At 66.2% G+C, this 740,934-nt stretch carries 680 protein-coding genes, 5 tRNA genes, 14 pseudogenes and 2 riboswitches (1 of these 701 cut by a window edge); of the genes and pseudogenes, 398 read left to right on the top strand and 301 right to left on the bottom strand.

Annotated features, from left to right (window positions below):
* From ftsY to MNAB215_RS29320, 4 genes are all read left to right on the top strand, one after another.
* The coding region (ftsY, locus tag MNAB215_RS29335) for a signal recognition particle-docking protein FtsY (protein WP_077081880.1) at positions 1-968 on the top strand (968 nt) is incomplete at its 5' end.
* Between the two features lie 158 nt (positions 969-1,126).
* Positions 1,127-2,533, top strand: a complete 1,407-nt coding sequence (locus tag MNAB215_RS29330) for an ammonium transporter (protein ID WP_077081879.1) — start codon at positions 1,127-1,129, stop codon at positions 2,531-2,533.
* A complete protein-coding gene (gene glnB / locus MNAB215_RS29325) occupies positions 2,530-2,868 on the top strand; it encodes a nitrogen regulatory protein P-II (RefSeq protein ID WP_066909426.1) in 339 nt (112 codons plus the stop codon). Before MNAB215_RS29330 ends, glnB begins: the two co-directional genes overlap by 4 nt.
* Positions 2,869-2,913: 45 nt before the next feature.
* Positions 2,914-5,379, top strand: coding sequence for a [protein-PII] uridylyltransferase (locus MNAB215_RS29320; RefSeq protein ID WP_077081878.1), 2,466 nt, complete (start codon positions 2,914-2,916; stop codon positions 5,377-5,379).
* A 7-nt stretch (positions 5,380-5,386) separates the two neighbouring features.
* Here the strand turns inward: MNAB215_RS29320 and MNAB215_RS29315 are convergent, their stop codons facing one another.
* Complete coding sequence (locus tag MNAB215_RS29315) at positions 5,387-7,135, bottom strand: DEAD/DEAH box helicase (RefSeq protein WP_077081877.1); 1,749 nt, start codon at positions 7,133-7,135, stop codon at positions 5,387-5,389.
* Positions 7,136-7,267: 132 nt separating this feature from the next.
* A complete protein-coding gene (locus MNAB215_RS29310; RefSeq protein WP_077081876.1) occupies positions 7,268-8,074 on the bottom strand; it encodes an alpha/beta hydrolase in 807 nt (268 codons plus the stop codon).
* Between the two features lie 209 nt (positions 8,075-8,283).
* On the opposite strand from MNAB215_RS29310, the gene ffh reads away from it, so the two are divergent.
* The 5 genes from ffh to MNAB215_RS29285 all read left to right on the top strand — a co-directional run bounded on the left by ffh (position 8,284) and on the right by MNAB215_RS29285 (position 15,246).
* The gene (gene ffh / locus MNAB215_RS29305) at positions 8,284-9,849 is read left to right on the top strand and encodes a signal recognition particle protein (RefSeq protein ID WP_077081875.1); all 1,566 of its coding nucleotides are present in this window, start codon (positions 8,284-8,286) and stop codon (positions 9,847-9,849) included.
* Positions 9,850-9,856: 7 nt separating this feature from the next.
* Entirely contained in the window at positions 9,857-10,951 is a 1,095-nt protein-coding gene (locus MNAB215_RS29300; RefSeq protein ID WP_077081874.1) for a metal-dependent hydrolase family protein, read from the top strand.
* Positions 10,952-10,988: 37 nt separating this feature from the next.
* Positions 10,989-12,740, top strand: coding sequence for a serine/threonine-protein kinase (locus MNAB215_RS30075; protein ID WP_077081873.1), 1,752 nt, complete (start codon positions 10,989-10,991; stop codon positions 12,738-12,740).
* A gap of 102 nt (positions 12,741-12,842) precedes the next feature.
* Positions 12,843-14,657: an N-acyl-D-amino-acid deacylase family protein gene (locus MNAB215_RS29290; RefSeq protein WP_077081872.1), complete on the top strand. Its 1,815-nt coding sequence runs from the start codon at positions 12,843-12,845 to the stop codon at positions 14,655-14,657.
* A 1-nt stretch (position 14,658) separates the two neighbouring features.
* Positions 14,659-15,246 carry a TetR/AcrR family transcriptional regulator gene (locus MNAB215_RS29285; protein WP_077081871.1) on the top strand — a complete coding sequence of 196 codons (588 nt, stop codon included), beginning with the start codon at positions 14,659-14,661 and terminating at the stop codon, positions 15,244-15,246.
* A 3-nt stretch (positions 15,247-15,249) separates the two neighbouring features.
* Here MNAB215_RS29285 and MNAB215_RS29280 read toward each other — a convergent pair whose 3' ends face one another.
* Positions 15,250-16,122: a D-alanyl-D-alanine carboxypeptidase family protein gene (locus MNAB215_RS29280; protein ID WP_077081870.1), complete on the bottom strand. Its 873-nt coding sequence runs from the start codon at positions 16,120-16,122 to the stop codon at positions 15,250-15,252.
* 36 nt (positions 16,123-16,158) lie between these two features.
* Entirely contained in the window at positions 16,159-16,512 is a 354-nt protein-coding gene (locus MNAB215_RS29275) for a hypothetical protein (RefSeq protein ID WP_131829192.1), read from the bottom strand.
* A 99-nt stretch (positions 16,513-16,611) separates the two neighbouring features.
* Between MNAB215_RS29275 and MNAB215_RS29270 the strand changes: the two genes are divergently transcribed.
* The 5 genes from MNAB215_RS29270 (at position 16,612) to trmD (ending at position 19,222) form a co-directional block, all read left to right on the top strand.
* Complete coding sequence (locus MNAB215_RS29270; protein ID WP_077081868.1) at positions 16,612-17,031, top strand: nuclear transport factor 2 family protein; 420 nt, start codon at positions 16,612-16,614, stop codon at positions 17,029-17,031.
* A gap of 181 nt (positions 17,032-17,212) precedes the next feature.
* On the top strand, positions 17,213-17,731 hold the full coding sequence (rpsP, locus tag MNAB215_RS29265) for a 30S ribosomal protein S16 (protein ID WP_077081867.1): 519 nt from the start codon (positions 17,213-17,215) through the stop codon (positions 17,729-17,731).
* A gap of 8 nt (positions 17,732-17,739) precedes the next feature.
* The gene (locus tag MNAB215_RS29260; RefSeq protein WP_056548932.1) at positions 17,740-17,982 is read left to right on the top strand and encodes an RNA-binding protein; all 243 of its coding nucleotides are present in this window, start codon (positions 17,740-17,742) and stop codon (positions 17,980-17,982) included.
* 13 nt (positions 17,983-17,995) lie between these two features.
* Positions 17,996-18,523, top strand: coding sequence for a ribosome maturation factor RimM (gene rimM / locus MNAB215_RS29255; protein ID WP_077081866.1), 528 nt, complete (start codon positions 17,996-17,998; stop codon positions 18,521-18,523).
* Between the two features lie 12 nt (positions 18,524-18,535).
* Positions 18,536-19,222 (top strand): tRNA (guanosine(37)-N1)-methyltransferase TrmD, encoded by a 687-nt coding sequence (trmD, locus tag MNAB215_RS29250; protein WP_077081865.1) that lies wholly within the window; start codon positions 18,536-18,538, stop codon positions 19,220-19,222.
* A 10-nt stretch (positions 19,223-19,232) separates the two neighbouring features.
* Here the strand turns inward: trmD and MNAB215_RS29245 are convergent, their stop codons facing one another.
* Entirely contained in the window at positions 19,233-20,204 is a 972-nt protein-coding gene (locus MNAB215_RS29245) for a serine hydrolase (protein WP_077081864.1), read from the bottom strand.
* A 350-nt stretch (positions 20,205-20,554) separates the two neighbouring features.
* Here MNAB215_RS29245 and rplS point away from each other — a divergent pair, with 350 nt between their 5' ends.
* The 4 genes and pseudogenes from rplS to MNAB215_RS29225 all read left to right on the top strand — a co-directional run bounded on the left by rplS (position 20,555) and on the right by MNAB215_RS29225 (position 23,016).
* Positions 20,555-20,896 carry a 50S ribosomal protein L19 gene (rplS, locus tag MNAB215_RS29240; RefSeq protein ID WP_077081863.1) on the top strand — a complete coding sequence of 114 codons (342 nt, stop codon included), beginning with the start codon at positions 20,555-20,557 and terminating at the stop codon, positions 20,894-20,896.
* A gap of 78 nt (positions 20,897-20,974) precedes the next feature.
* Positions 20,975-21,847, top strand: coding sequence for a signal peptidase I (lepB, locus tag MNAB215_RS29235; protein WP_077081862.1), 873 nt, complete (start codon positions 20,975-20,977; stop codon positions 21,845-21,847).
* A 13-nt stretch (positions 21,848-21,860) separates the two neighbouring features.
* A pseudogene (locus MNAB215_RS29230) lies at positions 21,861-22,695 on the top strand (ribonuclease HII).
* A gap of 15 nt (positions 22,696-22,710) precedes the next feature.
* Complete coding sequence (locus tag MNAB215_RS29225; RefSeq protein ID WP_007171389.1) at positions 22,711-23,016, top strand: DUF2469 domain-containing protein; 306 nt, start codon at positions 22,711-22,713, stop codon at positions 23,014-23,016.
* A 2-nt stretch (positions 23,017-23,018) separates the two neighbouring features.
* On the opposite strand, the gene MNAB215_RS29220 is transcribed toward MNAB215_RS29225, so the two are convergent.
* Positions 23,019-23,780: a GAF and ANTAR domain-containing protein gene (locus MNAB215_RS29220; protein ID WP_077081860.1), complete on the bottom strand. Its 762-nt coding sequence runs from the start codon at positions 23,778-23,780 to the stop codon at positions 23,019-23,021.
* Positions 23,781-23,954: 174 nt separating this feature from the next.
* On the opposite strand from MNAB215_RS29220, the gene fdhD reads away from it, so the two are divergent.
* The 6 genes and pseudogenes from fdhD (at position 23,955) to MNAB215_RS29190 (ending at position 29,806) form a co-directional block, all read left to right on the top strand.
* On the top strand, positions 23,955-24,776 hold the full coding sequence (fdhD, locus tag MNAB215_RS29215) for a formate dehydrogenase accessory sulfurtransferase FdhD (protein WP_077081859.1): 822 nt from the start codon (positions 23,955-23,957) through the stop codon (positions 24,774-24,776).
* 131 nt (positions 24,777-24,907) lie between these two features.
* A complete protein-coding gene (locus tag MNAB215_RS29210; RefSeq protein ID WP_077081858.1) occupies positions 24,908-25,303 on the top strand; it encodes a YraN family protein in 396 nt (131 codons plus the stop codon).
* Complete coding sequence (locus MNAB215_RS29205) at positions 25,303-26,814, top strand: YifB family Mg chelatase-like AAA ATPase (RefSeq protein WP_077081857.1); 1,512 nt, start codon at positions 25,303-25,305, stop codon at positions 26,812-26,814. The genes MNAB215_RS29210 and MNAB215_RS29205 overlap by 1 nt, the downstream gene beginning before the upstream one ends.
* Positions 26,811-27,230: pseudogene (locus MNAB215_RS29200) on the top strand (DNA-processing protein DprA); the annotation flags it as partial. The gene MNAB215_RS29205 and the pseudogene MNAB215_RS29200, both read left to right, overlap by 4 nt.
* A 26-nt stretch (positions 27,231-27,256) precedes the next feature.
* On the top strand, positions 27,257-28,705 hold the full coding sequence (locus tag MNAB215_RS29195; RefSeq protein ID WP_077081856.1) for a recombinase family protein: 1,449 nt from the start codon (positions 27,257-27,259) through the stop codon (positions 28,703-28,705).
* 153 nt (positions 28,706-28,858) lie between these two features.
* The gene (locus MNAB215_RS29190; RefSeq protein WP_131829191.1) at positions 28,859-29,806 is read left to right on the top strand and encodes a hypothetical protein; all 948 of its coding nucleotides are present in this window, start codon (positions 28,859-28,861) and stop codon (positions 29,804-29,806) included.
* Between the two features lie 107 nt (positions 29,807-29,913).
* On the opposite strand, the gene MNAB215_RS29575 is transcribed toward MNAB215_RS29190, so the two are convergent.
* From MNAB215_RS29575 to MNAB215_RS29910, 5 genes are all read right to left on the bottom strand, one after another.
* A complete protein-coding gene (locus MNAB215_RS29575) occupies positions 29,914-30,105 on the bottom strand; it encodes a hypothetical protein (protein WP_131829190.1) in 192 nt (63 codons plus the stop codon).
* A gap of 159 nt (positions 30,106-30,264) precedes the next feature.
* Positions 30,265-30,597, bottom strand: coding sequence for a hypothetical protein (locus tag MNAB215_RS29185; protein WP_131829189.1), 333 nt, complete (start codon positions 30,595-30,597; stop codon positions 30,265-30,267).
* Positions 30,575-30,697, bottom strand: a complete 123-nt coding sequence (locus MNAB215_RS30635) for a hypothetical protein (RefSeq protein ID WP_281253356.1) — start codon at positions 30,695-30,697, stop codon at positions 30,575-30,577. Before MNAB215_RS30635 ends, MNAB215_RS29185 begins: the two co-directional genes overlap by 23 nt.
* 373 nt (positions 30,698-31,070) lie before the next feature.
* Entirely contained in the window at positions 31,071-31,520 is a 450-nt protein-coding gene (locus MNAB215_RS29180; protein WP_077081853.1) for a DUF2510 domain-containing protein, read from the bottom strand.
* Positions 31,521-31,910: 390 nt separating this feature from the next.
* Positions 31,911-32,054 carry a hypothetical protein gene (locus MNAB215_RS29910; protein WP_165691628.1) on the bottom strand — a complete coding sequence of 48 codons (144 nt, stop codon included), beginning with the start codon at positions 32,052-32,054 and terminating at the stop codon, positions 31,911-31,913.
* A gap of 220 nt (positions 32,055-32,274) precedes the next feature.
* On the opposite strand from MNAB215_RS29910, the gene MNAB215_RS29175 reads away from it, so the two are divergent.
* The 3 genes from MNAB215_RS29175 to MNAB215_RS29160 all read left to right on the top strand — a co-directional run bounded on the left by MNAB215_RS29175 (position 32,275) and on the right by MNAB215_RS29160 (position 35,636).
* Positions 32,275-32,571: a hypothetical protein gene (locus tag MNAB215_RS29175; RefSeq protein WP_077081852.1), complete on the top strand. Its 297-nt coding sequence runs from the start codon at positions 32,275-32,277 to the stop codon at positions 32,569-32,571.
* A 1,221-nt stretch (positions 32,572-33,792) separates the two neighbouring features.
* A complete protein-coding gene (locus MNAB215_RS29165) occupies positions 33,793-33,984 on the top strand; it encodes a hypothetical protein (RefSeq protein WP_077081850.1) in 192 nt (63 codons plus the stop codon).
* Between the two features lie 740 nt (positions 33,985-34,724).
* Positions 34,725-35,636: a restriction endonuclease gene (locus tag MNAB215_RS29160; RefSeq protein WP_077081849.1), complete on the top strand. Its 912-nt coding sequence runs from the start codon at positions 34,725-34,727 to the stop codon at positions 35,634-35,636.
* 174 nt (positions 35,637-35,810) lie between these two features.
* On the opposite strand, the gene MNAB215_RS29155 is transcribed toward MNAB215_RS29160, so the two are convergent.
* Entirely contained in the window at positions 35,811-36,401 is a 591-nt protein-coding gene (locus MNAB215_RS29155) for a hypothetical protein (protein WP_131829188.1), read from the bottom strand.
* A 510-nt stretch (positions 36,402-36,911) separates the two neighbouring features.
* On the opposite strand from MNAB215_RS29155, the gene MNAB215_RS29150 reads away from it, so the two are divergent.
* The 4 genes from MNAB215_RS29150 to MNAB215_RS29130 all read left to right on the top strand — a co-directional run bounded on the left by MNAB215_RS29150 (position 36,912) and on the right by MNAB215_RS29130 (position 40,115).
* The gene (locus tag MNAB215_RS29150) at positions 36,912-37,082 is read left to right on the top strand and encodes an excisionase family DNA-binding protein (protein ID WP_077081847.1); all 171 of its coding nucleotides are present in this window, start codon (positions 36,912-36,914) and stop codon (positions 37,080-37,082) included.
* On the top strand, positions 37,079-37,438 hold the full coding sequence (locus MNAB215_RS30445; RefSeq protein ID WP_077081846.1) for a hypothetical protein: 360 nt from the start codon (positions 37,079-37,081) through the stop codon (positions 37,436-37,438). Before MNAB215_RS29150 ends, MNAB215_RS30445 begins: the two co-directional genes overlap by 4 nt.
* Positions 37,435-38,535, top strand: coding sequence for an AAA family ATPase (locus MNAB215_RS29140; RefSeq protein WP_077081845.1), 1,101 nt, complete (start codon positions 37,435-37,437; stop codon positions 38,533-38,535). The genes MNAB215_RS30445 and MNAB215_RS29140 overlap by 4 nt, the downstream gene beginning before the upstream one ends.
* A gap of 944 nt (positions 38,536-39,479) precedes the next feature.
* On the top strand, positions 39,480-40,115 hold the full coding sequence (locus tag MNAB215_RS29130) for a DUF4760 domain-containing protein (protein WP_131829187.1): 636 nt from the start codon (positions 39,480-39,482) through the stop codon (positions 40,113-40,115).
* Between the two features lie 409 nt (positions 40,116-40,524).
* On the opposite strand, the gene MNAB215_RS29125 is transcribed toward MNAB215_RS29130, so the two are convergent.
* Both MNAB215_RS29125 and MNAB215_RS29905 read right to left on the bottom strand, forming a co-directional pair.
* Positions 40,525-41,388 (bottom strand): hypothetical protein, encoded by an 864-nt coding sequence (locus MNAB215_RS29125; protein ID WP_077081842.1) that lies wholly within the window; start codon positions 41,386-41,388, stop codon positions 40,525-40,527.
* A 234-nt stretch (positions 41,389-41,622) separates the two neighbouring features.
* Positions 41,623-42,156 (bottom strand): helix-turn-helix domain-containing protein, encoded by a 534-nt coding sequence (locus tag MNAB215_RS29905; protein WP_165691627.1) that lies wholly within the window; start codon positions 42,154-42,156, stop codon positions 41,623-41,625.
* A 376-nt stretch (positions 42,157-42,532) separates the two neighbouring features.
* Between MNAB215_RS29905 and MNAB215_RS29115 the strand changes: the two genes are divergently transcribed.
* Complete coding sequence (locus MNAB215_RS29115) at positions 42,533-42,898, top strand: ion transporter (protein WP_077081840.1); 366 nt, start codon at positions 42,533-42,535, stop codon at positions 42,896-42,898.
* Positions 42,899-43,003: 105 nt separating this feature from the next.
* On the opposite strand, the gene MNAB215_RS29110 is transcribed toward MNAB215_RS29115, so the two are convergent.
* A complete protein-coding gene (locus MNAB215_RS29110) occupies positions 43,004-44,173 on the bottom strand; it encodes a hypothetical protein (RefSeq protein ID WP_077081839.1) in 1,170 nt (389 codons plus the stop codon).
* A 45-nt stretch (positions 44,174-44,218) separates the two neighbouring features.
* A complete protein-coding gene (locus MNAB215_RS29105) occupies positions 44,219-44,500 on the bottom strand; it encodes a DUF732 domain-containing protein (protein ID WP_077081838.1) in 282 nt (93 codons plus the stop codon).
* A gap of 711 nt (positions 44,501-45,211) precedes the next feature.
* Between MNAB215_RS29105 and MNAB215_RS30880 the strand changes: the two genes are divergently transcribed.
* The 4 genes and pseudogenes from MNAB215_RS30880 (at position 45,212) to MNAB215_RS29570 (ending at position 47,245) form a co-directional block, all read left to right on the top strand.
* Positions 45,212-45,541, top strand: coding sequence for a DUF732 domain-containing protein (locus MNAB215_RS30880; RefSeq protein ID WP_077081837.1), 330 nt, complete (start codon positions 45,212-45,214; stop codon positions 45,539-45,541).
* Positions 45,542-45,576: 35 nt separating this feature from the next.
* Positions 45,577-45,781: pseudogene (locus tag MNAB215_RS29090) on the top strand (IS256 family transposase); the annotation flags it as partial.
* 119 nt (positions 45,782-45,900) lie between these two features.
* On the top strand, positions 45,901-46,881 hold the full coding sequence (locus MNAB215_RS29085; RefSeq protein ID WP_077081836.1) for a threonine ammonia-lyase: 981 nt from the start codon (positions 45,901-45,903) through the stop codon (positions 46,879-46,881).
* 82 nt (positions 46,882-46,963) lie between these two features.
* Positions 46,964-47,245, top strand: a complete 282-nt coding sequence (locus MNAB215_RS29570) for a hypothetical protein (protein WP_131829186.1) — start codon at positions 46,964-46,966, stop codon at positions 47,243-47,245.
* A gap of 1,527 nt (positions 47,246-48,772) precedes the next feature.
* Here the strand turns inward: MNAB215_RS29570 and MNAB215_RS29075 are convergent.
* The 3 genes and pseudogenes from MNAB215_RS29075 to MNAB215_RS29565 all read right to left on the bottom strand — a co-directional run.
* A pseudogene (locus MNAB215_RS29075) lies at positions 48,773-49,661 on the bottom strand (serine/threonine-protein kinase); the annotation flags it as partial.
* A 180-nt stretch (positions 49,662-49,841) separates the two neighbouring features.
* Positions 49,842-50,411, bottom strand: coding sequence for a hypothetical protein (locus tag MNAB215_RS29070; RefSeq protein WP_077081835.1), 570 nt, complete (start codon positions 50,409-50,411; stop codon positions 49,842-49,844).
* 798 nt (positions 50,412-51,209) lie between these two features.
* A complete protein-coding gene (locus MNAB215_RS29565) occupies positions 51,210-51,692 on the bottom strand; it encodes a DUF732 domain-containing protein (RefSeq protein ID WP_131829185.1) in 483 nt (160 codons plus the stop codon).
* A 403-nt stretch (positions 51,693-52,095) separates the two neighbouring features.
* Here MNAB215_RS29565 and MNAB215_RS29560 point away from each other — a divergent pair, with 403 nt between their 5' ends.
* Positions 52,096-53,058 carry a hypothetical protein gene (locus tag MNAB215_RS29560; protein ID WP_131829184.1) on the top strand — a complete coding sequence of 321 codons (963 nt, stop codon included), beginning with the start codon at positions 52,096-52,098 and terminating at the stop codon, positions 53,056-53,058.
* 106 nt (positions 53,059-53,164) lie between these two features.
* Here MNAB215_RS29560 and MNAB215_RS29060 read toward each other — a convergent pair whose 3' ends face one another.
* Positions 53,165-53,839, bottom strand: coding sequence for a DUF429 domain-containing protein (locus MNAB215_RS29060; RefSeq protein WP_077081833.1), 675 nt, complete (start codon positions 53,837-53,839; stop codon positions 53,165-53,167).
* A 98-nt stretch (positions 53,840-53,937) separates the two neighbouring features.
* On the opposite strand from MNAB215_RS29060, the gene MNAB215_RS29900 reads away from it, so the two are divergent.
* Entirely contained in the window at positions 53,938-54,840 is a 903-nt protein-coding gene (locus MNAB215_RS29900; protein WP_165691626.1) for a hypothetical protein, read from the top strand.
* Positions 54,734-55,141 carry a DUF732 domain-containing protein gene (locus MNAB215_RS29055; protein WP_342743259.1) on the top strand — a complete coding sequence of 136 codons (408 nt, stop codon included), beginning with the start codon at positions 54,734-54,736 and terminating at the stop codon, positions 55,139-55,141. The genes MNAB215_RS29900 and MNAB215_RS29055 overlap by 107 nt, the downstream gene beginning before the upstream one ends.
* Before the next feature lie 10 nt (positions 55,142-55,151).
* Here the strand turns inward: MNAB215_RS29055 and MNAB215_RS29050 are convergent, their stop codons facing one another.
* The 14 genes from MNAB215_RS29050 to MNAB215_RS29005 form a co-directional block, all read right to left on the bottom strand.
* Positions 55,152-55,439 (bottom strand): hypothetical protein, encoded by a 288-nt coding sequence (locus tag MNAB215_RS29050; protein ID WP_077081831.1) that lies wholly within the window; start codon positions 55,437-55,439, stop codon positions 55,152-55,154.
* Positions 55,440-55,538: 99 nt separating this feature from the next.
* Positions 55,539-55,865 (bottom strand): hypothetical protein, encoded by a 327-nt coding sequence (locus tag MNAB215_RS29045; RefSeq protein WP_077081830.1) that lies wholly within the window; start codon positions 55,863-55,865, stop codon positions 55,539-55,541.
* 3 nt (positions 55,866-55,868) lie between these two features.
* Positions 55,869-56,039, bottom strand: coding sequence for a hypothetical protein (locus MNAB215_RS29895; protein WP_165691625.1), 171 nt, complete (start codon positions 56,037-56,039; stop codon positions 55,869-55,871).
* A 12-nt stretch (positions 56,040-56,051) separates the two neighbouring features.
* On the bottom strand, positions 56,052-56,285 hold the full coding sequence (locus tag MNAB215_RS29555; RefSeq protein WP_131829183.1) for a hypothetical protein: 234 nt from the start codon (positions 56,283-56,285) through the stop codon (positions 56,052-56,054).
* A gap of 120 nt (positions 56,286-56,405) precedes the next feature.
* On the bottom strand, positions 56,406-57,059 hold the full coding sequence (locus MNAB215_RS29040; protein ID WP_077081829.1) for an HK97 family phage prohead protease: 654 nt from the start codon (positions 57,057-57,059) through the stop codon (positions 56,406-56,408).
* Positions 57,056-57,358 (bottom strand): hypothetical protein, encoded by a 303-nt coding sequence (locus MNAB215_RS29035; RefSeq protein WP_077081828.1) that lies wholly within the window; start codon positions 57,356-57,358, stop codon positions 57,056-57,058. The genes MNAB215_RS29040 and MNAB215_RS29035 overlap by 4 nt, the downstream gene beginning before the upstream one ends.
* Before the next feature lie 129 nt (positions 57,359-57,487).
* Complete coding sequence (locus MNAB215_RS29030; RefSeq protein ID WP_245830420.1) at positions 57,488-58,111, bottom strand: hypothetical protein; 624 nt, start codon at positions 58,109-58,111, stop codon at positions 57,488-57,490.
* 466 nt (positions 58,112-58,577) lie between these two features.
* Entirely contained in the window at positions 58,578-58,709 is a 132-nt protein-coding gene (locus tag MNAB215_RS30630) for a hypothetical protein (protein WP_281253355.1), read from the bottom strand.
* Positions 58,710-58,778: 69 nt separating this feature from the next.
* A complete protein-coding gene (locus MNAB215_RS29025; RefSeq protein WP_077081827.1) occupies positions 58,779-59,036 on the bottom strand; it encodes a hypothetical protein in 258 nt (85 codons plus the stop codon).
* Positions 59,037-59,285: 249 nt separating this feature from the next.
* The gene (locus MNAB215_RS29550) at positions 59,286-59,513 is read right to left on the bottom strand and encodes a hypothetical protein (protein ID WP_131829182.1); all 228 of its coding nucleotides are present in this window, start codon (positions 59,511-59,513) and stop codon (positions 59,286-59,288) included.
* 45 nt (positions 59,514-59,558) lie between these two features.
* On the bottom strand, positions 59,559-59,948 hold the full coding sequence (locus MNAB215_RS29020; protein WP_077081826.1) for a hypothetical protein: 390 nt from the start codon (positions 59,946-59,948) through the stop codon (positions 59,559-59,561).
* Positions 59,945-60,205 carry a COG3415 family protein gene (locus MNAB215_RS29015; protein WP_077081825.1) on the bottom strand — a complete coding sequence of 87 codons (261 nt, stop codon included), beginning with the start codon at positions 60,203-60,205 and terminating at the stop codon, positions 59,945-59,947. The genes MNAB215_RS29020 and MNAB215_RS29015 overlap by 4 nt, the downstream gene beginning before the upstream one ends.
* A 102-nt stretch (positions 60,206-60,307) precedes the next feature.
* Entirely contained in the window at positions 60,308-61,381 is a 1,074-nt protein-coding gene (locus tag MNAB215_RS29010) for a hypothetical protein (protein WP_077081824.1), read from the bottom strand.
* 193 nt (positions 61,382-61,574) lie between these two features.
* Positions 61,575-61,772 (bottom strand): helix-turn-helix domain-containing protein, encoded by a 198-nt coding sequence (locus MNAB215_RS29005; protein ID WP_077081823.1) that lies wholly within the window; start codon positions 61,770-61,772, stop codon positions 61,575-61,577.
* A 238-nt stretch (positions 61,773-62,010) separates the two neighbouring features.
* Between MNAB215_RS29005 and dprA the strand changes: the two are divergent.
* The 4 genes and pseudogenes from dprA to MNAB215_RS28985 form a co-directional block, all read left to right on the top strand.
* A pseudogene (gene dprA, locus MNAB215_RS29000) lies at positions 62,011-62,775 on the top strand (DNA-processing protein DprA); the annotation flags it as partial.
* 33 nt (positions 62,776-62,808) lie between these two features.
* On the top strand, positions 62,809-63,660 hold the full coding sequence (locus MNAB215_RS28995) for a siderophore-interacting protein (RefSeq protein ID WP_077081822.1): 852 nt from the start codon (positions 62,809-62,811) through the stop codon (positions 63,658-63,660).
* A gap of 41 nt (positions 63,661-63,701) precedes the next feature.
* The gene (locus MNAB215_RS28990) at positions 63,702-64,862 is read left to right on the top strand and encodes an alpha-hydroxy-acid oxidizing protein (protein WP_077081821.1); all 1,161 of its coding nucleotides are present in this window, start codon (positions 63,702-63,704) and stop codon (positions 64,860-64,862) included.
* A 33-nt stretch (positions 64,863-64,895) separates the two neighbouring features.
* Complete coding sequence (locus MNAB215_RS28985) at positions 64,896-65,792, top strand: tyrosine recombinase XerC (RefSeq protein ID WP_077081820.1); 897 nt, start codon at positions 64,896-64,898, stop codon at positions 65,790-65,792.
* A gap of 46 nt (positions 65,793-65,838) precedes the next feature.
* Here the strand turns inward: MNAB215_RS28985 and MNAB215_RS28980 are convergent.
* Positions 65,839-66,288 (bottom strand): annotated as a pseudogene (locus MNAB215_RS28980) (M23 family metallopeptidase); the annotation flags it as partial.
* Positions 66,289-66,653: 365 nt separating this feature from the next.
* Here MNAB215_RS28980 and rpsB point away from each other — a divergent pair.
* The 3 genes from rpsB to MNAB215_RS28965 are packed head-to-tail and all read left to right on the top strand — an operon-like array spanning position 66,654 to position 69,772.
* Positions 66,654-67,514, top strand: coding sequence for a 30S ribosomal protein S2 (rpsB, locus tag MNAB215_RS28975; protein ID WP_077081819.1), 861 nt, complete (start codon positions 66,654-66,656; stop codon positions 67,512-67,514).
* Between the two features lies 1 nt (position 67,515).
* The gene (gene tsf / locus MNAB215_RS28970; RefSeq protein WP_077081818.1) at positions 67,516-68,331 is read left to right on the top strand and encodes a translation elongation factor Ts; all 816 of its coding nucleotides are present in this window, start codon (positions 67,516-67,518) and stop codon (positions 68,329-68,331) included.
* 31 nt (positions 68,332-68,362) lie between these two features.
* Complete coding sequence (locus MNAB215_RS28965) at positions 68,363-69,772, top strand: amidase (RefSeq protein ID WP_077081817.1); 1,410 nt, start codon at positions 68,363-68,365, stop codon at positions 69,770-69,772.
* Positions 69,773-69,778: 6 nt separating this feature from the next.
* On the opposite strand, the gene MNAB215_RS28960 is transcribed toward MNAB215_RS28965, so the two are convergent.
* A complete protein-coding gene (locus MNAB215_RS28960; RefSeq protein WP_077082432.1) occupies positions 69,779-70,228 on the bottom strand; it encodes a MarR family winged helix-turn-helix transcriptional regulator in 450 nt (149 codons plus the stop codon).
* A 354-nt stretch (positions 70,229-70,582) separates the two neighbouring features.
* On the opposite strand from MNAB215_RS28960, the gene MNAB215_RS28955 reads away from it, so the two are divergent.
* Positions 70,583-71,122 (top strand): MPT63 family protein, encoded by a 540-nt coding sequence (locus MNAB215_RS28955; RefSeq protein ID WP_174604682.1) that lies wholly within the window; start codon positions 70,583-70,585, stop codon positions 71,120-71,122.
* A 134-nt stretch (positions 71,123-71,256) separates the two neighbouring features.
* Here the strand turns inward: MNAB215_RS28955 and MNAB215_RS28950 are convergent, their stop codons facing one another.
* Together MNAB215_RS28950 and mbp1 are read right to left on the bottom strand one after the other, a co-directional pair.
* Positions 71,257-71,946, bottom strand: a complete 690-nt coding sequence (locus tag MNAB215_RS28950; protein WP_077081815.1) for a winged helix-turn-helix domain-containing protein — start codon at positions 71,944-71,946, stop codon at positions 71,257-71,259.
* Positions 71,947-72,162: 216 nt separating this feature from the next.
* Positions 72,163-72,399 (bottom strand): microaggregate-binding protein 1, encoded by a 237-nt coding sequence (mbp1, locus tag MNAB215_RS28945; protein ID WP_077081814.1) that lies wholly within the window; start codon positions 72,397-72,399, stop codon positions 72,163-72,165.
* Between the two features lie 361 nt (positions 72,400-72,760).
* Here mbp1 and pyrH point away from each other — a divergent pair, with 361 nt between their 5' ends.
* The 8 genes from pyrH to MNAB215_RS28905 all read left to right on the top strand — a co-directional run bounded on the left by pyrH (position 72,761) and on the right by MNAB215_RS28905 (position 79,099).
* Positions 72,761-73,540, top strand: coding sequence for a UMP kinase (pyrH, locus tag MNAB215_RS28940; RefSeq protein WP_425436560.1), 780 nt, complete (start codon positions 72,761-72,763; stop codon positions 73,538-73,540).
* Between the two features lie 15 nt (positions 73,541-73,555).
* The gene (gene frr, locus MNAB215_RS28935; protein ID WP_077081812.1) at positions 73,556-74,113 is read left to right on the top strand and encodes a ribosome recycling factor; all 558 of its coding nucleotides are present in this window, start codon (positions 73,556-73,558) and stop codon (positions 74,111-74,113) included.
* Positions 74,114-74,135: 22 nt separating this feature from the next.
* Complete coding sequence (locus tag MNAB215_RS28930; protein WP_077081811.1) at positions 74,136-75,083, top strand: phosphatidate cytidylyltransferase; 948 nt, start codon at positions 74,136-74,138, stop codon at positions 75,081-75,083.
* 32 nt (positions 75,084-75,115) lie between these two features.
* Positions 75,116-76,210, top strand: coding sequence for a dual-specificity RNA methyltransferase RlmN (gene rlmN / locus MNAB215_RS28925; RefSeq protein ID WP_077081810.1), 1,095 nt, complete (start codon positions 75,116-75,118; stop codon positions 76,208-76,210).
* Between the two features lie 74 nt (positions 76,211-76,284).
* Positions 76,285-76,794, top strand: a complete 510-nt coding sequence (gene dsbE, locus MNAB215_RS28920; protein WP_077081809.1) for a disulfide bond-forming protein DsbE — start codon at positions 76,285-76,287, stop codon at positions 76,792-76,794.
* A gap of 2 nt (positions 76,795-76,796) precedes the next feature.
* Positions 76,797-77,690, top strand: coding sequence for a cytochrome c biogenesis CcdA family protein (locus MNAB215_RS28915; protein ID WP_077081808.1), 894 nt, complete (start codon positions 76,797-76,799; stop codon positions 77,688-77,690).
* Between the two features lie 58 nt (positions 77,691-77,748).
* The gene (locus MNAB215_RS28910) at positions 77,749-78,258 is read left to right on the top strand and encodes a histidine kinase (RefSeq protein WP_077081807.1); all 510 of its coding nucleotides are present in this window, start codon (positions 77,749-77,751) and stop codon (positions 78,256-78,258) included.
* Positions 78,259-78,286: 28 nt separating this feature from the next.
* A complete protein-coding gene (locus tag MNAB215_RS28905; protein WP_077081806.1) occupies positions 78,287-79,099 on the top strand; it encodes a DUF4097 family beta strand repeat-containing protein in 813 nt (270 codons plus the stop codon).
* Here the strand turns inward: MNAB215_RS28905 and MNAB215_RS28900 are convergent.
* The 4 genes from MNAB215_RS28900 to MNAB215_RS28885 all read right to left on the bottom strand — a co-directional run bounded on the left by MNAB215_RS28900 (position 79,092) and on the right by MNAB215_RS28885 (position 82,712).
* Positions 79,092-79,346, bottom strand: coding sequence for a DUF2631 domain-containing protein (locus MNAB215_RS28900; RefSeq protein WP_077081805.1), 255 nt, complete (start codon positions 79,344-79,346; stop codon positions 79,092-79,094). The genes MNAB215_RS28905 and MNAB215_RS28900 overlap by 8 nt on opposite strands.
* Positions 79,347-79,491: 145 nt before the next feature.
* Positions 79,492-80,073, bottom strand: coding sequence for a fasciclin domain-containing protein (locus MNAB215_RS28895; protein ID WP_077081804.1), 582 nt, complete (start codon positions 80,071-80,073; stop codon positions 79,492-79,494).
* Between the two features lie 104 nt (positions 80,074-80,177).
* The gene (locus MNAB215_RS28890; RefSeq protein WP_077081803.1) at positions 80,178-81,905 is read right to left on the bottom strand and encodes a cytochrome c biogenesis protein CcdA; all 1,728 of its coding nucleotides are present in this window, start codon (positions 81,903-81,905) and stop codon (positions 80,178-80,180) included.
* 132 nt (positions 81,906-82,037) lie between these two features.
* Positions 82,038-82,712: a fasciclin domain-containing protein gene (locus MNAB215_RS28885; RefSeq protein WP_083746286.1), complete on the bottom strand. Its 675-nt coding sequence runs from the start codon at positions 82,710-82,712 to the stop codon at positions 82,038-82,040.
* 172 nt (positions 82,713-82,884) lie between these two features.
* On the opposite strand from MNAB215_RS28885, the gene dxr reads away from it, so the two are divergent.
* From dxr to MNAB215_RS28820, 13 genes are all read left to right on the top strand, one after another.
* Positions 82,885-84,114 (top strand): 1-deoxy-D-xylulose-5-phosphate reductoisomerase, encoded by a 1,230-nt coding sequence (gene dxr / locus MNAB215_RS28880; RefSeq protein ID WP_077082430.1) that lies wholly within the window; start codon positions 82,885-82,887, stop codon positions 84,112-84,114.
* 3 nt (positions 84,115-84,117) lie between these two features.
* Positions 84,118-85,338 carry a M50 family metallopeptidase gene (locus MNAB215_RS28875; protein WP_077081802.1) on the top strand — a complete coding sequence of 407 codons (1,221 nt, stop codon included), beginning with the start codon at positions 84,118-84,120 and terminating at the stop codon, positions 85,336-85,338.
* Entirely contained in the window at positions 85,335-86,507 is a 1,173-nt protein-coding gene (gene ispG / locus MNAB215_RS28870; RefSeq protein WP_077081801.1) for a flavodoxin-dependent (E)-4-hydroxy-3-methylbut-2-enyl-diphosphate synthase, read from the top strand. The genes MNAB215_RS28875 and ispG overlap by 4 nt, the downstream gene beginning before the upstream one ends.
* A 53-nt stretch (positions 86,508-86,560) precedes the next feature.
* Entirely contained in the window at positions 86,561-87,415 is an 855-nt protein-coding gene (locus tag MNAB215_RS28865; protein ID WP_077081800.1) for a GNAT family N-acetyltransferase, read from the top strand.
* A 126-nt stretch (positions 87,416-87,541) separates the two neighbouring features.
* Positions 87,542-89,380, top strand: a complete 1,839-nt coding sequence (locus tag MNAB215_RS28860; protein WP_077081799.1) for a penicillin-binding transpeptidase domain-containing protein — start codon at positions 87,542-87,544, stop codon at positions 89,378-89,380.
* A 41-nt stretch (positions 89,381-89,421) separates the two neighbouring features.
* Complete coding sequence (locus MNAB215_RS28855) at positions 89,422-90,009, top strand: DUF1707 SHOCT-like domain-containing protein (protein ID WP_077081798.1); 588 nt, start codon at positions 89,422-89,424, stop codon at positions 90,007-90,009.
* 250 nt (positions 90,010-90,259) lie between these two features.
* Positions 90,260-91,117 (top strand): type I methionyl aminopeptidase, encoded by an 858-nt coding sequence (gene map / locus MNAB215_RS28850; RefSeq protein WP_077081797.1) that lies wholly within the window; start codon positions 90,260-90,262, stop codon positions 91,115-91,117.
* Positions 91,118-91,148: 31 nt separating this feature from the next.
* Complete coding sequence (locus tag MNAB215_RS28845; RefSeq protein ID WP_077081796.1) at positions 91,149-92,693, top strand: cobyric acid synthase; 1,545 nt, start codon at positions 91,149-91,151, stop codon at positions 92,691-92,693.
* Positions 92,694-92,711: 18 nt separating this feature from the next.
* On the top strand, positions 92,712-93,266 hold the full coding sequence (locus MNAB215_RS28840) for an alpha/beta hydrolase (protein WP_077081795.1): 555 nt from the start codon (positions 92,712-92,714) through the stop codon (positions 93,264-93,266).
* A gap of 22 nt (positions 93,267-93,288) precedes the next feature.
* Positions 93,289-94,686, top strand: a complete 1,398-nt coding sequence (locus tag MNAB215_RS28835; RefSeq protein WP_077081794.1) for a glutamine synthetase family protein — start codon at positions 93,289-93,291, stop codon at positions 94,684-94,686.
* Positions 94,667-95,506 carry a gamma-glutamyl-gamma-aminobutyrate hydrolase family protein gene (locus MNAB215_RS28830; RefSeq protein ID WP_425436533.1) on the top strand — a complete coding sequence of 280 codons (840 nt, stop codon included), beginning with the start codon at positions 94,667-94,669 and terminating at the stop codon, positions 95,504-95,506. The genes MNAB215_RS28835 and MNAB215_RS28830 overlap by 20 nt, the downstream gene beginning before the upstream one ends.
* On the top strand, positions 95,503-96,870 hold the full coding sequence (locus MNAB215_RS28825; protein WP_077081792.1) for an aldehyde dehydrogenase family protein: 1,368 nt from the start codon (positions 95,503-95,505) through the stop codon (positions 96,868-96,870). The genes MNAB215_RS28830 and MNAB215_RS28825 overlap by 4 nt, the downstream gene beginning before the upstream one ends.
* A gap of 8 nt (positions 96,871-96,878) precedes the next feature.
* Positions 96,879-97,652 (top strand): 3-oxoacyl-ACP reductase, encoded by a 774-nt coding sequence (locus MNAB215_RS28820; RefSeq protein ID WP_077082429.1) that lies wholly within the window; start codon positions 96,879-96,881, stop codon positions 97,650-97,652.
* Here MNAB215_RS28820 and MNAB215_RS28815 read toward each other — a convergent pair.
* The 24 genes from MNAB215_RS28815 to MNAB215_RS28705 form a co-directional block, all read right to left on the bottom strand.
* On the bottom strand, positions 97,639-98,550 hold the full coding sequence (locus MNAB215_RS28815) for a PPE family protein (protein ID WP_083746284.1): 912 nt from the start codon (positions 98,548-98,550) through the stop codon (positions 97,639-97,641). The two genes, MNAB215_RS28820 and MNAB215_RS28815, sit on opposite strands and share 14 nt — an antisense overlap.
* A 99-nt stretch (positions 98,551-98,649) precedes the next feature.
* Positions 98,650-99,060, bottom strand: coding sequence for a hypothetical protein (locus MNAB215_RS28810; protein WP_077081791.1), 411 nt, complete (start codon positions 99,058-99,060; stop codon positions 98,650-98,652).
* A gap of 78 nt (positions 99,061-99,138) precedes the next feature.
* On the bottom strand, positions 99,139-100,275 hold the full coding sequence (locus MNAB215_RS28805) for an alkaline phosphatase family protein (RefSeq protein ID WP_077081790.1): 1,137 nt from the start codon (positions 100,273-100,275) through the stop codon (positions 99,139-99,141).
* A gap of 20 nt (positions 100,276-100,295) precedes the next feature.
* A complete protein-coding gene (locus MNAB215_RS28800; RefSeq protein ID WP_077081789.1) occupies positions 100,296-101,045 on the bottom strand; it encodes a DUF6390 family protein in 750 nt (249 codons plus the stop codon).
* A gap of 3 nt (positions 101,046-101,048) precedes the next feature.
* Positions 101,049-102,188 (bottom strand): hydrogenase formation protein HypD, encoded by a 1,140-nt coding sequence (hypD, locus tag MNAB215_RS28795; RefSeq protein ID WP_077081788.1) that lies wholly within the window; start codon positions 102,186-102,188, stop codon positions 101,049-101,051.
* A 15-nt stretch (positions 102,189-102,203) separates the two neighbouring features.
* A complete protein-coding gene (locus MNAB215_RS28790; protein WP_077081787.1) occupies positions 102,204-102,476 on the bottom strand; it encodes a HypC/HybG/HupF family hydrogenase formation chaperone in 273 nt (90 codons plus the stop codon).
* Positions 102,477-102,492: 16 nt separating this feature from the next.
* Positions 102,493-103,605, bottom strand: a complete 1,113-nt coding sequence (hypE, locus tag MNAB215_RS28785; protein ID WP_077081786.1) for a hydrogenase expression/formation protein HypE — start codon at positions 103,603-103,605, stop codon at positions 102,493-102,495.
* Positions 103,602-104,276, bottom strand: coding sequence for a D-sedoheptulose-7-phosphate isomerase (locus MNAB215_RS28780; protein ID WP_077081785.1), 675 nt, complete (start codon positions 104,274-104,276; stop codon positions 103,602-103,604). The genes hypE and MNAB215_RS28780 overlap by 4 nt, the downstream gene beginning before the upstream one ends.
* The gene (locus tag MNAB215_RS28775; RefSeq protein WP_077081784.1) at positions 104,273-105,013 is read right to left on the bottom strand and encodes a hydrogenase assembly protein HupF; all 741 of its coding nucleotides are present in this window, start codon (positions 105,011-105,013) and stop codon (positions 104,273-104,275) included. Before MNAB215_RS28775 ends, MNAB215_RS28780 begins: the two co-directional genes overlap by 4 nt.
* Positions 105,010-107,382 (bottom strand): carbamoyltransferase HypF, encoded by a 2,373-nt coding sequence (gene hypF / locus MNAB215_RS28770; protein WP_077081783.1) that lies wholly within the window; start codon positions 107,380-107,382, stop codon positions 105,010-105,012. The genes MNAB215_RS28775 and hypF overlap by 4 nt, the downstream gene beginning before the upstream one ends.
* 1 nt (position 107,383) lies before the next feature.
* Positions 107,384-107,650 carry a HypC/HybG/HupF family hydrogenase formation chaperone gene (locus MNAB215_RS28765; protein WP_077081782.1) on the bottom strand — a complete coding sequence of 89 codons (267 nt, stop codon included), beginning with the start codon at positions 107,648-107,650 and terminating at the stop codon, positions 107,384-107,386.
* Positions 107,651-107,653: 3 nt separating this feature from the next.
* Positions 107,654-108,163 carry a hydrogenase maturation protease gene (locus MNAB215_RS28760; RefSeq protein WP_077081781.1) on the bottom strand — a complete coding sequence of 170 codons (510 nt, stop codon included), beginning with the start codon at positions 108,161-108,163 and terminating at the stop codon, positions 107,654-107,656.
* Between the two features lie 17 nt (positions 108,164-108,180).
* The gene (locus tag MNAB215_RS30875; protein ID WP_425436531.1) at positions 108,181-108,300 is read right to left on the bottom strand and encodes a DUF6893 family small protein; all 120 of its coding nucleotides are present in this window, start codon (positions 108,298-108,300) and stop codon (positions 108,181-108,183) included.
* A 12-nt stretch (positions 108,301-108,312) separates the two neighbouring features.
* On the bottom strand, positions 108,313-109,653 hold the full coding sequence (locus MNAB215_RS28755) for a hypothetical protein (RefSeq protein WP_077081780.1): 1,341 nt from the start codon (positions 109,651-109,653) through the stop codon (positions 108,313-108,315).
* Positions 109,650-110,297: a DUF6084 family protein gene (locus MNAB215_RS28750; protein ID WP_077081779.1), complete on the bottom strand. Its 648-nt coding sequence runs from the start codon at positions 110,295-110,297 to the stop codon at positions 109,650-109,652. Before MNAB215_RS28750 ends, MNAB215_RS28755 begins: the two co-directional genes overlap by 4 nt.
* Positions 110,294-110,941 carry a DUF5947 family protein gene (locus MNAB215_RS28745; RefSeq protein ID WP_077081778.1) on the bottom strand — a complete coding sequence of 216 codons (648 nt, stop codon included), beginning with the start codon at positions 110,939-110,941 and terminating at the stop codon, positions 110,294-110,296. Before MNAB215_RS28745 ends, MNAB215_RS28750 begins: the two co-directional genes overlap by 4 nt.
* Complete coding sequence (locus MNAB215_RS28740) at positions 110,938-111,828, bottom strand: NifU family protein (RefSeq protein ID WP_077081777.1); 891 nt, start codon at positions 111,826-111,828, stop codon at positions 110,938-110,940. Before MNAB215_RS28740 ends, MNAB215_RS28745 begins: the two co-directional genes overlap by 4 nt.
* Before the next feature lie 3 nt (positions 111,829-111,831).
* Entirely contained in the window at positions 111,832-113,631 is a 1,800-nt protein-coding gene (locus MNAB215_RS28735) for a nickel-dependent hydrogenase large subunit (RefSeq protein ID WP_077081776.1), read from the bottom strand.
* A gap of 75 nt (positions 113,632-113,706) precedes the next feature.
* Positions 113,707-114,762, bottom strand: a complete 1,056-nt coding sequence (locus MNAB215_RS28730; protein WP_077081775.1) for an NADH-quinone oxidoreductase subunit B family protein — start codon at positions 114,760-114,762, stop codon at positions 113,707-113,709.
* A gap of 269 nt (positions 114,763-115,031) precedes the next feature.
* Positions 115,032-115,826 carry a hydrogenase nickel incorporation protein HypB gene (hypB, locus tag MNAB215_RS28725; protein ID WP_077081774.1) on the bottom strand — a complete coding sequence of 265 codons (795 nt, stop codon included), beginning with the start codon at positions 115,824-115,826 and terminating at the stop codon, positions 115,032-115,034.
* Between the two features lie 28 nt (positions 115,827-115,854).
* Positions 115,855-116,190 (bottom strand): hydrogenase maturation nickel metallochaperone HypA, encoded by a 336-nt coding sequence (locus MNAB215_RS28720; RefSeq protein ID WP_077081773.1) that lies wholly within the window; start codon positions 116,188-116,190, stop codon positions 115,855-115,857.
* Between the two features lie 87 nt (positions 116,191-116,277).
* Positions 116,278-117,366 carry a Nickel transporter NicT gene (gene nicT / locus MNAB215_RS28715; protein ID WP_077081772.1) on the bottom strand — a complete coding sequence of 363 codons (1,089 nt, stop codon included), beginning with the start codon at positions 117,364-117,366 and terminating at the stop codon, positions 116,278-116,280.
* Positions 117,367-117,371: 5 nt separating this feature from the next.
* Positions 117,372-118,751: a mycothione reductase gene (gene mtr / locus MNAB215_RS28710; RefSeq protein WP_077081771.1), complete on the bottom strand. Its 1,380-nt coding sequence runs from the start codon at positions 118,749-118,751 to the stop codon at positions 117,372-117,374.
* Between the two features lie 4 nt (positions 118,752-118,755).
* On the bottom strand, positions 118,756-119,775 hold the full coding sequence (locus tag MNAB215_RS28705; RefSeq protein WP_077081770.1) for an alpha/beta hydrolase: 1,020 nt from the start codon (positions 119,773-119,775) through the stop codon (positions 118,756-118,758).
* A gap of 108 nt (positions 119,776-119,883) precedes the next feature.
* Between MNAB215_RS28705 and mqo the strand changes: the two genes are divergently transcribed.
* The 8 genes from mqo to MNAB215_RS28665 are packed head-to-tail and all read left to right on the top strand — an operon-like array spanning position 119,884 to position 130,368.
* On the top strand, positions 119,884-121,368 hold the full coding sequence (gene mqo / locus MNAB215_RS28700; protein ID WP_077081769.1) for a malate dehydrogenase (quinone): 1,485 nt from the start codon (positions 119,884-119,886) through the stop codon (positions 121,366-121,368).
* Entirely contained in the window at positions 121,365-121,835 is a 471-nt protein-coding gene (locus MNAB215_RS28695) for a GNAT family N-acetyltransferase (RefSeq protein WP_077081768.1), read from the top strand. Before mqo ends, MNAB215_RS28695 begins: the two co-directional genes overlap by 4 nt.
* Positions 121,832-123,670, top strand: coding sequence for a magnesium chelatase subunit D family protein (locus MNAB215_RS28690; RefSeq protein ID WP_077081767.1), 1,839 nt, complete (start codon positions 121,832-121,834; stop codon positions 123,668-123,670). Before MNAB215_RS28695 ends, MNAB215_RS28690 begins: the two co-directional genes overlap by 4 nt.
* Before the next feature lie 21 nt (positions 123,671-123,691).
* Complete coding sequence (gene cobO, locus MNAB215_RS28685) at positions 123,692-124,306, top strand: cob(I)yrinic acid a,c-diamide adenosyltransferase (protein WP_077081766.1); 615 nt, start codon at positions 123,692-123,694, stop codon at positions 124,304-124,306.
* Positions 124,303-125,703, top strand: coding sequence for a cobyrinic acid a,c-diamide synthase CobB (locus tag MNAB215_RS28680; RefSeq protein ID WP_077081765.1), 1,401 nt, complete (start codon positions 124,303-124,305; stop codon positions 125,701-125,703). The genes cobO and MNAB215_RS28680 overlap by 4 nt, the downstream gene beginning before the upstream one ends.
* A gap of 10 nt (positions 125,704-125,713) precedes the next feature.
* A complete protein-coding gene (gene cobA, locus MNAB215_RS28675; protein WP_077081764.1) occupies positions 125,714-126,928 on the top strand; it encodes a uroporphyrinogen-III C-methyltransferase in 1,215 nt (404 codons plus the stop codon).
* Between the two features lie 33 nt (positions 126,929-126,961).
* A complete protein-coding gene (locus tag MNAB215_RS28670) occupies positions 126,962-128,566 on the top strand; it encodes an MFS transporter (protein ID WP_077081763.1) in 1,605 nt (534 codons plus the stop codon).
* Between the two features lie 53 nt (positions 128,567-128,619).
* On the top strand, positions 128,620-130,368 hold the full coding sequence (locus MNAB215_RS28665; protein WP_077081762.1) for a proline--tRNA ligase: 1,749 nt from the start codon (positions 128,620-128,622) through the stop codon (positions 130,366-130,368).
* A gap of 12 nt (positions 130,369-130,380) precedes the next feature.
* On the opposite strand, the gene MNAB215_RS28660 is transcribed toward MNAB215_RS28665, so the two are convergent.
* Both MNAB215_RS28660 and MNAB215_RS28655 read right to left on the bottom strand, forming a co-directional pair.
* The gene (locus MNAB215_RS28660) at positions 130,381-130,887 is read right to left on the bottom strand and encodes a ferritin-like domain-containing protein (RefSeq protein ID WP_077081761.1); all 507 of its coding nucleotides are present in this window, start codon (positions 130,885-130,887) and stop codon (positions 130,381-130,383) included.
* Entirely contained in the window at positions 130,884-131,429 is a 546-nt protein-coding gene (locus MNAB215_RS28655; protein ID WP_077081760.1) for a hypothetical protein, read from the bottom strand. Before MNAB215_RS28655 ends, MNAB215_RS28660 begins: the two co-directional genes overlap by 4 nt.
* A 225-nt stretch (positions 131,430-131,654) precedes the next feature.
* Between MNAB215_RS28655 and rimP the strand changes: the two genes are divergently transcribed.
* The 6 genes from rimP (at position 131,655) to MNAB215_RS28625 (ending at position 138,078) form a co-directional block, all read left to right on the top strand.
* Positions 131,655-132,197 carry a ribosome maturation factor RimP gene (rimP, locus tag MNAB215_RS28650; RefSeq protein ID WP_077081759.1) on the top strand — a complete coding sequence of 181 codons (543 nt, stop codon included), beginning with the start codon at positions 131,655-131,657 and terminating at the stop codon, positions 132,195-132,197.
* The gene (gene nusA / locus MNAB215_RS28645) at positions 132,194-133,237 is read left to right on the top strand and encodes a transcription termination factor NusA (RefSeq protein WP_077081758.1); all 1,044 of its coding nucleotides are present in this window, start codon (positions 132,194-132,196) and stop codon (positions 133,235-133,237) included. Before rimP ends, nusA begins: the two co-directional genes overlap by 4 nt.
* A 113-nt stretch (positions 133,238-133,350) precedes the next feature.
* Positions 133,351-133,683, top strand: a complete 333-nt coding sequence (locus tag MNAB215_RS28640) for a YlxR family protein (RefSeq protein ID WP_217348954.1) — start codon at positions 133,351-133,353, stop codon at positions 133,681-133,683.
* 63 nt (positions 133,684-133,746) lie between these two features.
* The gene (gene infB / locus MNAB215_RS28635) at positions 133,747-136,584 is read left to right on the top strand and encodes a translation initiation factor IF-2 (RefSeq protein ID WP_077081757.1); all 2,838 of its coding nucleotides are present in this window, start codon (positions 133,747-133,749) and stop codon (positions 136,582-136,584) included.
* On the top strand, positions 136,584-137,093 hold the full coding sequence (rbfA, locus tag MNAB215_RS28630; protein WP_077081756.1) for a 30S ribosome-binding factor RbfA: 510 nt from the start codon (positions 136,584-136,586) through the stop codon (positions 137,091-137,093). The genes infB and rbfA overlap by 1 nt, the downstream gene beginning before the upstream one ends.
* Positions 137,068-138,078 (top strand): DHH family phosphoesterase, encoded by a 1,011-nt coding sequence (locus MNAB215_RS28625; RefSeq protein WP_077081755.1) that lies wholly within the window; start codon positions 137,068-137,070, stop codon positions 138,076-138,078. Before rbfA ends, MNAB215_RS28625 begins: the two co-directional genes overlap by 26 nt.
* Before the next feature lie 7 nt (positions 138,079-138,085).
* On the opposite strand, the gene MNAB215_RS28620 is transcribed toward MNAB215_RS28625, so the two are convergent.
* Entirely contained in the window at positions 138,086-138,643 is a 558-nt protein-coding gene (locus MNAB215_RS28620) for a hypothetical protein (RefSeq protein WP_245830494.1), read from the bottom strand.
* A 90-nt stretch (positions 138,644-138,733) separates the two neighbouring features.
* The gene (locus MNAB215_RS28615; protein WP_077082427.1) at positions 138,734-139,483 is read right to left on the bottom strand and encodes an enoyl-CoA hydratase; all 750 of its coding nucleotides are present in this window, start codon (positions 139,481-139,483) and stop codon (positions 138,734-138,736) included.
* Positions 139,484-139,704: 221 nt separating this feature from the next.
* Between MNAB215_RS28615 and MNAB215_RS28610 the strand changes: the two genes are divergently transcribed.
* Positions 139,705-139,974, top strand: coding sequence for a DUF2277 domain-containing protein (locus tag MNAB215_RS28610; RefSeq protein ID WP_077081753.1), 270 nt, complete (start codon positions 139,705-139,707; stop codon positions 139,972-139,974).
* Positions 139,971-140,531, top strand: a complete 561-nt coding sequence (locus tag MNAB215_RS28605; RefSeq protein ID WP_077081752.1) for a DUF1802 family protein — start codon at positions 139,971-139,973, stop codon at positions 140,529-140,531. Before MNAB215_RS28610 ends, MNAB215_RS28605 begins: the two co-directional genes overlap by 4 nt.
* Here MNAB215_RS28605 and MNAB215_RS28600 read toward each other — a convergent pair.
* On the bottom strand, positions 140,490-142,199 hold the full coding sequence (locus MNAB215_RS28600) for a CocE/NonD family hydrolase (protein WP_077082426.1): 1,710 nt from the start codon (positions 142,197-142,199) through the stop codon (positions 140,490-140,492). The genes MNAB215_RS28605 and MNAB215_RS28600 overlap by 42 nt on opposite strands.
* A gap of 26 nt (positions 142,200-142,225) precedes the next feature.
* On the bottom strand, positions 142,226-142,801 hold the full coding sequence (locus MNAB215_RS28595; protein WP_077081751.1) for a DUF3558 domain-containing protein: 576 nt from the start codon (positions 142,799-142,801) through the stop codon (positions 142,226-142,228).
* A 149-nt stretch (positions 142,802-142,950) separates the two neighbouring features.
* On the opposite strand from MNAB215_RS28595, the gene MNAB215_RS28590 reads away from it, so the two are divergent.
* From MNAB215_RS28590 to truB, 3 genes are read left to right on the top strand one after another with little or no spacing between them, the layout of a single operon-like run.
* Entirely contained in the window at positions 142,951-143,937 is a 987-nt protein-coding gene (locus MNAB215_RS28590) for a metallophosphoesterase family protein (RefSeq protein ID WP_077081750.1), read from the top strand.
* Positions 143,937-144,623 carry a 4'-phosphopantetheinyl transferase PptT gene (gene pptT / locus MNAB215_RS28585; protein WP_077081749.1) on the top strand — a complete coding sequence of 229 codons (687 nt, stop codon included), beginning with the start codon at positions 143,937-143,939 and terminating at the stop codon, positions 144,621-144,623. The genes MNAB215_RS28590 and pptT overlap by 1 nt, the downstream gene beginning before the upstream one ends.
* The gene (gene truB, locus MNAB215_RS28580) at positions 144,620-145,528 is read left to right on the top strand and encodes a tRNA pseudouridine(55) synthase TruB (protein ID WP_077081748.1); all 909 of its coding nucleotides are present in this window, start codon (positions 144,620-144,622) and stop codon (positions 145,526-145,528) included. Before pptT ends, truB begins: the two co-directional genes overlap by 4 nt.
* 46 nt (positions 145,529-145,574) lie before the next feature.
* Here the strand turns inward: truB and MNAB215_RS28575 are convergent, their stop codons facing one another.
* Positions 145,575-146,438 (bottom strand): SHOCT domain-containing protein, encoded by an 864-nt coding sequence (locus MNAB215_RS28575; RefSeq protein WP_077082425.1) that lies wholly within the window; start codon positions 146,436-146,438, stop codon positions 145,575-145,577.
* Positions 146,439-146,576: 138 nt separating this feature from the next.
* Here MNAB215_RS28575 and MNAB215_RS28570 point away from each other — a divergent pair, with 138 nt between their 5' ends.
* A complete protein-coding gene (locus MNAB215_RS28570; protein ID WP_077081747.1) occupies positions 146,577-147,767 on the top strand; it encodes a lipid-transfer protein in 1,191 nt (396 codons plus the stop codon).
* 7 nt (positions 147,768-147,774) lie between these two features.
* Positions 147,775-149,025, top strand: coding sequence for an acyl-CoA dehydrogenase family protein (locus MNAB215_RS28565; RefSeq protein WP_077081746.1), 1,251 nt, complete (start codon positions 147,775-147,777; stop codon positions 149,023-149,025).
* A gap of 14 nt (positions 149,026-149,039) precedes the next feature.
* Here the strand turns inward: MNAB215_RS28565 and mntR are convergent, their stop codons facing one another.
* Positions 149,040-149,744: a manganese-binding transcriptional regulator MntR gene (gene mntR, locus MNAB215_RS28560; RefSeq protein WP_077081745.1), complete on the bottom strand. Its 705-nt coding sequence runs from the start codon at positions 149,742-149,744 to the stop codon at positions 149,040-149,042.
* 122 nt (positions 149,745-149,866) lie between these two features.
* Between mntR and MNAB215_RS28555 the strand changes: the two genes are divergently transcribed.
* The 5 genes from MNAB215_RS28555 to MNAB215_RS28535 all read left to right on the top strand — a co-directional run bounded on the left by MNAB215_RS28555 (position 149,867) and on the right by MNAB215_RS28535 (position 156,378).
* The gene (locus MNAB215_RS28555; RefSeq protein WP_077081744.1) at positions 149,867-150,841 is read left to right on the top strand and encodes a bifunctional riboflavin kinase/FAD synthetase; all 975 of its coding nucleotides are present in this window, start codon (positions 149,867-149,869) and stop codon (positions 150,839-150,841) included.
* A gap of 302 nt (positions 150,842-151,143) precedes the next feature.
* The gene (gene rpsO, locus MNAB215_RS28550) at positions 151,144-151,413 is read left to right on the top strand and encodes a 30S ribosomal protein S15 (RefSeq protein WP_077081743.1); all 270 of its coding nucleotides are present in this window, start codon (positions 151,144-151,146) and stop codon (positions 151,411-151,413) included.
* 334 nt (positions 151,414-151,747) lie between these two features.
* Positions 151,748-154,012 carry a polyribonucleotide nucleotidyltransferase gene (locus MNAB215_RS28545; RefSeq protein ID WP_165691624.1) on the top strand — a complete coding sequence of 755 codons (2,265 nt, stop codon included), beginning with the start codon at positions 151,748-151,750 and terminating at the stop codon, positions 154,010-154,012.
* Positions 153,990-155,345: a M16 family metallopeptidase gene (locus MNAB215_RS28540; RefSeq protein ID WP_077081741.1), complete on the top strand. Its 1,356-nt coding sequence runs from the start codon at positions 153,990-153,992 to the stop codon at positions 155,343-155,345. Before MNAB215_RS28545 ends, MNAB215_RS28540 begins: the two co-directional genes overlap by 23 nt.
* A 4-nt stretch (positions 155,346-155,349) precedes the next feature.
* Positions 155,350-156,378 (top strand): nitronate monooxygenase, encoded by a 1,029-nt coding sequence (locus MNAB215_RS28535; protein WP_077081740.1) that lies wholly within the window; start codon positions 155,350-155,352, stop codon positions 156,376-156,378.
* A 39-nt stretch (positions 156,379-156,417) separates the two neighbouring features.
* Here MNAB215_RS28535 and ald read toward each other — a convergent pair whose 3' ends face one another.
* Entirely contained in the window at positions 156,418-157,533 is a 1,116-nt protein-coding gene (gene ald, locus MNAB215_RS28530) for an alanine dehydrogenase (RefSeq protein ID WP_077081739.1), read from the bottom strand.
* 68 nt (positions 157,534-157,601) lie between these two features.
* On the opposite strand from ald, the gene aldR reads away from it, so the two are divergent.
* From aldR to MNAB215_RS28510, 4 genes and pseudogenes are all read left to right on the top strand, one after another.
* Positions 157,602-158,117, top strand: coding sequence for an HTH-type transcriptional regulator AldR (gene aldR / locus MNAB215_RS28525; RefSeq protein ID WP_077081738.1), 516 nt, complete (start codon positions 157,602-157,604; stop codon positions 158,115-158,117).
* A 70-nt stretch (positions 158,118-158,187) separates the two neighbouring features.
* Complete coding sequence (locus tag MNAB215_RS28520; protein ID WP_245830493.1) at positions 158,188-159,117, top strand: metal-dependent hydrolase; 930 nt, start codon at positions 158,188-158,190, stop codon at positions 159,115-159,117.
* A 3-nt stretch (positions 159,118-159,120) separates the two neighbouring features.
* A pseudogene (locus tag MNAB215_RS28515) lies at positions 159,121-160,002 on the top strand (alpha/beta fold hydrolase); the annotation flags it as partial.
* Between the two features lie 17 nt (positions 160,003-160,019).
* The gene (locus MNAB215_RS28510; protein WP_077082423.1) at positions 160,020-161,096 is read left to right on the top strand and encodes a PDR/VanB family oxidoreductase; all 1,077 of its coding nucleotides are present in this window, start codon (positions 160,020-160,022) and stop codon (positions 161,094-161,096) included.
* Between the two features lie 12 nt (positions 161,097-161,108).
* Here MNAB215_RS28510 and MNAB215_RS28505 read toward each other — a convergent pair whose 3' ends face one another.
* Positions 161,109-161,630: a GNAT family N-acetyltransferase gene (locus tag MNAB215_RS28505; RefSeq protein ID WP_077081736.1), complete on the bottom strand. Its 522-nt coding sequence runs from the start codon at positions 161,628-161,630 to the stop codon at positions 161,109-161,111.
* Between the two features lie 221 nt (positions 161,631-161,851).
* Between MNAB215_RS28505 and MNAB215_RS28500 the strand changes: the two genes are divergently transcribed.
* The 4 genes from MNAB215_RS28500 to MNAB215_RS28485 are packed head-to-tail and all read left to right on the top strand — an operon-like array spanning position 161,852 to position 163,863.
* Positions 161,852-162,178: a DUF732 domain-containing protein gene (locus tag MNAB215_RS28500; protein ID WP_077081735.1), complete on the top strand. Its 327-nt coding sequence runs from the start codon at positions 161,852-161,854 to the stop codon at positions 162,176-162,178.
* A 34-nt stretch (positions 162,179-162,212) separates the two neighbouring features.
* Entirely contained in the window at positions 162,213-162,950 is a 738-nt protein-coding gene (gene dapB / locus MNAB215_RS28495) for a 4-hydroxy-tetrahydrodipicolinate reductase (protein ID WP_077082421.1), read from the top strand.
* Complete coding sequence (locus MNAB215_RS28490) at positions 162,947-163,411, top strand: hypothetical protein (RefSeq protein ID WP_108637729.1); 465 nt, start codon at positions 162,947-162,949, stop codon at positions 163,409-163,411. The genes dapB and MNAB215_RS28490 overlap by 4 nt, the downstream gene beginning before the upstream one ends.
* A 50-nt stretch (positions 163,412-163,461) precedes the next feature.
* Positions 163,462-163,863, top strand: a complete 402-nt coding sequence (locus MNAB215_RS28485; protein ID WP_165691658.1) for a flavodoxin family protein — start codon at positions 163,462-163,464, stop codon at positions 163,861-163,863.
* 1 nt (position 163,864) lies between these two features.
* Here the strand turns inward: MNAB215_RS28485 and MNAB215_RS28480 are convergent, their stop codons facing one another.
* Positions 163,865-165,427, bottom strand: a complete 1,563-nt coding sequence (locus tag MNAB215_RS28480; RefSeq protein ID WP_077081733.1) for an FAD-dependent monooxygenase — start codon at positions 165,425-165,427, stop codon at positions 163,865-163,867.
* Between the two features lie 72 nt (positions 165,428-165,499).
* Positions 165,500-166,333 (bottom strand): acyl-CoA thioesterase domain-containing protein, encoded by an 834-nt coding sequence (locus MNAB215_RS28475; RefSeq protein ID WP_108637728.1) that lies wholly within the window; start codon positions 166,331-166,333, stop codon positions 165,500-165,502.
* A gap of 86 nt (positions 166,334-166,419) precedes the next feature.
* Between MNAB215_RS28475 and MNAB215_RS28470 the strand changes: the two genes are divergently transcribed.
* From MNAB215_RS28470 to MNAB215_RS28460, 3 genes are read left to right on the top strand one after another with little or no spacing between them, the layout of a single operon-like run.
* On the top strand, positions 166,420-166,821 hold the full coding sequence (locus tag MNAB215_RS28470) for a nitroreductase family deazaflavin-dependent oxidoreductase (protein ID WP_077081732.1): 402 nt from the start codon (positions 166,420-166,422) through the stop codon (positions 166,819-166,821).
* 57 nt (positions 166,822-166,878) lie between these two features.
* Entirely contained in the window at positions 166,879-168,411 is a 1,533-nt protein-coding gene (locus MNAB215_RS28465) for a class I adenylate-forming enzyme family protein (protein ID WP_077081731.1), read from the top strand.
* The gene (locus tag MNAB215_RS28460; protein ID WP_077081730.1) at positions 168,408-171,635 is read left to right on the top strand and encodes an acetyl-CoA carboxylase family protein; all 3,228 of its coding nucleotides are present in this window, start codon (positions 168,408-168,410) and stop codon (positions 171,633-171,635) included. The genes MNAB215_RS28465 and MNAB215_RS28460 overlap by 4 nt, the downstream gene beginning before the upstream one ends.
* 21 nt (positions 171,636-171,656) lie before the next feature.
* On the opposite strand, the gene MNAB215_RS30440 is transcribed toward MNAB215_RS28460, so the two are convergent.
* Positions 171,657-171,983 carry a PE-PGRS family protein gene (locus MNAB215_RS30440; protein ID WP_077081729.1) on the bottom strand — a complete coding sequence of 109 codons (327 nt, stop codon included), beginning with the start codon at positions 171,981-171,983 and terminating at the stop codon, positions 171,657-171,659.
* A 145-nt stretch (positions 171,984-172,128) separates the two neighbouring features.
* On the opposite strand from MNAB215_RS30440, the gene MNAB215_RS28450 reads away from it, so the two are divergent.
* The 4 genes from MNAB215_RS28450 (at position 172,129) to MNAB215_RS28435 (ending at position 176,505) form a co-directional block, all read left to right on the top strand.
* On the top strand, positions 172,129-172,911 hold the full coding sequence (locus tag MNAB215_RS28450; protein ID WP_077081728.1) for an SDR family oxidoreductase: 783 nt from the start codon (positions 172,129-172,131) through the stop codon (positions 172,909-172,911).
* Positions 172,908-174,101: an acyl-CoA dehydrogenase family protein gene (locus MNAB215_RS28445; protein ID WP_077081727.1), complete on the top strand. Its 1,194-nt coding sequence runs from the start codon at positions 172,908-172,910 to the stop codon at positions 174,099-174,101. The genes MNAB215_RS28450 and MNAB215_RS28445 overlap by 4 nt, the downstream gene beginning before the upstream one ends.
* Entirely contained in the window at positions 174,098-175,195 is a 1,098-nt protein-coding gene (locus MNAB215_RS28440) for an acyl-CoA dehydrogenase family protein (protein WP_077081726.1), read from the top strand. The genes MNAB215_RS28445 and MNAB215_RS28440 overlap by 4 nt, the downstream gene beginning before the upstream one ends.
* 68 nt (positions 175,196-175,263) lie before the next feature.
* Positions 175,264-176,505, top strand: coding sequence for a glycosyltransferase (locus MNAB215_RS28435; RefSeq protein WP_077081725.1), 1,242 nt, complete (start codon positions 175,264-175,266; stop codon positions 176,503-176,505).
* A gap of 19 nt (positions 176,506-176,524) precedes the next feature.
* Here the strand turns inward: MNAB215_RS28435 and MNAB215_RS28430 are convergent, their stop codons facing one another.
* A complete protein-coding gene (locus tag MNAB215_RS28430) occupies positions 176,525-177,274 on the bottom strand; it encodes a dienelactone hydrolase family protein (protein WP_077081724.1) in 750 nt (249 codons plus the stop codon).
* Positions 177,275-177,550: 276 nt separating this feature from the next.
* Between MNAB215_RS28430 and MNAB215_RS28425 the strand changes: the two genes are divergently transcribed.
* The 10 genes from MNAB215_RS28425 (at position 177,551) to MNAB215_RS28380 (ending at position 188,871) form a co-directional block, all read left to right on the top strand.
* Complete coding sequence (locus tag MNAB215_RS28425) at positions 177,551-178,351, top strand: thymidylate synthase (protein WP_077081723.1); 801 nt, start codon at positions 177,551-177,553, stop codon at positions 178,349-178,351.
* Positions 178,348-178,845, top strand: a complete 498-nt coding sequence (locus MNAB215_RS28420; RefSeq protein ID WP_077081722.1) for a dihydrofolate reductase — start codon at positions 178,348-178,350, stop codon at positions 178,843-178,845. The genes MNAB215_RS28425 and MNAB215_RS28420 overlap by 4 nt, the downstream gene beginning before the upstream one ends.
* Before the next feature lie 92 nt (positions 178,846-178,937).
* The gene (locus tag MNAB215_RS28415; RefSeq protein ID WP_077081721.1) at positions 178,938-179,639 is read left to right on the top strand and encodes a DivIVA domain-containing protein; all 702 of its coding nucleotides are present in this window, start codon (positions 178,938-178,940) and stop codon (positions 179,637-179,639) included.
* A gap of 49 nt (positions 179,640-179,688) precedes the next feature.
* A complete protein-coding gene (locus MNAB215_RS28410) occupies positions 179,689-180,915 on the top strand; it encodes a winged helix-turn-helix domain-containing protein (RefSeq protein ID WP_077081720.1) in 1,227 nt (408 codons plus the stop codon).
* A gap of 2 nt (positions 180,916-180,917) precedes the next feature.
* Positions 180,918-182,345 carry a class I SAM-dependent DNA methyltransferase gene (locus MNAB215_RS28405; protein ID WP_077081719.1) on the top strand — a complete coding sequence of 476 codons (1,428 nt, stop codon included), beginning with the start codon at positions 180,918-180,920 and terminating at the stop codon, positions 182,343-182,345.
* Positions 182,342-183,412, top strand: a complete 1,071-nt coding sequence (locus tag MNAB215_RS28400) for a restriction endonuclease subunit S (RefSeq protein WP_077081718.1) — start codon at positions 182,342-182,344, stop codon at positions 183,410-183,412. Before MNAB215_RS28405 ends, MNAB215_RS28400 begins: the two co-directional genes overlap by 4 nt.
* A gap of 351 nt (positions 183,413-183,763) precedes the next feature.
* Positions 183,764-185,173 (top strand): MFS transporter, encoded by a 1,410-nt coding sequence (locus MNAB215_RS28395; RefSeq protein ID WP_077081717.1) that lies wholly within the window; start codon positions 183,764-183,766, stop codon positions 185,171-185,173.
* Positions 185,174-185,318: 145 nt separating this feature from the next.
* Entirely contained in the window at positions 185,319-186,071 is a 753-nt protein-coding gene (thyX, locus tag MNAB215_RS28390) for an FAD-dependent thymidylate synthase (protein WP_077082419.1), read from the top strand.
* A 213-nt stretch (positions 186,072-186,284) separates the two neighbouring features.
* On the top strand, positions 186,285-187,187 hold the full coding sequence (gene dapA, locus MNAB215_RS28385; protein WP_077081716.1) for a 4-hydroxy-tetrahydrodipicolinate synthase: 903 nt from the start codon (positions 186,285-186,287) through the stop codon (positions 187,185-187,187).
* A gap of 7 nt (positions 187,188-187,194) precedes the next feature.
* Complete coding sequence (locus tag MNAB215_RS28380) at positions 187,195-188,871, top strand: ribonuclease J (RefSeq protein WP_077081715.1); 1,677 nt, start codon at positions 187,195-187,197, stop codon at positions 188,869-188,871.
* A gap of 69 nt (positions 188,872-188,940) precedes the next feature.
* On the opposite strand, the gene MNAB215_RS28375 is transcribed toward MNAB215_RS28380, so the two are convergent.
* Entirely contained in the window at positions 188,941-189,288 is a 348-nt protein-coding gene (locus tag MNAB215_RS28375) for a YbaB/EbfC family nucleoid-associated protein (protein WP_077081714.1), read from the bottom strand.
* 227 nt (positions 189,289-189,515) lie between these two features.
* Between MNAB215_RS28375 and MNAB215_RS28370 the strand changes: the two genes are divergently transcribed.
* The 3 genes from MNAB215_RS28370 to MNAB215_RS28360 are packed head-to-tail and all read left to right on the top strand — an operon-like array spanning position 189,516 to position 191,873.
* The gene (locus MNAB215_RS28370; RefSeq protein ID WP_077081713.1) at positions 189,516-190,877 is read left to right on the top strand and encodes an EspA/EspE family type VII secretion system effector; all 1,362 of its coding nucleotides are present in this window, start codon (positions 189,516-189,518) and stop codon (positions 190,875-190,877) included.
* Between the two features lie 31 nt (positions 190,878-190,908).
* On the top strand, positions 190,909-191,223 hold the full coding sequence (locus MNAB215_RS28365) for a type VII secretion target (protein WP_077081712.1): 315 nt from the start codon (positions 190,909-190,911) through the stop codon (positions 191,221-191,223).
* A gap of 59 nt (positions 191,224-191,282) precedes the next feature.
* Positions 191,283-191,873: a hypothetical protein gene (locus MNAB215_RS28360; protein ID WP_077081711.1), complete on the top strand. Its 591-nt coding sequence runs from the start codon at positions 191,283-191,285 to the stop codon at positions 191,871-191,873.
* Positions 191,874-191,889: 16 nt separating this feature from the next.
* Here the strand turns inward: MNAB215_RS28360 and MNAB215_RS28355 are convergent, their stop codons facing one another.
* From MNAB215_RS28355 to MNAB215_RS28340, 4 genes are all read right to left on the bottom strand, one after another.
* Positions 191,890-192,762 (bottom strand): SAM-dependent methyltransferase, encoded by an 873-nt coding sequence (locus MNAB215_RS28355; RefSeq protein ID WP_077081710.1) that lies wholly within the window; start codon positions 192,760-192,762, stop codon positions 191,890-191,892.
* A gap of 2 nt (positions 192,763-192,764) precedes the next feature.
* Positions 192,765-193,586, bottom strand: a complete 822-nt coding sequence (locus tag MNAB215_RS28350) for a mycofactocin-coupled SDR family oxidoreductase (protein WP_077081709.1) — start codon at positions 193,584-193,586, stop codon at positions 192,765-192,767.
* Positions 193,583-193,897 carry a putative quinol monooxygenase gene (locus MNAB215_RS28345; protein ID WP_077081708.1) on the bottom strand — a complete coding sequence of 105 codons (315 nt, stop codon included), beginning with the start codon at positions 193,895-193,897 and terminating at the stop codon, positions 193,583-193,585. Before MNAB215_RS28345 ends, MNAB215_RS28350 begins: the two co-directional genes overlap by 4 nt.
* Positions 193,898-193,995: 98 nt before the next feature.
* The gene (locus MNAB215_RS28340) at positions 193,996-194,457 is read right to left on the bottom strand and encodes a DUF2834 domain-containing protein (protein WP_077081707.1); all 462 of its coding nucleotides are present in this window, start codon (positions 194,455-194,457) and stop codon (positions 193,996-193,998) included.
* A gap of 98 nt (positions 194,458-194,555) precedes the next feature.
* On the opposite strand from MNAB215_RS28340, the gene MNAB215_RS28335 reads away from it, so the two are divergent.
* Positions 194,556-197,051, top strand: coding sequence for an FtsK/SpoIIIE family DNA translocase (locus tag MNAB215_RS28335; protein ID WP_083746282.1), 2,496 nt, complete (start codon positions 194,556-194,558; stop codon positions 197,049-197,051).
* Between the two features lie 4 nt (positions 197,052-197,055).
* Here MNAB215_RS28335 and MNAB215_RS28330 read toward each other — a convergent pair whose 3' ends face one another.
* A complete protein-coding gene (locus MNAB215_RS28330) occupies positions 197,056-197,595 on the bottom strand; it encodes an amino-acid N-acetyltransferase (protein ID WP_077081706.1) in 540 nt (179 codons plus the stop codon).
* Between the two features lie 38 nt (positions 197,596-197,633).
* Between MNAB215_RS28330 and pgsA (MNAB215_RS28325) the strand changes: the two genes are divergently transcribed.
* The 4 genes from pgsA (MNAB215_RS28325) (at position 197,634) to pspM (ending at position 200,627) form a co-directional block, all read left to right on the top strand.
* Positions 197,634-198,224: a CDP-diacylglycerol--glycerol-3-phosphate 3-phosphatidyltransferase gene (gene pgsA, locus MNAB215_RS28325; RefSeq protein WP_217348953.1), complete on the top strand. Its 591-nt coding sequence runs from the start codon at positions 197,634-197,636 to the stop codon at positions 198,222-198,224.
* Between the two features lie 101 nt (positions 198,225-198,325).
* Entirely contained in the window at positions 198,326-198,664 is a 339-nt protein-coding gene (clgR, locus tag MNAB215_RS28320) for a transcriptional regulator ClgR (RefSeq protein ID WP_077081705.1), read from the top strand.
* 301 nt (positions 198,665-198,965) lie between these two features.
* Complete coding sequence (gene pspA / locus MNAB215_RS28315; RefSeq protein ID WP_077081704.1) at positions 198,966-199,790, top strand: phage shock protein PspA; 825 nt, start codon at positions 198,966-198,968, stop codon at positions 199,788-199,790.
* A 30-nt stretch (positions 199,791-199,820) separates the two neighbouring features.
* Complete coding sequence (gene pspM / locus MNAB215_RS28310) at positions 199,821-200,627, top strand: phage shock envelope stress response protein PspM (RefSeq protein ID WP_425436528.1); 807 nt, start codon at positions 199,821-199,823, stop codon at positions 200,625-200,627.
* Here pspM and MNAB215_RS28305 read toward each other — a convergent pair.
* On the bottom strand, positions 200,624-201,052 hold the full coding sequence (locus tag MNAB215_RS28305; protein WP_077081702.1) for a DUF5313 domain-containing protein: 429 nt from the start codon (positions 201,050-201,052) through the stop codon (positions 200,624-200,626). The two genes, pspM and MNAB215_RS28305, sit on opposite strands and share 4 nt — an antisense overlap.
* Before the next feature lie 10 nt (positions 201,053-201,062).
* Entirely contained in the window at positions 201,063-201,494 is a 432-nt protein-coding gene (locus tag MNAB215_RS28300) for a limonene-1,2-epoxide hydrolase family protein (RefSeq protein WP_077081701.1), read from the bottom strand.
* Between the two features lie 52 nt (positions 201,495-201,546).
* Between MNAB215_RS28300 and MNAB215_RS28295 the strand changes: the two genes are divergently transcribed.
* Positions 201,547-202,713 (top strand): glycosyltransferase, encoded by a 1,167-nt coding sequence (locus tag MNAB215_RS28295; protein WP_108637819.1) that lies wholly within the window; start codon positions 201,547-201,549, stop codon positions 202,711-202,713.
* 21 nt (positions 202,714-202,734) lie between these two features.
* The gene (locus tag MNAB215_RS28290) at positions 202,735-202,926 is read left to right on the top strand and encodes a DUF3046 domain-containing protein (protein ID WP_425436527.1); all 192 of its coding nucleotides are present in this window, start codon (positions 202,735-202,737) and stop codon (positions 202,924-202,926) included.
* A gap of 219 nt (positions 202,927-203,145) precedes the next feature.
* Here MNAB215_RS28290 and MNAB215_RS28285 read toward each other — a convergent pair whose 3' ends face one another.
* On the bottom strand, positions 203,146-203,820 hold the full coding sequence (locus MNAB215_RS28285) for a (2Fe-2S)-binding protein (RefSeq protein ID WP_077081700.1): 675 nt from the start codon (positions 203,818-203,820) through the stop codon (positions 203,146-203,148).
* 43 nt (positions 203,821-203,863) lie between these two features.
* A riboswitch (cobalamin riboswitch) is annotated at positions 203,864-203,991 on the bottom strand.
* Positions 203,992-204,154: 163 nt separating this feature from the next.
* Between MNAB215_RS28285 and recA the strand changes: the two genes are divergently transcribed.
* Genes recA through MNAB215_RS28260 form a run of 4 tightly spaced genes read left to right on the top strand, consistent with a single transcriptional unit; the run spans position 204,155 to position 207,892 of the window.
* Complete coding sequence (recA, locus tag MNAB215_RS28275) at positions 204,155-205,195, top strand: recombinase RecA (protein WP_077081699.1); 1,041 nt, start codon at positions 204,155-204,157, stop codon at positions 205,193-205,195.
* Positions 205,161-205,682, top strand: coding sequence for a recombination regulator RecX (recX, locus tag MNAB215_RS28270; RefSeq protein ID WP_077081698.1), 522 nt, complete (start codon positions 205,161-205,163; stop codon positions 205,680-205,682). The genes recA and recX overlap by 35 nt, the downstream gene beginning before the upstream one ends.
* A gap of 57 nt (positions 205,683-205,739) precedes the next feature.
* Positions 205,740-207,266: a tRNA (N6-isopentenyl adenosine(37)-C2)-methylthiotransferase MiaB gene (gene miaB / locus MNAB215_RS28265; RefSeq protein ID WP_077081697.1), complete on the top strand. Its 1,527-nt coding sequence runs from the start codon at positions 205,740-205,742 to the stop codon at positions 207,264-207,266.
* Positions 207,263-207,892 carry an Rv2732c family membrane protein gene (locus MNAB215_RS28260; RefSeq protein ID WP_108637726.1) on the top strand — a complete coding sequence of 210 codons (630 nt, stop codon included), beginning with the start codon at positions 207,263-207,265 and terminating at the stop codon, positions 207,890-207,892. Before miaB ends, MNAB215_RS28260 begins: the two co-directional genes overlap by 4 nt.
* Here the strand turns inward: MNAB215_RS28260 and MNAB215_RS28255 are convergent.
* Positions 207,889-209,247 (bottom strand): DUF349 domain-containing protein, encoded by a 1,359-nt coding sequence (locus MNAB215_RS28255; RefSeq protein WP_077081695.1) that lies wholly within the window; start codon positions 209,245-209,247, stop codon positions 207,889-207,891. The two genes, MNAB215_RS28260 and MNAB215_RS28255, sit on opposite strands and share 4 nt — an antisense overlap.
* Before the next feature lie 247 nt (positions 209,248-209,494).
* Between MNAB215_RS28255 and MNAB215_RS28250 the strand changes: the two genes are divergently transcribed.
* The 9 genes from MNAB215_RS28250 to MNAB215_RS28205 all read left to right on the top strand — a co-directional run bounded on the left by MNAB215_RS28250 (position 209,495) and on the right by MNAB215_RS28205 (position 220,558).
* Complete coding sequence (locus MNAB215_RS28250; RefSeq protein ID WP_077081694.1) at positions 209,495-210,400, top strand: DMT family transporter; 906 nt, start codon at positions 209,495-209,497, stop codon at positions 210,398-210,400.
* 157 nt (positions 210,401-210,557) lie between these two features.
* A complete protein-coding gene (locus MNAB215_RS28245; RefSeq protein ID WP_083746377.1) occupies positions 210,558-211,532 on the top strand; it encodes a DMT family transporter in 975 nt (324 codons plus the stop codon).
* Positions 211,533-211,660: 128 nt separating this feature from the next.
* Positions 211,661-212,593 carry a DMT family transporter gene (locus MNAB215_RS28240; protein ID WP_174604645.1) on the top strand — a complete coding sequence of 311 codons (933 nt, stop codon included), beginning with the start codon at positions 211,661-211,663 and terminating at the stop codon, positions 212,591-212,593.
* A gap of 30 nt (positions 212,594-212,623) precedes the next feature.
* Positions 212,624-213,322, top strand: a complete 699-nt coding sequence (locus tag MNAB215_RS28235; protein ID WP_077081693.1) for a class III extradiol ring-cleavage dioxygenase family protein — start codon at positions 212,624-212,626, stop codon at positions 213,320-213,322.
* The gene (gene miaA / locus MNAB215_RS28230) at positions 213,319-214,248 is read left to right on the top strand and encodes a tRNA (adenosine(37)-N6)-dimethylallyltransferase MiaA (protein WP_077081692.1); all 930 of its coding nucleotides are present in this window, start codon (positions 213,319-213,321) and stop codon (positions 214,246-214,248) included. The genes MNAB215_RS28235 and miaA overlap by 4 nt, the downstream gene beginning before the upstream one ends.
* Positions 214,249-214,252: 4 nt before the next feature.
* On the top strand, positions 214,253-215,119 hold the full coding sequence (gene dapF / locus MNAB215_RS28225) for a diaminopimelate epimerase (protein WP_077082415.1): 867 nt from the start codon (positions 214,253-214,255) through the stop codon (positions 215,117-215,119).
* 45 nt (positions 215,120-215,164) lie between these two features.
* Complete coding sequence (hflX, locus tag MNAB215_RS28220) at positions 215,165-216,616, top strand: GTPase HflX (protein WP_077081691.1); 1,452 nt, start codon at positions 215,165-215,167, stop codon at positions 216,614-216,616.
* 97 nt (positions 216,617-216,713) lie between these two features.
* Positions 216,714-217,874 carry an acyl-CoA dehydrogenase family protein gene (locus MNAB215_RS28215; RefSeq protein WP_077081690.1) on the top strand — a complete coding sequence of 387 codons (1,161 nt, stop codon included), beginning with the start codon at positions 216,714-216,716 and terminating at the stop codon, positions 217,872-217,874.
* Positions 217,875-218,311: 437 nt separating this feature from the next.
* Entirely contained in the window at positions 218,312-220,558 is a 2,247-nt protein-coding gene (locus MNAB215_RS28205) for an LGFP repeat-containing protein (RefSeq protein ID WP_425436526.1), read from the top strand.
* Positions 220,559-220,562: 4 nt separating this feature from the next.
* On the opposite strand, the gene lexA is transcribed toward MNAB215_RS28205, so the two are convergent.
* Positions 220,563-221,267 (bottom strand): transcriptional repressor LexA, encoded by a 705-nt coding sequence (lexA, locus tag MNAB215_RS28200; RefSeq protein WP_077081688.1) that lies wholly within the window; start codon positions 221,265-221,267, stop codon positions 220,563-220,565.
* Between the two features lie 293 nt (positions 221,268-221,560).
* Between lexA and MNAB215_RS28195 the strand changes: the two genes are divergently transcribed.
* The 3 genes from MNAB215_RS28195 to MNAB215_RS28185 all read left to right on the top strand — a co-directional run bounded on the left by MNAB215_RS28195 (position 221,561) and on the right by MNAB215_RS28185 (position 223,218).
* Complete coding sequence (locus MNAB215_RS28195) at positions 221,561-222,058, top strand: LysM peptidoglycan-binding domain-containing protein (protein ID WP_077081687.1); 498 nt, start codon at positions 221,561-221,563, stop codon at positions 222,056-222,058.
* A 157-nt stretch (positions 222,059-222,215) separates the two neighbouring features.
* On the top strand, positions 222,216-222,680 hold the full coding sequence (gene nrdR, locus MNAB215_RS28190) for a transcriptional regulator NrdR (RefSeq protein WP_077081686.1): 465 nt from the start codon (positions 222,216-222,218) through the stop codon (positions 222,678-222,680).
* Positions 222,681-222,732: 52 nt separating this feature from the next.
* Positions 222,733-223,218, top strand: coding sequence for a peroxynitrite isomerase (locus MNAB215_RS28185; RefSeq protein WP_077081685.1), 486 nt, complete (start codon positions 222,733-222,735; stop codon positions 223,216-223,218).
* 3 nt (positions 223,219-223,221) lie between these two features.
* Here MNAB215_RS28185 and MNAB215_RS28180 read toward each other — a convergent pair whose 3' ends face one another.
* Genes MNAB215_RS28180 through MNAB215_RS28170 form a run of 3 tightly spaced genes read right to left on the bottom strand, consistent with a single transcriptional unit; the run spans position 223,222 to position 225,983 of the window.
* Entirely contained in the window at positions 223,222-223,908 is a 687-nt protein-coding gene (locus tag MNAB215_RS28180; RefSeq protein WP_077081684.1) for a PhzF family phenazine biosynthesis protein, read from the bottom strand.
* A 33-nt stretch (positions 223,909-223,941) separates the two neighbouring features.
* Positions 223,942-224,973 (bottom strand): alpha/beta fold hydrolase, encoded by a 1,032-nt coding sequence (locus MNAB215_RS28175; protein ID WP_077081683.1) that lies wholly within the window; start codon positions 224,971-224,973, stop codon positions 223,942-223,944.
* Between the two features lie 35 nt (positions 224,974-225,008).
* Positions 225,009-225,983: a proteasome assembly chaperone family protein gene (locus MNAB215_RS28170; protein ID WP_077081682.1), complete on the bottom strand. Its 975-nt coding sequence runs from the start codon at positions 225,981-225,983 to the stop codon at positions 225,009-225,011.
* 220 nt (positions 225,984-226,203) lie between these two features.
* Between MNAB215_RS28170 and MNAB215_RS28165 the strand changes: the two genes are divergently transcribed.
* Entirely contained in the window at positions 226,204-227,013 is an 810-nt protein-coding gene (locus tag MNAB215_RS28165; protein WP_077081681.1) for a trypsin-like serine peptidase, read from the top strand.
* A 16-nt stretch (positions 227,014-227,029) separates the two neighbouring features.
* Here MNAB215_RS28165 and sthA read toward each other — a convergent pair whose 3' ends face one another.
* The gene (sthA, locus tag MNAB215_RS28160; protein ID WP_108637818.1) at positions 227,030-228,436 is read right to left on the bottom strand and encodes a Si-specific NAD(P)(+) transhydrogenase; all 1,407 of its coding nucleotides are present in this window, start codon (positions 228,434-228,436) and stop codon (positions 227,030-227,032) included.
* Between the two features lie 113 nt (positions 228,437-228,549).
* Here sthA and MNAB215_RS28155 point away from each other — a divergent pair, with 113 nt between their 5' ends.
* Positions 228,550-229,608, top strand: a complete 1,059-nt coding sequence (locus MNAB215_RS28155) for a DUF4192 domain-containing protein (RefSeq protein ID WP_077081679.1) — start codon at positions 228,550-228,552, stop codon at positions 229,606-229,608.
* 5 nt (positions 229,609-229,613) lie between these two features.
* Here the strand turns inward: MNAB215_RS28155 and MNAB215_RS28150 are convergent, their stop codons facing one another.
* The 3 genes from MNAB215_RS28150 to MNAB215_RS28140 form a co-directional block, all read right to left on the bottom strand.
* Positions 229,614-230,309, bottom strand: a complete 696-nt coding sequence (locus MNAB215_RS28150; protein ID WP_077081678.1) for an iron-dependent transcriptional repressor DtxR — start codon at positions 230,307-230,309, stop codon at positions 229,614-229,616.
* 146 nt (positions 230,310-230,455) lie between these two features.
* A complete protein-coding gene (gene sigB, locus MNAB215_RS28145; protein WP_077081677.1) occupies positions 230,456-231,415 on the bottom strand; it encodes a sigma-70 family RNA polymerase sigma factor SigB in 960 nt (319 codons plus the stop codon).
* Between the two features lie 150 nt (positions 231,416-231,565).
* Entirely contained in the window at positions 231,566-231,991 is a 426-nt protein-coding gene (locus MNAB215_RS28140; protein ID WP_077081676.1) for a DUF3099 domain-containing protein, read from the bottom strand.
* Between the two features lie 52 nt (positions 231,992-232,043).
* Here MNAB215_RS28140 and MNAB215_RS28135 point away from each other — a divergent pair, with 52 nt between their 5' ends.
* Positions 232,044-232,283: a DUF3039 domain-containing protein gene (locus MNAB215_RS28135; protein WP_077081675.1), complete on the top strand. Its 240-nt coding sequence runs from the start codon at positions 232,044-232,046 to the stop codon at positions 232,281-232,283.
* Here MNAB215_RS28135 and MNAB215_RS28130 read toward each other — a convergent pair whose 3' ends face one another.
* The gene (locus tag MNAB215_RS28130; protein ID WP_077081674.1) at positions 232,284-233,291 is read right to left on the bottom strand and encodes a YihY/virulence factor BrkB family protein; all 1,008 of its coding nucleotides are present in this window, start codon (positions 233,289-233,291) and stop codon (positions 232,284-232,286) included.
* 65 nt (positions 233,292-233,356) lie between these two features.
* Complete coding sequence (locus MNAB215_RS28125; protein WP_077081673.1) at positions 233,357-233,542, bottom strand: DUF7455 domain-containing protein; 186 nt, start codon at positions 233,540-233,542, stop codon at positions 233,357-233,359.
* 186 nt (positions 233,543-233,728) lie between these two features.
* Between MNAB215_RS28125 and MNAB215_RS28120 the strand changes: the two genes are divergently transcribed.
* Entirely contained in the window at positions 233,729-234,073 is a 345-nt protein-coding gene (locus MNAB215_RS28120; RefSeq protein ID WP_083746376.1) for a DUF952 domain-containing protein, read from the top strand.
* Here MNAB215_RS28120 and MNAB215_RS28115 read toward each other — a convergent pair.
* The 4 genes from MNAB215_RS28115 to ppgK form a co-directional block, all read right to left on the bottom strand.
* Positions 234,058-234,435 carry a RidA family protein gene (locus MNAB215_RS28115; RefSeq protein ID WP_077081671.1) on the bottom strand — a complete coding sequence of 126 codons (378 nt, stop codon included), beginning with the start codon at positions 234,433-234,435 and terminating at the stop codon, positions 234,058-234,060. The two genes, MNAB215_RS28120 and MNAB215_RS28115, sit on opposite strands and share 16 nt — an antisense overlap.
* Before the next feature lie 68 nt (positions 234,436-234,503).
* Positions 234,504-235,364 carry a DUF4436 family protein gene (locus MNAB215_RS28110; RefSeq protein WP_077081670.1) on the bottom strand — a complete coding sequence of 287 codons (861 nt, stop codon included), beginning with the start codon at positions 235,362-235,364 and terminating at the stop codon, positions 234,504-234,506.
* A 69-nt stretch (positions 235,365-235,433) separates the two neighbouring features.
* Positions 235,434-236,954: an RNA polymerase sigma factor gene (locus MNAB215_RS28105; protein ID WP_108637725.1), complete on the bottom strand. Its 1,521-nt coding sequence runs from the start codon at positions 236,952-236,954 to the stop codon at positions 235,434-235,436.
* 177 nt (positions 236,955-237,131) lie between these two features.
* Positions 237,132-237,911 carry a polyphosphate--glucose phosphotransferase gene (gene ppgK / locus MNAB215_RS28100; protein WP_077081669.1) on the bottom strand — a complete coding sequence of 260 codons (780 nt, stop codon included), beginning with the start codon at positions 237,909-237,911 and terminating at the stop codon, positions 237,132-237,134.
* 143 nt (positions 237,912-238,054) lie between these two features.
* Here ppgK and MNAB215_RS28095 point away from each other — a divergent pair, with 143 nt between their 5' ends.
* The gene (locus MNAB215_RS28095) at positions 238,055-238,924 is read left to right on the top strand and encodes an inositol monophosphatase family protein (protein WP_077081668.1); all 870 of its coding nucleotides are present in this window, start codon (positions 238,055-238,057) and stop codon (positions 238,922-238,924) included.
* Position 238,925: 1 nt separating this feature from the next.
* On the opposite strand, the gene cei is transcribed toward MNAB215_RS28095, so the two are convergent.
* Entirely contained in the window at positions 238,926-239,576 is a 651-nt protein-coding gene (cei, locus tag MNAB215_RS28090) for an envelope integrity protein Cei (protein WP_077081667.1), read from the bottom strand.
* A gap of 182 nt (positions 239,577-239,758) precedes the next feature.
* Here cei and MNAB215_RS28085 point away from each other — a divergent pair, with 182 nt between their 5' ends.
* Positions 239,759-240,061, top strand: coding sequence for a DUF4193 domain-containing protein (locus MNAB215_RS28085; RefSeq protein WP_067115263.1), 303 nt, complete (start codon positions 239,759-239,761; stop codon positions 240,059-240,061).
* 9 nt (positions 240,062-240,070) lie between these two features.
* Here MNAB215_RS28085 and MNAB215_RS28080 read toward each other — a convergent pair whose 3' ends face one another.
* On the bottom strand, positions 240,071-240,547 hold the full coding sequence (locus MNAB215_RS28080; RefSeq protein ID WP_077081666.1) for a DUF3093 domain-containing protein: 477 nt from the start codon (positions 240,545-240,547) through the stop codon (positions 240,071-240,073).
* Positions 240,548-240,572: 25 nt separating this feature from the next.
* Between MNAB215_RS28080 and dut the strand changes: the two genes are divergently transcribed.
* Both dut and MNAB215_RS28070 read left to right on the top strand, forming a co-directional pair.
* A complete protein-coding gene (dut, locus tag MNAB215_RS28075) occupies positions 240,573-241,037 on the top strand; it encodes a dUTP diphosphatase (protein ID WP_077081665.1) in 465 nt (154 codons plus the stop codon).
* Positions 241,034-241,789: a DUF3710 domain-containing protein gene (locus tag MNAB215_RS28070; RefSeq protein WP_077081664.1), complete on the top strand. Its 756-nt coding sequence runs from the start codon at positions 241,034-241,036 to the stop codon at positions 241,787-241,789. Before dut ends, MNAB215_RS28070 begins: the two co-directional genes overlap by 4 nt.
* Here MNAB215_RS28070 and MNAB215_RS28065 read toward each other — a convergent pair.
* Complete coding sequence (locus tag MNAB215_RS28065) at positions 241,786-242,505, bottom strand: alpha/beta fold hydrolase (RefSeq protein ID WP_245830418.1); 720 nt, start codon at positions 242,503-242,505, stop codon at positions 241,786-241,788. The genes MNAB215_RS28070 and MNAB215_RS28065 overlap by 4 nt on opposite strands.
* A 135-nt stretch (positions 242,506-242,640) precedes the next feature.
* Here MNAB215_RS28065 and MNAB215_RS28060 point away from each other — a divergent pair, with 135 nt between their 5' ends.
* Together MNAB215_RS28060 and MNAB215_RS28055 are read left to right on the top strand one after the other, a co-directional pair.
* Positions 242,641-243,009, top strand: a complete 369-nt coding sequence (locus MNAB215_RS28060) for an OB-fold nucleic acid binding domain-containing protein (RefSeq protein ID WP_077081663.1) — start codon at positions 242,641-242,643, stop codon at positions 243,007-243,009.
* Between the two features lie 2 nt (positions 243,010-243,011).
* On the top strand, positions 243,012-243,698 hold the full coding sequence (locus MNAB215_RS28055; protein WP_077082411.1) for a DUF3159 domain-containing protein: 687 nt from the start codon (positions 243,012-243,014) through the stop codon (positions 243,696-243,698).
* Here the strand turns inward: MNAB215_RS28055 and MNAB215_RS28050 are convergent.
* Together MNAB215_RS28050 and MNAB215_RS28045 are read right to left on the bottom strand one after the other, a co-directional pair.
* Entirely contained in the window at positions 243,695-244,372 is a 678-nt protein-coding gene (locus tag MNAB215_RS28050; protein WP_077081662.1) for a potassium channel family protein, read from the bottom strand. The genes MNAB215_RS28055 and MNAB215_RS28050 overlap by 4 nt on opposite strands.
* A 31-nt stretch (positions 244,373-244,403) precedes the next feature.
* Positions 244,404-245,087 carry a potassium channel family protein gene (locus MNAB215_RS28045; protein ID WP_108637723.1) on the bottom strand — a complete coding sequence of 228 codons (684 nt, stop codon included), beginning with the start codon at positions 245,085-245,087 and terminating at the stop codon, positions 244,404-244,406.
* 130 nt (positions 245,088-245,217) lie between these two features.
* On the opposite strand from MNAB215_RS28045, the gene MNAB215_RS28040 reads away from it, so the two are divergent.
* Both MNAB215_RS28040 and MNAB215_RS28035 read left to right on the top strand, forming a co-directional pair.
* Positions 245,218-247,212, top strand: coding sequence for an APC family permease (locus MNAB215_RS28040; RefSeq protein ID WP_077081661.1), 1,995 nt, complete (start codon positions 245,218-245,220; stop codon positions 247,210-247,212).
* 28 nt (positions 247,213-247,240) lie between these two features.
* On the top strand, positions 247,241-248,449 hold the full coding sequence (locus tag MNAB215_RS28035; protein ID WP_077081660.1) for a class I SAM-dependent RNA methyltransferase: 1,209 nt from the start codon (positions 247,241-247,243) through the stop codon (positions 248,447-248,449).
* Here MNAB215_RS28035 and MNAB215_RS28030 read toward each other — a convergent pair.
* Both MNAB215_RS28030 and MNAB215_RS28025 read right to left on the bottom strand, forming a co-directional pair.
* Positions 248,446-249,735 carry an ArsB/NhaD family transporter gene (locus MNAB215_RS28030; protein WP_077081659.1) on the bottom strand — a complete coding sequence of 430 codons (1,290 nt, stop codon included), beginning with the start codon at positions 249,733-249,735 and terminating at the stop codon, positions 248,446-248,448. The two genes, MNAB215_RS28035 and MNAB215_RS28030, sit on opposite strands and share 4 nt — an antisense overlap.
* Positions 249,736-249,765: 30 nt before the next feature.
* Positions 249,766-250,209 carry a CBS domain-containing protein gene (locus MNAB215_RS28025; protein ID WP_077081658.1) on the bottom strand — a complete coding sequence of 148 codons (444 nt, stop codon included), beginning with the start codon at positions 250,207-250,209 and terminating at the stop codon, positions 249,766-249,768.
* A gap of 125 nt (positions 250,210-250,334) precedes the next feature.
* On the opposite strand from MNAB215_RS28025, the gene dxs reads away from it, so the two are divergent.
* Positions 250,335-252,248 carry a 1-deoxy-D-xylulose-5-phosphate synthase gene (gene dxs / locus MNAB215_RS28020; RefSeq protein WP_077081657.1) on the top strand — a complete coding sequence of 638 codons (1,914 nt, stop codon included), beginning with the start codon at positions 250,335-250,337 and terminating at the stop codon, positions 252,246-252,248.
* Between the two features lie 118 nt (positions 252,249-252,366).
* On the top strand, positions 252,367-252,714 hold the full coding sequence (locus MNAB215_RS28015; protein ID WP_077081656.1) for a YbaB/EbfC family nucleoid-associated protein: 348 nt from the start codon (positions 252,367-252,369) through the stop codon (positions 252,712-252,714).
* Between the two features lie 41 nt (positions 252,715-252,755).
* Here the strand turns inward: MNAB215_RS28015 and MNAB215_RS28010 are convergent, their stop codons facing one another.
* The 6 genes from MNAB215_RS28010 to MNAB215_RS27985 form a co-directional block, all read right to left on the bottom strand.
* Positions 252,756-253,349, bottom strand: a complete 594-nt coding sequence (locus MNAB215_RS28010; protein ID WP_083746279.1) for a hypothetical protein — start codon at positions 253,347-253,349, stop codon at positions 252,756-252,758.
* Positions 253,350-253,367: 18 nt separating this feature from the next.
* The gene (locus MNAB215_RS28005; protein WP_077081655.1) at positions 253,368-253,682 is read right to left on the bottom strand and encodes an ESX-1 secretion-associated protein; all 315 of its coding nucleotides are present in this window, start codon (positions 253,680-253,682) and stop codon (positions 253,368-253,370) included.
* 67 nt (positions 253,683-253,749) lie between these two features.
* The gene (locus MNAB215_RS28000; protein ID WP_131829181.1) at positions 253,750-254,997 is read right to left on the bottom strand and encodes an EspA/EspE family type VII secretion system effector; all 1,248 of its coding nucleotides are present in this window, start codon (positions 254,995-254,997) and stop codon (positions 253,750-253,752) included.
* A 165-nt stretch (positions 254,998-255,162) separates the two neighbouring features.
* Positions 255,163-256,452: an HRDC domain-containing protein gene (locus tag MNAB215_RS27995; RefSeq protein WP_077081653.1), complete on the bottom strand. Its 1,290-nt coding sequence runs from the start codon at positions 256,450-256,452 to the stop codon at positions 255,163-255,165.
* A 1-nt stretch (position 256,453) separates the two neighbouring features.
* The gene (locus MNAB215_RS27990) at positions 256,454-257,056 is read right to left on the bottom strand and encodes a DUF3000 domain-containing protein (protein WP_077082408.1); all 603 of its coding nucleotides are present in this window, start codon (positions 257,054-257,056) and stop codon (positions 256,454-256,456) included.
* A gap of 99 nt (positions 257,057-257,155) precedes the next feature.
* The gene (locus tag MNAB215_RS27985) at positions 257,156-257,962 is read right to left on the bottom strand and encodes an enoyl-CoA hydratase/isomerase family protein (protein WP_108637817.1); all 807 of its coding nucleotides are present in this window, start codon (positions 257,960-257,962) and stop codon (positions 257,156-257,158) included.
* 85 nt (positions 257,963-258,047) lie between these two features.
* Between MNAB215_RS27985 and hemE the strand changes: the two genes are divergently transcribed.
* The 4 genes from hemE to MNAB215_RS27965 are packed head-to-tail and all read left to right on the top strand — an operon-like array spanning position 258,048 to position 262,016.
* Positions 258,048-259,109, top strand: coding sequence for a uroporphyrinogen decarboxylase (gene hemE, locus MNAB215_RS27980; protein ID WP_077081652.1), 1,062 nt, complete (start codon positions 258,048-258,050; stop codon positions 259,107-259,109).
* A 50-nt stretch (positions 259,110-259,159) separates the two neighbouring features.
* Positions 259,160-260,536, top strand: a complete 1,377-nt coding sequence (locus tag MNAB215_RS27975) for a protoporphyrinogen oxidase (protein WP_108637722.1) — start codon at positions 259,160-259,162, stop codon at positions 260,534-260,536.
* A 5-nt stretch (positions 260,537-260,541) separates the two neighbouring features.
* On the top strand, positions 260,542-261,237 hold the full coding sequence (hemQ, locus tag MNAB215_RS27970; protein ID WP_077081650.1) for a hydrogen peroxide-dependent heme synthase: 696 nt from the start codon (positions 260,542-260,544) through the stop codon (positions 261,235-261,237).
* Positions 261,238-261,263: 26 nt separating this feature from the next.
* Positions 261,264-262,016, top strand: a complete 753-nt coding sequence (locus MNAB215_RS27965; RefSeq protein ID WP_077082406.1) for a class I SAM-dependent methyltransferase — start codon at positions 261,264-261,266, stop codon at positions 262,014-262,016.
* A 144-nt stretch (positions 262,017-262,160) separates the two neighbouring features.
* On the opposite strand, the gene MNAB215_RS27960 is transcribed toward MNAB215_RS27965, so the two are convergent.
* From MNAB215_RS27960 to MNAB215_RS27940, 5 genes are all read right to left on the bottom strand, one after another.
* On the bottom strand, positions 262,161-263,444 hold the full coding sequence (locus MNAB215_RS27960) for an amidohydrolase family protein (protein ID WP_077081649.1): 1,284 nt from the start codon (positions 263,442-263,444) through the stop codon (positions 262,161-262,163).
* A gap of 109 nt (positions 263,445-263,553) precedes the next feature.
* Positions 263,554-263,976 (bottom strand): peptide-methionine (R)-S-oxide reductase MsrB, encoded by a 423-nt coding sequence (gene msrB / locus MNAB215_RS27955; protein WP_077081648.1) that lies wholly within the window; start codon positions 263,974-263,976, stop codon positions 263,554-263,556.
* Positions 263,973-265,283, bottom strand: coding sequence for an arabinofuranan 3-O-arabinosyltransferase (gene aftC, locus MNAB215_RS27950; protein WP_077081647.1), 1,311 nt, complete (start codon positions 265,281-265,283; stop codon positions 263,973-263,975). Before aftC ends, msrB begins: the two co-directional genes overlap by 4 nt.
* Positions 265,284-265,302: 19 nt before the next feature.
* Positions 265,303-266,892: an alpha/beta fold hydrolase gene (locus tag MNAB215_RS27945; RefSeq protein ID WP_108637720.1), complete on the bottom strand. Its 1,590-nt coding sequence runs from the start codon at positions 266,890-266,892 to the stop codon at positions 265,303-265,305.
* Between the two features lie 29 nt (positions 266,893-266,921).
* Positions 266,922-267,701 (bottom strand): pyrimidine reductase family protein, encoded by a 780-nt coding sequence (locus MNAB215_RS27940; protein ID WP_077081645.1) that lies wholly within the window; start codon positions 267,699-267,701, stop codon positions 266,922-266,924.
* On the opposite strand from MNAB215_RS27940, the gene zapE reads away from it, so the two are divergent.
* A complete protein-coding gene (gene zapE / locus MNAB215_RS27935) occupies positions 267,700-268,770 on the top strand; it encodes a cell division protein ZapE (protein WP_077081644.1) in 1,071 nt (356 codons plus the stop codon). The two genes, MNAB215_RS27940 and zapE, sit on opposite strands and share 2 nt — an antisense overlap.
* Here zapE and MNAB215_RS27930 read toward each other — a convergent pair.
* Together MNAB215_RS27930 and MNAB215_RS27925 are read right to left on the bottom strand one after the other, a co-directional pair.
* A complete protein-coding gene (locus MNAB215_RS27930) occupies positions 268,767-269,318 on the bottom strand; it encodes a GNAT family N-acetyltransferase (RefSeq protein ID WP_077081643.1) in 552 nt (183 codons plus the stop codon). The genes zapE and MNAB215_RS27930 overlap by 4 nt on opposite strands.
* Positions 269,306-269,830: a hypothetical protein gene (locus MNAB215_RS27925; protein ID WP_077082405.1), complete on the bottom strand. Its 525-nt coding sequence runs from the start codon at positions 269,828-269,830 to the stop codon at positions 269,306-269,308. Before MNAB215_RS27925 ends, MNAB215_RS27930 begins: the two co-directional genes overlap by 13 nt.
* Before the next feature lie 178 nt (positions 269,831-270,008).
* Between MNAB215_RS27925 and MNAB215_RS27920 the strand changes: the two genes are divergently transcribed.
* On the top strand, positions 270,009-270,347 hold the full coding sequence (locus MNAB215_RS27920) for a DUF732 domain-containing protein (protein ID WP_077081642.1): 339 nt from the start codon (positions 270,009-270,011) through the stop codon (positions 270,345-270,347).
* Here the strand turns inward: MNAB215_RS27920 and MNAB215_RS27915 are convergent.
* Entirely contained in the window at positions 270,344-270,958 is a 615-nt protein-coding gene (locus tag MNAB215_RS27915) for a hypothetical protein (protein ID WP_077081641.1), read from the bottom strand. The two genes, MNAB215_RS27920 and MNAB215_RS27915, sit on opposite strands and share 4 nt — an antisense overlap.
* Positions 270,959-271,055: 97 nt before the next feature.
* Here MNAB215_RS27915 and MNAB215_RS27910 point away from each other — a divergent pair, with 97 nt between their 5' ends.
* The 3 genes from MNAB215_RS27910 (at position 271,056) to MNAB215_RS27900 (ending at position 273,091) form a co-directional block, all read left to right on the top strand.
* Positions 271,056-271,409 (top strand): DUF732 domain-containing protein, encoded by a 354-nt coding sequence (locus MNAB215_RS27910; RefSeq protein WP_342743246.1) that lies wholly within the window; start codon positions 271,056-271,058, stop codon positions 271,407-271,409.
* 10 nt (positions 271,410-271,419) lie between these two features.
* Positions 271,420-272,346, top strand: coding sequence for a cytochrome c oxidase assembly protein (locus tag MNAB215_RS27905; protein ID WP_077081639.1), 927 nt, complete (start codon positions 271,420-271,422; stop codon positions 272,344-272,346).
* A gap of 97 nt (positions 272,347-272,443) precedes the next feature.
* Positions 272,444-273,091: a hypothetical protein gene (locus MNAB215_RS27900; protein ID WP_131829180.1), complete on the top strand. Its 648-nt coding sequence runs from the start codon at positions 272,444-272,446 to the stop codon at positions 273,089-273,091.
* 12 nt (positions 273,092-273,103) lie between these two features.
* Here MNAB215_RS27900 and MNAB215_RS27895 read toward each other — a convergent pair whose 3' ends face one another.
* Together MNAB215_RS27895 and pstS are read right to left on the bottom strand one after the other, a co-directional pair.
* Positions 273,104-274,237 carry a glycosyltransferase gene (locus tag MNAB215_RS27895; protein ID WP_077081638.1) on the bottom strand — a complete coding sequence of 378 codons (1,134 nt, stop codon included), beginning with the start codon at positions 274,235-274,237 and terminating at the stop codon, positions 273,104-273,106.
* Positions 274,238-274,247: 10 nt separating this feature from the next.
* The gene (gene pstS, locus MNAB215_RS27890; RefSeq protein ID WP_077081637.1) at positions 274,248-275,318 is read right to left on the bottom strand and encodes a phosphate ABC transporter substrate-binding protein PstS; all 1,071 of its coding nucleotides are present in this window, start codon (positions 275,316-275,318) and stop codon (positions 274,248-274,250) included.
* A 303-nt stretch (positions 275,319-275,621) separates the two neighbouring features.
* Here pstS and MNAB215_RS27885 point away from each other — a divergent pair, with 303 nt between their 5' ends.
* Positions 275,622-275,927, top strand: a complete 306-nt coding sequence (locus MNAB215_RS27885; protein WP_077081636.1) for a DUF732 domain-containing protein — start codon at positions 275,622-275,624, stop codon at positions 275,925-275,927.
* A gap of 130 nt (positions 275,928-276,057) precedes the next feature.
* Here MNAB215_RS27885 and MNAB215_RS27880 read toward each other — a convergent pair whose 3' ends face one another.
* The 3 genes from MNAB215_RS27880 to MNAB215_RS27870 all read right to left on the bottom strand — a co-directional run bounded on the left by MNAB215_RS27880 (position 276,058) and on the right by MNAB215_RS27870 (position 278,209).
* Complete coding sequence (locus MNAB215_RS27880) at positions 276,058-276,396, bottom strand: hemophore-related protein (protein ID WP_077081635.1); 339 nt, start codon at positions 276,394-276,396, stop codon at positions 276,058-276,060.
* A gap of 150 nt (positions 276,397-276,546) precedes the next feature.
* Positions 276,547-277,236, bottom strand: coding sequence for a hypothetical protein (locus tag MNAB215_RS27875; protein ID WP_077081634.1), 690 nt, complete (start codon positions 277,234-277,236; stop codon positions 276,547-276,549).
* A 676-nt stretch (positions 277,237-277,912) separates the two neighbouring features.
* Entirely contained in the window at positions 277,913-278,209 is a 297-nt protein-coding gene (locus MNAB215_RS27870) for a DUF732 domain-containing protein (RefSeq protein ID WP_077081633.1), read from the bottom strand.
* 410 nt (positions 278,210-278,619) lie between these two features.
* Between MNAB215_RS27870 and MNAB215_RS27865 the strand changes: the two genes are divergently transcribed.
* Entirely contained in the window at positions 278,620-278,832 is a 213-nt protein-coding gene (locus tag MNAB215_RS27865) for a hypothetical protein (protein ID WP_077081632.1), read from the top strand.
* Positions 278,833-278,895: 63 nt separating this feature from the next.
* Here the strand turns inward: MNAB215_RS27865 and MNAB215_RS27860 are convergent, their stop codons facing one another.
* A complete protein-coding gene (locus tag MNAB215_RS27860; RefSeq protein WP_131829179.1) occupies positions 278,896-279,285 on the bottom strand; it encodes a hypothetical protein in 390 nt (129 codons plus the stop codon).
* Between the two features lie 265 nt (positions 279,286-279,550).
* Between MNAB215_RS27860 and MNAB215_RS27855 the strand changes: the two genes are divergently transcribed.
* Positions 279,551-281,398 carry a putative alpha/beta hydrolase gene (locus MNAB215_RS27855; RefSeq protein ID WP_077082403.1) on the top strand — a complete coding sequence of 616 codons (1,848 nt, stop codon included), beginning with the start codon at positions 279,551-279,553 and terminating at the stop codon, positions 281,396-281,398.
* Positions 281,395-281,952 carry a hypothetical protein gene (locus MNAB215_RS27850; protein ID WP_131829178.1) on the top strand — a complete coding sequence of 186 codons (558 nt, stop codon included), beginning with the start codon at positions 281,395-281,397 and terminating at the stop codon, positions 281,950-281,952. The genes MNAB215_RS27855 and MNAB215_RS27850 overlap by 4 nt, the downstream gene beginning before the upstream one ends.
* Before the next feature lie 20 nt (positions 281,953-281,972).
* Here MNAB215_RS27850 and MNAB215_RS27845 read toward each other — a convergent pair whose 3' ends face one another.
* A complete protein-coding gene (locus MNAB215_RS27845; protein ID WP_131829177.1) occupies positions 281,973-282,602 on the bottom strand; it encodes a hypothetical protein in 630 nt (209 codons plus the stop codon).
* Positions 282,603-282,843: 241 nt separating this feature from the next.
* On the opposite strand from MNAB215_RS27845, the gene msrA reads away from it, so the two are divergent.
* A complete protein-coding gene (msrA, locus tag MNAB215_RS27840; RefSeq protein ID WP_245830416.1) occupies positions 282,844-283,485 on the top strand; it encodes a peptide-methionine (S)-S-oxide reductase MsrA in 642 nt (213 codons plus the stop codon).
* 362 nt (positions 283,486-283,847) lie between these two features.
* Here msrA and MNAB215_RS27835 read toward each other — a convergent pair whose 3' ends face one another.
* On the bottom strand, positions 283,848-284,102 hold the full coding sequence (locus MNAB215_RS27835; RefSeq protein WP_077081628.1) for a hypothetical protein: 255 nt from the start codon (positions 284,100-284,102) through the stop codon (positions 283,848-283,850).
* Positions 284,103-284,623: 521 nt separating this feature from the next.
* Between MNAB215_RS27835 and MNAB215_RS27830 the strand changes: the two genes are divergently transcribed.
* Positions 284,624-284,968, top strand: a complete 345-nt coding sequence (locus MNAB215_RS27830) for a hypothetical protein (protein WP_131829176.1) — start codon at positions 284,624-284,626, stop codon at positions 284,966-284,968.
* Positions 284,969-285,040: 72 nt separating this feature from the next.
* On the opposite strand, the gene MNAB215_RS27825 is transcribed toward MNAB215_RS27830, so the two are convergent.
* From MNAB215_RS27825 to MNAB215_RS27815, 3 genes are all read right to left on the bottom strand, one after another.
* Positions 285,041-285,115: transfer RNA gene (locus MNAB215_RS27825), tRNA-Val, on the bottom strand.
* A gap of 13 nt (positions 285,116-285,128) precedes the next feature.
* Positions 285,129-285,202 (bottom strand) — tRNA-Cys (locus tag MNAB215_RS27820).
* A gap of 27 nt (positions 285,203-285,229) precedes the next feature.
* A tRNA-Gly gene (locus MNAB215_RS27815) sits at positions 285,230-285,302 on the bottom strand.
* A gap of 178 nt (positions 285,303-285,480) precedes the next feature.
* On the opposite strand from MNAB215_RS27815, the gene MNAB215_RS27810 reads away from it, so the two are divergent.
* The 3 genes from MNAB215_RS27810 to MNAB215_RS29890 all read left to right on the top strand — a co-directional run bounded on the left by MNAB215_RS27810 (position 285,481) and on the right by MNAB215_RS29890 (position 286,682).
* A tRNA-Val gene (locus MNAB215_RS27810) sits at positions 285,481-285,552 on the top strand.
* Between the two features lie 112 nt (positions 285,553-285,664).
* Positions 285,665-286,510, top strand: a complete 846-nt coding sequence (locus MNAB215_RS27805) for a hypothetical protein (RefSeq protein WP_077081626.1) — start codon at positions 285,665-285,667, stop codon at positions 286,508-286,510.
* A 25-nt stretch (positions 286,511-286,535) separates the two neighbouring features.
* The gene (locus MNAB215_RS29890) at positions 286,536-286,682 is read left to right on the top strand and encodes a hypothetical protein (protein ID WP_165691622.1); all 147 of its coding nucleotides are present in this window, start codon (positions 286,536-286,538) and stop codon (positions 286,680-286,682) included.
* 330 nt (positions 286,683-287,012) lie between these two features.
* Here MNAB215_RS29890 and MNAB215_RS27795 read toward each other — a convergent pair whose 3' ends face one another.
* The 14 genes from MNAB215_RS27795 to MNAB215_RS27730 all read right to left on the bottom strand — a co-directional run bounded on the left by MNAB215_RS27795 (position 287,013) and on the right by MNAB215_RS27730 (position 298,600).
* Positions 287,013-287,252: a hypothetical protein gene (locus MNAB215_RS27795; protein WP_077081624.1), complete on the bottom strand. Its 240-nt coding sequence runs from the start codon at positions 287,250-287,252 to the stop codon at positions 287,013-287,015.
* The gene (locus tag MNAB215_RS27790) at positions 287,245-287,631 is read right to left on the bottom strand and encodes a hypothetical protein (RefSeq protein WP_077081623.1); all 387 of its coding nucleotides are present in this window, start codon (positions 287,629-287,631) and stop codon (positions 287,245-287,247) included. The genes MNAB215_RS27795 and MNAB215_RS27790 overlap by 8 nt, the downstream gene beginning before the upstream one ends.
* Entirely contained in the window at positions 287,621-287,962 is a 342-nt protein-coding gene (locus MNAB215_RS27785) for a hypothetical protein (protein WP_083746275.1), read from the bottom strand. The genes MNAB215_RS27790 and MNAB215_RS27785 overlap by 11 nt, the downstream gene beginning before the upstream one ends.
* 564 nt (positions 287,963-288,526) lie before the next feature.
* Positions 288,527-288,721 (bottom strand): hypothetical protein, encoded by a 195-nt coding sequence (locus MNAB215_RS29545; RefSeq protein ID WP_131829175.1) that lies wholly within the window; start codon positions 288,719-288,721, stop codon positions 288,527-288,529.
* A gap of 182 nt (positions 288,722-288,903) precedes the next feature.
* Positions 288,904-289,806 carry a phage major capsid protein gene (locus tag MNAB215_RS27775; protein ID WP_077081622.1) on the bottom strand — a complete coding sequence of 301 codons (903 nt, stop codon included), beginning with the start codon at positions 289,804-289,806 and terminating at the stop codon, positions 288,904-288,906.
* Positions 289,807-290,028: 222 nt separating this feature from the next.
* Positions 290,029-290,541 (bottom strand): hypothetical protein, encoded by a 513-nt coding sequence (locus tag MNAB215_RS27770; protein WP_077081621.1) that lies wholly within the window; start codon positions 290,539-290,541, stop codon positions 290,029-290,031.
* 1 nt (position 290,542) lies between these two features.
* Complete coding sequence (locus MNAB215_RS27765) at positions 290,543-290,815, bottom strand: hypothetical protein (RefSeq protein WP_077081620.1); 273 nt, start codon at positions 290,813-290,815, stop codon at positions 290,543-290,545.
* Positions 290,808-291,086: a hypothetical protein gene (locus tag MNAB215_RS27760; RefSeq protein ID WP_077081619.1), complete on the bottom strand. Its 279-nt coding sequence runs from the start codon at positions 291,084-291,086 to the stop codon at positions 290,808-290,810. The genes MNAB215_RS27765 and MNAB215_RS27760 overlap by 8 nt, the downstream gene beginning before the upstream one ends.
* Before the next feature lie 93 nt (positions 291,087-291,179).
* Positions 291,180-293,255 (bottom strand): DUF3854 domain-containing protein, encoded by a 2,076-nt coding sequence (locus tag MNAB215_RS27755; protein ID WP_077081618.1) that lies wholly within the window; start codon positions 293,253-293,255, stop codon positions 291,180-291,182.
* A gap of 111 nt (positions 293,256-293,366) precedes the next feature.
* Entirely contained in the window at positions 293,367-293,645 is a 279-nt protein-coding gene (locus MNAB215_RS30435; protein ID WP_245830415.1) for an excisionase family DNA-binding protein, read from the bottom strand.
* 130 nt (positions 293,646-293,775) lie between these two features.
* Positions 293,776-294,900, bottom strand: a complete 1,125-nt coding sequence (locus MNAB215_RS27745) for a site-specific integrase (RefSeq protein ID WP_077082399.1) — start codon at positions 294,898-294,900, stop codon at positions 293,776-293,778.
* A 316-nt stretch (positions 294,901-295,216) separates the two neighbouring features.
* Complete coding sequence (locus MNAB215_RS27740) at positions 295,217-296,278, bottom strand: YncE family protein (RefSeq protein ID WP_174604643.1); 1,062 nt, start codon at positions 296,276-296,278, stop codon at positions 295,217-295,219.
* A gap of 78 nt (positions 296,279-296,356) precedes the next feature.
* Positions 296,357-297,766, bottom strand: a complete 1,410-nt coding sequence (gene espB, locus MNAB215_RS27735) for an EspB family ESX-1 secretion system-associated protein (RefSeq protein WP_165691620.1) — start codon at positions 297,764-297,766, stop codon at positions 296,357-296,359.
* 201 nt (positions 297,767-297,967) lie between these two features.
* A complete protein-coding gene (locus tag MNAB215_RS27730; protein WP_077081616.1) occupies positions 297,968-298,600 on the bottom strand; it encodes a TetR/AcrR family transcriptional regulator in 633 nt (210 codons plus the stop codon).
* 132 nt (positions 298,601-298,732) lie between these two features.
* On the opposite strand from MNAB215_RS27730, the gene MNAB215_RS27725 reads away from it, so the two are divergent.
* From MNAB215_RS27725 to MNAB215_RS27715, 3 genes are all read left to right on the top strand, one after another.
* Entirely contained in the window at positions 298,733-299,575 is an 843-nt protein-coding gene (locus tag MNAB215_RS27725) for an MBL fold metallo-hydrolase (protein WP_077082397.1), read from the top strand.
* Positions 299,576-299,628: 53 nt separating this feature from the next.
* Entirely contained in the window at positions 299,629-299,919 is a 291-nt protein-coding gene (locus tag MNAB215_RS27720) for a hypothetical protein (RefSeq protein WP_077081615.1), read from the top strand.
* 75 nt (positions 299,920-299,994) lie between these two features.
* A complete protein-coding gene (locus MNAB215_RS27715) occupies positions 299,995-300,834 on the top strand; it encodes an enoyl-CoA hydratase/isomerase family protein (RefSeq protein WP_077081614.1) in 840 nt (279 codons plus the stop codon).
* A 9-nt stretch (positions 300,835-300,843) separates the two neighbouring features.
* Here the strand turns inward: MNAB215_RS27715 and MNAB215_RS27710 are convergent, their stop codons facing one another.
* From MNAB215_RS27710 to MNAB215_RS27695, 4 genes are all read right to left on the bottom strand, one after another.
* Positions 300,844-301,650 carry an MBL fold metallo-hydrolase gene (locus MNAB215_RS27710; RefSeq protein WP_077081613.1) on the bottom strand — a complete coding sequence of 269 codons (807 nt, stop codon included), beginning with the start codon at positions 301,648-301,650 and terminating at the stop codon, positions 300,844-300,846.
* 51 nt (positions 301,651-301,701) lie between these two features.
* On the bottom strand, positions 301,702-302,103 hold the full coding sequence (locus MNAB215_RS27705; RefSeq protein ID WP_077081612.1) for a RidA family protein: 402 nt from the start codon (positions 302,101-302,103) through the stop codon (positions 301,702-301,704).
* A gap of 40 nt (positions 302,104-302,143) precedes the next feature.
* Positions 302,144-303,712, bottom strand: a complete 1,569-nt coding sequence (locus MNAB215_RS27700) for a long-chain-fatty-acid--CoA ligase (protein ID WP_077082396.1) — start codon at positions 303,710-303,712, stop codon at positions 302,144-302,146.
* An 82-nt stretch (positions 303,713-303,794) separates the two neighbouring features.
* Positions 303,795-304,283, bottom strand: coding sequence for a hypothetical protein (locus MNAB215_RS27695; RefSeq protein ID WP_245830414.1), 489 nt, complete (start codon positions 304,281-304,283; stop codon positions 303,795-303,797).
* Between the two features lie 272 nt (positions 304,284-304,555).
* Here MNAB215_RS27695 and MNAB215_RS27690 point away from each other — a divergent pair, with 272 nt between their 5' ends.
* Both MNAB215_RS27690 and MNAB215_RS27685 read left to right on the top strand, forming a co-directional pair.
* The gene (locus tag MNAB215_RS27690; RefSeq protein ID WP_077081611.1) at positions 304,556-305,344 is read left to right on the top strand and encodes an SDR family NAD(P)-dependent oxidoreductase; all 789 of its coding nucleotides are present in this window, start codon (positions 304,556-304,558) and stop codon (positions 305,342-305,344) included.
* An 80-nt stretch (positions 305,345-305,424) separates the two neighbouring features.
* A complete protein-coding gene (locus MNAB215_RS27685; RefSeq protein ID WP_425436559.1) occupies positions 305,425-306,192 on the top strand; it encodes a sulfite exporter TauE/SafE family protein in 768 nt (255 codons plus the stop codon).
* Positions 306,193-306,216: 24 nt separating this feature from the next.
* On the opposite strand, the gene MNAB215_RS27680 is transcribed toward MNAB215_RS27685, so the two are convergent.
* Complete coding sequence (locus tag MNAB215_RS27680) at positions 306,217-307,311, bottom strand: glutamate--cysteine ligase 2 (RefSeq protein WP_077081610.1); 1,095 nt, start codon at positions 307,309-307,311, stop codon at positions 306,217-306,219.
* A 152-nt stretch (positions 307,312-307,463) separates the two neighbouring features.
* Between MNAB215_RS27680 and MNAB215_RS27675 the strand changes: the two genes are divergently transcribed.
* Complete coding sequence (locus MNAB215_RS27675; RefSeq protein WP_077081609.1) at positions 307,464-308,078, top strand: maleylpyruvate isomerase family mycothiol-dependent enzyme; 615 nt, start codon at positions 307,464-307,466, stop codon at positions 308,076-308,078.
* On the opposite strand, the gene MNAB215_RS27670 is transcribed toward MNAB215_RS27675, so the two are convergent.
* Positions 308,079-308,513: an anti-sigma factor antagonist gene (locus MNAB215_RS27670; RefSeq protein ID WP_077081608.1), complete on the bottom strand. Its 435-nt coding sequence runs from the start codon at positions 308,511-308,513 to the stop codon at positions 308,079-308,081.
* Between the two features lie 153 nt (positions 308,514-308,666).
* On the opposite strand from MNAB215_RS27670, the gene MNAB215_RS27665 reads away from it, so the two are divergent.
* Complete coding sequence (locus MNAB215_RS27665; protein WP_077081607.1) at positions 308,667-309,281, top strand: TetR/AcrR family transcriptional regulator; 615 nt, start codon at positions 308,667-308,669, stop codon at positions 309,279-309,281.
* Here MNAB215_RS27665 and MNAB215_RS27660 read toward each other — a convergent pair whose 3' ends face one another.
* Together MNAB215_RS27660 and MNAB215_RS27655 are read right to left on the bottom strand one after the other, a co-directional pair.
* A complete protein-coding gene (locus tag MNAB215_RS27660; protein WP_077081606.1) occupies positions 309,282-309,947 on the bottom strand; it encodes a DedA family protein in 666 nt (221 codons plus the stop codon).
* Positions 309,948-309,961: 14 nt separating this feature from the next.
* Positions 309,962-310,807, bottom strand: a complete 846-nt coding sequence (locus tag MNAB215_RS27655; protein ID WP_083746274.1) for an SGNH/GDSL hydrolase family protein — start codon at positions 310,805-310,807, stop codon at positions 309,962-309,964.
* A gap of 94 nt (positions 310,808-310,901) precedes the next feature.
* Between MNAB215_RS27655 and MNAB215_RS27650 the strand changes: the two genes are divergently transcribed.
* Positions 310,902-312,542 (top strand): acyl-CoA synthetase, encoded by a 1,641-nt coding sequence (locus tag MNAB215_RS27650; protein WP_077081605.1) that lies wholly within the window; start codon positions 310,902-310,904, stop codon positions 312,540-312,542.
* On the opposite strand, the gene MNAB215_RS27645 is transcribed toward MNAB215_RS27650, so the two are convergent.
* From MNAB215_RS27645 to MNAB215_RS30430, 5 genes and pseudogenes are all read right to left on the bottom strand, one after another.
* A complete protein-coding gene (locus MNAB215_RS27645) occupies positions 312,543-313,361 on the bottom strand; it encodes a polysaccharide deacetylase family protein (protein WP_077082392.1) in 819 nt (272 codons plus the stop codon).
* Positions 313,362-313,594: 233 nt separating this feature from the next.
* Complete coding sequence (hcaB, locus tag MNAB215_RS27640) at positions 313,595-314,419, bottom strand: 3-(cis-5,6-dihydroxycyclohexa-1,3-dien-1-yl)propanoate dehydrogenase (protein ID WP_077082391.1); 825 nt, start codon at positions 314,417-314,419, stop codon at positions 313,595-313,597.
* A gap of 132 nt (positions 314,420-314,551) precedes the next feature.
* The gene (locus MNAB215_RS27635) at positions 314,552-315,229 is read right to left on the bottom strand and encodes a TetR/AcrR family transcriptional regulator (RefSeq protein ID WP_174604681.1); all 678 of its coding nucleotides are present in this window, start codon (positions 315,227-315,229) and stop codon (positions 314,552-314,554) included.
* A gap of 181 nt (positions 315,230-315,410) precedes the next feature.
* Positions 315,411-315,638: a hypothetical protein gene (locus MNAB215_RS27630; protein ID WP_077081604.1), complete on the bottom strand. Its 228-nt coding sequence runs from the start codon at positions 315,636-315,638 to the stop codon at positions 315,411-315,413.
* 117 nt (positions 315,639-315,755) lie between these two features.
* Positions 315,756-315,896 (bottom strand): annotated as a pseudogene (locus MNAB215_RS30430) (SAM-dependent methyltransferase); the annotation flags it as partial.
* A gap of 28 nt (positions 315,897-315,924) precedes the next feature.
* Here MNAB215_RS30430 and MNAB215_RS27620 point away from each other — a divergent pair.
* Together MNAB215_RS27620 and MNAB215_RS27615 are read left to right on the top strand one after the other, a co-directional pair.
* Complete coding sequence (locus MNAB215_RS27620) at positions 315,925-316,350, top strand: hypothetical protein (protein ID WP_077081603.1); 426 nt, start codon at positions 315,925-315,927, stop codon at positions 316,348-316,350.
* A 41-nt stretch (positions 316,351-316,391) separates the two neighbouring features.
* Positions 316,392-316,739 (top strand): cupin domain-containing protein, encoded by a 348-nt coding sequence (locus MNAB215_RS27615; protein ID WP_077081602.1) that lies wholly within the window; start codon positions 316,392-316,394, stop codon positions 316,737-316,739.
* A gap of 17 nt (positions 316,740-316,756) precedes the next feature.
* On the opposite strand, the gene MNAB215_RS27610 is transcribed toward MNAB215_RS27615, so the two are convergent.
* A complete protein-coding gene (locus MNAB215_RS27610) occupies positions 316,757-317,257 on the bottom strand; it encodes a DUF1990 domain-containing protein (protein ID WP_077081601.1) in 501 nt (166 codons plus the stop codon).
* A gap of 57 nt (positions 317,258-317,314) precedes the next feature.
* On the opposite strand from MNAB215_RS27610, the gene MNAB215_RS27605 reads away from it, so the two are divergent.
* The 8 genes from MNAB215_RS27605 (at position 317,315) to MNAB215_RS27570 (ending at position 325,374) form a co-directional block, all read left to right on the top strand.
* On the top strand, positions 317,315-318,181 hold the full coding sequence (locus tag MNAB215_RS27605; protein ID WP_077081600.1) for an aldo/keto reductase: 867 nt from the start codon (positions 317,315-317,317) through the stop codon (positions 318,179-318,181).
* A 24-nt stretch (positions 318,182-318,205) separates the two neighbouring features.
* A complete protein-coding gene (locus MNAB215_RS27600; protein WP_077081599.1) occupies positions 318,206-318,829 on the top strand; it encodes a PaaI family thioesterase in 624 nt (207 codons plus the stop codon).
* Positions 318,830-318,975: 146 nt separating this feature from the next.
* Positions 318,976-321,030 (top strand): threonine--tRNA ligase, encoded by a 2,055-nt coding sequence (thrS, locus tag MNAB215_RS27595; RefSeq protein WP_077081598.1) that lies wholly within the window; start codon positions 318,976-318,978, stop codon positions 321,028-321,030.
* Positions 321,023-321,598, top strand: coding sequence for an ATP adenylyltransferase (locus tag MNAB215_RS27590; protein ID WP_077081597.1), 576 nt, complete (start codon positions 321,023-321,025; stop codon positions 321,596-321,598). The genes thrS and MNAB215_RS27590 overlap by 8 nt, the downstream gene beginning before the upstream one ends.
* A 10-nt stretch (positions 321,599-321,608) precedes the next feature.
* Entirely contained in the window at positions 321,609-322,274 is a 666-nt protein-coding gene (gene pgsA, locus MNAB215_RS27585; RefSeq protein ID WP_077081596.1) for a phosphatidylinositol phosphate synthase, read from the top strand.
* Entirely contained in the window at positions 322,271-323,221 is a 951-nt protein-coding gene (locus MNAB215_RS27580; RefSeq protein ID WP_077081595.1) for a phosphatidylinositol mannoside acyltransferase, read from the top strand. Before pgsA (MNAB215_RS27585) ends, MNAB215_RS27580 begins: the two co-directional genes overlap by 4 nt.
* Positions 323,222-324,346 carry a glycosyltransferase family 4 protein gene (locus MNAB215_RS27575; protein ID WP_077081594.1) on the top strand — a complete coding sequence of 375 codons (1,125 nt, stop codon included), beginning with the start codon at positions 323,222-323,224 and terminating at the stop codon, positions 324,344-324,346.
* Positions 324,346-325,374: an NUDIX hydrolase gene (locus tag MNAB215_RS27570; protein ID WP_077081593.1), complete on the top strand. Its 1,029-nt coding sequence runs from the start codon at positions 324,346-324,348 to the stop codon at positions 325,372-325,374. Before MNAB215_RS27575 ends, MNAB215_RS27570 begins: the two co-directional genes overlap by 1 nt.
* A 6-nt stretch (positions 325,375-325,380) precedes the next feature.
* Here MNAB215_RS27570 and MNAB215_RS29880 read toward each other — a convergent pair whose 3' ends face one another.
* On the bottom strand, positions 325,381-326,598 hold the full coding sequence (locus MNAB215_RS29880; RefSeq protein WP_077081592.1) for a PE-PPE domain-containing protein: 1,218 nt from the start codon (positions 326,596-326,598) through the stop codon (positions 325,381-325,383).
* Between the two features lie 16 nt (positions 326,599-326,614).
* Positions 326,615-327,745, bottom strand: coding sequence for a PPE family protein (locus MNAB215_RS27560; RefSeq protein WP_165691618.1), 1,131 nt, complete (start codon positions 327,743-327,745; stop codon positions 326,615-326,617).
* 146 nt (positions 327,746-327,891) lie between these two features.
* Between MNAB215_RS27560 and pdxS the strand changes: the two genes are divergently transcribed.
* From pdxS to MNAB215_RS27540, 4 genes are all read left to right on the top strand, one after another.
* Entirely contained in the window at positions 327,892-328,803 is a 912-nt protein-coding gene (gene pdxS / locus MNAB215_RS27555) for a pyridoxal 5'-phosphate synthase lyase subunit PdxS (protein WP_077081590.1), read from the top strand.
* Positions 328,804-328,812: 9 nt separating this feature from the next.
* Positions 328,813-329,649: an acyl-CoA thioesterase II gene (tesB, locus tag MNAB215_RS27550; RefSeq protein WP_077081589.1), complete on the top strand. Its 837-nt coding sequence runs from the start codon at positions 328,813-328,815 to the stop codon at positions 329,647-329,649.
* Positions 329,646-330,242 (top strand): pyridoxal 5'-phosphate synthase glutaminase subunit PdxT, encoded by a 597-nt coding sequence (pdxT, locus tag MNAB215_RS27545; RefSeq protein ID WP_077081588.1) that lies wholly within the window; start codon positions 329,646-329,648, stop codon positions 330,240-330,242. Before tesB ends, pdxT begins: the two co-directional genes overlap by 4 nt.
* A gap of 236 nt (positions 330,243-330,478) precedes the next feature.
* Positions 330,479-331,234 carry a YebC/PmpR family DNA-binding transcriptional regulator gene (locus tag MNAB215_RS27540; protein WP_077081587.1) on the top strand — a complete coding sequence of 252 codons (756 nt, stop codon included), beginning with the start codon at positions 330,479-330,481 and terminating at the stop codon, positions 331,232-331,234.
* Here MNAB215_RS27540 and MNAB215_RS27535 read toward each other — a convergent pair whose 3' ends face one another.
* From MNAB215_RS27535 to MNAB215_RS27515, 5 genes are read right to left on the bottom strand one after another with little or no spacing between them, the layout of a single operon-like run.
* Positions 331,235-332,818 (bottom strand): polyamine aminopropyltransferase, encoded by a 1,584-nt coding sequence (locus MNAB215_RS27535; RefSeq protein ID WP_077081586.1) that lies wholly within the window; start codon positions 332,816-332,818, stop codon positions 331,235-331,237.
* On the bottom strand, positions 332,815-333,270 hold the full coding sequence (locus tag MNAB215_RS27530) for a DUF350 domain-containing protein (protein ID WP_077081585.1): 456 nt from the start codon (positions 333,268-333,270) through the stop codon (positions 332,815-332,817). The genes MNAB215_RS27535 and MNAB215_RS27530 overlap by 4 nt, the downstream gene beginning before the upstream one ends.
* Positions 333,271-333,305: 35 nt before the next feature.
* Positions 333,306-333,737, bottom strand: coding sequence for a DUF4247 domain-containing protein (locus MNAB215_RS27525; protein WP_077081584.1), 432 nt, complete (start codon positions 333,735-333,737; stop codon positions 333,306-333,308).
* Positions 333,738-333,763: 26 nt separating this feature from the next.
* Positions 333,764-334,267 carry a DUF2617 family protein gene (locus MNAB215_RS27520; protein WP_077081583.1) on the bottom strand — a complete coding sequence of 168 codons (504 nt, stop codon included), beginning with the start codon at positions 334,265-334,267 and terminating at the stop codon, positions 333,764-333,766.
* Positions 334,268-334,276: 9 nt separating this feature from the next.
* The gene (locus MNAB215_RS27515) at positions 334,277-334,888 is read right to left on the bottom strand and encodes a DUF4178 domain-containing protein (protein WP_077081582.1); all 612 of its coding nucleotides are present in this window, start codon (positions 334,886-334,888) and stop codon (positions 334,277-334,279) included.
* 196 nt (positions 334,889-335,084) lie between these two features.
* Here MNAB215_RS27515 and ruvC point away from each other — a divergent pair, with 196 nt between their 5' ends.
* The 5 genes from ruvC (at position 335,085) to MNAB215_RS27490 (ending at position 338,554) form a co-directional block, all read left to right on the top strand.
* Positions 335,085-335,666: a crossover junction endodeoxyribonuclease RuvC gene (gene ruvC / locus MNAB215_RS27510; protein WP_077081581.1), complete on the top strand. Its 582-nt coding sequence runs from the start codon at positions 335,085-335,087 to the stop codon at positions 335,664-335,666.
* Entirely contained in the window at positions 335,663-336,268 is a 606-nt protein-coding gene (gene ruvA / locus MNAB215_RS27505; protein ID WP_077081580.1) for a Holliday junction branch migration protein RuvA, read from the top strand. The genes ruvC and ruvA overlap by 4 nt, the downstream gene beginning before the upstream one ends.
* On the top strand, positions 336,265-337,335 hold the full coding sequence (gene ruvB, locus MNAB215_RS27500; RefSeq protein WP_077081579.1) for a Holliday junction branch migration DNA helicase RuvB: 1,071 nt from the start codon (positions 336,265-336,267) through the stop codon (positions 337,333-337,335). The genes ruvA and ruvB overlap by 4 nt, the downstream gene beginning before the upstream one ends.
* 10 nt (positions 337,336-337,345) lie before the next feature.
* Positions 337,346-337,732, top strand: a complete 387-nt coding sequence (locus MNAB215_RS27495; protein WP_077081578.1) for a DUF1304 domain-containing protein — start codon at positions 337,346-337,348, stop codon at positions 337,730-337,732.
* Positions 337,733-337,840: 108 nt separating this feature from the next.
* Positions 337,841-338,554, top strand: a complete 714-nt coding sequence (locus MNAB215_RS27490; RefSeq protein ID WP_077081577.1) for a hypothetical protein — start codon at positions 337,841-337,843, stop codon at positions 338,552-338,554.
* A 69-nt stretch (positions 338,555-338,623) separates the two neighbouring features.
* Here the strand turns inward: MNAB215_RS27490 and car are convergent, their stop codons facing one another.
* The gene (car, locus tag MNAB215_RS27485; RefSeq protein ID WP_077081576.1) at positions 338,624-342,139 is read right to left on the bottom strand and encodes a carboxylic acid reductase; all 3,516 of its coding nucleotides are present in this window, start codon (positions 342,137-342,139) and stop codon (positions 338,624-338,626) included.
* Positions 342,140-342,309: 170 nt separating this feature from the next.
* Positions 342,310-343,659 carry a 4-aminobutyrate--2-oxoglutarate transaminase gene (gene gabT / locus MNAB215_RS27480; RefSeq protein WP_077082390.1) on the bottom strand — a complete coding sequence of 450 codons (1,350 nt, stop codon included), beginning with the start codon at positions 343,657-343,659 and terminating at the stop codon, positions 342,310-342,312.
* A 266-nt stretch (positions 343,660-343,925) separates the two neighbouring features.
* Here gabT and yajC point away from each other — a divergent pair, with 266 nt between their 5' ends.
* From yajC to MNAB215_RS27450, 6 genes are all read left to right on the top strand, one after another.
* Positions 343,926-344,288: a preprotein translocase subunit YajC gene (yajC, locus tag MNAB215_RS27475; protein WP_077081575.1), complete on the top strand. Its 363-nt coding sequence runs from the start codon at positions 343,926-343,928 to the stop codon at positions 344,286-344,288.
* A gap of 76 nt (positions 344,289-344,364) precedes the next feature.
* Complete coding sequence (gene secD, locus MNAB215_RS27470) at positions 344,365-346,236, top strand: protein translocase subunit SecD (RefSeq protein WP_077081574.1); 1,872 nt, start codon at positions 344,365-344,367, stop codon at positions 346,234-346,236.
* A gap of 4 nt (positions 346,237-346,240) precedes the next feature.
* Positions 346,241-347,557 carry a protein translocase subunit SecF gene (gene secF / locus MNAB215_RS27465; protein ID WP_077081573.1) on the top strand — a complete coding sequence of 439 codons (1,317 nt, stop codon included), beginning with the start codon at positions 346,241-346,243 and terminating at the stop codon, positions 347,555-347,557.
* A 5-nt stretch (positions 347,558-347,562) separates the two neighbouring features.
* Complete coding sequence (locus MNAB215_RS27460; protein WP_425436521.1) at positions 347,563-349,260, top strand: ABC transporter substrate-binding protein; 1,698 nt, start codon at positions 347,563-347,565, stop codon at positions 349,258-349,260.
* A complete protein-coding gene (locus MNAB215_RS27455; RefSeq protein ID WP_077082388.1) occupies positions 349,242-349,799 on the top strand; it encodes an adenine phosphoribosyltransferase in 558 nt (185 codons plus the stop codon). Before MNAB215_RS27460 ends, MNAB215_RS27455 begins: the two co-directional genes overlap by 19 nt.
* Before the next feature lie 97 nt (positions 349,800-349,896).
* Complete coding sequence (locus MNAB215_RS27450; protein ID WP_077082387.1) at positions 349,897-352,269, top strand: RelA/SpoT family protein; 2,373 nt, start codon at positions 349,897-349,899, stop codon at positions 352,267-352,269.
* 21 nt (positions 352,270-352,290) lie between these two features.
* Here MNAB215_RS27450 and MNAB215_RS27445 read toward each other — a convergent pair whose 3' ends face one another.
* From MNAB215_RS27445 to MNAB215_RS27435, 3 genes are all read right to left on the bottom strand, one after another.
* On the bottom strand, positions 352,291-354,102 hold the full coding sequence (locus tag MNAB215_RS27445; protein ID WP_077081572.1) for a protein kinase domain-containing protein: 1,812 nt from the start codon (positions 354,100-354,102) through the stop codon (positions 352,291-352,293).
* A 58-nt stretch (positions 354,103-354,160) separates the two neighbouring features.
* Positions 354,161-355,867 (bottom strand): protein kinase domain-containing protein, encoded by a 1,707-nt coding sequence (locus MNAB215_RS27440; RefSeq protein ID WP_083746373.1) that lies wholly within the window; start codon positions 355,865-355,867, stop codon positions 354,161-354,163.
* 127 nt (positions 355,868-355,994) lie between these two features.
* Positions 355,995-356,897 carry a peptidylprolyl isomerase gene (locus MNAB215_RS27435; protein WP_077081570.1) on the bottom strand — a complete coding sequence of 301 codons (903 nt, stop codon included), beginning with the start codon at positions 356,895-356,897 and terminating at the stop codon, positions 355,995-355,997.
* A 159-nt stretch (positions 356,898-357,056) separates the two neighbouring features.
* On the opposite strand from MNAB215_RS27435, the gene MNAB215_RS27430 reads away from it, so the two are divergent.
* Complete coding sequence (locus tag MNAB215_RS27430; protein ID WP_077081569.1) at positions 357,057-357,731, top strand: MBL fold metallo-hydrolase; 675 nt, start codon at positions 357,057-357,059, stop codon at positions 357,729-357,731.
* Positions 357,728-359,002, top strand: a complete 1,275-nt coding sequence (gene hisS / locus MNAB215_RS27425) for a histidine--tRNA ligase (protein WP_077081568.1) — start codon at positions 357,728-357,730, stop codon at positions 359,000-359,002. Before MNAB215_RS27430 ends, hisS begins: the two co-directional genes overlap by 4 nt.
* A 19-nt stretch (positions 359,003-359,021) precedes the next feature.
* On the opposite strand, the gene MNAB215_RS27420 is transcribed toward hisS, so the two are convergent.
* Positions 359,022-359,453: a hypothetical protein gene (locus tag MNAB215_RS27420; RefSeq protein ID WP_131829174.1), complete on the bottom strand. Its 432-nt coding sequence runs from the start codon at positions 359,451-359,453 to the stop codon at positions 359,022-359,024.
* 201 nt (positions 359,454-359,654) lie between these two features.
* Complete coding sequence (helR, locus tag MNAB215_RS27415; RefSeq protein ID WP_245830412.1) at positions 359,655-361,832, bottom strand: RNA polymerase recycling motor ATPase HelR; 2,178 nt, start codon at positions 361,830-361,832, stop codon at positions 359,655-359,657.
* A gap of 153 nt (positions 361,833-361,985) precedes the next feature.
* Here helR and MNAB215_RS27410 point away from each other — a divergent pair, with 153 nt between their 5' ends.
* Entirely contained in the window at positions 361,986-363,011 is a 1,026-nt protein-coding gene (locus MNAB215_RS27410; RefSeq protein WP_077081566.1) for an Rv2578c family radical SAM protein, read from the top strand.
* 1 nt (position 363,012) lies between these two features.
* Here MNAB215_RS27410 and MNAB215_RS27405 read toward each other — a convergent pair whose 3' ends face one another.
* On the bottom strand, positions 363,013-364,563 hold the full coding sequence (locus tag MNAB215_RS27405) for a purple acid phosphatase family protein (RefSeq protein WP_077082385.1): 1,551 nt from the start codon (positions 364,561-364,563) through the stop codon (positions 363,013-363,015).
* 118 nt (positions 364,564-364,681) lie between these two features.
* On the opposite strand from MNAB215_RS27405, the gene MNAB215_RS27400 reads away from it, so the two are divergent.
* Positions 364,682-365,134 carry a hypothetical protein gene (locus MNAB215_RS27400; RefSeq protein WP_077081565.1) on the top strand — a complete coding sequence of 151 codons (453 nt, stop codon included), beginning with the start codon at positions 364,682-364,684 and terminating at the stop codon, positions 365,132-365,134.
* Between the two features lie 1,150 nt (positions 365,135-366,284).
* Here the strand turns inward: MNAB215_RS27400 and MNAB215_RS27385 are convergent.
* Together MNAB215_RS27385 and MNAB215_RS27380 are read right to left on the bottom strand one after the other, a co-directional pair.
* Positions 366,285-366,800 (bottom strand): SRPBCC family protein, encoded by a 516-nt coding sequence (locus tag MNAB215_RS27385; RefSeq protein WP_077081564.1) that lies wholly within the window; start codon positions 366,798-366,800, stop codon positions 366,285-366,287.
* 10 nt (positions 366,801-366,810) lie between these two features.
* Entirely contained in the window at positions 366,811-367,698 is an 888-nt protein-coding gene (locus MNAB215_RS27380) for an oxidoreductase (protein WP_217348966.1), read from the bottom strand.
* A 61-nt stretch (positions 367,699-367,759) separates the two neighbouring features.
* Between MNAB215_RS27380 and aspS the strand changes: the two genes are divergently transcribed.
* Genes aspS through MNAB215_RS27365 form a run of 3 tightly spaced genes read left to right on the top strand, consistent with a single transcriptional unit; the run spans position 367,760 to position 371,087 of the window.
* The gene (aspS, locus tag MNAB215_RS27375; RefSeq protein WP_108637717.1) at positions 367,760-369,541 is read left to right on the top strand and encodes an aspartate--tRNA ligase; all 1,782 of its coding nucleotides are present in this window, start codon (positions 367,760-367,762) and stop codon (positions 369,539-369,541) included.
* Positions 369,538-369,972 (top strand): nitroreductase family deazaflavin-dependent oxidoreductase, encoded by a 435-nt coding sequence (locus tag MNAB215_RS27370; protein ID WP_077081562.1) that lies wholly within the window; start codon positions 369,538-369,540, stop codon positions 369,970-369,972. Before aspS ends, MNAB215_RS27370 begins: the two co-directional genes overlap by 4 nt.
* A gap of 47 nt (positions 369,973-370,019) precedes the next feature.
* A complete protein-coding gene (locus tag MNAB215_RS27365) occupies positions 370,020-371,087 on the top strand; it encodes an FUSC family protein (protein ID WP_077081561.1) in 1,068 nt (355 codons plus the stop codon).
* 4 nt (positions 371,088-371,091) lie between these two features.
* Here the strand turns inward: MNAB215_RS27365 and MNAB215_RS27360 are convergent, their stop codons facing one another.
* Positions 371,092-371,481, bottom strand: coding sequence for an MmcQ/YjbR family DNA-binding protein (locus MNAB215_RS27360; RefSeq protein ID WP_077081560.1), 390 nt, complete (start codon positions 371,479-371,481; stop codon positions 371,092-371,094).
* 138 nt (positions 371,482-371,619) lie between these two features.
* Here MNAB215_RS27360 and MNAB215_RS27355 point away from each other — a divergent pair, with 138 nt between their 5' ends.
* Positions 371,620-372,555 carry a transglutaminase family protein gene (locus tag MNAB215_RS27355; protein WP_077081559.1) on the top strand — a complete coding sequence of 312 codons (936 nt, stop codon included), beginning with the start codon at positions 371,620-371,622 and terminating at the stop codon, positions 372,553-372,555.
* Positions 372,548-373,603, top strand: a complete 1,056-nt coding sequence (locus MNAB215_RS27350; RefSeq protein ID WP_077081558.1) for a zinc-binding metallopeptidase family protein — start codon at positions 372,548-372,550, stop codon at positions 373,601-373,603. Before MNAB215_RS27355 ends, MNAB215_RS27350 begins: the two co-directional genes overlap by 8 nt.
* 22 nt (positions 373,604-373,625) lie before the next feature.
* Here MNAB215_RS27350 and MNAB215_RS27345 read toward each other — a convergent pair whose 3' ends face one another.
* From MNAB215_RS27345 to MNAB215_RS30870, 4 genes are all read right to left on the bottom strand, one after another.
* Positions 373,626-376,292 carry a circularly permuted type 2 ATP-grasp protein gene (locus MNAB215_RS27345; protein WP_077081557.1) on the bottom strand — a complete coding sequence of 889 codons (2,667 nt, stop codon included), beginning with the start codon at positions 376,290-376,292 and terminating at the stop codon, positions 373,626-373,628.
* A gap of 22 nt (positions 376,293-376,314) precedes the next feature.
* Complete coding sequence (locus MNAB215_RS27340; RefSeq protein ID WP_077081556.1) at positions 376,315-379,653, bottom strand: transglutaminase family protein; 3,339 nt, start codon at positions 379,651-379,653, stop codon at positions 376,315-376,317.
* Positions 379,654-379,784: 131 nt separating this feature from the next.
* Entirely contained in the window at positions 379,785-380,552 is a 768-nt protein-coding gene (locus tag MNAB215_RS27335) for a hypothetical protein (RefSeq protein ID WP_245830411.1), read from the bottom strand.
* Between the two features lie 83 nt (positions 380,553-380,635).
* Positions 380,636-380,839: a hypothetical protein gene (locus tag MNAB215_RS30870; RefSeq protein ID WP_245830498.1), complete on the bottom strand. Its 204-nt coding sequence runs from the start codon at positions 380,837-380,839 to the stop codon at positions 380,636-380,638.
* Between the two features lie 142 nt (positions 380,840-380,981).
* Here MNAB215_RS30870 and MNAB215_RS27330 point away from each other — a divergent pair, with 142 nt between their 5' ends.
* Both MNAB215_RS27330 and MNAB215_RS27325 read left to right on the top strand, forming a co-directional pair.
* Positions 380,982-382,343 carry a replication-associated recombination protein A gene (locus tag MNAB215_RS27330; RefSeq protein ID WP_077081555.1) on the top strand — a complete coding sequence of 454 codons (1,362 nt, stop codon included), beginning with the start codon at positions 380,982-380,984 and terminating at the stop codon, positions 382,341-382,343.
* Positions 382,340-382,675, top strand: coding sequence for a hypothetical protein (locus MNAB215_RS27325; RefSeq protein ID WP_077081554.1), 336 nt, complete (start codon positions 382,340-382,342; stop codon positions 382,673-382,675). Before MNAB215_RS27330 ends, MNAB215_RS27325 begins: the two co-directional genes overlap by 4 nt.
* 12 nt (positions 382,676-382,687) lie before the next feature.
* Here MNAB215_RS27325 and MNAB215_RS27320 read toward each other — a convergent pair whose 3' ends face one another.
* Positions 382,688-383,311, bottom strand: coding sequence for a hypothetical protein (locus tag MNAB215_RS27320; RefSeq protein ID WP_077081553.1), 624 nt, complete (start codon positions 383,309-383,311; stop codon positions 382,688-382,690).
* 202 nt (positions 383,312-383,513) lie between these two features.
* On the opposite strand from MNAB215_RS27320, the gene MNAB215_RS27315 reads away from it, so the two are divergent.
* From MNAB215_RS27315 to aroQ, 11 genes are all read left to right on the top strand, one after another.
* Positions 383,514-383,915 (top strand): secondary thiamine-phosphate synthase enzyme YjbQ, encoded by a 402-nt coding sequence (locus MNAB215_RS27315; protein ID WP_077081552.1) that lies wholly within the window; start codon positions 383,514-383,516, stop codon positions 383,913-383,915.
* Positions 383,916-384,073: 158 nt separating this feature from the next.
* Positions 384,074-386,779 carry an alanine--tRNA ligase gene (alaS, locus tag MNAB215_RS27310; RefSeq protein ID WP_077081551.1) on the top strand — a complete coding sequence of 902 codons (2,706 nt, stop codon included), beginning with the start codon at positions 384,074-384,076 and terminating at the stop codon, positions 386,777-386,779.
* On the top strand, positions 386,780-387,292 hold the full coding sequence (gene ruvX / locus MNAB215_RS27305; protein WP_077081550.1) for a Holliday junction resolvase RuvX: 513 nt from the start codon (positions 386,780-386,782) through the stop codon (positions 387,290-387,292).
* A complete protein-coding gene (gene mltG, locus MNAB215_RS27300) occupies positions 387,285-388,532 on the top strand; it encodes an endolytic transglycosylase MltG (RefSeq protein ID WP_077081549.1) in 1,248 nt (415 codons plus the stop codon). The genes ruvX and mltG overlap by 8 nt, the downstream gene beginning before the upstream one ends.
* Complete coding sequence (locus tag MNAB215_RS27295; RefSeq protein ID WP_077081548.1) at positions 388,507-389,337, top strand: shikimate dehydrogenase; 831 nt, start codon at positions 388,507-388,509, stop codon at positions 389,335-389,337. Before mltG ends, MNAB215_RS27295 begins: the two co-directional genes overlap by 26 nt.
* A gap of 10 nt (positions 389,338-389,347) precedes the next feature.
* The gene (locus tag MNAB215_RS27290; RefSeq protein WP_077082382.1) at positions 389,348-389,776 is read left to right on the top strand and encodes a prepilin peptidase; all 429 of its coding nucleotides are present in this window, start codon (positions 389,348-389,350) and stop codon (positions 389,774-389,776) included.
* 94 nt (positions 389,777-389,870) lie between these two features.
* The gene (locus tag MNAB215_RS27285) at positions 389,871-391,034 is read left to right on the top strand and encodes an acyl-CoA dehydrogenase family protein (protein WP_077081547.1); all 1,164 of its coding nucleotides are present in this window, start codon (positions 389,871-389,873) and stop codon (positions 391,032-391,034) included.
* Between the two features lie 175 nt (positions 391,035-391,209).
* Entirely contained in the window at positions 391,210-392,424 is a 1,215-nt protein-coding gene (gene aroC, locus MNAB215_RS27280; protein WP_077081546.1) for a chorismate synthase, read from the top strand.
* Positions 392,421-392,987, top strand: coding sequence for a shikimate kinase (locus tag MNAB215_RS27275; protein WP_077081545.1), 567 nt, complete (start codon positions 392,421-392,423; stop codon positions 392,985-392,987). Before aroC ends, MNAB215_RS27275 begins: the two co-directional genes overlap by 4 nt.
* The gene (aroB, locus tag MNAB215_RS27270; protein WP_077081544.1) at positions 392,984-394,081 is read left to right on the top strand and encodes a 3-dehydroquinate synthase; all 1,098 of its coding nucleotides are present in this window, start codon (positions 392,984-392,986) and stop codon (positions 394,079-394,081) included. The genes MNAB215_RS27275 and aroB overlap by 4 nt, the downstream gene beginning before the upstream one ends.
* Positions 394,081-394,521 (top strand): type II 3-dehydroquinate dehydratase, encoded by a 441-nt coding sequence (gene aroQ, locus MNAB215_RS27265; protein ID WP_077081543.1) that lies wholly within the window; start codon positions 394,081-394,083, stop codon positions 394,519-394,521. Before aroB ends, aroQ begins: the two co-directional genes overlap by 1 nt.
* Here the strand turns inward: aroQ and MNAB215_RS27260 are convergent.
* Positions 394,518-395,264, bottom strand: coding sequence for a B-4DMT family transporter (locus MNAB215_RS27260; RefSeq protein ID WP_077081542.1), 747 nt, complete (start codon positions 395,262-395,264; stop codon positions 394,518-394,520). The two genes, aroQ and MNAB215_RS27260, sit on opposite strands and share 4 nt — an antisense overlap.
* 33 nt (positions 395,265-395,297) lie before the next feature.
* Between MNAB215_RS27260 and MNAB215_RS27255 the strand changes: the two genes are divergently transcribed.
* The 6 genes from MNAB215_RS27255 (at position 395,298) to MNAB215_RS27230 (ending at position 401,307) form a co-directional block, all read left to right on the top strand.
* Entirely contained in the window at positions 395,298-396,401 is a 1,104-nt protein-coding gene (locus tag MNAB215_RS27255) for a M24 family metallopeptidase (RefSeq protein WP_077081541.1), read from the top strand.
* A 67-nt stretch (positions 396,402-396,468) separates the two neighbouring features.
* Positions 396,469-396,822, top strand: coding sequence for an Mtp family mycobacterial-type pilin (locus MNAB215_RS27250; RefSeq protein ID WP_077081540.1), 354 nt, complete (start codon positions 396,469-396,471; stop codon positions 396,820-396,822).
* A 93-nt stretch (positions 396,823-396,915) separates the two neighbouring features.
* The gene (gene efp, locus MNAB215_RS27245) at positions 396,916-397,479 is read left to right on the top strand and encodes an elongation factor P (protein ID WP_077082381.1); all 564 of its coding nucleotides are present in this window, start codon (positions 396,916-396,918) and stop codon (positions 397,477-397,479) included.
* The gene (gene nusB / locus MNAB215_RS27240) at positions 397,476-397,994 is read left to right on the top strand and encodes a transcription antitermination factor NusB (RefSeq protein ID WP_077081539.1); all 519 of its coding nucleotides are present in this window, start codon (positions 397,476-397,478) and stop codon (positions 397,992-397,994) included. The genes efp and nusB overlap by 4 nt, the downstream gene beginning before the upstream one ends.
* On the top strand, positions 397,991-398,359 hold the full coding sequence (locus MNAB215_RS27235) for an antitermination protein NusB (RefSeq protein ID WP_077081538.1): 369 nt from the start codon (positions 397,991-397,993) through the stop codon (positions 398,357-398,359). The genes nusB and MNAB215_RS27235 overlap by 4 nt, the downstream gene beginning before the upstream one ends.
* A gap of 98 nt (positions 398,360-398,457) precedes the next feature.
* A complete protein-coding gene (locus MNAB215_RS27230) occupies positions 398,458-401,307 on the top strand; it encodes an aminotransferase class I/II-fold pyridoxal phosphate-dependent enzyme (protein ID WP_077081537.1) in 2,850 nt (949 codons plus the stop codon).
* A 68-nt stretch (positions 401,308-401,375) separates the two neighbouring features.
* Here MNAB215_RS27230 and MNAB215_RS27225 read toward each other — a convergent pair.
* Positions 401,376-401,676 (bottom strand): annotated as a pseudogene (locus MNAB215_RS27225) (hypothetical protein).
* A gap of 460 nt (positions 401,677-402,136) precedes the next feature.
* Between MNAB215_RS27225 and MNAB215_RS27220 the strand changes: the two are divergent.
* The 6 genes from MNAB215_RS27220 to MNAB215_RS27195 are packed head-to-tail and all read left to right on the top strand — an operon-like array spanning position 402,137 to position 408,809.
* Complete coding sequence (locus MNAB215_RS27220) at positions 402,137-402,874, top strand: GntR family transcriptional regulator (RefSeq protein ID WP_077081536.1); 738 nt, start codon at positions 402,137-402,139, stop codon at positions 402,872-402,874.
* Positions 402,871-403,098 (top strand): 4Fe-4S dicluster domain-containing protein, encoded by a 228-nt coding sequence (locus tag MNAB215_RS27215; RefSeq protein WP_066972033.1) that lies wholly within the window; start codon positions 402,871-402,873, stop codon positions 403,096-403,098. Before MNAB215_RS27220 ends, MNAB215_RS27215 begins: the two co-directional genes overlap by 4 nt.
* A 23-nt stretch (positions 403,099-403,121) precedes the next feature.
* On the top strand, positions 403,122-404,510 hold the full coding sequence (locus MNAB215_RS27210; RefSeq protein ID WP_077081535.1) for an ABC transporter substrate-binding protein: 1,389 nt from the start codon (positions 403,122-403,124) through the stop codon (positions 404,508-404,510).
* Entirely contained in the window at positions 404,507-405,385 is an 879-nt protein-coding gene (locus tag MNAB215_RS27205; RefSeq protein ID WP_077081534.1) for an ABC transporter permease, read from the top strand. Before MNAB215_RS27210 ends, MNAB215_RS27205 begins: the two co-directional genes overlap by 4 nt.
* Complete coding sequence (locus MNAB215_RS27200; RefSeq protein ID WP_077081533.1) at positions 405,382-406,122, top strand: ABC transporter ATP-binding protein; 741 nt, start codon at positions 405,382-405,384, stop codon at positions 406,120-406,122. Before MNAB215_RS27205 ends, MNAB215_RS27200 begins: the two co-directional genes overlap by 4 nt.
* On the top strand, positions 406,119-408,809 hold the full coding sequence (locus MNAB215_RS27195) for a fumarate reductase/succinate dehydrogenase flavoprotein subunit (protein ID WP_077081532.1): 2,691 nt from the start codon (positions 406,119-406,121) through the stop codon (positions 408,807-408,809). Before MNAB215_RS27200 ends, MNAB215_RS27195 begins: the two co-directional genes overlap by 4 nt.
* A gap of 193 nt (positions 408,810-409,002) precedes the next feature.
* Here the strand turns inward: MNAB215_RS27195 and MNAB215_RS27190 are convergent, their stop codons facing one another.
* The 6 genes from MNAB215_RS27190 to MNAB215_RS27165 all read right to left on the bottom strand — a co-directional run bounded on the left by MNAB215_RS27190 (position 409,003) and on the right by MNAB215_RS27165 (position 414,798).
* Positions 409,003-409,542, bottom strand: coding sequence for a GNAT family N-acetyltransferase (locus tag MNAB215_RS27190; RefSeq protein WP_077081531.1), 540 nt, complete (start codon positions 409,540-409,542; stop codon positions 409,003-409,005).
* A 4-nt stretch (positions 409,543-409,546) separates the two neighbouring features.
* Entirely contained in the window at positions 409,547-410,752 is a 1,206-nt protein-coding gene (locus MNAB215_RS27185) for a serine hydrolase domain-containing protein (RefSeq protein ID WP_077082380.1), read from the bottom strand.
* Between the two features lie 49 nt (positions 410,753-410,801).
* Positions 410,802-412,040: a thiolase family protein gene (locus tag MNAB215_RS27180; RefSeq protein WP_077081530.1), complete on the bottom strand. Its 1,239-nt coding sequence runs from the start codon at positions 412,038-412,040 to the stop codon at positions 410,802-410,804.
* Positions 412,041-412,091: 51 nt separating this feature from the next.
* Positions 412,092-412,715 carry an alpha-ketoglutarate-dependent dioxygenase AlkB gene (locus MNAB215_RS27175; protein ID WP_077081529.1) on the bottom strand — a complete coding sequence of 208 codons (624 nt, stop codon included), beginning with the start codon at positions 412,713-412,715 and terminating at the stop codon, positions 412,092-412,094.
* 79 nt (positions 412,716-412,794) lie between these two features.
* Positions 412,795-413,505: an SDR family oxidoreductase gene (locus MNAB215_RS27170; RefSeq protein ID WP_077081528.1), complete on the bottom strand. Its 711-nt coding sequence runs from the start codon at positions 413,503-413,505 to the stop codon at positions 412,795-412,797.
* 243 nt (positions 413,506-413,748) lie between these two features.
* A complete protein-coding gene (locus MNAB215_RS27165; protein ID WP_077081527.1) occupies positions 413,749-414,798 on the bottom strand; it encodes an LLM class flavin-dependent oxidoreductase in 1,050 nt (349 codons plus the stop codon).
* A gap of 310 nt (positions 414,799-415,108) precedes the next feature.
* Here MNAB215_RS27165 and MNAB215_RS27160 point away from each other — a divergent pair, with 310 nt between their 5' ends.
* From MNAB215_RS27160 to MNAB215_RS27150, 3 genes are all read left to right on the top strand, one after another.
* Positions 415,109-415,801 carry an isochorismatase family protein gene (locus MNAB215_RS27160; RefSeq protein WP_077081526.1) on the top strand — a complete coding sequence of 231 codons (693 nt, stop codon included), beginning with the start codon at positions 415,109-415,111 and terminating at the stop codon, positions 415,799-415,801.
* A gap of 88 nt (positions 415,802-415,889) precedes the next feature.
* Positions 415,890-416,885, top strand: coding sequence for a quinone oxidoreductase family protein (locus tag MNAB215_RS27155; protein ID WP_077081525.1), 996 nt, complete (start codon positions 415,890-415,892; stop codon positions 416,883-416,885).
* A 329-nt stretch (positions 416,886-417,214) separates the two neighbouring features.
* The gene (locus tag MNAB215_RS27150; protein WP_342743245.1) at positions 417,215-417,457 is read left to right on the top strand and encodes a DUF1272 domain-containing protein; all 243 of its coding nucleotides are present in this window, start codon (positions 417,215-417,217) and stop codon (positions 417,455-417,457) included.
* Here MNAB215_RS27150 and MNAB215_RS27145 read toward each other — a convergent pair.
* Positions 417,454-418,413 carry a GlxA family transcriptional regulator gene (locus tag MNAB215_RS27145; RefSeq protein WP_083746268.1) on the bottom strand — a complete coding sequence of 320 codons (960 nt, stop codon included), beginning with the start codon at positions 418,411-418,413 and terminating at the stop codon, positions 417,454-417,456. The two genes, MNAB215_RS27150 and MNAB215_RS27145, sit on opposite strands and share 4 nt — an antisense overlap.
* A gap of 89 nt (positions 418,414-418,502) precedes the next feature.
* Here MNAB215_RS27145 and MNAB215_RS27140 point away from each other — a divergent pair, with 89 nt between their 5' ends.
* From MNAB215_RS27140 to MNAB215_RS27120, 5 genes are all read left to right on the top strand, one after another.
* Positions 418,503-419,471: a helix-turn-helix transcriptional regulator gene (locus tag MNAB215_RS27140; RefSeq protein WP_083746267.1), complete on the top strand. Its 969-nt coding sequence runs from the start codon at positions 418,503-418,505 to the stop codon at positions 419,469-419,471.
* A 60-nt stretch (positions 419,472-419,531) separates the two neighbouring features.
* Positions 419,532-420,287 carry an isocitrate lyase/PEP mutase family protein gene (locus tag MNAB215_RS27135; RefSeq protein WP_077081522.1) on the top strand — a complete coding sequence of 252 codons (756 nt, stop codon included), beginning with the start codon at positions 419,532-419,534 and terminating at the stop codon, positions 420,285-420,287.
* 29 nt (positions 420,288-420,316) lie between these two features.
* A complete protein-coding gene (locus MNAB215_RS27130; RefSeq protein ID WP_077081521.1) occupies positions 420,317-420,733 on the top strand; it encodes a PaaI family thioesterase in 417 nt (138 codons plus the stop codon).
* Between the two features lie 37 nt (positions 420,734-420,770).
* Positions 420,771-421,589: an NmrA family NAD(P)-binding protein gene (locus MNAB215_RS27125; RefSeq protein WP_217348952.1), complete on the top strand. Its 819-nt coding sequence runs from the start codon at positions 420,771-420,773 to the stop codon at positions 421,587-421,589.
* A 298-nt stretch (positions 421,590-421,887) separates the two neighbouring features.
* A complete protein-coding gene (locus MNAB215_RS27120; RefSeq protein WP_077081520.1) occupies positions 421,888-422,316 on the top strand; it encodes a cellulose-binding domain-containing protein in 429 nt (142 codons plus the stop codon).
* Between the two features lie 25 nt (positions 422,317-422,341).
* Here MNAB215_RS27120 and MNAB215_RS27115 read toward each other — a convergent pair whose 3' ends face one another.
* From MNAB215_RS27115 to MNAB215_RS27105, 3 genes are all read right to left on the bottom strand, one after another.
* Positions 422,342-423,148: a DUF6065 family protein gene (locus MNAB215_RS27115; RefSeq protein WP_077081519.1), complete on the bottom strand. Its 807-nt coding sequence runs from the start codon at positions 423,146-423,148 to the stop codon at positions 422,342-422,344.
* Between the two features lie 99 nt (positions 423,149-423,247).
* Positions 423,248-426,121: an MMPL/RND family transporter gene (locus tag MNAB215_RS27110; protein WP_077081518.1), complete on the bottom strand. Its 2,874-nt coding sequence runs from the start codon at positions 426,119-426,121 to the stop codon at positions 423,248-423,250.
* Positions 426,118-426,546: an MmpS family transport accessory protein gene (locus MNAB215_RS27105; RefSeq protein WP_077081517.1), complete on the bottom strand. Its 429-nt coding sequence runs from the start codon at positions 426,544-426,546 to the stop codon at positions 426,118-426,120. The genes MNAB215_RS27110 and MNAB215_RS27105 overlap by 4 nt, the downstream gene beginning before the upstream one ends.
* Before the next feature lie 660 nt (positions 426,547-427,206).
* Between MNAB215_RS27105 and pyrR the strand changes: the two genes are divergently transcribed.
* From pyrR to metK, 12 genes are all read left to right on the top strand, one after another.
* The gene (gene pyrR / locus MNAB215_RS27095; RefSeq protein ID WP_077082377.1) at positions 427,207-427,782 is read left to right on the top strand and encodes a bifunctional pyr operon transcriptional regulator/uracil phosphoribosyltransferase PyrR; all 576 of its coding nucleotides are present in this window, start codon (positions 427,207-427,209) and stop codon (positions 427,780-427,782) included.
* Complete coding sequence (locus MNAB215_RS27090; protein ID WP_077081516.1) at positions 427,779-428,753, top strand: aspartate carbamoyltransferase catalytic subunit; 975 nt, start codon at positions 427,779-427,781, stop codon at positions 428,751-428,753. Before pyrR ends, MNAB215_RS27090 begins: the two co-directional genes overlap by 4 nt.
* Positions 428,750-430,042 (top strand): dihydroorotase, encoded by a 1,293-nt coding sequence (locus tag MNAB215_RS27085; protein ID WP_077081515.1) that lies wholly within the window; start codon positions 428,750-428,752, stop codon positions 430,040-430,042. Before MNAB215_RS27090 ends, MNAB215_RS27085 begins: the two co-directional genes overlap by 4 nt.
* Complete coding sequence (locus MNAB215_RS27080; protein ID WP_077081514.1) at positions 430,039-430,551, top strand: PH-like domain-containing protein; 513 nt, start codon at positions 430,039-430,041, stop codon at positions 430,549-430,551. Before MNAB215_RS27085 ends, MNAB215_RS27080 begins: the two co-directional genes overlap by 4 nt.
* Before the next feature lie 49 nt (positions 430,552-430,600).
* Positions 430,601-431,722: a glutamine-hydrolyzing carbamoyl-phosphate synthase small subunit gene (gene carA / locus MNAB215_RS27075; RefSeq protein ID WP_077081513.1), complete on the top strand. Its 1,122-nt coding sequence runs from the start codon at positions 430,601-430,603 to the stop codon at positions 431,720-431,722.
* The gene (gene carB / locus MNAB215_RS27070; protein WP_077081512.1) at positions 431,722-435,099 is read left to right on the top strand and encodes a carbamoyl-phosphate synthase large subunit; all 3,378 of its coding nucleotides are present in this window, start codon (positions 431,722-431,724) and stop codon (positions 435,097-435,099) included. Before carA ends, carB begins: the two co-directional genes overlap by 1 nt.
* Positions 435,096-435,923: an orotidine-5'-phosphate decarboxylase gene (pyrF, locus tag MNAB215_RS27065; protein ID WP_077081511.1), complete on the top strand. Its 828-nt coding sequence runs from the start codon at positions 435,096-435,098 to the stop codon at positions 435,921-435,923. Before carB ends, pyrF begins: the two co-directional genes overlap by 4 nt.
* A gap of 422 nt (positions 435,924-436,345) precedes the next feature.
* Positions 436,346-436,663, top strand: a complete 318-nt coding sequence (gene mihF / locus MNAB215_RS27060) for an integration host factor, actinobacterial type (protein ID WP_003407240.1) — start codon at positions 436,346-436,348, stop codon at positions 436,661-436,663.
* Between the two features lie 61 nt (positions 436,664-436,724).
* Positions 436,725-437,351, top strand: a complete 627-nt coding sequence (gmk, locus tag MNAB215_RS27055; RefSeq protein WP_077081510.1) for a guanylate kinase — start codon at positions 436,725-436,727, stop codon at positions 437,349-437,351.
* Positions 437,352-437,427: 76 nt separating this feature from the next.
* Positions 437,428-437,760, top strand: a complete 333-nt coding sequence (rpoZ, locus tag MNAB215_RS27050; RefSeq protein WP_077081509.1) for a DNA-directed RNA polymerase subunit omega — start codon at positions 437,428-437,430, stop codon at positions 437,758-437,760.
* Between the two features lie 72 nt (positions 437,761-437,832).
* Entirely contained in the window at positions 437,833-439,083 is a 1,251-nt protein-coding gene (gene coaBC, locus MNAB215_RS27045; protein WP_077081508.1) for a bifunctional phosphopantothenoylcysteine decarboxylase/phosphopantothenate--cysteine ligase CoaBC, read from the top strand.
* Between the two features lie 128 nt (positions 439,084-439,211).
* The gene (gene metK / locus MNAB215_RS27040; RefSeq protein WP_077081507.1) at positions 439,212-440,423 is read left to right on the top strand and encodes a methionine adenosyltransferase; all 1,212 of its coding nucleotides are present in this window, start codon (positions 439,212-439,214) and stop codon (positions 440,421-440,423) included.
* Here the strand turns inward: metK and MNAB215_RS27035 are convergent.
* Genes MNAB215_RS27035 through MNAB215_RS27025 form a run of 3 tightly spaced genes read right to left on the bottom strand, consistent with a single transcriptional unit; the run spans position 440,420 to position 443,015 of the window.
* A complete protein-coding gene (locus tag MNAB215_RS27035) occupies positions 440,420-441,013 on the bottom strand; it encodes a pyridoxamine 5'-phosphate oxidase family protein (RefSeq protein ID WP_077082376.1) in 594 nt (197 codons plus the stop codon). The genes metK and MNAB215_RS27035 overlap by 4 nt on opposite strands.
* Positions 441,014-441,067: 54 nt before the next feature.
* Entirely contained in the window at positions 441,068-442,033 is a 966-nt protein-coding gene (locus MNAB215_RS27030; protein WP_077081506.1) for an alpha/beta hydrolase, read from the bottom strand.
* A gap of 22 nt (positions 442,034-442,055) precedes the next feature.
* Positions 442,056-443,015: an alpha/beta hydrolase gene (locus tag MNAB215_RS27025; protein ID WP_077081505.1), complete on the bottom strand. Its 960-nt coding sequence runs from the start codon at positions 443,013-443,015 to the stop codon at positions 442,056-442,058.
* Between MNAB215_RS27025 and MNAB215_RS27020 the strand changes: the two genes are divergently transcribed.
* Both MNAB215_RS27020 and MNAB215_RS27015 read left to right on the top strand, forming a co-directional pair.
* Positions 443,014-443,772, top strand: coding sequence for a lysoplasmalogenase (locus MNAB215_RS27020; protein ID WP_077081504.1), 759 nt, complete (start codon positions 443,014-443,016; stop codon positions 443,770-443,772). The genes MNAB215_RS27025 and MNAB215_RS27020 overlap by 2 nt on opposite strands.
* Positions 443,773-443,907: 135 nt before the next feature.
* Positions 443,908-445,854, top strand: coding sequence for a primosomal protein N' (locus MNAB215_RS27015; protein WP_077082375.1), 1,947 nt, complete (start codon positions 443,908-443,910; stop codon positions 445,852-445,854).
* 42 nt (positions 445,855-445,896) lie between these two features.
* Here MNAB215_RS27015 and MNAB215_RS27010 read toward each other — a convergent pair whose 3' ends face one another.
* Positions 445,897-446,148 (bottom strand): hypothetical protein, encoded by a 252-nt coding sequence (locus MNAB215_RS27010; RefSeq protein ID WP_077081503.1) that lies wholly within the window; start codon positions 446,146-446,148, stop codon positions 445,897-445,899.
* A gap of 440 nt (positions 446,149-446,588) precedes the next feature.
* On the opposite strand from MNAB215_RS27010, the gene MNAB215_RS27005 reads away from it, so the two are divergent.
* Complete coding sequence (locus MNAB215_RS27005; RefSeq protein ID WP_108637713.1) at positions 446,589-447,074, top strand: MarR family transcriptional regulator; 486 nt, start codon at positions 446,589-446,591, stop codon at positions 447,072-447,074.
* Between the two features lie 6 nt (positions 447,075-447,080).
* Here the strand turns inward: MNAB215_RS27005 and MNAB215_RS27000 are convergent, their stop codons facing one another.
* Positions 447,081-447,905 (bottom strand): class I SAM-dependent methyltransferase, encoded by an 825-nt coding sequence (locus MNAB215_RS27000; RefSeq protein WP_077081501.1) that lies wholly within the window; start codon positions 447,903-447,905, stop codon positions 447,081-447,083.
* Between the two features lie 160 nt (positions 447,906-448,065).
* Between MNAB215_RS27000 and fmt the strand changes: the two genes are divergently transcribed.
* From fmt to ribD, 4 genes are all read left to right on the top strand, one after another.
* Positions 448,066-448,998 (top strand): methionyl-tRNA formyltransferase, encoded by a 933-nt coding sequence (gene fmt / locus MNAB215_RS26995; protein WP_077081500.1) that lies wholly within the window; start codon positions 448,066-448,068, stop codon positions 448,996-448,998.
* A complete protein-coding gene (locus MNAB215_RS26990; RefSeq protein ID WP_077081499.1) occupies positions 448,995-450,383 on the top strand; it encodes an RsmB/NOP family class I SAM-dependent RNA methyltransferase in 1,389 nt (462 codons plus the stop codon). The genes fmt and MNAB215_RS26990 overlap by 4 nt, the downstream gene beginning before the upstream one ends.
* A gap of 154 nt (positions 450,384-450,537) precedes the next feature.
* A complete protein-coding gene (gene rpe, locus MNAB215_RS26985; RefSeq protein ID WP_108637712.1) occupies positions 450,538-451,236 on the top strand; it encodes a ribulose-phosphate 3-epimerase in 699 nt (232 codons plus the stop codon).
* Positions 451,233-452,255 (top strand): bifunctional diaminohydroxyphosphoribosylaminopyrimidine deaminase/5-amino-6-(5-phosphoribosylamino)uracil reductase RibD, encoded by a 1,023-nt coding sequence (gene ribD, locus MNAB215_RS26980; RefSeq protein WP_077081497.1) that lies wholly within the window; start codon positions 451,233-451,235, stop codon positions 452,253-452,255. Before rpe ends, ribD begins: the two co-directional genes overlap by 4 nt.
* Here ribD and MNAB215_RS26975 read toward each other — a convergent pair.
* Complete coding sequence (locus MNAB215_RS26975) at positions 452,252-453,805, bottom strand: MFS transporter (protein ID WP_077081496.1); 1,554 nt, start codon at positions 453,803-453,805, stop codon at positions 452,252-452,254. The genes ribD and MNAB215_RS26975 overlap by 4 nt on opposite strands.
* Complete coding sequence (locus MNAB215_RS26970; RefSeq protein WP_077081495.1) at positions 453,805-454,509, bottom strand: LppX_LprAFG lipoprotein; 705 nt, start codon at positions 454,507-454,509, stop codon at positions 453,805-453,807. Before MNAB215_RS26970 ends, MNAB215_RS26975 begins: the two co-directional genes overlap by 1 nt.
* A 131-nt stretch (positions 454,510-454,640) precedes the next feature.
* Here MNAB215_RS26970 and MNAB215_RS26965 point away from each other — a divergent pair, with 131 nt between their 5' ends.
* The 3 genes from MNAB215_RS26965 (at position 454,641) to MNAB215_RS26955 (ending at position 457,610) form a co-directional block, all read left to right on the top strand.
* On the top strand, positions 454,641-455,243 hold the full coding sequence (locus MNAB215_RS26965) for a riboflavin synthase (protein WP_077081494.1): 603 nt from the start codon (positions 454,641-454,643) through the stop codon (positions 455,241-455,243).
* A gap of 191 nt (positions 455,244-455,434) precedes the next feature.
* Complete coding sequence (locus MNAB215_RS26960; protein WP_077081493.1) at positions 455,435-455,737, top strand: TM2 domain-containing protein; 303 nt, start codon at positions 455,435-455,437, stop codon at positions 455,735-455,737.
* A 1,231-nt stretch (positions 455,738-456,968) separates the two neighbouring features.
* Positions 456,969-457,610, top strand: a complete 642-nt coding sequence (locus MNAB215_RS26955) for a hypothetical protein (protein WP_077081492.1) — start codon at positions 456,969-456,971, stop codon at positions 457,608-457,610.
* A gap of 86 nt (positions 457,611-457,696) precedes the next feature.
* Here MNAB215_RS26955 and MNAB215_RS26950 read toward each other — a convergent pair whose 3' ends face one another.
* Positions 457,697-458,053, bottom strand: coding sequence for an Mtp family mycobacterial-type pilin (locus MNAB215_RS26950; protein WP_077081491.1), 357 nt, complete (start codon positions 458,051-458,053; stop codon positions 457,697-457,699).
* Positions 458,054-458,322: 269 nt separating this feature from the next.
* Between MNAB215_RS26950 and MNAB215_RS26945 the strand changes: the two genes are divergently transcribed.
* The 11 genes from MNAB215_RS26945 to MNAB215_RS26895 are packed head-to-tail and all read left to right on the top strand — an operon-like array spanning position 458,323 to position 471,036.
* The gene (locus tag MNAB215_RS26945) at positions 458,323-459,600 is read left to right on the top strand and encodes a bifunctional 3,4-dihydroxy-2-butanone-4-phosphate synthase/GTP cyclohydrolase II (protein WP_077081490.1); all 1,278 of its coding nucleotides are present in this window, start codon (positions 458,323-458,325) and stop codon (positions 459,598-459,600) included.
* Positions 459,601-459,652: 52 nt separating this feature from the next.
* Entirely contained in the window at positions 459,653-460,132 is a 480-nt protein-coding gene (gene ribH / locus MNAB215_RS26940) for a 6,7-dimethyl-8-ribityllumazine synthase (RefSeq protein WP_077081489.1), read from the top strand.
* Positions 460,129-460,596: a PH domain-containing protein gene (locus tag MNAB215_RS26935; RefSeq protein ID WP_077081488.1), complete on the top strand. Its 468-nt coding sequence runs from the start codon at positions 460,129-460,131 to the stop codon at positions 460,594-460,596. Before ribH ends, MNAB215_RS26935 begins: the two co-directional genes overlap by 4 nt.
* Before the next feature lie 36 nt (positions 460,597-460,632).
* Positions 460,633-461,316: a hypothetical protein gene (locus MNAB215_RS26930; RefSeq protein ID WP_077081487.1), complete on the top strand. Its 684-nt coding sequence runs from the start codon at positions 460,633-460,635 to the stop codon at positions 461,314-461,316.
* A gap of 54 nt (positions 461,317-461,370) precedes the next feature.
* Positions 461,371-463,038 carry a cyclic nucleotide-binding domain-containing protein gene (locus MNAB215_RS26925; protein WP_077081486.1) on the top strand — a complete coding sequence of 556 codons (1,668 nt, stop codon included), beginning with the start codon at positions 461,371-461,373 and terminating at the stop codon, positions 463,036-463,038.
* A gap of 1 nt (position 463,039) precedes the next feature.
* On the top strand, positions 463,040-464,707 hold the full coding sequence (locus MNAB215_RS26920; protein ID WP_165691617.1) for a cyclic nucleotide-binding domain-containing protein: 1,668 nt from the start codon (positions 463,040-463,042) through the stop codon (positions 464,705-464,707).
* Between the two features lie 9 nt (positions 464,708-464,716).
* Positions 464,717-466,672 (top strand): excinuclease ABC subunit UvrC, encoded by a 1,956-nt coding sequence (gene uvrC, locus MNAB215_RS26915; RefSeq protein ID WP_077081485.1) that lies wholly within the window; start codon positions 464,717-464,719, stop codon positions 466,670-466,672.
* Entirely contained in the window at positions 466,669-467,580 is a 912-nt protein-coding gene (gene rapZ, locus MNAB215_RS26910; RefSeq protein ID WP_077081484.1) for an RNase adapter RapZ, read from the top strand. The genes uvrC and rapZ overlap by 4 nt, the downstream gene beginning before the upstream one ends.
* A complete protein-coding gene (gene yvcK / locus MNAB215_RS26905) occupies positions 467,577-468,653 on the top strand; it encodes a uridine diphosphate-N-acetylglucosamine-binding protein YvcK (protein WP_077081483.1) in 1,077 nt (358 codons plus the stop codon). Before rapZ ends, yvcK begins: the two co-directional genes overlap by 4 nt.
* On the top strand, positions 468,650-469,627 hold the full coding sequence (whiA, locus tag MNAB215_RS26900; protein ID WP_077082373.1) for a DNA-binding protein WhiA: 978 nt from the start codon (positions 468,650-468,652) through the stop codon (positions 469,625-469,627). The genes yvcK and whiA overlap by 4 nt, the downstream gene beginning before the upstream one ends.
* A 20-nt stretch (positions 469,628-469,647) precedes the next feature.
* The gene (locus tag MNAB215_RS26895) at positions 469,648-471,036 is read left to right on the top strand and encodes a WS/DGAT/MGAT family O-acyltransferase (RefSeq protein ID WP_077081482.1); all 1,389 of its coding nucleotides are present in this window, start codon (positions 469,648-469,650) and stop codon (positions 471,034-471,036) included.
* Here the strand turns inward: MNAB215_RS26895 and MNAB215_RS26890 are convergent.
* From MNAB215_RS26890 to MNAB215_RS26880, 3 genes are read right to left on the bottom strand one after another with little or no spacing between them, the layout of a single operon-like run.
* The gene (locus tag MNAB215_RS26890) at positions 471,033-472,304 is read right to left on the bottom strand and encodes an alpha/beta hydrolase (protein ID WP_077081481.1); all 1,272 of its coding nucleotides are present in this window, start codon (positions 472,302-472,304) and stop codon (positions 471,033-471,035) included. The two genes, MNAB215_RS26895 and MNAB215_RS26890, sit on opposite strands and share 4 nt — an antisense overlap.
* Positions 472,304-473,932 carry an acyl-CoA ligase FadD12 gene (gene fadD12, locus MNAB215_RS26885; protein ID WP_077081480.1) on the bottom strand — a complete coding sequence of 543 codons (1,629 nt, stop codon included), beginning with the start codon at positions 473,930-473,932 and terminating at the stop codon, positions 472,304-472,306. The genes MNAB215_RS26890 and fadD12 overlap by 1 nt, the downstream gene beginning before the upstream one ends.
* Before the next feature lie 3 nt (positions 473,933-473,935).
* Positions 473,936-474,676 (bottom strand): 1-acyl-sn-glycerol-3-phosphate acyltransferase, encoded by a 741-nt coding sequence (locus tag MNAB215_RS26880; protein ID WP_245830485.1) that lies wholly within the window; start codon positions 474,674-474,676, stop codon positions 473,936-473,938.
* 246 nt (positions 474,677-474,922) lie between these two features.
* Here MNAB215_RS26880 and MNAB215_RS26875 point away from each other — a divergent pair, with 246 nt between their 5' ends.
* From MNAB215_RS26875 to ppc, 8 genes are all read left to right on the top strand, one after another.
* Positions 474,923-476,176, top strand: coding sequence for an RsbRD N-terminal domain-containing protein (locus MNAB215_RS26875; protein ID WP_077081479.1), 1,254 nt, complete (start codon positions 474,923-474,925; stop codon positions 476,174-476,176).
* 124 nt (positions 476,177-476,300) lie between these two features.
* Entirely contained in the window at positions 476,301-476,807 is a 507-nt protein-coding gene (locus MNAB215_RS26870; RefSeq protein ID WP_077081478.1) for a hypothetical protein, read from the top strand.
* A 110-nt stretch (positions 476,808-476,917) separates the two neighbouring features.
* A complete protein-coding gene (locus MNAB215_RS26865) occupies positions 476,918-478,669 on the top strand; it encodes a DUF3556 domain-containing protein (RefSeq protein ID WP_077081477.1) in 1,752 nt (583 codons plus the stop codon).
* A gap of 193 nt (positions 478,670-478,862) precedes the next feature.
* Positions 478,863-479,882 carry a type I glyceraldehyde-3-phosphate dehydrogenase gene (gene gap, locus MNAB215_RS26860; protein WP_077081476.1) on the top strand — a complete coding sequence of 340 codons (1,020 nt, stop codon included), beginning with the start codon at positions 478,863-478,865 and terminating at the stop codon, positions 479,880-479,882.
* A 2-nt stretch (positions 479,883-479,884) separates the two neighbouring features.
* The gene (locus MNAB215_RS26855) at positions 479,885-481,132 is read left to right on the top strand and encodes a phosphoglycerate kinase (protein ID WP_077081475.1); all 1,248 of its coding nucleotides are present in this window, start codon (positions 479,885-479,887) and stop codon (positions 481,130-481,132) included.
* Positions 481,129-481,914, top strand: coding sequence for a triose-phosphate isomerase (gene tpiA, locus MNAB215_RS26850; RefSeq protein WP_077081474.1), 786 nt, complete (start codon positions 481,129-481,131; stop codon positions 481,912-481,914). The genes MNAB215_RS26855 and tpiA overlap by 4 nt, the downstream gene beginning before the upstream one ends.
* A gap of 145 nt (positions 481,915-482,059) precedes the next feature.
* Positions 482,060-482,293: a preprotein translocase subunit SecG gene (secG, locus tag MNAB215_RS26845; protein WP_077082371.1), complete on the top strand. Its 234-nt coding sequence runs from the start codon at positions 482,060-482,062 to the stop codon at positions 482,291-482,293.
* Positions 482,294-482,346: 53 nt separating this feature from the next.
* Positions 482,347-485,145 (top strand): phosphoenolpyruvate carboxylase, encoded by a 2,799-nt coding sequence (gene ppc, locus MNAB215_RS26840; RefSeq protein WP_077081473.1) that lies wholly within the window; start codon positions 482,347-482,349, stop codon positions 485,143-485,145.
* Here ppc and MNAB215_RS26835 read toward each other — a convergent pair.
* Together MNAB215_RS26835 and MNAB215_RS26830 are read right to left on the bottom strand one after the other, a co-directional pair.
* Positions 485,142-486,437, bottom strand: a complete 1,296-nt coding sequence (locus MNAB215_RS26835) for a cytochrome P450 family protein (RefSeq protein WP_077081472.1) — start codon at positions 486,435-486,437, stop codon at positions 485,142-485,144. The two genes, ppc and MNAB215_RS26835, sit on opposite strands and share 4 nt — an antisense overlap.
* A gap of 3 nt (positions 486,438-486,440) precedes the next feature.
* Positions 486,441-486,839: an ATPase gene (locus MNAB215_RS26830; RefSeq protein WP_077081471.1), complete on the bottom strand. Its 399-nt coding sequence runs from the start codon at positions 486,837-486,839 to the stop codon at positions 486,441-486,443.
* A 682-nt stretch (positions 486,840-487,521) separates the two neighbouring features.
* Between MNAB215_RS26830 and MNAB215_RS30620 the strand changes: the two genes are divergently transcribed.
* Positions 487,522-489,735 (top strand): PPE family protein, encoded by a 2,214-nt coding sequence (locus MNAB215_RS30620; RefSeq protein ID WP_077081469.1) that lies wholly within the window; start codon positions 487,522-487,524, stop codon positions 489,733-489,735.
* A gap of 54 nt (positions 489,736-489,789) precedes the next feature.
* Here MNAB215_RS30620 and pgl read toward each other — a convergent pair whose 3' ends face one another.
* From pgl to tkt, 5 genes are read right to left on the bottom strand one after another with little or no spacing between them, the layout of a single operon-like run.
* Positions 489,790-490,527, bottom strand: coding sequence for a 6-phosphogluconolactonase (gene pgl, locus MNAB215_RS26815; RefSeq protein WP_077081468.1), 738 nt, complete (start codon positions 490,525-490,527; stop codon positions 489,790-489,792).
* A complete protein-coding gene (gene opcA / locus MNAB215_RS26810) occupies positions 490,524-491,435 on the bottom strand; it encodes a glucose-6-phosphate dehydrogenase assembly protein OpcA (protein ID WP_077082370.1) in 912 nt (303 codons plus the stop codon). The genes pgl and opcA overlap by 4 nt, the downstream gene beginning before the upstream one ends.
* Positions 491,432-492,976 carry a glucose-6-phosphate dehydrogenase gene (zwf, locus tag MNAB215_RS26805; protein ID WP_077081467.1) on the bottom strand — a complete coding sequence of 515 codons (1,545 nt, stop codon included), beginning with the start codon at positions 492,974-492,976 and terminating at the stop codon, positions 491,432-491,434. Before zwf ends, opcA begins: the two co-directional genes overlap by 4 nt.
* Entirely contained in the window at positions 492,973-494,091 is a 1,119-nt protein-coding gene (gene tal / locus MNAB215_RS26800) for a transaldolase (protein ID WP_077081466.1), read from the bottom strand. The genes zwf and tal overlap by 4 nt, the downstream gene beginning before the upstream one ends.
* 15 nt (positions 494,092-494,106) lie before the next feature.
* The gene (gene tkt / locus MNAB215_RS26795; RefSeq protein ID WP_077081465.1) at positions 494,107-496,197 is read right to left on the bottom strand and encodes a transketolase; all 2,091 of its coding nucleotides are present in this window, start codon (positions 496,195-496,197) and stop codon (positions 494,107-494,109) included.
* Between the two features lie 258 nt (positions 496,198-496,455).
* On the opposite strand from tkt, the gene MNAB215_RS26790 reads away from it, so the two are divergent.
* Positions 496,456-497,370: a heme o synthase gene (locus MNAB215_RS26790; RefSeq protein ID WP_077081464.1), complete on the top strand. Its 915-nt coding sequence runs from the start codon at positions 496,456-496,458 to the stop codon at positions 497,368-497,370.
* 141 nt (positions 497,371-497,511) lie between these two features.
* Here MNAB215_RS26790 and MNAB215_RS26785 read toward each other — a convergent pair whose 3' ends face one another.
* Complete coding sequence (locus MNAB215_RS26785) at positions 497,512-498,486, bottom strand: quinone oxidoreductase family protein (protein ID WP_077081463.1); 975 nt, start codon at positions 498,484-498,486, stop codon at positions 497,512-497,514.
* Between the two features lie 19 nt (positions 498,487-498,505).
* Here MNAB215_RS26785 and MNAB215_RS26780 point away from each other — a divergent pair, with 19 nt between their 5' ends.
* The gene (locus MNAB215_RS26780) at positions 498,506-499,180 is read left to right on the top strand and encodes a hypothetical protein (protein ID WP_077081462.1); all 675 of its coding nucleotides are present in this window, start codon (positions 498,506-498,508) and stop codon (positions 499,178-499,180) included.
* Here MNAB215_RS26780 and MNAB215_RS26775 read toward each other — a convergent pair.
* From MNAB215_RS26775 to mptB, 4 genes are read right to left on the bottom strand one after another with little or no spacing between them, the layout of a single operon-like run.
* Positions 499,130-500,104, bottom strand: coding sequence for a COX15/CtaA family protein (locus MNAB215_RS26775; RefSeq protein WP_425436512.1), 975 nt, complete (start codon positions 500,102-500,104; stop codon positions 499,130-499,132). The two genes, MNAB215_RS26780 and MNAB215_RS26775, sit on opposite strands and share 51 nt — an antisense overlap.
* A gap of 29 nt (positions 500,105-500,133) precedes the next feature.
* The gene (locus tag MNAB215_RS26770; RefSeq protein ID WP_077081461.1) at positions 500,134-500,913 is read right to left on the bottom strand and encodes an ABC transporter permease; all 780 of its coding nucleotides are present in this window, start codon (positions 500,911-500,913) and stop codon (positions 500,134-500,136) included.
* Positions 500,910-501,860 carry an ABC transporter ATP-binding protein gene (locus MNAB215_RS26765; RefSeq protein ID WP_425436511.1) on the bottom strand — a complete coding sequence of 317 codons (951 nt, stop codon included), beginning with the start codon at positions 501,858-501,860 and terminating at the stop codon, positions 500,910-500,912. Before MNAB215_RS26765 ends, MNAB215_RS26770 begins: the two co-directional genes overlap by 4 nt.
* Positions 501,857-503,569, bottom strand: coding sequence for a polyprenol phosphomannose-dependent alpha 1,6 mannosyltransferase MptB (gene mptB / locus MNAB215_RS26760; protein ID WP_077082367.1), 1,713 nt, complete (start codon positions 503,567-503,569; stop codon positions 501,857-501,859). Before mptB ends, MNAB215_RS26765 begins: the two co-directional genes overlap by 4 nt.
* Before the next feature lie 92 nt (positions 503,570-503,661).
* On the opposite strand from mptB, the gene MNAB215_RS26755 reads away from it, so the two are divergent.
* The 7 genes and pseudogenes from MNAB215_RS26755 (at position 503,662) to MNAB215_RS26725 (ending at position 509,943) form a co-directional block, all read left to right on the top strand.
* Positions 503,662-504,420, top strand: a complete 759-nt coding sequence (locus MNAB215_RS26755; RefSeq protein ID WP_077081460.1) for a helix-turn-helix transcriptional regulator — start codon at positions 503,662-503,664, stop codon at positions 504,418-504,420.
* 58 nt (positions 504,421-504,478) lie between these two features.
* On the top strand, positions 504,479-505,933 hold the full coding sequence (gene sufB / locus MNAB215_RS26750; RefSeq protein ID WP_077081459.1) for a Fe-S cluster assembly protein SufB: 1,455 nt from the start codon (positions 504,479-504,481) through the stop codon (positions 505,931-505,933).
* Entirely contained in the window at positions 505,930-507,111 is a 1,182-nt protein-coding gene (gene sufD / locus MNAB215_RS26745; protein WP_077081458.1) for a Fe-S cluster assembly protein SufD, read from the top strand. Before sufB ends, sufD begins: the two co-directional genes overlap by 4 nt.
* Positions 507,108-507,878: a Fe-S cluster assembly ATPase SufC gene (gene sufC, locus MNAB215_RS26740; protein ID WP_077081457.1), complete on the top strand. Its 771-nt coding sequence runs from the start codon at positions 507,108-507,110 to the stop codon at positions 507,876-507,878. The genes sufD and sufC overlap by 4 nt, the downstream gene beginning before the upstream one ends.
* Positions 507,879-507,880: 2 nt before the next feature.
* Positions 507,881-509,134 (top strand): cysteine desulfurase, encoded by a 1,254-nt coding sequence (locus tag MNAB215_RS26735; protein WP_077081456.1) that lies wholly within the window; start codon positions 507,881-507,883, stop codon positions 509,132-509,134.
* Between the two features lie 3 nt (positions 509,135-509,137).
* A pseudogene (gene sufU, locus MNAB215_RS26730) lies at positions 509,138-509,621 on the top strand (Fe-S cluster assembly sulfur transfer protein SufU).
* Positions 509,596-509,943, top strand: coding sequence for a metal-sulfur cluster assembly factor (locus tag MNAB215_RS26725; RefSeq protein ID WP_077081454.1), 348 nt, complete (start codon positions 509,596-509,598; stop codon positions 509,941-509,943). The pseudogene sufU and the gene MNAB215_RS26725 overlap by 26 nt, the downstream one beginning before the upstream one ends.
* 21 nt (positions 509,944-509,964) lie before the next feature.
* On the opposite strand, the gene MNAB215_RS26720 is transcribed toward MNAB215_RS26725, so the two are convergent.
* The 3 genes from MNAB215_RS26720 to MNAB215_RS26705 form a co-directional block, all read right to left on the bottom strand.
* Positions 509,965-510,441, bottom strand: a complete 477-nt coding sequence (locus MNAB215_RS26720; RefSeq protein ID WP_077081453.1) for a hypothetical protein — start codon at positions 510,439-510,441, stop codon at positions 509,965-509,967.
* A 260-nt stretch (positions 510,442-510,701) separates the two neighbouring features.
* Positions 510,702-511,451, bottom strand: a complete 750-nt coding sequence (locus MNAB215_RS26710; RefSeq protein WP_108637708.1) for a DUF5666 domain-containing protein — start codon at positions 511,449-511,451, stop codon at positions 510,702-510,704.
* A gap of 170 nt (positions 511,452-511,621) precedes the next feature.
* Positions 511,622-513,451 (bottom strand): acyl-CoA dehydrogenase, encoded by a 1,830-nt coding sequence (locus MNAB215_RS26705; protein ID WP_077081450.1) that lies wholly within the window; start codon positions 513,449-513,451, stop codon positions 511,622-511,624.
* Between the two features lie 375 nt (positions 513,452-513,826).
* Between MNAB215_RS26705 and trxA the strand changes: the two genes are divergently transcribed.
* A complete protein-coding gene (gene trxA / locus MNAB215_RS26700; protein WP_077081449.1) occupies positions 513,827-514,177 on the top strand; it encodes a thioredoxin in 351 nt (116 codons plus the stop codon).
* Here trxA and MNAB215_RS26695 read toward each other — a convergent pair whose 3' ends face one another.
* A complete protein-coding gene (locus tag MNAB215_RS26695; protein WP_077081448.1) occupies positions 514,178-515,623 on the bottom strand; it encodes a condensation domain-containing protein in 1,446 nt (481 codons plus the stop codon).
* A gap of 233 nt (positions 515,624-515,856) precedes the next feature.
* Between MNAB215_RS26695 and MNAB215_RS26690 the strand changes: the two genes are divergently transcribed.
* The 4 genes and pseudogenes from MNAB215_RS26690 (at position 515,857) to MNAB215_RS26675 (ending at position 519,374) form a co-directional block, all read left to right on the top strand.
* A complete protein-coding gene (locus MNAB215_RS26690; protein ID WP_077081447.1) occupies positions 515,857-516,576 on the top strand; it encodes a GAP family protein in 720 nt (239 codons plus the stop codon).
* Positions 516,577-516,592: 16 nt separating this feature from the next.
* Positions 516,593-517,414: pseudogene (locus MNAB215_RS26685) on the top strand (enoyl-CoA hydratase); the annotation flags it as partial.
* Positions 517,415-517,455: 41 nt separating this feature from the next.
* Positions 517,456-519,084 (top strand): ABC-F family ATP-binding cassette domain-containing protein, encoded by a 1,629-nt coding sequence (locus MNAB215_RS26680; protein ID WP_077081445.1) that lies wholly within the window; start codon positions 517,456-517,458, stop codon positions 519,082-519,084.
* A 98-nt stretch (positions 519,085-519,182) separates the two neighbouring features.
* Entirely contained in the window at positions 519,183-519,374 is a 192-nt protein-coding gene (locus tag MNAB215_RS26675) for a helix-turn-helix domain-containing protein (protein ID WP_077081444.1), read from the top strand.
* Here MNAB215_RS26675 and MNAB215_RS26670 read toward each other — a convergent pair.
* Both MNAB215_RS26670 and acnA read right to left on the bottom strand, forming a co-directional pair.
* The gene (locus MNAB215_RS26670) at positions 519,371-519,964 is read right to left on the bottom strand and encodes a TetR/AcrR family transcriptional regulator (protein WP_077081443.1); all 594 of its coding nucleotides are present in this window, start codon (positions 519,962-519,964) and stop codon (positions 519,371-519,373) included. The two genes, MNAB215_RS26675 and MNAB215_RS26670, sit on opposite strands and share 4 nt — an antisense overlap.
* 24 nt (positions 519,965-519,988) lie before the next feature.
* Positions 519,989-522,808: an aconitate hydratase AcnA gene (gene acnA, locus MNAB215_RS26665; RefSeq protein ID WP_077081442.1), complete on the bottom strand. Its 2,820-nt coding sequence runs from the start codon at positions 522,806-522,808 to the stop codon at positions 519,989-519,991.
* Between the two features lie 188 nt (positions 522,809-522,996).
* Between acnA and MNAB215_RS26660 the strand changes: the two genes are divergently transcribed.
* From MNAB215_RS26660 to MNAB215_RS26635, 6 genes are all read left to right on the top strand, one after another.
* Complete coding sequence (locus MNAB215_RS26660) at positions 522,997-523,548, top strand: Rv1476 family membrane protein (protein ID WP_077081441.1); 552 nt, start codon at positions 522,997-522,999, stop codon at positions 523,546-523,548.
* A gap of 236 nt (positions 523,549-523,784) precedes the next feature.
* A complete protein-coding gene (ripA, locus tag MNAB215_RS26655) occupies positions 523,785-525,221 on the top strand; it encodes an NlpC/P60 family peptidoglycan endopeptidase RipA (protein ID WP_077081440.1) in 1,437 nt (478 codons plus the stop codon).
* A 9-nt stretch (positions 525,222-525,230) separates the two neighbouring features.
* Positions 525,231-525,965, top strand: coding sequence for an NlpC/P60 family peptidoglycan endopeptidase RipB (ripB, locus tag MNAB215_RS26650; protein ID WP_077081439.1), 735 nt, complete (start codon positions 525,231-525,233; stop codon positions 525,963-525,965).
* 139 nt (positions 525,966-526,104) lie between these two features.
* On the top strand, positions 526,105-527,235 hold the full coding sequence (moxR1, locus tag MNAB215_RS26645; protein WP_077081438.1) for a chaperone MoxR1: 1,131 nt from the start codon (positions 526,105-526,107) through the stop codon (positions 527,233-527,235).
* Positions 527,232-528,185, top strand: a complete 954-nt coding sequence (locus MNAB215_RS26640; RefSeq protein ID WP_077081437.1) for a DUF58 domain-containing protein — start codon at positions 527,232-527,234, stop codon at positions 528,183-528,185. Before moxR1 ends, MNAB215_RS26640 begins: the two co-directional genes overlap by 4 nt.
* Before the next feature lie 34 nt (positions 528,186-528,219).
* Positions 528,220-529,227 carry a VWA domain-containing protein gene (locus tag MNAB215_RS26635; protein ID WP_077081436.1) on the top strand — a complete coding sequence of 336 codons (1,008 nt, stop codon included), beginning with the start codon at positions 528,220-528,222 and terminating at the stop codon, positions 529,225-529,227.
* A gap of 118 nt (positions 529,228-529,345) precedes the next feature.
* Here MNAB215_RS26635 and MNAB215_RS26630 read toward each other — a convergent pair whose 3' ends face one another.
* A complete protein-coding gene (locus MNAB215_RS26630) occupies positions 529,346-530,188 on the bottom strand; it encodes a type IV toxin-antitoxin system AbiEi family antitoxin (RefSeq protein ID WP_077082366.1) in 843 nt (280 codons plus the stop codon).
* 148 nt (positions 530,189-530,336) lie between these two features.
* Here MNAB215_RS26630 and fabG1 point away from each other — a divergent pair, with 148 nt between their 5' ends.
* Genes fabG1 through MNAB215_RS26615 form a run of 3 tightly spaced genes read left to right on the top strand, consistent with a single transcriptional unit; the run spans position 530,337 to position 532,998 of the window.
* Positions 530,337-531,092 carry a 3-oxoacyl-ACP reductase FabG1 gene (gene fabG1, locus MNAB215_RS26625; protein ID WP_077081435.1) on the top strand — a complete coding sequence of 252 codons (756 nt, stop codon included), beginning with the start codon at positions 530,337-530,339 and terminating at the stop codon, positions 531,090-531,092.
* A gap of 49 nt (positions 531,093-531,141) precedes the next feature.
* Entirely contained in the window at positions 531,142-531,951 is an 810-nt protein-coding gene (gene inhA / locus MNAB215_RS26620; RefSeq protein ID WP_077081434.1) for an NADH-dependent enoyl-ACP reductase InhA, read from the top strand.
* A gap of 6 nt (positions 531,952-531,957) precedes the next feature.
* Positions 531,958-532,998 (top strand): ferrochelatase, encoded by a 1,041-nt coding sequence (locus MNAB215_RS26615; protein WP_077081433.1) that lies wholly within the window; start codon positions 531,958-531,960, stop codon positions 532,996-532,998.
* Between the two features lie 10 nt (positions 532,999-533,008).
* On the opposite strand, the gene MNAB215_RS26610 is transcribed toward MNAB215_RS26615, so the two are convergent.
* Positions 533,009-533,947 (bottom strand): hypothetical protein, encoded by a 939-nt coding sequence (locus MNAB215_RS26610; protein WP_077081432.1) that lies wholly within the window; start codon positions 533,945-533,947, stop codon positions 533,009-533,011.
* A 57-nt stretch (positions 533,948-534,004) separates the two neighbouring features.
* Between MNAB215_RS26610 and MNAB215_RS26605 the strand changes: the two genes are divergently transcribed.
* The 3 genes from MNAB215_RS26605 to MNAB215_RS26595 are packed head-to-tail and all read left to right on the top strand — an operon-like array spanning position 534,005 to position 535,996.
* Positions 534,005-534,439 (top strand): NfeD family protein, encoded by a 435-nt coding sequence (locus tag MNAB215_RS26605; protein ID WP_077081431.1) that lies wholly within the window; start codon positions 534,005-534,007, stop codon positions 534,437-534,439.
* Between the two features lie 48 nt (positions 534,440-534,487).
* Positions 534,488-535,630 carry an SPFH domain-containing protein gene (locus MNAB215_RS26600; RefSeq protein ID WP_077081430.1) on the top strand — a complete coding sequence of 381 codons (1,143 nt, stop codon included), beginning with the start codon at positions 534,488-534,490 and terminating at the stop codon, positions 535,628-535,630.
* Positions 535,631-535,639: 9 nt separating this feature from the next.
* A complete protein-coding gene (locus MNAB215_RS26595; protein ID WP_077081429.1) occupies positions 535,640-535,996 on the top strand; it encodes a DoxX family protein in 357 nt (118 codons plus the stop codon).
* A gap of 15 nt (positions 535,997-536,011) precedes the next feature.
* Here the strand turns inward: MNAB215_RS26595 and MNAB215_RS26590 are convergent, their stop codons facing one another.
* The 3 genes from MNAB215_RS26590 to MNAB215_RS26580 form a co-directional block, all read right to left on the bottom strand.
* The gene (locus MNAB215_RS26590; protein ID WP_077081428.1) at positions 536,012-536,290 is read right to left on the bottom strand and encodes a hypothetical protein; all 279 of its coding nucleotides are present in this window, start codon (positions 536,288-536,290) and stop codon (positions 536,012-536,014) included.
* A gap of 69 nt (positions 536,291-536,359) precedes the next feature.
* On the bottom strand, positions 536,360-537,352 hold the full coding sequence (locus tag MNAB215_RS26585) for a S1 family peptidase (RefSeq protein WP_077081427.1): 993 nt from the start codon (positions 537,350-537,352) through the stop codon (positions 536,360-536,362).
* A 47-nt stretch (positions 537,353-537,399) separates the two neighbouring features.
* Positions 537,400-538,161, bottom strand: coding sequence for a TVP38/TMEM64 family protein (locus MNAB215_RS26580; RefSeq protein ID WP_077081426.1), 762 nt, complete (start codon positions 538,159-538,161; stop codon positions 537,400-537,402).
* Between the two features lie 192 nt (positions 538,162-538,353).
* On the opposite strand from MNAB215_RS26580, the gene mutA reads away from it, so the two are divergent.
* From mutA to MNAB215_RS26550, 6 genes are all read left to right on the top strand, one after another.
* Entirely contained in the window at positions 538,354-540,231 is a 1,878-nt protein-coding gene (gene mutA, locus MNAB215_RS26575) for a methylmalonyl-CoA mutase small subunit (protein ID WP_077082365.1), read from the top strand.
* A 4-nt stretch (positions 540,232-540,235) separates the two neighbouring features.
* Entirely contained in the window at positions 540,236-542,488 is a 2,253-nt protein-coding gene (gene scpA / locus MNAB215_RS26570) for a methylmalonyl-CoA mutase (RefSeq protein WP_077081425.1), read from the top strand.
* Positions 542,489-542,661: 173 nt separating this feature from the next.
* Positions 542,662-543,651, top strand: coding sequence for a methylmalonyl Co-A mutase-associated GTPase MeaB (meaB, locus tag MNAB215_RS26565; RefSeq protein ID WP_077082364.1), 990 nt, complete (start codon positions 542,662-542,664; stop codon positions 543,649-543,651).
* Between the two features lie 63 nt (positions 543,652-543,714).
* Positions 543,715-545,001, top strand: a complete 1,287-nt coding sequence (lipL, locus tag MNAB215_RS26560; RefSeq protein ID WP_077081424.1) for an esterase/beta-lactamase LipL — start codon at positions 543,715-543,717, stop codon at positions 544,999-545,001.
* A 297-nt stretch (positions 545,002-545,298) separates the two neighbouring features.
* Positions 545,299-546,576 (top strand): glycosyltransferase, encoded by a 1,278-nt coding sequence (locus tag MNAB215_RS26555; RefSeq protein ID WP_077081423.1) that lies wholly within the window; start codon positions 545,299-545,301, stop codon positions 546,574-546,576.
* A gap of 248 nt (positions 546,577-546,824) precedes the next feature.
* On the top strand, positions 546,825-548,093 hold the full coding sequence (locus MNAB215_RS26550; RefSeq protein ID WP_077081422.1) for a glycosyltransferase: 1,269 nt from the start codon (positions 546,825-546,827) through the stop codon (positions 548,091-548,093).
* On the opposite strand, the gene MNAB215_RS26545 is transcribed toward MNAB215_RS26550, so the two are convergent.
* Entirely contained in the window at positions 548,094-548,828 is a 735-nt protein-coding gene (locus MNAB215_RS26545) for a class I SAM-dependent methyltransferase (RefSeq protein ID WP_077081421.1), read from the bottom strand.
* A gap of 345 nt (positions 548,829-549,173) precedes the next feature.
* On the opposite strand from MNAB215_RS26545, the gene MNAB215_RS26540 reads away from it, so the two are divergent.
* Positions 549,174-550,442, top strand: coding sequence for a glycosyltransferase (locus tag MNAB215_RS26540; RefSeq protein ID WP_077081420.1), 1,269 nt, complete (start codon positions 549,174-549,176; stop codon positions 550,440-550,442).
* A 15-nt stretch (positions 550,443-550,457) separates the two neighbouring features.
* Here the strand turns inward: MNAB215_RS26540 and MNAB215_RS26535 are convergent, their stop codons facing one another.
* From MNAB215_RS26535 to MNAB215_RS26525, 3 genes are all read right to left on the bottom strand, one after another.
* Entirely contained in the window at positions 550,458-551,714 is a 1,257-nt protein-coding gene (locus MNAB215_RS26535; protein ID WP_077081419.1) for a glycosyltransferase, read from the bottom strand.
* Complete coding sequence (locus MNAB215_RS26530) at positions 551,711-552,814, bottom strand: NAD-dependent epimerase/dehydratase family protein (protein WP_077081418.1); 1,104 nt, start codon at positions 552,812-552,814, stop codon at positions 551,711-551,713. The genes MNAB215_RS26535 and MNAB215_RS26530 overlap by 4 nt, the downstream gene beginning before the upstream one ends.
* Positions 552,815-552,999: 185 nt before the next feature.
* Positions 553,000-553,911, bottom strand: a complete 912-nt coding sequence (locus tag MNAB215_RS26525) for a sulfotransferase family protein (RefSeq protein ID WP_083746372.1) — start codon at positions 553,909-553,911, stop codon at positions 553,000-553,002.
* 646 nt (positions 553,912-554,557) lie between these two features.
* Here MNAB215_RS26525 and MNAB215_RS26520 point away from each other — a divergent pair.
* Both MNAB215_RS26520 and MNAB215_RS26515 read left to right on the top strand, forming a co-directional pair.
* Positions 554,558-555,643, top strand: coding sequence for an acyltransferase family protein (locus tag MNAB215_RS26520; protein ID WP_077081416.1), 1,086 nt, complete (start codon positions 554,558-554,560; stop codon positions 555,641-555,643).
* A 163-nt stretch (positions 555,644-555,806) separates the two neighbouring features.
* A complete protein-coding gene (locus MNAB215_RS26515; RefSeq protein ID WP_077081415.1) occupies positions 555,807-556,667 on the top strand; it encodes a TylF/MycF/NovP-related O-methyltransferase in 861 nt (286 codons plus the stop codon).
* A gap of 24 nt (positions 556,668-556,691) precedes the next feature.
* Here the strand turns inward: MNAB215_RS26515 and MNAB215_RS26510 are convergent, their stop codons facing one another.
* On the bottom strand, positions 556,692-557,978 hold the full coding sequence (locus MNAB215_RS26510; RefSeq protein WP_077081414.1) for a glycosyltransferase: 1,287 nt from the start codon (positions 557,976-557,978) through the stop codon (positions 556,692-556,694).
* Positions 557,979-558,311: 333 nt separating this feature from the next.
* Here MNAB215_RS26510 and MNAB215_RS26505 point away from each other — a divergent pair.
* A pseudogene (locus tag MNAB215_RS26505) lies at positions 558,312-559,115 on the top strand (FkbM family methyltransferase); the annotation flags it as partial.
* A 17-nt stretch (positions 559,116-559,132) separates the two neighbouring features.
* Here the strand turns inward: MNAB215_RS26505 and MNAB215_RS26500 are convergent.
* From MNAB215_RS26500 to MNAB215_RS26490, 3 genes are all read right to left on the bottom strand, one after another.
* Complete coding sequence (locus MNAB215_RS26500; protein WP_077081413.1) at positions 559,133-560,410, bottom strand: glycosyltransferase; 1,278 nt, start codon at positions 560,408-560,410, stop codon at positions 559,133-559,135.
* 324 nt (positions 560,411-560,734) lie between these two features.
* Complete coding sequence (locus tag MNAB215_RS26495; protein WP_077081412.1) at positions 560,735-561,829, bottom strand: glycosyltransferase family 4 protein; 1,095 nt, start codon at positions 561,827-561,829, stop codon at positions 560,735-560,737.
* The gene (locus MNAB215_RS26490) at positions 561,826-562,791 is read right to left on the bottom strand and encodes a GDP-mannose 4,6-dehydratase (RefSeq protein WP_165691616.1); all 966 of its coding nucleotides are present in this window, start codon (positions 562,789-562,791) and stop codon (positions 561,826-561,828) included. The genes MNAB215_RS26495 and MNAB215_RS26490 overlap by 4 nt, the downstream gene beginning before the upstream one ends.
* 378 nt (positions 562,792-563,169) lie before the next feature.
* On the opposite strand from MNAB215_RS26490, the gene MNAB215_RS26485 reads away from it, so the two are divergent.
* Together MNAB215_RS26485 and MNAB215_RS26480 are read left to right on the top strand one after the other, a co-directional pair.
* The gene (locus MNAB215_RS26485; RefSeq protein ID WP_245830409.1) at positions 563,170-563,538 is read left to right on the top strand and encodes a hypothetical protein; all 369 of its coding nucleotides are present in this window, start codon (positions 563,170-563,172) and stop codon (positions 563,536-563,538) included.
* Between the two features lie 514 nt (positions 563,539-564,052).
* Positions 564,053-566,257 (top strand): acyltransferase family protein, encoded by a 2,205-nt coding sequence (locus tag MNAB215_RS26480; RefSeq protein WP_083746371.1) that lies wholly within the window; start codon positions 564,053-564,055, stop codon positions 566,255-566,257.
* A gap of 99 nt (positions 566,258-566,356) precedes the next feature.
* Here MNAB215_RS26480 and MNAB215_RS26475 read toward each other — a convergent pair whose 3' ends face one another.
* The 6 genes from MNAB215_RS26475 to rfbF all read right to left on the bottom strand — a co-directional run bounded on the left by MNAB215_RS26475 (position 566,357) and on the right by rfbF (position 571,751).
* Positions 566,357-567,160, bottom strand: a complete 804-nt coding sequence (locus MNAB215_RS26475; protein ID WP_245830408.1) for a cephalosporin hydroxylase family protein — start codon at positions 567,158-567,160, stop codon at positions 566,357-566,359.
* A gap of 33 nt (positions 567,161-567,193) precedes the next feature.
* Positions 567,194-568,030: an NAD-dependent epimerase/dehydratase family protein gene (locus tag MNAB215_RS26470; RefSeq protein WP_077081408.1), complete on the bottom strand. Its 837-nt coding sequence runs from the start codon at positions 568,028-568,030 to the stop codon at positions 567,194-567,196.
* Between the two features lie 103 nt (positions 568,031-568,133).
* Positions 568,134-569,357: a class I SAM-dependent methyltransferase gene (locus tag MNAB215_RS26465; RefSeq protein WP_281253350.1), complete on the bottom strand. Its 1,224-nt coding sequence runs from the start codon at positions 569,355-569,357 to the stop codon at positions 568,134-568,136.
* A complete protein-coding gene (locus MNAB215_RS26460; RefSeq protein WP_077081406.1) occupies positions 569,354-569,905 on the bottom strand; it encodes a dTDP-4-dehydrorhamnose 3,5-epimerase family protein in 552 nt (183 codons plus the stop codon). The genes MNAB215_RS26465 and MNAB215_RS26460 overlap by 4 nt, the downstream gene beginning before the upstream one ends.
* Entirely contained in the window at positions 569,902-570,990 is a 1,089-nt protein-coding gene (gene rfbG / locus MNAB215_RS26455) for a CDP-glucose 4,6-dehydratase (RefSeq protein ID WP_245830484.1), read from the bottom strand. Before rfbG ends, MNAB215_RS26460 begins: the two co-directional genes overlap by 4 nt.
* Complete coding sequence (gene rfbF / locus MNAB215_RS26450) at positions 570,978-571,751, bottom strand: glucose-1-phosphate cytidylyltransferase (protein WP_077082362.1); 774 nt, start codon at positions 571,749-571,751, stop codon at positions 570,978-570,980. Before rfbF ends, rfbG begins: the two co-directional genes overlap by 13 nt.
* 330 nt (positions 571,752-572,081) lie before the next feature.
* Between rfbF and MNAB215_RS26445 the strand changes: the two genes are divergently transcribed.
* Both MNAB215_RS26445 and MNAB215_RS29870 read left to right on the top strand, forming a co-directional pair.
* Complete coding sequence (locus MNAB215_RS26445) at positions 572,082-572,369, top strand: hypothetical protein (protein WP_131829172.1); 288 nt, start codon at positions 572,082-572,084, stop codon at positions 572,367-572,369.
* 197 nt (positions 572,370-572,566) lie between these two features.
* A complete protein-coding gene (locus MNAB215_RS29870; RefSeq protein ID WP_165691615.1) occupies positions 572,567-572,713 on the top strand; it encodes a hypothetical protein in 147 nt (48 codons plus the stop codon).
* A gap of 22 nt (positions 572,714-572,735) precedes the next feature.
* Here the strand turns inward: MNAB215_RS29870 and MNAB215_RS26440 are convergent, their stop codons facing one another.
* From MNAB215_RS26440 to MNAB215_RS29535, 3 genes are all read right to left on the bottom strand, one after another.
* Entirely contained in the window at positions 572,736-573,443 is a 708-nt protein-coding gene (locus tag MNAB215_RS26440) for a class I SAM-dependent methyltransferase (RefSeq protein WP_165691614.1), read from the bottom strand.
* A gap of 338 nt (positions 573,444-573,781) precedes the next feature.
* The gene (locus MNAB215_RS26435; protein WP_425436556.1) at positions 573,782-574,144 is read right to left on the bottom strand and encodes a GDP-mannose 4,6-dehydratase; all 363 of its coding nucleotides are present in this window, start codon (positions 574,142-574,144) and stop codon (positions 573,782-573,784) included.
* 168 nt (positions 574,145-574,312) lie between these two features.
* Positions 574,313-574,984, bottom strand: coding sequence for a hypothetical protein (locus tag MNAB215_RS29535; protein ID WP_131829171.1), 672 nt, complete (start codon positions 574,982-574,984; stop codon positions 574,313-574,315).
* Positions 574,985-575,802: 818 nt separating this feature from the next.
* On the opposite strand from MNAB215_RS29535, the pseudogene MNAB215_RS26430 reads away from it, so the two are divergent.
* The 3 genes and pseudogenes from MNAB215_RS26430 to MNAB215_RS26420 all read left to right on the top strand — a co-directional run.
* Positions 575,803-576,515, top strand: a pseudogene (locus MNAB215_RS26430) (GDP-mannose 4,6-dehydratase); the annotation flags it as partial.
* A 351-nt stretch (positions 576,516-576,866) separates the two neighbouring features.
* Positions 576,867-577,616, top strand: coding sequence for an FkbM family methyltransferase (locus MNAB215_RS26425; RefSeq protein WP_077081401.1), 750 nt, complete (start codon positions 576,867-576,869; stop codon positions 577,614-577,616).
* A gap of 73 nt (positions 577,617-577,689) precedes the next feature.
* Positions 577,690-578,517, top strand: a complete 828-nt coding sequence (locus MNAB215_RS26420) for a glycosyltransferase family 2 protein (protein ID WP_083746370.1) — start codon at positions 577,690-577,692, stop codon at positions 578,515-578,517.
* Positions 578,518-578,829: 312 nt separating this feature from the next.
* On the opposite strand, the gene MNAB215_RS26415 is transcribed toward MNAB215_RS26420, so the two are convergent.
* The 6 genes from MNAB215_RS26415 to MNAB215_RS26390 form a co-directional block, all read right to left on the bottom strand.
* The gene (locus tag MNAB215_RS26415) at positions 578,830-579,639 is read right to left on the bottom strand and encodes an ABC transporter permease (protein ID WP_245830407.1); all 810 of its coding nucleotides are present in this window, start codon (positions 579,637-579,639) and stop codon (positions 578,830-578,832) included.
* Positions 579,639-580,379, bottom strand: coding sequence for an ABC transporter permease (locus tag MNAB215_RS26410; RefSeq protein ID WP_077081400.1), 741 nt, complete (start codon positions 580,377-580,379; stop codon positions 579,639-579,641). The genes MNAB215_RS26415 and MNAB215_RS26410 overlap by 1 nt, the downstream gene beginning before the upstream one ends.
* The gene (locus MNAB215_RS26405; RefSeq protein ID WP_077081399.1) at positions 580,376-581,326 is read right to left on the bottom strand and encodes an ATP-binding cassette domain-containing protein; all 951 of its coding nucleotides are present in this window, start codon (positions 581,324-581,326) and stop codon (positions 580,376-580,378) included. Before MNAB215_RS26405 ends, MNAB215_RS26410 begins: the two co-directional genes overlap by 4 nt.
* Positions 581,327-581,491: 165 nt before the next feature.
* Positions 581,492-584,410, bottom strand: coding sequence for an MMPL/RND family transporter (locus tag MNAB215_RS26400; RefSeq protein WP_077081398.1), 2,919 nt, complete (start codon positions 584,408-584,410; stop codon positions 581,492-581,494).
* A 92-nt stretch (positions 584,411-584,502) separates the two neighbouring features.
* Entirely contained in the window at positions 584,503-587,397 is a 2,895-nt protein-coding gene (locus tag MNAB215_RS26395; RefSeq protein ID WP_077081397.1) for an MMPL/RND family transporter, read from the bottom strand.
* Positions 587,394-587,852: an MmpS family transport accessory protein gene (locus MNAB215_RS26390; protein WP_077081396.1), complete on the bottom strand. Its 459-nt coding sequence runs from the start codon at positions 587,850-587,852 to the stop codon at positions 587,394-587,396. Before MNAB215_RS26390 ends, MNAB215_RS26395 begins: the two co-directional genes overlap by 4 nt.
* 902 nt (positions 587,853-588,754) lie before the next feature.
* Between MNAB215_RS26390 and MNAB215_RS26385 the strand changes: the two genes are divergently transcribed.
* The 5 genes from MNAB215_RS26385 to MNAB215_RS26365 all read left to right on the top strand — a co-directional run bounded on the left by MNAB215_RS26385 (position 588,755) and on the right by MNAB215_RS26365 (position 617,787).
* Positions 588,755-588,985: an MbtH family protein gene (locus MNAB215_RS26385; protein WP_077081395.1), complete on the top strand. Its 231-nt coding sequence runs from the start codon at positions 588,755-588,757 to the stop codon at positions 588,983-588,985.
* Between the two features lie 86 nt (positions 588,986-589,071).
* Positions 589,072-599,316, top strand: coding sequence for a non-ribosomal peptide synthetase (locus MNAB215_RS26380; protein ID WP_077081394.1), 10,245 nt, complete (start codon positions 589,072-589,074; stop codon positions 599,314-599,316).
* Positions 599,313-606,962 carry a non-ribosomal peptide synthetase gene (locus MNAB215_RS26375; RefSeq protein ID WP_077081393.1) on the top strand — a complete coding sequence of 2,550 codons (7,650 nt, stop codon included), beginning with the start codon at positions 599,313-599,315 and terminating at the stop codon, positions 606,960-606,962. The genes MNAB215_RS26380 and MNAB215_RS26375 overlap by 4 nt, the downstream gene beginning before the upstream one ends.
* 278 nt (positions 606,963-607,240) lie before the next feature.
* Positions 607,241-607,471, top strand: coding sequence for an MbtH family protein (locus MNAB215_RS26370; RefSeq protein ID WP_077081392.1), 231 nt, complete (start codon positions 607,241-607,243; stop codon positions 607,469-607,471).
* Positions 607,472-607,515: 44 nt separating this feature from the next.
* A complete protein-coding gene (locus tag MNAB215_RS26365; protein WP_077081391.1) occupies positions 607,516-617,787 on the top strand; it encodes a non-ribosomal peptide synthetase in 10,272 nt (3,423 codons plus the stop codon).
* A gap of 177 nt (positions 617,788-617,964) precedes the next feature.
* Here the strand turns inward: MNAB215_RS26365 and pks2 are convergent, their stop codons facing one another.
* Positions 617,965-624,327, bottom strand: coding sequence for a sulfolipid-1 biosynthesis phthioceranic/hydroxyphthioceranic acid synthase (gene pks2 / locus MNAB215_RS26360; RefSeq protein ID WP_077081390.1), 6,363 nt, complete (start codon positions 624,325-624,327; stop codon positions 617,965-617,967).
* 304 nt (positions 624,328-624,631) lie between these two features.
* On the opposite strand from pks2, the gene MNAB215_RS26355 reads away from it, so the two are divergent.
* The 5 genes from MNAB215_RS26355 (at position 624,632) to ileS (ending at position 632,551) form a co-directional block, all read left to right on the top strand.
* Positions 624,632-626,371 (top strand): AMP-binding protein, encoded by a 1,740-nt coding sequence (locus MNAB215_RS26355; RefSeq protein WP_077081389.1) that lies wholly within the window; start codon positions 624,632-624,634, stop codon positions 626,369-626,371.
* 69 nt (positions 626,372-626,440) lie between these two features.
* On the top strand, positions 626,441-627,007 hold the full coding sequence (locus tag MNAB215_RS26350; RefSeq protein ID WP_077081388.1) for a carboxymuconolactone decarboxylase family protein: 567 nt from the start codon (positions 626,441-626,443) through the stop codon (positions 627,005-627,007).
* A gap of 95 nt (positions 627,008-627,102) precedes the next feature.
* The gene (locus MNAB215_RS26345) at positions 627,103-628,224 is read left to right on the top strand and encodes an NAD(P)H-dependent flavin oxidoreductase (protein WP_077081387.1); all 1,122 of its coding nucleotides are present in this window, start codon (positions 627,103-627,105) and stop codon (positions 628,222-628,224) included.
* A 128-nt stretch (positions 628,225-628,352) separates the two neighbouring features.
* Positions 628,353-628,522, top strand: a riboswitch (M-box (ykoK) riboswitch).
* Positions 628,523-628,808: 286 nt separating this feature from the next.
* Positions 628,809-629,048: an Rv1535 family protein gene (locus MNAB215_RS26335; protein ID WP_077081385.1), complete on the top strand. Its 240-nt coding sequence runs from the start codon at positions 628,809-628,811 to the stop codon at positions 629,046-629,048.
* A gap of 380 nt (positions 629,049-629,428) precedes the next feature.
* A complete protein-coding gene (gene ileS, locus MNAB215_RS26330; protein ID WP_108637813.1) occupies positions 629,429-632,551 on the top strand; it encodes an isoleucine--tRNA ligase in 3,123 nt (1,040 codons plus the stop codon).
* 124 nt (positions 632,552-632,675) lie between these two features.
* Here ileS and MNAB215_RS26325 read toward each other — a convergent pair whose 3' ends face one another.
* The 3 genes from MNAB215_RS26325 to MNAB215_RS26315 are packed head-to-tail and all read right to left on the bottom strand — an operon-like array spanning position 632,676 to position 634,607.
* A complete protein-coding gene (locus MNAB215_RS26325; protein ID WP_077081383.1) occupies positions 632,676-633,491 on the bottom strand; it encodes a class I SAM-dependent methyltransferase in 816 nt (271 codons plus the stop codon).
* Between the two features lie 25 nt (positions 633,492-633,516).
* Positions 633,517-634,038, bottom strand: a complete 522-nt coding sequence (locus MNAB215_RS26320; RefSeq protein ID WP_174604640.1) for a hypothetical protein — start codon at positions 634,036-634,038, stop codon at positions 633,517-633,519.
* Positions 634,038-634,607 (bottom strand): class I SAM-dependent methyltransferase, encoded by a 570-nt coding sequence (locus MNAB215_RS26315; protein ID WP_077081382.1) that lies wholly within the window; start codon positions 634,605-634,607, stop codon positions 634,038-634,040. Before MNAB215_RS26315 ends, MNAB215_RS26320 begins: the two co-directional genes overlap by 1 nt.
* 41 nt (positions 634,608-634,648) lie before the next feature.
* Here MNAB215_RS26315 and MNAB215_RS26310 point away from each other — a divergent pair, with 41 nt between their 5' ends.
* On the top strand, positions 634,649-636,058 hold the full coding sequence (locus tag MNAB215_RS26310) for a DNA polymerase IV (RefSeq protein ID WP_077081381.1): 1,410 nt from the start codon (positions 634,649-634,651) through the stop codon (positions 636,056-636,058).
* On the opposite strand, the gene MNAB215_RS26305 is transcribed toward MNAB215_RS26310, so the two are convergent.
* The gene (locus MNAB215_RS26305; protein ID WP_077082359.1) at positions 636,023-636,949 is read right to left on the bottom strand and encodes an asparaginase; all 927 of its coding nucleotides are present in this window, start codon (positions 636,947-636,949) and stop codon (positions 636,023-636,025) included. The genes MNAB215_RS26310 and MNAB215_RS26305 overlap by 36 nt on opposite strands.
* A 79-nt stretch (positions 636,950-637,028) precedes the next feature.
* On the opposite strand from MNAB215_RS26305, the gene lspA reads away from it, so the two are divergent.
* Positions 637,029-637,616, top strand: a complete 588-nt coding sequence (gene lspA / locus MNAB215_RS26300) for a signal peptidase II (protein WP_108637812.1) — start codon at positions 637,029-637,031, stop codon at positions 637,614-637,616.
* Complete coding sequence (locus MNAB215_RS26295; RefSeq protein ID WP_077081380.1) at positions 637,616-638,542, top strand: RluA family pseudouridine synthase; 927 nt, start codon at positions 637,616-637,618, stop codon at positions 638,540-638,542. The genes lspA and MNAB215_RS26295 overlap by 1 nt, the downstream gene beginning before the upstream one ends.
* A 5-nt stretch (positions 638,543-638,547) precedes the next feature.
* Here the strand turns inward: MNAB215_RS26295 and MNAB215_RS26290 are convergent, their stop codons facing one another.
* The 3 genes from MNAB215_RS26290 to MNAB215_RS26280 form a co-directional block, all read right to left on the bottom strand.
* Positions 638,548-639,306, bottom strand: a complete 759-nt coding sequence (locus tag MNAB215_RS26290) for a methyltransferase domain-containing protein (protein WP_077081379.1) — start codon at positions 639,304-639,306, stop codon at positions 638,548-638,550.
* 20 nt (positions 639,307-639,326) lie between these two features.
* On the bottom strand, positions 639,327-639,959 hold the full coding sequence (locus tag MNAB215_RS26285) for a lysozyme inhibitor LprI family protein (RefSeq protein ID WP_077081378.1): 633 nt from the start codon (positions 639,957-639,959) through the stop codon (positions 639,327-639,329).
* 80 nt (positions 639,960-640,039) lie between these two features.
* Positions 640,040-640,450 (bottom strand): group I truncated hemoglobin, encoded by a 411-nt coding sequence (locus tag MNAB215_RS26280; RefSeq protein WP_077081377.1) that lies wholly within the window; start codon positions 640,448-640,450, stop codon positions 640,040-640,042.
* 299 nt (positions 640,451-640,749) lie between these two features.
* Here MNAB215_RS26280 and dnaE point away from each other — a divergent pair, with 299 nt between their 5' ends.
* Positions 640,750-644,280, top strand: a complete 3,531-nt coding sequence (dnaE, locus tag MNAB215_RS26275; RefSeq protein WP_077081376.1) for a DNA polymerase III subunit alpha — start codon at positions 640,750-640,752, stop codon at positions 644,278-644,280.
* 147 nt (positions 644,281-644,427) lie between these two features.
* Here dnaE and MNAB215_RS26270 read toward each other — a convergent pair whose 3' ends face one another.
* Positions 644,428-645,273, bottom strand: a complete 846-nt coding sequence (locus MNAB215_RS26270) for a class I SAM-dependent methyltransferase (protein WP_077082357.1) — start codon at positions 645,271-645,273, stop codon at positions 644,428-644,430.
* 163 nt (positions 645,274-645,436) lie between these two features.
* Between MNAB215_RS26270 and MNAB215_RS26265 the strand changes: the two genes are divergently transcribed.
* Genes MNAB215_RS26265 through ilvA form a run of 3 tightly spaced genes read left to right on the top strand, consistent with a single transcriptional unit; the run spans position 645,437 to position 649,095 of the window.
* Positions 645,437-647,311, top strand: coding sequence for a lysophospholipid acyltransferase (locus tag MNAB215_RS26265; protein ID WP_425436554.1), 1,875 nt, complete (start codon positions 645,437-645,439; stop codon positions 647,309-647,311).
* 10 nt (positions 647,312-647,321) lie between these two features.
* Positions 647,322-647,759: a nitroreductase family deazaflavin-dependent oxidoreductase gene (locus MNAB215_RS26260; protein ID WP_077082355.1), complete on the top strand. Its 438-nt coding sequence runs from the start codon at positions 647,322-647,324 to the stop codon at positions 647,757-647,759.
* Positions 647,760-647,802: 43 nt separating this feature from the next.
* On the top strand, positions 647,803-649,095 hold the full coding sequence (gene ilvA, locus MNAB215_RS26255; RefSeq protein ID WP_077081375.1) for a threonine ammonia-lyase IlvA: 1,293 nt from the start codon (positions 647,803-647,805) through the stop codon (positions 649,093-649,095).
* A 3-nt stretch (positions 649,096-649,098) separates the two neighbouring features.
* Here the strand turns inward: ilvA and MNAB215_RS26250 are convergent, their stop codons facing one another.
* Positions 649,099-649,761, bottom strand: coding sequence for a pyridoxamine 5'-phosphate oxidase family protein (locus MNAB215_RS26250; RefSeq protein ID WP_077081374.1), 663 nt, complete (start codon positions 649,759-649,761; stop codon positions 649,099-649,101).
* 41 nt (positions 649,762-649,802) lie between these two features.
* Between MNAB215_RS26250 and MNAB215_RS26245 the strand changes: the two genes are divergently transcribed.
* A complete protein-coding gene (locus MNAB215_RS26245; protein ID WP_077081373.1) occupies positions 649,803-651,128 on the top strand; it encodes an aminotransferase class I/II-fold pyridoxal phosphate-dependent enzyme in 1,326 nt (441 codons plus the stop codon).
* Positions 651,129-651,130: 2 nt separating this feature from the next.
* Here the strand turns inward: MNAB215_RS26245 and MNAB215_RS26240 are convergent, their stop codons facing one another.
* The 7 genes from MNAB215_RS26240 to MNAB215_RS26210 form a co-directional block, all read right to left on the bottom strand.
* A complete protein-coding gene (locus MNAB215_RS26240) occupies positions 651,131-652,360 on the bottom strand; it encodes a serine hydrolase domain-containing protein (RefSeq protein WP_077081372.1) in 1,230 nt (409 codons plus the stop codon).
* A gap of 77 nt (positions 652,361-652,437) precedes the next feature.
* Positions 652,438-654,168: a malto-oligosyltrehalose trehalohydrolase gene (treZ, locus tag MNAB215_RS26235; protein WP_077081371.1), complete on the bottom strand. Its 1,731-nt coding sequence runs from the start codon at positions 654,166-654,168 to the stop codon at positions 652,438-652,440.
* Positions 654,161-656,461, bottom strand: a complete 2,301-nt coding sequence (gene treY / locus MNAB215_RS26230; protein ID WP_077081370.1) for a malto-oligosyltrehalose synthase — start codon at positions 656,459-656,461, stop codon at positions 654,161-654,163. The genes treZ and treY overlap by 8 nt, the downstream gene beginning before the upstream one ends.
* Before the next feature lie 3 nt (positions 656,462-656,464).
* Positions 656,465-658,603, bottom strand: coding sequence for a glycogen debranching protein GlgX (gene glgX, locus MNAB215_RS26225; RefSeq protein WP_077082354.1), 2,139 nt, complete (start codon positions 658,601-658,603; stop codon positions 656,465-656,467).
* A 135-nt stretch (positions 658,604-658,738) separates the two neighbouring features.
* Entirely contained in the window at positions 658,739-660,844 is a 2,106-nt protein-coding gene (locus MNAB215_RS26220; RefSeq protein WP_083746261.1) for an acyltransferase family protein, read from the bottom strand.
* Between the two features lie 206 nt (positions 660,845-661,050).
* Complete coding sequence (ripD, locus tag MNAB215_RS26215; RefSeq protein WP_077082353.1) at positions 661,051-661,875, bottom strand: NlpC/P60 family peptidoglycan-binding protein RipD; 825 nt, start codon at positions 661,873-661,875, stop codon at positions 661,051-661,053.
* A 286-nt stretch (positions 661,876-662,161) separates the two neighbouring features.
* On the bottom strand, positions 662,162-662,650 hold the full coding sequence (locus MNAB215_RS26210; protein ID WP_083746260.1) for a hypothetical protein: 489 nt from the start codon (positions 662,648-662,650) through the stop codon (positions 662,162-662,164).
* A gap of 62 nt (positions 662,651-662,712) precedes the next feature.
* Between MNAB215_RS26210 and MNAB215_RS26205 the strand changes: the two genes are divergently transcribed.
* The 7 genes from MNAB215_RS26205 (at position 662,713) to MNAB215_RS26175 (ending at position 668,476) form a co-directional block, all read left to right on the top strand.
* Entirely contained in the window at positions 662,713-664,029 is a 1,317-nt protein-coding gene (locus tag MNAB215_RS26205) for an adenosylmethionine--8-amino-7-oxononanoate transaminase (RefSeq protein ID WP_077081368.1), read from the top strand.
* A gap of 4 nt (positions 664,030-664,033) precedes the next feature.
* On the top strand, positions 664,034-665,179 hold the full coding sequence (locus MNAB215_RS26200; RefSeq protein ID WP_077081367.1) for an 8-amino-7-oxononanoate synthase: 1,146 nt from the start codon (positions 664,034-664,036) through the stop codon (positions 665,177-665,179).
* Positions 665,180-665,188: 9 nt separating this feature from the next.
* Positions 665,189-665,869 (top strand): dethiobiotin synthase, encoded by a 681-nt coding sequence (gene bioD, locus MNAB215_RS26195; protein WP_077081366.1) that lies wholly within the window; start codon positions 665,189-665,191, stop codon positions 665,867-665,869.
* Positions 665,869-666,375: a 2'-5' RNA ligase family protein gene (locus MNAB215_RS26190; protein ID WP_077081365.1), complete on the top strand. Its 507-nt coding sequence runs from the start codon at positions 665,869-665,871 to the stop codon at positions 666,373-666,375. Before bioD ends, MNAB215_RS26190 begins: the two co-directional genes overlap by 1 nt.
* Positions 666,376-666,530: 155 nt before the next feature.
* The gene (bioB, locus tag MNAB215_RS26185; protein WP_077082351.1) at positions 666,531-667,568 is read left to right on the top strand and encodes a biotin synthase BioB; all 1,038 of its coding nucleotides are present in this window, start codon (positions 666,531-666,533) and stop codon (positions 667,566-667,568) included.
* A gap of 27 nt (positions 667,569-667,595) precedes the next feature.
* Positions 667,596-667,823, top strand: coding sequence for a biotin synthase auxiliary protein BsaP (gene bsaP / locus MNAB215_RS26180; protein ID WP_077081364.1), 228 nt, complete (start codon positions 667,596-667,598; stop codon positions 667,821-667,823).
* Positions 667,820-668,476, top strand: a complete 657-nt coding sequence (locus tag MNAB215_RS26175) for a DUF2567 domain-containing protein (RefSeq protein ID WP_425436508.1) — start codon at positions 667,820-667,822, stop codon at positions 668,474-668,476. The genes bsaP and MNAB215_RS26175 overlap by 4 nt, the downstream gene beginning before the upstream one ends.
* Here MNAB215_RS26175 and MNAB215_RS26170 read toward each other — a convergent pair.
* Together MNAB215_RS26170 and MNAB215_RS26165 are read right to left on the bottom strand one after the other, a co-directional pair.
* Positions 668,471-669,811 (bottom strand): lipase family protein, encoded by a 1,341-nt coding sequence (locus MNAB215_RS26170; RefSeq protein ID WP_077081363.1) that lies wholly within the window; start codon positions 669,809-669,811, stop codon positions 668,471-668,473. The genes MNAB215_RS26175 and MNAB215_RS26170 overlap by 6 nt on opposite strands.
* Positions 669,812-670,008: 197 nt before the next feature.
* Complete coding sequence (locus MNAB215_RS26165; RefSeq protein WP_077081362.1) at positions 670,009-670,728, bottom strand: NUDIX hydrolase; 720 nt, start codon at positions 670,726-670,728, stop codon at positions 670,009-670,011.
* Positions 670,729-670,774: 46 nt separating this feature from the next.
* Between MNAB215_RS26165 and nadA the strand changes: the two genes are divergently transcribed.
* Genes nadA through nadC form a run of 3 tightly spaced genes read left to right on the top strand, consistent with a single transcriptional unit; the run spans position 670,775 to position 674,255 of the window.
* Positions 670,775-671,824, top strand: coding sequence for a quinolinate synthase NadA (nadA, locus tag MNAB215_RS26160; RefSeq protein ID WP_077081361.1), 1,050 nt, complete (start codon positions 670,775-670,777; stop codon positions 671,822-671,824).
* Positions 671,821-673,398, top strand: a complete 1,578-nt coding sequence (locus MNAB215_RS26155) for an L-aspartate oxidase (RefSeq protein ID WP_077081360.1) — start codon at positions 671,821-671,823, stop codon at positions 673,396-673,398. Before nadA ends, MNAB215_RS26155 begins: the two co-directional genes overlap by 4 nt.
* On the top strand, positions 673,398-674,255 hold the full coding sequence (gene nadC, locus MNAB215_RS26150) for a carboxylating nicotinate-nucleotide diphosphorylase (protein ID WP_077082349.1): 858 nt from the start codon (positions 673,398-673,400) through the stop codon (positions 674,253-674,255). The genes MNAB215_RS26155 and nadC overlap by 1 nt, the downstream gene beginning before the upstream one ends.
* A 118-nt stretch (positions 674,256-674,373) precedes the next feature.
* On the opposite strand, the gene MNAB215_RS26145 is transcribed toward nadC, so the two are convergent.
* On the bottom strand, positions 674,374-674,940 hold the full coding sequence (locus MNAB215_RS26145; protein ID WP_077081359.1) for a TetR/AcrR family transcriptional regulator: 567 nt from the start codon (positions 674,938-674,940) through the stop codon (positions 674,374-674,376).
* Between the two features lie 39 nt (positions 674,941-674,979).
* Here MNAB215_RS26145 and MNAB215_RS26140 point away from each other — a divergent pair, with 39 nt between their 5' ends.
* On the top strand, positions 674,980-676,008 hold the full coding sequence (locus MNAB215_RS26140) for an alcohol dehydrogenase catalytic domain-containing protein (protein WP_077081358.1): 1,029 nt from the start codon (positions 674,980-674,982) through the stop codon (positions 676,006-676,008).
* Between the two features lie 167 nt (positions 676,009-676,175).
* Here the strand turns inward: MNAB215_RS26140 and MNAB215_RS26135 are convergent, their stop codons facing one another.
* Entirely contained in the window at positions 676,176-676,595 is a 420-nt protein-coding gene (locus MNAB215_RS26135; protein ID WP_077081357.1) for a nitroreductase family deazaflavin-dependent oxidoreductase, read from the bottom strand.
* Between the two features lie 74 nt (positions 676,596-676,669).
* Here MNAB215_RS26135 and hisD point away from each other — a divergent pair, with 74 nt between their 5' ends.
* The 8 genes from hisD to hisI are packed head-to-tail and all read left to right on the top strand — an operon-like array spanning position 676,670 to position 683,039.
* On the top strand, positions 676,670-677,998 hold the full coding sequence (gene hisD, locus MNAB215_RS26130) for a histidinol dehydrogenase (protein ID WP_165691655.1): 1,329 nt from the start codon (positions 676,670-676,672) through the stop codon (positions 677,996-677,998).
* Positions 677,995-679,131, top strand: a complete 1,137-nt coding sequence (locus MNAB215_RS26125) for a histidinol-phosphate transaminase (protein WP_077081355.1) — start codon at positions 677,995-677,997, stop codon at positions 679,129-679,131. The genes hisD and MNAB215_RS26125 overlap by 4 nt, the downstream gene beginning before the upstream one ends.
* Positions 679,128-679,748, top strand: coding sequence for an imidazoleglycerol-phosphate dehydratase HisB (gene hisB, locus MNAB215_RS26120; protein WP_077081354.1), 621 nt, complete (start codon positions 679,128-679,130; stop codon positions 679,746-679,748). The genes MNAB215_RS26125 and hisB overlap by 4 nt, the downstream gene beginning before the upstream one ends.
* Positions 679,745-680,365: an imidazole glycerol phosphate synthase subunit HisH gene (gene hisH / locus MNAB215_RS26115; RefSeq protein ID WP_077081353.1), complete on the top strand. Its 621-nt coding sequence runs from the start codon at positions 679,745-679,747 to the stop codon at positions 680,363-680,365. Before hisB ends, hisH begins: the two co-directional genes overlap by 4 nt.
* The gene (gene priA / locus MNAB215_RS26110) at positions 680,366-681,100 is read left to right on the top strand and encodes a bifunctional 1-(5-phosphoribosyl)-5-((5-phosphoribosylamino)methylideneamino)imidazole-4-carboxamide isomerase/phosphoribosylanthranilate isomerase PriA (protein WP_077081352.1); all 735 of its coding nucleotides are present in this window, start codon (positions 680,366-680,368) and stop codon (positions 681,098-681,100) included.
* Between the two features lie 7 nt (positions 681,101-681,107).
* Complete coding sequence (locus MNAB215_RS26105; RefSeq protein ID WP_077081351.1) at positions 681,108-681,908, top strand: inositol monophosphatase family protein; 801 nt, start codon at positions 681,108-681,110, stop codon at positions 681,906-681,908.
* A 1-nt stretch (position 681,909) separates the two neighbouring features.
* Positions 681,910-682,695: an imidazole glycerol phosphate synthase subunit HisF gene (hisF, locus tag MNAB215_RS26100; protein WP_077081350.1), complete on the top strand. Its 786-nt coding sequence runs from the start codon at positions 681,910-681,912 to the stop codon at positions 682,693-682,695.
* The gene (gene hisI / locus MNAB215_RS26095; protein ID WP_077081349.1) at positions 682,692-683,039 is read left to right on the top strand and encodes a phosphoribosyl-AMP cyclohydrolase; all 348 of its coding nucleotides are present in this window, start codon (positions 682,692-682,694) and stop codon (positions 683,037-683,039) included. Before hisF ends, hisI begins: the two co-directional genes overlap by 4 nt.
* Here hisI and MNAB215_RS26090 read toward each other — a convergent pair.
* Positions 683,036-684,577 carry a serine/threonine-protein kinase gene (locus MNAB215_RS26090; protein WP_077081348.1) on the bottom strand — a complete coding sequence of 514 codons (1,542 nt, stop codon included), beginning with the start codon at positions 684,575-684,577 and terminating at the stop codon, positions 683,036-683,038. The two genes, hisI and MNAB215_RS26090, sit on opposite strands and share 4 nt — an antisense overlap.
* Before the next feature lie 128 nt (positions 684,578-684,705).
* On the opposite strand from MNAB215_RS26090, the gene MNAB215_RS26085 reads away from it, so the two are divergent.
* The gene (locus MNAB215_RS26085; protein ID WP_077081347.1) at positions 684,706-685,800 is read left to right on the top strand and encodes a calcium:cation antiporter; all 1,095 of its coding nucleotides are present in this window, start codon (positions 684,706-684,708) and stop codon (positions 685,798-685,800) included.
* A gap of 19 nt (positions 685,801-685,819) precedes the next feature.
* Here the strand turns inward: MNAB215_RS26085 and MNAB215_RS26080 are convergent, their stop codons facing one another.
* Positions 685,820-686,284, bottom strand: a complete 465-nt coding sequence (locus tag MNAB215_RS26080; RefSeq protein WP_077081346.1) for a peroxiredoxin — start codon at positions 686,282-686,284, stop codon at positions 685,820-685,822.
* Between the two features lie 124 nt (positions 686,285-686,408).
* Between MNAB215_RS26080 and MNAB215_RS26075 the strand changes: the two genes are divergently transcribed.
* From MNAB215_RS26075 to MNAB215_RS26030, 10 genes are all read left to right on the top strand, one after another.
* A complete protein-coding gene (locus MNAB215_RS26075; protein ID WP_077081345.1) occupies positions 686,409-687,947 on the top strand; it encodes an anthranilate synthase component I in 1,539 nt (512 codons plus the stop codon).
* On the top strand, positions 687,940-688,611 hold the full coding sequence (locus MNAB215_RS26070; protein WP_077081344.1) for a TIGR02234 family membrane protein: 672 nt from the start codon (positions 687,940-687,942) through the stop codon (positions 688,609-688,611). Before MNAB215_RS26075 ends, MNAB215_RS26070 begins: the two co-directional genes overlap by 8 nt.
* Before the next feature lie 102 nt (positions 688,612-688,713).
* Positions 688,714-689,532, top strand: coding sequence for an indole-3-glycerol phosphate synthase TrpC (trpC, locus tag MNAB215_RS26065; protein ID WP_077081343.1), 819 nt, complete (start codon positions 688,714-688,716; stop codon positions 689,530-689,532).
* Positions 689,533-689,594: 62 nt separating this feature from the next.
* A complete protein-coding gene (trpB, locus tag MNAB215_RS26060) occupies positions 689,595-690,869 on the top strand; it encodes a tryptophan synthase subunit beta (RefSeq protein WP_077081342.1) in 1,275 nt (424 codons plus the stop codon).
* Complete coding sequence (gene trpA / locus MNAB215_RS26055) at positions 690,866-691,672, top strand: tryptophan synthase subunit alpha (protein WP_077081341.1); 807 nt, start codon at positions 690,866-690,868, stop codon at positions 691,670-691,672. The genes trpB and trpA overlap by 4 nt, the downstream gene beginning before the upstream one ends.
* Positions 691,669-693,318, top strand: coding sequence for a prolipoprotein diacylglyceryl transferase (locus tag MNAB215_RS26050; protein ID WP_077081340.1), 1,650 nt, complete (start codon positions 691,669-691,671; stop codon positions 693,316-693,318). Before trpA ends, MNAB215_RS26050 begins: the two co-directional genes overlap by 4 nt.
* Before the next feature lie 65 nt (positions 693,319-693,383).
* A complete protein-coding gene (locus tag MNAB215_RS26045) occupies positions 693,384-693,788 on the top strand; it encodes a TM2 domain-containing protein (RefSeq protein WP_077081339.1) in 405 nt (134 codons plus the stop codon).
* Entirely contained in the window at positions 693,775-694,197 is a 423-nt protein-coding gene (locus MNAB215_RS26040) for a DUF2752 domain-containing protein (protein ID WP_245830405.1), read from the top strand. The genes MNAB215_RS26045 and MNAB215_RS26040 overlap by 14 nt, the downstream gene beginning before the upstream one ends.
* Positions 694,198-694,308: 111 nt before the next feature.
* The gene (gene pyk / locus MNAB215_RS26035) at positions 694,309-695,727 is read left to right on the top strand and encodes a pyruvate kinase (RefSeq protein ID WP_077081337.1); all 1,419 of its coding nucleotides are present in this window, start codon (positions 694,309-694,311) and stop codon (positions 695,725-695,727) included.
* A 16-nt stretch (positions 695,728-695,743) separates the two neighbouring features.
* Positions 695,744-696,643: an acyl-CoA thioesterase II gene (locus tag MNAB215_RS26030; protein ID WP_077081336.1), complete on the top strand. Its 900-nt coding sequence runs from the start codon at positions 695,744-695,746 to the stop codon at positions 696,641-696,643.
* A 2-nt stretch (positions 696,644-696,645) separates the two neighbouring features.
* On the opposite strand, the gene cydC is transcribed toward MNAB215_RS26030, so the two are convergent.
* The 7 genes from cydC to MNAB215_RS30070 all read right to left on the bottom strand — a co-directional run bounded on the left by cydC (position 696,646) and on the right by MNAB215_RS30070 (position 704,979).
* Positions 696,646-698,280: a thiol reductant ABC exporter subunit CydC gene (gene cydC / locus MNAB215_RS26025; RefSeq protein WP_077081335.1), complete on the bottom strand. Its 1,635-nt coding sequence runs from the start codon at positions 698,278-698,280 to the stop codon at positions 696,646-696,648.
* A complete protein-coding gene (gene cydD, locus MNAB215_RS26020) occupies positions 698,267-699,865 on the bottom strand; it encodes a thiol reductant ABC exporter subunit CydD (RefSeq protein ID WP_245830481.1) in 1,599 nt (532 codons plus the stop codon). Before cydD ends, cydC begins: the two co-directional genes overlap by 14 nt.
* Before the next feature lie 80 nt (positions 699,866-699,945).
* On the bottom strand, positions 699,946-700,986 hold the full coding sequence (gene cydB, locus MNAB215_RS26015) for a cytochrome d ubiquinol oxidase subunit II (protein WP_077081333.1): 1,041 nt from the start codon (positions 700,984-700,986) through the stop codon (positions 699,946-699,948).
* Positions 700,987-701,024: 38 nt separating this feature from the next.
* On the bottom strand, positions 701,025-702,479 hold the full coding sequence (locus MNAB215_RS26010) for a cytochrome ubiquinol oxidase subunit I (protein ID WP_077081332.1): 1,455 nt from the start codon (positions 702,477-702,479) through the stop codon (positions 701,025-701,027).
* A 61-nt stretch (positions 702,480-702,540) separates the two neighbouring features.
* Positions 702,541-703,122 (bottom strand): HdeD family acid-resistance protein, encoded by a 582-nt coding sequence (locus MNAB215_RS26005; RefSeq protein WP_077081331.1) that lies wholly within the window; start codon positions 703,120-703,122, stop codon positions 702,541-702,543.
* Between the two features lie 27 nt (positions 703,123-703,149).
* The gene (locus tag MNAB215_RS26000) at positions 703,150-704,487 is read right to left on the bottom strand and encodes an adenylate/guanylate cyclase domain-containing protein (protein WP_077081330.1); all 1,338 of its coding nucleotides are present in this window, start codon (positions 704,485-704,487) and stop codon (positions 703,150-703,152) included.
* 75 nt (positions 704,488-704,562) lie between these two features.
* Entirely contained in the window at positions 704,563-704,979 is a 417-nt protein-coding gene (locus MNAB215_RS30070; protein ID WP_217348950.1) for a hypothetical protein, read from the bottom strand.
* Positions 704,980-705,161: 182 nt separating this feature from the next.
* On the opposite strand from MNAB215_RS30070, the gene MNAB215_RS25995 reads away from it, so the two are divergent.
* Positions 705,162-705,449 carry a hypothetical protein gene (locus MNAB215_RS25995; RefSeq protein ID WP_077081329.1) on the top strand — a complete coding sequence of 96 codons (288 nt, stop codon included), beginning with the start codon at positions 705,162-705,164 and terminating at the stop codon, positions 705,447-705,449.
* A gap of 214 nt (positions 705,450-705,663) precedes the next feature.
* On the opposite strand, the gene MNAB215_RS25990 is transcribed toward MNAB215_RS25995, so the two are convergent.
* Positions 705,664-705,740: transfer RNA gene (locus MNAB215_RS25990), tRNA-Leu, on the bottom strand.
* A gap of 117 nt (positions 705,741-705,857) precedes the next feature.
* On the opposite strand from MNAB215_RS25990, the gene MNAB215_RS25985 reads away from it, so the two are divergent.
* Positions 705,858-706,481 carry an ANTAR domain-containing response regulator gene (locus tag MNAB215_RS25985; RefSeq protein WP_077082348.1) on the top strand — a complete coding sequence of 208 codons (624 nt, stop codon included), beginning with the start codon at positions 705,858-705,860 and terminating at the stop codon, positions 706,479-706,481.
* A 176-nt stretch (positions 706,482-706,657) separates the two neighbouring features.
* On the opposite strand, the gene MNAB215_RS25980 is transcribed toward MNAB215_RS25985, so the two are convergent.
* Complete coding sequence (locus tag MNAB215_RS25980; protein ID WP_077081328.1) at positions 706,658-707,860, bottom strand: lipid-transfer protein; 1,203 nt, start codon at positions 707,858-707,860, stop codon at positions 706,658-706,660.
* Positions 707,857-708,300, bottom strand: a complete 444-nt coding sequence (locus MNAB215_RS25975; protein WP_077081327.1) for a Zn-ribbon domain-containing OB-fold protein — start codon at positions 708,298-708,300, stop codon at positions 707,857-707,859. The genes MNAB215_RS25980 and MNAB215_RS25975 overlap by 4 nt, the downstream gene beginning before the upstream one ends.
* Before the next feature lie 146 nt (positions 708,301-708,446).
* Here MNAB215_RS25975 and polA point away from each other — a divergent pair, with 146 nt between their 5' ends.
* The 3 genes from polA (at position 708,447) to coaE (ending at position 713,951) form a co-directional block, all read left to right on the top strand.
* The gene (polA, locus tag MNAB215_RS25970; RefSeq protein ID WP_174604679.1) at positions 708,447-711,107 is read left to right on the top strand and encodes a DNA polymerase I; all 2,661 of its coding nucleotides are present in this window, start codon (positions 708,447-708,449) and stop codon (positions 711,105-711,107) included.
* A gap of 160 nt (positions 711,108-711,267) precedes the next feature.
* Positions 711,268-712,713, top strand: a complete 1,446-nt coding sequence (rpsA, locus tag MNAB215_RS25965) for a 30S ribosomal protein S1 (RefSeq protein WP_077081325.1) — start codon at positions 711,268-711,270, stop codon at positions 712,711-712,713.
* Positions 712,714-712,736: 23 nt separating this feature from the next.
* Positions 712,737-713,951 (top strand): dephospho-CoA kinase, encoded by a 1,215-nt coding sequence (coaE, locus tag MNAB215_RS25960; protein WP_077081324.1) that lies wholly within the window; start codon positions 712,737-712,739, stop codon positions 713,949-713,951.
* Between the two features lie 19 nt (positions 713,952-713,970).
* On the opposite strand, the gene MNAB215_RS25955 is transcribed toward coaE, so the two are convergent.
* The 4 genes and pseudogenes from MNAB215_RS25955 to MNAB215_RS25940 all read right to left on the bottom strand — a co-directional run bounded on the left by MNAB215_RS25955 (position 713,971) and on the right by MNAB215_RS25940 (position 718,328).
* Positions 713,971-714,387 (bottom strand): hypothetical protein, encoded by a 417-nt coding sequence (locus MNAB215_RS25955; protein ID WP_077081323.1) that lies wholly within the window; start codon positions 714,385-714,387, stop codon positions 713,971-713,973.
* Positions 714,388-714,467: 80 nt separating this feature from the next.
* A complete protein-coding gene (locus tag MNAB215_RS25950) occupies positions 714,468-715,013 on the bottom strand; it encodes a DNA polymerase ligase N-terminal domain-containing protein (RefSeq protein ID WP_077081322.1) in 546 nt (181 codons plus the stop codon).
* Between the two features lie 48 nt (positions 715,014-715,061).
* On the bottom strand, positions 715,062-715,505 hold the full coding sequence (locus MNAB215_RS25945) for a ribonuclease FAU-1 family protein (protein ID WP_077082347.1): 444 nt from the start codon (positions 715,503-715,505) through the stop codon (positions 715,062-715,064).
* A 77-nt stretch (positions 715,506-715,582) separates the two neighbouring features.
* A pseudogene (locus MNAB215_RS25940) lies at positions 715,583-718,328 on the bottom strand (ATP-binding cassette domain-containing protein).
* A 298-nt stretch (positions 718,329-718,626) separates the two neighbouring features.
* Between MNAB215_RS25940 and MNAB215_RS25925 the strand changes: the two are divergent.
* From MNAB215_RS25925 to MNAB215_RS25905, 5 genes are all read left to right on the top strand, one after another.
* A complete protein-coding gene (locus tag MNAB215_RS25925; RefSeq protein WP_077081320.1) occupies positions 718,627-720,690 on the top strand; it encodes a serine/threonine-protein kinase in 2,064 nt (687 codons plus the stop codon).
* Positions 720,691-721,229: 539 nt separating this feature from the next.
* A complete protein-coding gene (locus tag MNAB215_RS25920) occupies positions 721,230-722,453 on the top strand; it encodes a glycoside hydrolase family 71 protein (protein ID WP_165691613.1) in 1,224 nt (407 codons plus the stop codon).
* 308 nt (positions 722,454-722,761) lie between these two features.
* Complete coding sequence (locus MNAB215_RS25915) at positions 722,762-724,348, top strand: endo-1,3-alpha-glucanase family glycosylhydrolase (protein WP_083746258.1); 1,587 nt, start codon at positions 722,762-722,764, stop codon at positions 724,346-724,348.
* A gap of 34 nt (positions 724,349-724,382) precedes the next feature.
* Positions 724,383-726,542 carry an excinuclease ABC subunit UvrB gene (gene uvrB / locus MNAB215_RS25910; protein ID WP_077081317.1) on the top strand — a complete coding sequence of 720 codons (2,160 nt, stop codon included), beginning with the start codon at positions 724,383-724,385 and terminating at the stop codon, positions 726,540-726,542.
* A 37-nt stretch (positions 726,543-726,579) separates the two neighbouring features.
* A complete protein-coding gene (locus MNAB215_RS25905; RefSeq protein WP_077081316.1) occupies positions 726,580-728,001 on the top strand; it encodes an MFS transporter in 1,422 nt (473 codons plus the stop codon).
* A gap of 82 nt (positions 728,002-728,083) precedes the next feature.
* Here the strand turns inward: MNAB215_RS25905 and MNAB215_RS25900 are convergent, their stop codons facing one another.
* The gene (locus MNAB215_RS25900; protein WP_083746366.1) at positions 728,084-729,661 is read right to left on the bottom strand and encodes a mannosyltransferase; all 1,578 of its coding nucleotides are present in this window, start codon (positions 729,659-729,661) and stop codon (positions 728,084-728,086) included.
* A gap of 318 nt (positions 729,662-729,979) precedes the next feature.
* On the opposite strand from MNAB215_RS25900, the gene MNAB215_RS25895 reads away from it, so the two are divergent.
* Entirely contained in the window at positions 729,980-730,423 is a 444-nt protein-coding gene (locus MNAB215_RS25895) for a universal stress protein (protein WP_077081314.1), read from the top strand.
* 4 nt (positions 730,424-730,427) lie between these two features.
* Here MNAB215_RS25895 and MNAB215_RS30615 read toward each other — a convergent pair whose 3' ends face one another.
* Positions 730,428-731,894 carry a PPE family protein gene (locus MNAB215_RS30615; RefSeq protein WP_077081313.1) on the bottom strand — a complete coding sequence of 489 codons (1,467 nt, stop codon included), beginning with the start codon at positions 731,892-731,894 and terminating at the stop codon, positions 730,428-730,430.
* A 263-nt stretch (positions 731,895-732,157) separates the two neighbouring features.
* On the bottom strand, positions 732,158-732,835 hold the full coding sequence (locus MNAB215_RS25885; RefSeq protein WP_077082345.1) for an MBL fold metallo-hydrolase: 678 nt from the start codon (positions 732,833-732,835) through the stop codon (positions 732,158-732,160).
* A gap of 180 nt (positions 732,836-733,015) precedes the next feature.
* Here MNAB215_RS25885 and uvrA point away from each other — a divergent pair, with 180 nt between their 5' ends.
* Positions 733,016-735,922 (top strand): excinuclease ABC subunit UvrA, encoded by a 2,907-nt coding sequence (uvrA, locus tag MNAB215_RS25880; RefSeq protein WP_077082344.1) that lies wholly within the window; start codon positions 733,016-733,018, stop codon positions 735,920-735,922.
* A 36-nt stretch (positions 735,923-735,958) separates the two neighbouring features.
* Here uvrA and MNAB215_RS25875 read toward each other — a convergent pair whose 3' ends face one another.
* Positions 735,959-737,395 (bottom strand): WS/DGAT/MGAT family O-acyltransferase, encoded by a 1,437-nt coding sequence (locus tag MNAB215_RS25875; protein ID WP_077081312.1) that lies wholly within the window; start codon positions 737,393-737,395, stop codon positions 735,959-735,961.
* Positions 737,396-737,839: 444 nt separating this feature from the next.
* Between MNAB215_RS25875 and MNAB215_RS25870 the strand changes: the two genes are divergently transcribed.
* Positions 737,840-739,051, top strand: coding sequence for a fatty acid desaturase family protein (locus MNAB215_RS25870; protein WP_077081311.1), 1,212 nt, complete (start codon positions 737,840-737,842; stop codon positions 739,049-739,051).
* A 40-nt stretch (positions 739,052-739,091) separates the two neighbouring features.
* On the opposite strand, the gene MNAB215_RS25865 is transcribed toward MNAB215_RS25870, so the two are convergent.
* The 4 genes from MNAB215_RS25865 to MNAB215_RS25850 form a co-directional block, all read right to left on the bottom strand.
* The gene (locus MNAB215_RS25865) at positions 739,092-739,313 is read right to left on the bottom strand and encodes a hypothetical protein (protein ID WP_077081310.1); all 222 of its coding nucleotides are present in this window, start codon (positions 739,311-739,313) and stop codon (positions 739,092-739,094) included.
* 105 nt (positions 739,314-739,418) lie between these two features.
* The gene (locus MNAB215_RS25860) at positions 739,419-740,279 is read right to left on the bottom strand and encodes an NYN domain-containing protein (protein ID WP_077081309.1); all 861 of its coding nucleotides are present in this window, start codon (positions 740,277-740,279) and stop codon (positions 739,419-739,421) included.
* Between the two features lie 224 nt (positions 740,280-740,503).
* Positions 740,504-740,707 carry a cold-shock protein gene (locus MNAB215_RS25855; RefSeq protein ID WP_077081308.1) on the bottom strand — a complete coding sequence of 68 codons (204 nt, stop codon included), beginning with the start codon at positions 740,705-740,707 and terminating at the stop codon, positions 740,504-740,506.
* Between the two features lie 173 nt (positions 740,708-740,880).
* Positions 740,881-740,934 carry the 3' portion of a DEAD/DEAH box helicase gene (locus MNAB215_RS25850; protein ID WP_077081307.1) on the bottom strand. Its footprint extends 1,314 nt past the window's final position, so the window shows 54 of its 1,368 coding nt (coding positions 1,315-1,368); its start codon lies off the right edge, out of view; it ends in the stop codon at positions 740,881-740,883.

Genomic DNA, 740,934 nt, shown 5'->3' with positions numbered 1-740,934 from the left:
CCCCCGAAGCTCCCGCGGCCACAGAGGCGCCCGCCATCGAGGCCATCGAGCCGACCGAAGGCCGACTGGAACGACTGCGCGGACGATTGTCCCGCTCACAGAACGCGCTCGGACGCAGCATGCTGGGCCTGATCGGCGGCGGCGACCTGGACGAAGACTCCTGGCAGGACGTGGAGGACACCCTGCTGATCGCCGACCTGGGCCCGGTCGCCACCGCGTCGGTGGTCGCGCAGCTACGCAGCCGACTGGCCAGCAGCAACGTCCACACCGAGGCCGACGCGCGTGCGGTGTTGCGCGACGTGTTGGTCAAAGAACTGCAACCCGACATGGACCGCGCTATCCACGCCCTGCCGCACGCCGACGCCCCGTCGGTGCTGCTGGTCGTCGGCGTCAACGGCACCGGCAAAACCACCACCGTCGGCAAGCTCGCGCGCGTGCTGGTCGCCGACGGCCGCCGTGTCGTGCTGGGTGCGGCCGACACCTTCCGGGCCGCGGCCGCCGACCAGCTGCAGACCTGGGCGGCCCGCGTCGGCGCGGAAGTGGTGCGCGGCGCCGAGGGCGCAGACCCCGCGTCGGTCGCCTTCGACGCCGTGGACAAGGGCATCGAGACCGGCGCCGATGTCGTGCTGATCGACACCGCCGGGCGACTGCACACCAAGGTCGGGCTGATGGACGAACTGGACAAAGTCAAGCGAGTGATCACCCGGCGCGCGGCCGTCGACGAAGTGTTGCTGGTGCTCGATGCCACGATCGGGCAGAACGGCCTGGCGCAGGCGAAGGTATTCGCCGATGTCGTCGAGATCACCGGCGCGGTGTTGACCAAGCTGGACGGAACGGCCAAGGGCGGCATCGTATTCCGCGTCCAACAAGAACTCGGGGTGCCGGTGAAACTCGTCGGGCTCGGTGAAGGTCCGGACGATTTGGCGCCTTTTGAGCCGGCGGCGTTCGTCGACGCACTGCTCGGCTAAAAGCCCTTACACGGAGAGCGTTTCGTTAATCCTGACGAAACACACTGGCTCCATTGCTGAAACAACCATTGCGCAAGGTTCTGGATCAGGCCATCAGGCATGTGTCTGATGGCGTGTTTACGGCCGACCGGAGGTGATAGCGAGTGAGTTTCCCGCAAATGGGCCAACCTGATACGGGCGATACCGCTTGGATGTTGGCGAGTTCCGCGCTGGTGCTGTTGATGACGCCAGGTCTGGCGTTCTTCTACGGCGGCATGGTCCGCACCAGAAGCGTGCTCAACATGATCATGATGAGCGTCAGCGCCATGGGCGTGGTGACCGTGCTGTGGGTGCTCTACGGCTATTCAATGTCGTTCGGAAACAGCAAAGGCGGCCTGGTCGGTAACCCCGGTGACTACTGGGGCCTGAAGGGCCTCATCGGGGGCAACGCCGTCAAGGCGAGCGGCAGTACTCCCGCCACCGATATTCCGTTGGCGGGCACCATGCCTGCCACCGTCTTTGTGGCCTTCCAGCTGATGTTCGCGATCATCACCGTCGCCCTGATCTCGGGCGCGGTGGCCGACCGGCTGAAGTTCACCGCCTGGCTGGTGTTCTCCGGACTGTGGGCGACGCTCGTCTACTTCCCGGTCGCGCACTGGGTCTTCGCGGCTGACGGGTTCGCCTCCGAGCACGGCGGCTGGATCAACAACAAGCTGCACGCCATCGACTTCGCCGGAGGGACAGCGGTCCATATCAACTCCGGTGTGGCGGGCCTGGCCCTGGCGATCGTGCTGGGCAAACGCAAAGGCTGGCCGCAGACGCTGTTCCGTCCGCACAACCTGCCGTTCGTGATGCTCGGCGCCGGGCTGCTGTGGTTCGGCTGGTTCGGGTTCAACGCCGGATCGGCGACCAGCTCCAACGGCTCGGCCGGTTCGACGTTCATGACCACGACGATTGCCACCGCTACGGCCATGCTGGCGTGGCTACTGGTCGAACGGATCCGTGATGGGCACCCCACCACGCTGGGCGCGGCCTCGGGCATCGTCGCCGGACTGGTGGCTATCACCCCGTCCTGCTCGTCGGTCAACGTGCTCGGCGCCCTGGCGATCGGCTTCGCCGGCGGTGCGATTTGCGCGCTGGCGGTGGGGCTGAAGTACAAGTTCGGCTTCGACGACTCCCTCGACGTGGTCGGTGTGCACATGGTCGGTGGTTTGACGGGCACGCTGCTGGTTGGCCTACTCGCGGCGCCGGAGAGCACGGCCATCAACGGCGTGAACGGGGTGTCCAAGGGCCTCTTCTACGGCGGTGGATGGTCGCAGCTGGAGCGCCAAGCGGTCGGCGCGTTCTCCGTTCTCTTCTACTCCTTCATCGTCACGCTTATCCTGGCGCTTATCCTGAAGTACACCATTGGGCTAAGGCTGAGTGCCGAGGAGGAGGCCGGCGGCATCGACGAGTCGGAGCACGCAGAAACCGCTTACGAATTCGCAGTTGTCGGGGCCTCGTCCATCCCTCACCGCATCAGCAGCGAGGAAAGCGCTAACGGACAGGACGACGCAGCCAAGAAAGTGGAGGCAGAGACTTCATGAAGCTAGTCACCGCGATCGTGAAGCCGTTCACCCTCGACGACGTCAAGACCAGCCTCGAGGAGGCAGGCGTCCTGGGGATGACGGTGAGCGAAATCCAGGGCTACGGGCGGCAGAAGGGTCACACCGAGGTTTACCGAGGTGCTGAATATTCGGTCGATTTCGTGCCAAAGGTTCGGATCGAAGTCGTCGTTGACGATTCCATTGTTGACAAGGTCGTGGACAGCATCGTCCGGGCGGCGCGCACCGGCAAGATCGGTGACGGCAAGGTCTGGGTCAGCCCCGTGGAAACCATCGTGCGAGTGCGCACCGGTGAACGCGGAACCGATGCCCTCTGACCTGAGCCGTACAGTGTTTGACCAGGCCGGACGGGCCGGGAGGGGATGAATAATCACCCACCCGGCCCGTCCGGTTCATCTGGGCAGGGGACGGAAAACGCCGGCGGGGCAAGCGACCTGGCCGTCTCGCGGCGTCAGCTTTTGTCCGACGGCGCGCAGCTGGATGCGGCCGCGCTGCGACAGGCTTGTCTGGATCTGCACGAGTCTTGGCTCGTCGCCAAGTCGACCGAGCTCGGCATCACCGACGAAAGCGGCTTCGCACTGGTCGGAGTCGGCGGTCTAGGCCGTCGCGAGCTGCTGCCGTATTCCGACCTGGACCTGGTGTTGTTGTACGACAACGTTTCTGACGACGTGCTGCAAAGGGTCGCCGATGGGCTGTGGTATCCGCTGTGGGACGCCAACGTGCGGCTCGACCACAGCGTGCGAACCGTCTCGGGGGCTTTGAGCGTCGCAAATGCGGATCTGACTGCGGCCCTTGGCCTTTTGGACGCGCGGCACATCGCCGGTGCCGAGCGGCTGTCGACGGAGCTGATCGCGGGTGTGCGGCGGCAGTGGCGCAGCGGCATTCGTTCGCGAATGGACGAGCTCGTCGAGATGACATACGCGCGCTGGCGGCGTTGTGGCCGCATCTCGCAGCGGGCCGAGCCGGACCTTAAGTCGGGCCGCGGCGGCCTGCGCGACGTCCAATTGCTGGACGCGCTGGGCATCGCCCAGCTCATCGACCGGCGCGGCATGGGTCATCCCGACGCGCCGGGGGGTTCGCTGGACGCCGCGTATCTGACGCTGCTCGATGTGCGCACCGAACTGCACCGGGTGACCGGCCGCGGACGTGACCAGCTGCTGGCGCAATTCGGCGACGAAGTCAGCGCCGCGCTGGGCGTCGGCGACCGATTCGCGTTGGCGCGGATCCTGTCAAATGCCGGACGCACCATCGCCTTTCACTCCGAAACCGGGCTGCGCACGGCGCAGATCGCGCTGCCGCGCCGCGGCATCTCGGCGTTGGTGCGCCGCCCGAAGCGCCGGCCGCTGGACGAGGGTGTGCACGAGTACGACGGCGAAATCGTGCTCGCCCGCGAGGCGCAACCGGATAAAGACCCCGGCCTGGTGCTGCGAATCGCCGCCGCGTCGGCCAGCACCGGCCTGCCCATCGGCGCCGGCACGCTCAAAAGGCTGGCCGACAGCGCCCCCGACCTGCCGGCACCGTGGCCGCGGGAAGCCCTGGACGACCTGCTGGTGGTGCTGCTGGCCGGTCCCACACTGCTGGACACCATCGAAGCGCTTGACCGTACCGGGTTGTGGGGCAGGTTGTTGCCGGAATGGGACGCGGTCCGCGACCTGCCGCCGCGCGACGTCTCGCACAAATGGACCGTCGACCGTCACATCGTCGAGACCGTCGTCAATGCGGCCCCGCTGACCACCCGGGTCGCACGATCGGACTTGCTGGCGATTGGCGCACTGCTGCACGACATCGGCAAGGGCCGGGGCGTGGACCACTGCGTGCTCGGGGCCGACCTGGTGATCCCGATCGGTGAGCGGCTGGGCCTGTCGCCCCAAGATGTCGGCACGCTGTCCGCCATGGTGCGACACCACCTGCTGCTGCCCATCACGGCCAGCCGCGGCGATCTCAACGACCCGAACGTCATCCAGTCCGTGGCCGACGCGCTGGGTGGCGATCCGCAACTGCTCGAACTGCTTGCCGCGCTCGCCGAAGCGGATTCGAAGGCCACCGGGCCGGGTGTGTGGAGCGACTGGAAAGCCTCTCTGATGGCCGATCTGGTACGTCGCTGCCGGCTGGTGATGGCCGGTGAGCCGCTGCCGCAGGCGGAACCAACTACGCCCCACTACCTTTCGTTGGCCGCCGACCATGGGGTGCACGTCGAGATCAAACCGGCCGACGGCGAGCGCAGCCACGTGGTGATGGTCGCGCCCGACGAGCGGGGATTGGTGTCGAAAGCCGCCGCTGTGCTGGCGCTGAACTCACTGCGCATTCACTCGGCAACGGTCAACGTCCACCAAGGTGTCGCGATCGCCGAGTTCGTGGTCTCGCCGCTGTTCGGTTCGCCGCCCGCCGCCGAGCTGCTGCGCCAGCAGTTTGTCGGTGGGCTGCACGGTGACATCGACGTGCTGGGCATGCTGGAAAAGCGGGACATCGACGCCGCCAGCTCGGCCCAGGCGCGGGCCGGCGAGATTCAGGCCGGGGCACCCCTGACGCGTTCGACGGCGCCGCCCCGCATCCTCTGGCTGGATTGCCTTGCACCAGGCCAACTTATCGTCGAAGTTCGGGCGATGGACCGCGTCGGACTGCTCGCCTTGCTGGCGCAGGCACTCGAGCGGGCGGGGGCAGACATCGCGTGGGCGAAGGTCAATACCTTCGGCTCGACGGCCGCCGACGTGTTCTGCATGTCAGTGCCCGCCGAGATCGACAACGCCCAGGACAACGTGGCGAAGCACCTGCTGGCGGTGTTGGGCGCCTCGGCGGACGCCGTCGTCCACGAACTGGTCGGCGATTAGCGCACCGTCAGGAAAGCTCCGAATTCAGTTGGCGCAGAGCAACAATGCGCTCCTGGAGTTGATCGCGGGTCGCCGCGGCGATCGGCGGCCCGCCACAGCGCCGGCGTAGTTCGTTGTGAATCCAGCCGTGTGGTTTGCCGGTGCGGTGATGGGCCACCGACACCAGTGAGTTGAGTTCGCGCCGCAGCTCGCGCAGCTGACCGTGCATGGCCCCGGACGTCGACGTTCCCGACGCCGGAGCCGCCCGACCCGACGCGGCCCTCTTCTGCAGCTGCTCGTCCTGGCGCCGGTGCAGGAGAGCGCGCATCTGGTCGACGTCCAGCAGCCCGGGGATTCCCAGGTAGTCGGCCTCCTCGTCGCTTCCGGCCGGGGCGGCGGTGCCGAACGACGAGCCGTCGAAGATCACCTGGTCCAGCTCGGCGTCGGCGCCCAACGAGGTGAAACCCTTGTCCTCGTCCGTCTTTTCGGTCTGCGTGCGCACCGCGGGATCATCCAGTAGCGGGTCGTCGAGCGACTCGCGATGCGGCGCGCCCAGCACGTGGTTGCGCTGGGCTTCCAGCTCGCTGGCCAGCTGCAGCAGGGTGGGCACCGACGGCACGAAGATGCTCGCGGTCTCGCCGGGCCGGCGCGACCGCACGAATCGTCCGATGGCCTGCGCGAAGAACAGCGGGGTCGACGCGCTGGTGGCGTAGATCCCGACCGAGAGCCGCGGCACGTCGACGCCTTCGGAAACCATCCGCACCGCGACCAGCCACCGGCTGGTGCCCTCGGCGAATTGGCTGATGCGCGTTGAGGATCCGGGATCGTCGGAGAGTACAACCGTGGGGGCTTCGGCGGTCAGCCTCGTCAGCAGGGCGGCATACGCGCGGGCCGCGGTCTGGTCAGAGGCGATGATCATGCCACCGGCGTCGGGAATGTGGGTGCGCAGCTGCCGCAGTCGCTGATCCGCGGCGGCGATCACCGCGGGCATCCATTCGCCGGCGGGATCCAGCGCGGTGCGCCACGCCCGCGCGGTCTGTTCGGCCGACAGCGGCTCGCCGAGCCGTGCCGCGTGCTCTTCGCCCGCGCTGTCGCGCCAGCGTGCCTCGCCCGAATAGGCGAGGAACACCACCGGCCGGACCACGCCGTCGGCCAGGGCTTCCGAGTAGCCGTAGGTGTGGTCCGCTTCCGAACGCTGTATCCCGTCGGCTCCGGACGTGTAGTTGACGAAGGGGATCGGGCTGTCATCGCTGCGAAACGGCGTGCCCGTCAGGGCAAGTCGGCGTGTCGCGTCGCTGAATGCCTCGCGGATCGCGTCGCCCCACGTCTTCGCGTCGCCGCCGTGGTGGATCTCGTCGAAGATCACCAGGGTGTTGCGCTGCTCGGTGCGCACCCGGTGCAGCGTCGGGCGCGACGCGACCTGGGCGTAGGTGACCATCACGCCGTGATACTCCGGCGAGGTCGCCGCGCTGGTGTTGGAGAATCGCGGGTCCAGCGCGAGGCCGTGGCGCGCGGCCGCCTGCGCCCACTGCACCTTGAGATGCTCGGTGGGCACCACGACGGTGATCTGCTCGACGACGCGATGCGCGAGCAGCTCGGCGGCCACCCGCAGCGCGAACGTCGTCTTCCCGGATCCGGGGGTGGCCACGGCGAGGAAATCGCGCGCCTGGCCGGTCAGGTATTTGACCAGTGCCCGGCGTTGCCACCCGCGCAGTGGACGGCTGTCTGCCTCGACGGCGCCGGCTCCCACTTCGACGGTCGCGGTGACCGGCTGCATCGACACCGTCCCCCCGTAGCTGATCGCAGTCTGACAAGTGTTGCGCCCGGCCCGCGATGGTAGCCGCCGCGGCGATGGAGTGTGAAATCTAGCATGGCAACGCTTTTCGGCGCCGTAACGACGTGCCGGGGTTTACCCCGACAGCCGCGCGGAGCCCGCCAGGTCGCGGGCGTCCAGCCAGGAACGGATCCGTTCGGCGACGTCGGCCCAGCCGGGTTCAAGCATCATGTTGTGGCCCATGGGGAAGAACTCCGGCACCGTGTTGTAGGCGCGCGCCGTGGCGCGCACCTCGCCCCTGCTGACGAACCCGTCGTGCTCGGCGCCCAGCACCAGCATCGGGGTCGTCACCCGGCGGGTTCTGACGCGGCGCAGCATCGGATCAGTCATGGCGGCGCGAACGCTCTCGGCTCCGGCCCGTTGCCTGCAGGATTCGACGACGGCCTCGGGTGTGTCGGCGCAGAAGAGATACTCGCGGGCCAGCGCCGCCGTGGCGAGGAATTTGAGCAGCGTGCGGTCGGACCAGGCTTCCATCGTCATCGACGGTCGGCGCCGCCAGACCCGCAGTGCCAGGCTGAGCACGCCCTTGGGTGGCACGGAGCCCACCAACACCGCGGCAGGCGCGCGGTGCTCTTCGAGGTAGCGCTGCACCACGAAGCCGCCCAGGGAATGGCCGATGAGCACGGGAGCGCCGCCCAGGTCGGCGGCGACCGAACGGACATCCTCGAGGTAGTCGGCGATGGACACCTTGTGCAACGGCTTGGGTGTGGGACTGGCGCCGTGGCCGCGCAGGCTCAGCGACACCGCCCGATAGCCCACGTGGGCAAAGTAGTTCAGGAAGTGGTCGTCCCAACACCACGCGGCGTGCCAGCCGCCGTGCACGAAGAGCAGCGGCACCGGGTGCGCGTCGGTGCAGACCCCTTTGTCGATCACCTCGAGCATGAGCTGACCTTTGCTCTAGCCACCCGCGCCGTCAAGGGGGCTGGCCCGGCCGCGCTCTCCGGCTGGCCGCGCTCTCCAGCGGCCCGCGCCGAGAGATAAACCACGACGCCGCTGGGCGGCGTGTCGTGTGCGTGGCTGATGTGTCGCGGGTGCCCCCGGCCGATTCCGGCCGCGGCGAGCGTGACGCTCACGCCCGCTAGGCTGGCAAGGTGTTTGAATCGCTGTCCGACCGGTTGACCGGTGCCCTTGCGGGCCTGCGCGGCAAGGGTCGACTGACCGACGCCGATATCGATGCCACCACCCGCGAGATCCGGCTGGCGCTGCTAGAAGCCGACGTGTCGCTGCCGGTGGTGCGGGCGTTCGTGGCCCGCATCAAGGAGCGCGCCCGGGGCGCGGAAGTGTCCGGTGCCCTCAACCCGGCGCAGCAGGTCGTCAAGATCGTCAACGAAGAACTCGTCGGTATCCTCGGCGGCCAGACCCGCCAGCTGGCTTTCGCCAAGACCCCGCCGACCGTGGTGATGCTGGCCGGCCTGCAGGGTTCGGGTAAGACCACGCTGGCCGGCAAGCTGGCCGCCTGGCTTCGCGGTCAGGGACACACTCCGCTGCTGGTAGCCTGCGACCTGCAGCGTCCCGCCGCGGTCAATCAGCTGCAGGTCACCGGTCAGCGCGCCGGTGTGCCCGTCTTCGCGCCGCATCCCGGCGAGTCTCCCGGGTCCGGCCCCGGTGACCCGGTCGCCGTGGCGGCTGCCGGTATCGCCGAGGCCCGCGCCAAGCACCACGACGTCGTCATCGTCGACACCGCCGGCCGGCTGGGCATCGACGACGAGCTGATGAGCCAGGCCGCCGCCATCCGCGACGCCGTCAACCCCGACGAAGTTTTGTTCGTTCTGGACGCGATGATCGGGCAGGACGCGGTGAACACCGCCGAGGCGTTCCGCGAGGGCGTCGGCTTCACCGGCGTGGTGCTGACCAAGCTCGACGGCGACGCCCGAGGCGGCGCCGCGCTGTCGGTCCGCGAGGTCACCGGCGTGCCAATCCTTTTCGCGTCCACCGGCGAGAAGCTGGAAGATTTCGACGTCTTCCATCCGGACCGTATGTCCAGCCGCATCCTGGGCATGGGCGATGTGCTCAGCCTGATCGAGCAGGCCGAGCAGGTCTTCGACGCCGAGCAGGCCGAGGCCGCCGCGGCCAAGATCGGCACCGGCGAGCTGACGCTGGAGGACTTCCTCGAGCAGATGCTGGCCATCCGCAAGATGGGCCCGATCGGCAACCTGCTGGGCATGCTGCCCGGCGCCGGTCAGATGAAGGACGCGCTGGCCGAGGTCGACGACAGGCAACTCGACCGCCTGCAGGCCATCATCCGGGGCATGACGCCGCAGGAGCGCGCCGACCCGAAGATCATCAACGCGTCGCGGCGGCTGCGCATCGCCAACGGCTCGGGCGTGACCGTGTCCGAGGTCAACCAACTCGTCGACCGCTTCTTCGAGGCGCGCAAGATGATGTCGTCGATGCTGGGCGGCATGGGCATACCCGGCATCGGCCGCAAGTCCGCGACCCGAAAAGCCAAGGGAGCAAAGGGCAAGAAGGGCAAGAAGGGGGCGCGCGGCCCGACCCCGCCGAAGGTCAGGAGCCCGTTCGGCGCGGCGATGCCGGGCGTACCGGGCATGCCGGCGGGTTTCCCCGATCTGTCGCAGATGCCCGAGGGCCTCAACGAGCTGCCACCCGGGCTGGCCGACTTCGACCTGTCCAAACTGAAGTTCCCGGGCAAGAAGTAGCCGCGCAGTGCGCCTGCGCGTGCGAGGTCTGGGGCTGCCCGACGAAGCCGACATCGACCTCTGGATCGTCGACGGTCACATCAGCACCGAGCCGGTCGCCGGCGCCGACACCGCGTTTGGCTCGTCTGGTTTTCAAGGCTGGATCGTGCCCGGACTGGTCGACGCCCACTGCCACGTCGGCCTCGGTGATCACGGCGAAATCCCGCTGGACGAGGCGGTCGCGCAGGCCGAGGCCGAACGCGACGTCGGCGCGCTGCTGTTGCGCGACTGCGGTTCGCCCACCGACACCCGCAGCCTCGATGACCGCGACGATCTGCCCCGCATCATCCGGGCCGGGAAGCATCTTGCCCGGCCCAGGCGCTACTCGCCGGGCTTCGCGCGCGAGCTCGAGGACGAGTCGCAACTGCCGGCCGCGGTGGCCGAGGAGGCCCGTCGCGGTGACGGCTGGATCAAGTTGGTGGGGGACTGGATCGACCGCGAAGTCGGCGACCTCGCGCCGCTGTGGTCCGACGACGTGCTCAAGGCCGCGATCGATGCCGCCCACGCCCACGGCGCCCGCGTCACCGCCCACGTCTTCAGCAACGACGCCATGCCCGGCCTGATCAAGGCCGGAATCGATTGCATCGAGCACGGCACCGGCCTCACCGACGACACCATCGACCTGATGGTCGAGCACGGAACCGTGCTGGTCCCCACCCTGATCAACATTCTCGAAAACTTCCCCGGCATCGCCGAGGCCGCGAAGCGCTACCCGACCTACGCCGCGCACATGCGCGACCTGCATGCGCACGGCCTGTCCCGGATCGGCGCGGCGCGGGAAGCGGGTGTGCCGATCTACGCCGGCAGCGACGCGGGCAGCCTGATCGCGCACGGGCGCATCACCGACGAGGTCGAGGCGCTGAAGGGCGTCGGCATGAGCGCAGGCGAGGCGCTGGGCGCGGCGTGCTGGGATGCCCGCCGCTGGCTGGGCCGGCCCGGCCTGGAACACGGGGCGCCCGCGGATCTGTTGTGCTATTCGCAAGACCCGCGACTGGGTCCCGCCGTACTGAGTCGGCCCGATCTGGTGATCCTGCGGGGCAACGCGTTTCGCCCAAAGTGCTAGTCGCGCGCGGTTTCGCCACGACGGATAGGATCGCTGAATGGCGTTAGCCAGCGGCGCGACCTTCGCCGGGTACATCGTCGCGCGAAGGCTGGGGTCAGGGATGACCGGCGATGTTTACCTGGTCCAGGATCGACAATCGTCGCGCTGGGCTGCGCTGAAGGTGCTCTCGCTGGCCTGGTCCTCCAACCGCGAGTTCCGCGAGCGGTTCCACGCGGAGACTCCGATCGTGGCGACCCTGTATCACCCGCACATCGTCGAGGTGCACGACCGCGGTGAGTTCGACGGCCGGCTGTGGATCGCGATGAACTACGTCGAAGGCGTCACCGCCGCGCAGCTGATGACCGATCGCTTCCCGGCGGTGTCGCCGGCCGGCGAGGTGCTTGCCATCCTGACCGCCGTTGCCTCGGCTCTCGATCACGCGCATCAGCGCGGACTGCTGCACCGCGACGTCAAACCCGCCAACATCCTGTTGACCGGCCGGGGAGAGGGCGAGCAGCGGATCCTGCTGACCGACTTCGGTATCGCGCGCCAACTCGGCGAGTCCGGCGTGCCCGACGTCCCGGTCGGCACGATCGGCTACGCCGCACCCGAACAGCTGCTGGGCGCCGAGGTCGATGGGCGCGCCGACCAGTACTCGCTCGCGGCTACCGCATTCCACCTGCTGACCGGCGCCCCGCCGGCGCAATACACCGACGCGGACGGCACGCCGCCGCGCCTCAGCGACCAGCGCCCCGAGCTGGCGCGCCTCGACGGCGTCTTCCTGCGGGCGCTGGCCGCCCTACCCGCCGACCGATTCCCCAGCTGCCGCGAGTTCGCGGACGCCGCAAGCCAGCAAGGTGGTGTCGCGGCAGGCGACCGCAGCCCCGAAGCCGTGTTCACCGCCGACTATCCCGCCTACACCTGGGCCGGCATCGACGACCTGGAAGACCTGTCGGCGGCCAAATTCCAATCTGCCTGGGCCACCGACGCCCCCGGCGCCGTCAAGCGGTCGGCACCGGGAGCGGTCGCGCGCCGCCTGACCGATCCGTCGGTGACAGCCACCGCGACGCCGACGCAGACGGGGGAGCGACGAGCAGCCGCACACCGCGGCCGAAGGCCGCGCAAGGTCGTGCTGGCCGCCGGTGTCGTGGCGCTCATCGCGGCCCTGTTGGTCGTGGGCTTCGTCCTCGGGCGCCGCAGCGACATCAACGCCAACCGCGACGTCGCCCCGACGACTGCACCGACGCCTGCCGCCGCCCCGAGCACCGGCAGCTCCGGCACCCCGGCCACCCCGCTCGACGGCACCTACCGCCTCGAGGTCAAGCGCACCAAGCAGACGTTCAATTACACGCCCGACCCGCAGCCGCCCGACGTGGTCACCTGGTGGGCGTTCCGCTCGTCGTGCACGCCCAGCGCATGCAGCGCCGCGGGCGTCCTGCTGGACGACAACGACCACGCTCAGGCGAAGGCACCCGGTTCCGAACCGGTCATCCTGGATTTCAGCGACGGGCGCTGGCTGGCCCGGGCGGAGAAGGGCAATTTCGCGTGCGTCGGGCGCAACGGGATGGCCGCGACGCATGGCATCTCGCAGGTCTTGAGCCTGCGGCCGCAGGCGCAGGGGGAGCTGAACGGCGAGATGACCGTCACCGTGCAGACCAACGACTGCGGCCAGCAGGGAGCCGTGGTCCGCTCGCCCGCGGTGGCCACTCGCACCGGCGATGTGTCGTCGGAGGTGATCGTGCCGGATCCGGTGACGATTCCCGACACCTCCACGGCGCCGACGACGTCATCACCCCGTACCCACCGCTGACAACAGCCCCCACGTGAGGTGGTTGCGCAGCGCGCGAAGAAAAGATTGCGAGTGCTTGCTATCTATGTTAACGTTCCGGATATCGACGACCCGGAGGTAACAATGAGCTACGACGTGATCATTCGCGACGGACTGTGGTTCGACGGCATGGGCAGCGCGCCCCAGACCCGGACGCTCGGCATTCGCGACGGCGTGGTGGCCGCGGTGGCCGGGCCGTTCGACGAGCCGGTGGACGAGACTGGTTGCCCCGAGGTGATCGACGCCGCGGGCAAGTGGATCGTGCCCGGCTTCATCGACGTACACACCCACTACGACGCCGAGGTGCTGCTGGACCCCGGGCTGCGGGAGTCGGTGCGCCACGGCGTCACCACGGTGCTGCTGGGCAACTGCTCGCTGTCGACGGTCTACGCCAACTCCGAGGACGCCGCCGACCTGTTCAGCCGGGTCGAGGCGGTGCCGCGCGAATACGTTTACGGCGCACTGGATTCCAGCAAGACATGGTCGACGGCGGCGGAATACGTGCAGGCCATCGACGATCTGCCGCTCGGCCCGAATATCGGTTCGCTGCTTGGTCATTCGGATCTGCGCACCGCGGTGCTGGGCCTTGACCGCGCCACCGATGACACCGTGCGGCCCACCGACGCGGAGCTGGAGAAGATGGCCGCCCTCCTCGACGAGGCACTCGACGCCGGAGTGCTCGGCATGTCGGGGATGGACGCGGCCATCGACAAGCTCGACGGCGAGCGCTACCGCTCGCGGGCGCTGCCGTCGACCTTCGCGACGTGGCGTGAACGGCGCAGGCTGATCAAGGTGTTGCGCAAGCGCGGCCGGATGCTGCAAAGTGCGCCCGACGTCGAAAACCCCATCTCGGCGCTGATGTTCTTCCTGACCAGCAGCCGGATCTTCGGGCGCGGCAAGGGCGTTCGGATGAGCCTGCTGGTGTCCGCCGACGCCAAGTCGATGCCGCTTGCCGTGCACGTGATGGGGCCGGCGACTCGCCTCGCGAACAAGCTGCTGCGTTCCAGCCTCCGGTTCCAGCACCTGCCGGTGCCGTTCGAGCTGTACTCCGACGGAATCGACCTGCCGGTCTTCGAGGAGTTCGGCGCCGGCACGGCGGCCCTGCATCTTCGCGACCAGCTCGAGCGCAACGAGCTACTGGCCGACAAGGAGTACCGTCGCCGGTTCCGGCGCCAGTTCGACAAGCTCAAGCTCGGACCGTCGTTGTGGCACCGCGACTTTCACGACGCGGTCATCGTCGAGTGCCCCGATAAGTCGTTGATCGGCAAGAGCTTTGGCGCGATCGCCGACGAGCGCGGGCTGCATCCGCTCGACGCGTTCCTCGATGTGCTCGTCGAGAACGGTGAGCGCAACGTCCGGTGGACCACCATCGTGGCCAACCACCGGCCCAAGCAACTCAACAAACTCGCCAACGACCCCAGCGTGCACATGGGGTTCTCGGATGCCGGTGCGCACCTGCGCAATATGGCGTTCTACAACTTCGGCCTCAAGCTGCTCAAGCGCACCCGCGACGCCGATCGGGCCGGCACGCCGTTCATGTCTCCCCAACGGGCCGTGCATCGGCTGACCGGCGAGCTGGCGGAGTGGTTCGGCCTCGACGCCGGCACCCTGCGCCAGGGCGACCGCGCCGACTTCGTGGTGATCGACCCGGCCGGCCTCGACGACGCGGTCGACGGCTACTACGAGGAGGCGGTGCCCTTCTACGGCGGCCTGCGGCGCATGGTGAACCGCAACGACGACGCGATCGTCGCGACGGGCGTCAACGGCGTCGTCGTCTTTGGTGGTAGCCATTCCAAAGGCCGATTCCGTGACGGTTACGGCCAGACCGTGAAGTCGGGGCGCTACCTGCGGGCCGGCCAACGGCGCCGGGGTCGCGTCGCACTGGCCGCCGGAGCCTGACATGGCCAGGACGCAGCAACAGCGCCGCGAGGAGACCGTCGGCAGGCTCCTCGAGGCCGCCATCGCCAGCATCGTCGAGGTCGGATACGCGCGGGCATCGGCCGCGGTGATCACCAAGCGCGCCGGGGTGTCCGTGGGCGCGTTGTTCCGTCACTTCGACACCATGGGCGACTTCATGGCGGCGACCGCATCCGAGGTGCTGCGCCGGCAGGTGGAGTCGTTCACCAAGCAGGTCGCCGAAATCCCGGCCGACCGGCCGGCTCTCGAGGCGGCGCTGACGATTCTGCGCGACCTGACCAGCAGCCCCACCAACGCGGTGCTCTACGAGTTGATGGTCGCCGCGCGCACCGACGAGAAGCTCAAAGCGCATCTGCGCGACGTACTCGGCGAATACTCCACCAAGATCCACGACGCCGCGCGGGCCTTGCCGGGCGCCGATGGCTTTCCGGCGCAGACGTTTCCGGCTCTGGTCGCTTTGTTGACCAACGTGTTCGACGGGGCCGCGCTGGTGCGCGGGTTGCTACCCGAGCCCGACATCGAAGAGCAACGAATTGCGTTGCTCACCAACCTGATTACCGCGAGTCTCTAGCCTCTAGAGAGAACCGACGCTGGACTGCGGGTTGAGCGCGAAACCCCAGTCGAACAAGCTGCCCGCCTGATCCCAGTACGTCGGGCCGCCCTGCTTTATCAACCCGTACATCATGGCGACCACCAGCCGGCGGCCACCGCGGGCGGCGGCGCCGACGAAGGTTTTGCGGGCCGCATTGGTGAACCCGGTCTTGCCGCCGATGGCGCCCGGGTAGCGCTCCAGCAGCTCGTCCTGGTTGGTGATCGGGACCTCGCCGTTGTCGCCGGGGAACATCGCCGACGGTTCGGCGGTGATGTGAGCGAACATCGGGTTGGCCATCGCGGCCCGGAAGATGACCGCCAGGTCGTGCGCGGTGGAGGCCCCGGAGCCGCCGGGACCGTCCAGCCCGGACGGGGTGGCCGCGTGGGTGTTGACCGCACCGAGTGAGGCGGCCTTGGCGTTCATCATCGCCACTGTGGCGTCCGGCCCGCCCATCAGATGCGCCAGAGTGTTGGCGGCGTCGTTCCCCGACACCAGCAGCAGCGCGTCGAGCAGCTGGCGTGCGGTGTAGGTGCGGCCGGGCTTGATGCCGACGCAGTTGCACTCGACCTGGGTGTCGGCCACGTCGGCGACGACGGTCGAGTCGAGGCTCACCTGGTCCAGGACCACCAGCGCCAGCAGCACCTTGATGGTGCTCGCCGGCGGGTGGGTCACATTCTGGTCGCGACCGGCCAGCACCTGACCACTGTCGAGATCGGCCAGAATCCACGTCTGGGCTGGGCCGTCGGGAATCGGTACCGAGCCGATCGGCTGCGTACTGTCGGCCGATCCGGTGCCCGCGCCGGCGATCGAACCCACCGCGAGCAGCGCAGCGACCAGGGCAGTGAGCTTGCGCATGGGCGCAAAGTTTAATGGCCGGGCCCGCGGGACGCCTCAGGGGCACCACGGCGGGACGGGGCAAAACGGAAGCGTCGGCAGCGGCAGGTAGGACGTGTGGGTGGGCACCGGGCCGGCCGGGGGCGGCTGCTTGAACGGAAGCGACGACCAGGAGTAGAACGTGCCGGTGCCGATGTCGTGCACGCCGGCCGAATCCCAGTAGAAGTCGTGGCAGACGTTGGCGTCCCAGGGGATGGGCCGGCTCGCCGGGTCGGGATCGCCCGGGCACCATCGCATGCAGGCTTTGCCGGACGCGCAGTCACCGGGAGCGGTCCGGGCGGTCGTCGCGGCCATGACGGAGCCGCCCCACAGCACCAGGGCCGTTGCTAAACCCAGGACTGCCGTTCTCATAGCTGCGATTATTCTCCGCGGCGGCTTTGCGCGGTACCGCGGAATTGCCCCGGTTGCCCTGGCGTCTTGTCCCGCGGGGCCGAGGTGTTCAATCGATGCATGTTGAGCCTGGCCGAGATATCCGACCGCTTAGAGATCCAGCAGCTGCTCGTGGACTATTCCACCGCCATCGACAATCGCCGATTCGACGATCTGGACAAGGTGTTCACGCCGGACGCCTACATCGACTACCGCGAGCTCGGCGGCATCGACGGCCAGTTCCCCGAGGTGAAGAAGTGGCTCTCGGAGGTGCTGCCGACCTTCCCGGTCTATGCGCACATGCTCGGCAACTTCTCGGTCCGCATCGACGGGGACACGGCGTCGTCGCGGGTGATCTGCTTCAACCCGATGGTGCTTCCCGGCGACAAGGACCAGGTGCTGTTCTGCGGGCTGTGGTACGACGACGAGTTCGTCCGCACCCCCGAGGGCTGGCGGATGACACGCCGGGTCGAGACGAAGATCTACCAGAAGGTGCAGTAGGCCGCCACGAAGCCGGATTTCTGCCGCGGGCCGCTGTTCTGGCACAATTGGCGGCTGTCCGCCGAGCGACCCACCCACGGGTGCTCGCACGGCCGGTCAGACACGCGAGGCAAAACCGGGTCCCGGCATCCTGCCAGGATCGCTGAATTGCAGCGTGACACACAGGAGAAGTCGCTCAACCATGGCTGTGAAGATCAAGCTCGCGCGGTTTGGCAAGATCCGCAATCCCCAGTACCGCATCGCCGTCGCCGATGCGCGCAACCGCCGCGACGGCCGTTCCATCGAGGTCATCGGCCGCTATCACCCGAAGGAAGAGCCGAGCCTCATCCAGATCGACTCCGAGCGCGCCCAGTACTGGCTCTCGGTGGGTGCTCAGCCGACTGAGCCCGTCCTCAAGCTGCTGAAAATCACCGGTGACTGGCAGAAGTTCAAGGGCCTGCCGGGTACCGAGGGCACCCTGAAACTCGCTCCGCCCAAGCCCAGCAAGCTGGAGCTGTTCAACGCCGCATTGGCCGAGGCCGACGGCGCGCCGACCACCGAGGCCGCCAAGCCGAAGAAGAAGGCCCCGGCCAAGAAGGCCGCGAAGGCCGAGGAATCCGCTGACGAGCCCGCCGCCGAAGAGGCCGCGCCCGCCGCCACCGCTGCGGTCGAGGCCCCCGCTGAGGCCGCCGAGCCGGCCGAGCCGGCGACCGAAGGCTGACCGGCGCCATGAGCACGGTCGTTGTCGACGCAGTAGAGCATCTCGTGCGGGGGATCGTGGACAACCCGGACGACGTCCGGGTGGACTTGGTGACCAATCGGCGGGGGCGGACTGTCGAAGTTCATGTCCACCCTGACGATCTGGGCAAGGTGATCGGTCGCGGGGGACGTACCGCGACCGCGCTGCGCACCCTGGTCGCCGGCATCGGCGGCCGCGGTATCCGCGTCGACGTGGTGGACACCGACCAGTAGGCCGGGCCCTCCCTTGGAGTTAGTTGTCGGGCGCGTGGTGAAGGCGCACGGCATCGGCGGCGAGTTGGTTGTTGAGATCCGCACCGACGATCCCGCTGAACGGTTCGCGCCGGGCAATGCCTTGCGCGCCAAGAAATCTCGTGGCGGCGGCGCAGAGCGCAGTTACGTCGTCGCTGACGCGCGTGAACACGGCGGGCGGCTGCTGGTGCGATTGGACGGAGTCGACGACCGCAACGCCGCCGATGCGCTGCGGGGCAGTGTGTTCGTGGTGGACTCCGGCGATCTGCCGCCGATCGATGAGGCGGACACCTACTACGACCATCAGCTGGAGGGCCTGCGCGTGCGTACCACGGCCGGACGGGATGTCGGCGTGGTCGCCGAAGTGCTGCACACCGCCGCAGGGGAACTGTTGGCCGTCAAGCGTTCTGGCGACGATGGTGAGGTGTTGGTGCCCTTCGTCAGTGCCATCGTAACGTCGGTGTCACTGCAGGAGGGCATGGTCGAGATCGATCCGCCCGAAGGCCTGCTGGATTTGGCATAGGCGTGCATCGACATGAGGATTGACGTTGTCACGATCTTCCCGGCCTACCTGGATCCGCTGCGACAAGCGTTGCCGGGCAAGGCTATTGAGTCGGGCCTGGTCGACCTGCGGGTGCACGATCTGCGGCGGTGGACCCACGACGTACATCGGACGGTCGACGACGCGCCCTACGGCGGTGGCCCGGGGATGGTGATGAAGGCGCCGGTGTGGGGTGATGCGTTGGACGAAATCTGTTCTGAGGAAACGCTATTGGTGGTGCCGACCCCCGCTGGCGTGTTGTTCGATCAGGCCACCGCCGCACGCTGGAGCGCAGAGGCGCATCTGGTGTTCGCCTGCGGGCGCTACGAGGGCATCGACCAACGCGTCGTCGACGATGCCGCCCGCCGGATGCGGGTCGCCGAGGTCTCGATCGGCGACTACGTGCTGCCCGGCGGTGAATCGGCGGCCCTGGTGATGATCGAGGCCGTACTGCGGCTGCTGGCCGGCGTGCTGGGAAATCCGGCGTCGCATCAAGATGATTCGCATTCGCCGACGCTGGGCGGACTGCTGGAAGGTCCGAGCTACACGCGGCCGCCCAGCTGGCGCGGGCTCGACGTGCCCGACGTGTTGTTATCCGGTGATCACGCGCGCGTCGCCGCCTGGCGACGAGAGGTCTCGCTGCAGCGCACCCGCGAACGTCGCCCCGACCTGCAGGCCTGAGCGCTAGGGATCAGATCCGGCCGTTGGGAAACATCGTCTTGACCGCGCGGGTGATCGTGTCGCGCGCGGCGGCGTCATCGCCGGGCTGCAGCGACTGGACGACCATGATGTAGCGATGGTCGGGGCCGATCACACCGGTGGACAGGTGCATCCAGTCGGCGCCGATGCAGCACATCCAGCCTTGCTTGACCGCCACCGGTTCGGCGAACAGGCCGTCGGGGATGCCGAACCGCTGCGGATAGCCGTCCAGGCCGTTGGGCGTGGACTGGGCCAAATCGTTGACGATGATCTTGGCCCGCTCCGGCGGCAGCCCGCCCGTCCCGTCGAGCAGCATGTCGTAGTAGTGGATCACGTCGCTCAGCGTGCTCATCGTGTTCCACCAGCGACCGTCGCTGGGCGGAGTGGTGGACGCCAGCCCGTACCGGCTGGCTACCTGGCTGATGATGGCGTCGCCGCCGCCCGCAGCCCAGAATTTCTCGGCGGCGCCGTCGTCGGAGGACTGCAACATGACGTCGAGGGCCGCACGGTCGTCCGGGGACAGGGTGGTCTTGCCCTGGGACTCGGCGAGCAGCAGATAGTCGGCGATGAAGAGCTTGGCCACCGAGGCGGTGCCGATGATCTGGCTGTTGCCGTTGGAGACCTGTTCGTGGGTCTTGCGGTCGAGGATGGCCACCGAGAGGGCGGCCCCACTGGCCGCGGCTTCGTCAGTGGCCTGCTGGATGCGGGCCTGCACGCCGCTGAACCCGGCGCTCGGCGGCGCGTCGGTGGCGGCGGCTATCCCGGATGTCGACACGGTGTCCAGCAGCAGCTGAATGAGCTGCGGTTGTGGTCCCAGCGCGTCGCGGCCGGACCCGCCGAACCCCGCCTTGCTGACGGCCACTTTGGCCGGGACTTTGGCCGCTACCAGCGCTTCGTCGCACCCGGCGATCACCAACGTCACCGCGGCGATCGCGGTGAGCACGGTGAGCGGACGGGTGCGCATGCTGTGGTCTCCATTCCTCTGGGTAAACGTGCAGGTGGCGGGCCTGTCCGCCGTCCGCCCCGGGCTGCACGCTGGAGGTTCGGGTTGATGAGCGCGTTCTGACCCCAGTCATATGTACCATTTACCAGCGTGTTCGGCCTCGCGCGAACCGCCTGATTTCATGTGATTTTCACAGCGCGCGGGGTATCTGGCACAATTGACCAGTTGTCTCGAGCGATTGTCGGCGGGCCAGCGCGCCCCCGCTGCCGCGGGATACACCCAGAAAGCCCGAACCATCGGCTCGGTGACTGCCCACGCCTGTGCGTGGGTGGCTGCCGCAAGCCGCGATCCCGAGGAAGTGTCTTCTTAAGATGAACAGGCTGGATTTTGTCGATCAGGCGTCGCTCCGCGACGACATCCCGGCCTTCAGCCCGGGTGACACGATTAACGTGCACGTCAAGGTCATCGAGGGCGCCAAAGAGCGCGTCCAGGTGTTCAAGGGCGTGGTCATCCGCAGGTCCGGCGGCGGCGTCCGTGAGACGTTCACCGTGCGCAAGGAGAGCTACGGCGTCGGCGTGGAACGGACTTTCCCGGTGCACTCGCCGAACATCGACCATATCGAGGTGGTGACCCGTGGCGATGTCCGCCGCGCCAAGCTGTACTACCTGCGCGAACTCCGCGGCAAGAAGGCCAAGATCAAGGAGAAGCGCTGATTTGGTGCGCCCTGGCGACCCCGCCGGGCCGACGCGGCGCGTTACCAGCCGACAAACTTCGCTGGCTACCCTAATCTCGTGACCGACACCACGGACTCATCTGACCCCCAGTCCGAGCCTGGTAAGTCAGAGCCGAAGGTCTCTACTCGCCCCTCTGACGGCCCCGCAGGCGAGTCACCCGAGGGGCCAGGGGAACCCGAAGCCACCGCGGAGCCCAAGAAGAAGTCCGCGCTGCGGGAGATGGCCATCCTGGCCGTCATCGCCGTGGTGCTCTACTACGTCATGTTGACGTTCGTGGCGCGTCCCTACCTGATTCCGTCCGAATCGATGGAGCCCACGCTGCACGGATGCACGGGTTGTGTGGGTGACCGGATCATGGTGGACAAGGTCACCTACCGCTTCGGATCCCCCCAGCCCGGCGATGTGATCGTCTTCAAGGGACCGCCGTCCTGGAACGCCGGATACAAGTCGATCCGCTCGTCCAACACCGCGCTGCGCTGGGTCCAGAACGCGCTGTCCTTCATCGGCTTCGTGCCGCCCGACGAAAACGACCTCGTCAAACGGGTCATCGCGGTCGGGGGACAAACGGTGCAATGCCGGGCCGACACCGGATTGACCGTCAACGGCAAGCCGCTCAAGGAGCCGTTTCTGGATCCCGCCACGATGATGGCCGACCCGGCGGTGTACCCGTGCCTGGGCAGTGAATTCGGACCGGTCAACGTGCCGGCCGGACGGCTGTGGGTGATGGGTGACAACCGGACGCATTCCGCGGACTCGCGCGCCCACTGCACCAGCGTCCCCGCCGACGCGCTCAAAGGCATTCTGTGCACCGGAGATCCCACGTCGGGAACGGTGCCGGTTTCCAATGTCATCGGTAAGGCCAGGTTCATCGTGTGGCCGCCGTCGCGATGGGGTGGTGTGGGTTCGGTGAACCCCCAGCAGGGTCAGTAGCCGTGGCTTGCCCATGAACCGGACGTGGCCGCCGCGCGCGGTGATCCGCAAGTCGTCGGGGTTGCGCACCCTGGAGTCCGCGCTGCACCGCAGCGGTCTGGGGCCGGTGGCCGGCGTGGACGAGGTGGGCCGCGGCGCCTGCGCCGGCCCGCTAGTGGTGGCGGCTTGCGTGCTCACCCCGAACCGCTTGGAAAGCCTTGCAGCCCTGGATGATTCGAAGAAGCTCAACGAGAAGGTGCGGGAGAAGCTGTTCCCGCTGATCTGCCGCTACGCGCTGGCCTACCACGTGGTGTTCATCCCGTCGGTCGAGGTCGACCGACGCGGTGTGCACGTCGCCAACATCGAAGGCATGCGCAGAGCGGTGGCCGGCTTGTCGGTGCGCCCGGGGTATGTGCTCAGCGACGGCTTTCGGGTGCCGGGCCTGCCGATGCCCTCGCTGCCGGTGATCGGGGGAGACGCCGCCGCCGCCTGCATCGCCGCGGCGAGCGTGCTGGCGAAGGTGAGCCGGGACCGACTGATGGTGGCCATGGACGCCGACCATCCCGGCTACGGCTTCGCCGAGCACAAGGGCTACAGCACACCGGCGCACAGCATGGCCCTGACCCGGCTGGGGCCCTGCGCTGAGCATCGCTATTCGTTCATCAACGTGCGGCGGGTGGCCACGCTGTCCGGGGAGGGCGCGACGACGCGGGTGGTGGCCGAGTGCAAACCCGACCCTCCGGGCGAGCGTGGCGAAATCCGGTGAGGAAAGATGGGGCGAGACTTCCCGCCCGGCGGCCATCCCGGCCGCTGGCGGCCCATGGGTCCGAGCGGGAAGACGGACAAATCGGCAGGAAAAGGACGTCTGAGCGGGTGAGTGGCAGATGAGCGCGGAAGATCTCGAAAAGTACGAAACCGAGATGGAGCTCTCGCTGTACCGCGAATACAAGGACATCGTCGGGCAGTTCAGCTACGTCGTGGAGACCGAGAGGCGCTTCTACCTGGCGAACAGCGTAGAAATGGTGCCGCGCAACGCCGACGGCGAGGTGTACTTCGAGCTGCGCCTGTCCGATGCCTGGGTGTGGGACATGTACCGGCCGGCCCGGTTCGTCAAGCAGGTGCGCGTGGTCACCTTTAAGGACGTCAACATCGAGGAAGTGGAGAAGCCGGAGTTGCGGCTCCCGGAATAGCCCTAGTCGGTCAGCGGATCCTCGTCGCTGGTTGGCAGTTGGCCGCGGGTTTCGATGACGGCGCGCGCCACGTCGGCCAGCTTGATGTTCAGGCTCTGCGAGTGGCGCCGTAGCAGGTCGAACCCGTCTTCTTCGGTAATCCCGTGCAGCAACATCAGCATCCCGACCGCCTTGCCGATCTCGCGGTTGCTCAGCAGGCCGCGGCGCAGGCTCGCGGCGTCTTCGCCCTTGGCGACCGCGTTGATGGCCACGCTGGCGAACGCCGCCAGCACCGCCGCTCGCCCGGCGGACTCGTCGTCGAAGACGTTGGCCGTGTCGCTGAACAGGTTGAGCGCGGCGCCCTTGCGTTTGTCGACAAGCAGCCGGAATCCCATGGCCCCGCGCACCGGCGTCTCGGCGACCAGGACCTTGGCCAGCTCGGGCCACAGGGACTGGGTGGTCAGGTCGGTGTCGATCTGGGGGGTTTCTTCCTCGATCGCATCGATGCACGGGCCTTCGCCGGTGCGCCGCTCCAGCTCGTCGATGGACCGCGCGAGGTGATCGCTGGCGCCGACCGTGACGTAACGATCGTTGTCGCGCACCAACAGGCTGGCGTGATCGCAACCCCGGACGACCAGGGTGGCGGCGATGCAGATCGCCGCGTACATCTCGTTGACGTCCGATCCCTGGTAGATGATCTCGGCGAGGGCCGCGAACACCGTGCCCGGGTCGGCCGTTTCGCCGCCGGGCAAGTCCGATGAACCGGCACTCGACGTGTCTGGCATGTTGTGCCTCACTTCTGGCATGTCGGCGGACTGGTCGGAAGGCGCCCGAAGCCCGCAACCCCACTTCTTAGCCTAATTCAAGCGCAGATGCCGAAATGGGTTTCGGGCGGTCAGGGGCGTGCCACTGTAGTTTGGCCTGGTGAGGTTTCAGCGCTTGGCGACGGCGGCGGCGCAGTGGGGAACGTAACCGCGCGGCGGCGGGCGAAGCACCTCACCGCCGATCGGGCGGTCACCCGGCCGGAGACTCTGGCCGTCGAGGAGCCGCTGGAAATTCGCGTCAACGGGACCCCGGTCACCGTGACCATGCGGACGCCCGGCTCCGATGTCGAACTCGCCCAAGGCTTCCTGCTCACCGAGGGTGTCATCACCGATCGTGAGCACATTGTGGCGATCCGCTATTGCGACGGCCAGGACGAGAACGGCGTCAACACCTACAATGTCCTCGACGTGACCCTGGCTGCCGGCGTCAAACCACCGGACCTCGATGTCACCCGGAACTTCTATACGGCCTCGTCGTGTGGGGTGTGCGGGAAGGCGTCCCTGGACGCGGTTCGGGTGATCAGCCATTTCTCGCCGGGCGACGACCCCGCCACGGTTTCGGCGGCTGCGCTCAAGGCGATGCCCGGCCAACTTCGCGGTGCGCAAAAGGTTTTCGAGAGCACGGGTGGGTTGCATGCGGCGGCGCTGTTCGGTGCCGACGGAGCGATGCTGGTGGTGCGCGAGGACATCGGCAGGCACAATGCCGTCGACAAGGTGGTCGGGTGGGCGCTGGAACACGGGCGGATCCCGTTGAGCGGCGCGGTGTTGCTGGTGAGCGGGCGAGCATCGTTCGAGCTGACGCAGAAGGCGGTGGTAGCGGGGATTCCGGTGCTGGCAGCCGTCTCGGCGCCGTCTTCGCTGGCGGTGTCGCTGGCCGAGGAGTCCGGCCTGACGCTGGTGGCGTTTCTGCGGGAGCATTCAATGAACGTATACACCCGCGCCGACAGGGTGATTTGAGAACCGTTGCTGGGTAACGTGATTCGGCGGGGCTGTGGATTGAAGCCCAACTGGGGATAGCCGGGCGTCACACTGGCATTCAGGCGGCCGCCGCGGCCTGACCTGTCAGGGGCGCCGTGCAGGTTGGCCGCATGACGACCGTAAAGGCCTCAGGGGCCGAGAAGACATTGACCCGCATCCAGCTGGGGACGATGGGCGAGGTGCTGGCCGCAGACCATCTGACCAGGATGGGATTGCGGATCCTGCAGCGTAACTGGCGCTGCCGCTATGGCGAGCTCGACGTCATCGCATGCGACGACACCACCCGCACGGTGGTGTTCGTCGAGGTCAAGACGCGGACCGGCGACGGCTTCGGTGGCCTGGCCTATGCGGTCACCGAGCGCAAGGTCCGGCGGCTACGCCGGCTCGCTGGCCTGTGGCTGGCCGCTCAGGACGAGCGCTGGGCCGCGGTGCGCATCGATGTGATCGGGGTGCGCGTCGGGCGATGCCGCACGCCGGAGATCACGCACCTGCAGGGGATCGGCTGATGGCGCTGGGGCGCGCGTTCTCGGTCGCGGTGCGCGGATTGGCCGGCGAGATCGTGGAGATCGAGGCCGACATCACCTCCGGGCTGCCGGGCGTGCACCTGGTGGGTCTGCCCGACGCCGCGTTGCAGGAATCTCGCGACCGCGTGCGGGCGGCCGTGACCAATTGCGGAAACAGCTGGCCGATGGCCCGGCTCACGCTCGCGCTGTCGCCGGCGACGCTGCCGAAAATGGGCTCGGTCTACGACATTGCTTTGGCCGCGGCGGTTTTGTCGGCGCAACGAAAGAGTCCGTGGGAACGCCTGGAAAAGACGGTGCTGCTGGGAGAGTTGTCGCTGGACGGCCGTGTCCGGCCGGTGCGCGGCGTGCTGCCCGCCGTGCTGGCCGCCAAACGCGGCGGCTGGCCGGCCGTTGTGGTCCCGGTGGACAACCTTGCGGAGGCCAGCCTGGTCGACGGCGTCGACGTCTGGGGCGTGCGCACCCTGGGACAATTGCAGGCCTGGCTGTGTGGATCGGCCCGACTAGATCAGCGGACCACCGCGGACGCCCCGGAAGCCGAGTCGGCCGCGGATCTTGCCGACGTGATCGGGCAATCGCAAGCACGGTTCGCGGTCGAAGTGGCGGCCGCCGGGGCGCATCACCTCATGCTGACCGGTCCGCCGGGAGTCGGCAAAACGATGCTGGCCCAACGCCTTCCGGGATTGCTGCCGCGGTTGACCGATGGCGAGGCCCTGGAGGTCACCGCGATCCATTCGGTGGCCGGGCTGCTGTCGACGGACACGCCGTTGATCACCCGGGCGCCGTTCGTGGCGCCGCACCACAGTTCCAGCGTGGCGGCGCTCGTCGGTGGGGGCTCCGGAATGGCCCGCCCCGGCGCCGTGAGCCGGGCGCATCGCGGGGTGCTATTCCTGGACGAGTGCGCCGAGATCAGGGCCTCGGCACTCGAGGCGTTGCGAACACCGTTGGAGGACGGGGAGATTCGCTTGGCCCGCCGCGACGGGGTGGCGTGCTATCCGGCCCGGTTCCAGTTGGTGCTGGCCGCTAACCCGTGCCCGTGCGCGCCGGCCGATCCGCGCGATTGCATTTGTGCGGCGGCAGCGAAACGGCGCTACCTGGGTAAGCTCTCCGGGCCGTTGCTGGATCGGGTCGACCTGAGGGTGCAGATGCATTCGGTGCGGGCAGGGGCGTTTTCGGCGGCCGACGGCGAGTCGACGGCACAGGTTCGCGACCGGGTGGCCCAGGCCCGCGAGACCGCCGCCGCGCGCTGGAGCCCGCACGGATTTCGCACCAACGCCGAAGTGAGCGGATCGTTGCTGCGGCGAAAATTCCGCCCCAGCAACGCCGCGATGACCCCACTGCGCACCGCCCTGGAACGTGGGTTGCTCAGCATTCGCGGGCTCGATCGCACTCTGCGCGTCGCGTGGAGCCTGGCCGATCTGGCCGGCCGGAACTCGCCTGGGCTCGACGAAGTTGCTGCGGCGCTGAGCTTCCGGCAACCGGGGGCGCAGCGATGACCGCCGTCGACGACCCCGCGGCCCTGGCGTGGGCCTACCTGTCGCGCGTGGTCGAGCCGCCCTGCCCGCAACTGGCCGCCCTCGTGCAGTCCGTCGGCCCGGTCGAGGCCGCCGAACGGGTCCGGCGTGGGCTGGTCAACGACGAGCTGGCACGCCAGACCGAAGCCCGGCGCGGAATAGACCGGGCCGCAGAGGATCTCGAGCTACTCACACAGCGTGGCGGCCGGTTGATCACCCCGGACAGCGACGAGTGGCCGCTGCTCGCCTTCGCCGCGTTCACCGGCATTGGGGCCAAGCCTCGCGTCGGGCCTCCGTTGGTCCTGTGGGCGCAGGGTCCGGTGCGTCTCGACGATGCGGCGCAGCGTGCTGCCGCTGTGGTGGGCACCCGGGCGGCCACCGCGTACGGCGAGCATGTATAGGGGACGCCTAATATAATGGAGGGATGACCACACGTAAGCGCGCTGTCATCTACACGCGAATTAGTAAGGACCGCAACGGTGAAAGCCTCGCCGTTGATCGCCAAGAGAAGGCGTGCCGCAAGCTCGCCAAGCTGGCAGAGATGGAGGTCGTAGACATCTTCACCGACAACGACATCTCGGCCTACAACGGCAAGCGCCGGGACGGATTTGAGGACATGCTGGTCGCCATTGAAAGCGGCCGGGCAGACGTGGTCCTCTGCCAACACACCGACCGGCTCTACCGGAGGCTGGCCGATTTAGTGCGGCTGTGTCAGGCCGGCCCCAACCTACTCATCAAGACCATCCAAGGTGGCGATCTCGACCTGTCCACCTCGACGGGCAAGATGCTCGCGCAGATCCTCGGTAGCGTCCAAGAGCAGGAATCGGCGCATCACAGCGAGCGCCGCAAAAGCGCGTACGTTCAGCGGGCGGAACTCGGGGTGTTTCACAACCAGGGGAACCGATCATTCGGCTACACCCGCGACGGTCAGCCAATAGAGCCCGAGGCCACGATGTACCGCGACGCGGTCGCCGATCTCCTAGAGGGCACGAGCCTGAGGGCCATAGCGAGACAGTGGAACGCCAGCGGCGTGACCACCACGGTCGCCGGGGCCACACGGAAACTGAAGGGCAAGGAGTACGTCGTCAAAGGTGTGTGGAGTTCGACGCGGATTCGCAGGCTGTTGCTCAACCCGCGCTACGCCGGCATCAAAACTCACCTCGGCAAGGAAGTCGAAACCCAGGCCAACTGGACACCGCTGATCGATGAGGAAACCTACCGTCGCGTAGTCGCCGAACTCAGCGACCCGACACGGCTCAAGGTCACGTCGTTCGAGAAAAAGCACGTCGGCAGCGGCGTCTACGTTTGTGGTGTCTGCGGCGCACCCATGCAGATCTCGTTCCCCGGTCCCGGCCGCAGCCAAGGCCGCAAATACGTGTGTTCGGCGCATTCCTGCGTCATCCGCGGTGGCGACCCGGTGGACGATTACGTGGAGAACCTCGTCGTGGAACGGCTATCGCGACCTGACGCTGGGCTGCTCATCGCCGAGCGTGGGGTTGACGTAGGCAAGCTTCAAGATCAGCGGGCCGGGTGGGTGACCAAGCTGGACCGGCTGGTGGATCTGCTGGACGACGGCACGCTGGACGGCCCGAAGGCTCGCAGGCGCGCGGCGGAGTACAAAGCTGAGATCAACAAAATCGACAGTCAATTGGCGCAGGCAGCCCGCACCAGCCCGACCGCGGCGCTGCTGGCCGCCGGTAAGGAACTACGGATGCGCTGGCCCAAACTGACCGCTGGTGTCCGTGGCGAAATCATCAGCGAGATCGCCACCGTCACGATCAATCGCTGCGGGAAGGGTAAGCGCTTCGATCCCCACGCCGTGGTTGACGGCAAGGTGGTCTTGGACGTGCAGTGGAAAGTGGACTCTCCGTAACAGCGGTCCGCCCGCCACCGGAGATCGGCGGTGGCGGGCGGCGCTGGAGAGGCCCCAAGATTCGCACCCACGGCTAGGGCGTGCAATTCACCCTGTGGGTAGGCGGCGGACGTGTCGCTAGGCCGGGTAGATGACTTCAGCCACGATGGAACTGTGACGACTCCGCCGCCGCGAAAACGGCGCTCGACGCCGCCTGGGTTCCACACGTTCGCCGATGTCGTGACGCAGTTCGCTGACGCCGCCGACAGCCTCCTCCACGGGGAGTTGTCGCACCCGTTCCTTGTCGGAAGCGAGGCACTGGGCGACCAAGCCGCGCGGTCAGACCACGAGGGCACACAGTCCAAGCAAACCCTGTTGACCCTCGCCACGCAGCAGGTCGCCGCCGGCTTCGAACAGACCGACCTTCTCCTTGGCGTTGCTGCCGTGTTACGCGCCGACACAGTCACGTTGCCGCCGTTCCCGTTGGCGCGCACATCGGCCGTCATCGCCGCGAAGGCGTGGTACGTCCTGACCGCAGACTCTCGGGAGGAGCGGCTGCGGCGCTTTTTGAACGAAGAGCTGGCGGCGCTGTACGACTTACCGCTGCCCTCGGACGAGGAAGAGGCGGTCACCTTCCGCAACGATCGCACCGCGGACTATCTGGCGGTCGGGGCGACGGCAGGACTCAACCCGGTCTACCCCAAGAACCGTCGGCCGTGGGACGCCCCATTCCTCGCCCGCACAGGCCAAAGGAAGTCCGAGGCCCCGCCATCGGAGACCCAGCTAATGAAGGATCTCTACCGGGCGTCGGGGGTGCATGGGGACGATCTGGCGGGGATGCCGTACAAGCTGCTGTCTGCCGCTGCACACGGACGTTTCCGCCAAGCCGGGCTCGTCAGGCACGCGCCGGTTGGACCCTCGGTCGGAGGTGTAGTGACCGCCGCCAAGTACGTCCCGCTAGAGGTCACGGCGCAGGTTACCTTCTATGCGGCGTTAGCGACGGGCACGTATCTCTATGCCCTCGCGCAGTACACGTCCGTGCCCGAATCGGTGGTGCTGGAACGGCTGCAGCAGCCGTTCGCGGACTGGTTCGCAATTGCGCATCCGGCAACGACTGCCTGAGGAGCCAAGGGCCAGTGGGACCGCAGGAGAATATTTGGGCCGCAGAACAGCAGTCAGCCCGCCACTGAGACTGTTGGTGGCGGGCTGACTGGTAGAAGTCGGGCGGACTAACCGAGTAGTAGGCGCGCTACCGCGGCGGTGGCCAACTCCCTGATTACCTCGGCAGTCATATCGTCCTCAGTGAGGCGCTCGGCGACTTTTTCGACAGTGACCGGCTCCGATTGCGAGTCGGCAGCCAAGACGATGTCTCCCATGACAGAGTCCAGTATTACCTCACCGACACAAGTCAGTGTGTGCATTATTTCGTCTCCTATTTTCGGGGACGTCCTTTTGTCGGACGCTTCTTTGCATTGAGAGTTGGCCGATCCGGCCATCGAAAACTCCACACTTCACGGGAGCTAAATGTCGCAGATTTAAGCCTCTGCGCTGGCGTCTACGATCAGCATACGCCGACAGCCTCAATTCGAGGAGATGCTACTTCCCGGCCAAATCTGTTCGTATTCCTCGATGAACGCGATCGTGGGGACGTCATCGTGGAGTTGCCAGAAGATGCGTAGCAGCGGATGCCGGGCTGGGGCGTCAACGATCCACATCGTTGGTTCGTCGGGTACGGATTCGAGCCGGGACTGGCGTGCGGCGGGCGAGGAGGGATCGGTATCGATTAAGTCGAGAGCGTCTTCCAAGGCGTTGTCGAGGATGCTATCTCCCCGATCACGTAGCTCTTCGTATTTGTCGAAGGCCTCATCGTCCCAGTTGAGCACGCTACTTTTAGCGGTTGGAGTTTTCCTCATTGCGTGGACGACGTTCCCGCGGCTTCGCCTCACCACGGCGAATCCGCTCGCGCGCGGCGAGCACCGCAGCAAGCACCGATTCCTTCACGGGAGCAGTCATACAGGCAATGATACCTAAAATCGGCACAAGTAGCGGATAGCAGCCGTCGCTAGTTGACCGGCCGGAGTCGGTTGCGCCTGCGGGTCGATAAGGAGGCCCAAAAATTGGGAATCGGCACAACAGGCTCAGCCGGTTCGGGCTGGGCGGGTTCGGGTTCGGGTTTCGGGGACGGCGTCGTCGTTGCTCAACGTTTTCAGCATGTAGGCGAGGTGGTCGTCGCTCATTTTCCATGTTCGGCCGAGGAGAGTACCGCGGAGTTGGCCGCTGTTGAGTCCAGCGTTCGGGATCCTTGACTGCCGGGGTGTAGCCCATGGCGACGACTTCGGCGAGGGTCCAGAGGCGTGGGGGCGTCGCGTTCATCCGGCGCGTGGCTCTAGTCGTAATTGCGGTGACAGTATTCTTCGATACCACCCCCGAGCGTAGAGTTCACTTGCGAGCTTCCGCCTGCCTGGGCCTTCTGCTCGGCCACGCAACGCTTATATCCTTCGCTCTCCCACGGCTTAGTGCTCATTAGCAGTATCGCGATGACGACGAGCACCGCCAGTATCGCGAAGAGCCAGGGCTTAAGGTTGGTTCCTTGCGCCTGGAATTGCGGCCTCAGAGGCGCGTTCGGGACGGCGTGGTGGGCCGTCCACCGCTGGCCATCCCAGTAATGCAACGAGCCGGGAACTTGACTGTTTGGATACCAGCCCGCTGCCAGTGTGCCTGGGTGCACAGTTTGCTGCTGCGGAGATGGGCGAGTGACCGTCCACCGTGCGCCATCCCAGTAAGACTCGCTGAACTTGTCACCATTGGGATCGGGGTACCAGCCCGGCTTGACCATTCGTCAAGCCTAAAGCGCGAACGATGACAATTTAGCCCGCCCTGTTCAGTACTCGGCAGGTCTGGTCGAGTGGTGGGCCGTAAATCGTGGCGTCGCATTCACGGCAGGCCCAGGTCATGTGCCCGTGCCGGCCGCAGCGGCAAGGCTGGTGACCGACCAGAACACGGTGCGGGCCGAGCTGGTGTCCGTGGGGGCACCGTTCGGGCGGGAGCGCCATCCACTGGTTATCGGTGTTGAGCACCAGGGTGCCGACCGCGGGAGTCACGGAATCCAGTGTGCCGGAGATAGACGTCAGCCCCGCCGCGGAGACCAGTGCGGCGGGGCTGACGATTTTTGGAGAGGAAATCAGGGTGGCACCGTCCGGCGGACGGCGCAATTCACCCTGTGTGGCTACCGGGCGACCCAGTGCCCAAGGTGCCCGTCCGTCACGCAGACGTAGATCTTGACGTTTGCGACCACGGTGCCATTCAGATCCCATTCACGGTGTGTATGGGAATACATCCATTTGCAGTCGGCGGGGTTAAGTGCTGTCACTTTGTTCACCTCCCTTCGGGTACTTGAGGGCGTCGTTGCCCTCACCCGTTAGGCCGACTGGGCGGCGAAAATACAGTACGGAATGCATAAGAGGATGATGAGAATTTTCGACGCTGCCCGCGTGCGTGGTTCATCCGGCGCCGGTGAACGGTCGGCAGGCGCCGTCTAGCGGTGGCGCCGGTGACTACCCGCTGGTGTGAGGTCGTCATAGACTCGATTTATGGGGACGAATCTGAAGGTGCCGTCTGATCAGTTGCAGCAGGCCGCGGTTCAGTGGCAGCGGTTGAGTTCGGGGCTGACGAGCGCGCCGCCGTCGCCGGGGCAGCCGTATCAACCGACGACGGCGGCGATCAGTGCGATTGATGCGGCAGTCGGGGCTGGCGCAGCAGCATGTACGGCGCGTATCCAAGACACGGCGGCCAGCGTTGTGTCGGCTGCGGCTGGCTACGCGAACCAAGACGCCGCCGGGCAAAGCCAACTCGGCGCCGTCGCGCCACCGCCAGTAGTGATGGTGTGACGATGGCACCAACACTGTCGCAACTCGAATCGTGGGACACCGACCATTTGATCAACGCCGCAACCTACTGGACGACGACCGCCAACAAGTGGGAAGACACCTTCGCCCAAGTCCGCATTCAGTCGCAGACGATGGGGTGGGACGGCCAAGGCGGTGACGCGCTACGTGCCCGAACTGGCGCGGACCTGACGAGTGTGACCACCCAAGCCGACCAACTCCGCAACGCTGCGCAGGTCGCGCGCACCGGGGCCAGCAACATCAGCGCCGCGCAGCGACAAGCTTTGTACGCCGTCGAGGATGCCCAAAACGCCGGGTTTCAGGTCGGTGAGGATCTATCGGTCACCGACACCCGCAGCAGCGGGTCAGCGGCGGAGCAAGCGGCGCGGCAAGCCCAAGCCCAAACGTTCGCCGCGAACATCAACCAGCGTGCAGCACAGCTACTCGGCGTCGAAACCGAGACCTCAGGTCAACTCACGACGGCCGCAGGAAGTGTCGGCGCCATGAACTTCGCGGGCGCACCCAAAAGCGGTGCTGCAGCAACCAATCCGGGCGGCGGCGCCGTGAACGGGCCACGATACGAAAACCCGGTTACGACTTCGCCGGCCAACGGCAAGCCCAACATTCGGCTGGTTGACAACCTGACCGGACCGCCTGACCCCGCGAACCCCACCCCCGGCGCCGAACAACCCGGCTCTTATACACATCTCCGAGCCCACGAGACCGTACTAGATCTCGTATGGTCAGTAGTCCGCCGGTCGGATCGGTGGGACGCGGCGCCGAACAACCCCCCGCGCAGATCGGGCCATTCCCGGTGCCCCCGCAAGTTGCTGCGTCGGTGCCACCAGGGCCGCCTCCGGCGCCGCGTCCCACCGATCCGACCGGCGGACTACTGACGCCTCAAAACCTGCCACCGGCTCCGGCGCCACCTAATATTCCTGGCGTGAAGCCGGCGGCGCCACCAACCGCTGTTGCGGCCGGTCCGGGCAGCGCTGGGGGAGCTGTCAAACCCCCGTGCAGCATTTACGACGCGACGAAAGCGCTCCTGGAGCCGGTGGGCGGCACGCTTGCGATCCTGACGGCGGCGCCAGAAGGTGCGACCGGCGTCGGGGTTCCCGCCGCGATCGGTCAAATTGCTCTGGGGACGGCGGCTGTCGCTGACGGCATGGACGCCGCTGAAAAGTGCCTGCCTTAAGAGACCGACAATTGGATGAGGATGCGCCCGTGAAGACCAGCTCCCTGTACGGCCCTGTGTTCTTCACGGTGATGGCCGTGCTGTTCCTGGCACTGTTCGTGCTGAATGCGTGCACCCACGGCACGATGCTGGGCCTGATTAGTACAGGAGGCCTCACCGCACTTATGGGCTACATCGCCTACCGGACCTGGTCCCGCAAGCGCCGCATCAACCGCCACTAGTCGTCTTGGCCGCTCTTGACGCCCACAGCGGGAACCCGTTACTCCACGGGGGCTTCGTTGTCTTCGTTGAGAAGTCTATTGGCGAGGTCGTAGAACCCGCCCCCGGCGTCGTTTTCTTTGAGATAGATGACGATCGCGGAGAGCATCACCCCCTGCTCGGCGAAGTTGTCTCGGGAGATCTCCCCGAGCAGGCCGCCCGTTCGTTGGCCAGGTCCAAGTCAAATTTTCGCAGCCGGGAGCGCCGCTCAGTCGTCTCGTTGACTTCGCTCTAGGAGGTCCGCGACCGAGCCGCGCCTGCTCGGCGACGAACTCTGATGCAAGTTACTGCAATTCCTGCCAGTCTTCCGGTACGGCCAAAAAGTTGTTCACAACGTCAGCTCGCTTCATGGGCTAGGTTGTCGGTTCCGCGACTACGGCGATGCGCTGGTTACGCTCGGTCGCTCGGACCAGCCCGACGACCTCAACGGCCTCCTAGCCGGCCACAGGCTGCGCGCCGGGCGTCTTTTCCTACACACGGGCAATGAAACTCGGCTGAGCGGTTCAGGGGTGGGGTGGCGAACGGCGAAGTCGTTACCGCCTTAAAGGCTCGCGTAGGTTCTCCGTTCAACGTCGTCAGCGGCCCTGCGGCGGAATCCCAGTAACGGCAATCTATTTCGGCAAAGCCTCAGCCTCGCATGAAGTTAGCCAACTATGCTTCATACCCGCCGGGTCATTGCGGAAAGAATGGAGGTTTTCCGGAGATGCCGCAGCGGACCAATGATTTCCAGACGATGGTCACCCTAATCACCACCCTTTTGCGAAAGCATCGGAGCGTGGTCGTGACCCCCTCGGCGATGCTCGCCGACGACATCACCGGCGACCTGCGTGAGGTTGATATCTGCCTTGAGAGCGATGCCACGGGCCAGAAGGTGGTCGTCGGGATTGAGTGCCGCGCGTGGAAGAAGTCGCAATCGGTCGAGTGGGTTGAGGCCATGTACGGCAAACACGGCCACCTTCCAACGGATGCCCTGGTGCTCGTTTCGCAGAGCGGCTTCACAGCGAACGCTCTGAAGGTCGCGGAGTTCTACCACATCAGGGCGATCACACCCGGCCAGGTGACGCCCGAGTTGATTGGCGGTGTAGTTGGCGCCCTCAATCTCGGCTGGCTCAAAGTGACGAACGCGACGCCGCAGGGGATGCGGTTGTGGGTCCAGCGGCCAGACGGCGTAGTCGAGTTTGTCGAAGCCTTTGATGCAACGGGGACTTTGAGCATCTATTCGCCTGACGGATCGATGCTGTTCGATGCGAACGAGCTGATCAAACGGACGATGCCGAACTTCGGCATGAATAATCCTGACTTCCGTAAAGCGATCGGAGATGCCGCGCCGGGAGAAATGTCCTTCGAGTTCGGCTTGGATGTCCCGTTGCATGAGGGTCAGCCAGTGTGCCTGCTGTACGAAGGCACAACAATTGTCCCGGTCGTCAAGATGATCATTACCGGGTCCATGACGCTCGACGTCGCGGAAACTCCACTGACGCACGGCAACTACGACGGCACCAACTACTCATCGGGCAAGGCTGTGTTCAGCGACCGAGTGCTGCATGTTGTACTCGCCGAGAGCGACGAGGGCATAACCCAGATGGTCATGCATAGTGAGACCAGATCTGTCTGACGCTGCGGGAGTCAGCATTTCAAGCTCAACACGTCAGCAGAGTGTGAAAGTGTAAGGGCCGCATTTAATTTCGACGTGGGTAAGACGGGAGTACGCAGCACTCTCGTATGGAAAACGTGGAAGTCGAGTGGGTGGTTGGCAGGCAACGGGATTCGAGCACCCGGCACTCACGGTTTAATCGTCAGGCGGCGGTGCGTAGTCCGGCCTTCGCCAGCAATCTGATTCCCCGACACGGACCAAGACACTGTCGCCGACCTGGATCTCCATTTGCCCCGCCAACAATCTTTCGGCAAGGTCTTCGATCTGGGACCATTCGTCTTCATATTCCTGATGCCACGAGTTCGCCGTTTCGGCGTCTGGCCGAACTTCACCAGGTTCCGGGTCGCGGTCGAATTGGTGTCGCGTGTATGCGTCGAAGGCCACGTCTTCGGTAACATCGGTGCGACCTAATGCCTTCTGCAACATCGGCCAATCAGCCTGGCTGTAGCGCACGAAGGGCATCACGCGGTCGATATCGACGGATTCTTCCGGAGCATGGAGGTAACGCGCTGAAACCCAAGGCCCTGAGTACGCGTGGAAGCCCAAGTGGACATCGTCAATGTCAGCGTGGGTGTTGCCGTCGTAGATTCCGTTCAGGTCGTCGGTGGTGATGTCTATCTGGTGAACAGTCCCGCCGCGCCTCACCGCTGCCCGAGCATGGCCGGCTTCGTGGTACGCCGTGATGCGCCGCGCTTCGGCGGCCTCTTCATCTCGGGTCGGCATCACGCTGTCAATCGTATAGGCGATAAGCGGATTGACCTGAAGGCCGTCTGTGGAGGTTGGGCCAGGCGACCGATAGGCTCGTGACTTTGTCGAATGGGTTGACGCGATTCGAGGGCCGAGGACTGCTCGGGTCACGTGCGCGGGTTGGGGCTTATCAGACCGGTTCGGCCGAGCTTGGCCAAGAAGAAACCGCCCCTAGCCCGAAGTACAGGCGCGTACTTCTTTGTGCCCGTTCGCGTCTCAACTCCGACGCGCCGCAGCAGTTACCCGCATTTACCCCTAGTTGCTTGTAAATTCACCGATAAGCCAAGAGGGTAGACCCGCCATGCTCCACGGCAGGTCTAAAGATCTACCACTACCAACTCAGCGACCACGAAGTCGCGGTCCCGCCCCTCAGCGAAGTACGGTGACAGTGGGCCAGCCGAAAAACTGCTTCGTGGAGGGTTTTTCGTGCCTGTTGACATTATTCCATCGAATCGGTATGCCCGCCGACACCTCGACACGCCGACTCCGGTGGGGCGCCGCTGGGCGTCCACCAACGGCGTGGCCGAGTATCTGGGTGTAGCCGCACGCACCGTCAAAAACATGATTGCGGACGGGAGATTGCCTTCATACCGTCTAGGCCGGCTTGTGCGTATCGATCTCGCTGAGGTTGATGCCGCGTTGGAGGCGTCTCGCAAATGAAATTGCCGCCGCACGGTGGCGACGGCAATTTCGGTGAATTTCCTGGCGAGGATCTCATCACCGATGTTACCGCACCCACCGGTTTCCGAATATCCGCCGAGTATGTGTCACCACGCGATGACCTGCTGGCCCAGTTACGGATGGGTCATCGCGCCGCGGCGAAAGCTGAACGGACACAACGGTGTACCGCGGCGTTGGTTGAGCGGCACCTCAATGCGTGGGTTGCCGCGGCCTTGCATCTTCACGCCGCGGGTGTGGCGCCGCTGGTGCCGCTGGCGGTTTCTAGGGCGTTGTGGCGGCGCGGTGACCGCGCCCTCGCCACGGAGTTGGCCCGGCTACAAGGAGTCGGGACATGAGCGACGACGACGCCGACCGGACCGCGGAGTACCGAGAATGGGTCGCCGAAGACGAGCGCCCCGAGAAGGCACAGCGTAACGGGCAGCATCCTGACAACCCCGGCCTCGTCGAGCCGCCGTACACCGGGGCTGCCTACGACAAAAACCTGCGAGTCACGCCGGTTCTTGCCGACCGCATCCTGACACGATCAGCGCTGCGCAACCTGCCCGATCCAGAACCTCTCATCGACAATGTTCTGGATCAGGGCACCACCGCTTTGTTGTACGGCAGCTGGGGTACCGCAAAGACGTTCATCGCGTTGGACTGGGCGGCGTCGGTAGCCACCGGCCGGCGCTGGCAGAACCGCGACACCGTGCAACGCCGCGTCCTCTATGTGGTGGCCGAGGGAGCGTTCGGCTTCAAGGGGCGCACCGACGCCTGGGAGACCGCCTGGCAGCGGGAGATCAGCGACGAGTGGCTGCATCTGCTGCCCGAACCGATCAACCTCACCAACCGCCACGAGGTCGATCAACTCTGCGCGCTGATCGACTGGGGCGGCTACGACGTCGTCGTCTTGGACACCGTTGCCAGGTGCATGGTGGGCGCGGACGAGAACTCGGCGAAGGACTGCGGTCGGGTCGTGGATGCGATGACGCGGCTGCTGCACATGACACCGGGTCAGCGCGGCGTGGTCCTCGGTGTCCATCACGCCGGCAAAGACGGCAAGACGCTGCGCGGGTCGTCGGCGTTCGAGGCCGCCGCGGACACCGTGTACTTCACATCTCGTGACGGCGGCGTGATCACGCTAGACAGAGAGAAGCGCAAAGACGGACCCGAATTCGACCGCCACAGCCTGAAACTCGACCCGATCACCGGCACCGCTAGCGCTGCTATTTCTGTCCACCGAGACCGCGGACAAACCCCATCGGCGGACAAGCTGTTGTCCGTGTTCCGTTCGCACTTTTCCAAAACCGGAGGAACGAAAGCGCAACTGCGCGCCGTCGCGGACATGGCGCCTGCGACGTTCCACCGCTCGGTAAATGAACTGCTAGAAGCCGGTCTCTTGGTCAACGACAGCACAGAGCAGCGTCCGTTCTACAGATTGGCTGGCGAATAGCGATGTCCGCGTGTCCATATCTGTCCACGACCCTGCGGACATGTCCGTCCACCACACCCCCCTTTAGGGGGTGGACAGACCGGGCAAGACGGACAGACAGAAAGACAGAAAGAGTCCGGCCGAGGCACTCCTGACGCTGTCCGGCGTTCGACCCCACCGCGAAAACGCAGCTATACGAACGTTGCAGATTCGTTTCGCAACTGTATTCATGGTGCCATACTTCACGCTGTACCTGTATGACTGCAGAAGGGCACGTTATGGCGGAGCCAACGCCGACAGACCCGTCAATCGCGCAGAGAATTGCGATGCTAGAGCGTATTCCTGAGTTTGAGCCCAGACGCACATTCGGTATCGAGACTAAACACCGCTTGACCACTGGTGAACAGCTGGAGCGGGCGTTGCTTGCGGCGGCCCAAAGTAAGTACATAGAAACGGGGGACCTGGGGTCCCTACTGGATTTCAGGAAAAGCCTAGCCGCACCTCAACAAGGCACCTCTCAGGCTGGTCCTCCAAAGGATTCACTGGATTGGGTCCGCGTCGTGGCGACCTTGATAATGGTTACCGCACTCTTCGTCATCGTTTACGTGGTCGCGATCAAACCCAACCCAGGCCAATCGACAGGTGCGGCCCAACTCGTTTCGCTGGCGAGCGGATTGGCCGGTATCGGGCTGGGGTGGCTCTTCGGGACCGGAACAGCGCGTGGCAGGAAATAGGTGACGCCCAAGTGCCCGCGGACACCGGCCAAGCTGAACTATCGGTCCTTCGCAGCTTGAATGTTTCTTTGGCAGTTCGGCGCCAGCACTTCCAGACCGCTAGCCGCGCGGCATCATCGGCCAAGGCTTAAGGGATTCTTTTGGCTAAAGCGTACTTTCTCAAAATCGAAAACAGCGGCTGTCTAAGCAGTTCCAGCGACGGGCCGCTACCAAATAAATTACAGTGCTGCTGTGGCTCGTAGTTGGCGGCGAATTTTGTGGCCGATACTGGCGACCCTGGGCTGGGGTCTTGCCGTCACCTTCGGAGTCATTGCCGCAATTCAGCGCGTCGAGCTGCGAGACCACCACCCGCCCGACCCGAACTCGGCTGAGATTGTGACGGCCGCTGCGACAGCCGTTCTCGCTGTGGCGGCGCTCATCGCGCTGGCGCAGGTTTACGCTGCGCTGGCACAGGTGAGGGAAGCGAGGCTGAATAAGAACGAGCAGAAAAGATCGGAATTCTCGGGGAGATGGGACGCCCTTCGACCCGTGCGCAGGAAAGTTCGGATCTGGGTGAAAGCCGGCGGCTCGGAGGAACTCAGGGACAAGGCGCTTGACCTTCGCGGCTCGAATTCGCGCGAGTACGCGGAGCTAATGACTTTGCTGGATTTTTTTGAGGACTTAGCGATATCGGTCGATAACCACGAGATCCCGTTCCGCATCGTGGATGCCTTCTTTGGAGAGGCCGTCACCAAATACTGGCACGATTGGGAGCCGTACGTGGACAAGGTACGTCGGGAGGGATCCCCCAAGGCCAACAGGTTTTTTGAGGGTCTCGCCAAACAGATCAAGAACGACGATGACGGTAACGGCGAGCGCGCGACCTGACTAAGAGCGTCCACGGGATAGCCCGGCGTCTTTGTAGTGTTCTTCGCGTAATCGGCGCCATTACGACAATGGGCCTAGGCGCGGCGACCCGCACCAAGAAGTTCTGCAACAAGAGGTTCTACAACGAGAAGGTCACCAACGAGGAGATCACCGCTGACACTGACCTACCTGCTACTGCGGGTCCGCGCGCTCGTAATCGTCCGCGGCTCGCTTCGCTGTCTCAAGGCGGCGGTAGGTGCTCCAACCGATATACCAGCCCAGGGACGCTGCCTGGTCTCCCGGCCGATCAAAATCCACCACTCGCCTTCCGGGGCGTCAGGATCGAGCGACCTCACCTGTTCCCCTCTGGGATCAAGGAAGATCCGGTCATCCAACAGGAGGCGACCCCACAAAGTTGCTCACCCGGTAGTCAGGGCGCCGCTGACAATCCCACCAGCCTGCCGACGGCCTGCTCGACCACAAGCAGCCCACGAAACGCAGCGTCTAACAACGCGTGCGGGTCGCCCTTCTGGGTGATCTTTTGCATGCCCGTCACCGGATCGATCTCACCTTCAGGGTGCTTACCGGGCAGCGCCGCCCAGGGCCGAGCGCGCGCGTAGCCGCTCATCGTCTGCCATGTGTTGAGCAGTGTCACGCCGGGGTCGAAGCCGCCCGAGCCAAGGGCGGCAGTTTCACTGCCAGCGATCGTCACCATCTTGGTATCCGAGGTGCGTTCGAGGGTCTGGCGCGTGAACGGCGGCTGCGGGTTGAGCAGTGAATTGGCCATTTGCACAAGCAGGTCTTGTCGGGTGTCCAACACCGCGCGTTCTGCGTCGGCTCTTATCTGGTCTGCGGGGGACAGATTTTGCAGCTGGGGCTGCTTTTTCACCGTATCTATCCACGAGGCATTCGACTTGAAGTCCTTCAGATAGAACTCAAGCGCGCGGATTCGCCGCTCATCGGCATTGCTCCCGCTAAGCATCCACAACGCCGTCGATGCAGCGGTGATCGCTGTCCTTATGACCGTGAATTGCGCGTAGGGGAAGGGCTCATTCCGGTTCTGCAGACTCCAAGCCAAGAACCGAAGATGGTCGAGCGCGGTGAGCAGACACTCAATAACGGCCTGCTGGAATGTGCGATAGATCGGGTGCAAGTACTGATTGTCAGCCGCGACCTCAGATGTCTGTGCGACCTCTAACCCGAGCAGTGTCTCGAGCTGAGTGCCGACGCGGGTTTTCAACCGCTCGTAACCCTGCTCCACTGTTGGTTCATCGGCGGCGCCGTTTGCGCTCATGGAGCGCACCCTACTGGGCGGTCACGACCTCCACGGGGACGCTAAGCCGTTCCCACAGTGCGATGACCGTTCGAGCGCAATTGCCCGTCCGCATATCCAGTTCGAATTTGGGAAAGGATGGTCCCTACGAGGTGGTGACACCGACTCGTAGCGCGTCACTGAATCATTCGCCTGTGGCCCGCCTCGGCCTGCCTTCCCGAATGCGTTCAACCGCTAACCGAACCCCGCGCCACCTCAGACTGCGCGAGCGGGGTGGTCGGCAGGCAGATGCGACCACCGGAACTTCTCAAGATCGTCGAGCAGATCGAATTGCGCACGGCTGGTGATGTCCTCGCAACTCAACGACGGGGTGAGCTTCGCGACCAACGCGCCAGCCTCAGCGTCCAGATCCTCGTCGTAATCAGGATCATCCACATCAGGCCGATTGACCGCAGCCTCGTACGTCTTGATTACGCGATGCACCGACATACGCGACGTGGCAGCCGCCGCAGCGATCTCACGGACCGACCCACCCTGCAGATACAAAGCAACGATTTGCTGCTTCTGCTTCACCGCATCATCAGCACTGAGCCACTTACGCGCGGTCGGATCACCTGACACCATCAGCCCAGAGTAAGTCCGACCGGCGACGTGGCTGGACAGCAAAACGCAACTCGGCGTCCCGACCGCCTGGGACACGCACATGGGACAGCAGTTGGGACACTTCCGGCGCTGTCCCACACCCGGTAAAGAATCGCCGAAACACGCGCTGATCAGGCGAAACTCCACCCTTGTCCACGGTAATTTGCTGGAATCACCGCCAGGCTGGGCCGGGAAACACAATCTGTAGCAGAGGGATCGATAACCTGCTTCGCCTCCGCGCCTCCGGAAAGCCATGAACTTTGTTGCTGGGTGGCACCGCCGTGGCGTGGACTGTGGTCCAAAATGTCTGGTGTACTTGGTATTTGGTGCATTTCCCACTCCTTTTTGGGTAGCCATGGCGTTTGCTACGGGGTAAGATTGGGGGTGGGTTGAGCGGGCATAAGGCCTGTTCATGGGCAGATTGGGGATCGGAAATGTTCGTTGTGCTAGCTGTTGCTGTGGTAGGTGTGATGCTGGCTGTGCTCGCGGTGTTGGTGGGTGTGCGTCGGATGGTGGCGGGCCGGTGAGCGCGCGGCCGGCCGTGGTGCTCTTCGAGCATCTTGTGACTGCCGCCATTGTGGCCAACTTTGTGGTCTTGGTCGCCTCGTGTGTCGATAAGCCTCGTGAAGGCCTGTACGAGGTAGCGCACTTGGCGTTGCTGGGGTTCTTTTGCCTGGAGCTAGGCATGCGGCTGCATCGGTTGGGGTGGTCTCTGCGCCGAATCGCGCGGGACCGATGGCTGGTGTTTGATGGCGTGATCGTGGCCGTGGCGCTGTTGCCGCTCACCGGCGATCTGGCATTCATGCGGGCAGCGCGCACCGCTCGGATGTTGCACACGCTGCGGCATGTGGCCGATTTGCGGCTGGTTCCGCTGGCGGTGGCTCGGTAAACCACCACAGCGCGGAGAACGCGGCTCTGACCGTTGCGCGGGTCAGCGCCGCGTTCTGTGCGTGGGACGCTCAGCCCCGGCAGCTGGCCTGGCAGCCCCTTAGCCCTAGGTTCTGCCCACTCGTGGCCAGTCCGCAGCAAGGCCGAAGAGGTCGTTGATACTAAGTGTGCCTTCGGTATTGACAGGTTGACCTGCGTCGGTGGCTGTAGTTGTCGCCAGATCATATGTTTCCTGGACAGGCGTTTGTGACCATGGATTTTTCAGCAGTCGGGGGATGCGTGTGGCCAATCCGTGCGGCGTGATGTTGTGGCCGAGAAGGACTGCGGATACGCGGGTTCCGGCTGGTGGGTCGCGCCGCCAATACCCGTTCTCCTGTCGGAACGGGTGAATCTCGGGTGGCCGCATATCTTGCCAGTAGGCGAATGCGGGGGTTCCGAACAGTGCCTCAAACGGTTCGTCCTCATCGTTGGCAGACGGGACCCAGTACGTGTTGATCGCGATTATCAACGGGTCTAAAAGCGGGTCGTTCAGGCCGGCGTACTTGCGGCCCTTGGCTCTAACGGCCTTACGGATTGGGCCTATGTTGTCGATCCACGCGGCGTCTGGTGTCGGGGGTATTGCCAGCAGACGGCCATGGTTGCCGCGACGCGGCAACTCCACGGGGTAGGCAGTGTAGGTGAGAACCCAATCCTGAACGCGGACCTGGAAATACGGAAGATCCTTACCGGCATCCCGGTCACTGATGACGTCGTCAGCGTTTAACTGCCCGAGGTGCTGCTGCAGTTGCGCTTTGATTTCATTGCAACTCGGTGTCTGCGGTCCCTCCTGATCAATGTCGAGTTCGAGCCAGAAGTCGGGATTCTTGACTTCGTTTGTGCAGTCGAGGATCCCGGCTTCGTTGGCTGACCGGGGCTTCTCCGGGATTGCTTTGCACTCGACGTACGTGCTTTTGCCATTAAGGGTTACTAGAAAATCGGGCTTCTTACCGTTCGGCATCGTCGGGTGCGGGACGACTCCATACCCGAGGCGGGTGTAGAAGGTGTAAACCCACAGCTCCCACCAAGCCGCGAAATGCTGGTCGGGCGCCCGATCACGGAAGCGCTTCCGCAGATCGCCGTCATTGTCGGGGTAGTGGCTGTACCACTTCCCTAGCTCGTCGCGGATGCGCTCCCATTGGGGTCCGTCCGCTCGGCTGTAGAACTCAAAGACGCTTTCGCTGTCGGTTTTGTACCCAGGACCCCCGCGCGGGCGCCCATCAAACAGAGTCCGGGCCATTAGTGGGCGGGCCTCACAATGCAGGCGGCACAAAGGAGCGATGACTCATCTAAGTGTGTCGGGGCACAGTTCATGTTGGGCGGCGTCCACGACGTTGGGGCCTTGGTTCAACGAGAACATCCCGTACAGATCGGACGGCTGCGCCCCGGCGTGGAGTTTATCGCAGACCATGTGCCCGAACCTGACATACGAACCTTCGGTGCTGGGCATGACGAACTGGGTGGCGTGGAGCCGGTCGATGAAGCTTTGGTCGTCGGCGTGGCTGGTGCCCGCGCCGAGGGTCACCGCGGCAGCTACGGCCGCCACGGCGACTATGAGTACCTTCATGACCTTTGTGCAGCCTTTCTCTTATCGGCGCGAAGCGTATGACGCTCGGGACTTGGCACGGGCCGAAATCGCGAAAACCTTCTCACCGTCAGCGGCTGTTGGTGGCATGAAGGCCGCACGTGCGTGGCTATGCTGCGCGCCTGCTCCCCGGTACGCGCAGAGACGTAGGTCTCTTATCTGACCCCGTTCGGTCAATCCAGGGGACCAGGTATCGGGCTCCGGTCGCCCGTCATGGTCGCCTCGGCCTACGCGATAGCCCCTCGAAGCCAAGCGTTTTCGCCATGGGGTCTGCTGCACCGCTCGTTGTGTTGATAACTGTTACACATTCAGCGAGAACCCCGGCGAGGATTACACCTGCCACGGCCACGGCGGTGTCGCACAAGTGGTCTCGCCGTAGATATGGATGACGCTGAGCCGACGAAAGCTGCAGATGTCGCGGATGGCGGGAGCGAGCAAACCGCCGCGATTCCCGACAGTGGCGAACCTGCGCCCGCGGAACACGCGTGGTCCGCTGCTGCCGAAGAGCAAGAAATGCAGATCAGCGAAAAAGCGGGGAGTGCGGTGCCAAGGCTCCCCGTTGGATCATCCCGCAGGTAAAGCATCTCGCCCCACCCGAGGGTACCGGCGGTGCCGATGCGATTGCACAGTTCGCCAGCAATCAGTGACCGCGCTTGCCGGCAGCATTAGCCTAGCGCTGTGGGGAGAGCAAAAATGATGCTTGCCTTGGTCTCGTCGGTTTTTGTTTCCGGCGCGTTGGCTGGGCCAGCGAGCGCGGATCCATTCCTGACCAAGGATGAGTTGAACTTCATTGGGGCGGTGGCGCCAGAGGGATACGGAGGCGATGTATACGCGACCGTACGGGCCGGCCATGAGGTGTGCTCATTACTGGACCAGGGCCTCACACACGTGGCAATTCAGAGATTCGTAGCGGATACCTTCAGCGACCGGCGACAGAATGCGGACTATTACGCGGCGCTGTTCTCTCAATACGCGTCGTATAACCTCTGCCCCAGACACATTGGCGAGTTCGGACAGGTCTGATCTAGCACAAGCTGCGGCAGCGCTCGGTGGTGTTAGAAGCTACCAAAGGACCGGGACCCCGCGCTGCCGGGATTGGCCTACAAGCTCATTGATGCCGCACAGGCCCGCTGGCGCTCGGTCAACGCCTCGCACCTGTTCGCACTGGTCCGCGCGGTGTTCCACAAAGGCAAACTGCTCGAACGCCCCATCGACATCAGACCACCCGAACCGACCGAATCAACCGGAACGGAGGTCGCCTGAAGCACCCCAATCGACAGGTCTCGACAATTCCTCCTGTCGGTGCGACTCACTTCCCAGTACGGCCCGGTCGGCGGGCGTTCACCAGATGGAATAGCCCGGTGGCACTACGCTGCTGTGTCGTGGAGCAGACGCGCCTCGACACTGCTCGGATCCAGGCGGCTCGCCGAGTAATCGACCCGATATTTCTCGATACGCCGCTGTACCTCTGCGAGGCACTGGAGCGCGACCTCGGGTGCACGGTGAGCATCAAGCTCGAAACGGCGAACCCGGTCGGCAGCTTCAAGGCCCGCGGCACTGAGGTCGTCGCAAGTCTGCTCGCCGACAACGGCTCGCGAGCCGTAGTGTGCGCCAGCGCGGGCAACCTTGGACAAGCCCTCGCGTGGTCCGGTCGCAGCCGGGGGCTCGACGTCACCGTGGTGGCATCCCGCTTCGCGCCCGCGGCAAAGCTTGATCGCATCCGCGCACTGGACGCGAGATTGGAGCTGGTGGACGGCGATATCGAGATGGCGCGCGAACGGGCGGCGGCTGTCGCGCGGTACGACGGCATCCGGCTGGTCGAAGACAGCCTGGACATCGAAACCTGCGAGGGCGCGGCGACCATCGGCCTGGAACTGGTAGACACCGTGCCGTCGTTCGACGCGGTCCTTATTGCTCTCGGTGGAGGGGCACTGGCCACCGGTGTCGGTCATGTGGTGAAGGCCTTGGCGCCCGAAGTCGAAGTGATCTGCATCCAGCCACTGGGCGCACCGGCGATGACACTCTCATGGCGCCAACGGCGCGTCGTGACCACCGACACGACCAACACCATCGCTGACAGCGTCGCCGGACGTCATCCCATCCCGGAAGTCCTGGACGACCTCCTCCTGGTCGCTGACGACACTGTTTTGGTCAAGGAGGCATCGATTATCGCCGGTATGCGGATGCTCCTCGACCGCGCCGGCCTCGTCGCTGAACCATCGGCCGCGCTCGGTATCGCGGCGATCCTCGAAGACCTTGACCGCTTCGCCGGCCAGCACGTACTTACCATCGTGTGCGGCAATAATGTCGACGTAGACGCCTATCACCGCTGGGTCGGTACGGCACCCATCCACACGTCTTGACAATTGCTCTCGCCGCCGTTAGCCGTTGGTACTAGCGATAATCGGTGTCGCGGGACAGTTGGAGTCCGTAGGGGGAACGAACATGAGCAAGAAAGTGATGACTGCAGCGGTAGCTGCAGGTTTTGCCATAGGGCTCGCACCGACGGCGCACGCTGATGACATCAATAGGGAAGTCTGCCTGGCCGTGATGGCTATGGGTGTCAATCCCTACAATCCGAACGACCACTACGCCCTCAACATGCTCGAACGGTATCCGAACATGACTTACAACCAAGCCAATGATCTGGTGGTAACGGCATTTCGCTCGGTCCGCTTTCACGAGAACCCCATGTGCAACGGTATTACTATTCCCGAGAACTACTGACAGTCGCGCTCCAGCCACGGCCAGGTCGGAACAGCAACCGCGCCACCCAGGTGGCCTATTTCGAGCGACGGGCGCGCTGGCACCGTTGTCGCACACCACGACATTCAGCACAAACCCTCGGTGCAGTTCGGTTGTTTCTTGTGCGCAGCACCACCACTGAAGGGTGCCTCGCGGCGGTCACCAACTCCGGAAAGGCGTTGGTGCCCATAATAGTTGATACTTTAGCTTTAGAAAACTTCGGTTTTGCCAACCCTGCCACATCGGGCCTGTCGCCGCCCCCGACGGCGACTCAAAACGGCTGCCTGTGTAGCCCTGTCGTCCGGTTATGTCTAGGGAAGAGAAGTAATCTTTAAGCAGCGCAATGCATCGCGCGCGGTCCGCCAACAATCTATCGAGCGGTTGCCAGTCGGGGTCTCTGTCTTTAGCCACAGCGGCGACCGTATCAGCGCCTGGCTCACCGTTGCTGCGGTTTTGGGGTAACTTTGTTCTGTCACTTGAGGTTTCGCAGCGAAGGGAAGCGTAACCGCTAGTATTTCCTGGCGGGGTCCTGTTCGGTCATGGCGGCAGAGGGCATTCAGTCAGTATTTCAGGTTGGGGTTTTTGCGTTGAGGGTTTTTGCCGGGCTGATCATCCGGCGCGTTTGGCAGAGCGGCAGGCGGCGGGGTCGAGCTGGGCGGCCGACTGTTGAGCGCAGTAGTGGCTTGCCGCGTCTGCGAGCGGGGGATACTTCAGTTCCCTGCAAACCAGGCGGTGGTCACGGTGTGCGTCTGGGGTGGTGGGAAGTGGCCTGCCCCGAATGCACCGACTTTGACCGTCCACAGGGGGTGAGCACGGTCGACGGCCGGCACGGTGGTCCCTTCGAGGACAGCGATGTTCTGGCCGGGGCTGCAACCGTAGGCGGGGTACAAGCCGTCATCTCGGCCACCCCAAGCGCCCCCATTGCGTAGGCGGCATTCAGTGCCGTCATCCAGAAGCAACCCAAACGGCAACGGCGTCGCCGGCGGCTGCACAGCCGGCAGCGTATCCGTGTAGGCCACGCGATGAAGCTCCCTGTCCCAGGGATCATCGCCACACAACAGAGTTCCCGCATTGGACGGCCAACACACGCCGGCACCGGCAGCGGAAGGTGCACAACGGTAAATGCCGGAGTCGACCGCCGCTGGCGATGCGTCGCAAGCGAAGACGTCGGTGATGTGGCTCGATGAAGGCACCGACGGCACTTCAAGGTAACCGTTGGCAGGTTGGCCGTTGACAACCGCCACTGCGGTAATGACCTGCGTTGCCGCGGGTGCTGCGCTGGTAGGTGCGGCGACGGGGCCGGAGGTGATTCGACTCGGGTCGAGGGTGGGGTCGTGAGGGGCCGCTGTTGCCACGGTTGCCACACCAGCGCAACGGCTCCAACCAAAAGGAGCGCAACCACCGCGGCAGCCGGGATACCCCATCGCCTTCGAGGACCACCCGGCAGTCGGGGTTCGACGACGCCTTGCTTTGAGCGGGATTGAATGCTGTTCCGAGGAGTTTGCTTGGGGGCCAATCGAGCGGGGGCGGTCGGCGCGGCCCGGGCTCGGCGGGGTATCTCGGCTTGCTCGGCGGAAGCGTGGGCGAAGTCTACGCAGCGCGTAAATCTATCGGCGGGATCCTTGGCCAGGCCCGCCGCGAGCACAGGGTCGAGCCTGCCCAGTTCGGGTCGCGTGTCGGAGAGAGCAGGCACCGGTGCGTTGAGATGGCGGCTGATTACGACCGCCGGATTGGAGTGAGGGTACAGCTGCGATCCCGTCAAAAGGTGGTAAGCGGTAGCGGCCAGCGCGTACTGGTCGGCGCGCCCGTCGATCTGCTCGCCCAGCAGCTGTTCCGGCGCCGTGTACGCCACCGTGCCGACAGTCATGTTGGTCGTGGTCAGTCCACTGATGTCATCGACGCCGCGAGCAATCCCAAAGTCGCTCAGCAGGATTCGTTGCTTACCCTCGTCGTCTCGGTGGGTAAGCATGATGTTAGCCGGCTTGACGTCGCGATGCAGCAGACCCCGCTTATGGGCATAGTCCAACGCGCCGGCAATCGCGGTGATGATCTCGGCAACTTCGTGTTCGGGCATGCCGACTGGGTAGCGAGTCCGCAGCAGCTGCGCGGCATCAGTGCCGTCGATGTAGTCCATCGATATCCACATTTGACCGTCGAATTCTCCGCGGTCATGCACACCGACAATGTGCGGGTGGAAAAGTGTCGAGGCCAGGTCTGCCTCGCGCAGGAACCTCTCCCGGAACTCACCATCCGCCGAGACCTCTGCCGGCAGGATCTTGAGTGCGTCTTGACGAGGCAATCGGGGGTGCTGGGCGAGGTAGACCTCGCCCATTCCCCCAGATCCCAGCAGCCGCAGGATGGTGTACCCAGCAAAGGCTGCGCCACTAGCCACCGGCATGCGCGAATATTACCGGCGTTACGGTGGTGCGGATTGGTTTTCTAACGGAGCCGCATTGATGCCCATGGTTGTTGGTGATAATGGGCAACGCGCTCGGTCTCATCTTGCCCCGAATCATTGCCTTTTTCGGCACTTGCCTTGGTCTCATAGCCAGCCCTAGCTGGTGGCAATGGCGCTACTTCAACGGACCGTGTCCCGTGCCGTGGTCCAATCGGTGGCGATGGCCTCCTGCGCCCCATCGAGCGGCACTCTGCCTTCGCAGACAAGCTCATGCAGCCTGGATTCGACGCCGTCTTTCGGGTTGGGGGATGCACCGGGTTCGATCCACAGATTTCGGGGATCGTTGGGGTCCCCGCCGAGTTCAAGTGGCACGAGGTGGTCGTACTCTGTGTCTTTCAGCGAGCCGGTGTAGTCGTATGCCGGCGCGTTTTCGCGCTTTTCGATCTCGGTAATGGAAGCCGGCGGCCGGATTGACTTGGTGTAGCCGGTTCTGCAGATCGTTGTGGCGAGCGTGTCTTGGGTCACTTTCGGACTGATCGCACTGGGGGTGCAGATCGGGTCGGGCAGGGTCTGCCCGGTAGCGGCCGAGCGGTTATGGCAGGCCCCAGGCGTGGGCTGGGTCTGCACGGTGTAGTAGGTAGGACCTGGCCCGACCGGCACATCAGCAGCCGCAGTGCCGACCGCACCGATGAGCAGAGCCGAGCTGGTCACTGTAAGGGTGGTTGCGATGACGATTGCCGTGCTACTCATTGCCCCGATTGACTGGATGGTCGATGCCGCCGTGGTGAGAACACGCCCCCTGGGAAGTTTTGCTGTCAGAAAAGCAGCCGTCTCTGCACTGATACGTATCCCCCGGTAGTGGGGTCGGAGGGTTGCAGTGTATGTCCGAGGGGACCGCGTAATCTACTGGCAGACAGCTCGTAGTCAGGAACGGCGAGGTGCCAGAGCCAGCGCTATGTGGAATTAAAGCCGCGCCGATGGTTGCGACTGCGATCGCTATCGCGACAAGCAGTCCACGAATCATGCGCCATATCCCGGTGTCGATGCTGACTTTGCTGTGGATGGTGACGCTAATCGCACACAACGCCCCGACCTAGGGGCCAAGGTCCTTGTGCTAGAGGCACGTCGTCGCGCGGATGAGGGATCGGGAAAGCGGGGCATCGCCCGGCTCGCGGCCGGCTGCCTTTGTTGGTTACCGGGTGTGCTCTTGCGGGGGACATATCACGAGGTTCTTGTTCTAAGGACTGGGAAGCAGGTTCTGCGAGTTCTGCATCTCTTCTTGCTGCTGCTTGGCCTGCTTTAGGCTGGTCGCAGTATCCGGCGACATGAATACACGAACTGGTGGAGGACACTGCGGATCGGTGCAAACCCCGCCGCCCTGCCCGATCGGATCGGCGCCGACTGCCGGTGCTCCTACGACGGCGGCTACAACAAAAACGCTGTTAGCAATGAGTTTCTTGATTATCACGCTGGGCTTTATCTCCGTTCTTTTAGATCAGTTATACATTTGTACCGATGGTTAAGGCGACCCGGTGCGCCGCTGGCGATTTAGACACCACTAGCAGGGCCACCGCCCGGCGACCACATAAGTGGCGGATATACAGGAAGTGGATTTACGGGCCGCGATTCCGTACGTTCTTGTGGACCCCCAGGCATATCCGGCCAACTTCCGTGCCAGGGACAGTAAATGACTGTAGCCGCAGAAGAAATGCCGTTAGCATCTTCAAACATATACGGCCCGCCATGTCTGCGATCCAAATGATAGAGTGCCTGCATCGGCGTTTCGCCAAAATCCATTTCCCGGCAATCCTGAATGCCCTGCGACCTAACGAGTGGAAAATCCCAAATCGCCATAGGATTATCCTGATCCGGTTCGGTTAACAGCCAGTAGAACTCTTGATCCTGATGAACACTCGCATGAGAAGTCGGCGCCGACAGCAGAGCATAGCCAACCATGGCAACCATCAGTACTAAAAAGCCTATTGACAGAACTCGAATGGGCGAGCGTGTGGTGGTGGCGGTGCTTGTCATCATCGACGCCCCAACCCGGTAGAAGGCAGCACTGCTTCTACGGCAAGCTAAGACGCGAATGCTGCCGCGCAACTAGTGCCAAAAGTCCTTGAGCAGCAGCCAAATGGCCCCGCCACGTTGGAACAGTTCGGCATCGCACCGCTGACCAGATCGCTTCCGCTCACTTAGCAACGACGGCCGCCGAAGATCACTAGCACCCCACAGCGCAGGAAGACGGCCAAGTCTCGCCTCCGGGAGGCTTGGGGCTGGCCGAGTGGCCGCTCGAGCCCGGTCGGCAGTCCTGGCAGGGGCTGCAAGCCGCCTTAGGCGGACCAAGGGAACGAAAGCGTCACGTAATGGGCTGGCCCAGATTAGCCTCCACGCTGGAAGGTTGAGTCTGCCCTGGGGAAGGATTATGCGGCGCTTGCCCATCACCATCACCTCGGTTTGCACAAGTATTTCGCTGCTGATCGCGGCAACGACGATTGTCGCGGGTTGTGCGTCGCACAGACATGATGGCGCGCCGCCGGGTCACCCTGGCCCGCCCTCTGCTGGGTTTGATCATTCGACGGTGAACGACTGGGCCGCAAGTATCTGTAACAACCCCAGCACACCGGACGGAAAACCTCGCGGCATCTATACGCTGCTTCGCTTACGACCCGTCCAGTTCATGCCACTGCCCGGGGCGTCCGCTGTTAGTTTCTGCTCAATTTATGCCCCCGAAACGCAGGGGGGATGCGACTACGACCTCTCGATCGACATTGGCAACTATTCATCAGCGTCTGCGCGACAGACCGATATCGCTAACTTTGCCAGGTTGAACTTTCCGATGATGGCTTACGCAACCAGGGCAGCAAGTGACACTACGTTGTGGTTAATCGGAGCATCGGCTTGCGTCGAGCACCCGCCCGCACAAGTCGCATCCAACGCGCCGGAACAGCTCGCACCGCTGGAACAATTCGGGTTTAGCATTTCACCTTCACCCGTTCATACCGAAGTTTCTTTTCCCGGCCGTGCATCGACAATGCCGAGCGCCGTACCGCCTCCTGCGCCGAGCACGGCGGCGCTACCACCGGATGCTGACGCCCAAGGTTTCATCGGCTACTCAGGAGCACGTTGCAACTACACCAACCCTGCAATCGTCATCGCTCGCACCGCTGACTCGCTAATTGTCATCTGCCAGACCGGCGTCGGGCGGCTGTACTACAAAGGGTTCGGGTTACAGAACAACCTCTCGGTTGAAGTCGCAGATCCTGCGAGGACAGGTGCAGCATTTATCGCAAGCAACAATGGCGTCCAATATTCAGTGTCACCCCATGAATTGGTCATCACACAAGGACCGACGGTACTCAGCAATGAAGCGATGCTGACGTACTGGTCAAGATAGCGGTTATTTGTGTTGTCTCCGAACGGGTTTGGCGCGAAGACGGCAGATTACCTGCTCTACCGAAGGAGGCCGAGCCTGCCTTCTAGAACTAATTCAGTACAGAAATTCAATACCATATTGCAACCCGCTGTCGGCGCTCGTTGATCTGAGGCGGACTCGGAATGCTTCCGCAACAGCCGGTTGCGATGCGGTCGGCGCTCCAGGCGGCTGCGGCGGCATCGAGGATGTCGTCGGGCGATGCTTCAGCCGCTACGCCTATCTCAGCGGGAATCACGATGCCCTGCGCCCCGAGTCGCGTCATGCGATCACGCTGGCCATGCCAGGTTTTCTTGCTCATCAAAGCTGGGCCGTCACCCATCGCCATGAACGACACTTCGGGATGAATTTCGAAGAGCGGGAGAGTGGCGCCGTCATCGAAGAGCTTGTCTGCCTCTAGCACCTTCTGTCGAAGTGCATAGCTTTGTTTGCTGAGTCCCAGTCCGGTGAGTTCTCGGCTAAGCGCGTTGGCAGAGTCATATGAGTCCTGTTGAAGGATCGATCTTGGCGGGGTTAGAAACACGCTGGACCTTCGCGGCCCGAGTGCGATCTTGCTCTCGATGTCGGCTTTCCGAAAACCGTTGTCAAGCAGGCCGAGGGGAATATCCACCGTGATCGCGTCGTAGTCGTTGGACTCGACCATGGCGACAAGTGTGGGCGCAACGTGGGCAGCGGTGAATCGGCCATCGACAAGTTCGATGCCGACCCATCCTTTTGCCCATCCGTCTACACCTAGGACCCGCACGGCCTGATGCTACGTTGCCGGCGGCTGTTATCGCGTTGACGAGCAGCCGCTGACCCGTTGGAATGGGATTTCCACACTCCACCCTGGCAGGTGATGGCATGACTGACCGCGGCTCTGCCGACTCGGTCCCGACGGACACCACGATCGGGGCGGCGGCAGGCGACGGCACAGGGCTTCTGCCCGACGCTATCCGTGACGTCGCTACGCCCGCGACTATGTCGAAGGTTGATGAGACCGAAGTAGTAGACGATCCGCGAACCGGGGAGCGGGTCGGCGAGCCGGACAGCCTAATGGAGGCTGGCGAGCACCAGCCGGATACCGCTGTGGGTAGCGCAGCCGGTACCGAGATTCTGCCCGACGCAATCCGCCACGTGGAATCACCTTTGGCGTGGGAACAATCCGACGATGACGACGACATCGAGGAGAATCCGCGAACCGGCGAGGAAGCACATGAACCCCTAGCTGACGAGGACGAATTAGGAGACGCAGCGGCCCAATCTTTTTGCTGGACATGGGGTTACGCCGCCATGTTCCTTTCGATCGCACTAGTGGCCGCGGTCGTGGTTGCCGCTGTCGGCTGGGCCGTCACGCGAGGAAGCCACCAAACACCTGCAGCGGCACCGAAGTCGTCGTCCACCATTCCATCGGGCGCGGAATCATCACCATCGACATCATCACTCAGCAGCCGGCCATTACCAACGGTGGCCCAGGCGGCTCCCGCGACAACGACGGTGACGACCCAAGCCCCAACCAGCCAAACGCCGAACCCAGACGCCGCCGATAACACCTATATCTCCATCATCGAAGCGGCGGGCATTCACCTGTACGACAGGGGGAAAGCGATCAGCGCCTGGCCGCACGGACATATGCGGATTCCTGACAACAGGCAAGGATCTGGCTGGACAGTCCGAGCAGGAGATTGCGGACTCCGCCGCCAACGCATGGATCAATGTGCAATCCGATTTCCCGGCGCTGACGGAGGCACAGGCCAAAACAGTTGAGCGCGCTGCCGTAGCCGCCTACTGCCCACAGTTCACCGACCTCATAGCAGTGAACGGGCCTGCGGCAGATAGGCAGTATCTTCAAGAACTGGCGCGCTTTAATATTCCGGTCACCGATCCTGCGCGCGCAATCGCCGCCGCGCATTGGGTTTGCGACCAGCTAACCTCCGGCACCACGCAGGCAGACGTTGTCAGGGAAATGCTGGTACAGGGCTTCATCAGGGATACCGCTACCGGCACCGTGGTTGCAGCGACCGGCAACTACTGCCCGCAATTTCGGGGGCCGCTCCCAACCCGGTAGGGGTAAGTCGCTAATAGCGCAGCGTTACTTGGCAGTCGATGGTTACACCGCTGCGGATTACAGCCTCAACGATGGCGCGTCCATTGATCGCGGCGCAGGTGTTGTAGTCCACGAGGATTGCTGACCTTTCAGGCCACTCGCCGCGCAGCAGCTTGGTGGCGATGCGAGCGGCCTTCTCGGTGTTGATATTCCAGCCGTCGCGGCCGAGGTCCGGCTGGCGATAGGCGGCGGTGGTTGCGTCGCGAATCTCCCTTGCTAACTCTCGGGTCAGCCGTAGATACGCGGTCGAGGTGTCCATCAAGATGTCCAGGTATGTCTGGGTTTTAGGGTGCACGACCCGCGGCGGCGAGAACCATGGACTGGAGAGGAACCGCCGCGGGCCGCGCACGGGGTGGGGCTACGCCCCACGTCTACTCTTGCCCGCTTCCTCAAGCGAACAGCGCACAGCTTCATGCAGCACCTCTAAATCCTGGCCCGGCAGCTTCTCGTACTGGCGGTGCCCGTAAAACTCCGCGCAGGTCTGGGCGGCGAGTTCGTGGGTCGCAGCGCCACCCAATTCCGTTCCGTAACGCGCAACCCCGACCAGCTTCAAAAACTGCATCGCCCGCTCCGCATCAGCGTGACGCGCATACTTTTCGATCAGCCGACCCGTATCGCAGTCCACTAGCCCAATCGTCGCCCACGACGATTGGATAGCCCGCTCAGATAACCGCAGCCGCAACATTTGTCAGACTCCCTTCTGGAAACGACCGCCGGTGACGATGTACTCCGGGACCGCCGCGGTTGAAAGCGGTCCATCGCCAACCTGATACGCGCTGGCGGTAGGGCTCTGGCTGACCAGATCGGCGGGCGGAATGTAGTCGTATTGGGCGCCGAGCCAGTCGTGTGGTGTAGTCATTTAAGTGGTCTCCTAATAGAGGTTGCGGTCGGGGATCATCCTGTCGAGGTGGGCTTGGGCGCTAGGATCAAGGCGCACACCGACTTTGAAGTCGAGGTAAGCATCGTTCACCGACCGGCCGGTAGCTTCTTCTGCGCGGGCGCGCTCCGACTGCCGTTGACGATAAAGTCGCTGGCAGGTGTCGTTGCAGTAAAAGCCGTCGCTGCGGAGTTCGCGATGGCAGTGGCCGCACGTACGGTTAGCCATTTAAATCACCTCGCTCACTAGGTCGCCGTATGTCATGCATCTGTGGCGAACCCACAAGCGACGGTACGACATTCACATATAGAGAGAGCAATTCTTGCGGATCTCTCGCGGTCGGCAGCGTCATCGCATCACCGCCTGTAGGTAGGCGATGGCGGCGCCCACGGTGTGAGCTGTTTCGTAGCGTCGGCGGAAGAGTTCGGGGTTACGTCGGACGGCGGATGCGTTTGCGGCCCGCCTGATTTCAGCTTGCGTGCCGGGATTGGCACCGTAATTGACGACGCTGACATCGCCCTTTTGTAGGGTCAACGCGCGGATGGTGCGATGCGTGTAGTCGGCGTCCCAGTCCTGCTCGGTGACGCGGAAAGCGAAGCTCATCTCGTCAACGTCTCGTCTCCGCATTTTGGGGAGGAGGCGCATGACGTCGGGGTCACTCTTGTCGAGGCGCGCCCAGACCTTAAGGCCGTGGGTATCGCGGGATAGTTTCAGGTTGCCGGATTTAGTGCGGGCGAGTGGCAGGCCTGTGTGATTGATCAGCAACATCACGTCGGGCTGGGTGGCCAACGTGGCGTCGAATGCGCGTTTATCGATCTGTTCGACCCAGCCGCCCGCGTTAGGGCCACCGCCGTAGTCGTACGGGTCGAACGTGGCGGCGTAACCCTCAAGGATGTGATCACCGGTCGCCTTTATTGTGCGGAACGTGAAATCCTCGGCCCAACTGCGGCATTCGCGGACACCAACTAGGTTCTCGCGGTCGGCGCGGTATTCCCTTGTCATGCGGACACCCCCGCGAGCACCTGGGCCTCAATCTCGTCGGCCTCCGCACGGAGGCGGGCTGCCTTGTTAAGCCGGCGGGCGCGTACGCCTCGCTGTTGCGCTGCGGTGACTGCGGTGTCGCGGTCCGCGCGGACGAGGTTGAGTTGATCTGGTGTCAGGTCGTCGAGGGTGATGTGCCCGCCGTAGCGCCGCCGGGCGTGAGTTACTAACGCGAAAATCCCGCGTGCTCGTTGTTCATCCATCGGCATGGCAGCCCCTTTGTAGTCGTTATCGACTAAAGAGTCGCGCAGGTTTTCCATGCAGCGGCGGCAAGGACACGGCATCAAAACCGTGTAACGGCAATGGTATTGGCCATATCACCGGCATATAGAGAGCGCCCCGACCTGAGCCGAGGCGCGTCCTATCCGGCGCAGGTGTCCGCTACCCAGTCACCGAGGCGGCCCCGATGGTGCAGGCGCAGTTATAGCGGATGGCAAAGGCGCAGGTACAGCAGTTACAGAGGGTGGTATCGCAGCTATCGGCGTAACGCCGCGCGGAAGGTTGCTGTACAGAGGGTTGTAAACATCGTCGTCAGCACGCGGGAGGCCGAGGTCCGCTCTCGCAGCACGGCGGAAAGCCAGGTGTGCGATCTGCAGTTTGCCACGAATTATGTTTGCTATCTGCCCACAAAGTTTGGCGAACGCATCAGATTGTGCATCCGAAAGATTCGGGTACTGCGGATTTTCCACTTCAAATGCTCCTAACAAATGCTGGATGTCTCCCACTTGCTCGACAACGTCATTTGCCGCTTTCTGTGTTGCTTCACTTCCGTAGAATGTGACCTTCGATTCGGCGGCTAGGACGTTGTTCAAGCCCGTCCCGATGTTTTCTTTCATGGGAGCGGCTAAGTGAGCAAGGGCCGCACTGGCGGGGGTGGGTTGCCATCGGCGCGCTTCAGCCCAGACATCCGATACAAATTCGTCTATCGCGTTGTAGAACCCGATGTAAGCGTCTCGCTCCTGCTGCTGCTGGAAGGCTCTCTGCGTTGCCTCAGCCGCCGCACGCTGCGTCATCCAATTCCCGACGATAACGCCGCTAAGGGGCAGAAAAGCTACGAGACCAATCCAGAGCCACTTGAGACGTGCAACGCCCCGCTTCAACCGTTCCCAATACGAGGGAGGCGAGGATCTGTCTTTCGCGCGGCTTCCGTGCCAGCGTGCGCCGTCCCAGTAGCTTTCGGCATCGGTGTCTTTTTGGTCTGGGTACCACCCAGGTGTCTTACTCGCCAGGTCAGATCTCTGACTCGTTCTCGCGGGTTCGGCTGTCTCAGTCGCCACGTCGGGTGTTTGACTCGCCTTGGCGGGTTCGGGTGTCTGAGTCGCCATGTCGCACTCCCACCGTTACAAGAGGGCCTGTATAGACGTGGAGCCTAGCCATGAAGGGCTCGGAGGGGTTCCTTTTCCCGTTATCGGATAGCCGCTGTTAGCCGGGCGACGTTTTGACTGTCGGCCGGTAGCGCGATTTCGATCACGACGGAGGTCATTCGTAGTCGATCTCGCCGTCGAGTCTGAATCGTTTCTCACGCGAGATTTCGAATGCCCTGTCGGCTTCGTCCTGCTCGGCGGTGGTGTACTCCCAGTGCTGCGGCAACGGCTCTGGATGCTCACTCATCGACACGCCTCGTCTCGCTCTATGCGCCCGAGTCGATAAAGAAGTGCCGCAGCCCCGGTATCGACTGGTTCACCGAAAAGGCCTGTTCGCGTCCCAGTCGATGTACACACCATCGGTGACCTCTCGAATGTTGTCGAGGTTGGCGATTAGCGCGTGGGCGTACTCCTGATAGGGGACATAGTTGCCGGGCTGCGACAATTTAGCGGTGGCCGCAGCGATGGCTTCCTCTCGCGTCTCAGCGGTCACCACCACCGCACCAAATTCGTTGCCGTACGGCGTGAGTGCGGTGCCGATCCAAAGCTTCGGGCGTTCAGTTGCGTGGGTCATGATTGTCCTCATCTTTCTGGGCATCGCTGAATGTCATAAGCCTGATGTTGGGCGCACGTAGGACACGATTCGGGCAGTGGCGCTTCGTCGCGACCTTCGTCTTGTAGGTGTGCGCATCGCTCAAGGCGGATTGCCAATACCGCTCGGTATCAATGTCATCCGGCCATCTCATGCGGAGTGACGCCCAGTATGACCTGTGCCCATTCGGGTCATCTCTGACGATGACCCACTGCCGGCTTCGCGGTACTCTCATCGTTCTTCCTCGGGTGGGAGTTGGCTCACGAGGTGAAGTGCGGCCCATTCCATCGCGTCGGCGAGGGCGCGAGCCTGTCTGGGTGACACCGGGATCGGCACGTGTTCGTCGGTCGAATGTTCGGCCGCCAGGGCAGCGGCACCACGTAAGGTGTCGATCCCTTCTCGCAGCGCCACAGCTATCGCCGCGGCGTGTGGAGGTTCCAGTAGCGGGGAGTTAGCCATCGGTGTCGTCTCCGTCGTACGCCTCGAACCAAGGCGTTCTGTCCCTCATGCGTCTTCCCGCAGCGTGCCAGCTTCCATGTCACTGGCGACCGCGCGCATCAACGTGACCATGTCCCGCGCCTTCTCGTCCTTGCGTGCGTCGGATAGCTCGTTTGCGTTATGCCGCAGGATCTCTGGGGTCGGGTAAGTGTTGACGAGTACCTCAACCACGTCGGTCAGGTCCCGTTCACTGCGGCGGGTCCGCGCCTCAATCACGCGCAAACCTGACGACGACCTACCAGTGATCTCAGCTAGCTCAGCCTCTAAATCTTCCTCGACCGTTTGACAGCCTGGGCACAAGCAACCGACAGATAGCCCCGCGATCGACACGTCGTTCCACTCACCATGGCCGCGGTAACGCTTGCGGCAGCGGGCACACTTGATCACGTCGCTCATCGTCGCGTCCCTTGCGTGTACAGCGACGCTAACTCGGCCGGCACGCCGTCAAGGTACTGATCCTTGAGTGCCTCCGCTGTCTGCGGGCCAACACCTTTGACGATGTCCGCCACCTCATCGACCGACATGCCCTCGTCCAGCAACTCGTACACCAGCCTTGGGCGCAGTTCTGCTGGCAAGGTGATCCGTCCCGCGCGGCCCAGTTGGAGGAGCAGATCCTCGACCTCAGAATCGGTGAGGTTGGCGGTGTCGGGCATGACTACTTCCCTTTCTCTCGTTGTCGTTCAGCGGCGATCTGTTCAAGCCGCGCAAGCTCTCTGGCGTTGAGACCCAACGCGACCAACTCCTGCCGGATCTCCTCATCCATTGCCAGCCACCGGCACCGACGCTGACTTTGCCGGGACCGCAACATCCAGCGATTCGAGTTTTTCAACCCAACGTGCGATGTCCGCGGCCAAGCGTGCCCGCGTTTTAGCATCACCGTCGGCGCTCCCCGCCGGGTGCGCCTCGTGGGCGGCTACAAGGAGGTCGATAGCCTTGTCCACCCGTCGGGCAGCGACCTGCAGCCTCCACTTCCACGCGGCGGACATCCGCTGATCAGGAACGGGAGTCCGCTCAGGTGGGGGCGCTACGTGACCTCGGTCTTCCCCCACCGCGGTGTCAGCGTCTTCCTCGGCCCGCTCATCGGCCTCGAACGCCTCGTGGTTATCGGTGATCGCTGACGATTCTTCGGGCTGCTCGACTTCTGGTGGCCAGAGATACTCATCCCAGCCCACGGTGGGCAGTTGCACACAGTCACCGAGCTTCACCGGGACAGCGTTGCCCTCCTCGACCGCGCGCTGCCAGATTCGCCAGTATCGGCGCACAGTGGTTTTGGACCGCAGGCCGTGGATGCCGAGCCCCGCATACTGTTTCGGCGTCAAAAGGTCAGGATTGACCTTTTCGGTGGGGCGGCCGGGAGAGTCCGCAACATACACCCGCGCATAGACGAGGGCGGCGCGCTTCCACTCGACCGCCATCGCCAACTGGCCCAGCTCGCCGTTAAGTTGGTCGGCTTCCGCCGCGGTCGCCGGCAGCACGAACCGGCCGTCGCCGTCATCGACGTATTCGCCTTCGACCGACTCATCGGCGGCCAACTCGGTACCCGGTTCACCGGCAGCCGGATCCACAACAGGTTCGATGGGTGCAACCTCGGACGACGTAGGGGCCGAGGAGCGCATCCGCTCAAGGTCTTCCTGCGTCGCCGCTCGTTTTACGCGCTGCTTCAGATGCTCGCTTTGAATCCCGGTGGCATCGGAAAGCTCGTCCCAGAAACCGCGCGGGGCGTTCGCCTTTTGGTTCTTCGTTTTCCATCGTTCAAGCGCATGGTTGATCAGAGCGCCCGCTGCTGTGGGTGTTCGCTTCACCTGCTTAGCGAGTTCAGCGATGTCCATGGTGGGACGCTCGGCGGTCGTTGACTGCTGAGTCACGCGGCACCGTCTTCGGCCGGGGCCGCTGCGTCAGCCTCATTACTGCCGCGGAGCAACAACTCCACGCGGTCTCGCTGCCTTGGACTCAATGCCGGCGCGGCGGCGCACAGTTCACGGATCTTGTCCTGCCAAGCGGCCGGCAGGTCGGCGAGCGACCTCACTCGGCACCACCGGTACCGTCAGCACCCGTCGCGTCTAGGTCGCCGGCCCGGATTGCATCAACAACCTCCGCGCGGATGCGGATGTTGGAGCCGATTTTGTAATGCGGAATTTCGCCGTCGCGGATCCGCTGACGCGTGACACTTTCGGACAGATTAACGAGACGGCAGAACTGCCGGACTGTGTAGTCACCCATGGAGAGCGCCCTTTGGTAGCAGCTAGCCTCGGGCCGCGGGTGCGGTCCGAGGCTTCTCCAATCGGTGACCGGCTCGAAACTGTGGTCACGCCGGCCAAGGTTTTTTAGGCCTGCCGAACTAGTGATGAGTATACACGTCGATTCGATGTGATCTACTTGGATCCGCCGGTTACCGCACGGATACCCGTGTCTCACATCGCTATTCACACGCCACGCAGGCTACCTAGGCGTCACCTGTACATGCTGTGGCGAGCAGGTGGCCGCCGACCTGGCGGACGGGCTGATCGAGCGCGACGTCGCGGTGGTCTCCGGCGCCGCGTACGGTATCGACGGCGCGGCGCATCGCGCCGCGCTGGCCGGCGACGGAATCACCGTGGCCGTATTGGCCGGCGGGATCGATATCCCTTATCCCGCAGGTCATTCCGCGCTGCTGCTTCGCATCGCCCGGCACGGGCTGGTATTCACCGAATACGCGCCGGGGGTCCGCCCGGCGCGTCACCGGTTCCTGACGCGTAACCGCCTGGTGGCCGCCGTCGCGGGCGCGGTGGTGGTGGTGGAAGCCGGCCTGCGCAGCGGCGCGGCAAACACCGCGGCCTGGGCGCGGTCGCTGGGCCGGGTGGTCGCCGCGGTGCCCGGGCCCGTGACATCGTCGGGGTCGGCGGGTTGCCACGTATTGCTGCGCAACGGTGCCGAGCTGGTTACCCGGGCCGACGACATCGTCGAACTCGTCGGCCAGGTAGGCGAACTCGCCATGGAGGAACCCCGGCCGGTGACGGCGCTCGACGGGCTGGGTGAGGCCGCGCGTCAGGTGTATGACGCGCTGCCGAGCCGCGGCGCCGTCACGGTCGACGAAATCTCGGTAGCGTCGGGGCTGGTGCCCGAGCAGGTGCTGGGGCCGCTGGCGATCCTCGAGGTGGCCGGGTTGGCCCAGCGCGACTGCGGACGATGGCGAATTGTCCGCCCCGGTAGCGGCAGAGCTGCGGCGACGGTGCGACTCGTATAGTCGCCTAGGGGTCGGGTCTGGACAGGAGGACAAGTGGCAGGTCGACCCCTTCAACGCTTCGAAGTCGTCGGTACACAACAACTCGCACCGCACATGGTCCGGGTACTGCTGGAAGGCAGTGATTTCGGCACCTTTGTGCCCAGCAGTTTCACCGACTCGTACGTCAAGCTGGTGTTCGTCCCCAGCGACGTCGACGTGGCCGGGTTGCCGCGCCCGCTGACCCTGGACAGCTTCGCCGGGCTGCCCCCGCAGAAAAGGCCGTCGGTGCGGACCATTACCGTGCGCAAGGTCGACGCCGCGGCCCGTCGGATCGCGCTCGACATCGTGGTACACGGGGAGCACGGCGTGGCGGGCGCCTGGGCGGCCACTGCCCAGCCCGGTCAGGTGATCTATCTGATGGGGCCAGGCGGCGCCTACACGCCCGACCCGGCGGCCGATTGGCACCTGCTGGCCGGTGACGAATCCGCGCTGCCGGCCATTGCCACCGCGCTGGAAGCGTTGCCGCCCAACGCGATCGGCAAGGCCTTCATCGAAGTAGCCGGTCCGGAGGACCAAATCCCCTTGACCGCACCCGAATCAGTCCAGGTCAACTGGGTCTACCGCGGTGGCCGGGCCGACATGGTGTCCGACGACCGCGCAGGCGATTTCGCGCCGCTGGTCGAGGCGGTCACCACCACCCTGTGGCTGCCGGGTCAGGTGCACGCCTTCGTCCATGGTGAGGCCCAAGCCGTGATGCACAACCTGCGTCCTTACATCCGCAAAGAGCGTGGCGTGGACAAGAAATGGGCCTCGTCGATCTCGGGGTACTGGCGACGCGGCCGCACCGAGGAGACGTTCCGGCAGTGGAAGAAGGAACTGGCCGAGGCCGAGGCCGGGTCCCGGTAAGGGTTGGTCAGCCCGCCCGCTCGGCTGGCATTCTCTTTTCCATGGCATTCGGCGACTACCAAAACGAGATCTACTTCCAGGGCCTGGCCGGGGTGGTGCCCGCGCTGCCGATGGCGTTCGCCGAGTTGGAGGCCCGGGCCGAGCTGGCCCTGCCACCGTCGGTGTGGTCGTACGTCGCCGGTGGCGCCGGCGACGAACGCACGCAGCGGGCCAACCGCGAGGTATTCGACCACTGGGGTTTGATCCCGCGTATGTTCGCCGCGGCAAAACAACGGGACTTGTCCGTGGATCTGTTCGGCCTGACCCTGCCGTCGCCGCTGTTCATGGTTCCGATCGGGGTCATCGGGCTCTGCGCTCAAGACGGCCACGGCGACTTAGCCACCGCCCGCGCCGCGGCCCGCACCGGCGTGCCGATGGTCGCGTCGACGCTGACCGTCGATCCGATGGAAGATGTCGCCGCCGAATTCGGCGATACGCCGGGCTTTTTCCAGCTCTACACCCCGACCGACCGCGAACTGGCCGCCAGCTTGGTGCAGCGCGCCGAGGCGGCCGGCTTCCAGGGCATCGTCGTCACCCTCGACACCTGGGTCACCGGATGGCGCCCGCGTGACCTGCGCACCTCGAACTTCCCGCAGCTGCGCGGTCACTGCCTGAACAACTACTTCAGCGACCCGGTCTTTCGCGCCGGCCTGCAGCGCCCGCCCGAAGAGGACCCGCAAGGCGCCATCTTGCGCTGGGCGCAGGTCTTCGGGAATCCGCTGACCTGGGACGACCTGCCCTGGCTGCGGTCGCTGACCAAGTTGCCGCTGCTCGTGAAGGGCATCTGCCATCCCGACGACGCCCGGCGCGCGAAGGACGGCGGCGTCGACGGCATCTACTGCTCCACCCACGGGGGTCGCCAGGCGAACGGCGGACTGCCCGCGCTGGACTGCCTGCCCGGCGTCGTCGAGGCGGCCGACGGGCTGCCGGTGCTGTTCGACTCGGGTATCCGCAGCGGGGCCGACGTCATCAAGGCCCTGGCGCTTGGCGCGACGGCGGTGGGGGTCGGACGCCCCTACGCTTACGGCTTGGCGCTCGGCGGTGTCGACGGCATCGTGCACGTGCTGCGCACGCTGCTGGCCGAGGCGGACCTGATCATGGCCGTCGACGGCTATCCGACGCGCAAAGATCTCACCCCGGACACGCTTCGGCGCGTCGGCTAAGGCCGGGCGGCCCGCGCCTGCGACCGTGGGGTAGTGCAGGCGATCCTCGACGAGTTCGACGAGTACCTGGACCTGCAATGCCTCCGCTCGGCGCACACACGCCGCGCGTATCTCGGCGACCTGCGCTCGCTGTTCGCCTACCTCGATGCCCGCGAGCTCGGCCTGGACGGGTTGAGCCTGCCCCTGCTGCGGTCCTGGCTGGCCACGTCGGCCGCCGCCGGCGCCGCCCGGACCACGCTGGCCCGCCGCACCTCGTCGGTCAAGGCGTTCACCGCCTGGGCGGTGCGGCGCGGCCTAATGACCACCGATCCAGCCGCCCGGCTGGCGGTGCCGAAGGCGCACCGCACCCTGCCGTCGGTGCTGCGTCAGGACCAGGCGCTCGATGCCATGGCGGCGGCGAAATCCGGCGCCGAGCAAGGCGATCCGCTGGCCCTGCGGGACCGGCTGATCGTGGAGATGCTGTACGCCACCGGCATCCGGGTCAGCGAGCTCTGCGGCCTGGACATCGACGATGTGGACACCCGATTCCGAACGGTGCGAGTCCTGGGCAAGGGCAACAAGCAGCGCACCGCGCCGTTCGGTGTGCCCGCGGCCGAGGCACTGGACGCCTGGCTGCGCGACGGGCGTCCCGACCTGGTCACCGCGGATTCTGGGCTGGCGCTGTTGTTGGGCGCGCGGGGCCGCCGGCTCGATGTGCGCCAGGCTCGCACCGTCGTGCACCAGACCATTGCCGCGGTGCACGGCGCGCCCGACATGGGCCCGCACGGGCTGCGGCACAGCGCGGCCACGCATCTGCTGGAAGGCGGCGCCGACCTGCGCGTCGTCCAGGAGCTGCTGGGGCATTCCAGCCTGGCGACGACCCAGCTGTACACCCATGTCGCGGTGTCCCGGTTGCGCGCGGTGCACGAGCAGGCCCACCCGCGGGCCTGACGCCGCTGCGGGCCTGCCGACGCGGGCCCGACGCCCGCTAGCCGCCGAGGGGTTTGAGCCGCACCGGGGTGGCCTCCAGCAGGCCCAGCGGATCGACGTAGTCGGCCTGCGACGCCGGACCCCACATCGCGCCCCAGTGCAAACACGCCGCGGCAGGGCAGCCTGGATGCCCGGGCAGCAATTCGCCGAGCATGGTCTGCGCCGTCACCAGTTCACCGACGCGGACGGCGGTCCGGACCGGCTCGTAGCTGGTGCGCAATCCGCCGGGATGGGCCAGCGACACCACCGGCCGTCCCGCCAGCGTCCCGGCGAACACCACCGTGGCGCTGCCTGCGGCGTAGACCGGCTGACCGGCGGCGCCGGCCAGGTCCACCCCACGATGGCCGGGGCGCCAGTTCGGCGCCGGGGCGTCGAATCCCCGGACAACGGCCGGGGACGGTCGCAGCGGCCACTGCAACCGGATGTCCTCGGCGACCGCCGGAGCCCCGCCGCCCAGGACCTGGGCTAGGGCCAGTGCCAGGGCCACGTTCAGGCTCAGGATCAGCGCCGGCCATCGCACTCCATGAGTTCAGCGCGGTGTTGACGCCTAGGCCACCCGCGTTTGCCAAATCTGTGCACGAATGCCTTTGTGTGGATAGCTGTGCATACCGGCTGGAAAAACCGCCAGCTAAGTCGGTGTAAACTTCTCGTCGCAGCTCGTTCGCGGGCTGACTTCGCGCGTCTGCCCCGCGTCTCCCGTTGCACTAGGAGTTCGCACCGCATGCCGGGCGGTCCCGTAACTGGGTCCGGCATCGCAGCAGGCGCCAGGGCCCGGCGTCACCCGACGCCAGGCGACAACCGACAACAAAGGAATGGCCGGTAATGGCTGTCGTAACCATGAAGCAGCTGCTTGACAGCGGCACCCACTTCGGGCATCAGACCCGTCGCTGGAACCCCAAGATGAAGCGGTTCATTTTCACCGACCGCAATGGCATCTACATCATCGACCTGCAGCAGACGCTGACCTTCATCGACCAGGCGTACGAGTTCGTCAAAGAGACCGTCGCCCACGGTGGCAGCGTGCTGTTCGTCGGCACCAAGAAGCAGGCGCAGGAGTCCGTGGCCGCCGAAGCGACCCGCGTCGGCATGCCGTACGTGAACCAGCGCTGGCTGGGCGGCATGCTGACCAACTTCTCGACCGTGCACAAGCGGCTGCAGCGCCTCAAGGAGCTCGAGGCGATGGAGCAGACCGGTGGCTTCGAGGGCCGCACCAAGAAGGAAATCTTGATGCTGACCCGCGAGAAGAACAAGCTGGACCGCAGCCTCGGCGGTATCCGCGACATGGCGAAGGTGCCGTCGGCGATCTGGGTCGTCGACACCAACAAAGAGCACATCGCCGTCGGCGAGGCCCGCAAGCTGGGCATCCCGGTCATCGCGATCCTGGACACCAACTGCGACCCCGACGAGGTCGACTACCCGATCCCGGGCAACGACGACGCCATCCGCTCGGCCGCGCTGCTGACCAAGGTGATCGCTTCCGCGGTCGCCGAGGGCCTGCAGGCCCGGGCCGGCGTGGGCCGCACTGACGGCAAGCCCGAGGCGGCGGCCGCAGAACCGCTCGCCGAATGGGAGCAGGAGCTGCTGGCATCGGCCACGGCCGGGGCACCCGCGACCGCCACGGACGCTGCCACCGCAGACGCTGTCCCCGCAGGTGCACCCGAACCAACCCCCACGGAAGGCTGATATGGCGAACTTCACCGCTGCCGACGTCAAGCGTCTCCGCGAGCTGACCGGTGCCGGCATGCTCGACTGCAAGAACGCACTGGCTGAAAGCGACGGCGACTTCGACAAGGCCGTCGAGGCGCTCCGGATCAAGGGCGCCAAGGACGTCGGCAAGCGTGCCGAGCGGGCGACGGCCGAAGGCTTGGTCGCGGCCAAGGGCGGCGCGCTCATCGAGCTCAACAGCGAGACCGACTTCGTCGCCAAGAACGCCGAATTCCAGAAGGTTGCTGAGGAGATCGTCGCGGCGGCGGCCAAGTCCAAGGCCACCGACGTCGACGCGCTCAAGGCGGCCAAAGTCGGCGACAATACGGTCGAGCAGGCCGTCGCCGACCTCTCCGCCAAGATCGGGGAGAAGCTCGAGCTGCGCCGCGTCGCGTTCTTCGACGGCACCGTCGAGACCTACCTGCACAAGCGGGCCGCAGACCTGCCGCCGGCCGTCGGCGTGCTGGTGGAGTACACCGGCGGCAACGCGGAGGCGGCGCACACCGCCGCGCTGCAGATCGCCGCGCTCAAGGCCCGCTACCTGACCCGGGACGACGTTCCCGAAGATGTCGTGGCCAGTGAGCGGCGCATCGCCGAGGAGACGGCCAAGGCCGAGGGCAAGCCGGAGCAAGCGCTGCCCAAGATCGTCGAGGGCCGGCTGAACGGCTTCTTCAAGGACGCTGTGCTGCTCGAGCAGCCCTCGGTGTCCGACAACAAGAAGACCGTGAAAGCCCTGCTCGACGAGGCGGGCGTGACGGTGACCCGGTTCGTGCGCTTCGAGGTGGGCCAAGCCTAGCCAGCCACCGTGGGCGGCTAGCGTCAGTGCTATGCGACGCGTGCACGCTTTCGGTGACGATGCCCTCGGTGAGTTGGACGCCGTCGGCCTGAGCGAGGCCATCCGGGCGGGTTGGGTCAGCCGGGCCGACGTCGTCGAGGCGGCAATCGCCCGCGCCGAGGCCGTCAACCCGATCCTGAATGCCTTGGCGTACAAGGCCTTTGACCAGGCCCGTAAAATCGCATCGGCAAACCCGTCGACCGGTTTCTTCAGCGGCGTCCCCACGTTCTTCAAGGACAACGTGGACGTCGCCGGGCAACCGACGATGCGCGGCGCCGACGCGTGGACGCCGTTCAACGCCGCGGTCGACGGCGAGTTCACCCGGCTGTATCTGGCCACCGGACTGACACCGCTGGGCAAGACGCAGATGTCGGAGTTCGGCTTCAGCGCCTCGGCCGAGCATCCCCGGCTGGGACCGGTTCGCAACCCATGGGACACCGACTACACCGCCGCTGCGTCGTCGTCGGGCTCGGCGGCGTTCGTCGCCGCCGGCGTGGTGCCGATCGCACACGCCAACGACGGCGGCGGATCGATTCGAATCCCGGCCGCCTGCAACGGGATTGTCGGGCTCAAGCCGTCGCGCGGCAGGTTGCCGCTGGACGCGGAGCTGCGCCGGATGCCGGTGGGCATCGTCGCCAACGGCGTGCTCACCCGCTCGGTGCGTGACACCGCGGCGTTCTATCGGGAGGCCGAACGGATCTGGCGCAACCCAAAGCTGGCGCCGATCGGCGACGTCACCGAGCCGGGCAGGCAGCGATTGAGGATCGCCGTCGCGACTCGTTCGATCCTGCGCGAAAGCAGCCCCGAACTGCGCGAAATGACGCTGAAGACGGCCGGGCTGCTCGAAGAGCTGGGACACCGTGTCGAGCACATCCAACACCAACCGCTGCCGGACTCGTTCGTGGACGATTTCATTCTGTACTGGGGCTTTCTCGCGCTCGCGCAGGTACGTTCCGGGCGCCGCGCGTTCGGCGACTCCTTCGACCGCAACAAGCTGGATGCCCTGACGCTGGGTCTGGTCAGGCACACCAGCCGCAACCTGCACCGGCTTCCGCGGGTGATCTTGCGGCTGCGGGGGATCCGGCGGCGCATGGCGGAGCTTTACCAGACCTACGATGCCTTGCTCACCCCGACGCTCGCCGACCCGACGCCGCCCATCGGTCACCTCGCACCCACTGACTACCAGCAGGTGATAGACCGGTTGACCGATTGGGTCGCCTTCACCCCCGTACAGAACGTCAGCGGAGATCCGGCGATCTCGCTGCCGCTGGCCCAGACCGTCGACGGCATGCCGCTGGGCATGATGCTCGCCGCCGATGTCGGGCAGGAAGCGCTGCTGCTGGAACTGGCTTACGAACTCGAAGACGCGCGGCCCTGGGCTCGGATCAACGCCGCCGTGTGACGGGCGTCAGTCCGACCCGAGCTTGTCCAGCATGCGTTTGAAGTCGCGCTGTTGGGCTGCGGTCAGCTTGGCCAGGATGCGGCCATCGGCGGCACGCACCGCCGCCTCCGCGCGTTTCAGTAGCGTGCGACCCTGACTGGTCAGGGTGGCGGGCAGGGCGCGCCCGGAGGACACCGACGTCGGCCGTGCGACCGCACCGACCTCCTCCAGCCGCCGCAGCACCGTGTTCATGGCCTGGGGTGTGACGTTGGAGTTTCGGGACAACTCGGCGCTGGACATGCCGGGGTTCATGGAAAGCACTCGCAGGCAGACGAATTCGGGCAGCGTCAGGCCAAGTGGGCCCAATACGGCGGAAACCTCGGGTCGCAGCACGGCTCCCACCCGGTAGAGCAGATAGCCAAGCGGAGCATCGTCGGTGGAAACCACGTCCACGATATTGGCATATCTTATCGACATCACGAAGCACAACCGCTGCGTCGCGGCTAAGTGAACGGCGGCGGAAACCATTTTCCTGCAACACCTCCGGCAAGGGCGTGAAATCAAATACCTATAGTGCATTACTGGGGCGGTTGGGGCGGAATTTGACCGTTGAGGTATTTGCGAGCGTTGAGGCGCAACCACATTGATTTCGACGCCCCAATTACTGCGATGCGGCAGCGTTACCGCAGCTAGGCCCGCAGATGTTTGGGGTCGATGGAGACTGGATATGCGAATGGGGGTGCGGTGATAACTCGCGCAAGGGGCAAATCGCCGCTGAATTATTAACGATTCGACTGAGAGGTATCGATCGTGAAATTCACTTCTACTGCTATGAAGTCGGTCCTCGGCGCCGCCGGTATTGCGGCTGTCGGCGTTTTCACTGCGGCGGCCGCATCCGCTGCGCCGCCCAACATTCAGGGATTCGGCACCAGCGAACAACTGATCGATGGACCGATGACCACCAGCTACACGGTGAGCAACCTGCAGCCCAGCAATGTGGCGATCCCCGGGTACACGCCGAAAGGCACGCTCTACCAGGCGGATATCACCGCTCGGTCAGACAGAGGGATGGTCACCCCGATGGTCAACGACTTCATCGCCCGCGGGCCCAACGGTCAGAACTACCGGGTGATCGACAAGGTCCAGGCTCCGGGCAGCCTTAACCCGGCGCCGATTAACCAAGGTAGCGAGTCGACCGGCACGCTGTACTTCGATGTGACCGGCGCGCCGCCGAATGGCGTTGTCTACAACGAGGGAATGCAAGACATCCTGATCTGGACGTCGAACATCTCGAGCAACTCGGCGCCCGGCGCAACCAACCCGACCCCGGCTCCTGGTGCGCTGCCCGGCCCGGCGCCGGCGCACACCTAAGCCGTTGAGCCCGTTCGGGCTTGGTAGCTGAGAACTCCCCGCGTCGCCACCGGTGACGCGGGGAGTGTGCGTATTCGCAATCACCCCAACCGTTGTGGCGAGCGAAGCGCCGAATCAGCTTGCGTAATAAGCGGTTACGAGCTGGTGGTAATCCACTGCGGCTGCGGCGGCGTCACGGCCATATAGCCCACACCGCGAACGGTGTCGATGATCGATTCGTAGTCGGTGCCCAGCTTCGCCCGCAGTCGTCGCACGTGAACGTCGACGGTGCGGACCCGGCCGTTGCAGTCGTATCCCCACACCTCATGCATCAGCCGGGTGCGGCTGAATGCCCGACCGGCGTGTTGGACAAGGAAATTCAACAACTTGAATTCGGTGACCGTGAGGCTCAGCTCGTTGCCGGCCAGCGATCCGGTGAAGCTGCCCGGGTGCAGAAGCAGGTCGCCGAACTTCCACGTGCCGTCCACCGCGCTTCGCCGGCGCTTGATGGCCAGCCGTAACCGTGCCTCTAGTTCGTCGGCGCTGGCGGCGGGCATCATCACATCGTCGAAATGCCAGTCGACGTCAACGGCCATGATGTTGGTCGGTGCGACGACGGCCACCACCGCGACCCCCGGCGCGTTGGCGGTGAGGCGGCGGCAGACGCCGCGTGCTGTCGTCAGGTCGGTGCGTGCATCGATGATCGCGACGTCGGCAGTCTTGTGCTGCCCGTCGGCGTGGTCGTCCAGAGGGGCTCGTCGAATGGTTTGCGTCAACGATTTCAGCGTTGGAAGGGCAGACTCGAAGTCGTCTTCGTCGGTGACGAGTAGAACGTCCAAAGACATCTCCAAATCTAAGAGGGTGTGCCTCGCCCCCGACCCCGTTAGGCACCTCGTAGGGAGATGTCCGCTTAGCGCAGCCAAATACCCCCTCCAGGGCAGAAGTATGCCAATTTTTCGGCTCGCGTTGGGCAAAACGCCCGTTCCAGCCGTTTCGTCGGCGGCGGAGAAAATCGATGGGTCCGGCCCGTTTTCACGGACCGGACCCATCCTGGCAACAAGCTACTGGTTGGCCTTTTGGCGCTCCTCGGCGACCTTTGCCGCGCCGCGCGCAGCCTCGGCCTCGGCTTCTTTCTTGGCCGCGTCGCGCTGGGCCTCCGCCTTGTCCTGCTGGGCCTGACCTTCGCGAGTCAGGTCGTCACGACCGGCGACCGCCCCAGCGGCCTCTTTGACTCGACCCTTGACTTCCTCGACGACGCCTTTGACGGCTTCTGCGGGTCCTGATTTGTTGTCCGCCATGGAATGGTTCCTCCTCAGTGGCGTACTGGTGTGAGCGTCCTACGCTCTTGCCGGTCGACCTCGCGATCACCCGGTCATGCGACGCGGCCCGGCCCTGCTGCTCAAGACCTTTATTTCCCCCGCCGCGTTGGTGCGGGTTCCCGCGCCTGCGAAGGCTCAAACATCTGCTGGCAGATGGAAAGTCGCGATCGCGTTGGCGCTAAGGTGACCTGTGGCGACGGGGCGCAGCGGTGACCCGCGTCGACATCCACGCAGATAATGCACCCCATTGGTGCGAGATTGTGCTGCGATGGGGCAGGATGTGAACCGCCGTTCCGGGTGGGGTCGCCTGGGATGGCACTGTCATGCGAGGAGTCTGATGATGCAGCCCGAGCCGACCATCACCAACGGTGCGCCGACGTCTGCACAGGACGCATCCAGGCAGCCGGAGAGTCGAGCCAAGTATTCGAGAGTGTTGCTCAAGCTTGGCGGCGAAATGTTCGGCGGCGGACAGGTCGGGCTGGATCCCGACGTCGTCGCCCAGGTGGCCCGCCAGATCGCCGAGGTGGTTCGCGACGGTGTGCAGGTCGCCGTGGTAATCGGTGGCGGTAACTTCTTCCGCGGCGCTCAGCTGCAGCAGCGGGGCATGGAGCGCACCCGATCGGACTACATGGGCATGCTCGGCACCGTGATGAACAGCCTGGCTCTGCAGGACTTCCTGCAGAAGGAAGGCATCGACACCCGGGTGCAGACCGCCATCACCATGGGCCAGGTTGCGGAGCCCTACATCCCCTTGCGCGCCGTGCGCCACCTGGAGAAGGGCCGCGTGGTGATCTTCGGCGCCGGCATGGGCCTGCCGTATTTCTCCACCGACACCACCGCGGCGCAGCGGGCATTGGAGATCGGTGCCGAGGTCGTCTTGATGGCCAAGGCCGTCGACGGCGTGTTCACCGAAGACCCCCGGGAGAATCCCGACGCCGAACTGCTCACCGCGATCAGCCACCGTGAGGTCATCGACCGCGGGCTGCGGGTAGCCGATGCCACCGCGTTCAGCCTGTGCATGGACAATGGCATGCCGATCCTGGTGTTCAACCTGCTGACCAACGGCAATATCGCCCGCGCAGTCGCTGGTGAGAAGATCGGAACGCTGGTCACCACCTGAGGGGAAGACGCGCACATGATTGATGAGGCTCTCTTCGACGCCGAAGAGAAGATGGAAAAGGCCGTGTCCGTGGCCCGCGACGACTTGTCCAACATCCGGACCGGCCGCGCCAACCCCGGCATGTTCAACCGGATCGTCATCGACTACTACGGCACCAACACCCCGATCACCCAGCTGGCCAGCATCAATGTCCCCGAGGCGCGGCTGGTGGTCATCAAGCCGTACGAAGCCAACCAGCTGCAGGCCATCGAGAACGCGATCCGCAACTCCGACCTCGGGCTTAACCCCACCAACGACGGCACCCTGATCCGGGTCGCCGTACCGCAGCTCACCGAGGAGCGCCGCCGCGAGCTGGCCAAACAGGCCAAAAGCAAGGGCGAGGACGCCAAGGTCTCGGTGCGCAACATCCGTCGCAAGACGATGGAGGAGCTGCACCGCATCCGCAAGGACGGCGAGGCCGGCGAAGACGAGGTCGGCCGCGCGGAAAAGGACCTGGACAAGACCACTCAGCAGTACGTCACCCAGATCGAAGACCTGGTCAAGCACAAAGAAGGCGAGCTGCTGGAGGTCTAGCGGCCGCTCAGCAACCAAGTCCGTGGCAACCTCCGATGCTGGCGCAGGCAGCCCGTCCGACGCGCGGCGGGCCAACGAAACGGCCAACGAAACGGCAGAGGAAACAGCGCCGCAGCCAGCGCCGAAGACCTCCCGTGCGGGACGCGATCTGCCCGCCGCTATCGCGGTGGGCGCGGCGATCGGCGCCCTGCTCGTTGCCACACTGGTATTCGCCCCGCGCTTCTGGGTGCTCATCGTGGCCATCGCGATTCTCGTTGCCAGCCACGAGGTGGTGCGACGGCTACGCGAAGCCGGCTACGCCATTCCGGTGATCCCGTTGCTGGTCGGTGGCCAGGTCACCGTCTGGCTGACCTGGCCGTTTCATGCTGCCGGCGCGCTGGCAGGCTTCGGCGCCACCGTGGTGGCCTGCAATGTCTGGCGGTTGTTCATGCAGGACAACAGCAAACGGCCCGAACCGTTCGCCGGCTCACCGTCGGCGAATTACCTGCGGGACGCGTCGGCGACCGTCTTCCTGGCCGCGTGGGTCCCGCTATTCGCCTCCTTCGGCGTCCTGCTCGTCTATCCCCACGACGGCGCGGGACGGGTGTTCTGTCTGATGGTCACCGTCGTCGCTTCGGACACCGGTGGGTATGCCGTGGGGGCGCTCTTCGGCAAGCATCCGATGGTCCCGGCGATCAGCCCGAAGAAATCCTGGGAGGGATTCACCGGTTCTCTGGTCTTCGGAATCACCGCGGCGATCCTGACGGCGACGTTGCTGGCGGGTAAACCAGCGTGGATCGGCGCGCTGCTGGGTCTCGTCCTGGTGCTCAGCTGCACGCTGGGTGACCTGGTTGAGTCCCAGGTGAAGCGGGATCTGGGCATCAAGGACATGGGCCGGCTGCTACCGGGCCACGGGGGTCTGATGGACCGGCTCGACGGTGTGCTCCCGTCGGCCGTCGCGGCCTGGATCGTGCTCACCTTGGTTTCCTAGCCGGCCCGTCGCTGACCGATACTGGACAGGTCATGGTCCAACAGTTGATCTTCGAAGAGCCGCGCCGTGCCCGGCCGCCGCGGCACCTGGCCGACCTCGATGAGGCGGGCCGTGCGTCGGCCGTCGCTGAACTCGGCTTGCCGCCGTTTCGGGCCAAGCAGCTCGCGCAGCAGTACTACGGCCGGCTGATCGCCGATCCGCGGCAGATGACCGACCTTCCGGCGGCGGTGCGTGACACGGTCGCCGAGACGATGTTCCCGACGCTGCTCACGACCGCCGCCGAAATCAGTTGCGATGCCGGGCAGACGCGCAAGACGCTGTGGCGGGCAGTCGATGGCACCACGTTCGAGTCGGTGCTCATGCGCTACCCGCAGCGCAATACGGTGTGCATCTCCTCGCAGGCCGGCTGCGGGATGGCGTGCCCGTTCTGCGCCACCGGGCAGGGCGGTCTGACGCGCAACCTGTCGACCGCGGAGATCGTCGAACAGGTGCGCGCCGCCGCGGTGGCACTGCGCGACGATTTCGGCGATCGGCTGTCGAACGTGGTGTTCATGGGCATGGGGGAGCCGCTGGCCAACTACGCGCGGGCGCTGGCTGCGGTGCGGCGCATCACCGAGGCGCCGCCGCATGGGTTCGGGATTTCGGCCCGCTCGGTCACGGTGTCGACGGTCGGCCTGGCCCCGGCGATCCGCAAGCTCGCCGACGAGCGGCTCGGGGTGACGCTAGCCCTGTCACTGCACGCCCCCGACGACGAACTGCGCGACACGCTGGTCCCGGTCAACAACCGCTGGAAGATCAGCGAGGCGCTGGATGCGGCCCGGTACTACGGCGATGTGACCGGGCGGCGGGTCTCCGTCGAATATGCGTTGATCCGCGATGTCAACGACCAACCGTGGCGGGCCGATCTGCTCGGCAAGCGGCTGCATGCCGCGCTGGGGCCGCTGGTGCACGTGAACTTGATTCCGCTCAACCCGACGCCCGGCAGCGACTGGGATGCGAGCCCGAAGTCGGTCGAGCGGGAGTTCGTCCGTCGGGTCCGCGCGAAAGGTGTGTCGTGTACGGTTCGCGATACCCGCGGGCGGGAAATCAGTGCTGCGTGCGGACAGCTGGCCGCCGATTTGGGATAGGCGGCGGGGCGCCGGGATGAACCGGGACGCCGGCTAGCGCGTCGTAACGGATAACACCAGCAAAGGAGCAAGGCATGGTTACCCGCCTGTTGTCCCCCCTCAGGTTGTTCGCCGCAGCCGTCTTTGCGGCCGCCCTGATACTTGGGCTGGCCGCTCCGCCGCAGGCGCAGGCCGGAGACGATCGGCTGCAATTCACCGCGACCACGCTGAGCGGCGCGCCGTTCAGCGGCGCCAGCCTGCAGGGCAAGCCGGCGGTGTTGTGGTTCTGGGCGCCGTTCTGTCCGTTCTGCAACGCCGAAGCACCCGGCGTGAGCCAGGTGGCGGCGGCCAATCCCGGGGTCACCTTCGTCGGCATCGCCGGGCACTCGGACGTCGGTGCCGAACAAAACTTCGTCTCCAAGTACAACTTGAACTTCACCAACCTCAACGACGCCGACGGCTCACTCTGGGCCCGCTACAACGTGCCCTGGCAGCCGGCCTACGTGTTCTACCGCGCCGACGGCAGCTCGACGTTCGTCAACAACCCCACCTCGGCCATGTCGCAGCAGGAGCTGTCCGGCCGGGTGTCAGCGCTGACCCACTAACCGTGGATCAAGGCCTCATCGGTCTGGCCTTCGCCGCCGGATTGGTGGCAGCCGTCAACCCGTGCGGATTCGCCATGCTGCCCGCCTACCTGCTGCTGGTGGTGCGCGGGCAGCCCGCCGGCCCACGATCGGCGTCGCCGAGCACCCTCGCGCCGATCGGGCGTGCTCTGGCGGCGACACTCGGGATGGCGCTGGGCTTTGTGACGGTGTTCGGAGTGTTCGGGGCGCTGACCATCTCGGCAGCCACGACGGTGCAGCGATATCTGCCTTACGCCACCGTCGCAATCGGCATTGTCCTTGTCGGGCTTGGCATTTGGCTGCTGTCGGGCCGTGAGTTGACTGCGCTGACACCCCGGGCGGTTGGCCCTCGATGGGCGCCGGCGGCCCAGCAGCGGTCTCGGCTGCTCAGCATGTACTCCTACGGCGTCAGCTATGCGATCGCCTCGCTGTCGTGCACCATCGCGCCGTTCCTGGCGGTCACCGCGGCGGGCTTTCGCGGCGGATCGATCGGCACCGGCGTGCTGGTCTACCTTGCCTACGTCGTGGGATTGACGTTGGTGGTCGGCGTGCTGGCGATCGCCGCGGCGACGGCGAGTTCGGCACTGACGGACCGGTTGCGGCGAATCCTGCCGTTGGTCAACCGAATTGGGGGAGCCCTGCTGATTGCTGTGGGGCTGTACGTGGGCTACTACGGGCTATTCGAGCTGCGACTGCTGAGCGGCGACGCGGATCCACAGGATGCGGTGATCGCCGCCGCGGGACGCCTGCAGGGCGCCCTGGCCGGCTGGGTGCACCAGCATGGCCTGTGGCCGTGGCTGGTCGCGTTGTGCGTGCTGATGGCCGGCGCGTTCGCCGCTGCCTGGCGTCGGCGGGCGCACCGATCGCCGCGCCCCTGACACCACCGCGCACCACCATGGCCTTGCGGCGGTGTCAAAGTAGTGTCAACATGACACCATGGAATTGCAACCGTATGTCGACGCCGTCCGCCATGAGCTGAAAGTGGCCGCGGAGGCGGGCGGCGCCGAAGCGCAGGCCCTGGCCGAGCGGCTGAGCGCTCCGCTGGAGTCCGCGATACGCCTGGCCATGCTCGAGGCGTTGACGGCGGCCGCCGAAGAGCTCACCAGCGAGCTGGCCCCGCAATCAGTCGAAGTCCGGTTACGCGGCCGCGACCCGGAGTTCATCGTCAGTGCCCCGCTCGACGGGGATGCGCGCGAATACCCGGCCGATGACGGTGACAACGTCTTCGTCGCCCAGTACGACGACGAGGGCGGCACCTGGCGGGTCACCCTGCGGCTTCCGGAAGGGCTACGGGCCGCCGTCGAGACCGCGGCCCGTCGCGAGGGTGCGTCGTTGAATTCCTGGCTGGTTCGTGCGGCCGCCGCGGCCAGTCAAGCGGCCACCACCGCCGAGTTTCCGCCTGCCAGCCGCTCCGCCGGTCACCGCGTGACCGGCTGGGTGCGCTGACCCCATCCCGTTCGAAGGAGAACCCACCATGCCGACGTATGACACCCCTACCCCCATCTCGGTGCGGATTGAAGCCGGTGGCGGTTCGATCCGCCTCACCGCGACCGACCGCGCCGACACGGTTGTCGAGGTACGCCCGCAGGACGAATCGCGCAGCGCCGATGTCTGGGCCGCAGAACACACCCGGGTGGACTTCCACGACGGCAAGCTCGCCGTCCTGGGCGCCAAACGAAACCTTCCACTGCTCGGCGGCGGCGCCATCGACGTCGAGATCGCGCTGCCGTCGCGCTCACGTTTGCACGCTTCGCTGGCGTCGGCCGATCTGCGTGCCAACGGCGACTTCGCCGATGTTCGGATCAGCTCGGCCAGCGGCCATGTCGAACTCGACTCCGTCACCGGAAAGATCAAGGCCACCAACGCATCCGGGACGTTCGTGGTGCGCACCGTTGAGGGTTTCGCCTCGATCGGGACCGCGTCGGGCGACGTGACGATCGGCGATTGCGACGGCGACCTGAAGTTCAAGTCAGCCAGTGGCTCGCTCAGCGTCGCCTGGCTGCGCGGCTACGCCAAGTCGCGCACCGCGTCGGGGTCGGTCAATGTCGCGGCGGCCGTTCGCGGCGGTGTCTCGGCGCATACCAGCAGCGGTGACGTCGCGGTCGGGATTGTCGAGGGCACCGCGGTGCGCATGGACATCAGCACGGGATCCGGCGTCGTGACCAGCAGCCTGCAGCCGTCGGACGGACCCCAGCACGGCGATGAAACCTTCGCCCTACAGGTGCGCAGCGGCTCGGGCGATGTCAGCCTTTACCGTGCGGCGCACGACAGCGCGGCGGCTACTTGAGCCAGCCGCGCCGGCGGCCCCACCAGTCGCGCACCAGGATGGCAAGAGCGAGGACGGCGAACCCGACCAAGTAATTGTCTTCGACGTGGCCGACGTGGTTACCGCGCAGCATCGCCAGCAGGAAAATGATGATGAACACACCGAGCGCGTGCCAGGTGGGGATGTTGATCCTGCTCCAACCCCACGCTGCTGAGGGCACCTCGGCGGGGTCGACGCCCTGATATTGATCCACCTCGGTACTGGCCACGGCGATTCCCTTCGGATCGGATTGGCTTGCTGCTCCGATATTCTGGCATACGCCGTTCTGCGACGCTGTGCAGGCGCGGATTGGCGTCAACCTCGCCCGAAGCACAGCGTCGCAGCGACACCTGGCCCGGTCAACAACCAGCCGGCTACGACGGCGGCATCAGCACCGTATCGATCATGTACACCGTCGCGTTTGCGGTGGGCACCCCGCCACAGACCACGCTTGCATTGTTGACCTTGAGGCCGTTGCCCTGACCGGTGACTGTCGAGCTCGCCCCCTGCAGGGTCGGGTGGGCGCCGACGACCTTGGCGGGGCTCAGTTGGCCCTGGACCACGTGGTAGGTCAGGATGCTCTTCAAGAGAGGCGCGTTCGTCTTGAGCTCACCGATCGTGGACTCGGGTAGTTTGCTGAACGCGGCGTCAGTCGGCGCAAACACCGTGTACTGACCGTTGTTGAGGGTGTCGACCAGATTCACCTGCGGGTTGAGCTGACCGGAAAGCGCCGAGGTCAGTGTGGTGAGCTGCGGATTGTTCGACGCCGCTACCGCAACGGGAACTTGCGACATCCCGTCCACCGAAGCGGGACCGCTGGGATGGGCAGCCGCGTAATCCGCGCATCCTGGACCCACCAAATCGGCTGCCGAGGCAGTCGGCGAGACGACGACTGCGAGGCCGAAGATGCTGGCCGCCGCGAAACTGGTTGCCGCAATTTTGTTAGTTATTTCCATTGCCTTTCACTCCCCTGATAGGCCGGACGTGTCCACCCCGTCTGGTTGACCGCCGGCATCATGGATTCGGAGCAGACCGGCCGTTGGATTGGCTGCATCGCGGATTAGCCGTAGGTGAAGGAAAATAACTGCAATCCCTTGCTCGGGCGCACCTCTATCGTTCCGGGAATTACCTGATCGCCGGCGACGATTTGATGGGAAGTCGGCGGCCCGTTGACCGGCAGCGTCGACGACTTTCCGTCCCGCAGAACGGTGAGCGTTCCGGTTCCGCCCGCAACGATGTAGACGTTCCTGGCGCGGTAATTGAGTTTGACGCCCGCGTCGTCGCCGTCGGCTGTCGCGCCCTGATAGTCCAGCGACCACCGCCCCGTCAGCGCAAAGCTGTTGGCCTGCAACGCCGGTGGATACCCAAACGTCGCGGCCCCTTCGTCATAGGTCCCGCCACCGCCGTAGTTCACCACTTTGCCGACGGCGAAATACGTCTCAGGCGTGAGGCCACGCGGCGGCGTGGTGTCGGCGGCATCGACCGGCGGGGGGAGTGTGATGCCCGGCTTCGCGTCGGCGAGCAACTGCCTGATCAGCCCCTCGGTCACGTCGTAATCGCCTTCGCCGAACTTGATGTGGCGCACGGTGCCGCTGGCGTCGACGAGATATTCGGCAGGCCAGTACCGGTTGCGATAGTTCGTCCAGGTGCTGTACCCGTTGTCCAGCGCGATCGGATACGCGATGCCGAGGTCCGCCGCGCCTTGGGCGACGTTGCCCGGGACCTTTTCGAACGCGTACTCAGGCGTGTGCACGCCGATGACCTCGAAGCCGCTGCCCTGGTAGGCGCGATACCAGCCGACGACATGCGGGATCGCGCGTTGGCAGTTGATGCAGGAATACGCCCAGAAATCGATCAGCACGACCTTGCCGCGCAACGAATCCAAGGCGATCGGCCTGCCCTGGGGCGTGTTCAGCCAAGCGGCGATGCCTTTGAGGTCTGGTGCGGGGCCACAGCTTTCGAGCTTGGTCCCGCCGTTGCTGCAGTTGGACAGCCGCGCATTCTGGTCGTTGACGATGCCGCCGAGGTTCAGTTTCTCCCTGATCTCCTCGGTTCCGCCGACCTTGCGCTGCAGTGTGGCCGTGTAGTCGGGAATGGCCCGCTGCAGCTGCGCCGGCAGATCGAAGACCAGCGCCACCGCGAGCAGGATCGTCACGAGCCCTGCGGCAATTCGAATCTCGCGCTGACGGCGCCGAAAAGCCTTGACGCGCTCCGCCACTCGCTGGCCGGCCAGTGCGAAGAACAGCAGCGGCAGCGCGGCACCGACCGCGAATGCGGCGGTCAGCACGACCAGGCCGGCGCTGATGGTTGCCGTGGCTCCGGCGACGACGATGGCCGCGAGCACGGGCCCCGCGCACGGGACATAGAGCACACCCAGCGCCAGTCCGAGCCCGAAACCGTTGCTGCGGTTGGCGATCCGCTTCTGAGGAATGCGAGAGAACGGCCGCTCCAGCAGCTGCTCGAATCGGGGGAAGATGAGACCGATACCGATCGCCACCAACGCCACCAGCGCGATCCAGCGGATGGCGTCCTGCGGTAGGTGCAGCAACGACAGGAGCGCCGAGCCAAGCAGGGTAACCACGCTGAAGCTGATCACCAGGCCGCCGATCACCCGGTAAGGGCGCAGGGTCTGCGACAGTTGGCGTTTCGGCCGGACCGCCACGGCGCCGTCGGGCTCCGGTGACGTCTGGGTTCCCGAGAAAAATATCACCGGCAGCACGGGCAGGATGCACGGTGATATTCCGGTGATGAGTCCGCCGAGGAGGCCGACCAAAGCGAGGGTGAACATACGTCGTATTCGTGGCCGTCAGGGCTACGGATTGGTAAGGGCACCAAGATGTTTCGCTATGCCGGCAAAGCGCCTACCCAACACGGTAAGGCAGCCCGTGGACCCGGGCTGCCTTACCGTGTGGCCTGAAAGTTACTGCTGACCCGGGGGCATCAGCACCGTGTCGATCATGTACACGGTCGCGTTCGCGGTGTGCACCCCGCCGCACACCAAGCCCGCGTCGTTGACCTTCAGGTTATTTCCTTGGCCGGCCACCGTCACAGTGGCGCCCTGCAAAGTCGCCGGGGTGCCGTCGACCTTGGCCGGACTCAACTGCCCCTGGACCACGTGGTAGGTCAGGATGCTTTTGAGCAGCGGGGCATCCGTCTTGAGCTTGTCGACGGTGGCCGGGGGCAGCTTGCCGAACGCGGCGTCGGTCGGGGCGAACACCGTGTACTGGCCATTGTTGAGCGTGTCGACAAGGTTCACGCCCGGGTTCAGCTTGCCCGACAACGCCGAGGTCAGAGTGGTCAGCAAGGGGTTGTTCGACGCCGCCGTCGCAACGGGGTCCTGCGCCATCCCGGCCACCGAGCCGGGGCCGCTGGGATTCTGCGACGCGTAACCCGAGCACCCGGACCCGATGAGGTCCGCGGCGGGATCCGCCGTCGCGGTCGTGGTGGCCGACATCGCCATGCTGGTCGCCGGTGTGGCGCTGGTGCTGGTGGTGCCCTGGGCCGCGGGCTTGTTGCTCGAGCACCCGGAGAAGCCCACGATCGCGATGGCTGCGAGGCCCGCCGCCGCCAGTGTCCTGGCCTGGTCATTCATCATTGAATTTCGACTCCTTTGCTCAACACGGCCGTATCGCCGTCCTCCCGTTAACACCAGTGATTCGGAGTGATGCCGATCACGGATGGGTGCGAAAGTCGTTTGCATTCCTCGCCGTCCGAAAAGTTGGCAACGCAGCGCCCCGGTGGCCGGGCCGAAACGGCACAATGAGGAGGTGACCCGTCCGACCACCACCGAAGCCCCGGCCGCCGTCGACCGGCTGCGCGTGCTGGTGTTGGGGAGTACCGGCTCCATCGGGACCCAGGCGCTGGAGGTCATCGCCGAAAACCCCGGCCGCTTCGAAGTGGTCGGGCTGGCCGCGGGTGGATCGAACGTGGACACCCTGCGACGGCAGCGCGCCGACACCGGTGTGACCAATATCGCCGTCGCCGACGAGCGCGCCGCCGCGCAGCTCGGTGACGTCCGGTTTCACGGCCCCGACGCGGTCACCCGGCTGGTCGAGGAGACCGAGGCCGACGTGGTGCTCAACGCGCTGGTCGGAGCGCTGGGCCTGCGACCAACCCTGGCCGCCCTGCAGTCAGGCGCCCGGTTGGCCCTGGCCAACAAGGAATCGCTGATCGCCGGCGGTCCGCTGGTCCTGGCGGCCGCCAGGCCCGGCCAGATCGTGCCCGTCGACTCCGAGCACTCCGCGCTGGCCCAGTGCCTGCGCGGTGGGAACCCCGACGAGGTCGCCAAGCTGGTGCTGACCGCGTCGGGTGGGCCGTTTCGCGGCTGGACGGCCGCCGACCTCGAGGCCGTCACCCCGGAACAGGCCGGCGCCCATCCGACCTGGTCCATGGGCCCGATGAACACTTTGAACTCCGCCTCGCTGGTCAACAAGGGGCTGGAGCTCATCGAAACCCACCTGCTGTTCGGCATCGGCTACGACCGCATCGACGTCGTGGTGCACCCCCAGTCGATTGTTCATTCGATGGTTACCTTCGCCGATGGTTCGACGATCGCGCAGGCCAGCCCGCCGGACATGAAGCTGCCCATCTCGCTGGCACTGGGCTGGCCGCGGCGGGTACCCGGCGCCGCGGCGGCCTGCGACTTCAGCACCGCCTCTAGCTGGGAATTCGAACCGCTCGACGCCAACGTCTTCCCCGCTGTGGAGCTGGCCCGCTACGCCGGGGAGACCGGCGGCTGCATGACCGCGATCTACAACGCCGCCAACGAGGAGGCGGCCGCGGCTTTCCTCGAAGGACGGATCGGGTTCCCCGCCATCGTCAGAACTATCGCCGACGTGCTGCACGCCGCCGACCAATGGGCCGTTTTACCCGCTACCGTGGAAGACGTACTGGACGCGCAGCGCTGGGCACGTGATCGAGCACAACGTGCCCTGCGGACTGCGAGCCCCGCGGGAGACGCTCCGACGGACTCCGGAATGATTTTAGAAAGGTCCTAGCGCCTGATGTTCGCTATCGGCATTGCACTATTCGCGCTCGCCATCCTGATCTCGGTGGCGTTGCACGAGTGCGGCCACATGTGGGTCGCCCGCGTGACCGGCATGAAGGTACGCCGCTACTTCGTCGGCTTCGGCCCCACGCTGTGGTCCACCCGGCGCGGCGAAACGGAGTACGGCGTCAAAGCCATCCCGTTGGGCGGGTTCTGCGACATCGCCGGCATGACGCCCGTCGAGGATCTGGCGCCCGACGAATCCGACCGGGCCATGTACAAGCAGGAAACCTGGAAGCGTGTCGCGGTGCTCTTCGCCGGCCCGGGCATGAACTTCATCATCTGTATCGTGCTGATCTACGCCATCGCGCTGATCTGGGGGTTGCCTAACCTGCACCCGCCCAGTCAGGCCGTCGTCGGCGAAACCGCTTGTGTCGCACCGGAAACGACTCCCGGCAAGATCGGGACGTGCACCGGTCCCGGTCCGGCCGCGCTGGCCGGAATCCGCGCCGGCGACGTCGTCGTCAAAGTAGGTGACACCCCGGTGTCCACCTTCGAAGACATGGCCACCGCGGTCCGCAAGTTGCACGGAGTCGTTCCGATCGTCGTCCAGCGCGACGGCACCCCGATCACCGCCTACGTCGACGTCACGCCCACCCAACGCTTCACCACGGGGGCCAACGGATCCAGCGGTCAAGCGCAGCCGTCGACGGTCGGCGCCATCGGAGTGGGCGCCGTCCATCTCACGCCCACCCATTACAACGCGCTTTCCGCCATCCCGGCCGCCTTCGGCTTCACCGGTGACCTGACCGTCGAGGTGGGCAAGGCGCTGGTCACCATCCCGACGAAGGTGGGTGCGCTGGTGCACGCCATCGGCGGTGGGCAGCGCGACCCGCAGACACCGATCAGCGTCGTGGGGGCCAGCATCATCGGCGGCGACACCGTCGACCACGGGCTCTGGGTGGCGTTCTGGTTCTTCCTGGCTCAGCTCAACCTCATCCTGGGCGCGATCAACCTGGTGCCGCTGCTGCCGTTCGACGGCGGCCACATCGCCATCGCGGTGTTCGAAAAGCTCCGCAACGTCATCCGCTCCACGCGGGGCATGGTCGCGGCGGCGCCGGTGAACTACCTCAAGCTCATGCCGGCGACCTACGTGGTGCTGGTGTTCGTGGTCGGGTACATGCTGCTGACGGTGACGGCCGATCTGGTCAACCCGATCAGGCTGTTCCAATGACCAGCATTGGTTTGGGTATGCCGGCGGCTCCGGCGCCCACGCTTGCCCCCCGGCGGACCACGCGTCAGCTCATGGTCCGCGACGTCGGGGTCGGCAGCGATTATCGGATCTCGGTGCAATCGATGTGCACCACCAAGACCCACGACGTCAACTCGACGTTGCAGCAGATCGCCGAGCTGACCGCCGCAGGCTGTGACATTGTCCGGGTCGCCTGCCCGCGCCAGGAGGACGCCGACGCGCTGGGCGAGATCGCCCGGCACAGCCAGATCCCGGTGATCGCCGACATCCACTTCCAGCCGAAGTACATCTTCGCGGCCATCGACGCCGGCTGCGCGGCGGTGCGGGTAAACCCGGGCAACATCAAGGAATTCGACGGCCGGGTCGGCGAGGTCGCCAAGGCCGCGGGCGCCGCCGGCATCCCGATCCGCATCGGTGTCAACGCCGGCTCGCTGGACAAGCGCTTCATGGAGAAGTACGGCAAGGCCACGCCCGAGGCGCTGGTGGAGTCGGCGCTGTGGGAGGCCTCGCTGTTCGAGGAGCACGGTTTCGGCGACATCAAGATCAGCGTCAAGCACAACGACCCCGTGGTGATGGTCGCGGCCTACGAGCAGCTGGCTGCGCAGTGCGATTACCCGCTGCACCTCGGTGTCACCGAGGCGGGCCCGGCCTTCCAGGGCACCATCAAGTCCGCGGTCGCCTTCGGCGCCCTGCTGTCGAAGGGGATCGGTGACACCATCCGGGTGTCGCTGTCGGCGCCGCCGGTCGAGGAAGTCAAGGTCGGCAATCAGATCCTGGAATCCCTGAACTTGCGGCCGCGTGGGCTGGAGATCGTGTCCTGCCCGTCGTGCGGTCGCGCCCAGGTCGATGTCTACACGCTGGCCAACGAAGTCAGCGCCGGTCTGGACGGTCTCGACGTGCCGCTGCGGGTCGCCGTGATGGGCTGTGTGGTCAATGGTCCGGGAGAGGCGCGTGAAGCCGACCTGGGCGTCGCGTCGGGAAATGGCAAGGGCCAGATCTTCGTTCGCGGTGAAGTGATCAAGACGGTGCCCGAATCCCAGATCGTCGAGACCCTGATCGAAGAGGCGATGCGGCTGGCCGCCGAAACCGTGGATTCCGGCGAGGGTCCGGACAAAACAGCGAGCGGTTCGCCGGTTGTCACCGTAAGCTGATAAGCGCCAGTTCGGGTCTTACTGGCCTCGTCGCCCCACAGAGAGTTCGCTCCATGTCGGCTCCGCCGCTTTTTCGCCTGGTCGGCGACCGACGGGTGTCTGTGGTGCGCGACTCCGCCGCGGTGTGGCGAGTGTTCGACGCCGATCCGATCGGGTCGTGCATGGTCGCCTCGCGCGTCTCCGATTACGGCATCGAGCCCAATGCGATCGGCGGGGAGCTGTGGACCCGCCGCGGGGCGGAGGAGTCGCTGTGCTTCGCCGGCGCCAACCTCATCCCGCTGCGTGGTGGACCGGACGACCTGAACGCGTTCGCCGACGAGGCGATGAGCGCGACGCGTCGCTGCTCGTCCCTGGTCGGCCGTGCCGACCTGGTGATGCCGATGTGGGAGCGGCTCGAGCCGGCCTGGGGCCCGGCCCGCGACGTGCGCTCCGACCAGCCGCTGATGGCGCTGGCCACGCATCCGAATTGTGAGCTCGATACCGAAGTGCGCCAGGTTCGGCCCGACGAGCTGGACGCCTACCTGGTGGCCGCGGTCGACATGTTCATCGGCGAGGTCGGCGTCGACCCCCGGCTGGGCGACGGCGGTCGCGGCTATCGCCGGCGGGTGGGCAGCCTGATCGCCGCGGGGCGGGCCTGGGCCCGCTTCGAGCGCGGTCAGGTCGTCTTCAAGGCCGAAGTCGGATCGCAGTCCCCGGGGGTGGGCCAGATTCAGGGGGTCTGGGTGCATCCCGAACGACGCGGCCTGGGCCTGGGCGCTCGCGGTACTGCGATGCTGGCCGCCGTGATCGTCGGCAGCGGCCGCGTGGCCAGCCTGTATGTGAACAACTTCAACACGGTGGCCCGCGCCGCCTACGCCCGCGTGGGCTTCGCCGAAGTCGGGACGTTCGCGACGGTGCTGCTCGACTAGCCCGAGTGTGCGGCTGGCCGCACACTCGGCACAAGGCGGCTCCCGGCTACCAACTGCGTTACATCACGGTTTTGTCTCGGTGTGTCTGCGGCCGTGCAACGTCGACTGTTCTTAACATCAGCACCGATGGTAACAATAACCTCTCGGACCTCACTGGCATCAGCAGTCTCAACGGTCTCCGGTCTGCTGCTGGTCGCGGTCATCGCGCTGTCCGGGTGCACTCCGCGCCCGGACGGTCCGGGTCCGGCAGCCGACAAGTTCTTCCGCGCGCTGGCGATCGGCGACACCGCGACGGCCGCGCAGCTGTGCGACAACGCCAACGAGGCCAGGGAAGCGCTCAACGCGGCGTGGTCCGGGCTGCAGGCGTCCCACCTGGACGCGCAGATCCTGAGCGCGAAGTATGCCGAGGACACCGGCACCATCAGCTACCGCTTCACCTGGCACCTGCCCAAGAACCGGACCTGGAGCTATGACGGCCAGCTGCCGATGGCCCGAGACGAGGGCCACTGGGAGTGCCGGTGGGCGCCCACCGCGCTGCACCCCCGGCTGGGCGAGCATCAGACGTTCGCGTTACGGGCCGACCAGCCGCGGCGTGCCTCGGTCAACGAGCTCGGCGGCAGCGACGTGCTGGCGCCGGGCTACGTGTACCACTACACGCTGGATGGCACCAAGGCCGGACCGTCGGAGTCGCTGAGCTTCACCACCCACACGATCGTCGATGTGCTGCGGCCGTTCAACGACAAGCTGATCGACCCGCAGTTGCTCGCCGAGAAGGCCAGCTCGATGTCCGAACCATTGGACCTTGGCGTCACCCTGCACCCCGACGACAACGACAAGGTCTTCCCCGCGATCGGCAGACTGCCGGGCATCGTGGTCACGCCCCAGCCCGAGATGCTGCCCACCGACCCGCATTTCGCGCCGGCCGTCGTCGGCGCCGTCAAGAAGGCCGTGGCCGACCAGCTCGACGGCCAGGCGGGCTGGCGCGTCGTCAGCGTCAACCAGAACGGCGTCGACGTCGCCGTGCTGCACGAGGTGGAAGGCTCGCCGGCGCCGTCGGTGTCGATCACGTTGGACCGGGTGGTGCAGAACGCCGCCCAGCGGGCGGTGGACAACAAGGGCGGCAAGGCCATGATCGTCGTGATCAAGCCGTCGACCGGGGAGATCCTGGCCATCGCGCAGAACGGCGGGGCCGACGCCGACGGTCTGCCGGCCGCTAACGGCCTCTTCCCGCCCGGGTCGACGTTCAAGATGATCACCGCCGGCGCCGCCGTCGACCGCGATCTGGCGACGCCGAACTCGATGCTCGGCTGCCCGGGCCACATCGACATCGGGCACCGCACCATTCCCAACTACGGCGGCTTCGACCTCGGCGTGGTGTCGATGTCGCGCGCGTTCGCCAGTTCGTGCAACACCACCTTCGCCGAGCTGAGCAGCAAGATGCCGCCCCGCGGCCTGACGCAGACGGCCTCCCAATACGGGATGGGCCTCGACTACACGGTGGATGGCATCACCACGGTGACCGGATCGGTGCCCCCGACCGTGGACCTGACCGAGCGCACCGAAGATGGCTTCGGCCAGGGCAAGGTGCTGGCCAGTCCGTTCGGCATGGCGCTGGTGGCGGCCACCGTCGCGGCGGGCAAAACCCCAGTGCCGCAACTGATCGCCGGACGGCCGACCACCGTCGAGGGCGACAGCACCCCGATCAGCCCCAAGATGATCGACGCGCTGCGGCCGATGATGCGGCTGGTGGTCACCAATGGCACCGCCAAGGAGATCAACGGCTGCGGCGAGATCTACGGAAAGACTGGTGAAGCCGAGTTCCCGGGCGGATCGCACTCCTGGTTCGCCGGCTACCGCGGTGACTTGGCCTTCGCGGCGCTGATCGTCGGGGGCGGTAGCTCGGAGTGGGCGGTCCGGATGACCAAATTCATGTTCGAATCGCTGCCGCCCGGTTACCTCGCCTGAAGCGCCCGGCCGCCCGTGGGGAACAGCGGTAAATTGCGAACATGACGGATACCGGCGGGGAGATGCTGTCGTTGCGCGTTTCCGACGCCGACCGCAACGGCACCATGCGGCGGCTACACAACGCGGTTGCGCTCGGGCTGATCGATATCAACGAGTTCGAGCAGCGATCGTCGCGGGTGTCCTACGCCCGGACCCAGCCCGAGCTGGCCGGCCTGGTCGACGACCTGCCCGGCCCTGGCGCGATCGTGACCTCCGCGGCCGATCGCGTCGAGCTGCGTGGCTGGGCCGGTTCGCTGCAACGGCACGGCGAATGGACGGTGCCCACCCGGCTCGCGCTGGTACGCCGCCTGGGTTCGGTCAAACTCGAGCTGAGCAAGGCCCGCTTCGCGGGGCCCGTGGTGGTGATCGAGCTCGATATGCGGTTCGGCTCGGTGGAGATCCGGCTGCCGGACGGTGCCAGTGCCTCGATCGACGACGTCCAGGTGTACGGGGGCAGCGCCCGCGACCGCCGCAAGGATGCGCCGGGCGAAGGGACGCCGCATGTCGTGCTGACCGGACGGGTGGTCTGCGGCTCGGTGACCATCAAGGGCCCGCGCCGTCGCTCACTGTTGCATCGCCGCACGGGCTGATCGCCCGCGCGCCTGGCGCGTCCGGGGCCGCGCGTGCGTTGACGGCGGCGGGCGTGCGCTGGCGGCGTCGGGCGTGCGTTGACGGCGGGAAATCCGCTGAAGTGGCGCCCTACGAGCACGCCCAACACCGCTGCCGCACAGTCGACGCTCCGGAGCCTCGATGACGCACCGGAGCCTCGACGCCGCCCGACGCCCGTCGTCCCCGGTCCGCGGGCCGTCGCCACGTGGAAAGCGTGATTAAGCTAGCGGTATGCCTGTTCGCACCGCCCTTTCGCCCGGAGTGTTGTCGCCGACTCTGTCGGTGCCCGGCCGCATCGCGCGCCCGGAGTACGTCGGGAAGTCCACCGCCAAGGAGGGCACCGAGCCGTGGGTGCAGACGCCGGAAGTCATCGAGAAGATGCGGGTCGCGGGCCGCATCGCGGCCGGCGCACTCGCGGAGGCCGGCAAGGCCGTCGAGCCGGGTGTGACCACCGACGAGCTGGACCGGGTCGCCCACGAGTACATGATCGACAACGGCGCCTACCCATCGACGCTGGGCTACAAGGGATTCCCCAAGTCGTGCTGCACGTCGCTCAACGAGGTCATCTGCCACGGCATCCCCGACTCGACGGTGATCGCCGACGGTGACATCGTCAACATCGATGTCACCGCCTACATCGACGGGGTGCACGGCGACACCAACGCGACGTTCCTGGCCGGCGACGTCTCGGAGGAGCACCGGCTGCTCGTCGAGCGCACCCACGAGGCCACCATGCGGGCGATCAAGGCCGTCAAACCCGGGCGCGCGCTGTCCGTTGTCGGCCGCGTCATCGAGGCATACGCAAATCGGTTCGGGTACAACGTCGTTCGTGACTTCACCGGCCACGGCATCGGCACCACGTTTCACAACGGGCTGGTCGTGCTGCACTACGACCAGCCGGCCGTCGAGACCATCATCCAGCCCGGAATGACGTTCACCATCGAGCCGATGATCAACCTCGGAGCGCTGGACTACGACATCTGGGACGACGGCTGGACGGTGGTCACCAGGGACCGCAAGTGGACCGCACAGTTCGAACACACCCTGCTGGTCACCGACACCGGCGTCGAGATCCTCACTCTGCCATGAAATTTCCGGCGCGACTGCTCGCCAGAAAAAGGTGAGCGGAGCTCTGCTGGTCGCGGGCACCAGCTCTGACGCCGGGAAATCGATGGTGGTCGCGGGGCTGTGCAGGTTGTTGGCCCGCAACCGAATCCGGGTCGCGCCGTTCAAGGCGCAGAACATGTCCAACAACTCGGTGGTCACCGTCGACGGCGGCGAAATAGGCCGGGCCCAGGCGATCCAGGCCAGGGCGGCGGGGCTGGCGCCCAGGGTGCGGTTCAACCCGATCCTGCTCAAGCCGGGCAGTGATCGGACGTCGCAGCTGGTGATCAAGGGACAGGTCGCCGACTCGGTCACCGCGGCCGACTATGTCAAGCATCGCGACCGGCTCGCGGCGATCGTCAGCGACGAATTATCCTGCCTGCGTAAAGAATTCGATGCGGTGATCTGTGAGGGAGCCGGCTCGCCGGCCGAGATCAACCTGCGGGCAACAGATCTGGCGAACATGGGATTGGCCAGGGCCGCGAATCTGCCGGTGATCCTGGTGGGCGACATCGATCGCGGTGGCCTGCTGGCTCATCTGTTCGGGACGGTCGCGGTGCTCGAACCCGAGGACCAGGCGCTGATCGCGGGCTTCGTCGTCAACAAATTCCGCGGCGACCCCGCGCTGCTGGAACCCGGGCTGCGACAACTGCTCGAGATGACCGGCCGCCCCACCTACGGCGTGCTGCCCTACGCCGACGAGCTGTGGCTGGACGCCGAGGACTCGCTGTCGGTGGTTGCCCACCGCGTCGTCGGCACGCCGGCGCCGCCGTGCGGCGACGAATGGCTCAAGGTGGCTGCCATCCGGCTGCCCCGCATCTCGAACTCCACCGACGTCGAGGCGCTCGCCTGCGAGCCGGGCGTGCTGGTCCGCTGGATCGCCGATCCCGCGGACGCCGCCGACGCCGACCTGATCGTGCTACCCGGCAGCAAGGCCACCGTGGCCGACCTGGCCTGGCTGCACGATCGCGGCCTGGTCGCCGCCATCGTCGGGCACGCCCGGGCCGGCAAGCCGGTGCTGGGCATCTGCGGCGGAATGCAGATGTTGTGCCGGCGCATCACGGACACCGTCGAATCCGGCAGCGGGGAAGTGGCGGGGCTGGGGCTGCTGGACGCCGATATCGTCTTCAGCCGGGTCAAGACGCTGCGCAACTGGCACCGGCCGCTTTCCGGATACGAAATCCACCACGGCCAACTCACCCGGTCGAGCGAGGCGGCCTGGTTCGATGTCGACGCCGAACCACAGGGCGTCAGGTCCGGTGCCGTCTTCGGCACGCACTGGCACGGCCTGCTCGACAACGACGACTTCCGGCGCGCCTGGCTTACCGGTGTCGCCGAGGCGGCCGGCCGCACCGGGTTTACGGTCGCCGACGACACCGACGTCGTCGCGCGGCGCGACGGCCAGCTCGACCGGATCGCCGACCTGCTGGCGGCCCACCTCGACGTCGACGCCGTCCTTGGCCTGCTCGATGGCCCACCGCCCCGACGGCCGCACCTGGTGAGCCGGCTGCGCCCCGCGCAGCGGGCGCAAACCTCGCACTGCCAGGCCGATCCGCTGTAGCGTGCGTTAGTGACTTCGATGATGACCACACTCGAGGGTTTCCCCGTACCGGTGGGTGTCGGCGGCCCGGACAAGGGTGTCGTCGTCGTCATCCTGGCCGACGAGGACCGGCCGCCGGCTGCCTACGACGCCGTGTGTGAGCGCCTGCATACCGCGTCGCTGCGGACCGTCGTGATCGGTCGCGACCCGCGGCTGACCCCCAAGTCGGTGGTCGGCATTCTCGACGCGCTGGGCATCAGCTGGGCGGTGGTCGTCGGCGATCGGGCCGGCGGTGAGCTCGCCTGGGAACTCGCGGCGACCAGGGTGGGCCGCTTCGTCGGCCTGGTGGTCGTCGACCGTGGACATCCGCGGGTGGCCGACCTGCACGGCGTCATTCGCGATGAACACTGCCCGCCGGTCGAGGTCGGCACCACCGTGCTGGTCAGCTCGCCGGCCGCGCGGACCGTGGCCCGCAACAGCCAGCGGTACGTGTACTCCGAATACCGCACGGTTGACCTGCTGGCCCGGCGCAACGCGCAGGAGTCGACCGCGCAGCTGGCCGCCGAGATCGTGTTGCGCACCAGCACCTGGTAAATGCCTGGTTGACTAGCGGGTCATGGGTCACCAGGAAACGGGATCGGGTCCGGCGGGCTTGTCGTTAGCCGCGCTGGAGCAACTGGTTGGGATCGGCGACGTGGACACCGTCATCGTCGCGTTCACCGACATGCAGGGACGGCTCGCCGGCAAGCGGGTGTCGGCCCGGCTCTTCGTGGACGAGGTGGCCGCCCATGGGGCCGAGTGTTGCAGCTACCTGCTGGCGGTCGACGTCGAAATGCACACGGTGCCCGGGTATTCCATGTCGAGCTGGGACACCGGATACGGCGACATGGTCATGACGCCGGACGTGAGCACCTTGCGGCTGCTTCCCTGGCTGCCCGGCACGGCGCTGGTGATCGCCGATCTGGGCTGGGCCGACGGCAGTGCGGTCAGCGTCGCGCCGCGGGCCATCCTGCGCCGCCAGCTCGCCCGGCTGGCCGAGCGGGGCCTGGCCGCCGACGTCGCCACCGAGCTCGAGTTCATCGTGTTCGACGAGCCCTACCGCCAGGCGTGGGCCCAGGGTTACCGCGGCCTGACCCCGGCCAGCGACTACAACATCGACTACGCGATCTTGGCGTCGACGCGCATGGACCCGCTGCTGCGCGATATCCGGCTGGGTATGGAGGGGGCCGGTCTGCGGTTCGAGGCCGTCAAGGGCGAGTGCAACAACGGCCAGCAGGAGATCGGGTTCCGCTACGACGAGGCGCTGATCACCTGCGACAACCACGCCATCTACAAGAACGGCGCCAAGGAAATCGCCGACCAGCACGGCAAAAGCCTGACGTTCATGGCGAAATACGATGAGCGCGAAGGCAACAGCTGCCACATCCACATCTCCTTGCGGGCGAGCGAGGGCTCTGAGAAGAGTGCCGCCGTGTTCGCCGACGACGCCGGACCGCACGGCATGTCGTCGACGTTTCGCGGGTTCGTCGCGGGCCTGCTGGCCACGCTGCGCGAGCTCACCTTGTTCTATGCGCCGAACATCAACTCCTACAAGCGATTTGCCGAAGGCAGCTTCGCGCCGACCGCGCTGTCCTGGGGCCTGGACAACCGCACCTGCGCCCTGCGGGTGGTCGGTCACGGCAGCGGCATGCGCGTCGAATGCCGGGTCGCCGGTGGCGATGTCAACCAGTACCTTGCGGTGTCGGCACTGATCGCGGGCGGGCTGTACGGTATCGAGCAGGGCCTGGAGCTTCCGGAGCCCTACGCGGGCAACGCCTATGAGGCATCCGGTGTCGAACGGCTGCCCACCACCCTGGCTGAGGAGGCGGGGCTGTTCGGGGCGTCGGTGCTGGCGCGAGAAGCATTCGGCGACGACGTGGTCGCGCACTATCTGAACAACGCGCGAGTGGAGGTGACGGCGTTCAACGCGGCGGTCACCGATTGGGAGAGGATGCGTGGGTTTGAACGCCTCTAGGTCGGATGGTGGCGACCCTCCCCCGCAAGCGGGTGGGTTCCCCGCGAAGCTGGGGAGTACCCCCATGCGCCCGGCGACGCCGCGCTTGCGATCGCCACTGAACCGCCCGGTGGTGGGCCTGACCAGTTACCTGGAACAGGTGCGAACCGGGATCTGGGACGTCTCCGCCGGCTACCTGCCCGCGGATTACTTCGCGGGCGTCATCGCCGCCGGGGGCATCGCGGTGTTGTTGCCGCCGCAGCCGGTCGACGACGAGATCGTCAGCGCGGTCCTGGACAGCCTGGACGCGCTGGTGATCACGGGCGGCTATGACCTCGACCCCGCGGCCTACGGCCAGCAGCCCCATCCGACGACCGACGAACCCCGCACCAACCGCGATGCCTGGGAGTTCGCACTGTTGCGCGGTGCCCTGGACCGGCGGCTCCCGGTGCTCGGCATCTGCCGCGGCGCGCAAGTGCTCAACGTCGCATTCGGCGGCACGCTGCACCAGCACCTGCCGGATGTCTTGGGCCACAACGGACATCGGGCCGGCAACGGCGTCTTCGCGCGGCTGCCGGTGCGGACCGTGCCGGGCACCCGGCTGGCCGGCCTGATCGGGGAGTCGGCCGACGCATCCTGCTATCACCATCAGGCCATCGACACCGTCGGCGATGCGCTGACGGTCAGCGCGTGGGACGGCGACGGCGTGGTCGAGGCGCTGGAGCTGCCCGGTGACCATTTCGTCCTTGCGGTGCAATGGCATCCGGAGAAGACCCTGGACGACCTTCGGTTGTTCCACGCGGTGGTGGACGCCGCCCGGTCCTATGCCGGCAGCCGATGAGCGCCGTGCAGCTGGTCAACCCCGCCACCGAGGACGTGCTGCGCTCGGTCGAGCATCTGGATGCCGCGGCGGTCGACGATGCGGTGGCGCGGGCCGCGGCGGCCCAGCGGCGCTGGGCACGGGCGTCGCCGGCGCAGCGGGCGGCCGGGTTGCGGGCGTTCGCCGCCGCCGTCAACGCGCACACCGACGAGCTGGCCGCGCTCGAGGTCGCCAATTCGGGGCACCCCATCGCGTCGGCCGAGTGGGAAGCCGGCCACGTCCGTGACGTGTTGACGTTCTACGCGGGTAGCCCGGAACGCTTGTCCGGCAAGCAGATTCCCGTCGCAGACGGACTCGACGTCACCTTCAACGAGCCGCTGGGAGTGGTGGGCGTGATCACGCCGTGGAACTTCCCGATGCCGATCGCATCCTGGAGCATCGCCCCGGCCCTGGCCGCGGGCAACGCCGTGCTGGTCAAACCCGCCGAGTGGACACCGCTCACCACACTGCGACTCGGTGAGCTCGCGGTCGAAGCCGGACTGGACCCAGACCTGCTGCAGGTGCTGCCGGGAACGGGCCCGGTGGTCGGCGAGCGATTCGTCACCCACCCGGGTGTGCGCAAGGTCGTCTTCACCGGGTCCACGGCGGTCGGCAAAAAAGTGATGGCAGGAGCGGCCGCACAGGTCAAGCGGGTGACCCTGGAACTGGGCGGCAAGAGCGCCAACATCATCTTCGCCGACTGCGACCTGGAGCGCGCCGCGGCGACCGCCCCCAACGGGGTGTTCGACAACGCCGGCCAGGACTGCTGTGCCCGCAGTCGAATCCTGGTGCAGCGCAATGTCTACGAACGGTTCATGGAGTTGCTCGAGCCCGCCGTCAAGGCTGTCGCGGTCGGCGATCCCGCGTCCCGCGACACCGAGATGGGCCCACTGGTGTCGGCCGCGCACCACGATAAGGTGGCCTCCTATGTGCCCGACGACGCCCCGGTCGCGTTCCGCGGCACAGCACCTACCGGGCGTGGCTTCTGGTTTCCGCCCACGGTTCTCACGCCGCAACGCACCGACCGCAGCGTGACCGACGAGATCTTCGGCCCGGTCGTCACCGTGCTGGCATTCGACGACGAACACGACGCCATCACGTTGGCCAACGACACCACGTACGGCCTGTCGGGATCGATCTGGACCGACGATCTGTCCCGCGCGCTGCGGGTGTGCAGGGCCATCGAATCCGGCAATCTGTCCGTGAATTCGCACTCGTCGGTGCGCTTCAACACACCGTTCGGTGGATTCAAGCAGTCCGGCCTGGGCCGCGAGCTCGGCCCGGACGCTCCGTTGCATTTCACCGAAACCAAGAACGTGTTCATCGCGATCCGCGAGGAGGGCTAGTGGCGGCGATCGATCTCACTCGGCGATTGGCCGGCCGGGTGGCAGTCATCACCGGCGGCGGCAGCGGCATCGGTTTGGCCGCCGGGCGACGGATGCACGCCGAAGGCGCGACGATCGTCGTCGGCGACATCGACGGCGACAGCGGAACAGCCGCGGCCGAGGAGCTATCGGGTTTATTTGTGCCGGTGGATGTTTCCGATGAGGACGCGGTCAACGCGCTGTTCGATGCGGCGGCGCACACCTACGGCTCGGTCGACATCGCCTTCAACAACGCCGGCATCTCGCCACCCGACGACGACCTGATCGAAAACACCGGCCTGGACGCGTGGCACCGGGTGCAACACGTCAACCTGACCTCGGTGTACCTGTGCTGCCGGGCGGCGCTGCGGCACATGGTGCCCGCGCAGAAGGGGGCGATCATCAACACCGCGTCGTTCGTCGCGGTGCTGGGATCGGCGACGTCGCAGATCTCCTATACCGCCTCCAAGGGCGGGGTGCTGGCCATGTCGCGGGAGCTGGGCGTGCAATTCGCGCGGCAAGGCATCCGCGTCAACGCGCTGTGCCCCGGACCGGTCAATACCCCGCTGCTGCAGGAACTTTTCGCCAAGGACCCCGAGCGGGCCGCGCGCCGGCTGGTCCATGTGCCGATCGGGCGCTTCGCCGAGCCCGACGAAATCGCCGCGGCCGTAGCGTTTTTGGCCAGTGACGACGCGTCCTTCATCACGGCGTCGACTTTCCTGGTCGACGGAGGGATCAGCTCGGCCTACGTCACCCCGCTCTGACTGCCGCACCCGCGGCCCCGGCGGCCGCACCCGACGACCAGGCCCGCGGCACCGACAACGTCGCGATCGACGTCGCCCGACCGAACCGCGCGGTGACCTCCGGGCCGCGAGCACCACCCTGATCGGGCAAGAGCCATCGCAACGCCGCCGCCTTGTTGAGGTGATTCAGGTAGTCGATCGCGAACCCCGTCGGCGCGCTCAGCGAACTCAGTTTCGACAGGGACGGCGTCACCTTGGACAGACAGGCGTCCAGCGCCGCCCGGGGTGACGAGGAAAACTGTTGCAGCGCATCGGGAATGGCGGTCATCACGGTGTGCCCGGCGCAGACGAGCTCCGGTGCCGATCTGAGCACCCAGGTGCGGGGCGCCGAAGCACCCTCATCCGGGGCGGGCGGCGAGGTGAACGGCGTTATCGTCGAGGCATCGGCGGCGGCGCCGGCGTAGGCGTACATCGCCACGACGTCGCGGACCCACATCCGCTCGTAGCAAGCCTCGATCGCCGCGATCGCCTGGCTGGCCTGGCCCAGACAATTGTTCTTGGCCAACGACTTTCGTCGCCCGCGGTTGTCCGCGATCATCGACGGGGGCACCATCGCCGCCAGCGCCGTGTCGTACGCCGTCGCGGCGGCCCTGGCCTGCGCCGCCGCGTGCTGCGCCAGCGCGGCGGCGCCGTCGAGCCACTCGATGTAGGGGGCCGTGGCCTCGGCCATGGCCGTCAGCTCCGGGCCACCCTGGCGCACCGCCTGCTTCGAGGTCACCCCCCGGTAGTCCGCCGCCGCGGTGCACAGCCGGATGGCCAACTTTTCCCAGGCCGTGACGGCCTCGATCATCGACCCCGAGCCGGGACCGTCAAACATTCGCCCGGAGCTGATCTCCGGCGGTATCGTCGCGAAATTCATTGCTGGCTGCCTCACCCTTCCCTGATGACATAGACGCAGGGGTTACACACCTACGCGGTGACGGTTGCGTGGGCACACTGGTGGCCCGCAGCCGACCGATCAGAGACGGGCGATGCAGAACTGGGTCAACGTATCTCGATTGGCCCGCATGGCCGCGGGCGCAGTCGAGCGTGCGATATCGGGTGGGACACCCGAGGTGGCAAGCGAACCAGGCAGCGGCGACCAGACCGAGACCGGTGACAAGCGCGGCCACGTCGGCGGTCGCTCACGGGTCAGCCACGCCGTCTTGGTGGACTGGTGATCCAGCGGTGAATCGCTGTGAAGATGCTGGCTCGCGACGTCGGCTTGCTCACTGGCGTGGTGGGACCGCGGCGCCGGAAGTGCGACCCCGGCCACGGCCGTCTCCCGTGAGGCCCATCCGACGACGACCGCGGTGAACAGGCCCAGCGCTGCGGCAATCGCGATGGCTGACTGCCATCGCCGAATCCGATCAGCGCCGCGATACCTCACAGTGCGCCCGACTGTATAGCACCTCACTGGGGCGCTGCCTGAAGCGAGCTGTGAATACGGTCAAAGTCCCGTGTGGATTCACGAGGGCGTGAAGGCGATCAACGGGATCGCCATTTCGGCGTCGGTGGCTGCGCCGTGAAAACCGATGAGGCGGGCGGCTTCCGGGGGCTCGTGGGCGGTCGCCAGGACGGCCGAATCGCCGGTGCACACGACGACGACGTCGCCGAGCCGCGCCAGATGGCGCGGGCTGACCGGCCCGAACATCCCGGTGGCGACCGCCTGCTCGCGGCTGTAGACCCGGGCCCGCCCGTCCAGCAAGGCGATCCAGGTGGCCTGCACGTCGGCGGCGGCGCCCGGCTCGGTGTGCAGGTAGCGAACCCGGGGCTCACCGGCGACCACCCGGATTCCGTCGCCCAGCCGCGGGTCGGCGTCGAGGTCGACGCGAGCATCGGCGGGCACGTTGAGTCCGCCGTGGTCGGCGGTCACCAGCAGCGCCGCGTCCGGGGGCAGCGCGTCGAGCAGCCGGGTCAGCAACGTATCGACCCGGACAGCCGCCTCGTGCCAGCGCGGCGTTCCGATACCGAAGAGATGCGCCGCGGTGTCCAGGTCGGCGATGTAGCCGTACACCAGCCCTGGCCCCGCGAGCAGCTCGTCGGCGAGGACGCCGGCGTAGTCGTCGCTCGGCTGCGTCGGGCGAAACGCGGCGCCGCGGTAGGCCGCGTCGGTCAGCCCACTGCCGATGAACGCCGACGGCAGCACCGCCCGGGCACCGAACCCGTGTTGGTTCAGCCGCCCGAACCAGGTTGGCAGCGGCTGCCATTCGGTAGGCGCCGGGTCGTCGCGCCATGCGATATGGGTGAGTACCCGGTCGGTGCCGGGGACGTTGAGGGTGAAGCCCAGCACGCCGTGCTCGCCCGGCTGCGCGCCCGTGCCCAGCGAGACCAGGCTGCTGGGCGTGGTCGACGGGAAGGTGCAGACGAGTTCGCTCAGCCGTCCGGCGCCACCGGCGAGCACCGAGGCCAGCAGCGGCGCGTGGGCGGCCAACTCCGGTAACAGGTGCCAGCCCATTCCGTCGACGAGGATGACCGCGACGCGATCAACCTGCTCCACAAGCGATTCCGTCAACCCCAGTCGGTCGACCGCACCCGGCATCCCGAGCAGTGCGGCCGCGGCGGGCAGCACGTCGCAGATCGAAGCCGGCGCTGAACCAGACATGGGGTCAGTCTGACACGCGTTCAGACGTGCGCCAGCCGTCGGTTGGTCACCCGCAGTTGCCGGTCGGTGCTGTCTGCGAGCGCCCTAACCTGCTCCGCACTCAGCCGGCCACACAGCCGGCCCCAGTGGACTGCGACCTCATCACCGACCGCCACGTCGGGCACCGCGCTATAGCCGTCTCCCCAGACCTCGAGCATGCGCACGGCAGGCTCGGACAACGCGAGCGCCAGGCCGTCCCAAACGAGCCGTCGGCAGATGACCTCAATCTCATCGCCGGCACGGGAAGCAACTGTGCCCCAAGTGATCCGGCAACTGTCCAACACGTTCATCGGATGCTCGTCCATGCCCCGGCCAAGGAAGCGTGTCCACGGGTAGACGCCGAACACGTGAAAGCAGTGGTTAGCCGCCGCCTCGCAGGCCAGATCCGCGGACAAATGCGACCAGTAGCGGCTCGCCTGCGGGCCGATGATGCTCAGCAACGCCTCGACGAAATCGGTCGGGTCGATATGGGTGCCGACACCGCCGCCGAGCCAATACGACTCGACCAGCCGGTAGTCCAGCGGGTCGCCGATACCGGTCAGTGCCGACAGCACACGCAGATAGGGCCAGGCCCCCGTAAATCTGGTTGCGGCACTGCGCACGTCGTCAACCGATCCGTCGCGAAAGGTGGCTCCCAGTGGAGGACCGCAGTAGCCCAACGCGTTGGGCGCGTAGGCGTAGCGGGCGAACATCTCCACGCCCCGGGTGCCTGGCGAATCAGACACCGACATGTGTCACACCCGTCCAGACTGCCCCACCAACTTGGCGGCGTCGCGGTGCAGGCGGCCGAAGTTGTAGTAGGCCGCACAGGCGCCCTCGGGAGACACCATGCACGTCCCGATCGGCGTTTCTGGTGTGCAGGCGGTTCCGAAAACCTTGCATTCCCAAGGCTTTAGCACACCTTTGAGCACCTCACCGCATTGACAGGCCTTCGGGTCCGCGACGCGCACACCGGGCATGGCGAACCGTAGCTCGGCGTCGAACTCGGCGAAGTCGTCGTGCAGTCGCAGCGCGCTTTGTGAGATGAAGCCCAGGCCGCGCCATTCGAAGTGCGGACGTAACGCGAACACCTTGCCCATCAACGCCAGCGCGGCCGGATTGCCGTGCTCGGGCACCACCCGCTTGTATTGGTTTTCCACCTCGCAGCGGCCCTCGCGGATCTGGCGCAGTAGCATCGCGACGGATGCAAGGATGTCGAGTGGCTCGAATCCAGCTACTACCAACGGCTTTCGGTAAACGTCCGGCACGAACCGGTACGGCCGATTGCCCACCACCGTCGATACGTGCCCGGGCCCGATGAAGCCGGACAGCCGCAGATCGGGTGACTCCAGGATGGCCTTGATCGGTGGCACGATCGTGACGTGGTTGCAGAACACACTGAAATTGGGCAGCGCCAGCTCGCGCGCCCGCACCAGCGTGACCGCGGTTGACGGTGCAGTGGTCTCGAAACCGATGGCGAAAAACACCACGCTCTTGTCGGGGTTGTCGATGGCGATCTTCAGCGCATCCAGCGGGGAGTAGACGAATCGCACGTCGGCGCCGCGCGCCTTGGCATCCAATAGGCTGCCGGCTGATCCGGGTACGCGCATCATGTCGCCGAAGCAGGTGAAGATCACGTCGGGTTGGCCGGCCAGCCACATCGCGTCATCGATGCGGCCCATCGGGATCACGCAGACCGGGCAGCCTGGGCCGTGCACCAGCTCGACGTTGTCGGGCAGCAGGTGTTCGATGCCGTGGCGGTAGATGGTGTGGGTGTGACCGCCGCAGACTTCCATGAACTTGAAGTGTTCTGGGCCGGCGGCGGCCAGGTGCTCGATGGCGACCATGAGTTTGCGGGCCGCGGCCGGATCACGGAATTCGTCAACGAACTTCATTGCGTTCCCTCACTGTCAGACGATGGCCGAGGAGTCGAACGCCGCCACTTCGGTGGCGTAGGCATCCCCGAGTTTCTTGATGGCGGCCAGGGTGAGCAACGCCTCGGTTTCGTCGATCTTGGCCATCGCGAACCCCACGTGGACCAGCACCCAGTCGTCCGGTCCTGGCAGCTCGTCTTCCAACAGCCGCACGCTGATCGTGCGCTGCACGCCGCTGACGTCGACCTTCGCCAGATAGTTGGCAGGATCGGTGATCTCAACGATCCGGCCCGGAATCCCAAGGCACATGTCAGTTCATCTCCCTTCAGCAGATTCGGGGCAGCGGGTCGCCGACGAGCATGTCGACGATCCGGGTGCCACCGAAGCCGGTACGCAACACGACAGTTTCCGCCGGTTCGGTGACGATCTCGCCCACTTCGGCTGCGTCGGCGCCCAGTGGATGCGATCGCAACGCGGCGAGGGCGGCTTCGGCCTCCTCCGGTGCGACGACGGCGACGAACTTGCCTTCGTTGGCGACGTAGAGGGGATCGATGCCGAGCAATTCGCAGGCGCCGTTCACCACGGGTCGCACTGGTAGTCGCTGCTCTACGAGCACCACCCCGAGACCGCAGGATTGGGCCAACTCGTTGCACACGGTGCCCACGCCGCCCCGGGTCGCATCGCGCAGCCAGCGGGTGGACGGTGCGGCCGCCATCAGCAGTTCGACCAGCGGGCTCAGGCAGGCGGTGTCGGAGCGAATATCGGCCTCGAGCGCCAAGTCTCCCCGGGCGAGCATCACGGCCATGCCGTGATCGCCCATCGACCCGGACAACAGCACCTTGTCACCAGCGCGCACCGACTGCGCCGACAGCGTGCGTTCCGGGGGAATGACACCTGTTCCAGCGGTGGTGACGAACAGGCCGTCGGCGGCCCCCCTGGGCACCACCTTGGTGTCGCCGGTGACGATCTGGACGCCCGCTTGGGCCGCCGCGGCCGCCATATCGGCGACGATGTCCTTCAATTCGGCGATCGGGAATCCTTCTTCGATCACGAATGCCGCCGAAATCCAGGTGGGCACGGCACCGGCCATGGCGAGGTCGTTGCAGGTGCCGTGGACAGCCAGTTCGCCGATGGAGCCGCCGGGAAAACGCCTGGGCTGCACCACAAATGAATCCGTGGACATCGCCAGGCGTTCGCCGCTGGGCAACGTCAGGACCGCGCCGTCGCCCAGCTGCTCCAGCGCCGGATTGCGGAATGCCTCCATGAATACCGCGTCCACCAACGCCGCCGCGGCCTTCCCGCCGGCGCCGTGGGCCAGCGTCACATGGTCGTCGAGCAACCGGGGACGGCGCCTGCGGAACGACTCGATCCGCTCGATCACCTCACCTTCGGCGAATCGCGGCCCCGACGACAGGTAGTCGCCTGCCGGCGTGCTCATGCGGCCCCCACGGCTTGATCGTGCGAATGGACCGCCAGCCACAGCTGATAGCCCAGCAGGGCCTGCGATTCCTGAATCCTGTGCACACTTTGCGAACGAACCACGAAGCAGGCGTCTACGTTTGGGTTATTCGCGAAGGCGCCACCGTCGTAGCCGGCGAAACCGATGGTGTACAGGCCGCGTTGTCGCGCTTCGGCCAGGGCCGTGAGCAGGTTGGGCGAATTGCCGCTGGTCGACATGGCGACGGCGATGTCGCCGGCCCGCGCCCGGGCGATCAGCTGCCGGGCGAACACCAGCTCGAACCCGACGTCGTTGCCCAGGGCGGTCACGATCGCCGGATCGTCGTTCAGCGACCACGCTGGGAGCGGTGTGTTTAGCGGCGGTCGGGCGAACAGCCGCGCCAACGTGGTGGAATCGGTGCAGCTGCCACCATTTCCGAAGGTGAACAAGCGCCCGCCCGCCTCGAAGCGGCGGGCCATCTCGATGGCGGCCCGGTTCACCAGATCAGCGTTGGCTTCCAGTGTCGAGCGCCGCAACGCCAGGCTTTCGGATGCTTTGGCCTGCGCCGACGCGGCCAAGTCGGCCAGCAGCGATGCGGTTGCGCCGTCCTTCAGGTCTTCCTCGGCGTCGATGAAGGGGTACAGGAAGCCGGTCGGCTCGTCGTGACTCATGCAAGCCCCACTTCTTCGTCGCCGAGGCGGCTGATTGCGGTGCCGGCGTGCACCAGCACCAGCTCACCCGCGCCAACCGGGTCGATCAACGTTGTCACGACGTCCTCGACGCCCCGTGCGGTACGGACCGCGGCTTGACCGCTAATCGATGCCGTCACCACTTCGCCTAGCCGTCCCTCGTCGCTGCAGGTGATGCAAACCGGTTCGGCGCCTTCGGGTTTGAGCAATCCGGAGTGCTCGAAACAGACGTGGGTCAGCTCCCACAACAGGTGATAGAACAACACGAAGCCACCCGTGGCGGGCACTCGGGGGTCCGGATCATCAAGCCATAGCACATGATCGGCCAAACCCATCCGGGGTCGTTCGCCGCTGCCGATCCATATTGTGGTGGCTCCCCATGCCGGGCTGCGGCGCATCACCGACCGAACGTCCGGGTCGTCCGCACCGGAGACTGCGACCACAATGTCGCCGGGCCGCACCGACACTCGCACCAAGTCGACCAGGTCGGGTCCGGTCAGCGCCACCGCGGGCAAGGCTCGCTTACCCATGATCACCGGATGCACGAACTCGACCGCGATATGCAGCGCATGCGGCTCCCACGACGGGGCAATCGACCACATGGTGGCGCCCGCCGCGAATCGCTTGGCCAGCGTGAAGGCTGCGGCGGCCAAGTCAGTGGCCAGATCCGAGGCCAGCTCGGTGCTCAGCCCGCGGTCGATCGCGGTCGTGGCCGTCACGTCTGCGCCTCCCCGAGTGCGATCAGCATCGAGATCGCCGCCTGGCCCAGCGCCAGGCCGCCGTCATTGGGTGGCACCCTACGATGGGTCAAAACTTCGAATCCCTTCATTTGCAGGTTATTACGGCATTCGCGCAACAGCAGCGCATTTTGGAAGACGCCGCCGGTCAGGCCTACCAGCCGCACCGCGCCGGCCACCTGGGAAACCAGCTCGGCGACCGCTGTTGCGACCGCCCGGTGGAATGCGGCGGCCAGCAGCGCCGCAGGCGTGCCCGCATACAACGCCGACACCAGAGTTTGCACCATCGTGGCCGGATCGATGACCCCGTCGGACCGCACCAACAGCGGCAGTGACGGCAGCAGCGTGCGATGAGTGTCTGTGGCCGACTCGGCCAAAGCCTCGAGTTCGATGGCGGCCTGACCCTCGTAATCGATCCGATGCCGTACCCCCAGCAGCGAGGCGACAGCATCGAACAGCCGGCCCATGCTCGAGCACGGCACGCATCCGGTGCCGCTCTCGAATTGCGAACGAATGAGCCGTAATTCGTCTGGTGCCGCCGCCGCGACCGGTGCCAGATCCGGCGTCCAGTCGATGTCTGCCATCCACAACTGGGACAGCGCCATCCGCCAAGGGTTGCGCACGGCAGCGTCCCCGCCCGCCAGCGGCGCGGCCAACAGGTGGCCGGCGCGTACGAAACGGTGGCTATCGGGACCGAGCGTGAGAACCTCACCGCCCCAGACTGTCCCGTCGCAGCCGTAGCCGGTGCCGTCGAAGGCCACCCCGACGATGGGTTCACCGATGCGTCCGTGTTCGGCCAGCAGCGACACCACATGTGCGTGGTGATGTTGAACGAGGTCCAGCGGTCGATCGCCGGTGTGACGTTCCGCCCAGAGTCGAGTGTGATACCCCGGATGCAGATCGGCAGCCAAGCGGGTTGGCCGACAGCGCATTTCGCCGAGTTGGCCGACTGCGCGTTCGAACGCGCCCAACGTCTCCATGGTGGCCATGTCACCGATGTGTCCGGACATGTAGGCGCGCGAGCCGTCGGTGAGGCAGAACGTATTCTTGAGTTCGCCCCCGACCGCTAGCACCGCGGGCGCGCTCAGCCCCCCGGGCCCCATCTCGACCGGCAGCGGCGCATAGCCCCGGGACCGGCGGATCGGCAGTTCCTCGCCGTCGACAACGCGCACCACGGAGTCGTCACAGGGCACGTGGATCGGTCGATCATGGTCGAGCACGGCGTCACAGAGCTCCGGCAGCCGCAGCCGGGCGTCGTCGTCGGTGAAGCAGATCGGTTCGTCAGAGCGGTTGGCGCTGGTCAGCACCAGCGCATCGGGCACCGGCCCGGCCGTGCCGGGCACGGCCGCCAGCAACAGGTGATGAATGGGGGAGTAAGGCAGCATCAGTCCGAGCAGCGGGCTGCCGGGGGCCAGCGCCTCGGCGACCGGAGCGTCCGCGCGGCGGCGCAGCAACACAATGGGGCGGGCAACACCCGACAGCACAGCGGCCTCGGTGTCGTCGATGCCGGCATAGCGGCGGGCGACGGCGAGGTCACGGACCAGGATGGCCAAGGGCTTGGCGCCCCGCATCTTTCGTGCCCGTACCGCACCGACCGCCGTCTCGTCGTCGACGCGGCAGGCCAGGTGGTAGCCGCCGATTCCCTTGATGGCGACCACCGCACCGGCCGCCAGGGCTCGTTGGGTCGCGGCCAGCGCGGCGTCTGCTCCGTCGACCCGGCCCCCGGCCCGCGAGTCGAACCACAGCGACGGCCCGCACTCAGGGCAGGCGATCGGCTGCGCGTGGAACCGGCGGTCGGCGGGATCGTGGTATTCAGCAGCGCACCGCTCACACATGGCGAATGACGACATGGTGGTGGCCGGGCGGTCGTACGGCAATGCCGCGATGATGGTGAACCGCGGTCCACAGTTCGTGCAGGTGATGAACGGATGCCGGTATCGGCGGTTGTACGGGTCGAACAACTCGGCCACACACGCGTCGCAGACGGCGATGTCAGGCGGAATCGGCGTGGCCGCACCGGTGATTTTCTGACTGGCCACGATCCGAAAGTCGGTTCCCCAGCCCTGATCCGGCGCCAAGTCGGTCACGCGCACGGTGCTGATCCGGGCCAGTGGCGGGGCATCGGCACGCAGCCGGCGAGCGAATTCCGCAACCCGTACCGGCTTACCCTGCACTTCGAGAAAGACTGCACCGGAATCGTTTCCGACCAATCCGGCCAGGTCGAGCTCCCTGGCGAGGCGATAGACAAACGGACGAAAGCCAACCCCCTGCACGACACCGGTCACGGTAAAGTGCTGCCGGACAACCGTATCGGCGCGGCCCGACTGCAACATCAGGGAGGCGTCGGTCATCTCAGCCGCCCTCGGGGCTGAACGTCGGATCGGTGGTGCCCCGGCCCATGAGTTGCAGACCGGCCATGGCCTGCTCGGCTCCGGCCTGGTCGGTCTTCTCGACCACAAATCCCATATGGATGATCACCCAGTCACCTTGCACGAATGTCTCTTCCGGCAACATACCGACGTTGACCTTGCGCTGCTGGCCGGCGACGTCGACCAGCGCCAGCTGACCCTCGTAACCGTCCAGCATCCTGATCACTTGACCGGGGATTCCAAGGCACATGACTCAGCACTCCTCGCCCATCGACAATGCGGCCGAGGGCATTTGCAGTGCCGCCACGATCTCCTCGACCGCTCTCGCGGCCCGGGGAACGGCGTTGGCCACCGGTTCGGTGAGCCCCATGCCTTCTTCGACGCTGCCCGCCTCACACCCGACGACCACCGTGTAGGGCGGACTGCCGCCCAGCGCCCGCAGGCTGGCGAACACCGCCGCCGGATCCATGCCGTGCGCATCCAGACCGGCTGCGGCTGAACTTGATTCGTCGGTGTCGTGGTCGGCTTGGAAGATATGCAACGCGCCGGGTGTGCCGCGGCTGGGCACCGCGTCGACGAGCACCAGCGTGTCCCAGTGCTCGAGTAGGTCGTAGGCCAGGTGCATGCCTGCGATGCCGTAATCGATGACCCGGACACTCGGATCGTCGTGTGAGATGTCGGCGTTACGGACGACTTCGGAGCCGAACCCGTCGTCCCCCAGGAATATGTTGCCGATCCCGGCCACCAGGATGCGTGCTGCCATCGGATTGTCCGAGATGGCTACATCCGCCTCAGTCTGAGGTAGCGGCGGGCATCCGGCAGCGATACCAGTCCCAACGCCAGCCCGACCCCGGCCACCAAAGCGATGAGGGCGATGAATATCCAACCCAAGACCTCCATGTCGAACTCCTTTCAGGGATTTGTTGTGGGTTCTGCGACCTGCAGGGGCTCGATCTCGTCGGGGGAGAAGTACAGATAGCGGCCATACCATTCGTGCAGGTCGGCGGCCGGGTCGTCGTCGACGACCACCCCGACGTGCTTGTTGCCCTCGACGTCCTCGTGAACCGACGTGACCCGCGCGGTCTTGCCCGCGACGAAGATGTCTTGGGCGTCGGCGTTGCGCTTGGGCCGCAACCGTACCCGGCTGTCGCGTGCAACTCGGACTCCGTTCACCAGCACCGCGTCGATCTCGGGACGAACAGCGTTGTCGGCCATCGGGTCCCACCAATCGACGCCCTCGGGAATCTCCGGGATCAGCCCCATCGGGGGCCGATGAGGATCCCGAAGCGCCCCGTGCAGGCGCGCCATGGCATCGGGCGACATGGCGTCGCAGTGGTCGATGATCTGCGCGGCCCGCGGGTCGGTGGCCCGCGCCTGGGCCTTCTCCTCGTCCGTCATCGTCATCACACGCAGGGTCAGGATCTCGTCGATCTCCGTGCAGTCGTACAGGGCTGCATTGGTTTGTTCGGCGACCTCGGGGTGGTCGTAGAGAATGATCGGTGAGACGAGCAGCATGTCGTCAGCGCCGGGCGGACCGCCCAGCACGGGGAAGCAGCGGTACTGGTTACACCGCGACGCCGCGTCAACGGCGCCGGGCGGCGGCTCGAGGAGCGAGACAAACCGGCCCCCAACGACTTCGGCGATGACATGGGTTCCGATCATCGAACGGGTGATGGCGTCATCCTTATCGGCGGCGGCAACGCCGATGTTGCCGATGTGGATCGACACCCGGTGCAGCCCGGCGTCGGTCTCGCTGCTGACCGTCAGTTCGCCCCGCACCTCCCGACGTTCGCGGACCAAGCGCCCGCCGTCCACGAACTCGATATCGATGGCACTGTCCGCCACCACCGGAAGTGTGTGCCGCTGCCCGTCGAGTGCGATAGGGCCGAAGGGCCTCTCGCACTCGACGGCTTCGTCCCAGGTCAGCCAGGACCCGGCCGGTGTGGTCAGTTCGGCGACGGGCGCAAAACCGACTTCGGCGAGTTGACATTGCGCCTGGCGGCGCTGCAGCTGCAGGAACCGCACCACCAGCGTGATCGCCTGGGCCCCGTCGACCAGGAATTGCGCCGCCAGGGAGTCGTCTTCGCCCAGGCCTGCGGTCGCCGCGCCCGGTGGCCCCAAAACGCCGAACTGCCAGCGTGATTGGTTCTTACTCGAGGTGGCGCGGTACGGGTACAGCAAGTAGCCTTCGTAGAGCACCGCGTCGGCGACCGCGCGGGTATGGTCCCACCTCGACGCCCTTGAAGAGGTCACCGCGCCGCCTCCCGTTCGGCATCGAGCAGCGCGCTGATGGCATGGTCGAGATCGAGCAGCCCCTGCGCCGACTTATAGCCGGCGAGCGCAGCCATGGTGTCGTGGCTCAGCCGCACCCACCCGGCGTTCGGATAGTGCTGTGCGATCAGGTCGTGCCACACCGCGACGGGCATGTCGTAGCGAGACTCGCAGTCCCAGGGCACCTGCCGAACCGAGAAGCCGCGGTCGGACTTGACGAATATGGTTCCGCTGAAGAGGAATTGAAGTGGCAGTGCACCGTCACCCAGCGCATGCAGATATTTGGCGGCAGCGACCTCAAAGTCGTAGGTGCAGTCCAGCGCAAGCGGAGTGGTGGTGTTCTCGGTGAATCCCGCCACCAGCGCGGTGCAGTGCTGCCAGAGAAAGGTGCGCTGGGTCGACGCCCAGCGTTCGCGGGGCCCGAATAGGTCGGTCAGCCCGGCCGCCTCGTCGTCGGAGTAGGAACGCCGCGACGGTTCGATCCGGACCTGGCACCGCAACGCGATGGCGTGTACCGGTTCGTCGGTGCCGATGGCGATGCGGGCGGTGAGCACCGGGCTGACGCTGTACGGTTCGGGAGCCACGTCGACAACGGTGAAGGTCAGACCCGGCGGTTGCCCGTTCATCGGGCTGTCTCCGCCGCGCGGGCCGCGATCCGGGCGAAGAAGCCGTCGATGAATTCCCGCGCCTGCTGTCCTCCGTCGAAGCCCCGCCACAGCGTGCGCAACCGGCCGACGAACTCGTAGCAGGCATCAATGGGTACCAGATAGCTCTGCGGCTCGGTGACTTGCCCGTCAGCGGAGCCATCGGTCTCGGGAACCCTGACCAGGAGCGCCTCCACATCGGCGAGCGGCAGGCGCGCCCGCGAGTCGGCGGCGCGCAGGGCGTTCCAGGCGTCGAGGTCCAGTTCGGATTCGCATGCCCCGGCAGGGCCGGGGTAGAAGGCCACCGTGCGCCCGAGGTCGGAGTTGGTGAAGAAGAACGCCACGCCCACCGGAATCTGCAGTGCCTCCCACGTGCCGCGGTCCAGTGCGAAATCCGGGAACGCCAGATACCGGTCCGGCACCGCCCGGTAGCGCAATTCGGCGTCGTTGTCGGTGAACAGCAGGTAGCAGCCGCGGCAGACGCACATCAGCTGCCGGCCAGCCACATTCACCACGTGCTGATGCTCTTCGGCGATGAACTCGGAGCACATTTCACACCGCTCGCCAGTCGGCTCGGGAGCACGGCTACTTCGGATGCGGGCCAGGACGTCATACGGAGTCGTCATGTGCTCGCTCCCAGCGGCTCTCGCAGTGCGACCGACGGCACGCCGTCGCGGGGCAGCATGGGCAGAGGCTCGAGGTGCGCGCCATCCGGGCCGGCGCCTGCGCGCACCACGTCGAAGCGGGTGCCGCAGCGCGGGCAGTCCAGGAGTGTCTCATGCAGTTGTGCGCCCGCCAGCGAGTCATCGCACACCGGACAATGGTCGCGGTAGGCCAGCGTCTGGTCGCCGACCCGGCACACCAGCAGCGTGGTGTCCGACACCACGAACCCCGCGACCTCGCCGGGCTCCAGCTGGGTGAGTTCGGGCACCGGGTGCCAGGCCGAGCCTGGCGGATGCATCCGTGCCAGCAGCGATTCGGCAGGAATGAGGCCGCTGGGCGCGGCAGGCTGAGCCGCGACCACCTCGATAGCGGAGATCTCAGGCGCGGCCGCCCGAACCGCGTCCTCGACCGCCAGCTCCAGCGTCACCGCCGACGACGGACAGCTCTTGCAGCTCCCGGTGAAGGCCAATCGCACGGTGTCGTCGGTGACCTCGAGCAGATCCACATCGCCGCCGTGCGAGCCCAGGTAGGGGCGCACCCGGTCCAGCGCATCCGAGACCCGCCGGCGCACGTCGTGCGGATGTAGGCCGTGGACCAGGAGCAGGCTGGCCACCAGGTCGTCGGTGGCCAGCCGCTCGGTCAAACCGGGATCCCCGGCTATCAGCATGATCCGTTCCAGCCCGGCACCGTACAGCCCGACTACCTCCCGGACCAGCTGCTGTGCGCGTTCGTACGCGACCGCCCCTCCCGTCGCGCACGAATCCAGCAGCGTCTGGATTCGATCGCCCGCCGTGCGCCACTGCGCGTCGTTGTCGGGGAGTTCCGCGGGGGTGGTCGGGCGATCCGCCATGTGTCACTCCCCGGCGGGCGACTGGGTCGGAGTGTGCACTCTCTCCAGGGTCTTGCCGTTCCCCAGATACATGTGCACGCCGCACGGCAGACACGGATCGAAGCTGCGCACCGTGCGCATGATGTCGATGCCCTTGAAGTTCTCCCGGTTGTTCTCCTCGAAGATCGGCTGCCCCCGTACCGCGTCCTCGTAGGGGCCCGGGGTGCCAAAGCTGTCGCGCGGGTTGGCATTCCATGGCGTGGGCGGGTACGGGTGGTAGTTGGCGATCTTGCCGTCCCGGATCACCATATGGTGGCTGAGCACTCCGCGGACCGCCTCGGTGAAGCCGCAGCCGATGCCCTCGTCGGGGACATCGAACTTCTCCCAGGTCTTGGTGCGCCCGGCGCGGATCTCCGCCAGCGCCTTCTCGGCGAAATGCAGTGCGCACGCGGCCGCGTAGGCCTGGAAGTAGGTCCGGGCGCGGTCGCGTTCGATGGTGTTGCTGCCGTACTTCGGGATCTTCCACTCGAATTCGACCGGACCCTTGAGGACGGTCTTGGGCAGGTTGATCTTCACGCTGGTGCCGGTCGCCTTGACATAGCCGATGTCGACCAGCCCGGCCAGGGCCGTCGACCATAGCCGGGCCAGCGGTCCCCCGCCGGTGTCCAGCGCCAGGTGATCCTTGCCGTCGAACCAGCGCGGCGACATCACCCAGCTGTACTTGCCGCCGTCCAACTCCCGCTTCTGCGGATGCGGGTTGGTGTGCTGATTCCACGGGTGACGCCGGTCCACCGGGTTGCCCAGTGGATCGGTCTTGACGAACATCTCCTGGTCGGTCCAGTCGTCGTAATACGAACTACCCAAAAGGATCCGGATGCCGAGGTTGATGTCCACCAGCGAATGGGTGACCAGCTTGCCGTCAACCACGACGCCCGGGGTGACGAACATCGCGTTACCCCAGCGCTCCATGTCCTTGTATTCGAAATTGCACACGTCGGGGTCCTGGAAGGAGCCCCAGCAGCCGAGCAAGGTGCGGCGCAATCCGACCTTCTCGTAGCCGGGCAGCGCGTCGTAGAAAAAGTCGAACAGGTCGTCGTGCATGGGCACGACCTTCTTCATGAACTCGACATAGCGCATGAGCCGGGTCATGTAGTCGGTCATCAGCTGAATGGTCGCCACGGTGCCGACGCCGCCGGGGTACAACGTGGACGGGTGCACGTGGCGACCCTCCATGAGGCAGAACATCTCTCGCGTCCAGCGACTGACCACAAGCGCCTCGCGGTAGAACTCGCCGCTGAACGGGTTGAGCGAGCGCATGATGTCGGCGATCGTCTTGTACCCGTGCGCATCGGCGTGTGGCGCCGGAGTTTTCTCGGCCAGTGAGAGCACGCTCGGGTTGGTCTCGGCGACCATCTTCTCGCAGAAGTCCACACCGACCAGGTTCTCCTGGAAGATGTTGTGGTCGAACATGTATTCCGCGGCCTCGCCCAGGTTGACGATCCATTCGCCCAGATGCGGCGGCTTGACGCCGTAGGCCATGTTCTGCGCGTAGCAGGAGCAGGTGGCGTGGTTGTCGCCGCAGATACCGCAGATGCGGCTGGTGATGAAGTGGGCGTCGCGGGGATCCTTGCCCTTCATGAAGATCGAGTAGCCGCGGAAGATCGACGACGTGCTGTGGCACTCGACGACTTCCTTGTTCTCGAAATCGATCTTGGTGTAGATGCCGAGGCTGCCGACGATCCTGGTGATCGGGTCCCACGCCATTTCGACGAGCTGGCCGGGCTCCCGCTTGGATGTTGTCGGCTCGGGAATGATGGTTGTCATCGCAAATACCGCTCTCCGCCCGAGGGCTCTTTGTCAGAAGTGAGAATGGGACGCGCGGCGACCTGGGTAGCTGACCTACCAGGTGCGGCGGGCTCCGGTGGTGAGTTCAGTGCCCGTGTGCCGCCAGCGCGGCTCCTTATCGAGGGTGCGCCCCGTGATTCCCCGCAGGCTGCGGATCACGGTCCCGTACAAGCTCGATGCGGTGCTGGAGAGCTTGCCACCTGGCGGCTCGTCCATGAACGGCATGAACTTGTCCGGGAAACCCGGCATGGTGCATCCGATGCAGATGCCACCAACATTCGGGCAACCGCCGATGCCGTTGATCCATCCGCGCTTGGGCACGTTGCATTTCACAACCGGGCCCCAACAGCCCAGTTTGACAATGCATTTCGGTGACCCGTACTCGGTGGCGAAATCACCTTGCTCGTAGTAACCGGCCCGGTCGCAGCCTTCGTGCACGGTCGCCCCGAACAACCACTTGGGGCGCAGTGCTTCGTCGAGCGGGATCATGGGAGCCTGGCCGGTCGCCATGTAGAGCAGATAGGTCAGCGTCTCCGACAGGTTGTCCGGATGGATCGGGCAGCCGGGAACGCAGACGATCGGGATGCCGGCCTTGCTCTTCCATTCCCAGCCGAGGTAGTCGGGCACGCCCATCGCCCCGGTTGGATTGCCTGCCATGGCATGGATGCCGCCGTAGGTGGCGCAGGTCCCGACTGCGACGACCGCGGTGGCCTTGGGTGTGAGACGGTCGAGCCACTCGCTGGTGGTCATCGGCTGGCCGGTGGCCGGGTCGTTGCCGAACCCGCACCAGTAGCCCTCTGCCTTGATCTTCTCGTTGGGAATGGATCCCTCGACGACGAGCACAAACGGTTCCAGTTCGCCGCGATCGGCTTTGAAGAACCACTCGAGGAAATCGTCCGCTCCTCCGGTGGGTCCGCATTCGAAGTCGATCAAAGGCCAGTGGATGGCGACCTTGGGAAGGCCGGGGAGCGCCCCGAGGGCGATCTCCTCGACGCTGGGCTGGGTGGCGGCAGTCAACGCCACCGAATCACCGTCACAACTGAGACCTGCGTTGATCCACAGCACATGGATCAACGTTTCTTCCGCTTTGACTGCTGCTTCTGTGAGCATTCCGCAGCTTTCCGGGGCCGGGCTGGGGCCCCTACGCTGCCGGAGTCGACCGTCGGCCCACTTGCGCAGCGCTGGTTTTGGGTCTACTCCGGACCCTCGGAGTTGTCAACGGTTCCGACGCTTTTCGACAACTGAACAAATGTCGCATAGCTCTTTCTGTCACGTCTTTTCTCTCTGCACGGCAAGGGATTTCGAAATTCGCAGCCGATCGTGGCGAACCGGTGAGCCAGGCTAATCTCCCCGGGGCGCTCGCGTGGCGTTTGCAGACCTTATTCACCATCCCCGGCGAATCGCCGAAGCCAACCGAACCACGCGGCCATGCCGGCTCCGGTGCGCGCGCTGACCGGCAGGATCGCCGCGGTCGCATTGACCTCCCGGACGTGCGCGATGTATGTGTCCATGTCCGCATCCAGGTAAGGCACCAAGTCAATCTTGTTGAGCAGCACCACATCCACCGATCGAAACATGACCGGGTACTTCAACGGCTTGTCCTCACCTTCGGTGACCGAGTAGACCATGGCTTTGGCGTGCTCGCCGACGTCGAACTCCGCCGGGCAGACCAAATTTCCGACGTTCTCGACGATCACCAGATCCAGGGCGGGCAGGTCAAGGCCCGGCAGGGCACGACTAACCATCGGTGCATCCAGATGGCACTCGCCGCCAAAGCCGTTGCTGGTGTTGAGCAAAGACACTTGAGCACCCCGGCCACTGAGCTTTGCCGCGTCGAGGTCGGTGGCGATGTCGCCCTCCACCACACCGATCGCAAGTTCGCCGGCGAGCTCGTCCAGCGTTGCCTGCAAAACGGTGGTCTTGCCCGAGCCTGGTGAGCTCATCAGGTTGAGTGCGCGGATTCCGTTGCTCTCGAACGCCACGCGATTGGCCTGGGCGAGTGCGTCGTTCTCGGCGAAGATCGCTTCCAACACCTCGATACGCTGCGTGCCCGTCTGGTAGTGACGGTGATCGCCATGGTCGTGATCGTGGTCGCCATCGTCGTGATCGTGGGGAAGGTGATCGTGCTCGTGGCTATGCACGGTTCCGTCGTCGTGCCGATGAAATCTACCCATCGCTAGATCTCTTCACGATGACAACCTTTCACGAGACATCCAGCGACGTCACCAGGAATTCATTGCCGCGGAGTACCTCGACGTCGGAGCTGTCGCACTGGGGGCACCAGATCGACCATGCTGAGGCGATCTCCGACTGCCGCCCGCACGCTCGGCAGTGCACCTCGGCGATGACGCACTCGAGTTCCAGCTCGGCATCCGGCATGTTCTCGGAGTCGCGCACCAACGTCCAGCAGAACGACAACGATTCCGGTACCACCTGGCGAAGTGCGCCGATCCGCACTCGCACCACGTCGACGTGCCGGCCGTCGGCGTGCGTCTTGACCACGCCGGCGATCGCCTCGCACAGCGACAACTCATGCATGGCCGGTCACCGGCCTCGGGCGGGGGCCCATGAAATCGTTTCTACACCCGAACAGCCGCGACGAGTAGCTGGCAGCGTGCGGCGGATTCAGGTCGCGGTTTCGTCGCGGGACCACTTCTCCTCGATCCGACCGTAGCGCCATACCAGCAGCGCGACCGCCCAGGTGACGGCGAACATGCCGACGACGATGAAGCCCAGCGTGTTGAGGTCCAGGCCACTGAGCCAATCCCAGAACGGACCCCGCCAACCCAGTTGGCCGGCAAACAGGCCCAGAAGCTCGATGCTGCCGATCAGCAACGCAACCGCGACCGAAAGGCCGGTGATCATGATGTTGTAGTAGATCTTGCGGACCGGGCTGGAAAAGGCCCAGCCGTAGGCGAAGTTCATGAACGAGCCGTCAATGGTGTCCAGCAGACACATGCCAGCGGTGAACAAGACTGGCAAACACAGGATCGCGTACCACGGCAGCCCGGCCGCGGCCGTGGTGCCGGCCAGGACCAGAAGTGCGATCTCGGTGGCGGTGTCGAAACCCAGGCCGAACAGCACCCCGATCGGGTAGATGTGCCAGGACCGGGTTATCGAGGTGGCGAAGCGGCCCAGGAATCGATTGAGCAGTCCGCGGTTGTCCAACTGCCGTTCCAACTCGGCCTCTTCGTAGTCGCCCCGGCGCAATCGGACGAATACCCGCAGGATTCCCACCAAGACGATGAGGTTGAGAGCGGCGATCACATAGAGGAATACACCCGAGACGCTGGCCCCGATCACGCCGGTGTAGTGGTGCAGCGTCGACGAGTCGTCGGCGACCGGTCCGGCGATCCACTTGACCCCGGTCGCCAGCAACGCCGCCAATGCGAACACCACGGTGGAGTGCCCCAGCGAGAAGAAGAATCCGACGGCCAGCGGGCGTTGTCCATCGCTCATCAGTTTGCGGGTGGTGTTGTCGATCGCGGCGATATGGTCGGCGTCGAAGGCGTGCCGCAGGCCAAGGGTATAGGCCGTCAGCCCGATGCCGATGCCAAAAGCCTTGCCGCCCAGGCTTAATTGGGCAGGATCGACGACGTAGACCAGGATGCCCCACCCGATCAGGTGCAGCGCGACGACGACCGCTGCCATCGCGCCGAGCCGCCGCCATTCCGCCGGGGCCAAGGCGGCGCGCAGCGATGCCAGGGCTGGCATTGACGTCACCGCAGATCCAGCAGCGCGTTCTCGATCACCTCGGGCAGTGCCGGGTGAATCCAGTACTGCCCGCGAGCCATGTCCGGCGCGGTCAGCCCGAAGCTCATCGCCTGAATCAGCGGCTGGATGATCGACGACGCCTGATAACCCATGATGTGCGCGCCGAGCAGGCGACCACTATTGCGCTCCGCGATCAGCTTGACGATGCCGATGGTGTCCTCCATGGCCCAGCCGTAGGCGGTGTCCGTGTAATTCTGGACTGACACCGAAATGTCGAATCCCAATGCAATGGCTTGGTTTTCGGTCAGTCCGACCATTGCCAGCTGAGGATCGGTGAAGACCGCCGACGGGACGTAGCGATGGTCGGTCCTGGCCATCGACTCGGTGTCGTCCCAGTCGTGCAGTAGATTGTGTCGCACCACGCGTGCCTCGTGATTGGCGACGTGCTTGAGCTGATACGGCGACGAGACGTCACCCAACGCGAAAACCCCACGCGCGGAGGTCCGTTGGTACTCGTCGACGACCACCCGGCCGTCTTCGATGTCGATACCGGCCGGCCCGGCGTTGAGCCGGTCGGCGTTCGGCACCCGGCCGGTGGCCACCAGCAGCAGGTCGGTGTTGATCGAGTTACCGTCGTCGAGCTCCAGCCTGACGCCGGAACCGTGCTTGGCGGCGCCCACGATGTTGCGGTGGGTACGCAGCTCCCATTTGGATGCGGCGACGCGGGTGAATCGTTGGCAGATGGTGTCGTCGAAATCTCGCAGCAACGTGCTGCCGCGGATCACCATGGTGATCCGCACCCCGAGAGCGGAGAAGATATGCGCGAATTCGGCTGCCACAAAGCCGCTTCCGACGATCACCAGGTGTTCGGGCAACTCCGATATCCGCATCACGGTGTCGCTGGTGTGATACGGGACGCCGGAGGTGAGGATCGCGGGCGGAATCACCGGGCGCGCGCCCGCGGCGATCACCACCTGATCGGCGGTGAATTGCTCACCACCGTCGGTGCGCAGCAGATAGCGTCCGTCGGCCTGCACCGGCCCGAATCGGGTGTGCCGGCCGTAGACGTCGATGTTGGGTGCCGCGCGCCGGTATTGTTCGCCGGCATGCGCGATCGGGTCGATCCGCCCGAAGATGCGCGAGACGATATCGTCCCAGCGCACCTTCTCGATGTGCCCGTCGACGCCGTAGCGCGCGGAATCCCCGATGGTCTTGGCGACTTCGGCGGTGTAGACGAACATCTTGGTCGGGATGCACCCGACGTTGAGGCAGGTGCCGCCGAAGGTGCTCTGCTCGCAGAGCGCTGCCCGCTTGTTGGCGAAACGATCGTCGAGGATGCTGTTGCCCGAACCCGCTCCGATGATCGCGATGTCATACGCCTCCACGCCCTCACCCCTTTCCCGATGATGCCGACGCGCCGGCGCGACGGGCGCCCAGGTAGCCATCCAGCCACCGGTCCAGTTCGCGATAGGCGGCCTGGCGCGGCTCCGGCAGCGACAGGAACACATCGTGTTTGGCATCGGCCACGGGAACGACGGTGCTGCGGTCCCCGATACAGCCGGCCCACCGGGCGATCTGGGTGACGTCGAGAACCGCGTCGCCGCGCTGCATCTTTGCCGAATCGGCGTTTCGGCCCACGCTGTGATCCGAGCGCAGGATCAGGTTGGGCACACCGACGTCGAGCCCCCGATGCAGCCGGGCCTGGCCGCGGCGCACGGCGTGCAGCCAGCCGAAGGTGATGGGGAAGCCGCCCAACGGTTTCCAGTGCAGGTTGTAGTCGAACTCGCCGTCGAAGTCGCGGTGCAGGGTGTTGCCGTAACCGCCTTTGCTCGGCGGCCGCACCAACACCCCCTTGGAGCGGGCCCGCGACAGCCCGCGGATCATCGCCGAGGTCACCGGCAGGCGAACGATCGCCGGGCCGTGCAGATCCAGGAACGGGCTGTTGAGCACCAGCCCGCCGATGTTCCGGTGGGCGGTGGGGCGCTGACGGCGCAGCCGGTCCAGCCAGAGCGACACGATGAGCCCGCCGGCCGAATGGCCGTACACCAGGATTCGATGGCCGGGACCGGCGCGCTCGCCGATGATCGCCAGTGCGCGTTCCAGCTCGACGTCGTAGTGGGCCAGGTCGGTGATGAAGTGCGGAGTCTGGCCGTCGCGTCGCGAGCGGCCGCATTTCTGCAAGTCCAGCGCATAGAAGTCGAAGCCGCGGCTGGCGAAGTGATCACCCAGCGCGGTGTTGAAGAAGTAGTCGGTGTAACCGTGCACGGTCAGCACCGCGTGGGCGGTACCGGCTTCGCCGTCGCGCCGGATCAGGGTTGCGGCGATGTCGCCCTCGCCGGCGGGATCGAGCCCGAGCGGGATCGTGCACTGCCGGTAGCCAGGCAGGATGTCGGGCTCCCAGCCAGTCACGAGGCCAGCTTATCGGTTTTGCTAGAGGAAACGGCACGGGTCGGTATGGGCAGCTGGCTCGGGATAACCTGAGATCTGCAGGGCGGCCAAGAGAGGACCAACGACCAGTTGTCAGACGGAGGAACCACGCGCGTCGACGTCGTGCTGGTTGGCGCGGGCATCATGAGCGCCACCCTGGGTGCATTGCTGCGTCGGTTGGAGCCGGACTGGTCGATCACGGTGATCGAGCGGCTGGACGCCGCCGCCGCCGAAAGCAGCAGCCCGTGGAACAACGCAGGCACCGGGCACTCCGCGCTGTGCGAGCTGAACTACACCCCGCAGCGGGCCGACGGCTCGATCGACATCACCAAAGCGGTGACCATCAACGAGCAGTTCCAGGTGACGCGGCAATTCTGGGCCTACGCCATCGAGAACGGCATCCTGGCCGATCGCGGCTTTCTCAACCCGGTCCCGCACGTGAGCTTCGTCCGCGGGGCCGACCGTGTTGCGTACTTGCGGCGCCGGCGCGCGGCGCTGGCCGGCAATCCACTGTTCGCCCGCACCGAGTTAATCGACGACCCGGATGAATTCGCCCGCCGGCTCCCGCTCATGGCGGCCAAACGTGATTTCTCCGAGCCGGTTGCGCTCAACTGGGCCGACGACGGCACCGACGTCGACTTCGGTGCGCTGTCCAAACAGCTCCTGGGCTACTGCGTACGCAACGGCGCGACCGCCCTGTTCGGTCACGAGGTCCGCAACCTGACCCGGCGGTCCGACGGCAGCTGGACACTGGCGATCAGCAATCGCCGCACGCGCGAAAAGCGCACGCTGAACGCGAGATTCGTCTTCCTCGGCGCCGGCGGTGACACCCTGCCACTCTTGCAGAAGTCCGGCATCAAAGAAGCGAAGGGTTTCGCCGGCTTCCCGATCGGCGGCCGGTTCCTGCGTTCGGGCAAACCGGAGCTCACCGCCGCGCACCGGGCCAAGGTGTACGGCGTTCCCGCGGCGGGGGCACCGCCTCTGGGTGCGCTGCACCTGGATCTGCGGTACGTGAACGGCAAGTCGTGGCTGGTATTCGGGCCGTATGCCGGCTGGTCGCCTAAGTTCTTGAAGTATGGCCACGCCAGCGATCTGCCCCGATCCATTAAGCCCGACAACGTGCTGTCGATGCTCGGCGTCGGGGTACGAGAGATGACATTGGTGAATTACTTGATCAGCCAGCTGCGGTTGTCCCACCCCGACCGGGTCCGAGTGCTACGCGAATTCGCCCCCGGCGCGCTGGATTCGGATTGGGAGCTGACGGCGGCCGGCCAGCGTGTGCAGGTGATCCGGCGGGACAAGCGAAAGGGCGGCGTGCTCGAATTCGGCACCACCGTGGTGGGTTCCGAAGACGGCAGCATCGCGGGCATGCTCGGCGGCTCCCCGGGGGCCTCGACGGCCGTACCGATCATGCTCGACGTCCTGCGGCGATGTTTTGCCCAGCGATATCAGGCGTGGCAGCCCGTGCTCAAGGAGATGGTTCCCTCATTGGGCGCCCAGCTATCGCAAGAGCCGGCGTTGTTTGACGAGGTGTGGACGAGGGGATCGAAGGTTTTGAAGTTGGGCGTGTCATGACAGAAGCTTTGCGTCGGGTGTGGGCCAAAGACCTTGATGTACCTACTCTTTACGAGTTGCTCAAGCTGCGGGTAGAGGTGTTCGTGGTGGAACAGGCGATCCCGTATCCGGAGCTGGACGGCCGGGACCTGCTCGCCGAGACGAGGCACTTCTGGCTGGAAAGACCTGACGGTGAAGTGATCTGCACGCTGCGGCTGATGGAGGAGCACGCCGGAGGTCAGAAGGCATTCCGGATCGGCCGGCTGTGCACCAAACGCAGCGCCCGAGGCCTTGGCCACACCACCCGGCTGCTGCGCGCGGCACTGGCCGAGGTGGGCGACTACCCATGCCGCATCAACGCGCAGACCTACCTCGCGGAAATGTATGCCCGACACGGGTTCGTCCGCGACGGCGAGGATTTCGTCGACGACGGCGTTCCGCATGTCCCGATGCTGCGTCCCGGCTTCGGGCCGGTGGCAAAGCCGTGAGGCCCTACCCGTTCAGTGCGATCGTCGGCCACGATCAGCTGCGGCTCGCGCTGCTGCTGTGTGCCGTGCGCCCGGAAATCGGCGGCGCGCTCATCCGCGGCGAGAAGGGCACCGCCAAGTCGACCGCGGTGCGCGGCTTGGCCGCCCTGCTGTCCGCGGCGACCGGGGCAGACGGTGGCCGCCTGGTCGAAATGCCGCTTGGCGCAACCGAAGACCGGGTGATCGGCTCGCTGGATCTGCAGCGGGTGCTGCGCGACGGGGAGCACGCGTTCTCGCCCGGCCTGCTGGCCCGTGCGCATGGCGGGGTGCTGTACGTCGACGAGGTCAACCTGCTGCACGATCATCTGGTCGACGTGCTGCTCGATGCCGCGGCGATGGGATGGGTACATGTCGAACGCGACGGCATCTCGCATTCGCACGAGGCCCGTTTCGTGCTGATCGGCACGATGAATCCCGAAGAGGGCGAACTACGTCCGCAACTGTTGGACCGCTTCGGTCTGACCGTCGACGTGCGCGCCTCGCGTGATGTCGACGTGCGGGTGGAGGTCATCCGGCAGCGGATGGCCTACGAGGCCGACCCGGATGCCTTCGCCGAGCGTTACGCTGAGGCCGACGCCCAATTGGCCCGGCGGATTGCTGCCGCGCGTGCGCTCGTCGATGATGTGGTGTTGCCGGACAACGAGTTACGCCGCATCGCGGCACTGTGTGCGGCTTTCGACGTCGACGGCATGCGGGCCGACCTGGTGCTGGCCCGTACCGCCGCCGCGCACGCCGCGTGGCGCGGCGCGAACACCGTCGACGAGCAGGACGTGCGGGCGGCCGCCGAACTGGCATTGCCGCATCGGCGCCGCCGCGACCCGTTCGACGACCCGGGCATCGACCGCGACCAGCTGGATGCCGCGCTCGAGCAGGCAGGCGCAGGCGATCCGCAGCCCGATCCTGATCCACCCGGCGGCGGGCAGTCAGTCGAAATGGAAGGCGAACCGGCACAACGGAATTCGAGTTCATCCCCGCCGCAGGCGCCGCGGCCCAGCGCGCCCCCGTCGAAGACGTTTCGCACCCGAGCACTCACCGTGCCGGGCGTCGGCTACGGCGCACCGGGCCGTCGGTCGCGGGCCCGCAACACCTCCGGCATTGTGATCGCCGCGACCGACGGCGCCGACGCCGGCCCCGGCGCGCACGGGCTGCATGTGTTCGCCACTTTATTGTCGGCCGCCGAGCACGCCGGATCCGGGCCGCTGCGGCCGCGGCCGCACGACGTGCGCCGGGCCATTCGCGAAGGCCGGGAAGGCAATCTGGTGATCTTCGTCGTCGATGCGTCCGGTTCGATGGCCGCCCGCGACCGGATGGCCGCGGTCAGCGGCGCCGCCCTGTCGCTGTTGCGCGACGCCTACCAGCGTCGTGACAAGGTCGCGGTGATCACGTTCCGGCAGGACGAAGCGCGGCTACTGCTGCCGCCGACGTCATCGGCGCACATCGCCGGCCGGCGACTGTCCCGATTCGACACCGGCGGTAGAACTCCACTCGCCGAGGGCCTGCTGGCCGCGCGTCAGCTCATCGTCAGGGAGAAGGCGCGCGCCTGTCCGCGGCGTCCGCTGGTGGTGGTGCTCACCGACGGCCGGGCCACCGCGGGTCCAGACCCGTTGGGCCGCAGCCGAACCGCGGCGGCCCGGCTGGTCGCCGAAGGCGCGGCCGCGGTGGTGGTGGACTGCGAAACATCCTATGTACGACTGGGATTGGCGACCCAGCTGGCCCGTCAGCTCGGCGCGCCCGCGGTCCGGCTCGAACAGTTGCATGCCGACTATCTGACCCGGGCCGTACGCAGCGTGGCTTGACGATCGGAAAGGTAGACGCCGATGCCGCAGGGCACCCCAACGCAGATCCCCGACGACGGCCTGACCACCCGGGCCCGGCGCAACGCGCCCGTGCTGGCCGTGTACACCGGCGACGGCAAAGGGAAGTCGACGGCCGCATTTGGAATGGCGTTGCGCGCCTGGAACATCGGCCTGAACGTCGCGGTGTTCCAGTTCGTCAAAAGCGCCAAGTGGAAGGTCGGCGAAGAGACCGCCCTGCGCGAGCTGGGCCGGCTGCATGACGAGCACGGGACCGGCGGCGCGGTGGAATGGCACAAGATGGGTGCGGGCTGGTCCTGGTCGCGCAAGGCCGGTTGCGAGCCCGACCATGCCGCGGCGGCCGCCGACGGCTGGGCCGAGATTTCGCGCCGGCTGGCCGCGCAGCGCCACGACTTCTATGTGCTCGACGAGTTCACCTATCCGCTGAAGTGGGGCTGGGTCGACGTCGACGAGGTGGTCGATGCGTTGGCGGCCCGGCCCGGTCACCAGCACGTCGTGATCACCGGACGCGATGCCCCGGCGCGGTTGGTCGAGGCGGCCGACCTGGTCACCGAGATGACCAAGGTCAAGCACCCGATGGATGCGGGACGCAAGGGGCAAAAGGGCATCGAGTGGTGAGTGTCCCCGCCGTCGTCGTCGCTGCACCGGCATCGGGCAGCGGAAAAACCACGGTCGCAACGGGTTTGATTGGGGCGCTGCGACAGGCCGGGCATCCGGTCGCGCCGTTCAAGGTGGGACCGGACTTCATCGACCCCGGCTACCACACGCTGGCAGCCGGCCGGCCCGGACGCAACCTCGACCCGGTGCTGGTGGGGGAGCGGCTCGTCGGCCCGTTGTTCCGCCACGGCGCCGGCGGCACGCAGATCGCGGTGATCGAAGGCGTGATGGGGCTTTTCGACGGCCGCATCGGACATGCCGCGACCATGCCGGCGGCCGGATCCACCGCCCACGTCGCGGGCCTGCTGGGCGCCCCGGTGATCCTGGTGGTCGATGCGCGCGGTCAGAGCCAGAGCATCGCCGCACTGCTGCATGGCTTTTCGACGTTCGATTCCGCAACCCGGATCGTCGGTGTGATCCTCAACCGGGTCGGGTCGGACCGCCACGAGCAGGTCCTGCGACAGGCCTGCGAACAGGCCGGCGTTCCCGTGCTGGGCGCGATTCCGCGCGCCGCCGAATTAGAGCTGCCGACAAGGTATTTGGGCCTGGTCACGGCCGTCGAGTACGGACGACAGGCCCGGCTGGCGGTCGACGCGATGACCGCGCTGGTCGCCCGGCACGTCGACCTGGCCGCGGTGGTGGCGGCCGCCGCCACCCGGGTCACCGATCCGCCGTGGGACCCCTCGGTAGCGGTGGGGCCCGCACCCGGCGGGCGCGCTGTCGTTGCCATGGCGGCCGGCAAGGCGTTCACCTTCGCCTACGCCGAACACGCCGAGCTGCTACGGGCCGCCGGCGCCGACGTCGTCGAGTTCGACCCGCTGGTCGAGGGGTTGCCCGGCGGCACGGACGCGGTGGTGTTGCCCGGGGGTTTTCCCGAGCAGTTCACCGCGGAGCTTTCCGCCAACGATGTCGTCCGCGGCGAGATCGCCCAGCTTGCCGCCGCCGGTGCGCCGGTGCACGCCGAGTGCGCCGGGCTGATCTACCTCGCCGCCGAACTGGACGGCCACCCGATGTGCGGGGTGCTGGCCGGATCGGCGCGGTTCACCACGCGGCTGAAGCTGGCCTATCGCGACGCCGTGGCGGTGGCCGATTCGTCGCTGTACACGGCCGGCGAACGCGTGGTCGGGCACGAGTTCCACCGGACGGCGGTCACCTTCGCCGAGAGTTATCAGCCCGCGTGGATATATCGCGGCGACGACGTGTCACACCAGAAAGCGCCGGTGCGCGACGGCGTCGTGCGGGCCGGCGTACACGCCTCCTACCTGCACACCCATCCGGCCGGGGCGCCCGGCGCGGTCTCGCGCTTCGTCGCGCACGCCGCTGCCGGGCGGCTCGGCTCCACACAAAACCGCCACTAGGCTTGCCCGGGTGACCGAGAGCCCCTACCTCGTCGGATTGCGGCTGGGCGGCAAAAAGGTTGTCGTGGTCGGCGGGGGTGCCGTTGCTCAGCGCCGGTTGCCGTTGCTGATCGCCAGCGGCGCCGACGTGCACGTCGTCACGCGCACGGCCACCCCCGCCGTCGAAGCGATGAGCGGAATCACCCTGTCGGTGCGCGAATACCGCGACGGCGACCTCGACGGAGCCTGGTATGCGATCGCGGCCACCGATGATCCGCAGGTGAACGCCGACGTCGTCGCCGAGGCCGATCGTCACCGCATCTTCTGCGTCCGTGCCGATATCGCCCTCGAGGGCACCGCGGTCACCCCCGCGTCGTTCAGTTACGCGGGGCTGTCGGTGGGGGTGCTGGCCGGCGGCGAGCACCGCAGGTCGGCGGCGATCCGGTCGGCCATCCGCGAGGCGCTGCAGACCGGGCTGATCACCCCGGAAAGCCCTGCAGGCTCCGAGAGTCCCGACGTGGTGCGCGGCGGGGTGGCGCTGGTCGGCGGCGGACCCGGCGACCCCGAACTGATCACGGTGCGCGGGCGCCGGCTGCTCGCGCACGCCGACGTCGTGGTCGCCGACCGCCTCGCCCCGCCCGAGCTGCTCGCCGAACTACCGCCCCACGTCGAAGTCATCGACGCGGCCAAGATCCCGTACGGACGGGCGATGGCCCAGGACGCGATCAACAACGTGATGATCGACCGCGCCCGCTCGGGCAGCTTCGTCGTCCGCCTCAAGGGTGGGGATCCGTTCGTTTTCGCGCGCGGTTATGAAGAGGTCCTGGCGTGTGTCGACGCCGGCGTACCGGTGACCGTGGTGCCGGGTGTGACAAGTGCCATAGCTGTGCCCGCGATGGCGGGCGTTCCGGTCACTCATCGGGCGGTAAATCACGAGTTCGTGGTGGTCAGCGGTCACCTGCCACCCGGTCACCCCGAATCGTTAGTGAATTGGAATGCTTTGGCGCAAATGTCCGGCACGATTGTTTTGCTGATGGCCGTCGAACGCATCGAACTTTTCGCCGACGTGCTGTTGAAAGGCGGCCGACCTGCGGATACGCCCGTGCTGGTGGTCCAACATGGCACAACGGCAGCTCAGCACACGTTGCGCGCGACCCTCGCCGACACGCCGCAGAAGATTCGCGCGGAGGGAATCCGACCGCCCGCGATCGTCGTGATCGGGCCCGTCGCGGCGTTCGCCGTCTAAACAATTCTTAAGATTACTGTAAGGTAACCCGTTATGACGGCTCTCAACGACACAGAGCGCGCGGCCCAGAATTGGACTGCTGCACGCCCGGATCGTCCGGCCCCGGCGCGCATGGAGCGCCCGTTCGAGACCTCTTCCAGGACCGCCTCCACCCGCACTAGCAGGTATTACCCCGCGTGGTTGCCCTCTCGGCGCTTCATCGCGGCGGTCACCGCCATCGGCGGTATGCAGCTCTTGGCGACCATGGACAGCACCGTCGCCATCGTCGCGCTTCCTAAGATTCAAAACGAGCTGAGCCTCTCGGATGCCGGCCGTAGCTGGGTGATCATGGCCTACGTGCTCACCTTCGGTGGGCTGATGCTGCTCGGCGGCCGGCTCGGTGACACCATCGGCCGCAAACGCACTTTCATCGTCGGTGTCTCGCTGTTCACCATCTCCTCGGTGCTGTGCGCCGTGGCCTGGGACGACGCGACCATGGTCATCGCCCGGCTCTCGCAGGGCGTCGGGTCGGCCATCGCATCGCCGACGGGTCTGGCGCTGGTCGCGACGACCTTCGCCAAGGGCCCCGCGCGTAACGCCGCGACGGCGGTCTTCGCCGCGATGACCGCGATCGGCTCGGTGATGGGCCTGGTCGTCGGTGGCGCGCTGACCGAGGTGTCCTGGCGCCTGGCTTTCCTGGTGAACGTGCCGATCGGGCTGGTGATGATCTACCTGGCCCGCGTCGCGCTGCGGGAAACCAACCGGGAGCGGATGAAGCTCGACGCCACCGGCGCCATGCTGGCCACCCTGGCGTGCACCGCCGCCGTCTTCGCCTTCTCGGTGGGCCCGGAAAAGGGCTGGATCTCGCTGATCACCATCGGTTCGGGCGTGGTCGCCGTGGGGGCTTTCATCGCGTTCGCCATTGTGGAGCGGACGGCCGAAAACCCTGTCATCCCGTTCGATCTGTTCCGCGACCGCAACCGCCTGGTCACCTTCGTCGCGATCCTGCTCGCCGGCGGCGTGATGTTCAGCCTGACCGTGTGCATCGGTCTGTACGTGCAGGACATTCTGGGTTACAGCGCGCTGCGCGCGGGCGTCGGCTTCATCCCGTTCGTCATCGCGATGGGCATCGGATTGGGCGTCTCGTCACAGCTGGTGTCCCGGTTCTCCCCGCGGGTGTTGACCATCGGCGGTGGCTGGCTGTTGCTCGGTGCCATGCTCTATGGCTCGGCGTTCATGCATCGCGGCGTCCCCTACTTCCCCAACCTGGTGCTGCCCATCGTCGTCGGTGGGATCGGCATCGGAATGGTGGTCGTTCCCCTGACCCTGTCGGCGATCGCCGGCGTCGGCTTCGACCGGATCGGCCCGGTGTCGGCGCTCACCCTGATGTTGCAGAGCCTCGGCGGCCCGCTGGTGCTGGCCGTCGTTCAGGCGGTCATCACCTCGCGCACGCTGTACCTCGGGGGCACCACCGGCCCGGTGAAGAACATGAACGACGCACAGCTGAACGCGCTGGACCACGGGTACACCTACGGGTTGCTGTGGGTGGCCGGGGCGGCCGTCATCGTCGGCGTCGCGGCACTGTTCATCGGCTACACGCCTGAGCAGGTGGCGCACGCCCAAGAGGTCAAGGAAGCCATCGACGCCGGCGAGCTCTAGGCTCCCGGCCCGCATCCTCGTCGAGCGTCCTCTCACCGCTAGGCTGGCCCGCTGTGATCACCCGGATGTCCGAGCTGTTCCTGCGTACTTTGCGTGACGATCCCGCCGACGCCGAACTGGCCAGCCACAAGCTGCTGATTCGTGCGGGTTACGTCCGGCCCATCGCCCCGGGGCTGTACAGCTGGCTGCCGCTCGGGCTGCGAGTGCTGCGCAACATCGAGCGCGTCGTCCGCGAGGAGATGAACGCGATCGGCGGGCAGGAGATCCTGTTTCCGGCCCTGCTGCCGCGCGCGCCGTACGAGACGACGAATCGCTGGACCGAGTACGGCGACGGGGTGTTCCGGGTGCAGGACCGCCGCGGCAACGACTACATGCTCGCTCCGACGCACGAAGAGTTTTTCGCCTTGGCCGTCAAGGCCGAATACAGCTCCTACAAGGACTTCCCGCTGACCCTGTACCAAATTCAGATCAAGTACCGCGACGAGGCGCGGCCGCGGGCCGGCATCATGCGTGGCCGGGAATTCGTCATGAAGGACTCATACTCCTTCGACGTCGACGCAGCCGGCCTCAAGGCCGCCTACCACGCGCACCGCGAGGCTTATCAGCGCATTTTCGACCGGCTGGCGCTGCGCTACGTCATCGTGTCGGCGGTGTCGGGCGCGATGGGGGGCAGCGCCTCCGAGGAGTTTCTCGCCGAGAGCCCGAGCGGGGAGGACACCTTCGTGCGGTGCCTCGAATCCGGCTATGCGGCCAATGTCGAGGCGGTGATCACCGCCCGCCCCGACGCGCTGCCCTTCGACGGGCTGCCCGAGGCGGAGGTGCACGACACCGGCGACGCCCCGACCATCGCCAGCCTGGTGGACTGGGCCAACGAGGCGGGCCTCGGCCGCGCTATCACTGCGGCGGACACCCTGAAAAACGTCCTGGTCAAGGTCCGTCAACCCGGCGGGGAGTGGGAGCTGCTGGCCATCGGGTTGCCCGGCGACCGCGAGGTCGACGACAAGCGGCTGGGCGCGGCACTCGAGCCGGCCGAGTATGCGCTGCTCGGCGACGCCGATTTCGCCAAGTACCCCTTCCTGGTCAAGGGTTACATCGGGCCGAAGGCATTGCGGGACAACGAGGTTCGCTATCTTGTCGATCCCCGCGTGGTCGACGGCACCAGCTGGATCACCGGCGCCGACCAGCAGGGCCGACACGTCGTCGGTTTGGTGGCCGGCCGCGACTTCACCGCCGACGGCACCATCGAAGCCGCCGAGGTGCGCGAGGGCGATCCCTCTCCCGACGGCGCGGGCCCACTGGTCATGGCGCGCGGAATCGAGATCGGGCACATCTTCCAGCTCGGCCGCAAATACACCGACGCTTTCACCGTCGACGTGCTCGGCGAGGACGGCAAGCCCGTGCGCTTGACGATGGGCTCCTACGGGCTCGGGGTATCGCGGCTGGTGGCCGTCGTCGCCGAGCAACAGCACGACGAGCTGGGCCTGCGCTGGCCGACGGCGATCGCGCCCTACGACGTGCATCTCGTGATCGCCAACAAGGACGCGGACGCCCGCGCCGGGGCCGTCGAGCTGGCGACCGACCTGGATCGGCTGGGGCTGCAGGTGCTGCTTGACGACCGCCAGGCCTCGCCCGGCATCAAGTTCAAAGACGCTGAGCTGCTGGGGATGCCGTGGATCGTCGTGGTGGGGCGCGGCTGGGCCAACGGTGTGGTCGAACTGCGTGACCGCTTCAGCGGAGAGGCTCGCGAGCTGACTGCCGGCCCCGCACTGGCCACCGACATCGTGGCGGCCCTGACCGGCTAGCCGGGCGGGCTGCTACTCGTTGCCGCCCGGGAAACTCGTCGTGATGGGCCACGCGCCCAGCACCCGGTTCCACCGTGCGGCCATCACCGCGCTCTGCGTCAGCGCCGTCGACGCGAACGCGCGGTCGCCCGCGGTATCGGCGCGCTCGATGACGGCACGCCACGCTGTCGCCCCGTCGTTCTCCATCCGCACCGCCAGCCGCGCCGCATCGGCCCCGCTGCCCACCAGCATCGGCAACTGATAGCCGGAGGCGGCGACCGGCGGGGTGACTTTGCGGGCGGCCAGCATGGCGATGACATCGTCGCGGCGCTGGCGATGCTGGATGAGCCCGTCGAGCACCAGGTTGTTGACCGCGGGCGGCGACAGCGCGGACACGATGCCGTAGCCGTAAATCGTCGAATGTTCGACGGCCAGCGCATCGCACAACGCCGAGTCGTCGGCGGCTTTGGGAGCCGGGGCGTCCTTGGGGACCGGGGCGCGTTTCGGCGTTGCGCCCGGGGTCGGCTCGGCAGAGGTCACGGCGTCGGCCCCGGCGGCACGAGGGCCACCGTGTAGGAGGCGGTGCAGGACGCCGCGATGGACCCGAGCAGTCCGGCCCGGTAACCGGACGACGTGGCGACCAGACGGCTGGCGTTTTCGGCCGAGGCCTGCAGCGCCTTGACCACGTCGGACAATGGCGGTGGCGGCGGTGGAGGTGCTGGCGGGGGTGCCGGCGTGGCGGCCGCGGTGGGACTGGGGCTCTGGGGTTCGCTCGACGAGGTCCCGAACTTGCCGGCGGCGCGGAAAATCTCGGTGTCCAGGGCGCGGGCGTGTGCTGCCCGCTGGGTTGCGACCACCGTCAGCGCGGCGGCGATCTGCGGCGCGAGGCCGATGGCCGTGGCGGCCGCACCGGCGAGTGCACTGTCCTTCCGGGCCTGATCCAACGGCCCCAGCAGTTCCTCGACGGCGGGCTGCTTGGGCGGGGACTCGCCACAGGCGGCCACCACCACCCCGAGCGCAGCAAGGGCCGCTCCACCGGCGAGCACACCCCGCCTGTTGGTGACGGGGACTGCGCTAGACACTGCTACATCCTGCCATCAGAGGTTTCGGCTACGGCGGTAGGCGCGATGCGCGGACCTTGACCCCGCGATCACGCCGTTATGGGCGTTTCCTGGCGTATCGTGAATAGTCGGTTCTCGCAGGACGGCACGTTGTCCGTTCCGCCGGGACGCCGGAAGTTGCCCAGAAGTTTACCTGGGCGGCGACATTCGCCAGATGACCGGACAACTCAAGATGAGGAGCTCGCCGTGACCACCGGGCTACCTTCCCAGACGCAGGTGATCGAGCTGCTCGGCGGAGAATTCGCGCGCGCGGGCTATGAGATCGAAGACGTGGTCATCGACGCCCGCACCCGCCCGCCGCGGATCACGGTGATCGCCGACGGTGACACCGCGCTCGACCTGGACACCATAGCGACGTTGTCGCGTTCGGCGTCGGCTCTACTGGACGATGTGGATGACATCGACGACCGCTATGTGCTCGAGGTCTCCTCACCCGGCATCGACCGCCCCCTGACCACCGACAAACACTTCCGTCGTGCCCGCGGCCGCAAGGTCGAACTGGCGCTGGGGAATGGTTCGCAGCTGACCGGTCGGGTCGGCGAGACCCGCGACGGCACCATCTCGCTGGTGGTCCGCCACGGCAGGGAGTGGACCCTACGCGAGATCCCCCTTGTTGACATCGCGAGAGCTGTTGTCCAGGTTGAATTTTCGCCGCCAAGCGAAGCCGAGCTGGAACTGGCGACGGGGGTAACCGGGGATCGGGCCGACAGGACGGAGGTCGGGACATGAACATTGACATGGGCGCGCTGCATGCCATCGAGGTGGACCGGGGCATCTCGGTCAACGAGCTCCTCGAGACCATCAAATCCGCGTTGCTGACCGCCTACCGACACACCCAGGGCCACCAGATGGACGCGCGTATCGAGATCGATCGCAAGACCGGTGTCGTTCAGGTGATGGCCCGCGAGGTGGACGACGACGGCAACGTCATCAGCGAATGGGATGACACCCCGGAGGGCTTCGGCCGCATCGCCGCCACGACCGCCCGTCAGGTCATGCTGCAGCGATTTCGCGACGCCGAGAACGAGCGCACCTTCGGCGAGTTCTCCACCCGCGAGGGCGAGATCGTCGCCGGGGTGATTCAGCGCGACAGCCGGGCCAACGCCCGTGGCCTGGTCGTCGTGCGGATGGGCACCGAGACCAAGGCATCGGAGGGCGTCATCCCGGCGGCCGAACAGGTCCCGGGCGAGAGCTACGAGCACGGAAACCGGGTGCGCTGCTACGTGGTCGGGGTGACCCGCGGCTCTCGTGAGCCGGTGATCACGCTGTCACGCACCCACCCCAACCTGGTGCGCAAGCTGTTCTCACTGGAAGTCCCCGAGATCGCGGACGGGTCGGTGGAGATCGTGGCCGTGGCGCGCGAGGCCGGCCATCGGTCCAAGATCGCGGTCGTGTCACGGGTGCCGGGCCTCAACGCCAAGGGCGCGTGCATCGGGCCGATGGGGCAGCGGGTCCGCAACGTGATGAGCGAGCTGTCCGGCGAGAAGATCGACATCATCGACTACGACGAGGATCCGGCGCGCTTCGTCGCCAACGCCTTGTCACCCGCCAAGGTGGTCTCGGTGTCGGTGATCGACCAGACCGCCCGGGCCGCGCGGGTGGTGGTCCCCGACTTCCAGCTGTCACTGGCGATCGGCAAGGAAGGGCAGAACGCCCGGCTGGCCGCACGGCTCACCGGCTGGCGCATCGACATCCGCGGCGACTCACCCGAGCATGCGGAAAACGAGGCTGAACACGGCGCCGGCCGTCCGGTGGCGCACGATCACTAGCCGCCGATTACCGCCTTGTGCGGGCGGTTCGGGCGATGGGTGAAGTGACGCTAGACTAAGCCGTGATCCAGCGCGAACCTTCGGCCCCCGAAGCTAGAAGTGCGCACCGACACATGGGTGGACCCGTGCGGACGTGTGTCGGGTGCCGAAAGCGAGAGTTGGCCGTCAAACTGCTTCGAGTGGTGGCTGTGTCGGCGGGGAACGGCGAATATGCCGTGATCGTTGACCCAGCGAGTAGCCTTCCGGGGCGGGGGGCATGGCTGCATCCCGAACCGCAGTGCACGCAACAAGCGATTCGGCGGCGAGCTTTCACCAAAGCGTTGCGCATCGACCGTCCACCGGACACAACCGCGGTGATCGAGCACTTAGAGTTTCTAAGCGCGCTCGACTCGCCCGGCAACAGAACAGGTAGCGAAGAACATGAGCACACCGTGAAGTCCCGATGACCATGCGTCATAGCTAAACCCGAGGCGCGGCCCACGACTGTCGCCTCTTAGACAGGAGATGTAGTGGCAGGTAAGGCCCGCGTACACGAGTTGGCTAAGGAACTCGGTGTTACCAGCAAGGAAGTGCTCGCCCGACTGAATGAACAGGGCGAATTCGTCAAATCCGCATCGTCGACCGTAGAAGCACCGGTCGCTCGTCGGCTGCGGGAATCGTTCGGCGGCAGCAAGCCGGCCGCAGGCGCCAAGAGCGCCGCGAAGGTCGCCGACAAGTCGCTCGACCGGGCCCTGGACAAGGCGATCCCCAAGGCCGCAGGCAACGGCGAGGCGACGAGTGCGCCCGCTAAGCCCGCTGACCGTGGTGCGCCGACCCCGGCCCCGGTCGCCCAGGCAGCCCCGGCCGAGACGGCCGCGGCCCCGACGCCGACGGCGCCCGCGCCGCGACGACCCGCACCGGCCCCCGGACGCCCCTCGGCGCCGGAACCCGGCCAGCCCACACCACCGGCACCCGGACAGGCGCCCGGCCAGCAGGCACCGCCGCAACCGGGTGCGACCCCCGGCCCGCGCCCCGGCCCGATGCCGAAGCCGGCGGCCCGCACCCCGCGCGTCGGCAACAACCCGTTCTCGTCGGCTCAACCCGTCGACCGGCCCATCCCGCGTCCGCAGGCCCCGCGTCCGGGAGCCGCGCGCCCCGGCGCGCCGCGTCCGGGCGGCGGTGCTTCGCCCGGCAGCATGCCGCCTCGTCCCGGCGGCGCCGCTGGCGGCTTCCAACGATCGGGTGCACGTCCCGGCGGCGGTCCCCGCCCCGGTGGTGGCGGCCGACCGGGTGGTCCCGGTGGCGGCCGCGACGGCGGTGGCGGCGGTAACTACCGCGGCGGCGGTGGCGGCGGCGTAGGTGCCGCGCCCGGCGGTGGCGGCGGTTTCCACGGGCGTCCCGGTGGCGGCGGCCCCGGTGGCGGCGGTGGCCGTCCCGGACAGCGCGGCGGCGCGGCCGGCGCGTTCGGCCGTCCCGGTGGCGCACCGCGGCGCGGTCGCAAGTCCAAGCGGGCGAAACGCGCCGAGTACGAAAACATGCAGGCGCCGGTCGTCGGCGGCGTGCGGTTGCCGCACGGCAATGGCGAGACCATCAGGCTGGCCCGCGGCGCGTCGCTGTCGGACTTCGCCGAGAAGATCGACGCCAACCCGGCTTCGCTGGTCCAGGCCCTGTTCAACCTCGGTGAGATGGTGACCGCCACGCAGTCGGTCGGCGACGAGACGCTCGAACTTCTGGGCAGCGAGATGAACTACGTCGTCCAGGTCGTCAGCCCGGAGGACGAAGACCGCGAGCTGCTGGAGTCGTTCGACCTGACCTACGGCGAGGACGAGGGCGGCGAGGAAGACCTGCAGACCCGGCCGCCGGTGGTGACCGTCATGGGTCACGTCGACCACGGTAAAACCCGACTGCTGGACACCATCCGGAACGCCAGCGTCCGCGAGGGCGAGGCCGGCGGCATCACCCAGCACATCGGTGCCTACCAGGTCGGGGTCGACTTCGAGGGCAACGAGCGACTGATCACCTTCATCGACACCCCGGGTCACGAGGCGTTCACCGCCATGCGTGCCCGCGGCGCCAAGGCCACCGACATCGCGATCCTGGTGGTCGCCGCCGACGACGGCGTGATGCCGCAGACGGTGGAGGCCATCAACCACGCGCAGGCGGCCGATGTGCCAATTGTGGTGGCGGTCAACAAGATCGACAAGGAGGGCGCCGACCCGGCGAAGATTCGCGGCCAGCTCACCGAATACGGTTTGGTGGCAGAGGATTTCGGTGGCGAGACGATGTTCGTCGACATCTCGGCGAAGGTGGGCACCAACATCGAGGCGCTCGAGGAGGCGGTGCTGCTGACCGCCGACGCCGCTTTGGACCTGCGCGCCAACCCCGACATGGAGGCCCAGGGTGTGGCGATCGAGGCGCACCTGGACCGCGGTCGCGGCCCCGTCGCCACCGTGCTGATCCAGCGCGGCACGCTGCGGGTCGGCGACTCGATCGTCGCCGGCGACGCCTACGGGCGCGTCCGTCGGATGGTCGACGAACACGGCGAGGACGTCCACGAGGCCCTGCCGTCGCGGCCCGTCCAGGTCATCGGCTTCACGTCGGTGCCCGGCGCCGGTGACAACCTGCTGGTGGTCGACGAGGACCGCATCGCCCGCCAGATCGCCGATCGCCGCAGTGCCCGCAAACGCAACGCGCTGGCGGCACGGTCGCGCAAGCGGATCAGCCTCGACGATCTGGATGCCGCGTTGAAGCAGACGTCGCAGCTCAACCTGATCCTGAAGGGCGACAACGCCGGTACGGTCGAGGCGCTCGAGGAGGCCCTGCTGGGCATCGAGATCGACGACGAGGTGGAACTGCGCGTCATCGACCGCGGTGTCGGTGGTGTCACCGAGACCAACGTCAACCTGGCGTCGGCCTCGGACGCGATCATCATCGGGTTCAACGTGCGCGCCGAAGGCAAGGCGACCGAGCTCGCCAACCGCGAAGGCGTGGACATCCGGTACTACTCGGTGATCTACCAGGCCATCGATGAGATCCAGAGCGCGCTCAAGGGCATGCTCAAGCCGATCTACGAGGAGAACGAGCTGGGCCGTGCGGAGATTCGCGCGATCTTCCGCTCCTCGAAGGTGGGCATCATCGCCGGCTGCCTCGTCACCTCGGGCGTGGTGCGCCGCAACGCCAAGGCGCGGCTGCTGCGCGACAACGTCGTGGTGGCCGAGAACCTGACGGTGTCCTCGCTGCGACGGGAGAAGGACGACGTGACCGAGGTCCGCGACGGCTTCGAGTGCGGTCTGACGCTCACCTACTCCGACATCAAGGAAGGCGACGTCATCGAGTCCTACGAGCTCGTCGAAAAGGAGCGCACCTGATGGCTGATCCCGCACGGGCGCGCCGGCTGGCCAAGCGGATCAACACCATCGTTGCCTCAGCGATCGAGTTCGAGATCAAGGATCCCGGGCTGGACGGGGTGACCATCGTCGATACCAAGGTCACCGCCGACCTGCACGACGCGACGGTGTTCTACACGGTGATGGGTCCCACGCTGGACGACGAGCCGGATTACGAGGCGGCCGCGGCCGCGCTGGAACGGGCTCGGGGGACGCTGCGCACCAAGGTCGGGGCTGGTACCGGTGTGCGCTTTACGCCCACCTTGGCGTTCACCCGGGACACGACCTCGGACAGCGTGCAGCGGATGGACGAGCTGCTGGCCCAGGCCCGGGCCGCGGACGCCGATGTGGCGCGGGTGCGGGTGGGCGCCAAACCGGCCGGAGAGGCCGATCCATACCGTGACAGCGGCTCGGCAGCGGAGCCGGCGTCGGGGACACCGGGGGGACTCGACGTTGAGGGCACTGGTGACGACAACCGATCCGAAGACTGACCTGAGCGGGGCCTCGCTCACCGGGGCGCGCGTCGACGCCGTCGAGGCCGCCGAATTGCTCTCGGCGGCAACAACAGTCGCTGTGCTCTGCCATGTCCATCCCGACGCCGACACCATCGGGGCCGGGCTTGCGCTGGCCCTCGTGCTGGATCAGTGCGGCAAACAGGTCCAGGTCAGTTTCGCCGCACCCGAGACACTGCCGGAGTCGCTGCGCTCGCTGCCGGGCTGCCGCTTGCTGATCAGCCCCGACGCCATTCGTCGCGACGTCGATTTGCTTGTGACCGTTGATGTTCCGGGCATCAAACGGCTGGGCGCGCTCGCCGGGCTGGCGGGCCCCGGCCAGCAGCTGCTCGTGATCGATCACCACGCCTCCAACCAGATGTTCGGTACCGCCAACTACGTCGATGCCACCGCGGACTCGACGACGTTCCTGGTGGCCGAACTGCTCGACGCGTGGGGCAAGCCGATCGACACCGAGGTCGCCCACTGCCTCTACGCCGGGCTGACGACCGACACCGGCTCATTCCGTTGGGCCAGCGCCGCTGCCTTCCGGCTGGCGGCGCGGCTACTCGACATCGGCGTGGACAACGCCGCCATCAGCCGAACGCTGATGGACACCCATCCGTTCGCCTGGTTGCCGATGCTGTCGCGCGTGCTGGGCTCGGCGCGACTGCTGCCGGACGCGGCCGGTGGGCGCGGACTCGTCTACGTGGTCGTCGACCACCAGGAATGGACCAGTTCTCGCCCGGAGGAAGTTGAGAGCATCGTCGACATCGTGCGCACCACGCAGCAGGCTGAGGTCGCCGCCGTCTTCAAAGAGGTTGACCCGCAACAGTGGTCGGTGTCGATGCGGGCGAAACGCGACATTGATCTGGCGGCGATCGCCTCCGTGTTCGGTGGGGGCGGACACCGCCTGGCGGCCGGGTACTCAACCGCCGGCCCGATCGAGGATGTGGTGGCGTCGCTGCACACCGCGCTTGGTTGAGGCGGGACTAGAACGCCCAGCTGCCCGAGGGCTGCAGGACGAATCCGTGGTCGCCGCTGGTGTTGTCCAGGCAGGCGACGAGGTTGTCAGGGCCCACCGCGCACGTGACGTTCAGGTAGGTAATCTTCTGGCCCGGGGCCAGTGGCTTTCCGCTCGTCGACAGCACGGCGGGGTTGCCGTCGCAGCCGCTGTAGGACATGCGGCTCAGTTCGTATCCGGGTCCTTTGAAACTCACCGAACCCACGACGCAGTCGCCCGGTCTCAGGTGGCCGGCCCCGGGAAATGAGAAGTCGTCCATGCCGGGCATATCGCCGGTGCACTTGATGTCCTGAGACGGTTGCGGCACGGGTGGCGGCCCGCCGTAGAAGTCGCACACCAGGGCGTTCGTGGCCGAGAAGTTGACCCGCGAGGTGCCCCCCGGCCGCGACGTCGTGACGTAGCCGTCGACGGGCACGGCGGTGAAACTGTCGAGGTTTGGGAAACGCGGTGGCGGCAGCGCCGCCGCCTGCTGCGCCGACGCTATCGCCGAAGCCACCGTCAGGCTGAGGACACCCAGCCATCGCATCGCGACGTCGGCGACACCGCACATCGGCTCCTCCTGCGGGTTCGGGTGGCTGTTGGGATCGTATTAGCCGGCGGCCGGCGCCTGCAGCCGCTACCGCACCTGGGCCCGCCCGCGCCGCAGCACGGCCTCCCGATTGGCGGCGATGTCGTCGCCGCTGGTGCGGAATTGCCTCGCCGCCGTCGCCTCGAGCCACAGCCCCTCGCTGGTCTGCGACTCGTCGATCCGGTGGTAGGACGCCAGCAATGCCCGCACCGCGTCCTGGTTGTTGCCGACGATCGACGCCGCCACCTGGCGCGCGGCGGGCAGCAGCTGATCGTGCGGTACCACCTCGGTCGCCAGCCCGGCCCGCAGCGCGTCGGCCGCCGACAGGTAATCCCCGGTCATGCTCATGCGCCGGGCCAGGCCGACCCCCACCTTCTGGGGCAGCCGCACGCTGAGGCCCCAGGTAGGCAACAGGCCGACCCGGGCGTGCGTGTCGGCGAATCGGGCCTGCTCCGACGCGATGACGATGTCGCAGTACAGCACCAATTCGAGTCCGCCGGTGACGGCGGCGCCGTTGATCGCGCCGATCACCGGCTTGGACAGCGCCGGCCAGCGCGGCGAGATATCCGGCAGTGCCGACTGGCCGCCCAGCTCCTTGAGGTCGAGCCCCGCGCAGAAGACGGGGTCGGCGCCGGTGACGATGATGACGTCGACGTCGTCGTCGGTTTCCGCGTCGGTCAGCGCACCGAAAAACTGGTCCCGCAACGCCGAGGACAGCGCATTGCGGGATTGCGGCCGGTTGAGGGTCAGGGTTCGCACCCGCTCGTCGGTGTCGATCAGCAGGATGTTGTCGGTCATCGCATCACCGTAAAGGGTCGCCGAAGCCGTCAGGCAGCGGCTCGTCACAATCGCCACACGACTGCCGGGCCGGAAGGCACACGATGTGCCCACCTCCGAGCGACAATCCTCGATAGCCGGTCGAGTGGCGGCGGGGCGCACTGCGCTTGTCGCTCCGAGGCGGGCAGAACGAACGTCCTTGCCGCGGCACCGGCCAGCGGCCCGCGCCTATCGTGGTAACCATGTGCCGAAACATCACCGAGCTGCGCGGTCTGCAGCCAGCGGCCACCGCCGAGGAGATCGCCGCGGCGGCCCGTCAATATGTGCGCAAGGTCAGCGGCATCACGCACCCGTCGTCGGCTAACGCCGAAGCGTTCGACGCCGCCGTCGCCGAGGTCACCGACACGACGATGCGATTGCTCGGCTCCCTGCCGCCCCGCCGCCAGCCACCGAAGACCGTCCCGCCGCTGCGCCGGCCCGAGGTTGTGGCCCGGCTTGCCGCAGCGAAATGACCCTCACGGCAACGGTTCCCGCGCTCAAGGAGTGGAGCGCCGCGGTGCACGCACTGCTGGACGGTCGCCAGCATGTGCTGCTGCGCAAGGGCGGCATCGGCGAAAAGCGGTTCGAGGTTGCCGCGCAGGAGTTCTTGCTGTTTCCGACGGTGGCGCACAGCCACGCCGAACGGGTCCGCCCCGAACACCGAGACCTGCTGGCCGCCGCCGAGGGCGACAGCACCGGCGACCGGCTGGTGATCCGCGCCGCGGCGAAAGTCGTTGCCGCAGTGTCGGTTAACCGTCCCGACGGGCTCGAGGCGATCCAGGATCTGCATATCTGGACCGCGGAGTCGGTGCGTGCCGACCGGCTCGACTTCCGGCCCAAGCACAAACTGGCCGTGCTGGTGGTGTCGGTGACTCCGCTGCGCGAGCCGGTTCGCATCGCCCGCACCCCCGAGTACGCCGGTTGCACCAGCTGGGTGCAGCTGCCGGTGCGGCCGGAGTTGGAGACGCCGCTGGGCGACGACGCCGCGCTAGCCGAGGTCGCCGCGCGGGTCCGCGGCGCCGTTGGCTGACAGGTCGGCTGCCCCGACCGGAAGCAACACCCGGGAACGTCCGTAGCGCACGGTGTGGGTCGCCGGGGTGAGCTGCCGCCCGGTCAGCAGCGGCTCGCCGGTGCCCAGGTTGCGTGCGTAGCGCGGGAACCAACTGCCCGCGATCAGCACCCTGATGCGTGAGCCCGCCCTGAAGCGATGGGCGATCCCGTCGAGTTCCAGGCTGACCGGCTTGCGGGATTTCTGGGTGGTGTTCAATCGCCGATAGCCGTCAGTGACGTTGCGGGAGCGGCCTTTTGCGTCGACCTCGCTGATCCGGACGAACAGGTCGGCGTGCGGATTGTCCGAACTGTGCGCCAGCTCGACGACCGGGGTCCCGTACACGCAGACGTCATGGGTGAGGGTGGCGCTGGTGAAAGCGAGGACGTCGTCGCGCACCGCGAGCGCGCTGTCGTCGCGGTAACCGCCCTTGCCGGACAGCAGCGGACCGCCGGTGGTGGGCGTCGGGTCGGCGGGGTCGTAGCGGAACGTCGCGGGGGCGACCTTCGTCAGGTCGGCCGGCGGGATGTCGTCCAGGTACCGGCCGGGCCGCAGATAGAGCGCACGTTGGGTGGCGGCAGGCGGCCAATCGGCGACGTTGCGCCAGCCCTGGCCGGTGACGTACACGCGGACCCTGCTCGACCGTTGTGGCTGCGCCCCGCCCAGATGAGTGTTCAGCCAGTCCAGGGTCTCGCGGGCTCCGGTGCCCAGCCCCTTGCCGAGCAACTGGGGATGCGTCCAGGGCCCGACGGTCAGCGCGACGTCCACGCCGCGGCGGCGCAGGTGCGCGTACTGTCGCAGCGTCTGCTGCAGAAAGATGTCCTGCCAGCCGCCGATGAGCAGCACCGGTACCTGCACGCGATCCAGCGCGGCGCCGTAGCGCAGGCGCTCCCAGAACGGATCGTCGGAGTCGAGGTGTTCGACCCAGGACTCGAACCACGGCGCACCGGTGCCCAGCAGGGCGCGCGCCGACTCGCCGAACGGCACCCTGGCGGCCGCCTGCGCGACCTTGGCCGGAGCCTGCAGCTGGCGCAGGCCGGCCCGGATGCGGATCGGGTCTTCCTGGCGGGACACCATGTCGCTCCAGCCGAGGAAGTCGGTGGTGAACGCGCCGGTGCTCCACACCGCGTCGTGGAAATCGTGTGGGCCGACGGTGATCACGGCCGCGGCCAGTTCCGGCGGTGGGTCGTTCAGCAGTGCCCACTGGGTGAATCCCAGGTAGGACAGCCCGACGGTGGCGAATTTACCGGTGAACCAGGGCTGTTCGCGCAGCCACACGACCGTGTCGGCGCCGTCGGCGGCCTCGTTGACCATCGGCTCGAACGCACCGCCGGACCCGAACGTGCCGCGCGTGCTCTGCACCACGACGTGGTAGCCGCGCGCCGCATAGAGCCGGGCGAAGGCCAGCGAGAACGGGAACCCACGCCCGTAGGGCCCGCGGACCAGCACGGTGCCGACCGCGCTCGAGGTGGCCGGCGCGTAGTGATCGGCCCTCAGCAGCACGCCGTCGCGCATCGGGACCTGCACCCGATGGACGGCGTACTCGGTCGTTGTTCGCGGCAAGCGCAGCAGCCGGCCGAGGGCGCCGTCGCCGACTCGGGCGAGGGCACGCGGCGTCGAGGGTGCGGGCGGGGTGGTCGTCGTACTCACGCCCATCAGGTTAGGACCGCCCGGACCTAGAACTTGTAATACGGCATCAAGTCGTTGGCCCGCTGCAGGTTGGTGGACGGGCAGTCGACCTCGGGGTTGGAGTACACCGTCGAGTAGAACAGCGCCTGCTGCAGCACCCCGTAGCTGGTCTTGAACGCGACCATGCAGGAGAAGAACCAGTAGCTGTTGTGGTAGGTCGGCTTGAGCACCCAGTAGGTGGCCGCGCGGTGACCCTGGATCGTGGTCTCGAGGGCGTCAGGGGGCAGCGACTTCTCATAGGTGCGCCAGATGATCGGCTCGACGGCCAGCTGGTAGTTGCCCGCGTCGAATTGGCAGCGCAGCCCGTCCTGGGGTTCGGGGGGCGTGAATGCCAGCCCGAGCCGCTGCAGGGCGTCGAACGGGATGTCCCGGCACGGATCGAACGGGCTCGGGTCGGTGGTGGCCACGATCGGGCTCTTCATCGTGGTCTCCATGGGCGCCGCGGTCGACCGCAGGTCGACGGTGCGGGCACCGGTCGGCGCGGGCGGGGCGCTCTGGACGCCGACGACGATCGCGGTGAGTAGCGCGGCAAACGCACCGATCAGACGCATCCTGGCGAACACGACACCCCCTGACGTCGCGGCGGTCCTTTGCCGGGAGTGTACAAGTCGGGTCAGCGCGGTCACAGTGAAAACCAGAACACGTTCTAATCCCGCAGGCAAGGGCCTGGCCCGGCAAGGGGCGTCGCACCAAGTCGTTAGGCTGGTTACCTATGGCGTGGCAAGAATCGGGGCAGGACTCGACCAATGGGGCGAAGGCGAGCGGCCAACCAACACTGTGGGCGGTCTCCGACCTGCACACCGGCCACCTGGGCAACAAGCCGGTCACCGAGTCGCTGTATCCGACGTCGCCGGATGATTGGCTGATCGTCGCCGGCGATGTCGCCGAGCGCACCGACGAGATCCGCTGGGCACTTGACCTGTTGCGACGACGGTTCGCCAAGGTGATCTGGGTGCCGGGCAACCACGAGCTGTGGACGACCAACCGCGACCCCAACCAGGTCTTCGGCAAGGCCCGCTACGACTACCTGGTCAACATCTGCGACGAGATGGGCGTCGTCACGCCCGAGCATCCGTATCCGGTGTGGACCGAACGCGGCGGTCCGGCGACCATCGTGCCGATGTTCCTGCTCTACGACTACAGCTTCTTGCCGAAGGGGGCGACGACCAAGGCCGAGGGCCTGGCCATCGCGCGGGAGGCCAGCGTGGTGGCCACCGACGAATTCCTGCTCTCGTCGGAGCCGTATCCCACGCGCGACGCCTGGTGCCGCGAGCGACTCGAGGTCACCCGCAAGCGGCTGGAAGAGCTCGACTGGATGACACCGACCGTCCTGGTGAATCACTTTCCGATGGTGCGTGAGCCGTGCGACGCGCTGTACTACCCGGAGTTCTCGCTGTGGTGCGGGACCACCCAGACCGCCGACTGGCACACCCGCTACAACGCGATCTGCTCGGTCTACGGGCACCTGCACATTCCGCGGACCACCTGGTACGACGACGTGCGCTTCGAGGAGGTGTCGGTGGGCTACCCGCGGGAGTGGCGGCGCCGCAAGCCGCCCACCTGGCTGCGCCAGATATTGCCGGACCCCCAGTACCCGCCGGGTTTCCTCAACGAATTCGGCGGCCACTTCGCGATCACTCCGGAGATGCGGGAACAGTCCGCGAAATTCCGGGAACGATTGCGGCAGCGGCAGCCGTGATGGCGGAGCAGCTGCTGGTCTCCTCGGTGCTGCCCGTCACGGCGACAGACGATCTGGCGTATTCGGAGACCTACTCGGATTCGCCCGACCTGGCCCCGCTGCCCGAGGAAGAGCCGCTGATCGCCAAGTCGGTGGCCAAGCGGCGCAACGAGTTCATCACCGTTCGCCATTGTGCCCGGATAGCGCTGGGCCAGCTCGGTCTGCCGCCGGTGCCAATCCTGAAGGGCGACAAGGGAGAACCGTGTTGGCCGGACGGCGTGGTGGGTAGCCTCACCCACTGCACGGGCTACCGCGGCGCCGTGGTGGGACGCAGGGCCGCGGTGCGCTCGGTGGGTATCGACGCCGAACCGCACGACACGTTGCCGCACGGCGTGCTGGACGCGGTCAGCCTCCCGGAGGAGCGCAGCGAAATCCCGCTCGCCATGCCGGCCGGCTTGCATTGGGACCGAATCCTGTTCTGCGCCAAGGAAGCAACCTACAAGGCGTGGTTTCCGCTGACCAAGAGATGGCTGGGTTTCGAGGACGCCCACATCACGTTCACGGCCGACGGCCCCGCGGCGACGGTGGGCGGATTCGTCTCGCGGATCCTGATCGATCCGGAGGCGCTGTCGGGTCCGCCGCTGACTGCGCTGAGCGGCCGCTGGTCGGTTGAGCGCGGACTGGTGTTGACCGCGATCGTCCTATGACCGAAAGTCCTACCGGCCCTGGGATTGTCGTCATCGACAAGCCGGCCGGCATGACCAGTCACGACGTCGTCGGGCGTTGTCGCCGGATCTTTTCCACCCGGCGGGTGGGACACGCCGGGACGCTGGACCCGATGGCCACCGGCGTGCTGGTGATCGGGATCGACCGTGCCACCAAGATCCTCGGCCTGCTCTCGGCGACCTCGAAGTCGTATGCCGCCACCGTCCGCCTGGGTCAGACCACGAGCACCGAGGACGCTGAAGGCGAACTGCTGCATAGTGTTTCGGCCACACATGTCGCCGAGGAGGCGATCGAGTCCGCGGTCGCCGGGCTGCGCGGCGAGATCGAGCAGGTGCCCTCGGCGGTCAGCGCGATCAAGGTCGCTGGGCGTCGTGCTTATCAGTTGGTCCGTGAGGGCCACGCCGTCGAACTCGAGGCCCGCCCTGTGCGCATCGACCGGTTCGAGGTGTCGGCGGTCCGGCGCTTCGACGGCATCGTCGATCTCGACGTCGAGGTCGACTGCTCGTCGGGCACCTACATTCGCGCGCTGGCCCGCGATCTCGGGGACGCGCTCGGGGTCGGTGGGCATCTGACATCGTTGCGGCGCACCCGCGTCGGCCGCTTCGGGCTCGGCGAGGCCCGGGCACTGGACGATCTGGCCGAATCCCCGCGGCTGACCTGGTCCCTGGACGAGGCGTGTCGCCTGATGTTCCCGCTGCGCGACCTGACCGCCGAGGAGGCCGAGGCGGCCGGCAACGGCCGAGCCTTGTCGCCGGCCGGCATCGACGGCGTCTACGCCGCCGGCGCCGCCGACGGCCGGGTGATCGCTCTGCTGCGGGACGAGGGTTCCCGCACCAAGTCGGTGGTGGTGATCCGCCCCGCGACGATGCAGGACGGGACGTCCTGAGGAGAAGTGGGGTAAATCGGCTCGAGCCCAGCGACGCGGTAGCGGATCAGAGTCTGCCGAGCAGTTCGGTCTTCTTGGTCGCGAATTCCTCATCCGAGAGGATGCCGCGCTCATGCAATCCGGCCAGCGATTCGATTGCCGCGATGATGGCCTGGGAATTCCCAGGATCCTCGGAGGCGCCGGAAGCGGGCTTGGCTGCCGGTGCGGCGTGTGGGGCCGGTGCCTCGGGCGGGAAGGCGGCGGCAGGTGGGAGGTGCGCGGCCGGACCGGACTGGTACTGCGACTGATGCCCCGTTGCCGCGGACGGAGGCGGTGCCGCGGCGGGAGTGTGTGCCACCTGGCGGGTGCCGACCTCGTGCAGGCTCGATACGCCGAAGGTGCCGAGCTGGCTGGTGAAGCTCACCGAGCTGTACCCGGTGCCCTGCTGCTGTTGCACACCGCCGATCTGATGATCGCCGGTGTCGAAAACTTTTGTGACACCACCTATTTGGATCGCCAGCCGCCGCGTGCTCGGAAAGAAGGCGTAGCGCACGTCGTTCTGGCCGCCGGCGGAGCTTGGGACCCCGAGGTCACCCGGCCACCAGTTGTTCGAGCCGAACAGGCCTTCCGCCTGCGAGCCCGCGGCCGGTGCCGGAAACACCGCGGTGGTGGCAAGCAGCTGGGTCAGCTCGTTGCACAGCGCGTCGACACGGGCCTTCAGTGCGTTGTCGAACATGTTGCCGACCATCGTCATCCCGCCCCGCATCCACTGCCCGTTTCCGCCGAGCTCGGGGATGTTGAACTGGGCCATGGTGCCGCCGCCCTCGCGCAGGGCAACCAGCATGGCCAGCACCGCGTCCTGGGAGAGCCCGTGGCGCTGCGCGATGTCGGCGATGGCGTGGCCGGCTTCAGGGGTGACCGTTGCCTTGATCATCGTGAATCTTTCGTCGTGGGTCTTCATTCGAGCCTACGCACGTGAGACGCGGGCAGGGTTCCAGCTGACGAGCCGCGCGGTTAAGCTGCGGGCTAGACGGGTGTCAAGAAACCCGATGTCGGAGAAGGGGCAACGATGTCCAACAAGGTTTATGTCATCGGCGTCGGCATGACGAAGTTCGAGAAGCCGGGCCGCCGCGAGGGGTGGGACTACCCGGACATGGCGCGCGAGTCGGGGACCAATGCCCTACAAGACGCGGGCATCGACTACAGCGAGATCGAGCAGGGCTACGTCGGCTACGTCTACGGCGAATCGACCGCGGGGCAGCGGGCGCTGTACGAACTGGGTCTGACCGGCATCCCGATCGTCAACGTCAACAACAACTGTTCGACGGGGTCCACCGCGCTGTTCATGGCGGCGCAGGCGATTCGCGGCGGGCTGGCGGACTGCACGATCGCGCTGGGGTTCGAGAAGATGAAGCCCGGATCGCTGGAGACCACCTACGAAGACCGCACCAACCCGATGGACAAGCACATCAAGGCGATGGCCGAGATCAGCGAGTTCGCCTTCCCGGCGGCACCCTGGATGTTCGGCGCCGCCGGACGCGAGCACATGCTGCAATACGGCTCGACCGCGGAGCACTTCGCCAAGATCGGCTACAAGAACCACAAGCATTCGGTGAACAACCCGTTCGCGCAGTTCCAGGACGAGTACACCCTCGACGACATCCTCAACGCGAAGATGATTTATGACCCGCTCACCAAGCTGCAGTGCTCGCCGACCTCGGACGGCTCGGGCGCGGCGATCCTGGCCTCGGAGGGATTCGTCGACCGCCACGGGGTGGCCGGCCAGGCGGTGGAGATCGTCGGCCAGGCCATGACCACCGACTTCAAGTCCACCTTCGACGGCAGCGCCAAGAACCTCATCGGCTATGACATGAATGTACAAGCGGCACAGAAGGTTTACGACCAATCCGGGCTCGGGCCGGAGGACTTCCAGGTCATCGAGTTGCACGACTGCTTCTCGGCCAACGAACTGTTGCTGTACGAAGCCCTCGGCCTATGCGGCCCGGGCGAGGCGCCGAAGCTGATCGACAACGGCGACACCACCTACGGCGGACGCTGGGTGGTCAACCCGTCCGGCGGCCTGATCTCCAAGGGCCACCCGCTGGGAGCGACCGGCCTCGCGCAGTGCGCCGAACTGAACTGGCAGTTGCGGGGTCAGGCCGACAAGCGTCAGGTCGAGAACGTCACCGCCGCACTGCAACACAACATCGGACTGGGCGGCGCCGCGGTGGTCACCGCGTATCAGCGCGCCGAGCGTTAAGGGCGCCATGTACGAATGGTCCGACACCGACCTGATGATGCGGGATGCCGTGCGTCAGTTCGTGGACAAGGAGATCCGCCCGCATCTGGACGAACTGGAAACCGGGGCCCTGTCGCCCTATCCGATCGCCCGCAAGTTCTTCAGCCAGTTCGGCCTCGACGCGATGGCCGCCGAGTCGGTCAAGAAGATGCTGGACCGCGAGCGGGCCAAGCAGAACGGTGAGCCCAAGGGCGAAAAGTCAGCGGGCGCAGACGATTCGGGCGGCATCGTCCAGGGGTCGATGGTCGCGGTGCTGGTCTCCGAAATCGCCAGGGTCAGTATCGGATTGCTGAGTACCGCCTCGGTCAGCCTCGGCCTGGGCGCGGCGACCATCATGAGCCGCGGCACGCTGGCCCAGAAAGAACGCTGGCTGCCGGAGCTGATGACGCTGGAAAAGATTGCGGCGTGGGCGATTACCGAGCCGGACTCCGGCTCGGACGCGTTCGGCGGTATGAAGACCTACGTCAAGCGCGACGGTGCGGACTACATCCTCAACGGGCAGAAGACGTTCATCACCAACGGGCCGTGCGCCGATGTTCTGGTGGTCTACGCAAAACTCGACGACGGCGACCCGTCCGTGGACAAGCGAAACCGCCAGGTGCTGGTCTTCGTGCTCGATGCGGGGATGGAAGGCCTGACGCAGGGCAAGCCCTTCAAGAAGATGGGCATGATGTCCTCGCCGACCGACGAATTGTTCTTCGACAACGTCCGGCTGGGTCCCGACCGGCTGCTCGGCGAGAGCGAACAGCATGCCAGCGGGGACGGCCGCGACAGCGCCCGCGACAACTTCGCCGCCGAGCGGATCGGGATCGCGATGATGGCGCTGGGCATCATCAACGAATGCCACCGGCTGTGCGTGGATTACGCGAAGAACCGCACGCTGTGGGGCAAGAACATCGGGCAGTTCCAGCTGATCCAGCTCAAGCTGGCGAAGATGGAGATCGCCCGAATGAATGTGCAGAACATGGTTTTTCAGACCATCGAGCGCCAGCAGGCCGGGAAACCGCTGACGTTGGCCGAGGCGTCGGCCATCAAGCTGTACTCCTCGGAGGCGGCGACCGACGTGGCGATGGAGGCCGTGCAGTTGTTCGGCGGCAACGGCTACATGGCCGAGTACCGGGTCGAGCAGCTGGCACGGGACGCCAAGTCACTGATGATCTACGCGGGCAGCAACGAGGTTCAGGTCACCCACATCGCCAAGGGCTTGCTGGCGGACTAGCCGTCGGCGCTGGGCTAGGCGACGACCCAGACCGCGCGCGCGGCCGGACTGCCCAGATCCACTGTGGTCTCGGCACCGTCGGCCGATTCGATCGCGACCGAGATCATGCCGGCGAACTCGCGCCGCGTCAGGACGCGCAGCCGCGAGTCGAGGTTGATCCCGACGCTGGTGAAGTACCGCAGCATCTCGGGATCGGCGTCGGAGATGCGGGCCACCGTCGCGGTCTCGCCGTCGCCGCAGACCCACAGCTGACGGGCCGGCTGCTTGGGAATCTGCCCGTCGGAGGCCGGGATGGGATCGCCGTGCGGATCGCGGCGCGGAAATCCCAGCTTGGCGTCGATTCGGGCCACCAGACGGTCCGATACCGCGTGCTCGAGCACCTCGGCCTCGTCGTGCACCTCGTCCCAGCCGTAGCCGAGTTCGTTGACCAGAAAGGTCTCGAGCAGCCGGTGGCGGCGCACCACTTCCAGGGCGGCACGCCGCCCCGCGTCGGTCAGAGTCACCGCGCCGTATTTCTCGTGGTCGACCAGGCCCTGCTCGGCGAGTTTGCGGATCGACTCCGAGGCGGTGCTGGCGGACACCCCGATGCGGTCGGCCAGCATCTTGGTGCTGACCTTTTGCGGGCCCCCCTCGGGCGACCACTCCTGGGCATTCCAGATGACTTTCAAATAGTCCTGGCCAACCGCGGTGACGCCGCCAGGTTCGTCATCAGCCCTCACAACCGAAAAGTCTAGGCAACCTGGGCCGGATCCCGCGTCCTGACCGGCGGCTCGCCGCCGCCAGTAAGCGAATCCCGATCTTGTGCGCGCGGCGGTCGGCGTCGGGCCGTAGGCTTGCCATCGTGCAGCGGTGGCGCGGCCAAGACGAGATCCCCACGGACTGGGGCAGATGCGTACTCACCATCGGAGTGTTCGACGGGGTACACCGCGGGCACGCCGAATTGATCGCGCACGCCGTCAAAGCCGGCCGGGCCCGCAACGTGCCGAGTGTGTTGATGACGTTCGACCCGCACCCCATGGAAGTGGTCTATCCCGGTAGCCATCCGGCGCAGTTGACCACGCTGACCCGACGCGCCGAGCTCGTCGAAGAACTGGGCGTCGACGTCTTTCTGGTAATGCCGTTCACCACCGATTTCATGAAGCTCACCCCGGAGCGCTACGTCCACGAGCTACTGGTGGAAAACCTGCACGTGGTGGAGGTGGTGGTGGGGGAGAACTTCACCTTCGGCAAGAAGGCTCTCGGAAACGTCGGGACTCTGCGCAAGGCCGGGGAGCGGTTCGGATTCGCGGTGGAGGCGATGTCGCTGCTCTCCGAGCACCTCAGCAACGAGACCGTGACGTTTTCGTCCACCTACATCCGGTCCTGCGTGGACGCCGGCGACATGGTGGCTGCCACCGAGGCGCTGGGCCGCCCACACCGCGTCGAGGGAGTGGTGGTCCGCGGCCACGGTCGAGGCGCCGAGCTGGGCTTTCCCACCGCGAACGTGGCGCCGCCAATGTATTCGGCCATCCCGGCCGACGGCGTATATGCCGCCTGGTTCACCGTGCTCGGGCACGGACCGGTGACCGGGACGGTCGTCCCGGGTGAGCGTTACCAAGCCGCGGTGTCCATCGGCACCAACCCGACGTTCTCCGGGCGCACCCGTACCGTCGAGGCGTTCGTCCTGGATACCACCGCTGACCTGTATGGACAGCATGTGGCGCTGGACTTCGTCGCGCGAATTCGCGGGCAGCACAAGTACGACTCGCTGCAGGAGTTGGTGGACGCCATCGCTGCCGACACCGACCGGACGCGTTCGCTGCTGTCCGCGGGGTAGGTGTCGCCACATCCGTCACTCCAGTCACTGCCTGGCCCGGCCCGCGTTTTGCCCGCCTCCGAGCGACTTCGCCGCCGGCTTCCGCATTGTCGCGGTGAGGCGGGCACGACGACCATCGCTCGGTGCCGAGGCTGGTGGGGCGGATGTGACACCGACCGGCGGACAGCGGCGGGCAGCCTCGGCGTTTATGCCCGCCGGTGAAACCGCTGCTAGACTGCCGGACGACATCGGCGCGTGCTGCGGTTCGCGGTGGCCGCGCCCTGAGACGTAAAGATCGCGGACCTATTGATGGAGACAATTTCGTGGCGCTTACAGCCGAGCAGAAAAAAGAAATTCTTGGCCAATACGGCCTGCGCGACACCGACACCGGATCGCCCGAGGCGCAGATCGCGCTGCTGACCAAGCGGATCGCCGACCTCACCGAGCACCTCAAGCAGCACAAGCACGACCACCACTCGCGGCGGGGTTTGCTGCTGCTGGTGGGTCGCCGGCGCCGGCTGATCAAGTACATCTCGCAGATCGACGTCGAGCGTTACCGCTCGCTCATCGAGCGCCTGGGTCTGCGTCGCTGACCTCCGGCAATGCCCGGACCCTTGGCAGCAAGCCAAGCTCGCCCATGTAGAGTGGGGACGTTCTGGGCCGTTTCGGCCCGAGCGAATGGTGCGGTCCACGCAGATCCGCGTGTTCCGTTCCAGCGTGTCACGCGAGAACAGCCCCGTCTGCATCGGGCGGTCTTCGGTAGTGGCTGCCGGGCTCCCCGGATCTGGGGTAGGTCGGCCGCTTCGATCGATGGCCGTAGCCGTATTCAGACTCTGCTTCTCGGTGCTCCCACGGGAGCACGCCCTCCGGGTTGCGCACTGACGCGCGAAAAAGCTGAATAACTCGAGAGAGGCCGTACGGACACCTATGTCTGTAGCTGAAATTGAAGAAGGCGTGTTCGAAGCGACCGCCGTCATCGACAACGGGAGCTTCGGCACCCGCACCATCCGTTTCGAGACCGGCCGGCTGGCCCTGCAGGCCGCTGGTTCGGTCGTCGCCTACCTGGACGACGAAAACATGCTGCTGTCGGCGACCACCGCCAGCAAGTCACCCAAGGAGCACTTCGACTTCTTCCCGCTGACGATCGATGTCGAGGAGCGGATGTACGCCGCGGGTCGCATCCCCGGGTCGTTCTTCCGTCGTGAGGGCCGTCCGTCCACCGACGCCATCCTGACCTGCCGGCTGATCGACCGCCCGCTGCGCCCGTCGTTCGTCTCCGGGCTGCGCAACGAGATCCAGGTCGTGGTCACGATCCTGAGCCTGGACCCCAACGACCTGTACGACGTGCTGGCGATCAACGCCGCGTCGGCGTCCACCCAGATTTCCGGTCTGCCGTTCTCCGGCCCCGTCGGCGGCGTGCGGGTGGCGCTGATCGACGGCACCTGGGTTGCCTTCCCCACCGTCGAGCAGCTCGAGAACGCTGTGTTCGACATGGTGGTGGCCGGCCGCAAGGTCGACGGTGACGTGGCCATCATGATGGTCGAAGCCGAGGCCACCGAACGGGTCATCGAACTTGTCGAGGGCGGCGCCGCGGCGCCGACGGAAAGCGTTGTGGCAGAAGGCCTGGAGGCCGCCAAGCCGTTCATCGACGCGCTGTGTACCGCGCAGCAGGAGCTGGCCGATGCGGCCGCCAAGCCCACCGCCGAGTACCCGCTGTTCCCCGACTACCAGGAAGACGTGTACTACTCGGTCGCCTCGGTGGCCACCGACGAGCTCGCCAAGGCGCTGACCATCAGTGGCAAGGCCGAGCGCGACGCACGCACCGACGAGCTCAAGGGCGAGGTGGCCCAAAGGCTCGCCGAAACCTACGAGGGCCGCGAAAAGGAGGTCAGCGCCGCGTTCCGCTCGCTGACCAAGAAGCTGGTCCGCCAGCGCATCCTCACCGACCACTTCCGCATCGACGGCCGCGGCATCACCGACATCCGCGCGCTGTCGGCCGAGGTCGCGGTGGTTCCGCGGGCGCACGGCAGTGCGCTGTTCGAGCGCGGCGAAACCCAGATCCTCGGTGTCACCACGCTGGACATGGTCAAGATGGCCCAGCAGATCGACTCGCTGGGGCCGGAGACATCCAAGCGGTACATGCACCACTACAACTTCCCGCCGTTCTCCACCGGCGAGACCGGCCGGGTCGGCTCGCCCAAGCGGCGCGAGATCGGGCACGGGGCGCTGGCCGAGCGGGCGCTGATTCCGGTGCTGCCCAGCGTCGAAGAATTCCCGTACGCCATCCGGCAGGTGTCCGAAGCGCTGAGCTCCAACGGCTCGACCTCGATGGGATCGGTCTGCGCGTCCACGCTGGCGCTGCTCAACGCCGGTGTGCCGCTCAAGGCGCCGGTGGCCGGCATCGCAATGGGCCTGGTCTCCGACGACGTCGAGGTGGACGGCAAGACCGAGCGCCGCTTCGTCACCCTGACCGACATCCTGGGTGCCGAGGACGCGTTCGGCGACATGGACTTCAAATGCGCCGGTACCAAGGACTACGTCACCGCACTGCAGCTGGACACCAAGCTCGCCGGCATTCCGTCGCAGGTGCTCGCGGGTGCGCTGGCCCAGGCCAAGGACGCCCGGCTGACCATCCTCGAGGTGATGGCCGAGGCCATCGACGCACCCGACGAGATGAGCCCGTACGCGCCGGTGGTGACCACCATCAAGGTCCCAGTGGACAAGATCGGTGAGGTCATCGGCCCCAAGGGCAAGATGATCAACTCGATCACCGAGGAGACCGGCGCGCAGATCTCCATCGAGGACGACGGCACCGTGTTCGTCGGTGCCACCAACGGCCCCTCGGCGCAGGCCGCGATCGACAGGATCAACGCTATCGCCAACCCGCAGCTGCCGACGGTCGGCGAGCGGTTCCTCGGAACCGTGGTCAAGACAACCGATTTCGGTGCTTTCGTGTCGCTGCTGCCCGGGCGTGACGGTCTGGTGCACATTTCCAAACTCGGCAGGGGCAAGCGGATCGCGAAGGTCGAGGACGTCGTCAACGTCGGCGACAAGCTGCGCGTCGAGATCGCCGACATCGACAAGCGGGGCAAGATCTCGCTGGTTTTGGTGGCCGAGGACGACAACGGAGCCGCCCCCGCCGCCGACTCCCCGGAGACCGCACCGGCCGATGCCGCGACGGCCAGCAGCTGACCCCGCGCTGCGGCGGGGCAAGCACTCCGCCGCAGCGAAACCTGAACACCACGCGGTGCTGCGTCGCACCACATTGCCCGGCGGCCTGCGGGTCGTCACCGAGTTCTTGCCCGCGGTGCGCTCCGCCTCCGTCGGCGTCTGGGTCGGTGTCGGCTCGCGCGACGAGGGTGCCACCGTGGCCGGGGCGGCGCACTTCCTCGAGCACCTGCTGTTCAAGTCGACCCCGACGCGCACCGCGGTCGAGATCGCACAGGCGATGGACGCCGTTGGCGGAGAGCTGAATGCGTTCACCTCCAAGGAACACACCTGCTACTACGCGCACGTTCTGGACAGCGACCTGGAGCTGGCCGTGGACCTGGTCGCCGACGTGGTGCTCAACGGGCGCTGCGCCGCCGACGACGTGGAGCTGGAGCGCGACGTCGTCCTCGAGGAAATCGCCATGCGTGACGACGATCCCGAGGATGCGCTGGGGGACTTGTTCCTGTCGGCGCTGTTCGGCGACCACCCGGTGGGCCGTCCGGTGATCGGTACCGCGCAGTCGGTGTCGGCGATGACCCGGGCCCAGCTGCACTCGTTCCACGTCCGGCGCTACACGCCGGAGCGGATGATCGTCGCAGTGGCCGGCAACGTCGACCACGACGAGGTGGTCGCCTTGGTGCGCACACATTTCGGCCCGCACCTGGTTCGCGGCCGCCAGCCCGCCGCGCCGCGCAAGACTGCCGGACGGGTCAACGGCGCACCCACCTTGGCGCTGGCCCATCGCGACTCCGAGCAGACCCACGTGACGCTGGGTGTCCGCACTCCGGGGCGCGGCTGGGAACATCGCTGGGCGCTGGCGGTGCTGAACACCGCGCTGGGCGGCGGGCTGAGTTCGCGGCTGTTCCAAGAGGTCCGCGAGTTGCGTGGGCTGGCCTACTCGGTGTTCTCGGCGCTGGACATCTTCGCCGACAGCGGTGCGCTGTCGGTGTATGCCGCATGCCAGCCCGAGCGGTTCGCCGATGTCATGCACGTCATCAGCGAGGTGCTCGGATCGGTGGCGCGCGACGGCATCACCGAGGCGGAATGGCGCATCGCCAAGGGCTCGTTGCGCGGCGGCCTGGTCCTGGGCCTGGAGGATTCCAGCTCGCGGATGAGCCGCATCGGGCGCAGCGAGTTGAACTACGGAAAGCACCGCAGCATCGAGCACACCCTGCAGCAAATCGACGGCGTGGCCCTCGATGAGGTCAACGCGGTCGCCCGCAGGTTGCTGGGCAAGCCGTACGGCGCCGCGGTTGTCGGTCCGTATGCTTCGAAACGGTCGCTGCCACAACAACTTCGGGCGATGGTAAATTAGCCGGATGGTACTGGGCTTCTGGGACATCATGGTGCCCATCGTTGGCGCACCGATGTCCGGCGGACCCGGCAGCCCGGCGTTGGCGGCCGCGGTGTCCAACGCGGGCGGACTCGGATTTGTGGCCGGCGGGCACCTGAGCGCGGACCGGCTCGCCGAGGATGTCGCCGCGGCACGCGCGGCCACCACCGGCCCCCTCGGCGTGAACCTGCTTGTGCCGCAACCCAGTGTGGCCGACTGGGCGCAGCTGAACTTCTACGCCGACGAACTCGAGGGGATCGCCGACCACTACCAAGTGACGGTCGGCACACCCGAATTCGGCCACGACGACGACTGGGAACGCAAGCTCGAGGTGGTCGCAGACCTGCGGCCCGAGTTGGTGTCCTTCACCTTCGGCGTGCCGTCGCCGGACGTGATCGCGCGGCTGGGGGCGCAAGGGCTGCTGGTGATGGTCACCGTGACATCGGCCTACGAGGCCGGGGTGGCGGTCGCCGCCGGTGCCGACAGCCTGGTGGTCCAGGGCCCCGACGCCGGTGGGCACCGGGCCACCTTCGCACCGGACATGGAGCCCGGCACCGAGTCATTGCATCAGCTGATCGATCGGATCCATCGGGCGCACCGCGACGTCCCGATCATCGCGACCGGTGGGCTGGGCACCGCCGAGGACGTCGCCGGCGTGCTGCGCAGGGGAGCGATCGCTGCGCAGGTGGGCACCGCGCTGCTGCTCAGCGACGAAGCCGCCACCTCCACGACGCAGCGCACCGCCATGAAGAACCAGCTCTTCGGCAAGACCATCGTTTCGCGCGCGTTCTCGGGCCGGTATGCGCGCGGCCTGGAGAACGAATTCATTCGTCTTTTCGACAACGTGGCTCCCTTGGGGTATCCCGAGGTGCATCAGATGACGCTGCCGATCCGGGAGGCAGCGGCCGACTGGGAGGATCCCAACGGGATAGACCTCTGGGCGGGAACGTCTTTCGCCAAGGCGCAGACCGGGCCGGCGGCCGATATCGTCGCGAGCCTCGCGGCCGGCGCCTGACGCACCGTGCCGGAACTGTCGCGTCGGCGAATTTGAGCGTCAGGCCAGCGCACTGGCCGGGCTGGTGAACGGCATGCCCAGGTCGGCGGCTACTTGTTCGGACAGCAGCGCGCCGTCGTGCGTCGAAAGCCCTTTGGCCAGAGCGGAATCTGCCTGGCAAGCGTTATGCCAGCCGTGGTCGGCGAGCCTGAGCACATACGGCATGGTCGCGTTGGTCAGCGCGTAGGTCGAGGTCTTCGGGACCGCGCTAGGCATATTGGCCACGCAGTAGAACACCGTGTCGTGCACCGAGAACGTAGGATCGTCGTGGGTGGTGGGTCGCGAGTCTTCGAAGCAGCCACCCTGATCGATGGCAATGTCGACCAAGACAGCACCAGATTTCATTTGCGCGACAAGCGAATTCGATATCAACTTGGGCGCCTTGGCGCCCGGCACCAGTACCGCGCCGATCACCAAGTCGGCACGCTTGACGGCCCCTTCCAGCTCGTATGCCGACGAGTAGCGAGTCTGGATGTGGCCGGTGAACTCCGCGTCGAGCAGCCGAAGCTTGTTGATGTTGACGTCGAAGACCATCACGCTGGCACCCATTCCGCTGGCGACCCGGGCGGCGTTATAACCGGCCGTGCCCGCACCGATCACCACGACGTCGGCCGGTTTGACCCCCGGCACCCCGCCCATCAGCACGCCGCGACCACCCTGCGTGCGCATCAGGTGATAGGCCCCGGCCTGGGCGGAGAGCCGGCCGGCGACTTCGCTCATCGGGGCCAGCAAGGGCAGGACCCCGTCGGGGGTCTGCACGGTTTCGTAGGCGATCGACGTCGTGCCGGAAGCCAGAAGCGCCCCGGTGCACGCGGGCGAAGCGGCCAGGTGCAGATAGGTGAACAGAACCTGCCCACGGCGCAGCAGGCCGTACTCGGCCTCCTGCGGCTCTTTGACTTTGAGCAGCAGATCGGCCTCGGCCCACACTTCGCCCGCGGTGTCGATCACCTGGGCGCCCGCCGCCTTGAACTCGACGTCGGCAATCGCCGACCCCTCGCCGGCACCTGCCTGGACGAGCACCTCTTGGCCGCGATGGGTCAATTCGGCGACGCCCGCCGGGGTGATGGCGACCCTGAATTCGTTGTTTTTGGTCTCGGTAGGTATGCCGACTCGCATGCCTTCAAGTGTGAAGAAACTTCGAGCAATGGGCAAACATGCCGATGTTAATTCTATAGAGTCGGGGGATGACCGAAAGATCGACTGATGCTGGCGGCGGACTGACCGACTCTCCGAAGGATGTTCGGCCGGCGGACCTCGACGCCGTGGACCGGCAGATTCTGAGCGTGCTGCACGCCGACGCGCGCATCCCGAACAACGCCCTCGCCGAGGAAGTGGGGATCGCGCCGTCGACGTGTCACGGCCGGGTTCGTCGCTTGATCGAGCTCGGCGTCATCCGGGGGTTCTACAGCGACATCGACCCGGTCGCGGTGGGATTGCCGCTGCAGGCCATGATCTCGGTCAGCCTGCAGTCCAGCGCGCGCGGCAAGATCCGCAGCTTCATCCACCAGATCCGGAGCAGGCGGCAGGTGCGAGACGTGTATTTCCTTGCCGGCGCAGACGATTTCATCCTGCACGTCGCCGCCCGCGATACCGAAGACCTGCGCGCGTTCGTCGTGGAGAACCTCAATGCCGACGCCGACATCGCCGGCACCCAGACGTCGCTGATCTTTGAGCACCTGCGTGGGGCCGCGCCCATCTAAGGCCGAGAAGAAAGAACCCGATACCGGGGGTATCGCATACATAGCCGCGTCACTATAATTTCAACGCGTGATGTCCAGCGAGGGGGCCGGGATGTACACCGTCGATGACCGGGCGGCGGGGCCGCACGACGCGTCGCTCGACCACGAGCGTCTCGTCCTCGAGGCCCGTGACGTCGAGTTCGACTGGGCGAGGCTGCCGGTGCACTATGTGCCCGACGAGCCGTTCACCACCCACATGCTCAACGTCCTGCACCTGCTGCTGCCCGCCGGCGAAGAGTTTTTCGTCGAGGTGTTCAAGAGGGCGCTGCCGTTCATCAAGGACGACCAGCTGCGGCTGGATGTGCAGGGCTTCATCGGCCAGGAGTCCGTGCATTCGCAGGCACATTCGGGCGTCTGCGAACGCTTCGCCGCTCAGCATCTCCACGTGACGCCGTACACCGACCAGGTCAGGTGGATGTTCGACAAGGTGCTGGGGTCCAAGCCGCACTGGAGCCGGCGGCGACAGGACAGATGGCTGCTCGAGCAGGTGTCGTTCATCTCCGCGATCGAGCACTACACGGCCATCCTGGGTGAGTGGATTCTGAATACCCCGGCCCACGACGCCATCGGCACCGACCCCGTGATGCTGGACATGCTTCGCTGGCACGGCGCCGAGGAGGTCGAGCACAAGGCGGTTGCCTTCGACACCATGAAGCACCTGCGGGCCGGGTATTGGCGTCAGGTGCGCGCGCAGCTGGTTGTTTCGCCCGCGATGCTGTTGCTGTGGATCCGCGGGGTGCGATACCTGTACTCGGTGGACCCGCAGCTGCCGCCGGGCACCAGGCCGCGGTGGCGCGACTACGTCAACGCCGCGCGCCGAGGATTGTTGCCCGGGCCGCTGCGCTTCGTGCGGGGCATCGCCGACTACTACCGGCCGGGCTTCCACCCGTCGCAGCTGGGCGGGCTCGGGCGCGCCGTCGACTATTTGGCCATCTCGCCCGCCGCACGATCGTCGCGCTGATCTATGACCGCCGACTGCACCGTGACCGCGTCCGACGGCGTGGCTTTGGCGGTGCACCGCTACACCGAGATCGACCCGAGTCGTCCGACGATCCTCGCCGTCCACGGCTGGCCCGACAACCATCACGTCTGGGATGCGGTGGCCGAGGAATTCGTGCAGCGCTATCGGGGCCGATACAACGTCGCGGCCTACGACGTGCGCGGAGCCGGCGAATCATCGCGTCCGGCAAAGCGATTCGGATACAGGTTTCCGCAGCTGATCTCCGACGCCGGCGCGGTGATCGACAGCTTGGGCGTCGAACAGGTTCACCTGCTCGGCCACGACTGGGGTTCGATCCAGGCATGGGCGGCGGTCACCGACGATGCGACGATGGGCAAGGTCGCCTCGTTCACCTCGATCTCGGGCCCGCATCTGCACTATGCGGGCGCGTTCCTGCGCTCGGCGCGCAGCGCGCGGTCGCTGGCTCAGGTCGCCGGGCAGCTGGTCGCGTCGTCGTACATCGCCTTCTTCCTCTGCCCGGGTGTGCCGGAGCTGGCGTTTCGGTCCCGGATATTGGTGAAACTCGTTGAGCTCCTAGAACGTATCGGGGCACGTGGGCAGCGCCGCGCGACGCCACGGTCGATCACCGACTATGTCAACGGGCTGAACCTGTACCGGGCCAACATGCCCGCGTCGCTGTTGTCGCGGGGGAGCGAGTTGCCGAAGACCACTGTCGCGGTCCAGGTGCTGGTGCCGCGCTCCGACCTCTTCGTGACCCCGGCCCTGCAGCGGTTCACCGGCGCAATTCCGTCCGGCAGCAGGGTGATTGGAATCGAGGGCGGGCACTGGGTCGTCACCTCCCATCCCGAAGAGATCGCGCGGCTGACCGGTGAGTGGGTCGACCGCAACACCGGGTGTTCGCCGTGACCGAGAGCATCTGGGTCAGCAGGCCCGCGGACCTGTACGGCCGTCGTGACCGCGACCGTCTCGGCACGGTGTTGTGCGGCATCAGGGCGTTGTTCGACGGATTCACCTCGGTCTCGCGGTGGGAGCCGTCGCGGGTGAAACCCGTGCGGCGCATGCAGTCCGCGGTGGTCACCAAGCGAGAATTTGTCGCACCCGACGTGATCGCCTTGACATTGGCCGCTGTGGACGGCGGATTGCTCCCGTCGTGGACGCCCGGCGGCCATATCGATGTGGTGCTGCCCTCGGGCCGGCGACGTCAGTATTCGCTGTGCGGGCCGCCGGGGCGGCGCACCGACTACCGCATCGCCATCCGCCGAATCGCTGACGGCGGTGGCGGTTCGATAGAGATGCATGACGCGTTCGGCGTGGACGACACGCTGACTTTCGAAGGTCCGCGCAACGCCTTTTATCTCGGGACCGCCGAGCGTGACGTGCTGTTCGTGATCGGCGGTATCGGGGTGACACCGATTCTGCCGATGATCGCTGTGGCCCAGCAGCGCGGAACCAATTGGCGCGCAATCTATGCCGGCCGTAGTCGCGAGTACATGCCGCTGCTGGACGAGGTGGTGTCGGTGGCACCGGACCGGGTGAGGGTGTGGGCCGACGACGAACGTGGCGGGGTGGCCACCGCCGGCGATCTGCTGGCCGGGGCTGGGCCGGCGACGGCCGTCTACGTGTGCGGACCGAGTGGCATGCTGGACGCCGTACGCCTGGCGCGTAAAGAACATGCTTCCGCACCAATGCATTACGAGCGGTTCAGCCCACCGCCGGTGGTCAACGGGGTCCCTTTCGAGCTCGAACTTGCCCGGTCGTGCCGAGTGCTCAATGTCCCGGCCGACCGGTCCGCGCTGGCGGTGATGCTCGACCATGATCCGACCACCCCGTACTCCTGCCAGCAGGGCTTCTGTGGGACGTGCAAAGTGAAAGTGCTTGCCGGACAGGCCGATCACCGCGGCCGCGTGGCCGTGGGCGACGACGAGATGCTGGTCTGCGTCTCACGGGCCCAAGCAGGCCGGCTGGTCATCGAGGCCTGAGTGCGGCGGCGCTCACGCTTGCCCGGCCGCTTTATGCCGGTAGCCCACGTGTGGCACGCTGATACCGGGTAGCGGCTTCCAGATGTGGGTGCGGCCATCAAGCTGAAAATCGTGTTTCTCGTAGAATTGGCGCGCCTTCTCGTTCTTTTCCGCGCACCACAAGATCACGTCACTCGACGGATTCGAGCGCACCGCCTTGTTGAGCAAGCGCACGCCGATGCGCAGGCTTTTGGCCTCGTCCGCAGTGTAGAGGGCTTCGAGTCGCGTGGTGTTGGCAGTGCTGAAATCGGGTCCGTAGATGGACATGCCGAGGATCTTGTTGCGGGCCTCGGCAATCCACATACCCCAACCGGGACGGTTCACGGCTTCGGGATACTTCACCTCGGCCCAGAGTTTTGGCGTACCGATCACGTCGAGCAGGTAGTCCTCGATCATGCCGGCCCAGGACCGCCGCCACACCGGATAGTGCATGTCCGCGACCTTCGCGAACTCGGTCGGTCCGGCCCTGCGGATCTTGACGTCGGTCGACTTCACACCGACACCTTAAGGTCATCGGGCCCAGTAACGCTCCAGATAGGCGACCAGCGCAATGGTCAGACCTCGCCGGGCGGTTCAGGAACTAGCGGTCGCCGTTAGGCGCGCTGCTTTTCAAATGGTTGCGTGATGGCCTAAGAGCCGACTATTTTCCTTTTCTTCATATTCGTGCCGCTTTGGGGCCGCACACTATCGGCACCCAACAAAAGGAGACGCGTCAAATGGCTTCACCTCGCTGGCTGGCCAGAGTCACCCTGCCCGTAGTGGTTGGCGCTGTCCTGGTGGCCAACGCTGCGGTTTCTTCTGCCATCACTCTTCACGACCAGGACTTCCTGGCCAAAATGCATGGCCTCGGCTTCGTCTGGCCGCCGCAGGAAGACGCTGACGTCGTCAACATGGGCCATCAAATCTGCATCGACCGCTGGAATGGAATGACGGCCGACGGGCTCGCCCAGGATATTCACAACACCTTGGGCCCGAAAGGCGTTAACTTCGCCGACGCCGCCGCCATGATCAACCTCTCAGAACAGATGTTTTGCCCGTATTAATTGACGCCCGGTCGCCCCGTCTAGGGTGAACAGCATGCGAGTGGGCGTGCTGGGAGCCAAGGGCAAAGTCGGGGCGACGATGGTGGCGGCGGTGCAGGCCGCCGAGGATCTGACCCTGTCCGCGGAGGTGGACGCCGGCGATCCGCTGAGCCTGCTGACCGACTCCGACACCGAGGCCGTCATCGACTTCACCCACCCGGCTGTGGTGATGGGCAACCTCGAGTTCCTGATCAACAACGGAATTCACGCCGTCGTGGGCACGACCGGCTTCACCGCCGATCGGGTCGCCCAAGTGGAATCGTGGCTGGCCGGCAACGCGGGCACGTCGGTGCTGATCGCGCCGAACTTCGCGATCGGGGCGGTGCTGTCAATGCATTTCGCGAAGCAGGCCGCGCCCTTCTTCGACTCGGTCGAGGTGATCGAGCTACACCATCCGCATAAGGCCGACGCCCCGTCGGGCACTGCTGCGCGCACCGCCAAGCTGATCGCCGAAGCGCGAAAAGGCTTGCCGCCCAACCCTGATGCCACCAGCACCGGCCTGCCCGGCGCCCGGGGCGCCGACGTCGACGGCATCCCGGTGCATTCGGTGCGGCTGGCCGGATTGGTTGCCCACCAGGAGATCCTGTTCGGGACGGAGGGCGAGACGCTGACCATCCGGCACGACAGCCTGGACCGTACGTCGTTTGTCCCCGGCGTGCTGTTGGCGATTCGGCACATCCATGAGCGGTCCGGCCTCACGATCGGTATCGAGCCGCTGCTCAACCTGCAATGAGTGATATCGCGCGCACGGTGCGCATCCAATTGCTGATCGCGTTCTTGTGCGTGGCGATGCTGGTGTATTTCGTGCTGCTGGGGCGCGTAGCGGTTGGGATGATCGGCTCGGGCCGGGTCGCCGCCGTCGGGCTCGGGGCGGCCGTCCTGATCATGCCGATCATTGGGTTGTGGGCGATGATCGCCACCCTGCGAGCGGGGTTCGCCCACCAGAAGCTGGCCCGGCTGGCCGCCGAAGACGGCATGGAACTCGATGTCAGCGCGCTCCCGCGCCGGCCCTCCGGCCGCATCGAGCGGGACGCGGCCGACGCCCTGTTCGCCACCGTACGGGCCGAGGTCCAGGCCCAACCGGACGACTGGCGGCGGTGGTACCGGCTGGCCCGGGCCTACGACTACGCGGGGGATCGGCGCCGCGCGCGCGAAGCGATGAAAACCGCAGTCGACCTGCAGGCCGACCAGTGACCAAGACGCTGCTGATCGTGCACCACACGCCGTCGCCGCATTGCCAGGAGATGTTTGAGGCGGTGGTCGCAGGGGCCACTGACCCCGAGATCGAGGGTGTGGAGGTGGTGCGGCGCGCGGCGCTGACCGTTTCGCCGGTCGAGATGCTGGAGGCCGACGGTTATGTCCTCGGCACACCGGCGAACCTCGGCTACATCTCGGGCGCCTTGAAGCACGCGTTCGACCAGTCGTACTACCAGCTGCTCGACAGCACGCGCGGGCGACCGTTCGGGCTATACCTGCACGGCAACGAAGGCACCGAGGGCGCCCAGCGCGGCGTCGACGGGATCACGACGGGACTGGGCTGGGTGAAAGCCGTTGATACCGTGGTGGTTTCGGGTAAACCGACCAAGGCCGACGTCGAGGCATGCTGGAACCTCGGCGCGACGGTGGCCGCCCAGTTGATGGAGTGACCTAAATCCCGAACCATCGCGTGAGCGCGCTGCGTAATTCACGCAATTCGTCCGGCTCGGGTGTGGCCTCCGAAGACGCCCACGCCACATAACCATCGGGACGGACCAGGACGGCCGTCGCGGCGATGTCACCGACCGGTTGTCCGGCCACGACGGTGAGCTGGCCCGCGACATTGGTTACCTCGGCCGCGACCACACCGCCGACGGTGAGATCAACGAGTAATGGACGCCCGTCGCGGGCGAGCTCCGCAATACGCCGTGTTCCGCCGCGATCCGCCAAGGCGAAGTCGGGCACCCAATACCCCGCGAGCGGGTGCATATCGGGGCCCATCGGGTAGCGATTGTCGGCCCCGGAGAGCAGGTCACTGAGCCGGCGGACGACGTGCGGCTCGGTGAGCAGCTCGGAGAAGAGTTCGCGCAGCGCTGTGACTTCGGGACCTGGCCGGAAGAGCGCGAGCTGGGACCTGCTCTGCATGATCAGCCGCTCGGCGGCGGGTCGGCGCTCGGTCTCGTAGGTGTCGAGCAGTTCGGCCTTGACGTGCCCATGCGAAACCGCCGCCAGCTTCCACCCGAGGTTCACCGCGTCCTGCAAACTCAGATTGAGACCCGGTCCACCAATAGGTGCATGCACATGCGCGGCATCGCCGAGAAGTATCACCCTGCCGACCTGATAGCGCGAGGCGATCCTCGAGTTGATGCCGACGAACCGTCGCAAATCCATTGGCGCGTCAGGCGATGTGGGCCGCAGTGGCACATCCTTGCCGAGCACGCGCTTGGCGCTGGCCTCCAACTCGGCCACACTCATCGGTGGCTCGTTGACGGTGTCCTCGCCGCGCCGTTCCTGGGCCGCTACGTCGAGTTCGTACGTCATCACCGCCACGCGGTTGCCCATCGCACCGAACGCGAATACGCCTCGGTCAGTTCGATGAAACCGCTGGGGTGGGAGCTGATCCGACCCGGGTGCGTCGGACGTTCCGCTCGCCGGGGCAAGCCATTCGTCGGGTGGCACCAGATTGAACCCGATCCGGACGACCAGGTCATACGACGACATCCCGGGAAAGTCGATGCCTGCGAGGTGGCGCGTTTTGCTGTGACCGCCATCGGCGCCGACGAAGTACTTGGCCGTCAGGTCGTAAGGCCCATCCGGGCCGGTGACATGCACCGTGATGCCTTCATCGTGCTGATCGAAACCGGTCACGGCGTGACCCCAACGAATATCGGCCTGGTATTCGCCGGCCCGTTCGACCAGCACCTCAACCAGCCCCCGCTGTTGTACGGGGATCGCGAACAATTGAGAGTCCGGTACCTCGGCAAGCTCCAACGGAAACCCGGCGAAAGCCGAGTGCGGAGCGGGTTTTGGTGGTTTCGTCGTCCCGGTGAGCGCGCTGTACAGATCCCGGTGATCCAGGATCCGTGCGGCCTGGCCGACGATGCGGTTGACCCGCGCCGCCGGGTTGGGGCCGGATGCCGGATCCAGGACCACCGGCCGAATCCCGGCCAACCCCAGTTCGCAGGCCAGCATCAACCCATTTGGGCTGGCCCCCGCGATGACGACGTCGACCACGGCGACAGCCTAAGCGCGGTGGATGACGGCGACAACCCCGCGATTGCCAGGCCTGCGCGGTGATCGCGCCGGTTAGACGTAGGTCGGCTTGAACGCGTCGGCCGGCTGGGCCAGCGCCAGCGCCGAGCTGGTGCCGATCGGGCCGTGCCGATCGAACAGGGTCGCGGCTCCGGTGGCCACACCCGCAGTGCCGAAATGGCTCTGGGCGGCCAGGCCGATGAATTCACCGTCGGGCATGCGACTGGCCGTGACGGTGTAGTCGGCATTGATGTAGCGCAATCCGCTTGTGCCCCAGTGAGTTAACGAACTGGTGATATCGCCGGCGAAAGCCAGTCGGGTAAACGGGGTCAGCGGGTGGCCGTGCACCATCGGGCGAAACAGCCGCGCCCAGGCGAACTTCTGTGAGTGCGATTGCTCCCACTCGCCCGCGGCGATGCCGGGACTGCCCTCGAGGGTGGCCCCGTAGCCCCAGATGAGAAACGGCATGTCGGCCGGGAAGCCGTCCGACGATGTGGGAAGCGGCGGCATCCGCGCAGCCGATGACCAGACTTCTCCGTCGGGGTGATCGCCGCGACGCAGGAACAGCGCGCTGGCCCGCGCGACGATCGTGCCCTTCTGCACCAGCGCGCCGTCGACCAGCTTGATGCGGCGGCCTTCGCGCTGCACCGAGGTCTGAATCTGCACCGGCTCCATCAGGGCCGGGCGCAACAGATCGACCGTGAAACGAGCCGGCTGAAAGTCGGGGTCGACGCCGGAGTTCTCTATCCCCCAGCCCAACAGGCCGCCCACGATCTGGCCCCCCATCGCCGCGCCCCACGGGCCCCGCGTCAGCCTGCCGGGAACATAGGAGTCGCCGTCCACGGTGAAGAACGCCTCGGGCATGGTGGCGGAATCCTCGATCGTCACCGCTATCACGATAGGACACCGGATACCAGCGACCGGGGACCAAGGTCCCTGGCCGAACGCGCTGTGGCGGAGCAGGCTCGCTAGACATGCCTACTTACAAAAATCCGCGCGTTCGAGATGTGGTCCGAAGCCTCAACAAGCACGTGACCAACCCGGCCGAGATAGCTTTCGCGGGCCATCGTTTTTGGTATGCGGCGGTAATCGAGCACACCGGCCGCACGTCGGGAAAACGGTACCGGACCCCAGTCGTGGCGCTCAGGGTCGGCGATGGAATCTTGGTTGGACTGCCGTACGGCACCGGCGTCGACTGGTTACGCAATGTCCTCGCCGCCGGATCCGCGACGATCACGGACAAAGGGCGCACTTACAGCGTCGGACAGCCGGAAATTATCGACGCGGCTACCGCCGAACCACAGCTTTCGCCGTGGTGGCGCTGGATCTTGCACGCATCGCACGTGGACAGCTACGTCAAGTTCGCGCTGACCTGACCGGTTGCCCTACGGTTTGTGGGTGCACGCTGATGGGGTGACGGGAAGTAACGGGGCATGACCCTGGTGGCCACGATCCCGCGCGGCCACAACCCGTTTCCGACGACGGGGGTGTCCCGCGATCGCCATGGGATCCCGCGCTATGACCAGGTGCCGGCCACCCTGGTCGACATGCTGGCCGAGCAGGTCGATGCCCGGCCCGACAGTGAGGCCGTGGTCGAAGTCGGTGGCGACCGTCTGACCTACCGCCAGCTATGGGACCGCGCGTCTCGGGTCGCCGGTGGGCTGCGCGCGGCCGGTCTGAGCGTTGGTGACCGCGTCGCGGTGCGCCATCCCGCGGGCATCGACTGGGTGTTGGCCTTCTGGGGCACGGTGATGGCCGGCGGTGTTGCGGTCGCGGTCAACACGCGCTCGACCCAGCCCGAGGTCGACTTCGTGCTGTCCGATGCGGGCGCACGCGTCGATCTGGCCCCCGGCGCAGCACTGCCCGACGGGCAGCCGTACGTGACCGAGCGGCTCGAGCGGACCGACACCGCCGCACTGTTCTACACCTCGGGGACGACCGGCCACCCCAAGGGTGTGCCGACGACCCACGAGGCCTTCGTGACCAACACCGAGAATGGGCTTCGGTGCATGGGGTTGCCCCGGGATGTCGGTGCGGGACTGCGCACGCTGATCTCGGTGCCGCTGTTTCACGTGACCGGCTGCAACTCACAGTTTTTGGCGGCCATCCGGCTCGGTGGGGCATCGGTGATCATGCCGGCACTGAACCTCGATGACCTGATCGCCACGTTGACCGCCGAACGCATTTCGCTGATGGTGACGGTTCCTGCGGTCTACGCGCTATTGCTGCGGCACAAGGACTTTGCGAGCACGGATGCGTCTGGGGTCCGCTGGGTGGGCTATGGCGGCGCGCCCATCGCCCCGACGCTGGTGCGGTCGGTGAAAGAAGCCTTTCCGCAGGCCACGGTGTTCAACGGCTACGGCATGACCGAGTCTGCATCGCTGATGACCGTGCTGCCCGACGCGGACGCCGTCGCACATGCCGACTCGGTGGGCTACGCGGTCCCGTCGGTCGATCTCGGGGTGCTGCCCAGTGGCGACGATCCCGCCATCGGCGAGTTGGTGGTGCGCGGAGCCAATATCACTGTCGGATACTGGAACCGGCCGGAGGCGTCCGAGGCCACCATCGTGGACGGCTGGCTGCATACCGGAGACGTGGTCCGGGTCGACGCCGAGGGCCGAGTGCACATTGTCGACCGGCTCAAGGACATCATCAACCGCGGTGGCGAGAACGTCTCCAGCGTCGAGGTGGAAGCCGCACTGCTGGCGGCGCCCCATGTGGCGGATGCCTGCGTGCTCGCGGTCCCCGACGATGTCATGGGAGAAAAGGTCGGAGCGGTGTTGTTCGGGGGCCAGGAGCAGATCGATGTGGCCGCCGTCCTCGAGCACTGCGGCCGGGCGCTCGCCGACTTCAAAATTCCGCAATACGTCACGGTGGTAGCAGATGCGTTGCCGCGCAACGCCGGTGGAAAGCTGCTCAAGGCCAAGCTCCGCGAACAAGTGCAGTGGGGCGACCCGCTGCGATGAACACGACCGTGCTGATCGCCAACCGCGGAGAGATCGCGCTTCGGATCATCCGCACCGCAACCGAACTGGGCATGACGACCGTCGCGGTCTACGCCGAAGACGACGCCGAGAGCCCGCACGTGCATGCGGCCGACGAAGCGATCGGGCTGCCGGGCAGCGGGCCAGAGGCCTACCTGGATCAGCACGCGATGCTGGCGGCAGCCAAAGACACGGGCGCCCAGATGATTCATCCGGGATACGGCTTCCTTTCCGAGAACGCCGAATTCGCCCGCGCCTGCACCGCGAGCGGGCACGTGTTCGTCGGGCCCGACGCCAGGGTGCTCGAGCTGGTCGGCAACAAGTCGGCGGCCCGCGCCGCGGCGACAGGCGCTGGCGTGCCGGTGCTGCCGGCGACCGAAGGACCGAGCAGCGTTGCCGACATCCACGCGTTCTTCGCCGCGCACGACGGCGCCATCATGATCAAGGCGCTGGCCGGTGGCGGCGGCCGCGGGATGCGAAGGGTCCACAGCGCCGACCAGATCGACAACGCCTATAGCCAGTGCGCCGCCGAGGCCAAACTTGGTTTCGGCGATGCGGCGCTGTTCGCCGAGGCGGTGCTCGACGATGCACGCCACATCGAGGTGCAGATCATCGCCGCGCCGGCCGGCCCCAGTACGCATGCGCTCGCGCTCGGCGACCGTGACTGCAGCGTGCAGCGGCGCCACCAGAAGATCGTCGAAATCGCGCCCGCGCAAGGTCTTTCGGACATGCTGCGCCGCGAGCTGCATCAGGCCGCGGCCCGGCTGTGTGCCAGGGCCGGTCTGCGGGGGTTGGCCACCGTCGAGTTTCTGGTTGCCGGCGAAACCTACGCCTTCCTCGAGGTCAATCCGCGAATCCAAGTCGAACACACCATCACCGAGGAGGTCACCGGTGTCGATCTGGTGGCCGCACAGCTCGCCGTCGCCGGTGGCGCGTCCTACTACCAGCTGGGGCTGCCGGCCGGAATTGCCTCCGACGGCGATGAAGTGATCGGTGAGCCCGCCGCGAGGCGGGGCATCGCGATTCAGGCCCGGGTCAACGCGGAGACTTACACCGCCGACGGATCGGTTGTCCCGACCGCGGGCACCATGACGGTGTTCTCGCCGCCGAGCGGTCCCGGAGTGCGCGTCGACACCTACGGCAGGCCCGGTCTGGTCGTCGGCGCGCGATATGACTCGCTGCTGGCCAAGGTCGTCACCCACGTGCACGGGACGTCGTTTTCGGCGGCGCTACGCAAGAGCCGGACCGCCCTGGCCGAATTCAGTATCGACGGTGTGCGCACCAACATCGCTGTGTTGCGAGAGTTGCTGTCCGACAACGCGTTGCAGTCAGGCTGGGTGACGACGAGTTATCTCGACGAAAAACTTCCCGAGTTCGCCGACGCCGCGCTGTCGCAGCAAACCGACGCGCGAATCGCCCCCGTCGAGCTTTACCCGGGCGAAGAGGTGTTGCGCGCCCAGTTGGCCGGGACCGTGCTCGAGGTGGCTGCCGCCGGAGCCGAATTCAGCTCGGGCAGCCAACTGGTCGTCCTCGAGGCGATGAAGATGGAGCACGTGCTCGTCGCGCCGGACGCACTGCGCACGGTGCGCAGCCTGGTGACGGCCGGCCAGGTCGTCGGCACCGGCGACCCGCTGGTCGTCTTCATCCGCACGGGCGCCGGCTCGGGCGGCGAATCATCCACCGCCGCAGTCGATCTCGATAGCTCACGCCCCGACGTCGACGAAGTCGCCCACCGTCATCTGCTGACCCGCGATGAGGGTCGTACTGCCGTGGTCGCCAAGCGGCACGACCGGGGCCGCCGCACCGCCCGGGAGAACATCGCCGATCTGGTCGACGCCGGCAGCTTCGTCGAATACGGCGCGCTGGCCATTGCGGCGCAACGGAGTCGCCGTTCCGAGGAGGATCTGATCGTCAACACCCCGGCCGACGGCCTGGTCGCCGGCCTGGCAACCATCGGCGCGGACCGATTCGGGCGCGCGGCCGCCGAGGCGGTGGTGGTGTCCTACGACTACACCGTGCTGGCCGGGACGCAGGGCATGCGTAACCATGCCAAGACCGACCGCGTCTTCGAGTTGGCTACCCGGAAACGGCTGCCGGTGGTGTTGTTTGCCGAGGGCGGCGGGGGACGGCCGGGCGACACCGACGTCGGCGGGGCCGCCGGGCTCGACGTGCCGACCTTCCGGGTGCTGGCCGGGTTGAGCGGCCGGGTGCCGCTGGTGTCGATCGTGTCCGGGCGTTGCTTCGCCGGCAACGCCGCGTTGGCCGGGGTGTGCGACGTGATCATCGCGACCCCCGACGCCAACATCGGGATGGGCGGGCCGGCCATGATCGAGGGCGGCGGCCTCGGCGTCTACCCACCGGAAGCGATCGGCCCGATCGACGTGCAGCGGCGCAACGGGGTGGTGAGCCTGGTCGCCCGCGACGAAGCACACGCGGTGGCACTGGCCAAAAAGTATCTGTCGTACTTCCAAGGCGGCAGCGGCGATTGGGTGGCACCGGACCCGCGACTGGCCCGGCATGTGGTGCCGCAGAATCGGTTGCGCGCCTACGATGTGCATCGCGCCATCGAGTCGATCGTCGACGTCGGCTCCGTCCTGGAACTACGGGCCGACTACGGGGTGGGCATCGTCACCGCACTCGTTCGCGTCGAAGGCGTCCCATATGGTTTGTTGGCCAACAGCAGTCACCATCTGGGCGGTGCGATCGATGCCGAAGCGGCCGATAAGGCCGGCGACTTCCTGGCGCTGTGCGAATCGTTCAGGTTGCCGGTGATCTCGCTGTGCGACACCCCCGGGTTCATGGTCGGGCCGGAAACCGAAAAAGAGGCGGCCGTGCGCCGGTTCGGCCGCTTGTTCGTGCTGGGGGCGCGGCTGACGGTGCCGTTGGGAATGATCATCCTGCGCAAGGCCTACGGGCTGGGCGCGATGGCGATGGCCGGAGGTTCTTTCCACGCGCCGCAATTCACCGTCGCGTGGCCGACCGGGGAAATCGGCGGTATGGGCCTGGAAGGCGCTGTGCGACTTGGCTTCAGCAAGGAGCTGGCCGCGGCCGCGGATCCGATAGAGCGCCAAGAGCTATTCGATCGACTGGTGGCGGCGGCCTATCAGCATGGCAAGGCGCTACGCGCCGCAACCACATTCGAGCTCGACGATGTAATCGACCCCCCAGACTCCCGGGCCTGGATTACCAGGTTGCCGGGTGCCTGAGGGGTCGGATCGAAGGGTTTATCAGGCGTGGCCGGAACCGCAGCCGACGCCCGGCAGACAGCCGACGCCGCCCGGAACGCCGCCCGGTCCCGCGTTCTGGCCGCCGGAGCCGCAGCCGACACCGGGGACGCAGCCCTGGCCACCGGGACCGCCGCCCGGACCGCCGAACTGGCCGCCGGAGCCGCAGTTTCCGTTGGCGTCGCAGCCGCCGCCGCCCGGGTCATCCTTGAAGACAACGTGCGTGGCCGGGCCTGTCGACGCTGGTCCGGCGATCGAGATGTCTGCTGCGGCAGCTGGGGCGGCAGCGATCGCAGCGGCAACAGCCCCGGCAACAACTAGTGGTTTCATGAGGGTCAATTTCGCTAACATGCGACTCGCATACCACGCAGACAGATGTACAAAACATCGTGAGCAAAATTGGACGTAACTGTTTACAACAGGCGAAGTCCGGCCTGTAACCTCCACGGCCTCCAACGACAGAAGGCGTAATGAGATGACCACACTGGATCTGACCGGCCGGACCGCGATCGTTACCGGGGCCTCGCGTGGAATCGGATTGGCGATCGCGCAGCAGCTGGCGGCGGCCGGGGCCAATGTGGTGCTCACCGCCCGTAAGCAGGAGGCCGCCGACGAGGCCGCGGCGCAGGTGGATGGGCAGGCGCTCGGCGTGGGTGCGCATGCGGTCGACGAGGAGGCCGCGCGGCGCTGTGTGGACCTGACATTGGAGCGGTTCGGCGGTGTCGACATCCTGGTGAACAACGCGGGTACCAATCCGGCGTACGGCCCGCTCATCGAGCAGGATCACGCCCGGTTCAGCAAGATCTTCGACGTCAACCTGTGGGCGCCGTTGCTGTGGACCTCACTCGTGGTGAAGGCGTGGATGGGCGAGCACGGCGGTTCGATCGTCAACACCGCCTCCATCGGCGGCATGCACCAGTCCGTGGCAATGGGGATGTACAACGCCACCAAGGCCGCGCTGATCCACGTCACCAAGCAATTGGCGCTGGAACTGTCGCCCGGGATCCGGGTCAATGCGATCAGCCCCGGGGTGGTGCGTACCAAGCTGGCCGAGGCGCTGTGGAAGGACCACGAAGACCCACTGGCATCGACGATCGCGCTGGGCCGCATCGGTGAACCCGTCGATGTCGCGCAAGCGGTCGCCTTCTTGGTTTCGGATGCGGCAAGCTGGATCACGGGCGAGACGATGGTGATCGACGGTGGGCTGCTGCTCGGCCCGGCACAGGGCTTTCAATCCCGACCAGGCGGCGCGCAATGAGCGTCGAAGATTTCACCGCGGACCTCAAGGCGCGAATCGAGGCGCTGCTCGACGAGCACGATCCGGCGACCACCGACGCACGGGAATTCCTTGGCGCGCAATACGATGCGGGGCTGGCCTGGGTACACCTGCCGGTGGGATTCGGCGGTCTGGACCTGCCGCGCAGCGCGCAGCGGCTCGTCAACGCCACGCTGGCCGCCGCCGGCGCACCGGTGGGCGGGACCGCCAAGAACTTCATCGGCATGGGCATGGCCGCACCGACGATCGCGGCCGTGGGCACCGATGAGCAGAAGCGAAAGTTCCTGCGCCCCTTGTTCACCGGCGAACAGATCTACTGCCAGTTGTTCAGCGAGCCTGGCGCGGGCTCGGACCTGGCCGGCGCGGCCACCCGCGCCGTCCGCGACGGCGACGACTGGATTGTCAACGGCCAGAAGGTCTGGACGTCGATGGCCCACTACGCGACGATGGCCATCCTCGTCGCCCGAACCGATCCGGCCGTGCCCAAACACGCGGGTTTGAGCTACTTCCTGTGCGACATGACGCAACCGGGTGTCGACGTCCGGCCGCTGCGCCAGATCACCGGCGAAGCGGAGTTCAACGAGGTGTTCCTCACCGACGTCCGGGTCCCCGACGCGAATCGGCTCGGCCCGGAGGGCGGGGGATGGCGGGTGGCGACCACCACGCTCAATAACGAACGCGTCGCGATCGGGTCGATTGTCGACGCGTCACGGGAGGGCGGGATCATCGGAAAGGTCACCCAGGCCTGGCGGGACGAGCCGGGGCTGCGCAATGCCGCGATGCACGACGAGCTGATGCGGCTCTGGGTCGATGCGGAAGTTCTTCGGCTGACCGGTGAACGCGTCCGGCAGCAAGCCAGCGCGGGCCAGCCCGGGCCGGAGGGCGCCGGGTTGAAGGTGGCATTCTCCACGCTGGCGCAGGCGATTTCGGGCTTCGAGCTGGAATTGCACGCCGAGTCGGGGCTGCATTACGACGACTGGACGATGCGCAGGACCGAAGTCGTCGATCTGGTCGGGCGTGGACCGGGATACCGGTATCTGCGGGCGCGCGGCAACTCCATCGAGGGTGGCACCTCGGAGATCCTGCGCAACACCATCTCCGAGCGGATCCTCGGCCTGCCGGGCGAACACCGGGTCGACAAGGACGTTGCGTGGAAGGACCTGGATCGATGAGCGCCGGCGACCTGCTCTACTCCGACACCGAGGACGCGTTGCGGGACAGCGTTCGGCACCTGTTCGCCGATCGCTGCCCGCCGGAGCTGGTGGCTCGGGCCTATGACCCTGCACCACAAGACTTTTCGGCCGTCTGGCGAACGCTTTCCGCCGAACTGGGCGTGGCGGGTCTGCTGGTGCCCGAATCGCTCGGGGGTGCCGGCGCGGGTGCGCGCGAGGCCGCGGTCGTCATGGAGGAAATCGGGCGCGCGGTGGCGCCGGTACCGTTTTTGTCCAGCGCGGTGCTGGCCACGGTCGCGCTCTTGGCGGCGGGCGACACCGACACGGTGTCGGCCCTGGCCCAGGGCGAATCCACCGCGGCGCTGGTGGTGCCCCTGTCGACCGCCCCGAACGACACGATCGCGGGGGTGAATCTCGGCGCCGACGGCCTGACCGGGTCCGTCAGCAGCGTCGCGGGCGCCGGCGAGGCCGAGGTGCTGGTGGTGCCGGTCGCGGGCCCGGAGGGCTTGGAGATCCATACCGTTTCCAGCGCCGGCCCGGGCGTGCAGGTGTCCCCGCTGCTGGCCCTGGATATGACGAGACCCCTTGCGAACGTTCGCTTTTCAGCGGCATCGTCGTCTCGGATCGGGCCGGGCGATGCCGCGGTCGCCGAAGCGCTGCAGGAGGGCGCGGCGCTGCTGGCCTCCGAGCAACTCGGCGTAGCGCAGTGGTGTTTTGAGACCACGCTTGGCTATGCCAAGCAGCGCAAGCAGTTTGGCCGCACGATCGGCTCCTACCAGGCGATCAAGCATCGGTTGGCGGACCTATGGTTCGAGGTCGGTTCGGCGACGGCGGCCGCCCGCTACGCCGCCGACACGTGTGCCCGCCACGACGACGACGCGGCTATCGCCGCGGCCGTCGCGCAGGCCTACTGCAGCGACATTGCCGTGCACGCCGCCGAGGAGTGCGTGCAGCTGCACGGCGGCATCGGGATGACGTGGGAGTATCCGGCACACCTGTACCTCAAGCGGGCCAAGAGCGATCAGTTGGCACTGGGCACCGCCTACCGGCACCGGGCCCGGCTGTCCGAATTGGTGGATCTGCCGATCGACTAGCGGCTCGCGGCTCGCGGCCCGTTGCTGCAGAATCAGGTGCCGGACCACCAGGACATGGGAGTAGCGAAATGCGTGTGTTGTTGTCGACATACGATTCGCGCGGGGGTGTCGAACCACTGCTGGGACTTGCGGTGGCGCTGCAGACGCTCGGCGCGGAGGCGCTGTTGTGTGTGCCGCCGGATGAGGAATTCGCCGAGCGGGCCGCCGATTTCGGTGTGCCACTGGTGTTTTTCGGTGAGTCGGTGCGCGAGATGAATTCCGCGGTGACGACCTGGTCGGAGGAGGACGTGCGTCGTCGCCTCCTTGGGCTGATCGACGCGCAGTTCGACACCATCGCCCCCGCTGCCCAGGACTGTGATGCGCTGCTGTCGGCCGGCCTGGTGTGGACCGGCGCCGGTGCGCGGTCGGTCGCCGACAAACTCGGCATCCCCTACATTTACGCGAGCTACCACCCGAGCCATCTGCCGTCGACGCACCACCAGCCGCCGGAGTACGCGGGCCGGGGGATGCCCTCGACCGAGTTCGACAACCGGGTGATGTGGAACCTCAATGCGCAGAACATCAACTCCGCGTTTGGTCCCACACTCAATCGCAACCGGGCGAAGATCGGCCTGCCGCCGGTGGGACACCTCCGCGAATACGCCTACACCGACCGCCCGTGGCTGGCGTCGGACCCCACCCTGGGCCCGTGGCCCAAACCGGCGGACCTCGACGTCGTCCAGACCGGTGCCTGGCTGCTGCCCGACGAACGCCCACTCCCGGACGACCTGCTGGCATTTCTGGACGCCGGCACCCCGCCGGTGTACGTGGGCTTCGGCAGCATGCCGCTGTTGGGCGCCAACGACATCGGCCGCACGGCCATCGAGGCGGTCCGCGAGCAGGGCCGGCGCACGCTCCTCGCGCGCGGCTGGGCCGGCCTGGACCTGATCGACGACCGGGACGACTGCTTCGTCTGCGGCGAGGTCAATCAGCAGGCGCTGTTTGCTCGGGTGGCCGCCGTGGTGCACCACGGTGGGGCGGGCACCACGACGACGGCCGCCCGGGCCGGCGCGCCGCAGCTGGTCGTCCCGCAGGGCGCCGACCAGGTGTACTGGGCGCGGCGGGTGACCGAACTCGGCATCGGCACCGCGTGCGACGGTCCGGCCCCGCCGTTGCGATCGTTGTCGGTTGCGCTGCAGGCGATCCTGACCCCGGAGACCCGCGCATGGGCGCGCGACGCGGCCCGCGAGATGCGCGCCGACGGGGCGGCGGGTGCGGCGAAGCTGTTGGTGGACGCCGTCAGCCGCGAAAAGCCGCCGGCATCGGTGTGACGGGCGGCTTGAGCGGCGGTCAGCTCGGCAGCGCCGAACCGAAGACCTCGGTCATCGCTTCCCAATGCCGCGCAGCGGCGGCTTCGTCGTACGGCGCGTTGTCCGGGACGGCGAAGCCGTGGGCCGCCTGATACCACTCGATGGTGTGCTGGACACCGGCCTTGGTCAGCGCTTTGTCCAGCTGTTCGGCGTGCTCCTTTGTGAACGACGCGTCGTTTTCGGCGCCGCCGACATACACCGTGCCGCGCATCCGGTCGGCCAGCAGGTGCGGGCTGTCCTCGGTGTCGGTCACCAGGCCGCCGCCGTGGAACGACGCCGCCGCCGCTACCCGCTCCGGGAGGCGGCCGGCCAGTGTCACCGAGATCCGTCCGCCCATGCAGTAGCCGCACACACCGAAGCGTGCGCCGACCACCTCCGGGCGAGCGATCAAGTAGTCGAAGAAAGCGCCTGCGTCGCTGGCGACCTTGTCCTGGGTCAGGCTGCCGATCATGGCGAACAGGCGCTTGCGTTCCTGCTCGTCGCTGAACACGCTGGCCATGTCGAACGGGGCCCAGTCACCATTGCGGTAGTACACGTCGGGCAACAACACGGCGTAGCCGTAGGAGGCCAGCTTGGCGGCCATCTGCTCGAACGTCTTGCGCACCCCACCGGCATCGGGGTACATGATCACGCCGGGCCAGGGCCCTTGGGTTTCCTGGCCGTCGGGGGTGAAGAGATGAATGGTGCAGGCGCCATCGGCAGTGGTGACGGTGTCAACGATGTTCGGCATGGCTTCCGTTGTACTCCTAGCGCCGCTACATAAATTCATCGGAGCCGACCCTTCCCCGCAAGCGGGTGGGGCCCCCGCAAGCGGGTGGGGTCCCCGTGAAGCTGGGGAGTGCCCCCACGCGCGCCGTGCTTCGCCGCGCTCGCGATCGCCGCTGGATATTTTGGCGCCGACCCGCCGCGCCGTGCTTCGCCGCGCTCGCGATCGCCGCTGGATATTTTGGCGTCGACCCGCCGCGCCCGGCTTCGCCGCGCTCGCGATCGCCGCTAAGCTGGCCGCGTGCCGATCGCGACGCCCTACGAGGATCTGCTGCGGCTGGTGCTCGAGACGGGTACCGCCAAATCCGACCGCACCGGCACCGGAACCCGCAGCCTGTTCGGCCGGCAGCTGCGCTATGACCTGTCGGCCGGCTTCCCGTTGCTCACTACCAAAAAGGTCCATCTCAAATCGGTCGTCTACGAATTGCTGTGGTTCCTGCGCGGCGAGTCCAACGTCGGTTGGCTACAGGAACACGGCGTCACGATTTGGGATGAATGGGCAAGTGACACAGGCGATCTCGGGCCCATCTATGGCGTGCAGTGGCGGTCCTGGCCGACCCCCTCGGGTGAGCACATCGACCAGATCAGCGCCGCGCTGGAGCTGCTGCGCAGCGACCCGAACTCCCGGCGCAACATCGTGTCGGCGTGGAACGTCGGCGAGATCCCGCAAATGGCGCTGCCGCCGTGTCACGCGTTCTTCCAGTTCTACGTGGCCGACGGGCGCCTGAGCTGCCAGCTCTACCAGCGCAGCGCAGACCTGTTCCTGGGCGTGCCGTTCAACATCGCCAGCTACGCGCTGCTCACCCACATGATGGCGGCCCAGGCCGGCCTCGGCGTCGGCGAGTTCGTCTGGACCGGCGGCGACTGCCACATCTACGACAACCACGTCGATCAGGTACGCACCCAGCTGAGCCGCGATCCGCGTCCGTACCCGGAACTCTTTCTCGCCCAACGGGATTCGATCTTCGACTACACCTACGACGACGTCGTCGTGAAGAACTACGATCCGCACCCGGCGATCAAAGCGCCCGTCGCTGTATGACGCGCCTTGGCTTGGTGTGGGCTCAGTCCACATCCGGGGTGATCGGCCGTAATGGCGGCATCCCCTGGCAGGTGCCCGAAGACCTGGTCCGCTTCAAGCAAGTGACCACGGGCCACCCCGTGGTGATGGGCCGCCGGACCTGGGACTCGCTGCCTCGCGCGGTGCGGCCGCTGCCGGGCCGGCGCAACGTCGTCATCACCCGTCAGCCCGACTTCGTCGCCGACGGCGCCGAGGTGGTCGATTCGCTCGAGGCGGGCTTGGACTTTTCCGAGACCGAACCCGAGGCGTGGGTGATCGGCGGCGCGCAGATCTATGCGCTCGCGCTGCCGCACGCGAGCCGGTGCGAGGTCACCGAGATCGACATCGACCTGCCGCTGGACGACGAGGATGCGCTGGCGCCGATGCTCGACGAGACATGGCTGGGCGAAACGGGGGACTGGCTGGTCAGCCGCTCGGGCCTGCGCTACCGGTTTCACGCCTATCACCGGACCTGAAACGCCCCGAGCTGCGGCGACGACAGCGCCTGACATACTCGGACGCGGGGGTCGGTCGCACGGATCGAGGTGTTCTAGGAGGGGAATTGGCAGTGATACCCGAGCCCGCGAAGGCTTTTTCTCGCAAGTTCATGGGCTACGAGGCGACCGCGGTCGATGGCTACATCGAGATGTTGACCGCTAAGCAAAAACTGCTGGTCGACGACGTCGAGAACCTACGGGCCCGGCTGCGGAAATCCGGGGACGAAGCGGCGTCGCTGCGCAAGGAGGTCGCCGTCCTCACGGACACTTCGCCGTCACCGCACGCGATGCAGCAGCGCATGGCCAAGATGCTGCGCCGCGCGGTCGACGAGGTTTCCGAGATGCAGGCCGAGGCACGCGCCGAGGCAGAGGAGTTGATCGCGGCGGCCCAGGCCGAGATCGAGGCCGAACAGCGCAAACACAACGAACTGTTGGCGGACCTGGCCGCGCAGCAAAAGGCCATGGAAGCCGAGTACGCGCAGACCAAGGAGAAGCTCGAGGCCGAATTGGCCAGCCTGCGTGCCGATGCTCAGCGGGCGCGTGAGCAGCTGCTCGCCGAGGCGAAGCAGCGCGCCGACCGGGACCGCGAGGAGGCCCGGCAGGCGGTGGACGAGGCGAGTCGGCAGCGCATCAAGATCCTCGAGCAGCTGATGGGCGTGTACCGCGACCTGGAGGCGGTTCCGGCCGCCCTGGACTCTGCATACCAAGAGCGAGACAACCCGGCCGAGTCGAGCGCCGTGGCGGAGCTGGAGGAGGCGGTCGGCGCGCGCTGAGGACGCGTCGTCGCCGCAGGCTGTCGTTGCGGGCCGGTATTCTCGGCGCGTGGCGACCCGCAACAGCAGGCTGACCGTCGCGCAGGCCCGGCGGATAGCCGTTGCGGCCCAAGGCTTTAATGAGCCGCGGCCCGCCGGCCCGATCACCCGCGCGCACTTGCGGCGGTTGATCTCGCGAATCCAAGTGCTGCAACTGGATTCGGTCTCGGTGGCGGTTCGCGCGCATTATGCCCCGGTGTTCAGCAGGCTCGGCCCGTACGACCGCGACGTGCTCGACCGCGCGGCGTGGGGACCGCGTTCGGCGCGGCTGCTCGCCGAGTATTGGGCGCACGAGGCCGCGCTGATGGCCGTCGAGGACTGGCCGCTGCTGCGCTGGCGGATGCGCGAGTATCGGCATGGCCGCTGGGGCAAGCACATCGTCAAGGCCAATCCGCGGCTCGTCGAGGACGTGGTGACCGCCGTCGGTGAACTCGGACCCAGCACCGCCGGACAGATCGAAGCGCATCTGGCGGCCGAACCGCGCCGCAAGAAGGGCACTTGGTGGACCCGTAGCGACACCAAATGGGTCGCCGAGGCGCTGTTCGCGTCCGGGGTGCTGACCACCGCCACCCGGGTGGGCTTTGCCCGCCACTACGACCTGGCGGAGCGGGTGCTGCCGGCGAGCGTGCTGGCCCGCGAGGTCGACGACGACGAGGCGGTGCGTGAGCTGACGCTGCGGGCCGCCACCGCGCTGGGCGTGGGCACCGAGGCCGATCTCCGCGACTACTTCCGGCTGTCGGCTCAGCAGGTCAAGCCCGCCGTCGCCGAACTGGTGGCCGCCGGTGAGATCGAGCCGGTCACCGTCGACGGCTGGTCGGCGCCCGCGTATCTGCGGGCCGGGCGGACCGTGCCGCGCCGCGACGTCGGCACCGCGCTGCTGTGCCCGTTCGACCCATTGATCTTCTTCCGGCCCCGGGTGCAGCGGCTGTTCAATTTCGTTTACCGCATTGAGATTTACACCCCGGCACCCAAACGCCAGTACGGCTATTACGTGTGGCCGCTGCTGATGGACGGCCAGCTGGTCGGACGGGTCGACCTGAAAGCCGATCGCGCCGCAGACACATTGCGTGTGGTCGGCGCGTTCGCCGAACCGGATGCGCCGCGGGCCCGGACCGCTGCAGCCCTGGCCGGTGAACTCGAGTCGATGGCGGCATGGCTTGGGCTGGGCGGCTTTTCGGTGTCACAGGGCGGCGATCTGGCCGCCGATCTGCGCGCAGCCGCCAAGCGGGTGAGCTGAGGATGAACGAGCTCGAGGATACGCTGTGGAAAGCGGCCAACAAGCTGCGCGGTTCGCTGCCGGCCGGCGAGTACAAGGACGTCGTCCTCGGGCTGGTGTTTCTCAAGTTCGTGTGCGACGCCGACGGTGCCGCTTTCGTCGTGCCGCCAGCGGCGCGATGGGACATGTTGGCGGACAACGCTACCGGCGACACAGGTCGGCTCATCGACGACGCGATGGGTGCGCTGATGGACGCCAACCCTGCGCTGGCCGAGACGTTGCCGCGGGCGTATCACCGTGTCGACCGACGCCGCCTGGGCGAATTGATGGCCCTGCTCGACAACGTGCGATTCGGCGGGCAGGCCCCGCATCGGGCCCGGGACCTGATGGGGGAGGTCTACGAGTACTTCCTCGGCAATTTCGCCCGCTCCGAGGGACGGCGCGGCGGCGAATTCTTCACCCCGCCCAGCGTGGTCCGGGTGATCGTCGAGGTCCTCGAGCCGTCGAGCGGGCGGGTGTATGACCCGTGCTGCGGCTCTGGCGGAATGTTCGTGCAGACAGAGGCTTTCATCGCCGAGCACGACGGCAACCCGGCCGCCGTGTCGATCTACGGCCAGGAGAGCGTCGAGCAGACCTGGCGGATGGCGAAGATGAACCTGGCCATCCACGGAATCGACGCCGCGGGCCTGGGCGCGGGCTGCGGCGACACGTTCGTTGACGATCAGCATGCCGGTGTGCAGATGGACTACGTCATGGCCAATCCGCCGTTCAACATCAAGGATTGGGCACGCGACGAGCACGACCCGCGCTGGCGATTCGGCGTTCCGCCCGCGGGCAACGCCAACTACGCCTGGATCCAGCACATCCTGTCCAAGCTGGCGCCCGCCGGCTTGGCCGGCGTGGTGATGGCCAACGGCTCGATGTCGTCGAACACCGGCGGAGAAGGCGAAATTCGCGCACGCATTGTCGACGCGGATCTGGTGTCGTGCATGGTCGCACTGCCCGCACAGCTTTTTCGGAGCACGCCAATCCCGGTGTGTCTCTGGTTTTTCGCCGCGGACAAGCCTCCCGGCCGCGTTGGCCAGGTGCTGTTCATCGACGCCCGCGCGATGGGCCACCTGATCGACCGGGCCGAGCGCGCACTCACCGACGAAGAGATCGGCCGCATCGGCGACACCTATCACGCGTGGACCGGTTCGCCGTTGTCATCCACGAAAGACGTTGACTATCAGGATGTTCCGGGGTTCTGCAGATCGGCGTCCCTGGACGATATCCGGGCGACCGGCTACTTGCTGACCCCGGGACGCTACGTCGGCCCCGCGCACGCCGGGGACGACCGAGAGCCCGCAGGGGAGAAGGTCGCGCGACTGACCAAGGACCTCCTGGCAGCGCTCGACGAATCCGCGCGGTTGGACTCGGTGGTGCGCGAGCAGGTGGAGCGCCTGCGGTGAGGGTCAAACTCGGCGAACACCTTGACTTCAGCAATGGCAGCGCTTCGCCGGCGCGAGTGTCGGATGGCGCCATTCCTGTCTACGGCGCCAACGGACCGATCGGCTTTGCGGCCCGTCCCAATGCCCGCGGCCCCCTGATCGTGGTCGGCCGCGTCGGATCCTACTGCGGCAGCCTGCGTTACTGTGATTCCGACGTCTGGGTCACCGACAACGCCTACGTCTGCCGGGCGAAAAACCCCGCCGAGACCCGCTATTGGTATTACGCGCTACAGACCTGCGGCCTCAACGAACACCGGGCCGGGTCGGGGCAGCCCCTGCTCAACCGGGCGATTCTTCGCGACGTGCCGGTCGTCAGCGTTGCGGCACGCGAACGCCAGGCGATCGCCGGGCTGCTCGGCGCCGTCGACGACAAGATCGCCGCCAACCGACGGGTGGTCGACGCCGCCGAGAAATTGATGGTCGCCACCGTCGAGCCGATCACCGACTACGTGCCGCTGTCCGCGCTGGCGAGCCGCTCGACGGCCGCGCTGGAGCCCGGCGAATTCGCCGCTGTGGTCGCCCATTTCAGCCTTCCGGCCTTCGACGACGATGCGCAACCGCAGGTCGCTGCGGCCGGATCGGTCAAGAGTGCCAAATTCGTACTCTCCGGCCCGTGCGTATTGTTCGCCAAGTTGAATCCGCGTATTCCCCGGATCTGGAATGTCGTGCAGGTTCCCGACGAAATGGCCTTAGCCAGTACCGAGTTCGTGGTGCTACGGCCAGACGGTCTCGATACGTCGGCGCTGTGGTCGGCGGTACGGCAGCGCGACGTCTCGGACACCCTGCGACGGCATGTCGCCGGAACCTCGGGAAGTCACCAGCGAATTCAACCGGGCGACCTGCTCGACGTCCGGGTGCGTGATGCGCGACGCCTGCCGACTGCGGCGGCCGAGATGATCACCAACCTGGGTGAGCTGTGCCTCGCACGTCGCACCGAGTCCGCACGGCTGGCGACGTGGCGTGACGCCATGTTGCCGCTGCTGATATCGGGTGAGCTTGCGGTACGGCCGCCGCACTCGGGCAGGTAATCTCGACGGCGTCACTTCCTAAGCCAATAGGCATTTAATTCACAGGCCGCCGACACTTAGTGCGAAGAAATCGCACATACGCTAGTTGTGTCACTCTGGTCGTCTCACTCAGGTATGACAGGTGACCGCCTGAAAGGAAGGGGCTTATGTTGAATTGTGTTGTGCGCGAATGCGGTGGCGGCCCGGCCGGCGGAAGGCTGTCGGGCGGTGGCGGGGCCGGGGGTAGGCCATAACGAGGGCTGATTGCCCACGCAGCACTTGGTTTGGCTCTTTTCTCGCCAATTACCTACCGCGCCAACTCATCTCGGGGAAAATGCCATCGATCACCGTGCCGGTTGATCGAACGTGACGATGCGTGACATCGCCCCAACGCGCCGAGTCATGGTGGTCGCGATCATGGTGTCGATGGTCGCTTTCCTCGACAGCAACATCGTGAACTTGGGTTTGCCGGCCACAGCACGCGACCTCGGCGGCGGTCTGTCCCTACAGCAGTGGGTTGTCGACGGCTACTTGCTGGCGTTGGCGGTGGCAATTCTGCCTGGCGGTTCCATCTCCGATCTGTTTGGGCGAGTGCCGGTGCTGCGCTTCGGATTAGCGGCCTTTGGTTTGGGTTCGGTGCTGGCGGCCGCCGCCGCCTGTCCGACGATGCTGATCATCGCGCGGCTTGTCCAGGGTCTGGGTGGCGCGTTTCTGGTGCCGGGTTCACTGGCGCTGATCAACTCTGCCTTCGACCGTGCGGATCGTGCGGCGGCCATCGGGTCGTGGACCGCTTGGACCAGCACGGCTTTTGCGCTAGGGCCACTACTCGGCGGACTGGCCGTCGACTTCCTGGGCTGGCGATGGATCTACCTGTTGTTGGCGATCCCCGTAGTTATCGGCTTCGCCCTGACGTTTTGGTTGTGCCCGATACCCGCTCCCGCGCAACGTGTGCCCGTCGACGTGCCGGGTGTCGCGTTGTCGGCGGTGGGGCTCGGCGCCACTGTGTACGCACTGATCGAATCCCATCGGCGCGGATGGACCAGTCCGCTTGTTGCCACCCTGCTGGTCGTGGGCGTCACGGCACTGTTTGCGTTCGTGGTCTGGCAGCGCCGCACGCCGCATCCAATGGTGCCGCCGAAGTTGTTCGCCATACGCAATGTAGCCGGCGCCAATCTGGCGACCGCGTTCGTCTACGGTGGCCTGACGCTGGGCTCGATTGCGATGGCACTGTATTTGCAGGAGGCCGCGGGCTACTCCGCCATCCTCGCGGGGTTGATCACGTTGCCCACTCCGATCGCGTCGTTTCTGTTCGCTCGCCGCGTGGGCAGGGCCGCCACGCGGATGGGCCCGCGCCTCTTTCTCGTGGCGGGCCCGCTGGTCGCCGGCTTGGGGCTGCTGCTCATCTGCCCTACCGCACACGATTTCGGCTTCGCCACCCACCTGCTGCCGGGACGCCTGGTGCTGGCTGCCGGCCTGGTCCTCACCATTACGCCGCTGAGCTCGGTCGTTCTACTCGCCGTCGAGCCCGCCCACAGCGGGGTCGCGGCCGCAATCCAAAACGCGGTGGGCCGCACTTCTGCGCTGGCAGCCGTGGCGTGCGTGGGACTGATCGCCGCGGGCCCGCTGACCGATGGCAGTTTCACCCGGCTGATGCAGGTCGCAGCGGCCCTCTACTTCGTCGGCGCCGCCGTGGCGTGCGTCACGATCACCAACCCGATCGCCGTCGCTGAGCCCGCTGCGGCGAAGTTGCCGCCCGGTGACGAGGGGGCAGGCGGGGTGTAGTGCGGTCTGGTGGGCGGGGGGATGTGTAGGAGAGACAGTCCCGAACCACAGCGGCCGCCCCGGCTACGCGGCATGACGCTGCAACGGCATCTGCGCCACGTGGAGGGATCCGCGTGGTCGCAACGCTCGCGTTAAGGTGAGCGCCGTGGCTGAGACGGCGCCGCTGCGCGTGCAACTGATTGCCAAGACCGAGTTCTTGGCGCCGCCGGATGTGCCGTGGACCACCGACGCGGACGGCGGCGCGGCGCTGGTCGAGTTCGCCGGCCGGGCCTGCTACCAGAGCTGGTCCAAACCGAATCCCCGGACGGCGACCAACGCCGGCTACATCAAGCACATCATCGACGTCGGGCACTTCTCGGTGCTCGAGCACGCGAGTGCGTCGTTCTACATCAGCGGCGTCTCGCGGTCATGCACGCATGAGCTGGTCCGGCATCGGCATTTCTCCTACTCGCAGCTCTCCCAGCGCTACGTGCCGGAGGGCGAATCACGCGTCGTCGTTCCGCCCGGCATGGACGACGACCCCGAACTGCAGCAGATCCTGGCCGCGGCTGCCGACGCCAGCCGAGCCACCTACGCCGATCTGCTGGCCAAACTCGAAGCGAAATTCGCCGACCAGCCCAATGCGGTGCTGCGCCGCAAGCAGGCCCGTCAGGCCGCCCGTGCGGTGCTGCCCAATGCCACCGAAACCCGCATCGTGGTTACCGGCAACTACCGGGCATGGCGGCATTTCATCGCGATGCGGGCCAGCGAGCACGCCGATGTGGAAATTCGGCGGCTGGCCATCGAATGCCTCCGCCAGCTCGCCGGCGTCGCGCCCGCGGTCTTCGCCGACTTCGAGATCGCCACGCTGGCCGACGGCACCGAGGTCGCGACCAGTCCTCTTGCCACCGAAGCCTGACCCCGCCGCCTTACGGCCGTCGCGGGTGCGGTCTCGGCGTCGAGTGTGCGTCTAGGGCGCGGATTTCCCGCAATCTCAACCCTGAGCGCACACGCGAGGCCGTCAACGCACAATCGGGCCGCCGCTGAAGCGCACCCGCGAGGCCCGGCTGCGCGGTCGACGCACGACCAGCGGGTGCTTAAAAGCTTGCTACCGCCAGGTAGCCTGAACACCGTGAGTTCCGTCGTATTCGACGCCCCGGCACGCCTGGGAACCCTGCTGACGGCGATGGTGACGCCATTCGCAGCCGACGGCCCGGTGGACACCGCCACCACGGCGCAATTGGCGACGCACCTCGTCGACGCGGGCTGCGACGGCCTGGTGATCTCCGGAACCACCGGCGAGTCACCGACCACCACCGACGCCGAGAAGCTCGAGACGCTGCGGGTGGTGCTCGAAGCGGTCGGCGACCGGGCCCGCGTCATCGCCGGAGCCGGAAGCTACGACACCGCGCACAGCGTCAAACTGGCCAGGGCCAGCGCGGCCGAGGGCGCGCACGGTCTGCTCGTGGTCACGCCGTACTACTCGAAGCCGCCGCAGAGCGGGCTGATCGCGCACTTCACCGCCGTGGCCGATGCGACCGACCTGCCGGTGCTGCTCTACGACATTCCGCCTCGGTCGGTGATCCCGATCGAGCCCGACACCATCCGCGCGCTCGCGTCGCACCCGAACATCGTCGGGATCAAGGACGCCAAGGCCGATCTGCACAGCGGTGGACAGATCATCGCCGAAACCGGATTGGCCTACTACTCCGGAGACGACGCGTTGAATCTGCCGTGGCTGGCCATGGGCGGGATCGGCTTCATCAGCGTGATCTCCCATGTGGCCGCCGGTCAACTACGAGAGTTGTTGTCCGCCTTCAATTCCGGGGACATCGCCACCGCGCGCAAGATCAACGTCGCGGTTGCGCCGCTGTGCAACGCGATGGGTCGGCTGGGTGGCGTGACACTGTCCAAGGCGGGCCTGCGCCTGCAGGGCATCGACGTCGGCGATCCCCGGCTGCCGCAGATGCCGGCCACCCCGCAGCAGATCGAGGCGTTAGCCGCCGACATGCGGGCCGCTTCGGTGCTCAGGTGACCCAACGGTGAACGAAGACCTCAGCCCACCCGGCCCGCTGGCCGCCGGTGGATTGCGGGTGACCGCATTAGGCGGCATCAGCGAAATCGGCCGCAACATGACCGTTTTCGAGCACCTGGGCCGGTTGCTGATCATCGACTGCGGGGTGATGTTTCCCACCCATGACGAGCCCGGTGTCGACCTGATCCTGCCCGACCTGCGCCACATCGAAGACCGGCTCGACGATATCGAAGCGCTGGTGCTCACGCACGCGCACGAGGACCACATCGGGGCCATTCCGTTCCTGCTCAAGCTGCGGCCCGACATCCCGGTTGTCGGCTCCAAATTCACCCTGGCCATGGTCGCCGCCAAATGCCGCGAGCACCGCATCAAGCCGGCGTTCGTCGAAGTCAAAGAGGGACAGAGCAGTAGGCACGGCGTGTTCGAGTGCGAATACTTCGCCGTCAACCACTCCATCCCCGACGCGTTGGCCATCGCGGTGTACACCGGCGCGGGAACCGTGTTGCACACCGGCGACATCAAACTCGACCAGACCCCGCTCGACGGCCGCCCCACCGACCTGCCCGGCATGTCGCGGCTCGGCGACGCCGGAGTGGACCTGTTTCTGTGCGACTCGACCAACTCCGAGCATCCCGGTGTCGGCCCGTCCGAGAGCGAGGTCGGCCCGACGCTGCACCGGCTGATTCGCGGCGCCGACGGCCGGGTCATTGTGGCCTGCTTTGCCTCCAACGTCGACCGGGTGCAGCAGATCGTCGATGCCGCAGTGGCATTGGGCCGGCGGGTCGCGTTCGTCGGCCGGTCGATGGTCCGCAACATGGGCATCGCACGGGAGCTGGGGTTCCTGAACGTCAATGACCGCGACGTGATCGACATCGCGGCGGCCGAGATGATGGCGCCCGAGCGGGTGGTGCTGGTCACGACCGGCACCCAGGGCGAGCCGATGGCGGCGCTGTCGCGAATGTCGCGCGGCGAGCATCGCAGCATCACGCTGACCGCCGGTGACCTGGTCGTGTTGTCGTCGTCGCTGATCCCCGGCAACGAGGAAGCGGTCTACGGCGTCATCGATGAGCTGTCCAAGATCGGAGCCCGCGTGGTCACCAATGCCCAAGCACGGGTGCATGTTTCGGGTCACGCATATGCGGGCGAGCTGCTCTTCCTGTACAACGGGGTGCGGCCGCGCCACGTCATGCCAGTGCATGGCACCTGGCGGATGCTGCGCGCCAACGCCAAGCTGGCCGAATCCACCGGAGTGGCGCGGGAGTCAATCTTGTTGGCCGAGAACGGTGTCAGCGTCGACCTGGTAGCGGGCAAGGCGTCGATCGCCGGAGCGGTACCGGTCGGCAAGATGTTCGTCGACGGCCTGATCACCGGCGATGTCGGCGACATCACTCTGGGCGAGCGGCTCATCCTGTCTGAGGGTTTCGTCGCGGTGACCGTGGTGGTGACGCGGGGCACCGGGAGGCCGGTGGCCGCGCCGCACCTGTATTCGCGGGGATTCTCCGAAGATCCCAAGGCGCTCGAGCCCGTCGTGCGCAAAGTCGAAGAAGAACTCGAATCGCTGGTCGCGGCCAACGTGACCGACCCGGTCCGGATCGCGCAGGGGGTGCGCCGCACTGTCGGCAAGTGGGTGGGGGAGGTCTATCGGCGCCAGCCGATGATCGTGCCTACCGTCATCGAGGTCTGACTCGGTTTCGCGAAAAGCGAACTGCTGCATTAGTTTCCGGCGTGTTTACGGCGACGCCGACGCAGCCGTTCAGCTCAAGCCAAAGATATTATTCAGCGATCCGGTAATTTCGGCGAGTGATGCGACCAGGCGCTCCTCGTCGGCGTCGCTGGACGCGGCGGCCGCGGCCTTCGCGTTGCGCATCGCGTCGTTGATGCGCTCCTCGACGGCCTCGGCGCCCAACCTAAGCAGGCCCGGTTCGATAACAAGGCCGGCCAACCAACCGTGCCCGTCCAGGGTCACTTCGACGCTCTCGGTTTCGTCGGTGGCCGTGACGGTATCGGTGTCGGCCCGGTGCAAATGGTCGTCGAGGGTCGACTGAAATTGTTGCGCTTGCCGCAGCGCCTCAGCGACCTGCGGGTGAATTTGGGCGGTCATTGGGCGACCTTTCTTTCAGGGGCATCAGTGGTGCGGGCATCAGTCTAGGGCGCCCTTGACCCCTTCAACCGCACGTATTTACCCAGGTCATCTAACAATCGCTGTTGCTGCGCGTGCGAAAAAATTGGTGCGCTGAGGGCATGCGGAGCCGTGTTACGTTACCCATCACCAACTGTTGCTTAGGTTTATTGTTAACCATGGCTAAGTAAGTCTGAAGGGAATCTCCGATGTCTGTATTTGCAGCTGCCGCGAAGTGCATCGCCAGCCTGGCCGCCTTGGGTCAACAAGGCGCGGGCCTGGGCCTCGACCTCGGTGGCTGGAGCGGCTCCGGGGAATCGAGCGCTGAAGGTACCGCGGCGATGGGGACCAATTTCGCGGGCGACATTGGGTCGCTTGCGTCTCCGTTTGCCGGGAAGATGGTCGCTGGGTACATGAAGTCCCTATCTACGGGTGCCCGATTCAACATGATCAACAAGATGGGTGGAGAAGCGGGCGCCAAAGAGTTCGCCAAAGGCATCAGCATCATCTCCTGGACCATCACCACCGTCCAACTTTTGCAGCTGACAACCGGATTCGGGTCACCCTACGAAGGCGATTCTCTGAAGAGTGGTTCGCAGCAATTAACAACACTTGCCGGGCAGCTGACGTCCGCACTTCCCGACACCGGTTGGCAGGGCGACGCGTCGGAAGCCTATGCCGCTCTGGACACGACGCTACGCACTGTGGCGCAGACAATGGCCGACCTGGACAACCAGCTGGCAGCCCTGGTGAAAAACCAGGCCGACTGGGTCACCCACATGCATTTAGCTTTCGGCATACTGAACGATGTCCTGTTGGCGGCTCTTGCCATCGAGTTGGTCATCACGTTCGCGGTGCCGGCGCCGGCCGGCCCGATTGCGGCGAAGGCCTTCGCTATCACGGTTGCGACGCTGGGGATTTCGGCCGCCGTCAGCTTCCTGGGAACATTGCTTGGCTACTCGATCGAAAACGGTAAAAAGGCAGATGCTTTGGCCGCCAACTACTCTGAGCTGGTCGCCGGCATCACTCAACACGGTGCCTTCGCTCAGACGAAAGTGGCCGCCGCGGGCGAGTCCACGGTGTCGAGCTTCGAGGCCATCTCGGCAGGCATGTCCGGAGCATCTGCCATGGCGGATGCGCAGGCAGTCGCGCCGCCGCCCAGCCCGGCGAAGGAACGCGCGACGAAGGACTCTTCGCCGAGCGCCGCTGGTGCTTCGGGTCCCGCCGCGCCCGCGGCACCGCCGGAACCGGATTACGCGTCCTCGTCCACGCCCACCGGCACCATGCCGACGCTGGTTCAGGCGGCTGCGATGTCAGGGCAGGCCGCGAACCTGTCCAGCCGGGTGTCCCAGCCCGAAACCCTGATGAACCAAGCCAGGGCACAGGTGCGGCAGGCGGCCCAAACAGCTTCGGAGGAACGCGACTCCGGGGTGCCCGCCGAGGAGGCCGCCCGTCCGGGCGACGCCGACGGTGCGGGTGCAGCGACACAGGGAACCGAGCGCGCACCCATCGCGGTGGTGCCGGTGGGCGAACAAGACCACCAGCCCATTCCGGTCTCCCGCACAGCGTGATTCAGCAACCAGGAATTAAGGAGAAGTAACCATGGCCGACCTAGTCGTCACACCAACACACCTCGACAAGTTGGCGGCAACGCAAGACCAAGCGGCTGCCCAGGCCACGACCGCGGCATCGGCGGGCTCCAATGTTCAGGTCGCCGCCTGGGTTACCCACGGCGTCATCAGCGGGGTGTCCAACGTCGCCTTCACCGGCGCCGCGGCCGCGCGGCAAAAGACGGCCGAAGCCGTCAGCAAGGCGTCGACCGAGCTCGCCGCCAAGCTGCGCACCGCAAAAGCCGTCTACACAGGCACCGACGACGAGGCGGGCCAGAACATCGACCGGCAGGTCCTTGATCGCTGATCACGTCGAAAAGCGACGCGGATTCCACCACCACAAACCTCACTCCGAAAGGGGGAGCCATGTATCAGCCCGACGACCACGATGAATTGGCCGCCTTGGATTTCATTGCGGACGCGCCCGATTCCGACGAATTCGAGCAACCGGACGCTTTGGATTTCTCGGCCCCCGAAGACGATGGGAGCGAGGAGTCGGTTGACGACGCACTGGCCACGTTCTCGCCGGCCGAACCCGCCGACACCGAAGCCAACCTGGATGCGCTCGATTCGCAAACCGAGGTTTCCGGGGAAGTCCAAGACGACACCGCCGACGGCTGCACGGTGACCAATCCCCCCGAAACCGTCTCGGTGTCAGCACTTCTGGACGGCACCCCGGATCACGTCCGATTGTCGCCCACAGCGACTGGCATGACCGAAGCCGAGCTCGCCGACGAGATACTCGTCATCGCCGACCTGGCGCGGCAAAAGGCGCTCGCCGCCCAGCAGAGCTACTGGCAAGAAGACGGTGCTTTGGCTGAAGCGATGCGTGATTTGGGGTCCGGCGCCGACGTCGTAGGACAGTTCATGAAGAGCGGCATCGGCTTAACGACGCCAGAGCAGGCCGCCGCGGCCCAGGCGGAAGTGTTCGCTACCCGGTACACGGTCAACCAATAGACCTTCGGGCTCGGCGCTAGACCTTCTCGGCGTACGCCGACCACTCCAGCTCGGATGCCCCGAGCTTGCGGCCGGTGGGTTCGACGTAGCGCTGTACGAGTTCGTCGGGCCCGGCCTGCTCCACCAGCCGCCAACCATAGTCGGCGATGAACCCGGCGACCTCGTCGGGCTGTAAACCAAACTGCCACAGCTGGTTTCGCTGGCGGACGTTGCGGTACAGCGTGCGCGTTCCGTAGCGATTCGTCCCGTCGATGAAGTCCCGCTTGACGTAGGTGAACACCAATCGGCTGCCCGGGGCGGCGGCCCGCAGGCCCTCCAGCGTCCGCCGGACACCGGCCTCGCTGAGGTACTGCGTCACGCCTTCGCAGATGAAGAACGCCCGGTAGTCGGTGTGATAACCGTGTTCGGCAAGCGCCGTCAACAGGTCGTCACGCTCGAAGTCCAGCGCCACCAACCGAACTGACAGCGGTGGCTGGCCCATCACCCGCCGGACCGTCTTGGCCTTCCTGGCGATGTTGACTGGCAGGTCCACCTCGAAGACCGGGATGCGCACCTGTCGCGTCAGCAGGTAGCCGCGGGTGTCCAATCCGGCGCCGAGAACGACGACGGCGTTGACGTCGGCCAACGATTCGGTGAGCTTGTCGGCTATAAAACGCTTACGGCAGGCCAGATTTGCCCACAAACCTGGGCCCGTCCACTCCGATGCGCGGACCATCAGGCGCCGCACCGGCGTCAAGCGGGTCGCGGCGACCAGCCACCGCAGCGGTGCCGGCAAGAACAGTTCGGCGAGGTCGTCGTCGACGAGCCGCCGGCCCGCAGGTTCGTTTTGCTCGACGGCGGCCAGCACCATCGGGCCAAAAGCGGTCTGCGCCGCAGGGTTTCGGGCCATGGCTACTTATTCAAAAAGCCGGCGTCCACGGGCAACGTCACTCCGGTGATGTAGCGGGCCTGATCGGACACCAACCATGCCACCGCGTTGGCGATGTCCTCGGGCTGCAGCACCTCGACCGGCATGGCATTGCCCATGGCTCCGGGCGTGTCGGTCGCGGCCGACATCTGGGCCAGCCAGCCGCGGGTGAACTCGTTGTTGATCATCGGGGTTTCGACGCCCGTCGGGTGGATCGAGTTGACCCGAATCATTTGCTGGGCAAGGAGATTCGCGTAGACGCGCATCAGGCCGACCACGCCGTGCTTGGCGGCCGCGTAGCCGACGGAGCCGGCGTCCGGGCTCCCGACCCCGGCCAGGCCCGCGGCTGAACTGATCAGCACGATGGATCCGCCGGTGCCCTGCCTGACCATGGTCGGTATCGCGGACTTGATCGTGTTGTAGACACCGGTCAGGTTGACGTCGATGACGTCGCGCCAGCCGTCATCACCGGATTGCATGGGGGCGATCCCGGCGTTGGCCACCACGATGTCGAGCCGGCCGAGCTCCTCGATGCCCTCCTGCACCGCGGCCGACAACGAGGCGCGGTCGCGGACGTCGGCCTCCCTGGCCACGATGCGCGCCCCGGTGTCCTCGACGAGTTTGACCGTGGCGGCCAGGTCCTCGGCGCTGGCAAGCGCATAGGGCACGCTGGCGATCGGCGCGCAGATATCGATCGCGATCACGTCGGCGCCGTCGGCGGCCAAGCGAACCGCGTGCGCGCGGCCCTGACCGCGTGCCGCGCCGGTGATCAGCGCGACTTTTCCTTCGAGCGGCCGATCACTCACCGGCGGAGCTGACCCTTGTCCGGGTCGCCCGCGGGAACCGGCTGCAGCATCTTGATGTCCGGGGCCCCGGCCAGGTGCTCGCCGGCCGCCGTGAACATCTTGGCCACCGCGGGGGCGGCGCTGTGCGCCTTCAGCGCCTCCTCGTCGGCCCACTGCTCGACGAAGACGAACGTCTCACCCGATTCGTGCACCGAATACAGCTGGCAACCGGGCTCGGTGTGTACCTCTTCGGCCGCGGTCGTGAGGATGTCGCGGACGGTGTCGACCGATTCGGGTTTGACGGTCAAGGTGGCGACGACGACAACGGGCATGCTGGGGCCTCCTGGCAGCTCAAGGGGTAGTTGGCGGGGTGACTTTCATCACCCTTCAAAACACATCAGCCACCCTACTCAGACGCCGCCAGGCCGACTCATCCCGCGTCCACCCAAACCGTGAGGGCCGCGACCACGATGGCGAATACGGCGAGCCCAACGGCGTCGGCGGTGCCCAGTCGCGACGGCGCTGTCTTGGCGATGCGAAGTTCGCGAGCGATCAAAAACAGCGGGAATGCCACGCTGATCGCAATCGACACTCCAGCCACGATGTAGAGCCACACGAACCTGACGCCGTGCTTTCTGGCCTCGATCACCATCAGGACCGCGGCGGAGAGGAAGAACAGCAGGATATCGGCCGTCAGCGACCTCGACGCGGGGGTCACACGGGAGTCGTTGAGGAACGGTACGAGAAAGCTCGCGCCGCGGTCGAAGTAGGCGGCGTTCTGGCTCCAGGTGGCCACTAATGCGGCGATCGCGATGACGGCGTAGACGGCGCAGAGGGCCTTGCTGGCTGTCGGCAAGCCCGCTGCGGGCGGAGGAGCAGTGGTTTCGGCCATTTCGGCATGGTAGAGCCGGCCAATCGCCGAATTGACACACTTTTGTGACCCGTGTGGCAGATGGTGAATGTGGGGCGATTGCGACTACCCTTGCGATCATGCCTAGTAAGACCGCCGCCCGCTCTGCAACCCGAACGAGCAGGTCGAAGGCCCCTTCACGGGCCAGCGGGTCCCGAGGGAGACGACCAGCCCCACCCCGCAAGCGGGCGGGCAGGCCCGCCAAGCGGCGCAATCAGTCGCTGCTGGTGGCTACCGGGGTGACGTGTGGGCGCGCCGCGCGCGCCACCTGGCTGATGGCGGCCCGGGGTACCGGGGGTGCGGCACGGTCGATCGGACGGGCCCGCGATATCGAACCGGGGCATCGCCGGGATGGCATCGCGCTGGTGCTGCTCGGCCTCGCGGTGGTGATCGCCGCCAGTTCGTGGTTCGACGCCGCGCGGCCGGTGGGCGCGTGGGTCGATATGGGTCTGCGGACCTTCATCGGCTCGGCCGTCCTCGCGATGCCGGCCGTCCTGGGCGCCGTCGCTGTCCTGCTGATGCGTACTCAGCCCAACCCCGACGCTCGGCCCCGGCTGATCCTGGGTGCGACCATGATCGGGCTGTCGGTGCTCGGGCTGCGCCACCTGTGGTCGGGCTCGCCGGAGGATCCCGAATTACGCCGTCGGGCAGCGGGATTCATCGGTTTCGCCATCGGCGGCCCGTTGGCCGATGGGCTGACGCCGTGGATCGCCGCGCCGCTGCTGTTCATCGGTTTCATGTTCGGGCTGCTGCTGCTGACCGGTACCACGATCCGCGAGCTGCCGCTGGTGATGCGCGCCATGTTCCACACTCGGTTCGTTGACGAGGTCTACGACGACGACGCCTATGACTACGCCGACGAATTCGACGACGACCCGCCGACCGAAGACTTCTCCGACGGGTCTTACGACGACGGCCCCGTCGAACAGCAGCCCCGGCCGTCGCTGGACGTTGCCCAGGACGACCCGCTGAGCGACGAAACCCCCACCATCCCGGAGCCCACCGCGCGCAGCCGTCGTCGCGCCAAGAAGCAGGACACTGCGGTAACGGACCGGGTCGTCGAGGGCCCCTACCACCTGCCGTCGCTGGACCTGCTGGTCGCCGGTGACCCGCCCAAGAAGCGCAGCGCGGCCAACACCCAGATGGCCGACGCCATCAGCGAGGTGCTCACCCAGTTCAAGGTCGACGCCGCGGTCACCGGCTGCACCCGGGGACCGACCGTCACCCGCTACGAGGTCGAGCTGGGGCCGGGCGTCAAGGTCGAGAAGATCACCGCACTGCAGAAGAACATCGCCTACGCGGTGGCCACCGAGAGTGTGCGCATGCTGGCGCCGATTCCCGGCAAGTCCGCCGTCGGCATCGAGGTGCCCAACACCGACCGCGAGATGGTGCGCCTGGCCGACGTGCTCACCGACCCGTCGACCCGCCGCGACCACCACCCGCTGGTCATCGGGCTGGGCAAGGACATCGAAGGCGACTTCATCTCGGCCAATCTGGCCAAGATGCCGCACCTGCTGGTGGCCGGCTCCACCGGTTCGGGTAAGTCCAGCTTCGTCAACTCGATGCTGATTTCGCTGCTGACCCGGGCCACCCCCGAAGAGGTCAGGATGATCCTGATCGACCCGAAGATGGTGGAACTGACGCCGTACGAAGGCATTCCGCACCTGATTACGCCGATCATCACCCAGCCGAAGAAGGCGGCGGCCGCGCTGGCCTGGCTCGTCGAGGAGATGGAACAGCGTTACCAGGACATGCAGGCCTCCCGGGTGCGTCACATCGACGACTTCAACTCCAAGGTGCGATCGGGTGAGATCACCGCGCCGCTGGGCAGCCAGCGCGTCTACCGGCCCTACCCCTACGTGCTGGCGATCGTCGACGAGCTGGCCGACCTGATGATGACCGCCCCGCGCGACGTCGAGGACGCCATCGTGCGTATCACCCAGAAGGCGCGCGCCGCGGGCATCCACCTGGTGCTGGCCACCCAGCGGCCGTCGGTGGACGTCGTCACGGGGCTGATCAAGACGAACGTGCCGTCGCGGCTGGCGTTCGCGACGTCGTCGCTGATCGACAGCCGGGTGATCCTGGATCAGGCGGGAGCCGAAAAGCTCATCGGTATGGGCGATGGCCTGTTCCTGCCGATGGGCTCGAACAAGCCCATCCGGCTGCAGGGCGCCTACATCACCGACGAGGAGATCCAGGCCGTCGTCACCGCCTGCAAGGAGCAGGCCGAGCCCGAATACACCGACGGCGTCACCACCGCCAAGCCGACCACCGAGCGCACCGACGTCGACCCGGACATCGGCGACGACATGGACGTGTTCCTCCAGGCTGTCGAGCTGGTGGTGTCGAGCCAATTCGGCTCGACCTCGATGCTGCAGCGCAAGCTGCGGGTCGGCTTCGCCAAAGCGGGCCGGCTGATGGACCTGATGGAGACCCGCGGCATCGTCGGGCCCAGCGAGGGTTCCAAGGCGCGCGAGGTGCTGGTCAAGCCCGACGAGCTGGCCGGAACGCTGGCGTTGATCCGGGGCGGCGCCAACGCCGACGGGTCCGACGACGACGCAGGGGCCGACGACTAGGTCCTCAGAGCAGCAGCAGCATCCGGGTGTTGCCGAGAATGTTGGGCTTGACGTAGCTCAGGTCCAGGAATTCGGCCACACCGATGTCATAGGAGCGGCACATCTCCTCGAACACCTCGGCGTTCACCGGCGTGCCCTCGATCTCGGTAAAGCCGTGCTTGCCGAAGAACTCGGTCTCGAAGGTCAGCACGAAGATCCGTTTCAACTGCAGCTCGCGAGCGACCTCGAGCAGCCGCGAGACGATCGCGTGGCCGATGCCGTGGCCGGTGGCCGCCGGGTCGACCGCGACGGTGCGGATCTCGCCGAGATCGGACCAGAACACGTGCAATGCGCCACAACCGACGACTCGGCCCCCGAGCTCGGCCACCCAGAATTCCTGGACGGCCTCATATAGCGTCACCAGGTTCTTTTCCAGCAGGATCTTGCCGGCGTAGGTGTCGACGAGATTCTTCATCGCGGGGACGTCGGAGGTTCGCGCGCGCCGGATCACGACCGCCGGCGGGGCACCCTGTGAACTTTCGGTCACGGTTAACAGTATTGACATCAACCACGGCTGCGCTGGTCAACAGCTATTCTGATGCCGTGTCGGGGCAGCCGCAGACAGGTCCGGTCGCAGGGCGTGCCCGTATCGCCAACCTGGCGAATGTCCTGACGTTGCTGCGGCTGGTGTTGGTCCCTATTTTCCTGCTCGCCATGTTCGGCGGTGGGGGCCACGAAACTCTTTGGCGCATAACGGCTTTCGCGATTTTCGCGGTCGCCTGCATCACCGACCGGCTGGACGGCCTGCTGGCCCGCAACTATGGGATGGCTACCGAATTCGGCGCCTTCGTCGACCCGATCGCGGACAAGATGCTGATCGGATCGGCGCTGGTAGCGCTGTCGATGCTCAGCGACCTGCCCTGGTGGGTCACGGTGGTGATCCTGATCCGCGAGATCGGCGTGACATTGCTCCGGCTGGCGGTGATCCGCCGCGGGGTCATTCCCGCCAGCTGGGGCGGCAAACTCAAGACTTTTGTCCAGGCGGTCGCGATCGGGTTGTTCGTGTTGCCGTTGTCTGGGCCTTTCTTGATCGCTGCGGCGGTGGTGATGGCAGTCGCGATCGTGCTCACGGTGGTCACCGGCCTCGACTACGTGGCGTCCACGATCCGGGAAGTGCGGCGGACACCAAACTGATCGGCCGCGACCGGGAACCAAGAACGCCGCGGCCGGCGTTGACCTATTTGAGTGCGCCGATTCGGTGCTGAAGGGTGTTTGGCTGGACGAAGGAGAGCGGGATGTCGCCACTGGTGCGCGAGGTCATCGGCGAGGTGCTGCGCGGGGCCCGGACGTCACAGGGCCGGACGCTGCGCGAGGTCTCCGATGCAGCCCGGGTCAGCCTCGGCTATCTCTCCGAGGTGGAGCGCGGCCGCAAAGAACCCTCCAGCGAGTTGCTCAACGCCATCTGCGATGCGCTGCAGGTTCCGGTGTCCACGGTGCTCACCGACGCCGGTCAGCGGATGGCCAGCGAGGAAAGCGCAGCCCACGCCGCGCCGCCGATCGCAGCCAGCGCGACCACCATCGATGCGAGCACCAAGGTCGTCATCCCGCCGGTGGCGTCGCTTGCGGTGGCCTGAGTGCCGGCCCGGCGCCGGATGGGCCGATCAGCGCCAAGTGGCCTGGGTGGCGGATGGGCCGGTCAGCGCCAAGTGGCCTGGGTGGCGGATGGGGCGATCGGCGCCAAGTGGCCTGGGTGGCGGATGGGTCGATCAGCGCCAGGGCTGGGGCGATCAGCGCCAAGTGGCTGGGTGGCGGATGGGCCGATCAGCGCCAGGGGTGGGGCGATCGGCGCCGACCCGATAAATTGAGCGACAGAATGTGCGCAGCTAGGGCCTAACCGGACCCTGGGTCGCCTAAAAGCGAAGGTGGAGCTAAGTCATGGCTAATCCGTTCGTCAAAGCGTGGAAGTACTTCATGGCGCTGTTCAACGCGAAAATTGACGAACACGCCGACCCCAAAGTGCAGATTCAGCAGGCCATCGAGGAAGCGCAGCGCACCCATCAGGCGCTGACCCAGCAGGCCGCGCAGGTGATCGGCAACCAGCGCCAGCTGGAGATGCGGCTCAACCGGCAGCTGGCCGATATCGAAAAACTGCAGGTCAACGTGCGTCAGGCCCTGACGCTGGCCGACCAGGCCACCTCGGCCGCGGACTCCGCCAAGGCCCTCGAGTACAACAACGCCGCCGAGGCGTTCGCGGCTCAGCTGGTCACCGCCGAGCAAAGCGTCGAGGACCTCAAAGCCCTGCACGACCAGGCGCTCAACGCGGCCACGCAAGCCAAGAAGGCCGTCGAGCAGAATTCGATGGTGCTGCAGCAGAAGGTCGCGGAGCGCACCAAGCTGCTCAGCCAGCTCGAGCAGGCCAAGATGCAGGAACAGGTCAGCGCGTCGCTGCGGTCGATGAGCGAGATCGCTGCCCCGGGCAACACCCCGAGCCTCGACGAGGTGCGCGACAAGATCGAACGCCGCTACGCCAACGCGATCGGCTCCGCCGAACTGGCCCAGGGCTCGGTGCAGGGCCGCATGCTCGAGGTCGAGCAGGCCAGTGTGCAGATGGCCGGCCACTCCCGGTTGGAGCAGATCAAGGCGTCGATGCGCGGCGAGGCCCTGCCGGCGGGCGGGACGGCCGCGGCCCCCGGAGCCACTCCAGCCGCGCCCGCCGAGCCCGCTGGCGGCCCGGTCGCCGAGAAGCCGCTCGGCCAGTAATTCGGCGGGCGCAGCGAGATGTCGGGGAATGTGAGTCAGCGCGGGCCGTGGCGCGCGCTGCTGCAGCGCGGGTTGGACACCGCCGCCGACGTCTCCGACTTGGTCGCCCGCAAGATCAGCGCCGCCGCCGATCCGCGGGCGCGGCTGCTGCGCCGGCGCCGGCGCGCGCTGCGCTGGGCCTGGATCTTCACGGCCGGCAGCGTGTTCTGGGGTTTGGTCACGGCGGTGCTGGCGGCCTGGGGCTGGTTCGCGTTGTTGCTGCAGATCACTGGCGGCATCGCGGTCGTCGAGGTGATTCCCGCGACGCTGTTGTTCTTCCGCTACCACTGGCTGAAGGCCGAGCCGCTGCCTGCGCAACGGCCTGTCAGCGTCCGCCGGCTGCCGCCGCCCGGCTCGGCAGCGCGCCCGGCGATGTCCGCGCTGGGCGCCTCCGAGCGCGGCTTCTTCTCGTTGTTGGGCGTGATCGAACGCGGGGCGATGCTGCCATCGGCCGAGATCCGCGATCTGACCGCAGCGGCCAATCGGACGTCGTCGGCGATGGCGGCCACCGCGGCCGAGGTTGTGTCGATGGAGCGGGCGGCGCAGCATGCGGAGCCGTCGCGGGCGTATCTGGTGCCCACCATCAACGCGTTCACCGCACAGCTGAGTGCTGGTGTCCGTCAGTACAACGAAATGGTCACTGCCGCAGCACAATTGGTTTCATCGGTGAGCGGCGACGCGGGCGTGGGCCTGGCGGCCGCCCAGCAGCGGTGCCGCGACGAGCTGGTCGAAGCCACCGATCGCCTGATCGGCTGGGCGCAGGCGTTCGACGAACTCGGCGGTCTGCAGCGCCGCTAGCCCTCCGGGGGCTGCGGCGGTCCCGGCCCGGCGTCCGGGCGTGGGCGGTAGCGGTCGAGGTAGGCCTGGTAGATGGGGGCGTCCCGCTTGCGGGCAAGCTCGTCGACCAGCTCCGGGTCGAGGCCGTGCACCTGCAGCATGTGCCGGCGCCATACCTTGTTCAGCGCATGCGAGAAGTACACGAACGGAATGAGGATGGGCAGCGTCATGCTCAGGTGAACTTCGAGCGTGGTCGGGATCAGCCAGAACGGAGTGAGCACCAGCACCGCCGGCGCCGCGACGCGCAGCATCATCCGGCGCGCGGCGCCCTTGCCGGTCAGGTCCTCACGCACCCAGTCCCGCATCGAGTCCGGCAGCCGCCCGCCGTAGCAATACCGGATGTACTGCCACGCGTTCGGCTTGGCGCGGCTCGCGTCCTGGCTCATCCGCGCCGGTCTAGAACGACGGCTTCAACGACGGCAGCACCAGCGCCGCCAGGCCGCGGGCGGTGGCCTTGAGCATGTCGTAGAAGTCAAAGTAGTCCCGCCACAACGTGATTCGCCCGTTGTGCACCTCGAACACGCCGCAGACCCAGAACTGGAGCCGCAGCGGGCCGAAGATCAGCGCATCACTGCGCTCGGTCAGCACCGCGGCGCCGTCGGCGGCGATACGGTGGATCTTCACCTCGAACGAGGCGCGACCTTCCATCTGGCGGAAGAGTTTGATCGCGCGGGCGCGACCGTGAATCGTCGGCAACCCGACGTTCTCGTAGACGAGGTTGTCGTCCAAAGCGGCGTCCGCGGCGTCGTAATCGGCGTCCTGCAAGGCGTTCAGGAAACCCTCGACCGTGCGAGTGTTCGCGACGGTTGTCCCAGTCGGCTCGGTCATGGTTGCCAGCGTAGGCGAGTCCGGCCGGCCGGCGCTGTGGCAGGGTAGGGCGGTGCGCGTCGCGGTGGTCGCCGGGCCGGATCCCGGGCACTCGTTTCCCGCGATCGCGCTGTGTCAGCGCTTTCGGGACGCGGGCGATGTGCCTGCCTTATTCACCGGTGCGGAGTGGATCGAGACGGCCCGGGCCGCCGGTATCGACGCCGCCCCGCTGGACGGGCTGACGGCCGACGACGAGGACCTCGACGCCGGGGCCCGGATCCACCTGCGGGCGGCGCGGATGGCCGAGCTCAACGTGGCCGCGCTGCGCGACCTGGCACCCGACCTGGTGGTGTCCGACGTCATCACCGCGGGCGGCGGCATGGCGGCCGAGCTGCTGAGGATTCCGTGGATAGAGCTCACCCCGCATCCGCTGTACCTGCCGTCCAAGGGGCTGCCGCCGATCGGCAGCGGCCTGGCGCCGGGCACCGGAATCGGCGGCCGGCTGCGTGACGCCACGATGCGGGCGCTGACGGCGCGGTCGGTGCGTGCGGGGCAGCGGCAGCGCGAGTTGGCGCGCGCCGAGATCGGGCTGCCGGCCCGCGATCCTGGACCGCTGCGACGGCTGATCGCCACGCTGCCCGCGCTCGAGGTGCCCCGTCCGGACTGGCCGGCTGAGGCCGTCGTCGTCGGCCCGCTGCACTTCGAGCCGACCGATCAGGTGCTGCAGATCCCCGCCGGCACCGGGCCGGTGGTGGTGATCGCGCCGTCGACCGCGTTGACCGGGACGGTCGGCTTGACCGAACTGGCGCTGGAGTGTCTGAGGCCCGGCGACACCCTGCCGGAGGGGTCGCGCCTGGTGGTCTCCCGGCTGGGCGGTGCGGAGCTGACGGTGCCGCCGTGGGCGGTGGTCGGACTGGGCAGCCAGGCGGAGCTTTTGACGCACGCCGACCTGGTGATCTGCGGCGGGGGCCACGGCATGCTGGCCAAGACGCTGCTGGCCGGGGTGCCGCTGGTGGCGGTGCCCGGCGGCGGGGACCAGTGGGAGTTGGCCAATCGGGTGCAGCGGCAGGGGAGTGGGCGGTTGATTCGTCCGCTGAGCGCCGACGCGCTGGTGGGCGCGGTCAACGAAGTGCTGTCGTCGCCCGGCTACCGCGAGGCCGCGCGGGCGGCCGCCACCGGCGCCACCGACGTCGCCGACCCGGTGCGGGTGTGCCACGAAGCGCTGGCACTTGCCGGCTAGTCGCTCGGTATCTTGGCTGGCGTGCGGCTGACGGAGTTCAACGACCGGGTGGTCTTGCGGTTTGGTGCGGCCTACGGCGCATCGGTGCTGGTCGATCATGTGCTGACCGGCTTCGGCCGAACCGCGGCCCAGGCCATCGAGGAGGGCGTCGATCCCCGCGACGTCTGGCGGGCGCTGTGCGCCGACTTCGATGTGCCGCGCGACCAGTGGTGAGCTAGGGCGCGGTGGCCGCGCCGGGTCTATGTCGGGTTTGCGCCTGCGGGCATCGGCGTCGGGTGTGCGTCGGCGGCCTAGGCGGCGTCGAGTGTGCGCGGGGCGTCGAGTGTGCGCGGGTGGCGTCGAGTGTGGATCGGCGGCGTCGAGTGTGCGCGGGCGGTGCGATTCGGGCGTTTTCGCCGCCCTGGGCACTCACTCAAAGCCCTGGCCGCACACTCATCTCCGCTTGGCCCCCGGCGTCCGGCGAAACACGCAGTCACCGCATACCGATCGCCCGGGGATGCGATAGAAAAGGCAGCAGCTGCCGCGCCGGAAGCCCAGATGTGAACCGGTGAGCACGCCGGAGCCGGATAGCACGCCGGTGTCCAGCAGGGAGTCGGTGATCTCGACGATCGGGCCGCGCAAGTCGGGCCGGGCCGCGAGCAGCGCCCGCGACGCGCCGACCAGCGCGGACGCAATGTTGCCCGCCAGCAGGGTAGGCGCCAACTTGAGCCGCAGACCGGCCGCAAACGGCTGCATGTGCTGTTTCACCACCACGCGGTACAACGCGCCCGCCGAGATCTCGACGGGCGATCCGGTGGGCTCCGGTATGCGCAGCTGCGCCCCGTCGTCGGCGCGTTGCAGGTCTTTGAAGTCGGGAATGACGCCGTGGACCAGTGCGCAGGCCAGAACGGGTGACCACAATCGGGCAGCATGGCCAAGGTGGACCAGTGAGGCGCCGATCCGCGCGTCGGTCGTGCGGTAGCGCTTGACGGTGGTGTCGATCAGTTCGTTGAATCCGTCGGCGTAGTCGTGGCTGACCGGGTGCCATCCAGCCGCGTCTCCGCCCACAGTCAGCGCGAAAAAGCCTTTATAGGTGGATATTTCGGCCAGCTCGGCGGAGATGTCCATGCTTCTACGACCGCCCTCTCCGGGGAGATCCGCCCCAGTGTCGAGTGAGGAAGCGCCGACGGTGAGTATCTGGCTCTCGGGTCACGACGTGCCCGATCACAGTGGCGGGACCGCGCCGGATTCGCACCGGTTTCCTCAGCTGTATGCGGGCCCGTCGGTGCCCTTTCGGTAGCCGATATTGCCACACGGAACTCCCGCGGCGTGTCGAACATTGATCGAACAGGTGTTCGTCTACTGTGGGGATCGTTCGACGATGACTTGTCGGTGGCTCTCTTTAGTGTCACGGCCAACCGACCGATACCGGTCAGAGAACAACGACTACAGGAGAGACACCATGGCGCAAGCCCCCGACCGCGAAAAGGCCCTCGAACTGGCAATGGCCCAGATCGAGAAGAGCTACGGCAAAGGCTCGGTGATGCGTCTCGGCGACGAGACGCGGCAGCCGATCTCGATCATCCCGACCGGATCCATCGCCCTGGACGTGGCTTTGGGCATCGGCGGCCTGCCCCGCGGCCGGGTCGTGGAGATCTACGGCCCGGAGTCCTCGGGTAAGACCACCGTCGCCCTGCACGCGGTGGCCAATGCCCAGGCCGCCGGCGGCGTCGCGGCGTTCATCGACGCCGAGCACGCCCTGGACCCGGACTACGCCAAGAAGCTCGGCGTCGACACCGATTCCCTGCTGGTCAGCCAGCCCGACACCGGTGAGCAGGCCCTGGAGATCGCCGACATGCTGATCCGCTCCGGCGCCCTGGACATTCTGGTCATCGACTCGGTGGCCGCGCTGGTGCCGCGCGCGGAACTCGAAGGCGAGATGGGCGACAGCCATGTCGGCCTGCAGGCCCGGCTGATGAGCCAGGCGCTGCGGAAAATGACTGGCGCGCTGAGCAATTCGGGAACCACCGCGATCTTCATCAACCAGCTCCGCGAGAAGATCGGCGTGATGTTCGGCAGCCCCGAAACCACCACGGGTGGAAAGGCATTGAAGTTCTACGCGTCGGTGCGCATGGACGTGCGCCGGATCGAGACGCTCAAGGACGGCACCGACGCGGTCGGCAACCGCACCCGGGTCAAGGTCGTCAAGAACAAGGTGGCGCCGCCGTTCAAGCAGGCCGAGTTCGACATCCTCTACGGCCGTGGCATCAGCCGGGAAGGCTCGCTGATCGACATGGGCGTGGACCAGGGCTTCATCCGCAAGTCCGGATCCTGGTTCACCTACGAGGGCGAACAACTCGGCCAGGGCAAGGAGAACGTCCGCAACTTCTTGGTGGAGAACGGCGATATCGCCAACGAGATCGAAAAGAAGATCAAGGAAAAGCTCGGCATTGGTGCCGTGGTGACCGATGACGACGTCTTGCCCGCCCCCGTCGATTTCTGAGCCCTCCCGTGAAGAGCAGGCGCGGGCACTGTGCCTGCGCCTGCTCACCGCGAGGTCGCGAACCCGGGCCGAGTTGCTCGCCCAGCTGACCAAACGCGGATACCCCGACACCCTCAGTGCGCAGGTGCTCGATCGGCTGACCGCCGTCGGGCTGGTCGACGACGCCGACTTCGCCCAGCAGTGGGTGCAGTCCCGGCGAGCCAAGGCGGGAAAAAGCAGGCGCGCGTTGGCCGCCGAGCTGCATACCAAGGGTGTCGACAGGGACGTGATCACCGAGGCGCTGGGCGGGATCGATGCGGCTGCCGAACGGATGCGGGCCGAGGAGTTGGTGCGAGCCAAACTGCGGCGGGACACGCTGAGCGGCGACGACGTGCGGATCACTCGCAGGCTGGTGGGCATGCTGGCGCGACGCGGGTACAGCCAGAACCTTGCCTGCGAGGTCGTCCTCGCCGAACTCAGCGCCGAACGGGAGCGCCGGCGGGTCTAGCGACCTGCGGGTTAATCCCAAGAGGCCCGGTCGCCGTACCATGGCCCCGTGACTTCGATGGTGGCGCCAGGCGCCGGGCCTGCGGCGCAGCCGGGCCCGGGACCGATGCGTACCTACCAAGTTCGCACCTACGGCTGCCAGATGAACGTGCATGATTCCGAGCGGCTGGCGGGCCTGCTGGAAGCCGCCGGCTACCGGCGCGCAGCCGACGGCGCCGACGCGGATGTGGTGGTCTTCAACACCTGCGCGGTCCGGGAAAACGCCGACAACAAGCTGTACGGCAACATCAGCCACCTGGCCCCGCGCAAGCGCGATAACCCCGACATGCAGATCGCCGTCGGCGGCTGCCTGGCCCAAAAAGACCGAGAAGCGTTGCTGAGCAAGGCCCCCTGGGTCGACGTCGTGTTCGGTACGCACAACATCGGGTCGCTGCCAACCTTGCTCGACCGGGCCCGGCACAACAAAGTCGCCCAGGTCGAAATCGCCGAAGCGCTGCAGCAGTTTCCGTCGTCACTGCCCAGTGCCCGCGAATCCGCTTACGCCGCATGGGTTTCCATCTCCGTCGGATGCAATAACAGCTGTACCTTCTGCATTGTGCCGTCGCTGCGCGGCAAGGAGGTCGACCGCGCTCCGGCCGACATCCTGAGCGAGGTCCAATCCCTGGTGGACGACGGTGTGCTCGAAGTGACCCTGCTAGGCCAGAACGTCAACGCCTACGGTGTGTCCTTCGCCGACCCGGCGCAGCCCCGCGATCGCGGCGCGTTCGCCAAACTGCTGCGGGCCTGTGGACGCATCGACGGGCTCGAGCGCGTCCGGTTCACGTCGCCGCACCCGGCCGAGTTCACGGACGACGTCATCGAGGCGATGGCGCAGACACCCAATGTCTGCCCTGCGCTGCACATGCCGCTGCAATCCGGCTCCGACCGGGTGCTGCGGGCGATGCGGCGGTCGTACCGCGCGGAGCGCTACCTGGGTATCATCGACCGGGTGCGGGCGGCGATGCCGCACGCGGCGATCACCACCGACCTGATCGTCGGATTTCCGGGCGAGACCGAAGAGGACTTCGCGGCCACCCTCGACGTGGTGCGCCGGGCGCGGTTCGCGGCCGCGTTCACCTTCCAGTACTCCAAGCGCCCCGGCACCCCTGCTGCCGAACTCGACGGGCAATTGCCGAAAGCCGTTGTGCAGGAACGCTATCAACGGCTTATCGAGCTGCAGGAAGAGATCTCGCTGGACGGCAACCGTGCGCTGATCGGGCACACTGTCGAGCTGCTGGTCGCCAGCGGTGAGGGGCGCAAGGACGCGCGTACCGCACGCATGACCGGGCGGGCGCGCGACGGCCGGCTGGTGCACTTCGCCGCCGAGGAGCCGGTGCGACCGGGAGACATCGTCACCACCGTCGTGACCGAAGCCGCACCGCACCACCTCATCGCCGACGCCGGCATCCTGACCCACCGCCGCACCGGTGCCGGTGACGCCCACGCCGCCGGGCAGCGCCCGCGCGGCATCGGCCTGGGCATGCCCGGCATCGGGCAGTCCCAGGCCGGGCAGGCCCCCGTCGAACCCCTGGGATGTGCCCTATGACGAAGGAACACACCGGCATCGACGCGCTGCGCGCCGAGATCGAGGCGGCCGAACGGCGCATTGCACGCGAAATCGACCCCGGTCCAAGGGGATTCGTCGTCGCCATCCTGGTGTTCGTGTTGCTCGGGTCGTTCATCTTGCCGCATACCGGCGATGTCCGCGGCTGGGACGTGCTGTTCGGCAGCCACGGCGCCAACGCGGCCGCGCTGGCCCTGCCGTCGCGGGTGTTCACCTGGCTGGCGCTCGTATTCGGCGTCGGGTTCTCGATGCTCGCGTTGGTGACACGGCGCTGGTCGCTGGCCTGGATCGCGCTGGCCGGTTCGTCGATCGCGAGCGCGACCGGGCTGCTGGCTGTGTGGTCGCGCCAGACCGTGGCCGCCGGCCATGCCGGTCCCGGTGTGGGGCTGATCGTGGCGTGGATTGCCGTGATCCTGTTGACCTTTCACTGGGCCCGCGTGGTCTGGTCGCGCACCGTCGTGCAACTCGCGGCCGAGGAGCAGCGCCGCCGAGTCGTCGCGCAGGAGCAGGCCCGTACCTTGTTGGACACCCTGGACGGCCCGGGCGCCGCGACGGGCCCCGACGCCCCGGATGCCGAACCGCCCGCCGGGCAGCCGGACGGCCGCTAGCGCTTCAGCGCGTCAACGGCGGCCTGCGCCCACTGACGCCATTGCTCGGCGTTGGCTTGCGCCTCTGCGGCTTCCTTGGTCCGGCCGGCCGCGGTCGCCTTGCGGGCCTGCTGCTCGTAATGCTCGGCGCGGGTCGCGAATTGTTCGGCCCGGGCCTGCGCCTCGGGGTCGGTCCAATTCGCCTCGCCGGCGTCGCGCACCTTCTTCTCGACAGCGCGCAGCCGCCGCTCCAGGTCGGCCGACCGCTCCCGGGGCACCTTGCCGATCGCGTCCCATCTGTCGGCGATCGCCCGCAGCGCCGCTTTCGCGGCATCGTGATTGCTGGTGTCGATCTTCTCGGCCTCGACCAGCAGCGCCTCTTTGGCGGTGGCGTTGGCCGCAAACTCCGCATCCTTTTCCGCCGTCACGGCATTGCGGGCGGTGAAGAACGAGTCCTGGGCGGCCTTGAAGCGCCGCCACAGGGCATCGTCGACATCCCGGTTGGTTCGTCCCGCCGCCTTCCATTCAGTCAGCAGCGTGCGGAACTCGGCGCTGGTGGCGGCCCAGTCCGTCGAGTCGGACAACTCCTCGGCCCGTTCGCACAGCCGCTCCTTGGACTGGCGCACAGTGGATCGCTCGCGGTCCAACTCGGCGAAGTGCGATCCCCGTCGCCGGTTGAATGCCTCCCGGGCCGCCGAATAGCGCTTCCACAGCGCGTCGTCGACCTTGCGGTCCAGACCGGAGATCGTCTTCCACTCGTCCAGGATTTCGCGCAGCCGGTCGCCCGCGGTCTTCCACTGTGTGGAGTTGGCGGCCAGCTCCTCGGCCTCGGCGGCCAGCGCCTCCTTGCGGGCGGTCTGCGCGGCCCGATGTTCGTCGCGCCGTGAGCGATCCGCGGCGACCGTGGCGCCGGCCTGGTCGATGAGGCTGGTCAATCGAGCCGCAACGGCGTCGATGTCACCCAGCACCGACGCCGTCGGCAGCGTCTCGATCAGCGCGGACGCATTGGCCTTGATCTTGCGGGCGTCGCCGGTTCCCGACGCCAGCCGCTCTTCCATCAGCGTGACCTCGGTGGACAGGTCATCGAAACGCCTACCGAAGTGGGCAAATGCGGCTTCGGTGTCGCCGGCCTGCCAGGAGCCGACGACGCGTTCGCCGGCCGAGCTGATCAGCCACACGGTGCCGTCGTCGTCGACGCGGCCGAACTGGTGGGGGTTGCTGCGCGGGGCCAGCGGCACGGGGTGAGCGCTGGGCCGCGGCCCCGAGTTCAGCGGCCGGGGGCCGGGTCGTGGTCCCGGCCGTGGCCCCGGACTTGGCGTGCCCGTCGGGGCCGAAACCGGTCCCGAGTCGTTGTTTACGGTCTCGTCAGCCATCATGCGCTCGTCACCAACCTTTGGCCCTTTCGCGCGGTCGATATTCCGCGCACCTGCCGCGCGTAGCGGCACCCACACACCCACTGTTTTTGTCGCAAAATTTCCACCAGTATTCAAGCAGCTTGGCGGCCCGGATGCGGCAACCTTGTTGTTGCCGTCCGCACAGCCGGCCCCAAAAGCACGACTTGAGCATTTTCAAGCCCCACCCCGGGACTCGTCAGCCGCCCTCGACATCGGAGACAAACACCCCATGGAAGCAGTGGATATCGCCGCTTTGCTCGCGTTGGCGTCGGCGCTGTGCGTCGCGATCGGCGACGTGATGCAGCAACGCGCGACCCACGGGATCGTCGACCAGTCGTTGCCGCTGCGGCAGCAGTTCGCCAAGCTGTTGCGCAATCGACGCTGGGTGGTGGGCGTACTGATCCTCGTGGTGAGCATCGCCTTGCAGGCGGCCGCGCTGAACCGGGGTTCGGTGTTGCTGGTGCAGGCGCTGCTAGTGCTTTCGCTGTTGTTCGCAATACCTTTCAGCGCGAAGCTGGAGCAGCGATCGGTCACGAGTCGCGAGTGGATCTGGGCCATTGTGTTGACCGCGGCGGTGACCGTGATCGTCACGGTGGGCAACCCGCAGGCCGGTCGTTCGAATGCGTCGTTCGAGACGTGGGCCGCCGTGGTGGCTGTGCTGGGGCCGCTGCTGGTCGGGTGCCTGGTGGCCGCGCGCATCTGGGGCGGTGCGCTGGCCGCGGTGCTGTTCGCCTTCGTGTCCGGCACGCTGTGGGGAGTCTTCGCGGTGCTCACCAAGGGCGCCGTTCATCGACTGGCCGAAGGCGGTTGGGCGGTGTTCCGCTGCCCCGAGCTGTATGCCTGGATTCTGGTCGCGCTGGGCGGGTTCCTGTGGGAGCAGTCGGCGTTCCGGGCGGGCGCGCTGACCGCGTCGATGCCGACATTGGAGGTGTCGCAGCCGGTCGTGGCGGCCTTGCTGGGTGTGGTCGTCCTCGACGAATCGCTCAACACCGGGCGCGCTGGGGCGGTCGCCCTGATCGTGGCGGCCCTGATGGTGACGATCGCCACCGTCCAGCTCGCGCGCGTCGACGCCGTTGCGACCGGCGAAAGGATTGAAGCGGAGCTGGATAGCGAGGCCGAACAGCCGGCCCGGTAATCGGCCCACAACGACACGCCCCGGACGACACGCCGACCGGCGGATAACGGTTCGATTCCACCGACGCTCGGGCCATAGGGCGACGTCTCGCACCCCGGTACGGTGACGGTGACCAATGTTGTAGCTGTTGCTCGTGGGGCTGAGGGGGCGAATCGTCATCGCGAACGTGGATATCGCGGCGCTGCTCGCGCTGATCGCCGCGCTGATATCGGGCGTCGGAGACGTGGTCCGTCAGCGGTCCGCGCAGGAAATCACCGACGAGGAGGTCGGTCATCTCGAATTGCTGAGGATGTCGCTGCGCGACGCCCGCTGGTGGCTGGGCGGGGGGGCCGCCGTGGCCAGCGCCGCGCTGCAGGCCGTGGCGCTGGGACTGGGTTCGGTGGTGCTGGTGCAGGCGCTTCAGGTGACGGCACTGCTGTTCGCGTTGCCGGTGTACGCGTGGCTGACCAAACACCGGCTGACCCCCCGCCAGTGGGGCTGGGCGGTGCTGCTGGCCATCGCGGTGGCGGTCTTCGTCTCGGTGGGCGAGCCGGCCGCCGGGTATCCGCGGGCGCCGCTGCAGGCCTGGGTCGTGGTAGCCGTCGTGGTCGCCCCGGCCATGGTGTTCTGCGTGCTGGGCGCGCGGCTCTGGTCGGGCCCCATCGCCGCGGTGCTGCTGGCGGTGGCGTCGGCCTCGTCGTGGGCGTTGTTCGCGGTTTTCACCAAGGCCATCGTCGACGTGTGCGGCGGCGGCGTGTGGGCGCTGCTGCGGACGCCGGAGCTCTACGGCTGGGCGCTGGTCGCCGTGCTCGGCACGGTGTTTCAGCAGTCGTCGTTCCGGGCCAGCTCGCTGACCGCGTCGTTGCCGACGATGACGGTCGCCGAGCCGCTGGTGGCGTCGCTGCTGGGCGTCACGGTGCTCGGGGAGACGCTGGACGCTGACGGCTTCGAGCTGTTCGTGTTGATCGCCGCGGTCACGGTCGTGGTGGTCGCGACGACAGCGTTGGCTCGCGGCGAAGCCGCCAACATGGCCGCCAGCGAGGATGCCCGGGCGGAAGCCGCCCTCGCGCTACGAGAGGCGACCGGCCCGCTTCCTGTGACACCATTGGAAGTCGGTTCCACGGTCCTGGCAGGTGTCGTCAGCGCTCCATAGCCGGGTCACAGCCGCAACATAGGTTTGTGGGCTAGGTATGGAGGATGTTTGTGCGCGAGTTGGTTTCGTCGCGCACGCCGGGCCGCGGATGACGGCCCTCGGGCCAGACGTTGGGGGAGGGGGTCGCAGTGGCCAAAGCTGACATCGCAGTTGTTCTCGCGCTCCTCGCCGCGCTCGCGTCCGCCCTCGGCAATGTCGTCCGGCAGCGTTCGGCGCAGGAGATCACCGACAAAGAGGTCGGCCACCTCGAGCTGTTCAAGATGTCGGTGCGCGACGCGAAGTGGTGGCTGGGGGCGCTGGGGGCAATCGCCAACTACGTGCTGCAGGCCGGGGCGCTGGTGCTGGGGTCGGTGGTGCTGGTCACCGCGCTGCAGGTGACGGCGCTGCTGTTCGCGCTGCCAATCTACGCGTACATGACCCGGCGCCGGGTGACCCGCTGGGAATGGACGTGGGCGGTGCTGCTGGCCCTTGCGCTGGCAGTGGTCGTCACGGTTGGGGACCCGGACGCCGGCGCGTCGCGCGGCTCGCTGGGCACCTGGATGGTGGTGGCCGCGGTCATGGGTCCGGCGTTGTTGTTCTGTGTGCTGGGCGCGCGGTTCTGGTCCGGGACCGTGGCCGCGGTGCTGCTCGCCGTGGTCGCCGGTTCGTCGTTGGCGCTGTTCGCGGTGCTGACGAAGGCCGTCGTCGAGTTGGTCCGCGGCGGCGTCGGTGCCCTGCTGACGGCGCCCGAGTTCTACGTCTGGATCGCCGCGGCGCTGGCCGGAATGATCTTCCAGCAGTCGTCGTTTCGGGCGGGCTCGCTGACCGCCTCATTGCCGACGTCGGTGGTGGCCAAGCCGCTGGTCGGTTCGATACTCGGGATCGCGGTGCTGGGCGAGACCCTGAACACCGAAGGGCCGATGAAGTTCGTGCTCATTGCCGGGGTGGTGCTGGTGGTCGTCGCGACTGTGGCGCTGGCCCGGGGTGAGGCCGAAACCATCTCGACCACCAACGATCAGCGGGCCCACCCGTTGGAGCAGCAGCCCGCAGACTGCGTGCAGGCGCGAGGCCAGTCGGCCTAGCGCAGAACACCCGTCGGCTAGTTTGGTGCCGTGCTGAGCACCATCGCGATCGTCCCCTCGGCGCCGCTGCTTGTCCCCGAACTCGCCGGAGCCGCGGCCGCCGAGGTCGCCGACCTCGCCGCCGCCGTGGTGGAAGCCGCCGCGCTGTTGCCCGCACGCTGGGTGGCTGTCGGTATCGGTGTCGCCGACGGCGACCTGGGCCCCGAGAGCACCGGCACTTTTGCGGGCTTCGGGGTCGACGTGCGGGTTGGGCTTTCGTCACACGCCGATACCGGGCGCACCGCCGAGCTGGCCGAGCTGCCGCTGTGCGCGCTGGTGGCCGGCTGGGTGCGCGCTCAGGTGCGGCCAGAGGCCAGCGCGCGGGTCCGTGTCTACGCCGACGACCACGCCGCCGAGGTGGCGCTGGCCCACGGCAGGCAGCTGCGCGCCGAGATCGACCGGCTGCCCGACCCGATCGGGGTGCTGGTCGTCGCCGACGGCGCCAATACCCTCACACCGTCGGCACCGGGCGGCTACGACCCGGGCAATGCCGACGCCCAACTGGCCCTCGACGATGCGCTGGCCAAAGGCGATGCGGCAGCGTTGGCCGGGTTGCCCGAGCCGATCCTGGGGCGGGTCGCCTTCCAGGTGCTGGCCGGCCTGACCGAACCGGGCCCTCGATCGGCCAAGGAGCTGTACCGCGGCGCGCCCTACGGGGTGGGGTACTTCGCCGGCGCCTGGCAGCCATGAGGCCGCTGGCGATCATCGGGCCCACCGGCACCGGCAAGTCGCAGCTGGCGCTCGACGTCGTCGAACGGCTCAGCGGCGAAGGGGTCGGCGCCGAGATCGTCAACGCCGACGCGATGCAGCTGTATCGCGGCATGGACATCGGCACCGCCAAGCTGCCCATCGACGAGCGTCGCGGCATCCCGCATCACCAGCTCGACGTCCTGACCATCACCGAGACCGCGTCCGTCGCCCGCTATCAGCAGGCCGCCGCCGCGGACATCGAGGCGATCGCCGCCCGCGGCGCGGTGCCGGTCGTGGTCGGCGGTTCGATGCTATACGTCCAATCGCTGCTCGACGACTGGTCTTTTCCCGCAACCGATCCCGAGGTTCGCGCGCGCTGGGAGGAGCGGCTCGCCGAGGTCGGGGTGGGCAACCTGCACGCCGAGCTGGCCCGCCGCGACCCGGCCGCGGCGGCGGCGATCCTGCCTACCGACGGACGCCGCACAGTGCGCGCACTCGAGGTAGTCGAGCTCACCGGACAGCCCTTCGCCGCCTCCGCGCCACGCGTCGGCACCCCGCGGTGGGGCACCGCTATCGTCGGATTAGATTGTGACACAACAATTCTCGACGAGAGATTGGCCAAGCGCACGGACGCCATGTTCGACCAGGGCCTGGTCGACGAGGTGCAGGGGCTACTGCGCGAGGGCCTGCGCGACGGGGTCACCGCGTCGCGCGCGCTGGGCTACGCCCAGGTGCTCGCAGCCCTGGACGCCGGCGGGCACGCCGATCGGCTGCGTGAAGCGCGGGAGCTGACGTACATGGGCACCCGGCGTTATGTGCGACGGCAGCGCTCCTGGTTTCGTCGCGACCACCGGGTGCAATGGCTCGGCGTCGGCGATGCCGGCCTGGTCGACGACACCTTGCTGGCGTGGCGGCACGTACTCTGAACTGGTGATCTTCGCCAAGGGCCACGGCACCCAGAACGACTTCGTGCTGCTGCCCGACATCGACGCCGACCTGCGGCTGACCGCCGGCCGGGTGGCCGCGCTGTGCGACCGGCGCCGCGGAGTGGGCGCCGACGGGGTGCTGCGTGTCACCACCGCGGGCGCCGCGAAGACGGCCGGGGTGCTGGACCGCCTGCCCGACGGAGTCAGCGCCGGCGACTGGTACATGGACTACCGCAACGCCGACGGGTCGACCGCGCAGATGTGCGGCAACGGCGTGCGGGTGTTCGCGCACTACCTGCGGGCCAGCGGCATGGAGACCCGCGACGAGTTCGTCGTCGGGTCGCTGGCCGGCCCGCGGCTGGTCGCCCTGCACCACGTCGATGCGACCAACGCGGACGTCACGGTCGACATGGGCAAGGCCAACCGGCTGGGCGCGGGGGAGGCCGTGATCGGTGGACGGCGGTTCACCGGGCTGGCGGTCGACGTGGGCAACCCACACCTGGCGTGCGTTGACGCGCAGCTGAGCGTCGATGAGCTCGCGGCCCTGGACGTCGCGGCGCCGGTGCACTTCGACCGCGCGCAATTCCCGGACGGGGCCAATGTGGAAGTGCTCACCGCGCCGGTCGCCGGGTTGGTCCACATGCGGGTGCACGAGCGTGGAGTCGGCGAAACCCGCTCCTGCGGTACTGGAACCGTCGCGGCCGCGGTGGCGGCGCTGGCCGAAACCGGGGCCGACACCGGAACCCTGATCGTGCGGGTGCCCGGCGGCGACGTCACCGTCACCGTCACCGACGCCACCAGCTACTTGCGGGGGCCGTCGGTGTTGGTGGCCCGCGGTGAGATCGCCGAGGCGTGGTGGAGCGCGCTGTAATTCAGATGCATCGCCGCCCGCGGCATGCCACCATCGAAAGTGGTTATGACTTTTCCTGATTCGCCCGACCCGGGCCCTATCGACCCGACGCCCAGCGTCGGTGAACTCGCTCTCGAAGACCGCGAGGCCCTGCGCCGCGTCGCCGGGCTGTCGACCGAACTCACCGACGTCTCCGAGGTCGAATACCGCCAGCTGCGGCTGGAACGCGTCGTGCTAGTCGGCGTCTGGACCGAGGGCAGCGCAGCCGACAACCAAGCGAGCATGGCCGAGCTGGCCGCGCTGGCCGAGACCGCAGGCTCGGAGGTCCTCGAGGGGCTGATCCAGCGCCGCGACCGGCCCGACCCGTCGACCTATATCGGCTCGGGCAAGGCTGCCGAACTGCGCGACGTGGTCCGGGCGACCGGCGCCGACACCGTGATTTTCGACGGCGAACTGTCGCCCGCCCAGCTGAACGCTTTGGAGAAAGTCGTCAAGGTCAAGGTCATCGACCGCACCGCGCTGATCTTGGACATCTTCGCTCAGCATGCCACCAGCCGGGAAGGCAAGGCGCAGGTGTCGCTGGCGCAGATGGAGTACATGCTGCCGCGGCTGCGCGGCTGGGGTGAGTCGATGTCCCGGCAGGGCGGCGGCGCGGGCGGCAGCGGCGGCGGTGTGGGCACCCGCGGACCCGGTGAGACCAAGATCGAGACCGACCGGCGCCGCATCCGTGAGCGGATGTCCAAGCTGCGCCGCGAGATCAAGGACATGAAGCAGGTCCGCGACACCCAGCGCAGCCGACGGTTGGAAAGCGACCTGCCGTCGATCGCCATCGTCGGCTACACCAACGCCGGCAAGTCCAGCCTGCTCAACGCGCTGACCGGAGCAGGGGTGCTGGTGCAGGACGCGTTGTTCGCCACCCTGGAACCGACTACCCGTCGCGCGGCGTTCGAGGACGGACGCCCGTACGTGCTCACCGATACCGTCGGCTTCGTGCGCCACCTGCCCACCCAGCTCGTCGAGGCATTCCGTTCCACGCTGGAGGAAGTCGTCGATGCGGAGCTGCTGGTGCACGTCGTCGACGGATCCGACGTCAACCCGCTGGCCCAGATCAACGCCGTGCGGCAGGTGGTCTCGGAGGTCTTTGCCGACTACAAGGCCGACCGCGACGCCGAGCCGCCGCCCGAGCTGCTGGTGGTCAACAAGGTTGACGCGGCGGGGGATCTGGCACTGGCCAAGCTGCGTCACGCGCTTCCCGGGGCGGTCTTCGTCTCGGCGCACACCGGCGAAGGCATCGACCGATTGCGCCGCCGCATGGCCGAACTCGCCGTCCCCACCGACACGGCCGTCGACGTGCTGATCCCGTACGACCGCGGCGATCTGGTGGCCCGGGTGCATGCGGACGGGCGCGTCCAGCAGGAGGAGCACAACCCGGAGGGCACCCGGCTGCGGGCGCGGGTCTCGGTGGCGCTGGCTGCCAGCCTGCGGGACTTTTCCACCGCCAACGGGCAGACCACCTAGACGTCGCGACGCGACCCCGGCTGACCCGCCCGGCTGCCGACCAACCGTCTGGTTGGTATATGTTTGGGCGGCAGAATCCATTCGCCGGAGGTCATCCATGAGCAGTGCCGTCAAGTACCAGCGCACCCTGTTTGAGCCTGAGCACGAGTTGTTCCGCGAGTCCTACCGCGCCTTCCTGGAGCGCCACGTCGCGCCCCACCACGACGAATGGGACAAGGCGAAAATCGTCGACCGTGGCGTCTGGCTCGAGGCAGGCAAGCAGGGCTTCCTGGGCATGGCAGTGCCCGAGGAGTACGGCGGCGGCGGCAATCCCGACTTCCGGTACAACACCATCGTCAGCGAGGAAACCGCCGCCGGACGCTACAACGGCATCGGATTCGGCTTGCACAACGACATCGTGGCGCCCTACCTGCTGTCGCTGACGACCGAGGAGCAGAAGCAGCGCTGGCTGCCCAAGTTCTGCACCGGAGAGCTGATCACCGCGATTGCGATGACCGAGCCGGGAACGGGCAGCGATCTGCAGGGCATCAAGACGCGGGCGATCAAGCAGGGTGATCACTACGTGCTGAACGGGGCAAAGACGTTCATCACCAACGGGATCAACTCGGATCTGGTGATCGTGGTCGCCCAGACCGATCCGGACAAAGGCGCTCAAGGGTTTTCGCTGCTCGTCGTCGAACGCGGCATGGCCGGATTCGAGCGCGGACGCCATCTCGACAAGATCGGGCTGGACGCCCAGGACACCGCCGAACTGTCCTTCACTGACGTGCACGTGCCGGCCGAAAACCTGCTCGGCGAGGAGGGGCAGGGGTTCATCTACCTGATGCGGAACCTGCCACAGGAGCGGATCAACATCGCCATCATGGCGGCCGCATCGATGGAGAGCGTGCTGGAGCAGACGCTGCAGTACACCAAGGAGCGCAAGGCCTTTGGCAAGCCGATCGGCAGCTTCCAGAACAGCCGATTCGTCCTGGCCGAGCTGGCCACCGAGGCCACCCTGGTGCGCATCATGGTCGACAACTTCATCGCGCTTCACCTGGAGGGCAAACTCACCGCCGAGCAGGCCGCGATGGCCAAGTGGTACTCCACCGAAAAGCAGGTGCACTTGATCGACCGCTGCCTGCAGTTGCACGGCGGTTACGGCTACATGCGCGAATACCCGGTTGCCCGTGCCTATCTCGATGCGCGGGTGCAGACGATCTACGGCGGCACGACCGAAATCATGAAAGAGATCATCGGTCGCAGCCTTGGGGTCTAGCCAATTTTGCTGTCGCGCAACGACCGAGGGGTCGCTACGCCGCTGACGGCAACGGCGTAGCACCGGCCATCGACACACGGCCTGGTTGCCGCGGTCCGCGGCAAAGTGTCAATCCCCGTGATTGGCTGCTTGTTCGGGTAGATTGCCGATCAAATGATGGCCTCGCGTACCGTCGGCGCATGCGTTTTACGCATGTCGACTGCGCAATCTCAACGTGGTCTTGCATCATTTCGACATCGGACCGGTATCCATTTTCGTAAAATTTTCTGTTCCACTTCGTATTCTTCGTTCGCTGGAGCAAAGTTATGCGAGCCCGCGATAACAACACGGAATCGAGCCAGGTTGGTAACCCAGGGTGGGGGTATCAACTTTTCGCGGGGTCCGCGGGGCATGAATATGGCCACAGATTGGGGCATCTCCGTCGGCTGGGAGGCTGGGTGAACGGGCAGGTAGGTCGACTGCGCACGCTCGTTGGGCGAGCGCTGGTCAGCTTGGCGACCACAGCTGTGGCCGTCGTATTGCTGGCGCCTGTCGCCTCGGCATCCCCGATCGGCGACGCCGAGGCGGCCATGATGGCCGAATGGACCAAAGCCGGTGGTGACACCTCCCCGCTCGGCCCCAGGAAGGGTGACGTCTACCCCGCCGGCGACGGTTTCGAGCTGGATTTCGACGGCGGCAAGATGTTCTTCACTCCGGCTACCGGAGCCAGATTCATTTTCGGGCCGATTCTCGACAAGTACGAGATGCTGGGCGGTCCGGCCGGCAGCGACCTCGGGTTCCCGACCATTAATGAAGTCCCGGGATTGGCGGGGCCCGACAGCCGTGTAGCCACTTTCTCGGCCAGCGATAAACCGGTGATTTTCTGGACGCCCGACCACGGCGCGTACGTGGTGCGTGGCGCGCTGAACGCGGCCTGGGACCGGCTCGGCAGCTCGGGCGGCGTGCTCGGCGCCCCGGTCGGGGATGAGACCTACGACGGCGAGGTGTCCTCGCAGAAGTTCAGCGGCGGCCAGATTTCCTGGAACAGAAAAACCAAAGATTTCACCACCGATCCGCCCGCCTTGGCCGATCAGCTGAAGGGCCTGCAGGTGGCGATCGATCCGGCCGCCGCCATCAACATGGCCTGGCGGGCAGCGGGCGGCGGCAACGGTCCGCTGGGCGCCAAGCAAGGCGGTCAATATCCCATCGGCGGCGACGGGATTGCCCAGAACTTCGCCGGCGGCAAGGTGTTTTTCAGCCCGGCGACCGGCGCGAACGCCATCGAGAACGACATCCTGGCCAAGTACGAGGCCCTCGGCGGGCCGGTAAGCAGCGACTTGGGCTTCCCGACCACCACCGAGTCCGACGGCGGTATCGGCCCGGGCAGCCGGGTGTGCGCGTTCTCCGGGGCCGACAAGCCGGTGATCTTCTGGACTTCTGACCACGGCGCGTTCGTCGTGCGCGGCGCAATGAAGGCCGCGTGGGACAAGCTCCGCGGTGCCAGCGGCAAGCTCGGCGCGCCGGTCAGTGATCAGACGGTCGACGACGACGTGGTCTCGCAGAAGTTCACCGGCGGCAAGATCTCGTGGAACAGGGCGAAGAACACCTTCAGCACCGACCCGGCCAACTTGGCGCCGCTATTGTCCGGCCTGCAGGTCGCGGGCCAGAACCAGCCGAGCGGTTCGGCGATGCCGTCGCACCCCGCGGGCTTCGTTTTCCACTGGTGGTATCTGCTGGCGATCATCCCGCTGCTGATCCTGATCGCCCTGTCGGTGTTCCTGGCGTTGCGGTGGAGCCGGCGCCGTGCGCGCCGGGGCGCCGTCCCCTTCGAGCTCGAGCACGACGTGGACGACGGCGGCTACGACGACGGCGGCGAACCCCGGTGGGGCCCGGACTACACCGAAGCCGCTACCGAGCACTACCGATTTGACTCGTCGGAGCATCCGCCGGAGGATGCGCCGTCCGCGCCGCACATGGGCTGGCCGTCGACACCCGAATCCGCCGACCTTGCCGAAGGTGGTTGGGCCGGAGCCGAATACGGTGGCATCGAGCCCCCCGAGGACGACGATCCCGACGCGGTCGACACCGATTCCTTCCCGGTCGTCACGCCCGAAGCGCTGGCCGAAGCCGGGTATCCCGATGCCGGCCAACAGGACGTCTACCCGGACGACTCCTACCCGGAAGCCGGCTATCCCGAGGATATTTCCGACGCCGGATACCCCGAGGCCGCTTATCCGGGCGCGGAGGCCGCGGGCCCACACGACGATTACGAGGATGTCGAGGCCGCCGATGCCGGCTATCCGGAGTCGGCCTATCCCGACGCCGCCGAGGAGGATGCTGCCTTCCCGGATGTAGCCGTACCGCACACGCCGCCGGACGTCGCGGGTCCGGGTGCCATCGCCGCGGCCGCAGCCAACCCGAGACTCGGGCGCCACGCAGCCCGGCACGCGGCTGCCGATGGCGACGACGATTCCGAAGTCGCCGAGGCGGCACCATTCGGGGCGTTCGCCCCCGCTGGTCGCCCGACAATTCACCTGCCGCTGGACGACCCGTACCAGATGCCCGACGGATATCCCATCAAGGCCAGCCCACGCTTCGGGCTCTACTACACCCCCGACAGCGACCTCTACCACGACACGCTTGCCGAAATCTGGCTGTCCAGCGAGGAAGCCGCGCTGGCAAACGGCTTTGTGAAGGCCGACTAAGCCGTTACACCTTGCGAATCACGGTGACGACCTTGCCGAGCACGGTCGCCTCGTTCCCGGGAATGGGATCGAACGCGGGATTGTGCGGCATCAGCCACACCTGACCACCCGCGCGTTTGAAGGTCTTGACGGTGGCCTCGCCGTCGAGCATGGCCGCGACGATATCGCCGTTGTCGGCGACATTCTGCTGGCGCACCACCACCCAGTCGCCGTCGCAGATCGCGGCTTCGATCATCGACTCGCCGACCACCTTGAGCAGAAACAACTCGCCCTCGCCGACCAATTCGCGCGGCAGCGGGAAGACTTCCTCGACGGCCTCCTCGGCCAGGATCGGTCCACCGGCCGCGATGCGCCCGAGCACCGGGACGAAGGCGGGCTCCGGCAGGGCGTCTGAGCCAGCGACGTCGGTCGCCGGTGCCGCCGGCGCCGCATGGTCGTCGGCCCCGCGGACATCGACGGCGCGGGGGCGGTTCGGGTCGCGGCGCAGATACCCCTTGCGCTCGAGAGTGCGCAGCTGGTGAGCCACCGACGAGGTGGACGTCAGGCCTACGGCGTCGCCGATCTCCCTGATGCTGGGTGGGTAACCACGCGTGGTCACCGACTCACGAATGACGTTGAGGATGGTGCGTTGCCGCTCGGTAAGCGATGAATCCACGGAATGCAGCCGGCTGTGCGCGCCGGCGCCTGAGGTGTCTTTGCTGTCGCTCATGGCACTGAATGTAGCCGCCCCGGACGCGAGAATCAAACATGTGTTCGACTAGCGTGTCGCGAAGTGTGGAATGGGGCCGAAAGACCCTGTAGCAGTTGAATCACACGTGTGTAACTTTTCAGGAGATCGGGTATTCGCGCTGCATGACAGTCCTGGTGACCCATCCAGTTCTGTCGGTGGCATGGCCTACCGTTCGACGTGTGCGACACGCTTCGCTCAAATGTTCGGTATCGAACACACGAGCGATTACTGTCGAACACACGAGCGATTGATAGCCGACCGGAGGAACGCACATGACAATCATTCACACCGTCTCGCGGCGTACCAGCGACGCCCGGCGGCCGATCAGCCCGCTCGCGCCCGAGCCCCGCTACGACCGCGAACGTGTCGTGCGGTCCCGCCGGCCTGGGCCGGCCCGGCCGGCTGACCTGCGGACGCGCTACCGGGGCACCGGCGTCGCGATGTCGTCGGCACCGCATCGCCGGCGCCCCGTCCCGCTGGTGACCACGCTGGGGCTGGCCCTGCTCGCCGGAGTCATCACCCTGTGGCTGGGTCTGGTCGCAAACCTGGGCGAGGTGGCCAACGGCGACTCGGGCAACTCGGCCGCCGCCGCCGTGCCCGACAGGCTCGCCGTCGTGCGCGTCGAACCGGGCGAGTCGCTCCAGGACGTCGCTCACCGGGTCGCGCCCGACGCGCCGACCCGCCAGGTGACCGAGCGCATCCGCGAACTCAACGACCTGAATTCGCCAGCATTGTCGGCGGGCCAGACCCTCATCGCGCCGGTCGGCTGACGGCGGCGCCGAGCACCGCGAAAACCTCTCTACGCCAAGGCTGCTCAGTGCCCGTGACCAGCGGAACACCCATGTTGTGGCCATGTTGGCCCAGCGGGGGAGCGCACAGGTACGCTCGGGGTGTTCTGCGAGATTCCGGCACGGCAAAGGAGCGGTCATGCACTGTCCGTTCTGTCGTCACCCCGATTCCCGGGTAATCGACTCGCGGGAAACCGATGAAGGCCAAGCCATTCGGCGCCGACGCTCATGTCCCGAGTGCGGGCGACGCTTCTCAACGGTGGAAACCGCCGTTCTTGCCGTCGTGAAGCGCAGTGGCGTCACCGAGCCGTTCAGTCGAGAGAAGGTCATCAAGGGCGTCCGCCGCGCCTGTCAGGGCCGCCAAGTCGATGAGGACGCGCTGAATCTGCTGGCCCAGCAGGTGGAAGACACCGTGCGCGCCGCGGGGTCGCCGGAAATCCCCAGCCATGAGGTCGGCCTGGCCATCCTGGGGCCGTTGCGCGATCTCGACGAGGTCGCATACCTGCGATTCGCATCGGTATACCGGTCCTTCTCGTCAGCCGACGATTTCGAACGCGAGATCGAGGCGCTGCGCGAACACCGCAAGGTATCGACCCCGACCTGACGGTCCCGGCGTGCGGCCCGGGCCGAAACGGACTGCGGGCTAGGCTGTTTTCATGCTCCCGGAGTTGCATCCAGATCTCGAGGCACTGGCGCCGTTGCTGGGCACGTGGGCCGGTCGAGGTGCCGGCAAGTACCCGACGATCCAGCCCTTCGAGTATCTCGAGGAAGTCGTATTTTCCCATGTGGGAAAGCCGTTTTTGGCCTACGCGCAAAAGACCAAGTCGGTCGCCGATGGCAGACCCCTGCACGCCGAGACAGGGTATTTCCGCGTGCCCGCGCCGGGCCGGGTCGAGCTGGTGCTCGCTCATCCGAATGGCATCACCGAAATCGAGGTTGGCAGCTACACGGTGACCGGTGACCTCATCGAAATCGATTTGGCCACAACGTCAATCGGCTTGACGCCGACCGCCAAAGAGGTGACGGCGCTCGGCCGAACCTTCCGCATCGATGGCGACCAGCTGTCTTACTCAATGCGCATGGCTGCGGTCGGGCAACCCCTGCAGGACCACCTCGACGCGGCGTTGCACCGCAAGGCCTGAACTTCAATTCAGTTGTCTCACACCGTCGTTCACGACGCGACCGGCTACCTGGACCCAGCCCTGGGCACTCCAGGTGGTCTCGAGCATCGATCCCTTGCCCTGTGTGATGTGCAGGTCGCGGCCCAGATGCTCGGTTATCCGTATCGCCGCGGACCCGGTCGCCTCGTCTTCGGTGACGCCGAGATTCGCGGCGAACATTCGAGACCGCAACGACCCGGCGGACTCATCGATCCACGCCCACAGGTAGTGCGCGGCATCGTCGGGAAATTCGGCGGGGTCGGCCGCGAGAAGGTCACTGACTGAATCAAATTCGCGGTACGCAAGCTCAGGGCCCCACTGCCCGCGTGCGCTGACACCGGTGAGATCGCCTTGGTAACTCACCTCGACGATGCCAGCCGGCACCGCAAGCGTGTGGATCGGGGTTCCCCTCTCGCGCAGCCACCACGACACCCCGACGGTCGGGTGGCCGGCGAAGGGAAGTTCGGTTCGTGGAGTGTAGATGTGGGCGTCCGCAGTCATTGAGCCGGCGTCGGGCAGGGTGACGAATATCGTTTCGCTGTAGCCTAATTCGGTGGCCAGCTGTTGACGTTCAGCCGGATCGACCTGCGAGGCGTCGACCACGCCGAGCGGATTTCCGTAGTTCCCGTCTGGATCGGTGAATACCCGCAGCACCGTGACATCGATACCCATGACCCGACTGTACGACCCGGGTCAACGGAATTATCAGGTAGCGCTGCGCTCGTCGGAACCCATGGCGTTGAGCACCGCGACGCGGGTGTCGGCCGGGCCGGTGACCGTCCGTTCGCCACCGCCGCTGCGTAGCAACGCACGAAGCGCCGTCTGATCGTATTCGGCGGGCGCGGTGGAGTCGATGAAGCGCTGGACCACATCGATGAATCGAGCCGGGTCGTCGTGGAACGGAAAGTGACCTGAGCCCTGGAAGATCTCGAGGCGCGAGCCCGGCATGGCGGCGTGCGCCATCCGGGCGTGCCGGACCGGGACCACGACATCCTTGGTGCCCCAAACGATCTGCACCGGCATGGCTTCGGTCAGGTAGCACCGATCCAGGAAGGTGACGATCTGGCCACGCCAGTCGACCACCGCCCGCAGCGTCCGGCTGAAGGCCGACGAGGCCGTCGGCTCCGGCAGATCGTCCAGGATGCGCAACACGTTCGGCAGGTCACGGCCCAGGCCGGTCGATCCGATCGCCAGGCCCGCGACTCGCCCGGCCATTTGTACCGCAGGCAGCACCAACGGCAGTCGCAGGAGTGCCAGGGCCTCGGTGCCCATCGGCAGCGAGGCCAGCCGGAAGACGACGTTGACGTCCTTGGTGACGCCTCCCGCGGCGACCAGGATCACTCGTTCAACCAGATGCGGGAACTGGTAGGCGAATTGCATAGCCACCCCACCGCCAAGCGAGTGACCAATGATCGTCACTCGCTCGATGTCGAGCACGGAAAGCAAGTCGCGCATTCCGTTGGCGTAGGCAGCGACCGAGTAATCGGCGCGCGGCTTGTCGGACCGCCCATGGCCGAGCAGGTCGGGAGCGATGACCGTATAGCGCTGAGCGAGCTTCGCCTGCACGGTATTCCAGGTGGTGGAGTTGTCACCGATGCCGTGGATGAGCAGGATCGCCGGCCCGGACCCGGCGATGCGGTACGCCCGCTTGTAACCGTGAATGGTGCGGAATTGCAGTGTGGGGGTAGTCACTTCGCGCACCGGGCGAAGATCGGTCTTGCGCTTCCGCTCGGTCATCTCCCCAACCTTGTTGTCGGGCCAGCTCAGAGGGTTTAAGCCAGGTCGTCGTCGTCGCGCTTCTTCTCCGCCTGCTGGGCCAGGAATCGCTCGAATTCTGCGCCGAGTTCGTCACCACTGGGCAAGTCCTCGTCGCGGCTTAGTAACGACCTGTTCTCCTGAGCGTCGATGAAGGCATCGTACTGGCGCTCGAGTGCGGTCACCACTTGAGCGACCTCGGCGCTCGCCTCGACCTGCTCGTCGATCTTGGCCCGGATCTCGGCGGCGGCTTGGGTCAGCGCCGACAGCGGCAGCTCGAGCGACGCGGTCTTGGCGACCTGCTCGAGCAATGCCTGCGCGGCGGCCGGATAGTCGGTCTGCGTCAGGTAATGCGGAACATGCACGGTGAACCCGACGACCTCGTGACCGTGCTGGCCCATCCGGTATTCCAGCAGGTTGGATGCGCTGCCGGGGACCTGGATCTCCGAGATCCAAGGCTGGAAGTCGGCAATCAGGTCCTTGTTGTTGGAGTGCGCGGTCAATGTGATCGGCCGCGTGTGCGGAACTGCCATCGGCACGGTGCCCAGACCGATGGTCTGCCGCACGGCGAGCCGCTCGGCCAGCAGGCGAACCGCGGTGATGAAACGCTCCCACTTCAGGTCCGGTTCCAATCCCGCCAGCAACAGAAACGGGGTGCCGGCGCTGTCACGCAGTGCGTACAGGCTGAGCTCCGGGTCGTCGTATTTGGTGAAGTGATCGGTCTTGAAGGTCATCAGCGGCCGCCGCGAGCGGTAATCCAGCAATTCGTCAATCGCGAAAGATGCGACCAGTTCGGCGTCGAGTACCGCTTTCAGGTGGCTGGCAGCCAGCCGTATGGCGTGACCGGCATCGGAGAAACCCTCCAAAGCGTGGACCAACACCGGGCCGCGGCCATCGGACGTCACCAGATGGGGCGCCGGGAATTCGAGTTCGTACATGCCGGATTGCCCTGGCTGGTAGTACTCGTCGTCAGGGTCCTGGTGGTGGGCCATAGGGGTTTCCTCCTCTCGGGGGTGTCTCCAGAGTGCCCTAGCCAGTGTCCCCCAATTCAACGGGCACCAATAATCGAAACGCAGTGGGGCTCAAATGTAATTCGTCTTTCACAGATTGCCTGTTCCAGGCCTGTTCGAGCGCGTTGGCCAGCAAATCTCGCGGCGCAGCCAACGCGTTGAATTCAGCCGGTGGGGGTGTGGTCGGGCATGATAGGAGCCGATGCGGATCCCAATGCTGTTGCTGTGCGGCCTGCTGACGCTGATGGCGTCGTGCACCCGGCCGCCCGCTCATGCCTCCCCAACCACCGCGCCGCCGGCGCGCTCGGGAGGGTCGGCACAGCACCTCGGTCAATTCGAGCAGGGCGCGGTCGCGGGTCCGGTGGAACCGGACCGCCGGGTGGGCGCGATCTTCCTGGACGGCGGCAGCCAGCACGTGTGCACCGGCTCGGTGCTGCACTCCGCGGGCGGCAACCTGGTGCTGACCGCCGCCCACTGTCTGGCGGGGGCCACCCAGTTCAGCTTTGCGCCCGGCATGGCCGGTGACGGGCCGCCGGCCGACGTCTGGACGGCCGACAACGTCTACTTGGATCCACGTTGGCTGGCCAGCAAGGATCCGCACGCGGATTACGCCATCGCGCGGGTCAGCAGCGACCACGCCGGCTCAGTGGAGTCGCACGCCGGATTGGCGCTGACACTGGGCACCGCACCGCCGCCGGGCAGTCACGTCACCGTGGTGGGTTATCCCACCGGCGTCGGCGGATCGCCGATCGGATGTCAGGGCCGCACCGCGGTCACCGACGGGGGCTTTCCCTCGCTGATCTGCGACGGGCTGGTCAACGGCACCAGCGGCGCGCCGTGGGTCAGCGGGACCACGGTGATCGGGGTGATCGGTGGTTTCGAGCGTGGCGGGTGCGCCGAGAACGTCTCCTACTCAGCGCCGTTCGACCAACACATCTCCCAGCTCCTGGCCCGCGCCGAAGCCGGCGGCCCTGGCGATCCGGTGCCGGTCGATTTAGACGACCCCTGCTAGGGCCGACCGCAGCCGATCACCGGCGGAACTGGTTGAGCGCCCGCACCTTGTTCATCACGTCGAGCGCGGCCACCTTGTAGGCCTCGGAGAACGTCGGGTAGTTGAACACCGCGTCGACCAGGTACTCGACGGTGCCACCACACCCCATCACGGCCTGACCGATGTGCACCATCTCGGTGGCGCTGGTGCCGAAGATGTGGACTCCGAGCAGCTTGAGGTCGTCGGTGGACACCAGCAGTTTGAGCATGCCGTAGGAGTCGCCGGCGATCTGGCCGCGGGCCAGTTCGCGGTACCGGGCCACGCCTACCTCGTAGGGGATCGAGTCCTTGGTCAATTCCACCTCGGTGGCGCCGACGTAGGAGATCTCCGGGATCGAGTAGATGCCGATCGGCTGGAGGTCGGTGATGCCGTCGCACGCCTCGCCGAACGCGTGGTACGCGGCGAGCCGGCCCTGCTCCATCGACGTCGCGGCCAGGGCGGGGAAGCCGATGACGTCGCCGACCGCGTAGATGTGTTCGACCTTGGTCCTGAACTTGTCGTCGACCCAGATCCGCCCGCGGCCCTCGACCTCGAGGCCCGCGTTGTGCAGGTCGAGGTGATCGGTCTGACCCTGGCGTCCCGCCGAATACATCACCGTATCGGCAGGAATCTGCTTTCCGCTGGCCAGCGTGGTGATGGTGCCGGCGGCGCCGACGTCGACGGCGGTCACCTCCTCGCCGAACCGGAAGGTCACCGCCAGGTCGCGCAGGTGGAACTTCAGCGCCTCGACGATCTCCGAGTCGCAGAAGTCCAGGATGTCACTGCGCTTTTCCACGACGGTCACCTTGGTGCCCAACGCGGCGAACATCGAGGCGTACTCGATGCCGATCACACCGGCGCCCACCACGACCATCGAGGCGGGCAGCGTCTTGAGGTCAAGGATCCCGTCGGAGTCGAGCACCCGGTCCTCGTCGAACTCGACTCCGGACGGTCGTGCCGGCCTGGTGCCGGTGGCAACGACGATGTACTTGCCGCTGATGGTCAGCTTTTCGCGGCGGGAGGGGTCTTCGACCTCGACGGTGTGGGGGTCGACGAATCGGGCGTGTCCGATCAGCAGGTCGACGCGGTTGCGCATCAACTGGTTTCGCACCACGTCGACTTCCTTGCCGATCACGTGCTGCGTGCGGGCCAGCAGATCGGCCGGGGTGATCTTTTCCTTCACCCGGTAGCTCGCGCCGTACAATTCGCGCTGACTCATCCCGGTGAGGTAAAGAACCGCCTCGCGCAACGTCTTTGACGGAATGGTGCCCGTCTGGACACACACGCCCCCGAGCATTTGGCCGCGCTCGACGATTGCCACGGACTTGCCCAGCTTCGCCGAGGCGATCGCGGCCTTCTGACCCCCAGGCCCCGAACCGATCACGACGATGTCGTATTCCTGCATCGAACCCATGAGTAGACGATAAGGCCCACAGTCGAGACTTTCTCCACAAGAGGACGCGGGATCGCAGATGCGCGAACGCGGCCTGACGGTGGCGCCCGTCAGCGTGGGGTCTCATGACGACGTATTCGCCTGACTTCGAACTGAATCACCCGGCAGCGCTGATCGCAGCGCTACCGGCTGTTCTCGGCTTCGTTCCGGAAAATTCATTGGTCCTGGTGTCGTTGGGGGACGGTGAATTGGGGGCGGTGATGCGCGTTGACCTCTCTGATGACCTCATCGACCGCGTTGACCACCTCGTTGAGATTGCCGCCGCGGCCGCGCCCGAGGCCATGATTGCCGTGATCGTGGACGCCGATGGTGCGCACTGCCCGCAGTGCAACTCCGAATACCGGCAACTTTGCGCTGTGCTCTCAAAGGCGTTGGCGCAGAATGATATTGAGCTGTGGGCGGCGCACGTGGTCGACCGTGTCGCGGTCGGCGGCCGCTGGCATTGCGTGGACGGCTGCGGGTCGGGCGGCGCGGTCGACGACCCCTCGGCGTCGCCCTTGGCCGCCGCGGCGGTGCTGCAGGGGCGGCGGCTCTACCCACGCCGCGCCGACCTGCAGGCGGTCATCGCGCCCGACGACCTGTCGCGCAGCGCCGCGGTGGTCGCCGCGGCCTCCCAGCATGCGGCCCGGCGTGCGGTCGCGCATCGGGAAGATCCGTTGGCGTGCGGGCGCCGCGACGTGGAAGACGCGATGGCCGCCGCAGCGCGCGTGGCACGCGGCCAATCGGTGTCCGACGCCGAGGTCGCCGCGCTGGGCTGCGCACTGCGCGACGTGCAGGTGCGGGACACGCTCTACGCGCTGGCCGTCAGCGAAAAAGCCGGTGAGGCAGAGACTTTGTGGGCACTGCTGGCGCGCACGCTGCCCGCGCCGTGGCGGGTCGAGGCGCTGGTGCTACTCGCCTTCAGCGCCTACGTGCGTGGCGATGGGCCGCTGGCCGGGGTGTCGCTGGAAGCCGCGCTGCGCTGCGAGCCGGACCATCGGATGGCGGGCATGCTCGACACGGCGTTGCAGTCCGGCCTGCGGCCCGAGCAGATCCGCGAACTCGCCATCACCGGATACCGAATGGCCAAGCGGCTCGGGGTACGGCTACCGCCGCGGCGGGCCTCTGGCCGATGTGCCGGGTAGCGGGGTTAGACCTTCTCGACCTTGACGGCATGCGCCATTTCGTGCGGCAGCGTGACGTTCTCGTGCCCCGGGATCAGGATGGTCACCCCGGCGCCCGCGGGACTGGTTTCGACGATCACGCGCGCGTTGGGGACGACGCCTGCGTCCTTGAGCCGGGTGATCAGGTCGATGTCGCCCTGCACGTGCTCGGTGAGCTGGCGGACGACCACCGCGACCGGTGATCCCGACGGCAATTCGGTCAGGCGGACCAGGTTGGCGTCGTCGGCACCGGAATCCGGGCCCACACCCAGATCCAGCAGACCGGGAATCGGGTTGCCGAATGGAGACGTCGTCGGGTGGTTGAGCACCTTGACCAGCCGCCGCTCGACTTCCTCGCTCATCACGTGTTCCCACCGGCACGCCTCGGCGTGTACTTCCTCCCACGGCACCCCGATGACGTCGACGAGCAGCCGCTCGGCGAGGCGGTGTTTGCGCATCACGGAGACAGCCAGCGCCCGGCCCTTGTCGGTGAGCTCGAGGTGTCGGTCCCCGGCCACATGGAGCAACCCGTCGCGCTCCATCCGGGACACGGTCTGGCTGACGGTCGGCCCACTCTGGTCGAGCCGTTCGGCGATACGAGCCCGAAGCGGCGTCACACCCTCTTCTTCGAGGTCGTAGATGGTCCGCAGGTACATCTCGGTGGTATCAACCAGGTCGTTCATCCAGCACCCTCCATTGACGCTGAGTCTACTTGGCGGTCCGCCGAAATGCGTTTGACGCTCCCTAAGCAAGCAGTATGCCCGCCGCGTCTGCGGCGGGCATACAGCTACCCGATTACCTGGAAGCGCTCATCGGCGCCGCCGGTGTGTCAACTCGCGTACGACCGCAACCGATCGGCCCGCTCGCCGTTGCGCAGCTTGCACATCACGTCGCGCTCGATCTGACGAACCCGCTCGCGGGACAGACCGAACAGCTTGCCGATCTGGTCGAGGGTGCGGGGCTGCCCGTCGTCCAGGCCGAACCGCAGCCGGATCACCTGATGCTCACGCTCGTCGAGAGTGGCCAGCACGCTGCGGATGTCGGTGTGCAACAACTCGGCGATCACCGCGTTCTCGGCGGACATCGCTTCGGCGTCCTCGATGAAATCGCCCAGCGGGGCTTCCTCTTCGGAGCCGACCGGCATGTCCAGGCTCACCGGGTCGCGGCTGTGCTCGAGCAGGTCGTTGATCTTCTCGACCGGAATGCCGGATTCGGCGGCCAGTTCCTCGTCGGTGGCTTCACGCCCCAGGTTCTGGTGCATCTCCCGCTTGATCCGCGCCAGCTTGTTGACCTGCTCGACGAGATGAACCGGAAGCCGGATGGTGCGGCTCTGGTCCGCCATGCCCCGGGTGATGGCCTGGCGGATCCACCAGGTGGCATACGTGGAGAACTTGAATCCCTTTGTGTAGTCGAACTTCTCCATCGCGCGGATCAAGCCGAGGTTGCCCTCTTGGATCAGATCCAGCAACGGCATCCCGCGTCCCGTGTAGCGCTTGGCCAGCGAGACCACTAGGCGCAGGTTGGCTTCCAGCAGATGACGTCGCGCTGCCTCACCGTCGCGTGCCACGGCCGCCAACTCACGTTTGCGGTTCTCGCCGAGGCGCTTACGAGTTGCGAGTAGGTGATCGGCGTAGAGGCCCGCCTCGATGCGCTTGGCAAGTTCAACTTCCCCCGCGGCGTTGAGCAACGCCGTTTTACCGATCCCGTTGAGATATACGCGCACTAGGTCCGCTGCGGGGCTTTGAGCATCTAGATCGCCGTCAAATCTGCTCGTGGTGGCGTTCGCCATAGCGACCTCCCGATTGGCTTGTAGCTGTCATGGTGTTAAACGACAAATCAGCCCAGAGAGTTCCCACCAAGCCGCCATCTCACACGGCTTGACGTGCAGAAATGTGGCGAAGACCTGAGAATGTCCTGAGAAGTGGAGTCGAACGGACGGCTAGTCGGAACCGTCGTCGGTCCCGAAGCCCCGCGCGTCGTGGTGTGGCTCCACATGACGCCGAGCCTCAATCGCGGGCCGCTCGGCCGTCGGGAACAGCGGAGTGCGCCGGCGGTCGTCGTCGAACCGCCGAGGCTCGTCAGAGCGGCGCGGTGGGCGGTCGTTGGCGATCAGCACGGCCATCCACGGCAGGGGCAGCGACACCGCGAGGATCGCCAGCGAAATCAGGCCGTTGTGCCAGAGACCGTAGGCGACGGCGGCCAGGATCAGCGCGGGAATCCGGAACGACATCAGCGTCAGGTACTTACGGACCCGGGCGCGGTGCTGCTCGTCGTAGGACGGTTCGGCAGCCGTGATGAGCACGGGGGTGCCGTTGTCATCGAACCCCAGACCGGAGCCGCGCTTCATCTCTCCACTGTCCCACACGTGATCGATTCCGGCTCAGCCGGTTTTGCGGCGACCATGCACAATATGAGATATGCAGACCCAGACGATCGAGCGCACCGAGACCGACGAACGCGTCGACGACGGGACCGGCAGCGACACCCCTAAGTTTTTCCACTACGTCAAGAAGGACAAGATCGCCGAGAGCGCGGTGATGGGCAGCCATGTTGTGGCGTTGTGCGGCGAGGTCTTTCCCGTCACGCGGGCGGCGAAGCCGGGCTCACCGGTCTGCCCGGACTGCAAGCAGATCTACGAGAATCTCAAGAAGGGCTGATCAGGCCGGCGGCTCTGCGGCCGCGACCTCGCGCTGCTGCGTGACGGGATTGGTCGTCACGGGATTCTGCAGCGACTCCATCGTCTTGCGCAACGCAGGGGAGCGCGACATCAGCCAATTGCGCAGCCGGTGGGCGTGCGTCCTGGGCGCGGGAAATTCTTCCTGAATGGCGGCGTTGAGTTCGGCGCCGATCATGATTGCGAAACCGGCGAAGAAGGCGAACAACAAAAAGGCGATCGGTGTGGACAGCGCGCCGTACGTGTAGCCGGTGCTGGTGATCCACCCCAAGTAGATACGCAGGCCCACCGTCGCGACGACGAAGACGGCGGTAGCCAGGACGGCGCCGTAAATCAGCCGATGCGTCGGCAGGGGCTCGGGCAGCGCGACCCGGTACAAGAGCATGACCCCGACCATCAACGCCAGGATCAGTGCCGGGTAATAGCCGTAGTGCAGCACGTTGGCCAGCGCGTACGGAATGTGCTCGGACACCTTGCGCGGCCCCATCACCACGATCGGCGCGCTCACCACCGCGACGACCAGCATCACGATGTACAGAAACAGAGCGAAGAATCGCTGACGTACCGGGTGGCGCAGCGGCGTCTGGTCGTGCGCCTCGACGACGGAATCGACGAATGCCGAGATTGCTGACGATCCCGCCCACAGCGAGATCAGGAAGCCCAAGGACACCACCTCACCGCGAGCGTGGGCGGTGATGTCGCGGATCGTCGGCTCGATGATTTCGTTCACCACGCTGCGGGAGAACAAACTGTGCGCCGCCGAGATCGCGCTGTGCACGATGTTGGGCAGCGCATCCGGACCGAACAGCGGGGCGACATAAGCCAGCGCGCCGAGCAGCCCCAGCAACAGCGGCGGCGTCGACAGCGCCGACCAAAAACCGGCCTGTGCCGATTCAGCGAAGATCGAGTCGTCCCAGCTTTTTGAAAGAGTCCTTAATGCAATTCGCCGGATGTGGTGACGGGACGGCTTTGCGGCCACCTGATCGCTCATAGGGGACCAGCATTACCGATGACAACTCGCACACCCACATTGTGGACTGCGCGAGTTGGACACACCTAGCTTCCGCTGACCTCCAGCACGGCGGCGAGCTCAGTCAGCTTCGCTTCGTGCTCGTTGGCGTGATGCTGGCAGAAGAGAAGCTCAGCTCCGGAAGGCAGCTTGGCGCGGACGCGAGCTGCAGCACCGCAGCGGTCGCAACGATCAAATCGAGTCAGCTCAGGACTGGTCAAAGTTGCGTTCATTGGCTTCTCCCTCTCGTGCATTCACTCTCTCAGACGTATACGGTTTTCGCGTTGTTCCCCGATCGTTATCGGGTGTGTCGTTTCTCACGAGTTTTTCGCTACCGGCAAACGGCCGGCCTGGGGATCGCCGAACGTCGTTCTGGAAGGCTCTTCCACGTGACCCCCGCTCCTGCCGTTCTGGTGCACATGTGTGCAATTGGTGAATGGTCTAATGCCCAAAATTTGGGTTTCATACACCCAGATACCTCCGCCGATGTCGATTTCGTTCACCTGTCGACGCCCGGGCAGGTGCATCTGCCGGCGAACCGGATCTACCGCGGTCGCCAAGACTTGGTCCTGTTGCACATCGATCCGGCGTTGCTGGACTCGCCGATTCGCTGGGAGCCCGGAGTGCCGACGGATCCCGAGTCGATGGTGTTTCCGCATCTGTACGGGCCGCTGCCGGTGACCGCCGTGACCCGGGTGGATGCCTATCGCCCCGGTCCGGACGGCACCTTCGCGCCACTCGCGGGATCTCAGGACGCTACGTAGGCGTCAGCTTCGATTTCCACCATCAGCTCGGGTGCGATCAGCGCCGCGACTTCCACCATGGTGGCTACCGGGCGGATGTCTCCGAACACTTCGGCATGCACGGCCCCGACTTCGCGCCAGCGAGAAATGTCGGTCACGAAGATCCGGGTACGGATCACGTCGGCCAGGGTTGCGCCAGCCTCGTGCAGCGCAATTTCAATGCGGCGCAACGCATCCCGTGTTTGCGCGGCGATGTCGCCGGTGGGCCCGTTGCCGGTCGTGCCGGCCACCGCCACATGTGCGCCGATACGCACCGCGCGCGAGTAACCGACCGTGGATTCGAAATCGGATCCAGAGGAGACGAGCGTGCGCTTGGCTGTCATGCGGTCACCGTAGCGTTAGCGGGCGGCCGCGATGGCACGATCGCGAAACATGTTGCAAGACAGATCATTCAGGTTCGGCGGATACGGAAGAAGAGCAGGGCGACCAAGGCGAGTCCCAGCATCAATTCACACCAGAAGTAGGACAAGAAGTCGGCGAGCGCGCCAAGGGCCGGGGAGTTGGGCATCGCATTGCGCAGGGCCGTAAAGGAAAACAGCAGAACACCGAACAGTGAGATCAGCGGAACGTCGATCACGGCGTCAGTCAGGATCAACTTCGCCGTGAGCCACAGCGCGAGGATCGTGACCGTCCACATGAGCAGCATGATGAAAACCGCGAACATCCATGTCGTGGGCCCGCGTGACACGTTGATCGTCAAGTCGTTGCCGCCGTTGGGCTCTCGCATGGGTTGGGCAACGTCGACGCTGTAGCCATGCAGCGACCCGCCGATGACCAACGCCGAGGGGATGGGGGCGCCGTCGCCGGTGAGGACGCGAACACCGAGAAGCGCGGTGTAGCGGTCGAACGGGTACTGGCTGATATCGCCGCCCTCGAGCGCGACGGGAAGCGTCCTCGGCGTCATCACTCCGCCGGCGGCGAACGATTCGTCGACGAGGCCGGCGCCGCCGACCGCGACGACCCGAATGCGTTGGGCCAGAAAGATTCCGTCCTGCGCGAAGCGACCTCTCGGCTCGAAGTCGAGCCGAACCACCAGCTGGGGATCGCCGGGATTCATCTTTTCCAGGTTGGCGTGGATCCGGACTCCGTCGGTCAAGCCCGCATCGCCCGAGACGCCCGACGCGTGGCCCTCGTCCTCGAACGAGACCGCGGCGGTAACGACCAGGCCGATGAACACGAGGACGGCCAGCAGCAGGAGGGGACGTCGGGGGCGCGCCGGCGAACTGGGTTTGACACCCACGCCGACGGCCACGCCCAAACCCTAGAGGACTGGACCCGCCCGGGCATGCCCACAGTTGAACGACGGCTGAACAGCTCGGATCTAGTCGAGGTAGTCGCGCAGCACCTGCGAGCGGCTCGGGTGGCGCAGCTTCGACATCGTCTTCGACTCGATCTGGCGGATGCGCTCACGGGTCACGCCGTACACCTGACCGATCTCGTCAAGGGTGCGGGGCTGGCCGTCGGTGAGACCGAAGCGCAGCCGTACTACGCCCGCTTCGCGCTCCGAGAGTGTCTCGAGCACCGACTGCAGCTGGTCCTGCAGCAAGGTGAACGACACCGCGTCAACGGCCACCACCGCTTCGCTGTCTTCGATGAAGTCGCCGAGCTGGCTGTCGCCCTCGTCGCCGATGGTCTGGTCCAGCGAGATGGGTTCACGGGCGTACTGCTGGATTTCCAGCACCTTCTCCGGCGTGATGTCCATTTCCTTGGCCAGCTCCTCAGGCGTGGGCTCGCGGCCCAGATCCTGCAGCAGCTCGCGCTGAATGCGGCCCAGCTTGTTGATCACCTCGACCATGTGCACCGGGATACGGATGGTGCGGGCCTGGTCGGCCATGGCGCGGGTGATGGCCTGGCGGATCCACCACGTCGCGTACGTGGAGAACTTGTAACCCTTGGTGTAGTCGAACTTTTCGACCGCGCGGATCAGACCCAGGTTGCCTTCCTGGATCAGGTCGAGGAACGCCATGCCGCGGCCCGTGTAGCGCTTGGCCAGCGAAACCACCAACCGCAGGTTCGCTTCCAGCAGATGGTTTTTCGCGCGGTCGCCGTCGCGGCAGATCCACATCATGTCGCGGCGCTGGGCGGCGGGCAGTTTGTCGCCGCGCTCCGCGTGCTCGGTCATCAGCTGGGTGGCGTAGAGGCCGGCTTCGATGCGCTTGGCGAGCTCGACCTCTTCCTCCGCGTTGAGCAGCGCCACCTTGCCGATCTGCTTGAGGTAGGCGCGAACCGAGTCCGCGGATGCGGTGAGTTCGGCGTCCTTGCGGGCTTGCCGCAGCGCTTCGGATTCGTCCTCGTCCCACACGAAATCGCCGGAGGCCTTGTCCTTTTCGGAAGGCTCGGGGATGTCTTCTTCCTCGTCCGCGGGTGCCTTGGCGGCGGCCTTGGCGACCGGGGCGACCTCGGCGTCGTCGCCGTCGGCCGGTTCGATCGTCACTTCGGCTTCGACCTCGACGTCCTCGAGGTCATCGAGGCTCAGGTCGGCCTCGATGTCGAGGTCTTCGACGACCACAGCTTCGAGGTCTGGTTCGCCGTCGAGGTCCTCGGCGACGCTGTCGGCGTCAAGGGGCTCGGACTCGGCATCGCCCTTGGCCCCGGCTTTGGCGCCACGGGTCGACGGCGCCTTCGCGTCGGCGCTCTTGGCCGCGGTGCGGCTCTTCTTTGCGGTGCCGCCGTCCTCGATCTCCTCCGGCGCCGACGCGGTCGCGCGGGGCGCCGACTTGGCGGGGCGCTTTGCGGGCGCGGAGCCGTTGGTGACCTTTGCCGCCGGGCGCTTCGCGGGAGACTTGGTGGCGGTGCGCTTCACCGGCTCATCGGTCGCCGGGCTGGTCCTGATCGCTGCCACTTAGACCCCTTCGGTCGGACGCACTCTCGGTGGGTTTGGGCATGGTTAACCGAAAGTGTCTGCTATGTCGAATGTCGGCGTTGAGATCAGCGTGAACCCTCGCACGCTATCAGTCGGGCCGTCGCCGTGACCCATTGTAACGACAGTGGGCGCTGGTACCGCCCTAGCGGCGAAAATTCAGCGCGTTACGTCCCCGATCGAGGCCATCGCCGCGCCGACGATCCCGGCGGTATTCAGCAACGTGGCGGGCACCACCGGGGTGCGGTTTTTGAGCAGCGGCACCCATTTGTCGGACTTTCGGCTGATGCCTCCGCCCGCGATGAACAGGTCGGGCCACAGGGCGTTCTCGATGGCGATCAGCACCCTGGTCACCTGCTTCGTCCACTTCTCGTAGCTCCAGTCCTTCTTTTCCTTGACCGACGATGCCGCCCGCTGCTCGGCTTCTTTGCCGCCCACCTCGAGGTGGCCGAACTCGGTGTTGGGGATCAGCTTGCCGTTGTGAATCAGAGCGGACCCGATCCCGGTTCCGAACGTCAGCAGCACCACCACCCCGGAGTTGTCTTGGCCGGCCCCGAACCGTACTTCGGCGAGCCCGGCCGCGTCGGCGTCGTTGAGCACGGTGACCTGCTGGCCGTCCAGCTCGGCGGCGATGACGTCGCGCGCATTGGTTCCGATCCAGGCCTTGTCCACGTTGGCCGCCGTCTGGACGATGCCGTGGTTGACGACGCCCGGATAGGTCACCCCGAGCGGACCGTCCCAGCCGAATTCGTTGACCACCTTCGCGATGGTCTTGGCCACGGCCGACGGCGTGGCGGGTTTCGGGGTCAGCAGCTTGTACCGGTCGCCGATCAGCGCCCCGGTGTCCAAGTCGACGATTCCGCCCTTGATGCCGCTGCCGCCGACGTCGATGCCGAATCCGCGACGCTGCGGTCCAGAAGCTGAGTCCGTGCTGGTCATGAATCTCCTCGGCGAGATTTTGGCTGACCCTCACCTTAGCGGGCGACTGGGCGGGTGAGCGCTCGTTGGGGCCCCGCGCGTTCGGGGTGGCCGCGTGGCCGGGCCGGCCTCCGAAGCCGCTGCGGCTGTGATGCGATAGAGCGGTGACGCGACCGGACAGAGAGCCCGCGCGGCTGCGCTCAGTAGCCGAAACGCTGGCCGCCGAGGCGGCCGACTTCGTGCGGCGTCGCCGTACCGAGGTGTTCGACGCCGGTGTTGCCGACAGTGGCGCGGTCCGATCGAAGAGCACACCGACCGATCCCGTGACGGTCGTCGACACTGAGACGGAACGGCTGTTGCGCGATCGGTTGGCTGAATTGCGGCCCGGCGACCCGATTCTCGGAGAAGAGGGGGGCGGGCCCGCCGACCCGGCGGCCACCCCCGCCGACGCGGTCACCTGGGTGCTGGACCCCGTCGACGGCACCGTGAATTTCGTCTACGGCATACCGGCCTACGCGGTATCAATCGGCGCGCAGGTGAACGGTGTGTCGGTGGCGGGCGCAGTCGCCGACGTGGTGGCCGGCCGGCTGTATTCGGCCGCGGTCGGGCTGGGAGCCCATGTCACCGACGAGGACGGCCGCAACGCGCTGCACTGCGCTGAGGTCGATCATTTGTCAATGGCGTTGCTGGGCACCGGTTTTGGATACTCGCCCAGCCGTCGTGCCCGCCAAGCGGAGCTGCTGGCGCGGTTGCTACCGGTGGTTCGCGACGTGCGCCGCATCGGTTCTGCGGCGCTGGATCTGTGCATGGTCGCGGAGGGCAGGCTGGACGCCTACTACGAACACGGCCTGCAGGTGTGGGATCGCGCGGCGGGTGCGCTCATCGCGGCCGAGGCCGGCGCCCGGGTGGTGCTGCCGGCGCCGGAAGTGCCGGCGGTCAGTGCCGGGTTGGTCGTCGCCGCCGCACCCGGGATCGCCGACCAATTGCTGGCCGCACTGCGGGAATTCGACGGCCTGGACCCGATCCTGGACTGAATCAGCAGCTGCTGGAGTGAATCTTGGTCAGCAGCGTGGGATCCGACGGCTCGTTGGCGCCGGGGCGCAGAGTGGCCAGCACGGCGTCGATGTCGTCGTTGTGGGCCAGCGCGCTGAATTCGGTGCCCAGGACGAGATCGACGGAATCGTCGGCGCGATTGTCGTTGAACAGTTCGGTGCACGGCGCGACCAGCCACACCGCGGCGGCGGTGGCTTGCCCGGCCGTCCCGAACCGGATCTGCCCTTGGCAGGTCAGCCGCGTGCCCGCGTAGATCGGGTCGTTCGCCGCGGTCGGCTGGGCGAAACCCAGATCCTTCATCGCGCCGGCGACGTCGCCGGCCTGCCCGCCGCGGCCGCTGGCGTTGAGGACGCGGACCTTGGTGTCGGCGAGTTTGGCGGGCGAGACGTCAGACATCGCGGATCGCGACATCTGCTCGCCGAGCTGGGCCGGGGCCGCCCCGGCCTGCTGCGGCGGCGGGTTGCAGGCTTCGGCCTCGCGCACCTTCGCCGGCCGCGTCAACGCGACAACCCACACCACGGCGGTCAGCACCACCAGAAACACCAGCACGAAAATGGCGGGCCGGGGATTGCGTCGCCGGAAAGGCCGACCGTGTTTGTCGAAGGCCGTACCCTCGGTGATTTGCGCGACCACACGTGCACTCTAGACGTCCGTCAAACCCGCTGTTTAGAGCTGTGCGGCGGGTCCAGAGGCGCACTGTGACGTAAATCACAACTCATCCGACGGCGATCCGGGCACGAATCATTTGGTGGATGCGTTCGACGCTGGTACAAAGCGTTGCTTGAGGTAACGCAGGCATGTGAGGGGATAGGACGATGCCTACCGACTATGACGCTCCACGGCGCACCGAGACCGACGACGTCTCGGAAGACTCGCTGGAGGAGCTGAAGGCACGACGGAACGAAGCGGCATCGGCGGTTGTCGACGTCGACGAATCCGAGACCGCCGAGTCTTTCGAGCTGCCTGGTGCTGACTTGTCCGGCGAAGAGCTGTCGGTTCGCGTTATCCCGAAGCAGGCTGACGAGTTCACCTGCTCGAGCTGCTTTCTGGTGCAACACCGCAGCCGTCTCGCCAGCGAGAAGAACGGCGTGATGATCTGTACAGACTGCGCGGCCTGAAAGCTACGCTCAGCTTGTCAGGGCGGACAGCACCCGCTGCGGGTGACGGCAGCTCACCAGCCAGTACGGCGTCGGGTCGTCTGGGTCGTCGAGGACGAGCAGAATCATCGGTCCGACCCAGCCTCGGTGCAGGACGTAGGCCGCCGGGTCGAGCTGGCGGCCCAGTGCCGCTGACTTCGCCGATCGCGCGATTTCGGCGAATCGGGCGATCACGGTGACCGGCAAGTGTGCGTTCCCGGCCCAGAGTTCGACCCCGCCGTCGCTCGCTCTCACCTGGATCTCCACCCGGCCCAACCACAACAGCGCCCCGGCCGCCACCGCGAACAGCACGGCAAACGGCAGCCAGTCGGGAAGGCTCTTGACACCCAGGTTGACTTCGAACGAGATCAGCGCCGCCAGCGCGAACGCCAGCGGCCACCACCACCATGGCACCCAAAGTCGTTCGCGATATCGCACGTGGTGCGGCGCGACGCGCGTATCTGACACGCGGTCAAGGGTAGTCTGTGGCCCCGTGTCGACCAGTCTGGCCATTGTCCGCCTTGACCCCGAACTTCCTCTGCCCAGCCGTGCTCACGACGGCGACGCCGGAGTGGACCTTTACAGCGCCGAAGACGTGAGGCTGGACCCCGGGCAACGGGCTCTGGTGCGAACGGGTGTCGCGGTCGCCATCCCGTTCGGGATGGTCGGATTGGTGCACCCGCGTTCGGGATTGGCTGCGCGCGTAGGGCTTTCGATCGTCAACAGTCCGGGTACCATCGATGCGGGCTACCGCGGCGAGATCAAGGTGTCCCTGATCAATCTCGACCCTGCTGAGCCGATCGTGCTGCATCGCGGCGACCGCATAGCTCAGTTGCTGGTGCAGCGGGTCGAGTTAGTCGAGCTGGTCGAGGCCTCGTCGTTCGACGAGGCGGGGCTGGCCGAAACATCCCGTGGCGACGGTGGTCACGGGTCCTCCGGCGGACATGCGAGTTTGTGATGGCATTTGGTAAACGCTCCGGCAACGACGAAGACAGCCCCGCCGGCGACGACCCGGTCGAGGCGCGGGCTGTGCCCGAGCAAAGCCTCGAGGATTCCGGCGAGCTCGAGGGGCCGTTCGACATCGATGACTTCGACGACCCCGCGGTCGCCGAACTGGCCCGGCTCGACCTGGGCTCCGTCCTCATTCCGATGCCGGAGGCAGGCCAGCTGCAGGTCGAGCTGACCGAGACCGGTGTCCCCAGCGCCGTCTGGGTCGTCACGCCCAACGGCCGTTTCACCATCGCCGCCTACGCGGCCCCCAAGACCGGCGGGCTGTGGCGCGAGGTGGCCAGCGAGCTCGCCGAGTCACTCCGCAAGGACGAGGCCCAGGTCAGCATCAAGGACGGGCCGTGGGGCCGCGAAGTGGTCGGCACCGCCTCCGGCGTGGTGCGTTTCATCGGGGTCGACGGCTACCGCTGGATGATCCGCTGCGTCATCAACGGCCCGCAGGAGACCATGGAGGCGCTCGAACAGGAAGCGCGGGGGGCGTTGACGGACACCGTGGTTCGCCGGGGCGAAACGCCGCTGCCGGTGCGGACGCCGTTACCGGTGCAGCTGCCCGAGCCGATGGCCGAGCAGCTGCGCGACGCTGCGGCGGCCCAGCAGGCCCAGGAGCAAGGCGAGGAGCAACAGCCACCCGCCGAGCCCGCCGCACGCCGCAGCGTGGACGGCTCGGCCATGCAGCAGCTGCGTACCACCACCGGCGGCTAGGCCGGGTTGCGGCTACCTCCGATATCGCCGAGCGCGGCCAGGCACGCCGCGCCCAGCGCCGCGGTGTCGGCTCCGATCTGATCCAGCGTCACCGTGCGCAGGGCCGCGCGCGGGGCGGCGCCGACCCAGTCCACGCCGACCTGCAGTGGGTGAATCGGATCGTCAACAGCGGAGACGACCGCCAGCGGCGCGACCAGCCGGCTCAGCTCCGCGTAGCTCGGCGCGACGTAGGCCGCCGCTTCGTCCATCGCGTCCGGCAAATCCGGCCACTGGGCGCGCCACGACCGGGTCAACTCCTCGGCCAGCCAGGGCGGGCTGGAGGCTCGCATCTGTGCGGTCGTCGCGGCCAAACCGTCGGCGCGTAGCTGGGACGCCGAATAGCGCGCCGCGAGCGCTGCCGGTGCCGATCCGGGCGCTCCGGCCCAGGCGGGCAGCGCGGCCAGCACGGCGACCGCGCGATCGGGATGCGCCAGCGCCCAGGCCGCCGCGACGGCGGCTCCGATCGAGACACCGCCGACGCAGATGGGGCCGTCGCGCGCGGCGTCGTCCAGGGCGGACCGGTAGCCGTCGATCAAGCGGTGCGGGTCGGGCGGGGGAGTGAGCGGCACGGCACCGACGCTTGCGAGCGGGCCGGAAAATGCGCGATCAACGTAGTCGTCGTCGGATCCGGTTCCGGGCAGCAACACCGTTGCGACACCGCGCAGATCGACAATCACTCCCCGATATTGCCCGGCGATTGCCGGACTCCAAAATTTCGTCTGCCTCAATTGGCATCAGGGAACTTTCGGGTTTACCGTGTCCGTTGGCATGGAACAAGCACCGCAGCTTTACCGGCATCGTCAGGAGTCGCCATGGGGGCCCAGAGTTATCTGCGCCGGCTGACCCGCCGGCTGACGGAGGCTCCGGAAGATCTTGACTCCGCAGAGCTGTCCGACGAGGTCGCCAGCACCGGCGCCCAGCGCGCCATCGACTGCGAGCGCGGCCAGGAAGTCACGATGATCGGCACGCTGCGCAGCGTCGAATGCAACGGCAAGGACTGCGCGGGCGGTGTCCGCGCCGAGCTGTTCGACGGTAGCGACACCGTCACGCTGGTCTGGTTGGGCCAGCGCCGCATCCCCGGCATCGACTCGGGCCGCACGCTGCGCGTCCGGGGCCGGATGGGCAAGCTGGACAACGGAACCAAGGCGATTTACAACCCGCACTACGAAATTCAGCGTTGACCCTGCCTCAAAACGGCTCCCGTCGTACTAGCCCGGATCGCCTGCTTGCGCAGCTCGGCGGTGTCAGTGGTCTGATCTACTCGTCACTACCGGTCGTGGTCTTCGTGGCGGTTTCCGGTCTCTTCGGTTTGCTGCCCGCGGTTGCATCGGCGATGGGCGTCGCCGCGCTGGTGCTGGTGTGGCGACTGATCCGGCGGGAATCCACACAGCCGGCGTTCTCCGGGTTCTTCGGGGTGGCCGTGTGCGCGCTGATCGCCTACGTGGTGGGTGCGTCCAAAGGCTACTTCCTGCTGGGCATCTGGACGTCGCTGCTGTGGGCGGTGCTCTTCGCGGTATCGGTCCTGATCCGGCGGCCCGTCGTCGGCTACGCCTGGAGCTGGGCCAGCGGTCGCGACCGCGCGTGGCGGGGCGTGCCCCGGGCCGTCTACGCCTTCGACATTGCCACGGTGTGCTGGACGCTGGTGTTCGCCGCGCGCTTCGTGGTGCAGCGACTCCTCTACGAAGCCGACCAGACGGGGTGGCTGGCCGCGGCGCGGATCGCGATGGGCTGGCCGTTGACCGCGCTGGCGGCGCTGGTGACCTATGCGGCGATCAAGGTCGTGCTGCGCGCCCTGGCCGGCCGTGAGCTACCCGACGGCGACGCCACCGCGGCCACCGAGCTGGACAACGCGGACACCATCCGCGACTAGTCGACGGTCGGCGCGACCGCGGGCAACAGCAGTTTGCGCAGGTCTTCTTCGGCCTCGGTGACCGCGACGAAGAGCAGCTCGTCGCCGCCTTCCAAAGGTTCGTCGGCCTCCGGCACGATGACGCGCGCGCCGCGCAGGATCGTCACCAGCGCGGCATCCCTGGGCAGCTGCAGCCGGCGCACCGGCTTGCCGCCCCACGGTGTGTCGTCGGGCAGGGTGATCTCGACCAGGTTGGCCTGACCCTTGCGGAATTCCATGAGCCGCACCAGATCACCCACGGCGACGGCTTCTTCGATCAGCGACGCCAGCATGCGCGGGGTCGATACGGCCTTGTCGACACCCCAGGCGTCGGTGAACAGCCATTCGTTGCGGGGATCGTTGACGCGGGCCACCACGCTGGGCACCGCGAACTCAGTCTTCGCCAGCAGGGAAAGCACCACGTTGACCTTGTCGTCGCCGGTCGCGGCGACGACAACGTCGAAGTCCTCGAGATGGACCGACTGCAGCAGGCTCAGTTCGCAGGCGTCGCCCAGATGCCAGTGCGCGGCCGGGATGGCGTCGACGTCGATGTGGTCGGGGTTGCGCTCGATCAGGGTGATCTTGTGGCCGTTTTCGATGAGTTCACGAGCGACCGAACGGCCGACGGCACCGGCCCCGGCGACAGCTACCTTCATGTGCGTCGTTCCTTTGTGTCGATTGCCCGGGTCATCGGCTTGCTCCCGAATCGATGTCGTCACCGGGCGGTAGTCCCGCGATGGCGACGGCCTCGGCGGCGCGGCCCGATATCGCGGCGATGTAGACCTGATCGCCGGCCTGGATGACGGTCTTGGGTTCCGGCAAGATGCCCGTTCCGAAGCGGATCAAGAACGCCACCCGGGCGCCGGTGGCCTGTTCCAAATCGGTGGCGCGCCGCCCAACCCAGTCCTCGTGCAGATCCACCTCGGCGACGGCGACGGTTCCGGTGGGATCCCGCCATTTGGCGGTCTCGCTTTCCCGCGTCAACACATTGAGCAGCCGATCGGTGGTCCACGGCACCGTGGCAATCGTTGGGATGCCGAGCCGTTCGTAGACCTCGGCGCGCTTGGCGTCATAGATCCGGGCGACGACGCGGTTAACTCCGAAAGTCTCGCGGGCCAATCGGGCGGAGATGATGTTGGAGTTGTCCCCGGATGACACCGCCGCGAACGCGTCGGCTTCCTCGATACCGGCCCTCAGCAGAACATCTCGGTCGAATCCCTGGCCCAGTACCCGTTCCCCGGCAAACTCCGGGTTCAACCGATTGAATGCGGTGCTGTCGCGGTCGATCACCGCGACGTCGTGCCCGATTCGGGACAGCCCACCGGCCAACGAAGAGCCGACCCGGCCGCAGCCCATCACAACCACCCGCACTGCAGGTCCTCTCGGTCGGTCCTATACGTGTCACTTGCTCGGCAACGCGCGTTGGCCAGCCGATTCGGTCGCTAACATTCTCGTGTACGAACGCTACCGGCAACGCCGCTAGCGCTTACTCTTGGCTCTCGTGTCCAAACTTTCAACCGCAGCACGCCGGTTGCTCATCGGCAGGCCGCAACGCAGCGACCGGCTGAGCCACACCCTGCTGCCCAAGCGCATCGCCCTGCCGGTGTTCGCTTCGGACGCCTTGTCCTCGGTGGCTTATGCGCCGGAGGAAATCTTTCTGATGCTCTCGGTGGCGGGGGCGGCCGCGTATGCACTGACACCGTGGATCGGGCTCGCGGTGGCGGCGGTCATGCTGGTGGTGGTGGCCAGCTACCGCCAGAACGTGCATGCCTACCCGTCCGGCGGCGGTGATTACGAGGTCGTGACGACGAATCTCGGCGAGACTGCCGGCCTCGTTGTGGCGAGCGCCCTGATGGTGGATTACGTTCTGACCGTTGCTGTTTCGACTTCGTCGGCGATGGCGAACATAGGATCGGCGCTCCCGGTCGTGGCCGAGAACAAGGTGTGGTTCTGTGTGGTCGCGATCGTGCTCGTGATGGCGTTAAACCTGCGCGGGATCCGCGAGTCCGGGGCGGCCTTCGCGATCCCGACCTACGCGTTCATCGTCGGCGTCGTCGTGATGATCGGGTGGGGGTTGATCCGGATCTATGTGCTGGGCAATCCGCTGCGGGCCGAATCTGCCGGCTTCCAGATGCACGCCGAGCACGGCCAGATCGTCGGTTTCGCGTTTGTGTTCCTGCTGGCCCGTTCGTTCTCGTCGGGCTGCGCGGCGCTGACCGGTGTCGAGGCGATCAGCAATGGGGTGCCGGCGTTTCAGAAACCCAAGTCGCGCAACGCCGCAACGACTCTGCTGATGCTCGGCACCATCGCGGTCATCTTGCTGATGGGCATTATCGTGCTGGCCCAGCAGATCCACGTGCAGCTGGTCGATGATCCTGCCACGCAGCTGGGTGGCGTCCCGGCCGACTACATGCAGAAGACACTGGTCACGCAGCTGGCGGAGACGGTGTTCGGCAGCTTCCGAATCGGGTTTCTGCTCATCGCCACGGTGACCGCGCTGATCTTGGTGCTGGCGGCCAATACCGCGTTCAACGGATTCCCGGTGCTTGGCTCGGTGCTGGCGCAGCACAGCTATCTGCCGCGCCAGCTGCACACCCGCGGAGACCGCCTGGCGTTCTCCAACGGGATCCTGTTCCTGTCGGCGGCGGCCCTCGCGTTCGTCGTCGCGTTCCGCGGTGAAGTGACCGCGCTGATCCAGCTCTACATCGTCGGCGTGTTCATATCGTTCACGCTGAGCCAAATAGGCATGGTGCGGCACTGGACTCGCCTGTTGCGCAACGAGACCGACCCGAAGGCGCGGAGCAAGATGATGCGCTCGAGAGTGGTCAATACGGTCGGCCTGCTGTCCACCGGTGCGGTGCTGTTGGTGGTGCTGGTCACCAAGTTTCTCGCCGGGGCGTGGATCGCCATCGTCGCGATGGGCGCACTGTTCATCATCATGAAGATGATCCGCAGGCACTACACCACGGTCGGCCGGGAACTGGAGCAGCAAGCCGCTGCCCAACACGACGTGGTGCTGCCGAGCCGCAATCACGCCCTGGTGCTGGTGTCGAAGCTACATCTGCCGACCCTGCGCGCGCTGGCCTACGCGCGCGCTACCCGCCCCGATGCGCTCGAGGCGGTCACGGTCAGTGTGGACGATGTGGAAACCCGTGCGCTGGTGCATGATTGGGAGCACAGCAATGTCAGCGTTCCGCTGAAAGTCATTGCTTCGCCCTATCGCGACATCACGAGCCCGGTACTCGATTACGTCAAGCGGCTCGCCAAAGAGTCGCCGCGGACCGTGGTGACGGTGTTCATCCCGGAGTACGTCGTGGGCCACTGGTGGGAGCAGTTGCTGCACAACCAAAGTGCTCTGCGGCTCAAAGGCCGGTTGTTGTTCATGCCCAATGTGATGGTGACTTCGGTTCCCTGGCAGTTGAATTCCTCGGAGCGACTGAAGACCCTGCAGCCGCACGCGGCGCCCGGCGACGCCCGGCGCGGAATCTTCGACTGAGTCCGCCGATTCGGATGAGGCATCCCCCATGCGACCCGAACTCACAGCGTTACCGGTGAGACCGGAACTGACGCTGGTCACCGGCGCTCCCGCCAACGGCGGCAGCTGCGTGGCCCATCACGAAGGCCGAGTGGTGTTCGTGCGCTACGCGCTGCCCGGCGAACGGGTTCGGGTGCGTGTCACCGCTGACCGTGGATCCTATTGGCACGCCGAGGTTTTGGAGGTACTCGAGCCGTCGGTTGATCGGATTGCGTCGCTGTGCCCGATCGCCGGCGTGGACGGCGCCGGGTGTTGCGATCTGGCATTCGTCGGCCCGGCGGCGGCCCGCGCGCTCAAAGCAGACGTCGTGGCCAATCAGCTGGAACGGCTGGGCGGGCATCGCTGGAACGGTGACGCCGAGCCGCTGTCGGACTCCGGCCCCACCGGATGGCGCACCAGGGTCCGGCTCGACGTGGGCACCGATCATCGCCCCGGGTTTCACCGCTACCACAGCGACGAGCTGGTGACCGATCTGCATTGCGCCCAGCTGCCGGCCGGCATGCTGGACGGACTGGACGCGGTGGACTGGCCGCCGAGCGCGCAGTTGCATGTGGCCATCGACGACGACGGCCAGCGCCATGTGGTGCGCACCCTGCGCCAGGGTGGACGCACCGCAACCAAGGTCGTCGAGGGCAGTTACGAGGTCGTGCAGCGGGTGGGGCAGCGCGCCTGGCAGGTGCCGGTGACGGCCTTCTGGCAGGCCCACCGGGAGGCGGCGCGGGTGTACAGCGATCTGGTTGCCGAATGGGCGCAGCCGCGCGCCGGCACGCGGGTCTGGGATCTCTACGGCGGCGCAGGCGTTTTCGCCGCGGCGCTGGCCGGCGCGGTGGGGGAGTCCGGTCGGGTGCTCAGCGTCGACACCTCGCGCGCGTCGTCGCGGGCGGCCCGTGCCGCGCTGGCCGACCTGCCGCAGGTCGACGTCGTCACCGATTCGGTGCGCCGGGTGCTTCAGGCACAGCGCGCCGGCGCCGACGTGGCGGTGCTGGACCCGCCCCGATCGGGCGCCGGGCGCGAGGTGATCGACCTGCTGGCCGCCGCCGGGGTGTCGCGGGTGGTCCATATCGGTTGTGAAGCAGCGTCTTTCGCGCGCGATATCGGCCTGTACCGCGGGCATGGCTACGCCGTCGCGGAGATCAAGGTCTTCGACGCCTTCCCGCTGACCCACCACATCGAATGCGTTGCTTTGCTGACGCGTTAGGCAAAGACGAAGTAGCGCAACCATAGATAGGCCGCGGACAGCACCGCGGAGACCAGGGTGACGACGATGCCCTTGCGAGTGAATTCCGCGAAGGAGATGGGGCTGTCGGCGCGCTTGGCGATCCCGAGGATGACCACGTTGGCGCTGGCGCCGACGGCGGTCAGGTTGCCACCGAGGTCGGTGCCCAGCACGAGTGCCCACCACAACACCTGCCCGTGCACGTGGCCCTGCATCGAGGGGATTAGCTGCGCCACGATGGGTGCCATCGTCGCGGCATATGGGACGTTGTTGACCACCCCGCTGATCACGAAGGATGCGACCAGGATCGTCATCGTCGTCAGCAACGGCTGCCCGCCGGTCACCTCGACGGCCAACCGGGCCAGCTGGTCGACCACGCCCGTCTTCACCAGCGCCCCGACCATCACGAACAGGCCGGCGAAGAACAGCAGCGTCTCCCACTCGACGCCGGACAGGTAGTCCGCATGCTCCAGCCCGGAAATGACAATGAGGATGCCGGCGCCCAGCATGGCCACCAGCGACGGGGCCGTGTGCAGGGCCGAGTGGGCGACGAACCCGGTCAGCACCGCGAGCAGGACCGCCCCGCATTTGATCAGCAGCCGTGGATCGCGGATCGCCTCGCGCTCTTCGAGGGTCATGACGTCGGCGACCCGCTCGGGGTCGACCTCGAAGGCGCCCGGAAACAGCAACGGCAACATCGCGATGAAGACGGCGAGTATGAGGATCGCGATCGGGGCGACGTGGATCAGAAAGTCGTTGAAACTCAGTCCGCCCCGGCTGGCGATGACGATACTGGGCGGGTCCCCGATCAGCGTCGCGGTGCCGCCGATGTTCGACGCGAACGCCTCGGCCATCAGGAACGGCGCCGGGCCGATGTCCAGCCTGTCGCACACCAGCAGCGTGACCGGGGCGATCAGCAACACCGTCGTCACGTTGTCCAGCAGGGCCGAGCCGAACGCGGTGACCAGCACCAGCAGGATCATGATCCGCAACGGCGAACCGCGGGCGCGCTTGGCGGCCCAGATCGCCGTGTACTCGAACACACCCGTCTGCCGCAGCACACTGACGATGATCATCATCCCCAGCAGCAAAAAGATGACGTCCCAGTCGATTCCGGTTGCGTGCGAGTAGAACACGTCGTCGGAGTCGATCACCGGCAAGGTGATCACGATGGCCGCGCCCGCCAGCGCCACCGCCGTCTTGGGGAGCCGTTCGGTGGCGATCAGCAGGTAGGCGCCGACAAACACGACGACCGCGAAGACGCTCATCGATTCCCCTGTGAGATCACGGCTCGCGTATCAGGTGTTGAGCGCCGCGTCGAGCAGACGCGACGCGGTGATGACACCGACCAACTTGTTGTCCTTGACCACCGCGATGAGCGGGCTGCGCAGCCGAGCCATCACCGCCGCCACCTCGATGATGGTGTCGTCCGCGTGCGCCCACGGCACGTTGGCCAGGTGGTCGGGCAGCACGTCGCGGACCTTTTTGCCGCCCAGCTTGTCGGCGGCGCGATCGGCCATGGACTCGCTGAGCACCCCGGCCAACGACGGATCCTCCTGCACGTACTTCGGCACGATGAAGCGGACCACCTGGGAGGCGGGCAGCACGGCGAACGGTTTGCCGGATTCGTCGGTGACGACGATGCCGGGCAGGCGGTGCTCGGCGAGTAGGCGCGCGGCGGCGAGCGCGTCGGAGTAGGCCGTCACCACCGGGAAGTCCTCGGCGAGTTGCGCGGCACGCATAGTCGAAGACAATACGGCGGATCGCCCGTTGGGTGGGCTGCCGGCCGTCGCGCCCCGATGCGCCCGCTGTGGGACGTGACACATTGACCCGCCCTGATCCAGTCGGTGCTGCGTAGACTTACGGGATGCTGGAACAGATCCGCGGCCCTGCCGATCTGCAGTACCTTTCCCAACAGCAGCTCCGCGATCTGGCCGGGGAGATTCGCGAGTTCCTGATCCACAAGGTTGCTGCCACCGGGGGGCATTTGGGGCCGAACCTCGGTGTCGTCGAGCTGACGCTGGCGCTGCACCGGGTGTTCGATTCGCCGCACGATCCCATCATCTTCGACACCGGCCACCAGGCATACGTCCACAAGATGCTGACGGGCCGCTGCCACGACTTCGAAAACCTGCGCAAAAAGGGCGGGTTGTCCGGGTATCCGTCGCGCGCCGAGAGCGAGCATGACTGGGTCGAATCCAGTCACGCCAGCGCGGCGTTGTCCTATGCCGACGGCCTGGCCAAGGCCTTCGAACTGACCGGGCACCGCAATCGCCACGTCGTCGCGGTGGTCGGCGACGGCGCGCTCACCGGCGGAATGTGCTGGGAGGCGCTGAACAATATCGCCGCCTCCCATCGCCGGGTGATCATCGTGGTCAACGACAACGGCCGCAGCTATGCGCCCACCATCGGCGGTGTCGCCGACCACCTGGCGTCGCTGCGCCTGCAGCCGGCCTACGAGCAGGTGCTGGAAAAGGGCCGCGATGTGGTGCGCTCGATGCCGCTCTTCGGCAAGATCGCCTACCGCTTCATGCACAGCGTCAAGGCGGGCATCAAGGATTCGCTGTCGCCGCAGCTGCTGTTCACCGACCTGGGCCTGAAATACCTGGGTCCGGTCGACGGCCACGACGAACGCGCGGTCGAGGCGGCGCTGCGTCATGCCCGCGGCTTCGGTGGCCCGGTGATCGTGCACGTCGTCACCCGCAAGGGGATGGGCTACGGGCCGGCCGAGGCCGACGAGGCCGAGCAGATGCACTCCACCGGTCCGCTGGACCCGGCGACCGGGCAGGCCACCAAGATCGCGGGCCCGGGCTGGACGGCGACCTTCTCCGACGCGCTGATCGCCTACGCGAAGAAGCGCCGCGACATCGTGGCCATCACGGCGGCGATGCCCGGCCCCACCGGGTTGTCGGCGTTCGGGCAGAAATTCCCCGACCGGCTGTTCGACGTGGGCATCGCCGAGCAGCATGCGATGACGTCGGCGGCCGGGCTCGCGATGGGCGGGATGCACCCGGTGGTGGCCATCTACTCGACGTTCCTCAACCGGGCGTTCGACCAGATCATGATGGATGTCGCGCTGCACAAGCTGCCCGTGACCATGGTGCTCGACCGCGCCGGCATCACCGGTTCCGACGGCCCCAGCCACAACGGCATGTGGGACCTGTCGCTGCTGGGCATCGTGCCCGGCATCCGGGTGGCCGCCCCCCGCGACGCCACCCGGCTGCGGGAAGAGCTCGGCGAGGCGCTGGAGGTGGGCGACGGCCCCACGGCGATACGGTTCCCCAAAGGGGATGTGGGCGAAGATATTCCGGCCATCGGACGGCGGTCCGGTGTCGATGTGCTCGCGGTCCCCGCCGACGGCTTGAATCACGACGTGCTGCTGGTCGGCGTCGGCGCGTTCGCGCGGATGGCGCTGGCGGTGGCCAAGCGGCTGCACAACCAGGGCATCGGCGTGACGGTCGTCGATCCGCGCTGGGTGCTGCCGGTGTCCGACGGCGTCCTGGAGCTGGCGACGCAGCACAAAGTCGTCGTTACGCTGGAGGACAACGGCGTCAACGGCGGGGTGGGATCAGCCGTGTCGGCCGCGCTTCGCAGCGCGGACATCGACATGCCCTGCCGCGACGTCGGGCTGCCCCAGGAGTTTTTCGAGCAGGCCTCGCGCGGCGAGGTGTTGGCCGATCTCGGCCTCACCGACCAGGATGTGGCACGCCGGATCACCGGTTGGGTTGCCGCACTGGGTACTTCGGATGCCGAAGCCGAGATCCGCGAGCGGCTCGACTAGACCAATTGGTGCGACGGATGGCCGACGGAAGCAATACAATGGAAATTGTGGACCGAGGCCATCATCGGTGTTTGCCCACGCAACAGCACGACAAGCCCCCACGTGAAGGACCTCGTCAATGAGCGCAGACCGACACCCGCAAATGGCTGAGGCGCTGGAGTTCGGGCAGCAGTTGCAGTCGGCCCTCGAAGACGAAATGTACCGAACACACACCGAAACCTTCACCGCCACAGACGAAACCAAGACCGTCGAAGTGACGGTGGACGGGCAACGTAACCTGACCGACCTCCGCATCGAAGACGGCCTGCTGCGCCTGGGGGCTGAAACGGTCCAGCAGCGCGTCAACGAGGCCTTGTCCAATGCGGCCGTCGCCGTGAATGCCGCCAATGAAGCTCAGCATCAACGGTTGGTCGAATCCCTGGCCGGCATTGCCGGGTCGATGAAGGAAAAGTTGGGCCTGGCCTAATCGAAATACGCTGAGCGGCAGCGATTTGGCCGTTGCCGCGATCAATCGCTGTGGTATCGGGTGCCGAACACGTGGGCCTGTGTCTCGGCAGCTCGCTCCGGCGAGGCCAATTCCATGCCCTTCTCCAGCATGTCGCGTAGAGCATCGGGATCGTCGGCCCCCAGCTCGCGCATCGTCGTCAACAGGAACTCGTGCTGGGCTGCTTGGCCCTGCTGCGTTGCCAAATGCGCCACAACGAGTATTTCCTCGGCCAGCTGCGCTTCGGTCAGGCGCGTCACCTCTGCTGACAACTCCACCCGATCGATTGCGCCGTCCCCGAGTGCCGACACCGAGACCGTCCCAGGCGGGTTCGTCACGGTGTACAGCGGGGCGACGTCGTTCGTCTCCTCGTCCTCGGGAGCGTGCGTCACTGAATCGATGGCCTCCAGCACCGTCGCGGTGTCCTCGGGCTCGGCAGTCGCGTGTACGGGCGCCAGGTCAATCGCTGACGTTTGGGCCTGTCCGTCGCCGGTGGCCGAGAAGTCAAGGGCAGTCGACGTATCGCGTTTGGCGGCGTCTTCTTGGGCAGCGGAGAAGTCCATCGCAGCGAAGAGATCATCGCGGTCGTCTTCGTTCTCATACGGATACTCGGGCACGGCAACCTACTCTCGAATTCAGGGACGCACCTGTTTGGCAATATCCTCAGCGGCCTTGTGGTCGGTGCCCTCATACAGCTCGGCGGCCTTGTGTAGCTTTTTGTCGAGGTCTTCGGCAACCTTGATCATGAGTGCGAGTGCCTGGGCGCGGCGAGCCTCGACCTCCACCACCGCATCATTGCCGGGTCCGCAGGCCAGGCCATGGTTGACCCACACGCTGACGCCAACTCCGCTGGTCGCTCCCGCCGATTGTTCGAAATTTATGGTGGTTCTCTGGTGCGCTTTCGCCAGCACGTCCACAAGATATTTTGATGTGACGCTCAGATTTGTCATGGTATCTCCTCGATGTTAGCTCGCCGCTAATCGATTGGGCCGCAACGATATTGAATCGCAGCGGGCATTACAAGGTGCGCTGCGGCCGACTCGGCTCTGGTGCCTGCTCGGCTCCGGGTGCCGCCAGCTCGTCGGGTGTGCGCGCGAAGGCCTCGGCGCCTGCTGCAGCACCCGCGACGTCGGCAGCCCCGCTCACGGGGGCATCCGCGGGAGTGGCCCCCGCGGGTGCGGCCTGCTCGGTAGCGGTTGTCGCCGCTTTGCGTTGCCGAGTGGTTGCCCCCGGCTGCGGGTTGACGGGGTTAGTCAGGGCCGACCTTTGCCCTGAGAGCTCGTCGGCCCGGGCGGGTTCCTGAATCAGCTGGTTCACGCTGGGCACGCCGCTCACCGGTTGGGTCGACATGTGGATCAGCTGACTCAGGCTGGGAACGATCGTCGACGTGCTTGGCGTGGAGTCGTCGACTGACGTGGCTGCGTCGGGCATGCCAATCACACCGGACCCGCTGGAGAAGCTGGACACTCTCGACTCTTTCGCCGGCGCTGTGTCAGCGGACAGTGCTAATTGAGAAGCCTCCAGATAAGTCTTCATTTCGGTGATGAGTTTCTCGTATTCCTCGACCACTTTCTTTACCTTCGGCCTGGTCTCGGTGCCCGAATAGAATTCCATGTAGCCGATGGCACTAACCGTCGCGGTGATCGCGGCCAGGGTAACCACTTTCTGAAACACCAATGACGAGGCGTCGCTGCCATACGCTTTGATCAGCAGGGCAATAAAGATGCACCCGGTAAGTCCATCCTTGATTCCCGCAACGGCACGGCGTATTTCGGTAAGCTGAGCGGCTTCGGACGTAAGGGTGTCCATCATTGCTTTATCTTGATCTCGTATCAAGATCACGCGGTTCAATTGGGCTCGGTTCTGTCCGGCATACTCCTGCGATCCGGTACCCTCCCACCTGCTGTCCGGAAAGGCCGACTCCAAGTCGCTCTTCGGCAAATCGAGCTTCGAGCGCGCGTTGTCGAATTCAATTCCCTTGGCATCACCAAGACCGAGGCAGAATTCGAAGACCGTAATGGCGACGATGCCCCATTCGATAATCGGGACCTCTGCCGCCCAGGGATTGGTGCGCTCCTGAAGGCCTCGTTCTATTTCGGCCTTTATTCTTCGCTCGGCGATGCCCTTGACGATAATTTTGGTCGTTTCCATGCCCAATGCGCCTGCGCCTAAACCCGTCGCGATCCAATCTTGAGAGGCGGCATTTTTGCCGATGCCGGCCAGACTTCCGACGAGACCGCCAATTTCTGATGCTGCAACGACCATTTCTCCGACCCTTCTTTGAGTCTGGGCTCGCGTCTTATCGTGAGCTTAACAGCACTTCGACATGGCCCGGTGCGCCAATATTTTCATAGGCAAGAGTTTCTACAGCGTAGATACCGTCGGCGCCTGCTATTGCAGCGCGCGCACGCCACCGCGAGAGATCGGCCCTCAGCTGCCCTCGGCGGCCCGCGCCTGTACGGCTATGGCCAGCACCGGGACGACCAGTTCGCGCTGCCATGCCCGCGCGTGACCGGTGCGCAAGAATTCCTCGACGGTGTCGACGGGGTTCACGGTGTCTTCCCAGTCCCAGCACAGCCGGCGCACCAGGTCGGGGGAGATCAGGTTCTCCGTCGGAACCCCCACTCGCTCAGACACTTTCGACAATCCGGCCCGGGCCGCCTCCAACCGTACGGCGGCCTCCGGCTTGCGCCGGCTCCACCGGGCCGGTGGCGGTGGCCCGTTCGGCGCCTCGGCCTCTTCGGGCTGATTGCTGCTGTCGCGGGCGGTTTGCAGTGCGCCCAGCCACACCGCAGCGCTGCGGCGCTGGTTGCGCCCACCGAACACCGGCAATGCGACCAGCTCCTCGACCGTCTTGGGGTCGGCGGTGGCGGCGTCGATGATGGCCGAATCCGGCAGGATGCGCCGCGGCGCGACGTCGCGGCGCTGGGCGATCCCGTCGCGCGTCGTCCACAGTTCGCGCACCGCGGCCAGGGCGCGCCGGTCGCGCACCCGATGGATTCCCGACGTACGTCGCCAGCGGTCCCGCCGGGCCGCCGGCGTCGCTTCCCGCACCCCCGCGGTGCGCAGGTGGTCGAATTCCTGTGCGGCCCAATCGGTTTTGCCTTGCTCGGCGAGCACTCCCGCAATCGCAGCGCGCAGCTCGATGAGCAGTTCCACGTCGAGGGCCGCGTAGTTGAGCCATTCGCTGGGCAGTGGGCGCTTGGACCAGTCGGCCGCGCCATGGCCCTTGACCAATCCGAACCCCAGCAGCCGCTCGACCATGGTGGCCAGGTTCACCCGGTCGAACCCGGCCAGGCGCCCGGCCAGCTCGGTGTCGTAGAGCGCCGGTGGCCGCATGCCGACCTCGGCCAGGCACGGCAGATCCTGATCGGCCGAGTGCAGGATCCATTCGTCGGCGCTGAGGACCTCGGCGACGGGCCGCAGCGCTGTCAGCGGGTCGGCGCCGTGGCTGACCGGGTCGATGAGTACCGTGCCGGCCTCGGCCCGCCGGATCTGAATCAGGTACGCGCGATTGGAGTAGCGGAACCCGGACGCCCGCTCGGCGTCCACCGCGAACGGTCCACGCCCGGCGCCGAGGAATTCTGCGGCCGCCGCGATCTGACGCACCGACACCGAAAGCTCGGGCATGCCCTCGGCGGGGTGCAGTAGCGGCGTCGGTGCGGGTTCGGTGCCGTCGGCTTCGGTGTCGCCGGACTCGGCGGCCGCCGGTTCTCCCATGTCAGGCGCGTGACCGCGAGCCCAGGTCGGTGACCCCGACAGGCGGCAGGCCCGAGGCGTGCTCGAGCACCTCGCAGAACGCCTCAACGTGGACACCGATCTCGGGGGTCATCGCCGTCCACGAGGCCCTCAGCTCCAGCTGGTGGGCGCGCGGCGGTCCGGAGATGTCGCCGTAGCGCACCGACGTGGTGGCGGTGACGGTGCCGCCCAGGGCGGTGACCTGATCGGTCCGCGATTCCAGCGCATCGACCAACCAGCTCCACGCCACTTCGGGCAGCAGGGGGTCGACGGCCTCGCTGGGGTCCAGGTCGGCCTGAATGTAGGCGACCAGGCGGATCGTGCCGTCCCATGCGTCGGCGCCGTCGGGGTCGTACAGCAGGATCAGCCGGCCGAACGCGTCGCCCTCGGAGCGCTCGGGGACGATTTCGAGGTCGGGGTGCTTGACCTCGGCGCCCAGCGCGTAGCTGAAGGGCGCCAGGCGCTGCGGTGGCCGGATCGGGCCCAGCTCGATCTCCGGCCGCGCGTTGACGGCGTTCATTGCCGCCACGGCCTCGCGGAAGGGGGCCGGTTCAGTCGAGGTCACAGCGTTCGACGCTAGACCCATCGACCGACACGCCGAAACAGGCGCGCCGATTTGCGCACCCGCCGCGACCAAGCCGTTATCAATGCTCAACACGATGGTGTCAACCGCTGTTTACCCTGCTCAGAGGGTATTTCCGCCGGTGAATCGCGCCGGGCGCTTCTCGCGGTGGGCGGCCAGGCCCTCCTGCACGTCGGGGCCGCTGAAACTGAGGAATTCCAGGCCAAGCGACGTTTCGAAGGTCGGCGCGAACATCCGGTACCAGGAATTGAGGCTGTGCTTGGTCCAGCGGATGGCGTTCTGGGCGCCCTGCGCGAGGTCGTCGGCGATTCGGGTCGCGGTGGGCAGCACCTCGTCGTCATCGACGCAGGTCGAGACCAGGCCGATGCGCTCGGCCTCCTCGCCGATCAGCGTCTCGCAGGTGAGCAGGTAGAACTTGGCCTTGGCCATGCCGACCAGCAACGGCCAGCAGATCGCGGCATGGTCTCCCGCGGCTACCCCGAGCTTGGTGTGCCCGTCGATGAGCTTGGCGGTGCGGCCCGCGACCGAGATATCGGCCAGCAGCGCCACCACCAGACCGGCGCCGACGGCCGGGCCCCGGATCGCCGACACCACCGGTTTGTCGAAGTTGATCATGTTGAGCACCAAGTCGCGGGCCTCGCGCATGATGCGGATCCGGCCTTCGTAGTCGTTGATGGTCTCGTCGATCAGGTCAAAGCTGCCACCGGAGGAAAAGGCTTTGCCCTCGCCGCGGACCAGGACGGCCCGCACGGCGGGATCGCGGTCGATCGCCGGCCAGACATCGGCGAGATCGCGGTGCATCTGCGGCCCGACCGAATTCAGCCCGGGGGAGTCGAGGACCAGCGTCAGGACGCCGTTGTCGCCCGGTTCGAAGCGGAGACTGGGGAATTCGTCGTAATTGACGGAGATCGGTGCGAGTGCCACGAGGCCGATGTTACGCAGCGGCATCGGGCACACCGGACGGGCTGCGGCCTGCGTGGCAGCATTGAGGCCAATGAACACGCGTCGCGCACTTCCCGAGTCGCCGTACCTGGCCGCCGTCACCGGACGCAAACCCGGCCGGATCCCGGTGTGGTTCATGCGGCAGGCCGGTCGCTCACTGCCCGAGTACCGGGCGCTGCGCCAACACCACACCATGCTGGCGGCGTGCTTTGAGCCCGAGGTGGTCTGCGAGATCACCCTGCAGCCGATCCGGCGCCACGACGTCGACGCCGCGATCCTGTTCTCCGACATCGTGGTACCGCTGCGCGCCGCGGGCATCGACTTGGACATCGTCGCCGACGTCGGCCCGGTGATCGCGCACCCGGTGCGCACCGATGCCGACATCGATGCGATGAAACCCCTTGAAATACAGGCGATTCAGCCGGTATGCGAGGCGGTGCGGCTGCTGGTCGACGCGCTGGGCCAGGTTCCGCTGATCGGTTTCGCCGGTGCGCCGTTCACGCTGGCGTCCTATCTGGTCGAAGGTGGGCCCAGCCGTAATCACGCCCGCACCAAGGCGATGATGCTGGCCGAACCGGCGAGCTGGCATGCGCTGATGGCGAAGCTGGCCGATCTCACCATCGCGTTCCTGCGCGCTCAAATCGATGCCGGGGTCGACGCCATCCAGGTGTTCGACTCGTGGGCGGGGACGCTGTCGTTGGCCGATTACCGCCAGTACGTATTGCCGCACAGCACAAGGGTATTCGCCAGCCTGGCCGAATACGGCGTACCGATGACGCACTTCGGGGTCGGGACGGCCGAGTTGCTGGGCGCGATGTCGACGGCCCTGAAGCCGGCCACGGCGACGACGGTCGGCGTCGACTGGCGAACCTCGCTCATCGACGCGGCGACCCGGGTCGAACCGGGTACTGCGCTGCAGGGCAATCTCGACCCGGTGGTCTTGCTGGCGGGCTGGCCCGCGGTGGAGAGCGCCGCGCGGTCGGTGGTCGACGACGGGCGCCGTGCCGTCGACGCCGGTGCCGCCGGTCACGTCTTCAACCTCGGCCACGGTGTGCTGCCCGAGACCGACCCCGGCGTGCTGACCGACCTGGTGTCGCTGGTCCACTCGCTATGAGCCCGTCCGGCGACGATGCGCGCCGGGACGGCGGGAGGAGGAGCCGGACAGTGGGCGTCAGATCGTATTGTGTTGTGGGTGGTGGTATTTCGGGATTGACAGCGGCCTATCGGCTGCGTGAGGCCGTCGGCGACGACGCGAGCATCACCCTGTTCGAGCCGGGCGATCGCCTGGGCGGGATCCTGCGGACCGAGTTGGTTGCCGGGCGGCCGATGGACCTGGGTGCCGAGGCCTTCGTGCGGCGCAGGCCGGAAATGCCGGCGCTGTTGGCCGAGCTGGGTTTGTCGGAGCGTCAACTCGCCACCAGCGGCGCGCGGCCACTGATCTACAGCCAGGGGGAGCTGCACGCGCTGCCGTCGGGCACGGTGCTCGGCATCCCGTCGTCGGCGGCGTCGCTGACCGGTTTGGTCGACGACGCCACCCTCGCGCGCATCGAGGCCGAACCCACCCGCCCGCTGGCGTGGCAGCCGGGCAGTGACCCGGCGGTGGCCGAGTTGGTGGGCGACCGGTTCGGGGAGCAGGTGGTCGCGCGGTCGGTGGACCCGCTGCTGAGCGGGGTTTACGCGGGCTCGGCGGCGACGATCGGGCTGCGCGCCGCGGTCCCCAGCGTGGCGGCGGCCCTCGACCGCGGCGCCACCAGCCTGACCGATGCGGTCCGGCAGGGCGTGCCACCGGCCAGCGGAGCGCCGGTGTTCGGCGCGCTGGACGGCGGCTACCAGGTGCTGATCGACGCGCTCGTCGAGCGCGGCCGGTCACGATGGGTGCGGTCGGCCGTCGTACAGCTCGACCGCGCCGAGCGCGGGTGGTCGCTGCGCGACGGCACCGGTGCATCGTGGAACGCCGACGCCGTGGTCCTGGCCATTTCCGCCCCGCGGCTGGCCCCGTTGCTTTCCGCGATCGCCCCGCGCAGCGCAGCCGCCGCACGCCGCATCACTAGCGCGTCGTCGGCGGTAGCGGCGCTCGCCGTGCCGGGTGACACCGCCTTCCCGGATTATTCGGGTGTGCTGATGGCCAGCGGAGAACCCTTGCGGGCCAAGGCAATTACGCTGTCGTCGCGCAAATGGGGCCTGCAGGGCGACGTGCAGTTCCTGCGGCTGTCGTTCGGGCGGTTCGGCGACGACCTGGCCGCCACCGCGTCCGACGCCGAGCTGTTGGCCTGGGCGGCCGAGGATCTGGCCACCGTGTTCGGGTTCCAGGTGCGGCCCGTCGATTCCCGGATACAGCGCTGGATCGACGCGATGCCGCAGTACGGGCCCGGTCACGCGGACGTGGTCGCCGACGTGCGTGCCGGTCTGCCACCGGGGCTCGCGGTGGCCGGCAGCTACCTGGACGGCATCGGCGTACCAGCGTGTGTCGGGGCGGCCGGGCGCGCGGTCGAGAGGGCGCTCGACGGCATCGAGGGCACTCACACCGAAGTGGCACGATAGGGGGCATGGCCAAACTCGACTATGACGCCCTGAACTCGACCATTCGCTACCTGATGTTTTCGGTGTTTTCGGTGGAGCCCGGCGAGCTCGGTCAGCACCGTGATGCCGTCGTCGACGAGGCGACCCGGTTCTTCAAGCAGCAGGAAGAACGCGGCGTGGTGGTGCGTGGCCTCTACGACATCGCGGGCCTGCGGGCCGACGCCGATTTCATGATCTGGACGCACGCCGAGCGGGTTGAGGCATTGCAGGCCACGTATGCGGATTTCCGCCGCACCACCGCGCTGGGCCGGGTCAGCGCACCGGTGTGGAGCAGCGTGGCCTTGCACCGGCCCGCGGAGTTCAATAAGAGCCACATTCCGGCGTTTCTGGCCGGCGAAGAAGCGGGTGCCTACATCTGCGTGTATCCGTTCGTGCGGTCCTACGAGTGGTACTTGCTGCCGGACGAGGAACGTCGGCGCATGCTCGCCGAGCACGGCATGGCCGCGCGCGAGTACAAGGACGTACGCGCGAACACCGTTCCGGCGTTCGCGCTCGGCGACTACGAATGGCTCCTGGCCTTCGAGGCCCCCGAACTACACCGCATCGTCGACCTGATGCGTGAACTCCGGGCCACCGACGCCCGCAGGCACACCCGAGAGGAGACACCGTTCTTCACCGGGCCGCGGGTGGCCGTCGAGCAGCTGGTCAACTCCCTACCTTGATGGGGGCCGCAACCGAAGGGGATGACATGACAACCGATTTCGATCCGACCGATCCGACCCGTTTCGAGCAGATGTACCGCGACGACCGGCTCTCCAACGGCCTGCCCGCCGCCACACCCTGGGACATCGGCGGCCCACAGCCGGTGGTGCAGCAGCTGGTCGCGTTGGGCGCCATCAAGGGTGAGGTGCTCGACCCGGGCACCGGGCCGGGCCACCACGCGATCTACTACGCGGCCAAGGGGTACTCGGCGACCGGTGTCGACGGGTCGGAAGGAGCCTTGGAGCGGGCCCGGAGCAACGCGCAAAAGGCCGGCGTCTCAGTCAATTTCGAGTTGGCCGACGCCACCAAACTGGACGGGCTCGACGGGCGTTTCGACACCGTCGTCGACTGCGCCTTCTACCACACCTTCAGCACCGAGCCCGAGCTGCAGAGGTCCTACGCCCAGGCGCTGCACCGGGCCACCAAGCCGGGCGCGCGGCTCTACATGTTCGAATTCGGCGAGGGCAACGTCAACGGCTTCAAGATGATGCGGTCGTTGTCCGAGAACGACTTTCGCGATGTCTTGCCGGCCGGCGGCTGGGAGATCACCTACCTCGGCACGACGACCTACCAGGTGAACATGAGCGCCGAGACGATCGAGCTGATGGCCGCGCGCAACCCCGATATGGCCGAGCAGTCGAAGTCATTGCTGGAGCGATTCCGGGCGATGGAGCCGTGGCTGGTCGACGGAAGGGTGCACGCCCCGTTTTGGGAAGTGCACGCCACTCGGGTGGACTGAGCTGTCCCGCCCTTGCGTGTGCGGACTGGGCTTCCGCTGTGCGGCCACGGCCCAGATTTCGCGGAATTCTCGCCGTCAGTGCACGCTCGCCGCCCTCACCGCACGCTCGAGCGGTCAGGCGTGGGTAGCTAGCCGAACCCGTCGCTAACCGTTGTTGCCGCGGGTGGCGTCGGCCAGGGCGTTCGCGATCCGGTCGCCCGCCTGGTGATGGCTGAGGGCGCGGATGGACACGTCATGGCCTTTCGACGCTTGGCGTAGCGAGCCCACCGTCGCCTGCTCGCGCGGATGCTGGGTGAACGGGTCGAAGGAGTACCAGCGCATGGCGTTTTCGTGGGTCATCTTGTTGATGTCGGTTTCCGAGACGTTGTGCCCGCCGAGAACATCCCACAGTTGTTCGGGCGCTTCGGGCCACATCGAGTCGCTGTGCGGGTAGTCGGCCTCCCACGCGATGTTGTCGATGCCGATTTGGTGTCGCAGCTGGATTCCGACGTTGTCGCTGATGAAGCACGTCAAGAAGTGCTCGCGAAACACCTCGCTGGGCAGCTTGTTGCCGAAGTCCTGGTGCGTCCACGTCGAGTGCATCTCGTAGGTGCGGTCGGCCCGCTCCAGGAAATACGGGATCCACCCGGTGCCGCCCTCGCTGAGGGCGATCTTGAGATCGGGGTATTTCTTGATCGGCGCCGACCACAGCAGATCCGCGGCGGCCTGGACGATGTTCATCGGCTGCAGCGTGATCATCACGTCCATCGGTGCGTCTGGCGCGGTGATGGCCAGCTTTCCCGAGGATCCGATGTGCACGTTCATCACGGTGTCGGTGTCCACCAAGGCTTCCCAGAGCGGAGTCCAGTAGTCGTCGTGGAAGCTGGGACGACCCATCGCCGCCGGGTTCTCGGTGAACGTCAACGCGTGCACGCCACGATTGGCGTTGCGTCGCACCTCGGCCGCGCATGCTTCGGGGTCCCAGATCACCGGTAGGCACATCGGGATGAACCGTGCCGGATACGCCCCGCACCACTCCTCGACATGCCAGTCGTTGTAGGCCCGCAACAGGGCCAGGCCGAATTCGGGGTCCTCGATGGCGAACAGCCGGCCGGCGAATCCGGGGAACGTCGGAAAGCAGATCGAGGCGAAAATCCCGCCCGCGTTCATGTCCTTGACCCGCTCGTCGACCTGCCAGCACCCCGGCCGGATCTCGTCAAGGCCCTGCGGTTCCAGCCCGTACTCTTCCTTCGGCCGGCCGGCCACCGCATTGAGTGCGACGTTCGGAATCACCACGTCGCGAAATTGCCAGCTATCGCTGCCATCTGGGTTGTGCACCAGTCGTGGCGCCTCGTCGGCGTACTTCTTGGGCAGGTGATTCTTGAACATGTCCGGTGGTTCGACGATGTGGTCATCGACGCTGATCAGAATCATGTCGTCTTTGTTCATACTCGTCTGCTTCCCGAAATCTAGACACCCTTACCGTTGGGGCAACGGTACAGCAGCCGACGCAACGGCGAAAGCGTGCGACAGCTGGCAATTCTGCGCCGCCGACCGCTTAGGCGTCGGGGACCAGGCGCAGCGAGATCGAGTTGATGCAATAGCGCTGATCGGTGGGCGTCGGATAGCCCTCGCCGGCGAACACGTGACCGAGATGGCTGTGGCAGTTCGCGCACAACACCTCGGTGCGTGTCGTCCCCATCGAATGGTCGGGCCGCAGAATCACCGCATCGGAGCTGGACGGGTCGAAGAACGACGGCCAGCCACAGTGCGAGTCGAATTTCTCTGTGCTGCGGAACAATTCGGCCCCGCAGGCCCGGCATTCGTAAATGCCCTGAGTCTTGGTGTCGGTGTATTCACCGGTGAACGGTCGCTCGGTGCCGGCGCGCCGCAGCACCTGAAACTCCTGCGGGTTGAGTTTCTTGCGCCACTCGTCGTCGGACAACTGCACCTTGGCGGGCGACAAGTCAGAGGAAGTCATGCCTCCAAGTTAGCGCGCTCCGGCTTAGCCGGCAGCCAGGCCGGATCGATCCCGCCGTCCAGCCGGTTGTCGGCCTTGGCGTCGGAGTAGCGGAAGTAGAGCACGGTGAACGTCACGATCAACAGCAACGACCAGCCGTAGGTGATCTTCAGGTATTCCAGCGCGCGGCCCCAGCGCATCCAGTTGAACAGCAACCAGCGGTCCAGCGTCATGAAGCCGTAGATCCCCAGCCACGCCGGCCAGTTGCGGATCAGCGAGTTGGGCAGCACGACCGTCATCAGGAACGGGAACAGCATCATCGAGTAGTAGCCCTGAGACAGCGACAGCACCAGCCACGACCACAGCAACAGCACACCGGTCGAGGTGGTGAACCAGAAGCGCGGATCGCGGGTGCGGTAGTAGCGGTAGAGCAGCCACACCGCGCCGATCGCCAGCACCGTGAACAGCAGCCGCAAGAACACGATGAGCCAGGTCGGCAGTCCGAAGTAGACGCCGTTGCCCTCGATCGAGCTGTTGAAGTAGTCGCGGGTGCCCAGGAAGTAGGGCACCGTCTTGGTGACGAAGTCCTTCGAGTGGGGCACCACCGGCCATGCGGCCGCGTTGATGACGGCGGGGACGATGATGGCCGGTACCAGCGCTCGCCATTGGCGGTTCAGCAGGGGCAGCAGCAGCAGCGGCCCCAGCAGCGGTTTGAGTGTGAGCGTCAGCCCGATCACGAGGCCGGCCCACCACTGATGTCGGACTTTGCCGTCCAGCAGCCAGCGCAAGAACAGCATCTCCGCGAGCAGCACGCAGCCGTTGATGTTGGTGAACACCAGCGTGTTGGTCACCGTCTCGGTGCAGAACATGGCCAGCAGCAGGGCAGGGGCGGCCACCGAGGACAGCGTGTAGTCGAACAGCCGCAGCAGTAAATACCAGGCGATCAGGATGGCGATGGTGTTGATCAGGATGAACAGGTACCGCGACGGCGCGAACGGCAGGTAGCCGAACGGCGCCATCAGCAGCGTGCCGCCGGGCGGATACAGGTAGTGCGGGTCGACGTAGTCGAAGTGCTCGTTGTAGATGTCCAGGCCGTGCCGAAAGTTCGACACCGCCCGGTACACGGGCTTGAAGTCGTCGGTGATGTTGCCGTTGGTGGTGATGACGATGCTGCGATGCAGCACCGAGAGAATCGCCGCCGGCCATAGCGCCGACCGCAGGATCGTCGCCGTGCTCGGTGGGCCGGAGAGGGGACGGAACGCGGCCAGCAACCAGTCGCGGAGGCCGGATCGAGTCGAGTCAGCTGCCGTCACCAGCGCACCGTACACCGCAGTCCAGGCTCAAGTGTCAGGCGGGACAGTACGTGTCGGTTCCGGGAAGTTTGCCGCTGTCGAGGTAGCCGAGCAGCGGCGGGACCGCGCACGGCGAATAGACACTGGCGCCGTGGCCGATGCCCTGCCACATCACCCGCTTGCTGGCCGCGTTGGCGTTGATGATGGTGGCCGCGGTCGCGGCGACTCCTTCGGAACCGACGATCGGGTCGTTCTGCACGCCCAGCAACACGACGTCGATCTTGAGATCTTTCGGCGGTGCGGGCGGCGAACTCGTCGGCCAGTGCACGCATTTGACCAAGTTGAGCGCGGCGACCGTGCCGAACTGGGGGTAGAGCTTGCCCCACGCGACGACGAGTTCGCGGACCCGGTCCGGGGTTGGCCGGTTGATCGCGTCGCTGCAGCCGTTGACGAACTGGCCGTCGCTGTCCAGGGCGGCGTCCGCGCGATTGATCAGGTTGGTGAGCTGGCCGGCGTCGCCGGAGCGTGCCGCGGCGAGTGTGCTGGCCAGGCTTGTGGTGGCGCCGACGCGGTCGCCGGAGGGAAAGCCCAGCGCGACCGTGATGGCGTTGGCCACTTCGGCCAGCGATGCGTTGGCGGGAGCCTTGCCTGCGCGGGCGTCGGCGAGCAGCGCGCTCACGGCGCCCTTCGGATCGGGACCCAGCGCACAGTTGACCGCTGTGCACTGCGCGGCGAACGCGTCGAGCGCGGCCTGCTGGCCTTTGACCTTTTGCTCGGCGACGGCTTCGGCGTTGGTGCCCAACGCAACCGGGGAGTCGAGGATCAGCCGGGCGACCTTGCTGGGACGCGAGGAGGCGTAGGCCAGCGCGACCTGGGCGCCATTGCCGATCCCGACCAACGCGACCGCGGGCACATCCCACACGCTGCGCAGCCGCTCGATGTCGGAGGCCGCGTGGGCGTCGTCGTAGGCGTTGTCGCCCGGTGCGATCGCGTCGGTGCAGCTGCTGGTGGCGTTGTTGGAGACGTCGGAAAGGTTGGCGACCGGGTCGTCGCCGGGCTGGAATTGCGCCTGATCCCGCATGACTTGGCGATCCGAGCGGTCCCGGCAGTCGATCGGGTTCGACAAGCCGATGCCGCGGCGGTCGACGGCGACCACCGGGTGCGTCTGCAGCACGTCGGTGCCTGCCCGCGTCAGCCAGACCGGCAGCTGCGTCGAGGACGGCAGGTCGGAGCCGGTGGTGAAGACCAGCGGCCCGGCGTCCTTCGGGGTACGGCTCGACTTGGCGCGGACCACCCCGATGCTGACGGTTCCGGCTCCGCCGTTGACGGGGTCGAGGTCGGCGTCGTAGTTCGCGCAATCCAGCGCGACGTCGGGGGCCGAACGAACCCCGGCGTCGGAGAACATCTTCGACGTGCAGTCGTGCCAGGACAGGTCGTTCTTCGGCGCCGCGATCGGCGGCGGTCCGCTGGGCGGCGGCTTTGACGGGGCCACGCCTTGGGGCCGGGCGCCGGAGTTGGTGGCAAAGCGCGGGTCCGCGGCCAGGCCCGGGACGCAGCCGGCCAGCACGGTGCTCACCGATAAGGCCGCCGCGACCAGGGCCGTGGCGGACATGGCGTGCCGACTCATGCCGACCACAGTAGCCACCGGGCGCGGCTTTGCCCCGTCGTCACGCGCTAGGCCCTGACGTAGCGGGTGTACAGATAGCCGGCGTCGTCGGTCAGCACGTGAGCACAACGCATCCGGGTCAGCAGTTGGCCGGAACCCGTCGCGATGCGCCTCGCCGGGCCGCCGACGACGTAGGGCGCGATGGTCAGACACAGCTCGTCGAGCAGGCCGCGCTGCATGAACGAGCCGAGCAGCGTCGGTCCGCCCTCGGTGAGGACGCGATGCAGTCCCCGTGACCGCAGGATCGCCAGCGCGGCGGCCTCGTCGACATCGCCGGGATCCTTGCCGGAGCAGTCGACGACCTCGGCGAGGTCGGTGAGCTGGCGGCGTGTCTCGTCGGCGGCCGCCGTGCAGGTAAGGATCAGGGGAGGCACCTCGGTCCGGGTGAACACCGGCATATCCCGGTCCAGCCGGCCCGATTTGGTGACGATGGCCAGTTGGGGAACTTCGGTTTGCCCGCAGGCCTGCCGCCGCTGGCGCTGGGCGACGCCGAGCTGCGCCCCCGAATAGCCCTCGATGCGTACCGTGCCCGCGCCGACCACGATGACGTCGGCGAGCCCGCGCAAGAGCTTGAAGATGAGGCGGTCGCCCGACCCGCCCATGGAGCCGGATTTACCGTCGGTGGTGGCCCCGCCGTCGACGCTGCTGATGAAATTCGCCCGCAACCATGTCCCCTCCCGCTCGGGATAGGCGTAGAGCTGGGGGAGTTCGCCGTCGTCGAGTTCGCGTACCGAGCCGAGCAGCGTCAGTGAGGTCTCGACGCCTGCGGCGGCCTCAGAGTCGGGCATGAGGTTGATTGCAGCACGCCGATACAGTGCCTGCATGCACGGGGGCCGCGTAGCGCGTCTGGTGGATCGCCATCCCACGGTGTCGCCGGAACGGCTGATCGCTCAATTGAAGCCGCCGCCAACGTTCGCCGAGGTCAGCTTCGCGACCTATCGCCCCGATCCGGCCGAACCGACCCAGGCCGCCGCGCTCGTCGCATGCCAGGACTTCTGCCAGCAGGCCGTGCAGCGCAGGGCGGGCCGGCGAAAGCTGTTGGGCAAACGTGCCGTATTACCCGGCGTTGGGCTCTACCTGGACGGCGGATTCGGCGTGGGTAAGACGCATCTGCTGGCCTCGGCCTACTACCAAATGCCCGGCGACGGTCCGGATTCCCCAAATCCCAAGGCGTTCGCCACTTTTGGCGAGCTGACTCAGCTGGCCGGGGTATTCGGCTTCGCGGAGTGTATCGACCTGCTGGCCGATTACACGGTGGTGTGCATCGACGAATTCGAACTCGACGACCCGGGCAACACCACGCTGATTTCGCGGATGCTCTCGGCGCTGGTCGACAAGGGAGTGTCGGTGGCCGCCACCTCCAACACGCTGCCCGAGCAGCTCGGCGAGGGCCGCTTCGCCGCCCAGGACTTTCTGCGTGAAATCAACACGCTGGCAAGCATTTTCACCACTGTGCGGATCGACGGACCCGACTATCGGCACCGCGACCTGCCGCCCGCGCCCCAGCCGCTGACCGACGAGCAGGTGCAAGCGCGCGCCGACGGCGTGCCCGGGGCGACGCTGGACGACTTCGATGCGCTGTGTTCGCATCTGGCGACCATGCATCCGTCGCGGTACCTGAGCCTGATCGAGGGTGTGACGACGGTGTTCCTGACCGGCGTGCATGGCATCGATGACCAGAACGTCGCGCTGCGGCTGGTCTCGTTGACCGATCGGCTCTACGACGCAGGCATTCCGGTGGTGGGTTCCGGGGCGAAGCTGGACAGCATCTTCAGCCCCGAGATGCTGGCCGGTGGTTACCGAAAGAAGTACCTGCGGGCTACGTCCCGGCTCCTGGCGCTGACCGCCGGGGGTTAGGGCACCTCGCGAATCATGACGTAGTCGTGTTCGCGCAGGTCGTCACCCACTTGAAACGTCCTGGTGCCGTTGATCCGGAATCCGTGCTTGGTGTAAAAGCGTTGTGCGCGTTGGTTTTCCCGATTGACGCCCAGCCACACGGAGCGCACGCGCCATTGCGCTGCGGTGGCCAGCGCGTGTTCCATCAGTGTCGCGGACCACCCGTCACCGTGGTAATCGGGCAGCATGTACATTTTCGACAGCTCAGCGGCCGGGCGGATGTCGACCGCTCGCGCGACGTCTGGGTCATCGTCGACACCGTCGACGAGCATGGCGTAACCGACAATTCGGCCGTCCTGCTGTGCGGTGAGGATCGCGCGCCGGGGATCGGTCAGATACTCCGTGAAGCGCGTGGCCGTCAGGTTGGTGGCGATGAACGACGCGACGTTCTCCCGCGCGATCGAGGGCGGGCACGCCAACGGAAAGGTGCGCGCGGCGACACCGGCCAGTTCGTGTGGATCGACGGAATCGATCGTGGCGAGATGGACCGTTCGCGTCACATGTTCCATTGAGCGAGGTGCTGGCCCGTCTTGCGGTCCAGCAGAACGACGTTGGAGACGGGGTCGCGATAGGCGTCCCAATACACCCCGCCGCGCACGATCGCTCCGCTGGGCGCGTTGCCCAGCGCGGCGTCCAACGCGTCGGGGGCGTCGGAGGCTCGCGGCTTGTATGCGTCGGCGAAGGGAGTCACGCCGTCGAAGCTGAAGCTGGTGGCCATGATGTAGGGATTGGGCACCCGGATCGCGCGGACCGTCACGTCGGCTCGGTCGGCGGTGCTGCCGGGAAAGCTCTTGATCGGCACGCCCTCGCGGGTGTAGCCGAATCCGGGGGGCGGATCGCACGGTGCGACGCTGCTGACCGTCACGTCCGCGACGTAGGTGCCCGTGTCCACCCGCAGCGTGTCACCGATGTGGCCGATCGGGGCGTCCCCGGCGTGCGCGCGCGGCGCGCTGACGCCGGCAGCGGTGGCACCCGCGGCGGCCACGAGGAAGGTGGACAGGACGATCAGCCAGCGGTGCATCTTCGCCACCTCTTTGCCTCCTAGTCGCCCGTGCAGGGGATCTACGCATAATCGCACACGCGGCGACATGCAGGGGAGGGGTCGATCGACTCAGGCGGCGGGGGCTTTTCGCCGCGATCGTGACGTGGATCATCGAAGAGATGCGCGCCGAGGGCCGCTCTGCGACCATTTGTGGATTATGAAATCGCTCCTCATGCTGTTGAGCCTGGCCGCCGTCATCGGCATGGCCGCGCCGGCGTACGCCGATGCCGCCGACGACCAATTCCTCGCCGCGCTCCAGGCCTCTGGCGTCACGTACAAGGAACCGGGCAAGGTCATCGCTGCGGCCAAGTGGGTCTGCCAGTCAGTCAACGAGGGCACGCAGATGGCCGATGTGGTCAAGACCGTCGAGGCCGAAAACCCGGGACTGGTTCAGGAAAACGCCGCCAAGTTCACTGCGCTGGCGGCCAGCGCGTACTGCCCCAATAAGCTGCCGCCAGCGCCCGCCGCGCCCGCAACGCCCGCCAGCAACGGCTAGCGTTCCTCGCTGGTTTCCGTCACGGCCTCGGCGGCGACCTGCGCTAGCCCCCGACCTGGCGCGCGCCCCAGTTCCAGCGGGCCCATCCCCGGAACGGTGCGTGGGGGTGTCGTCGGGGTCCGGCGCCGGCGCCAGTGACCGGCCGCCGACAGACGCCAATCGGCCGCCCACTTCCATTCATAGGTTTCCAGCGTGTGCAGATTCGCTGCCAGCGCCGCCATCCGCAGGCGAGCGTGGTGCGGGTCGATCCACGAGGCGATCACCCAGACGCCGCCGAGGTCGTTTTCTGCGATCTCCACACTCCATGACACCTCTTCGTCGTCGCAGCCCATCGAGGGACGTGTCGCGGGTTTCGGTGTCGAAGCCTCGAATCGGTTGCCATCGGCTTCCAGGTCGAGTGCTACCTCGTAGCGCACCGCCGGTCCCACCATGCGCAGAGTCACCTCGACGCGAGCAATGCCTTTGCGCCGCGGCGTCAGCCGGTCAATCGTGATGACGACGCCCGTGGCGCCCGGTTTATGCAACTGGGCTCGCAGCTGATTCCACACGATGATCAGCCCGGCCAAAGCGATGATGCCGAGAAAGACGTCGAGAACGATGATGGCGGCCACGTCGATCTAGCCAACACCATCTGTGGCGCCCATCGGCTAGGGGGATGCGTGCCCGGGGTAACTCTGAAAGAATCACGGAGCTATGAGGCGCCTACCGATGCTGCTGAGTGTCGTCGCCGCGGTCGGCCTGGCCGCGCCGGCGTACGCCGACCCCAGCCAAAGCCCCAGCCCCAGCCCCACTTCGGACCCCGCCGTGGACGCCGATTTCCTGGCCCAACTCAAACAAGCCGGGCTGAACTATTCGGACCCGGCCGCCGCGATCTCGGCCGCCAAGACGGTGTGTGAGTTGGTGGACAGCGGCGAGCAGGACACGAATATCGTCAACAACCTGCAGCTACGCAACCCGGGATTCAGCGGGAACGGTGCTGCCAGATTCACGGCGATCGCCGCCAACGCGTACTGCCCCCACTACCTGACCGGCGAGGGTCGGCCTCCCCAGCCGGGCGGCTGATCTCGAATTCATGCCTGTCGATCCGGGGCCGCTGACCGTCGGCGCGCTGGTTCAGACTTGGCAACTGGACCCGAGCTCGGCGCTGGTAATCGTCCTGGTCGCCGGCGCTTACGTGTGGTGCTACCGGCGCGGCCGGGATAGCGTTACTCCGCTGCAGGCCAGCTGCTTTGGCATCGGCCTCGTGCTGTGGGCGGTGGCTACCGTCAGCGCGATCGGCGCCTATGCCTACATCTTGTTCTGGGTGCGGGCCCTGCAGGTCTTGCTGTTGCTGTACCTGGTGCCCTTCTTCCTGGCTCAGGGCAAACCCTTGACCGTGCTGCGCAACGCACTGAGTTCGGACGGCCGCGACCGCTTTGATCGACTGCTGGCGAACCGGGTGGCCCGCGTGTTCGCGCACCCGTTGACGACGTCTCTGGCCATGCTTGCCACCCCTTGGCTGCTCTACCTGACGCCCTGGTACACCGCGGCCCTGGAGAGCGAATGGATCGGTGCATCGACCCGAATCGCGTTGGTGATCATCGGCTTTGGATATTTCTACGCCCGACTGCAAACGGATCCCGTTCCGCGCAAGTACTCTCAGCTCCTTTCGCTGCTGATCAGCGTCGCCGAAACCCTCGGCGACGGGGTCCTGGGATTGGTCATTTGGCAGGGCTCGTTGATCGCAGCGACGTACTACGCTGCGCTGCATCGCGATTGGGGCCCGGATCAGCGGCTGGACCAGACCATCGGCGCGGGCGTGTTATGGATCCTCGGCGACGTGGTCGGGGTGCCGTTCGTGCTGCTGTTGATGCGCGCGCTGTCGCGTGACGAACGCGCGCACGCCGTCGTGGTCGACGCCGAGCTGGACACCGCGGAGCGGGCCGTCGGCGACGAGGCGGCGCCGTCGGGACTGTGGTGGGAGAACGACCCACAGTTGCGCGAGCGATTTAAACGCTGACCACAGCAATGCGCGACTAATCCTCCACGCCATTGCCGAATCCGCTATGTTTCCCGAGACGCAGCAAACGCTAAACGGACTTTTTGAGGAGCCAATGGTGAAGCAGATCTCGGTGCTGGCAGCGGGTTGGGCGGTGACCACCCTGGCGATTGGTGTCGCGGTGACGGGGTGCGGAAGCGACAAGTCGTCCACCCCGTCGTCGTCATCGACGTCGTCCAAGCCGGCTTCGTCGGCCACGTCGTCGGCGGCATCGACGTCCGGTAGCGCCGCCGCCCAGCCGTCGGACTACAGCAAATTGCTGATCAAGGCAACGGATATCGTCGTGCCGGGCGACAGTTTCACCCTGGTGCAAACTGTGCCAATCCCGAGCCCGGCGGGCGTAAGTGGACTGTTCGGCAATCAGGGCGGTGCTCGCACGATCAACGACACCATCAACGTCTATCCCGACGCCGGTGCCGCGACACAGGCGCGCGACCTGAGCGTGTCGACCCTTACCGACCCGGACCTGGGCGTGCGCGGCGGAACGCCGACACCGGTCGACGTCGGCAACGGCGGCACCATGGCCGTGGGGACGACGAACAAGCCCGACGGCCCGAAGGCGAAGGGCAGCATCATGTTCACCGAGGGCAAGACTTTCGTTGACATCGAGTTCGAAAGCCCGGCCGGCGATCCGGTGCCCTCGGACTTCATCCTCGACGTCGCCCGCAAGCAGGACGCGGCGATCAAGGCGGGCCTGCCTTCCTGAGTGCGTCGCCGATCAGCGGCCCGAGCGGACGGCGTCTTCCAGCAGATCGGCGGCACGGGCAACGCTTTCCGCAGGTGTGGTCAGCTTGGTGGCCAACTCACGAGCTTGGGCGGCGCATTCTTCAGTGAGGATGGAGCGCAGGTCCGCGACGAGTAAATCCAATGTGGTGGACCAGAATTCGCGACCCGCGCCCACCCCCAGCCGAGTGACGGCATCCGCCCACATGGGCTGGTCGTCGACCGCGATCCACAGGATCAAAGTGGGGATACCTGCGCGCATGCCTGCGGCTGTGGTGCCGGCGCCCCCATGGTGGACGACCGCGCGGCAGGCCGGGAAAATCGCCGCGTGATTCACCGCGCCGACGACCTTGACGTGGTCTGCCACCGGAATCTGCGACATGTCATGCGATCCAAGGGAAATCAGCGCACGGTCACCGAGTTGCGCGCAGGCCGCCGTGATGACGGCGACGGTCTCGACAGGAGACGGCAGACTCACGCCGCCGCCGAAGCCGAAGTAGATCGGTGACGTTCCCCCCGCGATCCACGCCAACACCTCGGCGTCGGCGTGCGTCGGCAAGTCCAGCGTCAGGCCGCCGACGAAGGGGCGTCGCCGGCCCTGCTCCGCCCATTCGGCGGCCGATCCAGGGAAGCAAAGCTCGTCGTAGGCCTGGATCTCCAGGGTTTGTTCTGCGGGGTCTATCCCGTCCGGCAGGCCCAGCTCGCGACGTTGAGCGTCTTCGGCCTGCTTGGCCAAGCCCCCGATGACGCCCCCCAGCGTCGCGTAGTCACCGGGGTAGAAATGCAGTGTGGCGAGCGGAATCCCGTAGTACTCAGCGACATTGGCGGCCAGCCCCTGCTCGCCTTTGCCCGCCAACAGCAGGTCCGCCTCAACTGCCAGCGCCTTATACGCCTCGGCCCACTCCGACCACAGCTGCATGACCCGCCGCACCACGTCGGTGGGGTCCATGCTCGACGGCGTATTCGACCCGAAGGGAACCGCGGCAAGCCCTGCGGACTCGACGAAGGCGATCATCCCGGGTGGAACCGCCAGGCACACCTCGTGGCCCCGCTCCCGCAGCTCTCGGGCCACGGCGGCGAAGGGCTCGACGTCGCCGCGGCTGCCGTATCCTGCCGCCACAAATTTCACAGACGACTACCTACGAATCGATGGCGTTCACCGCAGTCGACAACTTCGACTTGAACGCATCCGGGAGAGGAATATTTCCGTTGTCCTGCAACCCTTTTTGGCCGGGACCGATCGCGCTCTCCAGAAAGGCCTTGACGGCAGTACCCACAGTACTGTCCTGGTATTTGGAGCAGACGATTTCGTAGGTCGTCAGCACCAGCGGATACGAGCCGGGCTGGCTCGGTTTGTCGAACGAGAGCGGGTCGAGGACCAGATTGTTGCCCTGCCCGCTGACGGTTGCTCCGGAAATCGTCTTGGCCACCGAGTCGGTGCTGATCCCCACCGCATCCGGGCCGGCAGAGGTGACGATGTTGACCGTGGTCAACGTCTTCGCCTGGGCGATCGCCCAGGCGGTGTAGCCGATCGAGGAGTCGGTGGCTTTGACGGCCGCGGCGGTGCCGTCGTTGCCCTTGGCGCCGTCACCGATGCCGCCGTTGAATTTCCTTCCGGCACCCTTGCCCCACGCGCCGTTGGACGCGGCATCAAGATATTGTTGAAAGTTGTTGGTAGTCCAGGATTCGTCGTTGCCGAACACGACGTGAATCGGGGCGACGGGCAAGGCGGCGCCGGGGTTGAGCGCCGCGATTGCGGGATCGTTCCACCTGGTGATGGCCCCGTTGAAGATCTTCGCCGTCGTCGCACCGTCGAGGTTCAGTGAACTCAGGCCCTTGACGTTGTAGACGATTGCGATCGGGGCGAACACCAAAGGTAGGTGCCATGCCGCCGAACCGCAGCGCTTCTGGGCCGCATCGGACTGGCCCTGGTCCAACGGGGCGTCCGACCCGCCGAAATCCGTTTTATCGCTGATGAATTCGCTAATCCCGGTCGCCGAGCCATTGGCGGCGTAGCTCGCCGTCTGGGCCGGGCAGGTCTCTTCGAACACGTAGATGAAGTGATCCATCGCCTTAGCCTGGGCGGTCGCTCCGCTGGCAGTCAGCATCTTCTTGCCCCCGCAGCTGGTTTTTTCCGAGGGGTCGCTGGTCGTCGTGCTTCCCCCACACCCCGACACCATCGCCACGCTGATGGCCGCGGCGCTCAGCATCGTGGCAAATCGGTTCGACGTCAATCCAGTTCCTCACCGTAGGGCTGAAAACATTTGCCGAAGCGTGTGTCGCCGCGCATGCCCCGGCAGTCATAAAAGTATGGAATACGGCCCAGATTGACACATTCGCCGCCCCGGAGCGACCGCAGGAGAGGCTGATTTTCGCTCGGTCTGGTCAAAATTGCCTGGTTAGCCAAAAAGGCCCCGTCACCAGCTTCAAGAGCTCGGTGTGTTGGCCGTGCGCGGGCCGTCCGTTCAGCCGCAGTTCACTGAATCGTAAGGCTATCGTCTTATGCTCCGCGCATGAAACCAGTACTGGGGTCGCTGGCCGCCCTGTCCGCAGTGCTCTTTTTCGCGCCCGGGGTTGCCCACGCCGACAGCACGTCCGATTATCTGTCCACACTGAGTTCGCATCACATCAGTTACGCGAACCAGGACAAGATCGTCCATATCGGCACGACGCTGTGCCAGGAACTGCGGAATAACCTGCCTGGGCAAGAAGCCGTGCAGCGGATCCAAGGCCTCGGATACACGGATAGCCAAGCCAATGTGATCGCCGCCGCCGCAGTCCTGGCGTTCTGCCCGGACATGGACAACGACCCGCTCTAAGCGCGGCCCATCAGATTTCAGTCAAGCGTAAGCCCGGCTAATTTGCCGGGCTTACGTTCGTCTGCGTGAACGCATCGGTCGAGGCGTCGTCAAAGCGCCGGCCGTGCAACGGCTTTGGCGCAATCCTTGATCAGAAGTTGTTGCAGGTGGTGAACATCTGCTGGAAGATCGGGAACGCCTGCTGCGCACCCTGGTTGTGCTCCACCTGGTGGAGTAGTTGGACCCGCTGGTCCGGCGTCGAATTAACGTACTGATGCAAGAACGCCACATTCGGCGGCGATTGCTCGAGGTAGCTCGCGAACATCGGATTCTGCGCGCGCAACGCCGCAACGGCCTGGTCGTAGGTGCAGGTCGTGTTGATCATCGGACCAAAGTCTGGATCTGCGGATGCCGTACCGGTTCCAGCGGCCAACGCCAACGCCAGACCGCCGATCGTGACACCCAGTCTTGTCAGTGCGCGTGTGACCATGTGTGAACTCCTCCCAAGTGGTTGCACCCCACTCTAGTGCCCTGTTTGAACGTGACCCTAACGCTCGCCTTCGCTGAATAGCAGGCAAAGATCCGCCAACGCATCAGTACAGCCAGCGGCAGTATGCCGTCTGAACTGCGACAACGCGCGTTAGCTCGCGCCCGGTGCCCCGGTTGGCGGGGCGCCCCTCAAGCGAATGCGCGAGCTGAGAAGGCGGACAGATCGGTATCCGCCGGGCGGCCTGTTCGGGAATCCGGGTGCACCGGTGGCGTGCACGTTGCCGCTGTGGGCGCGAACGGCGACCTGCATCTTCAGGATCGCCCTCAGCGCCCTGGCCTCGCGTTTTGCCTGCTCACGGGCAATAAACAGCACATCGAGCGGGTACCACAGGCCGACCCACGCCACGACCAGGAACACGCCGTTTCCGAACAGCTCGCCGGCGAACTCGCCGACGAAGGGGCGGGTGAACAGATACGACAGCCCGATGCCGACGACAAACAGCAGCGAGCCGCTCACCAGCGACCGCATGCCCTGGCGCCAGATCAGATCGTGCTGGCGGTTGGCTCGGCGTATTGCCAGCTCGCAGTAGCGACGGACCGACTCCACCAGGTTGGCGCCCACTTCATCCGAGCACTCGCCGGCGACGTCCAAGACGATGCGCTGCTTGCGGTCAAACGTCTTCTGGGCGAGCAGCCGGTCGATGAGTTCGTCGATGCCGGTATCGATGCGGCGTGCGCCGTCCAGCAGTCCGCGCTGATCGACGGCGAACATCTCGCCGGGTTCGTCCAACTCGATGACGACGTCTGAAGCCGGCTGTCGTTGATCGCGTTGTTGGCTCATGCCACGAGCTCCTGCCTGAAATATTGGCCGGCCAAGCGGTCGCGGAAGGAATTCACGTGCAAACGTCGTACCGCGTTCACGGCATTTCCGAATATTACTGAAATCGATGCGGGTAACAATGCGGACCGGCTGCATTCGTATTAGTGGATAGGCCCATTCCGCCGACTGTATGGTCAGTGACCGGGGAGCTTCTCGGCCGAATCTGGTTCAGCCGTCGGGTATTTCGCCGATTGTCCTTTAGACGCTGCGGAGCCGTGGCAGCGTCCCGGCGGGACGCATGCCGCATAGCGACGGCGCCAAACGCGAGCACCACGGCGACGGAAATATGTTGGCTAATCGAGATATATTCTCCTCCTGTTGCTCATCAGGTGTTTGTCGACCCCGTCAGATTCCCGCTGCCGGCTTGATGAATTCTCAATGGATCCTTGGCAATTCGGTGTTTGGTCGAGTTCGGCGCTGACACGGCCCACGGCAGGGTGAAGTGCGCTTCGCGCCGTACCGATCTACGCTCCGCCAATGCGCAACCTCGAGGCCATCGATGCCGAGCTTCGGTTGTTGTCGCGCGCCTGGCGGGTGGCGCGTGTGCTGTGCGACCGGATGCCGAGCACCGAGCAGATCGACCGATTACTGGATGAGCGGGCCGCCGCAGCCGCGGCGCCGGTTTCGAGGCAGGACGTCAGTGCAAGGTGTCGGGGCACAGCTCGTGCTGTGCCGCCCCGATGATCCCCGGCATGTCAGCTGTGGAAACCGCCTCCTGCGCAATCTGCTCCGGCGTGGTGCCGCCGCGGAGCAGCTCGCAGACCCGCAAACCGAAGTAGATGTTGGTCTTGGGGGTATTGAGCGCGGTGTTGATGTGGTGCGAAGCCAGGTAGTTGAGGTAGCCCTTGACATCGGCGTGCGCCGCCGGCGCTGAGGCCAGCGCCACGCCGACCGCCGCGCCTAGCACCGCTGCCGCGGGCACCTTCCTCGCCATCTATCAATGACACGGCCTGGGCGCTGAAGTCTCATGTCGAGGCGCGGTTTACATAGGAGACTCATACGTCAGGACGCTCCGTACGGACTGGGCCGTGGCGCGTCCCGCCGTGGCGCCGCGGTTCGGCCGGGCAGTGCCGGGCACGGACGTGGATCGCATCCGTACGGCGATGCGCGTCAGCGCTGAAATACCATACAGCGCAGCCATTCTCGATGTTCCCTGTGGAAGCCGTATCGCCATGCTGCGGCTGCGGCCCGATCAACGGGTCGGCTGTGCCGGCGTCGACTACTTGATCGGCCCCAGATCAGTCCGTGGGCCTCCGAAGTCGCAGAAATTCCGCAGGTTCACGCCTAAGTTGACGACTACCATCGACAGTGGCGGGTCATGGTGACACATGCGGAGGGCCTCCGATGCGAATACTGGCAGCAATACTCGTGGCCGTTGGGGCGGTGACGCTCGGCGGGGTGGTCGCTCACGCTGACAACCAATCGCCGGCTCCTGTGCCGCCGTTCAACGCACCCAAATGCCTGACATTCGACGGTCCGCGGTACGACTACCTGCCGTGCGGGTGGACGACGGACGGCAAGACCTGGACTCCGCCGCCGCGCGCGCCCACCCCGTGACCAGGCGCGAGTTCGTCGGCGAACCGGATCCCATGCGGCACAAAGGAATCTGCGTCGGCGAAACTACTGGACGGCCCGTCTGCGGGCTACTTCCCGTAGGATCCGGGCCACGCTTTCCGCGTACATAATCGGCACTCCCTCGGACCGGCAGAGCCTGCTGGCCGTATCGATCTCGTCCTGTGTCAGCTCGCCCATGGTGATGTCATGGGCGGCCGGCGCGACATCGGCTACCCGAAGCGTGATGCCGAGATACTCGCAGAGCCCGGAGGTGGAATCCGTGCCGAGCGTGTCGCGGGGTGCGACGTCGAGTGAGCGTTGCAGATCGCGGATCGCCTGGTGGTATTCGTCCGGTGCGTCGAGGAACCACGGTCGGATCGTCTCGGCCACATCGCTGCGGTTGACCACGATCGGATCGGGGTCGTACGCGCTGTTGTCGTAAACCTGAACCTTCACGTCAGCGATTTTCCTCGCCGCATTGTTCTCAGGCATCGGGGCGCCGGGCAAGTTCATCACACGTTCAATTGGTCGGCGATGCCGGCGCCCGGCGGCGGGCCGTGACCACCCATCCGGAATTATCGGTGATGTGAATTGATGGCCTGAGCCGCGATAGTAGCCTTATCGCCAGCGTGGGGGTGGCGATGTTGATCGATACCGGCGGCTTCTTGCATGCGTGCCGTCGTCGGCCGGGCCGCGCTGGCGGGCATGCTCAGGAGGGGTGGTGCAACTCCGCTACATAAGCGTCGCGGCGTTGATTGCCGAAGCCGGTAGTGACCCGTGGGCCATCAACAACAGCCTCCAGGCTGGGCGTCCTGCTCAGATTTCAGGTTTGGCTGAGGCTTTTCACGCTGCGGGCCGCTGCACCACCGAATCCAACAACGCCTTCGACGCAGCCCGTCGTCGTTTTGAGGCGTCGTGGAATCGAGACGATAGCGGCGAGCACCCGATCAACGACTCCGCCGAGGTGCAGCAGGTGACCAAGTCCCTTGGCGCGCAGTCACTGCAGTTGCCCAAGATCGGGGTAGATCTGGAAAACATCGCCGCCGCCCTGTCCGAAGCGCAGCGGGCCGGCGCCACGACGATCTCGACGTTGGAGGGTCAGCTCGAGCAGATCGACAGCGAAATCGGCCAAGCGGTGGAGCTGGAGAAACAGGGCCATCTCAGCGCCGCCGATCAATCCGCGGTCGATGCCCTCATCGACACTCTCGAACAGCAAGCCATCGACGACACCAAATCGGCTCTGGGACAACTGCAATCGCTCCGCAACGGCTACTCGGACTACCTGCAGAGATCGCTGACCACCCTGCGCACCGACGGCTACGACCCCAAGCCACTTGAGCCGGTGGACGCCGGGGGGAAGCCGGAACAGATTCAAATCCCGCCGCCGAACACCAACCCCGAAGACGTCAAGCGGTGGTGGAATTCGCTCAGCCAACAACAACGGGATCAGTTGCTCGCCCAGCACCCGCCCGAGCTGGGCAACCTCAACGGCATTGACACCATCGCTCGCGACAACGTGAACCAGGCGGTCATGACCGATGACATCGCCCGCGTCGAAAGCGTAGCCACGAAAAACCACGTTCCGGTGAGCCAGGTAACCGAACACCCGGAGCAGTATGGCCTCACGCCCTCGGCGATCACGCGCTACAACAACGCGACAAAGACCCGCGATGGACTCAACGTCAACGGGACCAATCCCGATGGCAGCAAAAACCCGGTGTTCCTGCAGACCTACGACCCCGAAGCTTTCGACGGTCGAGGCAGAGAAGCCATCGCGATCGGAAATCCCGACAAAGCCGACAACACCACAGTGCTGGTGCCCGGGACTGGGAGCAGCGTTCGCGACGGCTACCTTTCCCACACGGACGGGCGAAACCTCTACAACGAAGCCCGACGAGCCGATCCGGGCAAGTCGGATTCGGTTCTGGTGTGGATGGGGTATCACGCCCCTGACAGCCCGTTCGACCCCCAAATTGGACAGACGACGCTCGCCAGAGACGGAGGCGGTTTGCTCGCCGGGGATGTGAACGCACTTGGGGTAACCCACGGCATTGGCAGCTCCCATGTGACCGTGGTCGGCCATTCCTATGGCTCCACCACGGTGGCCGACGCGGCAGCCGGGTCGGGCATGCACGCCAACGACGTCGTCCTGGTCGGCTGCCCGGGAACCGACCTGGCACACAGCGCCGCCGACTTTCACCTGCCCGGCGGGGGACATGTGTACGTGGGCGCTGCATCGACAGACCCGATCACCCACCTCGGCGGCATTCAGGGGCATCTACCCGGAACGGGGGTCACGATCGGACTGGGTAACGACCCCGCCGTCGAGGGCTTCGGTTCAACCCGCTTCAAGGCCGAGGCCCCCGGCCTGACGTTCCCGTTGAAGGATCACAGTTCCTACTTCACGCCCGGCAACGAATCATTGTTCAGCATCGCCGACATCGCATCCGGCCACGGCGACGCGCTCGAGCACGACAACATGACCGCCGAACATCGCGGCACCTATTGGCTCCCGGACGAATTCGATCCCGAGAGCCTTCGCCCCCCGACGCGGGATCACTACCATTGAAATCATCGGCGAACACCTTCGAGAGGATCGGCGTGGTCATGTGGCGTTCGGCGGTTGCCTGCGTGGTGGCGGGGATGCTCGCCATCACACTCCAATCCTGTAGCACGATAAGGAATTTGAGCGAAGGGGTGACACATCCGATGACTCCGGACGAGTCCAAAGCGCAAGTAATCAACGCGGCACGCGAGATCATCGCGACTCTGGGACTCAAAGGCGTCTCGGGCCATTTCAGCCGTGACTCCTGTAATGACCAGGCCGTCGCGCCTTTCCGGGGAATCGTGGGACTCGACTACGATCACGCGCCGACCCTCGAAGCTTCGCAAGCGGAGGTTCAACAGATGGTCTCGACGCTGAAACAACATGGCTGGCAAGGGCCGGGCGACTTCCACACGCATTCCCCCGCGGTGAGCAGGCAGGGTGCCACTGCGGTATTCGATGCTTACTCGCCGGTTCAGAATGCGGGAGGATCGATCACGATTTACGGGGAATGCCGGGACATGACCACCAAGCAGAACACCGTGCCCGAGCCGATACCCCCAGACCAATTGGCGTGATGCCTGACTGGGCCGCGGACCTATTCGGGGGATTCGCCCGGCGCCTGGTCGGGACCCGGTATCAGCAGGTGGATGTCGAACTCGTCGTTGGGTTCCAGGACACGGTCGGGTGACCCGTCGAGGAAGCTGACCGTGATCATTTGTCGGCCGCCGATCGAACTGCCATCGTGGACGCTCACTGTCGACACCATTCGAGAGGTCTGCGTCTCGAACCCATGTGGATGAGCCTGCGGGTCGTTGCCATCGGAAATGAATATCGGCATGGGGAGATGCCCCCGCATGCGGTGCAACTGATCAGCGGTCACCCGCTGCGTGACGATCCTGGTCACGGGGTGCGCCGAATCGTCCACATGGCTGATTCCGCCGGCGGCGCTGCTGTCGAAAAAGCCCGCACCGTCGGGCACATTGGGGATCGCCGCGGCTATGAAGTCCCAGGCGTGGGTCTGTTGTCTTCCTGACCGCTGCACGCTGTTTGGAGCGGCGGCCGCGTCCACTGGTAGCCGCGCCAGCATGTTAAATGGGCGCCCGCACACCTCGTCGTGCCAAATGTCGACCTGGCCTGCCTCTTGTGGTCCGGCCATTGGGTGCCGGAGAACATAGCGGTGCCACCAATAGGCCCACGGCACCATGATTGGCTGTCCGCGGCTCATGCGCCCAAGTGTGTGTCGCCCTCACGCCGTTGTCTAGGGCCCTAAGGCCCTTCGTGGCGGGAGGGGATTAGGGGCCGGTGGCCCAGCGGTGTGCCTCGTTGGGACTGAGCCGACGGCCTGCCCCGGCGAGGAGGACACTGGTGAGATGGCGATGAACACATCCCGCAGATGGGTAACCCTGGCGACTCGTCTTGGACTGCTGGGTCTCGCAGTCGCGGTGTCCATTGGTGTCGATCCAGCGATGACGCCCCGGAGTGAGGCAGCGGGCTCGATCGCAGTTCCGGCACCTGATGTCGACGAACCCACACCGGCGTCCGGCACAAGCGAGACGGCGATCTTGGCCGGCGGATGCTTCTGGGGCGTCCAAGGCGTGTTCCAGCACGTCAAAGGGGTAACCGCGGCGGAATCCGGGTACGACGGAGGCGCCAAAACGACCGCGGATTACGCAGACGTCAGCGGTGGTCACACCGGGCACGCGGAGTCCGTGCGCATCACCTACGACCCGAGTCAGGTGACCTACGGCCAACTTCTACGGATCTTCTTCTCGGTGGTGCAGGACCCCACACAGCTCAATCGGCAAGGTCCCGACGAGGGCACCCAGTACCGATCAGTGATCTTCTTCCAGGACCCGACCCAACAGCGGGTCGCGGAGTCCTACATCGCTCAGCTGACCAAGGCGGGTGTTTTTCCCGGCCCGATCGTCACGAAGGTGTCCCCGGATTTCGGGTTCTTTCCCGCCGAGCAGTATCACCAGGACTTCATGAACTCGAATCCCTCGAATCCCTACATCTCGATCAACGACATCCCCAAGCTGCACGATCTCAAGCAGCTATACCCGGCGCTCTACCGCGACCAGCCGGTGCTGATGGCCGCTGCCGGATGACGTCGGACAGGGTTGGGGCTGGCGCGTGTGCGCGCAGAAGCAATAGGCCTTGTGCGCCAGCACTAGTGGTGTGGGAGGCGTCTGCGCTTAGTGATGGTGTTGGGCATCGAAGGCCCTGTTGGTCAACCAGCGGACCGTAAGACCGATCAGCAGACCCGCAACGGCGAACCCACCCACGCCCGGATTAATGGCGACAACGATGGCACTGCCTACGCCCATCGCGGTGCCGATAACGACTGATGCCACCCGACGTGGTGCGTTCACTGGAATGTACCCATCAAATCGAATCGAGTCCTGGCAGGACAATAATCTTTGAGAGGTCGAATCGGAACGGTTGAGGGATTAAGCCTTAGCTTCCAGCTTCATCGACTATTCAGGCCCCGCGGCGGGGCATCTTTACCGTCGTCGGCGGCAAGGCTGGTGTCGTCAGCCGGGTACGGGTGACCCGGCGGCGCGATATTGGGTGTTGGCTGCACGCCCTGCATGGACTCCGGATAGCGCGGGTCAACAAACGTGAGGTCACGGCCCCGGCGTTGCAGCGATCGAGCGACGAAGTAGATCGCCGCGCAGAGCAAGGCGAAGGTGGTGATGATGCCTGCGACAGCGAGGATCTGCATTGCGCTGCCTCCCGTGGCGTGAGTTGTCTTGCGGTGTTGACGAATTCCAGTTAATCGGACAGTTCCTCGATGTCAACTGTGGTGAATTGCGACCCGTTACTGGGTATTGCTATGAGGCATTAACTCGGAGATCTGTGGCGCGGGGGTGGTGATGGCTGAAGGGAAGCTTCAAGTCGACCTGGAGGCGTTGGCATGTTCGGCTGTGCATGTCAGTGGGCAGGCCGAAGACCTGGCGATTGCTCGAGCCACTTCGGTCAAAGCTCGGCCCGACCAAGGTGATTTCCTACGTGCGTGGTGGTTTCATCATGGGATTCGATTCGCTCTGCGACTTCAGACATGCGAGAGGCGGCGCACATGGCAGTTGATGCAAATTGGATTGACTACTGGGCGGGCCGCTACCGGGTAGACGCGGATGAGAAAGTGCTGAACCAGGTGGGCCCGCGGGTGCGCCAGCGGAAGTGCTATGACCGCGAAGACTTCATGGCCGTAGGCGAGTGGAAAAGCCCCGGGCCAGGCAGACGATGGCGTCCAATACTGACGAGATGATTCGCGACATCACCAGTACCGCTCTGGCCGCCCCGATGCCGATCCAGCATCGGATCTTGACTCTGCTCAACGGTGTTGGAGTCCCGATGGCGTCCTCGCTGCTGATGGTTTGGCGACCGGAAGAGCACACCGTCATCGACGTGCGCGCGGTCAAGTCTTTGGTGGTATACCGAGAGATTGCCGATCCGACTCCGAAGCCCTATCCGTCCTACATGGAATACGTCAAGGTTTGCAGGGGGATCAGCCAACGCTGCGCCCGTAGCCTGCGAACGGTGGACCGCGCACTCTATCGAGCCAACGGCACAAGCGCAGAAGCATAGTGTGCTATTGCATACCTATTGCATGACGTTTGCTAAGCCTTGCTAAATATAGCATTTGAACAGCTAAAACTCTGGTGCGCGATACTGGGATTGAACCAGTGACCTCTTCCGTGTCAGGGAAGCGCTCTCCCGCTGAGCTAATCGCGCCGGGAGCAAAAAATGGAGGTGGAGACGGGAATCGAACCCGTGTGCACGGCTTTGCAGGCCGTTGCCTCACCACTCGGCCACTCCACCGCTGGATTGATGCCTCTTGCACCTTCGAGCGGATGACGGGATTCGAACCCGCGACCCTCACCTTGGCAAGGTGATGCGCTACCAACTGCGCTACATCCGCGCGCAACGGACGAGATCGTCGCCCGGTGCGAAGGACGACGATAGTCCAAGAAAGCAGGCCCGCACAAATCTCTTGGTGTGGGCCGTGTCTAGGCTATCGCGCGACCCAGACAGGCACGTGGCGGGATCTGAGACATCCGTTTCGTGCTAGTCTTCCTCCTCGTTCGCCCCTCGGCGCCGGTCCCGTGGCTCAGTGGAAGAGCGTCCGCTTCACACGCGGAAGGTCGCTGGTTCGATCCCAGCCGGGACCACCCCCATCAGTGCAGGTCAAACATGGTTTTTGCTCAATTTTTGAGCCGCGTGCAAGATACGTGCAAGATGGTCCTAGCAAAATGTCGGACCTGACCGTCAGACTTGTAGTTCATGTTTGAAGCGCACGTGCTAGAGGTCTTGATCTCCACACCGGGAGACACCGGCGCGGCAGTGACGGCGGTCAAGGAGAGCCTGCACCGCTGGAACGGCTCACGGGCCAAATCTGCTCAGGTCATTCTGTTACCGCGGGACTGGAAGGCAGATGCTGTGCCCCGACTTGGCACCGGCACCGGCCAAGACGTCATCAACAAGCACTTGGTAGACGACGCCGACATAGTGGTCGGGTTGTTCGACAGTCGGCTCGGGCAGGCCACCGCGGCTGCGGTGTCGGGCACCGCTGAAGAGATTCAACGCGCGATCGATGCCGGAAAGCACGTGCACGTCTGGTTTTCTAATGAGTCGATCAGACGTGACGCCGACCTTGAACAGCTCGCCGCGCTGAAGAAGTTCCGAAGCGAATTGCAGGCACAGGGACTTCTCGCGGAGTACGACGATCTAGCCGATCTGTCCCGCAAGGTGCACACCGCAATCGAGGACGACGTGACTCAGATGGGACTCAGAACGCCGAGTGTGCGACGACGACACAGCGCTGAACATGAACATGCGGTGCCGCGTGCGCGACGCACGGGCGACCGCCTGGTCATTGAAAACAAGAGCAAGAACGTCACAGCCGAACAATTCGAATTCGTCTATGAAGGTGTCTGGCCCTACGGCGCAGTTGGCAGCAGTGAACCGGTTGATCTCCTCTACGACCGTCAACCCTTCGACCTGCTTGCGGATTCCCATAGGGATTGGCGCATGGGGGTTTTCGCGCAGAGCCCGCCGGAACTGAAGCTGACGATGCGTTGGGTGGAGGGCGACGAACCTCAAGAGGTCATCCAAACCATCACATTGTGAGGGCAAACGATAAGGAGGAATAGTTATGGCGTTGGTCGATGAAGTTCTCAACACCATCAAGGGGATTGAGGAGAATGCCCACGCTCCGCACACGACTGAGGAGGCGCTGAAGATCGCACAGATAAAGGCACTGATCATCGTCGCCCAGGCGATCGAACAATCTAACCAGTGAGCTGCACTCTGCGCCGGGACGTATTGGATCGGGCGCTGCTATGCGCCATCACGGCTGCGGTGATCGCGGTGTCTGGGTGTCCAATTGCCCATGCCGACGCGGACGGTTACCTGCGCTGCGTGAAAGGCGGCTTGGGTGGATACGTTCCAGATAGCGACGCGCTTAGCCTCGGACAGTCGGTAAGCGAGCTGCTGGCCCGCAACCAACCACCCGAGGCCATCGCGAACAGGCTTTATAGCAACGGGGCAACGGGTTTCACCCTGAGCGAGTGTCAGACGATCGTGGCTTGCGTGCAGCGCAATCAGCCGCTCTAGAGAACTCCCGCCACGGCTAGGCGGTACCGGCGCCGGCGTCCAGCTCGACCAGCAGCCGGGCCTCGATCCAGGCGACGGCGCCACCGCGGTCGTGTTCCTCGATCGCTTCCTCCAGGAGGCCGCACAATTCGAGGGCGACCGCGATCAGGTGCCCGCGATCGTGGCGGATCTCGGCGATCACCGTGGCGGTGCCGGCAGTGTCGAACGTCGCGAGCGCCAGACGTAGAGCGTCGACCGCGGCCGAATCGTCAGGCACGGGCCGGCCGGTACCGCGGCGCCAGCGTGACCAACTCCCAACGGCCGGCGTCGTCCATCTCACCGCTGTAGACGCTGGCCACTTCGGCGAAGTCGTCCGAATACAGCCGCAGCGTGTCGGCGACCCGGCTGTCGCGTATGCCGCAGTCCATGGCGCCCACGACGATCGGCGCCGCGGCGGCCAAGCGCTCGTCGTACATCGTGGCGGCCTTGATCGCGCCGGCGGCCTTCCACTTCGCCCAGTCCGGTTCGCCGAAATGCCTGGCGTCGGGTGCACACTCCCGCTCACACTGACGGCGCAGCAACCTGGCATAGCTGCCCACGGGCATCTGGTAGCCGGGAACAGCCCAACCGGGCCCGCCGCCTTGATCAAGCGCCATGGTTCCACCTGGTGAGGGCTGCGGCCTGAGCCTTCTGGGACCGGCGACTCATCGGCCTGGGGACCTCGGTCGACACCTGCTTCAACAGCCGAGCGATGCTGGCCTCAAGCAACCGCAACTCCGCGCTGATCTTGACGCGGATCTTCATGTCATCGGCCACCGCCCGGTCGGCAAACAGCTCGTTTTTTCGGTCGATCTGGGTCGAAATGAGATCCAAAACCACGCGATCCTGGGCACTCCACACCAGCGGGCGGCCAGACGCGGCAGCCGACGCGGCGAGTTGTTTGTCCAGGTCGCGTCGTACCCTGCGCGATTCGGCACAATGCGCCATAGCGGTCTCCTAACGATTTCAGCGTTTCATGCGTGCGGGCAACAAGATCAGCCGTTTGGCCGAGAGCGATTTTTGACCGGGGTAGGGGTTGCCGTGGCGGGGGTCCGGTGGTGGTCATGCGATCCAGATGGTGCGCGGGAGGGCCGGTGTGGATGGTCTCGGCGGGGATGGGTCGCCTTCGGCGGATGTGGTGTGGGGTTGCCATGGGCAGGGCACGTTGTCACCTTTGAACCAATGCGCTTGCTGGCTCGTGACTTTGCGGCTACACGAGGCACAGACGCCACGGCAATTCGCGTCAGTGTCGACACCACCGGCAGCCTCGCCAGCAGCAAGCGGGATGATGTGGTCGCACACCGTCGATGTCCCTGTGCAGCCTTCTAAATGCAACTGGCACAATGGGTCTCGTTTGAGGATTCTGGCACGTCGTGCCTTGTGCCCTGTTTGTGCTGCGCGGCTGGTGCCCCATCGTGGTTGGGCACGTCGGTGGGCAGGGCAGTGGCTACCGCCGTCTCGAACCAGTTCGGGACATCCAATTTCTCCGCACGCCTTGGCTGCTCGCATGCGTCAGCCGAACTTGAGGAACGCCGAACCAATGGCCTCATACTCCGCGAGGTCGGCATCCGTCTCGTCAGCGATGGGGCACAACCCGAACTCACGCTCAGCGCGATCCAACGCGGCCGTGAACTGTGCCAGCGTGAGGCGTCGAGCGCCCTGCGGCATCACACATTTCACCGCGGGTCTGCGTTGTTTCTTCGCCACAGTCGTCGTCCTGTCCGTTGCTCAGATGGCCGGTCCCGATGATCCAAAAAGCCATATACGTTGTCCTGCTTACTGTTTGGAGGCACCCGGCTGGCTGTGGAAACCTTTGCGAAAGCACAGCCAGCCGGGTGCGGCGTCCGGTCCTCGGAGCTACCCTGGACAAGAACCGGGACGCCAGTCTGTTACGAACCCGGCACGGCGCCAGTGATTTTCACGACAGCCGCCGCATGCGGGAATCCCGGCGCCAGCCGCATGACTCCGCGGATCTGAGTGCTGTCGGAACTGAACGCGGAGAACGGGTTGGCGACAATGCTGATGTCCATGCGCATCACCGTGAACGTCTTGTCGCTCGCCAATGCCCACACGACGCCGTCCTCAATCGTGCCTTCCGGTGCGCTATACAGCGGCACGCCGAAGATGTTGCGCGACACTGGTTGTGACACATCGCCTTCACCCTGTGCCAGCAGCGGCTCGTTGGACACGACGTCGGTGGTGGCCCCGAACTTCTTGAGTTCCATCAGCGACAGGCAGGTGGAGAACGACGCGGCGAACGACGTGCACACCGAGCCGACTGATTCGATCAGGCTGATTGCCTTGGCGAACGGGTCCAGGTTGCTGTACGGCGCACCGACGTTGACCGCCTGGTAGGCAACGTTTTCCAGTCCGCTCATGGCGGGCGCGCTGGTGCCGTCGAAGTTCGACACGGCACCGAAAAAGCACTTGTCATACTTTCTGGCAAAGGATCTGACCAGGCCGTCCGCGATAACCGCTGCGGCAGCCGCGTTTTCGGCCGCATCTGCGATCAGCTCGTTTGAGACGGTGGTCAATGCCTTGATGCCGACCGGGGTCACCGAAATCTGACCCAAATCAGCTTCGCTCTCGGTGATCTCAGAACCCTCTTGGACGAGCGCAGCGGTCGCGTCGGATTCCACGATCGGGAACCGGTACGTCGGTCGCATCGTCTCGACAACGGTGCTGACTCGCAGCCCGACGCTGCGCAATCGCAGCGGTTGGACTACCAAAATTCCGACCTCTTCGGCGGATAAAATTCCGGCGCCAGAACTGACGCCACTAGTCAAAGCCATGGTTTAACTCCCAACGGATTAGCAAACGCTGTAAACGCTAGATATCCACTGGGGGAGGCCAAGGAGCGCCTGAAGAAAGCCCCCAGCGGACACCTCGCGCGACAGCGCGACGGTAGAGACGAACACCGCTTGGCCACGGGCCGGTGCGGTCGCTTCCGCTGGAAGCTGGTCTCACGCTACCACCGCACGCGCGCCTGATGCCCCTTCCTGGCTGGCGGTTTTTCAGTCGGGGGGCGGTGTCGCATTGGCCGCGTCGGTCAAGAACTGGCCGAAGCTGCGCGCCGGTTGCGGCATGACGTTGTCGACGTCGAGCACACTGCGCGGGCCGAACCCGATCAGCCCTTGGCCGCCGACCGCGCTCGTCGGTGCCAGCTGCGGCACCCGCGGGTCCGGTGATGCCCAGTGCGGGTGCTCGGACAACAGCTCGTCGGCGCGCTGAGCGACCATGGCCAGATCCACGACGCCCGACTCGTCGCGCACCGCTGTCAGCTCGGTCTGCGTCCAGAAGTCTCGCGGGTCCGCGAACTTGCCGGCAAGCTCTTGGTCGACCAGCAACCGTTCGGTCGCCTGTAGCCGCGCCTCACGATCGATGTTGTCCTGAATGACTTGCGCTGCTTGAGCTTCGGTTTCACGGAGCTTCTGCCGGTACCGTCTGGCTTCGTCGGAGCGGAGCTGGTCGTCGGTGGGCTCTAGCTCTGGCGAATCGCCACCGGATTCTGGTGTGGGGGTGGTCATTTCAGTCGTCTCCTAACATGGTGTAGCGGTGGTCGGACAGCGTGTTGTAGTCGCTCTCGGTGGGTTCGATGTGGGTCGCGATGCTGCCTGGCAGCGGCGCTGGCACGACCATATCGGTTCCGGCGTCGACCTGCGGGTCGGTTTGAGCGTAATCCATTGTGGCGGGAACACTTCCGATCGAATCATCGATCATGCTGTCGCTGGGTAAAAACCCGACACCGGTGATATCCGCCTGATACAGCGGGCTTGCGGGGTCGGTGGTTTTCTTACTCATCGTCGTTGTCTCCGTTCAGTTTCCGTTTCACTTCGGCCAATTCTTCCATGCTGAAATGCCGCTTGGTGTGATACATCTCGTCGGGGCCGCTCACATGCTGCGCCAGCCAGGGGCAGTCGGCGTCGTGATGCACCGCGAGCCCGAAGGTGCCGGCCGCTGCTGCTACCAGATCGGTCTCGGCGTCGCAGTGTTCGCAGCCGGGTACGTCGGCAGCCAGTCCCGCCAGATGGTTCAGCATCTCGATCGGGCCGATGTTTTCGTCGTCGCTCATGTCGTTGTCCCTTTCCTGCTCCCCGCGGGACTTTCCCGCGGGACTTTCCCGCGGGTGGTCTATGTGGCCGGTCGCGCGATCATCGGGCGGGTCTCATCGATCGGCCTGCCTCTCTACGGGGCCGAAAAGGTGGCAGTCTTCGCAGGTTCCGCGCTCAATCGACACCGGTTGGGTCAGCGGTTCGCCGCACGCGCAGCGAGGTTGGCCGTTCGTGTCTTTCTTGCTGTCAGATTCCGGCGCAACCGCGCAACTCCCCAGGTCAGGGACCGCAACAGGGTTGCGCAATTGCGCGGCGGTCGGCAACAGACCATCGGAACCCGGGAGCGGATCACCGATCACCCACCGCCCAGGTCTGCCTCGCTTGTCCTCCTGGTTGACCAGGTAGCCGTCATCCGCGGCCATGGCTAACCGCCGGCTCACATTGGACTTGTCCAGGTTCAGATAGGCAGCGATGTCGCGGGCCATGACGCCCCACGGATGCGCGGATGCCAGCTCTTTAACCGCGTTCACGGTCTCTCGCACCGTCCCGGAGACGATGGTTCCCACGCCTTCGGCGATGGTGTCGGCCACCAGGTCGCGGACCACGTCGTAATCGTCAAGGGTGGCGATGATGCGGCCGGCGTCGTCGCGTGATCGGCTGGCCTGATGGAGCACCGCATGGGCGCGGATCAGTGCGAGCAGCGAACCGAAGTCGCGGCGCAATCGCACGGCCACGGGTGAGATCAATTCCGCCAACTGGCGGCCGTAGGGGATGGTGACCCGGTTCTCTTGGTCGGCCAGCCACCGCTGTAGGTCGCGCCAGGGTTCGGGGTCACGGGCGCCGTTGCTTTCGTCGGCGAGTTCGCGCAGCACCCGCTTGGTCTGCTCGCGTGAGTCGTCGGTCGCCAACGACAAGATGCGGGTTTCGTTTTCCGCGTGCACGTGTGTCTTGGTGGTGGTGAAGATCAGGTTGGTCGGACCTTGCTTGACGATTTTCTTGGTGGTGAAACCACCGTCTTTGCCCTTCACCGTGACCTGGTAGTCGATGCGGCCCTCGGACAGTAGCGACCGCACGAAGTAGGAAGTCATGTCGTCTTCGACACCTTCTCGTAGAGCGGTGATCTCGTAGACGACGAGGGTTCGGTGGGCGTAGTCGTCGTCGGAGTAGATGAGCGCCTTCTCCGACATGGCCGTGAATTCGAGGTAGGCCTCGGGCGGGAATAGCCGGGTCACGGTTTCGACGGTGTAGGACTTCCCTGATGCCGAGTGGCCTTTGACGCCGGCGGATACCTGTTTGTCGAGCAGCCGCGAGGTCAGCACCAGGTAGAGCGTCTGCGCCAACCGCTCCTCGCCGACCAGGCCGCATTGCACTTCCTCGGCCACTGCGTCGAGGATGCGGGGCAACCGCGCAATCGCCGGAACCTCGGTTGACCTGCGCGGTTGCGCGGTTGCGCTGGTTTTCGAGGGGATAAGAAAGCTAGTGGAGACCGGCGGCGGCTGCACCGGCTTCACCAGCTGCCATAGTTCCTCGACCGAATGCTCGGCGAGGTAGTCATCGAGTCCGGTTTTCTCGTCGTCACCGGGCAGCCACAGGTATTCGATGCGGGCGCCTTTGGTGGCCAGGTAGCCGGCCAGCCCGCGGGCCGCCTTCTGCACCTTGTCGTTGCGCGTCATGTCGGAGTCGAACGCGATAATCACGCGGCGGCCGTTGAGCGCACAGTCCCGCCATTCGGGCATCGCCATCTTGCCGCCGGCGGTGTTGGTGTGCAGCCAGTTCCAGACACCGATTAGGTCGACAATGCACAGCCCGTTCAGGGCGCCGGCGTCGGCCTTCTTGGTGCCTTCGGTGATGAACAGCGGCACGCTCGGGTCGGCGAGCATGGCGGCCACACCGGGCGGGATGTCGAGCCCGTTGCGCTGCCCGTATGGGGTCTCGTATTTGCGTGGCCGGCCGTTGCTGTCGCACCGCGGGACATCCGGCCGGTACTGGTAGCCCCAGGTGGACCCTTCGGCACGTCGCAGCGGGATCAGCAGGCCGGGGACGTGGCGGCCGGCCTTGGTGATGCCCTGGCCGTCTACCAGGTCGACCAGGCGCTCGGGGTCGGTGATGGTCTCGTAGCCGCGGGCCATCGCGAAGTCGGCAGTGATTCCGGATTCGCCCAGCATCGCCAGGTGGCTTTCGGCGATCATGGTGCGTCGCCGCCGGCGCTTATGATCGTGGAATCTGAGATCTGCTGACTGGCGGATTCGGTTTCGGTGGTGGTGGCTCCGGTTGGCCTGACCGGGGCGCCCCCCACATCATCAGGTGACATTGCCACCGCCGTACGGCTGTAGCGCGGCGTCGAGGTCCGACAGCTTGATCCGCACCACCCGCGGACCCAGCGTCCAGGCGCGTAAACGCCCGTCCTTCAACATGTTTCGGACGGTCATCGGATCGACGGCGAGATAGGCGGCGGCGTCGCTGATACTGACGAAATGGTCGTCGGTGGCGACTTTCTTCTGCGGCCGCCGGGTGGCGCGGTTCGCGCCGGCGTCGATAGAGGCGGCGAGCGCCGCGATGAGCAGCAGCGGGAATTTCACAGGATGTCCTCCGAAATGAGAGCAGCGAGCAGTGGCTCAGCCGTTTCTCTTTTCGGAGCGGTCCCGCGCTGCCGCAGCAGACCGGAGGACCCCTTTTATGGCCTACGTGAGGGTGACTTTACCGCCTATTTCAATCTGCTGCTGCCAGCTTGGACATCGCCGCGGCGACAATACGATCGCGACCTTCCGCGGCGTGCTGGTAGCGCATCGCGGCCTGTGGCGTCGAATGCCCCAACCGTGCCATCAGCTCGGCCAGGGTGGCGCCGGCGGTGGCAGCCAGGACGGCGCCACTGTGCCGAAGGTCGTGCCAACGAAGATCATCCCGGCCGGCCGCGGCGCGGGCCTTGCGGTAGTCCTTGTACAACGCCTTGGCTTGCAGCCAGCGGGTCGAATCGGCGCCAGAGGGGAACAACAACGCGTCATCGGCGGCGCCGGTGTGCTGCGCCAGGTGGTCGCGGAACCGCTCGACCAGATGCGGCGGGATCGCAACATCACGCACGCCGGCGGCCGTTTTCGGCGTGTCGATTTGCAGCGTGCCACCGGCGCGGACCACGGCGCGGCGGATGCGGACTACGCCGGCGTCGAGGTCGACGTCGCCACGGCGCAATTCGAGGGTTTCACCGAGCCGCATCGCCAACCAGGACGCGCATACGACGGCCAGCTGCAGCCGCACCGGCATTTTGGCGGCAATCGTCTCGATTTCGGCGATGCTGGCCGGCGTGACCTTGTGGACGCACCTGACCGAACCGGCGCCGCGGATGCGGCATGGGTTGGCGTCGACCAACTCGTCTTCGAACGCGGTGGACAGAATGGTCCGCAGTAGGTCGTAAGCGTGCGCTCTCATCGTCGGCTTGTCGACCAATGTCTTCGCGTACCACTTACGCACGTCGGCCGGCGTGATCGCGGTCAACAGTTGCGGCCCGAATGCCGGCTTCAACTCGCGGGCGATGATGCCGGCGTAGTGGGCTCGGGTACGCGCCTTGATCGGCCGGCCGCCGACCTGGCGGCCTGCGAGCCAGGTCTGTGCGTAGTCGGCGAAGGTGACCCGTTCGCGGGTGCGTTCCGCGGCGCCGGGGTTCCACCGGTTCTCATCGATCTCGCGCCGGCGGTCGACCAACCAGGCTTCGGCGTGGATCTTGGCGGCGAACGTGCCCGACGCCTTGACGACAGCGCCGGTGGGGGTGGTGTAGTGCGCCTGGTATCGCTCGGAGGGGAGCTTGCGGATGGCGCCGAACGATCGCTTCCCCGCGCTCATGATGCCGCCGGCGTGCAAGATACGTGCAAGATGCGTTCATATCGGCTAATACGAGATTGCATGAGATTTACTTTACCCGGTGGCTATCAAGGCTGTTCAGAGGCCTTATTTCGCTGGTCACAGCACCAGACTAGCAAACTAATCCGCCTTGTTCGATCCCAGCCGGGACCACACACATATTCTCAGCTCAGAGAGTTTTTTGGCTCAATCTGGACCGCCGTGCCAAATACGTGTCCGATCACCGTGAACTCCGCTTTCACCGCGATCCGCTCGAAGATTCTGCGTCGGGATTGCAGGATGGGCGATGCGCGCCCGCTCATTCCGGCGGCAAGAGGTCCGGGGTGACGATCTGCAAGCCGCTGCCGCTCTGGGGGTCACTGCCCGTCACCAACACGGTGCCCGAACGTGGTTCGACGGCAACCGAATTAGGCTGTCGTACGGTCGGGACATCGCCGAGTGTCCGCGGCTTCGACGCATCCGAGACGTCGATCACCCGCATCAGGTTGGACGCGGTCAGCGTGACGTATAGGCGACGGCGCCGCGCGTCGTAAGCCAACCCGTAGGGTTTGCCCGGAGCGTCGATTTTGGCGACCTGGGTGAGCTGCGGATCGATGCGCTCGACGAAAACCGCGCCTCCGTCGGTATCCGCGAAGGCGGCCAGATCGCCCGACAGGGCAACCGCGTGAGTGAGTTTCGCGCCGACCGGGCCCTGCGCTACCTGCTGGCGAGTCGATCCGTCGTACACCCACACCCCGTTCCCCTGCACGTCGGCCACCGCTGCGTAGTCGCCCACTGCAGCGACGCCGCCGGGCTGCACCGGGCCGGCAGGAAGTGACGTGAGCACCGCGCCGCCGCGGACGAACACCACACCGCCGCCGAGCTCATTGGTGACGACGATCGTTCCCCCGGCAGTCCGGGCCGCGTCGTGCGGTTGTCGGCCCACACCCACTGCGGTGGACTCCACTCGGCCGTCGGCCAGGGTCAGCTCGCACAGTTCGTTGGAAGCTTCCAGCGGCACCAACACCGGCCCGTCGGGTCCGGCCAGGCTCAGGTGCCGGGCAGCTCCCGCCGTCGGAACCGTCTGTCGCACTGCACCGCTAGCGGCGTCGATCAGCTCAACACCGTCGGGGTTCCGCACAGCGACCGCTCCGATTCCCGACGTTCCGATAGCGATGCCTTCGGGTGCGTTGCCGATCGGGACCACCTTGCCGGCCGGGGCCACGACCGGCGCTGGGGCAGTCGCGGGCTCAGCCGCGGGTGTACTGGCGCGCGGGGGGACCGGGTTTGTCATGGGTGCGCGCGAGCCCGTACCGCTCCTGCAGCAGGTGACCAGCATGCCCACCGCCAGCAACCAAATCAACGCGGAGCGCGAGTTCACCACTCCACTGTGCCCGACCGCGACGGCGCCGACTTCAGTCTCAGGCTCAAAGGCCAAGTACCAGGCGGGAACCTGCGTTCAACTAGCTCGCCGTCGGCCGATAACGCCCTCGGTCCAGGCCCGGTCTTCGGTGTAGAGCGCCTGCTCCTCTTGCGGCCCGCGCTTGCCCTTGCCGGCGGCTTGCGACTGACCACCGGGGGTGCCCATCGGCATACCCATGCCACCACCCCCGTTGAGCGCGGCGTATGCGGCTGGGACCGGGATCGCACGACCGGCGCCCGCGGCCCCGGGGGCCGCGCTGAACCCGGACGCCACTCCGGAGCCCGGGGGTCGCTGCAAAGGCATCGTCGGCACGCCGGCCCCGCCGCCCCCGACCGACGCCGGCTTGAGGCCCGCGCCCGTCGACAGGGCCGAGGACCGCTGGGCGTCCTTCGAACTCTGGCTCAGCATCGAGTCGGTCACCTGCGAGTCGGTCGGCATCGACGGCATTCCGCCGAATGGCATGCCGGGCATCCCGATCCCGCCAGGCGGCAGCTGGCCGTCATCCGGCGTGGGCAGTGGCCCAGGCATAGGTCCCGGCCCAGGCTCTGGCCCGGACTCGGGTGGCGGAGCAATTTTGTAGGCGTTGGGAGGCTTCGGCGGACTCACCGGCGACAAGGGCAGATTTGCCCTCCGCTCGTATTCGGCCAGCACTGCCTCCGACTTCGCCTGGTATTCCGCGTACATCCGCAGCAGCGCAGCTTTCCCCAACGGGTTTGTGTCCCAGCCCCGCAGCTTCTGGGTCGCCACCCACCGCTCGTCGAGCGCTCGTATCTGCTCGAGGGTGGGATGCTCCCGGACCGCCCAGCGGTGCGCGGCAACCACGTTTCGGGCCTGGCTCGCCAGCTGGCCGCACAAGGTCGCCATGTGATTCAGCCAGCCCCGGTGCTGGTCGAAGTTCTGCTCGACAACGAGGCTCGCGTCGCTGTCCCACTCGGTGAAGGGCCGGAACCGGTAGCAGGCTTCCAGCAACGTGCGCTGATACGCCGTCCAGGCATCCGCGAACTGGAGGAACGACGCGCCCTGGTCGCCGCGCACGAGCAGCTGCGCTGCCTCTTTGGCCGAGGAGTAGGGGATGGGCGCCCCGGACATCAGCGATGCCGTCTCGGTGAGCGTCACCGGAGCCCCGGCGTGATCCGCGAACTTTGGCCGTACCGCCGACACGGGCGTTTCGTTGTCCAGAGCGTCCGCGGCCTTCTCGTCGGTTTCCCGGTAGGCCTCGGCGGCATTGCGCAGCGACTGGGCCAGACGTCCCCGTTCGCGGTCACCCGCCCCGAGGTAAATCCGCATGTTGTCGGCGGACAACTCAAGTTGTTGGGCCGCCATGATGACCATCTCCAGGGCGCACGGCGCTTGGCCGTTTTCGAGTGGGACGGCCGCTAGCTGGGCCTCCACCTCGTGGGCTCTTGTCGTCAGCTCGGCGTACTCCACGTTCAGCGTCTGCGTCATGGCGAGTTTTCTCCTGGTCATGGCGTGTGGTTATCGGGTGATAACTAAGCACAAGGTTATCAGTCGATAACCGATTGTCAAGACGTGTGCGCGGCGAAGTTGGTCGAGTGGGCATTCAGTGCGGGGCGGCCTGCGCGTGCTAACTTGGCCCAGGTGCCCAGATCGCACGGAAAGTGCTGTGGGACAAGGGAAAGGGAACGTTTAGATACTGGGCCGGGCTATATGGACATCCAAAGCGGCTGCGGCGGAACGTATTTCGGGCAACCGGGTGGAATCCGCCAAGAGCCCGATCATCGCGAACTCCAAGATCTCATCCGGGTTCACAGTGAGCTGGGGGGTCAGCGCGTCGAACAGCGCCTGCACGAGCCGGGAGGCCGATAGCGGATTCATCGCGCGCAGGTCGCCTTCGGCCTGGCCCTTTTCGACCAACTCGACGAGCAGCCGTTCGACCTTGGACGCCAGCTCCTGCTCCGCCGTGAAACGGTCCTGCCACAGTTCGGGGGTGGCGATGAGGGAGACCACCACTTCGGGCGAGGCATGCAGATAGTCGAGGCATTCCTGTAGCCAGCGGTGCAGCTTGACGACGGCCGGCGCGGGCAGTGGCGCAATTTCCCCGGCCAACTCGACCGGCCACTCCAGGGCCAGTTGGACCAGCGCCGCGAAGATGTCGCTTTTGGCCGAGAAGTGTTTGTAGATGGCTGGTTGCTCGACGCCGACGGCAGCGGCGATGTCTCGGGTAGACGTCGCCGAGTAGCCCTGCTTGGCGATCAACTCCGCGGTCGCGCGCAGGATGCGGGTCGCGGTGGGGCTTCGGCCCTTGGCGTCGGCGGGCATGAGGCTGAGGTTAACCATCACCGCCCGGGGGTGTTGTTCGCCCCTACCGCGGCCGCACAATCCGGTCCAGACTGGAGCGGCGATATCCCACGCCCGCGCACCGCGGACGGACACAGCGATGGAGACAACGCGATGGCTTCCTTGGAGTTAACCAGCAGTGGGACAGCAGATTTCAACGACGGCGGTGTGTATTTCATCGGCAACGCGACGACCTTGATCCGGTTCGGCGGATTGACGATCTTGACCGACCCTGCCTTCCTGCACAAGGGCGAGCATGTGTATCTGGGCCATGGCATTTGGGCCCGGCGCGAGGTCGAGCCGGCCTGCCAGATCGCCGACCTGCCGCCGATCGACCTGATCGTCTTGTCGCATTACCACGGGGATCATTTCGACGACGTCGCGGCGCAAGAGCTCGACAAGAACCTACCCATCGTCTCGACGGCCGACGCGGTGGACAAGCTCGGTGCCCTCGGCTTCCAGCGGGGCTACCCCCTGGACACTTGGGAATCACTCGAGGTGCACAAGGGCGACGCCACCCTGACCGTCACCGCCATGCCGGCCAAGCACGCGACCGAAGAGGCGGTCAACGAGCTACTCATGCCGGTCAACGGGCACCTGCTCGACTTCAGCCGCGACGGCGAGCAGCTCTACCGGCTCTACATCACCGGGGACACGATGCTCGTCGACAGCCTCGAAGACATTCCGCGCCGCTACCCCGACATCGATCTCGGCCTGATTCACACGGGTGGCACCACCTTCCTTGTCACGGTGGTCACGATGACGGGCGAGCAGGGAGTCCGGGCCGTCGAGATCACCAAACCCCGCACCGCCATCCCCATCCACTACAACGACTTTTCGGTGTTCCTGTCGGGCCTCGACGACTTCCAGAAGGCCGCCGCGGCCTCGAGCACGACGACGAAGTTCGTCTACCTTGCGCATGGCGAGACCTACACATTCACCCCCGAGCGAGCGTGAGGCGAACGTCGCGGACAACAATGGGCATCGGACGAGACTAAGGACAGAGGGCAATGACGAACTACGAAGGCATCGGCACACTGAAACTCGAATGCCCGCAAATGCATCCGGTGGGCAGGATCCTCAAAGAGGCCCCGCATCAGCAAGTCGTATACGACCCCGGGGCTCAACTGGGCCCGCGCCGGTTCTGGCCGGACGAAGAGGATCAGCCGCGGTTCACCATTCGCTGCCGTCAGTGCGACAAGCCGGTGAGCGAGGCCACGAGCACGCTTCAGGACAAACATCGCAACCTGCTCTTCAACATCACCGAGTCCACCGAGACGGCGACGCTGCCGTTTGTGTAGACGCGGCCGCCACGGGAAACGGTCCGCGCGCATACTGTAAGAGTTTCAGTAGTGCGCCGACGTGAGAGGAATCCCGTGACGCAGACCCCGCAGGCATCGCACGCCGGCCCCCGTCCGCCCGAGGGGGATTGGCTGGGGACTCCCTATCTGTCCTTCCAGCGTCAGGGGCCGATCGCGGTGTGCACGATCGACCGCCCCGAAGCGCGTAACGCCATGACTCCCGCGATGTACTTCGGAATCCGTTATGCCGTAGGGCATGTCAACCAGGACCCAGACCTGGCCGGGCTGCTGATCACCGGAACCGGCGATGTCTTCGCCCCGGGCGGCGACATGACCGGCGGGGGAGGTGCCGACGACTGGATCACCTTCGGCGCGGCGCTGGGCATGGACATCACGCCGTTCGACGCGCTGCGGACCTCGGGCAAGCCCATCGTCGCGGCGGTCAACGGCCTTTGCCAAGGCGGCGGCATGCAGATCGCCCTCTGCAGCGACCTGTCAGTGGTCAGCGAGCGCGCCACCTTCCGGGTGCCCGAGTTGTTCCGCGGCTATGCCGACACGTACTACAGCCACATGCTCGCGCGCCTGATCGGTCCGGTGCGCACCCGCGATCTGATGTTCACCGGACGGGTGCTGTCCGCGCAGGAAGCCCTCGACTGGGGGCTGGTGACGCGCGTCGTGCCGCACGACGATCTGCTCGAGGTGGCCCGGGATCTGCTGGCGCAAAGCTGCCGGACGGCGCCACGCGCCCGCAACGTCATCAAGTCCAGCATCGACAACTATCTCGGCCTGTACGACCGCATCGGGATGACCAGCAGCCTGATGGACGCGGAGGCCCGCGAAGGCGTGCGTGCATTCAAAGAGCGACGCTCGCCCAACTGGGTGCATCCGGAATTGCGGACCGAGGGGCGCCTGTGAATTGCCCGCTTAGTCAAAGGTCAGGTCGATCCATTCGCCGTGGGGCGCGGTGCGTAGCACCCGTTTGATGCCTGCCTGGTCGAAGGCCGCGGCGACGTCGGCAGGTCCCTCGCTGAAGTGGGCCCAGCCGTCGACATGGGCCGGAATCACCACCTTGACGCCCAGGACTTCGGCGGCCGCCGCCGCGCGCGCCGAGGTCAGCGTGAGCGGCCGTCCCCGCTCCTTGGCCGGCACGGTCGCCGCCCCGGCGAAGAGGACCGCGATGTCGATCTCCCCGATCCGGTCGGCGATCTCGCCGACGGCACTCATCGAGGCGTTGTCACCGCTGAGATAAATCGTAGGCAGCTTGGGCCCGTACAACACGAATCCCGTGACCTCGCAGTTGACGTGGCCCTCCATGTCGCGCATCCCGTCGGCCGGGCCGTGCACCGCCGGAACGGCTTGTGCCGCAATGCGTCCGGGCCCACCCGGCAAGTAGTAGGACTGCCACGGTTGCAGCCCCACCGCCGGGGGACCGAACCGGCCCGCGGCGCCGGGGTTGGTGACGATCAAGGGCGCGGTCTCTGCGAGCCGGCGGCCGGCGTTGTCCAGATTGTCGGGATGTTGGTCGTGGCTGACCAGCACCACATCGACCTGCCCTAGCGCATCGGCGTTCACCGCGGGCCCGGTGAGCTTGTCCAGGTAGTCATGCGGGCCGGGCGGGTCGAACGTCGGATCCAGGACGATACGCCGGCCCGCAATGTCGATGACCGTCGTCGGGCCGCCAAGCACACTGATCGCGCAGTCGCGTCGCTGCGCGTCTACTACCTCACCCATCTCGTCGCCCCTGACTGTTCCGGTAGAGATTCTTTGCAGCGCACGCGCAGGTTACAACATGGCGGGCCGGCGGATCGCGGTAACTTCCACCTCGACGCGGATGTTGGGCCAGACCAACGCCGGGACCACCGCGAGCGTGAACACGGGTTCGTGCTTGATCACCGACGACCGGACCGCGGCATACGCGGGAATATCGGCCGCATCGGTCAGCCATTGGCGGACCCTGACGACGTCGGTCAGGCCGGCACCCGCGCGGGACAGCGCGTTCTCGACATTGCGCCACGCCAGCGTGGCCTCTTCGGTGAAGTCCTCGGGCACCGTTCCGTCCGGGCGCAGACCCGGCGTGCCCGAGGTGTAGATGAGCTCGCCGCCCGGCGGGATCCGCACGGCGTCCGCGTACCTGCCGATGTGGGCGGCGACGCCGGAATTGATGGATTCGAACGCGCCACTCAACTGTCGACCTTTCGTCGTGCTTGATCGCGGATCGCCAGGGTCACACTTGGCGTGCGCGGTCTTTCCAATATGGTTCGCGGAGTTGGTTTTTGAGGATCTTTCCACTCGCGTTGCGAGGCAGCGATTCGACGAAGTCGACGGTGCGCGGGCATTTGTAGCCGGCCAGGTGCTGACGGCAGAACTCGATGATCTCGCCGGCCTCGACGTCGCCGGTGGCCGCGACGATCGCCTTGACGGACTCGCCCCAGTGGTCGTCGGGAATCCCGATGATCGCGGCGTCGGCGACCGCGGGGTGGTCGAGCAGCACGCTTTCCACCTCGGGCCCGTACACGTTCTCGCCGCCGGTGATGATCATGTCCTTCAGCCGATCCTCGATGTAGAGGTAGCCGTCGGCGTCGAGGCGCCCGATGTCACCGGTGCGCACCCAATCGTCGGCGGTGATCGTGTCGGCGGTGGCCTCCGGCCGGTTCAGGTAGCCGCTCATCCGTTGATTGCTGCGCACCCAGATCTCGCCGGCTTCGCCGGGGGGCAGTTTGTCTCCCGATTCGGGATCTACGATCCGAATTTCGTTGCCCGGGGCCGCCTTTCCGGCCGACAACAGCAAATGCGGCCGATCCGAGTCGCGGTGTGCGGCCGGCTCTAGCTGTACGATGCCGCCAGCCAGCTCCGTCTGGCCGTACACCTGGACGAAATTCATCTCAGGCCAGGCGTCCAGCGCTCGCTGCAGCAACGGCACCGGCATGGGAGCCGCGCCGTAGACCAGGTAGCGCAAGCCGGACAGCGCGTCGACGGCCGGCGGACCCGCGTCGAGGAACCGGGCGATTACCGGTGGCACGAAAAAGGCATGCGTCGCACCGGCTTTCACGGCGCCGATGAGCGTCGCGGCCTCGGGCTCACGGGTCAGGAACGTTGGCACGCCGGCCCTGATACCGAAGAACGCATACGCGACCCCACCGACGTGAAACAGCGGCATGGCCACCAAATTCGCGTCGCCCTCCTGGAATGGGAACGACGGTGCCTGGTTCGCAACATGATTGACGAGCGCGCGCTGGCTCAGCACGACACCCTTCGGGCGCCCGGTGGTGCCCGAGCTGTAGATCACCAGGGCGGTGTCAGTGTCGGCGACCTCCGGGTCCGGCTCGACGGGCGCCGCCGCGTGGACCAGGGGCTCGTACTCGTCGTCGTCGCCGCCCACCACGATAATCCGTTCCACGCCAGGCACTTGCGCGCGGATCGCGTCGACGGACGGTTTCAGTTCCGCACCGACGAAAAGCACGCGTGCGCCGCAGTCGTTGAGCACGTGGACGAGTTCGTCCTTGATGACCCGCCAGTTGACAATGGTGGCCACCGCGCCGATCGATACGGCGGCGATCAACGTTTCCAGGCAGGCCGGGTGGTTCTTGTCCAGGAATGCCACGCACTGGCCACGCTGCACACCCGCGGCTCGCAGTACACCGGCGGCACGCTGGATCCGGTCGGCCCACTGCGCCCAGGACCACTGCCGCTCACCGAAGCGAATCGCCACCTCGTTGGGTCGGTGCTGCACGTGGTGCTCGACCATCCCGGCGAGTGTCTCGGTCGTTTCGACGATGGCGTCGGCTGGTGGCATGGCTCCTCCGCTGCTCTGCGTGGCGTGGTTACCTCTGTCGTTGATACGCGGTCGCAGCACCTCACGCCACGGCGGGGCACCGTTACAGCATCGAGTCGATCATCAATCCGCCCGAGTTGTCGACCTGCGTGGTCGCGTCGCCGTTTTGCTCAAAGATAATGAACGCTGATTGGTGGGTCGAGGTATTCAGCAGCTCGATAAATGATCCGATGACGGGAATTGTGCCCGACTGCGATGACCCATCAGCGCCGTAGTCGATGGAGGCTTCCTGTTGGAACTTGGCGCTTTGCAGCGGTTTCGTGGCGGGCGCGGTCACGTTTTTGACATTGGTAAGACCTGTCACCGTAACGCCCAGATTGTTGATGTCGCCCTGCAGCACGGCGACGGGGTCTGTACCGCTAGCGGGTTTTGCCCTGATCTCCATGGCTGCGGTGGAGAAGCCGTTATGCAGCACCACCCAGCCGGGGCCCTGGGTTCCGACTGTCCAGGCCGGCGCTGGGGTGACTGAGACGCCCGGCGCGACCTCGACCGCCGTCAGCATCACCGCCGGTTGGCTGATGCTGCCGATCAACGCGATTACTCCGGTCACCGCGGTCGCGGTGGCCGCGACGGCGACCGCGCGGAACCCGAGCCCGATCCGTCGACGATGGGGACGGTCTTCTGGTATCGAGGTCGAAAACAACATCGGCTATCTCCTCTGCGGGAAGGGGCGGTGAGGGAGTCGCCCGTCGGTTACCAATTTCACCTGGCAGCGCTGGCCCTGTCCATTAATTGGATTGCCGTGGAGTGATATTTCCTCCGTGTGTCAACATGACTGCGGCAAACCGACAAAGGAGTCAGACAATGGTGGACGCCGAACGCGCTCGCTCGCGCACCTTCGTCGTGACCGGCGCCGCGTCGGGCATCGGCCTGGCCACCGCGCAGCGCCTGCTGGCCGAAGGCGGCACGGTCGTCGGCGCCGACCTGAGCTCGCCGCCCGACCTCGGTCCCGACTTCCACTTCGTCACGGCCGACATCACCGACGAAGCCGCCATCGCCGCGGTGATGGCCGCCGTGCCCGACCGCTTAGACGGTGTCTTCCACGCGGCCGGCGTCGCGGGTGGCGGGCCGGTTCACCTACTGGACCGCACCGAATGGGAACGCGTGGTCGGGACCAACCTGACTGGCACGTTCCTGGTGGCCAAGGCCGCGCTGGCCAGGATGATCGAGCAGGACAGGGTCGACGGCGAGCGGGGCTCGATCGTCACGGTCGCGAGCATCGAGGGCCTGGAAGGCACCGCGGGTGGCAGCTCGTACAACGCCGCCAAGGGTGGGGTCGTGCTGCTCACCAAGAACATTGCGCTCGATTACGGGCCGAGTGGCATCCGCGCGAACGTCATCTGCCCCGGCTTCATCGACACACCCATGGCGCAGAGCGTCTTTGGCCTGCCGGGGATGGAGGGCCCGCTGGCCTCCATCACCAAAGAGCATGCCCTGCAACGGCTCGGCCAGCCGGCCGAGGTTGCGGCCATGGCCGCCTTCCTGCTGTCGCCCGACGCGTCGTTTGTCAGCGGTCAGGCGATCGCCGTCGACGGCGGCTACACCGCCGGTCGCGATCACGGCGTCGTCGAACTCTTCGGCTTTCCTGACTGAACGGCGTCGCGCCCGAAATCACCCGGCGTGCTTCGGTTCCGGCGCGCAGACTAGTGTTGTCGGCAGTGTCGTTTTCCCACGTGCTTTTGATCGCCCTGGCCGGTTTGGGCGCCGGTGTCATCAATGCACTCGTTGGCTCTGGAACCCTAATCACGTTCCCCACCCTGGTCGCGCTCGGCTATCCGCCGGTGACCTCCACCATGTCGAACGCGGTCGGATTGGTGGCCGGTGGCGTCTCGGCGACGTGGGGGTACCGCGCCGAGTTGGAAGGCCAGTGGGATCGATTGCGCTGGCAGATCCCGGCGTCGTTGACCGGCGCGGTGCTGGGCGCCTACCTGCTGCTGCACCTGCCGGAAACGGTGTTCGCCCAGGTCGTGCCCACGCTGCTGGTGCTGGCCCTGGTGCTGGTGGTGATCGGCCCGTGGATTCAGTCATGGGCTCGCCGGCAAGCCGAGAAGGCGGGGCGCTCCGCCGAACACGTCACGCCGCTGCGCAGGGTTCTGCTGGTGTTGGGGACCTTCGCGGTCGGGGTCTACGGCGGTTACTTCACCGCCGCGCAGGGCATCTTGCTGGTCGGTGTCATGGGCGCGTTGCTGCCCGAGTCGGTGCAGCGCATGAATGCCGCGAAGAACCTGCTGGCCCTGGTCGTGAATGTTGTTGCAGCGCTTGGCTATACGCTCTTGGCTTTCGGCCGGATCAGCTGGCCGGTCGCCGGCATCATCGCGGTGAGCTCGTTGGTCGGGGGATGGGTCGGGGCGCGTTACGGGCGCCGGCTCTCGCCGAACGCGTTGCGTGCCACGATCGTGGTGGTCGGGCTGATCGGGCTGTATCGGCTCATGCACGTGTAGGTCGCCGCCTCAGCTCAGCTCAGCTCAGCTCAGCGTGGCGGCCGCGAATTCCTCAAGGACGTCTCGCACCCCGCCGCGTCGTCGCCACGCCTTGCGCTGCCGCATCGCGCCGTTGCCGTGAGCGGCGATGCGGTCGAGTTCGTCGACAACGCGGTCGTATTCGCCGAGCGCGTCCAGCGCCGGACGCACCTGTTGCACCAGCGTGCTCAACTGTTCGCGCGCGGGCACAGCACCGCGGCCGTGGACCAAATCGACTGTGCGCCCGGATAATCCATCGTGGGCGGCCTTCCAGTATGCCGCACGAAGCGCTGCGGCCGGCAGCCGCCGGGGCTCCTCGCCGCGGTCGCGTGCCCGCAACGCCGTCATCACCGCGGCCCGGATCAGGGTGGCCAGAAGCACCGTTTCGGCGACGGTCGCCGGGACGTCGGCCACCCGGACCTCGACGGTCGGGAAGTCCGCCGATGGGCGCACATCCCAATAGATCATCTTGTGATCCAGAATCACCTCGGTGTCGATGAGCATCCGCACCGTCCGGTCGTACTCCTCGGCCGAGGTGAAATACGGTGGCGCACCGGCGGCCGGCCAGCGCCGCCACAGCACACTGCGCCAGCTCGCGTAGCCGGTGTCGGCGTTGCGATAAATCGCCGAATTAGCCGACAACGCCAGCAGCGACGGCAGCCACGGCCGCAGCCAATTGCTCGCGTGGATGGCGGCCGCCCGATCGGGCACTTCCACATGCACATGACACCCGCAGATGCCCTGCTCGTGCGCAACCATCCCGAACTGCGCCCCGATTCGCCGATACCGCTCGGTGTCGGTGATGGGAAACTCGTGCGGGGTCACCGGCGGAAGCCCGAGCGCCAACAGCCTAAGGCCGCTGGCCTCGGCAGCCTGGGCCGCGCCGCGGCGCAACCGGGCAAGCTCCTCGCCGAGTTCGGCGCTGGTCTGCGCCACGCTGGACGTCGTCTCCACCTGACAACTGCTGAGTTCCAATTGCAGTGTGACGCCACGGCTTTCGGCCTCCTCAGCTACCGCGGCGTTGCGCGGCGCCGGTTCGCCGGTCTGCGGGTCGACAAGGAGGAATTCCTCCTCGGCGCCGAAGGTGGGCGGATCGTTCATCCAACCTCCGGACGTCGGGCACTTGGCTGTGCACTATGGAGCATAAGCGTTTTCGCGCAACGCCTCTGGCTTGTCTGGCCGGGGGAATCGGAGTCGAATGGGTAGACGTATCCGCGGTCGAGCGATCCGAAGGGAGAACTGCGGCGACCACCATGGAGATGGCGTGTGAAGAACGCCAAGATTTCGTCGATCTGTTGAGCCGGCTGACACCCGAACAGTGGGACCATGCCAGCCTCTGCGATCGCTGGCGGGTGCGCGACGTCGTCGCGCACGTGATCAGCTACGACGAGCTCAACCCCTGGGCGGTGGTGCGGCGCATGGCGCGAGCCGGTCTTAACCCGCACCGCGCCAACGCAATCGGCGTCGATGAGTACGCTCGTCGAACGCCTGTCCAACTCTGCGAGCTGATGCGCGGCTGCATCCCGCCCCGCGGTTGGACCGCCGGCTTCGGCGGCATGATCGCCTTGGTTGACGGCATGATCCATCAGCAGGACATCCGGCGACCACTGGGCATCCCGCGTGATATCCCGGCACAGCGGCTGCGGACAGTCCTGGATTACGCCCTGACCGTCCCCGCCGTGAACGGTGCATTGCGCACCCGGCGGGTGCGGTTGATCGCCACCGACATGGACTGGACACACGGACGCGGACTCGAGGTCACCGGTCCGGCAGAAGCGTTGCTGATGGTGATGGCGGCCCGGCCGGATGCACTCAACCAATTGTCAGGCCCGGGGAAATCAATCCTGGCTCAACGCTTTTCGGGATGACTAACGCGCAAGCGCGGAATCCACGGTGGGATAGATGTGCAGCACGCCGCTGAGCCCGCATGCATCGACGATCCGGGCAACGATCGGCTGGTGACTGACCAGGCGTACGTCGACGCCGCGACGGCCGCAGCGCGCCGCCTCCTCGGCCAAGACCGCGAACGCGCAGCCGCCCATGAAATCGATTCCGGTCACATCGACGACCAGGGGTCCCGGGGCGGTGACGACACGGGCCGCCTCGCCGACCAGGTGGCGCCAGGTGTGCTCGTTGCAAGCATCGATTTCGCCGCCGGCACTGATGACGACAGCCGCGCCGCGGCGATCGGTGGTTGCCCGCAGCGTGCTGTTCGGGTCACCCATCTCGTAGACCAACCGCGTGCTGAGCATCAGCGGCGGGCCGGGCACCCGGGAAAAAGATTCAGAAATGGCCAAACTCATGTGGGACTCCTAATCCGGCGTCCGAAACGCCGTGATGGATGGCCCGTCCTGTGGTCTGAAGACAGACAATTCGCGAAGTGCGAATCTCTTTTGTATAACGAGACAGGGCGGTCTGTCTACCTTGCGCGCCCTAAGAGTACGGTGAGGTTCACAATGACAACCCCGGATGTCGCACCCGCGTCCGCGCGTGAACGCATTCTGAATGCGGCATATGAGCTGTTCAGCAGGCGTGGGATCCGTGCGGTTGGCACTGACGAGGTGATCGAGCGCGCCGGGGTGGCCAGGGCGACGCTGTACCGGCACTTCGCGGCGAAGGACGACCTGGTGCTGGCCGTTCTGCAGCGCCGCGAAGAACTGTGGACCCACGGGTTGATCGAGGCACAGTCAGCGCAGCGCGGCGCCACTCCGGAGGAACAGCTGCTGGCGATCTTTGACGTCATGCACGAGTGGTTCCAGCTCCGCGACGGCTTTGAAGGCTGCTCGTTCATCAACGTGTTGCTCGAGTTCGGCGCCGACCATCCCGCCGGACGGGCGTGCGTCGCCCATATCGATCACGTCCGGGACATCGTGCGCAGTCGCGCCGCTGCCGCGGGGCTCACCGACGTCGAGGACTTCGCCTCGTCCTGGCACATCCTGATGAAGGGCGCCATCATCCTGGCGGCGGTGGGTGATCGGGACGCCGCGCTGCGCGCCCAGAAGATGGCCCGCAGTCTCATCCAGGAGCACCGGCCCCCGGCGGTGGCCGATGTTGGAGAGGTCGCCGTCTAGCTACACCGGGTCGGTCGCGGCCTCGCCGGTTTTGCGGGCGTGCTCGGCTTCGAGTTCGGCGATCATGCGAGATGTGCGTTCGCGCAACAGAATTGCCGCAATGCCACCGACCGCCACCGCGATGAGGAGTGCGACCCAGGAGAATCGCTCCAGCCACTTCTCGGCGGCCATTCCGGCGAAATAGACCAGTGCGGTGGTGCCGCCCGCCCAGCAAATGGCGCCTGAGACATTCGCGGCCAGGAAGCGCTGGTAGTGCATCTTCAATGCGCCGGCCAGTGGCCCGGCGAATATCCGCAGCAGCGCAATGAAGCGTCCGAAGAATACCGCGCGAATTCCCCAGCGGTTGAACAGCTTTTCGGCCAGCATCACATGCCCAGGCCCGAAGTGCTTGGGAAAACGCTGGCCCAGCTTGTCGAAAAGCGGCATGCCGAAACGGCGCCCGATCGAGTAGCCGATCGAATCGCCGATCACCGCGCCGATGATGGCGGCAACCGCAACGCCGACCGGATTGACGGCAAGGTCGTGATGGGAAGACATCAGCGCAGCGCTGACCAACATGATCTCGCCGGGCAGCGGGACGCCCAGGCTTTCGACGCCGACCACGGCGCCGACCACCAGGTACACCGCGAGCGGCGGGATCGAATGCAGCAAAGCCTCGACATCCATGGGTCAAGAATGCCTCAAGGATGCTGGCCCCGTGCCGCAATGTCCTCGGCTGGCGCGGCGTCGTGTGGTGTCAGGTGCCCGTCGACGGGTTCCAATTGCGGACGCTTGGGGAATCGGCCGTCGGCCGCGGACAGGCCCCGCATCCGGCGCCACACCCAGGGGAAGAAGTTGTCCTGCGTCCAGCGCAGCTTTCCGTAGGCGCCGGGCCCGCCCGACAACTGGGTTGGTTCGAGGTGTGGTTGCGCCCAATCATGGTTGCTACCAGGCAGATTGAGGGCTTCCGCCGCCGCGGCGGCAAACAGCACGTGGCCTTTCGGGGAGGCGTGGACGCGGTCGTAGCTCCAGGTGTCCCAATCGCGCATCGAGGCCGCGTTGTACAGGTCGACGAGTGGGAACCCGTAGCGGTCCGCGGCCACCCGGATCGCCCAGTTGATGCGGGCCAGCCGCTTGGACACGATCCAGCCGAAAGGAAGGAACTGCGCGACGTTGGGGAAGGTCGTCGTCACCACCGTCGCCCCCGAATCGGCGAGCGTGGCGTACAAGTGGTCGAGCTCGGCAAGGGCACGGGGGAATGATCGCCCGGGCTGGATGACGTCGTTCATCCCGGCACACACGGTGATCAGGTCCGGCTCCATCGCCAGCGCCTCCGGGATCTGCTCCCTGAGCACATCGCCCAGCCGCTTGCCGCGGATCGCGAGGTTCGCGTATTGCAATCCGGGATAGAGCGAATCGAGCATGACGGCGAGCCGATCGGCAAACCCCAACAGACCGGTGGACTCGTCACCGTCCCATAGGCCTTCAGTCTGGCTGTCGCCGATGGCGACGTATCGGCTATATCCGGCCGGAATAGCTCCGTACACGACCCCGAGACTAATCCCGATCGGATTCGGTATGCGTGATATCTGTAGCGTGCCTATTGCCGAGTCTCACCGGCTGGTTGGTCTGAGGAGTGCAGTGGAATTCAATCTCGCCCAAGTGTTCTCGGCCGTGGCGGCTGCCAATCCACAACGCGATTGCATCGTGTTTGGACACCGAAGGTTCACCTACGCGCAAACTGCTGAACGTACGCGCCGGTTCGCCCGCGCGCTGAATTCGTGGGGTTTCGGTGCGCATCGGGAACGCGCGGCGTTGGCGCCACATGAATCGGGCCAAAGCCACCTCGGGTTGTATATGGCCAATTGCAACGAGTACCTCGAGGCCATGCTCGGCGCGTACCAGGCGCGCGTCGCCCCGTTCAACGTCAACTACCGCTACGTCGCCGAAGAACTGGTGTATCTGCTGGGCAATGCCCGCGCGGATGCCGTGATGTATCACGCGCGCTTCGCCCCCACGCTGGCCGAGGCGCTCGACAAGGGGCAGCTGACCGGGGTGCGGCTGATCCACGTCGACGACGGCTCCGGAAACGACCCGTTGCCCGGTGCGGTGGAGTACGAGGAACTGCTGGCGTCGGTGTCCGATGAGCCGCTCGACGTCACGCCCTCGCCGGACGACCTGTACGTGCTGTACACCGGTGGCACCACCGGGATGCCCAAGGCGGTGCTGTGGCGCCAGAACGACATCTACCTGAACGCGATGGGCGGGCGGACCTACGGCACCGGCGAGACGGTGACCAGCCTGGACGAGATCGTCGAGAAGTCACGGCCCGAGGGGCCCGGTTCGATGACCTTTGCGCCGCTGATGCACGGCGCGGCACAGTGGGCGGCCTTCATCAAACTGTGCGGCGGACGGCCGTTCGTCATGGCGCCGACGACCACCCACTTCGATCCGGCCGAAGCTTGGTCGGTGGCCAGCCGTGAGCGAGTGGTGTCAGTCTCGATGGTCGGTGACGCCTTCGGTCGGCCGCTGGTCGACGAACTCGAGTCCGGCGACTACGACCTGTCCGGGCTGCTGGTGCTGATCACCGGGGGAGCGGCGCTGAGCGCTCCGCTCAAACAGCGGTTCATCGAGCTGCTGCCACAGCTGACGATCCTGGACGCCGGCGGTTCGTCGGAGTCGGGCTCACAGATGGGTCAGGTCTCCAGTCGCCAGCAGAGCGCATCCGGCCGGTTCGCGCCGAACCCGGGCGCGGTGGTGGTCAGCGAGGACATGACCCGGATTCTGTCGCCGGGTGACAAGGAAATCGGTTGGCTGGCCCAACAGGGCCTGATACCGCTCGGGTATCTGGGCGATCCGGAGAAAACAGCGCGAACGTTTCCGGTCATCGAGGGGATTCGGCACTCGGTGCCGGGCGACCGGGCCCGCTGGGACGCCGACGGCCAAATCGAACTGCTCGGGCGCGATTCGGTCACCATCAATTCCGGCGGCGAGAAGATCTTCGCCGAAGAGGTCGAGGCCGCGATCGCCCAGCATCCCGCTGTCTACGACGTGGTGGTGACGGGCCGGCCCAGCACGCGGTGGGGAAATGAAGTCGTCGCGGTTGTTCAGCTGGCAGAAGGCGAACAGGCGGATGCTGACAGCATCATCGCCGAGGCCGCGCGTCATCTGGCGCGCTACAAGCTGCCCAAGGACGTCGTCTTCCGCGACCGGCTGCAACGCTCGCCATCCGGTAAGGCAGATTATCGGTGGGCGAAAGAGCAAGCTGTACAAGGAATTTGATCATGTCCGGCGGCTGGTCTCGGGTCGCAGAAAAACATCGTTGAGCGTGACGGTGCGTAGCCGGCGTGACCGGATGATGTCTACCAACTGGCCGTACACGTGCGTGACGGGAGCATGGTTGAGGTGGCCGATCACGATGTTCTGCGGGGTGAAGGACTGAGAGGCCATCTCGATGATCTGGCTTTCGGACCGCACCGCGGAGTCTCGTAGGTCGCCGCGCCACAGCGTGGGAATGTGGTAGCCGAGATCGGCGGCGACCGCATCGACCGTGGCATTGTGGTGGCCGTACGGCGGCCGGAAATACGGAGCGGCATTCACGCCGTAGGTGTTCCGCAGCAGCGCGTCGGTACTTGTGAGTTCTTCGGCGATTTGGTGTTGCGACAGTCTGGTCAGATCCGGATGCGTCCACGTGTGGTTGGCCAGCTGAATCTGCCCGGATTCGACCAGCGGTCGAAGCAGGGCGGAATTCTCCGTCCAGGAGCGATAGGCGCCTGTGACGAAGTAGGTGAGCCGCACGCCGGTGTCCTTGGCGAATTGCGTGTAAAGCCGCACCACCTCACTGTCGACGCCGTCATCGACCGTCCATGCCAGGAGATCGCCGGTACCCGGAAGCTGCTTGAGTACGCCGCCGCCCGGCAGCGCGACACGCGAATCGGGGCCCGGCGGCGGCAACAACTTCGGCAGCGCCGGATTGATCGGGCCGGGCGCAGATCCAAGAACATCGGCATGCGCAAGCGTGTGTTTGGATCCGGAGGACCAGCAGACCCCGGAGACCGCCATGGTGGCGGCGACCGCGACCAGGAACCGTCGCCGGTCCAGTTCGGTCACAGGTGCGCTCCTCAGTGCGCGGCGCCAATTAAGGCGGCCCAGAACGGTATTGGGCTACCCGAAGGCTAAACTTGCCGTTCCGCAATTCCTTTGCGTATCCGCCGAGTGTCGTCAATGGATATGAAGCTGTGACTTTCCGCGGCTGTAATCGAGACCGGAGGCGGGCCGCGGCGGGCAAATCGGAGGCCCACCCGCGCAGGGGATCGGTGTGGCAATCGTGGCCCCTAGCTGGGCGCCGGCCCCCACGGTCGCTCTACTTTCGGGTTTCCAACACCGAATCCACCGTCGGGATGGATGGTCTCACCGGTGAGACCGCGGGACCGGTCGGAGGCCAAGAACACGAAAGCCCACGCGTGGTCTTCACCGGTAAGCGCGACGTTCAGCGGTGTGCGCGCCACCACGTCACGTTCCCGGTTGGGGGCGTCGTCGAGGCGAGCCTCGCCCTGCCCAAGGCTGGTCAGCCCCCGCAGGTCGGTGTTGACCGTGCCGCCGGGCGCCACCCCGTTGACCCGAATCTGCGGGGCCAGCTCATGCGCCAGCGCCGCCACCAGGCCGCGCACGGCGAACTTCGACGACACGTACAGCACGCCGCCGCGCCCGGGGTAGTACGACGACGCCGACTCCGTCAGCACGATCGACGGTCCGACACCCTCACGCAGGGCCGGGGCCGCCGCTTTGACCGAATGCAGATGGCTGAGCACATTGGTGCGGAACATCTCGTCGAACGCGACGGAGAGGCCGTTGGCGTCGAGATCGGCCACCCCCTGGTAGAAGTCGAACACCCCCACGCAGTTGACCAGGATGTCAAGCCCACCGAAGGAGTCGACCGCCACGTTGACCGCACGCTGATTGGCCTCGCTGGTGATGGCATCGCCCTCGACCATCCGAACGTCGGGGAGCTGCCAGCGCAGCATGGCGCATTTCTGCGGATCGTGTTCCAGCACCGTTACTCTCGCGTCTTCACGCAGAAAGGCCTCGACGACCGCGCGCCCGATTCCCGATCCACCACCCACGATCAGCGCGCGCTTGCCGTGCAACCACGTGGTCACCGGCGGCGGCTTCTTGCGTGCGGCAGTCGCGTGGCGGAGAAGTTCCGGAGCATCACCGTCGTCGGGCGGCTGTTCTGTCATGTCGCAGACGTTAGCTACGTCGCTGCGCGGCCAGGTAACGCGGCCGCCGGATTAGCCGGGAGCGGGCACCCGGGACTGCCGCAGCCGGCCCTGGTGGTCAGTGGCGACCCCGCCGTCCTCGTAGATACTCGCCAGCCAGATGTGCACGAGCGTGTCGATGACGCGCTCCTCGGGGATCGCCGGCTCTTCAGAGGTGAACGTCGCCGCCATCACCCGCTCGCTCAGCATGTTCAGTGCGATCGAAAGATCCTCGGCCGGAACGGTATTAGGGGCAGCGCCACGCTCGCGCTCGGTATTGATAGCCAACGTGGTAAACGAGATCCAGCGCTGCATCAGTGTCGACCACAGCTGCCGGACTTCGGGGTTGGTGGCTTTCGCCGCGGCGCCGGCCACGGCGACCGCCCGGTGCGATCCCGACACCTCGAAGAATGCCTCGATCCGAGCGCGCCAGAGTACCTGGGCATCGCCGGACAGCTTGCCGCGCAGCGCTTTCAGGGCTGTAAGGGCCTTGCCGTTCATCTGGTCGAGCAGGGACAACAGGACCGCATTCTTGGACTGGAAGTAGAAGTAGAAGGTGGGGCGCGAAATGCCTGCGCCCTTGGCCAGGTCGTCGACGGAGAAGTCGGCGAGCGGGTGCTCTTCGAGCAGCCGCTCAGCGGTTGCCAGGATCGCCTTCTCCCGGTCGTCGCCCGAATGATGCGACGAGCGGCGGCTGCGGGAGGCCTGCATGTACCCGTTGCGCGTCGGGGGGTCGGACACGCCACATACTGTATGGGTACGTCGACATATGTCAGGCAAATTGTTGATTAAGTTCAACGATAATGTCGATTAAGTTCGACGGTTTGTCGAGAATTATCGACGAATTCGTTGTCGCAGTCGACGGTCTGCCGGAATTTGTTGAGCGCCTCGCTTAGTGGGCGGTTGGCGAGCCGGCGCCGGTGGTCATGCCGCGGTAGTCCATGATGCGGTCCAGGAGGGCGTTGCACAGATCGCCGTTATCAGCGCCTTGCCTCCGCAGGAAGGCGTGCAGGCGGCGGTCGAGTGACCAGTCGGCATAAATTTCACCGGCGTACGGCGAATCCAGGAAGTCCCTCGCGAAAGCATCTACGTCAGAATCGATGAACAACGCCTCTGCCATCCCGCATAAGCCGTCATGCTCCTTTGTTCCGCCACGGACTGCCGCAGTAAAGTTACGCCATCACCGGCCATTGTTTCGTCACGCCAGTATTGCGGATCGGGCCCAACTCGGCGACGTCTAGGGCCGGCCGGGTTTGTGGGCGACGATGGCGACGGCGGCCAGCCGGTCGCGATGCTGGGTTAAGGTGCGGCGCATCGACAGAACTCGCTTGCGGGTATCTCGTTGCAGAACAACATTTGTGGCGAACCGTAGGGTTCCGCTCTTAGAGCCGCAGGAGGATCGAGAAATGAGCACCGGACCCGCCGTCGCCGTTGCGGTCACCTTCGTCTGGCTCGGCATGGTATTGGCCATTTCGTTCCTGGAGGCGCCGCTGAAGTTCCGCGCGCCGCATGTGACGCTGCAGATCGGCCTGGGCATCGGGCGATTGGTCTTTCGCGCGCTCAACACCGTCGAGGTCGGCTTCGCCCTCGTCATCCTGGCGATCGTGGTCGCGGGATCCACGTCGCCGCGGGTTACCGCGGCGTTTGCCGTCGCGCTGGCCATGCTGGCCGTCCAGTTGATCGCGGTCCGTCCCCGGCTGACCCGTCGTTCCGACCAGGTGCTCGCCGGGCTGGACGCGCCCCGCTCGCGCGCGCACTACGCCTACATCGGGTTGGAGGCGGTCAAGGTCATCGCGTTGATCGTGGCGGGGATACTGCTATTGACCGTCTGAGACTCCGAACGGCCCGACCCTCACACCAAGGAGACTCACCAATGGACTCGATCTCACTGACCGGCCTGGCCGACGAAAAGCTCGCCGAGGCGCGAAAGTCCCACAGCGGGCGGGCCGCGCACACCATCCATGGCGGCCACACCCACGAACTGCGCCAGACCGTGCTGGCCCTGCTCGCCGGCCACGACCTGTCCGAACACGCCAACCCCGGTGAGGCGACGCTGCAGGTGCTGCGCGGTCACGTGCGGTTGACGACCGGCGGGGATTCGTGGGACGGCAAGGCGGGCGACTACGTCGCGATTCCACCGGAGCGGCATGCCCTTGCGGCAGTTGAGGATTCAGTGGTCGTGCTGACGGTGTTGAAGAGCATCCCGTCGCACTCGCATTAGCCGACCGCCTCGGGACGTCAGACCGCCCGTAGATAGCGGCGGGCGATGATCCGCTGGCCCGCCTTCACCACCGGCCCGCCGGCCTTGCTCCACCAGGTCGCGGGCCGGGAGAACGCCGACACCTCCGCGAAGACCGCGGACGTCGCCGGGTCGCGGCGCACGATGAAGCGTTCCTCACCGCACTCCGGATGACCCGGCAACGTCCCGTAGCCAAACCCGCGGATGTCGGGTTCGTCGACGACGTACACCACCCGGCACGGCGCGGGCAGAAAACCCAGTCGCACCACCACAATTGCGTCGACCACGGCGACCTCGGAGCTGGCCTGCACCCGCAGACCGGACCCCCGTTGCATGCCCCAGTGCAGGACGGCGTCGGCGGCTCGCTCGAAACGCTGGTGGCCCGTGCCGATCTGGCGCTGGACGTGTTGATAGTCGTATCCAGCGGGCCGATCACCGGCCGCGGTCGCACCGACCTCCGAGTACGTCAGCGGTAGTCCCTCGAGCGCTGCCAAGTCCACCGGCTCAGCTTGCCACGCCGAGATGCGAGCTCGCGAGGGCGGCGTACGGTCGTAGTCGTGACCGCGCAATCTGTTGCCCAAGCATCCGGAACATTCACCCTCGGCGGCGATTTGACCGTCAACCGACTCGGCTTCGGCGCCATGCGCCTGACCGGTAAGGGCGTGTGGGGCCCACCCGCCGACCGCGACGAATGTGTCCGGGTACTGCGCCGCGCCGCCGAGCTGGGCGTGAACTTCATCGACACCGCCGATTCCTACGGTCCGTACCTCTCTGAGGACATCATCCGCGAGGCGCTGTATCCCTACGACGGGCTGGTGATCGCGACCAAGGCAGGCCTGCTGCGGACCGGGCCCGACATCTGGATTCCGCTGGGTAATCCGAGCTACCTGCGTCAGGAGCTCGAGATGAGTCTGCGCCGCCTGGCCGTCGAGACCATCGACCTGTTCCAGCTGCATCGCGTCGACCCGAACTTCCCGCTGGCCGATCAGGTGGGCGAACTGCTCACGCTGAAGAACGAGGGCAAGATCCGGCACATCGGCCTGTCCGAGGTCAACGTCGACCAACTCAACGAGGCCCAGAAAATCACCCAGATCGTGTCGGTGCAGAACATGTACAACCTGTCCGCTCGCGGCTCCGAACCGCTGCTGGACGAGGCGACCAAACAGGGCGTGGGATTCATTCCGTGGTTCCCGCTGGCGGCCGGACCGCTGGCCGCGCCGGACGGCCCGCTGCAACGCATCGCGGCCGACCATCACGCCACGCCGTCGCAGCTGGCGCTGGCCTGGCTGCTGAAGCGCTCGCCGGTGATGTTGCCGATCCCCGGCACGTCCAAGGTCGCGCACCTGGAGGAGAACGTGGCCGCCGCCGAGATCAAGCTCACCGACGACGAGTTCGAGACCCTGGCGGCTGCGGGCGCGCAGTAAGCAGCCGCGCAATACGGTGTCCTGGTGACACCTGAACAGGCCAGGCATCCCGGTGGTGGGTTCAACCCACCCACACCGACGACCAAGGGCGGGCCTGACTACGGCCGATTCATCGACGCGGTGCGCAAGCTGCAGGATCACGCGCGCGCCGTCGATGCCCCCGACGAGGTCATCACCGAGGCAGCGGACACGCTGAAGAAACTCTCCGCGCTGCTGAGCCCGTTCGACGCCGACGAGTGGGAGTCGCCCTCGGGGCGCCGGATGGACCTGCCCATGCGCGGCAACGTCCTGACGATCCCGTTGTCCTATCGCAAAACGGAGGACGGCCGGATCGAGGGCATCGCCCGCTTCGCCCGATTCCACCTGGGCCGCAACAACGCCGTACACGGCGGATCCCTGGGCATGCTGTTCGACACCGTGCTGGGGTTGACGGCGTCGGTGCTGACGGGCAGCCGGCGGCAGCGCACCGCGTATCTCAAGATCGACTACCGCAATATCGTGCCGATCGACAAAGAGCTGCAGTTCGACGGTGGCATCGACCGGCTGGACGGGCGCAAGATTTTCGTGTCCGGACGGTTGACCGACGGTGACACGCTGCTGACCGAAGCGGACGCGCTGTTTGTGCGGCTCAAGCCCGGCCAGCCGTGAGGCTCGCCGAGTACCCAGGAGCACCACCGTGCGCCGAGGCATAAACCACGCACGGCTGCGCCGGCGCGTCGTGCGCGCCGTTTATGTGTCGCGGTAGGAGCGGCCAAAGGGATCGGCCCCGATAGCATGGCTTCGATTAGTCCCAGATCAATTCAGAACTCACACCCTTGGCCGCAGCCCCGATCCGGGTTCCTGCCGGGACTACCGCGGCCGCCGCGGTCGGGGAGGCGGGACTGCCCAGGCGGGGCACGCCCGACGCGATCGTGGTGGTGCGCGACGCCGAGGGCAAGCTGCGCGACCTGAGCTGGGTGCCCGACGCCGACGCCGAGGTCATCCCGGTCGCGGCCAACACCGACGAGGGTCGCAGCGTGCTGCGGCATTCGACCGCGCACGTGCTGGCGCAGGCCGTCCAAGACCTGTTCCCACAAGCCAAATTGGGCATCGGACCGCCCATCACCGACGGCTTCTACTACGACTTCGATGTGCCCGAACCGTTTACACCCGAGGACCTGACGGCGCTGGAGAAGCGGATGCGTCAGATCGTCAAGGACGGACAGCTATTCGACCGGCGGGTCTACGAGTCCAAAGACCAGGCGCGTCAGGAGCTGGCGGGTGAGCCCTACAAACTCGAACTGGTCGACGACAAGTCCGGTGATCCCGACGTCATGGAGGTCGGCGGCGACGAGCTCACCGCCTACGACAACCTCAATCCCCGCAGCCGAGAACGGGTTTGGGGCGACTTGTGTCGCGGCCCGCACATTCCGACCACCAAGCACATTCCGGCCTTCAAGCTGACCAGAAGCTCCGCCGCCTACTGGCGGGGCGATCAGAAAAACGCCAGCCTGCAACGCATCTACGGCACCGCGTGGGAATCGCAGGAAGCGCTCGACCGGCACCTGGAACTGGTCGAGGAGGCCCAGCGCCGCGATCACCGCAAGCTGGGCGCCGAGTTGGACCTGTTCAGCTTCCCCGACGAAATCGGTTCTGGCCTACCGGTCTTCCACCCCAAGGGTGGCATCGTCCGCAGGGAGCTTGAGGAGTACTCGCGGCGCAAACACATCGAGGCCGGATACGAGTTCGTCAACACCCCGCACATCACCAAGGCGCAGCTGTTCCACACCTCGGGCCACCTGGACTGGTACGCCGACGGCATGTTCCCGCCGATGCAGCTCGACGCCGAGTACAACGACGACGGGACGCTGCGCAAGCCGGGCCAGGATTACTACCTCAAGCCGATGAACTGCCCGATGCACACCCTGATCTTCCGGTCCCGCGGACGGTCGTATCGGGAACTTCCGCTGCGGCTCTTCGAGTTTGGCACCGTATACCGCTACGAGAAGTCCGGTGTGGTGCACGGGCTGACCCGGGCGCGCGGCTTCACCATGGACGACGCGCATATCTTCTGCACCCGCGAACAGCTACACGACGAACTGGCCTCGCTGCTGCGGTTCGTGCTGGACCTGCTCGCCGACTACGGGCTGGAGGACTTCTATCTAGAGTTGTCCACCAAAGATCCGGACAAGTTCGTCGGCTCCGACGAGATGTGGGAGCAGTCCACCAACGCGTTGGCCGAAGTGGCGGCGGAGTCCGGACTCGACTTGGTTCCCGACCCGGGCGGCGCGGCGTTTTACGGCCCGAAGATCTCGGTGCAGGCCCGCGACGCGTTGGGCCGCAGCTGGCAGATGTCCACCATCCAGGTCGATTTCAACTTCCCGGAGCGTTTCGAGCTGGAGTACACCGCCGCCGACGGAACCCGGCAGCGGCCGGTGATGATCCACCGCGCGCTGTTCGGGTCGATCGAGCGGTTCTTCGGAATCCTCACCGAGCACTACGCGGGGGCCTTTCCGGCGTGGCTGGCCCCGGTGCAGGTGGTCGGCATCCCGGTCGCCGACGAGCACGTCGAATATTTGAAAAAGGTTGCTGCCCAACTGAAGTCGCATGGAGTCCGGGTCGAGGTGGACACCAGCGACGATCGGATGGCCAAGAAAATCGTGCACCACACCAACCAGCGGGTGCCCTTCATGCTGCTCGCCGGTGACCGCGACGTGCAGGCCGGTGCGGTCAGCTTCCGCTTCGGCGACCGTAGCCAGATCAACGGCGTCCCCCTGGACGCGGCGGTCCACGCCATCGGAAAGTGGATTGCCGATCGCGAGAATGCTTCTCCCACAGCTGAACTGGTGAAGGTGGTCGGTGGTGAGTGAGCAAGAACGCGGCGAGCGCTCGGAAGACAGCATTGTCGACAGGGGCGTGGGGGAGCGCGACCATCTGCAGCGGTTGTGGACCCCGTACCGGATGACGTATCTGGCCGAAGCGCCGATGAAGAAGCGCGACAACGGCAAGCCCGAGGAGCCGTTCACCGATATTCCGCAACTGTCCGACGAGGACGGCCTGGTGGTCGCTCGCGGTGAGCTCGTCTACGCCGTGCTCAACCTCTACCCGTACAACCCCGGGCACCTGATGGTGGTGCCCTACCGTCGGCTGTCCGAGATCGAAGACCTCACCGATGCCGAGAGTGCGGAGCTGATGGCGTTCATCCAGAAGGCGATTCGCGTCATCAAGAACGTGTCGCGCCCGCACGGCTTCAACGTCGGGCTCAATCTGGGGACCTCGGCGGGCGGCTCGCTGGCCGAGCATCTGCACGTGCACGTGGTGCCTCGGTGGGGCGGCGACGCGAACTTCATCACCATCGTCGGCGGCGCCAAGGTGATCCCGCAGTTGCTGCGGGAAACCCGCCAGTTGCTGGCCACCGAGTGGGCGAAACAGCCGTGAGTCGCCGCTCATGAGTAAGGCGCCCTTCCTGTCCCGCGCCGCCTTTGCGCGGCTGACCACACCGACAGCCAGGGCAATGCTGCGGCTGGGCCTGACGCCGGATGTCGTCACCATCCTGGGCACGGTCGTTTCGGTGGCGGGAGCGCTGACGCTTTTCCCGATGGGCAAGCTGTTCGCCGGCGGATGCGTGGTCTGGTTCTTCGCGCTGTTCGACATGCTCGACGGGGCGATGGCCCGGGAAAGGGGCGGCGGCACCCGCTTCGGCGCGACGCTGGACGCCTCCTGCGACCGCATCAGCGACGGCGCGGTGTTCTGCGGGCTGCTCTGGTGGATTGTCTTCGGCCTGCACGACAAACTGCTGGCGGTGGCGACGCTGATCTGCCTGGTCACCTCCCAGGTGATCTCCTACATCAAGGCGCGGGCCGAGGCCAGCGGGTTGCGCGGCGACGGCGGCATCATCGAACGGCCGGAACGGCTGATCATCGTGCTGGCCGGCGCCGGCATATCGGACTTCCCGTTCGTCGCCTGGCCGCCGGCCCTGCCGGTGGCGATGTGGGTGCTGGCGGTTGCCAGCGTGGTCACCTGCGCGCAGCGGCTGCACCGGGTGCGGACCTCGCCCGGAGCGACCGAACCGTTGCCGCCCGGCCCGGGAGGCCGGGAAACGAGCGAACCGTGATCTCCACACCGTCGGGCCTCAAAGCGATCACCGCCCCACACCGCCTGCTGACCGGGGCGGCGACCGACTGGGCGTACGCGGCCGGCTGGCTTGCGGTGCGTGCGGTGCCGGAATTCGCTGCGCGCGGCGTATTCGAAGCGGGAGCGCGCTACGCCGCCCGCAATGGCGGTCCCGACCAACTGCGCAAGAACCTGGCCCGGGTCATCGGGGTAGCCGCGACAGAAGTACCCGACACTCTGATGCGGGCCTCGCTGGCGTCCTATGGCCGCTACTGGCGCGAGGCGTTTCGGCTGCCGACGATGGACCACCGCGTGCTGGCCCGCCGGATCGATGAGACGTTCCGCGGCGCCGACAATATCGACGCGGCCCTGGCGCAAGGCCGGGGAGTTGTGCTCGCGCTGCCGCACAGCGGCAACTGGGACATGGCCGGAGTCTGGCTCGCGCAGACGCGTGGCACCTTCACCACCGTCGCCGAACGGCTCAAACCCGAATCGCTGTATCGACGTTTCATCGAATACCGCGAAAGCCTCGGCTTTGAGGTGCTGCCATTGTCCGGCGGCGAACGACCACCCTTCGAGGTGCTGTGCGAGCGGCTGCGGGCCAACCGGGTGGTGTGCCTGATGGCCGAGCGCGACCTCACCCGCACCGGTGTTGAGGTCGACTTTTTCGGCGAACCCACCCGAATGCCGGCCGGACCGGCGAAGCTCGCCATCGAAACCGGGGCGGCGCTGTGCGCGGCGCATTGCTGGAACGAGCCAGAAGCCTGGCCCGTTTCGATATCCACCCCGCTGGACTGCTCCAGCGGCGACGTCACCACCATCACCCAGGCCCTGGCCGATCGGTTCGCCCCGAACATCGCCGCCCACCCGCAAGACTGGCACATGCTGCAGCCGCAGTGGCTGGCCGATCTGTCCGACGAACGGCGCGCCCGGTTGAGGGAAGCCTGAATGCGGATCGGCATGGTGTGCCCCTACTCGTTCGACGTGCCGGGCGGGGTGCAGTCCCATGTCTTGCAGCTGGCCGAGGTGCTGCGTGCCCGCGGCCACGAGGTCAGCGTGCTGGCTCCGGCTTCGCCGCAGGCCGCGCTGCCCGACTACGTCGTCTCCGCCGGCAAGGCCGTCGCGATTCCCTACAACGGCTCGGTGGCTCGGCTCCGGTTCGGCCCGGCGACCCACCGCAAGGTCAAGAAGTGGCTTGCCGACGGCGCCTTCGACGTCCTGCACCTGCACGAGCCCAATGCGCCGAGCCTTTCGATGCTGGCCCTGAACATCGCCGAAGGCCCGATCGTGGCGACCTTTCACACCTCGACCACCAAATCGCTGACGCTGTCGGTCGTCCGGAGCCTGCTGCGGCCCATGCAAGAAAAGATCGTCGGCCGCATCGCGGTCTCCGACATGGCCCGGCGCTGGCAGATGGAGGCGCTGGGCACCGACGCGGTCGAGATTCCCAACGGGGTGGACGTCGACGCGCTCTCCTCGGCGCCGCTGCTGGACGGCTATCCACGGCCGGGCAAGACAATCCTGTTTCTGGGCCGCTACGACGAATCCCGTAAGGGCATGGCGGTCCTGCTCGACGCGCTGCCCAAAGTCGCGCAGCGCTTTCCCGATGTGGAGCTGCTCGTCGTCGGCCACGGTGACGAGAGCGAATTGCGCAGGCAGGCAGACGGATTGGCCGAGCGAATGCGCTTTCTGGGTCAGGTGGACGACGCGGGTAAGGCGTCGGCGATGCGCAGCGCCGACGTCTACTGCGCTCCCAACGTCGGCGGTGAGAGTTTCGGCATCGTGTTGGTCGAGGCGATGGCCGCGGGCACCCCGGTCGTGGCCAGCGACCTGGACGCCTTTCGCCGGGTGCTGCGTGACGGCGAGGCGGGGCGGTTGGTGCCCGTCGGGGACGCGGATGCGCTGGCCGACGCGCTGATCGAGATGCTGGAGAACGACGAGCTGCGGGAAAGCTACGCAACCGCCGCCACCGAAGCCGTCAGCCGCTACGACTGGTCGGTGGTGGCCGGCCAGATCATGCGTGTCTACGAGACGGTCGCCGGGTCGGGCGCCAAAGTTCAGGTGGCCAGCTGATGGTGTGGCTGCTGCTGGTCGCCATCCTGGTGCTGCTCGCGGTGCTGGCGGTCGCCGGCATCTGGGCACTGCGGACCGCTAACCGGCTGGACCGGTTGAACGTCCGCTACGACCTGTCCTGGCAGGCGCTGGACCATGCCCTGGCCCGGCGCGCGGTGGTGGCGCGCGCCGTCGCGATCGACGCGTACGGCGGATCGGCGCAGGGCAGGCGGTTGGCGGCACTGGCCGACGCCGCCGAGCGTGCCGATCGGCACTCGCGGGAGAACGCCGAAAACGAGCTGTCGACCGCGCTGGCGATGGTCGATCCGGCATCGCTGCCCGCCGGACTCATCGCCGAGTTGGCCGACGCCGAAGCCCGGCTGATGCTGGCCCGCCGATTCCACAACGACGCCGTCCGGGACACTCTCGCGCTGGCCGAGCGACGGGCGGTACGCACCCTGCGCCTCGGCGGAACAGCTTCGCTGCCAAGCTATTTCGAGATCGTCGAGCGTCCGCACGCATTGGCGCTTACCGACCCGGGCGGACTCAACCACCGCACGTCGGCGCGCGTGGTGCTGCTCGACGAGGCCGGCGCGGTGCTGCTGTTGTGCGGTTCGGATCCGGCGGCGCCCGACGGCTCCGCGGCGAGGTGGTGGTTCACCGTGGGCGGCGAAGTCCGCCAGGGCGAGCGGCTGGCCGAGGCCGCCGCGCGGGAGCTGGCCGAAGAAACCGGGCTGCGGGTCGCGGCGACCGACATGATCGGGCCGATCTGGCGACGCGACGAGGTCTTCGAGTTCAACGGCTCACTGATCGACAGCGAGGAGTTCTACCTCGTACACCGCACGCGGCGATTCGAGCCGTCGGTCGTGGGCCGCACCGAGCTGGAACACCGCTATATCCACGGTTCTCGCTGGTGTGACGCGAAGGACATCGCCGAGTTGGTGGCCGCGGGCCAGACCGTATATCCCCGCCAGCTGCCCGAACTGCTCGCCGATGCGATCGCGTTGGCCAGCGGGCGCGCGCCGGGCCCGCTGTTGGGGATCCGCTGACGCGAGCTAGAACGCGTTCGACAGGACGGGCAGGGCGCCCACGGGCGGCAGTCCCACAGCCAGCGGGACCGTGACACCCGGGGTGGCGCCGGCGACAGCGAGCGAGCTGATGGACTGCAGCGGCCCGGGCAGCCCGGTGGCGTAGCCGAAGTCGACGAACGGCTGCACGAACGGTTGAAGCAGATTGGCCACCGGATTCCCCAGGATGGGGATCAGCCGCAGTGGATCCAGCAGCGGCAAATTCATGGTGGGAACGACGAAGTAGGTGGTGTTGCCCACCTGCTCTTGGATCGCGGTGGCAAGTTGCGCAGCGGTCAGCAACGGAGTCTGTTCGTGCAGCGGCAAGCTGAAAAGGGCGTTGAGGTCGGCCCCGATATTGAAAATGTTTGCGGGAAAGTAGGAGACGGGGTCGTACTGGATGCCGTAAATGGCGGTCGTGAAGATGGTGTCTGCCGGCGTCGGGACGTGAAATGCGGTTAAGGCCCCCGGGATAAGGCGGGTCAGGATGCCGCCGGTCAACGGATTGTTCGGATCGGCGAGCAACATGAAGTTCAGCAGGTTGGGGTTCGGCTGCAGGATGGCAGGCAGGGCGTCGAGATAGCGCATCTCCATGGTGGCGATCGTGGCGCTCTGCGAATAGCCGACGACGAGGAGGTGGTCGCCCGCGGCGGTATCGGTCATGATCGCGTTGTTCAGTATCGCGACGCCCTGTTGGACCGACTGCCCGAAGGGTTCGCTAGTGAGGCCGGTGAGCGGCCACAACTGCTCGGGCGTGTATAGACCCTGCGCGGTATAGCTGGGGTACTTCGGGAGGACGAAGGTTTGGTAGACCTCCTGCACATAGGTGGCACTGGGTGTCGGGTTGGTGGTGCCCCCCATGATCAGCGCAATGTCCTGCGACGTCGTCGGTGACGTGTTCGACGTCAACTGCATGGCGGACATGTTGGACGCCTCAGTTTCGGCGTAGAACTGCTGAGCGGCGTTCAGCGTCTGCACGAACTGGTTCTGAAACACCTCCGCCTGGGCGCTGAACGCCTGGTACTGCTGGGCGTGCGCGTCGAGCAGGGCCGCGGCGCGCACCGACACCGAATCCGCGCCCGGTGGTAGCACGGTCGTCGTCGGGGCCGCCGCGGCGGTGTTCGTCGCGGCGAGTGCCGATCCGACCGACTGCATCTCATCGGCGGCCGCCGCCATCATGCTCGGGTCTGTGATCACGAACGACATCGCATGCCCCGCTTGGCTATTCGGGAACCCGGCGCTGCGCCGCGCCGGCGCGGGCGGCGGCGATCGCTGGAGGGGCAGCGGCGGTCATTCCGCGCGAGGGCGAGCCCATCGAGGGCAGGTACGGTCTGCCGGGCGCGTTGACCGCGACGTCGCCCGCAGCGGCAGCCGGCGTCGCGGCAATTGTATGAGTCGGGCCGGCGGCCGGCACGCTATCGGGCCAGTTCGCCGGAACTGACAGTGCACCAATGGAATTGGCCCGGCTCATGCCTGCCGAGAGCGCCGGGCTTACCAGATGCGCCGTGCTCAGTGTCGGCGCCGCCGGGCCTGCCGCGGGCAGCAGGGCCGGGGTCATTGCCGGGGTGCCGGCGGCGCCGCCGAGCAACGGATTGGCCCCCGTCATGATTTGGCCCATCGCCATGTTCATGGGCTCCATCGCGAGTTCGGCCGGCGTCGAAAGCATTTGCAGCCGTGACATCGAGGTCTGCAACGTGGACAACAGCGACGACGACTGGCCGAGCGGCGAGAACAGCTCGGAGGCGGTCGACTGCGCCGGGATGGCGGAGCCCGGCAAGACGGCGGGCGGGTCGCTGAACGACGTCCACTCGGCCTCGACCGCGGCGGTGCTGGCGTCGTAACCCGTCATCGCCGTCACGTCCTGGGCCCACATTTCGGCGTATGCGGCTTCGGTCGCCGCGATTGCCGCGGTGTTTTGGCCCAGGATGTTCGTCGCGATCAGCATCGCCAGCTGGGCCCGGTTGGCGGCGATCAACGGCGGGGGCACCGTCGCGATGAACGCCGCGTCGAACGCTCCGGCGGCTAACCGGGCTTCGTTGGCCGCCTGCTCCGCCTGAGCGGACGCCGCGCTCAACCACTGCACATAAGGGGCCGCCGCCGTCGCCATCGAGATTGCCGACGGTCCCTGCCACGAGCCACCGAGTACGGACAGCGCCGTCTGGAAGGAACTTGCTGCCGAGCCCAATTCAGCCGCCACCACATCCCACGCCGCCGCCGCCGCCCACATCGAACCCGAGCGGGGACCGGCGTACATGAGCGCCGAGTTGGTTTCGGGCGGCATCAGCACGTAGTCCGGCACCATTCGGGTCCTCTTCTCAGCCCGGCGCCACGGCTCTGTGGCCGTGGCGGTCACCCGACGACTCGCCTCCCGCATCATCGTTGCGCGAACAACTATGAAACATCTAACTACGAGATGTGTGTTTGCTCTACCCCGGCGGGAACGCGCGCTTTTCGCTCAGCACTAGACTGGACCGGCATCCGTTTGAAGGAGAATCAGCAGTGGATACCGCCCCCCAACCGAACGGCAGCGGGCGAACCGGAACGGCGCGGGTCAAGCGCGGCATGGCCGAGATGCTCAAGGGCGGCGTCATCATGGACGTCGTCACCCCGGAGCAGGCCCGGATCGCCGAAGGTGCCGGCGCCGTCGCGGTGATGGCGCTGGAACGCGTACCCGCCGACATTCGTGCCCAGGGCGGCGTATCACGGATGAGCGATCCCGACATGATCGAGGGCATCATCTCCGCGGTCACCATCCCGGTGATGGCCAAAGCGCGCATCGGGCACTTCGTCGAAGCGCAGATTCTGCAGAGCCTGGGTGTCGACTACGTCGACGAGTCCGAGGTGCTGACCCCGGCCGACTACACCCATCACATCGACAAGTGGAAGTTCACCGTGCCGTTCGTGTGCGGGGCGACCAATCTCGGTGAGGCGCTGCGCCGCATCGCCGAGGGTGCCGCGATGATCCGGTCCAAGGGTGAGGCCGGCACCGGCGACGTCTCCAACGCGACCACGCACATGCGGGCGATCGGCGGCGAGATCCGGCGGTTGACATCGTTGTCGGAAGACGAATTGTTCGTTGCAGCAAAGGAATTGCAGGCACCTTACGAACTCGTCGTCGAGGTGGCCCAGGCGGGCAAGCTGCCCGTCACGTTGTTCACCGCGGGCGGCATCGCCACCCCCGCCGACGCCGCGATGATGATGCAACTCGGCGCCGAGGGCGTCTTCGTCGGCTCCGGCATCTTCAAATCCGGGGATCCGGCGCAGCGCGCGGCGGCCATCGTCAAGGCCACCACCTTCTACGACGATCCCGACGTGCTGGCCAAGGTCTCTCGCGGCCTGGGCGAAGCGATGGTCGGCATCAACGTGGAGCAGATCGCGCAGCCGCATCGCCTGGCCGAGCGCGGCTGGTAAAAACAGTTCGTGTCGATCGAAGAGATCCTGGATCTCGAGCAACTCGAGATCAACATCTATCGCGGCAGCATCTTCAGCCCGGAGTCGGGATTCCTGCAGCGCACCTTCGGCGGCCATGTGGCCGGCCAATCGCTGGTGTCGGCGGTGCGCACCGTCGACCCGCGTTACCAGGTGCACTCGCTGCACGGGTATTTCCTGCGGCCCGGGGACGCCAAGGAGCGCACGGTTTTCATCGTCGAGCGCACGCGTGACGGCGGCTCGTTTGCCACCAGGCGGGTCAACGCCATCCAGCACGGCGAAATCATTTTCAGCATGGGTGCCTCTTTCCAGACCGACCAGGAAGGCATCCACCACCAGGACCCGATGCCACCCGCGCCGCCGCCCGACGGGCTGCCTGGTCTGGATTCGATCAAGGTGTTCGACGACGCCGGATTCAAGCAGTTCGAAGAGTGGGACGTCTGCATCGTGCCGCGCGAGCGCCTGCAGCTCTCACCGGTCAAGGCCGCCCAGCAGCAGGTGTGGTTCCGCCACCGCGACCCGCTGCCGGACGACCCGGTGCTGCATATCTGCGCGCTGGCTTACATGAGTGACCTCACGTTGCTGGGATCGGCGCAGGTCACCCACCTCGACGTGCGTGAGCATCTGCAGGTGGCCTCGCTGGATCACGCGATGTGGTTCATGCGGGCATTCCGCGCCGACGAGTGGTTGCTCTACGACCAGTCCTCGCCGTCGGCCAACGGCGGTCGCGCGCTGTGCCAGGGCAAGATCTTCACTCAGACCGGCGAGATGGTTGCCGCGGTGATGCAGGAGGGGCTGACCCGCTACAAGCGCGGGTACCAGCCGTGAGCAACCCCCGGATCGGCGTCTTGGCGCTGCAGGGCGATACCCGCGAACACCTGGCGGCGCTGAGCGAAGCCGGAGCGGAGTCGATGCCGGTGCGCCGCCGCAGCGAGATCGAGGCGATCGACGGTTTGGTCATCCCGGGCGGCGAATCCACCACCATGAGCCACCTACTGCGCGAGCTCGACCTGATGGAGCCGCTGCGGGCGCGGCTGGCCGACGGGCTTCCCGCCTACGGCGCCTGCGCCGGCATGATCTTGCTGGCCAGTGAGATTCTCGACGCCGGGGCCAACGGGCGCCAGGCGCAGCCGCTGGCGGGAATCGATATGACGGTGCGGCGCAACGCTTTTGGACGACAGATCGACTCCTTCGAAGGTGATATCGCGTTTTCGGGCCTGGATTCGCCGGTGCGTGCGGTCTTCATTCGCGCGCCGTGGGTCGAGCGCGTCGGTGCGGGTGTGCAGGTGCTGGCCAGCGCCGCGGGCCACGTCGTCGCGGTGCGGCAGGGCCCGAAGCTGGCGACGGCGTTTCACCCGGAGATGACCGGTGACCGTCGCATCCACCGGTTGTTCGTCGACATGGTCAGGGGCAACGCCTGAGTCGTGCGGCGGCTTGCTCATGCGTCACATGAGCACCACCAACGTCAGGACGACGTGCTTTCTCCGTGTGATAGCGGATGCGATATCGCTTTCTCGACCCGGCATACCCCCGCATTGCTGTGACTCCTGGGGTTTCTGAGATGGTCGGGTAGCGGCTGGACAACCCCCACCTGGCGTCGACGTAGACTCGTCTGGCCAGAAACGACGAAGTAAGAGATAGGACGGCTAGGACTTTTATGAGCGGCCATTCCAAGTGGGCAACCACCAAGCACCAGAAGGCCGTCAAGGACGCGCGCCGGGGCAAGGAATTCGCCCGGCTCATCAAGAACATCGAGGTCGCAGCCCGTACCGGCGGTGGTGACCCGGCCGGCAACCCGACCCTCTACGACGCCATTCAGAAGGCGAAGAAGACGTCGGTGCCCAACGACAACATCGAGCGCGCCCGCAAGCGCGGGGCCGGTGAAGAAGCCGGCGGCGCCGAATATCAGACCATCATGTACGAGGGCTACGGCCCCAACGGCGTGGCGGTGCTGATTGAATGCCTGACCGACAACCGCAACCGCGCGGCCGGTGAGGTCCGGGTGGCGGTGACCCGCAACGGCGGCAACATGGCCGATCCGGGATCGGTGTCCTACCTGTTCACCCGCAAGGGCGTCGTCACGCTGGAGAAGAACGGCCTGACCGAGGACGACGTGCTGGCAGCGGTGCTGGACGCCGGCGCCGAGGACGTCAGCGACCTCGGCGAGAGCTTTGAGGTCATCTCCGAGCCGACCGATCTGGTCGCGGTGCGCACCGCGCTGCAGGACGCCGGCATCGACTACGACTCGGCCGAGGCCAGCTTCCAGCCGTCGGTCAGCGTGCCGGTCGACGTCGATGGCGCCCGCAAGGTGTTCAAGCTCGTCGACGCCCTGGAAGACAGCGACGACGTGCAGAACGTGTGGACCAACGTCGACCTGTCGGACGAGGTTTTGGCCGCTCTCGACGAGGACTGACTAGTCGTACCCGTGCCGCATGTCCTCGACGATGCGCGGGTTGTCCAGCGTTGACGGGTCGAGCGCGCGGGGTCCGATATCGTCGGAGAACACGGTCGCCGCCTGCAGCACTTGCTGATTGAGGAACCGCAGCGGGGGAGCATTGGCCGGCATGGTGGGTGTCGGCGGGGCGGTGCCGGTGCGCGCCAGCGCGAAACCCCAGTCGCCGAAGGTCGGCACGTGCACGTGATACGGCGTGACCGCGTAGCCGGCGGACCGGATCGTCGAGACTGTGCGCCAGAACGCCGTCGGGGTGGAGAACGGGCTGCCCGACTGCACCAGCATCAGCCCGCCTGGCGCCAGCGCATGCGCGGTCAGCGCGTAGAACTCGGTCGAGTACAGCCGGCCCAGCACTGGTGTGTCCGGGTCGGGCAGATCGACGATCACCGCGTCGAAGCCTCCGGCCGGACGCAGCTCCGGGTGCGGGGTGCGCAGCCAGCTCATACAGTCATCGATCACGACGGCCACCCGCGGGTTGTCCAGCGCGCCGGCGTTGGCGTCGTGCAAGGTGGTGCGGGCGATGTCGATCACGGCCGCGTCGAGCTCCACTTGGACGATCTTGTCAATGCCGGGCTGGCGCAACAGTTCTCGCGCGGCCAGTCCGTCGCCGCCGCCCAGTACCAGCACCGAGTGCGCCCCGGCACCGAGCGCGGGGTAGACGACGCTCTCGGTGTAGCGGTATTCGTCGCGGGTGGAGAACTGCAGACCGCCGTCGAGGTATAGCCGGGTGTCGTCGCCCCGACGCGTGACCACGATCTCCTGGTATGCGGTGTGCCGGTAGGCGATGATCGGGTCGGCGTAAAGCCTTTGCCTGCTTGTGGTTTCGATGTCGTGCGAGCGCACCAGCAGGGTGACGAGGACGGCGAGCGCCGCGGCGAGCGCGCACAGCGCGCTCACCAGCTGCCGGGTGGACACCACGCGGCGCAGCAAGAACATCGCCACCACCGAGGCCGCGACCAGGTTGATGATGCCGGTGGCCGCGGCCCCGCGGATCATCCCCAGCTGCGGCAGCAGAATGAACGGCCACACCAGGCCGCCCACCAACGCGCCCAGGTAGTCGGCCGCGTTGAGGTTGGCCAGCGTCCGTCCGGTGTCGGTCGCACCGGCCACCCGCCCCTGCTGCAGCAGCGTCATCAGCAGCGGCACCTCGGCGCCGACCAGGCCGCCGATCAGCGCGGTGCTGATCGCCAGCACCCACGTCGACCCGTCGACGAACGCGAACACCACATACAGCGCCGCCGCGGACAGGCCACCGATGATGCCCAGCAGCGCCTCGATGGCGATGAAGGTGACGGCCGCGTGCCTCAGCAGCGGTTTGACCAGCAGGGCGCCCGCGCCCAGCGCGGCGATGTAGCCCGCGACGATCAGCGAGGTGGCGACGATGCCGCCGCCGTTCAGGCTCGCCGACAGCGTGAGCAGCGCCAATTCGTAGACGATGCCGCACGCCGCGCAGGCCGCGACGGAGGCCAGCAGCACCGCCCGCCAGCGCGCCGACGATTCTCCTGACCTCACCGCTGCGGGCGGCGGCGACTCTACCGACGTCATGACACCGCGGCGGCGGTCACTCCCCCCACGGCCAGCAGCATCGCGGCCACCGCGAACGACCCGGGATGCAGCGCCGGATCGTCGACGTGCTCGTGGAAGTTACCGGGTATCAGCACATGAACCGTCAACAGCGCTATCGCCAACAGAACTACCCCCATCAGTCCATAGACCCCCACGCCGACGAGTCCCTGGCCCAGCTGGCTATAGGAGTTGACGATGGCGCTCACGATGACAGTGGTGAGTGCGACGTACATCGCGCAGGCAACCACCACGGCGTTCGGGCGCCGATCGATGAACACCAACTCGCGCAGCTTTCCCGGGGTCAACAGATCGACCATGTAGAAACCGATCAGCAGGACCGTCATGCCAACCAGGAAATACAGGATCGTCGAGACGACGCCTTTGAAGATGGGGTTGAGGTCGACATTTCCGATCTCGAGCGCAAGGTACATGACTTACTCCTTTTGTGTTTGCGTCCCGATATGCATCACTTGGTTCCGCCGGGCCCGCCGGGCGAACCGCCGGCGCCGCTCGATGGAGATCCTGGGCTGAACCCGGGGCCGAGGAAGATGAACGCCCCGTGGCTGTATCCGCCGCCGAGGCTTTCGACGCGAATGCTGCACGGGTACTTGCCATCTGGGCCGACGATCACGATGTTGTTGGGGTAGCGCAGGTACTCGTTCTTGTCGTTGTCGGCGCGCGCATCGGGTTCCTGGTAGTCGGCAAGCTTGTCGGCCACGTCGTCCGGCGTTCCGGAGCAGGCGTACCGCGTGCCGTTCGCGTCGCGGGCGTACTCGTGATAGTTGCTCGCGATATACGACGCAATGTCCTTGTTCAGCAAGATCATTCCGGAAACCAGCGACACGACCGCGCCGAGCGCCAGACCGGCCGAAATCCAGAACAGCTTTTTGCGGCTCACGGGTCGGCCGCGCCCGGTGCGCCGGCTCATGGGTGCCACCGGCTCGTGGTGTGGACCACCGTCCCGCCGGACGTGTCCGGGTACAGGTGCCAGGTCTGCCAGCGCCAGCCGGTGCCGTCGGGTTCGGCGGACAACACCGTGAGCGCGGCGTCGTCGCCGGGAAATGTGCCGCCCAGCCAACCGGTTTCGTTCGCGGATCGTTCGCGGAGTTCGCCAGCCAGTTGGCGAAACGACTCCTCGCCGTGGGTCGCGGTGTGGGATTCGATCCGGTAGCCGGGTGCGTCGGCGTGGGCGGGAAGCTGGCCGCCGTGCTGGCGCGCGGTGCAGGACACCTCTTCGGAGAAGTGCTGCGTGGCGTGCTCGACGGTGACGACGTGCGAGGCGCCCAGCACCCCGAGCCGCAGCAACCCGCCGTCGGGGTGGACCAGCTGGTGGCTGGCCAGCGACGGGGGCGTGGTGGCGTTGAGTGCCAGTCCGAGTCGCGTCCCGGAGACGTCCGCCGGAGCCACGGCGAGCCGATGTAGCGGCACCGGGTGGTCCTACGGACCCGACGGCGGAGGCGCGGGGTAGACGGTGAGCTCGCCGGGCAGCACCGGCTTGCCCGTCGATATCTCCCAGGGCATGTCCGGGGCCCAGCGTTCGAACGAGAGCATCGCGGACCCGTCGGCGCTGGTGCAGTCGAGGAACTCCATCTCGCCGCCGGCCGGCAGCCCGGTCGTGCCCTCGCTGGTGTACGACGACCGGCCCCGCTCGGTCTCCCGGAACGTCACGCCGTCGACCACATACTGGTCACCCGGCTGCAACGTCAGGTCCTTGCGGGTCACCCACATGACCAGCTTGAGGCGCCCGTCGTCGTCCTCGACGGTAAACCAGACCGGCTGGTCGCCGCCCTCCAGCAGGTGCTCCCACCACACGAATGGTCCCTCGCGAAACGTCACCGAGCCCCGGACCACGTAGTCGATGCCGCCCCAGCTGACGATCGCGCCGGGACCCAACTGCCGGGGCCCGAACTGGGGCATGGCGTTGAAGGACAGGGGATCGGTACGGCCCTTCGGCTGCGCCGGTTGCTTGGGTCGCCGCAAAGCGATGACGAGCACCACGATGGAGGCGATGAACAGCACCGCGGCAACTATGACCAGCAGTGTTCCCACGCAGTCCCCTTCGGTGCCCCGGTGCTGGAGCGAATTGAGGACTTCAAGTTAACAGCTTTTGCTACGCGCGTCGCCGTTACGCGCGCGGTCATAGAAGCGGGGCGACGCCGCGTGTCCTGCCCGGCGCAGTCACCCGCGACCGCTACGCTCTCGAACAGCTGTTCGGTACCTGGACATGTGGGAGTGGGAGCGGACAATGCGCGTCATGGGCGTCGATCCCGGACTGACACGGTGCGGGCTGTCGGTCGTCGAATCCGGGCGAGGTCGATCCGTGGTCGCGCTGGACGTCGACGTGGTGCGCACCCCGTCGGATGCCCCGCTTGCCCAGCGACTGCTGGCCATCAGCGATGCGGTCGAGCACTGGCTGGATACCCATCGTCCTGATGTCGTGGCGATCGAGCGGGTGTTCTCCCAGCACAATGTGTCGACGGTGATGGGTACCGCACAAGCCGGTGGCGTCGTCGCGTTGGCGGCGGCCAGGCGCGCCATCGATGTGCACTTCCACACCCCCAGCGAGGTCAAGGCCGCGGTCACCGGCAACGGCGCCGCCGACAAGGCCCAGGTCACCACTATGATCACCAAAATCCTTGCGCTGCAAGCAAAACCGACACCAGCCGATGCGGCCGACGCGCTGGCGCTGGCGATCTGCCATTGCTGGCGGGCCCCGATGCTGGCCAGAATGGCCGCTGCCGAAGCCCTCGCCGCCAAGCAGCGGCACGCCTATACGACCAAGCTGGCCGCCCAGGCGAAAGGCGCAAAGATGAAGGCCGCCCGATGATCTCGTCGGTGCGTGGTGAGGTGCTCGAGGTGGCGCTCGATCACGCGGTGATCGAGGCCGCCGGTGTTGGCTACCACGTCAACGCGACGCCGTCGACGCTGGCCACGCTGCGCCACGGGAGCGAAGTCCGGCTGATCACCGCGATGATCGTGCGCGAGGATTCGCAGACGCTGTACGGCTTCCCGGACCGGGACACCCGCGATCTGTTCCTGACGCTGCTGTCGGTGTCCGGGGTCGGGCCGCGGCTGGCGATGGCGACCCTGGCCGTGCACGACGCTGCCGCGCTGCGCCAGGCGCTGGCCGACGGCGACGTTGCCGCACTAACGCGCGTGCCCGGCATCGGCAAACGCAGCGCCGAACGCATGGTGCTGGAGTTGCGCGACAAGATCTATGCTGGCGGACCGTCCGCGCCGGCGCCGGTGCTCAACGGCCACGCGGTGCGAGGCCCCGTGGTCGACGCCCTGGTGGGGCTGGGCTTTGCGGCCAAGCAAGCCGAGGAGGCCACCGACAGCGTGCTGGGCGCCAGCCGCGAAAACGGTGAGCAGCCAACCACTTCCGCCGCGCTGCGCGCCGCCCTGTCGTTGCTGGGCAAGGCCAAATGAACGACCCCGACGAGTCCGACGACTACGCGGATCGCGACCTGCGCGATGTTTCAGCGGCGCTGACCGTCGGCGAGGGCGACGTCGACGTCAGCCTGCGGCCCCGCTCGCTGCAGGAGTTCATCGGCCAGCCCCGGGTGCGCGAACAGTTGCAGCTGGTCATCGAGGGGGCCAAGAACCGGGGCGGCACCCCCGATCACATCCTGCTGTCCGGGCCACCCGGACTGGGCAAGACGTCGCTGGCGATGATCATCGCCGCCGAACTGGGATCCGCGCTGCGCGTGACGTCGGGCCCGGCGCTGGAACGTGCCGGGGACCTGGCCGCGATGCTGTCCAACCTGGTCGAGCACGATGTGTTGTTCATCGACGAGATCCACCGCATCGCGCGGCCGGCCGAAGAGATGCTCTACCTGGCGATGGAGGACTTCCGGGTCGATGTGGTGGTGGGCAAAGGCCCTGGGGCGACGTCGATTCCGCTAGAGGTGGCGCCGTTCACCCTGGTCGGCGCGACCACCCGGTCCGGTGCGCTGACCGGCCCGCTGCGCGACCGGTTCGGGTTCACCGCCCACATGGATTTCTACGAGCCCGCCGAGCTGGAGCGGGTGCTGTCCCGGTCCGCCGGCATTCTTGGCATCGAGCTGGGCGCCGAGGCCGGCGCGGAGATCGCCCGGCGCTCGCGCGGGACGCCGCGGATCGCCAACCGGCTGCTGCGACGGGTGCGCGACTTCGCCGAGGTGCGCGCCGACGGTGTGATCACCCGCGATGTGGCCAAGTCCGCGCTCGAGGTGTACGACGTCGACGAGCTCGGCCTGGACAGGCTGGACCGGGCGGTGCTGACGGCGCTGACCCGCAGCTTCGGCGGTGGCCCGGTCGGGGTCTCGACGCTGGCGGTTGCAGTCGGGGAGGAGGCCGCCACCGTCGAGGAGGTGTGTGAGCCGTTCCTGGTACGGGCCGGCATGGTCGCGCGCACCCCGCGTGGCCGGGTGGCCACCGCGCAGGCGTGGACTCATCTGGGGTTGACTCCGCCGGCCGGAGTCACTGGGCTGGGCCAACCGGGACTGTTCGAATAGGAGGCGCACGATGATCACTGCCGGATTGATATTCGCCGCGCTCGCGGCGCTGTTGCACGTCTACATCTTTGTGATGGAGTCCTTGACCTGGACCTCGCCGCGCACCCGTGCCGCGTTCGGCACCACGCCCGAGGAAGCCGAAACCACCCGGCTGCTCGCGTTCAACCAGGGTTTCTACAACCTGTTCCTGGCGATCGTCAGCGCAATCGGCATCGCCGAGATCGGCACCGGACGCACGGCCGTCGGAGCCGCGCTGGTTTTTGCCGGCGTCGGGTCGATGGCGGCGGCCGCGGTCGTGCTGCTGCTGTCGGCGCCGGACAAGGCCCGGGCCGCGATCACGCAGGGCACCTTCCCGTTGATCGCTGTCGTGCTGCTGATCCTCGGCCTCGTTTCGTAAATCCACGGACGCCACACCAGCCTCACCAGGCACGGATTCGGTTACGTCGCGACGGCGCAGGGTATCCACGCGGTGCTGAAGTAGCCCGGCGTCTAACGAGGAGAGTTCATGAGTCGCGCGCAAAACGGCCAACCAAGCAGGTTGTGGATGCCACGGTCCCGCGGCGCGGTATGCGGGTTAGTCCTGGTCATCCTGGGTGCTTGGGGTGCCGTCATACCGTTTGTCGGTCCGCACTTCAATTTCGCGTACACGCCCGACCAGGACTGGGCGTGGAGCCCGGCTCGCGGCTGGCTCGAGGTCGCGCCCGGCGCCGCGACCCTGCTCGGGGGCTTGCTGCTGATCTTTTCCGGGAATCGGATCACCGCGGTGTTGGGCGGCTGGCTGGCAGTGCTGGCCGGCGCGTGGTTCGTCGTCGGCGGTGAGGTCGCTCCGCTGCTGGGCATCGGTTCGGCCGGTGACCCGATTGCCGTGACCGACCGGAAGCGGGCCGCGCTGGAGATTTCGTACTTCTCCGGCCTGGGCGCCCTGATCGTCTTCGTCGGGGGCATCGCCTTGGCGCGCCTGGCGGTGCGGCTGGCGAGCGACATCGACGCCCTCGCCAGCGTCAGGTCGGCAGCGCCGCCGGCCAGGGAGCCGGAGTACATGACCGGGCTACAGGAGCCGTCGCGTGAGGTGGCACCGGACGCGCTGACCACCCCGCGGCTAGACGAGTACGCGTCGTCGGCGGACGAGCCGAAGGTGGGCGGTTGGCGGCGGCATCGCGCGGACGCCGCGCCCGCGCCGGACGCTTCGTACATGCGCTGGCCGCATCCGCAGCGCTAAACCCGTACCGCACCACGCACAAAGCCGATCGCCAGCCCGTCACAGGCCGGCGATCGGCTTTGCGTGGTCTCAGAGCAGTCCGAGCAGTCGCAGGTCGCTGACGTACTTAGCGATGATCTGCGGCGAGATGTGCGGAATGTCTTTGTCCGGGCCAACTTTCGCGTCCTGCACAGCCGCGCGGAAGCGATCCGTCGGGGCCATCGACCCGTTGATCGGCTTCTCGGCCTTCTGGTAGTTGTGCAACAGCGGCAGCAGCGAGGCGTTGCGGTGCTTTTCGGGCAGCCCGCGCAGGGCGGTCTCGAACCGCGGCAGCCAGTCGCCGTAGTCGGCGATGCGCGCAATGGCGTTGCCGTCGGCGATGAGCCAGTCGACGAACTCGTCCATCCCGAGGCCGTCGTCGTACGGGTTCATCACGTGGTAGGTCTGGAAGCTTGCCTTGCTGTCCAGGTTCTGGGCTCCCAGCGTGGAGATCGCTTCGGCGATGAACTCGACTGGCAGGCCGTCGTAGTGGGACCGCTGCCGGTTGCCGTCGGCGTCCAGCTCGTAGAACGAGCCGGGGGCGATACCGGTGGCCACCAGGCTCAGCATCATCCGGGTGAACATGTCCGGCACGTTGAGCTGACCGGCGTAGGTGGTGTCGGCCAGGATCATGTCGCAGCGGAATACCGCCACCGGCAGGTCGCACAGGTCGTGTGCCTCGCGCAGCAGGACCTCGCCGGCCCACTTGCTGTTGCCGTAGCCGTTGGCGTAGCTGTCGTTGACCCGCCGGTCTGCGCTGATCTGGCGGATGTCGGCGTCCTCGGTGAACGTCCCCGGTGTGATCTGGTCACCGACCCCGATGGTCGAGACGTAGGTGTATGGCTTCTTTTTGCCGGTCAGTGCGATCCGGATCAGCTCGGCGGTGCCCAGTGCGTTGGGACCGAACAGTTCGCTGTACGGCAGCACATGGTTGACCAGCGCGGCGGGGTCGACGATCAGGTCGACGGTGTCGGCCAGCCGCTGCCAGGTGTCGGCGTCCAGGCCGAGGTTGGCCTCGCCCTTGTCGCCGGCGATGACCTCGAGGTGGTCGGTGGCCAGCTCCCGGTAGCGCGCGAGCAGCTTGGGGTCGCCGCTGTCGAACGTCTTGTCCAGCCGGGCGCGGGCGTCCTCGTCGGACTTGGCCCGCACCAGGGCGATCACCTTGCCGTCGACCAGGTCCATCCGCTCGAGCCAGTCCAGAGCCAGGTAGCGACCCAGAAAGCCGGTCGCGCCGGTGAGCAGCACCGTGCGGACCTCGGTCGCCGGCGCGGGCAGCTTCGCTGCGCCGGCCAATGTCGGCGCGTCGATGAACTTGTCGAGCGTGAGGTCACTCGCGTGCACCTCGACGGCGTCACGACCGTGCACCGAGGCGAAACTGGGCCGCTTGCTGCCGCGCCGCTCGTTCTCGATGTAGGCGGCGATGGCCGACAGGTCGTTGGCCGGGCTGACGATGACTCCGACCGGCACGTCGATGTCGAAGATCTCGTGCAGCAGGTTACCGAATGTCAAGGCGGACAACGAGTCTCCGCCCAGGTCGGTGAAGTGGGCATCGGGTGTCAGCTCGGTGGTGGCCGCGCCCAGCAGGGCAGCCGCGGCCCGGCTCACCGTCGCCAGCACGGGTGCCTCCGCGCCGCTGCGGCGCAGCTCGCTCAGCTCGTTGGCCTGGCCTGAGGCCAAGTCGGCATAGAGCTGTTCGAGCCGCTCGCCGTAGTGCTGCCTCAGCTTCGGCCACGCCAGCTTGCGGATGCCGGTCAGCAGACCGTTCTCCAGGGTGAACGGCGTGGTCTCGATGATGAAGTCGCGGGGCACCTCGTAGGACTGCAGATCGGCTTCCCTCGCGACTTTCTGCAACGAGTCGGCGATCCGCGGCTTGAGGTCGTCGGCGCCAAAGCGTTCCAGCGCCTCCTCGGTCGGAACCACCACAGCCAACAGGTAGGGGTGCGCGCTGTTGCCGTAGACGTAGATCTGCCGAACCAGCGGGCTGTTGCCGAAGATCGCCTCCAGCTTCGCGACCGTGACGAACTCGCCCTGCGCGAGCTTGAGCACGTTGTTACGGCGGTCGACGTAGACCAGCTTGTCGGGTCCGACCTCGGCGACGACGTCTCCGGTCCGGTAGTAGCCGTTGGCGTCGAACACGTCAGCGGTGGTCTCGGGGCGCTTGTAGTAGCCGGGGAACATGTTGGCCGTCTTGAGCAGTAATTCGCCACGCGGATAGGGCCGGTCGGTGGCGAAGTAGCCCAGATCCGGAACGTCGGCCAGCTTGTAGTCGACGACCGGCGGACGCTGCACTTCGCCGTCGAGCAAGACCATGCCGGCCTCGGTGGACCCGTAACCGTCTGTTAAGTGCATCTCCAGGAGCGATTCGATCCAGGCCTTCAACTCCGGGGAAGTGGGGGCCGAGCCCGTCATCGCGAAGATGTAGCGACCGCCGAGCGAGTATTGACGCTGCTCGTCCATGACCTCGGCTTCCACGGCCTTGCGGTCGGCGGAGTCGGAGAGCCGCCGATCGACCTGGCGCTGGTATTCGCCGTAGAGGGTCTCCCAGATGCGCGGCACGAAATTCAGCTCGGTGGGCCGGACCAGCTCGAGATCCTCCAGCAACGTCGAGAGGTCGCTCTTGGCGGCGAAGTAGGCGGTGCCGCCGTTACCGAGCGTGCCGTAAAGGGTCCCGCGACCCATGACGTGGCTCATCGGCATGAAGTTGAGCGTGATCGACGCCGCGCTCTCCCCGAACCAGTTTTTGGCCGACCGGGACCACATCTTGCCGACGTTGGCCTGGGGGTACATCGCGCCCTTGGGCGCACCCGTGCTGCCGGAGGTGTAGATCAACAGGGCCAGCGCGTCTTCAGGGCTATCGTTCGCCACCGGTGTCGCGGGCAGTCCCTTGCCGCGCTCGAGCAGGTCAGCCAGCAGTTCGACGGTCACCGCGGCGTCGGCCAACCGCACGCGGGCGCTTTCGACGGCCTCGCGCTCGTCGTCGACCTCGGGGTGGTAGTCGAACACCACGAGCTTGGCGGGCTGGTGGTCGCTGCTCAGGATCAGCTCGACAGCGTCGGACAGCTGGTTCACGCTCGCCGCGATGACGCTGGGCTCGGTCTCGGTCACGATCGGCTGTAGCTGGGTGATCGCGGCGCTGGTCTGCAGTGGAACCGCCACCGCGCCGATTTTGTTCAGCGTCACGTCAATGGTGGTGAAGTCGACGCTGGTGAAACCGAGCACCGCGACACGATCGCCGGCCCGCAGTGAGTCGTTGGTCAACGCGCGGCCGAGCGCGCTCACACGCTCGTCCAGCTCGCGATAGGTGATGGTGTCGAAATGGGAGAGCACCTCGAGCACGGTGCGTCCGGTCTTGGGGTCCTTGACGAACTCAACGGCGCGATGTCCGAGGGCGGGACGGTCGGCGTAGCCCTCCAGGACGGTCTGAACGATCTGCGGCAGTCGCAGTCCAGGCTGTTCGAGGGCGGCGGCGACCGCCGGGTCGGGCTTGGCTGCGGCGAACTGTGGGTCGTTAGCGGTTAGTTCCTCGATGCGGCGTTCGAGCCGCTCTTCACGAGTAGTAGTCGACATAACAGTTCCTTGCACTATTGAGAAAATTTGGTTGCTGGCGCCACGTTGCGCTGCTGATTAGAACGTTAGCGAAGCTAATGGTATTCCTCAATCAGTTTACCGTCGGTGGGCATGTGAGATCGCCCACCCGCGATTGTGAAAATGCTGTTCGCCGGGTCTGGAAATCGGGTTTAGAGGTCGCCCAGAATCCCGGCCAGAATGTCGAGCCCCTCGACGAGCAGCTCATCGCTGATCGTCAGCGGCGGTAGCAGCCGGATGACGTTGCCCCACATGCCGCAGGTCAACACGATGACGCCCGCCGCGTGGGCCGCGATGGTCAGCTTCCGCGTCAGCTCGGCGTCGGGATCGCTGGTACCGGACTTCACCAGCTCCACGGCGATCATTGCGCCGCGGCCCCGGACGTCGCCGATCCGATCGTCGGCGGCCTGCAACCGCAGCAGCCGCTCGGTGATCAGCCTCTCGATCTCCTGGGCCCGCTCGATCAGGCCGTCGGACTCGATGGTCGCAATGCTGGCCAGCGCCGCGGCGCAGGCGACCGGGTTGCCCCCGAAGGTGCCGCCCAGTCCGCTGACGTGCGGGGCGTCCATGATTTCGGCCCGGCCGGTCACCGCCGACAGCGGCAAACCGCCGGCGATGCCCTTCGCCGTGCAGATGAGGTCGGGTTCTAAACCGCCTGCGCCCTCGTGCTCGCAGGCGAACATCGCGCCGGTGCGCGCGAATCCGCTTTGCACCTCGTCGGCGATGAACACCACGTTGTTCTTGCGGCACCAGTCGAGCAGGGCGGGCAGAAATCCCTCGGCCGGAACGATGAAGCCACCTTCGCCCTGGATCGGTTCGATGATGACGGCGGCCAGGTTGTCGGCGCCGATCTGCTTGTCGAAGACGCTGATCGCCCGAGCGGCGGCCAGTTCACCGTCGGTGGCGAGTTCCTTGTCGAGCAGTCCGTCGCGGTACGGGTAGGACATGGGCGCCCGGTAGATCTCCGGGGCGAACGGGCCGAATCCGCTCTTGTAGGGCATGGACTTGGCGGTCAGCGCCATCGCCATGTTGGTGCGGCCGTGATAGGCGTGGTCGAACGCGGCCACGGCGGACTTGCGGGTGTACGAGCGCGCCACCTTGATGGCGTTCTCGACCGCCTCGGCGCCGGAATTGAACAACACCGAGCGCTTCTCGCCGGAACCCGGGGTGATCCGGTTGAGCTCTTCGGCGACGGCGACGTAGGACTCATACGGCGTCACCATGAAACAGGTGTGGGTGAAGTCGGCGACTTGCGCGCGTACCGCGTCGACGACGCGCGGGGCGGAGTTGCCGATCGTGGTCACGGCGATGCCGGAACCCAGGTCGATGAGGCGGTTGCCGTCGACATCCTCGACGATGCCGCCTGCGGCGCGGGTGACGAAGACGGGCAGCGTGATTCCCACGCCGTGAGAGACTGCCGCGGCCCGGCGTTTGTTGAGTTCCAGCGACGCGGGTCCGGGGATTTCCGTGACGAGTTGACGAGTCTGTTCGAGACCGGCCACCACATCCTCCTCCCCGCGGCCGAGGCGCCACGTCGCGGTGAAAGCCTATCCGCAAGCGGGGTTCTCGGCAGGCCGGCACCTGACACGAAATCGGTGCGAGGACACCACCGGGGCAGGTCCAAGTAGGTGCTGATCGGTCGCGACCTGTGGCCTGCCAGACTAAACGGGCACACTGGACCCGTTACGGGGTGGACGACTTCCCGGTCGGCATGGTCACCGGCGGAGAAGAATTACCAGCTATACCGATATGAAAGACAGGCGCGTCGATGGAGAGTTTGGTCTTATTCCTGCCGTTCCTGCTCATTATGGGCGGGTTCATGTACGTCGCGTCGCGACGCCAGAAGCGCGCGATGCAAGCCACGATCGACTTGCAGGAGTCGCTGCAGCCGGGCGACCGGGTGCACACCACGTCCGGTCTGCAGGCCACCGTGGTCAGGTTCACCGACGACACCGTCGACCTGGAGATCTCGCCGGGAGTGGTGACCACCTGGATGAAGCTGGCCATTCGCGACCGGATCCTGCCGGAGGACGCTGACGAGTTCGACGACGCCGACGGCCTTGACGACCCCAACGAGGCCGACGGCCCCGCCGACTCCACCAACGGAAACCGGGTCGCCAAAGATTCTTGACCGACGCTGGGCCTACGAAGACGACACGTAGGCTCTGTCGGGGTAAGAAACCGATTCTCAAGGAGATAAAAGGAACGTGGCATCGTCTTCGGCGCCGGTGCACCCTGCCCGCTACCTCTCGGTTTTCTTGTTCATGCTGGTCGCCGTCTATCTGTCGGTGTTTTTGACCGGCGACAAACGAGCCGCACCGAAGCTGGGCATCGACCTGCAGGGCGGCACCCGGGTCACGCTGACCGCGCGCACCCCGGACGGGTCGCGGCCCAGCCGGGAGGCGCTGGCACAGGCGCAGCAGATCATCAGCGCCCGGGTCAACGGGCTGGGCGTCTCCGGTTCCGAGGTCGTGGTTGACGGCGACAACCTGGTCATCACGGTGCCCGGAAACGACGGCAACCAGGCCCGCAACCTGGGCCAAACCGCTCGCCTCTACATCCGCCCGGTGCTCAACTCGATGCCGGCCCAAAGCGCCGAACCCAAGCCGCCGCAGCAGCCCGCCGGGACGGCGCCCGGGGCGCCTGGAGGCCAACCCGCGCCCGGCGGCCAACCCGCGCCCGGCGGCCAACCCCTACCGGGTCTGCAACCCGCACCTGGCGGAGCGCCGGCGCCGACCGGTCAGCCCGCGCCCGTTCCCGGCGCCCAGCCGGCACCGCCCGCCGGCCGGCCCGCCCCGCAACCGCGTCCGTACCCGCAGGACCCGCCACCGGCGCCCAGCCCGGCGCCGAGTCCCGCACCTCCGGCGCCCGGGACCAACGCGCCGGCACCGGCGGGTAACGCGCCGGCCCCGGAGGCCCCGCCGGCGGAGACGCCCGCGCCGCCCGATCCGCGTAAGGACCTCGCCGACCGCATCGCCGACGAGAAGAAGTGGCGGCAGAGCACCCGTCAGGGCGTCGAGTTTCTGGCCCTGCAGTTCGAGGCGACCCGCTGCGACAAGGACGACATCCTGGCCGGCAATGACGATCCGACCCTGCCGCTGGTGACCTGTTCCACCGACCACAAGGTCGCCTATCTGCTGGGGCCGTCGATCATCAGTGGCGATCAGATCCAGGACGCCTCCGCGAGCATGAACCAGCGCGGCATCGGCTATGTCGTCGACGTGCAGTTCAAGCAGTCCGCGGCGAATACCTGGGCCGACTTCACGGCCGCGCACATCGGCACCCAGACCGCGTTCGCCCTGGACTCGCAGGTCGTCAGCGCCCCGATGATCCAGGAGGCGATCCCCGGCGGTCGTACCCAGATCAGCGGCGGCGACCCCCCCTTCACCGCCGCGACCGCCAAGCAGCTGGCCAACGTCCTGAAGTACGGTTCGCTGCCGCTGTCCTTCGAATCATCGGAAGCCCAAACCGTTTCGGCGACACTGGGTTTGACATCGTTGCACGCGGGCCTGATCGCCGGTGCGATCGGTTTGCTCCTGGTGCTGGTCTATTCACTGGTGTATTACCGGGCACTGGGAGTGCTCACCGCATTGTCGTTAATTGCCTCTGGCTCAATGATTTTCGGCATCCTGGTGCTGCTGGGCCGATACATGAATTACACCCTGGACCTGGCGGGTATCGCCGGTCTGATCATCGGTATCGGTACCACCGCCGACTCATTCGTGGTGTTCTTCGAACGCATCAAAGATGAGATCCGCGAAGGGCGTTCGTTCCGGTCGGCGGTGCCACGCGGCTGGGTGCGGGCCCGCAGGACGATCATCTCGGGCAACGCCGTCACGTTCCTGGCCGCCGGTGTGCTGTACGCCCTGGCGATCGGTCAGGTCCGGGGCTTCGCTTTCACGTTGGGGCTCACCACGGTCCTCGACACCGTCGTGGTGTTCCTGGTGACCTGGCCGCTGGTGTACCTGGCCTCCAAGTCGCCGACGTTGGCGAAACCCGCATACAACGGCCTGGGCGCGGTGCAGCAGGTCGCCCGCGAGCGCCGGGCTTCGGCGCAGGTGAAGACGGGACGGGGATAGGCAGATGGCCGCCAAAGAGATCACCGAAGCCAGCGAAGGCGCCGAGGAGTTGACCTCCGGAGCGGCCGCAGGGGTAGCGCACCACAGCTTCCTCTCCCGGCTCTACACCGGCACCGGCGCGTTCGAAGTGGTTGGCAGGCGCCGGCTGTGGTACGGCATCAGCGGGGCGATCGTCGCGGTGGCGATCGTGTCAATCCTGTTGCGGGGCTTCACTTTCGGTATCGACTTCAAGGGCGGCACCACGGTGTCGATGCCCACCGCGACCGCCTCCGGCACGGTCCAGACGTCGCAGGTGTCCGACGTCTTCCGCAAGACACTGGGCCACGAGCCCGCATCGGTGGTCACCGTCGGCAGCGGCGCTTCGGCGACGGTGCAGATCAGTTCGGAGACGCTGTCCAACGACCAGACGACGAAGCTGCGCAACGCGCTGTTCGACGCCTTCCAGCCCAAGGGCACCGACGGCAAGCCGACCAAGGCGGCCATCAGCGACTCGGCGGTGTCGGAGACCTGGGGCGATCAGATCACGACGAAGGCGCTGATCGCGCTGGCCGTGTTCCTGGTGCTGGTCGGCATCTACATCATGATCCGCTACGAGCGGTACATGGCCATCTCCGCGCTGACCACCATGGTGTTCGACCTGACGGTGACCGCCGGCGTGTATTCGCTGGTGGGCTTCGAGGTGAGCCCGGCCACCGTCATCGGCCTGCTGACGATCCTGGGTTTTTCGCTGTATGACACCGTCATCGTCTTCGACAAGGTCGAGGAGAACACCAACGGTTTCCAGCACACCGCCCGGCGCACTTTCGCCGAGGAGGCCAACCTGGCGATCAACCAGACCTTCATGCGCTCGATCAACACCAGCCTGATCTCGGTGCTGCCGATTCTGGCGCTGATGGTGGTGGCGGTGTGGCTGCTGGGCGTGGGCACCCTCAAGGACCTGGCGCTGGTGCAGCTGGTCGGCATCATCGTCGGCACCTACTCGTCGATCTTCTTCGCCACGCCGCTGCTGGTCACGCTGCGCGAGCGCACCGACCTGGTGCGTACGCACAATCGCCGCGTCGGCAAACGGCGTAGCCCCGCCGCGCAAGCGCGTGCCGAGGCCGCTTCCGACAAGGACGTCCCCGACGCCGCCGCCGAGGCCGACGACGATGAGGCGCCCAGGCAGAGCGAGCCGTCGGCCACCACGACCAACACCACCACCACGACTGCGGCCGACGAGGTCAGCAAGCCGCTGCCGAGCAAGCCCGCTCCCGGAGCCCGGCCGGTGCGGCCCGCCGGTACCCGGCGTCCGACCGGCAAGCGGAATGCCGGCCGGCGGTAGCCGAGGTGGCCAGCCGGTGTCGGCGGAGTAGAAGCGACATTGGTCTGCGCACCAGCTGGCCGGGCGTGAAGAGGTTCGTCGCCGCCGCGCTGGCCCTTCCGCTCGCCGCGGTGGCCCTCACGCTGACCGGGTGCTCGAGTAGCGCCGCCTCGCAGGTCGACTACGTGGTCGACGGCGCCCTGAGCACCTACAACGCCAACACCGTCGTCGGAGCCGCGTCGGCCGGCGCCCAGGCATTCGCCCGCACACTCACCGGGTTCGGCTACCACGGCCCGGACGGTCAGGTGGTCGCGGACCACGACTTCGGCAGCGTCTCGGTGGTGGGCGGTTCGCCGCTGGTGCTCGACTACCAAATCGCCGACAACGCCGTCTACTCCGACGGCAAGCCGGTGACCTGCGACGACCTGGTGCTCGCCTGGGCGGCCCAGTCCGGCCGGTTCCCCGGGTTCGACGCCGCGACCCAGGCCGGCTACGCCGACATCGCCAACATCGAGTGCACGCCGGGGCAGAAGAAGGCCCGGGTGTCGTTCATCCCGGACCGCGGCGTGGCCGACTACATGCAGCTGTTCGGCGCGACGTCGCTGATGCCGTCGCACGTCATCGCCGACCAGCTCAACGTCGACGTCACTGCGGCGCTGTTGGGCAACAACGGTCCGGTCGTGGCGCAGATCGCGAAGCTGTGGGACACCACCTGGGACCTCAAACCCGGTCAGGATGTCAAACGTTTCCCGTCGTCGGGGCCGTACAAGATCGAGTCGATCCTGGACGGCGGTGCCGTGGTGTTGGTGGCCAATGACCGGTGGTGGGGCCCGCGGGCGATCACCAAGCGGATCACCGTGTCGCCGCAGGCGCCCGACATTCAGGACCGGGTCAACAACCGCAGCGTCGACGTCGTTGATGTCGCGGCCGGGTCGTCGGGCACGCTGACCACCCCGGACAACTACGAGCGCAGCGATTCGCCGTCGGCAGGCCTCGAGCAGCTGATCTTCGCGCCGCAGGGGCCGTTGGCGCAGACGAAGGCCCGGCGCGCGTTCGCGCTGTGCACCCCGCGTGACGCGATCGCGCATGACGCGGGGGTGCCGATCGCCAACTCGCGGCTATCCCCGGCGACCGAGGATGCCGTCGCGCAGGGCGACGGCGCCACCGAGGCCAACCAGTTCGGCAAGGCCGATCCCGCCGCCGCCCGCGATGCCCTGGGTGGTGCACCGCTGACGGCGCGCATCGGCTACCAGGGACCCAACGCGCGCCTGGCGGTCACCGTCGGGACCATCACCAAGTCGTGTGCCGCCGCGGGTATCACGGTCACCAACGTCACCCTGGACACCTCGGGACCCCAGGCCCTCAGGGAGGGGAAGATCGACGTCCTGGTGGCCAGCACCGGGGGAGCCACCGGCAGCGGGTCCAGCGGGTCATCGGCGATGGACGCCTACGACCTGCACAGCGGTAACGGCAACAACCTGTCGGGCTATGCCAACGGCCAGGTCGACGGCATCATCGGCGCGCTGGCGGTGTCCGCCGACCCGGCCGAGCGCGTTCGCCTGCTTGCCGACGCGGCGCCGGTACTGTGGATGGAGATGCCAACGTTGCCCCTGTACCGCCAGCAGCGCACCTTGCTGATGTCGAAGAAAATGTACGCGGTGAGCAGGAATCCAACCCGGTGGGGCGCGGGCTGGAACATGGACCGATGGGCGCTGATGCAGTGACAACCCTCAGGGAACCGGCTGAGCTGGCCGACGTCATCGAGTCGCTGACCCGCGAGGTGGCCGATTTCCCGAAGCCGGGGGTGCTGTTCAAGGACCTCACCCCGCTGTTCGCCAAGCGCAAGGCGATGGCGGCGGTCACCGCTGCGCTGGCCGACCTCTCCTCGGGTGTCGACCTGATCGCCGGCATCGACTCCCGCGGGTTTCTGGCGGCGGCCGCCGTCGCGACCCGGCTGGGCACCGGTGTGCTGGCCATCCGCAAGGGCGGCAAGCTGCCGCCGCCGGTGTTCAGCGAAAGCTACGACCTCGAGTACGGCAGCGCCACCCTGGAAATCCCGGCCGACGCCATCAAACTGCACGACCGCAGCGTCATGGTGATCGATGACGTGCTGGCCACCGGCGGCACCCTGGGCGCCGCGGCCCGGCTGCTGGAACGCGCCGGGGCCAACGTGGTCGGTGTGGCGGTGGTCCTCGAGCTCACCGAGCTGGGTGGTCGGGCGGCGCTGGCGCCGATGCCGGTGCACAGCCTGAGTCGCGCCTGACCTCGCCGCCTCGCAACGGTGCACGGCCCCGCGAACAAGGGGGCCGATGCGCACTTAGGGGATATTCTCGAGGTCGGAGGTGTCGGAGGTGACCAACGTGGCGGACGAGCAAAGCACGGCGCAAGCTGTTGTGCCGCCCACGGAGACCCCGCTGGGTTCCGGGCCGCTGCTCGAGAGCCCGGAGCCGCCGGTCGAGACCTTGAAGACGTCCAGCAGCGCGTCGCGCCGGGTCCGGGCGCGGCTGGCTCGCCGGATGACCGCCCAGCGCAGCGCGCTCAACCCCGTGCTCGAGCCGCTGGTGGCGGTGCACCGGGAGATCTATCCCAAGGCGAACCTGTCGATGCTCAACCGGGCCTTCGAGGTCGCCGACGAGCGGCACGCCAGCCAGTTGCGGCATTCCGGTGATCCCTACATCACCCACCCGCTGGCCGTGGCCAACATTCTGGCCGAGTTGGGCATGGACACCACCACTTTGGTGGCCGCGTTGCTGCACGACACCGTCGAGGACACCGGGTACACGCTCGAGGCGTTGAGCGAGGAATTCGGCGACGAGGTCGGCCATCTCGTCGACGGCGTCACCAAGCTGGATCGCGTGGTGCTGGGCAGCGCCGCCGAGGGCGAGACCATCCGCAAGATGATCACCGCGATGGCCCGCGACCCGCGGGTGCTGGTGATCAAGGTGGCCGACCGGCTGCACAACATGCGCACCATGCGTTTCCTGCCGCCCGAGAAGCAGGCCCGCAAGGCTCGCGAAACGCTGGAAGTCATTGCGCCACTTGCTCATCGGCTGGGTATGGCCAGCGTCAAGTGGGAACTGGAAGACCTATCGTTCGCGATCCTGCATCCCAAGAAGTACGAGGAGATCGTGCGGCTGGTCGCCGGCCGCGCGCCGTCCCGGGACACCTACCTGGCCAAGGTCCGTACCGAGATCACCAACAGCCTCAACGCGTCCAAGGTCAAGGCCACGGTCGAGGGTCGGCCCAAGCACTACTGGTCGATCTACCAGAAGATGATCGTCAAGGGACGCGACTTCGACGACATCCACGACCTGGTCGGCATCCGCATCCTGTGCGACGAGATCCGGGACTGCTATGCCGCCGTCGGCGTGGTGCACTCGCTGTGGCAGCCGATGGCCGGGCGGTTCAAGGACTACATCGCCCAGCCCCGATACGGTGTCTACCAGTCACTGCACACCACGGTCGTGGGTCCGGAGGGCAAGCCGCTGGAAGTGCAGATCCGCACCCGCGACATGCACCGCACGGCCGAATACGGCATCGCCGCGCACTGGCGCTATAAGGAAGCCAAGGGCCGCAACGGCGTTCCCCACCAGAACGCCGCCGCCGAGATCGACGACATGGCCTGGATGCGGCAGCTGCTCGACTGGCAACGGGAGGCCGCCGACCCCGGCGAGTTCCTGGAGTCGCTGCGTTACGACCTTGCGGTGCAAGAGCTTTTCGTGTTCACCCCCAAGGGCGACGTGATCACCTTGCCGACCGGGTCGACGCCGGTGGACTTCGCCTACGCGGTGCACACCGAGGTCGGCCACCGCTGCATTGGGGCCCGGGTCAACGGGCGCCTGGTGGCGCTGGAACGCAAACTCGAAAACGGGGAAGTCGTCGAGGTTTTCACCTCCAAAGCGCCCAACGCCGGGCCGTCGCGAGACTGGCAGCAGTTCGTGGTGTCACCGCGCGCCAAGGCCAAGATCCGGCAGTGGTTCGCCAAGGAGCGACGCGAGGAGGCGCTGGAGACCGGCAAGGAGGCGATGGCCCGCGAGGTTCGCCGCGGCGGACTTCCCTTGCAGCGCTTGGTGAATGGCGAATCGATGGCGGCCGTCGCCCGTGAACTGCACTACACCGACGTGTCGACTCTGTACACCGCGATCGGTGAGGGGCATGTCTCGGCGCGCCATGTCATGCAGCGGCTACTGGCCGAGCTCGGTGGTATCGACCAGGCCGAAGAGGACCTCGCCGAGCGCTCCACGCCGACGACCATGCTGCGGCGTCCGCGCAGCACCGACGACGTGGGGGTGTCCGTTCCCGGTGCTGCCGGCGTCCTGACCAAGCTGGCGAAATGCTGCACCCCGGTGCCCGGTGACCAGATCATGGGCTTCGTCACCCGTGGCGGCGGCGTCAGCGTGCACCGCACCGACTGCACCAACGCCGCGTCGCTGCAGCAGCAGGCCGAGCGCATCATCGAGGTACTCTGGGCGCCGTCCCCATCGTCGGTGTTCCTGGTCGCCATTCAGGTCGAGGCGCTCGACCGGCACCGGCTGCTCTCGGATGTGACGCGGGTACTGGCCGACGAAAAGGTGAACATCTTGTCGGCGTCGGTCACCACGTCGGGTGACCGGGTTGCCATCAGCCGCTTCACTTTTGAGATGGGCGACCCCAAGCATCTCGGGCATCTGCTGAACGTGGTGCGCAACGTTGAAGGCGTTTACGACGTCTACCGCGTCACGTCTGCCGCTTAGGACGGCGTGGCGCAGGCGGATCTAGTCGATCCGGACCGAGTTGATCGTGACCGGCTTGGCGGGCAAGCCCTCCTCGAAATTACCGACAATGCCCGCCTTGACGATCGCGTCGATCGTCGTTAGGCCCGCTTCGTCGATGGTGCCGAACACAGTGGAGTCCGGGTTGGACACGCTGTCCTTGTACATCATGTCGAACTGGCTCTGATTCGGGTTGGGTCCCCCGAAGGGGGCCATCGTCAGGGTGCCGCGCGGAAACAGCACCGGCTGCTTCAGCGCGGGATCACTAGGGCTGTACTGGTTGACGGGATATTCGTCAGCAAACTCATAGCCCGGCCCGCCGAGGCCCTCGTTCTCGGGGCCGCCGCACTGCAGCAGGCCGAAATCCGCCTGAATGATCAGCTTGCCGCATTGAGTGCCGTTGAAGAACTGTTGTCGCACAAGGCTGATGAAGCTGTTGACCGTGCACGGTGCCTTGGCGTTGTCCAGCTCGAGGCCGATATCGCCGACATTGGTCGAGATGATTGCCCTGATCACCGGCGGACTGGTGGAGATCTTGCCGGACGGCGGCGGGTTGGCGGGCTTGAGCGCGGCATCCTGGGTGGGTGGGTATTGGCAGTTGGCGCCCAAGTCCATCGGTGGGGCAAACGCCGGCAGACCCGGCAGGGGGCCGTTGCCCGGTCCCGCTCCCGGTCTGGGTGCCTTGGTGTGACTGGCGTGAGGCGGGCCCTGGGCCGACGGCGCGCCCTGCGCGCTGCCCGCCGGGGTATCGCTGTGGCTCACCAGGCTGATGACCAGCGCGATCACCGCGCCCAGCGCGAGGACCGACCCCCCGACGACGCCCACGATGAGCCGTCGATTTGACGACGGCTTGGCCGGCGCGTCCTGGGCGAGGCCGCCCGCCGGCGGGGCGGAATTGGCCGCGGCAGGCGACGGGGGTGAGGTTGCGGCCGCTGGCTGAGCCGACGTGGGTATCGATCCGGGAGGCGTCAGCGGGCCGGACGGGCCGGTGTAGTGCGCGCCGGACAGCGTTGCCCTGGCGGCTTCGGCGAGTTCGACGGCGGTTTGGTAGCGCTGGTCGGGGTCTTTGGCCATGCCCCGGGCGATGACCTCATCGAAGGCTGGCGGCACGTCGGGTGTGGCCAGCGACGGTCGCGGGGGTGGGGTGTTGAGGTGCCCGTCGAGCTGCTCGGCCATGCTGTCGCCGGGGAAGGGGCGCTGACCGGTGAGGGACTCGTAGAGCACGCACGCGAGTGAATACACGTCGGCGCGGTGATCGGTGGTGCCCTGGATGCGCTCGGGCGCCATGTAGGCGACCGTGCCCATGGTGTGGCCCGCGCGGGTGAGCGCGGTGTCGGCGGCGGTGCGCGCGATGCCGAAGTCGATCAGGTAGACGAAGTCTCGCGCGTTGGTGATCAGGATGTTGGACGGCTTCACGTCGCGGTGAATCAATCCTTCCTCGCGAGCGGCATCCAGTGCTTCGGCGACCTGTTCGATCACCGCGACGGCACGGTCGGCACTGAGCCGGCCGCCATGTTCGGCCATGTAGCCGGTGAGGTCGCGGCCCTCGACCAGGCGCATGTCGACATAGAGTTGGCCGTCGATCTCGCCGTAGCTGTGGATCGGGACCACGTGCGGGTCGTCAAGGTTTGCCGCGATGCGGGCCTCGCGTCGGAAGCGCGACTGAAACTCGTCGTCCTCGGCCATGTTCGCGGGCAGGACCTTGAGGGCCACCACTCGGTCGGTCGCGACGTCGTAGGCACGAAACACCTGCCCGACCGCGCTGAGGCCCAACGACTCCAGCAGTTCGTAATGCCCGAAAGAGTCCGTCGCCACGCAGAAACCATAAAGTGTCGACGGCCCGGGGCACTACACGCCCGCCCCGCGGCGCGGCTCAGCCGATCCGGACCGAATTGATGTTCACGGGCTGGGCGGGAAGCCCGCTATCCCGGTTACCGGCGACCCCGGCGGCGGCGATCTTGTCCAAGGTCGCCAGCCCGGCCTGGTCGATCGTGCCGAACGCCGTATACGTCGGTAACCATTCGACGTCCTTGAACACCATGGTGAAGTGGCTCCCGTTGGTGTTGGGGCCGTCATTCGGCATGCACAGGATGCCGCGCGGGTACAGCACGGTTGCCCGGAGCGCGGGGTCACCCGGTGGGTATTGGTTGGCGGGGTACTCGTCGGCGAACTCGTAGCCGGGGCCACTAGACCCGTCCGGGCCGGCGCCGCCGCACATGAGAGTTCCACCATCGGCCGCGTTAAGCAGCTTGGCGCACGTGGTGTCGTTGAAAAACTGTTGTCGCGCAAGGCTGATGAAGCTGTTGACCGTGCACGGGGCCTTGGCGTTGTCGAGCTGAAGCCCGATGTCGCCGTAGTTGGTGGAGATGGTGGCGTTGATGATCGGCGGAGTGGTGGACACCCGGCCGACCGGGGGCGGGTTGACCGGTTTGGCGGACTGATCAGGCGAGGCCGGGTATTGGCAGTTGGCGCCGAGGTCGGCCGGCGGCGCGAACGCGGGCAACGGCGGCACGGCCGGGGTGGTCGGGGCCACCGACCCGCCCGGTGCAGGTTTGGGAACCCTGGCGCGGCTTGGGGCGCCGGATGCCGACTGGGCGGTCGGGCTTTCGCTGTGGGTTGTCAGCGCAATCACCAAGGCCACGACCGCGATCAGGGCGAAGATCGACCCGCCGACGACACCGAGCACCAGGCGCCGATTCGACCGTGGTTTTGCCGGGGCCTGCGGCGCGGGGGCGGCCGGTGCGGCGGCGGCGAGTGAGGGCGCGGCCGTTGGCGCCGACGGGAATGGCGGCGGTGTGGTGGGCGGGGTCGACCGGTGGGGGCCGGGCAAAGCCGCCCTGGCGGCTTCGGCGAGTTCGATCGCGGTCTGGTAGCGCTGGTCGGGGTCTTTGGCCATGCCCCGGGCGATGACCTCGTCCAGGGCCGGTGGTAGCCCGGGTGCGGTGATCGAGGGCCGCGGTGGCGGGGTGTTGAGGTGCCCGTTGATCTGCACCTCGAAACTGTCACCAGGGTAGGGGCGCTGTCCGGTCAGGCACTCGTAGAGCACACACGCCAGCGAATACACGTCGGCGCGGTGATCCGTTGTGCCCCTGAACCGTTCGGGCGACATGTAGGCCACCGTGCCCATGGTGTGACCGGTGTGGGTCAGTGCCGTGTCGGCGGCGGCCCGAGCGATACCGAAGTCGATCAGATACACGAAGTCCCGCGCGTTGGTGATCAGGATGTTGGACGGCTTCACGTCGCGGTGGATCAGTCCCACCTCGCGGGCGCTATCCAGTGCAGCCGCAACCTGTTCGATCACCGCGACGGCGCGGTCGGCGCTGAGCCGTCCGCCGTTTTCGGCGATGTAGTGCTCGAGGTCGCGGCCCTCGATCAGCCGCATGTCGACATAGAGTTGCCCGTCGATCGCGCCGTAGCTGTGGATGGGCACCACGTGCGGGTCGTTGAGGCTTGCCGCGATGCGGGCCTCGCGTCGGAACCGTTGCTGAAACTCGTTGTCCTCGGCCATATGCGGGGGCAAAACCTTGAGCGCGACCACCCGGTCGGTGTCGACGTCGTAGGCGCGAAACACCTGCCCCATGCCGCCACGGCCCAGCAGCTCCCGCAGCTCGTAATGTCCGAAAGATTCCGTCCCCACGCAGAAACCATAAGGTGTCGCCGGCCGTGGGATGACGCGCCCGTCCTCCGGCGCGGTTCGCGTCGGGCGCCTAGTCGAGCAGGATGGACTTGATCAGGACCTCGCTGGCGGGTGGCCCGTCTTCGCCGCCGCCGGTGATGCCCGCCTTCGCGATCTTGTCCAGCACGGCCAGCCCGTCGGGTTGGATCGTGCCGAACACGGTGTACTGCGGCGGCAGCTCGGAGTCCTTGTAGACCATGAAGAACTGGCTGCCGTTGGTGCCCGGACCGGCATTGGCCATGGCCAACGTGCCGCGCGGATAAATGACCGGCTGCTGCAGCTTGGGGTCGTTCGGCGGGTACTGGTCGGTCGGGTATTCGTTGGCGAATTGGTAGCCGGGACCGCCGGTGCCGTCGCCCTTCGGGTCGCCGCATTGCAGGACGCCCAGCGATGCGGAGGTGGTCAGCCGGTGGCATTTGGTGTTGTCGAAGTACTTCTGGCCGATCAGGCTGGCGAAGCTGTTGACCGTGCACGGCGATTCGTTGTTCGCCAGCATCAGGCCCAGGTTCCCCTGGCTGGTCGCCATGCTGGCGCTCACCTGCGCCGGATCGGTCGGCACCTTGCCGGTGCGCGGCGGCTTGACCGGCTTGGCGGCCGGTTCCTGCGGTGTGGCCTGGTACTGGCAATTGGCACCCACGCTGGCCGACGGCTGGAACGGCGGCAACGGCGCCGCGTTCGGGACGGGTTCGGTCGACGACCCCGAACTGGTGGCCGAGCTCGGCGCCGATGTGCCGGTGGTCGCCGTGGTGGTGCCCTTGTGCTTGTTGTTGTTATTGATCACGGTGATCACCACCGCGGCGATGACGGCAAGCGCGGCGACCGCGCCACCGACGATGACCAGGATGCGGCGCATTCGCGCTTGCTTGGCGCGGCGCTCCAGCTGGCGTTCGAGTTTGCGCTTGGCTGTCTCTCGTCGCTGTTCGTTGGTCGGCACGGCCGGTATGCCTCCAGGTAGGTAAGTCGGGGCGCGCGTAGCTAGCCCAGGCTAATGTGGGCGCCGCGAGCCGTGTCAAGGGGGCCCATACTCGGTTCTTCGCTCGGCGCCGCGCGGGCCGCATCGTCGCCGCAGGCCCGGGATGGGAAACTGGGAGCCGTGTTGATCACCGGATTTCCCGCCGGGGTGCTGCAGTGCAACTGCTACGTCCTGGCCGAGCGTCCCGGAACCGATGCTGTCATCGTCGACCCGGGCCAGCGTGTAATGGGCCCGTTGCGGCGCATTCTCGACGAGAATCGGCTGACCCCCGCCGCGGTGCTGCTCACGCACGGACACATCGACCACATGTGGTCTGCCCAGAAGGTTTCGGACACCTACGGCTGCCCCACCTACATCCATCCCGAGGACCGGTTCATGCTCAAGGACCCGATCCACGGGGTGGGCCCGCGGCTGGCGCAGCTGATGACGGGCGCTTTCTTCCGGGAGCCGAAGGAGGTTGTCGAGCTGGACCGTGACGGCGACAAAATCGACCTGGGCGGTGTGACCGTCAACGTCGACCACACACCGGGCCACACCCGCGGGTCGGTGGTCTTCCGCGTCGCTCAGGCGTCCAAGACCGACGCCGACGTGGTGTTCACCGGTGACACGCTGTTCGAGCGCGCGGTGGGCCGCACCGACCTGTTCGGTGGCAGTGGGCGGGATTTGCTGACCTCGATCCTCGACAAGCTCCTGGTGCTCGACGACGACACCGTGGTGCTGCCCGGACACGGCAACGCCACCACCATCGGTGCCGAACGGCGTGGCAATCCGTTCCTCGAAGGCCTGAGCCGGTGAGCGACGAATTCAGCGCGCTCGCGGCGCCCAAGGGAGTACCGGACTACGTCCCGCCGGATTCGGCGCAGTTCGTCGCGGTGCGCGATGGCCTGCTCACCGCCGCCCGCCGGGCCGGATACGGCGACATCGAGCTGCCCATTTTCGAGGACACCGCGCTCTTCGCGCGCGGCGTCGGGGAATCCACCGATGTGGTGTCCAAGGAGATGTACACCTTCGCCGACCGCGGCGACCGCTCGGTGACGCTGCGGCCCGAGGGCACCGCCGGGGTGGTGCGTGCGGTCATCGAACACGGCCTGGATCGCGGCGCGCTGCCGGTGAAACTGTGTTACGCCGGCCCGTTTTTCCGCTACGAGCGTCCGCAGGCCGGCCGGTATCGCCAACTGCAACAGGTGGGTGTGGAGGCGATGGGGGTCGACGACCCCGCGCTGGACGCCGAGGTGATCGCGGTCGCCGACGCCGGATTCCGTTCGCTGGGCCTGAGCGAGTTCCGGCTGGAGATCACCTCACTGGGCGACGAGAGCTGCCGTCCGCAATACCGAGAACTGCTGCAGGAGTATCTGTTTACGCTGGACCTCGACGAGGAGACCCGTAAGCGTGCGCACATCAACCCGCTGCGGGTGCTCGACGACAAACGTCCCGAGGTACGGGCGATGACGGCCGACGCCCCGGTGCTGCTCGACCACTTGTCCGACGTCCCCAAGCAACACTTCGACACCGTGCTGGCCCACCTGGACGCGCTGGGCGTCCCCTACGTCATCAACCCGCGGATGGTGCGCGGGCTGGATTACTACACCAAGACCACCTTTGAGTTCGTGCACGACGGCCTGGGCGCCCAATCCGGCATTGGCGGTGGCGGTCGCTACGACGGTCTGATGCGCCGGCTGGGCGGACAAGACCTGTCCGGCATCGGTTTTGGGCTCGGGGTGGACCGGACCCTGCTGGCGTTGCGGGCCGAGGGCAAGAGCGTGGGGGAGACCAGCCGGTGCGATGTGTTCGGTGTCCCGTTGAGCGAGCAGGCGAAGCTGCGGCTGGCGGTGCTGGCCGGGCGACTGCGCGCGTCTGGTGTGCGCGTCGACCTGGCCTACGGTGACCGGGGGCTCAAGGGCGCGATGCGCGCCGCCGATCGCTCCGGCGCCCGTGTCGCACTGGTCGCGGGCGACCGCGACATCGAGGCCGGAACGGTCGGGGTGAAGAATCTCGCAACCGGCGAGCAAGTGTCGGTCGCAACGGATTCGGTTGTCACCGAGGTGATTTCACTGCTGGGCCGGTGACCCGGCCCAGCAGTACCCGCTAGGACGAAGCTGCTTTGATCGAGATCTGGTCGACCTGTACGTCGCCCGGCGGCCGGCCGCAGGCTCCGGTGATGTAGGTGTGCGTGGACGTGCCGGCAAGCGTATTCGGATCCCACACCGTGTGGGTGGTCGTGCCGTAGAGCGTGTAACCGCCGCCCACGCAGGCGACGTTGTTCATCGTGTCCATCACCCACTGACCGTCTTGCAAGGTGGCCTGACTGGCGCCCAACCCGGCTTTGATCCACAGGCATCCGTTACCGCAGGAGTTGACGGCCCAGCTGTTGTCAATGGATTTGCCGCTTGGCGTTGTCGAGGTCTCGGTGTAGTTGCCACTCATCGTCGGTGTGTCAGCCCATGCTGTGCTGGCTGAACCGACAGCTAAACAGCCGAAGATAGCGGTTGCGGTAAGGCCCCGCGCGATGATGCCCATCCCCTTTTTCCTTCCATGGAGCTAGTCAATACGTCAAGCACTGTTGAAATGGTGTATCACAGCGACCGGTTTGTCGCGGTGTGGCTAAGTTTGCTTACCTCGCCGTAACATGACGAAGTCTTCGCCAGGGGCAATACTTGCGAATCCTTGACGCTGGGACGGCGAGTCGTCTTGCGCGCCAGGAACTATGGCAGCGCTTCTTTACACCGAAGCGCCGGATGCGGCCAAACCGGCGAGTGCTCGCGGCAGCGGGTCGCGGTGCAGGACGCCGAGGCGCTGGGTCGCGCGGGTGAGCGCGACGTAGAGCTCCGCCGCACCGCGCGGGCCGGCGGCGAGGATCCGTTCCGGCTCGACTACCAGGACGGCGTCGAACTCCAGGCCCTTGGTCTCCGATGCCAACACCGCACCCGGCACACCGGGCGGCCCGATGACGACGCTGGTGCCAACGCGCGCCGCTTCATCGTTGACGAATTCGTCGATGGCAGAGGCTAATTCACCCTCGTCGACTTGCCGCGACCAGGGCTGGATTCCGCACGAGCGAACCGACTCCGGTGGCCGGACGTCGGGCGCGAACTCGGCGAGCAGCGCCGCGGCCACGGTCATGATCTCCGCCGGGGTGCGGTAGTTCACCGACAGTGATCGGTAAGCCCAGCGGCCGGGCACGTACGGCTCCAGCATCGCGGCCCACGATGTCGCCCCGGCCGCCGAGCGCCGTTGGGCGAGATCGCCGACGACGGTGAAGGATCGGCCCGGGCAACGCCGCATCAGCACCCGCCAGTCCATCTCGGAGAGCTCCTGGGCTTCGTCGACCACGATGTGCCGGTAGGTCCAGTCCCGATCCGCGGCAGCGCGTTCGGCGAGTTCCCGGGTGTCGCGTTCGAGGAATCGCTCCGCCAGGTCCTCGGCGTAGATCATGTGCTGGGCGCGTAACTGCTCCTCGTCGTCCATCGAGTCCTCGCTGCGCAGTTCGAGGAGGTCCAGCACGCCGGCGGCGTACTCGGCCTCGTGGTCCCGCTCGCGCGCGGCGGCGTTCTGGTGTGCGGGCTTTTCCGGGCCCAGCAGGTCCACCAGTTCGTCGAGCAGCGGCACGTCCGACAACGTCCAGGCCGCGCCGTCGGAGCGCCACAGCGCCGGGTCGGCACTCGCTGCGTGCAGCCGGTCCCGCGACGCGTACAGCGGCGCCAACAGCTTTTCCGGCGTGAGTATGGGCCAGAGTTCGTCGATCGCGGCGGTGAACTGGTCGTTGTCGGCGAGTTCGGAGAGCAGGTTGCCCCGCACCTGCTCCCATGCGTCGCGGTCGTCCCTGGTGAGCCACCCCCGGCCGATTCGGGCTATCGCCCGCTCGGTCAGCACGAACGTGATGATCTCGATGAATACCTTGCGGGCCGGGTTATGCGGCAGGCCGCTCGCGCGGGCTTCCTCGATGGCCCACTGCGCGGTGTCCGCGTCGATGCGCATCGTGACGTCCGCCAGCTCGATCGACAGCGGGTGTTCGGGCAGCCGCTGCCGATCGGCGATCGCCGCCGCGAGCACGTCGAGAATCTGCAGCGAGCCCTTCAGCCGCGCGCATTCCGGGGTGTCTTCGGCGGTGACGTGCAGTCCGGGCACGAGGTCGCCGGGCGTCAGGAACACCACGCTGGATTCACCGAGCGACGGCAGGACTCGGTCGACGTGGTTGAGGAACGCCGCATTGGGCCCCACCACCAGCACGCCGTGGCGTTCGATCCGCTCCCGCTGGGTGTAGAGCAGGTAGGCGACGCGATGCAGCGCCACGACCGTCTTCCCGGTTCCGGGGCCCCCTTCGATCACCAACACCCCCGGGTGATCGAGACGGATGATCTCGTCCTGCTCGGCCTGGATCGTCGCCACGATGTCGCGCATCCCGTCGGCCCGGGGTGCGTTGACGGCCGCGAGCAGGGCCCAGTCTTCCGAGCTTCCCGGCTCGACGCCGGAGAGCCCGAACATCTCGTCGGTGAACTCGACCACGCGGTGCCCGCGGGTGTGGAACTGGCGGCGCCTGCGCATGTTCTCCGGGCTGGCGGCGGTGGCGGTGTAGAACGCGCGCGCCGCCGGCGCCCGCCAGTCGAGCAACAGCGGTTCGTACTCGTTGTCCGCGTCGAACAGGCCGATGCGCCCCACGTAGGAACGCTCGCCGGAAACGGTGTCCAACCGCCCGAAACACAAGCCGTGGTCGGCCACGTCGAGCCGCTTCACCTCTCTGGCCAGCGCCCGGACCGCGGCATCCCGATCCGCGAGGGTCTCGCCATCGCCCCGCAGCGCCTCGCGGTAGTTGTCTTTGGCCCGCGCCCGCTCGGCGTCCAGCCGCGCGTAGAGCTCTGTCACGTAGCCCTGCTCGGACTGCAATTCGTCTTCGTACACGTGTCCCCTCGGCCAGTTGCGGTCTCACCCGGCGATCTGTGCCATACCCGGGTCCTGCCGCACGCCCAGGGGCGAGCGCGAGATCGGAATAGGAGAGACCGAGCAAGACTAGCTCAAGCTTGACACTTCATCGAACAAATGTTCGAATAGCGTATGCGGTGGGCCACCCAGGCTGTTGCGGTCAACGGTAAGCCCGTCGACGATGGCGCACTGCCCGGCCTGCAGCGGATCGGCTTGGTCCGGAGCGTGCGGGCACCGCAATTCGAGGGCGTCACCTTTCACGAGGTGCTCTGCAAGTCGGCGCTCAACAAAATCCCCGACGCGGCGGCCCTCCCGTTCCGCTACACGGTCAACGGCTACCGCGGCTGCTCGCACGCCTGCCGCTATTGCTTCGCGCGTCCCACCCACGAGTACCTGGACTTCAACTGTGGCAACGACTTTGACACCCAGGTGGTGGTCAAAACCAACGTCGCCGAGGTGTTGCGCCGCGAGTTGGCCCGGCCCTCGTGGCGGCGCGACGCCGTCGCCCTGGGCACCAACACCGACCCCTACCAGCGCGCCGAGGGTCGCTATGCCCTGATGCCGGGCATCATCGGCGCGCTGGCCGACTCCGGGACGCCGCTGTCCATCCTGACCAAGGGCACCCTGCTGCGCCGCGATCTGCCGCTGATATCCGCTGCGGCCGAACAGGTTCCGGTGTCGGTCTCGGTATCACTCGCGGTCGGTGACGCGGAGCTGCACCGCGACGTCGAGCCGGGCACGCCGACGCCGCAGGCGCGATTGGGTCTCATCGCCGCAATCCGCGACGCCGGCCTGGATTGTCATGTGATGGTCGCGCCGGTGCTGCCGCACCTCACCGACTCGGTCGAACACCTGGACGCGCTGCTGGGCGACGTCGCGGCCGCCGGGGCCACCGGCGTCACGGTGTTCGGTCTGCACCTGCGGGGTTCGACCCGCGGCTGGTTCATGTCGTGGCTGGCGCGTTCGCATCCCGACCTGGTTACCCGCTACCGCGAGCTCTACGGCCGCGGCGCGTACCTGCCACCCAGCTACCGCGGCATGCTGCGGGCGCGGGCCGCTCCGCTGATCGCGAAGCATCGGCTCGCCGGCGATCACCGCCCATTCGCTGCGGCGGCCACGGCCCCCGAACCGGAACCCGTTCAGGCGACGCTGTTTTGAGCTAGGACGCCTTGTCCCCCCGCGGCTTGGTGAGGGTGAACTGATCGACCGGGATGGTGGCGCCGAGTAGACCGCTCAATGCGTACTGCGTCGCCTCGATCGAGGTATGGCCTCCGGGCTGACCCGGATCGACGTCGAAAGCCACAAAGCCGTAGGGGTTTTCGAGGTCGCGAAACGCCGACCACGGTGCGTCTTCGAGGGCGTAGATGGGCGCCTTAAGGCCGATCGCCGGGTCGAAGGCGCCGACGCCGGTGATCACCCGGCACTGAGGCTGGGGATACAGTACGCCGTTCGACGGCGCGGAAGTGCCGCCCCCGCCGATGACGAGGTGCACCGTTCCCCGGGTGGCGTCGATAAGGTCGGTGCGGGTGTCGACGGGCATCGGTGTCCGGGTATCGGTGGGCAGTGTTCCGCGCAGCGGATGGGATCTTTCGTAGTGGTGTTCGTGGCCGCACAACACCAGATCGACCTGGTACTGGTCGAACAGCGGCAACCACTCCTCGCGGATGCCGAGATCGGCGCCGTTGGCCTGAGCCGCGGTGGAGACGGCGGTCTGGTGGGAGAAAACCACCACCCAGTCGATCGCGGGGTCATGCTGCGCGTCAGCGAGTTCGGCGGCAAGCCAGCGCTTTTGCTCTCCGCCCGAGTAGCGGTGAATGTAAAAGTTCCCGCCGTCCTGGAAGGCGACGTCGTCATTGTTGAGGCTGATCACCCGCACCGAGCCGGCGGTGAACGAGTACCACAGCCCCTGCAGTTCTTGGCTTGCTCCCGAATCGGGCAGTGAGAAGTAGGCCTGGTACGCACCGTAACCGACCGGCCCGTTGCCTATTTCGTTCTCGTGATTGCCCGCCGCCGGCATCCACGGCCGATACCGTGCCGAACGGGTGTTGTTCTCGAACCAATTCGACCAGGTGCGGATGCGGTCCTGGGCGAGGTTGGCATAGCACAGGTCGCCGTTCACCAGGTTGAACAGCGGGGCGAGGCGCTCGATCGCCAGCGTCGTAGCCGCGGCCGCCGGCGACCCGATGTAGCTGCCGTCGGGCAATCGTTCCAGCACTGGCGTGGATTGGTCGCCGAAACTGGTGAAACGCAATGCCTTTCGGCCCGACGGCGCGGTGCGCACCGTGCCCTGTTCCGGTTCGGCGCCGTCATGGACCGCGGCGTACACATAGTCGGTATCCGGGGTCAGCCTGGTCAGGCGAGCATGGTTGACGCGAACTTCCTTGTTGGACTTGCCGTCTCGATAGGTGCGGGTTTCGGCCGCCACGGTGCGCCCGAAACCCGATGTCGGCGTGCCCAGCATGACGCGCGGATTGCGCACGGCCTCGGTGGTGTGCCAGGACACCACCACCTCGGTGCCGGCGTTCCTGCCGAATTGCAGGTGCACGCCGCCCACCGGTGGCGCGCCGGTGCGATCCGGCTGGTACCACGCGGCCGGGCCGTGCGGGTGTGACCACACCGTCGCGGCGCCGCCGCCGAGAACCGCCGAGGTGGCGCCGGCCGTGCGCAGTCGGGGGGTCACGGGGGCGAGGTCAGGAGAGACCGGAGCCACGCCGCCGGCTTGTTCCGGATCATCGCCCACGCATGCTTCATACCTGAGCCGGGCGACCCCTGGCGTATCAGGCGGTGAACGCCGGATCGTCGGTAACGAATCCGGTAGCGTTTTCGATATGACGAACGTGCGAAAAGTGGCCAGCGGGTTCTTTGCGGCTGGATGCGCGGCAACGTTTGTGGCGGCCGCCCAAGCAACGATCGGGCCGGTCGCAGCGCATGCGGACCCGGCCGGCCACCAGGTCACCTACACCGTGAGCAGCCCCAACAATCTGACCGCCACCGTCTCGTATGTGAGTTCCGATCCGCCCAGCCAGGCGGCCTACAACGCGGACCCGTCGAAGTTCATGACCAGCCTGCAGGCCCCGCTCAGCGGCGGAACGCCGGTCGTCTACACCGTCACCTTGGCGAACCCGAACCAGTGGGCGAGCATCAACGCCAGCGGCATGCTGCACTGGCCGGATTCCGGGAATGGCCCGGCGTCGTTTCACTGCGAGATCGCGGTCGACGGCCAGGTGGTCGCACACCAGGACGCCAGCACCACTGTGACTTGCGCGGCCCGGCCGGGTTAGTCAGGGACGTAGTTCTGGTCGCATGCCACGATGGCGCCGGCGTGGCCGGGCACCTCGCGGCCGAATGTCGCACGCTGCACCTCCGGCTGGCGCAGCGTGCCGTAGGAGCAGTGCAGTTCGGTCGAAAATCTAGCCGAGGTTCTGCGCGGCGAAGGTGTCGCACTGATGCGGATCACCGCTCTGGTAGCCGGTGGTGAACCACTTCTGGCGCTGCGCGGCCGACCCGTGCGTCCACGACTCGGGATTGACCCGTCCGCTCGTTTCCTTCTGAATGCGGTCGTCGCCCACCGACGCCGCGGCCGACAGGGCGTCCTGAATGTCCTGATCGCTCAACGGTTGTAGGTAGGGCACGCCGGTGCTCTCCTGCTTCACCGTCGACGCGTAGTGCGCCCAGATGCCCGCGTAGCAGTCCGCCTGCAACTCGGTGCGCACGCCGTTACCGCCGGCGCCCTGCGCACCCTGTTGGGAGCGGCCCAGGATTCCCTGCAGCTGCTGCACGTGGTGGCCGTATTCGTGGGCCACCACGTATTCCTGAGCGAATGGTCCACCGCTGGAACCGAATTTGTCGACCAGCTCCTGGAAGAAGTCGGTGTCGAAATACGCGGTCTGGTCCACCGGGCAGTAGAACGGCCCCACCGCGGTGGTGGCCGGCCCGCAGCCGGTGTCGACCGATCCGCTGAACAACCGCACATGGGGCCGGGTGTACTTGGGCATCAGCTGATGCCACACCGCGTCCACCGAGTTGCCCGCCGCGATCACCCGGCACTGCACGTATTTGTTGGCGTCGGCGCCGGTCTTGCACTGGCTCAGGTCGAACCCCGGCGCCGAGACGTCCCGGGTGTTCGTTTGCGGCGGGGGCATGATCCTGTCTCTTATCTCTTATTCACACCTCCGAGCCCCCTAGACCGTACTAGACCTCGTATGCCGTCTTCTGCTCGAAAAAAAGACCCTAAAATACTGGCTGCCTGCTTTACTTGTAAACGAACTAGATACCCACTGGATATTGGAGGAAGTCGTATATTATGTCATCCAACCCGATGGCCATCCCCATGCCACCCCCGCCGCCGGAGGACGACGCGGTGCTGGTGTCGATCTGCATACCCTCGTTGAAGGTCATCGCACGCTCCCAGATCAGGTCGGTCGAGTCAGCCTAACGCGGTTGCGTCGCCGAGAACCGGGCGTCGGTGTAGCTGCGCAGGTTACGCAGAAACCGGCGCAGCCCCAGGTTCAGCAACGGTCCGACGACGACCATCGCCAGCCGCGCCGGGCCCGCGGGTTTCTGTGACATCGTCCAGGTCAGCCGGCAGCCGCCCGGGATGACCTCGATCCGGTAGTCCTCGGCGAAGGCTGCCACGGATCGTGTCGAGCATTCGTTGAACCGAAATGCCATGTGGGTGAACGGTTCCCACGCGATGAACTCTTCGTCGCCGACGAGCCCCCCGCGCATCTCGACGAGGCGGGTGGTGCCGACGCCGCGCGGCGCGGGGCTGGTCCAGGTGACCTTGGTGATCACCGACGCCCAGCGCGGCCAGGCCTGCGCGTCGGCGAGCACCTCGAACACCTGCTCGGGCGTGATGGCCAGGTCGACACTGTTGCGGAAGACGAACGGCGCTTTACCAGAATCCGGGTCGACGAAGTCCAGATCGACGCGCTCGCAGGGGTGCATGGCGCTCAATCTAGCCCGGGCCGTCGCTGGCCGCGGCCAGCAGCGGCACCAGCACGTCGCTGATCGGTGTGGCCAGGTTGTGCGCGCGGCCCTTCCGCGCGATCACCCCGTTGCGCAGGTCCCATTCCATCGGCCGGTTGCTTACCCGATCGGCCAGTATCGACGTGCCCATGTCAACGGGTGCCGCCCGGAACAGGCCGACCAACTCGTCGACCACGCCGTCGGGCAGCTGGGCGCCCTCGGCCCGCGCGACGGCCAAACACTCGGCCACATACTCGCGCGACAGCGCGGCGACGTCGTCGCGGCGGAACATGCCGGAGCGCCGCCCCGACAGCGCCATGAATCCGGCCAGCGCATTGGTGAGCAGCTTGCGCCAGGCGGCCGTGATGAAGTCGGGATCGTTGTCCACCCGGCAGCCGGCCCCGCGCAGCAGTTCGGCGAGCGCCTCGGCCTGGGGGCCGGCAGGCAGCACCAGGGCGGCCTCGGTGCGCAGCCGCACCCAGCCCGGCGGCTGGGTCTCCGCGGAGTACCACACGATGCCCGGGACCACCGGCGACGACGGGCACAGCGGCTGGACCTGTTCGACCTGCTCGACGCCGTTTTGCAGGACGGCGACGATGGTGTGCCCATCGCACAGGCGGGCCAGCCAGGCGGCCGCGTCCTCGTTCTGCGTGGCCTTCACCGCAAGCACCACGAAGTCGGCCGGGCCGGCCACCTGAGCGGGATCGGTGTGAACCGGTCCGGGCACCACGATCGGATTTTGGCCGTCGGGCCGCAGTTCGATGCTGTCGCGCGGGGTGCGGCCGCACACCAGCACCGGATGCCCGGCTTTGTACAGCAGGGCGGCGACCGTCGTTCCGACCGCGCCGGGACCGACGAGGGCAATGTTGGTAGCGATACAGCCGAAATTACACCGCCCCTTAGACTGGTCAGTCGGTCAATCCAGGCAAAAAAGGGGAGTGTTTGTGCTGCGCAGCCACACCGCAGGTTCGCTGAGAAGTAGCGACGCCGGCCAGCAGGTGATCCTGGCGGGCTGGGTGGCTCGCCGCCGCGACCACGGCGGTGTCATCTTCATCGACCTGCGGGATGCCTCCGGCGTCGCACAGGTGGTGTTTCGCGCACCGGACGTGCTCGCGCAGGCGCACCGGCTGCGTGCCGAATTCTGTGTCGCCGTCTCCGGTGTGGTGGAGGTCCGCCCCGAAGGCAACGCCAACCCCGAGATCGCCACCGGCGACATCGAGGTCAACGCCACGAAGCTGACCGTGCTCGGCGAGGCCGCCCCGCTGCCGTTCCAGTTCGATGAGCCCGCCGGCGAGGAGTTGCGGTTGAAGTACCGCTACCTCGATCTGCGCCGCGACGAGCCCGCCGCGGCAATCCGATTGCGCTCCAAGGTGAATGCGGCCGCACGTTCGGTGCTGGCGCGCCACGACTTCGTCGAGATCGAGACGCCGACGATCACCCGCTCGACACCGGAGGGGGCGCGCGACTTCCTGGTGCCGGCCAGGTTGCACCCCGGTTCGTTCTATGCCCTGCCGCAGAGCCCGCAGCTGTTCAAGCAGCTGCTGATGGTGGCCGGCATGGAGCGCTACTACCAGATCGCCCGGTGCTATCGCGACGAAGATTTCCGCGCCGACCGCCAGCCCGAGTTCACCCAGCTCGACATGGAGATGAGCTTCATCGACACCGAGGACATCGTCGCGGTTGCCGAGGAGATCCTGACCGCGCTGTGGGCACTGATCGGCTATCAGCTTCCGACGCCGATCCCGCGGATCAGCTACGCCGAGGCCATGAGCCGGTTCGGCTCCGACAAGCCCGACCTACGCTTTGGGCTGGAGCTCGTCGAGTGCACAGAATTTTTCTCCGACACCACATTTCGGGTGTTCCAGGCGCCCTACGTCGGCGCAGTGGTGATGCCCGGCGGGGCCTCGCAGCCGCGACGGACGCTGGACGGCTGGCAGGAGTGGGCCAAACAACGCGGGCACCGCGGACTGGCCTACGTGCTGGTTGCTGACGACGGCACGCTGGGCGGCCCGGTGGCCAAAAACCTTTCCGATGCCGAGCGCGACGGGCTGGCCGCGCATGTCGGCGCCAGCCCGGGGGACTGCGTCTTCTTCTCCGCCGGCCCGGTCAAAACTTCCCGGGCGCTGCTGGGTGCCGCGCGCGGCGAGATCGCCAGCCGGCTGGGGCTGATCGACCCGGACGCCTGGGCGTTCGTCTGGGTCGTCGACCCGCCGCTGTTCGAGCCCGCGGAGGACGCCACCGCGGCCGGGGACGTAGCCGTCGGCTCCGGGGCATGGACCGCGGTGCACCACGCGTTCACCTCGCCCAAGCCCGAATTCGAAGCCGCCCTCGACTCCGATCCGGGCAGCGTGCTGGCCGACGCCTACGACATCGTCTGCAACGGCAACGAGATCGGGGGCGGCTCAATTCGTATCCATCGCCGCGACATCCAGGAGCGGGTCTTCGCGGTGATGGGCCTGGACAAGGCCGAAGCGCAGGAGAAGTTCGGATTCCTGTTGGAGGCGTTCACTTTCGGCGCGCCTCCACACGGCGGGATCGCGTTCGGCTGGGACCGGATCAACGCGCTGCTGTCCGGGGTGGATTCCATCCGCGAGGTGATCGCGTTCCCGAAGACCGGCGGCGGCGTCGACCCGCTGACCGACGCACCCGCGCCGATCACCGCACAGCAGCGCAAGGAGTCCGGAATAGACGCCAGGCCGAAGAAAGTTGACCAGACATGACCGATGGATTCCCGGACGCCGAAACGATCAACGCATTCAACAACGCCATCGCCGACGAGTTCCGCGCCAACGGCGGCAAGGTCGGCGGGCAATTCGCCGATGCGGACCTGTTGCTCCTGACGACGACGGGAGCCAAGTCCGGCCAGCAGCGGGTATCGCCGCTGGCCTATTTCAACGTCGACGGCAAGCTCATCATCATCGGCTCCTTTGCGGGTGCCCCGAACAACCCGGCGTGGGTGCACAACCTGCGGGCCAAGCCGGCGGCGCACGTCGAGGTCGGCACCGAGGCCTATGACGTCACGGCGCGTGAATTGCCGCCCGCCGAGCGCGATGAGCTGTTCGCGAAGGTGGCCGCGGCGGCGCCGGGCTTCGCCGACTATCAGTCCAAGACCAGCCGGGTGATACCGCTGTTCGAGTTGCAGCGCAACTAACTCACCCGGGTTTGCCGCGCCCGCTCGCCCTGCGGTAAGTAAGCGTCATGAGCACTTCGCTGCTGATGCGGCCCTCCGCGGGCATGGCCGCGATCGTCGAAGGTCTGAAACGGATCCGCAGCGTGTGGTTCAACCTGCTGCAGACCTCGGTGGCGGCAGGCCTCGCCTGGTATGTCGCACGCGATGTGCTTGCGCACCCGCAGCCGTTCTTCGCGCCGATCGCCGCGGCGGTGTCGCTGTCGACCAGCAACGTCCTGCGCGCGCAACGCGCCATCCAGATGATCGTCGGTGTGACGTTGGGGATCGGCACGGGTGCCCTGGTGCAGAGCCTGCTCGGGCCGGGCGCCCTGTCCATCACGGTTGCCGCGCTGATCGCGCTGTTGGCCGCGGTCTTCATCGGTCAGGGCTACATCGGGCAGGGAATGATGTTCGCCAACCAGACCGTGGTGTCCTCGATCCTGGTGCTGGCCCTGTACCGCAGCGGCGTCGGCTGGGAACGCATCGATGACGCGCTGATCGGAGGCGGCGTCGCGTTGGTGTTCGCCGTGCTGCTGTTCCCGGCTGACCCGCTGGAGGTGGTGCGCAGCGCGCGCATTGGCGTGCTGGCGACCCTGCACCGGGTGCTGGACCGAACCGCCGATCTCGCCAGCGGCCGCCGCGCGCCCGCGCCCGACTGGCCGCTGCCGGCCGTCGACCGCGTTCACGAACAGCTGAGCGCGCTGCTGCAGGCCCGCGCCACGGCGCGTCAGGTGGCGTGGACGGCGCCACGGCGCTGGGGCCTGCGCAACGCCGTGCAGCGCGCGAATCACCAGGCGGTGCAATTGGCCCTGCTGGCCGGCTCCGTGCTGCAGTTGGCCCGCGTCGTCGTGCCCGCCGTCGGCGACGGCGCCGACCGGCTTCCGCAGCCCGTCGAGGCCGTGGTCGGCGACCTGGCGAAGGCGATCGCGCGCGCCGACTCCGATCCCATCGCCGCGACCGCCCACGTCGAGATCGCGCGAGGGCATGCGTCGACGCTGTTCACCACCGCGCAAGGAAGACTCCAGGTGGTCATCGCCGACGTCGTGCAGGCCTGCATCGACGACCTGCAACACATGATCGACCTGCGCCAGGACTGAGCGGCTAGCGCGAATCGGCGAGGAACTCCTGGACCAGTTTCCTGGGTGCCTGCTTCAGCCAGGCCTCGGTGATGAGTTCCTCGAGGTCGGCGACGTCGATCGCGTCGAGTATGACCAAAACGGCCGCATAGCCGTCGAAATGCGGGGTGGTGAAGTACACCGCCGGATCGTCGTTGATCAGCGCGAATTTCACGCCCTCATCGGCGACCCGCACCCCGAGGATGTCGCCCTCGGGGGGCTGTGTTCCCCGCGCGGTCAGGGCGTCGCGGTCGGAGGGGCGCAGCGGCCGTTCCCACGCCAGCAATTTCTTGCCGACCCGCCAGTCGCGCGGTGACTGCTCGGAGGTCAGCGGGAGCTCACCTGCGATGCGGGCGACGTCGTTCCACGTGGCCACATCACGATTGTGCTCCCGTTATGGTGCCCGTGGCGAGGTATCGGCAATCGCCGTCGCGCGCCAGCGCTGCCTCGAACCGGCGGTGTGTGATGTGATCACCGTGCCGCCATCGCGGTCGAGACGTCAGGGAGGTAGTCGTTGTCGCCTGAAACCCACGACCTTTCCGCCGCGCGCCGTCATCGGATCACCCACCGCACGCAGTACCGCTACTCGGATGTCGTGACCAGCTCGTATGGCCGCGGTTTTCTCACTCCGCGGGACTTGCTGCGGCAGCGGTGTGTCGCGCACCGGCTGACCATCGACCCGGCCGCCGCCGACAGCTCCACCAGCGTCGACAGCTACGGCAATATCAGCTCCTACTTCCACGTCGCCGAGCCGCACCACACCCTCACCGTCACCAGCGACTCCATCGTCGACGTGTATCCGCCGCCCCCCGAGCGCTACAGCAGCGGACCGGCAATCAAACCCTGGGAGGCCGCCCGGCCGGCCGGGAGCAGGGGAGCACTGGCCACCGAGTTCGCCCTGGACCTGAATCCGCCGGAGATCACCGACGAGGTACGCGATTACGCGGCACCGAGCTTCATACCCGGGCGCCCGCTGGTCGAGGTGCTGCGCGACCTCGCATCGCGTATCTTCGCCGACTTCACCTACCGCTCGGGATCGACAACGATTTCCACAGGGGTCAATGAGGTTCTGGCGGCCCGGGAGGGGGTATGTCAAGACTTTGCACGGCTGGCGATCGCCTGCCTGCGAGCGAATGGGTTGGCGGCCAGCTACGTCTCCGGCTACCTGGCCACTGACCCGCCACCCGGAAAGGAAAGAATGATCGGCATCGACGCGACCCACGCCTGGGCCGCGGTGTGGACTCCTCAGGAGCCCGGCCAGTTCGAATGGCTGGGGCTGGATCCCACCAATGACCAGATGGTCGACCAGCGATACATCATCGTGGGGCGGGGCCGCGACTATGCGGACGTGCCGCCACTGCGGGGGATCATCTACACCGACTCAGAGCGCAGCGTGATCGACGTCGCGGTCGATGTCGTGCCTTTCGAGGGGAATGACCTAGATGCGTGACTTCCATTGTCCCAATTGCGGCCAGCGCCTGGCGTTCGAGAACTCCACGTGCCTGAATTGCGGTAGTGCGCTGGGATTTTCACTCGAACAGATGGTACTGGTGGTCATCGCCGCGGATGACGGTACCGAGCACGCCGGGTTCGTGGACGCCGCCAAGTTTGAACTCTGCGCCAATCGGCAACTTGCCGAATGCAATTGGTTGGTCCCGGTCAATACCCCCCGGTTACTGTGTCCGTCGTGTGTGTTGACGACCGAACGGCCCAACGATGCCGACACCGTTGGCCTGGCGGAGTTCGCCGAGGCGGAGGCGGCCAAGCGGCGGCTGATCGTCGAGCTGCACGAGCTGAAGCTGCCCATCGTCGGACGCGACGAGGATCCGGACTACGGATTGGCCTTTCGCCTGTTGTCCAGCGGAAACGAGAAGGTGCTGACGGGGCACGAAAACGGTGTGATCACATTGGATTTGGCCGAGGGTGACGACGTCCACCGCGAGCAGCTGCGGGTGGAGATGGACGAGCCGTACCGCACCCTGCTCGGACACTTCCGCCATGAGATCGGCCACTATTACTTTTACCGGCTGGTATCGCCGTCGAATGATTACTTAGCGCAATTCAACGAGCTGTTCGGCGACCCGGACGCCGATTATCAGGCGGCGCTGGACAAGCATTACAACGAGGGCACCCCGGACGGTTGGCAGGAGAGCTTCGTGTCGTCGTATGCGACCATGCACCCCGCCGAGGACTGGGCGGAGACGTTCGCTCATTACCTGCACATCCGCGACACGTTGGACACGTCGGCCTGGTGTGGAATCGCGCCGGCCTCGGCCACCTTCGACCGGCCGCCGCTGGGCCCCAGCGCTTTTCCCACCATCCTGGAGATGTGGTTGCCGTTGTCGTGGTCGCTGAACATGGTGAACCGGTCAATGGGCCGCGACGACCTGTATCCCTTCGTGCTGCCTCCCGCCGTGATGGACAAGATGCAGTTCATCCACACCGTCGTCGAAAACGTGACGTCGGAAGCGAGCGGTCCTGCGGCGGTGAGCGCTTAGCCCGCCGTCCGGCCGTCGCCGGTCATGGCACCACGCGACGTTCGTCCCCGCCCCACAGTGGCTGCATGCCGCCGGGCACGGCCAGCTGCGTCTCGGTGATGACCTCGGCCAGATCGCGCAGTTCGACGTGGATCGCGGCGAGCAACTCCGCCAGCTCGTCGCGATGACCGTCGGCGTCGAGTACTTCCAGCTCGTCGGGATGCGACCGGCGCAGCCGGGTGCTGATCTCGTCCACCAAACGTTCGGGGCGTGAGGCCCCCGACGAGCCGGGCAGCTCCTTGAGGTCGGCTCGCAGCCGCTCCAGCTGATACAACAACGATCGCGGATTGTTCGCGTCGAACAACATCAGCTCGGTCACCGCGGCCACGCTGACCTGGCCGACGGTGCGGCGCCGGTAGATGACCGACGATTCACACGCCACCAGGGTTGCTTCGATGATGGTTTGTTCCGCGGCGGCGCTGCGTCCCGTGATCAGCGTGGCTTCCAGTAATTTGGTCAGCCACAGGCCGCGTTCAATACGCTTGCCGATGTCCATCATCGCCCAACCGACGTCTCGCACCATCGATTCGGAGGCAACCCCCGCCAGCGTCATCATCCCGGCCAGGGTGCGCGCATGCGCCGACGCGAGCAGGGTGTCGGCCTCCGCCAGCGACTGGGGGGGTTCGGAGCGGTGCACCAGTTCGCGCTCGACGCTGGCCAGCACCATCCAGGTGTCATTGGACAACTGGTCGCGAACCGAACGGGCGGCAAGGCCCAACCCGTCCACCGACTGAACCAGAGATCCCGGCCGGTTCGGGTCGACCGTCATCGACCACAGCGTGGACGGGGCGATCGCGATGACCTCGGCGTGGTCGTGGTCGGCGCCGATGTCGGTGCCGGTGATGCGGCCCAGCGCGGCCATCAGCACCGGCACGCATTCGCTTTCCTCGGTGTTCTGCTGGTGGCGCCACACGTGGAAGCAGTCGCGCGCGACGATCAGCAATCGGGCCATGCTTTCAGCGCGCTCGCCGTAGCGTCCCATCCAGAACAGGTCCGACAACACACGCGGCGAGCTGACGCCCCAGGTACCCGCGGCAGTCTTCACCGGCGTCGGGACCGACGGGAGCGTGATGGTCTCGGCGCGGGCACGTGCGGTCGGGCGCACCCAAATATCTTTTGCCGCAACCGTTTTCAACATGTATGCGGCGGGTCCTGGCGCCAGCACATATCCGACGCCGCCGATCATCGGCGCATAGCCGCCGCGCTGGGCGACCGTGAACAACCGCATGCCGATGCCGGCCGACGAAAGCACGCCGGCATGGTCGGTGGGTGCCGACGAGAACTGCGGCAGTTCCTGGCCGACCCATTGCCACGGCATGCTCTGGATCTGCGCGGCCAACTCGGCCAGCTGGGTTGTCGAAAGAGCCGGTCCGATAAGGGTTTCGGAACCGACCGTGGATTTGATCAACAATGACGGGAGATTGGCCAGCAGGTGGGACAGTTCGGCTGCGATGCCGCCCCAATACACCGGTGCGGTATGCAGCAGCGGGGGTTCGCCGAGCAGGCGCTCGGCCAGCTCGGGCAGAAAGCGCAGCAGCCCAGGGCTTTCCAGAATGCCGCTACCCAGCGTGTTGACGACGGTCACCGTCCCGCGGCGCTGTGCCTCCACCAAGCCGACGACCCCGAGCCGGGAATCGGCACGCAGATCCAGCGGGTCCGTGTAAAGTGCGTCGACGCGGCGAAGGACCACGTCGACGCGCTTGAGTGTGCCCAGCGAACGCATCCACAGTTTGCCGTCGCGCACCACCAGATCCGCGCTCTCCACCAGCGGAAAGCCAAGCAGCGTAGCCAGATACGCCTGGTCGAACGCGGTCTCGGAGTAGATGCCCGGGCTGAGCACCACCACGACGGGATCTTGGGCGACGTCGGGGGCCGCGTCGATCAGCGCCAGCCGCAGCGCCTGGGCGAACGGGGTGGTGGGCCGCGGCGCGATTTTTTCGTAGAGATCGGGAATCGCGTGCGCGACAACCCGCCGGTCGGCCAGGGCGTAGCCGGCGCCCGACGGCGCCTGCGTCCAGTCGGCGTTGACCTCGAAGCGGCCGTCCGGCAGTCGGCTGAGGTCACAGCCGTGCATGAAAAGCTGGTGATGCCCCGGTATTTCGATGCCGCTGGCCGCGCGCACGTAGCCGGGGTGGGCGAACACCAGTTCCGGTGGCAGGACCCCGTCGGTGAGCAGCCGCCGCGGACCGTAGAGGTCGGCCAGCACCGCGTCGAGCAGGCGCGAGCGCTGTACCAGCCCGGCCTCCAGCACATCCCAATCCGCCGCGGACAGCACGACCGGCAACGCGTCGAGGCTCCACGGTCTGGGCTCCAGGCCGCCACTGGGCCCGTCGCGCAGCGGATCGACCTCGGTATAGGTGATGCCGTCGTTGTCGATCAGGCTGTGCAGCACCGAGCGCAGCTGATTCAGCCCCGCCCTGCCGCGGTCGGCGAGCGTGTCGGCCACCTCTGTCCAGGCGGGCCGCACATTGCCGTCGTGGTCGAGGAATTCGTCATAGCCGATCGCCGGGCCCGGTGATCCGCCGGGACGAAGGTCGAACAGTGTTTCCTGGATGCGCGCCGTCCGGTACCCGGCCAGCAGGCGATCGCCGTCGTAGCGGTCGCTGGCAGGACCGGTGATCGCCGAGGAGCCCACTGGGTCGAGTGCCATTCGTGTTAGTCCGGAAACACCATTACTGCTGCACGGTACGCACGCGCCGCAGGTCGAGGATGCCTGGCGCGCCGATATCGGTGAATATCCTGGCCTGTTTCTCCCGGAGGGCGGACAGGTCGAGTTTGCCCGGTGTGAAGCCGGTGGCCTCGAAGCGGCGGGCGCGACGCGATTCGGCCGCAACGGCGTTGACGGGCGGCTCGTCGTAGGCCATGCCGCCCGGATGCGCGACGTGGTAGGTGCAGCCGCCGCGCGATGTGCCGGTGGTGAGATCGATCAGCTCAAAGCGCAGGGGCACATCGGTGGTGATGCTCGGGTGCAGCGCGCTCGGCGGCTGCCAGGCCCGGTATCGCACGCCGCCCACATGGATGTCGGGATTGTCGGTGGCCAGCAAGGGCACCGGGTAGTCGTTGACTGTCACCACATAGCGGTGGCGGTCGGCGCCGATGAGCCGGATCTGGATGCGCTCCACCGATGAGTCGACGTAGCGCGCGGTGCCGGTCGCGGTGGACTCCTCGCCGAGGGTGTTCCACGGCTCAATGGCACCGCGCAGCTCGATCTCCACGCCGTCGAACACGGCGGTGCCGATGCGCGGGAAGCGGAACTCGGTGAACGGGTCCAGCCAGCTGGTCTCGAAGGCGATGCCATGCGCCCGCAGATCGGCGGCGACATCGGCTATGTCATGAATGATGAAGTGCGGCAACAGGTATCGGCCGTGCAAGTTGGCGCCGTGCCGAATCAACGGGGCGCGCAGTGGTTCGTCCCAGAACCACGCCACCAGGGAGCGCACCAGCAGCGACTGGACCATGGCCATACGCAGGTGTGGCGGCATCTCGAACCCGCGCAACTCCAGCAGTCCCAGCCTGCCGCGCGGGCTGTCGGGGTTGTAGAGCTTGTCGATGCAGAACTCGGCGCGATGGGTATTGCCGGTGATGTCGGTGAGCAGGTGACGCAGCGCGCGGTCGGTCACCCAGGGTTTGGCGGCGTCGTCGTCCCCCAAAGACGAACTCAGTCGGGCGATCTCGGCGAACGCGATCTCGAGTTCGTAGAGCGCCTCGGGACGGCCCTCGTCGACCCGCGGTGCCTGCGACGTGGTGCCCACGAAGCGCCCGGCGAACAAATAGGACAGCGACGGGTGTCGCTGCCAGTAGGTGAGCAGCGAGACCAGGAGATCAGGGCGGCGCAGCATCGGCGAGTCGGCGGGGGTGACACCGCCCAGCGTGATGTGGTTGCCGCCGCCGGTGCCGCTGTGCGTCCCGTCGAAATCGAACGACTCCGTCGACAACCGGGCCAGTCGGGCCTGCTCATACAGGGTCTCCAACAGCTCTGTCTGCTCGGCGAAGCTGGCCGCGGGCGCGACGTTGACTTCGATGACTCCGGGGTCCGGGGTGATCGTCGTCGACTGCAGCCGGGGGTCCGTCGGTGGGCCGTAGCCCTCGATCACCACCGGGCAGTCGGCTTTCGCCGCGGCGGCCTCCACCCGGGCGATGAGGTCGACGAAGTGCTCCAGCGCCTCGGTGGGCGGCAGGAAGACGTAGAGCAGCCCGTCGCGAACCTCGGCCACCATGGCAGTCGGCGGCGCCGTATCGGAGTCGTCCAATACCGCATCCTCCGCGTCGGGCGCGTCCGTCAGCGTCTCCGCCACCGTCCCCGGGTCGACAACAAAGGAGGCCCGCGGTGGTTTCCAGCTGATCGAGGCCAGTGGCAGCCGCAGGCCCGCGGGAGAGTCACCCTCGACCAACACCACGCGGCCGCGGCGCAGCTGCCAATTCGCGCTGGCCCAGCCGCCGTCGTCGTCGCGGCGGTGCAGAGGCAGCACGAATGCCGTTGGAGCCGTGGTGGATTCGTCGAGGCGCGCCAGCAGCGTGTTGCGTCCGGCGCCGGTGTCGTCGGCGAGGTCGTCGCTGGATTCCACCGGATTGCCTTGGGGCAAGCGAACTTTGGCGGCCAACCGGGAAAGCGGGTCCTCATAGGCCGATCGCACCTGGGAAAGCGGCAGCCCGAGGCTCTCGGCGACCCCGGCCAGCAGCTGGTGGGCCGCCTCGTCGGTCGCCGCTGGGTTCGGCTGCTCGACCGCCCAGGGGTCGGCCAGCAGCGCGTCGTCGGTCCACAGCGGTTGCCCGTCGGTGCGCCAATAGATCCCAATCTGCCAGCGCGGCAACGGCTCTCCGGGATACCAGCGGCCCTGCCCGCGATGGATGAGGCCCTGCGGAGCCCACACCGACTTCAGCCGGGCAGCCAGATCGGAGGCGCGCTCGCGCTTGTGTGGGCCATCGGCGGCGGTGGTCCATTCCTCGTCGACCTGGTTGTCCACCGACACGAAAGTCGGCTCGCCGCCGACGGTGAGCCGGACGTCGCCGGCGATCAGCCGCTCGTCCACGCGGCGTCCGACCTCACAGATCGTCTGCCACGCCGTGTCGGTGTAGGGGAGCGTGACGCGCGGGTCCTCGTGGACCCGGGTGACGGTGTTGCTGAACTCCATGGTGGTCTCGCAGACCCCGGTGCTGCCGGTGATCGGCGCCGCGGCAGCGGGGTGCGCGGTGGCAGCCAGCGGGATGTGGCCCTCGCCGGCGAACAGCCCCGACGTCGGGTCCATCCCGATCCAGCCCGCGCCCGGGATGTACACCTCGGTCCATGCGTGCAGGTCGGTGAAGTCGGCGGCCGGCCCCGACGGCCCGTCGAGCGCCTCGATATCGGAGGCCAGCTGCACCAGGTAGCCGGAGACGAAGCGGGCGGCCAATCCAAACTGGCGCAGGATCGACACCAGCAGCCACGCCGAGTCGCGGCACGAGCCGACGCCGCTGCGCAGCGTGAAATCCGGTGTCTGGACGCCGGGCTCCATCCGAAGGCTGTACGCGACGTCGAGCCTGATCGCGCTGTTGAGCGCGACGAGGAAGTCGATGGTGCGGGTGCCGTCCGGGACCGAGAACTTGCGCACCCACTCGAGGACGAGTTCGCCTGGGCCCGAACCCTCGATGTTCTCGTCGACGGGCCGCAGGTACGGCTTGAGGTCGTCGAAGAGCGCTTTGGGGTAGGTCCACCCCAAGTCCCCGGGCCATCTCTCGGCCCAGTCCTCGATGAAAAAGTCGAACGGGTTGATCACCTTGAGGTCGGCAATGAGCCCGACGGTGATGGTCAGTTGGCGGGTGGGGTTCGGAAACACAAGGCGGGCAAGGAAATTGCCCAGCGCGTCCTGTTGCCAGTTGATGAAGTGGTCGGCCGGCTCGACGCGCAGGGAGTAGGCGTCGATGGGCGTGCGTGAGTGGGGCGCCGGGCGAAGCCGCACGATGTGCGGGTAGACCTGCACCAGCCGGTCAAAGGTGTAGCTGGTGCGATGTTCCAGCGCAACTTTAATACTCATACCCGCTGATCTCATCACAAGGGGCGCGACGCTGCAGCGCGCCAGGTTACGGCTGTGTCAGCGAACGCCCACGCTTACCCAAGACCGCGGCCCGCTCGACGCGAAGCCCGCTGGTCTGGCGGACAGGTTGGTTATGCGGGCAGTGGCCCCGGCGGAATGCCGGCGGGCGGACCCTGCGGGTAACCCGGCTGGTCGAGGGGAACGACCTGGCCGCCGGAGAGTTTCCGGTAGGTGTAGGTCTGCAGCAGGATGGCCAGCGGGAAGGCGACGAACAGTCCCACCAGGCACAGGGCCTCGCCGACCAGCACGGCCGCGTATTGCACCAGGTAGGACAGCAGGCTGCCACCGACGTCGGACCTGGTCGTCGCGATGCTGCTCTTCACGGCGTCAACGGGCGACTGGGAACGGTCGACGACGAAAAGCAGGGCGAACTGGGCCAGGAAGCCGAAGATGATGCCGGGGATGATGAAGCACAGCGAGAGGATCGCTGTCGCGACCGCAATCAGCAGCGCGGTGATGATGACGCCGACCAGATTGCGCGGCTTGAAAAATGTGGCAATGGTCACCGGTTTTCCGTCGGCGATGTCAAGGCAGCCGGTGAGGATTCCGGCAGTCATGTAAATCAGCACCACGAACAGCAAGAGGTAGCCGACCCCGATGACGATGGCGCCGCCGGCGCCCATCGAGACATTCGTCTGTTCGCTGGTGATGCCGTAGGCGTCGGTGGAGGTGACCGTCGATGTGGTCGCCAAGCTCGAGGCGAGCCCGATGACTACGCCGACGATGACCGCGACCGCCACCAGGTAACCGATGACGGGCACGACGAGAGCCATGCCGTTCTGGGTGAACTTGGCCCACGACCAGCTCACCGCCTCGCCGACGTTGAACTTGGACCCCACCGGCTGATTCCCGTACCCGGGCTGCGAGTAGCCCCCCCACCCAGCTACGAGGCGCCGGGCCGTCATTCCGCGCCGCCGCCCGGCTACGGGCCGCTCGCGGGAGGTGGCCCGGGTGGCGCGTTGTAGCCGGGCGGCGCGTTGTAGCCCGGCGGCGGCCCGTAGCCGGGCGGCGGCGCGGAATGACGGCCCGGCGCCTCGTAGCTGGGTGGGGGCGGGTAGCCAGGCGGGTCCTGGTCTCCGCCGAAGGGATCGGCGGGGCTGCCGGGATACTCGGGAGGCTGGCTCATGTCCGTCCTAATCTGCTGTCGGATTGGCTCGGTGGGCACGCGCACGGAACTTGGCAAACCGGAACTTAGCAAATCCGCGACGCGTCCGCGCGCATTGGTGGCCTCTGTCGCGCAGGTGCCGCCCACTGGACGCGGGCGTGGTATGCCTGAAGTCGTGTCCGACGGTCTGTTCGACCTGCCCGGCGCACGGCAAACCTCCGACGCCGACCGTGGCGTGCCGGCCGGCGCCCCGCTGGCGGTCCGGATGCGTCCGGCGTCGCTGGACGAAGTGGTCGGGCAGGGGCATCTGCTGGCTCCCGGGTCGCCGCTGCGCCGCCTGGTCGAGGGCTCGGGTGTGGCGTCGGCAATCCTGTACGGGCCGCCCGGGAGCGGTAAGACGACGCTGGCGGCCCTCGTCTCCCACGCGACGGGTCGCCGGTTCGAGGCGCTGTCCGCACTGTCGGCCGGCGTCAAGGACGTGCGGGCGGTGATCGACAAAGCGCGCCAGGCGCTCCTCAATCGCGAGCAGACGGTGCTGTTCATCGACGAGGTGCACCGATTCTCCAAAACCCAGCAAGACGCGCTGCTGTCCGCGGTGGAGAACCGGGTCGTGTTGCTGGTGGCGGCGACGACCGAGAACCCGTCGTTTTCCGTGGTGGCGCCGCTGCTGTCGCGGTCGCTGATCCTGCAGCTGCGCCCGCTGACGTCCGACGACATCCGGACGGTGGTGCAGCGGGCCATCGATGACCCGCGCGGGCTGGGCGGGCAGATCACTGTGGCACCCGAGGCCGTCGAGCTGTTGGTGCAACTGGCGGCCGGCGACGCCCGCCGTGCCCTGACCGCGCTCGAGGTTGCCGCCGAGGCCGTTGAGCCGGGGGGCGAGCTCGCGGTCGCGGCAGTCGAGCAGTCCCTGGACAAAGCCGCCGTCCGCTATGACCGCGACGGAGATCAGCACTACGACGTCATCAGCGCGTTCATCAAGTCGGTGCGGGGATCCGACGTCGACGCCGCGCTGCACTATCTGGCCCGAATGCTCGTCGCCGGGGAGGACCCGCGATTCGTTGCGCGCCGGCTGATGATTCTGGCCAGCGAGGACATCGGCATGGCCGACCCCACGGCGCTGCAGATCGCCGTCGCCGCCGCCCAAACGGTGGCGCTGATCGGCATGCCCGAGGCTCAGCTGACGTTGGCGCACGCCACCATCTACCTGGCGACCGCGCCGAAGTCGAACGCGGTCACCACCGCGCTGGGAGCGGCGATGAACGACATCAAGGCCGGCAAGGCCGGTCTGGTGCCCGCCCATTTGCGCGATGGGCACTACTCCGGTGCGGCGGCGCTGGGCAACGCGCAGGGCTACAAATACGCGCACGACGACCCGGACGGCGTTGTCGCGCAACAATATCCACCGGACGAGGTGGTGGGCGTCGACTACTACCGGCCCACCGGGCGCGGCTTCGAGCGCGATCTCGCCGGCCGCGTGGACCGGCTGCGGGCCATCATCCGTAAGAGAAAGGGGCGGCCTTGAAGACCTTTACCGACGAAGAGATGGGCCAACTGCTGCCCACCGCCAAGAGTTATAGCGTCGTGATCCTCAAGAAGGGACCGAAGTTCGGCGACGACACCGCACCCGGGATCGTCTGGGAGCACGGGCGGCGCAACTTCGGGTTGCGCGACGACGGAGTGCTGGCGGTGGTCCTGCCGGTCGCCGACGGTTCGGAGGTCTGCGGCATCGGGGTGTTCGCGGCGGACGTCGACGCCGCCGCCGCTCTCATGGCCGATGACCCCGGTGTGGCGGCTGACGTATTCACCTACGAGGTGCACGCGTGTCGGGGATTCCCCGGAGACTCACTGCCCTAGTGCTCGGGGCCCTCAGACCAGGTCGGGCACCCGCAGCTGCGCGATCGACAGCTCGAACTCGGCCACGTCGATGATCTCGGCGCCCAGGTCGCGTGCCCGCCGGCTGCGCAGCTCGGTAGCCCGGTCGCGGTTGACGGCCATCGCGTCCATGCTGTCGAACGTCGAGCACGACACCGCCCGCCGGCCGGCGGGGTGGTCGACCATCAGGCTGGCGCTGCAGAACCCGTCGAGGTCCTCCATCTCCGAGAGCACCGACGTCCGGTAGAAATCCAGGGATCGGTCGAGCAGATCCGGCACCACCTTGAGCCAGGTGGCCCGCACGCACGAACCCTCGCGCGAGCGGTGGCGGCGGTGCAGCAACGCGATGTTCCACTCCTCGACGCTCGCGCTGCCGTCGAACATCAATGCGACGTGGTCACGGATGATCGCCACTTTCTCGGCGCTGGCGCGCATCGCTTTGATGGATTCCCAGGAGCTGGTGGCGATGCAACGGCCGGTTTCCCGGTCGACCATCAGTGACAGGCCGACGTACCCGTCGATTTGCTGCAGGGCGGGCATGGCGACGTCGCGACAGTGGGCGATTCCGATGTCGACTGACAAGGGTTGCCCCTCGATGGTGAAAGAACGTGCGTACACGATGGATCCCTAACTCTCGGGGCAGCGCCCCCGGCAGCGCCACCGGACCTATGGGGATACCTTCCTCCTAGCGACTACCGCTGGCAATGGCTTTGGGGGGTCTTGTCGCGGCGTTAGCGCGGTCGTCTCCGGGTGTGGCTGCGCCCACAAACAATTGGCTGGTCCTGGGCATGCGCAGTGGCTCCGCCGTACCCTGGGTCGGATGCAGACCGATGTATTGGAAGTGGATACCGCGAGCCGGCGGACCGTGGATCTCACCGACGCCGTGCGGCGGTTCTGCTTCGCCTTCGGGGATGGCCTGTGCAACATTTTCGTTCCGCACGCGACGGCCGGGGTCGCGATCATCGAGACCGGTGCCGGCTCCGATGACGACCTGGTCGACACGCTGGAGCGGCTGCTGCCGCGCGACGACCGCTACCGGCACTCGCACGGCTCGGCCGGTCACGGCGCCGACCACGTGCTGCCGGCGATCGTCGCCCCATCGGTCACAGTGCCGGTCGCTGGCGGCGAGCCACAGCTGGGCACCTGGCAAAGCATTGTTTTGGTCGATCTCAACCGGGACAACCCGCGGCGGTCGGTGCGGCTGAGCTTTTTGGGAGGCTAACGGCCAGGCAACACAGGCCCGGGGGACCGGTACTGTGTGCGGTCGGAATGGGTCGTGAGACAGCCTCCCGATAACCCGGCGAATAGGCTGGAAGTCGACGTCAAGACAAGTCGCGTGGCATTCCGGATGAACACAGGGCACAGGAAGAAGCGGAAAGAGTGCAGACACACGAGATCAGGAAGAGGTTCCTTGATCATTTCGTGAAGGCGGGTCACACCGAGGTGCCGAGCGCATCGGTGATCCTCGACGACCCCAACCTGTTGTTCGTCAATGCCGGCATGGTGCAGTTCGTCCCGTTCTTTCTGGGCCAGCGCACCCCGCCCTATGCCACGGCCACCAGCATCCAGAAGTGCATCCGCACGCCCGATATCGACGAAGTCGGCATCACCACCCGCCACAACACCTTTTTCCAGATGGCCGGCAACTTCTCGTTCGGCGACTACTTCAAACGCGAAGCCATCGCCTTGGCGTGGGACCTGTTGACCAACAGCGTCTCCGAGGGCGGATACGGGCTAAACCCGGAAAAGATTTGGGCCACAGTCTATCTCGACGACGACGAAGCGGCGGAGTTGTGGCGGGAGATTGCCGACCTGCCGCCAGAGCGGATCCAGCGGCGCGGGATGGCCGACAACTACTGGTCGATGGGCATCCCCGGCCCGTGTGGACCGTCATCGGAGATTTACTACGACCGCGGGCCGGAATTCGGGGTCGAGGGCGGACCCGTCGTCAACGAGGACCGCTACATCGAAATCTGGAACCTCGTGTTCATGCAGAACGAGCGCGGCGAGGGCACCAACAAGGAAGACTTCGAAATCCTTGGGCCGTTGCCGCGCAAGAACATCGACACCGGCATGGGTGTGGAGCGCGTCGCGTTCATCCTGCAGGGCGTGCACAACGTGTACGAAACCGACCTGCTGCGGCCGGTCATCGACCTGGTGGCCGCCCGCGCGCCCCGCGGGTACGACGCCGGCAACCATGCCGACGACGTGCGCTACCGCATCATCGCCGACCACAGCCGCACCGCGGCGATCCTGATCGGCGACGGCGTCAGCCCGGGCAACGACGGCCGCGGGTACGTGCTGCGACGGCTGCTGCGCCGCGTCATTCGCTCGGCCAAACTGCTGGGGATCGACACGCCCATCGTCGGCGATCTGATGGTCACCGTGCGCGACGCGATGGGCCCGTCGTACCCGGAACTGGTCAACGACTTCGACCGGATCCGCCGCATCGCGGTGGCCGAGGAGACCGCGTTCAACCGCACCCTGGTGTCGGGTTCGAAGTTGTTCGACGAGGTCGCCCACGCCACCAAAGCGGCTGGCGCCAAATCGGTATCGGGTTCCGACGCCTTCACCCTGCACGACACCTACGGCTTCCCGATCGAGCTCACGCTGGAGATGGCGTCCGAAGCCGGTTTGACGGTCGACAAGACCGGATTCCACGAGCTGATGTTGCAGCAGCGCCAACGGGCCAAGGCGGACGCCGCCGCACGCAAGCACGCGCACGCGGACCTGACGGCCTACCGCGAGCTCGTCGACGCCGGACCGACCGAGTTCACCGGCTTCGATGAATTGAGCTCGGAGGCAAGGATTCTGGGTATCTTTGTCGACGGCAAGCGGGTCCCGGTGGTGTCGCACGCCGAAGGTGTCGGCGCCGATCGCGTGGAGCTCATCTTGGACCGCACGCCGCTGTACGCCGAGTCGGGCGGCCAGATCGCCGACGTCGGCAGCATCAGCGGGACGGGTGCCGGTGAAAGCGCCCGTGCTGCGGTCACCGATGTGCAGAAGATCGCGAAAACCCTGTGGGTGCATCGGGTTAACGTCGAGTCCGGAGAGTTCGTGGAGGGTGACACCGTTGTCGCCGCGGTCGATGCCGGCTGGCGCAAGGGCGCCACGCAGGGTCACTCTGGTACGCACATGGTGCACGCCGCCCTGCGACAAGTGCTGGGGCCCAACGCTGTTCAGGCCGGATCGCTGAATCGCCCGGGCTATTTGCGTTTCGACTTCAACTGGCAGGGGCCACTCAGCGACGAGCAGCGCGCCCAGATCGAAGAGGTGACCAACGAGGCGGTGCAGGCCGACTTCGAGGTGCACACCTTCAACGAAAAGCTGGACAAGGCCAAGGCGATGGGTGCCATGGCGCTGTTCGGCGAGGCCTACCCGGACGAGGTGCGGGTGGTGGAGATCGGCGGGCCGTTCTCGCTGGAACTGTGCGGTGGAACGCACGTGCACAACTCGGCGCAGATCGGTCCGGTGACCATCCTGGGCGAATCGTCGATCGGCTCCGGGGTCCGCCGGGTCGAGGCGTACGTCGGGCTGGAGTCGTTCCGGCACCTGGCCAAGGAGCGGGCACTGATGGCGGGGCTGGCGTCGTCGCTCAAGGTGCCATCCGTTGAGGTGCCCGCCCGGGTGGCCAACCTGGTGGAGCGGCTCAAGGCCGCGGAGAAGGAACTCGAACGCGCCCGGCTGGCGAGTGCGCGTTCCGCGGCCACCAATGCGGCGGCGGGCGCCGAGCGGATCGGTAACGTCCGGATGGTGGCGCAGCGGATGTCGGGCGGAATGACCGCGGGCGACCTGCGCTCCCTGGTGGGCGACATTCGCGGGAAGCTGGGCGGCGAACCCGCGGTGGTCGCGCTGATCGCCGAGGGGGAGGGCGAAACCGTCCCCTATGCCGTCGCCGCCAATCAGGCCGCCCAAGACCTCGGGCTGCGCGCCAACGATCTGGTCAAGCAGCTTGCCCAGGCCGTCGACGGGCGCGGCGGCGGTAAACCCGACTTGGCGCAGGGCTCGGGCAAGGATCCGACTGGCATCGACGCGGCGCTGGAGGCGGTCCGCTCCGAGATCGCTGCGATAGCGCGGGTCGGCTGAGTGGTCCCAGCACAGCACCGGCTGCCCGACCGGCCCGGCGACCCCGACCAGGATCCCGGGCGGGGACGGCGGCTCGGTATCGACGTGGGCAGCGTGCGCATCGGGGTGGCCGTCAGCGACCCCGACGGCATCCTGGCCACCCCGGTGGAAACCGTGCGCCGCGACCGCTCCGGCAAACACGTGCGACGGCTGGCCGAACTCGCCGCCGAGCTGCACGCCGTCGAGGTGGTCGTCGGACTACCGCGGACCCTGGCCGACCGCACCGGGCCTTCGGCGGTCGACGCCATCGAGCTGGCCGAGACGCTGGCCGAGCGGGTTGCGCCCACACCGGTGCGGTTGGCCGACGAACGGCTGACGACGGTCAGCGCCCAGCGATCGCTTCGCGAGGCCGGGGTGCGGGCCAGGGAGCAGCGAGCGGTGATCGATCAGGCGGCGGCCGTGGCGATCCTGCAGAGCTGGCTGGATCAGCGCCGGGCCATGCTTGCCCAGTCGGGGGATGCCATCGATGGTTGACAGCGTACGAGGCCAACGGGCCGAGCCCACGGAAGTCGGGCCGCCGCGGCATCGGATGAGCCGGGTCGCCCGGAACAAGGCCGAGCGCGGGCGCAAGCGCCGCCGGTTCACCGGCCGCCTCGTTGTCGCTCTGATGGTCGTGGTCGTGGTGGGCGCCGTCTTCGTCGGGTACAAGCTGTGGCACACGATCGCCGGGTCCGGCGACGACTACGCGGGAGACGGCAAGCGCGACATCGTGATTCAGGTACAGGCCGGTGACTCCACGACGATGGTCGGCGAGACGCTGCACAACCAGGGCGTGGTGGCCACCGTCCGGGCATTCGTCAACGCGGCGCACGGCAACTCCAAGATCACCTCGATCCAGCCGGGCTTCTACCGGATGCGCACCGAGATCCCGGCGGCGAACGCCGTCGAGCGGCTGACCGATCCGAACAGCCGGGTGGGGCGGCTGGTCATTCCCGAAGGGCGTCAGCTCGACGACACCACCGACATGAAGACCAACGTGGTGACGCCGGGAATCCTGACCTTGATCTCCCGCTCGACCTGCGTGGACCTCGACGGCAACCGGCGCTGCGTCTCGGCGGATGACCTGCGCGGGGCGGCGACCAACAGCACTCCGACGTCATTGTCGGTGCCGCCCTGGGCGATTCAGCCGGTCACCGAACTCGGCAACGACCATCGCCGGCTCGAGGGGCTCATCGCGCCGGGCACGTTCAACGTCGATCCCTCGGCATCGGCCCAGGACATTCTGGGGACCCTGATCAGCGCCGGTGCGGTGGAGTACATAAAGTCCGGGCTCACCGACACCGCTCAGGCGCTGAAGCTGTCCCCGTACGACATCCTGGTGGTGGCCTCGCTGGTCCAGCAGGAATCCAATTCGCAGGACTTCCCCAAGGTGGCACAGGTCATCTACAACCGCCTCAACGCGCACCACACGCTCGAGTTCGATTCGACGGTGAACTACCCGCTGGACCGGCGCGAGGTGGCGACCAGCGACGCCGACCGGGCCCAGAAGACGCCGTGGAACACCTACGTGTCCCAGGGTCTGCCCGCCACGGCGATCTGCTCGCCGGGTATCGACGCGCTGCGCGCCGCCGAGCATCCCGAGCCGGGGGACTGGCTGTACTTCGTCACCATCGACGCTCAGGGGACCACGCTGTTCACCAAGGATTACAAGCAGCATCTGGCCAATATCGAGCTGGCTAAGCACAACGGTGTCCTCGACAGCACGCCCCGCTGACGCGGCGCCCAGAAAGGCGGCCGTGCTCGGCTCGCCGATCGTCCATTCGAAGTCCCCGCTGCTGCACCTGGCCGCCTATCGGGCGCTGGGCCTGGACGGCTGGACGTATGAGCGCATCGAATGCGGCGCCGAGGAGCTGCCGGGTCTGGTCGCCGGGTTCGGCCCCGAGTGGGTCGGCGTCTCGGTGACCGCCCCGGGCAAGTTCGCCGCCCTGCGATTCGCCGACGAACACACCGACCGGGCGGCGCAGGTCGGATCGGCCAACACGCTGGTGCGCACGGCGCACGGCTGGCGGGCCGACAACACCGACATCGACGGAGTCGCGGGCGCGGTGGGGACGGCCTCTGGACAAGCGCTGGTCTGTGGATCGGGTGGCACCGCGCCCGCGGCGGTCGCAGGGCTGGCCCAGCTCGGCGTCGCCGGCATCACCGTTGTGGCGCGCAACCCGGACAAGGCGGCCCGGCTGGTCGAACTGGGATCGCGAATCGGTGTGCCGACCCGGTTCTGCGACCTGGACAGCGACGAATTGGCCGGCCAGGTGGCCGCCGCAGAAGTGCTGGTCAGCACCATTCCTGCCGATGTGGCCGCGCAGTATGCGGGCACCTTCGCGGCGATCCCGGTGCTGCTGGATACCGTCTACAACCCGTGGCCCACCCCGCTGGCCGCAGCGGTGAGCGCCGCGGGTGGCCGGGTGATCAGCGGTCTGCAGATGCTGCTGCATCAGGCGTTCGCGCAGGTCGAGCAGTTCACCGGCCTGCCGGCGCCGCGCGAGGCGATGACTTGCGCGCTGGAGGCGGCCGATTAGCGTGCCGCGCATGCGGATCGCGATCGGCGGCCTACTGCTCGCCTGGCTGACGGCGCTGAGCTGCTACGACGTCCGGCAACGGCGGCTACCCAACCTGCTGACGCTGACCGGGGCGGCCGTGATCCTGCTGGCCGCCGTCGTCGCCGGCCGTGACCTGCCGGCATTGGCCGGCGCGGTGGCGCTGGCCGGCGTGTATCTGATCGTTCATCTGGTCGCACCGGCGGACATGGGGGCCGGCGACGTCAAGCTGGCGCTCGGACTCGGTGGTCTGGCCGGTTGCTTCGGCGTCGAGGCGTGGTTCCTGGCGGCCTTGGCCGCGCCGCTGCTGACCGCGCTGTGCGGCGTGGTCGGGTTGATGCGTGGGGTGCGCACCGTGCCGCACGGTCCGTCAATGTGCCTGGCCACCGCGGTGGCGGTGGGGCCGGCGTTTTGCGCTTAAAAATTGCCGCGCAGGAAATCGTTGCCCGATATGGTTGCGCACGCTTACCTTTTCGGGCTGGCTGGCTGACTTACGTCGAAAGGTTCTGACACGCATGCCCGATGTGCTCGCCGAAATCGCCGCGGACTTCCACGCCCGTTTGGCCGACGGGGGGACCGAGCCCCCGCTGCGCGGGCTCAAACTCGTCCGCGACCACCGGCTCGGCGCGGTGCGTCTGGCCCGCGACCTCGGTGGTGCGGGCTACACACTGACGGAATTCTTCGACCACGTCATCGCGCTCGCCGCGGCCGACCCCGATCTGGCGCACATCCTGCGAATCCACTACTCGCTGGTCGAGGAACTGCAGGTCACGCCGACGCGCCCGGGCAGCGACCGGTGGATTGGCATCGTCGCCGAGGGGGGTTTGATCGGCGGCACCAACACCGAACTCAGCCAGAAGTCGGTCGGAGGAAACAACCGCGACACCCGTCTCGCGGCGACCGAGGGCGGGTTACGGCTGCGTGGCAGGAAGTTCTACAGCACCGGCGCACAGTTCTCGGACTACCTGCGGGTCACTGCCCAGGACGACGACGGCGCCCCGACCGCCGTGGTGATCCCCGCGGATCGGGCCGGCGTCGAGCACGCGGACGACTGGGATGGCATCGGACAACGCCAAACAGGTAGCGGCACAACAATATTCGAAGATGTCGTGGTCGAAGCCGACGAGGTGTTCCCGTTGGGCGCCACCATCGGAGTGGACCGCCCGCGCGGCGCATTCCTTCAGCTGTATCTGCACGCGGTCGCCGCCGGGATCCTGCGCGCCCTGGCGGCGGACGCCGCCGCGCTGGTGCGCGGTCGGAGCCGGACGTTCACCTTTGCCGCCGCCGACCAACCGACCGCTGACCCACAGCTGCTGGCGATCGTCGGCGAAATCGACGCGGTGGCATACGCCGCGCAGGCGCTGGTCCGCAGCGCGGCGGCAGAACTCGGCGCGGCGGCCGACGCCGCGTACTCCACCGGGATCGACACCGAGCTGGAGAAGAGGTCGTCGATCGCCGCGGCGCGCGTCAAGGTCGCGATCGAGGAGCCCGCGCTGCGGGCGGCGTCGCGCATCTTCGATGCCGGCGGCGCATCCGCGATCCAGGCCTCGGCGGTGTTGGACCGGCACTGGCGCAATCTGCGCACGCTGTTCTCGCACAACCCCGCGGTCTACAAGGCGCGGATACTCGGCGATATCGCCGTCAACGGCGTGGAACCGCCCGACACCAGTTTCTTCTGAGGCAGGTCGCAGCAGTCACATCTGTCCCGCCGAGAGCGCTGGTGACCGAATCTCGAAAGCGATAGCGGATCCGATATCGCTTTCGAAGGAGCAGTGCCCCTGGTAATCGGAATGGTCACGCCACCATTTCCCACCATGGCAAACCCAGGACACACACCATGGGAGAATGGGACACGTGTTGCGCTGGATCACCGCAGGAGAATCCCATGGCCGCGCCCTCGTGGCGATGGTCGACGGCATGGTCGCCGGCGTCCAGGTGACCTCCGATGAGATCTCCGAGCAGCTGGCCCGCCGCCGGCTCGGCTACGGCCGCGGCGCCCGGATGGCATTCGAGCTCGACGCGGTGACCGTGTTGTCCGGTGTACGCCACGGCGTAACCCTGGGCGGGCCCATCGCCATCGAGATCGGCAACACCGAATGGCCGAAGTGGGAAACCGTGATGGCCGCCGACCCCGTCGATCCCGCCGAGCTCGCCGACATTGCGCGAAATGCGCCGCTGACCCGCCCTCGGCCAGGCCACGCCGACTACGCCGGCATGCTGAAATACGGCTTCGACGACGCCCGCCCGGTGCTGGAGCGGGCGAGCGCCCGCGAGACCGCCGCCCGAGTCGCGGCCGGCACGATCGCGCGTTCCTTCCTGCGTCAGGCGCTCGGCGTCGAGGTGATCTCCCACGTCATCGCTATCGGCCCTTCGGCGCCCTACGACGGTCCACCGCCCGGCCCCAACGACCTCGCGGCGATTGACGCCAGCCCTGTGCGGGCCTTCGACAAGGCGGCCGAAGAGGCGATGATCGCCGAAATCGAAGCGGCCAAAAAGGACGGCGACACCCTTGGCGGCGTCGTCGAGGTGGTGGCGCTGGGCCTGCCGGTGGGGCTGGGATCGTTCACCAGCGGCGACAACCGGCTCGACAGCCAGCTCGCCGCCGCGGTCATGGGAATTCAGGCGATCAAGGGTGTCGAGATCGGCGACGGCTTCCAAACCGCGCGCCGCCGCGGCAGCCAGGCACACGACGAGATGTACCCCGGCCCGGACGGCGTTGCGCGCTCGACCAATCGTGCGGGCGGACTCGAAGGCGGCATGACCAACGGGCAGCCGCTCCGGGTGCGCGCCGCGATGAAGCCGATCTCCACCGTGCCGCGTGCGCTGGCCACCGTCGACATGGCAACCGGTGACGAGGCCGTCGCCATCCACCAGCGCTCGGATGTGTGCGCGGTGCCGGCCGCCGGCGTCGTGGTCGAGACGATGGTGGCGCTGGTGCTGGCCCGCGCGGCGCTGCAGAAGTTCGGCGGTGATTCGCTGACCGAAACCCGCCGCAACATCGAGTCCTATCAGCGTGCCGTCGCCGAGCGGGAATCGCCGGCCGCCCGGGCTCGGGCCTCGGGATCATGACGCCGAGGGCCGTGCTCGTCGGGTTGCCGGGTTCGGGCAAGTCGACGATTGGGCGACGGCTGGCCAAGGCGCTCGGGGTCGGCTTGCTCGACACCGATGTGGCGATCGAGGAGCAGACCGGCCGCACCATTGCCGACATCTTCGCCAACGACGGTGAACAGGAATTCCGTCGCATCGAGGAACAGGTGGTGCGCACGGCACTGGCCGACCACGACGGGGTGCTGTCGCTGGGCGGCGGTGCCATCACCAGCCCGGGAGTGTGCGACGCGCTCGCCGGCCACACCGTCATCTACCTGGAGATCGGCGCCCGGGAAGGCGTGCGGCGCACCGGCGGCAAAGCGGTGCGACCCCTGCTGGCCGGGCCCGATCGCGCCGAGAAATACCGTGCCCTGATGAGCACACGAATTCCGTTGTACCGCAGTGTCGCAACCATCCGAGTCGACACCAACCGCCGCAATCCCGGGGCAGTCGTCCGCTACATCGTGTCGCGGCTACAGGGCCTCGGGAACTCTCAACAGCCGGTCACACCCGCCACTCCTGACGTCAGCAAGGCCATCACATGACCAAGACAACCGAACCCGTCACCGTGCAGGTGGCCGTCGACCCGCCCTATCCGGTGGTGATCGGCAGGGGACTGCTCAATGAGCTCGACGAACTGCTGGCCGGGCGGCATCGGGTGGCGATCCTGCATCAACCCGTGCTGGCGCAGACGGCCGAGGCGATCCGCAGCCACCTGGCCGACCAGGGCGTCGATGCGCATCGCATCGAAATTCCCGACGCCGAGGCCGGCAAGGAGCTGCCCGTCGTCGGATATATCTGGGAAGTATTGGGCCGCATCGGGATTGGCCGAAAGGACGCTCTGGTCAGCATCGGCGGCGGGGCTGCCACCGACGTCGCCGGTTTCGCGGCGGCCACCTGGCTGCGGGGCGTCTCGATCGTGCATGTGCCGACCACCCTGCTCGGCATGGTCGACGCGGCCGTCGGCGGCAAAACCGGTATCAACACCGACGCCGGCAAGAACCTGGTCGGCGCGTTCCATCAGCCGCTGGCCGTCCTGGTCGACCTGGCTACCCTGGAAACGTTGCCGCACAACGAACTTGTCGCCGGGATGGCCGAAATCGTCAAGGCTGGTTTCATCGCCGACCCGGTGATACTCGACCTCATCGAGGCCGATCCGCAGGCCGCGACCGATCCGGCCGGTGCTGTGCTGCCCGAGCTGATCCGGCGTTCGATCGCGGTCAAGGCAGAGGTCGTCGCCGCCGACGAGAAAGAATCTGAGTTACGCGAAATCCTGAACTACGGGCACACGTTGGCGCATGCGATCGAACGCCGGGAGCGCTACCAGTGGCGGCACGGCGCGGCCGTGTCGGTGGGTCTGGTGTTCGCCGCCGAGCTGGCCAGGCTGACCGGCCGCCTGGACGACGCCACCGCCGAGCGGCATCGCACCATCCTGACGTCACTTGGCCTGCCGGTCAGCTACGACGCCGACGCATTGCCGCAGCTGCTGGAATACATGGTCGCGGACAAGAAGACTCGCGCGGGTGTGCTCCGGTTCGTCGTGCTCGACGGGCTGGCCAGGCCGGGCCGGTTGGTGGGACCGGACCCGGGGCTGCTGGTGACCGCCTACGCAGGGCTTTATCCGGAAGCAGATGCCTGATGGCCGTGACCGTCAACGTACTCAACGGCCCGAACTTGGGCCGGCTCGGCCGGCGTGAACCCGAGGTCTATGGGGACACCACGCACGATCAGCTGGCCGCCCTCATCGAGGGCGAGGCCGCTAATCTAGGGCTCAAAGTCGTTGTGCGGCAAAGTGATAACGAGGCGGAATTGCTGGACTGGATTCACCTGGCCGCCGACGCGGGCGAGCCGGTGATCCTCAATGCCGGCGGTCTGACCCACACATCGGTGGCGCTGCGCGATGCCTGCGCCGAGCTGCGTGCCCCGCTCATCGAGGTGCACATCTCCAATGTGCATGCCCGCGAAGAGTTTCGGCGACACTCCTACCTCAGCCCGGTTGCGACCGGGGTGATCGTCGGGCTGGGGATCCAGGGCTACCTGCTCGCGCTGCGCTACCTGGCCGCAAGCAACGAGGGCTAGCCCTTCTCCGCGTCCGGCTTGGTGTGCTCGGCGTGCTCGTCGCCGGTCCGGATGACCTCGGTCTTGGCGTCGTCGGCGGTGGGGATCGTCTCAGTGGGCGCTCCCCACCGGCCCGTCGGGATCGTTTCGGTGGGTGCTTCGCGCTCAGCGGTGGGGATCGTTTCGGTGGGTGCTTCGCGTTCGGCCGTGGCCACCGCCGACGTCTGTGCCTCCGGCTGGGCCGCTCCGGCCGCAGCGTCGTCGGCGCGCACCGCCGCGAACACGTCGGTGTCAGCCCGGTCGTCTTTAACGCCAAGGCCGTGGTGCTTCTCGGGCTCCTTCTCGAACTGCCGGTCGATCCGCCAGCGACCGACGGCCGCACCGATGATCCCCGGCAGAAAGACACACAGCGCGGTGAACGCCGCAAACGTCGTCACCTCGTTGATCAGGCCACCGGTGTACAGGCCGCTGTAGAACAGCGAGATAACCCAGGAGACGGCGCCGGACAGGACGCCCGCGAGCAGTCCGGCCAGCAGCCACGTCATCGCCAGGTCCTGGCGACGGTCCGGATCCCGGTTGGCCTTGGCGTCGGCCCGGCCGTCCAGCACCCCCCATACGACGACGCCGGCAATGAAGAGAAGCAGCAGCACGATGCTGATCAACCCTGCCTGCGTCTGCCACGCATTGATTAACGCCCCTTGAAACAACCGGACGACGACCATGGCTGCGGCGAACACGAGGCCCCGCAGCATCCAGCTACTCATGAGGAAACAGCGTAGCGAGTACCGTCGTGAGTCGTGACACATTCCCACCGTCGAGACAATCTAAAAGCGCAGATCGCTGCCAGCGGATTGGACGCGATGCTGGTCACGGACCTGATCAACGTGCGCTACCTGTCAGGTTTCACCGGCTCAAACGGCGCGTTGCTGGTATTCGCCGACGATCGCGGCCCACTGCTGGCCACCGACGGGCGCTATCGCACCCAGGCAGCCGAACAAGCGCCTGACCTCGAGGTCGCCATCGAGCGCGCGCTCGGGCGTCACCTGGTCGGTCGGGCGGCCGACGCCGGCGTAGGCAAACTGGGCTTCGAAAGCAACGTGGTCACGGTCGACGGCTTCGACACCCTGACCAGCGAGCTGGCCGAGCGCAACGCGGGCACCGAGCTGGTGCGGGCGGCCGGAACGGTCGAGGCGCTGCGTGAAATCAAAGACGACGGTGAGCTCGCTCTGCTGCGTCTGGCCTGCGAAAAGGCCGACGACGCACTGCGCGATCTGGTGGAGCGGGGCGGGCTGCGGCCGGGCCGGACCGAGCGAGAGGTGAGCCGCGAGCTGGAGGCGTTGATGCTCGACCACGGCGCCGACGCGATCTCGTTCGAGACCATCGTGGCCGCCGGGCCGAATTCGGCGATACCGCATCACCGTCCGACCGACGCCGTCCTGGCGAACGGCGATTTCGTCAAGATCGATTTCGGCGCGCTGGTCGCCGGCTATCACTCGGACATGACCCGCACCTTCGTGCTGGGCAAGGCCGCCGACTGGCAGCTGGAGATCTACCAGCTGGTTTCCGACGCGCAACGGGCCGGCCGGGAGGCGCTGCGGCCGGGCGCCGGCCTGCGCGACGTCGACGGCGCGGCGCGCCAGCTGATCGTGGACGCGGGTTACGGCGATCAGTTCAGCCACGGGTTGGGGCATGGCGTCGGCCTGCAGATCCACGAAGCGCCGGGAATCGGCGCCACCTCCTCGGGGACGCTGCTGGCGGGTTCGGTGGTGACGGTGGAGCCCGGCGTCTACCTGCCGGGTCGCGGGGGAGTGCGCATCGAGGACACGCTGGCGGTAGCCGACGAGACGTCCACTCCGGAACTCTTGACCCGGTTCCCCAAGGAACTGGCCGTCCTGACCTAGCCGACGGTGCGACCGCCGGGGCCTGACATCTGGTCCGAGGCCGGTCCAAGGGGGCATTGTTTAGGACATGAACACGGCGAAGTGGGTTCGACTGGGCATCGGCATCCTCGCGGTTGCCTTGTCGGCCGTCGGATTGGCCGGCGGCACGGCCGCGGCAGCACCGGCCCCAGTGCCCGCCAACCACTGGTGCCCGGGTCAGCAATGGGACCCGGCGTGGGGCACCAACTACCACTGGGACTGGAATCAGTGCCACGACTGGCAAGGCCCGGCTCCGGCGGGCTGGGGACCCTGGGGCCCGCCGCCGCCGTGGGCGCCCCCGCAGCCTCCTCCGCCGGCGTGGGCGCCCCAGGCGCACCTGATGTGGAACCCGACCACCGGAGTGTGGGGATTCTTCAACAACGGCGTGTGGACTCCGGTCTAGAGCCTTAGCGGGTCGCCCTCGCGGATCGGTCGAATTTTCTGCGGCCGTAGGATGTTCGACAGCGACACACACAATCGAGGAGATTCACCAACCGTGGCGAGTACTGCCGACTTCAAGAATGGCCTAGTCCTGGTTATCGATGGCCAGCTGTGGCAGATCGTCGAGTTTCAGCACGTCAAACCCGGCAAGGGACCGGCCTTCGTCCGCACCAAGCTGAAGAACGTGCTGTCGGGCAAGGTCGTCGACAAGACGTACAACGCCGGCGTAAAAGTGGAGACCGCGACGGTCGACCGGCGCGACGCCACCTACCTGTACCGCGACGGCTCGGACTTCGTGTTCATGGACAGCCAGGACTACGAGCAGCACCCGCTGCCGGAAACGCTGGTCGGCGACGCCGCGCGGTTTCTGCTGGAGGGCTTGCCGGTGCAGGTGGCGTTCCACAACGGGGCCCCGCTGTACCTGGAACTGCCGGTGACCGTCGAGCTCGTGGTCACCCACACCGAGCCTGGTCTGCAGGGCGACCGATCCAGCGCGGGCACCAAGCCGGCGACCGTCGAGACCGGCGCGGAGTTGCAGGTGCCGCTGTTCATCAACACCGGCGACAAGCTGAAGGTCGATTCCCGCGACGGCAGCTACCTGGGACGCGTCAACGCGTGAGCAAACCCGCGCGACCTGCCAAAGGACGCCATCACGCGCGCAAGCGCGCGGTTGACCTGCTGTTCGAGGCCGAGGCCAGGGATCTGAGCCCGGACGAGGCGGTCGACGTGCGGACGGCGCTCGCCGAGACCAATCCCGACGTGTCAGCCCTGCACCCCTACACGGTCGCGGTGGCGCGCGGCGTGTCCGTGCACCTCGCGCACATCGACGACCTGATCAGCTCGCATCTGCATGGCTGGACGCTCGACAGGCTTCCCGCAGTGGATCGCGCGATCCTGCGGGTCGCGGTATGGGAGCTGCTCTACGCCGACGACGTGCCCGAGCCGGTCGCGGTCGACGAGGCAGTGCAGCTGGCCAAGGAACTGTCCACCGACGAGTCACCCGGCTTCGTCAACGGAGTGCTGGGGCACGTCATGCTGGTGACACCGCAGATCCGGGCGGCCGCGGAGGCCGTCCGTGGCTCCGTGGGATCGGGTGCCGCGGGCACGCCGGAGAACTCCGAACCGCAGACATGACCCGGCTGCAGCTGCGCGCCCTGGTGGCCGCCGTGCTGGCTGCGACGGTGGTACTGGGCGCTGTCTTCTGCGCGGCGTATGGCTGGAGCATCGCCGCGTCGGCGCTGTCGATCTACGCGCTGGGCGTGGGCGCGTGGCTGTATCACTCGATCGAACGCCTGATCGTGGCGCGCCGCATCAGCACCGTGCGCGAAGCGGCCAAACCGCTGCAACCGTTGCTGCCGGTGATGGCCGCGCTCATGGGGCTTACCCAGGCCGTGGTGCGCTCGCTCAGTGATGTCACCGACCTGCCGGTGCGCCGTTGGGAGCTCCCGATGCTGCGTAAGTCGGGCAGCGACGGCAGGGACGAACGACCGGAGCGGTAACTGACCCCGTATGAGCGAAACGATTCCGTGCGCGCTGTGGGCGGGTCACAATACTTGCTGGGTTTGCCAGCGATGGCGCCAACAGAACAGGTAACGAGATGAGTAATCCATACAACTTCCGCCCCCGCCGATTGCACGTCTCGGCGCTTGCGGCGGTGGCTAACCCGTCATACACGCGGATAGATACCTGGAACGCACTCGACGACGCCTGCCGCCATCTCGCCGATGTCGACCTCGCCGGGCTCGATAAGGCCCACGACGTCGCTCGGGTGAAGCGCCTGATGGACCGCCTCGGCGCTTATGAGCGGTATTGGCTGTATCCCGGCGCGCAGAACCTGGCGACGTTCCGTGCTCATCTGGAGATCCTTTCGACGGTGCGGCTCACCGAAGAGGTCTCGTTGGCAGTGCGTCTGTTGGGCGAATATGGCGACCGCGCAGGACTTTTCGACACTTCGGCGCCGCTGGCCGATCAGGAGCTGGTGGCGCGGGCCAAACAGCAACAGTTCTACACCGTGCTGCTTGCCGACGATGCGCCGAGTACAGCGCCCGATTGCCTGGCCGAAAGCCTTCGGGCGCTGCGTGATCCGTCCGACGATGTACAGTTCGAGATCCTCGTCGTCCCGAGCGTCGAGGACGCCATCACCGCGGTCGCGCTGAACGGTGAAATTCAGGCCGCGATTATCCGGCATGACCTGCCGCTGCGTTCGCGCGACAGGGTGCCGTTGATGACCACGTTGCTCGGTGTCAACGATGACGGGCCTGTCTCCGACCACGCCAACGACTGGATCGAATGCGCCGAGTGGATCCGCGAGCTACGGCCGCACATCGATCTCTACCTGCTGACCGACGAGTCGATCGCCGCGGGCGGTGACGACGAACCCGACATCTATGACCGAACGTTCTACCGGCTCAATGACGTCACCGATCTGAACAGCACGGTGCTCGCGGGGTTGCGGAATCGTTTTGCCACACCGTTTTTCGACGCCCTGCGGGCTTATGCGGCTGCGCCGGTCGGTCAATTTCACGCCCTCCCGATAGCGCGGGGCGCCAGCATCTTCAACTCCAAGTCGCTGCAGGACATGGGGGAGTTCTACGGCCGCAACATCTTCATGGCCGAAACCTCGACCACCTCTGGCGGTTTGGATTCGCTGCTGGACCCGCACGGCAACATCAAGAAGGCCATGGACAAGGCCGCGCGTACCTGGCGCTCCGACCATACCTACTTCGTCACCAACGGAACGTCGACCGCCAACAAGATCGTGGTGCAGTCCCTGACCCGTCCCGGCGACATCGTGCTGATCGACCGCAATTGCCACAAGTCACATCACTATGGCTTGGTGCTGGCCGGCGCCTATCCGCTGTATCTGGACGCATATCCGTTGCCGCAGTTCGCGATCTACGGAGCGGTTTCCCTGGAGACGATCAAAAAGACACTGCTGGATCTGGAGGCGGCCGGGCAGCTGCACCGCGTGCGCATGCTGCTGCTGACCAACTGCACGTTCGACGGCGTGGTGTACAACCCGCGCCGGGTGATGGAGGAGGTGCTGGCGATCAAGCCGGACATCTGCTTCCTGTGGGACGAAGCGTGGTATGCATTTGCCACCGCAGTGCCGTGGGCAAGGCAACGCACCGCCATGATATCGGCCAAACGACTCGAAGAGACCTTGGCAACGCCGGAATACGCTGTGCTATACCAGGATTGGCTCGTGTCGATGGAAGGGGTGGACCGCTCGGAGTGGGTTGAGCGGCGACTGTTGCCCGATCCGGCCACGGCGCGCGTCCGGGTCTATTCGACGCACTCCACCCACAAGTCGCTGTCGGCGTTTCGGCAGGCGTCGATGATCCATGTCCGTGACCAGGACTTCAACTCGCGCGCCCGCGACGCGTTCGGCGAGGCGTTTTTGACCCACACGTCGACGTCGCCGAACCAGCAACTGCTCGCGTCGCTGGACCTGGCGCGCCGCCAGGTCGACATCGAGGGCTTCGAGCTGGTGCGCAAAACCTACGACATGGCATTGGTGTTCCGGCATCGCGTGCGCAAAGACCGGCTGATCAGCAAATGGTTCCGCATTCTCGACGAAGCCGATCTGGTGCCCGAGGAGTACCGGGCGTCCCTTGTCAGCTCCTACCGGCAAGTTCGCCAGGGCGCGCTGGAGGAGTGGAATGAGGCATGGCGCTCCGACCAGTTTGTGCTGGATCCGACGCGGGTCACCCTGTTCATCGGCAACACGGGAATGACGGGTTTCGACTTCCGCGAGAAGATCCTGATGGACCGGTTCGGCATTCAGATCAACAAGACGTCGATCAACAGCGTGTTGTTGATCTTCACCATTGGCGTCACGTGGTCGAGCGTGCATCACTTGCTCGACGTGCTGCGGCGGGTTTCCCTCGACTTCGATCGCGTCGAGAAGGCGGCCAGTTCAGCGGACTGGGCGCTGCATCACCGTCATGTCGAGGAGATCACCGAGGATCTGCCGCACCTGCCCGACTTCAGTGAGTTCGATATCGCGTTCCGCCCGGTCGACGCCTCCCCGTTCGGTGACATGCGGGCCGCGTTCTACGCCGGCTACGAAGAATCCGATCGCGAGTACGTGCAGATCGGTCAGGCGGGACGGCGGATCGCCGAGGGCAGGAAATTGGTATCCACCACGTTTGTGGTGCCGTATCCGCCCGGTTTCCCAGTGCTGGTGCCAGGGCAGGTTGTCTCCAAAGAAATCCTTTACTTCCTCGCCCAACTCGACGTCAAGGAAATCCACGGATACAACCACGAGCTGGGCTTGTCGGTCTTCACGCCGGAGGCGTTGGCGCGCCTGGAAGCCGAACGCAACGCCGCGTCGGCCGCCGTGGGATCTGCGTTCCCGTCGTTCGAGCTCCCGTCGGACACCTCCGTTCTCAACGGGGCGCGAAATGGCAAGCGCGCCAAGAAGGCTGTCACCGAGGACGTCTGACTGTCTGGCGCTCACGCGGCGTTAGGGCAGCGGTGAGGCGGCGGTCAGGCGGTCAGATCGGGCAGCGGTCAGGCAGCCAACACACGGCGCTCAGGCAGCGGAGGGGTTGTCGTTTTGCCCGCCTCCGAGCGACAACTCGGCCGCTTGTGCGCGTAAAGCGAGGACCCGCTCGTGGATTCGGTATTCGGTAGCGCGCGGCATCCAGCCGGGCCCATACCGGCCGCGACCCAATCGCCCCACGCGCCCGTAGCGCCGCTCCCAGCGCAGCGCATCAGAAATCGACTTCGACCCGCGCCCGCCGACGTCAAAGTTGTAGTGCGCAAGCGCCTGCAACAATTCCGGGACCGTGGCCGGCCCGTGCAGGAACAGGTGCTAGGCGAGCACGTAACGGAGTTCCGTTCCCCGCAGCAGCAGTGGTTTCGTCATCATCGGACTGTCGCACTCGGGTCTGACATCGCTGCGTTGTCGCTCGGAGGCGGGCAAAACGTCATGTCCCGCCGAGAGCCTCACGGGCCAAGCGTGTGCGTTGTCGCTCGGAGGCGGGCAAAACGTCGTGACCCCGGAGAGCCTCACGGGCCAAGCGTGTGCGTTGTCGCTCGGAGGCGGGCAAAACGTCATGTCCCGCCGAGAGCCCCACGGGCCAAGCACGAACGGTTCTGCTCACCGGGATCGCAATGGCGACGTCGCGGCCCAGGTGGCGCAATAGCCGACGGGGCCGAGGTTTTTGCTGGTCGATGCTGAAGGGCACCCGGCGCAATAAGCCGACCTGCCGTCGCGGCTCCTGATCGCCCACCCGAAATATGCCCCTGAGCTGCGTTAGCGTGGCGGCGTGGCTGAGGCAATACCCATTCGTGGACCCCGGGCCGATCGCGCCCGCCGGGTCGCGGATGTGCTGCGCCAGCAGATTCACTCCGCGGCATATCTGGACGAGCTACCTGGCGAAAACGAGTTGGCTATCGAATTCTCGGTGTCCCGCAACACCATTCGGGAGGCTCTGGGCGTCCTGAAGCACGAGGGCTTGATCGACCGCGGACCCAAGGTCGGCACTCACGTCGCGCAACGCAAGTACGACCACCGGATCGACTCGCTGCTGGGCCTGAAGGAAGCGTTCAAACACGTCGGAGAAGTCCGTAACGAGGTCCGTGCCGCGATGGCCGTGATCGCCCCGCCCGCGGTGGCGAACCGGCTGCAGCTTGAACCCGGCGGGCAGGCGGTGTTTATCGAACGGTTGCGCTACCTGGGCGATCTGCCGCTGAGCCTCGACCTCACCTACCTGACCCCCGACATCGGCACCCTGATTCTGGACCACCCGCTGGAAACCAACGACCTCTTCGCACTCATCGAGCAGGTGAGCGGACACCGATTGGGTTCGGCGTCACTGGCGCTGGAGGCAATCCCGGCCGACGCGCACTCGGCGGCCACACTGCAGGTGCCGGACGGATCCGCGTTGCTCATGCTGGAACGCGTCACCAGTCTCGACGACGGTCGACCCGTCGACCTGGAATACATCCGGATGCGCGGCGATCGAATCACCATGAGCGGCCACTTAATTAGGAGCAAGCCATGACGCTGGTCAACAACCGCGCCGATGTGCCGGTGACCATCGACGAGTCCCTGTGCATCGACGGCTGCACGCTGTGCGTCGAGGTCTGTCCGCTGGATGCACTTGCCATCAACCCCGACACCGGGAAAGCGTTCATGCACGTCGACGAATGCTGGTACTGCGGTCCGTGCGCGGCCCGCTGCCCCACGGGCGCCGTCACGGTGAACATGCCGTATCTCCTGCGCTGAAACCCTCAACCGCAAGGCTTTTCATGAAACGACACACAGCTTGGCTGGCGTCGATTGTATTCGCCGTCGCCGCAACCGTTTCCAGCTGCTCGCTGGAATCGCTATCGGAATCCTCCGGTGTGGTCAGCGTGGTCATCGGATACCAGTCCAAGACCATCAACACCGTCACCGCGGGAACGCTGCTGCGCGCCCAGGGCTACCTGGAGCACAGGCTTGCCGACATCACCACCCGCACCGGCACCAAGTACGCCGTCCGGTGGCAGGACTACGATACCGGCGCCCCGATCACGGCCCAGATGCTGGCCGAGAAGATCGACATCGGCTCGATGGGCGACTATCCGATGCTGATCAACGGCTCCAAGACGCAGGCCAACCCGCTGGCGAAAACCGAAATCGTCTCGATCACCGGGTATAACCCCAAAGGCGCGCTGAATATGGTTGTGGTGAAGCCGGATTCGCCGGCCACCACGCTGGGGGACCTGGCCGGCACGAAGGTGTCGGCCAGCGTCGGCTCGGCCGGTCACGGCACCCTGGTACGGGCCCTGGACAGGGGCGGGATCAGTGGCGTCCAGGTACTCAACCAGCAGCCGCAGATTGGCGCTTCTGCCCTGGAATCTGGTCAAGTGCAAGGACTTTCGCAGTTCGTGGCCTGGCCCGGTCTGCTGGTCTACCAGAACAAGGCCAAACTGCTGTACGACGGGGCCGAGCTGAACCTGCCCACCCTGCACGGCGTGGTGGTGCGGCGTTCGTATGCCTCCGCTCACTCGGAGGTGCTGGCCGCATTCCTGCAAGCCCAGCTGGACGCCACCGATTTCCTCAACGACAAACCGCTCGAGGCGGCTCGCATCGTCGCCCAGGCGAGCGGACTTCCGCAAGAGGTGGTGTACCTCTACAACGGTCCCGGCGGGACGTCGTTTGACACCACACTGAAGCCTTCGCTGATCGACGCGCTGAAAAGCGATGTGCCCTACCTGAAGTCGATCGGCGACTTCGCCGACCTCGACGTCGCCGGATTCGTGCAGGACGACCCGCTGCGCACGGTATTCGCAGCCCGCGACCGCGACTACACGGCGGCCCGCAACGCCACCACCAATCCCTCGGTGCTGCGCGGCGACCCCGCGCTGGCCAGCGAACTCTGGCTGGACGGATCCGATGCGACGCAAACGGTGGCCAACCCGACCGACCTGCTGCGCGCGATCCGGGACGCGAGTGCCCACGGAACCAAAGTGCGGGCGGCCTATGTTCCGGACACGGAACTGGGCACCCGCTGGTTCGCCGACAAAGCGTTCTGGGTGCAGGACGGCCCGAAGTACTACCCCTTCGACACGCTGGCCGGGGCACGCCGGTACACCTCCGGGCACCCGGGCAGCAGTGAAATGAATTATCAACAGGCGCTTGGAGGTTCGGTATGACCGCGTACGTAACCGGAGGAGCGAGGGCTCAGGTGGCCGACGACGTCGCCGCCGCGATCCCGACGCCCGGGCTGGTCACCACTCGACGGTCCGCCTCGCCGTGGCGATGGTGGCTGTTGCGGTTGGCGTCGGTGGCCGCCGCAATCGGGCTGTGGCAGGTGCTCACCGCGGGCAAGGTGCGGCTGCTGCTGCGCTTCGACACGCTGCCGACGGTCACCCAGATCGTCAACGCGCTGCAGCGCAGGCTGGGGACCTACGAGTACTGGCTCGACCTGGCGCAGTCATTGCTGCGCATTCTCAGCGGCTTCGGGCTGGCCGCGGTGGTCGGCGTCGCCACCGGCGTACTGCTGGCCCGTTCCCGGTTGTTCGCCAACACCTTTGGTCCGCTCACCGAATTGGCCAGACCCATTCCGGCCATCGCGATGGTGCCGGTGGCGATCCTGCTGTTCCCCACCGACGAGGCGGGCATCGTGTTCATCACCTTCCTGGCGGCCTACTTCCCGATCATGGTCAGCACCCGGCATGCGGTGCGCGCGCTGCCGACGCTGTGGGAAGACTCGGTGCGCACCCTGGGCGGCGGCCGGTGGGACGTCCTGACCCAGGTGGTGTTGCCGGGCATCCTGCCCGGAGTGTTCGGCGGCCTGTCGGTCGGCATGGGCGTGGCATGGATCTGCGTGATCTCGGCGGAGATGATCTCGGGTCGTCTCGGTGTCGGATACCGCACCTGGCAGGACTACACCGTGTTGTCCTACCCCCAAGTGTTCGTCGGCATCATCACCATCGGAGTACTGGGATTCGCGACGGCGGCAGCGGTCGAACTCGTGGGCCGCCGCGTCACCCGCTGGCTGCCGCGTGCACAGGAGGGATCGAAATGACCGTTGGCGTGGGCCTCGAATTGGACCGAGTGCGGTTGTCCTACACCGGAACTCCGGTGATCGACGAGCTGAGCCTGACGGTGCGCCCGGGCGAGATCCTGGTGCTCACCGGCCCGTCGGGTTGCGGCAAGTCGACGGTGCTGCGTGCGCTGGCGGGCTTACTGCCGCCCGATAGCGGCCGGATACTGGCCGACGACGCCGAAGTCACCGGCACGTCGGGCGATCGCGGCATGGTGTTCCAGGACAACGCGCTGCTGCCGTGGCGCACGGTGCGGTCCAACATCGAGCTGGCACTGCGGCTGCGCGGCGAACCGAGGGCCACCCGACGCGCCCAGGCGGACCACTGGATCGGAGAGCTCGGCCTCACCGGTTTTGGCAGCTACCTGCCCAAGAGCCTGTCCGGCGGGATGCGCCAGCGCGTCCAGCTGGCCCGCGGGCTGGCCGGGGCGCCGCGTGCGGTGATGATGGATGAGCCGTTCGGAGCCCTGGACACCCAGACTCGCGCCGCGATGCAGCGGTTGCTCATCGACACGTGGCGCACCCATCCGACGACGATCGTCTTCGTCACCCACGATGTCGACGAGGCCCTGACGCTCGGGGACCGCATCGTGGTGCTGGGCAAGGCCGGTCGGCCCGTGCGCGCGGTGCTGGAGGTGCCCGACCCCCGCATCGACCTGCCACGCGAGGAACTACGCACGGAAATCATTGCCGCACTCGATCATTCGGTGGCCGCATGATGGAGATCCCGGATTCCGCGACGCCGGTGCGCCTCGATTGTGACGTGCTGGTCATCGGTGGCGGCACCGCGGGCACCATGGCGGCACTATCGGCGGCCGAGCACGGCGCCCAGGTGTTGCTGTTGGAGAAGGCGCACGTGCGGCACTCCGGCGCGCTGGCGATGGGAATGGACGGCGTGAACAACGCCGTCATCCCCGGCAAGGCCGAACCGGAGGACTACGTCGCCGAGATCACCCGCGCCAACGACGGAATCGTCAACCAGCGCACGGTGTACCAGACGGCGACCCGCGGATTCGCGATGGTGCAGCGGCTTGAGCGTTACGGGGTGAAGTTCGAGAAGGACGAGCACGGCGAGTACGCGGTACGCCGGGTGCACCGCTCGGGCTCCTACGTGCTGCCCATGCCCGAGGGCAAGGACGTCAAAAAGGCGCTGTACCGGGTGCTGCGGCAACGGTCGATGCGGGAGAAGATCCAGATCGAGAACCGCCTGATGCCGGTGCGCGTCTTGGTCGGCGACGACGGGCGCGCCGTAGGTGCCGCCGCATTGAACACGCGCACCGGTGAATTCGTTGCCGTTGGCGCCAAAGCGGTCATCCTGGCGACCGGGGCATGCGGCCGGCTCGGCCTGCCCGCATCCGGTTACCTGTACGGCACCTACGAGAACCCGACCAACGCCGGCGACGGGTACTCGATGGCCTACCACGCGGGCGCGGAGCTGTCGGGAATCGAGTGTTTCCAAGTCAATCCGCTGATCAAGGATTACAACGGCCCGGCGTGCGCCTATGTGGCCAATCCGTTCGGCGGATACCAGGTCAACTCGCACGGTGAGCGGTTCGTCGACTCCGACTATTGGTCGGGTCAGATGATGGCCGAGGTCAAAAGTGAAATCGACTCCGCGCGCGGACCCATCTATCTGAAGGTGTCGCACCTGCCGGATGAGACGTTGACCGCGCTGGAAAACATTCTGCACACCACCGAACGTCCCACCCGCGGCACCTTCCACGCCAACCGCGGCCATGACTACCGCACCCACGACATCGAAATGCACATCTCCGAAATCGGTTTGTGCAGTGGCCATTCCGCTTCCGGAGTCTGGGTCGACGAGCACGCCAGGACGACGGTGCCCGGTCTCTACGCCGCCGGCGATCTGGCCTGTGTCCCTCACAACTACATGATCGGGGCGTTCGTCTTTGGTGATCTCGCCGGCACGCACGCCGCGTCGACATTGGCTGACGTTGCCGCCCCGCAGCAACTTCCGGACCTTCAACTGCGTGAAGCGCACGAGTTGATCTACCGGCCGTTGCGGCATCCGGACGGTCCGCCGCAGCCCCAGGTCGAATACAAACTGCGACGATTCGTCAACGACTATGTGGCACCGCCCAAGTCGGCGGCCAAACTGTCCATCGCGGTGCGCACCTTCGATCGCATGCAAGACGAGATCGCGGAGATGGGGGCGCACAACCCGCACGAGCTGATGCGCGCGGTCGAAGTGTCGTTCATCCGGGATTGCGCCGAGATGGCCGCGCGCTCCTCGCTGACCCGCACCGAATCGCGCTGGGGCCTCTACCACGACCGCGCCGACCTGCCTGGCCGCGACGACAGCGAATGGGGGTATCACCTCAACCTGCGCAAGCAGCCCAACGGCGAGATGGCGTTCCTCAAACGCCCGGTGGCTCCGTACTTTGTGCCTGTCCCGGAGTTGGACGGACTGCCGCCGACCGATCGGACCGTGTACCCGGTGCAGCAGCCGCCGCTGGTCGGAGGCAAAGCGCCGGCCATCGCCGGATCCCGGGTCACGGCTTCGCCCAGCACTTTCGAGCCGCCGTCACCGCGTATCGCCGAGGTTCTCGCTCTCGAGGAGCCGACGATCGCCGAATTGGAACCGTATCTGGTCGACGCCGATCCCGGGGTGCGGCGCACGGCAGTGGCAACCCTGACCGAGCACATGCCCGACGGCTACGCGCCCGCCTTATTGTCCGCGCTGGACGACGCCGACGCCGGGGTCCGGCGGACCAGCGCCGAGGGCATTCGCGAGCTGGTCGAAGTGCTGCCGGACCCGGCCGGGGCCGAACCGCATCTGGTGTCCGCCGACACGGTGGTGCGCGCGGCCGCCGTCTACCTGCTGGCCGCGCGCCGGGCCGGCAATGCCAACCAATTCCGCCACGCCCTTGGCGATTCCGACTACCGGGTGCGCATCGAGGCGGTGCGCGCGCTGGTGTCGGTCGACGACGTGGCCGGGGTCGTCACCGCCACCGGCGACGAGAGCCGGGAAGTGCGCATCACCGCGGCGGCCGGTTTGGCCACCCTGCGCGGTGGTGCCGAGGCGGTCAGCGCGCTGATCGCCGACCCCGATCCGCTGGTGCGCGCGGCCGCGCTCGCTGCGCTCAGTGAATTAGGTTGTCGCGAGAGCGATCTCGTCACCGTAGAGAAGGCGCTGCAGGCGCCGGCGTGGCAGGTCCGGCAAGGTGCGGCCCGTGCGCTGGCGGGTGCGGAGGCCGGGTTTGCCGTGCCGCGGTTGTCCGAGGCCCTCTCCGATGCGCATCTCGACGTCCGCAAGGCGGCGGTGCTCAGCCTGACCCGGTGGGCCGGCGAATCCGCTGCCCGCGACGCACTGGGAATCGCGCTCAAGGACAGCGACGCCGATGTGCGGGCCTACGCGCGCCGGGCCCTGGACGACGAGGGATAGCCGGGCAACTCGGGCGCCGGGTTTGAGGCTTCGAGTGTGCGTCCACGGCGTCGAGTGTGCGTCCACGGCGCGAATTTCGGAGATTTCCCGCCATCGAGTCACACTCAAAGCCGCTGAAGCACGCTCGACGCGGCGCACACCCGACGCCTCAGGCACGCTCGACGCGGCGCACTCCAGGCGCCTCAGGCATCACTCACCGCAAGATTCTGGAGTACAGCAAGCTGTCTTGGGGTTCGGGCCCCATGGTGGGGTAGACGGCGTGCCGGGCGAGCCGGCCCTCCTGCACGAACCCCATTCGCTCCAGCAGTCGCGCCGAACGTTCGTTGTAGACACTGCATGTGGCCCAGACGCGGAACACCCTGCGGTCGGCCTCCAGCGCGGTCAGCAGCAGGTCGATCACCTCGGGCATAAAACCCTTGCCCCACCATCGCCGGCCGAGGCAATAGCCGATCTCGACTGCGTGCGGCGCCGAGCGCCGGCAGCTGGTCAGCCCGATCAGCTCGCCGCTGTGCTTGAGCTCGATTGCCCACGTCCGCTCGGCGTCGTTGATATTGATCTTCTCGGTGATCACCCGCCGCGTCGTCGCCACGTCGGGATGCGGCGCCCACTGTAGATACTTGGTGACCGCGGGGTCACGCGCGACCCGCTGGAACAGTGGGCCGGCATCGTCGAGCACCGGCGGACGCAACACCAGCCGCGGTCCGGTGATGCGTGCGGGCGGGTAGTCGACCATGGCTTTAGAGGCCGAGCGCACGATAGGTGTTTCGGACGAATTTCGGTTGTGCCGTGCGGAGTTTCGCCAATGACGTATTGCCCGCGACCGCGGTGGCGGCGTCCACCGTCAGGTCGGGCAGGTTCTGAATCAGATACAGCAGGATCAGATCCGCGGAAGGGTCCGCCTGCCACCAGGTTCCGTAGGCGCCCGGCCAGCTGAACGTGCCCAGCCCGCCCGGCCCGAACAGGGGAGCGGATTTCACCGGGTCGGTCACCACTGACAGGTTCAACCCGAATCCGCGGCCAATCCAATAGGGCGCGCCCAGGAAATCGTGCTGCCTCTGCTCGGCGGTGAGCCGGTCGGTGCGCATCAGTCGGGTCGATTGCGCGGACAACACCCGCACGCCGTCGATTGTGCCCTCGCCCAACAGCATTCGCACGAATCGCAGGTAGTCGTCGGCAGTCGACCACAGGCCGCCACCGGCGTTGCAGAACGAGGGCGGCTGCAGGCGTGGCGGCCCCATGACGTCGTGCCGCAGTCGATGCTGCTCGTCGAGCGAATACATGGTCGCGGCTCGTCGCCGCGCGTCGGCCGAGACGAAGAATCCGGTGTCGACCATGCCGGTCGGCGCCAGCACCCGCTCGTCGAGCACCTGGTGGAACGGCTTGCCGTCGATGCGGGAAGCGATGACGCCCAACAGATCAATGGAGTGGCTGTAGGTGACCCGCTCGCCGGGCTGATGCACCAGGGGCAGCTTGGCGAGCTCGGTCAACCACACGTCGGGACCCTGATTGAACGGCAGCCGCATGTACGCCCGAGAGATGGGGCCGGATACCGAAAATCCATAGGCCAGGCCGCTGGTATGGATCAGCAGGTCCTCGATGAGGATCGATCGGTTCACCGGATGCGTGCGGTCCAGTGGACCGTGCGGGTCGTCGAGCACCTGCACGCCGGCCAGCTCCGGTACCCAGCGCGTGATCGGGTCTTTCAGCGTCAGTTTGCCCTCGTCGACCATGCTCATCACCGCCGCGACCGTGACCGGTTTGGTCATCGACGCGATGCGGAACAGCGTGTCGTGTTGCATCGGCAGCCCAGCGTCCACGTCGCGATAGCCGATTTCGTTGACCTGCAGCACTTCTCCGCGCTGCCAGACCAGAGTCACCGCGCCCGCCAGCAGGCCCGCGTCGCAAACCTCGCGGATGGACGTCTGATTAACGTCGAGATTCACGCGGTTCACGTTAGCGGTTGGCGCGGCAAAACCCCGCGCGGGCTCGATGCTAGGTGGCGCTGGGGTTCTCCAGCACGACGGCGACGCCCTGACCCGATCCGATGCATACGCCGATGACCCCGTAGCGCGCCCCGCGCTCCTGCAGTTCGGTGGCCAGTGTGAGCACGTAGCGGGTTCCGGTGGCGCCGAACGGATGTCCTATCGCGACGGCGCCGCCGTTTGGCGTCAGCTTGTCGTCGGGAATCACGAAACCGTCGAGCTGGTTGGGCAGTTCGCGCAAGACACCGAGGGCTTGGGCACTGAAGGCTTCGTGGACTTCCCAGACGTCGATCTGCTCGGGCTTCAGACCCGCCCGGCGGATCGCCATCGGAATGGCCCACGCCGGCGCCAGTCCCATGATGAGTGGGTCGATCCCGTAGACGGCGCTGGACACCACCCGAGCCAGGGGTTCTAGCCCGAGTTCTGCGGCTTTTTCGCCGGAGGCGACGACGACCGCGCTCGCGCCGTCGGTGAGCGGAGTGGAGTTGGCCGCGGTCATCTGGGTGGTACCCGGTTGGACGGGCAGCGCGGCGAGTGTCTCGGCGGTGGTGTCGTCGCGGATGAATTCGTCGTGCTCAGCAACCCGCGCGGGGGTCTTCTTCGTCGCGGGGATGGGCACGGTCATGATCTCCTTCGCGAACCGGCCGCGGTCGCGCGCCGCCTTGGCGTGCTGCTGGGACCGTAGCGCGAAAGCGTCGATCTCCTTGCGGGTCAGCGAGTAGCGGTCGGCGACGTTTTGGGCGGTCTCGATCATGCCGATGTAGGCATTGCGGGCGAGCAAAACCGGGTTGGGCGGCCCGCCCGCACCGGACCACATGGTGTCGAGCATCAGCACCGGGCCTCGCGGGCTGAACGGCGCTTCGCCTTTCATCAGCGCCCAGCCCGACCGTGACATCGACTCGACGCCGCACGCGATGCCGACGCCCAGATCGCCGGCTTTGATGGAATGACTGACGCTGACCAGGGCGCTGAGCGACGAGCCGCAATAACGATTGAGCGTTGCCCCGGCGACGGTGTCGGGGAATCCCACCGCCAGCGCGGCCCAGCGGGCGATGTCACCCATTCCCTCGTGCGCGGGATTGACGCAGCCGGCGACGATGTCCTCGATGGCGTCCAGCGGCACCCCGACGCGTTCGCAGGCGCCCTTCATGGTCATACCCAGCAGCTCATCGGTGCGGATACCCGACAGCGTGCCGCCGTAGCGGGTAAACGGCGTGCGCACTCCACCTAGGACGTAGGCCTCAGTCATCGTTGACCTTTCCGATAATCCGGCGCTCGAGGGTGATTGATTAAGTGTCGGTCATCCCGACTGGGTGATGCTGGAAAAGTTCAAACTCATCCGCGGCCCGGCCGGCGCCTTTTGTTTGGGCACGCAATGCTGCCAGTCATGCTGGCAGCGGCCCTGCATGATGATCAGGTCTCCGCCTGCGGGAGTGAATACCGTGCTGGGGCCGCCGCCGGCTGGGCGGACCAGGAATCGGCGCGGCGCACCGAGGCTGAGTACGGGCACGATCGCCGTCGGTGCCTTGTGTGCGGGCCGATCGGCGTGCCAGCCGGTGCCGTCTCGGTGGTCCCGATACCAGTTCATCCAGACCCGGTCGTAGGGTACTCCGAGCCGCTCGCCGAGTGTCGCGGCCAGCTCAGCGAGGAAAGCGGGTGCGGCAGTGAGGTCGACGTACTCGCCGGTGAGGCGGGGTTCTTCGACCATGCGGTCGAACATCCAGCGGTGGCGTTGTTCCCACACGTCGAGGATGGCCAACTCGTCGAGCACCCGCAGATGTCCGGTGAGCAGGCCGGGCACCTGGGTGATCCACGAATACTTGTCCAGCCGGTGGTCGCTGGCGTTGTCGAACGCGGCGACGTCGATCGCCGGTGTCGCGGTGTCGTCTTCGTCGAACAGCGTCGGCTGGTGGGCGTGGGTCATAGCAGCTAGATCAACCCCGAACCACGAGGAAATAGTCCCGGTCCTGAATCCGACTGCACCCCAGAATGTCTCGCAATCGTCAGCCTCCGAGTATGGCCGCATATCGCGAAGGGTCCGACGTCAGCGTGCTTTTGATGACACGGCTGATGTCGTCGGCGAGCACCTCGGTCTGGCCGGCCTGGAGCCCGTCGAGCGCGGCGGACACGACCTGGGTCGGCTCGATCTTGTCGATCGGGAAGTTGTCACCCATCGGAGTGGTCACCGCACCGGAGTGCAGTGCGACCACGAGCGTGCCTTGGTCCGCCAGCTCGAGCCGGAGTGCGTCGGTGAGGTTCCATGCCGCGGACTTGGTCGCGCTGTAGCCGGCCATACCAGGGAAGGAGAACCAGGACACGGCGGAAAGGGCGTTGACGATCGCGCCACCGCCGTTCGCCCTGAGCACCGGAGCGAACGCCTCGGTCACGTAGACGAGGCCGAACACGTTCGTCTCGAATTCGGCGTGGATCCTGTCGACGTCGCCGCCGATAAGGGGTTGGCGGTAGGACACGGCGGCGTTGTTGACGACGATCTGCACATCGTTGGCCAGTTCGGCGGCGGCCAAGACCTGGCCCCTGGCGGTGACGTCCAGTGCGATCGGCATTACGCGATCATCCGGGCAGACGACCGACCGCGGATCGCGGGCGCCGGCATAGATCTTGGCCGCACCCCGCTCGCGCAGCTGGTGAACCCACTCCGCGCCAATGCCACGATTCGCGCCAGTGACCAGGACGACCGAATCCTTGATTTCCATGAGGGACCCTTCTGTGTTTTGTTGGTACAACGGCATATTCACCGGTCACTTGACACCCGTTTGATTGCCTTCAAGGACGAAACAACGCGGCCGACGGGCACCAGGATCCGTTTTGCCCCGTCGTGCAACTTCATTCGACGCATGCTGGGGGTAGTTGATGAGCGACAGAGCGAACATAACGAAGCGTCGCCCGACACCGCTATCACAAAATTAATGAGTGCCTAGGGTGATTTCACTGGCCGACTAGAGATCCTTGACCGCCGGAATCACCTTCTCGGCGAAGTTCCTCAAGTACTCCAGCGACTCCTCGAAGCTCATACCGGGTTTGATGGCCATCAGGTTCAGCTCAGTCGGCGCGCCATCGGCGTAGGCATCGCGCAGCTCGGCGATCGCCTGTTCGGGGGTTTGGCAGATGTGTTCCCAGCCGGGAAGATCTTCGGGCTTCTCCGGGATCGTTTTCACGAACCGCGAACTGTACGGACGCACGCCGTCGCGCTCGTAGTTGAAGCTGTACAGGATGCCGTCGCGGTGCTTCGCCCACGCCTTTTCCGGGTCGTCGGTGACAAAGCATGTCGAAAACACATTGATTCTGGCGTAATTCGGGTCTCGTCCGTTCCGCATGCAGGCTTGCCGCCATCGGGGCAACCATTGCTTCCAGCGCTCGGCGCCGGTGAGGCTGACCCAGAAACCCCCGGGGCCGCCGACGTCGAGGCCGCGGCTGGCCACCCGATCCATCGACACGTCCGTCGAACTGGCCACTACGAAGAGGGGCAACGGATCTTGCAGTGGCTTCGGGTTGACCCAGATGTTTTCCAGATTCCACCGCTTGCCGTGGTAGTCGAACGGTTCGGATTCGCTCCAGCATCGCTGCATGATGTCGAGTGCTTCATCGAGCAGGCTCGGCCGGAACCGCGGATTCACGCCGAACATCGAATATTCGGCGTTGAACGTCGCGGGGACTTGACCGAGCCCGACGTCGAGTCGGCCACCAGAGATGATGTCGATCGCCGCGAATTGCTCGGCGATGACCACGGGATGGTAGAAGGGAATCTGAAGAATGTTGGGGCCGAGCCTGATCGACTTCGTGCGATCGGCGGCGATGGCCAGAGTCACGGGCATGCCGATGTTGTATCCATCCGGATCGCCGTGATGCTCTGAGATGCTGATCTTGTCGAACCCCAGACGCTCGACTTCTTGCATGTGCTCGAACGTCGCGTCGTAGAACTTGCTCCAGGGTTGATGCCAACCTGCGTGAGGCGGGTTGCGAAAGTCGTAGAAAACTCCGAACTTCAACGCATCTCCTTGATGTGGGCCGAAGGCGTCGGAGCGACCGTACGCACATGTGGGCACGATCCGCTGTCAAAAAACTTGGAAGCGGGTTCACGGTGTGAGTCCGCTCGGTGTCAAAGAGGAAGGCAGCCGGCCACCACCGGTACCCCACGTTGCCGCCATACGGGCGTCGGCCAGCGCCTTCTCGATATCATGAAGATTTTGACAGCGGCGGCGACGGCGCCATGAGTAAGCTTTCGGCATTCGGACTGGCGTCGGCACCGGAATTGCATCGGACCAGCAGAGTTCACCGCACACTAATAGGATCCGTCGAATGTTCACGTTCACCCATCGCAACCCCGACATGCAGCTCGACAAAGAGCACACGGCGTTGGTGCTGGCGGATATTCAGAACGAGTTTCTAACCGAGGGCGGCGTCTACTACCCGATGGTCGAAGAACGCCTACGAATCAACAGCGTTCACGATCATCTTGAGGCACTTCTGGTGTGCGCCAAAGAGAACGGCTTCTCGGTCATTCACTCGCCACACTACTTCTATCCGACCGACGGCCAGTGGGTGGCTCCGGTGGGTGCGATGGCGGATTATCTTGGCGCAAGGGGTTTCGTCCTCCGCAAAGATCCGCTGAGCCTGGACGGCTTCGCGGGCTCGGGGGCCGATTTCCCGGATCGGTTCCGCAAGTATCTGCAAGACGGTGAGACGGCCAATACGTCGCCGCACAAGTCCTACTCGAGCGATGCGAATGACCTCATTCTTCAGTTGCGCATGCGCCGCATCGAGAAGGTGGTAATGGCCGGGCCGGTCGGAAATCTGTGCCTGGAAGGGCATATGCGCGACCTGATCGAGAATGGCTTCGAGGTCGCGATGGTGCGAGACGCCATCGCGGCAGGCCGCAACGAAGAAGGAGATGCGTACACCGCGGCGATGGTCAACTACCGTTTCATGGCCAATGCGGTGTGGACCACCGAGGACGCCGTAAAGCGCTTAACCACAGCGGCATCCGGCTAACAAGCCGCGGATGAAGGCCATTCTGACGCCGATCGCCGACGGCTAAAGCCTTTGGTGCGGTGACGAAAAGTTAAGGAAAGAAACCGTTATGAAGGCTTGGCTGTGGGGTGGAGAGGCAGGAATCGATCATCTGCGCCTGACGGAGGCACCCGATCCGGTGCCCAATGAGGGTGAAGTCGTCTTGGAAGTCGACTACGCCGCTTTGAATCCGGCCGACCGCATGATGGCGGAGAGGCGTTATCCCTATCCGGTATATCCTCCGACGCCCCACGTGCTGGGGCGAGATGGTGTGGGTACGGTCGTCGATGTTGGCCGAGGCGTGAAGGACATTCACGTGGGGGATCAGCGCGTTCTTCTCCGCAGCGACGTCGGACTTCTTCGATGGGGCATGTTTGCCGAGCGAGTGTCTATCCCGGCGATCAACTTGGCGGAGATGCCGGTGGGTTGGACCGAAGAGGAGTCGTCGGGCGCCTCCGTCGGCTATCTATCGGCATACCGTGCGCTCACGATGTGGGAACCGCTAGAGCCCAACTCAGTGGTACTGGTGACCGGTGCGTCGGGAGGCGTCGGAGTCGCCGCTGTGCAGTTGGCGGCTGCGATGGGCCACACGGTCGTAGCTCTCTCGCGCAGTGAGGCAAAGCGACAGCGCCTCAAGGAACTCGGAGCGGCCTTCACTTTCAATCCGGAGGATGCCAGTTGGCCAACACGCACCAAGCAGGCCTTGAATCCACAGGGAGTGAAGCTGGCGGTCGACGGTGTCGGAGGCGGCACACTGCTGCCTCAGGTCATCGAAGCGATGGGCGAATCGGGACGAATCAGCCTGGTGGGCAACCTTGGAGGCCCAGTAACCAGTTTCGAGACAGGCACGCTCTTTTCTCGCTGGCTGAGGATTGGCGCGATGGCTTTGAGCTTGTATACCCCGGAGGAACACCGGGCTGCCTGGCAGAACCTGCTGGGCATAATGGCCCGCTCCGGGGCACGGCCTCTGGTCGACTCGGTTTTCCCGTTCGAGGAGTTGCCACAAGCTTTCGAGCGGCTAGCCAGCGGTCCCATGGGAAAAGTAGTCGTGAAGGTGCGGCCTTAAAGCGGCACTGGCAGCTCAGGTGGTCGACAGCCCGAGATTGTGGCATTGCGGCAGAGGGGGATTGACACCGGGTCCGTAGCGGTGCCACTGCTGCGGCTCAGCCGAGAAAGAGATCGGCTCGGCTTCAGAAAGCCAAAGATTTTGAAAGCACGTCGGGCCATCGCCGTCGTAGCCTCAACTGCCCGGATGACTCAGGCGTAGCCCGGGCAGTTGACGTCGGACAGCTCGGGCGATTTCGCTCTCATCACGGAGGGGCGCACTCATGGCCGTAGTGCCGGAATCACACCACAAAGGCGATCTGTATCGAAAAGTTCTGTAGCTCAGCAGGAATGGGAGATACCGCGATGAGCGTTCTCGAGCTGCGCCCTCGCTGTGAACGGTGCGGAAAGCCGCTGCCGAACGAATCACCTGATGCCCGAATATGCACGTTCGAATGCACCTTCTGCGCGCAATGCGCCGAAGGCGAATTGAACAGTATCTGCCCGAACTGTGGGGGCAATCTGGTTGTCCGGCCGATCCGGCCCGCTGAGTTGCTCGAACGGTATCCCGCGGCCGAGTCAGAAGCCCCTTAGCGCCGCGTCTCCTGATGTTGGCTGAAACGTTGGCGGTATGCGGACGGGGGGATCCCGCGTATCCGCAGAAATGAGCGTCGCATCGAGTTGACGCTGCCGAAGCCGCAGTGGCCCGCAATTTCCTCCAGCGAGTCGGTCGACTCTTCGAGTCGACGTTGGGCCGCCTCGACGCGGACCTGTTCGACATAGCGGGCCGGTGTCTGTCCTACTTCGCGGCTGAAGACGCGCGCGAAGTGGCGCGGACTCATATGTGCACGTTCGGCCAGCATCTCGACCGACAGATCGGCACTCAGATTCTCCACAATCCACGCTTGCAGTTCGCGCAGCGGCTCGCGGTCGGCCGTCTGCGCGGCCAGCGCGGTACTGAATTGAGATTGGCCGCCAGGGCGGCGCATGAACAACACGAACTCGCGTGCGATCGTCATCGCGAGGTCGTGACCACGATCTTCTTCGACCAACGCCAGGGCCAGATCCATGCCCGCGGTGATGCCGGCGGAGGTGTAAACATTGTCCGATTGGATGTAGATGGGGTCCGCATCGACGTCGACCGATGGATAACAGCTGCGCAGCTGTTCGCTGAACCGCCAGTGGGTGGTTGCGCGCCGGCCTTCCAGTAGGCCGGCTGCGGCCAGTGCGAAAGCTCCGGTGCAGATAGAGCCGACCCGGCGTGACTTCTTGGCTGCCCGCTGCAAATCGTGGAGGAACTCCGCATCCTCGATGACGTCGAAGACTCCGTAGCCCCCGGCCACGATGAGCGTGTCAATGCGGCCGCGCACATCGGCCAGCGCAACATCGGCTGATAACTCGAGGCCCGAGGCGGCGTTAAAGGCCCCTTGCTGCGGCGCCGCGACCTCGATGCGGTAGGTGCCCGCCTCCGCGAACACTTCGTAAGGGCCGGAAACGTCCAAGGACTGCACCCTCGGAAAGCCGACAATGACCACGCGTCGAGCGCTCATGCGTCCCTTTCCCCGCCATCGTTGCGATGGCAGAAAATGCTGCATATACGTCATAGCAGACAGTACCGACATCTCATACAGTCGGGATCATGCCTGAATACGACGCTCGGCTGGTGTTGCATACGGGCACGGTCACCGCATGGGACTGTGAGTGTCCGGGCCTATGCCGAGGCAAGGCATCCGAAGAACACGTGCCAGGAACTCGGTTCGCCTTTCCCTATCGTGGCGTCTACGTGCATTCAGTCGGCACCAAAGATCATGTAGCGGACGCGAATCAGATGGTGATCACCAACGCAGATGAGGCTTACCGGGTAAGCCACCCGGTTGCCGGCGGGGACGCGACCTTGACCCTCGCCGTCGATGCGCCGACGCTGTTGGAAGTCACGCCGCTCGAATACCGCTGTTCGCGCGAGCGACCCGCACTCAATCGATCTTTGCTGCGCATCGACCCACGCACCCAACTTCTCGCGGCGCAATTGCGCCAGCGCTTGTTACGAGAATCGATTGATCGGCTGGAAGCCGAGACTCAGGTGCTGCATCTCATCCGACACGCTCTGGGGAGCAACGCATCTCATAGCTCTCGGCCCGGCAGCCGAAACCCAGAGAAGATGGCTGACCAAGTGAAGATGTTGCTGTCCGCCGATCCGTGGCGTCGATGGACGCTGGCCACAATCGCCGAAGAGGTGAGTGTCACACCCGTTTATCTCACCGATGCCTTTCGTCGGGTCGAGGGCATCCCGCTCTATCGCTATCACCTGCAGTTGCGACTCGCTTTCGGTTTGACCGTGTTGCCGCATTGCGACGACTTGATGGCCCTCGCGATTGACCTGGGCTTTCACAGCCACAGCCACTTCAGCGCATCGTTCAAGAAGACGTTCGGGCACACTCCGTCCGAGTTCAAAAGGTCCGTCGCCGATCGAAGCCACCAAACGGTTGACCACCAGAACTTCGATGCCAAACTTCTTGACAGCGCCGGGGCGTACGTGTCGCGTAGCGTTTGCGATGCATGTCATAGTCCATCCGACGTGCGAGACCTGCAAACGAGCAATGCTGCCTGACAACCGATTTGACCGCGCCGCAGAAATGGCAATGTCACCGTCCAACCCGAGGGGAATGCGATGAGTCAGCAGGATAGGGCCGCACGATTCGCGGGTCTGCACGTCCAGGGAGCGCCGCTGGTGCTCTACAACATCTGGGACGCCGGCAGTGCCACGACCCTGGCGAAGGCCGGGGCGCCGGCGGTCGCGACCAGTAGTTGGTCGGTCTCCGAGGCGCAGGGATACCGGGACGGCGAAGGCATCCCGGTCGACTTCCTCACACAGATCGTCGGGCGGATCGTCGACTCGGTCGAGGTTCCTGTCAGCGCTGACTTCGAAGGCGGATATACCGAGGACGACGGCCGGTTGGCGGAGAACACCTTGCGTCTGCTGGACACGGGTGTGGTCGGAATCAACTTCGAAGATCGCGTTGTCCAGGGGGCCCGACTATATCCCATCGATCGGCAAGCCAGCCGCATCGCGGTGATTCGGCAGGCCGCGGATCAACGGGGCGTTCCGTTGTTCATCAACGCCCGCACGGACCTCTTCCTTGGGCAGGGGAATGATCCAGAGTCGGTGACCGACGAGGCTATTGACCGCGCCAAGGCATACGCCGACGCCGGTGCCTCGGGGTTCTTCATCCCCGGGCTGCAGGAAAAGTCTCTCATCGCACGCATCAGCGAGGGCGCGCCGTTGCCGGTCAACGTCATGGTGATGGATGGGGTGCCGTCTAATGCGCAGCTCGCTGAAATCGGTGTCGCGCGTATCAGTTACGGCAATGCCCCCTACGTCGACGTGTTGAGATCGCTGGAACACGGTTTTCTCAAACTGCACTGAATTGCACTGGATGACAAGGAAAGAGGAGCATGCCTTCCGCCGAGTCGCCGGTTAACCCGGTGGATCAGCCATTGCCCGGGTTGCCCGGCATGCTCGGTATCCGGGTAACCCATCTCGATCCGAGCTATGTCGAAGCCACTCTGACCGCTACGGAGTCACACAGGGTACCGGGCGAAAGTCATGTTCATGCCGGCGCCGTGGTGACGCTGGCCGACACTGCGTGTGGTTACGGTTGTCGCGCAGCGCTTCCCGGCGGGGCAAATGGATTCGTCACCCTTGAGTTCAAGTCCAACCACGTGAAGGCGGCGATGCCCGGAGATCGACTCGTCTGTGTGGCCACGCCGGCGCATGTTGGTCGGCGGACCCAAGTTTGGGACGCGGTCGTTACTGTCGGCACCGCAACTCGGCCGATCGCAATGTTCCGCTGTACTCAACTGGTGCTTTGACTCAACTGAACAGGCTTGCGTGAGTGGGGGCGATGCAGTGACCAGCAATAACGATTTGATTCTTGTCACCGGCGCTACCGGAAAAACCGGTACACAGACGGTCCGACTTCTCCGTGAACAAGGTCTGCGCGTCCGCGCACTCGTGCGAACTCTGGATGATCGCGCAGGCAGATTACGTGAACTGGGCGCCGAGGTGGTCCGGGGCGATCTGTTGAACTTTGCGTCAGTTCAAGCGGCGACAGCCGATGTGCACGCTGCCTATTTCAGCTACCCGCCCGGCCCTGGGTACATTGAAGCCGCCGTGAATTTCGCTCAGGCCGCGAGCGACGCGCGTGTGCATGCGGTGATCGAAATGTCGCAGATTGGGGTACGGCCCAACACCACCCACATCGGTCTGCAACACTGGCTCGTTGAGCGATTGTTTGATCGCACACCGCTTGTCATCACGCACCTGCGGCCTACCTTGTTCATGAACTGGCTCAACAACTTCTGGATTCGCTCCGGTACCAAGGGCATCTTGCGATTGCCGCTCGGTGATGTCCGCCATGCTCCCATTGCCATCGAGGATCAAGCGAAGGTAATTGTGGCGATCCTGCAGGACCCGGATCCGCACGACCGGCAGATCTATGAGCTCTTCGGTGCTGAAGAACTCGATTGGTACGCCATTGCGGCGAAAGCCCAAGACGCGCTGGGTATCCCGGTGCATTACGAGCCGATCGAGATTTCGACGATGGTCGCCGCGCTGACTGACCGCGGTGTGGACTCCGATAGGGTGCACCACCTGGCCAGGGTGACACAGGATTACCGGGATGGCTTTTACTCCGGATTCAACAACCTCGTCGAGGAGATCACCTGATCCAAAGCATCGACCGTTGAAGAACATGTCGCGGCCACGCGTGCCGCCTTTGACACAGACGGCGAGCTTGCGATCACCGATGCGCGTCCGTCCGCGACCTAGTACTGCCCCAGCGGTCCTACTGCGGCTTCCCCTGCTCCAGCTCGACAATCCGCGCACTGGGTGACCGCGCAGATCAAGAGTGGGTATCGGTGTGTCGAGGCGTAAATTTCATCACGGTTTCGGTTGAGCAAAGGTACTGCAGCGTGCCCGCGATGCGAGGGCCGATATCGGCTGTTTGGCTTTAGTGTTGGCTGTTATGGCAGGACTGAATTACCACGTGAGGCACTGGCGGACAGCGCTTCACGTAACCGTGTCGGCATCGATCGTTGCCATCCTCGGACTCGCCATCACCCCCGTAGTTCATGCGGCGGCGGCCGCGGCGACGTTGTCGGTGGAACATACGTGGCAGACCGGTTTCATCGCCAACTTCGCCATCACCAACGCGAGCATGACGCAGCTCTCCGATTGGAGGCTCGAATTCGACTTGCCGGCGGGAGAAGGTATCTCGCACACGTGGAATAGCACCTTTGCGCAATCTGGTACTCATTTTGTGATCACCCCCGCGAATTGGAATCGCGTCATTCCACCCGGTGGTTCAGCCACCGGTGGTATGAGAGGCGTGCTGACCGGTTCCTACTCACCACCGTCGAATTGTGTGCTCAACGGGCAAGTTCCTTGCACCTAGAGCCGACTGCGCACCTGTGGCTGACCTACTGGGGCGTGTCGTGTTGCGGCTTCTCCTGCTCTAGCTGAACAAACGGTCGAAGATGACGGCGCGTCTGGTGATCCGGTGCTCCGGCCTCGCCGTCGAAGTGTCTACCCCGCGTGTAGTCGCCCTGCCACTCCACCCGCTCACCCGCGGCGACCCTCGCCACCTGCTCGGCTTGCTTGGCCACACTGCGCGAGCGAAGGAAGGACTCATGCTTGCGCTGCAGATCCTCATCGGATTCGATGCGCCTGAGTTCGGGGGCGAACTCTTCCAGCTCGCCTCGACGCTGCGGGACGATCAAGCAGATCGGCTCGTCGACCTCGAAGCGCACCGGCATCAATTTGCGAGTGAGTTTCCAATTCATGCTGAAACTCTGACTCGCCCAATCGGTTTCGACAACTCCCTCTAGTGGACTGATGGCGTCCTTGGGATAGTTCGCCGGTCCGCGGGCCAACAGGTTGTAGCCCTCCGGGGTGCGGAACAGGATCGGCAGACGCCAGCTCAGGATGCCGTTGCCGAAATGACTGACCGGCAGCAGCTGACCGGCGTCGTGCTTGTCGGGTTGGATCAGCACGTCCATGCCGTCCTGGTCGAACCAGGTCGCGGTGAACGCGGATGGGTTGCGCAGCTCCCAACCGCTCTGGTTGGCGATGAGCATCGGCAAGCACCGACTGGGCCAACCCTTATTCGCCTCTGACTGCTTTGCCATCCACGTCCGGCTCGGCGACGCGGGGGTGATCTGCGGCGCGTTGTCTGCGGTGATGAACCCGATCAGGGGGCGGACCGGCCTGTTGGACTCGTCGCTCATCTGATCCTCGGTTGGCTAGGGCATCCGTTGCCACAGATGTCGGAATCCTTCGGCGGCTTCGGCCTCTTGGTGACAGTCAGACAGTGTACTTACCGCCCGTCAGGGGGCGGCGGTCACCGCTTTTGCCGGGCGCCCCGCGTCGGGGCAGGTACGAGCAGCCGGGGTAGCGGCGTGGACGCGTACCCGACGGGGCCACCAGAACCAGCGGCCCAGCAGCGTCGCGGCGGCCGGCATCATGAACGATCGGACGACAAGGGTGTCGAACAACAGGCCGATCATGATCGTCGTGCCGATCTGGCCGACGACGCGCAGATCGCTCGAGACCATGGCGCCCATCGTGAACGCGAACACCAGGCCGGCCGTCGTGACCACCGCGCCGGTACTTCCCATCGAGCGGATCATGCCGGTTTTGAGGCCCGCCCCGATCTCCTCGTTGAAACGGGCCACCAGCAGCAGGTTGTAGTCCGAACCGACGGCGAGCATCACGATGATCGCCATCGCCAGCACCAGCCAGTGCAGCGGCATGTGCAGCAGGTGTTGCCAGATCAGCACCGATAGCCCGAACGACGAACCCAGCGACAGAGTGACCGTGCCGACGATCACAGCGCTGGCCACCACGCTCCTGGTGATGGCCAGCATGATCATGAAGATCAGGCACAGCGCCGCGACCGCGGCAATCAGCAGGTCGTACAGGGAGCCGTCCCGCATGTCCTTGAAGGTCGCGGCCATGCCCGTGAGGTAGATGTTCGCGGCCGCCAGCGGTGTTCCCTTCACGGCTTCCTCGGCGGCCTGCCGGATGCTGTCGATGTGCGAAATGCCTTCGGGTGTCGAGGGATCGCCCTTGTGAGTGATGATGAACCGCGCCGAGCTGCCGTCGGGGGACAGGAACAGGTTGAGGCCCCGCTGGAAGTCCGGATTCTCGAAGGCTTCGGGCGGAAGGTAGAAGAAATCATCGTTTTTCGCCCCGTCGAAGGCTTGTCCCATGACAGTCGCGTTGCGCGTCATGGCGTCCATCTGCGTGATCATCCCGGAAAAGGTGCTCGCCGCCGTCTGCGCAAGGTCCTTCACCGTCTGCATCGCCGCGATCAGCGGCGGCAACTGCGCCAGCATCTGGGGCACGACCGCGGCGAGCCGGCCGGTGGCGTGGGACAGCGCCCCCAGATCGTCGCTGAGCTTGTCGATGCCGTCCATGCCGTCGAACACCGACCGCAGAGACCAGCACAGCGGAATGTCGAAACAGTGCCGCTCCCAATAGAAGTAGCTTCGCACCGGTCGCCAGACGTCATCGAAATCGGAGAGGTGGTCGCGTATCTCGTCGGCGGTGGCATGCATCCGGCGCGTGTCGCCCGCGACGTCGCGCGTCACGTCGGAGAGCTCGCCCATCAAGCCTTCGACGTGTCGGGAGATGTCGATCATGTGCTGCAATTGATCGGTGATCCTGGTCATGTCGGCGACGCGGTTCCGCAGGTCCTTCAGGTTCTCGATCGCCAGGCCGCTTTGCGCGCTCATCTGAAAAGGCAGCGACGCGTGATCGATTGGAGATCCCAGCGGCCGAGTGATGCCCTGGACCCGCGCGATGCCGGGCGTGTGAAAGACATAGCGGGCGACCCGGTCCAGCACCAGCATGTCGGTCGGGTTACGCAGGTCGTGATCGGCCTCGATCATCAACAGTTCCGGTTCCATACGGGCCTGCGGGAAGTGCCGGTCGGATGCCTGGTAACCGATGTTGGACGGGGTATCGGTGGGGATGTAGTAGCGCCCGTTGTAGCCGGTCTCATACGCGGGCAACGCGGCCAGCCCGATCATCGCTACCAGCACCGAGCCGACCAGTACCGGGCCCGGCCATCGGACGACGATCGTGCCGATCCGGCGCCAGCGCCGGGTGTTCATCTTCTGTCTGGGGTCAAATGCCCCGAATGTGCTGGTGACGGCGATGACGGCCGGCGCGAGGGTAAGCGAGGCCACGATCACGACGAGGATGGAGATCGAGCAGGGCGATCCGAGGGTGTTGAAGACCGGAAGCCTGGTGAAGCTCAGGCAGTACATCGCCCCGGCTACGGTGAGACCCGATCCGACGATCACATGGCTTGTCCCGTGAAACATGCTGTAGTACGCGGCTTCTCGGTCCAGTCCAGCCGCGCGCGCTTCCTGATAGCGACCGATCAGGAAGATCGCGTAGTCCGTCGCGGCGGCTATCGTCAGTGCCACCATCACATTGACGGCGAAGGTGGACAGGGCGATGACGTTGTGGTCGGCCAGGGTAGCGATGACACCCTGCACCGCGAGCAGTTCAACCCCCACCGTCAGCAGCACGAAGAGAACCGTTGTCACGGACCGGTAGGCGATGAAGAGCATGATCGCGATCACGACGACGGTGATGAGGGTGATCTTCTGCAGGCTGCGGTCGCCGTAGGTGGCCTGATCGGCCGCGAGCGGACCGGGGCCCGTCACGTAGGCTCTGACCCCGTCCGGCGGCGGCACGCTGTGCACGATGCGTTCCAACGCTGCGACGGATTCATTTGCCCGCGAACTACTTTGGTCACCCGCGAGATATAACTGGACATACGCGGCCTTGCCGTCGGTGCTTTGCGAGCCGGCCGCGGTCAGCGGGTCGCCCCAGAAGTTCTCGACGTGTTCGATGTGGGTCTTGTCTTCGGACAGCCTGGCGATCAGCATGTCGTAGTACCGGTGTGCGTTGTCGCCCAGCTTGTCTCGCCCCTCCAGCACGACCATCGCGGTGCTGTCGGAATCGAACTGCTGAAAGTTCTTGCCGACGCGCTTCATGGCTGTCAGCGACGGCGCATCGTGCGCACTCAACGAGACCGCATGTGCGCTGGCGACTTCGGCCAACGGCGGCGTCACGATGTTCAACGCCGCGGTCAGCACGACCCAGAAGACGATGACCGGGATCGCCAGCCAACGGATCAACCGGGCGGCGGTGGACAAGAATCCACCGTCGGGTTCGGTGCTCACGCGGATTTCACCAGGCAGGTGGTCTGGGCGTGGTGAGAATTGACCAGAAGCTGGTCGCGGACCACACCGTTGACGATGATTCGACAGCCGAGGCTCTCACTGTTGCCCTGCGCGACGATGTGGGCGATCACCGCGCTGACTGTGGTCTCGATCGGGAACGACCACGGAATCGTCGCGCTGTCGACCTCGCGCGGCTGGGCGTTGGCATCCAGATAGTTGATGGTCGCGGTCGTCCCCGCCGGGCCGAAGATCTCGTAGACCACGCGCTTGGGGCTGATCGCGACGATCGCGTCGGCGCTGCTGGGATCTGAAACATGTTGATCTGAGCCGAAAACGCCATGCAGCCTCGAGACCGTGACGCCGCCGGTCACCGCGACGACGACCATGACGATCGGTATCCAGGTGCGTGTGATGAGGCGGCCCATTGCGCTCGTCCTACGGCGCGAGCGTCGCGCGGTCGGCAAACCCAGGGCCTCGAGCGCCTGGATTTAGGGCATGCGGAGTCAAGCTGCGCAAGGCAACTCCTATTCGGCGCAATAAAAGAACGGGCAGCGCAGTCCAGTGCTGTCTGCGTTAGGAATCTTCGCATTACGCAGCAACTCTCGCAACAAATAGCGATGGGTTAATTCGCGCGGTCGCAGCCATGAATACCTCGGCCGCATCCGTCCATTCGAGTCCGCGTCCCTAGGTCAGCTGCTAGGTGCACCGGGCCAGCTCAATGCCGAGAACCGGGGTTGGCGCAGGCACGGTTCAGCGCACGGGCGCGGCGACGCCGATTCAGCTGCCGGCCAGTTATCCGTAACCTTCCATTACGCGCGAATTGCCCCGTCCGGCCGAGTGTCGACGAGTCGCAAATAATTTATGTGATTTGCGCTACACGCATTTACCGACGACCATTCTTTCCGATCGTCCAATGCGGATTAGATGTGAAATGAAAATCGCGTGTCGGCGGCGGCGGACCGGCGGTCGGGACCGGGTGGGCGCGTCCCGCTTCGTCGCACCGGAACGGGAGGGCTACGCTGCCCGGCAGTCGACATCCTTTAACGATCCGTCCGGAGAGGCGGAGAAGGAGGTCAATGTCTGTCATGAGTGCCGCGGGGGATGCCGCCACTGGCAGGGAATTGATGTCTGCGGCCGACGTCGGCCGCACCATTTCGCGCATCGCGCATCAAATCATCGAAAAGACGGCACTCGACGGTGCCGATGGGCCACGGGTGGTGCTGCTGGGCATCCCGACGCGCGGGGTGATCCTGGCCCAGCGACTCGCCGCGCACATCGGCGAATTCAGCGGCGTGGACGTGGGCCACGGCGCCCTGGACATCACCCTGTACCGCGACGATCTGATGCAGAAGCCGCCCCGGCCGCTGGAGGTCACCTCGATCCCGGCCGGCGGAATCGACGACGCGCTGGTGATTCTCGTCGACGACGTGCTGTATTCGGGACGCTCGGTGCGCTCGGCCCTCGACGCGCTGCGCGATGTGGGCCGGCCGCGGGCCGTCCAACTCGCAGTCCTGGTCGACCGCGGCCATCGAGAGCTACCCGTGCGCGCCGACTATGTCGGCAAGAACGTGCCGACCTCGAGCAGCGAGAGCGTCCACGTCCAACTGCGCGAACACGACGGCCGCGACGGGGTGGTCATTTCCCGGGATGGTGCCGAATGACGAGGCACCTGCTGGCCGCCGGCGACCTGAGCCGCGACGAGGCCACCGCCATCCTCGACGATGCCGATCGGTTCGCGCAGGCGCTGGTGGGCCGCGAGGTCAAAAAGCTGCCGACGCTGCGCGGCCGCACCATCGTCACCATGTTCTACGAGAACTCGACCCGCACCCGGGTGTCTTTCGAGGTGGCGGGCAAGTGGATGAGCGCCGACGTGATCAACGTCAGCGCGTCCGGATCGTCTGTGGGCAAAGGTGAATCGCTGCGCGACACCGCACTGACGTTGCGCGCGGCCGGCGCCGACGCGCTGATCATCCGACACCCGGCTTCCGGTGCCGCGCAGCTGCTCGCCGAGTGGACTTCGGACGTCGAGGCGGACGGCGCGGGCCCGTCGGTGATCAACGCCGGCGACGGTACCCACGAGCACCCGACCCAGGCGCTGCTGGACGCGTTGACCATCCGCCAACGGCTCGGCGGTATCGAAGGCCGGCGGATCGTGATCGTCGGCGACATCCTGCACAGCCGGGTGGCCCGTTCCAACGTCATGCTGCTGAGCACGCTGGGCGCCGAGGTGGTGCTGGTGGCGCCGCCGACGTTGTTGCCGGTGGGCGTCGACGGCTGGCCGGTGACCGTGGCGGGCGAGTTCGACGCTGAGTTGCCCGCCGCCGACGCGGTGCTGATGCTGCGGGTGCAGGCCGAGCGGATGAACGGCGGCTTCTTCCCGTCGGTGCGCGAATACTCGTCGCTGTACGGGCTTTCCGATCGCCGCCAGGCGCTGCTGCCCGGCCACGCGGTGGTGCTACATCCGGGGCCGATGTTGCGCGGCATGGAAATCGCTTCTTCGGTGGCCGACTCATCGCAATCGGCTGTGCTGCAACAGGTTTCCAATGGTGTACACGTGCGGATGGCGGTGCTGTTCCATGTGCTGGTCGGCACCGATTCTGCGGAGCAGAGGGTAAAAGAGGTTGTCAAGTGAGTGTCCTGCTTCGCGGGGTCCGGTTGTACGGCGAAGGCGATCGCGTCGACGTCCTGGTCGACGACGGCCAGATCGCCGACATCGGTGCCAAACTCGCCATTCCCGACAGTGCCGATGTCATCGATGCCACCGGCCACATCCTGCTGCCGGGATTCGTCGACCTGCACACCCATTTACGTGAACCGGGCCGCGAATACGCTGAAGACATCGAAACCGGTTCGGCGGCAGCGGCTTTAGGCGGATACACGGCGGTGTTCGCGATGGCCAACACCAATCCGGTCGCGGACAGCCCGGTGGTCACCGACCATGTCTGGCACCGCGGCCAGCAGGTCGGTCTGGTCGATGTGCATCCCGTCGGCGCGGTCACCGTTGGCCTGGGCGGCACCGAGCTGACCGAGATGGGCATGATGGCCGCCGGCGCCGCGCAGGTCCGCATGTTCTCCGACGACGGCGTCTGCGTGGACGATCCGCTGGTGATGCGGCGCGCCCTGGAATACGCAACGGGCCTGGGCGTCTTGATTGCCCAGCACGCCGAGGAGCCCAGGCTGACCGTCGGCGCGGTGGCACACGAAGGGCCCACGGCTGCCCGGCTGGGGTTGGCGGGATGGCCGCGCGCGGCCGAGGAATCGATCGTCGCCCGCGACGCACTGCTGGCTCGCGACGCCGGCGCCCGGGTGCACATCTGCCACGCCTCCACGACCGGCACCGTTGAGCTATTGAAATGGGCTAAAGAACAAGGCATTTCGATCACCGCCGAAGTCACCCCGCATCATCTCCTGCTCGACGACACCCGGCTGGCAAGCTACGACGGAATCAACCGGGTCAACCCGCCGCTGCGCGAAGCCGCCGACGCGATCGCGCTGCGTCAAGCGCTGGCCGACGGGGTAATCGATTGCGTGGCCACCGACCATGCCCCGCACGCCGCGCACGAGAAGTGTGTGGAGTTCTCCGCCGCGCGGCCCGGCATGCTCGGACTCCAGACGGCGCTGTCGGTAGTGGTGCAGACCATGGTGGTGCCCGGGCTGTTGACCTGGCGCGGCGTCGCTCGGGTGATGAGTGAAAACCCGGCGCGCATTGTGGGATTGCCCGATCAGGGCCGCCCGCTCGAGGTCGGGGAGCCGGCCAACCTGACCGTGGTGGACCCCGACGCCACCTGGACCGTCGCCGGGCCCGAACTGGCCAGCCGGTCGGCCAACACGCCCTACGAGTCGATGACGCTGCCCGCCAACGTGACCGCGACCCTGCTTCGCGGGAAGATCACCGCCCGGGATGGGAAGAGCCCCGCATGAACTCAGGCACGCTGGTGGGGTCGCTGATTTTTGCGGCCGTACTGGTAGTGGTGATCGCCATCGTGATCCAGTTGATGATGTTGGGCTGGCGCCGGCGCGCGCAACGACAAGAGGAGCTGATCGGCAACCTGCCCGAGGTGCCGATCGAGGTAGGCGCGGCGATCACCACGCTTCGGGGTGTCTACGTCGGCTGCACGCTGGGAACGGAAACCCTTGGCGCCGAATGGACCGAGCGGGTTACCGCCGGCGATCTCGGGTACCGCAGCAAGGCCGTGTTGAGTCGCTATCCGGAAGGCATTCTGCTGGAACGCATTCGAGCCAACCCAATCTGGATTCCACAGGACTCGATTGCCGAAGTGCGCACGGAGCGGACAATGGCCGGAAAGGTCGCGGCCCGCAATGGAATACTGGCCATCCGATGGCGGCTGCCATCGGGCGTCGAGATCGAGACCGGCTTCCGGGCCGCCAATCGAGACGAATACGACGGCTGGCTCGAGGAGGCCGCGTGACGCGCGCCGACGACGATGCAGAGCGTAGCGATGAAGAGGAGCGGCGCCCGTGACCACAGCAGCCCAACTGGTACTGGAAGACGGCCGCGTCTTCACCGGAACGCCGTTCGGCCAGATTGGCCAAACACTCGGCGAGGCAGTCTTTTCCACCGCCATGTCCGGCTACCAGGAGACGCTTACCGACCCCAGCTATCACCGTCAGATCGTGGTGGCAACCGCCCCGCAGATCGGCAACACCGGCTGGAACAACGAGGACGCCGAGAGCCGCGGTGACAAGATCTGGGTCGCCGGTTACGCGGTTCGTGACCCGTCGCCACGCGCCTCCAACTGGCGGGCGACCGGGACGCTGGAAGACGAACTGGTCCGCCAGGGCATCGTCGGGATCGCCGGCATCGACACCCGCGCCGTGGTGCGGCATCTGCGCAGCCGCGGCTCGATGAAGGCCGGGTTGTTCTCCGGTGACACCCTTGCCGAGCCGGCCGAGCTGACCGAGCGGGTCCGCAACCAGCAGTCCATGCTGGGCGCCGATCTCGCGGGAGAGGTCAGCACCCCTGGCGCATACATCGTGGAATCCGATACACCGCAACGATTTACGGTCGCCGCGCTGGACCTTGGGATCAAGACCAATACCCCGCGTAACTTCGCCAGCCGCGGCATCCGCAGCCACGTGCTGCCGGCCTCGACGACCTTCGAGCAAATCGCCGACATCAAGCCGGACGGCGTGTTCTTGTCCAACGGGCCCGGCGACCCGGCGACCGCCGACCATGTCGTCGCGCTCACGCGGGAAGTGTTGAGCGCCGGAATCCCGTTGTTCGGTATCTGTTTCGGCAACCAGATCCTGGGCCGCGCGCTGGGCTTGTCGACGTTCAAGATGGTCTTCGGTCATCGCGGGATCAACATCCCGGTGATCGACCACGCCACCGGCCGGGTCGCGGTGACCGCGCAGAATCACGGTTTCGCCCTGGAGGGGGAGGCCGGTCAGTCCTTCGACACTCCGTTCGGCCCGGCGCTGGTCAGCCACACCTGCGCCAACGACGGGGTGGTGGAAGGCGTCAAACTCGCTGACGGACGGGCATTTTCGGTGCAATACCATCCGGAAGCCGCCGCCGGCCCGCACGATGCAGAGTATTTGTTCGACCAGTTCGTCGACCTGATGGCGGGGGGACGCTAATGCCACGGCGGACTGACCTCAAGCACGTGCTGGTGATCGGCTCGGGGCCGATCGTGATCGGGCAGGCGTGCGAATTCGACTACTCCGGCACCCAGGCCTGCCGGGTGCTGCGTGCCGAGGGGATACAAGTCAGCCTGGTCAACTCCAACCCGGCCACCATCATGACCGACCCCGAGTATGCCGATCACACCTACGTCGAGCCCATCACCGCTGCCTTCGTGGAGAAGGTGATCGCCCAGCAGGCCGAGCGCGGCAACAAGATCGACGCGCTGCTGGCCACGCTGGGCGGGCAGACCGCGCTCAACACCGCGGTGGCGTTGCACGACAACGGAGTCCTGGAGCGCTACGGCGTCGAACTCATCGGCGCCGACTTCGAAGCAATTCAGCGCGGCGAGGACCGGCAGCGCTTCAAAGACATCGTCGCCAAGGTCGGCGGTGAATCCGCCCGCAGCCGAGTGTGTTTCACCATGGACGAGGTCCGCGAAACGGTTGAAGAACTCGGCCTGCCCGTCGTGGTGCGGCCCAGCTTCACCATGGGCGGGCTGGGCTCGGGCATGGCGAACTCCGCCGAAGAGGTGGACCGGATGGCCGGCGCCGGCCTGGCGGAATCACCCAGCGCCAACGTGCTGATTGAGGAATCGATCTACGGATGGAAGGAATTCGAGCTCGAGCTGATGCGCGACGGCAACGACAACGTGGTCGTCGTGTGCTCGATCGAAAACGTCGATCCGATGGGCGTGCACACCGGCGACTCGGTGACCGTCGCGCCGGCCATGACGCTGACCGACCGGGAATACCAGCGGATGCGCGACCTGGGCATCGCGATCCTGCGCGAGGTCGGTGTCGACACCGGCGGCTGCAACATCCAGTTCGCGGTGAACCCGGTCGATGGCCGGCTGATCGTCATCGAAATGAACCCGCGGGTATCCCGGTCGAGCGCGTTGGCGTCCAAGGCCACGGGTTTCCCGATCGCCAAGATCGCCGCCAAGCTCGCCGTCGGCTACACCCTCGACGAGATCGTCAACGACATCACCAAAGAGACGCCGGCCTGCTTCGAGCCGACCCTGGACTACGTCGTGGTCAAGGCGCCGCGGTTCGCGTTCGAGAAGTTCCCCGGCGCCGACCCGACGTTGACCACCACGATGAAATCCGTCGGCGAGGCGATGTCGTTGGGCCGCAACTTCATCGAAGCGCTCGGCAAGGTGATGCGGTCGCTGGAGACAACACGCGCCGGATTCTGGACCAAACCGGACGCGGCGGGCGATGCCGAAGAGGTGCTGACCCGGCTGCGGACCCCGACCGAGGGCCGGCTCTACGACATCGAACTGGCGCTGCGGCTGGGTGCACCGGTGGAGCAGGTCGCCGAAGCCAGCGGTGTCGACCCGTGGTTCGTCGCGCAAATCAGCGAGCTGGAAAAGCTGCGCGACGAACTGGTGAGCGCGCCGGTGCTCGACGGCGACCTGCTGCGCCACGCCAAGCACAGCGGGTTGTCCGACCGTCAGATCGCCGCGCTGCGGCCGGAATTGGCCGGCGAAAATGGGGTGCGGTCGTTGCGTGAGCGGCTCGACATTCATCCGGTGTACAAAACGGTGGACACCTGCGCCGCGGAGTTCGAAGCCAAGACGCCCTACCACTACAGCAGCTACGAACTCGACCCGGCCGCCGAGACCGAGGTCGCCCCGCAGTCCGAGAAGCCCAAGGTGTTGATCCTCGGGTCGGGGCCGAACCGGATCGGCCAGGGCATCGAATTCGACTACAGCTGCGTGCATGCCGCAACGACCCTGTCGCAGGCGGGTTTCGAGACCGTGATGGTCAACTGCAACCCCGAGACGGTGTCCACCGACTACGACACCGCCGACCGGCTGTATTTCGAGCCGCTGACGTTCGAGGACGTCCTGGAGGTGTACCGGGCCGAGGCGCAGTCCGCGCTCGGCGGCCCGGGAGTCGTCGGCGTGATCGTGCAACTCGGCGGACAGACACCACTGGGCCTGGCGCAACGGCTCGCCGACGCCGGGGTGCCGATCGTGGGCACCCCGCCGGAGGCCATCGACCTGGCCGAGGACCGTGGCGCGTTCGGCGATGTGCTGGCCGCTGCCGGGCTGCCGGCGCCGAAATACGGCATGGCAACGACTTTCGCGCAGGCCCGCCGGATCGCCGACGAGATCGGTTATCCGGTGCTGGTGCGGCCCTCGTATGTGCTCGGCGGCCGGGGTATGGAGATCGTCTACGACGACGAGACACTGCGGGACTACATCACCCGTGCCACCGAGCTGTCCCCGGAACACCCGGTGCTGGTCGACCGTTTCCTCGAGGACGCGGTGGAGATCGACGTCGACGCGCTGTGCGACGGCGCCGAGGTCTACATCGGCGGCATCATGGAGCACATCGAGGAAGCCGGCATTCACTCCGGCGACTCGGCGTGCGCGCTGCCGCCGGTCACGCTGGGCCGCAGCGACATCGAGAAGGTGCGCCGGGCGACCGAGGCCATCGCGCACGGCATCGGCGTGGTGGGATTGCTCAATGTGCAGTACGCCCTCAAGGACGACGTGCTCTACGTCCTGGAGGCCAACCCGCGGGCCAGCCGCACCGTGCCGTTCGTCTCCAAGGCCACCGCGATTCCGCTCGCCAAAGCGTGTGCCCGAATCATGTTGGGCACCAACATTGCTCAGCTGCGCGAGGAGGGAATGCTGGCGGCGTCCGGCGATGGCGCGCACGCGGCCCAAAACGCCCCGATTGCGGTTAAGGAAGCCGTGCTGCCCTTCCACCGGTTCCGCCGCGCCGACGGATCGGCCATCGATTCGCTGCTCGGCCCGGAGATGAAATCGACCGGCGAAGTAATGGGGATCGACCGCGACTTCGGTACCGCCTTCGCCAAGAGTCAGACCGCGGCCTACGGGTCGCTGCCGGCCCGTGGCACCGTGTTCGTCTCGGTCGCCAACCGCGACAAACGTTCACTGGTGTTCCCCGTCAAACGGCTGGCCGACTTGGGTTTCCGCGTGCTGGCCACCGAGGGCACAGCGGAGATGTTGCGCCGCAACGGGATTCCCTGCGACGAGGTCCGCAAGCACTTTGAGCCCCCGCAGCCGGGCCGTCCGGCGATCTCCGCGGTCGAGGCGATCAGGGCGGGCGAGGTCGACATGGTGATCAACACGCCCTACGGCAACTCCGGCCCGCGCATCGACGGCTATGAAATCCGTTCGGTGGCAGTGTCGGTCAACATTCCTTGCGTGACGACCGTGCAGGGGGCGTCGGCCGCCGTTCAGGGCATCGAAGCGGGGATCCGCGGCGACATCGGCGTGCGGTCGCTGCAGGAACTGCACAGCGCGATCGGTGCCCAGAGTGCCGGATCGACCGCTTCCGGTGGAGGCGCCGAGTGACCGGATTCGGCGCGCGGCTGACCGCGGCGAAGCTGAGCCGCGGCCCACTGTGCCTGGGTATCGACCCGCATCCCGAGCTGCTGCGGGCGTGGGACCTGCCGACCACCGTCGAGGGGCTGGCCGCGTTCTGCGACATCTGCGTCGAAGCATTCGCGGGTTTTGCCGTCGTCAAACCGCAGGTGGCGTTCTTCGAGGCCTATGGGTCTGCCGGGTTCGTAGTGCTGGAAGGCACCATCGCCGCGCTGCGCTCGGCCGGGGTGCTGGTGCTCGCGGACGCCAAGCGGGGCGATATCGGGACGACGATGGCGGCCTACGCCACCGCCTGGGCGGGCGATTCGCCGCTGGCCGCCGACGCCGTGACCGCATCGCCGTACCTGGGGTTCGGCTCGCTGCGCCCGCTGCTGGAAACCGCCGCCGCCCACGACCGCGGGGTTTTCGTGGTGGCGGCCAGCTCCAATCCCGAGGGCGCGACCGTGCAGCGTGCCACCTTCGACGAGCGCACCGTGGCCCAGCTGGTCGTCGACCAGGCCGCGGTGGTCAACCGGTCCGCCAACCCCAACGAGCCGGGATACGTCGGTGTGGTGGTCGGTGCGACCGTTTTCCAGGCGCCCGACGTGAGCGCGCTGGGCGGACCGGTGCTGGTGCCGGGCGTCGGCGTCCAGGGCGGGCGCCCCGAGGCGCTGGCGGGCCTCGGTGGGGCCGCACCGGGCCAACTGCTGCCGGCGGTGGCGCGTGAGGTGCTGCGCGCCGGGCCGAATGTGGTCGATCTGCGGGCCGCGGGTGAGCGAATGCTGGACGCGGTGGCGTACCTGTCGGTGCTCTGACCCGCCTTTCGCGACGCTGCGACGATCGTCGACCCCCGCTGACCACCGGCGCGACACGCGCGACACGCATGAAAAATCCTTGATCCGGGGCGCGAGACCTCGCGGCTACCTGTCGACTTCGCTGGTGGCCTCTCGCGAGGAAGCGCGCAACGTCGGCCCGGCCGTCGGCAAAACCGCAGGTGAGAGCCGTGATCGCGGGGTGTCGGACGGGGGCTGCCGCCCGCATCGAACGCCGCCTGGAAGGGCCCCCAGCGATGCCGTGCACGGTCCTGGTGGACGTCACCCGACGCGCCCACGCTGGGCATTTACCCCCCTAACCAGGGGGTCGGGTTAGATTTCGTCAGGAACCGTGAGTACGGTCGTCTGCGCTGGGGCTGAAGGCCCCGGCAGAGACAAAATGATGGATCAGATACGGAGGAATCGTGGCCCTTCCCCAGTTGACCGACGAGCAGCGCGCGGCCGCGTTGGAGAAGGCGGCTGCCGCACGTCGAGCGCGAGCAGAGCTCAAGGACCGGCTCAAGCGCGGTGGCACCAACCTCACGCAGGTGCTCAAGGACGCAGAGAGCGATGAAGTCCTGGGCAAGATGAAGGTTTCTGCTCTTCTCGAGGCACTGCCCAAGGTGGGCAAGGTCAAGGCGCAGGAAATCATGACCGAACTGGAAATCGCTCCGACCCGCCGGTTGCGCGGTCTGGGCGACCGGCAGCGTAAGGCGCTGCTGGAAAAGTTCGGTTCCGCCTAACTCACAGCCCCGCGACGATGCAGGCCGGATGGCCTGTGGGGGTACCGACCCAGGAGCGTCAATGAGCTCCAGCGGGGGACCGGACATCGCGCACGGGGCACGTCCCGAGCCGACAGGCGCAGGGCGTGTCGTGGTGCTGTCCGGTCCCTCCGGGGTCGGGAAGTCGGCCTTGGTTGGGTGCTTGCGCGACCAAATCCCCAATCTTCATTTCAGCGTCTCGGCCACGACGCGGGCGCCGCGGCCGGGTGAGGTCGACGGCGTCGACTACCACTTCGTCAGCTCCGCTCGCTTCCAGCAACTCATCGACGACGGTGACCTGCTGGAGTGGGCAGAAATCCACGGTGGCCTGCAGCGATCCGGCACGCTGGCCGAGCCGGTACGGACCGCCACCGCGAGCGGCCTTCCCGTACTCATCGAGGTCGATCTGGCCGGGGCCAGGGCCATCAAGCAAGCGATGCCCGAGGCCATCACGGTGTTCCTCGCGCCACCCAGCTGGGCAGATCTGCAGGCCAGGTTGGTCGGCCGGGGCACCGAAACGCCCGAGGCCATCCGCCGCCGCCTGGACACCGCCCGCATCGAATTAGCAGCTCAGGATGACTTCGACCGAGTCGTGGTCAACAGGCAATTGGAGTCTGCCTGCGCCGAATTGGTATCCTTGCTGGTGGGAAACGCACCTGGCCCGGCATGAGCCGCCTCGCCAGACGCGCGTAAGCATCACCTTCACACAGTTTTCAACCGCTCTGAGCGCCAGGAGAAAGTCTTAAGTGAGTAATTCGCAGTCCGACGCGTCGCTGACCACCCTGCCCGCCATGGATCAGTTCGATCCGTCGGCAGGTGGACAAGGCGCCTACGACACCCCACTGGGCATCACCAACCCGCCCATCGACGAGTTGCTGGACCGCGTGTCCAGCAAATACGCCCTGGTCATCTACGCGGCGAAGCGAGCCCGGCAGATCAACGATTACTACAACCAGCTGGGCGAGGGCATCCTCGAATACGTTGGTCCGTTGGTCGAGCCCGGCCTGCAGGAAAAGCCGCTGTCCATCGCGATGCGCGAGATCCACGCCGACCTGCTCGAACACACCGAGGGCGAGTAACAGGACGGAGCCGGGCGCGCTGTGATCAGCTCTGAGAGCCGCTACCAAGCCGTCCGAGAAGGGCCGGCGTAGATGGATCGCAAGCGGATCGTCGTCGGCGTCGCCGGTGGTATCGCCGCCTACAAGGCGTGCACCGTCGTTCGCCAGCTCGCCGAGGCCGGCCACGAGGTCCGCGTCGTCCCGACCGACTCCGCGTTGCGCTTCGTCGGTGCCGCCACCTTCGAGGCGTTATCCGGTCAGCCGGTGCACACCGGCGTCTTCGCCGACGTGCCCGAAGTGCCGCACGTCCGGCTCGGCCAGCAGGCCGACCTGGTCGTGGTGGCACCGGCCACCGCCGACCTGCTGGCCCGGGCCACCCACGGCCGGGCGGACGATCTGCTGACCGCGACCCTCCTGACCGCGCGGTGCCCGGTGCTGTTCGCGCCGGCCATGCACACCGAGATGTGGTTGCACCCGGCCACCGTCGACAACGTGGCCACATTGCGCCGCCGGGGCGCAGTCGTGCTGGAGCCCGCGTTTGGACGGCTCACCGGCGCCGACAGCGGCAAAGGGCGGCTGCCCGAGGCCGAAGAGATCACCACGCTCGCGCAGCTACTGCTGGAACGCCATGACGCCCTGCCCTACGACTTGGCCGGCCGCAAGGTGCTGGTGACCGCCGGCGGCACCCGCGAGCCGATCGATCCGGTCCGCTTCATCGGCAACCGCAGTTCTGGCAAGCAGGGCTACGCCGTCGCCCGGGTTGCTGCCCAGCGCGGCGCCGAGGTCACGCTGATCGCCGGGCACACTGTTGGACTCATCGACCCCGCGGGGGTGGACGTCGTCCAGGTCAGCTCGGCGCAACAACTGGCGGACGCCGTCTCCAAGCACGCCCCGGGCGCCGACGTGCTGGTGATGGCCGCCGCGGTCGCCGACTTCCGGCCCGCCCAGGTTGCCGCCGCCAAGATCAAAAAGGGCCCCAACGATCAGGACGACCCGCCGACGATCGACCTGGTCCGCAACGACGACGTGCTCGCCGGTGCGGTCCGCGCCCGCGCCCACGGCGAGTTGCCCAACATGCGGGCCATCGTGGGCTTCGCCGCCGAGACCGGCGACGCCAACGGCGATGTGCTGTTCCACGCGCGAGCGAAGTTGCGGCGCAAGGGCTGTGACCTGTTGGTCGTCAACGCGGTGGGCGACGGCCGGGCGTTCGAAGTCGACAACAACGACGGCTGGCTGCTGGCGGCCGACGGCACCGAGGCGGCGCTGCAGCACGGCTCCAAGACGTTGATGGCCAGCCGCATCGTCGATGCGATCGTGACGTTCCTCAACAGCGATGCCGGGTAGGGCCTGCCGATGGCCGCTGCGCAAGGCTGTTAGATACAGGTGTGCACGCCCGGCTGAGCCCGGCGTAATTTGATGCGACTAAAATAATTTGCCTAACTAACATTCGGACGATGGGAAGGATCACTTCAGTGAGCGAGACGGGTCGGCTGTTTACCAGTGAGTCGGTGACCGAGGGACACCCCGACAAGATCTGTGATGCGATCAGCGACTCGGTCCTCGACGCGCTGCTGGCGGACGACCCCCGCTCCCGCGTCGCGGTCGAGACCCTGGTGACCACAGGGCAGGTGCACGTCGTGGGTGAGGTCACGACGACCGCCAAGGAGGCGTTCGCCGACATCACCAACACGGTGCGTGCACGCATTCTCGACATCGGCTACGACTCGTCGGACAAAGGCTTCGACGGCACGACGTGCGGGGTGAACATCGGGATCGGCGCGCAATCGCCCGATATCGCCCAGGGCGTCGACAGCGCCCACGAGGCCCGCGTGGAGGGCGCCGGCGACCCCCTGGACGCCCAGGGCGCCGGGGACCAGGGCCTGATGTTCGGCTACGCCATCAACGACACCCCAGAGCGGATGCCGCTGCCGATCGCGCTGGCGCACCGGCTATCCCGGAAGCTGACCGAGGTCCGCAAGGACGGCACGCTGCCCTACCTACGGCCCGATGGCAAGACGCAGGTCACCATCGCTTACGAGGACAACGTCCCGGTGCGACTGGACACCGTGGTGGTCTCCACCCAGCACGCCGACGGTATCGACCTGGAGAAGACGCTGGACCCCGACATCCGCCGGCACGTGCTCAATACCGTGCTCGAGGAGCTGGCCCACGACACCCTGGATTCGTCGTCGACGCGCGTTTTGGTCAACCCGACCGGCAAGTTCGTCCTGGGCGGCCCGATGGGTGACGCCGGCCTGACCGGCCGCAAGATCATCGTCGACACCTACGGCGGCTGGGCCCGCCACGGCGGTGGCGCCTTCTCCGGCAAGGATCCGTCCAAGGTGGACCGCTCGGCGGCGTACGCGATGCGCTGGGTGGCCAAGAACATCGTCGCCGCCGGGCTGGCGGAGCGGGTCGAGGTCCAGGTGGCCTACGCCATCGGTAAGGCCGCCCCGGTCGGTCTGTTCATCGAAACCTTCGGCACCGCGACGGTCGACCCGGTCAAGATCGAGAAGATCGTGCCCGAGGTCTTCGACCTGCGGCCCGGCGCGATCATCCGCGACCTGGACCTGCTGCGGCCGATCTACGCGCAGACGGCGGCCTACGGGCACTTCGGCCGCACCGACATCGACCTGCCGTGGGAACGCCTCGACAAGGTCGACGACCTCAAGCGGGCCATCTAGCGCTTCGGGACCTCTGCGCCTTCGGTTTTGGGCGGCGGCGGGTGGTCGCGGTCGAGCGCGGGCAGCCCGTCGATGCTGTGCCGGTTGCGCTCGACGGAGCTGGCCCACTTCTCGTCGGTGGCCTTGGCGTGGGCCTTGTCGAGCACCGGGCGTTCGTCGACCAGATCGTAGTAGGGCACCGCGTACCCGCACGCGTCGGCGATCCGCTGCACGTCGACGACGATGGCGGCGCGGGTGCCGGGATGCTGGTCGCCGAAATGTGCTGCTAGATCAGGAAATTCGGCGTCGTCCGGGCGAACGACCCGGCCGGTGCCAAATAGCCGCAAGATGCGCGAGTTGCGGGTGAACGAGCAGAACATGATGGTGATCCGCCCGTTGTCGCGCAGGTGCGCGATGGTCTCCGCGCCGCTGCCGAATAGATCCAGATAGGCCACCGTGTGCTCGTCGAGAACGGCGAATGTATCTTGATATCCTTTGGGGGACAGGTTAATTCGTCCACCTTCGGACGGCGCGGTGGCCACGAAGAACATCGCCTGCTCGGCGATGAATTCCCGAAGTGGTTCGTCGAGAGACGAAAACTCCTTCGACACCGCTGCCCCCTTCACCTCTGCTGGGAACTCTAACCCAACGACGGTGACACCTGCCTAGGGGTGCAACGCTTTCCGTAGCGCCCGAAGCCCACGCTCGGTGGCCTCAGCGGCGGCCGGGATCACCATCGCGAAGCTGGCGTAGCCGTGCACCATGGTCGGCTCGTTGCTCAATTCGACGGGCACACCTGCGGCGCTGAGCAACTCGGCGTAGCGTGCCCCGTCGTCACGCAGCGGATCGTGCTCCGCCGTCCCGACGTAGGCGGGCGGCAAACCCGACAGGTCGGCGGCGTTGGCCGGGGCGAAGGTGACGGGCAACGTCTTCGGGTCGACGTCGATGTCGAGTTCAGGCAGGTACCAGGCCAGGAACGCCTCGATGACCACACGGTCCAGCACCGGCGCTTCGGCGTTCTCGGTGTGGGAGGGCAGCGACAGGTCAGCGGTGGCGACCGGGTACCAGAGCAGCTGGAAGGTCAGACTCGGCCCGCCGTTGTCGCGGGCCAGCAGCGCGGTGACCGCCGCGAGGTTGCCGCCCGCGGAGTCACCGGCGACGGCGATCCGGGCCGGGTCGCCGCCCAGTTCGGCGGCGTGCTCGCCGACCCACTGCAGGGCGGCCCAGCTGTCGTCGACGCCGGCCGGGAACGGGTGTTCGGGGGCGAGGCGGTAATCGACGGACACCACGATGGCCTCGGCGCCGAGCGCGTGCATGCGAGCGACGGGGTCGTGAGTGTCCAGGTCACCCAGGGCGAAACCGCCGCCGTGGAAGAAGACGACGACGGGCGGGGGCGCGTCGCTGTCCGGTGGCCAGTAGATCCGGACCGGAATGTCGGTGAGGTCGCCATGGGCGATCGTCCGGTTCTCGATGCGCAGCTCCGGCAGCATTTCCTCCGGCACCTTGAGCTGGCTCAGCCGGGCGCGGGCGAGCTCGACGCCGTCGTCCGCGTTGAACGTCATCGTGAACGCGTCGAGCAACGCCTTGAACGTGGGGTCGATGTCTGGTCGGGCGAGGGGCCGCTCAATCATTCGTCCACCGTACGCTTTGTGTTCACTTATGCAGCGCATTGCGCAGCGCCGCGAGCCCCCGATCCATCCCGGCGGTGGCGGCGGGAACGATGCCCGCGTAGCCGAGGTAACCGTGCACCATCGTCGTCGCGTTATGCACCTCGACGGGCACGCCGGCGGCGGCCAGCAGCTCGCCGTAGCGCATGCCGTCGTCGCGCAGCGGGTCGTGGCCGGCCACCCCGATGTAGGCCGCGGGCAGGCCGGCCAAGTTCGTCGCCCGTCCCGGTGCCATGCCGGGCGGCGGGTTCAGCAGGTCGACATCGCCTGCGTACCAACGGGAGAACTGGGCGATCGCCGCGGAGTCCAAGATCGGCGCTTCGGCGTTCTCGGTGAACGACGGCAGCGACGAATCCCACAGTACCGAGGGATACCACAACAGCTGAAAGACCAGGCCCGGCCCGGCATTATCGCGCGACTGCTGTGCCATCACCGCCGCGATGTTGCCGCCCGCGGAGTCGCCGGCGACCGCGATACGGGTGGGTTCGGCACCGATCTCGGCGGCGTGCTCGGCCACCCAGAGCATTGCGGCCCAAGCGTCTTCGACGGCGGCCGGATAGGGATGCTCGGGCGCCAACCGGTAGTCCACCGACACCACGATCGCCTCGGTGCCCACCGCATGCTGGCGGCAGGTGCCGTCGTAGCTGTCGAGGTCGCCGATGACGAAGCCGCCGCCGTGGAAAAACACGATGGCGGGCAGAGGTGCCGCGGAGTCCGTTGTCGGCCAATAGATTCGGATCGCCAGGGGGCCCGCCGGGCCTGAGATGTCGCGGTCTTCGACACGCAGCTCGGGATGCAACGGGCGGCGCGGCAGGTCGCGAAACCGCTGGCGCGCAGCCTCGATGCCGTCGTCGGTTGATAGCCGGAACGGAACCGCATCGAGTACCTTCACCAGGATGGGGTCGATCGAGCGTTCGTCGTCGGCTGCGTCGTCTGAGCTGGGCATGGAAGTACCGTACGCACCAGGCCTGGTGGCCGGCGGCTGGGTGGCGGCCGGCTGGGCCGGCCTGGCCTACGGCATCTATTTGACCGTGATCGCGCTGCGCTCGCCGCCGGGCACCGCACTGACCGGGCACTGGATACTGCAGCCGCCGTTCAAGGCGTTGATGGCATTGCTGCTGACCGTCGCGGCGGTCGCGCACCCGGTTGTCCGCGAGCGGCGCTGGCTGATGCCCGCGCTGCTGTCGTCGGCCGTCGGCGATTGGCTGCTGGCCATCCCGTGGTGGCCGCTGTCGTTCATGCTGGGGCTGGGCGCATTTCTGGTGGCCCACGTGTGCTTCGTCGGCGCGCTGCTCCCGCTGGCGGCCAAGGGTGCGCTGTCGCGGGCGCGCATGGTCTTGGTGGTGTTGATGTGTGGGGCGTCGATCGGGTTGTTGTACTGGTTCTGGCCCCACCTGGGCCGCGACCAGCTGACGATTCCGGTCACGGCCTACATCGGCGTGCTGACGATCATGGTGTGCACGGCGCTGCTGGCGCGGTTGCCGACAGTCTGGGTGGCGGTGGGCGCGGTGAGCTTCGCGGTGTCGGACGCGATGATTGCGATCGGCCGGTTCATCCTCGGCAACGAGGCACTGGCCGTGCCGATCTGGTGGTTCTACGCTGCGGCCCAGGTCCTGATCACGGCGGGGTTCTTCTTCGGTCGACAGGTCGATGCCGACGATGCCGACGCCGTTGACGACGGCACCGAGCCCGCCGCCGCCTGAATGTCGGTGGTAGCAGCTAGGGTGTCGCCTTGCGGTAAACATGTTGACTAGCAATGCCGTTCGTGGCCGGAGGGCGTCGTGACCACGACCGCGCGCACCCCTGTCGAGGTGGAACCGATCGCCCGGGTGTTACCGATGCTGTCGGTCCCGCATCTGGATCGCGAGTTCGACTACCTGGTGTCGGCCGAGCAGTCCGACGATGCCCAGCCCGGGGTGCGGGTGCGGGTGCGATTCCACGGCCGGCTAGTCGACGGTTTCGTGCTGGAACGCCGCCACGACACCGACCACGTCGGCAAGCTGGGCTGGCTCGACCGCGTGGTGTCCCCGGAGCCGGTGCTCACCACCGAGATCCGGCGACTGGTCGATGCCGTGGCGGCTCGCTACGCGGGGACGCGGCCCGATGTGTTGCGGCTGGCGGTACCGCCCCGGCACGCCAGGGTGGAGCGCGAGCCCGTGGTGGCGCCGTCGGGGCCGGCACTGCCGGGGCCCGTCGACCCGTCGCCGTGGGACCTGTACGGCCGCGGCGGCCAATTCTTGGCGGCCCTGGCCGAGTCGCGTGCCGCGCGCGGTGTCTGGCAGGCGCTGCCGGGAGAGCTGTGGGCGGAGCGATTCGCCGAGGCCGCCGCGCAAACCATTCGCGCCGGACGGTCGGTGCTGGCCATCGTGCCCGATCAACGCGATCTGGACGAGCTGTCGCGGGCCGCGACAGCTCGGATCGACGAGAACAGCGTCGTGGCCCTGTCGGCCGGGCTGGGGCCCGCCGCGCGCTACCGGCGTTGGCTGGCCGCGCTGCGGGGCACGGCGCGGCTGGTGATCGGGACCCGTAGCGCGGTGTTCGCGCCGCTCAACGACCTGGGTCTGGTCATGGTGTGGGCCGACGCCGACGACAGCCTGGCCGAACCGCGGGCGCCCTACCCGCACGCGCGGGAAGTGGCGATGCTGCGGGCACATCAAGCGCGGTGCGCGGCGCTGATCGGCGGCTACGCCCGGACCGCCGAAGCTCACGCCCTGGTGCGCAGCGGGTGGGCGCAGGACCTCGTCGCCACCCGCCCGGTGGTACGAGCCCGGACGCCGCGGGTGATCGCGCTCGACGACACCGGCTACGACGACGAGCGCGACCCGGCGGCTCGCACCGCGCGCATTCCGTCCATCGCGCTGCGGGCCGCCCGCGCGTCGCTGGAGGCCGAGGCGCCCGTGCTCGTCCAGGTGCCACGGCGTGGCTACATCCCTTCGCTGGCGTGCGGGCGTTGCCGGACCGTCGCCCGTTGCCGGCACTGCACCGGCCCGTTGTCGCTACAGGAATACGGACCGGGTGCGGTCTGCCGCTGGTGCGGCCGCGCCGAGTCGACGCTGCGGTGCACACGCTGCGGGTCGGACGCGGTGCGCGCGGTGGTCGTCGGGGCCCGGCGCACCGCCGAAGAGCTCGGCCGCGCGTTCGCCGGTACTCCGGTCATCACCTCGGCGGGCGACTCCATCGTCGCCGAGGTCGCCGGTCGTCCGGCCCTGGTCGTCGCCACCCCCGGCGCCGAACCCCGCGCCGCTGGCGGTTACGGGGCGGCGCTGCTGCTGGACACCTGGGCGCTGTTGGGACGCCAAGACCTGCGCGCCGCGGAGGATGCGTTGTGGCGCTGGATGACGGCCGCCGCACTGGTCCGTGCCCGCGGCGATGGCGGTGTGGTGACGGTGATCGCCGAATCATCGATTCCCACAGTGCAATCCCTGATCCGGTGGGATCCGGTGGGCCATGCTGAGGCCGACCTGACGGCTCGCGCCGAAGTCGGGCTGCCGCCCAGTGTGCACATGGCCGCCATCGACGGCTCCGCCCACGCGGTGGCGGCATTGCTGGACGAGGCCCGATTGCCCGACGGCGCCGAGCGGCTCGGCCCGGTCGACCTGCCGACGGGGGCGCGCCGGCCCGCCGCCACCCCGCCCGGCGTGCCGGTGATCCGGATGTTGGTGCGGGTGCCGCGGGAGGAGGGTCTGGCGCTGGCCGCGAGCCTGCGCCGCGGTGTCGGTGTGCTCAGTGCGCGGCAAGCGCATGAGCCGGTGCGGGTTCAGATCGACCCGCTGCACATCGGTTAGAGCGACTTGGCGCGCTGCAATTCTGTTGTCCAGCTGCGCTTTTCATCTACCGGCCGGCCGGGTCCAGGTCGTGTTCCCCGCGATGACGAGCTTGGCGCCGGCGAAGTCCTTGCACTGGATCTGCAGAGTCTGGCGATACGGATGGTCGCAGAACGCCGACCTGAGCTCGGTCTGCTTCTGCGTATCGGAGGCGGGGACGTTGATGGTCGTACCCGGCGCGTCGGCCAGGGCTTGGACGTTGTTGCCGCTGGTTACCCCGCATGCGGTGATCCGCGTGTCTCCGGGAACGCACACTGCGTACCCCCTTGCTGGGCCGGCTGGCTGCCCGCGAAGTTTGTGATCAGCCCTTGCCCTATCGCCACGGTTATCTGCAGATTTTTGCCCGGTGGAATGACCTTGTCCTGCGGGAGCTTGTCTGCCGGTACCGTGTTGTAGTCCTTGGCTTTGTCGTGGCCGGTGATATTCAGCGCGGTACTGGTCAGACTCCAGATGTCATATGTCTGCGTCCTACTGTCGGCTGCCGCCACCGCCGGAAGCGCGACGACCGTCGCGAGAGGCCCAGCCCGACCGCTGCGGCGAAGGCGCCCGTCGTGCCTGGGCGATGTCGTCGCGCGAATCCGTCCAGGCGACGATAGTATGCATGAGAAACAATTACTTCTTACGACATTGGGAAGGCTGTACACTTCCTGGTTTCAGCCCGCGACGCCCGGAAAACGACCCGGGAGAGGGGTGCCTTGATGCCGACGGAAAATGCGACGGAAGCCAACGAGTCGCTCGACGTCATCACCGATGCTTTGTTGACGGCCTCGCGGCTGCTGGTGGGCATGTCGGTTCGCTCCATCGCGCAGGTCGACGACTCCATCACCATGGCGCAGTTCCGGACGCTGGTGATCCTCTCCAATCGGGGGCCGATCAACCTGGCGACGCTGGCCAACCTGCTCGGCGTGCAGCCGTCGGCCACCGGCCGCATGGTCGACCGCCTCGTCGCCTCCGGACTGATCGATCGCCTCCCGCACCCCACGTCCCGGCGCGAACTGCTCGCGACACTGACCAAACGCGGCCGCGACGTCGTTCGCCGCGTCACCGCCTACCGGCGCGCCGAGATTGCGGAAATCGTAGAGAAGATGCCCGCGGCGGACCGGCACGGACTGGTGCGGGCCCTCACGTCGTTCACCGCCGCCGGCGGCGAACCCGACGCGGGGCTCGACATCGACCTGTAGGACCAGTCATCGTTTTTCCGCGGTGAGCAACAGGTACTCCCAGCCCATCACACCGTCGGTCAGATACTCGCGCACGAGTTCGACGAGTTGGGCGTCGAGCTCGGCGGCCAGCACTCGATTGTGGCCGATGTTCGCATACGCCTCGATCGTCGGGCCGTAGTGGTTCTTGAAGTACTTGTGCACGGCCTCGGCGCGGTCAAATCGCTTGACCGGCAACAGCCCCCGCGTCGTGGCGACCCGTTGGACCCGAGGGCCCAGCAGCTTGGCAGCGTAGCTCTCACGTCCCCACAGCGCGGCCGGGGGCACGGCCTGCGACAGGCTGGGCCGATATGGCCGGATAGTGGCCAGCATCTGCCCGAAGAATCCTTCCCGGGTCCAGCTGATCACCCCGATCGTCCCGCCGGGACGGCAGACGCGGACCAGCTCGTTGGCCGCACGCTGATGGTCCGGGGCGAACTGCACGCCGATCGCCGACATCACGACGTCGAACACGCCGTCGCCAAACGGCAGGGCGTGCGCGTTGGCCTCGCGATAGTCGATCGTCAAACCCTGCGCCTCGGCCCGGACCTTGGACCGGTCCAGCAGCTCCGGGGTGAGGTCGGTGGACACGACTTCCGCGCCCGTCTTCGCGGCCGGCAGCGAGATGTTGCCTGAGCCCGCAGCGACGTCAAGGACTCGAACGCCGGGTCCAATACCGGTGGCCCTGACCAAGATTGGGCCTAACGGTGCCATCACTTCCTCGGCCATCAGCGCGTAGTCGCCCAGTGCCCAAATGCCCCGGTGGGTGGCCGCCAGTTTGTGGTCAGCGGGGATGGTGGAGTCGAGAGTCATCAGACCTCCTTGAGAGGTAACGGCTGCGCACCGGACATCGTTGTCGTCAGCAGTGCCTTGTTGGTAACTACAAGAAATAGTATGCATTAGCAATAGTACACGTCGACTATGTTCTGGCCAGGGCGCGTCGAAGGGGTTGGGAACTTCCTAGACTGGGTCGGTGCGTCTCGTCTTTGCCGGCACTCCGGAACCTGCGCTGCCCTCGCTGCGTCAGCTCATCGACTCGCCTCACCATGAGGTCGTCGCCGTTCTGACGCGGCCCGACGCCGTTTCCGGGCGGCGCGGCAAGCCGGAGCCGTCGCCGGTGGCCCGGATGGCACTGGACCACGGCATCCACGTGCTGCAACCGTCGCGCCCCAACTCCGAAGAGTTCGTCAAAGGGCTGACGGAGATCGCGCCGGACTGCTGCGCCGTGGTGGCCTATGGCGCGCTGCTGCGCGAGGCTTTACTCGCGGTGCCGCCGCGGGGCTGGATCAACCTGCACTTCTCGTTGCTGCCCGCCTGGCGCGGAGCGGCACCGGTGCAAGCCGCCATCGCCGCGGGGGACGCCATCACCGGGGCGACGACATTCCAGATCGAGCCGAGCCTCGACTCGGGGCCGGTCTACGGCGTCGTCACAGAGACGATCCGCCCGACCGACACCGCGGGCGATCTACTTGAGCGACTGTCCCTTTCGGGTGCGGCACTGCTGTCGGCCACGCTGGACGGCGTCGCCGACGGGACGCTGACACCGCGACCGCAACCGGCCGACGGAGTCAGCATCGCGCCGAAGATCACCGTCGAGGAGGCCCGGGTGCACTGGGAGCTGCCGGCGCAGGTGGTGGAGCGTCGCATCCGTGCCGTCACGCCAAACCCCGGCGCCTGGACCCAGATCGGTGATCTGCGCGTCAAACTCGGGCCGGTGCTCGTCGACCCAGGTGTCGCGGAATCCTTGGCGCCCGGCGCTATTCACGTCGATCGTAAGCACGTCTGGATCGGCACCGGCTCGGATCCTGTGCGGCTGAACCAGATTCAGCCGCCCGGCAAGAAGCTGATGAACGCGGTCGACTGGGCGCGCGGCGCCCGGCTGGACGACGCCGCCCGCGCATCATGAGCCCAAACCCGAAGCAGCGCAGGCCTTCCCCGCCAAGACGGCGCCGGCCGCTCGATCCGGCGCGCGCGGCCGCGTTGCAGGTGCTGCGCGCCGTCAGCGAGCGCGACGCGTACGCGAACCTGGCGTTGCCCGCGTTGCTGCGCGACCGGGGTATCACCGGCCGCGACGCGGCCTTCGCCACCGAGCTGACCTACGGCACCTGCCGCACCCGCGGCCTGCTCGACGCGGTCATCGGAGCGGCCGCCGGACGGCCCCCGGAGGCGATCGATCCTGCGCTGCTCGATCTGCTGCGGCTCGGCACCTACCAACTGCTGCGCACCCGGGTCGACGCACACGCAGCGGTCTCCACCACCGTCGAACAGGCGGGCATCGAATTCGATTCGGCGCGAGCGGGTTTCGTCAACGGCGTGCTGCGCACGATCTCCGGGCGCGACGCGTCGTCGTGGGTCGACGAGTTGGCGCCCGACCGGTCTTCGGATCCGATCGGGCACGCCGCTTTCGTACACTCCCACCCACGATGGATCGCCCAGGCGTTCGCCGACGCGCTGGGCGCCGATGCGGCAGAGCTGGGGGCCCTGCTGGCCAGCGACGACGAACGCCCGCAAGTGCACCTGGCGGCGCGGCCCGGGGTGCTGACCGCAGGCGAGCTGGCCGATGCGGTGGGCGGAACCGTCGGCCGGTACTCGCCGTATGCCGTCTACCTGCCGGGCGGTGACCCCGGACGGCTGGCGGCGGTGCGCGACGGCCAGGCCCTGGTTCAGGACGAGGGTAGCCAGTTGGTGGCCCGCGCCGTGGCCCTGGCACCCGTCGAAGGGGACAGCGGACGCTGGCTCGATCTCTGCGCCGGGCCGGGCGGCAAGACCGCACTGCTGGCCGCGATCGGCGCCGAGTCCGGCGCCCGGGTCACGGCGATCGAGCCGGCGCCCGCTCGCGCCGATCTGGTTGTCGAGAACACTCGAGGCCTCCCGGTCGAGGTGCTGCGCGTCGACGGGCGGGACACCGGCCTGGAGCCGACCTTCGACCGCGTGCTCGTGGACGCGCCTTGCACCGGGCTGGGCGCCCTGCGGCGCCGCCCCGAGGCGCGGTGGCGGCGTCAGCCTGCGGATGTGTCGACGCTGGCCAAGCTGCAGCGCGAGCTGCTGGCCGCCGCGATCACGCTCACCCGGCCCGGGGGTGTGGTGCTCTACGCGACCTGCTCGCCGCACCTCGCCGAAACCGTCGGCGTCGTCGCCGACGCGCTGCGCCGTCATCCGGTGTCCGCGCTGGATGCCCGGCCGTTGTTCGAGCCGGCGACCTTCGGCGGGGGGCCCTACGTCCAGCTGTGGGCGCACCGGCACGGCACCGACGCCATGTTCGCGGCGGCGCTGCGCCGCGAAGCGGGGTAGCCCGGCGGCGACACGAAGAACCCCGTCGCGGCGGCGCTGCGCCGCGAAGCGGGGTAGCGCGGCGGCGACACGAAGAACCCCGTCGCGGCGGCGCTGCGCCGCGAAGCGGGGTAGCAGCGACTGACGTGAGCACCCCGCGGCGGGGCTCAGTACGCTGTCGCACATGCCTGGCAGCATCGCGGGACCCCTGATAGCGCCATCGATCCTGGCCGCCGACTTCGCCCGGCTCGCCGACGAGGCGGCCGCCGTGGCCGGTGCCGACTGGTTGCACGTCGACGTGATGGACGGCCATTTCGTGCCGAACCTGACCATCGGCTTGCCGGTCGTCGAGAGCCTGCTGGCCGCAACTCGCATCCCGATGGACTGCCATTTGATGATCGACAATCCGGATCGGTGGGCACCGCCGTACGCCGAAGCGGGCGCCTACAACGTCACCTTCCACGCCGAGGCCACCGACAATCCGGTCGGAGTGGCCCGCGACATCCGCGCCGCGGGCTCGAAGGCTGGAATCAGCGTGAAGCCGAAGACGCCGCTGGAGCCGTATCTGGAAATCCTGCCGCACTTCGACACCCTGCTCATCATGTCGGTCGAGCCCGGCTTCGGCGGCCAGCACTTCATCCCCGACGTGCTTTCAAAAGTGCGTACTGTCCGCAAATTGGTCGACGCGGGGGAGCTGACGATCCTCGTCGAAATCGACGGCGGCATCAACGCCGACACCATCGAGCAGGCTGCAGAGGCGGGCGTGGACTGTTTTGTCGCCGGCTCCGCCGTCTACGGCGCACAGGACCCGGAGGCCGCCGTCGAGGCATTGCGACGTCAGGCCGCGGCCGCGTCGCCACACCTACGCGGATGAGCGTGGAGGAACCCGGCATCGAAGCAGCGATGCGTCTGGCCATCGAGCACTCTCGCCAGGTCAAGGGCTCCACGTATCCGAATCCGCCGGTCGGGGCCGTCATCCTGGACCGCGACGGTCAAGTGGTCGGGGCAGGCGGCACCGCGCCGGCCGGTGGCGACCATGCCGAGGTGCTGGCGCTGCGGCGCGCGGGGCGGCTGGCCGCAGGCGGCGTCGCGGTGGTGACCCTGGAGCCGTGCAACCACCATGGCAAGACGCCGCCGTGCGTGGACGCCCTGCTCGAAGCCGGTGTGGCGACCGTGGTCTATGCGGTCAGCGATCCCAACAAGATCGCGGCCGGCGGGGCGGACCGGCTTTCGGAAGCGGGCGTGCAGGTGCGGTCAGGAGTGCTGCGCGACGAGGTGGTGGCCGGACCACTGCGCGAGTGGCTGCACAAGCAACGGACCGGGCGGCCGCATGTCACGTGGAAATACGCCAGCAGTGTCGATGGCCGCAGCGCGGCCGCCGACGGCTCGAGCCAGTGGATCTCGAGCGAGGCCTCACGCCTGGACCTGCATCGCCGCCGGGCGGTGTCGGACGCGATCATCGTCGGCACCGGCACCGTGCTGGCCGACGATCCGGCACTGACCGCCCGGCTTCCCGACGGCTCGCTGGCCGACAAACAACCACTGCGCATCGTGGTCGGCAAGCGCGAAATACATTCAGAGGCAAAGGTTCTCAACGACGATTCGCGGACGATGGTGATTCGGACTCACGATCCCGCGGAGGTTTTACAAGCGCTTGCGGACCGCACCGATGTTCTGCTGGAGGGCGGCCCCACCCTCGCCGGAGCCTTCCTGCGGGCCGGGCTGATCGACCGGATCCTCGTCTACGTCGCGCCAATCCTGTTGGGCGGCCCCATAACCGCCGTCGACGACGTGGGGGTGCCGACCATCGCCAAGGCTTTGCGCTGGCAGTTCGACGGCACCGACCGGATCGGTCCGGATCTGCTGCTCAGCCTGGTGCCGAACAGCGGCTAACGCTCGCCGAGCGAGACCGTCTGCTCCTCAAGCACTTCCGGCTCGTCGGCGTGTTCTTTGCGGCTGCCCAGAAGCAGACCCAGCAGCGCGCCCACCACACAGATCACGACGGTCGCCGCGAAGATGTCGCCGTACATGCCGGCGAATGCCTTCAGGTACAGGGTCGCTTGGGCGGCAATGCGTTCCAGCAGGGTGGCGTCCGGCGGGATCTCGGCGGACAGGCCGGCCACGATCTGGTTGAAGCGGTACAGCCCCCAGGCGCTGAGCGCGGCGATCCCGATCAGCATGCCGGTATTGCGGGCCACTACGACTGCGGCCGAGGCGATTCCGTGTTGGGCCGGGGGAACGACGCGCAATGCTGCCGACGTCAGCGGTCCAATCACCAGGCCAAGCCCCACGCCGGCCACCAGTAGGTCGACATGCAACACGGGCAGGGACAACCCGAAGACGTCGTGCTTCTGGTTCAGCACGTCCAGCCGCCAGTAGTGGATCAGCCAGTAGCCGTACGCCGCGATGAGCAATCCGACGAAGGTCATGACCCGGTCGCCGATCTTGGTGGCGATCAGCCCACCCAGCACGGCCCCGATCGGCAGCGCGATCAGGAACCACGTCAGCAACCCGGCCGCCCGGGTCTGATCCATCTGCAGCACGCCCTGGCCGAACAGCTCCACGTCGACCAGCGTCACCATCAGGGCCGCGCCCGCGCACAGCGATGCGCCCAGCGCGGCCAGGAACGGCCGGAAGTGCACCCCGGTCGGCTCGATCAACTTGGTGCGTGCGAAGCGCTCCCAGATGATGAACGCCACGCCGACGGCGATCGCGCCGATCACCAACGGGGCCCCATAGCTGGGCAGTATCTGCTTGCCGTCGGGCGCTGGGTTGTAGAGCCCGACCACTGCCAGGCCCAGCGCCACCGCGAGCAACACGCCACCGACGATGTCGATCTTCTCCGGCGCTTCGGCGCGATCCCGCGACGGCAGGCTGAACTGGATCATCACCATCGCGATCAGGGTCAGCGGGACGTTGAGCCAGAACACGTACCGCCAGTCGTGGAACAACCAGACGATGGCGATCCCGTAGAGGGGACCCAGCACCATGCCGAGCTCCTGCGCGGCACCGATACCGCCCAGCACGCTGGCACGGTTGCGCTGTGCCCACAGGTCGGCGCCCAGGGCCAGCGTGACCGGCAGCAACGCGCCACTGGCCACGCCCTGGATGGTGCGGCCGGCGATGAGCATATGGAAGTCGCCCCAGTGCCCGGCCAGCGCCGTGACGACCGAGCCGACCATGAACAGGGCCAGGCTGACCTGCAGCAGCAGCTTGCGGCCGAACCGGTCCGAAGCCCGGCCGAGCAGCGGCATGGCGGCGATGTAACCCAGCAGGTACATCGTGATGATCCAGGTGATGCGCTGCAGTTGGTTAACCGGAATCCCGACGTCACGCATGATGTCGCGGATGATCGTGACGACGACGTAGGCGTCAAGGGCGCCCAGCAGTACGGCGAGGCTGCCGGCGCCGATCGCGACTCCGCGTCCTGCTCGCGAAATCATCAGCTCACCGGAGGCTTGGTGACCGTGACCGGCTGGCCCCAATTCGACAAGGTCATCTGGACACTGTTGCCCGAGCTCTTCTGCAGGTTGGCCTGGACCAGTTGGTGGTCGCCCGACTCCTGAATCCAGACGGTGCTCGGCACCGGCTGCGACGCGGCGAAGGACGGCGCGATCTTGTTCACCGCATCCGCCGAGACGTTTCCGCTGATCTTGATGGTGCTCTGCCCGTTGATGGTCTCGCGGCCCTCAGCCTTGGCGTTGGTGAAGTTCGCCAGCACGTTGGCCACACCGGTGTCCGGGGCCAGGATCGCCGAGACGTCGTACACATCGGAGGCCTTACCGAAATCGCTCCACTTGTTCGGGGTGAGCGTGGCGTACAGCACCGAGTCGTAGACCACGAACTGGGCGTCGATGTCCGAGCCCGCCAAACTCAGCAGGGCATTGCCCGACGCCGCAGTGCTCGGCGTGAGGGTGAGGTCACCGTTCAGCGTTTTGATCGGCAGCCCGGGAATCTTGCCCTGGACCGACAGCACCAGGTGCGCGCTCTTGACGTTCTTGGACGTGTCGGCGGATTGCTTCACCAATGTGGTGGCATCGGGCAACGGTCCGCCGCTCTGCTGCGAGCCGGACGAGCAGCCGGCGATCAAGGCGGTGGCGAAGATGAAGGAGACGAGGACGGCCGATAGACGGCGGCGAGTCTGCATACCCTGCATCGTAGAGGGTGCCGGTAACCGGACCCGGGAACGCGGGGCCCGCAGCGCCGCCGGGCGCGAGGGTCTGGCGCCTCTGTAGTGGCCGCTCACCAGCCAGAGCGCCGGCCAATTAGCCTGGTGCGATGTTCACCGGAATTGTCGAGGAACTCGGAGAGGTCACCGGCCGGGATGTCCTCAACGACGCGGCGCGCCTGACCATTCGCGGACCCGTCGTCACCGCGGACGCCGGCCATGGCGACTCGATCGCCGTCAACGGCGTGTGCCTGACGGTCGCCGAGTTGCTGGCCGACGGGCAATTCACCGCCGACGTGATGGCCGAGACCCTGAACCGGTCCAACCTGGGCGCGCTGGAGCCCGGCAGCCGGGTGAACCTGGAGCGCGCCGCGGCCGTCAACAGCCGGCTCGGCGGGCACATCGTGCAGGGGCACGTCGACGGCACCGGCCAGGTCGTGGCCCGGGCGCCGTCCGAGAACTGGGAGGTGGTGCGCATCGAGATCCCCGCCGAGGTCGCGCGCTACGTCGTCGAGAAGGGGTCGATCACCGTCGACGGGATCTCTTTGACGGTCTCCGGCCTTGGTGCCGCACCGCGGGACTGGTTCGAGGTGTCGCTGATCCCGACGACTCGGGAGCTGACCACCCTGGGCAGCGCACCCGTCGGCACCCGGGTGAACCTCGAAGTGGACGTCATCGCCAAGTATGTTGAGCGGCTCCTTTTGAAGAAATAGCGCCGCGGCGAGAAGGAGCGTGGTCACTGAAGCTGCGTATTCCAAGGATGTTTTGAGAATGCTCCAAGGCATCGCGCTGAGTATTGCCGAGACCGGCCACCGGCCGGTGTCCGTGGCTGCCCCAACCGACCACGGCACGCAGAGCATCCAGCGCACCGAATCCGGAAGCATTCAATAGAGAGAGAACAAATATGACGAGTCACGCACCGACGCCCGGCCGGTACCCGGACCCGAACGGCGGGCCCGCGCATGGGGTCGGCCCCTCGGGCCAGCCACTGTCGGACAAGAGCAAGTTGGTGGCGGGTTTGCTGCAGATTTTCGTGGGCGGTTTTGGGATAGGTCGTTTTTACCTCGGCTACACAACCATCGGCATCGTGCAACTCCTGGTGTCCGTTTGCACCCTCGGAATCGGCGCCTTGTGGCCGTTCGTCGACGGAATCATGATCCTTCTGGGCAAGGTTCCGGACGCGCAGGGACGCGCGCTACGGGACTGAGCGCATTCTCGAATACCCCACTGCCGCAACACAGTTGGTAGCGGCTAGGTCAGCAGCCCGGCGACGCCAATCATGGAGGGCGTCAACGGTTTGCTGCATTGGGCACCGGCGACGACGGAAATGGTGGCCACAGCAGTGTATTAACGCGGCGAGCCAACTGCGTCGCCTCGTCCATCAACGTGGCCCGCGCGCTCTGTTGAGCGGCGCATAGCGCATAAGCCCAGCTGATGGGCATAAAATCAAAGATCTCAAACCCTACAGTGGCAGTCCATACACGCAATCCACGCTGCCTGCCGGTCCATTACGGATTCGGTATCCCTGGTGTTAGCGCTCCTGGTATCCCCGGTGTTACTTGCAACGCGGGTGCTGGTGGTCCCGGTTTCGGGATCGGTCGTCCCGGTATTTCCGGTGCTTCCGTTGGTCGCTCATCTGGCGGGACTCCCTCAGTCGCTAAAACCGGTTCACCCCAAAAACCGTTCGGTGCCATGTGGTCCTTGCAGAAATTCGTAGAGTTCATCACCACCATGTATTCCCTCCACAACCCTGGCGGGTTAGGTGCCGGTGCCATCGCGCCGTCTGGACAGCGCCACGTACAACTAAGAGCGCCGATACCGGCGCCACCGAATGCGAAGCTACCGCCGCCGTTAGCGGCACCGAGAATGCCGTTGACGCCGAAACCACCTGCCTCGCAATGCATATGCGAGCCGTTGATCTCGGTCGGGTAGTCGCAGAAGCCGCCCTGCCCGAACAAAGCGCCGCCACCGGACCCAACGCCGGGATACGGGCAGAGGTCAGCGTGAGCCGATCCGGCCGGGAGAAATATTGATGCACAGAAGCCGAAAGATACGATTGAAGCGCAAGTTATGATTTTCTTCATTCTTTTCATCCAATTCACGTACTCCAAGTTTGGGCCCTACGAATTCGGATTCTGCTCCGTCCCATCGCCCAACGTGGTCCGTTTGATCCAGCTCACTGAATTAACGAATGCTCAACTCCTGGGTACAGGGATTGTGAAAGCGTGGCCCTGCGTAGGGGCTCACCGGCTCACCGGCGCGGACCCACACCTGCCGAACAGCGCAATGAAGGCAGCCCAGCAGGCGGACGACGGGTTGCGGCTAACCGCGTCGGCGGCACGGCAGACAATCGCGGATAGCCGATTTAACCTGCCCGACCTCGGGGCGACACGACCTGAAGCCACATTAGTTCAGAAGCGCAACATAAGGACGTTCGAATGGCCATCGACAATCCGTATTGGGACACGGTCAAGGATTCCGTTGAGACCGACACACGCCTCGGGGGCGGCCCGGTGGTCGGGTTCTACGACCTCAAGCGCACGGTCCAAGAGAACCTGGCCCGTTCGCCGAACCGGCAAGCGCTCGTCAGGAAGTACAGCTGGAGTATTCCCGACCCCGAGACCGTGGAGTTCGTAGCCCAGCACGCGCACAACGGCCTGGTCGATCCTATTGCGGGGACTGGTTATTGGGCCTATGTGCTTGGACAGCTCGGTGTGGACGTCGTGTGCTACGACCTGAAGCCGGGCGCGATGTTGCACGTCAATGGTTGGCATGGCGAGGACCTCTATGCCGACGTCTGTGCGAGGGACTGCGCCGAGGCCGTGGCGCTGCACTCCGACCGGACGCTATTTCTCTCGTGGCCGCCCCACGGCCAGGATGTCGGCCAGCGGACATTGCTGGCCTACCAAGGACAACGTGTCATTTACATCGGCGAGGGACCTGGCGGTGCCAACGGCAATGACGCGATGCACATGATTATCGATAGAGACTGGACGGAAATTGATTCCCGTCAACCGGTGAAATGGTGGCCCCAGCGAGATCGAGTGACGGTGTATCAACGTCGCGAGCCCGCCGCGTAGCCTTGCCCGTCAAACGGAAAACAGGCCGCGGGCGGCCCCCTCGAGCCGCCGCGACCTGCTTTCACTCACTCAGGTCCGACGTCCGGCTACACCGGGATCCAGACAGGGCCGTTCCAGTAGCCCCAATGATTCGCACCCGGGTTCCAGACGATCTGGGCCCACGGCGCCCACGGCGGCGGAGGCGGCGGCGGGGGCGCCCACGGGGGCGCTCCCCAACCGGCCGGGTTGTTCCCTTCCCAGTCGTGGCAGGTGTTCCAGTTCTGATACGGACCCCAGGACTCGTTCCACTGATCACCCGGGCACCAGTGATACGTGGGGACAGGAGAAGGCGCCGCTTGCGCGACCCCCGCGGCCAGCCCGAGAGTGGACGCGGCAACACCACCGGCCGCCAGCACGCCCGTACACAGGCGTAACCACGGCCCCGTTCGCATAGCAGTTTTCATGCCACCATCGATTCCCCACGACAACCGGCGCTAAACGCGTCGATACCGGCATGCGACGCAATCGAGACGTCTCCGTTGCCGGGCGATTTCGCTGGGCAGGGCGTTCCGGCGGCCCGAGATGCACTCCCAGAGCTCGCCGCGGCGGTGCGGTGCGCGTGACGGGTATCGTCTCGCCGAAAACCGCGGCAATAACTGCGGGGGCGTCGTGGTTCATACTGAGAGCAACACGTGCTTCGCGTGTGACCCGGTGCGACAGCAAGGTAGCAGGGATGACCAGGTTGGACTCCGTCGAAAGGGCGGTTGCCGACATAGCGGCGGGTAAGGCCGTGGTCGTCATCGACGACGAGGATCGCGAGAACGAGGGCGACCTGATCTTCGCCGCCGAGAAAGCCACCCCGGAGATGGTGGCCTTCATGGTCCGCTACACCTCGGGCTATCTTTGCGTGCCGCTGGACGGGGAGATCTGCGACCGGCTGGGACTGCTGCCTATGTACGCGGTGAACCAGGACAAGCACGGCACTGCCTACACCGTGACCGTCGATGCGCGAAATGGTGTGGGCACCGGGATCTCGGCGTCCGATCGGGCCACCACGATGCGGCTCTTGGCCGACCCCACCAGCGTCGCCAACGACTTCACCCGTCCCGGTCACGTGGTTCCGCTGCGCGCCAAGGACGGCGGCGTCCTTCGTCGGCCCGGCCACACCGAGGCCGCGGTCGACCTCGCCCGCATGGCGGGGCTGCAACCCGCCGGCGCGATCTGCGAGATCGTCAGCCAGAAGGACGAAGGCGCCATGGCCCAGACCGACGAACTCCGGGTCTTCGCCGACGAACACGACCTTGCGCTGATCACCATCGCCGACATCATCGAGTGGCGGCGCAAGCACGAGAAGCACATCGCGCGCATCGCCGAAGCCCGCATCCCGACGCGGCACGGGGAGTTTCGCGCCATCGGCTACGCCAGCATCTACGAGGACGTCGAACACGTGGCGTTGGTGCGCGGCGACCTCCCGGGCCCGAACGGCGAGGGCGACGACGTGTTGGTCCGCGTGCACTCCGAGTGCCTGACCGGCGACGTGTTCGGCTCGCGCCGTTGCGATTGCGGACCTCAGCTGGACGCCGCGATGGCGATGGTCGCGCGCGAGGGCCGCGGCGTGGTGTTGTACATGCGCGGTCACGAGGGGCGCGGCATCGGCCTGATGCACAAACTGCAGGCCTACCAGCTGCAGGACGCCGGCGAAGACACCGTGGACGCCAACCTCAAGCTCGGGTTGCCCGCCGACGCGCGGGATTACGGAATCGGCGCGCAGATCCTGGTCGACCTGGGGGTCCGCTCTATGCGGCTGCTGACCAACAATCCCGCCAAGCGGGTCGGGCTGGACGGCTACGGACTGCACATCATCGAGCGCGTCTCGCTGCCGGTACGGGCCAACGCCGAGAACATCCGCTACCTGATGACCAAACGCGACAAGATGGGACACGACTTGGCCGGGCTGGACGAATTTCACGAATCCGTCCATCTGCCAGGCGAATTCGGCGGCGCCCTGTGAGCGGCCGCATCCGCGACGATGCAGCGCGCAGCGATGCTGAGGAGGGGCGCAAGTGAGCGGAAGCGGCGAGCCGCAAGTCGCGGCAGTGGACGCGTCTGATCTGCGCCTCGGCATCGTCGCCAGCTCGTGGCACAGCACCATCTGTGAGGCGCTGCTGGCCGGTGCCCGCAAGGTGGCCACGGAGTCGGGCATCGACAACCCGACGGTGGTCCGTGTGCACGGGGCCGTGGAGATCCCGGTGGTGGCCCAGGAGCTGGCCCGCAACCACGATGCCGTCGTCGCGCTCGGTGTCGTGATCCGGGGCGCCACACCGCATTTCGAATACGTCTGCGACGCGGTGACCCAGGGCCTGACCCGGGTCTCCCTGGACACATCGACACCGGTGGGCAACGGCGTGCTCACCACCAACACCGAGGAGCAGGCGTTGGATCGGGCCGGGCTTCCGTCGTCCGCGGAGGACAAGGGAGCACAGGCGGCCGGGGCGGCCCTGACCGCCGCGCTGACCCTACGAGACCTACGCATTCGGTCGTGAGCCCGGCGTCCCATGACGCGTGGGATGTCGAACTGCGTCCGCACCTGACCCCGATATTCGTTTATGCCGCAGCGTTTCTGATCGCGGTGGTGCATATCGCGGTCGGCTTCCTGCTCAAGAATGGGGCCAGCGGCGTGATCTTCCAAACCGCCGACCAGGTGGCAATGGCCATTCTGGGGCTGGTGATCGCAGGGGCCTTGCTGTTGTTCGCCCGGCCCACGCTGCGAATCGGACCCGCCGGCCTCTCGGTGCGAAACCTGTTCGGCTACAGGATGATTCCATGGTCCGAGGTGGTCGATGTGTCGTTTCCCCCTGGCGGCCGCTGGGCACGTGTCGACCTGCCCGACGACGAGTATGTCCCGGTGATGGCGATCCAGGCCGTCGACAAGGACCGGGCGGTGGCTGCCATGGACACGGTCCGGTCGCTGCTGGCTCGCTACCGGCCGGATCTGCGCGCGCACTGAATACTTTCCGCGGCGACATCGTCGTACGATCGGCCGATGGCAAGTCGTCGGTGGGCGCCGGTCGCAGCAGTCGCCGTCGCGTTGACACTGGGCGCCTGCACCTCGTCTGTGTCCGGGCAGGCGACCCGGGCCTCCAGCCAGCCCGCGCCCGGCACCTCCGCCAAGCCCAAGCCCAAGCCTGCGCCGGTCCCGGCACGCGATCTGCTGCTGCACGATGGCGACACAACCCCGCTCGGGCGCGCGGTCGCAATTCCGGTGGGGGACAGCTACTTCACCCACACTCGGCCACCGGAGTGCGCGGCGGCCCTGCTTTTCAGGGCCTCACCGCTGATACCCGCCGGCGCATCCGACCACGCCGAGTCGGCATATGCCGTCGGCGGCCCGGCTCTGTACGCGGAATCGGCCGACGTCTATCGCGACGACCTGAACACCCACGACGTGGTCTGGAAGGGCTTCAGCGCCGTCTCGGATTGTCGTGGCGACGCCATCGGCGTGGCCCCGCTCGGAGACTTCCAACCGATGCGGCTGAGCTACTTCGCCACACCGGCCGATGGTGTGCTCGTGTGGACCATGACCCGCTCCAACTGGACCTGCGACTACGGGTTGGCCGTCGTCCCGCGGGTGGCGCTGATGCTGTCGGCATGTGACACCAAGCCCGGTTTCCCCATGGCCGATTGGGCGGCGAAAAGAAGGGCGCAGCTCAACGGCACCTCCGCCTGAGGCGAATCGTGCGGAATTTCACAATCCTTTGTCGGACGGCGCTACGCTCTGCGCGTGGACGAGCGGCCCAAACGGCCCAATCGATGGGCTGTGGTTCGCGACGCTCTAGCCAATCGGAACATCGTCAAAGTCGAAGTCGCGATCGCGATCGGCGTGCTGGGCCATGTGGCGTGGAATGCGACGCTGCTGGTCGTTACCTACGACCAGTTCGGCCCGATCGGCCCAGGCTGGTATCTGATGGCGCGGCAACTCGGCGGCGCCTTCGGCGCTCCGGTGTATTCCGCACTGGCGGGCCGGTTCCGGCGTGAGCGCGTACTGGCCGCGTCGTTCATCGCCAATGCCGTCGCGGTGGCCCTGCTGATTCCGGTGCTGGAATTTCACGTGCCAAGCGTGCTGCTATTCGTTCCCATCGTCATCGAGGGGTTCACGCACACCGCGCCGAGGGCACTGCACGACGCGCTGATGCCGTGGCTGGCTGACACCCCGGCCCAACTTGTCGCGTCGAATGCGTTCTCCGCCCTGATCGATACCGCGGCGGCACTGGTTGGGGCGGGCGTGGCCGCGGCGGGTTTGTATTTGTCCGGACCGACGGTCGTGTTGGCGATCGTGGTGGTGTTCGGGGTGCTCGGCGCGGGTCCACTCTTCGCGATCCGGGGTGTCGATACCCGCGGCGGCAGCGACGGTTCACATTTCCTCGGCCAACTCGCGGGCGGGCTCGGTGTGCTCCGGAAGTTACCGAACGCTCGGGCGGTCGTCCTCATCCTGATGTTGACCGCGGTGATCGGCGGCTTCGAGCACAGCAACGTCACCAGCATCGCGACTCAGCTCTTGCACATCGGTGCGGACGGGACCCCGGTGCTGATCGCGTTCGGCACTGCCGGTGGATTCATCGGGGGCATCGCCAGCCTTTCCTTGGGCCGACGCTCGATGTCTCTGGCGCTGACCATCGGCCTGCTGGTGTGCGCGGGCGCGTTGTTCCTCCTCACGGTCGTCTCGAGCAAATTCATTGCCCTCCCACTGCTGAGCGTGATCAGCATCGGGATGGTCTACCAGGGAGTCAGCAGCCGCACCTTGCTGCAGAGCACCGCGTCGGGGCGATCACTGGATCTGCTCGTGGGAGTCAACACGTTGCTCGGCGTCGCGGTCTCCGCGGTCTCGGCGCTGTTGGCCGCGGAGTTGAACGCCGCCCTGGGAGTGCGCGCGACGCTGCGGATCGCCGTCGGCCTGGCGATCCTCGGCGCGGTGTACAGCCTGGTGCGGCTGACCCAGGTCGAGAAGCAGGCCCCGGCGCATCGTGCGGAGTTCGCCGCCATCACAAACGTGGCGGCGTTCGGGCCGCTGTCCGTTGCGGCGGCTAACCAGCTGGCCGACGCACTTGTCGCGGTACCCGCCGCCGAGGGCGAAGTCGTTGTCCGACAAGGTGACCCGGCCGACGACATGTTTCTCGTCAGCTCCGGTCTCTTCGACACCATCGTCGACGGCCAGCACGTGCGGACGCTGCATCACGGCGACCACTTCGGTGAGATCGCCCTGCTGTTCAATGCGCCGCGCACAGCCACCGTGCGCTGCACGCAGGCGGGTGAGCTCTGGCGGCTGCGCCGCGAAGACTTCTTGCGGGCGAGTTCCGGGAACACGAGCGCCGAGGATGCCATCACCGCCGTCGCCAACCAGCGGCTGGCGTACGCCGGCGAGATCGACTTCGGGCAAATCGATGGACGGTGAAATGACCGAATCTGTAACGGTACGAACAAGTCGGTGGGCCGTATTTCGCGACGCGCTGGCCAATCCGAACATCGCCAAGTCAGTGTCGTCGACCGCGGCCGGTGTCGTCGGAAACGTGGCGTGGCTTTCGACGATGTTGGTCATCACCTTCGATCAGCTGGGCCCGGTCGGCCCCGGCTGGTTCATCATCCTCCGGCAGATCACCGGGGCGATGAGCGCTCCCGTCTACGCCGCGCTGGCGGGACGTTTCCGGCGCGAACGCGTGCTGGCGTGCAGCATTTTGGTGCGCGGAATCGCAGTGGCGCTAGTGATTCCGGTGCTGGAGCTGCATGCGGTCAACGCGCTGCTGTTCCTGGCGATCGCGCTGGAAGGGTTCGCCCAATCCGCGCCGAAGGCGCTCAACGACGCGTTGCTTCCGTGGCTCGCGGACTCGCCGGCCCAGCTGGTCGCGGCAAATGCGATCACGGCCCTTCTCGAGACTGCCGGCGTCTCGGTCGGGGCCGGTGTGGCCGCAGTGGCGATCGAGTTCTCCGGGCAGTCCGGGGCATTGACGACCGTCGCGGCGCTCTGCGTCCTGGGAGCCTGGCCGCTGTTCGCCATCAGTGGGATAGACACCCGGGTAGGCAACGACCGCTCACGGGTCCTCGCCGAACTCGCCGGCGGTATTGGGGTACTCCGCAGGTCGCAGAACGCCCGGGTGGTGATCGTCGTCATGGCACTCACCGCGGCCCTGACCGGCATCGCCCAGAGCCTCGTCGCCAGCATCGCGACCGACCTTTTGCACCTGGGCGCCGACGGGACTCCGCTGCTGATCGCCGCTGTCGGTGTCGGCGGCCTGATCGGCGGCATCTCCAGCCTGTCGCTCGGTCGGTCCTCGATATCTCTTCCGCTGGTGGTCAGCCTGGTCGGCTCCGCGTTGGCGCTGTTGGTGCTCACGTTCACCTCGGCCGCGGTCGTTGCCCTCCCGGTCCTGAGCGTGCTGGGGATCGGCTTTGCCTACCAGTTGGTGTGTGGACGCACGCTGGTGCAACGCAGTGTCTCGGGGCGATCGCTCGACCTGCTGGTCGGCATCAATGCACTCATCGTCGTGACCGTGACGGGAGTCGCCGGCCTGTGCGCCGCACAGCTCAACGCCGCGATCGGTGTGCGCGAGACGCTCTGGTTCGCCGTCGGTTTCGCGGCACTGGGGGCGGTCTACGCCCTGTGGCGCCTGGCGCGGGTGGAACGGCAGTCTCCCGTTGACCATGAAGAGCTGGACGCCATCAGAAACGTGCCGGCATTCAGGCCGTTGTCCGTGGCCGCCGCAAACCAGCTGGCCTCAGCTCTCGTCGCGCTGCAGTCCGCCGACGGCGACGTGGTGGTGCGGCAAGGCGAGCCCGCCGAGGACATGTTCCTCATCGCCTCGGGAATCTTCGGCGCCGAAGTGGACGGCCGGCAGGTCCGGACGCTGCAGCAGGGCGAGCACTTCGGTGAGATCGCCCTGCTGTTCCATGTCCCGCGGACGGCCACGGTGCGGTGCCTGCAGGCAGGGACGCTGTGGCGGCTGCGCCGGGAGGATTTCCTGCGCGCCATCACCGGAAACTCCACCACCCAGGAAACGATCAAGGCGATCGCCGACCAACGGCTCGCGGACGCCGGCAGCATCGGACCTGTCGATGACGGCTACTAGCCTGGATACGTGCCAGATCCCGCCACGTATCGCCCCGCACCCGGGTCCATCCCGGTAGAGCCGGGTGTTTACCGATTCCGGGACCCACACGGGCGAGTCATCTACGTCGGCAAGGCCAAGAGCCTGCGCAGCAGGCTGACCTCCTACTTCGCCGACGTCGCCAATCTGCACCCACGTACCCGGCAGATGGTGACCACCGCAGCCAAGGTCGAGTGGACGGTGGTCAACACCGAAGTCGAGGCCTTGCAGCTGGAATACAACTGGATCAAGGAGTTCGATCCACGCTTCAACGTCCGCTACCGCGACGACAAGACGTATCCGGTACTGGCCGTCACCCTCAACGAGGAGTATCCCCGGCTGATGGTCTATCGCGGTCCGCGGCGCAAAGGTGTGCGCTATTTCGGCCCGTACTCGCACGCCTGGGCCATCCGGGAGACGCTGGATCTGCTCACCCGGGTGTTTCCGGCCCGCACCTGCTCGGCCGGAGTGTTCAAGCGGCACAAGCAGATTGACCGGCCGTGTCTGCTCGGCTACATCGACAAATGCTCGGCGCCCTGCGTCGGCCGGGTCAGCGCCGAGCAGCATCGCCAGATCGTGATGGACTTCTGCGATTTCCTGTCCGGCAAGACCGACCGCTTCGCCCGCGAGTTGGAGCAGCAGATGAACGCCGCGGCCGAGCAACTCGATTTCGAGCGGGCCGCCCGGCTGCGCGACGACCTCGGCGCAGTCAAGCGGGCCATGGAGAAGCAGGCCGTGGTGCTCGGCGATGGTACCGACGCCGACGTCGTCGCGTTCGCCGACGACGAGCTCGAGGCGGCGGTGCAGGTGTTTCACGTGCGCGGCGGCCGGGTCCGCGGTCAACGCGGCTGGATCGTCGAAAAGTCCGGGGATCCAGGCGAATCCGGCGAAGAACGGTTGGTCGAGCAGTTCCTCACCCAGTTCTACGGTGATCAGGCGGAATTGGGCTCCTCGGCCGACTTAGCCGCCGACGAAACCACCAACCCGGTTCCGCGCGAGGTGCTGGTGCCGTGCCTGCCGTCCAACGCCGACGAGCTGACCAGCTGGCTGTCGGGGTTGCGCGGTTCCCGGGTGGCGCTGCGAGTGCCGCAGCGCGGTGACAAGCGGGCATTGGCCGAGACGGTGCAACGCAACGCGAAAGACGCTCTGCAGCAACACAAGCTGAAGCGGGCCGGCGATTTCAACGCTAGATCGGCTGCGCTGCAGAATATTCAGGATGCGCTCGGCTTGGCGAATGCACCGCTGCGGATCGAGTGCGTCGACATCAGCCATGTGCAGGGCACCGACGTGGTGGGCTCGTTGGTGGTGTTCGAAGACGGGCTGCCGCGCAAGTCCGACTACCGTCACTTCGGCATCCGGGAAGCCGCCGGAGAGGGCCGCTCCGACGACGTCGCCTCGATCGCCGAGGTGACCCGGCGCCGGTTCGTGCGGCACCTGAGTGACCAGAACGACCCGAATACGCTTTCCCCGGAAGGCAAATCGCGCCGGTTCGCCTACCCGCCGAATCTGTTCGTCGTCGACGGTGGCGCGCCGCAAGTCAACGCGGCCAGCGCGGTGCTGGACGAGCTCGGGATCACCGACGTCGCGGTCATCGGCCTGGCCAAGCGACTGGAAGAGGTGTGGGTGCCGTCGGAGCCGGACCCCATCATCATGCCGCGCAACAGCGAGGGGCTCTATTTGCTACAGCGGGTGCGCGACGAGGCGCATCGGTTCGCGATCACCTACCATCGGAGCAAACGATCCAGGCGTATGACCGCGTCGGCGCTCGATTCGGTGCCAGGATTGGGAGAACATCGCCGCAAGGCGCTGGTGACCCATTTCGGTTCGATAGCCCGCCTCAAGGAGGCCACCGTCGACCAGATCACTGCCGTTCCGGGCATCGGCGTGGCGACCGCTGCTGCCGTCCTCGAGGCACTGCGACCCGAGCAACCCGGAGATTCCTCGTGACGGGCAAGGGCGACTTCGGCGAAGGCCATTCGGGTGACGGCGCCGCCGGCATCGACGTCGTTCTGGTGACCGGGTTGTCGGGCGCCGGCCGGGGCACCGCGGCCAAAGTGCTCGAAGACCTCGGCTGGTATGTCGCCGACAACCTGCCGCCGCAGCTGATCACCCGGATGGTGGATTTCGGGCTGGCCGCCGGATCGCGAATCACCCAGCTGGCCGTCGTGATGGACGTGCGGTCGCGGGGCTTCACCGGCGACCTCGACGAGGTGCGCAACGAACTGGCCACCCGCAACATCAACCCGCGGGTGGTGTTCATGGAGGCGTCCGACGACATGCTGGTGCGCCGTTACGAACAGAATCGGCGCAGCCACCCGCTGCAGGGCCAGCAGACGCTGGCCGAGGGCATCGCCGCCGAGCGGCGGATGCTGGCTCCCGTGCGCGCCACCGCCGACCTGATCATCGACACGTCGACCCTGTCGGTGCGGGGTTTGCGGGAAAGCATCGAGCGGGCGTTCAGCGCGGACGCCAGCGCATCCACCAGCGTGACCGTCGAGTCGTTCGGGTTCAAGTACGGGCTGCCGATGGACGCCGACATGGTGATGGATGTGCGCTTTCTGCCGAATCCGCACTGGGTCGACGAGTTGCGTCCACACACCGGCCAGCATCCGGCGGTCCGCGATTACGTGTTGGGCCAGTCCGGCGCGGCGGAGTTCCTCGACGCATACCATCGATTGCTATCTCTGGTTGTCGACGGCTATCGCCGGGAGGGCAAGCGCTATATGACGGTCGCGATCGGCTGCACCGGCGGCAAACATCGTAGCGTCGCGATCGCCGAGGCACTGGTGCAGCTGCTGGGGGGAAATCCGCAACTGTCGGTGCGGGTGCTGCATCGGGATCTGGGCCGCGAATGACCCCAGCAGGCACCGAGGGCATCGTCGCTCTGGGCGGTGGACACGGTTTGTATGCGACGCTGTCTGCGGCGCGCCGGCTGACCCCCTACGTGACCGCCGTCGTCACCGTCGCCGACGACGGCGGTTCGTCGGGCCGACTGCGCAACGAACTCGACGTCGTGCCGCCGGGCGATTTGCGAATGGCTTTGGCGGCGTTGGCATCTGACAGTCCATACGGGCAATTGTGGGCAACGATTCTGCAGCATCGATTCGGTGGCGACGGCGCCCTGGCCGGACACCCGATCGGCAATCTGCTGCTGGCCGGCCTGTCCGAGGTGCTGGCCGATCCGGTCGCCGCGCTCGACGAGCTCGGCCGCATCCTCGGCGTCAAGGGCAGGGTGCTGCCGATGTGCCCGATCGCCCTGCAGATCGAGGCCGATGTCTCCGGGCTGGAGGCCGACCCGCGGATGTTCCGGTTGATCCGTGGCCAGGTCGCGATCGCGACCACCCCGGGCAAGGTGCGGCGGGTGCGGCTGCTGCCCGCCAACCCGCCGGCGACCCGGCAGGCCGTCGACGCCATCATGGCCGCCGACCTGGTGGTGCTGGGGCCCGGGTCGTGGTTCACCAGCGTGATCCCGCACGTGCTGGTGCCCGAACTCGCCGCGGCCCTGCAGGCCACCACTGCACGGCGTGCGCTGGTGCTCAACCTGGTGGCGGAGCCGGGGGAGACGGCCGGTTTTTCGGCGGAACGTCATCTGCATGTGCTGGCCCAGCACGCGCCCGGGTTCACCGTGCACGACATCATCATCGACGCGGACCGCGTGCCGGGAGAGCGGGATCGCGAGCAACTGCGCCGCACCGCAACACTGCTGCAGGCCGAGGTCCACTTCGCTGACGTTGCCAGACCTGGTACACCTTTACATGACCCGGGCAAGCTCGCCGCGGCCCTGGACGGGGTCCGAGCGGGCCGTACGGGTCCAGCAGCGCCTTCGGCGACGGCCACCGCAGAGATTCGGGTAGACGGTGAAAGTCCACAGACCGGCGTGAACGGACCGGCTGGCAGCGGACCAAGGGGTGACGACGCGTGGCGATGACGACCGAAGTCAAAGACGAGCTGAGCCGCCTGGTGGTGAAGTCGGTCAGCGCGCGTCGGGCGGAAGTCACGTCCCTGCTGAGGTTCGCGGGCGGCCTGCACATCGTGGGTGGACGGGTGGTCGTCGAGGCCGAGGTGGACCTGGGCAACATCGCCCGGCGGCTGCGCAAGGACATCTTCGATCTCTACGGCTACAGCGCGGTCGTCCATGTGTTGTCGGCCAGCGGTATCCGCAAGAGCACCCGGTATGTGCTGCGGGTGGCCAACGACGGCGAGGCGCTGGCACGCCAGACCGGCCTGCTCGACATGCGCGGGCGACCGGTGCGCGGTCTGCCTGCCCAGGTGGTCGGGGGCAGCATCGGCGACGCCGAAGCCGCATGGCGGGGAGCGTTTTTGGCGCACGGTTCGCTGACCGAGCCGGGACGCTCGTCGGCGCTCGAGGTCAGCTGCCCCGGTCCGGAGGCGGCGCTGGCACTGGTCGGCGCGGCCCGCCGGCTCGGGGTCAGCGCGAAGGCCCGCGAGGTGCGGGGTGCCGATCGCGTGGTGGTGCGCGACGGCGAGGCCATCGGCGCGTTGCTCACTCGGATGGGCGCCCAGGACACCCGGCTGGTCTGGGAGGAACGCCGGATGCGTCGCGAGGTCCGCGCGACGGCCAACCGGCTCGCGAATTTCGACGACGCCAACCTGCGCCGGTCGGCGCGCGCGGCCGTCGCGGCCGCGGCCCGGGTGGAGCGGGCGCTGGAGATCCTCGGCGACACGGTGCCCGACCATCTTGCCTCGGCCGGCAAACTTCGCGTCGAGCACCGGCAGGCCTCACTGGAGGAGCTGGGCCGGCTAGCGGACCCTCCGATGACGAAAGATGCTGTGGCAGGGCGTATTCGGCGACTGCTGTCGATGGCCGATCGCAAGGCGAAGGTCGACGGCATTCCCGACACGGAGTCGGCAGTTACGCCGGACCTATTGGAGGACGCCTGACCTGAGGTTACGGTCAGGGGATGAAGCGGCTTTCGAGCGTCGACGCGGCGTTTTGGTCTGCAGAAACTGCGGGATGGCATATGCATGTGGGTGCGCTGGCCATCTGCGATCCCAGCGATGCCCCTGATTACAGCTTTGCCCGACTCCGGGAAATGCTGATCGAGCGACTGCCGGAGCTGCCACAGTTGCGCTGGCGGGTCACCGGGGCGCCGCTGGGCCTGGACCGGCCGTGGTTCGTCGAAGACGAGGATCTCGACATCGACTACCACCTCCGTCGCATCGCCGTTCCCGCCCCCGGCCGCCGCCGCGAGCTCGAGGAGCTAGTGGGCCGGCTGATGTCCTACAAGCTGGACCGCGCCCGACCGCTCTGGGAACTCTGGGTGATCGAGGGTGTCGAGGGCGGCCGGATCGCCACGCTGACCAAGATGCACCACGCCATCGTCGACGGCGTCTCCGGCGCCGGGCTGGGCGAAATCCTGTTGGACGTCACACCCGAACCCCGTCCGCCGCAACAGGAAACGGTCGGATCCCTGGTGGGCTCGAAGATCCCCGGCCTGGAACGACGTGCGGTGGGCGCGCTTTTCAATGTCGGCATGACTCCGTTCCGCATCGCCCGACTGCTGGAACAGACAGTGCGCCAACAGATCGCCGCCCTGGGCGTACCAGGCACCAGGCCGGCGCGCTACTTCGACGCGCCCAAAACGCGATTCAACGCCCCCGTCTCCCCGCACCGGCGCATCACCGGCGCCCGCGTCGAGCTGGCCCGGGCCAAGGCCGTCAAGGACGCGTACGGCGTCAAACTCAACGATGTGGTGCTGGCCCTGGTGGCCGGCGCGGCCCGGGAATACCTGCAGAAGCGTGGTGAGCTGCCGGCCAAACCGCTGATCGCGCAGATCCCCGTCTCCACCCGCACCGACGACAGTCAGAGCGACGTCGGGAACCAGATCAGCTCGATGACCGCATCGCTGGCCACCGACATCGAGGACCCGGCCGGGCGGCTTAGGGCCATTCACGAAAGCACGCAAAGCGCCAAGGAAATGGCCAAGGCGCTGTCCGCGCATCAAATCATGGGACTCACCGAGACCACACCACCCGGGCTGCTGCAGCTGGCCGCGCGGGCGTACACCGCAAGCGGCCTGTCGCGAAACTTGGCTCCTATCAACCTGGTTGTGTCCAATGTCCCCGGACCGCCGGTGCCGCTGTACATGGCCGGCGCCAAACTGGACATGCTGGCGCCGCTCGGCCCGCCGGTCATGGATGTCGCCCTGAACATCACCTGCTTCTCCTATCAGGATTCGTTGGACTTCGGTTTCGTGACCACCCCCGAAGTTGCCAACGACATCGACCAAATGGCGGACGCCATCGAACCGGCGCTCACCGAACTGGAGAAGTCCGTGGAGCTGGGCTAGTCCCGGTTCAAGTAGTTGGTCGCATACACCCAGGACAAAAAGCGCGCGGTGGCCTCGGCCGATTGATGCGCCCGCGGGGAACCGAAGATGTCGAAAGCATGTTGGGCATTGGGTAATTCGGCGTAGGCGACCGGCGACTTCGACACCGCCCGCAGTTCGTCGACGAATTCCTGGGCCTCGCCGACCGGGATCAGGGAATCGTCTGTCCCGTGCAGGACGAAGAACGGCGGTGCGTCGCTACGCACCTCACGGATCGGCGATGCGTCGACATACACGTCGCGGTGGGTGGCGTACTTCTTTTTCACCACGAACTTCTCGAGCAGCCCGATGAACTCGCGGCGCCCCTCGCCCTGGGTGGAGAACCAGTCGTAACGCCCGTACACCGGGACCGCGGCAACCACCGAGGTGTCCGCCTCCTCGAAGCCCGGCTGGAACTTGGGGTCGTTAGGCGTCAGGGCCGCCAACGCGGACAGATGACCGCCGGCCGACCCCCCGGTGATCGCAACGAAGTCGGGGTCGCCGCCGTAGTCGGCGATGTTCTCCTTGACCCAGGCCAGCGCTCGTTTGACATCGACGATGTGATCCGGCCAGGTATGCACCGGGGACACCCGGTAGTTCAGCGACACACAGATCCAGCCGCGCGAAACCAGGTGGCTCATCAGGGGATACGCCTGCGGTCGGCGCCACCCGATCATCCACGCGCCGCCGGGCACCTGGACCAACACCGGCGCCTTGCCGTCGCGCGGCAGGTCGCGGCGACGCCAGATGTCGGCCAGGTTGGCCCGGCCGTGCGGGCCATAGGAGACGATGTTGGTCTTCTCGACAAAGCGCCGGCGCGCCACGGTGGTCCGCAGCGGCAGGTCGAGCCGGCCCCTGCGGGCCGGCGTCGTCGGCAGGGTGGCCAACTCCTCGGCATAGTCGGGCCCTAGCTGATCGCGCAGCCCCGCCTCCAGCACCGGGCCCGGCGTCGTGACGCCGCGATGGCGGATGACGCCCAGGATCGCCCAGGAGGCCGCGGTCAGGGCGAGCGCCGCCTTGCCGCGCCGCCCGGCGAAGTCGCCCCGCCGGCCGCGGCGCAGCGCGTCCAGCAGCGACGCGGTGAAGTAAAGGCCGGGTACCTCCGAGGTCGGCCAGCCGAACCAGAACACCAGCACCGTGCTGTAGCCCTTGCGGGCCAGCGGGCGTAATCCGTTGGCGGCGTTGACGAATTCCACGGCCGCGCGGGCCAGCGGCCTCGGCTTGGGTCGGTGAAATCGAGCGAGCCGCATCAGCCATTCACCTTCGCTTGGAGTTCGGCACGCAGGATCTTGCCGGTGCTGCCGCGGGGGAGCTCATCGAGCACCGAAATCTCACGGGGCACTTTGTAGTTGGCGAGATTGTCGCGGACGTGCTGCTTGAGCGTGTCGACGGTGGCCGACGACCCTGGCTCGAGCACGACGAACGCCGCCAGGCGCTGGCCGTACTGCTCGTCGTCCACGCCGATCACCGCGGCCTCGGCCACCTCGTTGTGTGCCGCCAGCGTTTTCTCCACTTCGATGGGGTAGACGTTCTCACCGCCGGACACGATCATCTCGTCGTCGCGGCCGACGACGAACAGCCGTCCGGCTTCGTCGAGGTAACCGACGTCGCCCGACGACATGAACCCGGCGTGGAAATCCTTGGTGGTGCCGGAGGTGTAGCCGTCGAACTGGGTGTCGTTGTGCGCGTAGATGCCGCCCACCTCGCCGGCGGGCAGTTCGTTGAATTCCGGGTCCAGGATCCGGATTTCGGTGCCACCCGCGGGCCGGCCTGCGGTGTCGGGCGCCGCCCGCAGGTCGGCCGGTGTGGCGGTGGCGATCATGCCGGCCTCGGTGGCGTTGTAGTTGTTGTAGATCACGTCGCCGAATTGGTCCATGAACGCGGTGACGACGTCGGGCCTCATCCGCGAGCCCGATGCGGCCGCGAATCGCAGAGACCTTCCGCTGTAGCGGTTTCGGATTTCGCCGGGCAGATCCATGATGCGGTCGAACATGACCGGAACCACGGCCAGGCCGGTCGCCTGGTGGCGATCGACGAGGTCGAGCGTGGCCTCCGGATCGAACTTGCGCCGGGTGACCACGGTGCAGGCCATCGACGCGGCGAAGATCAATTGCGAAAAGCCCCAGGCGTGAAACATCGGCGCGACGATCACGATGGTCTCCTCGGCCCGCCACGGCGTGCGGTCGAGGATCGCCTTGAGCGTGCCTATCCCGGCACTGCCACCAGATTGGTTGGCGCCCTTGGGGCTTCCGGTGGTGCCTGAGGTAAGCAGGATCATTTTGCCTTTGCGGCCGGTGCGCGCGGGCTGTTGTCCAGCGTGGTCGTTGATGAGTTTCTCGACGGTCAGCTCGTGCTGGCCCTCGGTCCAGGCCGCGATGCGGGTGGCGTCGGGTTTGTCGGCCAGCGCGCGGTCCACCGTCGCGGTGAACTCTTCGTCGTAGATGGCGGCATCGACGCCTTCGCGGTTGACGACGTCGGCCATCGCCGGGCCGGCGAACGAGGTGTTCAGCAACACGACGTCGGAGCCGATCCGATTGGCGGCGACCACCGCCTCGACGAAGCCGCGGTGATTGCGGCACATGATCCCGACGACCTTAGGCTGTCCCGACGGCAGGTCCTGCAGCGCCGCGGCCAACGCGTTGATCCGCTCGTCGAGCTGTCGCCAGGTCAGGGTTCCGAGTTCATCGATCAGGCCGGGGCGATCTGGGCAGCGCTGTGCCGCGCCGGCGAAACCCACCGTCATGCCCATACCTTCGCGGCGCATCGCAGCAGCCATTTTCACATAGCGGTCGGGTCGCATCGGTGCGATCATCCCGGCGCGCGCCAACGTAGTGATAACGCCAAACACGTTGCGGGCCTTATCGATTAGCGATGCCATGGCTCAGCCCAGAATCGGGAAGCGGCGCTTGGCGGCGAGGTCCTTGAGGGCATCCTGCATCACCGACCGCACGTGGGCGTCCACCTCGTCGACGTCGGGGTCCTCGCCGAACTCCTTGGCGATGTCGATGGGCTTCAGCACCTGCGTGACGATCTTGGTGGGCAGCGGCACGTTGGGCGGGACGACCGCGGACAGCCCGAACGGAAAGCCGAACGACACCGGCAGGATGGCGCTGCGCAACAGGCGCTTGATGCCCAGTCGTTCGGCCAGCCAGGTGCCGCGGGTCAGGTAGAGCTGCGTCTCCTGTCCGCCGATGGACACCGCCGGAACGATCGGCACACCGGCCTCGATGGCCGTGCGGACGTAGCCTTGGCGGCCGTTGAAGTCGATGACGTTCTCGGACAGGGTGGGCCGGTACGCGTCGTAGTCGCCGCCGGGAAAGACCACCACCACGCCGCCGGACCGCAGGGCCTTGGCCGCGTTCTCGCGGTTGGCCCGGATGTAGCCGGCCCGCCGGAACAGCCCGCCCGTGAAGCCCATGAACAAGATGTCGTGGCTCAGCGTGTATACCGGCCGGTCGTAGCCGAACTTCTCGTAGAAATCGATGCTGAAGATGGGCACGTCCATGGGAAACATGCCACCCGAGTGGTTGCCGACCACCAGCGCTCCGCCGGGCGGGAAGTCGTCCAGGCCGTGCACCTCGGACCTGAAGTACGTCTTCAACACCGGACGCATCACGCCCATCAGGCGCTCGGTCAAGCCCGGATCGAATTTGCCCAGCTCGGGATCGCCAATGTCGGGATTGCCGACGTCGCTCACATCGTTCACTTCAAGCCCCCTTGTGGCGTTCCTCGAAGATTCCCGCATTGAGTCCCTCGATGGTAGCTAGGCGGTTAGCTTGGATGGCCAGTAGGCAAACACTCTTACGATGTCGCTCCCCGGGCGAGCACAGTGATGGGCGGGGTATCGACGAGACGGAAGGCGGCCGGCATGGCTGAGGTTATTGCGGACCCGATGTCGCTGATCGCCGAACGGATGGACGCCATTCGCGACGACTTCGTCGCCGAGGTTTTCGAGCAGATCAAGGCCGAGAATCGGGACCTCAATTACGACGCCGAGATGTTGGAGCTCTGGCGGGCGAGCCTGAACGACAGCGTGGTGGCCGGGATTGACTTCTTGGGTCGCGGCACATCAGCGGAGTTTTTAGAGGCCCCGGAGGCTTCGGTTGCCTACGCGCGTTCGGCCGCGCGGCACGACGTTCCGTTATCGGTGCTGGTCCGGGCGCACCGGATCGTGCACTCGCGATTCCTGGAGACGGCCATCCGGTTTGTCGCGTTGGTGGAGGCGACCGACCAGGTGCCGACGATCGTCAACCTGGTTTCGCGTTCGGCGACGTTTGTCGACGCGGTGGCCGACCAGTTGACGGTCGCCTACGAGCTGGAGCAAGAGCAATGCCTCAGCGGCCAGGAACAACGCACTGCCGGCGCCTCGCGCGCCCCGTCCGGCCCCCGAGCCGAGCGGGCGCTGGGCTACCCGTTGGACGGCGTGCACCTCGCCGCGGTGTTGTGGGTGGACGCAGCCGTACCGGCCCACGACCTGGCGGGGTTGCTCGATCAGGTGCGATCCGTGGTCGGCGCCGAGGTCGGCGCGGTGCACGGCACGCTGATCGTGCCGACCGACGAGCGCGAGGCCCGGCTGTGGTTCTCGGTGGATGCCTCGGCCAGACGCGACCTGGACCCGTCGCGGGTGCGCAGGGCGTTCGAATCCGAGGGGATCCGGGCGCGTCTCGCGTTCGGTCAGGTGCACGAGGGACAGAGCGGCTTCCGGGCATCGCTGAAGCAAGCGGAACAAGCCAAGGCGGTGGCCTTCGCCGGCGGCGAGCGGCTGAGCACCCGGGTCGTCTTCTACAACGAGGTCGCCCCCATAGCCCTGATGGCCGGTGACATCGATCAGTTGAGCGGCTTCGTCGCCGAGGTGCTGGGCCACCTCGGGATTGACGACGTTCGCGCCGCGCGGCTGCGCGAAGCGTTGCGAGAATTTTTGGCCCGCAATCGCACCTACATTGCGCCCGATCGGTCAATAATATTGCAGCCCAACACAATTCCGTACACTGTGGCTGAGGCCATCCAACTGTGTGGGCAGCGTTTCGACGATCCCGACGCTGTGTTCAAGGTGCAGCTGGCCCTGGAGGTCTGCCGGTGGATGGCGCCGACGGTGCTGGCCGCGGCCAGCGGACGCGAGTGAAAACCTCCGCTCTTTGCCCCGCTGACCTGGCATTTATTTACGGCCCTCGGCGAGGTTGCGCAACGATATAGCGCTGGCGGGATTCGGGAGTTATCGTTACGCACGCCAAACGCTGAATACTGCCGTGAGAGAAGACAAGATGGACCATGCCGGTTTGTCCGACGAGCGTGCTTCCCGCTCGGTAGTTGAGCGCGACGCCCGGGACCGGCACGGGTTTCGGCCCCGCAGTGGCGCCGTCCGCCCGGGCGGGGCGCATGTCCGTCAGGTAGGGCCCACCGCGACGTTGAACCCCACGCTGGTCACCGCGGGACGGCCCTCTGGCGAGATCGATCCGGCCACCGCGGCGGCAGAGGCGGCGGATCTGCGCCAGGCCGACTACTTTCTGCGTCTGCTCAACCAGAACCGCCGTGTCGTCGAGCACCGGATAGAGGGCTACCACAAGGCGATTGCCAGCGCCGAAGCCAGCGGCAACACCGAAGGTGCATCCGGCCTGCGCCGCATGGCTCGCGTCGAAGAACAGGAACGCGCCACCCTGAACTCTCTGATCGAAAACCTGCACCGCCGGTTTCCGGGGCGGACCACAGCGGAGACTCCCGCCACGCACCGGAGGTCACCGCTCGCGGTCCGGTAGCGGCGGTTCAATGGATGAATCATCGGCTGCGCCAATGATTTACGACATCTAGATCACCGGCTCACCGACATCCGCGCGCAGAGCGGTTGTGCGACCGGAACGAGGCTGCCATGGGATTCATGTCACCGGATCTTCCCGACGTCGATCACGACAGCTGGCTGAGCCTGCCACGGGCGGAGCGCCTACAGATCGTGACGCGGCATTGGGCCGAAAATGGGTTCGGTACGCCCTATGCGGTGTACCTGCTCTACCTGACCAAGATTGCGATCTATGTCGCGGCGCCGGCCGCGATCATCGCGCTGACCCCCGGGCTGGGCGGGCTGGGCCACATCGCCGACTGGTGGACGCAGCCCATCGTGTACCAGAAGGTCATCGTCTTCACGCTGCTGTTCGAAGTCCTCGGATTCGGCTGCGGATCGGGTCCGTTGACCGGACGTTTCATGCCACCGATCGGCGGGTTCCTGTACTGGCTGCGGCCCAACACAATTCGGCTTCCGGCGTGGCCGGACAAAGTTCCGTTCACCCGAGGCGACAACCGCACCGTCGTCGACGTCGTCCTCTATGCCATCGTGCTGATCGGCGGGGTATGGGCGCTGCTGTCACCCGGACACGGCGGGCCGGTCACCGCCGCCGGCGACGTTGGTCTGATCGACCGCGTCCTGGTGGCGCCGACGATCGTCGCGTTGGCGCTGCTGGGCCTACGCGACAAGACCATCTTCCTGGCCGCCCGCGGCGAGCACTACTGGCTGAAACTCATCGTGTTCTTCTTCCCGTTCGTTGATCAGATCGCGGCGTTCAAGATCATCATGCTCGGGTTGTGGTGGGGCGCAGCGACTTCCAAGCTCAACCACCATTTCCCTTACGTCGTCGCGGTGATGACGAGCAACAACGCGCTGCTGCGCGCCAGGTTGTTCAACCCGCTGAAGCACCTGCTGTACCGCGACCACGTCAACGACCTACGACCCACGGTGATACCCAAGCTGATGGCTCATGTCGGCGGAACCACGGCGGAGTTCCTGGTTCCCACCGTGCTGGTCTTCGTCGCCGGCGATCAACCCTGGCGATGGTTCCTGATCGGATTCATGGTGATCTTCCACCTGAACATCCTGTCCAACCTCCCGATGGGGGTTCCGTTGGAGTGGAACGTCTTCTTCATCTTCTCGCTGTTCTATCTGTTCGGGCACTACGGCGCGATCCGAGCCGTCGATCTGCGGTCACCGCTGCTGCTGGCCATCCTGCTCATCGCCCTTGCCCTGGTACCGATCGGAAACCTGTTCCCGGAGAAGGTTTCGTTCCTGCCCGCCATGCGCTATTACGCCGGCAACTGGGCCACCAGCCTGTGGTGCTTCCGCACCGGCGCCGAGGACAAGATCGAAGCCGACGTCGTCAAGAGTTCCGCCCTGGTGGTCAATCAACTCGCCAAGCTCTACGGCGCGTCGACGGCTGAAGTGGTTTCGGACAAGGTCGCGGCGTTCCGTGCCATGCACACGCATGGACGCGCGCTCAACGGGCTGTTGCCCCGCGCTCTGGGGCCGGACGAGGCCACCTACAGCGTGCGTGAGGGCGAAGTGGTCGCCGGGCCCCTGATCGGCTGGAATTTCGGCGAGGGCCATCTGCACAACGAGCAACTGCTCGAGGCGGTCCAGCGGCGCTGCAACTTCTCCGACGGCGACGTCCGCGTCATCGTCCTCGAGGGCCAGCCGATCCACATTCAGAAACAGTGGTACCGCATCGTCGACGCCAAGACGGGTCTGATCGAGGCGGGCTATGTCGACGTCGCCGCCATGCTCAGCCGTCAGCCGTGGCCCGAGCCCGGCGACGAATTTCCGGTGCACGTGACCAGCCGGCGCAGTGCGCGCTGACCACAAATTGCGGTGCGGCCCGTACTGGGCTGTGATGTGTGTCATCGACGCGCCGCACAGTCGGGAAGCAGCAGAGATGGTTGTCACAGGAGCAAGCGGTCCGGGACGCTTACCGGGCCCCAACCGTTCTTGCTACTGATCTAGGCTGGCGGCGAGTAGTTCATCAGCGGACAAGCGAAGACAGGGGAAACACGTGACTGTCCGAGTAGGTATCAACGGCTTCGGTCGCATCGGACGCAACTTCTACCGGGCCTTGTTGGCCCAGCAGGAGAAGGGCGGAGTCGACATCGAGATCGTGGCGGTCAATGACCTCACGGACAACGCCAGTCTGGCGCATCTGTTGAAATTCGACTCGATCCTGGGCCGCTTGCCTTATGACGTCAGCCTCGAAGGCGACGACACCATCGTCATCGGTAGCACCAAGCTCAAGGCCCTCGAGGTCAAAGAGGGCCCGGCGGCACTGCCCTGGGGCGATCTCGGTGTCGACGTGGTGGTCGAGTCCACCGGAATTTTCACCAACGCGGCCAAGGCCAAGGGCCACCTGGACGCCGGGGCCAAGAAGGTGATCATCTCGGCGCCCGCCACCGACGAGGACATCACCATCGTGCTGGGCGTCAACGACGACAAGTACGACGGCAGCCAGAACATCATCTCCAATGCGTCGTGCACCACGAACTGTCTGGGGCCGGTGGCCAAGGTGCTCAACGACGAGTTCGGCATCGTCAAGGGCCTGATGACCACCATCCACGCCTACACCCAGGACCAGAACCTGCAGGACGGCCCGCACAAGGACCTGCGCCGCGCCCGGGCCGCCGCACTGAACATCGTGCCGACCTCCACCGGTGCGGCCAAGGCCATCGGCCTGGTGCTGCCCGAGCTGAAGGGCAAGCTCGACGGCTACGCGCTGCGGGTGCCGATTCCCACCGGCTCGGTCACCGACCTGACGGTCGAGCTGTCGAAACCCGGGACCGCCAGCGACATCAACGCCGCGATGAAGGCCGCCGCCGACGGTCCGATGAAGGGCATCCTGAAGTACTACGACGCGCCGATCGTGTCCAGCGACATCGTCACCGATCCGCACAGCTCGATCTTCGACTCCGGCCTGACCAAGGTCATCGACAACCAGGCCAAGATCGTGTCCTGGTACGACAACGAGTGGGGCTACTCCAACCGGCTCGTTGACCTGGTCGCACTGGTCGGCAAGTCGCTCTAGCCGTGACGGGATCCTCGCTCCCAACCCTGGAAAGCCTTCTGGCCGAAGGTGTTTCGAGCCGCAGCGTGTTGGTGCGTTCTGACCTGAATGTGCCGCTCGACGACGAGGGTGCGATCACCGACGCCGGCCGGATCATCGCGTCGGCGCCGACATTGCAGGCGCTCGTCGACGCGGGCGCCAAGCTCGTGGTCACCGCGCACCTGGGTCGCCCCAAGGGCGGCCCCGATCCGAAGCTATCGCTGGCGCCGGTCGCCGCGGCGCTGGGCGAGCAGCTGGGCCGGCACGTCCAGCTGGCCGGCGACGTTGTCGGCCCCGACGCGCTGGCCCGCGCCGAGGGACTGACCGACGGCGACGTCCTGCTGCTGGAGAACATCCGCTTCGACCCGCGCGAAACCAGCAAGGACGACGGCGAGCGGCTGGCCCTTGCCCGGCAGCTTGCCGAATTAGTCGGGCCGACAGGCGCTTTCGTTTCCGATGGCTTCGGCGTGGTGCACCGCAAGCAGGCGTCGGTGTACGACATCGCCACCCTGCTGCCGCACTACGCCGGCAAGCTGGTCGCCGACGAGATCAAGGTGCTCGAGCAGTTGTGCAGCTCGACCAAGCGCCCCTACGCGGTGGTGCTCGGCGGGTCGAAGGTGTCCGACAAGCTCGGCGTCATCGAATCGCTGGCCACCAAAGCCGACAGCATCGTGATTGGCGGCGGCATGTGCTTCACTTTCCTTGCCGCGCAGGGATATTCGGTGGGCAAGTCGCTGCTGGAAGAGCACATGATCCAGACCTGCCGCGACCTGCTGGACACCTACGCCGACGTGTTGCGACTGCCCGGCGACATCGTGGTGACCGAGAACTTCGCCGCCGATTCGCCACCACAGTTCGTGGCCGCCAACGCGATCCCGGACGATCTGATGGGCCTGGACATCGGCCCGGGTTCGATCAAGCGCTTCGGCGCGCTGCTGGCGAACGCCGAGACGATCTTCTGGAACGGCCCGATGGGTGTGTTCGAGTTCCCGGCCTACGCGTCGGGCACCCGCGGGGTCGCCGAGGCGATCGTCGGCGCGACCGCCAAGGGCGCGTTCAGCGTCGTCGGTGGCGGTGACTCGGCCGCTGCGGTTCGCGCGCTGAAGATCCCGGACGACGCCTTCTCGCACATCTCCACCGGTGGTGGCGCCTCGCTGGAATACCTTGAGGGCAAAACGCTGCCCGGCATCGAGGTATTGGGCCGGCCGCAGCCAAACGGAGGAGACTTGTGAGCCGCAAGCCGCTGATCGCCGGCAACTGGAAGATGAACCTCAATCACTTCGAGGCGATCGCGCTGGTGCAGAAGATCGCATTCGCACTGCCGGACAAGTACTACGACAAGGTCGACGTGACGGTCCTGCCGCCGTTCACCAATCTGCGCAGCGTGCAGACCCTGGTCGACGGCGACAAACTGCGCTTGACCTATGGCGCCCAGGACCTGTCCCAGCACGACTCGGGCGCCTACACCGGCGACATCAGCGGCGCGTTCCTGGCCAAACTCGGCTGCACGTTCGTCGTCGTCGGCCACTCCGAGCGGCGCGAGTACCACAACGAGGACGACGCCCTGGTGGCCGCCAAGGCGGCCGCCGCGCTCAAATACGAGCTCACCCCGATCGTCTGCATCGGCGAGCGCCTCGAGGTCCGTGAGGCGGGCGAGCACGTCGGCCACTGCGAGAACCAGCTGCGCGGCTCGCTGGCAGGGCTCTCGGCCGAGCAGATCGCCAAGGTTGTCATCGCCTACGAGCCGGTCTGGGCGATCGGCACCGGCCGAGTGGCCAGCGCCGCCGATGCCCAGGAGGTGTGCGCGGCCATTCGCAACGAGCTTGGCACGTTGGCGTCGCCGCAGATCGCCGACACCGTGCGGGTGCTCTACGGCGGCTCGGTGAACGCCAAGAACGTCGGCGACATCGTCGCGCAGGAGGACGTCGACGGGGGCCTGGTCGGGGGAGCGTCTCTGGACGGGGAGCAATTCGCCATCCTGGCGGCCATCGCCGCGGGCGGGCCGCTTCCTTAGGTCGTGGGCGCCACCCGGTTATTAGGTGGGCCCTTCGTGGGCGGGCCGCTTCCTGAGGTCGTGGGCGCCACCCGGTTATTAGGTGGGCCCTTCGTGGGCGGGCCGCTTCCTGAGGTCGTGGGCGCCACCCGGTATGGTGGCCTTCATGGAATTGGGCCTGCAGATCACCCTGGTGGTGACGAGCATCCTGGTGGTGCTGCTGGTGCTGTTGCACCGCGCCAAGGGTGGCGGCCTGTCGACGCTGTTCGGCGGCGGTGTGCAGTCCAGCCTGTCGGGGTCAACCGTGGTGGAGAAGAACCTGGACCGATTGACGTACTTCGTCGTCGCGATCTGGTTTATCTGCATCGTCGGCATGGCCCTGCAGATCAAATACCGCTGAGGCACTGATCACTCGGCGGGCGGTGCGCGCGATCCGCCCCGATACTGGAATTCATGGTTGAGGTTCCCGATGCGCTGGCGCCGATCGGTGCTGTGCAGCGTACCCGCGTCGGTCGCGAGGCGACCGAGCCGATGCGCGCAGACATCCGCTGGCTTGGCACGATTCTCGGCGACACCATTCGCGAGCAGAACGGGGACGAGGTTTTCGACCTCGTGGAGCGGGCCCGCGTGGAGTCCTTCCGGGTGCGGCGCTCCGAGATCGACCGGGCCGAGATCTCCCACATGTTCGACGGCATCGACGTCCACTTCGCGATCCCGATCGCCCGGGCGTTCAGCCATTTCGCGTTGCTGGCCAATGTCGCTGAGGACATCCATCGCGAGCGCAGGCGCCACATTCACGTCGGCGCCGGTGAACCACCGCAGGACAGCAGCCTGGCCGCCACCTACGCGAAACTAGATCGGGCCGAACTGGATTCGGCCACGATAGCCGGGGCCCTCAAGGGCGCCCTGGTTTCCCCGGTGATCACCGCCCATCCCACCGAGACCCGGCGACGCACCGTCTTCGTCACCCAGCACCGGATCACCGAGCTGATGCGACTGCACGCGGAGGGGTACACCGAGACGGGGGACGGCCGCAACATCGAGCGCGAGTTGCGCCGCCAGGTCCTTACGCTGTGGCAGACCGCCCTGATCCGGCTTTCGCGGCTGCAGATCACCGACGAGATCGACGTCGGCCTGCGGTATTACCCGGCCGCGTTGTTCGAGGTGATCCCGCAGGTGAACGCCGAAGTCCGAGAGGCGCTGCGCGCCCGCTGGCCCGGCGCCGAGTTGCTGCCCGGGCCGATCCTGCAACCCGGCTCGTGGATAGGTGGCGACCGCGACGGCAACCCGAATGTGACTGCGGCGGTGGTGCGCCGGGCCACCGGCAGTGCGGCGTACACCGCGCTGGCGCACTACCTGACCGAGCTCACCGATCTCGAGCAGGAGTTGTCGATGTCGGCGCGGCTGATCAGGGTCACCCCGGAGCTCGCCGCGCTGGCAGACGCATGCCCGGAGAGCGCCCGCACCGACGAGCCGTACCGACGCGCGCTGCGCGTGGTCCGCGGTCGGCTGACCGCGACCGCCGGCGAAATCCTGGACGAGACACCGCAGCACGAACTCGACCTCGGCTTGCCGCCGTATGCCACGCCGGACGAACTGCGGGCCGATCTCGACACGATCGACGAATCGCTGCGCAGCCACGGCAGCGCGCTGCTGGCCGACGACCGGCTGGCCCTACTCCGAGAAGGCGTGCTTGTCTTCGGCTTTCACCTGTCGAGCCTGGACATGCGGCAAAACTCCGACGTGCACGAAGAGGTGATCAGCGAGCTGTTCGCCTGGGCCGGGGTACACCCGGACTATGCCTCGTTGCCCGAAGACGAGCGGATCGAGCTGCTGGTCACCGAATTGGGCACCAGGCGACCGCTGCTCGCCGAGCGCGCGGCGTTGTCCGACCTGGCCCGCAGCGAGTTGGGCGTCGTCGAGGCCGCGGCTTTCGCGGTCAAGCGGTACGGCCCAGCCGCGGTGCCCAACTACGTGATCTCGATGTGTCAGTCCGTATCGGACGTCTTGGAAGCCGCGATTCTACTGAAAGAGGTTGGGCTGCTTGATGTTTCGGGCCCGGAGCCCTACAGCCCGGTGGCCATCTCGCCGCTGTTCGAGACGATCGACGACCTGCACAACGGCGCGGAGATTCTGCATGCCATGTTGGAACTTCCGCTCTACCGGGCGATGGTGGCGGCCCGCGGTGACTGGCAAGAGGTGATGCTGGGCTACTCCGACTCCAACAAAGATGGTGGCTATCTCACCGCCAACTGGGCCGTATACCGGGCCGAGCTCTCGCTGGTCGAGGTGGCACGGAAAACCGGAATCCGGTTGCGGCTCTTCCACGGTCGCGGCGGCACGGTGGGCCGCGGGGGCGGCCCCAGCTACCAAGCCATCCTGGCCCAGCCGCCCGGAGCGGTGAACGGCTCGCTGCGCCTCACCGAACAGGGGGAGGTCATCGCGGCCAAATACGCCGAACCCGAGCTGGCGCGGCGCAATCTGGAAAGCCTGGTGGCCGCCACGCTGGAGTCGACACTGCTGGATGTGGAGGGTCTCGGTGACGCGGCCGAGCCCGCCTACGCGGTGCTGGACGAGATCGCCACCCTGGCACGACACGCCTACTCCGAATTAGTGCATGACACACCGGGTTTCGTCGAGTATTTCAAGGCTTCCACACCGGTCAGCGAGATCGGTTCGTTGAACATCGGCAGCCGGCCGACGTCACGTAAGCCCACCGAGTCGATCGCGGACCTGCGGGCGATCCCCTGGGTATTGGCGTGGAGCCAGTCGCGAGTCATGCTGCCCGGTTGGTATGGCACCGGGTCGGCGTTCGAGCAGTGGATTGCCGCAGGACCGGAAAACGAGCGAGTCCAAGTCCTACACGACCTCTACGAGCGTTGGCCGTTCTTCCGCAGCGTGCTGTCGAACATGGCGCAGGTGCTGGCCAAGAGCGATCTGGGCCTGGCGGCACACTACGCCAGGCTGGTGGCCGATGAATCCTTGCGGCGCAGGGTATTCGACAAGATCGCCGACGAGCACCAGCGCACCATCGCCATGCACAAACTGATCACGGGTCACGACGACCTGCTCGCCGACAACCCGGCGCTGGCGCGGTCGGTGTTCAACCGCTTCCCATACCTGGAGCCGCTGAATCACCTGCAGGTGGAATTGCTGCGCCGCTACCGCTCCGGTGACGACGACGAATTGGTGCAGCGCGGAATCCTGTTGACGATGAACGGATTGGCAAGCGCGCTGCGAAATAGTGGTTAGGCGCTGACGTAGTCGACCAGACACGGGCCTCGCGCCCGGGCCACGCCACCGATCTGGGCGGGGACGGGTTGCGGATGTGACGTCCAGCGCGGCGTCATCTGATAGTCGCGCAGCAGCGCAGTGGTGGCCGCGGTGATGGCCGACAGCGAGAACGGTTGGGCCGGGCAGGAATGCCTACCGTGCCCGAATGCCGTCACCAGCATGGGCGACGCCAGCGTGTGCTGCTCGATCAAGCGGTGACGGTTCCAGCGATCGGGGTCCCAGCGTTCCAGTCCGGGTGCGGCCGACGTGTTGAGCAGCGGCAGCAACGTCGCGATCGTCCAGCCCGGCGGCACCTGGTAGGTCACCTCGCCGGTGTCGAGACGGACCGGGGACAGCACGGCCCGGGTCATGATGGAGCGTTGCGCCAGCCGCGTGGACTCCAGCGCGCACCGCTGGGCGAAGTCGGCGACGCCTGCGCCGCCACCGCGAATTCGGGCCAGCTCAGCCGGGTGCTCGAGGAGATCGACCAACGCCCAGCCGAGCGCGGCCGCCAGGTTCGACATGGACGCGACGTGGATCAGCGCGACGTCGAGTGCGATGCCGCGGAGCCGGTCGTCCTGCTGCTCCGTTGACCACGCGTCCACGATCCTGCCGAATAGCGCCTGATTGTCCGTGTCGCCGGCGTCGAACCGGCGCACCGCGGCGGCGACGATATCGGCGACCTCGTCGAGCGCGGCCCGCTCCGCGCGCTTGTCCGTCGCTGCCACCTCGGCCATCCGATCGGGGTGCACGAACGCGTCGGCGCCGTCCAGTGTGTCGAAGGCCCGCACCAGACGCTCGAAGTCCGCGCCGTCGCAGCAGCCGGGTCCCGCCCACGAGGCCAACCCCATCCGGTGGCCGAGTTGTCGCATCAGATCGAAGACATCGACGGTGCCGGCCGATTCGAGGTCCGTCTGGTCCAGCGCCCGGTCCAGGTTGGCCAGATAGCCGGCCACGTCGTCGCGGCGAAACAGCGTGCTCGGCAAGGTACGACGTCCGGCGAAGATGTCGTCGGGGAGCTTGCGCCGCAGCATCAGGTAGTCGGCGACGCCCTTGCTGGCGGACTCCTCGGGCAGCGCGTAGAAGGACTCGACGCCGGCGGGCGAGAAGGTGAACAGGTAGCGGTCGGCCCCGCTGTGGACGGCGAAGGTGTCACCGCATCGGGCCCGGGCGGCGGCAATGGTGGCGACGGCGTCACTGACGGGCAGGTCCCACGGCAGGCCGGTTCCCTCCGCATAGGGCGGAGCGGGCACCGGGTCGGCGCCTGCCACGAATTAGCCCGGCATCCGAGTCCGCAGCCGGTCGATCACACCGCGCACGGCATGCTCGGTCGCCGACAACGGCGACATCATCGTCTCGCCCACGCTGACGATGTAGTCGATCCGTTCGACGATGGCCTCGACCGGTGTGACCAGCGCGATGAGCCGCTTGGCGAGCTCGTCCAGACTTTCCAGCGTGCCTTCGAGGTGGTCGAGACCACCTTCCAAGCGTTCGACCGTGGCGTTGAGTCGCGTCAGCGAGCTGCTCAGTTCGTTCATGGTCTTGCCCAGGCCGTCGAGCACGTCTTCGACCTGCTCCACCGTCTTGTCGGCGTTGAGCGCCGCCTGGGTCAGGGTTTTGATCCGGTTTCGCTCAGGACCGCCGCGCACGGTTCTGTCTGCCATGACGGTAATTATGACCGCAACTCAGCGGAAGGAAACCATTACAGGTTGCTGGCGGTTTCCCGTTCGAGCAGCCACAGCGCGGTGTCGTCGGCAACGATCCACCGGCACACTGTCGCCGTCCGGAACAAGCAGGGCAGCAGCGGCACCCCACGTATTGCATCATGGGCTGCCCGGCGTGAGTTCGAGCACCGAAAAGCGTTGCGCGCCAAGATCAAATGGCGGACCGGATGCGAAGGACACATCAACCGCCTCAAACGAAGCTCACTGACCGATCCGAACGGTGAGCCGTGTGGTTTCCGAACTGGACCCGCGTTTGTCTACCGGAGACGGGGTTGCCCGAGCGGCGCGGCCCAGGAAGCGAAACATCCGCTCGCCCATCGTTTTATTCCGGATTGATCCCTGGCCGGCAGCCGCCGCTGCTTCATCCGAATCTCAGGTTGAAACATGTGGCGTGGAGCACTATCTTAGGTTCATTTCAGACAAGGGTTTTGCCGTTTCGCCAGCTCCATAGACCGCGGCCACCCGCAGGTGCCGAAGAAGTGTGCGAGCGGTCGCGACCGAACAGGGGGTCACGATTGACCACCTTTCGGTATCGCCAAATATCTCTTCAATCCGGAAACATGGCGGTAATCTCGCCGACAAATCACCACGCTTGACTGCCAAACAATCGGACAAAGAGAGATAAACAGGCATGGACTTTGGGTTGCTGCCGCCGGAAGTCAACAGCGGGCTGATATATGCCGGGCCTGGGTCGGCGCCGATGCTCTCCAACGCCGCCAGCTGGGAGGCACTGGCTGCTCAGCTGGAGTCCACTGCGGCCGGCTACTCGTCGACGGTCGCGCAGCTGACGGGACAGGCGTGGGCTGGCCCGTCCTCGGAGCTGATGACGGCCGCGGTGACCCCCTACGTGGAGTGGCTGCAGGCCAGCGCCGCTGCGGCCGGGCAGACCGCCGCCCAGGCCTACGGGGCGGCCGCGGCCTACGACGCGGCGTATGCGATGACCGTGCCCCCGCCGCTGATCGCGGCCAACCGCGCACAGTTAATGACGTTGATCGCCACCAATTTTTTGGGGCAAAACACTCCGGCGATCGCGGCCACCGAAGCCCAATACATGGAGATGTGGACCCAAGACACCATCGCTATGTACGGGTATGCCAGCGCTTCGCAGGCCGCGACCACCCTCACGTCGTTCGGCCAGCCACCGCAGACCACCAACCAGAACGGGCAGATGGACCAGGCCCGCGCGGCGGCTCAATCCGTCGGGAACGCCACCGGCAGCCGCGCCAATTCTCCTTTACAGCTCGCCTCGAGCACCACCTCTCAGCCAACAACTCCCGCCCAGAGCACCGTCAGCGCCGGGACCACCAACAGCACGAACACCACGCTTAGTACCACCAATAGCGCGCTGAGTACCACCAACACCACCAGCATGACCACCCCCACCACCACAATCAGCAACAACATGACAGTCACCAGCGGCTACGTCGTCAGCTCCGGCCAAACCGTCGAAGTCCAAAACGGCGTCACCATCGATGTCGCATCCGGTGGCACCATCGACGTCCAATCCGGCGGCACCCTCATCGTCGACTCCGGCGCCACGATCGACGTCCAATCCGGCGGCACCCTCGTGAACGCCGGCACGCTCACCAACGCCGGCACCGTCACGGTCGAATCCGGCGCCAACCTCCTCAACACCGGCACCGTCTCCGTCAGCGGCACGCTCACCAACGCCGGCACCCTTACCAATATCGGTACCATCACCGTCAACTCCGGTGGCACCCTCGAAATTCAAGTCACCGGCACCCTGACCGACTCCGGTACCATCACCGACTACGGCGCGCTCACCATCGACAACAGCGAATTCGGTTCCATCGACTCCGGCGGTACTCTCACCCTCAACTCGGGCGGTACCATCACCGTCGAACCTGGCGCCACCCTCACCGACACGGGCACCCTCATCCAGTCCGGCGGCAGCCTGACCGTCGACTCCGGCGGCACTCTTGAAATCAGCCCCAGCGGCTATCTGTCCCTCGACGGTGGCACCCTGACCAACAGCGGTACCTTGAACGTCGACTCCGGCGGCTATCTGGCCATCAGACCCGAGGGCACCCTGGTCGACTCCGGTCACATCACCATCGAGGCCTACGGTGGCAACATCACCAACGCCGGCACCATGACCGTCAACCCCGGCGGTACCGTCGACATCCAGGTCGGCGCCTATTTCACCACCGAGGACGGTGCCACCCTCACCAACTACGGCGGCATCACCGTCGAGAACGCCGGCACGTTCAACTGCTACGGCGGCGTCGCGGACTACGGCACCATCAACATTCAGTCCGGCGGCAACTTGTACGGCTTGGGCAATGGGTCCTACATCATCGAGTCCGGTGGCACCCTCACCGACCAGAGTGGCGGTGGCATAACCCTTTACGACAGTAGCGCACTCACAGTCCAATCCGGCGGCACCCTCACCGATTCCGGCACCCTCACCGACTGGGGAACCCTGACGGTCGCGAACGGCGGCACCCTCACCGAGAACGGTTTCCTCGACGTCAATTCCACCTTCACCGATGCCGGCACGGTGACCCTCAACTCGGGTGGCAGCGTCGTGGTCGAATCCGGCGCCACCGTGACCGACTCCGGTATCTTCACCGATGCCGGCACCGTCACCGTCGACTCGGGCGGCACCTTCCAAGTCACCTCCACCGGCACCTTTACCATCGACACCGGCGCGCTCACCGTCGATTCTGGGGGCAGCCTGCCCGTCGCCTCGGGCGGCGTCCTCAGCGTCGGGACTGGCGAAACCGTCACTGTCTCCTCCGGCGGCTCCTACGGGGCTACCGGCATCACCGGTCAGGTCGTCATATCGCAAGCGACGGACCCAGCGTGGCACAACACGTCATAGCCGAATTGCCTGAGCTACCGCAATTTTGACCGGAACTCGGTGTGGGGAAAGCCACTACAGCTTGCCGGCGGCGTCCTTGTCGAGCAGCCAGAGCGTGGTCTCGAGCCCGACCGCCCCAGCGGCCGGGATCGACACCGGCGGCGCGCCGCCGAGAGCGGCGGCCACCGCGTCGGCCTTACCCGCCCCGGCGACCAGCAGCCAGACCTCACGCGAACGCCGAATAGCGGGCAATGTCAAGGTGATTCGCTGCGGTGGCGGCTTGGGGGAGTCGTCGACCGCGACCACGGCGTGGTTGGTCTCCAGGACGGCGGGCGTGTCCGGGAACAACGAATTGATGTGGCCCTCGGGCCCCATGCCCAGCAGATGGACGTCGAAATTGGGTACTTGCTCACCGGGCTCGGCGTTGGCCGCCAGCAATTGCTCGTAGGCCAGTGCCGCGGCGGCCAGGTCGGCTCCGAATTCGCCGTCGCTGGCGGCCATGGGATGCACCTGGCTCGACGGGATGTCGATGTGATCGAGCAACGCCTCACGGGCCTGCTTCTCGTTGCGCTCGCCGTCGTCCTCGGGCACGTAGCGTTCGTCGCCCCAGAACAGATGCACCTTCGACCAGTCGATCAGCTCGGAGTTTCCGGCGAGGTACTTGAGCAATCCGATGCCGTTGCCGCCGCCGGTCAGCACGATCAGGGCCCGTCCCCTCGCTGCCACCGCCGCCTGGATGGCGTCGACCAGTCGTGCGCCCGCGGCCTCGACCAGGGCATCGCTGTCCGGGAAGACCTCAACGACGTTGCTCATGCGTATTGCACCTTGTCGATCCCTTCGAGGGCGGCGAAGTAAATGGCATCAGCATCCAGCCGCCGCATGTCTTCAGCCAGGCACTCACGAGTTTCCCTGCGCGCCAACGGAACCAGGGCATCCGGGCGGCCGGTTCGGCTGATCGTGGCCGTGGTGCCCTCTTGCGGCCGGCTCAGCGTGATGGTCTCGGACTTGCGTTCCAGCTCGACCTTGAGTTCGCCGACGACCCGGCGGACCGGACCGTCGATGCGGCTGGCCAGCCAGCCGGCCAGCACGTCGAGAGCGGGTTCGTTCTGCAGACCGGACACCAGCGCCGACTCGATCGGCTCGTGCGGCTTCTGGTCGACCGCGGAAACCAGCAGCGCCCGCCAGTAGGTGATGCGGGCCCAGGCGAGATCCGTATCGCCGGCGGTGTACCCGGAAAGCCGGCTCTTGATGGCCGCCGGTGGATCCTCGCCGTTGGTCGCATCGGTGATGCGCCGGATTGCCAACTTGCCCAACGGATCCTGCGCGGGTACCGCCGGGGCGGCGCACGGCCACCACGCCAGCACTGGGATGTCAGGAAGCAGGAACGGGGTGACGACGCTTTCTGCGTGGTCGGCCAGCGGCCCGGACAGGCGCAGCACCACGACCTCCCCGCCGCCGGCGTCGCTACCGAGCCGAATCTGGGCATCAAGTCGCGACTCTGTGGCATCGGCGCTTCCGGACGCCACAACGATGACCCGGCTCGGGTGTTCGTGAGTGGCGGCGTTGGCCGCTTCGATCGATTCCTCGAGCAGGGTGTCGTTGTCGGTCTTGATGATCAGCGTCCCGACTCGCCCCATCGTGACGACGCCGGCCTCCTCGCGCAGCGCGTCGAGCTTCTTGTTGACCGCGGTGGTGGTCGTGTCCAGCAACTCGACAATCATGGTCGCCGCCATTCCCGGCCGGTCCGGTGCAACATCTCAAAGGCCGACGCGGGCCCCCAGGTGCCCGACTCATACGGGTCGGGCTTGCCGTGTGTTGCCCAATGGTTGAGAACGGGATCGAGTATCTGCCAAGCCAATTCGACCTCCGCATTCACCGGGAACAGGGAAGGCTCGCCGAGCAGCACATCCAGGATCAGCCGTTCGTAGGCCTCCGGTGAATCCTCCACGAACGCCGAGCCGTAAGAGAAGTCCATGTTGACGTCGCGAACTTCCATGGCGCTGTCGGGGACCTTCGAACCGAACCGCAGTGTGATTCCTTCGTCCGGCTGCACCCGGATGACGAGGGCGTTGCTGCCGAGTTCGTCGGTCATGGTGGCGTCGAACGGCAGATGTGGCGCGCGCTTGAAGACCAATGCGATCTCGGTCACCCTGCGGCCCAGTCGTTTTCCGGTCCGCAGATAGAACGGCACGCCGGCCCAGCGGCGGGTGTCCACTTCGAGCGTGATGGCGGCGAACGTCTCGGTGACGGAGTCCTTGGCGAAGCCTTCCTCGTCAAGGAGGCCGACGACCTCTTCGCCGCCCTGCCAGCCGGCCGCGTACTGGCCCCTGCTGCTGGTCTCGTCGAGCGGCTCCGCCGGCCGGGTCGCCGAGAGCACCTTGATCTTCTCGGCCTGCAACGCATCGGGAGTGAAGCTCACCGGCTCCTCCATCGCGGTGAGCGCCAGTAGCTGCATCAGGTGGTTCTGGATGACGTCGCGCGCGGCACCGATGCCGTCGTAGTACCCGGCACGTCCGCCCAGGCCGATGTCTTCGGCCATGGTGATCTGCACGTGGTCGACGTAGTGCGCGTTCCAGATCGGATCCCAGAGCTGGTTGGCAAATCGCAACGCCAGGATGTTCTGGACCGTCTCCTTGCCCAGGTAGTGGTCGATGCGGAACACCGACTCCTCGGGGAAGACGGAGTTCACCACGTGGTTGAGATCGCGTGCGCTGTCCAGGTCATGGCCGAACGGCTTCTCGATGACGACCCGGCTCCACCTGTCCTCAACTGGTCGGGCCAGGCCCGAGGAGTGCAGCTGTTCGCAGACCACCGGAAACGACTTGGGTGGGATCGCCAGGTAGAAGGCGTGATTCCCGCCGATGCCGCGCTCGGCGTCGAGCTTCTCCAGCGTCTCGGCCAGTCGCCCGAAAGCGGCCTCGTCGTCGAACTCGCCTCGCACAAAACGTAATCCGTCGGCTAGACGCTCCCACACCGCTTGGCGGAACGGAGTGCGACAGTATTGCTTGACGTCGTCGTGAATGACCTGAGCGAAGGCGTCGTGATCCCAGTCGCGACGGCCGAATCCGACCAGCGAGAAGTTCGGTGGCAGCAACCCGCGGTTGGCCAGGTCGTAGATGGCCGGCACCACTTTTTTGTGGGCCAGGTCGCCGGTGACGCCGAACAGCACCAACGCACACGGCCCCGCGATCCGGGGCAATCGCTTGTCGTCTTTGTCGCGCAGTGGATTACTCCACTGCGCGGCATCAACGCGCTTGCTCATTTGTCAGCGGAGCTCAGTTGCTTCTGTGTCTCGGACAGCAGATCGGTCCACGATGCGACGAACTTCTCCACGCCCTCGTTCTCCAGAACCAGGAAGACATCCGTCAAGTCGACGCCGATCGCCGACACCTTGTCGAATACTTCCTGCGCCGCCGCGGCCGTGCCGGTGATCGTGTCGCCGGTGATCACCCCGTGGTCGGCGACCGCGTCAAGTGTCTTCTCGGGCATGGTGTTTACCGTGTTGGGCGCGACCAGCTCGGTGACGTAGAGGGTGTCGGAGTAGTCGGGGTTCTTCACGCCGGTGGACGCCCACAGCGGGCGCTGCACCCGCGCTCCGTCGGCCTGCAGGCCCTGGTAACGCTGGCCGCCCTCGAAGACCTCCTGGTAAGCGGCGTAGGCCAGCCGGGCGTTGGCGACGCCGGCCTGGCCGCGCAGCGCAAGCGCGTCTTCGGAGCCGATCTTCTCCAGGCGCTTGTCGATTTCGGTGTCCACGCGGGAGACGAAGAACGACGCGACGGAGTGGATCTTGGACAGGTCGTGTCCCGCCTCGCGGGCCTTCTCCAAGCCGGCCAGGTAGGCGTCCATCACCGCGCGGTGCCGCTCGACCGAGAAGATCAGCGTGACGTTGACCGAAATCCCTTCCGCCAGAACGGCGGTGATGGCCGGCAGGCCGGCCTCGGTGGCGGGGATCTTGATCAGCAGGTTCGGCCGGTCGACGATCTTCCACAGCTCGATGGCCTGCGCGACGGTCTTCTCGGTTTCGTTGGCCAGCCGCGGGTCGACCTCGATGGAAACCCGGCCGTCGACCCCGCCCGAGGCCTCCCACTGCGGGGCGAGCACGTCGCACGCGGTGCGGACATCGTCGGTGGTGATGGTGCGAATGGTGGCGTCGACGTCGGCACCGCGCTCGGCGAGCTCGGCGATCTGGCCGTCATAGGAGTCGCCGTGGGCGAACGCGGCCTGGAAGATCGACGGGTTGGTGGTGACGCCGACGATGCTCTTGGTGTCGATCAGCTCCTGCAGGTTGCCGGACTGCAGCCGCTCGCGCGACAGGTCATCCAGCCACACGGATACTCCCGCGGCGCTGAGCGCGGCGAGGTTGGCGTTCTGAGTCATACGAATTTCCTTCTCTTAGTTATCGACTACCTGTTCCGCGGCGGCAGCGACGGCTTCGGCGGTAAAGCCGAACTCGCGGAACAATGTCTTGGCGTCGGCGGATTCGCCGTAGTGCTCGATCGAGACGATTTTCCCGGTGTCGCCGACCAGCTTGTGCCACGGCTGCGCGATGCCCGCTTCGACAGCCACCCGGGCCGATACCGACGGCGGCAGCACGCTGTCGCGGTAGTCGGACGGCTGGGACTCGAACCATTCGACGCAGGGCATCGATACTACCCGCGCGATGATGTCCTTGTCCGCCAACAACTTCGCGGCCTCCACCGCGAGTTGGACCTCGGAGCCGGTGCCGATCAAGACCACGTCGGGCTCGTCTTCTTCGGCCTCGCCCAGCACATAACCGCCCCGGGCGACGCCCTCGATGTTGGTGCCCTCGAGCACCGGCACACCCTGGCGGGTCAGGATCAACCCGACCGGGCCGCTGCCATTGCCGCGCGCCAGGATCGTCCGCCACGCGTAGGCGGTTTCGTTGGCATCGGCCGGCCGGACCACCGACAGCTTCGGAATCGCGCGCAGTGCCGCGAGGTGCTCGATCGGCTGGTGGGTCGGTCCGTCTTCGCCCAGGCCGATCGAATCGTGCGTCCACACGTAGATGGTGTCGATGTCCATCAGCGAGGCCAGCCGCACCGCCCCGCGCATGTAGTCGGAGAACTGCAAGAACGTTCCGCCGTAGGCGCGGGTCGGTCCATGCAGCACGATGCCGGACAGGATGGCGCCCATCGCGTGTTCGCGAATTCCGAAGTGCAGGGTGCGGCCATACCAGTCGGCGGTGTAGTCCTTGGTCGTAATCGACGGCGGGCCAAAGGATTTCACGCCATCCATGGTGGTGTTGTTGCTGCCGGCCAGGTCGGCCGAGCCGCCCCACAGCTCGGGGAGTTTGGGTCCCACCGCGGAGAGCACCTTGCCGGACGCCGCGCGGGTGGCCAGCGGCTTCGAGCCGGGTTCCCAGTGCGGGATGTCGGCGTCCCAGCCGTCGGGCAGTTCCTCGGCGGTCAGCCGGTCCAGCAGTGCCTTGCGTTCGGGTTCGCGCTGCGCCCAGGCGTCGAACTCTGCCTGCCACTTCTCGTGCGCTTCCTTGCCCCGATCCACCAGCTTGCGGGTGTGGGCAATGACCTCGTCGCGGACCTCGAAGGTCTTGTCCGGGTCGAATCCCAGGATGTTCTTGACCGCGGCGATCTCCTCGTCGCCCAGCGCCGCGCCGTGTGCCTTGCCGGTGTTCATCAGGTTGGGCGCCGGGTAGCCGATGATGGTGCGCAGCGAGATGAACGACGGCTTGTCGGTGACGGCCTTGGCGTTGGCGATGGCCTCTTCGATCCCGACGACGTTCTCGCCGCCCTCCACTTCTTGGACGTGCCAGCCGTAGGCCCGGTAGCGGGCCGCGGTGTCCTCGCACAGCGCGATGTCGGTGTCGTCCTCGATGGAGATCTGGTTGTGGTCGTAGAACACGATGAGGTTGCCCAGTTGCTGCACGGCGGCCAGCGACGATGCTTCGGAGGTCACGCCCTCTTCGATGTCCCCGTCCGACGCGATCACGTAGATGTAGTGATCGAACGGGCTTTCTCCCGGCGCCGCATCCGGGTCGAACAGTCCGCGCTCGTAGCGTGCCGCCATCGCCATCCCGACGGACGACGCCAGGCCTTGGCCGAGCGGGCCGGTGGTGATCTCAACACCCTTGGTGTGCCGGAACTCCGGGTGCCCGGGAGTCTTCGAGCCCCAGGTCCGCAGCGACTCGATGTCCGACAGCTCCAGGCCGAACCCGCCGAGATAGAGCTGCAGGTACAGCGTGAGGCTGCTGTGCCCCGCCGACAAGACGAACCGGTCGCGTCCCAGCCAGTGCACGTCGCTGGGATCGTGGGTCATCGCGCGCTGGAACAGGGTGTAGGCCAACGGAGCCAGGCTCATCGCCGTCCCGGGGTGCCCGTTACCGACCTTCTGCACCGCGTCGGCGGCGAGCACCCGGACGGTGTCGACTGCGGCCGTATCGATCTCGGTCCAGTCGTCGGGGTGGCGGGGCTGGGTGAGAGTGGAGATGTCTTCGAGTGTCGTCACAGACTCAATCCTCTTGGGTCATGAAGCTGATCAATCCTCACCCTAGTGCGCGAGTGCCAGCGTTTGCAGTGCAGGATTCCGGGTATTCATCTGCGGCCGCTCGCCGAGGTGGCGCGCAGGCGTCGAGCGGTTTGCGTTTAGTCCGGTATCCGGGAAATTCTGTATGAATCGACCCTGGGGCCCCGCCGCCGCGGGCTCCCGGTCTACCATCGTGCGTAGTAGATGCTGCGCGCCGCTGCGACCCCGAGGAGTTATTGCGTGAGCGTTCGCGGGCGCGTCGCGCCGAGCCAAGTACGTGGCACCGTGCTGGCTTATCTGGCGTTGACAAAGCCCCGAGTTATCGAGCTGCTGCTGGTCACCGCCATACCGGCCATGCTGCTTGCGCATCGCGGTGAGGTGCATCCGCTGCTGATTCTCAACACGTTGATCGGCGGGATGCTGGCCGCCGGCGGCGCCAACACGCTGAACTGTGTGGCCGACGCCGACATCGACAAGCTGATGAAGCGCACGGCTCGCCGGCCGCTGGCGCGTGCGGCGGTGCCCACCCGCAATGCCCTGGCGCTCGGCCTGGTGCTCACGGTTGCCTCGTTCTTTTGGCTCTGGCGGACGACAAACCTGCTGTCGGGATTGCTCGCGATCGCCACCATCGCGTTCTACGTCTTTGTCTACACGCTGTTGCTCAAGCGCCGGACGTCGCAGAACGTCGTCTGGGGCGGTGCGGCCGGGTGCATGCCGGTGATGATCGGGTGGTCTGCCGTCACCGGCACCATCGGCTGGCCGGCGTTGGCGATGTTCGCGATCATTTTCTTCTGGACGCCGCCGCACACCTGGGCGCTGGCGATGCGGTACAAGGACGACTACAAGGCGGCCGGCGTGCCGATGCTGCCCGCTGTGGCGACCGAGCAGCAGGTCACCAAGCAGATCCTGATCTACACCTGGCTGACCGTGCTCGCGACGTTGGTCCTGGCGCTGGCGGCCGGCTGGCTGTACGCGGCCGTCGCTGTGGTTGCCGGGGTGTGGTTCCTGGCGATGGCGCATCAACTCGACGCCGGGGTGCGCGCCGGAGAGCCGGTCAAGCCGCTGCGGCTGTTCCTGCAATCGAACAACTACCTGGCGGTGGTGTTCTGCGCGCTGGCTGTCGACTCGGTGATCGCGCTGCCGACGCTGCTCTGACGACGTCGGCCTGAATCACTTCCGCCACTTGGGTATCGCCGAATGTGCGGGCACCGAGTTTCGCAAAGCGATAGCGCATTTGATATCGCTTTGCGAAACAGGCGAATCCTTCTCCGCTGAGGCCAGTGTGGCGAATGTGACCTAAGGGATCAGCACTAGGGAGCCGGTCGTCTTGCGGCCCTGCAGGTCCTCGTGGGCGCGGGCCGCCTCGGCCAGTGGATAGCGTCCGCCGACCTCCACGTTGATCGCGCCTCCGGCGATCGCCTCGAACAGTTCGCTTGCACGCCAACTGAATTCCTCGCCGGAGCGGATGAAGTGCGCCAGCGACGGCCGGGTCAGAAACACCGAACCGGCGGCATTGAGGCGCTGCGGGTCGACGGGCGGAACTGGTCCGCTGGCGGCGCCGAACAGCGCCAGCGTTCCGCGGACGGCCAGGCTGGCCAGACTCGCGTCGAAGGTGGTGGCCCCGACGCCGTCGTACACCGCGGCCACGCCCGCGCCGTCGGTGAGCGCCCGAATCTGCTTGCCGAATTCCGCGGCGTCCTCCGGGTAGGGGAGCACCTCGTCGGCGCCCGCCTGTCGCGAGAGCCGGTCTTTCTCCGGGGTCGAGACGGTGGTGATGACCCGGGCCCCGAGTAGATGAGCCCACGGCGTCAAAATCAGTCCGACACCCCCCGCGCCGGCATGCACCAACACCGTGTCGCCGCGCTGCACCGGATACACCGACTTCAGCAGGTAGTGCGCGGTCAAGCCCTTCAGCAGCGCCGAAGCCGCCACATCGGATGCCACGCCGTCTGGCACCTTCGCGGTCAATGATGCTGGCGCGGCGGTGAATTCGGCATAACCGCCGGACACCGCGGCGGAGACCACCCGTTCGCCGATGCGAAAACCGTCGACGCCCGCGCCGATGTCGACGACGGTGCCGCACGTCTCCTGGCCGATGATGAACGGCAACTGTCGTTGGTACTGCCCCGAGCGGAAGTACGTGTCGATGTAGTTGACACCGATGGCCTCGGCTTTGATCAGTACCTCGCCGGCCCCAGGGGTGGGCCGCGGGGTTTCGACGTAGCGCAGGACCTCCGGCCCGCCGGTTTCGCTGATTTCGATTGCGTGCATGTGGCTATCATGCCCGGGCATGAAGCTCGCCCGGCCAGACGTCTTCCATCCGCGCATCGTGCTTGCCGGTAGTCCGCAACATCCCAGGGGCCGTCGCGAGGATGCCGGGCTGGTCGCCGCCCTGCGGGCCCGTGGTCTGCACGCTCGCTGGTTGTCCTGGGATGACTCGGCGACCGGTAGCGCGGATCTGGTCATACTGCGGGCCGCCGAAGGCCCCGCCGAGCGGCGCGAGGAGTTCTTGGGATGGACCCGAACGGTGGCCAACCTGCTGAACCCGCCGGCCGCGATCGCCTGGAATCTCAACGATCGTTACCTGGGCGACATCGAGGACGCCGGTGTGCCGACCCAGCCTGACGAGCCAGCGCAGACGGCGCTGATCTTTCTCGGCGGCCGACAATCGCACGCCTTCACCGAAAGCGGCTCGGCTGAGCCGGAGTTCGACATTTGGGATGTCGGTCACGCCGCCTTGGCGGCGGCCGCCGAATGCGTCGGGATCGCCGCGAGCGAGCTGCTGCAGGCGCGGGTCGACGTGAATGGGGACCGACTGGTCAGCCTCGATCTCATCGCGCCGTCGCTGGGGTGGCGGCGGTTGGACGCCGACGTCCGCGGCCTGGCCCAGCGCGACTTCGCCCTGGCCGTCGAGTCAGCCCTGCACCGGCTGGGGCTGGGCCCGCTCTCGCATCGACGCCCATAGCGCCGCCGTCGCGGCGGTGCATGCCGCCGCACCGGCGACGTGCACGGCGACCAGGGCGGCGGGGACTCCGGTGAAGTACTGCGTGGTGCCGACGGCCGCCTGTAAGCACACGAGCGCGAGCAGCACGCCCAGCCGCAGCAGGACCGCCCGGGCAGCTCCCACGGCGAACAGCCCGAAGCCCAGCCCCACCAGTAGGGCCAGATACGAAACCAGCAGCGATGAATGCATGTGCACCAGGGTGATGATCTCAACCTTCAGCCGCGGCACCGTCCGGCTGGGGCTGCGGTCTCCCGCATGCGGGCCTGCGGCGGTCACCAGTGTGCCGGTGACCAGCACCACCGCCAGGTTCGCCGCCGTCAGCGCGGTAAGCACCCGCAGCGGCCGGGCCACCCGATCACGGACCACGCCGTCGTCGGGTTCGCCGACCTTGACGTAGAGCAGCACCGACAGCCACACCATCGTCATCGACACCAGCAGGTGAATGGCGACGGTCCACCACAACAGCCCGGTGCGCACGGTGATGCCGCCGATGACGGCCTGCACCAGTGTCGACACCGGCATCAGCCACGCGTACACCAGCACCTCACGCCGGCGGCGGGCCCGGGTCTCGGCCAGCACGGCCAAGGCCGCCGCGAGCACCACCGCGATGCTGATCAACCGGTTGCCGAACTCGACGGCCTGGTGCACGCGCGGCACCTCGGCTACGGCCACCGGCACGAAGCTGCCGGGGAAGCATTGCGGCCAGGTCGGACAGCCCAGCCCCGACGCGGTGACCCGCACGATGGCGCCGGTGACGGCGATGCCGCCCTGGGTGAAGATCACGATCGCGGCAATCACCCGTTGGACACGCAGGCTCGGGTTGGGGAGCAGGTCCACCAACCGCAGCAGCACTCGTCCGACGGGCACCGCCCGATCGTAGGGCACCGAAAACTACGGCCCGTAGTACGGGACCGTCAGGTGAAGCGGAACCAACGCAGCGCGGCAAGCGCGGCCACCGCGCCCCACACCGCCAGGACGACGAGACCGAACCAGTCGACCGACAGCGTCATCGCCTGCGACAGCGCCTCGGTGAGGGCGCCGGACGGGGTGAGCCGGGCCGCCCATTTGACCGCTGTCGGGATCATGTTCGTCTCGAGGGTCAGCGCGCCGAGCCCGGCGAAGACGAACCACAACAGGTTGGCGAGCGCGAGGACGATCTCGGCGCGCAACGTTCCGCCGAGTAGCAGGCCCAGCGCCGCGAACCCGGCGGTGCCCAGCGCGATGACGGCTGCACCCAGTGCGAGGGCGGCCGGGGCGGGCCGCCAGCCCAGCGCGAAACCGATGGCGCCCAAGATGATCGACTGCAGGAATACCGTGAAAACAACCGCGAGCGACTTGCCCGCGATGATCCCCCAGACCGGAAGCGGCGTGGCGCCAAGACGTTTGAGCGCACCGTAACGCCGGTCGAACGCCACCGCGATCGCCTGCCCGGTGAACGCCGTCGAGATCACCGCCAGCGCCATGATGACCGGAACAAAGGTCGCGGCGCGGTTCTCGCCGAACGAACCAAACGGCAACAGCGTGAGTCCGACCAGCAGCGTGATCGGGATGAACATGGTGAGCAGCAGTTGTTCGCCGTTGCGCAGCAACAGCTTCAACTCCAAGCCGAATTGGGCGGCAAGCATTTTCGGCACCGCATTGGGACGCGGGTCGGGGGTGAAGGTGCCGGGGGGAAAAACCGAACCGCTCGTCATTGCCGTACTTCCCGGCCGGTCAGATCCAAGAACACGTCCTCGAGACTGCGCTGATCCACCCGCATGTTGGTTGCCAGCACATCGATTCGCGCACACCACGCCGTAACGGTCGCCAGCACCTGCGGGTCGATCGGTCCTTCGACCAGGTATTCGCCCGGGGTCACCTCGGCCGACTTATAGTCCTCCGGCAGCGCCGCCACGAGCAGGGACAGATCGAGGCGGGGTGGGGCAGTGAACCGCAACTGGTCTTTGGCGCCCCTGCTCATGAGCTCTGCCGGGGTCCCTGCGGCCACCGTCACGCCGTGGTCGATGATGACCAGCCGATCGGCGAGCTCTTCGGCCTCCTTGAGTTGGTGGGTGGTGAGCACCACCGTCACACCGTCGCGGCGCAGGGCGTCGATCAATTCCCAAACCAGCAGTCGCGCGTGCGCATCCATGCCCGCCGTGGGCTCGTCGAGGAACACCAGTTCGGGCCGTCCGACCAGCGCGCAGGCCAGCGCAAGCCGCTGCTGCTGGCCGCCGGAGAGCCGCCGATAGGTGGTGCGGGCGGCATCCGTCAGGCCCAGCGTTGCCAGTAGCCATTGCGGGTCCAGCGGATCGGCGGCGTAAGCGGCGACCAGGTCGAGCATTTCCCCGGCGCGTGCCGCGGGATAGCCGCCGCCGCCCTGCAACATCACCCCGATGCGGGCCCGCAGCCGGGCGTTGTCGGCGACGGGATCCAGTCCCAGCACCTCGATGGTGCCGGCGTCCGGGCGCACGAAGCCTTCGCACATCTCGACCGTCGTCGTCTTGCCCGCGCCGTTGGGGCCCAACAGGGCCAGCACCTCGGCCGCGTGGACTTCCAGATCGAGATCGGAGACGGCCGTCGTCGACCCGTAGTGCTTGCTCACCCCGCGCAGCCGCACCACTGTTTCGCGGGCTCGGGGGACTTGGACGCCCGGACTCACGTCGAGTCAGCGTAGGCGTCGGGCGCCGCCGTCGGCGGCGGGGGCACAGGAGACACCGGGACGGCGGCCTCGGTCCTGACCGGCGGGGGATCGGGTTCGGGGATTTCGGGCGGCTTCAACTGCAGTGGCCGCCAAGGCAACCGGGTGTAGGTGAGGGCGACGAGTAAGGCCACGACAGCCGTGCTGGCCAGGGTGGCGTCCACGATCTGGAACAGCGCGAAACGGTCGCCGTTGGCCGTCGGGCCGAAGATCCCGATGACGAGGGTGACGAAGATGACGGCGATCCGGAATCCTGGTCGAGTCGCCCAGGCGGCCAACGGAATGAAGGCCCACAGCAGGTACCAGGGCTGCACGACGGGAAACAGCAACACGCAGATGCCCAGCGCGACGCCGAGGCCGCCGATCGGGTGCAACTTGCCGCGGAATGTGGCCAGCAACAGCCAACTGACCAGCACCATGATGATCAGCACGCCGATGAAGCGGGTCAGCGCCAAGATGGCCGTGGTGTGATCGCCCAAGCCCAGCAGAATCCCCACCTGACCGGTGGCCAGGGCCAGCAGCGTCGGCGGGGACATCCAGCTGCGGACCACGTTCGCCGTGCCCAGCGTGAAGACCCAGCCGAACCCGAGCCCGCTCGCCCACCCCACCAGGGCCATCACCGCCAGCGACAACACCCCCATCGCGCCGCCGGTCAGCAGCAGCGCGCGCAGGGTGCCCCCGCAGCGGTAGGCCAGCGCCATCGTGATGAATCCCAGCGCCAGCAGCGACGGCAACTTCACCTGCGACGACAGGGTGATCAGGATGTTGCCGGCCAGCAGCATGCCCAACGGTTCCCAGTCCGCGCCGATGCGCCACGACTTGGGCCGCAGTCGCGGGGAATCGATGCCGCGCAGGGCGAATTCGGCACCGATGAGCATCAACCCGAGCATCAGCGCCTCGTTGTGGATGCCGGCGACCAGATGCATGATCAGCAGCGGGTTGGCCGCGCCCAGCCACAGGGCGCTGACCTCGCCGACGCCACAGCGCCGGGCCAGCCGCGGCACCGCCCACACGATCATCACCACGCCGGCCAGTACCACCACGCGGTGGCACAGCACGGCGGCGACGATGTTCTCCCCGGTCAGGGCCGAGATGCCACGCCCGATCCACAAGAACAATGGACCGTAGGGGGCCGGCGTCTCCCGCCACACGCTGGGCACCGAAAGGGTGAACACGTGGCCGAGACCGAGTCCCGACGCGGGCCCCACCTTGTAGGGATCGAGGCCCTCGAGCGAGATCTGGCTCTGCGCCAGGTAGGAGTAGACGTCCTTGCTGTACATCGGCGGCGCGATCAGCAGCGGCAGCATCCACAGCACCAGGGTGCGATCCAGCGCGCCGCGCGACATCTGCCGCTTGCCCAGCGCGAATCGGCCCAGCATCAGCCACGCGAGCGTCATCATCACCGCCCCGACGGTGGTCATCGTCAGCGCCACCGTTTGAATGCGCGACGGCAGGTTGAGTAACCGGACCCCGAACGTGGGGTCCTGAACGACCGGCCGGGCGCCCGCGCCCAGGGCGCCGATCGCCATCAGGACGGTGCCGGTGGCGCCGAAGAGGCGGGTGCGCTGCAACGCGGTGAGTTCGGTAGCGTTCAGCGGCGAGCCCACAGCCTGCTCGTCGCCGTGCAAACTGGCGATCGAGGAGCTCAGCGAGTGGTGGCGGGCTGCCATCAGTGCAGCGTAGCCGGATGTGACGAGACGGCCGGGCGGTGCCGGTGGTGTGAGCAGAACCACCCCGTAGGGGGCCCCAACTCAGGGCACCCTTGCTAGACCGATCTCTCGAATTGCGTCACACTGGTGTTGTGAAAATCCAGACCAGCGACGAGACCGCAGTGGTACCCGCTGCGGTGCCGGATGGTCACACCCGGCGCGCCATCGTGCGCCTGTTGCTGGAGTCCGGATCGATCACCGTCAGCGAGATCGGCGACCGGCTTGGCCTGGCGGCCGCCGGGGTGCGCCGTCATCTTGACGCCCTGATCGAGGCGGGCGACGCCGAGTCGGCGCCGGCCGCGGCCTGGCAGCAGGCCGGCCGCGGGCGACCCGCCCGCCGCTACCGGCTGACGTCCGCCGGCCGAGCCAAGCTGGACCACGCCTACGACGACCTGGCGGCCGCGGCAATGCGCCAACTGCGCGAAATCGGCGGCCAGGGTGCGTTGCAGGCGTTCGCCCGGCGCCGCATCGACACGATCCTGGCTGGTGTCCAGCCGGCCGACAGTGCCGACGACACCGATGTCGAGGCCGCCGCCGAGCGGGTCGCCGGTGCGCTGACCCAGGCCGGCTATGTCGCGACCACGACGCGAGTCGGACCACCGCTGAACGGCGTGCAGATCTGCCAGCACCACTGCCCGGTGTCGCACGTCGCCGAGGAATTCCCGGAGCTGTGCGAGGCCGAACAGCAAGCCATGGCCGAGGTCCTCGGAACCCACGTGCAGCGGCTTGCGACCATCGTCAACGGCGATTGCGCCTGTACCACCCATGTGCCGCTCACTCAGGCAGCGAGCCAGGCACCGAGCACGACCTAGCACCGCCCGTGGCGCCCAGCCTGCGCCCGCACATTACGAGCACCAAAGGAGCGTCCGTATGACACTCACACCAGAGGTCACCAAGGGTTCTGTGCCTGCTGCGCCGCTGACGCAGGAGCAGGCGATCGAATCGCTGGGCAGGTACGGCTACGGCTGGGCGGACTCTGACGTCGCCGGCGCCAGCGCACAGCGCGGGTTGTCCGAGGCGGTGGTTCGCGACATCTCCGCGAAGAAGAGCGAGCCCGAGTGGATGCTGGCGACCCGGCTGAAGGCGCTGCGCATCTTCGACCGCAAGCCGATGCCGAACTGGGGCTCCAACCTCGAGGGCATCCACTTCGACAACATCAAGTACTTCGTGCGCTCCAGCGAGAAGCAGGCCGCGACCTGGGACGATCTGCCCGCGGACATCAAGAACACCTACGACAAGCTGGGCATCCCGGAGGCCGAGAAGCAGCGGCTGGTCTCCGGTGTCGCCGCGCAGTACGAGTCCGAAGTCGTCTACCACTCCATCCGTGAGGATCTGGAGAAGCTGGGCGTCATCTTCCTGGACACCGACACGGCGCTGCGCGAGCACCCCGAGATCTTCCAGGAGTACTTCGGCACCGTGATCCCGGCCGGGGACAACAAGTTCTCCGCGCTGAACACCGCGGTGTGGAGCGGTGGTTCGTTCATCTACATCCCGCCCGGTGTGCACGTCGACATCCCGCTGCAGGCCTACTTCCGGATCAACACCGAGAACATGGGCCAGTTCGAGCGGACGCTGATCATCGCCGACGAGGGTTCCTACGTGCACTACGTCGAGGGCTGTACCGCGCCGATCTACAAGTCGGACTCGCTGCACTCCGCGGTCGTCGAGATCATCGTGAAACCGCATGCGCGCGTTCGCTATACGACCATCCAGAACTGGTCGAACAACGTCTACAACCTGGTCACCAAGCGGGCTCGGGCGGAAACCGGTGCCACCATGGAATGGGTCGACGGCAACATCGGGTCGAAGGTGACCATGAAGTACCCGGCGGTCTGGATGACCGGCGAGCACGCCAAGGGTGAGGTCTTGTCGGTGGCCTTCGCCGGCGTAGACCAGCACCAGGACACCGGCGCCAAGATGCTGCATCTGGCCCCCAACACGTCGAGCAACATCGTGTCCAAGTCGGTGGCCCGCGGTGGTGGCCGCACCTCCTACCGCGGCCTGGTGCAGGTGAACAAGGGCGCGCACGGATCCCGCTCCAGCGTGAAATGCGATGCGCTGCTGGTCGATTCGATCAGCCGCAGCGACACCTACCCCTATGTCGACATCCGCGAGGACGACGTCACGATGGGTCATGAGGCCACCGTGTCGAAGGTCAGCGAGAACCAGCTCTTCTACCTGATGAGCCGCGGGCTGACCGAGGACGAGGCAATGGCGATGGTCGTGCGCGGCTTTGTCGAGCCGATCGCCAAGGAACTGCCGATGGAGTACGCGCTGGAGCTCAACCGGCTGATCGAATTGCAGATGGAGGGCGCGGTCGGATGACCGCTGCGCAAGGATCCGCACTGAACAAAGGGGAGCTGTTCGCGTCCTTCGACGTGGATGCCTTCGAGGTCCCGCACGGTCGCGACGAACTCTGGCGGTTCACTCCGCTGCGCCGGCTGCGTGGGCTGCACGACGGCTCGGCGGCGGCCACCGGCAAGGCGCAGATCACTGTCGGCGAGCAGGCCGGCGTGCAGACCGAGGTCGTCCGTCGTGGCGACGAACGGCTGGGCCAGGGTGGCGTGCCCACCGACCGCGTTGCGGCCCAGGCATTTTCTTCGTTCAACTCCGCGACGGTGGTCACCGTCGGACGCGACACCCAGGTCGCCGCGCCGGTGAACATCACCGTCGCCGGGCCCGGTGACGGTGCGGTGGCCTACGGGCATCTGCAGATTCGCGTCGAAGAACTCGGCGAGGCCGTCGTGGTGATCGACCATCGCGGCAGTGGAACCTACGCCGACAATGTCGAATTCATCGTCGACGACGCGGCCCGGCTCACCGTGGTGTGGATCGCCGACTGGGCCGACGACACGGTCCACGTGAGCGCGCACCACGCGCGGCTCGGCAAGGACGCGGTGCTGCGCCACGTCGCCGTCACACTGGGCGGCGAGGTGGTACGGATGTCGGCCAACGTGCGGTACACCGCCGCGGGCGGGGACGCCGAACTGCTTGGGCTGTACTTCGCCGACGACGGCCAGCACCTCGAGTCCCGGTTGCTGGTCGACCACGCTCACCCCAACTGCAAGTCGAGTGTGCTGTATAAGGGTGCGCTGCAAGGAGATCCGTCCTCGTCGCTGCCCGACGCACACACCGTGTGGGTGGGCGACGTGCTGATCCGTGCCGAGGCGACCGGTACCGACACCTTCGAGGTGAACCGCAACCTGGTGCTCACCGACGGCGCGCGCGCTGACTCGGTGCCCAACTTGGAGATCGAGACCGGCGAGATCGTCGGTGCCGGACATGCCAGTGCGACGGGTCGTTTCGACGACGAGCAGCTGTTCTACCTGCGTTCGCGCGGCATCCCGGAGGAGCAGGCCCGCCGACTGGTGATCCGCGGCTTCTTCGGCGAAATCATCTCCAAGATCGCGGTGCCCGAACTGCGGGAACGCCTCACCGCGGCGATCGAACACGAACTGGCCATCACAGAATTACAAGCAACGGAAAAGACAACGGCTTCATGACCACTCTGGAAATCAAAGATCTGTACGTCAGCGTCGAGACCCCGGAAGCCACCGAGATCCCGATCCTCAACGGCGTCGACCTGACCGTGAAATCCGGTGAGACACATGCCTTGATGGGCCCCAACGGCTCGGGCAAGTCCACGCTGTCCTACGCCATCGCTGGCCACCCCAAGTACCGGGTGACCTCGGGATCGATCACGCTGGACGGCGAAGACGTGCTGGCAATGAGCGTCGACGAGCGCGCGCGGGCCGGCATCTTCCTGGCCATGCAGTACCCCGTCGAGGTGCCCGGCGTATCGGTGTCGAACTTCCTGCGCTCGGCGGCGACCGCCGTGCGGGGCGAGGCCCCGAAGCTGCGGCACTGGGTCAAAGAGGTCAAGGCGGCGATGGGCTCACTGGAAATCGACCCGGTCTTCGCCGAACGCAACGTAAACGAGGGTTTCTCCGGTGGCGAGAAGAAGCGCCACGAGATCCTGCAGCTCGAGCTGCTCAAGCCCAAGATCGCGATCCTGGACGAAACCGACTCCGGCCTGGACGTCGACGCGCTGCGTGTGGTCAGCGAGGGCGTGAACCGCTACGCCGAAACCGAGCACGGGGGAGTGCTGTTGATCACGCACTACACCCGCATCCTGCGCTACATCCGGCCGGAATACGTGCATGTCTTCGTCGGTGGGCGCATCGCCGAATCCGGCGGCCCGGAACTGGCCGACGAACTCGAGCAAAACGGCTACGTGCGCTTCGCACAAGCGGCGGCCACGGGGGCGTAAGCATGACCACCTCCGCGACGCCTTTGGACCTCGCCGCGATCCGCGCCGATTTCCCGATCTTGAAGCGCATCATGCGCGGGGGAAACCAGTTGGCGTACCTGGATTCCGGTGCCACCTCACAGCGTCCGCTGCAGGTGCTCGACGCCGAGCGGGAATTTCTGCTGACGTCCAACGGTGCGGTGCACCGCGGCGCGCACCAGATGATGGAAGAGGCGACCGACGCCTACGAGCAGGGCCGCGCGGACATCGCGGCATTCGTCGGCGCCGAGCCCGACGAGCTGGTCTTCACCAAGAACGCCACCGAATCACTCAACCTGTTGTCATACGTGCTGGGGGACAACCGGTTCGACCGAGCCGTCGGGCCCGGTGACATCATCGTCACCACCGAGCTCGAACACCATGCCAACCTGGTCCCGTGGCAGGAGCTCGCCCGGCGCACCGGGGCGACGCTGAGATGGTATGGCGTCACCGATGACGGGCGCATCGACCTGGACTCGCTGCAGCTCGATGAACGCGTGAAAGTCATTACGTTCAGCCACCACTCGAACGTGACGGGCGCGGTGGCCCCGGTGGCCGAGCTGGTCGCCCGGGCCAGGGCCGTGGGTGCGCTGACGGTGCTGGATGCCTGCCAGTCGGTGCCGCACCAGCCCGTCGACTTCCACGCGCTCGACGTCGACTTCGCTGCGTTCTCCGGACATAAGATGTTGGGCCCCAACGGTATCGGCGTGCTGTACGGCCGCCGCGAGCTGCTCTCCGCGTTGCCGCCCTTCCTCACCGGCGGGTCGATGATCGAGACGGTCTCTATGGAATCCACCACGTATGCCGCCGCACCGCAGCGTTTCGAGGCGGGCACTCCGATGACGTCCCAAGTGGTGGGCCTGGCCGCCGCGACACGCTATCTCGGCGCCCTCGGTATGCACGCCGTCGAAGCCCACGAACGTGAGCTGGTCGGCGCGGCCATCGAGGGCCTGTCGGGTATCGACGCCGTGCGTATCATCGGACCGTCCTCGATGGAAAACCGTGGATCCCCAATCTCTTTCGTCGTCGACGGTGTGCACGCGCACGACGTCGGCCAGGTACTCGATGACGAAGGCGTCGCGGTACGGGTCGGCCACCACTGCGCGTTGCCGCTGCACCGCAGGTTCGCCGTCGCGGCCACCGCGCGGGCGTCGTTCGCGGTCTACAACACCGCCGACGAGGTCGACCGCCTGGTGGCCGGCGTGCGGCGATCCCTCGACTTCTTCACGAGGGCGTGAGTCATGCGGCTTGAGCAGATGTATCAGGAAGTGATCCTCGATCACTACAAACGCCCGCAGCACCGCGGACTGCGAGAACCCTTCGGCGCGCAGGTATCTCACGTCAACCCGGTCTGCGGTGACGAGGTCACGCTGCGCGTGACGTTGTCCGTCGACGGCGAGAACGTCGTCGACGTCTCCTACGACGGCCAAGGCTGTTCGATCAGCCAGGCGGCGACATCGGTGCTCACCGAGCAGGTGATCGGCCGCAGTGTGGGCGAGGCGATGAAAATCGTCACCGCTTTCAACGAAATGATTTCCTCACGTGGCAACGTCGAGGGAGACGAAGACGTCCTGGGCGACGGGATCGCTTTCGCCGGTGTCGCAAAGTATCCGGCGCGGGTGAAATGCGCGCTGCTGGGATGGATGGCGTTCAAAGACGCACTGGCTCAAGCCAGCCACGCTGTTGAGGAGGACCAACGATGAGCGAGACGAGTGCACCCGATGACGAATTCCTCTTCGATCTCGAAGAGGCGATGCGCGACGTCGTCGACCCCGAACTGGGCATCAACGTCGTCGACCTCGGATTGGTCTACGGCCTGAACGTCGAAGAGGGCGACGAGGGCAAGGTCGCCCTGCTCGACATGACGCTGACCTCGGCGGCCTGCCCACTGACCGACGTCATCGAAGACCAGTCGCGCAGCGCGCTGATTGGCAGCGGCCTGGTCAACGACCTGCGGATCAACTGGGTGTGGAACCCGCCGTGGGGTCCGGACAAAATCACCGAAGACGGGCGCGAACAGCTGCGTGCCCTGGGCTTCACCGTTTAGGCGCGACCGCGTTCCCCGGGGCTACCAGGGGGCGATGGGCGGGAGAGCCGTTGGCTGCCCCGAATTGCCACCCCTGGTCACGGCGACGGGGTGCGAGATTATTTCGCTGCCGTGGTCCGGATATCCGCAGGCGGCGGCGTTGCGAGTGACGGTCAACGTGCCATCCCCCGTGGCGGGGTCCCAGGCCAAGTTGTCAACGCCGCCGTGGGCCGACCCGCCAGGACAGAGCCACGCAGCCGGATTGGGCGGAAAAGTCACGTGCCACCGATCGGCGTAAAACTGGCCCTGGCCGGTGGCGTTGGAGAAGCTGATCTGGACGCAGCCGATGCCGCAGGACGTGGCCTGGTATCGCATATCCGGGAAATTTCCATCGGTGATGTGGATCGTGTATGTCCCGTTCACCAGCTGATCGGGCCGCATCGGATCGGCCGACGCCGACGCCGCCAGTGCGATAGCCGCTGCCGCCACCGCGACGGTCGCTGCGGGTAACTTCCTCATCGGTGTCGTTCCTCACCTGATAGCCCCTTGGCAGCACGATACGACCAAGTCACCCCAAAATATATGCCGGGAATGGGTTGCTGCGGTCGGCGTTCGGGCGAATCGGCCTGGGCGCCGCGGGAATGGCCGTGGTCAGCTTCCAGTACGCGGTCTGGTCGGTCAGGGTCGCGACCGTCTGGGTGGTGTTTCGGCTGGTTTCGGTACCTGCGAGGGTGACGCTGTTGGGGGTGGTTGAGGCCCGCGGCGGCCCCGGGGACGGCTTACCCGCCGTGCCCGTGATGCGGGCCGCCCTCGCCGGGGCATGCGCCGTCATGCGCCGGTCGCAGATTGATGGTCGTCGCCTGTATCGCACCGCTACCGTCCAGGCTGCCCTGCGCCGTCATGCACTTCCCCTGGGCGATCGACTGCGTGCCGGCCGACGCCTGCTTGCTGTATCGGGTCTTGTCGGTCACCGCGACCGTGGTCGGGGCAGTACCGTCGTTACCGTTGACGGTGATCGTGTCGCCGGCGACGGACGCCACCGTGCCGCCGACGCCACCGTGCCCGCCCGGCCCCTTCGAGGGCGACGGCCCGGAGCTTGGCGAACCCGTCGAGCATCTGCCGTCGACGGCGGGGCTGACGCGAACCGATTTGGCGGTGATGGATTGCGCGCCTTGGGATTCGCCGCGGGCCGGCCGCACGCTGACGCAGCTGCCCGTGGTTACGTCGCTCAGCGCGGCCGAGGTCACCTCACTGACCTGGGTCGACGGGGTGAAATCCACAGTGGCATTGCCGTTTTGTTGGGTGACCTGAGCCGTGTTGCCCGTCACCGATGCGATCAGGCCGGCGACCCTGCCGTTGCCGCCCGGCGCCGGTGTCGGCGAGGGCGCCTGCGTGGGTGCCTGTGCTTGCGCCGTCGTGGAGCCCGTCGGACCCGCGGGCGCGGAGGGTGTAGCCGTGTTCGAGCTGCCGCACGCCGCGACGGACAGCGCGGTGGCCCCGATAACGGCGAACATCCCGAGCCGTCTCATTGGCGCTAGTGAGCCTGCAGTTTTCACTGTTCCCCCAATCATGAATGTGCGGGCGCGTCTTGAGGCCCCTCCGTTCAGGGTCGGGGCGGAATCTGGGAACGCGGTGTAGCTGAGCTATGCGTGAGATATGGCAGCGACGGGCGGTCGCACCCATGGGGCGACGCGCGACGTCAGAACGCGTCTTCGGGGACGCGCATGATCTCGCCGTCGATGGACTCGAGGACTTTGCGCTGCGCAGTCAGCTTCGGAAGCATGTTCTTGGCGAAGAACGCCGCAGTCGCGATCTTGCCCTGGTAGAACGCCTCGTCGTTCACGGAAGCACCGTTTGTGATTGCCGCGCGGGCGATTTCGGCCTGCACCAGCAATCGCCAGCCGATCAGCAGGTCGCCGACTGCCAGCAGGTATCGCACCGATCCCAGCCCAACTTTGTAGATTTCGGTGGGGTGCTGCGCGGCGGACATCAGGTATCCGGTCAGGGCGCCGGTCATCGCCGTGACGTCGTCGAGCGCGGTTTGCAACAGCTCGGCGAGCGGCTTCGCATCCTCGGTGCAGGTGTCGATGGTGTGACTGATCTGAGCCGTCAGGAACTGCAGGGCCTCGCCGCGGTCGCGAACGATCTTGCGGAAGAACAGGTCCAGCGCCTGGATGGCGGTGGTGCCTTCGTAGAGCGAATCGATCTTGGAATCGCGGATGTACTGCTCCAGGGGATAGTCCTGCAAGAAGCCCGAGCCGCCCAGTGTCTGCAGTGACTCGGTCAGGACCTCGTAGGCCCGTTCGGAACTCACCCCTTTGACGATCGGCAGCAGCAGGTCGTCGATGCGGTGCGCCAGGCTCGGGTCGGCACCCGAAACATGTTCTGCGACAGCGTTATCCTGATGCGCGGCGGCGTACATGTACAGCGCCCGCAGTCCCTCGGCGTAGGCCTTCTGGGTCATCAGGCTGCGACGCACATCGGGGTGGTGGATGATCGTGACGCGCGGCGCGGTCTTGTCGGACATCTGGGTCAGATCGGCGCCCTGCACGCGCTCCTTGGCGAAGGCCAGCGCGTTCAGATAGCCGGTGGACAGGGTGCCGGCGGCCTTGACGCCGATGGTCATTCGGGCGTGCTCGATCACGGTGAACATCTGGGCGATCCCGTTGTGGACGTCGCCGACCAGATAGCCGACGGCGGGCACATCCGTGGCGCCGAAGGTCAATTCGCACGTCGGCGACGACTTGATCCCCATCTTGTGCTCCACCCCGGTGGTGAAAACACCATTGCGCGCACCGAGTTCGAACGTCTCGGGGTCGAAAAGAAACTCGGGGACATAGAACAGGCTCAGCCCCTTGGTGCCAGGGCCGGCGCCCTCGGGACGGGCCAGCACCAGGTGGAAGATGTTGTCGGCGGTACTGCCCACGTCACCGCCGGAGATGAATCGCTTCACGCCCTCGATATGCCAGGTGCCGTCCGGTTGTCCGATGGCCTTGGCGCGGCCCGCGCCGACGTCGGAACCGGCGTCGGGTTCGGTGAGCACCATGGTGGCCGCCCAACCGCGCTCCACGCCCTCGGCGGCCCACCGCCGCTGCTCTTCGTTGCCCTCCATGTACAGCGCCTGGGCCATCAAGGGGCCCAGACTGAAGAAGTTGGCAGAGGGGTTGGCGCAAAAGATCATTTCGTTGACCGCCCACGCCAGAGGTGCCGGCGCCGCCATGCCGCCGATCTCTTCGTCCAGGCTCAGTCGCCACCATCCGGCTTCCCGGATCGCCTGCACGGTTTTGGCCAATTCGGGCGGGACGCTGATGGAGTGGGCCTTCGGGTCGAAGACCGGTGGATTGCGGTCGGCGAAGGCGAAGGTCTCGGCGACGGGGCCCTCGGCGAAGCGAGCGGCCTCGGACAGGATCGTCCGGACCGTGTCAGCGTCGAGCTCGCTGTACTGTCCGGTGCCGAGGACGGCGCCCACTTCGAGAACCTCGAAGATGTTGAATTCGAGATCGCGCACATTAGCGATGTAGTGGCTCAAGGCAACTCCCTTAGTGGTCCCGCCGCCGACGGAGCAACAGACCTCAGTCTGAGGGAGGCGGGAAAACGTACGCAACCGTAACCTCGGGTCGGCCAATCGAAAAGGTCATGAACGACGCGGCGCCACCCACTCGGACCTACACCGCGCAGCGATCGGCGTGTCTTCGAATTAGCCGTGATTGCAGCATAATTCGTCCGCGAAGGACTGCGGTCGCCGTCTCGGCGAGTCGAAACTGGTGGGCTGCAAAGGCAGATCGGTGTCCGCGCCCGCCGGCGTACCGCACATTCGCGCAGGACTGTGACCCACGGCACACCGCCCGGCGCCCGCCGAGGTCCGTGTGGGAACATCGGGGCAGCTCGAGGCGTTGGAGGGTTTGTGACAACACGTGATCTCACTGCTGAGCAGTTCAACGAAACCATCGAGGGCAACGACATCGTCCTCGTCGACTTCTGGGCTTCCTGGTGTGGACCGTGCCGGCAGTTCGCGCCGACTTTCCAGGCATCCTCGGAAAAGCACCCCGACGTCGTGTACGCCAAGGTGGACACCGAAGCCGAACAACAGCTCGCGGCGGCCGCGCAGATCCGGTCCATCCCCACATTGATGGCCTTCAAGAAGGGCAAGCTCGTGTTCAACCAGGCCGGGGCCCTGCCTGCGCCTGCCCTGGAGGACTTGGTGCAGCAAATCAAGGCCTTCGACATCGACGCCGCTCAAGCCGAGCAAGCCTGATCAGGCCGGTTTGTGCTCTAACTGCGCATCGTCAGGCGCCAGGGGCGGGGAGCTGTGTTGCTCGACGGCGTGCCGGTAGATGGATTTGAGCGTGTGGATATACCGGGCGACTGATTGGCGGGCGTTTGGATTGTTCGGGTAAAACACAATCACGTGCGTCCCGGTCTGAAATCGGTTCACTCGCAAATCGAAGCGAGCCGGAGTCCTGCCGTCGTGGTGAATCCTCATGTTCGACCATGCCCATTCCGCGTTGATGAGCGTAGACAAGGGTGGAACGGTGGCGTTGAGATGAAACAGCAAGGGAACGTGCCGCTGGGGCATCGTCAACCACGGAGCCAATTCCAGCACGCGGTTGAACGGTAGGTTCGCTAGCTCCTTGCCCGCGTCGAATGACTCCTGGGCAGCGCGGGCGACATCGCCGAATGATGATGATGCACCGACAGGGACGGTGATCGGAACGTAGCCGGTGAACCAACCGATTGTGGTGTAGTCCACCGGAGTGCTCCGCGTATCCCGCGCAACTAATCCGTAGTAAGTTTCGGCGCCGGTCAGCTCGTATTCTGCGAGTGCGGCGCAGGCGAACACCCCGCCGCTGAAGCGGGCGCCCGCCGCTTTGCACACGGAGTCGAATTGAGCTGTCTGTCGCTCGTCCATCACCTGAACGAACATCAGGTCACACGTCCCCGATCCGTCGCCGAGCGTCACGGGAGGGTCGGGGAGGGTGCCGTCATTGTTTTCGAAAAAGTCGACCCAGGCACGTACCTGCGGGGAGTCCAAGGTCAGGTCGGATGTGTGCTGGTGTTGCCGGGTGCAGTAATCGGCATAGCTGCCCCCGGCGGGAAGCGAGATCGGCTCGCCTGCCAGCACGGAGGTGTACGTCAGATAGAACTCCGCACACATCGCGCCGAGAACGTGCGCGTCAGCGTAGATATGGTCGATACTGGCGCAGAAAGTGAAATTGTCAGGACGCGCAATCACGGCGAAACGCACGCAATCCCAGTGCAATGGGCTCGGCGTGGCCAGTAGGTGTTCTCGCAAGGCCGCCGCGGTCATCCCTCCATGCTCAATCGGGACGTAGTCGATATCGGCGGGATCGGTGAATGTGTGCCGGACGATGTCGTCGGCATCCGTGAACTCGAACCAACTCTGATAGGTGTCATGCCGGTGAAAGTGCGCGTTGATCATGTCCGTGAGGACCCGGACGTCGCACAGGCCCGGCATGTCCCAGCTGGCAATCAACAGCCGTGACATGTCGAGTCCCCGGTTCGCGTGTTCACGAAAATTGCGGAGGTGCCGGGCCTGCTGATGGCTGGGCGGAACAGTGCTGATCGGGGCCTGCCGGGCTTTGGTAAGCGAATCGGGCGAGGGATGCCAACAGACGACCGAACCTGGTTCCGGCGTCCAGTCGTTAATGGTCCCGAACGTCTCCTCTCCTAAGACGAACACAGTCCCTCCCGATGCCTCAGCGGTTCAGTATCTGTCGAATTCCGTTGCGGTAGAGTGCTTTCCGTTGCTTGGCGGGGATAACCAAGACTTGCGCTTCCGGTCGTGACTCGGGTGCTTGACAGCCCTAAAATTAACAGACCAAAGAACGTTAGGCACGGTAAAGTGCCTGAGCCGGCCAGCTGGTCATCGAACCCGTGAACGGAATTCGCTGCGGCCGACGTAGAGTCCCGCCCATGTGGGGCACGGTGCTGACGCTGGCGCTGGTGTCGGCCGCAGATCCGGTGCGAATCGGAATCGCCGTCCTGTTGTTCTCTCGGCAACGGCCGGGACTCCATTTGTTGGCCTTGTGGCTTGGCGGTATGGCAGCTGGTGTTGCAGTGGGCCTGGGTGTGCTTTTCGGCGTGCACGGCCTGATGCCTGAGGTTGTCCGTCGAGTGCAGTTCGCCGCTACAAGCTCCACCGCGGCCTTCTTCCAGATCGCGATCGGGGTGCTCGCTTTGGTGGTCGCCGCATCGGTGACCATCGGTTTCCCGGCGGGCCAACGCACGCACGTGGCAATGTCCGGCGACGATCCGCCCCGCCAGGGCGAGCCGACCGGATTTTCCCGATTCTTGACGCGCGCCCTGGCTGCACTGCGGTCCGGCCCGCCGTGGACGACGTTTCTCCTTGGGGTGGTCATATCGACGGACTTCCGGTACCTGATCGTCCTTTCCGCGATTCTCGCAGCCGGCGTCGCCGTGGCGGACCAAGTCAGCGCGGCTGCGGCGTACACCGTCGTGGCGCTGGCGTTCGTCGAGATCCCGCTCGTCAGCCAGGTGGCGGTGCCCGGGAGGACACGTGCGGTGATGTCCGAAGTCCACGATTGGGTGAGTGCGCACCGGCGGCGAGTCTTCGGCGCCATCGTGGCAGTGCTAGGGGTTTTCCTGATGGCAGCGGGGATAAGCCACGTGTGAGCCGACGAGCACGCGCTACCGTTCTCGGGTGAGTTTGGTACTCGTTGAACAGCCGCGGCCCGGGGTCGCGTTGATAACCCTCAACCGGCCCGAGCGAATGAACTCCATGGCGTTCGACGTGATGGTGCCGCTCAAAGAGGCCCTGGAGAAGGTCACCTACGACAACTCTGTGCGCGTGGTGGTGCTAACCGGGGCGGGCCGGGGATTCTCCTCGGGCGCCGATCACAAGTCGGCAGGCACAGTGCCCCACGTCGACGGGCTGACCCGCCCCACTTATGCGCTGCGTTCCATGCAGATTCTCGATGACCTGATCCTGGCGCTGCGGCGAATGCACCAGCCCGTGATTGCAGCGGTCAACGGCGCGGCCATCGGCGGGGGACTGTGTCTGGCGCTAGCTGCCGACATCCGGGTGGCTGCCAGCGGCGCCTACTTCCGGGCCGCGGGCATCAACAACGGGTTGACCGCGAGCGAACTGGGGCTGTCCTACCTGCTGCCCAGGGCCATCGGGTCGTCGCGGGCATTCGAGATCATGCTGACCGGCCGCGACGTCACCGCCGAGGAGGCCGAGCGCATCGGCCTGGTGTCGTGCCAGGTGCCCGAAGCCCAGCTGCTCGATACCTGTTATGCGATCGCCGCCCGTATCGCGGCGTTCTCCCAGCCGGGAGTCGAGTTGACCAAGCGCACACTGTGGAGTGGGCTGGACGCCGGTAGTCTGGAAGCTCATATGCAAGCCGAAGGCTTGGGACAGCTTTTCGTCCGATTGCTCACCGCCAACTTCGAAGAAGCGGTTGCCGCGCGTGCGGAGCGCCGACCTCCGGTGTTCACCGACGACAAGTAACGACCAACCCCGCACCCGCGCAATGAAAGAGGAGAGCGATCGTGATCACAGCAACGGACCTTGAGGTCCGCGCTGGTGCGCGCATCCTGCTCTCACCCGACGGGCCCGATCTGCGCGTGCAGCCCGGTGACCGCATCGGCCTGGTCGGGCGCAACGGTGCGGGCAAGACCACGACGCTGCGCATCCTGGCGGGGGAGACCGAACCCTACGCGGGATCGGTCACCCGCATCGGTGAAGTCGGTTATCTGCCACAAGATCCCAAGGAAGGCGATCTCGACGTGCTGGCCCGTGACCGGGTGTTGTCGGCCCGCGGGTTGGACGTCCTGCTCACCGACCTGGAGAAGCAACAGGCGTTGATGGCCGAGGTCGCGGACGACGACGCGCGCGACCGCGCGATCCGGCGTTACGGTCAGCTCGAAGAGCAATTCGTGGCGCTGGGCGGCTACACCGCGGAAAGCGAAGCCGGACGAATCTGCGCGAGCCTGGGCTTGCCGGAACGGGTGATGACCCAGCAATTGCGCACCCTGTCCGGCGGGCAGCGCCGCCGGGTTGAGTTGGCGCGAATCCTGTTCGCCGCGTCGGACTCCGGGGCCGGCTCTTCGACCACGCTGCTGCTGGACGAGCCGACCAACCACCTTGACGCGGATTCGATCGGCTGGCTGCGAACCTTCCTGCAGTCACACACCGGTGGGCTGGTGGTCATCAGTCACAACGTCGAGCTGATCTCCGACGTGGTCAATCGGGTGTGGTTCCTGGACGCCGTCCGTGGCGAGGCCGACGTCTACAACATGGGCTGGCAGAAGTACCTCGACGCCAGGGCAACCGACGAGCAGCGCCGGCGCCGGGAGCGTGCCAACGCCGAACGTAAGGCCGCGGCGCTGCGTACCCAGGCCGCCAAGCTGGGTGCCAAGGCCACCAAAGCCGTTGCGGCCCAGAACATGTTGCGTCGCGCCGATCGGATGATGGCAGCCCTGGACGAAGAGCGGGTGGCCGACAAGGTGGCCCGAATCAAGTTCCCCACCCCCGCCGCGTGTGGGCGCACACCGCTGGTGGCCAAGGGGCTGAGCAAGTCCTACGGCTCGCTAGAGGTGTTTACCGGCGTCGATCTGGCGATCGACCGCGGCTCGCGGGTGGTGATACTGGGGCTCAACGGCGCCGGCAAGACGACGCTGCTGCGTTTGTTGGCGGGCACCGAGACGCCCGACACCGGCGGCATCGAGCCCGGACATGGTTTGCGCATGGGATATTTCGCGCAGGAGCACGACACCATCGACAACGACGCGACGGTGTGGGAGAACATCCGGCACGCCGCACCGGAATCCGGCGAACAAGACCTGCGTGGCCTGCTTGGGGCATTCATGTTCAGCGGTGCGCAGCTCGAACAACCGGCAGGCACCCTCTCTGGAGGCGAGAAGACCAGGCTCGCACTGGCGGGCCTGGTGGCGTCCACGGCCAATGTGTTGCTGCTCGACGAACCGACCAACAATCTCGACCCCGCTTCGCGCGAACAAGTGCTCGACGCGCTGCGCAGCTATCAGGGTGCGGTGGTGTTGGTGACGCACGACCCCGGCGCGGCCGAAGCCCTCGACCCGCAGCGGGTGGTGCTGTTACCGGACGGCACCGAGGACTATTGGTCCGACGAGTACCGGGAGCTCATCGAGCTGGCCTGACGCCGGATCGCACACGATTTCGTCGAAATCGGCCACGCTGGGAAAGTTTGTTCCTACTCTGGGTGCTTGCGATCGTGATCCAAGCGTGGAGGGGACCAGTGCGGAAGTCGAAAATAACCCGAGATGAGTTGTTGCTGGAGCTGCGCAACGCTTACGAGCGAGGTGCCAGCATCCGCAATCTGGTTGCCACCACTGGCAAATCGTATGGATCAATTCACAGCATGTTGCGCGAATCGGGCACCACGCTGCGGGGCCGCGGCGGCCCCAACCACATCTCTCGTCCCCGCTAGGTCGAGCCGTCGGTCGGCGGCTCAGATTCGTTGCGGCGCATGGAGATTTCCACCAGATCGAGGACCGCGGCTAGGCGCCCGGGGTCTTCGCCGGACGCCAGCCGGGCCACGAGTCCGTCCAGAACCAGTTCCAGGTAGCACTGCAACACTTCGCCGGGAACGTCATCGCGCACCCGGTGTGCTTCCTTCTGGCGGCGCAGCCGAGCGGTGGTGGCCGCCTGTAGTTCCGCGGAGCGTTCCGCCCAGCCGCGGCTGAATTCCGGATCGTTGCGCAGTTTGCGTGCGATCTCCAACCTGGTAGCCAGCCAATCGAATTGGTCGGGCGCGGCCAGCATGTCGCGCATCACCTGGACGAGGCCTTCGCGGGAGGCGACTTCGGCCATCCGCTCGGCGTCCTCGCGGGCCAGCGCGAAAAACAGCGCGTCCTTGTCGCGGTAGTGGTGGAAGATTGCACCGCGCGACATCCCGATCGCTTGTTCCAGCCGCCGGACCGTCGCTCTGTCGTAGCCGTATTCGGCAAAGCAACGGCGCGCACCGTCGAGGATCTGGCGGCGGCGGGCCGCCAGATGGTCCTCGCTGACTTTTGGCATTGGCCGGGGTGTGGGTCGGCTCGGCTAGCCCGATTTGAGCATGTTGCGCAGCACGTACTGCAAGATGCCGCCGTTGCGGTAGTAGTCGGCTTCACCCGGGGTGTCGATGCGCACCACCGCGTCGAACTCCACCTTGGAGCCATCGCCCTTGGTGGCGATGACCTTCACCGTCTTTGGCGTCTTGCCGTCATTGAGCGCCTCGATGCCGGTGATGTCGAACACCTCGGTGCCGTCGAGTTTCAGTGACGCCGCCGACTCGCCCTCGGGGAACTGCAGCGGGATGACGCCCATACCGATCAGGTTGGAGCGGTGGATCCGCTCGAAGGACTCGGTGATCACCGCGCGCACTCCGAGCAGCATCGTGCCCTTGGCCGCCCAGTCTCGCGAGGACCCCGAACCGTACTCCTTGCCGCCCAGCACCACCAGCGGAATATCCTGCGCCGCATAGTTTTGCGCCGCGTCGTAGATGAACGCCTGCGGCGCATCGTCCTGGGTGAAGTCGCGGGTGTAGCCGCCGGACACATCGTCGAGCAGCTGATTGCGCAGCCGGATGTTGGCGAACGTGCCGCGAATCATCACCTCGTGATTGCCGCGTCGCGATCCAAAGGAGTTGTAGTCCTTGCGGTCCACGCCGTGCTCGTCGAGGTACTTCGCTGCCGGTGTGCCCGGCTTGATGGCGCCGGCGGGGGAGATGTGGTCCGTTGTCACCGAATCGCCCAGCAGGGCAAGCACTCTGGCGCCCTTGATGTCGCTCACCGCCTCCGGATCGGCCGACATCCCTTCGAAGTACGGTGGCTTGCGCACGTACGTCGAACTGTCGGCCCACTCAAAGGTGTTGCCACTCGGGGTCGGCAGGTTGCGCCAGCGATCATCACCCCTGAACACGTCGGCATAGTTCTTGGTGAACATCTCCTGGTTGATCGACGACGCGATGGTGTCGGAGACGTCCTTCTGCGACGGCCAGATGTCCTTGAGGAAGACCTCTTTGCCGTCTTTGTCCTTCCCCAGCGGCTGCGACTCGAAGTCGAAGTCCATGGTGCCGGCCAGCGCATAGGCGATCACCAGAGGAGGAGACGCCAGGTAGTTCATCTTCACGTCGGGGTTGATGCGGCCCTCGAAGTTTCGGTTGCCCGACAGCACGGCCGTCACCGTGAGGTCGTTGTCGTTGATGGCCTTCGAGATCTCGTCCGGCAGCGGCCCGGAGTTGCCAATGCAGGTGGTGCAGCCGTATCCAACGAGGTAGAAGCCGAGCTTCTCCAGATATGGCCAGAGCCCCGCTTTGTTGTAGTAGTCGTTGACGACCTGGGAACCCGGCGCCATCGTGGTCTTCACCCACGGCTTGCTGGCTAGCCCCTTTTCGACGGCGTTGCGGGCCAACAACGCAGCACCCAGCATCACTTCGGGGTTGGATGTGTTGGTGCACGAGGTGATTGCGGCGATCGCGACCGCGCCGTGGTCCAACACGAATTCACCGCGATCATCGGAGCGCACCTTGACCGGCTTGGTGGGCCGGCCTGAACAGCCGTCGGCCGCCGAGGGGATGGAGTGGGCTGGTACGTCCCCCTCGGCGAACGACAAGACGACGGAGTCGCTGGCGGGGAACGACTCGGCGACCGCCTCGTCGAGGTTGGTCTCCGGAGCCGGGTGATTCTCTTCGACGTAGTTGTGGACGTCCTTGCGGAACGCGGTTTTGGCGTCGGTCAGGGTGATTCGGTCCTGCGGGCGCTTGGGTCCCGCGATGGACGGGACCACGTCGGCCAGGTCGAGTTCGAGGTACTCGGAGAACTTGGGCTCGTGTTCCGGGTCGTGCCACAGGCCCTGCTCCTTGGCGTAGGCCTCGACCAGCGCCAGCTTCTCCGGCGTGCGGCCGGTTTGCCTCAGGTAGGAGATGGTCTCCTCGTCGATCGGGAAAATCGCTGCGGTGGAACCGAATTCGGGGCTCATGTTGCCCAGGGTGGCGCGGTTGGCCAGCGGCACCTCGGCCACGCCCTTGCCGTAGAACTCGACGAACTTGCCGACCACACCGTGCTTGCGCAGCATCTCGGTGACCGTCAGCACCACATCGGTGGCGGTCACACCTGGCTTGATCTCGCCGGTCAGTTTGAAGCCGACCACGCGGGGGATGAGCATCGATACCGGCTGACCGAGCATCGCGGCCTCGGCCTCGATGCCGCCCACACCCCAGCCGAGGACGCCGAGGCCGTTGACCATTGTGGTGTGGCTGTCGGTGCCCACGCAGGTGTCGGGATAGGCCTGCCCCTTGCGCTCCATGACCACGCTGGCCAGGTACTCGATGTTGACCTGGTGCACGATTCCGGTGCCCGGTGGCACCACCTTGAAGTCGTCGAACGCGCCCTGGCCCCAGCGCAGGAATTGGTAACGCTCGCCGTTGCGCTCGTATTCCAGCTCGACGTTGCGCTCGAAGGCGTCGGCGGTGCCGAACAGGTCGGCGATCACCGAGTGGTCGATCACCAGGTCGGCCGGCGCCAGGGGATTGACCTTGTCGGGATCGCCACCCAGGTCGCCCACGGCCTCGCGCATGGTGGCCAGGTCGACGATGCACGGCACGCCGGTGAAGTCCTGCATCACCACACGCGCGGGGGTGTATTGAATCTCAATGCTGGGCTGCGCCTTGGGATCCCAGTTCGCGATGGCTTCGATGTGGTCCTTGGTGATGTTGGCGCCGTCCTCGTTGCGCAGCAGGTTCTCGGCGAGGACTTTGAGGCTGTAGGGGAGTTTCTCGGTGTTGGGGACGGCGTCCAGTCGGTAGATCTCGTAGCTGCTGTCGCCGACCTTGAGGGTGTCGCGTGCTCCGAACGAGTTCACTGAATTTGTGTTAGTCACATCAACTCCCGTGGATTAAGTTCTCCCACCGACGGGCCGTGTCGGCGGTGCGTGCCCACTTTAACAGTACGCTTGTCCTGTTAGAAAGTGGCCTCCGCATTTCAGTCTTGTCGCATGCGGCGCCCATTGAAACCTCGGCGGGAAAAGTCGCGTACCGTGCCTGTAGCGCAGCGGAAGGCAGGTAAACCATGACCGGGTCGGTTTCTCTCGTCCCGCCGCCGCTCTACATTCCCCAGGACGTCGACATGACCGCGGTCAAGGCTCAGGTCGCCGCATCCGGGGTCAGTGCGCCACCGGAGGCCATGCCCGGATTGCTCGCCGTGGTCAATCAGGCGCACGCGGACGGCATCAACCTGAAAATCGTGCTGCTCGACCACAACCCGCCCAACGACACGCCGTTGCGCGACATCTCCACCGTGGTTGGCGCCGACTATCCGGACGCCACCGTCCTGACGCTGAGCCCGAGCTACGCCGGCAGCTACAGCACCCACTTCCCACGGGTCACGCTCGAGGCGGGCGAGGACATCGCCAAGACGGGCAACCCGGTGGTCTCGGCACAGCACTTCCTGAACGAACTCGACGCCCCCGAGTTTCCCTGGACCGGGCTGACCATCGTGTTGCTGATCGGGGTGCTCGCGGCGGCCGTCGGAACCCGGTTCCTGCAACTGCGGAGTAAGCGCGCAGCAACCTCTGAGAACGCGCGCGAAAATTCGGAAGCAGAGCACGCCGAGGGCGTCTAGCACGCGCATCCGGCTCCAGCCGATTTTCATCGAGCGAGGTCGCCGTTCCACACGGCAAATGCCTCAGGTCACCGTTCGGTCACATTAAACGCACGTAGAAGGTTGCGATTCGTGACGAGCATATGCACGCCGTCGAGTGTGACGTACGGTGCAAATGATGCTCATGTTGTCTTTGGCGCTTATAGATAAAACTGTGGCTGGCGCCGCCGTCCGCGCTGAGCCGTAGGGAAGGTCGAATGGGACGCAAACGCTGGGGTTCTCGCGTGCGACCGGCCGCCCGGCTGGTCCGCCCGGTCATGCCGTCGGTCGTCAGCGTGGCCATGCTCGTGTGCACACCCGGTCTGGCACAAGGTGATCCGAACGCCGACGGTATGGCGGCGTTGATCGCCAACGTCGCCAAGGCCAACCAACGGCTGGAAAACATCAGCGCCGAAATTCAGACGGAGCAGGAAAGCGTCAACAAGGCGCTGGTCGATGTGGAGACCTCGCGCGACAACGTCGCCGCCGCCGAGCATGACCTGGAGGCCGACCAGCAGTCGGTGCGGGACGCCAACACGGCGATCGCCGCCGCCCAGCACCGGTTCGACACCTTTGCCGCGGCCACCTACATGAACGGCCCCTCCGGCAGCTACCTGACCGCGCGCAGCCCCGAAGACATCATCGCCACCGAAAGCGCCGCCAGGACACTGGGCGCGAGTTCGAAGAACGTGATGGACAACCTGCAGCGGGCCCGCACGGAGCAGGTGAACAAGGAGTCGGCGGCGCGTCAGGCCAAGCAGAAGGCCGACAAGGCCGCGGTCGATGCGAAGGCCAGCCAGGACGCCGCCGTCGCCGCGTTGACCAACTCGAAGCACAAGTTCGAAGAACAGCGCGACCAGATCACCCGCCTGATCGCCGAGCGTGACGAGGCTGAGGAGAAACTTCAGACCGCCCAGCTCGCGTCCGCGCATTGGTCCACCGGACCAGGCGCGCTGGGTGCTTCCGTGTCAGGGGACCGGTGGGATCCGGGAGCGCGGCCCGCCCCCGCGCCCACCGGCGGCCGCAAGTGGGACGGCTGGGATCCCACGCTGCCCATGATTCCGAGCGCCAATGTCCCGGGCGACCCGGTCGCGGTGATCAATCAGGTGCTGGGGATCTCGGCCACGTCGACACAGGTGACCGCCGGTCTCGGGAAGGGCTTCCTGCAGTCGCTGGGCATCCTCAAGCCCGACGACACCGGCATCAACGCACCAGCGGGTGCCACCGGCGGGCGCATTCCGCGCGTCTACGGGCGACAGGCCTCTGAATACGTGATCCGCCGCGGCATGTCACAGATCGGGGTGCCTTACTCGTGGGGTGGCGGCACCGCCGCGGGCCCTGGCAAGGGAATCGACTCCGGGGCAGGCATCACCGGCTTCGACTGTTCGGGGCTGATCCTGTACTCGTTCGCCGGCGTCGGCATCAAACTGCCGCACTACTCCGGGTCGCAGTACAACCTGGGCCGCAAGATTCCCTCGTCCCAGATGCGCCGCGGGGACGTCATCTTCTACGGCCCCGGCGGTAGCCAGCACGTGACCCTCTATCTCGGTGACGGCCAGATGCTCGAGGCCCCCGATATCGGTTTGAAGGTGCGCGTCGCGCCGGTGCGCACCAGCGGCATGACCCCCTACGTGGTGCGTTACATCGAGTATTAACGAGGAGCTATGCGGCACAAGCGTTTTCGCCTGATCAACTTGGCCTGGATCACCACACTGGTGACCGGGCTGATGTTGTCTGTCGCCGTCACGGCCCCCTCAGCCGGGGCCGATCCGGGCGCCTGGGATCCCACGCTGCCGGCGCAGATCAGTGCCGGTGCTCCGGGTGACCCGCTGGCCGTCGCCAACGCCTCGCTGCAGGCCACCGCGCAGGCCACCCAGACCACGATGGACCTGGGCAAGCAATTTCTGAGCGGGCTCGGGATCAACCTCGGCGGCGATCCGCCCGCCGCCGCTGTCACGCCCAGCAATCCGGGCGCCAAGATTCCGCGGGCGAACGGCCGTCAGGCCATCGAGTACGTGATCCGCCGAATGGGCTCCCAGATGGGTGTGCCGTATTCGTGGGGTGGTGGCTCACTGGACGGGCCGAGTAAGGGTGTCGGCGACGGCGCCAACATCACCGGCTTCGACTGCTCGGGCCTGATGCGGTACGGGTTCGCCGGTGTCGGCGTGCTGATCCCGCGGTTCTCCGGTGACCAGTACAACGCCGGCCGCCACATTCCTCCCGACCAGGCCAGGCGTGGTGACCTCATCTTCTACGGTCCCGGCGGCGGGCAGCACGTGACCATGTATCTGGGCAACGGGCAGATGCTGGAGGCGTCCGGAAGTGCGGCCAAAGTGACGGTGAGCCCGGTTCGCAAGCCCGGTATGGCGCCGTACCTGACTAGGATCATCGAGTACTGATCCAGGCGCGCTGTTCGTCAGCGAACCGCGACGTCGACGGAATTCGACTGGCCTGGAATAGTTGGACGCGGGCACGTCGCTGCCCCACGACAACGGTCGTGTGAGCAGTCGTGTCGGAATGAGCTGTGGAGGGTTGTTAATGACAGCACCAGGTGGGCCGCCCCCGGGCGCCAGCGGTTATCCGGGCCCGGGTGGGCCCTCTGGCCCCGGAGCCCATGAGGCGTCCTTGGGTGGCGCCGACGCGTTGGCTGCCGAGGTACACACCCTGGAACGCGCGATATTCGAGGTCAAGCGGATCATCGTGGGCCAGGACCAGCTGGTGGAACGGATGCTGGTCGGCCTGCTGTCGAAGGGGCATGTGCTGCTCGAAGGTGTTCCCGGCGTGGCCAAGACGCTGGCCGTGGAGACCTTCGCGAAGGTGGTCGGCGGCACATTCTCGCGTATCCAGTTCACTCCGGACCTGGTACCGACCGACATCATCGGGACCCGGATCTACCGCCAGGGCAAAGAAGAGTTCGACACCGAACTCGGTCCGGTGGTGGCCAACTTCCTGCTGGCCGACGAGATCAACCGAGCGCCCGCGAAGGTGCAGTCGGCGTTGCTCGAGGTGATGGCCGAACGTCAGGTGTCCATCGGCGGCAAGAGATACCCGCTGCCCAACCCGTTCCTGGTGATGGCCACGCAGAACCCGATCGAGCACGAAGGTGTCTACCAACTGCCCGAGGCGCAGCGCGACCGCTTCCTGTTCAAGATCAACGTCGGCTACCCCTCGCCCGAAGAAGAGCGCGAGATCATCTACCGGATGGGTGTCACGCCGCCGCAGCCCAAGCAGATCCTTGCTCCGGGCGACTTGGTACGCCTGCAAGGCATCGCGGCCAACAGCTTCGTGCACCACGCGCTGGTCGACTACGTGGTCCGCGTCGTCTTCGCCACCCGCGTACCCGAGCAGCTCGGGATGCATGACGTCAAGACCTGGATCGCGTTCGGCGCATCGCCGCGCGCTTCGCTGGGCATCATCGCGGCGTCGCGCTCGCTGGCGCTGGTGCGCGGTCGCGATTATGTGATCCCGCAGGACGTCGTCGAAGTCATTCCCGACGTGCTGCGGCACCGGCTGGTGCTCACCTATGACGCGCTTGCGGACGAGATCACCCCGGAGGTGGTCATCAATCGCGTCCTGCAGACGGTTGCCCTGCCGCAGGTGAATGCCGTGCCCCAGCAAGGCCATTCGGTGCCCCCAGTGATGCAGGCCGCGGCGGCTAGCGGTCGGTGACCGATTCCAAAACGCCGGCGGTCGTCCATCCGCCGTCGATGCTTCGCGGGGAGATCGATGACCCGAAGCTGTCGGCGGCGCTGCGGACGCTCGAACTCACCGTCAAACGCAAGCTGGACGGTGTCCTGCACGGCGACCATCTCGGCCTGATCCCGGGACCGGGTTCGGAACCGGGGGAATCGCGCCTCTACCAACCCGGTGACGACGTCCGGCGGATGGACTGGGCAGTCACCGCGCGGACCACCCATCCGCACGTGCGGCAGATGATCGCCGACCGCGAACTCGAGACCTGGCTGGTCGTCGACGTGTCGGCCAGCCTGGACTTCGGCACCTCCTTCTGTGAGAAGCGCGACCTGGCAGTGGCCGCCGCGGCGGCCATCACCTACCTCAACAGCGGTGGTGGCAACCGGCTGGGTGCCCTGGTTGCCAACGGCGAGACGATGACCCGGGTGCCCGCGCGCTCTGGTCGTCAGCACCAACAGACCTTGCTGCGCACCATCGCGACCATGCCCAAGGCGCCGGTTGGGGTGCGCGGTGACCTGGCGGTTGCCATCGATGCGCTGCGCCGCCCCGAACGCCGCCGCGGAATGGCGGTCATCATCAGCGACTTCCTCGGCCCGATCAACTGGATGCGCCCGCTGCGCGCCGTTGCGGCCCGTCACGAGGTGCTGGCGATCGAAGTGCTCGATCCGCGCGATGTCGAACTGCCCGATATCGGCGACGTCGTCCTGCAGGACGCGGAAACCGGTAAAACTCGCGAATTCACCATCGACGCGCACCTGCGTGACGACTTCGCCAAGGCCGCCGCCGCCCACCGCGCCGAGGTGGCCCGCACGATTCGCGGTTGCGGGGCACCGGTTTTGACGCTGCGCACCGACCGCGACTGGATCGGCGACATCGTCCGCTTCGTGGCCTCTCGCCGCCGCGGGGCCCTGGACGGGCGCACTTGACGCCGGCGGGCATCCATCCGGAGATCGACCCACGATGACACTGCCGTTCCTGGGCGCGATGTCGCTGTCCGGCTTCGCGCACGCCTGGTTCTTCCTCTTCCTTCTCGTCGTCGCCGGGTTGGCCGCGCTGTATGTACTGATGCAGTTGACGCGGCATCGGCGGATGCTGCGATTCGCCAACCTGGAGCTGCTGGAAAGCGTTGCACCCAAACGACCTTCGCGATGGCGACACGTGCCGGCGATCCTGTTGGTGTCGGCCCTGGTCTTGTTCACCATCGCGATGGCGGGGCCGACCAACGACGTCCGGATTCCCCGCAATCGCGCGGTGGTGATGCTGGTGATCGACGTGTCGCAGTCGATGCGGGCCACCGATGTCGCGCCCAACCGCATGGCGGCCGCGCAGGAGGCCGCCAAGGAGTTCGCCGGCGAGCTGACCCCCGGGATCAACCTCGGACTCATCGCTTACGCCGGGACCGCGTCAGTGTTGGTGTCGCCGACGACCAACCGCGAGGCGACCAAGGTCGCGCTGGACAAGCTGCAGTTCGCCGACCGCACCGCCACCGGCGAGGGCATCTTCACCGCGCTGCAGGCCATCGCGACGGTCGGCGCCGTGATCGGAGGCGGTGACTCCCCGCCACCGGCCCGCATCGTGTTGTTCTCCGACGGCAAGGAGACGATGCCGACCAACCCGGACAACCCCAAGGGCGCGTTCACCGCCGCGCGCACCGCCAAGGACCAGGGCGTGCCGATCTCGACCATCTCGTTCGGCACGCCGTACGGCTTCGTCGAGCTCAACGGCCAGCGACAGCCGGTGCCCGTCGACGACGGGACGCTGCGCAAGGTTGCCCAGCTCTCCGGCGGAAACGCCTACAACGCCGCGAGCCTGGCCGAGCTGAAGGCCGTCTACGCGTCGCTGCAACAGCAGATCGGCTACGAGACCATCAAAGGTGACGCCAGCGTGGGCTGGCTGCGACTGGGTGCGCTGGTGTTGGCGGTCGCCGCGCTGGCGGCGCTGCTGATCAACCGACGGCTGCCGACCTGACCTGACGTTCCTATCGCCGCGAGCCTGACCTGACGTTCCTATCGCCGCGAGCCTGACCTGGCTGCTTGCCGCGAGCCTGACCTGGCTGCGATTTTTCGCCGCGAACTTCACTGTGTGGTTAGGCTCGCGACGCTCGTGCTTCCCGCACTCGATAAATGATGTCCCCGGGGTGGTCCTCCGCGACGACCCGGACCACGATCCATCCGTAACGGTGCGTCACTTTTTCGTGCCGGCGGATGTCCTTCCGATAGTGGTAGCGACTGGTCGCATGATGTTCGCCGTCGTACTCGACCGCGACCTTGATGTCCTCCCATCCCATATCCAAATAGGCTTCTGACCAGCCCCATTCGTTGCGGACCGCGATCTGGGTTTGCGGACGCGGGAACCCCGCGCGGATCAAGAGCAGGCGCAGCCAGGTTTCCTTGGGCGATTGCGCACCGCCGTCGACCAGGTTGAGCGCGGTTCGGGCGGCTTTGATACCGCGGCGGCCCCGGTAACGCTCGACCAATTGCTCGGCGTCAGCCATTTTCAGATGGGTTGCCTGAACGAGGGCATCGATCGCCGCGACGGCGGGGTCCAGCGGAAAACGACTGGCCAGATCGAGTGCCGTTCGCTTCGGTGTCGTCACGCGCATGCCGTCGACAACGCAGATTTCGTCGGACTGGATGCGGTCCTCCCAGATTTGCACGCAGGGCTCGCGGCGCGCGTTGGTGTCAATCATCGCAGCGGGAAGAGTTGCGTTGATCCATTTGGCGCCGTGGAGCGCTGAAGCCGAGTAGCCGGCCAGGATCCCACGGCGGCGCGAGCGTAGCCAGAGCGCTTTGGCGCGCAAGTGCGCGGTCAACTCGACGTCGCGCGACAAATACACGTCTTTGTGCAGCGCGACATACCGACTGCGCAATTGATAGGGCGTTAGCGTTCCGGCGGCTAGGGCCTCACTGCCCAGGAAAGGGTCCGTCATGGCCGAAGTCTGCTGCGTCACACTGACATCGCTGTGCGAGTCGAACCGCACCGCGAAAATGTGCCTCGCAAACCGCAGTCAGGTCAGGTTCGCGGCCCAAAACGGGGCAGATTGCAGCCCCGCCGCGTCGGGACGATAAGTTGGCCAGGTGACCGAAGTAGCCACCGAGCTCGCCACCGCCGGCGGCAAACCCGCATTCGTATCCCGTTCAGTCCTGGTGACCGGGGGAAACCGGGGGATCGGTCTGGCGATCGCGCAGCGGCTGGCCGCCGACGGCCACAAGGTGGCGGTGACGCACCGCGGATCCGGTGCGCCCGAGGGGCTGTTCGGGGTCGAGTGCGACGTCACGGACAGCGCAGCCGTCGATCGCGCTTTCACGGAGGTCGAAGAGCATCAGGGCGCGGTCGAAGTGCTGGTGTCCAACGCCGGCATCTCCGCAGATGCGTTCCTCATCCGGATGACCGAGGAGAGGTTCGAGAAGGTCATCGACGCCAACCTGACCGGCGCGTTCCGGGTGGCCCAGCGCGCCTCGCGCAGCATGCAGAAGAAGCGGTTCGGCCGGATGATCTTCGTAGGATCGGTCTCCGGCAGCTGGGGCATCGGCAACCAATCCAATTACGCGGCCTCCAAGGCCGGCCTGATCGGCATGGCGCGCTCGATCTCCCGGGAGCTGTCCAAGGCCGGGGTGACCGCGAATGTGGTGGCCCCCGGCTACATCGACACCGAGATGACCCGCTCGCTGGACGAGCGGATCCAGGCCGGGGCGCTGGAGTTCATCCCCGCCAAGCGGGTCGGCACCGCCGAGGAGGTGGCCGGGGTGGTCAGCTTCCTGGCGTCCGAGGATGCGAGCTACATCGCCGGTGCGGTCATCCCGGTCGACGGCGGTATGGGTATGGGTCACTGACCCAACAACTTTGGCTTATCAGCACTTTCCCTGAAAAGGAGCCAGCACAATGGCAGGTTTGCTCGAAGGCAAGCGGATCTTGGTCACCGGCATCATCACCGACTCCTCGATCGCGTTTCACATCGCCAAGGTGGCGCAACAGGCGGGGGCGCAGTTGGTGTTGACCGGATTCGACCGGTTGCGGCTGATTCAGCGCATCGCCGATCGGCTGCCGGAGAAGGCCCCACTGATCGAACTCGACGTGCAGAACGAGGAGCACCTGGCTTCTTTGGCAGATCGGGTCAGTGCCGAGATCGGCGAGGGCAACAAGCTCGACGGCGTCGTGCACTCGATCGGCTTCATGCCGCAGACGGGTATGGGCATCAACCCGTTCTTCGAAGCGCCCTACGAAGATGTGGCCAAGGGCATCCACATCTCGGCGTATTCGTATGCTTCGCTGGCCAAAGCGTTACTGCCGATTATGAATTCCGGTGGCTCCATCGTCGGTATGGATTTCGACCCGACCCGGGCGATGCCGGCGTACAACTGGATGACGGTCGCCAAGAGCGCGCTGGAGTCGGTCAACCGTTTCGTGGCGCGCGAGGCCGGCAAGTCCGGAGTGCGCTCGAATCTCGTTGCCGCCGGCCCGATCCGGACGCTCGCGATGAGCGCGATCGTCGGTGGTGCGCTCGGCGAGGAAGCCGGCGCGCAGATGCAGCTGCTCGAGGAGGGCTGGGACCAGCGTGCCCCGATCGGCTGGAACATGAAGGACCCCACGCCGGTCGCAAAGACGGTGTGCGCCCTGCTCTCCGAGTGGTTGCCCGCCACCACTGGGTCCATCATCTACGCCGACGGCGGCGCCAGCACCCAATTACTTTAGGGAACAATGGAATTCGATGCCGTCCTGCTGCTGTCCTTCGGCGGACCAGAAGGTCCCGAGCAGGTGCGGCCTTTTCTGGAGAACGTCACCCGCGGCCGCAACATACCGCCGCAGCGCCTCGACGCCGTCGCCGAGCACTACCTGCATTTCGGCGGGGTGTCGCCGATCAACGGGATCAACCGCGACCTGATCATCCAATTGCGCGCCGAACTGAGTGACCGGGGCCTACCGCTGCCGGTCTACTTCGGCAATCGCAACTGGGAACCGTATGTCGAGGACACCGTTAAGACGATGTGCGACAACGGTATTCGCCGGGCAGCTGTGTTCACCACGTCGGCGTGGAGTGGATACTCCAGCTGCACGCAGTATGTCGAGGACATCGCCCGGGCGCGCGCGGCCGCCGGGTCCGATGCGCCCGAATTGGTGAAGCTGCGAACTTATTTCGACCATCCGCTGTTCGTCGAGATGTTCGCTGGCGCCATCGCCGCGGCAGCTGACACGTTGCCGGCCGAGCTGCGGGACGAGGCCCGGCTGGTTTTCACGGCGCATTCGATTCCCCAGGCCGCCGATCAGCGCTGCGGCCCGCATCTCTACAGCAGCCAAGTCGCCTATGCCACAAGGCTTGTCGCGGCCGCTGCAGGATATGTCGACTATGACCTGGCCTGGCAATCGCGATCCGGTCCGCCGCAGGTGCCCTGGCTGCAGCCCGACGTCGACGACCAGTTGAGGAGCGTGGCCGCCGCTGGCACCAAAGCCGTCATCGTCTGTCCCATCGGCTTTGTCGCCGATCACATCGAGGTGGTGTGGGATCTGGACAACGAGTTGCGCGACCTTGTCGAGGCAGCCGGCATGGCATTCGCCCGTGTCGCTACGCCCAACGCCGATCGGCGATTCGCCCAGCTGGCGGCGGATTTGATCGACGAACTCCGCTACGGCCGGCCACCAGCGCGGGTGACTGGTCGCGACCAGGTGCCGGGTTGCCTCGCCAGCGTCAACGCTGCGCCGTGCCGTCCGCCGCATTGCGCGGCCGCCGCCGCGGCGGATTAGCCGCAGCCGATTAGTCGTTCCAGGCCGAGTTCATGATCGCGGTGACCGCAGCCATGCGGGCGGAACGCACGACGCCGTTCAGCGGCCGCAGTGCGTCACTGGCGATTTGAGCCTGCGACGACGACTGCGTCGCAACCGGCTCCAGTACGGCGGCCACGCGGGCGCCGAAGTGGTCGGAGTCGGGCAATCGGCTCAGCCCGGCGCTGACTGCGATGATCGCGTCGACATGCGCGGCGTTTTCCAGTACCCGCAGCGCGCGGGTCGGCGCATGGTCGGGAATTCGATGTTGCCGTGTGGATTCCAGTAACTGCTCGACAAGTCCACGCGGATCGTCAACGTCGGCTGCGGATTCCAGTCCGATGGTCCCCAGCGCGTCGGCGGCCGAGCGCACCGCCGCACGCAATGCGTATTCGGCATCCCCGAGTTCCTGATGATCGACAACGGGCGCCCCGGGCAGCGAGTACACAATCCACGACAGTGCACACAGTTCAGCGTCATCGGGCTCGTCGTCGGTTTCCTCGCCGGCATAGGAGAACTCCGGCACCAAGCCGACCGCCGCGCCGGGGTCGTCGGGATTGGTGATGATCACCGCCTCGCCCGCGGCCAGGGCGTCTCGCCCGAACTGTGTTCCGGGTGCCAGTCCGCGCACGTCACCGGGCACCGGCAACACCACGTTGATCGTGCCGCGCATTTGACGCGGCACTCCCGGTGCGGCAGGCACCGCCGGCCGGCCGACCGCGGCGCGCAGCATCTGCAACAACGAGACCGTCCCGGCGTCGTGCACGTCGGGCCAGGGCAGCCCCGTGTGGCCCGCGGCGACCGCATCATACGCGGTAACCGATTGCTTTGGTGCCCAAAGAGATAACGCGTCCAAGACGTCGTCGGGCGCGGCTTTACCCGCGAGCCAGGCATTGGCCCACAGGGAGAGCGAGACACTGGGACACCACATGAGATCGCAGTGTAGTTGTTCGGTCCGGCAAAGGCGGATCACGCGTATTCTGGCCGCATGCCGGCCGGTGTGATTTGGCTAATATTCGCGCTGGTGCTTGTCGGTGCGGAGGCCCTCACCGGCGATATGTTCTTGCTAATGCTCGGCGGTGGCGCCCTGGCCGCATCGCTAACCAGCTGGCTGGTGGGTTGGCCGGTGTGGGCGGACGGGGCGGTGTTCCTGATCGTGTCGGTGACGCTGGTGACGCTGGTGCGGCCGGCGGTGCGGCGGCGGCTGACCCCGGCCGGCGGCCTGCAGCTGGGCATCAAGGCGCTGGAGGGCAAAAGCGCCGTGGTGCTCGATCGGGTCGCCCGCGACGGCGGTCAGGTGAAGCTCGAAGGCCAGGTGTGGACAGCGCGTCCCTTCAACGACGGTGATGTCTACGAGCCGGGCGAGTCGGTGACCGTCCTGCACATCGACGGCGCTACGGCGGTGGTGTTCCGCCACACCTAGCCGATCGGCAAAGACGCTGCGAAGACGCTGCGAGAGAAAGGAATTCCGGTGGAAGGTGCGTTTGCGGGATTGGTGTTGCTCGCCGTCCTGGTGATAGTTGCCGTCATTGTGGTGGCCAAATCGGTCGCGTTGATCCCACAGGCCGAGGCCGCGGTGATCGAGCGGCTGGGTCGCTACAGCCGCACGGTCAGCGGTCAGCTGACGTTATTGGTGCCCTTCATCGACCGGGTGCGGGCGCGCGTCGACTTGCGCGAGCGGGTGGTGTCGTTCCCGCCGCAGCCGGTGATTACCGAGGACAACCTGACGTTGAACATCGACACCGTCGTCTACTTCCAGGTGACCGTTCCCCAGGCCGCGGTGTACGAAATCAGCAACTACATCGTCGGTGTCGAGCAGCTCACCACGACCACGCTGCGCAATGTCGTCGGTGGCATGACGCTCGAGCAGACGCTGACTTCCCGCGACCAGATCAACGGCCAGCTGCGTGGCGTGCTCGACGAGGCGACCGGCCGTTGGGGGCTGCGGGTCGCGCGGGTGGAACTGCGCAGCATCGACCCGCCGCCGTCGATCCAGGCGTCGATGGAGAAGCAGATGAAGGCCGACCGCGAGAAGCGGGCGATGATCCTGACCGCCGAAGGTAACCGGCAGGCCGCGATCACACAGGCCGAGGGTGCCAAGCAGGCTCAGATCCTGGCCGCCGAGGGCGCCAAGCAGGCCGTGATCCTGGCCGCCGAGGCCGACCGACAGTCCCGCATGCTGCGCGCCCAGGGTGAGCGCGCGGCGGCCTATCTGCGAGCGCAGGGGGAGGCCAAGGCGATCGAGAAGACGTTCGCCGCGATCAAAGCCGGCAGGCCCACCCCGGAGATGCTGGCCTACCAATACCTGCAGACGCTGCCGCAGATGGCGCGCGGTGACGCCAACAAGGTGTGGGTGGTGCCCAGCGACTTCAGCGCCGCCCTGCAGGGGTTCAGCAGACTGCTGGGCACGCCCGGCGAGGACGGCGTGTTCCGGTTCGAGCCGTCTCCGGTCGACGAGGCAACCAAGCACGCGACCGACGGCGACGACCCCGATGTCGCCGATTGGTTCAACACCGAGACCGACCCGGCCATCGCCCAAGCGGTGGCCAAGGCCGAGGCGATAGCGCGCCAGCCGGTGGACGGGTCGGGGACACCGCCCGAGTTGACCCGATAGGGTTTGGGCATGAGCGTTCTGGGTTCACCGAAGACCTATGCCGCGCTTGCCGCATTCCACGCGGTCGACGCGGTGGCGGCCGGAGTCCAAGTGGCTCCCGTCAAGAAAGTTCTGGATGACGTCGGAGTTCCGGAAGAGATTCGCCCGGTGTTCCCGGTCGTCAAGGCTGCCGCCGCGGTCGGCCTGGCGTCGGTCACCCGGTTTCCCGGCCTGGCGAGGCTGACGACGGCGATGCTGACGCTGTACTTCGTGCTGGCCGTGGGTGCGCACATCCGGGTGCGAGACAAGGTTGTCAACAGCCTTCCGGCGGTGATTTTCCTGGTCCTTGTCGCCGCGATGACGGCGAAGGGCCCGGACCAGACCTAGGCCGGCCCGACGTTCTCAGGAGTGCGGGGGCGGCGGCAGCGGCAATCCCCCGGGCGTCGACGCGGGCGCGCTCGCGGTCGACGCGGGCGACGGCACCGGGTACCCCCCGGGTGTCGGCACCGACGACAACTGTGGCGGGTATGGCGGCGGAGGCAGTTCGACACGGACTGTGAAGACCAAGCCGGTGATGGCAAAGGCGACGATCGCGCCGATTACCACGCCCAGCAGCCCGGCGCCGACCACCAGACCGATGGAATGGCGCCGTGCGCCGGTGTGCGTGTCCTCGGTGCTCATGTGGCTCCCCACGTTTTTATCGACGTTTGATGGCGCATCATCACGGAAGATGCAGCGCGCCAACGTTAATCAGCGTGGCTCCGCGGCCTCGTTGGTGACGACGGTGAGGTTCCACGTTTTCAGCCATGGCTGGACGAGCTCCGCGACCGAAAATTTCGCCGGGGCCGAGCAGCCCGCTCTGGGATTGAGCGGATTGCCACCGCGTATGTCGATTCCCACCGCGCTGGCAGTGCCGTCGCTTTGGACGGCGTAGACCGGCCCGCCGGAATCACCGCATTGGCCGGCCGCGGCGAACACGACCTTGCTGCCGGTGATGTCGAGGACTTGGCCGCACTCTTCGTGGCCGGTGGTCATGCCGTACTTGCACAGCTGCTGTCCGACCCACAGGTCGGTCGCCACGCCAGAAACCGGCAGCGAAGCCGCGATCGCCGAAGTCTGCGGGACAGACTCGCCGTCGAGCATGATCAGGCCGATGTCGTGTTGGTCATCGCCGGACCCCTCATTGATAGTCCGGCTGAACCTGCCCAGCATCGCGTAGGGCAGGATGCCGCCCAGGTTCATCGTCACCCTGCTCGGATTGCCGGGCCGATTGCAGTGGCCGGCGGTCAAAAACCCGGGCTGGCCGGTGCTGGTGCGCACCAAAAAGCCAGCTGTGCAGCCCATTCCACTGGACCCGCTGGCATATTCGACGTAAATGCCCGCTCCGGGGCCGATCGCGCTTGCCGAGGGTAGGGCGATCGGTGATAGGACGGGCTGCGGGGTGAGGTCCTGCAAAGGATCGGAGTCCTTGGGCGGCACCCAAATGGCCACCACGAACACGCCCGCGCTGATCAGTGCGGTGATCGTCACTCCTTCGCCACGCAATCTGGGTGGCCGTGACGGTTTGGGTAGGACGCTCGCCGGGACTTGCCTGGGCTGGCCCGAATGCTTGATGCGATTGAGTACCAGTGACATGGCGGCGACGGTCACCGACGCCATGGCTCCCAACAGGAGCAGCACCGTGCGAAGCCCCGCGAGGTGCAGGCCGCCGTCGGTAAACACCAACGCGCAGACCCGCACCATTTACTTGATCTTTCAGGCAACGGGCCGTGCACTCAAGAGTGGGTCTGTCAGCCGACGGTCGCCGGCTCCGAAGCGGGCTCGTTGGGCCGCGATGAGCTGTGCTTATGCCGCCGGTAGTTGCGAACCTCGAAGAACAACCCCGTCAGGCCCAGGAGGCTTGTACACACCGACACCGCGACCAATGTCGGGCTGGGATGGCCGGTCAGCGCGTCGCAGAGGAGTACCAGCGCAGCGGTGCCGGGCAGCAGGCCGGCGACGGTGGTCAGCGCGAAGGGCAGGATGCCGACAGCCGATGCCCCGGCGGCGTAGTTGAGCGCCGAGAAGGGCAGCACGGGGATCAACCGCAGCGACAGGAACGCCACCCAGCCCCGCTCGCGCAGTTGCCGGTCCACCCGTTGGACTGACTGATGGTTGGCTAGTCGATTCAGCTGCCAGCCAGCGGTGCGCACCAGCACTGCGGCGAGTATCGCGCTGACGGTGCTGGCGGTCACCGCGATAGCCACCCCCAAAACCGGGCCGAACAGCAGTCCGGCGGCCAGGGTGAACGGGGTACGGGGGATGGGAAAGATCGTGATGAAGATATGTGCGAGCAGGAATGCGAACGGAAACCATGGGCCGACCGAGTGTGCCCAGTCGCGCAGCTGCACCGCGCTGGGCAGCGGAAACCATATGGCGGCCGCAACAAAGAGTGTGATGCCGAGCACTGCAACCATCGCCCGCGGGCGCGACAGCCGGCGTGCGGTTGTCCGCAACGCGCGCGCGAGACTACGCAGCGTGTTGGTGGTTTTGGCGGTGGCGGGACCCGTCACGAGGTTTAAGACTACGGGGCCGCTATGAATAAACCGTTGCCCGTCGTTGGCGTTTCGATCCGGACGGGCCCCGATGTTCGGGTGTCGTCATTTTTTCGCAGCGGGTGCGATCAATTAGCCTCATTAGTAAGTTCCAATCCCGAATCAACCGGATAGCAGCATCGCCAGGTGCTGCGAAAACAGGAGCAGTCGGTGTCCATTGACGTACCCGAGCTTGCCGACCTAGAACAGGTTCGCGGGCGCTGGCGCAGTGCGGTCGCCGGTGTTCTTTCCAAGAGCACCCGCAAAGACCCTGCTGAGTTGGGAGACCAACCCGAAGAGCTGCTGGATGCCGCGACCTATGACGGGTTTGTCATCCGGCCCCTCTACACCGCCTTCGACGAGTTGCCGGAGCCGCCGTTGCCGGGCGAGTGGCCTTATCTGCGCGGCGGCGACGCCCTGCGTGACGTCAAGTCCGGCTGGAAGGTCGTCGAGGCTTTCCCGGCCGCCGGGGTAACACCAGCCGACACCAATTCGGCGGTGCTCAGCGCTCTGGGCGATGGCGTGAGTGCGCTGCTGATTCGGCTGGGGGCGCCGGGGACGGCGCCCGGGGATCTCCCCGACGTGCTCGCCGGTGTCCACCTGAGCATGGCGCCGGTAATCCTCGACGCCGGCGCCGACTACCCGACTGCGTCCGCCGCCATGCTGTCGCTGGCTGCCGAGGTGGAGGCCGACCAACGCGCGCTGCTGTCAATCGACCTGGGTGGCGATCCGCTGACCGCGCCGCTGAGCGGTCGTCCGGCTCCGACGGTCGAGCAGGTCGTCGCCGTGGCTGCGCGCGTGGCCGCCGATCACGGGGTGCGGTCGATCACTGTCGACGGGCCGGCGTTCCACAACCTGGGGGCCAACGCGACGTGGGAGCTGGCCGCCAGCATCGCGACCGCGGTGGCTTATCTGCGGGTGCTCACCGGATCGGGCTTGTCGGTCAGTGAGGCGTTGGGCCAAATCAGCTTCCGGCTGGCCGCGGACGACGACCAATTCATGACGCTCGCCAAGATGCGGGCGGTGCGTCAGCTATGGGCACGGGTCGCCGAGGTGGTCGGTGACCCCGACGGCGGCGCGGCCGTGGTGCACGCCGAGACGTCACTGCCGATGATGACCCAGCGCGACCCGTGGGTGAACATGCTGCGCTGCACACTCGCCGCCTTCGGCGCGGGTGTCGGAGGGGCCGACACCGTGCTCGTGTCCCCGTTCGACATCGCCATTCCGGGCGGGTATCCCGGCACGGCTAGAAGTTTCGCACGCCGTATCGCCCGCAATACCCAGCTGCTTTTGCTGGAGGAGTCACACGTTGGCCGGGTGCTGGACCCCGCCGGCGGGTCGTGGTTCGTCGAAGACCTCACCCAACGGCTTGCGCAGCAAGCCTGGCAGCACTTCCAAGATGTGGAGGCGCACGGCGGATTCGTCGACGCCCGCGACTACGTCGCCGACCAGATCGCCGAAGTGGCCGCGCGCCGCGCCGACGACATCGCGCATCGGCGGACCGCGGTCACCGGCGTCAACGAATTCCCCAACTTGGGTGAACCTGCTCTGCCGCAAACGAATTCGTCAACCTTGCCGGAGGCGCAGCGGAACGTGCAGCGCTATGCGGCACAGTTCGAGGGGCTGCGTGATCGCTCCGACGTCTTTGTAGCCCGCACCGGGTCGCGGCCGCAGGCGTTGCTGCTTCCGCTGGGCCCGTTGGCCGAGCACAACATCCGGACCACCTTCGCGTCCAACCTGCTGGCATCGGGCGGCATCGAGGCGGTCAATCCGGGCACAGTCGATGCCTCCGGTGTCGCCGCGGCCGTTGCGGACGTCGCCAAGGGGGAGTCGCCGGTTGTGGTCGTTATCTGCGGCACCGACAAGCGCTACCTCGACGAGGCCGCCGGCATCGTGGAGGCGGCCCGAAGCGCCGGGGTGGCGTGGGTCTACCTGGCCGGACCGGAGAAGGCGTTGCCGGACGGCGGGGACCGGCCCGACGAGTTCCTGACCGCGAAAATCGATGCGGTTGAAGCCCTTTCGAATCTGTTGACCCGGTTAGGGGCATAGCCACATGACGACCACCACGCCTGTGATCGGCAGCTTCTCCGATGTCCCGCTGCACAGTGATCGTGCGGTGCAGCCAGCCACCGAAGCCGGCGTTGAATCCCATGTCGCCGCGGCGGCGTCAGCGCACTGGTACACGCCCGATGAACTCGAGTGGCATACGCCCGAAGGCATCGACGTCAAACCGGTGTACATCGCCGCCGACCGTGCCGCCGCGGAATCGCAGGGCTACACGCTGAACAGTTTTCCGGGTGAGCCGCCCTTTGTCCGCGGCCCCTATCCGACGATGTATGTCAATCAGCCGTGGACAATCCGTCAGTATGCCGGGTTCTCCACGGCCGCCGAATCCAACGCGTTCTACCGTCGCAACCTGGCCGCCGGTCAGAAGGGTCTGTCGGTCGCCTTCGATCTGGCCACCCACCGCGGTTACGACTCAGACCATCCGCGCGTCGCCGGTGACGTCGGAATGGCAGGTGTCGCAATCGATTCCATTCTCGACATGCGGCAGCTGTTCGACGGCATCGACCTGTCCACGGTGTCGGTGTCGATGACGATGAACGGGGCAGTGCTGCCGATCCTGGCGCTGTATGTGGTGGCGGCCGAGGAGCAGGGGGTGCCGCCGGAGAAGCTGGCCGGCACCATCCAGAACGACATCCTCAAAGAGTTCATGGTGCGCAACACCTACATCTACCCGCCCAAGCCGTCGATGCGGATCATCTCCGACATCTTCGGCTACACCAGCGCCAAGATGCCGAAGTTCAACTCCATCTCGATCTCCGGCTATCACATCCAAGAGGCCGGTGCCACAGCGGATTTGGAGTTGGCCTACACCCTGGCCGACGGTGTCGCCTACATCAAGGCGGGCCTGGACGCTGACTTGGACATCGACAAGTTCGCGCCCCGGCTGTCCTTCTTCTGGGGCATCGGGATGAACTTCTTCATGGAGGTCGCCAAGCTGCGCGCCGGCCGGCTGCTGTGGAGTGAACTCGTCGCCCAGTTCAACCCGAAGAGCTCGAAATCGCTTTCACTGCGCACACATTCGCAGACCTCGGGTTGGTCGCTGACCGCGCAGGACGCTTTCAACAACGTCGCACGCACCTGCATCGAGGCGATGGCCGCGACCCAGGGCCACACCCAGTCGCTGCACACCAACGCACTGGATGAGGCGCTGGCGTTGCCCACCGACTTCTCGGCCCGGATCGCCCGCAACACCCAGCTGTTGTTGCAGCAGGAGTCGGGCACCACGCGGCCGATCGACCCCTGGGGCGGCTCCTATTACGTGGAATGGCTGACTCATCAGCTGGCCCAGCGGGCCCGCGCCCACATCGCGGAGGTCACCGAGCACGGCGGCATGGCCCAGGCCATCGACGACGGCATTCCCAAGCTGCGTATCGAGGAGGCGGCCGCGCGCACCCAGGCGCGTATCGATTCCGGCATCCAGCCGGTGGTCGGCATCAACAAGTACCAGGTCGAAGAGGACCAGGACATCGAGGTGCTCAAGGTCGAGAACAGCCGGGTACGTGCCGAGCAGCTGGCGAAGCTCAAAGACCTACGGGCCAGCCGCGACCAGGGCGCGGTCGACGCCGCCCTGGCCGAACTGAGTCGTGCCGCCGCCGCGCACGGCCGCGCCGGCGAAGACGGGCTGGGCAACAACCTGCTGGCGCTGGCGATCGACGCGGCCCGGGTCAAGGCCACCGTCGGGGAGATCTCCGATGCGCTGGAGAAGGTCTACGGGCGTCACCAGGCGGAGATCCGCACCATCGCCGGCGTCTACCGCGACGAAGCTGGAAAGGCCGACAACATGGCAACCGCCAGCCAGTTAGTCGAGAAGTTCGCCGAGGCCGACGGCCGCCGCCCAAGGATTCTGGTGGCGAAGATGGGCCAGGACGGCCACGACCGCGGGCAGAAGGTGATCGCGACGGCGTTCGCCGACATCGGGTTCGACGTCGACGTCGGATCGCTGTTCTCCACGCCCGAGGAGGTGGCCCGCCAGGCCGCCGACAACGACGTGCACGTCGTCGGCGTGTCCTCCCTGGCCGCCGGGCACCTGACGTTGGTTCCGGCGCTGCGTGACGCGATGGCCGCGGTGGGCCGCCCGGACATCATGATCGTGGTCGGCGGCGTGATCCCGCCCGGCGACTTCGACGAGCTTTACAAGGCCGGGGCCGCCGCCATCTTCCCGCCCGGGACGGTGATCGCCGACGCCGCCATCGGCCTGCTGAACAAGCTTGCCGAGCGGCTGGGTTACGACCTGAGCTAGGCGCATCGCAGATGGTCACAGCTGACACATTGGTTTCCGTCCCGGAGGACAGTGACTTTGCCCGCCTCTGAGCGACAACGCGAACGGTATCGCCGCTTCCGCGGCCCTTGGCGGCCCGATTGTCGCTTAGAGGCGGGCAAAACGTCCTATCCCTCATGCCGCCGGCGGACCGGATGACAGCCGGCAACAACGACACGGTCGACACTCTCGCCAAGGCCATCCGCAGCGGCGATCGCGCGGCGCTGCCGCGAGCCATCACCCTGCTGGAGTCCACTCGCGCCGATCATCGCGAGCGGGCACAGCAGTTGCTGCTGGAGTTACTTCCCGACGCGGGCAACGCCCATCGGGTGGGCATCACCGGCGTCCCGGGGGTCGGAAAGTCCACCACCATCGAGTCGCTCGGCATGCAGCTGATCGAGCAGGGGCATCGGGTGGCGGTGCTGGCCGTCGACCCGTCGTCCACCCGTACCGGTGGGTCGATTCTGGGTGACAAGACCCGGATGGCGCGCCTGGCGGTGCACCCCGACGCCTACATCCGCCCGTCACCCACATCGGGGACTCTGGGCGGCGTAGCAAAGGCCACCCGGGAGAGTGTCGTCCTGCTGGAGGCCGCCGGATTCGACGTGATCCTCATCGAAACGGTCGGGGTCGGGCAGTCCGAGGTGGCCGTTGCCAACATGGTCGACACCTTCATTTTGCTGACCCTGGCGCGGACCGGCGATCAGCTACAGGGCATCAAGAAGGGCGTGCTGGAGCTGGCCGACATCGTGGTGGTGAACAAGGCCGACGGCAAGCATCTGGCCGACGCGCAATCTGCCGCGCGGGACCTCACCTCGGCGCTCAGGTTGATCTATCCACGCGAAACCATTTGGAGGCCACCGGTTCTCACGATGAGCGCTGCCGAAGGCACGGGGCTGACGGAGTTGTGGGAAACCGTCGAACGTCACCGCAAGGTGTTGACCGAGGCCGGGGAGTTCGAAGCGCGGCGACGTGCCCAGCAGGTCGACTGGACTTGGCAGATGGTCCGCGACACCGTGTTGGACCGGGTGTTGTCCAACCCGGCCGTGCGCAAGATCCGCGCCGATGTGGAGAGTCAGGTCAAAGCGGGGGAGCTGACTCCTGCACTCGCGGCCCAGCAAATACTGGACGCGGCGTCTCGCTAACGGAACGGTCAATTTCTAAAGTTCTGCACTTGGGCCGTGTGAAATGCAAGTAAATTTAAGATCGTGACGATAGACACTGGGGTCGATCATCGCGCAGTTCCCTCCCACGATGCCCCTGACGCAGGCCATCGTGTGTTCGGCGCGGCGGACCCGAATTTCTCTTGCGTCGTTCGTGGATTTTCCAGCCTCTTCCCGGGCCGCCGCTTCGGCGGCGGGGCGCTGGCGGTCTATCTCGACGGGCAACCCGTTGTGGACGTCTGGACGGGCTGGTCGGACCGGGCGGGCGAGGTGCCGTGGACCGCGGATCGTGCGCCGATGGTCTTCTCGGCAACCAAGGGGATGGCCGCCACGGTCATCCACCGGCTCGTCGACCGCGGGCTGATCGACTACGAGGCGCCGGTCGCCGAGTACTGGCCGGAGTTCGCGGCCAACGGGAAATCGGCGTTGACCGTGCGTGACGTGATGAGGCACCGGGCCGGACTCTCAGGCCTGCGTGGTGCGACCAAGGAAGACTTGCTCGATCACATCGCGATGGAAGAACGGCTGGCGGCGGCACCTCCGGGACGATTGCTGGGCAAACCGGCCTACCATGCACTGACTTTTGGCTGGCTGATGTCGGGGCTGGCCCGGGCCGTGACCGGAAAGGGCATGCGTCAGCTGATTCGCGAGGAGCTGGCCGAACCGCTCGGTACGGACGGCCTGCACCTGGGCCGGCCGCCCGCTGGGGTCCCGACCCGGGTTGCCGAGATCATCATGCCGCAGAGCATCATCGGCAACCCGATCATCGGCTCGGTCGCAACCAAGGTCGCGACCGAGCTGTCTCCTGGATTCCGTTCTCTGTACTTCCGGGGCGTCATGGCCGCCGTGCAGGGCGATATCCCGTTGCTGGACGCTGAGATGCCGGCGGCCAACGGCGTCGGTACGGCACGTGCTCTGGCGCGAATGTATGGCGCGATCGCCAATGGTGGTGAGATCGGCGGCACCCGGTTCTTGTCGCAGGACATCGTGGCCGGCCTGACCGGACGCCGCAGCATGAAGAGGGACCGCAACATTTTTGTGCCGCTGTCCTTCCACCTCGGCTATCACAGCGTGCCGTTCGGCAATGTCGTGCCGGGCTTCGGTCACGTGGGGATGGGCGGTTCGTTCGGCTGGGCGGACCCCGCGAGCGGCCTGGCATTCGCGTTCGTGCACAACCGACTGTTGTCGCCGTTCCTGGTGCTCGACCATTCCGGCGTGGCCACCTTGGGCAACCTGCTCCGCGTGGGCGTCATGAGAGCCCGCAAACGTGGCTTCCGGCCGGTGTCCGAATACGGGGCGGCGTTCCGCGAGCCCGGAGCCGTTGCGGGCTGAACTGGGTTTGGTGCCCCAGCCGAAGGAGCGGGGCCTACCTGTGAGGTTTGTCACCGGAACCTGAAAACGGTTGTCCGCAAGCCAGACTGGAAAGGGTGATGGTTTGATGACCGAGCTCCAAGGCGGTGTTCGGTTTGTCCAGCGCATTAGCGCCATTCATCTATCCGAATTCAATAATGTTTCCGCGTAGACGGATGCGCGCAAAGTCGCCCGCAACTTTTACGAAGTAGGGATAATAGCCGCGGTCGTTGACGACGCCGCCTATGTGCCCGAGAGCTGAAAGGCCAGGATCGGCAAATGAGATTTGCCCTGACGTGCTATGGAACGCGTGGCGATATCGAGCCGTCCGTCGCTGTCGGCCGGGAGCTACAGCGCCGTGGGCATGAAGTGCGCATGGGTGTCCCACCCGATCTGGTCGGCTTCAGCGAGGCGGCAGGGCTCACAACTGTCACCTATGGGCTGGACACCGAGGCCTGGTTGGAAAGGTATCGCAACTTCTGGACGTCATTTTTCGGCAATTTCTGGAAGGTCCAGGAGTTGGTCGGATTGTGGCGCGAATATTGGGAGCCCGTTGCCCAGTGCTGGGCGGAGATGAGTACGACGGCGACGGCACTGGCAGACGGGGCCGACTTGCTGATCGCCAGCCAGAGCTTCCAGGAGCCCGCCGCCAACGTTGCTGAGTACTACGACATTCCGTTGGCCACGTTGCACAACTTCCCGGTGCGACCCAACGGGCAGCTCGTTCCCGCCCTGCCGTCGACCGTGGTTCGCTCCGCGATGACAGCCTTGGACTGGGTGTTCTGGCGGATGAACAAGAAGGCCGAGGATGATCAGCGCCGTGAACTCGGCCTGCCGAAGGCAACGAGTCCCTCGCCGACCCGGATCGCCGAACGTGGGTCGCTGGAGATCCAGGCGTACGACGAGGTCTGCTTTCCTGGGCTGGCTTCTGAATGGGCCAGATGGAATGGCCAGCGACCATTTATCGGCGCGCTGACAATGGAACTGACGACGGATGCCGACGATGTGGTGGCGTCTTGGATTGCCGCGGGTACCCCGCCGATTTGCTTTGGCTTTGGCAGCATCGCGGTCGAGTCTGCCGCTGAAACGGTTGACATGATCAGTGCGGCCTGCGCGCGGTTGGGTGAGCGTGGATTGATTTGCGCCGGCGGGACCGACTTCAGCGGTGTGTCGATCCCCGACCACGTCAAAGTGGTGGGCGCGGTGAATTATGCGGCGATCTTCCCCCTCTGCCGAGCGGTGGTTCACCACGGTGGTGCGGGCACCACGGCCGCGAGTATGCGTGCTGGAGTGCCCACCCTGGTCCTCTCGACGGGCCCCGACCAGACGTATTGGGGAGTGCGGGTCAAGCGACTGAAGGTGGGCACCGCTCGTCGCTTCTCGGGCACGACGCAGGACACCCTTGTCGCTGACCTGCACCGGGTCCTCGCCCCGCAGTACGTCTCCCGTGCCCGTGAGATCGCCACGCGGATGACCAAGCCCGCCGAAAGTGTGTCCAATGCGGCCGACCTCGTGGAGAAGTTCGCGACCTGCCCAGAACGGGCTTGGCAGCGGTAAAGACGCTCAACTCCCGCCGTTTACGCCCACGCCAATTTTGCGTGGACTCGCCTTTGCCTGCGCGTTATTCTCCATGCATAGCGCCGTATAAGTGTTTGCTGACTAGTGACCACCAGTTAGGTGACTGGCAACGCCTGTAACGAGCGGCGAATATTGGTCGAAGTCAAATTGCGAATGCCCCATCGTGACCTCACAAACGGTACATAATTCGGCTGGGGTCGACGGCGAGGGAAAGGGTGGGATTTGCGATGAAATTCGTGCTTGCGAGTTATGGAACTCGCGGCGACATCGAGCCCGGTATCGCTCTCGGCCGCGAACTGATTCGCAGAGGCCACGACGTATGCATGGCCGTCCCGCCTGACCTTGTTGGCTTTGTCGAGTCGGTCGGCCTTACGGCCGTCGGGTACGGGCAGGACACCCACGCGTGGCTCGACGCGCATCGCAACTTCTGGACCGCCTTCCTTCGCAGCTTCTGGAAGATCTGGGAACCGATCAGGTTGGTGCGCGAAGTTTGGGAGTTGGCCGTCGAGTGCTGGGAAACGGTGAATGTGACGCTGATGTCGGCGTCAGAGGGGGCCGACCTGCTACTCACCGGTGCCGGCTACCAGGAGCCGGCCGCCAATGTTGCCGAGTATCGCGACCTTCCGATGGTTACGCTGCATTACTTCCCCGCCCGGCCCAACGGACAGCTCGCGCGGCCCCTGCCGGCCCGATTGGGGCGCTCGGCGATGGCGGTTCTCGACTGGGTGCAGTGGCGGCTGCTCAAGCGGGTTGAAGACGCGCAGCGTCGTGAACTAGGCCTGACGAAGGCAACGAGCCCCTCGTCGCGGCGGATCGCCCAACGCGGATCGCTGGAGATCCAGGCTTACGAAGAGTTTTGCTTCCCCGGGCTAGCCGACGAATGGTCGAAGTGGGGTGACCGGCGGCCCTTCGTCGGTGGACTGACCATGGAGTTCCCCACGGATGCCGACGACGAGGTGGCGTCCTGGATCGCCGCAGGCACACCACCGATTTACTTCGGCTTTGGCAGCATGCCGGTCAAGTCTGCGGCCGAGACAGTGGCCATGATCAGCGCCGCGTGCGAGCAGTTGGGCGAGCGCGCGTTGATCTGCGCCGGATGGAGTGATTTCGGCGATGTCGCGCAGTGCGACACGGTCAAGGTCGTGGGCGCGGTGAACCACGCGGCGATCTTTCCCACCTGTCGCGCTGTCGTCCATCACGGAGGCGCGGGCACCACGGCCGCAAGCTTGCGCGCCGGAGTTCCGACCCTGGTCCTCTCCATGCTGGGTGATCAGCCGATTTGGGGCGCTGCGGTCAAACGATTGAAGGTGGGCACCACCCGGCGCTTTTCCACCACCACCGAGGAATCGCTGGCCGCTGATCTGCGCCAGATACTCGACCCGGAGTACGCAGACCGAGCACGCGAGATCGCCACTCACATGAGCAAGCCCGCGGAAAGCGTGTCCAATACGGCCGACCTGGTGGAAGGTTTCGCCCGCTCGGGCCGCGCCGTCTGACTAATCCAGAGAATCGCTGAAGATATACCGCCCCAATGCCCAACATCTTTTCCCAGGCGGCTTGATTGCGTCGGCGGGCTTACCGTCTATGTACAACGCATCCTGCACGATGATTCCCTCTTGAATTGCTTCTGTCCAAGCTTGTGTAGGACCTTCGCCCCAACTATGCCAAGGGGTGAGGTCATCGATAACCACCACCGTCTTCTCGGAGCACAGGGCCTTCATATTCACGATGTCCGCTTTGGCCACCTCGTATTCATGACCGCCGTCTATGAAGACGAGATCGAAGCGCAAATCCGGGTTGTTGCGTTTGAATTCCGGAACGGTCTTGAGTGAATCGCCGTATATCAGGGTGTGCCTGGCCGGATACCTCTTGTCGACGAGGCGTTTCCCCACCTTAGTGCCACCATGCTCGCCAAGGTCAAAGGAAACGACGTGGGTCTCGGGGCCCGCGGTGAGAAAGGCATGGCTCGAGAATCCGACGTTGAAACCAATCTCTCCCACTAGGCGCGCATTTGTGCGCTGCACGGCGGTTGCTAGACATAGCATCTCCTCCCGCGAACTCGAACCTTCCGTCAGGAGGCGTCCTCGCGGCAAAAGGAAGCGAATAATGTCGTGCTCGATCTTTTTCATATCGTCGAGAGAAACGGATGACGGCTCTCGCGCCGGGTTCTCGTGCAATTCCGAAGGCCGCAACAAAGCCCTAACTTTAACCCCGAGTCCGCCGAATGCCATACGTATATGTCCTCACCTAGATTCTGCGCGAAACTCTACGTGAGACCTCAGGTGCCACACCAGCCCCTTAGTTGATTTGTTGACGCTGTCTCTGTTATCAGGGTCCCTGCGGGGTGTGTCGAGGCGTATCAATCCGAACCCTCGGCGGTAGCCCCCCCCGGGGACAGCCGTAAGGTGACCTTCGTCACGAGCTATACCACGACATGGGCCTTAGCTCGCTGGGTGGACAGCTGCCCCGGGGGTATCGCGATCAAGGGGGAGTGAATGCCAGCCAATAGCCGACGAACCAGCAATAATGCCGGTTAGGTTGCCTACCTGCATGACAACTGAAAGGCTTGGACAGCGATGAAATTTGCCCTGGCAAGCTACGGAACCCGCGGCGATATCGAGCCTACCGTCGCTGTTGGCCGTGAGTTGCTGCGCCGAGGGCACGAAGTGAGCCTGGCTGTCCCGCCCGATCTGGTTGGTTTTGTCGAGTCGGTTGGACTCGGGGCCGTGCCTTACGGCCCCGATACTCAGGTGTGGCTAGACACGTACCGCACCTTCTGGACTTCGTTTTTTGGCAGCTTTTGGCGGATCCCATATCTGATCAAATTGTGGGGCGAGATCTGGGAGACCGTCATCCGATGCTGGGAAGAGATGACCACGGCGCTGACGTCGCTAGCCGACGGAGCTGACCTGCTGCTCACCGGCCAGAGTTTTATGGAGACGGCCGCGAATGTCGCAGAGTATTTCGACATTCCCTTGGCCACACTGCATTACGTCCCGGTACGAGCCAACGGTCACCTGCTGCCGATCCTGCCGCCACCCGTGGGGCGCTCCGTGATGACAGTGATGGAGTGGGCGGGCTGGCGCATGAACAAAAAAGCCGAGGACACTCAGCGCCGTGAACTGGGCCTACCGAAGGCAACCAGCCCGGCGCTGCGCAGGATCACCGAACGTGGGTCCCTGGAAATTCAAGGCTACGACGAGCTTTGCTTTCCCGGGCTCGCAGACGAGTGGGCGAAATGGGATGGTTTGAGACCATTTGTCGGGACGTTGACCATGGAGTTGACCACGGACGCCGATGATGAGGTGGCGTCCTGGATCGCTGCGGGAAAACCCCCGATATGTTTCGGATTTGGCAGCATGCCAGTCGAATCGCCATTGGAGACACTCGAGATGATCAGTTCAGCCTGCGCGCGGCTGGGCGAGCGGGCGTTAATTTGTGCGGGTTGGAGCGACTTCGGTGACGCGGCATTGGCCGATCACGTCAAGATCGTGCGTGCGGTGAGCTACGCCGCAACCTTTCCCGTCTGCCGCGCGGTCGTCCACCATGGTGGTGCGGGCACCACGGCCGCGAGCCTGCGCGCCGGCGTTCCCACACTGATCCTTTCCATGGACCTGGTTCAGACGATCTGGGGTACCCGCATCAAACACCTGAAGGTCGGTACCACTCGACGTTTTTCGGCGACCACCACGGATTCGCTGGTTTCCGATTTGCGCCAGATCCTTGCCCCGGAATATGCGGTCCGGGCAAGAGAGGTCGCAACCCATATGACGAAACCCGCTGAGAGCGTGGCCAACACCGCTGACCTCATGGAGGATTTCGCCCGCTTGAAACACTCTGGCTGATCGGTAAGACCGCAGTCAGCAACGGGCTTTGTTGCGAGCCGTGGCTTCCAGGAGATCGGCTGCGGTGGCGACGCTGACTTCCGGTTGGGTCATCCGAGTGGAAATTTCGCGAGCCCGGGCGACGTAATCTGGGGCGAGGATTTGACGCAGATCCGCAACCAGCGATTCTGTGGTGGCAGTCGAAAAGCGCCGAGCCGTACCGACTTTCAATCGCTTGATCTGCGCTCCCCAGATGGGCTGGTCGCCCATGGTCCAGAGGATCAACGCGGGAACGCCGGCGCGCAGGCTCGCGGCGGTGGTGCCGGAGCCGCCGTGGTGCACGACTGCGCGGCAGGCAGGGAACGTCGCTGCGTAATTCACTGCGTCCACCACTTTGACGTGGTCAAACTTTGGAACGTCGTCGAGGTCGGTACCGCCGGTGCGAATCAACGCCCGCTCACCCAACTGCGCGCACGCCGCACCGATCATCTCGACCATGCCGGCAACGGACTCGACGGGCACGCTGCCAAACCCGAAGTAAATAGGCGGTTTTCCGTCGGCGATCCAGGACGCAATCTCGTCATCGGCGTCTGTAGTGAACTCGATGGTCAGCGTGCCGACGAAGGGCCGTCGTCCAGTCGACTTCGCCCATTCCGCTGACAGGCCGGGGAAGCACACCTCGTCGTAGGCCTGTATTTCGAGCGACCCGAGTTCGGTGATCCGCCGTGGCGAGGGGCCGGTTGCTTTGCGCAGGCCCAGTTCACGACGCTGCGCGTCGTCAAGCTTCTTGTGCAGGCGCCAGAACAGCCAGTCGAACACGCGCATGGCGGCGCGACCCACCGGGGGCGGCACAGTCGGAACCATTTGGCCGTTGGGTCGCATGGGGTAGTAGTGCAGCGTGGCCAACGGAATGCCATAGTACTCAGCGACATTGGCTGCCGGCTGTTCGAAATTCAGGCCCGTGTACAGCAGGTCCGCGCCTTCGGCCAACGACATCAGCTTGGTGCTCATCTCAACCCAGGTTTCGGCCTTGGGGGCCAGCAGCTCGATCAGATCCCGGGGTTTCCAAATGTTGAGCAAAATGGACTTGAAGAAGTCGCGGTACTTGTCCACCCATTCCTGGGTGTCCGGCCCGTACGCGATCGCCTTGAGCCCTGCCGACTCCACGAAGCCAACCAGATCGGGCGAGACGGCCAGGCGGACCTCATGCCCGCGGCGTTCCAGTTCTCGACCTACGGCAACCGTCGGCTCGATGTCGCCACGAGTTCCGTAGCTCGCCAAGGCGAATTTCATCGTGGTCCCAGCTTCATCGGCGCGGCGTGTTCGGCTGTTGCGGAACGTAATTCGGCTTGCTCGCTGATCCAGTCCAACAGACGGCGCAGGCCTTCTTCGAGTGCCCACCGCGGACACCAGGCGAGCTGGTTTTTCGCCGGTTCGATGGCGCACATCGCGGCGCGGACATCCCCGTCTCGGAACTTCCCCACGACGATAGGTTCAGGGGCAGCACAGATGCCGGCCACCTGGAGAGCCAGCTCGTGGATGGTCGTCGGGGTGCCCGACCCGATGTCAAGGCAGCGTGACTGAACCGCGGGCCGCTCTATCGCCGCGAACAGCGCCTCGACGACATCGTCGATGTAGACGAAATCGCGAACGATTCGGCCGTCCTCATAGACTTCCAACGAGCGCTGTTCGCGTGCCAAGCGCGCGAAGAGGGCCACGATTCCGGTGTACGAATTGGTCAGCGACTGCCCCGGTCCGTACACATTCTGCAGCCGCAACACGCTGAGATTGGTGTCGTGCGCGGTGGCCCAGGCGGCCAGCAGGTGCTCCTGGGCGAGTTTGGTCGCGGCGTAGATGTTGATGGGCCGCGGTTCCGTCCGGCCCGCGCAGCTCGAAAGCGGGGCTGCTGCATCGTGCCCCGGTCCTTGCGGATCCCATATGCCGGCCACCAGCTGAGCGTGACTGCGAGGCTGCGGATAGAAAATGTGTGAACCCGATTGCCAAGCGCCCTCGCCGTAGACGGCCCTCGACGAAGCCAGGACAAGCTGATCAGGCACATGCGCTGCGCGGCTCAAGGAGTCGAGAAGCTGAGTCGTTCCCACGACATTCACCGAGGCGTGGCGGGTCGCTTCGGACAACGACTGTGCCGTACCCGTCTCGGCCGCCAAGTGGACGATCTGGGACGGGCGGCACAACCGAAGCACAGCATCCCAATCGGGCGCGTGAGTGACATCGCCGGTGAGCAAGCGCACGGATGGCGGCAGGTCGATCGCTTGATGTCCGGTGTGCACCTGCGGATGGAGCACGTCCATCACCGCGACCTCGTAGCCGACGGTGACCAGACGCCGCGCGAGCGCGGATCCGATGAATCCTGCCCCGCCGGTGACAAGCACGGATCCTGACAAAGAGCCGAAGCCTCCTGTTCGTCTCGCCCAGCACGAACGTGATCGGGGCGCGTTGCCGAGGGGCGGTCGCGTCAGATCATAGCTTCCGCGGCCGCGTCGCGATGGGATTGTGCGCGCGCCGCATTCGTATTGTGGTCAGCGCGATTTCGGTGCCGTGACGCTAGGTTTTGAATCTAGGCCCAGGTTCCGCGGCGCCGCTTGAGAATGGCGATGAGCTCAATCAGCTTCCAGATGAAAGGCCGGAAGATTCGGACGCGCATGTTGTTCGAGTGATGGTGGAAATCCTCGAATGCCTTCCGGAAGGCGAGTTCGCTAGCCCTGTATGCCTCGAAAACGCGATCCAGCGCAGACGTATCCAAGGGCTCGTCCCGCGTGGCGACACGCAGTGCTCCGTAGACCGTGGACATCCAATCTGCGCCGAAGAGCTCCTGGACCGGCCCGCAGTGTCGCTGGTGCCGAAGATCCTCGGTGAGGAACTCCTCAACGAGTTCCCCGTCGTGGGTGCTCAGATCGATGCCGATTGACGCGGAGATCCGCGCTACCTCTTGGCGCCAGTCGTCCAACACATCTGCGTAGTCGACGAACACGCGCGGCACGTTTCGTGTCTGTCTTTCCGCGAGCAGGTTGTACTTGAGCCACAACGCACTCGCGAGCTCCGGTGTGGCGTGCATGAGTGCGCCGAGCGACGCCGCCACCTCCTGTGGGTGGCGCACCGCAATCACGGCCGCGACGTCGAATCCGACGAGTCGCGCCGCCTCGAACCACATGTCGGATAGCGCCGTGATCTGCAGGTCCTTGATGATCACGAGGGGAGCCTCGGGAAGCGTGTCAAGGTACTCGGCGATCTCGGCGATGCATGCCTCTTTCTCGGCGGCGCCGAACGCGCCGTCTTCCTGCAGGCGCAGCGAAGGGTCGTATGTGCTGCTGCCGCGACGGTGCAGGATCGCGTGGTTGAGACGAAGGGCTTTGCGCGGCTCCCAGTAGCCCCGAGCGTTGCCCGAGTCGGCGCCCATCATCGCGGCCGGGAGAGCGGCGCCACACAGTGAGACGATCCGGGTGAGCGCCGACGTCCCCGAGCGGGGCATGCCCATGACAAACAGTGCGATCGGGCGGACCGGAGCCTCGGGTTGTGCGCCATTTGTCGCCTCGCGCGGCCTCGCAGTGTGGCCATTTGTCGCAAGATGATCCGAAGCCAGGTCGGGCCCCCTTCGCCGATAAGACTTCTCAGAAAGCGATTCCCGATTGCGGGCTACTGTGGGTTCGTTGAGCAGCGAGTCTTTGGTGCGAGTGGCTGTAGTGCGTTGATCGATCTGCGTTCGCTCAGGATCAAAGAGTAAAGATCCTGGGGCGGGCTTACTAGCACGTCGGGTCCTACTCATCGCGATATTATGCCCGACGCGAAGAACGCCGAAACAGGCGCACCGTTTCAGCGCCGTAACATTTGTCGATGTCGACGGCCACCGGGTGTTTGCCTGGCGTTTCCCGCCGCGGCGACGACGGCCTACCCACGAATCGCCACCAGAGCCACAGGCCGTCGAGCCGATCCACTGCGGGCACGCACGAGCGCAGCCGCCCTACAAAGGTCTTCCGCTGCGGCTCCGGGGCGAACATTGGCCAACAACTCCGTTTGCCAGTTAGCGGCTCCGTCTTCACTTAGCATGAATGCGACCCTAAAGTCGCTGTCGCGTCGATGGGATCGTAACTCGGCAAAGCGACGATACTTGGGGGAGCATGACACTCGGGGAGCAATTCGATCCGCGCCGGAATGCACTGAACGCGTGGCGGTTAGCGCTGGCGACCGGCGTGATTGTGTGGCACTCGTTCCTGACTACCGGCCACCACGTTCCCTTCGCGCCGGTCCGTCAACTTCTCAGTGAGGTATTCGTTGACGGGTTCTTCGCGGTTTCGGGATTCCTGATTACGGCGAGCTGGTTCAACAATCCTCGGCTCCGCGATTACTTCGTCGCTCGGGCTCTTCGCATCCTTCCCGGTGTGTGGGTCTGCCTGATCGTGACGGCGTTTGTCGTCGCCCCCATCGGGATCTCGCTTCAGGGCGGATCGGCCGCCAATTTGATGCGGTCCGGCGCGCCGTTCGCGTATGTCCTCAACAACATCCCCACGGTCGGCGGGATTCAGTTCGACATTGGCGGGACGCCAACCGGAATCCCGTATCCGGGCTACTGGAACAGTTCGATCTGGACCCTTATCTGGGAGGTGTTCTGCTACATCGCCATCGCTGTTCTCGGCGTCGTCGGACTTCTCCGCCGTCGTTGGCTGATTCCCGCGGCGTTCGCAGTGGCGCTGTCCTTGGCGGCGCTGGTGACGCTGCCCGCAGAGCCGACCTTTACTCAGATGCTCGCCTATGCCGCCACGCGGTTTGCGGTGATGTTTCTCGCCGGAGCGCTCCTGTATCAGGTTCGAAACGTGATTCCCGCGCGATGGCCACTTGTCGCGGTAAGCGTGGTCGTCGTTCTAGCGTCGAGCCTATTGTCGGACTATCGCCTGGTAGCCGCGCTTCCGTTGGCGTACGCGCTGCTGGTTTCCGGCGCCCTCATCCACAGCACCCGTCTGAGATTGCGCACGGATTTGTCCTACGGCGTGTACATCTATGCCTTTCCGATTCAGCAGTTGCTGGTCATCGGTGGGCTGGCCAGTTTGAATCCGATGGTGTTCGCGGTCATCGCGGCTGTCGCCACCCTTCCGGTCGCCGCGCTCAGTTGGTTTTTGGTGGAGAAGCCCGCGATGTCGTTGAAGTCGCGCCTCAAGCGGAGGGGCGTCGCCCCGGTAGCAGGGCCGAGCGTGGCGGTGTCGAGTTAGGCTTCCGGCAATTGGCAGCCGGGACGACAACGGCTCCAACACGCCGCGGCAACGGGTGTCGGCGATCTGATCAAGAGAAACGCGGAAAGGCCTGAGCACCGTCGATGGACGTCTAGACTCATCGCCGGGTGGGTACTCTCATGCGACGTTGTAAGGGGAAATTTTGTCCGTCACCGACCGCGAAACGACTGAGACCGATCGCGCCGCCCGTTCTCTGTACCTCGACCTGATCCGGCGCAACCTCACCAGATACGGGATGGACCAGTTGGTCCCCGTGGGGTGGTCGCCGGAGCAGCGGCTCACGCTGGGTTGGTTGCTGGGACTTCCCTTCTTCAAGGCCGGCAGCCTCATGCTGGTGCGCAAACGGCCGTTCGATCAGCGTCGGCGCGAGTTAGGGCTGGATTGGCCGGTCGAGGCCGAGACGATGATCGGCATGCAGCGACTGACCAGCCTGCAGGAATGCGTTGAGACGGTGCTGGCCGAGGATGTTCCTGGCGACCTGGTCGAATGTGGCGTATGGCGTGGTGGGGCTTCCATCCTGATGCGCGCGGTTTTGGCAGCCTACGGGGATAAGACGCGGTCGGTGTGGCTGGCCGATTCGTTTGAAGGCGTGCCACCGCCGGACGCCGACAACTACAAAGCGGACAAGCTGCCTTGGCACAACATGGGGCTACATCGCTTTGCGCCCGTGCTGGCGGTGTCGGAGGCGCAAGTCAGGGCAAACTTCGAACGCTACGGTCTGCTCGACGAGCAGGTCCGTTTTCTTCCTGGCTGGTTCAAGGACACGCTGCACGATGCCCCGATTGATCAGATCGCGGTGTTGCGGCTTGACGGTGACCTCTACGAATCCACGATCCAGGGGCTCGACGGGCTCTACCCGCGGTTATCGACCGGGGGGTTCTGCATCATCGACGACTACAACCTTCCCTACTGTCGGCAGGCCGTCTCGGACTACCGCGAGAAACACGGCATAACGGCCGAGATCGTGGAAATCGACGGCAGCGGCGTGTTCTGGCGCAAGTAGTCGCCACCCGATATCAGCTAGCACCTATCGCGCGTCGGTCAGCGACGCCTTTCGGCGCACCGCGTCCTCCAACAGGTCCGCGGCGGCAGCAACGCTGTCGGCGGGTTTGGTCATCCGTGTAGCGATGTCGCGGGCACGGTCGGCGTACTCGGGGACGAGGATCTCGCGCAGGTCGGCGACCAGTGTCTCCCGGGTGATGCTGGCGAGTCGCCGAGAGGCGCCCACCTTCAATTGCTTGATCCGCGCTCCCCAGAGCGGCTGATCGCCGGTGGTCCACAGAATCAACGTCGGTACCCCCGCCCGCAGGCTGGCGGCGGTGGTTCCGGCCCCTCCGTGGTGTACCGCCGCGCGGCAGGCCGGAAAGGTCTCCGCATAGTTCACCGTGCCGACGACCTTGACGTGGTCGAGATGGGAAGCCTCGCCGAAGTCGCTCCCGCCGGCGCAGATCAACGCGCGCTCACCCAGCTCTGCGCAAGCCGCGGCGATCATTTCGACTGTCTCGGAGGCAGATTCGACCGCGATGCTGCCAAAGGCGAAGCAAATGGGGGGTTTTCCCTCAGCGATCCACGACGCGACCTCGTCATCGGTATCGGTCTGCAACTCCAGCGTCAGCGTTCCAATGAATGGCCGTTGTCCATCCCATTTCGACCATTCCGCGGCTAGTCCCGGGAAGCAAAACTCTTCGTACGCTTGAATTTCCAGCGATCGGCGTTCGGCGATCCGCCGCGGCGCGGGATGTTTCGCCTTGGGCAGGCCCAGCTCTCGGCGCTGTTCCTCCTCGGCTTTCGTCGTCATCCGCCAAAATACCCACTCGGTCACCGTCATCGAGGAGCGAACCAGCGGCGACGGCACCATCCGGACGAGCTGGCCGTTGGCCCGTATCGGGAAGTAATGCAACGTGGCCAACGGAATGTCGTAGTACTCCGCGACGTTGGAGGCGGGCTCCTGGAAAATCTGGCCGGTGAAGAGCAGGTCGGCCCCCTCGGCCAGTGACTTCAAGGTCGCGCTCATCTCCGCCCAATACTTGGTCACCGGCGCCCACGCCTCGCGCAACAACTCGATGGGGCCACGGATCGTCCAGAAGTTACGGAGGAACCGCGCCCACAGGTCGCGGACAAATTCCTCGTCCAGGTAATCCTTGAATTCCGGGCCGTAGGCGACGGCCTGAAGCCCAACCGACTCGACGAATTCAACCAGTTCGGGCGGAACGGCCATGCGTACTTCGTGCCCGCGGCGTTGCAGCTCGCGGCCGACCGCGGCGGACGGCTCGATATCGCCACGTGTTCCGTAACATGCCAGGGCAAACTTCATTCGGACCGAAGCCTTTCATGTTTTGTGCGGTGTAGGCGACATCAGGGGCATTATTGCTGGTTCTTCGTCTCCGGACCCGGGGTTCGTCGCGATTTCAACTGGCTGTTGGCTATTGGGGTCTACGACCGGAACTTTCTGCGAGGCACCGCGCCGATAATGGGGGTGCTGGTACTGTCGGCGCATCCGAGGGCGGCGCGGCCATCGGATATTTACGGTTTCGCGAGCGTCGCCCGGCAGGGCAGGGGAGGCTGAGTGGCGTTGGCAGAGCTTGGGTGTGGGCACGGGCCCCGACACCGGACGCATCTGTCTGAGAGAGTGCAGCGTTGGATGACCGTGCCCCGGGGCCTGTCCCGCGGTCTTCGGCGCTTTCTGCCTGGTGGGCTGACTCCGTGGCATTGGCGTGGCCTCCGTGTCACCCTCGAGCCGGGTTCGGTCATCGCCCGCGTCGTGCGGGTGACCGGCGGTTTCGAGGACGCCGAGATCGACATCGCGGCAGCGCTCTTCGGTGCGCTTTATCCGGATCGCTGCATCGTCGACGTCGGCGCCAATGTCGGTCTACACAGTCTGGCCTGGGCACGACTGGCGCCGGTCGTCGCTCTTGAGCCGGCGCCGGACACATTTGCGCGGCTGGAGGCGAATGTGGCCGCGAACGGTATGCAGAATCGCGTTCGTACTCTCCGCACGGCCGCCGGGGATACCGTCGGCGAGGTTAATTTCTTCGTCGCCGCGGATAGTGGGTTCAGTTCGCTGAAGGACACTCATCACGTTCCGATTCGCGACCAGATCAAGGTGCCGTGCACCACGCTCGACGCTCTCGCGGTCGAGTTGCCCCTCCCGGTAGGTCTGCTGAAGATCGACGTCGAGGGGCTCGAGCGTGCGGTCATCGCCGGCGCCGCCGAGCTGCTACTGCGGGATCGTCCGGTTCTGATGGTGGAGATCTTCGAGGGTGTTGACTCGAATCCCGATCCGATCGGCACCGTCGAAGACATCCGCGCTTATGGGTATGAGCCATACGTCTACGCATCGGGATCGTCGATGTTAAACCTTGATGCGATGGACGACGCAGGGCTGATGCCCTACGAGAAGCACCGCGACAATCGCTACAACTACTTTTTCGTCCCGCGACCGCCCGCCTGAGGCATCGGACGCCACGATCAGACGCGACCCCTTGAGCGCGCGAGATCCTGCAGCAGGTCTGCGGCGCGGGCGACGCTCTCGGCCGATGTCGTCATTTGGCTACCGATTTCGCGGGCGCGCGTGGCGCACTCCGGCGCGAGGATCTGGCGCAGGTCCTCCATCAGCGATTCCTGGGTTGTCTCCGAAAAGCGCCGGACGGCGCCCACCCGCAATGTTTTGACTTGAGTTCCCCAGATCGATTGATCATCGGTGCTCCAGAGGATCAACGTCGGAACCCCGGCGCGCAGGCTTGCGGCTGTGGTGCCCGCGCCTCCATGGTGGACCGCCGCGCGGCAGGCCGGAAAGGTCGCTGCGTAGTTCACGGTGCCCACCACTTTGACGTGGTCAGGGTGGTGGATCTCGCTGAAGTCGGTCCCACCGGAGCAGATCAAGGCCCTTTCGCCCAAGTGTGCGCAGGCGGCGCTGATCATGGAGACCGTTTCGGCGGCGGATTCGACCGGGATGCTCCCGAAACCGAAGCAGATCGGCGGTGTTCCAGCCGCAATCCATGACGCGACCTGGCTGTCGGCGTCCGTGCTTAACTCCATCGTTAGGGTGCCAACAAAGGGTCGCCGGACTTCTTCTTTCGCCCATTCGGTCGCCAGCTCGGGGAAGCAAACCTCGTCGTAGCCCTGGATTTCCGTCGCCCCGCGCCGTGCGATTCGTTGCGGAGCGGGGACTGTCGCCTTGGGCAGGCCGAGTGCACGGCGCTGCGCATCCTCTGCATCCTTGGTCATGCGCCACACCACCCACTCCATGGCCGTCATTGCGGAGCGGGTCAAAGGCGCCGGGAGTATCCGGCCGAGCTGGCCGTGGGCCCGTACCGGGAAGTGGTGCAGTATCGCCAGCGGAATGTCGTAATACTCAGCGACGTTCGCCGCCGCCTCCCGGAAAGTCAGGCCGGTTAACAGCAGGTCAGCCCCGTCCGCCAGCGATCTCAGCGTCGTGCCCATCTGCGCCCAGTGGTGGTTGATGGGCTCCAGCGCCGCGCGCAGTAGCTTGATCGGACCTTGGACCTTCCAGAAGTTGTGGCGGAAGTCAGTCCAGGTGGACTTGCGGAGGAATTCCGCATCCCAGAACGACTGCACATTCGGCCCGTAGGGCATCGCCTCAAGCCCTGCGGACTGGACAAAGTCGAGCAGTTCCGGCGGGACGGCCATTCGCACTTCGTGCCCGCGGTTCAGCAGCTCGCGGCCGACAGCGGCACAGGGCTCGATGTCTCCGCGAGATCCATAGCATGCCAGGGCGAATTTCATCGCGAATCGTTGCCTTTCAGTTGTCAGCGCAGGCGACGTCAGCGGTCATTATCTCTGGTTCGTTGACTGGTGGCTGGGTGTTCGTCGTCAATTTCGAACTGGCCACCGCCCATTGGCTCCGGCTAGTTGTTCGCCGGCGGCAGGTGCTGCCCCGCCGTGCGGCGTGGTGCGGTAGTTCATCCTGAAAGGTGCAGACGCTAGCTTGGATTTTGGTGACGCGCGGGGACACGGGCTGTGAATTAGCGAAAGCGCCTGCCCTGCAATAGATAACCAGACTTCTCGATACCGCCCGCTATAAACATCGCGAGGTCTACACACCTGCGGTCACAGGATTTCCCGGTAGATTCGTGCGGTTTCCTCAGCGCACTTGTCCCAGGAAAATGTGCCGATCCTTGCGTACCCGCGTTCACGCAGATCCGACCGTAACTCCGGCGTCGTAACGACACGCTCCAGGGTCGTGCGCAAATCCTCGGGGCTCTTCGGGTCGAAGTAGACGCCGGCGTCCCCGACCACTTCGGGAATCGAGCCCCCATTGCTGCACACGACGGGGCAGCCATAGTTCATGGCTTCGAGCGGGGGAAGTCCGAAGCCCTCATACATCGACGGGCATACAAATGCGGCAGCCGCTCGGTACCGTTCGGCAAGCTCTTGATCCGAACCGGACTCATACCGCACCCGGTCGGCAATGCCCAACGCACAGATCTCTTTCTGCTCGTCGGGCAGCAGCGGGTGTCCGCCGAAGGCGGTTAGCTCGAACTCCCGCAATGTGGGGGAGCTGGCGTACGCCTTCAGTAGCGTGCTGAAGTTCTTGTAGCCCCTGCGGTTTCCCACATAGAGAAGCGAAGGCCTGAGCTTGCCGCACTCCTCGGTGGGCCTGTTCGTCTCTGTGGTGATCGAATGACCGAGATGAACAACGCTCGTGCGTTTCGCGGCGATACCGTAAATACGTACTAGGTCACGCTGCGTGTTTTCGGAAATGCAAATCACGTGATCGGCGCGGTCGACTGCGGCGCGTTTGGCGGCGGTCACTTGTGCGGCGTCGGGGAACTCCGCCGAAAACAGTTCATGGATCATGTCGTAAACCGTCACGACGCGACGCCGGCCCCGACCCACAGGCTTTGCGGCGTAGTAGGTCTCGTGCACAATGTCCGGATTCGCGCCGCGCCACGCCAGCGGCGCGAGAAGTCGGTTAACAGCTGAGACCACTGGGAGCCCGCCGAATGTGTAGGGCACGTGCTTGCCTCGCGTAGCAAAGCGCGCGGAGTCTTGTGTCAGGTACTTGTTGACGTACAAGGGTGCAACGACCGACACCTCCGACGCTCCATATGCGGGCAGGCGGTTCGCGAGCTCAAAGAAATAGCGCGAAACACCGCCGTACCGCTGGAAAGAGAAGATCTGGTGATCGAAGGCTACTTTCACGAGCGCACAGTCCGGTCCCACTCGGCCTCGACCATCGCCTTCACGACGTCACTCATTCGGTAGGTCGCCGACCAGCCGAGAAGTTCCCCAGCTCTGGAAGCATCACCGCGCCCTTCGGCGAGATCCGAAGGGCGCCTTAGCGCATCGGAAAGATCCGTGTATTCGCGCCAGTCGAGACCCACCTGGCTGAACGCAGTCGCCGCGAATTCCTCGAGAGTATGACTCTCACCCGTAGCGATCACGAAGTCAGAGCCCGTGGGTTGCTGCAACATTCGCCACATCGCGTCGACATACTCCGGTGCCCATCCCCAATCTCGTTTGATCTGAATGTTGCCCAACGTGAGACGTGACTGCTCGCCACCGGCGATCCGGACCGCAGCCGCGACTATCTTCTTAGTCACGAAGCGCTCAGGACGCAACGGTGACTCGTGGTTGAACAAGATGCCAGTACTCGCGTGGAGCCCATATGCGGCTCTGTAGTTCGCGACGAGCCAGTGCGCCGTACTCTTCGCCACGGCGTAGGGGCTGCGGGGACGAAACGGCGTTTCTTCATTCGCGGCGCCGCCTGCTGTGTCGCCGAAGCATTCACTCGAGCCGGCACTGTAAAAGCGAATGGGCTTGTCGAGGAAGCGGATCGCTTCAAGCAGATTGATAGTGCCGATCGCGACGCTCTCGAGGGTCTCGACCGGTTGTTCGAACGACAATCCGACCGAGCTTTGTCCGGCCAGGTTGTAGATCTCCTGGGGATCTGTTCTGCGCAGGACGTTGAGCACACTGCGAAAATCATTGGCCGCCATGGATTCCAGGTGCACACGGTCACGGACTCCCAGCCGTACCAGGTTCCCGAAGCCACCGATCTGCGCATCGCGCGATGTGCCGAAAACCTCGTAACCTTTGCTGAGTAGCAGGCGCGCCAGATAAGCGCCATCCTGGCCGGAAATGCCGCAGATGAGCGCTCTCAATCCAACCCTCCTGGGATCTCCCGCGACGTCAGAAAGCAACGGACGGAAAAACAAGCAGAACGTATGGCGCGTTCAGCGTAACCAGCGAGCGAAGCCGCGCGCGACGCGGTGCCCTTACCTGGCGTGGTTTGGCCGTGGTGACGAGACAGGGCAGGTGGGCGGCGGATAGCTAGGCGCGGAGCAATGGAAATTGCGTACGCACGGCACGGCTGCCCGTTTGTTCTGCGGGCCGCGTACCGGAGCGAGGTCTAGCACCGTGGGAGGTCTTGACTTGAACTCCCGTCCCCTCGGCGCTCCGGTCGCCGGCAAACGTGTGTTCCTGACCGGTCACACCGGGTTCGAGGGCCGTTCGATGGTGGCGCTGCTTGAGCGGTTGGGATGCGACTTGTATGGCTCTTCATCGGCCAGTCATTCTGGGCGGCAGATTGGGCGATCGTGCTGTTCCTTGCCTCGCGTGGAAACATAAATCGAACCGATGACGGCTGGTTGGAACTCGGTGTGTTGGGAGCCAGTATGCGCCCGGACGCATGGCGAGTTCTCGTAAATGGCCGCATCGAAGCTGTACTGCCGTTCTTCACTTTCTCGGCCTATGCGCTCAAATTCGCCAAGTCTTTTCCTCTGATTGACAGAGTGTCACTATTGTTTCGTCTCGTGTTACTCAACTTGCGCGGGGCCTACGGGAAAGCATTCACCACGTTGTATCAGCGGTACAAGGCCGGTCTGCGCCCAATGCTGAGGGGCAACTGAATGCTGCGCAATATCAAATAAGTGCTTGAGCATAGCTAGCGGAGGAGTCAGAGCGGGTCGCAAGTGCGCTCGAGCGCCAATTTGGGACCTGACTTGGGCCGCATTTGAAAACGGCGTAATTATCTCGTAGCCGCGCCTGGTTGCAAACCTCACGATCTGCGGCCGTAGCTTGGCCGCCGACCTGGAAGAGTCGGCGCCTCGATTTCTGTGGAAGTCCGGCCTAAGCTGTCCGTTTTCGGAAGCCGAGTTGGTATCTGATGTTGGAAGTCGGCAATAGGAGACTCCATCCGCAACCCAGGACAGAGCCGTGGCGTGTGCGCTATCTTGCAGCTACCAAAATTATCTCAGCCGTCTATCAGGGGGCGACGATGCTCGTCAGCATCCCGGCAGCCCGACTCGTGGTGTACGCAACGCCAAGGTCCGGCAGCGTCGGATGGTTGGTTGGTCGACGGGTGCCCGAGCATTTATGGCAGCGGCGGTTCAGAAGGCCTCGTTATTACCGGGGTTGGTGACCATGCGCCAAGCCGACAGCATTAGCCCTAACGAAGAAGTACTGGACCAACGCTCGGCAAAAGCGGGATATCGCCCAGACATCGAGGGCCTGCGCGCCGTCGCGGTAGTCGCCGTAGTGCTCTTTCACGCTGGTGTGCCCGGCGTCGGCGGTGGGTTCGTCGGCGTGGACGTGTTCTTCGTCATCTCGGGTTTCCTGATCACCGGGCTGCTGTGGCGTGAGGTGAGCACTACCGGCGCCGTCGGCCTGCGCCGCTTCTATGGCGCGCGGGCCCGCCGACTGCTGCCGGCATCGGCCACGGTAGGCATCGTCACCGCGATCTGTGCGGTGGTGTTGTCGCCCCCGCTGCAGGTTCGGACCATCATCGGTGACGGTATCGCCAGCGCACTGTATGTCAGTAACTACCGTTTCGCTATGCAGGGCGTCGACTATTTTGGCGGCCAGATACCGCCGTCGCCGTACCAGCACTATTGGTCGTTGGGCGTCGAGGAGCAGTTCTACCTGATATGGCCGGCGTTGATCATCGGCACGGCCTGGTTCATCCGGGGCGTGCGTCGCTTCACCAAGGTCCGTGCCACTACCTCGTCGCCGCGCCCATATCTGATGGTGCTTGCACTAGTAGCCGTCTTATCGTTTGCGCTGTCACTGCTGGACACCTACTTGGTGCCTGCTGTGGCGTTCTTTTCGCTTCCCACCCGGGCCTGGCAGTTGGCAGCCGGTGGACTGGTGGCCCTGACCGCCGGCCTATGGCGCCGGTTGCCGCCGCGAGTCGCCGCGATCATCGGATGGGTAGGGCTGGGTCTGATCTTGCTGGCTTGCACCCAATTGAGCGCTACCACGCCATACCCAGGTACTGCCGCGCTGTTGCCGGTGCTGGGCGCGGTGCTTTTGATTGGCGCGGGGAGCGCCGCCCCTGCCCAGGGATGCGGCCGCGTGCTGGCAGTGTCGCCGATGCGCGCGATCGGCCGCATCTCGTACTCCTGGTATCTGTGGCACTGGCCGGTGCTGCTGTTCGCAGCGCTATTGGTGGGCCACCCGCTGGGGCTGATCGGCCGGCTGGCAACGGTCCTGGTGTCAGGCGGGCTGGCAGTGCTCACCTTGCGGTTCATCGAGAACCCGCTGCGATTCGCCGCACCGATACGCCGGTCGGCCATCGGAAGTCTCGCGCTGGGCGCTGTGGCCACCGCGGTCGCCGTCGGTGTGGGTGTCGCGCTGCTGATCGTTGTGCCAAGTCCGGTCGGACGCGGCCCGGCAGCTGCGGCGCTGAAGATCACTGTGGAGCCTGTCGCCTCGGGCGCCGCCATGGACACCTACGAGGCAGCGGTGCAGCTGGGGTTCGCTCAGGTGCAGACCGCGGTCGCGGCATCGGCGGGGCTTAAAGCCGTACCGTCGAACCTCGACCCATCGCTGACTCGCGCGGAAGGCGAACAGAAGGCCCTGTTCCTCAACGGCTGCATGCGCACATTTATCGAAGTTGGACATCCCGAATGCGCGGCTGGCGATACCGCCTCGACGTCGACTGTGGCTCTGATAGGCGACTCGAACGCGGCGATGTGGAATCCGGGGTTCCAACAGATCGCCACTGAGCGGCACTGGCGGCTGGAGATGCTCGCCAGGGCTGGCTGCCCGTTGTTGGACGTGCCCACTATCAACTTCACCTCCCATCGGGAGTACTTCGAGTGCAATGATTGGCGTGATCAAATCGTCGCCCGGTTGCGGACCGAGCACCCGAAGCTGATCGTCCTTAGCGTGTGGCGGCGATACGGTGGCGTCCTAGGTTCAGATGACCGCTACCGATTCCCGGCAGGTTTCACGCCGTACGACCCAGCATGGATCGACAGCATGGCTCGCTTAGTGCAGTTGCTGCGAGGCACTGGTGCGAAGGTATTGGTCCTCGGACCGATACCGGATCCGCAATCAGTACCGTCGGACTGCCTTTCCAGACACCTCGATGACGCGACATTCTGCTCGCCGCCTAGGTCGATGGCGGTGAAAGAGCCCGGCATCGTCGCTGAGACCGTTGCTACGAAGGCCAGCGGTGGACAATACGCGAACATCACCGAGCTTTTCTGCGCTGCCGAGCGTTGTCCGGTCATCGTGGGAAACAGTCTGGTCTATTTCGACCGGAATCATCTGACGTCAGAGTATGTCCGGATTCTGGCACCGGTAGTCGGTGCGCTGGCCGATCGCGCCTTGATCAGCGGTTGATATACCGCGGACTATCGTGCGCGGAGGACGACGAACTCATCGACTGCTGCGGGGACCGTAGCTGCGTACCCACGAATTCACCCAGCATCGCCAGCAGTCTCAGACCGCCCTACGCAAAAACCCATCCGTCACCGAGGTAATCACCAGTTTGTGCTGGATACTCTTGTCGATCTCAAATTCCTGGTGGGTCTTGAGGTATTCCCGCACGGCGGTCTTCGGATTGTCGTCGGGACCCCAGGGGCGGTCGGGAAACATGTCGGCGGGCAAATCCTCGACGACGGTGTCGAAGACCACGCAGTAGCTGCCCACCGAGGTCAGCGGGGCGTAGGCCTCCAACTCAGCCAACACGTGGGCGTGAGTGTGGTGGCTGTCCAGACATACCAGCACGCGCTGGTAGCCGGCAGCAATGTCGCGCACCTGCTCCACCACCTCGGGCGCGATGCTGGAGCCCTCGATCATCTGGATGCGCGAGGCCATCGGGTGTGCTTCGATGGCCGCACGGTTGTGCACGCGGATATCGATGTCAATGCCCAACGCCTTGCGATTGGACTTACCTGGATCGAGCGTGGTGCCTGATTCGATGGCGTCAGCCATATCCAGCAGCGCCAGCATGGATGCGCTGAAGATGAGCGATCCGCCATGGGCGATGCCGGTCTCGATGACGAGGTCGGGACGGACGCGCCAGATTAACTCCTGCATCGCGACCATGTCCTGGGGGTACTGGATGATCGGCCGCGACATCCAGGAAAAGTTGTATGGATACTGGCATCGCATTGAGGTCCGCATGAATTCGGCAGCCTCCGCCTGCAGACGGTCATTGCGTGACATGGCATCGACCCGGTTTACCACTTCTTCTTTAAACTCATTGAGGCGGTTTACGACTGCCTCTGGAAAATCAGCCACGCGCGACTCCGATCAGGTTGTATTGGTTCTTCGTCATTTTGCGAATCTCTCCCGCACGCCGACTACCCGCGGTGGGTCGAAAGGGTTCTCGGGCCTGGCCCCAAAACGCAACAGGTCACGGCGACCGTACTCGTCGGCAATGCGTTCGGCGAGTTGTCTAACACTCGTCGGTTCACCCGAACAGATGTTCACCGCGCCCTGCTGCTGTCCCAGCGCTACATCCGCGACCATCCGACCGGCGTCTTTCACATCAAGAAAATCACGTACCTGCTCGCCGCGAGTGAGGAGCACCTCTTGCCCAGCTCGCAGTTTGCTATGGATGTACGCCACCAGCATCCGCTCATCTGCGCCCTCCCCATATAGGCTGAAGATCCGGCACCAGGCAAAGTCGATGTTCTCCGCGCCAAGAAAAAAACGCAGCACCTGAAAGGCCGATACCTTACAGGCGGCGTACAAAGTATTTGGCGCCAACGGAGTATCGGTCGTCAACAGGCCTGCGGAGGGATCGTACTCCGCATAGGTTCCGATACCAACGAATCGTTTGCCCCCGACCGCCGCAAACCCGTTAGCAAGATTAAGGGTGCCGGTGAGGCACGCAAGGTTCAGGGGCGATTTGTAGTGTTCACCCAGCACCACATACCAAGCTGCGTGTATCAACGTTTCCGACCCTTCGAGCAACTCCGCCAATCGGTCGGGTGCCTCTGCAAACAAGTCGGGCGTGTGCACGATCTCTAATGCTGCATGCGCCGGGATACTCTGCAGACGGGACGGATCGCGAACGAGCACCCGCACGGAGCAGCCCCGTTCGAGAAGGCTGCACAGAATCTGTCTTCCGACGAATCCTGTTGCTCCCGTCAAAGTGATGGTCATTGAGCCTCAGCTCCGGCGGAGTAGAGAGTCGAGTTCGCCGGAAAGCACAGTGAGAGCACCTCGAACTCGGTGACCGACGGCTTGGTGTACGCGATACGCGATTTCACAGGAAGCTCAATTCAGGAACCACTATCACGAACCTCGCGCCTCCCTCGGCAAGATCCTTCAGCTGCGTCCGCACTTCTTGAGCGATGTTCCTGGGCAGGATGACCACGTAGTCCGGCGAATTTTCCCACAGTGCCTCGGGTGCCCGTATCGGAATATGGCTTCCCGGCAGGAATTTCCCCTGCTTGGATGGGGCGGCATCACACACGTACGGCAATAAGTCGGGCCTGACACCGGCGTAGTTCAGCAAGGTGTTGCCTTTGGCCGCCGCCCCGTAGGCCGCCACTCGGCGGCCCGCACGCTTCTGTTCGATCAGGAAGGCCACCAGATCGTCCTTCACCCGGTCGGCACGCTTCTGGAACTCGGTGTAGGTCTCCAGCCGAGTCAGCCCGAACTCGGCCTCGCGCGCGAGCAGCGCCGCGACGCGCTCCGTTGTGACGATCGCCGCCTCGGTGTGGCACCCGTACACCCGCAGGCTATGGCCGTGGGTCGGCAGTTCCTCGACGTCCCACACGCGCAAGCCGGCTTCGGCGAAGACGCGGGCCACCGTGGTGAGTGACAGGTAGGAGAAGTGTTCGTGGTAGATAGTGTCGAACTGGGTCTGCTCGATCAATGGGACAAGGTGCGGAAATTCAAGTGTGACAGTGCCTTCGGGCTTGAGCGCGGCAACCAATCCTCGGGTGAAGTCATTGATGTCAGGCACGTGGGCATACACATTGTTACCCGCGATCAGATCCGCCGATTGTCCTTCCTCCGCTAGTTGTCGCCCCAGGGCTTCGCCGAAGAATTCCCGCATGACGGGGATGCCCAGCGCCTCGGCTGCCGCGGCCGTACTTGCCGTTGGCTCGATGCCCAGGCAGGGAATCCCTTCTGCTACAAAGTTTTTCAGGAGATAGCCATCGTTCGAGGCGACCTCGATGACGAAACTCTCGGGCCCAAGCTTTAGCCGGTCGGTGATCATGCGCGCGTAACCGGCCGCATGATCGAGCCAACTGGTCGAAGTGCTGGAGAAGTAGGCGTAGTCGGCACGGAACAATTCCTCGGCCTGAGCGTAGTCCTCGGTCTGCACCAACCAGCACCGGTGGCATACCTTCACCCGCAGTGGGTAGTGCACCTCGGGATTGGACAGCTCCTCGGCGTAGACATAGGCGTTCGAGGGGGGCGCAAAGCCCAGATCCACAAAGCTGTGTTCCAAGGCCATGTCGCAGTGTCGGCATTTCATAACGCCACTCCGGTGAAATCGGCACTCAGTAGCGGATGAGAAAGGTCACGAGGCGAAAGATCTTGTGGCGGCAATGGCCAGGTAATGGCGAGCCGCGGATCGTCGTGCCGTAGGCCGCCTTCGGAGGGCGGGTCATAGAACGCGGTGTGCAGGTAGAGCAACTCGCTGTCGGATTCCAACACCTGGAACCCGTGGGCGAAACCCTCAGGCAGGACTAGCATTTGCGCGTCGTCTTGGGCCAGTTCCTGCGCGTGCCACTGTAAGAACGTTGCGGATCCGGCGCGCACGTCGACCGCGACGTCCACGACCCGACCGCGAAGGCACCGGATCATCTTCATCTCCGCGTGCGGCGGGTGTTGGAAGTGCATGCCGCGTACGGCGCCGATGCTGCTGGTTCGGGAGTGATTGATCTGCACGATCTGGCGCTGGCCCAGCACCGGCTGCAGTTCCTCAGCGCAGAAAAGGCGGGTGAAGGCGCCGCGAGCATCTTGGTGCGGGACCGACTGCGCGATCTTGAGGCCGGCCAGCGGCGTGTCAAGGATTCTCATGTTGTCGCCCAACCTAATCCCGCGCTGGCCGCATCGGCGACGTAGGCCGCGAGTTCCTCGGTGCTCGGCAACGCACCCGATTCCATCAGGAGCCGATACCAGTTGGCTGTGTGATGGATCGCCTGTTCAAGCCTCCACACGGGACGCCACCCCAACTGCATCCTCGCTTTGGCGCTGTCCAACTGCAGCAAGGCCGCCTCGTGCGGCTGGGGATGAGGTGTCACTTGCCAGCGCAGCTGTGGCCAGGCGTGCGCAAGATCGTGGAGGACCTGCTCGACGGTCCGGTTTCCTTCGCCGTCTGGCCCAAAGTTCCACGCGTCGGCGCAGGCAGCGTCGCCGGCGAGGAGTCGCTGACCCAGCAGCAGATAGCCGCTGAGGCAATCCAATACGTGCTGCCACGGCCGGGTGGCGTGCGGCGAGCGAATGACGAGCGGCTCGCCGGAGGCAACCGAACGCACCAGGTCTGGAATCAGTCGGTCCTCGGACCAGTCACCACCGCCAATTACGTTGCCGCCCCGGGCGGTTGCGAGCAGCGGGGCCGACGCCTGTTGCAGAAACGCGGTGCGAAAGCTTGCGGCCACCAATTCGGCACCGGCCTTGGACGCGCTGTAGGGGTCGTGGCCCCCCAGGCGGTCTCGCTCTCGGTATGCCCAGGGCCATTCGCGATTTTCGTAGCACTTGTCGGTCGTGACGACGACGATGGCACGCACGTCGGGTGCGTGGCGGGCGGCCTCAAGCACGTGCGCGGTGCCCATCACATTCGTGGCCCAGGTGGTGATTGGCTCTCGGTAGGAGCGACGCACCAAAGGCTGTGCCGCCAAATGGAAGACGATCTCGGGGCGTTCTGTAGCGAAGGCCCCACGGACTGCCGCTTCATCGCGAACGTCGACCCGATGGTCCGTGGTGGGCAACTTCAACAGGTCCCAGTGACTGGGCTCGGTTGGCGGGTCTAGGGCGAGCCCGGAGACCTCGGCCCCCAGCGTATGTAGCCATAGACATAACCAACTGCCCTTGAAGCCTGTATGGCCAGTTACTAGGACCCGCCGGCCACGATAGGCAGTCTCGAAAGAGTTCAACGCCAGCACTTCCACGGCGCTTCGCCGCTACTCCAGAGTTCTTCGAGCATGTTCTTGTCCCGAAGCGTGTCCATGGGCTGCCAGAAGCCGGAGTGCTCGAAGGCCATCATTTCGCCATCGGCAGCGAGACAAGCCAAGGGTGGGCCTTCCCACGAGGTCTGGTCGCCCTCAATGTACTCGAGCACCGAGGGCGACAGGACGAAAAATCCGCCGTTGATGAGGCCGCCATCGCCACGTGGTTTCTCGGCAAAACGCGTGACCCGGTCGCCCGTGCACTCTATGGCCCCGTAGCGACCTGGCGGGAGCACCGCGGTAACCGTGGCGAGGCGGCCGTGTTGGCGGTGGAAGTCGATGCTCGCGCCGATGTTCACGTCGCTCAGCCCGTCACCATACGTAAAGCAGAACGCCTCATCGTCCCGGATATAGCCTCCCACTCGCTTGAGACGCCCGCCTGTCAGGGTGTTCTCACCTGTGTCCACCAGGGTCACCCGCCAGGGTTCTGCGTGGCGCCGGTGGACTTCCATCTCGTTTGCGGACATATCAAAAGTGACGTCCGACATGTGTAGGAAATAGTTGGCGAAATATTCCTTGATGACATAACCCTTATAACCACAGCAAACGACAAAATCGTTAATACCATGGTGGGAATAAAGTTTCATGATGTGCCATAAGATTGGCCGTCCGCCGATCTCTACCATGGGTTTGGGGCGGATGGTGGTTTCTTCGCTCAGGCGAGTTCCTAAGCCACCGGCGAGCAAGACGGCTTTCATTGGTCCATCTGTCTGGGTCATATCCCGCTCAGAAAGTTATTGACGGGGCTGCGGCGATTTCTTATTTCGGCGGACGCTTTGAAATCCCCCGGCCGCTCTCGGTCGACAACCTTATGCGCATCTATGGTTGCCACCGGAGGGCCTTCTTTCGATTCCGTGCGCGAAGTTTCATTCGCTGTTCACAAGCGCGAGGCCAAGTCGGGGACCGAATCGTTTGCCATGCGGGCAACTCTAACCCATGCCTGGTCCAGGCCGTCAGGGTCGCGACTCGTCGCACGCAACCATGAGCGCACGGCGACGTAGAGGCTGTGAGAGCTCAGAATCCACCCCGTGGCAGCCAGAGCGGCCTGCCGTTTGCACGACGTCGCCGGTGCTTCTCTCGTGTTTGCCAACCGCATTAGGGTCGCGGCCGCCCTGTCGCGGATCGAACTGTTCAAGATGGTCATGGATGTCCTCGGCGCAATCATCGAGTGCGGCGTTTACCGTTGCAACTCGCTGATGCCTTATATCGTTCAATCATCTGATTCGGAGCCATCGCCGGGTTCACCAGCATCGATGGGCAAAGAAGACCCCAAGGACATCGATGCAACGATGTTTTCCGACACCGATCCACGCTAATCCAGGAAATGATCAACGCCAACGAACTTGGTCCGTCCGGTAAATCGCATCAGTCGGTGTGAGCTCGTCAAGGAGACATTGCCCGAACCGCTGCCGAGTTCGTTAAGACGCGACCGGACCTGGTTGTCGCTATGCTGGTTCTCGACACGATCTCTACGAGTCCACCAAAGTCGCGCTGCAGACGTTTCTCCCGTTTGATGCCGAAGGGGACTGGTGGTTTCGACGAAGTCGCCTATGTCAACTTCCCGGGGGAACCGAGGGCGCTCAAGCAGCTCCTCGATCTCAACAAGGTCGAGTTGAAGCGCCTGCCATTCGATAGCTGCGTCGGCTACTTTCGGGTCTAGCGACTCGGCGGGTGAGGTCGGCTTAGGTCCCCTGGATGCTTCGCGTCAGGCCACGGGTTGCACGGCGCACAACGACCAGGGAATCGTGAATCTCGATAGCGCCCAAAATCGGTGTAATTGCTGGTACAGCTACTTCCTGGATTCGGTCCGGACGGCCGACTTGAAAGTTGGTTTCGCTGGTGGTGACCTGGTAGTGAGCATGCATAGCGTCGATTAACGCCTTGACGAAATCGATGAATGAGATACGGCTATCGCGATAGGATTTACGATAGTCACAGTCAATGTCATCGACAATGTAAACGCCTCCGTCGCTTAAGAAATTCGCGAACAAACAGCGGAAGGATTCCACCATCTGAGAGCTCGTATGACCACCGTCGTCGAGAATAATATCGAATGGACCGAATTCAGCGGCAGCTTCTTTCAAAAAGGCAGCGTTTGCTTCTACGTCGGCAAGGCGGGCATGAACGCCTTCGGAATCCGCGATCTTTAAAAGTTTTGAGTTACTGTCGACACCCACGACATGCGAGTTGGGGTGGAGATATTCCTGCCACATCTGTACCGAGTCCGTGTAGAAACTACCGATGACTAACATGCGGATCGGCTTCGTTCGGTCGATTATGGAGTCATAGATGGGCAAGTAGCGGGCTAATTTACCCATCTGCTGAGTGCGATTGACTGCCTCAGTAACCTCGCTCCGACGCGCAGCGTCCGTAGTCGACCAGGCGGTCATTAACGCAAGATCTGGCCCGAGCGTCCGAAGCATTCTGCGTCGGCCACGAAATGGATGGCGCAGAGCTGTGGGGGATAGGTTCAGAACGAGTCTCACAATTGCTACTCTCTCATCTGCGTTGCTGAGTTGCCTGAGGTTCAGCTTAGCTCAGCAGGGACGGGTAGAGGCACCTGCGCCGTTCATCTATACGTTTCCGCGATGGCCCGAGGGTAGTAGCCCAGATGGGAAAATCGCCACCTTGGAGCCCATCAGTATTAACCGATTGTTAATTGTTTCGTCGGGTGCATGGGCGAGACGCCAAGGGTGTGTGAGGAGCTTTTTAAAGAGATCGCCGCGGCTCACCCTAGACTGTCATTCGGAAAGCCACGCATAGACGAATCAGGAGCTGGCGGTCGACGGAAATCGCCATTCCAATATGGAACCTTACGGGATTTGCCGATAGTTCTCTGCGGTCGTAGCGGTGTGTTTGTCCCAGGGAAGTAGGCCGCTGCGTACCGACTATTTCGGGAATCGAGCCCCGATTGCTGCACACGACCACGCGCCTCACTTGAGCCGGCACTGTAAAGGCGAATGGGCTTATCGAGAAGGCGGATCGCTACAAGCAGATTGAGCATGTCGAGCGCGACGTTCTCGAACGCCTCGACCGGTTGTTTGAATGACAGGCCGACCGGGCTCTGTCCGGTTGTAGATTTCGTCGGGATCGGCTTCGCACAATCCGTGCGGCAGGCTGCGAAAGCCGTTGTCGCAGGCGCGACAATTACGCGCTCCTGGCTTGAAATGCCGCAGATGAGCGGCCCTCAATCGAATCCTCCTGGAGTGTCTGCTGCGACGTCAACAAGCGCGGAAGGAGGACAACCAGAACGTACGGCTTACTTTACTCCAAGGGAGTACGTTGAATTACCTTCTACCGCCACAGTCAAATACCCAAATATATCGGCTGGAATGTTGTTAGAATACTTTTCCATAAGATGACTAATTAGAAGGAAAGACCCTAGGCACTCTGAGAGAAATGAGACTGATCTTACTTTACGCATGTCATATTTTTTCACGCGATCGCCGTATCGACAAAGGAACTGCTTGCCGATAAGCTCCAGGCTTGACAGCTGGCGTGTTAACCATGCCTTCGGGTAGATCCCGAGTTCAACTCCACCAGGAATGCAATGCTTTGCGGCCAAGAATTCTGATGTGGAATTCGAATCCAGCACGCCCATCTCTACCGCTAGCGACGTGTAATCGACAACATCCCTGCGGTCAATAACTTGCTCCTGCACATAGTGTTTAATTACCGATTTTTCGAGATATAGAGGAGGGGAAACCAAAAACTCTAAGTCAGCTCTGGGAATGAATACCGATAGTTCGGCTTCCTTTTGGAATTTCCCAAAGCTTAACTCCCTCATCCCTCCGTATACTACGGATTCTCTTCCCTCAGAAGAGGGGAGGATTCTCTTCCTGTAGGAACAAATCTCAATAAGCTTGGCATCATCGGCGAATCTCTCAATTGCGATCGGCAAGACGTACGTTCCGGCGCTACCGTATATCATCGGTCTAGCCTCGTGCCAAAACTGATCAAGTTGTCGTACGTGAAGTACGGAGTCGGGTTGGAAATCCCCAAGAGCGATGCAATCGTCGTACCAACTCTCGGGCAACAAAGGCTCCGTATGACTAATGCAGAACCTGTGAATCATGGTGAGAGTCAGGTTCGGGGCTATTGGCTGCTGCAGACTTCGCGCCCGCTGCCGCCCACGGTGCGCGCTCGGAGTTCCAGCAGTCCTCGGTCAGTGCTCATCGACCATTCAGTGCCAAGGCGCACCAAGGGCATGTCGGGAACCAAATCATTCGCCATGCGGGGGAGTCTAACCCATGCTTCGTCCACAGGGGCACGACTCTGCGTACTGCAGAGGCGAGGTTGCGGATCGATCTTGAAACCGCAGACAAGCCACTGGTCAGATCGGCTGCGTCGGCCTATGGCAAGCGGGGGATTACGTTGCTCGCGTGCCTGGATGCCATCGCGGCCAAAGGATTTCGACGAAGGCGTTTTCGACCAATCCAAGTAGCGAGCTTCAGGCAAGCGCACTCCGATCTTGGATACCGAAGCATAGAACACGCCGATTATCCCTGCTGCAGACTATCTTTCGCGTTCATAATGGCGAGATGTCAACCTAGTCATCGATTCTCAACTTGGCGCCCAATTCCGATTAAGGTTTTAGCCGGCGCGGAAGCCGTTAAGCACCTTGATATTCAATGCAGGTTACTATGAGTCGACAACGGGCCCCCAGATCCAGCAACGTGAGCAGTGAGACGGCCCCGATGGGATACCTGACGGGCGGGGACGTACAGGCGTCGACGCCGGGGGAATGTGATGAAGCGGGCGTTGATCACCGGAATCACCGGCAAGGACGGCTCGTACCTCGCCGCACTGCTGCTGGCGAAGGGATACGAAGTACACGGCCTGATCCGTCGAGCTTCGACCTTCAACACGTCGCGGGTCGACCACCTATACGTCGACCCGCATAAACCAGATGCGCGTTTGTTCCTGCGCTACGGCGACCGCACCGACGGTACCCTGCCTGGTGACCTTGCTGAGCACGATCGAACCCGACGAGGTGTACAACCTCGCGGCGCAGTCCCACGTCCGGGTCAGCTTCGACGAACCCGTTCACACGGGCGATACCACCGGCATGGGATCGATGCGGCTGCTCGACGCCGTTCGCCTTTCCAAGGTGGATTGCCGGTTCTATCAGGCGTCGTCATCAGCGATGTTCGGCGCGTCGCCGCCGCCTCAGAGCGAGCAGACACCGTTCTATCCGCGCTCACCGTACGGCGCGGCAAAGGTCTACTCGTACTGGGTAACGCGCAATTATCGCGAGGCTTACGGGATGTTCGCGGTCAACGGCATCCTGTTCAATCACGAGTCACCAAGGCGTGGTGAAACTTTCGTGACCCGGAAGATCACACGGGCGGTGGCACGGATCAAAGGCCGGTATTGAGGAAGACCTCTACTTGGGCAACCTCGATGCCATCCGCGACTGGGGATACGCACCCGAGTATGTCGAAGGAATGTGGCGGATGCTGCCGTTCTCGACCGCCCATTGCCCCACGCACATGAGCTAGCCGGGACGGGAGACACAGAGTACCCTCCTGTTCGCTCCGGTGGAGCGGGCAGTGAGCCTTTCGAGTTTTCCGTTGGGGCGTACTACAGGCGTAAACCTCGAGCGGGCTTTGCTGGGGCGAAGCGGGCCCGCCTTGGCGCGAGCGACTGTCCGTGTAACGAGGGAGCGGGCGACTTGGCTAGCCTGCGGCTGACGCTCGACATCGGCTTGGCGACGCTCGATCGCGGAGTCGTCGGCGCAGGTCATCGTTCATTTTGGCTTAACCGAATCCCTTGATCGATCCGTCTTGGTATTCCCATGTTAGTGTTACGCAATGGATTTATTGCGCCGTGCCAGTTCGATACCACGCAGCGCTGCACTCGACTTATCGCGTTACTATTCAGAGCTGGATTGGAAGCGCAATTTTGTAAAGCAACTCCAATCACGTCGGGTCGATATTGTGTTTGATGTCGGCGCTAACTCGGGCCAATACACTGCTGGCCTGCGCAAAGCAGGATTTAATGGTCGTATCGTTTCGTTCGAGCCGCTATCCGGCCCGTTTTCGATTTTGGAAAGCACAGCGTCGAAGGATCCTCTTTGGGATTGCCAAAAGTGCGCGTTGGGTGAGGCCGATGAAACAATTTCGATAAATATCGCCGGGAATGCTGGTCAAAGCAGTTCTGTCTTGCCGATGCTAAAGAGTCATCAAGATGCCTTTCCGCCGGCGAACTATGTTGGGGTCGAAGAAGTGCCGGTACGCCGTCTCGACTCGTTGGCGTCAGAAATTCTAAAGCCGGGCGATGTTGCTTTTTTGAAGATAGACGTCCAAGGCTTCGAGAAGCAAGTGCTCGCCGGCGCCAAATCAACAGTGAATGACTATTGTGTCGGCATGCAAATCGAGCTGTCGTTTCTACCGTTGTACGAAGGCGGCATGTTAATTCGTGAAGCGCTCGATCTCGTTTATTCATTGGGCTTCACGCTGATGGGATTGCTGCCATGTTTCACTGATCCGCGCGATGGCCGAATGTTGCAGGCCGACGGTGTCTTCTTTCGTGAGGACCATCGACCGGAAGCGAGTGCATGAACCCTTCAGCGGATCAGATGGAGGGCGGGATCGAGGGGCGAAGCCGAGTGCTTGAGTCAGCGTCGTGCGCGTCATGACTGCGCCGACGTTTTCGATCATCGTCCCAGCGTTGAACGTGGCGTCCACCCTGTCTGATTGTCTTGACAGCCTTGTCCAGCAGACTTGGACGGACTTCGAGCTGGTCCTGGTGGACGGCGGCTCAACCGACGGGACACTGGACATCGCGGACACCGTCGCCCCGGAGCTCGGTGCGCGCATGATCCTCGACTCCCGCCCAGACCGGGGTGCCTACGACGCCATGAACCGCGGTACCAGCCTTGCGACGGGTACCTGGGTGCTCTTTTTGGGCGCCGACGACACCTTCTATGAAGCAGATACCCTAGCTCGCGTCGCCGCCTTCATCGCCGAACATGACCATAGCGATCTGGTATATGGCGATGTGATTATGCAATCGACCTCGTTCCGTCATGCCGGCGTCTTCGACCTCGACCGTCTGCTATTTGAGACGAATATCTGCCACCAGTCGATCTTCTATCGCCGCGAGCTTTTCGACAGCATCGGACCCTACAACCTTCGTTACCCGGTCTGGGCCGACTGGGACTTTAACATCCGATGCTTCTCCAATCCGGCGCTCGTCACGCGGTACATGGACATTGTCATTGCGCGGTACAACGACAAGAGTGGCGTCAGCGCAAAAGTTGACACGGAGTTCAGGAAGCGGTTGCCGGCATTCTTCTGGGCCTCGGCGATAGAAATGTGTCGCCGAACGCTACTGCTCTTGAGGCGAAAAGAATCTGTTTCCTATGAGGGGAATTCCTCCGCGAATGTCCAGCACGAAATCCGGCTTGCAGGTTTTTTGCGAATACCACTGCCGCCTGGCAACCCATTGCGGCGCCGATAGGTTTTCATTGCCGGAACCATATTTACGCCTTGGTGATCCGCTCAACATGCGTTGAAATAGCCGCGGCGGGTCAGGCAAGTTGCGGTATCCGACTTAATTCACGCCCGGCCGGGAGCCAGCGCTCGAATCTGTGTGGCACATCGGACTCTAAACACCCTGAGCCCATGTGTTCCCATAAGTGTGGCCGGTCCGACATGAAGGCCAAAGTCAAGGAATGGCCCAGCACTCAGGTGTGCGTGGCACCGCCAACACGAAAGATCTCTATCTGGCGGTGTTCACCGCTACAGGCACCGACAGCGATGCAGCACCTGCTCATGGGCTCGACTCTGCGGCAATACGATAGCCGTGCACCGCGATCGGCATGAACACCGCGAGCAGCACGATCGCCCACAAGATAGTCATTGCCAGAGGCCAGACGATCGGGCCGTCGTGAGCCAGCGCCCACATCGTCTGAATGGGGGGCGACATCGGTTGGACGCGTACGAGTGGCCGTAGCCAGTCGGGGAACATCCCGATCGGCGTGGTACCGGGATTGATGAACGCCAGCGAGACGGTCACGCTAGCCAGCCAGGTCATGACAATACGGCCATTCATTCGGATGGCCAGCGCCATTGCCACCGCCGTAAACCCGACCACCAGCATCGACGGGATCAGAATGTACAGCAGTGCCGCCAGCCAGCCGTGCGCGAAGCGGAGCCCCATGGCGACCCCGAGCACGGTGATCAGCACTGTCCCGATGAGGGCCCGCACGGCCTCAGCCATCAGCCGTCCGGTGAGCGCGCTCGCCCGATGTATTGGCAGCACCCACAAACGACTAAGTATCCCCGTCTCGCGCTCCACCGCGATGCCGACGGCGCTGCCTAGCGAGCCGAACAGTGCGGACAGCACCGCGCACACCGGGACCAGGCCGTAGATGCTGTCGACGCCGGTGACCTTGTGCACCTGCTGATCCAGCACCACTTCGTAGGCGAGCAGCAGACAGATCGGGAAGACCAGCGATCCCATCAGCACCGCTCGGTCACGCCGCCACCGGATCAGGAGTCGACCGGCTTGCACCCAACTCTGAGTCAGCAGCGAGCCTGTCGTCTTGGGCTGCCGTGCAACTACGTCCGCCACTGTCACTACGTCCGCCTCTGTGCCCGCAGCGTGATTGCGCCGAAGACAAGCACCAACCCCACACACCAAGCCAAGCTGGCCATCAAGTTGCCGAGCGCCACGTGCCCGCAGGCCATGCCGCGTAGCGTTTCGGAGACCAGTGACACTGGCTGGTTGCGCACATACGGGCGCAACCACTCCGGAAAGGTTTTCTCGGGAGCGATTCCAGTCGACAGCATGAACAGCAGCAACTGGGGGACCACGAGTAGCTGACTGGCCCCCTGGATGCTGCTCGTGCTCGATCCCAGCGCGTCGGCGCCAAGCCCAACGGCCAAGCACAGCAGCAGCGCCATGAGCACGAAGGCCAGCGCGTAGCCCAAGCCGCCGGTCATGCGAAACCCGAACGCGTAGCCCGCGACCATCGCCACCGAAAGGACGAGCACGGCCCGGACCAGGGTGGCCGCCAGGCGAGCGCTAACGGGGACTGCTGCGGATATCGGCAGCGTCGCCAACCGCACGCCCAGCCCCGACAGGTGATCACGGGCCGAGCGGTCGGCGGTGATCAGGGCGACGAAGACCACCGACTGGACGACCACCGCGGGCACCAAGTACTGCGCATAAGTCATGTGGCCGGTGTCGACGAGACCGTGAAGCGCCACGGTGAAGCCCGCCAAATACGCGACCGGTGATAGTAACTCCATAGCCAGCGCACCGTCGCGCGCCGCGGACATCAGCGCACGTTCGGTAAGCGCCCCCAGAGCGCTCATGACCGGGCGACGGTCCGCTGTTCGGTGAGATGCAGGAACGCCTCATCGAGCGAGGGTTTACGTAGCGAGATATCGACGAGTTCGACACCGAGCGCATCGACCCGGCGGAACACCTCGCCGAGCGTGGCCACCCCATCCGGGGCGAACACCGACACCGAGCCCGTGTCGGTGTCAATATCGATTCCGTCGAGCCCGGCCAGTGCGGCTGCGACCTGCGGCAGGTCGGTCGGGTTCGCCGGGGTCACCTGGCAATAGCTGGTACCCACCCTGCGCTTGAGGTCCTCCGCGGTGCCGCTGGCGATCACCTGCCCATGGTCGATGACGACGATCGAATCGCTCAGCACGTCGGCCTCTTCCAGGTACTGCGTGGTCAGTAACACGGTGATGCCCTGTAAACGCAGCGAGCCAATCAGGGCCCACACGTCGCGACGGCTGCGTGGGTCCAGCCCAACAGTCGGCTCGTCGAGGAAGAGCACTTTCGGCAGCACCATCAGGGCGCTGGCGAGGTCGACCCGCCGCTGCATGCCTCCGGAATAGGTCATCACACGCCGGTCGGCGGCATCGGCGAGGTCGAACTGTTCGATCAGCTCATCGGCGCGAGCCTTGGCCTGCTGGCGATGGAGGCCGCGCAGCCTGCCGAACAACACCAGATTCTCCCGGCCGGTGAGCAGTAGGTCCATTGCGATGGACTGCCCGGCTAACCCGACGCTGGCGCGTACCCGGCCGGGTTGGCGGACGATGTCGTACCCGGCAACGAGGGCATGGCCCGAAGTCGGGCGGATCAGCGTGGAGAGGATGTTGATGGTGGTCGTCTTGCCGGCGCCATTGTGGCCGAGCAGCCCGCACACCGTTCCGGTCGGAACCGAAAAGCTCACGCCACCAAGCGCGGGCGCGCCCCCCCCGAACGTCTTCGCAAGGCCGTTTACCTCGACCGCAAGTGAACTCACCGTAGGGAGTATTCCATGGTCGATGTCCGCATGTAGGCGGTATTGACGCTATCGGGTATGCCACAAACCTTCGCTGGTGTGGCGCTGTCGTTGCGGTCCGATGAACATGCTCCCATTGGCGCCTCTTGGGCGCGTGCTAGCTCACGCCAAACCGCGAGCGCCAACTTAGACCGATGCCCGCGGAATTTCGGTGGTAGGCGCCTCATCTTCGCGGCGCTCATTTCCAAGCAGCAAAGACCGCACCACCGGACGCGGCCCGATAGGCCAGAGCAGCTGGCTGGCGGGGCGCGGACGAACAGTCTGAGGCCACCAGAACCACCGTCCGAGCAACGCGGCGATGGACGGAGTCATGAACGAGCGCACAACCAAGGTGTCGAACAATAGGCCCAAGCCGATCGTGGTGCCGACCTGACCGATGATGCGCAAATCGCTGACCACCATCGCCATCATGGTGAAGGCGAATACCAGACCCGCGTTCGTCACAACCTTACCGGTACCACCCATTGCCCGGATGATGCCCGTCTTTATTCCGGCGGCTATTTCGTCTTTCATTCGGGATACCAACAGCAGGTTATAGTCGGATCCCACCGCCAAAAGAACGATCACCGACATCGCGACCACCATCCAGTGCAATCGGAATCCTAGAAGGTACTGCCAGACAAGGACCGATAGCCCAAATGACGACCCCAGCGAGATCGCAACGGTGCCCACGATGACCAGTGCTGCCACAAAGCTTCGGGTGATGATGACCATGATGATGAAAATCAGGCAGAGTGATCCGACCCCCGCGATCAAGAGGTCGTATGCAGAACCGTCCTGGAAGTCCTTAAAAGTGGACGCATTGCCGGCGACATAGATCTTGGCGTCCTCCAACGGCGTCGTCTTGAGTGCCTCCTCGGCCGCCGTCCTGATCTGATCGATGCGGGCGATGGCCTCGACCGTGGCAGGGTCGCCCCGATGCGAGACGATGAATCGAACCGCTTTCCCATCGGGAGAAAAGAACGACGTCATCGCTTTCTTGAAGTCAGGGTTTTGGAAAACCTCCGGAGGTAGATAAAAAGAATCGTCGTTCTTGGCGTCGTCGAATGCCTGACCCAGGGCGGTCGCTTCGTTCTGCGTTTGGTCCATCTGGTTCAGCATCCCAGCCATGGTGCTGTGATTCGTCAGCATGAACTGCAGCGTCTCGTGCATATTGTCGATAATCGCTGGGAACTGCGCGAGCATCTGCGGGAGAATCAGATCCAGCTTGTCCAGGTTCTTCACCAGGTCATGAAGTTTCTCATCGAGAGTGTCGACGCCTTCCAGGGTGTCGAATATAGACCGCAGCGACCAGCATATTGGAATATCGTAGCAGTGCTTTTCCCAGTAGAAATAACTTTCAATTGGCCGGAAGAAATCGATAAAGTTCGCAAGATTACCATTCACATCATCCAGCATTTCAGTTAATTCATGCGTCTTGCCAACCATGTCATGAACGGTTGCATTCAGCTGCTTTGTGATGTTGTACATGTTGTTGATTAGGGTGATGCTTTTCCTCATCATATCGGCTTGCTTGAGCATGTCTTCGGCGCGCGCCTGCATGTACCTCATGTCTTGCTGCTGTCCAGCGTTTTGCATGCTCAGCAGGAAGGGGATCGAGGTGTGTTCAATCGGTGTGCCCTGGGGGCGGGTAATGCCCACGACCCGAGAAATTCCAGGAACCCGGAAAATTGCTTTCGCCACTTTATGCAGTACGAGGAAGTCCGTCGGATTGCGCATATCGTGATTTGCTTCAACCATCACGATTTCGGGCATCATCCGCGATTGGGAAAAATGACGATCCGCGGCTTCGTATCCCACGTTGGCCGGAATGTCTTTGGGCATGTAGAGACGGTCGTTGTAGCTCGTCTTATAACCCGGCAATGTCGCGATTCCGACCAGTGCGATCGCGGAGCTGGCCGCCAAAATGGGCGCTGGCCACCGGACAATCGCCGTGCCGACCCGCCGCCATCCACGAACCGTGATCCTGCGCCTGGGATCGAGTAGACCGAAGCCACTTCCGAGGGTGAGAACCGCCGGGGCCAAAGTCAGCGCTATGAGCACCGAGGCGAACATGCCCACGGCGCACGGCACGCCGACGGTCTGGAAGATGGGCATCCGGGTAAAACTCAGGCACAGCATCGCACCGGCGATCGTCAAACCGGAACCCAAGACCACGGGGGAGACGCTGCGGTAGGTGGTGTAGTAGGCCGCTTCCCGGTCCTCGCCTGCCTGACGCGCCTCTTGATACCGGCCGAAGAAGAAGATCCCGTAGTCGGTTCCGGCTGCCATTGCGAGGGCGACCAGCAGGTTGGTGGCAAATGTCGAGAGGCCGACCAGATTATGATCGCCGAGAAATGCGACGATTCCGCGTGCCGCAAATACTTCCGTCGCCACCGTGAGCAATAACAGAATTACGGTGGCGACCGACCGGTAAACCACAAGTAGCACCAGGAAGATGATTAAGGCGCCTATTGCGGTGATTTTCAGAATGGAGTTGTCGCCCGCACTTTGCATATCCGACAGCAGTGCGGACGGGCCAGTGACATACGCTTTAATACCCGGGGGCGGCGGGGTATGCGCGATGATACTGCGGACCGATGCCACCGAATCCTGGCCCAGAGTTGTGCCTTGATTACCCGCCAAATTCAACTGCACGTACGCGGCCTTGCCGTCCGGGCTCTGCGCGCCCGCCGCGGTGAGTCGATCGGACCAGAGGTCTTGCACGTGTTCGACGTGCTTATTGTCGGCCCGTAATGCGCGAATCAGCCGGTTGTAGTATGCGTGCGCTTCGTCTCCGAGCGGTTGCTGCCCCTCCAGAACAAGCATCGCGAAACTGTCGGAATTGGATTCTTTGAAGACCTTGCCCATGTGCTCCATGGCCTGGACAGCCGGTGCATCTTGCGGAGCCAGGGGCACGGAATGCTGCGCCCCGACCACCTCCAGCCGTGGCACGGCGAAAGTCACCAGCAGGGTAAACGCGACCCAACCGAGGATGACGAAGACCGAAAGGCTGCGTACCGTCCTCGCAACGAAGGGGCGCGAAGGGCGTTCGGTGGTGCTCATGTGCCCGCCACGATGCGGCGGGCGACGCTGTCGCACTGTGTCACGATGCTCCCCACGGCTATTGGCCCCATCCTCAACTGAAAATCTGCCACTTACCGTTGCTGTCCCTGGCCGAGCAACAGGGCGCGCACGACCGGACGCGGGGCCATCGATCGAAGTAACGTACTGGCCGGGCGAGGGCGCACCCGCTGCGGCCACCAGAACCAGCGCCCCAGCAGTGCGGCGACGGACGGCGTCATAAACGCCCGCACGATCAATGTGTCGAAGAGCAGGCCCATTCCGATCGTCGTTCCCACCTGACCGATGATCTGCAGGTCGCTGACAATCATGGAGCTCATGGTGAAGGCGAACACCAGGCCCGCATTCGTTACCACCCGACCGGTACCGCCCATGGCGCGGATGATGCCGGTGTTCAAGCCCGCGGCTATTTCTTCCCTCATCCGGGATACCAGCAGCAAGTTGTAGTCAGACCCCACCGCAAGTAGGACGATCACCGACATCGCGACGACCATCCAGTGGAGTTGCGTCCCGAGCAGATATTGCCAGACGAGCACCGAAAGCCCGAAGGAAGCGCCCAGCGAAATCAACACGGTTCCGACGATCACCAGTGCAGCGACAAAACTTCGCGTGATGATCAGCATGATGATGAGAATCAGGCAGATTGACGCGACTCCGGCGATCAAGAGATCGAGCTTCGAGCCTTCCACCAAATCTTTGGTGATGGCCGCGGTGCCGGTGAGGTAGATCTTGGAGTCTTCTAGCGGGGTCCCCTTGAGTGCCTCTTCGGCCGCGGACTTGATCTGGTTGACCCGCGCAATGCCGTCGATTGTCGCCGGGTCACCCCGCTGGGAGATGAACATCCGGACATCCTTCCCGTCCGGCGACAGGAAGATCTTCATGACGTCCTTGAAACCCTGGCTCTTGAAAACCGCCGGCGGCAGATAGAAAGAATCGTCATTCTTCGAGGCGTCGAATGCCTGGCCCATGGCCGACGAATTGTCGCTCTGGCTGTCCATTTGGCCGAAGATTCCGGCCATGGTGCTGTGCATGGTCAGCAGCATGGTCCGCATCGACTCCAGGATGGCGATTTGCGGTGGGAACTGCGCCAGCAACTCCGGCATGAGGATGTCTACTTGATCGAGGTCTCCGACCAGCAGGTGGAGCTTTTCGCTGATCTCGTCAATGCCGTCGATCGAGTCAAAGATGGATCTGATCGAAAAGCAGATGGGGATGTCGTAGCAATGCTTTTCCCAGTAGAAATAGCCGCGAAGTGGGCGGAAGAAATCCTCGAAATCCGAAATATGGTCCCGCAACTCATTCGTTTTTTCTTCCACTTGGTGCGTAATACCAGTCATCTCGTGAGTGACCCGGTTGAGCTCCGACATCAACGCATACATGTGCTTCATGATCGCGGTCATTTTCGCCAGATCATCGGCCTGTGTCAGCAGGTCGTTCATACGGGCTTCCTGGAACTTGAATGTCTGTTGCTGGAAGCCCTGCTGCAAGCTCATCAGGTACGGGATCGTCGCGTGCTCGATCGGGGTACCCTCGGGCCGCGTGATGGCCTGCACCCGCGAAATGCCGGGAACGGCGAGAACGCCTTTCGCTAACTTATTCAAGATCAAAAAGTCTGCCGGGTTGCGCATGTCGTGGTCGGCCTCGACCAGGAGGATCTCGGGCATCATCATGCGCGATTTGGGAAAGTGTCGCTCGGCAGCCGTCAGGCCCTGAACAGCGGCGATGTTCTTCGGAAGATATTGCTGGTCGTTGTAGCTGGGTTTGAATCCCGGCAACGCCAACAAGCCGATGAGTGTCACGGCCAGCGTGGCCACGAGAATCGGCGCGGGCCACCGCACGATCGCCGTGCCTATCCGTCGCCATCCACTGACCCTGAACTTCCGCCTGGGGTCGAAAAGACCGAAACGGCTACCGACGGCCAGGACTGCCGGAACCAGTGTGAGCGCGACCGCCACCGCGACAAATATGCCCACCGCGCAAGGGACGCCCAAGGGTTGGAAGTAGGGCAGCCGGGTGAAGCTCAGGCACAAGACCGCCCCGGCGATCGTCAGCCCCGAGGCCAGGACGACCTTGGCAGTGCTGTGATAAGTGGTGAAAAAGGCCTGGACCTTATCCTCGCCGGCCTGCCGAGCTTCTTGATATCGGCCGACGAAGAAGATGCCGTAGTCGGTTCCCGCCGCGAGCCCGATAGATACCAGCAGGTTCACGGCATAGGTCGTCAGACCAACCAGTCCCAGATCACCCATCAATGCCACGGTGCCCCGCGCCACCTGCAACTCGACGAACACCATCACCAGCAAGATGACGACGGTGAAAATCGAACGGTAAACGAGCAGCAAGGTAATGAAGATGACAGCGATGCTGACCAGCGTCACGATGGCGATCGTCCGGTCACCGCTGTTGCCCATGTCCGCAACGACGGCCGCGGGACCGGTGAGAAACGCCTTCACGCCCGGTGGCGCCGGCGTCCGCCCGATAATGTTCCGGACGGCTGCAATCGACTCGTTACCCAGCACCTGACCCGGGTTGCCGGCGAGGGTCAATTCCACATATGCGGCCTTACCGTCGGCGCTGATCGCGGCGGCCTGGGTAAGTGGGTCGCCCCAATAATCCTGAATGTGCTGTACATGGGTCGGATCGGCACGCATTTGGCGAATGATGCTGTCGTAGTACTTATGGGCATCGTCGCCCAGGGGTTGCTGACCCTCCAAGACGATCATCGCCGCCGCGCCGGAAAAAGGGGACTTGAAATCCTCGTTGAGGCGATTCAACGCCTGAATAGAGGGTGCATCGTTAGGCGTCAGCGATACAAGATGTTCGGCTTCGACCTTCTCCAGCGGAGGGACGAAAAGCGTCAAACTGACGACAATTGCCAGCCATCCCAAAATGATGAATACCGAAAAACGGCGGATATTCCGCGCAATGAACGGTTGAGCTGCGTGCGTGGTGTCGACGTCCACAGCGCTCATCCGGACTTCAACATGCAGTACACAAAGGCGCTTACTTCGTTCGACACTTTGTCGGCTTTGACGTCGTCGCCGATCAGAATGCGACAGCCAATGCTGTCAGTATTGCCCTGTGCCACCAGATTCCCCACAATCGTTGGCTTCGTAGTGGTGAGAACGATCTTCCACGGCAGGTGTGCCCCCTCAACCCGCTGTGGATTGGCATCAGTGTCGAAATAACCGATGTCCGCCACGGTCCCGGGTGGGCCGAAAACCTCGTACGTAATGCGCTTCGGCTCGAAGGGCTTGTTGTCGTTGATTTTGGTGTCGGCGTACGCGGGACGTTTCTCGGATCCGAAGATGCCGTGCAGCCGCCCGACTGTCAAACCTCCGGCGACGACGACGGTCACGATGACAAGGGGAATCCACGTGCGCTTGAGCAGCCGGCCCGCCGCAAACCCCCATTTGCGGTGCCTCATCCGGGTGGTACCCCGTGCTTCAGGCGCAGGTGAAGACTCGCTCAAGCCTTGGTCCCCTGCGACCGTGGCATCGGACGAGGGCCACTCGACGTCGCGCACACTGCGTTCGACCACCGCACCTAACCTTCCACCCGTTCCCACACCCCTGCGTGTTCCGGTCGTTCGATCATGTAGCTAGACCACGATCACGTATCTAGTCAATCGGCCGCGACACGTTGACGTTACATCGAATGTGGCGGACGTCGCAGGCTGGCCCTCGCGGCGGTCACCTCAAACGTGCGGCGCTCGCGGAGCGCAGCCCGGTCCCGAAGAGTAAACCATGCTCGCCGGCTCCATATCGGTGCTTTCGCAAGGCGATAGGAGGCTTATGCATACCGCGTGCGTAAAGTCGCGAAAGTAACCCGTCATGCGCAGGTAAACCAGGCCGTGCCCATGGTGACGGGCATCGGCTTCGCGTCGCTAAAGGCCAAACGTTCGGAAAACTCAGCAAGTGCCTGGCGATGACCGGACAAACCGGATCCAATCGGTCGCTGGGTATGCATCTGCGCATTTCGCCTGGCGCACACGGGTTTTCCTGCGCGGGGGTAACGCAGAGCGGTGTGGAGTCGGCCACATTTGGGCTCCTGCGCGCTCTATGCCACTGTGTGCGTTTGTGCTGGTCACGGGGGCGCCGCGGAAACTGCGCGGATGTGGCGCCCGTCATAAGTCTGGGGCGTCACTGCAGGTCATGGCCTTGAGTGCGGTGGCGACAGCCGCTAGCGTCGTACGAATTGCTGAGTACGGTCGCGGGTGCTAAATAGGTGTCACACCAGGAAGTTTGTTAAAAGCGCCGACTGACCCTGTTGACCTCCAGTATCGTTTTGAGACGGTTCCATCATCTCGACTAGACGTCCTGGAGAACTGTGAGCATCAACCCGTTCGATGATGACAATGGCAGCTTTGTCGTCTTGGTCAACGACGAAGAACAGCACAGTCTGTGGCCGGTGTTTGCCGACGTTCCTGCCGGCTGGCGGGTGGTTTATGGCGAGGCCGACCGCGCCGCGTGCTTGGACTATATCGAGCAGAACTGGACCGATATACGCCCGAAGAGCTTGCGCGAAAGGCTGGCAGCGGGCCGGGGTTTTGGTAAGTGAGTCAGCTGGGTATGGGAGGTCCAGTGGAGCTCTGGGGGGGGCGGGTCGAAATCGATAGCCCGGCAGCGGGGCTTTGGGGGAATCCGATGGAAGTCGATGACCTTGCGTTCCCGCTAACGCGGGCGCAGTTGGACATTTGGCTTGCCCAGGAGACGGGCTTGTCTTCTGTCGAGTGGCAGCTCGGCCTTTTTGTTCGGATCGACGGTGTAGTTCAGCGGGGTTCGCTGGAGTGGGCGATCCGGCGGGTGGTGCAGGAGTCCGAGCCGGCTCGGGCCGCATTTTTTGAGGTCGAAGGCCGCGTTTTTCAGCGGGCGGTTGAATATCCGGATGTCGAGCTGGCCTATTACGATCTGAGCGGTTCCGATCACCCGGTCCAAGAGGCCCGCGAGATGGCGCTGTCGATACAGCGCACGCCAATGCCGTTGACCGGTCCGTTGTTCAAATTCGCATTATTCAAGACGCGGCCCGACGAATTTTATCTGTTGGCGTGTGCTCACCACATTGCCATCGACGGCACCGGCGTAGTTCTGGTGGGGCAGCGCATCGCCTCTGTTTATTCGGCGATTGTTTCCGGCGCACCTTTACCGCCGGGTCTATTCGGCTCGTTGCAGGACCTGGTCGACAGCGAACTGGCATACGAGGCTTCCGACGAGTATCGCGAAGATGAAGCGTACTGGTCGCAGAATCTACCCGCCGAAAGCCCCAGCGACTACGGGCTCGATGAGGGCGACAGCGAGCGCGATCCGTGGCCGTCGGCACCGGTGGAGATCGACCCAGCGGTGGTCAGCCGGGTTGAAGAGCTGGCTCGCAAATGGGATGTGCCCCGGTCGTCCGTGATCACCGCGGCAGCTGCGCTGTTGGTGCGCGGTTGGTGCGGCGAGGCCGCCGAAGTGGCGTTCGATTTCCCGGTGAACCGCCGCGTCGCCCCGGAGGCCAAGACGCTTCCCGGCATGGTCGCCGGAGTCGTGCCATTGGTGATCAGTGTGGAGCCGGGATCCACGGTGGCCGAGTTGTGCGCCCACGCGGACACCCGAATCCGCGAAGCGGTTGCGCACCAGCGGTTCCCGGTGCACGCGTTGGAGCGCAAGGCCCGGGGTTCGGGGCGCTTGGCCGAGCGGGTCAACCTGAACTTCATCCCGGCAGGGTTCTCCTTGCCCTTCGGTGGGGTGACGGCTACGGCGTCCTACACCAACTCCGGCCAGGTCGGCGGCTTTGGCCTGATCTTCTCCAGCGATGGCGACCGGCTGTTTTTGAGCACAGCCGGGGCCGGTGGGCCGCTCTCGAACTTCGACGTCGCGGATTTGGCGCAGCGCTTGGAGCGCGTCCTCGCGGCGATGACCGCCGATCCGGGACGACGCCTGTCCTCGATTGATCTGCTTGATGCAGGCGAGCAGGCCGAGCTCGACGAGATCGGCAACCGCGCCGTCTTGTCCCAGCCGGCCACCCCGGTGTCGATTCCGGCGTTGTGGGCGGCACAGGTTGACCGTGTTCCCGACGCGGGGGCGCTCAGCTGCGGCGACCGGTCGCTGACCTATCGCGAGCTGGATGAAGCGTCGAATCGGTTGGCGCACTTGCTGGTTGACCACGGCGTGGGCCCCGGAGGTTGTGTAGCGCTGCTGTCGTCGCGGTCGGCTGAGGCGATTGTGGCAATCCTGGCCGTGCTCAAGACCGGTGCGGCCTACCTGCCCATCGACCCCGGGCTGCCGCCAGTGCGACTGCGGTTCATGGTGGCCGATGCCGCCCCGGTGGTCGCCCTGACCGCCAGCGGGCTGGCCGACCGGTTCGATGGATGCGAGCTGCCCGTCATCGACATCAACGATTCCCGTATCGATGACCAGCCCAGCACCGCGTTACCGTTCCCGTCTCCTGACGACATCGCCCACATCATCTACACCTCCGGAACCACCGGCGTGCCCAAGGGCGTCGCCGTGACCCACCACAACGTCACCCAGCTGGTGGAATCGGTGGATGCGCTTCCGCCGGAACAGGTTTGGTCACAGTGGCACTCCTACAGCTTCGACGTCTCGGTGTGGGAGATCTGGAGTGCGCTACTACACGGCGGCCGGTTGGTGGTGGTGCCGGAGTCGGTAGCCAGCTCACCGGAAGACTTGCATGCGCTGCTGGTCAACGAACACGTCAGCGTGCTGGGTCAGACTCCATCCGCGGTGGGAGCGTTGTCGCCGCAGGGCTTGGAGTCGACAGCGTTGATGGTGGCCGGCGAGGCCTGCCCGGCCGAGGTGGTCGAGCGTTGGTCGCCCGGTCGGGTGATGATCAACGCGTACGGCCCGACCGAGACCACCGTGTACGCGGCGATGAGCGGGCCGCTGCAGCCGGGTCCGGGCGTGGTGCCGATCGGTTCGCCGGTGCCCGGGGCGGCGCTGTTTGTGCTCGATCCGTGGTTGCGCCCGGTGCCCGCCGGTGTGGTCGGCGAGTTGTATGTAGCAGGCCGGGGTGTCGGCACGGGCTACATCCGCCGGCCAGGGCTGACGGCATCGCGGTTCACGGCGTGCCCATTCGCCGAAGGCGGGGACCGGATGTATCGCACCGGGGATTTGGTGCGCTGGGACGCCGACGGGCAGCTGCGGTATCTGGGCCGGGCCGATGAGCAGGTCAAGATCCGCGGTTACCGCATCGAACTCGGCGACGTCCAGGCGGCGCTGGCCGCGGTGGATGGGGTTGAGCAGGCGGTCGTGATCGCCCGCGAAGACCGCCCCGGTGACAAGCGTCTGGTGGGGTATATCACCGGCGCGGCAGACCCTGCCACAGCGCGAAGCGCCTTGTCGGAGCGGTTGCCCGCCTATATGGTGCCGACCGCCGTGGTCGCCTTGGCGACGCTGCCGTTGACCGTGAACGGCAAGCTCGACCGGCGGGCATTGCCGGCACCGGAATACCAGGACGTGGACCGCTACCGCGCCCCGGCCACCCCGGTGGAGGAAATCCTGGCCGATATCTATGCCCAGGTGTTGGGGCTGGAGCGGGTCGGGGTGGACGAGCCGTTCTTCGATTTGGGCGGCGACAGCATCTTGTCGATGCAGGTGGCCGCTCGTGCCCGGGCCGCCGGGGTGCTGTGCCGCCCCCGCGACATCTTTGTTGAGCAGACGGTTGCCCGGTTGGCGCAGGTGGCCACGGTCGCCACCGGCGAGGACCTCTTGGTCGATGAGGGTATTGGCCCGCTTGAGGCGACGCCGATCATGCATTGGCTGCACAGCGTGGACGGTCCGGTCGAGCAGTTCAACCAGACGGTGGTCATCGACGCTCCGGCTGGGGTGACGCACGCCGATGTGGTGGTGCTGCTGCAGGGCCTGTTGGATCGCCACGCGATGCTGCGGCTGCGCGTCGACGGCGACGAGGCCGGCGGCTGGTTGCTGACGGTGCCCGACGTCGGGTCTGTGGACGCCGCGGGGTGTGTGCGGTCGGTGGACGCGCTGTCCGACGAGGCGCTCGTGGCGGCCCGCTCGCAGCTGAATCCGGCTGCGGGACAGATGCTTAGCGCGGTGTGGGCCGAGCCGACGAGCCAGTTGGCGTTGATCATTCACCACCTCGCGGTCGACGGGGTGTCGTGGCGGGTGTTGCTCGAAGACCTGAACATCGCGTGGATCCAGCATCACAGCGGTCAGCCGGTGGCGGTGCCTGGCGGTGGCACGTCGTTTGCGCGCTGGTCTTCGCGGCTGAGCGAATATGCCCGCGACGCAGCGGTTGTCGATTCCGCCGAGGTGTGGCGCCAGGTGGCGGCCACTCCGGCGGCCCTGCCGGCGGTGGGTGAAGGCGACACCTACGAGACGGCGCACAACCTGTCGGTGTCGTTGGACGTCGAGACCACACGGCAGTTGCTCGGTGAGGTGCCCGCGGCGTTCCACGCCGGGGTCAACGACATCCTGCTGATCGCCTTCGGCATGGCCTGGGCCAAGCTGCTGGGCACACAGGGGCCGATCGGCATCGATGTTGAGGGCCATGGCCGCCACGAAGAGCTGGCCGCGGACGTGGACCTGTCGCGGACGGTCGGGTGGTTTACCACCAAGTACCCCGTGGCGCTGACCGTCGGTGAGCTGGACTGGGGCCAGGTGACCTCCGGTGGCGCATCGTTGGGCGCGCTGGTGAAAAGCGCCAAGGAGCAGCTGCGCGCCCTGCCCGATCCGTTGTCATATGGGCTGTTGCGATACCTGAACTCCGAGGTGGATCTGTCCGGTCCCGAGCCGGTGATCGGGTTCAACTACCTGGGCCGCATGGGTGGCGCTGCGGAGTTGTCCGACCAGTTCTGGCGCGTCGGCCCCGACGGCTTGTTCAGCGGGGCGGCCACCGTGGTGGACATGCCGTTGATGCACACCGCGGAAGTGAACGCCGCCACCGTGGACACCGACGAAGGCCCGCATCTGCAGGCCAACTGGACGTGGACCCCCTCGGCGCTGGACGACGCGCAAATCGAACGCCTCAGCCGGTTGTGGTTCGAGGCTTTGGCCGGCATCTGCGCGCACGTGCGCGGCGGCGGCGGCGGGCTGACCCCGTCCGATCTCGCCCCTGCGCGAATGAGCCAGGAACAAATCGACCAGCTACGCCAGCAGTGCCAGTTCGCCGATGTGTTGCCGCTGACGCCGTTGCAACAGGGCCTGTTCTTCCACACCAGCGCCGCCGACGACAACGCCGATCTGGGCGAGCTTTACGCGATGCAGCTGGACATCACGTTGGCCGGCGTGCTTGATCCGCAGCGTCTGCGGGAGGCGGTGCAGACGGTGGTCCGCCGGCACCCGCACTTGGTGGCGCGGTTCAGCGACCAGTACGACGAGCCGCTGCAGATCATCCCTGCCGACCCTGAAATGGCTTGGCAGTACGTCGAATTCGACGGCTCCGATGTTGGCGAGCAGGTTGATCGGATGGCTGCGGCCGAGCGTGCCGCGGTGTGCGATGTGGCCGGCCACTCGGCATTTCGGGGTGCGTTGATCCGCACCGGCGACGATGTGCACCGGTTTGTGTTGACCTTCCATCACATCGTGCTCGATGGCTGGTCGATGCCGATCCTGCTGCAGGAGATCTTCGCCGGCTACTACGGGCACCACCTGGGCGCGCCGATTCCGTATCGCCGGTTTGTGACCTGGCTGGCCGAGCACGACCAGTCGGCCGCCGAAGCGGCCTGGGGTCAGGTGCTGGCCGGGTTCGACACCCCCACCTTGGTGGGTCAACCGGACCGGTTAAGTCTGGGCAGGCGCGGTGTGAACTCGTTCCGGGTATCCGCTGAGACCACGGCCGCCCTCAGTGAGCTGGCTCGCTCGCAGCGCACCACGGTCAACACCGTCCTGCAGGCGGCGTGGGCACAGCTGTTGTGCGGGCTGACCGGCCAGCGCGATGTGGCGTTCGGTGCGGCCGTCTCGGGGCGCCCGACCGACATGGTCGGCGCGGAGTCGATGGTGGGCCTGTTGATCAACACGGTGCCGGTGCGCGCGGATCTGACCGCCGCCGCGACGACCGCGGAGTTGCTCGATCAACTGCAGAACGCTTACAACGACACCGTCGAGCACCAGCATTTGGCGCTGCGCGACATCCACCGGATCACCGGGGTGGACCAACTGTTCGACACGTTGTTCGTCTACGAGAACTACCCGGTCGACGCCTCAGCGTTGGGCGAGATCAACGGGCTGGCCATCACCGACTTCAGCAGCCGTGAATACAACCACTACCCGCTGACGATGGTGGCCCACCCGGGCACCGAGTTGGGTTTCCGCGTCGAATACGACACGACGCAGTTCGACGCGGCCGGCGTCGAGGCGCTCATCGCGAGCCTTGAGCGCGTCTTGGAGGCCATGACCGCCGACCCGCAGCGGCGCCTGTCGTCGATCGATCTGCTCGGCGACAGCGAGCACGACCGGCTCGATGCATGGGGCAACCGCGCCGTGTTGACTCAGCAGGCAGGCATGGCGGTGTCGATTCCCGTCTTGTTCGCCGGGCAGGTGGCGCGTATCCCCGATGCGGTGGCGCTGAGCTTCCAGGGCACCTCGATGACGTATCGCCAGTTGGATGAGGCGTCGAATCGGTTGGCGCACAGGCTGATAGATCACGGTGTGGGGCCCGGTGAACGGGTCGCATTGCTGCTGCCGCGTTCGATCGAGGCGGTCGTGTCGATCATGGCTGTGCTCAAGACCGGTGCGGCCTATCTGCCGCTGGACCCCGCGCATCCGTCGTCGCGCATGCAGTTCATGATCGGCGATTCGGCCCCGATCGCCGCCGTCACCACTGCCGACCTTCGCTCCCGCTTCGAGGGGTGTGATCTCGCGGTCGTCGATGTCAACGACCCCGCTATCGCGGCCCAGCCCGGGTCGGCGCTGTTGGCGCCGGCCGCCGACGAAATCGCGTACATCATCTACACGTCGGGAACTACCGGTACGCCCAAGGGTGTGGCGGTCACGCACCGCAACGTCATCCGACTGCTCGAGGCGCTGGATGCCGAGCTGGAACTGGGCCAGGTGTGGTCGCAGTGCCATTCGCTGGCCTTCGACTTCTCGGTGTGGGAGATCTTCGGAGCGCTACTTGGTGGTGGCCGGATCGTCGTGGTTCCCGATGCGGTGGTGCGCTCGCCCGAGGACCTGCACGCCCTACTCGCAGCCGAGCAGGTCGGTGTGTTGAGCCAGACGCCGTCGGCATTTTATGCGCTGCAGACCGCCGATTCGCTCTCACCGGAGCTGGGTCACCAGCTCAAGTTGCAGACGGTGGTGTTTGGTGGGGAAGCCCTTGAGCCTCAACGGCTTTCGACGTGGCTGCACAACCACCCGGGGCCGCCGCGGCTGATCAACATGTATGGCATCACCGAGACCACGGTGCACGCGTCGTTCCGCGAGATCGTGGACAGCGACGTCGAGAGCACCGTGAGCCCGATCGGAGTGCCGTTGGCTCACCTCGGGTTTTTCGTCCTCGACGGTTGGCTGCGCCCAGTGGCCACCGGCGTAGTGGGCGAACTGTATGTGGCCGGTGCGGGACTGGCGGCCGGCTACGTGGGCCGGCCCGATCTGTCGTCAACGCGGTTTGTGGCCTGCCCGTTTGCCGGCGCCGGCGATCGGATGTATCGCACTGGGGACTTGGTGCGCTGGGGTGATGACGGTCAGCTGCGCTATGTGGGGCGCGCTGACGAGCAGGTCAAGATCCGCGGGCACCGCATCGAACTCGGCGAGGTGCGTGCCGCGCTGGCCGCTGTGGATGGGGTCGAGCAGGCGGTGGTGATCGCCCGCGAGGACCGCCCCGGTGACAAGCGGCTGGTGGGCTATGTCACCGGCACGGGTGACCCGGCGGATCTGCGCGCCCAACTGGCCGAGCGGTTGCCCGCGTACATGGTGCCGGCGGCGGTGGTCGCGGTCGAGGCGTTGCCGTTGACGGTTAACGGCAAGTTGGATACCCGGGCGTTGCCCGCGCCGGAATATCAGGACGGCAGTGGCAGCTACCGGGCCCCGGCGAATGCCGTCGAGGAAATTCTGGCGGGGATCTACGCCCAGGTGCTGGGGCTGGAGCGCGTCGGGGTGGACGACTCCTTCTTCGATCTGGGTGGCGACAGCATTTTGTCGATGCAGGTCGCGGCCCGTGCGCGAGCGGCCGGGGTGCTGTGCCGCCCGCGGGACATTTTCGTTGAGCAGACCGTGGCCCGGCTGGCGCTTGTGGCGACCGTGGCCACTGACACCGATGCGCTTGTCGATGAGGGTGTGGGGGCTGTCGAGGCCACGCCGATCATTCGTTGGTTGCAGAGTGTTGAGGGTCCGGTCGAGCAGTTCAACCAGACGGTGGTGGTCGATGCCCCGGTAGGGGTGTCGCACGCCGATGTGGTGGCGGTGCTGCAGGGCTTGCTGGATCGTCACGCCATGCTGCGGTTGCGGGTAGACACCGACGAGGCCGGAGGTTGGTCGCTGATGGTGCCCGAGCCGGGCTCGGTGGCGGCGCACGTGCAGTCGGTGGATGTGCTCTCCGATGAGGCGTTGGTGGCGGGCCGTTCACAGCTGGATCCGGCTGCGGGAGTGATGCTTAGCGCGGTGTGGGCGGAGTCGTCGGGCCAGTTGGCGTTGATCATTCACCACCTCGCGGTCGATGGGGTGTCGTGGCGGGTGTTGCTCGAAGACCTCAACATCGCCTGGGCCCAGCATCACAGCGGTCAGCCGGTGGCCTTGCCGGGTGGTGGCACGTCGTTTGCCCGCTGGTCCACGCTGCTGAGCGAGCACGCGCTTCGCCCTGACGTGATCGAACAAGCGGAGGCGTGGCGTCAGGTGGCGGCGACTCCGGCCGTCCTGCCGGCGGCGCAGCCTGAGGACACGTACCTCACCGCGCAGAACTTGTCGGTGGAATTGGACGTCGAGACCACACGGCTGCTGCTTGGTGAGGTGCCCGCGGCGTTTCATGCCGGGGTCAACGACGTGTTGCTGATTGCGTTCGGGATGGCTCTGCGGGAGCTGTTGGGCACCCAGGGAGCGATCGGGATCGACGTCGAGGGACACGGCCGCCATGAAGAGCTCGGTGCCGACGTGGACTTGTCGCGCACGGTGGGCTGGTTCACCACCAAGTACCCGGTGGCGTTGAACGTCGGTGGGTTGGACTGGAGCCAGATCGCTTCTGGTGCAACGGCATTGGGTTCGCTGGTCAAGGCGGCTAAAGAGCAGTTGCGTGCCCTGCCTGACCCGCTGACTTACGGGCTGCTGCGGTACCTGAATTCCGACGTGGCCGTGGGGGATTGGGATCCGGTGATCGGGTTCAACTACCTGGGCCGCATGGGCGGTGCCGCAGAGTTGTCTGACGAGTTCTGGCGGCTTGGCACCGACGGCTTGACGAGCGGGGCGGCCACCGTGGTGGCTATGCCGCTGGCCCACACCCTCGAGCTCAACGCCGCCACGATCGACACCGAAGCGGGCCCGCACTTGCAGGCCAACTGGACCTGGGCCGCGTCGGCAGTCGATGCCGCGCACATCGGTCGGCTGAACCAGTTGTGGTTCGAGGCGCTGGCCGGGATCTGCGCGTACGTGCGCGGCGGCGGCGGTGGGCTGACCCCGTCGGATCTCGTTCCCGCGCGACTGAGCCAGGACCAGATCGACGAGCTCGAGCGCGAGCACCAGATCGCCGACGTCTTGCCGTTGACCCCGCTGCAGCAGGGCCTGCTGTTCCACACCAGCATCAGCCACGGCAGCACTGACGATCTGGGCGAGCTCTACGCGGTGCAGCTGGACATCACCTTGGCCGGATCGCTAGATTCCCGCCAACTACAGGACGCAGTGAACGCTGTGGTGCGCCGGCACCCGCACCTGGTGGCGCGCTTTAGCGACCACTACGACCAACCGGTGCAGATCCTGTCGGCGGACCCCGAAATGGCTTGGCAATACCTCGAACTCGACGGTGACGATGTCGATGCGCAGGTGGAGCAGGTGTGCGCGGCCGAGCGTGCCGCGATCTGCGACCTGGCCAACCAACCCGCGTTTCGGGCGGCGTTGATCCGTACCGGTGCCGACCAGCATCGGTTCGTGCTGACCAATCACCACATCGTGATGGACGGCTGGTCCAAGCCGATCCTGTTGCAGGAGATCTTCGCCGGCTACTACGGCCACACACTGGGCACGCCCACGTCGTATCGCCGGTATGTCACCTGGCTGTCCGAGCGCGACAAAGCCGCCGCCGAGACGGCCTGGACTCAGGTGTTCGCCGGATTCGACAGCCCAGCGCTGGTGGCGGAGCCTGGCCGCGAACGGCTGGGGCGACGCGACGTCGCGTCGTTTACGGTGCCCGCCGAAACCACTGCTGCGCTAGGGGAGTTGGCGCGCTCGTGCCACACCACGGTCAATACCGTGCTGCAGGCGGCCTGGGCGCAGCTGCTGTGCTGGCTGACCGGGCGGCAAGACGTGGCCTTTGGTACCGCGGTGTCGGGGCGGCCGACCGAGGTGGCCGGCGCGGAGTCGATGGTCGGGTTGTTGATCAACACGGTGCCGGTGCGGGCCAGCATCAACGCGGCCACCACCATCGGCGATCTGCTGGAGCAGCTGCAGGGCGCCTACAACGACACCCTGGAGCACCAGCACCTGGCGCTCAGCGAGATTCACCGCCTGACCGGCCACGACCAGCTCTTCGACACCCTGTTCGTCTACGAGAACTACCCCATCGAGACCGGCGCACTACTTGGCGCTGACGGATTGGCCGTGACCGACTTCAGCAGCCACGAGTACAACCACTACCCGCTGACGGTGCAAGCCGTTCCGGGTCACGAGATCGGCCTGCGCGTCGAATACGACACCGAGCTGTTCACCACCGCCCGCATCGAGAAACTCATCCAACGACTCCAGCGCGTACTGGTAGCGATGACTGCCGATTCCGGACAGGCTTCATGAGCGCCGACCCAAGCCGGCGACTCCTTTCTCTTGACCTCCTAGACGCCGATGAACATGCTGGGCTCGACGAGTGGGGCAACCGTGCCGTCCTGACCCGGCCCACAAACCCGGTGTCAATCCCGGCGGTCTTCGCCGCACAGGTCGCGCGGGTTCCAGATGCCGTGGCGCTGAGTTGTGGCGAGCAGTCGTGGACCTACCGGGAACTCGACGAGGATGCCAACCGGCTGGCACACCTGCTGGTCAGCCAGGGCGTTGGCCCGGGACAGTATGTGGCGCTGCTCTTTTCGCGTTCCGCCGAGGCGATCGTGGCGATCCTGGCGGTGCTGAAGGCCGGGGCGGCGTACCTGCCGATCGACCCGGTGGTGCCGGCGGCGCGGCTGAAGTTTGTCATCGACGATGCCGCCCCCATCGCCGTTCTCACCACCGCGGATCTGCGGTCACGGCTGGACGGGTTTCGCCTGACTGTCCTTGATGTCGACGATCCGCGGGTCGCCGCGGAGCCCAGCACGGCGCTCCCGGCGCCGGCTCCTGACGACATCGCCCACATCATCTACACGTCGGGAACCACCGGCGTGCCCAAAGGTGTTGCCGTCACCCATCACAACGTGACCCGGCTGTTCGAATCACTCGACGACGGTCTGGACCGCGCGGGTGTATGGACGCAGTGTCACTCGCTCGCGTTCGACTACTCGGTGTGGGAGATCTGGGGACCGCTACTTGGCGGCGGCCAACTGGTGGTGGTGCCCGAATCGGTGGCCGGTTCGCCGGAAGAACTGCATGCGTTGCTGGTGGCCAAGCAGGTCAGCGTATTGAGCCAAACACCCACTGCGCTAGCGGCATTGGTGCCGGAGGGCTTGGAGTCGGCGGCGCTGGTGGTTGCCGGTGAAGCCTGCCCGAGCGAGGTAGTCGATCGATGGGCGCCCGGGCGGGTGATGATCAACGGCTACGGGCCGACCGAGACCACGGTGTACGCGACGCTGAGTGCGCCGCTGGAGGCGGGGTCCGGGGCGGTGCCGATCGGGTCGCCGGTGTCCGGGGCGGCGTTGTTCGTGCTCGACGCGGGTTTGCGCCGAGTGTCGGCCGGGGTGATCGGCGAGCTCTACGTGGCCGGGACCGGAGTCGGGTGCGGGTATTTGGGCCGGCCCGGGTTGTCCGCTTCGCGGTTTGTGGCGTGCCCCTTCGGCGGATCTGGGACGCGGATGTATCGCACCGGGGACTTGGTGCGGTGGGCCGCCGATGGGCAGCTGGAGTATCTTGGGCGCGCTGATGAGCAGGTCAAGATCCGCGGCTATCGCATCGAGCTGGGCGAAATCCGCACTGCGCTAGCGGGTTTGGCTGGCGTCGAGCAGGCGGTGGTGATCGCTCGCGAGGACCGCGCCGGTGACAAGCGGCTGGTGGCCTACATCACCGGTAGCGCAGACCCGGCCGAGCTACGCACGCAATTGGCGGAGCGGTTGCCGGCGTACATGGTTCCGGTCGCGGTGGTGGTGTTGGAGACGCTGCCGCTGACGCCTAACGGCAAGCTCGACAAGCGGGCCTTGCCGGCGCCTGAATACCAAGATGTGGACCGCTACCGCGCCCCGTCGACCGCGGTGGAAGAGATCCTGGCCGACATCTACGCCCAGGTGTTGGGGCTCGAGCGGGTTGGGGTCGACGAGTCGTTTTTCGACCTGGGCGGCGACAGCATTTTGTCCATGCAGGTGGCGGCGCGCGCCCGCGCGGCCGGGGTGCTGTGCCGGCCACGCGATGTGTTCGTCGAGCAGACCGTGGCCCGACTGGCGCAAGTGGCCACGGTGGCGGGCGGTCCCGGTGGCCTCATCGACGATGGCGTTGGCCCACTCGATGCGACCCCGATCATCCACTGGCTGCATGGCGTTGACGGCCAAGTCGATCAGTTCAATCAGACCGTGGTGGTCGACGCTCCGGCCGGCGTTGCGCATGCCGACGTGGTGGTGGTGCTGCAGGCGCTGCTGGATCGCCACGACATGCTGCGGCTGCGCGTCGAGGACGACGGGGCCGGGGGTTGGTCGCTGTCCGTGCCCGAGCCGGGGACGGTCGACGCCGGTGCGTGTGTGCAGACGGTGGACGTGCTGTCCGACGAGGCGCTGGTCGCGGCCCGCTCGCAGCTGAGTCCCGCCGCAGGGGTGATGCTCAGCGCGGTCTGGGCCGAGTCGACGAGCCAGTTGGCGTTGATCGTTCACCACTTGGCAGTCGACGGAGTGTCGTGGCGGGTGTTGCTTGAAGACCTGAACATCGCCTGGGCGCAGCATCACAGCGGTCAGCCGGTGGCGTTGCCCGCGGTGGGGACATCGTTTCGGCGGTGGTCGTCGCTGCTGAGCGAGCACGCGCGCGACGCGGCCGTCGTGGACTCCGCCGAGACCTGGCGCCAGATCTCGGCCACGCCGGCGGCCTTGCCGGCAGTGGGGGCCGACGACACCTACGACAGCGCGAAGAACCTGACGGTGTCCTTGGACGTCGAGACCACACGGCTGGTCCTCGGCGAGGTACCCGCGGCCTTTCACGCCGGGGTCAACGACATATTGCTGATCGCGTTCGGGTTGGCCTGGGCCAAGCTGCTGGGCACCGAGGCGCCGATCGGCATTGATGTCGAGGGCCATGGCCGCCATGAAGAGCTGAGCGACGACGTGGATCTGTCGCGCACCGTGGGGTGGTTTACCACGAAGTACCCGGTGGCTTTGCGCGTCGGTGGCCTGTCCTGGACACAGGTCGTCGCTGGTGAGGCGGCGCTGGGAAAGCTGGTCAAAGACGCCAAAGAGCAGCTGCGCGGCCTTCCCGACCCCCTGTCGTACGGCGTGTTGCGATACCTGAATCCCGAGGTCGACCTGGGCGAGTCGGAGCCGGTGATCGGGTTCAACTACCTGGGCCGCATGGGCGGTGGCACAGAGTTGTCGGAGCAGCTGTGGCGGGTCGGCCCCGAGGGTCTGACGGCCGGGGCGGCGACCGTGGTGCCCATGCCGTTGATGCACACCGTCGACCTGAACGCGGTCACCCTCGACACCGAGGCCGGGCCCCATCTCGAGGCCAACTGGACATGGGCGCCGTCGGCCGTCGATGACGCCCAGATCAGCGAGTTGAGCCGGTTATGGTTCGAGGCGCTCGCCGGGATCTGCGCTTATGTGCGTCGCGGCGGCGGTGGGTTGACCCCGTCGGACATCGTCCCGGCGCGACTGACCCAGAGCCAGATCGACCAACTCGAGCGCCATCACCACATCGCCGATGTGTTGCCGCTGACCCCATTGCAAGAGGGGCTGCTGTTCCACGCCAGCTTCGCGCAGGACCCCAGCGATCTCAGCGAGCTCTACGCCGTACAGCTGGATATCACCCTGGCCGGCGGGCTCGATCCGCATCGTTTGCGCGAGGCAGTGCACACCGCGGTCACCCGGCACCCGAACCTGGTCGCCCACTTCTGCGATCAGTTCGACAAGCCGGTGCAGATCATTCCTGCCGATCCCGTCCTCGCCTGGCGGTATGTGCAGCTGGGCGCCGGCGACCCCGACATCGAAGAACAGATTGAGCGGGTGTGCGAGGCCGAGCGTGCCGCGGTGTGCGATCTGGCTAACCAGCCTGCCTTCCGGGTGGCGTTGATCCGCACTGGGGCGGACCAGCACCGGTTTGTGGTGACCAATCACCACATAGTGCTCGACGGCTGGTCGATGCCGATCCTGCTGCAGGAGATTTTTACCAGTTATTACGGACAGGGGCTGGGCGCGCCCGCGTCATATCGCCGGTTCGTGAACTGGCTGGCCGAGCGGGATTACGCGGCCGCCGAGGCGGCCTGGCGTGAGCTGTTCGCCGGCTTCGACGCACCCACCTTGGTCGCCCCACCGCAACGGCTGGCGCTGGGGCAGCGCGGTGTGTCGTCGTTCCTGGTGCCGGAGGACATCACGCGGTCACTCGGCGAGCTGGCCCGTGCGCACCACACCACGGTCAACACCGTGTTACAGGCCGCGTGGGCGCAGCTCCTATGCTGGCTGACCGGCCAGCACGACGTCGCCTTCGGCATCGTGGTCTCGGGCCGGCCAACCGATGTGGCCGGTGCCGACTCGATGGTCGGGCTGTTGCTGAACACGGTGCCGGTGCGGGCGCAAATCAGCGCGGCGACCACAACCGCGGACCTACTCGGGCAGCTGCAAAACGCCCACAACGACACCCTTGAGCATGAGTACCTGGCGCTGAGCGAAATCCACCGCGTCACCGGTCACGACCAGCTGTTCGACACCATCTTCATGTACGAGAACTACCCGGTAGACACCGCCGCACTGGCGGGCATCAGTGGACTGTCGATCGTCGGGTTCAACAGCCGCGAATACAACCACTACCCGCTGTCGGTGCAGGCCCTTCCGGGCAACGAGCTGGGGCTCCGGGTCGAATACGACACCGAGCTGTTCGACCAGGCCGGCATCGAGGCACTGATCGAGCGGCTACAGCGCGTCGTGATGGGCATGGTCGCGCATCCCACGCGCCGATTGTCGTCGTTCGATTTGCTCGACGAGGGCGAGCGCATCGCGCTCGACGAGTGGAGTAACCGGGCAATCCTGACCCAGCCCTCGACGCGGGTGTCGATTCCGGCGGTGTTCGCCGCGCAGGCTGCGCGCACCCCCGCCGCGGTCGCGCTGAACAGCGGCGAGCGCTCCTGGACCTACCGCGAGCTCGACGAGAGCGCCAACAGGTTGGCGCACCTGCTCACCGAGCAGGGTGTTGGCCCGGGTGAGCGTGTGGCACTGCTGTTTTCGCGTTCGGCCGAAGCGATTGTGTCGATCTTGGCGGTGCTGAAGACCGGGGCCGCCTACCTCCCGATCGACCCGGTGGTGCCGACGGCCCGGCTGGAATTCATGCTCGGCGATGCCGCGCCAGTGGCGGCGATTACCACCGCGGCCTTCGGATCGCGGCTGGAAGGTTTCGACCTGACGGTCGTCGATATCGCCGATCCCCGAATCGACAGCCAGCCCGCCACGGAATTGCCGGCCCCGGCGCCTGACGACATCGCCTACGTCATTTACACCTCCGGCACGACGGGTGTACCCAAGGGTGTGGCGATCGCCCACCACAACGTCACCCAGCTGTTCGGCTCTCTGGACGCCGGCCTGCCCCCGGCGTCGGAGCAGGTGTGGTCGCAATGGCACTCGTACAGCTTCGACATCTCCGGCTGGGAGATCTACGGCGCCCTCCTGCGCGGGGGGCGGCTGGTGGTGGTGCCCGAGTCGGTGGCCGCATCGCCGGATGACTTCCGCGCCTTGCTGATCGACCAACAAGTCAACGTGTTATGCCAAACCCCTTCGGCGGTAGGGGCTCTGTCGCCCGAAGGCTTGGAGTCGGTGACATTGCTGGTGGGTGGCGAGGCATGCCCGCCCGAGGTGGTGGATCGCTGGGCTCCCGGTCGGGTGATGATCAACGAATACGGTCCCACCGAAGCAACGATGTGGGTGACGTTGAGTGCGCCGCTCACCGCGGGATCCGGTGTGCCGCCGATTGGTTCGCCGCTACCGGGTACGGCGTTGTTCGTGCTGGACGGATGGTTGCGTCCGGTACCGGCCGGAGTAGTGGGTGAGCTGTACATCGCTGGCCGCGCCGTAGGCGTCGGGTATGCGCGACGGTCCGGGTTGACGGCGTCGCGATTTGTGGCGTGCCCGTTCGGCGACGCTGGTGACAGGATGTATCGCACCGGCGACTTGGTGCGGTGGGGCAGCGATGGACAGCTGCAATACCTGGGGCGCACCGACGAGCAGGTCAAAATCCGCGGCCACCGCATCGAACTCGGTGAGATACAGGCGGCCCTGGCGGAGCTCGACGGCGTGGGGCAGGTGGCGGTGATCGCCCGCGAGGACCGCCCCGGTGACAAGCGCCTGATCGGTTACATCACCGGCACCGCAGACCCGGCCGAGCTACGCACGCAATTGGCGGAGCGATTGCCGTCGTACATGGTCCCGGCCGCAGTGGTGCCGGTAGAGGCGTTGCCATTGACGGTCAACGGGAAGCTCGACAAGCGGGCGTTGCCGGCACCGGAATACCAAGACGCCCACAGTTACCGCGCCCCGGCCAGCCCGATCGAGGAGACCCTTGCCGGGATCTACGCCCACGTGCTTGAACTCGAGCGCGTGGGGGTGGAGGACTCCTTCTTCGACCTGGGTGGGAACTCATTGTCGGCGATGCGGGTGACGGCCGCGATCAACACCGTGCTGGGTGTCCAGCTCGGGGTGCGCAGTTTGTTCGATGCGCCGACGGTACGCAGCTTGAGCCTGCTGGTGCACGCTGGTGCGTCGGGCGCAGATCTTGCGGTCAACGCGGCCGGTAGCGCACACTTCGCGGCGGTGCACGGCCAGGATGCCACCGAGGTGCATGCCAGTGATCTGACACTGGACAAGTTCATCGACGACACCACGCTGACCACCGCCCCGACGCTGCCCGCGCCGAATGGCGAGATCCGCACGGTCTTGTTGACCGGGGCGACCGGATTCATCGGACGTTACCTGGTGTTACAGTGGCTTGAGCAAATGGAGCTTGGCGGGGGCAAGCTGATCTGTTTGGTGCGGGCGAAGTCCGATGAGGACGCCTGGGCTCGCCTGGATAAGACTTTCGACAGCGGCGACGAGAAATTGTTGCGGCATTTCCGGGAGTTGGCGGCCGGCCATTTGGAGGTCATCGCCGGTGACAAGGGCGAAGCCAATCTGGGTCTAGATGAGCACGTGTGGCAACGACTGGCCGAGTCGGTGGACTTGATTATTGACTCGGCGGCGTTGGTCAACGCGGTGTTGCCGTACAGCGAGTTGTTCGAGCCCAATGTAGTGGGCACCGGCGAGTTGATCCGGTTGGCGCTGACGAACAGGCTCAAGCCGTATGCATACGTATCGACCGCGGATGTGGGCCGTCAGGTCGAGCCGTCGGCGTTTACCGAGGATGCCGATATTCGGGTGATTAGCCCGACTCGAGTAATTGACGGAAGTTTGGCTAACGGTTATGGCAACAGTAAGTGGGCCGGAGAAGTGTTATTGCGCGAGGCCCATGATCTTTGTGGTTTGCCCGTTTCGGTGTTTCGCTGTGACGTGATTTTGGTAGATACCGCGTATGCCGGTCAGTTCAACGTTGCGGATATGTTCACGCGAATGGTGTTGAGTTTGGTGGCCACCGGCGTGGCACCGGCATCGTTTTATCAGCTGGATGCCCAAGGGCAGCGGCAGCGTTCGCACTTTGATGGGTTGCCGGTGGGGTTTGTCGCTGAGGCGATCGCCACGTTGGGCGCCGCCGTCGTGGAGGGATTCGAGACTTATCACGTGATGAATCCGCATGATGACGGTATCGGGCTCGATGAGTATGCGGATTGGCTAATTGACGCAGGTTATCCGATCGAGCGGATCGACGACTTTAACGAGTGGTTGTCGCGGTTTGAGGCGGGGTTGCGTGAGTTGCCAGATCGGCAGCGGCAAAACTCGGTTCTCGAAGTATTGATGTTGTTATTGCATACGGATTTGGAACCGATCGAGCCGGTGTGTGGATCCCTGGCGTCGGCGGACCGATTCCGTGCTGCGGTGCAAGAAGCCAAAATAGGCGCTGACAACGACATCCCGCACGTCTCAGCGCCGACAATCATCAAATACGCAACCGACCTAGAGCTCATCGGACTGCTGTGACCGGCGAATAGCTGCACGCATAACACACCGGGCAACGGTGCCCGGCGAATCACGGTGATTGTTGCGGGCGTGTGACCTCGGTTACCCGACGTCAGGGAGCCATGCCGCGGCGCCGCGGAGGGCAGATCCAAGCTGACCAGCGCCGGAGCCCGGAACTGGGTCATGTCAGGTCTGACGGGTGGAGTCAGGAAGTTTGACGAAACGCCAGACTCAGTCTATGGACCTCCAGTATCGTTTGGGCAGTTGGATTCAACACTCAACGTAGGTATGGGGAGCTGGTGAGCGTCAATCCGTTCGATGATGACAATGGCAGCTTTCTCGTCTTGGTGAACGACGAGGAGCAGCACAGCCTGTGGCCGGCGTTTGCCGACGTTCCCGCGGGCTGGCGGGTGGTTTATGGGGAAGCCGACCGCGCAGCGTGCCTGGATTACATCGAACAGAACTGGACCGATATACGCCCGAAGAGTCTGCGCGAAAGGCTAGCAGGGGGCCCGGGTTTTGATAAGTGAACGATTTGGGTACACAGACATCCAGTCGGGCTTTGGGGGATTAGATGAAGCTTGATGATCGGGCTCCTGTGGAGCTCTGGGGAAGTCCAATTGATCTTGACGATGATTTGGCATTTCCGCTTACACGGGGGCAGTTAGATATTTGGCTTGCCCAGGAGACAGGTCTGTCTTCTGTCGAGTGGCAGCTGGGCCTTTTTGTCCGTATTGAGGGTGTAGTTCAGCGGGGTTCGCTGGAATGGGCGATACGGCGGGTTGTTCAAGAAGCTGAGCCCGCCCGGGCCGCATTTTTCGAGGTGGATGGCCGGGTTTTTCAGCGAGCAGTTGACTATCCCGATGTAGACCTGGCTTTTTATGATCTGAGCGGTTCCGATCAAGCCGTCCAAGAGGCTCGCGACACAGCTTTGTCGATCCAGCGGACGCCGATGCCGTTGACGGGTCCGTTATTTAAGTTTGCCTTATTTAAGACGCGGCCCGACGAATTTTATTTATTGGCGTGTGCGCACCATATCGCCATTGACGGCACGGGCGTGGCTTTGGTGGGGCAGCGCATTGCGTCGGTGTACTCGGCGATTGTGTCGGGTGCGCCGTTGCCGCCGGTTCTCTTTGGCTCGCTGCAGGACTTGGTGGATACCGAGCTGGCGTACGAGTCCTCGGACGAGTATCGCGAGGACGAGGCGTATTGGTCGCAGAATCTGCCTGCCGAAAGCGCCGGCGATTACGGGCTCGATGATTCGAGTGAGCGCGATCCGTGGCCTTCCGCGCCGGTGGCCATCGACCCGGCGATCGTGGGCCGCGTCGAGGAGCTGGCCCGCAAGTGGGACGTGCCGCGAACCTCGGTGATCACCGCAGCGTGTGCACTGCTGGTGCGGGGCTGGTGCGCCGAGGGCGCCGAGGTGGTGTTCGACTTCCCGGTCAACCGCCGCGTCGCCCCGGACGCTAAGACCCTGCCCGGAATGGTGGCAGGGGCGGTGCCGCTGGTCATCGGTGTGGCCCCCGGGGACACGGTGAGCGAGTTGTGCGCTCACGTCGACACCCGTATCCGGGAGGCAGTAGCCCATCAGCGGTATCCCGTGCATGCCTTGGAGCGCAAAGCGCGCGGGTCGGGGCAGCCGGCTCAGCGGGTGAACCTGAATTTCATTCCAGCCGGATTCACGCTGCCGTTCGGTGGGGTGACGGCCTCGGCGTCCTACACCAACTCCGGCCAGGTGGGCGGATTCGGGCTGATTTTCTCCAGTGACGGTGACGAGCTGTTCTTGAGCACAGCCGGTGCCGGCGGGCCGTTGTCGAATTTCGAGGTCGCCGATCTGGCGCGCCGGCTCGAGCAAGTACTGGCAGCGATGGTCGCGGATCCGAAGCGGCGGCTGTCCTCGATCGATCTGCTCGACGGCGATGAGCAGGCCGGCCTGGACGAGATCGGCAACCGCGCGGTGCTGACCCAGGCGAGTGTCCCGGTGTCGATTCCGGAGCTGTGGGCCCAGCAGGTGCAGCGTGTCCCGGATGCGGGGGCGCTGAGCTGTGGGGATCGATCGCTGACCTATCGCGAGCTGGACGAGGCCTCGAACCGCTTGGCGCACCTGCTGGTGGCCCAGGGCGTGGGCCCGGGTGGGTCGGTGGCGTTGTTGTCGGCGCGCTCGACCGAGGCGATCGTAGGGATTTTGGCGGTGCTCAAGACCGGGGCGGCGTATTTGCCGATCGACCCGAGTCTGCCCGCGGCGCGCTTGCAGTTCATGGTCGCCGACGCCTCACCGGTAGCCGCGCTGACCACCAGCGACCTGGCGGAGCGGTTCGACGCGTGCGAGTTCGCCGTCATTGACCTCAACGATCCGGCTATCGCGTTCCAGCCTGGCACCGCGCTGCCGTTGCCCAACCCCGACGACATCGCCCACATCATCTACACCTCGGGCACCACCGGGGTCCCCAAGGGCGTCGCCGTCACGCACCACAACGTCACCCGTCTGTTCGAATCGCTGCACCCCGCACTGGATCGCGCGGGCGTATGGACGCAAGGCCACTCGCTGGCCTTCGACTTTTCGGTGTGGGAGATCTGGGGTCCGCTGCTGCATGGCGGGCGGTTGGTCGTGGTGCCGGAATCGGTGGCGGGCTCGCCGGACGACTTGCACGCCTTGCTGGTCGCCGAACGTGTCGACGTCATGAGCCAAACACCCACTGCCGTGGGGACGTTGTCGCCTGAGGGTTTAGAGGCCGCCGCGTTAGTGGTGGCCGCCGAGCCGTGCCCGGCCGAGGTCGTGGACCGCTGGGCGCCGGGCCGGGTGATGATCAACGGCTACGGGCCGACCGAGACCACCGTGTACGCGACGTTGAGTGCGCCGCTGCAGGCCGGTTCGGGACCCGTGCCGATCGGATTCCCCGTCTCGGGGGCCGCGCTTTTTGTCCTGGACGGTTGGTTGCGCCCGGTGCCCGCCGGTGTGGTCGGTGAGTTGTATGTCGCCGGTCGTGGCGTCGGTACCGGCTATGTCCGCCGTCCCGGATTGTCGGCGTCCCGATTCGTCGCGTGCCCGTTCGGCGAGGCCGGGGACCGGATGTATCGCACCGGAGACCTAGTGCGCTGGGGCAACGACGGTCAGCTGCGCTACGTGGGGCGTGCGGACGAGCAGGTCAAGATCCGCGGTTACCGCATCGAACTCGGCGACGTCCAGGCGGCGCTGGCCGCGGTGGATGGGGTTGAGCAGGCGGTCGTGATCGCCCGCGAGGACCGCCCCGGTGACAAGCGTCTGGTGGGCTATATCACCGGCGCCACCGACCCGGTCGCCGCGCGTTCGGCACTGGCCGAGCGGTTGCCGGCCTACATGGTGCCGACCGCCGTGGTCGTGCTGGAAACGCTGCCGCTGACACAAAACGGCAAGCTCGACAAGCGCGCCCTGCCTGCACCCGAATACACCGGCGGTGGCTACCGAGCGCCGTCGACCGTGGTCGAAGAGATCCTGGCGGGGATCTACGCCCAGGTGCTGGGGCTGGAGCGGGTCGGGGTGGACGACTCGTTCTTCGATCTGGGTGGCGACAGCATTTTGTCGATGCAGGTGGCCGCCCGGGCCCGGGCGGCCGGGGTGGTGTGCCGGCCGCGTGATGTGTTCGTTGAGCAGACCGTGGCCCGGCTGGCCACCGTGGCGACCGTGGCTACCGACGAGAACGGTGTGGTCGACGAGGGTGTGGGGGCGATCGAGGCCACCCCGATCATTCGTTGGTTGCAGAGTGTCGAGGGTCCGGTCGAGCAGTTCAACCAGACGGTGGTCGTCGACGCCCCGGCGGGGGCGACGCACGCCGACGTGGTGGCGGTGCTGCAGGGCCTGCTGGATCGTCACGCCATGCTGCGGCTGCGGGTAGACACCGACGAGGCCGGGGGTTGGTCGCTGATGGTGCCCGAGCCGGGGTCTGTGGCGGCGCACGTGCAGTCGGTGGATGTGCTCTCCGATGAGGCGTTGGTGGCGGGCCGTTCACAGCTGGATCCGGCTGCGGGAGTGATGCTTAGCGCGGTGTGGGCGGAGTCGTCGGGCCAGTTGGCGTTGATCATTCACCACCTCGCGGTCGATGGGGTGTCGTGGCGGGTGTTGCTCGAAGACCTCAACATCGCGTGGGCCCAGCATCACAGCGGTCAGCCGGTGGCCTTGCCCGCCGGTGGCACGTCGTTTGCCCGCTGGTCCACGCTGCTGAGCGAGCACGCGCGCGACGCAACGGTTGTCGATTCCGCCGAGGTGTGGCGCCAGGTCGCGGCCACTCCGGCGGCCCTGCCGACGGTGGGCGAAGGCGACACCTACGAGACCGCCCAGAACCTGTCGGTCTCGCTGGACGCTGAGACGACGCGGCAGTTGCTTGGTGAGGTGCCCGCGGCGTTCCACGCCGGGGTCAACGACATCCTGCTCATCGCCTTCGGCCTGGCGTGGGCCAAGTTCCTGGGCAGCAGTGCCCCGATCGGCATCGACGTCGAAGGCCACGGCCGCCACGAAGAGCTGGACGGCAGCCTGGACTTGTCGCGCACGGTGGGCTGGTTCACCACCAAATACCCGGTGGCCCTGACCGTTGGTCAGCTGGACTGGGCACAGGTGACGTCCGGCGGCGCATCGTTGGGGGCGCTCGTCAAGACCGCCAAAGAACAGCTGCGTTCGCTGCCCGATCCGTTGTCGTACGGACTGTTGCGGTATGTGAATTCCGAAGTGGCTGTTGGGGATTCGGATCCGGTGATCGGGTTCAACTACTTGGGCCGCATGGGCGGCGCGGACTTGTCCGACCAGTTCTGGCGCGTCGGCGCGGACGGTGTCTCGAGCGGGGCGGCCACTGTCGTGGCCATGCCACTGGCCCACACGGTCGAGCTCAACGCTGTAACGCTCGACACCGAAGCCGGTCCGCAGCTGCAGGCCAACTGGACCTGGGCGGTCTCGGTGCTGGACAGCCCGCAGGTTGATGAATTGAGCCGCTTGTGGTTCGAGGCTTTGTCCGGCATCTGCACCTATGTGCGTCGCGGCGGCGGTGGGCTGACCCCGTCGGATCTTTCCCCGGCGCGGCTCACCCAGCCGCAGATCGATCAGCTCGAGCGTGAGCACCACTTCGCCGACGTCTTGCCGCTGACGCCGTTGCAGCAGGGTTTGTTCTTCCACGCCAGCGCTGCCGACGACGGCGACGATCTGGGCGAGCTGTACGCGGTGCAGCTCGGAATCACCTTGGCCGGCCCGCTGGATGCGCAGCGTTTGCGCGACGCGGTGGAGGCTGTGGTGCACCGGCATCCGCACTTGGTGGCGCGCTTCTACGATCAGTTCGAGGAGCCGGTGCAGATCATCCCGGCCGACCCGGTCATGGCATGGCAGTACGTCGAACTCGACGGCACCGACGTCGCCGAGCAGGTCGAGCGGATCTGCGCGGCCGAGCGTGCCGCGATCTGCGACCTGGCCAATCAGCCGGCGTTCCGGGCGGGCGTGCTCGGCATCGGCGACAACCAGCACCGGCTGGTTTTGACGTTCCACCACATCGTGGTCGATGGCTGGTCGATGCCGATCCTGCTGCAGGAGATCTTCGCCGGCTACTACGGCCACCAGCTGGGTGCGCCGATTCCGTATCGCCGGTTTGTGACCTGGCTGGCCGAGCGCGATCACGCGGCGGCCGAAGCGGCCTGGGGTCAGGTGCTGGCCGGGTTCGACACCCCCACCCTGGTCGGTCCGACGGAGCGACTCGCACAGGGGCAGCGCAATGTCGCGTCCTTCCGCGTGCCTGCCGAGACGACGGCGGCGCTGGGCGAGTTCGCGCGCGCGCAGCACACCACGGTCAACACCGTGTTGCAGGCGGCCTGGGCACAGTTGCTGTGCGGGTTGACCGGCCAGCGTGATGTCACCTTTGGTGCGGCCGTGTCCGGTCGGCCCACAGACATGGCGGGCGCCGAGTCGATGGTGGGCCTGTTGATCAACACCGTGCCCGTGCGCGCCGATCTGGTCGCGGCCGGAACCACCGCGGGGCTGCTCGAGCAGCTACAGAATGCCTACAACGAGACCGTCGATCACCAGCATGTTGCGTTGCGCGACATTCATCGCATTACGGGTCTCGACCAGCTGTTCGACACGTTGTTCGTCTACGAGAACTACCCCATCGACGTCACGGCGCTGGGCGAGGTCAACGGGCTGGCCATTACCGACTTCAGCAATCGCGAGTACAACCACTACCCACTGACCGTCGCGGCGCTTCCGGGCCACGAGCTGGGTCTTCGCGTCGAATACGACACTGACGTCTTCGATGCAGCCAGCATCGAGGCACTCGTGCAGCGGCTCGAGCGGGTTCTCGAAGCGATGATGGCCGACCCGCAACGGGCGTTGTCGTCGATCGATCTGCTCGACGATCGCGAACATGCCCGCTTGGACGCGTGGGGCAACCGAGCCGTCGTGAACCAGCCGGTACTCGTTGCGCCGTCGATCCCCGCGGTGTTCGCCGGGCAGGTGGCCCGCATCCCGCAGGCGGGCGCGATCACTTTCGAAGGTGCGTCGATGACGTACTGCGAGCTCGATGAGGCGTCGAACCGGTTGGCGCACCTGCTGATCGGTCAAGGTGCACGTCCCGGCGAGCGGGTGGCATTGCTGCTGCCGCGTTCGATCGAGGCGATCGTGTCGATCATGGCTGTGCTCAAGACCGGTGCGGCCTATCTGCCGATGGACCCCGCGCATCCGTCGTCGCGCATGCAGTTCATGATCGGCGATTCGGCCCCGATCGCCGCGGTGACCAATGCAGAGCTGACGCCGCGCTTTGACGGGTGCGACCTGGCGGTCATCGACATCAACGACCCCGCCGTCGCCAGCCAGCCGGTCAGCAGCCTGCCGACGCCGGCCGCGGACGACATTGCCTACATCATCTACACCTCGGGCACGACGGGCACCCCGAAAGGTGTTGCGGTTACTCACCGTAACGTCATCGAGTTGCTCGAGGCGCTGGATGCCGAGCTGGAACTGGGCCAGGTGTGGTCTCAGTGCCATTCGCTGGCCTTCGATTTCTCGGTGTGGGAGATCTTCGGCGCCCTGCTCGGCGGCGGACGGGTGGTGGTGGCGCCTGACGCGGTGGTGCGCTCGCCCGAGGACCTGCATGCGTTGCTCGCCGCCGAACACGTCGGTGTGTTGAGCCAGACGCCGTCGGCGTTCTACGCCCTGCAGACCGCCGATGCGCTCTCGCCGGAGTTGGGTCACCAGCTGAAGTTGCAGACGGTGGTATTTGGTGGGGAAGCCCTTGAGCCTCAACGTCTTTCGGCGTGGTTCCGCAACCACCCGGGGCCGCCGCGGCTGATCAACATGTATGGCATCACCGAGACCACGGTGCACGCGTCGTACCGCGAGATCGTCGACAGCGACCTGGAGAGCACGGACAGCCCGATCGGGGTGCCGTTGGCTCACCTCGGGTTCTTCGTGCTCGATGGTTGGCTGCGCCCAGTGGGCGCCGGCGTGGTGGGCGAATTGTATGTGGCCGGTGCGGGACTGGCGGCCGGCTATGTGGGCCGTGCGGACTTGTCTTCCACCCGGTTTGTGGCCTGCCCGTTCGGTGATGCGGGCGATCGGATGTATCGCACCGGCGACCTGGTGCGGTGGGGGAACGACGGTCAGCTGCGCTATGTGGGGCGTGCGGACGAGCAGGTCAAGATCCGCGGATACCGGATTGAGCTTGGCGAAATCCGCACTGCGCTAGGCGAATTGGCGGGTGTCGAGCAGGCGGTGGTGATCGCCCGCGAGGACCGCCCCGGTGACAAGCGGCTGGTGGGCTATGTCACCGGCACGGGTGACCCGGCGGATCTGCGCGCCCAACTGGCCGAGCGGTTGCCCGCGTACATGGTTCCGGCGGCGGTGGTCGCGGTCGAGGCGTTGCCGTTGACGGTTAACGGCAAGTTGGATACCCGGGCGCTGCCCGCGCCGGAATACCAGGACGGCAGTGGCAGCTACCGGGCCCCGGCGAATGCCGTCGAGGAAATTCTGGCGGGGATCTACGCCCAGGTTCTCGGCCTCGAGCGCGTTGGGGTCGATGACTCCTTCTTCGATCTGGGTGGCGACAGCATTTTGTCGATGCAGGTGGCCGCCCGGGCCCGGGCGGCCGGGGTGCTGTGCCGCCCGCGGGACATTTTCGTTGAGCAGACCGTGGCCCGGCTGGCCACCGTGGCGACTGTGGCCACCGATGAGGATCTCCTGGTCGATGAGGGTGTGGGGGCGATCGAGGCCACCCCGATCATTCGTTGGCTGCAGAGTGTTGAGGGTCCGGTCGAGCAGTTCAACCAGACGGTGGTCGTCGACGCCCCGGTAGGGGCGACGCACGCCGATGTGGTGGTGGTGCTGCAGGGCTTGCTGGATCGTCACGCCATGTTGCGGTTGCGGGTGGACACCGACGAGGCCGGGGGTTGGTCGCTGATGGTGCCCGAGCCGGGCTCGGTGGCAGTGCACGTGCAGTCGGTGGATGTGCTCTCCGATGAGGCGTTGGTGGCGGGCCGTTCGCAGCTGGATCCGGCTGCGGGAGTGATGCTTAGCGCGGTGTGGGCGGAGTCGTCGGGCCAGTTGGCGTTGATCATTCATCACCTCGCGGTCGATGGGGTGTCGTGGCGGGTGTTGCTCGAAGACCTCAACATCGCGTGGGCCCAGCATCACAGCGGTCAGCCGGTGGCCTTGCCCGCCGCTGGCACGTCGTTTGCCCGCTGGTCCACGCTGCTGAGCGAGCACGCGCGTCGCCCTGACGTGATCGAACAAGCGGAGGCGTGGCGTCAGGTGGCGGCGACTCCGGCCGTCCTGCCGGCGGCGCAGCCTGAGGACACGTACCTCACCGCGCAGAACTTGTCGGTGGAATTGGACGTCGAGACCACACGGCTGCTGCTTGGTGAGGTGCCCGCGGCGTTTCATGCCGGGGTCAACGACGTGTTGCTGATTGCGTTCGGGATGGCTCTGCGGGAGCTGTTGGGCACCCAGGGAGCGATCGGGATCGACGTCGAGGGACACGGCCGCCATGAAGAGCTCGGTGCCGACGTGGACTTGTCGCGCACGGTGGGCTGGTTCACCACCAAGTACCCGGTGGCGTTGAACGTCGGTGGGTTGGACTGGAGCCAGATCGCTTCTGGTGCAACGGCATTGGGTTCGCTGGTCAAGGCGGCTAAAGAGCAGTTGCGTGCCCTGCCTGACCCGCTGACCTACGGGCTGCTGCGGTACCTGAATTCCGACGTGGCCGTGGGGGATTGGGATCCGGTGATCGGGTTCAACTACCTGGGCCGCATGGGCGGTGCCGCAGAGTTGTCTGACGAGTTCTGGCGGCTTGGCGCCGACGGCTTGACGAGCGGGGCGGCCACCGTGGTGGCTATGCCGCTGGCCCACACCCTCGAATTGAATGCCGTCACCATGGATTCCGAGGCCGGCCCCCAGCTGCAGGCCAACTGGACCTGGGCCGCGTCGGCAGTCGATGCCGCGCACATCGGTCGGCTGAGCCAGTTGTGGTTCGAGGCGCTGGCCGGGATCTGCGCGTACGTGCGCGGCGGCGGCGGTGGGCTGACCCCGTCGGATCTCGTTCCCGCGCGGCTGAGCCAGGACCAGATCGACGAGCTCGAGCGCGAGCACCAGATCGCCGACGTCTTGCCGTTGACCCCGCTGCAGCAGGGCCTGTTCTTCCACACCAGCATCAGCCACGGCAGCACTGACGATCTGGGCGAGCTCTACGCGGTCCAACTCGGTGTCACGTTGTCCGGGCCGCTGGATGCCCAGCGTTTGCATGATGCGGTCCAGGCTGTGGTGCGCCGGCACCCGCACCTGGTCGCCCGATTCAGCGACCACTGCGACGAACCGGTGCAGATCATCCCTGCCAATCCCGTGGTGCCTTGGCAGTACGCGGAATTCGACGGTGACGATGTCGATGCGCAGGTGGAGCGGTTGTGCGCGGCCGAGCGTGCCGCGATCTGCGACCTGGATCATCAGTCGGCGTTTCGGGCGGCGTTGATCCGTACCGGTGCCGACCAGCATCGGTTCGTGCTGACCAATCACCACATCGTGATGGACGGCTGGTCCAAGCCAATCCTGTTGCAGGAGATCTTCGCCGGCTACTACGGCCACACACTGGGCACGCCCACGTCGTATCGCCGGTATGTCACCTGGCTGTCCGAGCGCGACAAAGCCGCCGCCGAAGCCGCCTGGGGTGAGGTCTTCGCCGGATTCGACAGCCCAGCGCTGGTGGCGGAGCCTGGCCGCGAACGGCTGGGACGCCGTGGCGTGGAATCGTTCACGGTGCCTGCGGAGACATCGGCTGCGCTAGGGGAGTTGGCGCGCTCGTGCCACACCACGGTCAATACGGTGCTGCAGGCGGCCTGGGCGCAGCTGCTGTGTTGGTTGACCGGGCGGCAAGACGTGGCGTTTGGTACCGCGGTGTCGGGGCGGCCGACCGAGGTGGCCGGCGCGGAGTCGATGGTCGGGTTGTTGATCAACACGGTGCCGGTGCGGGCCAGCATCAACGCGACCGCCACCATCGGCGATCTGCTGGAGCAGCTGCAGGGCGCCTACAACGACACCCTGGAGCACCAGCACCTGGCGCTCAGCGAGATTCACCGCCTGACCGGCCACGACCAGCTCTTCGACACCCTGTTCGTCTACGAGAACTACCCCATCGACGCCGCGACGTTGTTGGGCATTGACGAACTGACCTTCAGCGATGTGAGTAGCCGTGAGTACAACCACTACCCGCTGACGGTGCAGGCCGTTCCGGGTCACGAGATCGGCCTGCGCGTCGAATACGACACCGAGCTGTTCACCACCGCCCGCATCGAGAAACTCATCCAGCGGCTCCAGCGGGTGCTGATCGCTATGACCGGAAGCTCGGGGTAGCTCCACCCCGGCCGGCTTGGCCGGCGGTGTGGGTATTTTGGGCCGATCCACGGCTGACAGTGGGCAGCGCGCAACATCTTTCGGTGACCGCCCACGAACCCGGGGGCCGGAATTCTTGCTCCTAAACGACAACTGCGTGCGGCGACGCCGCACGTAGTTGTCGTCGAGACCGCCGTGTCAGGCAGCCTCGGCTGGTGCGAGCTTGTCGTAGAGCAAGTCCGCCAAACCCCGGATGGTGTTGATCGACGCGAGGTCGGTGGGGGTGATGCGGATGCCGGTCTCGGTCTCGATGCGGGTCCGCAGTTCCAGCGCACCCAGCGAGTCCATGCCGTACTCCGACAGCGGGCGGTCGGGGTCGGCACTGCGCCGCAGGATGAGGCTGACCTGCTCGGAGATCAACTTCCGCAACCGGATCGGCCACTCTTCCAATGGCAGCTCGTCGAGCTCGGCGCGCAGTTTGCTTGTGCCCGTTGAGCCTTGAGCCGTCGAGCGGAATGCCTCGGCGAACGGACTGCGCTCGGCGAACAGTGACAGCCACGGCGTGCCGGTGACCGGCGCGTAGCCGGTGTAGGCGCGGTTATGGCGCAGCAACGTTTCGAATGCGTACGCACCCTCGTCGGGAGCGATGGCCATGTCGGCCGCGCTCTCCGCCAGCTCGGTGGCGCGACCGATCTGCGCCCAGGCGCCCCACGCCATCGAGATCGACGGGAGTCCCTGAGCCCGGCGCCACAGCGTGAAGGCGTCCACCCAGCTGTTGGCCGAGGCGTATGCGCCCTGCCCGGGTGAGCCCACCAGCGCGGCCGCCGAGGAGAACACGCAGAACCAGTCCAGCGGCTGATCGGCGGTGGCGGTGTGTAAGTTCCACGCGCCGTTGACCTTTGGCAGCCAGTCGCGCTCGAGGAGCTCGTCGCTGATGTTGCCCAGCGTTGCGTCCTCGACCACCGCGGCCGCGTGCAGCACGCCGCGCAGCGGCAGGCCGGTGGCGGTCGCGGCGTTCACCAACCGCTCCGCGGTGCCGGCTTCAGCGATGTCGCCGCTCTCCACGACGACGTCGGCACCGGCGGCGCGGATGCGCTCGATCGACTCCTGCGCCTCCGGCGTCGGCTGTGAACGCGAGGACAGCACGATGCGTCCCGCGCCGCCCGACGCCATCTTCTCGGCCAGGAACAGGCCCAGGCCACCCAGACCACCGGTGACGATGTAGGAGCCGTCGCCCCGGAACACCTGCACCTGCTCCGGTGGCAGCACGACGCTGCTGCGTCCCGCATGCGGGATGTCCAGCACGAGCTTGCCCGTGTGCTGGGCGCCGCTCATCGTCCGGATGGCATTGGCCGCGTCGGCAAGCGGATAATGCGTGGTCTCCGGCAGCGGCAGCGTGCCATCCGCGGTGAGCTTGTACACCGTGTCCAGGATCTCGCGCAGCCGCTCCGGGTGGCTGTAGCCCAGCAACCCGAGGTCAACGGCAAGGAACGAGAGGTTGCGCCGGAACGGGAACAGCCCCAACCGGGTGTCGCCGTAGATGTCGCGTTTGCCGATCTCGATGAATCGCCCGCTGAGCGCCAGTAATTCGATTCCCGCGCGCTGGGAGGCGCCCGTGACCGAGTTCAGCACGATGTCGACGCCGTACCCTTCGGTGTCGCGACGAATCTCGTCGGCGAAATCGGCGCTGCGCGAATCGTAGACATGCTCAATGCCCATGTCGCGCAACAGTTGCCGACGCTCTTCGCTACCTGCGGTGGCGTAGATCTCGGCGCCTGCGGCTCTGGCGATGGCGATAGCCGCCTGCCCCACCCCTCCGGTCCCGGAGTGGATCAGCACCTTATCGCCGCGCCTGATCCGGGCTAGCTCTTGCAGGCCGTACCAGGCAGTCGCGTGGGCGGTGGTGATCGCCGCGGCATGCTCAGGAGTCAAGCCCGCCGGTAGGGTGACGGCCAGGTTGGCGTCGCAGGTGATGAACGTCGCCCAGCTGCCGTCGGCGTAGATGCCGCCGACCTGATCGCCGACCTTGTGGTCGGTGACATCCGGCCCGACAGCGGTGACGACACCGGCGAAGTCGGTGCCCGGCGCCGGCAGCCGTCCCTCGAAGGCCGGGTAGCGGCCGAACGCGTTGAGCACGTCGGCGAAGTTGATGCTGGATGCGCTGACGGCAACTTCGATCTGTCCCGGTCCCGGTGGAATCCGCTGGCCGGCAACGAGTTCGATCGATTCCAGGTCACCGGGCGTACGGATCTGCAGGCGCATCTCGTCGTGCTCGGTGTCCACCACGGTCGTTTTCCGCTCTTCGGGGCGCAGCGGAGTGGGGGACAGCCGCGCGACATACCAGTCGCCGTGGCGGAAGGCGGTCTCGTCCTCGTCGGACTCGCTGAGTAGTTGCCGTGTCAGGTGGTCGGCATCGGTCGAGTCGTCCAAGTCGATCTGGCTGGCGTGCAGGTGCGGATGCTCGGTCCCGATCACCCGGATCAGACCGCGCAGCCCGGCCTGTTCCAGGTTGGCGACGTCACCGTCGACCACGGTCTGGGCGCCGTGCGTCACCACGTAGAGGCGGGTGTGCTCGCCGGTGGTTTCCGTGAGCTCGCGGGTGATGCGCACCAGATGCTGCACGTTGTCGTGGCCCAGCTTCGGCGACTGGTCGTCGGCCTCGCCGGTCTTCGGTCCGGTGAGGATCACCACGCCGGTGTAGTCGGTGGAACCAAGCTGATTCTTCAGCTCTTCGACGTTCACGGCGTGGTCGGCGTTCTGCGGCCAGGACATGGTGTTGCATTGCGCGCCATGATTTTTCAGGGCGTCGACCAGCGAGTTGGTCAGCTCTTCAGCCGCATCGACGGTGCCGATCAGCAGCCAGTTTCCGGCCGCGGTCTGTTCCACCTCAGGCAATTCCCGGTGCCGCCATTCGACGGTCAGCAGCCGCTCGGCCAGTACCTTCGCGTCGCGACCGCTCGCGGAGACACCGGTGCCGAACCGCAGCCCTTCCACCTTGAGCAGGACCGTGCCGTCCTCGGCCAGCAGTTCGAGGTCGGACTCGATCCCGACAGCATCGACCTTGGTGATCCGCGAGTAGCAGTATTGGGCGTTGCGGGCCGGGGTGTAGGAGCGCAGACGGCGCACACCCAACGGCAACGCCAGTGCGTCCTCACCCAGCGCGCGCACCTCGGCGTGCGCGCCGACGGACTGGAAGCAGGCGTCCAGCAAGGCCGGATGCACGCCGTAAGCGCTTTGCTGCGTGCGGATTTGGCTAGGGAGCGAAACCTCGGCCAGCACGGTGTTACCGATTTCGGGTTCACCCTCGACGAGGTGCAGCGCGCCGAGCCCGGTGAACGCCGGACCGTACTGGACACCACGGGCGTCCAGGCCCTTGCGGACCTCTTCGCCGTCCTCTTCGCGCGGATGCGCGGCAAGGAGCGCAGACACGTCGTAGGCAGGCGGCTGCTCGTCCTCCGCGACGTGGAGTGATCCGGCTGCTTGCCGTGCCTGTTCGCCGCCCTGATTGGTCTCCACGAGGAAGTTGAAAACACCCGACGGTGCCACCGCCGCCGAGGCGCCGACCAGCGTCTCTTCGTCCAGTAGCAACGCCGACTCGAAACGGATGTCGCGCACCTCGGACGCCTCGCCGAGCACCGATTGTGCTGCGGCCAAGGCCATTTCGCAATACGCAGCACCGGGGAGCACGGCGACATTGCGAACCTGGTGGTCCTCCAGCCAAGGCTGGGCGCCGGTGCCGACGTCGACCTGCCAGACGTGGCGCTCAGGTTCTTCCTGCAGGCGCACGTGCGAACCCAGCAGCGGGTGCACCGAAATGGTGGAACCACCGCGGGCCGAGTTGTCCTGATCGCCGGGGCTCAGGCGCAGGTCACGGTGCGTCCACGTGGGCAGCGGCGCGTCCACCAGGTGCCCGGTCGGGTACAGCGTCGAGAAGTCGATGGCGGCGCCGGCACTGTGTAGAGCAATCAAGAAGTCGCGCAAGCCATTTGGCAGCTCTTGTTCGCGGCGCATCCCGGCAAGGGCAACCGCCGGTATGTCAAGGTGGCGGGCCGTCTGGTCGAGAGGGTGGGTGAGTAGGGGGTGCGGTGACAGCTCGGCGAATACCCGGTAGCCGTCCTCGAGGGCGGCCTGCACCGCCGCGGAGAACCGCACCATGTTGCGCAGGTTGTCCACCCAGTACCTGGCGTCGCACATGACCGGCTCACGCGGGTCGAACAGCGTCGCCGAGTAGAACGGAACCTCGGGCTTCTGCGGCTTGATGTCGGCGAGCGCAGTAGTCAGGTCGTCGAGGATTGGGTCGACCTGTGGCGAGTGCGACGCGACATCGACGGCGACCTCGCGGGCCATCACATCGCGCTCCTCCCACGCCGCGACCAACTCGCGCACCGTCTGGGTGGCACCGCCGATCACGGTGGATTGCGGCGAGGCGACCACTGCCACCACGACGTCGCTGACGCCGCGGGCCATCAATTCTGAAAGGACCTGCTGGGCCGGCAATTCCACCGACGCCATGGCGCCCGAGCCGGAGATTCGGGACATCAGCCGCGAGCGGCGACAGATGAGACGCGCCCCATCCTCCAGCGAAAGTGCGCCTGCGACAACGGCTGCCGCGGCCTCACCGAGGGAGTGCCCGATCACCGCGCCCGGGCGCACCCCGTACGCCTTCATAGTGGCGGCAAGCGCGACCTGCATGGTGAAGATCGTCGGCTGGACACGGTCGATGCCGGTTACGGTCTGCGGGGCCGACATCGCGTTGGTCACCGAGAATCCCGATTCGCGCGCGATCAGCGGCTCGAGCTGCGCGACCGTTGCGGCGAACACCGGTTCGGTCGCCAGCAGTTCGGCGCCCATCGCGGCCCACTGCGAACCCTGACCGGAGAACACCCAGACCGGTCCGCGGTCATCCCGGCCGACGGCGGCCTCGTACGGGGTGTCGCCGTCGGCGACCGCACGCAGCGCCTCGGTGAGTTCCTGTGGGTTACTGGCAACGACGGCGGTACGCACCGGGCGGTGCACCCGCCGACGGGCCAGGGTGTAGCCCAGATCCGGCAACGGCACGTCGTCATGCGTTTGCACCCAGTCGGCCAGCCGGCCGGCGGTGCGGCGAAGCTCGTCGACCGAGGTGGACGACAACGGCAACACAAACGGCGCCGTCGCCGGCGAGTCCGTCGCGGCCTGGGTGGCGGGCTCCGGTGCCTGCTCCATGACGACGTGGACGTTGGTGCCCGACAGGCCGTACGACGACACCGCCGCGCGCCGCGGGTGCGCACCATTGTTGGGCCACGGCGTGTTCTCCTGCGGCACAAAGAGATTGGTCTTGATCTTGGCCATCTGGTCGGGCAGCTTGGTGAAGTGCAGGTTCTGCGGAATCACACCGTGCTGCAGGGCCAGCACCGTCTTCAACACACCGAGGGCGCCCGAGGCGGACTGGGCGTGGCCGAAGTTGGTTTTCACGGTGGCCAGCGCGCACGGCCCCTCGATGGCGTACACGTTGGCGATGCTGGCGTACTCGATCGGGTCACCGATCGGGGTGCCGGTCCCGTGCGCTTCGACCATCCCGACGGTGGCGGCGTCGACGCCGGCGGCGGCGAGCGCCGCCCGGTACACCTCGGACTGCGCCTTCTCCGATGGCGTGGCGATGTTGACGGTGTGACCGTCCTGGTTGGCGGCTGTCCCGCGGATGACGGCCAGGATGCGATCGCCGTCGCGCTGCGCGTCGTCCAGGCGCTTGAGCAGGAACATGACGGAGCCCTCGCCGGACACGAACCCGTCGGCGGCGACGTCAAAGGCGTGGCAGCGACCGGTGGGAGACAACATGCCCTGGGCCGACCCGGCGGCCGACTTGCGGGGGTCCAGCGTGGCCGAGGCGCCACCGGCCAGAGCCAGGTCGCTTTCGCGCTCGTGCAGGCTGCGGCAGGCCAGATGGATCGCGGTCAGGCCCGACGAGCAGGCGGTGTCCACCGTCATTGCGGGTCCGTGCACGCCCAGGGCGTATGACACGCGGCCCGATGCCAGGCTGAAGTTGTTGCCGGTGAAGCCGTACGGTCCCTCGACGGCGTGCGCGTCGGCGGCCAGCAATTGGTAGTCGGCGTGTGTCAATCCGAGGAAAACGCCGGTCAGCGTGTCGGCGATGGCCTCCTTGGTGAGGCCGGCGTGCTCCATGGCTTCCCAGGAGGTTTCCAGCACGATCCGGTGCTGCGGGTCGAGTTCGGTGGCCTCGCGCTCGCCGAACCCAAAGAATTCGAGATCGAAGCCGTAAACGTCATCGAGGAACGAGCCCCACTTCGAGACCGACCGGCCGGGCACCCCGGGCTCGGGGTCGTAGTAGTCGTCGACGTCCCAGCGGTCGCCCGGAACCTCGGTGACCAGGTCATCACCGCGCAGCAACGCTTCCCAGAGCTGCTCTGGTGAATCGATGCCGCCCGGGAGGCGGCACCCGACGCCGATGACAGCGACAGGAGTGACGGGTGTGGCGCTCTTGCTGGGCGTGTTCACGCTGGACGAAGAATTGGCCGTACCTGAGCGGTCCACTTGATCATTGGTCGCCCCGAACGAATCCATTCCGCCTCCTCATTGGAACGGCTGAGTAAGCCTTGTTTACTGCGTTGACGCATGTCGTGGCACCTTCACGGCCTCCCCGCGATGCCCCCGTACGGTCAAGCGTTGTCCTCTATCGAGTTCGTACTGTAGGCGATCGGTGCTGTTTGGGGGCCGCTTCCATCGGAACAGTCACTCGTCCCGCTTATGCACCGTCGAGTTAGGACAACCTTGGACGAAATGCCTTTATTTCGTCGGCGGCGCAACCATACGCTGCCACTTAACTGGCGCTTTTTGACGGTGGGCTGCGGTCGCCCACGGTAACCTGATGCCCGTGATTGAGACTTCCGTGACAGGTGTGCTGCGTGAACGCGCCAGCTTGCAGCCCAACGACAAGGCGTTCACCTACATCGACTACGACCAGGACTGGGACGGAGTCGAGCTAACCCTGACATGGGGGCAGCTGTACCGGCGGACGGTGAACATGGCGCGGACGCTGAAAGAGTGCGGGTCCGATGGCGACCGCGCGGTGATATTGGCCCCGCAGGGACTCGAGTACATCGTGGCGTTTCTCGGCGCGATGGAAGCGGGGCAGATCGCGGTCCCGCTGGCTGTTCCGCTCGGCGGCGTCAGCGATGAGCGCGTCAGTTCGGTATTGCGCGACTCGTCGCCGAGTGTCGTTCTCACGACGTCGCCCGTCGCGGGCATCGTGTCCGAATATCTGAAGGCGGAGTCCGGGGGACCGGTCCCAACCCTCGTCGAAGTTGACCAACTCGACCTCGACGGGCCGATGGGTTCCGTCCGTAGCGAGAATCGTTCGGGCACCGCGTATCTGCAATACACGTCGGGGTCCACCCGATCGCCTGCCGGAGTCATGATCACCCACAGAAATCTGGTGGCGAACTTCGAGCAGATCATGGCCGATTACTTTGTGGAGTTCGGCGGCGTGTCCCCGCCCGACATGACTATTACGTCGTGGCTGCCCTTTTATCACGACATGGGTTTGGTGCTGGGAGTGTGCGCGCCGGTGCTCGGTGGCTTTCGCACAGTGCTCACCAGTCCGGTGTCGTTCCTGGCGCGGCCAGCGCGGTGGGTCCAAATGCTGGCCCAAAATACTCATCCATTCTCGGCCGCACCGAACTTCGCTTTCGAATTGGCGGCGCGAAAGACCTCGAACGACGACCTGGCCGGGATGGACCTCGGCGAAGTCCTGGTCATCCTCAGCGGTAGCGAGCGCGTGCACCCGGCGACGTTGAAGCGGTTCAACGACCGGTTCGCTCGCTTCAACTTCCCGGACAAGGCGATCCGGCCGTCGTATGGGCTCGCCGAGGCAACGGTGTATGCGCAGACCCGCACTCCGGCCGCGCCACCGGAGATCGTGGAGTTCGAATCCGAGAAGCTTTCCGCCGGCGTCGCCCAGCGCTGCGAAACGGGAACGGGCACACCGCTGGTCAGCTATGGCGTGACGAGCTCGCCGATCATCCGCATCGTCGACCCGGAAACCCGCGTCGAGTGCCCGGAGGGAACCGCCGGAGAAATCTGGATACACGGCGAGAACGTCGCGCTGGGCTACTGGCATAAGCCGGAAGAGACTGAGCACACGTTCGCCGGCAAGCTCGCCGCGCCGTCGGACGGCCTGCCCGAAGAGGGGTGGCTGCGAACCGGAGACCGGGGATTCTTCTCCGACGGTGAGATGTTCATCATCGGGCGCATCAAGGACCTGCTGATCGTCTATGGGCGCAACCACTCGCCCGATGACATCGAGGCGACGATTCAGGAGATCACCCGGGGCCGGTGCGCGGCGATCGCCGTTTCGGACCAAGGCACCGAGCAGCTCGTCGCCATCATCGAGGTCAGGGATCGCGGCCAATCGGACGAAGCAGCCGACCAGCTCGCCGACGTCAAGCGTGACGTCACCTCTGCGATATCCAACTCGCACGGCCTGGGCGTCGCGGATCTGGTGCTGGTGCCGCCGGGTTCAATCCCGATCACCACAAGCGGCAAGGTCCGGCGGGCGGCGTGCGTCGAGCAGTACCGGCACGGCCAGTTCGCTCGCCTCGACGCCTAAGCGCCACCCGGGGTCGTTGTCGTTGCAGCGGCCAAGGCGTCATCGCATCGCTGACTACCATGGGCGGTGATGACAACAGCCCGCGTGCCCGGACTGCCGCTCGGTGAGGCCCAAGCCGCCGCCGACGAGGCTGCCGTCCCCAACTATATGGCCGAACTCAGCATCTTTCAGGTGTTGCTCAACCATCCGCAGCTGGCGCGGGCCGTCAATGACCTGCTCGCGACGATGCTGTGGCACGGCACCCTGGATGCTCGGCTGCGCGAGCTGGTGATCATGCGGATCGGTTGGCTGACCGCATGCGATTACGAATGGTCGCAGCATTGGCGCGTCGCCTCCCGGCTCGGTGTGACGGCCGACGACCTGATCGGGGTGCGCGACTGGCAGCGTTACGACGGATTCGGGCCCACCGAGCGGGCGGTGCTGGCCGCCACCGACGACGTGGTGCGCGACGGCGCGATCAGCACAGAGAGTTGGGCGGCGTGCAAACGCGAATTGCAGAGCGATAGAACGGTTCTCATCGAACTCGTTACCGCGATCAGCGCGTGGCGAATGATCGCGTCCATTCTGCAAAGCCTCAAGGTTCCGTTGGAAGAAGACGTGGCCAGCTGGCCACCGGACGGCCAGTCGCCGCAATAGATTCGGTGCTGCGAAATACGGTCTGCAGCAACAATCGCGGCGCCCACCAAGGCTGGCTCATTGACATGTCAACCGGGGATTCCTAGCGTCGTGGCATGCGAACCAGAGTCGCCGAGATGCTCGGCGTTGAGTTCCCGATCTGTGCCTTCAGCCACTGCCGCGATGTCGTCGCCGCGGTCACCAACGCCGGCGGGTTGGGGGTTCTCGGGGCCGTCGCGCACAGTCCTGAGCGGCTGCAGAACGAGCTGACCTGGATCGAGCAGCAAACCGGGGGCAAGCCCTTCGGCGTCGACCTGTTGCTGCCGTCCAAGTACGTCGGCGCCGAGAGCGGGGGAACGGATGCGGGGCAGGCCCGCGACCTGCTGCCCGAGGAGCACCGAGCGTTCGTCGACGACCTCCTCGCTCGTTACGGCGTAACGGCCCCAGCCGCACCACCGCGTCGGTCGGGCGGCGGGCTCAACATTTCGCCCAAGGGATACGAGCCGCTGCTCGAAGTTGCTTTCGCGCATGACATTCGGCTGATCGCCAGTGCGCTGGGGGCGCCCCCGGAAGATCTCGTCCAGCGTGCGCACGACCGGAATGTCTTGGTGGCGGCGCTGGCCGGCACCACGCAGCACGCGCGCCGGCACGCCGCGGCGGGCGTCGATCTGATCGTCGCGCAGGGCACCGAGGCGGGCGGCCACACCGGCGAGGTGGCAACCATGGTCTTGGTCCCCGAGGTCGTCGACGCCGTCGCGCCGGTGCCCGTGTTGGCGGCCGGTGGAATCGCCCGCGGCCGCCAAATCGCCGCGGCCATGGCGCTGGGCGCTGAGGGCGTGTGGTGCGGGTCAGTCTGGCTGACCACCGAGGAGGCCGAGACGGTGCCCGTGGTCAAGGAGAAATTCCTGGCCGCCACGTCCTCGGATACCGTGCGGTCTCGGTCGATGACCGGCAAGCCGGCGCGAATGCTCCGCACGGCCTGGACCGACGAGTGGGAGCGGCCGGAAAACCCCGATCCGCTCGGGATGCCGCTGCAGACCGCACTGGTCACCGAGCCGCAAATCCGCATCAACCAAGCGGCCACACATCCGGATGCCCAGGCCCGACAGCTCGCCACCTATTTCGTCGGGCAGGTGGTCGGCTCGCTCGACCGGGTTCGGCCGACGCGATCGGTTGTCCTCGACATGGTCGAGGAGTTCATCGACACGATCGGGCGGCTGCAGCGGCTGGTCGATTAGTGCGCTGCTGATGGTTTGCCTAGTTCAGCGACCCTAGATCGGGCTCGCGTGGGTAATGAATACGTAAAAGTTGCGCAACACGACACAGCTCACATTGACCTGGCCGCGCCCGTCGTGCATCCTTGGTCCGAGCACCTCGTTAGGCGAGGCGTCCACACGAATACAGGCCACTGACCCCGAACGTCGAAAGACGCCCCGGGTCAGGACAGCTCCTCCCGGCTTAAGGGTTGAGCCCAGGTGGCTTCCGAGCAATCGGACACGTCGTGTGGTGCCAAAACTCTGACGAGAGGGGTGCAGATCTCCGACGTTTGTCGGGTTCAGTACTCCTTGAGGTGCGCACGGAAAGTGCGGGTCACCGCACGCGTTGCGACGTAGAGGAGGTGAGGGACATGAGTTCCAGCGACAGTCCGGGTCGAAAACCGAACTATCTTCCGTCCCCATCCGACCTCCGGCGCGACGCTTTTTGCTGAGTCGCCACAACGCTAGACGGCCTGCTGGCCAAGCGTTTTCGGATCGGAACCGTTACGGGACGGGACGCGTCAGTCCAATCAGAACTCGTTTCGAATTCCGTCAAGGAGGCGATCATGACCGCAGCCCTGCAGCACGACGTAGTAACCCTGGCGCCCGTCCGCAACCTGCGGCTGGTGCCCGACACAACCCCGGTTCAGGCTCCCGCTCCCAAGAAGGTGACCCGTGTGGTCGAGGCCGGCCACTTCGGTGCCGGCGACCCGCTGGTGGACTGCGCAGCTCGGCTGCTGAGCATTCCGGTCCGGCACGTGTACGCCGCACTGTGGCGTGTCGGGATCATCGAAGTCCAGGCGTAGCCAGAGCCGACCATGGATGTACCCAGCCGATGGCTCCAAGGGGTTATCCGAACGCAGGCGAGTTCTGCGGTCAGGTAACCCCTTGGAGCCGCTAGTGATTGATTTGCGGCGCTTACGTAGACTCTTCGTACAATCGCAGCAATGGCATCGATCCGGCTATCACCGGGGAGCCTTCGGAAGAACGGCCCGGGTGGCCCAGTAGAACCGAACGGGTAGGCCCGTCACAGCCATATCGAGCGGTCGCGCGTCAGCGCGGCAAGCGGGGTGGTACCGCGGCGCTCGCGCAGATTGCGCGTCGTCGTCCCCTTAAGGGCCAGTGCCCACTGGCCCTTAGGCATACAGTGCCAAACGGCATGAAGGCACAGGAGACGACGCACATCGTGACCGATAACGCTGACGTCAAGGCGTATCCGAAGCCAGGGGCGCCGGACTTTCCCGCGCTCGAGGTCGAGGTCCTCGATTACTGGGCCCGCGACGACACGTTCCGCGCGAGCATTGCGCGGCGCGCCGATGCCACCGAATACGTCTTCTACGACGGGCCACCGTTCGCCAACGGGCTGCCGCACTACGGGCATCTGCTCACCGGCTACGTGAAAGACATTGTGCCGCGGTACCGGACCATGCGCGGCTACAAGGTGGAGCGGCGCTTCGGCTGGGACACGCACGGGCTGCCCGCCGAACTCGAAGTCGAACGGCAGCTGGGCATTACCGACAAATCCCAGATCGACGACATGGGGATCGCCGCGTTCAACGAGGCCTGCCGCGAATCGGTGCTGCGCTATACCGACGAATGGCAGGCCTATGTGACCCGCCAGGCGCGGTGGGTCGACTTCGACAACGACTACAAGACGCTCGATCTGCCCTATATGGAGTCGGTGCTCTGGGCGTTCAAACAGCTGTGGGACAAGGGATTGGCCTACGAGGGCTACCGGGTCCTGCCGTACTGCTGGCGCGACGAAACCCCGTTGTCCAACCATGAATTGCGGATGGACGACGACGTCTATCAAAGCCGCCAGGACCCGGCGGTCACGGTGGGTTTCAAGGTATCCGGTGGCGACCTGGACGGCGCCTATCTGTTGGTGTGGACGACGACGCCGTGGACACTGCCGTCGAATCTGGCGGTAGCCGTCAACCCGGACGTGACCTACGTCCAGGTCAAGGTGGGCGATCGTCGTTTCGTGCTGGCCGAGGCGGGGCTGGGTGCGTACGCCCGCGAGATCGGCGAAGAGCCCGAGGTGCTCGGGAGCTGCGCGGGCGCGGACCTGCTTGGCACGCATTACCTGCCGCCGTTCCCGTATTTCATGGACACGCCCCACGCATTTCAAGTGCTGCCAGGCGATTTCGTGACCACCGATGACGGTACGGGGATCGTGCACATGGCGCCGGCGTACGGCGAGGACGACATGGCCGTCGCCGATGCCGCTGGCATCAAGCCGGTCACCCCGGTCAATTCCAAGGGCCGATTCGACGCGACCGTCCCGGACTACAAGGGCCAGCACGTCTTTGACGCGAACGCAGAGATCATCCGCGACCTGAAAAACCAGAGCGGAGCGGCCGCCGTCAACCAGCCCGTACTGATCCGGCACGAAACCTACGAGCACCCCTACCCACACTGCTGGCGGTGCCGCAATCCGCTGATCTATCGGGCGGTTTCGTCGTGGTTCGTCACGGTCACCGAGTTCCGGGACCGCATGGTGGAGCTGAACCAGCAGATCACCTGGTATCCCGAACACGTCAAGGACGGCCAGTTCGGCAAGTGGCTGCAGGGTGCTCGCGACTGGTCGATCTCGCGAAACCGCTACTGGGGCACCCCGATTCCGGTGTGGAAGTCCGACGACGCGGCCTACCCGCGCATCGACGTCTACGGCAGTCTCGAAGAGCTGAAACGCGATTTCGGGGTGCGGCCCACCAACCTGCATCGGCCCTACATCGACGAGCTCACCCGGCCCAACCCCGACGATCCCAGCGGGCGCAGCACCATGCGGCGCATCCCGGACGTGCTCGACGTGTGGTTCGATTCGGGGTCCATGCCCTATGCCCAGGTGCACTACCCGTTCGAGAACTCCGACTGGTTCGACACCCACTATCCGGGTGACTTCATCGTGGAATACATCGGGCAAACCCGCGGCTGGTTCTACACCCTGCATGTGCTGGCCACCGCGCTGTTCGACCGGCCTGCGTTCAAAACCTGTGTGGCACACGGCATCGTGCTGGGTTCCGACGGCCAGAAGATGAGCAAGTCGCTCCGCAACTATCCCGACGTTTCCGAGGTCTTCGACCGCGACGGGTCGGACGCGATGCGGTGGTTCCTGATGGCGTCGCCGATTCTGCGCGGTGGCAACCTGATCGTCACCGAGCAGGGCATCCGCGAAGGCGTTCGGCAGGTGCTGCTGCCGCTGTGGAATGCCTACAGCTTCCTTGCCCTCTACGCTCCCAAAGTCGGTACCTGGCGCACCGATTCGGCGCACGTCCTGGACCGCTACATCCTGGCCAAGCTGGCGGTGCTGCGCGATGAGCTCACCGGATCGCTGGAGGTATGCGACATCTCCGGTGCCTGTGAGCAGCTGCGCCAATTCACCGAGGCGCTGACGAATTGGTATGTGCGACGGTCACGTTCGCGTTTCTGGGAAGAAGACAGTGACGCCATCGATACCCTGCACACCGTGCTGGAGGTGTCCGCGCGGCTGGCCGCGCCGCTGCTTCCGCTGATCACCGAGATCATCTGGCGCGGCCTGACCGGCGAGCGCTCGGTGCACCTGACGGACTGGCCGCACGCCGAGGAGCTACCCCCGGACGCCGACTTGGTCGCGGCGATGGATCAGGTCCGCGAAGTGTGCTCGGCCGCGTCGTCGCTGCGCAAGGCCAAGAAACTTCGGGTGCGACTGCCGCTGTCGAAACTGACTGTGGCAGTGGAAGATCCGCAGCGACTGCAGCCATTCACCGACCTGATCGCCGACGAGCTCAACGTCAAGAGCGTGGAGCTGACCGACGCGATCGACACCTACGGACGCTTTGAGCTGACCGTCAACGCCCGGGTGGCCGGGCCGCGGCTGGGCAAGGATGTACAGGCCGCGATCAAGGCGGTCAAGGCCGGCCAGGGCGTGGTCAACGCGGATGGCACCCTGACCGCCGGTCCCGCAGTGCTGCTGCCCGAGGAATACAGCTCGCGGCTGGTGGCCGCCGACCCGGAGTTCACCGCGGCGCTGCCAGCGGGTGCTGGCCTGGTGGTGCTGGACGGCACCGTGACCCCGGAGCTCGAGGCCGAGGGGTGGGCCAAGGACCGGATCCGCGAGTTGCAGGAGTTGCGCAAGTCGACCGGGCTGGATGTCTCCGATCGCATCCGCGTGGTCATATCGGTGCCCGCCGAACGGGCCGACTGGGCGCACACCCACCGAGACCTCATCGCCGGTGAAATCCTGGCCACCAGCTTCGACTTCGGCGATCCCGGCTCAGATGCGCCCGAGATCGGCGACGGGGTGCGGGTCAGCATTGCCAAGGCCTAACGTGGATGCCGTTGGGCCGAAGGAACTGCGCGACTGACCAATTGGCGAGTTTTCATTCCGATATCACTGGCGATATCGCAATCGGGAATCGCCTCATGGTTGGCGCACGATGCGCAAAAGCAGGTTACGGTCTGGCCGAGAGCGAGGCCGCGGTTGCCAGGGTGACGTAGTGCATGGTGAATTCGCCTCCGAGGGAGTCGATGGCGGTCCCCACGGCATCCTGCACCGTCGCGACATCCCCCGGCCCGAGCAGGGTGAGCTGGCCGGTGGTGGCCAGATGGTCCAGCCATTCGTCGCGCGTGTACCGCCGCTGCCATTCGAACCGCCACTGCTCGGGTTCGGCGAAGCCGCCGGCGGTCCGGATGCCTTCCACCGCCCTGCTGAGGTTTGCCTGTTGCAGTCCGAAGCCAGGCGTCTGCAGCGGCGCGTCGGGCGCCACGCGCGCAAGGACGTCGTCGAAAGGCCGGGCCACCTCGCTGGGCGGATCGAAGACATGCCAGTACAGCGCCAACAGCCCGTGTGGCCGCAGCACCTGTGCCGCCTTGCCGGCGCCCAGCACGGGGTCCACCCAATGCCAGGCCTGCCCGGCGACGACCGCGTCGAAGGACCGGCCGCGCGGGTCCCAGGTCTCGAAATTGCCGATCTCGACGTCGATCCCGGTGCGACGGGCGACCTCGGCCATCCGGGCGTCGGGGTCGACGCCGAGCACCGTGACCCCGGCCGCCGTGTACTGCCGCGCCCCGATCCCGGTGCCGCAGCCGACGTCCAGGAATTCGAGGCCGGGGCTTGCGGCGATGACGCGCTGTATGAGGGCGTCGGGGTACCGGGGCCTGGCCCGGTCGTAGCGATCGGCGTCCACTCCGAAGGACTCCGCGACCTGCCGCAGCAGGTGCGGCTCCCGGCCGGAAGAGGGCGAGGGCTCAGTCGACACAGGGGGCATGTTTCCGTTCTACCAAGCGAGGCGATCAGCGGCCCGATCGCAGCGCGCGGTGGGCATGGGGCCAGAACGGCATGCCCGCCACGACGGTCGCGCCCACGGCGATGCAGCCGACCGCGACGTCGACGCTCTCACGGCCGTCGGCCGCCCAGTAGACGTCCTTGAGGTCCAACAGCAGTGCCAGCTCGTCGACGATCATGGCGTTCGCCGCGCCATAAGCGACGGCCGCGGCGGGGTGTCGCCGTTGCCGTTCGGTGCCGCGCAGCCCGACACCGGCCACCGTCGCCAGCATCCCGATGCCAAGGTTGTAGTGGTGAAAGTGCTTGCCGTCCAGTGATATTCCTCCACCTGACGGTCCGTGGCCGGCGCGGATCCAGTGGGTGAGCGCGCGCAGCCCGGCAAACGTCAGGGTGAAGGATGCCCAGGCCAAGACGGTGGCCTGCTCGCCGGGTTGCAGCCGCTGATTCCACTGATGGCGCAGCCGCGCCCATCGCGTCGGGTGGTGCGAAACCTCAGGGACGGTCGGCGCGTCGCCGGGCTCGGCGTCCATCAGGCGGCCTTGACCGCGCGCCAGCGCAGCCTGCCGTCGCGGACCTCGACCTCGATGTCGCGAAAACCGGCCGCGCGCAGACGATCCGGCAATGTGGTCGGCGAAACCGTGTTGCAGGTGTCGCGGAAGTGCAGGATCCGGAAGCGCAGCGACGTCACGCTGTCGCTGCCGGCGAAGACACCCCCGGGGCGCAGCACCCGGAAGGCCTCGGCGAACAACTTGTCCTGCAGATCGACGGTCGGGACGTGATGCAGCATGGTGAACGACACCACGGAGCTGAACTCGTCGTCGGGCAATCCGGTGTTGGTGGCGTCGCCTTTGATGATTCGCGCCCGGTCGCCGTACAGCCGCTGCAGCCGCTGCGCCATCGGGGTGTCGATCTCGACCGACGTGACCCTCGGAGTCTTGTCGACCAGCACCTTCAGGATCGCCCCGTACCCGGGCCCGATTTCCAGGGTGTTGTCACCGAGCTCTACGTCGGCCAGCGCCCACGGCAGCAGGTCGTCTTCGACCTGCTTCGCCCATTTGTCCGAGCTGCAAATCCGTCGGTGCGCGAGGTTCATGGCCATGTGGAAAACGTTAGTCCAGTAGCGCAATAGCATTTATCTCCGTGGAGTCGCGCTGGGTGCTGCACCTGGACATGGACGCGTTCTTCGCCTCCGTCGAGCAGCTCACGCGGCCGACCCTGCGGGGCCGGCCGGTGCTGGTGGGCGGCCTGGGCGGCCGGGGTGTGGTGGCCGGAGCAAGTTACGAAGCACGGGTTTTCGGCGCCCGATCGGCGATGCCGATGCATCAGGCCCGCCGGCAGATCGGCGTGACCGCGGTGGTGTTGCCGCCGCGCGGCGTGGTTTACGGGGTGGCCAGCCGACGGGTCTTCGAGGCGGTGCGCAGCCTGGTTCCCGTCGTCGAGCAGCTGTCGTTCGACGAGGGGGTCGGCGAACCACCGCAGCTCGGCGGGGCATCGGCCGAGGACGTCGAGGCGTTCTGCGAGGGGCTGCGCCGACGGGTGCGCGACGAGACCGGCTTGATCGCCTCGGTCGGCGCGGGCTCGGGCAAGCAGATCGCCAAGATCGCGTCCGGGCTGGCCAAACCCGACGGCATCCGGGTGGTGCGGCGCGCCGACGAGACGGCGTTGCTCGGCGCGCTGCCGGTACGACGGCTGTGGGGGATTGGCCCGGTTGCCGAGGAGAAGCTCAATCGGCTGGGCATCGAGACGATCGGTCAACTGGCCGCGCTGACCGACGCGGAGGCGGCCAACATCCTGGGCGCGACCGTCGGGTCGGCGCTGCATCGGCTGGCCCGTGGCATCGACGACCGTCCGGTGGCCGAGCGCGCCGAGGCCAAGCAGATCAGCGCCGAATCCACCTTCGCCGTCGACCTGACCACCCTGGACCAACTGCGCGAGGCGATCGATCCGATCGCCGAGCATGCACATCAGCGCCTGCTGCGCGACGGGCGCGGTGCCCGCACCGTCACGGTGAAGTTGAAGAAATCCGACATGAGCACGCTGACCCGCTCAGCGACGCTGCCCTACGCGACGACCGAACTGGGCTCGCTGATCGCCATGGCCAGGCGACTGCTGCTCGACCCGCACGAGATCGGGCCGATTCGCCTCCTCGGCGTTGGGTTTTCGGGGCTAAGCGATGTGCGTCAGGAGTCGCTGTTCCCGGATCTCGAGCTGCCCGAGCCGGACTCGGATGCGCACCACATCGAGACCGCGGCCGAGGCCATGTTTGCTCCCGCTCCCGAGGCCGCACAGTGGCGGATCGGCGACGACGTCGAGCACCGCGAGTTCGGGCACGGTTGGGTGCAGGGCGCCGGCCACGGCGTCGTCACCGTGCGATTCGAGACCCGCGCTTCCGGTCCGGGTCAGGCCCGCACCTTTCCCGCCGACACCGTCGACGTCACCCACGCCAACCCGATCGACTCCCTGGATTGGCCGGACTATGTGGGCACGCTGCGGACCGAGGAGTCGGCCGCGACGTCAGCCCCAGCGGGCGATGACGTCGGCGACGGGTAGCTGCGCGGCCAGCGCGGCCATCATCAGCACCCGGGCCTGCGGCGGACGCAGCCGCGGCACCGTCACGGCTCCCGCCCCGACGAGGTCGTGGCCGGGACCGTAGCCCGCGCTGACCCGGCCACCGGGGACGCGGGTGGACACCCCGACAACGACCCCGTTGCTGCAGTGCCGCCGCACCCCCTCGACGACGGCCGCCCCGGCATTGCCCGAACCCAGCGCCTCGAGCACCACGCCTCGCGCGCCCGCGGCCACACAGGCGTCCAGGGCCACCGAGTCGCTGCCCAGGTAGGCCGCGACGATGTCGACCCTCGGCGCGTCGGCGGCGGTCAGATCGCCGAGGTAGGGGCGGATCTTGGCCCCGGTCAGCGCGACGCCGCCTGCGCTGGTGCCCAGCAACTCGCCGGTGAAGCCGCTCAAATCCTGGGTGGCGACCTTGTGCAGGCCCAACGGTTGCCACACCCGGCCGGCGAAGGACAGCAACACGCCGAGGCCGCGGGCCGCCGGGCTGGCCGCCACCGCCAGCGCATCGCGCAGATTGGCCGGGCCGTCCGCGTTGGGGGCGTCGGCGCTGCGCATGGCGCCGGTCAGCACGACCGGCACGTCTCCCGCGTAGGTGAGGTCGAGCCAGAGCAGGCTCTCCTCCATGGTGTCGGTGCCGTGGGCGACCACCACGCCGGCGGCGCCTTCGGCGATCGCGGCCTGCACCGCGGCGCGGATGCGGTCCCAATCGGGCGGCGTCAGCTCCGAACTGTCCACCGCCATCAGGTCGACGACGTCGACGTCGAGTCCCGCGGTCAACGCGGCTCCGGTGTGGGTGGGGCGGGCCACCCCGTCGGCGCCGGTGCTGGTGGAAATCGTGCCTCCGGTGGCGATGACAGTCAGGCGGCTCATGGTCAGATCATTCCGCACCCGCGGCGGCAAGCCAGGTCGCACCCAAGCCACGCGATGCCGGTAGGGGATGATGGGTGGCGTGGCTGAGGAACCAACGGGAGCGGCTGAGCCGGCGAGCTCCGGCGGCGACGCTGAGATCGGCGAGCTCGAAGCCCCTGCGCCGCAGGGACCGCCGAGGCGGCTGCGGTTGCTGCTGGCGGTCGCGGCGGTGGTGCTGACGCTGGACGTCGTCACCAAGGTGCTCGCCGTCAAACTGCTGCCGCCCGGGCAACCGGTATCGATCATCGGCGACACGGTGACCTGGACTCTGGTGCGCAATTCGGGCGCGGCCTTCTCGATGGCGACGGGATACACCTGGATGTTGACCCTGATCGCGACCGGCGTGGTGGGCGGCATCTTCTGGATGGGCCGGCGGCTGGTATCGCCGTGGTGGGCGCTGGGTCTCGGCTTGATCCTGGGCGGCGCCATGGGCAACCTGGTCGATCGCTTTTTCCGCGCGCCCGGGCCGCTTCGCGGCCACGTGGTGGATTTCTTGTCGGTCGGCTGGTGGCCGGTGTTCAACGTCGCCGATCCGGCGGTGGTCGGCGGGGCGATCCTGCTGGTGGCGCTGTCGATCTTCGGGTTCGACTTCGACACTGTGGGTCGGCGTAACGCCGACCAGCGCTGATGTCGAGCCGTTCGATGCCCGTCCCCGAAGGATTGGCGGGCATGCGTGTCGATGCGGGACTGGCGCGGCTGCTGGGGCTGTCGCGCAGCGCCGCTGCCGCGATCGCCGAAGACGGCGGCGTCGAGCTGGACGGCGTCGGGGTCGGCAAGTCTGATCGCCTGACGGGCGGAGCCTGGCTCGAGGTGCGCCTGCCCGAGGCACCCGCGCCGCCGGAAAACACGCCCGTCGACATCGAGGGCATGACGATTCTGTATTCCGACGACGACATCGTCGCCGTCGACAAGCCGGCGGCGGTGGCGGCGCATGCCTCGGTGGGCTGGACCGGACCCACGGTGCTGGGCGGCCTGGCCGCCGCCGGTTACCGGATCACCACCTCGGGTGTACCCGAGCGGCAGGGCATCGTGCACCGCCTCGACGTCGGTACCTCCGGGGTGATGGTCGTGGCGCTGTCGGAGCGCGCCTACACCGTGCTCAAGCGGGCATTCAAGCAGCGCACCGTCGACAAGCGCTATCACGCGCTGGTGCAAGGGCATCCGGATCCGTCCAGCGGGACGATCGACGCTCCGATCGGACGGCATCGCGGCGGCGAGTGGAAATTCGCGGTCACGCAGAACGGCCGGCACAGCCTCACTCACTACGACACGATGGAGGCCTTCGTCGCCGCCAGCCTGCTCGACGTGCATCTGGAAACCGGTCGCACCCACCAGATCCGGGTGCACTTCTCCGCGCTGCACCACCCGTGCTGCGGTGACCTCGTCTACGGGGCCGATCCGGTATTGGCGAAAAAGCTTGGGCTGCAACGACAATGGTTGCACGCACGGTCGCTGGCATTCGCCCATCCGGCTGACGGCAGGCGAATCGAGATCGTCAGTCCGTATCCGGCGGACCTGCAGCACGCCCTGGATGTGCTGCGCGACGAGGCCTGAGCCGGTCAGGCGGGCTTGCGGGCTTCGACGAGGACCCGCGTGGAGTGCGCGACGAAGGGACCGTGCGCTTCGATGCGCTGGTGCAGTTCGGCCAGGCGTTCGCGGTAGCGCGGCACGCTGAAGTCCGGCACCGTCCAGACCACCTTGCGCAGGAAGTAGACGACGGCTCCGATATCGAAGAATTCGGCCCGCAGCCGCTCCATGCGCAGATCGACAATCTCCAGGCCGGCGGCCTCGGCCTGCGCGCGCACGGTGTCCGGGTGAAACTCGGCCCATTTGTCGGGCTGCGGCCCGATGAAGTGCTCGACCAGCTCGCCCATCGTGGCGGGGCCGATGTGCTGCGCGAGGTAGCTGCCGCCCGGTCTCAGTACCCGAAGGATCTCGGTCCACCAGACTGAGATCGGATGACGCGTGGTGACCAGGTCGAACGCTTCATCGGCGAATGGCAACGGCGGCTCATCCCGAGTCGCGACGACCACCACGCCGAGAGGATGCAGGGTTTTGGTGGCCAGGGCCGCGTTCGGCGGCCACGTCTCGACGGCCGCCATGACGGGGGGGAACGGTCCCGCGCCGGACAACACCTCCCCGCCTCCGGTGTGGATGTCCAGGGCGGCCGACACCGTCGCCAAACGACTGCTCAGCAGGCGCTGATAGCCCCAGGACGGGCGTTCCTCGGTGGCGCGGCCGTCCAGCCAGGAGAAGTCCCAGCCGTCGACCGGGGCGGCGTCGGCCTCCGCGGTCAGATCGTCAAATGTGCGCGGCATGCCTGCATGCTAGGCACGGTTCACTGGGTATGGCACACAAATTTGGTGCCGTTGAAATCGAGCTTGACCTCGCCCTGATGCTCCCAGTATTCGGCGCCTTGCCGCCCGTACCTGGCGCCGCTGCCGGACGGCAGGATGAACAGGATCTCCTGCGTGCCTTTCCAGTTGAGCACCGCCGTCGGTGGGGCGAACTGGTTGTAGAACTGGGCGGTCAGCGGTCCGGAGTCGGCGGGGCAGTGGTAGGTGACGACCGGCGGGGCCGGGGTCGCCGGGTCGGCGATGGCCAACTGCACGAGTCGGGTCTGGTAGGCCTCCAGCACGCAGGTGTGGACGTCGGCGTTGTTGGCACAGTTATCGCGGCCCGTTGCCCAGCCGGTCTGCGCGGCCGCCAGTGCGGATTGGTCCGCGCCGGGTCGGGCCAGTGCCTGCCGATAGGCGAGCTGCAGCTGGCGCTCGAGGTCGAATAGATGCGAGTCGGTGCAGATCAGCTGTTGCGCAGAGTTCGCCGGTTGGGTGCAGTCGACCGCCGCCGGAACCGGCGCGGCCTGAGCGCTGGGCTGGCTGGTGGACGGCGAACTGGATGCCGGATGGTTTGTGGGGGAGCCACACGCACTCAGCATCAGTGCCGCGACGACGAGCGGGATCAACCTCATACGTGCTGATTACCGGCCGCGGCGCGAACGCCACGCGCGACACGCCAGCGAACGCGAATTTTCTTCCGTGCGGCCGCGGTTCAGACTGTGGCCGTGCTCGTTTCGCCCGAGGCGATGTCGGGCGCGAGCGGGGCGATGGCGCCGATGATCTCCGTCACCGTCGGCGACGGCACGCCCGCCGCGGCGAGCGCGTCGGACAGGTGCCCGGCCACCAGGTTGAAGTGATACATGGTGATTCCGCGACCTTGGTGCACCTGCTTCATCGGTGCGCCGGTGTAGGGCTCGGGGCCGCCGAGTGCGGCGGCGAAGAATTCGACCTGCTTGCCTCTGAGGCGGTTCATGTTCGTTGCGGTGAAGAACCCCGCCAGCTGCCCGTCGGCGAGTACCCGGGCGTAGAAGTCTTCGACCATGACCTCGAGCGCCTGGTGCCCGCCGATCCGGTGGTAGACGCTGGTCGGCTCCGGCTTGCGGAAGGTCGCGACCAGCTTCATGTGACCATCCGAACATGCCGGCGTTGCCCGTCAGTTAGTCAGCGGTCACGCTCGCATTGCCCGCGGTAACAAGTCGATTGCCCAGAGATCGCCGCAGCGTCGCCTGGGGTGTGAGGTCGGTGGACTCGTTTCGTCCGCGCGTCGTTGTCGCTCGGAGGCGGGCAAAAGGCCGATCCTGGCCGCAAGAGACCGACCAGAGACCGAAGTGACGGATGTGAAATATGGGCCAGAAATGCTCGAAGACACACTTCGCGACACGCCGAATACACGTCGGTGGTCGGTCATAGACTGGCGTCCCTATGAGTCGATCCTTCGTGCACCTGCATAACCACACCGAGTACTCGATGCTGGATGGTGCCGCGAAGATCACGCCGATGCTGTCCGAGGTAGACCGGCTGCAGATGCCCGCGGTCGGGATGACCGACCACGGAAACATGTTCGGCGCCAGCGAGTTCTACAACGTCGCGACGCAGGCCGGGATCAAGCCGATCATCGGGGTCGAGGCCTACATCGCGCCGGGGTCGCGCTTCGACACCAAGCGCATCCTGTGGGGTGACCCCGGCCAGAAGTCCGACGACGTCTCCGGCAGTGGCTCGTACACGCACCTGACGATGGTGGCGGAGAACGCCACCGGCCTGCGCAACCTGTTCAAGCTGTCCTCGCTGGCGTCGTTCGAGGGTCAGCTGGGCAAGTGGTCGCGGATGGACGCCGAGCTGATCGCCGAGAACTCCGCCGGCATCATCGCCACCACGGGGTGCCCGTCGGGTGAGGTGCAGACACGGCTGCGCCTGGGGCACGACCGCGAGGCGCTGGAGTCGGCCGCCAAGTGGCGAGAGATATTCGGCGCCGACAACTACTTCCTCGAGCTGATGGACCACGGGCTGAGCATCGAACAGCGGGTCCGCGAAGGACTGCTGGAGATCGGCCGCAAGCTGGGCATCCCGCCGCTGGCCACCAACGACTGCCACTACGTCACCCGCGACGCCGCGCACAACCACGAGGCTTTGTTGTGCGTGCAGACCGGCAAGACACTGTCGGATCCCAACCGCTTCAAGTTCGACGGCGACGGCTACTACCTCAAGTCGGCCGCCGAGATGCGCCAGATCTGGGACGACCAGGTTCCCGGTGCGTGCGACTCCACCTTGCTGATCGCCGAGCGGGTGCAGTCCTACGCCGAGGTCTGGGAACCACGCGACCGGATGCCGGTGTTCCCGGTGCCGGAAGGACACGACCAGGCGACCTGGCTGCACCACGAGGTGATGGCCGGGCTGCAGCGACGCTTCCCGTCCGGGGCGGGCCAGGACTACATCGACCGGGCCGAGTTCGAGATCAAGGTCATCTGCGACAAGGGCTTCCCGGCGTACTTCCTGATCGTCGCGGACCTGATCAACCATGCGAAGTCGGTCGACATCCGCGTCGGGCCGGGGCGTGGCTCGGCGGCGGGTTCGCTGGTCGCCTACGCGCTGGGCATCACCAACATCGACCCGATTCCGCACGGTCTGCTGTTCGAGCGCTTCCTCAACCCCGAGCGTCCGTCGGCGCCGGATATCGATATCGATTTCGACGACCGTCGCCGCGGTGAGATGGTGCGCTACGCCGCCGACAAGTGGGGCCAGGACCGCGTCGCCCAGGTCATCACGTTCGGCACCATTAAAACCAAAGCGGCGCTGAAGGATTCGGCTCGGATCCACTATGGGCAGCCCGGGTTCGCCATCGCCGACCGGATCACCAAGGCGCTGCCGCCGCCGATCATGGCCAAGGACATTTCGCTGTCAGGGATCACCGATCCGAACCACGAGCGGTTCAAGGAAGCCGCGGAAGTCCGCAGCCTGATCGAAACCGATCCCGACGTGCGCACCATCTACCAGACGGCGCGAGGCCTGGAGGGCCTGATCCGCAACGCCGGCGTGCACGCATGTGCGGTGATCATGAGCACCGAGCCCCTGACCGAGGCCATCCCGTTGTGGAAGCGGCCGCAGGACGGGGCCATCATCACCGGCTGGGACTACCCGTCGTGTGAGGCCATCGGCCTGCTGAAGATGGACTTCCTTGGGCTGCGGAACCTGACGATCATTGGCGACGCGCTGGAAAACATCAAGGCCAACAGGGGGATTGACCTCGATCTGGAGTCGGTGCCGCTCGACGACAAGCCCACCTATGAGCTGCTGGGCCGCGGCGACACCCTGGGGGTGTTCCAGCTCGACGGCGGGCCGATGCGCGACCTGCTGCGCCGCATGCAGCCCACCGAGTTCAACGACATCGTCGCCGTGCTGGCGCTGTATCGCCCGGGGCCGATGGGCATGAACGCCCACAACGACTACGCCGACCGCAAGAACGGCCGGCAGGCGGTCAAGCCGATCCACCCGGAGCTCGAGGAGCCGCTGCGCGAGATCCTCTCCGAGACCCACGGCCTGATCGTCTACCAAGAGCAGATCATGTTCATCGCCCAGAAGGTCGCGTCCTACACGATGGGCAAGGCCGACGCGCTGCGCAAAGCGATGGGCAAAAAGAAGCTCGAGGTGCTCGAGGCCGAGTACAAGGGCTTCTACGAAGGCATGACCGCCAACGGCTTCTCCGAAAAAGCGGTTAAAGCGTTGTGGGACACCATCCTTCCTTTCGCCGGGTATGCGTTCAACAAGTCGCACGCCGCCGGCTACGGCCTGGTGTCGTACTGGACCGCATACCTGAAGGCGAACTTCCCGGCCGAGTACATGGCCGGTCTGTTGACGTCGGTGGGCGACGACAAGGACAAGGCCGCGGTCTATCTGGCCGACTGCCGAAAGCTGGGCATCACGGTGCTACCGCCCGACGTCAACGAATCCCTGGTGAACTTTGCGTCGGTCGGCAAGGACATTCGCTTCGGCCTCGGCGCGGTGCGCAATGTCGGTGCCAACGTGGTGGGCTCGCTGATCAAGACCCGCACCGAGAAAAGCAAGTTCACCGACTTCTCCGACTACCTGAACAAGATCGACGTCTCGGCCTGCAACAAGAAGGTCACCGAATCGTTGATCAAGGCAGGCGCATTCGATTCATTGGGGCACGCCCGCAAGGGTCTGTTCCTGGTGCACACCGACGCCGTCGACTCGGTGCTGGGCACCAAGAAGGCCGAAGCGATGGGCCAGTTCGACCTGTTCGGCGGCAGCGACGCCGCGGCCGACGCGGTGTTCACCATCAAGGTCTCCGACGACGAGTGGGAGGACAAACACAAGCTCGCCCTGGAGCGGGAAATGCTGGGGCTCTACGTGTCCGGGCATCCGCTCAACGGGGTGGCGCACCTGCTGTCCGCTCAGGTCGACACCGCAATTCCGGCGATCCTGGACGGCGATGTCGCCAACGAAACCCAGGTGCGGGTCGGCGGCATCCTGGCGTCGGTCAACCGCAGAGTCAACAAGAACGGAATGCCTTGGGCGTCAGCCCAATTGGAAGACCTCACCGGCGGCATCGAGGTGATGTTCTTCCCGCACGCCTACTCCGCCTACGGCGCGGACATCGCCGACGACGCGGTGGTGCTGATCAACGCGAAGGTGGCCATCCGCGACGACCGGATCTCGCTGATCGCCAATGAGCTTGTGGTGCCTGACTTCTCGAACGCCCAGCCGAACCGGCCGCTGGCGGTCAGCCTGCCCACCCGGCAGTGCACCATCGACAAGGTCAGTGCGCTCAAGCAGGTGCTGGCGCGACACCCGGGAACTTCGCAGGTCCATCTGCGTCTCATCAGCGGCGATCGTATCACCACGCTGGAGCTGGACCAGTCGCTGCGCGTGACGCCGTCGCCGGCGTTGATGGGCGACCTCAAGGCGTTGCTCGGCCCCGGTTGCCTCGGCGGCTAAGCGCTGCCCCAATCTGGCGCCACGAGTGTGCGTTCAGGGCGTCAACAGTGTGTCAGCGGTGGGATTTTGGCGGATCTTCCGCCGTCATCGCACACCAGACGCCGTAGCCGCACGTTCGACCTGAGCGGGCCAGCCCGACCTCGGCGGCTAAAACCGATAGCGCAAAATTCGCGCCTTGCGGGCAGAGGTCTCGAACATGCCGGATACCTTGGTAGCCAACCGAAGCCAGTTCGGAAACAGATCGATCTCGGGTGCGTGGGCCAGGCTGGCTTCTTCGACCAGTTTCAACTGCGGGTTCCACGTTTCCGGCACGTGCGCATCCTCGAATCCCGGATAACCCCACTGTGCGCCGACACTGGCGAACATCTTCTGCGGGGCCAACTTCACCGCGACCCGGGTGAACCAGCCGATGTGTCCGTAGTCATTGAAGGCCAGCTCCCCGGTCCTGAAATGCGCGGTCAGGCGACGGAAGACGCCGGTGATCACCGGCTCGGACAGAAATGCAAAAAGGCCGTCGGCGATCACCATCGCCGGCCGATGCGACGGGATGGTTTCGGGCCAGCTCTGATCGGCCACGGATGCGGTCACCGAGTGGGCTCGCCTGCTGATCGGCAATAGCCGCTTGCGCAGCGCGATGACACCCGGCAGGTCGACGCTGTACCAATCGACCGCGGGCGGCGGCCTGACCCGGAACGGCCCCGAATCCAGCCCGGCGCCGAGGTCTACCACGACGGCGTCGGGGTTCTCGGACGTGAACGCGCGCACTCTTTCGTCGAGCATCTTGGCACGCAGCGCCGCCTGGCACACGACGCTGGTAGGCACACCGAGCCCGCCGAAGTCGTAGTCGATTTTGCTGACGATGTCGGCGGCCAGCGGGTCGCCGAGAATGGGCTGCGCCCATTGACTGTCCAGGGCGCGGGCGTATTGGGTGAGCAGCGAGGTCTGTTCGAGCGGCGACAGGTCGCTGACGTCAATACCGCGATCGGGCCGCATCATCCGAACGTACTAGGTGCTCGCCGGTCGTGGTGGTTGAGCGCCAGTGAAATTGCGCAATGTATTCCGCGGCGCCGGACCGCGGACGTACGCTCACCGATGTGACGTGGACGACATCCGGGCCCGCCGGCGCACCGGGGCGGCGGTCGTGACCGGGGGGCGGCTGGCGACGGTGCGCGAGCTCGGTCGCACGGAGGTGCGAAAGATGCTGCAGCGCAACGGAATGATCGACGAAGCGACGAAGCCGTTGTCCGGTGATCCCGCCGAGGTTGTGCAGTTGCTGGCCGCGCCGTGGTATGACCAGCGGCTCACCGACCTGGCCGACGAACTCGGGCGTGACCCCGACGGCGTGCGCGCCGAGGCCGCGGGCTATCTGCGCGAGATGTCGGCCACGCTGGACGAGCGGGCGGTACAGGCTTGGCGGCGTTTCAGCCGGTGGCTGATGCGGGCCTACGACGTCCTGGTCGATGAGGATCAGATCGCGCAGTTGCGCAAGCTGGATCGCAAAGCGACGCTGGCGTTTGCCTTTTCGCACCGCTCCTACCTGGACGGTTTACTGCTACCCGAGATGATCGTGGCCAACCGGCTATCGCCTGCGCTGACCTTCGGCGGGGCGAACCTCAACTTCTTCCCGATGGGCGGCTGGGCCAAGCGCACCGGGACCATCTTCATCCGGCGGCAGATCAAAGACATTCCCGTTTACCGGTTCGCGTTACGCGCCTACGCCGCGCAGCTGGTGCAAAACCACGCCAACCTGAGCTGGTCGATCGAAGGAGGCCGCACCCGGACCGGCAAGCTGCGGCCCCCGGTCTTCGGGATCCTGCGCTATATCACCGACGCCGTCGACGAAATCGACGGTCCCGAGGTGTATTTGGTGCCGACCTCCATCGTGTACGACCAGCTGCACGAGGTGGAAGCCATGACCACTGAGGCCTACGGCGCCGCGAAACGGCCCGAGGATCTTCGGTTCCTGGTCCGGCTGGCGCTGCAACAGGGCAAGCGCCTGGGCCGCGCTTACCTGGATTTCGGCGAGCCATTGCCGCTGCGCAAACGCCTCGAGGAAATGCGCGCCGACGAATCGGGCACCGGCACCGAAATCGAACGCATCGCCCTGGACGTCGAACACCGGATCAACCGCGCCACCCCGGTCACCCCGACCGCGGTGGTCAATCTCGCGTTGCTGGGCGCCGACCGCTCGATGTCGATCAGCGAGGTGCTGGCAACGGTGCAACCGCTGGCCAGCTACATCGCGGCACGCAATTGGGCGGTCGCCGGTGCCGCCGATCTGACGAATCGCTCCACCATTCGATGGACCTTGCACCAGCTCGTGGCCTCGGGCGTGGTGAACGTCTACGACGCCGGGACCGAAGCGGTGTGGGGCATCGGCTCCGACCAGCACCTGGTCGCCGCGTTCTACCGCAACACCGCGATCCATATCCTGGTCGATCGCGCCATTGCCGAAACGGCGTTGCTCGCCGCGGCAGAAACCTCCGCGGACGGCACCGTGCTGCCGGTGACCGTGCGCGATGAAGCGTTGCGTCTTCGCGAGCTGCTGAAGTTCGAGTTCTTGTTCTCCGCACGCGCACAGTTCGAGAAGGACCTCGCCGACGAGGTACGCCTGATCGGGCCGGTGGAAGACACCAGCAAATCCGCCGCCGCCACGGTCGTGCGGGGACTGCTGGAATCGGCCGATCTGCTGCTGGCGCACCTGGTGTTGCGCCCCTACCTGGACGCCTACCACATCGTCGCCGACCGGCTGGCCGCCTACGAGGACGAATCGTTCGACGAGGACGCGTTTCTCGCCGAATGCCTGGAGGTCGGCAAGCAGTGGGAGCTACAGCGCAGAATCGCCAGCGCCGAGTCGAGGTCGATGGAGCTGTTCAAGACGGCGCTGCGGCTGGCCCGCCATCGTGAGTTGGTCGACGGGGGTGAGTCCACAGACGTGGCCAAGCGGCGACGGGAGTTCGCCGACGAGATCGCCACCGCCATTTGGCGGGTCAACGAGATCGCCGAGCTGGCCCGGCTGCATTCCGCCTAGAGTGGATCGCATGCCGCTCACCGGAGAGTACGAACCATCGCCATGGGACTGGTCCCGCGAACAAGCCGACAAGTACGCCGAATCCGGCGGGGCCGAGGCCGCGGACATGAAGGGCAAGCCCATCATTCTGCTGTCCACCATCGGGGCCAAGACCGGCAAGCTCCGCAAGACGCCGCTGATGCGCGTCGAGCACGACGGGGAGTACGCCGTCGTCGCCTCGCTGGGCGGGGCCCCGAAGAATCCGGTCTGGTACTACAACATCGCCAAGAACCCCCGGGTTGAGCTGCAGGACGGCTCGGTCACCCGGGACTACGACGCCCGCGAGGTGTTCGGCGACGAGAAGGCCGTCTGGTGGGAGCGCGCGGTGGCGGCCTGGCCGGACTACGCCGACTACCAGAAAAAGACCGACCGCCAGATTCCGGTGTTCGTACTCACCCCGGTCAGCTGAGTCGCATCGCCAGGGGTAAACCGCCACGTGGCACCATTGATCGGTGTCCGCTGAACTGACCCCGACCGCGCTGCCGCCCCTTTCCGGGGCTGACATCGACAGCGCGGCCCAGCGGATTGCCCCGGTGGTCACGCCCACCCCCTTGCAACTGAGCGACCGGCTGTCGGAAATCACCGGCGCCCAGGTCTACCTCAAGCGCGAAGACCTGCAGGTCGTGCGATCGTACAAGCTGCGCGGCGCCTACAACCTGATGGTGCAGCTGTCCGCCGAGGAGATCGGCGCCGGCGTGGTGTGCTCCTCGGCGGGGAATCACGCGCAGGGCTTTGCGTACGCGTGCCGGACGCTGGGCGTGCGCGGCCGGGTGTATGTGCCGGCCAAGACGCCCCGGCAGAAGTGCGACCGCATCCGCTACCACGGTGGGAAGTTCATCGACCTGATCGTGGGCGGATCAACCTACGATCTGGCCGCCGAGGCGGCCGCCGCCGACGTGCAGCGCACCGGAGCGACGCTGGTGCCGCCGTACGACGACCTGCGCACCATGGCGGGGCAGGGCACCATCGCGGTCGAGGTGCTCGACCAGCTCGCCCAGCTCGGCGTGGGGGAGCCCGACCTGGTGGTGGTCCCCGTCGGTGGCGGCGGCTGCATCTCCGGCGTGACCACGTATCTGGCCGAGCGGACGACGAAGACCGCCGTGCTGGGCGTCGAGCCGGCCGGTGCCGCGGCGATGATGGCCGCCCTGGCCAGCGGCGAACCGGTGACGCTGGACCATGTCGACCAGTTCGTCGACGGCGCCGCGGTGCGAAGGGCCGGAACGCTGCCCTTCGCCGTGCTGGCCGCGGCCGGGGACATGGTGTCGATCACCGCGGTCGACGAGGGCGCGGTGTGCACCGCCATGCTGGACCTCTATCAGAACGAGGGCATCATCGCCGAGCCGGCGGGTGCGCTGTCGGTGACGGGCCTGCTGGAAGCCAACATCGAGCCGGGGTCGACGGTGGTGTGCCTCATCTCGGGCGGCAACAACGACGTCTCGCGCTACGGCGAGGTGCTGGAGCGCTCACTGGTGCACCTCGGCCTCAAGCACTATTTCCTGGTGGACTTCCCGCAGGAGCCCGGTGCGTTACGCCGCTTCCTGGACGAGGTGCTCGGGCCCAACGACGACATCACCCTGTTCGAGTACGTCAAGCGCAACAACCGGGAGACCGGCGAGGCGCTGGTCGGCATTCAGCTCGGATCGTCCGCGGACCTCGACGGCCTCCTGGTTCGGATGCGCGAGACCGAGATGCACGCCGAGGTCCTCAAGCCGGGGTCGCCGGCCTACCGCTATCTGTTGCTGTAGCGCTCAGGGCCGCCGGTACGCGGCCAGGTACGGCGGCACGGGGACGGCGGGATCGAGGTCGTCGGCGGCAACCGGTGCTCCGGCGGTGAGGCTCAACGGCAGCACCCCCGCCCAATGCGGCAGCGCGAGGTCTTCGGGTTCGTCGGCTGGGCCGCCGGCGCGGATCTTGGCCGACACCTCGACGAGGTCGAGGGCGAGCACCCCGGTCGCCGCCAGCTCGCGGGCCGACGGGACGCGGCAGTCGCCGGAACGGCCCGCCGCGATGTGTTCGAGCAGGCAGCCCAGCGCCCGCCGCTTCTCCTCGGGGTCCTCGACCAGGCGTGCGTCGCCCACCACGACCACCGAGCGGTAGACCAGCGAATGATGCAGCGCCGAACGGGCCAGCACCAGCCCGTCGACGAGGGTGGCGGTGACGCACACGGGCAGCTCTACTGCCTGCTTGGCCGCGAGCATCGGCCCGCTGCCGCTGGACCCGTGCAGGTAGAGCGTCTCGCCGCACCGCGCGTGCGTCGTCGGCAGGACCACCGGCCGGCCGTCGCTGAGGTAGCCGAGATGACAGATCAGCGCCTCATCGAGGATGCGGTGGACCACGTCGCGGTCGTAAATGGCGCGTTCGCGGTAGCGGGTCGGCGTGGTGCGCGCGGTGGGCTGGTATGCGGTGTCCAACGTCTTGCCCCTGACATTTGTAATAGTACATACTTAGTTTCGTGCCAGTACAACAAAGCATAGCCGGAACGGGTGCGGAATCCATAGCCGCCAACATCGAGGAATCGATCTCGGCAGGGACGCTGGCCCCCGGCGATACGCTGCCGCCGATCCGGGAACTGGCCGCGCGGCTCGGAGTGAATGCCAATACCGCCGCGGCGGCCTACCGGCTGCTGCGCGATCGCGGGGCCATCGAAACCGCCGGGCGGCGCGGCACCCGGGTGCGTCACCGGCCCGCGACATCCCCGCGTTCGCTGCTCGGGCTCGAGGTGCCCGCCGGTGTCCGCGACCTGTCCACCGGCAACCCCGACCCGGCGATGCTGCCCATTGCCGCTGTGTCGCAAGCGCATTGGGACATCGGGCGTCGCCCGGTGCTCTACGGCCAGCCCGCGATGCTGCCCGAGCTCGCCGAGTACTCGCGCGGGGTGCTGACCGCCGACGGCGTCCCTGCCGAGCATCTCGCGGTGACCAGCGGCGCGCTGGACGGCATCGAGCGGGCCCTGACCGCGCACCTGCGCCCGGGGGACCGGGTTGCCGTCGAAGATCCGGGCTGGGCCAACCTGCTGGACCTCCTTGCCGCACTAGGGCTTTCGGTCGAACCGGTCCGAGTCGACGACGACGGGCCACTGACCGCCGACGTCACCCGGGCGCTCGATCGCGGGGTGCGCGCGCTGGTCATCACCAATCGTGCGCAAAACCCAACGGGGGCAGCGTTATCCGCGGATCGCGCCGCCGCGCTGCGTGCGCAGCTGGCCGGCCGTGACGTTCTGGTTGTCGAAGACGACCACTGCGCAGGCATTTCCGGCGTGCCGCTGCACACCGTGAGCGGGGCGACCAACCACTGGGCGTTCGTGCGGTCGGCCTCCAAGGCGTACGGCCCCGACCTACGCGTGGCCGTCCTGGCCGGAGACCACCGCACCGTCGAGCGAGTGCACGGACGGCTGCGGCTCGGGCCCGGCTGGGTGAGTCACCTGCTGCAAGGCCGCGCGGTGGGCCTGTGGTCGAACGACGCTGCGACGCGCCTGGTTCACCGGGCCGAGCAGCAATACGCCGGCGCCCGCGGCGGGCTGCTGGCCGCATTGGCCAACCGGGGCGTCACCGCCTTCGGGCGCTCCGGCCTCAACGTGTGGATCCCGGTGGTCGACGAGACGGTCGCGATCACCCGGCTGCTCAGCGCCGGGTGGGCCGCGGCACCGGGAACACGGTTCCGGATAGGCACGCCGGCGGGTATCCGCCTCACCGTCGCGGATGTGGCCGGCGACGAGATCGATCCGCTCGCGGATGCGGTGGCCGGTGCGGTGCGCAGCACCGGGCGCTCGAGCGTGTGAGCTCAGACCTGGGTTCGGGTGCCCAGCGCGTCGCGGAACAGCGCCTGGCGCAGCGCGAGTTCGCGGGGGTCACTAACCAGGTGGAAGCCCATCTTGTTCATCACATAGCCGTATCCGATGCCGGTGTCCGGGTCGGCGAAACCGAACGAGCCGCCGGCTCCCGGCGTGCCAAAGGCATTGATGGACGAACCGAAAAGGCAGATGGGGCTGGGCTTGTTGAATCCCAGCGTGAAATTCGAGTCGACGTGTAACACCTTGTCGCGCAATCCTTTTGTCGGTGATTGCGCCGGAGTCTTCAGGCCGTCGAGGGTGCTCGCGCTCAGGCCGAGCTCGGGACTGCCGGTCGCGGCGCTGCCGTACAGCTTGGCGATCGCGCGCGCGGTGCCGGTGCCGTTGACCGCGGGCATCTCGACCACGCGCAGCTCGTCGCGGTTGAAGTCGGCCACGGAGTTGTATCCCTTGGCGAAGGCGAGCGAGCCCCGTGTCAGGGCGAAGGGGTTGAACAGGCCCAGCACAAAACCCCGCGGCATCGTGTTCAGATGCAGGAGCAACTTCGCGAAGGGCCAGGCGTGCAGATGCGCGATGCGATCGCGATCGACGGAGGGCGGCAGCCCGATGTGGAGGTCCAGGCCGAGGGGGCCGGCGATCTCGTCGGCGAAGAACCGGCCCAGTGAACGCCCCGCGGGGTCCGTGCGGCGGATCAGTTCGCCCTCGTACCAGCCGAGCGTGATGCCGTGATAGCCGTGCCTGGTCCCCGGCGTCCAGGCCGGCACCTGTGCGGCGAGCTTCGCCGACATCTTTGCCGGGTCGGCGAGTTCCTCCAGGGTCAGCGTCGGGCTGACGACCGGCAATCCGGCCTGATGTGCCAGCAGTTGGCGCACGGTGATCGCCCCTTTGCCGGCCTGCGCGAATTCCGGCCAATAGTCGGCGACTTTCGCGTCATACGAGAGGTGGCCCCGGGAGGCGGCCACGGCGACAGCAAGGGAGGCAATGCCTTTGGTGGTCGAGAAGACGTTGACAAGGGTGTCCTGCTGCCACGGCGCTTGGGTGATCCCATTTCGGTAGCCGCCCCACAAATCGACGACCTTGCGGCCATCCCGGTAGACCGCGATCGCGGCCCCGACCTCTTGACCGCTGCCGAGGTTGCGACGAAACGCGTCGGCGACCTTCCCGTATCCCTCGTCGACGTCGCCGCCGATCAGATCGGACGGGATCTGGACTTTTTGAGCCATGGTCTGCTCCGTTGCAGCGTCGCGGTCATCGGTGGGTAGCGGTGATGCTAGTTGCGTCGCGGTCGCCGTGGTGGGATTCAGGCCGAAAGCGCGCGCAGCACGGCGACCGAATGTCCGGGCAACACCGTGTTGTCGGCGTGCACGGACGGCTCACCCCAGGTCAATACCGCCTCACCGGTCACCGGAACGGTCACCGCTTCGGTGTTCAGATTGCACGCGATGCGGAACCGGCCGCGGGACAGGACGATCCAATCGAGCTTGTCGTCGTAGTCGACGGCAAGCTGCTCCAGCCAGGGGTCCGCCAGGTCGGGCTCGCCGCGTCGCAGCGCGATCAGGTCCCGGTAGAAGCTCAGCAGGCGAGCGTGTCCATCGGTATGCACCTCACCCCAGTCCAGCTTGGACCGCAGAAATGTCTGCGGGTCCTGCGGGTTGGGAATGTCGTCGGCATCCCAGCCGTGCTCGGCGAATTCCGCCTTGCGGCCTTCGGCGGTGGCGCGGGCGAGCTCCGGTTCCGGATGCGAGCTGAAGAACTGGAACGGGGTCGATGCACCCCACTCCTCACCCATGAAAAGCATTGCGGTGTAGGGGGAACCGAGGACCAGGGCGGCCTTGATCGCCAGCTGCCCGGCGTCCAGGTTTTGCGACGGGCGATCGCCGAGGGCCCGGTTGCCGACCTGGTCGTGGGTGCAGGTGTAGGCGAGCAGACGGGTGGCGGGCACGGCCGACGTGTCCAGCGGCCGCCCATGCCTGCGATGCCGGAAGGACGAATACGTGGCCGCGTGAAAGAAGCCGTGCCGCAGCGTCTGAGCAAGCGTGGCCAGTGAACCGAAATCCGCGTAGTAACCTTGCCGTTCGCCGGACACCGCGGTGTGAATGGCGTGATGGATATCGTCGGCCCACTGCGCGGTGATCCCGAAGCCCCCACTGTCGCGGGGGGTGATCAGCCGCGGGTCGTTCAGGTCGCTTTCCGCGACGAGCGACAGTGGTCGCCCGACTTGCGATGACAGCCAGTCGGTTTCGGTTGCCATCTCTTCGAGAATGGGGATCGCGGTGGTATCGACAAGTGCGTGCACTGCGTCCAGCCGCAGACCGTCGGCGTGAAAGTCACGCATCCAGCGCAGGGCGCACCCGATGATGTACCGCCGCACCTCGTCGGAGTCGGCATCGGCGATGTTGATGCTTTCCCCCCACGGGTTACTGCCCGAGGACAGATACGGGCCGAATCGCGGCAGGTAATTGCCCGACGGGCCAAGGTGGTTGAATACCGCGTCGATCAGCACCGCCAAACCGCGGGCGTGGCAGGCGTCGATCAATCGGACCAGCCCGTCGGGGCCGCCGTATGGTTCGTGCACGCTATACCAGAGCACGCCGTCGTAGCCCCAGCCGTGTGTGCCGGCGTAGGAGTTGACCGGCATCAGCTCGACGAAGTCGACGCCCAGATCGACCAAATAGTCCAGCTTCTCGATGGCGGAGTCGAACGTGCCCGCCTCGGTGAAGGTGCCGACGTGCAGTTCGTAGACGACCGCGCCCTCGACCGACCGGCCGGCCCAGTCGTCGTCGGTCCAGTGCGCCGTGCCGGGATCCCACAACTGCGAACGGGCGTGCACGCCGTCGGGTTGACGGGCCGATCGCGGGTCGGGCAGCACGGTGGGGTCGTCGTCGAGCAGGTATCCGTAGCGGGCGTCGGCGGGCGCGTCGACGTTCGCGTGCCACCAGCCGTCGTCCGCGCGCGTCATCGGGTGCACCGCACCCTCGACGTCGAGCCGTACCAGCTCGGGTTTGGGTGCCCAGATCCGGAATTCAGTCACTTGAGCGCTCCAGCAGGACGACGGGCAGATTCGCGAACAACTCCGCGGCGGACGTGGGTCCGCTGTACATGGCTCCGGTGAGCGTGTCGGTCCAGGATCCGTCGGGAAGTGGCAGCACGGTGTTGCCCCAGCCCGTTTCGGATAACCGCACCGTCCAGCGGGTCACAGCGACCAGGACAGCGTCGCCGCGAAGGAACGCCACCACGTGCTCGCCGGCATCGCCATCGGCGAGCACGGGGACGTAGGCACCGAGCGCAAAGGTGTCCGGCCGGGAGCGGCGCAGCCGCAGCGCGGTGGTGACGACCCGCATCTTGGGATGCTGCAACTCAGTCAGCGCGGTGCGGCGCGCGTCGTAGTCCACCGGGCGACGGTTGTCCGGGTCGACGAGGCTGTCGTCCCACAGCTCGGTGCCCTGGTAGACGTCGGGAATTCCCGGCACGGTCAGCGCGAGCAGCTTCTGGCCCAGCGCGTCGCTGGCGGCGTGTGAATTGAGTTGGCCGACAAGTTCGGTCAGCTGACTCGCCACCGGGCCGTCGAGCACGGTGTCCAGCCAGCGGTGTACGGATTCCTCGAACGCCGTGTCCGGGTCGTTCCACGAGGTATGCCAGTTCGCTTCCCGGATCGCCTTTTCCGCGTAGGCGTGCAGCCGGCTGCGCAGCTCGTCGCTGACCTGGCCGCTCAGCGGCCACACACCGAAGACGTTCTGCCACAGGAATCGTCCGGTCGCCACGTCCGGGGAGGGCGCGGCGATTTCCCAGCGGGCCACGAACTCCGTCCATAGCGACGGCACCTGCGACAGCACACCGATGCGGGCGCGCACATCCTCGGAGCGCTTGGTGTCGTGAGTGGTCAGCGTGGTCATCGTCTGCGGCCACATCCGTAGCCGGGTGGCGGCGCTGTGATGGAACTCGGCGGCGCCCACGCCGAATCGATGCGGTTCGCCGCCGACCTCGTTGAGCGACACCAGTCGAGCATCGCGATAGAACATGCAGTCTTCGACGGCCTTGGCGGTCACCGCGCCGCACAGTTGTTGCAGCCGCGTGGCGGCCTCGCCGCCGCGGGCCAGCGCCGTGGCGATCACTTCCAGCGCCGGGCCCAGTTCTGGTTGTGCCGCTTGGGTTTCGGCCAGCGCGGTGGACAACACCGCGGCCAGGCCGGGGTAGTCGGAGCGGTAGACCTCGATGTGGCTGAGCAGTGCGGCGACCGCATCGGGCAGCAGCCGATGATCGGCGCCGGCCGTCGCGGCGATGCTCCGGCACAGCCTGCGCAGTTCGCTGGCCAGCGTGTCGGTGGCCGCGTGGATTTTCAGGTCCGCCAACATGATTGGCAGCGCGTGGTAATCCACTCCGGCCGAGTCGACCAGTTCGGTCAGCGCGGTCGCCCCGGCGGGATCGACGAAGACCCCGCCCACCTCGCGCAGTGCGTCGTAGCCGGTCGTGCCGTGTATCGGCAGCGTCGGCTCCAGCGCCTCGTCGACGGCCAGGATCTTCTCGATCACGATCCAGGCGTCGGGACCCAGCAGGTCGCGCAGCCACACCAAATACCCACTGGGATCGGCCAATCCGTCGGGATGGTCGATGCGCACCCCGTCGACAAGTCCTTCGCTGAACCATCGCGCGACCTCGGCATGGCTGGCGTCGAACACCGCGCGTTCCTCCTGGCGCAACCCGGCCAGCGAGGTGATGGAGAAGAACCGGCGATAGCCCACCACGCCATTGCGCCAGCCCACCAGCCGGTAATGCTGACGGTCGTGCACCTCTGGTCCGGAGCCCTGCCCGGTGCCCGGGGCGATGGGCAGCGCGAGGTCGCCGAGCCGCAGCAGCTCGCCGTCGACCTGTAAGTCGGCGACATCGTCGTCGGAACCCAGGACTGGCAGCACAATCCGGCCGCTCTCGTCGAGGTCCCAGTCGATATCGAAGTACGCCGCGTAATCCGACGAGCGCCCATGGCGCAGCACGTCCCACCACCAGTCGTTCTGCTCGGGCTGGTCGACCCCGACGTGATTGGGCACGATGTCGACTATCAGTCCCAGGCCGCGGGCCCGGGCCGCGGCCGACAGCCGCGCCAGGCCGTCGGGACCGCCCAGCTCCTCCGACACCGTCGTCGGGTCGGTGACGTCGTAGCCGTGGCTGGAGCCACGCGCGGCCGTGATGATCGGGGACAGGTACACATGCGACACCCCGAGTTCGTCAAGGTAGCCGAGCAGGTTCTCGGCGTCGGCGAAGGTGAACCCGAATCCGCTGGCTGGACCACGCAGCTGCAACCGGTAGGTAGACAGCACCGGAAAAGTCATATGTCAGGCGGTCTTACGCAGAATCAGCACCGAGCGGCCCGGCACGGTGATCTTTTCTTCGGCCGCGACAATCAGCTCGGCGGCCCCGGCGGGATGGTTGGTGTCCAGCTCCGCGGTCCACTGCTGCGCGTAATCGTCGTGCGGAGTAACGAAATCCACGGCGCGTTTATGGGCGTTGAAGCACAACAGGAATGAGTCGTCGACCACCCGCTCGCCGCGCGCATCGGGAGCGGTGATCGCGTCACCGTTGAGAAAAACTCCGACGCACTTGTCCAGGCCCTGGTTCCAGTCGTCGTGTGTCATCTCGCGGCCGCCTGCGGTGAGCCAGGCGATGTCGCGGACCTCGTCGCCGCTCCGAATCGGCTCACCCTCGAAAAACCTGCGCCGGCGAAACACCGGATGTTTCCTGCGAAGTCTGGTGACCTTGCGGGCGAAGGCCAGCAGATCGGCATTCTTGTCCACCAAAGACCAGTCCATCCAAGATAATTCGCTGTCCTGACAGTAGACGTTGTTGTTGCCCTGTTGGGTGCGCCCGATCTCGTCGCCGTGCGCGATCATCGGTGTGCCCTGGCTGACCATCAGCGTGGCCCAGAAGTTGCGCATCTGGCGGCAGCGCAACTCCAGGATGTCCGGGTCGTCGGTGGGCCCCTCGACGCCGCAATTCCACGACCGGTTGTGGCTTTCGCCGTCGCGGTTGTCCTCGCCGTTCGCGAAATTGTGTTTCTCGTTGTAGGAGACCAGGTCGTTGAGCGTGAAGCCGTCGTGGGCAATGACGAAGTTGATGCTGGCGCTGGGCCGCCGGCTGCTCGCCTCATAGAGGTCCGACGACCCGGTCAGCCGGGAAGCGAACTCGCCAAGGGTTGCGGGCTCGCCCCGCCAGTAGTCGCGCACAGTATCGCGGTACTTCCCATTCCACTCGGTCCACAAACCCGGGAAGTTGCCGACCTGGTACCCGCCCTCGCCGACATCCCAAGGCTCGGCGATCAATTTGACCTGACTGACGATCGGATCCTGTTGCACCAGATCGAAGAACGCGCTCAACCGGTCCACGTCGTGCAGCTCGCGGGCCAGCGTGGCGGCCAAGTCGAACCGGAACCCGTCCACGTGCATTTCGGTCACCCAGTAGCGCAGCGAGTCCATGATGAGCTGCAGGACGTGCGGGTGGCGGGCGTTGAGGCTGTTGCCGGTGCCCGTGTAGTCCTTGTACAGCCGCAGGTCCTCGTCGACCAGCCGGTAGTACGCGACGTTGTCGATGCCGCGGAAGTTGATGGTCGGGCCCAGGTGATTGCCTTCGGCGGTGTGGTTGTAGACCACGTCGAGGATGACCTCGATGCCCGCCGCGTGCAGGCTGCGCACCATCATCTTGAATTCGGCCACCGCGCTACCGGCCTGCCGGTTCGACGCGTACTGGTAGTGCGGCGCAAAGAAGCCAAACGTGTTGTAGCCCCAGTAGTTTCGCAGTCCTAGGTCCAGCAGCCGCTGGTCGTGCATGAACTGGTGTACCGGCATCAGCTCCAGGGCGGTGACATTGAGCGACTTGAGGTGATCGATGATCGCGGGGTGGGCCAGGGCGGCATAGGTGCCGCGTAGTCCTTCCGGGATGCCCGGGTGCGTCTGCGTCAGGCCCTTGACGTGGGCCTCGTAGATCACGGTCTCGTGATACGGGGTGAGCGGCGCTCGATCGAAGGCCCAGTCGAAGAACGGGTTGATCACCACGCTGGTCATGGTCTGGCCCAGCGAGTCGATCATCGGCGGAGTGCCGGTGGCCGCCGTATCGCCGTCGAGGTCGACGGCTTTGAGGTCGTAGGAGAACAGCGCCTGACCCCAGTTGAAATCGCCGTCGAAGGACTTCCCGTACGGGTCGAGCAGCAGCTTGCTCGGGTCACACCGGTGGCCGGCCGCCGGATCGTATGGGCCGTGCACACGAAATCCGTAGCGCTGACCCGGGGCGATGTTCGGCAGGTAGGCGTGCCAGACGTAGCCGTCGACCTCGTCCAGGGGGATACGCGTCTCGTCGCCGCGTTCGTCGATCAGGCACAGGTCGACCCGCTCGGCGATCTCGGAGAAAAGCGAAAAGTTCGTCCCCGCTCCGTCATAGGACGCTCCCAGCGGGTACGCGTTGCCCGGCCAGACGGTGCGCAGGGGGGGTGAGCCGTTTTCAGGTGACGCAGCGCCCGGCGCTACGTCCGGCTTGGAAGCCGACTGGGAAACCGGGTTGGTGGACGGCATGTGTCGACCTTATCCGCGAGCGGACGGCGGGGAGAGCGGAGCGGTGCTTCACCACCATCCGGTTGCTACCGCGATTTGCCGACCGAGTTCATGGGCCATGGTGCGCATGTAGGTCGGGGTGATGTGGTGAGCGCCGTGATAGATCAGCACATTTCCTTCGACCGGGCGGCAGACGTCGGCACGGCATATCGCGTCCGACATGTCGAGCACCTTGAGTAGCGGGAATTGCTCGACGAAATCCAGGGTTTGGTTGCGATCGGCCAGCACATCGGAGCGCTTGACCGCGCACGATTGCGGGTTTCCGCCCTTCTTGGCCAGACAGTCCGCCGGGTCGAACGGTTGGCCGTTTTTGACCAGCCACGGCGTGTCCCGAATCCCCAGAATCGGAATGTTGTTGTCGGAGAGCGTTTGCCAGATCCCGATATACGTGGCGGGCATCACATCGCCGCTCTTGATGTTCCACGGCCGGGTCGTGGTGGTGAACACGTAGTCGGGCCGATCGGAGACCAGCTCGGCCATGGTCCGCTGCACCCATTCACGGCACTGCGGATACGGGGCGTTGTTGCCCATGATCAGCGGGACCTGCTCGGTGGACAGCGGGCAGCCCATCTTGAGATAGGTCACAACTTTGAAGTGATGCGCGTGCCCGAGCAGGTCCAGCGCGGGCAGCCAGTGCTCGGCGTGCGACCCGCCGGCCAGCGCGATGGTGCGGGTGGCGGCCGGGTCGCCGTAGATGCAGTTGACCACCGCCGGGTTGACGAAGTCGCTGATGCACCCGTCCCTGGTCGACGCCGGGTGGTCCTGCTTGACCTCCAGCACCGAGGGCCGCATCGGCAGCGCGGGCACCCGCACGTGTTCGGTCAGAGCGCGGGCGCCGGGATAGTCCTGCGGGTTGAGCACACTGAGCTCCTTGCCCGCCGCCCGCAGCACCGTCACGTGCTGGCGCCAGGTGAATGCCGTTGCGGTCAGCGTGACGGCCAGCAGCACCACCGTCGCTCCCAACGCCATGGTCGGCCGGCGCAGCCGCGACCGCCATGGCAGTGGCTCGGCGGGTGTGGGCGACGGCGAGGCCCGGGAGCGCAGTGGGTCCTCGACGAGCTGAGTGGTCAGGTAGGCCAGCAGTCCGGACACCAGCAGCACCGCCGCACCTTCGACGAAGTCGACATGCCGGTGGCCGGTGTAGGAGAGCCAGAAGATGAGCAGCGGCCAGTGCCACAGGTACAGCGAGTATGCGATCGTGCCGAGCGCCACCAGCGGCCCGGTGGCCAGTAGCCGGTTCGGCAGTGGCATTCGATCGGCGGTGTCGGGCCGGCTCGGCAGGGTGGCGCCGGCCAGGATCATCAGCATGGTGGCCCCGACGGGCACCAGCGCCCACGGCCCGGGGAATTCGGCCACGCCGTCGATCAGGGCACCGCAGGACATGACTGCCGCCAGCGCGACCGTCGCGGCGGCGGTACGCAGCCACATCGGCCAGCGTATGTAGGGGACCAGCGCACCGACGAGCGCGCCCAGCAACATCTCCCATGCCCGCGCGAAGCTGTTGTAGTAAGCGGTCGTCTGGTTGTCCTGGTGCGCGATGGTCGCGTAGACGAACGAGGCGACGGTCAGCGCGCTCAGCAGGACCACGAAACCGGTTCGCGCATGCGTGCCGAGTGGGCGCCGGAACAGATAGGCGCAGCCGGTGATCAGCAGCAGGAAGGCGACGAAGAACTGGCCCTGCACCGACATCGACCAGATGTGCTGCAGTGGACTGACCGCTTCGCCCGCGCGCAGATAATCCGAGGCGGTGTTGGCCAGCTCCCAGTTTTGGTAGTAGCCGAGGCTGGCCAGGCTCTGGTCGGCGAAGGTCTCCCAGCGGGTCTCCGGTTGTACCAGGATCGTGAGCACCGCGGATGCGGCGAGGACGACCACCAGGGCGGGGACGAGGCGGCGGACGAGCCGGATCGTCTCGGCGGCCGGCGAGAGTGAAACCGCCGGGTCGAGGGCAGCGCGCAGAATCTTGCCGCCGAAGAAGAATCCGGACAGCGCCAGGAAAACGTCCACGCCGCCGGAGACCCGCCCGAACCAGACGTGGAACACCGCGACCAGCGCAATTGCGATACCACGCAAGCCGTCGAGATCGTAACGATAGAAGCCTGCCGACCGCGTTCTCATCTCACCGACTCCGGGCTGGGCGGGCGTCGGCGGACACAGGGCGGTGACAAATCAGCATGGTTGACCGCCAATTTACCGAAAACCACCACTTGCTCCTGAGCGCTCGCATCGGGAGACGAGGCTGCTCAGCGGGCTCGCCGAGCGGGGATGCCGGCGGCGAGGGAGCAAGTGGTGGTTGTTCGGGGGCCCGGAGAAAACCGGGCGGGTTACCGCGTGGTGCCGTAGGGAGCTTGCTGCAACGGCACCTGTTGGGTCGGGATCTGCTGCAGCGGCACCTGCTGGGTCGGGATTTGCTGCAGCGGCGCTTGCTGGCTCGGCACCTGCTGTAACGGCACCTGGCCCTGCAGCTGCTGTAGTGGGGCCTGCTGCGTCGGCACTTGCTGCAGCGGCGTCTGCTGGGTCGGGACCTGCTGCAGCGGCGTCTGCTGCGTCGGCAGTTGCTGCAGCGGCGCTTGCTGGGCCGGGATCTGCTGTGCCGGTGCTTGCTGCGCCGGGAGCTGCTGTAGCGGCGCCTGCTGGGCGGGCGTCGTCTGGGCGCCCAGCACCCGGACCAGGTAGGGGGCCATACCGTTGGCGCGCACCGGCGAGACCTGCACGACGTCGCCAACCTCGAGCATCTGGTTGTTGCCCAGGTACATCGCGACGCTCTGGGTGCCTTCGGGGCCGTAGAAGATCAGGTCGCCCTTCTGCGCCTGCTGCGGCAGCACCTTCTGGCCGACCCGGTACATCGCGCCCGAGGAACGCGGCAGCTTGAGGCCGGCACCGGCGTAGGCGTACTGCATCAGGCCCGAGGCGTCGAAACCGACGGTGTTGATGCCCGTGCCGGTGCCGCGGGTTGGGCCGTTGATGCCGCCGCCGGCCCACGAGAACGGCACGCCACGCTGCGAAAGGCCGCGCATGACCACGACGTCAGTGGCCTGCTGGGAGTTGTCCATCGGCCGGGTGCCGGGGTCAGCGCTGGCTACGACGGGCGCGACCAGCGGGGCCGCTGCGATGGCCAGGCCGACGGCGAAGGCGTATATGCGTTTCATGTTCAGTTCCAAACCTCTCGTCTGTTGGCGGCATCCGCGCGGTGATAGCGCGTCGCCCCCATGACTTGTGAGACGACCTCTACGTCGTGGAATCACACCAGTCACTACAGACACATTTACATCAGAAGTTGCACCGGGAAAATAGCTGGTGAGGCCGCTGCGGGATTATTTGTCGGAACGTGACCGGATGGTGATTCCAGCGCCGAATTCCGTATGCGCAGTTGTGATTTCGGTCTCAGCTAGCGGCGCGGCCAGCACGGTACGCCGCGGACGGCCAACGGCGCCGTTAGTGCCAATAACGTTCGCTGAAGAGGGTGAGGGAGTCGCCGACCACCGAACTCACCATCAGGATCGTCAGGGACAGCACCGGCCAGAAGGACATGTACCAGCCCTTCAGCAGCGACACGAACGGGCCGACCCCGGCCGCGGCGATCGCCGCACCGATGCCGCCCCACACCACGGGGTAGATGTAATTGTCGACGCCGAAGGGCACCAGGCCGCAGGTCTCTCCGGTGCACACGTCCGAGAGGAAGCCGTAGAGGCGCCAGGGCCAGTTCGTGGCCGTGGCCAGCACGACGAGCAGCGTCAAGAGCAGGGCCGTGGAGATCACGTCCCAGGGCGCGAGCCGGAGCCGAAGCGTCGGGGGCGGCCGGTGTTCGGCTTCATAGTCGTCGTACGGCAGCGCGTCGTCCGAGTTCACGGGCTCATACGACGCCGGTGGGTCCTCGACGGGGTCACCCTGGTGAAGATCGTCGGACCGGTGCGGCGATGCCATGCCGATAGATGCTCCCCGATGGCCGGGATTTGTGCGACCCGGCTGCTTTACGCTCGGTTTCTATGCCTGCGGCGACACCCGGGTTGACGCCCGAGCAAATCAGCGCGATCGACGCCGCGCACCTGTGGCATCCCTACAGCACCATCGGCGCCGAATCCGTTGCGCCCGTAGTCGCGGTGGGTGCGCGCGGGGCCTGGCTGACGCTGGTCCGGGACGGCGCACCGATCGAGGCGCTCGACGCGATGAGCTCCTGGTGGACCGCCATTCATGGTCACGGCCACCCAGTCCTGGACGCCGCGCTGACCGCCCAGTTGGGTGTCATGAACCACGTCATGTTCGGCGGGCTGACCCACGAACCGGCGGCCCGGCTGGCCCAGCTGTTGGTGGACCTCACCCCGGCCGGTTTGGAGACGGTGTTCTTCAGCGACTCCGGCTCGGTGTCGGTGGAGGTCGCGGTGAAGATGGCGCTGCAGTACTGGCGCAGCCGCGGCCGGCCCCGCAAGCACCGGCTGATGACCTGGCGGGGCGGCTATCACGGCGACACGTTCACGCCGATGAGCGTCTGCGATCCCGACGGCGGCATGCACTCGCTGTGGACCGACATCCTGGTCCGGCAGGTCTTCGCCCCGCAGGTGCCGCGCGACTATGACCGTGCCTACAGCGTGGCGTTCGAGGAGCAACTCACGCAGCACGCGACCGAACTGGCGGCGGTGATCGTCGAACCCGTCGTGCAGGGCGCAGGCGGCATGCGGTTCCACGATCCCCGCTACCTGCGCGACCTGCGCGACATCTGCCGCCGGCATGACGTGCTGCTGATTTTCGACGAGATCGCGACCGGCTTCGGCCGCACCGGTGAACTGTTCGCCGCGAACCACGCCGATGTCAGCCCGGACATCATGTGTGTGGGCAAGGCGCTGACCGGCGGATATCTCAGCCTGGCCGCGACCTTGTGCAGCACCGATATCGCCCACACCATCAGCTCCGGCGAGGCGGGGGCGCTGATGCATGGCCCCACGTTCATGGCCAATCCGCTCGCCTGCGCGGTCTCGGTGGCCAGCGTCGAGGTGCTGTTGTCCCAGGACTGGCGGTCGCGCGTCGCCGACATCGGGGCCGGGCTGGCTGACGGCCTCGAACCCGCCCGCACACTGCCCGGTGTGGCCGATGTCCGGGTGTGCGGCGCCATCGGGGTCATCGAATGCGAGCAGCCGGTCGACCTGGCCGTCGCCACCCCGGCGGCACTCGACAAGGGCGTCTGGCTACGGCCGTTTCGCAACCTGGTCTACGCGATGCCGCCGTTCATCTGCACTCCCCACGAGATCGCCCAGATCGCCTCGGCGATGGTCGAGGTCGCCGGGCTCACCGGCTCTCGTAGTCTTTAGGACGATGAAGGCACCGATCGAGACGTCACCGCTGGCCTGGCTGAACGCGGTGGACCAACAACGCCGGCAGGCGGGGCTGCGTCGCTCGCTGCGGCCGCGTCCTGCCGTCGCGACCGAGCTGGACCTGGCGTCCAACGACTACCTCGGTCTGTCCCAGCACCCCGACGTCATCGACGGTGGCGTTGCGGCACTACGCATTTGGGGGGCAGGCGCCACCGGTTCTCGCCTGGTGACCGGCGACACCGAGCTGCATCAGCAGTTCGAATCCGAGCTCGCCGACTACGTCGGCGCCTCCGCGGCATTGTTGTTCTCCTCCGGATACACGGCCAACCTCGGGGCGGTCGTCGGCCTGTCCGGCCCGGGCGCGCTGCTGGTGTCCGACGCCCACTCGCATGCATCGCTGGTCGATGCGTGCCGGCTGTCGCGGGCGCGCGTGGTGGTGACGCCGCATCGCGACGTCGGCGCGGTGGAAGCGACGCTGGCGGCCCGCGACGAGGAGCGCGCCGTCGTCATCACCGACTCGGTGTTCAGCGCCGACGGCACGCTGGCTCCCGTCCGCGAGCTGCACGACGTCTGCCGTCGTCACCGGGCCCTGCTCGTCGTCGACGAGGCGCACGGGCTCGGGGTGCGCGGCGGCGGCCGGGGCCTGCTGTACGAGCTCGGGCTGGCCGGTGCGCCCGACGTCGTGATGACCACGACACTGTCCAAGGCGCTCGGCAGTCAAGGCGGGGCGGTGCTCGGGCCCGCCGAAGTGCGTGCCCACCTGATCGACGCGGCCCGGCCGTTCATCTTCGACACCGGCCTGGCGCCGGCGGCGGTCGGTGCCGCACTGGCGGCGCTGCACGTCGTGGCGGCCGAGCCGTGGCGCCCGGATGCGGTGTTGCGGCATGCGCGCGAGCTGGCCGACATCTGCGACGTCGCCGAGGTACCGACGTCGGCGGTCGTGTCGGTGATCCTGGGACATCCGGAAGTGGCGCTGGCCGCCGCGACCGCCTGCCTGGACGCGGGCGTGCGGGTGGGCTGCTTCCGGCCGCCCACCGTGCCCGCCGGAACATCGCGGCTCCGACTGACGGCGCGGGCCTCCCTGGACGCCGCCGAACTCGACGTGGCCAGGCGGGTGCTGACCGACGTGCTTTCCGGGCTTGTTTAAGGCGCGCCGTTGACCGTCCTGGTCGTCACGGGCACCGACACCGGGGTCGGCAAGACGATCACCGTTGCGGCCCTGGCCTCACACGCCCGTCAGGCGGGCATCGACGTGGCGGTGTGCAAACCCATCCAGACCGGCACCGATTCCGGTGATGACGACCTGGCCGAGGTGGCCCGGCTGTCCGGGGTGACGGCGGTCGCCGGGCTGGCGCGATATCCGCAACCGCTGGCGCCCGCCGCCGCGGCGGAGCAGGCCTGGATGACGCTGCCCAGCCGCGATGAGATGCTGCAATTCATTCGCCATCTGGACCGGCCCGGCCGGCTCACCCTGGTCGAGGGTGCCGGCGGGCTGCTCGTCGAACTCGCCGACGCGGGCGTCACCCTGCGCGATCTGGCCGTCGACTTGGGTGCCGCGGTGCTGCTGGTGGCCTCCGCGGAGTTGGGCACCCTGAACCACACCGCGCTTACCTTGGAATCCCTTGCTGGACAATCTCTTTCGTGCACTGGCTTGGTGATCGGCAGCTGGCCGCGGCAGCCTGGATTGGTGGAGACCTCGAACCGGTCCGCGCTGACCCGGCTGGCACCGGTGCGCGCCGCGCTGCCGGCGGGGGCCGGAACCCTGGGCCCGGCGGATTTCGCGACGATGAGCGCCGCGGCGTTCGACCGCGGTTGGGTCACCACGCTGGTCGGCTGATGGTCCATTCGATCGAGCTGCTCTTCGACCCCGACACCGAGGCCGCGATCCGCCGCGTCTGGGACGGCTTGTCCGGCGACGGGATTGCCCGCCAGAAGCCGGCCGGCCGGCCCCATGTGACGCTGGCCGTCGCCGAACACATCGATCCCGCCGTTGACGAGCTGCTGAGGCCGGTCGTCCAACGGTTGCCGCTGACGTGCACGGTCGGCGCCCCAGTGCTCTTCGGCGGTGCGGCCGCCGTGTTCGCCCGGCTGATCGTGCCCACCAGCGAGCTGCTCAGCCTGCACGCTGAGGTGCACCGGCTATGTCGCCCGCACCTGACACCCGCCGCCATGCCGAATTCGCTGCCTGGCCAGTGGACCGCACACGTGACGGTCGGTCGCCGGGTCGGTGACGCGCAGCTCGATCGCGCGCTGCGGATCGGGGGCCGGCCGGCGCAGATCGACGGGAGTTTCGCGGGCTTGCGCCGCTGGGACGGCGACAAACGCGTCGAGCACCCGCTTTAACCGCCGAACAGCGGCGCAGTCATGGTGGTCGTATACCCCTGCGGTCCTCGCGTTCTCCGGCCGTTACCCTACTTTGAACGCAATTTTCTATGGCTGCCATGACCGGTGGCGCACGTGTGGCGTACGCACACGGCAACGATGCAGGGGAGTACCTGGTGACTCAAGCGGCAACTCGACCGACAACCGAAGCCGGCGGCGCGGCGGACATTCTGGCCGTAGCCCGCGAGCAGGTGCTCGAGCGCGGCGTGGGGTTGAGCAAGGACCAGGTACTGCAGGTGCTGCAGCTGGCCGATGACCGGCTCGAGGAGCTGCTGGGGCTGGCCCACGAGGTGCGGATGCGCTGGTGCGGCCCCGACGTCGAAGTCGAGGGCATCATCAGCCTGAAGACCGGCGGCTGCCCGGAGGACTGCCATTTCTGTTCGCAGTCCGGGCTGTTCGCCTCGCCCGTGCGCAGCGCGTGGCTCAACATTCCCAGCCTGGTCGAGGCGGCCAAGCAAACCGCCAAGTCCGGCGCCACCGAGTTCTGCATCGTCGCCGCGGTGCGGGGCCCCGACCAGCGGTTGATGACCCAGGTCGCGGCCGGTATCGAGGCCATTCGCGACGAGGTCGAGATCAATATCGCCTGCTCGCTGGGCATGCTCACCGCCGAGCAGGTCGAGCAGCTCTCGGAGATGGGCGTGCACCGCTACAACCACAACCTGGAGACCGCGCGCTCGTTCTTCACCAACGTCGTCACCACCCACACGTGGGAAGAGCGCTGGCAGACGCTGTCGATGGTGCGCGACGCCGGCATGGAGGTGTGCTGCGGCGGCATCCTGGGCATGGGCGAGACGCTCGAGCAGCGCGCGGAATTTGCCGCCGAGCTCGCCGAATTGGGGCCCGACGAGGTGCCGTTGAACTTCCTCAACCCCCGCCCCGGCACGCCGTTCGGCGACCTGGAGGTGCTGCCGGCGAGCGAGGCGTTGAAGTCGGTGGCCGCATTCCGGCTGGCGTTGCCGCGCGCGATGCTGCGGTTCGCCGGTGGCCGTGAGATCACGTTGGGCGACCTCGGCGCCAAGCAGGGCATCCTGGGCGGCATCAACGCCGTGATCGTCGGGAACTACCTGACCACGTTGGGCCGCCCGGCCGAAGCCGACCTGCAGCTGCTCGACGACCTGCAGATGCCCATCAAAGCGCTCAATGCCAGCTTGTAAGCCAGCTTGTCGCTAGGTTTGAGAGTTGTGGTTGGGGATCTGGGCGCGCCGGTCGGCGCCGGCGTCTACAACGTCTACACCGGCGAATTAGGGGGCACGACGGTGCCTACCGCCGCCCAATTGGGCCTCGAACCCCCTCGGTTCTGTGCGGAGTGCGGGCGCCGGATGGTCGTCCAGGTTCGTCCGGACGGCTGGCGGGCACGCTGCTCACGCCATGGCGAGGTCGACTCGGCCGACCTGGAGACTCAGCGGTGACCGAACATGTGGAGACCATGACGCCAGAACCGGTGGGCCCGCCCGCGCCGTCGCGACCCCGCGGGACCGGCATCGCGGTGCTCGGGCTCGTGCTGACGGGCATCGTCATCGGTGCCTTGTGGGCGTGGATCGCCCCGCCGATCCATGTGGTGGTGGCGATGACGCGTTCGGGCGAGCGGGTGCATGACTATCTGGGCACCGAATCCGACCACTTCTTCGACCTACCCTGCCTGATGCTGGGGCTACTGACCGTGCTGGCGGTGGTGACGCCGGTGCTGGTATGGCAGTGGCGCCGGCTGCGCGGGCCGGCGATGGTCGTCGCGGTGTCGATCGGCATGGTGATCGCCGCGGTGGCCGCGTCGGGCGTCGGGGCGCTGCTGGTGCGGCTGCGGTACGGCGCGTTGAACGTCGATGCGGTACCGCTGTTGGGCCACCCGTCGGTGGCTTACGTCGTCGAGGCGCCGCCGGTGTTCTTCGGGCACGGGCCGCTGCAGGTGGCGATCACGCTCGTGTGGCCCGCCGCCATCGCGGCCCTGGTGTATGCGGTGCTCGCGGCCGGCAATGCCCGCGACGACCTGGGAGCTGTGCCGTTAGAGGACCACTCGCCCCCGCTGGCGATCGAGCCGGATGCTCCCGAGGCCGCCGTCTCATAGCGGTCGGCGGCGGATCTTTCGGCCGGTGATGACCTTGGCGGCGATGATGCCCAGTCGCACCATGCCGGCGTAGGTCATCGGGTTGAACATCGTCGGCCAGACGGTCCTGAGCAGATGGTCCTGCACCGGTCGGCGGGCGAATCGGTCGGTAAGCCAACGCAGCGTCATCGGGGCGGACAGCGGGTGCAGCAGCATGTGCTCGTTGAACGCGTCGCGGTGGTAGCTGACGCTGGCGCCCCCGGCCGAATAGGCGTGGGCAAGCGTGTCGATGTCGTGGACGTCGATGAGGTAGTCGTGCACGGCCTGCACGATCAAGACCGGCGGTGCCGGTACCGCGGCGCCCAGCTTGATGCTGTCGAAGACATGGGTGACCTCGGGACTGGACAGGATGTCCTCCAGCGGTTCGTCGAGATAGTCGCCCATGTTTTTGCCCGCCATCCGCAAGACCGCGCCCACCGTGGTCATGTTTTCCAGGCTGTCCAGCAGTGCGCGGCCCTCGGCGTTGGTGTGTTCCTTGATGACGCGGTCCAGGCCCGGGTAGATGTGCGCGAGCGCGGCCACCACCATCGCAGGCAAGCCCGCCAGGAAGCCGCCGTTGAGCCGGCGGAAGGTATGGCCCAGGTCGCCGACGGGTGAGCCCAGCACCGCCCCGACGATGTCCAGCTCTGGTGCATATTGGCTGCACATTTCGGCGGCCCAGGCGCTGGCCAGCCCGCCACCCGAGTATCCCCAGAGTCCGATCGGCGCGGATGGGGTTATTCCGACATGTTCTGAGTTCCGGGCGGCGCGGATGCCGTCCAGGATGCGATAGCCCGGTTCGTAGGGCGCCCCCCACATGCCGCGAAGGCCTTCGTGGTCGGGCACTGACACCGCCCAGCCCTCGGCGAGGGCGGCGGCCACGATGAGGAGCTCCAACTGGGCGATCGAACCGAGAGCCTTGGCCCTTCTGCGCAGCGCGTACGACGGGAAACAGCGCGACGACATGGCGTCGATCGCGCACTGATACGACAGCAGTGGGGTGGTCCGCCCCGGAGCGCGTTCAGCCGGGACGATCACGGTGGTCACGGCCGCTTCCGCAACGCCGTGCATGTCCGTGGTGCGGTAGAGCAGCTGGACGGCGGTGACGGGCTGGGGAATCACCCCCAGGAAGGCGACCTCGACGCAGCGGGAGCGCAGCACGGCGCCCGGTTCGGCGTGTTGAAAGCCGTCGGGCGGCTGGTAGAAGGGGTCGTCGCAGGGCAACAGCGGACGTGCCTTGCGCTGCAATTGCTCATGCTGCGGCCGACCGATCCACTCCGCGCCGCTCGCCCCCGCCAAATTGCCGAGCTCAACCATTGAGATCCCTTCTAGGCCGTACGGCATTTTCGCGCATGAACGGCGGGTAACCAAAACGTCATGGCCGCGCTGTGAGCCATTTTCTCCCGCCGGCGCCCCACGCCGGCGTCGACATTGCCATCCAACGTACCGCTGCTCGGGGTGCGGGAGTCTCGGTAATTGCAGGTGGGCGCGATTCAAAGCGGTCCAAAGCCGGCCTAGGGCCCGGGGGGCCTCAGCGCGGCGAACTCGTCGGTGACTCGCAGCCGCGAGTCGGTGAAGTGGTACAGGGCGGCGGGCCGGCCTCCGCTGCGTCCGGACTGCGCGATGGTGCCGGTCTGCGTGATGACGCCGCGACGGGCAAGCACTCGCTGCAGGTTCGTCGCGTCGACCGGGTGGCCCAGCGCCGCGGAATAAATGTCACGCAGCGTGGAGAGCGCGAATTCCTTTGGCGCTAAGGCGAACCCGATATTCGTATAAGACATCTTCGCGACGAGTCTGGCGCGGGCGTGGGTCACCATCGGGCCGTGGTCGAAGGCCATCGGCGGGAGCGAGCTCACCGGATGCCAGCAGGTGTCCGGCGGTAGTTCGGGCGTGGCGGGGGAGGGCACCAGGCCCAGGAAGGTCGACGCGATCATCCGGGCGCCGGGCACCCGGTGCGGATCGGAGAACACCGCGAGTTGCTCGAGATGCGTCAGCTCTTGCACGTCGACCTTTTCGGCCAGTTGGCGGCGCACCGACGTGATCAGATCCTCGTCGTTGCGCAGCAGGCCGCCCGGTAGTGCCCATGCGCCGCGCTGCGGATGCTGGGCACGCTGCCATAACAGCACGTTAAGCTGCGGTTTTGCTGTTTGGTGGGCTCCCTTAACCTGGCCAGTGGCCTGCTGAACCTGGAATACGACCGCGAGTGCTTCGTGGGCGGTGCTACCATTGGGCATGTTTTCGATTATAAGTCGAAAACCTCCAGCGCCGAAAGGGGCCGCCGTGACGGTCGTGAATCGCATGGACTCGCTCGCCGACGACATGATTGCCGACGTCGTCGATTCGCCCACCGGCTACACCGGCGTGGAGGGTAATGCGTTGTGGGCCGCCGAGATTCGCCGACTCACCGAGTTGCGCGGGGCCACGCTATTGGCGCACAACTACCAGCTGCCGGCCATTCAGGACGTGGCCGACCATGTCGGCGACTCGTTGGCGCTGTCCCGCATTGCGGCCGACGCAGCTGAGGACACCATCGTGTTCTGCGGCGTGCACTTCATGGCCGAGACCGCCAAGATCCTCAGTCCCGACAAGACCGTGCTCATACCGGATCAGCGGGCCGGCTGTTCGCTCGCCGACTCGATCACCCCCGACGAACTGCATGCCTGGAAAGACGAGCACCCCGACGCCGTCGTCGTCTCGTATGTCAACACCACCGCGGCCGTCAAGGCGCTCACCGACATTTGCTGCACCTCGTCCAACGCGGTCGAAGTGGTCGAGTCCATCGACCCCGACCGCGAGGTGCTGTTCTGCCCGGACCAATTCCTCGGCGCACACGTTCGCCGGATGACCGGGCGCAAAAACCTGCACGTTTGGGCCGGTGAATGCCATGTGCACGCCGGGATCAACGGCGACGAGCTGGCCGAGCAGGCCCGTGCCCACCCGGACGCGGAGCTGTATGTCCACCCCGAATGTGGTTGTGCCACCTCGGCTTTGTACCTGGCCGGCGAAGGCGCCTTTCCGGCCGACCGGGTGAAGATCCTGTCCACCGGCGGCATGCTCGACGCCGCCCACCACACACGTGCCCGCCAGGTTCTGGTCGCCACCGAGGTCGGCATGTTGCATCAGTTGCGCAGGGCGGCGCCGGAAGTCGACTTCCGCGCGGTCAACGACCGTGCGTCGTGCAAGTACATGAAGATGATCACCCCCGCGGCCCTGTTGCGCTGCCTGGTCGAGGGTGCTGACGAGGTTCACGTCGCCCCGGACGTCGCGGCGGCCGGGCGGCGCAGTGTGCAGCGGATGATCGAGATCGGCCAGCCGGGCGGCGGCGAATGATGGCCCGTTCCAGCTGGGCGCACAGCGCCGACGTCGTCGTCATCGGCACGGGTGTCGCGGGCTTGGCCGCCGCGCTGGCCGCCCATCGCGCCGGACGCAGCGTCGTCGTGCTCAACAAGGCGGACCGGACCTATGGCGTCACCGCGACGCACTACGCGCAGGGCGGCATCGCTGTGGTGCTGCCGGACAACGACGACTCGGTCGACGCGCACGTCGCCGACACCCTGGCCGCGGGCGCGGGAATGTGCGACCCCGACGCGGTGTACTCGATCGTCGCCGACGGCTACCGCGCGGTTACCGAATTGGTCGGACACGGAGCACAATTCGACGAATCGGAACCGGGCCAGTGGGCGTTGACCCGCGAGGGCGGGCATTCGCGGCGACGGATCGTGCACGCCGGGGGCGACGCCACCGGCGCCGAGGTCCAGCGCGCCCTTGACCACGCCGCCGGGATACTGGACATCCGCAGCGGCCACGTCGCACTGCAAATCCTGCACGACGGGACCGCGGTGACCGGGGTCTCGGTGGGCAACCCGGACGGAATCGGGGTCATCAGCGCACCCTCGGTGATCCTGGCCTCCGGCGGGCTCGGTCATCTCTACAGCGCGACCACCAATCCCGACGGATCGACCGGGGACGGCATCGCGCTGGCACTGTGGGCGGGCCTTCCCGTCGCCGACGTCGAGTTCATCCAATTCCACCCGACCATGCTGTTCGCCGGACGCGCCGATGGCCGTCGCCCGCTGATCACCGAGGCCATCCGCGGCGAAGGTGCGATATTGATTGACCGCCAAGGCAATTCGGTGACAGCGGGCGTGCATCCCATGGGTGACCTGGCGCCGCGCGACGTCGTCGCGGGCGCCATAGACACGCGGCTGAAGGCCACCGGCGACCCGTGCGTCTACCTCGACGCGCGGGCGATCGAAGGCTTCGAAACGCGATTCCCGAATGTCACCGCCTCCTGCCGGGCCGCAGGCATCGACCCTGTCCGCCAACCGATTCCGGTCGTTCCCGGGGCTCACTACAGCTGCGGCGGTGTGGTCACCGACGTGCACGGCAACACCGAGCTGCCCGGCCTGTTCGCCGCGGGTGAGGTGGCCCGGACCGGGATGCATGGCGCCAACCGCCTGGCGTCCAACAGCCTGCTGGAGGGTCTGGTCGTGGGTGGCCGTGCCGGACAGGCCGCGGCCGTGCATGCGTTGGCCGCCGGGCGATCGGCTGCGACCGAGCCCGAGCCGATCACGCACATCGCGTCACCACGCCGTGCGCTGCAGGAGGCGATGACCGCCGACGCCTCGGTCGTACGCAATTCCCTTGGGCTGCACCGGTTGTCCGCAACGCTGTCGCAGGCCCGGGTTCGCACGGTGGCCGGGCGGCGCGATGTCGAAGACGCGGCGCTGACGTTGACCGCCCGCGCAGTGGCCGCTGCTGCCTTGGCCCGCAACGAAAGCCGGGGTTGCCATCACCGCGCCGAGTATCCGGATGCCGCGCCGGACCAGGCCCGCAGCATCGTCGTCCGGCTGGGCGACGACCGCAACGCGGTGCGCGCCGAAGCCTTGGCGGCGGTGTGCTGATGGCGCTGTCCGAGGGTGAGTTTTCCGTCGCTCGAGACGTCGTCCGGCGCGGCCTGAACGAGGACCTGTGCTACGGCCCCGACGTCACCACACTGGCGACAGTGCCCGACGGCGTGCGGGCGACGGCGTCGATAGTGCCCCGGGAGGCGGGCGTCGTCGCCGGACTGGACATCGCGTTGTTGGTGCTCGACGAGGTGATCGGTGCCGACCTTTACCGGGTACTCGATCGCGTCGACGACGGTGCGCGAGTGCGGCCCGGCCAGTCAGTGATGACGCTGCAGGCCGAGACCCGGGGCCTGCTGACCGCGGAGCGCACCATGCTGAACCTGATCTGTCACCTGTCGGGGATCGCTACCGCCACGGCAGCCTGGGTAGCTGCCGTGAGCGGCACCAATGCCAAGGTGCGCGACACCAGGAAAACGCTGCCGGGCTTGCGCACGCTGCAGAAGTACGCGGTACGGGTCGGCGGTGGGGTCAACCACCGGCTCGGGCTGGGCGATGCCGCGTTGATCAAGGACAACCATGTGGCGGCCGCGGGGTCGGTGGTCGAGGCATTGCGGGCGGTGCGTGAGGCCGCGCCCAACCTGCCATGCGAGGTCGAAGTCGATTCGCTCGAGCAGCTTGACGAGGTGCTGGGCGAGAAGCCGGAGCTGATTCTGCTGGATAACTTCCCGGTCTGGCAGACGCAGATAGCCGTGCAGCGTCGCGACGCTCGGGCACCTGCTGTGCTGTTGGAGTCCTCAGGCGGGCTGAGCCTCGAGTCGGCGGCGACCTACGCCGCGACCGGTGTGGATTACCTGGCCGTCGGGGCGCTGACGCACTCGGTGCGGGTGCTCGACCTCGGCCTGGATATGTAACCGGTCAAGGCCTCGAGGGCCGGTCAAGGCGTCGAGGGTGCGGCTGTGGCGGAAAAATGCGCAGAATCTCGCCCTGTGCGCACAACAAACTCCCGGCACGCACACTCGGGGGTGGACCCTAGCCGCGTAGCAAGGCGCGGGCTGCGGGTTTGGCGGCGTTGAGCGCCGACGGTTCGCCGGCGATCCGGGACAGGATCAGCGCTCCTTCGATCAACGAGATCACCGCCAGGGCAACGTTTTCCGCGTCATCGTCGGACCAGTCCTCGGAGCGAAGCCGAACTTCGATCGCGGTGCACCAACCCTGGAAGGCGCGCGCCGAGGCGGCGCGAACCAAGGGGCTCGCATTCACCGATTCGGTGGCGATCGGCTCGATCGGGCAGCCGTCGCGCTGGTCGCCGGCCAGCCCTGCCACCAGCAGGTCGATCCAGCGCTCGACGATGTCGGCGACGGATCGGTCGGTGGCCAGGAATCGATGCAGCAGTTGCTCGATCGCCGCACCCTGGGTCTCGACGACCGCGGCGGCCAACTGCTGTTTGCCGCGCGGAAAGTGGTGATACATCGACCCGGCTTTGACCCCGGCCTCCTCGAGGATCTGGTTGAGTCCGGTCGCCGCATAGCCCTGGCGCCGGAACAGGGTGGCGGCACTGTCGACCAGCGCTGCGCGACTGCGATCGGGTCTCGGCACATATTGACAATACTTGAGTGATCACTCAACAATGCTGAGATGAGACAACTGACCTTTGCCGAGGCTGGGCGATACGAGTGGTGCGAGACGCGTGACCCGGAGATCACCGCCCCAGGACAGGCTCTGGTCAGGCCCCTGCTGGTGGCGTGCTGCGACCTCGACGTCGCGGTCGCCCATGGCCAGGCACCGCTGCCACCCGGGTACGCCGTGGGACATGAGGGGTTGGCCGAGGTCGTCGCAGTGGGTGACGACGTCGGCGGGATCCGGGTGGGTGACCGGGTGGTGGTGCCGTTTCAGATCAGCTGCGGCGACTGCGCGCAATGCTGTCGCGGCGCAACGGGCTCGTGCGGTTCGGTGCCGCTGATGGCGATGTACGGGCTTGGCCCGCTGGCCGGCGTTAACGGCGGCGGATTCATGTCCGATTTGGTGCTCGTGCCCTATGCCGACGCGATGCTCATCGGAGTCCCCGAGGCCATCGGATCGATTGCTATCGCGTCGCTGTCGGACAACATCCCGGACGGCTGGCGGGCCGTCGGGCCCTACGCGACGGAATTGGCCGCCCTTGATCCGGCCGATCGCCGCGTGCTGGTGGTCGGCCGGCTGTCGATCGGGCTGTACGCGGCGGCGTTTGCGGCCGCGCTGGGAGCCCACGTCGACTACGTCGATACCGATGCGGGGCGGCTCGCGGCCGCCGAAAAGCTCGGCGCGGTGGTCCACGATCGGGCAAAGCCGGACAAATCCTGGGATCCCTATCCGGTCACCGTGCACACGTCCGCCGATCCGACGCTGCTGGCCGCGACATTGCATGCGACCTGGCCGGACGGTGTGTGCACCGACACCGGGATCTACTACCAACCGAAAGTCGAGATGCCGCTGCTGCCGATGTACACCCGGGGGGTGAGGTTCGTCACCGGGCGGGTCAACGCGCGCGCGGCGATACCCCCGGTGCTGGAACTGCTGGCCGGCGGCTGTGACTTGGCCCCGGCGGTCGAGCGCGTCGTCGGATGGGACGACGCCCCTGACGTCTGGCCGACGATGACCGGCAAGACCGTCTTCACCAGGGCCTAGCCGGCCCCTGCGGCGTCGAGAGTGCGCCCGCGGTTTCGCGGGTGCGTCCAGAGCGGTTGGCAGGCCCGAATCACGCCCTCATCGCACACTCGACGCCCTCATCGCACACTCGACGCCCTCATCGCACACTCGACGCGCCGGCCGCAGACCGGTAAGCGACCGAGAACTCAGGCGATGTCGCCGACGAACACCGCCATGCGGGGCAACTGCAGGCGCGCGAGCCGGGGCAGACCCTCGGCGTCGGGCCCGTCGTATCCAGCCGGGAGGATCCGAGTGTTGGTGATGTGCACGTCGCTCCGGGCGAAATGCAGGTCCGCCTGGCCCGCAGCCAGCACATTCTTGACCCAGTCGGTCTTGCCATGGGCCAGCGCGATCGCCAGGACGTTGCCCTTGCGGTAGGCGGTGACGATGGTCTTGTACGGCTTGCCGGACGTGCGGCCGTGATGCTCGATTGTTCCGGTGCCGGGCAGGTAGCGCGCGACCGGCCTTAGCGCGCGGTTGAGGTATTTGACCTGGAGGTTCTCGAACCAGACCGGAAACACCATCGGGACACCCGGCGCGTTGTTGGGATGATCTTTCCTAGACATAACGCGCACAGTACCGGTCGGAAATGCATTTGAGCTGCTCTGGGACAATGGGTGCTGTGACAACCACGCCACCTGTGATGACCCGCATCGACTTGCGGGGTGCGGAGTTGACGGCGGCCCGGCTGCGGGCCGCATTGCCGCGCGGTGGCGCCGACGTGGAGGCGGTGTTGCCGAAGGTGCGGCCGATCGTGGAGGCCGTCGCCGAGCGGGGCGCCGAGGCGGCCCTGGAATTCGGGGAGTCGTTCGACGGAGTGCGCCCGTCGGCCGTGCGAGTACCCGATACGGCTTTGCAGGCAGCGCTGGACGCCCTGGACCCCGCCGTGCGCGACGCGCTGCAGGCGATGATCGAACGGACCCGCGCTGTGCACGCCGACCAGCGGCGCACCGACGTCACCACCACACTCGGCCCGGGCGCGACGGTCACCGAGCGGTGGGTCCCCGTCGAACGGGTGGGCCTGTATGTCCCCGGCGGCAACGCCGTCTACCCGTCCAGCGTGGTGATGAACGTGGTCCCCGCCCAGGCCGCCGGGGTCGGCTCGCTGGTGGTGAGCAGCCCGCCGCAGGCGTCCTCGCAGGGCCAGTTCAAAGGCCTGCCGCACCCGACGATCCTGGCCGCGGCCCGGCTGTTGGGCGTCGACGAGGTGTGGGCCGTCGGCGGTGCCCAGGCGGTGGCATTGCTGGCCTACGGCGGCACCGACACCGACGGGGCAGAGCTGGCGCCCGTAGACATGATCACCGGGCCCGGCAACATCTACGTCACGGCCGCCAAGCGACTGTGCCGCTCGGTGGTCGGTATCGACGCCGAGGCCGGGCCCACCGAGATCGCGATCCTGGCCGATCACACCGCCGATCCCGCCCATGTGGCCGCCGACCTCATCAGCCAGGCCGAACACGACGAGATGGCCGGCAGCGTGCTGGTGACCGCGAACGAGGATCTGGCCGACGCCACCGACACCGAAGTTGCGGCTCAGCTGCAGACCACGGTGCACCGCGAACGGGTGACGGCCGCGCTCAGTGGACGCCAGTCCGCGATCATCCTGGTCGACAACCTGGACGCCGGCATCAGCGTCGTCAACGCCTACGCCGCCGAACATCTGGAGATCCAGACTGCCGACGCGGCGCGGGTTGCGGGCCAAATACGTTCGGCCGGAGCAATTTTCGTCGGCCCCTACGCGCCGGTAAGCCTCGGCGACTACTGCGCCGGCTCCAATCACGTGTTGCCGACGGCGGGCAGCGCCCGGCATTCCAGCGGCCTGTCGGTGCAGACGTTCCTACGCGGTATCCACGTCGTCGACTACACCGAGGCGGCACTGAAAGACGTTTCTGGACACGTGATCACGCTGGCCAAGGCCGAGGACCTGCCGGCGCACGGTGAGGCGGTACGGCGGAGGTTCGAACGATGACGAAACCCGAGCCGACATTGGAAGACCTGCCGCTGCGCGACGACCTGCGCGGCAAATCGCCGTACGGCGCACCGCAGCTGGCCGTCCCGGTCCGGCTGAACACCAACGAGAACCCGCATCCGCCGACCAAGGCTCTCGTCGACGACGTCGTCCGATCGGTGCAGGAGGTGGCCGTCGATCTGCACCGGTACCCCGACCGCGACGCGGTGGACCTGCGCCGCGATCTGGCCGGCTACCTCACCGCGCAAACCGGTACTCAACTCGGTGTGGAAAACCTCTGGGCGGCAAACGGTTCCAACGAGATCCTGCAACAGCTGTTGCAGGCATTCGGCGGGCCGGGGCGCAGCGCGATCGGGTTCGTCCCGTCCTACTCGATGCACCCGATCATCTCCGACGGCACCCGTACCGAATGGCTCGAAGCGCCCCGCGCCGGCGACTTCGGCCTCGATGTCGACGCCGCCGTGGCCGCCGTCACCGAGCATCGACCCGACGTAGTGTTCATCGCCAGCCCCAATAACCCGTCCGGACAAAGTGTTTCGCTGGCAGACCTGCGGCGGCTGCTGGACGTGGTGCCGGGGATCCTGATCGTCGATGAGGCTTACGGCGAGTTCTCCTCGGAGCCCAGTGCGGTGGGGCTGGTCGCGGAGTATCCGACGAAGCTCATCGTCACCCGCACCATGAGCAAGGCTTTCGCCTTCGCCGGCGGCAGACTCGGTTATCTGGTCGCCACGCCCGCGGTGATCGACGCAATGCTGCTGGTGCGACTGCCTTATCACCTGTCGGTGGTCACCCAGGCCGCCGCCCGCGCCGCACTGCGGCATGCCGACGACACCCTGGGCAGCGTCGCCATCCTAATCGCCGAACGCGAACGAGTCACAAAAGCGTTGATCAACATGGGCTTTCGGGTCATCCCCAGCGACGCCAACTTCGTGCTGTTCGGAGAATTCGCCGACGCGCCCGCTACCTGGCAGCGCTATCTGGACGCCGGCGTCCTGATCCGCGATGTGGGGATTCCCGGCTACCTGCGTGCCACCACGGGACTGGCCGAGGAGAATGACGCGTTCCTGAAAGCCTGTGCCCAAATCGCAGCCACCGAACTGGCGCCAGCCCCCAGCCCCGTAGGAGCACCATGACCGCGATAGCAACCCGCCGCGCGCGTATTGAGCGGCGCACCAAGGAATCCGATATCGTCATCGAGCTCGACCTCGACGGCACCGGGCAGGTCAGCATCGACACCGGTGTGCCCTTCTACGACCACATGCTCCATGCGCTGGGCAGCCACGCCAGCTTCGATCTGACCGTGCGCACCAAGGGCGACGTCGAGATCGAGGGCCACCACACGATCGAGGACACCGCGATCGCGCTGGGCCAGGCGTTGGGACAGGCCCTCGGCGACAAGAAGGGCATCCGGCGGTTCGGGGATGCGTTCATCCCGATGGACGAGACGTTGGCCCACGCCGCCGTCGATGTGTCCGGCCGTCCCTACTGCGTGCACACCGGGGAACCGGATCACCTGCAGCACAGCACTATCGCCGGCAGCTCGGTGCCCTATCACACCGTTATCAACCGGCACGTCTTCGAGTCGCTGGCCATGAACGCCCGCATCGCGTTGCACGTGCGCGTGCTGTATGGGCGCGACCCGCACCACATCACCGAAGCGCAATACAAGGCGGTGGCCCGCGCGCTGCGTCAGGCGGTCGAACCCGACCCGCGCGTGTCGGGCGTGCCGTCCACCAAAGGTGTTCTGTGACAGCGAAATCCGTAGTCGTTCTGGACTATGGCTCCGGCAATCTGCGATCGGCTCAGCGCGCCCTGCAGCGTGTCGGCGCCTCGGTCGAAGTCACCGCTGACGCGGGCGCGGCTGCAGCCGCGGACGGGCTGGTGGTGCCCGGTGTCGGTGCCTTCGAGGCGTGCATGACCGGCCTGCGCAAGATCGCCGGCGAACGGATCATCGCCGAGCGAGTGGCCGCGGGACGCCCGGTGCTGGGGGTCTGCGTCGGCATGCAGATCTTGTTCGCGAGCGGCGTGGAATTCGGGGTGGAAGCCGCCGGCTGCGGCCAATGGCCCGGAGCCGTCACCCGGCTGGATGCCCCGGTCATCCCGCACATGGGCTGGAACACCGTGAAATCCGGCTCCGGCAGTGCACTGTTCAAGGGCCTCGACGACACCGCCCGCTTCTACTTCGTGCACTCCTATGCCGCGCAGCACTGGGAAGGCGCACCGGATGCCGTGCTGACCTGGGCCACACACCACGTACCGTTTTTAGCCGCCGTCGAGGACGGGCCACTGGCCGCCACCCAATTCCATCCGGAGAAAAGTGGCGATGCCGGTGCGGCCGTACTGAGCAACTGGGTTGAGGGACTGTAGATGCCGCTGATCTTGTTACCCGCTGTCGACGTGGTCGAGGGCCGAGCCGTGCGCCTGGTGCAGGGCAAGGCCGGCAGCGAAACCGAATACGGGTCAGCGCTGGACGCCGCGCTGGGCTGGCAGCGCGACGGCGGCGAATGGATCCACCTGGTGGACCTGGACGCGGCGTTCGGCCGCGGCTCCAACCGCGATCTGCTCGCCGAGGTAGTCGGCAAGCTCGACGTGAAAGTGGAGTTGTCCGGCGGAATCCGCGACGACGAGTCGCTGACCGCGGCGCTGAAGACCGGCTGCGCTCGGGTCAACCTGGGAACCGCGGCGCTGGAGAATCCGCAGTGGTGCGCGCGGGCGATCGCCGAGCACGGCGACAAGGTGGCCGTCGGGTTGGATGTTCAGATCGTCGATGGCCAACACCGATTGCGCGGACGCGGCTGGGAAACCGACGGCGGCGATCTGTGGGAGGTGCTGGAACGCCTTGACAGCGAAGGATGTTCGCGGTTCGTCGTCACCGACGTCACCAAGGACGGAACGTTGGGTGGACCGAACCTCGACCTGCTGGCCGGCGTCACCGATCGCACCGATGCGCCGGTGATCGCCTCCGGCGGGGTGTCCAGTCTCGACGATCTGCGTGCCATCGCGACACTGACCGACCGCGGAGTCGAGGGTGCGATCGTCGGCAAGGCCCTTTACGCCGGGCGGTTCACCTTGCCGCAGGCCCTGGACGCGGTTCGGGAGTAAGGCCATAATGGACCTCAACGCGCTGGTGGCCGAGGCGTCGGTGATTCTCGATGCGGCCGTGGAGCCTTTCCTCGCGGGCCACCGTGCCGATTCGGCGGTGCGGAAGAAGGGCAACGACTTCGCGACCGCCGTTGACCTGGCGATCGAGCGGCAGGTTGTTGCCGCGCTGGAAAAAGCGACCGGAATCGGCGTGCACGGCGAGGAATTCGGCGGCACGCCCATCGACTCGCCCTGGGTGTGGGTATTGGACCCGGTCGACGGCACCTTCAACTACGCCGCGGGGTCGCCGATGGCCGCGATTCTGCTGGGGCTGCTGCACGACGGCAAACCGGTGGCGGGGCTGACCTGGTTGCCGTTCACCGACGAGCGCTACACGACCGTTGAGGGCGGTCCGCTGCTGAAAAACGATGTACCGCAACCACTGTTGACGCCCGTCGGGCTCGCCGACTCGCTGATCGCGGTCGGCACCTTCAACGCGGATTCGCGCGGCCGGTTCCCCGGGCGGTATCGGCTGGCGGTGCTGGAAAACCTGAGCCGGGTGTCGTCGCGGTTGCGCATGCACGGCGCCACGGGCATCGATCTCGCGTATGTTGCGGACGGAATTCTCAGCGGCGCAATCCATTTCGGTGGTCAGATCTGGGACCACGCCGCGGGCGTCGCGCTGGTGGAGGCCGCAGGCGGCATTGTTACCGACCTGACCGGTCAACCCTGGACCACCTCGTCGCGTTCCGTTCTGGTCGCGGCACCCGGCGCGCATGCCGAGATTCTCGAAATCCTGCGCGCCACCGGCAATCCGGAGGACTACTGACATGGAGTCGGGTACCGACCTTGCCGTACGCGTGATTCCCTGCCTGGACGTCGATGACGGGCGGGTGGTCAAGGGAGTCAACTTCCAGAACTTGCGCGATGCGGGCGATCCGGTCGAGCTCGCTTCGGCCTACGACGCCGAAGGCGCAGACGAGCTGACCTTCCTTGACGTGACCGCGTCGTCGTCGGGCAGGGCCACCATGCTCGAGGTGGTCCGCCGCACCGCCGAGCAGGTATTCATCCCGCTGACGGTGGGCGGCGGCGTGCGAACCGTGGCCGACGTCGACACATTGCTGCGGGCGGGGGCCGACAAGGTATCGGTCAACACCGCCGCCATCGCCCGCCCAGACCTGTTGGCGGAGATGGCAACACAATTCGGCTCGCAGTGCATCGTGTTGTCCGTCGATGCCCGCACGGTGCCCGACGGGTCGGCCCCGACGCCGTCGGGCTGGGAGGTCACCACCCACGGCGGTCGCCGCGGGACCGGCATCGACGCGATCGAGTGGGCGGCGCGCGGCGCCGAGCTCGGGGTGGGGGAGATTCTGCTGAACTCGATGGACGCCGACGGCACCAAAGCCGGCTTCGATCTGGCCATGCTGCGAGCGGTCCGCTCCGCGGTCACCGTCCCGGTGATCGCGAGCGGCGGTGCCGGGGCGGCCGAACACTTCGCGCCCGCGGTGGCCGCCGGCGCCGATGCGGTGCTGGCGGCCAGCGTCTTTCACTTCCGCGAGCTGACGATCGGACAGGTCAAGGCTGCCATGGCTGCAGAAGGGATCACGGTGCGATGACGCTCGACCCGGAGATCGCCGCGCGCCTCAAGCGCAACGCCGAAGGACTGTTCACCGCCGTGGTGCAGGAACGCAGCACCGGCGACGTACTGATGGTCGCCTGGATGGACGATGCGGCGCTGGCGCGGACCCTGGAAACCCGTGAGGCCACTTACTATTCGCGGTCACGCTCCGAACAGTGGGTCAAGGGCGCGACGTCCGGTCACACCCAGCATGTGCATTCGGTGCGGGTGGACTGCGACGGCGATGCCGTGCTGCTGGCGGTCGACCAGGTGGGTGCCGCGTGCCACACCGGCAGCCACAGTTGCTTCGACACCGCTGTGTTGCTGGAGCCAGAGAGCTAGCCGGGTCCTACGTCCAGACCGTTCGCTGCGGCGATCGCCGCGCGGGTCCATTCACGGTGAAAGACGGCCGGCCCGATGCGGTCCCGGCGGATCATCTCGACGTCGATGGGCGCTTTGCCCGTCACCGCGTTCGGCACCCGGAATGAGTACGCCGGCTCGTCGGTGGCGATGGCCAGCATGGCGTCGGAGTCGCCGAAACCGTTGGCGCGCATGGTGTCCTCGGCCCACTTGCCCGGCTTGAGGCCGTCGAAGTTCTTGACGTAAACCACCCAGAGCCGGGTGCCGCGCATGTTGTAGAGCTTGTTGAGGGACCGCTTGACCGCGTCGATCTCCAGCCGGCCCAGCACCCCGGATTGATCGGTGAGTTGGTCGGACAGCGTGATCGCCTGCGGCGCTTGACCGGTGGGCGGCGCTTGACCAGTGGGCTGCGCGGCCGAGTGCGATGCGGCGCCGCTGCCCGATTTCTTCGAATCCTCACCGAGTAGACGGACGCCGACGAGCACGCCGAGTCCGAGGAGGGCCACGGCGACGATCGCGCCGATCGCCATCGCCGTTCGCCGGCCACTGCGGGCGGCGGGTGCGGCAGGCGCGGTGGCCGGTGCGGCTGGTGGGGCCGCGATCACTTCCGTCGGGTCGACCGCGTGGGCGACGGTAGTGACGTCCGTGCGGCCCGCCAGGGGCGCCGCGACGGTGCTCAGCTGGCTGCCGAGTGCGGCGGCGAAGTCCGCGCAGGTCGGGTAGCGGTCGTCGGGGTTCTTGGCGAGTGCCTTGGCCAGTGCGCCGTCGAGTTCGGCCAATTCCGGTCTGCGCTGGGTGATTGACGGTGGCGGCTCCGACAAATGCTGAGTGATAATCACCGCCGGGTTGGAGCTGTGGAACGGTGCCGCTCCGGTCAGCAGGTTGAACGCGGTGCATCCCAGGGCGTATTGGTCGGCCCGCCCGTCGAGGTCCAAACCCCGCAATTGTTCGGGCGCGCAGTATGCGGTCGTGCCCATCAGCATGTTCGTCGCGGTCAGGCCGCTGACCTCGCCCAGCTCGCGGGCAATGCCGAAGTCGGCGAGCAGGATTCGCCGTCGCGGATTGGCCTCACCCAGCAGAATGTTGGCGGGTTTGACGTCGCGGTGCAGCAGGCCGCGCGAATGGGCGTAGTCGAGTGCGTCGGCGACGGCCGAAATGATCTCGACGACATCGGCTTTGGGCATGCCCGACGGAAACCTTTCGCGCTGCAGACGCGCGGCGTCGGTGCCCTCCACGTAATCCATCGAGATCCACAGCTGGCCTTCGTATTCGCCGCGGTCGTGGATGCCGACGATGTGTTCGTTGTACAAGCTGCCGGCGAGGTCGGCCTCCCGGTTGAAGCGTTGACGAAATTCGAGGTTGTCGGTCAGTTCGCCGGGCAGGATTTTCAGCGCATCGCGGCGGGGCAGCCGCGGGTGCTGGGCCAGATACACCTCACCCATGCCGCCCACACCCAAACGGCGGACGATCGTGTACCCAGCGAACGTCGTGCCTTCGGCTAGCCCTTCGCTTTGCGGCATGTGAGCATGCTACTGAGGCGATGATTCCGGCAGCCGGCCGATCACGGGCAGTGAGGCCGCCGCGCTGCGTCGCGATTCGCGCCCGCCTCGATGGCACTGGCTGATGACTTCGATGAGAATGGCGGGCGATGCGCAGAAGCCGGGTTTCCTGGAACGTGGTGGTGCCGCTGGTCGCACTCGTCATGCTGGCGCTGACCTGGGGTGCGGTGCCCGGGCCGGCACTAGCCGGCATCGAGGCGGTCGTTCTCATCGGCGCGGTGTTGGCCGCGGTCCACCACGCGGAGGTGGTCGCACACCGGGTCGGCGAGCCGTTCGGGTCGCTGGTGCTTGCCGCCGCGGTGACAGTCATCGAGCTGGCGCTGATCGTGGAACTGATGGCGTCCGGCGGAACCGGCGCGGAAACGCTGGCCAGGGACACGGCGTTCGCCGCGCTGATGATCTGCACGAACGGCATTGCCGGCTTGTCGCTGCTGCTGGGTTCTCATCGGTATGGCGAGACGCTGTTCAACCCGCGCGGCAGCGGTGCGGCGCTGGCCACTCTCATCACGCTGGCGACGCTGAGCCTGGTGCTACCCACCTTCACCACCAGCCATCGGGGTCCGGAATTCTCGCCGGGCCAGCTGGAGTTCGCCGCAGTCGCGTCGCTGCTGCTCTACCTGCTGTTCGTTTTCACCCAAACCGTGCGGCACCGCGACTTCTTTCTGCCCGTCGCGCAGAAGGGTCAGCAAGGCCTTGTCGAGGACGAGATCCACGCGGACCCGCCGAGTAACGCACAAGCGCTGCGAAGCCTGGGGCTGCTAATGGCCGCGCTGGTCGCGGTGGTGGGGCTGGCCGAACAAGAGTCGCCGGCCGTCGAGAAATTGGTGTCGGCCGCTGGATTTCCGCATTCGTTCGTCGGTGTGGTGATCGCTTCGTTGGTGCTGCTACCGGAGACGCTCGCGGCCGGGCGCGCCGCCCGGCAGGGGCGCATCCAGACGAGCCTGAATCTGGCCTACGGTTCGGCGATGGCCAGCATCGGGCTCACCATCCCGGGTATCGCGCTGGCGTCGATCTGGCTCCGCGGACCGCTGATCCTCGGCCTTGGCCCCACCCAGCTGGTGCTATTCGCGGCGACAGTGGTGATCAGCATGCTCACCGTGGTGCCCGGCCGGGCCACCCGCTTACAGGGTGAGGTCCATCTGGTATTGCTCGCCGCCTACGTATTCCTGACGATTATTCCGTAAGGCTAAGCAGCGCAGCCGATTACGCTGAAGAACGGGCCCGTAGCGCCGCGAGCGCCTTGTCGGCGTGGGTGTCCATACTCAGTTCGCTGGCGATCACCTCGAGCACCCTGCGATCGGTGTCGATGACAAAGGTGGTGCGCTTGACCGGCATCAGTTTGCCGAGCAGGCCGCGCTTGACGCCGAACTGGGTGGCGACCGTGCCCTCGGTGTCCGACAGCAGCGGGTAGTCGAATTTCTGCTGATCGGCGAATTTCGCCTGCTTGGTGACTGCGTCGGTGCTGATGCCGACGCGGTTGGCGCCGACGGCGGCGAATTCGGCGGCGAGGTCGCGGAAATGACACGCTTCCTTGGTGCAGCCGGGCGTCATCGCGGCGGGGTAAAAGAACAGGACCACGGGTCCGCTGGAAAGCAGCTCGCTCAGTTTGCGAGGAGTTCCGCTCTGATCGGGAAGTTCGAAGTCGGCGACGGTGTCTCCAGTTTTCATGGCCGTCAGGCTACGCCCGGGTCCCAGTGCGCCGCGAGCCTAACGTCACTGCGAAAAACCGCTGCCCACGTCGCAGTGGCGTTACTCTCGCGGCGGCTTTTGCTGGATCTGCGAGGATGGTTTGGTGCACGCTCATCTCGCCGCCACTACCTCGCGAGAGGAATTCCGCCTCCTCGCGGCCGAGCATCGTTTCGTTCCGGTGACTCGTAAGGTCTTGGCGGACAGCGAGACGCCGTTGTCGGCATACCGCAAGCTCGCGGCCGATAGGCCAGGCACGTTTCTGCTGGAATCCGCGGAGAACGGGCGATCCTGGTCGCGCTGGTCGTTCATCGGGGCGGGGTCGCCGTCGGCGTTGACCGTGCGTGACGGCGAGGCGGTATGGCTGGGCGCGGTGCCACAGGATGCGCCCACGGGCGGCGACCCCCTGCAGGCGCTGCACGCCACCCTCGAGCTACTGGCCACCGCGAAAGTGCCGGGACTTCCGCCGCTGTCGGGCGGTTTGGTCGGCTTCTTCGCCTACGACCTGGTGCGGCGCCTGGAACGGCTGCCGGAACTGGCCGTCGACGACCTGCAGCTGCCCGACATGGTGCTGCTGCTGGCCACCGACATGGCCGCGGTCGACCACCACGAGGGCACCATCACGCTGATCGCCAACGCGGTGAACTGGAACGGCACCGACGAGCGGGTCGACGAGGCCTACGACGACGCGGTCGCTCGCCTCGATGTGATGACTGCGGCGCTGGGCCAACCGCTGCCGTCAACGGTCGCCACCTTCGGCAGGCCTGAGCCCCGGCACCGGGCCCAACGCAGCGTCGAGGAATACGGGAAGATCGTCGACTACCTGGTCGAGCAGATCGCGGCCGGTGAGGCCTTTCAGGTGGTGCCCTCGCAGCGTTTCGAGATGGACACCGAGGTGGATCCGATCGACGTCTACCGCATGCTGCGGGTAACCAACCCCAGCCCTTACATGTATCTGGTGCAAGTGCCGAATGATGTTGGTGCAATTGACTTTTCGATTGTGGGTTCCAGTCCCGAGGCGCTGGTCACCGTCGTTGACCGCCGGGCGACGACGCATCCGATCGCCGGGACGCGCTGGCGGGGCGACAGCGAGGAAGAAGATCAGCTGCTGGAAAAGGAGCTGCTCGCCGACGAGAAGGAACGCGCCGAGCACCTGATGCTGGTCGACCTCGGGCGCAACGACCTGGGCCGGGTCTGCAGACCGGGCACCGTGCGCGTCGAGGATTACAGCCACATCGAGCGCTACAGCCACGTGATGCACCTGGTGTCGACGGTGACCGGCATGCTCGGCGACGGGTATACCGCCCTGGACGCGGTGACGGCCTGCTTCCCGGCCGGCACGCTGTCGGGTGCCCCGAAGGTGCGGGCCATGGAGCTCATCGAAGAGGTGGAGAAGACGCGCCGCGGTCTGTATGGCGGCGTGGTCGGCTACCTCGACTTCGCCGGCAATGCCGACTTCGCCATCGCCATCCGGACAGCGCTGATGCGCAACGGCACCGCGTACGTCCAGGCCGGCGGTGGGGTAGTGGCGGATTCCAACGGCCCTTACGAATTCAACGAGGCGACCAACAAGGCGCGCGCGGTGCTCAATGCGATCGCTGCGGCCGAGACGTTGACGCCCCCGGACGTGAGCCGGAATGGTTGATGCGCGGCGCGGCCGGCTGACCATCGGGGTAGCGCAGTTACTGCTGGTCACCGGCGCTGGGGCGCTGTGGGCGGCGTCGCGGCTGCCGTGGGTCGTCATCCGATCGTTCGACGGGCTGAGTCCGCCGAAGGAGGTGGTCCTGTCCGGCGCGTCGTGGTCGACGGCGCTGTTGCCGTTGGCGCTGCTCCTGCTGGCCACGGCCGTCGCAGCGCTGGCCGTGCGCGGGTGGCCGCTGCGGGTGCTGGCGGCCCTGTTGGCGCTGGCCAGCCTCGCGATCGGTTATCTGGGCATCAGCCTGTGGGCGCTGCCGGACGTGGCCGTGCGCGGCGCCGATCTTGCGCATATTTCGTTGATGTCGCTGGTGGGAAGCGAACGGCGGTACTCGGGAGCGGTGGCCACGGTGCTGGCCGCGACCTGCACGCTGATCGCCGCGGTCTTGCTGATGCGCTCCGCGATGACGGCGCGCGGCGGCGCGACAAAATATGTCGCCCCGGCGACACGTCGCTCAATTGCGAGACGTGAGGGCACTGCGGGGGCGATGCTGGAGGAGCCGGGGACACCAGACATGTCGGAGCGGACGATCTGGGACGCGCTTGATGGGGGCTGTGACCCAACCTGGGCCCCAACCGATACGCCCCGCGAGTCTGACACCGAGGGTCGGTGACGGGCCGCGAGCCGACGGTCGCTACCCTTCATTCACGTCGTCGAAATCGGCTCGGGACCGGCTAGGTGGCGGTAAGTAACAGTGGGAAGGGAAACGACAGGCATGAGTCCGGCAAGCGTGCTTGACTCCATCCTCGAGGGAGTCCGGGCCGACGTTGCCGCGCGCGAAGCGCTGATTAGCCTGTCCGAGATCAAAGCGGCCGCCGCGGCGGCACCTCCGCCGCGCGATGTGATGGCCGCCTTGCGCGAGCCCGGCATCGGCGTCATCGCCGAGGTCAAGCGCGCCAGCCCGTCGGCGGGTTCACTGGCGACCATTGCCGATCCGGCGAAACTGGCCCGAGCCTACGAAGACGGTGGCGCGCGCGTCATCAGCGTGTTGACCGAGGAGCGTCGTTTCCACGGCTCGCTCGACGACCTCGACGCGGTGCGGGCCGCGGTGTCGATTCCGGTGTTACGCAAAGACTTTGTGGTGCAGCCGTATCAGATCCACGAGGCGCGTGCACACGGCGCCGACATGCTGCTGCTGATTGTCGCCGCCCTCGACCAGTCGGCACTGGTGTCGATGCTGGACCGCACGGAGTCACTCGGTATGACGGCCCTCGTCGAAGTCCACACCGAACAAGAGGCCGATCGGGCACTGAAGGCCGGTGCCAACGTGATCGGGGTCAACGCCCGCGATCTGACGACGTTGGATGTCGACAGGGATTGCTTCGCGCGCATCGCGCCCGGCCTGCCCAGCAAGGTCATCAGGATCGCCGAGTCCGGTGTGCGGCATACCGGGGACCTGCTGGCCTATGCCGGCGCCGGTGCCGACGCCGTCTTGGTGGGTGAGGGCCTGGTCAAAAGTGGTGATCCCCGCGCTGCGGTCGCCGATCTGGTCACCGCGGGCACGCATCCGTCCTGTCCGAAACCCGCCCGCTAAAGCTTGGAGACGTCACAGCCGAGCCCCGGCGCTGAAACGTTGAACCCGATGAGCTGTTGGTGATGGTAGATCTAACCCACCCCGAGATTCCGCTTTCGAGTGCGGCCATCTCCGAACCCACCCGCCACGACCCGGACGCCGGCGGTCATTTCGGTGGCCCCCATGGTTGGGGCGGTCGTTACGTCGCCGAGGCGTTGATGGCGGTGATCGAGGAGGTCACCGCCGCCTACGAAAAGGAACGCGTCAACCCGGATTTCCTGGACACGTTGGACGAGCTGCAGGCCAATTACGCTGGTCGGCCCTCCCCGCTGTATGAGGCGGCGCGACTCAGTGAGCACGCCGGCTCGGCGCGTATCTTCCTCAAGCGAGAAGACTTGAACCACACCGGTTCTCACAAGATCAACAATGTGCTCGGTCAGGCTCTGCTGGCCAAGAGAATGGGCAAGCGGCGCGTGATCGCCGAAACCGGCGCCGGTCAGCACGGCGTGGCCACCGCCACCGCGTGCGCGTTGTTCGGCCTGGACTGTGTGATCTACATGGGCGCCGTCGACACCGCGCGCCAGGCACTCAACGTGGCACGGATGCGGCTGCTCGGCGCCGAAGTCGTCTCGGTCGAAAGCGGCTCGAAGACCCTTAAGGACGCCATCAACGAGGCGTTCCGGGACTGGGTTACCAACGCCGACAACACGTATTACTGTTTCGGCACCGCGGCGGGACCGCATCCCTTCCCGACCATGGTGCGTGATTTTCAGCGAATCATCGGCCTCGAGGCGCGGGTGCAGATCCAGGATCGGGTGGGCCGGCTACCCGACGCCGTCGTGGCCTGCGTCGGCGGTGGATCCAATGCCATCGGAATCTTCCACGCCTTCATCGACGACCCCGGTGTGCGGTTGATCGGCTACGAGGCGGCGGGTGACGGCGTCGAGACGGGCAGGCATGCAGCGACATTCGCCGGCGGGTCGCCGGGCGCCTTCCAGGGCTCGTTTTCCTACCTGCTCCAGGACGAGGACGGCCAGACGATCGAATCCCATTCGATCTCAGCGGGTTTGGACTATCCGGGGGTGGGCCCTGAACACGCGTGGCTCAAGGACACCGGACGGGCCGACTACCAGCCCATCACCGACTCTGAAGCGATGGACGCCTTCGGGCTGCTGTGCAGGACCGAAGGCATCATTCCGGCGATCGAGTCCGCGCACGCGGTGGCCGGCGCCATCAAGTTGGGCAAGCAGCTGGGGAACGGCGCGGTCATTGTGGTGAACCTATCGGGCCGCGGTGACAAAGACGTTGAAACGGCTGCCAAGTGGTTCGGTCTCCTGGGTGACCGGGATAAGCGATGACGGTGGAACAAAGCGAGGCGAGCCGGCTCGGGCCGGTTTTCGATTCCTGCCGCAAGGAGCATCGGGCGGCGTTGATCGGCTACCTGCCCACCGGATATCCCGACGTGCAGACTTCTGTGGACGCGATGACCGCCCTTGTCGAATCCGGTTGCGATCTCATCGAAGTCGGAGTCCCCTATTCCGATCCCGGTATGGATGGCCCGACGATCGCACGGGCCACCGAGACGGCGTTGCGTGGGGGAGTCCGAGTTCGCGACACGCTGGCCGCGGTCGAGGCGATCAGTCGGGCCGGCGGTCATGCTGTGGTCATGACGTACTGGAACCCGGTGCTGCGCTACGGGGTTGATGCGTTCGCGCGGGATCTGGCATCGGCAGGCGGGTATGGACTGATTACCCCCGACCTCATCCCCGATGAAGCCCAACAATGGATTGCCGCCTCCGACGAGCACGGGCTGGACCGTATTTTTCTGGTGGCTCCCTCGTCGACTCCGCAGCGATTGGTGACCACGGTCGAGGCGTCACGCGGATTCGTTTATGCTGCCTCGACGATGGGCGTGACAGGGGCACGAGACGCGGTCTCGCATGCCGCACCCGAGCTGGTGGTCAGGGTCAAGGCGGTGTCCGACATACCTGTTGGCGTGGGCCTCGGTGTGCGGTCGCGGGAGCAGGCGGCGCAGATCGCCGGCTATGCCGACGGCGTGATCGTCGGTTCCGCGTTGGTGTCGGCGCTTGGTGAGGGTCTGCCTCAATTGCGCGCACTGACCGAGGAATTGGCCGCGGGCGTGCGGGTATCCGCGTCATGACGATGCTGCCCACGTATTTTCCCAGCCCGCCGCAAGGCGTCTGGCACCTCGGGCCGTTGCCCGTTCGCGCCTATGCGCTGTTCATCATCACCGGCATCGTGGTCGCGCTCATCCTCGGCGATCGGCGCTGGGAAGCCCGCGGCGGGAAGCGTGGGGTGATCTACGACATTGCGCTGTGGGTGGTGCCGTTCGGGTTGATCGGCGGCAGGCTGTATCACCTGGCCACCGACTGGCGCACGTACTGGGGCCCCGGCGGTGCCGGGGTAAGCGCGGCGCTGCGCATCTGGGACGGCGGGTTGGGCATCTGGGGCGCGGTGGCCCTCGGTGTGCTGGGCGCATGGATCGCTTGTCGGCGGCGCGCAATTCCCTTGCCGGCTTTCCTCGATGCGATTGCACCGGGGATCATCTTGGCGCAGGCCATCGGTAGGCTCGGGAACTATTTCAACCAGGAGCTTTACGGTAGGGAAACCACACTGCCGTGGGGTCTGGAAATCTTCTACCGCCGAGACCCGTCCGGATACATCGACCCGCATTCGCTCGATGGCGTCTCGACCGGGCAGTTGGCTGTCGTCGTACAACCAACGTTCCTGTACGAATTGCTTTGGAATGTCTTGGTTTTCGTTATCCTGATCTACATTGACCGGCGGTTCACGATCGGGCACGGACGGCTGTTCGCATCCTATGTCGCGCTGTACTGTATCGGGCGATTCTGGGTTGAGCTGCTGCGAGACGACACCGCGACACACATCGCGGGTATCCGGATCAATTCGTTCACGTCGACTTTTGTCTTCATCGGGGCCGCCGTCTACATCATGGCGGCACCGAAGGGCCGCGAGGCCCCGGAAAGCTTGCGGGGCAACGATTACGACGCCGACGCAGCACCTGAGCCGGCGGTCGAGCCGGCGGCTGAGCTCGCAACCGCTGCGGCAGCGGGCGGCGCCGCGACGGCCGCTGCCTCGGTCATCGCCGACGAAGGGGACGGCTCGGCTGAGTCTGCGGACACGGCCGAGACCGCCGAGCCCGTGGCCGCCCAGCCCGAGACGGTCGAAGCCGAAGAGCCTGAGGCCGAGGTTGCTGAAGAACACGAGCCCGAGGCTGAAGAGCCCGAGGCTGAAGCCGACGAGCCGAAAGTCGACGAGCCGAAAGCCGAAGAGCCGAAAGTCGAAGAGCCTGAGGCTGAAGTTGCCGAAACCGCGGTTGACGCGCCCGAGGCGGCTGAAGAGCCCGAGGCTGAAGCGGAAGAGCCCGAGGCTGAAGCCGAAGAATCGGAAGCCGAGGAGCCCGAAGAACCTGCAGCCGAGGAGCCCGAAGAACCCGAAGAACCCGAAGAGCCCGAAGAACCCGAAGAACCCGCAGCCGAGGAGCCCGAGGAACCGGTGGCGGAGGCCGTCGAGCCGGACGCTGAAGAGCCCAAGGCTGAAGAAGTCGGCGAATCTGAGGTTGCGGAGGAAGCTCCGGTTGAGGAGCCCGAGCCCAAGGCGGAAGAAGCCGACCAGCCGAAAGCGGAGGCGGCCGAAGAGCCGACCGCCGAACAGCCGACCGCCGAAGAACCGGCAGCCGACGAGGCCCCAGCCGAAAAGCCCGGCGCTGAGAACGCCAAAGACTCGGGCAGACGGTGGCCGCTTCGGCGTAGAAACCGCCGCTAGCATCCGAAAGCCTGCCCTCGCTGTTAGCCCGAGGCAAAGTGCGCTGAATCTGGCATGCTGAACGCGTGACAGAACCGTCGTGGCACGATCCCGCAGAGCCGGGCGCGCAACCACCGCAGCCGCCCGGGTATCCACCGCAGCCGCCCGGTTATCCACCGCAGTACTCGCAATATCCGCAATACCCCGGGCCGGTCGATCCGTCGGCGCCCTACGGTCGGCACCCGGTGACCGGCCAGCCGTACTCAGACAAGTCCAAGACCATCGCCGGTTTGCTGCAGCTACTCAGCCTGATCGGCATCGGCGGCATCGGGCGTTTCTACATCGGCGACATCGGAGTGGGTGTCGCACAGCTGCTCGTGGGTTGGCTCACCTGCGGCGTCGGCCTGATCTGGACCATTATCGACGCAATCCTCATATTGACCGACAAGGTCAACGATCCGCAGGGGCGCCCGCTGCGTGACGGAACTTAACCCGGGCGCTCGACCCGCGCACCGCCACCGCGTTCCCGCCGCGGTCGGCGCGGGCGTGCTGTTCGCCGGCGCACTCGGCTACGTCGGACTCGTCAATCCACACGACCCGCATTCGGCGTATCCCCTGTGTCCGTTCAAATGGCTCACCGGCTGGAATTGCCCCCTCTGCGGCGGCCTTCGGATGACACACGACCTGCTGCACGCCGATCTGCCGGCCAGCATCAACGACAACGTCTTCGCGCTCATCGGCCTCCCGGTGCTCGCTGCGTGGGTGTTGCTGCGGCTCCGCCGGGGACAGCAGCCGTTGCCGATGGCCGCGGCGCTGGTGATCGGTGTCGCCGCGACCGTCTGGACAGTGGTGCGTAACCTGCCTGGCTTTCCGTTGGTTCCGACGATCCTCAGTGGATAGCCGCACGACCACCCGTTGTGGTCGCGAACCGTCGGGATTTCCCGGGCGGCTCAGGATGCCGCTACCTGTGAGTCACCCCGATCACGCAGAGCACGACTATGGTTGGTTGGCGTGAGTAGACGCGGAAAGATCGTCTGCACCCTCGGCCCTGCGACAGCATCGGACGAGCTCATTTTGGCGCTGGTGAACGCCGGAATGGACGTCGCCCGATTGAATTTCAGTCACGGCGACTACGCAGATCACAAGATCGCCTATGAACGCGTCCGCGCGGCTTCCGACGCCACCGGGCGCGCCGTCGGTGTCCTCGCCGACCTCCAGGGCCCGAAGATCAGGCTTGGCCGATTCGCGACGGGGTCCACCTATTGGGCCGACGGCGAAACGGTCCGGATCACGGTCGAGGATTGTGACGGCACTCACGACCGGGTATCGACCACCTACAAGAGGTTGGCCCAGGACGCCGTCGCAGGTGACCGTGTTCTGGTCGACGACGGCAACGTCGGGCTCGTCGTTGCGGGCATCGAGGGCCCCGACGTGATCTGCACCGTCACCGAGGGCGGCCCAGTCACCAACAACAAGGGCATGTCCCTGCCGGGGATGAACGTGACCGCACCGGCGTTGTCGGGCAAGGACATTGAAGATCTCACCTTCGCGCTAGACCTCGGTGTCGACCTGGTCGCGCTGTCGTTCGTGCGTTCGCCGTCCGACGTCGAACTGGTCCACGAGATCATGGATCGGATCGGCCGGCGCGTTCCGGTGATCGCCAAACTGGAGAAGCCGGAAGCCGTCGACAACCTCGAAGCGATCGTGTTGGCCTTTGACGCCATCATGGTGGCCCGTGGCGATCTGGGCGTCGAGCTGCCGCTGGAAGAGGTTCCGCTGGTGCAGAAGCGGGCCATCCAAATGGCCCGGGAGAACGCGAAACCAGTCATCGTGGCGACTCAGATGCTCGAGTCGATGATCGAGAATTCGCGGCCGACCCGCGCCGAAGCTTCCGACGTCGCCAACGCCGTGCTCGACGGCGCCGATGCGGTGATGTTGTCCGGCGAAACGTCGGTGGGCAAGTACCCGCTGGTGGCCGTCCGGACGATGGCGCGCATCATCTGTGCGGTTGAGGACAACTCCACCGCCGCGCCACCGTTGACACATGTGCCGCGCACCAAGCGTGGCGTGATCTCCTATGCCGCTCGCGACATCGGTGAGCGGCTGGATGCCAAGGCGCTGGTCGCCTTCACCCAGTCGGGTGACACCGTGAAGCGACTGGCCCGGTTGCACACCCCGCTGCCGCTGCTCGCCTTCACCGCCTGGCCCGAGGTGCGCAGCCAGCTGGCCATGACCTGGGGCACCGAGACGTTCATCGTCCCGATCATGGAGTCCACCGACGAGATGATCCGTCAGGCCGACAAGTCGCTGATCGACCTGGGCCGTTACAAGCGCGGTGACCTGGTGGTGATCGTCGCCGGCGCGCCACCTGGCACAGTAGGGTCAACCAACCTGATCCACGTGCACCGGATTGGGGAAGACGACCTGTAACGCGTGAGGAGATCCTGTGCCGCCCGGCCGCGAGCCTGAGCAAGAGCCGAATTCCGATTTCGACGAACTGCTGGCGGTCCTGGATCTCAACCGCATCTCTGACGACCTGTTCATCGGAGCCCATCCCAGCAAGAACCCGATGCGGACGTTCGGCGGCCAGCTCATGGCACAGTCGTTCGTCGCGAGCAGCCGCACCCTGACGCACGAGGACCTGCCTCCGAGCGCGTTGTCAACGCATTTCGTCAACGGCGGCGATATCGACAAGGACATCGAATTCCACGTGGTCCGGCTGCGCGAGGAACGCCGCTTCGCCAACCGCCGCGTCGACGCCGTGCAAGACGGAGTGCTGTTGTCCTCGGCGATGATCTCCTACATGTCCGGCGGCAAGGGCCTCGAGCACGCGCTGCAGCCGCCACCGGTCGAGCAGCCCCACGCACACCCGCCGATCAGCGAGCTGCTGCGCGGCTACGAGGAAACCGTCCCGCACTTCGTCAACGCGTTGCATCCCATCGAATGGCGCTACACCAACGACCCGTCCTGGGTGATGCGCGACAAAGGCGAACGGCTGCCGTACAACCGGGTCTGGGTCAAGGCTCGCGGTGTGCTGCCCGACGATCCCGTTCTGCACACGGCGACGATGGTGTACTCCTCGGACACCACGGTGCTGGACTCGGTCATCACCACCCATGGCTTGTCGTGGGGGTACGACCGCATTTTCGCCGCGTCCGCCAACCATTCCATGTGGTTTCACCGGCAGGTCAACTTCAATGACTGGGCGTTGTATTCGACGTCGTCGCCGGTGGCCGCCGATTCACGGGCTCTGGGTACCGGCCATTTCTTCGATCGTTCCGGGCGCGTCATTGCCACGGTCGTCCAAGAAGGCCTGCTGAAATACTTCCCGCCGTCGCGCCGGTAGCGCTATCCGATACGCAATTCGGGACAGCGAAAGTCGTTGGGCACGTGGTGGGTAGCCACTAGTACCGTCCGATGCCGCGCCATCAGGCGAGAATCCGGCGCCAGCAGATCGCGCAGGACGCGCTCGCCGTCCATCGCATCGAGGTGCTCGGTGGGCTCGTCGAGCAGCACTACCTTCGCCCGCGATATCACCGCGCGGGCCAGGAGCAGCCTGCGGCGCTGGCCCGCCGAGACGGCCTGCGCGCCGCCAGTCAGCACCGTCGACAGGCCGTCTGGCAGGCTGGCGAACCAGGCGCCAAGCCCGACGGCGTCCAGCGCCGCCAGCAGTTCGTCGTCCGGGCAGTCGCCGCGAGCAACCAGCAGATTGTCGCGCACAGTGGTCCCGAAGATATGCGCGTCTTCAGCGAAAAAGCTTACAGTGCTGTGTAATTCGCTGTCATTGAACCCACTCAGCTCGGTTCCGTCCAACAGCACGCGGCCGCGCAAGGGTGCGAGGAGTCCGGCGAGCGTCATCAGCAGTGTTGTCTTGCCCGAGCCGCTGGCGCCGGTGACCGCCAGCCGCGAGCCCGGCTCGAGATCCAGGCTCACCTGGTGAGAGTGCGCCGCCGTGTAGCCCGAACGCATGTCAGCCGTTAACCGGCCCTCGATCGAGTGCGCCGAAGGTCGCGAAGCGTCGGCCGTGCGGTCCGTCGGAGCCAGGTCGAGCAGGCGGCGCGCGGAGATCCGCGATCGCGCCAGCTGGACTGCGGCGGCCGGCAATGGGGTCATCGCCTCGAATGCCGAGAGCGGCAACAGCATCAGGACGGCCAACGTGGTGGGCGCGACCATCGGTGCCAACGCGATCCCGGCCACGACCGCCCCGAGCACACTGACCCCGATGGCGGCGGTCGGCATCGCCTCGGCCAGGGCGGCGGGTCTGGCCGCGGCGTCGAGGGCGTCAGTCCAATCCCGTTGGCGACGTTGCGATTCGGCGATGACGTCGGGCAGGACGCCGGCCACCCGGAGTTCTGGGGCGTGCTCAAGGGCGGTCATGGCCGAGACGTCACGTTCGGAATGATGTTGCCGGGCAATCTCTTCCTGAGTGGTGGCGGCTCTCCCGGCAAGCCAGGGCGCCACGACCCCGGCAATCAGCAGGCAGAGCGCCAGCACCGCGCCGGCGGGAACCGAAATCGCGGCGACAGTCGCCGTCGCCGCCAGTGCCAGCACGGCCGCGACGCCGATCGGCACCACGGCGCGCACCAGCACGTCGGCCAGTTCGTCGACGTCAGAGCCCACACGGGCCACCAGCTCACCGCTGTGCAGCCGGACGGCGGTCGCTGCCGGCCCGTTGGCCAGCCGCTGATAGATCTGCGCCCGCGCGCTACCCGCCGCGCGTAATGCGGTGTCGTGGGTGGCCAGTCGCTCGCAGTAGTGCAGCACGCCCCGCGAAATCGCGAATGTGCGCACCGCGACGACTGCGACCGACAGGTCCAGCACCGGCGGCATCTGCCAGGCCCGCGTGATCAGCCACGCCGAGGTGCCCGCCAGGGCCAGCGCGCTGCCCAGCGACAGCACCCCGAGCGCGATGGCGGCCAGCACTCGCGGTAGTCGCGGGCGCAACAGTCTCATGGCGGCGGGCAGCGGATCAGACTGGCGCATAACGCACCTGACCGTCCGACACGACATCGATCACCCGGTCGCCGATTGCCACGACGGGCTCGCGGTGTCCGACCACGACGACCGTTGCACCGGCGCGTGCCCGCTCGAGGATTGCCCGTAGCACCCGCTGCTCGGTCCTTGCGTCCAGGTGTGCGGTGGGCTCGTCGAGCAGTAACACCGCGGCGTGGCACCCCAGCGCTCGGGCCAGGCCCAGCCGTTGCCGCTGCCCTAATGACAAGCCGACGCCGCCGCGCCCGAGCACGGTGTCCATGCCGTCGGGCAGCTCGGCTAACACCGCATCGAATCCGGATTCGGCACAAGCCCTTTCGATGTCACCGGGCTCGTCCAGACCACCGAACAACCCCAGATTGTCCCGCACCGTTCCGGGGACCAGCACCGGCCGCTGCGGTAGCCAGGACAACTGTCGCCACCACGCTGGTGGATCCAGTTCCGCGACATCGACACCGGCCACCGTGACCCGGCCCGAGGACGCCACGCTCAGCCCGGCGATTGCCTGTAGCGCGGTGGTCTTGCCCGCGCCGTTTCGCCCCGTCAGTACCGTCACTTGGCCGGGTTCGAGCACCGCGCTGAGATCGCAGGGTGAATTGCCGTCGCGCCCGGCCACGCTGAGGTTCTCCAGGCGGATCTGCGCCCCCCGTGCCACGACCGTTCGATTTCGCGACGTGGTGTCGGTTGGTTCGCCGATGAGTGCGAACGCCTTGTCCGCGGCGGTGCGACCGTCTTGGGCGGCATGAAATGCCACGCCAATACGGCGCAGCGGCCAGTACACATCCGGTGCGAGCAACAGCACCGTCAAGCCGGCGGACAGGGTCATCTCGCCGAACACCAGGCGAAGACCAATGCTCACCGCGACAAGGGCCACGCCCAGAGTGGCCAGCAATTCGAGCACCAGCGCCGACAAAAAGGCGACCCGTAGCGTCGCCATCGCCGAGCGTCGATGCGCGGCAGCCAGTTCGGCGATGCGCCGCTCCGGTCCCGACGCGCGGCCCAGCGCCCGCAGCGTGGGGATGCCGGCGATCAGATCCAGCAACCGGCTCTGCAGGGTCGTCATCGCCGCCAACGCCGCTGCCGATCGGTCGGCCGTTACCAGCCCGATCAGCACCATGAAAATCGGGATGAGCGGCAGCGTAATGATCACGATCGCAGTCGATTTCAGATCGTAGAGCGCGATCACCGCCACCGTCGCGGGGGTCAAGATCGCGGCGAGCAGCAAGGTGGGCAGATACCCGGTGAAATAGGGCCGTAGATCGTCGAGGCCGCGGGTGACCACCACCGCGGCCGCATCCCGTTGTTCGGCAAGCTCATGAGGTTGACGAGCGGTCACGGCCGCCAGCACCTGGCCGTTGAGATCGGCGATCACCGCGCTGGCGCCCCGTTGGCCCAATCGCGCCTGAAGCCAGTGCGTCACCGTGCGAACGGCCCACAGCGCCAACAGTATTGACAGCGGCCCGAACCAGCCCCGCAGGTTTCGTGCCGACGGATCGGTGATCACCCGCGCGACGATGCCGGCGAGGACGATCGCCGACCCGATCGCGCAACCGGAGATGACCACTCCGCAGCCCACCGCCGCGGTCAGATAGCGGCGCAACGCGGTCGATGCCCGCCACAGTCGCGGGTCCAGGGGAGCCCGGGAACCCCGTGTGCTCAGGACGGATGCCTCGCCAGACCGATGGACGGCGGTATCTGGTCAGACGAGATGCGTTGTCGGAAAACCCAATACGTCCACGCCTGGTAGACGACGGTCAGCGGGGCGAGAAATGCCGTCACCCAGGTCATGATCTTCAGGGTGTACGGCGTCGACGAGGCGTTGTAGATCGTGACGTTCCACTGTGGGTTCAGCGTCGAGGGCACCAGGTTCGGGTACAGCGAGCCGAACAAGAGAATCACTACGGCCGCAACGACTAGCGCAGTACATAGGAATGCCCAGCCATCGGAGGCGCGGCGCCAGACCAACGCTACCGCGGCGAGCTGCGCGACTACCGCGACCCCCAGCACCAGCCACGTCCAGTTCTTGCCGTACGCAAGTTGAGTCCACAGCCCAAAGGCCGCAACCAATCCGGTGACCGGTAGCGACAGCCACACCGAGATGCGATGTGCGTCGTCGCGGATGGAACCGGAGGTCTTCAAGGCGACGAACACCGCACCGTAGAGCAAGAAGAGCCCGGCCGTCGCCAAACCACCCAACAGCGTGTACGCGTTGAGCACATCGCCGATCGACAGATGGATGTGACCACTGGCGTCCACCGGCAGTCCGCGGACCAGGATGGCGAAAGCCACGCCCCACAGCACCGCCGGCAACCACGATCCGGCCGCAATACCGAAGTCGGCCAAGGCGCGCCATTTCGTGTCATCGATCTTGCCGCGCCATTCGATCGACACCGAGCGCACAATCATGCCGAACAAGATGGCCAGCAGTGGCAGGTACAGCGTGGAGAACACCGTCGCATACCAGCCGGGGAACGCGGCGAACATCCCTGCGCCGGCGGTGAGCAGCCACACTTCGTTGCCGTCCCACACCGGGCCGATGGTGTTCAGTGCCGTGCGCCGGTGGGCTTCTGGATCGCCCGTTCCGACGTGAGCGAACGGCTCCATCAACATGCCGACACCGAAATCGAAGCCCTCCAAGATGAAGAAGCCAAGGAACAGGACGCCGATGAGGCCGAACCACAACTCTTGAAGTCCCACTGGTTAGCTCCTTCCCGATCGGGGTGTCTCGTTGGCTGTCAGTAGGCGAATGACAGTGGGGCCACTTCGTCGTCGTCGGGCGCCGGTGGCGGCGCCGGTTCGGCGTCGTGCTCCTGCGGTCCCTCGGCGACGTAACGTTTGAGCAGCCAGAACCAGATGACCGCGAGCACCGCGTAGACCAGGGTGAATGTCGCCAGGGAGGTAACGACCATGCCGGCGGCGTGGTCCGAGACGCCTTGGCCGACGGTCAGCCGAACCTGCTGGTCGCCGGTGGGGTTAGGGGCGACAATCCAGGGTTGCCGACCCATTTCGGTGAATACCCACCCGGCGCTGTTGGCCAAGAACGGCGTGGGAATCGTCAGCAGCGCGAACCAGGAGAACCAGCGCTGGGTCGGGGTGCGGCCACGGCGGGTCAGCCACAGCGTGGCCAGCGCGAAGAGCACCGGAATCGCCATCAAACCGATCATCGCCCGAAATGACCAGTAGGTGACGAACAGGTTGGGCCGGTAGTCATTTGGGCCGAATCTGTGTTCGTAGTCTTGCTGGATGTTGCGCACGCCCTGCAATGTCACATCGCTGAATCGGCTCTCGGCGAGGAATGGCAACACATAGGGCACCTCGATGACGCGGGTGACGCTGTCACAGTTGTTATGCGTGCCGACCGTCAGGATGGAGAAGTCGGGGTCTGTCTCGGTGTTGCACAGTGATTCCGCCGAGGCCATCTTCATCGGCTGCTGCTGGAACATCAGCTTGCCCTGCTGGTCGCCGGTGAAGAACAGCCCGACCGCAGCGATCAGCGCAACCCAGCACCCCAGGATGACCGCCGGGCGGAAGATATTGCCGGCCAACAACTCTGGCTTCCGGTGTGAACGGACAAGCCACCAGGCGCCGACCGCGGCGACGAAGGTGCCGGCGGTCAGCAGTGAACCCGCGACCGCATGCGAAAATGCCGCTCGCGCAGTGTTATTGCTGAGAAATGCCGCGATGCTGGTCAACTCGGCTCGGTGGGTGGTGGGGTTGTAGTGAGCGCCGACCGGATGTTGCATAAACGAATTCGCTGAGATGATGAAGAACGCGGAGACGTTGACCGCGATGGCGACGATCCAGATGCACGCCAGGTGCACCAGCCGCGGCAGCCGACTCCAGCCGAAGATCCACAATCCGAGGAAGGTCGATTCGAAGAAGAACGCGGCCAGGCCTTCCATCGCCAACGGGGCGCCGAAGATGTCGCCGACGAACTTCGAGTACTCACTCCAGTTCATGCCGAACTGAAATTCCTGCACGATCCCGGTCGCGACGCCGATGGCGAAGTTGATCAGAAATAGCTTGCCGAAGAATTTCGTCAGGCGGTACCACGCGGTGTTACCGGTGGCCACCCAGGCCGTCTGCATGACGGCGACCAGGGGAGCCAATCCGATGGTGAGCGGCACGAAAATGAAGTGGTAGACGGTCGTGATGCCGAACTGCCACCGCGAAATGTCAATGACATTCATCTGTCATCTCCCGAAACTACGACTTACTACGACGCAGTGTAGTAGTTGTGAGCGGCTGGCGCTAGGCGCCGAGTTGTTGGGACGCCTTGCGAATGCCGAACGACGACACAATCTCGATGACACCAATGACGACAAACCAGACGCCGACCACGAGCGCCAGCGTGATGATCGACTGCAGCGGCGACCCGAGCACGACGATCCCGGCAATCAAAGTGATCACGCCGAGGAAAATCGACCAGCCACGTCCGGGAAGGTGGGGGTCCTGGATCGCGGATACCGTTGTGGCCACACCACGGAAGATGAACCCGATCCCGATCCAGATGGCCAGCAACAAGACTGCGTTCCCGAAGTGGCGAAACGCCAGCACGGCCAGGATCAGCGATGCGGCGCCGCTGATGAACAACAAGATTCGGCTACCCGCCGTCACGTGCAGGCTGAACGCGAAAACAACTTGTGCCGCACCGGTGATCAGGAGATAGGCACCGAAGGCCACGGCGGCGGCGAGGACGGATATTCCCGGCCAGGCCAGCACCACGACGCCGACGATCAGCGACAGAATTCCCGATGTCAATGTGGATTTCCACAGATGCGGCAACAAGCTCGGAGTGTCAGCGGTGGTTGTCATGGCCGCAGTGTGACACATGTGCTCGGCCCCGCATAGGGTCCTGAGTCACACGTTGGCCGTGCGTGTTTCGTCGGCAACATCCTGCTCGGCGGGTTCGTCCGCTAAAGGCTTGCGGCCGATGAGATACCAGGTGCGCATCAGGCCTTTGCCCTTGACCTCGATGCGACCGCGCTCCTGGAGTACGAACTCGTCTTTGAGGCGCGCGTAAACGTCCTCGGGCACTTGGATTTGTCCCACCGAGTCGGTCGATTCCATCCGGGCTGCGACATTGACGGCGTCACCCCACACGTCGTAAAAGAACCGACGCGACCCCACCACGCCGGCAACCACGGTGCCCGTTGCGAAGCCGACCCGCAATGGCACCGAGAGGCCATGCGGGTCCCTGAGTTCGTCTGCGACAGAGGTCATTTCGAGAGCAAAGTCGGCCAGCGCCTGGACGTGGTCGGTGCGGGGCCGCGGAACTCCGCTGACCACCATGTAGGAATCCCCGCTGACTTTGATTTTCTCCAGCCCGTGCTTGTCCACCAATTCGTCGAAAGCGGTGTAGAGCTGGTCGAGGAACTTGACCAGGTCGCAGGGGTTGGTGGTGCTCGCGCGTTCGGTGAAGCCGACCATGTCGGCGAAGAGCACCGAGGCCTCTTCGTATCTATCGGCAATCACGTCGCGATCGGGTTCCTTGAGCCGGTCGGCGACGCTGGCAGGCAACATATTTGCGAGCAACGCCTCGGAGCGCTCGTACTCGGCTTCCATGACCGCCTCGGCGCGGTCGGTGTCGCGCATCGCGAACCAGACCGTCACGATGATCATCGCGCAGGCCGAGGTGGTGGTGATGACGAAGCTCGTCGTCATGGCCCAGGGGGCTTCCAGCCCGGTGGAGCGGGGGACGAGGAACTGCAGCGTGATCACCAGCCCGACGCCGATGGCGCCCAGCAGCGCCGCCAGCCCGATGCGTTCGACGCCGAGCTGCAACACCACCAGGCTGGCGGTGGTCACCAGGTAGTACTGGACGCCTGCGCCGGTGCCGACTTCCCAGCAGGTCAAGAAGACAGCGGTATAGGCAGTGAAGACGAAAATCAGCGGTGCCACCAAGTCTCCGTAGCGGTTGAGCCACGGGACCAATGCGAAGGTCACCCCAGTGCAGAGGTTGACCATCTGGATGGGGATCGCCTCGGGGCCGGACCAGAATCCGAGAACGGTGAAAATCAAGCACACGACAACGCCCATTACGGCGTTGATGTTGAGCACCCGGACGCGGCGGGCGTGGCTGTCGGCGTAGTGGTCGTTGCGGGCGCGGTTTTTAGTCCGCACCGCTGCTTTGCAGTCGGGGCGTGTCATGGAGCCGTCTGACCGAGTTGGTGGGGCGCCGCATTTCCTAGCCACCACTACAAAAGCGTAACCGCTTGTCAGATGATTCCCCAGTTCGGCGACGGATTTGCCGAGTTAATGGCCGATGCAGCGTCAGCGGGTGGACGATTTTGCCCCGGTTCGCGACATCGAGGCGAGGAGTCGGCGACGGCGTGGGTACCCCGTTTTCTGCCGGACTCCTTGTGGCGCATAGGATTTGGCAGACGCCGTTCTCGTCGCCCGGTCGCGGCGAACCATTCGGCGGGCCTCGTCACCGCTGGCCGCCCACCGGACGGCCTTTTTTACGCCGATGTCGGGGCGTTGCTGCGCAGTTTTGGCCGATGCGCGGGGCCGGAAGCCCGGCGAGCCGCGACGTATTCTGCGGGGCTGGCCGCCGGCCCGCAACTGCTTGGTCCGCTCCGCGGTGCGACACGGCGTGCTCATGGCGACGTCGATGCGCCATCGCCACATCGCCGCAGCCCGCTTCGACTGCTTGCTCATAATCACCGCAACGCTTTGCGGCTCACCCATGCCGCTCATCCTTGCGCGCGGGACCTGTCCGGATCCAATCGGGGCGGTCGGCGTCTACTTCGGCGGTGGGCACTCGCTGGCAGCCAGCATCGTAAGGCTGGATGCTGAGGGTGTGGGGGACCACACTAGGAACGCGGCTTACGTCGACGACTGCCCGCAGTACCCAACAGATAGGAACGTCGATGACCAAACACGAGCCGAGCGCCGCCGGTATTGGTGCTCTTGACCTGTACGCCCCAGACGGCAGCTGCGTGGCCACGCTGATGAAGCAGGTCGCGCACCGGCCGATCCAAATCGCGGTACCCGGCAGAGAGCGGGAAGACTGGCCGCGGCCGCAGGACACCGAACAGACGGCGGTGTATTGGCCGGAACCCGACAAATGGTTCTTTCCGAAGACCAATACCTTGCAGAACAGGATGGACGAACTGATCAACGACGAGCAGCAAGACAAGGGCGGTTTCTACGTGTAGGGAATCGCCCCACCCGTTGCCCGCGCCCATAGACATGCCACCGGCAAGAGTTCTTAGGTGTTGTGTCCTGCACGCGTGCCGATCCTTGGGGGAGTTAGGCACGGACGTTGGGGCGCGCCCGCTATGTCGTTGCTCTAGCGGGGTTTTTAGATCGGACTGACTCCGAACTGCATGCTGTGCTGTCGGGCGAAATCCGCTTTGATCTGGTGTTACCTGGTGCCCTCGGTGAGATTCGAACTCACACTGCACGGGTTTTGAATCCGTTTCCTCTGCCAGTTGGGATACGAGGGCTTCCTTGATCCGGCCTACTACCTTAAAGGAGCCTCCCACCTTAGAGGATCGGTGCAGTCGTCCGTTCTGACCGCCCCGACGTCGCTGGTCGCCGCAGTCCACGAGAGAATGGTCATCATGACAGGCCCCACGACCGACACCGACACCGTTGCGCCGCGCCGGGTCCTGATCGCGGAAGACGAAGCGCTCATCCGTATGGACCTAGCCGAGATGCTCCGAGAGGAGGGTTACGAAATCGTCGGCGAGGCCAGCGACGGACAGGAAGCCGTCGAACTGGCTGAGCAGCACACGCCCGATCTGGTGATCATGGACGTGAAGATGCCGCGCCGCGATGGCATCGACGCGGCGTCGGAGATCGCCAGTAAACGGATCGCGCCGATCGTGGTGCTGACCGCCTTCAGTCAGCGCGATCTGGTCGAACGCGCACGCGATGCGGGGGCGATGGCCTACCTGGTGAAGCCCTTCACCATCAGCGACCTGATCCCGGCGATCGAATTGGCTCTCAGCCGGTTCAGCGAGATCCGGGAGCTGGAACGCGAAGTAGAGACGCTGTCCGAGCGGCTGGAGACCCGCAAGATCGTCGAGCGCGCCAAAGGCCTGTTGCAAGCCAAACAGGGCATGACCGAGCCCGAAGCGTTCAAGTGGATTCAGCGTGCCGCCATGGATCGGCGAACCACGATGAAGCGCGTGGCCGAAGTCGTCCTGGAAACTCTGGGAGATGAGAAAGAGGACGAGGCGTAGCCCTCATCTGGGCATCGAGTGTGTTCTTGCGGCTTTGACTGTGCGCTCAGGGCGAGAAATCGGGTGAAATCCCGCCCGGGAAGCACGCTCAACGCCATGGACGCACACTCAACGCCCTGGAAGCACGCTCGACGCCATGGACGCACGCTCGAAGCGACGCCGCGGACCCAGACCCGCTATCGCGCGACGATCACCGACGAGCCGTGGCCGAACAAGCCCTGGTTGGCGGTGACGCCGACCGTGGCACCCGCCACCTGCCGGCCGGTGGCCTGGCCACGCAGCTGCCAGGTCAACTCGCAAACCTGAGCGATCGCCTGGGCGGGAATGGCTTCCCCGAAGCACGCCAGTCCGCCCGACGGGTTGACCGGAACCCGGCCGCCGATGGAGGTGGCACCGCTGCGCAGCAGCTCCTCGGCCTCGCCCTTCGCGCACAGCCCCAGGTGCTCGTACCAGTCGAGCTCGAGTGCGGTGGACAGGTCGTAGACCTCGGCCAGGCTCACATCCTCGGGCCCGATGCCCGCTTCGGCGTAGGCGGCGTCCAGGATCTGGTCCTTGAACACCCGGTCCGGTGCGGCCACGACGGCAGTGGAATCCGTTGCGATATCCGGCAATTCGGGCAGATGCTGCGGGTAGCGCGGGGTGACCGTGCTCACCGCACGCACCGACGGGACGCCGTCGAGCGAGCCGAGATGTTTGCGCGCGAAGTCGGCGCTGGCGACGATCAATGCCGCGGCGCCGTCGGAGGTGGCGCAGATGTCGAGCTGCCGCAACGGGTCGCTGACCACCGGGCTGGCCAGCACGTCCTCGACCGAGGATTCCTTGCGGTAGCGGGCATTTGGGTTCTGCAGGCCGTGCTGGGAGTTCTTGACCTTGACTTGCGCGAAGTCCTCGGACGTCGCGCCGTAGAGGTCCATCCGTCGCCGCGCGAGCAGTGCGAAGTACACGGGGTTCATCGCGCCGATGAGGTGGAAGCGCTGCCAGTCGGGGTCGTTCTTGCGTTCGCCGCCGACCGGGGCGAACGCGCCCTTCGGGGTGGTGTCGGCGCCGATGACCAAAGCGACGTCGCAGAAGCCGGCCAGAATGTGCGCGCGGGCGCTCTGCAGCGCCTGGGACCCGCTGGCGCACGCGGCGTAGCTGGAGCTGACCGGTACGCCGTTCCAGCCAAGCTTCTGCGCGAACGTCGACCCGGCGATGAAGCCCGGGTAACCGTTGCGGATGGTGTCGGCCCCTGCGACCAGCTGAATCTGCTGCCAGTCGAGCCCGGCCTCGGCCAGCGCGGCGCGGGCGGCGACCACGCCGTATTCGGTGAAGTCGCGGCCCCATTTGCCCCAGGGGTGCATCCCGGCGCCGAGGATGTAGAGCGGTTCGGGTGTGCTCATGATGCGATCCTCCAGGCGTGCACGATGCGCTCGACGCCGTCGTCGTCGGTGAACAGCGGCATCGTGGTCAGCTCCATTTCCATGCCGACCGTCAAGTCGTCGGCCAGGGTGCCCGCGACTACCTTGCCCAGCACGATGATTCCCTCGTCGGCCAGCTCCACCGCGGCGATGGCGAACGGCGCAAACGGGTCTGGGGCGGGGTAGGGCGCCGGCGGTGGGTACCGGTTTTCGGTGTAGCTCCACAACGTCCCCCGGGTCGACAGCGCGACGGACTCTAGCGCGTCGCTCGCACACGCCGGGTTGGGGCAGTTGTTCTCCCGCGGTGGGAACACATACGTCCCGCACTCGGGGCACTTGCTGCCGATCAGATGCGGATTTCCGGCGTCATCGGCGGCGAACCATCCGGCGATCGCGGGCTCTTGACTGGTGACCTCAGGCACTCGGCCAGACTACCCAGCTCACACACAAAACTGAAACGTGTTGCAGTTCTGCTGCGGCGCTGGTTCGGCCACACAGCCCGTCACACCCGGTGCCTAGAGTAATAGCCGTGCCTGCTCCGACCGAGGAACAAACCAAGCCCACGCTGATGTTGCTGGACGGCAATTCGCTGGCATTTCGGGCGTTCTACGCGCTACCGGCGGAGAACTTCAAGACCCGGGGCGGGCTGACCACCAACGCCGTCTACGGCTTCACCGCCATGCTGATCAACCTGCTGCGCGACGAGGGCCCGACGCATGTCGCCGCGGCGTTCGATGTGTCTCGGCAGACCTTCCGCTCCGAGCGCTACCCGGAATACAAGGCCAACCGGTCCTCGACCCCGGACGAGTTCCACGGTCAGATCGACATCACCAAAGAAGTGCTGAACGCGCTCGGTATCACTGTGCTCGCCGAGCCCGGATTCGAAGCCGACGACCTGATCGCGACGCTGGCCACCCAGGCCGAGAACGAGGGCTACCGCGTCCTGGTGGTCACCGGCGACCGTGACTCCCTGCAGTTGGTCAGCGACGACGTCACGGTGCTCTACCCGATCAAAGGCGTCAGCGAACTCACCCGCTTCACCCCCGAAGCCGTCGTCGAGAAATATGGGCTGACCCCTGCGCAGTACCCCGACTTCGCCGCGCTGCGCGGCGATCCCAGCGACAACCTGCCCGGCATTCCGGGGGTCGGGGAGAAGACCGCGTCGAAGTGGATCACTGAATACGGCTCGCTGCAGGGGCTCGTTGACAACGTCGACTCGGTGCGCGGCAAGGTGGGCGACGCGCTACGGGCGCATGTGGCCAGCGTCATCCTCAACCGCGACCTCACCGAGCTGGTCAAAGACGTGCCGCTGGCGCAAACCCCGGACACGCTGCGGATGCAGCCGTGGGATCGCGACCAGATTCATCGGCTCTTCGACGACCTGGAATTCCGGGTACTGCGCGACCGGCTGTTCGACACCCTTGCTCCCGTCGAGCCCGAGGTCGACGAGGGTTTTGACGTGCGCGGCGGCGCGCTGGCGGCCGGTGAGCTGGCCGTTTGGCTGGCCGAGCACAGCTCGGGCAGGCGGTTCGGGCTGGCCGTCGTCGGCACCCATCTGGCGTACGACGCCGACGCCACCGCGCTGGCCATCGTGTCCGCCGACGGCGACGGCCGCTACATCGACACGTCGGACCTGGACCCCGAGGACGAGGCGGCGCTGGCGTCCTGGCTGGCCGACCCCGGTCCGCCCAAGGCGCTGCACGAAGCCAAGCTGGCGATGCACGACCTCGCGGGGCGGGGCTGGGCGCTGGCCGGCGTCACCTCCGATACCGCGCTGGCGGCCTACCTGGTGCGCCCCGGGCAGCGCAGCTTCTCCCTCGACGACCTGTCGCTGCGCTATCTACGTCGCGAGCTACGCGCCGAAAATGCTGAGCAGCAACAGCTTTCGCTCCTCGACGATCCGGAGGGGACGGACGACCAAGCGGTGCAGACGCTGATCCTGCGGGCTGTGGCGGTGCTGGACCTGGCCGACGCGCTCGACGAGGAGCTGGCCCGCATCAACTCCACATCGCTGCTGAGCGGCATGGAGTTGCCGGTACAGCGGGTGCTGGCGGGTCTGGAGCACGTCGGCATCGCGGTGGACGTGCCGCAACTGACCGAGCTGCAAAGCGATTTCGGCCATCAGATCCGCGACGCGGCCGAGGCGGCCTACGCGGTGATCGGCAAGCAGATCAACCTGGGCTCACCCAAGCAGCTGCAGGCGGTGCTGTTCGACGAACTGGACATGCCGAAGACCAAGCGCACCAAGACCGGCTACACCACCGACGCCGATGCCCTGCAATCGCTATTCGACAAGACCGGCCATCCGTTCCTGCAACACCTGCTGGCCCACCGCGACGCCACCCGGCTGAAGGTGACCGTCGACGGGCTGCTGAACTCGGTGGCCTCCGACGGCCGCATCCACACCACGTTCAACCAGACCATCGCGGCGACGGGCAGATTGTCGTCGACGGAGCCCAATCTGCAGAACATTCCGATTCGCACCGAGGCCGGCCGGCGCATCCGCGACGCGTTCGTGGTCGGCGACGGCTACACCGAGCTGATGACCGCCGACTACAGCCAGATCGAGATGCGGATCATGGCGCACCTGTCTCGCGATGAAGGCCTCATCGAGGCGTTCAACACGGGGGAGGACCTGCATTCGTTCGTCGCCTCCCGGGCATTCGGGGTGCCGATCGACGAAGTGACCGCGGAATTGCGCCGCCGGGTGAAGGCGATGTCCTACGGGTTGGCCTACGGACTGAGCGCTTACGGGTTGGCCGCGCAGCTGAAGATCTCCACCGAGGAGGCGAAGGTCCAGATGGACCAGTACTTCGCCCGTTTCGGCGGGGTGCGCGACTACTTGATGGACATCGTCGAGCAGGCCCGCAAGGACGGCTACACGTCCACGGTCCTGGGCCGACGGCGCTATCTTCCCGAGCTGGACAGCAGTAATCGGCAGGTCCGGGAGGCCGCCGAGCGGGCGGCGCTCAACGCACCAATCCAGGGCAGCGCGGCCGACATCATCAAGGTGGCGATGATCGAGGTCGACAAGGCAATCAAAGAGGCGGGACTGACGTCGCGGATGCTGCTGCAGGTGCACGACGAATTGCTGTTCGAAATAGCCTATGGCGAGCGGGAAAAGGTCGAAGGACTGGTACGCGAAAAGATGGGGGGCGCTTACCCTCTCGACGTCCCGCTCGAGGTTTCGGTGGGTTATGGCCGCAGTTGGGACAGTGCGGCGCATTAGCGTCTACGCTGGGGCATCGCTACCAGCCGGGGCTGAATTCCGGGCGTGGCGTCCGTGGCGCGCCGGGCGAGTTTGTCCAGCGTGCGCCCTGTCGAGTAACCTCAACAGGTAATTCCCGTTTTGTCCCTACGACCCAACCTGTCCGGAGCAACCCAACAACATGCCGAGTCCCGCCGTCACCTCGCCGCAAGTAGCCGTCAACGACATAGGCTCCAGCGAGGACTTTCTTGCCGCAATAGACAAAACGATCAAGTACTTCAACGATGGCGACATCGTCGAAGGCACTATCGTCAAAGTTGACCGGGACGAGGTGCTCCTCGACATCGGCTACAAGACGGAAGGGGTCATCCCCGCCCGCGAGCTCTCCATCAAGCACGATGTCGACCCCAACGAGGTCGTTACCGTCGGTGATGAGGTCGAGGCCCTTGTTCTCACCAAGGAGGACAAAGAGGGCCGGCTGATCCTGTCCAAGAAGCGCGCACAGTATGAGCGTGCCTGGGGCACCATCGAGGCGCTCAAGGAGAAGGACGAGGCCGTTAAGGGCACCGTCATCGAGGTGGTCAAGGGTGGTCTGATCCTCGATATCGGGTTGCGCGGCTTCCTGCCCGCCTCGCTGGTCGAGATGCGCCGTGTCCGCGATCTGCAGCCATACATCGGCAAGGAGATCGAGGCCAAGATCATCGAGCTCGACAAGAACCGCAACAACGTGGTGCTGTCGCGTCGCGCCTGGCTGGAGCAGACCCAGTCCGAGGTGCGCAGCGAATTCCTCAACCAGCTACAGAAGGGCACCATCCGCAAGGGTGTTGTCTCGTCGATCGTGAACTTCGGCGCGTTCGTCGATCTGGGCGGTGTGGACGGTCTGGTGCACGTCTCCGAGTTGTCCTGGAAGCACATCGACCACCCGTCCGAGGTGGTTCAGGTCGGCGACGAGGTCACCGTCGAGGTGCTCGACGTCGACATGGACCGCGAGCGGGTTTCCTTGTCGCTCAAGGCGACTCAGGAAGACCCGTGGCGGCACTTCGCCCGCACCCATGCGATTGGCCAGATCGTTCCCGGCAAGGTCACCAAGCTGGTTCCGTTCGGCGCGTTCGTGCGTGTAGAGGAGGGCATCGAAGGTCTGGTGCACATCTCCGAGCTGGCCGAGCGTCACGTCGAGGTGCCCGACCAGGTCGTTGCCGTCGGCGACGATGCGATGGTCAAGGTCATCGACATCGACCTGGAGCGCCGCCGAATCTCGTTGTCGCTCAAGCAGGCCAACGAGGACTACACGGAGGAATTCGACCCGGCGAAGTACGGCATGGCCGACAGCTACGACGAACAGGGCAACTACATCTTCCCCGAAGGTTTCGATGCCGAGACCAACGAGTGGATGGAAGGCTTCGACACCCAGCGCAACGAGTGGGAGGCCCGCTACGCCGAGGCCGAGCGCCGGCACAAGATGCACACGGCGCAGATGGAGAAGTTCGCCGCGGCCGAGGCTGCCGGACATGGCGAGAGCGATCAGGCGCCGGCCAACGGTTCCTCCTCGCCGAAGGAAGCGGGCGGCTCGCTGGCCAGCGATGCGCAACTCGCCGCGCTGCGCGAAAAGCTCGCCGGCAACGCTTAGTTTTTCCGGACAGCTTTCACGCAATGCTGCGCATCGGGTTGACCGGTGGCATCGGTGCCGGGAAATCGGCGCTGTCCGCCACCTTCGCGCAGTGCGGTGGGGTCATCGTCGACGGGGATGTCATTTCCCGCGAGGTGGTTCAACCCGGCACCGAAGGACTGAAGTCGCTCGTTGCGGCGTTCGGCGAGGACATCCTGCAGCCGGACGGATCGTTGGATCGACCGGCCTTGGCCGCCAAGGCTTTTGCCGACGATGAGGCGCGCCAGAAGCTGAACGGGATTGTTCACCCGTTGGTGGGCAAGCGGCGCGAGGAGATCATTGCGGCGGTGCCCGCGGATTCGGTTGTCGTCGAGGACATTCCGCTGCTGGTGGAATCGGGTATGGCGCCGATGTTCCCATTGGTCGTGGTGGTGCACGCCGACGTCGAAGTGCGCCTGCGGCGGCTGGTCGAGCAACGCGGCATGTCCGAAGACGACGCTCGCGCCAGGATCGCGGCGCAGGCCGACGACGACCAGCGTCTGGCCGTTGCCGACATCTGGCTGGACAACTCCGGCAGCCAAGAGGAATTGGTCGAGCGGGCGCGCGATGTGTGGAACCACCGGATCGTGCCGTTCGCCCACAACCTGGCCCAGCAGTGCGTTGTCCGGGCGCCTGCGCATGTGGTGCCGGCCGACCCGACCTGGCCGGACCAGGCGCGGCGGATTGTCGCCCGGCTCAACACCTCATGCGGTCATAAGGCATTGCGTGTCGACCACATCGGCTCGACCGCGGTGCCCGAGTTCGACGCGAAGGATGTCATCGACATCCAGATCACCGTCGAATCGCTGGCCGTGGCGGATGAGCTCGCCGACGCCCTGCTGTCGGCGGGGTACCCGCGCATATCGCACATCAGCCAGGACGAGGCCAAAAGTGACGCCCGCAGCACGGTCAGCGACTACGACCACAGCGACGATCCGGCATTGTGGCGCAAGCGAATTCACGGCTCGGCCGATCCGGGGCGGCCGACCAATGTGCACATCAGGGTGGCCGGCTGGCCCAACCAGCAGTTCGCCTTGCTGTTCGTCGACTGGCTGGCTGCGAACCCGCAAGAGCGGGCCGGCTACTTGGCGGTCAAGGGCGAAGCAGAAAAAAGTACCGACGGTGCCACGTCGGATTACGCCGAGGCCAAGGAGCCGTGGTTTGCCGACGCCTACCGACGTGCATGGGAATGGGCGGACTTCACCGGCTGGCGACCCTAGCCCGGTAGCGGCAGCGACCCTAGCCCGGTAGTGGCGCGCCGCACTGCAGCACACCGTTGTTGGGGTCGGCGTTGCCGGCTGTCGGCCTGACCATCTGGTCGGCCTGGGTGAAAACGTTGTCGTCGGCGTCGATCTCGCAGTGCACGTTTGCCGCGTAAGGGAAATGCAGCACAATCCGCAATCCGGCTTGCGCTGGGTCGGGCAACACGGTGTTTGCCTCGAATACGTTGCCGGGCATGGAAGGAAGGTTGGTCGTGGTCGTCTGGCCGCCGTTGATGACAAAGGTGGCCTGGCTACCGGTCGTCAGCGCGTCGACCCTCGCGCGGTAGGTGATGTTGTGCAGGTCCGCGTGCGCGACTGGCGGGGTCAACTGAGCGCCGGCCGCGATCACCGCCACGGCGGCAGCCGGCATCCACCTGCGGCCATGTGAATTCATAGCTGCTGAGATTACGCCCGGCGGCAGTCAGAGGGGGAGCGTGTCGTCGGGAAGACCAACGGGAGCAGCAGTCGTCCAGTTCATCTGCGTTGCGACCAGACAGATTCGGGTTGGGTGTTCACGGGTTTGCGCCGCGGGTCGACTTCTTCGTCATTGCGTTTGATCAGCAGCCACGTCTCGTCGCTGCCGTCGCGGATCCGGGTGAGGCTATAGCCGCCGCTGAGTTTCTCGCCCTGTAAACGAAACGACAGGTGGCCGCGCATGAGTCCATCACCCATCTCGCGCTGTGTGGCGTTGGTGTAAGTGCCGCGATCCCAGACGATCACGCCGCTGTCTTCGCCTTGCGGGATGACGCCTTCGGACGTCGCGTATTGCAGGGGGTGATCCTCGGTGCGTCGCGCCATCCGCCGGTCCTTGGCGCTTGTCGACGGTCCCCGCGGTATCGCCCAGGACGCCAGCACGCCGTCGATTTCGAGGCGAAAGTCGTAGTGCTCGCTGCCCTCGGTGTAGTGCTCAATCACGAACTGTGGTTCGGCGTTACTTCCCCGGCGTTTCCGGCCCGGCCGCCACCTCGGCTCTGTGCTGACGCCGGATTGCTGCTTTCGCCGGTTTTCGCTGGGGGGCATAACGCAGAGTTACCCGAGCACTCGAGCGGGAAACTGGCCGGTAACCGCCTAGAGCCCGCGCCAGCGGAGTTCCATGCCGTTGCCGGCCAACCAGCGCTGCAGGTCGTAGCCGTTTCGGGCCAGCCCGTCGACCGCGTGCACAGCGCGTTGCACCGCCTGCTGGGCGATCTCTGGAGCCAGCAGGCCGTCGCTGACCGCGTCGAGAAGTTCGTCGACGTCGGCGAGGTCCGCGCCCGAACCGGTCCGGACCTCGATGTCGAGGTAGTGGTCCTGGGACTGCCACACCTGCGGGCCAGGCGTGTATTCGCCCACGTCGAGGTAGTAGTCGTGGTCACGCTCATGACCCGGGTTGTAGTGAAATACCGTGGCGCGCAACCCCAGCGACGGCAGCAACCACGACTCGAGGTAATGGAACTGAACTCGGCCGGGTGTCGGCCGGGCTACGTAGAGGCCCCATGGTTGCACCACGTACTCGTCGACGGCGCGAACGATGCCCTTGGGATCGGTGTTGGTGCGGGCGACGAGGTCGAACGTTTCGCGTTTGGGCGGATGGATGATGTCACCTCGCGTCAACGACGCAGCCGGATTTTCCAGCGCACAAAGCTGAAGTAGAGCAACGACAGGGCGGCCAGCATGCCCATGTCGAGCAGCCAGAACTTCGTCGTGTGCTGCCAGAACCGGTCCTCGGGGAGCAGCGACCCCGGCACCAGGTGCCGGACGTCGATGGTCGACGCTGCCGCGGCGTAGCCCCAGCGTGCGGGCATTCCGAACGACAGCTGGTCGAGCCCGAGCCTGCCGGTCACCGGGACCATGCCGCCGCAGAGCACCAGCTGCGCCATGACGGCCACGACGAACAGCGGCATGATCTGTTCGCTGGAGCGGACCAGCGACGAAATCGCCAACCCGAGGATGGCCGACGCCACGCAGGTTGCGGCGACCGTGGCGAACAGCTCGAAGGTGGCCCCCAGGGTGCCGTGGCCCAGCAGCACGGCTCCCCGGCTCGGCAGGCCCTTGCCGATCAGCACGATCGTGGTGATGATCGCCGACTGCAGGATCGCAAAGCCGCAGTAGACCGCCGTCTTGGCCAGCAGGTAGGCCGTGGTGGACAAACCGACCGCCTGCTCGCGCTGGAAGATGGCGCGTTCGCCGACCAGGTCACGGATCGTCAGCGCGGTGCCCATGAAGGCCGCCGCGGGCAGCAGCAGGCTCAGGACCTGGGCGGACTCGTCGGGTGTGCCGGCGTTCAGGGCGGGCACGTGGAATCCACTCGAGCCAGGAACCGTCAGCGACAGCGCACCCAGCACGAACGGCAGCAGCGCCAGGAAGAAGAAGTAGGCACGGTCGGAGACCACCAGGCGGACTTGTCGTCGCGCGATCGTCGAGATCTGGCGCCGCAGGCTGGTGTGGACGGGCTCGCCGAGGTCGCTCGGCTCGGACGTCTGCGCGGGCCTGGCACGCTTCTGCGCCTCGCTCTGCTCGAGGAAGCGCCGGTTGGCTTCCTCGGGATCGGCGCCCACCCGGGTGAAGATCTTGGCCCAGTTGGTAGTGCCCATCGCATCACCGATCTGGTCCGGCGGTCCGCAGTAGGCCGTCTTGCCGCCCGGTGCGACCAACAGCAGCTGGTCGCAGATGTCCAGATACGACAGCATGTGCGTCACCACGATCACCACGCGGCCGGCGTCGGCAAGCTGCCGCAGCATCATCATGACCTGGTGGTCCAACGCGGGATCCAAACCCGACGTCGGCTCGTCGAGGATCAGCAGCGACGGCCCGGTGAGCAGTTCGAGGGCCACCGACGCGCGCTTGCGCTGGCCGCCGGAGAGCTTGTCGACGCGGGTGTCGGCGTGCTTGGTCAGGTCGAGTTCCTCGAGCACCTGGGTGACGACCTTGGCGCGGTCGGCTTTGCTGGTATCGGGCGGCAGCCGCAACTCGGCGGCGTAGCCCAGCGCCTGGTTCACCGTGAGTTGCCGGTGCACGACGTCGTCCTGCGGCACCATCCCGATCCGGCTGCGCAACGACGCGTATTCGGAGTGAATGTTGTGGCCCGCGAAGGTGACTGAGCCGGAGCTGGGGGTGGTGTACCCGGCGATCAGCCTGGCCAGGGTGCTTTTTCCGGCGCCGGATCCACCGATGACGGCGGTCAGCGTCCCGGGACGCGCCGTCAGAGAGATGTTGTCCAGCAATTGTTTTCCGTTGTCGACGACGTACTTGACGTCGCGCACTTCGAGACCGCCGGTGCGCGTCGCGGCCTCGGCACCCTGGATCAGGCTGCCTTTGCGGAATACCAAGTCGACGTTGCCGATAGTGACCACGTCGTCCTCGGTCAAGATCGCCGATCCGACCCGGGTGCCGTTGACGAACGTGCCGTTGATGCTGGTGTCGCGGATCTCGATACCCAACGGCGTGGGAACCAACATGGCGTGCTGACGCGATGCCAAAACGTCGGAGACGACGATGTCGTTTTCGGCGGCGCGGCCGATCGTCATGGCGCCTGCCGTGCCCGCGGCCGACGACGAGCGCGGCGAGAGCAATTTCACAAATCTCGTGGCGAGGTTGGACACGTCGGCCGTCTTCGCGTCGATCATGGTGATCTCGGTGGGCGGCGTCGGCTCCGGCTGGGCTGCCGGACTGTCGGTGGGCGCTGCCGGCTGCGTGCCGGCGGACGCCCCCGTGTTGACCACCGTGCGCTCTTCGGGTGGGATGCCGCGAGGAGGCGACGCCGGCGGTGGGGGGGGGGGGGGCCCCCGTTCTTTTTAAAAACCGGAGGCGGCGCGGAGGATGCCTTGGCGGAGAAGGTATTTGGGCTGCCCGGGACGGTTGCCGGGGTGGAGTGGGCGGCGGCGCGAGGGTGGGGCCACTTCGGGTCTGGATTGTGGGCTGGCTCACGGTACTGCTCCGGGACGGCTGCCCGGGATCCGTGCGTTCGGGCATCGCGGACCAGGCGATGGTGGGCGGGCCGGCGTCCGACGTCGGTTGCGACCGCAGCGGCCGGCTGGTCTGGCCCTGCTGCGGCCCGATCGCGAACGTCAACCGAGGTCCGTGCGGGTTCCCCACGTTGATGCTCTGCCCGTCGTGAATGTCGATGACCGGCATCCGGTATCCGTTGAGGTAGGTCCCGTTCAGCGAGCCGTTGTCGATCGCCAGCCAGCGGCCCTGATCGAAGCGCAGTATCAGATGTTCGCGGGATATCCGCGGGTCAGGGATTCGCAGATCGGCGTGCGCATCGCGGCCGACAACCACCTCGTGGCCTGCGGCAAAAGAACGCTGGGACCCGTCGTGCCGAATTGTCAGGACAGGGGGGGCGGGTCGACTCACTACTCAAGTATCGGCCCGCCGAGTTAGTGCTCTCCATTGGACTCGCCTGTGACTTAACTATGTCTGCGCTCAACACCTTTCACAGCCGCTACATAGCGTCCATCGGCCTCCCGCCTATTCGCATCCGGCATGATTTGGACGTAAGAGGTGCGGGAGGGGACAAGTCCGGGCACCAGCAATGACAGTTTGGCGTGCCGCCGGCAACGAGGCCGGATTCGGATGCACGCGCGCCGGGTACCACGCCGCACCAGGTCGCCGCGTTATCCGCAGACACTGTCCAGACCTAAGGGGGAGCCATATGGATGAGCGACAGGGCCAACCCCGGCGCCTGTCCGCAGGACGGCTGTTGAGCAACCCGCGGCTGGCGCGGGGGGCGCTGCGCGCGGGGTTCCAATCACTTCCGTCAGCGACGGTCGCGCACCTGTTCCACCGGGTCCCGCCGGTCAACCCGATTCCGGGTCCCGAACAGCCGGTGGCCGACGAGGACCGCGGCGAGGACGCCACCTCGGGTGTGATGGCCAACGGCGCCTCATTTGCCGGTTACACGATCTTGCGGCCGTTGGGCGCGGGCGGGATGGCCGAGGTCTATCTGGCCCTGCATCCTCGGCTGCCGCGCCGCGACGTCATCAAGGTCCTCGCCGAGGCGGTCACCGCGGACCCCGAGTTCCGCGAACGGTTCAACCGCGAGGCCGACCTCGCCGCGACGCTGTGGCATCCGCACGTCGTCGGCGTTCACGACCGGGGCGAATTCAACGGTCATCTCTGGATTTCCATGGACTACGTCGAGGGCACCGATGCCGCGCGACTGGTCAAAGAGCGCCATCAGGACGGCATGCCGATCCACGAGGTCAGCGCCATCGTGCAAGCTATGGCGAGCGCGCTCGACTACGCCCATGATCGCGGCCTGCTGCACCGTGACGTCAAGCCCGCCAACATCCTGCTGACTCATCCCGAGGATGGCGACCGTCGAATTGTGTTGGCGGACTTCGGTGTTGCGCGTCACCTCGGCGACATCAGTGGTATCACCGAGACCAACGTCGCGGTGGGAACGGTCGCCTACGCGGCTCCCGAGCAGCTCACCGGAGCCAACATCGATGGGCGGGCAGACCAATATGCCTTGGCCGCAACGGCTTTCCATCTGCTGACCGGTGCGCCGCCGTTCCAGCACTCCAATCCGATCGCGGTGATCAGCCAGCATCTGCACGCGGATCCGCCCCGGCTGAGCGACTTCCGCCCCGAGCTGGCGCACCTGGACGAGGTGTTCTTCAAGGCTCTCGCCAAACAGCCCGAGGACAGATTCGAGCGCTGCCGCGCGTTTGCGGCCGCGGTCAATGACGAGCTGGACGCGACCTCGGAGTCGGGGCGGGGCACCCGTGCGATCGCGCCGCACCGGCGGCGTGGGGTTCGCGGCCTGGTGGGCGCAGTGAACCACCGCTATTCGACACGGACGCGGTGGGCGACCGCGTTGGTCTGTGCGGTGCTCATCGCGGTGGCGGCCACCTGGTCGGTGTTGTACTCCTTCCAGCCGGACACGTCGCAGACCAACCCGGCGCTGGCGTCGAAACCGGCGGCTGCCGCGCCGAGCGCCGCGCCTGGCAGGCCCGGCGGGCCGACGCTGAACGGCACCTATCAACTGACCTACGACCAGAGCAAGCAGACCACCAACGGGGTCCCGATTCGCCAGGACGGAACCGACAGCAACTGGTGGGCGTTCCGTTCGGCATGCACCGCCAATGGCTGCGCGGCCACCGGTACCCAGCTGGACGACGCCACCCACAAAGTGGCCAGCACCGCCGACGGAGGCCAGTCCAACACCCTGCGTTTCGTGGCGGGATATTGGCAAGGTGCTCCGCAGCAGGAGCGGCTCGGCTGTGTCCAGCCGAGCGGGCAGGTCAGGGCCACCCAGCAGGAGACGGTGGCGTGGTCGCTGGCGCCACAGGCCGACGGCACGCTGCGCGGCACCGAGACCCGGACCGTGACGTCGAACGAGTGCGGCGCGCAAGGAGCCGTGGTGCGGACGCCGGTGGTGGCGACCCGCGCCGGTGACGCGCCGGCCGGCCTGACGCTGGCCGACCCCACTCAGATCCTCAACGCCTCGACGACGCCCGCTCACCCAACACCGGCCGTGCTTGGCGGGCTGTGCAGCGACGTCAACAAGCTCGCCTACGATCCGACCAACAACGAGCAGGTCGTCTGCGAGGGCAACGCCTGGGCCAAGGCCCCCACCACGGCGGGTGTGCACGCGGTCGGTAGCTCCTGCGACCGGCCGGGTACGCCAGTGTTCGCGATGTCCACCTCCAACGACGGCTACCTGCTGCAATGCGACCCGGTGAGCCGTACCTGGATCCGACCGGCCGGTTAGCGGCCCGCATGGAGTGTGCCGGCGCGTCGTCCACCCGGCATTACCAACGTCAACATTTTAGAAAAACCATCATTTTGGGCCGCGCTTAAAAAATCATCGGCTGGCGGCGGGTTTGAATATCATCGATTATGGGTAAACGGACTACATCACTCAATAGAGTGGCGAGAAGGCCGGTAATAATGACTAAATTATTCGATCAAATTCGTGGAATTTCCCACCGTCGTGCTGCCGAGGTCTTGCCAGGTCCCCGCCGGGGCACTCTCTCACGGCTTTTGATGGGCCATGTGTCACGTTGTCCCTTAACGCATTACGTTTGATTACTGGCTGTTCCGGTCGTCGTGGGTTTTTCCTGGGCGCCCACACCGCGAACCCCTGTCCCGGCGCCGACGCAGCCGGCGGCGGCCCCCCACTATTTCCACTCCGACGGCGTTGACCCGCAAAATGAGCGGAAGGTCTTCGCGCATTACATGCCCAGCTTCCCCATATCGATAGCCAATAAGGACTCCGACCGGGATTATTACACAACCCAATATCTACCTGTGCACGGAGAAAACGGTATCCACGCGGCCTATGGCGGGTATCTACGGGATCGGCCCTTGCCGCGGGCCGTCAGTGATCGGCCGGATTGGCAGTTGGCGGATGTGGAGACCGAGATCGGGCAGGCGAAGAGCGTGGGCATCGACGGGTTCGCGGTCGATGTGATCGTCCCGCGCGCTACCTCGAAGGTCGTTGATCGCATCCTGGGGGCCGCAGCCGCGGTGGGAGACTTCGACATTCTGGTCACCGCCGACGTCACAGGACCGCTCGGGGCAATGGACCCGGGTGCCTTTGCCGCCGACATCGCACCGTATCTGTCCGCGCCCGGCGCGTATCACCTCGCCGACGGCCGGGCCGTGCTGGGCGCCTTCGCCGCTGAACAGAAGCCCGCGGCGTGGTGGATGAACGTCCTTGACATCCTGCACGCGAAGATCGGCACCCCGGTGGCGTTTGTGCCGACATTCCTCACTGTCGGGGACTCCCCGGAGAGCTTCGCGCCGTTCAGCTACGGGTTCAGCATGTGGGGAGGACGCAGCCCCGACGCGATGACCGATACCGACCTCGGCCGTGGTTCTTCGATGGATGTCATTCAGCGGACGCATCAACTCGGGAAGCTGTGGATGCAACCAGTTGCGTTCCAAGACGCCCGGCCGGGCAGCGGAGTCTTCGCGGAATCGGACAACAGCTTGACCAACCGGATGTCCTGGCAGCTCGCCGACCAGCAGCATGCAGAGTGGGTGCAGCTCATCACCTGGAACGACTACGCCGAATCGACCGCCATGGCACCGTCGGTCGCGCACGGCTGGCGCATTCTGGACATGAACGCCTACGACATCGCGTGGTTCAAGAGCGGCGCACTACCCGCCGTCGATGGTGACGCGATGTTCGTCTCATTTCGAGACCAGCCGGTGAACGCTGAGCCGACGTATCCCGAGACGTCCCTGACGCAAGCGGTGCCCAGCAGCGCGCCGCCCCGCGACACGATCGAGGTGGTGGCATTCGCCACCGCGCCATCGCAGGTATCCCTGCGCGCGGGCTCACAGGTCGACACGTGCGATGTCGGCGAGGGCCGAACGATCTGCACGTTTCCGTTGAGCCTGGGGTCGTTCTCGGCGACCATGACTCGCGCTGGCGTGACGGTGGCCACCGCACAGTCCAACGCTGACGTCACGGAGACCCCGTACACCCAAGACCTGCAATACCGGGTAGTCGGGGGTCTGCGCTAGCCCGACCGAGTGACCCGAGCTCTGGCCGGCCCGCGCTATGTCCACGTCGAACGACGGCTACCTACTGCAATGCGACCCAGTGAGCCGTACGTGGATCCCACCGGCCGGATAGAGGTTCGCCGCCGGAGTGCCGGTATGGCACTCACAGCCTTTGCCAACTAAACGTTTGAAAAACGTTGATTTGACCGAATGTTTGCAACTCGTCGGTTGGTTACCGGTTTAAAAATTCTTCGTTATACACCTGTTTAAAAGTCATTGATTGCGGGCAATATCATCTCCGTCACTCCAGCGAGTGGGGGAGAAGCCCGATGGTAATCGCCAGGTTATTCGATCGGATCCGCCTGCTGTCCGATCGTCGTGCCGAAGAGGACTTGCCGCGCCCCCGGGGCGGCCTTCCGCCTCTCTCGATGGCGCGCAGTTTCCGTTGTCCCCCAACCCTTTACACGGGCTTGTTGGTTCTTCCGGTGCTTGTGGGCTTCACCTGGGCGCCAGCTCCGCGGACTCCCGACCCGGCGCCGATGGAGCCAGCGGCGGTCTCGCACTATTTCCACTCCGCGGCCGCCGAGAGGCAAACCCCGCGGAAGGTCTTCGCCCATTACATGACGAGCTTCCCGATATCAATAGACAATAAAGGCGCCGATCAAGATTATTACGCAACTCAATACTTGACTGTGCACGGAGAAAAGGGTATTCACGCCGCTTACGGTGGGTACCTGCGCGATCGGCCGTTGCCCCGGCCCGTCAGTGATCGGGCTGATTGGCAGTTGGCGGATGTGGAAACCGAGATCGGGCAGGCGAAGAGTGTGGGCATCGACGGATTCGCGGTCGACGTGATTGCACTCCGCGCTTCTTCTAATGTCGTCGATCGGATGTTGAAGGCCGCGTCCGTGGCGGGCGATTTCGACATCCTGGTCACCGCCGACGTCACGGGCCCTTTGGGGGCGATGGACCCGGAGGCCTTCGCCGCCGAGATCGCGCCGTATCTGGTCGCACCCGGCGCATTTCACCTAGCCGATGGCCGGCCCGTCCTGGGCGCCTTCGCCGCGGAGCGGAAGCCCACGTCGTGGTGGACGAGCGTCCTCAACATCCTTCGCACGCAATTCAATGCCCCCGCCGCATTCGTGCCGACATTTCTTGACGTCGCCGACTCACCGGAAAACTTCGCTCCGTTCAGCTACGGATTCAGCATGTGGGGCGGACGAAGCCCGAGCGAGATGGCGGATCACGACACGGGCCGCGGTTCCCCGGTGGACGTCATTCGCCGGACGCATCAGCTCGGAAAGCTGTGGATGCAGCCGGTCGCCTTCCAAGACGCCCGGCCGCGCAGCGGCGTCTTCGAGGAATCGGATAACAGCCTGACCAACCGGCTGTCCTGGCAGCTCGCCGACCAGCAGCGCGCCGAGTGGGTGCAGCTCATCACCTGGAACGACTACTCCGAATCGACGGCCATGGCGCCGTCGGTCGCGCACGGCTGGCGGATTCTTGACATGAACGCCTACGACATCACGGGATTCAAAACCGGCGCAGTACCCGCCGTCGACCGTGACGCGCTGTTCGTCTCATTTCGGGACCAGCCCGTGAGCGCTACACCGAGGTATCCGGAGACTTCGCTGACGCGCGTGGTGCCGAGCAGCGCGCCGCCCCGCGACACGGTCGAGGTGGTGGCATTCGCAACGGCGCCGGCGCAGGTATCCGTGCGCGCGGGATCGCAGGTCCATTCCTGCGATGTCGCCGAGGGAAGAACGATCTGCACGTTTCCATTGACCCTCGGATCCTTCTCCGCAACCATGACCCGCGCTGGTGCTGAGGTGGCCACCGCGCAGTCCAACGCCGACATCACCGAGACCCCGTACACCCAAGACCTGCAGTACCGGGTGGTCGGCGGTCTGCGCTAGCCCACTTGTCGGTGATCGGTTCTACCCTGGTGGTATGGCTTTCGCCACTGAACATCCGATCCTCGCGCATTCGGAGTACCGCGCCGTCGACGAGGTCGTGCGCGCCGGCGGCAGCTTCGAGGTGGTCAGCCCGCACGATCCGGCGGGAGACCAGCCGGCCGCCATCGACGAGCTGCAGCGCCGCATCGAGGCGGGGGAGCGCGACGTGGTGCTGCTCGGCGCCACCGGCACCGGAAAGTCGGCGACCACCGCGTGGCTGATCGAACGCCTGCAGCGGCCAACGCTGGTGATGGCGCCGAACAAGACCCTGGCCGCTCAGCTGGCCAACGAACTGCGAGAGATGTTGCCGCACAACGCAGTTGAGTATTTTGTGTCGTACTACGACTATTACCAGCCAGAGGCGTACATCGCGCAGACCGATACCTATATCGAAAAGGACAGCTCCATCAACGACGACGTGGAGCGGTTGCGGCACTCCGCGACGTCATCGCTGCTGTCCCGCCGCGACGTGGTGGTGGTCGCCTCGGTGTCGTGCATCTACGGTCTGGGCACACCGCAGTCCTACCTGGACCGCTCCGTCGAGCTACAGGTCGGCATGGAGGTCCCGCGGGACGGGTTGCTGCGGCTGCTCGTCGACGTGCAGTACACGCGCAACGACATGTCGTTCACCCGTGGCTCGTTCCGGGTGCGCGGCGACACCGTGGAGATCATTCCCTCGTACGAAGAGCTGGCGGTGCGCATCGAGTTCTTCGGTGACGAGATCGAGGCCTTGTATTACCTGCACCCGCTGACCGGCGACGTGGTCCGCCAGGTTGATTCGCTGCGCATCTTCCCGGCCACCCACTATGTCGCCGGCCCCGAGCGGATGGCCCAGGCGATCTCCACCATCGAGGAGGAACTCGCCGAGCGGCTCGCCGAGTTCGAGGCCCAGGGCAAGCTGCTCGAGGCCCAGCGGCTGAGGATGCGCACCAACTACGACGTCGAGATGATGCGCCAGGTTGGGTTCTGTTCGGGCATCGAGAACTATTCACGCCATATCGACGGGCGCGGTGCGGGTACCCCGCCGGCGACCCTGCTCGACTACTTCCCGGAGGACTTCCTGCTCGTCATCGACGAGTCGCACGTCACCGTCCCGCAGATCGGCGGCATGTACGAGGGCGACATGTCGCGCAAGCGCAATCTGGTCGAGTACGGGTTCCGGCTGCCGTCGGCGTGTGACAACCGCCCGCTGACCTGGGAGGAGTTCGCCGACCGGATCGGGCAGACGGTGTACCTGTCGGCCACCCCCGGGCCCTACGAGCTCAGCCAGGCCGCCGGCGAGTTCGTCGAACAGGTGATCCGCCCGACCGGCCTGGTCGACCCGCAGGTCGTGGTCAAGCCGACCAAGGGGCAGATCGACGACCTGATCGGCGAGATCCGTAAGCGCGCCGACGCGGATCAGCGGGTGCTGGTGACGACGCTGACCAAGAAAATGGCCGAAGACCTCACCGACTACCTGCTCGAGATGGGTATCCGGGTGCGCTACCTGCACTCCGAGGTCGACACGTTGCGCCGGGTTGAGCTGCTCCGCCAGCTGCGGCTGGGCGATTACGACGTGCTGGTCGGCATCAACCTGCTGCGCGAGGGCCTGGACCTGCCCGAGGTGTCACTGGTGTCCATCCTGGACGCCGACAAGGAAGGCTTCCTGCGGTCGTCGCGCAGCCTGATCCAGACCATCGGCCGCGCCGCCCGCAACGTCTCCGGCGAGGTGCACATGTACGCCGACAAGATGACCGACTCGATGACCGAGGCCATCGACGAGACCGAACGGCGCCGCGCCAAACAGATCGCCTACAACGAGGCCCACGGCATCGATCCCCAGCCGCTGCGCAAGAAGATCGCCGACATCCTCGACCAGGTTTACCGCGAGGCCGACGACACCGAAGCCGTGGAAATCGGCGGATCGGGTCGCAACGCCTCCCGTGGCCGGCGTGCCCAGGGGGAGCCGGGCCGCGCGGTCAGTGCCGGCATCTACGAGGGCCGCGACACGTCGAACATGCCGCGCGCCGAATTGGCGGATTTGATTAAAGATCTCACCGCGCAGATGATGGCCGCCGCCCGCGATTTGCAGTTTGAGCTGGCCGCGCGCTTCCGTGACGAGATCGCGGACCTCAAGAAGGAACTGCGTGGAATGGACGCCGCCGGCCTGAAATGACGACGGCACCTCAGACGGGACCTCCTACGGTGTAGGGGTGACACTCCCCGTGAGCGACATCGGCAGTTGGCGCGAACTGCTGGGCAAGTATCTGGGAACGTCCATCGTTTTGGCCGGCGGCGTGGCCCTGTATGCCACCAACGAATTCCTGACCATCAGCCTGCTCCCCAGCGCAGTCGCTGAAATCGGCGGCAGCCGGCTGTACGCCTGGGTAACCACGTTGTACCTGGTTGGCGCGGTGGTCGCGGCGACCAGTGTCAACACGCTGCTGTTGCGCATCGGCGCGCGCTACTCATTTCTGACGGGCTTAGCTGTCTTCGGCGTCGCGAGCCTAGTGTGCGCTGCCGCGCCGAATATGGACGTGCTGATAGCCGGACGCACCCTGCAGGGGGTAGCCGGCGGTCTGCTGGCCGGATTGGGCTATTCGCTGATCAATGCCGAGCTGCCGCGTTGGCTGTGGACCCGCGGTTCGGCGCTGGTGTCGGCGATGTGGGGGGTCGCGACCATGGTCGGGCCGGCGATGGGCGGCCTCTTCGCGCAGTTTGGGCTGTGGCGCTGGGCATTTGGCGCGTTGACGATACTCACCGTCGTGATGGCGATCTTGGTGCCGAGAGCATTGGCTGGGCGTGGCCCCATCCCCGAAGCGTCGGAGACCTCGAGGCATCAGGTGCCGATATGGTCGTTGCTTCTTATGGGTGCCGCCGCGCTTGCGGTCAGCGTCGCGCAGATCCCGCACAACCTCGTCGCGACCGCCGGTCTGCTCGCGGCCGGCGTGCTACTGGTCACGGTGTTCGTGGTCGTCGACTGGCGCGCTCACGCGGCGGTATTACCACCCAGCGTATTTCGCCGCGGGCCGTTGAGATGGATCTACCTCACCATGGCGTTGCAGATGGCCGCCGTGATGGCCGACACCTACGTGCCGCTGTTCGGTCAGCGGCTGGGACACCTGACACCGGTCGCGGCCGGTTTCCTCGGTGCGACGCTGGCGCTGGGCTGGACCGTCGCCGAGGTCGTCAGCGCGTCGCTGGAAGAGCGCGCAGTCATCAGCCGGGTGATCGCGGTCGCCCCGTTGCTGATGGCTGGGGGCCTGGCCTTGGTTGCGGCGACCCAGCGTGTCGACGCATCGGTCGGAATCGTCGCCCTTTGGGCGGTGGGACTGCTGATCGGGGGAATCGGCATCGGGATGGTGTGGCCGCATCTGTCGATGCGGGCCATGGACTCCGTCGATGATCCGGCCGAGAGCGGGGCGGCGGCCGCGGCGATCAACACCGTCCAGCTGATCTCCGCGGCCTTCGGGGCCGGGTTGGCGGGCGTGGTGGTCAACACGACCGAGGGCGGCGACCTTCCGGAGGCGCGGTGGTTGTACGCCGTCTTCGCGGCGCTCGCGGCGACTGGGGTGCTCACGGCTTATCGCGCGGCGCGCGACAAAAAGCCGGCTCAATCCGACTCGTCGGCCTGAAGCACCGCGATCCCGGCGGGTCGGCAAGCCAGAGCTGCATACCCGCCAAGCTAGCCCAGCCGCCGGCGGTCGCACCCGTGGGTCAGCGCGTCGACTTGACGACCTGTGAGTAGTGGAATTGCCAGCGCTCGACCAGGTGGAATCCCAGGTAGCTGGGGAATCGATACGCCGGGGCGCGCCCGAATACGCCCGGCGGCAGCGACTGTCCGCTTTGGTAATCAGGCAACGACTTGTCGCGGTCGGTGATGGTCCACAGCGTCACGCATTTGTTGATCTTGGCGGTCGTCAGCCACACCGCGACGTGGCCGTCCCACAGGGAGCCGACCTTGGGTCCGTAAACGCCGCGCTCGACGTCGATCAGGGACCGGTAGGCCCCCGGCCGGGCGGCGACCAGCGCGCGTATCGGGCCGGGCCTCCAGGGCACGGTGTTGTCCACCAGGAGGCAATCCCCGGCTGCGGCATGGGCACTGATCACATCCGCGACCTGGCTGTAGTCCCAGCCCTCTTTGGCGTATGGCCAGCGTTGAACGAACAGGTAATCCGGCAACCCGGCCGCCACGAACAGCAGCACGACACCGGCGATCGGCCATGTTGTACGGGCGATCGTGACGATGCAGACGGCCAGGAGCACGGCCATCGCCGGCGTAGTGAGGATCAGGTAGCGCGGGTAGTACATCGGTTCGAGAATCGAATAGAGGACCAGCACGGCCGTGGGAATGACGATCCATGCGGCGCAGATGATCACCAGGCCGGGCATGTCACCCGCCGTGGCTCGCAGACCGGTCAGCCGGGCCACAATCGTGGCGACGATGAGAACGGCCGCCAGAATCGCGAACGGGGGACTGTGGTCGAAATATTGGCGCAGGCTGATGTCAAAGGCGTAGTGCCAGCTGATCGGATAGATCCAGTCGACCTGCCGCACCTGGCCGTGGGCGAACACGATGAACGGCGTCATGAGTCCGACCGCGGCGGCCGTGCTGACGGCCCACGAGAGGGTCGGAGATGTGCGGGATTTCTTCGGTGCCAGCCACCGCAGCATCGCGGCGTGCACCAGCACCAGCAGGGCCAGATTGAGGCTCAGCAAAATCGACAGCATCAGCGCCAGGGCGTAGTACAGCCAGAGTCGCCGTTGGTTGCGCCGGACGGCGGTCACGAACAACACGGTGAGCCATACCGCCGCGGCGACCGCGAAGGCGTAGGAGCGGGCTTCCATGCCCGCCCAGGTGATGCGCGGCATGATCGCGAACATGGCGCCCGCGCACACCGGGATGGCCCGGCCGGCGGCCGGCTCGGTAAACATCCTGGCAAACACCACGACGCCGGCGGTGGCGACCCCGATCGCTACGCAGCTGGGAAATCGCGACCAGAATTCCGTCGGCGGAAACAGCGCAAACCAGCCGTGCATCACCAGGTAGTACAGCCCGTGCACCGCATCGATGTGGCGCAGCATCCGCCACAGTTCCGGCACCGTGCGGCTGGCCGACGCCGAGATCGTCGCCGATTCGTCGAACCACAGCGAAGGCTTGCCGGCCCAAGCGCCGCTGATGACGGCGGCGAGCAGGGCTAGCGCCCAGGGGCTCAGCTGGTCGCGGCGCGCGCGTGCGGCTACGGGCTCGGCAACTGCATCAGCCGGGAGCTGCTCGACGGTTGACAACGACATGATGATTGTCACCTTAAGGTGCCGCCTTTAACCCTGCTCACCAGCAGGCCAGCGAGGACACGCCCGGGTGTGGGGCATGCGGCCGGGGTCGATTGCGCTGAATTCGCCCGTGATTGACGAAAAGCCTTGTGCCGCAGCGCGTTGTGCCTCGAAGGCAGGTACGAGTAGGGCGTTAGCCCGAGAATGCGATGTGCCGGGCACTCGTGCGCTGGAAAATGCTGGTCGCGCCGCGCCGCATTGTGTCGCTAATGTTTCCTCACGGCGTCTGGCAAACGCGATACTGTCTTCTGGCGGATCAACCGACACCTGGGAGGGTATATGAGTGCCTATCGGACCGTGGTGGTAGGGACTGACGGCTCGGATTCATCGTTACGTGCGGTAGACCGGGCAGCATCTATCGCCGGGGCCGACGCGAAACTGATCGTGGCGTCGGCGTACCTCCCGCAGCACCAGAACGGTCGGGCTGCCGACGTTCTGAAGGACGAGAGTTACAAGGTCTCGGGCACGGCCCCGATCTACGCGATCCTGCACGACGCCAAGGAGCGGGCCCACAAGGCCGGCGCGAAAAACGTCGAGGAGCGTTCGATCGTCGGTGCACCGGTCGACGCACTCGTGAGCCTCGCCGAGGAAGTCAACGCCGATCTGCTCGTCGTCGGCAATGTCGGCCTGAGCACCATCGCGGGACGGCTGCTGGGATCGGTGCCCGCCAACGTCTCCCGCCGGGCCAAGGTCGACGTGTTGATCGTGCACACCACGTCCTAGCCCGTCACTCGTCGAGCGATCCTCTGGCCCACAGTGCCAGGGAGCGCATAAGCACATCGCGCTCCATTGCCAAGTCGGAGATTTGCTTGCGCAAATCGTTGATCTCGTCGCGCAAACTCTCGCTGGACCAGCTCTCGGCGCCCTGACCGAGCCGGCTCGCCTGGCCGGCCGTCTGCGGTACCACCACCGGTGGTGGGCGGTATCGGGCCCGGGCGCCGCCGTCGGGTTGTGCGGGTCCGCCGGGCTGGGCGGCTCCGCCATTGCGCTGCGCGCCGGCGGCTCCCCGGGATGCGGCAAAGCCGCCGCCCGCCGCACCGCCGCCGCCCGCCGCCGCGGCCATCAGACTGCCCGGCAGCATCCCGCCGACCCCGGGTCCCAGCGGATCCACCTCGGCTTCCGCGAATCCGACCAGGGCGGGCGCCGGCATGGCGGTCGCCGGGCGGACTGCTTCGGGGACCGCCGCGCCCCACGCTTGCGGCACCGACAACCCGCCGACGGACCCGGCCCGCCCCACCCCCGCCAGCACCCCGGGACTGCCCACGCCCGACGCGATGGGCGTGGCGTCGCCCAGCCCCACACCCGCCAGCACCCCGGGACTGCCCACGCCCGACGCGATGGGCGTGGCGTCGCCCATCAGCGCTGCCGCACCGGCCGCACCGAGCGCCGGAGCGGCGGCCCCCAGGATCGTGGGCGGCAGCGCCGCGTTGACCGGCCCGGTGAACAGGGGGCCCAGGATGAACAACACCCCACTGGCGACGTAGGTGCCGCTGGCCGTGACGTTCAGAATGTCCGACGTCGACGCACCGCCCGATTCACCGGCAAGCGTCTGCAGCACATTGGGCACGGTGTTGATCACCTGCGTCATCGCCGTGGGATTCAGCTGGTTCCCGGCCGACGTGGTGACCGCCCGGCTGACAGCCGCATCCTGGCTGCCCGTCCCGCTGGGGTCCGTGGTCTGCGGCGGTTCGGCGAACGACGTCAGCCTGGATGCGGCCGCCGACCCGCTTGCGTAGGCGTACATCGTCGTGGCATCCTGCGCCCACATCTCGCCGTATTGCGTTTCGGTCGCCGCGATGGCGGCGGTGTTCTGCCCGAAAATATTGGTGGCGACCAACGACTGCAACAACGCGCGGTTCTCGGCGATCACTGCCGGAGGGACCGTCGCGGCGAACGCCGCCTCGTAGGCCGCCGCCGCCGCGCTCGCCTGCCTGGCCGCCACCTTCACCTGCTCGCCGGTGGCGCTGAGCCAGGACGCATAGCGGGTGGCCGCGGCTCTCATCGACGCCGACGTCGGCCCTCGCCACGTTTCGCGGCTCAGCCCGGACACCACCGACTCATAGGCGGTCCCGGCCGAACTTAGCTCCGCCGCCAACCCCTCCCAGGCTGACGCGGCCGCCCACATCGGCCCCGACCCGGCCCCGGAGTACATCCGGCCGGAGTTGATTTCTGGCGGTAACGCTGCAAAGTCCATTTCCGTTCGCCAATCACAGAACTGGCCACGACCGCGTTCGCGGCGTCGTGGACGCGGATAGGGCGGCCGCCGGATTCAGCGTGGCGGGAGTCAAACCAGATCCCCGGCATGGGCAGGCCGTTGCCCAGACGTCTGCCCCGATCGGAACCGCTGCGCCGTGGATGCCAACCGGAGTCGCCTTCGGGAGTGCGAATGTTTGATCGCATCGCATCCTAGGCGATCAACGTGCACATCAAAGCGGGTTCCGCCGGTGATGTGCGGGCCTACCAGCCGCGCTTGCGCCACTCGTCGAGGTTGGGGCGTTCGTCGCCCAGCACGGTGTCGTCGCCGTGGCCGGGGTAGACCACGGTCGAGTCCGGGTACACGTCGAAAATCCGGGTGCTGACGTCATCGATCAGTTGTGTGAAATCGCCTGGCTGCCAAGTCTTTCCAACGCCGCCCGGGAAGAGGCAGTCACCGGTGAACAACTGGGTGACCCCGCCGGTTGCGGGCCCGTCGAGTGCCAGCGCGACGGATCCGGGTGTGTGCCCGCGCAAGTGGATGACGTCTAAGGTGAGCTCGCCGATCCGCACGGTGTCGCCGCCCGCCAGCAGCCGGTCCGGTTTGACCGGAAGCGGTTCGGCGTCGATTTCATGCGCGGCGGTCGGGGCACCGGTGGCCTCGGCGACGGCCTCCAGTGCCTGCCAATGGTCGAAATGCTGATGGCTGGTCACGATCAGCGACACCTTCGGCGCGTACTGGCGGGCCAGGTCGATGAGGACGTCGGCGTCGTTGGCGGCGTCGATCAGAAGTGTTTCTCCGGTCGCGGAACATGTGACCAGGTACGCGTTGTTGTCCATAGGGCCGACTGACGCCTTGAGGATGGTGACCCCTGGCAAGGTGCGGCGGGCGGCAGTACCAGCGTCGACGTGTCCGGTGTAGTTGTCGTCCACGACAGTCATGAGCGCCACTCCTCAATCCTGGGGGCGCCGGCATCATCGTCGCCGGCGCAGGTCACAACGCTCACGCTACTTGGTCCCCGGCCGGGGATGGGCGCCTTGTCGGTGGGGGCACCTAGCATGGAATGCGCCGTGCGCAATCACCGTCGCGAGGCGAATAAGAGTTTCAGTGAGAGAGGCAGCGTGGCTGACCGCCTGATCGTCAAAGGTGCCCGTGAGCACAACCTGCGCGGCGTCGACCTCGACCTGCCGCGCGACGCGTTGATCGTCTTCACCGGGCTGTCCGGATCGGGTAAGTCGTCACTGGCGTTCGACACCATTTTCGCCGAGGGCCAGCGGCGCTACGTCGAATCGCTGTCGGCCTACGCCCGCCAATTCCTGGGGCAGATGGACAAACCGGACGTCGACTTCATCGAGGGCCTTTCCCCGGCCGTGTCCATCGACCAGAAGTCGACGAACCGCAACCCGCGATCGACGGTCGGCACCATCACCGAGGTGTACGACTACCTGCGATTGCTCTACGCGCGCGCGGGCACACCGCATTGCCCCATCTGTGGTGAGCGGATCGCGCGTCAGACGCCCCAGCAGATCGTGGATCAGGTGCTGGCGATGCCGGAGGGCACCCGATTTCTGGTGCTCGCCCCGGTGGTGCGCACCCGCAAGGGCGAATTCGCCGATCTCTTCGACAAGCTCAACGCGCAGGGATACAGCCGGGTGCGCGTCGACGGCGTCGTGCATCCCCTGGCCGACCCGCCGAAGCTGAAGAAGCAGGAGAAGCACGACATCGAAGTGGTGGTGGATCGCCTCACCGTCAAGGTCGCCGCCAAGCAGCGGCTCACCGACTCGGTGGAAACCGCGCTGAATCTCGCCGATGGCATCGTCGTGCTGGAGTTCCCCGACGAGCGCGACGAGCACGACCACGCCCGCGAGCAGCGATTCTCCGAGAAGCTGGCCTGTCCCAACGGACATCCGCTGGCCGTCGACGACTTAGAACCCCGCTCGTTCTCGTTCAACTCGCCGTACGGCGCGTGTCCGGAATGCGTCGGCTTGGGAATCCGCAAAGAGGTCGACCCCGATCTGGTGGTGCCCGACCCGGATCGCACGCTGGCCGAGGGCGCGGTGGCGCCGTGGTCGGCCGGCCACACCGCGGAGTACTTCACCCGGATGATGGCCGGGCTCGGCGAGGAGCTGGGATTCGACGTTGACACGCCGTGGCGCAAGCTACCGGCCAAGGCCCGCAAGGCGATCCTCGAAGGATCGGACCACCAGGTCCATGTGCGCTACCGCAACCGGTATGGCCGAACCCGTTCGTACTACGCCGATTTCGAAGGCGTGCTGGCGTTCCTGGAACGCAAGATGGAGCAGACCGAATCCGAGCAGATGAAGGAACGCTACGAAGGATTCATGCGCGACATCCCCTGTCCGGTATGTGAGGGGACCCGGCTGAAGCCCGAGATTCTGGCGGTGACGCTGGCCGCCGGGGAGCGGGGCGCGAAATCGATCGCCGAGGTCTGTGAGCTGTCCATCTCGGATTGCGCCGATTTCCTCAACGCCCTCACCCTCGGTTCGCGCGAGCAGGCGATCGCCGGGCAGGTGCTCAAGGAAATCCAGTCGCGGCTGGGCTTTCTTCTCGACGTCGGGCTGGAGTACCTGTCCCTGTCCCGTGCGGCGGCCACGCTGTCCGGTGGTGAGGCCCAGCGCATCCGGCTGGCCACCCAGATCGGCTCAGGTCTGGTCGGGGTACTCTACGTGCTCGACGAACCGTCTATCGGCCTGCATCAGCGCGACAACCGTCGTCTCATTGAAACACTCACGCGCTTAAAGGATTTGGGAAATACGCTGATCGTCGTCGAGCATGACGAGGACACCATCGCGCACGCCGACTGGGTCGTCGACATCGGCCCGGGCGCCGGCGAGCACGGCGGCCAGATCGTGCACAGCGGAACGTACAGCGACCTGCTGACCAACAAGGATTCGATCACCGGCGCCTACCTGTCGGGCAGGGAGCGCATCGAGGCCCCCGCGCTGCGCCGTCCGACAGACCGCAAGCGTCAGCTCACGGTCGTCGGGGCCCGCGAACACAATTTGCGCGGCATCGACGTGTCGTTTCCGCTCGGCGTGCTGACCTCGGTGACCGGTGTCTCCGGTTCCGGAAAATCGACTCTGGTCAACGACATCCTGGCGGCCGTGCTGGCCAACCGCCTCAACGGCGCCAGGCAGGTCCCGGGCCGGCACACCCGGGTCACCGGGCTGGATCACCTGGACAAGCTGGTTCGGGTCGACCAGTCGCCGATCGGCCGCACACCCCGATCCAATCCCGCGACTTACACCGGGGTGTTCGACAAGATCCGTACCCTGTTCGCGGCCACCACCGAGGCGAAAGTCCGCGGCTACCAACCGGGTCGGTTCTCGTTCAATGTCAAGGGCGGTCGCTGCGAGGCGTGCACGGGCGACGGCACCATCAAGATCGAGATGAACTTCCTACCCGACGTGTATGTGCCGTGCGAGGTGTGTCAGGGCGCCCGGTACAACCGGGAAACCCTCGAGGTGCACTACAAGGGCAAGACCATCTCCGAAGTGCTGGACATGTCGATCGAGGAAGCGTGCGAGTTCTTCGAACCGATCAGCGGCATTCACCGCTACCTGCGCACGCTGGTCGACGTCGGACTGGGGTATGTCCGGCTGGGCCAGCCCGCCCCGACGCTGTCGGGTGGTGAGGCGCAACGGGTCAAGCTGGCCGCCGAATTGCAGAAGCGTTCGACCGGGCGCACCATCTACATCCTCGACGAGCCCACCACAGGCCTGCACTTCGATGACATCCGCAAGCTGCTCAGCGTGATCAACGGCCTTGTGGACAAAGGCAATACGGTCGTCGTGATCGAGCACAACCTGGACGTCATCAAGACATCGGACTGGATTGTCGACATGGGGCCAGAGGGCGGGGCCGGCGGTGGAACCATTGTCGCCGAAGGCACTCCCGAAGACGTCGCGGCGGTGCCGGAAAGCTACACCGGGAAATTTCTCGCCGAGGTGGTCGGCCGTGCCGCCGCGCCGCAGCGGTCGAGCCGGCGGCGCAAGGCCACGGCCTGAGGCCGGCGGCGCAAGGCCACGGCCTGAGGCCGGCGCTCAGTCAACGGCCGCAAGCAGTTCCTGAAAAGACCTGTCCATGCATTCGGCATACTTGCCCGGGTCGGGGAGAGCGCCGCGATCCGCGGTCGCGCTGATCGACAACGTTCCGTTGTAGCTGGCAACGACATGTATCAGATTCAAACCGGCCACCAGCGGCCCCAGACCGGCAACGCGAACCAGCCGGGCGCCGCTGAAGAAGAGCGGTTCGGTGGGCCCCGGCACGTTGGTGACGATGGTGTTGGCGATCGTCGGGCCCGAGAACGGAAGCGCGCTCGCAGCCTTCGCCGTCATCCCGAGCAGTGCGGTCGGCACGGTGCCAATCAATTCCAGGAGCTGGGTCGTCGCGGGCGATTCCGCGTCGGCGCGGCTTCCCGCGGTCGATTCCGCGATGACGGCCAGCCGTTTGAGCGGATCGGCGATGTCGGTTCCGAGCGTTTGCAGCCGGCCGAATAGGTCGTTGCCCTTGCTCGTCGTGTCGCCGGCCTTGCGCACCGACATCGGGCAGGCCGCGACGAGCGAATCGTCGGGTAACTCGCCGTGGCCGTCCAGGTACGCGCGAAGCGCGCCGCCGACGTAGGCAAGGGCGACGTCGTTGATCGTCGCGCCGGGGACGCTGGCCTTGATCCTTTTGAAATCGGCGAGATCGTGGAACCGGGCCTCGAAGACACGGTGTGGCGACACCGTGTGGTTGAAACGCGTCTTCGGCGGAAATGACGGAACATCGCCGCGCGCGACCCTGCTCGCAACACCTCCGATCAGCTTGCCCGGCAGACCGGCCAAGCCGCGGACCGCCGCGGGGGCACTAGCGGCGAGAACGGCTGTCGACCGAAATGGGTGCAGCATCGCGTTGATCGTTGCGCGCGAGAGCAATTCCACGGTCGAGGGAAGCGGGCCGGGCTGCCAGGGGCTGTCGGGTCCGGCGGGTCGGGGGCTGTCCGCGGCGAGGTCGTGCAATGCCGCGATCATCTGCACGCTCGCCATCCCGTCGACAGCACAGTGGTGCAGTTTCAACGCCATGGCGAACGAGCCCTTCGGTATCCCGGTCACCGCATTGAGGCCCTCGATGACGGTGATTTCCCACGGCGGACGTCGCAGGTCGATCTGTCGGGCATGCAGCCGGGCGATCTGGATACACAGTTGTCGCCAGTCACCCGGCTGAGGTAGCCCGATGTGCCGGACGTGATATTCCAGATCGAAGTTCGGGTCGTCCACCCAGTAGGGCATCGGCATGCCGCCGGGCAGCTCGGTCAGCCGCCGCCGGAAGACCTCAGCGAGGTGTAGCCGGGCGTCGAGTTCCTCCAGGATCCCCTTAAACGTCACCTTGCCGCCCGGCGCCGTCGACGGGTCATAGATCAGCAGCAGCTGTATCTGAAGTGGCGTCGTCGGTGTCTCCGCCCGCAACATCATGTCGTCGGTCCAGCTCAGCTGCCGCACTAGCGCCCCCTCGGCTCGCTCTTGTAGTCAGCGTAAGCCGGGACACCCGCTGCGCGGGAACATTGTTTCGGGCCAGCCGCCATCATGCGCATACCCGCGTATCTCGCGGCTCATGTAGCCTCAGGGATCAAGCAACGCCTAGGGGGTAAGGCAGGTGCCCAACAAAACGGGTCGGCCGTGTTCAGGAACAGTACGTTCCTGGGGCGATCTTGTGCTGCGCATCGCCTCGCCGCTGTCTAGAGGTGCTCCGGCCCCACAGTTCTGCTGTGCCGATTGAGATAATTTCGCCCATCTGACTTCGCGCCCAATTCTTGTCTCGCGCGCGCAACGAACCACCCAACAAGATCGGACTTACCTAGGATGCTGCGGCCTGCAAGCCTTTCTCGACTGTGCATTGCCGCGCCAACGCCCCGTGCCCTTGCGCGCGAATGGCGTTGAGCGTCAATGGCCATCACTGATGTTCCTGCGTATGCACATCTGAGCGACACGGACCTCGAGGAGTTCGGGGCTGCGCTGGATGCGATCCGTTGCGACATCGAGTTTTCGCGCGGAGCCGACGACCGGGCATATATCAAGCGTGCCATCGCATTTCACCGAGCCTTCGAGCTAGCGGCGAGGCTGGTCATCGGCCGAAGCAAGGGTAAGTTCGGCTGGGCCGCCGGAACCGCCGCCCTGGCCGCGGCCAAGTGCATCGAGAACATGGAACTCGGCCACAACATCAGCCACGGTCAATGGGATTGGATGAACGACCCGGAAATCCACTCCACGACTTGGGAGTGGGACATGGCCGGTCTCACGTCTCAATGGCAGAACTCGCACAACTACAAGCACCATGTCTTTGCCAACGTTGTCGGGGTAGACGACGACCTCGGTTTCGGCATCCTGCGAGTGACCCGAGACGAGGAGTGGCGTCCCGGTGCCTTGATACAGCCGTTCCGGGCGCTGCTGCTGGCGCTGTTGTTCGAGTGGGGCGTCGCACTGCATTGCCTGTACTCGGTGCAGGAGCGCGAGACGACGAGCGCACGCAAGGCCATGCACACGTCGGCGCTGCGGCGCAAGATCGCCCGGCAGGTCGCGAAGGACTATGTGCTTTTTCCCGCGCTGAGCCGCCGGCGGTGGTGGCGCACACTCGCCGCGAATGTGGTTGCCAACGGTCTGCGCAATGTGTGGGCGTACGCCGTCATCGTTTGCGGTCACTTCACCGACGGTGCGGAAAAGTTCAACCCGTCAGTCCTGGTGGCAGAGACGAAGCCCGAGTGGTATCTGCGGCAGATGCTGGGTACCGCGAACTTCCGGGCCGGCCCGATGATGCGCTTCATGAGCGGAAGTCTCTGCTATCAGATCGAACACCACATGTTCCCTGACTTGCCGAGTAATCGGTATCCCGAAATCGCCGAGCGGGTACGCGCGTTGTGCCGCACCTACGACCTGCCGTACACGACCGGTCCGTTGCATCGCCAGTTCCTGCTCACCGTGCGCACGATTTGCAAACTGGCGCTGCCGGACCGATTTCTTACCGCCACCTCCGACAACGCGCCAGAGACCGCGTCCGAGCACAGGTTCGGGAACACGCCGATGCGATCGCACGTCCCGGGCGTGAAGCGACGCGGATTAGCGACGGCAATCCTCGACCTCGATGGTCGGCGTTCGGCCTGAAAAGGACTGTGCCACAAAGTGATCCGATCTGTATTGGCGTTTACTCCCGCACTTGGCGGGTGACCAGACCCGTGACGTGCCGGGAATCGATCTCTTCGCCCCCGTCGCCGTAGTAGACCCGATGGGCCTTGGCTACCGCGCCGTCCTCGGTTGAATACGTGTTCGTGATCTTGATCCAGTTGCCGGACTTCGGGTTTTGGAGCATGTCGCCCTCCCGGATTTCCGACAACGGCACCCGTTCTGTTGCATGTTCGGAACTCATCACGCTCCCGGGCCGTCGTGGTTGGCCGACCGAGTCGGCCGTCCGGGGTCTGTCCCCTGATCGCATTGAGGATCCTCCGATCGACGGCACCGGTCAACAATCGATTTATGGGCTGTCGCTGTGCAGTCGCACCAAACGCGTCGTGCTGGTTTCGTCGAGATCGACGAGATCGCTACGGGACCGCAGGAAGTCGCTGAACGATTTGAAGCCCAAGGCCTTCTCGCTGAACGACGGGTCCATTCGCTTCATCTGGGCTTTGACCGCTGAGTTGTGCAGCCACTCCGTGTCGTCCTTGTCCTGGCTGATGCGCAGCGCGCGTTCGAGTAAGCCGGTGGCGGCGACCTGTGCATCGGCCGGCGAATCATCAGACTCGGGGGTGCTCGGGCGGCGTTTCTTAGGTTCGGCCGATTCCGTTATGGCAGTGGGTATCCCGGGCAGCGCATCGTAGGTGACAAACTCGTCGCACGCCGCGGCCAGGGAGCGGCTGCTGGCACCGGCCACACCGATCCCCACCACATAGCGGCCCAGACGCTTGCACCGTTGGGCCAATGCGATGTAGTCCGAATCGCCGCCGACAATCACCACGTGGGTCAGGTCGGGCAACCGGAACATGTCCTCGACCGCGTCGACGGCCAGCCGGATGTCGGCGCCGTTCTTACCGTACGCGGCCGCCGGAAACAGTTGAACCAGATCGACCGCGCGGCCGACGAGTTGGCCGTGGTATGCGGCGTTGACGTCGGCGGACCAGTCCGCATAGGCGCGAGTGAGTACCAGTGTGCCGAATGACGAGGCGAAGTCGATGATGGCGCCGACGTCGACGGTGGCCGACTGCAGCCGGTCTTTGTCCAGCCCTTTAGTCTTGTCTTTCTGAAACGAGTTGCGGCCGTGGACCTGGTCGTATCGGGAGATCACGATGTTGTCGAAGTCGAGATAGACCGCGACGCGGGGAGTTCCGGTTTCGGTCATCGTGCGTGCGCCATCTTCATCGGGAGCATCCGGTCATCGTCCGCCAGGGGGCCGCCGCCATCAAGGGGGAGGGCCGCCGCCATCAAGGGGGAGAACTGCAATCGTCGGGCGGATTCCCTGCATGTCGCCCGACGAATGCTCGAACCCCGGGGCAGACCAATGACCTCGTCACGCCGGTCGGCGGGACGGCATGGGTCAGCCCCAGGGTTTTTCGTGCTAAGCCGCTAGACGGCGGTTACTCCGACCGCCTGCGGACCTTTGGGTCCCTGGGTGATCTCGAACTGGACTCGCTGGTTCTCCTCAAGCGTGCGAAAGCCGTTCGATTGGATCTCGGAATGGTGGACGAAGACATCCTTCGCGCCGCCGTCAGGGGCGATAAATCCGAAACCTTTTTCGGAGTTGAACCATTTCACAGTTCCCTGCGTCATACTGAATTTCCTTTTTTCAAAGTGGATGTAATTGATACATCCGTGGTTAACCGTAACACAAATAGTGAAAATAATGACTTGGTGCCTAAAGACCTTGGTAAATCTAGGGTTTCAGACATGCGCGAGACGAAAGATCGCGTGGCGATGTGTCTTCGGGCGGGGCCGGTTTTGGTTCAGTTGGCCCTCTGGTGGCCGCCGGTCCGACGATGTGACGCGCCCTTGTGGCC

The organism is Mycobacterium numidiamassiliense, from assembly GCF_900157365.1.
Classification (GTDB): Bacteria; Actinomycetota; Actinomycetes; order Mycobacteriales; family Mycobacteriaceae; genus Mycobacterium; species Mycobacterium numidiamassiliense.
The sequence above is the reverse complement of the archived record's forward strand: the minus strand, read 5'-3'. Positions and strand labels throughout refer to the sequence as shown.

Coding starts and splice junctions, on each gene's coding strand:
- MNAB215_RS28085 (WP_067115263.1), top strand. CDS start 239,759: ATGCCTACCGACTATGACGCTCCACGGCGCACCGAGACCGACGACGTC.
- MNAB215_RS25865 (WP_077081310.1), bottom strand. CDS start 739,313: ATGAGTTCCGAACATGCAACAGAACGGGTGCCGTTGTCGGAAATCCGG.
- MNAB215_RS25915 (WP_083746258.1), top strand. CDS start 722,762: ATGGTAATCGCCAGGTTATTCGATCGGATCCGCCTGCTGTCCGATCGT.
- MNAB215_RS26540 (WP_077081420.1), top strand. CDS start 549,174: ATGAAATTTGCCCTGGCAAGCTACGGAACCCGCGGCGATATCGAGCCT.
- MNAB215_RS29575 (WP_131829190.1), bottom strand. CDS start 30,105: ATGCACACACTGACTTGTGTCGGTGAGGTAATACTGGACTCTGTCATG.
- MNAB215_RS28305 (WP_077081702.1), bottom strand. CDS start 201,052: ATGAGCCAGGACGCGAGCCGCGCCAAGCCGAACGCGTGGCAGTACATC.
- MNAB215_RS28720 (WP_077081773.1), bottom strand. CDS start 116,190: ATGCATGAGTTGTCGCTGTGCGAGGCGATCGCCGGCGTGGTCAAGACG.
- MNAB215_RS28615 (WP_077082427.1), bottom strand. CDS start 139,483: ATGACCGACAACATCCTGCTGATCGACACCGACGAGCGGGTGCGAACC.
- MNAB215_RS27710 (WP_077081613.1), bottom strand. CDS start 301,650: ATGGGTGAGGTAGTAGACGCGCAGCGACGCGACTGCGCGATCAGTGTG.
- msrA (WP_245830416.1), top strand. CDS start 282,844: ATGACGCCCCGGAGTGAGGCAGCGGGCTCGATCGCAGTTCCGGCACCT.
- MNAB215_RS28620 (WP_245830494.1), bottom strand. CDS start 138,643: ATGCGATGGCTGGGTGTCCTCAGCCTGACGGTGGCTTCGGCGATAGCG.
- MNAB215_RS26735 (WP_077081456.1), top strand. CDS start 507,881: ATGACCACCTCCGCGACGCCTTTGGACCTCGCCGCGATCCGCGCCGAT.
- MNAB215_RS26615 (WP_077081433.1), top strand. CDS start 531,958: ATGGAATTCGATGCCGTCCTGCTGCTGTCCTTCGGCGGACCAGAAGGT.
- MNAB215_RS26975 (WP_077081496.1), bottom strand. CDS start 453,805: ATGATTTCGCGAGCAGGACGCGGAGTCGCGATCGGCGCCGGCAGCCTC.
- MNAB215_RS26090 (WP_077081348.1), bottom strand. CDS start 684,577: ATGCCGCAAAGCGAAGGGCTAGCCGAAGGCACGACGTTCGCTGGGTAC.
- MNAB215_RS27830 (WP_131829176.1), top strand. CDS start 284,624: ATGGCGTCCAATACTGACGAGATGATTCGCGACATCACCAGTACCGCT.
- MNAB215_RS26960 (WP_077081493.1), top strand. CDS start 455,435: ATGACGAGTCACGCACCGACGCCCGGCCGGTACCCGGACCCGAACGGC.
- MNAB215_RS26690 (WP_077081447.1), top strand. CDS start 515,857: ATGTGGGGCACGGTGCTGACGCTGGCGCTGGTGTCGGCCGCAGATCCG.
- MNAB215_RS27190 (WP_077081531.1), bottom strand. CDS start 409,542: ATGGTCGACTACCCGCCCGCACGCATCACCGGACCGCGGCTGGTGTTG.
- MNAB215_RS26595 (WP_077081429.1), top strand. CDS start 535,640: ATGAGCGTTCTGGGTTCACCGAAGACCTATGCCGCGCTTGCCGCATTC.
- MNAB215_RS28895 (WP_077081804.1), bottom strand. CDS start 80,073: ATGGAAATAACTAACAAAATTGCGGCAACCAGTTTCGCGGCGGCCAGC.
- MNAB215_RS27530 (WP_077081585.1), bottom strand. CDS start 333,270: ATGTACCTTGCGCTCGAGATCGGAAATGTCGACCTCAACCCCATCTTC.
- MNAB215_RS26880 (WP_245830485.1), bottom strand. CDS start 474,676: ATGGGCGTGATGCGTCCGGTGTTGAAGACGTACTTCAGGTCCGAGGTG.
- MNAB215_RS29195 (WP_077081856.1), top strand. CDS start 27,257: ATGACCACACGTAAGCGCGCTGTCATCTACACGCGAATTAGTAAGGAC.
- MNAB215_RS27150 (WP_342743245.1), top strand. CDS start 417,215: ATGGGAGATACCGCGATGAGCGTTCTCGAGCTGCGCCCTCGCTGTGAA.
- recX (WP_077081698.1), top strand. CDS start 205,161: ATGACGACGTCTTGCCCGCCCCCGTCGATTTCTGAGCCCTCCCGTGAA.
- MNAB215_RS29270 (WP_077081868.1), top strand. CDS start 16,612: ATGTTGAGCCTGGCCGAGATATCCGACCGCTTAGAGATCCAGCAGCTG.
- MNAB215_RS29220 (WP_077081860.1), bottom strand. CDS start 23,780: ATGCCAGACACGTCGAGTGCCGGTTCATCGGACTTGCCCGGCGGCGAA.
- MNAB215_RS28805 (WP_077081790.1), bottom strand. CDS start 100,275: ATGTCTGGTTCAGCGCCGGCTTCGATCTGCGACGTGCTGCCCGCCGCG.
- ribD (WP_077081497.1), top strand. CDS start 451,233: ATGAGCGTGGAGGAACCCGGCATCGAAGCAGCGATGCGTCTGGCCATC.
- MNAB215_RS29895 (WP_165691625.1), bottom strand. CDS start 56,039: ATGACTACACCACACGACTGGCTCGGCGCCCAATACGACTACATTCCG.
- MNAB215_RS27910 (WP_342743246.1), top strand. CDS start 271,056: ATGCTGCTGAGTGTCGTCGCCGCGGTCGGCCTGGCCGCGCCGGCGTAC.
- MNAB215_RS26320 (WP_174604640.1), bottom strand. CDS start 634,038: ATGGACGCCGAGCCCGGCGACGCGCCGACCGTCCCTGAGGTTTCGCAC.
- MNAB215_RS26550 (WP_077081422.1), top strand. CDS start 546,825: ATGAAATTCGTGCTTGCGAGTTATGGAACTCGCGGCGACATCGAGCCC.
- pgsA (WP_077081596.1), top strand. CDS start 321,609: ATGAGTAAGGCGCCCTTCCTGTCCCGCGCCGCCTTTGCGCGGCTGACC.
- MNAB215_RS27170 (WP_077081528.1), bottom strand. CDS start 413,505: ATGGAAATCAAGGATTCGGTCGTCCTGGTCACTGGCGCGAATCGTGGC.
- rpsA (WP_077081325.1), top strand. CDS start 711,268: ATGCCGAGTCCCGCCGTCACCTCGCCGCAAGTAGCCGTCAACGACATA.
- sufB (WP_077081459.1), top strand. CDS start 504,479: ATGACACTCACACCAGAGGTCACCAAGGGTTCTGTGCCTGCTGCGCCG.
- MNAB215_RS26375 (WP_077081393.1), top strand. CDS start 599,313: ATGAGCGCCGACCCAAGCCGGCGACTCCTTTCTCTTGACCTCCTAGAC.
- MNAB215_RS29285 (WP_077081871.1), top strand. CDS start 14,659: ATGGCCAGGACGCAGCAACAGCGCCGCGAGGAGACCGTCGGCAGGCTC.
- MNAB215_RS26670 (WP_077081443.1), bottom strand. CDS start 519,964: ATGCCAAAAGTCAGCGAGGACCATCTGGCGGCCCGCCGCCGCCAGATC.
- MNAB215_RS26135 (WP_077081357.1), bottom strand. CDS start 676,595: ATGTCTAGGAAAGATCATCCCAACAACGCGCCGGGTGTCCCGATGGTG.
- MNAB215_RS27230 (WP_077081537.1), top strand. CDS start 398,458: ATGAGTAATCCATACAACTTCCGCCCCCGCCGATTGCACGTCTCGGCG.
- MNAB215_RS26890 (WP_077081481.1), bottom strand. CDS start 472,304: ATGCGGCTCGCTCGATTTCACCGACCCAAGCCGAGGCCGCTGGCCCGC.
- MNAB215_RS27330 (WP_077081555.1), top strand. CDS start 380,982: ATGCCTGAAGTCGTGTCCGACGGTCTGTTCGACCTGCCCGGCGCACGG.
- MNAB215_RS26170 (WP_077081363.1), bottom strand. CDS start 669,811: ATGGTTGAGCTCGGCAATTTGGCGGGGGCGAGCGGCGCGGAGTGGATC.
- MNAB215_RS30870 (WP_245830498.1), bottom strand. CDS start 380,839: ATGAGCCAGCCTCCCGAGTATCCCGGCAGCCCCGCCGATCCCTTCGGC.
- MNAB215_RS28355 (WP_077081710.1), bottom strand. CDS start 192,762: ATGGCCCGAAACCCTGCGGCGCAGACCGCTTTTGGCCCGATGGTGCTG.
- MNAB215_RS26125 (WP_077081355.1), top strand. CDS start 677,995: ATGACGAAACCCGAGCCGACATTGGAAGACCTGCCGCTGCGCGACGAC.
- tal (WP_077081466.1), bottom strand. CDS start 494,091: ATGACTCAGAACGCCAACCTCGCCGCGCTCAGCGCCGCGGGAGTATCC.
- MNAB215_RS28950 (WP_077081815.1), bottom strand. CDS start 71,946: ATGTCTTTGGACGTTCTACTCGTCACCGACGAAGACGACTTCGAGTCT.
- nrdR (WP_077081686.1), top strand. CDS start 222,216: ATGCACTGTCCGTTCTGTCGTCACCCCGATTCCCGGGTAATCGACTCG.
- MNAB215_RS29290 (WP_077081872.1), top strand. CDS start 12,843: ATGAGCTACGACGTGATCATTCGCGACGGACTGTGGTTCGACGGCATG.
- glnB (WP_066909426.1), top strand. CDS start 2,530: ATGAAGCTAGTCACCGCGATCGTGAAGCCGTTCACCCTCGACGACGTC.
- MNAB215_RS26635 (WP_077081436.1), top strand. CDS start 528,220: ATGACACTGCCGTTCCTGGGCGCGATGTCGCTGTCCGGCTTCGCGCAC.
- MNAB215_RS28640 (WP_217348954.1), top strand. CDS start 133,351: ATGGGTGGACCCGTGCGGACGTGTGTCGGGTGCCGAAAGCGAGAGTTG.
- aroQ (WP_077081543.1), top strand. CDS start 394,081: ATGGCCGTGACCGTCAACGTACTCAACGGCCCGAACTTGGGCCGGCTC.
- MNAB215_RS29205 (WP_077081857.1), top strand. CDS start 25,303: ATGGCGCTGGGGCGCGCGTTCTCGGTCGCGGTGCGCGGATTGGCCGGC.
- MNAB215_RS28840 (WP_077081795.1), top strand. CDS start 92,712: ATGATGACCACACTCGAGGGTTTCCCCGTACCGGTGGGTGTCGGCGGC.
- MNAB215_RS29275 (WP_131829192.1), bottom strand. CDS start 16,512: ATGAGAACGGCAGTCCTGGGTTTAGCAACGGCCCTGGTGCTGTGGGGC.
- MNAB215_RS27410 (WP_077081566.1), top strand. CDS start 361,986: ATGCGGTGGGCCACCCAGGCTGTTGCGGTCAACGGTAAGCCCGTCGAC.
- MNAB215_RS28150 (WP_077081678.1), bottom strand. CDS start 230,309: ATGAACGACCTGGTTGATACCACCGAGATGTACCTGCGGACCATCTAC.
- MNAB215_RS26315 (WP_077081382.1), bottom strand. CDS start 634,607: ATGGCCATGAACCTCGCGCACCGACGGATTTGCAGCTCGGACAAATGG.
- MNAB215_RS29010 (WP_077081824.1), bottom strand. CDS start 61,381: ATGGACATCGCTGAACTCGCTAAGCAGGTGAAGCGAACACCCACAGCA.
- hisI (WP_077081349.1), top strand. CDS start 682,692: ATGACGCTCGACCCGGAGATCGCCGCGCGCCTCAAGCGCAACGCCGAA.
- MNAB215_RS29185 (WP_131829189.1), bottom strand. CDS start 30,597: ATGAGGAAAACTCCAACCGCTAAAAGTAGCGTGCTCAACTGGGACGAT.
- MNAB215_RS29025 (WP_077081827.1), bottom strand. CDS start 59,036: ATGACCCACGCAACTGAACGCCCGAAGCTTTGGATCGGCACCGCACTC.
- ruvB (WP_077081579.1), top strand. CDS start 336,265: ATGAACGACCCCGACGAGTCCGACGACTACGCGGATCGCGACCTGCGC.
- MNAB215_RS27290 (WP_077082382.1), top strand. CDS start 389,348: ATGCGGATCGCGATCGGCGGCCTACTGCTCGCCTGGCTGACGGCGCTG.
- MNAB215_RS27725 (WP_077082397.1), top strand. CDS start 298,733: ATGGCTTCCTTGGAGTTAACCAGCAGTGGGACAGCAGATTTCAACGAC.
- MNAB215_RS27615 (WP_077081602.1), top strand. CDS start 316,392: ATGGACTCGATCTCACTGACCGGCCTGGCCGACGAAAAGCTCGCCGAG.
- nusA (WP_077081758.1), top strand. CDS start 132,194: ATGAACATTGACATGGGCGCGCTGCATGCCATCGAGGTGGACCGGGGC.
- MNAB215_RS26345 (WP_077081387.1), top strand. CDS start 627,103: ATGCGAACCAGAGTCGCCGAGATGCTCGGCGTTGAGTTCCCGATCTGT.
- MNAB215_RS27875 (WP_077081634.1), bottom strand. CDS start 277,236: ATGAGCCAACAACGCGATCAACGACAGCCGGCTTCAGACGTCGTCATC.
- MNAB215_RS27030 (WP_077081506.1), bottom strand. CDS start 442,033: ATGATTGAGCGGCCCCTCGCCCGACCAGACATCGACCCCACGTTCAAG.
- MNAB215_RS28905 (WP_077081806.1), top strand. CDS start 78,287: ATGCCGACGTATGACACCCCTACCCCCATCTCGGTGCGGATTGAAGCC.
- MNAB215_RS25950 (WP_077081322.1), bottom strand. CDS start 715,013: ATGCCCCCCAGCGAAAACCGGCGAAAGCAGCAATCCGGCGTCAGCACA.
- MNAB215_RS28965 (WP_077081817.1), top strand. CDS start 68,363: ATGCGACGCGTGCACGCTTTCGGTGACGATGCCCTCGGTGAGTTGGAC.
- MNAB215_RS28835 (WP_077081794.1), top strand. CDS start 93,289: ATGGGTCACCAGGAAACGGGATCGGGTCCGGCGGGCTTGTCGTTAGCC.
- espB (WP_165691620.1), bottom strand. CDS start 297,766: ATGACGCAGACGCTGAACGTGGAGTACGCCGAGCTGACGACAAGAGCC.
- MNAB215_RS26720 (WP_077081453.1), bottom strand. CDS start 510,441: ATGAGGAAGTTACCCGCAGCGACCGTCGCGGTGGCGGCAGCGGCTATC.
- MNAB215_RS28800 (WP_077081789.1), bottom strand. CDS start 101,045: ATGTCGGTGTCTGATTCGCCAGGCACCCGGGGCGTGGAGATGTTCGCC.
- MNAB215_RS26210 (WP_083746260.1), bottom strand. CDS start 662,650: ATGGCATCGCCGCACCGGTCCGACGATCTTCACCAGGGTGACCCCGTC.
- MNAB215_RS26325 (WP_077081383.1), bottom strand. CDS start 633,491: ATGCCCCCTGTGTCGACTGAGCCCTCGCCCTCTTCCGGCCGGGAGCCG.
- MNAB215_RS29570 (WP_131829186.1), top strand. CDS start 46,964: ATGAGCAAGAAAGTGATGACTGCAGCGGTAGCTGCAGGTTTTGCCATA.
- MNAB215_RS25980 (WP_077081328.1), bottom strand. CDS start 707,860: ATGAGCACACCCGAACCGCTCTACATCCTCGGCGCCGGGATGCACCCC.
- MNAB215_RS26390 (WP_077081396.1), bottom strand. CDS start 587,852: ATGAGGCACCGCAAATGGGGGTTTGCGGCGGGCCGGCTGCTCAAGCGC.
- MNAB215_RS27195 (WP_077081532.1), top strand. CDS start 406,119: ATGATGGAGATCCCGGATTCCGCGACGCCGGTGCGCCTCGATTGTGAC.
- scpA (WP_077081425.1), top strand. CDS start 540,236: ATGACGACCACCACGCCTGTGATCGGCAGCTTCTCCGATGTCCCGCTG.
- MNAB215_RS27155 (WP_077081525.1), top strand. CDS start 415,890: ATGAAGGCTTGGCTGTGGGGTGGAGAGGCAGGAATCGATCATCTGCGC.
- MNAB215_RS27275 (WP_077081545.1), top strand. CDS start 392,421: ATGACGCCGAGGGCCGTGCTCGTCGGGTTGCCGGGTTCGGGCAAGTCG.
- MNAB215_RS26425 (WP_077081401.1), top strand. CDS start 576,867: ATGGATTTATTGCGCCGTGCCAGTTCGATACCACGCAGCGCTGCACTC.
- MNAB215_RS26610 (WP_077081432.1), bottom strand. CDS start 533,947: ATGTGGTGTCCCAGTGTCTCGCTCTCCCTGTGGGCCAATGCCTGGCTC.
- MNAB215_RS27670 (WP_077081608.1), bottom strand. CDS start 308,513: ATGAGTTTGGCCATTTCTGAATCTTTTTCCCGGGTGCCCGGCCCGCCG.
- MNAB215_RS28730 (WP_077081775.1), bottom strand. CDS start 114,762: ATGCTCACAGAAGCAGCAGTCAAAGCGGAAGAAACGTTGATCCATGTG.
- MNAB215_RS27965 (WP_077082406.1), top strand. CDS start 261,264: ATGACAACCGATTTCGATCCGACCGATCCGACCCGTTTCGAGCAGATG.
- ald (WP_077081739.1), bottom strand. CDS start 157,533: ATGCGAGTCGGCATACCTACCGAGACCAAAAACAACGAATTCAGGGTC.
- MNAB215_RS27205 (WP_077081534.1), top strand. CDS start 404,507: ATGACCGCGTACGTAACCGGAGGAGCGAGGGCTCAGGTGGCCGACGAC.
- MNAB215_RS27210 (WP_077081535.1), top strand. CDS start 403,122: ATGAAACGACACACAGCTTGGCTGGCGTCGATTGTATTCGCCGTCGCC.
- MNAB215_RS27990 (WP_077082408.1), bottom strand. CDS start 257,056: ATGGGTCTAGCGTCGAACGCTGTGACCTCGACTGAACCGGCCCCCTTC.
- MNAB215_RS26190 (WP_077081365.1), top strand. CDS start 665,869: ATGGTCCATTCGATCGAGCTGCTCTTCGACCCCGACACCGAGGCCGCG.
- MNAB215_RS26780 (WP_077081462.1), top strand. CDS start 498,506: ATGAAGCTCGCCCGGCCAGACGTCTTCCATCCGCGCATCGTGCTTGCC.
- MNAB215_RS28360 (WP_077081711.1), top strand. CDS start 191,283: ATGTATCAGCCCGACGACCACGATGAATTGGCCGCCTTGGATTTCATT.
- MNAB215_RS26770 (WP_077081461.1), bottom strand. CDS start 500,913: ATGACGAGCGGTTCGGTTTTTCCCCCCGGCACCTTCACCCCCGACCCG.
- pspA (WP_077081704.1), top strand. CDS start 198,966: ATGGCTAATCCGTTCGTCAAAGCGTGGAAGTACTTCATGGCGCTGTTC.
- MNAB215_RS25955 (WP_077081323.1), bottom strand. CDS start 714,387: ATGAATTCACATGGCCGCAGGTGGATGCCGGCTGCCGCCGTGGCGGTG.
- MNAB215_RS26545 (WP_077081421.1), bottom strand. CDS start 548,828: ATGGCATTCGGCGGACTCGGGGTTAAAGTTAGGGCTTTGTTGCGGCCT.
- MNAB215_RS27440 (WP_083746373.1), bottom strand. CDS start 355,867: ATGGGGCAGGTGTTTCGCGCCTACGACGTCGACACCGACCGGGTGGTC.
- MNAB215_RS27700 (WP_077082396.1), bottom strand. CDS start 303,712: ATGCCACCAGCCGACGCCATCGTCGAAACGACCGAGACACTCGCCGGG.
- aroB (WP_077081544.1), top strand. CDS start 392,984: ATGACCAAGACAACCGAACCCGTCACCGTGCAGGTGGCCGTCGACCCG.
- MNAB215_RS28780 (WP_077081785.1), bottom strand. CDS start 104,276: ATGAGTCACGACGAGCCGACCGGCTTCCTGTACCCCTTCATCGACGCC.
- priA (WP_077081352.1), top strand. CDS start 680,366: ATGCCGCTGATCTTGTTACCCGCTGTCGACGTGGTCGAGGGCCGAGCC.
- MNAB215_RS25860 (WP_077081309.1), bottom strand. CDS start 740,279: ATGACCGAAACCGGAACTCCCCGCGTCGCGGTCTATCTCGACTTCGAC.
- pstS (WP_077081637.1), bottom strand. CDS start 275,318: ATGCTGAGCGCCGCGGCCATCAGCGTGGCGATGGTGTCGGGGTGTGGG.
- MNAB215_RS28565 (WP_077081746.1), top strand. CDS start 147,775: ATGTACGAATGGTCCGACACCGACCTGATGATGCGGGATGCCGTGCGT.
- MNAB215_RS27805 (WP_077081626.1), top strand. CDS start 285,665: ATGTTTGAAGCGCACGTGCTAGAGGTCTTGATCTCCACACCGGGAGAC.
- nadC (WP_077082349.1), top strand. CDS start 673,398: ATGGCGCTGTCCGAGGGTGAGTTTTCCGTCGCTCGAGACGTCGTCCGG.
- MNAB215_RS29535 (WP_131829171.1), bottom strand. CDS start 574,984: ATGATATACGGTAGCGCCGGAACGTACGTCTTGCCGATCGCAATTGAG.
- MNAB215_RS26205 (WP_077081368.1), top strand. CDS start 662,713: ATGCCTGCGGCGACACCCGGGTTGACGCCCGAGCAAATCAGCGCGATC.
- hflX (WP_077081691.1), top strand. CDS start 215,165: ATGACTTTTCCTGATTCGCCCGACCCGGGCCCTATCGACCCGACGCCC.
- aldR (WP_077081738.1), top strand. CDS start 157,602: ATGACCGAAAGATCGACTGATGCTGGCGGCGGACTGACCGACTCTCCG.
- MNAB215_RS25985 (WP_077082348.1), top strand. CDS start 705,858: ATGACAGGCCCCACGACCGACACCGACACCGTTGCGCCGCGCCGGGTC.
- MNAB215_RS29280 (WP_077081870.1), bottom strand. CDS start 16,122: ATGCGCAAGCTCACTGCCCTGGTCGCTGCGCTGCTCGCGGTGGGTTCG.
- MNAB215_RS27180 (WP_077081530.1), bottom strand. CDS start 412,040: ATGACTGAGGCCTACGTCCTAGGTGGAGTGCGCACGCCGTTTACCCGC.
- MNAB215_RS26010 (WP_077081332.1), bottom strand. CDS start 702,479: ATGAATGTCATTGACATTTCGCGGTGGCAGTTCGGCATCACGACCGTC.
- MNAB215_RS28285 (WP_077081700.1), bottom strand. CDS start 203,820: ATGGACATCTCCGCCGAGCTGGCCGAAATATCCACCTATAAAGGCTTT.
- MNAB215_RS29140 (WP_077081845.1), top strand. CDS start 37,435: ATGAGCGACGACGACGCCGACCGGACCGCGGAGTACCGAGAATGGGTC.
- MNAB215_RS26220 (WP_083746261.1), bottom strand. CDS start 660,844: ATGAGAACGCGGTCGGCAGGCTTCTATCGTTACGATCTCGACGGCTTG.
- MNAB215_RS28545 (WP_165691624.1), top strand. CDS start 151,748: ATGTCTGTAGCTGAAATTGAAGAAGGCGTGTTCGAAGCGACCGCCGTC.
- hypB (WP_077081774.1), bottom strand. CDS start 115,826: ATGGGTAGATTTCATCGGCACGACGACGGAACCGTGCATAGCCACGAG.
- MNAB215_RS29870 (WP_165691615.1), top strand. CDS start 572,567: ATGCCGAAGGGGACTGGTGGTTTCGACGAAGTCGCCTATGTCAACTTC.
- MNAB215_RS28860 (WP_077081799.1), top strand. CDS start 87,542: ATGGTAACAATAACCTCTCGGACCTCACTGGCATCAGCAGTCTCAACG.
- MNAB215_RS28340 (WP_077081707.1), bottom strand. CDS start 194,457: ATGGCCGAAACCACTGCTCCTCCGCCCGCAGCGGGCTTGCCGACAGCC.
- MNAB215_RS29550 (WP_131829182.1), bottom strand. CDS start 59,513: ATGGCTAACTCCCCGCTACTGGAACCTCCACACGCCGCGGCGATAGCT.
- MNAB215_RS26875 (WP_077081479.1), top strand. CDS start 474,923: ATGGCTGAGGTTATTGCGGACCCGATGTCGCTGATCGCCGAACGGATG.
- MNAB215_RS29330 (WP_077081879.1), top strand. CDS start 1,127: ATGGGCCAACCTGATACGGGCGATACCGCTTGGATGTTGGCGAGTTCC.
- ripB (WP_077081439.1), top strand. CDS start 525,231: ATGCGGCACAAGCGTTTTCGCCTGATCAACTTGGCCTGGATCACCACA.
- MNAB215_RS28885 (WP_083746286.1), bottom strand. CDS start 82,712: ATGATGAATGACCAGGCCAGGACACTGGCGGCGGCGGGCCTCGCAGCC.
- MNAB215_RS25900 (WP_083746366.1), bottom strand. CDS start 729,661: ATGTCGTTGTCAACCGTCGAGCAGCTCCCGGCTGATGCAGTTGCCGAG.
- MNAB215_RS28345 (WP_077081708.1), bottom strand. CDS start 193,897: ATGCCCGTTGTCGTCGTCGCCACCTTGACCGTCAAACCCGAATCGGTC.
- MNAB215_RS26305 (WP_077082359.1), bottom strand. CDS start 636,949: ATGAGCCGCCTGACTGTCATCGCCACCGGAGGCACGATTTCCACCAGC.
- MNAB215_RS28335 (WP_083746282.1), top strand. CDS start 194,556: ATGCCTAGTAAGACCGCCGCCCGCTCTGCAACCCGAACGAGCAGGTCG.
- MNAB215_RS27140 (WP_083746267.1), top strand. CDS start 418,503: ATGCCTGAATACGACGCTCGGCTGGTGTTGCATACGGGCACGGTCACC.
- MNAB215_RS28005 (WP_077081655.1), bottom strand. CDS start 253,682: ATGACAAATCTGAGCGTCACATCAAAATATCTTGTGGACGTGCTGGCG.
- MNAB215_RS26920 (WP_165691617.1), top strand. CDS start 463,040: ATGACCGAATCTGTAACGGTACGAACAAGTCGGTGGGCCGTATTTCGC.
- MNAB215_RS26270 (WP_077082357.1), bottom strand. CDS start 645,273: ATGCGGCCCGATCGCGGTATTGACGTCAGCGACCTGTCGCCGCTCGAA.
- MNAB215_RS26085 (WP_077081347.1), top strand. CDS start 684,706: ATGCGCAGAAGCCGGGTTTCCTGGAACGTGGTGGTGCCGCTGGTCGCA.
- MNAB215_RS28790 (WP_077081787.1), bottom strand. CDS start 102,476: ATGTGCCTTGGGATTCCGGGCCGGATCGTTGAGATCACCGATCCTGCC.
- MNAB215_RS27845 (WP_131829177.1), bottom strand. CDS start 282,602: ATGAGCCGCGGACAGCCAATCATGGTGCCGTGGGCCTATTGGTGGCAC.
- MNAB215_RS27865 (WP_077081632.1), top strand. CDS start 278,620: ATGCGAATACTGGCAGCAATACTCGTGGCCGTTGGGGCGGTGACGCTC.
- trpB (WP_077081342.1), top strand. CDS start 689,595: ATGGTAGATCTAACCCACCCCGAGATTCCGCTTTCGAGTGCGGCCATC.
- MNAB215_RS25895 (WP_077081314.1), top strand. CDS start 729,980: ATGAGTGCCTATCGGACCGTGGTGGTAGGGACTGACGGCTCGGATTCA.
- MNAB215_RS26380 (WP_077081394.1), top strand. CDS start 589,072: ATGGAAGTCGATGACCTTGCGTTCCCGCTAACGCGGGCGCAGTTGGAC.
- MNAB215_RS29045 (WP_077081830.1), bottom strand. CDS start 55,865: ATGTTGCGGCTGCGGTTATCTGAGCGGGCTATCCAATCGTCGTGGGCG.
- MNAB215_RS27535 (WP_077081586.1), bottom strand. CDS start 332,818: ATGACGTCGGTAGAGTCGCCGCCGCCCGCAGCGGTGAGGTCAGGAGAA.
- MNAB215_RS28430 (WP_077081724.1), bottom strand. CDS start 177,274: ATGCCGAACATCGTTGACACCGTCACCACTGCCGATGGCGCCTGCACC.
- MNAB215_RS28255 (WP_077081695.1), bottom strand. CDS start 209,247: ATGATGGCTGACGAGACCGTAAACAACGACTCGGGACCGGTTTCGGCC.
- MNAB215_RS28695 (WP_077081768.1), top strand. CDS start 121,365: ATGACAGAAGCTTTGCGTCGGGTGTGGGCCAAAGACCTTGATGTACCT.
- MNAB215_RS26395 (WP_077081397.1), bottom strand. CDS start 587,397: ATGAGCGCTGTGGACGTCGACACCACGCACGCAGCTCAACCGTTCATT.
- MNAB215_RS29110 (WP_077081839.1), bottom strand. CDS start 44,173: ATGGCCCGGACTCTGTTTGATGGGCGCCCGCGCGGGGGTCCTGGGTAC.
- MNAB215_RS29245 (WP_077081864.1), bottom strand. CDS start 20,204: ATGCGCACCCGTCCGCTCACCGTGCTCACCGCGATCGCCGCGGTGACG.
- MNAB215_RS28375 (WP_077081714.1), bottom strand. CDS start 189,288: ATGACCGCCCAAATTCACCCGCAGGTCGCTGAGGCGCTGCGGCAAGCG.
- MNAB215_RS28460 (WP_077081730.1), top strand. CDS start 168,408: ATGAACACGACCGTGCTGATCGCCAACCGCGGAGAGATCGCGCTTCGG.
- MNAB215_RS27940 (WP_077081645.1), bottom strand. CDS start 267,701: ATGCCCGACTCTGAGGCCGCCGCAGGCGTCGAGACCTCACTGACGCTG.
- MNAB215_RS26470 (WP_077081408.1), bottom strand. CDS start 568,030: ATGACCATCACTTTGACGGGAGCAACAGGATTCGTCGGAAGACAGATT.
- MNAB215_RS28000 (WP_131829181.1), bottom strand. CDS start 254,997: ATGGTCGTTGCAGCATCAGAAATTGGCGGTCTCGTCGGAAGTCTGGCC.
- MNAB215_RS28125 (WP_077081673.1), bottom strand. CDS start 233,542: ATGAACGCAACTTTGACCAGTCCTGAGCTGACTCGATTTGATCGTTGC.
- MNAB215_RS29310 (WP_077081876.1), bottom strand. CDS start 8,074: ATGCTCGAGGTGATCGACAAAGGGGTCTGCACCGACGCGCACCCGGTG.
- MNAB215_RS27250 (WP_077081540.1), top strand. CDS start 396,469: ATGAACACGGCGAAGTGGGTTCGACTGGGCATCGGCATCCTCGCGGTT.
- MNAB215_RS28910 (WP_077081807.1), top strand. CDS start 77,749: ATGGAATTGCAACCGTATGTCGACGCCGTCCGCCATGAGCTGAAAGTG.
- MNAB215_RS28960 (WP_077082432.1), bottom strand. CDS start 70,228: ATGTCGATAAGATATGCCAATATCGTGGACGTGGTTTCCACCGACGAT.
- MNAB215_RS28610 (WP_077081753.1), top strand. CDS start 139,705: ATGTGCCGAAACATCACCGAGCTGCGCGGTCTGCAGCCAGCGGCCACC.
- MNAB215_RS27770 (WP_077081621.1), bottom strand. CDS start 290,541: ATGACCACCCCCACACCAGAATCCGGTGGCGATTCGCCAGAGCTAGAG.
- MNAB215_RS26070 (WP_077081344.1), top strand. CDS start 687,940: ATGGTTGATGCGCGGCGCGGCCGGCTGACCATCGGGGTAGCGCAGTTA.
- whiA (WP_077082373.1), top strand. CDS start 468,650: ATGACGACCGAAGTCAAAGACGAGCTGAGCCGCCTGGTGGTGAAGTCG.
- MNAB215_RS30635 (WP_281253356.1), bottom strand. CDS start 30,697: ATGACTGCTCCCGTGAAGGAATCGGTGCTTGCTGCGGTGCTCGCCGCG.
- MNAB215_RS26165 (WP_077081362.1), bottom strand. CDS start 670,728: ATGCCCAATGGTAGCACCGCCCACGAAGCACTCGCGGTCGTATTCCAG.
- MNAB215_RS28490 (WP_108637729.1), top strand. CDS start 162,947: ATGAGTGATATCGCGCGCACGGTGCGCATCCAATTGCTGATCGCGTTC.
- pyrH (WP_425436560.1), top strand. CDS start 72,761: ATGCAGCCCGAGCCGACCATCACCAACGGTGCGCCGACGTCTGCACAG.
- carB (WP_077081512.1), top strand. CDS start 431,722: ATGCCACGGCGGACTGACCTCAAGCACGTGCTGGTGATCGGCTCGGGG.
- ppc (WP_077081473.1), top strand. CDS start 482,347: ATGGTTGAGGTTCCCGATGCGCTGGCGCCGATCGGTGCTGTGCAGCGT.
- MNAB215_RS26280 (WP_077081377.1), bottom strand. CDS start 640,450: ATGAAGCTGGTCGCGACCTTCCGCAAGCCGGAGCCGACCAGCGTCTAC.
- MNAB215_RS28175 (WP_077081683.1), bottom strand. CDS start 224,973: ATGACCGAGCGGAAGCGCAAGACCGATCTTCGCCCGGTGCGCGAAGTG.
- MNAB215_RS28170 (WP_077081682.1), bottom strand. CDS start 225,983: ATGGCCCACCACCAGGACCCTGACGACGAGTACTACCAGCCAGGGCAA.
- ispG (WP_077081801.1), top strand. CDS start 85,335: ATGACCAGCATTGGTTTGGGTATGCCGGCGGCTCCGGCGCCCACGCTT.
- MNAB215_RS27235 (WP_077081538.1), top strand. CDS start 397,991: ATGACCCGGCTGCAGCTGCGCGCCCTGGTGGCCGCCGTGCTGGCTGCG.
- MNAB215_RS27995 (WP_077081653.1), bottom strand. CDS start 256,452: ATGGGAGAACCGGCGGCCGCCGAGTCCGGCGACACCGAAGCCGACGGC.
- MNAB215_RS28215 (WP_077081690.1), top strand. CDS start 216,714: ATGAGCAGTGCCGTCAAGTACCAGCGCACCCTGTTTGAGCCTGAGCAC.
- miaA (WP_077081692.1), top strand. CDS start 213,319: ATGAGGCCGCTGGCGATCATCGGGCCCACCGGCACCGGCAAGTCGCAG.
- MNAB215_RS29035 (WP_077081828.1), bottom strand. CDS start 57,358: ATGGAAAACCTGCGCGACTCTTTAGTCGATAACGACTACAAAGGGGCT.
- frr (WP_077081812.1), top strand. CDS start 73,556: ATGATTGATGAGGCTCTCTTCGACGCCGAAGAGAAGATGGAAAAGGCC.
- MNAB215_RS28990 (WP_077081821.1), top strand. CDS start 63,702: ATGGCATTCGGCGACTACCAAAACGAGATCTACTTCCAGGGCCTGGCC.
- MNAB215_RS27400 (WP_077081565.1), top strand. CDS start 364,682: ATGACGAACGTGCGAAAAGTGGCCAGCGGGTTCTTTGCGGCTGGATGC.
- MNAB215_RS28500 (WP_077081735.1), top strand. CDS start 161,852: ATGGCTTCACCTCGCTGGCTGGCCAGAGTCACCCTGCCCGTAGTGGTT.
- ppgK (WP_077081669.1), bottom strand. CDS start 237,911: ATGACCAGCACGGACTCAGCTTCTGGACCGCAGCGTCGCGGATTCGGC.
- MNAB215_RS28570 (WP_077081747.1), top strand. CDS start 146,577: ATGTCCAACAAGGTTTATGTCATCGGCGTCGGCATGACGAAGTTCGAG.
- MNAB215_RS26660 (WP_077081441.1), top strand. CDS start 522,997: ATGACCGGGTCGGTTTCTCTCGTCCCGCCGCCGCTCTACATTCCCCAG.
- MNAB215_RS27730 (WP_077081616.1), bottom strand. CDS start 298,600: ATGCCCGCCGACGCCAAGGGCCGAAGCCCCACCGCGACCCGCATCCTG.
- MNAB215_RS26050 (WP_077081340.1), top strand. CDS start 691,669: ATGACGATGCTGCCCACGTATTTTCCCAGCCCGCCGCAAGGCGTCTGG.
- MNAB215_RS28535 (WP_077081740.1), top strand. CDS start 155,350: ATGGTACTGGGCTTCTGGGACATCATGGTGCCCATCGTTGGCGCACCG.
- MNAB215_RS27090 (WP_077081516.1), top strand. CDS start 427,779: ATGACGAGGCACCTGCTGGCCGCCGGCGACCTGAGCCGCGACGAGGCC.
- MNAB215_RS28395 (WP_077081717.1), top strand. CDS start 183,764: ATGCGTGACATCGCCCCAACGCGCCGAGTCATGGTGGTCGCGATCATG.
- MNAB215_RS26630 (WP_077082366.1), bottom strand. CDS start 530,188: ATGACGGACCCTTTCCTGGGCAGTGAGGCCCTAGCCGCCGGAACGCTA.
- MNAB215_RS27120 (WP_077081520.1), top strand. CDS start 421,888: ATGGCAGGACTGAATTACCACGTGAGGCACTGGCGGACAGCGCTTCAC.
- mptB (WP_077082367.1), bottom strand. CDS start 503,569: ATGGCAGCCCGCCACCACTCGCTGAGCTCCTCGATCGCCAGTTTGCAC.
- MNAB215_RS28260 (WP_108637726.1), top strand. CDS start 207,263: ATGACGAAGGAACACACCGGCATCGACGCGCTGCGCGCCGAGATCGAG.
- rpsB (WP_077081819.1), top strand. CDS start 66,654: ATGGCTGTCGTAACCATGAAGCAGCTGCTTGACAGCGGCACCCACTTC.
- trpA (WP_077081341.1), top strand. CDS start 690,866: ATGACGGTGGAACAAAGCGAGGCGAGCCGGCTCGGGCCGGTTTTCGAT.
- MNAB215_RS28485 (WP_165691658.1), top strand. CDS start 163,462: ATGTTTGAGGCGGTGGTCGCAGGGGCCACTGACCCCGAGATCGAGGGT.
- MNAB215_RS26520 (WP_077081416.1), top strand. CDS start 554,558: ATGACACTCGGGGAGCAATTCGATCCGCGCCGGAATGCACTGAACGCG.
- hemQ (WP_077081650.1), top strand. CDS start 260,542: ATGGCCAAACTCGACTATGACGCCCTGAACTCGACCATTCGCTACCTG.
- MNAB215_RS28590 (WP_077081750.1), top strand. CDS start 142,951: ATGGCGTGGCAAGAATCGGGGCAGGACTCGACCAATGGGGCGAAGGCG.
- tsf (WP_077081818.1), top strand. CDS start 67,516: ATGGCGAACTTCACCGCTGCCGACGTCAAGCGTCTCCGCGAGCTGACC.
- MNAB215_RS28035 (WP_077081660.1), top strand. CDS start 247,241: ATGCGACCCGAACTCACAGCGTTACCGGTGAGACCGGAACTGACGCTG.
- MNAB215_RS28050 (WP_077081662.1), bottom strand. CDS start 244,372: ATGAAGGTAGCTGTCGCCGGGGCCGGTGCCGTCGGCCGTTCGGTCGCT.
- MNAB215_RS29180 (WP_077081853.1), bottom strand. CDS start 31,520: ATGGTCAAGCCGGGCTGGTACCCCGATCCCAATGGTGACAAGTTCAGC.
- MNAB215_RS28015 (WP_077081656.1), top strand. CDS start 252,367: ATGAGCGCAGACCGACACCCGCAAATGGCTGAGGCGCTGGAGTTCGGG.
- secG (WP_077082371.1), top strand. CDS start 482,060: ATGGAATTGGGCCTGCAGATCACCCTGGTGGTGACGAGCATCCTGGTG.
- MNAB215_RS27495 (WP_077081578.1), top strand. CDS start 337,346: ATGATCACTGCCGGATTGATATTCGCCGCGCTCGCGGCGCTGTTGCAC.
- ripA (WP_077081440.1), top strand. CDS start 523,785: ATGGGACGCAAACGCTGGGGTTCTCGCGTGCGACCGGCCGCCCGGCTG.
- MNAB215_RS28765 (WP_077081782.1), bottom strand. CDS start 107,650: ATGTGCCTTGGAATCCCCGGTCAAGTGATCAGGATGCTGGACGGTTAC.
- MNAB215_RS27885 (WP_077081636.1), top strand. CDS start 275,622: ATGAAACCAGTACTGGGGTCGCTGGCCGCCCTGTCCGCAGTGCTCTTT.
- MNAB215_RS26420 (WP_083746370.1), top strand. CDS start 577,690: ATGACTGCGCCGACGTTTTCGATCATCGTCCCAGCGTTGAACGTGGCG.
- MNAB215_RS26785 (WP_077081463.1), bottom strand. CDS start 498,486: ATGCACGCAATCGAAATCAGCGAAACCGGCGGGCCGGAGGTCCTGCGC.
- MNAB215_RS27905 (WP_077081639.1), top strand. CDS start 271,420: ATGCCTGTCGATCCGGGGCCGCTGACCGTCGGCGCGCTGGTTCAGACT.
- MNAB215_RS28435 (WP_077081725.1), top strand. CDS start 175,264: ATGCGTGTGTTGTTGTCGACATACGATTCGCGCGGGGGTGTCGAACCA.
- polA (WP_174604679.1), top strand. CDS start 708,447: ATGTTGCTGGACGGCAATTCGCTGGCATTTCGGGCGTTCTACGCGCTA.
- MNAB215_RS27455 (WP_077082388.1), top strand. CDS start 349,242: ATGGGCGCTGATGCAGTGACAACCCTCAGGGAACCGGCTGAGCTGGCC.
- MNAB215_RS26895 (WP_077081482.1), top strand. CDS start 469,648: ATGAAGCGGCTTTCGAGCGTCGACGCGGCGTTTTGGTCTGCAGAAACT.
- inhA (WP_077081434.1), top strand. CDS start 531,142: ATGGCAGGTTTGCTCGAAGGCAAGCGGATCTTGGTCACCGGCATCATC.
- MNAB215_RS28420 (WP_077081722.1), top strand. CDS start 178,348: ATGACGCGCCTTGGCTTGGTGTGGGCTCAGTCCACATCCGGGGTGATC.
- MNAB215_RS27420 (WP_131829174.1), bottom strand. CDS start 359,453: ATGGGCATCATCGCGCGGGGCCTTACCGCAACCGCTATCTTCGGCTGT.
- hypD (WP_077081788.1), bottom strand. CDS start 102,188: ATGAAGTTCGTTGACGAATTCCGTGATCCGGCCGCGGCCCGCAAACTC.
- MNAB215_RS27745 (WP_077082399.1), bottom strand. CDS start 294,900: ATGAGCGCGGGGAAGCGATCGTTCGGCGCCATCCGCAAGCTCCCCTCC.
- lexA (WP_077081688.1), bottom strand. CDS start 221,267: ATGAGCGACAGCAAAGACACCTCAGGCGCCGGCGCGCACAGCCGGCTG.
- MNAB215_RS27920 (WP_077081642.1), top strand. CDS start 270,009: ATGAAATCGCTCCTCATGCTGTTGAGCCTGGCCGCCGTCATCGGCATG.
- MNAB215_RS26945 (WP_077081490.1), top strand. CDS start 458,323: ATGACCAGGTTGGACTCCGTCGAAAGGGCGGTTGCCGACATAGCGGCG.
- MNAB215_RS27130 (WP_077081521.1), top strand. CDS start 420,317: ATGCCTTCCGCCGAGTCGCCGGTTAACCCGGTGGATCAGCCATTGCCC.
- dxs (WP_077081657.1), top strand. CDS start 250,335: ATGCTGGAACAGATCCGCGGCCCTGCCGATCTGCAGTACCTTTCCCAA.
- MNAB215_RS29015 (WP_077081825.1), bottom strand. CDS start 60,205: ATGCCCGACACCGCCAACCTCACCGATTCTGAGGTCGAGGATCTGCTC.
- MNAB215_RS27575 (WP_077081594.1), top strand. CDS start 323,222: ATGCGGATCGGCATGGTGTGCCCCTACTCGTTCGACGTGCCGGGCGGG.
- MNAB215_RS27675 (WP_077081609.1), top strand. CDS start 307,464: ATGGAGATGGCGTGTGAAGAACGCCAAGATTTCGTCGATCTGTTGAGC.
- sthA (WP_108637818.1), bottom strand. CDS start 228,436: ATGCAGGAATACGACATCGTCGTGATCGGTTCGGGGCCTGGGGGTCAG.
- MNAB215_RS29105 (WP_077081838.1), bottom strand. CDS start 44,500: ATGAAGGTACTCATAGTCGCCGTGGCGGCCGTAGCTGCCGCGGTGACC.
- MNAB215_RS28330 (WP_077081706.1), bottom strand. CDS start 197,595: ATGTCAATACTGTTAACCGTGACCGAAAGTTCACAGGGTGCCCCGCCG.
- yvcK (WP_077081483.1), top strand. CDS start 467,577: ATGACCCCAGCAGGCACCGAGGGCATCGTCGCTCTGGGCGGTGGACAC.
- meaB (WP_077082364.1), top strand. CDS start 542,662: ATGACAGCCGGCAACAACGACACGGTCGACACTCTCGCCAAGGCCATC.
- MNAB215_RS29175 (WP_077081852.1), top strand. CDS start 32,275: ATGGGGACGAATCTGAAGGTGCCGTCTGATCAGTTGCAGCAGGCCGCG.
- MNAB215_RS28470 (WP_077081732.1), top strand. CDS start 166,420: ATGCCTACTTACAAAAATCCGCGCGTTCGAGATGTGGTCCGAAGCCTC.
- coaE (WP_077081324.1), top strand. CDS start 712,737: ATGCTGCGCATCGGGTTGACCGGTGGCATCGGTGCCGGGAAATCGGCG.
- MNAB215_RS25855 (WP_077081308.1), bottom strand. CDS start 740,707: ATGACGCAGGGAACTGTGAAATGGTTCAACTCCGAAAAAGGTTTCGGA.
- MNAB215_RS27760 (WP_077081619.1), bottom strand. CDS start 291,086: ATGAGCGACGACGAAAACATCGGCCCGATCGAGATGCTGAACCATCTG.
- MNAB215_RS27880 (WP_077081635.1), bottom strand. CDS start 276,396: ATGGTCACACGCGCACTGACAAGACTGGGTGTCACGATCGGCGGTCTG.
- uvrB (WP_077081317.1), top strand. CDS start 724,383: ATGGCTTTCGCCACTGAACATCCGATCCTCGCGCATTCGGAGTACCGC.
- dsbE (WP_077081809.1), top strand. CDS start 76,285: ATGGTTACCCGCCTGTTGTCCCCCCTCAGGTTGTTCGCCGCAGCCGTC.
- pgl (WP_077081468.1), bottom strand. CDS start 490,527: ATGAGCAACGTCGTTGAGGTCTTCCCGGACAGCGATGCCCTGGTCGAG.
- MNAB215_RS29890 (WP_165691622.1), top strand. CDS start 286,536: ATGGCGTTGGTCGATGAAGTTCTCAACACCATCAAGGGGATTGAGGAG.
- MNAB215_RS26350 (WP_077081388.1), top strand. CDS start 626,441: ATGACAACAGCCCGCGTGCCCGGACTGCCGCTCGGTGAGGCCCAAGCC.
- MNAB215_RS29900 (WP_165691626.1), top strand. CDS start 53,938: ATGACTGACCGCGGCTCTGCCGACTCGGTCCCGACGGACACCACGATC.
- MNAB215_RS26535 (WP_077081419.1), bottom strand. CDS start 551,714: ATGAAATTCGCCTTGGCGAGCTACGGAACTCGTGGCGACATCGAGCCG.
- MNAB215_RS30880 (WP_077081837.1), top strand. CDS start 45,212: ATGATGCTTGCCTTGGTCTCGTCGGTTTTTGTTTCCGGCGCGTTGGCT.
- MNAB215_RS27000 (WP_077081501.1), bottom strand. CDS start 447,905: ATGACTCTCGACTCCACCATCCCCGCTGACCACAAACTGGCGGCCACC.
- MNAB215_RS27630 (WP_077081604.1), bottom strand. CDS start 315,638: ATGGCAGAGGCGTTGTTCATCGATTCTGACGTAGATGCTTTCGCGAGG.
- MNAB215_RS27790 (WP_077081623.1), bottom strand. CDS start 287,631: ATGGCGCTTGATCAAGGCGGCGGGCCCGGTTGGGCTGTTCCCGGCTAC.
- MNAB215_RS26955 (WP_077081492.1), top strand. CDS start 456,969: ATGGCCATCGACAATCCGTATTGGGACACGGTCAAGGATTCCGTTGAG.
- MNAB215_RS28130 (WP_077081674.1), bottom strand. CDS start 233,291: ATGAGCGATCAGGTGGCCGCAAAGCCGTCCCGTCACCACATCCGGCGA.
- dnaE (WP_077081376.1), top strand. CDS start 640,750: ATGAGTCGATCCTTCGTGCACCTGCATAACCACACCGAGTACTCGATG.
- truB (WP_077081748.1), top strand. CDS start 144,620: ATGACCGAAAGTCCTACCGGCCCTGGGATTGTCGTCATCGACAAGCCG.
- MNAB215_RS27540 (WP_077081587.1), top strand. CDS start 330,479: ATGAGCGGCCATTCCAAGTGGGCAACCACCAAGCACCAGAAGGCCGTC.
- MNAB215_RS27765 (WP_077081620.1), bottom strand. CDS start 290,815: ATGAGTAAGAAAACCACCGACCCCGCAAGCCCGCTGTATCAGGCGGAT.
- MNAB215_RS27135 (WP_077081522.1), top strand. CDS start 419,532: ATGAGTCAGCAGGATAGGGCCGCACGATTCGCGGGTCTGCACGTCCAG.
- cydC (WP_077081335.1), bottom strand. CDS start 698,280: ATGCGCCAGTCTGATCCGCTGCCCGCCGCCATGAGACTGTTGCGCCCG.
- MNAB215_RS26460 (WP_077081406.1), bottom strand. CDS start 569,905: ATGAGAATCCTTGACACGCCGCTGGCCGGCCTCAAGATCGCGCAGTCG.
- zwf (WP_077081467.1), bottom strand. CDS start 492,976: ATGAGCAAGCGCGTTGATGCCGCGCAGTGGAGTAATCCACTGCGCGAC.
- MNAB215_RS26525 (WP_083746372.1), bottom strand. CDS start 553,911: ATGCCCCGCTCGGGGACGTCGGCGCTCACCCGGATCGTCTCACTGTGT.
- MNAB215_RS28740 (WP_077081777.1), bottom strand. CDS start 111,828: ATGGCGGATCGCCCGACCACCCCCGCGGAACTCCCCGACAACGACGCG.
- MNAB215_RS25885 (WP_077082345.1), bottom strand. CDS start 732,835: ATGACTGTCGTGGACGACAACTACACCGGACACGTCGACGCTGGTACT.
- MNAB215_RS28405 (WP_077081719.1), top strand. CDS start 180,918: ATGAACGAGCTCGAGGATACGCTGTGGAAAGCGGCCAACAAGCTGCGC.
- pks2 (WP_077081390.1), bottom strand. CDS start 624,327: ATGGATTCGTTCGGGGCGACCAATGATCAAGTGGACCGCTCAGGTACG.
- MNAB215_RS27775 (WP_077081622.1), bottom strand. CDS start 289,806: ATGGCTTTGACTAGTGGCGTCAGTTCTGGCGCCGGAATTTTATCCGCC.
- MNAB215_RS28825 (WP_077081792.1), top strand. CDS start 95,503: ATGAGCGCCGTGCAGCTGGTCAACCCCGCCACCGAGGACGTGCTGCGC.
- MNAB215_RS26200 (WP_077081367.1), top strand. CDS start 664,034: ATGAAGGCACCGATCGAGACGTCACCGCTGGCCTGGCTGAACGCGGTG.
- MNAB215_RS28440 (WP_077081726.1), top strand. CDS start 174,098: ATGAGCGCCGGCGACCTGCTCTACTCCGACACCGAGGACGCGTTGCGG.
- MNAB215_RS27105 (WP_077081517.1), bottom strand. CDS start 426,546: ATGGGCCGCCTCATCACACGCACCTGGATACCGATCGTCATGGTCGTC.
- MNAB215_RS27015 (WP_077082375.1), top strand. CDS start 443,908: ATGCTGTCGGTCCCGCATCTGGATCGCGAGTTCGACTACCTGGTGTCG.
- MNAB215_RS28300 (WP_077081701.1), bottom strand. CDS start 201,494: ATGACCGAGCCGACTGGGACAACCGTCGCGAACACTCGCACGGTCGAG.
- MNAB215_RS26930 (WP_077081487.1), top strand. CDS start 460,633: ATGGCAAGTCGTCGGTGGGCGCCGGTCGCAGCAGTCGCCGTCGCGTTG.
- MNAB215_RS27870 (WP_077081633.1), bottom strand. CDS start 278,209: ATGGCGAGGAAGGTGCCCGCGGCAGCGGTGCTAGGCGCGGCGGTCGGC.
- MNAB215_RS29320 (WP_077081878.1), top strand. CDS start 2,914: ATGAATAATCACCCACCCGGCCCGTCCGGTTCATCTGGGCAGGGGACG.
- MNAB215_RS28115 (WP_077081671.1), bottom strand. CDS start 234,435: ATGACAGCCAAGCGCACGCTCGTCTCCTCTGGATCCGATTTCGAATCC.
- coaBC (WP_077081508.1), top strand. CDS start 437,833: ATGGATCGCAAGCGGATCGTCGTCGGCGTCGCCGGTGGTATCGCCGCC.
- MNAB215_RS28745 (WP_077081778.1), bottom strand. CDS start 110,941: ATGACGACTCCGTATGACGTCCTGGCCCGCATCCGAAGTAGCCGTGCT.
- MNAB215_RS27960 (WP_077081649.1), bottom strand. CDS start 263,444: ATGAACAAAGACGACATGATTCTGATCAGCGTCGATGACCACATCGTC.
- MNAB215_RS26295 (WP_077081380.1), top strand. CDS start 637,616: ATGTCGAGCCGTTCGATGCCCGTCCCCGAAGGATTGGCGGGCATGCGT.
- sigB (WP_077081677.1), bottom strand. CDS start 231,415: ATGGCGAACGCCACCACGAGCAGATTTGACGGCGATCTAGATGCTCAA.
- MNAB215_RS27260 (WP_077081542.1), bottom strand. CDS start 395,264: ATGAGTAGCTGGATGCTGCGGGGCCTCGTGTTCGCCGCAGCCATGGTC.
- MNAB215_RS28735 (WP_077081776.1), bottom strand. CDS start 113,631: ATGACAACCATCATTCCCGAGCCGACAACATCCAAGCGGGAGCCCGGC.
- MNAB215_RS29020 (WP_077081826.1), bottom strand. CDS start 59,948: ATGAGCGACGTGATCAAGTGTGCCCGCTGCCGCAAGCGTTACCGCGGC.
- MNAB215_RS27175 (WP_077081529.1), bottom strand. CDS start 412,715: ATGACCCACGCCCACCAGCCGACGCTGTTCGACGAAGACGACACCGCG.
- MNAB215_RS26240 (WP_077081372.1), bottom strand. CDS start 652,360: ATGGCTCAAAAAGTCCAGATCCCGTCCGATCTGATCGGCGGCGACGTC.
- MNAB215_RS28890 (WP_077081803.1), bottom strand. CDS start 81,905: ATGTTCACCCTCGCTTTGGTCGGCCTCCTCGGCGGACTCATCACCGGA.
- MNAB215_RS30875 (WP_425436531.1), bottom strand. CDS start 108,300: ATGGAGGTCTTGGGTTGGATATTCATCGCCCTCATCGCTTTGGTGGCC.
- mltG (WP_077081549.1), top strand. CDS start 387,285: ATGGTTGACAGCGTACGAGGCCAACGGGCCGAGCCCACGGAAGTCGGG.
- MNAB215_RS28445 (WP_077081727.1), top strand. CDS start 172,908: ATGAGCGTCGAAGATTTCACCGCGGACCTCAAGGCGCGAATCGAGGCG.
- MNAB215_RS27660 (WP_077081606.1), bottom strand. CDS start 309,947: ATGGATGTCGAGGCTTTGCTGCATTCGATCCCGCCGCTCGCGGTGTAC.
- MNAB215_RS26485 (WP_245830409.1), top strand. CDS start 563,170: ATGCGACTTGTATGGCTCTTCATCGGCCAGTCATTCTGGGCGGCAGAT.
- MNAB215_RS29260 (WP_056548932.1), top strand. CDS start 17,740: ATGAGCACGGTCGTTGTCGACGCAGTAGAGCATCTCGTGCGGGGGATC.
- MNAB215_RS26555 (WP_077081423.1), top strand. CDS start 545,299: ATGAGATTTGCCCTGACGTGCTATGGAACGCGTGGCGATATCGAGCCG.
- hemE (WP_077081652.1), top strand. CDS start 258,048: ATGAACACGCGTCGCGCACTTCCCGAGTCGCCGTACCTGGCCGCCGTC.
- MNAB215_RS29160 (WP_077081849.1), top strand. CDS start 34,725: ATGCCGCAGCGGACCAATGATTTCCAGACGATGGTCACCCTAATCACC.
- gmk (WP_077081510.1), top strand. CDS start 436,725: ATGAGCTCCAGCGGGGGACCGGACATCGCGCACGGGGCACGTCCCGAG.
- MNAB215_RS26970 (WP_077081495.1), bottom strand. CDS start 454,509: ATGCAGACTCGCCGCCGTCTATCGGCCGTCCTCGTCTCCTTCATCTTC.
- MNAB215_RS26950 (WP_077081491.1), bottom strand. CDS start 458,053: ATGAAAACTGCTATGCGAACGGGGCCGTGGTTACGCCTGTGTACGGGC.
- MNAB215_RS27160 (WP_077081526.1), top strand. CDS start 415,109: ATGTTCACGTTCACCCATCGCAACCCCGACATGCAGCTCGACAAAGAG.
- MNAB215_RS26480 (WP_083746371.1), top strand. CDS start 564,053: ATGCGCCAAGCCGACAGCATTAGCCCTAACGAAGAAGTACTGGACCAA.
- rlmN (WP_077081810.1), top strand. CDS start 75,116: ATGGTCCAACAGTTGATCTTCGAAGAGCCGCGCCGTGCCCGGCCGCCG.
- MNAB215_RS28185 (WP_077081685.1), top strand. CDS start 222,733: ATGCTCCCGGAGTTGCATCCAGATCTCGAGGCACTGGCGCCGTTGCTG.
- MNAB215_RS30070 (WP_217348950.1), bottom strand. CDS start 704,979: ATGGGTGAGCCGCAAAGCGTTGCGGTGATTATGAGCAAGCAGTCGAAG.
- clgR (WP_077081705.1), top strand. CDS start 198,326: ATGTCGCCACTGGTGCGCGAGGTCATCGGCGAGGTGCTGCGCGGGGCC.
- MNAB215_RS27345 (WP_077081557.1), bottom strand. CDS start 376,292: ATGGCACTCGACCCAGTGGGCTCCTCGGCGATCACCGGTCCTGCCAGC.
- MNAB215_RS27200 (WP_077081533.1), top strand. CDS start 405,382: ATGACCGTTGGCGTGGGCCTCGAATTGGACCGAGTGCGGTTGTCCTAC.
- MNAB215_RS29225 (WP_007171389.1), top strand. CDS start 22,711: ATGAGCGCGGAAGATCTCGAAAAGTACGAAACCGAGATGGAGCTCTCG.
- MNAB215_RS27690 (WP_077081611.1), top strand. CDS start 304,556: ATGGTGGACGCCGAACGCGCTCGCTCGCGCACCTTCGTCGTGACCGGC.
- MNAB215_RS27145 (WP_083746268.1), bottom strand. CDS start 418,413: ATGAGCGCTCGACGCGTGGTCATTGTCGGCTTTCCGAGGGTGCAGTCC.
- MNAB215_RS28605 (WP_077081752.1), top strand. CDS start 139,971: ATGACCCTCACGGCAACGGTTCCCGCGCTCAAGGAGTGGAGCGCCGCG.
- MNAB215_RS26590 (WP_077081428.1), bottom strand. CDS start 536,290: ATGAGCACCGAGGACACGCACACCGGCGCACGGCGCCATTCCATCGGT.
- MNAB215_RS28250 (WP_077081694.1), top strand. CDS start 209,495: ATGGAAGCAGTGGATATCGCCGCTTTGCTCGCGTTGGCGTCGGCGCTG.
- MNAB215_RS27315 (WP_077081552.1), top strand. CDS start 383,514: ATGCAGACCGATGTATTGGAAGTGGATACCGCGAGCCGGCGGACCGTG.
- MNAB215_RS29315 (WP_077081877.1), bottom strand. CDS start 7,135: ATGCAGCCGGTCACCGCGACCGTCGAAGTGGGAGCCGGCGCCGTCGAG.
- MNAB215_RS27490 (WP_077081577.1), top strand. CDS start 337,841: ATGAGTCGCGCGCAAAACGGCCAACCAAGCAGGTTGTGGATGCCACGG.
- sufD (WP_077081458.1), top strand. CDS start 505,930: ATGACCGCTGCGCAAGGATCCGCACTGAACAAAGGGGAGCTGTTCGCG.
- MNAB215_RS28670 (WP_077081763.1), top strand. CDS start 126,962: ATGACGGCTCTCAACGACACAGAGCGCGCGGCCCAGAATTGGACTGCT.
- MNAB215_RS27080 (WP_077081514.1), top strand. CDS start 430,039: ATGAACTCAGGCACGCTGGTGGGGTCGCTGATTTTTGCGGCCGTACTG.
- MNAB215_RS29125 (WP_077081842.1), bottom strand. CDS start 41,388: ATGAGCGCAAACGGCGCCGCCGATGAACCAACAGTGGAGCAGGGTTAC.
- trpC (WP_077081343.1), top strand. CDS start 688,714: ATGAGTCCGGCAAGCGTGCTTGACTCCATCCTCGAGGGAGTCCGGGCC.
- MNAB215_RS26260 (WP_077082355.1), top strand. CDS start 647,322: ATGCCGCTCACCGGAGAGTACGAACCATCGCCATGGGACTGGTCCCGC.
- MNAB215_RS27665 (WP_077081607.1), top strand. CDS start 308,667: ATGACAACCCCGGATGTCGCACCCGCGTCCGCGCGTGAACGCATTCTG.
- MNAB215_RS27025 (WP_077081505.1), bottom strand. CDS start 443,015: ATGCCCAGCTCAGACGACGCAGCCGACGACGAACGCTCGATCGACCCC.
- nicT (WP_077081772.1), bottom strand. CDS start 117,366: ATGCCAGCCCTGGCATCGCTGCGCGCCGCCTTGGCCCCGGCGGAATGG.
- MNAB215_RS26080 (WP_077081346.1), bottom strand. CDS start 686,284: ATGAAAACTGGAGACACCGTCGCCGACTTCGAACTTCCCGATCAGAGC.
- dapB (WP_077082421.1), top strand. CDS start 162,213: ATGCGAGTGGGCGTGCTGGGAGCCAAGGGCAAAGTCGGGGCGACGATG.
- MNAB215_RS27340 (WP_077081556.1), bottom strand. CDS start 379,653: ATGAGTATTAAAGTTGCGCTGGAACATCGCACCAGCTACACCTTTGAC.
- mbp1 (WP_077081814.1), bottom strand. CDS start 72,399: ATGGCGGACAACAAATCAGGACCCGCAGAAGCCGTCAAAGGCGTCGTC.
- MNAB215_RS26155 (WP_077081360.1), top strand. CDS start 671,821: ATGATGGCCCGTTCCAGCTGGGCGCACAGCGCCGACGTCGTCGTCATC.
- MNAB215_RS26005 (WP_077081331.1), bottom strand. CDS start 703,122: ATGTGTCACACTGCGGCCATGACAACCACCGCTGACACTCCGAGCTTG.
- MNAB215_RS26500 (WP_077081413.1), bottom strand. CDS start 560,410: ATGAAATTCGCCCTGGCATGCTATGGATCTCGCGGAGACATCGAGCCC.
- MNAB215_RS27720 (WP_077081615.1), top strand. CDS start 299,629: ATGACGAACTACGAAGGCATCGGCACACTGAAACTCGAATGCCCGCAA.
- MNAB215_RS25870 (WP_077081311.1), top strand. CDS start 737,840: ATGGCCATCACTGATGTTCCTGCGTATGCACATCTGAGCGACACGGAC.
- rpsP (WP_077081867.1), top strand. CDS start 17,213: ATGGCTGTGAAGATCAAGCTCGCGCGGTTTGGCAAGATCCGCAATCCC.
- MNAB215_RS27925 (WP_077082405.1), bottom strand. CDS start 269,830: ATGCACCGCTGGCTGATCGTCCTGTCCACCTTCCTCGTGGCCGCCGCG.
- MNAB215_RS27350 (WP_077081558.1), top strand. CDS start 372,548: ATGCGTGACTTCCATTGTCCCAATTGCGGCCAGCGCCTGGCGTTCGAG.
- MNAB215_RS29070 (WP_077081835.1), bottom strand. CDS start 50,411: ATGAGTAGCACGGCAATCGTCATCGCAACCACCCTTACAGTGACCAGC.
- yajC (WP_077081575.1), top strand. CDS start 343,926: ATGGAGAGTTTGGTCTTATTCCTGCCGTTCCTGCTCATTATGGGCGGG.
- ruvA (WP_077081580.1), top strand. CDS start 335,663: ATGATCTCGTCGGTGCGTGGTGAGGTGCTCGAGGTGGCGCTCGATCAC.
- MNAB215_RS28025 (WP_077081658.1), bottom strand. CDS start 250,209: ATGCGTGCCGCGCAACTCGCCGAGGACTTCCCGGTGGTGACGGCCTAC.
- MNAB215_RS29040 (WP_077081829.1), bottom strand. CDS start 57,059: ATGACAAGGGAATACCGCGCCGACCGCGAGAACCTAGTTGGTGTCCGC.
- MNAB215_RS27115 (WP_077081519.1), bottom strand. CDS start 423,148: ATGAGCGACGAGTCCAACAGGCCGGTCCGCCCCCTGATCGGGTTCATC.
- MNAB215_RS26400 (WP_077081398.1), bottom strand. CDS start 584,410: ATGAGCACCACCGAACGCCCTTCGCGCCCCTTCGTTGCGAGGACGGTA.
- MNAB215_RS28450 (WP_077081728.1), top strand. CDS start 172,129: ATGACCACACTGGATCTGACCGGCCGGACCGCGATCGTTACCGGGGCC.
- MNAB215_RS29030 (WP_245830420.1), bottom strand. CDS start 58,111: ATGACGCAGCGTGCGGCGGCTGAGGCAACGCAGAGAGCCTTCCAGCAG.
- cobO (WP_077081766.1), top strand. CDS start 123,692: ATGCCGCAGGGCACCCCAACGCAGATCCCCGACGACGGCCTGACCACC.
- rfbF (WP_077082362.1), bottom strand. CDS start 571,751: ATGAAAGCCGTCTTGCTCGCCGGTGGCTTAGGAACTCGCCTGAGCGAA.
- MNAB215_RS27930 (WP_077081643.1), bottom strand. CDS start 269,318: ATGGAACATGTGACGCGAACGGTCCATCTCGCCACGATCGATTCCGTC.
- MNAB215_RS26510 (WP_077081414.1), bottom strand. CDS start 557,978: ATGAAGTTTGCCCTGGCATGTTACGGAACACGTGGCGATATCGAGCCG.
- pyrR (WP_077082377.1), top strand. CDS start 427,207: ATGAGTGCCGCGGGGGATGCCGCCACTGGCAGGGAATTGATGTCTGCG.
- MNAB215_RS28750 (WP_077081779.1), bottom strand. CDS start 110,297: ATGAACGGGCAACCGCCGGGTCTGACCTTCACCGTTGTCGACGTGGCT.
- map (WP_077081797.1), top strand. CDS start 90,260: ATGCCTGTTCGCACCGCCCTTTCGCCCGGAGTGTTGTCGCCGACTCTG.
- hisB (WP_077081354.1), top strand. CDS start 679,128: ATGACCGCGATAGCAACCCGCCGCGCGCGTATTGAGCGGCGCACCAAG.
- MNAB215_RS26355 (WP_077081389.1), top strand. CDS start 624,632: ATGCCCGTGATTGAGACTTCCGTGACAGGTGTGCTGCGTGAACGCGCC.
- MNAB215_RS29005 (WP_077081823.1), bottom strand. CDS start 61,772: ATGGGTGACTACACAGTCCGGCAGTTCTGCCGTCTCGTTAATCTGTCC.
- MNAB215_RS30445 (WP_077081846.1), top strand. CDS start 37,079: ATGAAATTGCCGCCGCACGGTGGCGACGGCAATTTCGGTGAATTTCCT.
- MNAB215_RS28955 (WP_174604682.1), top strand. CDS start 70,583: ATGAAGTCGGTCCTCGGCGCCGCCGGTATTGCGGCTGTCGGCGTTTTC.
- MNAB215_RS27755 (WP_077081618.1), bottom strand. CDS start 293,255: ATGATCGCCGAAAGCCACCTGGCGATGCTGGGCGAATCCGGAATCACT.
- miaB (WP_077081697.1), top strand. CDS start 205,740: ATGGTGGCGCCAGGCGCCGGGCCTGCGGCGCAGCCGGGCCCGGGACCG.
- MNAB215_RS27020 (WP_077081504.1), top strand. CDS start 443,014: ATGGAAGTACCGTACGCACCAGGCCTGGTGGCCGGCGGCTGGGTGGCG.
- MNAB215_RS27370 (WP_077081562.1), top strand. CDS start 369,538: ATGACCGATGGATTCCCGGACGCCGAAACGATCAACGCATTCAACAAC.
- ripD (WP_077082353.1), bottom strand. CDS start 661,875: ATGAAACGCATATACGCCTTCGCCGTCGGCCTGGCCATCGCAGCGGCC.
- MNAB215_RS26725 (WP_077081454.1), top strand. CDS start 509,596: ATGAGCGAGACGAGTGCACCCGATGACGAATTCCTCTTCGATCTCGAA.
- ruvC (WP_077081581.1), top strand. CDS start 335,085: ATGCGCGTCATGGGCGTCGATCCCGGACTGACACGGTGCGGGCTGTCG.
- msrB (WP_077081648.1), bottom strand. CDS start 263,976: ATGACTTCCTCTGACTTGTCGCCCGCCAAGGTGCAGTTGTCCGACGAC.
- MNAB215_RS30630 (WP_281253355.1), bottom strand. CDS start 58,709: ATGAGTGAGCATCCAGAGCCGTTGCCGCAGCACTGGGAGTACACCACC.
- MNAB215_RS26365 (WP_077081391.1), top strand. CDS start 607,516: ATGAAGCTTGATGATCGGGCTCCTGTGGAGCTCTGGGGAAGTCCAATT.
- hypE (WP_077081786.1), bottom strand. CDS start 103,605: ATGAGCACGCCGGCAGGCGACTACCTGTCGTCGGGGCCGCGATTCGCC.
- MNAB215_RS27385 (WP_077081564.1), bottom strand. CDS start 366,800: ATGCACCCCTGCGAGCGCGTCGATCTGGACTTCGTCGACCCGGATTCT.
- MNAB215_RS26105 (WP_077081351.1), top strand. CDS start 681,108: ATGGACCTCAACGCGCTGGTGGCCGAGGCGTCGGTGATTCTCGATGCG.
- MNAB215_RS27835 (WP_077081628.1), bottom strand. CDS start 284,102: ATGCAGATCCTCGCTGTCGCAGGCATCATCACCACCTTCGCCTTGCTC.
- MNAB215_RS29050 (WP_077081831.1), bottom strand. CDS start 55,439: ATGGACACCTCGACCGCGTATCTACGGCTGACCCGAGAGTTAGCAAGG.
- MNAB215_RS27570 (WP_077081593.1), top strand. CDS start 324,346: ATGGTGTGGCTGCTGCTGGTCGCCATCCTGGTGCTGCTCGCGGTGCTG.
- MNAB215_RS28760 (WP_077081781.1), bottom strand. CDS start 108,163: ATGGCAGCACGCATCCTGGTGGCCGGGATCGGCAACATATTCCTGGGG.
- MNAB215_RS28465 (WP_077081731.1), top strand. CDS start 166,879: ATGACCCTGGTGGCCACGATCCCGCGCGGCCACAACCCGTTTCCGACG.
- MNAB215_RS26965 (WP_077081494.1), top strand. CDS start 454,641: ATGTTCACCGGAATTGTCGAGGAACTCGGAGAGGTCACCGGCCGGGAT.
- MNAB215_RS29880 (WP_077081592.1), bottom strand. CDS start 326,598: ATGTCGTTCGTGATCACAGACCCGAGCATGATGGCGGCGGCCGCCGAT.
- MNAB215_RS27620 (WP_077081603.1), top strand. CDS start 315,925: ATGAGCACCGGACCCGCCGTCGCCGTTGCGGTCACCTTCGTCTGGCTC.
- MNAB215_RS26335 (WP_077081385.1), top strand. CDS start 628,809: ATGACCGCAGCCCTGCAGCACGACGTAGTAACCCTGGCGCCCGTCCGC.
- opcA (WP_077082370.1), bottom strand. CDS start 491,435: ATGATTGTCGAGTTGCTGGACACGACCACCACCGCGGTCAACAAGAAG.
- MNAB215_RS28540 (WP_077081741.1), top strand. CDS start 153,990: ATGCCGCGACGGCCAGCAGCTGACCCCGCGCTGCGGCGGGGCAAGCAC.
- MNAB215_RS30615 (WP_077081313.1), bottom strand. CDS start 731,894: ATGGACTTTGCAGCGTTACCGCCAGAAATCAACTCCGGCCGGATGTAC.
- secF (WP_077081573.1), top strand. CDS start 346,241: ATGGCCGCCAAAGAGATCACCGAAGCCAGCGAAGGCGCCGAGGAGTTG.
- trmD (WP_077081865.1), top strand. CDS start 18,536: ATGAGGATTGACGTTGTCACGATCTTCCCGGCCTACCTGGATCCGCTG.
- MNAB215_RS26585 (WP_077081427.1), bottom strand. CDS start 537,352: ATGGTGCGGGTCTGCGCGTTGGTGTTTACCGACGGCGGCCTGCACCTC.
- fadD12 (WP_077081480.1), bottom strand. CDS start 473,932: ATGGCATCGCTAATCGATAAGGCCCGCAACGTGTTTGGCGTTATCACT.
- MNAB215_RS28060 (WP_077081663.1), top strand. CDS start 242,641: ATGGGGGCCCAGAGTTATCTGCGCCGGCTGACCCGCCGGCTGACGGAG.
- pptT (WP_077081749.1), top strand. CDS start 143,937: ATGGCGGAGCAGCTGCTGGTCTCCTCGGTGCTGCCCGTCACGGCGACA.
- MNAB215_RS27785 (WP_083746275.1), bottom strand. CDS start 287,962: ATGGCGCATTGTGCCGAATCGCGCAGGGTACGACGCGACCTGGACAAA.
- MNAB215_RS25995 (WP_077081329.1), top strand. CDS start 705,162: ATGACCAAACACGAGCCGAGCGCCGCCGGTATTGGTGCTCTTGACCTG.
- MNAB215_RS26605 (WP_077081431.1), top strand. CDS start 534,005: ATGCCGGCCGGTGTGATTTGGCTAATATTCGCGCTGGTGCTTGTCGGT.
- MNAB215_RS25925 (WP_077081320.1), top strand. CDS start 718,627: ATGGATGAGCGACAGGGCCAACCCCGGCGCCTGTCCGCAGGACGGCTG.
- recA (WP_077081699.1), top strand. CDS start 204,155: ATGGCGCAAGCCCCCGACCGCGAAAAGGCCCTCGAACTGGCAATGGCC.
- moxR1 (WP_077081438.1), top strand. CDS start 526,105: ATGACAGCACCAGGTGGGCCGCCCCCGGGCGCCAGCGGTTATCCGGGC.
- MNAB215_RS28815 (WP_083746284.1), bottom strand. CDS start 98,550: ATGAATTTCGCGACGATACCGCCGGAGATCAGCTCCGGGCGAATGTTT.
- hypF (WP_077081783.1), bottom strand. CDS start 107,382: ATGACCGACGCCTCCCTGATGTTGCAGTCGGGCCGCGCCGATACGGTT.
- MNAB215_RS28520 (WP_245830493.1), top strand. CDS start 158,188: ATGTCCAGCGAGGGGGCCGGGATGTACACCGTCGATGACCGGGCGGCG.
- MNAB215_RS28155 (WP_077081679.1), top strand. CDS start 228,550: ATGACGACGTATTCGCCTGACTTCGAACTGAATCACCCGGCAGCGCTG.
- hisF (WP_077081350.1), top strand. CDS start 681,910: ATGGAGTCGGGTACCGACCTTGCCGTACGCGTGATTCCCTGCCTGGAC.
- rbfA (WP_077081756.1), top strand. CDS start 136,584: ATGGCTGATCCCGCACGGGCGCGCCGGCTGGCCAAGCGGATCAACACC.
- MNAB215_RS27365 (WP_077081561.1), top strand. CDS start 370,020: ATGAGCACTTCGCTGCTGATGCGGCCCTCCGCGGGCATGGCCGCGATC.
- treY (WP_077081370.1), bottom strand. CDS start 656,461: ATGACTTTTCCGGTGCTGTCTACCTACCGGTTGCAGCTGCGTGGTCCA.
- MNAB215_RS26140 (WP_077081358.1), top strand. CDS start 674,980: ATGAGACAACTGACCTTTGCCGAGGCTGGGCGATACGAGTGGTGCGAG.
- rplS (WP_077081863.1), top strand. CDS start 20,555: ATGAACAGGCTGGATTTTGTCGATCAGGCGTCGCTCCGCGACGACATC.
- MNAB215_RS26710 (WP_108637708.1), bottom strand. CDS start 511,451: ATGAGACGGCTCGGGATGTTCGCCGTTATCGGGGCCACCGCGCTGTCC.
- MNAB215_RS29555 (WP_131829183.1), bottom strand. CDS start 56,285: ATGGCTAACCGTACGTGCGGCCACTGCCATCGCGAACTCCGCAGCGAC.
- MNAB215_RS28365 (WP_077081712.1), top strand. CDS start 190,909: ATGGCCGACCTAGTCGTCACACCAACACACCTCGACAAGTTGGCGGCA.
- MNAB215_RS26440 (WP_165691614.1), bottom strand. CDS start 573,443: ATGACCGCCTGGTCGACTACGGACGCTGCGCGTCGGAGCGAGGTTACT.
- MNAB215_RS29565 (WP_131829185.1), bottom strand. CDS start 51,692: ATGACAAGCACCGCCACCACCACACGCTCGCCCATTCGAGTTCTGTCA.
- MNAB215_RS26990 (WP_077081499.1), top strand. CDS start 448,995: ATGAGCCCAAACCCGAAGCAGCGCAGGCCTTCCCCGCCAAGACGGCGC.
- sufC (WP_077081457.1), top strand. CDS start 507,108: ATGACCACTCTGGAAATCAAAGATCTGTACGTCAGCGTCGAGACCCCG.
- MNAB215_RS28135 (WP_077081675.1), top strand. CDS start 232,044: ATGCAGACCCAGACGATCGAGCGCACCGAGACCGACGAACGCGTCGAC.
- MNAB215_RS28195 (WP_077081687.1), top strand. CDS start 221,561: ATGACAATCATTCACACCGTCTCGCGGCGTACCAGCGACGCCCGGCGG.
- MNAB215_RS27635 (WP_174604681.1), bottom strand. CDS start 315,229: ATGCAGGCCTCCCGCAGCCGCCGCTCGTCGCATCATTCGGGCGACGAC.
- MNAB215_RS26285 (WP_077081378.1), bottom strand. CDS start 639,959: ATGAGGTTGATCCCGCTCGTCGTCGCGGCACTGATGCTGAGTGCGTGT.
- MNAB215_RS30620 (WP_077081469.1), top strand. CDS start 487,522: ATGGACTTTGGGTTGCTGCCGCCGGAAGTCAACAGCGGGCTGATATAT.
- MNAB215_RS28855 (WP_077081798.1), top strand. CDS start 89,422: ATGACGGATACCGGCGGGGAGATGCTGTCGTTGCGCGTTTCCGACGCC.
- MNAB215_RS26290 (WP_077081379.1), bottom strand. CDS start 639,306: ATGCCGCGCACATTTGACGATCTGACCGCGGAGGCCGACGCCGCCCCG.
- MNAB215_RS26410 (WP_077081400.1), bottom strand. CDS start 580,379: ATGAGCGCTCTGGGGGCGCTTACCGAACGTGCGCTGATGTCCGCGGCG.
- MNAB215_RS27680 (WP_077081610.1), bottom strand. CDS start 307,311: ATGAACGATCCGCCCACCTTCGGCGCCGAGGAGGAATTCCTCCTTGTC.
- MNAB215_RS28370 (WP_077081713.1), top strand. CDS start 189,516: ATGTCTGTATTTGCAGCTGCCGCGAAGTGCATCGCCAGCCTGGCCGCC.
- MNAB215_RS28030 (WP_077081659.1), bottom strand. CDS start 249,735: ATGAGCGTCTTCGCGGTCGTCGTGTTTGTCGGCGCCTACCTGCTGATC.
- MNAB215_RS28865 (WP_077081800.1), top strand. CDS start 86,561: ATGTCGGCTCCGCCGCTTTTTCGCCTGGTCGGCGACCGACGGGTGTCT.
- MNAB215_RS30440 (WP_077081729.1), bottom strand. CDS start 171,983: ATGAAACCACTAGTTGTTGCCGGGGCTGTTGCCGCTGCGATCGCTGCC.
- MNAB215_RS28120 (WP_083746376.1), top strand. CDS start 233,729: ATGTGTGCAATTGGTGAATGGTCTAATGCCCAAAATTTGGGTTTCATA.
- MNAB215_RS28165 (WP_077081681.1), top strand. CDS start 226,204: ATGCGGATCCCAATGCTGTTGCTGTGCGGCCTGCTGACGCTGATGGCG.
- MNAB215_RS28180 (WP_077081684.1), bottom strand. CDS start 223,908: ATGGGTATCGATGTCACGGTGCTGCGGGTATTCACCGATCCAGACGGG.
- MNAB215_RS30075 (WP_077081873.1), top strand. CDS start 10,989: ATGGCGTTAGCCAGCGGCGCGACCTTCGCCGGGTACATCGTCGCGCGA.
- MNAB215_RS26465 (WP_281253350.1), bottom strand. CDS start 569,357: ATGAAATGCCGACACTGCGACATGGCCTTGGAACACAGCTTTGTGGAT.
- MNAB215_RS27285 (WP_077081547.1), top strand. CDS start 389,871: ATGCCCGATGTGCTCGCCGAAATCGCCGCGGACTTCCACGCCCGTTTG.
- MNAB215_RS26865 (WP_077081477.1), top strand. CDS start 476,918: ATGGGATTCATGTCACCGGATCTTCCCGACGTCGATCACGACAGCTGG.
- MNAB215_RS29210 (WP_077081858.1), top strand. CDS start 24,908: ATGACGACCGTAAAGGCCTCAGGGGCCGAGAAGACATTGACCCGCATC.
- zapE (WP_077081644.1), top strand. CDS start 267,700: ATGAGGTTGATTGCAGCACGCCGATACAGTGCCTGCATGCACGGGGGC.
- MNAB215_RS27215 (WP_066972033.1), top strand. CDS start 402,871: ATGACGCTGGTCAACAACCGCGCCGATGTGCCGGTGACCATCGACGAG.
- car (WP_077081576.1), bottom strand. CDS start 342,139: ATGTCGACTACTACTCGTGAAGAGCGGCTCGAACGCCGCATCGAGGAA.